This window comes from Mesorhizobium sangaii (assembly GCF_014207355.1).
GTDB classification, from domain to species: domain Bacteria; phylum Pseudomonadota; class Alphaproteobacteria; order Rhizobiales; family Rhizobiaceae; genus Mesorhizobium; species Mesorhizobium sangaii.
This window is the reverse complement of record NZ_JACHEF010000002.1, coordinates 1-898,311: the sequence shown is the minus strand read 5'-3', so window position 1 is coordinate 898,311 and position 898,311 is coordinate 1. Positions and strand designations below refer to the sequence as shown.

Genomic DNA, 898,311 nt, shown 5'->3' with positions numbered 1-898,311 from the left:
TCTCGATGCCATAATCTTCCTCGAGATCGAAGATGATCTCGGTCAGCTCGAGCGAATGGATACCAAGCGAGGTCAATTCAGTGTTGGTCGTGATTTCTTCGCCGCCCGGCTCGGCATGAGCCTTGATCTTCGCGATGATATCCGTTGCCAGCTGGTCGGCCATTCGGTTTCTTCCCCACTATGTCGCGTTTCCCGACGCCAATTGAGCAGCGCCTCTTTTTCTCCCGGTATCAAGCCGCCGTCTTCGCTCTATACCCCCGCCAAGCGCTGCATGACCGTACCAAGGTGGTTCCCTCTATAGAAACCGAAACGTTGTCAAGCAACAAGCTATATCAAGCCATGCATCGACAAAGGCGCCGGAGTGCTTAACGTGCTGGCATGGATAAGATCGAACATGGCAGGATTTCGACGCAGCGCGCCGCGGGCGCGGCTCGGCTTTCCTGCGCTGTCGTCGACGGTCGCACGCGGCTGCGGCGCCTCTATCAGGACGGTGCCGCCAAGATAAGGATGCCGGCGGTCTCGGCCGATCCCCTCGAAGCGGTGCTGATCAACACCGCCGGCGGGATGACCGGCGGCGACCGTATCGCCTGGGACGTGGATGTCGGCGCGGCGGCCTCGGCATCGATCACGACCCAAGCCTGCGAGAAAATCTATCGGGCAGCGTCCGACCGTGCCGAGGTGCGGGTCAAATTGTCGGTCGGTGAAAACGGCCGCATCGCCTGGCTGCCGCAGGAAACCATTGTCTTCGACCAGGCGGCGTTCGCCCGCACGCTCGACATCGAGCTTGCGGTCGGGGCCGAGGCGCTGGTGCTGGAGGCCACCGTCTTCGGCCGCCTGGCCATGGGCGAACACGTCAGCCTAGGGAATTTCCATGACCGCTGGCGCGTCCGCCAGGACGGCGAACTCATTCATGCCGAGGATTTCCGCATCGGACCCGATATCGCGGCCACGCTCGACCGCCCGGCGATTGCCGGCGGCGCGGTCGCGATGGCGACGCTGCTGCTGGTGTCGCCGCGGGCCGAGGCCCTGCTCGATCCGGTTCTGGAGATCGTCGGCGACCAGGGCAGCGCCAGTGCCTGGGGCGTGAGGAAATCTGGCAAGCTTCTTGCGAGGCTCTACGCCGGAGACGGCTATCGGCTCCGCCAGCGGCTGGTTCCGCTGGTCGAATTGCTCAACGGAAAGGCTGGGTTGCCTAAATTATGGTCACTGTAAGTCTGTCTATGCCAGTCCAGGGAAGCGCATGAACCTGACGCCGAGGGAAAAGGACAAGCTGCTGATCGCCATGGCGGCGATCGTGGCGCGCAAGCGGCTCGAGCGCGGCATCAAGCTCAATCATCCGGAAGCGATCGCGCTGATCACCGATTTCGTCGTCGAGGGTGCCCGCGACGGCCGCCCGGTAGCCGAATTGATGGAGGCCGGCGCCTATGTCGTGACGCGCGCGCAGGTGATGCAAGGCATCGCCGAGATGATCCATGACGTGCAGGTCGAGGCGACATTCCCCGACGGCACCAAGCTGGTGACCGTGCACGAACCCATCAGGTGAGGTGAGAAAAGATGCTTGAGCTGCGTCCCAATTGCGAATGCTGTGACAAGGACCTGCCGCCGGAGGCCGCGGACGCGCTGATCTGCACCTTCGAGTGCACCTTTTGCGCCGACTGCGTGGAACACATCTTGGGCGGCACCTGCCCCAATTGCGGCGGCAATTTTTCGGCGCGGCCGATCCGCCCGCCGGCGATGCTGAAGAAATATCCCGCTTCGACCAAGCGCGTTCTCAAAGCTGAAGGGTGCGGGTCCCGCAAGGCCGCGTGACCACCACCTCGCAAACGAAAGGCAAATAGAATGATGTCCGCCAAACGCCTGTGCCTGTCGGCGATCCTGCTCTTGGCAGCAGTCATGCCGGCCTATGCCCATGTCGGCATCGGCACGACCTCCTCCTTCATGGCCGGCTTCATGCACCCGCTCTCCGGCCTCGATCACATGACGGTGATGATCGCAGTTGGCCTGTGGGCGGCGCTCAAGGGCGGCAAGGCAGTCTGGGCCTGGCCGGCGGCTTTTGTCGGCGTGATGCTGGTCGGCGGCGGGCTCGGCATGCTGCATATGCCGCTGCCGTTCGTCGAACCCGGCATATTGGCGTCGGTCGTGGCGCTCGGGCTGCTGGTGGCGCTGGCAGTCGATCTGCCGGTCTCGGCCGGCGTCGCCATCATCGGCCTGTTCGCGCTGTTCCACGGCCACGCGCACGGCACCGAGGTGCCGGAAAATGCCGGCGGGCTGGAATATATGGCCGGCTTTGCCATCGCGACAGTGCTGCTGCATGCCACCGGCATCGCTGCCGGGCTCGGCCTTGGCGTCAGGTTCCGTGGCCTGGCCCGCGCCGCCGGCGCGGCCTGCGCGGCGGTCGGTGTCGGCCTCGTCTTCGGCGTGTTGTGAGGCACGATGATCCCGGGCGAAATCATCACCAAGGACGGCGACATCGAACTGAACAAGGGGCTGCCCACTGTCACCCTGAAAGTGGCCAACAGCGGCGACCGGCCGATCCAGGTCGGCAGCCACTACCATTTCTTCGAGACCAATGAGGGGCTGAGATTCGACCGCGACCGGGCGCGCGGCATGCGCCTCGACATCGCCGCCGGCACGGCCATGCGCTTCGAGCCTGGCCAGGAGCGCGACGTGACGCTGGTGCCGCTTGGCGGCAAGCGTGAGGTCTACGGATTTCAGCAGAAGGTGATGGGCAGGCTGTGAGATCGATGGCGTCTCATGCATGTCGGCCAAGAATAATTGGCGATTTCCACTCAGTCCGACGGCTTGGCGGCAGCGTAGATGACGATCTTTCCAGGATCGTCGAATTCGACGGCGAGGACATCCTGCGCAAGCACGCGCCGCGACTCGATGGCGTTGTACAGCAGCGCGTTGCCCTCGATCTCCCTGCGCAGCTCGGCAATGTCGTCCTGATGCTGTTTGACCTTGCTCTGGATCACCGGCGGTGGGCCGCCTTCGCTGCGCGCCGCGTCGGTGAGGAGCACGATCTCGACCTTGTCGAGCTTGGACGTCTTGCGCACCGTGCCGATGTTTTCCCGCGTCCGGTCGATCGCCGTGTTGACGTTGCGGGCTTCGGCGGTGGCATTGGCCTCTTCCTGTTTGACTTCCGAGCCGACGATACGGTTGACGGTCTCCGGGCTTTCCAGTCCCTGCGCTTTCAGCGCGGCGTCGGGGAGGCTCACCGACAGAAACGCAGTCGCTGCAATGGCATGCAGCCATCGGGCGTCGGGCAAGATGGTGACGGTCATCGCTCACTTTCGCGACTTGTTTCGACACTCAAAAGGCGAAACGGATCCAGCCCTGCCAAGGTTCCTTTCCTTCTGCAGCCGGCGGGCCGGACGCCGGCCCGCCGCGCTGCATCATCAGCTCGCCTTCTTGGTGATCAGGGTCAGCGCGCCATTGGGCTGCATGCTGGCGGCGACGACCTGCGCCGAGCTAAGCCCCTTGGCTTCGAGCGCGGACTTCACCTGGGGCGTGGCATCGATCGAGCTGCGCAATTTCTGCAGGCCGGCGTCGCCACGCTGGGCGATCACCTGGTTGACCTGCGTCTGGGTGTCCTTCGGCAGCTGCGTGATGTCGACGATGTTGACGCTCTGGATCGTCGGCGCGGCCGGCTGAGCCTTGGGCGCGGCCGGGGCAGGCGTAGTCGGCGCCGGAGCGGGCTGTTGCCCGGGTTGCTGCTGGGCACTGGCGGCGCCCGCCATCATCAGCGTGGCGGCGGCGGCAATCAATATCGTCTTGCGCATGGATTTTCCTTCCATCGATTTGGCAAACGGTCGGTTTGGGGTTACGCCCTAACCTCAACCGTCAAATCGGATCAGAAGGTGTCGGCCAGCGGGTCATTGCGTGACCATTGGATGGCGACAATGTGCAGCCGCGCTTCAATCAAATCACATTTCGGCAAACCACATTTCGGGAGCAATCGCTGATGGCCAGAGTTACCCGCGCCGCCTATGCGCAGATGTATGGCCCGACCGTCGGCGACCGGGTGCGGCTTGCCGACACCGAACTGTTCATCGAGGTCGAGAGAGATCTCACCACCCATGGCGAGGAAGTAAAATTCGGCGGCGGCAAGGTGATCCGCGACGGCATGGGCCAGAGTCAGGTGTCACGGGCGCAAGGCGCGGTCGACACCGTCATCACCAATGCGCTGGTGGTCGATGCCAGCGCCGGCATCTTCAAGGCCGATATCGGCCTGCGCGACGGCCGCATCGCGGCAATAGGCAAGGCCGGCAATCCGGACATGCAGGATGGCGTCACCATCATCATCGGCCCGGGCACCGAGATCATTGCCGGCGAGGGCAAGATCCTGACCGCCGGCGGCTTCGATGCGCATATTCACTTCATCTGCCCGCAGCAGATCGAGGAAGCACTGATGAGCGGTATCACCACCATGCTCGGCGGTGGCACCGGCCCGGCGCACGGCACACTGGCCACCACCTGCACGCCGGGGCCATGGCACATGGCCCGCATGATCCAGTCCTTCGACGCCTTCCCGATGAACGTCGGCCTGGCGGGCAAGGGCAACGCTTCGCTGCCCGCTGCACTCGAGGAAATGGTGCTGGGCGGCGCCTGTTCGCTGAAGCTGCACGAGGACTGGGGCACGACACCGGCGGCCATCGACTGCTGCCTGTCGGTCGCCGACGATTACGACGTGCAAGTGATGATCCACACCGACACGCTGAACGAATCCGGTTTCGTCGAGAACACCGTGGCCGCGATCAAGGGACGGACCATCCATGCCTTCCACACCGAGGGCGCCGGCGGCGGCCATGCGCCTGACATCATCAAGGTCTGCGGGCTGCCTAACGTCATTCCGTCCTCGACCAATCCGACCCGGCCCTACACGGTCAATACGCTCTCCGAGCACCTCGACATGCTGATGGTCTGCCATCATCTGTCGCCGTCGATCCCCGAGGACATCGCCTTCGCCGAAAGCCGCATCCGCAAGGAGACCATCGCGGCGGAAGACATTTTGCACGACATCGGCGCGTTCTCGATCATCTCGTCGGACAGCCAGGCCATGGGGCGGGTCGGCGAGGTGGCGATCCGCACCTGGCAGACCGCCGACAAGATGAAGCGCCAGCGCGGCGCACTGCCGCAGGAAACCGGCAACAACGACAATTTCCGCGTCCGCCGCTACATCGCCAAATACACGATCAATCCGGCCATCGCGCATGGGCTGTCCAGGGATATCGGCTCGGTCGCGGTCGGCAAGCGTGCCGACCTGGTGCTGTGGAACCCGGCCTTCTTTGGCGTCAAGCCGGATATGGTGCTGATCGGCGGCATGATCACTGCTGCCCCAATGGGCGATCCCAACGCCTCGATCCCGACGCCGCAGCCGATGCACTACCGGCCGATGTTCGGCGCCTATGGCAAGGCCAGGACCAACTCGTCGGTGACCTTCGTCTCCAAGGCGGCGCTCGAGTCGGGGCTGCATGGCAGGCTCGGTGTCGACAAGCAGTTCGCCGCTGTCGAGAACACCCGGGGCGGCATCGGCAAGCATTCGATGGTGCTCAACGACGCCATGCCGCATATCGAGGTCGATCCCGAGACCTACGAGGTCCGCGCCGACGGCGAGTTGCTGACCTGCGAGCCGGCGACGGTGCTGCCGATGGCGCAGCGGTATTTTCTGTTCTGATGCGGAATTGGCTAGCGAGCCGACCGGTGCAATATCCGTTGCGGCCCCTGGTGGCACGCAGCAATATGCGGCCGACAAACAGCTCCGTTGTAATCAAGCATGGCCACCGAAATCGCTTCCGCCCACGACATCTTTCCGCATATCCGCATCGTCATGGGCATGGTGATCGGGCTTGGCGTCGCCCGCCTGCTGTCGGGGGTGGCGCGCATCGTCCAGCATCCCGGTCAGTACCGGCTCTATCCCGTGCATCTGGCCTGGGTCGCCTCGGTGCTCCTGATGCTGGTGCATTTCTGGTGGTGGGAGTTCGGTCTCTACGCCATCGAGACCTGGACCTTCGGCAAGTACCTGTTCATCATCTTCTACGCCATCACGCTGTTCCTGCTCTGCGCACTTTTGTTTCCGGATTCGATGCTGGACTACACCAGCTACGAGGATTTCTTCTATTCGCGCCGGGCCTGGTTCTTCGGCCTGCTGGCGACGACCTATCTGCTCGACGTGGTCGACACGCTGCTCAAGGGCCCGGAGCATTTTGCGCGCTTCGGCAACGAATATCTGTTCCGCACGCCGGTCTTCGTCGCGCTGTGCATTGGCGCGATCCTGGTGCGCGACCGCCGCTTCCACATCGCCTTCGTCGCGGCCGCACTCGTCTATCAGATATCGTTCATCCTGCGGCTCTTCGACACGATTGTCTGAACTACAGCGCCGCGCGTCGTTCCGACGCGCAAAGGACGCTGTAGCACTTTGACAGGTGCCCATTGGGATGGCGTTCGGGATCATCTAAGCTGCTCGGGAAAGGCAGGTTTGCGCATGTACAAGGCCGTCGGATCGCGTGGATCCCGGGTCAGCCGCGTTCTTTGGATGCTCGAGGAACTCGGGCAGCCCTATGAATTCGTCGAGGTCAAGCTGCGCTCACCGGAAGCCTATGCGCTCAACCCGTCGGGCAAGGTGCCGATCCTGATCGACGGCGAGCTGACGGTGACGGATTCGGCGGCGATCTGCGTCTATCTCGCCGACAAGCACGCGGACAAGGGCATGGGCGCCAGTCCGGGCGTGGCCGGGCGTGCCGAGATGGATTCCTGGATGCATTTTGCCCAGAGCGAGTTTGAAGCGCCGTTGTGGAACAAGCTGCGCCATCGCTTCCTGCTGCCGAAGGAGGTGCGGGTCGATGTCGGCCCCGCGGCGGCTTACGACTTCGCCTCCGAGCTCAAGGCGCTGGATGGGCGATTGGGCGACAGACCGTTCGCACTGGGCAACCGGTTTTCGGCCGTCGACGTACTGCTCGGCGATATGGGCGGCTGGGCCCGCGCCGGGCGGTTCCCAATCGAGTCCGAGCGCGTCAACGCCTATTTCGACCGCGTGCTGACGCGGCCCGCCCGTGCAAGGGCGCAGGCCAATGCATCGGCCCGAAAATCGGAATCGATTTTCGGAAAGCACGATGCATAGATTCAAAAATGTTAGAGCGTCCTTTGCGCGTCCAGAGGACGCGCGGCACTCTATTGGGGGATCCATGGAATGAAGCTCGATATCCGCACCGACTTCACCAAATTTCCCCGCGCCGTCTCGGTGTTGACCGCCGGCAATGCCGGGACCACGGCACCATCCGGCCGTGCCGTTCTCGCCCATGACGAGCGGCATCTGCGCCGCCGGGCGATCGAACTTGCCGACGGCAGCAAGGTGCTGGTCGACCTGCCCGAGCCGGTCGCCCTGAACGATGGCGACCGGCTGGTGCTGGAGGATGGCCGCCACATCGAGATCATCGCGGCACCGGAGGATGTCTACGACATCCGCGCTCGCGACGGTGTGCATCTGGCCGAGCTCGCCTGGCACATCGGCAACCGCCATCTCGCCGCAAGCATCGAGGCCGGGCGCATCCTCATCCTGCGCGACCATGTCATCAAGGCGATGCTGGAGGGGCTGGGCGCCACGGTGACCGACGTCTCCGAGCCGTTCAAGCCGGTGCGCGGCGCCTATTCCGGCCACGGTGGGCACAGCCATGATCACGGCCATGCGCACGCCGAGGCGCACGCGCACAGCCATGGTGAAGCGCATTCCCACTCGCACAGCGAATCCCATTCCCATTCGCATTCCCACGCCGGCCACCACCACGATCATGAGTGACCAGCCTTCCAACATCGCGCTTTTGCGATTGATGGCGTGGCTGTCGCCGGCCTTTCCGGTCGGCGGCTTTTCCTACAGCCATGGTCTCGAACGCGCGGTGCATGACGGGCTGATCGCCGATGCGGAAAGCGTCGCCGGGTGGCTGGAAACGCTGGTCGAGATGGGCTCGGGCTGGAACGATGCGGTGCTGTTTGCCGAGAGCTGGCGGCGCGCCCGCAACAACGGTGATCTCGACGAGATTGCGGCACTTGCCGAGGCGCTCGCCGGTTCGCGCGAGCGCCACACCGAGGCCATGCTGCAAGGCGCCGCCTTCCTGAAAGCGGCGGCGGCCTGGCCCAGCCCCGTGCTGGAGCGCCTGCCGGCCGAATGCGGCTATTGTGTCGCCGTCGGCGCGATCGCAGGCGGCCATTCAATTGCGCTTCAAGATGCGCTGTCCGCCTTCCTGCAAGCCTTCTTCTCCAACCTCGTCCAGGCCGCGATCCGGCTCGGCATCGTTGGCCAAAGCAAGGCCACCGTACTGCTTGCCGGCTTCGAACCGCTGGCGTTGTCGACCGCCGGCCGCGCCGCGCGCTCGACGTTGGACGATCTCGGCGGCTGCGCCCTTGTCTCCGAAATCATGGCGATGAAGCACGAAACCCAGTATTCGCGGTTGTTCCGTTCATGATTTTTCTCGCCTTCGCACTATCCTTCGTCCTGCTGCTGATCACGGCGCTGCATGTCTATTGGGGCATTGGCGGCATCTGGCCGGGCCAGGATGCGGCCTCATGCGCCCGCGCCGTCGTCGGTTTTCGCGGCGTCGATGAAATGCCGACACCGTTCGCCAGTTTCGCGGTTGCGGCATGCCTTGCCCTGGCGACACTGTGGCCGCTGGCGCTGGAAGGCGTCTTTGCCTCGCCCTTTCCCAGGGAAGGCCTCGCCGCCACGTCGCTGCTCATCGGACTGGTGTTCCTGGGTCGCGGCATTGCCGGCTTCACGCCATGGTGGCGGCGGCTGGCGCCGGAGCAGCCTTTCGCGCGGCTCGACCTGCGCTATTACTCGCCGCTGTGCCTGTTGATCGGGCTCGGCTTTGCCATCCTCGCCATCACGGAGTTCCCCGCATGACACAGAAAAATGGCCCGCTGCGCGTCGGCATTGGCGGCCCGGTCGGTTCGGGCAAGACGACGCTGACCGAAAAACTGTGCAAGGCGCTGCGCGACGAATTCTCGATCGCCGTGGTGACCAACGACATCTACACCAAGGAAGACGCCATGATGCTGGCCCGGCTGCAGGCGCTGCCGGAGGATCGCATCATGGGTGTCGAGACCGGTGGCTGTCCGCACACCGCCATCCGCGAGGATGCCTCGATCAATCTGCAGGCGATCGCCGAGATGAACAAGAAATTCCCCGATCTCGACATCGTCTTCATCGAATCCGGCGGCGACAACCTCGCCGCCACCTTCTCGCCTGATCTCGCCGACCTGACGCTCTATGTCATCTCGGTCTGCCAGGGCGAGGAGATCCCGCGCAAGGGCGGGCCGGCGATCACCCGCTCCGATTTCCTGGTCATCAACAAGAGCGATCTGGCGCCTTATGTGAACGTCAATCTCGATGTCATGGAGAGCGACGCCAGCCGCATGCGTGGCAAGCGGCCATTCGGCTTCACCGACCTGTCGCGCGGCAAGGGACTGCGGGAGGTCATCGACTTCATCGTCGAGCATGGCGGCCTGCGGGCGGGTGCCGCCGCCAGCACGGCGACATAGCAAGAAGATCGGCGTCCGGCGTCGGTCGCTGTACCAAGCGAAAGCGGTTGCGAGGCTGGGCCGGTCGCTGCATTCTCGCCTCTTTCACGGAGTGTCCTCGATGAGCATCGCCCGCCTGCAAAAGGAAACGCTGACCAACCTGCCCTTCTACGAGGAGCGCGTCGATCTCGCCTGTGCCTTCCGCTGGACGGCGCGGCTTAACATGCACGAGGCGGTGGCCAATCATTTCTCGCTGGCGGTCAACGACGACGGCACGCAGTTCCTGATGAACCCCAACCAGGTGCATTTCTCGCGCATCAAGGCGAGCGACCTGCTGATGATCGACGCCAACGATCCGGGTACACTGTCAGGCCCGAACGCGCCCGACCCGACCGCATGGGGGCTGCACGGCGCGATCCATCGCAATGTCGCACACGCGCGCTGCGTCATGCATGTGCATTCCATCCACGCCACGGTGCTGGCCTCGCTCGCCGATTCTCGCCTGCCGCCGATCGACCAGAACTCGGCGATGTTCTTCAACCGCCATGTCGTCGACGCCCATTATGGCGGGCTGGCCTTCGAGGAAGAGGGCGAACGCTGCTCGCAGCTTCTCGTCGATCCCAAGGTCAAGGTGATGGTGATGGGCAATCACGGCGTGCTGGTCATCGGCGACACGGTCGCCGATGCCTTCAACCGGATGTTCTATTTCGAGCGCGCCGCCGAGACCTACATCAAGGCGCTGTGGACAGGCCGCCCGCTGCGCACGCTTTCCGACGCGATTGCCGAGAAGACTGCAAGCGAGATGGACGACTATCCCGGCCAGGCCGAGCGCCATCTCAGCGAGTTGAAGGCGATCCTCGACGAGCAGGAACCGATCTACCGGAACTGAGCATCACGGGTTCCTGGCTGGCGCCTGTTTCGTCGTGAGAAGGACTTTCAGCGTCGCGCCGCCCCTCATTGCCCTGCCGGGCATTTCTCCCCGTATAGTGACGGGGAGAAAGGTCGCTGTCACAGACGGTTTCGCCAATCATCAACGTTGAAGAAAGAGCACCAAGGTGCGGCAAGTCCCTTCTCCCCGTCACTATACGGGGAGAAGGTGGCGGCAGCCGGATGAGTGGCGGCGCCGACGTTTGTGAGTTCGATCAGAGAGCCAGTTCTTTCCGCAATTCCTCGGCACTGTTGATGACGATAGCTCCGGGCGGTCCTTGCATCGGCTTTTCCGGCCAGAAGATCGTCTTCATGCCTGCCGCCAGCCCCGCCATGGCGCCCGGCCAGCTGTCGTCGATCGCTACCGCCTGCGCGGGAGCGACGCCAGCGAGATACGCGGCGCGCAGGAAGGGTTCGGCGTGCGGCTTGCCCTCGCGCACATCGTTGCGGCTGATCGTCTTCATGCCGGGATAGGTCAGCCCGACCATGCGAAGGTTGGCGTCGACGATCATGCGGTCCGAATTCGACACCACGGCTTGCGCCACGCCCCTTGCCCGCAAGTCGTTGAAGATCTCGATCGCACCGGGGCGCGGCTGCAAGCGCTCGACCAGCGGCAGATAGTGTTCGTATTTGCGGATGATCCAGTCGTCGAAGGGCAGGTCCAGGCCGAACTCGTCGCGCATCATCTCATAGACCGGCCAGGCGGCGACTCCGAGCACGCGCTCATGCAGGTCGGTCGGCGGGACGAGGCCGACATTGCGCATCGCCGCCACCAAAGCGGCCTCGTGCAGCGGTTCGCTGTCGACCAGCGTGCCGTCCATATCCCAGAAAACCGCTTTCGGCGTCATGCAAGGCTCCTTTTTGCGATCCCTTAAAGGGTTTACGCGGGGAGATAAACCTTCGGGATCGCAGAACGTGCCGCCTGTCGGAGCCGAAACCGATGGTCTTTGTCCGGCGCAATCCTCGTCGGAGGCGGAAATCTTCGCGCCGCGTATGCCGAGGGTTGCAAGCAATTGCCCTTGAGATAGACAATTGCGCAGCAGCCCGTTCCCTGCAAGAGTAGGAACGGACCGCGCTCATGACCGGCGGTTTCGGGAGGCAGGACGTGAGTACCCGGCAAGATGGCGGCAGCAACAGGCTGGACGACGCGGCACGCGCCGGCTGGCTTTATTATGTTGCCGGCAACACGCAGGACCAGATCGCCACCACGCTCGGCATATCGCGGCAGACGGCGCAGCGGCTGGTGTCGCTGGCGGTGTCGGAAGGCTTGATCAAAGTCCGTGTCGACCATCCGATCGCCAACTGCCTCGATCTGGCGGCGCGCTTGAGATCGCGCTTCGCGTTCGACCTGGTCGAAGTGGTTCCGAGCGATCCCAATTCGTCTTCCACCACCATCGGCATCGCCGAGGCGGCCGCGGCCGAGATCGAGCGGCGGCTGCGCTCGCCGACGCCGATCGTCATGGCGATAGGCACCGGACGCACGCTGAAGGCGGCGATCGAACAGCTGCCGCCGATGGAATGCCCGCAGCACAAGGTGGTGTCCTTGACCGGCAACATCTCGCCGGACGGCTCGGCCGCCTTCTACAACGTCATCTTCACCATGGCCGACAGGGTCAAGGCGCGATCCTTCCCGATGCCGCTGCCGGTCATCGCCTCTTCGCCGGAGGAGCGCGAGATGCTGCTCAACCAGCCGATGATCCAGCCGACGCTGGCGCTGGCCGCCGAGGCCGACGTCACCTTCATCGGCATTGGCGATCTCGGCCCCAAGGCACCGCTCTATGAAGACGGTTTCATTTCCGAAAGTGAGCTGAAGGCGCTACAAAAGGCCGGCGGCATCGCCGAAATCGTCGGCTGGGTATACGATCGCGAAGGCCGCATGATCGAGGGCATCACCAACGACCGAGTGTCATCGGCTTCGCTGCCATCGCGCGAAAAATCACTGGTGATTGCACTGGCGATGGGCGAACGCAAATTGCCGGGTATCCTGGCGGCGGCCAACCGGCGGCTGATCAACGGCCTCATCACCGACGAGCGGACGGCGGCTGCCCTGCTGGCCAGCGTCTGACCAGGCTGCCATCGATCGCAGGACGCCGGCGCGACTGATTTCGGATAAAACCAGCCGGACTATTGGCCCCGCCCGAAAGGGTCGTTGCCGTCGAGGAAGCCGACGTCGCGCTGCAGATGCGGCGACAGGTCCCTGATGTCGAGATGCGCCTTCCTTTTTGTCGCGAACCAGCCGAATCCGTCCGCAAGCCACGAAATCCAACGATGATCTGGGGTGGGAGTGCACTTTTGCTGCGCCATGGTCATGATCGTCAACCTTCGCTATCCTGAACCCGAATGAACGGTTGACTCTGAATGTCGGTCTTGCCGGCCGGCTTTGCCAATCGAACATCTGTTATGGCCCATAAGGAGGCTTTATGCCTGACCTCAGCTCGCGACAGCTCTCGCAACTCCCGCCGCTGCAAGCGATCAGGGTGTTCGACGCGGTGGCGCGGCATCTTTCCTTCACCAAGGCCGCCGAGGAGCTCGCCATGACGCAGGCGGCGGTCAGCTATCAGATCAAGGTGCTTGAGGAGCGCGTCGGCGCTCCATTGTTCCTGCGGCGGCCGCGGCAGATCGTGCTGACCGAAGCCGGACAGCGCCTTGCCCCGGGTGTCAGCGAAGCCTTTGCGCTACTTGGCCAGGCCTACGCCGCGGCGCGTGGCGGTGCCGACGGGCTTTTGTGCGTCACCACGGTGCTGACCTTTGCCTCGAACTGGCTGGCGCACCATCTTGGCTCCTTCCAGATCGCTCATCCCTCCCTTGCCGTACGGCTCGAGACGTCGAGCCGCCTGACGGACTTCGCCCGCGAGGATGTCGATCTTGCCATCCGTTCGGGCGGCGGCAAATGGCCGGGACTGGAAGCCCACAAGCTGCTCGATGCCGATTTCACGCCGATGCTGAGCCCCAGGCTCGCGGCGAGCATCGGCGGTATCAACGAACCGGCCGACCTGTTGCGACTGCCGATCCTCGATCCCGGCGACATCTGGTGGACCGAGTGGTTTTCGGCTGCCGGCGTCAACTCGCACGACCTTGCCAAACGGCCCGGCAGCAGCATGGGCGCGCAGGCCTATGAGGCTAATGCAGCCATCGCCGGCCATGGCGTGGCGATCCTGACCCGGGCGCTGTTCAAGGCGGAACTGGCCGATGGCCGGCTGATCCAGCCTTTCGACCTGGTTGGCGACGATGGCCACGCCTATTGGCTGGTCTATCCCCAGGCGCGCCGCAACGTGCCGAAGATCCGCGCCTTCCGCGACTGGCTGCTGGCCGAAATCGCCTGCTGACAGGCAAGCCCCTCGGCAAGCAATCCTGCCGACCTTCGGTCCTGTCGCCTTAGTACCTGGCGACCGACGAAGTCGGCTTGGCAATTCCACGCACACATGGTCCGTCGACACCGCCGAGTGCTGCGCTGCAGCATCGAATCCGTCTTGACATAATTGACGTCAGGTGAGTAATTGCTCAAAGCCAAGGCAAATGCTCATCTTGGTTCATGGGAGGAATTTGATGAAACTTCGCACGCTCACCCTGGGCTTGTTGTCGGCCAGCGCTCTTGCGTTCGCCGCACATGCCGAATCCATCACCATCGCCACCGTCAACAATGGCGATATGGTCCGCATGCAGAAGCTGACCGACGACTTCACCAAGGCTAACCCGGACATCAAGCTCAACTGGGTCACGCTCGAAGAAAACGTGCTGCGCGAGCGCGTCACCACCGACATCGCCACCAAGGGCGGCCAGTATGACGTGATGACCATCGGCACCTATGAAGTTCCGATCTGGGCCAAACAGAGCTGGCTTCTGCCGCTCGACAAGCTCGGCGACGACTATGACGCCAAGGACATCATCCCGGCCATCGCCGGCGGTCTTTCGGTTGACGGCAAGCTCTATGCAGCGCCTTTCTACGGCGAAAGCTCCTTCGTCATGTACCGCAAGGACCTGATGGACAAGGCCGGGCTGAAGATGCCCGACGCGCCGACCTGGGACTTCATCAAGCAGGCCGCCGACAAGATGACCGACCGCGCCAATGGCGTGAACGGCGTCTGCCTGCGCGGCAAGGCCGGCTGGGGCGAGAACATGGCCTTCCTGACCGCCATGTCGAACTCCTTCGGCGCACGCTGGTTCGACGAGAACTGGAAGCCGCAGTTCGATCAGCCCGAATGGAAGAACACGCTGCAGTTCTATGTCGACCTGATGAAGGCCGACGGCCCCGAGGGCGCATCGTCCAACGGCTTCAACGAAAACCTGGCGCTGTTCCAGCAGGGCAAGTGCGGCATGTGGATCGACGCCACCGTCGCCGCATCCTTCGTGTCGGACCCGAAGAACTCCACCGTCGCCGACAAGGTCGGTTATGCGCTGGCGCCCGACAATGGCCTGGGCAAGCGCGGCAACTGGCTGTGGGCCTGGTCGCTGGCCATTCCCGCCGGCACGCAGAAGGCCGATGCCGCCGAGAAGTTCGTCTCCTGGGCAACCAGCAAGCACTACGCCGAACTGGTCGCTTCGAAAGAAGGCTGGGCCAATGCTCCTCCCGGCACGCGCACCTCGCTCTACGCCAATGCCGAGTACCAGAAGGCGGCTCCGTTCGCCAAGATGACGCTGGACTCGATCAATGCCGCCGATCCGACGCATCCGACCGTCAAGCCGGTGCCCTATGTCGGCGTGCAATTCGTCGCCATCCCTGAGTTCCAGGGTCTCGGCACCACTGTCGGCCAGCTCTTCTCGGCGGCTCTTGCCGGCCAGTCGAGCGTCGACGATGCCCTGAAGCAGGCCCAGGACGCTGCCACCGCGGCAATGACCGAAGGCGGGTATATCAAGTAGGCTCCTCCCGGTGCCGAATGCCGGTCGCCTCCTTGACCGGCAACGGCCGCCCGAGTCCCAGTTCGGGCGGCCGCCTTTAACGCCTTTTGAAAATTCAGTCTGACCATTGAAGGGTGACCGTCATGGCTACTCAGCAGACCCGTTCGCTTGCCCGTTTCATGATGGCGCCATCTGTCGTGCTGCTGCTGGTCTGGATGGTTGTTCCACTAGCGCTCACGCTGTGGTTCTCCTTCCAGCAGTACAACCCGCTCAACCCGATCCGCGACGGCTTCGTCGGTTTCTCCAACTACGCGCTGTTCTATTCCAACCCGGCCTTCCTGCAATCGATCCTCAACACGCTTACGCTGGTGATCAGCGTGCTGTTGATCACGGTGATCGGCGGCATCCTGCTGGCGCTGTTGATCGATCAGCCGATGTGGGGACAAGGCATTGTCCGCATCCTCGTCATCTCGCCGTTCTTCGTCATGCCGCCGGTGGCCGCATTGGTCTGGAAGAACATGATCATGCACCCGCAATACGGGGTCTTTGCCGACATAGCGCGATTCTTCGGGGGCCAGCCGATCGACTGGTTCGGGCAGCATCCGATGACGGCGATCATCATCATCGTCGCCTGGCAGTGGCTGCCCTTCGCGACGCTCATCCTGTTGACCGCGCTGCAGTCGCTGGACGGTGAGCAGAAGGAGGCCGCCGAGATGGACGGCGCCGGCTTCATCAGCCGCTTCATCTATCTGACGCTGCCGCACATGTCGCGCGCCATCACCGTCGTCATCCTGATCCAGACGATCTTCCTTTTGTCGGTCTATGCCGAGATCCTCGTCACCACCAATGGTGGCCCTGGATACGCCTCCACCAACCTGCCTTTCCTGGTCTACCAGAAGGCGCTGCTGGAGTTCAAAATCGGCCAGGCATCCGCCGGCGGCATCATCGCTGTCATTCTCGCCAACATCGTTGCCTTCTTCGCCATGCGCGCCGTCGGCAAGAACCTGGACAAGTAAGGGAGATTGAGATGGCACGTGCAGTCACCACCCAGCACAAGACAATCGCGACCGTTGCCGCCTGGATCGTCGCGCTGCTGATCTTCTTCCCGATCCTTTATACGATCATCACCTCGTTCAAGTCGGAGCAGGAAGCGATCCAGGGCTTCAACCTGATCCCGTCGGGGACGTTCGAGAGCTACACCGAGGTTCAGGCGCAGAGCGGCTACTTCAAATTCTTCTTCAACTCGGTGCTGCTGTCGGTCGGCTCGACCATCCTGGCCCTGCTTGTCGCCATTCCGGCGGCATGGTCGATGGCTTTTTCGCCGACCAAGCGGACCAAGGACATCCTGATGTGGATGCTGTCCACCAAGATGATGCCGGCGGTCGCCGTGCTGTTCCCGATCTACCTGATCTTCCGCAACTTCGGGCTGCTCGACAGCCGCGTCGGCCTGATGGTCATGCTGATGCTGATCAACCTGCCGATCGTGGTGTGGATGCTCTACACCTACTTCCGCGAAATCCCGGGCGAGATCCTGGAAGCGGCGCGCATGGACGGCGCTTCGCTGTGGAACGAGATCGTCTATGTGCTGACGCCGATGGCGGTGCCGGGTATCGCCTCGACCATGCTGTTGAACATCATCCTGGCCTGGAACGAGGCGTTCTGGACGATCCGGCTGACCACCACGGACGCAGCACCCCTGACCGCCTTCATCAGCTCGTTCTCCAGCCCGCAAGGCCTGTTCTGGGCCAAGCTTTCGGCCGCCTCGACACTGGCCATCGCCCCGATCCTGATCATGGGCTGGTTCAGCCAGAAGCAGCTGGTGCGCGGCCTGACATTTGGTGCGGTGAAGTAACAGAAATTGCCTGAAGCAATCCGGCAGAAATAACCCCTCGGGGAGGAAACCATGGGAAACATCACGCTCAAGAACGTCTCCAAGTCCTTTGGATCGACGTCCATCATCCCCGGCCTCGACCTGGTGATCGAAAATGGCGAGTTCGTCGTCTTCGTCGGCCCATCGGGTTGCGGCAAGTCAACTCTGCTGCGCCTGATCGCCGGGCTGGAGGACACCAGCGGCGGCACCATCAACATCGATGGCCGCGACGTCACCGGTGAAGCGCCGGCCAAGCGCAAGCTGGCCATGGTGTTCCAGTCCTACGCCCTCTATCCGCACATGACGGTGGCCAAAAACATCGCCTTCCCGCTGAAGATGGCGGGCGAGGACCAGGCGACCATCGACAAGAAGGTGAAGGATGCGGCGCGCGTCCTGAACCTGACCAACTATCTCGAACGCCGGCCCGGCCAGCTCTCCGGCGGCCAGCGCCAGCGCGTCGCCATCGGCCGTGCCATCGTGCGCCAGCCGTCGGCCTTCCTGTTCGACGAACCGCTGTCCAACCTCGATGCCGCCCTGCGCGGCACCATGCGGCTGGAGATCAGCGAACTGCATCATCAGCTCAAGACGACGATGATCTATGTCACCCACGACCAGGTCGAAGCCATGACCATGGCCGACAAGATCGTCGTGCTGAACGCCGGCAACATCGAGCAGGTCGGCTCGCCGATGGAACTCTACAAGACGCCGCGCAACCTGTTCGTCGCCGGCTTCATCGGCTCGCCGAAGATGAACCTGATCGAAGGGGCGCCGGCTACCAAATACAGCGCCAAGACCATCGGCATCCGTCCCGAACATATGGAAATCTCGACCACCGCGGGCGAATGGAAAGCCGTCGTCGGCGTTGCCGAGCATCTCGGCTCCGACACCTTCCTGCATGTCCAGGCCGATGGCGTCGGTCCGCTGACGGTGCGCGCCGACGGCGAACTCCCCGTCCGCCACGGCGACACCATCTACCTGACGCCCGACAAGACCAAGCTGCATCGCTTCGGCGCCGACGGGAAGGCAATGTGAGCATGCGCCTGGCCGGCAAATCCGCGCTGATCACGGGTTCGGCCCGTGGCATCGGCAGAGCCTTCGCCGAAGCCTATGCCAGCGAAGGCGCCATCGTTGCTATTGCCGACATCAATCTCGAGGCTGCGCAGACGACAGCCGCCGAGATCGGCGGCAAGGCCTTTGCGGTCAAGCTCGACGTCACCGACCTCGCCTCCATCGAGGCGGCGGTGAAAACCGTCGAGACGACGACCGGCGGCCTCGACATCCTGATCAACAACGCCGCCCTGTTCGATCTGGCGCCGATCGTCGAGATCACCAAGGCAAGCTACGACAAACTGTTTTCCGTCAATGTCGCTGGCACGCTGTTCATGCTGCAGGCCGCCGCCCGCTCGATGATCGCGCGGGGCAAGGGCGGCAGGATCATCAACATGGCGAGCCAGGCCGGGCGGCGCGGCGAGGCGCTGGTCGGCGTCTATTGCGCCACCAAGGCCGCCGTCATCTCGCTGACCCAGTCGGCGGGGCTCGACCTGATCAAGCACCGCATCAACGTCAACGCGATCGCCCCTGGCGTCGTCGACGGCGAACACTGGGATCACGTCGATTCGCTGTTTGCCAAGTATGAAAACCGGCCGAAGGGCGAGAAGAAGAGGGTGGTTGGCGAGGCGGTGCCGTATGGGCGCATGGGCACGGCCCAGGATCTCACCGGCATGGCGGTCTTTCTCGCCAGCAGCGATGCCGAATACATCGTCGCCCAGACCTACAATGTCGATGGCGGCCAGTGGATGAGTTGAGGCGGGGACGGCCTCTGCTCCTCGTCCCTCCGCGGGGAGCAGAGGCCGACATCAAAGGGCGCATCGACCTCGGAAGGATATGTGCCACCCCGAACTCTCTGCCCGTGAAAGACCGGGAGGGAGGGAGTAACGAAGGCCGAAGCCCGGCCAAAGGGTAAAACAGATGACCGTGAAACTCTCGTCTTCGAACCTCGCCAAGCTGCCCGCCAAAGTCGCCGGTCCGAAATATGACCGGGCGGCGCTCAAGCCCGGCATCGTGCATTTCGGCGTCGGCAATTTCCACCGCTCGCATCAGGCCGTCTATCTCGACGACCTGTTCAATTCGGGCATCGGCCATGACTGGGCGCTGGTCGGCGCCGGCGTGTTCGAGGGCGAGAAGATCGGCCGCGGCAAGCTGGCGGAGCAGGACTGGCTGACCACCGTGGTCGAGCAGGACAGCGGTCATATGAGTGCTCGCGTCACCGGCGCCATGATCGACTTCCTGATGCCGGGCGATGCCGCAGGCATCATCGAGCGGCTCGCCGACCCGGCGATCAAGATCGTTTCGCTGACCATCACTGAAGGCGGCTACTTCATCGATCCTGCTTCCGGCGTCTTCAACCCGACCCATCCCGATATCGTCGCCGACGCGCAGCCGAGCGCCACGCCGAAAACGGTGTTCGGCATCATTCTCGCCGGGTTGGTCCGCCGGCGCGATGACGGCGTCGTGCCGTTCACCGTCATGTCGTGCGACAACATTCCTCACAATGGCCACGTCACCTCCGACGGCGTCATCGGCCTTGCCCGGCTGATCGACGAGGATCTCGCAAATTGGGTCAGTGAGCATGTCGCTTTTCCCAATGGCATGGTCGATCGCATCACGCCGGCCACAACGGACCGCGAACGCGGCATCCTGGCCAGCGAGTTCGGGCTGGAGGACAATTGGCCGGTGTTCTGCGAGCCGTTCCGGCAATGGGTGCTGGAAGACCATTTCACCGACGGCCGCCCGCCGCTGGAAAAGGTCGGCGTGCAGTTCGTGAGGGATGTCGCCCCCTACGAGCTGATGAAGATCCGCATCCTCAATGGCGGCCATGCCACGATCGCCTATCCGGCCGGGCTGATGGACATCCATTTCGTCCATGAGGCGATGCAGGAACCACTGGTCAGCAGCTTTCTGGCCAAGCTCGAACGGGAAGAAATCATTCCGACCGTGCCGCCGGTGCCGGACACGGTTCTGGAGGATTATTACCAGCTCATCGAGAGCCGTTTTTCGAATCCCAAGATCGGCGACACGGTGCGCCGGCTCTGCCTCGATGGGTCCAACCGCCAGCCCAAATTCATCATCCCGACCATCGCTGACCGGCTGAAGGCCGGAAAGGGCGTCGCCGGCCTGGCGCTGGAATCGGCCCTGTGGTGCCGCTACTGCTTCGGCACGACGGACAGCGGCGCCGTCATCGAGCCCAACGACCCGAGCTGGGACCGGCTGCAGGCGACGGCAAAGGCGGCAAAGGACGCACCGACCGCCTGGCTTGCCATGGAGGACATCTATGGCGATGTCGGCCGCGCCACGGCGTTTGTCGAGGCCTTCGCCCATGCGCTCAACGTGCTGTGGGCGAACGGCGCGCGCGCGACGCTGACGCGCTACCTCGCCGGCGCGCTCTGAGACCATTCGACGCCATGACGCCTGAACTGGTCATCTTCGACTGCGATGGCGTGCTGGTCGACAGCGAGGCGCTCTCCGTCTCGGCGCTGCTTGGCATGATCAAGCTTGCTGGCGGCAGCGTCGGTGAGGACACCGCCTACGAGCATTTCCTCGGCAAGAGCATGAAAAGCGTGCGCGAGATCCTCGGCCGCGACTTCGGGCTTGATATCTCCGACAGCCAGCTGACCGACATGCGGGTCGAATTGATGCGCAGGTTTCGCGAAGAGCTGAAGCCGATCCCGGGTGTCAGGGAGATGCTGCCGAGGCTCGGGCTGCCGTTCTGTGTCGCATCCTCGGGCACGCTCGACCGCATCCGCTACGCGCTCGACGTCACCGGATTGCTCGGGCTGATGGAGCCGCATCTGTTCAGCGCCGCTATGGTGACCGCGGGAAAGCCCGCTCCGGACCTGTTCCTCCATGCCGCCGCCAGCATGCGAGCCCATCCGCGCAAATGCCTCGTCGTCGAGGACAGCCCCGCCGGCATCGCGGCGGCGCGGGCGGCGGGCATGCGCGTCTTTGCCTTCACCGGCGGCTCGCATGCCGGCAACCCGACCTTGCAAGCGCGGCTTGCGTCGAGTGAACCGGACTTTATATTCGCTGACATGCTGCAATTGCCCGATCTGATTGCAGGCCTGGGAGCGAGAGTAAGAGCATCTTGAAACATTTCGTTTGCGCGGTCGATGTCGGCACCGGGAGCGCTCGCGCGGGCATTCTCGACACCAGCGGCACCTTGCTCGGCCGTGCCGAGCGGCCGATCGCCATGAACCAGCCGAAGCCCGATCACGCCGAGCATGATTCGCGCGATATCTGGTCGGCCGTCTGCAACGCCGTGCGTGCCGCGCGCGAAAAAGCCGGCGTCGCCGCCGAGGATGTCGTCGGCATCTCCTTCGACGCCACCTGTTCGCTCGTCGTGCGCGACCGGCAAGGCGACCAGCTCAGCGTCTCGGTCACCGGCGACAGGCGCTGGGACACCATTGTCTGGCTCGACCACCGCGCCATCGCCGAGGCCGACGAATGCACGGCCAGCGGCCATGCCGTGCTCGACTATGTCGGGGGCGTCATGTCACCGGAAATGGCGACACCGAAGCTGATGTGGCTGAAACGGCACTTGCCGAAGATCTGGAATGAAGCCGGCTATCTATTCGACCTGACCGATTTCCTGACCTGGCAGGCGACCGGATCGCTGGCTCGTTCGCAATGTACGCTGACCGCCAAATGGACCTATCTGGCGCATGAGGAGACTGGCTGGCGCCGCGATTTCTTCGAGCTCGTCGGCCTCGACGATCTTTTCGAGCACGGAAACCTGCCCGAGAAGGCCAGTCCGGTGGGTACCGATATCGGCCCGCTGACGGCGCAAGCGGCGGCGGATCTCGGTCTCACGCAGAAATGCCGGGTCGGCGCCGGCGTCATCGATGCGTATGCCGGCGCGCTTGGCGTACTCGGCGGTTTTGCCGGCGACCAACAGGACATCGGCCGCCACCTGGCGCTGATCGCCGGCACGTCGAGCTGTGTCATGGCGATGTCGCCCGATCCGCAGCCCTTCGCCGGGGTCTGGGGCCCGTACTACGGCGCGGCGCTGCCGAAGCTGTGGCTCTCGGAGGGCGGGCAATCCGCTACCGGCGCCCTGCTCGACCACATCATCCGCTGGCACGGCGCCGGCGGCGAGCCGGATGCCGCCATGCATGCCAAGATCGCCAGGCGTGTCGCCGAGCTGCGCACAGCAGAAGGCGAGGCGCTCGCGGCAAGGCTGCATGTGCTGCCCGACTTCCACGGCAACCGGTCGCCGCTGGCCGATCCGCACGCCGTCGGCGTGGTCAGCGGGCTGACGCTGGACTCCTCCTTCGACAGCCTGTGCAAGCTCTACTGGCGCACCGCTGTCGGCATTGCGCTGGGCGTGCGGCATGTGCTGGAGGCGCTGAACGAAAACGGCTATTTGATCGACACGCTGCATGTCACCGGCGGCCACACCAAGAACCCGCTGCTGATGGAGCTCTATGCCGATGCCACCGGCTGCACGGTGGTCGAGCCGCTGGCCGACGAGGCGGTGCTGCTCGGCACCGGCATGGTCGCCGCAACCGCGGCCGGGCTTTTCCCCGACCTCAACGCCGCCTGCCTTGCCATGCAACAGGGCGGCAGGACGCGGGCGTCGAACCCGAAATCGGCCGGGCGTTTCGACCGCGATTACCGGGTTTTCCTCGAAATGCACCGGCAGCGGCAGATGCTGGACGCCATCAGATAGGAGCCGGAGCCGATCCGCTGGCTCAATCTGTTCCGGCCCCTCCTCTCTTGCCTTCATGTCGCGTTTCGTCCAAAAGCTGACGCAAACGCTGCGAAACCGAAGGTTTTGCCGTTTGAAATGCGGCTTCCGGCTCCTTGCCGACGCGCCGTACCTGGAAAGAGCGGAACAATGTCTGCGATCGAAGCCGGCGCTCGCGCGCCGGAAAATCTTTGGCGTCAGGAAATCAGGGCGACGCTGGCGCTCGCCTGGCCGATGGTGCTGACCAATCTTGGCCAGACTGCGATGACGGCCACCGACGTCATGATGATGGGTCGCCTGGGGGCGGACACGCTGGCCAGCGGCGCGCTGGGTGCCAACCTTTATTTCATGCCGCTGATCTTCGGCCTCGGCCTGATGCTGGCGACGTCGCCGATGATTGCCACCGAGCTTGGCCGCCGCCGCCATTCGGTGCGCGACCTGCGCCGCACCGTGCGCCAGGGCCTGTGGCTGGCGATCCTGATCTCAGTCCCGATCTGGCTCGTGCTTTGGCACGGCGAGGCCATCCTGCTGGCGATGGGCCAGGAACCCGCGCTGGCGCATCAGGCCGGCATCTATCTGCGCTGGCTCGAATGGGCGGTGCTGCCTTTCTACGGCTATATCGTGCTGCGCTCGTTCATCTCGGCGCTGGAGCGACCGGGCTGGGCGCTGATCATCGTCTTCGTCGCCGTCGCCTGCAATGCCCTCTTCAATTGGGTGTTCATGTTTGGCAATCTCGGTGTGCCGTCGATGGGGATCGCCGGCTCCGGGCTCGCAACCACGCTGTCCAGCACGCTGATGTTCGTCGGCATGGCTGTCGTGGTGATGCTGGAGAAGAAGTTCCGGCGCTACCATTTGTTCGGGCGCTTCTGGCGGTCCGACTGGCCGCGCTTCAAGGGACTGTTGCGGCTCGGCATGCCGATTGCCGGCATCCTGGCCTTCGAGGTGACCATCTTCAACGCCGCGGCGCTGCTGATGGGCCTGATCGACGCCGATTCATTAGCCGCGCATGCGATCGCCATCCAGATCGCCTCGATCAGCTTCATGGTGCCGCTCGGCCTCAACCAGGCGGTGACGGTGCGCGTCGGCCTGGCACACGGCGCCGGCAATCCGGAAGGGGTTTCCCGCGCCGGCTGGACCGCCTTTGTCATCGGCGTCTCGTTCATGGCGCTGATGGGGCTGGTGATGATCCTGTGGCCGCATCTCTTGATCAGCGCCTTCATCGATCTCGCCAACCCGGCCAATGCCAGGGTGATCGCGCTTGCCGTGTCGTTCCTGGTCTTTGCCGCCCTGTTCCAGATCTTCGACGGCGCGCAGGCGGTGGCCGCCGGTATGCTGCGTGGCCTGCATGACACCAAGGTGCCGATGATCTATGCCGCGATCGGCTATTGGGGCATCGGCCTGCCGCTCGGCGTGCTGCTCGCCTTCCATTTCGGCTTCCATGGCGTCGGCATCTGGATCGGCCTGTCGTCGGGGCTGGCCGTGGTGGCGGCGCTGCTGCTGGCGCGCTGGCTGCGGCGGGACCGCCTGGCGCCGCCGCTCGCCTTCGGCCATTGAAAGCAGTACGGCCGCTGGTAGCCCGGCGGCCGTGAAGTCCCAACATTGTTGCTCATTTAACGGCGTCGTCAGAAACGCCGTGAACCGTCCGCTAAGCGCCATGAGCCGAAGCTTATCATCAAGGCCTTGACGTCCCATATTGGGCCGGAAGTTGACGGTCTGTTTTTGGTACTGGAAGCAGCCGTTACGCTGCCGACCTCAACCTCACCGTAGCCATTGCTCCAACCTGTCGGACGAGTGGAGGTCTGGGCTACTCTTGGTCCTGTCGTTCGGACGCATCCACTTTCACGTCACTGCGATAACGGATAAACCTCTCGAAGGTGGGTAGGCGAGGCTCAGACTTCCGTAGTCTCGAAGAGCAAAAGCTCCACTCCGCCGTCTGCGAAATTGCCAAGATCGGCCGCCGCGGACTGCCCCTCGGGAGAGGCAAACGCGGCTTGAATGTCCGCAACGGAACCGAAGTGGAGGATAGCCACAAGATGATAGTCTGAGGGCCCATCTGGGGAATGGACGCCGCCATCGCTGATCTCGTATTTCCTCAAGCCGGGAATCGTTTTGGCCAGCGGAATGTGGGTCGAAAAATAGTAACGGTCGAATGCGGTCAGGTCTTTCGGCGTCTTGTAGAGTGCGACAAGTCTGGCCATACGTCACCCCTTTTTGAAACGACCCCCACCGCCGGCTATTTGCGCAAAGAGTACCCTGCAGCGAAAGCGCTGGCAAATGGTGGCGACCCTCAATCTGACACGGTCAAACTGCAGATTGTATGGGCGAATATTTGGAAGAAGAGGGCAAATCATATGGGTCAAGGCAGAATCGTAGGCCCGACACCACCAGTCCATCATCGGCTCCTATTTGGCGCCGGGGGATGAGACACCACCATCTCGACGAAGCGGCTGAACAGGATTGACAGGCTCCGGTTTTACGTCGGTGCCTTTCGCCGAGCGCTTATAGAAAAGTCCTAGTGTCAGCAGGAAATATCCAACCTGCAATGCAATCAGCGTCAGGACAACCCAAACGAGCGCCGTCCACATGGAACCGGTTTCTATACCAGCCCAGATCGCCACGACGAACGACGTCCCGAACATGCCCACCAGAAATTGGGGAAAATACATAGTTGCAGCACCCAAAGTTTTGGCGATTTTTGGGGGGCTTTCGAATTCGCGGTTAAAGAGCCCACCGCTCCATTTGCGAAGCGGCGGGGCCCCCCAAAGTTTACCCCCCGAATGCCGAAGTCACGACCCCGGCATTGCTGAGAATGCAATTGCGCTGCCAGACTTATTGACCCATTACGGGACATCTATGCCAATGACGCAAGACCGGATTTCCGAATTATATTAACTGTGGCTAATGTGTCACCCTTGGCTGGAGGGGACGTAGCGGAGGACTTCGCGCGCCGCATCGCTGCCCAGTCCGCGCCCCCAATGCGCGGCGCCAATGCAACGGCCGGGCAGAGATGACCGCTCCTGGCGCTGCGTTGTAGTCATTCGCACCAGCGATTCGGCGGGTAGAGCCTTCAATAGCTCGGGGCAACTAAAATTATTTCTCTTGCTCCTCCGACGGCTTCCTCAGCGACCCACCTGTGGCCAGAAAACCTCTGCACTTCGGATACTGCCGTGTGTGCATGGGCGGCGCCTCGCGTCCGAAACCAGCCATCAGCCACGATCAGCCCGTGAGGCGCGCCCGAAACAAGGTGCAGCCGTCCGTCAGGCGGGATCTGGAGATATCGCGGAATCCAGCCTCGGTCATCCACGCGCGATACTGACCTTCAGTGTACGACTCGCCGTGGCGATAGAGGTTCAAGAAGGTGAGATTCAGAAAGACACCCTCACGCGGGCCGAGGCGGTCGTCATCGACGACACCCCACCCCGCAATTGCGATCTCGCCGCCCGGTGTGAGGCAACGCGCCGCGTTCAGGATCGAACTGCGCGCCTGGTCCGGCGGCAGGACCTGGACGACGGCCTTCAGGATCGCCAGATCGTGTCGACCGACCGATGGCGCGACAGTTATGTCCCCCTCTTCGACAACCACGTCGTCGGCACCGTATTCTGACAGGATATCCGGCGCGACCGCTGCGACCGTTGGGAGTTCCATCAGCGTCGCCGCAATCTGCGGCCACCGCTCGCGAAGTCCGACAAGAATGGTCCCCGGGCCCCCGCCGATATCGATCACCGAACCGATCGCCGAGAGGTCCATCTCGCTGGCGAGAAGTCGGCCGAAAATCACCGCGCCGGGTGCGAGCATGCGGCTGAAGGCCGCCGCTGCCTCGGGCCCTGCTTCGGTAAAATCGTGCAGCGCAGCCGGCCGATTCTCTCGCAGCGACTCTGCTGTCAGCAGGTCAGCTCCCCAGAGCTCGCGCAGGAGCGCATGATCACCGCCGCGATAGGTCGGCTTGGACGCGTCGAGGAAGGCCGACGCCTCGGCTCCGTTGCGAAATTGACCATTCTCGACTTCGAGGAGACCGATGCTTGCGAGCGCGTAGAGAAGCCGAGACAGACGATCGGGCTCGACTTTGAGCGCGGCCCCAAGGCTGTCAGCAGTCACCGCGCCGTCACCGAGCCGGGTGAAGATGCCAAGGTCCAGCCCGGCTCGAAGCGCCAAGGCGGGGGGCACCGCTTTGATCATCTTGTCGATCCGATCAAAATCCACCATGTCAATTGCCTTCGGACGACATTGCGCCGAGCAGCCTGCGGATATCGCCGAATTTGGCGATCGATCCGAATACCAGGGCTGCCACCGCGACGAAGAACACCGACACCGACGCCATGGTCGGCGTGTAGCCATAGCGCAGCGCGTTGAAGATCTTGATCGGCAGCGTCTCGGTGGTGAAGCCGATCGTCATATAGGCGACGATGTATTCGTTGAGCGACAGCACGAAGGCGAAGGCGTAGCCGGAGACGAGATAGGGCAGGATCAGCGGCAGCACCACCGTCTTCAGCACGGTGCGGTCGTCTGCACCCATCGTCGCGGCGGCCTCGACCAGCGAGCGGTCAATCGAGGCGAAGCCGAGCGACAGCGTCACCAGCGGCAGCGTCACGAAGAAAATGGCGTGGCTGATGATGGCGGTGAAGAACTGGCCGAACAGCCCGACCGTCGCCCAGAAGGTGAGGAAGCCGAGCGCGGTGATGACCGGCGGCAGGATAAAGGGCGCGAGCCCCAGCACCTGGAAGATGTTTGCCCAGGGTGCGATGCGCCGCCATAGGAACCAGGCGAGCGGCAGCGCGATGGCGACTGCGATCGCCGCCGAGCAGACGGCGAGCGTCACCGAATGGATCAGCGCCAGCCGCCATTCCGGATCGGCGAAGATCTGACCATACCAGGCGAGCGAGAACCCTTTCGGCGGAAAGGTCAATTCCTGCCGCGCGTTGACCGAGACGCCGGCGACGACGATCAGCGGGGCTGCCAGGAACAGAGCCACAATGGTGAAATAGAGCCGGCGAAGGAAGGTGGCGGTCATAGTGCGTTCTCCCTGCGGCCGACGAGCAGCGTCAGCCCGACCAGCGCCAGCGAGATCAACACCAGGAAGACCGCCATGGCGGCCGCGAACGGCATGTTGGACTGGTAGATCGCCTGATCGGTGATCAGCACAGACAGAGTCCAGTGGCGTGGCCGGCCGAGTATCTGCGGCAGCAGATACGAGCCGAGCGCGAAGACGAAGACCATGATCAGCGTCGCCACGATGGTGTTGCGCAGCGCCGGGGTAACAACGTTGAAGAAGGCCTTGACCGGTGAGGCACCAAGCGTGCGGGCGGCCTCGAGCAGCGTCGGATCGAGGCGGACCAGGGCCGGATAAAGCACCAGGATGGTGTAGGGCAGCGCCTGGTAGATCATGCCGGCCAGCACAGCACCGAAGGTCGGCAGCAGCGCCACCGGTTTGTCCATCAGCCCGAGTGCGACGAAGAGATTGGTGATGCCGGCGGTCTGTGAAAACAGTGTCGACCAGGCAAAGCCGATGATGACTTCCGACAGCGACAGCACCGACAACAGGCCGACCAGCCACAGCGTCTGCACGCGACGCGAGCGCTTTGTCAGCAGATAGGTGAACGGAAAGGCGATCGAGACGCAGCAGACGGCGACAAGCACCGCCAGCATCAGCGAAAAGCCGAGCACGCCGGCGAAGAAGGTGGTCAGGAACCGCGCGTAATTGTCGATGACGAAATCGGGCGTGTAGAAACCGGCCGGGTTGCGCTTGAAGAAGCTGACCGCGATCATCGTCGAGAACGGCACGACGAAGAACACCACGAGCATCACCCCGGGGAACAGCAGCGGCGTATAGTCGGCGAATGATTTCGGGGCTTCGCGTCTCATGAGCCGAGCACCACGCAGCTCTCGGGCGGCAACGTGACGCCGACCTTTGCGCCGACCGAGACGTTCGGTCTTTCGCGCGGTGTCGCCACCGCGATGATGCTGGTGCTGCCGACCTCGACGAAGGTCTCGATGGTGCCGCCGAGATCGCGCACGAAGGTCACCTGGCCGGTGATGGCGCGGCCGCCGGGTTCGCCCAGATGCACGTCTTCGGGACGGATCGACACCGAGGCCTTGGTGACGCCGGCCGGCATGGCGAGACCCGGAATGGCGGTGCCGAGGATGGTGGTGCGCCCGGCGCTGTCGACCTCCGCCGGCAGAAGGTTGGTGATGCCGATGAAATCGGCGACGAAGGCGTCGGCCGGCTTGCGGTAGATCTCGATCGGCGGTGCCGCCTGCAGGATCCTGCCGTGTCCCATGACCACGACAAGGTCGGCCATGGTCATCGCCTCGCGCTGGTCGTGGGTGACGACGATGGTGGTGATGCCCAGCCGTTGCTGCAGCTGGCGCAGTTCCACCTGCATGGCCTCGCGCAGTTTGGCGTCGAGCGCCGAAAGCGGCTCATCGAGCAGGAACAGCTTCGGCGACAGTGCCAGCGCACGGGCGATCGCCACGCGCTGGCGCTGGCCGCCCGAAAGCTTCGCCACCGGCCGGTCGGCAAAACCAGGCAGGTGGATCAGCGTCAGCAACTCGTCGACGCGCTTCTTCTGCTCTTCCTTCGAGGCGCCGCGGATGCGCAGGGCGTAGGCAATGTTGTCGCCGACCGAAAGATGCGGAAACAGCGCCAGCGACTGGAACACCATGCCGAGATTGCGCTTGTGGGTCGGCAGCGGCGTGATGTCCTCGCCGTCGAGCACGATGGCGCCGCTGGTCGGCTCCTCCAGCCCGGCGATCATGCGCAGCAGCGTGGTCTTGCCGCAGCCGGATGGTCCAAGCAGGCAGACGAATGTGCCGTGCGGCACGTTGAGCCGCACATTGTCGACCGCGATGAAATTGCCGAAGGCCTTGGTGATGGCGTTGATATCAAGTCCGGACATGGCTGATCCTGTTAACCGGAGGATATGGAATGGTTCCTTGCCGCCTCGTTTTCGCAGCGGCCTCTCCTCGGTCGCAAGAGGAGAGGCGCCGCGGTTTCGGCGCGTAGCATAACCTCTCCCATCGCAATGGGAGAGGTGGTTCCCGAAGCGATCCGTCCAGAGGAACGCCTCGATGTGGGCGAGCTGTTGCCGGCTTCAGCCGACTATCAGTTCGGTCCACTTCTGGTTGATCCAGTCGGCCTTCGACGTATAGAGGTCGTAGCGCGGAATGATCGGCTCGATCTCCGACGACACCGATGCGAATTCGGCCGGGGTCAGGTCAAGCACCTCCTTCTTCAGCGTTGGCGTGGTGCCGACCTTGCGCGACATCACGCCCTGCATCGACGGCTGGCTCATATAGTCGATGAAGGCATGCGCCTCGTCGACCTTGGTCGAAGCGCGCGACAGGACCCAATTGCCGGAATCCTGGATGCCGCCCTCCTTCGGGAAGGTGGTACGGACATGGAAGCCGTCGGCGATCGCGAGGCCGGTGACGTCGTGATAATACTGGCCCATCGGGATTTCGCCCGATTTCAGCGCCTGTTCGAACTGTGCCTCGTCGCGATACCACAGGCGCACATTCGGCTTGACCTCGGCGAGCTTCTCGAACGCCTTGTTCAACCCTTCCTCGGTGTCGAGCGCATTGGTGCCGCCCATGAAGGTCTTGGCCGTCACTTCGAGCAGGAACGAGTTGGAGGCGAGCGCCAAAAGGCCGAGCTTATCCTCGTTCGCCTTGTCCCAGAAAGCCGCCCAGGAGGTCGGCGCTTCCTTGTAGACATCGGTGTTGGAGACCAGCGTGATCCACCAGGCCACCGCACCGATGCCGGCAACGCGGCCATCCGGATATTTGTTGATGAAGCGCGGCAACAGGTCGCCGTAATGCTTGAACTTGGAGGTGTCGAGCGGCGTCCACAGTTCGGTCGACTGACCCTTCAGCGTCGAGGTCTGCGACATCATCGAAAGATCGGCCGGCGCCTGGCCGGCCTTGGCCGCCTGTTCGAGCTGCACCAGCCACGCCTCGCCGGTCGGCTCGGCGACCGATTCCACCGCGATGCCGGTGGCCTTGGTGAAGTCGGGGAAGACGTGCTCGTCGAACGATTTCTTGAAGTAGCCGCCATAGACGCCGACCTTGAGCGACTTGTCCTGCGCCCGCAGGATCGACGGCATGGCGAGCACGCCGGCCGTCGCCAGCCCGGCGCCAAGCACGCTGCGCCGGCTGACTTGTGTTGCGATCAATCTGGTCATCTGGTCTCTCCTCTGTTTATGCCGGTTCTCCGGCTGGTTCCCTTAATTCCGTTGCCCGCCGCTTTTTGCGGCTCAGTGGGCGGCGCGTCGTTCGAGCGTACGCGCGTATTGCGTCAGTGGAAAACACATGACGAAAAAGATCAGCGCCACCAGCCCGTAGACCTTGAAGGGCTCGAAGGTCGCATTGTTGATGGCGTTGGAGGTCCGCACCAGTTCCTCGAAGCCGATGATCGAGGTGAGCGCCGTCGACTTGATGAGCTGCACCAGGAACCCGACGGTCGGCGCGCGGGTGATCGAAAACGCCTGCGGCAGGATGATCAACCTCAGCTCCTGCAGATAGTGCAGGCCAAGGCTGGCGCCGGCATCCCACTGGCCGCGCGGCAGCGCATCGACGCCGCTGCGCCAGATCTCGGCTAGATAGGCACTGGCGAAGAAGGTCAGGCCGAGCACCGCCGCCGTCCACGGCTCGATACGCAGGCCGAGCATCGGCAGGCCGAAGAACATCAGGAACAGCTGCATCAACAGCGGCGTCCCCTGGAACAGCGCGATATAGCCGGAGGCAATGCGCCGGCTCCATTTATTCTCAGAGATCCTGAAGAACAGCACGACCATGCCGACAACGCCGCCGCCAACGAAAGCGGCCAGCGACAAGAGCACCGTCCAGCGGGCGGCGAGCAAAAGGTTGCGCACGATGTCCCAGAAGGTGAATTCGATCACGACACGCCAGCCCCCAGGACGCGGCGTCCGCCCGTGACCAACAGCCGGCGCAAGGCCATCGACAGCACGAGATAAACCAGCGTCACGACAAGGTAGGTCTCGAAGGACCGGAACGTACGTGCCTGCAGCATGTCGGCCTCGTAGGTAAGCTCGCGCACCGCGATCTGCGACACCACGGCGGACTCCAGCATCATGATGACGATCTGGCTGGTCAGCGCCGGATAGATCACCTTGAGCGCCTGCGGCAGCACGATCTTGATGAACACCTGACGCGGCCTCAAGCCCAGCGCAAGCGCTGCTTCGGTCTGTCCGACGGGCACGGCGTCAAGTCCGGCGCCGACGATCTCGATCGTATAGGCCGCCATGTTGAGCGTCATCGCCAGGATGGCGGCCAGCACCGGATCGAGTCTGATCCCGAGGCTGGGCAGGCCGAAGAAGATGAAGAACAGCTGCACCAGGAACGGCGTGTTGCGCATCACCTCGACATAGATACCGATGGCCCGTTTGAGCAGCACGGGGCCGTTTCGCCGTCCCGCAGCCCCCAGGATGCTGAGGAACGTCCCCGCCAGCGTGGTCACGACGATCAACAGGACCGTCGTGACCGCTCCGCGCGCGATGTCACCCGCAGCCCCTGGAAGCCAGGCAAAGGCCACCGGAACTCAATCCTTGAGGTTGTCGGGGTTGAGCGGCGTCTTCAGCCAGGCCTGCGAGCTGGCATCCAGCTTGCCGTCCGCCAGCATTTTGGCGATGGCGTCGTTGACCGCCTTCTTCAGGCTGTCTTCATTCTTGTTGAGACCGATATGCGAAGGCGAGGTCAGGAGCTGGAACTTCTGCTCCGGCTTCAGCACGTCCTGCTTGGCCAGCACCTGGGCGCCGACATCGTTGCCGACGACCATCAGCTGCGTCTGGCCGGAGATGAAGGCCTGGATCACCGAATTGTAGTTGTCGAAACGCTTGATGTCGGCCGACGCCGGTGCTGCCTCGGTGAGCGAGGTGTCTTCGAGCGTGCCGCGGTTGACGGCGATCGACTTGTCGGCAAGGTCTTCCTTGCCTTTGACCGATAGCGCCGCCGGACCGATCACGGCGATGTAGTAGGGCGCGTAGGCAGCAGCGAAGTCGATCACCTGCTCACGCTCCTTCGAATAGCCAACGCTCATCAAGAGATCGACGCGATGGTCGTTGAGGTAGGGGATTCGGTTCTGGCCGGTGACGGCGACCGGATTGAGCTTCACCTTCAGTGTGTCGGCAATGTATTGCGCGACATCCATGTCATAGCCCTTGAGGCTCATGTCGGCGCTGGCCGAGGAGAAGGGCGGAAAATCGGCGAAGACGCCGACATTGATGGTGCCGGCCTTGGTGATGTCCGCCAGCGCGTCGGCATTGGCGGCTTGCGTGGCGAAGCCAAAGCCAGCGGTGCCAAGCATCAACACGGCGGCGATGGATGATTTGAGTGCGATACGGATCGTCATTTGTATTCCCCTCTGGAAGCTTTGTTTGTTTGAGTCGGCCGCCGGCTCCAGCGCGGCGGCCGCCTTTGCTTTCTAAACGTCAGGCTCCCTTGCCTGTGATCGCCGGGCTGAACACCATCAGGCTCAGGATTTCGAACAGAACCTGGGCGCCTGCGTGCGCCGTGTTGGTGGTCGCGTCGTATTGCGGCGCCACTTCGACGACGTCGCCGCCGACGATGTTGAGGCCCTTCAGACCGCGCAGCAGTTCGAGCACTTCACGTGTCGTCAGCCCGCCGATCTCAGGCGTGCCGGTGCCGGGCGCGAAGGCCGGATCGACGCTGTCGATGTCGAAGGAGATGTAGGTCGGCCCGTCGCCAACGATCTTGCGCGCCTTCTCGATGATGGCGGGAATGCCGAGACCGGTCACCTCCTCGGCATGCACGACGGTCATGCCGGACTCGTAGGTAAACTCCCACAGATATTCGGCCGAGCCGCGAATGCCGATCTGGATGGTGCGCGTCGGATCGAGCACGCCGTCGAGCACCGCATTGCGGAACGGTCCGCCGTGATGGAACTTGGTCATGTCGAACAGGCCACTGGTATCGCAGTGGGCGTCGATGTGGATCAGGCCGACCGGAGCTTTCTTGCCGACGGCCTTCAGGATCGGGTGGCTGATCGAATGGTCGCCGCCGACCGACAGCGGGATGACGCCGGCATCGACGATCTGGTTGGTCCGGCGCTCGATGTCCTCATGGCTGATCTCGAGCCGGTAGCGGCTGCGGAACGGCGTGTCGCCGATGTCGGCGACCCGTAGTTCATGTGTCGGGGCGCATTCCAGCACGTGATTGTAGGGGCCGATGCGCTCGATGGCGCGCAGCGCCCTTGGCCCGAAACGCGAGCCCGGCCGGTTGGTGACGCCAAGGTCCATCGGCACGCCGATGATCGCCACCTGCAGGTCGCCGAAATCCGGATTGTCGGCCGATATTTCGCGGTAGGGCGCAGCGAGGAAGGTCGGTATGCCGGAATAAGGCGCCAGCCGGGTGCCACTCTTGGAAAAGATCTTGTCGGCGACGCGCCGGAACTTCGGGTCGAACATCTCGCCGCCATGGCTCTCGCCATATTTGCGGCGCAACGCGTCGAGCTTGCCGCGATCGTAACCCATGTCCGCTCCTCCTGCCGGGCTGATGCAGCGCGGCCGCCGGTGACCTTGGCGAAGCGACCGTCATCCGGCCGGGTCGTTGTCCCGCTGGCTGCCTGCAGATTTCACGTCTTGATGCTGTTCCGGGCCAAAGTGTCTGGCAGCCGCATTGAAAAATCAATTGATATTGTTACGGTGTCGGCTGTGAGAAAATCTCACAATAAACCTGGACGCCCATGGCCAAGCGCCTGCCACCGCTGAATCCGCTGCGCGCCTTCGAGGCAACGGCCCGCCACGGCTCGCTGACCAAGGCGGCGAGTGAGCTGAATGTCACGCATGGCGCCATCAGCCACCAGATCAAGGCGCTCGAGCAGTCGCTCGGCGTCAAGCTTTTCGAGCGAGCCGGCCAGCGGGTCAAACTGACGCCGCACGGCGCCGAGCTGCTGCCGGCGGTCTCAAGCGCCTTCGACGGCATCGCCGCCGCCACGCAGCGCATGACACGGCCGGCGAGCAGCGGCACTCTCTCCGTCTCCTGCGTGCCGGCATTGCTCTTGCTGTGGATGACACCGCGGCTCGGCAGTTTCATGGCACAGTATCCGGACATCAGGCTGACGCTGATCCCTTCCAACGACGCCAAGGATATCCGCGCGCCGCAGATCGATGTCTGCGTGCATTACGGCGACGGCAGCTGGACCGATTGCTGGATGCGCAAATGGTCGGGACTCGAACTTTTTCCCGTGGTCAGCCCGACACTGATCAACAACCGTCCGATCCGCAGCGTCAGGGATCTCGCCGACCATGTCTTCCTGCATGGCGACGACGGCCGCGAATGGCACACCTGGCTGGCGGCCGCCGATGCGCTGGACCTGGAACGCGGCCGCCGTCATCATCTCGGCGACGCGCGCATGGCGGTTGAAGCCGCGGTCCACGGCCATGGCGTGGCGCTGGGCGATTCGGTGACGGCGAGTTCGCTGCTGGCCAGGGGCATGCTGGTGGCGCCGTTCAGCCTGTCGGTGCCGGCGGTCGACGATTTCTACGTCGTCTGCCGCAACGAGATGAAGTCGACGCCGATCGTGCAACTGTTCATCGACTGGCTGTTTGCCGAGAAGGCGCAGGATGACGGCCGCGCCGATGCGCCGGTGGCGGGCCGCGTCGTCACCCGCCGCAAGCGTCCGGCGCTCAGGGTCATCGGCGGCAGAACCGGGATCTGACACCGGCCTGCCGTTGGCGGCGCCGGCCGATTGCATTGGCCGCATGCAGGGTCTTCTTTTTGTCGGGCCAGCCCTGAAACCGGGAGTGTTTTGGCCAATTCGATGTTATGAGGCCTGTCGCGGTTGTGGGTAGCAGGCAGCGAAGGCGGTGTTGAAACATGGCTAGGACCGATATTGCGCGGCGTGTTTACAACCACACCTGGAAGCTCGACCCGATCGTGCGCAGCCTGCTCGATACGGACTTCTACAAGCTTTTGATGCTGCAGATGATCTGGGGCATGTATCCCAAGGTCGACACGACTTTCTCGCTGATCAACCGCACCACCTCCGTGCGGCTGGCCGACGAGATCGACGAGGGCGAACTGCGCGAACAGCTCGACCATGCCCGCACCTTGCGCTTCAGCAAGAAGGAGATGATCTGGCTGGGCGGCAACAATTTCTACGGCCGCAAGCAGATCTTCGAACCGGAATTCCTCGCCTGGCTGGAGAATTTCAGGCTGCCGGAATACGAATTGTCGAAGCGCGACGGCCAGTATGAACTCACCTTCAGCGGGCCGTGGATGTACACCACGCTGTGGGAGATCCCGGCGCTCGCCATCATCAATGAGCTCCGCTCCCGCGCGGCCATGCGGGCGTTCGGCCCCTTCGCGCTCGATGTGCTCTATGCCCGTGCCAAGGCCAAGATGTGGGCCAAGACCGAACGGCTGAAGGCGCTGCCCGGCATCCGCATCTCGGATTTCGGCACGCGCCGGCGCCATTCCTTCCTGTGGCAGCGTTGGTGCGTCGAGGCTTTGAAGGAAGGCATCGGCGAGGCCTTCACCGGCACCTCCAACGTGCTTTTGGCCATGGACAACGACCTCGAAGCGCTCGGCACCAATGCGCACGAACTGCCGATGGTGTTCGCCGCGCTCGCCAATTCGGAAAAAGAGCTGAAACAGTCGCCCTACAAGGTGCTGCAGGACTGGCAGCGCTACTATGGCGGCAATCTGCTGATCGTGCTGCCCGATGCCTTCGGCACGGCGTCGTTCCTGCGCGACGCGCCGGACTGGGTGGCCGACTGGACCGGTTTTCGCCCCGACAGCGCGCCGCCGATCGAGGGCGGGGAGAAAATCCTGTCCTGGTGGCGCGACAAGGGCAAGGATCCCCGGCAGAAACTGCTGATCTTCTCCGACGGGCTCGAGGTCGAAACGATCGAGGAGACCTACCGCCATTTCAGGGGCAAGGTGCGCATGTCGTTCGGCTGGGGCACCAACCTCACCAATGATTTCGAAGGCTGCGCGCCGACCGAAACCAACAGCCTGGACGCCATATCGCTGGTCTGCAAGGTCACCGAGGCCAATGGAAGACCGGCGGTCAAGCTTTCCGACAACCCGGCCAAGGCGACCGGCGACGAGAAAGAGATCGAGCGTTATTTGCGCATCTTCGGTCAGAAGGACCGCGTGGAGCAACTGGTCAAGGTGTGAGGGGTGATGGAACTCCTCCATAGTTCGAGTTCCTTCGCGCCCCCCTCTGTCCTGCCGGACATCTCCCCCTCCAGGGGGGAGATTGGCAGCTTCATCGATAGGGCTTCCTCTGCAACCCTAACAGTTGGCGAAAGCCAAAATGACAGCGCAATCTCCCCCCTTGAGGGGGAGATGTCCGGCAGGACAGAGGGGGGCGCCGTAAAACGCCTTTCTTCGAGAACTGCGCTCGCATGCCTCATCGCTCAGCTGGCCCTCCTGCCGCCCACCCCCGCCTTCGCCCACGCCTCCGACCGTGGCCATGTCCTGCTCTTGCCGACCGGTTACTATCTGGCCGGCGGGGCTTTCGCCGTGGCCGTCAGTTTCCTCGTGCTGGCGCTGTTGCCGGGGGATTGGCTTGACCGTTTCTGGCGCCGGCGCCTGCAGCTGTTCGCCTTCGGCGACAGCGCCCGCACCGCACTTAGCCTGGTCTCCTTTGCCGGCTTTGCAATCCTCTTCGCTGCTGGCTTTTTCGGCAGCCGCGACCCACTTTCAAACCCCTTGCCGCTGGTGATCTGGACCCTGCTATGGGCCGGCGTCACGCTGCTGCAAGGTGTCTTCGGTGATCTCTGGTCATGGCTGAACCCATGGTATGGGCCGTGGCGTCTTGCCTCTCGCCTGTTCGGCGCAAGCGATGAAGGGGGATGGCGACTTCCCCGGTGGCTCGGCTGCTGGCCGGCGGTCTTGTTGTTCTTCGCCTTTGCCTGGTTCGAACTCATCGATCCGTCGCCCGACGATCCGGCGCGGCTGGCATATGCTGCCGGCCTCTACTGGCTGCTCACCTTCCTTGCCATGCTAGCGTTCGGCTATCGAAACTGGAGCCGCAGCGGCGAATTCCTGTCGGTCTTCTTGTCGATGGTGGCGCGTTTCGCGGTCGTCGAGCGCAACGAAACCGGCCGGCTTGGCCTGTGCTGGCCGGGCGCCAAGCTGCTCGCCGCCGAGCAGTTGCCGGCCAGCGGCATTGCCTTCCTGCTTCTTGCCCTGTCGTCAGTGTCCTTCGACGGCCTGTCGAAAACCTTCTTCTGGCTCGGCCTGTTCGGCATCAATCCGCTCGAATTTCCCGGCCGCACCGCGGTCCTCGGCATCGGCAGCCTCGGGCTGGTTCTGACGTTCCTGTTGCTTGCAGGCGTGTTCATGCTGGCCGTCTGGCTCGGCCAGCATCTTGCCGGCAGCGATCGCCCAATCGGCCATGCAGCCGGACTGCTGGTGTGGTCGATCGTACCGATCGCGCTTGCCTATCATGCCGCGCATTACCTGACGTCGCTGCTCGTCGACGGCCAGTATGCGCTTGCGGCGCTGTCCGACCCGTTCGCTCTGGGCTGGAACCTGTTCGGCACCGCCGACATGCCGATCGAGGCCGGCATCGTTGCTGGTGCCGATTCCGCCTGGTGGCTGTGGAATGTCCAGGCCGGCGTCCTCATTTCAGGCCATGTGCTCGCCGTCCTCGTCGCCCACGGCTTCGCCTGGCGTTTGCACCCGCAGCCCTCCCGCGCAGCCCTCAGCCAGTTCCCGCTCACCGTGCTGATGATCGCCTACACGGTCTTCGGCCTCTGGCTGTTGGCCACGCCGACGGTTGGCTGAGCCGTTCGCGCTGGAAAATAAACCGGGCTTCTCCCACGGAACCGGCATTGCCGTGTCCGGACTTTGGTGATTTAGTTTGTACACATGCAATTTTTCGACTTCCGGAAATGAGCGGACTTTGCGCTCCTAACGCTGAACAAGGGGAACGGCATCATGGACAAGAGCAAGACCTTCGACCTCTCGAAAACCGGTCTCACCCGCCGCACGGCGCTGAAGGGGCTGGCCGCCACCGCCGGCCTGGTCACCGCGCCGGGCTTCGTCCGCTATTCCCAGGCGCAGAGTTCGGCGCCGATCAAGATCGGCTTCCAATCGCACCGCACCGGCATCGGCGCCGCCTATGGCCGCTGGTACGAGAAGACCACCGCTGCCGCCGTCAAGGCGATCAACGCCGCCGGCGGCATCAATGGCCGTCAGGTCGAGGTGATCATCGAGGATGACGGCACCGATCCGGGCCGTGGCGCCGAAGTGGTCGGCAAATTCGCCACCCAGCACAAGACCGACATCGTCTTCGGCACGCTGTTTTCGCATGTCGTCATCGGTTCGGCGCCCGCCGCCGGCGAGGCCAAGATCCCCTACTTCGTCGTCAGCGAAGGCCACCACGTCGCCTCGACCAAGTTGAACCGCTATGTCTTCCAGCCCGGCATCACCGACGTGAAGAGCCAGATCCAGTCGATGGCGCCGTGGATCGCGGCCAATGCCGGCAAGAAGGTGACGCAGATCTTCCCGGATTTCGCCTTCGGCTACGACCACCGCGACTACCTGCCGCCGGCGCTGAAGGCGCAAGGCGCCGACGTCATCGCGCAGATCGCCATCCCGCCGACGGAATCGTCCTTCACCAAATACTTCCCGCAGATCCCGGCCGAGACCGAGGTGATCTACCACGTCATGGTCGGTCCGGCGGTGCTCACCTTCGTCAAGGAGCTCGGCGAGTTCTACGGCTCCAACCGGCCGCAATTGTTCGGCTTCATGGATTCGCTGGAGGCCACCGACATCAACAGCCCTGGGCTCGAATTTTTAGACGGCAGCCATTTCTGGGAGGGTTCGCCGCGCTATGCGCAGGCCGATGACAGCGCCGCGCAGAAAGCCTATCGCGCCGCCGTCGGCATCGACGACAATGGCGCCGCCCTTGGCGATCCAAAGGACGTCTCCACCGCGTCGCACATGTTCGGCTGCTGGGAAACGCTCTACGTCGTCAAGAAGGCGATGGAGGACGCCGGCTACAAAGGCCCGGAAGACCGCGCCAAGCTGGTCGAGGCGACCGAGGCGCTGACCGCCTTCGCCGAAGGACCCGAGCATCCGCAGGGACCAAAAACCTTCAACGGCAAGATCCACCAGTGCTTCGGCATCCAGAACATCTCCAAGGTCGAAGGCGGCAAGCTGAAGGTCGTTCACAAGACCAAGATCGAGGACGGACTTTACGAGGCCGAAGGGGATTACACGACGCAGGCGCTGTAGTCTTAGCAAGCGTGAGCGCCAAGCGACCCCCCTCTGTCCTGCCGGACATCTCCCCCTCAAGGGGGGAGATCAGCTGTCCGTACGGCTTTCGCCAATCGCCAAGTCCGGTGGATGGCCGCCTTCGCAGCAACTGCCAATCTCCCCCCTTGAGGGGGAGATGTCCGGCAGGACAGAGGGGGGTGCCTCGCGCATCCGCTGGCGCTTAAGCGATGCACTTCGGACCCCACCTTCTCCTCGCCGCCCTCGAAGGCCTCGTCACCTCGGCGGTGCTGGCGCTGACAGCGCTTGGGCTGTCGCTGGTGTTCGGCGTCATGCGCGTCGTCAACGTCGCCCATGGCGAATTCTTCATGCTCGGCGCGGTGCTCGCCTGGGCGATCACCACGTCGATCGGCGGCCATCCGGCGCTCGGCTTCCTGGCGGCGCTGGTGATCGCGCCGCTGATCGTCGGCGCCATCGCGCTGGTCGCCGAGCGGCTGGTGCTGCGCCGGCTCAACTACAATCCGGAAGCCACCATCGTCGCCACCATCGGCATGCTCTACATCATCCAGCAACTGGCGCTGACCTTCTACGGTCCCGAGGCACGGCCGGTGGAGCCGCCGTTCACCTATCGCATCCTTTTGCCGTGGTTCGGCTATTCCGGCTACAAACTGTCTGTTATCGCCGCCTCCGCGCTCCTGCTGGTGGCGACATGGCTGGTGCTGACGCGCACGAAGATCGGCCTGATCATGCGCGCCACGCAGTACGATAGCGAGACAGCGCAAGCCTTCGGAATCCCTGTCGGCCGCGTCTATGGCGGCGTCTTCGCGCTCGGCGCCATGCTGGCAGCGATCGCCGCGGTGCTGATCGTGCCGATCAGCCAGGCGCATTACCTGATGGGTCAGGATCCACTGCTGCTGTCCTTCATCGTCGTCATCATCGGCGGTCTCGGCTCGCTGCGCGGCACGGTCGTCGCCGCCGTGCTGATCGGCCTGTCGGACGGCATCATCTCGATGTTCTTCTCGCCGACCTTGGCCAAAATCATCGCCACCCTGCTGGTCGCCATGGTGCTGGTGTTCCGGCCGCAAGGCCTGTTCGGGACGGCGTCGCGATGAGCGAAGCTTCGCCGGCAAAAGCCTACGGCCTGCATCTCGGCGCCATCGCGCTGCTGTTCGTGCTGAGCTTCCTTTTGCCGGAGTACTATCACGGTCTGCTCGCCCGCATCATGGTGCTGGCGGTCTTTGCCATGGGCTACAACATGCTGTTCGGCTATGTCGGCCTGCTCAGCCTCGGTCATGCCATGTTCTTTGCCGCCGGGCTCTACGGTGCCGGCCTTGCTGTCATCCAGCTCGGCTGGAGCGTGCCGGCGGCATTCGCCGCGGGCCTCGGCTGCGGTGTCGTTCTTTCCCTGGTGATCGGCCTGCTGGCGCTGCGCACGTCAGGCGTCGCATTCATGATCGTCACCATGATGTTCGCGCAGGTGTTCTACCTCATCATCCTTTACTTCTCGTCATGGACCGGCGGCGACCAGGGCATGGTCGTGCCGCAGCCGGCGCGGGTGCTTGCCTTCGGCGCGACATCGCTCGATCTCACCAACCCGACCGTGCGCTACATGAGCGCGCTCGGCTTGTTCTCGCTGGTGCTGCTGATCACGCTTGCCCTTGTCCGCTCCAGATATGGCCGCGTGCTGGTCGCCATCCGCGAGAACGAGGAGCGGACGAAGATGCTGGGCTACGACACCTTCTCGAACAAGCTCGCCGCCGTCGTCATCTCCGGCATCGTCTGCGCTGCATCGGGTGCTGCCTATGCGCTGCTGTTCGGCTATGTCGGCTCGAGCTTCGCGTCGGTGCAGTATTCGATCCTGCCGCTGCTATGGGTGCTGCTTGGCGGCGCCGCCACTACGCTTGGGCCGCTGATCGGCACGCTGTTCATGTACTATGTCATCGACATCACCAGCGGCTACACCTCGGCCTATCTGCTGATCGTCGGCATTGCGCTCATCCTGCTGGTGCTGTTTCTCCCCAAAGGCATTCTCGGCAGCATGCGGCAGCGCTGGCTCGGGTGGCTGCCATGACGCCGCTTTTGACCACCAAGGGCCTGTCGCGCAACTTTGGAGGCTTGCGTGCCGTCGACAGTGTCGATTTCACCCTGATGCCCGGCGAGATCCGCGCCGTCATCGGCCCGAATGGGGCCGGGAAGACTACCTTCGCCAGCCTGGTCAGCGGCCGCATCCAGCCGTCGTCGGGCATGATCGTCTTCGATGGCGCCGACATCACCGGCCTGCCGGCCTATGTCCGCGTCCGCCAGGGCATCGCCTACACGTTCCAGATCACCAGCGTCTTTGCCAATCTCACCGCCTACGACAATGTCGCATTGCCGGTGCAGCGGACGCTGAGCGATGGCCGTTCGAAGGGCGCGGTGCAAGCCGGCGTCATGGCGGCGCTAGAACGCACCGGCCTGGCTGACCGCGCCCACATGCCGGCCGGACAATTGTCCTATGGCCACCAGCGCCTGCTGGAAGTGGCGATGGGCCTGGCGCTGAAGCCGCGCCTGCTGATCCTCGACGAGCCGACGCAAGGCCTGGCCGACAGCGAGATCGACAATTTCATCACCCTGGTGCGCGAGATCGCTGCGAGTGCCACGGTGCTCCTGATCGAACACAACATGCCGGTCGTCATGCAACTGGCCGACCGCATCACTGTCTTCAATGCCGGCAAGATCCTCGCCGAAGGCACGCCCGAGGCGATCCGCGAGAACGCGGCCGTTCAGCAAGCCTATCTGGGGACCGCCCCATGACCGAGACGACCAAGGCGCAGACAAAGTCCGAGGCGTTGGCGATCTCGGGGCTGGACTGCTTCTATGGTGAGGTCCAGGTGCTCTATGGTCTCGATCTCGTGCTGAACAAGGGCGAGGTACTCTGCCTGTTCGGCCGCAACGGCGCCGGCAAGACGACGACGCTGAAGGCCATCATGGGACTGGTTCCCTCAAGCGCCGGCTCGATCAGCCTCGATGGCAAGGAATTGACCGGTTTGCCGGCGCATGAGGTGCCGAAGGCCGGCGTCGCCTATGTGCCGCAAGGCCGGCGGCTGTTCGCCGAAATGACGGTGGCTGAAAACATCGAGATCGGGCTGATGGCGCGCGGCAAGGGCAAGGCGACGCGCGAAACCGTGCTCGACCTCTTCCCGCTGCTGCGCCAGCGGCTGCGGCAACGCTCGGGCACCTTGTCTGGCGGCGAGCAACAGATGCTGGCCATGGCGCGCGCGCTTTGCCTGGAACCGCAGGTGCTGCTGCTCGACGAGCCGACAGAAGGGCTGATGCCGTCGATGATCGCCAAGATCCGCGAGACAGTGTCGAAACTGCGAGACTTGGGTGTGTCCACGATCCTGGTCGAACAGCGGGTCGATGCGGTGCTGTCCGTCGCCGACAGTGTCTGCTTCATCGAGAACGGCCGCAACCGCGAGACGGTCGATGTCGAGGAACTGCGCGCCGACCCGTCGGCTGTACGGCGGTATGTGGGGGTCGGGTGATCAGCCGAAGAACAAAAAGCCGGCAATCAGGAATGTCGGGATCAGCACCAGCCCGGACCACAGCATGTAGCCGAAGAAGCCCGGCATCTTCACGCCGCGATGCCTGGCTATGGCATAGACCATGAAGTTGGGCGCATTGCCGATATAGGTGTTGGCGCCCATGAACACCGCGCCCGCCGAGATTGCCGCCAGGGTCGAGGCAAACTCGGTCATCAGATGCCGAGGGTCGCCGCCGGCGAGTTCGAAGAACACCAGATAGGTCGGCGCATTGTCGAGGAACGACGACAGCGCCCCGGTCAGCCAGAAATAGGCGAGATCGTTGGGCTGGCCGGAGGGCGAACTGACAAGTGCCACCAGCGGCGCCAGAGCGCCGTCATGGCTTGCCCTGAGGATGGCGATGACCGGCACGATGCAGATGAAGATGCCGGCAAACAATTTCGCCACCTCTGCTATTGGCCCCCAGTCGAAGCCGTTCGCTTCGCGGTGGCTCTTGTAAGAGAGGGGAAGCGACAGCAGGGCCAGTGCCAGGTTGATGGCGTCGCGCACCAGGTTCTGCAGTTCGAGGCTCACGCCCAACACGGAAAAGCTCACTCCGGGTTTCCAGGCCGCCGACAGCAGGATCGCACCGACCACACCAGCCAGCAGCGGAAGGTTGGCCAGGCCGCGCAGGCGCACCTTCGTATCCGGTGTCGGATCCCTGGTCTTCGGTGCACCGTTTTCGCGCCGGTGCAGGATGATGTCGATGCAAAGGAAGACGGCCAGTACCATGCCGCCGACGAACAGCGTCTCGCGCCAGAGATTGGCGGTGATCCAGAAAAAGTCGACGCCGCGCAGGAAACCGACGAACAGCGGCGGGTCGCCGAGCGGTGTCAGCGAGCCGCCGATGTTGGCAACCAGGAAGATGAAAAAGATGACGACATGGGCGTTGAACGGCCGGTTGTCATTGGCGCGCAGGATCGGCCGGATCAGGACCATCGAGGCGCCGGTCGTGCCGATCACCGAGGCCAGGATCGCGCCAGCCAGCAGCAGCCCGGCATTGACCAGCGGCGTCCCGTGGATGTTGCCGGCAAGCAGGATGCCGCCCGAAATTGTGTAGAGCGCGAACAGTAGGATGATGAAGGACATATATTCCGCAAGCAACGCATGCAGCACAGCCTCGGTCGCACTGGGAATGCCGAAGGCCAAAGCCAGCGGCACGATCACCAGCGCCGCCCACAGCGCGGTGATCTTGCCATAGTGATGCTCCCATATGTGATGGAAGAGCAAAGGCCCGGTGGCGATCGACAAAAGCAGGCCGGCAAAGGGCAGCGCCCACCACAGCGACATCGCGGCACCGGGCAGCGCGTGTTCCTCAGCCGCCAAGGCTTGGCCTGGAAACAGCATTGCGACTGCGATCACAGCGCCCGCTCCTGTCGCAATCCGCAAAAAGGCCCTCCTGCGCCCCACGTCCGGTTCAATCCAAGACGTGGTCTTCGAGCGCCACACCGGCGTCGCGCATGCGGTGCAGCATTGTCTCGAGCGAACCATTGAGATCGATGCCACGGCAGGCATCGAGCCGTACGGTGGTTTTGAAACCTTGGCTGATGGCGTCCAGCGCCGAAAAGGCAACGCAGAAATCGGTCGCCAACCCGACCAGGGTCAGCGTGTCGATGCCGCGCTCCCTGAGATAGCCGGCAAGGCCGGTCGGCGTCGTCCGGTCGTTCTCGAAGAAGGCCGAGTAGCTGTCGATGGCAGGCCGAAAACCCTTGCGGATGACGAGTTCCGCCTTGGTCCAGGCGAGGCCGGAGTGGAAATCCGAGCCCAGGCTGCCCTGGATGCAATGGTCCGGCCACAAAGTCTGCTGGCCGTAGGGCATGTCGATCATCGTGAAGGGCTGCGAACCCGGATGGCTGGAGGCAAAACTCGAATGGCCGGCGGGATGCCAGTCCTGCGTCAGCACGACATGATCGGCGTGCCGGATCAGGTCATTGACCAGCGGCACGATTTCGTCGCCGCCGGCAACCGCCAGCGCGCCGCCCGGACAAAAATCGTTCTGCAGGTCGATGACAACAAGCGCTTCGTCGGCCATGGGGCTTCCTTTTTTTGTCTCGGGCTCCGGTGAAAGAATACCGCTATTGCGACCGGAGGCAGAAACTCGACCAGATGGCCGGCTGCGTCAACCTCTGGCCACATAACAAACGCGTGCCAACTGAGCGCTCGCAAAACTACGGCTTTGACAATTCCTACGGTCTTGATATCATTTGCATACGAATGAATTTCGTCCGGCAGCTATGCTGGCAGGGTCTTTCGAAATACCGGTTTCTGGAAGGCCTCTTTTCTGGAAGGCAAAGCGTGATCCGTTACGCGAAACCCACCTCTGTCGACGAAGCGCTCGCTTTGCTTGGCGAGGACGCCTGGCGCATCCTTGCCGGCGGCACCGATTTCTATCCGGCGCAAGGCAGCAAACCCTTCCGCGACAATGTTCTCGACATCAATGGCCTGGCGGCGCTGGGCGGCATTGCCGAGACGGATGACCACTTCGTCATCGGCGCGCGCACGACCTGGACCGACATCATCCGCCACCCCTTGCCGCCAGCCTTCGATGCGCTGAAGCAGGCGGGGCGTGAGGTCGGTTCGGTGCAGATCCAGAACGTCGCGTCAGTCGCGGGCAATCTCTGCAACGCCTCGCCGGCCGCCGATGGTGTGCCGGCGCTGCTCGTCCTCGATGCCGACGTCGAATTGCGATCGGCGATAACGACACGTTGCCTACCGCTGCAGGACTTCATTCTCGGCAATCGCCGCACGGCCCTGCAGCCCGGCGAGCTGGTTACGGCCATCCGCGTGCCGAAGCCTGCCGCCGGTACGTCGGCTTTCGTCAAGCTTGGCGCGCGGCGCTATCTCGTCATTTCCATCGCCATGGTGGCGGCGCGTCTGGTGGTGGACAACGGCATCGTGGTGGAAGCCGCGGTTGCCGCCGGCTCCTGCTCGGTGGTGGCCAAGCGCCTCGCCGGCGTCGAAGCCGCCTTGCGCGGCCTGCCCGCTGGCCAGGCGCTCGCCGATGCGGTGCTGGCCGCGCCGATGGCTGAGCTGTCGCCGATCGCCGATGTGCGCGGCAGCGCCGAATACCGGCTCGATGCGGTGCGCGAGATCGTTGCTCGCGCCGTGCTCCAGGCCTGTGGGCTGATGAATGACCCCGAGGTGGTGGCGGCATGAGCCAGGTCTCGCCAGAGATGCGTGAAGCGCTGCCCGATCTCGACGGCGTTCAGCCTCGCCTCGGCCCCGAGCGAGCCGACATTGCCTTCGAGGTGAACGGCGCAGCCATTTCGGTCAACGTGCCGCCGCTGCGTCGGCTATCCTCGGTGCTGCGCGACGAACTGCTTTTGACCGGCACCAAGGTCGGCTGCGACGCTGGCGACTGCGGCGCCTGCACGGTGCTGGTCGACGGCGATCCGGTTTGCGCCTGCCTGATGTCGGCGGCTTCCGCCGCAGGTGCGTCGGTGACAACAGTCGAAGGGCTCGCCAATGGCCGGCTGTCGGCGCTGCAAGCCTCGTTCCTCGACCATGGCGCGGCGCAGTGCGGCATCTGCACGCCGGCCCTGCTGGTCGCGGCCACGGCATTGCTGGAAAAGAAACCCAACCCGACCGAGATCGAGGTCCAGGACGCGCTGGGCGGCATCCTCTGCCGCTGCACCGGCTACCGGAAGATCATCGCGGCGGTAATGGATGCCTCCAAGCAAGCCGGAAACCTCGATTTCCGCTTGCCTCGATCGGGCCATGCGATCGGCTCTTCGCCCATCCGGCTCGACGGCATGCCGAAGGTCACCGGCGGTGAAAAATTCGGCGGCGATTCCTTCCCCGCCGATGCGTTGGCCGTGCTGGTGGTGCGCTCGCCGCATTATCACGCCAGCTTCGCCTTCGGCGACCTCGATGGCTGGGTGAAGCAACATCCCGGCATCGCCGGCGTCTTCACTGCCGCCGACATTCCGGGAAAGAACTGTTTCGGCGTCATCGGCCCGTTCGCCGACCAGCCGGCGCTGGCCGAGGGTTTTGCGCGCCTTCGCGGCGAGGCGGTGGCGCTGGTCGCCGGCGAGCGCGAGGCCATCCTCGATCTCGACCTGTCGGATTTCCCAATACGCTGGAGCGAGCTGCCGCATGTCCTGCAGCCTTGCGAAGCGCAGGCCAGCGGCGCCAGGCTGATCCATGACAACCGCCCGGCGAACCTGCTCACCGCCGGCTTTGTCGAGCGCGGCGATCCCGAGGCGGCGCTTACCGGCGCTGCCGTCACCGTCTCCGGCTCCATCGACACCTCCTATGTCGAGCATGCCTATATCGAGCCGGAAGCCGGCTATGCATACCTGGATGGCGACACGCTGGTCGTCGTCGCCTGCACGCAGGCGCCCTATATGGACCGTGACGAGACCGCGAAGGTGCTCGGCCTTGCCGTCGACAAGGTGCGCATCGTGCCGACCGCGACCGGTGGCGGCTTCGGCTCCAAGCTCGACGTTTCGCTGCAGCCGCTGATCGGCCTTGTGACGCTGAAGACCGGCCGGCCGGCAGCGCTCGCCTATACCCGCAACGAATCGATGATGTCGACCACCAAGCGCCATCCGGCCGAGATGAAAGCGACCATCGGCGCCGATGCCGACGGCCATGTCACCGGCATGATCTTTGCCGGCGACTTCAACACCGGCGCCTATGCCAGCTGGGGGCCGACGGTCGCCAACCGCGTACCGGTGCACGCCTCCGGCCCGTATGCGACACCGAACTATCGCGCCGAGGGCCGCGCCATCCACACCCATGGGCCGATCTCCGGCGCCTTCCGCGGCTTTGGCGTGCCGCAAGCGACGATCATGCAGGAGACGCTCTATGACGAGCTGGCCGAGAAGCTCGACATCGACCGGCTCGATTTTCGGCTGAAGAACTGCCTTCGGAACGGATCCGAAACGGTTACCGGGCAGCGGTTGGATTCCGGCGTCGGCATTGCCGAATGCCTGGAATCCCTGCGGCCGCATTGGGTACGCGCGAAGGCCGATGCGGGTGCATTCAACGACACCAACAGGGACAAAAGGCGCGGCGTTGGTGTCGCCTCCTGCTGGTATGGCTGCGGCAACACCTCGCTGCCCAACCCGTCGACTATCCGCGTCGGCATCGCGGCTTGCGGCGACGTCATCCTGCATCAGGGCGCCGTCGATATCGGCCAGGGCTCGAACACGGTCATCACCCAGATCTGCGCCGACGCGCTTGGCCTGCCGCTGGAGAAATTCCGGCTGAAAAGCGCCGACACCGCCATCAGCCCCGATGCCGGCAAGACATCGGCCTCGCGCCAGACTTTCGTGACCGGCAAGGCGGCCGAAAAGGCGGGCCGTGCCTTGCGGGAAAAGATCCTGCGCTTTGCCAACGTCTCGGAGAAGGCATCGCTGCGACTGGACGGCCCGGCGATCACCATCCGCGAAGGTGAGGCCACGCGCCACATCGACCTCGCTGCATTGGACGTGGATGCCGATGGCTTCGTCTTCCGCGCCGAGGAAAGCTACGACCCGCCGACGCTGCCGCTCGACGCCAAGGGCCAGGGCAAGCCCTATGCGGTCTATGGCTACGGTGCGCAGATCGCCGAACTCGAAGTCGATCTGAAGCTCGGCACGGTCAAGTTGATCAAGATCACCGCGGCGCACGATGTCGGCAAGGCGATCAACCCGCTGCTGGTCGAGGGCCAGATCGAAGGCGGCATCGCGCAAGGCATCGGCATGGCGCTGATGGAAGAGTATATCCCCGGCCGCACCGAGAATTTGCACGACTACCTCATTCCGACCATCGGCGACGTGCCGCCGATCGAGACCATCCTGATCGAGGTTCCCGACCCCGAAGGACCGTTCGGTGCCAAGGGCCTGGGCGAGCATGTGCTGATCCCGACAGCGCCGGCGATCCTCAACGCCATCCGCGACGCTACCGGCGTCCTGGTCACCAAGGTTCCGGCGACGCCGACGCGTATCCGCGCCGCCATTCGCGACAAGGAGGCACGCCGATGAGCGAGCTTGCCGAACGCTTCGAAACGCACGATCCCGGCGAAAAGCAGGTGGCGGAGAAGATCCGCTGCGATGCCTGCCCGGTCATGTGCTACATCGCCGATGGCCGCACCGGCGCATGCGACCGCTACGGCAATGTCGGCGGCAGGATCGTGCGCATGGACCCGCTGACCATCCTCGACCACGCGGCCGAGACCGGCGCGGCCATGGTGCCTTTCGTCACCGAAGGCGAGGCATGGAACGGCGAGCTGGTCAACACCGGCCGCCGCTTCGTCACCGCCATCGGTGCGGGCACCACCTATCCCGATTACAAGCCGGCCCCGTTCATCGTCAGCCAGCAAGTCGAGGGCGTCGATCTCGTCACCGTCGTCACCGAGGGCATCTTCTCCTACTGCGGCGTCAAGGTGAAGATCGACACCGACCGTCATATCGGGCCCGAAACGGCTACAGTGCGCGCCGGGGGCGAAGCGATCGGCCATGTCACGACGGGCGAATATGGCTCGCAGATGCTGTCGCTGGGCGGCGTGCATCATCTGACCGGCGGCTCGAAGTCGGAAGGCCGCGCCACCTGCGACGCGCTGCTCAATCTGTGCAACCGCAAGCCGGTGGAACTCGGCATCGACGGCGGCGCCACGGTCATCGTCGAAGCCGGCAAACCACCAGTCATCGACGGCAAGCAGGAACACCGCATGCGGGTCGGCTGCGGGTCGGCCACCATCGGCATGTTCGCCACACAATGGCGCGGGCTGGTCGACGAGGTGGTGGTGGTCGACGACCACATCACCGGCGTCGTGTCCGAGCATCAGGCCGGCAAGGTGCTGGGCTGGCAGGACACGGGCATAAAGATCATCGGCCGCCGCTCGACGCCGGGCCGCTATTTCAAGGTGTCCGAGCCCGGCCTCGGCTGGGGCGGCACCAGCATATCCGACCCGCTGTCCATCCTCGGCGAATGGAACGCCAAGAAGGGCGCGCGGCCCGGCCTGTCGCTGCTGATGGTTTCGACCACCGGCGAGCAGTTCGCCTATTACGAACTCGATGACGACTTGAAGCCGGTGCAGAAACCGTTTCCGGAGCGGCTGCAAAAGTCCGTCGGGCTGATCGAGGACAATTGCGAGCCGGCGCTGTGCACCGTGCTGTTCATCGGCGGCGCCGGTGGCTCGCTGCGCGCCGGCGTCACCGAAAACCCGGTCAATCTCACCCGTTCGGTGCAAGGCCTGAACACCTATGTGACGGTCGGCGGCGCGCCGGTCTATGTCTGGCCGGGTGGCGGCATCACGCTGATGGTCGATGTCACGCGGGTGCCGGAAGGCGCCTTCGGCTATGTGCCGACCCCGGCGCTGGTGGCGCCGATCGAATTCACCTTGCGCCGCGACGACTATGTCAGGCTTGGCGGCTACGAGGCCGAGATCCGCAGCGTCGAGGATATTGTTGCCAAGGGCGGCGAATATCTCAATCCACGCCGCGGCTCAGGTGCCGCGACCGGCAATCCATGGCCGCCGCTGGCACAATTGCATCGTGTTCGCTCCAACGGTGCCGGGTGATGTCTGGCCCGCAAGCGCATTGGCTGCAGGACGGCAAGCGGCTGCATCTAAACCACGGGCCGATCGACCTGATCGTCGAGGCCTTTGGCGAGGCGCACGAATGCCGCCAGGCCTATGAGCAGGCGGTGACGCGTTTCCAGACCATCTTGCCGGAGCTGGTCGAGGAATTACCTGACTTGCGCCAGCCGGCCACGAGCCGGCCCCGTGCGTTCACCGGTTCGACAGCGCAGCGCATGGAAGCGGCCGTCGTGCCGCTGGCGAAAGATTTCATCACGCCGATGGCCGCCGTCGCCGGTTCGGTAGCCGACGAAATGCTCGAGACCATGCTTGCCGGCCGAAAGCTCGACCGCGCCTATGTCAACAATGGTGGCGACAGCGCCATCCATCTCGGCGCCGGCCAGTCGATGACGCTTGCCATCGCCGGCACCGGCCACGGTCTGGCCGACCGCATCGTCATCCGTGCCGGCGATGGCGTGCGCGGCGTTGCCACGAGCGGTTGGCGCGGACGCTCGTTTTCGCTTGGCATCGCCGATGCCGTCACTGTGCTGGCGCGGTCCGGGGCCGAGGCCGATGCCGCCGCGACGCTGATTGCCAATGCCGTCGACCTGCCCGGCCATCCGGCCATCCGGCGCGTGCCGGCGCGCGACCTGGCGCCGGACAGCGACCTTGGCGACAGGTTGGTGACGCAAGAGGTCGGCGCGCTTTCCTCAACGGAAATCGCTACTGCGCTGGACGGCGGACTTGCCGTCGCAGAAGATTTCCGCCGCAGGGGATTGATCGCCGCATCGGCGCTGTTTCTTGCCGGCCAGACCCGCATCAGTGGTTCAATGGCGCTTGCCGCGCCCGACAAAAGTCCAGGGAAGGAAGTTGCCCATGCCTGAGTTTCCGATCCGCAAGATTGCGGTGATAACGGAGGAGATCTTCCACGAGGGCGGGCCGGTGGCCAAGGTGCCGCGCCGGCGCGCGGCCGCCATGGCGCTAGTCAAGAACCCGTTCGCCGGGCGCTATGTCGAGGAATTGCAGAGCGCCATGGACGATCTGAAGCCGCTCGGCCTGCTGTTGGCCGACCGGCTGATCGCGGCGCTCGGCGGCGACGTGAAGCAGATCGACGGTTATGGCAAGGGCGCCATTGTCGGCACATCAGGCGAACTGGAGCACGGCGCGCTCTGGCATGTGCCCGGCGGCTACGCCATGCGCGAACGGCTCGGCGACGCCAAGGCGATTGTGCCGTCGGCAAAGAAGGTCGGTGCCTTCGGCTCGCGGCTCGATGTGCCGCTCGGGCATATCAACGCCGCCTATGTGCGCAGCCATTTCGACGCCATGGAAGTCGGCATCAGCGACGGCCCGCGCCCCGACGAGATCCTGTTCTGCCTGGCCATGACCTGTGGCCCACGCGTGCACGACCGCATGGGCGGCCTGGCGGCTGGGGATATCAAGGCCTGGGACGGGTTGCGGTGAGCGCCGAGGACAGTCTGCTGAAGCTCGTCGAGGCCGAAGAGCCTGATGAAAACGATTATCGCCTGCAGGAGCAGGTCGGCTTCATCCTGCGCAAGGCGCATCAGCGCCATGTCTCGATCTTCGCCGCCCATATCGCCGATTTGACGCCGCCGCAGTTCGCGGCACTGGCCAAGCTACGCGATGTCGGCGAAACCTCGCAGAATCAGCTCGGCACGCTGATCGCCATGGACGCGGCGACGGTGAAGGGTGTCATCGACCGGCTGAAAGCGCGCGGCCTGGTCGAGCTTTCCAAGCACGAAGTCGACAAAAGGCGGCTGCTGGTCAATTTGACCGCGGAGGGCCGCGACGCGGTCGAGCGCTTGATCCCGCTTGCCCGCGAAATCACGCAGGAAACACTGGCGCCGCTCTCGGCCAAGGAGATCGCCACATTTATGAAGCTGCTGGCGAAATTAGCCTGAGTCCCGACGGGCCCGGGCGTTTTCGCACAAGATAGCGTTCAGAGCCTGAACGGCCCGCGGCAAAGCTCCCGCAGCTTGGGAAAGACGCCCTTGCCGCCAGATATCACCAACGTTCCATCCTGCAGCACCGTCTTCGGATCGGGTTTCACGACCATGCCGCCGGCCTCCTCGACCAGAAGCATGCCGGCCAGGCAATCCCAGGCGTTCATGTGCTCCTCGACATAGCCGAGCAGGCGGCCGGCGGCGACGTAGGCGAGCATCAAGGCGCCGGATGCGTTGCGGAAGAAGACACCGCCCTCGGCCAGCAGCATGCGGACCAACACGGCGACATTTTCGGTGTCGGCGCGGTTTGAAAATCCGGTCCCGACGGATCCTTCTTCCAGGCTGGTGCTCGCGCTGGTCTTGATCGGCCTGCCGTCGACGAAAGCGCCGCCGCCGAGCCGGCCGTGAAACGTCTCGCCGGTCGACGGTTCGTGGATCACGCCAACCACGGTCTCGCCATGCAGGGCGCAGGCGATCACCACGCACCAGGCCGGGATGCCGCGCACGAAATTGGCGGTGCCGTCGATGGGATCGATCACCCAGACATAGCCCGTCGAACCCGCGACCGAGGCATGCTCCTCGCCGACGATGCCGTCTTGCGGATAGTCGGCGGCAATGGCGGCGCGGATGAACAGTTCGACCTCGCGGTCTGCTTCGGAAACTAGGTCCTGATGGCCCTTGCTCTCGATGGTCAGGCTGTCCAGGTCGCGGAAATATTTCAGGCCGAGGTCGCCGGCACGCCGTGCCAGTTCGATGGCGAACTGCATGCGTGCGTCATGGTCATTTTTCACGGGGGCGCTCGATCTTGCGGAAGGGTGCCCCGCCCTTAGCAGAAGCACCGTGTATCCTCCAAGCCAAGAATCAGGCCGCCTGCGACAGCGCTTTGTGGGCCTCGGCCAGGATCTCGAACGACCGCACGCGGGCGGCATGGTCGAAGATCTGCGCGGTGACCATCAGCTCGTCGGCGCCGGTGCGGCGCACGAACGCGTCGATGCCCTGCCGGACCGTCTCGGGAGACCCGACGACCGCGCAGGACAGCGCCTGGCCAAGCATGGTCTTGGCCATCGGATCGAGATCGCGCTCATAGTTCTCGACAGGTGGCGGCAACCGACCGGCCCGGCCGGTGCGCAGATTGACGAAGGCCTGCTGCAGCGAGGTGAACAGCAGCCTCGCCTCCGCGTCGGTGGGCGCGGCAAAGACGTTGAGGCCGAGCATCACATGCGGCTTGTCGAGCTGCTCCGACGGCTGGAAACGCGAGCGGTAGACGTCCAGAGCATGGTCGAGTTCCGCCGGCGCGAAATGCGAGGCAAAAGCATAGGGCAGGCCGAGCATGGCGGCGAGCTGCGCGCCGTAGAGGCTGGAACCGAGGATCCAGATCGGCACGTTCTGGCCCTCGCCCGGCACGGCGCGGATGCGCTGGCCTTCTTCGGCCGGCCGGAAGTAGCCCATCAGCTCGACGACATCCTGCGGGAAATTGTCGACGCCGGCCTCGAGATTGCGGCGCAAGGCGCGTGCCGTGCCCATGTCGGTGCCGGGCGCGCGGCCGAGACCGAGATCGATGCGACCCGGATGCAAGGCGGCCAGCGTGCCGAACTGTTCGGCAATCACCAGCGGCGAATGGTTGGGCAGCATGATGCCGCCGGCGCCGACACGAATGGTCCTGGTGCCGCCGGCGACATGGGCAATGACGACCGCGGTCGCCGCACTGGCGATGCCCGGCATGTTGTGATGCTCGGCCAGCCAGTAGCGCTTGTAGCCCAGCCGCTCGGCATGACGGGCAAGATCGAGCGAGTTGGCGAGCGACTGCGAGGCATCGCTGCCTTCGATGATCGGCGACAGGTCGAGAACGGATAGAGCGGTCATGAACGGGATCCTGTGTAAGGACCGCATGTAGGAAGCGCCCGGCGACGCCGCAAATTCAAAAATATTGATCAGCCCTTTGCGGATTCCGTGTCGGCGACGTCATCGTCCACGACGACGGCCGTGTGCTGCGCGGCGAGGAAGTTGCCGACAGGGCTGAGCCCTTCGAAATGATCACAGAACACCTTGATGACGACCAGCAGCGGCACCGCCATCAATGCGCCGACGAAACCCCAGAGCCAGGACCAGAAGGCGATGGCAATGAAGATCGCCACGGCGTTGATCTCAAGACGCCGGCCGACCACCATCGGTGTCACGAACTGGCCTTCGACGATGTCGCACACCAGCACGAAGGCCGGCGCCAGCAGCGCGTAGGAGATGGTGTCGAAGCTGATGAGCGCTATGATCGCGACCAGAACGATGGTCATCAGCGCCCCGACATAAGGCAGGAAGTTGAACAGGGCGGCGGCGACGCCCCAGACCAGCGGGTTGGGCATGCCGAGCGCCCACAAGCCAAGGCCGGTGACCGTGCCGAGGCCGACATTGATGATGGTGACGGTGAGCAGATAGTGCGAGATTTCCCGTTCGACGTCATAGACGACGCGCAGCGCCCGCTTCTTTTCGCTGAGGCTGGCGAAGGACTGGATGATCTTCTCATAGAACATCGTGCCCGAAGCGAGCAGGAACAGCGACAGCACGAAGATGATGGTGAGGCTTGTTCCCGCCGACAGGATGTTGCTGGCCGCCGACGACAGGATGCCTGATTGGGCGACCGCCACCTTCTGGATGCCGGCCTCCTGGGACGTCTCGGTGAGCTGCCCGATCTGGTGCGAGATCTGCATGATCCTCTCGAACGGACGCCGCAATTGCGCCAGCCGTTCGGTCAGCTGCTGGCCGATTGACGAGGTGTTGTTGATGAGGTCGATGACCGGGCCGCTGAGCAGATAGCCGGCACTGGCAAAGATGCAGATCGAGCCAAGCACCAGAAGGGTCGCCGACACGACTTCGGGAATGCCGCGCTTGCGCAGCAGCCGGACGATCGGTGTCAGCGTCAACGCCAGCAGGAAAGCCAGGATCACCGGCATGAAGAAGGCGCGGGCGAAGTAAAGCGCATAGATCGCCATGAACAGGAAGATACCGATGAGCAGCGAACGCATCAGATGCGCGTCCGCGCGAGCCGCGACGCGTGGATCCGACTCGTCAGCAACGCCTGCGCCCAAGGCAGCGGGTTCGGTTTTCATCATGGACACTCACCGGCGCACCGCAATTGGTGCAATCCATTGACAAAAACGCCCCTGCCGCCGCTTAGGTTCCGTCAACCGGCAAGGCCCGGAGCGCGGACCTACGCGACGGGCGCCGGCACCGCCGGCGCGGATTTCGCCGTTTCCTTGCGTACGATCGGCGCCACCCTGGTGCCGTATAGCTCGATCGCCTTCATGATCTTGGCGTGCGGCATGGTGCCGATCGCCATCTGCAGCAGGAAGCGGTCGTTACCGAAGATCCTGTGCTGGGCGACGATCTTTTCGGCCACCTGCTCGGGATTGCCGACGAACAGGGCGCCATTGGGGCCGCGCGACTGGTCGAAATGCGCCCGTGACGTCGGGCCCCAGCCGCGCTCGCGGCCGATGCGGTTCATCACCTCGGCCTGCGGGCCGTAGAAATCATCGGCCGCCTGCTCGGTCGTTTCGGCAATGAAGCCGTGCACGTTGATGCTGGTGGCGAGGCCTGCCGGATCGTTGCCGGCGCGCTTGGCCGCCTCCCGATAGAGATCGAACAGCGGCGCGAAACGCGCCGGCTCGCCGCCGATGATGGCGAGCGCCAGCGGCAGGCCGAGCGCCCCGGCGCGCGCCGCCGATTGCGGCGTGCCGCCAATGGCGATCCAGACCGGCAGCCGGTCCTGGAACGGCCTGGGATAGACGCCGCGATCGTTGATCGGTGCGCGCAGATTGCCGGACCAGGTGACCTTCACGTGATCGCGGATGGCGAGCAGGAGGTCGAGCTTTTCGGCGAACAGTTCGTCATAGTCCTCCAGATTGTAGCCGAACAGCGGGAAGGATTCGATGAACGAACCGCGCCCGGCCATGATTTCGGCACGGCCGCCAGACAGAAGATCGAGCGTGGCGAACTGCTGGAAGACGCGTACCGGATCGTCGGAGGACAGAACGGTGACCGCGCTGGTCAACTTGATGCGCTTCGAGCGCTCGGCGGCAGCGGCCAGCGCCACGACCGGCGCTGAGGCAGCATAGTCGGGCCGGTGATGCTCGCCGAGCCCGAAGACGTCGAGGCCGACCTGGTCGGCCAGTTCGACCTCCTCGATCAGGTTGCGCAACCGCTCATGCGGGCCGATCGCGCCGGGGCCGGGCTGTGGGCTGACGTCGGCGAAGGTGTAGAGACCGAGTTCCATGCGAATGTCATCCTGGTGTTGGAGTTTCGGGTTAGAGGTAGCCATCGACCCGCCTCGCCGCCAGAGGGGCGGACGGTGAACAGTGCATGCCGGTTCCGGCCGAAAATACGTCTCCCGGGTGCAACATTGCGGAATTTCATGGCTGGCATGCCGTTTTGGCGCTTGAACTCTCGGCATTCGCGCGTATGTAAGCCTCGCGAATTGACTTCAGGGAAGTGGACTTGGCTATCTACAGGGAAAAAGACATTTTCGAGCGGCGCAATGCCGCGAACGAGGCAAAGAAGGCGCTTCTGGAGCGCTTCAAGTCAAAGCCGGCAGCAGACGATCCGACGGTGCTGGCACGACAGGCCGAACGCAAGGCAATCCTTGAGGCTCGCCAGATTCGCGAGGCTGAAAAGGCCAGGCTGAAGCAGGAAAAGCTGGCACGCGAGGCGGTCGAGAAGGCCGAGCGCGAGGCAGCAGCCGAAGCGGCACGCATCGCGGCCGAAGAGGCAGCACAGGCTGAAGCCAAGATTCGGGAAGCCGAAGAGAACGAGCGCATCGCCCGTTTGCTGGCCGACGAAGCCGAACGCAAGGCCAAGCGCGACGCGCGTTATGCGGCGCGCAAGCAGCGCACGGGCAGGACGCCTCCAGGCTTCTCCGCCCGCTAGCCTCCAGGCAACGGAGCAATCTGCTTCAAAGATCAGGGTCGCCTTGCAGCGGCCCTGAACGTGTTTGTCCAATGCCTGTCGCCCCAAACTGGCCCCGGTTGGCCAAAAGTGGCCCCGGTTGGGAAGACGGCGGGCGTAAAAGCAACTCCCCAAACCACGCCATCTGAATCCCGTTCAAACGCGACGCGCTTTGCCCGGTATGATCAGGCGGCGAACTTCAGCCCCATGATGCCGCTGACGATGAGCGCGATGCAGGCCAGCCTGATCGCGGTGGCCGGCTCGCCGAGCAGCCCGATGCCGAGCAGTGCCGTGCCGACGGTGCCGATGCCGGTCCAGACTGCATAAGCGGTACCGACGGGCAGCGCCTTCAGCGCCAGGCCGAGCAGAGCGAGGCTGACGATCATCGAGGCAACGGTCAGCACGGTCGGCGCCAACTTCGAGAAGCCGTCCGTGTATTTAAGGCCAATTGCCCAGCCGATCTCGAACAGACCGGCAAAAAACAGAAGAGTCCACGCCATCGACAACGCTCCATCAAGGCATCGGACCGAACTCGGATTCGGAATCCTATGCCCAATCAACAATGGCGGGTCGTCCCGGCCGGATTTTCGGGGAAAGCGCGAGGTCGTCCCCGCCCCGCCAATATAAGAAATTCGAGCGCTCGATCAACAACGACCGGCAACAACGTTGCCGGTCGCAATCCCGTTCGGACGGGTTTTAACCGGACCTACTTGTCCTTGAGCTTCATCGCCTTGACCGGCGGCGCCTTCAGGGCTGGAGCCGGGGCGGGTTTCTTGGCATCCTTCTTCGGCTTGCGGGCTTCCTTGCCTGCCTTCATCGCACCTTTAGCCATGATTCGTTCCTCCGATTGCGGGAAGCGAAGTGAAACAAGAGAAACGTCCGACTGCAAGAGGCTAGCGCCGGTCGACGCCGCCAGCCGACCGCTTTCAACCGGTTTCAAATTTGCTCGTAAACCATGCTGGTCCGTGCCATGGTCATCTTCGCACTGCAGCATCAGCCCGGCTTTTCGCCGGGCGATGAACAGGCAGGCCGGTCAGGACGACAATGCGAATCCACATCGGCTGCGAGATGAGTTTCGATTTTCCGCAGGAAACACCGCTCATCGCAATGCTGAATGTCCACTATTCCCGCGCCTCCGACCTCGAGCGGCCGGACTTCTTGACCTCCAACCCGCCCGTGCCGATCGAGAGCTACCGCGACAGTTTCGGCAATTGGTGCAACCGGTTCGTCGCTCCGCCAGGGCGGTTCACCTTCGGCACCGACGCGGTGATCCGCGATCCCGGCACCTTCGAGATGGGCGACCTGATGGCCTGGCAGCACGAGGTGCGCGACCTGCCGGCGGATACGCTGCTGTTTCTGCTGCCCAGCCGCTTTTGCGAGAGCGACCTGTTGGCGAGCGAGGCGTGGCGGCTGTTCGGCCACACGCCGCTCGGCATTGCGCGCGTGCAGGCGGTTTGCGATTTCGTCCACAATCATATCGCCTTCAACTACGGCAATGCGCGGCCGACGCGCACTGCGGCGGAAACCTATCGCGAACAGAGTGGCGTTTGCCGCGACTACGCGCATCTCGCGGTCACCTTCTGCCGGGCGCTCAACATCCCGACGCGCTACTGCACCGGCTACATCAGCGACATCGGCACGCCAAAGCCGTGGTCGAGCATGGATTTCGCCGCCTGGATGGAAGTCTATCTCGGCGGCCGCTGGCATGTCTTCGACCCGCGCAACAATGCGCCGCGCATCGGCCGCATCCTGATCGCCTCCGGTCGCGACGCCGCCGACGTGCCGCTGACCCATATCTTCGGGCCGGGCACGCTTGCCGGTTTCAAGGTTTGGACCGACGAGATCGTCGAATAGCCGACCGAACGAGCCGACGGTTCGCGCGTTATGTTGTCTTGTGGAGCTTTGACGGGCTGGCCGTTAGACTGGCACCTTGAACGGGGGCAGCATCATGGCCGGGCATGGCGGCTCAAAAAGGGTGATCTACGCGGCGCTCGCCGGCAATCTTGCCATCGCGCTGACCAAGTTCGCCGCCGCCTTCTTCACCGGCAGCTCGGCGATGCTGTCGGAAGGCGTGCACTCATTAGTCGATACCGGCAATGGCGGCCTGCTGCTCTATGGCATGCACCGCGCCGCCCGCCCGGCCGACCGGACGCATCCGCTCGGTCACGGCCGCGAACTCTATTTCTGGAGTTTCATCGTCGCCCTTCTGGTCTTCGCGCTGGGCGCCGGCGTGTCCTTCTACGAAGGCGTGATCCACATCATGGCGCCAGAGCCTGTCGTCAACGCGAAGGTGAACTACATCGTTCTCGGCCTGTCCTTCCTGTTCGAGGGCAGTTCCTGGCTGGTGGCGCTGAGGGAGTTCCGCAAGCAGAAGGGCAAAGAGGGCTGGCTGCAGGCCGTGCAGTCGAGCAAGGACCCCAGCGTCTACACCGTGCTGTTCGAGGACAGCGCAGCCCTGCTTGGCCTGATCGTCGCCTTTGCCGGCATCCTGGCGGCGGAACAGCTCGAGATGCCGGAACTCGACGGCGCGGCCTCGATCGGCATCGGGCTGATTTTAGGCGCGACGGCGATCTTCCTGGCCCGCGAAAGCAAGGGTCTGCTGATCGGCGAGCCGGCATCGCCGGAGGTGCAGAGACAGGTGCTGGCTATCGTCCAGCAGGATCCTGCGGTGCAGAAGGCAAACGGCGTTCTGACGGTCCACATGGGGCCGCAAGAGATCGTCGCTGCTCTCAGCATCGAGTTCGAGGACCATCTGACGGCGCCGGAGATCGAGGCGTGTGTGGAGCGCCTGGAGGCGCGGCTGAAGAAAGAGATGCCCGAGATCACGCGATTGTTCGTCAAGCCGCAGACGACCGGGACCTGGGAACGGCGGCGCAAGATTGTTGAAGCCGCGTCAGGAGACGAGCCGGATCGGGCCGGTTAAGATGCCGGCGAAGCAGGGAGAAACAAGATGAAAATCGACGGCGGCTGCCACTGTGGCGCCATCACCTACGAGGCGGAGGTCGACCCGGAAAAGACCTCGATCTGCCACTGCACTGACTGCCAGAAACTGACCGGCACGGCCTTTCGGGTGACTGTTCCCGCGCCTGAGGATCATTACCGGATCACCAAAGGTACGCCGAAAATCTATATCAAGACCGGGGCGAGCGGGGCCAAGCGCGCCCAGGCCTTTTGCGCCGACTGCGGTTCGCACCTTTACGCCACGTCGGTTGGAGAGGGTCCAAAGGTCTATGGAATTCGAGCGGGAACCGCGCGGCAACGCGAGGATTTGATCCCGACACAGCAGAAATGGCACAGTTCAGCGCTGCACTGGCTGCCGGAATTCCAGGGCATCACCACCGTGGAGGAGCAGTAGCGCTCCTCAGGCGTCAGTCGTCGCCTTCGACGACCCTCAGCCTGAGCTGCCCGGTCTTCGAATCGGCGACGCGGGCGCCAGCTTCAACTTTCGCGGTGGCAGGCCGTGATGCGGCTTCAGGGCCAGCCTCACCGTCGGGCTGCGCGCCGAACTCCAGCGCCTCGATCTTCTGGCCGCGCTTGGTCACCTTCGACGTCGAGACGAGGATGTCATCGATATCCTTGGCCGACTGGCCGAAATGGACCTGCAGCTTGCGCACCCGCTCGTCGACGCGCGCAACGTCCTCCATCAGCCTGATGACCTCGCCCTGGATCAGATGCGCCTGTTCGCGCATGCGGGCGTCCTTGAGGATCGCCTGGATGACCTGGATCGACAGCATCAGCAGCGACGGCGAAACGATGACGACACGGGCGCGGTGCGCCTTGTGGACGATGGCCTCGAAATTCTCGTGGATCTCGGCGAACACCGATTCCGACGGTACGAACATGAAGGCGGTGTCCTGAGTCTCGCCCTGGATCAGATATTTCTCAGATATATCACGGACATGGATCTCGATGTCGCGGCGGAAGGCCTGGGCGGCGACCTTCTGCAGGTCGGCGCCATCGGCGGCGCGGATGGCGTTCCAGGCTTCGAGCGGAAATTTGGCATCGATGGCAAGCGACGGCGCGCCATTCGGCATTTTCACCAGGCAGTCGGGCCGGCTGCCGTTCGACAACGTTGCCTGGAACTCGTAGGCGCCATGCGGCAGGCCGTCGGCAACGATCGCCTCCATGCGCGACTGGCCGAAGGCGCCGCGCGTCTGCTTGTTGGAGAGGATCGCCTGCAATTGCACGACCTGGCCGGCAAGCGACTGGATGTTGCCTTGCGCGGTGTCGATGATCGCCAGCCGCTCCTGCAATTTGGCCAGGCTCTCATGCGTGGATTTGGTCTGCTCGGTCATGGTCTGGCCGATGCGGCCGGTCATGGCGTCGAGGCGCTGGCCGATCGATTGCGTCAGCTCGGCCTGGCGTGCCCCGAACACTTCGGCGATAGCGCCCATGCGGCCCTGCATCTCGGCCTGGCTTTGCAATATGCCGGCCATGCGCGCTTCGGCGTCGCGGGCATGGTCGGCGGCTTCAGCGGCGGCAACGGCGCGCGCCTTGGCCGACCGCCACAGCGCGACGACAAGGGCCACGAAGAGGCCGAGAAACAACAATGCGCCGGCGGCCAGCGCATGGCCGAGCGTGATCGTAGAGGCACCAAGCCGGGCGACAGGCTCCGAAAGGATAGAAGTCAGATCATTCATGTGGACAGCATAGCCGATTCGCAGGGCTGGCACAGATCAAAACGTGAACGGTGCCTCGGCGCCCCGGTTGACGCTTTTCGCTGGAGGTCTTAGGTGGAACGCCATGCCGATCAAGCCGCTCATCATCCTTCCCGACCCCATCCTGCGCCAGGTTTCGAAGCCGGTGGAGCGCGTCGACGGGCCTTTGCGCAAATTAGCCGACGACATGCTGGCGACCATGTATGACGCGCCCGGCATCGGACTGGCGGCAATCCAGATCGGCGAACCAATGCGCATGCTGGTGATCGATCTGGCCAAGGAAGACGAGACGCCGGCACCGCATGTCTTCATCAACCCGGAAATCCTGAGCAGCACCGACACGCGCTCGGTCTACGAGGAAGGCTGCCTGTCGATCCCGGACTACTATGCAGAGGTCGAACGCCCGGCAGGCGTGCGGGTCAGATATCTCGACCGCGACGGCAAGCTGCAGGAGACCGAGGCCGAGGGGCTGATGGCGACCTGCCTGCAGCACGAGATCGACCACCTCAATGGCGTCTTGTTCATCGACCACATCTCGAAGCTGAAGCGCGACATGGTGGTGAAGAAGTTCAAGAAGCTGGCCAGGGACAAGGTGCCGGGCAAGATGGTGGGATAGGCTGGCACGCTGTTGATTTCGCCCTGTCCTTCGTCAATCAACGAATTTCGTTGAGCATAGGTACGGAGTTTGATATCAATGATATCAGACCTCGGAGGTATCCATGGGCGACATGTTGATCAGAGATATTCCCGAGCCCTTGAAGCGCGAAATCGAACAAGCGGCACGCAAGGGCGGCCAGAGCCTGTCAGGCAAGGCGATCGATCTTTTGCGCAAAGGTATGGTCGCGGAAAGAGAAGGCGTGTCGGTGCCGGGTCTTTCCGCATGGGATGCGATTCGCTCGGCATTCGTTGCTGAAGACGCAATTGGCGACGAATTTTCCGCGATAATGGACGATATTGAAGCGGACAGGAAACGCGACTTCGGTCGTCGAGTCGAGGATTTCGAGTGATCGTCCTCGATACCAATGTCGTTTCCGAAGCCAGCAAGCCTGTGCCCGATACGAATGTCTCCGCATGGTTCGGCAAACAGGATTTGCTCGAACTCTACATGTGCGGGCCAGTCATCATGGAGCAATCGTTCGGTGCCGAACGGTTTTTGAACAAGACGGGATCGGACCGTTATGTTCGCGTGCTCGATCACCTGGTCGCCGAGCAGTTTGCCGGTCGTATCGTGGAATTTTCCGGTTCGATCCCTCGACTTGCCGGCAAGCTTAGGGCAGCCCGAGAGAAGAATGGCCGCCCAATCAGCCTTTCTGACGCCATGATCGCCGCGATTTGTCTTGCGCATGATGCCACACTGGCGACCCGCAATGTCCGGGACTTTGACGGCCTTGACCTGAAGATAATAAACCCGTTCGAAGCCGGTGCCTGAGCTGGCTCACGGCGTGTACAGAAGACAGGATATCGGAAAAGGAATGCCCCTTCGCGTCATCTTCATGGGCACGCCGGAGTTTTCGGTGCCGACGCTGCGCGGCATCGCCGAGGCCGGACATGATGTCGCAGCCGTCTATACGCAGCCGCCGCGCGCCGCCGGGCGGCGCGGGCTGGAGCTGACGCCGTCGCCGGTGCAACGCGAGGCGGAGCGGCTGGGCATCGAGACGCGCTCACCGGTATCGCTCAAAGGTGAGGCCGAGCAGGCCGCTTTCCGCGCCCTGCGGGCCGATGTCGCAGTGGTCGTCGCTTATGGCCTGCTGTTGCCGAAGGCGGTTCTGGAGGCGCCCCGGCTTGGCTGCATCAACGGCCATGCCTCGCTTTTGCCGCGCTGGCGGGGTGCCGCGCCCATCCAGCGCGCGATCATGTCCGGGGACAGCGAAACCGGCATGATGGTGATGCGCATGGAAGAGGGCCTGGACACCGGCCCGGTGGCAATGGTTGAAAAATGTGCCATCGAACCCGATATGACTGCCGGCGATCTGCATGATCGGTTGATGAGTGTCGGTGCTGCACTGATGGTGGAAGCGCTGGCGCGACTGGAAAGGAACACCCTGACATTTACCGCACAAACGGTGGAAGGGGTGACCTACGCCAAAAAAATCGATAAATCCGAGACTCGCGTGGACTGGACTCACTCGGCGAGCAAAGTGCACAATACCATTCGTGGCCTGTCGCCCTTTCCCGGGGCCTGGTCCGAGATTGCAATTGGCGGCCGCCAGGAGCGGCTGAAACTGCTTCGCTCGACGCTATCGCAAGGCGCCGGCGAGTCGGGAGGAATTCTCGATGACCGGCTGACGGTCGCCTGCGGGGCAGGTGCGATCAGTCTGGTCGAAGTTCAACGGGCGGGCGGAAGGCCCGCTGCCGCGTCGGAATTCCTGCGCGGGGCCAAGATCGAAAAAGGAATGAAATTCTCATGAGCATGATGTCGATACGCGCGGCGACGCCGCGGGATCGCGAGGCCATCCGCCTCGTCGAGGAACACGCTTTCGGCCAGCAGGCGGAGGCCGGACTGGTCGACGCGCTGGTGACCGGCGGCGACGCCGTCACCGAACTGGTGGCGGAAGAGGACGGCCAGGTGGTCGGCCACATCCTGTTTTCGCGGCTGTTCGTCCAGAGCGGCGGCAAGAACTTTGCGGCCGTGGCGCTCGCGCCGCTGGCGGTCGAGCCCTCGTTCCATGGCAGCGGCATTGGCGGCGCGCTGATCCGCGAGGCGCATATCCGCCTCAGGGATGCCGGCGAGACGCTAGCCGTGGTGCTGGGTGATCCGGCCTATTACAGCCGTTTCGGCTACAGCCATGCACGCGCCGAAAAGTTCGAGAGCGAGTACCAGAGCGAGGCCCTGCAGGCCCTGACCTGGGGTGACGCCCCTGAGGCCGGCAGGCTGGTCTACGCCTCGGCCTTCGGCTCGGCACTCGCCGCGTAAGCGGCGTCTGAATTCGCCTCTAACTCAAAGAGATAGAGCATGATGTCGTCCGAAAGCCGCTGCACACGTTTCGGCATCATGCTCTAGCATGCCGCGTTTTCGCCTCGACATCGAATATGACGGCAGCCTGTTTGCCGGCTGGCAGCACCAGGCGGATCAGCCCTCGGTGCAGCAGGCGATCGAGCAGGCGATCCAAAAATTCTGCGGCGAAGAGGTCCGGTTGCGCGCCGCCGGCCGCACCGATGCCGGCGTGCATGCGACCGCCCAGGTGGCGCATGTCGACCTCGCCAAGGCGTGGCCGGGCGACAAGGTGCGTGATGCCGTCAACGCGCATCTGCAGATGGCCGGCGCACATATCGCCGTCCTGAAGGCGACAGTCGTCTCGGACAGCTTCGACGCGCGCTTCTCGGCCACCCGCCGCCACTATGTCTACCGCATCCTCAACCGCCGCGCGCCGGCGGCGATCGACAAGGGCAAGGTGTGGTGGGTGCCGAAACGGCTCGACGCCGGCGCCATGCATGAAGCGGCGAAGGTCCTGCTCGGTCGGCATGACTTCACCACCTTCCGCTCGACCCAATGCCAGGCCAGCAGCCCGATCAGGACGCTGGAGCGGCTCGATGTGAGCCGAGAGGGCGACCTGATCGAGGTCAAGGCTTCGGCGCGCTCGTTCCTGCACAACCAGGTGCGTTCGATGGTCGGCTCCCTCAAACGTGTCGGCGAAGGCGCCTGGACCGTCGCCGACCTCAAAGCGGCGCTCGAGGCGCACGACCGCGCCGCCTGCGGCCAGGTTGCGCCGCCCGACGGGCTTTTTCTCATTGGCGTCGATTATCCGGAGATGAACCCGGAAAGGCTCTGAGACCCGACATCGTCCGGCACGGTGATGCCGAGCAGCGCCTGCAGGCCGAACAGCGCCAGCAGCGAGGCCACGAACATGCCGACGAAAACGGCGGTGCCGATGGCTACCCCCTTGCCGATGGTGACGTTGGTCATGCGCCAGGTCAGCGCCATGGACAGGGCAAACAGCAGCAGCGACACAAGGCTCGAAACCTGGCTTGCCGACGACAGGAAAAGCCTGATCAGCGCCGAGGGCAGCATCAGCCAGGCGGTGATGGCCGAGGCCCAGTTGCTGGCAACGACATAGTGGACGAAGCGGCCGCCAATGCCGGCGCGCGGCGCGACCAGGGCCAGGGCGATGAGCGGCAGCACCCAGGAGCCGATATCGACCGTCGCCAGCCGCAACAGCATGCTGAAGCGTCCAGCGAAAGCGTCGGGATCGCCGATCTCGTTGGCGATGCCGACCCAGCCGACGATCAGCGCAGGTGCAGCGACGATAATGGCGAAAAAGGAATTCCAGAAGCCGTCAGCCGACAGGTCGAGCAGGCGCAAGCCGTCGGCCTTTCCGAGCATCAGGCGCCAGGCGCCCGTCAGCGAAGCTTGGGTTTCGTCCGCTGAAAGCATGCTCATGCCTGCCCGAACCAGTCTTTGATGAAGCGTTGGTAGATTTGGGTCAGCGTTTCCAGATCTGCAATGGCGACGCGCTCGTCAACCATGTGCATGGTCTTGCCGACCAGCCCGAACTCGACCACCGGACAATAGTCCTTGATGAAGCGCGCATCCGAGGTGCCGCCCGAGGTCGACAGCGCCGGCTCCTTGCCGACCGCCGACCTGATCGAGCCGCGCAGCGTTTCGACCAGCCTGTCGTCGCGGGTCAGGAAGACATGGCTCGGCCGGTCGCGCCAGACGAGGTCGTAGTCGACCGGTGTCTTCTTGCCCTGCCGGTACTTCTTGCGTTTGGCCGCCTGATCGAGCCGGTTGTGGATTTCCGCCTGCACGGTCTCGGCCGTCCAAGTGTCGTTGAAGCGGATGTTGAAGGTGGCCGTCGCCTTGGCTGGAATGACATTGGTGGCCGGGTTGCCGACATCGATGGAGGTCACCTCCAGATTGGTCGGCTGGAAATCCCTGGTTCCCTTGTCGAAGACAGGATGCAGCAAGGCGTCGACCAAGCCCATCAGGCCGCGCACCGGATTGTCGGCAAGCTGCGGGTAGGCGACATGGCCCTGGCGGCCGTGGACGGTGATGGCGCCGGACATCGAGCCGCGGCGGCCGATCTTGATCATGTCGCCAAGCGCGTCCGGGTTGGTCGGCTCGCCGACGATCGAGGCATCCCATTTCTCGCCCCTGGAAGCCGCCCATTCGAGCAGCTTGACCGTGCCGTTGATGGCCGGCCCTTCCTCGTCGCCGGTAATCAGCAACGATACCGAGCCTTTGGGGCCGCCATTGTTCTCGACATGGCGCGCCACGGCGGCGATGAAACAGGCAATACCGCCCTTCATGTCGACGGCGCCTCGGCCATACATCTCGCCATTGGCGATTTCGGCGCCGAAGGGCGAATGAGTCCAGGCGGCTTCGTCGCCGACCGGCACCACGTCGGTGTGGCCGGCGAACATCAGATGCGGACCGTTGCCGGAACGCCTGGCATAGAGGTTCTCGATGTCCGGCGTGCCATCTTCCGAAAACACCGGCCGATCGACCAGGAAGCCGAGCGGTTTCAGCATCGTCTCCAGCGCGGTCAGCGCGCCGCCTTCGGCGGGCGTCACCGAAGCGCAACGGATAAGGGCGGCGAGGTTTTCGGCGGGATCGGTCGGCAGCGTCATGGCAAAAGCGATAATCGAAAGCGTCGGGCCTGTCACGGCCAGACATAAGGGCCAGTGATGGCGCCTACATTATGGTTTTCATGTCGTATAGTTGCGGGCCGGTGGGAGCGACGGGATGGCAAATGCGGACAAGAGGATCGTCATTGCCGGCGCCGGCGGCATCGGCTGCTATGCCGGCGGCTGCCTGGCGCTCGCGGGACGCCGGGTGATGCTGCTGGCCCGGTCGCGTATCGAGGCGGCGTTGCGCGAGCGCGGATTGCGGGTCAGCGACCTTGAGGGCCGCGACCGCTCGATCGCGCCGGAGGCGCTTGTTGTCACCGCCGATCCGGCGGTCGCCCTGTCCCAGGCGGATGTGATCCTGGTCACGGTCAAGAGCGGCGCGACGCAGGATATGGCAGACCTCATCAGGGCCCACGCCCGCCGCGATACGGTGGTGGTCAGCCTGCAGAACGGCGTCGACAATGCCGACAGGTTGCGCGCCGGGCTCGACGGCCGCACGGTGCTGGCCGGCATGGTGCCGTTCAATGTGGTGCAGTCTCCGGACGGCGAGTTGCCACTACGCGTCCACCGCGCCAGCGACGGCAAGGTGATGGTCGAAGACGGCGCCGCCGGCTTGGCCGGCCTTCTCGGTGCCGAAGGGTTTGAGGTCGAAGCCCATGGCGACATGAAGGCCGTGCTGTGGGGCAAGCTGTTGATGAATTTGAACAATGCGCTGGTGGCGCTGTCCGGCCTGCCGCTGGCGAGCGAGCTCGCCGACCGTCGCTGGCGGATGATCCTGGCCGGCCAAATCGACGAGGCGCTCACGGCGATGAAGGCGTCCGGCATCGAGCCGGCGCGGATCGCCGGCTTGCGGCCGGCACTGCTGCCGAAGGTGCTCAGGCTGCCGGACTGGCTGTTCAGGCTGCTGGCGCGGCGCATGCTGGCGATCGACCCGCAAGCGCGCTCGTCGATGTGGGACGATCTTCAGCGCGGCAGGCCGACGGAGATCGGCGAACTGCAAGGGGCGGTGCTCGGCCTTGCGGAAAAGACGGGTACGCCGGCGCCCCTGCTTAGAAAAGTTACCGCCTTGGTGCGCGCAGCTGAGACGGAACGGCTTGGTTCGCCGGGCCTGGCGCCGGAGCAGGTTGTTGCGCCGCCGGATGGGCCTCGATCAGCGTGATCTTCTGCCAGATTTTCCGCGACAGGTTGGACGCCAGGTTCTCGATGTCGTTGACGCCGTCGATGACCACGTCGTCATTGACCGACTGCGCGAACAGCGCGGCGATCTTGCCGGTGATCGACAGCATTTCGGAGCAATAGTCGAGGTAGCGCGCCAGGTCGGCGGCATTGGTGATGCGGGCCGGTGAGTGCGAGGTCGGCTTGAAATTAGCCGAGAGGGCCGCCGGATCCTTGGTCAGCTGGTGCATGTCGATGACGTGGATCAGCGACCGCAGGCCGTGGAGCTGGCGAAACACCCGCTTGCGCTTGATGCGCTCCTCGGTGCGGACCAGCGCCAGGAAGCCGAGCACGGCGAGGATCATCATGTTGATGGTGGCTTCGATGCCTTGCACCGACTGAACCGCGTCGTCGGCCTGGGAGATGTGAATGAGCGGCAGGATGGTGCCGACGAACAGGAAGACCAGCGCGCCGGCGACAACGGCGGCGACGATGAGCCCGCGCAGCCACCAGATCGGCGCCTCGAGCGCCTGAGCCGCCTTGGTCAGGTCGCGCGACAGCGACACCAGTTCGGCGGCGACGCCGCGCAGTCCGGCGTTGGGAAAGCGCTCGGCAACGCGGCCCTCCAGCCGTTCGGCGGTGTCGATGATCAGTTTCGGATCAAGCGTGCGGTAGCGCATGTCCGATCGGCCCTCAGGATTGCGCCGGCTCGTTGGTGCGCCGGCCATAGCGGTTGGGCCCAGGCTGCCCTGGAAACAGGCATAACACAAGGAAGGCGACGATCGAGACCACCGGCACGAACAGGATCAGCGCGGCAATGCCCGGCTTGTCGAGGTCGTGCAGCCGCTTCACCGCCAGCGCGATATTCGACCATAGCGAGGCGATGAAGGCGATGAAGAAGATGAACGACCACATGTTGCTCTCGGCCGAGCCTTCCGGCACGAGCGTGAAGCGGTAGAGCGGAAAGGCCTGTATGATGGCGACGAGTAACCCACCAAGAAAATAGGCCGCGCGACTGACGCGGCCCGAGGTCTTGAAGAAAAGCCAGGTAAGATCTGATCTGTCAGGCAAGCGGGTCCGGTCCATATTGATTGGCACCCCTGGTGCCTTCGAGAATGCCGAGCTCCACCAGCAGCCAGATGCCGCCGATAATGGGTACGAGGCCGATCAGCGTCCACCAGCCCGACTTGTTGCGGTCGTGCCAGCGTTTGGCATAGAGAGCAATCGCGAAATAGATCGATGCCAGTGCGAAGAGGATGCCGATGACGCCGACCTGGGCGCCACTGGCGGTGGTGAAACGTGTGCCGAGGATCGCATCGAGAATGAAAGCTATGATGCCGATAACGATGAATACGCCGATGCCAGCCCAGAACTTGCCACGGTTGATACGACCATCAAAGCTTGTGAGCAGATACTTCCAGTCCATGTCACCCCTCCACGTTGAACGAGCGCGACGGATTGTCGCGCCGGCGGAAGGTGCGCTCGCTTTGCGCAAAGATCAATCGCGCAGCAATTCGTTGATCGAGGTCTTGGAGCGGGTCTTGGCGTCGACCCGCTTGACGATGACGGCGCAGTAAAGACCCGGGCCAGGCTCGTTGTTTGGAAAAGGCTTGCCAGGCAGCGACCCGGCGACAACGACGGAATTCGGCGGCACTTCCCCGTAGAAGACTTCGCCGGTGGCGCGGTCGACGATCTTGGTCGACTGGCCGATGAACACGCCCATGCCGAGCACCGAGCCTTCGCGCACGATGCAGCCCTCGACCACTTCCGAGCGCGCGCCGATGAAGCAATTGTCCTCGATGATGGTCGGGCCTGCCTGCATCGGCTCCAGCACGCCGCCGATGCCGACGCCGCCCGACAGGTGTACGTTCTTGCCGATCTGTGCGCAGGAACCGACCGAGGCCCAGGTGTCGACCATGGTGCCGCTGTCGACATAAGCGCCGACATTGACGAAGGACGGCATCAGCACGGCGCCCGGCGCGACATACGCGGAACGGCGCACGATCGATGACGGCACGGCGCGGAAGCCCGCCTTCTCGAAGTCGACGGCGCTCCAGCCGTCGAACTTCGACGGCACCTTGTCCCACCACACGGCCTGGCCGGGACCGCCCTTGATGATCTCCATCGGGTTGAGCCGGAACGACAACAGCACGGCCTTCTTCAGCCACTGGTTGACATGCCATTTGCCGTCGGCCTGCCGTTCGGCGACGCGGACGGTGCCGCGGTCGAGCAGGTCGAGCGCCGACTGGATGGCGTCGCGGGTTTCGCCGCGGGTCGCCGTCGAAATCGTGTCGCGTTCCTCGAAGGCCTTCTCAATGGTCTTCTCGAGGCTCGCCAGATCGGGCTTCGACATGAATTTGCTCCATTACCAAGCTGTTAAGGGGCTGCGCCTTACCCTGTTCGAAGTCGCGCGGACCCCTGGCAGGCTTTGCCTGCGTGGGTCTTTGCATGTAGCAGGCTCTTGTCGCAAAACCGCCGGACACTTTCGCGGAACCTGCTTATGTTAAGGCTCAATGAGGGTCAATCGCGGCTGCGTCATGGGACGGCGCAAGTGAAGAATCTGGACGGGTAAGGCCATTATGACTCCTATGGAAAAGGCGGGGTGGACGCCGCTGCCGCATTCGGACGAGGATCTGGAGCGGTCGAAGAGCGTGCCGGACACGCCGCAGACGCGTGCCGAGACCTACCGGCTCGCCTGGAACGATCCCGAATTCATGACACGGCGCGAATTGCGCGCGGTCAGGCTGCAGCTCGAACTCTTGAAACCGGAGATGATCCTTGCCGAACGCGGCATCCGTTCGACGGTGATCCTGTTTGGCGGCGCACGCCTGCCGGAACCCGGCGGCGAGGCCTGGGCGGCCAAGAACGAGACGCAGAAGAAGAACCTCGAGGAAAACAGCAAATATTACGAGGAGGCGCGCAAGTTCGCGCGGCTGTGCTCGCAGCAGTCGGCTGCTTCATACTACCGCGAATATGTCGTGGTGACCGGCGGCGGGCCCGGCGTGATGGAAGCCGGAAATCGCGGCGCCGACGACGTCGGCGCGCCATCGATCGGCCTCAACATCGTCTTGCCGCACGAGCAGGCGCCGAACGCCTATGTGACGCCGGAGCTGTGCTTCAACTTCCACTATTTCGCCATCCGCAAGATGCATTTCGTCATGCGCGCCAAGGCGGTCGCGGTGTTTCCCGGCGGCTTCGGCACGATGGACGAGTTCTTCGAGACGCTGACCCTGATCCAGACCGGGCGCATGGAGCGCGTGCCAGTGATCCTGTTTGGCAAATCCTTCTGGAAACGGGCGATCGATCTCGATTTCCTCGCCGAACAGGGCACGATCAGCCCCGGCGACCAGGACATCATCGATTTCGTCGACACCGCCGACGAGGCCTGGGGGATCATCAGCCGCTTCTACAATCTGTGAGAGCAGGCCGAGCCCGGATGAACCTCAGGCGGTGACCTCGACGATGGCCGTCAGGAAGCCGGCGAGGTCGTCGGTGACGAAATCGACATCATCCTCGTTGGCCGGATCGCGCTCCCAGATTTCGGAAAAGGTCGGCTCGAAATTGCGCGGCACGACGAGCACCGTGGTCATGCCCAGCGACTTCGGCACCGCAAGGTTGCGGGCAAGGTCCTCGAACATCACCGCATTGTGGCCGGTGACGGCGTGGAGTTCGGCGAACTTCTCGTAGGTCTGGCGTGCCGGTTTCGGGTTGAGCCCGGCGGCGACGATATCGAAGATGTCATCGAAATGGTCGAGGATGCCGAGCTGGCGCGCGGTACGTTCGGCGTGCCTGCGGTCGCCGTTGGTGAAGATGAACTTGCGGCCTGGGAGCTGGCGGATGGCGGTGCCAAGAACGGGATCGGGCACCAGCCATGAATAATCGATGTCATGCACCTTTTCGAGGAAATCGTCGGGGTCGATGCCGTGGCGCGTCATCAGCCCGTTCAACGTCGTGCCATATTCCAGATAGAGCTCTTTCTGCAGCTTGCGTGCCGCCTCGCGCGGCAACGCCAGCAGTTCGCCGACATAGGCGGTCATCTTCACGTCGATCTGCGAGAACAGATTCGAATGATGCGGATAGAGCGTGTTGTCGAGGTCGAACACCCAGTCGGTGACATGAGCGAAATGGGCGGGGTCAGGCAGTGTGGTCATGCGCTCCTTATGGCATGAAACGGACATTCTGAAAGTGACTTTATCCACAACTTATGCGCGCCGCGAGTCGCGGAAATAGCGTCACCCTTCAAATTTTAAGCATCCGGGAAAGGTAGCCTTCAGGGCTTGCTGGCACAGAGGCAGACCTGTGGGAGCAAGCGATGAGTAGCATAATTCTAAGATCCGCCGTCGTCGCTTTTGCCTCTGTCGCAGCCTCCCTCCTGCTGACGCTGATCATCGTTCCTGCCTTGGGATTTCCGGTCAACCGCACGATCTGGCTGACCTCCACGCTCTGCCCGCTGGTCCTCGCATGGGTCGCCAGCGCAAGCACTTTCTGGCAAAGCGACAGGCTGAAAAGCGCCCATCGCGACCTTGCGCGAGCCCATGCCCAGCTCGCCGCCGCGCATCGCCGCCTGGCGGACAAGGCGAGCCGCGACGACATGACCGGCATGCTCAACCGGGAAAACTTCTTTGCTGCCCTCGATGGTTCCCGCCGCAAGTCCGATCGCGGCGCGCTGCTGATCATCGATGCCGACCACTTCAAGAGGATCAACGACAATTTTGGCCACCTGACCGGCGACGACGCACTGCTCTTGATCGCCAGCGCGATCGAACGTGGCGTGCGCAGCGGCGATGTGCTCGGCCGCATCGGCGGCGAGGAGTTCGGCGCCTTCCTGATCGGCGCCACCGAGCAGGAGGCCAAGCGCGTCGCCGAGCGCATTCGCCGCGAAGTCGAGCTGATCCGCTTCCGGCCCGTCGACGAGCGGACCGTTCCGCTCACGGTCAGCATCGGCGGAACCGTCTGTGGCGAGGATATCAGCGTATCGGACCTGATGCGCGCCGCCGACCGGCGCCTCTACCAGGCCAAGCACCGGGGCCGCAATCTGACGATCCTCGACACAGACATTTCCGAGGCGGCGTGATCAGGCGGCCGATCCGCTATTCGGCCCGTTAAGGAAATCCTAACCCTGTTCATACTCGGCTGCGCCGTTTACCCGGTTTTCGCTGCTTGGCGGGTAGCGTGGCACAATACTGGCTTCTGCCGCGATGCATGTGCCGTTCCGGGACCTGTCGTTCAGGTAACGCCATGCGTCGTCGAAGCCCCCACCCGAGAGACCAGTCATGAGTTTCTTCATCAAGAGAATATCCCGCCGCACGATCGTGCAGGCGCTGATCGCACTGCCTGCCCTGTCCCTGTTCCGCACGCTGCCTAACGCCGATCCGGCCCATGCTGACCCACACCGAGCCGGTCCAACCCCGGCCAACCCGAACGAGATCGTCGAGGTCAATGGCTGGATCCTGAAGCGGAGCGATCTGGCATGATCTTCGACAGCTGTGATGCGTTTCGCGCCGCCAATTTCGCCGCCAAGGTCTGCATCCTCGGCTCCGGCCCGGCCGGCACCACCATCGCCCGCAAGCTTGGCGCCGCCGGCATTCCGGTCGTGGTGCTGGAGGCCGGCTCGCGTGAATTCAGCGACGAGTCGCAGGATTTCTACCGTGGCACCACGGTCGGTGATTTCTACTTCGATCTCGACGTCACCCGGCTGCGCTTCATGGGCGGCAGTTCGAACCACTGGGCAGGCTGGTGCCGCGTGCTCGACAAACAGGATTTCGAGCCGAAGGCCTGGGCGCCCGACACGGGCTGGCCGATTCGCCGCGCCGACATCGAACCCTTTCTGCCGGAAGTGCACGATATCCTCGAACTTCCCGGTTTCCGGCCGGACGTGCCGGTGTCCGACGACATTCGCTGGGTGCAGCTGATCAAGAGCCCGGCGGTGCGCTTCGGCGAAAAATTCGCCGACGAGCTCGACAAGAGCAGGAACGTCGCGGTCGTGCTCAACACCTACGCCACTGAACTTGCCGGCGACGGCAAGCGCGTGACCGGCGCCAGGCTGTGGTCCAACGGGCAGGATGCCGGCGCCTTCAACGCGGATTATTTCATTGTCTGCACCGGCGGACTGGAGAATTCGCGCCTGCTTCTGTGGTCGAACCAGCGCTCGAACGGCGGCGTCGTGCCGAATGCAGCGGCGCTTGGCCGCTACTGGATGGAGCATCCGACCTTCGAGGGTGGCAATGCCATCCTGGCCGACTATGGCGAGTTCGAGGTCGATGCGGTCAACGAGGCCTTCTTCTCGCCGACACCTGCCGCCATGGAGCGGCTGCAGATCATGAATTTCGGCATCAGGCTGATCGAGACCCCCTATCCGGGCGTCAAGAGCCTGATCGCCGACCTCGCCTGCACGGCGCCAGACATGGCCGAATGGATGTCCGCCAAGCTCAGCCAGAATCTGCGCTGCGCAGCCCAGCTCTATGTTGCCTGGGAACAGGCGCCGCTGGCCTCCAACCGGATCGAACTGTCGACGACCGATGTCGACCATGCCGGCGTGCCGCGCATCGAGCTGCACTGGAAGAAATCGAAGCTGGAACACCGCACCCTTCTCGAAGGGCTTAGACTGTTCGGCAAGACGCTGATCGAGAAGAATCTCGGCCGGGTGCGCATTGCCGACTGGATCGCGAATGGCGGCGACTACCCGACCAACGACGAGACGGCGGGTCATCACCATATGGGTGGCACCCGCATGGGCACCGACGTCACCAAGAGCGTTGTCGACGCCAACTGCAAGGTGCATGGCATGGACAATCTCTATGTCGGTGGCTCCTCGGTGTTCTGCACGTCGGGCGAATGCAATCCGACGACGACGATCACCGCGCTGGCCTGCCGGCTGGGTGACCATCTTGCCAAGGTTGTCGCCGTCTGAGCGTTCTAGTGCAATGTCATCCTGGGACATTGCAGCATCCCGACAATGCCGGCGCCGATGACGGCGCCGGCAGAATGCACGTCACGGCTCAGAAGCCGTAGACGGCGATGCGCACCAGCACCGCGGCAGCGGCCAGCGCCACGAGCAAAATGCCCAGGCCGATGGGGGAGCCCCATCCGTACCATTCCATGGCCAGCTTGGCATATTTGAACTCTTCCTCATGCGAGAGGGGCGTACGCTGTTGAATCAAGCTCATTTTTTCACTCCTTGTCGGCGGCCGGCCCTTGCCTTGTCGGCGCTACGGCCGCATATTGATGCGATAGTCTAAATGTTAGACAGATTGATAGTTAGATGATCGAAATAAATTCGTCAAGCAGGAATCGCACCGAAATGACGACGGCCATCGGCCTTGCCATCATGCAATGGCAGGACGCGACGCAGGCCTATGACGAGGCGGTGGGGCTGAGGCTGGGGCTGAACATGGCCGAACGCCATTGCATCGGACTGCTCCATGGCGGCCCGCAGTCGGCCGGCGCGATCGCCACCGCAACCGGGCTGACGCCGGCGGCTGTGACAGCGCTGATCGACCGGCTGGAGGCGCGCGGGCTGCTGACGCGCACGCGCAGTCTCGAGGACAGGCGCAAGGTGGTGATCGAGGCGACGGAGGCGACGCGGGACCTGTCGGCGCGCTATTATGGCGCCATCGCGAAGGAGGGCGAAAAGGTGATCGCCACCTTCAGCGACGCCGAGCTAGCGACCATATCGCGCTTCGTCAACGCCGCGCTCGACCTGCAGCGCGCCCAGCTTGCGAGGCTGAAGGCCGAGGGGTCGGACAACCCTGGGCGATAGGGGTGCGATGTGTTGGCGGCGTGACTGTGAATGTCGGCAGGCAACGGGACTATTTCGGCTGCACCCCATAGGCGACAAGAAACGCCCCCACTGAGGCATCCGCGTGCCGTTCCAGTTCGGCCTTGGAGCGCCGGTTGCTTCCCGTGAACATGGCTTCATTCATGGGGATCCAAAGAAGCATCCCAAAAAAGTGGCTGGCTGCCAGATAGGGGTCACTGGTTTGTATCAGCCCTCGACTGGTGAGCTTTTGAAAGCAGGAAGCCATTGAGCCAAGCATGCGCTCGAAGCCTTTTTCGTACCAACTGCGGCCAAGCTGCGGCATTCGATCCGCATTGGCGATGATCAAGCGCCGCAGCTTCAACAACTCTTCATCCATGAGCGTCGTTATCAAACATCGAGCGAGCTGCTGCAGGCCACCTTCCATGAATTTCGCCTCGGAAAGCAGCGTCGTCACGGACTCGATGACATCGTTGGCCTGGGTAGCGGTTGCAAGAACGACTTCGCCGAACAACGTCTCCTTGTCGGTGAAATGCTTGTAGACGGTCTGCTTGGAGGCCCCCGCCCTGGTGGCGATTTCCTCCATGCTGGTCCCGTCATAACCATTGCCGATGAACGCCGCCGTGGCCGCCTGGATGATTTCACGATCCTTGCGTGCCGATCTCGTCTCACCGTCGATTTTCATGGCGACCTCCTAACCAGTACTAGACGGTACCGTTCCCACGTGATAGTTATGAAAACGGTACTGGACTGACTAGTACCTGTCAACGAAGGCAAGGCTTAGACCGATGACCAAGATGATCTTCATAAATCTGCCGGTGCGCGATCTGCAGGCAGCGACCAAGTTTTATCTCGCGATCGGCGGCACACTAAATCCGCAGTTCTCGAACGACCAGGCCAGTTCGATCATGTTCTCCGACTCGATTGGGGTGATGCTGCTGACGCACCAGCACTATGGCCAGTTCACAACGCGTCAGATAGGCGACGCCAGGCGTGACAGCCAGATGCTGATAGCACTCACCGCCGGCAGCAAGGACGAGGTCAATGCCACAATCGAGAAGGGCGTGGCGGCAGGCGGCCGCGCCGATCCCAACCCTGCGCAGGACCTCGGCTTCATGTTCAACCGCCACATCGAGGACCCCGACGGCAACGTCTGGGAGTTCCTGTGGATGAACCCCGCCGCCATGCAATAGCCCAGCGGGATCAAAGCGTGCAAAGCGCGTCGCGTCGACACAGATTCATGCGACGCGCTTTGTGTTTCATGCATGTCGTACCGGGCGGAAACGATTCTCCTGGAATTGTTTAGACCGTCGCCGGGTCGAGTGCCTGCTGGCCCTTGCGGCGCGCGACGATCGCCTCGAAATCGGCGGTCTGGAAGGCATCGCGCAAGGCGTCGAAGGACGGCAGCACGAAATAGGCGCGCTGAAATTTGTCGATCTCGTAGCCGGTGCGCATCACCGTTTCGAGGTCGAAGGGCACGTGGTGGGCGTCCTTGCCGTCGACGGCGAACTGCAACTCGGTAAACGACGACATCAGGCCGGCGCCAAAGGCCTTCAGCTGCTGGCCGTCCTCCTGCATCAGGCCATATTCGGCCGTGTACCAGTAGAGCCGGGTGATCATCTCGTCGCCGCCCAGCGCAATGATGTCGCCGGCCTTGCGGCCATACATCTGCATGAAGTCGGCAAACACCGGTTGCGACAGCACCGGCACGTGACCGAAGAAATCATGGAACATGTCCGGCTCGACGATGTAGTCGAGCTCCTGCCTGGTCCGCAGCCAGTTGGTGACCGGGAAGCGGCGGTTGGCGAGATGATCGAAGAAGGGCGCGGCGGGAATGAGACCCGGCACCGCGACGATCTCCCAGCCGGTCAGCTTGCGCAGCTTGGCGCTGACGTCCTCGAAATCGGGGATGCGGTCGAGCAGGCCGAGCTTCTCGACGCCGTCGAGATAGGAGTGGTGGGCGAGCTTGCGCGTCAGTTTGGTCTGGCGATCGCACAGCGTGCGCCACACCGCCTGCTCCTCGGTGCTGTAATCATAACCCTGCGCCACGGTGAAATCGGCACGGCAGACCGAATAGTCGCCGCGCAACCCTTGCGCCGCACAGTCGCGGGCATATTCGGCAACGCTCATTGTCGTCATGGTTTCTCTCCCTGCAAGTGATGAATGGCGGACGTGCCGAAAGGATAACCGGATCTGCCGAGGCAAATCGGTTTTGATGATGGCTCGAGCGCGATATTCAAGATAACATTCACTCCAGAAACGCTTTCGTGGAGTGAAAATGCCTCAATTCGATGATTTCGAAATCAAGATGCTCGATGTCTTGCAGCGCGACGGGCGCAAGCCGGTGTCCGAACTGGCGCAAGAGATCGGCCTGTCGACAACCCCATGCGCACGACGTTTCGAGGCACTGCAGGAGGCCGGCATCATCAAGGGTTTTGCCGCGGTGATCAGCCGCCGCGCGGTCGGCCTGATGGTCGAGGTGTTCATCCAGGTGCGCCTCGTCAGCCACAGCGACGGCTCGCCCGAAAGCTTCATTGCCGCCGTGCAGCGCATGGACGAGGTGTCCTCATGCTGGACGATGACCGGCGACCACGATTTCCTGTTGCATGTCATGGTGCCGTCGGTCGACGAGCTCAACGCTTTCGTCATGCACCGGCTGATGCGGCTCGACGGCGTGCGTGACGTCCACACCCAGCTGGTGCTGCAGAACATCAAGGGCCCCGGCCACGTGCCGCTCGGCCACCTCAGGCGGTGATGGTGCCCGGCTTGCGCATCCCTGCGGAAAAGCTGCACGCAAACTGCTGAAACGGGCCAATCGGGCGTCCATATCGCCGGCCAGCATCCGCGGACCAACTGCCTCGGAGGTCCGCCTTGAAAATCGTCCTGATCAATCCACCGCACACCGCCATCGGCAGCCGCGTGCCGGACGATCACCTGCCGCCGCTTGGCCTGTTGGCGCTCGGCGGTCCGCTGATCGATGCCGGCCATGAGGTGCGCCTCGTCGACGCCGAATTCGGGCCGATGCCGCTCGACATGGTGGTGCGCAATGCGCTCGACGATGGTCCCGATTTCGTCCTGATCGGCCATTCCGGCTCGACCTCGGCGCACCCGACCGCCTTGCTGATAGCGCGCATGATCAAGGCGCGCGAGCCGGCGACCATCATCATCTATGGCGGCGTGTTCCCGACCTATCACTGGGGCGATATCCTGACCGAAACGGACGTCTTCGACTTCATCGTGCGCGGCGAGGGCGAGGCGACTGTCGTGGCGCTGGTCGAGGCGCTGGAAATGCACCAGCCGCCGGCGAGCGTGGCCGGCATCGCCTTTCGCGACGATCTGCGCCGTCCCTTCGCCACGCAGCCGGCAATGACCATCATCGATCTCGACGCCTACCGTGTCGGCTGGGAGCTGATCGACCACGCCCGCTACAGTTACTGGGGCGGCAAGCGGGCCGTGGTCATGCAGTTTTCACGTGGCTGCCCGCATCTGTGTAATTATTGCGGCCAACGCGGCTTCTGGACCCGCTGGCGGCATCGCGATCCGGTGAAATTCGCCAAGGAGATCGCCTGGCTGCACCGCGAGCAAGGCGTCGAGCTGATCAACCTTGCCGACGAGAACCCGACCGTTTCGAAGAAAGCCTGGCGCGCCTTTCTCGACGCCATGATTACCGAAAATGTACCGGTGCTGATCGTCGGCTCGACCCGCGCCGACGACATCGTGCGCGATGCCGACATCCTGCATCTCTACCGCAAGGCGGGCGTCATCCGCTGGCTGCTCGGCATGGAAAACACCGACGAACAGACGCTTCAATTGATCCGCAAGGGCGGCAGCACCTCATCCGACCGCGAGGCGATAAGGCTGCTGCGCCTCAACGGCATCCTGTCGATGGCGACCTGGGTGGCCGGCTTCGAGGATGAAGGGTTTCGCGATTTGTGGCGCGGCTTTCGCCAGCTCATCGCCTACGATCCCGACCAGATCCAGGCGCTTTATGTGACGCCGCATCGATGGACACCGTTCTTCAGGATCGCGCGGGACCGCAAGGTGATTCAGAAGGATGCCCGCCTGTGGGATTACAAGCACCAGGTGCTGCAGATGACGCGGCTGAAACCGTGGATGCTGTTCTTCAGCGTCAAGCTGATCGAACTGGCGGTGCAGTCGCGGCCAAAGGCACTGGCGCGCATCCTGTTCCACAAGGATCCCGAGCAACGGCATTCGATGCGCTGGTACACGCAGATGGGGCGCCGCGTCTGGTTCCGCGAGGTCTGGGGATTTCTGGTTCGCGACGGCCGGGTGAAAGACGGCCCGACGCTTGCCGAGTTCTGGGGCGCGCCGCAGGACGCCGAAGAAGAATCGATGACCATCGCACGCCCGGCGCGCAAGCCGGCTTTGACTGGGATCGCGATCTCGCCGAATGCCTGATCGCTCGCCCCTTAAATTAATATACGTCGCGTATGCGTATTGACATACGCAGCGTATGCATCCACATCAAATATACGGGGCGTATGTCAACTGCCGTCCCGGACAGTGGAGCGCAGCGATCCAGAACCCTGAAGCCTTGCGAATGGCGCCCTCACGGCGAAGCCAATCGCGATCGACCGAGGGGCCTGGCTGCCTTGTTTGAAATGGAGTGAAACTATGAGCAAACGCGACGCAATCTTCCCAGCCGGCCGGCAGGCTCTCTACGAGATCAACCGCTACTCGGCGGCGATCCGCTCAGGCGACTTCCTGTTCGTCTCTGGACAGGTCGGCAGCCGCGAGGACGGGTCGCCCGAGCCGGTCTTCGCAAGCCAAGTCCAGCTTGCCTTCGACAATCTCGCCGCCGTGCTGAAGGCCGCCGGCTGCACGTTCGACGACATTGTCGACGTGACCACGTTCCACACCGATCCGGCCACGCAATGGCCCGCGATCGACGCTGTCCGGCTGAAGGCGTTCGGCGAACCGCCCTACCCGAACTGGACCGCGGTGGGCGTGAACTGGCTGGCGGGCTTCGATTTTGAAATCAAGGTCATCGCGCGTCTTCCGCAGCCCGCCTGAGCTGTCGATCAGGGTACGATCAGCGTGCCGGCGCCGTGTTCGGTGAACAGTTCAAGCAGCACCGAATGCGGCGTCTTGCCGTTGAGGATGACGACGCCTTCGACGCCGCGCTCGATCGCCTCGATGCAGGTTTCGACCTTGGGGATCATGCCGCCCGAGACCGTGCCGTCCTTGATCAGCGCCTTGGCCTCGGCCACGGTCAGTTCGTCGATCAGCTTCTTGTTCTTGTCGAGTACGCCGGGCACGTCGGTGAGGAACAGCAGGCGCGTTGCCTGGCAGGCGCCGGCAATGGCGCCGGCGAAGGTGTCGGCGTTGATGTTGTAGGTGTGGCCGTCGCGGCCGGGCGCCACCGGGGCCAGCACCGGGATCATTTCGGAGCGCGCCAGAAGGTCGAGCAAGGTGCGGTCGACCTCGACCGGCTCGCCGACGAAGCCGAGATCGAGCACGCGTTCGATGTTGGAGTCCGGATCGATCATGGTCTTGCGCGCCTTTTCGGCGAAGACCATGTTGCCGTCCTTGCCGCACAGGCCGATCGCCCATTCGCCCTCGGCGTTGATCAGCGCCACGATCTCCTTGTTGATCGAGCCGGCCAGCACCATCTCGACGATCTCGACCGTCTTCTGGTCGGTGACGCGCAGGCCGCCCTCGAACTTCGATTCGATGCCCATCTTGGCCAGCATGGCGCCGATCTGCGGGCCGCCGCCATGAACGACGATCGGGTTGACGCCGGATTGCTTCAACAGCGCGATGTCGCGCGCGAAGGCCTTGCCGAGCTCGATATCGCCCATGGCGTGGCCGCCATATTTCACCACGACCGTCTTGTGCTCATAGCGCTGCATGTAAGGCAGCGCCCGCGAAAGCAGGGCTGCCTGCATTTCGGCGGTGGCGGTTATCTCCGTCATCGGTGCGTTCCTGAAGTGGCAAGGATGGCGGCGTCTTAGCGGGAATTGGCGCCGCCCGCAAATGGCTTTGCTGTCATATTCGAGCGCTTCACGACGACGTCATCATGACGGCACCCTCAGCGGCGCCCTACGGCCCAGCCAACCCGAGATCTTCTCCATCTGCGCGGCAAGCGACAGCAGCGTCTCCTCGTCGCCCGGCCGGCCCGCCGCCTGGATGCCGAGCGGCAGGCCGGCATCGGTGACATGGACCGGCAGCGCGATCGACGGCTGCCCGCTGACATTCTGAATCGCCGGCCAATGGGTGAACCCAAGGCTCTTGTCCATCAGCTGGCCGAGCAATGGCTTCAGCTTCAGCAAGGCGGTGAGGTGAAGCTTGTCGAGCAGGTTTTCGATGAGTTCGTCAGCGCCTTTCGGGTCCATGGCGCCGCAGGCAAGCGGCGGGTGGGCGATGATCGGCATCAGCACGGCATCATATTGCGCTGTCTCGGCGATCAGCTGCCGCGAAGTCGCATGCAGCCGTTGCAGGCCGGCATAGATCTCGCCCGCCGATACCAGCTCACCGAAGCGAGCGATGATGCGCGTCGCTCGCTCGATGTCGCCCAGAACGGAACGGCCGACACGCAGCGCCTCGGCCCGCATCGTGCCGGCGACGGCAGAGGCCACGCCAGTGGCAAAATCGGCGAAGAAATCCCGCCCGACAAACGGCAGGTCGATGTCCGCGACCGTGTGGCCGCCCTCGCGGGCCAGCGCCACCGCCGCGTCGAGCGCGACAAGCGTCTCGGCCGAGACCGGCAAACCGAGCGGCGACTTGCGGTACACGGCCAGCCTGAGCTTGCCGGGATCGCGCGCGGCAGCCGCAACGAAGCTGCCTTTGGGCGACGGCGCCGCATAGGGCGTCAAAAGGTCGGGACCGTGGGTGAGGTCGAGCAGCAGTGCGCAGTCGCGCACCGAGCGGGTGAGCGCATGGTCGACGACCATGCCGTACCAGCTCTCGCTGACCAATGGTGTCAGCGGTATGCGGCCACGCGACGTCTTCAGGCCGACAAGCCCGGTGCAGGCGGCAGGCACCCGGATCGAGCCGCCGCCATCCGAGGCATGCGCCACCGGTACGACGCCGGCAGCGACCAGCGCCGCCGCACCCCCCGATGAGCCGCCGCTGGTATGGCCGGTGTTCCAGGGATTGCGGGTGATGCCGAAGGCCTTGGATTCGGTCATCAGCCGAAGCCCGTGTTCCGGCGACGTCGAGGTGACGATCGGAATGAGGCCGGCGGCAAGGTAGCGATCGGTCAGCACCGAATTGACATCGGCCCGCCATGCCGGAATGCGGCTGCCACCATGCGTCAGCACGCCCTTCATCGCGATGCCGAGGTCCTTGATGGCAAAGGGAATGCCGGCCAGCGGCAGCGAGCGGTCGACGGTCTTCGCCCGGGCCCGCGCGGCGTCAAAGAGCGGCTCCGCCGTGGCGTTGATGTCGGAACGGGTGGCCTCGGCGCGGGCGATCGCCGCTTCGGTCAGTTCGATGGGCGAGACCTCGCCCTTGCGGATGAGATCGGCAAGGCCGGTTGCATCTTGCGCCCACAGTGTATGTTCAACCGACATGCGCGTTCCCCAAACCATGGGAAGACAAGCTAACCAGTGGCGATTTCATTGGCAATCGACGGACGGATCCGGGCTGGCAATGCCGCAAGTCTGGCGTGTACAAGGCGATTTCCGTCGTTGCAAATACATTGCAATCCCCTAATTTGCCTGCATGACGCCGCAGGACATCACCAAGCTGATCGTCCGGACTTCGATGAAGGATCGGGCTGCGTTCGATCTGCTCTACCGGCAGACCAGCGCGAAACTTTTCGGCGTCTGCCTTCGTGTATTGAACGACCGGGGAGATGCCGAAGAAGCCCTGCAGGAAGTCTTCGTCAAGATCTGGACGAAGGCGGACCGTTTTGCCGTCTCAGACTTGAGCCCGATCTCCTGGCTGGTGGCGATCGCGCGCAACCACGCGATCGATCGCGTCAGAGCGCGACGCAAGCCCGCCCTCGATATCGATGCCGCGCTCGACGTGGCCGATCCGACGCCAGGGCCGGAAGCGATGGTGGTGGCGGGCGGTGAATCCGAACGCATCCATCATTGTCTCGACGAGCTGGAAAAGGACCGGGCGGCGGCCGTCCGGGGCGCCTATCTCAAGGGCGAGAGCTATGCCGAATTGGCGGAGCGCCATGGCGTGCCGTTGAACACGATGCGTACCTGGCTGCGCCGCAGCCTGTTGAAACTCAGAGAATGTCTGGAAAGATGACGCTGGCGGAAGACAACGGACCGGAACGTGGAGGCGACGACCTGCTCGCCGCCGAATACGTTCTCGGCGTGCTGCCGGCGGAGGAGCGGCAGATCGCGTCCAGGCGCATCGATGCGGAGACCGGGTTCGCCCGTCTTGTCGACGGCTGGGAGGTCTCACTTTCGCCGCTGGCCGCCGCCTACCCGGAAATCGAGCCGCCGGCTTCGGTCAAGGCTGCGATCGATCGCCGCCTGTTCACGTCCACCGCAACCGTGGCCACGCCTACCGAATCGCGCGGCGGGCTGTGGTCCAGCTTGGCCTTCTGGCGCGGCCTCACTGCTGCGGCGGTCGCCGCGCTGGCGATCTACATCGCCGTGCCCGCTCTCAACCCGCCGGTCGAGCAGCCGCAGGCGCGCCTCGTCGCCTCGCTGGCCGCCGATGGCAGCGATGTCAAATATCTCGCCGTCTATGACGCCGCGCATCACGAGGTCGGCCTGTCGCACGTCTCCGGTGAGCGTGCAGCCGGCAAGGACTTCGAGCTGTGGATGATCGAGGGCAAGAACCCGCCGGTCTCGATGGGCATCATCCCGGCCGGCGCGACAGCGCATATCGTGGTCTCGCCGGCTGCCCAGCAGAAGCTCGCCCAAGGCGCGGTGCTTGCCGTCAGCCTCGAGCCGGCAGGCGGTTCGCCGACCGGCCAGCCGACCGGACCGGTGGTCGCGGCGGGCGATCTGAAGAGCATCTGACCGCTTTCCCCCTCACATAGAAGACTTACAGTCTATCTTTCGCACCGGATGTCTAACCGCACCGGTGATCTGGCAAACAGCATTGTACGAAAATCACCCTTCGGTGCAAACAAAATTAAAAAAATCCCGATGTTACTGAAACTCCGGCATTTGTGCCGCGTATCTCCTCGCGTCCCCAAGGATGGGAAGAGAAAAACCCGAGGAGTTTGACATCATGCGTAAATACGCCACCCTTTTGCTTGCCAGCGCGATCGCTGTTTCGGCTCTTGCCACCGCGGCCTATGCCGAGAACCCGATGGTTGGCGGCGCCGCCATGTTTGCCAACAAGACCATCGTCGACAACGCCGTCAATTCGAAGGACCACACGACCCTGGTCGCCGCCGTCAAGGCGGCCGGCCTTGTCGAGAGGCTGCAGGGCGCCGGTCCGTTCACGGTGTTCGCGCCGACCAACGAGGCCTTTGCCGCGCTGCCGGCCGGCACGGTCGAAATGCTGCTCAAGCCCGAGAACAAGGACAAGCTCACCAAGATCCTGACCTGCCATGTCATCGGCGCCAAGGCGATGGGGGCGGACGTCGCCGCGATGGCCAAGGCCGATGGCGGCACTCACAAGGTCAAGACGGTTGGCGGCTGCGAACTGTCGCTCAAGGCCGAGGGCGGCAAGGTCACCGTGACCGACGAGAACGGCAACGTCGCCAATGTGACGATCGCCGATGTCGAGCAGTCCAATGGCGTCATCCACGTCATCGACAAGGTTCTTTTGCCGAAGATGTAACAAGGCGCTTGCTGCCGACGAAATTGCAGCAAGGGCTCTCCGTCGATTGCATGGTCTCGCTCCCGTGACCCGCAACCGATCCGCGCACTCCGCGCCGCCCACGTTCAGATGTGGAACGGCGCGGAGTGCTCGTTCGGGGGCCACCGTCACCGGCTTTTGATTTCCGCGTGGCGGTATAGTTTGGCAAAAGAGACGACAGGAGGAACTGGTCATGAACCGTCGCGACTTTCTTTTGAGCGGTGCCGCCGCCATCGGCGTCGCCGGGGCTGCCGCAACAATGCTGCGCATGGGCAAGCCACAGCCCGCACAGGCTGCCGAAACCTTCGAAGTCACCAAGACCGAGGCCGAGTGGAAGGCCATCCTGTCGCCGGCCGCCTTCGACGTGCTGCGCAAGGAAGGCACGGAATATCCCGGCACCAGCCCGCTGCTCAACGAACACCGCAAAGGCATCTTTGCCTGTGCCGGCTGCGACCTGCCGGTCTACCCGTCCGAAACGAAATTCGATTCCGGCACCGGCTGGCCAAGCTTCTGGCAGGAGATTCCCAAGGCCATCGGCACGACCGTGGACAGGTCGCTCGGTATGACCCGCACAGAGGCACATTGCCGCCGTTGCGGCGGCCATCTCGGCCACGTCTTCGACGACGGCCCGGCGCCGACCGGCCTGCGGCACTGCATCAACGGCGTGGCGCTGACCTTCAAGCCCGCCACGGCCTGACATATCACTTTTTGACGCAATTCCGGCGCTCCAATCGGAACACGAAAAAACTCCGGGCTTGCGGCCCGGAGTTTTTTGCGCGGTCAGAGCTTTTCGGGCGTGGACTGGAGGAGCTTCCCGAAACTGCTGTCCACGTTTGGTATCAGTCTTTTGACGCAATTCCGGACGGAAAACCGCTTCACACCTTTCCTGGAACTGCTCTAATGCCCGCCACCACCGCCGCCACCGGCCGCGGCCGGCTTGCGGATCAGCATGGTGAACAGCCCGAGCGTCGCAAACAGCACCGTCAGCAGGAAGAACACGTCCATGAATGACAGCAGCGCCGCCTGCTGCTGCACCATGCCAGACAGCTTGGAGATCGCCGCGCTGGTCGCGTCGAGGCCGGCGGTCTGCTCGAAATTGAGCGTCATGTTCTGCAGCTTTTGCTGCGCGGCGGCACTGCCCCAGTGCACGTGCTCGGAGAGCCTGGCGTAGTGGAACGCGTTGCGGTCGATGAGCACGGTGTTGATGACGGCCAGGCCGACGGCGCCGCCGAGGTTGCGGGTGAGGTTGAACAGGCCGGACGCATTCTTCAACCGGTCTGGCGGCAAGGTGCCGAGCGCCAGGTTGTTGATCGGCACCATGCACAGCATCATCGAACAGCCGCGCAGGATCTGCGGGATGAGCAGCTCATAAAAATCCCAGTCGGCGGTCAGATGCGTCATCCACCAGGTTCCGGTGGCGAAGCCGAAGAAGCCGACCATCATCATCAGGCGCGGGTCCATCTTGCTCGACAGGATGCCCGACACCGGTGCGGTGAGGAACATCGCCAGTCCACTGACGAACAGCGCCTCGCCGATCATCATCGAATCGTAGCCGCGGATGCGCCCGAGGAACACCGGATAAAGATAGGTCAGGCCATAGAGGCCGATGCCGATGACGAAGGAGAACAGCGAGCCGAAGGCAAAGTTGACGTTGCTGAACGCCTTCAGGTCGACGATCGGCTCCTCGGCGGTGAACACACGCCAGAAGAACAGCACGCCGCCCACGGTCATGACGATGGCGCAGATGAATACGCCCTGGTCCTGCAGCCAGTCGTTGTTCGGGCCTTCCTCGAGCACATACTCCATGCAGCCCAGGAAGGCTGCCATGCCGGCGAGGCCCCACCAGTCGAACTTGCTGAACAGCTTGAGATTGGGCTTGTCGAAGTCGATCAGCGTCCAGGCCGCCGTCGTGACCATGATGCCGGGCACGACATTGATGAGGAACAGCCAATGCCAGGACATGGCATGGCTGATATAGCCGCCGACGGTCGGGCCGATGGTCGGCGCCAGCGTCGCCACCAGGCCGATCATCGGCGAGACCACGGCGCGGCGCGACGGCGGGAAGATGGTGAAGGCAGCGGCAAAGACGCTCGGGATCATGCCACCGCCGATGAAGCCCTGGACGGCACGGTAGACGATCATCTGGTCGATGTTGGTGGCGGTCGCCGCCAGCGCGCTGGCCGCCGTGAAGCCGGCCGCCGAGATGGTGAACAGCACGCGCGTCGACAGCATCCGGCTGAGGAAGCCCGACAGCGGGATCATCACCACCTCGGCGATCAGATAGGCGGTCTGCACCCACGGGATCTCGTCGGAACTGGCGCTCAGGCCGGCCTGAATCTCGGCCAGCGAGGCCGAGACGATCTGGATGTCCAGGATGGCCATGAACATGCCGAACACCATCGCCAGGAAGGCGATGACGCGCCGCGTCGAGATGGTGTCAGGCACGGCCGGCCTCGCCGGCGGCGCTCCTGCTGTCAGGGTTGCGGTGGCCATGGCATTGCTCCCCGGTGGCCGCTCAGTTCGAGGCCGTGGGCGCGGTCCGGCTGTCGACGGCGACGACGACACTCAGGCCGGCGCGCAGCCTGCCGCTTTTCAGCACGTCGGCCGGGACGTCGATGCGGACCGGGACGCGCTGCACGACCTTGGTGAAATTGCCGGTGGCGTTTTCAGGCGGCAGTAGCGAGAACACCGCACCCGAAGCCGGTGCCAGCGACGAGACGGTTCCCTCGAAATCCTGGCCGTCGGTCGCATCGACCGAGATCTTGACCTTCTCGCCGGGAACCAGCCGGGCAAGCTGCGTCTCTTTGAAGTTGGCGACGATGTAGAGCTTGTCCATCGGCACGATGACGGCGAGCTTCTGGCCGGGGCTGACGAGATCGCCCTGCTCGACCGAGCGGTTGCCGACGACGCCGTCATAAGGCGCCTTGAGCACGGTGAAGGAAAGATCGCGCGCGGCCTTGTCGCGGCTGAGCTGCAAGGACGCCAGCGTGCTTGCCGATTCGGCGCGCTGCGCCTGCAGCACACCGATATTGGCCTGTGCCGCGGCAATCTGCGCGTCGGCGCCGACAAGGGCGGCGTTGGCCTGCTGGACCGCCGTCTGGGCATCGTCAAGCTGTGCCTGCGTGCCGACATGCGTCTTGAGCAGTTGCGAGGCGCGTACCTCGACCTTCGCCGCATTGTCGGCGGCGGCCTGGTCAGCGACCTTCTGTGCCTGCGCCTGCTGCAGCGAGGCGCGCGCCGCTTCGGTCTGGGCGTCGATACGGTCGAGCGTCTTGCTCAAGGTGGCGATCTGCGCCTCTGCCTGGGCAACGGCTATTCTGTAGTCGCCGTCATCGACGACGAGCAGTGGATCGCCAGCCTTGACCGTCTGGTTCTCGCTCACCTTGACCTGATCGACATAGCCGGAAATCTTGGGCGAGATGAACGCCATGTCGGCCTGGACATAGGCGTCGTCCGTGGAGATCATGAAGCGGCCCGTGGTCCAGTAGTTGTAACCGTACCAGGCGCCGGCGCTCAGCAAGGCAACGCCGATGATCGGCAGCAGAAACGAGCGCACCGAGCGCTTCTTCTTGGCTGGCACTTCCACCGGCGTGCTGACCGCAGGCTGGAAAGGCACTTCGGGTGCTTCCGTCGCCGGGGCGATCTTGGCATTGGGGAAAGGACGGACTTCGGCGGTGGTTGGCGCATTCGAGGACATGACATCTCTCTAAAATAAAGCTATGATACTGAACCGTTCGGTTCGATCCGGCCGTTGACATAGCGCGGAAACAGGACCATATCAAGTGCAATCGAACCGATTGGTTCGAATTATTTTCGAGGTGTGACCTTTATGGTTGAGACTCAGCCTAACGTCGAAACCGACCCGTGCGGCGACCTGCTGGACCATGCGCGCCGTGGCCGCCCGGCGGCAGGCCAGGATCCGGTCAAGCGCAGCCAGATCATCGAGGGCGCCCGTCGAGTGTTCATCGACAAGGGTTTCGAGGCTGCGTCGATGAACGACATCACGCGCGAAGCCGGCGTCTCCAAAGGCACCATCTATGTCTACTTCGCCAACAAGGAGGAACTGTTCGAAGCGCTGATCGAGGAAGAGCGCGGCACGATCTTCAAGAACATGTATGACGTGCTGGACAATGCCGACGACCTGCGCGAGACGCTGGTCAAGTTCGGCAAGGTGCTTGCCCTCAAGATCACGTCGGCCAAGGTCATCCAGGCGCAGCGCACGGTGATCGGCGCATCCGACCGGATACCCGAGCTTGGCGCGCGTTTTTACGAGCGAGGCCCCAAACGCGGCCATGACAAGGTCGCGGCGTTTCTCGATGCCGCCATCGAGCGCGGCTTGCTGCGGATCGACGATGTCGATCTTGCCGCCTACCAGTTCACTGAACTGTGCCTGGCCGGTCTTTTCCGCCAGTGTATCTTCGCCTACCGCACCAAGGCTCCGAGCCAGGATGAGATCGACCACATCGTCAGGTCCGGCGTCGGCATGTTCCTGAAGGCCTACGGCACCGAAAGCCTTGCCGCGGAAGAAAGCCACCAGACGATTGCGATCGAGGCTCGGCCCTAGCTATTTGTCTTTAAGCAATTGCGGACGGAAAACCCGTTCCACACTTTTCCTGGAATTGCTTGTCTGTTGGGCATGATCTTTTCCGAAAACCGGAATCCACTTTTCGGGATCATGCTCTAGCCACCATTGGCGGCAAGCACGATGGCGGCCTGCAACTCCTCGAGGCCCTCGGCCTTTTCCGACGACGTCGCCAGGACGAACGGAAACGCCGCCGGCCGCTTCTTGATCTTTGCCAGCGTCTCCTCGATCAGCCGCGGCACGCCGGCAGCCTTGATCTTGTCGGTCTTGGTCAGCACGATCTGGTAGGACACCGCCGCCTTGTCTAGCAGCGACAGCACTTCGTCGTCCTTGGCCTTGATGCCGTGGCGAGCGTCGATCAGCACGTAGACCCGCTTCAGCGTGACCCGGCCCTTGAGATAGTCGAAGACCAGCTTGGTCCACTCGTCGACCTTCTCCTTCGGCGCGGTGGCGTAGCCGTAGCCCGGCATGTCGACCAGAGCCAGGGGCGGCAGGTCGGCGCCCTCGCCCGAAAATCCATCCGGCACGAAATAGTTGAGCTCCTGCGTGCGCCCCGGCGTGTTGGAGGTGCGCGCCAGCCCCTTCTGATTGACCAGCGCGTTGATCAGCGACGACTTGCCGACATTCGAGCGGCCGGCAAAGGCGATTTCGGGCGGCCCTTCCGGCGGCAGGAACTTCATCGCCGGCACGCCGCGGATGAAGATCCACCCGCGCGTAAACAGTTCGGTGCCGATCATTGTGTTGTTCAGAGCGTTCAAGCTGCTGCCTCCAGAAGAGAAATATCGGCACCCCGGATAGCATCGAGGTTGCGGCTGATCTTGTCCACCGGCCAGTCCCACCACGCCACCGCCAGCAGCCGCCTGATCGTCCTGTCGTTGAAACGCGTCTTCACCATTTTGGCCGGGTTGCCGGCGACAATCGCATAGGGCGGCACGTCATGCGTCACCACCGATTTCGCGGCAATGATGGCGCCATGGCCGATCGTCACGCCGGGCAGGATCACTGCTTCCATGCCGATCCAGACGTCGTTGCCGAGCACGGTGTCGCCGCGCACTTCCTTCGACCATGTCGCCGGGTCAAATCCCTTTTCCCAGCCATGGCCGAAAATATTGAACGGATAGGTCGAAAAGCCGGACATGGCGTGATTGGCACCGTTCATGATGAAGCGCGCGCCCTCGGCGATGGCGCAGAACCTGCCGATGATGAGCTTGTCGCCAATGAACGGATAATGATGCAGGACGCATTTCTCGGCGAATTTGTCCGGTCCGTCCGGATCGTCATAATAGGTGTAATCGCCGATCTCGATGTTCGGTGCGCTCACCAGTCCCTTGAGGAAACCGACACGAGTGTGCATCGGGATCGGGTGCTTGATGTCGGGGTTGGGTCCGTCCATGTCGAGGTCCGTCGGATAATTGGCCGCCAGGCACAGGCGAAGTTCGCATGCGCCGGTTCAAAATAGCGTGATCCGCCCTATAGCACCAATCGGCTGAGGAGCGAGTCTTGCGTGGTGGCGTTGCTCATTTGTCGCCGCGGCAGATCACGATCGGATCGGACAGCGCACTGTCGAAACCGCTGCCCTGATAGACGGTGACGTTCGAAGCTCCGGGCGGCAGCATGAAGCTGCCTTCGACGATTTTCTGATCGCCGGCCGATGTGTGCAAAGCCCAGCTGAACGTGCAAAACTGAGGCGGCGCCTGGGGTTCGACGTGGCTGCAGTTCAATTGGGCCCCACCCAGCATGGCGGCACCGCCACAGCTGACCGCCTCCCTTGCGAGCGCAATGCCGGGCCATCCCGCCAGGGCTGCGACGGTCGCGATCTTGAGCCAATTCATCATCATATCCTCGTCCGGCAACGGCCTGCGGCCGGTGCTTTCCGTTGCGCCGCAACGCGTGCGACATTTTTTCCGAGCGGACTTAGTGCGTCTTGTGCGTCGCGTCCAGCAGGATTATGTGCATGATGATAATAAGCATGCTCACTAAAAGTCGCGTTCAGAAAACCAGCCCCTCTCATGCCATCGTCACCCAACATCAGCTTTGTGCTGCACGATGTCGCGCGTCTGCTTCGAAAGCGGTTCGAACAGCGGTCGCGGGCGTCGGGGCTGACCCGCGCCCAGTGGCAGGTGCTGGCCTATCTTTCCCGGCATGAAGGCATCCACCAGAACAAACTGGCCGACCTGATCGAGATCATGCCGATCACACTCGCCCGGCTGCTGGACAAGATGGAGGCGCGCGGCTTCATCGAGCGCCGGCCCAATCCGACCGATCGCCGGGCATGGCTGCTTTACCTGACGCCGCAAGCCCATCCGCTGCTCGAAACCATGCGCAGCAACGGCCAGAAATCGCGCGACGAGGCCTTCGTCGGCCTTTCGGCGGATGCCCAGCTGCATCTGCTGCAAACCCTATGCCTGATCAAATCCAATCTGCTCGAGGCTCGCACCCAGCCAGCCGTCGACCGGGAGAACGACCATGACTGAATCGACCTCACCCAAAAGGCCCGGCAAGGACGAACCTCCGGATCGCAAGAGCGACCAGATCATCCGGCTGGATAGCGAACGCGAGCAGAGGCGTGCCAGCGCCATCATCGCCGATGGCGAGCCGGAAGCGCCGGTTGCCCTCGAGCCGGCGGCACTTGAGGCTCCGTCCAAAGAGCCGCAAGCCGTGGTGGCCGTTGCGCCTCCGGCGCCGGCAAAGCCCAGGCGCAGCCTGACACGGCCGATCCTTTTCGCCCTGCTTCCGGTCGCGCTGGTCGTCGGCGGCTACTACTATGTTGTCGGCGGCCAGGTCATGACATCGGACAATGCCTACATCCAGGCGCAGTCGCTCGGCGTTTCCACCGACGTCTCCGGCACCGTCTCCGAGATCGACGTGCACGAGAACGAGGCGGTGAAGAAGGGTGACGTGCTTTTCCGCTTGAGGCCGGCCTCCTTCGAAACCGCTCTTGCCGCGGCCCAGGCCCAGCTCGGGACGGTGCGCAACCAGGTGCTGACCTTGCAGGCAAGTTACCAGCAGTCGCTGGCGCAGATCGAGCAGGCGCAAGCCGACATTCCCTATTATGAGGCCGCTTTCAAACGCCAGCAGGATCTTCTCAAGACATCTACCTCTTCGAAGGCCACTTTCGACGGCGCCCAGCACGACCTCGATGCCGCCCGCCAGAAAGTGTCCGTCGCCAAGGCGCAGGCACAGGCGATGCTTGCCCAGCTGGGTGGCGACGCCAGCCAGCCGGTCGAGAGGAACCCCTTCTACCTGCAGGCCCAGTCGGCGGTGGACGACGCCCAGCGCAACCTCGGCGATGCCATTGTCAAGGCGCCGTTCGACGGCATCGTCACCAATGTGGACGCGCTGCAGGTCGGCAAGTACCTGCCGGCGTCGCAACCGGCGTTCAGCCTGGTTTCGGCGACCGATCTGTGGATCGCGGCGGAGCCGAAGGAAACCGAACTGACCTATGTGCGGCCGGGACAGACAGCGACGATCAGCGTCGACAGCTACCCGGGCAGCGTCTGGCACGGCACGGTCGCCTCCATCAGCCCGGCGTCATCGTCGAGCTTCTCGCTGCTTCCGGCGCAGAACACCACCGGCAACTGGGTTAAGGTCGTGCAGCGCATCCCGATGCGCGTGACGGTCGACGATCCTCAGGGCAAACCGCCACTGCGCGGCGGGATGAGCGTCGAGGTTGGTATTGATACCGGCCATGCGCGCGGCCTGCCGGACTCCGTCACGGATCTCATCAACCGGTTCGAGCAAAAGTCATGACCAGCGCGTCCGCGAAAGGGGTACATCGGTGATCGCCAATCGCGGCGCCATCACCGCTTGTGTGATCCTGGCCACCATCATGCAGGCGCTGGATACGACCATCGCCAATGTGGCGCTCCCTTACATCCAGGGCAGCGTTTCGGCGAGCGCCGACCAGATCAACTGGGTGCTGACGTCCTACATCGTCGCGGCAGCCGTCATGACGCCGCCTTCGGGCTACCTTGCCAATCGTTTCGGCCGCAAGCGCGTCCTGCTGACCGCCATCACCGGCTTCGTCGTCGCTTCGGTGCTTTGCGGCTTCGCGCAATCGCTGCCGCAGATCGTCGGCTTCCGGCTGCTGCAGGGTCTGTTCGGCGCAGCCCTGGTGCCGCTGTCGCAGAGCACCCTGCTCGACATCTACAGCGTCGAAGAGCGCGGCTCGGCCATGGCACTGTTCGGCGTTTCCATCATGGTCGGGCCGGTGCTCGGGCCGGTCATCGGCGGCTGGCTGACCGAAAATGTCAGCTGGCGCTGGGTGTTCTACATCAACGTCCCGATCGGCGCGATGGCCTTCGCCGGCGTGTCGATGTTCGTCCAGGAAACCAAGACCGACCTCAAGGCAAGGCTGGACTGGCTGGGCTTTGGCATGCTCAGCCTCACCATCGCTTCGCTGCAGATGTTTCTCGATCGCGGCGAGCAGCTCAACTGGTTCTCGTCATCAGAGATCATCGTCGAGGCGCTGATCTGCGCGTCGGCCTTCTACATCTTCCTCGTCCACACCTTCACCGCCCGCAACTCGTTCGTGAACCCACGGCTCTTCCTAGACCGGAATTTCGCCGTCGGCATGGTCTTCATCTTCATCGTCGGCATCACCTACCTCGCCTCGCTGGCCTTGATAACACCCTATCTGCAGACGCTGATGGGCTATCCGGTGGTGACGGCCGGCATCGTCATGGGCCCGCGCGGCCTTGGCACCATGGCTTGCATGTTCCTGGTCGGCAGGCTGGTCGGCAAGGTGGATACGCGATGGCTTCTCCTGACCGGTCTGCTGATCACCGCCTGGGCGATGTACGACATGACCGGCTGGACCCCTGATGTCTCGCAATGGACGATCATCAGCACCGGCTTCATCCAGGGCGCTGGGCTCGGCTTCCTGTTCGTTCCGCTGACCACCATCACCTTCGCCACGCTGGCGCCGGAGCGGCGCGCGGAAGGCACCGGACTGTACAATCTGTCGCGAAACATCGGCTCCAGTGTCGGCATATCGGTGGTCACCGCACTTCTGACGCAAAACGTGCAGGTCAACCACGCCAACATCGCCACCTATGTGACGCCCTACAACCAGGCGTTCAGCAACCCGGCGATCTTCCAGGCGATGAACCCTTACAGCGCCGCCGGGCGCGCCGCGCTCGACGGCGTGGTGACGCTGCAGGCGACGATCATCAGCTACATGAACGACTTCAAGCTGATGATGATCCTGTCGCTTGCCGCCGTTCCGCTGGTTCTTTTGCTGCGCAAGCCGGCGACGCCGGCCAAGGTCGACCACAGCGCCGTCGTGGAGTGACGGCGCGCGAGAGGCCACCCTTTAGATATGCCGATGCAAAAAGAACCGGGGCCCTGTGGGGGACTACAGGACCCCGGCCGATGCTGATACGGCTTCCCAAGAAACATGGCACCTCATCATGAGGTGGGGATGGCAGGCCCGAGAAAGCCAACGGATCTGCCTTATCCCCTGCGCCGGAAGCCGTTACTTCGGCAGCAGCACCTTGTTAACGACATGGATGACGCCGTTCGACTGGTTGACGTCGGCGATCGTCACCTTGGCCTCGCCGCCGGACTCATCCACGATGTAGAGCTTGCCCTTCTTGACCTCGGCGGTCAGCGTGTCGCCCGAAACGGTCTTCATCTCATACTTGCCGCCCATTGCCTTGGCCTTGGCCATCATGTCCTTGCCGGAGATCTTGCCGGCCACGACATGCGCGGTAAGCACCTTGGTGAGCTGGTCCTTGTTCTCGGGCTTGAGCAGCGTGTCGACGGTGCCCTTGGGCAGCGCGGCAAACGCTTCGTTGGTCGGCGCAAAGACGGTGAACGGGCCGGCGCCCTGCAGCGTGTCGACGAGGCCAGCGGCCTTGACGGCGGCGACCAGCGTCGTGTGGTCCTTCGAGTTCACGGCGTTCTCGACAATGGTCTTGGTGGTGTACATCGGCGCACCACCAACATTGGGGTTCTTGGCATAGGCTGGAGCGGCGATCGTCGCGCCGGCGAGGAGTGCGGAAAGGGCGATGGTCCTGAATGACGGCAAGCGCATGTGGTCTTCCTCCGGGTGAGGGCTGATCGGGATCGATAGCCTTTGGAAATGCACCCGCAGTCACGCCCGGTGACCGCTTTCAGTTTCGCCGATCACGGGAACGTGAACCGGCCTGCGGCCAATAAAAAAGCCCCGGACCAGCCGGGGCTTTGATGGAAGGAGAGGCCTGCTATTCCGCCGGCGACGGTTTCTTTCGAAACAGTGCGACGAGATTGTCCCACAACTCGATCTTGGCGCCCTGGCGTTTCATGATCACGCCCTGCTGCAGGATCGACAGTGTGTTGTTCCAGGCCCAGTAGATGACCAGGCCGGCCGGGAAACCCGCCATCATGAAGGTGAAGATAACCGGCATCCAGGTGAAGATCGCAGCTTGCGTCGGGTCCGGCGGCGTCGGGTTCATGCGCATCTGCAGGAACATGGTGACGCCCATGATCAGCGGCCAGACGCCGATCATCAGCATGTGCGGCAAAGTGACCGGCACGAGGCCGAACAGATTGAAGATCGATGTCGGATCGGGTGCCGCCAGATCCTGGATCCAGCCGAAGAACGGCGCGTGCCGCATCTCGATGGTGATGTAGAGCACCTTGTAGAGCGAGAAGAAGACCGGGATCTGCAGCGCCACCGGCCAGCAGCCGGCCAGCGGATTGATCTTCTCGGTCTTGTACAGCTCCATCATGGCCTGCTGCTGCTTCATCTTGTCGTCCGCGTATTTCTCGCGGATCTCGAGCATTTTGGGCTGTACCTTCTTCATGTTCGCCATCGACGCGTAGGACTTGTTGGCGAGCGGGAAAAAGATGGCCTTGACGATGACGGTGGTGGCGAGGATCGCCAGGCCGAAATTGCCGAAGAATTTGTAGAGCGTGTCGATCAGCCAGAACATCGGCTTGGTGATGAAGTGGAACCAGCCCCAGTCGATCAAGAGGTCGAAGCGCTTGATGTGGCGATCCTCGGCATAGGCGTTGATCTTGCCGACTTCCTTGGCACCGGCGAAGATTTCGCTCTCCACCGTCGCCGACTGACCGGCGTCGACGGTGATCGGGTCGGTCAGGAAGTCGGACTGGTAGCGATGGCGGCCGTCCTCGAAATAGGCGTAGCGCGGCTGGAACGGCTGCTTCTCGGTCGGCACCAGGGTCACGGCCCAGTATTTGTCGGTGATGCCGAGCCAGCCGTCGGTCGATTTGCCAGGCATCGCCTGCTTGTCCTTTTCGATGGACGCGTATTTGTGCTCCTGCAGGCCTTCCGTGCCGGTGAAGCCGATCAGGCCCTCGTGCAGCACATAGGTGCTGGCAACGGCCGGCTTGTCGAACCGGGTGACACGACCGTAGTTGGACAGCGAGACGGCGGCCGCGCCCGAATTCTGGATCGTATCGGAAACCGTGAACATGTAGTTGGTGTCGACGGAAAAGGTGCGCTTGAAGGTCAGGCCCTTGTCGTTCGAATAGGTCAGCGTGACCGGCGTCGTCGGGGTCAGCGTTGCATTGCCGTCGACGGTCCAGACCGTCTCGGGACCGGGCACCGCTCCGGTCTTGTCGTTACCGACAAAGCCGATCTCGGCATAATAGCCAGTGGGCAGTGCCGCCGGGTTGAGCAGGCTGATCTCGGGCGAATTCTTGTCGACGGTCTCGGTGTAGTGCTTGAGCTTGAGGTCGTCGAGGCGGGCACCGGTCAGGTTGATCGAGCCCTCGAGGCTCGGCGTATCGATCTTGGCGCGCTTGCTGGTTTCCAGGGCCTGTTCGCGGCCGGCCGGCGTCACGGCGTCGGTGCCGGGTGCGTTCGGAATGGCACCAGGTGCGGCGGGCGTTGCGGTACCGGCGCCGGGATTGGCGGCGTCGGCGGCCTTCTTCTGCTCTTCGACGCGCTGCTGTTCGATGCGGGCCGCCTCGCGCTGCTGCTCGCTGCGCGGCAAGACGTAAAAATACTGCCATACCGCCAGGATCAGCACCGACAGCGCGATGGTGATGAAGAAGTTCCGGTTGTTTTCCATCGAAAGCCCTTGGCCTATCGTGTTCCGCGCAATCGGCGGGAGAGTTCGGCCTTCAACCGGCCGAACGGAATGGTCAGCACGTCTTCGCGCCCGACGATGACATAGTCATTGCCAGGCGCCATGTCACTTGCCGCATGCGTACGGACCGCTTCTCGCAGCCGTCGCCGGACGCGATTGCGGACAACCGCATTGCCGACCTTCTTGGTGACAGTATAGCCGACGCGCGGCGACAGGCCGTCGCCGCGGTCAAGAACTTCAACGAGAAAAAGCCGCCCGCGTCGCTTTTCACCACGACGGACGGCCAGGAATTCCGCGCGCTTCAGAAGCCGCTTGGGATTTGGTCCCACTGGCTTGCCGGATGCGGGCAACGATCTCGTCTTCCGTTCAGGCGCTGAGCCGCTTGCGACCGCGGTTGCGGCGAGCTGCGACGACGCCGCGACCACCCTTGGTGGCCATGCGGGCACGAAAGCCGTGCCGACGTTTGCGGACGAGTTTAGACGGTTGGTAGGTACGCTTCATTTGTTTTAATACCGCGGGGTGCGGCCCTTCTTGATTCTGTCACTGTGTAACAGGAGCTTTGCCGGGCCGGTTTTGGCGCGATCGAAACCGCGCCGGGACGAATGGCCCGAGCGTGAGCGGGCTTATAGAAAGAAGGGTTTTGGAAGTCAATCCGGCGTCGACAGGCCGAGGCCGGTCGTCGTCCAGGCCGGTTTTTGTTTCCGGCCAAGGATGAAATTGGCAAAAAAGCCGTAATCGCCTAATCTGCGTTGATCAAGTGATCGTGAAGACATAGCCGCATGAGCGAAACCATACAAGCGGAGGAAAGGATCGACACGGCGGCGCCGACCGCCGGGCGCACGGTGCCGTTGTCGCGCGGCTTGTCGACCAAGCTGCTGCTGCTCACCATCGTTTTCGTGCTTCTGGCCGAAGTGCTGATCTTCCTGCCGTGGATCGCCAGCTACCGGCTGAACTGGCTGAAGGAGCGACTGAGCACGGCCGCGGCGGTGTCGATCGTGCTGGTGCAAGGTGAATCCACTTCGCTGTCGCGCACGGCCCAAAATGACGTGCTGATGGCGATCGGCGCCAAGGCGATCGCGGTGCGCGACGGCGGCGTCTCGCGGCTGCTGGTGGTGGCCGAGATGCCGCCGCAGGTCGACGAACACGTCGACATCGCCTCGATCGGCATGATCAAGGGCATGACCGGCGCGCTCGACACGCTGTTTTTCGGCGGCCACCGGATGCTGCGCGTTTTCGGCCCGGTCGGCGACAGCGACAAGGAGTTCGAGCTGATCATGCCGGACAACAGTCTGCGCAATGCCATGCTGCGATATTCGCGCAACGTCGCCTTCGTCTCGCTGCTGATCTCGCTGTTCACCGCAATGCTGGTCTATGCCGCGATCGACCTGATCATGATCGGGCCGATCCGGACGATGACGCGCTCGATGCTGTCCTTCTCAGAGGCGCCCGACGATCCCGGACGCATCATCCATCCCGCAGCCCGAGCCGACGAGATCGGTGTCGCCGAGCGCGAACTGTCGCAGATGCAGGAGCGGCTGCAGAAGATGCTCTCCGAGCAGAAGCACCTTGCCGACCTCGGCCTCGCGGTGTCGAAGATCAACCATGACATGCGCAACATCCTGGCCTCGGCGCAGCTGATGTCGGACCGCCTGCGCCAGGTCAAGGACCCGACGGTGCAGGCCTTCGCGCCGAAACTGCTGCGCGCGCTCGACCGCGCCGTCTCCTATTCCGAAGGCGTGCTTCACTACGGCCGCACCCAGGAGCCGCCGCCTTCGCGCCGCAGGCTCAGGCTGCGCCAGCTGGTCGAGGACGTTCATGGTCTGCTCGACATCGAGCAGGGCATTGAGTTCGTCAATGCGATCGAGCCGGGCTTCGAGGTGGATGCCGATTCCGAACAGTTGTTCCGCGTGCTCACCAATCTGTGCCGCAATTCGGTGCAGGCGATGGCATCAGACAATGAAAGCGCGCTGGTGCGGCGGCTGGCGGTGTCGGCCGTGCGGCTGGGCAGCGTCAGCCGCATCGTCGTCACCGACACCGGCCCCGGCCTGCCACCCAAGGCGCGGGAAAACCTGTTCGCGGCCTTTCGCGGCTCGGCCCGCAGCGGCGGCACCGGCCTTGGCCTGGCGATCGCGCATGAATTGATCCGGGCGCATGGCGGCACGGTGGAGCTGGTGGAAAGCATTGGCGGGCGCACCACATTCGCGGTCACCATTCCCGACCAGCCGGTCCGGCTCGACCAGGCCCGCAACGGCCTGCGCCGCCCGGCATGATGGTTCGGGTGCTGTTTGGCCCGATGCTCCTTCCCTGCAGGCTCGGTGCCCATTTTCTCTGGGACCAGTGCTCTTCCTTGCAGGGATCGCGTTTGGGCTCGGCTTCGGGCCCTTTTGAACACGGCGGAATCCTGACCGCCATCGCTGGATGACACAGCTGCGACAAAACTTTTGCCGGATCGGCTTGCTTTTCGGAAATTCAGTCGCTAGGGAACACGTCTCGTCGCGGCCAGTCGTTCACGATCGGCTAGCGGGGTCATGGAAAGCATGGCCTGTTGCGCGCCCGTAGCTCAGCTGGATAGAGCACCAGACTACGAATCTGGGGGTCAGGAGTTCGAATCTCTTCGGGCGCGCCATTTTGTCACCGCTCCGGAACAAAACCGGGCACCCTTCGCATTTCGGCATTCGACGATTGCGGCCATCGATCCATCCTGCCGTTAGAGCCAACTTCGTTGGCACGGAAAAGCCGACACATTCGTTTTATTGCCGCTGAGCAATCACGGCGGATATCCACGGGAAGCTACAGTCACAGTCCGGGACGGCGTGGCGCCGATACCGCCTTCTCGACAGCTACCTGGTGGATGGCGTATAAAAACTTGCATGCCGCTCCTAACCCACGCGCACCGTCACGAGGGCAGTGCTCACTTGAGTGAGCCCTTAGAAACAGAGGACGTCCGGATTGAGAACCGGAGGGTCGAACCTACTTTTCTCAGGCCGGTTACTTTCACGAGTCACGCCGTTGTTGTGGCCTTCAGCGGACGCACACCGGTGCGTCGGATGGCCCATGGGATAATTCGCCAGGGAATCATCCGTCCGGGGATGGGCTGTATAGAGCCGTCTGGTTTTGCTGAGACTGAGGTCGAGATAGCCGCTCCGTTAGAGTGCCTTTATATATACATGGCGCCTGAGCTAATTGGACGAAGCGCGCTCGAAGATTTTGGTATTGATCCCGGTAAAACGCAACTTGCGTACGCAGGTGGGCTCTGGGACCCTCTCCTTGTTGAGGTCGCCGCATCTCTCAAGCGAATGATGAGTCGGAAGCCGGACGCCGTCGATCGACTGTTTCTCGACGGCGTAAAGGTCATCCTTTCAGCGCATCTGATTAGAAACTATCAGATCAACCAGTGGCGGCCACCATCAGAGCGGCCAACGCTTCCTTATCTTAAACTAAAGCGCGTCATCGACCTTATTGAGGCCAGATACCAAACATCGATCGGACTGAGAGAATTGGCTGGCGAGGCCGCGCTCAGCGAGTTTCACTTCGCCCGATTGTTCCGCGAGGCCACAGGCCTGTCTCCTTATCGATATGTAATGGAGCGCCGCATCAGCGAGGCACGGGCGCGACTTGCAAAAGCAGACCGCAGCATAACGGAGATTGCTTTTGAAGTGGGCTTCGGGAGTCAGTCCGCATTCAATCGAGCGTTCCGTAAATACGCAGGCGTAACGCCTGGCGAGTTCCAGAGCCAAGAGCGAGCTCGCTTCGCCTAAGCACGAATCGCTTCTGATTCAGCAAGATCAGAAGATACGAGCGACGTGCCCTCATCTACGTTTCCCCTCGCAGTGGATTTCCTCGATCGGCACTAGCGGCGTCCGGGCCCGAGTTGGCGCGATCGCGTGTAGACACTCGACGCATCGGTCCTCGCGTGATTGGGCCACCACGATTTGATGGAGGATCACATGTCCAAAGGGACGGTTCTGGTAGTCGGATCAAACGCAAAACGCATCGAGATCCAAGGCGGCGGCACTGGTCCCACTGGCCAGTATCTGAATGAGCTTGTCGTCCCAGTCATGGCGCTGCTCGACGCGGGCTATGGGATCGCGTTCGCCACACCAACCGGAAGCAAGCCATTCATTGATCCGGTATCTGATCATGCCGTTCATTTCGATGATGACGAAAGCGCCCATCGCAAGGCGCAACAGTTCTTTGCTACTCATCCGTCGATGAACAACGTCGCTACGCTGCGGAGCATTCTCGACGGTGGGCTGGATGAATATCTTGGATTCTTTACACCAGGAGGACAGGCACCCGTTGTGGATCTGATGCAAGATGCCGATCTGGGCAAAACCCTGCGTCACTTCCACCAGAGCAAAAAGCCGACCGCATTACTTTGCCACGGCCCAATCGCCACTGCTTCGGCGATGTCTAAAGCTAAGGAGTTTCGCGCGGCCCTGATCGCAGGCGACGAGCCGCGCGCCGCGGATGCCGCGAAGGGGTGGCAATACGCAGGCTACCGAATGACGGTTTATTCGGCGAGCGAAGAAAAGCCCATCGAAGACAATGTCCTGCACGGGAAGATGTATTTTCACATGCCTGAGGCTCTTACCATCGCCGGCGCGACCGTCGAGACGGGGCCGGACTTCGCGCCACATGTGGTTGAAGATCGAGAGCTGATCACTGGCCAGAATCCCAAATCCGATCACCCCATCGCCGCAAAGCTCATCAGTGCAATCGAACGCGTGGCGGCTGACAATGCCAAGCAAGAGTTGGCAAGCGCAACGAAATAACGGGCGGACAAACACGTCGGGAGACGATCCATGAGCCATTGGACATCTTTGCTGCTGGCAATTGCTCTATTCGCCGGCGCTTCTTCAGCTCAAGCCGCATCGAACAAGAACGTCTCGATTGTGCTGGTTCACGGCGCGTTTGTGGACGCGTCCGGTTGGAAGTCGGTCTACGACATCCTCACGAAGGAAGGCTTCGAAGTTCTAATGGTCCAAAATTCGACAGCCACGCTGGACGGCGACGTCGATGCTACAGACCGTGTGATCGCGGCGGCGAAGAATCCTGTGATCCTCGTCGGCCACTCTTATGGTGGTGGGGTTATTACGCAGGCTGGCGACAATCCGAAGGTCGCAGCGCTGGTTTACTTGGCCGCGTTTGCGCCGGACGTAGGAGAGACGATCCTTGGGATCGCCGAACAGCCCGCGCCGGGGGAAGAAAAGGCCCCGTTAGTCGGACCTAAGGACGGCTGGCTCCTAGTCGATCAGGAGAAATTTCCCTCGCACTTTGCAGTGGGAGCCGATTCTTCTCTGACCAAATTCATGGCGGCATCCCAAGTGCCTTGGGGCGTCCCAGCCGTGCAATTCAAGCTCACGAACGCGGCTTGGAAACTGAAACCAACATCCTTCCTCGTCACGACCCAAGACCTGATGATACCCCCAAGCCAGCAGCGCGCCATGGCAAAGCGGACCGGTGGTCGAGTGCAGGAGATCGCGAGCAGCCACGCTGTAATGCTCGTTCACCCAAATGAGGTGGCCAAATTCATCGAAAGCGCTGCCACAGCGCCACAATAAAGAGCGACAGAAACTGCCGCAACGCCCGATCGCGTGTTCGGACCGATGGAGTAGCTCTATGACCAGTCACGTGAAAGTCGTCGGGATTATCACAGCAAGGCCTGGGAAGGCCGCCGAGTTGGCGCACCTTCTTGAAGGTATGGTCAATCCGAGCAGGTCCGAGGAAGGGAACCTCCAGTACGACGTCTGGAGAGACCAAACTGACAGCGATCGGTTCGTGATAGATGAATTGTATCGCGATTCAGCGGCAAATTCGGACCATCGCGCGTCGCCGCATTATCACGACTATCTTTCTAAAATTGGTGAGTTCGCGGAGCGCACAGCAATCGTCCTTAGCGCAATGAACGTCACGGGCCGTCGGTAACGGCAGGAGGTCTTCGACCTAAAAGTCGGCGGCTTGAGGCCTTCTCGAATCGCATGTCTGTCTGCTTACGACCATTCGAGCAGCGCGCGACTGACGTCTGCCGGGCGAAAAATGGTTGGTGCTATGGCTGCAAGATTTGGGCGTAGAATGACCCGATGCTGGCATGACGCGATGGCGGCGACTTGAAATTTATATTGCACAAACAATGACATAAGAGTGCCCAGTTTTATCCTCACCGGCGCGCCATTTTGTCACCACTCCAGAACAAAACTGGGAACTTGCTGCACGCTGGTAAACTGTTCAGTCGCGGTAGCGCAGAGCATCAACCAGCAGCGTGAATGCCGGGGTCGGCTGGCGTCGGCTCGGATAGTACAAATGGTAGCCCGACATCGGCGTTGACCAGTCAGCAAGAACCGGTACCAGCCGGCCTTTAGTTAAATGCTCTCGCACGACGTCCTCAGGCAGATAGGCGAGGCCCAGACCGGCCAGCGCTGTATCAAGCGCGAGGGTGATGGTGTTGAAAGCCAGTTGCCCTTCGGGCCTCACTTTCAATTCCCGTCCGTCTTTCGTGAACGGCCAGGACCAAAACCCGCCAGATGTCGGCAGGCGAAGAGCGATGCATTTGTGCTCGGTGAGGTCGTATGGCGTTACTGGTTTGCCGCGCTTTTTGAAGTAGGCCGGCGCTCCCACGACGCGCTGTTTGAAGTCCGCTCCGATGCGGACAGCGATCATGTCCTGTGCCACCTGCTCGCCGAGGCGGATGCCAGCGTCGAACCGATCTGCCACTATGTCAGCCAGACCATAGTCGTTGATGATCTCGACCGAGATATCCGGATAGCGAGGCAGAAGCTTCGCCAAGGCGGGAGCGAGAATGCTTTTCGATGCATGCTCCACCGACGTGATGCGGAGGTTGCCAGCAGGTTTGTCTCTCAGCTCGCTGAGGGCCGCCAGGCCCGCTTCGATTCCATCGAAGTGGGGGCCGATCGACTGAAACAACCTCTGGCCGGCTTCGGTCGTCGAAACGCTGCGTGTCGTCCGGGTCAGCAGCCGCACGCCAAGTCGGTGCTCAAGTGTGCTGACGGTCTGACTCAGCGCAGGTTGCGATACGCCCAGCTGCGCAGCCGCACGCGTGAAGCTTCCCGCCCGGGCGACAGCCAAAAAAGCCCCTAGATCATCCACGCTGTTCCGAGCCATTCATAAGCTTCGCCTATAAGCTTAAGACGATTATAGCATCTAATTGTATGGATTGGCGAGTGTTAGTTTGGTGAAGTAGCCGGCATGCGCGGGTGAAAAGCACAGCTAACAAAGGGATGAGGCCAAGGTCATGACAGAAGAGCGCAAGGAAATCGACGCATTCGGGCGTCGCCAGTTTCTCAAGCATTCTGCCTTGCTGAGTGCAGCGCTGGCGGTCGGACCCCTTTTGGGAGTCGGTGCTGAAGCGCAGGAGGCCAACCCTATCCAAAACAAAGGTATTAAGGCAATGAAACAGCGAAAACTTGGCTCAATGAACGTTTCCGAGTTGGGCGCCGGATGCATGAGCATCAGCGCCAACTACGGTCCGGCGGCCCCCAAAGAGCAGGGCATCAAGACAATCCGCAAGGCTTTTGAAAGTGGCGTGACCTTCTTCGACACGGCTGAGGTCTATGGGCCTTACACGAATGAAGAGCTTGTCGGCGAAGCCTTGCAGGGCATTCGTGACAAGGTTTCGATTGCGTCGAAGTTCGGCTTTGCCATTGACGGTACGGTCGCGCTCGATAGTCGACCCGAGCGCATCAAGCGCGTAGTCGAGGAATCCCTCAAGCGCCTGCGGACCGATCGCATCGATCTGTACTATCAGCATCGCGTCGATCCTGCGGTGCCGATCGAGGATGTTGCCGGAACGATCAAGGACCTCATAGCGCAGGGCAAGGTTCTGCACTTCGGCCTTTCAGAGCCGAGCGCAAAAACGATCCGCCGCGCCTACGCTGTCCAGCCCGTCAGTGCTGTTCAGACGGAATATTCAATGCTGACGCGCGATGTTGAAACCAATGGCGTCCTCGACACCTGCGAAGAACTGGGCATTGGCTTCGTGCCGTGGTCGCCGATCGCCCAAGGCTTCCTGACCGGCAAGATCGATATCAACACCAAGTTCGATCCGAAGACCGACTTCCGGTCTGGTTTCCCGCGCTTCTCCGCCGAGAACCGGGCTAAGAATCTCCAGCTTGTCGAATGGCTGAAAGAGTACGCCGAGAAGAAGGGGGCAACGCCATCGCAGGTCGCACTCGCCTGGCTGCTGGCGAAGGGGCCGAACATCGTTCCGATCCCCGGCACCCGCAACGAAGCGCATCTGCTCGAAAACCTCGGTGCGCTGAAGGTACAGCTCAGCAAGGACGACATGCAGGAGATCGCAACGTCGCTCTCCAGGTTCACCGTGCAGGGCGAGCGCATGGGCAAGGATCACATGGCGTCGATCGACTATTCGGTGTGATGCATACAAGGCGAAGGCACCCGTAGCCGGGCCGGGCGCCTTCGCTAACAACCAAAAGCTAGAAATCTGAAGGAGGAACTGATGGCCAAAGTTTGGTTTGTCACCGGCGCGGGCCGTGGCCTGGGTGTCGACATCGTGCGCAAGGCCCTTGAGGCAGGACACTCGGTCGTCGCCACTGGGCGCGATACCGACAAGGTGCTCAGAGCCATCGGCGCACATGACAATCTGCTAGCGGTCGCGCTCGACATCACCGATCCCAAGGCCGCAACCGCTGCAGCAACAGCCGCCGTAGACCGCTTCGGCCGCATCGACGTGCTGATCAACAATGCGGGCAATTTCTACGCGGGATATTTTGAGAACATCACGCCCGAGCATTTCCGCGCCCAGATGGAGACCAACTTCTTCGGCCCCCTGAATGTCACGCGCGCCATTCTTCCGATTATGAGAGCGCAGCGCGGCGGTCAGGTCATCACCGTCACCTCGCTCGCGGGTTTGATCGGTCAGGAATTCGTCGCGGCCTACGCCGCCTCGAAGTTCGCACTTGAAGGGTGGATGGAGTGCCTGCGCTTCGATGTCGCTCCGTTCGGGATCAAAACGATGTCAGTCGAGCCCGGCTTTTTCCGTACTGAGCTTTTGGTCGAAGGGGCCTCGACAATCTGGCCTGAGCTGCCGATCGAAGACTATGCCGAGCGCACCGCGCAAACGGTCCGTGCCTGGTCAAGCATGAACGGCTTGCAAAGCGGCGATCCCGCCAAACTCGCTGCCGCAATAGTGCGCCTGTCGGATTCCAAAGAATTGCCACTACGCTTCATTGGAGGGGCAGATGCGATGGCCGCTGTAGAGGCGAACCTCAAGAAACTCCAAGGCGAAATTGATGCACAGCGTGCTTTGTCGTCGTCACTCGCGATTGAAAGCGGCAGGGCGTAATCGGCCGCGAGCAAGAAAATTAAATAGCGCAAACAATGACATAGGAGTTCTCAGTTTCATCCTGCCGGGCGCGCCATTTCGCCACCACTCCAGAACAACACTGGGCACTCGGGTCGGCTATCGACCCTCAGCAGACTCTCACGGGTGAAGGCGCTCATGACCGCTTTGCGCCTATATCCGACATTAGGCCTCCCTGGTCGTTTCCCGAAAGCAGACGGTCGGCTCATGCCGTGATGAATTCCGTCTTGACCCAATTACAGTGGGGTTTCGCGACGGGCAGTTCTCGGGGGGAAAGTTGCCGAAATGCGAGAAGCCGAAGCGCGAGGCCACGGCCGTAACCGTTTGCTCGCCGGGGTGGCACGGCGCACGGTGCGGCGCTATGCAATTGGTGCGTATAGTTGCTGACCCAGCGAGAGAACGAGGGGACGGTGTCCGTGAATGCGCCGTGCGGTCGCACGGGCAAATCGACAACGCATTCCCGCACACGTCTCGCAGTAAATTTGGTATGCATATGCGAGGGGGAGGGCAACAGATGAAACACAATCTTGGCTTGGCGTCCGACGCGACGCCGCCACTCCTGTTTCCGAAGACATGGGTGCAAAAGCAAAGTCATATCTCATGTCTTCTCCAGATGTGATCGGCTCATCCCGCCCCGCGAGGTGGGGCTTGGCCGCAAAGCTGTTTACCACCCTCGTCCTTCTTGGCGCGATCGCGGTCCTGGTGACCGGGGCGCTCGGTTATTTCCGCGCCCGCGACGCTCTCGAAAAAGCAGTCTTCGACCAACTCACGGCCGCCCGTCAGGCCAAGGCGCGCCAGGTTGAAACCTACTTCCGCACGATCCAGGCTGAGCTGCGCCTGCTTGCCACTTCCAAGATGGTGGTCGATGCGACACGCGAGTTCCGGATCGCGGTCGACCAACTCGATCGGGCAGGCACGCCGCCTGACCTGCGGCAGAAGGTCGGCGATTGGTACGCTGAGAACATCATCCCCGGAATGACACGCACCCTGGGCAGGGAACCAGCCCTGTCGGACTACCTGCCGGTCGGGGGTGCCCCCTACTATCTGCAGTATCACTACATTGTAGAAAATCCCAACCCGGCGGAGCGGCGCAAGCTTCTCGACGACGCCGGCGACGGAAGCGAATACTCCAGGCTGCATGCCATATATCATCCATTGATGCGCGCTGCGGCTGCCACGGTCGGCTTTTTCGATTTCATGATTGCCGATCCCAAATCGGGGCGCCTGATCTATACGGTCGATAAGGAGGTGGATTTCACCACGTCCCTTCAGTTGGGTCCGTACCGCCGCACCAACGTCGCGGCCGCCGTCGCCCGCTGCTCGCAGGTCGCAGACCCGTCAGCCATCTGCCTCGAAGATTTCGTCTCTTATGCGCCATCAGGCGGCGCACCGATCGCCTTTATGGCGGCACCGGTGATTGCCCAGGGCGTCGTCATCGGCGTGCTGGTCGCGCAATTATCGAATGATGAGATCGACAACGTTGTCACTGGCGATCGCCGCTGGCGGCAGGACGGGTTCGGCGACACGGGTGAGGCCTATCTCGTCGGACCCGATTATCTGGCGCGCTCAGGCTCGCGGGCGTTCTACGAGAACCGGGAAAACTACTTCGCCGACCTCAAATCCGCCGGCGCTTCGGACGAGGAGATCGCCGCCATTCAGCGTTACGGGACACCGGTTCTTCATCAGCGCATCGACACCCGGGCCACCCGGGCTGCGCTGTCAGGTGTCGAGGGCACAGGCGAGGTCATCGGATACCGTGGCGTCCCGACGCTCGCTTCGTGGGGCCCGCTCGCGATTCCCGGCGTCAACTGGGCACTCGTCGCCAAGGTCGACAGCGCCGAGGCCTTCGCGCCGATCGCCCGGCTCCGCCGGGACCTGCTCGTCGTCGGCGGACTGGCGCTGCTGGTGGTGGCCGCCACCGCCGCCTGGCTTTCGCGCGCGCTGCTCGGACCGCTCCGCGATCTCACTGCCGGGGTGAAACGCTTCTCTGCTGGCGACTATGCGACCAGCGTGCCGGTCCGCACGCGCGACGAGATTGGCGAGCTCTGCTCAGCCTTCAATGGCATGGTTGCGGATCTTCACCAAAAGAATGTCGTGATCGAGAACAAGAACCGCGAGAACGAGCAGCTGCTGCTCAACGTCCTGCCGGCACCGATCGCCAACCGGTTGCGCGGTGGCGAGGAGGGGATCGCCGACGGCTTCGCCGAGGTCACGGTCGCCTTCGCGGACCTGGTCGGGTTCACGGCACTGACATCGGAGATGCCGCCGCACGATGTCGTGATGTTTCTCAACGGACTCTTCACGCGCTTCGACCTTGCCGCCAATGATCTCGGTATCGAGAAGATCAAGACGGTGGGCGACGCCTATATGGCGGTGTGCGGCCTACCCGTGCCGGTGGCCAACCACGCCGAGCGCATGGTCCGCATGGCCATCCGCATGGTCCACATTACCCGCGAGCACGCGATGGAACACAGCGTCTCGATGAAGCTCAGGGTTGGCGTCAACAGCGGGCCAGTGGTCGCCGGCGTCATTGGGAAGAGTAAGTACATCTATGATTTGTGGGGTGACACAGTGAACCTTGCGAGCCGCATGGAGTCTGGCGGAATTCCCGACTCTGTTCAGGTGACGCGCCCCGTCTACGAACAGCTCAAGGACCAATTCGTATTCGAGCCGCGCGGCGCTATCGAAGTCAAAGGCAAGGGAAAAGTGGAAGCCTGGGTATTGAGATTTTAGTCGCGGGGGGAGCTCCGATGCCGGCTTGCCCTCCGGGATGAGGTCGGAAGTGGAATGGCAGCTTGTGGCGCTTCACCCCCAAAAGCTTGCCAGTCCGCTTGCGGCTAACTGACGCATTTTCCACTTTGAGGCGAAATAATTCTCAATTATGGTCCGCCAGGCTTAAGGCATGGGGGATTGCCGATGGTTTTATCACGCAGGGGTGTCGTGCTCGGCGGCCTGGCGCTGGTCGCGGTCGGTGCAACCGGCAATAGTGTTCAAGCCGCGACGGCAAAATCCTTTTTCGCCGGTACCGCCAGCGACAACAATTTTGTCTATCGCAAGACCAACTTCGCCAAGATCGACAAGAAATGGCATCGCCAGATCGTCAAGTATTTCAGCAGCGAGCCGGTCGGCACCGTCGTGGTCGATACCCGCCACCACTTCCTCTACCTCATCATGGAAAACAAGACCGCCATCCGCTACGGCGTCGGCGTCGGCAAGGACGGCTTCAAATGGTACGGCCGCGCGACGATCGACCGCCGCGCGCTGTGGCCGCAATGGGTCCCGCCCCCCGAAATGCGTAAGCGCAGGCCGGACCTACCGCCCATGATCGCAGGCGGCGCGTCCAACAATCCGCTCGGGCCGCGCGCGCTCTATCTGTACCGCGACGGCGCCGACATCGGCTACCGCCTGCATGGCACGCTGGAGCCATGGAGCATCGGCACCGACGCTTCCAGCGGCTGCATCCGCATGTTCCCGGAAGACATCATCGACCTCTACCAGCGGTGCCCGATCGGCACCGCGGTGGAGGTCCTACCGCACATCGCCGACCAGGCGCCCGCTTCCACCACTGTCGAATGATTGGCGCCTCATGAACCGCATGATTGAAAACACGCGCCGGCTGCTCGCCGCCAGCCTGCTGGTGCTGGCCGCATCCTGCTCGACCAGCAACACGCTGGCCCCTCCCACGCCCGACGTCACCAACGCCGAGGTTGCCGGCTTCCAGAACGTGCAGCCGGGCAGCGAGGAGGATTTTATCCTCAATGTCGGCCGCCGCACCTATTTCACGCAAGGTTCGGCCGCGCTCGATTCTGTCGCCAAGGCCACCCTCGACACCCAGATCGCCTGGTTAGCAAAGTATCCGCGCTGGCTGCTCAAACTGCAGGGTTTCGCCGACGATCCCAGCGCAAGTGAAACGGCGCTGTCGCAGAAGCGCGCCGATGCGGTGATGGACTACCTCGCCGCCGGCGGCATAGACCGCAACCGCATGTGGGCCAAGGGCTACGGCAAGGACAGGCTCGTCCGCGACTGCCCCAACGCCGCCTGCAGGTCGCAGAACCGCCGCGTTGTGTCTAATTTGCGCGATGAGAGGGACGAGTCGTAGGGGCCGCTGTTTTGCTTGTCACCAAATCAGAGTCTCACAACGCGACGACGGCATGGCTGCTTTGCGCCTCATGTTGGCCGAAGAGATTGGCTTAACCGCTGCCTGAAAGCAGACGTGGCCAGCGACAGGGCCGGACGTCTTGATTGCACCAATTGCTGACATTGGCTTCAGCTTCCTCAGTGCCGCGAGGCGATCCTGTCGCTGACTGTCAGAATGATCCCGAAGACAGTCATTGTCACCGGCGCCACGCCGGAGTGGCAATTTACCCGTCTCTGCACTCCTACCTGTATCATCCGCCGCCCGCTTTGGCTTCCGGCATAACTTGCAGCAACGGCTGCGGCGATACTGCGATCTCTCCCGTGAAGGGCCGATCGTGGGCGAGAATCAAGAGAACGGATGCCGCTACGCCGGTCGCAAAACTTCCAAGAGCGATCGCCGACGCCATTCGGTTATCACTGTGAACGACCGCGATCGCGAGAAGAGCACAGAAGGCTTGCAGGATCAGGCAGGCCCACTTCGTGGGGTTGACTTGTGCGGCGCTGACGAGAATCCGTTGGCGACGCGCCTCGAAGGCGTCTTCAAGCCACCTCGTCATCTCGCGCTGCGCGATCTCCTGGCCGGGATTGCTTGGCGTCAAAGCCAGCGTCGTCCGCAGCGCCTCGTTAAGCGCTGGCGGGATTATGGTGAGGGTCGCCGCGCTCTCGGCCATCAGCGGCCACTCCTGGCTCGTCGTTTCCTCGATATAGCTGCGCACCAGCGTCCGTAAGCGCGCCTCGGGCTCCCCGGGAAAGCTGCTCGCCAGAACCACGACCGACCGCAATGCACTGGCCTCGCGATCGACTGCCGCATTGGCGTGATCGTTGTCGCTCCAGACCTGAGCCGCGGTGAACGCCACAAATAAGCCAAAGATGATACCGAGCGGCGGCAACATGCCAGGCGAAAGCGCCTTGAATGACCGCGCCGTGGAGCCCGCAGACAGAGCGGCGATGACTTGGTGCAAGATGAACGCGACGATATAGGTGGCCCCGAACACGACGAGAGCCATCCAAGCGAGTGGAAGAGTGTGCAACCAGCCACTCATAGCGCCTGCCCTATCCTGAGAATTCGTCGGCAGGCGTTTGTAGGGCCGTCGTTCCACTCGTGGCAATGCCACTGTGTTCCATCGTGTCAACAATCTCTACGCACGGCTGCCAGCGCCGGTCGAAAGACATGATTTATTAATCGCATCGCAGTGGGTGCTTGCGACAGGAGGAATCCCGATTGCCCGCCGATCGATCCCGCCTGGGCTTCGCAATGATGACATTTCTCCTCGGCTCAGTCATCTACACGTACACTCCGGAGCCTTATCCAGCGAGATGCCGCGCGACAGGTGGCGGTTTCGCATCTTCCATTGGCCGCCTCGGATCGCTGATCGGCCCTTACGCGGTGAGCCTCGCGAGAGGTCATGCGTTTTCGGGACGGACTCTCACTTCCATCAGTCTGAACGTCATCAGGAAAGTTTAGCTTGCGCATTCGCGTAACAAGGTTGTGATTTTCGCATCAAGATCGCGGGCGACAGCAAGAGCCTCCAAACTACCATAAGAGAGCAGATAACTCTCCATTTTGTCATAGGACAAATGCACGCCATCGGCACGTTGATCAAGAAGGACTGTGACTGGAGCGTAAGATCCAGCATCCGGAACGTGCTTGACCATTTCTTTCATGATGAGTGGATTGCCCACCAAAAACCGCATGCTCTTAGGAGTGTCGCCTCCAGTTTCGCGGCGCAGAATGGCGCCCAGGTCGAATTCCGCGAAGAGCATGAGACCTGTGCGGCCTTGGCCGTTTTGCACAACGCGCTCCAAATCCGAGAAGGAATTTGCAGCCCTCGTCGCCTTGAAAAATTCGACCATGTCAGGTTGCCCGACCGCTGACTTGAGCGCGGCCACAACGGCGTCGAATGGTTTGGAACACGTCAGGCTGAAACGCTCAACCTCGATCTTTGCGATTGTCATTTCTTTCTCCGCAAGAGCTCTCAAGAACAAAGGTGCGACCGATCGCGCCGGGATTATGCAACCGCCGATTACGCTTCCAGGAAGGTCCGGACGTGGCTGACGAACAATTCGTGGTACTGAAACAGCGCGCCGTGGCCGGAATCGGGATAGAGGACCAGCTGGGCGTTGCTTAGAGCCTTGAACATTGCGTAGGCGTTGTCCGCCGGCAGCATGGTGTCGTGGCTGCCGCTGACCACAAGGACGGGCTGGCGGATGGCGCGCAGAATGGCGTGCTCGGGATCAGGTGTGGCGCACCAAGTAATAAGCGCCTTGGCCTGCCGATCCGTCACCGCGCCGCCGTTATCGGTGTCCCGATCTTCCCTACGCACCTTCGCCCGTTTCAGGAATGCCAGGCCGGCCGATTGGCTGGCGGACGACTTCGTGAAGAATAGCGGCAGGCGGACGTCCGGCGCCTCGGTTTGGGAAAACGCGTCCTGGAGAACCGTCAACAGGTGTTCCTCTCCGCCTTTCGGAGCGGTGCCGACGAGGATTAGCTTGCGGACCAGCCGTCCGTGCTCGGCAGCGATCTGCTGGGCGACGCAGCCGCCGAGGGAAAAGCCCAGAAGATCGACTTCGGGGAGGCCGAGCAGTTTGATAAAAGCGACCGCGTCTCGGGCCATCGCCCCGATGTTGTCGGGCGTTTGGCCTGTCGAGCGGCCAACCCCGGTGTTATCGAAAGCGATCACCGGTCGATCGGCGGCCAGGCCATTCACGACGGCGGGGTCCCACGCGTCGATGTTGCCCGAGAAATGCTGCAGGAGAACCAGCGCCGTTCCGGTCGATGGGCCGAGGCGGCGATAGGCGAAGCGAATACCGCTGCCTTCGATGTAACGGGTGGGTGCCGTTTCTAGCGTGGCGGCGTCCTGGCTCGCGGTGTCGAACTCAGTCATGTCATCCTCCGGATACTTGTCATGAAATAATCGAGTGGGGGTAGCTGGTGCGGTTTTGGCTAGGTCTGAGCCGCTCGCGGTCCAAGGCATTCCATAGTCCGCCGAGCACGCGTGCTCCCGGCACGAAAGTGCCGGGAGCGGTATCGTCACTTCACGAGTGCGGCCTTTTCAATCACCGCGGCGACTTCCTTCGCGTGGACGACGAGGGAGGCATGGCTGCCGGCGACCTCCTTCGTCTGGGCCTTCATCCTGTTGGCGAATATCTTCTGGACCTCGGGTGCGATGACCTTGTCCTTCGTGCTGATCACATAGAACGTCGGCTTGTCGCGCCAAGCTGCCTTACCGACGGGAGCCTCGAACGCCGTGTGGTTCAACGGGAGCTGATGGTTTGCCAAGGATTCGGCGATCTCCGGAGGAAGGTCAGCCGCGACTGCCGAAGGAAACACTTTGGGATCGATGTAGAGGTTGCCCTTTTCGTCGGGATGGATCGCCGCGGCGCCTTCGGTTGCCGGACCGCTCTTGGATAAGCTCGCCAGAGATTCTCCCACGTCGGGCGCGAATGCGGAGACGTAGACGAGCGCCGAGACTTTTGGATCGTCACCTGCTTGCGTGATGACCACACCGCCCCAAGAGTGGCCAACGAGAACGGTCTTCCCGTTCTGTTTCGCGAGCGCCTGTTTGGTGGCATCGACGTCCGCTGCGAGGGAAGTGAGCGGGTTTTCGACAAGCGTTACGTTGTAGCCCTTCTTCGTGAGGATATCGGCAACCGGCTTCCAGCTCGTCTCGTCGACGAAAGCGCCATGGACGAGCACGATATTGTGAGCCGCGCCCTTGGGCAGTTGAGCTGATTGGACAGGGGCGGCAAGTGTTACTCCGGCCATGAGGACGGTGGCGACTGAGAGTAGAAGATTTCGCATTGATTGCTCCTGTTGAGATGACGGACGACGCGGGTCCGGGGCAGGCGTGTCGGCACAAGTCGCGGTTCTCCCATCTGCCGTTTGCGCAATGGTTGCCCGCGACCTGTTGGCTCGACTTGAGATCAGGTACTACGTGGAGCATTCGGACGTTAGGCATCAATCGTCCGAATATTGTGTCTGACCGTCCGTCGTATTAACATCGGGAGGATGGACATCCTCGCCCAAGTGCTCGATCGCATTCGCCTCGGTGGGACTCTGCTCTTCCACTTCGAGCTGGGCCATCCATGGAATCTGGCTTTGCCAGCGCGCCCCTACGCCCTGTTCCATTATCTCAATCGTGGCTCAGCTACCCTCGAGCTTGATCAGGGACGAGAACTCCACATGACCGCGGGCGACTTTGTCGTCGTCACACGCGGCGAGCCTCACGTGATTTATTCGGACCGCCGGACGAAGCCGTTACCGATTCCGGACCTCGATCGACTGCCCGGACGTCTTGGCGTCGTTCGTCATGGAGGCAACGCGCAGCCGCTCTCGACGATGATCTGTGGCAATTTCACTGTGGAGCGGCCCTCGCGCGGCAGCGTGTTGGAATTACTTCCGCCCCTGCTTCTCCTGAAGCCGACGGAAGACGGCGGATGGCTCGAGGCAATTCTGCAACGCATGGTGAGCGAGTCGGCGCTCGCGCGTCCCGGGCAAGGCGTCGCACTCTCACGACTGACAGAAGTGCTCTTCGTTGAGGTGTTGCGAAGCTGGATCAAGTCTCTCGATTCCGGAGAAGGCGGGTGGCTGGGGGCGATGGCGGACCCGCACATAGGACCGGCGCTTCAGTTGATTCACGAACGGCCGGATCAACCCTGGACCCTAGGCGACCTAGGGCAGCGGGTGGGGCTCGGTCGCTCGGCGTTTTCAGCTCGCTTCACCAACCTCGTCGGCCAGTCCATGTACCGTTATCTGATCGCACGCCGGATGTCGGAGGCTGCGTTTCTGCTCGAAACAAGCGACGAGGGGATTGCAAGGATTGCGACCCGTGTCGGCTACGAGACCCCGGCCGCGTTTTCGAAGCTGTTCCATCGACATCATGGCCTATCGCCTGGCCGTTATCGAGCAGCTCGCCGGTCTGACGGTGGCCGAAGGCAAGGGGACGTCCTGGAAGCAGAAGTCGCCGATTGACCTCGACCAAGCTGGCTTCTGGAAGGTCTGGCGATGGGCGGCTCCGGCAGGAGTGTCCAGTTTTGTTCACAAATGGCGCGCCGGACAGGATGAAACTGGGCACCGCTATCTTATTGTTTGCGCTATAGCTTTTGAGGCAAGCCCATATGACCCATTCGTCCTGGGCGGGTTGAACAAGGCTGCAACCCCAATATGGCTTTCAAGAAAGCTGGACAATTCCATGGAGCGCTGCATAGACCGAGGTTCGTAGCCAGCGGTCCATGCTGCGGGCGAGGGCGGGGTCGCCGCTCAGAAAAAGGCGGCCCGTTTCTTTCTCGCGCTCGATGCTGGAATGGCCCTCGATGATGGCCCCTAGTGAAACAACGCCGGTCTCGACGTAAAGGTCGACATCCCGGCCGGGGTCGAGCCAGCATAGCTCGGGGAAGTCCGCGCCTGGCTCGACCACAAACCAGCAGTTGGGACACTTCAGTGGGGGATCGTCGCGGAAATGGAAGCGGATGACGGCGCGCCGCCGCGGCAGTTCAGCGAGGTCGATCATTCGCCGAACGACCCACATGATGGTTGAAGCATCCGCACCGCTGAGCGCGATCTCCGCCTCGATGTTGCATAGCGCCCATTCCGCCAGCGCGTTCATCGCCGGTTCGAGCTTGATTGCCTTCTCGGTGCGGAAATAATTGACGGTGCCCGCCGCCTTGTCCTCGACGCGCTCGACCAGGCCCGACGACTCCATCTCCTTGAGCCGCCTCGACAGGATGGCGGACGAGATGTTGCCCAGCCCTTTGCGAATGTCGTTGAAGCGGGTCGAGCCGTTCCAGAGTTCGGTCAGGATTTGGATCGTCCAGCGCGGTTCAAGGATCTCGCAGGCAAGCGAGATCGGACAGATCAGTCCGTAAGGCCGACGCGTCATGGCCGGGCGCTCCTTTGCCGCAAGTTAGTCCTTGCGAAGGTCTAAGGCCAGTTCACAATCTGAAGCGGAACGCTTCTGAAGCTGCCCTAGCGCCTGCCCGCCTTCCGCCGTCATGGTGATTGAACTCGGATGGTCAGACTTAGGAGCAAGAAAATGTTTGCTTTGAGAAAAATTCTCGCAGTGACTTTCTTGGCTACGGTGTCGTTCGGCTGGCCCGCGATGGCGACCGGCGCGCCCAAGCTATCGCCTCTAAAATTTTCCAAGGAATGCAGTGATTACAACGGTGAAACACCGAGCTTCTGTACAATTACCGAATCGAGTCTGAAAGAAATACCGGCTGGCACCAAGGTTCTTTATTATGGCCCTGTTCTCAGTAGCCCGCTATTTACGAGCAGCTCCGTCGTTCTCGCCGTCGGGCCAGGCGACTCCGCGATTGGTTATTGCATCGTCTATGACGTCGCGAAACCGCCAACAGGACATTGCGCGTTCTCCGCAGGAAGCGGGACGTTGGCCGGCTTTCAAGCTATTCTGAACGTGACGGTCGATGACAAGCAAATTTGGCATTGGGAGGGCGGCTATCTTCTCGCAGCCGCGAAGTAGCACTCCTATGTCGGCCAAAATCCTGCAAATCAACTACAAGCTCAACGCGCCAAGGGCCGAGTACGAGAAAGAAAACCTGCCCTATGCTCAACCCATCGCGGACGTACCTGGCCTGCGCTGGAAGGTCTGGATCATAAACGAGGCCCAAAGCGAAGCCGGCGGGATCTACCTGTTCGACGATGACGCCGCGGTGCAGGCCTTCCTGGACGGGCCGATTATTGCGGAGATGAAAGGTGACCCGACATTGAGCATCAAGGCGTTTGACGTGATCGCAGAACTCACGACCATCACACGTGGCCCGGTGAAGTAGTATTGCCGGAGCTTGGCAGGGCGCGTGTTGCGGACGACCAAGCTACTAGGGGCGGAAAGCGGACGTCCCAGGCACCTCCAACTGTCCTCACCCCGCCAGTACGGGCAGCCAGCCGAGGTCTCCGCTACAGACGGCCCGGCGCCTGGGTGCATCTGTTCTCATCCAGGCTGCCATGCGGCCAAAGCCGACTGTTAATCGGCGGCGCTCCTGCGACACGCAAGCCCCCGAGCTGGGCGCTTTGAGGCTGCTCCGGGTCAGCGCTCGCGCCGATAGTGCATAGCGACCGCGCCGTTGCGGAGCGGCTTCGCCGAGACCAGCTCGAGCCGTCGCGCACTGGGCAGCCCGCCCTGGTACAGGGTCGGGCCGTGGCCGGCGATCCTGGGATGGACGAGGAGCTGATATTCGTCGATCAGATCCAGCCGGTCCAGCTCGGTTGCGAGTTTGCCACTACCGAGGAGCACGCCGGCCGGAGTCGCGTCCTTGAGCCTCTGTACGCCTGTTCGCAGGTCGTCGGCGATGTGGTGGCTGTTGGCCCACGGGAAGTCCGTTCGCGTCGACGACACCACGTACTTCGGTTTGGCGTCCAGCTTGACCGCCCACTCGCGTATCGCCGGCGGCGCCTCCACGTCGCCGCGAGCGACCGCCGGCCAGTAGCTCTCCATCATCTCGTACGTGATGCGGCCCCACAGCATCGCCCCGCCCTCGTCCATAAGGCGGGTGAAGAACGCGTGCGTCTCGTCGTCAGCGATTCCCTCCTCATGGTCGACGCAGCCGTCCAGGGTGACGTTTATGCTGAAGGTCAATAGTCCCATGCGACGAGCCTAAGCCATCCGCTAGAAAGGGCGTAGGGCTATTCGCGGTTGATGTTCAACTTCTGCTATGGGTCGGTTTCAGAAGTTGGTGCCAGCAGTCTGCTGGCGGCTCAATTCCGGACATAGCCGCCACTGGCCAGACTTCACTTGCCGAGCCGGCTTTCACTGTAGGGATGCTCATTTCACCGGGCGGTCAGCGCTCAAGCCGAGCTGTTCTACGGCTGCCCGAGAGGCTGCGCCTCCCCCGTCTCGCATTCCGGTAGTCGCACTGGTTTGGCGAGCTTTGCCAGTCCCTCGGGCTTGGCGCAAAGCGGGAAGCCGGCGAGCGGCATTGTCTCGATGAAACGAGCGCGCTCCCTCTTGCTCGAGCTGAATTCATTGACCAGGCCCTCGACGGTCAGGTCCGGATACCGTTTGAGGGTTTCCCTGACCGAAGCATTCGCCTCATCGGTTCGACCCAGTGCCGCGAGGGAGCTGCTACGCACCACCCAATCCCCTTTGCCGTGGTTATCGGGCGTCTTGCGCTCCAGCATCTTCACGGCGTCCTCATAGCGGCCAGCCATAAAATAGGCCGTGGAGTAGAAACTAGTTGCCCACATCGGGTAATTCGGGTCGAGCCGTATAACTTGGTCGACCAACTGAGCGCCGCGTTCGGGTTCGTCGAAGCCTGCCGCATAGCCGGAATAGAATGTCAGGATTTCGGCCGAACCCGGAGCGAGGCGGAGGGCCGTGTCCAGCTCGACCTTGGCGCGGGCGTTGTCGCCCTTTTCTTTGAGGCTCATGCCAAAAACGGCGTGCGCCTCGGCGTCGCTCGGATCGAGCCGCACCGCGCGTTCGGCTACATCGGCAGCCGCCTTGATCTCGCTCTCGGGATTAATACCGAAGCCAGCCAATATGTTATGAGCATGATAAAGTTCCACCCAGGCGCGAGCGAACCCGGGGTCCAGCTCGACAGCGAGGTTGAGCAGCCTGATAGCCTCCTCCTCATCCGCTACGGTAATCTTTTCAATCCTTTCGGTTCCGAGCAGATAGTGATCATAGACCGTCAAGTTGTCCGGCCGTTTACGCTTCGCTGCAGCCCGCCCCGCTCCCTGAATCAGCCCCACGCCGTTGCCGAGACGGTTGGTGACTTGCTCTGCAATCTCGGTCTGGACGGCGAACACGTCCTCAGCGGGCCGGTCCCAACGATCCGACCACAGATGGTTGCCGGTTTGTGCATCGATCAACTGCGCGGTGACCCGCACCCGCCCATTTTGTCGCTGGATAGAGCCTTCCAGCACGAAGCCGACATGGAGCGCACTTGCGACCTGGCGCGCATCCACCGGCTTGCCTTTGTAAACTTCCGTCGAATTCCGGGCCACGACCTCAAGTTCGGGAAACCGTGCGAGGTCGGTGATGATATCCTCAGTCAACCCATCGGCCAAACGACCGGTGACCTCGTCGTCGCCATAATTATTGAATGGCAGCACCGCGACGGACGGCTTGGCCCCCAGTGGCGCGGGCTGAAGGAACCACCAGGTCCCTCCACCCGCCAGAGCCAGCACTACGATGGCCACCGCAGCCGTCCTGGTCCAGCGCGGCATCGCCTTGCGTAAGGTCCAGCGCACTCGCTTGCCATCAAGCCTCACCCGGTACATCCGCACGAGGCGGTTGATGTTCTTGACATGCTGCTCGCCAACGAAATCGAGTGGCCAATCAAGCTTGCCCTGCAAATGGTCGTAGGCCGTACCTGACACCATTACTCCGCCCGGCTCGGCAAGCTGCTCTATGCGAGCGGCGATATTGACGCCGTCGCCATAAACATCGCCATCCACCAGCGCCACATCGCCAAGATTTATCCCTATGCGGAACACAATCCGCTCATTCTCCGGCAATCCACCATTGCGAACGGCCACAGCTTTTTGAATTTCGGCTGCGCAGATTACCGCATCGACAACGCTGTCGAAGACGACAAGTGCGCCATCTCCTAACAGTTTGACAATTCGACCCTGGTGCAGAGCGATCGCCCTATCGGTTACGTCAGCCCGAATAGCTCTCAGGCGTCCGATGGTGCCAGCTTCGTCAATTTCGATCGCCGTTGAATAGCCGACCATATCCGCTGCCAGGATCGCCAGCAGTTTCCGGTTCAATGGAGGGACGATCATCATCCGGCCCCGGATCCAACAGGGCCAAAATGGTACACCCAATGCTGTGCCCTGACGAGAGGCCCGCCCCGCGGCGCCACTTTGCGGTGAGTCGGACTTTTTCAGCAGAATCGGCGCAAAGCGGTCCGCACTACGCTGGACGCAAGGGGTCGCTTTCTTGCCCAACCTGAAAGCTGACAGTCGCTTCCTGCCCCCATTGAGACGTTTATCGCCTCGGTGCAGTGCGTCGCTCATGGTGCTAAGCGGACCTTCCACTCCGAGCGGTGATCTCAAAAACCAATAGGCGCAGCAATGACATAGCGGTGCCCAGTTTCATCTCGTCCGGCGCGGCTCTCGCCTATCGCCCGCGACGCCTGGTCGACGAGGCAAGATGGCCCATCGCAAGCGTCATCACGGCCACTGCGATACCGGCGCTGATCACGCCTGCCGGCGTTATCCTGGCACTGCCTTGCAAAGTAACATGCTTGCCCAAGCGCAGGTCGAAAACCGACTTGATTTCCTCGGGATGTGAGGGGACCGCGGGCGAAGCTTCTTCCTGGACAACCGACATTTGAGCCTCCGGTTCGAAATCTGCCGTTCGCGCAGCGGCCAGCGACCGGTGCGCCAACATTCTGTGCAATGGACGAACTTACATTCAGGGTGAGCCTTAGGAATTGATAGGCCCGAAATAGCATGGTGGTACCCGTTTCCATTTCCTCCGGCGCGCCAAATCCATCCATCGACTATGGTTCGTTGATTGCGACCGCGGTCCGACTTGGCGGACAGGCGGAAACCAGCGGAGCCTGATTTGACCATATCCCCCACCAGCATCAGGCGTGCACTGATCACCGGGGCCGGGGCGGCCGACGGCATCGGCTTTGCCATTGCCCGGCAGCTCGGCCACGCCGGCCATGCCGTTGTCGTCACCGGCGCCAGCGCGAGGGTGCTCGACCTCGCCGCCGAGCTTCGTGCGAAGGGAATCGATGCCACCGCCGCGGTCGCCGATCTCACCATCGCCGCCGATGTCGAGCGGCTGCGGGCAAGCGCCGGCGCTGTCGACATCCTGGTCAACAATGCCGGCATGGGCTCGCTGGCATCGCCATCGGTCGACAAGGCGTTCCTCTCCATGACGGAGGCCGACTGGGACCAAGGGATCGACGTCAGCCTGAAGACCGCGTTTCTGGTCACCCGGGCGTTCCTGCCGGCGATGGTCGAAGCGGGCTATGGGCGCATCGTCAATGTGGCGTCGGTCACCGGGCCGCTGGTGTCCTTCGAAGGCACGGCAGCCTATTCCGCCGCCAAGGCCGGCATGGTCGGCCTGACGCGCACGCTGGCGCTCGAAGTGGCGAAAAGCGGTATTACCGCCAACGCCGTGGCCCCCGGCTGGATCGAAACGGGGTCGTCGAGCGAGATGGAGCGGACCGCGGCCCTGCATACGCCGCCGGCACGGGCCGGCCGGCCGGATGAGGTGGCCGCGGCGGTGGTGTTCCTGGCATCGGAAGGCGCCAGCTATGTCAACGGCGCCCTGCTGGTGGTCGACGGCGGCAACAGCCTGCAGGAACGCAAGGGCTGAAGGGCCAAAGGCACTTTGCCGGAACGAAACGAGGCAGCGTGTCCTTCCGACAGGTTCAATTAGAATTCGGTGCATAACACCCGATCGATGCCCATTAGTTCTTGCTGATATACCGTCCGCAGCGGATAATATCCGCTGGGGCTTTCAGCAGGCGAAATGCTAAATCGGATCGTAGCTTCCACCACCTCGCGCCAATTCAACTTTCTTGTTCCCGATGACGTCACTGACGCTATCGCTGGATATATCGACTCCTCTGCTCCCGGACGCATCATCTCGACCTTTTCGGCAGTTCAGTCAGTGCGAGATAAAGTCCCTGATTGCGAGCTGTCGGACGATCAGCTTGAGCGGTGCGCTGTATTGGCAGCAATCAACGAAGGCCTAGCGGTCCACTTCGATCGGCGGGGACGCCAGCCGGATCCATATTCGTCGCTAAGTAGGAGCCACTGGCATCTCGTATCTATTTGGAAAACCAGGACGCGACAGGCTGTCATGTCATTCCAGCGGCCGAATGCAGCCGGCCTCGCCGGCTGTACCCCTCCGCCCGTTATCGTTGGCCGGCCGCAGGTTCGGCCGCAGCGCATAGAACTCAGCCCATGATAGGCGCTGGCCGCTAAGGCGAACTTCTTCGGGCGTGCCAATGAAGGCCTGCCAGGCGCTTCATCCCGTTAGCCGGCGTGTTCAAGACGCCTTGGCGAGGAAACTCTGGTAGTCCGATTTGGCCTGCAGCAGGCGCAGCACATTGTCGCGCGATCCCCGCACATGGGCGCGCGCCAGCGTGCCGGCTCGGCTGGCATCGCCGGCGCAGATCGCGTCGACGATTTCGGCATGCTCGTCGCGGGCGATCTTCCATTCATCCAGCCACAAGAGCTCGGTCCAGACATAGTGCTGGCACTTGTCGAGGATGCCGCACAGCATGCCGTGCAGCATGACATTGCCGCTGATCTGCGCGATGACGCGATGCAGGTCGATGCCGGCCTCGAGCTCCTGGAATTTTTCCCTGGTGGTGCGATCAGGAATGGCGGCCAGCCGCTCGCACTCAGTCAGAATGGCGCGCAGCCGCGCCTTGTCCTGCTCCGTCGCCACGGCCGCGGCCAACTCTGTCGCATGGCCGTCGAGCAGTTCGCGGATCTCGAAGGCCTCGCGGAACATGCTGATGTCGAACTCGGTGACGACATAGCCCTGGCGCGGCCTGCCGGTAACCAGGCCATCACGTTCGAGGCGGTTGAAGGCCTCGCGCACCGGCGTGCGGCTGACATTCAGCTTCGCGGCGATGTCGCTTTCGGTGACGCGCGAGCCCGGCGGAATCTGGCCGGTCACGATCATCGCCTTGAGCGAGGAATAGACCGAGTCGCGCAGCGTATTTTTGGTTTCCTTGGCCAAGGTTTCGTCCCCAGTTCTCCGGTCTTTCAGCCGGGACACGCATAGCTGTAGTCGCAGTCGGCGTAATTTGCCACGCCCCAGCGAGGCCGTCTCTTTCCATCTTTGCCCTGCTCGACATGCCTGAATTCGATCGCGCCGGACGGTGTTGACATCACCGATCGCTAAGCTACACTCAAAATTGTATACAAGATAGCATGCGAAATCAAAAACAATGGGAACACCGGTTGGAGAGCCGAAAATGAACATGACCAGAAATGTCAGCGTTGTCGCGGTTGCCGCCCTCATGGCATCGCTCGCAGCCCCCGCCGTGGCGGGCGATACCATCACCGTCGCCTCATGGGGCGGCACCTACCAGGAGGCGCAGACAAAGGCGTTCTTCAAGCCGACCGCCGATGCGCTCGGCATCACCATCAAGGAAGACACCACCAACGGCCTCGACGACGTGCGGCTGCAGGTGTCCGGCAATGCCGTCAAATGGGACATCACCGAGCTTGGCGCCGACGAATGCGCACGCGGCTCGAAGGAAGGGCTGTTCGAAAAGCTCGACTACGGCATCATCGACAAGAGCGGCATCAACCCGAAGCTGGTCCATGACGACTGGGTCGGCATTTCCTACACCTCGGTCGTGCTCATCTACCGGACCGATGTCTTCGGCGACAAGGGCCCGAAGACCTGGGCCGACTTCTGGAATGTCGAGAAGTTTCCGGGACGGCGCGCGCTGAGCGGCAGCCAGGCGACCGAGACGCTGAGCGTGGCGGCACTGGCCGAGGGCATTCCGATCGACAAGGTCTATCCGGTCGATATCGACGGCGCGCTGAAATCCGTCGACAAGATCCGTGGCCATGTCGATGCCTGGTGGACCTCGGGCGCGCAGGCCATGCAGTTGGTCAAGGACGGCGAAGTCGACATGGCGAGCATCTGGAACGGCCGCGCCGGCACCTTGAAGAAGGAAGGCGCGCCGGTCAGCTTCTCGTTCGACCAGGGTGTCCTGACCGCCGACTGCATGGTCATTCCCAAGGGCGCCAAGAACAAGGAAGCCGCAATGAAGGCGCTGGCGATGTTCGTCAGCCCGCAATTGCAGGCCAACCTGCCGCTCTATGTCGACAACGGACCGGTGAACGAAAAGGCCTTCGAGACCGGCAAGATCCCGCCGGAGAGGATCAAGGACATCAATTCGGCACCCGAAAACGTCAAGAAGCAGGTGCTGCAGGATGCCGAATTCTGGCGCGACACACTGGTCGAGGCGACGGAAAAGTTCAACAATCTGGTCCAGCAATAGGCTCCGGCCAGAACCCAATCCACGGCAGGGCGGCGCAACCGCTCGCCCTGCCTCTGCCGCCTCAGTTCAGGAGACGATGATCTTGTCCATTGCGCCATCCGCGCTGCCGATCAGCATGCGCCGGATCGAGAAACGGTTTGGCAGCGTAGCTGTGCTGCGCGACCTCCACCTCGATGTCGAAGCCGGCGAGTTCCTGACGCTGTTGGGGCCTTCCGGATCCGGCAAGACGACGCTGCTGATGATCCTGGCCGGCTTTGTCCGCGCCAATGCCGGCAGCATCAAGGTCGGCAACGACGAGATCATCACCACACCGCCGCACAAGCGCAACATCGGCATGGTGTTCCAGAACTACGCGCTGTTTCCGCATATGAACGTCTTCCACAACATTGCCTTTCCGCTGAAGCAACGCGGCGTCGCCAGCGCCGAGACGGCCGAGCGCGTCGAGAAGGCGCTGGATCTGGTCAAGCTGCAGGGCCTGAGCGAGCGCCGGGTCAACCAGCTCTCCGGCGGCCAGCGTCAGCGCGTGGCGCTGGCGCGCGCCATCGTCTTCGAGCCGCGCATCGTGCTGATGGACGAACCCTTGTCGGCGCTCGACAAGGGCCTGCGCGAGCATATGCAGATCGAACTGCGCAGCCTGCATCGCCGGCTTGGCATGACCACGGTCTATGTCACGCACGACCAGCGCGAAGCCATCACCATGTCGGACCGCATCGCGGTGATGAATGGCGGGCGCATCGAACAGCTCGACAGACCGGAAACCCTCTACGCCACGCCGCAGACGCGATTTGTAGCCGGCTTCATCGGCGAATCGAACTTCATTCCGGTCGAATGCCGCAATGGTTCCGTCTGGTATGAGGACCGGAGAATCCACACCGCGGCGCCGGCGCCGGCATCGGGCCAGCACCTGATGGTGGTGCGGCCGGAAAAGCTGCGGCTCTTGGCAAATGCAGAGCCGCAAAGCGGCGTCAATGTGCTCAATGCGACGGTCGGTGACATCATCTACCAGGGCGACAGCTTCGTCTGCTACGCGGCGCTGCGCGACGGCCTCCAGCTGACGCTGCGCGACTATTGCCGCAGCGACGTGCTGGGCAGAATGCCGGCGCCCGGCCAGCCGATCAGCCTCGGCCTCGACGCACAGGATACGGTCCTGGTGGCATCAGACTGATGAGCGCGCAATCCGCCTTCCACGCATCTGCCGGCGATCTGAATGCGCAGTCGCTGCGCGCCGACGCGCGGCGCGAGTCGCTGCGGTTGCTGGCGCTGCTGTCGCCAAGCCTGTTCCTGGTCTTTGCCATCATCATCGTGCCGATCGGCTGGTTGTTCTGGCTGTCGCTGTTCGACGAGGCCGGTTTCCTCAGCACCGCCAATTACGCGCGCTTCTTCGAGCAGGCCTCCTACATCAAGACCTTCGTCACCACCTTCAAGGTCGCCTTCATCGTCACCGGCGCCTGCGTCCTGCTCGGCTATCCGCTGGCCTACATGCTGTCGCAACTGCCGCGCCGGGCGGCGTCGATCTGCCTCATCTTCGTCATCCTGCCGTTCTGGACCTCGGTCCTGGTGCGCACTTATGCCTGGCTAGTAATCTTGCAGCGCAAGGGCCTGATCAACAGCTGGCTAATCGACCTCGGCGTGATCAGCCAACCGCTGTCGCTCGCCAACAATCTGTCGGGCGTCGTCATCGGCATGACGCACATCTTGCTGCCGTTCCTGGTGCTGCCGCTCTACGCCTCGATGAAGACCATCGACGGCGACTGCCTGCGCGCCGGGATGAACCTTGGCGCCGGTCCGGTCGCGACCTTCCGGCAGATCTTCTTTCCGCTGTCGCTGCCCGGGCTTGCCTCGGGCGTGGTCATCGTCTTCGTGCTTTGCCTGGGGTTCTTCGTCACCCCGGCGCTGATGGGCGGCGGCAAGGTGATCATGTGGGCGATGCGCATGGAACAGACCACCAGCCTCTATTCGAACTGGGGAGCCGGAGCGGCCCTCGGCGTGGTGCTGCTGGTGGTCACGCTGGCGCTTCTCGGCCTGTTCCAATGGCTGCTCGGCGCGCGCGCCACCGGCGTATGGAGTTCGCGATGAGCGAGGATATCGGCCTGCCAATCTCGCACCGGCAACGCCTGTGGCTCTACGCCCTCGGCGGCCTCGTGCTGTTGTTCCTGATCGCGCCGTCGATCATCATCGTCATCATGTCGTTTTCGGATTCGACGCTGCTGCAATTCCCGCCGCAGCAATGGTCGCTGCGCTGGTACCAGACCTATTTCCAGTCGCTGGAGTGGCGCGACGCGACGATCGTCTCCGTCAAGGTGGCGATCATGACGACATTGGTGGCGACGCCGCTCGGCACCGCCGCCGCCTATGCGATCAACCGGGGCACGCTACGCCTTAACGGCACCATCAACGCGTTGCTGACGGCATCGCTGATCGTTCCGGTGATCCTGATCGGCATCGGCACCTTCTTCCTCTATGCGCCGATCGGGCTCAACAACACGCTGACCGGCCTGGTCATCGCGCACACCGTGCAGGCCTTGCCGCTGGTGGTGCTGACGGTCCTGTCGGGCCTGCGCTCCTATGACATGAATCAGGAGCGCGTGGCGCGCAGCCTGGGCGCCGGACGCGTCGCCGCGTTCTGGCAGGTGACCATGCCGCAGATCCGCTTCTCGATTGTCTCGGGCGCGCTGTTCGCCTTCATCACCTCCTTCGACGAAGTGGTGGTTTCGCTGTTCATATCGGGCGGCGATACGACGACATTGACGCGCCGCATGTTCAACGCGCTGCGCGACCAGATCGACCCGACGATCGCCGCTATCTCGACCTGCCTGATCGTGCTGTCGGTCGTCCTGTTGTCGGTTGCGCAGATATTCGGGCGCAGGAATTGATTTCAAGTGAGCATGGGATGTCCAGACAGAATGCGTGATTTCCAGTTTCCCGGCCGCTCGCCGGTCCGTGCCACGGAAGCGGTTGCCGCGACGTCGCACCCGCTTTCGACGCTTGCCGCAATCGAGATGCTGCGCTCCGGCGGCAATGCCATGGATGCCGCCGTCTGCGCCGCAGCCGTGCAGGCTGTGGTCGAGCCGCAGTCGACCGGCATCGGCGGTGATTGTTTCGTGCTGTACTGCCCGGCGGGACAGGGCGACGTGCTGGCCTTCAACGGCTCCGGCCGCGCCCCGGCCAAGGCGACGGTCGATTGGTACCTGGAAAAAGGCTTCAACTGCATCCCGCTGCAGGGACCGCACGCGGTCACCGTGCCGGGTGCCGTCGACGCCTGGGTCCGGCTGCTGGAGGACCATGGCCGGAAGGGCCTTGCCGAGGCGCTTGCGCCGGCCATCCACTATGCCGATAACGGCTATGTCGTGCATGACCGCGTCGCCTTCGACTGGGCCGAACCGGAGACCGATCTGTCGGCCGACGAGCATGCCGCGCGCATCTTCCTGCCGGGCGGCAAGGCGCCGAAGGCCGGCGATGTCCACCGGCAACCGGAACTCGCCGCCACCTTGCGGATAATCGCCAAGCACGGCCGCGCCGGATTCTACGAAGGCGCTGTTGCCGACGATATGGTGCGCCGGCTCAATGAACTGGGCGGGCTGCATTCGACCGAGGATTTCGCGACGACCAGGGGCGACTATGTGGCTCCGGTCAGCACCTCCTACGGCGGCCACGACATTCACCAGATGCCGCCGAACAATCAGGGGCTGACGGCGCTCTTGATGCTGAATGTGCTGTCGGGTTTCAAGCTCGGTGGGCTCGACCCCAACGGCGCCGAGCGCCTGCATCTGGAGATCGAGGCGGGACGGCTGGCCTATCGCGACCGCGACCGCTTCGTCGGCGACCAGGATCATGTCCCGGTGCCGGTGGCACAGCTTCTGTCCAGCGCCTATGCCGACCGGCTGCGTGCCGAGATCGACCGCGAGCGTGCCATGACGCATCTGCCGCGCCTGGACCTGCCAGGCAGCGACACGGTTTACATCTCCATCGTCGACCGCGACCGCAATGCGGTCTCCTTCATCAACTCGACCTATTATTCATTCGGCAGCGGCGTCGTCGGGCCGAAGACCGGTGTCGTGCTGCAGAACCGCGGCTCGAGCTTCCGCCTCGACCCGGCGCATCCGAACGCCATTGCGCCCGGCAAGCGGCCGATGCATACGATCATGCCCGGCATGGCAACCAGGAATGGCCGCGTGGTGATGCCGTTCGGCGTCATGGGCGGCGGCTACCAGCCGTTCGGGCACGTCCATCTGCTGACCAACATGCTCGACTTCGGCATGGACCCGCAGCAGGCACTGGATGCGCCACGTGTGTTCTACAATGATGATACCGTGGAGGCCGAACGCAACGTGCCCGCCGAGGCAATCGAGGGTCTGCACCGACGCGGCCACCGCGTGGCCGAGCCGCATCACCCGCTGGGCGGCGGGCAAGTGGTGCTGATCGACTGGGAGAAGGGAACGCTGACCGGCGCCTCCGATCCGCGCAAGGATGGTTTGGCGCTGGGGTATTGAGGTGATCGGCACAATCGTGGCGCGGCCCGGAGTCGGGCGATTGCGTCACCGGGTGTTGGCGCCGCCCCTCATTGCCCTGCCGGGCATTTCTCCCCGTATAGCGACGGGGAGAAAGACGCTCTCATCAATGATTTCGCCAATCACTGCAAGAAAGGCGCCGGGGGATCGGTTACCCCTTCTCCCCGTCGCTTTACGGGGAGAAGGTGCCGGCAGGCGGATGAGGGGCGGCGCTAACGTAGACTATCGGTCCGAGGGCGATTTGGCCGGAATCGCCGCTGGACTTTGCAAGCAGTCGCTTGAAACATAGGCGGTGAGATGACCCACACTGGAAACGATGCAGACCTTTCCCTCCGTCTTGCCGCCGGCGCCGATGATGCGCCGGCGATTTCGGCGCCCGAAAGAACCACGCTGACGCATGGCGGACTGCGCGAATTGATCGCCACCACCGCTGCAGCGCTGCATGCGCGCGGCATCGGCCGGGGCGACAGGGTGGCCATCGTGCTGCCGAACGGGCCGGAGATGGCCACCGCCTTCGTCGCGGTGGCGGCAGCCGCCTCGACGGCGCCGCTCAATCCGGCCTATCGGGCGGACGAGCTCGATTTCTACCTGACCGACATCGGCGCCAAGGCGATCCTCGTTGCGCAGGACGAGACTGGACCGGCGGTGACGGTGGCCGAACGGCTCGGCATCGGCGTTCTCAGGCTTGTCGCCTTGCCTGACGCGCCGGCCGGAAGCTTTGCCATCGAGGGTCCTGCGATCGGGCCGCAAGCCGCGCCTGAGATGGCGCAGGATGGCGACATCGCGCTTTTGCTGCACACCTCGGGCACCACGTCGCGACCCAAGCTGGTGCCGCTCAGCCATGCCAACATCGCGGCCTCGGCCGCCCATATCGGCGCCACGCTCGGCCTGACGGCCAATGACCGCTGCCTCAACATCATGCCGCTGTTCCACATTCACGGCCTGATCGGCGCGGTGCTGTCCTCGCTGGCTGCCGGCGGCAGCATCTACTGCACGCCAGGCTTCAACGCGCTGCGCTTCTTCCAGTGGCTGAGCGACGCGCAGCCGAGCTGGTACACGGCGGTGCCGACCATGCACCAGGCAATCCTGCCCCGGGCGGCACGCAATGCCGAGGCGCTGGCGGCGGCGCGCCTGCGTTTCATCCGCTCGTCCTCGGCGTCGCTGCCAGCACAGGTGATGGCCGAACTGGAGGCGACCTTCGGCTGCCCAGTGATCGAATCCTACGGGATGACCGAGGCGGCGCACCAGATGGCCTCGAACCGGCTGCCGCCAGGGCTGCGCAAGCCGGGCAGCGTCGGCGCCGCCGCCGGACCGGAGGTGGCGGTGATGGCGCCTGATGGGCGGCTGCTCAAAGCCGGCGAAACCGGCGAGATCGTCATTCGCGGACCCAATGTCACGGCGGGCTACGAGAAGAACCCGGATGCAAACGCCACGGCGTTCGCGCATGGCTGGTTCCACACCGGCGACCAAGGCGTGCTCGACGAGGATTTCTATCTGCGCGTCACCGGCCGGCTGAAGGAGATCATCAACCGCGGCGGCGAGAAGATCTCGCCGCTGGAGGTCGACGACGTGCTGATGGATCATCCGGCGGTGGCGCAGGTCGTCACCTTCGCCATGCCGCATGAAAAGCTTGGCGAGGAGGTGGCGGCGGCGGTGGTGCTGCGCGAAGGCATGGCCGCCAACGAGAGCGATATCCGCGGCTATGCGTCAACGCGGCTCGCCGACTTCAAGGTGCCTCGCAAGATCCTGATCCTCGACGAGATCCCCAAGGGCGCCACGGGCAAGCTGCAGCGCATCGGGCTTGCCGCCAAACTCGGACTTTGACGATGAAGATCACCATCTTCGGCGCCGGCGCGATCGGCGGCTATCTCGCCGCCAAGCTCGCCATGGCCGGCCGGACCGAGCTTTCGATCGTCGCGCGAGGCGCGCATCTCGACGCGATCAAGGCAAATGGCCTGCGCCTGATCGAGGACGGGCAGGAAACCTCGGTCTCCGTCCAGGCCGCTGCCAGGGCCGAGGAGCTCGGCGCCCAGGATTATGTGGTGCTGGCGCTGAAGGCCCACTCCCTCACCCCTGCGCTCGACCAGATCGCGCCGCTGCTTGGGCCGGACACCGCCGTCGTCACCATGCAGAACGGAGTGCCGTGGTGGTATTTCCATGACGTAGGCGGACCGCTTGAAGGCACGCGGTTGAATGCGGTGGACCCCGGCGGGGCGATCTGGCAGCGGATCGGGCCACAGCGCGTCATCGGCTCGGTCGTCTATCCCGCTGTCGAGGTCGACGCGCCCGGCCTGATCCGCCATGTCGAGGGGAAACGCTTCTCGCTTGGCGAACCCTCCGGCGAGCGCAGCGAACGGGTCACGCTTCTGGCCGAGGAAATGGTCAAGGCCGGCCTGCAGGTGCCGGTTCGAGACGACATCCGCAGCGAAATCTGGGTCAAGCTGTGGGGCAATCTCTCCTTCAACCCGATCTCGGCGCTGACCGGCAGCACGCTGGCGACGATCGTTGCCGACGAGGCAACCCGCACGCTGGCCCGCACCATGATGCTGGAGGCGCAGGCGATCGGCGAAAGTCTCGGCGTGCGTTTTCCGATCGCGGTCGACCGGCGCATCAAGGGCGCCGGCGATGTCGGCGAGCACAAGACCTCGATGCTGCAGGACCTGGAGCGCGGCCGGCCGATGGAGATCGACGCGCTGGTCAGCGCGGTGCAGGAACTTGGCCGGCTAACGGACCAGCCGACACCCACCATCAATGCCGTGCTGGCGCTGGTGCGGCGGCTGGCCATCGAGCGCGGCTGCTATGCCTGAGCCGCCTGGAATAATTGCTGTCAGCCCTTCGCAGCCGGCCAGTCCTTTGCCGCCGGATTCAGAAGCCGCGCATAAGGTTCGCCGACGATGCCGCGCCGCCCGACAACTGCCGGCCAGCCCAGCCAATGCCGCCAACATGACGAATGGCATGGCCGCGATCCGGTGCCCTTGCAACCGTCGCGCTATCGTTGCCAGAACGGCTTGGCGAGCTCCGCCTCGAGCTGCCGGTCCGTCAGACCGATATCGTCGATCAGATGGGGATTGTCCTTCGCCATTTGCGCAAGCTCCCAGCGAAAGCGGATCCGCTCACGCCAGCTTCGCTGGCGCCAGCTCGCGATGATGCCGCGAAGGGTCGTCAGATGCCAACGCGACACCGGCGCCTCGCATGTTCCCGGCCGCGCCGCCTTGTGCGGGGCAAATTCAAGAATATTGGCCACGACAACCTCCATATTACTTGAGGGTCCGAAGGCCCTCGACCTGAAAGAGGCTGAATTCTGCAGGATACGGACAGCGTGGTAATTAAGCCTTCCCAAATAGTTCTCAAAAGTTCCAAACGGCTAGAGCAGTTCACCGTTCACGGAACCGGCAACCTGCTTTAACTCCTTGTTTTGACGCGATTCCCATGGGGAAAGCGCTAGGCACTTTTCCGAGAAAACCGTTTCACACCTTTCTTGGAATTGCTCTATAGATGCGGCGTATGCAGGGATCGCGCTTTGCCTTTGGTCCGTTCGTGCTTGATTCCGGTGCGGGAACGCTGCTTCGGAACGATGTGCCCGTCGCCGTCGGCTACCGCGGGCTCAAGCTGCTCGTGGCGCTCGTCGGACGGCCCGGCGACATCCTGAGCAAAGCCGAGCTGATGGACGCGGCATGGCCGGGCACGGCGGTCGAGGAAGGCAACCTCACCGTCCAGATCGCACAGCTGCGCAAGCTGCTTGGACCGGCCGGGGATGGCGGCGAATGGATCGCGACGGTTCCCCGCGTCGGCTACCGTTTCACGGGAGCCGTCGAACAGCTCGGTGACGCTAGGCGAAAACCTTTGCCGCTACCCGGCAAACCATCGATAGCCGTGTTGCCGTTCGTCAATGTCAGCAACGATCCCGAGCAGGACTCGTTCGCGGATGGGTTGACGGAAGACCTGATCACCGACCTGTCGAGGATCTCCGGCCTGTTCGTCATCGCCCGCAACTCGGTCTTTTCCTACAAGGGAAAGGCGATGGACGTGCGCCAGATCGCTGGCGATCTTGGCGTGCACTATCTGCTGGAGGGTAGCGCACGACGCGCCGCGGGGCGCGTGCGCATCAACGCGCAGCTGGTCGACGCAGTGACTGGCGATCATCTTTGGGCGGAACGCTTCGATCGCAGCCTGGAAGATATCTTTGCCGTCCAGGACGAGGTGACGGCTAAGATCGTGGAGGCGCTGCTCGGCCGGCTGCGCGCGCCGCCGCCGCGCAACCGGCCCAGAAATATGGAGGCCTACGATCTCTGCGTGCGGGCGCGCAAGCTGATGGATGATTCGCCGCAGATGGCGCAGGAAGCGCATCTGATGCTGACGCGCGCGGTCGCGCTCGATCCCGAATATGCCGAGGCCTATCGCTGGCTTGCCATGAACCATTGGATGGGATCGGTGCATTCCGGCGGACCAAGTGAATCTTCCCGCCGCATTGCCCTGGAACTGGCGCGCAAGGCCGTGGCGATCGATCCCAACGATGCGGGCTGCCGCTGGGTCCTGGCTTACCTGCTTGCCTATGAGCGCAGCTTCACCGAGGCGGATGCGGAATTCGCCAAGGCGTTCGAGCTCGACCCGAACGAGGCCGACGCCTGGGCGGCTTTGTCCGACATCGCGACGCTGGCCGGGCGGGTCGAGGAGGCCCTCGAGCATATTCGCAGGGCGTTCCGCCTGAACCCGTTTCCGTCAAGCTGGTACTATCTGACGCTCGGCGCGGCGCAATATGCGGTCCGCGATTATGAAGCCGCTGTCGAGACATTGCGCAGGGACGAGACCTATCGGACAAGCTCACGCCGTTTCCTGGCGGCAAGCCTTGCGCAACTCGGCCGGCTCGACGAAGCGCTCGCGGAGGTCGAACTGTTCCTCGTCGGCAACCCCCATTTCACGACCAGCCACTGGGCCACGACGGAGCCCTTCCGCGACGCAGCGACGCTTGAGCATTTCGTCGATGGCTTCCGCAAGGCCGGTCTTCCGGACTGACGCGCCGCAAGGCCCGCATCCTGATCACCCGCTCAATGCCCCCGCAGCTGCTTGCGGCGCCAGGCGGCGGGCGCTTCGCCGATCCGTTCGCGGAAGACCCTCGAGAAATAGGCGGGGTCGTCAAAGCCGATCTCGTAGGCGATGTCCTCGACTGTGCGCACGGTGAACAATAGCAGCCGCTTGGCCTCCAGCAATCGCCGCTCGCTGACCACCCGCTTGACGCCGGTGCCGAGCATCGCGCGAGCGGCCTTGTCGAGCAAATGCGGTGTCGTGGCCAGCGTCTCGACATAGCGGTCGACCGGCCAGTTGTCGCGGAAATGCATGTCGACGAGCCGCCGCAGGCCCAGTGCCAGCGAAGCCTCGGAAGAGGTTGTGGAGGCTGTCCCGTCAGGACCAAGGCGGGCGATGTGGGAGAGCGCGACAGCAATCAGCGCCGGCAGCATCTTGTCATTGCCGGCTTGCGCCTCGGCGTATTCGGCCGCGATCATCTCCAGCACCGCCACCAGCCTTTTCCACGCGGCATGGTGCGGCAGGCCGTCGGCAAACACCGGCCTGTCCAGCGGCAGCACGCTCTGGCCGGCAATGGCGGCGAGCGCGTCATCGGCGACCGAGACGACGATGGCGTCAGTGCCAGGGCCTATCGAGAAGCCATGCACGACATTGCTTGGCACGAAGCTGACGGCGGGCGCCGAAAAGTCCCAGGACCGGTCTTCTATGCGGTAGGTGCCGGAGCCACCGGTCCAGTAGGTGATCTGGCCCATCTGCGGATGCTTGTGCGCGGCGACCTCGCCACGATGGATGTTGCTGCGGGCAAGCACTGTCTCGACATGCAGGAAACCGACGTCGAGCGGCCGCACCGGTTCGCCGTAGACGAAGAAGTCAGGGATGGAACTCTGGCTCATGGCGCCGGAAAAAGTCCAATCGGTTTTGCGGTTCCGTCCATAACCGATCCCCGGCCGGGGCGCTATAGTCGTCACCGCAAGTGGAGGAACATCATGCGCTCAGAAGACTTCCGTGCCGACAAGCGGCGTCCGTTCACCGGGGCCGAATATCTGGCGAGCCTGCGCGACGGCCGCGAGGTGTACATCAACGGCGAACGCATCGCCGATGTCACCACGCATCCGGCGATGCGCAATTCGGCGCGGTCGCTGGCGCGCCTTTATGATGCGCTGCATGACACCAAGCAGCAAGACGCGCTGACCTCGCCGACCGACACCGGTTCGGGCGGCTACACCCACAAATATTTCCGCGTCGCCAAATCCTCCGCCGAGCTTGTCGCCCAGCAGGCAGCGATCGCCCAGTGGTCACGCATGTCCTATGGCTGGATGGGGCGCACGCCCGACTACAAGGCGGCGCTGATGAACACGCTTGGCGCCAATGCCGACTGGTATGGGCCGTTCAAGGACAACGCGCTGTCCTGGCATAGACGTGCCCAGGAAGCGGCGCTGTTCATGAACCACGCCATCGTCAATCCGCCGATCGACCGCCACAAGCCGGCCGAACAGGTGACGGACGTCTTCGTCCACATCACTGGGGAAACCGACGCCGGCATCACCGTGTCCGGCGCCAAGGTAGTGGCGACGTCCTCGGCGCTGACCCACTATAATTTCCTCGCGCAGGGCTCGGCGACGGTCACCGAGGATCCGTCGCTGTCGGTGATGTTCATCGTGCCGATGAATGCACCGGGGATAAAGATGTTCTGCCGCGTCTCCTACGAGCAGACGGCTAATACGGTGGCGGCACCCTTCGACTATCCGTTGTCGTCACGCTTCGACGAGAACGACGCGATCCTGGTGCTCGACAATGTCTTCATCCCCTGGGAGGACGTGCTGGTGCTGCGCGACGCGCAGAAAATCCTGTCGTTCCATCCGGCTTCCGGCTTCATGCACGGCTATTGCTTCCAGGGCTGCACGCGCTTCGCCGTCAAGCTCGACTTCCTCGCCGGCCTGCTGGCAAAGGCGCTGCGCGCCACCGGCGGCGACGCCTTCCGCGGCAACCAGGCAGCGCTTGGCGAGGTCATCGCGCTGCGGCATATGTTCTGGAGCTTTTCCAATGCCATGGCCTACAATCCGATCCCGTGGGCGAACGGCGCGGTCCTGCCCAACCTGGAAGCGGCCCTCGCCTACCGGACCTTCATGTCGGAAGCCTACCCGCGCGTCATCGACACCGTGCGTCGGGTGATCGCCTCGGGGCTGATCTACCTGCCGTCGTCGGTGCGCGACTTCAACAATCCCGAGATCGACAAATATCTGGCGCAATATGTGCGCGGCTCCAACGACATGGGCCACATCGAGCGCATCAAGATCATGAAGCTGTTGTGGGACGCGACCGGCACCGAGTTCGGCGGCCGCCACGCGCTCTACGAGCTCAACTATGCCGGGGCGCCGGAGGAGGTGCGGCTGCAGGTGCTGAAGGGCGCCGAACGCGGCGGGCGGCTGAAGGCGATGGAAGAGCTGGTCGACACCTGCATGGCCGACTATGACGAGAACGGCTGGACCGGCGACACCTGGTTCAATCCGCTTGCTTCGTCGGCTGAGTGAACCCGGATGGCCACGCAGATTTCGAAAGCCGATTTCCGCGACGCCATGGCGAGGGTCTGCGCGCCGGTCAACATCGTCACCACAGACGGCCCGGCCGGACGCGGCGGCTTCACCGCCACCGCCATGTGCAGCGTCTCCGACGAACCGCCGACGCTGCTGGTGTGCATGAATGGCCGCTCGACGCAGGCCGCCATGTTCCTGTCCAACCGGCGCTTCTGCGTCAACGTGCTGACCCATGACCACATGCATCTGGCGGGAAAGTTCGCCGGCGCCACCAGGGACATGGAAGCCCGCTACTCGGCGGCACGTTGGCAGACGCTGACCTCCGGTACGCCGGCGCTGTCGGATGCGATCGTCAATTTCGATTGCGAGATCGAGGACGTGCATATCGTCGGCACGCACAATGTCATGATCGGCCGCGTCATCGATGTCCGGCATGGCAGCGGCGGCTCGGCGCTGCTCTATGTCGACCGCAACTATACGCAGCCGACGCGGCTTGGCAGCTTTGGCGGCTGAGCCCGAGCGAAACTACCCGGACCGAGCGGTCAACTTTCGCCGTCGATGAGGTTTTCCAGGAGATCTAGCAACTGCTCCAACCTATCGTGGCCGAAGCGCTGTTCGATGTCGTCATAGATGACGCGACGCTCGGGCGAGAGAGCATCGATCAGGGCGGAACCGGCCGGGGCGATGGTCAGCACGACGCGGCGGCCGTCGCCTTCCGCCTTGCTACGGGTGATGAATCTGCGCCCCTCGAGTGCCTTGATGATGCGCGTCAGGCTGGGCGGCAACACCGATGCGCGATCGGCAAGCTCCGTCGCCTCTACCGGGCCGGCCTCGCTCAGCACGCGCAGCACGCGCCATTGCTGTTCGGTCACATCGTGGGCCGCGAGCATAGGACGAAACCGCGCCATCACCACTTCGCGGGCATGCAGGAGCGCCATTGGCAGGGACCGACGGGTGTTTTCAGGCAGCAAGAAAAAGAGCCTCCCACGCTGGCTTGCGATCGAAAACAGGCCTTCATTCAGCCGAATCCGCCCACCGAAAGCCCGTTTCAGCCATCCCGTATCGTTGCGCCAAGCCCGATGCAAGACTTGACTTCACGGGTGCCGCATGTAATTAACGCGTTAACTACAGCAAGGCAAGTGATTGGGGAGCGAAACGCAGTGCCGCACTTCTCCATCGAGTATTCGGCCAATCTCGATGCCAAGGTCGATATGGGCGAATTGTGCGCGCTGGTGTTGCGCACCGTGCTGGACACCGGGCTGTTCGAAACCGGCGCCGTGCGGGTGCGGGCGTTTCGCACTGATGCCTATGCGGTGGCCGACAGGCTGCCGGAAAACGCCTTCCTCGACATGTCGTTTCGCATCGGAATCGGGCGCAGCGCGGAGGAAAAGAAGCGGACCGGCGAAGCCGTCTTCGCGGCGGTGAGCGGACACCTTGCCGCGCTGTTCGCGACGCCGCATTTCGCCCTGTCGCTCGAGATCCGGGAAATCGACCCGGTGCTGAGCTGGAAGAAGAACGCAATCCACCCGCGACTGCGCGGCAAGTGACGGAAGGTGATATGTCCGACCTGCAAGGCAATCTGAAGAAGGCCGCGGCCTATCTGGCCCGGTTCAAGCGCGATGGCGTGCTGAACCAGATCGGCGGCGAAGCGGTGCCGGCGCTGGACGGCGCGACGTTCGAAACGCTGTCGCCGGTCGACCTCAAGCCGCTCGCCAAAGTCGCGCGCGGCAATGCCGCCGACATCGACCGCGCCGCCAAGGCGGCGAAGGCGGCGTTTCCGGCCTGGGCCGCGATGCCCGGCGAAGCGCGCAAGAAGCTGCTGCACAAAATCGCCGACGCGATCGAGGCACGCGCCGAGGAGATCGCCTTGGTCGAATGCATGGACACCGGCCAGGCGCTGAAGTTCATGGCCAAGGCGGCGTTGCGGGGCGCCGAGAATTTCCGCTTCTTTGCCGACCGTGCGCCCGAGGCGCGCGATGGCGAGACGCTGCGGACCACAGGCCAGGTCAATATGACCACGCGGGTGCCGATCGGCCCGGTCGGCATCATCACGCCGTGGAACACGCCGTTCATGCTGTCGACCTGGAAGATCGCGCCGGCACTGGCCGCCGGCTGCACCGTGCTTCATAAGCCGGCTGAATTTTCGCCGTTGACCGCCCGCTTGCTGGTCGAGATCGCCGAAGAGGCCGGCCTGCCCAAAGGTGTGTGGAATCTCGTCAACGGCCTTGGCGAGCATGCCGGCAAGGCGCTGACCGAGCATCCCGACATCAAGGCGATCGGCTTCGTTGGTGAGAGCCGCACCGGCTCGATGATCATGAAGCAGGGTGCCGACACTCTGAAGCGCGTGCATTTCGAGCTTGGCGGCAAGAATCCGGTGATCGTCTTCGCCGATGCCGACCTGGAGCGCGCCGCCGACGCCGCCGTCTTCATGATCTATTCGCTGAACGGCGAGCGCTGCACCTCCTCGTCACGCCTGCTGGTCGAAGCCTCGGTCTACGATAAATTCACCGATATGGTGGCCGAGAAGGCAAAGCGCATCACAATCGGCCATCCCCTGGACCCCGCAACGGTGGTCGGCCCGCTGATCCATCCGGTGCATGAGGAAAAGGTGCTCTCCTATATCGACATAGGCAAATCGGAAGGCGCGGTGGTCGCCGCCGGCGGTGGCAAGTTCGCCGGTCCGGGTGGCGGCTGCTATGTCAGCCCGACATTGTTCGTCGGCGCCACCAACAGGATGCGCATTGCCCAGGAAGAGATCTTCGGGCCGGTGCTGACCGCCATTTCCTTCAAGGACGAGGCGCATGCGCTGGCGCTCGCCAACGACACGCAATACGGCCTGACCGGCTATCTCTGGACATCGGACGTTGTCAGAGCCTTCCGCTTCACCGAAGCGCTCGATGCCGGCATGATCTGGGTCAATTCCGAGAATGTGCGCCATTTGCCGACGCCGTTCGGCGGCGTCAAGAATTCCGGCATCGGCCGCGACGGTGGCGACCATTCCTTCGACTTCTACATGGAGACGAAGAACATAGCCTTCGCCACGACCGCGCACGCGATCCAGAAACTCGGCGGCTGATCAGAGGAAATCAAATGCCCTTGCCCAAGCCCAATCTCTACCCTGAATTCAACATCGTGCGCCTCAGTCATGTCGAGCTGGCCGTGACCGACCTCGCCAGGTCCCGCGCCTTCTATGTCGACACGCTCGGCCTGCAGGTGACCGACGAGACATCGGACTCGATCTATCTCAGGGCATTGGAGGAGCGCGGGCATCATTGCATCGTGCTGAAGAAGGCCGCTACCGCCGAAGCGCGCGACCTCGGCTTCAAGCTGTTTTCCGAGGAGGATCTCGACAAGGCCGAGCACTTTTTCGAGAGAAAAGGCCTGCCGGTGGAATGGGTCGAGCGGCCCTACCAGTCACGCACCTTCAGCACCCGCGATCCGCACGGCATACCGCTCGAATTCTACGCTCAGATGGAGCGGCTGCCGCCTATCCATCAGAAATATGCGCTCTATCACGGCGTCAAGCCGCTGCGCATCGATCACTTCAATTGTTTCTCGCCCAATGTCGACGAGTCCGTCGCCTTCTACAACGAGCTCGGTTTCCGCGTCACCGAATACACCGAGGATGCTGCAACCGGAAAGCTGTGGGCGGCGTGGACGCACCGCAAGGGCGGTGTCCACGACATCGCCTTCACCAACGGCATCGGGCCGCGCCTGCATCATGTCGCCTTCTGGGTGCCGACGCCGCTCAATATCATCGACCTGCTCGATCTGATGGCGACGACCGGCTACCTGCCGAACATCGAACGCGGCCCCGGCCGGCATGGCATTTCCAATGCCTTCTTCCTCTATATCAGAGATCCGGACAATCACCGCATCGAGATCTACTGCTCGGACTACCAGACGGTCGACCCGGACCTCGAGCCGATCAAATGGGACCTCAAGGACCCGCAGCGACAGACGCTGTGGGGGGCGCCGGCACCGAAGAGCTGGTTCGAGGAAGGCAGCGTCTTCGCTGGGGTTGCGGCCCGCCAGCCGGATCTGACGGCTTCGCCGATCATCGCGCCTTGAGGGATTCTTGGTTGATGACAGCGTTCCTTCGCGCCCCCCTCTGTCCTGCCGGACATCTCCCCCTCAAGGGGGGAGATTGGATGTCACCTCTGCCTTCGCCAATTTTCAACGCTGCAAGAAGGGCGGCAGCCGTACGAACTGCCAATCTCCCCCCAAGAGGGGGAGATGTCCGGCAGGACAGAGGGGGGCGCCGTAGAGCATCAACCTCGCTCGCATTCAGTAAGACCAACGGCGGAGATGCCGCATGAGTCCCGCACGGCTGGCCACCTTCACCGTCGGCGGCAAGGCGCGCTATGGCGCGATTACCGGCAACGGCGTCGTCGACCTGTCGGCCCGCTACAGCCAGTGGCCGACGCTGCGCGAAGTGATCGAGGCCGGCGCCTTGCGGCGGCTGGCGGAAGAGGCGGACGCCTTCGCCGAAGATTTCCCGCTCGACGCCATCGGCTATGACATCCCGATCCCGTCACCGGAAAAGATCATCTGCGTCGGCGTCAACTATCCCGACCGCAACGAGGAGTACAAGGACGGCCAGGCGGCACCCTCGAATCCGTCGCTGTTCGTCCGCTTTCCCCGCTCGTTCGTCGGCCATGGCGCGCCGCTGGTGCGGCCGCCGGACTCGCCGCAGCTCGACTATGAGGGCGAGGTCGTCATCGTCATCGGCAAGGCCGGCCGGCGCATTACCGAGGCCGACGCACTCGGGCAGATCGCGGCGCTGTCGCTGTGCAACGAGGGCACCATCCGCGACTGGGTGCGGCATGCCAAGTTCAACGTCACGCAAGGCAAGAATTTCGACCGCAGCGGCTCGATTGGCCCGTGGCTGGTGCCGTTCACGGATGAGGCGCAGATCGCCGACATCGCGCTGACCACCCGTGTCAATGGCGAGCTGCGCCAGCAGGACCGCACGAGCCGGATGATCTTCTCTTTCCGCAAGATCATCGCCTATATCTCGACCTTCACCACGCTGGTGCCCGGCGATATCATCGTCACCGGCACGCCGACGGGTGCCGGCGCCCGCTTCGAACCGCCGATCTGGCTGAAGCCGGGCGATGTGATCGAAGTGGAGGCCGAAGGCATCGGCGTGCTCAAGAACGGCGTCGTAGACGAGGCAGCACCATGACCCCCGAGCAAGTGGAAGACGCCGCCACGCGGCTGTTCGAAGCCGAGCGGTCGCGCCGCCAGATCCGGTTGCTCAGCCTCGACTTTCCCGAGGCAACGATCGAGGACGCCTATCGCGTGCAGACCGCACTGGTGACGCGCAAGATCGATGCCGGGCTGAAGCCGAAGGGCTGGAAGATCGGACTGACCTCCAAGGCGATGCAATATGCGCTGGCCATCGATACGCCGGATTCGGGCGTGCTGTTCGACGACATGTTCTTTAACGACGGCGCGACGATTCCCGCCGGCCGCTTCATCCAGCCGCGCGTCGAGGCCGAGATCGCCTTCGTCATGAAGGCACCGTTGAAGGGTCCGGGCGCGACCATCTTCGACGTGCTCAACGCCACCGACTACATCACGCCGGCGCTCGAGATCCTCGACACGCGTATCGAGCGCGTCAATGCGGAGACGAAGAAGACGCGCACCTTCTTCGATACGATTTCCGACAATGCCGCCAATGCCGGCATCGTCATCGGCGGCCGGCCGCAGCGGCCCGAGGCAGCCGACATGCGCTGGATCGGCGCCATCGTCTCGCGCAATGCCGAGGTCGAGGAGACCGGGCTTGGCGCCGGCGTGCTCAACCATCCGGCGATGGGCATTGCCTGGCTGGCGGATAGGCTCGCCCGCTACGGCATGTCGATCGCGGCCGGCGAAGTGGTGCTGTCGGGATCGTTCGTGCGGCCGGTCGAGGCGCGGCCCGGCGACACCATCGTCGCCGATTTCGGCAATTCAGGCACGGTCAGCATTCACTTCGCCTGACGGGTCGGCCAGCGCCGGTCAGCCACCCTGCAGATAGGCGATCACCACATCGGCTGCGATGACAGACATGCGCATGCCGACATCCCTGGTGATGTCGCCTTCGACGCGGCTCTGCACCCAGCCGAGGAAGGCGAAGGCGCGCAACGCTGAAAACAGCGGCAGTGCTGCGATGTCCTGCGCCGTCAGTTCCCGCTCTAGCCGATAACCGTCGAGCAGGGCGGCCTCGATCAGCGGATAGATCGGCTCCTCGCGGTTCTGGTAGAGGGCGACGGCAAGATCGTACATGTGCCAGCCATAGCCGCAATCGTCGAAGTCGATGATGCGGATCGCGCCGTCATGGACGAGCACGTTCTCGCGCACCAGATCGGCATGGATGATGCCGAAATTGCGAGCGCTGCGTTCATGCTGCGACAGCGCCTTCACAGCCTTGTCCCGCGCCTGGAAAACCAGCTCGCGGCGGGAGCCGTCGAGGAATGGCGAGGTCTCGAAGCGGCCCCAGGTCGGGGCCGGGCCGAAGAAGCCGTCGAAATCCCAGGCATGGCGTGTAAAGCCGGCGGGCGGCGTCCAGGCGGCGGTGACATTGTGCATATGGGCGATGGTTCGCCCGATCGCCGTGAAGACCTGCCTTGCCTGCTCGGGCGTGTAATCCAGCGGCACGCCGCGCGCCCCGAGCGCGCGGCCTTCCAGCCAGCCGAGGCTATCGACCTGGCGCGGCGGCCCCGATGTGCCGGTATCGACCGGCACGAACAGGTCGCCGCTCAGCGCCGCCACCGGAGACGGCGTGGCGATGCCGGCCGATTGCAGGAAGGACATCCATTGCAGTTCCGAGCGCAGCGCGGCGTCTGAATGGTAGCCAAGCCGGTGAACTCGCATGGCTGCCGGTTGCCCATCGGGCAAGCGGACCCGAAACACCGCGTTCTCGCGGTATTTCAGCAGTTCCGGCGCGCCGTCGCGGATGCCCCAATGGGCGAGCGCGCGCCGCGCCAGTTCGGTGACGGTGGCGGCATCTTCCGGTTCGGACGGTACGGAAACAGCGTTCACGCCGGCACTCCGCCGACTTCGCCAAGCACCTCGTCGAGTGTGCCGATCAGGAAGGCGGCATCGTCGCGGGAAAACGGCATGGGCGGGCGGATCTTCAGCACATTGCCGTGGATGCCGGTCTTGCCCATCAGCACGCCGCGATGGCGCATCCGGTTGGCGACTTGCTCGGCAATGCCTGATGCCGGCTCGCGCGTCTTGCGGTCGCGGACCAGTTCGGCACCGAAAAACAGCCCGGCGCCCCTGACCTCGCCGATGCATTCGTGGCGATCAGCCAGCGGGCGCAGCAGGCCCTGTGCATAGGCACCGACGTCGCGCGCATTGGCGACGAGATCTTCCTGCTCCAGAACATCGAGAACGGCATTCGCCACCGCAGAGGAAACCGGGTTGCCGCCAAAGGTGTTGAAGTAGCGGAAAGCGTCGCGAAAGGTCGCCAGGATGTCCCTGGTGGTGGCCACGGCGGCGACCGGGTGGCCGTTGCCCATCGGCTTGCCCATGGTGACGATGTCGGGAACGAAGCCGACGCGCTGATGGCCCCAGAAATGGCTGCCGGTGCGGCCGAATCCGGGCTGCACCTCGTCGGCGATGACCAGGCCGCCGGCTTCGCGCACCGCACGCAGCGCGCCGTCGAAGAATCCCGACGGCAGCGCCGGGAAACCCTCATTGGCCAGCAGCGGACACAGGATGATGCCGGACAGGCCTATGCCGTCTTGTTCCAGCGAAGCGATTGCTTCGCGCACCGCGTCGCCAAAAGCCTTGCCGTTGGCCATCGCCTCCGGATGGCGATAGCTGTCGGGGGCTGGCAGCAGCCTGACATGGCGTGCACGGCCGCCGATCGGCGGCATGCGCGTGCTGAGCTGCGAAACGGCGGAGGTGTTGCCGTGATAGGTGGCGTCGGTGGCGATGATGCCCATGCGGCCGGTGGCGGCCTGCGCCATGCGCAGCGCGATGTCGTTGGCCTCGCTGCCGGTGCAAGTCAGGATGGCGGTGGACAGGCTGGCGTCGAAGGTCGCGGTCAGCCGCTCGACATAGTCTAGAATGGTGGTGTGCAAATAGCGGGTGTGGGTGTTGAGCAGGCTTGCCTGCCGGCACAGGGCCTCGACCACATGCGGATGGCAATGGCCGACATGGGCGACGTTGTTGTAGGCATCGAGATATTTGCGGCCGTCGGCGTCATAGAGCCAGACGCCTTCGCCGCGCACCAGATGCACGGGCTCATCGTAGAACAATTGCGATTTCGCGCCGAGCAGGCGGGAGCGCCGGCTAACCAGCGCCTCCTCATTTTGCTGCCCCACTTTTTCCTGCGAATAGGCCATTTGCGTACCGAAACTCCGTTGTAGCAGCGTCAGACCTTAGACAGGCCTGCATCCAGCGCTTCGCCGATTTTCACAACGTCGGCGGCACTGATGATCAGCGGCGGCGACAGGATGATGTTGTTGCCGGAGACGCGCAGCATGACGCCGGCTTCGTAAGCCGCCTCCGAAACCACGGCCATGGTCTTCTTGTCGGCCGGCTTCTTGGTGGCGCGATCCGAGACCAGTTCGAGCGCCGCCATCAGGCCCTTGTACCTGACATCGCCGACGATGGCGTGCCTGGCCTTCAGCCCTTCCAGCACGGCTGCCAGTTCGATGCCCCGCGCCGCCGCGTTCTCGTCCAGGCGAAGCCGTTTCGTTTCGGCAAGCGCTGCCAGCCCCGCGGCGCAGCCGACCGGGTGGCCGGAATAGGTATAGCCGTGGCCGATCGAGCCGAAGCTGGTCTTGTCGGCTTCAAAGACCTCAGCAACCTTTCCGCCGATCAGGGTGGCGCCGAGCGGGAAATAGCCGGAGGTGATCGCCTTGGCGATGGTCATGAAATCCGGCTTCACGCCCGATAGCCTGGAGCCCGACCATGCGCCCGCGCGGCCGAAGCCAGTCACCACCTCGTCGGCGATCAAAAGGATCTCGTGATGGTCACAGATCTCGCGCACCAGCGGCATGAAGATCTCATGCGGAACGATGACGCCCCCGGCGCCGAGAACCGGCTCCATGATGAAAGCGGCGATGGTGTCGCCGCCCTGGAAGGCTATCTCGTCCTCAAGCGCCTTGGCGCACAGTTTCGCCAGCCGGGCCGGGTCGGTTTCGTCGAACGGGTTGCGGAAGGTCCACGGCGCCGGGATATGGAAGACACCCGGCAGCAGCGGCTCGTAGTTGCGACGGAAATTGGCGTTGCCGTTGACCGACGCGCCGCCGAAATGCGTGCCGTGGTAGCCCTTCTTCAGGGCGAGGAACTTTGTGCGGTCGCCTTGGCCGCGGATCTTCCAGTATTGGCGGGCCAGCCGCAGCGCGGTTTCGACCGAGTCCGAGCCACCCGAGGTGAAGAAGGTCCGCACCATGCCCTCCGGCTCGAACCATTCGCTGAGTTCATAGGCGAGTTCGATCGACGGTCCGGTCGAGGTGCCGCGGAAGCCGGAATAATAGGGCAGCGCACTGAGCTGGTCGGCGATCGCCTTTTTGATCGGGTCGCAGCTGTAGCCGAGATTGACGTTCCACAGGCCGCCAACCGCATCGAGCACGCTCCTGCCATCGATGTCGGTGACGGTGACGCCCTGACCTTTCATGATGATCTTCGGCGGATTGGCCCGCATCTCAGCCGGATGCGCCATCGGATGCCAGATCGGCTTGGCGTTTGTCTCGGTGAGGAAATTGATGTCGCGCATGGCAGGCTCCGCAAATGGTCTAGGCAGCTGGGACGAGGTCGAAATGGCCGAGGGCTTCCGCATAGGAAAGTGCCGGCCGCGCAACGTCGAAATGAACGGTGCGCATGCCTGCGGCCCGGCCGCCATCGACATTGCGCTGCTGGTCGTCGACGAAGACGCAGGCGCTGGCAGGCAGGCCGAGCGCCTCGGTGACGAAGGCATAGGCGCGAGGGTCGGGCTTGAGGATGCCGGTGTAGGTGGCGTCGACGATTGTGTCGAACAGGCCGAGCAGCGGCAGCCGCCGGCGGAAGTCGGCGCCGTAGAAGAGGTCGAGCTCGTTGGACAGGATCGCCAGCCGAAAGCCCGCCGCATGGAGGGCGCGGATGGCGCTGTCGGCCTCGGGCCGCACCACCTTTTCGGGCTCGGCGCCACGCGCACGCCCGACGAAGATCTCCATCGCCTGCCAATCCTCGCCGACGAGCCGTCCAACCTCGCTTGTGCGGGTGCGCCAATAGTCGCGCTCGCTGATCTCGTCGGCCTGCATCGCGCGCCAGAGCGGATCGCTATCCGGATCGAACGGCCCGCGCCATTGCAGCGTTCCCTCGATGAGGCCGAGCGCCTGTTCGGTCAAGGCATGCGTCTCGAACAGTGTCCGGGTGACGACACCGCCGAAATCCAGGACCAGCGCCTGGGCCAAAGGAACGCTCACGCGGCCACTCCATTGACAGGTATGCCGCGTGGAACGATGCCTTCCTCGACCCATCGGTCGAAGATCTCGAGCGCCTTGCCGACGAAGTCGTCGCTGTTGATGTGGGCGTCGATCTCGTGGAACTCTACGCCAGCAGGCATGGCCTTGCGCATTTCATCGACGAAGGCGGCGAGAGCCTCCGGTTCGTAGAGCGGCTCGCCCTGCATGTCCCACTCCTGGATGCCGCCGCACGGCAGAATGAAGGCGGAGCGTCCTTTCGCGGCGCAGAGCTTGGCGGCGATGGTTCTGGCGACCTGGCGGCGGTCTTCGGCATCGACGGTGACCGAACCGATCAGCCTGTTGTGAGCGTGGAAGGGGCGTTGGATAAACTTAGCCGGCAAATTCTGCCAGGTCGGCAGATCGACCATGTCGACCGCGCCGGGCGCCGCGATCTGCGGAATGCCTCGGGCGCCGGCATTCTCCAGCCGGTCGATGCCGGAACTGACGACAGAGCCGGCGAGATGGTTGGTGATTTCCTGCAGGCTGAAGTCGAACACCGCGCAGAAATGGCCTTGTCCGGCAATCGATTCGAAGGCCCGGCCGCCCATTCCGGTGGTGTGGAAGACGGCGACATCATAGCCGCGCTGCTCCAGTGCCGGTTTCAGCGTCTTCATGTAGCGCAGGCAGCTGCTGCCGAGCGAGGTCATGCCGATGGTTGGGCCGATGGCGGGAGCCGCCGCGCGCGACGCCAGCATGATCATCGCCGCGCCGACGACCGCGCCGCAGGCCTGCGAGAGGACCGCCTTGCAGATGCTGTTGAGGCCGTAAAGCCCGCCCGCCCAGAGGATCATCATCAGGTCGGGCGCGACACGTTCGGGCGGGATGAGATGCGAATAGGCGATGGTCGAGACGACGAATTTCGGCACGCCGAGCGGCAGGCAAAGCGCGACGTCGAGCGCCAGGTCGGTTCCCATCGAGCCGCCGATGGCGATAAAGCCGTCGATCTCGCCGGTTTGATAAAGCTTGCGCGCCAGTTGCACGGCGCCGCCGGCCATCAGCGTCATGGCGGTGTTTTCGTCGCCGCTCGAAACGATCTCGGCTATCGTCACATCCACGGCGCGGGCAACGGCATGCTTGTCGTGATCCGGACTGTAGGGCGGGTCGCCCAGCACGCTGACATCCATCATCACGGCGCGGCCACCCGATGCCTCGATGCACTGCTTCATGAAGCCGAGCTCGTCGGCCTTGGTGTCGCCGGTGCCGATGACCAGGATGCGGGGCATTGTTGCCGTCTCTGCCGACATCACGCCTGCCTCCTCAGGGTTTGCAGGTTTTCGCCATTGAGGCGCATCGAAATCTCCCGTGCCGCGGCCATCACCGCAAGCCCCCGTTCCGGGAGCGCCGCCGGCGTCGTCCTGGCCTTGGGCGCGGCCACTGCGATGGTGCCGAGCGCAAAGCCGTCCGCCGCGCGGATTGCCGCCGCAACGCTGATCACGCCTTCCTCGAAACCCTGATCGCAGATCGAATAGCCGCGATCGCGCGTCTCGCCGATCGATGTGGAAATGGCGGCCGGCTCGATCAGCGTATGCGCCGTGAAGGCCTTGAGGGAACCCGTCAGGCATGCCTTGACGGTCTCGTCCCGGGCGAAGGCCAGATAGGCGATGCCGGAGGCGGTCGAATGCAGGGGCAGAAGCTGGCCGATATCGATATTGACCCGGTTTGCCCAGGCCGGATGTTCGACATGGACGGTGACCAGCGCATCGACGCCGAATTCCGACAGATGCACGGTCTCGGCCGTGGACGCCGCGAGCTCCCGCACCAGGGGAACCGCCGTCTGCAGGAAGGGAAAGCGTGCCTCTCGGATACGCGCCAGACGCGACAGGCCGGCGCCGAGACGATAGCGCCGCGTGGCGGCATCCTGCTCGACGAAGCCATGGCCGGTCAACGCCAGTAGCAGCCGTCGCGTCGTCGCCTTGTCGAAGCCCGACCGGCGCGCCAGATCGGACAGCCCGAGTTCGGGCTCGTCGACGGTGAACAGCTCCAGAAGTGAGATCGCCTTGCCGACCGTACCCATTCCGCTCCCTCGGCTAATCATTTAACGTGTGAATTAACTTGACAGGCATCGGCTTTGTTTGCAAGTCTATATTCAAAATAAGGGTTCAAATAATGAACCGACATCCAGAGCACATGGGACAGGCCGATTGGCCGGCGAACCCAAGGGTTCGTACACAGGAGGGACCAATGTCAGCAGTTACGGAGCAGGCGCCGGCCAACAGGCTGCGCAAGAACAGTCTTGGTGTCGGCGCCATCACCTTCATGGTGATTTCGGCGGCGGCCCCTCTTACCGCGGTGGCCGGCGGCACGCCGCTCGGCATGCTGATGGGCAACGGTGCCGGCTTTGCCGGCACCTATCTCATCGTGACCATCCTGCTGCTGTTGTTCGCGGTCGGTTATGTGACGATGTCGCGCCATGTCGGCAATGCCGGCGCCTTCTACGCCTATGCGGCGCGCGGGCTCGGCGGCCTGGCCGGCGGCGCCACGGCGCTGATCGCGATCCTGTCCTACAATGCCATGCAGATCGGCGTCATGGGCCTGCTCGGCGCGGCGACCGCCGGATTGTTTGCCGGCTGGGGCATCAATTTGCCCTGGTGGGTATGGAGTTTCATCGCCATCGCGCTGGTCGCCGTGCTCGGGTATCGCCAGGTCGACCTGTCGGCCAAGATCCTGACTGTGCTGGTGCTGTGCGAATATCTGGTGGTGCTGATCCTCGACATCGCCATCCTCAGGACCGGTGGCGATAGCGGTCTATCGGCGGCGCCGTTCAGCTGGACCCAGATCACATCAGGCGCGCCGGCCATCGCCATCCTGTTCTGCTTTGCCGCCTTCATCGGTTTCGAGGCGACGACCATCTATGCCGAGGAAGCCCGAGACCCGGAGGTCACGGTTCCGCGTGCCACCTATTTCTCCGTCCTGCTGATCGGCGTCTTCTACATGGTCACGGCATGGCTGATGGCCGTCGGCGCCGGTGTCGACAAGCTGCTGCCGGCGCTGCAGGGGCTGCAGGACCCGACGACCTTCCTGTTCGGCCTGTCCGATCGTTACGCCGGGACGATGCTGTCGCATGCGATGAGCATCCTGTTCGTGTCGAGCCTGTTTGCCGGCGTGCTGGCGTTCCACAATGCGGTTGCCCGCTACATCTACGTCTCGGGCCGTGAAAAGCTTCTGCCGCAGACGATCGGTGTGACGCATTCGCTGCACCAGAGCCCGCATGTCGCCTCGGTCATCCAGAGCGTGCTGGCGGCAATCGTCGTCGGGCTGTTCGCCGTGCTTGGCCTCGATCCGGTGCTGGCGCTGTTTTCGTGGCTGACCAATGTCGCGACGCTCGGCGTCATCGTCATGATGGCGGTGGCATCGCTGGCCGTGGTGATGTTCTTCCGCGCCAATCCGGCCGCCCGGGAGAACGCGCTGAAGACCACCATCCTGCCCGGGCTGACCTTCATCGCCTTCGTCGTCATCATCTACCTGATCGTCATCAATTTCGGCAGCCTGTCGGGCGCCGGCGGCTTCCTCGGCGTGTTCCTGCCGGGATTGGTGCTGATTGCCGCTGTTGTCGGACTGGTGCTGGCGAGCGCGCTGAAGAGCCGCGATCCGGTCGCCTTCGAAAATCTCGGCCAGCCGTTGAAGGATTGAGCGAAGCTAGAGGGCGACGTATCGCGTCGCCCTCCAGCGCATGTTTCCTGGGGAGTCCGTCACCAATGATCAGCCAAAATGCCATCGACGCGCTGCGCAAGACGGAGATCGGCGCGCAGCGCCTGTTCATCGATGGCCTGCAACTCGATGGCATGAGCGGAGCGAGCCTGATGGTAACATCGCCGATCGACGGCCGGCCCTTCGCCAGCATCGTCGACGGCAATGCCGCCGACATCGACCGTGCCGTCCGGTCGGCGCGCAAGGCCTTCGAGAACGGTTCGTGGTCGAGCTCGACACCCGCCTTTCGCAAGAAGGTGCTGACAAAACTCGCCGAGCTTGTCGAAAAGCATGCCGACGAACTGGCCGTGCTTGGCGTGCGCGACAACGGCACCGAGATCGGCATGGCCTACAAGGCCGAACCGCTCTCGGCTGCAGGCACCATCCGCTACTATGCCGAGGCGATCGACAAGATCTATGGCGAGATCGCGCCGACGGCCGACAACGTGCTCGGGCTGATCCACAAGGAGCCGCTCGGCGTCGTCGGCGTCATCGTGCCATGGAATTTTCCGTTGATGATCGGCGCATGGAAGATCGCGCCCGCACTTGCCGCCGGCAATTGCGTGGTGGTCAAGCCGCCGGAGATCGCTTCGCTGACGCTGCTGCGGCTGGCCGAATTGGCCAGCGAGGCCGGGCTTCCCGCTGGTGTGCTCAACGTCGTCACCGGGCGCGGCGCGGTCACCGGTGAAGCGCTCGGCCTGCATATGGATGTCGACGCCATCGCCTTCACCGGATCGGGGCCGGTCGGCCGGAGGCTGCTCGAATATTCCGCGCGTTCCAATTTGAAACGTGTCTTCCTCGAACTCGGCGGCAAGTCGCCCAACATCGTCTTTGCCGACGCTCCGGACCTGAAGCAGGCGGCGGTCGTCTCGGCCAACGGCATCTTTCGCAATTCCGGCCAGGTCTGCGTCGCCGGCTCGCGCCTGCTCCTCCAGGCGTCTGTCTATGACCGCTTCATGGACGAGCTTCTCTCCGCAACCACACGGCTGAAGGTCGGCGATCCGCTCGACCTCTCAAGCGACATCGGCGCGGTGTCGAGCGCCGGGCAGCTGGACAAGAATCTCGGCTTCGTCGAGCGGGCGCAAGCCGAAGGCGCCCGGCTGGTCACCGGCGGCGAACGGTTACTCGCCGAGACCGGTGGCAGCTACATGGCGCCGACGATCTTCGAAAACGTCACGCAGGAGATGCAGCTTGCCCGCGAGGAGGTTTTCGGGCCGGTGCTCGGCGTCATGCGTTTCGAGACAGAGGAGGAGGCGGTGCGCCTTGCCAATTCGACCGTCTATGGACTGGCCTCGGCGGTGTGGACCGCCAACCTCTCCACCGCGCATCGCATGGTGCGCGCCATCAATGCCGGCGTCGTCCACGTCAACACCTATGGCGGCGCCGACATCACCGTGCCGCTCGGCGGCGTCAAGCAATCCGGCTTCGGCCGCGACAAGTCGCTGCACGCGCTGGACAAATATCTTGACCTGAAGACCGCCTGGATCGCCCTTTAAGACCAGCGGCACGCTAATCTCCCTCGGCTCGCCGTGGTCGGTCCGGCGGGGACTTGTGCTCACTCTCTTAGAAATTTTGAGAGAATATTCCTGGCTTTGACGAGAACGGCGAAACACGTTCTTTGATAAAATCGATAGAATTTCTGAGGATGTGCTCAAGGCTCGGCAATCCGCCTGGCTGCCATGACTTCACAACCGCAGAGATCAATCATGACTGACTCCAAAAACACTTTGCCATCTTCCCTTTGGTCAACCCTCAACCGGCGCAGTGGCCTTGCCCTGCTGTTCGCGTCGGCTGTCGCGATCGGCAGCCTGATGGCGCCTCATGCGTCGTTCGCCGAGGACAAGAAGGCAATCAAGGTCGGCATCATCAGCGGCGAGGACGAGGATGTCTGGCGCGTCGTCGTCGCGCAGGCGGCCGAAAAGGGCCTCGCGATCGAGACCGTGGTGTTCAACGACTATACCCAGCCCAACGAGGCGCTCGAGCGTGGCGAAATCGACGCCAACGCCTTTCAGCACCAGCCCTATCTCGACAATCAGATCAAGACACAGGGCTACCACATCGTCGGCGTCGGCTACACCGGCGTCTGGCCGATCGGCCTCTACTCCAAGAAGTACCCCAAGGTCGCCGACCTGCCCGAAGGCGCGGTCATCGGCGTGCCGAACGATCCGTCCAACGAAGGCCGGGCGCTGCGAGTGCTGCAGAACGAGGGCGTGATCAAGCTGAAGGACGGAACCGGCATTCTGGCCACCACCGCCGACATCGCCGAGAATGCCAAGAAGGTGGTGATCAAGGAGCTCGACGCCGGCATCGTCGGCCGTTCGGTCGAGGACCTCGACGCCGCCGTGGTCAACACCGACTGGGCGTTGAAAAGCGGCCTGACGCCGGAAAACCGCATAGCGCAGGAGCCCATCGCCGACAATCCCTACCGCAACTTCATCGCGGTGAAGGTCGGCAATGAGAACGAGGCCTGGGTGAAGACGCTGGTGGCGTCCTATCAGAACGAGGCGGTGAAGGCCGAGTTCGACAAGGTCTACAAAGGCACCGGCCTCAGCGCCTACTAGGGAGATGCCGGCGCATACTGCCTTGCTTTGACGGAGAAAGCGGTCCGCGCAACGCGCGGGCCGCAATCGCATTCTTAGGGATCCGCGCATGAACCAGCGTTTTGCCGCACCCGCCGAGGCCACGGACCAGCCACGTGCAACACCGCAGGACGTGGTGCGTCTTGTCGACCTGAAGCGCCGTTTTGGCGTCACGGCGGCACTCGATGGCGTCTCTCTGACGGTGCGCAAGGGCGAGATCCTCGGCATCATCGGCCGCAGCGGCGCCGGCAAATCGACGCTGATCCGCTGCCTGAACGGGCTGGAGCGGCCCGATTCCGGCGAGGTGTTCATCGAGGGCCGCGAGATCAGCCGACTTGGCGAGCGCGATCTGCAGCCACTGCGGCGGCGCATCGGCATGATCTTCCAGCACTTCAACCTTTTGTCGGCCAAGACGGTCGAGGACAATGTGGCGCTGCCGCTGAAGATCGAGGGCCGGCCAAAGGCCGAGCGGTTGCAGCGCGCTGCCGAACTGCTCGACCTTGTCGGCCTGTCGGAGAAAGCCAAGGCCTATCCGGCGTCGCTGTCGGGCGGCCAGAAGCAGCGCGTCGGCATCGCCCGGGCGCTTGCGGCGCGGCCGGCGCTGCTGCTGTCGGACGAAGCCACTTCGGCACTCGACCCTGAGACGACACGCTCCATCCTCGCTCTGCTGAAAGACATCAACCGGCAACTTGGGCTGACCATCCTGCTGATCACCCACGAGATGGAGGTGATCCGCTCGATCGCCGACCGGGTGGCGGTGATCGATGCCGGACGCATCGTCGAGGAAGGACCGGTGTGGTCGGTGTTTGCCGAGCCGCGCTCGGAGATCACGCGCAGCCTGCTGGGCGCCATCCGGCCGCAACTGCCGGCCGAACTCGCCGCCCGGCTGCTGCCGTCGGCCGGCACGGAGACGCTCCTGCGCGTCGACGTGGCCGGCGAGGCGGCTCGAGGCCCATTGCTGTCCGATCTCGCCACCGCCGTTCCAGGCCCCTTCCGTCTCGTCCATGGCGGCATCGACCACATCCAGCAGCAGCCCGTCGGCACACTGTTCCTTTCTGTTCCCGGCAGCGATGCAAATCATCTCGCCGCCGTCATCACATTCCTGAAGGCCCGCCAGGCGCGGGTGGAGGTGCTTGGCCATGTCGCCAATCCTGTTTGAGCTTCTGCTGCGTTCGATCTGGGAAACCGTGCTGATGACGGCCGCTTCCGGCCTGATCTCGCTGGTGTTCGGCTTGCCGCTCGGGCTGGCGTTGATTGCTACCGAACGCGGCGGCATTGCCGAAAGCCCGTGGGTGAACCGCGCGCTCGGCGCCGTTATCAACGGCTTTCGCTCGGTGCCGTTCATCATCCTTCTGGTGGCGCTGATCCCGGTGACGCGACTGATCGTCGGGACCTCGATCGGCACCTGGGCGGCCATCGTGCCGCTGTCGATCGCCGCCACGCCCTATTATGCGCGCATCGCCGAAGTGTCGCTACGCGAAGTCGACCGCGGGCTGATCGAAGCGGCGCGCGCCATGGGCGGCAATCGCTGGACGATCATTCGCGAGGTGCTGGTGCCCGAAGCCCTGCCCGGCATCGTCGCCGGTTTCACGGTGACACTGGTGACGCTGATCGGCGCCTCGGCGATGGCCGGCGCCATCGGTGCCGGCGGGCTTGGCGATCTCGCCATCCGCTACGGCTACCAGCGTTTTGAAACCAGCGTCATGATAGCCGTGGTGATCGTGCTAATCATCCTGGTCTGCGGCATCCAGTGGGCCGGTGACCGGCTGGTGGCAAGGCTTGATCGGCGAGGGTGAGGACTGGGCCGACGATCTGGGCGAAATTGTCTTCCATACGAGCCTGTAGCGTGCTTCTGAACCACAAGGCCCGACGATCATGGACGAGGTCCGCGTCGCGGCGTTGGGATGAAGAAGTTCAGTAGTTGCCGACGTCGTCGTCGGGTTGACGTCCAGGACTTTTCGCACCAATGCCAGTAGCCGCCCCGTAGGCCTTCCAGGTGGCAGAGGCATATGCCGCTGCTATGCTGTACAAAAATCGGCCAAGGTTGACCTTACGCCACTTCGGCAGTTCGTTCGCGAGCGTTTCACCTGCCTTTCCCAAAACATCTGCGATGATGGACATTGGAGTTTTCTCTCGGATGTTGTTAGTTGCGAGAGGCAACATCGGATGCGGGGCGTGAGATGCCTGTGAAAAGCTCGTGAATATCGCGAAAGAAGCAGAAATTCAGAGTATATCGCGATGAGCCCGGCGCGGCTCGATCTCCTGGGTGGTTTTTACCTGACGTCGCCGCAGGGGAAACCCTTGGAGATGCCCGCCAAGAAGAATAGAGCACTTCTGGGCATTCTCTCCGTAGCGCCGAACCAGGAAGTGACGCGTCACAAGCTGGCTGCTCTTCTGTGGAGCGATCGAGGTGAGGAGCAGGCGAGAAACAGCCTGCGGCAGGCCCTGGCTGCTATCCGCAAGGATCTTGCCGGGTTGGGAGCAGACGCCTTGGTCCTGGTGGGGGATCGCGTCGCGCTCAATCCGAAATTGTTCACCATCGACGTAACTGAATTCGTCGCTGCATCCGCGAGCCGTGATGCGGCCGAGCTTCGGCGGGCAGCCACCCTCTATGCCGGACCTTTTCTTGATGGGTTGAGCACGTCCGACAACGTTTTCGAGGATTGGCTGCGCGAAGTCCGTGCCGACCTGTCCTCGCGCGCAATCGATGTGTTCCAAGTTTTGGCTGAATCGGTGAGAGGTGCCGAGCGCGTTGCTATTTCCGAACGGCTGGTTGCACTTGATCCGCTGCGGGAGCCGTCGCATGCCGCGCTGATGCGGGCGCATATCGCCTCGGGTCAGGCTGCGCTCGCCATCAAGCAGTATGAGGCGTGCAAGCTGTTGCTTAAGCGCGAGCTGAACCTGGAGCCAGGTGACGAGCTTCGGCTATTGCGCAGGAGCATGGACGAGACGCCCAGACCGCAGACCGGTGGCGCATCAAGCCGCGGGCCAGTCGTTGCCGTTCTTGCATTCGAGAATATGAGCAGCGACCCCAGCCAGGAATATTTCAGCGACGGGGTCACCGAGGACATCATCACCGAACTGGGGCGATTCGGCGAACTTCATCTCATAGCCCGCAATTCCTCCTTTGTGTTCAAGGGAAAGATTGTCGATGCCGTCACCATCGCGAAGCAGTTGTCCGTCGACTACCTGCTTCGGGGTAGCATTCGCCGTGCCGGCGACAGGGTCAGGATCTCGTCGCAACTCATAGAGGCCAGATCCGGCAATCAAATCTGGGCCGATCGATTCGATCGGGAGCTGACAGATATTTTTGAGCTCCAGGAGGAGATCGCCAGAAGTGTCGCTATCACCGTCGTCGGCACAATCAGAACTTCGGGTGTGGAGAAGATACGGCGCCTTCCGATCACCCAGCTCGATGCCTACGATCTGTATCTTCAGGCTCGCGTTCGGATGGTTCGCTATGACACGACTCTGGAAGCAGAGCCCTATCTTGCCAGGGCGATCGAGCTCGACCCGAATGTCGCTACCATCCATGCAATGATGGCGACTGTACTCACAAGCAAATGGCTGCTTGAGGGGGACGGGAACACGCTCAAGATCGCGCTTGTCCATGCTCGCCGCGCTCTAAAGCTTGGGCCGAAAGAGGCATGGAGCCATATAGCGGTGGGTCACACGCTCATCTTCATGGGACAGTTAGAGGAGGCGCTGCTGCATCTCGAGCAGGGTGTGAACCTCAACCCGAACGAAACCCGGGCAAGGGCGATACGGGGCTTGTGCTGGAGCTATCTCGGTCGGCATGAAGAAGCTTTGTCCGATCTGGACGTCTGCATCGCCCGTGATCCCCTAAATTACGATTGGTTCTGGGATCTACGCGGACAAGTTCTTCTGATTCTCGGACGGTATCCTGAGGCGATAGCCTCGTACCGGAATCTCAATGCCTATGCATTTTGGGCCTATGCGTTTCTGGCGGTCTGTCATTTGAGAATGGGCGACGAGCAACTCGCCGCTCACGCAGCTAGGCAGTGTCTGGCGGCAAGGCCCGGTGCGACTGTAAGCACCATCTTGATCGATCCGTACCGCAACCCAAAAATCCTGGAGGGCCTTCGGAGAGATCTGCTTGCCGTCGGCATACCCGATGGATGAATGTCGGCCTTCCGCAGGGATACCCGTTCATTCCCTAACCCAAAAGGAAAGCCCAAAGCGATTTCCGGAACAAGCCGCGCTAGCCCCTCAGCCTCACCCCCTCAGGGTCGAAGAACGGGATTGGCGCGACGACCGCGCGGGTCGGCTTGCCGTCGATGTCGATGCCGAGTTCGGTGCCGACGGCGGTGAACGGCAGCCGCAGATGCGCGGTCGCCAGCACCTTGCCGAGGGAATAGCCGTGGTCGGCGTAGGTGACGATGCCGACGTCCTCGCCATCGGCCAGCACCCTGGCGTCGGTCGCCGCCGGCCTGTCGCCGTCGAGGATCAGCCCGACCCACTGCTCGTCGAGGCCCTTGTCGCGGACCTTGAGCAGCGCTTCGCGGCCGACGAAATCGCCCTTGTCGAACTTGATCCAGCGGTCGAGGCCGACATGGAACGGCGTGCGACTCTCGTCCATGTCGATGCCATGCGCCGGATAGGCCTTTTCCAATCCGAGCGTGAACATCGCCAGCACGCCATAAGGTTTCAGGCCAAAGTCACGGCCGGCTGTCATCAACGCGTTCCAGACCGATATCGCTTCGTCGGCCGGCACGAACAGTTCGAAGCCGAGTTCGCCGGTCACGCCGGTGCGCGAGATCAGTATCTTCGTCTCACCAATGCGCCCTGAGGCGAACGACCAGCGCTTGAGCCGGTCCAGATCGGCTTCCGCGACAAGCGCCTTCAGCAGGTCGCGCGAGCGCGGCCCCTGGATGGTCGGGAAGGCGATGGCCGCGGTGATGTCGGTGACATAGGCCTTGCGCCCCTGCGCATGATGCAAAAGCCACGGCAGCATCTTGAGGCGATTGACCGAGCCGGTCACCAGCATGAAATGCTCCGGCGCCAGCCGGAACACGGTAAGGTCGTCCATGATGCCGCCATCCTCGCGGCAGACGGTGGAATAGCGGACCTGGCCGGGCTTCATCGCCGCGGCGTCATTGACGATGACATAGTTGACCAGCGCCTCGGCGTCCGGCCCCTTGATGTCCATCTTGCCCATGGTGCTGAGATCCTGCACGCCGACATTCCTGCGGGTGTTCAGGTGCTCGTCGGCAATGCCGGAATAAGTCTTGGCCGAGATGAAATCGCCACCGACCCGACCCATGGTCGCGCCCAGCCCGACGATGCTGCTGTAGAAGGGGGAGCGCCGCTCAGCCAAGAAAGTCTCCATTATTCATGAAAAACGGCAGCGCCGGACAGCGCTGCCGACGTTGTTCGGTCCAGGATTAATTCCCGTAGACGTCGAACGAGAAGTATTTGTCGTTGATTTCCTTGTATTTTCCGCTGGCACGCAGCGCGTCTATTGCCGCATTGAATTTGTCGGCCAACTCCTTGTCGCCCTTCTGCAGCGCGATGCCGACACCAGGGCCGTGAATGGCCGGATCGGCCGTCAGGGTGCCAAGCAGCTTGCAGCAGGCGCCGTCGGGTTTCTTCAGCCATTCGGTCAGGATGATCGAGCCGTCCATCATCGCGTCGAGGCGGCCATTGGCCATGTCGGTGCGGGCGTCATCACCGTTCGGGTAAGCCTTGACGGTCGAGCCTGAGTATTTCTGCTCGGCGAATTTCTGGTGGATGGTCGCGGTCTGCACGCCGAGCGCCTTGCCTTTCAGGTCGTCCGGCGAGGTGCCCGCGATGGTCGAATCCTTCGGCACCGCGATGGCCGGCGGCGTCTGGTAGTATTTGTGGGTGAACTCGACCTTCTCCGCCCGCTCGGGCGTGATGGTGATGTTGATGATCGCATCGAACTTGCCGGCCTGCAGCGCCGGGATCGAGCCATCGAAGTCCTGCACGGTGAACTCGCACTCGGCCTTCATCTCTGCGCACAGCGCCTTGCCGAGGTCGATGTCGAAACCGCCCAGCGTGCCGTCGGCATTGGCGTAGTTGAAGGGCGGATAGGCGCCCTCGGTGCCGATCCTGAGCTTCTTGTCCTGGGCGGAAGCGGCACCCGTGGCGAGAACCAGGGCGACCGAGGCGGCAAGCACGAAACGACCGAAAAGACGCATGTCCGAGATCTCCGTTGACCGGAGAAGTCTACGGGCTTTCGTGACCCCGGCGGAGACGGAAACGACATGTCATGCGCCGATCACGGCGCGGCGAGCGATCCAAGCAGCCGGCAGTGTTAGCCGGCACGCTGCTTGTCCGTTGCCTTCCGGTCAACGGCGAACTCGGCTGCCGAGAGGACAACGCCGAATTTTTCGCGGGCTTCCGTTGACGTGTAGTATCCCAGCGAAACGTCGCGCAGCACCAGTTCCGGATCGCGCTCACGCGGATCGCCATAGCCGCCGCCACCCGGCGTGCCGACGCGCACGCGGTCGCCGGCCTTCAGGGCGATGTCCTGCTCCTTGGAGAGATGCGGCGGCACATGTTTCTCGCCATTGCGGAAGACGGTCACCGTGTTGACGGCACCGTCCCTGCCGCCGAGCGCGCCCTGCGGGCCGAAACGGCCATGATCCATGACGAAGGAGGCGCGGGCGTCGCCGCGCAGGATCTCGACCTCATAGGCGAGGCCAAAACCACCGCGCTGCTTGCCGGCGCCGCCCGAGCCTTCGCGCAAGGCGTAGTGGCGGTAGAGCACCGGAAAGGCCTGTTCCATGATCTCGACCGGCGGCGACTTGGAGATGCCGATGGTCGAGCAGCCATTGGTCAACCCGTCATGGCCCGAATTGCCGCCATAGCCGCCGCCGGAGATCTGGTACATGACGTAGTCGCGGCCGCGCGCCGGATCGTTGCCGCCGAGCGCGAAATTGCCGCTGGAGCCGGCGGGGGCCGCCGTCACCTTGTCCGGCAGCGCCTGCACCATGGCCGCGAACACCGCCTCGGCGATGCGCTGCGACACTTCGGCGGCGCAGCCCGAAACCGGGCGCGGGTATTTGGCATCGAGGAAGGTGCCTTCCGGCCGCCTGACGATCAGCGGCTCGAAAGCGCCGGCGCTGATCGGCACATCCGGGAAAATGTGGCGCATGGCGAGATAGACCGAGGACAGGGTGGTCGCCAGCACGCTGTTCATCGGCCCGGCGCAGGGTTTTGATGAGCCGGCGAAATCGAAGGTCAGCGTGTCGCCCTGTTTCTCGACGGCCAGCGCTATGGTCAGCGGCTCGTTCACGACCCCGTCGGAATCGACGAAGGCCTTGGAATGGTAGGTGCCGTCGGGGATGGCGGATATGTTGGCGCGCATCTGCTCGGCGGCGCGCCGGCGTAATTCGGCGATCGCCTCGACAACAGTTTCGTCTCCGTAACGATCTAGGATTCCATTGAGCCTATCCTGGCCGATCAGCAGTGCGGCGGCCTGGGCGCGGATGTCGCCGATGCGCTGGTCGGCAACCCGGATGTTGGAGCAGATGATGGCGTAGATTTCCGGATCGAGCACGCCCTTCTTGAACAGTTTCACCGGTGGCAGCCGCAGGCCTTCCTGTTCGACTGCGGTCGCGGAAGCCGAGAAGCCGCCGGGCACCGAGCCGCCAATGTCAGGCCAATGGCCGGTGTTGGACAGCCAGCAAAAGATTTTTCCTGCCCGGTAGACCGGCATGGCGAAGCGCACATCCATCAGATGGGTGCCACCGAGATAAGGATCGTTGACGATGTAGATGTCGCCGGGCTCCGGCGGCAGGCAGCGGCCATCGGCGATCATCTCTATCACCGTCCTGGTCGAATACTGCATGACGCCGACGAACACGGGCAGGCCCTGGCTGCCTTGCGCGATCAGCGAGCCGTCGACGGCAGAATAGATGCCGTCGGAGCGGTCGTTGGCTTCGGCGATGACTGGCGAGAAGGCGGCGCGGGAGAAGGTCAGGTCCATCTCGTCGCAGACCTGCTGCAAGGCCGCCTGGAGGACCGAAAGGGTGATGGCGTCGAGCTTTGCCATATCAATGTCAGGCATCTCAGGCCTCGCCAATGTCGATGATGATGTTGCCGTCGGCATCCCAGCGCGCGCGGTCGCCGGGTTCGAGCACGGTGGTCGCATCCATCTGTTCGAGGATCGCCGGGCCTTCGATCACCGCGTCGAGCGGCAGCTTTTCGCGTGCGTAGACCGGCGTGTCGTGCCAGCGTCCGCCGTACCAGACCGGCCGGATTTCGCGCCGCGCCTCGTCGAGCGTTTTTGCGCGCCCCGCCGGGTCGATCAAGCGCGACAGGTCGATCGCCGGCCGCACACCCGTCACCGAGGTGTTGAGGTTGACGAGGTTGGCGCGGATTTCCGGCAACTCGACCTTGAAGCGGGCGAAATAGGCCTTTTCGAACAGGGATTGCAGCTCGTGCCGGGTCACCGACGAGGACGGCAACGGCACGTTGATGATGTGGGTCTGGCCGACGAACTGCATGTCGGCGGAGTGCGTGACGTGGATCGTCTCCGGCTTCACCGCTTCCTTGCCGATCAGCTCTTCGCCTTCGTTTCGGTGCCGTTCCAATACCGCTTGGAGCTGAGTTTCATTGAGAACGGCCACCGGCTGGTTGACGGTGTTGACGAAGTCGTGGCGCAGATCGGCGACGACGCAGCCGAGCGCGTTGGTGATGCCTGGCCGCGCCGGCACCAGCACCTTGGGCAGGCCGAGTTCGCGCGCCAGGGCGGTCGCATGGAGCGGCCCGGCGCCACCGAAGGCGAACAGCGCGAAATCGCGCGGATCATGGCCGCGTGACACCGAAACCATGCGGATGGCGCCGGCCATTTTCATGTTGCCCAGCCGCAGCACCGCGCCCGCTGCCTCGACGCCGGACAGGCCGGTCGCCTTGCCGATCTTCTCCTCGAAGATGCCGGTGACGCGCTCGACGGTGACCGGATTTTCGACCGCCAGCAGCTTCTTCGGCGCCAGCCGGCCGAGCACCAGATTGGCGTCGGTGATGGTCGGCTCGAGGCCGCCGCGCCCGTAGCAGATCGGGCCGGGATTGGCGCCCGCACTTTCCGGGCCGATCTGGATCAGGCCGGCGGCATCGACGCGGGCGATCGAGCCGCCGCCGGCGCCGACCGTGTGCACCGCCACCATCGGCACGTGGATCGGCATCGCATATTCGATCTCGATCTCGTTCGAGACCGCCGGCTCGGCGTTGCGGATCAAGGCCACGTCGGTCGAGGTGCCGCCCATGTCGTAGGTGACGAGGTTTTCGTAGCCGGCGCGTTTTCCGGTATAGGCGGCGGCGATGACGCCCGAGGCCGGGCCGGACATGACGGTCTTGGCCGATTCACGTGTGACGAAGCGGGCCGAGATCATGCCGCCATTGCCGTTCATGATCAGGAAGTCGCGGGCATAGCCTTTTGCCCCCAATTCCTCGCGCAGCCGCTCGACATAGCGCTCGAGGATCGGCTGCACCGAGGCGTTGACCGAAGCGGTGACGCCGCGCTCGAATTCGCGCGCTTCCGACAGCAGCGCGTGCCCCGACGTGATGTAGCCGTTCGGCCAGAGCTCGGCGGCGATTTCGGCGGCGCGCCGCTCATGCGCCGGGTTGGCGTAGGAATGCAGGAAGTGGATGACGAGGGATTCGCAGCCGGCCTCGATCAACGCCTTCACGGCGTCGCGCATTTCGGCCTCGTCGAGCGGCGTGCGCACCGTGCCCGACGCCTCGATACGCTCCGAGACTTCGAGCCTCAGATTGCGCGGGATGATCGGCACGAAGCTGCCGGTCATGCCATAGGCCTGCGGCCGGGTGCGCCGGCCGAGCTCGATCACGTCGCGAAAACCGCGCGTGGTGATCATACCGGTTTTCGCCAGCCGGCGTTCGAGCACGGCATTGGTGGTGGTGGTCGTGCCATGCACGATGAGGTCGATGCCGTCGATCGGAAACCCGGTGGCACCAAGCGCCGAAACGACCCCGAAAGCCTGGTTGTCGACCGTGGTCGGGGTCTTGGCGATATGCACCCGGCCACCGTCGCGCCCGTCGATCAGAAGCAGGTCGGTAAAGGTCCCGCCGACATCGATACCGGCGACGACGCTGCCCAGGGAATCCGGCGGCTGCACCGAAAAATTCTCTTTCATTGTCGAAACCCGAAATGCGCGGACTACGGATATGTCACAGTTTGGAAAGGTGTTTCGCGGCGGTATCTTGACGCAAATATCGTTTGTATACTAATAAATTCCGGACACAAGAGCTTACCGCCTCGGAGTGTGCAGACAGCACGCCGGAACCTGAATGGTTCGGGCGCGCAGGTGAAGGTTTAGGCCCGCGTTCGCAGTTGGGCCAGAAGGTTGGATTTGATGAACACCACATCCGCATTCAATACCGCCGGCGCCCGCCCGCTGCAGTTTCCGATTCCGGCCAATGTCTATGCCGAGACCGTCGTCTCGGTGAAGCATTATACGGACCGGCTGTTCTCGTTCCGCATCACCCGACCGCAGTCGCTGCGTTTCCGTTCCGGCGAGTTTGTCATGATCGGCCTGCCCAATGCCGAGAAGCCGGTGTTCCGCGCCTATTCGGTGGCGAGCCCCGCCTGGGACGACGAGCTGGAGTTCTTCTCAATCAAGGTGCCGGACGGCCCGCTGACCTCGGAACTGCAGAAGATCCAGGTCGGCGACACCGTCATCATGCGCCAGAAGTCGACCGGCACGCTGGTCGTCGATGCGCTGACGCCGGCCAAACGGTTGTTCATGATCTCGACCGGCACCGGCATCGCGCCCTTCGCCAGCCTGCTGCGCGACCCCGACACCTATGAGAAGTTCGAGCAGGTCGTCCTGACCCACACCTGCCGCGACACTGCCGAGCTCATCTATGGCCAGGAGCTGGTCGCCGGGCTCGAAAGCGATCCGCTGATCGGCGAGCTGACCGGCGGCCGCGTCACCCTCTACAATTCGACGACCCGCGAAGACTCGGCGCGCATGGGCCGCATCACCGCGCTGATCGGGTCCGGCAAGTTCTACACCGATCTCGGCATCGACAAGCTCAATCCGGAAACCGACCGCATCATGATCTGCGGTTCGATGCACATGCTGAAGGACGTCAAGGAGCTGGCCGAAAGCCTCGGCTTCGAGGAAGGCTCGCTGCATCATCCGGCGAGCTTCGTTGTCGAACGCGCCTTCGTCGGCTGAGCAGGGCCCCACGCCTTCAAATCCGCATTTTGACCTTTCGGTCAAAAACTAGCTGCTTTCGCGGCCTTTTTCAGCTATGAGCGCAAAAGCGCGTCGCCTTACGCGACGCACCTTTTTTGTTTTTCGTCGATGCATGCCGTTGTCCCAAAACCGCTGCGCACTTTTGGGCGGCATGCATTAAGGGACTCGTGAAGCGTCAATTCACGGTCTATCTTCAGCGCACGTCGCTGAGTGAAAGGGCAGGAGATGAGCAGCACAATCCGCGAAGCCGAGCTTGGTGCCGGCGCGTCGAAGGTGACGCCGCTGCCGGCGCGCGCCGCCGCCAATACCCCCGTTCCGCTGGACCATCGCATCGCGCGCAACCCCGGGATGAAGCTCGACCTCGGCTTCATGGAGTCGGTGCGCAGCGTCAACCGCTCGGCGCTTGAACGCCGCGTCGCGAGCCTGACCAAGCGACGCTCGATCAAGGCCGACAACCAGGCCGCCTGGCTGCTGCGCGCCGTCGCCTGCATGGACCTGACGACACTGAATTCCAACGACACCGAAGAGCGCGTGCGCCGGCTGTGCGCCAAGGCGATCAATCCGTTCCGTCGCGACATCGTCGAGGGTCTCGGCATTGCGGGCGAGGTCATTCGCCCGGCCGCCGTCTGCGTCTACCATCCCTTCGTCGCCACCGCCGTCGACGCCGTGCGCGGCACCGGCATCCATGTCGCCGCCGTTTCCACCGCATTTCCGCACGGCCTCGCCCCACTCTCCACCCGCCTGCAGGAGATCGAAGCTTCGGTGAAGGACGGCGCCGACGAGATCGACGTCGTCATTCCGCGCGGGCTGGTGTTCGGTGCCAAGTGGCGGGAGCTCTACAACGAGATCGTCTCGATGCGCGCCGCCTGCGGGGACGCGCATCTGAAGGTCATCCTCGGCACCGGCGACCTCGCCACGCTGCGCAACGTCATGCTGGCCTCGATGGTGGCGATGATGGCCGGCGCCGACTTCATCAAGACCTCGACCGGCAAGGAAAGTGTCAACGCCACGCTGCCCGTCGGCCTCGCCATGGTGCGTGCCATCCGCGCCTATTTCGAGGAGACCGGCTATCTCATCGGCTTCAAGCCGGCCGGCGGCATCTCCACGGCAAAGGCCTCGCTCGACTGGCTGGTGCTGATGAAGGAAGAGCTTGGCCGGCCGTGGCTGGAGCCCGAGCTGTTCCGCTTCGGCGCCTCGAGCCTTTTGACCGACATCGAGCGCCAGCTCGAACACCATCTGACCGGGCACTATTCGGCCAATCACCGCCACGCGATGGCTTGAGCGCCCCACCCCGATCAGCCTAGCCGATCGACCCTCCCCACGAGGGAGGTGAAGGAGGAACCCCATGAACATTCTCGACCGCTATCACGCCATGGAGTACGGCCCGGCGCCGGAAGCCCGCAACGAGGCCGACGCCTGGCTTGCGGCGCGCGACTTCGGCAAGGCGCTGTTCATTGGCGGCGACTGGAAAGCAGCTTCCGGCGGCAAGACCTTCGAGACCAGCGAGCCGTCTTCCGGCAAGCTGCTGGCCAAAGTGTCGGACGCCAATGCCGCCGATATCGACGCGGCGGTTTCGGCCGCGGCCAAGGCGCTGCCGAAATGGTCGGCGTCTTCGGGCTATCAACGCGCGAAAGTGCTCTATGCCATCGGCCGCGCCATGCAGCGCCACCAGCGCCTGTTCGCTGTGCTTGAATCGATCGACAATGGCAAGCCGATCCGAGAAAGCCGCGATATCGACGTGCCGCTGGCCATCCGCCATTTCATCCACCATGCCGGCTGGGCGCAGGCGCTGGACAGGGATTTCCCCGGCCACAAGGGTGTCGGCGTCGTCGGCCAGATCATCCCGTGGAATTTTCCGCTGCTGATGCTGGCCTGGAAGATCGCGCCGGCACTTGCCGCGGGCTGCACCGTGGTGCTGAAGCCGGCCGAATTCACGCCACTGACCGCCATCCTGTTTGCCGAGATCTGCGAACGGGCCGGCGTGCCTAAAGGTGTCGTCAACATCGTCCAGGGCGGCCCGGAGGCGGGTGCGGCCATCGTCAACCACCCTGGCATCCAGAAGATCGCCTTCACCGGTTCGTCGGAAGTCGGTAAGATCATCAGGAAAGCCACGGCGGGGTCAGGGAAAAAACTGTCGCTGGAGCTTGGCGGCAAGTCGGCCTTCATCGTCTTCGAGGACGCCGATCTCGACAGCGCCGTCGAAGGCCTGGTCGACGGCATCTGGTTCAACCAGGGCCAGGTCTGCTGCGCCGGTTCGCGGCTGCTGGTGCAGGAAGGCATCGCCGATGCCTTGATCGCCAAGGTCAAAACGCGGATGAGCCGGTTGCGCGTCGGCAGCCCGCTCGACAAGAACACCGATATCGGCCCGCTGGTCGACGCCACACAGCTCGACCGGGTCAAGGGGCTGGTTGCCGAAGGCGCCAAACAGGGCGCCGTGTGCTGGCAGCCGGACGCCGCACTGCCAACGTCGGGTTATTATCATCCGCCGACGCTCGCTACCGGTGTTTCGCCGGCTAATATCCTGGCGCAAGAGGAAGTGTTCGGACCGGTGCTGGCGACCATGACCTTCCGCAACACCGAGGAAGCGATCGAGCTTGCCAACAACACGCGCTATGGGCTGGCCGCCTCGGTGTGGAGCGAAAACGTCAACCTCGCCTTGCATGTCGCGCCGCAGCTGAAAGCCGGCGTCGTCTGGGTCAACGGCACCAACATGTTCGACGCCGCCTGCGGTTTCGGCGGCTACCGCGAGAGCGGTTTCGGCCGCGAAGGCGGGCGCGAAGGCATGTTCGAATATCTGGCTGCCAAATTGCCGCTTGGCCCGGTGATCAAGCCGGCGGCGGTCTCCGCGCAACCTGCCGAGCAATCGGACGGCGAGATCATCGACCGCACGGCAAAGCTGTTCATCGGCGGCAAGCAGGTGCGGCCGGACGGCAATTATTCGCTGGCTGTCGCCACCGCCAAGGGCAAGCTCGCCGGCGAGGTCGGTCTTGGCAGCCGCAAGGATATCCGCGACGCCGTTTCGGCCGCGCGGGCCTGCAAAGCCTGGCCGGAGGCGACCGCCTACAACCGTTCGCAGGTGCTTTACTATCTGGCCGAAAATCTTTCCGGCCGGGCCGGCGAGTTTGCCGCCCGCCTCACCGAACTGACCGGCGCTACGCCCAAGGCGGCCCGCGACGAGGTCGACCAGTCGATCGAGCGGCTGTTCCTCTATGCCGGCCTTGCCGACAAATTCGAGGGCCGCGTGCACCAGCCACCGGCGCGTGCCGTGACACTGGCGCTGCACGAACCGGTCGGCGTCGTCGGCATCGTGGCGCCCGACGCGTCACCGCTGCTGGGCCTGATCTCGCTGGTCGCACCGGCGCTCGCCATGGGCAACACCGTGGTCGCGGTGCCGTCGGAGCGCTACCCGCTGCTCGCCACCGACCTCTACCAGGTCATCGAATATTCCGACGTTCCAGCCGGCGCCATCAACATCGTCACCGGCCGCACGGCCGAACTTGCCGGCGTTCTGGCCAAGCATGACGATGTCGACGGCCTCTGGGTGTTCGCTGACGCCGACACCTGCGCCAAGGCGGAGGCGGAGTCGATCGGCAACCTCAAGCGCGTCTGGAGCGGCAATGGCCGCGGCCTCGACTGGGCGTCCGACGAGGCGGCCGGCGATGCCTTCCTGCGCCGCGCCGTCGAGGTCAAGAACGTCTGGGTGCCTTACGGCGACTGACGCATGTCGCCCAAAAAGCGTCAGCGGTTTTGGGACAGCGACATCCATGAAGGCAAGGAACTGAAGCACGTCGTGCGCTTTGGGCAGTTTCGACGCCGCTGCCGGGACGGTGATCGTGTTCGGGCTTGACGCCCGGATGCATGTTCTTTAACGAGAAAAAACATCTTTATCTGTGGGCTGACAGGCGCGCAGGCCGCATGATGGCGTCCGACTGGCCCATGACGCCGTGGCCGACCACCGGTAGACCCGGACGACCCCAAGCGGACGAGGAGAAGAGCATGGCGGATCTGGCAGGCAAGGTCGTTGTCGTCACGGCAGCGGCGCAAGGCATCGGCAAGGCGAGCGCGCTGGCCTTCGCCAAAGCGGGTGCCGTCGTCTACGCCACCGACATCAACGAGGCGCTGCTGGCGGAACTCGCCAAGACCTCCGACATCAAGACCCGCAAACTCGATGTGCTCAACGACGAGGCCGTCAACGCCGTCTTTGCCGAGATCGGCAAGGTCGACGTGCTGTTCAACTGCGCGGGTTTCGTTCATTCCGGCTCGATCCTCGATATGAAAGAGGCCGATCTCGATTTCGCCTTCAACCTCAACGTCCGTGCCATGATCCGCACCATCAAAGCGGTGCTGCCCGGCATGCTGGAGCGTGGCGGCGGATCGATCATCAACATGTCGTCGGTCGCCGGCGCCGGCAAAGGCGTGCCGAACCGCTTCGCCTATGGCGTCACCAAAGCCGCGGTCATCGGCCTGACCAAGGCAATCGCCGCCGACTATGTCGCCAAGGGCATTCGCTGCAATGCCATTTGCCCCGGCACGGTCGAGAGCCCGTCGCTGCAAGACCGCATGCATGCGCAGGGCGACTACGAAGCCGCCCGCGCCGCCTTCATCGCCCGCCAGCCGATGGGCCGGCTCGGCACGCCGGAAGAAATCGCCGATCTCGCCGTCTATCTGGCCGGTGCCACCTATACGTCCGGACAGGCCTATAATATCGACGGCGGCTGGTCGATCTGAACCAAACCGACTGAGGAGACATACGATGAAGCTGCTGCGCTATGGCGAGGCAGGGAGCGAACGCCCCGGCCTGCTCGATGCGGATGGGACGATCCGTGATCTCACCGGCCACGTCGCCGATATCGGTGGCAAGGCACTCGATCCGGCATCGCTAGCGGCGCTTGCCAAGCTCGATCCGAAGTCGCTGCCGGCGGTTTCCGGCAAGCCCCGCATCGGCGCCTGCGTTGCCGGCACCGGCAAGTTCATCTGCATCGGCCTCAACTATTCCGACCACGCCGCCGAGACCGGCGCCACCGTGCCGCCTGAGCCGATCATCTTCATGAAGGCAAGCTCGGCCATTGTCGGGCCCGACGACGACGTGCTGATCCCGCGCGGCTCGGTGAAGACCGACTGGGAAGTCGAACTGGCCGTGGTCATCGGCAAGACGGCGAAATATGTCAGCGAAGCCGACGCGCTCGACTATGTCGCCGGATATTGCGTCGCCCACGACGTCTCCGAACGCGCCTTCCAGGCCGAGCGGCAGGGCCAATGGACCAAGGGCAAGTCCTGCGACACCTTCGGTCCGATCGGCCCGTGGCTGGTGACCAAGGACGAGGTCGCCGATCCGCAGAACATCAAGATGTGGCTGACCGTCAACGGCAAGACGATGCAGAACGGCTCGACCAAGACCATGGTCTATGGCGTGGCATACCTTGTTTCGTACCTCAGCCAGTTCATGTCGCTGCATCCCGGCGACATCATCTCGACCGGCACACCGCCCGGCGTCGGGCTGGGCATGAAGCCGCCGGTGTTCCTGAAGGCCGGTGATGTTGTGGAGCTCGGCATCGAGGGTCTCGGCCAGCAGAAGCAGACGTTCAAGGCTGACGCTTGAGCACTTAAGTTCGATAAGTTTGCGCCGCCCCTCATCCGCCTGCCGGCACCTTCTCCCCGTACAGTGACGGGGAGAAGGGAAGCGCTCCAACGCTGGGACCCCCTCTCCCCGTTCTTCACGGGGAGAGGGTAAGGGTGAGGGGCAGCGCCGACCTCTGCAGCGATATTACTTCAGCACCTTCCCATCAGCTCCAAACCGATAGGTCTTGGCCGGGTCCGGCGTTGCATAGAGCGTGGCGCCCGGTTCGGCGTCGTAGACGCCGAAGATGCGCACGGTGATCAGGCCGGCCTTCTCGCAGTCGAGATAGAGATTGGTGTCGGCGCCTAGATGCTCGGCGTGGACGACCGTGCCCTTCCAGGCACCGGATTTGGGATCGACGGTCAGATGCTCCGGCCGCACGCCGATGGTCTTGGCGGTTTCACCAAGCCTGGCGCCGTCGACGAAGTTCATCTTCGGCGAGCCGATGAAGCCGGCTACGAACTCATTCGCCGGCGAATTGTAGAGTTCCATCGGGCCGCCGATCTGCTCGATCCGGCCGGCGTTCAGCACCACGATCTTGTCGGCCAGCGTCATCGCCTCGACCTGGTCGTGGGTGACGTAGATCATCGTCGCTTTCAGCCGGCGGTGCAGCTGAGCGATCTCCAGCCGCGTGTTGACGCGCAATGCCGCATCGAGATTCGATAAGGGTTCGTCAAAGAGAAACAGCTTGGGCTCGCGCACCACGGCGCGGCCTATGGCGACGCGCTGGCGCTGGCCGCCGGAGAGTTCGGCCGGCCGCCTTTCGAGATAGGGCTCCAGCGACAGCATCGAGGAGGCAATGCCGATGCGGCGGTCGATCTCGGCCGCCGGCGTGTTCGCCTGCTTCAGCCCAAGGCCCATATTGTTCTTCACCGTCAGATGCGGGTAGAGCGCATAGGTCTGGAACACCATGGCGATGCCGCGCTTGGCCGGCGGCGTGGCGGAGACGTCCTGGCCGTCGATGACGACCCGGCCCGAGGTCGAATCCTCCAGCCCGGCGATGACCCGGAGCAAGGTCGACTTGCCGCAGCCCGACGGACCGACGAATACGACGAATTCGCCGTCCGTCACCTCGAGGTTGATGCCCTTCAGCACCTCGACCGGCCCGAAGGCCTTCTTCACGTTCTCGATGTTCAGCGAGCCCACGGCTTCGTCCCTGTTCTAGAGTTTGACGGCTGCGCCGCTGCGCACGCTCTCGTCTGCGGCAAGGCAGACGGCGAGCGACTTCACCGCGTCGTCCATGTGCCTGGTGAGATCGATATCCTCGCGGATCGCCTTCAGCACGAAGGCCTGTTCGAGATCGCAGAGGTCCTGATGGCCGGGCTCGCCCGTCATCGACAGCATTTCGTCCGGCTTGGCGAACTTGCCGTCGGGCCTGGTCGCCGCACTGTGCAGGCGGATGGTCGAGGTCTTGGTGTGGGTGTCGATGTCATCGGACTTCACACCCTCCTTCATGACGATCGACACGCAGCCATTGGGCGAGATGACGTCCTTCACGAAGAAGGCCGTTTCCGAAATCATCGGCCCCCAGCCGGCTTCGTACCAGCCGACCGAACCGTCATCGAACAGCACCTGCAGATGGCCGTAATTGTACATCGACGGCGCTATCTCCTCGGTCAGCCGCAACCCCATGCCGCGCACCTCGACCGGCCTGGCGTCGGTGATCTGCAGCATCACGTCGAGATAGTGCACGCCGCAGTCGACGATCGGCGACGTCGTCTGCATCAACTGCTTGTGCGTGTCCCAGGTATGGTCCGAGGATTGCTGGTTGAGGTTCATGCGGAAGACATAGGGGCCGCCAAGCTTGCGCGCCTCGGCGATCAGCCTGATCCAGGACGGGTGATGGCGCAAGATGTAGCCGATCACCAGTTTCTTGCCATTGGCCTTTGCCGCCGCAACGACGCGTTTGGCATCGGCCACCGTCGTTGCCAGCGGCTTTTCGACAAAGACGTGGCAGCCGGCCTCGAACGCCTTCACCGCATAGTCGGCATGGCTGTCGGAATAGGTGGCGATGCAGGCGACATCGGGCTTTTCGTCGCGCAAAGCCTCGTCGAAGGATCGCCTGATGCCATAGGAGGAAAGCCCGTCCGGCAGCGGCACGTCGGAGCGATTGACCAGTGCCGCGATCTGAAAACCCGGATTGGTGTGATAGGCCAGCGCGTGGCTGCGGCCCATATTGCCGAGGCCGGCGACGACGACGCGAAGGGGTGCTTGCGAACTCACTTGACGGCTCCCGAGGTGATGCCGCGGATCAGCTGCCGCGAGAAGATGACGTAGAGGATCAGCACCGGCATGATCGCCAGCGAGAGCGCTGCCAGGATGGCGTTCCAGTTGGTGACGAACTGACCGAGGAACAGCTGCGCGCCGAGCGTCACCGTCTTGGTCTCTTCCGACGGCGCCAGGATCAGCGGGAACCACAGATCGTTCCAGATCGGGATCATGGTGAAGACGGCGACGGTGGCCATCGATGGCCTGACCAGCGGCAGCACTAGGCGGAAGAAGATGGTGTATTCGGACAAGCCGTCGATGCGGCCGGCGTTCTTGAGGTCGTCGGACACCTGCTTCATGAATTCCGACAGGATGAAGATGGCGAGCGGCAGGCCTTGCGCGGTGTAGACCAGGATCAGCGCCGTCAGCGTATTGACCAGCCCGCTCGCCACCATCAACTGCAGGATGGCGACGGTGCCGAGGCGGATCGGGATCATGATGCCGAGCGCCAGATAGAGCCCCATCAGCGAGTTGCCGCGAAAGCGGTATTCCGACAACGCGAAGGCGGCCATGGCGCCGAACAGAAGCACGAAGAACAGCGAAGCCACGGTGACGACGAGGCTGTTCTGGAAGTAGTGGATGAAATCGCCCTGGCCGATGACGGTGGTGTAGCCGATCAGGTCGAAAGTCCCGGGCGTCGGCGGCGTCAGCGGCGCGCCGAAGATGCCGGCGCGTGACTTGAACGAATTCATGATGACGAGGATCACCGGAAACAGCGCGATCGCCGTGTAGGTCAACAGGATCGCGTGGGCGCCGATGGTGCGGGGCAGGGAACGGGTGGCGGTGCTCATCTCTTGCCCCTCAGAACTGGTAGCGACGCAGGCGCGTCTGCACGAGGAAGAGATAGACGCAGACACCACCGAGGATGATCACGAACATCATCGTGGCGATCGCCGCGCCCATGTTGGGGTCGCCGACCTGCAGCTGGAAGCCGAAGAAGGCGCGGTAGAGGAAGGTGCCGAGAATATCGGTCGAATAGTTCGGCCCGGCGAGTGCGCCTTGCGCGGTGTAGATCAGGTCGAAGGCGTTGAAATTGCCGACGAAGGTGAGGATCGAGATGATGCCGATCGACGGCAGGATCAGCGGCAGCTTGATCTTCCAGAACTGTGACATGCCGGTGATGCCGTCGCATTCGGCGGCCTCGATCACCTCTTCGGGGATCGACAGCAGCGCGGCATAGATCAGCATCATCGGGATGCCGACGAACTGCCATACCGAGATCAGGCTGAGCGCGGTCAGCGCGTATTCTTCCTTGCCGAGCCACGGCGTGAACAGGCTTTTCAGGCCGACGAGATCGAGCAGATGCGGCGCCACGCCCCACAGCGGCGACAGGATCAGCTTCCAGGCGAAGCCGACGATGACGAAGGACAGGATGGTCGGCACGAAGATCGCCGTGCGGTAGAAGGCCGAGAATCTCAGTCTTGGGCTGGACAGAAGTGCGGCCAGCATGACGCCGATCGGGTTCTGCACCAGCATGTGGATGATGAAGAACCAGGTGTTGTTCCTCAGCGCGTTCCAGAAATTCACCGACCAGTTGGGGTCGCCGAACAGCGTGCGGAAGTTCTCCAGCCCGACGAAGACCTGATGCTGCTCGATGTTGCGGAACAGCGACAGCTGCAGCGTGCCGGCCAGCGGCAGGATCATGATCGCCGTGTAGACAAGCACCGCCGGCGCCAGGAAGACGCCAATGTGCCAGCGGAACGGTCGTTTCGGTCGTATTTCTGCGGCCATGAGTTCGGTTCCCGCCGTCTCTCGGTTGCAAATGGTGTGATGCTAGATGATGCCTCGATGCACGGCCGAATATTCTTGCCCGGTGCGGCAAGAACAAAGGCCTGCGACTGATCAGCTAGCCTTCCCCCACAAGGGAGGGTAAGGCCGAGAGGCGGTGCCGACAATCGCTATCTGAACGGGCGCAATCTGAAAACCAGGGTAGTTCGAGACCGGCCAGGCATGCGCCCGGCCGATCTCGCTGCCTGAGCTCTTACTTTGCCGGCTTGTACCAGCTGTCGAGGCCGGTCTGCAGCTTCTTGGCCGCAGCTTCCGGGGTGTCGGTGCCGTTGATGACGTTGGCCGATTCAACCCACGTCTCGTTTTCGAGGTTCGGCGTGCCGCGCGACAGGATCTGGTAGGTCGAGCGGATCGTCGACTTGCACTTGCCGCGCCAGGAGACGAATTCCTGCGCCAGCGGGTCCGCCATCTTCACCGGCGCGGAATTCAGGCTGAAGAAGCCCGGCAGCGCGTTGGCGTAGATGGTGGCGAAATCCGGCGAGGCGACCCAGGACAGGAAGGTCTTGGCCGCATCGGCATTCTTCGACGCCGCATTCAGGCCCATGCCGATATCGGTATGGTCGGAGATGTAGCAGGTGTCGCCGGCCTTCTCGACCGGCGGCGGGAAGGCGCCCATCTTGAACTGGGCCTGGGTGTTGAACAGGCCGATTTCCCATGAACCGGCCGGGTAGATGGCGGCGCGGCCCAGCGTGAACAGGTTCTGGCTGTCCGGATAGGTCTGTGCCTCGAAGCCGTCGCCGAGATACGGCTTCCACTTGGCCAGTTCCTCATACGGCGCGACCCAGTCCTTGTCGGTCAGCTTCTGGTCGCCCTTGATCAGGGCGGCGCGGCCGTCCTCGCCCTTCCAGTAGTTGGGGCCGATGTTCTGGTAGCCCATGGTCGCGGCTTCCCACAGATCCTTGGTGCCCATCGCCATCGGGATGTAGGTGCCGTCGGCCTTGATCTTGTCGAGCGCGGCGAAGAACTCGTCGCGGGTCTGCGGCACCTTGATGCCGAGCTTGTCGAAGGCGTCCTTGTTGTAGATGAAGCCGTGAATGACCGAGGCCATCGGCACGCAGAAGCTCGCCTTGCCGTCGTCCGTCTGCCAGGCGGACTTGGCCACCGGCGAGAAGTTCTCCATGCCCGGCAGCGCCGAGAGGTCGGCGAGGTTGCCCTTCTTGAACAGTTCAAGCGACTTGTCGAACGGGCGGCAGGTAATCAGGTCGCCCGCCGAACCGGCGGCGAGCTTGGCGCCAAGGGCGGCGTCATACTCGGTCGGCGCCGAGGGTGCGAACACCACCTTGATGCCCGGGTTCTTGGCTTCGAAGGCCGGGATCAGCTTGTCCTTCCAGATGGCAAGGTCGTCGCCGCGCCAGCTTTCGATGTTGAGCGTTACGTCTGCAGCATTAGCCACCCCGGCCGAGCCGAGAATGCTGGTGCCCAGAAGCAGTGCCGTCAGTAGTTTCGTTGTCATGCTCAGTCTCCCTGTTGACCTTTTTCAGGTTCGGTTTTGATGAGAACAGAGGCAGCGCGCCCCTTGCTCCCCTCGATCGCGGAAAGCGCCGGCCTCAGCTTCTGGCCGGTTCCTTCCAGCAGTTTCTCCGCCGCATCGGCGCTGTCGGCGCCGGCGGCGAGCAGAATGGCGGTCTTGACCGCGCCGCCGCTCTTCTCGAGCAGGCGGGCGGCTTCGTCCTTGCCGCGCCCGCTGACGGCGGCGACGATGCGCGCCGCGCGGTCGCGCAGCTTGATGTTGTCGGCCATCAGGTTGACCATGTAGCCGTCATGCACATGGCCGAGATGTACGGCGGTCAGCGTCGACAGCATGTTGAGCGCGATCTTCTGGGCGGTGCCGGCGCCCATGCGCGTCGAACCGGCAATCAGTTCCGGCGGCGTTTCGAGCAGGATCGCGGTTTCAGCCTGGCGCAGCAGAGCCGAGTCCCGGTTGTTGGCGATGCCGATGGTGGCAGCTCCGCGACGGGCGGCTTCCTCGATGGCCCGCACCGCATAGGGCGTCGTGCCGCTGGCCGAAATGGCAATCAGGCAATCGCCCTTGCCGATGCCGGCGTTGATGACGGCAGTTGCGGCCTCCTCGGTGTCGTCCTCCGGCCCACCTGCCAATGTCCGTAAGGCTTCGTCGCCGCCGGCGATCAGGATGGCGATGCGGTCGCGGTGAATGCCGAACGTACCGGGCAATTCAAGCGCGTCGGCCAGCGCCATCAGGCCGGAACTGCCCGCCGCGGCGTAGGCAAGCTTGCCGCCACCGCTCAACCTGCCGGCGATGATCTCGGCCGCCCTGGCGATTGAGGGAATGGCATTGTGCACGACCTTTGCGGCCTCGATCTGCGCATCGGCCAAAGAAGAAAGGATGGCGTCCGGGGTCTGGATATCCAGCCCCTCGGCATTTTGGTGAAGCGCTTCGGTGCGCGTTTCGGCCATCCCGGTTCCTCCAATGCGGAAACAATACCAAAAAAATACCACTTGTCCACATGCATTAACGAATTCGCTGCTTGGAAATCGCTGAGCCGGCGAAATGGCTAAGTTTTTCAATAAAATACGGCATAATCTTTTTGAAACGGAAATTAACTCTTGGCTATTGGTATTTTATTGGTATTATCCGCCCGGAGGAGAAATCGCGTGAATTTCGTGCTCGGTATCGATGGCGGCGGCACCAGCTGCAGGGCCGCCCTGGCAACTGCGGATGGCACTGTTGTTGGCCGCGCCAAGAGCGGCGCCGCCAACATCCGCACCGATCTCACCGGCGCCCGGTCGAACATCGTCGAGGCGGCGAGGCAGGCGCTCATTGCCGCCGGACAGGATCCGGAGCTGATCCCGCAAACACCGGCCATTCTCGGCCTTGCCGGCGCCAATGTCGGCACCTACCGGCAGCAACTCGAAGCGATCCTGCCGTTCAGCATCAGCCGTGTCGAGACCGACGCCGAGATCGCGCTGGAAGGGGCTGTCGGCTCCGGCGACGGCGCCATGGCGATCCTCGGCACCGGCACCGCCTATATGGCGCGCAAGAACGGCAAGTCGCGCGCCATCGGCGGCTGGGGCTTTCAGGTCGGCGACCAGGGCAGCGGCGCCCGCATCGGCCGCGACCTGCTCGAACAGACGCTGCTTGCCTATGACGGCGTCCGCGAGGGTTCGCCGCTGACGCAGAGCATGCTGGCGGTCTTCCGCAACAATCCGCAGGACGTGGTCGAATTCACCACCAACGCCAAGCCCGGCGATTTCGGCGGCTTCGCGCCCAAGGTGTTCGAGCATGCCGAAAAGGGCGACAGCGTCGCCAACTGGATTTTGGACAGGGTGGTCGCCGATGTCGAAGCCGCGCTCGGCGCGCTCGACCTTGCGGACGACGCGCCGCTGTGCCTGCTCGGCGGGCTGGCGCCGCTTTACGCGCCGCGCCTGTCGGCCCGCTACCGGGCGCTGCTGAAGCCGCCTCTCGACGATGCCCTGGGCGGCGCGGTGCAGATGGCGGCCCGCCTTTTCGCCAAGCCAGCGGAGGCGGCTCGATGAGCGATGCCGCCGACCAGATCTTCGCCACGCTGAAACAGTCGTCGCAAAGCGGCGCGCCGCTCTACCTGCAACTCAGGAAGAGCATCGAGGACGCCGTCAACCGCGGCCTGATCGGACCGGGCGACGCACTGCCCTCCGAGCGCGACATCGCCACCAAGGCCGATATTTCGCGCGTCACCGTGCGCAAGGCGGTGCAGGACCTGGTCAAGGGCGGTATCCTGGTGCAACGCCATGGCTCCGGCACGTTCGTGGCGCCGCGCATGGAGCGCGTCGAGCAGTCGCTGTCGCGGCTGACCTCGTTTACCGAGGACATGGCGCGGCGCGGCATGGCGGTGCGTTCGGCCTGGCTCGACCGCGGCCTTTACGCGCCCTCGCCCGACGAGATGATGGTGCTCGGCCTGTCGTCGAACGAACTGGTGGCGCGGGTGGCGCGCCTGCGCATCGCCAACGACACGCCGCTGGCGATCGAACGCGCTTCGCTCTCGGCCAGCGTGCTGCCCGACCCGGCGGGAATAGGGTCCTCGCTCTATGCGGCGCTGGAATTGACCGGCAACCGGCCGGTGCGGGCTGTGCAACGCATCTCCGCCGCCAACCTCGGCGACGGTGACGCGCGCCTGCTCGAGGTGCCGCCGGGCATTGCCGGCCTGCACATCGAGCGCATCTCCTATCTGACGAGCGGCAAGGTGATCGAATTCACCCGTTCCATCTACAGGGGCGACGCCTATGATTTCGTCGCCGAACTGCGGCTGACAGGGCCGAGCGAAGAGGGCCGACCATGACCACAGAGCCGACAATGCCGAATGAGCCGACCATGTCGACTGAGCCGACCAAATCGGCTGGAATGACCCATATGCGGCGTGAGATCGAGGAGATCCCGCTGGCTGTCGCCCGCCTGCTCGACGGCTCCGGCACTGTCCTGACCGAGGCCGGGCGCGGCATCCGCGAACGCGACCCGCAGTTTGTCGTCACCGTGGCGCGCGGTTCGTCCGACCATGCGGCCACCTTCATGAAATATGCCGTTGAACTGACCGCCGGCCTTGCCGTCGCTTCGGTCGGTCCCTCGATCGCCTCGATCTATGGAGCCGAGCTCAGGCTCGGCGGTTCGGCATGCCTGGCGATCTCGCAGTCGGGCAAGAGCCCCGACATCGTCGCCATGGCCGAGACGGCACGGGCCGGTGGCGCGCTGACCATCGCCATCACCAACACCGCCGATTCGCCGCTGGCGCGTGCCTCCGACTATGCCATCGATATCCTGGCCGGGCCGGAGCGCAGCGTCGCGGCGACCAAGACCTTCATCAATTCCGCCGTCGCCGGTCTTGGCCTGATGGCGCATGCCACCGGCGACGAGGCGCTGCTGGCTGCACTTTTCGAATTGCCCGAGCATTTCCGCAAGGCGATCGCCTGCGACTGGATGACGGTGCTGTCCGACACGATCGAGAAGCAGAAGTCGCTGTTCATCCTCGGCCGCGGCCCGTCGGCGGCGATGGCCAACGAGGCGGCCCTGAAGTTCAAGGAGACCTGCGGCATGCATGCCGAGGCCTATAGCGCGGCCGAAGTCATGCATGGCCCACTGGCGCTGATCGGCCCGGACTTTCCGGTGCTGGCGCTGGCCGCGCGTGACGCATCCGAACCGTCCGTTGCCGAAGCCGCCGACAGCCTGGCGGCCAAGGGCGCGCCGGTGTTCGTCACCTCCGCACTTGCCCAGCGCGTCGTGCGCCTGCCGCATGTCGCCACGGGCCATCCGCTGACCGATCCGCTGACGCTGATCGTCTCCTTCTACATGTTCGTCGAGGCCTTTGCCCGCCATCGCGGCCTCGATCCGGACACGCCGCGCAATCTTCGCAAGGTGACGGAGACCGTATGAGCGACCGTTTTGCCCTGACTGGCGCCCGCATTTTCGACGGCGACGACTGGCATGACGGCGCCGCACTTGTCGTGCGCGACGGCCTCGTCGAGGCCATCCTGCCCGCCGGCGCCATTGCATCCGACATCCGCATCGTCGAGACAAGCGGCATGCTGGCGCCAGGCTTCGTCGACCTGCAGGTCAATGGCGGCGGCGGCGTCATGCTCAACGACCACCCCGATGTCGCCTCGCTCGAAACCATCTGCCGGGCGCATGCGCCCTTCGGCACCACGGCGCTGCTGGTGACGCTGATCACCGATACGCCCGACATCACCGCTGCCGCTGTCGCCGCCGGCGAAGCAGCGACGCTGCGGAAGCTGCCGGGTTTCCTCGGCCTGCATCTCGAAGGTCCGCATCTGTCGATCGCCCGCAAGGGCGCGCACGATCCCGCGCTCATCCGGCCGATGCTGGACGCCGACCAGGCGAAGCTGATCGCGGCGCGGCAGAAACTGCCGGTTCTTTTGACCACGATCGCGCCGGAATCCGTCGAACCGGCGCGCGTTTCGGCGCTGACCAGGGCCGGCGTCATCGTCAGCCTCGGCCATTCCGACACCGGCTACGCCACGGCCAGCACCTTTGCCGCGGCCGGTGCCTCGATGGTCACGCATCTGTTCAACGCGATGAGCCAGATTGGCAACCGCGAGCCAGGGCTGGCTGGCGCGGCCATCGATATCGGCTCGCTGTCGGCCGGCCTCATCGCCGACGGCATCCATGTCGATCCCGCCACCATCAAGATCGCGCTGCGCGCCAAGCAGGGACCGGCCAAAATCGTGCTGGTCACCGACGCCATGGCGCCGATTGGCACCGACATGACCTCGTTCACGCTCAACGGCCGCACCATCTACCGCAGGGATGGCAGCCTGCGGCTTGCCGACGGCACGCTTGCGGGTGCCGATCTCGACATGATCTCCGCCGTTCGGTTCATCCACCGCGTCGTCGGGGTCGAGCTTTCAGAGGCCTTGCGCATGGCCTCGCTCTATCCCGCGCAAGCGATCGGCCAGTCGCACCGGCTGGGGCGCTTTGCCAACGGCACGGCTGCCGATATCGTTGCGCTGTCGGACGACCTCGATGTTGCAAGCGTCTGGGTCGGCGGCGACAAGGTTTTTGCAGCCGGCTCCAACAGCCCTGGGTGATATCAGGCCATGCATGACATCGATTGCGTCGTTGCGGGAGCAGGCGTCGTCGGGCTCGCGATCGCCAGGGCGCTCGCCCTGTCGGGCCGCGAGGTGCTGGTGGTCGAACAGGCCGGCGCGATCGGCACCGTCACGAGTTCGCGCAATTCCGAAGTCATCCATGCCGGGCTCTACTATGCGCCGGGCAGCCTGAAAGCCCGGCTCTGCGTCGAAGGGCGTGAACGGCTCTACGCCTATTGCCGCGAGCACAATGTTGCCCATGCGCGCACCGGCAAGCTGATCGTCGCCGTCGAACCTGACCAGTTGGACAGGCTGGCCGCGATCCGGACCAACGCGCAGAGTTGCGGCGTTGGCGACCTCGAAATCTTGACGCAGGCACAAGCCGAAAGCCTCGAACCCGCGCTGCAATGCACCGGCGCGCTGCTGTCGCCGTCGACCGGCATCATCGACAGCCAGGCGCTGATGCTGTCGCTGCGCGGCGACGCCGAGGCCGCCGGTGCATCCTTCGCCTTGCTCACGTCCGTTGCCGGAGCGGCGATCGAAGCCGATGGGATCCGGATCGACACGCGCAACGCCGATGGCGAGGGCTTCACCTTGAAGGCCGGCGCCTTCGTCAACGCCGCGGGCCTCGATGCGCAGGCTCTCGCCGGCCGTATCGAAGGTTTTCCGCAACACCTTGTTCCGCAGCGATGGCTGGCGCGCGGCAACTATTTTTCACTCTCGGGACGGTCGCCCTTCTCGCGGCTGATCTATCCGGTGCCGGTCAATGGCGGCCTCGGCGTCCATCTCACCCTCGATCTGGGCGGCAGCGCGCGCTTCGGTCCGGATGTCGAATGGATCGACAGCGTGGATTACACGGTCGATCCCACCCGTGGTGCGGCCTTCTACGGCGAGATCAGGCGCTATTGGCCCGATCTTGCCGACGGCGCCTTGCAGCCGGCCTATGCCGGCGTCCGGCCGAAACTGTCCGGCCCGGGCCAGCCGGCGGCCGACTTCACGATCCAGGGTCCGGCCGACCATGGCACCGGGTCGATCGTCAATCTGTTCGGCATCGAGAGCCCCGGCCTGACGGCAAGCCTGGCGATCGCCGAGCATGTTTGCGAGCTTTTGTACCCCGGCTGACGAACTGCCTGCGCAGGTGCAGCCTTAAGATGTGTAGAGACCCTTGTAGGTATCGCGCAAAAGATTCTTCTGCACCTTTCCCATGGTGTTGCGGGGCAGTTCGTCGACGAAGATCACCCGCTTCGGGTGCTTGTATTTTGCGACGCGTTCCGCGATGGCGCCAAGAATTTCAGCCCCGGTGATGTTCGAAGCCGGCGACCGCACGACGACAGCGGTGACGCCTTCGCCGAAATCCGGATGGGCGACGCCGATGACGGCGCTTTCGCTCACACCGTCAAGCGCATCGATCTCGCTTTCGAGCTCCTTCGGATAGATGTTGTAGCCGCCGGAAATGATCAGGTCCTTGCCGCGGCCGACGATGTGGACGTAGCCGTCGGCGTCGACGATGCCGAGATCGCCGGTGATGAAGAAACCATCGGCGCGGAATTCCGCCTTGGTCTTTTCAGGCATGCGCCAATAGCCGCCGAAGACGTTCGGGCCCCTGACCTCGATCATGCCGACTTCGCCCTGGGCAAGCGGACGGCCAGTGTCGGGGTCGGCGATGCGAAGTGCTACGCCCGGCAGGGGGAAGCCGACCGTGCCGGCGCGCCGCTCGCCGTCGTAGGGGTTAGAGGTGTTCATGTTGGTCTCGGTCATGCCGTAGCGTTCGAGGATCGCGTGGCCGGTGCGTGCGCGCCAGGCCTTGTGCGTCTCGGCCAGCAGCGGCGCCGAACCGGAAATGAACAGGCGGATGGTCCTTGCCGCCTCGCGGTCCAGCCCGTCCTGCTGCAGCAGGCGCACGTAGAAGGTCGGCACGCCCATCAGGGCAGTGGCGCGCGGCAAAAGCGAGATGATGCGGGCCGGGTCGAATTTCTGCTCGAACAGCATCGAGGCGCCGGCCATCAGGACGACGTTGGTGGCGACGAACAGGCCATGGGTGTGGAAGATCGGCAGCGCGTGGATCAGTACGTCGTCGGCCGTGAAATGCCAGTGGTCGACCAGCACCCGCGCGTTCGAGGCAAGGTTCTCGTGGCTGAGCATGGCGCCTTTCGAGCGGCCGGTCGTTCCCGAAGTGTAGAGGATCGCCGCGAGATCGTCCTTGGCCCGCACCACGTCGTGGAAATCCGCCGGCAGCCGCGAGGCCTGATCCGTCAGGGATCCCTCGCCGTTGCGGCCGAGCGTGACCGTGACGGCGCCCGATTTTTCCGCCAGTGCGCCGATGTCGGCCGCCCTGGCCGGATCGCAGACGACCAGGCGTGGTGCCGCGTCGCCGAAGAAGTACTCCAGCTCGGCCAGTGTGTAGGCGGTGTTGAGTGGCAGGAAGACGGCGCCGGCACGCAGGCAGGCGAGATAGAGCAGGACGGCTTCGGGACTCTTCTCGACCTGCACGGCGACCCGGTCGCCGGGCTCGACATCGAGTTGCAAGAGCGCATGCGCCAGCTGCGCCGACCGCGCCAGCATATCGCCATAGGTCAGCGAGCGGCCATCATCGGTTTCCATCAACAGGCGATCGGGCGCCGGCATCCGGGAACGGAACGCGTCGAACAGATGGTTACTCATGAAGTCTTCCTAGAGCATGATGCCGAAAAGTGTGAAACGGTTTTCGGACAACATCATGCTCTATCCCTTTGATTTAGATGGTGGAAACGGCGGCGCCGGGCATGCTTTTCGAGCGGCATGCATGGGCGGCGAAGAGTTCGCGGTTCTTGGCCGCGCCGTCAAGACCCGAGGACAGGTGTTTGCCCGTGGCGCCGATGGGTTGCAGGGGTGGCTGCAAACGACTGGCGGAACCGACGCTATCGCCGGGCGCGTGCGGCCTTGCCGGCGACCGACTTCAGACTTTCACTTTGCCTGATGCGTTCCATGCACATGGCAGCGGTCAGCTGGTAGTGATTGATCAGCGCTTCGACGGCGCCGTCGGCATTGCCGTCCAACGCACATTCGGCGATCCGGCGATGCTCGCCTAAATCGTCGCGCTGGGCGCTTTCGCTGTCACTCGCCATTTGCCGGTAGCGGTAGGCGTGATCGGAAAGCTGCTCGCAGAATCCCACCAGCCATTGCGACCGGCAGGCCGAAATCAGGACTCGATGGAAGACGCGGTGCAACTTCTCCCAATCCGGATTGAGCGACGAGAGATTATTCTGTGGCGAAAGACGTGATGCACGCCCCAGGCGATGCAGCGCCAGTACGAGTTGTTCTTCCCATTCGGCGGTGCGGTGGGCGATCGATTCGCGAAGCGCCCGCTCCTCGAGCCAGCAACGGGTGCGCGTCAGCTCTTCGAGCTCCGCCGCGCTGATCGGCATGATGAAGAAGCCGCGCTGGTCGTGCCGGCCAAGAAGCCCTTCCGAGGCGAGGCGATTGAGAGCCTCGCGGACAGGGGAAGCGCCAGCCCCATATTTGGACACCACCCATTCGACCCGCAGCTTGCTCTCGGCTTCAAGAATTCCACCGAGAAGGTCATCCCGCAATTGGTGATAGACCGTGCTGGCAAGCGTGCTCTTGGGCCCTGCGCCGTCGTCGTTCAGATTGGCAGCTCCGTATGTCAAAGCGACTCCTTGTCCCCAAATTATGTTTGGGCAATTCGAGTCCGAAGCATCCCCCCTACATACACGTACCATATCGCGTCTGGCCTCAGAGGCTCAAGCAGAAGATCACGCTATTGTACTTAAGCACGAAGAAATATACGGCATTTTGCCGTTCAGCGATGCAAAGTCGCGTATTTCTACAACCTTCGGAAACTTAACGTGTTTTGTATGCACGCAGGATCATCTGTTCTTGTGAGCACGCGTGATCGTCTTTTCTGCCGCGCGCAAAAGACGGACCGAATCAAGCCTCTCGTCCAGGCTCGATGCTTGGCGAATCAGACTCTGACGGACCTGCCGGGCATGAGAGCCGTTGGCGGCCAATTGGACTTGAAGACAGGATGGGCGTCGTGGATCAGCCGGCTGCCTTGTCGGCGGCCGTCCTGATCGCCTCGATGTTTTGCCGGTAGGCGTCGACGCTGCCGCCCTTGAAGATCGCGGCGCCTGCCACCAGCACGTCGGCGCCTGCGGCAGTGACCAGCGGCGCGGTTTCGGCTGACACGCCGCCGTCGATCTCGATGCGGATCGGCCGGTCGCCGATCAGCGCCTTGACCCGCTTCACCTTGTCGACGATCGCCGGAATGAAAGCCTGGCCGCCGAAGCCCGGATTGACGGTCATGATCAGGATCAGATCGAGCCGGTCGAGCACATATTCGACCGCACTTTCGGGCGTTGCCGGATTGAGCGACACGCCGGCCTTCTTGCCAAGGTTCCTGATGGTCTGCAGCGAGCGGTCGAGATGCGGCCCAGCCTCGGCATGCACCGTCATGCCGTCGCAGCCGGCCTCGGCGAAGGCGGCCAGATAGGGATCGGCCGGCGCGATCATCAGATGGCAGTCGAAGAAGGCCTTGGTGCGGTTGCGGATTGCCTTGATCACCGGCGGGCCAAAGGTGATGTTGGGGACGAAATGTCCGTCCATGACATCAAGGTGAATCCAGTCGGCGCCGGCAGCCACCACCGCTTCGACTTCATCGCCGAGCCTGGAAAAATCCGAGGCCAGCACCGAGGGTGCGATCAAGGTTTTTTTGCTCATGGGCGCGGCCTTTCCGAGCGCCCTTCTGATCCGGTCACTCTATCGACTGCCTAATGCGCCGCAGGTGACTTGTCGAGTGCGCAGGCGGCTGGCTGCACAGGCTACGTCCCGCCGACGTCGGCTGCCGGTCCCCCCGGTCCAAACAAAAACCCGCCGGATTGCTCCGGCGGGTTTCTTGCCTGTGTCGCGCGGACGATTACGGCTTCAAGTTCTGGATGTTTCCAGCCGGATCGCCCTGCTGTTGCTGGTCAGTTTGCGTCCTGCGCCGCGGAAGCAGCTGCTGCAGGACGTTCGGGTTCAGCAGGCCTGGTTCCAGTTGCCCACGGATCGGCCTGCAGTTCGGATAGCGCCCAATCGTGCCTTCCGGGCAGCGCCGCCTGATGATCGGCTGGCACTGGCCATTGATCATCTGCGAGCCCGGTGCGCACTCCTCCACCTGCGGCCTGGACCTGCGGCATGCGCCGTCGATCACCTCGGTCCCGCGCGGACACACACACTCGCCGCGCTTGTTATGGACCTGGCCGCGTATGTCGCACTGCTCCACCGGCGGCTGTTTGCGCCGGCAGGCATTGCCTTGCACCTCGGTACCCCTCGGGCAGACACAATTGCCGTTGGCGTCGTGGACCTGGCCACGGATGGTGCACTGCTCGGGCTGCGGCCGGATCGGACGGCAGGCATTGCCCCTGACTTCCGTACCCTTCGGGCAGACACAATCGCCATCGGCATTGTGGACCTGGCCACGGATGGTGCACTGCTCGGGCTGCGGCCGGATCGGACGGCAGGCATTGCCCCTGACTTCCGTACCCTTCGGGCAGACGCAATCGCCGTCCGAGTTGTGGACCTGACCGCGGATGGTGCACTGCTCAGGCTTGTCGGTCTTGACGCACTTGCCGTTTTGAAGCCCGGTTCCGCGTGGGCAGACGCAACGTCCGTCCTGGGTGCGGATCTGGCCTTCGAGCAGCACGCAGGGCCGCGGCTTTGGCTCGACGATGACACCACCGTCGGGCGAGCACTGGCCGTTACGGAAGGTGGTGCCCTGCGGGCAGACACACCTGCCGGCGTCGTTCATGACGAAACCTGGCGAGCACTCCTTCTTCACCTCATGCGTGATGGTGAAGGGGTGGCACGCATAGGCCTTGCCACGATCGCCCTGGACATTGGCCTGGTCGCCGGGGAGCATGTCGCCGCCTTGCACCCGTGTGTCGGGAGACAGGACGCCGACGCAGTTCTGGCCGCTGACGTTGCCCTGCAGATTGGCCAGGCGGCCGTCGTCGGGAATGACCACGGTGACTTGGTGCACCTGGCTCTCCCCGGCGCCGAGCGTCAGGTTGGCAATGCAGGACAATGGCAAGGTCGCCGGTTCCGGCGAGCAGCCGAAAGGCGGATCGATCGAGGTGATCGCAACGCCGTCCAGCCTGCCGAGACCTTCGACGCCGATCGCATCGCCGATGCGAACCGGACCCGAGAAGGGGCTCGTCCCGTCATTCGTGATGGTGATCTCGAACGAGCAGGGTTGGCCGAGCTTGCATTCGCGGTCGCCGGTCTTTTCGACGCGGATGATCGAAGAGCCGCCGCCCTTGGCGCAGGCCTGGCCGATCGGATACACGATGTCGTCGCCGGGGGCCGGACCATACGAACCCCGCGCGCAGTTCTCGAACTCGCCGTTCGCCGAAACCGTCACGTCGAAGTGGCGGCTGGTTCCAGGCGTCATGACGGCACCGGGAATCTGGCACGACAGCGCATTGGCCGGAACCGGTCCGCACGCCCATTCCGCGCCGTCGGGAGTGACGGTCTGGATCTGGACGGGCGCACCGCCCGCCACCAGCGTGGCGGCGTCGTTGACCCGCACCGGACCGGTGGGGGCAGCCGTGCCGGCATTGACGACGGTGATGCGGCAAGAGACGACCGCGGCACCGGACAGCGAGCCATTGCACACCTTGGTGATGCGCAGAGCCGGCTTGCCGCCATTGGGATGACGGATGCGTTCCTTGGCGCAGGCCTTGTTGTTGGTGAGGTCGGTTTCACCAGGGATGGCCTTCACCTCGGCGCAGTTCTCCACCGTGTCAGACTGATAGCCGTCCGGCATGACCGCCTTGACGAAGATCGGCGTCGAGGCGCCCGGTGCGAGCGAAATGCCCGCATTGTCGCAGCGGAACAGGCCGGGGCCGGTCGGGCCGCAGGTCCATGGCGGTGTCGGGCCGAAGGTCGAGGAGGCCGGCGCACCGCCCGGATAGCTGTCGATCACCGTCAGCGGCCCATTGTAGGTGAAGGTGCCGTTGTTGATGATATCGATCACGAAGGTGCAGATGCCGTCGGCCGTGCAGACCTCGGTGCGGGCACGCTTCTTGAGGATCAGGTCGACCTTCTTTTCGACCGGTGGCTGGCAGTCGCGATCACGATCGCCACGCCGGCAGATCGGGATCGAGGCGCAGCCGCGATCGTTCGACTGGCTGCCGAACAGCGGCTTGCCGCTGGCCGCATAATTGTAGGCGGCGCAGTTGCGCAGCACGCTGCCTTGCCAGCCGCCAGCCGGTTTGAAGCCGAGCTTAAGGTCGACGAAGGCCCCCGGATTGAGCGTGGTCACCGGATAGGTGCACGTCATCGGGGTGGTGCCGGGCACGCAGACCCAGGGCGGATTGGGCCCTGAATCGAGCGTCGAGCCGGCCGGCAGCGTCACCTCGTCGAGCACGATCTTGCCGTGGTAGGCACCGGTGCCGACATTGGTGACCCTGATGGTGAAGTCGCAGCCGCCGCCCATCGTGCAACGCTGGACTTCGGCGCGCTTTTCAACCTTGAGGTCCGGTTCCTTGTCCTTGGGCGGGCATCTCTGGTCGCGCGGGATGACGATGTCGATGGTCTGCGTGCAGCACAGGCCCCAGCCTTCTTCCGGGCCGGCATAGGTTTCGATGCCGGTGACGATGAGGTGGATGACATCGCCGGGCGACGCGCCGACGATCTTCCAGTTAAGCACGCCGCCGCCCGCCGGCACCAGCTGGGTGTCGGGGATGATGGTGATGCCGGGTGTCGTGGTCGACACCTGCACCCATTTGCCGCCCATCTCCGGGCCGACCGGCATGTGGTAGATGAAGGCGCCGCCACCGGGCACGCAATCAACCGTGCCGCGTTCCACCTTGAAGCATTCCTTGCCGGGAGGTGGCGGCGGCGGATTGCACTTGGTGACGTCGATCTTGATCGAGGTCTTTTCGCCGGTCTTGAAGTCGCCGTCGTCGGGCTTGCTCGGATCCTGCGACGGGATGATGGTCCCCGTGCCGGCTTCCGGCGTCACCTTGATCATGCCCTGGTTGTCGACGATGGTCGGCGAAGGAAACGCCGCATGGTCGATCTTGGCCGTGATCTGGAAGGTGATGACGCGCTCGTTGGGAGCGCCGACGCCGTCGAGATCGGAGGCGGAAATCCGGAAATCGGAAACCGTCGCCGTGTCGTTGGGATTTGCCGATGTGCTGATCGTTGCACCCGGCAGTGGTCCGCCGGCCGCATCCGTGCCGTCGCCGGCCACATTGGCGTTGACGATCTCAAGGCCGTGCGGAAGCTGGTCCTTGAAGTCGAGCCGGGCTTTTTTCAGTCTGGCCGCGAAGCCTGGGTCGGCAAAACCCTGCGGGGCGCCGCGCAAGCCGAAGCTCAGGGAATAGACGACATAATCACAGCCCCTCTGGGTACCCTTCTTGGTGAAGAAAGGCACGACACGGCCCGGTTCCGGATTGATGATGCGCGGATTGTCGAGGTCGAGGCTGGGCTCCGTAATGACGGTGTAGACCTCTTCGGCGAAGCCTTGCACCGGGGTCAAGGTGGCGACCGCGATACCGGCCGCCATCAGCCAGCGCGCGCCGCGCCTGGCGAGTGACAGGGGTTTCATGATCGTCTCCAAGACGGTTGACTGCTTTGACTGGTTGCTCGTTGCGAGCGGGGAAAGTGCGAGATTTTTCATCTTCCCCTCCTCAACGTTCGCAGCTGACGGCTGGGGTTCTGAGCGGCAAAGTCATCTTGCAGCAAGGGTAGTAGCCACCCTTGTCCTTGTCGGACTTCCTGTAGAAGCAGAGCCCAACATCGACTGTGTCGCCCGGATAGTGGCCGGTGATGCCGATCGTGTATGGCGTGCCGGGCGCATGCGACATGGGGGACGTCACCCCGACGCCTGGCGTCCTGGACTGGGCCTTGATCGAATCGCCGCCGAAGCCGGCATGGTCATGGAGATAGAGATCGGCCTCGAGGCCGGAAGGCGTGCAGTAATACTGGACGTCCTCGACATCGAGACAGGGAGGCAGATTGCCGGGCGGTGGGAAGTCCGGCGGATAGAAGGGGGGCAAATAGCCGCCCGGGATTTCTTCATAATAGCCGGCGCGGCCTTCACAGGGATGCCAGACCGCGACGTCGCCGACATGGCCTTCCACTTCGGGATCTTCGAAATAGCCGTCGAAGTCGACGAACCAGGAGCCGAAAGGCGGCACGTTGGCCGGCTTGACCAGCTCCTTGGGCGTGATCTGGACGCCGTGCACGGCCAGCGGCCCGCCTGCGGCGAGTTGCTCGGCGAGCGCCGGATTGTCGCGCAGCTTGTCGCCGGTGTTGACCAGCGTCTGCGTGCAGACCGAGGTGTCGAGATTGCCGTCGGCATCATAGCCATATTGCAGATCGAGACCGCCGGCCGACTGCCGGTTGCCTTGCGGGAAGCCGACGGCATATTCCTGCGGCACTTCGACCCAGACTGATTCCGTCGCCGAATCGTCCGGATTCTCGCGCCAGTAGCGGATGACCTCGCCCTTGCCGGAATCGGCGAACTGACTGTAATCGTAACGGTTTTCGACCGGGCCGCGCTGCGCCAGATACATGAAGCCGCTGTTGTCGAAGGCGATGTCGGTAATAGCGTAGTCCTTGTCGGCCTCGACCGTCAGTCCCCAGCGCGGGTCGCCGGCGAAGGTGCCGTCGCGGGCAATGCCGACCGACCAGATTTCCGATTTTTCGCCGACCGAATAATAGAGCCGGCCGCCATGATAGGAGACGCCCCAGACGCGGCGCTCGTCCTGGGTGTAGCCCCAGCTGTCGGGGTCTTCGCTGTCGAAGGCCGCGCCCTGTATGTCCATCACCGAACCGTCGTCGGCGACCGGAGCCAGTCCGTGCGCCGGACGCCCGGCAACGCCATGGTCGAAGCTGTCGATCAGCCTGCCTTCGGCGTCGATGCGATGAATCAGGCCGGTGTCGAGGTCGGAGGCGAAGAACTGGCGGTGGATGGGATCGAAGGTGAGATTGCCGATGCCGGGACCGCTGTTGGTGTCGATGTCGGCAAACTTGGAGACCTGGCCGGTGATGCCGTCGATCTTCCAGATGGTGCCCGGCCCGCCGCCGTTTTCAGTGCCGAACTGGCCATCCATGAAGGTGGCGCCGGCCATGCCGCGGCGCTGCCGCTCCGGCCTTCCGTCGCCGTCGGAATCCGGGGTGACGATGCGGATGCCGTGCAGCGAGGTGGCGCCTGCATAGAGGTTGGGAACGCCCGACGGAACACCGTCGCGCAAGCCGTCATCATAGGTGAGGCCGAACACCTGGCCGATCTGTTCGGCCGTCACCTCGAAGGGCGGCGGCGTGGAGACGAGCTGGCCGGCGGCCGGCCCGCCGAGATGCGAGACGTCGAACACGCGCAAGGTGGCGCGCGTGGTGTCGATGAAGGTTTCGTCGACCGGATCGACGCCGGGCGGCAGGCCTTCGTCGAAATGGGGAATGATGGTGCCGGAAAATCCGGTTACCGCCATCGAGCCGGGATAGATGATCTGGGTGTCCTGCGCCCGTGCTGCGTCACCCAGCCACAGGCCGGCAGTGAGTGCCAGCGCCAGCAATCCGCCCGGATGCATGGCGCGGCGCAGGCCGCTGTTGAGAGAAGACACGAACGTGCCGCGGACGCGAGACATGAAGCTACCCCCGTTAGCCACGGGAGAAACATCCGGCGTTACCGCGCAAACCAGGGCAAGGCGCGGTGGTCCGGCACGTTCTTCCCTGATCGAATTGTCTGCTTTCCTCATCTTGACGATACGCCTGCTCTTACGCAGGGTCAACGGAATCAACAGGAAGCCCAGCGCGTCGACCTCGTCCCGAAGGCGGTGGTCGCGCCGAGCTCCTGTTGTTCCCGGAGAGCGCAGAGCCTCTGGGTTAATGGTCATGGGGGCTTCCTTTCCGGGCCGCACCATGCGGCGCCTGGACATCAGTCGCAGGCTGAGGTGGAAAGGTTCATGGAAGCCTTGCGCAGAATGCTTGCGCGCGATGCTGCCTGTTCTTATATACGCGCCAAGCCGTTCGGCGCCGGAATGCCGGTTGCCGGAACGGAATTTCTTGTGAACAGGGGCTTTCGTTGGAACGCCTGTACGGGTCCTGAGAGCCTGCTTAGCGGAGAGACTAGAAAAATGGCAAAAGTAATCGGTATCGATCTCGGCACCACCAACTCCTGTATCGCCATCATGGATGGCAAAGAGCCTAAGGTGATCGAGAATGCGGAAGGCGCGCGCACGACGCCTTCCATCGTCGCCTTCAGCGGCGACGGCGAACGTCTCGTCGGCCAGCCGGCCAAGCGCCAGGCGGTCACCAATCCTGAAAACACCATCTTCGCGGTCAAGCGCCTGATCGGCCGCCGCTATGACGATCCGGTGACGGAGAAGGACAAGAAGCTTGTCCCCTACAAGATCGTCAAGGGCGACAATGGCGATGCCTGGGTCGAGGCGGGCGACAAGAAGCAGTCGCCCAGCCAGATCTCGGCCATGATCCTGCAGAAGATGAAGGAAACGGCGGAAGCCTATCTCGGCGAGAAGGTCGAGAAGGCGGTCATCACCGTTCCGGCCTATTTCAACGACGCCCAGCGCCAGGCAACCAAGGACGCCGGCAAGATCGCCGGGCTGGAAGTGCTGCGCATCATCAACGAGCCGACCGCGGCCGCGCTCGCCTACGGCCTCGACAAGAAGGATGGCAAGACCATTGCCGTCTATGACCTTGGCGGCGGCACGTTCGACATTTCGGTGCTCGAGATCGGCGATGGCGTGTTCGAGGTGAAGTCGACCAATGGCGACACCTTCCTCGGCGGCGAGGATTTCGACATGCGCCTGGTCGAATACCTGGCGGCCGAGTTCAAGAAGGAACAGGGCATCGACCTGAAGAACGACAAGCTGGCCCTGCAGCGCCTCAAGGAAGCGGCTGAAAAGGCCAAGATCGAGCTGTCGTCGACGACGCAGACCGAGATCAACCTGCCCTTCATCACCGCCGATGCGACCGGGCCGAAGCACCTGACGCTGAAGCTGACGCGCGCCAAGTTCGAGCAGCTGGTCGACGATCTGGTCCAGCGCACCATCGACCCTTGCAAGGCGGCGCTCAAGGATGCCGGCCTGAAGGCTGGCGAAATCGACGAAGTCGTCCTGGTCGGCGGCATGACCCGCATGCCCAAGATCCAGGAGATCGTGAAGCAGTTCTTCGGCAAGGAGCCGCACAAGGGCGTCAACCCCGATGAGGTCGTCGCTCTCGGCGCCGCCATCCAGGCCGGCGTGCTGCAGGGCGACGTCAAGGACGTGCTGTTGCTCGACGTGACGCCGCTGTCGCTCGGTATCGAGACGCTGGGTGGCGTGTTCACGCGGCTGATCGAGCGCAACACGACGATCCCGACCAAGAAGAGCCAGGTGTTCTCGACGGCCGAGGACAGCCAGTCCGCCGTGACCATCCGTGTCTTCCAGGGCGAGCGTGAAATGGCCGCCGACAACAAGGCGCTTGGCCAGTTCGACCTGGTCGGCATCCCGCCGGCGCCGCGCGGCGTGCCGCAGATCGAGGTCACCTTCGACATCGACGCCAACGGCATCGTCAACGTTTCGGCCAAGGACAAGGGCACCGGCAAGGAGCACCAGATCCGCATCCAGGCATCGGGTGGCCTTTCTGACGCCGACATCGAGAAGATGGTCAAGGACGCCGAGGCCAATGCCGTGAGCGACAAGAAGCGGCGTGCGGTGGTCGAGGCCCGCAACCAGGCCGAGGCGCTGGTGCATTCGTCCGAGAAGTCGCTGAAGGAATATGGCGACAAGGTCTCGGAAGCCGACCGCACGGCGATTGCCGATGCGATCACGGCGCTGAAGGCCGCGGCCGAAGGCGACGACGCAGCCGACATCGAGGCCAAGTCGCAGGCGCTTGCCGAGGCTTCGATGAAGCTGGGCCAGGCCATGTACGAGGCTTCGCAGAAGGAAGCGGCGGAAGCCGACGCCAAGGCGGACGCCGCCAAGGACAGTGACGTGGTCGATGCCGATTTCGAGGAAATCGACGAGGACGACGACAAGAAGAAGTCGGCCTGAACCGTTTGACGGCAAGGATAGAGCGAAAAGCCCGGCGCAGGCCGGGCTTTTTTGCAACCCTGGCGGAAAAAATCGCTGAAAAACACGGACAGAACCGCGCCGGCCCTAGCATCCGGGCAGCACCGCTCCTAAATCGAGACAACGTGCCGGCAAACGACGCAACATATGCATCAAGACGTTGAACATCCGGACTGCGGGAAAAAATGAAAGCTGATTTCTACGAAACGCTGGGTGTCCAGAAAGGCGCCGACGAGAAGGAGCTCAAGAGCGCTTTCCGCAAGCTCGCCATGCAGTTCCATCCCGACCGCAATCCCGGCGATCATTCCTGCGAGCACAAGTTCAAGGAAATCAACGAAGCCTACGAGACGCTGAAGGACCCGCAAAAGCGCGCGGCCTATGACCGTTTCGGCCACGCGGCCTTCGAGCAGGGTGGCATGAATGGCGGCGCGCAAGGCTTCGGCGCCGGCGGCTTCGCCGACATTTTCGAGGATATTTTCGGCGACATGATGGGCGGGCGCCAGCGCCGCTCGTCGGGCGGCCGCGAGCGCGGCGCCGACCTGCGCTACAATATGGAAATCTCGCTGGAGGAAGCCTACGCGGGAAAGACCGCGCAGATCCGCGTGCCGGCATCGATCTCCTGCTCGGAATGCTCGGGCAGCGGCGCCAAGCCCGGTACCCAGCCTGTCACCTGCTCGATGTGCAACGGCCACGGCAAGGTGCGCGCCACGCAAGGCTTCTTCTCGATCGAGCGGACCTGTCCGCAATGCCAGGGCCGCGGCCAGACCATCAAGGATCCGTGCCCGAAATGCGCCGGCCAGGGCCGCGTCACCGAAGAGCGTTCGCTGTCGGTCAACATCCCGGCCGGCATCGAGGACGGCACCCGCATCCGCCTTGCCAATGAGGGCGAGGCCGGCCTGCGCGGCGGGCCGTCGGGCGACCTCTATATTTTCCTGGCGGTCAAGCCGCACGAGTTCTTCCAGCGCGACGGCGCCGATCTCTACTGCAAGGTGCCGATCTCGATGACGACGGCGGCCCTTGGCGGTTCCTTCGAGGTGACGACGCTGGATGGCACGCAGACCAAGGTGAAAGTGCCGGAGGGCACCCAGAACGGCCGCCAGTTCCGCCTCAAGGGCAAGGGCATGCCGGTGCTGCGCCAGCCCAATGTCGGCGACCTCTACATCCAGACCGCCGTTGAGACGCCGCAGAACCTCACCCGCCGCCAGCGCGAGCTGCTGGAGGAGTTCGAACAGCTCTCCTCGCAGGACAATTCGCCCCAATCGAGCGGCTTTTTCACCCGCATGAAGGATTTCTTCGAATCCTTCGGCGAGCGCTGATGGGAATTCAAGGCAAGCCGTGTGATTTCGTGAAATGTGTCGCGTCTTGAGACGCGACGAAACTTATCTTATCCACGACATGCGTCTGACCGCGCCTTGCCTTGCGCTGCTCAGATGTTAAGTAATTTGGGGGGAGTGCTGAGGAGAGCTTGCATGACACGTCCCGGACTGCGCAAGGCGCTTGCCGAAAAGTTCGATGACGAGCTCAAATTCTTCAAGGGCTGGATCGACAAGCCGAAGACGGTCGGCTCGATCGTGCCGACCAGCTCGATCACCGCCCGCAAGATGGCCTCGATCGTCAATCCGAAATCCGGCCTGCCGGTGCTCGAGGTCGGTCCCGGCACCGGCGTCATCACCCGCGCCATCCTGGCCCAGGGGGTGCGGCCCGAAAATCTCTATGCGGTCGAATACTCCACCGATTTCGTCCGCCACCTGCGGCAACTCTATCCCGGCGTCAACGTCATCGAGGGCGATGCCTTCAACCTCAACGCCACGCTTGGCGATAAGAGCGGGATGATCTTCGATTCCGTCGTTTCCGGCGTGCCACTGCTCAATTTTCCGGTCGCCCAGCGCATAGCCTATATCGAGAGCCTGCTCGACCGTATCCCGGCCGGAAGGCCGATCGTGCAGCTGACCTACGGCCCGATGTCGCCGATCCCGGCCGGCCGTGGCGACTACACGGTCAAGCATTTCGATTTCATCTTCCGCAACATCCCGCCGACGCAGCTGTGGATCTACCGGCGCGAGGCGCATTAGGCTGTTGATATTCAGGTGAGGCCGGCCTGACCTCAATCTCAGCACACACTGGAGCGACCTGCGTTTCGACCTTGATTTTTGGGCAGGTGCGTTGATTTGAGCCGCCTCTGGCTGTACCTGTCCGGGAACAAGGTTGGCCAATGGCAGTGATCCCGAAAATCCTCGTCTTCGCCGGCTCGGTGCGCAGCGGCGCCTACAGCGGCAGGACCGCCGACGTGGCGCAAAAGGAGCTCGCCATGCAAGGCGCCGAGGTGACCCGCATCTCGCTCGCCGACTATCCCCTGCCGATCCTCGACGAGGATCTGGAAAAGGAAAAGGGCGTTCCCGTAAATGCCCTGAAACTTGGCCGTCTGGTCATCGCCCATGACGGGCTGCTGATCGCCACGCCCGAATATAACGGCTCGATTCCGCCGCTGCTCAAGAACACGATCGACTGGGTGAGCCGGGTGCGCAGGGATGGCAGCCGGACGGTCAGGCCGCTGGCCGGCAAGGTGGCCGGCCTCTGCTCGTCCTCCAACGGGCATTTTGCCGGAATCCGCTGCATCAACCATCTGCGCGCCGTGCTGGTGCGTTGCCAGATGGAGGTGGTGACGCCGGAATGCTCGGTGCCGGAGGGCGGCAGCGCCTTCGACGAGGGCGGCAATTTCCGCGACGAAAGACTGTACAAATCGATGGAGCACCTATGCCGCACGCTGATCGAAACCTCGCGCATGCTGTCGACCCGGATCGAGGCGTGATCGCCGATACCATGCGGGCAAAATCCATCCAGATCCCATCGATACAGGCCAAATCCATGCAGGAAAGACTGATCGTCGGCCTCGACGTGCCGACCGTGCTGGAGGCCGAACAGGCGGTGCGCGAACTCGACGGCGTCGTCTCCTTCTACAAGATCGGCTATCAGCTGGCCTTCGCAGGCGGGCTCGACTTTGCCAGGGAACTGGCCAGCGGCGGAACAAAGGTCTTCCTCGACATGAAGCTGCTCGACATCGACCACACGGTGGCCAAGGGCGTCGAGAACATCGTCAAGATGGGCGTGACCATGCTGACCATCCACGCCTATCCAAAGGCGATGGCGGCGGCGGTGGAGGCGGCCAGGGGTAGCGGCCTTTGCCTGCTGGCGGTCAGCGTGCTGACCTCGATGGACGAGCAGGACATGATCGACGTCGGCTATGAATACGACCCGCACACGCTGGTGTTGAGGCGCTCGGAACAGGCGCTGCATGCAGGCATGGGCGGCATCGTCTGCTCGGCCGCGGAAGCCGAAGCGGTGCGCCGCATCGTCGGACCCGATATGGCGGTGGTGACGCCCGGCATCCGGCCGGCGGGCAGCGACCATGGCGACCAGAAGCGCGTGGTGGCGCCGGCACAAGCGATCCGCAACGGCGCCAGCCATCTCGTCGTCGGCCGGCCGATCGTCGCGTCGGCCAACAGGCGAGAAGCAGCCGAACTGATCATCGCCGAAATGCGCTCGGCCTGAGGACCAATTCTGAAACTCTACTCTGGCGGTCGTCTGACGGCGTTTTTCTGCGCTTTCGGTGTTCACGTACTTTAAGTACGCTCCGCTCGTCACCCGTGGTGACCCCGAAAACACCTCCAGCCGTCTCGCCGGAGCGACCTTCAAAACCGATCTTCGCCTGCACGGACTGAAACAGGAGAAAAAAATGCCCAAGGGATACTGGATCGCCCGCGTCGATGTGCGCGACGCAGAAGGCTACAAGGAGTATGTCGCCGCCTCGAGACTTGCCTTCGACCGCTTTGGCGCGAAATTCCTGGCGCGCGGCGGTGCGCATGAGTTGGCCGAGGGTGTCGGGCGCGCACGCAACGTCATCATCGAGTTCGAATCGCTCGCCGTGGCGCACGATTGCTACCACTCGCCGGAATACCAGCGCGCGGTCGCCATCCGCCAGAAGGTCGCCGACGGCGAGATCGTGCTCGTCGAAGGCGTCTGAGGCCATCGACCAGAGTCTGGCGGCGCGTCAGACGAAGTCCTGACGGGGTCCCCTTCCCTTGGCTCCGCCCCGCTAACCCGAGCACTCCGATCAGGTGGTGCTTGAAGGCCAGCAAGTTTGCACTATGCCCTGGCCGAGAGCCGGGCGGAGCCGTTCGACAACGATCGCTGCATGGGCGGCGCATCCAACAATCGACTGCCGAGCCAGAGTCACTTTCGCCCAAGGTGAAAGCGACCGGGTTGGTTGCGAGTTGACATGCAGGTATTTACCTGCATATTACACCTCGAAAGCAACGAGTGAGGCTGATGGACGCTGACAAGGTTTTCAAGGCACTGGGCGACCCGACACGCAGAAGGCTGCTTGATCTTCTTTGCGAGAAGAACGGGCAGACGCTCAGTCAGCTTTGCGAAAACCTGGACATGGCGAGGCAATCCGCCACCCAGCACATCGACCTGCTGGAAGCGGCGAACTTGGTGAGCACGGTCAAGCGCGGCCGGGAAAAACTGCATTTTATCAACCCCGTGCCGCTGCACGAAGTCTACGAGCGGTGGGTGCGGAAATTCGAACGGCAGCGGCTCAGCCTGTTGCACGATCTGAAGCAAGAACTCGAAGGAGAGGACCAATGACCAGAGAGACGACCAGCTTTGTCTACGTGACCTACATCAAATCGACGCCGCAAAAAGTGTTCGAGGCCATAACCAGGCCCGACATTGCGAAACGCTACTGGGGCCACGAGAACGTCTCCGACTGGAAGCCGGGATCGACATGGGAGCATATCCGCGCCAATGACGAGCGGACCGTCGAACTCGTCGGCAAGGTCGTCGAGATCTCGCCGCCGACCCGTCTCGTCATCACCTGGGCGAACGCTTCGCAGGCCAACGATCCCTCACAATACAGCCGGGTGACTTTCGGCATCGAGGAATACGACACCATGGTGCGGCTGACCGTCACCCATGACGAACTCGAAGCCGGCAGCGGCATGGCGAAAGGCGTCAGCCAGGGATGGCCGGCGGTGCTGTCCAGCATGAAATCCTTCCTCGAAACCGGCAACGGCATCGACCTTTTCGCCAAGCCGAAATCAGCCTGATAGCGGGAGAACAACAATGACCAAGCGCTATATCGGCGGCTGTGCATGCGGCGCGATCCGCTATGAAACCAGCGGCGAGCCGATCTTCCAGAACCACTGCCAGTGCCTCGACTGCCAGAAGCGCGCAGGCACCGGCCACGGATCCTATATGACCTTCGGCCGGCGCGCCGATATGAAAATCACCGGCGAGGCGAGCATCTGGCGAGTGGCGGGCGACAGCGGCAACGAAAAGATCCACGCCTTCTGCCCGACCTGCGGAACGCCGGTCTACCTGACATTCGTCGCCATGCCGGACCTGATTGCGGTCAACGCGACCAGCCTTGACGACCCCGGCCAATTCGACCCGCAGGTGGTCACATACGCCATCCGAGGCCATGCCTGGGACACGATCGACCCCTCGTTGCAGAAATTCGAGCGAATGCCGGGATAGCGGGTCGCCTCGGGCTGTCGTGTCATGTCGGGCGCTCGTCGCGGGCGCTTGCGCCTGGTGGCGGCGCCCCGAGCATTTCCGGATGCGCCGCCGCGCGTTCAAATATGGTGGTTTTGGCCGAGTAGCCGGCTGGCCGCGGTTTCGGCCATGGCGTCGGCAAGCTCGAGATCCCATTGCTGGCGGCAGTAGGCGCGGAAATCGAAGCAAGGCAGGCCGGGGCAGACCTCGAACTCAATAAGGTGGACCGTGTCATCGGCCTCGACCCGAAGGTCAATGGAAAACACGTCGCGCAGGCAAAGCCCGCTCATCAGCCGCTCGGCGATCGCGCGAACCCTGGCGTCGGCGATCGGCTGGCTGTCGGCGACCGCAACGAGCTCCGGTTCGGCATAATGTCCGGCCGCCTTCGCCGCCTCGCCAGTGTCGCCGTAGAGCGCCAGGCTGTCCGCCATGGTCTGGAAATCGGCGCCTGAATCGACAAAGGCGACACCAAGCGCTTCGACCCCCGCGCCTGGCACCACGCCGAGGAAACTGGCGCGCACGTTGCGGCCGGCGACATAGGGCTGGACGACGACGTCATCGCGATATGCTGAAAAGACCCGCCGGCTAAGCTCCAGCGCGTGGCCGAGATCGTTGATGCGCGAATCCGCCCAGATGCCGATCTTGGCACCTAGCCGGTTGGGCTTGACGAACCAGCCGGCGGCAGACGCAGGCGGCTCCACCAGCCATTTGCCGTCGCGCGCAAGACCGGCTTGCGGCACCGGCAGACCGAGCGCGCCAAGCACCGCGCCGGAACGGAACTTGTCCTGGCAGAGCGCAAACAGCGCATCGTCGGCACCGATCGTCTTGAACCCGCCGAGCCTCGCCAAGGCGGGTGCGGCGCCGCCCCGGAAATAGGCGATGCCGTCGGTCAGCGTCCAGACCAGTGCCGTGCCGGGATGCTCGCCGGCGAGCACGCCCGCGGCTTCGTCCAGCGCCACCGGCGTGAACGACAGGCCGCGCGCCTTGCAAGCAGCGGCAAGCGCATCGAATTCATGGGCGAGATCGGTCGACTGCGCCAGATAGGAGGCGATCTCGGCGGCACGCTCCGGCGCATGACCGTCGGCCACGAGACGGTCGTGGCAGGCCTTTTCCGGCTCATGGACGAGGATCAGTCTTGGCGTTTGGCTCGTCATGGATTTGCATGGTTTTCCAGCGATGGCGTCGCCTACCATCGCATGGGAAGCGCAATCGGCTGCCGCGAAACCGACCGGGTCGGACGGTTGCGTGACAACGCAACCGCCGACCTTGTTCAATCAGGCGATCAGCACGCGCGGCTCGAAACGGCCGTTGACGGGGATGTCGAGCAGGAAGGTCATGCCCGCCTGCGGATCGAGCTTACGCTGCTTCTCGTCCTTGCCCTTCCAGGCGGACGTCACTGCCAGCCGGTCGGCATTCTTGCCGACAAAGGCCGGACAGGACGGCTGCGTCACCGGCATGGCGACGGACCGCAGCAGCGTGCCGTCGGGGGAATAGGCCTTGACCATTTTGCCGCCCCAGACGGCGTTCCACAGCACGCCGTCACGATCGACCACCGAGCCGTCGACATAACCCTTTGCCGAACGGTGATCGACGAACACTTTCGGCTCGCCGGTGGGCAGGCCGGTCGCAGGGTCGCAGTCGACCCGCATCAGCAGCCCGGTCGAGGTGTCGGTGTAGTAGGCGAGCCCGCCGTCATGGGAAAAGCAGATCGAGTTGGAGACCGTGATGTCCGAAAACAGCCGGCGCAGCTCGCCCTTGAAAAACCAGTAGATGGAGCCGGCGCCCTTTTCCTCCGCCTTGCCCATCGTGCCGGTCCACAGGGCACCACAGGGATGGACGCGAGAATCGTTGGAGCGGGTGGCTGGATTGTCAGCCTCGATCGGCGTGTGCAGCGTCATGGTGCCGGTCGCGACATCGCGCACATGAAGCCCGGTCTCGGTGGCGATCAGCTGGCGCTGGTCGTCGATGATGGCGATGGCACTTGCCATCTGGCCAAGCTCGTGGATTTTCAGTGCGCCGCCGGCCACGGGCTTTTCCAGAAGCTGACCATTGACGATGTCGAACCAGAACAGCGCATCGGCGGCGGGATCGTAGCTCGGCCCTTCGCCGAGCTGGCAGATGTGGTCGGAGAAAACCGAAACCTCGCTCATCATGCTTCTCCGAACACCGCATCCCAGGCCGTGACGGCGGCATGTGCGCGCGCCGCCACCTCGTCAACGCTCATGCCAGGCTTGAACAGGCTGGAGCCGAGACCAAACACCGTCACGCCCACAGCCTTGTAGCCGGCAAAGTCCTTTTCCGAAACGCCGCCGACCGCGCCGACCAAGGTCTGCGCCGGCAGCACCGCGCGGATCGCGGAGATCCCGCTGGCGCCGAGCACGCTCGCCGGAAAGAATTTCAACGCCGAAGCGCCGAACCGGATCGCCTGGAAGGCTTCGGTGGGCGTGAACACGCCGGGCATCGTCACCATGCCGTAGTGCATAGCACGCGCCATCACTTCGGCATCGATGTTGGGGCTGACCAGCAGCCGCCCGCCGGCCTTGTGCAAGCCATCGACATCGGCAGGCGTCAGCACCGTGCCGGCGCCGACCAGCGCCGTTTTCGGCAGCACTTCGACGATCCGGGCGATCGAGGAAAACGGCTCCGGGGAGTTGAGCGGCACTTCGATCGCCTCGATGCCGGCGTCGAACAGCGCCTGGCCGATCGCGATCGCTTCGACCGGCTTCAGCCCGCGCAGGATGGCGACCAGGCCGCGCTTGAGCTTCGGGAAAGGTGCGGTCTGGCTCATGGGGCTGCTCCGGTTCTGGCGATCATGCCGTTCTCTCGTGCCGCTTCGATGAGACCGGCACGCACCGCCTCATCGGCATCGACGGTGCGGACCTCAAGTCCGGCAAGGCCGAGGGCGGCCTGGTAAAGTGCTGCAAGCGCACCGGACGCCACCAGCACGACAGGTTCGGCGCCGGCGCCATGGCGGCGGCTGGCCGAGGCGATCTCACCGCCGATCAGCAGGCCGGACAGGCAGGCGGCGGCATCGTCGGCCTTCAGATCCTGCAGCAGGCCGGCGGCGCGGATGGAAAACAGCCGCGAGGTGACATCGCCGGCCTCGGCCAATGCGGTTTCGCACCAGTTGCGGAAGAATGGATTGCTAGGGGTGACCGGCTTGGGATGTTCGCCGAGCGAATGGCGCAGGATCGAGTGCGCGGCAAGCACCGAAAACAACTCGCCTGTCGGCCAGGTGCCGAAACCGGCAACGGCGCCGTCCTCGACCAGCACCCATTTCGAATGGGTGCCGGGCATGCAGACCAGCTGGCGCCCCTTGGCCGGCAAGCCGGCGCCGGCAAGCTGCGTTTCCTCGCCGCGCATGACGTCGGGTGCATCGATCCGGCGCTGGGCGAGGCCGGGCACGATGCGGACGTCGCGATGCTGCCCGGGTACTCGTGCCGCACCTGCCAGGATGGCGCTGAGCGGTGCCGGAACGGTGACATAGGGCGCCTCCAGCCAGCCCTGGCGAGAGCCGGCCATGCCGCAGATGATGACGGGAAGCGCTTCCGGCGCGGCCATGGCCGCCAGATGTCCTTCGAGTATGGTCGAAAAGCCCTTTTGCTGGGCGGTGATCAGGCCGTCATCGCCACGGCGCTCGGCAAGGACCTTGCCGCCCCCGTCGATCAGCCAGACCCGCATGCGGGTCGTGCCCCAATCGACGGCGGCTACCGCCGGCGCGTTGCCGGCAAACCCTGGGCTCACAGAAAACCTCCATCGACGATCAGCATTTGCGCGGTCAGCATGCGCGAAGCATCCGAGGCGAGGAACAGCACCGTGCCGACGATGTCGTCGGGCTGCATCACCTGCTTAATGCACTGCTTGGCGACATGGGCGGCAAGCGCCTGTTCGGTCACCCAGAGCTCCTTCTGCCGCTCGGTGATCACCCAGCCGGGCGCAATGGCGTTGACGCGGATACCGTCGACGCCGAGCTTGCCGGCCAGCCCCTTGGTCAGGCCCAGAATACCGGCCTTGGCGGCGGTGTAGGCCGGCATGTCGGGGTGGTTGATCAGGTAGGACGTCGAGGTGAAATTGATGATCGAGCCGCCCCCGGCCCGCTTCATGCCCGGCGCCACCGCTTGCGCGGTGAAGAAATGCGGTCTGAGATTGATCGCCTGGTTGTTGTCCCAGAATTCCACCGTCACGTCTTCGACGGCGTGGCGCTCGTCAAGCGCTGCATTGTTGACCAGCACCGTGATATCGCCATGCGCTTCGGCCGCCCTGGCTGCCGAGGTCCGCAAGGCCTCGACGTCGCGCAGGTCGGTCTTGAGATACAGCGGCCGCCGGCCGAACGCTTTCTCGATGCGGTCGGCAAGGGCAGTGCTGGGGCCGTCGGCGATGTCGATGAAGGCGACATTGGCGCCCTGGCGCACAAACCCCTCGGTCAGTGCTGCGCCAATACCGGAACCGCCGCCGGTGATCAGCACCGAGGCTCCTTCGAGGTCGGCAAAATGCGCCGATGGCATCATACTTTTTTCTCCCTGCGCATGACCCCGACAATGTCCTTTGCGCGTCCTGAAGGGCGCGCGACGCTGTGGTCAGGCCGGCGCGCATCCTAGCCAGACATGTCGTGCGGGCAAGGGCGAAACGACGGATTGCGGGCTTATGTCAGACAAAACGACAATGCGCCGCAGCGGACGCACAGCTGCCCTATCGGGATTGCGAGGCCGCTTCGAGCTGGCCGGTCAGATCGCCTTGGCGCGCAAGGCGCCGCGGAAGGAATCGCGGAGGTAGCCGAGCGTGGCATCGGCATCGACGGGTTTGCCGAACAGATAGCCCTGCCCGCCGGCACAGCCGAACTGGACCAGGCGGTCGGCCTGCGCTTCCTCTTCGATGCCTTCGGCGACCACGTCCATGCCGAGCCCCTCGCACATGGCGAGAATGGCGCGGATGATGTGTTCGGACGGGCGGTCGTCGAGAATGGAGGAGACGAAGGCGCGGTCGATCTTGAGCTTGTCGAAGTGAAATTCGCGCAGGCGGCCGAGCGAGGACTGGCCGGTGCCGAAATCGTCGAGCGAAACACGGATGCCGACGCGGCGCAGATCCTCGACGATCTTCTCGGCAGAGGCAGGATCGTTCATCAGGCCGGTCTCGGTGATCTCGATCTCCAGCCGGCGCGGATCGAAGCCGGTGCGGTCGAGGATCGCCAGTATGTGCAGGCCGGTGTTCTGGTCGACGAGCTGCGAAGGCGACAGGTTGAAAGACAGGAACAGGTCCTTCGGCCAACTCCTGGCCGCCTCGGTGGCCTTGCGCAGCACCAGTTGCGACAGCGGCCCGATGATGCCGCGCTCCTCGGCAATGGGAATGAAGACCGTTGGCGGCACCGAGCCGAGATCGCGGTCGGTCCAGCGCGCCAGCGTCTCGAAACCGATGGTGCGGCGCGTGCTGAGGTCGACGATGGGCTGGAAATGCGGCTCCACCTCGCCGGCCGAGACAGCGCGGCGCAGCGCCTGTTCGATGCGGGTGACGCGCTTGGCCGCCTCTTCCATCTCGCGGGTGTAGACGACGACGCGGCCACGGCCTGAACGCTTGGCGTGGTAGAGCGCCGTCTCTGCCTTGTTGATGAGGATCTCGGTGGTCTCGTCGCCCGAATAGAACAGCGAGCAGCCGACCGAGGCCGAAAGCCTGGCGGTGCGTTCGCCGACATCATAGGGCGCCGAAAGAATCTCGATCAGCATGCGGGATTTCTCGGCCGCCGCCTCCTCGCTGAACACCATCGGGTAGAGATAGGCGAATTCGTCGGCCCCGATGCGGCAGACGGTGGAATGGCCGTCCATCGAGGCGCGCAGCCGCATCGCGACCTGGATCAGGATATCGTCACCAGCCTTGTGGCCGAACAAATCGTTGATCGGCTTGAAGCCGTCGAGGTCGAGAATGCCGACGGTGAACGGCGCCGGGTCGTCGGCACGGTCGCTGATCAGGCGATCGACCTTGTCGAAGAAGCGGCGATGGTTGCCAAGCCCGGTCAACGGATCTGTGAATGCCAGATCCGTGCTCTCCCTGTTTGCCTGACCGGTGCCAAACGAAGTTTGCATCGGTGTCCCTGTTTTGTGACTTCGGAATTTAGCTTCAGACTGGCAGCAAACCCTTTAGGAAAGGTATCGCCAAATCGATTATTCGCGGGTAAAGCGCGTCGTGTTCGGAAGGATCGACGCGAGGTGGGTCCAGCCCTTGTTTCAGGCCATCTTCAGCCCTTGGGCCGGACACGATAGAGTTCGAGCGAGGCGCCCTTCGTGTCCGCGATCGGCTCCAGCCATTCCGGCACGTTGCCGCGCATCAGCCCGGCAAGAAAGCCGTCCGGCGCGGTGGAGGCCAGTAGCTGGCTTTCCGAGTTGCCGCGGCACAGCGCGACAAGGCCGACGTGATGATCGCCGACGATCGACCTGGCTTGCGCATCGGAACCAAGGAAAGCGTCGAGCGCAAGCAGGTCTCCCGCGACGTTTCGGTGGTAGGGCCCGGCGAACACGCGATGCCCGGAGTACACCAGGATCGGTGATCCGATATTGGAGACGGCAAGCACGGTGGTATCGGGCAGCCTGCCGAGTGTGGCGAAGGTGGCCTTGGCCTGGCAAGACGGGTCGACGCTCGCGCCCACACTGGCGTCGCTGGTGATTTTTACACCGGTGGCGAACGCCGCCGACGCCGCCTGGGCGGCGCCCGACCAGATCGAGTTCACCGAGATGAGCCAGGCCGCGGCCATCCGCAGCACCGAGCCGCGCGACGGGCTGGTTTCGGCCCGCTGCCGCCATTTGGCGATCCAGGCCGACAGCGGGATCACCGCGAAGACAATCGAGAATGTCGAGCCGCGCACTTGCCAGACGCTGACGAGGAACGCCACAACAAGCAGCGTGGCGACGAGGCTGTCCTGGCGCCGCCAGCCGCCACGGCGCAGGCGCAATGCCATCAGCACCAGCGCCACCAGCGGCGTGGCATAGCGCGCCGCCAGCTCGGCGGGATCGTGGGCGGCGAGCTGGAACAGCGACTGCGCCTCGTCGACATGATCGAGCCACAACGTCTTCAGGCGCGGATCGAGCCCGGCATAGGGAGACGCGAGGCACTGCGGGAACAGCAGAAGGAGGACCGCGCCGAGCGCGACGCCGAGCACGCCAAGCGACAGCCGACGCTGCCCGCGCCCGGACGCTTCGAGCGAGGCGATCGCCGCAAGGCCGGTTCCGGCAAGGGCGGCGACGACGAACTGCATCGTCGAGAAGGCATCGCATTGCGCCTGGCCCCAGGCCGAAAGCGGGACTGTGGCGACGAAGACAAGTGCCGCGACGCCGGCAAAGCCAAGGCCGAAATCCCTGGCGATCAGTCTTTCGCCTGATGCGTCAAAGGCAAACAGCGTCGCCACGCAGACGCCGATGGCAGCAACATAAGGGGCGGTTTCCATGCCGACGGCCAGAGTCAGCGCGGCGCACAGGCCGGCAAGGAACGCCGCCGGCCTGCGCACGGGCGCTTCGAGCAGGAAACTCAGGCTGGCGACGGTCAGCATCAGCTGGATATTGTGATGATCGAGCGCGGCCGGCTCGAAGATGCCGATGAAATACAGCGCCGCCGCGCCGACGATGAGGGCGGGCAGCACCGCGCCATCGCCGGCAAAGCTGCGCGCGGCGCGAATGATGAAGACCATGGTCAGGCCGAAAAGCAGCGCCGGCCACGCCACCTGCGCGACGTTCTCTGCAAGCAGGGTATTGCCAGTCAGGCTCGATACGCCGAGCACGATGGCGGCGATCGGTGCATCGACCAGCCGCGACCAATGCATGACGAAGCCGCCTTCCAGGCCCATCCGGTATTGATGCAGGTCGAACCAGCCCTGGCCGGCCAGGAGGTCGCGCACTTCGACCAGCCGCAGCAGATCGTCATTGTCGCCGCCGGCATTGGTCAGCGCCGGGAAGCCCGCCCAGGCGTTGACGACAAGGAAGCCGAGCGTGGCAAGCAGCGCCAGCATGAGGTCCGCTCGCCAGGAGGCGCGTGCCCCGTCTTTGGAAAGCATCGCAGTATGTGCGGTGGTCATGGAGTGGGCTTTCAGCCTGTGTCTATCCGGCGCACGCTAGCGCCGGCCGCTTCACAAAGCGTAAAGCGGGGCGATTTTGCGCCACTTTCGGGCGCCATGCATCAATCGCGCGCCGGAAACACCCACAGCGACGACAGAATGTAGCTCACCGTGCTGGCGGCAACCGTCATCAGCGCCGACATGGCAAGCGCCGACATGCCGAAACGGGTGACCGCCAGATGCGACACCAGGCCCGAAAACAGCGCGCATCCGACCTGCAGCGCAAGATAGCGCGGCATGGCGCTGGCATGATCGTGCTGGCCGCCGAATGTCCATCCGCGCTGCGCGCTATAGGCGACAACGAAGGTGATCGCATAGGCGACGACACTGCCGATGAAGGGCGAAAAGCCCAGCGTCACAAGGAGCCACGACAGGACGAACAGCAGCAATGCGGCGCCGACGCCGACCGTCAGGAACCGGAACAGGCGCGTCCGGACAAAGACCGGCAATGCTTCGCTCATGCGTCGCGCGCCGGCAGTTGGTTAGCCGGCGATTCACTGGCCGGCAACTCATTGGCCGGCAGTTCACCCGATTGACCGGTCCGGCCAGACTTCAGCCGCTTGACCGGTATTTCCAGGACACCGAGCAGAAAGGCCGAGAAGAAGACCTGGAAGGAAATGACGATCAGGCTCAGGCCCAGCACGACGATGCGCGGGATTTCGGAATCGTTCAGCGGGCCAAAGCCGAGATGCGCCCAGCGTGCCACGGCATAGCCGAAGAACAGCACACCGCCGGCAAAGCAGATGCCGGCATTGGCGGCGAGACGGTCGGTGCTGATGGTTCTGGTCAGCCAGTCTGAACGGCGGCTTGGCGGCAGGATGCCGGTTATCTCGGCGTAGTATCGCGAAATGGCGCCGAAGGTGATGAGCTGGACGCCTGTGACGACCATGAAACAGGCGGCGACGAAGGTGTTGAGGTCGAGCGACAGATTGTCGATCACGCGCAGCGGCCCGAACACCAGCAGCGCCGCGAACAACAGGCCAAGGCCGCCGAGCACCGTGCCCGGGATGAAGAACATCCAGCGCGGGTTGTAGACCAGCAGGAACTTCAGGTGCCGCCAGCCATCGCGCCAGGTCCTGAGATGCGGCGGCCGGCTGCGGCCGTCGGGCTTGAGCGTGGTCGGCACTTCCTCGATGCGCAGGCCGGCAAGGGCTCCACGCACCACCATTTCGCTGGCGAATTCCATGCCGGTCGTCTGCAGGTCGAGCTTCCTGATGCTGTCGGCATTGAAGCCGCGCAGGCCGCAGTGGAAATCGCCGGTCTTGATGCGGAAGAACAGGCGGCCGACAAAGCTCAGCACCGGATTGCCGAGGTAGCGATGCAGCGGCGGCATGGCGCCGGCCTCGATGCCGCCCTGGAAGCGATTGCCCATGACCAGGTCGGCACCGTCGCGCAGCCGCGCGACGAAAGCTTCCAGCGCGCCGAAATCATAGCTGTCGTCGGCGTCGCCCATAATGATGAAGCGGCCCTTGGCGGCGGCGATGCCGCCCAAAAGGGCCGCGCCATAGCCTTTCTGGGCCACCGGGACGACACGGGCGCCTCCCGCTTCGGCAATCGCCTGCGATCCGTCGGTGCTGCCATTATCCGCGATCAGCACCTCGCCGGAGATGCCCGCTTCGTCGAGGAAAGTTTTCGCCTTGCCGATGCAGACGGCGAGCGTCTCGGCCTCGTTGAGGCACGGCATGAGGATGGTGAGTTCGAGCTGTTTGGTTGCGGTGGCGCGGATGGCGGTGACGGCGTTCATGGGTCGTTGTTCCATCGAGTGCCCGGCGCTGCGTCAGTTCGGCCGGGCGCATTCGGGGCTTACCGTTGCACGGCAAGGCTTAAGAAAGCGATGACGCCCAGCCTCGCCTTGTCTCCAATCGGAAGGCAGGGTTGGCCTTGCGGTTGTCTGATGCCAATCTTCAAAATGTCGCGATTGGCAGACGGTCAGCGAGCCTGTACAGGCAAGACAGTCGACCATCCGAGCCGCCGGAGACTTGCCATGAAGCTGAAAATCGCCGTCCAGATGGACCACATCTCCACCGTGTCGATCGCCGGCGACACGTCCTTCGCGCTGTCGTTGGAAGCGCAGCGGCGCGGCCATCAGCTGTTCCACTACACGCCCGACCGGCTGTCGCTGCGCGACGGCAAGGTGTTTGCCCGCATCGAGGAAATGCAGGTGCGCGACGAGAAGGGCAACCACTATTCGTTGGGCGAGAAGGTGCGCACGGATCTGGCGGAAATGGATGTCGTCCTGCTGCGCCAGGATCCGCCCTTCGATATGAACTACATCACCACCACGCATATCCTCGAACGCATCCACCCGAAGACGCTGGTGGTCAACGACCCGGCCTGGGTGCGCAACAGCCCGGAAAAGATCTTCGTTACCGAGTTTTCCGACCTGATGCCGGACACGCTGATCACCAAGGATCCGCTCGAAGTCGCCGCCTTCCGCAAGGAGTTCGGCGACATCATCATCAAGCCGCTCTACGGCAATGGCGGCGCCGGCATCTTCCACATGCTGGAGGCCGACCGCAACCTCGCCTCGCTGCTCGAAATGTTCGGCGAGATGTTCCGCGAGCCCTATATCGTGCAGCGCTATTTGAAGGATGTGCGCAAGGGCGACAAGCGCATCATCCTGATCGACGGCGAGCCGGTCGGCGCCATCAACCGGGTGCCGGCCGAGCACGATTCCCGCTCCAACATGCATGTCGGCGGCCGTGCCGAAAAGACCGAGCTGACGACGCGCGAGCGCGAAATCTGCGCCCGCATCGGCCCGGCGCTGAAAGCGCGCGGCTTCATCCTCGTCGGCATCGACGTCATCGGCGACTACATGACCGAGATCAACGTGACGTCACCGACCGGCGTGCGCGAAGTCAGGCGTTTTGGCGGCGCCGACATCGCCAGCCTGTTCTGGGACGCGGTCGAGAACAAGCGGAAGTAAGCCGTCTTCATTTTGTCTTAACCATGTTCCGCTTTTTCAACCGGGCACAACCCGGCCGCGACCGGTGCGGCTGGGTATTCCTGCAATGTTCTTGATTTGATCAGTCTGGTGTATCGGCCCACTGTGGATCGACACTGGCGATGGGCTTTCTTCCCAACCACTGACCTTGCTGTTTCCCATTGGTTGCGCGGCAGCTAATATGTGCGTGTAGTTCGAAGCCTGAAGGCTCACGCCATGAAAATCAATGTCGTCTGCGCGCATCCACTTGCAGACAGCTACCAGGCATCGCTCCACAAACGCCTCGTTCAGACCCTGAAGGCCAGGGGTGACGAGGTCGTCGATTTCGATCTCCATCAGATGAAGTTCGATCCTGTGATGCATGCCGAAGAAAGACGTGGCCACTTTGATCCTGCCCAGGCACCCAACGATTTGCAGATTTACATCGACGCGTTGAGATGGGCGGAAGCCTGCGTTTTCTGCTTTCCCACGTGGTGGTCAGGCATGCCTGCGATCTTGAAGGGTTATTTTGATCGAGTTTGGCGACCAGGGGTGGCTTACGAGTTGCCGGCAGACGGTGGCGTGATCAAGCCGGCGCTGTTGAACATCCGGCGGATGGGGGTTGTTACCACATGCGGCTCGCCGTGGTGGTATACCGAACTGTACATGCAAAACCCAGGGAGGAAGGTGCTGCTGCGAGGCCTCAAGACCATGTGCGGCCGCAACGTGAAGCACCTCTATCTGACGAGATACTCTGTCGAGAGCATCTCCGACCACCAGAGGGAAATGTTCGCCCGCAAGGTGGAGCGCCTCTTCGACAAATTCTAGCCATCCACGCCGGCATCTCATCTTCCATGCCAGCGATCCTTCGACGAAGGGGGCGCCCAAGCTTTCGATAGAAGCCCAACCTTTGAACGGCGCGTCCTGGCCGGCAGCATTCTTCACCGTATGTGAGGCAACCATATGTTCTTGTAATGTTCTTGCTTAACTCCAAAATCTGTGGTTGTCTTCTCCGATCTCGCTCGCGCCCTGATCGCCAAGGCATAAGCGAACCACTATCCGGGGGCATAAAATGGTGGCGCGGGTTCGCACGGTCGCTTTCCAGGGCATCGAGGCCGTGCCGGTCGACGTGCAGGTGATGATCGCGCCCGGCAAGGTCAACATGCATATCGTCGGCTTGGCCGACAAGGCGGTGGCCGAAAGCCGCGAGCGGGTGCAGGCGGCCCTGCATGCCTCGGGCCTGTCGATGCCGTCGAAGAAGGTCACCGTCAATCTGGCCCCGGCGGACCTGCCCAAGGAGGGCAGCCATTACGATCTGCCGATCGCGCTTGGCCTGATGGCGGCACTGGGCGCCATTCCGGGCGACATGCTGGCCGGCTATGTCGTGCTAGGCGAATTGTCGCTCGACGGCACGATTGCCGCGGTGGCCGGCGCCTTGCCGGCGGCAATCGGCGCCAACGCCGAGGGCAAGGGCCTGATCTGCCCGTTCGCCTGCGGGCCGGAAGCGGCCTGGGCCGGCAAGGATTTCGACATTCTGGCGCCACGCAGCCTGATTGCGATCGCCAATCATTTCCGCGGCACGCAGGTCCTGTCGCGCCCCGAAGCCGGCATCCACGCCTCGGCGCGCGACCTGCCCGACCTTGCCGACATCAAGGGCCAGGAGACCGCCAAGCGGGCGTTGGAAGTGGCGGCCGCCGGCGGGCACAACCTTTTGATGATCGGGCCGCCGGGATCGGGCAAGTCGATGCTGGCGCAGCGGCTGCCGTCGATCCTGCCGCCGCTGGCGCCTAAGGAGCTTCTGGAAGTCTCGATGATCGCCTCGGTGGCGGGAGAAATCGGCGAAGGCAAACTGACCGACCGGCGGCCGTTCCGCGCGCCGCACCATTCGGCCTCGATGGCGGCGATGGTCGGCGGCGGCATCCGCGCCCGGCCGGGCGAAGTGTCGCTCGCCCATCACGGCGTGCTGTTCCTCGACGAGTTTCCCGAATTCACGCCGCAAACGCTGGACGCGCTGCGCCAGCCGCTCGAGACCGGCGACTGCATGATCGCGCGCGCCAACCATCGCGTCACCTATCCGGCGCGCATCCAGCTGGTCGCGGCGATGAACCCTTGCCGTTGCGGCATGGCCGGCGAACCGGGCTATCGCTGTCTGCGCGGCGAGCGTTGCCGCACCGATTACCAGGCGCGCATCTCGGGTCCGCTGCTCGATCGCATCGATCTCAGGATCGAGGTGCCGGCGGTCTCGGCCAGCGACCTGATCCGCCCCGACCGGGCGGAGAAGAGTGCCTCCGTGGCGCTGCGGGTGGCGCGCGCCCGCACCATCCAGCGCGAGCGTTTCGAACGGCTCGGCGTCAGCGCCACCACCAACGCGCATTGCGCGCCGGCGGTCATCGAGGAGATCGCCATGCCGGATGCCGCCGCCCTGTCGCTGCTCAAGGACGCCAGCGAAAAGCTCGGCTTTTCCGCGCGGGCCTATCATCGCGTGCTGAAGGTGGCGCGCACACTGGCCGATCTCGACGCCAGCGAAACCGTCGGCCGCATCCACCTGGCCGAGGCGATTTCCTACCGCATGAGTTCGGAGCGCGTGGCGCAGGCGGCGTGAGTCTCGGACGCCGTTTTGGGACCACCGTCGACGCCATCCTGGCGAAATATCCACGGTCCCATGGTCGTTTCAAGCTACCCCTGCCTGGCTTTCAGCTCGAGCCGCCGGGCGTGCAGCACCGGCTCGGTGTAGCCGTTGGGCTGGATGCGGCCCTTGAACACCAGGTCGCAGGCGGCCTGGAAGGCGATGGAGCTGTCGAAGTCGGCCGCCATCGGGCGGTAGAGCGGGTCGCCGACATTCTGCAGGTCGACGATAGCTGCCATGCGCCGCAGGGAATCCATCACCTGGATGCGCGAGCAAACGTCGTAGTGCAGCCAGTTGGCGATGTGCTGCGAGGAGATGCGCAGCGTGGCGCGATCCTCCATCAGGCCGACGTCGTTGATATCGGGCACTTTCGAACAGCCGACGCCCTGGTCGATCCAGCGCACGACATAGCCCAGAATGCCCTGCGCGTTGTTGTCGAGCTCGCGCTGGATCTCGTCGGGAGTCCAGTTCGGGCGCACCGCCACCGGCACCGACAGGATATCGTCGAGCTTGGCCTTGGGCCGGTTCTTCAGCGCCGCCTGCACGGCGTGGACATCGACCTTGTGGTAGTGCGTGGCATGCAGCGTGGCCGCCGTCGGCGATGGCACCCAGGCGGTGTTGGCGCCGGCCTTGGGGTGGGCGATCTTCTGTTCCAGCATCGCCGCCATCAAATCCGGCATCGCCCACATGCCCTTGCCGATCTGGGCATGGCCGGCTAGCCCGCATTCGAGCCCGGTGTCGACATTCCAGGCCTCGTAGGCGGAGATCCAGGCGGCTTGCTTCATGTCGCCCTTGCGGATCATCGGGCCGGCTTCCATCGAGGTGTGGATCTCGTCGCCGGTGCGGTCGAGGAAGCCGGTGTTGATGAACACAACGCGTTCCCTGGCGGCGCGGATCGCCTCCTTGAGGTTGACGGTCGTGCGCCGCTCCTCGTCCATGATGCCCATCTTGATGGTGTTCTTCGGCATGCCGAGCAGAGCTTCGACGCGGTCGAAGATCTCGACGGCGAAGGCGACTTCCTCCGGCCCGTGCATCTTGGGCTTTACGACATACATCGAGCCGGCGCGGGAGTTGGCGCGGCGGCCGTTTGGCCCGACATCGTGCAGCGCGATCAGCGCCGTCATCGCCGCATCCATGATGCCTTCGGGCACCTCGTTGCCGTCGCGATCAAGGATCGCCGGATTGGTCATCAGATGGCCGACATTCCGGACCAGCATCAGCGAGCGGCCTGGCACTGTCAGCGTGCCGCCGGCGGGCGCGGTGTAGGCGCGGTCGGGGTTGAGCTTGCGGACAAAACTCTTGCCGCCCTTGGTGATCTCTTCGGCCAGATCGCCCTTCATCAGGCCGAGCCAGTTGCGGTAGACGACGACCTTGTCCTCAGCATCCACCGCCGCGACCGAATCCTCGCAATCCTGGATGGTGGTCAGCGCCGATTCCAGGATGACATCGGCGATCCCCGCCGGATCGGTCCTGCCGATCTGGTTGTTGCGGTCGATGACGATCTCGATGTGCAGGCCGTTCCTGACCAGGAGCACGGCATCCGGATTGGCGGCATCGCCGCGATAGCCCGCGAATTGCTTGATATTGGCGAGTGTCGTGACACCGGCACCCTCGCCCAGCCGCAGCACGCCGTTGACAAACGAAAGCCCGTTGACGCCCGCCCACTTGCCCGAGGTGAGCGGCACCGACTGGTCGAGGAAGTCCTTAGCCCAGGCGACGACCCTGGCGCCGCGCGCCGGGTTGAAGCCCTTGCCCTTCGCTGCACCGCCGGTTTCGGGAATGGCGTCGGTGCCGTAGAGCGCGTCATAGAGCGAACCCCAGCGCGCATTGGCGGCGTTGAGGGCGTAGCGGGCATTCATCACCGGCACCACCAGTTGCGGGCCGGCAACGACTGCGATTTCCGGGTCGACATTTTCGGTCGACACGCTGAAGGCCGGCCCCTCGGGGACGAGATAGCCGATCTCCTTCAGGAAGGTCTTGTAGGCCTCCGGGTCGATGGGCCCGCCATGGTCGCGATACCAGCCGTCGAGCTTCTCCTGCATGGCGTCGCGTTTTGCCAGCAGCGCCCAGTTCTTCGGTGCCAGATCATGGACGATGGCCGAGAAGCCGTTCCAGAAGCCGGCCGCTTCGATGCCAGTGCCGGGCAGCGCCTCGCCAGCCACAAAATCATGCAGCTCGCGGGCAATCCGCAATCCGGCGATCTCGATGCGATCGGTCATCAGGCTTCTCCAGATGAAAGGCTTTGCGGGCCTTTGGCATGTCAGGTTTGCCGGGTCAATTCAGCTTAGGGTGAAGGTGGGCATTTACATCGCTTCATACGGCGTGCGCGATTCAGGTCAGGCCGAGTCGAAAATGGTGGATTCCGAGAACCGGAGCGGAGCGTACTTTTGGGTACGTGAGCACCGGAAGCGCAGGAAGCGGCCATTTGCAGGCCGGCCTCACCTGAATCTACACCGCAATCCTTGGCCTTCCCGAAGCGACCGCCACCACGTGCGCCTCGATGAACATGCGCTGGGCTTCGACGGTGGAGACGCGGAATTCGGTCGCGACCTCGATCTCGGCGCTGTCGGTGCCGGCATCCCTGGCGCGCTGGGCGACGATGGCGCGGACATCGGCTTCCGCCGCCGCGATCGCCGCCGCTTCGTCGAGGAAATCGCGCACGGTTTCACCCGAGGCAAGACGAAACAGGCCTTCCTTGGGCTGGCTGACCCGCGCTTCGGCCGACACCCTGACCTGGCCGACGACGGCACCGAGCGCGTTGGCGACGTCGGTGTCCTCCGGCACCACGCACTCATTGCCGATCAGCGGCGGCAGGCCGGCATAGTGCAGCGGTGCGGAGGCGCCGAGGCCGATGACCGGGCGGTCGAGCGCGACGCTCAGCCGGGCAATGCCGGGGTGCGAGTCGACGGCGCGCTGCACCAGCGCATGCGCCACCGTCGACGCGCCATCGAGGCCGTCCTCGGCAAAGGCGGTTTCGAGGATGTATTCCGCCGACCAGCGTGTCAGCGTCACCAGCACGCGCTCCGAGATCACCTCCGGCGATGCGGCGATGGGCTGGCCGCGGCCGTCGCGCTTGCGCGCGAACAGTTCGGCGCCGAGGCGAGCGGCGACCGGATCCCAGTTCGCCTGCTTGGCCAGCACATGGGCGGCGTCCGACGGGGTGAAGCCGGCGACATGCACCAGCCCGCGCGACACCAGCCGGTTCAAGGTCGCGTTCTGCGCGTTGGAGGTCAAAAGCCTGTCGACGGCGAGCGGCACGGCCCCGATCGCCTCGTAGAGCCGCGCTTCGGCGCCGGTCAGTCCAGCGGCAAGCCGGTCCGGCACGCCGGTGCGCACCGCAAAGCGGCCGTCCATGCGGCCGGGATTGGGCGCCCGCAATTGCCGTTCGAGTTCCGCCGTGACGGCCGCGCCATGGGCCATCCCCGCCAGCGCCAAGGGCACCAGGCGGCGCGGCCCGAGCAGGATTTTCGGGTTGAGCGCGCCATCCTCCAGCGCCACTTCGGAATCGCCGCCGAGGCCGAAGGTGCGCATGGCCACCGCCTCGACCATGGTGCGGAAGCCGCCGACGGTGGCGCCTTCCGGATCGAGGCGCGGCCGGCCCTTGTCAAGCACGGCGACGTCGGTGGTGGTGCCACCTATGTCGGAGACCATGGCATTGTCGAGCCCGGTCATGTGACGGGCGCCGACCAGGCTAGCGGCGGGGCCGGACAGGATGGTCTCTATCGGCCGTTGGCGGGCAAAAGCCGCCGAGACCAGCGCACCGTCGCCGCGCACCACCATCAGCGGTGCGGCGATGTTGCGCTGTTCGAGAAAGCCTTCGGTTGCTGCCACCAGCCGGTCGATCATCGAGATCAGCCTGGCGTTGAGCAGCGTGGTCAGCGCGCGGCGCGGGCCGCCAAGCTTGGCCGACAGCTCGTGGCTTGATGTGACCGGCAGGCCGGCCTTTTCGCGGATCAGCTCGCGGGTGGCGATCTCGTGCGCCGGATTGCGGGTGGCGAAATAGGCGCAGACGGCAAAGCCGGAGACCGACACGCCGAGTTCTGGCAGCGCTGCCTCCAGCCCCGACAGGTCGAGCTTGGCCGCATTGCCATGCACGTCATGGCCGCCGGGGCAGAACACCACCGGGTCGGTGCCGAGTGCAGCCTTGAGTCCGTCACGGGCAAGGTCGGCCTCTGAAAAGCCGATCATCACCAACGCCACGCGGCCGCCCTGGCCCTCGACCAACGCGTTGGTGGCGAGCGTCGTCGACATTGAGACCAGCTTGATGGCGGCCGGATCGGTGCCGGCCTTCTGCAGCACCGCATCGACCGCGCCGGAAATGCCGACGGCCAGATCATGCCGCGTGGTCAGCGCCTTGGCCTTGGCCAGCACCTTGCCTTTGTTCGGCCCCTCTTGCCTACCTTCCGTCTCGGACCACAGCACGGCATCGGTGTAGGTGCCGCCGGTGTCGATCCCGAGGAACAGCGGCTTTGGCTTGGTCTTGACGGTCATTTCTGATGGTGGTCCGGCTGGGTAAATTTTGTTTCCCTGCCCTTAGCCGATACGGAGCGGCCGATAAAGACGCGAGCGCTGGGCCAAGACGGAGTTCCCATCTCCCGCAGGGGGATTGGCAGTTCTGCTAAGATGTCGAGATTCGGGTCAGGCCGAGCCGAAAATGGTGGCTTCCGAGAACCGGAGCAGAACGTACTTAAAGTGCGTGAGCACCGGAAGCGCAGGAAGCCGCCGTTTGCAGGTCGGTCTCACCTGAATATCGATATCTTAGCCCACAAACCCGACCTTCTTGTGCGTCCCGTCGCAAAACGGCTTATTGGCCGAGTGGCCGCAGCGGCAGAGGAACGCGACTGTCGTGCGGTCGACGGTGTGGCCGGTGCCGGTGACGATCTCCAGATTGCCCTCCAGCTGGAGCGGGCCGTTTTTCGTCGGAGTGACCTTGAGCGGACCGTTCCGCACTTCCAGCGCCGGCGTGTCCTTCAGCGGCGGCTCGCCGGTGGCGGCAAAGCCCGATTTGGTGTGGCTGCCGTCGCAGAACGGCTTGTTTTCCGAAGCGCCGCAGCGGCAGAGCGTGGCGCGGTAAAAAGTCTCGCCGTCGAGCACGATCTCCGCATGCACGGCCAGCGGACCGTTTTCCCGCAGGCGCACGGTGTTGACCACCGGCGGCTGTTCCTGCGGCCCGCCATCCTTCCTGATATAGGTGATGGCGCCAGAGGGGCAGCTTTCGGCGATGGCGACGATCTTCTCGACGCTGGCCGCCTCGGGATGGATCCACTGGCCCGGCGCGTTGGGCACGAAGACATGCGGGTCGCCGAGCACGCAGTTGCGCGAATGAATGCAGCGCTTGCCGGAGAACCCGACGTCGATCTTGTCGCTTTCGACCATACCGGCCATGGCTACGCTCCTGTTGCCTGAAGCGCGTCGCATCCAGACGGACAGACGCGGCGCGCTTTGGGTATTTGTGCAGGCTATGTTTTAGCGCAATTCCGTCGGAAAGCCGCTTCACACTTTTCCTGGAGTTGCTGTACGGCTCCAGCAGGAAAACCGTCAAGCTGGCAAACCGGTCAGGGGACCAGATCGATTTCCTCGGTCTCGCCGCCGCTGCAGGTATAGCAGCAGTCCTCGCATTTTTCCTTGTTGCCGGGGCCGACGCCCCAATAGGTCTCCTCGTCACCATCGACCCAGGCGCCGTAACAGATCGATTCCCCTTCGTTGCAGGTTATCGGCAAAGACTTGGTCTCGCCGTCATTGAGGTAGAAATCCTGGTTGTTGCCCGGCCAGACATAGTCGCGGTCCTGGCTGTAAAGCTCGAGGCGCATGGCATTGGGGTGGCTGTTCTTGATGGCAAAGGTAACGTCGCCGGCATGTGCCGACGGCACGACCAGCATGGCGAGAGACAGCGCGGCCAGCGTGCGGCGCGCATAGGTATGAAACATGGTAACCCCCTGGAAAGACACGGCCTACCCGGCCGCGGGGCGACCATGGCACGCTGCAATGAATCGCGGAAGTGGGTCGGCTGAACCGATCCCTGACTAAATTTGGGCCCGACTGCTCCAAGCCTTTGTTTTTACGCATGTCGTCCTCCCAAAACCGCTGAGCATCCCCGGGTCAAGCTCGAGGACATGCTTTGGACGACATGCATTGAGGTGTGTTGAGATTCGGGTCAGGCCGAGCCGAAAATGGTGGCTTCCGAGAACCGGAGCGGAGCGTACGTTTGGGTACGTGAGCACCGGAAGCGCAGGAAGCCGCCGTTTGCAGGCCGGCATCACCTGAATATCGACACACCTTAGGGCACCAGATCGATCGTCTCGGTCGTGTGTTCCACGCAGATGAAGCAGCAGGTGTCGCAGAGCTGATCGTTGTCCGGTCCGACGCCGGCGGAGATGCTGTCGTTGCCATTGACCCAGGCGCCGTAGCAGATGTGTTCGCCCTGATTGCAGGAGAGCGGCACCGATTTCTGTGAGGCGGGGTCGATCAGGAATACCTGATCGTTGCCCGGCCAGACGGTTTCGCGGTCGCGGCTGAACAGCTCGACCGCAACCGCTTCCTTGCGCAGGTTCTTGACGAAGAAGGCCATCTCGGCGGCCTCGGCCGAGGTGGTGAAGACCAAGGCAGCAAGGGCGGCCATGCCAAACAGCGTCACGGTCTCGATCTCCCGAATCATGGCGCCAGAATCGCATGCCTGCCGGGAACTAGAAAGCCGCAGGATGCTCCGCCGCGATCTGCCGTCCAAGCCTCGTCACTTGACGCACCAGAAGGTCGAGATCCTCGCGCCGGGTGCGGTGGTTGGTGATCGCCACGCGCAGCCAGTGCTGGCCATGTACGGTAGTGTCGGAGAGTGCTGCAATGCCCTCTTCCTGCAGCCGCAGCATGATTTCGGTGTTGAGCGCCTTCGGCGCCTCGCCGGCGAGGCCCGGCTGATAGCGGAAGCAGACGATGTTGATCGTCGGCAATGCTGCCAGCTCCAGTTCCGGCTCGGCCTCGATCAGCCCGGCGAGGTAACCCGCCTGCGCTACGTTCTGGTCGATCAGACGTCCGAACTTGTCGGCGCCATGCTCCTTCAGCGCCATCCACACCTTGAGCGCGCGAAAGCCGCGCGACGTCTGCAGGCCGTAGTCGTGCAGCCATTCGCCGGAGGCGAGACCGCGCGGGGTCGATTCCAGGTATTCCGGCGTCACCGCGAAGGTCTTGCGATGCGCGACGGCATCCCTGACCAGGGCGCAGCCGACCTCGAATGGCGCGTGCAGCCATTTGTGCGGGTCGAGCGCAACCGAATCGGCCCATTCGATGCCGGCGACAAGATGGGCATTGTCGGGTGCAATGGCGATCAGCGCGCCGATGCAGCCGTCGACATGGAACCAGAGGTCTTCCTCATGCGCCAGTTTGGCTAGCGCCCGCAGATCATCGATCGCCCCGGTGTTGACCGTGCCGGCCGTGCCGATGACGCAGGCCGGCTTGAATCCGGCGGCGCGGTCCTCGGCGATCGCTGCGCGCAAGGCGGCGATGTCCATGCGCAGGCCGGCATCGGTCGGGATGCGGCGCAGCGCCCGGTTGCCGAGGCCGAGCGCTTCCATCGCCTTGCGGTGGCAGGAGTGGATCTGGTCCGAGCCGTAAAAGCGCAACGGCTTCTCGATGGCGGCAACGCCATGCTGGCGAACGTCGATGCCGGCCTTGACGTTGCGTGCCACGGTCAGCCCGATGATGTTGGCCATCGAGCCGCCGCTAACCAGCGTGCCGCCGGCAGAAGCGGGAAAACCCAGCATCTGCTTGCACCAATTCACCACCTGGCTGTCCATCAGCCCGGCGGCGTGGTTGCCGCCGCCGAGATTGGAGCCCTGGATTGCCGCCAAAAAATCGCCGAGCGCGCCGGTGAAGTTGCTCGACCCCATATACCAGGACCAGAAGCGCGGATGGATGTTGCCCATCGGATAGGACATCACGCTCCGCGAGACCTCGTCATATACTGCGGCAAGGGACGACGGTGATCGCGGCAGGGGTGCCGCGAAGACATCTCTCACATCCGCCGGCATCTCCCGCCAGACAGGGCGGTCGCGCACGTCGCGCAGATAATCGACCGCATCGTCGATGACCCGGTGCGACAGGGCCTGCACATCGGCCCAGTCCTGGGGGTCAAGCGTTTCCTCGGTCACGCCAAGGGTTTCTTGCACCATGTCCATGATCTGTCTCCGTCAAGCCGCCGGGAATTGGCAGCCGGGCGTCGAGCGCGACAGGGCGATCTCGTCGGCATCCATCTCGGCCTCGATGCCGTCGAACAGCGGCGTCGACATGTAGCGTTCGCCGGTGTCGGGCAGCATGCACAGGATCACCGCGCCGGCCGGCGCCCGTTCGGCGACCTGCCGCGCTACCGCGAAGGTGGCGCCGCCGGAAATGCCGGTGAAGATGCCTTCCTGGCGTGCCAGCGCCTTGGCCCATTTGATGCCCTCAGGCCCGGCAACCGGCATCACCTCGTCATAGAGGCTGGCGTCGATCGCTTCCTGCAGCACGTTGGGGATGAAGTCCGGCGTCCAGCCCTGGATCGGGTGCGGCTCGAAGGCCGGGTGGGTGGCGGCAGGAGCGCCGTCGGCGCCGCGCTGCTGCGCCTTGCCGCTGCCGATGAGCTGCGCGTTGGCCGGCTCGGAGAGCACGACGCGTGTCTCCGGCCGTTCCCGCCGCAGCACGCGCGCCACGCCGACGACCGTGCCGCCGGTGCCATAGCCGGTGACAAAGCCGTCGAGCCGCGAACCGGCAAAATCATTGATGATCTCGCGCGCCGTGGTCGCCTCGTGGATGGCGGCATTGGCCGCCGTCTCGAACTGGCGGGCGAGAAACCAGCCATTGGCCTCGGCCAGCTCCACCGCCTTCTTGTACATACCAAAACCCTTCTCGGCGCGCGGCGTCAGCACCACCTTGGCGCCCAGCATGCGCATCAGCTTGCGGCGCTCGACCGAAAAACTGTCGGCCATGGTGACGACCAGCGGATAGCCCTTCTGCGCACAGACCATGGCCAGCCCGATGCCGGTGTTGCCGCTGGTCGCCTCGACCACCGTCTGGCCCGGCTTCAGTGCGCCGCTGCGCTCGCCCGCCTCGATGATGTTGAGCGCCAGGCGGTCCTTCACCGAGGCGCCCGGATTGAAGAACTCAGCCTTCACATAGATCGTTGCATGGGCCGGCGAGAGATTGTTGATACGCACCACCGGCGTGTCGCCGACGGTGTCGAGAATGCTGTCGAACAGGCGGCCGCGCCCGGCGGTGGTCCGGATTTTCTGCTTCTGCAACATCTTTGATCTCCTCGATCGTTTGCCATCACGAGCCGGTTACAAACCGGCGGGTTGGGCGGCGAGGTTTCGAGACCTGGCCGCGCTAGGACAGACATGCCGGCATTGCGGCAATGGCGGCATCCGGCACGGAATACGCCGCCGGATGCGTTTTGTCGGTTTCGGTGATACAGCAAGGGCCGACAGGCCAGCGTGGGAGCAGGCGTGGAAACGCACGTGGAATCCACCCGATCGAGACTGGAGGGCCAAGCGACCGGCCTGTCCGTGCGCCTGCTTGGAACGCTGACGATCTCCCGCAACGGCGTTGCGGTGGCGCTGCCGGCCTCACGCAAGCTGCGCGCGCTGTTTGCCTATCTGGCGCTGGCGCCGCACGCCGTCGGCCGCGGTCGCCTGTGCGAGCTGTTGTGGGACGTGCCCAACGATCCCCGCGGCGAGCTGCGCTGGTGCCTCAGCAAACTGCGCGGCGCGCTCGACGAGCCGGATCGGCGCCGCGTCTCCACGCAAGGCGACACGGTCGCGCTTGATCTCAGCGATTGCCTGGTCGATGCGCTGGAGGTCAGCGACGCTGCGGCGCAAGGGATCGGCACCCTCGATGTGGAGCGCTTGCGGGCGCTGGCCAAACTGTTCGCCGGCGATTTCCTCGACGGGCTGGAGCTTGAACGCAGCCCGCATTTCAACAACTGGCTGGTCGCTCAACGCCGCCGTTTTCACTCATGCCACGTCGCCGTGCTGGAGCATCTTGTCGCAAACCATCCGGCTGACACCCCGGATGTGTCCGCGCATCTCGACAAATGGGTCGAACTGGCGCCGTTCGACACGCGCGCGCATCTGGCGTTGCTGGCCAATCTGGCGGAGCACGGTGAGATCGGCGCGGCCGAGCAGCATCTGGCGGCGGCAGAACAGTTGTTTCAGTCGGAGGCAATCGATTTCGGACCGGTCAATGCCGCCTGGCGGGCGATGCGTGAGCAACGGCCAGCCGTCTTGCAGCGGGCGCCGCCGGCCGGCCCGTCCGCGGTATCGCAATTGGTCGTCGCAGCCGGCGATACCGGCCCGGTCGAGCCGAGCCACGCTTCGCTGGCCGTCATGCCGTTTGTCGAGGAAACCGGCGGCGCGCGTGGTGGGCTTGCCGACGGTTTTACCCACGACATCATCACCCGCCTGGCGAAGCTCAGGGATTTCTTCGTCATCGCGCGCGGTTCGGTGTTTGCGCTGGCCGAGAAGGGCATCGCGCCCGAGGATGCCGGCCGCCGGCTGAATGTCGACTATGTCGCCACCGGCACAGTGCGCAGCCCGCCCGGCCGCCTGATTGTCAGCGTCGAACTGATCGAGGTGCGCACGGCCAGGATCGTCTGGGCCGAGACGTTCGAGCGCCGGTCCGACGACATCTTCGGCTTGCTAGACGATATCGGCAACAGCATCGTCTCGTCGATCTCGGCCGAGATCGAAACGGTCGAGCGCAACCGCGCCATGCTCAAGGCGCCCAATTCGCTCAACGCCTGGGAGGCCTATCATCGCGGCCTCTGGCACATGTACCGCTTCACCCAGGTCGAGAACGAGCAGGCGAGGCATTTCTTCGACATGGCCTTGCGGCTCGATCCGACCTTTGCCCGCGCCTATGCCGGCCTGTCCTTCACCCATTGGCAGAACGCCTTCCAGCGCTGGGGCGACCGCGACCGGGAAAGCGCGCTGGCCTTCGAGAGCGCCAGCCACAGCCTGCTGGTCGACGACCACAATCCAGCCGCGCACTGGGCGATGGGCCGGGCACTGTGGCTGCGCGGCGAACAGGACGGTTCGCTGCTCGAACTGGAACGGGCGGTGGACCTCAGCCCCAACTTCGCGCTCGGCCACTACGCGCTGTCCTTCGTCCAGTCGCAGTCGGGCGACCCGCAGGCGGCGATCGGCTCCTCCGACCATTCGCGCCATCTCAGCCCGTTCGACCCGTTGCTGTTCGGCATGCTGGGGGCGCGGGCGATGGCGCATGTCCGGCTCGGCCAGTTCGAGGAGGCGGCCGAATGGGCGCTGAAGGCAGCGGCGCGGCCCAACGCCCACGCCATCATCCTGGCGATAGCCGCGCACTGCCTGGCGCTGGCGGGCCGGCTCGACGAGGCGCGCGGCTTTGCCGCCGCCATCCGCAAGACATTGCCGAACTATTCAAGCGACGATTTCATCGGCACCTTCCGCTTCGAGCCGGATGCCGCGGCACTGTTCCGGCAAGGCGCCAGACGGCTCGGGCTGGGCTGAAACCGAGGATCAGGACCCGGAACTTCGCCTCAATTCCGCCGGGTTAACAAAGTCGGAAGGAGTTGCTTAACGGTTCCCGGCTATGTCACGCCCGGGAGGTCTGACAAAGTGAGTATGATGAGCAACAGCCCCGACAAGCGCAACGAATGGCGCGCCATCTTCTACGTGCAAGCCCGCGTTGCCATCCTGTTCGTGCCGGTTGTGGCCAGCCTGCTGATCATAGCCGCGCTTGCCGGCAACGAACGCAAATCGGTTCCCAGCACGATCGACCCGACCGTCACAGGTTCCGTGCGATAGAGCGGCTTCGGGGCGATCGGCAAGGAGGAAAGGGCCGCACTTGGCGTGCGCTATCGGCGCGTTGCCATTTGGCGCTAAAGTCGTCCCATGGCACTGAAGGAATGGGCACGGACAATCAAGCGCGACGTGCATGCGCTCTATCTCGCCGCGCGCGATCCCCGAACGCCATGGTATGCCAAGGCGCTTGCCGTGTGTGTCGCGGGCTACGCCTTATCCCCAATCGACCTGATACCCGATTTCATCCCGGTGATTGGCTACCTCGACGATGCGATCCTGGTCCCCCTGGGCGTCCTCGCCGTGGTCAAGATGATCCCGCCTGAGGTGATGGCGGAACACAGGGCGGCGGCCGCCCTTGCCGTTGACAGGCCCGTGAGCCGCGGCGCCGCGGTGGTCATCGCTTGTATCTGGGTTGCTTCGGTCGCGCTGGCGGGATGGCTGGGATATCGATATTTCGCTGGCAGATTGTGAAGTCGCGCCTTGGTTGGAACTGCTCACCGGTCAATCGAGCAGTGCTTGCCCTAAAGAATTTTGGTCACCAGTTTGTCCAGGCGGGAGTTCTCGCGGTAAACCAGCCTGACCACGATCGCACCCAGGACGCCGGTGATGGCCCCACCGACAACGTCGGTCAGGTAGTGCGTCCCGATATAGATCCTCGACCAGCAGATCAGCAATGCCATCACGAGAAGCGCAATCGTCCGGCGCGGAAGGCCTTGCATCGCGAAGGCCGCAACGATCGCAACGGCAGCCGTCGCGTGATCGGACGGGAATTACCAGTCGGCGCTGGGCGCAATCAACAGATGCGTCACGCCGACGTCGTAGGGCCGTAGCCGATGCACGAACAGAAGAATGAACTGGTTGATTGCAAGACCCACCAGGAACGCCAGGCCGGCCGACACCGCGGCGTGACGAACATGGTAGCGATCGACCTTAGCCCACCATTGCAGGACCACGGCCAGCACCATGAGGGGAACGCCGATTTGTGAGACGCCGATCAGTGCTTTATCAAGAACGGGGCTGATGCCGGCCGCGGCGTTTATCCAGTGCGTTAACGCAGCATCCATTTGGCGTCGGTTTCCGTGATTGATCGTGAGGTGAATTTTTGAAGGCCGTCGATGAACGCCGTATCCATCAGATCTTCGAAGTCGGCGTCTGGCTCAAGGGCGCGCATGCCCTGATCGAATGCATCGGGGGGATTCTGTTTTATGTCGTCACCACCGATGCCATCGTCTCCTGGGTCAATGCTTTCACCGCAGAGGAATTGATCGAAGACCCGAACGATTTCATAGCTGGCCATCTGTCGCAGATGGCAAGCCATTTTTCGATAGCCAGCAAGGAATTCTACGCTTTCTACCTGCTCAGCCACGGCCTGATAAAGCTGCTGCTGGTTGTCGGGCTCTTGCGGGGCAAGCTTTGGTCGTATCCGGCATCGCTCGCGGCATTGGGCGCATTCATGGTCTATCAGCTCTACCGCTACTCATACACTCATTCGGTCGGCCTGCTCATCCTCACCGTCTTCGATGCGGTCGTCATGGTGTTGATCTGGCACGAGTGGAGGGTCTTGCGACAGCACAGGCCGGCGTGACAGCCGGACTGCCGGCCTGGCCCGTTTGCAGAGGCCCGGTCGCGACGGGCGCCTGTTTTGCCGGGAACCCCGTGCACCGCCGAACATTGTGTTCCAGGACAGCAACTGGAGGACATGATGACCAGAGCCCTCGACGTCAACGAGAACACCGCGCCAAATTCGGACAGGCCACCGCAACCAAAGACCGGCGACGCCCTCAAGAAAAGGAAGGTTGAGGGAATAGCCTTCCAGGTGAACGAGAACAGCGTGGACAATCAGGAACCGGCGCCGGCGTCGCCAAAGCGCGACTGATCGCGCTCCGGACCACCGACTGTCGGCCAAAAAGCCCGGACGAACCGGGCTTTTCTTTTGGGACTCTGGCCCCGCTGCGCCCGGCGCTGGCTCAATAGAATCGCGGGATCGGACCGTTCTGCGGCGTGGTGCGGTCGCCGAGGTCGAGAAAGACCTCGTCGACATAGCACCAGCCCCAGCCTTCCGGCGGATCGTAGCCCTCGATGATCGGATGACGGGTGGCGTGAAAATGCTTGGTGGCGTGACGGTTGGGCGAGTCGTCGCAGCAGCCGACATGGCCGCAGGTGCGGCAGAGCCGCAGATGCACCCATTGCGACCCGCTCTTCAGGCACTCCTCGCAGCCGAGCGCGCTCGGCGTCACGTCCTTGATGTCACCCGCATGTCTGCATTCATCCGCCATCACACTCTCCCGATCAATTGAGGCGCGACGGTGTGGCTGCCGTCTTGCGCGAGATAGGCGTGCAACGCCGCCACCACCTGGGCACCCTCGCCGACGGCCGCCGCGACGCGTTTGACCGATCCGGCGCGAACGTCGCCGATGGCAAACACCCCGCTGCGGCTCGTCTCCATCACGCCATGCGCCGATCCCAGGTCGGATCCGGTGCGCACGAAACCGTTGGCATCCAGCGCCACGTTGCAGTGCGCCAGCCAGTCCGTATTCGGGTCGGCGCCAATGAACAGGAAGAGATGGCGGATCGGGCGTGTCGTTTCCACGCCGCTGGCGCGGTTGCGCCAGCGCACCGTGCTGAGATTGCCTTCGTCGCCTTCCAGCGCCTCGACCTCGGTCCCGGTCAGCACCTCGATGTTCGGCTGCGCCTTGATGCGCTCGACCAGATAGCGCGACATGCTGGCATCAAGGCTGCTGCCACGCGCCAGCAGCGCCACCTTGCGCACATGGCTGGCCAGGTAGACCGCCGCCTGTCCGGCTGAATTGCCGGCACCGACCAGCGCAACTTCCTGGCCCTGGCAAAGCCGCGCTTCGATCGGCGAGGCCCAATAATGCACGCACGTCCCTTCGAACTGCGCCAGATTGGCGACATCGAGGCGGCGGTAGCGCGCCCCGCTGGCGATCACCACGGTGCGCGTCCGCACGGTCTCGCCATCGCCGACATCCAGGGTGTAGCGGGCACCGCCGGTCCCAGCGCTCAGCAGCTTCGCCTCGTCGGGTATCACCATTTCAACGCCGAATTTCTGCGCCTGGTTGTAGGCGCGCGCCATCAGAGCCATGCCCGAAATGCCGGTTGGGAAACCGAGATAATTCTCGATGCCGAGGAGGCACCGGCCTGTCCACCGAATGCCCGGCAATCCAGCACGATCGTCGACAGACCTTCGGAGGCCGCATAGACCGCCGCCGCCAGTCCCGCCGGTCCGGCGCCGACGATGGCGACGTCGTATAGCCTGGAAGCATCGATCGGCCGCAGCAGGCCGATGCAGCGGGCGAGGTCCTTCTCGCCGGGATTGAGCAGCAACCGGCCATTGGGACACAGCACGATCGGCAGATGGTGAGGGTCGACATCGAAGCGCTCGACCAGGGTTTTGGCGCAGGGATCGCTGTCTGAATCAAGCGCGCGGTGCGGCTGCCCGCTGCGGGCCAGGAACCCCTGCAGCCGCAAGACGTCGGCATTGTTGACGGGTCCGATGATGATCGGCCCGCTGGTGGCGCTTTCCAGCAGCCCGACACGGCGCAGGATCAGCGCCCGCATGATGCGCTCGCCGAGACTGGCCTCCTGCACCATCAGGTCGCGCAGCCTCTGCGAGGCGATGACGAAGGCCTCCACCGGCTCGGCGGCCTGCGCATCCACCAGCGAGGGGCGGGCCGAAAGCTGGGCCAGTTCGCCGACGAAGCTGCCCGGACCGTGCGTGACGATCGTTTCGCGACGGCCGAGCCCGCTATCCTGGATGATGTCGACCTTGCCCGACAGGACGACGATCAGGCCGGGCGCCACATCGCCGGCCGTGACGATGCGCTCGCCATCGGCATAGACGCTGGCCTCGCCAAACCGGCGCATGCGGTCGATGTCGGCTTCGGACAGCTTTGGGAACGCCTGATCGCGACGGGCGCCGAAGATCGGGTTGGTGGTTTGAGACATGGGTTGGAGCGTAGCGAAGCGGGCGCGGAGTTTGAAGCGGTTTGTTGAGTGCCTAGCCGGGAGGAGAGGTTGGCGGCAAAGAAAAAGCCCGGGCGAACCGGGCTTTTTCTTTGGGTTTCTGAACCGTCGAATGGTTCGAAACGGGAATTTGGTGCCCAGAAGAGGACTCGAACCTCCACTCCTTGCGGAACACGGACCTGAACCGTGCGCGTCTACCAATTCCGCCATCTGGGCTGGTGCGGGCTCATGTAAGCGGGCAAGCGATGTGTGTCAACGCGCTTTTTTCAAAGCATGATCCCGAAAAGTGGGAACCGGTTTTCGGAAGAGATCATGCCCAATCAAGAATGGGTTGCTGCTTGCCGGCTCAGCCTTCCAGCACTTCCTTGGAAGCCACCGTGGAATCGGCGTTGAGCGTGTAGATGACCGGCACGCCGGTGCCGAGCTCCAGCTTGACGATCTCCTCGCCCGACTTGCCGTCCAGCGCCATGATCAGCGCGCGCAGCGAGTTGCCGTGCGCGGCGACCAGCACGGTGCCGCCGCGCAGCACGTGCGGCTGCAGGTCGTGCAGGTAGTAGGGCCAGACGCGCGCGCCGGTGTCCTTCAGGCTTTCGCCGGCGGGCGGCGACACGTCGTAGGAGCGGCGCCAGACATGCACCTGCTCCTCGCCCCATTTCTTGCGTGCATCGTCCTTGTTGAGGCCGGAGAGATCACCATAGTCGCGCTCGTTCAGCGCCTGGTCGCGGATGGTTGTCAGATCGCTCTGGCCGACGGCGTCGAGAATGTGCTGGCAGGTCTTTTGCGCCCGGATCAGCGCCGAGGTGAAGGCGATGTCGAATTTCAGGCCGCGCGCCTTGAGTTTTTGGCCTGCGGCCTTGGCCTCCGCGTGGCCCTGCTCGGTCAGGTCCACATCGCGCCAGCCGGTGAACAGGTTCTTCAGGTTCCATTCGCTCTGGCCGTGGCGCACGAGCACGAGGGTTCTCGACATATTTGCTCCCTTCAAGAGCAATTCCAGGAAAAGTGTGAATCGGTTTTCCGTCCGGAATTGCGTTAAAACAGTGGATGTCCGCTCAGCTGAGGCCGAGCACGTCCCGCATCGAATACAGTCCCGGCTTGCGGCCGCGCGCCCACAAGGCGGCCTTGACGGCTCCGCGGGCGAAGATGGCGCGGTCCTCGGCATGGTGGGACAGTGTGATGCGCTCGCCGGTGCCGGCCAGCATCACGCTGTGGTCACCGACCACCGAACCGCCACGCAGCGAGGCAAAGCCGATCGAGCCGGTCTTTCGCACGCCGGTGTGGCCGTCGCGGACGCGCACATCGTTGCCGGCGAGCGCGATGCCGCGCCCGGCGGCGGCGGCTTCGCCGAGCAGCAGCGCCGTGCCCGACGGCGCGTCGACCTTGTGCTTGTGGTGCATTTCGAGGATCTCGATGTCGAAATCGTCGGCGTCGAGCGCGCGCGCCGCCTGTTCGACCAGCACCGCCAGAAGATTGACGCCAAGGCTCATATTGCCCGACTTGACGATCATCGCATGGCGCGCAGCCGCCGCGATCTTGGCGTCATCGTCGGCCGAGCAGCCGGTGGTGCCGATGACATGGGCGATGCGCGCCTGCGCCGCGTAGCCAGCGAATTCGACGCTCGAGGCCGGCGTGGTGAAATCGAGCACGCCGTCGGCCCTGGCGAAGACCGGCAGCGGATCGTCGCCAATCGGCACGTCGATGCGGCCGACGCCGGCAAGTTCGCCGGCATCCTTGCCCAGATAGGGTGAGCCGCCACGCTCGACGGCGCCGATCACGCGGACGCCGGGAATGGTGTGGATGGCGCGGATCAGTGTCTGCCCCATGCGGCCGGCTGCACCCACCACGACCAGGCCCATATCGCTCATGAAGGTCTCCCGGCCGCCTTTTTCGCGCGGCTGCGCGGCGGCGGAGTTTGGATTGGCTTGGCGTCGTCGACAAGCCCCAGCCCCTTTTTGCCCTGCACCCGGTGGAAGCGGGCATAGACGCTGTGCGGATCGGCCATCAGCGAGGCATGCGTGCCCTGTTCGACGAGATGGCCCTGTTCCAGCACGATGATGTGGTCGGCATTGACCACCGTCGACAGCCGGTGCGCGATGACGATGGTGGTGCGCCCTTCCATGACCTGGATCAGCGCTTCCTGGACCCGCGCCTCGGCCTCGTTGTCGAGTGCCGACGTCGCCTCGTCGAGCAGAAGGATCGGCGCCTGCCGCACGATGGCGCGGGCGATCGACACGCGCTGGCGCTGGCCGCCCGACAGCGTCACGCCGTTTTCGCCGACGGGTGTGTCGTAACCCTGTGGCTGCTGGCGGATGAAGCCGTCGGCCTCGGCCTGCAGCGCGGCCTGTTCGATTTCGGCGTCGGTGGCATTCAACCGGCCATAGCGGATGTTGTCGCGGATGGTGCCTTCGAACAGATAGGGCTGCTGCGAGACATAGGCGATGGAACTGCGCAGCGAATGCTTGGTGATCTTGGAAATGTCCTGGCCGTCGATCTCGATCGTTCCCGCCTCGACGTCGTAGAAGCGCTGCAGCAGCGCCACCAGCGTCGTCTTGCCGGCGCCGGAGGCGCCGACGATGGCGGTCATCTTGCCGGCCGCGGCGACGAAGCTCAGGTCCTGCAGCACCGGTGTTTCCTCGACATAGCGGAAGGACACGTTGTTGAAACGCACTTCGCCGGTGGTGAACTTGGCCTCGGCGGCTCCCGGCGTGTCGCCCTGCTGCGGCTCGAGATCGAGAAGTTCGTAGATCATGCGCGCATTGACCAGCGCGCGCTCCATGCCGACCTGCATGCGCGCCAGCCGCCGTGCCGGGTCATAGGCGAGCAACAGCGCGGTGATGAAGGAAAAGACCGCACCCGGTGGCTGTCCGAGAACGATCGCCCGGTAGCCGGAATAGGCGATGACACCGGTTACGGCAAGACCGGCCAGCATGTCCGAGATCGGCGCCAGCCGTTCCGAGACACGGGCAATCTTGTTTCCCCGCTGCTCGGCGCTGTCGGCGAGCGCGCCGATGCGGCGCGACAGCTCCTCTTCCATGGTGAAGGCCTTGACGATGGCAATGCCTTGCGTGGCCTCCTGCACGGCGCCGATCAGCCGCGAGTTGATCTGCACCGATTCGCGGGTGATGCGGCGCACCCGACGCATCAGATAGGTGACGGTCCAGATCAGCGGCGGTCCGATCAGCAGGGAGCTCAGCGAGAGGACCGGATCCTGGTAGATCATGACACCAAGCAGGCCGAGCAGCGTCACGCCATCGCGCGCGATCGACGTGAGCGTCATCGACAGCAGGTCGCGGATGCCGTTGACGTTCTCGTTCATCTGGGCAGCCAGCCGGCCCGAACGCGTGTCGCTGAAAAAGCCGACGCCGAGTTTCATCAGATGGTCGAAGAGGCGTTTCTGGTAGCGCGCCACCAGATTGTTGCCGACCTTGGCCAGCGTCACCGCCTGGCCGTAGCCGGCAAAACCGCGCACCAGGAAGGCCGCCATGATCGCGGCACAGATCCACACGATCAGATCGCCGCGCCGTTCGTAGAATATCTCGTTGACGACGGGGCTCATGACCCAGGCGGTGAAGGCGGTTGTCGCGGACACCGCGATCAGGCAGGCAGCGGCAAAAGCATAGGACCAGCGGTAATCACGGCCGTTTTCAGCGATAATTCGGCGGAGCACCGCCGTGACCGCACGGGGCGTGACTTTCGGCTTGTTGGGTATCTGAAATGTCAAATCGGAGCGCTTCACAGGTTCCTGCTTCCCGTGGCCGGGTTGCAATTCGGCACTTCTCTTAGCGCCAAGAGGCCGGCTTGCCTATGCCTTGGGGTGACTAACTTCGTCGCGCCAGCGGCGGTCCGCGGTCTGGACTCCGAACAGCGACGGGTTTCTGGCATAGGCGGCAAGGCCCAAAAGCGCGGCCAGCGGGTGGGTGATCACATAGACCGGCATGGTGCGCATCAGCGCGCTGTGCGGCGCCTTGTCCTCGAAGGCGGCGCGGAAATTGCCGGCTTTCAGCGCCGGCACGATCTTCTGCGCGATGCCGCCGGTGAGGAAGACGCCGCCGCGGCTCATGAACACCAGCGCAAGATCGCCTGCAGTGCGCCCGAGGCAGGTGACGAAGGTCTCCAGCGCCTCTTCGGCAACCGGATCGGTCTTGGCCAGTGCCGCGGCGGTGATTTCCGCCGGCGTGGTGAAAGGCGACGGTTTGCCGTCCGCCTTGGCCACCGCCCGGTAGACGTTGACGAGGCCGCGTCCGCACAGGATCTGCTCGCCCGAAATGCGGCCCTCGAGCTTTTCGATATGCGGGAAAACCTCGAAATCGCGCGGCGTGCGCGGGCCGATATCCATATGGCCGCCCTCGCCGGGCACCGGTATCCAGTGGCGAAGCGCATAGACCAGCCCGGCGACGCCGAGCCCGGTTCCGGGGCCGAGCACGACGCGCCCGGCATTGGGCTCCGGCGTGCCGCCGCCGATCTTTTCCATATGCTCCTCGCCGAGCGCGACGACGGCCAGCGCCTGCGCCTCGAAATCATTGAGCACGACGATGTCGCTCAAGCCGAGGCTGGCGAACATCTGCCTGGGCTTGACGATCCACGGGCAGTTGGTGAGCTCGATCTCGTCGCCGTCGACCGGCCCGGCCACCGCCAGCACCGCCGAATTGGGGCGTACCGACGAGCGGTCGAGCACGGCCGCCTGGATCGCCTCGTCGATGGTGTTGAAGTTGGCGGTCTGGACGATGGTCGGCTCGCCGGCCTCGGAATTGGCGTCGAGCACGATCGAAAAGCGCGCATTGGTGCCGCCAATGTCGCCGATCAGGATCGGAAACCGCAACAAAGTATCGTCATCGCCCGTGCTTGGCATGCTCTCGTCCGTCCCCGGCGCCCACGACGGCATAGCGCCGTTCTCCCGTTGACTAGCGCATGAGTTTGAAAAGGGAAACGGTTTTCGAGGCCGGCGTCACGCGGAGACAGGTTCTGCGGCCAAACGGCCACTATTTCGCAAAAACGGCACGGCTAAACCGGTTCAACCCTGGATAAGTGCCGCAGCGGTCAGTTTCCCGGCCGTGGCCGCGGCAGCGGGATGCCGATCTCGGGGGTCGCGGTGAAAGCGTTCATCGAGGCCGGCAAGCCGGCTGCACCACTGGCCGTGGTGGCAGGCATCGAAGGCGCTTCGGCTTCAGGCGCCGCGGCCACGAGCGGCACGGCGCCGCCATGATAGGTCGCGGCCTCGGCGGACGCCGGCCCCGGCGCGTCGAGCACGGCGCGGCATTCCTTCGGCAGGTTCGCCATCGTCATCAGGTCGCGGGCCTTCGGCGCATCAGGGTTCTTGTTCGGCCGCCAGGGTTCCTGCGTGAACCACCAGGCGAGCGGCTTGCCGCAACCGTCATCGGCCGGCGTCGCTTCCTGCGCCTTGCAGTTGGGCGAGCCCGGCTGGCAGCCGATGCGCATGTGGAAATGATAGTCGTGGCCCCAGAACGGCCTGATCTTGCGCAGCCAGTCGCGGTCGCCCTTGACGGTGTCGCAGAGCTTTTTCTTGATGCCGGGATTGACCAGGATGCGTTCGACCTCGGGATAGCTCGCCGCCCGCTTCAGAAGCCTCGTATGTGCCGGCGTCCACAGCGCATCCTTCACCAGATGGGTCTTCTCGTCGACCATCAAGGTGGCGCTGATGCTTTCGCGTTGCGCCATCGACAGCGGGGAACTGGGCATCGGCGTCAGCCAGATATCGGCATCGAGGCCGATCTGGTGCGAGGCGTGGCCGGTCATCATCGGACCGCCGCGCGGCTGCGAAATGTCGCCGATCAGCAGGCCGGGCCAACCATCGGCCGCGGCGTCGCGCGACAGTTTCTCGATCACCGCGATCATCGCCGGATGGCCCCAGCGGCGGTTGCGCGACGGCCGCATCACCTCCCAGGTTGGGCCATCCATGGGAATGGCGACGCCGCCGGCAAAGCAGCCCTTGGAGTAGAAGCCTATCGACTGCGCCGCAGTCGCCGCCGGCAGTTTCTTGGCGCCGAACAGGTCCTTCGCCCGTTCCTCGGCCGCCGCCGGCTGCGTGGCGAGCCCGGCCAGCGCGAACAGGCCGAGCGCTGTGGCCAGCAGTGATTTCCTGCCGAGAGATCGCCGCGTCGCTGTTTTCATGAAACCGGATCCCCACCGCAATCCAAGGCCGAATCATAGCACGCAACGCGCGGCGCTTCGATGATTAGCGCTTCATCGGGCTGCGCGGCTCGCCGTCGCGCCAGTCGCCGCTAGCCCACATATGGTCGAAGGCGGCTCGGTAATCCGGAAACCGCAGGGAATAGCCCGCCGCCTTGATTGCTGCGTTGGCGACACGCTTGTTCTCGCCATAGAAGGACCGCGCCATGGGCGAAAGCTGGGCGGCGTCGAAGGGAATTTCGGGCGGCGGCTCGACGCCCATCAGCGACGCGGCATGGGCGACGACATCCTGCGGCGGCGCCGGCAGGTCGTCGGTGACGTTGAAGATGCCGCCGAGATCGCGATCCGCCAAATGCCAGAGGGCACCGGCAATGTCGTCGCAATGGATGCGGTTGAACACCTGGTTGGGCTTGACCAGCCGCCGCGCGGTGCCGTTTTCCAGATTGACCAGGGCGTTGCGGCCCGGGCCGTAAATGCCCGACAGGCGCAGGATCGCCACCGGCCGGCCGATCTCGCGGCCGAGTTCCAGCCAGTCCCGTTCGGCAGCCACCCGCATGACCGAGCGCTTCGACACCGGCCGGCACTCGGCCGTTTCATCGACCCAGGCGCCGTCATAATTGCCGTAGACACCGACTGTCGAGAGATAGCCTATCCATTCAAGTGCAGGCATCCGCGCCACGATCGCCGCGCGGGCGGCATTCAGCACGGGATCACCGGCCTCTTCCGGGCCAACCGAAACCACCAGATGCGTTGTCTTTCCCAGCGCATCGCCGATTTCGCCGGTCAGCGCGCCGTCGAACAGCAGCGGCGCAATGCCGGCCTGCCGCAGCGCCTCGAATTTCCCGGCCGAACGCGTCGTCCCAAAGATCGTGGCGGCAGCTTTGCCGGCGCGGGCAAAAGCCTGGCCGGAATAGCCGGCGCCGAAGATGAATATCTGCTTTTCACTCATGCATGTGCCCTGGTCGGCCGCGCCAGACGCCATTCGTCACGCACGGCCTCGTTGTCCTCGATTTTCAGGCCGATAGCTGCCCGTTCGGCATATTCGGCATCAGGCACAAGCCGCGCCAGCGCCCATATTGCCGCGCCCCGCACCATCGGCGACGCGTCGTCCAGCAAGGCGCGCACGTGGACGGCAAGCGCGGCATCGCCGGAATTGCCGGCGGCGATCAGCACGTTGCGGACAAAACGATCGCGGCCGATGCGCTTTATCGGCGACCCTGAGAAGAAGGCGCGGAAGGCTGGGTCGTCGAGTTGCAGCAGCTGGCCAAGCGGCGGCTCGCGCAAATCGTCGCGCGCCGCGAGTTTTGCCTCGGAAGCCGCCCTGGCGAACTTGTTCCACGGACAGGCGGCGAGGCAGTCGTCGCAGCCATAGATGCGGTTGCCGATCTTTTCTCGGAATTCATGCGGGATAGGCCCCTTGTTCTCGATGGTGAGATAGGAGATGCAGCGCCGCGCATCGAGGCGGTAGGGCGCCGGGAAGGCGTCGGTCGGGCAGGCGTCGAGGCAGGCGCGACAGGACCCGCAATGATCGATCTCGGCCCGGTCGGGCACGAGTTCGGCTGTGGTGAAGATGGTGCCGAGAAACAGCCAGGAGCCGTGCTCGCGGCTGACCAGGTTGGTGTGCTTGCCTTGCCAGCCGAGCCCGGCGGCCTCGGCCAGCGGCTTCTCCATCACCGGCGCTGTGTCGACGAAGACCTTCACGTCGCCGCCGGCGCGCGCCACGAGCTTGCCGGCGATTTCCTTCAGCCGCCCCTTAATAACCTCGTGATAGTCGCGGTTCTGCGCATAGACCGAGATAGCGCCACGGTCGGGCTTGGTCAGCACCTCGCGCGGATCACGGTCGGGGCCGTAGTTCATCGCCAGCACGATGATCGAGCGCACTTGCGGCCAGAGCGCGGTGGGTTCGCTGCGGCGTTGCAGCGTCTCGGCGATCCAGCCCATCGAACCGTGAAAGCCGTCGGCGACGAATTCGGCCAGGCGCGCCGGCGCCAGCGGGATCGCATCGGGGGTGGTGACGGCGACGGCATCGAAGCCGGCGCGATGCGCCTCTGCGTCGATCAGCGCGCGCAGTTTTGCGGCGTCAGAAGTCGAGGTCCGCATAATGCGACACCGGCGACAGGCCGCGCACCCGGTCGGTCAAAAGCGGCCGGAAGGAGGGCCGCGACTTCACCCGCGTGTACCATTCGCGCGCCGCGGCGTGTTCGCGCCAATCGATCTCGCCGAGATAGTCGAGCACCGACAGCGTCGCGGCGGCCGCGAGATCGGCATAGGTGACCCTGCTGCCGGCCAGCCAATGGCGGGTGCCGGCGAGCCAGTTGGTGTATTTCATGTGCTGGCGGATGTTGGCGCGGGCGGCGCGGATCGCGCCCGAATCTGGCGAGCCACCGCCCGCCGTTTCCGGCATCACCGGTTTCAGCACGCGTTCGCGCACCAGATGGCGGGTTACCTCGCTTTCGGCCTTGTTGAGGTACCAGTCGATCAGCCGGCGGATCTCGGCGCGCTGCATCGGGTCCTCGGCGAGCAGCCGCTTGTCGCGCTTCAAGACGCCGCGCGTCTCATCGAGGTATTCGGCGATGACGGTCGCGCCGACGATCGGCACGTCGCCTTCGGCCAAAAGGATGGGCAGGGTGCCGGCCGGATTCAACGCCAGGAACTCCTTGCGCCGCGTCCACGGCTTTTCCTCGATCAGGGCCAGCTCCTCGCCGTACTCGCCGAAAGCGAGGCGGACGAAGCGGCAGGTGGCGAACATGGGGTGGTGGAAAAGCGTCAGCATGGTTCCGCGATGATAAAGCGCACTGGCGAATCGCAGGGCGCACCGGTAAGTCTTGGCCGCCCGGTTAGCGGGCCGTCAGGGTGTTGCGACCTATAGGGGGACTTGCAGGCCATGACAAGCAAGCCGTTCTGTTAGCCGTCACGCCAAAGCCGAGGTAGCCATGGAAAGCCAGACCATCGTCGAAGCCCTGCTGCTCGGCCTGCTGGAGGGGCTGACCGAGTTCATCCCGGTCTCGTCGACCGGCCATATCCTGCTCGCCGGCCATTTCCTCGGCTTCCATTCGACCGGCAAGGCCTTCGAGATCCTGATCCAGCTCGGCGCCATCCTGGCGATCCTGAGCGTTTATTTCCGCCGCCTGTGGCAAATGCTGCTCGACCTGCCGCATGACCGGCTGACACGGCATTTCGTCATCGGCATCCTTATCGCCTTCCTACCGGCGGCGATCATCGGCGCGCTGGCGCATGATTTCATCAAGACGGTGCTGTTCGAATCGCCAAGGCTGATCTGCATCATGCTGATCATCGGCGGCGTCGTGCTGCTGGCGGTGGACCGCATGAACCTCAAGCCGGTCTACCGCGACGTCGAGCGCTTTCCGACCCGACTTTACCTGCAGATCGGGCTTTTCCAGTGCCTGTCGCTGATCCCCGGCACGTCGCGCTCGGGTTCGACGATCGTCGGCGCACTGCTCTTGGGTGTCGACAAGCGGGCGGCGGCGGAATTTTCTTTCTTCCTTGCGATCCCGACGATGGTCGGCGCTTTTGCCTTCGACCTGTTCAAGAACCGCAACGTGCTGAGCAGCGCCGACCTGCCGATCATCGCCATCGGCTTCGTCGCCGCCTTCGTCACGGCGCTCATCGTCGTGCGCTTCCTGCTCGATTACGTCTCGCGCAACGGCTATTCGTTGTTCGGTTGGTGGCGGCTGGTGGTTGGCGGCGTCGGGCTGGGGGCGTTGATGATCTGGGGGTGAGGAGTGGTCCGCGAAGCGGACGGAAAGCCAATTGCTTGGCTTTCCGAACGACGAACGCCCTGAGCCAGGCGAAGGGCGAGCAACGGTTCTCGCCTAATTCCTTCCATAAAACGCATTTTCGACATGCACCGGCCAGCGCCAGGGCAGCACCGCGACCATGTCGAAACGCATCGACAGTCTGCCATAGTCGGACTGGCGCGACAGCCAGATGTCGGCCGCCGCCTCGATGCGGCGCTCCGATTCGTGGCCGATCGCCTCCATGGCTTCGATCAGCGTGCGGCGCGCCTTGACCTCGACGAACAGGACGAGGTCGCCGCGCCGCGCGATCAGGTCGATCTCGCCGAAGCGGGTGCGGTGGCGGCGCGCCAGAATCCGGTAGCCCTTCAGCATCAGCGCTGCCGCCGCCAGCCATTCGCCGCGATGGCCGCGCCGATAGGCCTTCTGGCGGCTGGCGGCGCTCGGGCGCTCAGCCACCGCCTTCTCCGGAACTTTGTTTGACCACGATCTCTGGACAAACGGAACCGTTTGTCCGAGAAAACCGGTTTCCACTTTTCGGGATCATGGTCTGTCCCTGAGCTCCAGCAATCGCCGATAGAGCGCCTGCTTCTGGCCGCCGGTCATTTTCGCGGCTTCGGACGCTGCCTTGGAGGCCGGCATTTCGGCAGCGAGCGACAACAGCAGGCGATCGATGTCTTCAGGTTCCTCGGCCTTGGCCTCGGCGGGACCGACGCAGACGACGATCTCGCCCTTCGGCGTATCGGCCGCCGCATAATGGTCGGCCAGCACCTGCAGCGTGCCGGTGCGCATCTCCTCGAAGGTCTTGGTCAGCTCGCGGCCGATCGCAGCCTTTCGCTCGCCGCCGAGCGCCTGGACCATGGCGCCGAGGGATTCGGCTAGCCGGCGCGGCGATTCGAAGAAGATCAGCGTCGCCGGCACAGCTTTCAGGGCTTCGAGCCGCGTCAGCCGCTGCCCAGTCTTCACCGGCAGGAAGCCGGCGAACAGGAAGGCGTCCGAGGGCAGGCCGGACGCGGTCAGCGCGGCGAGTGGCGCCGACGGGCCGGGGATCGGCACGACGCGAATGCCATGGTCGAGCGCCTCGCCGACCAGCCGGTAGCCGGGATCGGAGACCAGCGGCGTGCCGGCATCGGAAATCAGCGCCACGCTCTGTCCGGCCTGAAGTGCCGCGATCAGCTTGGGTCCGGCTTCGCCGGCATTGTGCTCATGATAGGCGGTGGTGCGGCGGCGGATGCCGTAGCGGTCGAGAAGCACGCGCGACACCCGCGTGTCCTCGCAAGCGACGACGTCGGCGGCGGCCAGCGTTTCCAGCGCGCGCAGCGTGATGTCGGCGAGATTGCCGATCGGCGTCGCCACCAGATAGAGCGCCGGCTCCAGCGGCCGGGCCGCGATCTCGGTCTGCCCGACCACATAGCTGCGCTTGCCCGTTTCGCCGGTCACCGATGCATCTCCATTCAAACCCTGTTTGGCACGGCTGACGCCGGCTTGCAAAAGCTGACGCCGGGTCTGCCTGCCATTCCTTTGCCACAGTGGGGAACGAAACCGGGTTCGGCAGATTTACCCCCTGATTCCGGAGGAGGAGGACAGGATGGACAGCCTAAAAATACAGGACGCTTTCGAACCCTACTATGCCGGCCGTAAGCGCGTTGCCGCAGCCAGGGACAAGCGCCTCCCTGCCAAGACCGACACCAGCCTGACCAAGCGGACCACAAGCGCCTTGCCGACGAATGTCAGACTTTCCGACAACAAACCAGACAGCACGACGGAGCACTGACCGAACGATGCCCAATCGCTTCGATATCTTCATCACCCGTCTTGAAACGAAAAGCACCCGCAACGGCGTGCCGCTATCCCAAGTAGGCGACCAGCATCGTGCCCGCCGCGACAAGGACGACGCCAAGCCGGTCCGCTCCGGAGAGTCGCACGCCGAGAAGGACCGCGCCAAACACCGCCACAAGCACGACGCCTAGCGCAACGGTCGCGGGATGGATTCCTCGGGTCAAGCCCGAGGATGACAAAGCGTGGTTGCAAATGCTCGGCCTCATTCAGCCGAGATATCGCGGGACCTTCGCCTCGAGAAGGTGTACCAACACCGGATCCATGAATTCATAGTCGTCGGGGATGTCGAGGCAGATGACCCGGGCCTTCTTCAGGCTGGCCTTGAATTTCTTCTGCAATTTGGCGCGGTGCGCCTTTTCCATGACGAAGATGATATCGGCCCAGGCGACCAATTCATGCGTCAGCGGCGTGTCGGCATCGTGGTTTGTTCCGGCCGACGCTACCTCGATATCCCTGCGCTTGGAAAACACCTGCTCGGCGGTCGGGCTGCGCAAGCGGTTCTGGCTGCAGACGAAGAGCACGTTTTTCAAGGATTAGCGCGCCAGATCCGCCACCACGGCATCGAGCACGATCATGCCGGCTGGCGTGGCGCGGAGCCGGGCGTTGCCGATCGGCGCCACCAGCCCCTCGCCCTGCAGCACCGCCAACCGCGCGCTCGACAGGCCGCGCCCGGAGAACGCCTCGTAGCGGGAAAGGTCGATGCCTTCGGCCAGCCGCAGGCCCATCAGCAGGAACTCGTCGGCCTCTTCTGAGCGTGTCAGGATCTCGCCGCCGGTGACGCCATGGCCCTTGGCTTCGACTAGATTGGCCCAGGTTTCCGGCATCCGCTCGGCGATCGTGACCGTGCGGCGGCCGTTTTCGACGAAGCGGCCATGCGCGCCTGGCCCGACACCGACATATTCGCCATAGCGCCAATAGGTCAGATTGTGCCGGCTCTCGGCGCCCGGCCTGGCGTGGTTGGAAATCTCATAGGCCGGCAGGCCGTGCGCCGTGGTGATCTCCTGCGTCAGCGCATAGAGGTCGGCGGCTTGGTCATTGTCGGGAATGACGAATTTCTTCGCCGCATGCAGCGCGTGGAAGGGCGTGCCTTCCTCGATCGTCAGCTGGTAGAGCGACAGATGATCCGCGGCATGGCCGATCGCCTGTTCAAGCTCGGCCTGCCAAGCCTCCGGCGTCTGTCCGGGCCTGGCATAGATGAGGTCGAAGGACAAGCGCGGGAAAATCTCGCGCGCAAGGCCAATGGCGTGCAGCGCTTCCTCGACATTGTGCAGCCGGCCGAGGAAGCGCAAATCCTTGTCGTTCAACGCCTGCACGCCCAGCGAAACGCGGTTGACGCCTACCGCGCGATAGCCGCGAAACCGTTCGGCCTCGACCGAGGACGGATTGGCCTCCAGCGTCACCTCGATACCATCGGGCACCGTCCAATTCTTCGCCACGGCGTCCAGAACCCGGGCCACGGTTTCCGGCTTCATCAGCGACGGCGTGCCGCCGCCGAGGAAAATGCTGGTCACCTCGCGCGGCCCGGTGCGCCGACGCATGGTCGCGAGCTCGGCCTCGAAGGCGGCGGCAAAGCGCTCCTGGTCGACCGGCTGGTGGCGGACATGGCTGTTGAAGTCGCAATAGGGGCATTTGGCCGCGCAGAACGGCCAATGGATGTAGACGCCAAAACCGGGCGCCCGGTCGAGCAGCATGCTCATGCCGAACCCAATCTCGCTTCGGCGAATTTTTGGAAAGCGCGGGCGCGGTGCGATAGAGCCGTCGGCTGGCCGGGCTTCCAGCCGTGTTTTTCCTCAGCACTCATCTCGCCAAAGGTCTTGTCGAAGCCGTCGGGCAAAAACACCGGATCGTAGCCGAAGCCAAGGTCGCCGCGCGGCGGCCAGACCAGCGTGCCTTCGGCCTCGCCGCGATAGTACTCGGCGCCACCATCGGGAAAGGCGAGGCAGATGACGGCGACAAAGCGCCCCTTGCGCTGTTCCGGCAAGGCGGCACCGACTTCCTGCAGCGCCACTTCGGTGCGTTGCATGGCCATGGCGAAATCGCGCGAACCGTCAGGGGTTTCGGCCCAGTTGGCGGTGTAGACGCCGGGGGCGCCGTCGAGCGCGTCGACGCACAGGCCGGAATCATCCGACAGCGCCGGCAGGCCGGTGGCCTGGGCGGCGGCCAGCGCCTTGATGAAGGCGTTCTCCTCGAAAGTGGTGCCGGTCTCGTCCGGCTCCGGCAGGCCATAGTCTTTGGCCGATTTCGCTTCGAAGCCGAACGGCCCCATCAAATCGGCGAATTCGCGCAGCTTGCCGGCATTGTGGCTGGCGACGACGATCTTTTTTCCATCAAGCGAATGAATGGTAGGCGAATGAACGGTTGTCGAATGCATCAAAGGCCCCAGATCCGTGGCTCGGCGAATTCGATCGAATTGCCCGAGGGGTCGCGTATATAGATCGATCGGCCGCCTTGCGGCCATTCAAATTCGCTTTCGATGGCGATCTTCTTCGCCTCGAGACGTGCTTTCCAGCGCGCGATCTCGTCGGCGCTGGCCGCAAAGCAGAGATGACCCTCGCCGACCGCACCGTGCGGCGGCACTTTCAGTCTCGCATCGGGCGGGGGCGGCACTTTCGTCGCCTCGGCGTTGAAGATGAGCAACACGCTGGGTCCGCAGCGGAAGAAGAGGTGCCTGCCGTCGACCCTGCCGAGCATGTCGAGGCCGAGGATATCGGTGTAGAAGGTTTCGGCGGCGTCGAGGTCGGTGACGTAGAGGGCTGATTCCAGGATTGCGGAGGGAATCACGAGGCGCCCCCCTCTGGCCTACCGGCCATCTCCCCCTCAAGGGGGGAGATCAGCTGTGCCAATGGCCGCAGCCAAACCGCACAGCCGCAGGAGATGTGCCGAACTCGAACCTTCCAATCTCCCCCCTTGAGGGGGAGATGGCCGGCAGGCCGGAGGGGGGCGCTCAAGCTCGGCATTTGAAAACTAGACCACCGCCATCTGCTGCAGGCTGACCAGGCGCTGGATGCCTTTCTTGGCCAGGCCCATCAGGTCGGCGAACTGGTCCTCGGAAAAGGGCTCGCCCTCGGCGGTGCCCTGGATCTCGACGATGCCGCCCTTGCCGGTCATGACGAAGTTGGCGTCGGTGCCGGCCGAGGAATCCTCGAGATAATCGAGGTCGATGACCGGCTGGCCGTCATGGATGCCGCAGGAAATCGCCGCGACATGGTCCTTCAACACCTTGGCGACGCTGGCCATCTGGCGAGCTTCCATCCAGCGCAGGCAATCATAGAGCGCCACCCAGCCGCCGGTGATCGAGGCGGTGCGGGTGCCGCCATCGGCCTGGATGACGTCACAGTCGACGGTGATCTGCTGCTCGCCCAGCGCCTGCAGGTCGACCACGGCGCGCAAGGAGCGGCCGATCAGCCGCTGGATTTCCAACGTGCGGCCGCCCTGCTTGCCGGCGGAAGCCTCGCGGCGCATGCGCTCGCCGGTCGAGCGCGGCAGCATGCCGTATTCCGCCGTGACCCAGCCCTTGCCGGAATTGCGCATCCAGCCCGGCACCTTCTCCTCGAGGCTGGCGGTGCACAGGACATGGGTGTCGCCGAACTTCACCAGGCATGAGCCTTCGGCATGCTTGGAGACGCCGCGCTCGAAGGAGATGGCGCGCATTTCGTCGAATTGGCGTTTGGAGGGGCGCATTCAGGCTTCTTTCCCGTCATTTTTCGGATTCTTGGCCGGCTTGTAACCACATGGGGCGCGTGGCGCAAAGGAAAATGGCCGGTGATCGGACTCAGACACCTGGGTGATCCGACTCAGAGACCGGGTGATCTGACACAGACAGCGGGTTGCGCGGGCGGTGGTGAAGTCTATATCCTTGGGCCGGAGGTTTTTGGCGCAATGACCAAGGCAGTTGCCGAACCCAGTCTGCTGTCGCCCGCGCTGCAGTCGCTCGACATGCGTTCGCGCGACATCTTCCGGCGCATCGTCGATTCCTACCTGAAGGACGGCGAACCCGTGGGATCACGCAGCCTGTCGCGCATCCTGCCGTCCTCGCTGTCGCCCGCCACCATCCGCAACGTGATGAGCGACCTCGAACATCTCGGCCTGATCTACGCGCCGCACATCTCCGCCGGCCGTCTGCCGACGCAGGCCGGCCTGCGTTTCTTCGTCGATGCCTTCATGGAACTCGGCGACCTCTCCGACGACGAGCGCCGGACCATCGAGGCGCAGGTGCGCGCGTCCGGCTCGGGTGCGACGCTGGAACACATGCTGACCGAGGCCAGCCAGATGCTGTCCGGCATGTCGCGCGGCGCCGGCCTGGTGCTGGCCGCCAAGAACGAGGTGGCGCTGAAGCACATCGAATTCATCCAGCTGGAGCCGACCAAGGCGCTGGCGGTGCTGGTGTCGCAGAACGGCGACGTCGAAAACCGCGTCGTCGAACTGCCGGCCGGCATCACCGTCTCGCAGCTGCACGAAGCCTCGAACTTCCTCAACGCCCATATCCGCGGCCGCACGCTGGCCGAGGCGCGGATCGAGATTGCCCGCATCAAGGAAGAGACCAGGGCCGCGCTCGACACGCTGTCGCAAGATCTGGTCGAGAAGGGGCTGGCAGTGTGGGCCGGGGCCGAGAGCGGCTTGCCGGCGCGGCTGATCGTGCGCGGCCGCGCCAACCTGCTCGAAAACGTCACCGCCCAGGCCGACATCGAACTGTTGCGTCACCTGTTCGAGGATATGGAGACGCAGGACGGGCTGATCCAGTTGCTCGACCTTGCCGAACAGGGATCGGGCGTGCGCATCTTCATCGGTTCGGAAAACAAGCTGTTTTCGCTGTCGGGCTCGTCGCTGGTCGTCGCGCCCTATCGCGACAAGGATGCCCGCGTCGTCGGCGCACTCGGCGTCATCGGCCCGACCCGGCTCAACTACGCCCGCATCGTCCCCATGGTCGACTATACGGCGCAGCTGATTTCCCGCATGCTGCGTTGAACTGGGTAACCGAGGAGACGACGATGGCGCTCGAAGAATTCAAGGCCCGGATCAGCCTGTTGCTCGAGGAAATGGTCAACCAGCCCGAGGACCAGCACGAAATCCAGGAGCAGTTGCGTGAAAAACTGCAGGAAATGCGCGCCATGGGCCTGCCGCTGCCGGCCGATCTCGTCGCACTGGAAAAACGCCTCGACGACGATTTCTACGCCGCCGGCACCTGAGGCTGGAGACTGTTTCACCTCACCTCATCGTGTGAGGCGGAACCGAGGAACAAACAGGCCGTTGATTCCTTCGCGACTAGGTGGAGGGCAAAATGATCCGATTGGCCGGACTGGCGTTTCCCGCCGCACTGCTTCTCACGACGGCTGCATTGGCCCAGCAGGCGGAGCAGCCGGTGCTGAAGGGTGCGGCCGCCTTCGGCGACTGGCGTGCCGACAGGCCAGGGGTGCGCCGCCTGATCAGGCCGCAAGACCTGCCTAGGCCTTACGTCACCAAATCCGCCTCGAACGGCGCCGGCCTCGCCGACAGGCCGGCAGACGCCGAGCCGAAATTGCCGCCGGGCTTTTCGGCCGAGCTGATCGCGTCGGGCATCGACAATCCGCGCGTCGTGCGCACCGCGCCGAATGGCGACCTGTTCGTCGCCGACAGCGAAGCCAACGAGATCCGCGTCTATCGCCTTGCCGAGGGCAGCGCGAAGCCGGCGAAGGACGGCATCTTTGCCGGCGATCTCAACCAGCCCTACGGCATCGCCTTCTATCCGCCGGGCAACGACCCGCAATGGGTCTATGTCGCCAACAGCGACAGCATCGTGCGCTTTGCCTACCACAATGGTGACCTGAAGGCCGCCAATGATCCGGAAACCATCGTCGACAACATCCCTGCCAATCATCACTGGACGCGCGATATCGTTTTCTCTCCGGACGGCAAGACGCTCTATCTGTCGGTCGGCTCTGGTTCGAACGTCGCCGAGGGCATGGCAAGGGAGCCGGATGGCGGCCTCGACGCCTGGGCCAAATCGAAGCCGCTCGGCGCCACATGGGGCTCGGAAGACGGCCGCGCCGACGTGCTGGCTTTCGACCCTGACGGCAAGAATGGCCGCATCGTCGCCACCGGCCTGCGCAACTGTTCAGGCATGACCGTTCAGCCGGCGACCGGGGCGCTGTGGTGCGTCGTCAACGAGCGCGATGCGCTCGGCGACAATGTGCCGTCCGAATATGCGACTGTGGTCAAGGACGGCGCCTTCTATGGCTGGCCCTGGTACTATATCGGCAACAACGCGGATCCGCGTCACAAGGGCGAACGCCCCGATCTTGCCGGCAAGGCGACCGTCCCCGATGTGCTGATCCAGGCGCACTCGGCGCCGCTCAACATCGCCTTCTACGATGGAAAGGACTTACCCCCCGAGTCCGGTTTTCCAGCCGAGTACAGAGGCGATGCTTTTGTGGCCCTGCACGGTTCATGGAATCGCGGCAACCGAACCGGATACAAGGTGGTGAGATTGCTGTTCAAGGACGGCAAGCCGACCGGCGAGTACGAGGACTTCATCACCGGCTTCGTCGTTTCCAACGGCGAGGTGTGGGGACGACCGGTCGGCGTCGCGGTGGCCCGCGACGGTGCGCTGATCGTGACCGAGGACGGCAACGGCACCATCTGGCGCGTCACCTACAGTGGCGGCCGTTCCTGACGGTGTGGTCGCACGCCGGCGTGGTGCAATCGAATCCGGCTTCAGGGAATTCACGTCCGCCTAGCCCTGTGCCATAGGTGCCCGACACAACAGCGTCGCGCGAAAGGTCGCACCCATGACCCTTACCGGCTTCCTCGCCTATAGTGCCGCCCTCGGCATCGCCGCCGCCATTCCCGGCCCCGGCGTCACCGCGCTCGTCGCGCGGGCGCTCGGCTCCGGCTTCCGTTCGTCGCTGGCCATGTCCTTTGGCCTAATGCTTGGCGATCTCACCTATCTGACCGCCGTGGTGCTTGGCCTCGCCTTCGTCGCGCAGACCTTCGGCATGGTGTTTCTCGTCATCAAATGGCTTGGTGTCGCTTACCTTGCCTTCCTGGGCTGGCGCTTCTGGACCAGCGGCATCACGCCCGAAACGGTGGAAGCGAAGAAGGGCAAGGGCGGGCTGGTTTCGAGCTTCCTCGCCGGCCTCGCCGTCACGCTCGGCAATCCGAAGACGATGATCTTCTACCTCGCGATCACGCCGACCATCGTCGACCTAAAGACCATCACGCTGGCCGATTACGGTATTCTCGTCGCGCTGACGATCGTGGTGCTTTTGGTGGTGCTGGTGCCCTATCTGGCGCTGGCGGCCAAGGCGCGCTGGTTCCTGAAATCGCCGCGCGCGCTCAAGGCGCTGAACCGCACCGCCGCCGGCTTCATGGTCGGCGCAGCGGCGGCGATTGCCGCCCGTCAGTAGGCCCCTTTCGGCCAAATCATTCCAGGCACAGGCTCTTCCGGGAAACGCTTTTCCGGGAGCCCGATGTTTTAGACATGGGTCCCACTCGATATTTTCGACCGACAGTCTATCTTGCGCCACCGAAGGTCCTATCTTGCCGGTTGCAATGCCACTTGCCTGAAGCCCTCCATTTGCCTGAAATTCTCACTTGCCTGAAGTTCTGGGAGCGAAACCAATGAACAAGCCCGTCACCCCTGCTCGCGTGCCCGGTCGCGGCCGCGTCTACGATTCCATCACCGACACGATCGGTGACACGCCGCTGGTGCGGCTCGACAAATTCGCCAAGGAAAAGGGCATCGTCGCCAATCTCATCGCCAAGCTCGAATTCTTCAATCCGATCGCCTCGGTCAAGGATCGCATTGGCGTGGCGATGATCGAGGCGCTGGAGGCAGCCGGCAAGATTTCTCCCGGCAAGACCACGCTGATCGAGCCTACCTCCGGTAACACCGGCATCGCGCTTGCCTTCGCCGCGGCCGCCAAGGGGTACAAGCTGATCCTGACGATGCCGGAAACGATGTCGATCGAGCGCAGGAAAATGCTGGCGCTGCTTGGCGCCGAGCTGGTGCTGACCGAAGGTCCGAAAGGCATGAAGGGGGCCATCGCCAAGGCCGACGAATTGGCGGCGACAATCCCCAATGCGATCATCCCGCAGCAGTTCGAAAACCCCGCAAACCCGGAAATCCATCGCACAACGACGGCCGAGGAAATCTGGAACGATACGCATGGCGAGGTCGATATTTTCGTCGCCGGCATCGGCACCGGCGGTACCATCACCGGCGTCGGCCAGGTGCTGAAGAAGCGCAAGCCCTCGGTGCATGTCGTCGCCGTCGAGCCGGAATCCTCGCCGGTGCTGTCGGGCGGCCAGCCCGGGCCGCACAAGATCCAGGGCATCGGCGCCGGGTTCGCGCCAAAAATCCTCGACACCACGATCTATGACGAGATCGTCAAGGTGTCGAACGAGGATTCGGTCGCCAATGCCCGCCTCGTCGCCCGCCTCGAAGGCGTGCCGGTCGGCATCTCGTCGGGCGCCGCCCTGCAGGCGGCAATCGTGGTTGGCTCGCGGCCGGAGAACAAGGGCAAGAACCTCGTCGTGGTCATCCCATCCTTCGCCGAACGCTATCTGTCGACCATCTTGTTCGAGGGGTTGGGAGCGTAGGGTCTCGCTATCTCGAGAATGGAACCGGCGCGATCCTTCGCGCCGACATCAAAAGTTCCGCACCGTTCGGCCTGGCCCCCCGAAAAACCGCTGGTGGCGACCGCTATCGGCTTGAGCCGAACCTGCTTCCAGTTCAAATCGTCACTGGCCTGCGCAAAGCAGGCCGGGGAGAAATTTCATGTACAGGCTCTATACCCGTCCCGGCAGTGGCGGCTTCGTCGTCGAGGCCGCGCTGGCGCTGGCGAACGCGCCGTTCGAGCAGATCGACGTGCCGAAGGCGGATCGGCCCGATCCGGCATTTGTCGACATCAGTCCCCTGAACCAGGTTCCGGTGCTGACCTTGCCGGACGGCCGCTCGGTGACCGAATCGGCGGCGATCTGCATCCTGCTTGCCGAACGTCACCCCTATGCCGGCCTGGCGCCGCCTGTCGGCGCGCCGGCGCGCGCCGACTTCCTGCGCTGGATGGCCTTCATGTCGTCCGTGCTCTATCCGGCAATCCTGCGGCTCTACTATGCCCATCGCTACACGACCGATGCCGACGGTACGAAGGCCGTCAAGCAGGCGGCCGTCGCCGAGATGGATCGCGGCTTCGCCGTCCTCGATGGCGCGCTCGAGGGCCGCGACTGGCTGGTCGGCGACCGGATGTCGGTGGCCGACATCTACCTCGTCATGCTGGTGGCTTGGCATCCCGACGCCGACAAGGCGCGAACGGCGTGGCCGAATGTGGAACGCTTGTGGTCCGCGCTGCGCGAACATCCGCTGATGAAGACGCTCAACACGGCACATGAGATGTGGCCGGCCTGAACGGCTGCCGACGGCGAGGCTTAGTGTCTGAGGGCTGCCCGTTTTCCCTGCAGGAACCGGCGCACCGCCGGGTCGCGCTCAAGGCCGATCGCCCGGTCATAGGCGTCGATCGCCTGTGGCACCTGACCGAGCCTGGCCAGGAGACCGGCACGCGCCGCCCAATAAGGCTGATAGTCGTTGAGCCGCTTGTCGTCGCCCAGCACATAGATAGCCGCCAGCCCCGCCACAGCGCCTTCAGCCTCCGCGATCGCCACCGCGCGGTTGATCGCCACCACCGGCGATCCGGCGATAACTGACAGCGCATCGTAGAAATTGCGGATCGCGGCCCAGTCGGTCAGGCCGGTCAGCCGTCGCGCCGCATGGACGGATTGTACGGCCGCTTCGAGCTGGTAGCGGCCTATGACGCCCATGGTGGCGGCGCGGCGCAGCAGGGATTCCGCTTCCTCGATCAAGGCGGCGTCCCACTCTGCGCACTTCTGCTCGGCGAGCGGCACATACTCTCCGGCCGCATCGCGCCGCGCCGAGCGGCGTGCCTCGGCAAACAGCATCAGCGAAAGCAAGCCGAGCGCCTCCGGCTCATCCGGCATCAGCGAAGCCACCAGCCGACCGAGCCAGATGCCTTCGGTCGCCAGATTGCGGCGCTGCGTCTCGGTGCCGGCCGGATCGGACCAGCCTTCGGCGAAGGCGGCGTAGATGGCTTCCAGGACCGCGTCCAGCCGCTCGCCGAGTTCGGCCCGTTCAGGCACTCGGAACGGAATTCCGGTTTCCCGGATGCGGGTCTTGGCGCGCACCAGGCGCTGGCCCATGGTTGCAGGCGAGACCAGGAAGGCAGAGGCGATGGTAGCGGCGTCCAACCCCAGGACCGTCTGCAGGATCAGCGGCGCGCGCACACCCGATTCGATCGCCGGATGCGCGCAAGCAAACATCAGCCGCAGCCGTTCGTCGGGCAGCTCTTCGTCGGTCATGCGCGCCTCCGCCTCCTCGGCAATCAGCTTGAGATGATCGCGGCCGGCCTCGCTGGTCAGCCGGCGCCGCACCGCATCGACGCGCCGGCGCCTTGCCACGGCCAGCAGCCAGGCTTCCGGCTTTTCAGGCACGCCGGTCCGCGGCCAGCGTTCGAGCGCCTCGGCAAAGGCATCGGCCAGCGCATCCTCGGCCGCCGCCACATCGCGCGTGCGCGCCGCGAGCCAGGCGACCAGTTTGCCGTAGCTCTGCCGGGCGGCGGCCTCGGCGACCGCCCTGGCGGCATCTGACCCGACAGCCTTCATGCAGTGTATGTTGTCATGTATTCGGCCATCGGCCAGATCGGCCGCACTTCCATTGTGCCGGCGCTGGCACCGGGACAGCGTGCCGCCCACGAAATAGCCGCGTCCATGTCGGGCACCTCGATCAAATAGTAGCCGCCGAGTTGCTCCTTGGTATCGGCATAGGGGCCGTCAATCACATTGGTCTTGCCGTTGGCCACCCGTACGGTGGTTGCTATCTTCGTTGGTTTCAATCGCTCACCGGCCACGAACACACCGGCCTTCTTCATCGCTTCGGTATAGGCGCCATAAGCGGCGCTCATCTGGGTGATCGCCTCCTTGGGCGCGGCCGCCATTCCGGCTTCGCTGGAATAGATAAGAAGCAGATACTGCATGGTCTTCTCCCGTGGTTTCGAGGCCGCGTCATTGCGAGCCGGACGTATGTCGCGCGGCATCGCCCGATTTCGACAGGCTGCGGAAAAAACTTTCGGCTGCGACGGTTTTTTGCGCAAGCCGCCAACTGTTTTGTGATCGCCCGCACCGATAGAGGTGCCGTAGCCGACAATGAGACGGCTCATTCGCTGCTCCCAGAGCCGCGCTTTCAGCCCAGGAACCGCTCGCGCAGTTCGGCAGGAGGAATGCCGCAACTGTCTTTCCTACCGAACAGGGCGTAGCGGTTCTTGGCGATGCGGTCGTAAAGCCAGTTGCGCAGCGGGCGCGGCAGCAGCAACAGGACCCTGGCCGCCCGCCACGGCCAGCCGAGCTCCGCCATGACGGCAACGAGGCTGTCGAGATGCGTGAAAGCGATGCCGTCGATCAGAACGAGATTGGTCTCGTAGGTATCCGTGCGCAGCCCGTGTTGCCTGAACAGCGCTTCGCCGAACGGCGACTGCGCGGTGGCGAAGCTGAAGCGGCTTTGACGGTCGAGCCTGACCACCGTGCGCACGAAGCCGGAGCACAGCACGCAGACGCCGTCGAAGACGATCAGCAGATGGCTGCGATCGAGGGTGTCGGAGGGACGGGCGGACTTGGGTCGACTTGAATGGGGACGACTTGGATGGGGGTCGGTCACGCGGGCCTCGGCTGCTTGTGCCCTAGGACACTAAGCCAGCCGGAGGCGGTATCAAAGCCGAGGCGATATCGCACGCCGCCTGTCGGTCAGAGCGGGACGCTCGGCGCGATAGGTGGTGGCGCGGGATTCGGCGGCCGGCCGGCAGATCCGGCTATCGTGGCGGCTCTCGAAAGTCATGGTCAGCGCGCGCTCAACGAATTGCCGCGACGGGCGCTGGCCGGGCCGGGGCCGCGCATGTAGTAGCGCTCCGGCCGATAGGTCGGCGCAACGAATTCGCGGATGGCGGCGGCATAGCCGATGAGGTGCGTGAGGAAGTTCATTTTACCTGTCCCTGTCCCGATTTTCGGATGTCCCTTCCGAATTGCGGGCATCATAGCGTCGAGGCGTGAATAGTCGGTGAACACGATGTTAATATCTGGTCGAAAAGGCCTTGGTTCGTGGCCGGAATGCGGCTGATTCGGGGTCTTTCCGTGTGGTCCGTCGACATTTCTGCCAATGTGACTTTTGCATCACATATGTTTCGTTTGAATGTCGCCTGCGCGCGGTTCTGTTTCAAATCTTGCCGCGCTAGCGAAATTTTCATGCTGGGCGACGCAGCGCCGGAAATCCCAGCCTGGACAGGGATCGGTGACGGAACTGGAACAGGCTCCAGTCGTTCTGGATTTCGAGACCTGTTGCGAAGGGAATTGTCATGGCGCCGCGTCCAGCCTGGAAGGGCTATCTGAAGCTATCGCTGGTCACCTGTGCCGTCGAATTGACCAACGTCGTCACCCACGCCGAGAAGGTCTCGTTCCGGGTGCTGAACCGCAAGACCGGCAACACGGTAAAACGCGTTTACGTCGATGCGGAAAGCGGCAAGCCGTTGCGGGAGGGGGACGAGATCAAGGGCTACGAAGTCGACGACGGCGACTTCGTCCGCATCGAGGAAGACGAGATCGAGGCGGTGCAGATCGAGTCGTCGCACACGATGGCGCTCGACGGTTTCGTCGACAAATCCTCGATCCAGCAGATCTATCTCGACACCCCCTACTATGTGACGCCGGCCGACAAGGTGTCGGAAGAGGCATTTGCCGTCATCCGCGATGCGATGGCGGATAAGAAGATGGCGGGGCTGGCGCGCATCGTGCTCTACAGCCGCGAACGCCCGGTGGTGATCGAACCGCGCGGCATGGGCATGGTGCTGACGACGCTGCGCTACGACGACACGGTGCGCGAGCCGGATACTATCTTCGGCGACATCAAGGACGTGAAGAGCGACCAGGAGATGACCAATCTGGCCGAACGGATCATCGACAAGAAAAAGGCGAAGTTCGACCCCTCGCAGTTCGAGGACAAATACGAGAACGCGCTGGTGGAGTTGATCCGCGCCAGGAAGGCCGGCAGGAAGGCGCCAAAGGCCAAGGCGGAGCCCAAGCCCTCCAATGTCGTCAATCTGTTCGACGCGCTGAAGAAGAGCCTGTCTTCGGATGCCGGCTCATCGGAGGCTTCCACGCCGGCAAAAGCCAAACCGGCGGCCAAACGCACCAAGCCGAAAGCCGGCGCGTCCAAGCGCAAATCGGCCTGAGGATCAGAAACAGATGGCCAGCCTCGAACAGTATCATTCCAAGCGTGATTTCAAGAAGACGGCCGAACCGGCCGGCAAGGTCGCGCGCGGCAAGAACGCCAAGGCGGGCGGCATCTTCGTCATCCACAAGCATGCGGCGACACGGCTGCATTACGACCTTCGCCTGGAGCATGACGGCGTGCTGTGGAGCTGGGCGGTGACGCGCGGCCCGAGCCTCGACCCGCATGAGAAGCGGCTGGCCGTGCATGTCGAGGACCATCCGATCGACTATGCACCGTTCGAGGGCACCATTCCCAAGGGTGAATATGGCGGCGGCTCGGTGATCGTCTGGGACGAGGGCACCTGGGTTCCCGAAATCGACCCGGCCAAGGCCATGAAGAAGGGCCATATCAGCTTCGAGCTCAAGGGCCACAAGCTGCATGGTCTGTGGCACCTGGTGCGGCTGAAGCCGCGCGCGGGCGAAAAGCGCGAGAACTGGCTGCTGATCAAATCGGACGATGCCGCGGCGCGCCCCGGCGAGGACATTCTGAAGGAAGCGCCGGAATCGGTGAAGTCGGGCCTGACGATCGAGGAGGTCGGCGAAGGCAAAGCCGCCAAGGGCGAAAAGCCTGATGTCTGGCATTCCAACAAGCCGGCCGCCGGCAAGGCAAAGACCGGCACGCGCCTCAACTTCGTCGAGCCGCAGCTTGCGACGCTGGAGCGGGACGCACCGCCGGGCAAGGACTGGCTGCACGAGGTCAAGTTCGACGGCTATCGCATGCAGGCGCAGATTGCCGGCACGGAGGTGCGGCTGCTCACCCGCACTGGGCTCGACTGGACGGAAAAATTCGGCGGCGCGATCGCCGCGGAACTCGCCGGACTGAAATGCAGCGACGCCATCGTCGATGGCGAGATCGTCGTGCTGGCCGACAGCGGTGTGTCGTCCTTCGCACTGTTGCAGGCCGACCTGTCCGCGAAACGGACAGATCGTTTCATCTACTATGTGTTCGACCTGATGCGGCTCGATGGCAAGGATTTGCGCGGCGAGCCGCTGGTCGAGCGCAAGCAGGCCTTGCAGGACCTGCTTGGCAAGCCGCCGGAGAACCCGGCCGTCCGTTTCAGCGACCATTTCGCCGAGCCCGGAAAGATCATGCTGGAGCATGCCTGCCGCATGGGGCTGGAAGGCGTTGTCTCCAAGCGCGCCGATGCGCCCTATCGCAGCGGGCGCGGTCCGTCCTGGGTGAAGTCGAAATGCACGGCGCGGCAGGAGTTCGTCATCGGCGGCTATTTGCCGTCGGACAAGACCGGGCGCGGGCTGCGCTCGCTGCTGGTCGGCTATCACGAGGGTGGCCGACTGCATTATGCCGGCCGCGTCGGCACCGGCTTCTCGGCCAAGACGGCTACCGACCTGAAGACAAAACTCGATGCGCTGAAGGCGGAGCATTCGCCCTTCGACAAGGCCGTGCCGAAAGGCAAGGGCCTAGTCTGGGTGAAGCCCGAACTGGTCGGCGAAGTGGAGTTCCGCAACTGGACATCCGACCGTATAGTACGCCATGCATCGTTCCAGGGATTGCGCGAGGACAAGCCGGCGGAGGAAGTCGTGCAGGAAAAGCCCCAGTCTGCGGCAGGGAAGTCTTCGACAGGGGAGGCTTCGACAGGGAAGGCAGGCAAGAGCCCGGCAAAGGCGAAGCCGGTATCAGGCAGCGCTGGCAAACCTGCCGGAGCGATGGCGACCAGCGTAAAGCTTTCCCACCCCGACAAGCTGCTGTGGCCCGAGGAAAAGATTTCCAAGCAGGGCCTGCTCGACCACTACGCGTTGGTGTGGCCGCGCATGGAACAGTTCATCGTCAACCGACCGCTCAGCCTGGTCAGGGCGCCGGACGGCGTCGGCGGCCCGCGCTTCTTCCAGAAACATGCATCGGCGGGCATGAGCGACAAGATCGCCCGGATGAAGGACCCGACGGACGGCGAGGAGATCCTGTTCATCCGCGATTTCGACGGTGTTGCGGCGCTGGTCCAGTACGGCGTGGTCGAGATCCACATCTGGGGCTGCACCGTCGATGCGCTGGAACAGCCGGACCAGATCATCTTCGATCTCGATCCCGATGAAGGCGTCGAGATCAAGGCGGTACGCGAGGCCGCACTCGATATCAGAGGCAAGCTCGACGAGCTGTTGTTGCCGAATTTCGTCAAGACGTCAGGCGGCAAGGGCTACCATGTCGTGATGCCGCTGAAACCATCGGCGGATTGGGATGCGGTGAAAACCTTTGCCCATGATTTTGCCAAGGCGCTGGAACAGGCCTCGCCCGACCGCTACACGGCGACGCTGTCGAAAAAGGCGCGCACGGGAAAGATCTTCGTCGACTATCTGCGCAATGGCCGGGGCTCGACCACGGTCGCGCCCTATTCGTCACGCGCCAAGATGGGCGCCACCGTGTCGATGCCGGTGACGTGGGCCGAGATCGAGGCGGGATTGGCGCCGAATGCCTTTCCGATCGGCGACAAGACGACGCTGAAGCAGCTGGCGGAAGCCGATCCGTGGGCGGATTTCTTCAAGCAAGGGAAGGTGCTCGGGCGGGGGTAGTTTCTTCCGCTGTCCCGCCAACATCTCAACCCAAAAACACCCGTTCGAAGGCCTGCTTGCCCGGCGGTGAGAAGATGACGGCACGGCTGTCCTTCTCGCGGCGCGCCCATTTTTCGGCGAGGATCTTGTCGAGGATGGCAGCGCCCAGCGTGCCGGCGAGGTGCGAACGGCGCACGCTCCAGTCGAGGCAGGCGCGGCAGACCGGCCGGCGCGGCTTGGCGTCGAGATCGATGCCGATGGCGGCGAAATGCGGTGCCGCCGACGGCCCGAGCCTGATCTCCTTGTCGTCGCGCAGCAGGATTTCCTTCTCGACAAGACGGTCGAGCATCGCCACCGCCTGCTCGCCGGCGAGGTGGTCGTAACAGACACGCGCCACGCGCATAGCGCCGTCTCGCGGGCCCGGCCGCACGCGCTTTGGGCCAACGGCTTCCGCAACACCGGTTATGGCCTCGATCATGCCCGCCACCTGCGGTCCGGCGAGGCCGTAGTAGCGATGCCTTCCCTGGCTCGCCAGCGTCAGCAGTCCGCCCTCCATCAGCTTGGACAGATGCGAGCTCGCCGTCGGCAGCGACACGCCGGCCTCGAGCGCCAGTTCGCTCGCGGTCAAAGCCGTGCCGCCCATCAGCGCGTTGAGCATGTTTGCCCGCGCCGGGTCGCCGACCAGGCTGGCGATGCGGGCGATGTCCGGTCCTTCACGCATAGTTCGTTCCTCATCGAAGCATTCTTGTCAGATAAGCATTATTCTCCGAGCAGATCAAGGAGACGACGATGACAACCGCTTCCACTTCCGCACCGCTCCCCAGCCGCCGATCGTTCCCGTTCGTCACCTGGATCCGTTCGCGGCTGCTGGCCCGGTGGCACGACCGCCATGTGCAGCGCCTCGACCTTGCAGAGATCGACGACCACCTGCTGCGCGACCTCGGCCTGACGCCGGAAGACGTGCGCCGCGAATGCGCGAAATCCTTCTGGCGGGCATGACCCGCAAGGGAATTGCCTAGCAGATCAGCCCTAGGGATGCTTCGACCTCGCTCGAAATGTCGCCGCAAGAAGAAATCAACCCGCCAAGGAAACCATCATGACCATCACCTGCTTCATCCGCTATGAAATCGACCCGTTCGGCAAGGCGGCCTTCGAGGAATATGCCCGCAACTGGGGCCAGGTCATTCCGCGCTGCGGCGCCGACCTGATCGGCTATTTCGCGCCGCATGAGGGCTCGGCGACGACAGCCTACGCCGCCTACAACATCGACAGCCTGGCGGCCTACGAGGCCTATCGCGCCCGGCTTGCCGCCGACCCCGCCGGCAAGGCAAACTATGAGTTCGCCCGCCGTGAAAAGTTCATCCATAGGGAGGATCGCATGTTCCTGAAACTGGCTTCCGGCCCGCACGCGAAACTGGTGCTGCCGTGATCGCCGTCATCTTCGAGGTCGAACCGGCGGCAGGCCGACGCGATGCCTATCTCCGCATCGCCGCTGACCTGCGCCCTCTGCTCGACGGCATCGACGGGTTTGTCTCGATCGAGCGCTTCCAGAGTCTCTCCGACCCGAACCGCATCCTGTCCTTGTCGTTCTGGCGCGACGAGGAGGCGGTCAAGGCCTGGCGCAACACCGAGGAGCACCGGCAGGCGCAGAAGGCCGGCCGTGGCGGTATCTTTGCCGGCTACCGTCTGCGCATCGCCCATGTCGTGCGCGACTACGGGCTGACGGAAAGGGCCGAGGCGCCGGCGGATAGCCGGGCAGTGAATGGGTGAAGGTTAGTGGGCAGGTGTCGGCGTTGCCCCTCATCCGCCTGCCGGCACCTTCTCCCCGTAAGGGACGGGGAGAAGGCAAGCGCTCCAACGCTGGCGACCCCCTCTCCCCGTTCTTCACGGGGAGAGGGTAAGGGTGAGGGGCGGCGCCGACCCCTGTCGTCTAATTACGCATTCCCGATCAGCACGCCGGCCGCGAACACCAGCGCGCCGCCCAGCACCACCTGGAAGGCGGCACGCAGGAAGGGCGTCTGCATGTAGCGGTTCTGGACGAAGGCGATCGCCCACAATTCGAAGAACACCACCACCGCGGCGACCGCCGTCGCCGTCCAGAACTGCGGGATGAGATAGGGCAGCGCGTGGCCGAGCCCGCCGAGCGTCGTCATGATGCCGACGGTGAGGCCGCGCTTGATCGGCGAGCCGCGGCCCGACAGCTTGCCGTCGTCGGACGCGACCTCGGTGAAGCCCATCGAAATGCCGGCGCCGATCGAGGCAGCGAGCCCGACCAGGAGCGTCTGCCAGGTGTCATGGGTGGCAAAAGCCGCGGCAAAGATCGGCGCCAGCGTCGACACCGATCCGTCCATCAGCCCGGCCAGCCCCGGCTGCACATAGGTGAGGATGAACTGGCGCTGCTCGGCAACGGCCTCTTCGTCCTTCACTTCGCCCGGCACATGCTTTTGTTCCAGACGCTGCGCCAGCGTTTCGTGACCCTGCTCGGCCACCGCCAAATCGTCGAGCAGTTTCCGGGTCGAGGCATCGGTGGTGCGCTTGGCCGCCTCGACGTAGAACAGATAGGCGCGCCGTTCCATCGCCTCGGCCTGGCTGCGCACATGCTCGATGCCGAGCGGCCTCACCAGCCAGTCAGGCTTGCGCTCGAAGTAGCCTTTCACATGTTCGCGCCGGATCAGCGGAATGCGATCGCCGAAACGCTTGCGGAAAAGCTCGATCAGCGAGTCGCGATGGCCATCCTCTTCCTCGGCCATCTCCTCGAACACCTTTGCCGATTGCGGAAAGCTTTCCGCCAGTCCGTCGGCGTAGCCCCGGTAGATGCGCCCGTCATCTTCTTCGGACGAAATGGCCAGTGCCAGGATCTCCTGTTCGGAGAGCGATTCGAAGGGACGACGGCCGAAACCGAAAACACGGGAAAGCATGAGGAATTCACCCTAGTTTAGAACGGTTCTAAACTAGGGTTTGATGTGCCCCAGGTCAATGCGCGCCTGGGTCGCGGTCAACAATTGTTGAAGCCCGCGCGCGAGCCGCACCCTTCATTATCAGCGAATGTTCACCTATATTCGGCGCGAAGCCAAGGAAAAGGAATCCGCAGATGACGGCAAAACAGCCTCCGCACAACTATGACCCCAAGCCCGTTCTCGATCTCATCGCCAGCATCGAGGCCGATCTGCAGCGCCTGAAAGGCCTGGTCGAGCAGCAGGTCGAGAAATTCGACCCGGCCAATCCGCACAACAAGGCCCCGGACGGCAAGTTGACAGAAGAGGGCGTCGAATGCTGCTACCGCATGTTCGATGAAGGCAAGTCGCGCTATTCGGTCGCCCAGCAGATGAAAATCTCCTTCGCCGCCGCCACGCATCGGTTCAACAGCTGGCGCAAGCTGGGTGGCACCAGGCGGCAGCGGGCGTTGTTGGGATAAGTGCCGGTTGGCCGCACGGCACAAACGCCGGCAAGACTCCCCAACCTTGTAACCGTCACATTTTTTCGTTGGTGTCGCGCGGCCGTTTCCGTGCACCATGGCCGGACCATTTTTTCGCAGGATCCGCCATGACCACCCCTCCCGGCATAGAAGACATCCACCACGCCGCCGCCCGGCTTTCCGGCCTGATCGTCGAAACGCCGTTGATCGAATCGCAGGAGTTGAACAGGCGCTATGGCGCCCGCATCCTGTTCAAGCCGGAGACGCTGCAGCGCACCGGCTCTTTCAAGTTCCGCGGCGCCTACAACAAGCTCTCCTCACTCAGCGAGGAGGAGCGCAGCCGTGGCGTGGTCGCCTTCTCGTCAGGCAACCACGCGCAAGGCGTCGCGGCGTCGGCGGCGATGTTCGGCGTCAAGGCGGTCATCGCCATGCCGGCCGACGCGCCGGCGATGAAGGTCGGTAATGTCCGCAAGATGGGGGCGGAAGTGGTGCCGTTCGACCGCTTTGGCGACGACCGCATGACCGTGGTGCGCCCCTACATCGAGAAAGGCATGGTGCTGGTGCCGCCCTTCGACGACCCGGCCATCATCGCCGGCCAGGGCACGATCGGCCTCGAAATTATGCGCCAGGCGAAAGCGCATGGCGTCAGCCTCGACGCGGTGGTCATCCCTTGCGGCGGCGGTGGCCTGTCGAGCGGCATTTCCGTCGCCGTCAAGGACGCCTCGCCCAGCACTTCGGTCTGGGCGGTGGAACCCGAATATTTCGACGACACCCGCCGTTCGCTGGCCGCCGGCGCCAGGGTTTCGAACGAGCCGGGTCACAATTCGATCTGCGATGCGATCCTGACCGCCGAGCCCGGCGTGATCACCTTCGAGATCAACCGCAGAAACCTAGCCGGGGCCATCGCCGTCTCCGACAAGGCGACAGGCCAGGCGATGCGCGACGCCATGGCCTACCTCAAGCTGGTGGTCGAACCCGGCGGCTGCGTCGCGCTGGCGGCACTGTCATCGGGCGAGATCGAGCTCACCGGCAAATGTGTCGCCGTGGTGCTGTCCGGCGGCAACGTCGATTTCGGCACCTATGCCGAGATCATGGCGGCGGCGTAGGCGAAGAACGCGGCCGCGCAGGGTGACAGCCGCAGTGATCCTTCCCACCCCCCTCTGTCCTGCCGGCCTCCAAAACCTCCGCAAGAGCCCGTACGCCACCGGCGCGGCGTCTAATCCAGCGTCCGCCTGAACCGGACCAGCGCGACGCCGGCAAACAGCGCCACGAACACCACCAGCCAGCCGATCTCCGTCGCCACCGCCGGCAGTTCGGCGCCCTTCAGCATCACGGCGCGGATGATGCGCAGGAAGTGCGTTAGCGGCAGGATCTCACCGAACGCCTGCGCCCAGCCGGGCATGCCGCGATAGGGAAACATGAAGCCGGACAGCATGATCGACGGCAGGAAGAAGAAGAAGGTGAGTTGCAGCGCCTGCATCTGCGTGCGCGCGATGGTCGAGATCGTGTAGCCGAGCAGCACCAGCGCCAGCACGAAGATCAGAACGGCGGTCAACAGCAGCGACATCGACCCGGTGAAGGGGATGGCGAACAAGAGCTTGGCAGCCGCTAGCACTACCACCACCTGCACGCCGCCGACCGCCAGATAGGGCAGCACCTTGCCCATCATGATCTCGAGCGGGCTGGACGGCATCGCCAGCAGGTTCTCCATGGTGCCGCGCTCGGTTTCGCGGGTCAGCGCGATCGACGTCATCATCACCATCGTCATCTGCAGGATGACGCCGAGCAGGCCGGGCACGATGTTGTACTGCGAAATGCCTTCCGGGTTGTAGCGCCGGTGCACCACCACTTCGAGCTGCCCAAGGGCTGCCTCGGCGGCCGCCTCCTGCATGCCGCGCGCCCTGAGCAGCGCCTGGCTGGCGACGGTGCCGAGCGTCGAGATGGCGCCGCTGGCGACGGCCGGGTCGGTGGCGTCGGCCTCAATCAGTATCTGCGGGCTGTCGCCGCGCTCGACCCGGCGGGCGAAATCCGCGGGGATGGTGACGACGAAGGCGACATCGCCGCGCGACATCAGGAATTCCGCATCGGCCGCACTTTGCGAGACATGGTCGAAACGGTAGTAGCCGGTTGTCTGCAGGGCCGAGACCATGGCGCGCGTGTAGGGGTCGCTGCTCGTCGCCACAAGCGCGGCAGGCAGGCTCTTCGGGTCGTTGTTGATGGCATAGCCGAACAGCACCAGCTGCATCAGCGGCACGCCGAGCATCATGGCGAAGGTGATGCGGTCGCGCCGCATCTGGATGAACTCCTTGATCAGCAGCGCGCCAAGCCGGGCGAAGGAAAAGACGCTGTTCATGCCATGTTGTCCTTCGAGCCGGACATGAACTGGATGAAGACGTCCTCGAGGCTGGTTTCGCCCGGCGCCACCGTCACGCCCGTGTGCTCTTTCTCGACATCGGCGAGCGCAGCTTCCAGCTTCTTCCTGTCCGAACCGACGACATGCAGCGTCGCGCCGAACGGCGCCACCTGGTCGACCCCAGGGCGGCCCTGAAGCGCTTCAGCCACCTGGCCGAGCCGCGGGCCCTGCAAGATGAAAGTGGTCAGCCCGGCATTTTTCACCACCTCGGCGACGGTGCCGGTGGCCAGCATCTTGCCGTAGGAAATGTAGCTGATGCGGTGGCAGCGCTCGGCCTCGTCCATGTAGTGGGTGGAGACCAGCACGGTCAGCCCGCCGCCGGCGAGGCGATGGATCTCGTCCCAGAACTCGCGCCGCGCCTTCGGATCGACGCCGGCCGTCGGCTCGTCCAGCAACAACAGCTTCGGCTTGTGCATGATGCAGGCGGCCAGCGCCAACCGCTGCTTCCAGCCGCCCGACAAGGTGCCGGCCAGCTGGTTGCGGCGCGTCGTCAGGCCGAGTTCCTCGAGCGTGCGGGCGACATGCTCCTCGACCGGCCTCAGCCGGTAAAGCCGCGCCACGAATTCGAGATTCTCGCCGATCGTCAGATCCTCGTAGAACGAGAATTTCTGCGTCATGTAGCCGACTTCGCGCTTGATGCGCAGGCTCTCGGTGCGGATGTTGAAGCCGAGCACCGTGCCATCGCCCTCGTCGGGCGTCAGCAGGCCGCACATGATGCGAATGGTGGTGGTCTTGCCCGAACCGTTGGGGCCGAGAAAGCCGACGATCTCGCCTTCGGCGACGGTCATCGTCACATGGTCGACGACGGTCTTGTCGCCAAACCGCTTGACCAGGCCATGGACGTCGATGGCGTTCATTTTCCGCCGTCCGCGAGATCGACATCGACGATCTGGCCCGGCTGCAGCGGGCCGGCATCGCCCTCCGGCCGTGCCTCGACCAGATAGACCAGCTTCTGCCGGTTCTCCAAGGAATAGATCACCGGCGGGGTGAATTCGGGATCCGGCGAGACGTAGCTGACCCGTGCCTTCACGTCCGGGCCGCAACCGTCGCAGTGGACGCCGAGCAAGGTGCCGACCTTGACCGAGGAAAAGGCGGCTTCCGGGATGTAGACGCTGAGTTTTACCGCGCCGTCGGGCAGGATCGAAATGACCGGCGCGGTCGGGCCGGCGGTGTCGCCCGGATTGCGGATGACGTCGTTGACGCGGCCCGTCGACGGCGCCGCCAGCACCCGCTTCGACAGGCGCCACCGCGCCTGCTCCAGGGTCGCCTGCGCCTGCTTGACCTGGTTGTCGGCGGCCTTGATCGTCTCCGGGCGCGCCGGCAGGCCGCCGACAGCGAGATTGGCATTGGCCTGGCCGACCTGGGCGTTGGCTGTCTCCAGCGTCGCCGAGGCGGTGTCGAAATCGGCCTGCGTGCCGGCGCCGCGCTTGAACAGATCGGCGGCGCGGTCGTATTTGCGCTTGGCGTCCGCGGCCTGCGCGCTGGCCATGTCGACCTCGGCCTTGAGCACCGCGATCTCTTCCGGGCGTTTGCCGATCTGCAGGTCGGCCAATTGCGCCTGGGCCTGGGCAAGGCCGGCCTCGGCCTGGGCGACCGCGATCTTGGCGTCGGCGCTTTCCAGCGTCACCAGGGTCGTGCCGGGTGTGACACGATCGCCGCGCTTGACGGTGACGGTCTCGACCTGCGCCACCTCGATCGGCGCCAGCAGCACATAGTCGCCCTCGACATAGCCGACGGCCAGCGGCGCTGCCGGTGCACAGGCGCTGAAAAGCTGCGCGGCGAGCGGCAGCGAACACAGAAAGCTCATGGTCTTTGCCCCTTCATCCCTGCACCTTGCGGGCGGCCAATATGGCCCTGAGATTGCCCGACGTGACCGCCACCACCTTGGCCGCCTCGGCGGCGCCAATGTCGTTCCAGCCCATGCGGCGCATCACCGCCTCGCGGCCGATGCGGAAATAGATGACCTGGCCGATCAGCGTGAACACGGTGAGCCTCGTGGCCTCGCTTTCGGCCGGCTCCCCGGTCGCCTGCTCCCAGAGCTGGCACAGCCTGCGGTGCGTCGGCTCGAACACGCCGTCATAGATGCGGTCGAGCGCTGCCGTCGGATGCGAAAGCTCGCGCAACACGAACTGCACGATCTCGCCGGCCTGCGGACTGGCCACGACGAAGCCGACCATTCGCTCCAGCGCCGCGAAGAGCAGCGCTTGCGCCGCCTCCGGACTGGCCGGTCCCGGCGCAGGTGCCTGCACATTGCCGAGCGCCTGGCCGGCAACCGCCTGGATGGTCTCGACGATAAAGTCGGCGGCGGCGGCGCGAAGGCCCTCCTTGCCGCCGAAATGATAGGCGATCGAGCCGATATTGGCTTGCGCCTCGGCCGCGATCTGGCGCGTCGAGGTGCCGTCGAAACCCTGCCGTCCGAACAGTTTCAGCGCCGCATGGACGAGAGCCGAGCGCGTCATCTCGGCGGGTGACGTCTCGCGACGGGGACTTCCGGTGTCGGGCAACTTGATCATGAGCGCACTTTAATCAATCGATTGATTAAAGTCAATCAATGACTCAAACTTGTGTATGCGACCATCTTGCCACGGCCGTCTGTTAACGCTTTAGTGCGCGGCCATGGGCAAGGAAGTCGAACGTAAATTCCTGGTCTCCGGCACAACATGGCGGGATCTGGTCGAGGCGGATATCCGCATTCGCCAGTTCTATCTTGCCGCGACCCCCGGTCGAACCCTGCGCATCCGCATCAGCGACGACGCTTCCGCCAAGCTGACGCTCAAATTCGGCAGCAGGGCGCGCGTGCGCGACGAATTCGAATATCCGATCCCGCTGGCGGAGGCCAAGGAGATGCTGGCCTTCGCGCTTGGGCGTGTCATAGAGAAGACACGCCACCATGTTAGGCATCGCGGCTATCTCTATGAGGTCGATGTCTTTGGCGGCCCGCTTGCGGGACTTGTGGTCGCCGAACTTGAGACGCCGGAGGACGTGCCGGCCGAAATGCTGCCTGACTGGCTCGGCCGCGAGGTCACTGGCGAGCCTGAATTTTACAACGCGTCGCTCGCCCTCGGGGGGATTCCGGAGATCGCCGCATGAGTTTTCGCATCGATCCGCGCCTGCCACTGACCGGCGAGGTCAGGCGTATCCTTGCCGAGGAAATCGGCAAGGCACTGGCCCATCTTGACGCCGCGCGCAGCCGGCCGGAACAGGGGCTGCACAAATGCCGCAAGCGGCTGAAAAGCACGCGCGCTTTATTGCGCCTTGTTCGTTCCGGTGACGAAACATTCTGCGAGACCGAGAACCAATGCTATCGCAACGTGGCGGGCCTGCTTGCCGGGCCGCGCCAGGCGACGGCGCTGATCGAGACCATCGACCGGCTGGCGGCAGGCTTTCCCAAGGAGAGCGCCGACGACGGGCTGGCGGCGGTGCGCGACAGGCTGATCGCCCGCCAGCATGAATTGCACGAAGGCCCGGGGCTCGACGCGGCAATTGCTGCTGCCACCGCCGCTTGCGAGGAAGGCCTGCACCGGATCGAAACCCTCACTCTGCCCGATCAGCCGGAACAGGCCGCCGATGTGCTTGCCGAAGGCGCCCGCAACACGTTGCGCCGGGCCAGGAAAGCGCTCGACAAGGCCGGATCGCGCGGCGCGGCCAATGATTTCCACGATCTGCGCAAGGCGGCCAAGACGCACGGCATGCATCTGTCACTCCTCGGCAGGCTATGGCCGACGCCGATCAAGGCAAGGCGCAAGGCGGTCGACGCACTGGGTGAGCGGCTGGGCGACCTGCATGATCTGTTCGTCATGCGCGACCTGCTCGAGGCCGATGACCGTCCGCTCGGACCGGCCGAAGACACCAGGCTCCTGGGCAAGCTTCTGAAGCGGTCGGAAAAGCAGCTGAAGAAGTCCTGCCTGGCCGAGGCAGCCGAGCTGTTCGGCGACAGTCCCAAACGCTCGACACGCAAACTGGCCCGCAAGGCGCGCGGCGATCTGGCCGAGGCGGCCCAAGACGATCTTATCGCAACCACCGGCTGACCGAGCTGTCCTCTCCCTTCTCCCCTCGTGGAGGGGAGCTGACGTCGGCGCAACCACCCTCCCGCTGGAACCCAGCGCCTGCCCGTGCTAATCGGCATTTGGCATGACCGAGCTCAGAGACACCCTTCTGGATCGACTTGGCCGCCGGCTCGCCGGCGCGCTGCAGGAAGAGTCTTCCGGCTACGAACCCTATACCCCGTCCGATGCCGAGACGCTGCGCCGTGCGCTGGAGCCCGGCGACATCCTGCTGATCGAGGGCAACCAGAAGATCTCGGCGGTGATCAAGTACCTGACCCAGTCGACCTGGTCGCATGCGGCCCTTTATGTCGGCGACGCGTTGCCCGAGCCGCAAGACGGAACGGAGCGGCCGCGGCTGATCGAGGTCTCGATGGGCGAAGGCTGCGTGGCCGTGCCGCTGTCGCGCTATCGCACCTACAACACCCGCATCTGCCGGGCGAGCGGCCTGGCGCCGGAGGACCGCGACAGGGTCGTCGCCTTCATGATCGGCAAGCTCGGCCTGAAATACGATCTCAAGAACATCCTCGACATGCTGCGTTACTTCCTGCCGGCACCGCCGGTGCCGGTGCGCTGGCGCCGTCGCATGCTGGCATTCGGCTCCGGCGACCCGACACGGGCCATCTGTTCCTCGCTGATCGCCGAGGCCTACGGCCAGATCCGCTATCCGATCCTGCCCGAAATCACCCGCGCGCCCGGCCGTGCTTCGGCGCAGTCCAACTATTCACGCAGGGAAATCCTGCATATCCGCCACCACTCGCTCTACACGCCGCGCGATTTCGACCTGTCGCCCTATTTCCGCATCGTCAAGCCGACGCTGGAATATGGTTTCGACTACCGGGCGGTGACGTGGGACGACAAGGCAAGCTCAGACGCCGCAGCCGCAAAGGCTGGGGCAATCGCCTCAGACACGTGATGGACATGCCCCTTATGGCGCGGCCCACCGCCATCCAGCCGGGATGCAGGCGTTTCACATGGCGGCCTACATTACGCCGAAACCGCACCCTGGTTTTCGGCTCTATGTTCGATCCAGACATGGACCGGTTCGTCCCGGCCCCGGATGCTCACCGGTCCATGATCGCGCGCATTCAACTGTGTCGTGGGCGATTCCGCCTTCGCGGCGTCAATCAGTCCTGACCCAAAGCAAATATTCGCCCGGAGCTCACGGCATAGTGATTGCAAACGGCTGGCGACGTTGACGGTGTCGCCAACCACCGCGAAGGACAGATTGCGCTCGCTGCCGACCGCGCCGATGACAACTGCGCCATATTGTGCACCGATCCGAACGTCCAGCGGCGGGTATCCCCTGGACACCCGCTGTACATTCCAGTCTTCGAGAGCGGCGACCATCGCTTCAGCGCACTGGATGGCCCGAGTCGCGTCGTCATGGCTGGCTTGCGGAACCCCGAATGTCGCCATGATGCAATCGCCGATATAGTTATCGACGGTGCCATGGTGGTCGAAAACGACCTGTTCCATGCGACGGTGGAACTGACGCAGAAGTTCGAACACTGCTTCGGCCGGATGATCCTCGGAATAGTGTGTGAAGCCGACGATGTCGGCGAACAGCACCGCGATATCCTGCCGGCGGACCGGGCCGAAGGGCTCGTCATCGGTGGCGAGCTGGTCGACGACATTGGGCGAAAAATGCCGGGCGAGATTGGCGCGGGCGCGCTCTGCCTTCACATAGTCTTCCGACAGATGTCGGGAACGAAAGACGACCAGCGCCATGATCGCGCCGATAATCAGCACAACCAACACGTTGGTCGCCTGCGCAAATGTATCGACGAAATTGGGGTTGAGATAAAGGTTCAGTCGCTCTGTCATCGGCAGCGAATAGAGGTTCGTCGCCGGAATGACGGTTCCCGGATGATAAATCACCCATCCCACCCCGATCGCCCATGTCAAGGCCGCGAGCGCGCCAAGATAGAGCGCCAATCATGTCGAAAGGGTCAGCGCGCCAAGGCATACGAAAATCAGCAGGAATTTGAAGCTGCCCTCGCGCAGTTGCATCGCGGCCGGCGCGACCTCCAGGGAAAACGGGTTGGGCGTTACCAGCAGAACGGTCAACAGAATGATGTCCAGCGTACCGACGAGGTAACCGATCCACCATCGCGCCGTGCGACGGCGCGCAAAGAGAAACTGGATCAGGCCGATGAGCTGGAACAGCACGAGGCCCGTCAGCACGAAGAGCAGCGAAGCATCCCAGCGGCTGATCAATGAAAAGAAGCAGGCGATCACAGCGAGCGATGCCGTACGCGCCCAGAACTGCAATGCAGCACCCTGGCGTTCTGCGCGCGCCCGCAAATTTTTCAGGCGCGAATGGCGGCGAAGTTCAAGTGTTGGCGCGGTCGGCATAGGATCACTTCGATTTCACGGGGGACGTGCCACGCATTCGGCAAACCCGCCCTCTACAGTCTGACAAATCAGTGCGCGAACTCTATCATGAATGTGATTTCATTCTGAAACGAGGCTGCAGAGAGCTATAATATCCGGAAAAAAGATCATGGTGAAAACCGAAGCAGGACAGGCGGAACTTCCCTGTTCAGGTCACCAAAAAACCGCAGCGCCCGGCGTTATTCTCTGCATGGATGCGTTCGGCCGGCGCTGGGCGGCATGGCGGAACGCTTGGCTGCAGAGGGCTATACCGTGTTGGTGCCGGATCTGTTCTATCCCAACGCGCCCTATCCTGCTCGGGATGATTGGCCGTGTCAGGCCGGTAACGGGCGGCGTCCCTTTGCAGGGGCGGCGGGCCGATCGAACGCTCCGGCATCGCGCGGATGCGGCCCAATCGGCATGATCGCCGGAAACGGTGTTGCACCAAACGCGAACGTCCATTTGTAGCCGACCAATCCATCCTCCGGCGTGGTGTGCTGGTCGTGGTGGGCAAGCAATTTGACACGCCCGGCGAGCTCCTCCGCCTCGCGCCGCACCATCTCCGCCGTCTCCGGCCGCATCCGCCTGGAGAAGCTGACGAAGGTTGCTTCCCGCTCGAGATGGGTGATGGCCCAGCCGATGAAATTCTTGTTGGTCATCTCGAACAGCGGCCTCAGCGGCCCTTCGAAATTCCACTGGATCGGCGTCTCGACCAGCAATCTTGCCGTGAGACCCCGGCCGAGGGCGATCAGACCGAGTTCCTCCAGATCGCGCAGATAGAGGAACATCGAGGCCTCGCTCAGGCCTTGCGAGCGCATGATGCCTTCGGGGGTGAATTTTTCCGACAGCATGACGAAGATGAACAGCAGCGCCGGCCGGCCGGCGAGCTTGCGCTCGATGTCCGGCGCGATGTGGTTGACCGGCCCCGGCCCGCGGTTCATCGAGCCGAGCACGTTTTCCAGTTCGACGCCGGCAGCCGTGCAGATCTCCATCAGCCGGTCGAGCTTGCAGTTGCGCTCGTGGAAGATGCGCTTCACCGTCGGTTCGGAAACGCCCATGCGTTCGGCAAGCTGGCGATAGGTGACGCCCTTGGCCTTCAGCGTCCGCTTCAGTGCCTCGAAGATCAGACCGTTCATCGGATGCACCTCTTGCCGGCAGTTTGGTATCGATTTACGATACTAGCGGTAATCGGCCTTTTCTGAAAGTATCGAAAACCGTAGCTCTTCCCCGTCATCACAGGAGAGCACTCATGAACCGCTTCATCCCCCTTTTCGCAATCATCGGCATTGTGGCGGCGCCCGCCGCCCAGGCTGGCGAACTCTGGCGCGCGACGGGCCTCGAACAGCCGGAATCGGCGCTGTTCGACGCCGCCAACAACCGCATCATCGTCTCCAACATCGTCGGCAATCCCGGCGATGCCGACGGCAACGGCTATCTCTCGGTGCTGTCCACCGACGGCAAGACGGTCGCCCAGCACTGGACCGACGGCATGGATGCGCCCAAGGGCATGGCGATATCGGGCGGCAAGCTCTATGTCGCCGACATCACCAAGGTCCGCGTCGTCGATCTCGCCAGCGGAAAACTGGTTTCCAGCATCACGGTACCGAATGCGGTCTTCCTCAACGACATGACATCAGACCGATCCGGCAAGGTCTATGTCACCGACATGCTGGCCGACGCCATCTACCGCATCGACGGCGACCAGCCGGAGCTGTTCGTCAGGGATGCGGCGCTGGCTTCGCCCAACGGCGTCTTCGCCGACGGCAGCCGGCTGATCGTGGCCTCCTGGGGCAAGGGCATCAAGCCCGATTTCAGCACGGCCGAACCGGGCGGGCTGCTGTCGGTCGATCTCGCCAGCAAGGCGGTTTCGCCTCTGCCCGGCGCGCAGAAATTCGCCAACCTCGACGGCGTCATCGCCATCGGCGACACCATCTACGCCACCGCCTACATGACCGGCACGCTCTACCGCTACCGTGCCGGCGCCGCTCCCGAAACGCTGGCGCATTTCAAGCCAGGCAGCGCCGACATCGGCACCGACGGCAAGTCGACCATTTTCGTGCCGCTGATGAATGAAGGCGAAGTGGCTGCACTGACACTCGACTGAGAGCTGTCTCGCGGTATTGTTAGCCGGCTCGTCCCGGCCCAGGCCGGCATACGATACGCCGGCCCCATCGGCGGTGAAGGAGTTTCGATATGGACGACGGGGAGATTCGCGCGGCTCTGGATCGCCATTGGGCGGCCTCAGACGCGAACGATTTCGAGGCGGAGCACGAGATTTACCGGGAGGATGCGGTGCTCGATTATCCGCAATCGGGCGAGCGCATCCGCGGGCGGCGCAAGATTCAATCGTCTCGCGCAGCACAGCCGAACCGGAAGCGCTTCACGGTGCGGCGGATCACCGGTGCGGGCGACCTCTGGGTCACTGAATATGTCCTGGCCTATGACGGGCGGCCGTCCTACACGGTGAGCATCATGGAGTTCCTCGATGGCAAGGTGGCCCGCGAGACGCAGTATTTCGGCGATCCGTTCGAGCCGGGGCCTTCGCGCGCGCAATGGGTCGAGCGGATTCCCTGAACCCTGGCCGCCATAAGGATGGTCATCCACCGCCCACTCGCCCGCCCGGAGCTGCCTAACGATACGGCCGCTCTCGCCCGCTATCTCATAGGCAAGGTGGTGGTGCGGGAGTTACCGGAAGGCATCGCCAGCGGCCGCATTGTCGAGACCGAGGCCTATGTCGTGGGCGATGCCGCCGGGCATGGCTACCGGGGGATGACCCCGCGCAACCGTTCGCTGTTTCTCGAGCCCGGCCACGCCTATGTCTATCTCGCCTACGGCATCTCATACATGCTGAATGTCTCGAGCGACGTGCCCGGGATCGGAACCGGCGTCCTGATTCGGGCGCTCGAGCCGCTCGAAGGCATCGCCATCATGCGGCTCAATCGCGGCATCGAGCGCTTGCGCGACCTGGCGCGAGGACCGGGAAGGCTCGCCACGGCGTTGCGGATCGATCGTTCGCTCGACGGGCTCGATCTTTGCCAGCGCGGCCCGCTGTGGCTCGGACATGGTGACGACGACGAGCCCGGCGAAATCGGGCGGAGTACCAGGATCGGTATTTCGCGGGACGCGAGCCGCCTGCTGCGATTTTACGTCAGGGGGAGCCCGTTCGTCAGCGGTCCGAGATCGCTCAACGAATAGGGAGCACCACCCCCTGACTCGGCGGACAAAAAGCCGGTCGGGATTGGACCGCCATATGGACGGGGCTGCCATCTGGTCCTGCCGTTTCCTCTGAGATATCCGGCTGCACATGAGTGAAGCCGTCAAGACCCCCAGCCTGGCCGGCGCCGTCGCCCCGATGACGCCGGTGCTGGTGTGCGCGTTCGCGATCTTCCTGCTGTCGGGGATGGATGCGGCGATGAAGACCCTGGTCATCGCCGTCGGCGTCTACAACACCGTGCTGTGGCGCAGCATGGTCGCGACCGTCGTCGCCGGTGCGGCTTGGTCTGCTGGGCCGCGCTCAAAGCCAACCCTTGCGGTGCTACGGTTGCATGCGCTGCGCGCCGCTGTCGTCGGCATCGTCCTGATGTGCTTCTTTTGGGGTCTGGCCAGGCTGCCGCTGGCGGAGGCGATCGGGCTCAGCTTCGTCGCGCCCCTGTTCGCCCTCTTCCTCGCCGCGTTGTTGCTGGGCGAACGAATCCGGCGGCAGGCGATCTGGGCATCGCTGGCCGGCATTGCCGGCGTCGCGATCATAATGGCCGGCCAGTTCGGGCGGGAAAGCTATTCGCAGGATGCCATGCTGGGCACGGCGGCGGTGCTCGTATCGACGGTGTTCTACGGCTACAATCTGATCCTGGCGCGGCAACAGGCGCAGTTGGCCAAGCCAGTCGAGATCATGTTGTTCCAGAACCTTTGCGTGGCCATCCTCCTCGGCCTCGCCGCGCCGTGGCTCGCGGTGGCGCTGCCGACCAATCTTTGGCTTCCCCTGGCCGGGGTGACGGTGCTGTCGCTTGCCGGGCAATTTCTGATGAGCTGGTCCTACGCCCGCGCCGAGGCGCAATATCTGATCCCGACGGAATACTCGGCCTTCATCTGGGCGATCGCGCTTGGCTGGTTCTTCTTCGACGAGGCGGCGACCTGGACCACGCTGACAGGAGCATGCCTGATCGTCGCCGGCTGCCTGATCGCGGCACGCGCAAACCCGAAGCTTGCCGAGCCGATCGAGGCGACAGTCTGACAGGGCCTGTCGTCAGTCGCGCTGCGCGGCCTCGATGGCGGCGACGTCGATTTTCTTCATGTCCATCATCGCATCAAAGGCGCGTTTTGCTTCATCGCCGCCGGCAGCCATCGCCTCGGTCAGCACGCGCGGCGTGATCTGCCAGGAGACGCCCCATCTGTCCTTGCACCAGCCGCATGCGCTTTCCTGGCCGCCATTGCCGACGATGGCGTTCCAGTAGCGGTCGGTCTCCTGCTGATCGTCGGTGGCGATCTGGAACGAGAAGGCTTCGTTGTGCTTGAACACCGGCCCGCCATTGAGGCCGAGGCAGGGGATGCCGGCGACCGTGAATTCGACCGTCAGCACATCGCCCGCCTTGCCGGACGGGTAGTCGCTGGGCGCACGATGGACGGCACTCACCGAGCTGTCGGGAAAAGTCTCGGCGTAGAAGCGGGCTGCAGCCTCCGCATCCTTGTCGTACCACAGGCAGATCGTGTTCTTGGCAATTGCCATTGCTTGTCCCTTTCCCTTTTGTATCAGTTGCGGCCCGATTTCCCACGCACCCCGGCGACGATTCACAGTCGGCCTCGACGGTGCGTACAAAGAATGCGCTCATGCCATCGGATGTTCCGTCCACGAAACGATGTTCCTGTGAGCCGGGTTTCCTCCATTCGAGTTGACCGTGGCCGGCGTTAGCCAAGAAGGTTTCGCAGCGTCCGCATGAACACTTTTGAACCGATCGGGATCAGGTCGTCGGGAAAATCATAATCGGGATTGTGCAGCGCCGGGTGCCGTTCGCCCGCGCCAAGGAAGAACATCGCCGATGCCGCCTTGTGGCCGAACACGCCGAAATCTTCCGAGGCACGCATCGGCAGGTTTTCTTCGCCGTGCGGGACGCCCTCCTCGTCGAGTGCTCGCCGCAGATGCTCCACCGCCTCCGGCGCGTTGACGCTGGCCAGGAACACCTCGTGATAGTCGCACCGGTGCGACAAACGATGCTCGGCGGCGATGCGCGTGACCAGGGCTTCCGCGGCGGCGCACAAATTGGCCATGCGGTCGTCGCGCCGGGTGCGCAGCGTCGCCCAGATCTCGGCCTGGCCGGGCGCAATGCCGAACACGGCTTCGCCCATCTCGACATGGGTGACGGTGACCATGCTGAAGTCGTCGTCGGCAAAGGTTCCGCGCCCGAGCGCGGGCAGGGCCGGCATCAATTGGCTGATTGCCATCATGGGCGAGATGCCGGTCTCGGGCATCGACGAATGCGCGGTCTTGCCCTCCAGCACGATGCGCATGCCGCGCGAGGCACAGTTCACCACCCCCGTCTTGAGCCGGACCTCGCCGAGCGGCACGCCCGGCAGATTGTGCAGTGAGAACGCGAAATCCGGCGCGATCGCGCCGAAGCGCGGATCGGCGACGACGCCGGCCGCGCCGTTGCCGGTTTCTTCCGCCGGCTGGAACATCAGCACGACACGGCCGCGAGCCGGCCTCTCGCGCCCCAGCTGACGGCCAAGCGCTGCCAGGATTGCGGTGTGTCCGTCATGACCGCACATATGCGACTTGCCCGGCACCAGCGATGCATGTGGCGCGCCCGAAAGTTCGTGGATCGGCAGCGCATCGAGTTCCGAGCGGAACAACAGCGTTGGTCCCGCCTTGCCGCTTTCGTAGACCGCCGCGACGCCGTGCCCGCCCAAGCCGGTCAGCACCTCGTCCGGCCCCGTATCGGCGAGGAAGTCGACGACCTCTTTCGCGGTCCTCTCCTCCTCATTCGAGATTTCCGGACGCCGGTGCAGTTGGCGCCGCCACGCCGTGAGCTCGACGATGTCTCGATTGGTCAGGGTCACGTTTTCCGCCTCCGCTTGCGCTCTGCATAACACACGCGGTGAAACTTTCGCCAAGCGACAGAGGCGGTCAATCCGGAGCGGGTTGTGCCAGAGCGAGTTCCGGAATGGCGCGCGCCGACTACCAGAGTTCAGATGTCGGGATCATCGAGAATGCGAGAGATCGTGCTGCGCCCCAGCGCACTCATGGCGGGGTTGGTGCGATGGTAATACCAGACGAGACCCATTGCCTGCTGGAATGCCCAAGCAGCACCACGCTTCCACCAAAGGTCCTCAACTTGAAGGCCCCACCGAAAGGTCGTCCTTCGCTCGCGGTCCAGAAGATGCCACGCGACGACCAAATCCAGCGACGGGTCGGCTGGTCCGAAACTGCCGCCATCAAGCACTCCGACAAGACGCTCGCCCTGCACGAGAAGGTTTGCTGGGATAAGGTCCTTATGACTCATCACGACAGGCCCAGCGGATGGCAACTCGCGGAAGCGAGCCCACAAATCGCGCAGTCTGATCACATCGAGAAGGCCCTCGCTGTTTTCAAAGCAAACATTCATCCAATCGTCATGATCGGAGAGTTGTCCACCACGTCCTTGCCCATCGAAGGGTCGGCCCCGTGTGTCCGCTTGGCGCAACGATGCCACGAGGTGTCCAAGGTCCAGGGCGAACGTCGTCGATCCGCTTAGCCCTTGCGGCGTGGCGACCTCGCCTTCAATCCACGTTTGCAATGCCCATGGCATTGGATAGTGGGGACCTGGCTCGCCGAGCCCAATCGGTTGAGGCGTCGGAAACAGGCAATGTTCTCCAAGCTCGACCATAGCGGCGGCCTCCGACCGAAGCATATCGGCGCATTCGGCCGGATTCATCGCCCGCAGTGGGAACCGCGCCGTGCTCTTCGAGCCAATGCGGAAGATGGCATTGACGGTTCCCGACGATCTGACCGGGGTGATGTCCTCATGACGATACTGGGGAAACTGATCGCGGATCATCTGGCGGGCGATATCGATGTCGATAGAGACCTGATCGTCATGCATCATGAGTTCTCGTCCTGCCGAGCTCGGCATGAAGGGCAAATCGTTTGGTGGTTTAGCGAATGCAGGGACCAATGTCCGCTTCCATGTCTTCGCAATAGATCCCAAAATGTCTGAAACAGGCGCTTTTCAGACCGGCAGCCCAGGGCCGGGAACGGACTGGCGGCTTTCGGTCTTGGAGCCGCCGGTCGCCCGGCCCGAAACAGGAAGCCGCCCCGCCGCCCAGTCACCCCGCCTTGCTTGGCTGGAATTCGTCGCTAAGCACGCGCTCGTTGGGATCGATCGGACCCAAGTTCTTCACCACCCGGAATCGACCGCCCTGCGCCTGTGCGATGTACATGTTCATGCAAACATGGTGCTGGCCCGGAACCATTTTGGCAGGGCCGCCAGGCCCCTCGCTTATGCGGGCGTGATCGAGCGCCCGGATGACCGCGTCGCGCTCCACCGTGCCGGCCTCCTTCACTGCCGCTTCCCACATCCTGATCGCGCGGTAGTGGCCGGTGCAGCCGCTGCCGGCGGTCAGCATCGCGCTGCCGGGGAATCGATCGCTGTAGCGTCGCAAGAGCGCGCGGCCAAACGGATCCTCGAGTTCCTGGTAATAGTCGAGGCAGCTGTAGAGGCCCTCGATCTGCTCGGACGGCACAAGGTTGAAGAAGTTCTCGTCGAAGTAGGTGCAGACGATCTTGCCGCCCCGCTTGCCGAAACCGGCCTTGTGCAGTTCGTCAAGGAATGGCGTCAGGCCCGGCGGGACGATGGTGTTGAAGACCACGTCGGCGCCACTCGCCATGATCTGCTGCACCGTTCGCCGGAAATCGACGGTGTCGAGCGGAAAATACTCCTCGCCGACGATCTCGCCGCCGTTGGCGCGCACCACCCGGCTTGCCGCCTTGTTCAGCAGATGGGGCCAGATGTAGTCGGCCGACGGAAAATAGAACCGCTTCGCCCCGGTGCTTTTCATAAGCCATGGGATCAACGGTTCGACCTGCTGCGCGGGCACCGGACCCGTGCAGAAGATCAAGGGATCGTTTTCCTGTCCCTCGTACTGCTCGGTGTAGATATAGAGCGTCCTGCCTCGCGTTACCGCCTCGCTCTTGATGGCCTGGCGGGTCGAGCTGTAGATGCCGCCAACGACCACATCGACCTTGTCGACGTCGATCAGTTTCGCGGTCCTTGCCTTGGCAACGCTTTCGACGGTTTCGCCATCCTCGATGACCAGCTTCACCGGCCGGCCGAGAAGACCGCCCCCGGCGTTGATGTCGTCGACGAGCATTGTCGTGAGATTCGCGTTGGCGATGCCCATGAAGGACAAGGGGCCGGTGAGTTCGGCGATAAGGCCGATCTTGATGGGTTTCGGATCCATTTGATTTCTCCAAATCTGGGGGGTTGGTCAAGCGCGCCGCCGGACGCCGCCGGACGCCAGGCGGCGCGCAGTGCGGGACCTCAGGCCTCGTAGTGGCCGAGCAGCAGTGCGGCCTGCGGCTTGCCGACATGGCCGGCTTCCTGCAGGATCGCCGGCACCTCCGGATCCGACACGAAATTCTTCCAGCCCTCGGCATCCCAGTCGAAGATGGCCCAGACGCGGTCCGCCTCGCTGGGGTCGCGGAACACGGTTGCGCCGTTCGAGCCGTGCAGCCGGCGCTTGTCGGCGCCCTTGGTCGAAAAGATCCGGATGAAGCGGTCGACATCCGCCACCTTGGTCGTTGCGAGAAGCATCGGTTTACCCTCCTATCAGTCGCGGCCACCATTGATCCGTCGACAGGATCCACGATGCGCGCACTGGAGCGGGTGCACATGGGGTGGATTCCCTATGCCTGCGTTTCGCCCGGTCGGATAAGGCCGTGCTCGACCGCGTAGAGCGCGGCGGCGGCGCGGGTGGTCACGCCGATCTTTGAATAGACGCTCTGGATATGGTGGTCCGCCGTCTTGGGCGAGATGTCGAGCCTGCGTGCCGCCTCCTTCGCGGTGAGGCCAGCGGCGATCAGGCGCAGAACCTCGATCTCGCGAGGCGTCATGCCGGCCAGCGCCCGCGGCGGCACCCGGCGCGATGGCTGCCCGGCGAAGGACAACACGGCCTCGGCGGCGTCGGGGCAGATGCAGCCCTCACGAACGGCTGCGCGCAACTGTGCCGCCGCCGCCTCACTAGGCAGCGCCTTGCGGTGCGGACGTTCCTCCCGCGACGTCTGGAATGCTTCGGCAGCAGCCAGGATCCTTGCCGCAGGCGACAGGTCGGAAGCGCCGACCTTGCGGTGATAGCCCGAGCCATCCAGACGTTCGTGATGGCGAAGCACAAGGGCGCCCATCGCATCGCCTTCGCGGCCGAACGAGGCCAGCGCCCGTTCGCCGTAATAGGCGTGCAGCTGTGCCGCGTCGCGCTCGCGAACCGACAGCGGGCCGTTGCGCATCCAGGTCGCCACCGGCACCACCAGTTCGCCGATATCATGGATGCAGCCCGACCAGCGCAGCGCGCGAACGTCAGCGGCGGGCAGCCCGATCCCTTGTCCTGCGCCCTCCGCCAGTTCCGCCACCATCCGCGAATGACCATGCGTGAACGGCATGCGCATGTCGATCATGTCGGCGATGGCGAGGAAAGCCTCATCGCAAGCCGCCTCATCCAGGGTCACCGGCGGATCGGGCTCAAGCGCCAAAATGGTCTCGCGGTCGACCGTCGCGCCGATGCCCTCCATCAGCGCCGCCGCGTTGGCCGCGACGAGCCGGGCCAGTTCCGCTTCGTATGGGCCATCGCCGCGACTGGCGATGGTCTCGGCCATCCCGTCGATGCCGATGGCATCGCTGAGCGCAATCGCATCCTGCGCCAATGTGATCAGCCGCACGGCCGGCAGGACATCCTCGCCGCTCAGCCCGCGCGGCAGGCCTTTGCCGTCCCAGCGTTCGTAGATCTGTCCAAGATTGCGCCGGATCTCGTCGGACAGGCCGAGCCGCTCGCCGATCCGCTGCGCAACCTCGCAATGCGCTGTCAGCACCGGGCGGGCCACCGCGAGCGCCTGCGACATCGCGGCCTCGATCGCCCTGGCCTGCGCGTCAGGGTCGAGATCGTAGTAGAACCGCTTGAAGGCCTGCACGAAGACCCTGCCCAGTTCCGCACGGTTGCCCATGTCGAGACCGACAAGATCCTGGCGGAGTGCGATTTCGTCGCCGAAGGTGGCCGACAGCAGGTCCGTGTCGGCATTGCAGCCGACATAGCGCAGCATCGACTGGTGGTAGGCATTGCGCCGAACTTCATCGGAAACACCGGCAAGCTCGGCGATCCGCATTGCAAGCACGCAGGATTTCAGCGCGAAGTCGCGAGAATGACCGGTGGCGAGGTCCGAAGCATAGGCCAGGACCATCATGAAGTCCGCGCGGCGTATCGAGACGTCTGCCATCGCACACCCCCAGTGAGCCCCATGCTAGTCCCGCGTGCCGTCAACACCTAGGGGAAAAATCCCAAGCCCGATGTGCTATCCTGGGAGAGACAGACAAACCGGACCGAACTCGAACGAACCCGCACCAGTTGCAGACAAGGCGTCCGTGCTTCGGGTACAGTTGCGCCGAAAGCGACAATCATCGAAGGAGACTATCGACGTGAACGAAGACGCCGCCAGTCCAAGGCCGCTTGCCGAGATTGCCAGCTATCATGCCCATATCTACTACGACGGGCAAGGCGAGCGACACCTTGCCGAATGGCTGCGCCTTCGCATCGGCGAGCGTTTCCGCGTGCGCCTGGGCAATTGGCATGAGCAGAACGTTGGGCCGCATGATCAGGCAATGTACCAGGTCTCATTTGCCAACGAGGTTTTCGCCTCACTCGTTCCGTGGCTGATGCTGAACCATAGGGGTCTCAGCGTACTCATCCATCCGAACACGACCAACCCGCGGCGCGACCATCTGGTCGATCCGATCTGGATCGGACGGCCGCTGGCAGTGAACGGCGATAGTCTTCCGGACGATCATGAGGCGGAAGAGGCGCTGCCGCCTAACACCAACCCGTCCCTCTCGGCCTAGCCGTTCTCAGCGCAAGCGTCCGCCCGGGCGAGGAGAAAGGCGGCTTCCCGCATGTTGCGGGTCAGTTTGGCCGCGGTCTCGAATTCGGAGCGGGCCTCGGCCAGCCGGCCGGCCCGAAACAGGAAGTCGCCCCTCGCCGCCGGCAATGGCGCATAGTTGCGCAGCGCGGCGGCGTCGGCGATCTCGTCCACCAGCCGCAAGCCCGCTTCGGGCCCGAAGGCCATGCTGTGGGCGACCGCTCGATTGAGATCGACCACCGGCGTGGGCATCACGGCCCGCAGCCGGTCGTAGAGCGCCGCGATGCGGGGCCAGTCGGTATCGGCCGGACTGCGTGCGCGCGCATGGCAGGCCGCGAGCGCGGCTTGCAATGCATAGGGGCCATCGCCCCCGAGCGCCTCGGCGCGGGCCAGCGCGTCAAGGCCCCTGCGGATCAGCAACTGGTCCCAGCGTGCGCGATCCTGCCCGGTCAGCGGCACCAGGGCACCGTCCGGGCCGAGGCGTGCCGGCAGGCGCGACGCCTGGATTTCCATCAGGGCCAGCAGGCCGAACACTTCGGCATCGTCGGGCATCAGCCCCGCCAGCATGCGGCCCAGCCGTTGCGCTTCCCGGCAGAGGCCCGGCCGGACAAGATCGTCGCCCACCGTGGCGGCATAGCCTTCATTGAAGATGAGGTAGATGACCTCCAGCACCGAGGAGAGCCGCGCCATTCGCTCGACGCCGCGCGGCACCTCGAAACTCAATCCGGCCTTGCCGATCGTCCTCTTGGCGCGAACGATGCGCTGGGCGATCGCCGCCCCAGTCGAGAGGAAGGCACGGGCGATCTCGTCCGTCGTCAGACCGCCGATGACACGCAGCGTGAGCGCCGCGCGGGCATCGGCCGAAAGCACGGGATGGCAGGCCGTGAAGATGAGGCCCAGCAGCTCGTCGCCAAGATCGTCGTTCATGGCCGCTTCGATCATCCCGGGCGTGTCGTCGACCTCGCCGTCCAGCTCGCGCGCGATCTCCTCATGCTTGCGCACGCGCATCTTGTCGCGACGGATCGCGTCGATGGCCCGGCGTTTGGCCACCGTCATCAGCCAGGCGCCGGGATTGGCTGGGACACCGGTCCCGGGCCATTGCGACAAGGCAATGACCAGGGCGTCCTGTGCCAGTTCCTCCGCAAGGTCGACATTGCGCACGACGCGGGCCAGACCGGCGATGAGCCGGGCCCGTTCAATGCGAAAAATCGCTTCGATCGCCTGGTGCGTCTCGCCTGCAGTCATGCCGCCGCATTGTCCGCCAGAGCTATAAGGCAGGCAAGCAGGCTCCGGCCGACAGTCGCTGGTGCCGCTGAGCTTCGCGCGGGTCGGTCATGGATTCCATGACCTCCGGCGTCAGCTACTCCTGCCAATCGGCCATCTCGTACAGCGGCCGGATTTCGATCTCGCTTGGTCCCGGCATGGGGTTGGGGCAGCGCTTCACCCAGGCCACCGCCTCATCCATGTCCTTGACTTCCCAAAGCCAGAAGCCGGCGACCAGCTCGCGAGTCTCGGCGAAAGGCCCGTCGATGACCCTGCGCCCGGGACCATCGAACGCAATACGCTTGCCTTCCGAGGAGGGCTTGAGGCCGTCGGCGGTGAGCAGGATGCCGGCATTGCGCAGCTCGTCATTGTACTTGCCCATCGCCTGCATCATCGCCATCGTCTCCGGCGTAGGAGCAAAGCCCTTTTCGCTGTCTTCGGTCGCCTTCACGAACACCATCACTCGCATCGTCTGTCTCCTGTTTTGAGCCTGCCTCAACGGCCTGGCATCGAAACGACGAACGGGGTCTACGGAAATCGACATCGTCCCGCAAATTTCTTCGACGGTTGAGGCGCAAGGCGCGTCACCGGCCGGCAGATCCCGACCCCTACTGCGTCTCTCGTTTCCCGTTCAGCTGCGCCCGCGCGTCCCGGATCGAGGCGGCGTAGGTCACCAGCGGCCGCTTGACGCCGTGGTTGATCAGCATGCGTCGTGTCTGCGGCGTGGCGCCCGATATGATGAAGCGGACACCGGCGCGCCTGGCCTTGTCGGCGGCGCCCTCGATGACATTGGCCGCGGTCGAATCGAGGAACGGCACGGCCGAGCAGTCGAGGATGAAATTCTTGCGCTGGTCGGCGATGCGGTCGAGCACGGTGCCGACAGTCGATGCGGCGCCGAAGAAGAACGCGCCCGAAATGCGGTAGACGACGGTGTCGACGTCGCTTGCCTCGCTGGCATCATAGGCGCGGCCGCTGCTGTCGGCGACATCCTCCTGCACCAGCGGCAAGTCCGCCTCGACCGCGATCGACTTGGCCATGCGGTCGATGAACAGGATCGACCCCAGCACGAAGCCGACGACGATGCCTTCGGTCAAGTCGCGGAAGACGACGAGCAGGAAGGTCACCATCAGCACCAGCGCGTCGCCGCGCGACGCGCGCAGCAGCGTGGCGAAAGCCTGCTTCTCGAACATGTTCCAGCACACCACCGCCAGCACGCCGGCAAGGGCGGCAAGCGGGATGTAGCTGGCGAGCGGCGCGGCCACCAGCATCAGCGCAAGCAGGATGGCGGAGTGGATCATGCCAGAAATCGGTCCATGCGCGCCGGCCCGCACATTGGTCGCCGTGCGGGCGATGGTGCCGGTGGTGCAGATGCCGCCAAACAGGGCCGAGGCGATGTTGGCGAAGCCTTGCGCCACCAGCTCACAGTTGGAACGGTGCCGTCGCCCGGTCATACCATCGGCGACTACGGCCGACAGCAGCGATTCGATCGCGCCGAGCAGGGCAAAGGCTATGGCATCCGGCAGCACGTCAATCATCCTGCCCAGGCTGACCGGCGGCAAGGCAGGCATTTGCAGGCTGCGTGGGATGCCGCCGAAGCGGGTGCCTATCGTCTCCGCTGGCAGCGCTAACAGCGCCACCACCAGCGAGGCCAGGCCGATGGCGATGAGCATGGCGGGCCATGTCGGCCGCCAGCGCTTCAGGCCGGCGATGGTGACGATGGTCAACACCGCCACGAAGGTCGCGGCGAGGTTGATGGTGCCGGCCGCCTCACCGATCGCCATCAGCTTCGGCACCAGCGGTCCAGGCTCCTTGCCGGTAAGTTTCAGTCCGAACAATTCGACGATCTGTCCTGAAAAGATGATGACGGCGATGCCGGCGGTGAAGCCGACCGTCACCGGATAGGGGATGAACTTGATGTAAGTGCCGAGGCGGAGATAGCCGATGGCGAGCAGGAAAACGCCGGCCATCATAGTCGCCAGCAACAGCCCGTCGACGCCGACCCGGGCCACCGTCGCTGCCACCAGCACGATGAAGGCGCCGGCGGGCCCACCGATCTGGAAGCGGCTGCCGCCGAGCGCCGAAATGATGAACCCACCGATGATCGAGGTGTAGAGGCCACGCTCCGGCGTCACGCCCGAGGCAATCGCGATCGCCATCGACAGCGGCAACGCGACGATGGCGACGGTCAGGCCGGACATGAAGTCGGCCCTGAACTGCGGCAGATGGTAGCCCTCGCGCCAGACCGTCACCAGCTTTGGCGTGAACAATTCCGAAAATGTAGGCTTAGCCGACTTCTGGGCCGACCTCTGGCCCGGTTGATGCACTGCCCGCTGCGCCTGATCCATGGACTGGTTTCCGCTCCAGAAGGCGGCGGGATCGTCGGCAGGACTGTCGGCGGTCGCCGTCGCGACGTTATGCCGGCTCAGCCTTTGAATCCGGCTGCACGACAGGCTTGAGGCGCACGCCCCTGCCGCCGCGCTCGCTGGTCTGGTTCTCGCCGATCAGCTCCACCCCGGCCTCGTCGAGAGCCTGGATGACCTTCATCAGCGTATCGACCACGCCCCTGACCACACCGTCGCTCGCCTCCATGCGCTGGATGGTCGGAAGCGAAACGCCGGCGCGTTCGGCTAGCGTCTTTTGATCGATGCCGGCCAGCGCCCTTGCGGCGCGCATCTGCGCGGCAGTGATCATCGGCCGAAATCCCCGTCTGAGTCTGCGGATATAGCGTATAATACCATCATTGTGATGTTTCAAGCATCAATATGAATGTCTGAGACGTAAGCGCCTGTCCATTTTGTCGGATGATTTCGAGCTAGGGTCTTCCATCTGGGCAGGGGGTGACGCGGTTGAGTCTTTTCAGGACCTTCATGACATCGGCATGCTTGCTGTCGGTGGTTCTTTTGCTGGCAGGCTGCGGACATGGGCTGATCAACCGACTGATTTGATTTCTGCTCGGGGCCGTCAATCCGCAATTTCGCTTTCGCCGTTCAGGCGCCGTCCGCACCCCGCTGCAACGCGCGGGCCGCCAACCAGCACAGCATTGCCCAGGTGAAGCCGGCGCACCAGCCGGCCAGCACATCCGACGGCCAGTGGACCCCGAGATAGATGCGGCTGACGCCGACCAGCAGCGTCGTCAGCACGGCAAGCGACAACACGTAGATCTTCGTCACCCTTCCCGGCAGAAAACTCGCCGCCAGCGAGCCGAGCGTCAGATAGGTCACTGCAGACAGCATGGCGTGACCGCTCGGAAAGGACAGCGAGGTCTCGTTGACCAGATGCGAAACGAGTTCGGGCCGCGGCCGGTCGACACCGAGTTTGAGCAGGCTCGACAGCACCTGACCGCCAGCCACCGCGACGAAGACGAGCAGCGCCGTGGCCGGCCGGCGGATCAACAGCAGATAGACGATCGTCGCAGCCGTGATCAGCACCAGCACGGCCGAGCTGCCGAGGCTGGTGATGTCGCGCATGGCGCCCTCCAGCCAAAGCGGGCCAATCGGCACACCCGGCTGACCCGGCTGGCGGAAGGCGAGCAGGATTTCGGTGTCGAAGGCGTGCGGAGTGGTCGCTCGCGCCACCTCCATCAACTCCTCGAACCCCCACAGGCAGCCGGCGATGACCAGGCCGGCCAGCAGCACCGGAAATTCGACCCGGTTCAACAGTGCATTCGCGGCATTCTTCATCGGCAACCCGCCCGTTACAGCCGCCCTTGCAGATAGGGCCCGAGTGTGATCAGCGCCACGGCGGCGATCGCCAGCACGATGCCGGTCGCCTGTAGCGTGTTGACGCGCTCGCCGAAGAACATCAGGGCGACGACATTCACCGAGACCAGCTGGATGACGGCCGAGAGGCTGAACGACACCGACATGCCGAATTCGCGGATCAGCCGCAGCATGACCAGATTGCCCAGCGAATAGAGCGCCAGCGTTAGCAGGATCTTGCCCAGGCTCGGCGCCATGCCCCATTGCTTGGCCGCCATCGCCGCCAGCAGGAAGATCACCGTCGAAAAGCCAAGCTGCAGCAGCCCCGAAAAACTCAACGTCCTGTCCCCTCTCGGAGCGGCTCGCGCCGCGTGTATCGCGGACTTGTTTCCGAAGCACGCCGGAACGTCAAGCGACGTTGATCAAACGAAGGCTTGGCAACGGCAAGATGGAAGCTCAAAGTGCCGGTATCGCCCAGCCTGTCGATTGAAGGGCGGTCGGGGGCCATGATTCGTATTCTGCAAAACTTGTTGCGACGCTGGAGCGAGCTTTCTCTCGCACTGCAATTCCTCGTTGCCGGCGGCTTTGGCCTTCTGGCCGTCATGCTGGTGGTGGGCGCCTGGGTGACGACACAGATCCGGGACGGCGTCATCCGCAACTCGGCTGCCACGACGGCCCTCTATGTCGACAGCGTGATCGCGCCGCTGCTGCCCGACCTGCGCAAGAGCCAGGAACTCAGCGATAGCGTCAAACAAGCGCTCGACGAGACGCTCGGCCAGGGCGCGCTCGGCAAGCGCATTGTATCGTTCAGGCTCTGGCGCCGTGACGGCACGGTTCTCTATGCGAAGGAGGCCGGTTTGATCGGCCACCGTTTCGATCTGAGCCCCGGTTTGCGTTCCGCCTTCGAGGGTAATGTCGTCGCCCAGTTCGATACGTTCGACGAGAACGAAAGCCAGGCTGAGGCGATCGGCTTGCCGTTGCTCGAAATCTACAATCCCGTACGCGAGCCGTGGTCCGGCGAAGTGGTGGCCGTCACCGAATTCTACGAGGTCGCCGACGATTTCAAAGCCACCCTGGCTTCGGCCTTGCTGTCAAGCTGGCTGATCGTGGCCGGCGCGACCCTGGCGGCGTTTCTGCTCCTGTCCGGCATCGTCCTGCGCGGCAGCCGCACCATCGACGATCAGCGCGGGGCGCTGCGCCGCCAGGTGTCGGAGCTGCAGGGCTTGGTGGCCCAAAACAACGCCTTGCGGGTCCGCGTGCAGCGGGCGTCCCGCCGCGCCACCGCGCTCAACGAAAGATACCTTCGCCGCATCGGCGCCGACCTGCATGACGGTCCGGCCCAACTCGTCGCGCTGGCGGCGCTGCGCATGGATAGCCCGGTGTTCTCCTCCGATGGCCATTCGGGCGAAAGCCGCTCGACCGAGGTCGCGATGATCCGCAAGACGCTGGAAGACGCGATGCGCGAAATACGCGGTATCTGCACCGGCCTCGTCTTGCCGCAGATCGAGACGGCTGCCACAACGGACATCCTGCGTCTGGCTGTCAACGAACACGAGATGAGGACGGGGACGTCGGTGACACTGACGCTGGCCGGGCACTTGCCAGAACCCGGCGCCTCCGAGAAGATCAGCATCTATCGTTTCGTGCAGGAAGGGTTGAACAATGCCTATCGCCACGGGCGAGGCAAGGATCAGGCGGTGAGTGCGGGGATGAAAGGCAGCAGGCTTTTCGTTGAGGTCTCGGACGGCGGACCGGGCTTCGATCCGGCACGCGTCGAGGGCCTCGGGCTCGCCGGGCTCAGAGAGCGGGTCGAAAGCATTGGCGGCCAGTTCGAAACCCTGACCGGGCCGCACGGCACGCGATTGGTGATCCGTCTATCGGTCGAGGAGCAAGCATGATCGGCGCCGTTCGCATTGCCATTGTCGACGATCATCCCCTTTTTCGCGAGGGCGTGACGCGCAGCCTGACGGAAATCGGTGGCTTCGAGATGGTTGGCGAGGGCGCCACGGCGCAGGATGCCGAACGCATCGTCTCGACGGTGCGGCCGGACATTCTGCTGCTCGATATCTCGATGCCGGGCGGTGGTCTGGCCGCGGTCGCAAGCATCCTCGCCAGCCATCCCGCCCAGAAGATCGTCATGCTGACCGTTTCGGAGGCCAATGCCGATGTGACCAAGGCCCTGAACGCGGGGGTGCGTGGCTATGTCCTCAAAGGTGTCGGGTCGCGCGCGCTCGCCGACATCCTGCACAGCGTGGCGGCCGGAGAAAGCTATCTTTCGCCGACGCTGTCGGCCCGCCTGCTTTCGGATCTCCAGTCCCTGCAGCCGACCGACGGCATAGTGGACCGGCTGCGGCAACTCACCGAGCGACAGGCAGAAATCCTGCGTCTGGTGGCGGAGGGGTTAAGCAACAAGGAAGTTGCCTTGCGGCTGGAGCTGCAGGAGAAGACCGTGAAGCATCACATGACCGGCGTGCTGTCGAAACTCAATGTGCGAAACCGCACCGAAGCAGCCTTGATGATGCGTGAGTCTCGCGACCGGGACCGGAACCATTCTTAAGGGGCTTCGGCCATCCCGAGAGCGGCTCACCGTTTCACGGAAACGCCGAACCGCTCTATCCGGTGACGCGCCTTAAGTCTTTGTTTTTATGCATGTCGTTGCCCCTGCTTCTGGGCGACACGCATCAGCCGGAAACCGGGTGACAAAAGAGAGGTCACCTCCGCCGGGGGCGGCGGAGGTGACGTGTGAAGCCGGCCGTTGCCTGTTGGCCAACTTCACAAGGCTTTGAGGCGGCTGACATCAGCCGGCGTGACTCCGCGATCGATGATCGTGCGCCCGAGCGAATCCTCCATCCTGAAACGGCCATTCTCGATCGTTTCCGTTATGCCGTCGGGATGCAGGACCGTGATCGTCTTGCCCTCCACGTCGACCACGTCACCGGTTTTGGCGTTGACATGACTGCCGTTGGCATTTTCGCTCTGCCCCTGGTTGGATTTAGAGTTGCCGCTGGCGGTGCCGCTATTTCCTTTGCCGTTTCCGTTACCGCCGCTATTGCCGCTGTTACCGTTCCCGTTGCCACCGTTGCCGCCGCTATTGCCGCCGTTGCCATTGCCGCCGCTGTTGCCACCGTTTCCGCCACCACCGCCGCCGCCGCCACCACCATTGCCGCCGCCACCGCCGCCCTTGCCGGCCTGTGCGCTAGCCGCGTGGATGCCAGGAGCGGAGCCGTGGAGGTCAATCTGATAGGGAGCGATGGTCAGCGCCAGCGCGGCCGCCGATCTGAGCGCCAGCCGGCAACAACGGGTCGTGATCGATCTATGCATGGTGATCTCCGTCGATTGAGCTGGCGTGCCACCGTCGACGTTGGAGTTGCACCAGCATCGCCGAAAGAAAAGATACCCGAAAGCCGTATCCGACCGTTGCGCTTGTCACCCAGGACCTTTGCAAGCGCAAGATTGGACTAAAGTCCCAAGCTTGTGCTAATATATGCCTTGTATGGACGGCGGCGACCGCCATCGCCGAACGAAAGGTGGCTTACCTGATGCCGCCGAACATCAAGTCACCTCCGCCGGGGGCGGCGGAGGTGACTTGTCAAACTGGTCGTTCCCCGGCTGACTTCGCAGGGCCTTCTACTTCACAAGGCCCGAAGACGACTGATGTCGTTTGCCGTCGCCGGACGTTCGACAATCGTGCGGCCGAGTGCATCCTTCATCTGAAAACGGCCGTTCTCGATCTCTTCCGTGATGCCGTCGGGATGCAGGACCTCGATCTTGTTGCCGTCCACTTCGACCCTGTCGCCGGTTTTCGCATTGACGTGATCGTCGTGACCTTTGCCGACCCCGGAATTGCCGGCTGCGCCGTGGTCGTCGCTGGCGCCATTGGCTCCACCAGCGTTTCCGGAGTTACCGTTTCCGCTGCCGCCACTCCCGCCACTGCCGCTTCCGCCGCCACCTCCACCGCCACCGCCATGTCCGCCGTCCCTGGCATGCGCGCTTGCGGCAACGATGCCGGGATCAGAGCCGTGGAAAGCGAGTTGATAGGGGGCGATGGCCAGCGCCAGTGCCGAGGTCGCCCTCAGCGCCAGCCAGCAACAGCGGGTCGCGATCGATCTGCGCATCCTGGTCTCCTCTTCGATCAGGCCGGCGGATTTCAGGCAGGCGGACTTCACCGCTAGCGTTTTCGCAAGGAACCCACCATCGCCGACATGGCGGCCTCGCGTAACCGGCCCACGACCGATGCGGTGCCGCCAACGGACCTTTGCCGGGCCTGACAAGGGACCTTTGTCCCAGCGCCACGTGCTGATCGCAGAGTGCTTAGCCGACGTCACGGAATGCTGTCGCGGCTGAAAGGCTTTGATGTCACGAAAATGTGATCAGGTGACTATAAGGGGGTCGAACAGGCAATACGCTCCAGCCACCCGCAAAGCCAGAGGCAAGCCAGATGACCGAACACCGCTCCCCCGACGCCAAATTCCGCACCAGCCTGCTCGAGGAAAACGCCGGCCCGGCCACCAATCCTACCAACAACCGCACCATGGGCGAGATCATCGCCGCGCGGTTCTCGCGCCGTGGTTTCCTGAAAGGCTCGCTGGCCGTCTCGGCTATCGCCGCCACCGTCAGCCCGCTGGCGCTGGTCAGCGCCGACCAGGCCCGGGCCGCCGAAGGCTCTGCCTTCGCGTTCGACGAGCTGGAGGCCGGCATCGACGACAAGCACCATGTCGCGCCGGGCTACGATGCCGATGTGCTGCTGCGCTGGGGCGATCCGCTGTTTGCCGATTCGCCGGAGTTCGACCCGACGAAGCAGTCGGCGCAGGCGCAGGCAAAACAGTTCGGCTACAACAACGACTATGTCGGCTACATCGCGATCGACGGCTCGGCCGAACACGGCCTGCTGGTCGTCAATCACGAATACACCAACCCGCATCTTATGTTCCCGGGCATCGTCAAGATCGTCGAGAAGGACGGCAAGAAGTCGGCCGACGTCGCGCCGCTCAGCAAGGAACAGGTCGATGTCGAGATGGCGGCGCATGGCGGCACCATCGTCGAGATCCGCAAGGACGGCGGCAAATGGCAAGTGGTGCGCGACGGCAAGCTCAACCGCCGCATTACTTCCAACACCGAAATGGCGCTGTCCGGCCCGGTTGCTGGCCATGATCGCGTCAAGACCAATGCCGACCCGTTGGGCACGAAGGTTTTCGGCACCTTCAACAATTGCGCCGGCGGCGTCACGCCGTGGGGCACCTATGTGATGGCCGAGGAGAACATCCACGGCTATTTCTCCGGGGAATTGCCCGAGGGCCACCAGGAAGCCGCCAATTACAAGCGCCTCGGCATTCCCGAAGGCGCCTATGAATGGGCGGCGCACTATGACCGCTTCGATCTGGCAAAGGAGCCGAACGAGGCCAACCGTTTCGGCTGGATCGTCGAAGTCGACGTCAACGATCCGACCTCGACGCCGAGGAAGCGCACCGCCATGGGCCGCTTCAAGCACGAGGGCGCCGAATCGATCGTCGCCAAGGATGGCCGCGTCGTCTTCTATCTCGGCGACGACGAGCGCTTCGACTATGCCTACAAGTTCGTCACCAGCGGTAAGTTCAATCCCAATGACCTCGCGGCCAACAAGGATCTGCTCGACGACGGCACGCTGCATGTCGCCAAGTTCGCGGAAGACGGCTCGGTCGAATGGCTGCCTATCGTCTTCGGCCAGGGGCCGTTGACCGCCGAAAACGGCTTTGCCAGCCAGGCCGACGTGCTGATCGAGACGCGCCGCGCCGCCGACCTGCTCGGCGCCACCAAGATGGACCGCCCAGAGGACATCCAGCCCAACGCCGTCAACGGCAAGGTCTATGTCATGCTGACCAACAATTCGAAGCGCAAGGCCGACCAGGTCGACGCCGCCAACCCGCGCGCTGAAAACGCTTTCGGCCACATCATCGAGATCGCCGAGGACGGCGGCGATTTCACTGCCACCACGGGCAAGTGGGAAGTGCTTCTGAAATGCGGCGATCCGGCGGTGGCCGATGTCGGCGCCACCTTCTCGACGGCGACGACGGCCAATGGCTGGTTCGGCATGCCCGACAATTGCGCGGTCGATTCGGCCGGACGCCTGTGGGTCGCCACCGACGGCCAGAGCCCAAAGACCACCGGCCGCACCGATGGGCTGTGGGCGGTCGACACCGAAGGCTCGGCGCGGGCAACCTCGAAACTGTTCTTCCGCGTGCCGATCGGCGCCGAAATGTGCGGCCCGCTGTTTGCGCCTGACGATCAGACCGCCTTTGTCGCCGTCCAGCATCCGGGCGACGGCGGCGAGGACTGGGAAGCGTTTGGCCGCCCGTCCTACTATGAGGACCTGTCGACGCGCTGGCCCGACTTCAAGCCCGACATGCCGGTGCGGCCGGCGGTCGTCGCCATCACCAAACAGGGCGGCGGCAAGATCGCGGTTTGATATCAGGCACCGCAATCCCGGGGAGGGTTTTCGGCGAGCCGAAGCCCTCCTTTTTCCTTGTGAACCCGTTCAAGCTCCGGGAAAGATTGGCAATTTACACGTGGCGCCCTAGGTCTTACCCAGGAGATCGCCATGCCGAAGTCCGTCTATGACCGTGGCCTGCTCAAGCCGGCCGAAGTCGCCACCTTGCAACGCGTGTTCGACGAAGCTTGCCGGCGGCGCGAAGCGCATCCCGAATCGGCCGAGGCACGCGAACTGGCTCTCACCCTGCTGGCACTGCACAATGCCGGCATGGTCGAAGAAGACATGCTGATGCAGGCCGTCGGCTTCCGGAGGCTTGAGCCGAAGTCAGCGTGAAGCGTCGTGGGAGACTCCCGCGGAGTTGGCAATCCGCTTGGTGATCGCCTTGGCCATGATGCCGGCATTGGCAAAACAGCCGCGAATGCTCGGCCGCATACCGGAGAACCACAGGCCGGGCAATTTCGGATCGGCTTGCCCGCCGTTGAAGAGCGGAACGCCCTTTTTGTCGAGGACGCCGAGCTTGCCGACCATGGGCTCCAGGCCGGTGCGGTAGCCTGTCGCGGCAATGACGATGTCGGGATGGATCAGGCTGCCATTGGCCAGGATCACGCCGTCGCGGGCGAATTCCCGTATCGCCGGCACCACAACGATCTTGCCGGCCTTGATGGCGCTGACGGCGCCGTCATCGGCGGCGATCGCGGTGTAGTCCGAGGTCAGCCGGGTGGCGCCACCCGACGGCGCGGGCGGCATGCCGAATTTGGTCAGGTCGCCGAAAACCAGGCGCTGCGTCGCCGCCATCACCGCATCGGCGACCCGCAAGGGCAAGCGCGCCATGAGCGGCGAAAGCCGATGCACGGCGATCTTGCCGATCCGCTTGGGCAGCAGCGCGGGGCCGTTGCGGGCCGACAGCCAGATGGCGGCCGTGTTTATGCCGGCCAGATGATTGAGCGTATCGAAGCCCGAATTGCCGGCGCCGACGACCAGCACTTTCCTGCCGGCATAGTCCCGCGCGTCGCCGAAATCCGCCGCGTGGATGATGCGGCCGGCAAAACCCTTCATGCCTTTCCATTCGGGAATGAAGGGCTGCCTGTCGCGGCCGGTGGCGATGACGACATGGCGGGCCAGGCGCAGTCCGGCGCTGGTCAGCAGCGCCCAGTGATCGCCCTTGAAGACGATCTCTTCGACAGCAACGCCGAACTGCACCGGCAGCCGGTTCTCCTGCCTGAAATCATTCATATGGCGGATGACGACTGTCTTGTGCGGAAAGGCAGGCGTGCCCCGGGGATAGGCAAGACCGGGCAGGGAAGACAGATCGCGATGGGTGTTGAGATGCAATTGCCGGTGCCGCCGGTGCCAGGGCTCGGCCAGCCGGCTTTCCTTTTCCAGGATCGCCGTGGGCACGCCGGCGTTCATCAAGGCATGCGCGACGGCCAGCCCGGCGGCACCGGCGCCGACGACGATTGCCGGCTCGACCGGCTCGTTCGTCACCGGTCTGATGGTCGTCTCAGCCATTCCTTCTCTGATCTCCATTCGACCCTTCCGACGCCACGCTTCCCGTGGTCGCCAAGGGAGGCCGCGGCGGCTCGATCCTGCGGTGACTTATATATCGCGAATCGAACCCGAATTTCGAGCATGCGCCGGCCGCGATTGCGCACTATATGGCATATGCGCGATATCGGCGGTAATCAGGTCGCGGCAATGTGATTGATTCGAGGCCCTGGGGCTGGCGGGTCTCTGCTATTCCCCCACGTGCATGCCCGAAATCGAGTCGATTTCCGGGTCATGCGCAGAATCAAAGTGTTACAGCACCTTTGCGCGTCCTGGGCGCGGCGCTGTAGGCGGCTCGCGGAATTTCGACCATGCCCTCCTTGCGGATCTATTTCGACAAAATCCTTGAGGAAGTCGCGCCAAAGGTGGCGCGGCAGACGCTGACCCATGTCGAGCGCCTGGCGCTTGTTCGCCGCCATGGTGACTTCTCGCTTGCCTATTCGACCGCCGTGCAAGGCAAGCTTTCCTATTTCGGCGACGCCGACGGCTACATCGCCTTCGGCACCAAGATGGGGCGCCATTTCGCGCTCGGCGATCCGGTGGTGGCTCCAATGCTGCGGCCCGACTACATCAGACGCTTCGTCGAAACCGCCGGCAGCCCGTGGTTCGTACAGATCGGCGAGGAAACGGCGCGGGTGCTGGCCGGGCTCGGCTACAAGATCAATCGTCTCGGCATCGACACCCGCCTCAACCTGCCCGACCATGATTTTTCCGGAAAGCGCAACGAGACCGTGCGCTATTCCGAGCGCTGGCTGTTGAAGAAGGGATTTTGGTTCGACGAGGACAAGCGGACCGTCTATCTCGACGAAATCGCCCGGCTTTCCGAAAACTGGCGCGGCGACCGCATCGTCAAGCGCTGGGAGATGGGCTTTCTCAACCGCCCCTTCGCCGATCATCTCGGCACCGACATGCGCCGTTTCGTCCTGCACGGCCCCGATGGCGGACTGGTCGCACTGCTCGACTTCGACCCGCTGTTTCGCGACGGCAAGGTGATCGGCTACACCACGGCGTTCAAGCGCAAGCATATCGACGCCTCGTCGCACGCCGAGATCGGCCTGACCAAATTCGCCGTCGACCGTTTCCGCGAGCAAGGCATCTCGGTGGTCACGCTCGGCCTGTCGCCGATGCTCGATGTAGGCCCGAGCGGGTTTGCCGAAAGCGATTTCTGGCGCAATGCCTTCCAGCGCGCCTATGACTCGCCCTGGGTCAACCGCCGCAGGTTCAACCTGCAAGGCCAGGCGGCGTTCAAACGCCGCTTCCACGGTGTCGAGGAGCCGGTCTACATCGCCTTCCGCAAGGGGACATTTGTGGAGATGCTGGGGCTGCTGCGGCTGGTCAAGGCCATTTGAGGTCTGAGCTTCGTCAGTTCCTTAGCCGGTAACCTGTCCTGAAGATCCAGGCGACGATCGCTATGCAGATCAGCAGAAAGACAATCGTCATGCCGAGGCTGACGCCGACCGAGACATCGGACTTGCCGTAAAAGCTCCAGCGGAAGCCGCTGATTAAATAGACGACCGGGTTGAACAGCGTCACCGTGCGCCAGATGCCGGGTAGCATGTTGATCGAATAGAAGCTGCCGCCGAGGAAGGTCAGCGGCGTGATGATCAGCAGCGGCACCAGCTGCAATTGCTCGAAGCTCTTCGCCCAGATGCCGATGATGAAACCGAACAGGCTGAAGGTCACCGCCGTCAGCACCAGGAAGGCAACCATCCAGAACGGGTGCTGGATGGTCAGCGGGACGAACAGCGAGGCGGTGGCCAGGATGATCAGGCCAAGCAGGATCGACTTGGTCGCTGCACCGCCCACATAGGCGATGACGATCTCCAGATAGGAGACCGGCGCCGACAGGAGTTCGTAGATCGAGCCGACGAACTTCGGGAAGTAGATGGCAAAGGAGGCGTTGGAGATCGACTGCGTCAGCAGCGAGAGCATGATCAGGCCCGGCACGATGAAGGCGCCGTAGCTAATGCCGTCGATCTCGGTGATGCGCGAGCCGATGGCCGAGCCGAAGACGACGAAATAGAGCGACGTGGAGATGACCGGCGAGACGATGCTCTGCAGCACGGTGCGGAAGGCACGCGCCATTTCCATCCGGTAGATTGCCCATACTGCACGCAGGTTCACTGCTCTCTCCTCACCAGATTGACGAAGATCTCCTCGAGCGAACTGTTTTGCGTGTCGATGTCGCGGAACTGGATGCCGCCGGCCTCGAGATCGCGGATCAGCGAGGCGACGCCCGGCCGCTCGGCCTGGTTGTCATAGGTGTAGGTCAACTGCCCGCCATCCGGCGACAGCTCCAGCGCATAGCGCGAGAAGGTGTCGGGAATGGCCGTCAGCGGGCTGCGCAGCTCCATCACCAGCCGCTTGCGGCCGAGCTTGTGCATCAGTTCGGCCTTGTTCTCGACCAGGATGATCTCGCCGCGGTTGATGACGCCGACGCGGTCGGCCATCGCCTCGGCTTCCTCGATATAGTGGGTGGTGAGAATGATGGTGACGCCGTCCTCGCGCAGCCGGCGCACCATCGCCCACATGTCCTGGCGCAGTTCGACATCGACGCCGGCGGTCGGCTCGTCGAGGAACAGGACGCGCGGCTCATGCGACAGCGCCTTGGCGATCATTAGCCGGCGCTTCATCCCGCCCGACAGCGTAATCGCCTTGGCGTCCTTCTTGTCCCATAGCGAGAGGTCGCGCAGCACCTTCTCGACGAAGGCCGGGTTGGCCGGCTTGCCGAACAGGCCACGGCTGTAGTTGACCGTCGCCCAGACGCTCTCGAACGCGTCGATGGTCAGCTCCTGCGGCACCAGGCCGATCAGGCTGCGCGCGGCGCGGTAGTCCCTGTTGATGTCGTGACCGTCGACCGTGACGGTGCCCGACGACCGATTGACGATGCCGCAGACGATCGAGATCAGCGTCGTCTTGCCGGCGCCGTTGGGGCCGAGCAGCGCGAAGATCTCGCCGCGCTCGATATCGAGGTTGACTTCCTTGAGCGCGGTGAAGCCGGTGGCGTAGGTCTTGGAGACCCCGGAAATGGACAGGATTGAGGGCATGGCTGAAAACGGCTGCCTGAAAGAGGTCCCCTGATATAGGCTGAATGTCGGTGCGTGCAACCGCAAGTCGACGCCGCTGCTGACAGTTCTCAACAATCGTTGCAGGCAGGCCAGTGCGGGCCGGCGGTGGTTGCAATTGGACACGGCGACACGCCTGCGTCATCTTGGCCGGACGCTGCGGCGTTCCGCCTCGCGGCGGGACGCCGCTTTGACCGACAGGCGCGACGGGCATATTCTTGCCACATTAGAAGCAGCCGGAGCCCACCATGGACCCGCTCATCCTGTCGCGCATGCAATTTGGCGCGAATATTTCGTTCCACATCCTGTTTCCGACGATCACCATTGCGCTTGGCTGGGTGCTGCTGTTCTTCAAGCTCCGCTACAACGCGACAAACGATTCCGCCTGGATGCGCGCCTATTTCACCTGGGTGAAGGTGTTCGCGCTGTCCTTCGCCATGGGCGTGGTGTCGGGCGTCACCATGAGCTTCCAGTTCGGCACCAACTGGCCGGGCTACATGGAAAAGGTCGGCAACATCGCCGGTCCGCTGCTGGCCTACGAAATCCTCACCGCCTTCTTCCTCGAGGCGGCCTTCCTCGGCATCATGCTGTTCGGCTTCCGCCGCGTGTCCAACCGCATCCACACGCTGGCGACGGTGCTGGTGGCCGGCGGCACGACCGTTTCGGCCTTCTGGATCATCGCGCTCAATTCCTGGATGCAGACGCCGGCCGGTTTCGAGATACGCGATGGCGTCGCGCACCCGGTCGACTGGTGGGCGATCGTCTTCAATCCGTCGATGCCCTACCGGCTGGTCCACATGCTGCTCGCCTCCGGCCTGACGGTGTCGTTCCTGATCGCCGGCCTGTCGGCGCTGCGCTATCTCTATGGCGACCGCTCGGAATCGATGTGGAAGGCGCTGCGCACCGGCGTCTTCACCGCGGCGATCCTGATCCCGATCCAGATCTTCGCCGGCGACCAGCACGGGCTGAACACGCTGGAGCACCAGCCGCAGAAGATCGCCGCCATGGAGGCCAACTGGAACACCGGCCCCAACGTGCCGCTGGTGCTCTTCGCCCTGCCCGACGAGGCGGCCAAGGAAAACAGGCTCGAGATCGCCATCCCCGACGGCGCCAGCCTGGTGCTGCGGCACAGCATCGGCGGCGTTGTGCCGGGGTTGAACGACTATCCCGGCAACCATCCGCCGGTCTTTCCGATCTTCTGGAGCTTCCGCATCATGGTCGGCACGGGACTGCTGATGCTCGCGGTGTCCTGGTCGGCAGCGTTCTTCCTCAAGCGCCGGCACAGCCTGCCGAAGCCGCTCGCCATGCTGATGGTGCCGATGGCGCTGTCGGGCTGGCTGGCGACGCTGGCCGGCTGGTACACCACCGAGATCGGCCGCCAGCCCTGGCTGGTGACCGGCGTGCTGAAGACCGCCGATGCAGTCGGCCCGGTGGCCGGCAGCCATGTCGCGCTGACGCTGGCGATCTACCTCATCCTCTATGTGCTTTTGTTGATCGCCTATCTCGGCGTGCTGGTGCACCTGGCGCTGAAGGCGGCGAAGGACGGCGATTCATCGCCGCTGCCAGGCGTGATGAACGCAGCCCTGTCGCAGCCGGCTGCCGGCGAGTGAGGAGAAGACAATGACCTTCGACTGGCCAACCCTGCTGCCTCTGATCTTCGCCGGCCTGATGGGCCTCGCCATCCTGATCTACGTCATTCTCGACGGGTTCGATCTCGGCATCGGCATCCTGTTCGCCGCCGCCGAAGACGCCGAGCAGGACACGATGATCGCGGCGATCGGCCCGTTCTGGGACGCCAACGAAACCTGGCTGGTGCTGGCCGTTGGCCTGCTGCTGGTCGCCTTTCCGCTGGCGCATGGCGTCATCCTGACCGCGCTCTACATCCCGGTGTTCGTGCTCTTGATCGGGCTGATCCTGCGCGGCGTCGCCTTCGATTTCCGCGCCAAGGTGCCGAGCGGCCAGAAGCATCGCTGGAACCGTATTTTCTTCCTCGGTTCCGTCATCGCCTCGCTGGCGCAGGGCTATATGCTGGGCGTCTATGTGCTCGGCCTCGATGTCGGCCCGGGCGGCATGGCGTTCGGCGTGCTGGTGGCGCTCTGCCTTGCCGCGGCTTACGCGGCGATGGGTGCTGCCTGGATGATCTACAAGACCGAGGGCGACCTGCAGAAGAAAGCCGTGCGCTGGCTGCGCACCGCCCTTGTGCTGACCGCGCTCGGCATGGCCGCGGTGTCGCTGGCGACGCCGTTCGCCAGCCCGCGCATCTTCGACAAATGGTTCGTCTTTCCCGCGATGCTCTATCTGTCGCCGCTGCCGATCCTGTCGGCACTGTTGTTCCTGTGGCTGTGGCGGCAGACTTTTCATCTGCCGAGGCCCGACGACCGCCATTCGCTGACCCCGTTCCTGACGCTGGCCGCCATCTTCGCGCTCGGCTTTGCCGGTCTCGCCTGGTCGTTCTACCCGTTCGTGGTGCCCGATCGTCTGACCATCTGGCAGGCGGCTTCGGCGCCGGAAAGCCTGGCCATCATCCTGGCCGGCACGGTGGTCGTGCTGCCGGTCATCATCTTCTATTCGTTCTATGCCTACCGGGTGTTCGGCGGCAAGGCGACGGATTTGACCTACGACTGACGACCCTTACCGGTCGCCAGTCGCCATCCTGCAGATCAAGCAGGCTGCGGTGCTTTCAGATCAGCCCCGAGTCGCGTGCCGCCGCCGTCGCCTCGCCACGGGAGATGGCATCCAGTTTTCCCAGAACCGCCGAGACATGGTGATCGACCGTCTTCGGCGAAATGGCGAGATGGTCGGCAATGCGCTTGTTGGAGAAGCCGCGCTCGATCAGTTGCAGCACTTCCATCTGGCGCAGGGTCAGTCCGGCGCTGTTTGCGCGCGTGGTGCGGCGCGGTCCGCGGGCGATGTGATTGACACCGTTTCGCCGCATAAGGTCGCGCACGTGCTGGGCGACAGGCCTGGCGCCGAGGTTCTCGAATATCTCGAGCGCCGAACGCTGCGCCGCCTGATCGCCCTGAACCAGGGCAAGCCCGCGTTCGAAGGGAGCGCCCATAGCAGCCCACAAATCCGCCGCCCCCTGCCAGTCGCCAGCCAGAAGCATCTGGTAGGGCGCGGCCATGCCGGACGTGTCGCCGGGGCCGATCGCCGGCGCCAGCAAACGCCGCCAGCTGGCCAGTTCGGCAAAGACCGCCCGCTTCGGCGAAAGGCTTTCGGCAAGGTCTATCAGCCCCAGCGCCTCGTCCTGTTCCGCCTCGCCCAGCCATGCCTGTTCGGCGACGACCGCCGCATAGGGCAGCAGCCTCTGCAGCTCGGCACCTTTTTCTAAAAACCGCTTCATTTCCGCAAGAAGTGGCTCGGCTGAAGGATCGCCGCGGCGCAGGCGCAATTTCGCCAGAGCCACCAAGGAGGGATAGCGCACCAGCGCGGCTGCATGGTCGTTGGTGACGACTTCCAGCGCTTCAGCAGCCGCCTCGTCCCAACGTCCGTAACGCAGCAGCAACTGCGCCCGCACGCCGCGCATGTAATCACGCCAGGTCGCGAGGTCGTTCTCGACGCAATAGTCGATGCCGCGATCGAGAAAGGACTGAGCCTGGTTGTAGTCCAGCTGGTTCATTTCGCTGCAGGCGCAATTGGTGAAGGCCCGCGCCGCGTGTTCCTGGAAATTCTGCTCGAGCGCGATTTCGAGACTGCGGGCAAGGTGCAGCCGCGCGCTCGGCAGGTCCAGCCATTGTTCGGCAGCGCCGACATTGTTGAGCGCGTGGCAGACGATGTCCGGCCGGCCCGCCTGTTCGGCGAGCCTGATCGCCTTGTCGCCCAACGACAATGTCTCGTCGAGCCGTTCGGCCAGCATCGCCAGCTGCGAGAGGTTGGAGTAGGCCATGGCCAGTTCCGGCCCGGCCGGTGCGGTCTCCAGCAACGCGACCGCTTGGGCGCCAAACAGATCGGCGGCCTGTCGGTCGCCCATCAGATAGGCGAAACGCGACAGGCATCTGAGGCTGTCGCCTTCCTTCAGCGTATTGCCCAGGGCGCGCTGCAGCACGCGTGCCTGCTGCTGCGCCTCGATGGCCTCGGCGATCCGGCCGATCAGGTGGCATTCGAAGGCATAATTCTCGTAGAGACCGGCGCGCTCTTCCATGGGCAGGCCGTCAGCCTGTCGCAAGGCGACCTCATAGTAGCCGGCGGCATCGCGATGCGCACCGATGCGGGAAGCCTCCCGGGCGGCGACCGGCGCCAGTTCGCGCACCGCCTCCAGATTGTGCGCCTCGACCGCGTGGTGCACCAGGCGCGCGGTGGCAATGTCGCCCTTTTCGAGCATCGCTGTCAGGGCGCGCTGGTTGAACTCCCGTCTGTGGCTTGTCGTCAGCATCGTCTCGATGGCGCGGCGGGCGATGTCGTGCCGGAAGGCATAGCCGTCGCCCAGATCGTCCAGCAGGCCATTCGAGACGCATTCCGCAAGCTGGCCGGCACTGGCCACGCCGCACAGGCCGTGCAAGGCCCAGGCGTCGGCCCGCCTTGGAAATACCGACACCGCGTCGAGCATCGAGCGGGCGCCGGCCGACAGGCGTTCCGCGCGCGCCAGCACCGCATCGCGCACGCTGGCCGGCAGCGCCGTTTCGTTTTCGGCGCTCAGCAGTTCGGTGACGAAAAAGGCGTTGCCGGCCGTGGCCCGGTAGATGGCATCGCCGTCGCGGCCGGCGGCATCGGCGAGCGACAGCACCGCTGCTTCGCTCAAGAGCGGCACGTCGATGCGGGCGACGCTGCCCGCCGGAATTTCACCCAGCGCCCGGCGCACGCGCACCTGCCCCTCGCTGCGATCGGTACGCGCCGTCACGAGCAGCAGGATGTGGGTGTTGGCAATGCGACGGCCGAGAAAGCGGACGAAGTCGAGTGTCGCGTCATCGGCCCAGTGCAGGTCCTCGATCACCAGCAGCGTTGCACCGGTCCTCGCCTCGAAGACATCCAGCGCGTCGGAAAACAGCGGCAGCCGCTGTCCCTGCCGGGCGTCGACCGCCTGCGGCATCGCCCATTGCGCCTCGCGTGCAAGATCGTAGAGCGGCCCGAGAGGATCGGGGATCGACAGGTCCTCGCAAACGCTGCGGAAGATACGCGCCTCCTGGCCGGTACCGCTGACGAAGGCATCGACAAGCGTCGACTTGCCGGCACCGGCCTCGCCCGACAAAGCCGCGACGTGACCACGGCCGCGCGCGGCTTGCGCCAGAAGATTGTCCAGTTGCGCCAGCTGTGGCTGCCGTTCCAGAAGCATGGTCATTCGCTCATGGTGACCCCGGTTGCTGCCGCCCCACCCCAGCTCGCCCGCCAGGATAGCCCGGCTCGGTATCTGCTTTGTGGCTCCAGCACTGAACGTCGTTAACATGGGGAATCGTCCCGCCAAACATAGGGAAAGGCTCCGATGCGCGTCCTTTGCGAGCGTGATCTTTGTCCAACCGCGCTCAAGATCGAGCGTGAAGCAATGGAAAGGGAAGCCTCCCATGCCCCGTTACCTGATTGAACGTACATTTCCGGATGGCCTCAACGTGCCGATGAACGAAGCCGGCGCCGATGCGCTGGGCGGCGTCATCATGCGCAACGCGGAGAAAGGCGTGACCTGGGTGCAGTCCTTCGTGTCGCCCGACAAGAAGCACACTTTCTGCGTCTACGACGCGCCTTCGCCGGAGGCGATCCGCAGCACCGCCCAGATGAACTCGCTGCCGGTCGACAAGATCACGGAGGTGAGGGTTCTTGAACCCTACTTTTACCGCTGATGAAGATCCGATCGCTCGAGGCGGCAATGGCGACATGCCGGCCGGTGTCGCGGCCATGGCAAACAGCGGCCGCGCGCCCTCCTTGCCCGGCCGTCGATGGCGGATCGCGTTGGAGCTGCCCGCGCAACTGCGGGGCAAGCGCCGCTTGCCACCGGAAAGCGACCATCTGAGGCACGATATCGGCTTGCCGGAGCGGCAGACGCGGCGGGACTGGCGAGATTACGACCGGTGGGATCGCTGAAGACCCGGCCGCCCGCAGTCGACCAGACGCCAATGCTGGAGTTTGCGTGGCGCAAGGGGCGCACAGGCGCGAGGCACCCCCCCCCTCTGGCCTGCCGGCCATCTCCCCCTCAAGGAGGGAGATCATGCGCTCAGCCGCTTTCGCCAACTATCAACGGCTATAAGGTAAGCGGGACAGCGGAGCCGCCAATCTCCCCTTGAGGGGGAGATGCCCGGCAGGGCAGAGGGGGGCGCTGTCCCGCCGACGCCTCTTCGACAAAGCTGCCTCAGTTGCTGGCCGACAGCACCAGCACCGGCTTCTCGCTGTACAGCGCCGGGAACAGTTGCTTGAGGTTCGCCACCTTGGGCAGGTCGTTGTAGACGATGTAGGGATAGGTCGGGTTCAGGGTCAAAAAGTCCTGGTGGTAGTTCTCGGCCGGATAGAAGGTCTTGCCGGTTTCCAGCGTGGTGACGATCGGCTTGGGGAAGACCTTGGCCTGGTCGAGCTGGGCGATGTAGCTCTGCGCAATCTTCTTCTGCGCATCGTTTTCGGCAAAGATCGTCGAGCGGTACTGCGTGCCCGAGTCGGGACCCTGGAAATTCAGCTGGGTCGGGTTGTGGGCGACCGAGAAGTAGACCTGCAGCAGCTGGCCATAGGTGACAACGGACGGATCGTAGGTGATCTCGACGGATTCGGCGTGTCCGGTGCGGCCTGACCCGACCGTCTCGTAGACGGCGTCATCCTTGCTGCCGCCGGTGTAGCCGGAGACCGCCTTGCTGACGCCCTTGACGTGCTGGAAGACGCCTTGCACGCCCCAGAAGCAGCCGCCGGCGAAGATCGCCTTCTCGCTGCCGCTGGCTGCCTTTTCGTCGATCGACGGCGGCGGGATGACCACCGCGTCCTCGGCGGAAACCGCCGGCGTCAGCCAGAAGGCGGCGCCCACGGCGGCAAGCGCCAACGCGGCGAGCGCGCTCCTGGCAAAATTCGACTGTCGTCTGGCGACTGGTTTTCGAATGTCGGTCATGGCTGAGCTCCTGTGACGTCCATCATGTGGAGTCTATTGGATAAGAGGGGATCATGCGACGGGTGAGTTGCGGCCGAAGCCTCACTTTCACGTGCGTCCGAATCCGGTCCTGATATCAGGACCGGAGCCGGAAACATCGTCGACCCTAGTTAGCCGGGGCCATGGCATCCGCCGCCGGCTTCATCGCGTCCGTTGCCGGCTTCATCGCATCGGCTGCCGGCTTCATGGCATCGGCGGCTGGCTTCATAGCGTTGTCCGCAGGCTTCATGGCGTTCGTGCTCATCGCGTCGGGCGCCATGGCGTCGGCCGGTTTCATCGCGTCGGTCGCCGGCTTCATGGCGTTGACGGCGGGCTTCATGGCGTTGGTCGCGTCGTCGGCGCGGGCGATGCCGCCGGCAAACAGCGCCGTCGAGCACAGTGCGAGAGCGAGCGCCGGCAGCGTTATCCGGGAAAGAGTCGTCATGATGGTCTCCTTGCAGTTGGGGATGATGGCGCACGTCTTCGGTGGCCGGGTTGTCGCGGCGCCGCTGCTGCGGCGTTGCGCGGGTCGTTGTCCGAGCATGACCCTTGCCGGGGTCATGCGCAGGGAATTTCAGTTGGTCGCGGCGGCCAGGATCGGCCCGCCACCCGGCGACTGGACGAGCACCGCGGTGCTGAGCCCGCCGGAGGCGGCCGGCACATCGAGTGCGGTTGCGCCGCCGGTCCAGCTGCCGAGCTTCACCAGCGAATGCACGACATTGGCGTGCGGCAAGGTGCGGCCGGTGTTTTCGCCGCGCGCCACCGGCACCTCGACGACGCCCTTGGCATAGCGCACAAGCCAGACATCGGCCCGGCCGCCCGGCGCCGCGCCGGCGCCGATGCTGACCTTGCCATTGTCGAGCGACAGCGACGGGCCGCTGGCGTGGACCGCGGTCGAGATCAGCTGCTGGATTTCGCCGGGCGCTGCGCCGACGACATCGGCACGGCCATTGACCACCACTTGCGGGGTGAACGGGCCGTCATGACCGAGCGGCGGCTCGTAGGTGACCTGGCGCTGGGTGAATTCCTGGCGGCCGAACGTGTCCTTCCAGCCGAGATAGTCCCAGTAGGTGACGTTGAAGGACAGCGCCAGCACATCGGGCTGGTCCTTGACCTTGATCAGATTGGCATTGGCCGGCGGGCAGGACGAGCAGCCCTGGCTGGTAAACAGCTCGACCACGGTGAGCGGCTGGGCTTGCGCCGCACCGAGCGAGGTGGCGAGCGCAAGCGCGCTCAGGCTGGACACGACGAGTGACTTGCAGGAACGCGACATTCGGCTGGCTCCGTGGGTGACGGCGCCCCGATGCGCCGCTCATGTCCCCATTTCGCCGCCGGCCCAGGCTTTGTTACAGCGCTCACCGGTTTGTGATCGTTGTCGTTAGCGCCTTCCCTTCTCCCCCTGTAGGAGAAGGTGGATCGGCGCGCAGCGCCGAGAAGGATGAGGGGTGTTGGACGGAATGAGGCGTTGGTGCTTTCTGGAACACCCCTCATCCGTCGCCTGCGGCGACACCTTCTCCCACAAGGGGAGAAGGGAAGAGGGCGCCCTTACCGCCAAGGTATGTTTGCTTGAGAGGCCCCCCTCTCCGTCACGGCTTCGCCGCGACACCTCTCCCCCGCGACGCGGGGGAGAGGAACCCGGATTCTGCGAGACCGGCTTTCGAGATTAGCGGTCCTAGTCCCCACGGACGTGGGGGAGAGGTGCCTCGCGGAGCGAGGCGGAGAGGGGGCCTGGCGCCGCACTCTCGGGAAGAGCCCCGCCTACTGCGTCAGCACCGTGTTGGAGGGCCGCTTGTTGAAGTCGCACTTGCCGGTGACGGAGTAGGAGAAGTCGGCGTTGGAGACCGGCGCCGGCACCGGGTTGCCGCCATCCTCCCAGGCCTGGGTGCTGGGCTGGCCGCAGGGCACGGCGGAGAAGATGTCGACAATCGTGCCGTTGGGCACCTCGGTGCCGTCGATGTAAAGCCGGTTGGAGGTGGTCGCGTCGTTCGTACTGAGGTTTTGCGGGTTGCCCTGTTGCACGTACATTTGCAGATTGAGGCCGCCCATCAGGCTGACGTCGATCGCCGCGCCGGCGCTGTTGGCTGGAATCATCGTGTCGACACAGTAATATTTCGTGCCATACTGGTCGGTGTTGAGCGTCACCCCGCTGGGGGGTTTTTTGCCGACCTTGCAGACCTGCGTCTGGACCACCGTGGAGACGCCTAAATTGTTGATGGTGCTGACGGTGGTGGTGCCGTAACCTTTGGGATCTGTGCCGCCGCCGTAGACGTAATCGATCGTCATCAGCGGCTTGGCCACCGTGGCGCCGAATTGCGTGCCGTAGAGCGTCATCGTCTTGTTCCAGTAGCCTGACACCCCGGTGACCTTGAAAGTGGACGTTACCAACGCCGGCTTCTTGCTAACCGCCGAGGCGACGGCGACCGGCACGGTGTTGATCCTGGCGATCTGCATGAAAACAGTCGGCATGGAGTAATTTGCCGTGGCCTGCGCGGTGGCGGTGCCGCCGGCGTCAACCACGAAGCTGTTCAGCGTCGCCGTGGCCCCCGTCGGGGCACCATTGGCGGCGAAGGAATCCTGCAACACCACCTGGCGCTGCGCCAGCGTCGAGCTCGTGTCCATCGTGGTGATCGACAGGATGCCGGCATCGAGCGCCGACTGCATGTCCGACCTGGTCTGGACCGCCGAGGTGTAGTCGACCGAGAAGCCGATGGCGGCAATAATCGGCATCATGGCGAAGATGAGGATCGGCGTGAACGAGCCGCTCCTCGACCTGACAAACCTGCCTGCTAACCCCCGCATGCCGTGATCCTTACAAACGAATATCTCCACGGGCTAACATGGCAGTCACGAATATTGCTCTAACGCACTTGGTTAAAATTTATCGACTTTCCGCGACATCCCCCGATAAAGCCGACAAGTTCGCGCGCTTGTAGCGGTAACCACCCTTCTCCAGACGTCGGCGCCGCCCCTCACCTGCCTGCCGGCATCCTCTCCCCGTATAGTGACGGGGAGAGGGGCGCTCTCATCGCCGATTTCGCCAATCACCAGCGTTGCAAGACGAGCACCGTCGTTGCGGTCAGCCCCTTCTCCCCGTCACTATACGGGGAGAAATGCCCGGCAGGGCAATGAGGGGCGGCGCCGACTTTCGACAATTGCCGGTTTCCGCCGCAAGTTCGAACTGTCGTAGGTCTGAAGCGATTGCCCCGGCAGCCGCCCCACCTTGCCCCCGCAGCGGTACAGCGCTTGCCGCAGCAACAAGCCCCTGCTAAAGCGCCGCCATGAGCACGCCCCTCGACCACATCCGAAATTTCTCCATCGTCGCCCATATCGACCATGGCAAATCCACGCTTGCCGACCGGCTGATCCAGCTGACCGGCGGGCTGGAGCTGCGCGACATGAAGGAACAGGTGCTGGACTCGATGGACATCGAGCGCGAGCGCGGCATCACCATCAAGGCGCAGACCGTGCGGCTGAAGTACCACGCCAACAATGGCGAGGACTATATCCTCAACCTGATCGACACGCCCGGCCATGTCGACTTCGCCTATGAAGTATCGCGCTCGCTCGCCGCCTGCGAGGGCTCGCTGCTGGTGGTCGACGCCTCGCAGGGCGTCGAGGCGCAGACGCTGGCCAATGTCTACCAGGCGATCGACAACAACCACGAGATCGTCGTGGTGCTGAACAAGGTCGACCTGCCGGCCGCCGAGCCCGAGCGCATCCGCGAGCAGGTCGAGGAGGTGATCGGCATCGACGCCTCCAACGCGGTGCTGATCTCGGCCAAGACCGGGCTTGGCATTCCCGACGTGCTGGAGGCGATCGTCCACCAATTGCCACCGCCGCGCGAGGGCGACGCTACGGCCCCGTTGAAGGCGATGCTGGTCGACAGCTGGTACGACGCCTATCTCGGCGTCATCGTGCTGGTGCGCATCATCGACGGCGTGCTGAAGAAGGGCCAGACCATCCGCATGATGGGCACCGGCGCCAAATACCTGGTCGAGCGCACCGGCGTGTTCACGCCTGCCCGCATCAATGTCGACGAGCTCGGCCCCGGCGAGTTCGGCTTCTTCACCGGCTCGATCAAGGAAGTGGCCGACACCCGCGTCGGCGACACCATCACCGAAGACAAGCGCCCAACCGCCAAGGCGCTGCCCGGCTTCAAGCCGGCGCAGCCGGTGGTGTTCTGCGGCCTGTTCCCGGTCGACGCCGCCGATTTCGAGGATCTGCGCGCCGCGGTCGGCAAACTGCGCCTCAACGACGCTTCTTTCTCCTACGAAATGGAAACCAGTGCGGCGCTCGGCTTCGGCTATCGCTGCGGCTTCCTTGGCCTGTTGCATCTGGAAATCATCCAGGAGCGGCTGGAACGCGAGTTCAATCTCGACCTGATCGCCACCGCGCCGAGCGTCGTCTACCGGTTGCTGCTCACCGACGGCTCGATGAAGGAGCTGCACAACCCGGCCGACATGCCCGACGTGGTCAAGATCTCGGCGATCGAGGAGCCATGGATCCGCGCCACCATCCTGACCCCCGACGATTATCTCGGCGGCATCCTGAAACTCTGCCAGGACCGGCGCGGCATCCAGGCCGACCTCTCCTATGTCGGCAAGCGCGCCATGCTGACCTACGATCTGCCGCTCAACGAAGTCGTCTTCGATTTCTACGACCGGCTGAAGTCGATCTCCAAGGGCTATGCCTCGTTCGACTATCACCTCACCGACTACAAGGAAGGCGACCTCGTCAAGATGTCGATCCTGGTCAATGAGGAGCCGGTCGACGCGCTGTCGATGCTGGTGCACCGCACGGCGGCGGAAAAGCGCGGCAGGCAGATGTGCGAGAAGCTCAAGGAGCTGATCCCGCACCACCTGTTCAAGATCCCGATCCAGGCGGCAATAGGCGGCAAGGTCATCGCCCGCGAAACCATCTCGGCGCTGCGCAAGGACGTGACCGCCAAATGCTACGGCGGCGACGTCTCGCGCAAACGCAAGCTGCTGGACAAGCAGAAAGAAGGCAAGAAGCGGATGCGCCAGTTCGGCAAGGTGGATATCCCTCAGGAGGCGTTTATCCAGGCCTTGAAGATGGGGGACTAAGTAAAAAGAATTCGCTTTACCTGAGCTTGCGCAACTGAGATCAGTCGATCATCCTCCAGCCCTTCGGGCGCCTCCTTTGATCGACGGATTTATGAAGAAATTTTTCGAAGCCGCTATAGATAATATATACCGATACGGCGACACGGATATATTTCCATTTCCAATCGAAAACAGAATAATTCAGGATAAAAAAGCGGACGTTGTCAAACTTCTTGTAGACATCTATGCAGAATTTGACAATTTCTTTGTTCAGAATCCACCAGATGACATTCGATCTCTAGTCGCCGTCCATCATTCCGGTTTTAGGTGGGCGTCGCAGCTAGACCCGATTTGGAATGCATTTCTACTAGGTTGTGTCCTATCGATAGCAGAAGCCATCGAGGCATCTCGGCTTGGGACGGATCGTGTATTCTCCTACCGACTGAACGAAACCAGCTATCTATCTGGCGAGCTTTTTAGCCGAGCTGTGTCTTGGAGAGATTTCATTTCGAACTCAGTCGCCGAATGCGAAAAGCACCAATATGTTGTTACCTGCGACATAGCTGACTGCTATTCGCGTGCAAGTCACCATAAACTTGATAATTCGCTGCGCATAATTGGCTCTCAACCGCCTATTCGGAAGATTATTCTGGAGTATATGAGCCACCTCACGGGCACGAGGTCGGCTGGACTCCCGATTGGCGGCCCGGCCGCACGTATTCTGTCCGAGCTTGCGTTAAACAATTCGGATCAATATCTCTTTAGCTCGGACATTAAATTTTTTCGCTACGCTGACGACTATCATGTATTCTGTAGCAGCAAGAAGGAAGCTCACGAAGTTATCGTTAAAATATATAAGGCACTAGACAATGAGGGGCTATCCCTTCAGAAATCAAAAACTAGAATACTGACTACCTCTGAGTTTAAAAATGTTCTATCTCAGATAAAGGGCGACGACAATGACACGCGATCGCCAACTCAGCGACTGATGTCTCTGACTCTCAGATTCGATCCTTATACACCTAATGCGGCAGAGCAATATGAAGAGCTCAAAGACGAACTTCAAGGAATAGACGTTGTTGCGCTTCTGAACGAGCAATTGTCTCAAACTCGGGTTCACATACCAACCACTCGGAAGATAGTTGAAGCACTCAAATTAGTGAGTGCCAATGCTAAATACGGCGCCATGCTGTCGATGCTCGACAATATGGATGCCCTCTACCCTATCGCGCCGACCGTTTTTCAAACCATATATCAAGTGATAGACGAGCTCGGCGCAAAGGAAAAGGCAGAGGTTTGTGCCCGCCTTGTTGATCTTTACGACAGCGGCCATGAGGTAATGGCACTAGATATGCATGTGGCTTATGCGAATCGTATCATAGGAAAATCCAACAGTATTTCTAATCGAAACTATCTGCATCGCTGCTTTGATCGGGAACCATCTGAGTTGGTGCGTCGTGACATAATTATGATTTTTGCGAATTGGGGAAATTTTGCTTGGTTGTCTATGTTCAAGGCAAATTTCGCAGCGATCTCGGGCTGGCAGCGGAGGGCGCTCATACTGGCCTCGTACTCGATGGTTGACGAAGGCTCACACTGGCGCGACCATATGAAAAGTAGGTTCGACGCCTTTGAAATGATCGTCCGGGATTGGAGATCTGAGAAACCGAACGTGCCGCTAGCCGTATGATAAGCGAAAGGTTGTTTGCGTCGCAGTTTTCGAATTTCTGGCGAAGCACGCTTCCGAATTTGGAGGCCGTGACGCGATCGATGAATCTAGGTTACGTCCGCATAAGTGAGCCGGTCTTTTCGAAGGCTAGCCCCTCAAGGCGGGATTTGATCAGCGAAGCCGGCTATTTTCTTTTTTTTGAGTCAGTTCGACAGCCAACTGAGCACGTGACAGTTTTGAGGCCACGGGCAGTTAAATGCGCTCTAGAGTTTTTAAGATCCAATGTCGCTGACTTCGGTACTGATAGCGATGAATTGGATCAAGCCGAAGCCGACGAAGTGGATAGCTTGTCCGGATGGCTGCGTAACTATTTCTTGGCGCAGGGCGTATCTATCAACGGGGTTGTTATCCCAAAATATCGAGGTCACGGAATTATTGGAAGCTGCAAAGGCGATTTTGAGTTCTCTAATACTTTAGTAGAGATGAAGTACGTCGATAGGAAATTTCGTAGCCATGACTTACGACAGGTGATTGTTTATGCTGCCCTGCGGTACTTTGAAAATGGAGGCTCGTACGAAGCTATTAAGATTGTTAATCCTTTGCTCGGGATAGAGTTTAAGACCGACGTCGATGAGCTCATATATAGCGCTTCCGGATCCGATACGCCCGAGTTTTTCCAAAAGCTTTCGTATGCTATCTCTAGCGGGGAAATATCCCATTAAGAGGATAGTGCTTGCGTAGCACCGGAGCGGTACCGGCATGGTCGGCCATTTTCCCGCCGCTGGCGACCTCTCTACACTCTGCTCCGCTTCGCGCGGCCCCCCTTTGAGAACGCCCCGCCCCTGACGTATTCTTGTGGCTGATTTGGGGAGATCACAAATGCGTTGCAGCCTTCCGGACACCGTCGCCGCGATTGGATTGGCCATCGGTGGCGCTCTTGGCCTCGCCGGCACCTTCGTCGGCAGCGACGCGCTGCGTGAAACGCTGTGGGCGATCGACGGCGTGGCACTCGTGGTGGCCACGGCGCTGCTGACGATGAAGTATCAGCGGCTGGGCAATGACTGCGTCGCGGCCGGGTTCCTGACCTTCCTCGCGGGCGAGAGCCTGCTGCTGGCCGGCAACGCGGCGGGCCTGCAGGCCAGCGTTCCCTCCTATGCCGGCGGCATCTCGCTTTGGGCGGCCGGACTTGTCATGGTCAGCGCGCCGAATACTTTTGCGATCTGGATGCGGCTGACCGCTGTCGTGGCCGCCGTGCTGTTTGTCGCCTCGGTGGGCATGATCCTGTGGGGCGCGCCCTTGCTGCCGACCTCGTCGCCGCTGCCCGCCGCGGGCTATCCGTTCCTGGTGCTGACTTTTGTTGGGTGGATCTGGACTTTGGTGAGGCCTGGGCGGTGAGGTCGGTGCGCCGCGCTGTTGATGTATCGCCAAGCTGGAACACCCCTCATCCGTCTTGCCGCTTTGCGGCAATCCACCGCCCTGGGCGAGTCACGGGCCTCGCCCGCCCTTCGGGCCCGAAGGGGGAGAAGGGAAGATGAGCGGTGGCGCCGCCCCTCATCTGGCTGCCGCCATCTTCTCCCCGTATAGGGACGGGGAGAAGGACGCTGTCATTGAGGGTTTCGCCAATTGTCTGTGTTGCTGAAAAAGGCGCCTGCGTTGCTGCCAGCCTCTTTCTCCCCGTTCACGGGGAGAAATGCCCGGCAGGGCAATGAGGGGCGGCGCCGGCTTCGGTGATTGTCTCGCCAGGAAGGCTCAGCTTTCAATCCACACCTTCTCAAAATGCTGCTCGAGCGCCTGGTGCTGTTCGCAGCCTTCGATGCCTTTGCGGTAGGTGCGGTAGACCGAGCGCCAGTAGGGTTGGATGATGATGCCGGACTCGCGCAGATTCTGCTCGATTTTTCCCATGATCTCCTTGCGCGCCTTGGCGTCGGGCGTCGCCAGCGCCTTGTCGAGCAGGGTGTCGAACTCTGGATTGGCATAGGCGCTTTCGTTCCAGGCGGCGCCGGATTTATAGGCCAGCGCCAGCACCTGGACGCCGAGGGGGCGGCCGAGCCATTCGGTGCAGGAGAAGGGGTATTTGCTCCAGTCGTTCCAGAAGGTGGCGGCGGGCAACACGGTGCGCTTGATCTTCAGGCCAGCCTCGCGCATCTGCGCGGCAATCGCATCGCCGGTGCTCTTTTGCCATTCGACGTCGACGGAGATGAGGTCGAATTCATGGTCGGCCTTGCCGGCCTCGGCGAGCAGTTTCTTCGACCCCTCAACGTCACGCTTGGCCGGGCCGATATCGGCATATTCGGGATGCATGGGGCCGACATGGTGATTGTCGGCGGGCTTGCCGCGGCCGCCGAGACCGAGCGTCAGTACGGCGGAATTGTCGACCGCGAGCTGGGCGGCGCGGCGCACTTTGGCGTCGTCATAGGGCGCGTTGCCGACGTTGAAGCGGGCGACGATGGTGGAGCCGGTGGCGATCTCGGAATTCTTCAGCCCCATCTTGTCGGTCTGCGAGACGGCATCGGAGGCGGTCTCGTGGTCGGTGTCGATCTCGCCGGATTCGAAGGCCGACAGCATGGCGTTGGGGTCGGAGCCGTAATCGATCCATTTGATGCCGTCGAGCCAGAATTCGCCCTTCCACCAGGGCTTGTCCCTGCGCTTCACCTCGGCGCCGGTCTCGGCATCCCAGCTGACCAGCTCGCACGGGCCGGTGGTGATGGAAAGCGCCTTCATGGGGTCGCCGTCGCCCTCATAGGAACGGTGCATGATCAACGCCGGGTAGTCGGCCATGCCGGCGATCAGCGAGATGTCGGGTTTCGGCAGATTGAGTTTGATGGTGAAGTCGTCGACCCTCTGGATGCCGCCATCGACAAGCTTATTGGTGTCGGCATTGACCAGCGCGCCCATGCGCGCGGCGACCGAATTGCCCGGCACCGAGGCATCGCACCAGCGGGTCAGGTTGTGGATGACGTCGTCGGCGTTGAAGGCATCGCCGTTCGACCAGGTGATGCCCTTGCGCACATGCAGGGTCAGCGTCCTGGCGTCGTCGCTCGCCTCCCAGCTTTCGAGCAGCCAGGGCTCGAAGGAGAAGTCGGTGTTCCAGCGCACCAGATATTCGTTGCAGTGGCGGGCGACGTTGGACATTTCGACGCCGTCGAAGGTGCGCGGATCCTTGAAACCCTTGACGTTCATGGCGACACGCAAGGTGCCGCCGCGCTTGGGTTCGGCGGCGCGGGCCGCGGTAGGGACGAGGCCGCCGAGCGCCAGCGCGCCGGCGGCGCTGACGCCGAGGCCGGCCATCAGCGCGAGGTATTCGCGGCGGCTGATGCCGCCTGTCCTGAAATCGTCGGCGACGGGCTTGGCCCGGGGGTGCAGTTTCCTGTCGGTCAGCATGAATTTCATCGTCGTTCCCTCTTGTTGGGCGCCCCGGCCGGTCGACAGACGCGGGGGCGGACGCGACCGCCGGGGCGCCATTGGCTGGACAGGAATGATAGGGCGGGGTGACGTTGGGGAGTGTTCGGTTTTCCGCACTGATCGTGCGGTGCTCCGCAGGGGGCGACGGGGTGGTCGGCTTGCGCCATGATTGGCGAAAGCCGAAGTACAGCAATCTCCCCCCTTGAGGGGGAGATGTCCGGCAGGACAGAGGGGGGGCGCTGTCCCGCCGACCTCTCAGCCAATTCCAAGCTGCGCTCGCAAACAGATTTCGGATGATCAGAGACGAAGGCTGGCGATCCTTCACGCCCCCCTCTGCCCTGCCGGGCATCTCCCCCTCAAGGGGGGAGATTGGCGCTCCGCCGTCGAACCTTAATACGGCCACTCACCCCGGCCCAGCGCAGCGACAGCAGCGATGATCCGCGCAAATGATTCCGCCGCCACCGGCACGGTCGTGCGGGCGCGCAGGAAGCTGTGCACCAGTCTCGGCTCCTCCAGCCAGAACGCCTTCCCGCCGGCGGCCAGGATGCGGTCGCGATAGGTCTCGCCATCCGACGACAGCGGGTCGCATTCGGCGGTGACGATCACCGTTGGCGGCAGGTCGGAGAAATCGCGGCCGCGCAAGGGCGAGAAGGTCGGATCGTCTGGCGATTGCGCCTTGGTCGAGCGGACGTCGCGGTAGAAGGCGATGTCGTGCAGCGACAGCAGCGGCGCGTCGGCGTGCTCGACATAGGAGCCGGTGCGCTCGTCGCCGTCGAGGCCGGGATAGATCAGCACCTGGCCGATCGCGGCGCCACGGCCTGTCGCCCGCGCCACCCCTGCTGCGAGGTTGCCGCCGGCACTTTCGCCGCACAGCACGAGCGGCAGGCCGGTGGCCGCCGCTGCCCATTCGAAGGCGGTGACCGCATCGTCGAAGGCGGCGGGGTGGACATGCTCCGGCGCCAGCCGGTAGTCGACCGACAGCACATCAAAACCGGTGCCAGCGCAGATTTCGGCGCAGATGTCGTCATGGCTGTCGAGCCCGCCGAGGATGAAGCCGCCGCCATGAAAATAGACCACCATGGCCGCTGCCGCCCTGCCGGCAAGTTGGTAGCGGCGGACCGGGATGTCGCGGCCGGCGGCGGCAATCAGGCCGTCGCTGGCCTTGACCCCTGGCGGGCGGCCCGGATGGAAGGCCCGGCACATCCTGTCGTAGACGGCGCGTTGCTTGTCGATCGGCAGGCCGATGATCTCTGGCGGATAGCAGGCGTTGACCGCGTCGATATAGGCCCACAAAGCCGGGTCGAGCCGGGTTTCGTATTTGCCGCGGCTGATGCTTGGTCCGGCCGTCATAGCTCGGCGTAGAGCTCCGCCGCGTTTTCAAAAGTGAAGCGCAGCGGCACCGAGCCTTCGACCTGCCAGGCGGTGACGCTTTCACCCGCCAGCAGGCGGCAGGCGCCTTCGGTGTCGGTGACGGCGCCGCCATAGAGCCGGTTGGCGAGATTGAGGATGCCGGTCTGGTGCATGGCGGCACTGCCGCTGCCGCAGGCATCCTTGACCAGCAGCACGCGAAAGCCCTTGGCGATGGCGTCCTTCACGGTGGCGTCTATGCAGGCCTCGGTCCAGACGCCGGCAACGACCAGCCATTCGATGCCGACCGACTTGAGGTCGCGAGCCGCCGGACCGGACCGGAAGGCGCTCGCCTCGGCCTTGACCAGCAAGGCCTCGCCCTTGGCGGGCGCCACCTCATGGCAGATTTCGGTCAGCGGGTCGCTCTTGTCGGAAAAGGCCGACTTGCCATCGGCATCGAGCGGATGAAACGGCCGTGCCTCTCTGTCGAGATCGACGATGTAGGCCCAGTGGTAGAGCGGCACATGGTTGTGCCGCGCCGCCGCCTGCAGGCGCCGGACGTTGGCGAGGATCTCGCCAAAGCCCTCGACCAGATAGCGGGGGTCCTGCCGGTGCTCTTCCTGCAGGTCGATGAACACCGCGGCCACCGCGCCGCGCTTGAGGGCTATGGGGGTTTTCACGCTGCGCCTCCAAGAGGCGTCACACTCGTCCTTAGCGGGCTAATACCGTAGGGGGTTGGCCGAACCGTCCCCGACTTCGTCATCCACGGGCGGAGCGGGAGCGAAGCGGACGCGCAGACCCGAGGATCCATGCCGTGTCGTTGATCGACTAGTGCAGCGATACAGATCAGCACCGTGGCAGCGCTCGGACGTCGCGGCATGGATCCTAGGGTCTGCGCCGCGTCGCTGCGCTCCTTGCTCCGCCCTAGGATGACGACGCGATGGGCGTTCCTGCTAATCGCCAAGGGCCCACCATCACGTCCGCGCCTGCCAACCACCATCAAACCTGCTTCTCCAAAAACTCGTCCTCGTACGGAAAGCGCGACAGGAGTTCGGTGCCGGTGTCGGTGATCAGGATCTCGTCTTCCAGCTTGACGCCCTCGCGGCCGCCCTTCTCGCCGATATAGCTTTCCACGCTCACCACCATGCCTGGCACGATATGGCCGTCGCGGCCATAGGTCTCGTAGTCCATGGCGTGGGCGATGAACGGCGTTTCGCCATGCATGCCGACGCCGTGCATGACCGAGGTGTAGCGCTGATCGACGAAACGGTCGGGGATCTTCCAGGCCTTTTCAGCAATCTCGCGGAAGGCCATGCCGGGTTTGACGATCGAAATGTTGTGCTGAACCTGGTCGTGCGCCATGCGGTAGAGCGATTTCTGATACGGCGTCGGCTTGCCCGGCCCGCAGCGGAAGGTGCGGGAGAAGTCGGAATAGTAGCCGTAGCAGCCGATGGTGTCGGTATCGAGCGCCAACAATTCGCCGGGCCGGATCTTGCGGCCGCTGGCCTCGTTGAACCACGGATTGGTGCGCTGGCCGGAGGTGAGCAGCCGGGTCTCGATGAATTCGCCGCCCTGGCGGATGACCTCGCCATACATGATGGCGAACAGGTCGTTTTCCGACACGCCGGGCTTGATCGCCTCGCGCACCGCATAGACGGCGGCCTCGGCGCCGGCCATCGACACTTGCAGGCATTTGACTTCCTCGGGCGTCTTGACCGCGCGCACGGCGAGGATCTCGCCCTGGCAATCCCGGACTTCGCAGCCGCGCTTTTCCAGGGCGAGTGCCTGCAGATGGCTGCAGCGGTCGAGGCCGAGCTTCATCGAGCCGCCGCCATGCTGCTTCAAAAGCTCGGCGATCTCGTCGGCGAAGGGGCCTGATGCCTCGTCGTCGCGGCCTGACACCGACGACCAGACCAGCTTGGAAGGACGCGCCTCGTCGATCGTGTCGAGCACCATCGAGACATGGTAGCTCTGCGGATACTCGAACAACACGATCGGCCCGACGGTGGGGATGAAGAAATAGCGGGTCGAGTTGCGCAGGAAATAACCGAACATGTTGCGCGAGCCGGTGGCGTAGCGCTGGTTGTAGGGGTCGAACAGCACGACGCCGCCATAGCCAGCCTCACGCATCCAGCCGCGCAGTTTGGCCAGCCGGCCCTTGCGCAGGGCGTCGGCATCGATGAAGGACGGCTCGGTGTCGGACAGCCACATGCCGCCGGCCGGATCGGCCGCCGCCGGGTGGCGCATGCGATCCTTGAAGTCGACATCCTCGGTGCTGTCGGGGTCGAAAACGACGATGCTCATGGGTGTGTGGCCTTGGCTGGGTTGCGAGGGTTGACCATGGCGCATGAGAGCCGGATGGATTGTGCGGAAAACCGCAGGGGTTATGCGGGATGCCGCTGGTAATCGGTTGCGCCGCGACCCTTCGCGCCCCCCTCTGCCCTGCCGGGCATCTCCCCCTCAAGGGGGGAGATTGGCGGTTTTATCTTCGGTGCTTTTTTTCTTCGCAATTGAAAATTGGCGAAAGCAAAGGGACATCCGATCTCCCCCCTTGAGGGGGAGATGTCCGGCAGGACAGAGGGGGGCGCTGTCCCGCCAGCATCCGAAAGCTAATGCCGCCGCGCCAGCTTCGGCGGATGGCCATGCTCCTCGCGAAAAGCCCGGGCAAAGCTCGACATCGAGGCGAAGCCGCAGGCCAGTGCCACGTCGCGCACGGCAAGCGTCGAATGCGCCAAAAGGTCGGCGGCACGCTTCAGCCTGAGCCGCCGGTAGTAGCCGTTGGGCGAGATGGCGAGTTCGGCGCGGAAGGAGCGTTCGAGCTTGTCGGACGAGACGCCGAGCCTGGCGGTGAGTTCGGCCATGCCGAGCCGCTCCTCGACCGCGTCCTCCATGATGGCGATGGCCGACAGCACCAGCTCGTTCTGGACGCCGGTGCGCAGGCGTAGCGGCATCATCTTGCGGTCGATGCTGGAGCGCAGCTGGCTGTGCACGAACCATTCGGCGACGCCGGCGGCAAGCTCGGCGCCATAGTCGCGGGTGATGATCTCCAGCATCATGTCGAGGCTGCCGACGCCGCCGGCCGAGGTGAAGCGCTTGCGGTCGATGACATAGAGGTCGCGCCTGAGCTCGATGTTGGGGAACGCCTCGGTGAAGGCGGCCTGGCTGGTCCAGTGCAAGGTGCAGGCATGGCCGTCGAGCAGGCCCGCGCGCGCCAGAAAGAACGCCGCATCCGCCACCGCGCCGATATGGGCGCCATTGCGCAGGCTTTTGCGGATCCAGGTCGCGGCATCCTCGGCGACGAGGTGGTCGGCGTCGCCGCCCGAGCAGACGACGATGCGGTCGACCTTCGGCGCGTCCCCGGCATAAAAGCCCGGCTGGATGACGACGCCGTTCGAGGCCTCGACCGGGCCCGGGGTCGCCCCGACGATGATCCAGCGATAGCACTGCCGCCTGGCCAGCACATTGGCGGCGCGCAACGGCTCGATGACGGAGCTGAACGCCATCATCGGAAAGCCGGGGAACACCAGCACGGCGAAGGTGAGGGGTGTCTCGGCGGGTTTTGGTGGGGCGTGCGCTGCCATGGGGCGCTACAATTCGGGCAGATGGGGTCCGGGGTCAACGGGGATGGTGGACCCATATTGCGAGAGGTTGGCGCCGCCCCTCACCTGCCTGCCGGCATCCTCTCCCCGTAAACGGGGCGAGGGACGCATTCATCTACGCTTTCGCCAATCGCCAACGTTGCGGCCAGCCTCTTTCTCCCCGTCACTATACGGGGAGAAATGCCCGGCAGGGCAATGAGGGGTAGCGCCGCCATTGGCAAGTATTCACGCGTGCGAGCGGCGTGCGCTCACGCCCCCAGCGCCTGGTCCAGATCCGCAATCAGATCATCGCCATCCTCGATGCCCGCCGACAGCCGCACCAGCGAATCCGATATGCCGATCTCCGACCGTTTCTCGGCCGGGATCGAGCCGTGCGTCATCAGCGCAGGATGTTCTATCAGGCTCTCGACCCCGCCGAGGCTTTCGGCCAGCGTGAACAGTTGCGTGCGTTCGAGGAAGCGCTTGGTGCCGGCGAGGTCACGGTCGAGCACTGCTGATATCATGCCGCCGAAGGCGTGCATCTGCTGGACCGCGACAGCGTGCTGCGGATGGCTGGCGAGGCCGGGATAGATGACGCGGCGCACGTCCTTGCGGGCCTCCAGCCATTGCGCGATCTTGAGGCCGTTGGCGGAATGGCGCTCCATCCTGAGCGCCAGCGTCTTTAGGCCGCGCAGCGCCAGAAAGCTGTCGAACGGGCCCGAGATGGCGCCGATGGCGTTCTGCAGGAATTTCAGCTGGGTGGCGAGATCCTTGTTGTCGCCAACCACCGCGACGCCGCCGACCATGTCGGAATGGCCGTTGAGATATTTGGTCGTCGAGTGGACGACGATGTCGATGCCGAGTTCCAGCGGCCGCTGGATGTAGGGGCTGCAGAACGTGTTGTCGGCGACGGTGAGGACCCCCTTGCGCTTGGCGAGGGCGGCGACGCCTTCGAGGTCGACGATGCGCAGCAGCGGGTTGGTCGGCGTCTCGACCCAGAGCAGTTTCGTCTCAGGGCGGATCGCCGCCTCGACGGCGGCAAGGTCGGTGAAGTCGACGAAGCTGACCTTGAGATCGGCCGAGCGCTTGCGCACCCGCTCCATCAGCCGGAAGGAGCCGCCATAGATGTCGTCAGTTGCGACGATATGGGCACCGGCATCGAGCAGCTCGAGCACGGTGGCGATCGACGCCAGCCCGGAGGCAAAGGCGAAAGCTGCCGTGCCGCTTTCAAGGTCGGCCACCGCGCGCTCGAAGGCGAAGCGCGTCGGGTTCTGGCTGCGGGCATATTCGAAACCCTTGTGCACGCCGGGCGACTGCTGGCCATAGGTCGAGGTGGCGTAGATCGGCACCATCACCGCTCCGGTCAGCGGGTCGTGGCTCTGGCCGCCATGGATGGTGCGCGTCGAGAAGGCCAGGCGATTCTTGCCCAGTGGCGGGGTGTGGCTGGTCATCGTGCGCGCCTCAAATGGTTGATCAGGTCGATGCGGGTAATCAGGCCGACGAACTCGTCGCCGTCGAAGATGATGGCGACCTCGTTGCGGTCGAACACCGGCAGCAGAGCGTCGAGCGTCTGGCTGGCCTGCAGCGTGTGCAAATTGGAGGTCATCGCCGTGCGCACCGGGCCGTTGAAGCGCTCCCAGCGGCCGTCATAGGGGCCGTCGACATGGGCGAGGATGTCGCTCTCGTCGACGATGCCGATGAGCTTGCCATTGTCGAGCACCGGCAGTTGCGAGACATCGGAGCGCCGCATGCGGCCATAGGCATTGAGCAGGCTTTCGTCGGGGCCGACATAAACGGTGTCGCCGGTGCGGTGCGTGCGCATCACCAGGTCGCGCAGATCGCCATGCTGCTCGTGCTCGGCCAGGCCCTGTTCGGCCAGCCAGAAATCGTCGAAGACCTTCGACAGATATTTGTTGCCGCTGTCGCAGACGAAGGTGACGACGCGCTTGGCGACCGTCTGCTCGCGGCAATAGCGCAGGGCGGCCGACAGCAGCGTGCCCGACGACGAGCCGGCGAGAATGCCTTCCTTCGACAAGAGGTCGCGCACTGCCAGCATGCTCTGCTTGTCCGGGATGGCGTAGGCCTTTTTCACCAGCGACAGGTCGGCATTGGGCGGCACGAAATCCTCGCCGATGCCTTCCACCGTCCAGCTGCCGGCCTCTTCCATCTTGCCGGTCTTGATCAGCGGCGCCAGCACCGAGCCCACCGGATCGGCGAGCACCATCTCGGTCTTCGGCGACACTTTGGCGAAGTAGCGGCCAAGCCCGGTCAGCGTGCCGCCGGAGCCGACGCCGACGACCACCGCATCGACATCACCGTTGAGCTGCGAGAAAATTTCCGGACCGGTCGTCGTCTCATGCGCCAGCGGGTTGGCCGGGTTGGCGAACTGGTTGGCATAGAAGGCGCCCGGCACTTCCGCGGCGATCTTCTCGGCCATGTCCTGATAGTATTCGGGGTGGCCCTTGCCGACATCGGAGCGGGTCATGCGCACTTCAGCGCCGAGCGCGCGCAGATGCTGGATCTTTTCGCGCGACATCTTGTCGGGCACGACCAGCACGATGCGGTAGCCCTTGGGGATGCCGACCTGGGCAAGACCGAGGCCGGTATTGCCGGCGGTCGCCTCGACGATGGTGCCGCCCGGCCTGAGCTTGCCCTGTTTTTCGGCGGCGGCGATCATCGACAGCGCGATGCGGTCCTTGATCGAGCCGCCGGGGTTCTGGCTTTCGAGCTTGATGAACAGCCGGCACTTGCCGGTGTCGAACTTGGTCAGCTCGACCACCGGCGTCTGGCCGATCAGGTCGAGTACCGACGCATAGGGCGGACGCAGGCGGGACGTTGCGCTTTCCGGGGGCGCACTGCCAGCCGCGGCGATCTTCTGCTCGCTCATATCGATGCTCCATGATCAAGCGACCGCCTCGGGGCAGAGCGGCAGCGTATCCTCTTTTCCAGCCCTTTGCAGTTGGAAAGAAGATAGATCGTGCCAATCAACCGGCCAGATGGAGAATGTCATTCCACAATCTGGCGGCTTCGCCCTGACAGGCCGATGTCCTCGGCACGGCCAGCGATCGTTCGACGCACCATCTCGTTCGTTGCGAGGCGCCGATGTCGACGAGATCGGCCAGCCGCTGCGTCAACATCTTGTCGGACAGCGACGGGATCGTCCGCCGCAGTTCGGAATAACGCAGCGGCTGTTGCTTGATCCGCGCCAGGATCACCGTCTTCCATTTGCCGCCGAGCGCATCGAGCGCGAACTCGACCGGGCAGCCGTAAAGTCTCCCGCGTTGGGTCATGCACGCATCGTAGGCAAGGCCCGGGAGCGACGGAAGCGGAATTTGCCAGCCATTTGGCCAGCTAGGCAGCGCAGGGCCGCGTCCGTATCAGTCGGCAACAGGCTAAAAGGGGGAAGCGACGATGAGTGTGCGGGACGCCAATCCGGTCGATGCGAAGAACCCGAAGCGCGTGGCGATCGTCATCGCCAACCCGGCACTCTCGACCACGACCGGGTCGCCGGTCGGCTTCTGGTGGAGCGAGCTCACCCACCCGTGGTTCGCCTTCACCGAACGCGGCTATGTGGTGGAGATTTTCTCGCCCGATGGCGGCAAATGCGAGGCCGATGCGCTGAGCGACCCGCGCGATGCATCGGGCTATTCGCAGACCGACCTCATCTCGCTCGGCTTCCTGTCGAGCCCGAAGCTTGCGGCCCTGGTCGACAACACGCGGCCGGTGGCGGAAATCGAGGTCGAAAGCTTCGACGCGATTGTTGTCGCCGGCGGCCAGGCGCCGATGTTCACCTATGAGCACGCGACAGGCCTGCAACGGACGTTCGTCGCCTTCCATGACGCCGGCAAGGTTGCCGCCGCTTTGTGCCACGGCACCGCGCTGCTGCGCTATGCCCGGCGCGCGGACGGATCACTGCTCGTGGCCGGCAAGACGGTGACGGGCTTCGCCAATGTGGAGGAGGATTTTGCCGACAAGGCGACCTGGGAGATGGGCGCGCTCGAGCCTGGAAAGCATCTGATGCCGTGGCGGATCGAGGATGAGCTGAAGGCAATCGGCGCCAACTATATCCAGGCCGGACCTTGGCGGCCTTTTGCCGTGCGAGACGGCAATCTGATCACCGGGCAGCAGAATTTCTCGGGCGCCGAGACGGCGCGCCTCGTTTGCGAGGCGCTAGGCGGCTAGGCTCCTAGCCCAGCAATCGCTTGCTCAGCCTGGCGCATTGAACGCGAATATCCGGGATGGCGTCGATCTCGAAGAAGGTGCCGCGCGTCAGCGGGCCGACGGCCAGGATCTTGGCCGAAACGGTGCCGTCGCCGGCGATGATCTCGCAATTGGCCGACACGTCGAGGCCGATGCGCAGCGGGTCCGGCCGCGCTAGGCCACGGTCGACCAGCGAGCGCACGACGCTGTTGGACGAGGTCGAGATGTCCCTGACGATGCCCGAGCAATCATAGATGCGGGCGACCTCGAATGTTTCTAGGATCTGGGTGTGGCGCGACTGGACCTGGACCGTGAAGTCGCCGTTCCGGGCGATGTCGACGACGCGCCCGGCGACCAGGCGGATGCGGCCGGATTGCACGGCCTCGGTGACGCGGGCATAGACTTCGGGCGCCATGCGATGGCGGTGGATGTCCCACCAGGCCTTGGTGTGTTCGACGAAGCGGCGCTTGGCGGATGCGGGCCAGTTCTGCCAGATCTTCTGGTTGAACGGCCGCAAGCCGTCGACGACGTCGCGCCAGTCGATACCGGCCTTCTGGTTCTCCTTGATCAGGTCGCGGAACCAGCCGACGAAATAGGACAATTGCGTGCCGAGCGGAATGTCGGCGACGTCGAGCTTGATCGGATTGCCCTTGCGATGCGGCGAGGGCAGCAGGCCGCGCCGCGACACCGCGACGATGTCGCCGCGATGGCCGCGCTGCTCCAGGGAGAGATAGGCATCAACCATGCTGAGACCGGTGCCGAGCACCATGACGCGGCCGTCGGGGGCAAGTGCCGTGTCGGCTTCCGAGCCCATCCTGATCGCGTGCCCCTGCGCCGGCTCCTCGTCATGGCCGGTGGCGAGCACGGCGAGATGGGCGACGACGCTGGTGCCGTTTGCGAGCGCAACCTCGACGCCGGACGTGGTCGGCGTGATCGACAGGCTCTCCTCGCGGATCAGGCGCAACCGGCCGGTTTCGCGTTCGCGCGTTTCCAGCTCGTCGAGCAGTTCCTTGAGGTAGCGGGCATAGAGGCTGCGCGGTGCGTAGACCGGCGCCTGTTCCGGGGTCGCCAGGCCGCGCTCCAGCAGCCAGCGCCAGAAATTGCCGGGATCGTCGGCATAGGCGCTCATGCCAGCGGCACTGACATTCAGCACATGCGCCGAAAGCAGCGTCGAATAGGCGATGCCCTGGCCGAAATGCGGGCGCCTTTCGATCAGCGTGACGCGCAGATCGGGATTGGGCGATTTCAGGAGATGCGCGGCCATCACGACGCCGCTGGCGCCGCCGCCGACAATGATGATCGAGTTGGCGCGCCCGGTCATGCGCAGGACTGCCTTGGACGAAACGCCGGTCTCAGGCCTGGATTTTCAACGCTGTCGAGAGCTCGTCGCCAGCCATGTCGCGCATTTCGGCGAGGCTGCGCTGGTCGAGCACCTCGGCGATCGCCTGCCGGACCTCGAGCATCAGATGTCGGACTTGGCATGTCGCCTCGTTGCAATCTTCACAGCGCTGATACTGGGTGCGGCTGGCGCAAGGAATTGGCGCCAGCGGCCCGTCGAGCACGCGCACGACATGGCCCACCTTGATCTCGTCGGCAGGCCGCGCCAGGCGATAGCCGCCCTCCTTACCCTTGCGGCTCTGGACGAAGCCGGCATTGCGCAGCTCGCCGAGGATGGCGTCGAGAAACTTCTTCGGGATGTTGTTGCCAGTGGCGATGTCGTTGACAAAAGCGAGCTGTCCGACCGGCAGTCGAGCGAGGTGTACGAGCGCCTTGAGGCCGTACTTGCCCTTTTTCGTGAGCATGAAATCAAAATTTCTCTGTCATGCGACGGCGCGAAACCATCGGTGGCCAAACGCCCGACCTGCGACCCCGCCGCGTCCAAGCTGCCATGACACATAAATTCTAGTGACATGATGTACAAGCCAACAGCTGTTGATTTTGCTTCGTTTTCAGGCGCAATAGCCATTTTGGCAGGCTTTTGTGCCCGCAGGGACACAGCCGCGCGGCCAAACTGCGTTGTCAGCGATCATCGCGATACGGTGGCCGCTCATCGTCGCCTCCAGTTCCCAATGTCGATAAGATTACTATACTTACCCTCGAACTCGCGGAACAGGTTTCTAAATCCACAGCTGTCTGAGGCAGGGATTTGCCTGACGGGGTCAATGCGGGAATTCTCGTTCCTGGCTTAGCGACGCAGCGATCCTTGGTCCCGCAGGCATAAAAAGTTCTGCGCCAACGCGGCACCTGATGTAGCCCACCGCAGCCGCACCACCGATGCATTTTTTCTAACAACTCCACCTTGGCTGGAAGGATTTAACTCTACAAGAACGATAGAATTAGATGACTATCATGGGGCATTCCGGTTTTCCCTTTTTCAGGAGTCCACCATGTCGCGACGCAACATCCTGCTTTCGTCGGCAGCCCTTGCCGGTGCCGCCTTCCTCAGCCCGGCCTTGGCCGACGATCTCAAGGCGGGAAAGGAATGATCGGAAAAGGGGGAACGACGATGACCCATTCCACCGCCGTGCTGTTCAGCCATTTCGGCGCTTGGTTGCTGGGCCTGGCGTCCAATGACAAACGGACAAAAGAGGATGGCCCGCGATCGCCGGCGCCGGTGCGCTGGGACGCCGCGCGCGACCGCCTGCCACCGCGTGACGAGAGTTTTTACTGGGCCTGGCAATACTGGTCGCAATGATTGCCGGCCTCGGCCGTGCACGAACGTAGCGACGACGAACGAGCGTTGGCGTTCCTTCGCGCTCCCCTCTAGGGCAGAGGGAGGCGCTGTCCCGCCAACGGCGGAAAACAATTCCATCCCCTCGCCCCAACTCGCAAAATCGTTCCTCTACTAAACTTATAGACTTACATAGCCTGATCCATCTTCCACCCGGCGAGGACATTTCCCGACGCCGATCCGCATCGAAGGAGAGGGATCATGTTCAATCTAACAAGACGTGTTTTCGGCGTCGGCCTGATGGCGGCGACGGTTGCGATGTCGTTCAGCGCCGCGGCGCAGGAGCTGAAGCAGTTCAGCATCGGTTATCAGAAGACCGGCCTGCCGGTGATCGCCAGGCAGCAGCAGTTGATCGAAAAGGCGCTGAGCGACAAGGGCGTCACGGTGAAGTGGGTCGAGTTCACAGCCGGGCCGCCGCTGGTCGAGGCGCTCAATGTCGGCGCCATCGATGCCGGCTGGACTGGTGACGCACCGCCGATCTTCGGTCAATCGGCCGGCGCCAACATCGTCTATGCGGCGGCACTGCCGTCCAATGGCGACGGCGAGGCGATCTTCGTCAAGCCGGCGTCGCCGATCCAGTCAGTCGCCGACCTCAAGGGCAAGCGCGTCGGCGTCGGCAAGGGCACCAGTGCGCATAATCTGCTCGTCGCGGCCTTGGAAAAGGCAGGCGTTCCCTTCGACCAGGTCACACCGGTCTATCTCAGCCCGGCCGACGCGGCCGCCGCCTTCGCCAGCGACCAGATCGACGCCTGGGCGGTCTGGGATCCATTCTTCGCCATTGCCGAAACCCGCTACCAGCCGCGTGTGCTGGCCCGCTCCAGCGAGGTGCTCAAGGTCAACACCTATTTCCTCGCCAACAAGGATTTCGCCAAGGCGCATCCCGAGATCGTCACCACGACGATCGCCGCACTTGGCGAGGCGGCGAAATGGGCGGACCAGAATCGCGACAAGGTGGCCGCCGCCCTGCACGAGGTGACCGGCGTGCCGCTCGACGCACAGACCATCGCCGCCAACCGCACCAAATTCGGCATCTTTCCGATCACCGACGCGATCATCGCCGGCCAACAGGCGACCGCCGACCGCTTCTACAAACTCGGGCTGATCCCGAACGCAGTGCGGATTTCCGACGCGGTGTGGACCGCACCAGGTAACTGATTTTCTGCCAGGCGGCGCCGGGTGAGACCGCCCGGCGCCGCTTCCCGTTTTAGCCTGCATCTCCGAAAGGCCCGTCATGACCGCGCCAGCCGGCCCACTTGATTTCTTCTGGTTCATCCCGACGCATGGCGATGGTTCCTATCTCGGCTCCGAGCAACAGCAGCGGCCGCCCGAGTTCGGCTACTTCAAGGAGATCGCCCAAGCGGTCGACCGGCTCGGCTTTCCCGGCGTGCTGTTGCCGACCGGGCAGAACTGCGAGGATTCCTGGATCACCGCGACAGGCCTCGCGACGCTGACCGAAAAACTCAAATTCCTCGTGGCACTGCGGCCCGGCGTGACGCTGCCGACCTTCGCCGCGCGCCAGACGGCGGCACTCGACCGGCTGAGCAACGGCCGGCTGCTGCTCAATGTAGTGGTCGGCGGCAACCCGACCGAGCTCGCCGGCGACGGCGTCTTCCTGCCGCATGACGAGCGCTATGCCCAGGCGCATGAATTCCTGACCATCTGGCGCGGCCTGGTGTCGGGCGAACGCGTCAATTTCGACGGCAACTACTATCGCGTCGAGAATGGCCGCCTCGACCTGGCGCCGCTGCAGGAGCGGCCGCCGCTTTATTTCGGCGGGTCGTCGGATGCAGGCCAAGACCTCGCCGCCGACCTCGTCGACATGTACCTGACCTGGGGCGAGCCGCCAGCGCAGGTGGCCGAGAAACTGGCTTCGGCGCGCAGCAAGGCGGCACTGCGCGGCCGCACGCTGCGCTTCGGCATCAGGCTGCATTTCATCGTTCGCGAGACAGAGGACGAAGCCTGGCGCGCCGCCGACCGGCTGATCAGCCATGTCACCGATGCCCAGATCGAAAACGCGCAGGCGCGCTTCCTCAACCAGATGGACTCGGTCGGCCAGCGCCGCATGGCTGACCTGCATGGCGGCCGCCGTGACCGGCTGGTCGTGTCGCCCAATCTGTGGGCCGGCGTCGGGCTGGTGCGCGGCGGCGCCGGCACGGCGCTGGTCGGCACGCCGGAGCAGATCACTGAACGCATCCGCGAATATCAGGCGATCGGCATCGATACCATCATCGGTTCAGGCTATCCGCATCTTGAGGAGGCCTATCGCGTCGCCGAGCTCTTATTCCCGAAGCTCGGGCTCGGCACCATGCGGCTCCAGGCGCGCGAAGACATCGCCAACGAATTTTCGGTCGGCTTCCATGGCGCCGCCCGCCTGCAGGCCGCGTCATGAGCTTTTCCGGGCGCCTCCACAGGAACAGCATCGGCTGGCTGCTGCCGGTATTGGTCATCGCCGGCTGGGAGATCGCCAGCCGCGCCGGTTTGATGCCACCCAACGTGCTGCCGGCGCCGAGCGCCGTCGCCGAGGCCTTCTGGCGACTGACGCTCTCGGGCGAACTGATCCGCAACATCGGCGTCAGCACGGCGCGGGCGCTTGCCGGCTTTGCCGTCGGCGGCTCGATCGGCTTTGCGCTTGGCCTTGCCAACGGTCTGTCGACACTGAGCCGGGGCCTGACCGACACCACGCTGCAGATGATCCGCAACATTCCGCATCTCGCGCTGATCCCGCTGGTCATCCTGTGGTTCGGCATCGACGAGGAAGCAAAACTGTTCCTGGTGGCGCTCGGCGTGTTCTTTCCGATCTACGTCAACACGCTGCTCGGCATCCAGAGCGTCGACCCGCAGCTGGTCGAGATGGGCCGCGTCTATGGCATGGACCGCGCGGCCCTGTTCTTCCGGGTCATCCTGCCCGGTGCACTGCCGGCGATCTTCGTCGGCCTGCGCTATGCCTTGGGCATCATGTGGCTGACGCTGATCGTCGCCGAAACCATCTCGGCGAATTCCGGCCTCGGCTACATGGCGATGCAGGCGCGCGAATTCCTGCTGATCGATGTCGTCGTGCTGTCGATCCTGATCTACGCGCTGCTCGGCAAGCTTGCCGACAGCCTCGCCCGCCTGCTCGAGCGGCTGTCGCTCGGCTGGCATCCCGCCTTCCAGAACGCTTGAGGCTTTCCGATGCCTGCAGCCAGCCTCGCCGCCGTCCGCTCGTTTGTCGCCGCGCCGCAGCCGCGCCCGGAGCAGACCGGAGAGAAACCGCGCGCCTTTGCCTTCAAGGGTGTGGGCAAGCGTTTTGGCGACAAGATCGTCCTCAACGGCATCGACCTGGACGTGCCGGTCGGGCAGTTCGTCGCCGTTATCGGCAAGAGCGGCTGCGGCAAGAGCACGCTTTTGCGGCTGCTGGCCGGGCTCGACCGGCCGACGGCCGGTTCGCTGACATTTGGAGCGGACGAGGAAGGCCACAACCGCACGCGCTTCATGTTCCAGGAGCCGCGGCTACTGCCCTGGGCCAGCGTGGTGAAGAATGTCGAGGTCGGGCTGACCGGCATCGCTTCCGGCGCCGACGCAAGGCAACGCGCACTCGCCATCCTTGGCGAGGTCGGGCTCGCCGATCGCGCCGACGAATGGCCATCGGTATTGTCCGGTGGCCAGAAGCAGCGCGTGGCGCTGGCCCGCGCGCTGGTCGGCCACCCGCAGATTCTGGCGCTCGACGAGCCGCTGGGTGCGCTCGACGCCTTGACCCGCATCGAGATGCAGCAGCTTCTGGAGCGTATCTGGCTCGCCCAGAAGTTCACCGCCGTGCTGGTCACGCATGATGTCGCCGAAGCCGTCGCGCTCGCCGACCGGGTCGTGGTGATCAGTGCTGGCAAGATCGCGCTTGACTTGGATGTCCCGGTGGAAAGGCCGCGCCGGCGCGGTTCGGTCGAACTTGCCCGCCTCGAAGGAAAGATCCTCGACCAGCTGTTCGGGTAGTTCTGTCGGTGCAGAAGCTGCCTTCGAAACGTCGGCGGGACAGCGCCTGTCCTACATCGCAGCTCACCTGCCCGAACGGTTTGCCCACACCAGTCCGACCAGGCCGACCAGCATGGTGACGAGGCCGGTGTAGAGCCATTGCGACTGGCCGGTCATGAAGCTTCCGCCGACCGCGCCGATGCCCTGCAGCGACCACACCGCGCCGACGGCAAACACAATCAACGCCAGCAGATTTTTGGTCAGTCTCATTGACGGATCTCCCTTTCGAAGTCGATCGGTTGCGGCGTGACGAGAGCGATGAAAGAGGCAAAGGAAATGGTCCGAACGCTTCGGCCTCTACTTGGATATTGTCGTTCGATCTTTTCAAACAAGCCGCCGATACCGGCACGAAGATCATCGATAACTGATCACCGCCCTGCCGAAAATCCCTAACAGACTGTTACCCAGCGACTCCAAACGTGTGCCACTGCCATGGAACCGCCAGATGATTGCCGCATTTCACGCCTTATTCGACACCTAACGGCTGGGGTCTGTCAAAAACGGAGCCATCCCCCAGATATGAATACTACAAAACAGACCGCGCTTGTCGCGGTAACGCTGGTTGCTGGCCTGATGGCCGGCGCATCTTCGGCAGCCGCCGCCGGCCAGTGCGGCCGTGCCTCCTGGTACGCCCTGCACTCCAAAACCGCATCGGGCGAGCGCATGAACCCGTCGGCACTGACCGCCGCCCACCGTACCTTGCCTTTCGGCACCAAGCTTCGGGTGACCAACCAGAACAACGGCCGCAGCGTCATCGTGCGCATCAACGATCGCGGCCCGTTCATCAGGGGTCGCGTGCTCGACCTGTCGAAGGGTGCCGCCGGCCAGCTCGGCTTCATCGGTTCCGGCCACACCGCCGTCTGCATGGCGCGCGTCTGATATTGCCCTTGCCTGGACCATGATCTCTGGACAAAACGGTTTTCCGTTTGTCCGAGAAAACCGCAATCCACTTTTCGGGAATCATGGTCGGGTGTCCGGCACTAGGGCCAGACACATTTCTTACACACTTCGCGCCGCACAGTGAGCCGGCTGCGCCGTTCAGGCCGGATTTTCAAGGCTTTGGACGAAAGAAGTGTTAGTCACGCCACGTGACGTATTGCATCGCAGCAATTAGTTGTTAACTTCCCCGCGAGACATTCAAGGCATGACGCTGCTCGTCGTCCCTTCAGTCGCAGGCAGCAGCGGGGTTCTCAATGTTCTACCAGCTCTATGAAATGAACCACGCCGCCATGCAGCCCGCGCGCCTCTATGCCGATGCGGTGCGCATGTTCTACACCAATCCGCTCAATCCGATTTCGCACACATCATGGGGCCGTTCGGTCGCGGCGACCGCCGAACTGTTCGAGCGCACGACGCGCCGCTATGGCAAGCCGATATTCGGCCTCGACAAGACGGTGGTCGACTGGAAGAGCGTCGAAGTCACCGAGAAGACCGTGTGGTCGCGGCCATTCTGCAATCTCCTCCGCTTTGAACGCGCCGTGCCCGCCGGGCGCCGGGCGGACCCGAAGCTGTTGATCGTAGCGCCGATGTCGGGCCACTACGCGACGCTGCTGCGCGGCACGGTCGAAGCAATGCTGCCCTATGCCGACGTGCACATCACCGACTGGGTCGACGCCCGCATGGTGCCGCTCGCCGACGGCAGTTTCGATCTCGACGACTACATCGACTACATCATCGACATGCTGCACGCGCTCGGCCCCGACACCCATGTGATGGCGGTGTGCCAGCCTTCCGTGCCGGTGCTTGCGGCCGTGGCGCTGATGGAAACGCGCGGCGACCCTTTCGTGCCCTCGACCATGACCTTGATGGGCGGGCCGATCGACACCCGCCGCAACCCGACCGCGGTCAATCTCCTGGCCGAGGAAAAGGGCATCGACTGGTTCCGCGACAATGTCGTGATGCGGGCGCCGTGGCCGGTGCCGGGCTTCGGCCGCGAGGTCTATCCGGGCTTCCTGCAACTGTCCGGCTTCATGAGCATGAATCTCGACCGCCACATCATCGCCCACAAGGACTTCTTCATGCACCTGGTGAAGCATGACGGCGACAATGCCGAGAAGCACCGCGATTTCTACGACGAGTATCTGGCCGTGATGGACCTGACGGCGGAGTTCTACCTGCAGACCGTCGACACGGTCTTCGTGCGCCATGCCTTGCCCAAGGGCGAGATGACGCATCGCGGCACCAGGATCGATCCGTCCGATATTCGCAACGTCGCCCTGTTCACGGTCGAAGGTGAGAACGACGACATTTCCGGCCTTGGCCAGACCAAGGCGGCGCACGATCTGTGCCCCAACATCCCTGCCGACAAGAAGGCGCACTACATGCAGCCGGCGGTCGGCCACTACGGCGTGTTCAACGGCTCACGCTTCCGCTCCGAAATCGTGCCGCGCATCGTCGACTTCATCACCAGCTATGGCCGCCAGAACCGCGTTGCGGTGAAGCCGAAGCTGGTCCGCGTCGCCAAACGATAGGCTGCCGAAGCGACAATCCGGGCCAGTTGGCTGGCAAAAGGCGGCCGGCCGGCCGATCTGTTGCAGCCGATTCTGTTGCACAAGTGCCGCTGTTCTGCCCCTCGGGTAACCATGCCATCAATCCGACCCGTCGTCGTAATTGACACGGACTGTAAATCCCCTTTAACCTTTCGTTAATAACAAAGGGTGGACGGGGACAATGATATCCTCATCGATGGCGCGAAGGCTGCGCGTGTACGTCGCGGCCGGGCTGGCAGCAACGGGAGGCTGGGTGGCACCGGCTTTGGCGGCCGGAGCAATGGCGACCGGGGGCCTCACCTCGCAGCCGATCGGCCACTATGATTTCTGCAAGCTCCATCCGGGCGAATGCTCGATCCGCCCGAGCAATCTGGCGCCGGTCGCGATGACCGACGGGCTGATGCGCAAGCTGATCAACGTCACCGCCAGGGTCAACGCCGCCGTCAAGCCGATGAGCGACATGGAAATCTACGGCAAGGACGAAGTCTGGGCCTATCCCGACAAGGGCGTCGGCGACTGCGAGGATTATGTGCTGGAGAAGCGGCGCGAGCTTTCGCGCATGGGCATCTCGCTTGCCGACCTTCTGATCACCGTCGTGCGCAAGCCCGACGGCGAGGGCCATGCGGTGCTGACGGTGCGCACCGACAAGGGCGACTATGTGCTCGACAATCTGAACGACAGGGTCAAGTCGTGGGACCTGACCGGCTACCGCTTCCTCAAGCGGCAGGCGATCGACAACACCGGCCGCTGGGTCTCGATCCGCGGTGGCCAGCAGGTCCTGGTCGGCTCGGTTCAGTAAAGACGGCTCTTCAGCTGCTTTCGATAGATACCGAAACTCGGCGCCGCCCCTCATTGTCTTGCCGGACATTTCTCCCCGTATAGTGACGGGGAGAAAGACGCTCTCATCAAGCTCTGCACTCGCGCTTCCCACAATTCCGCACTCTCCATGAACCATTTCCTCCCGGCCGACGACACACAGCCGTGGATAGAAACCAACCATGGAGACTTCAGATGACTGCACTTTTGCGAAATACCCTTCTCGCCGCCGTCGCGGTATCGGCCCTGGCCGGATCCGCTTTGGCCGATCAGACCATCCCAGGCTGCGCCAAGACGTCGACCAACGACCTGTGGGGCGGACGCTGTTGCAGCAATGGCGACTCGAACTGCCTGGGCGGTGGAAATGGTGGTCGAGGCCACAATGACAATGGCGGCCGGGGAGACAAGGGCGGCGCGGCCGGCAAGAAATGATCTCAACACGGCGGCCAGCCGGCGGACAGCTCTTCAGGTCAGCGGGCGCGCGTAGCTACGGCTGCCGGCCCAGTGCCGCGCGGATCGAGGCGGTGATGCGGAGAAGTTCCGCCTCGTCCAGTTTCTCGATGTTCTCGGCCAGGAGATTGGCAAGCTCGGTGGCGGCGGGACTGAGGCCCGACGTGTCGAGCTTGACGCGCGGATGCGAGGCTTCGGCCAGCCGCGCCAGTTCCTCGGCATCGTCCCAGATGACGTTGAAATAGCCGATGATCTTCTGGATCAGCGTCCAGGTCGGTGCGCCGCGCCTGCCATGCTCCAGCGCCGACAGATAGGCGGCACTGACACCGATCGCCGCCGCCATGTCCTTCTGGCTGACGCCGCGCTCGCTTCTGAGCGTCCGCAGTTTCTCGCCGAAAGGCGTCATGCCCGCATCCTCATGCGCGCTGCCGCCGCAGCCGGATGTAGAGCGCGCCAGAACCGCCATGATTGCGGGCGGCGTGGTCGTGGCTGGAGACCAGCGGCCGGAAGGCGGGCGTCGACAGCCAGGCGGGTACGGCGCGCCGCAGCACCCCGTCGCCGCCGGAGGACGAGCCCTTGCCGGTGATGACCAGCACATAGCGGATGCCGCCGGCATGCGCCCGGTGTAGGAACGAGAACAGCAGCGAATAGGCCTCGTCCTGGGTCAGGCCGTGCAGATCGACGCGGCCTTCGATCGGCAGTCGCCCTTTCGACAGTTTGTCCAGCGTCGGTTCGTCGAGCGCATGCGCGACATGCTGGGTCTTCGGCCTTGCCGTGCCGGCCTGGCTGACAGCGGGCTGGGCCGGTTGCGACGGTGTTGGCCTGGCCTCGGCGGGGATGTCGGGGATATCGACGGCCATCCTGCCCTCGAGCGGCTTGGCCGTGCGCGCCACCAGGTTCCACAGCACCCGGTCGTCCTCGCTGAGCTTGGCTTCGCTGAGTTTGTCCAGCCGCCGGGTCATCGATTCGCACCCGGAACGAGCGCGCGCGGGATCAGCGCATGAAAATCGGCCGCGTTGCGCACCACGCCGGCGATCTCGCCGGCCGCATCGCCCGAGCCGGCGAACAGGTCGCCGCGCGCCGGCCCGGTGATGGCGGAGCCGGTGTCCTGCGCGATCATCAGGCGCCGGAACGGTTTGGCGCCGAAAGCGGTCAGCGACGGCGCATCGATGTGGAACGGCGTGCCGAATGTGTGCAGCAGGCGATCGACGGCGATGGATCGGCCCGGCGTCAGCGGCACCTTGGCGGCGGCGATCGGGCCAAGGGCGGCGTCCTCGACATCGGCCTCGCGAAAGAAGATGTAGGAGCGGTTTTGCCAAAGGATCTCGTCGACGCGGTCCGGATGCGCCTTGAACCAGGCGCGGATCGACTGCATCGTCACCTTTTCCAGCGGGATCTCGCCAATTTCGCTGAGGATCTTGCCAGGCCCGGTAAAGCGCTGGCCGGATTTGGCGGCGTAGGTGACGCGACGCAGCCGGCCATCGGACATGTTCAGTCTCGCCGCGCCCTGCACATGGATGAAGAAGGCATCGACCTTGTCGGCCAGCCAGGCGATTTCCAGCCCCTTGCTGTCAAGCGCGCCACGTTCGATGGCGCCGCGGTCGGGATATTCGACCGGTCCTAGCGGCGTCTGGCAAGCAAAGGCGAGGTAGGGGTCCATGCCAGGCGGCCGATTGGCGTCTTCGATATCGACGAGATCGGCCGGACGCGACAGCAGCGGTACGCAAAACCGCTCCGTTCGCACCGGCGAGGCCTCGACTTGCGGTTCGTAGAAGCCGGTGACGAGGCCGGCGCCGCCATTCTCGGCGCGGATAGTCATCGGGATGAAATGACGCTCGAAGAAGGCGCGGGCCTGCGCCCGATTCGCCGGCGAAACGATGCGGGCCTCGGCATAGGCCTCGGCAAAGGCATTGAAGTCGACGCCAAGCGAACCGCTGCGGTAGGGCTTGGTCAGGACATGGAAGGCTGAGCGGCGAAACGCCGCGAAGGCGGAGAGATGGTCGTCCTCATCCCAGCCGGGCAGGGCGCCGAAGGATTTCCCGACAAAAAGGGGCGATAGCGACACCGGAGCCTCGCCACTGTCCCGGATTCAGTCTTCTTCCTCGGTGGCGACGAGCTTCCAGTTCGGATCGCGCGAGCGCGTGTCGCGGGCGAAGGTCCAGACGTCCTTTACCTCGGCAACGGTTTCCGGGTCGCCGTCGATGACGGCGCCGGCCTTGTCGCGGGTCGCCGAAATCAGCTCGCTGATGATGCGCAACGTGACATGCGCCTCGCCGCCCTTCATCTCGGCCGAGACGATGTCGGCCTTGTCGATGCCGACGAAGGAGGACTGGATCTTTTCCGACTTGGCCTCGCGCTCGCCGATGGCAGCGACAAAGCCGTCATAGACCTCGCGCGACAACAGGTTCTTCAGCGTCTTACGGTCGCCGTCGGCATAGGCCATGACGATCATCTCATAAGCCATCTTGGCGCCGTCGACGAAGCTCTTCGGCTCGAAGGACGGATCATTGTCCTTGATCGTGCGCAGACCCTTGTTGAGGTCGGTGTCGGGCTTGGCGAAGGCGTCGATCGCCGCATAAGTCTCGGCCGCAGGCTCGCCCGGCAAGCGCTTGCGCGGCAGCGAGACGACGTTTTCGGGTTTCTGGGCGGCATCCTTGTCGCCGCTGCGGGCCGCCGTGTAGGGGTCGAAGGGCGGCCGTTCGCTGCCGGTGCGTCGGCCCAGCACATTGCGCAGCTGGAAAAAGATGACCACTGCCGCAATCAGGAAGAAAATCGTGCCGAAGTCGAAGAATCCCATATCTTCCGCCAATCAATCCCTGCCTTGTAGCCGGACCGCCGGCCCCAAGGGCTACGGTCGCATAGCGTTCAACATTCAAAGCATATAGAACGCAAGGCGCAATCATTCAAATCAAAGGCAGGCATACCTATCTAACAGGCCCAGTGCCAGCGGCGAATGCTCGCCAGCGGCCAAAACGATCGAAAAGGCTTGGCAAGACTTGCGCATTTCGTTCCTTCCCCTTTTTGTCCTCGCGCTGCCGCTGCTGGAAATCGCCGGCTTCGTGGTTGTCGGACGCCAGGTCGGCGCCCTGGCGACGGTCGGCCTGGTGCTGGCGTCGAGCATCGCCGGCGCGCTCCTGCTCCGGCACCAGGGTTTCAGCGTCATGACGCGGATCCGGGCCGAGATGGACGCCGGCCGCGATCCGAGCCGCCAGCTCGCGCATGGCGCGATGATCGTGCTGGCCGCGATCCTTTTGATCATTCCGGGCTTCATCACCGACATCATCGGCCTGCTGCTATTCCTGCCGCCGGTGCGGGACCTCGCCTGGCGGGCGTTGAAGGGCCGCGTCGTGCTGGCCACCAATTTCAGCACCGGCGGATTCCGCGGCCGGCAGCGCGACAAGACCATCGACCTCGACGATGGCGATTATTCGCGCAGCGACGACTATGCGCGCGGACCGGACCACAACTCTCCCTGGCGCCGCCTCAAGGACGAGTAGGCCTGAACAAGGCGAGGTGCGTTTGAAGCGCACCTGAAATTTTGCTTTGATGCATGTCGTCGTCCCAAAGCCGCTGCGCACTTTTGGGCGACATGCATAAGGTGGCAAACCTTGTCTTGTCATGACGACCATGGTAGCGAACGCCCGATTTCAATTCGGTCAGCGATGCTGCCCAGGCAAGAGGACAAAGGCTTATGGCAAGCAAAGATGACGCGGCGCCCGGCGCAGCCAACGGAAACGGCAATGCGGCACAGCCGTCGCTCAACGTTCTGGCGCAGTATGTGAAGGATCTGTCCTTCGAAAGCCCCGGCGCACCGAATTCGCTGCGTGGCCGCGACAAAGCGCCCGGCATCGCCATCAACGTCAACGTCAATGCCAACCCGCTCTCCGACAAGCAGTTCGACGTCAATCTGACGCTGAACGCCAAGGCCTCCTTCGACCAGGAAGTGCTGTTCAATGTCGAGCTGATCTATGGCGGCGTGTTCGCGATCAGCGGCTTCCCGCAGGAACACATGCTGCCGATCCTGTTCATCGAATGCCCGCGCCTGCTGTTCCCCTTCGCCCGGCAGATCATCGCCGAGGCGACGCGCAATGGCGGCTTCCCGCCGCTGATGCTCGACCCGATCGATTTCGCGCAGATGTTCCAGCAGAAGCTGGCCGAGGACCAGGCCGCGTCCAACGTCAAGGTGAGCTGAGGCCTGCTGTTGCGGTAGCGTTTGAAAGCCCGGCCTTGCGCCGGGCTTTTTGCATCGGATGCTAGGTCGTATTCGTAGCTTGCTCTGTGGCCATTATCGAACTCCTCCGACGCCGGGATCGTCGATGGACCTACCCGTGAGGAAGAAAAGTGGCATTTGGCCCTTACCCTTCACGTTGACCGTTCCACGCTCCTCAAACGTATAGCTTGCTCCCAAGACGCGCTTCACTTCTGGTGTAATTTGAATACGCCCGGGCACGCCGGAGGATTCCATCCGAGCCGCTACGTTAATCGTATCTCCCCAAACATCGTAGAATGGCTTGCGACGGCCTATGACACCTGCGACAGCGGGCCCGGAGTGGAATCCGATGCGAACTGCGACTTCCTCGCCGAATTCGACGGTCAGGCGCCCTGCCACATTGATCATGTCCAGAGCCATGTTCGCGACCGAGTTTGTGTGCCCCTCAGCACGAATCGGCATTCCTCCGGCCACCATGTAAGCGTCGCCAATCGTTTTGATTTTTTCCAGGCCGTGCTTTTCTGCCAACAGGTCGAATTCCCCAAAAATGCGCTCAAGGAATGCCACCAGTTCCTCTGGTCGTTTGCGCGCTGCGCTTGATGTGAAACCGACAACATCTGCGAAAAGAACGGTCACCGAATCGAACTTGTCCGCAATGACGCTGTCAGGACGCTCCTTGAGGCGCGTTGCTATGGGATTGGGCAGCAGGTTCTGCAGGAGAAGTTCAGACCGAGCGTATTCTCGCTGCAGGGATGCTTCGGCCGACTCCGCCAGGCGGAAGGCAACGAACGTTGTGCAGGCCAAAACTGCCTCGAGGGCGAACATCGACAAGATGAAGACGCTGTCGTCGAATCCAATATCCAGCGACTCGGAAAACGGATTGCGTATTTGCGGAAGCCAAGGACGCCCGGTGAACACCAGCGTCGGTAGTGTGAATTCAAGCACCAGGAACGTCGAAATGGCGACAAATGTTAGCGCTGCAACAAGTATCGGCCGCCGGGTACCCAGTAGCAGCGGCAGAACCGGTCCGGCGGAAATTAGAAAGAAGTGTGCTCCGGCATCCCTCCCAGACAGCAGCGCCAACAGCACCACGATCGCGAACATGAAAGCCAGCAGGAGATAAGCTGCAGCGGCGTTTGAGAAGCCGTTTGTGAATGGCACCGACAGAAATAACAAACTGGCGACAAAGTTTATGGCCAGGAACCTGTCGTGATGAACGGCCCCTGCAGCGATATTGAAGCCGCAGAAAAACAGACAGATCGAAGCCGCTCCCAACGCCACCACGTTTACCAGATAAACGCGCCGGCCCGATGCTACGCCGTCTTGCGGAATCCCTCGACGCAGCACCGCTTGGAGGACCACATTAAACCGCATGACCAATCGACGGATGTGAGTTTTCATCGGCCGCCCAATCCGCACAAGCGCTCAGAGTGGCGCACTAACGGAAATTTCGCTTCCTATTCCATTGCTTTGCCTCTGCGGGATCGACGGGAGCGGCTCTGCCCGACCGATACATGTACTCCACGTTCCAACCCGCGGATGTGTTGCCATTCTTTGCCGCTTGTCGGTACCAGGCAATCGCCTGATCATCGTTTGGCGAAGTACCAAGCCCGGTTTCGTACATCCAACCCAGTTCATTCTGGGCAAATGGCAGACCCTGATCGGCAGCCAATTGCATCAGACGAAATGCCTCGTCTGGGTTTTGTCGGACGCCGCGGCCGTCAAGGTGCGCGAAACTCAGTTCAACCAGCGCCCACGGAAGACGCTGGTCAGCCGCAGCGCGAAGCCAAGTTGTCGCTTTGGCTTCATCAGGGCTGACGCCGCGGCCATTCAGATACGCATCCCAAAGGTTCAACTGCGCAGCAGGCTGGCCTTGGGTTGCGGCCTTGAGGAACCAATTCACCGCACGGGCTTCATCGCGAGCGACGCCTAAACCTTCATAGTAGAGCCATCCAATATCATTCTCAGCCACTGCGTCTCCAGCGTCTGCTAGAGGCTCCAGCATTTTCATTGCGGCTGCATAATCTGCGCGCGCGATTGCGTCTTCAGCGTCGTCTAAGATGGAAGCGTGCGCGAACGACGAAACGCCGATCAATACAGCCGCAATGATTTCTCGCCGCCAGATCATGAATGGCAGTCCTTTGACGCGGGACAACCTGGGCGTAAACTTATGGCCTAGCTAAAACTTGGTCGATCATGATCTCGCTCTAGGCGGTCGGTCAAGGCGCATATGCGACCAAGGCTTGATCGGGTCTCCGCGACGTCGCTTCGCTCCTGCTTCGCCTTTGGATCGCTAAGGGAGCAGGGCTGCGGCAAATCTCCGACGTCGGCGCTGGCGCCTCGCCGGCAACCTCCCCCTCCTCGCTAGTTCCCGAGAACCTTCAACCACAGCGCCTTTTCGCCGAGTGTAGCGACCATGCCGGCGTGCGCGGCGCGCTCGGTTTCGGTCAGGCGCGGGGGCAAGGGGGCCGGGCGCTGGCTGATGGTGATTTCGATCTGGCGGACATTCTCGCTACCCTGCGCCGGTGCGGTTGCGCTGTCGAGGATGAGGGCTGCCTGCTTGCCGCCGATCAGCTCGATATAGACTTCGGCCAGCAATTCGGAATCGAGCAAGGCGCCGTGCTTGGTGCGCCTTGTGTTGTCGATGCCGTAGCGCCGGCAGAGCGCGTCGAGCGAATTGGGGCCCATCGGGTGCTTGCGGCGCGCCAGCGCCAGCGTGTCGACGACACGGCCATTGTCGATGACCGGGTGACCGAGGCGACCGAATTCGACATTGAGGAAACCGACGTCGAACGTGGCGTTGTGGGCGACCAGCTTGGCGCCGTCGATGAAGGCCAGCCACTCCTCGGCGATCTCGGCAAAGGTCGGCTTGCCCGCGAGGTCCGCCATGCTGATGCCGTGGACCGCCTGCGCTTCGGCGTGGATCGGCCGCCCTTGAGGGTTGATATAGTGGTGGAACGTCTTGCCGGTCGGGAAGCGGTTGACCAGCTCGATGCCGCCCAACTCGATGACGCGGTCGTCGCGCGAATCGAGGCCGGTGGTTTCCGTGTCGAAGATGATCTCACGCATCGAATCAGTCGCTCCAGGCGAGCAGAATCATAAGACCGGAACAAAATGGCAATGGGCAATGCTGACGGCCTGGCCTCAGGAGATGGCATTCCTTGACTTATCCCCGGTCAGTTCCGCAACGATGGCTTTGACCGCCGCGCGGGCGGCGTCCATCCCTTGTCCGGTGTCGATGATGAAATCGGCCTGACGGCGCTTATCCGCATCCGGCACCTGCTTGGCCAGGATCGATGCCAGTTTGTCCTCGGTCATGCCCGGTCGTGCCAACACGCGCTGGCGCTGCACTTCGGCCGGCGCGGTGACGACAACGACCTTGTCGACGCGGTGGCGGCCGCCGGTTTCGAACAGCAGCGGAATATCGAGCACCGCAAGCGGCGCACCGGCGGCGCGGTGGCGGCCGAGGAAGGCCTCGACATCGGCACGCACCAGCGGGTGGATGATGGCCTCCAGCCGCTTCAGCGCGGTGGCGTCGCCAAGCACGCGTGCGCCCAGCTTTGCCCGATCGACCACGCCGGCGTCCGTCGTGCCGGGAAAGGCCGCTTCGACCAAGGGCGCGGCCTTGCCGGCATAGAGGCGATGCACCGCCTCGTCGGAATCGTGAACCGGGACGCCGGCCTCGGCAAACATCCTGGCCGTCGTCGACTTGCCCATGCCGATCGAGCCGGTGAGGCCGAGCACGATCATGGTTTCGGCACCAGGTCGGCGACGATGAGCGCGCGCAGCTCAGCCGTGACCCGTGGCCTGACGCCGAACCAGCGCTCGAAGCCGGGCACGGCCTGGTTGAGCAGCATGCCGAGACCGTCGACGGTCTTCAGCTTCCTTGCGCGGGCAGCGGCAAGCAGCGGCGTCTCCAGCGGCACATAGACGATGTCGTTGACGATGGCGTGATCCGGCAGCAACGCCGGATTGGCGGCAAGGGTCTCATCCCCTTGCATGCCGAGCGCCGTGGTGTTGACCAGCAGGCCGGCATCGGCAAGCAGTTCGCCGGTCGACGCAGTGCCGTGCGCGGTAACGCCGGCGCCGAAACGATCGCGCAGTTCTTGCGCCCGGGCCAGCGTGCGGTTGACGATGCGGATGTCGGCGACACCGCGTTGCTTCAGCGCATGAATGACGGCGCGCGATGCGCCGCCGGCGCCAAGCACCACCGCCGGGCCGTTGCATGCCCAGCCTGGCGCATGATCGTCGAGGTTGGCGGCAAAGCCGTGACCGTCCGTGTTGCCGCCCCACAAGATGCCGTCCTCGAACCACAGCGTGTTGACGGCGCCGATCTCCTCGGCCGCCTCATCACGTCGGACGACCAGCGCGAAGGCGGCCTCCTTGTGCGGAATGGTGACATTGCCGCCGCGATACCCGTTCACCTGCAGCGTCGCCAGGAATTCGGCGAAGTCCTGCGGTGCCACGTCGATGGCCTGGTAGCTGCCGTCGATGCCGTGTTCGGCCAGCCAGTGGCCGTGGATTTTCGGCGAGCGCGAATGCCCGATCGGATGGCCGGTGACGAAGGCTTTTTTGGTCGCCTCAGCCATCGATCGCTCCAAGGGCACGAAGTTCGGCCAGCAACGGCAGCAGCGGCAGGCCGACAATGGTGAAATGGTCGCCCTCGATCTTCTCGAAGAGCTGGATGCCTTCGCCCTCGACCTGGTAGGCGCCGACACTGGCCAGCGCCTTTGCACCGACGCGGGCGAGATGGCGGCCGATGAAAGCAGGGTCGAGCTTGCGCAGGGTCATGCTGGCGATGCCGACATGCCGCCACAGCACCTGACCATCGCGGACCAGCACGGCGGCGCTGTTGAGCTGATGGGTCTTGCCCGACAGCGCCAGCAGGTGACGGCGCGCGCCCTCCATGTCGGCCGGCTTGTGGAACACTTCGTCGCCGAGCGACAGCGTCTGGTCGCAGCCGAGCACCAGCACGCCCGGCCTGCGCTCGCTGACCTCGGTGGCCTTGGCCTCGGCCAGCACCAGGGCGACATCCTCCGGCGAAACGCCGCTGTCCTGCAAAGGCGCCTCGAGCGCCCGCTCGTCGACATCGGCCGCAACCGCCTCGACGTCGACGCCGGCATTGACGAGCATCGCCTTGCGGAACGGACTGCCCGAAGCGAGGATGATTTTTTCGGTCATTTTGTGCACTCGGGCGCAGACACAGGCGCGGTTAGAGTATGAGCAGCTCTAGTCTGTAAAGTTGGCGCTGCCCCTCATTGTCCTGCCGGACATTTCTCCCCGTATAGAGACGGGGAGAAAGGCGCAGCTCCAGCGCAGGCGCCGTTCCGGCTACGCTGGCGATTGGCGAAACCATCGATGGCAGCGCCCCTCTCCCCGTCACCATACGGGGAGAGGATGCCGGCAGGCAGGTGAGGGGCAGCCGACTTTCGGCTAGATTTCGCCTGGAGAAGACTCGGAAAACTCACTTTTCGTTCATTTATCTCGACTTGCCGCGCAGGGCAACGATCGCCGCCGCCGTTTCCTCGATCGAGCGGCGGCTGACATCGATCATCGGCCAGCCATGGCGCGTGCAGATCTGGCGGGCGTAGGCGAGTTCCTCGGTGATGGCGGCGCGGTCGACATAGTCGCTCGCCTCATAGGTGCTGCTGTTGCCGAGGATGCGGTTTTGCCGGACATGCGAGATGCGCTCGGCGGTGGCGATCAACCCGACGATCAGCGGCGTCTTGGCGTTGACCAGGCTCTCCGGCACCGGCACGCCGAGCACGATCGGAATGTTGGCGGTCTTGATGCCGCGGTTGGCGAGATAGATGCTGGTCGGCGTCTTCGACGTGCGCGAGATGCCGATCAACACTATGTCGGCATCGTCCATATTGGCCGGCAGCTGGCCGTCATCATGCTCCATGGTGAAATTGAGGGCGTCGATGCGGCGGAAATATTCGGCGTCGAGCACATGCTGGGCGCCGACGCGGCGGCCGGCCGGCGTGCCGAGATAGGACTGGAACACGGTCAACACCGGCTCCAACACCGACACACAGGGCAGGCCCATGGTCGCGCAGCGCTCGTCGATGCCGCGCGCCAGCTTCTGGTCGACGACCGTGTAGAGGATGATGCCCGGCTCCTCCTCGATGTCCTCGAATACCTTGGCCACCTGCTTTTCGGTGCGGATGAGCGGGTAGATATGCTCGATGGCCCGCGCATCCTTGTATTGCGCCGAAGCCGCCCGGCCGGCCGCGAGCAGCGTTTCGCCGGTCGCGTCGGAAATCAGGTGCAGGTGGAAGAAGCTCTGGGGTTTGTTCACAAGGGGTCACTCCAGGCTGTGGGCGGCTGTGGATAAAGCGGGATGGAAAGGCGGGCCGGTCACGGGTGACTGTATCAGATGGCAGTTTGTCCACAATTCGTCGCACTGTCAGCTTTGCCGGACGGCTGGGGACAAGTCTGGGGACGGCATCTTTTGTCTCTCGCCCGTCCACAGGGCCGGCTTTTCCCGCCGCTTCCTAACGCCTTGACTCCAGTCATGGATTCCAGACTTTCCCCAGAACCCTACAGTTTGGAGAGGTGAGCGCGCGACAATATGCTGGCTGGTGTTTTTGCGGGCGAAGCGGGACAGGTGACAACCACCATAACCAACAGACTCTTAGAATCAGAAGAATCTTAGATATAAGAATCTTTGATTATAGAGAGGCTTGGAGAAGCGAGCGCTCGATGCCCCAGAACCGGATTATGCTGGACGTCCTGAAGGGCAAGACGGTGTTTCCGCCTCCCCTCTGGATGATGCGTCAGGCCGGGCGTTACCTGCCGGAATATCGCGAGACACGCAGGCGGGCGGGTTCGTTCCTCGACCTTTGCTACGATCCCGACCTCGCCGTCGAAGTGACCTTGCAACCGATCGAGCGCTTCGGCTTCGATGCCTCGATCCTGTTCTCGGACATCCTTGTCGTTCCGCATGCGCTTGGCCGCGACGTGCGCTTCGAAGAGGGGCGCGGTCCCCTGCTGACGCCGATCACCGCGCCAGAGATTGCGGCTCTGGAAAGCAAAACGTTTCACGTGAATCTCGAACCGGTCTACGAGACGGTTCGCCGGCTGCGGGCAAAACTGCCCGATGAGACAACGCTGATCGGCTTCTGCGGCGCGCCGTGGACGGTGGCGACCTATATGATCGCCGGCCATGGCACGCCCGACCAGGCGCCGGCGCGGCTGTTCGCCTATCGCGAGCCGGCTGCGTTCCAACACTTGCTGAAAGTGCTTGCCGATCATTCGGCCGCCTATCTCATCCGCCAGATCGAGGCGGGTGCCGATGTGGTGCAGATCTTCGATTCCTGGTCCGGCGTGCTCGATGATGCATCGTTCGACCTGTTCTGCGTTCAGCCGGTGGCCGAGATCGTTGGCCGGGTTCGGGCGGTTCATCCTGATGTTCCGATCATTGGGTTTCCCAAGGGGGCCGGTGCGCGCTACCGGACCTATCGCCAGAAGACCGGAGTAACGGCCCTGGGGATCGACTGGACGGTGCCCCTGGTGGCGGCGAAGGATTTGCAGCGCTTGGGTGCGGTCCAGGGCAATCTCGATCCCTTGCGGCTTGTGGCTGGCGGTGAGGCACTGTCCGACGGGGTCGAGGCTATCCTGAAAACGCTGGGCGACGGGCCGCTGATTTTCAACCTCGGTCACGGCATCACGCCGGAGACGCCGATAGCGCATGTCGAGACAATGGTGAAACTGGTGAGGAGCGCGACACGCTGATGACTCGATCAAATAGCACCGGCAGCACCAACAGCACCAACAGCACCGGCCAGGCAATGATGCGGATGGTAATCGGCATCGCCGTGCTGGTCGTTCTCACGGCACTTTTGTTTTTCGTCGCGCCCGACAGCTTCTATCCATGGGCGAAAGCGATCCACATCCTTGCCGTCATCTCCTGGATGGCGGGCATGCTCTATCTGCCGCGGCTGCTGGTCTATCACGTCGATGCCGAGAAGGGCTCGGTGCAGTCGGAGACCTTCAAGGTGATGGAGCGCCGCCTGCTGCGCGGCATCATCAATCCGGCAATGATCGCCACCTGGGTTTTCGGTCTGTGGCTCGCCTGGAAAGGCTTTGGTTTCCACGGCGGCTGGCTGCACGCCAAGATCGGTGCGGTGCTTCTGCTGTCCGCTGTTCATGGCTATCTGGCCGGCGCGGTGCGCAAATTTGCCGAGGACCGCAACGAAAAGCCGGCCCGGCACTGGCGGATGGTCAACGAGATCCCCACATTACTGATGATCGCAATCGTGATCCTGGTTGTCGTCAAGCCGTTTTAGCTCTTACCAGGGCCCACAAAACGCAGCTTGCTCTTTCACCCAAGCGACGATAAAAGACGGGTCTTCCTTCCCGTCATGCGCCGCCCTTTATTGCTTTCGGCCGCGCCCGGCATTTGTCGCATCCCGCCGATATATTTTCCCCAAAGCAGATTCAGAGTCCGTCTATGCAAGAAATGAAACTCGCAGAGTTCAAGAACAAGAAGCCACCAGAGCTGATCGCTTATGCCGAATCGCTCGAGGTCGAAAACGCCAGCGTCATGCGCAAGCAGGAGCTGATGTTCGCTATCCTGAAGAAACTGGCCGCCCAGGAGATCGAGATCATCGGTGACGGTGTTGTCGAGGTGCTGCAGGACGGTTTCGGTTTCCTGCGCTCCGCCAATGCCAACTATCTGCCCGGTCCCGACGACATCTACATCTCGCCCTCGCAGATTCGCCGCTTTTCGCTGAAGACAGGCGATACCGTCGAAGGCCCGATCCGCAGCCCGAAAGAGGGCGAACGCTATTTCGCCCTGCTCAAGGTCAACACCATCAATTTCGACGATCCCGAAAAGATCCGTCACAAGATCCACTTCGACAATCTGACGCCGCTCTATCCGACCAAGCGGCTGAAGATGGAGATCGACAATTCGACCAGCAAGGACATCTCGCCGCGCGTGATCGACCTGGTGGCGCCCATCGGCAAGGGACAGCGCGCGTTGATCAACGCGCAGCCGCGTACCGGCAAGACGGTTCTGATGCAGAATATCGCCCACTCGATTACTGCCAACCATCCGGAATGCTATCTGATCGTGCTGCTGATCGACGAGCGGCCGGAGGAAGTCACCGACATGCAGCGCTCGGTGAAGGGCGAGGTTATCTCCTCGACCTTCGACGAGCCGGCGGTGCGTCACGTCCAGGTCGCCGAAATGGTGATCGAGAAAGCCAAGCGTCTGGTCGAGCATGGCCGCGACGTCGTCATCCTGCTCGATTCGATTACCCGCCTCGGCCGTGCCTACAACACGGTCGTGCCGTCATCCGGCAAGGTGCTGACCGGCGGTGTCGACGCCAATGCCTTGCAGCGGCCGAAGCGCTTCTTCGGTGCCGCTCGCAACATCGAGGAAGGCGGCTCGCTGACCATCATCGCGACTGCGCTCATCGACACCGGCAGCCGCATGGACGAAGTCATCTTCGAAGAGTTCAAGGGCACCGGCAACTGCGAAATCCAGCTCGACCGCAAGGTTGCCGACAAGCGCATCTATCCGGCCATGGACATCTTGAAGTCCGGTACCCGCAAGGAGGACCTTCTGGTCTCCAAGCAGGACCTGCAGAAGATCTTCGTGCTGCGCCGCATCCTGGCGCCGATGGGCACCACGGACGCGATCGAGTTCCTGATCGACAAGCTCAAGCAGACCAAGACCAACGCGGATTTCTTCGATTCGATGAACACGTAAGGGGTAGGCCGCGGCGCGAAAGCCGCCGCCGCCCCTTGCCCTGCCGGCGTTCGTCGTTCGAAAAGCCAAGCAATTGGCTTTTCGTCCGCTGCGCGGACCACTCCTCAACTCCCCGTATAGTGACGGGGAGAAAGAAGCTGACCGCAGCGCCGGCGCTTTTCTTGCATAATTGGCGAAGCCATCGACGAGAGCGCCCCTCGCCCCGTTTACGGGGAGAGGATGGCGGCAGGCAGGTGAGGGGCAGCGCCAGCGCTTTTAAGGAAGGCGAAGCGGTCAGAGGCCCTGACTACCGCCGTCGCAATAACCGCTCGAGCTCATCAGCATCGGTCACGACCGGCAAGCACACCTGCCCCGTGCACAACCAGGCGCCGGGCCTGTCGGTCGGCGGCAGGATATCGCCGGGCAGCACGGGTCGATTCGCTTCCGAACCGATAGAAACGATAATGTCGACCCGACGCGGATCGGGGTTTCGATTCGCAACCGGAACAAGTTCGGGATTGGTCGGATCATCAATTAGCACCAGCTTAAGCGGCTCGATCGCGAGCGCGCAGGCGTTGACAATGCCGGCCTGACCATAGGCCTGCTGCGCAGCGCGGCCGGCAGCATGCTCGGCGACCTTCCAGGCTTTCTCTTGCAGGTCGAGATCGCCGGTGACGGAGGCGAGCCGAACCAGGGCTTCGATGATCTGGCCGGTGGCGGACGGAATGGCCTCGTCGACGTCGCCCCGGATACGGATCGGCACGTCGGTGCTGTCGGAAGCAGTGAGATAATAGCCGGTCCTGTCGGCATCGGCGTGCCAGAGATCGAGCTGCTCGACAAACCGGCTGGCCTGCTCGACGTAGCTCCATTCGCCTGTGGCTTCGAACAGCGAGATCGCGGCATTGGCCATGGCGGCATAGTCGCTGGACAGCGCCGGAAACAATTTCCTGGCGCCGAGCATCGAGTGCGGCAAGCGGTTGTCGCGGCCGGCGGCGTTGATATGGGCAAAGGCCTTTGTCGCCGCGTCGACCCAGTCGCGCCGCGCCTGCGATCGACCGGCCTCGGCCAGGGCTGCAATCATCAGGCCGTTCCAATCGGTGAGGGTCTTTGCGTCGAGGCCCGGCCTGACCCGCCCTTCCCTTATGGCGAGAAGTTTCGCCTTGAGCGGCGCGAGTTTCTGGCGCTCCACCATACTTTCGGATTGCTGCGAGCTGGTTTGATGAACCACCGGCTTGCCCTCCCATCCATGCGGGCTGGAGAGCGTGAAGTATTTGAAAAACAATGGAGAATCGTCGCCGAGTGCGGCTTCGATCTCTTCTTTGCTCCAGGTGTAGAACAGCCCCTCCTCGCCGTCGCTGTCGGCGTCGAGGCTGGCGGCGAAGGCGCCGCCGTCGACGCGCATCTCGCGCAGCAGCCAGTCGATGGTGTCTTCGATTCGTACCCGGAACAAATTATTGCCGCTCGCCGCGTAGGCCCAGTTGCAGAAGCGGACGAGCTGGGCATTGTCGTAGAGCATCTTTTCAAAATGCGGCACCAGCCATTCGGCATCGGTCGAATAGCGGCTCAGCCCGCCGCCGATATGGTCGTAGATGCCGCCGCTCAGCATCCGGTCGAGGCTGAGCAAGACATCGTCACGATGCGTGGAATTGCCATCGCGCAGCCAGGACAGCCAGAGCGTGAGCATGAACGGCGCATTCGGAAATTTCGGTGCGCCGCGCAGGCCGCCGAGATCGCGATCGATCATCCCGTCGATGCCCCTGGCGAGGTTTTCCAGCGTGTCGCGATCAAGCACTGTCTTGGCATGCGAACCGGCGAGCCGCGCCTCGACATGCGTGGTCAGGCCGTAGGCGCTCTGGTTCAGGCTCGCCCTTTTCTCGCGCCAGGCCTTGTCCACCGCTTGCATCACCTGGATGAAGCCCGGACGGCCGTAGCGCGGCTCGCGCGGAAAATAGGTGCCGCCCCAGAACGGCTTGCCGTCCGGAGTCAGGAACATGGTCAGCGGCCAGCCGCCTTGCTCGCCCATCGAGGACAGGGCGGCCATGTAGATCTGATCGATGTCCGGCCGCTCCTCGCGGTCGACCTTGATATTGACGAACAGACGGTTCATGACGGCGGCGACGTCGTCGTTCTCGAAGCTTTCATGCGCCATGACATGGCACCAATGGCAAGCGGCATAGCCGACCGAGAGCAGGATTGGCCTGTCCAGTGCCCTCGCCTCTTCAAGCGAGGCCGGCGACCAGGCCCGCCAATGGACGGGATTGCCGCTGTGCTGCTGCAGATAGGGGCTGGCTTCTTCGGCAAGCAGGTTTTGCGGAGGCAATGTCACGATGAGGCACTCCGGCGATGCGGTTGAAGAGGCAAAGCTAGGGCAGTGCGGTAGAGCGGGCAAATGATTTCAAGGGATTCGATTGTCGCGTTGTCGAGCGGCCGGCTTCCTGCCGGCGTTGCCGTCATCCGCATTTCCGGCCCCCAGACTCGATTCGTAGTCGAAACGATTGCTGGCGGCATCGTTAAGGATCGCGCCGCGGTGCTGCGCAAGTTCCGAGCGCCTGATGGAGCCGTGCTCGACAGCGGCCTTATTGTCTTCTTTCCCGGTCCGGCAAGCTTTACTGGCGAGGACGTCGCGGAATTCCACGTTCATGGTGGGCGCGCCGTGGTGACCAGGATGCTGGAGACGATCACCGGTTTCGACGGCGTCAGGCATGCTGAACCTGGCGAATTCACGCGTCGTGCCTTTCTCAATGGCAAGGTGGACCTGGTCGAAACCGAGGCGCTGGCCGATCTCGTCAACGCCGAGACCGAGGCGCAGCGGCGCTTTGCGGTCCAGAATGCCGAAGGTGTTCAGAGCCAGCTCTATTTGAGTTGGCGCCGGAGGCTGATCCACGCCCGCGCCATGATCGAGGCCGAGATCGACTTTGCCGACGAGGATGATGTGCCAGGTTCCGTTTCGGATACGGTCTGGTCTGATGTCCGGGCGATGATCGACGAGATCGACCGACACGTCGCCGGATTTCGCGCCGGCGAAATCATCCGCGACGGGTTCGAGGTCGTGATTCTCGGTGCGCCCAATGCCGGCAAGTCGAGTCTGTTCAACGCCTTGGCGCGGCGCGATGCCGCTATTGTAACGGATGAGCCGGGCACAACCCGCGACCTGCTCGAGGTGGTGTTGGATCTGCAGGGGCTGCGCGTCAGGTTGACCGACACCGCCGGGCTGCGCGAGGCGGCTGGAAAGGTCGAGGCGATCGGCATCGAGAAGGCAAGGGCCAAGGCCGATCGAGCCGATCTGTTGCTGCTGTTGCAGGATGTTACGGAGCCGCAAGCGGTGAGTTCGATCCCGTCTGCGATACCGGCTCTGCAGGTCGGCACCAAGCGAGACCTTTTGGATGGCCAAACGGCTGCCAGTGCGGACAGGCGCTACGATCACGTGATCTCGGTCGTCGATGGGACCGGCGTGGAGGGCTTGCTGGCGGAAATCGGCCGGCGGGCAACGCATGCGGCCGGAAGCGCCGGCGATATCCTGCCGTCACGCCTGCGCCATGTCGAATTACTTGGCGAGGCGAACCGTCATTTGCACCGGGCGGTTGACGAGCGGGCCATCGGGCAGGAATTGCGCGCCGAAGAATTGCGGCTCGCCGCCGACCGCCTCGGGCGAATCGTCGGCGCCATCGATGTCGAGGACATGCTCGACGTGATTTTTGCGCAGTTTTGCATTGGAAAATGACTCACGTGAAACAGTCGCAGCGCTTTGGGGAGGGTTTCCGTGACTCACGTGAAACACAGTCGCGGATGTTGGCGCCGCCCCTCATTGCCCTGCCGGGCATTTCTCCCCGTATAGGGACGGGGAGAAAGGAGACGCCCGTGGCGCCGTCGCTGTTCCTGCGACGTTGGCGATTGGCGAAACATCGACGACAGCGCCCTCTCCCCGTCCCTATACGGGGAGAGGATGCCGGCAGGCAGGTGAGGGGCGGCGCCATCCCTTGCTTTGCTGTTCGGCGCGCGGATTCACGTGAAACATGCGAAGACTCGCCACAGGGTTGTTTCACGTGAAACGAGTCGCGGAGTTTTCTTGACAGCATCGCCTTGCGGGGACATGTGTCGCTCGATCTTCTTTGAGTCCAGGACATTTGGAAATGACCGATCACTATGATGTGGTTGTGGTGGGCGGCGGCCATGCGGGTTGCGAGGCGGCGAGTGCGGCTGCGCGCGCCGGGGCCAGTACCGCGCTGGTGACGCTGCGCTTCGACACGATCGGCGTGATGTCGTGCAATCCGGCCATCGGCGGGCTCGGCAAGGGCCATCTGGTCCGCGAAATCGATGCCATGGATGGGTTGATGGGCCGGGTGGCGGATGCCGCCGGCATCCAGTTCCGCCTGCTCAACCGCCGCAAGGGGCCGGCGGTGCGTGGGCCGCGCACGCAGGCCGACAGAAAGCTCTATCGCCTTGCCATGCAGGAAGCGATTCGGCTCCAGAACGATCTCGATGCGATCGAGGGCGAGGTTCTCGACTTCGAGATCGTCGATGGACGAATCGTGGCTGTTCTGCTGGCCAACGGCCAGCGGCTCGCCTGTGGTGCCGTCGTTCTGACGACCGGGACCTTTCTGCGCGGCCTCATCCATATCGGCGACAAGAAGATCGTCGCCGGGCGCATGAACGAGCAGGCGAGCGTCGGCCTTTCGGCGACGATGAGCCGCGTCGGCTTCAAGCTTGGCCGCCTGAAGACCGGCACGCCGCCTCGGCTGGACGGGAAGACCATCGATTGGGCGTCGCTGGAGAGCCAGGCGGCGGATGAGGATCCGGTGCCGTTCTCGTTGATGACCGATCGCATCGAAACACCGCAGATAGAGTGCGGCATCACGCGCACGACGGCGGCCACGCACGACCTGATCCGCGCCAATCTTGGCCGGTCCGCCATGTATTCCGGTTCAATCGAAGGTGTCGGGCCGCGCTATTGCCCGTCGATCGAGGACAAGATCGTCAAGTTCGGCGATCGGGACGGCCACCAGATTTTTCTCGAGCCGGAAGGGCTCGACGACGACACCGTCTATCCCAACGGCATTTCGACCTCGCTGCCGCAGGATGTGCAACTCGACATCCTCAAGACCATCCCCGGCCTTGAGCGCGCTGTCATGCTGCAGCCGGGCTATGCCATCGAGTATGATCATGTCGATCCTCGCGAGCTGACCACGGGCCTGGAGACCAGGCGCGTCAGCGGTCTCTTTCTCGCCGGTCAGATCAATGGCACCACCGGTTATGAGGAAGCGGCCGGGCAAGGCCTGCTTGCCGGTCTCAATGCGGCGCGCCGCGCAGCCGGCAGCGAGCAGATCGTGCTCAGCCGCACCGAGGCCTATATCGGCGTCATGGTCGACGATCTGACCAGCCGCGGCATCAGTGAGCCCTACCGGATGTTCACCTCGCGGGCCGAGTTCCGGCTGTCGCTGCGCGCCGACAATGCCGATGAGCGGCTGACGCCCCTCGCCGCCAAGTTGGGGATCGCCTCGGCGCAGCGGATGCAGCGCTACGGCAATATGATGCAGCAGCTCGACGAAGCGCGTCGGCTGGCGGTGGCTCTCACCATGACTCCGAACGAGGCAGCGCGGCATGGGCTCGAGATCAATCGGGACGGCGTGCGCCGCTCCGGCTATGAACTGCTGGCCTATCCCGCTGTCGACGTCGCTTGGCTGGCCGGCGTCGAGCCGAAATTTGCGGCGATTGACGCCAAGACGGCGGAGCGTCTTGAAACGGAAGCGAAATATTCGGTCTATCTGGATCGTCAGAAGAGCGATGTGGCGCAGATCCGGCATGAAGAGAGCCGGCTGATCCCCGAGACGGTCGATTTCGCCGGCGTGCCTGGGCTGTCCAACGAGCTGAAGCAGAAGATGCAGGCGCGACGGCCGCGCTCCATCGCCGATGCACAGCGCATGGAAGGCATGACGCCGGCGGCGCTGGCGATCATCGTCGCGCATGTCCGCCATGAAGAGAGTGCGCAGAGGCCCGAGAGGGACGTTGCGTGAACTCTGTCTCCTGGAAGAGCCTGCAGGACGCGGCCGGTCCGGTTTCACGTGAAACATTCGACCGCCTGGTGACGTTCGAGCAGATGTTCCAGAAATGGAACCGCAGCATCAACCTAGTTGCGCAGTCGACGGCCGGCGATGTCTGGCAGCGTCACATCCTGGACAGCGCGCAGCTTGGGCGAATCGAGCCGACGGCGAATCACTGGGTCGATATCGGTTCGGGCGGCGGATTCCCGGGCCTTGTCATGGCCTTCCTGCTTGCCGAGCGCAACGGGGCGAGCATCGATCTGGTTGAAAGCAATCGCAAAAAGGCGTCGTTCCTGCAGACCGTCATCGGCCAGTTCGGCCTGCCGGCGCGGGTGGTGGCGCGCCGAATCGAAGACAGCCATGCGCTGGTCCCGGCGCCGCAGATCGTCACGGCGCGTGCCTTGGCCTCGCTTTCGACCTTGCTGGACCTGTCGGCGCCTTGGCTGACGTCGGGCGCACGCGGGTTGTTCCACAAAGGCCGGGATTACCGTGCCGAAGTGCAAGAAAGCGTTCACCGATGGGCCTTCGATCTGGTAGAACATCCGAGCACGACCGACCCGCATGGCGTCATCCTCGAATTGTCGAATCTTCGACCTGTCTGATTTGCTCCAGGCGACCCAAAAATGAATTTCTGGCATAGATCCATGATGAAGAATGGTCCTCGAATCATCACCGTAGCCAACCAGAAGGGCGGCGTCGGCAAGACGACCACCGCCATCAATCTGGCAACTGCGCTCGCGGCAATCGGGGAAAAGGTGCTGATCGTCGATCTCGATCCGCAGGGAAATGCGAGCACCGGCCTCGGTATCGACCGCAAGGACCGGACGGTCTCGTCCTATGACGTGCTGACGGGCGAACTGGATCTGGAAGCCGCGGCGATCCCGACGGCGGTGCCTGGCCTGTCGATCGTGCCGTCGACGCTCGACCTGCTCGGCATCGAGATGGAAATCGCCTCGGCGCCGGACCGGGTGCTGCGGCTGCGCAACGCCTTGCGTGCCTCGGCCGAACGTTCGGCCGGTTTCGGCTATGTGCTGATCGACTGCCCGCCATCGCTCAATCTCTTGACGCTGAACTCGATGGCCGCGGCCGATTCGGTGCTGGTGCCGCTGCAGTGCGAATTCTTCGCGCTCGAAGGCCTCAGCCAATTGCTGGAGACCGTCGAGCAGGTGCGCCGTTCGATCAATCCGGATCTCACCATCCAGGGCATCGTGCTGACCATGTATGACGGCCGGAACAATCTCGCCAACCAGGTGGTGCAGGATGTGCGGGCGCATATGGGCGACAAGGTCTACGAGACCATCATCCCGCGCAATGTGCGGGTGTCCGAGGCACCGTCCTACGGCAAGCCGGCGATCTTGTACGATCTGAAATGCTCGGGCAGCCAGGCCTATTTGCAGCTCGCGTCGGAAGTGATCCGCCGCGAGCGCAAATTGCGCGCCGCTTGATTAGCTGCGATGAATATTTAAGAGCCGATTCGATACCGAAACGATCTGGATGCTAACTGGAAGTATTATGAGCGAAGACCTTTCGAGAAAGAGACTGGGGCGTGGGCTGGCAGCGCTGATCGGCGAGATCGATCGTCCGGTGGCACCGGAAAAGCCCGGGATGAGCGCCGACGGCAAGGTGCCTATCGAATTCCTGACCCCAAATCCGAAAAATCCGCGCCGGCATTTCGGCGAGGCCGAGCTGACCGACCTCGCTCAGTCGATCCGCGAACACGGCGTCGTGCAGCCGGTGGTGGCGCGGCCTTCGCCGACGCTGGGTGGCCGCTACGAGATCATCGCCGGAGAGCGGCGTTGGAGAGCGGCGCAGCGCGCCGGGCTGACCGAGATCCCGGTCATCATCCGCGAGGTCAACGACCGCACCGCGCTCGAGCTGGCGATTATCGAGAATGTCCAGCGCACCGACCTCAATGCGGTCGAGGAAGCGCTCGGCTATCAGCAATTGATCGACGATCACGGCTACACCCAGGCCGACCTCGGCCAGGTGATCGGCAAGAGCCGCAGCCATGTCGCCAACACGCTGCGGCTGTTGAAGCTGCCGGATGTGATCCGCGACATGCTGGTCGACGGCGCGCTGTCGGCGGGCCATGCCCGCACGCTGGTGACGGCGGAGGATCCGGCCGGCCTTGCCAAGCGCATTGTCGAAGAAGGACTTTCGGTGCGCCAGGCCGAGGCGCTGGCGCAGATGCCGGCCGGCAGCGCGACAAAGGAAGCCAAGCCGGCGGCAAGCCCGGAACAGAAGGACGCCGATACGCTGGCACTGGAAAAGCTGTTGACCGACACGACCGGGATGATCGTGTCGATCGACCACAAGAGCAAAGGCGGCACGCTTCGTGTCGCATATCGGTCGCTGGAGCAGCTCGACGAGCTGTGCCGCAGGCTGAAGCAGGAGCGGTAGTTAGCCGACGAATATTCTGATGGAGGCTGGTCTACCAAGGGCGGACTCAACTCGAATCCGCTTGTCATTCCAAATGCTTGGTACGCCGGCGCCGCCCCTCACCTGCCTGCCGGCATCCTCTCCCCGTAAACGGAGCGAGGGACGCTGTTATCAGCGGTTTCGCCAATCGCCAGCGTAGCGGGAAAAGCGCCAACGTTGCGGCCAGCCTCTTTCTCCCCGTTCTACGGGGAGAAATGCCCGGCAGGGCAATGAGGGGCGGCACTGATATTGATAGTTGGCCCCGTACAAAGTTACGGAACCATCCGCCGGAACAACTACCTCTGCGCCAGTCGGCTGCTTTCCACGACAATGCCAAGCAGCGCCTGGCGCGCCAGAGCGACGGACAGATCCGGGCGCCGCCGCGTCTGCAGCACGGCGGTCTGCAGCCGGGTCAGCGCGCGGCCAAGAGCCTCGCTGCTCCAGCGCTCCAGCGCTTTCTCCACCAGCTTGCGCCGCGAGAAAAAAACCGGCGGGCGGGCGGCGGCAACGACCGAGGCGGCGTTGCGGCCGGCAGAATCCATCTGGCCGCGCATGGCCTGGATCGCCTGCAACTGCCGCATCGCCGAGGACAGAACCAGGAAGGGCTGGCCACCGGACTGGCAGTGGCGGGTGAAGGCGGTGTCGAAATCGCCGACCTTGCCTTCGAGAAGCGCGTCGACGGCGTCATCGAAAGAGGCGCCGGAGACGTCGCCCGACATCGCCCTGATGTCTTCGAGGCCGATCTCCTTCTGGCCATGGGCGTAGAGGATGAGCTTTTCGATCTCGCCGCGCGAGGCCAGCCGGTCGCCGCCGAGATTGCGGCGCAGCGCCTGTCTTGCCTCCAGCGTCATCGACATGCCGGCCTTGCGCAATTCGTCGTCGATGACGGCATCGATGTCGCGGGCCTCGTCGGCATAGCAGGGCAGCGCCATGGCGTTGTCCGCCGCCTCGACCACGGCCCGCAGCCCGACGCCTTTCTTGAGATCACCGGCCTCGATCAGGATGATGGCGTCGCGGGGCGGCTCGGCAGTCAGCGCCTTGACGTCGTCGGCCAGCGCCTTCTGGCCGCTGGCGTTGCGCACCCACAAGAGGCGCCGGTCGGAAAACATCGGCACGGTGCGCGCCTCGTCGAGCAGCCGGCCCTCGTCGCGGTCAACCTCCGAACCGTCAAGCCGGACCACCGAGAACGGATCGTCGAGCGGCAGGCCGGTCTTCTCGGCAAAGGCCTTGGCGCGCTCGGCGACGAGCCCGCGATCGGGGCCATAAAGCAGGACGATCGAGATGCGCTGGTCCGGACGGGCCAGCCAGGAATCGACCTCGAAAGCTTTCTTCTGTGCCATGGACGGTGGTTAGCATGATGCTGGGACGGCATCCAGCTTGGGTTCCTCTCCCCCCAATCGACGGGGGAGAGGAAAGGCGCGAGTTCGCCAACCTTGGCGCCCTTCCTCCCCTCCGGGGCGTAAGTGAGGGAGAGGAACCCAACCATTGCCAACCAAACCTTATCTGGCGAAAAACCTCGCGCGATCTTGCTCCTAATTGCGCGCCGCCGCCCAACATCGACAAGAAATTTCGCCGACATATCTTCATCTTGTGCCGAGGAGGCCGGTGCGGCCGGGACCGAGGGCCGAAAGGCTTGCCCCACCGAATTCGCACTGGTCTGGCGGCGCAGATATGCAAATATCCTTGGCCAGGGAACATTGGGGCCAGGCAACGTTGGAGGACAAAGGTCATGGCCGATGCTGGGATGTTGCGTTTTCACGTTCCGGAACCGGAAGTGCGGCCGGGCGGAACGCCTGACTTTTCCAATGTGCCCATCCCGAAGGCCGGCTCGGTGCCGCGCCCCGACATCGATGTCGATCCGCGCACGATCCGCGATTACGCCTTCTCGATCATCCGGGTGCTGAACCGCAATGGCGAAGCCGTCGGCCCCTGGGCCGGCCTGCTTTCCAGCGACGAGTTGTTGGCCGGCCTGCGGCACATGATGACGCTGCGGACTTTCGATGCGCGCATGCAGATGGCGCAACGCCAGGGCAAGACCTCGTTCTACATGCAGCATCTGGGTGAGGAGGCGGTGGCTTGCGCCTTCCGCAAGGCGCTGGCGCCCGGCGACATGAATTTTCCGACCTATCGGCAGGCCGGCCTGCTCATCGCCGACGGCTATCCGATGGTCACCATGATGAACCAGATCTATTCCAACGAAGCCGACCCGCTCAAGGGCCGGCAATTGCCGATCATGTATTCGTCGAAGGAGCACGGTTTCTTCTCGATCTCCGGCAATCTGGCGACGCAGTATATCCAGGCGGTCGGCTGGGCGATGGCCTCGGCCATCTCGAACGATTCGAAGATTGCCGCCGCCTGGATCGGCGACGGTTCGACGGCCGAGTCCGACTTCCATTCGGCGCTGGTGTTCGCCTCCACCTACAAGGCGCCGGTGGTGCTCAATGTCGTCAACAACCAGTGGGCGATCTCGACCTTCCAGGGCATCGCCCGCGGTGGCTCGGGCACTTTTGCCGCCCGTGGCCTCGGCTTCGGCATTCCGTCGCTGCGCGTCGACGGCAACGACTATCTCGCCGTCCACGCGGTGGCCAAATGGGCGGCCGAGCGCGCGCGCAGCAATCTCGGGCCGACGCTGGTCGAATATGTCACCTACCGCGCCGGCGCGCATTCGAGCTCGGATGACCCCTCGGCCTACCGGCCCAAGACCGAATCCGATGCCTGGCCGCTCGGCGACCCGATCGTGCGGCTGAAGAACCATCTCATCCAGCTCGGCATCTGGTCGGACGAACGGCATGCGCAGGCCGAGGCCGAAATCCTCGACACGGTGATCGCGGCGCAGAAAGAGGCCGAGAGCCACGGCACGCTGCATGCCGGCGGCAAGCCGTCGACGCGCGACATGTTCGAGGGGCTCTATGCCGAGATGCCGCCGCACCTGCGGCGCCAGCGCCAGCAGGCGGGAGTCTGACCATGCCAAGACGGACCATGATCGAGGCCATCCGCGATGCGATGGACGTGTCGATGGGGCGCGACGACAAAGTCGTCGTGTTCGGCGAGGATGTCGGCTTCTTCGGCGGCGTCTTCCGCTGCACGCAAGGTCTGCAGGCCAAATACGGCAAGAGCCGCTGCTTCGATGCACCGATCAACGAATCCGGCATTGTCGGCTCAGCCATCGGCATGGCCGCCTACGGGCTGAAGCCGTGCGTGGAAATTCAGTTTGCCGACTACATGTATCCGGCCTACGACCAGCTGACCCAGGAAGCGGCACGGCTGCGCTATCGCTCGAACGGCGATTTCACCTGCCCCATCGTGGTGCGGATGCCGACCGGCGGCGGCATCTTCGGCGGCCAGACGCACAGCCAGAGCCCGGAGGCGCTGTTCACCCACGTGTCGGGGCTGAAGACCGTGGTGCCGTCCAACCCGCATGACGCCAAGGGGCTGCTGATCGCGGCGATCGAGGATCCCGATCCGGTGATCTTCCTCGAACCGAAGCGGCTCTACAACGGCCCGTTCGACGGCCACCACGACCGGCCGGTGACGCCATGGTCGAAGCATGCGCTTGGCGAAGTCGCCGACGGCCACTACACGGTGCCACTCGGCAAGGCGGCGATCCGCCGGCCGGGCTCGGCGGTCACGGTGCTGGCCTACGGCACCATGGTCTATGTGGCGCAGGCCGCCGTCGAAGAAACCGGCATCGATGCCGAGATCATCGATCTCCGGACGCTTCTGCCGCTCGACCTCGACGCCATCGTCGCTTCGGTCAAGAAGACCGGGCGCTGCGTCATCGTGCATGAGGCGACGCTGACTTCCGGATTCGGCGCCGAGCTGTCGGCGCTGGTGCAGGAAAACTGCTTCTACCATCTGGAGGCGCCGGTGGCACGGGTCGCCGGCTGGGACACGCCTTATCCGCATGCTCAGGAGTGGGACTACTTCCCCGGTCCGGCGCGCGTCGGCCGGGCGCTGCTGGAAACCATGGGAGCTTAAGATGGGCGAACACATCATCAAGTTGCCCGATGTCGGCGAAGGCGTCGCCGAGGCAGAGCTCGTCGAATGGCACGTCAAGATCGGCGACATCGTGCGCGAGGACACCGTGCTTGCCGCGGTGATGACCGACAAGGCGACGGTCGAGATTCCGTCGCCGGTCGATGGCGAAATCCTTTGGCTGGGCGCCGAGATCGGCGACACGGTGGCGATCGGCTCGCCGATCGTGCGGTTGAAGGTGGCGGGCGAGGGCAATGTGAAGCCGCAAGGCGGCGACGTGGAGCCGGTGGCAGCCGAGCCGCCGGCGAAGCTGCCGACCCCGAAGCCCGAAACTCTCGCGCCAGCCGCGAAGGCGCCGCCAAAGGCAGGCGGGACAGACGTGAAACCTGCACCCGCCGTCTCGAAAAGCCCGCGGCAGCCGTCCGTCTCCGGCGCGCCGCGTCCCGAGGGCGAAAAGCCGCTGGCGTCGCCCGCGGTCCGCCTGCGGGCAAAAGAGGCCGGCATCGATCTCAGGCAAGTTGCCGGAAGCGGCCCGGCCGGCCGCATCGGCCACGAGGACATCGAAGCCTTCCTGGCGCGCGGACCCCAGGTTGCGAAAACATCAGGCCTCGCCCGCAACGATACCGTCGAGGACATCAAGGTGGTGGGGCTGCGGCGCAAGATCGCCGAGAAGATGACGCTGTCCAAATCGCGCATCCCGCACATCACCTATGTCGAGGAGATCGACGTCACCGCGCTGGAGGAATTGCGCGCAGCGCTCAACAAGGAAAAGCGCGCGGGCAAGGCGGAACGGCCGAAGCTGACGCTGCTGCCGTTCCTGATGCGGGCGATGGTCAAGGCGATAGCAGACCAGCCGAATCTCAATTCGCTGTTCGACGACGAGGCCGGCATCATCCACCAGCATGGTGGCATCCACATTGGCATTGCCGCGCAGACGCCGTCGGGGCTGGTCGTGCCGGTGGTCAAGCATGCCGAGGCACGCGATATCTGGGAGTGCGGCGCCGAGGTGATCAGGCTTGCCGAGGCGGCCAAGTCCGGCACTGCGACACGCGACGAGCTGTCCGGCTCGACCATCACCATCACCTCGCTCGGTGCCATGGGCGGCGTGGCGACGACGCCTGTCATCAACCATCCGGAAGTGGCGATCATCGGTGTCAACAAGATGATGGTGCGGCCGGTGTGGGACGGTACCCAGTTCATGCCGCGCAAGATGATGAACCTGTCCTCCAGCTTCGACCACCGCGTCATCGACGGCTGGGACGCCGCCGTCTTCATCCAGCGCATCAAGACCCTGCTGGAAACGCCGGCGCTGATTTTTGTGGATTGAGGGTGAAACAATGCCTTCTCAGCGTTTTGCTCTACCTGCCTCGTCAGACCGACCCCTGTTGGGTGAGCCACATGTCTCGTTCGAAAAGGTAGACTTGCCGCGTTGCGCTGCCCCTCATTGCCCTGCCGGGCATTTCTCCCCGTATAGGGACGGGGAGAAAGACGCTGTTATCGGGGGTTTCGCCAATCGCCGGCATTGCAACGAAGGCGCCGAGGTCGCGGCGGTCTCCCTTCTCCCCGTCACTATACGGGGAGAAGGTGCCGGCAGGCGGATGAGGGGCAGCGCGACGCCGGATGGACAGTGCGACTGCCAGTTCTCACTGGAAGGATGCAGCTGACATGAAAGAAATCTCCTGCAAGCTGCTCGTCATTGGCGCCGGTCCTGGCGGCTATGTCTGCGCCATCCGTGCCGGCCAGCTCGGTGTCGATACGGTGATCGTCGAGGCCGGCAAGCCGGGCGGCACTTGCCTGAATGTCGGCTGTATCCCTTCCAAGGCGCTGATCCATGCGGCGGAGGAGTTCGAGAAGGTGTCGCACATGGTGGGCGGCAACAGCCCGCTCGGCATCTCGGTCACCGCTCCCGTGCTCGACCTAGCCAGGACCGTCGCCTGGAAGGACGGTATCGTCAGCCGGCTCAACAGCGGCGTCGCCGGCCTACTCAAGAAGGCCGGGGTGAAGACCGTGCAGGGATGGGCGACGTTTCGTGACGGCAAGACGGTCGCGGTCGAGACCGAGACCGGCGTGCAGGTGATCCGCGCCGAGACGATCGTGATCGCCACCGGGTCGGCGCCGGTCGAGTTGCCGTCCCTGCCGTTCGGCGACGCGGTGATTTCGTCGACCGAGGCGCTGGCGTTGAGCGAAGTGCCGAAGAAGCTCGCCGTCGTCGGTGGCGGGTATATCGGCCTCGAACTCGGCATCGCCTTCGCCAAGATGGGCGCTGAGGTGACCGTGGTCGAGGCGTTGCCGCGCGTGCTGGCGCAGTATGACGCGGAGCTGACGCGGCCGGTGGTCAAGCGGCTCGCCGCACTCGGCATCGAGGTGATGCTCGGCGCCAAGGCCAAGGGGGCCAAGGGCGGCGCGCTGCTGGTCGAGACCTCGGACGGCAAGAATGCCAAGGTCGCCGCCGACAAAATCCTGGTGACGGTCGGCCGCAAGCCGGTGACCGAAGGCTGGGGGCTCGACCAGATCGACCTCGACATGGCAGGAAAGTTCATCCGCATCGACGACCAGTGCCGCACCTCGATGCGCGGCATTTTCGCCATCGGCGACGTCACCGGCGAGCCGATGCTGGCGCACCGGGCGATGGCGCAAGGCGAGATGGTCGCCGAGATCGCTGCCGGCCACAAGCGCAGCTGGGACAAGCGCTCAATTCCGGCCGTCTGCTTCACCGATCCCGAGCTGGTGACGGCCGGCCTGTCGCCGGAGGAGGCCAAGGCCCATGGCGGCGAGATCAAGATCGGCATGTTCCCGTTTGCCGCCAACGGCCGGGCGATGACGAAGCTCGGCGAAGACGGCTTCGTCCGCGTCGTCGCCCGCGCCGACAATCATCTGGTGCTGGGCATCCAGGCGGTCGGTCAGGGTGCGTCGGAACTGGCGGGTGCCTTTGGCCTGGCGCTGGAAATGGGCGCGCGGCTGGAGGATATCGCCGGCACCATCCACGCCCATCCGACGCAAGGCGAAGGCTTCCAGGAAGCGGCGCTCAAGGCGCTGGGGCACGCGCTGCATATTTGAGGGTGAGCAGCCGGTTCGCGAAGCGAATTCATCGTGCCAGTGGCACGATGAAAGGCCGGCGAACGCCGGGACGCTGCGAAGCAGCGGGGACCCGGCGGGCGGTTGGCCATTCATTCCCCGGCCCTTCGCAGGCTCAGGGCGTTCGAAGCTCGAAAAGCCAAGCAATTGGCTTTTCGTTCGCTGCGCGAACCGCATCTCACCCCACAAGGGGAGAAGGGAAGAGGCGCGAAACGTCAGCTCGCGAGCCGGCTCACCATTTCGTGTTGCGCGTAGGCGCGGCCGAAGCGGTTGGCGAGGAAGGCGTCGAGCGCGATGTCTTCCTGCTTGACGAAGCCGGTTGCGGGCAGGCTGCCGTCGGCCAGCATATCGAGCACGGCGCAGATGCCGGAGGCGGTGGTGATCTGGATGGCGCTGCGCACGACGTCGCCGACGCGCTTGGAATAGATCTTGTTGGCGTAGGTTTCCTGCAGCAGGCGGCCGTTCTTGCGGCCCGAGACAGTGACAAAGACGATGACCACGTCCTGCAGTGTCGCCGGCAAGGCGCTTTCAAAAATGTCCTTCAGCACGTCGCGGCGGTGGCGCAGGCCAAGGTCGTTGAGCAGCGCCTTCATGATCGCGGCATGGCCGGGATAGCGGATGGTGCGGTAGTTCAGCGTGCGCACCTTGCCCTTCAGCGTCTCGGCCAGCGTGCCCAGCCCGCCCGAGGTGTTGAACGCCTCGTAGGTGACGCCGTCGAGCGAGAATTCCTCGCGCTCCTCCAGCGGCGGCACTTCGATCAGTTCGCCCTCGACGATCGCCTCGCAGGGCTCGCAATATTCGTTGATGACGCCGTCGGTGCTCCAGGTCAAATTGTAGTTCAGCGCGTTGGACGGATATTGCGGCAGCGCGCCAACGCGCATGCGCACGCTTTCCAGCGTGTCAAAGCGGCTGGCGAGATCGTTGGCCACGATCGAGATGAAGCCCGGCGCCAGCCCGCATTGCGGGATGAAGGCGCTCTTGCCCGAAAGGGCCAGCTGCTTGACCCGCCTGGTGCTGACGACATCCTCGGTGAGGTCGAGATAGTGCACGCCGGCGTTTGCCGCCGCCTCGGCGATGCGCGTGGTCAGGTGGAAGGGCGCGGCGCTGAGCACCGCGAACTTGCCGGCCAAAGCCGCTTCGAGCGCGCCCGATGCCTCGATGTCGAGTTCCAATGTGGCAACCGTGGCCGGCAGTTCGGCGGCGGCGAGCTGGGCTGCCGAGCGGTCGACGAGGGTGACGTGGTAGTCACCGGTGGCGGCGAGCATTTCGGCAATGGTCGAGCCGATCTTGCCGGCGCCGACAACAACAATATTCTTCATGAAACGTCCCTCACCCAAAAGCTGAACCTGAGCACATTGTTTTGTGCATGTCGTTTGTCCCAAAACCGCTGCGCACCTTTGGGAGGCATGCGTCAGGATCGCAGCTTGCCCGTCGAAAGGAAGCGTGGGATTGTTCGAAACGAAACTCTAATTGTGCATTCTGCCGAAGGGAATCGTCGAAATGCTCAGTGAAGCCGAACAGGCCCTGCTCTCCCTGCTGCGCGACAATGCGCGTGCCTCGACCGCCGAACTGGCGCGCAAGCTCGGTGTCTCGCGCACGACCGTGCAGAGCCGGATCGAACGGCTGGAGCAGCGCGGCATCATCACCGGCTATGGCGTCCGGCTGGCGCCGGACTACGAACAAGGGCTGGTGCGGGCGCATGTGCTGCTCACCGTGACGCCCAAGCTCGCCGACAAGGTGGTGCGCGGCCTGCAGGCGCTGGCGCCGGTCAGGACGCTGCATTCGGTCAGCGGCAATTTCGACATGATCGTCATCGTTGATGCGCCGTCGATCCGGGACCTCGATATGCTGCTCGACCAGATCGGCGCCATGGACGGGGTCGAGCGGACCTTGTCGTCGATCATCCTGTCGACGCGCATCGACCGCTGAGCTGACTCGGTGTAGCCGGCCTCTCAGGACCAAGCTGGATCGTCGGCTAACCAAATGCCAGTGGAAAGCTTATCACCACGGCGAGCCCCGGCCGGCAATCGTCAAGGGCGATCGACGCGCCGTGCAGGTCTGCGATGGCCCGGACAAGGCTGAGGCCGAGGCCGCTGCCCGGTGTCGACCGGCTGTGGTCAAGCCGGTAGAGCCGCTGGAACACCCGTTCGCGCTCGTCCGGGGGAATGCCGGGTCCATTGTCGGCGACGCTGGCGACAACACGCTCGCCCTTGCGCGTCACCCTCAGCTTGATGGTCGTGCCGGGCGGGCAATGGCGCAGCGCATTCTCCACCAGGTTGGCGAACATCTGCGTCAACAGCTCGCGATCGCCATGGATACGGTCCGCGGCTTCGTTCAGTTTGGTCCACGACAGCACCTTGCCGTCGTCCTCGGCCACGTCGGTGTAGATCTCGGCGATGGTTTGCAGGATTTCGCCGAGAGCGACGTCGGTAAAGCGCGCCCTGCGGGCGCCGGCCTCGATCTGGGCGATGCGCAGCAGCGCATCGAAGGTCTCGTTGATCTGATGGCCTTCGGCGCGCGCCTCGGCCAGATCGTCGGAGACCTCCCGGCCCCGCGCGGCTCGGTCGGCGGCGCCTTCCAGGATCATCTGCAGGCGGTTGAGCGGCGTCTTCAGATCGTGGGCAATGTCGGCGCTGACCTGTTTCATGCCTTCGACCAACGCCGACAGGCGATCGAGCGCCGCATTGACCTGGCGGGAGACGATGTCGATGTCGTCGTCCTTGCCGGTCAGCGGGATGCGGGCATCCAGCCGTCCATGCGAGACATCCACCATGGTGGCGGCGATCCCGTCGAGCCGGCGCTGGACGCGCGAGGCGAGCAGCGCGCCGCCGGCGACCGCCAGCCCGGTGATGATCAGCGTCGCCCAGCCGAAGCTCATCAGCATGATCGTTTCCAGTTCCTCCGTCTCGGACAGGCTGAAGGCGACCGTCAGATTGTTGCCGCCTATCGAGCCGGAATAGGCACGGTATTCGGCGTCCGGCGGCACGCCCGGCATTTCGGTGTCGAACATCGAGAAGCCATCGGGAAGTCCTGCCGCCGTGAAATTGCCGGCCAAGCGAATCCCGGCCGCGTCGGTCAGCGAAAACAGCTGTTCCTTCTTCGGGCTGCGCATGGAGTGGCTTTGGATCGTCTCGACAAGCTCCTTGAGATCCTTGTCGGCATAGGTCGCCGCGATGACCGCGTAGGTTTCCTTGATGGTGTCGTCGAGCTGCTCGGCAAGATCGGCGCTCATCATCTGGTAGACGATGGCGCCCGACAGCACGAAGGCGAGCATGAACAGGAAGGCGAAGGTCAGGGCGAGCCGGAACGGCGTGCTGCGCAGCAGGCGGGTCCATGTTCCGGTCATGGCGCTGCGTGCAGACTGTAGCCGGTGTTGCGGACGGTGTGGATAAGCTGGGTTTCGAAGGGCTTGTCGATCTTGGCCCGCAGCCGGCTGATATGGGTTTCGACGACGCTGGTCTTGGGGTCGAAATGAAAATCCCAGACGCGCTCCAGAAGCATGGTGCGGGTAATCACGCGGCCTTCGCCGCGCATCAGCACCTCCAGCAGGCTGAACTCCCTTGGCTGCAGGTCGATCGACTGGCCCAGGCGCGTGACGCGGCGCATGATCAGGTCCATTTCGAGGTCGGCAACCCGCAAGACGGTCTTCTGCTCCTGCGCGGCCGGCCGGCGGCCAAGCGCGTTGATGCGGGCGAGAAGCTCGGAAAAGGCAAAGGGCTTGACCAGATAGTCGTCACCGCCGGCCTCGAGCCCCTCGACGCGGTCGTCGACGCCGCCCACGGAGGTGAGAAAGATCGCCGGCGTGCGCACGCCTGCGGCGCGCACCGCCTTGATCATCGACAGGCCGTCGAGATCCGGGATCATGCGATCGGCTATGATCACGTCATAGCTGCCGCTGGTCGCTGCGAAGAGCGCGTCATGCCCGTTGCGCAGCAGGTCGCAGACATGGCCGGCCTCGGTCAAACCCCGGACGATGTAGTCGGCCGTCCTGTGGTCGTCCTCGACAAGCAGAAGTCGCATGGCTGTTCCAAGTTTTGTGGCCGATGTCTGTGAGAGGCTAGCACCGCCATAGGCCCGTTCCTAGGACGGCACGAGGCTGCAGGAAGCGCTTTCCTCATGAACGTTCGAGTCTGGCTGAGGCCTCCCGACTTCGTCATCCTTGGGCGAAGCAGGAGCGAAGCTCCGTCGCGGAGACCCTGGGATCCATGCCGCGATATTGGCCGAAGATTGCGGCTGAGTAGAATCCTGCACCGTGATGACGCGTTCGAGTCACGGCATGGATCCTCGGGTCTGCGCTGCGTCGCTGCGCTCCTTGCTCCGCCCGTGGATGACGAAGCGATGGGCGTTCCGGCTGATCGCCCAGGCATGCGACCCGACAAGACTTCGCCTAGTCCGATTCCAGCAGGATTTCATCGGCCTCGTCGGCTGTTTTCTTCAGGGTCATGTAGAGAACGAGACCAATGATGCAGCCAAGGAAGATCAGGCTAGTGAAAATGGTGCCGAAGCCCAGGCCGCCATATTCGGCCGGCTGCGACAAGAGATCGCCGAAGGAGGCGCCAAGCGGCCGTGTCAGGATATAGGCGAGCCAGAAGGCCAGGATGCCGTCGAGATGAAGCAGGTACCAGGCAAGCGCGATGAGGGCGATGACGCCGCCGAACAGCAGGCCTGATGTCAGGTAGCCCATGTCGTAGCTCTCCGCGACGAGGTCGCCGGCGGCAGTGCCGAGCGAGAAGGTGAACAGGATCGCCAGCCAATAGAAGATCTCGCGCCTGGTGGTGACGATGGTGTGGATCGACAGTGTTCTTTCGCTGGCGTACCAGACCGCGAATGTCGCTGCGAGCGCCACCGAGAAGGCGATCGTCGTCGTCTGCAGGCGTACGCCGAAATTGTCGACGAGGTTGTCGGTGATCAGCGTGCCGACAATGCTGATCAGCACCACCGCCAGCCAGTAGGCCCAGGGCACGTAGCGCTTCTGCGCGAACTGCAGGACAAGAGCGACGATCAGGATGCCGGTCATGACCAGCGAGGTGACGGTCAGCCCGAGGCCGAGGTTGACGGCGAGATAGTCGGCTGCCGTTTCACCCATGGTCACCGCCATCAGCTTGATCAGCCAGAAATCGACAGTGACCTCAGGGACCCTGTTGTGGCTCGGCGCGGCGGGTTTAGTGGGAGAAAGCATGGCGGACGTCCCTGCGGCTGGTGGTTCGCGGCATTATTTGCCCATGACCTTCATGGCCTGGGCGAAGAACTCGTCGGCGCGCTTGTCGTCGTCTGCGTTGCAGCGCTCGATGCCCTTGGTCTCCAGTTCCGAGACCCTCGCCTTGTCCGAGGCGCTGAGCGTGGCCGCCGCCTCCGCCGCACGAAGGGTCTTCAGCGTACCCTCGCAAGGCGCGGTGGCAGCAAACACGGAGGAAGCCGGACAGGACACGGCAAGGGTGCCCAGTGCGATGGCTAGCGCAAATCGTCCCATGAGATGTTTCCCTGTCTGATGCCGGTTGCGGCGATTGTCTCCGGCCCGTCGTGGCGGATCCGGCATCGACACAGTAGGGAAGCGAGTTCACGCTCGCCTGTCCGGCGGCTTACAAATTCGTAAGAATGGGCTGGGGCCGCGCGAAAAGCCTTTACGAACGCCTCGCGGTGCGCTGATAGAAGGGCGGGCGCCTTGCATCCGCCATCAATGGGGTGACCCGGTGTCCCCCCGGATTGCCGAACGCGTGCTTGCCAGCGCTCCAGGAAACACGATGACCTACGCTACCCTAAAACCGGTTTCACGGGCCTTCAACCAACGCAAGCGGCTGATCTTCGTGCGGGTGGCGGCGGTGTTGGCGGTGCTGCTTCTGCTTGTCACGAAACCGGCGCTCAGCGAGGGCTCGAACGGGCACGAGACGCTCGAACTGTTCGGCTTCTGCCTGGTGCTGGTCTGCGTCATCGGACGGCTGTGGAGCATCCTCTATGTCGGCGGCAAGAAGAACGAGGAACTGGTCTCGACGGGACCGTTTTCGATGACCCAGAACCCGCTCTACTTCTTCTCGACGGTCGGCGCGGTCGGCGTCGGATTGCTCTATGGCTCTCTGCTGGCGGCCGTCGCCCTTGGCCTTGCCAGCTTTTTCATCTTCCGCGTCACGGCGCGCAAGGAAGCCGGATTTCTGCTCGGCAAGTTCGGACCGGCCTACCTTGCCTATGTCAAGAACACGCCGCGGTTCTGGCCAAATCCGCTTCTGTATTACGACCATGACCAGATGCAGTTCTCGACGCAGGCGCTGAAGCGCACATTCTATGACGGGCTCTATTTCCTCGCCATCTTCCCAGCCATCGAACTGGTCGAGCATTTCCGGGCGACCGGTCTGCTGTTCCCGGCCTTCGTCACGCTCTACTGAGCGACGGCTGGTCTCTCGCGATCATGCTCTAGCCGCCAAGCGGATACGGCATGTAGCCGACGAAGCCGGCGATCTTCCAGCTGCCTGCGACCTTGGTGCAGAAATACAGCGTCTGCCATTTCAGCCTGTCGACGCTGCCGTCCGCCTTGGCGACCGAACCATCGAATTTCTTGTGCAGCACGGCGCGGTCGCCGTCGACATCGATGTCGCGCATGTTGGTGACGCGAAACAGCGCCTCGCGCAGCGGCTCGGCGAATTTCGTCGCCGCGGTCTCCTTGGCCTGGCGCAGCCACTCGTCGCGATAGACCTCCAGCCGCGGGAACTGCAGCCGCCAGGCGTCGGCATTGCTAAGGAAATGCGCATGCATTCCGAAGAAGCTCGAGGCCACGAAATCATCCTCGACCATCGACCAGTCCTGGCCGATGAAGGCGTCGATGTCGCGCTGCACCAGCATTTCCCAGAGCGCGTGGCGATCGGCGTCGCCGGCCGGAAACGGGTTCTTGTCGTAGGTCATTTTTCACTGTCTCCGGTCTCACGAATGCGTCTATCGTCACCACTTCAAAGCAACGTGGCGGCGCGCACGATGCAAGCGCTTCTGTAATAAAGCAACATGGACTCCGTGAAAATGTTGCTTTCCAACAAGGCCCCTATGAGGATCGCCTTGATCGCGATAAATGTCGATCGAAGCGAGCGCTCCCCATGGCGCTCCGTCACGCCATCAGAGGAGGCCGTCCCTTGCCGAAGCAGACTTTTGGAACGTCGCATGTGCCGCTGTCGCCGGCCGTGCGCGCCGGCGATTTCGTCTATGTCTCGGGCCAGGTTCCCGTCGGCAGCGACGGCATCGTGGTCAAGGGCGGCATAACGGAACAGACCGAACAGGTGCTCGCCAATGTGAAGGCAGCACTTGCGCTGGCCGGCTGCACCCTGGACGATGTCGTCAAGACCACGGTCTGGCTTGAGGATGCGCGCGATTTCGGCGCCTTCAATGCGGTCTATGCAAGGCACTTCCCGAAGAACCCGCCGGCCCGCACCACGGTCGAGTCGCGGCTGATGATCGACATCAAGATCGAAGTCGAGGCGGTCGCCTACCGGCCGGCCTGAGGAGATTGTCGTCCCTGAGGCGGCGAGCAACGAAACGGAGGTTACCTCAATGCAATTCGACCTCCTGCTGAAGGGCGGACGGCTAATCGACCCGGCCACCGGGCTCGATGCGCCGCGCGATGTCGCCATCGCCAATGGCCGCATTGCCGCGGTCGATGCTGATATCCCGGCCGACCGCGCCGCGCAGGTTGTCGACGCTACCGGATGCATCGTCACGCCGGGTCTCGTCGACCTGCACAGCCACGTCTATTGGGGCGGTACCTCGCTCGGCGTCGATGCCGACCGGCTGGCCGCCAAAAGCGGCACCACCACCTTCATCGATGCCGGCAGTGCGGGCGCGGGCAATTTCCTCGGCTTCCGCCGCCATGTCATGGAGCGCTCGAAGGTGCGCATCCTGGCCTATGTCAACATTTCCTTTGCCGGCATCTTCGGCTTCTCGCAGACGGTGTCGGTCGGCGAGTGCAGCGATCTCAGGCTCTGCGAGCCGCGCGAGGTCGTGGCTGCGGCACGCGAACACCGCGACGTCGTGGTCGGCGTCAAAGTTCGCTCCGGGCGCCATGCCGGCGGCATCAGCGGCATCGCCCCTGTCGACCTGGCGCTGGAGGCCGCCGACCAGGCCGGCCTGCCGCTGATGGCGCATATCGACGAGCCGCCGCCAGGCCGCTCGGAAGTGCTGCCGCGCCTGCGCAAGGGCGACATCCTCACCCACTGCTTCCGGCCGTTCCCCAACGCGCCGGTTTTCGCCTCCGGCGCGGTGCGGCCGGACATGCGGCTGGCGCGCGAGCGCGGCGTCATCTTCGACCTCGGCCATGGCATGGGCTCGTTCGATTTCGCGGTGGCGCGGGCCATGCTCGAGGAAGGGCTGGCGCCCGACGTGATCAGCAGCGACGTGCATCTCTACTGCGTCGACGGGCCGGCCTTCGATATCCTGGTCTGCATGTCGAAGCTTTTGGCGCTCGGCATGCCCCTGGTCGAGGTTCTGCGCGCCGCGACGCAAGCCCCGGCGCGGGCGATTGCCAGGCCTGACCTCGGCACACTGGCGGTCGGCACCGTCGGCGACGTCGCCGTGCTGCGGCAGCGCCCAGGCCGCTTCACCTTCGTCGATGCGGTCGGCGCCTCGCTGGTCGCCGACCAGCGGCTGGTCTGCGAAGGCATCGCCATCGGCGGCACCTGGTGGCCGAACGAGGCGATCAACGATGCCAGCGAGACCGAGCGTTTCGAGGCGCATGCCGCGCATACGCATGTCGAGGTGGCGGCAAGGCACTTCGGACACCGGGATGAGTGAGAGTGCCTAATTATGGTTGAGGCGATGCTTGGAAGTGCTGATCAGTGGCGCACGGCGCGGCTTTGCGTTTTTTCTTTGAGCGTCGGCGCCGCCCCTCACCTGCCTGCCGGCATCCTCTCCCCGTAAACGGGGCGAGGGACGCTTTCATGGGTGATTTCGCCAATCGCCAGCGTTGCAAGAGGGGCGCCCGCGCTGTGGCCAGCTTTTTCTCCCCGTTCACGGGGAGAAATGCCCGGCAGGGCAATGAGGGGCGACGCCGACGTCGGCAAGTGGCCGTCTACGGTGCGAGTTGAGAGTCGTCATCTGTCGGAGGCGATTCCCTTACTATTGCTGAACGCCCCATAAACCGGCGTCTCAAGCCCCTCCATGCGTGCCTTTATCTGCAGCGCCACGTATTTCGAATAGAAGCGCGACAGCGCCAGATTGCCGCCATGGAACCACAGCGCTTGCTGCGCGGTCGGCTTCCACATGTTGCGCAACTCGCCTTGCCACGGTCCGGGATCGCCCTTCACGCCCGAACCAAGCCCCCAGCACGGGCCGACCTTGTCGGCGACCTCGCGCGAGACGATCGCGGCCACCGTCTCGTTCATCGACTGAAAGCCGGTGCAAGCGATGATCGCGTCGGCGGCAAGCTCGCTGCCGTCCTCGAAAAGGATGCCGGTCGGCGTCAGCGATTTGATGGCGACGCCGCTGCGCACGCCGATCTCGCCGTCGATGATCAGGTCGGAACCACCGACATCGATGTAGTAGCCGGAGCCGGTGCGGTAGGCCTTCATCAGCAGGCCGGTCTCGTCGTCGCCGAAATCGATGGCGAAGCCGGCGGCGCGCAGGCGGTCGTAGAAGGCTGCGTCGCGCGCCTTGATCACCTCGTAGAGCGCCTGCTGGCCCTTCGGCACCAGCGCGAAGGGCGTCGAGGCGACGATCATGTCGGCCTTCTCGGTGGTGATGCCGCGCGCCAGCGCGTTCTCCGAAAAGATCTCAAAGCCGACTTCCATCAGCGTGTCCGACTTGACCACGGTGGTCGGCGAGCGCTGGATCATGGTGACCTCCGCACCGCTCTCCCAGAGGTCGACGCTGACATCATGCCCCGAGCTTGCCGCGCCGATGACGGCGACCTTCCTGCCGCGGAATTTCTCGCCGCTGGAATACTGGCTGGAGTGCAGCAACTCGCCCTTGAATTGATCGGCGCCGGCCAGATCGATCCGCCGCGGCGGGCCATAGGCGCCGGTGGCGAAGACAATATGCTTCGGCTTCAGTGTGATGTGGCGGCCGACGCGGTCGACGACGACCGTCCAGACCTTTTCGACCTCGTCATAGGATGCGCTGAGACACTTCGTGGCGACCCAGTAGTTGAGCTCCATGACGCGCGTGTACATTTCCAGCCAGTCGCCCATCTTGTCCTTGGGCGTGAACACCGGCCAGTTTTCCGGGAACGGAATGTAGGGCAGATGATCGTACCAGACCGGGTCGTGCAGCACGAGCGTGCGGTAGCGGTTGCGCCAGGAATCACCGGGCCGCGCGTTCTTCTCGATGACGATTGTGGGCACGCCGAGTTGGCGCAGCCGCGCGCCCAGCATGATGCCGCCCTGGCCGCCGCCGATGACAAGGCAATAGGGCTGTTCGCCGGCGCCGAGGTCGCGCGTCTCGCGGGCCCGCGCCTCCGTCCAGGTCTCGCGGCCGGGGTCGGCCTTGTGGCGCACGCCCAGCGGCCGCGCTGGTCCCTTGCGCTCCTCGAACCCCTTGAGGTCGGTCATCGCGGTGAACAGCGTCCGGCAGCGGCCATCGTGCAGCCGCATGACGCCTTCGCCACGCGCCGATGCGGTCTCGAAGCTGAACCAGGCCTCGACAGTGCCCTCGTCCGAGGTCGCCTCGCCGGTCAGCTGCCATGCGGCCGGCTTCGTCGCCGCCAGCGTCGACGCGAGCATGTCGGCGATCGCCCCGCGGCCTTCCATGGTCGTGATGTTCCAGGTGAAGGTCAGGAGATCGCGCCAATAGCAGTCGTCGACGAACAGGTTGCTTACCGCCGCCACGTCGCCCGCTTCGAGCGCCTTGGCAAAGGAGCCGAGCCATGCGGCCGCCTGTTTCGATGGTGCCATGTCGAGCATTTCTTCCTCTTGCCGCAAAGGCGCCGAACACGGCGCGAAAACTCAATTATCGACCTTGGCGCATCTCGCTGTGGAGCGCTACTCCTGCAGCGTACAACCACCAGGACCAAACCGCCCTCGCTAACCAATCGTCTCCAGCCGTCTTGGCAAGCGGTTCATGGCAACCGGCCCATCCGGCGTGACCAGGAACTGGTCCTCGAGATTGAAGCTGGCGAGGCCGTCGATGTAGAGCGGGATTTCGAAGGCCAGCACCATGCCGGCTTCGATCACGACCTCGCTGTCGGCGGAAATGAACGGCCATTGTTCGGAAAAGACCGACTGGCCGACGCCATGGCCGAAATGGCCGCGGCGGTAGGAGCGCAGCCCTTGCCGCGCCAGGCTGTCGCTGGCGACGCGATGCACATGGCCGAGCGAGGCTCCCGGAACAAGGGCCGCCAGCCCATCCTCGAAGGCCCGCTCGGCGATGGCATGCAGCTCGTCCTGTTCAGCGGATGGCGGCCCGAAAATGAAGTTGCGCGACATGTCGGAGGCGTAGCCGCCGACGGTGCAGACCATGTCGCACTTCAGCGGATCACCGGGCGCTGCCTTGGCATCGGCGCCTTTGGCCCGGGCGCCAAGCGTTACATATTCGGCAGTGGCGACCGGATGCGACAGGCCGGCCGCGGCAGTGGCGACGCCCTCCCGGTAGAGCGCGACGAGATCGGCCTGGCGCATGCCGGCCATGGCATCCACCTGCAACCGGTCCAGCCCGGCTTCCGACAGGATGATGCCTTGCTGGAGCAGCTCGATCTCGCGTTGCGACTTCACCGCCCGCAACCGATCGAGCACCGCCGAACCGTCGACCATCGAACAACCCGTGAGCATCGCCTGCAGGACCGAAAAATCGGCCACGGCAATGAAATCGAGGTCGACGCCGAGCGCCGCTCGGTCAAGCCCGAAGCCGGTCAGGATCTGCTTCAGCTCGCGGGCGGAATTGGCCAGGTTGAATGTCGCCGGCCGGGAAAAATCGGCCGACCGGCCAGACGATGCGAGACCGGCCTCGATGCGTTGCGCCATCGCATGGCCGGAGGTCGAGGGGTCAAGCGTGGTGGTTTCGATCCAGATCGGGTGGCTGCGGACCACGGCGTCCGGCAATGCGGCCTGCAACTGTGCCGCGTTGAAGTCCCCCACCACCACGCCGATCGGCAGGTCTTGCCGGGCCGGGATGACGACGAAGGCGGCGCCGGTTCGCCGGAACAGTCCCGCCGGGCCGATCCAGGCACCGGTCGCATAGTGGAATGCCTCGGGCGCGCAGAGCACCAGCGCCTGAAGGCCTGCAGGTTCCATCAGCTGCGTCGCACGCAGGCGGTCGACAAAGCCCGTCATGAATTTTCTCCGGATGTTTGAAGCGGCAACGGAGCATTCCGGGTACGGACAATCAAGTGGCGATGCGGGGTGCGCATCCGGCGGACTGACAGGGAGCGCGCCGGTCGGCGACTCTCTGACTGCCGCCAGGGCGTCGCTTCAGATTTGGGTTTGCCCCACCCTTTTTCGGACGTTGGCGCTGCCCCTCACCTGCCTGCCGGCATCCTCTCCCCGTACAGGGACGGGGAGAGGGGCGCTGTCATCGATGGTTTCGCGAATTGTCAGTGCTGCAGAAAAGGCGCCATCGTTGCGGCCAGCCACTTCTCCCCGTCACTATACGGGGAGAAGTGCCCGGCAGGGCGATGAGGGGCAGCGCCGACTCGAGAAATTGATGGTCCCCGCCACAAGTTGGAGCTGTCTTAGGTCTGAAGCGATTGCTCTGTGACGGCCGCGAGGAAAAGCAGGCCGAGCCCGCTACTTGATCGATTCCAGCTTGGCGACGGCGGCCGTGAAGCCGGCCAGCGATACCGGGATGGTGACCGGCTTGCGGGTGACCGATTCCATGCCGATGTTCAGATTGGTTCCCGACTTCATGGTCTTGATGAGGTCCGCTGACAGCGGGGTGGCGGCATAGGCGCCGTTCTGGTCGCTGGTCTGGATGGCTAGGGTCGTCTTCTGGCCCTGGTCGATCTGGAACGAGGCGCCGGACGGCAGGAACAGGCCATGCGGCAGCGCGAGCAGCATGGCCAGGCCGCCATTGGCGTTGTCTCGGCGCACGGTCACGGTCAGCACGCGCTGTCCGGACTTGGCTTCGGTCAGGTTCTGCGACACCTGGCACTGAAGCTCGGCGGTTGCCGAGCCGCTCGAGCAGTTCACCGCCCACGGATTGGCATCGGCAGGTTTTGCATTGGAATCAGCAGGTTTGGGCTGGGCCGGCTTGGCGTCTTCGGCAAGGGCCGGTCCTGCCGCCGACAAGACCAGCCACAGGGCGGCTGAACTTGCGATCATTAGATTAGCGCGAGCTAAACTTAATGACATTTTCTTTAGGCCCCGCATTCTTTCTTTCCCTGTCAGGTATTCTCGTCGGTGGGGCTTGATACAACACTCGGGACTGTTTCGGAAGTCGGGCCGGAGACAAGAAAGCCGGCAAAAATACTGTGACCTTTGGGACACACGACAGAAATTTGGAGGAAAGCCCTAGAAATCGAAGGATTCGCGACTCGCTCTACAATACAATTCCAGTATGAATTCACACGCGGGACGTGCAGTCCCAAAGGACTCGCCAGGGATGGGAAAACCCGAGGATACTCGGCTGGGTGGTGAGATGGCGGCGCGTGGGGAGGATTTCCGCGTGCGCGCCGGCTATCGCCGTTCGCAAATAGCCAGACATCTGTGGAAGACGACGGCGCTGACGACGCTGGCGCTCGGTCTTTCGGGCATGACGGCCTATGCCGATCCGAACGGGTTGTGGCAGCCGCAGGTGCGCGCCATTGTCGGCGCCGACAACAATGGCGGCAACGCCGCACTCGAAGGCTTCATCCCGCTCAAGCAGACGGCCGAATCGGTGCTGTTCCTGGATGTCCGGGCCAAGCACGATTTCAAGGACGGCTTCGGCCAGGATGTCGGCCTCGGCATTCGCCGGATCGTCAATCCGGACCTGATGATCGGTGGCTATGCCTATCTCAACGTCGAGAACTTCAACAGCAACCAGTTCACTGCCGCGACGCTCGGCGCCGAGGCGATCACGCCGCATTTCGATGCGCATGTGAACGTCTATCTGCCGATCAAGGGCGACTACAACGATCACTCGGTCGACTCGACCCTGTCGATGGTCGGAAACCAGTTGCTCGAGCAGATCTCGGTGCTCGATCATCGCCAATACGCGGCGTGGGGCATCGAGGGTGAGGTCGGCGCACAGGTGCCGATCAACCTGTCCGACAAGCATTCGCTGCGGCTGGATATCGGCGGCTATCACTTCGAGGATCCGCACGGCGACGACCACAGCGTCACCGGTGCCAAGGCCGGGTTCGAGTATACGATCGGCGATGTCTTCGGCAGCAACACCTCGCTGGTGTTCGCCGGCGAGGTCCGCAACGACAATCGCGACGACACCCAGTTCGCCGGCAGCGTCCGGCTGAACATCCCGTTCAATCCCGGCCATGGCTCGGACAAAGCCGACAATGGGGCCGACAGCGGGCCGGAGCCGGTCTATCCGGTCAGCGAAGGCCTGCGCAAACGCGTCAACGAGCGCGTGCGCGGCGATATCGGCGTCAGGATCCAGTCGCAGGACGTCAACGGCGGCACGACGACGCGCCTCGCCATCAATGCCGCCACGGGCGCTGCTTTCGGCAAGTTCTTCTTCGCCGACGGCGGCAATTCGCTCGGCCTCGGCACGATTGGCGATCCGACGACGCTGGACGATGCGGTGACCAAGGCCGGCAACGGCTTCGTCGTGGCGCTTGGCGGCAGCGGCAATCTCACCACCGGCGGCGTGACGCTGACCAATGGCCAGACCGTCATCGGCGGTGGCAGCAGCGTCACCGCCCTGCTTTTCGGCGGCGGCACCAGCAGCTTCAACCTGGGCGGCAGCAACGGCACGATCCAGGGCACCAATCCGGCCAACAACGTCATTACGCTGGGCAATGGCAACACGCTGAACGGCATCACCATCACCGGCGGCGCCGATGGCATCTTCGGCAACAGCATCACCGGTGCCACGCTGACCAATGTCACGGTGACCGGGGCCGGTGGCAATGGCGCCGACTTCACGGGCACCTCGACCGGCATCAAGGGCTCGGACTTCACCGCTGAGAACAACGGCCTCGACGGCCTGCATATCGAGGGCGACGGCACCTACAATTTCACCGGCACGACGCTGCTGCAGGGCAATGGCGACGACGGGCTCGATGCCACCGGCAAGGGCACCTATACATTCGCGACGCTCAATGCGAAGGACAATGCCGACCGCGGCATAACCGTACAGGGCACCGCGACATCAGGCAGCTTCACCACCACCGGCGGCACCGTGTCCGGCAATGGCGGGACCGCTGTCTTCATCGACCCGATCACCGCGCATGTGGTGCTGGACTCGATCACTCAATCCGGCGGCACCTCGGGCGTCGTGCTCGATCAGGTCTCGGGCAGCTTCACCGTCAACGGTGCGACGACAATCTCGAACACGACCGGACCGGCGATCGCCATTTCGAATTCGCCCGCGGCGATCCGCTTCGGCGATGTCGCGATCACGGCCCCCGGCGGCGACGGCATTTCGTTTGCCGGCGTTAATGCGGCGGTGGTCGCCGGCAACATCGTCATTTCCGGCCTGGGCGTTGGCACCGGCCTCGACTTCTCCGGCAGCCGTACGAATTTCACCGCACAGTCGCTCAACATCACCGGCACCGGTGCTGCCGGCTCCATCGGCATCGATCTCTCGTCGCCGACCTCGGGCGGGGCAACGATCGCCATCACCAATGGCGGCACGATTGCCGGGGTCGACACAGGCGTGCGCTTCGGCATTGCCGGCTCGCTGGCCAATTCGGCCAATGCCGAGTTCAGCTTCGGCGGCGGCTCCATTGCCGGCATCACCGCTTCGCTCGACGCGCGCGGCCTCAACCAGACGCTCGGCCACTATGCGTTCGGCTCGACCACGTTCAACGGTCCGCAACTGTTCGACGTTCAGAACCTGATCTTCGTCGGCGCTTCCGCGACCGGCTCGGGCAACGGCTCCTCGCTTTCGGACCTTGCCTCGATCGCGACAGCCGATGCCAACACCGACGCCGATGCGATCTTCGTGCTGGTCAATCGCGGCACGGCCATCGACGATGTCGACGGCTTCTCGCTTAGCGCCGGACAGACGCTGGCCTCGTTCGGCAACGGGCGGACCTTCTCGCTCGGCGGTATCCCGGTCAACATTACCGGTGACAACATCACACACAGCGGCGTCGTCTCGGATGCAGGGGGTGCTGCGACGCTGACCGATTCCGGCAGCGGCGATGTCGTCACCCTGGCCAACAACAGCTCGCTGCTCGATTTCAACATCGCCGGCGGCAGCGCCAACGGCGTCCACGGCAGCAATATCAGCAATATCACGATCTCGGGCCTGAATGTTTCGGGCGCTGGGCTCAATGGCGTGCTGTTTGATGGCACCAACAGCGTCACCGCCAACAATCTGAACTCGAGCGGCAATACCGGCAACGGCCTGCTGATCGACGGCAACGGCCCGCCGATCGACAGCGGCGGAACCTACAATTTCACCGGCACGACGACTCTCTCGAACAATACCAATCACGGCCTGTTCGTCGTCGGCGGCGGAACCTATGGTTTCGAGACGCTCGATGCGAAGGACAATGGCGGCGACGGCGTCTTCTTCAATTCGATTGGCGCTGCAAAACTGACGATCACTGGCGGCACGATTTCGGGCAACGGCCTCACAGCCTTCCAAGTCCAAAGTCTCGGGCTTGCCAACAGTACCCAGCTCGATGTCACGCTGGACACGCTGAGCCAGTCCGGCGGACAGGGCGGAATCGGCCTGTCCCGCACCACCGGCAATTTCTCCGTTAGCGGCACGACGACGATCTCCAACACCGCGCTTGACGGTATTGCGATCTCAGCAAGCACCGCCACGGTTGATTTCGGGGGCCCCGTCACCATCACCCAGCCGGCTGGCAACGGCATCTCGCTCATCGACAATTCCGGCGCCGTCACGTTCGGCGACGTGAGCATCAGCCAGCCAGGCCTGAACGGTATCGACGTTTCGGGAATCAACGGTACGATCGGCTTCGGCACCATCGACATCACCGGCCTGCCGACCGGCCAGACCGGGCTCGACCTGTCCGGCAGCCGCTCGACCTTCACCGCCACCTCGCTCGACATCGCCGGCGCCGGCAGTTCGACCGGCATCGACCTTTCCGGCACCATCGGCGGCTCGGTGACGATCGGCACCGGCACCATTTCGGCCGGCACCGGCGTGCAGATGGGCACGCATGGCGCGGCTGGAACCACTGCCGACACGACCTTCTCGTTCGGCGGCGGATCGATCACCGGCACGACGGCTTCGCTCGACATGCGCGGCCTGAACCCCGGCAGCGGCGCCTATGCCCTCGGCGGCACGGTACTGAACGGGCCGCAGTTGTTCGACGCCGCCAATGTCATCTACGTTGGCTCTGCCAGCACCGGCCTCGGCGATGGCTCCAGCGCCAGCAATTTGATCAACGCCGCCGCCGCCGATGATCTGACCACCAGCGCCAGCACGATCTTCGTGCTGGTCAAGACTGCCGCTGTCCAGACCACCGACACCGACGCCGACGGCTTCACGCTGGCCAGCGGCCAATCGATCGTTTCCTTTGCCAATGGCGGTACCGTCACGCTGGGCGGGCCGCCCGCCAACGTCACCGGCACCCACATCGTTACCGGCGCGACGCAGGCCGATCCGTTCGGCTTCGGCGGGGCAACGCTCAACAATGCCGCCAACAGCACCATCGACCTCGCCAACGGCAACCTCGTCAAGAACCTGACGGTCAGCAGTTCCAATTTTGCGATCGACGGAACGGGCAGCAACGGCGCAACGATCGGCGGCGTGACGATCAGCAGTGCCGCGGTCGGCCTTTTGCTTGACAGCGCCACCGGCATCGTCACGGTCAACAATCTGACCATCCAGAGCGCGAGCCAAACCGGCATAGCGCTTGTCGATTCAAGCGCGACCGTCAATTTCACCGGCAACACGAAGATTGCCAACGCCACCAATGTCGCGCTGTTCGCCAACAATTTCGACGGCACAGCAACCCTCAACGATCTCGATATCACAGGCGGCGGCATAGGCGTCGCCGTCGTCACCGGCTCGAGCGGAACCTTGACCTTCGGGGCTGGGAGTTCCATCGCCAACACCGGCAGCAACGCCTTCTCCATCGCTAATTCATCGGCAAACGTCACCTATAACGGCACAATCAACCAGACCAGCGCGGCAAGCGCGGTGAAGGTGTCCTTCCTGACCGGCGGCAGCGCGACGTTCGGTGGCAAGGTCACCGCCAGCACCGGCGCAGTCAATGCGATCGACCTGACCGGCAACACCGGCAGCACGATAAACTTCACCGGCGGGCTCGACCTCACCACCGACGGCGGTTACGGCTTCAGCGCCATCAATGGCGGCACGCTGACGGTGACTGGCTCCAGCAATACCGTGGCGACCGGCGCCGGGCCGGATGAGAAGGGGATTCTCATCGGCGGTACCGGAATGACGATCGGCGCGGCCGGCGTGAACTTCGCAAGCGTCACCGTGGATGGCTCGGGCGGTATCGTTTCCAGCGGTATCGTCATAGCAAACACCAGCGGCGGCAATGTCACCTTTGGCGCCGTCGACATCAGCCGCGTCAATGGCGATGCCATCCGTCTGACCAATGTCGCCAGCGGCATCTACACGTTCAACGGCACGACGAGCATTGCGACAGTTGTTGGCAACGGCCCCGGTTTCGTGGTGCAGGGCAGCGGCGCGACCGTCAATATCGGCAACCTGGTGACGACGCTGGTTTCGGGCGCCGACGTCAGCCTGACCAACAACACCGGCACGATCGGCATCGGCGGCACCATCACCAATTCAGGCACTGGCGACGGCGTTGTCGTCTCCGGCGGCAGCGCGGCGATCACGGTTTCGGCCGTAATATCCAGTTCCGCAGGCGCACCGGGCGCGGCGGTCAAGGTCGACGGCACCACCGGCGGCTCGGTGACCTTCAGCGGCAGCGTCACGTTGACCGGCACGGGCAATCTGTTTGCCATCGGCACCACGACGGCGCCGACCAACAGTGCGATCAGCTTCACCGGTTCGGCGCTGACGGCGACCGGCGGGGGCGGGGCCGTGATTGGCGGGCTTGGCGCCGGCGCGAGCTTCAGCGCTACAACTCCGCTCTCCGTCACCAATTCAACCGGAACCGGGCTAGCCGTTTCGAATGTCGCCGGTACAGCGACGTTCGGCGCGGTCACGGCCAGCGGCAGCGCGACCGGCATCGGCCTGTCGGGCAATTCGGGCACCATCACCTTCGGCGCCACCATTGTAACCAATGTCGGGCTGAACCAGACCGGCGTCAGCGTTGCCGGCACCAATTCGGGCACGCTGTCCTTCGCCAGCCTCGGCATCGCCATGACCGGCAATGGCGCGACCGGCATCACCTTCGCCAATGCCGTGGTCAACGGCACCATCACCGCGACCGATTTCGACCTGACCAGCGCGAGTTCGACCGGTACGACGGCGGTCAACCTCACCAACACCACCGGGGCCGGCACCATCCAGCTCGGCGATCCCGGCGCGCCGGCCAACACGACCGCTTCCACCATCGGTGGGGCCGGCAATGGCCCGGGCATCGGTTTCCAGTTCAGCAACACGACCGCGGTCAACTTCATCTATGGCGACGGCGAGGGTGCCGCCGACAAGCTGTCGACGGTCAAGGCGGTCGACATCCTGAATTCGACCGGCGGCTTCCCGGCCGGCGGCACCTACAATTTCAAGGATGTCAACGGCGCCACCGGCGGCTTCATCGGCGATATCTCCGAAGCGCAGGGTTCGACGATCTATTATGTCGACCCGAACGGCACCGGCGACGGCACCGCCGACAATCCAGGCTCGATCGCCGGCGCCGAAGCGTCGGGCGCCAAGATCATTGCGCTGATCGACAGGTCGCAGAACGGAACCAGCAACCTGATCAACATGATGCTGGCGCAGCAGACTGGCGCCGGCAACAAGACGCTCGACCTCGCCGACGGCCAGATCCTGATCGGCCTCAAAGCCGGCGATTCCATCGACACCGCGCCCTATGGTGGTGTTGGCGGCACGCTCGGCGGCAACTTCAAATTCAGCAACATCAATTCGTCGAGCATCATCGATGCGCCTGATGGCGTCGACACCGTGCTGCCGACGCTGACGACGGCGAGCGGCAATACGGTAGACTTCACCGGCCGCGCCAGCATCGACAATGTCATCATCGACAACACCGGCACCGGCATAGGCGTGCACGGCACCAACGTCACCGAATTCGTGCTCAACCGGGCGACGGTCACCGGTGGCGACGGTGGCGCGCTGTCGATCGCCGACGGCGCCGCCAACAGCGAGGTCGCGCTCTCCAATCTGGTCCTCTCGGCCACCGGCGGCACCATCGCTTCGGTCGACGGCACGGCCGGCGTCGGCACCATGAAGGTCAGCGCCTTCTCCGACGTCACGCTTCTGGGCAACAAGGGCGAAGTCGGCGGCTTCTCGCTGCGCGGCCTGACATTTGACGCCAATGCAGCGTCCGCGGGTATCGACCAGGTCAATGGCGGCGCCTTCATCGCCGGCACCACGACGAACCGAGTCGGCGGTTACGGCCTTGCGCTAACCGGTGTGGCCGGCGACATCAAGTTCGCCACGACCAATGTCGCGGTCAAGACCGCGACCAACGCACTGTTCGCCGGCCCGAGCGCCGTCGGTATTGCCGCGAACGGCGCGGCGGGCAGCGGCGCCAGCATCGACCTCGGCACGGCCACTCTCAATGTCGACGGTACGGGCGCCGGCGTTGGCCTCAACAATGCCTTTTGGGCGGCGATCGACACGGGCAACCGCGTCGGCTTCTCGGGCGTGGTCACTGTCAACACCGTCAAGGCGGCCGGCCTGGTGTCCGTCCTAGGTGGTACGGTGTTCTTCGGCCAGGCCGGCAACACAGTAACGACCACCGGCCAACCGGCGATCTCCTTCGCCGGCGGCACCGTGATCGAAGACGGCTCCGGCGGTTCGGCTCGGTTCGGCGCCATCAATTCGAGCGGCGGCGGCGGCAACGGCATCCTGGTGTCCGGCATCGCCGCCTCGCCGACGCTGCTGTTCAACGGCCCGGTGACGATCGATGGCACGGCGGTCAACGCCATTCAAATCGAAAACAGCCCCGGGACATCGGTGACGTTCGCCGGCGCGGTCTCGATCACCAACGCCACCGGCGGTGGCGTCAAATGGGGGGGCACGGGCACCGACACGCTGACCTTCTCGGGCGGCCTCGCTATCCAGAACAGCTTTGGCACCGGCTTCTCCGCTGACGGCGGCAATTTGGTGCTTTCCGGCACCAACACGGTTGCCACCACTAATGGCACCGGCGTCAGCATCAGCAACGCCGGCGTCAGCGGCGGCTTCACCTCGGTCAACGCCAGCTTCGCCGCCGGTAACGGCATCAATTTGCAGAACCTGACCGGCTCGCTCAACCTCGGCACCGGCACGCTGACCAACACCGGTGCGGGCGCCGCCTTCAATGTTGGCTCGGCCACCAATGCGAGTGGCGGCAACGCTGCCATCTCCTATGCCGGCACCATCGCCAGCAACGGCAGCGGTGCGGCGGTTTCGATCCGGGAACTGACCGGCGGCTCGGTGACACTGTCGGGCAATCTGACCGACGGCAACTCCGCGGTCGGCGGCAACATCGTCGTTGCCGGCATCAACAACGGCACGGCGGCAACCGTCACCTTTTCCGGCGCCAGCAAGCAGATCCGTTCGGGCGCGACGGATGCCGTCAGCCTCGGCATCCTCGGCAGCTTCGTGTCGGGCACGCCGGCCCCCAATCCGGACGCCACGATCAACTTCACCAATGGTGGTCTCAACATCACGACGACGACCGGAGCGGGCTTCGTCGCGCTCAACAGCGGCATCATCAGCATAACCGGCGCCAACAACACGATCGCCGGTGGCGACGGGCTGCTGGTGGCTGCTACCAACGTCGGCGCTGGCGGCATCGCCTTCGACAGCATTTCCTCGGTAGCCACTGCTCCCGGCGGCGGCGTGGTGCTGAACAACGTCGACCTCGCCGGCAATGTGAACATTGGCGGCCTGACCAATACGGGTGCGATCGGCGTTTCGATGTTCGGCGTGACGACCAGTTCCGGGAAGTCCGTCAACTTCACCGGAACGACCAACATCGACGTCGACACTTCCGGCTTCCAGTTCGGTGGCCAGGTTGCAACGGTGAACATCGCCAATGTCGCCGGGTCCAGCCTGACCATCGACGGCGGCACGCGCGGCATTGATTTCAACGGCGTGATGGGCGGCACCGTCAACATCGGCGGCAATGGCGGCAGCGCCAGTATCGGCGCGACGACAAGCACCAGCGACTTTGCCATCGCGGTCGGCGGCAATACCGGCGGCACGCTGAACTACAACGGCTCGGTCAAGGTCAATGCGGGCAGCGTGGTGAGTGCCGGCGGCGGCGACCTCGCCATCCTCAACCTCAGCGGTTCGGTGCTTTCGACGACAGCGTCGACCGCCTTCGTCTTCAGCGGCAACGCCGACGGCGCGTACACTATTTCGAGCACCATCAATCACACAGGTGGCACCGGCGTCCTGGTCGACGGCTCCTCGGAAGGAACGATCACCTTCTCCGGCGCGACGAAGACCTTCAGCACCGGCGCCAACGACGCGGTCGTCAAGCAACCCAGCATCGGCCCCGGACAGGGCACGGCAACGCTGGCCTTCACCGGTGGCGGCCTCGGCATCACCACCACCAGCGGCGCCGGCTTCACCGCCAGCACCTTCGGTGCCGGCACGGTCAGCGTCACCGGCGCTGGTAACACGATCAGCACCCAGACCGGCACCGCGCTCAAGCTCGACAGCGCGACGGTCGGCGCGGGCAGCCTCAACTTCAGCTCCGTCTCCGCCAATGGCGCTGCCACCGGCGTTTCGCTCAACAATGTCGGCGGCGGCGGCATCATTCTCGGCACGGTCAACCTGCAAGGCATCACCTCGCGTGGCTTCGATGTCGCGGGCACGCTCGGCTCGGCGTTGAGCATCACTAGCCTCAACATCGGGCTCGGTGGTACGAACGCCATCGGCCTCGATCTCAACGGCGCGGTCATCAGCACCGGCATCAACGCCGGTGATTTCGACGTCAACGGCGGTGGCTTTGCCGGCACGCTCGGCATCGACATGGCCGGAACCACGAGCGCCGCCGCCATCCAGCTCGGCGACACGGTCAATCCCGGCGGCGCCCAGACGTCGACCATCACCAATGTCGCGCAGGGCATCCAGTTCTCCAGCACGACCAATGCAACGCTGGTGTTCGGTGACGGCGCGGGACCGGCCGAATCGCTGATCTCGACCACCGGCGGCCAGGTCATCCACGCCACCGACACTTTGCCGCTGAGCGGCAATTACGATTTCGACGACGTCACGTTCGTCGGCGACATCTCGAACCTGTCAGCGATCAGCGTCTACTACATCGACGCCGCCGGCGAGATTTCGGGCATCGGTGACGGCAGCTTCCTCAATCCGGGCAGCGTCGCCCAGGCGGAGGCTTCCACCGCCAATGTCTTCGTGCTGATCGACAAGACCGTCGACACGAACCAGCCGACCATCAACATCGGCAACAGCTCGCTCGACCTCAAGGACGGGCAAGCCGTGATCTCGTTCATGTCCGGCGATGCGGACATCGACGTCGGGCCGCTCGGCGTCGGTGGCGGCCTTGGCGCGCCGTCCTCCTTCCACTTCACCACCATCCAGGCTTCGACGGTCGTCACGAACCCCGGCGGCCTCGACAATTCACACCCGATCCTGGCCAGCAGCGGCGCGGCCGCGACGATCAACCTGCCAATCAGCGGCACCGGCGTCATCACCGCCGGCGTCCAGAACGTCACGGCCCTCAACAGCGGCAGCGGCGCCGGCATTTTCGTCAATGCCACGCTTGCCTCCAATTTCGTGATCCGGAACAGCATCATAACCGCCGGCGGCAATGCACTCGACTTCTCGACGAGCGGTGCGGCGACAGCCGACAAGCTCCTGCTCTCGATCGACGGCAACACGCTCAGGTCGACCGCATCCGGGCTGGCGGCGTCCTTCGTCGGTCAGAACATCAACGCGACGGACAATTCGATCGCGATCCGGTCCTTTGCCGGCAACAGAGTGACCGGTGGCGCCGGTAGCGGCGGCATCGTGTTCAACAATGTCCGCTTCGATTCCAACGGCGCGGGCGGCACCGTCAGCGCCGGCACGCTCGGCATGGGCACTCCCGGCACGCGGATCCAGGGCAACGGCCTCAGCTTCATCAACACCAGCGGCACCTTCGACCTGGGCACGCTCAGCCTCGCCAACACTGGCGGCACAGGTGTGATCGCCAATACCAAGACCACTACCTTCACGCTGAACAGCAGCGCCGGCGTGGTCACCACCAACAGCGGCGCGGCCTTCGATCTCGATCCGCTGACCGTCAACATGACGTTGACCAGCGTGAATGCCAACAGCAGCACCAGCGGCATCATCTTCGACGGCGTTGCTGGTACCTTCACCGTCACCGGCGCGACAAGCATTTCCAACACGACGGGCTTCGGCATCGACGCCATCAACACCAACACCGGCACCTTCAATTTCAACACGGTGACGATCAACAACACGGCGACAACCGGCGGCGGCATCCATGTCGCGACGGGCACGCTCAACGTCACCGGCCTCGCCAACATCGACACGACCAGCGGCATCGGTCTCTCGCAGGGCGGCGGCACGACCAGCTTCACCGGCGGCCTGACCATCGACACCACCTCCGGCACCGGCATTCTCGGAACCGGCGGCACGATCGGCATCACCGCTTCCGCGGCCGCCGAGACCGTGAACGCCACCAGTGGCCAGGCGATCAACCTCTCCGGGGTCGTTGCTGCCATCGCGCTGGACTCGACCTCGTCGGCCGGCGGCGTCAACAATGTCAGCCTGACCAGTGTCGGCGGCACCGTCGGCCTCGGCTCCGGCACGCTGAGCGGTGCTTCGGGCGCTTCGTTCAATGTCGTCGGCGGCACGGCCGCTGTCACTTATGGCGGCAACATCACCCAGGCGAACAATGCCGCCCTGGTCAGCGTTTCGGCCGGACACACCGGCACGCTGACTTTCAACACCGGCACGCTTTCGGCGACCAACGGCACCGGCCTGCAGTTCGCCAATGCGGACGGCACCTACAATTTCAACGGCACCACCACGCTCAATGGCGGGGATGCCGGCGTCGATATCACGACCGGGTCGAGCGGCACCTTCAGCTTCGGCACTGGCACTTCGATCACCAGCCCGACCGGCACGGCGTTCAATGTCGACACTAGCTCGGCGAGCGTCACCTACAACGGCAACATCACCCAGGCCAACAATGCCGCGCTGGTCGCGGTCACGGGCCACACCACCGGAACAATCACCTTCCAGACCGGCACGCTGTCGGCGACCAACGGCACCGGCCTGCAGTTCAACAATGCCGACGGCACCTATCTGTTCAATGGCACGACGACGCTGAATGGCGGCGATGCCGGCGTCGACATCCTCAATGGCTCGGGCGGCACGTTCAGCTTCTCCAGCGGTACTTCGATCACCAATCCGAGCGGTGTCGGTTTCCTTGTCGCCGGCGGTACGTCAACCGTCACCTTCAACGGCACGATCAGCAAGACTGCCGCGGCAGGCAAGATCGTCGATATCTCCGGCGTCACCGCCGGCACCATCACGCTAGCCGGCAATCTCACCGCCACGGGCGGCTTCGACAACGGCATCTTTGTCCATGGCAACACCGGCGGCACTTTCAATTTCAGCGGCGGCACCAAGACGCTGACCACCGGCGTCAATACGGCGGTCGACCTGGCGACGAACGCTGGCGCGACGATCAACTTCACCAATGGCGGGCTGGCGATCAACACGACCTCCGGCACAGGGTTCAATGCCACGGGCGGTGGTACGGTCTCGGTGACCGGCGCCGGCAATTCCATCACGACGACGAGCGGCATCGCCGTCAATCTCGACACGGTCATCGTCGCCGCCGCGGGCGTGAATTTCGCCACGACCACCAAGGGCGCGGGCGGCGGCAGCGCCGTCATCATGGATACGGTCACTGGCACCGGCACGGTCAGCCTCGGCGGCGGATCGCTGGTCGGCGGCAATGCTGCCGTGATCCGCATCGGCGACGGCGCCGGCGGCGCCAACACCGGCGGTACCGCGGGTCTCACCTATGCGGGCACCATCACCAGCGGTACCGGGCGGGGCATCGACATCCAGGACCGGGCGCTGACCGCGCAGAACATCACCCTGACGGGCAACATCAGCCACAGCGTGGCAGGCCAAACCGGCATCTTCCTCGACGGCAACGCCGCCGGCACCATCACCTTCTCCGGCGCGTCGAAGTCGATCGGCTCGGGGACGGCGGCCGGCGTCAGCCTGACCAACGACACCGGCGCGATCATCGATTTCACCGGCGGTGGCCTGGCCATCAACAGCACCAGCGGCATCGGCTTCAACGCCACCGGCGGCGGGACGGTGACGGTGCAGGGCACCGGCAACACCATCGCGTCCACCACCGGCACGGCACTCAACGTCGCCAACACGACGATCGGCGCCTCGGGTCTGACGTTCAGGAGCATTTCGGCCAACGGCGCCGTCAACGGCATCGTGCTCAACAACACCGGCGCTAACGGGCTGACCGTGACCGGCGATGGCGCCACATCAGGCGGCTTCCTCGTGCTCAATGGCGCCGGCGGCACGATCCAGAACACCACCGGAGACAGTGTGGTGCTGACCAACGCGTCAAACGTCAATCTGCGCCAGATGAACATCACCAATGCCGGCCTGGACGGTGTGCAGAGCATCGGCGGCGGCAACATCAAACTGTCGGCCGTCAACATCACCAATCCCGGCGCGTCCAATCCGGCGTCCGATGGATCGAGCGGCAATCCGGCAGGCTTTGGCGGCGGCAATGGTTGGTTCGCCCAGAACATCACCGGCGTCAACGCCTTCGACAACAACTCGAAAGTTTCCGGCTGGCAGTCGTCGCAGTCGAACGGCGTCCTTCTCTTCAACACCAACACGAATTTCACCTCGTTCACGGTCGACCATGCGCTGTTCACGACTTCTGCGACCGGTGCGGACGGCTTCCTCGCCAACCTGTTCGGGTCGACTTCCGGCACGGTGAACGTGACCAGCAGCGAATTCACCCTGATCGATCAGGACGGCGTGCAGATCAGCAACCAGGGTTCCGGCACCGTCAACGCCATCGTGCAGAAGAACAATTTCCACGACGCGGACAATACAAGCGGCGACGGCAACAACACGCTTTATCTGTCCAACTCGGCCAACGGCATTCTCAACTTCACCATCGGCGGACCGACCGCGGCCGACGGCAACACCTTCCACAATCTGGCGAGGTTGACGACCCTGGCCGGCGTGGTTCAGGTGGACGCGGCCGGTGGCAGCGCCGCGACACCCGATGGCGGGCAGATCAACGGCTCCATCCGCAACAACACCATCAGCAACGACGCTGGCTTCGTGAACGGCCGCCGCGCCATCGACGTCCAGGTCGAGGCAGACTCACACGATCTCGGAAAGCTCGCCGTCGCGATTTCCGACAACACGATCAACAACGTTTCCAAGCAAGGCGTTCACATCTCGGTTGTCTCGGTCGGCGGCGGCAGCGTGAACGATGCCAACTGGACCATACAGAACAACCACATCGGCGACACGTCGCCGGTCGGCACCGAGGGGAACGTCGACAGCGGCTCGGCCATCGAGTTCGAAACGAATTTCGATACGTTTACGAGCGGTGCCGACATGGTCAACAATCTGCTGATCCAGGGCAACATCGCCGTCAACAACGCCAACAACGCCACCGGCGCAACACTGGATATCACCAACATAGGCGGCACGGTGGCGTCGGGGACGACGGCGGTCTTGAACGCCACGATCCTCAACAATGTGTTTACCAACAACAGCACAACCGGCGGCCATGTTCTGGATGTCCTGAACAGCAGCGCCGGCGACGGCGAAACGCTCAACCTGAACATTTCCGGCAACAACACGACGTTGGGCGCATCGACGCTCGGAGAAATCCGGCTGCGGCAGCTGAACGGCACGTTCAACATCCAGGGCGGCATCGGTGCCGTCAGCGGAAACAACAGCGGGGATACGGTCTCGCAAACCGGTTCGTTCGGAACCGTCGGTTCCGTCACGCTGCCGAGTTTGCCGACCGGTGGTTTCTGAGGGGAGTTCGCCTCAATCGCGCCGGCTGTCCCGAGGACCGAATCGGGAGGCCAGCGCACCGTCACGATAGGAGCGTTGGCCATTAGGTCATTGGCAGCGCTGTTGTTTTGTGCTGCGCGGCACCCATGGTTGTTTGCCGACGAAATTTAATAAAAGCCAAGTCAAATAATTTCTTTTATTTGCACCTTGCATGACGTTGCGTAAATTAGCACTATCTGTGTAGTATGGACCAAATGTGAGGGAGCGGCGATGTCGGAACCATTTCTTTCCGAAATCAGAATCATGTCTTTTGTGTTCGCGCCCAAGGGCTGGGCGCTTTGCAATGGGCAGCTGCTGCCCATCAACCAGAACCAGGCGCTGTTTTCGCTGCTGGGGACGACTTTCGGCGGCGACGGCCGCGTGAATTTCGCGCTGCCCAACTATCAGGGACGTACGCCGATCCACGTCGGCAGCGGTCACACGCTCGGCGAGCGCGGCGGCGAGCCGGCCCATACGCTATCGATCTCGGAATTGCCCACGCACACGCACATGATCAATGCCAATAGCAACCCCGGAGGGGTCGCCAATCCGAATGGCGCGATTCTCACCAAAGCTCCTGCCAACACCTACGGCACAGCCACTCAGCTGGTGGCCATGGCGCCGGCTTCGGTCTCGAATACCGGCGGCAGCCAGGCGCATGTCAACATGCAGCCGTTTTTGACGCTGAGCTTCTGCATTGCCCTGCAGGGCATCTTTCCGTCGCCGAATTGAGGGAGCGCAACCATGGGACAACCCTACATTGGCGAAATTCGTATATTTGCCGGCAATTTCGCACCGGCAGGCTGGATGTTCTGCAGCGGCCAGCTTCTGCCGATCTCGGAATACGAGACGCTGTTCAACCTGATCGGGACGACCTATGGCGGCGATGGCCAGAGCACGTTCGCACTGCCGGATTTGCAAGGCCGCCTTCCGATCCATCAGGGCAACGGCTTCATCCTGGCCGAGACCGGCGGCGCCGAAACGGTTACGCTGACGGTCGCCCAGATTCCGGCGCATTTGCATCCGCCGTTGGGGTCCACGGCGACGGCCACGTCGCAGCTGCCGACCAGTTCGGTGTTGGCCAACACGCAGGCTCAGACCTACTACAATCTGGCTGACAACGCGTCACCCATGGCGGCCAATGCCATATCGAGCACGGGCGGCAGCCAGCCGCATGACAATTTCCAACCCTACCTTTGTGTCAATTTCATCATCTCGCTGTTCGGGATCTTCCCCTCGCAGACTTAAAGAGGTCCGTCATGGCCAACCCGTTCGTCGCCGAAATCCGCATCTTTCCGTTCAATTTCGCGCCCAATGGCTGGGCGTGGTGCGACGGGCAATTGCTGCCGTTGTCGCAGAACACCGCCTTGTTCTCACTGCTCGGTACCACCTATGGCGGCAACGGCAAGAGCAATTTTGCCTTGCCGAACCTCCAGGGCAACGCGCCGATGCATCCGGGGCAGGGCCCCGGCCTGTCGTTGCATGACCTCGGTGAAACTGGCGGTTCCGAGACCGTGACGCTGCTTGAAAGCGAGATGCCCTCTCATGCGCATACCATGCTGGGCGCTGAAGACGATGGCTCCTTCAAGACGCCCCAAGGCAACTTCGTGGCGGCGGGCAACCAGATGTACCTGGGCTCAAACCCAGCCGTTAATGCCCAACTGGCGCCGGAAGCGCTCGCGCCTGCCGGTGGCGGCCAGCCGCACAACAATATGCAACCCTATCTCACCTGCTATTTCTGCATCGCGCTGCAGGGCGTGTTCCCGTCGCGCCCCTGATTTTGCGATGAACGACTTTCGCGTGGCGGTTTCGGCCGGTTGGGCGCGGGCGGCTGGCGCCGGGCTGACGTTTCGTCCAGTGACGGATGCCGATCTGCCGTTCCTGGCACGGGTCTATGCTTCGACCCGCGCCGAGGAACTGGCCGTAACGTCCTGGACCGAGGCGCAGAAGACCGCCTTTCTCGACATGCAGTTTTGGGCGCAGCACACACATTACCGGCAGCATTATTCGCAAGCCGACTGGCTGGTGGTGATGTCTGGAGCAGACGACATCGGCCGCCTCTATGTCGAGCGTTGGCAGAGCCAGTATTGCATCATCGACATCTCCTTGCTTCCGCCGCATCGCGGCAAGGGGTTCGGTGCGGCACTGCTCAGCGACCTCATCGACGAGGCAAGTGCCGCCGGCAAGGCGGTGTCGATCCATGTCGAGAAGAACAATCCGGCCAGGCGGCTCTACACGCGGCTGGGATTCGTCGTCACCGAGGACAAGGGCGTCTATGACCTGATGGTGTGTCCACCGCGTTAGCCAAAGCGCGTCGCTTGAAACCTCGTGCAAACGCGTTGAACAAGGGATCGTTGGTCCGCGCTGCCCCTCATTGCCCTGCGGGGCATTTCTCCCCGTATAGGGACGGGGAGAAAGAGGCCGATCGCAACGCTGGCACCTTTTCTGCAGCGCTGACAATTGGCGAAACCATCGATGACAGCTCCCCCCTCTCCCCGTCACTATACGGGGAGAGGGTGCCGGCAGGCAGGTGAGGGCGGCGCCTACGCCTGAAGCGTGTCCTGAGTTCGGTTCAACGCGACGTGCATTCGAGCGGCCGTGCCGCCGGCGCGCCGATCGTCACGCTCCGCGATACCACGACACGATGGTGAAACGCTCATTGCGCGTGACCGGGGTGACCTCGTGCGTCGTTTCGGAACGAAACGCCACGAGGGAGCCCGGCACTGCCGGCATGGAGACGCGCAGGTCCGGACCGCTGTAGGGACCATGCAGGACCAGCGAGCCGCCCGCATAGTTTGCCGGCGAAGGATCGTCCATCTGACGGTTGAGAAAGATCACCGCCGAGATCCTTCTGAACCGCGATTCGTCGTGAATGAGCGGCGTGTTGCCGTCCTGGTGCGGCACGAAGAAATCGCCTTCGCGATAGTGAAGAAACTGAGGTTTTTCAGCATTGCCGAGCGCGAGGCCGAAATGCCGTTCCAGGGCCGCCTTCTGCCGCGCCAACAGGTCGTTCACCATCCCTTCGGTGGCCAGTGAGACCTCGGCGCGCGTGGTCCGGCGGACTTCCGGCCATGCCGGCTTCTGGTCGTCACGCCCCAACAGGCCGGCCGGACGGCCGCTGGCCGCCCGGATTTCCGCGCACAGCGCGCTGCATGCCGCCTCGTCGAGCACGCCCGCGATCTCGATGTAGTCGATCATCTGTTCAGCTGTCCCCTTTCGGAGTGCCCTGATCGTCGCCCCGACCGGCCAGATCGCCGAAAATCAAAAATCAGTTGAAGACAGCCTCATAGACATAGCCGGTCGCGTCGACCGAAACCGGGACGATGAAGATGTCGTCGGTGATGGCATCGCTGGTGAGGTGGTAGATGGCCTGCGGCAGCGCTATCTCGCGCGGGCCCTTGAACAAAAGCGTGAAGCCGCCGCCGGTGCGCGGGCTGGAAGCAATCTGGCGGACCGCGGTCAGTTCGAGGGAAACCGTCCTGTCGCCAATTGCAACAGAGAAAACCGACCCGACCGCCTGTTCGAAATCCGATGCCGACGCCATGCAATTCGCCTCACTCTGTCCGCTGCCGGCGGCACTGTCGCCGTTTCGCCGCAAGCTGTCCAGAGGTCCCAACCGCTGCCGGCCTTGGGCCAAGTCAATTCGTCGGCACAAACACCAAAATACAGCACTGCCTGTCCTTTTATGCGCGCAAGAGACGCTGTAGTACTTTGTTCCTGCGCGGGATTGTTTCCGGAACAAGGTCAGCGCAACAAGAGCAGATTCCGGCTTTCGGGGTCTGATGGTCGCGGCCTGATCGGCCTGCGGAAAAGGGACGGACGATGGCGGATGCAAAGACGGACGTGGCAAGCGATACGATGCCGTTGTTCTATTCGGCGCCGGAGGCGCTCAACCCGGTGCGGCACGGCTCGCTCGGCCTGACGGCGCGCAGCGACTTCGGCTTCGCCCGCTCGGCGCACGCCATTCCGGTGGTGGCCTCGGAAATGCCGGCGGCGATGCGCTCCTACCCGATCGTCTTCATCGGCCCGGCCAAGGCGCCGGTGATCATCACCGGCGTGCGCCAGGACGAGAACCTGTTCGTCGATGCAGACGGCAAGTGGACCGGGCCGCACTACATCCCGGCCTATGTCCGCCGCTATCCCTTCATCCTGGCCGAGGACCCGAAGCAACCCGGCCGGCTGACGCTGTGCGTCGACCGGGCAAGCGACCGCGTCGTCGACCAGTTGCTGGCGCCGTTCCGCGATGAAAAGATCCTGCCGTTCTTCAAGGGCACCGGGGGCACCGAGCCGACCGAAGCGACGAGGCAGGCGCTCGCCTTCTGCAACCAGTTCCAGCTCGATTTCAACGCCACCCGCGCGATGATCGAAAGGATCGATGCGCACGGCCTGTTCGCGCCGCGCCAGAGCAAGGTGACGCTCGAGGGCGGCGAGGTGCTCAACCTCACCGACTTCCAGGTGATCGATGAGCCGGCTTTCAACAAGCTGAGCGACGAGGCGTTTCTCGACCTGCGCAAATCAGGCGCGCTCGGCCTGCTCTATTGCCACCTCGCATCGACCAACAGCTGGACGTCGCTGGTCCACCAGGCGTCGCTGCGCAAGGCGGGCGGGCAGCCTGGCTGACTCTCGCTGGCCCTCGAGTTCGTCCGTAACAAGGAGGCGATATGAAAGACTTGGGGAAGCAGCTGCGGAAGCCGCATAATCAAAGCAGATGCTCGACCCGCAAAATCATGGACCCTGGCAAGATTTTGCTGGGCTGAGCACAGATCCGCTGATACCGATGTGACTTGTGATTTTGCGCTAATCACAGTATTTTCTCTTTGAAGAGACCAAATTTAGGGCAACAGTGATCGTTCCATCCCCAGAATCACTTATGAGGGTCTCCCCGAAGGATTTATTCTCGATCTTAACATAGTATTCTCCGGTTAAAGCGGTGGATCCTGCTTTAACCCTGAAGTTGATTGTTGTCGTATCTTCGATAGTTACATCATCTTCGTATACCACGAGATATTCCGCAATGTCTGAAGCGTCAGCATGAATAAAGTCAATTGCGAGGTATTCTGTGTCGTTAAACCAACCACGGTCTGGGCCCACCGTTACACTGACCATAACCGGATCTCCGCCTCTTACAGCAGCCCCTTCGGGTGTATCGACACGTACTATATCTACTCTTGCCATAGCCCATCTCCCTTCGGCATCCTCAATCAACGATCGGAAACGCTAGTCGAAATCGCCGCGCCCGTTGCGGTTCATGGCACCACCGGAGCGTCCCATCGCACCGCCAGACCTGCCCATGGCGCCGCCAGATCGCCCCATCGCACCGCCGGATCTGCCCATTGCTCCACCCGATCGACCAAACGAACGCGGGTCCAGCTCCGCACTCAACAGGACATCCTCGAGCGTTCCGGTGTCGAGTTCCAGACGCATTGTCAGGTCGCTCTTGTCGTAGACCCAGACCTGCATTCCGCGTGCAAACGAGCCTATCTGCGATGACAGTCCGGTATAGGCAGGGTCGCTTGGACCGCGGCTCATGACCTTGAGATCGGTGTCCTCCGGGGCTGGATAATCAACGACCGTGCCAGGCCCATGGACAAGAAGTATGGTCGGTCGGGCCAACTCGTAGAACTGCGCCTCGAAGGTGAACGCATAGATCCTTGCCAGCAGGCTACCGGAGGCGTCGATCTGGTTTTGCAGGAATCTGTTGTTGCCAACCCTTGGAGGCCGTCCCCCATCGGCCCTCTTCTTGAGCTTGAGATCTTCAAGAACTCTACCGAACAAATGTATGGCTGAGGTATTTAGAATGGTTTCAGTTATCATGGATCACCCCATCTTCTGCATGTCGATCAAAGATCGGCGCCACTTCTGGACATCCAATATTTCTCGAAATAGCTCATGTCCGGCAGACGCGCCTGGTCCCGTGGACGAACGATTCGACCCTCATGGACATGGCTCTTTCGGCCCGACTTTGTCAGGCGAGGCCCGGCACGGTAGCGAAAAATCCCTCTCCGGTCGAAGTCCCGGAAGATGATGCTTGATAGTTCTCCTCCGGTCACACTGTCGTCGACCGCGAGCATCGTTCTCGCTACGTCACCGTAGTCCAGGAAATCCGGGGCGAGAGCCCACAGCGTCTCGGCGAGATAGGTACCCACGATATCCCGCGCGTCGAGCAGCGCTTCGACGAAACCTTCTGGATTGCGGGCGAAATCGCGGTCAAAGACTTCCTGGACCGGCAGCTCGGCAGCTGGGTCGATCTCGGCGAGGTCGGCAAGATCTTCGGCCTCCGGCGAGATCAGTCCTCGCGCCACCAAGCTCTCGTGAAAGACATCGACCAGAATGTCGAAGACGGCGCCCGTGAGAGGTTGCGACAGTGCATGCTCGTCGGTCCAGCCGTCCGCAAAGTCGGCCATCGTCAGTTTGTTGTTGGCCTCGCGTATCTGGCGGTGCGGCGAGAATTCCGAGAAGCGAGAGAGTTGGTTGGCGATGTAGAGATTCCCGCGTGTCTCCGTCAGAACATTTTCGATCACGGAGGGAAAATGCATGGCCGCAATCAACGAAACGCAGTCGGAAAAGGCCTCCTGAAAGCCCAGATATTCGGGGAACTCAGCTCCCGGGTCAGGTATGCCGAGGACGCTGTAGACAAACGCATGGCCAACCTCGTGCGCGATGATATCGAAGTCGAGGCTGAAGGGGAGCGCACGTCCGTCTTGCACGAATTGGCTGCCGAGCTCGAGGAAGCCATAGCCGTATTGGGCGTTATCCCAACCCGGCAGGATCGAGATTTCCAGACGGTCGTAGTGATCGCGGAAATGCCAGATGAGCGGTTGGCCGATGTAACGCTCCCAAACGTCGAGCGTGAAGCGCACGCAACCGAACGCGTGCGCTGCTTCGAAGCCGGGCGTGAAGGGCTGATAGTGATCGAAATTGCCCTCTTCGTCGGGAACGGCCGGATCGAGGATCGCTCGCGTCCAGGGCGGCAGGGAGATGACGGGCGTGCCCAGCGGGCCGTGGTTGACGCCATAGGGCCGCGTCTTGTCGACCGGCTCGACGACATACATAAGATCGTCGGACGGGCCAGGTCCGACGCTGCCTCGCGGGGAAGAAACCGTAATGATCTCAGGGCTTGACGTAGGGTCTTCGAACGGAGGCTGAACGAACAACCTGAACCGGGTACCCATTCCCCACCTCTCGGTTATATTAGTAACGTAACATAATATCCGTGGAATGGCGAGGGCGTTGGTTTGTCAGGTAAATCTTCTTGAAGGCCGGTTCTTGATTCTCGGCAATAAAATTGCCTCAAGAACAATGCATATCGCTACTGCAGGAGCCGGAGCAACTTCTGGTAGCGAGGATGACTGCGAACAGAGGCGAAATCGGAATCGTTCTTGAACCAGAGCCTCATCTCGGCGCCAGCCTGCGGCAGCCACGCTTCCAAAAGGTCGATGGAGCGTTCGAACTCCCCCAGCAACGCATAGGTGCAAGCGGCGTTGTATTGGACGTTGATATCGCTAGGGTCGATCTCCAGAGACCGGTCAAGCCACTTCGCGGCCCTGTCGCGTTCACCAAGGAAGGCCAGCACGATAGCCCCCAGGCAGGCACAATTGGCGTTCTCCGGATGCAGGCGGAGTTCCTCTTCAGCTCTCTCCAATGCGATCCGCGCATAAAGCTCCGCGTCGTTCTGTTGGCCGAGAGTGCTAAAGACGTTCACCAGCATGACCGGTGCGCCGTAGTCGGTCGGTTTGATCTCCATCGCGCGCATGAAGTACGTCGCGGCGAGCTCGAACTCGCCGCCGGTTACGCAGAACTCGGCATAGTAGCGGTTGGCCTCGTGGCAATTGGGGTCGAGCGCGAGAGCCTGTTCGAACGCCGCCGCGGCCTCGGAACGGCGGTCGGCAAGGGACAGGCCAAAGCCCCTGGCAGAATGCGCCTCGGCCAAATTCGGATCCAGAGCCAGGGCCTTATCGGCGGTCGCGAGAATGTCGTCCACTTGGATCGGTGAGCCGTAGATCGACTGAAGGCGTACGTCGCAGACCGCCAAGCCTGCATAGGCGCGGGCATATCCCGGATCAAGCTCGATGGCCCTGAAATAACTTTGTCTGGCCATCAGGTGGTTGGCCCTGGTCGCGATGTGGCTGTAATCGCGGCCTCGAAGATAATGCGTATAGGCTTCCACATTGTCCGTCGGCGCCAGTTCAATAGCCTTCTTCTCCTCGGGCAGGAGCCTGACCCTGAGCTGCGCCACGACCGCCTTGGCGATTTCGTCCTGCACGGCGAAGATGTCGGTGAGGTCGCGGTCGTAGCGGGCAGCCCAGACGTGTCCGTCTGTGGCGCCTTCGATCAGCTCGGCATTTATCCTGACCCGGTTTCCCGCCTTGCGGACGCTGCCCTCGACAATGTAGCCGACGCCAAGTTCCCTGGCGATGCGTTCCACCTTGTCGGTCCTGCCCTTGAAGGCGAAGACCGTATTGCGGCTGAGCACGAACAGGCCGGAGACGTTCGCGAGGTCGGTTATGATATCTTCTGTGATGCCGTCACTGAAATACTGCTGGTCTGGATCATTGCTCAGATTGGCAAAGGGTAGGATGGCCACCGACGGCTTGTCGGACCGTACCAGCGTCTGGCCCCCCCTCCTGGCCGCAATATACGTCTCGGCATGCGGGACGCCCTGGTCCCAGTTGGCGAAATAGACGTGCAGCGGCTGAGCAATATTCTTGACAGTCCTGGCGCCCTGATCGGCGAAGTCGATGCCCAGCTTGTTGCCGACCGCATGGCGCACCGCTTCCGAGCAGGCGATGCCGCCGGGTATCGCGAGGCCCTGCAGCCGCACCGCAAGATTGACGCCGTCGCCGTGGAAATCATCACCGTCGACTATGATGTCGCCAAGGTTGATGCCCATGCGAAACTTGAAATGCCGGTCCTCGGGGATGCCGGCATTCCGCTCGGACATGCCGCGTTGGATCTCGACCGCGCAGCGCGCCGCATTGATTACGCTGCCGAACTCCACCAGGAAGCCGTCACCCATCACCTTAAAGATGCGCCCACCGTGCTTGGTGACGGTCGGATCGAAGAATTCCCGTCGATGCTGCCGAAGGAGATTGAGCGTGTGTTCTTCGTCGACCTCCATAAGTCGGCTATAGCCGACCACATCCGCGGCCAGGATCGCCGCCAGCCGACGCTCAACATGCTCCTCAGACATGTCGTCTCCTGAAATCGCAGACAATCGTTCTGCCTGATTTAGTTCTATCTGATTTACCTCCCTAGCGCCAACGTCGCAGCCGATCGACGCCCATAATTAGCGAAAGCCGCTCGGGAACGTCACGATCCGACAGAGGTAGGCGGACGGATTGAGGATCGGCATGGTCCCTTGCTTGCGCAAGGCCTCATATACCGGCAATAATTCGGCTTCGGGAGGAAGGCGACGCAGCCGGCGATGGGGGGTAAGCGTCATGGCGAATCTGATGCCGCTGCTTGTGGTCGGGGCGATGCTCCTGATCGTTGGCAGCCTGATTTATCGCGGCATTGCCCGGCTGTTTTCCGGTTCGGCTTCAAAAGGCAAGCCACCGGACAGTTCCGCCTTGCCGATCGGCAAGGCTGGTCAGCGCACGCCGGCATCGTCTGAAGCGGCCCACGCCGCATCGCCCCGGCCCAATCCTGCGGCAGAAAAGCTGATCGCCGACTTGCAGCAGCAAGCCAAGGACAGCGACGAACAGCGCAAGGCGAAGTTCAAAGCGCATGTCGAGCGCAAGATCCCGCCGATTTCCGTCGATGGCCGCGAAGCGATCGAACGGGGGCAAGCCGCGCGCATTGCGATCAAGCACGTCTTTCCGCCGCGTCTTCCTCAACGCAGCATGAGCTATCTTGGCGGGCTGCCGATCGTCCCCGATGAGTTCGACTGGCCGACGGTTCACAATCGGCAGGGATTGCTCGAGCGCCTCAATTTCATGGCGCAAATCGACTGTTCGGACCTGCCACCGGGACCTGGCCGCGATCTGCTGCCCGAAAAGGGCTATCTCTATTTCTTCGCGCCGATGTCCGACACGTTTGGCCCGGACGCGCTGCACTTCGTGACCCGGTATGAACCGCGCCGGGTGACGCAGAAGTGGCAGCCGCTCGACATGCCCTTCACCGCCAAGATTCTGGGTTCTGATCCGACGGACGAAATCTTGCGGGGCAGGCGAACCCATTTTGATCGGGTCGAGGTCGAGTTTGCCTGGATCGAGGAGCCAACCGACGCCGAAGTCGCGGCGCGTGCGGACGAAGGTCATGCTTTCGAGGTCGCGGACAAGATTCGCGCCGAGAGGGTTGAGGCCTTCTACGGTCCGCCTGTTACCGCCGATCCGCTGCTTTCGGCTCATCAGGCGCCGAAGGACATGCTTTGGACGCCGTATCCGGGATTTCCGGCCAATTGGCATTCCGCGCGGATCGTTCGGAAGCTCGTGGAGGCATATCACCGCGAAGAGACGGCCGACGTCGCGGCACAGCTGAAGGCGCTTGGCGATGTTGCTGCCGATGATCCGGAGGTCGTGCGGCTACGGGCGGTGCAGCGCGACCTGTCGGCATTCGGTTCGAAGATGTTCAACGCATTCTTTCCGACGGTCCATGCCGGACTGAAGGAGTATGACGCACCTCCAGCCGGGGTGAAGCAGCAGATCCTTGCCTTCCTGGAAGACTTGCGCGCCAACGGCGTGCCCTCATCGTCTCCGGCGCGGCGGCCGCATCATCGCCAACTTCCGCAGGTGATGAACCACTGGCTTTCAATCGCGGCGATCCGGGGCGCCGAGGGAGGACTGACAGATCAGGACGGTGCGGCGTTGATCGGCCCGGACGTGGTCGCCGCTCTGTCTTACCGCCACTCACCCCGTGGCCATCAGATGCTTGGCAAGGGTGAGGTCATCCAGGTTGCAGCCGACGAGATGAAGGACCGCTACCTGCTGTTGCTCCAGATCGGGCCGGATATGGCGCTCAATTGGACCGTTGGCGAGATGGGGCCGCTTCAATATTGGATTACGCCCGAGGACGTTGCGGCCAAGCGATTCGAGAACACAATTCTGACAATCGAAGCCTATTGACGTTTGGTCAGTGACCCTCTGACCACTTTGCCATCCTCGCCGGCTATCACAATAGCGGATCGGATCACGGCCTGCCGGTGGCAATTGCAGGTCGAGACTAGGGAACCCTCCCGCTCGCCTCCAGTACCAGACGCCAAAAAAAGGTCCGGTTACCCCCGCCCCTTTGTTCCTTTCAGACATAACAAAAATTTGGAGGCGGGTGAAGCGATTCGAACGCTCGACCCCAACCCCTGGCAAGACCAATTTCTGCCAACGCCGCCCTATGCTAGTCTCCGCCAGGGTGCGATAATCCGTTGAGTTTGCTATATATCGACCAATCTTGCCTTCACCCTGCTATCCGACTGGCACCCCGTTTGCTATTCCGACTGCTTCCATTGCGCCTGGACATGTGGCAAGCGAGCAGCCGAGCAGACGCAGCTTCCTGGCTACAGCATATGGACCTCTTAGGTAATTCAATTTGAAAATTGCGCTCTCATGTTTCAAAACAGGCCGGTAGACCCGCGAGTTTCGAAGCCTGCGGGATCGCCACGGTCCTCAAGGCGAGAATTCTAGAAGACGTTCATCGATGACCCAGCACGTACAAAACGCTAGAGTTCTCATGTACAGCCACGACACGTTCGGGCTCGGCCACTTGCAGCGATGCCGGACGATCGCGCACTCGCTGGTCGAGGATTTCCGCGGACTTCAGGTGCTTATCATTTCGGGCGCAACCATCGCCGGCGCCTTCGACTACCGCGCCCGTGTCGACTTCGTGAAGATCCCCAGCGTCATCAAGCTGCGCAACGGCGAATACACCTCGCTGGAAAAGCATATCGATCTGCACGAGACGCTGAGGATGCGCCAGTCGATCATCCGTCACACGGCCGAGACCTATCGGCCGGATATCTTCATCGTCGACAAGGAACCGCTCGGCCTGCGCGGTGAGATCGAGGACACGCTGTCCTACCTCAAGACGCGGGGCACCACGCTCGTGCTTGGCTTGCGCGAGGTGATGGACGCGTCGCATCTGCTCGAAGCCGAGTGGGCACGCAGGGATGTGATGCGCAAGATAGGCCTGTTCTACGACAAGGTCTGGGTCTATGGTCCGCCGGATTTCTACGATCCGTTGACCGGCCTGGATGTGCCGCCGGCTGTCGGGGCAAAGATGAAGTTCGTCGGTTTCCTGCAACGAAGCCTGCAGCGGAACGAGTTGCCCGGCCACCGGCCCGAGGGCGACTATATCCTCGTTACCACCGGTGGCGGCGGTGACGGCGCCGACCTGATCCACGACGTCTTCGATGCCTATCAGCAGGATCCGCAATTGCAGCATAGGGCGCTGATCGTGCTTGGGCCTTACATGCCGGCGCGCAAGCGCAACAAGCTGGTCAAGAAGGGGTCCAAGATCCCCTATATCAAGATCATCGAGTTCGACAACCGCATGGAAGACCTGATTGCCGGCGCCAAGGCGGTCGTGGCTATGGGCGGCTACAACACCTATTGCGAGATACTGTCTTTCGACAAGCCGGCGCTGATCGTGCCGCGCGTGAAGCCCCGCGAGGAACAGCTGATCCGCGCACGGCGCGCAGCCGAACTCGGCCTCATCGAGATGCTTTTGCCGGAAGAAGCCAAGGATTCCCAGCGGTTTGCCGACGCACTGAAGGTGCTGCCGGCCCGGCCCCGCCCATCGCAGAGCAATCCGCATCTGACGCTGGAAGGGCTGCCGCATATTTCCGAAATCGTCGCGGAACTGCTCGAGCGGCGGGCCGGCCATCACCTTTCGGTCATTGAAGGCATGAACTGAGTTGCAAAACCGCAAGATCGTCGTGGTTCTGAAAGGCTATCCGCGGCTGTCGGAAACCTTCATCGCGCAGGAACTGCTCGGTCTGGAGCGTGCGGGTTTCGACCTGATACTGTTCGCGCTCAGGCGGCCGACCGATGCAAAACGCCACCCCGTGCATGACGAGATCAAAGCGCCGGTCCACTATCTGCCGGAATATCTGCATGAAGAGCCGCTGCGCGTGGCTCGCTCCCTGTTTGCTCATCTGCTGAGGCCGGGCTTCTGGCGCGCGCTCGGATCGCTGGCAACCGACCTCCCCCGCGACTTTACCCGCAATCGCGCGCGCCGTTTCGGGCAAGCGCTGGTGCTGGCGGCCGAATGGCCGGAAGACGCGGGCTGGCTGCACGCACATTTCGCGCACACGCCGGCATCGGTGACGCGCTATGCCAGCCTGCTTCGTGGCCTGCCCTGGAGCTGCTCGGCCCATGCCAAGGACATCTGGACTTCTGCGGACTGGGATCTGGCCGGCAAGCTTTCCTCGGCGCGCTGGACGGTCACCTGCACGAAAACCGGCTTCGACCGTCTGACGAAACTCGCCAACGGCAACTCGTCCGTGCACCTGAGCTATCATGGGCTCGACCTTGATCGCTTCGGCAGTTTCGGCGCGGCGCGAAAACAGCATGACGGCTCGGCGCCGGACGAACCGGTTGTCATCCTGAGTGTCGGGCGCGCCGTCGAAAAGAAAGGTTACGACACCTTGCTGCAGGCCCTTGCCCTCTTGCCTGGTGACCTGGCGTGGCGTTTCGAGCATATCGGCGGCGGCGAGGAACTGGGACGGCTCAAGGCGCTGGCGCAAAAGCTCGGACTGGATGGTCGCGTCTCCTGGAAAGGCGCGCTTGCGCAAGAGGAGGTGCTTGAGCACTACCGCTGCGCCGACATCTTCGCCCTGGCCTGCAGGATCACCGCAAATGGCGACCGGGACGGTCTGCCGAATGTCCTGGTGGAGGCGGCCAGCCAACGGCTTGCCTGCGTGTCGACCGATGTTTCCGGCGTGCCGGAGCTTTTGTCGCCGGATGAAACCGGGCTGCTGGTTCCGACGGAAAACCCGATCGCCCTGGCACAGGCGCTGGAGCGCCTGATCCGTGATCCCGCGCTGCGCGCCAGTCTCGGTAACGCCGCAGAGCAGCGCGTGCGCGGCGATTTCGATCATGTGGCAAGCATTGGACAGCTCAAGGAACTGTTCGAGCGGGAGTGGCGGGCCGCCGAATGAAGCGGCTGCGCGCTTTCTTCTACGTCCAGCACCTGCTCGGCATCGGCCATCTCGCGCGCGCCAGCCGCATTGCGGCGGCTCTGGCGGATGACGGATTCGACGTGACCGTCGTGACCGGCGGAGCGCCGATCGCCGGATTTCCGGGACCGGGTGCAAAATCTGTAACCCTGCCACCCGTCACCTCCGGCGATGAGGGATTTTCCGGACTTGTCGACCTGCAGGGCAAACCCATCGACGACGATTTCAAGAAATGGCGTTCGGAGATGCTGCTGCAGGCATTCCGGGAGTGCAGGCCTGATATCGTCATTGTCGAGGCGTTTCCATTTGGACGCCGGCAGATGCGTTTCGAACTCCTGCCGTTGATCGAGGCCATCGAGGCGACGTCGCCCAGACCGCTGCTGGCGACGTCCGTGCGCGATATCCTTCAGGAGCGCGTCAAGCCGGGCCGAAACGAGGAAACGGTCGATCTCATCAACAGGCATTTCGACCTTGTCATGGTCCATGGCGATCCGGCATTCGCAACCATCGACAAGACATTTCCACTGGCCGAGGCGATCAGGGCCGACGTCACCTACACAGGGCTCGTTGCCGCGCCGCCCTCGCCCGCGGCCTCCGAGCGCTTCGATGTTCTGGTGTCGGTCGGCGGTGGGGCTGCCGGAAAGAGCCTTGTCAGCTCCACTGTAGCGGCGGCGCGAAATGCCAACAACGGTTGGAAATGGTGTTTGATCACCGGCCCAAACCTGCCGAAAGACGAGTTTGACGCGATCGCACACGATGCTACGCCGGGCCTGTCAATCTTCCGGTTCCGCGAGGATTTCGCCAGCCTGCTGGGCGGCGCCCGCCTCTCAGTCTCGCAAGCGGGTTACAACACGGTCTGCGATGTCCTGCGCGCGGGTTGTCGCTCGCTGCTCGTTCCATTTGCAGCCGGCGGGGAGACCGAACAGACGGTTCGCGCCCTGATGCTCGAAGACCTCGGTCTTGCAACGGTGCTGACGGAAAAGGACCTGACGCCTGAAGGTCTGGCGCAAGCGATCGAACAGGCGCTTGTGGGACCGACGCCATCCGCGCATCGTCTCGACCTGGAAGGCGCGCGTCACTCGGCGCAAATCCTGCGCGAGCGGTATCGAACCTGGTCCCTGAAAGTGGAGCCCGGTTTCGGAAAAGTTCAATGATCAAACAGATGATGGACCCTAGAGCGGTTCACCGTTGCACGGAAACGCAGGACCGCCCTATCTCTTTGTTTTGACGCAAATCCCTAAGGGAAAGCGCTACGCACTAAACAGTTCCAATCAGCATGAAGCGCGTATAATTCTTTGTCGGCAGTTCGCCGGAGAACCGCACGTCCCGCAGCGCCGCCATGGCTTCGAAGGCTGCTAGTGAAGCCACGCAGTTGATGTGCGTAGGCTCGCTGAAATAATCGTTCGATTGCAGCAGTACAGTCGCGCCCGGCGGAAGCAGGGCAAGCCAGGCGCGCAGATCGGCTATGTGCTCGCAGCTCGTATTGACCGTCAGGTCGGGCCGGCCGGCCGCATAGTCGAGTGCATACATGTCCGCCGTCAGCGCCCGGAACCGGTCGCCGGCGTCCCGGTTGAGGGTTCGGGCGACCGGCGCGACTTCTGGATCGATGTCGAAGCTATCGACCGCCGCGATGTCGAAGCGGGCATCGTTGAAAAGCATTGCCGGCAATACGCCGTACCATCCGCCGAGAACCCATATGCGCTCGAAGCGGCCGCCGCAGCTTTCGAACAGCCTGTCGCGCGCCCACATCTTGCAGGCGACCTGCTTGTGGTTGAAGGCATTGGCGATATCGGCCTCCGGATGCTTGGCGACGACGCGCGCCAGCCCTGCCACGAGAGGGCAGTTGACATAGGCAGCAATTCCCCGCGTGAGGTCCAGGGCTTGCTCATGCCAGTCCATGCCGGCATTGCGCGGTTGCGTGACATCCATCATAGTCGTCTTGTATGTTGGGATTTCGGGCGACACAACGCAATCTTGCCTCCCTCAAGGCCGTTTGATTCGCGGACATGACCATGCTGCAAGCCGCTTCGCCATTGCCCGGTGCCGGAGAAAGCCTGTTGCATCTTTCCAGACCATCGGCGTCCATCCGCCAGCACCAGCCGCGCAGCTGCGGCCTCGGGCTGCCCGGCCATTCGCCGAAGCCACGCGGAAGTCGCGATCGCGCCGCCTCGCAGGTTGCTTCCATCGTCGAGCGCGGGACAATCTCCATGCACTGCAGCTTCGAGCTGGTCGCTGGCGACGAAGAAGAAATCGCCGATCCGCCGTTCGCCAGCAGGTGCTCTTACATCCTGCATCCTTCCAACTGAAGGTCCACAGTCGCATATGGAACCCAGCCTAGCTCGCTATATCTGGACGCACACCAAGAAGCAGCAGGTCTGGATATTGATCATCGTCCTGCTTTCGATGATCCCGTATTTCATGTCCTTCGACCTGCCGAAGCTGATCGTCAACGGCCCGATCCAAGGAAGCGGCTTCGAGCAACCCGGCGCGACCCGGCCATTCATGAAGCTACACTACAACGTGCCGTTCATTGGAGAAGTCCAGTTCTTCTCCGGTTTTCAGCTCGACCGCAAGGAGACGCTGTTTGCCCTGAGCCTTGTGTTCCTCTTGCTGGTCGTCATCAACGGCCTGTTCAAACTCTACATCAACACCTACAAGGGCCGCCTCGGCGAACGCATGCTGCGGCGGATCCGCTTCGATCTGGTCGATCGTGTGCTGCGGTTTCCGCCGGTTTACTTCAAGCGGGTGAAATCCGCCGAAGTGGCGACCATGGTGAAGGACGAGGTGGAGCCGCTGGGGGGCTTCATCGGCGATGCCTTCCTGCAGCCGGTACTGCTCGGCGGCCAGGCGCTGACGGCCATGCTGTTCATCATGGTCCAGAACGTGTGGCTCGGCATGATAGCGGTTGTGATCGTGGTGATCCAGATCGTGCTCATCCCGCGGATGCGGCGGCGGCTGATCGTGCTCGGGCGCGAGCGGCAGTTGACGGCGCGCGCGCTTTCGGGCCGGGTTGGCGAAATCGTCGACGGCATCGGCGCGGTTCACGTCCACGATACCTCAAACTACGAGCGCGCCGACATAGCTGCCCGGCTCGGGCTTATCTTCAAGATCCGCTTCGACCTTTACCAATGGAAATTCATGGTAAAGTTCCTCAACAATTTTCTCGCGCAGCTCACGCCCTTCCTGTTCTACATGATCGGCGGGTATCTGGTCATCCAGGGGCGGCTGGACGTCGGCCAGCTCGTGGCCGTGATCAGCGCCTACAAGGACCTGCCTGGACCGATGAAGGAACTGATCGACTGGGATCAGGCGCGGCAGGATGTCCAGGTCAAATATCAGCAGGTCGTCGAACAGTTCACCGTCGACGGTCTCATTGAGCCAAGAATCGGGGCATTGACGATCGACGATCCCGCCCCGATGACCAACCCCCTGTCGGCGATCGGTGTGTCCATCGAAGACGATGGCGGTGCCATGCTCCTCGACCGCATCTCCCTGCAGGTCAAGCCGGGTGAGACGGTGGCGCTGGTCAGCACCGCGACAGGTGGCGCGGAAGCGCTTGCAGAAGCTTTCGCGCGGCTGAACTGGCCGGCCAGCGGAAAGGTCGCCTCGGGCGCCGATGACCTGCTTGAACTCCCCGAAGCAGTGACCGGCCGGCGCATGTCCTATGCCTCGTCGGATGTTTTCCTGTTCCAGGCAAGCCTTCGCGACAACCTGCTTTACGGGTTGAAGCATGCGCCGCTGACACCGGTGACTTATGATGGCGCCGCGGCAGACCAGCACCGCTGGAACATGCATGAGGCGCGTCGGTCGGGCAATCCAGATCTCGATATCCACAGCGACTGGATCAACTATGCTTCCGCCGGCGCTACCGGCCCGCACGACCTCTTTGAAGCCGTGCGCCGGGTGCTCGACGCGGTTGTCCTGTCGCGCGACATCCTGGATCTTGGCTTGCGCTCTTCGGCCAACCTCACGCGCCACACGGAGCTTGCCAGGCGTATCGTAGAATTGCGCGCGGCGCTGCGAACCCGGCTGGAACAGGAAGGGCTGAGCGGACTGGTGGTTCCTTTCGAACCCGGTGCCTACAACAAGGAAGCAACGATCGGCGAAAACCTGCTCTTCGGCGCTGCCGCCGGCCCTAAGCTGGCTGACAGGGCTCTGGCGGCCAATCCCTATTTTGCTTCCGTGTTGAAAGAAGCCGGCCTCGACCGCACGCTCTACGAAATGGGCATGGAGATCGCCGAACAGGCGATCGAGCTGTTTGCCGACCTGCCGCCCGACCACCAGTTCTTCCAGCAGCTCGCCTTCATGACCGCCGAGGAGATACCCGCCTACGAAACCTTGCTGCAACGGCTCAAGAACCGTCCCTACGAGGCGGTTTCCGAGAACGACCGCGCCATGATCGTCACCTTGAGCTTTGCCTATATCGAGCCCCGGCACCGCTTCGGCCTGCTCAGTGACGAGCTGATGAGCAAGATCGTCGCGGCCCGCAACCGGTTCTATGAAAACCTGCCGCCCGAGCTGCAAGATGCGATCGAACGCTATGATCCCGCCAAATACATTGCCGCGGCCACCGTCATGGACAATGTCCTGTTCGGCCGTGTGGGCAACAGCCATCCCGACGCGCCGGACCGCATACGCTCCATCGTCTATGACATTCTTGACGAACTGGGGCTCTATGCCGAACTGCTGGATGTCGGCCTCGACTTCAACGTCGGCTCCGGCGGCAGGCGGCTGACCGGTGGACAGCGACAGAAGCTCGATGTTGCCCGGGCCCTGCTCAAGCGTCCCGATTTTCTCATTCTCAATCGGCCGCTGTCGGCGCTTGACCATCGCATGCAGGAGAAGGTGCTGCGAAACGTGCTCGAGGCAGCCAGGTGCGACGGCCATTCGCCGGCAATAGTGTGGGTGGTGACCAATCCGGCAATGGCGGCGATGTTCGATCGCGTTGTCGTCTTCGACTCGGGTCAATTGGTGGAAGACGGAACACACGAGACACTTTTGGCAGGCAACGGTATCTTCAAGGAACTGCTGTCATAGAGGGACGGACATTCAGATGGAATCGTTCTGCCGGTGGGAATTTGTCAGGCGACATCGCCCGATCGCACGACATAGGGCTCGCCACCGCGTGGTTCGCCTCGCCATCCCGGAAACAGAATTGATTCCATCCGGGCGCCCGTTGCTCTAGTCTGGCAAACGCGAATTTTGGGAGGTTTGCGACAATGCTGCTCAAGGATGAAGTTGGAATGCTGCAACGCATTCCCTTGTTTTCCGGCATCGAGTCGACAAAGCTCAAGCTGCTTGCGTTCACATCCGACCGGGTGAGCTACAGCGCCGGCCAGATTCTTTTCCGTCAGGGCGACGAAGGAGACGCCGCCTATGTCATCCTTTCAGGCAGCGCGGATATTCTGGTCGATTCCGACAGCGGACCGATAAAAATTGCCGAAATGGTGCCAAATTCGATCGTTGGCGAGATCGCCATATTGTGCAACAGCTCCCGCACAGCCACCGTCAGAGCGGCCAGTCCGGTCGAAGCCTTGAGAATCCGCAAGGATCATTTCCTGAGGCTTATGCGGGAGTACCCGGAAATGACCATCGAGATATTGCGGGTTCTTGCCGATCGCCTAAGCCATACGACCGCGGATCTGATCGACGCACGAAGCGCCAAATAACGAATGACGTGCGCTCGATCCTCGCCGTCGTGACGGCACTGGCCCCTGAGAAGGCCACCCGAAGAAAACCTGTCTCGCCTAGCAGCCGTTGTTTGGCTACGATGAGTGACGGTACTGCGAAGGACTAGCATGGACGACGATGTTTTCCTGGTCAGGTTTTGGGGGGTACGCGGCAGCATTTCGGTATCCGGGCCAGAATTCTCCCGCTATGGCGGCAACACGATCTGCATCGAGATGCGATGCGGCAAGCATACGCTCCTGTTCGACGCGGGCTCTGGCCTGCGGCCAGCCGGCGGGGCGCTTCGGGCGTCGGGCGTGACCGATTTCGACCTGTTTTTCACCCATTGTCATTACGATCATATCATCGGGCTGCCGGTGTTTGCGCCGATCTATGACCGGAGCGTCAAGCTCGCGCTCTGGTCCGGGCATCTTGCTGGACGCATGACGACCAGGCAGATGGTCGATGAGTTCATACAGCCGCCGTGGTTTCCGGTGAGACTGGATATCTGCAAGGCAAGCCTCGACTACCACGATTTCGTGTCCGGAGACGTGCTTCGGCCGCGCGAAGGGGTGGTGGTCCGAACCGCCAGCCTTGTCCATCCGGGCGGCTGCATAGGCTACCGGGTCGAATGGGGCGGCCGCGTCGTGGCGGTGATCACCGACACCGAGCACGAACCGGACAAACTCGATCAGGCGGTGCTCGGCCTGATCGCAGATGCCGACCTCGTCGTTTACGATTGCACCTACACCGAGGAGGAAATGGAACGCCGCCGCGGTCACGGGCACTCGACATGGCAACAGGGCGTCAAGCTCTGTGAGGCGGCCGGTGCGCGGGGGCTTGCGCTGTTTCACCACGATCCGACACGCACCGATGAGCAACTGGACGAGATCGAGAAGCTGGCCAAAAAAAGCTTTGCCGGCGCCTTTGCCGCGCGGGATGGCCAGACGCTCAAATTCCCGGTCTCATTGCACAAGAAGCGCTGAGCTATTTTCCTCTACCGGCGCTGCGCCCGATCAATGTCCTGATCGCAAGCCATGCGCAGGCTTCTGTCCGTGCGGTGAGCGTGAACAGCCGTTCGAGGAAAAGCCAGGCCGATTCATCATGGACGAGATGGTGGGTGAGCAGGCCAACCGGTTCGCCGCCCTCGAATGCATGCTGCAATTGCGCGACGATCTCCTGAACCAACAGCCCATGATCGCGGCAGCCGCGCGTGCCATGCCAATCCATGACGTCGACATTGCTGTTGATGACCGCCAGGGAGGCCGGCTTCGGCGGCCCATAGACCGACAATGCCACAAATCCTATCGATCCAAGGTCGGATACCAAGCCGGCGTCGATCCTGTTCCAGGGTGGCACCAGCATCGGGACGGCACGGGCGCCGTGCAGGCCAGTTACGTGCGACAGTCCGCGAGCCAGATCACCCAGCACCGCCTCGCGTGGCCGATACGCGCCGAGCTCCTGCTTCTTCTGGTCCTCGGGCGCATGATTTCGGTGCGCCCAGCCATGGATGGCGACCGTGGCATGCGGTGCCTCGTCGAGCCGGACGGCAAGCTTCCGACCCGTCATGGCCGGAATGACGGCCAGAGTGACCGGAATCGCGAATTCACCAGTGAGGGCGAGCAGCCGATCAAGCGCAGGCGTCGGCTCCACGGTGTCATCGTCGCGCAGCCAGAACTCTGCCTTGCGGCCTGCCCGTTGCCAGCGCGCCAGTTCTTCCACCAAGGGCTGCCAGATCCGATCGGATGTCATGAAACGGGGATCTTCGAAAGAAGTTCGCCCAGACGCACCGCTGCAGCACCGAGGGAGCGTTCTTCGAGGATGAAACGTCTGGCTTCTGCGGCCATGATGGTTCTTTCGTCGTTGCGGGCCAGAAGCCTTTCAATGGCGGAAGCGAACGCCGCCACATCGCCCGGCGGGGTGAGAAACCCGGTCTGGCCATCCCGCACCACCTCCGGCACGCCGGCGATGTGCTGAGCCACCACCGGAAGGCCGGCGGCCTGTGCTTCAAGATAGGCAACGCCATAGGCCTCGCCGTAGCCCGGCCAGACGTAGATTCCCCCCCTGTAGAGGACATCCGGCACGGCGGCCGGCTCGATCGCGCCAAGCCATTCGATACGGTCGGCGGGCAAGCCGGCGAATTGCGCTTTGACCTCGTCGCGGGCAGGCCCGTCCCCGACGACCGACATGGTCCAGGGCAGGTGGCCGATCGAACCGAGCGCTTGCGCTAGCATGCGATAGCTTTCGACTTTGTCGCCCGGGCGCATCATGGCGACGGTAACGAGGCGCGTCGGATAACCGCGTGCCGGCATTTCCCGGAATGCCGATGTGTCGATGAAGGGCGAAAGCATACCGAGAGCGGCGTCGGGAACCGCATCTGCCAGTCCCTGGCGATCCCTTTGCGTGAAACAGATGTTCAGCGCTGCCTGTTCGACGGCTCGCGCCACCAACGCTTGCGTGTCGGCCCACAAACCGGCGTTGCGCCGCCTCGAATAGGAGGCTTCCGCCGTCACATAGGGGACGGCAAAGGCCGACGCCAGCCCGGGCCCGATCAGGTCGGGCGCCTTGTAATAGGGATGATAGGAGAACCAGAGATCGGGCTTGCCGTCACGATCCCAAAGCTTGGTCAACCCCGCGGCTTCCTGGCGGGCTTCGATCTTGAGCGCATCGAAACTTTTCGGCTCCGGCTCGCGTAGATAGAAGCGTAATTCGGATGCCAGTTCGACGCTGTGCCCGCCATGCTCCAGCGCCTTGACCAGCATCCGTGCCATCTGGCGGTCGCCGGAGGCAACGGGATGATTGGGCGATTTCAGCGGCGCGTAGAAGGCAATTCGCATCGCGCGACCCTATCATCGGAAAGCCTGCGCAAGTCAATTTCGTAGCATATCGACTTCACCGTAAAGCAGTGGAATGTGCTATCTGATGGTCATGGAAACAGCTGCCGCGCCCGACCCGTTTGTCGCTTCCTTGCCCGTCTTCGCAAAGTTCGAAAGCGTTGCCGATATCGACAACTATCGACCTCTGCCCGATGGCTGGGCGCTGGCAACCGCCGACATCGTCGGCTCGACCAAGGCGATCGCGGCCGGGCGCTATAAAACCGTCAATATGGCCGGCGCCAGCGTCATCTCGGCGCTGCTCAATGCGCTGGGCCGGCAAGACCTTCCCTTTGTCTTCGGCGGCGATGGCGCGCTCGTGGCGTTTCCCGGCTCGGCGCTGGAGATCACCCGCAACGCGCTGGCGGCTGTTCAGAGATGGGTGGCGGACGAACTGGACCTGACCTTGCGTGCCGCGATCGTGCCGATAAAGGATGTAAGAGCGCACGGCTTCGACGTTCGCGTGGCGCGGTTCCAGGCCTCCGAAGCGGTCTTCTATGCCATGTTCGCCGGCGGTGGCGGCAGTTGGGCCGAAGCCGAGATGAAAGCCGGACGCTACCGCATCGATCCTGCGCCGGCCGGCACGCGGCCGGACCTGACCGGCCTCTCCTGCCGCTGGAACCCGATCGAAGCGCGGCATGGCGAAATCGTCTCGATCATAGCCATACCGGGGCCGTCGCGCGACTTGCGCGGTTTTCAGTTCCTGGCTTCCGACATCATCGCCCTTGCCGGCAGGCAGGAACGCGATGGCCACCCGGTGCCGGTGAACGGGCCGGGCTACAGTTTGCTGCCCGCCGGCCTCGATATCGAGGCGCGGGCCACGACGCCGGCAGGATGGCGGTGGCTGTCGAAGCTATGGATAGTGTTCCTGATGACGCTTACGGCTGTCACCGATCGATTTGGCTGGACGATCGGCCGTTTCGATCCGAAGGTCTACAAACGCGAAGTGGCCAGCAATTCGGATTTCCGGAAGTTCGACGACGGCTTGAAGATGACCATCGACGTTGACGCGGATGTGTTGCAACGGATCGAGAACCGGCTGAAACAGGCGGAAGAGGCGGGCATCTGCAACTATGGCCTGCACCGCCAGAAATCGGCCTTGATGACATGCCTCGTCGCCTCGCCGCTGCAGCGCGATCACCTTCATTTCATCGATGGCGCCGCCGGCGGCTATGCGATGGCCGCCTCAAACCTGAAGGCGAAGTCTCCGGCCTGATGACGGCTTGCGGAAATCGTTTTTCCGCAATATGCCTCGGCCATGGGAGCGGACAGCCTGTCCGAATTGACGGGAAAGCAGATTCTTGGACGCCTCACAATCGACATATGACCGTCTTCTGAGCCGTATCTCGACGCGCACCGCGCAAGTCGGCGTGATCGGACTGGGCTATGTCGGTTTGCCGCTGGCGGTTGCGATCGCACGCGCCGGCTTCCCGGTTTCCGGCTTCGACATCGAAGCTCGGAAGGTCGAGAGCCTGAACAACGGCCAATCCTACATCGAGGCGGTGACGTCGACAGCCCTTGCCGGCCAGGTGGCGAGTGGACGGTTCCGGGCCACTGCGGATTTTGCCGAACTGGCCGTCTGCGATGTCATCATCATCTGCGTTCCGACACCGCTGACGAAACATCGCGAGCCGGACCTCTCCTTTGTCAGGGACACGGCAGCCGCCATCGCCAAGCATCTGCGTCTCGGCCAGCTGATCGTGCTGGAATCGACCACCTATCCCGGCACCACCGACGACGTGATCAAGCCCATACTGCAAGAAACCGGCTTGCAGTCGAAGACAGACTTCTTTCTCGGCTTCTCGCCCGAACGCGAGGATCCCGGCAACCGCAGCTTTGAAGTCGCGACGATCCCCAAGGTCGTGGCAGGCGACGGCGTTGAAGCGGCGACGCTCGTGCAGGCTTTCTACCAGAGCGTGGTCAAGACCGTCGTTCCGGTTTCAACCACGGCGACCGCCGAGGCGGTCAAGCTGACGGAAAACATCTTCCGCTCGGTCAACATAGCCCTCGTCAACGAGTTGAAGGTCGTGTTCGGTGCGATGGGCATCGATATCTGGGAGGTGATCGAGGCGGCAAAGAGCAAGCCCTTCGGCTACATGCCTTTCTATCCTGGCCCCGGACTTGGCGGGCACTGCGTTCCGATCGATCCCTTCTACCTGACGTGGAAGGCGCGCGAATACGAACTGCCGACCCGCTTCATCGAGCTGGCGGCGGAGATCAACACGGCCATGCCGCGTCATGTGGTCGATGAACTGGCGAAGGCGCTGGACCGGCGTTGCGGCAAGGCGCTCAGCCGTTCGCGCATTCTCATCATCGGGCTCGCCTACAAGAAGAATGTGCCCGACATCCGCGAAAGCCCGTCATTGCGGCTCATTGAACTCATCGAGGAATGGGGCGGCAAGGCGGAATTCCACGATCCGCATGTTGCCGAGATTCCCAGCACACGCGAGCATATGGCGATCAAGGGGCGTCGCTCGGTCGAATTGACCGAGGCGGCCTTGAAGGATTTCGATGCTGTCGTGGTTGCAACCGACCACGATGCGATCGACTATCAGGCGATCGCCGATCACGCTCTGCTTATCGTCGACACACGCAATGTTTTTGGCCGCCTCGGGCTAGCCCGAGAGACGGTGGTGAAGGCCTGACGGCGTCTGGTCGGCGAATTTCTTGACCTATGTCAGGATCGTGGTTGCACTCCGCCGGCAGCCTCGCCACATGATGGCCCAGGATTTAGATGCAGTTACGCCCGCTCCTTGCCTGCAAGGACAGTCATCGGGACATTCTTCGCCGGCCTTTGCCGCCGAAGCCGGCTTCATTAACTTCGAGGGTCTTATCCTTGGATCGTCGGCGGACTGTGTTGTGGCGGATCAAAGGAGTGGCCCATCTTGGACGGGTTTGGAGACAGCATGAGCACAGAAATTTCCACCATTCTCGTGGATAAGGTTGCCGATTGGCTGACCCAATCGGCGCTCGAGGGCAACGATCTGGAAACATTGGTAAAAGGCTTTTGTGAGCGGCTGGCTGCCGCCGGCCTGCCACTGAAGCGGGTGCATTTGAGCTTTTCGATGCTTCATCCGCTTTATGACGCGCTTGGCTTCACCTGGTTTCGCGGCCAGGGCCTCGAAGTAGAAGGCTTCCGCAACGAGGGTGGCGTGCCGTCAGACAGGTTCGTGACCAGCCCATATTACCATCTGCTCAGCAACAAGCTCGACCATCTGCGGCGCCGGTTCGACCCGTCGGTGCCGTCGGAGTTTCCTGTTTTCGATGAACTCAGGCTTATGGGCGTCACCGATTACATGGCTTTCGTCCATCCCTTCAGCGGCAACACCACGCAGGGCATGATGGGGTCCTGGTCCACCGACAGCGCTGCAGGCTTCAGCGACAGCATGATTGCGGCGCTGCTGCGCATCCAGAACCATCTTGCTATCGCAACCAAGATGGCGGTGCTCACCAAGCTCGCCGACAACATGATGACCACTTATCTCGGCGGCGACGCCGGCAGGCGCGTGCTGGACGGCCAGATCAAGCGCGGCGAGGGCGATACAATCCGGGCCGCACTGGTCATGGCCGATATGCGCGGGTCGTCAAGGCTTGCCGAAACCTCCGGCCGCGAAATCTACATCGATACGCTGAACCAGTTTTTCGACGCCGTTGCCGCACCTTTCAATCGCAAAGGCGGGCAGATCATGAGTTTCATCGGCGACGGCTTCATTGCCGTCTACCCTTGCGAAAGGCACCGCTCGCAGTCTGAGATCGCCTGCCAGGCTGCTCTTGCGGCGGCGCACAAGGCCAGCGCGCGCATGATGGATCTCAATCTGCGCAGGAAGCAGCAAGGGTTGAGCGACATAGGCTTTGGTATCGGCCTGCATGTCGGCAATGTGATGTTCGGTAATGTCGGGCTTACCGACCGGCTGACATTCTCTGTCTTCGGCTCGGCTGTAAACGAGGTCCAGCGCCTCCAGACCCTGACCAAGAAATATCCGCACAGCGTTCTCGCCAGCAAAGAATTCGCCAGCTATTGCGGCACCAGCAGCTGGCTGACGCTCGGTAACGAGGAACTGGCGGGCATCAAGAAGCTGACGGTGCTTTCACCCGATCTGTCGGGCGTTCTCGCGGTCGATGAAGACAGTGCGATGGAGCCGGTTCACGACCGGATATCGGACGCCGAGCAGGTCATGCTGCTTCATCGCGATGCCGCCCGCCTGTCGGCTGGCGACCGGCGCAAGCTCCAGTAACCGCCACGATCTGATCCGAACGCTTTTGGTCTGCAGTCCGGTCGCCGGTTCCGTCAGGGAACTGGCGACCGTTTAGAATCCAAGTTGCTCTAGGCTGGCAATGCGCTAGTCTCGCTTTCTGGGCCTGCCGCCAGGCAGGCCGCCAGATTGGGGCTGGTGTGAGAATGAATTCGGTATGAATTCAGGTGTTGACCTGCTGCGGATCGAAGATGTTGGCATCTCGTTTGCCATTATCGGGGGGCCGTTGCATGCCGTCAGGCGTGCAAATCTTCGCGTCCTGCCCGGCAAGGTTACCGCGCTTGTGGGCGAGTCCGGTTCGGGAAAATCGGTTCTCAGCCAGGCCGTGATGGGCATTCTGCCGAAGACTGCCCATGTTCGCGGCCGCATCCTGTTTTCCGATCCTGAAAAGCCCGGCACGACGCAGGATATCCTGCAGATGCCGCGTGACGGACCCGAAATCAGGGCGTTGAGAGGCAGCCGCATCGGCAAGATCTTCCAGGAGCCGATGACATCGCTGTCGCCGCTGCACACGATCGGCAACCAGGTCAGCGAATCCCTGCAGATTCATTCTCCCATGCCTCGGGCGGAGCGCAAGGCGCGGACCGAGGAAATGCTCAGCCTTGTCGGCTTTCCCAATCCCAAGCGCGCCTATGACATGTATCCGTTTGAACTTTCGGGAGGATTGCGTCAGCGCGCCATGATCGCCATGGCGCTCATCTGCCGGCCCGCCTTGTTGATCGCCGACGAGCCGACGACGGCGTTGGACGTCACCATCCAGGCGCAAATCCTGCAATTGCTGCGCGGGCTTCAGACCAAGCTGAACATGGCCATGCTGCTGATAACGCACGACCTCGGCGTGGTCGCCAATGTCGCCGACGAGGTGGTGGTCATCTACCATGGCGAGATCATGGAAGCGGGACCTGTCGAGGCGATATTCCGCCGGCCAGGTCACCCTTACCTGAAGGGCCTGATGGCGGCCGTTCCGCATTTCGACCTGAAGCCTGGCGAAAGGCTGAAGGCACTCCGCGAGGTGCCGGTGAATGTCGAGAACCTGCTCGGCAAGCAGACGGCGCCGGCATCGAAGGGGCCGGACGACATCCTGCTGTCGGTCAGGGATCTCACAAAGACTTTCACCATCCGCAAGTCCGGATGGTTCGGCGGGGATCACCAACCCTCTGTTCGCGCCGTGGACGGCGTGAGCTTCGATATCAGGCGGGGTGAGTGCCTGGGTCTGGTCGGCGAAAGCGGCTCCGGCAAGACCACCGTCAGCAAGATCCTTATGCGGGCCGTCACCCCTAGCGGCGGCTCTGTGATCTTCAACGGTCGCGAAGGACCGATCGACGTCCTCGAAGCCGAGGGAGACGCTTTGCGCATGCTGCGCGCGAAAATCCAGATGGTCTTCCAGGATCCGGTGTCGTCGCTCTCACCGCGCATGACGGTGGAGAACATCTTGAGCGAGCCGCTGGAAATCCATCGACGTGGCAATGCCGCGTCCCGACTCGCCATGGTCAAGAGCCTAATGCAGGCAATCGGGCTCGATCCGCGCTTCATCCAGCGTTATCCGCACAGTTTCTCCGGCGGGCAGCGTCAGCGTATCGGCATCGCGCGGGCATTGGCGCTGGGGCCTGAACTCCTGATCTGCGACGAGCCGGTTTCGGCGCTCGATGTCTCTGTCCAGGCGCAGATCCTGAACCTTCTGAAGGACCTGCAGAAGGAACTGGGCCTGACCTACCTGTTCATATCCCACAATTTGGCAGTGGTGGACTACATGGCCGACCGCATCGCGGTGATGTGCGGCGGGCGTATCGTCGAGCTTGCGCCGCGCGAAATTCTGCTTCGGAAACCGGTCCACCCCTACACACGTTCACTGGTCGCCGCAGTACCTTTCCCCGATCTCGACAGGCCGATGGATTTCAAGACGCTGAAGCTCAGCGGCGCTTCCGACACCAGCGCATGGGGACCGCAATTCCGCGACGAGGGCGAGGAGGATGTGCTGTCGCCGCTCGATCTTGGCGGCGGCCACCTCGTGCTGGCCCGACGTTCGGCCGATGTCAGCGAGCTACGCCATTGATCAGCCGGCGCACCGTCCTTGGCCTTATGGCTTCGGCATTTCTGCCGGTCACGTCGCGCGCCGGCGATCTGGAGCCGGAATTCCTTCAGCCGGAGCTGAAGGCCAGGGCGCTGCCGGCACTCGCCGAACGCCTGCCCAAGAACCCGCGCGCGATCAATCTCGCTGCGATGGGTCGGCAGCCGGGTCAGTATGGCGGCACGCTGCGAACGATCATCGGCAGCCAGAAAGATATCCGGATGATGACGATCTATGGATATGCTCGCCTGGTCGGCTACGACGAAAAGCTCAACATGCAAGCCGACATTCTCGAAAGTTTCGACGTAGCCGATGATCGCGTCTTCACTTTCAAGATTCGGGAAGGGCATAAATGGTCTGACGGCAGCCTTTTGACGCCGGAGGATTTTCGCTATTGCTGGGAAGATGTCTGGCTGAACGACGAGCTTTCGCAAGGCGGGCTCGCCCCGGCCCTGATGGCGGACGGCAAGCCGCCACGCTTCGAGATCGTCGATCCGTTGACGGTCCGCTACAGTTGGGATGCGCCCAATCCCGACTTCCTGCCCAAGCTCGCCGCTGCTGCGCCGCTATCGCTTGTTCTGCCGGCCGCCTACCTCAAGCAGTTCCACAAGAAATACCAGGACCCATTCCGGCTCGCCGGCCTGATGAAGGAGAACCGGGCCCGGAAATGGACGCTCCTGCATATCCGCATGTCGCGGCAATATCGCCCGGAGAACCCGGAACTGCCGACCCTCGATCCCTGGCAGAACCGGACCAAGCCGCCGGCTGAGCAGTTCGTTTTCGAGCGCAACCCATTCTTTCATCGAATAGACGAGAATGGCCGGCAACTGCCCTATGTCGATCGGATTGTCATGAACGTCAGCTCGTCGACGATCATTTCCGCCAAGACCGGTGCGGGCGAGAGCGACCTGCAAAGCCTGGGAATTGACTTCACCGATTACTCCTTCCTGAAGGATGCGGAGAAGCGCTACCCGGTGAAGATGCATCTGTGGAAACGCACACAGGGTTCGCGGCTGGCGCTGCTGCCCAATCTGAATTGTGCCGACCAGGTGTGGCGTGGCCTTTTTCGTGACGTGCGCGTGCGCCGCGCACTTTCGCTGGCTGTAGACAGGCGCGAGATCAATATGGCTGTGTTCTACGGGTTGGCGCAGGAAAGTGCCGATACGGTGCTGCCGGAAAGCCCGCTCTTCCGGCCGGAATTCGCCAAAGCCTGGGTCGCCCATGATCCCGATCAGGCCAATGCCCTGCTCGACGAGGCTGGGCTTCAGAAGCGTGGCGATGACGGGCTGCGGATACTTCCCGACGGACGCCCGGCGCAAATCATCGTGGAAACGGCCGGCGAAAGCACGCTGGAAACCGACGCGCTCGAACTCATCACCGATCACTGGCGCAAGATCGGCATCGCCCTGTTCATCCGGACTTCGCAGCGCGATATCTTCCGTAGCCGCGCGGTTGGCGGCCAGATCATGATGTCGATGTGGTCGGGCATCGACAACGGCGTGCCGACCCCCGATATGAACCCGTACCAGCTGGCCCCCACCATCGACGACCAGCTGCAATGGCCGCTCTGGGGTGCTCACTATTTGTCTCATGGCAAGATGGGTGAGGCGCCCGATCTTGCGCCTGTGGTCGAGTTGATGGCCTTACTCGCGCGCTGGAACGCATCGACCGAAAGCACGGAGCGCGCCGAAATCTGGACTTCAATGCTGTCGATCTACACCGATCAGGTGTTTTCGATCGGCACGGTGAACGGAACGCATCAGCCGGTTCTGGCGTCCTCGCGGCTGCGCAATCTGCCTGACAAGGCGCTCTACGGCTACGACCCGACTTCCTATTTCGGTGTCTATATGCCGGATACATTCTGGCTTGGAGAGTCCTGAGCGTGCTTCGATATCTTGTCTGGCGTATCGCTGTGATGGTTCCAACGCTGCTGATCATATCGGCGCTGGTCTTCACGATCATCGAACTTCCCCCAGGCGACTATTTCGACAGCTATGTTGCCGAGCTTCGGGCTCAGGGCGAAGCGGTGGATTCCGACCGCATAGAGATGATGCGCAAGGAATATGGTTTCGACAAGCCGGTGGTCGTTCGCTACTTCTACTGGGTCGGCGGGATGCTGCAGGGCGATTTCGGCTATTCCTTCGAATATGAGCTGCCGGTTCGCGATGTCGTCGGGGACCGAATGTGGCTGACCGTGCTGGTTTCCTTCGTCACGATCATCTTCACCTGGCTCATCGCCTTTCCGATCGGCATGTATTCCGCCACGCATCAATACAGCTGGGGCGATTACGGCCTGACTTTTTTCGGTCTTCTCGGCCTTGCCATTCCGAACTTCATGCTGGCGCTGATCCTGATGTATTTCGCCAACATCTGGTTCGGTACGTCCATCGGCCATCTCATGGACCAGCAATATCTCGGTGAGCCGATGAGTTGGGACAAGGCGAAGTCGATCCTCGCCCATCTCTGGATCCCAGTCTTGATCATCGGCACCGGGGGCACGGCAAGCATGATCCGGCGGCTGCGCGCCAATCTGCTCGATGAGCTACACAAGCAATATGTGGTGACCGCGCGCGCCAAAGGCCTTCATCCCTTCAAGGCGCTGGTCAAATATCCGCTGCGCATGGCGCTCAATTTCTTCATTTCCGACATCGGCTCTATCCTGCCGGCCATCATCTCCGGCGCCGAAATAACGGCGATCGTCCTGTCCTTGGAAACGACCGGGCCGATGCTGATCAAGGCGCTGCAAAGTCAGGACATGTATCTGGCAGGGTCGTTCCTGATGTTTCTCGCCTTCCTGACGGTCATCGGAGTGCTGATTTCCGACCTGGCGCTGGCGCTGCTTGATCCACGAATTCGTTTGCAGGGCGGTAGCACCAAATGAACACGCATTCGCCGCTGCCCGCTCCGGGTGCTCCACTGCAACACTACGTTTCCACCGCCCCCCTCGACCTGCAGTCGGTCGAGGCGATGACGCCGGAGCAGGCCAAGGTCTTCCAGGCGTCGCAGTTGCGGTTGATGTGGTGGAAATTCCGAAACCACCGGCTCGCCCTTGTATCCGGCATATTCCTGGCAGTGCTTTATTCCGGGATACTGATCTGCGAGTTCCTGGCGCCCTACAATCTGCACACGCGCAACATGGACTACATCTATGCGCCGCCGCAGCGGGTGCGCCTGTTCCACAACGGCGAGTTCGTCGGGCCGTTCGTCTATGGCCGCCAGATGACGCTGGATATGGACACGCTCAAGCGGAACTACATCGAGAACACGGATGATGTTCAGCGGCTGCGTTTCTTCTGCAGGGGCGACACTTACCGGTTCTGGGGCCTGATCGAAGGTGACAGGCATTTGGTCTGCCCTGCCGAAAACGGCCAGCTCTTCCTGGCCGGCACCGACAGGCTGGGGCGCGATGTGCTCTCGCGCATCATCTATGGCGCACGCATTTCGCTGACGATCGGCCTCGTCGGCATCAGTTTCAGCTTCCTGCTCGGCATCGTCATCGGCGGACTGGCCGGCTATCACGGCGGTATCTTCGACCTGATCGTTCAACGCATCATCGAAGTTCTGCAATCGATCCCCAGCATTCCGCTATGGCTGGCTCTGGCGGCGATCATGCCGATAACCTGGAGTCCGGCGGTGATCTATTTCGGCATCACCGTCATCCTCGGGCTGCTCGACTGGACCGGACTGGCGCGGGCAGTGCGTTCAAAACTTCTGGCCTTGCGCGAGGAGGATTACGTTCTGGCCGCGCAATTGATGGGCGCCAACAGCAGCCGCATCATCGGGCGGCACCTCATTCCCGGCTTCATGTCGCATCTGATCGCCACGGCGACGCTCTCCATACCCAGCATGATCCTGGGCGAGACGGCGCTGAGCTTCCTCGGGCTTGGCCTGAGGGCGCCGATAACCAGCTGGGGCATCCTGCTCACCGAGGCGCGCAGCGTCAACGTGATCGCGTTCTATCCTTGGCTGCTTTTGCCGATGCTCCCCGTCGTTCTCGTCATCATGGCGTTCAACTTCCTCGGCGATGGCTTGCGGGACGCCGCGGATCCCTACAAGTGAGATCGCTATTCCGTCGCGCGCCGTGCCGCCTGCTCCACCCCGGTATGATCCTTGCCGGCGGCCTGTCCGGTTCTTGCAATGTTCACCGTTCGCCTCTATACGCGGCGAAATTCGATCGGGGTTTAACACGTGCCCCCGGGTTTCAGCCGCGAACCGCCCTGGTCGCGGGCGTCGCCGATTTCTTGGACTGGTTCAGGACATACATTCGCATATGAGTCGCCTCGAGAGTTTCATCCGCAGGATGACCGCACAGCGCGACATTCTCGATCAAGTCTGCGTCGAGGTGGCGAAGATCGAGGGCCCCGTGCTCGAACTCGGTCTCGGCAATGGCCGGACGTTCCACCACCTGCGCGAGCGCCTGCCCGGACGCCGGATCGTGGCGTTCGACCGCGCACTTGCCGCACACGACAGCTCAATTCCCGACGCTGAAAACCTCGTGCTCGGCGAGATAAGCGAGACGGCGCCGAGGTTCATCGGCATCGACGCCGCTCTTGTCAATGCCGACCTCGGCACCGGCCACGAAGATCGCGATGTGGTGACCCTTAGCTGGCTTCCCGATCTGATCGCGCGCCTGCTTCGCGTCGGCGGCTTCGCGGTCAGCGGCATACCGCTCCATCACCCGCAGTTGCAACGCCTCCCACCGCCGCCTTCGGTGCCCACCGATCGTCTATTTGTCTATAGGCGTGTGTGAGTGGACGAGGCGACCCAAGCGCGTCGCGTTGAACCGGATTCAGCGCCGCGCTTTAAGTCTTTGTTTTTATGCATGTCGTTGCCCCAAAGCCGGGCCACTTTCGGGCGACATGCAGCAGAGCGGTTCGCCGTTTCACGGAGACGCCGAACCCGCTCTATCCCTTTGTTCTAACGCAATTCCCCAGGGAAAGCGCCACGCGCCTTTCCCAGGAAAACCGTTTCACACCTTCCTGGAATTGCTCCAAGTATTCACGGGATCGTATAGACTGCTATCTCCCGCTCAATGCCGCGCAGCGAGACCTCGTGGGGCACGGGCGTCAGCGCTTTCCTGTGCAACAGATCGGCGGTGAGATTGTCGTCGACCACCGCACGAGTGGCGAAGATCGCCTGTGCGGTGGCAAGGTTCTGGACCCGCGAAGCAATGTTGACCGTCTGGCCGAAATAGTCCTGTCGCTCGTTCATGGACACGGCGATGCAGGGGCCCGCATGGACCCCGATCTTGAGCAGCAGATCCTCGCGCCCGCTCTTGTCGTTGAGCGCACGCATGGCATCGCGCATCCTGAGGGCCGCGGCAATCGCACGATCGGGCGTCGCGAAGGTCGCCATCACCGCATCACCTATCGTCTTCACCACCGCGCCGGCCTCGGCCGCGACGATCTCGTGCAGAACCTGGAAATGCTCGCGTACGAGATCGAAGGCTGAAAGGTCGCCCACCCGCTCGTAGAGCGCGGTCGATCCGCGCAGGTCGGTGAACAGGAAGGTCAGGCTGGTGATCTTCAGGCGCTGGTCGATGTCGAGCGTGTCCGTGCGATAGAGATCGCGGAACGTCTGGTTGGTGAGCAGGCGCTTAGCGGTAAGGAAGGGCCGGCGTTTGCCCAGCAAATCATGCAATGCCTGGCCGGCGATGAAGACAGTCGGCAGCACGCGGGTGTCGGTCCTGTTTTCCAGCGAAATGCGCATCGGGCCCGGTTGCATCTCCAGCGTCTGGCTCTGGACATGGTCGCGGTCGAAGACCAACGAGAGGCTTCGGCGCTCCTTTGTTGGTTCGCCCTTCGCGTCGATGAACTGCGCTGAATGGGTGACCGGCTCGAAGACGATGATGAATTCGGACGGAAGCTGTATGAGCAGAAACGCCTTTTCACCGGGCGCAAGCTCGATATCCTCCAGCGAGAACGCTTCTATCTTTTTGGCGAAATCCTCTTCCGGCAGATCGACGCCGGACCCCCAGTAGATCTGGCGGAAATATTCCACCAACGGCAGTTCGTGTGGATTGTGGGCGGCAATCCTGCGCACGCGGGGACTGACGGTGAATGTCACCTCGACCATCTCGTCGAGGGTCGGCGAATAGCCCTCGGCGCACAGCGCGCAGGTGTATTCGTCCTTCTGAAGGGTTTTCAGCGTGGCGTTGGTGTCGAGCACGCCGCCACAGCCGGGGCACAGAACATTCCAGGAAATGTCGAAGATGCCCACCCGCGCCGCATGGAGAAAGGCGCCTATGGTGCGTTCCTCGTCGAGGCCATGCTTGCCGGCGAAGGCTGGCGCATTGATGCGGCAAAGTTCGCGGTCCTCGCCCTCCGCGATGGTTTGCTTGATCGCGTCGATTGCCAGCGGATCGACATCGGTCGATTGCCGCAGAAGCGAGAACAGATCCTGAGCTTCGTTCATCGTGCAGGCTCCGGAATATGCGCCCCCGAGGCGTGTTGACCGGACCGCTCTTTGGTCCGAGTCGCCATTTTACTGCGAAACGGACCGTACGGCCATTCGAATAGACAAGCCTGGTGACAGTCCAATTTCCATTCGCGGCAACCAGCACTATGATGGTCCATGGGGAATTCATCCTTGGGGCTCTCTCCCATGCCGACATCCGACAACCCGCCATTTCCGGCGGCCCTGCGCCTTTTCTCCGCAGGGGTTATCATCGTCCTGATCGTAGGCGCCGGCCTGTTTTTCGCGCCGGCACTGGTCAAGCCGCGCTGGCCCTGGCCCGTCACGCCATTCAGTGCCCGCTTCCTCGGCGGCTTCTACACCGCCGAAATGGCGGTGATGGCGGCGCTCTTGTTCTGGAATCGCTGGTCGCCCGGCAGGCTGGTGCTCGTCATGGCCTTCATCTTCACCGTCATCGTGTCGGCGGTTTCGTTGATCAATCTCGGCTATTTTAGTTTCGAGCGCAAAGCGGCCTGGCTCTGGTTCCTGGTCTATCTTGCCTCAGCTGCGGTATCCGGGCTGTTCCTGTGGCAGGCCAGGGCCCGTCCTTCAGCAAAAGGCGTGACCCTAAACCCCGCGTGGCGCGGCTACATGTTGGCGGAAACGGTGATCCTTGGGCTCTATGGCGTCGGCATGTTGCTGTTTCCCCTGATGGTCAGCAGCACCTGGCCATGGCCGGTCGATCCCTTCCACGCCCAGGTCTACAGCGCCATCTTCCTCGCCGGCGCTGGCGGCGTATATCTGGTCTGCAGAAGCGCGCCGCGCGAGGAACTGCTGGTGCTCGGCTTGGCGCAGTTTCTGGTTGGGCTGCTTGCCATACTTGGCCTCGTCATCACCGACGCTGCGGTGCACCGGATCGGCTGGACGGCGACCGGGACAGTGTGCTGGCTCGCCCTTTTTGGCTGGATCGGCATCAGCGGTGTCTTCAAACTCTACGCCGCCTCGCGGTATTTCAGCGTGCAATCGGCATCGTAGGTTGCAGAGACGGCTGGATTTTCAGGGGACGTCCGGTGCATCGTGCCGGGCTGATTGCCTTCGCCGGGAAAGCCATGACCAGCACGACCTCGCCATCCTCCGAGAAAATCCAGCCGCAACTCCGCGCTATCAGGCCAAGCGATGCGGAGGCGCTTTGCGCTATCTTCAACATGCCGGGCTTCCGCTGGGGCACGCTCAGGATGCCCTTCGAGATGGTGGAGCAGGTCGAGCGGCGCATCGCCAAGTCCGGCCAGGAAACCACCTGGATCGTTGCGGAGGTGGACGGCAAGGTCGTCGGCCACGGCAGCCTGGTCGTACAGGGGTCGCCGCGCCGGTCGCATATCGGCGAGATCAATATCGGCCTTGACGATGGCTTTGTCGGCAAGGGCATCGGCTCTGCCATACTTGGCGCCCTGCTTGACGTGGCCGACAACTGGCGCGCCCTGAAGCGGGTCGAGTTGACCGTCTATGCCGACAACGAACCGGCAGTCCGTCTCTACACAAGCCATGGCTTCGAGGTCGAAGGCCGGCATGTGAAGGCCGGTTTTACCGACGGGCAGTACCACGACCTGCTGAGCATGGCCCGGCTGCGGTTCTGAAATCCGCTGTTTGGCCATTCCCACAATTCGTGCAGACGGGTGTCCCTTGGCGTTTGCACCGCGAGCGGCTATTCGGGACCAATGACCGCCGTCTCTGACCCAACTGCTACGCCTTCGGCGGAAATTCTGGCTGTGCTGTCGCTGCTCTGCCCGGAAGTCGTGCGCGACATCGAGCAGAACTGGAATGCACCGGTTTCCGATTATGCCCGCCATCTGTGGCGGCCGGTGGCGAGGCCTGCATCGGCCCCGGCAATTGCTGCCCGCTCGATCCTGCGCGACGTCCTGCATCAGCGCCTTGGTGCGATCATGCAGCCGAAAGAGATCGGCAGGGCCCTCGAAGAGTTCGAGGACAGAGCGGTGATTCAGTCCGGCCTACACTGCCTGCTGCTGATGGACCGGATCACCTTCGATGCCTTTATGCTTGCCTGGCTCGGCGCGGTCGAAAACGGCCTGTCGTCCTTCGTCGGCTTCATGGGAACGACGATAACCATGGAGACGATCGGCAGGGAGGGGCCGGGATGGCTCGATGTCGGTGATGACAAGATCAACCTGTTTGGCATGGGGCGCCACAAACTGTGCCGCAAAAGCGCCTGCGTGGCCGGTCCCGTCTCTCTGAACACGCGCGCACTCGAGGCGGTGGGCGATGAAACGGATGCCAGCCGCTGGCTGGGCACACTGCTGGCCAGCCAGGACAAGGTGTTTGAAACCGCCGCCGATGCGCTGACCGCCCTCAACGAGGATCTGGTCGCCGATTGGGATCGTTCCGACATGGCCCGGCCGGTTTTCATCGATGATCGGCTCGCCGCGGCCGCCATGGCGCGGCATCTGGAAGATGACGGCAGCCTTCTTTCCAGGCTGCTCGTCGAGCCCGCAAGGCGTCAGCGTCTCGACCGTGCCTTGCAAGAGGCCGCATCGGGCCCATTTGGCAGATTCCTGCCCAATAGCACGGCCTATTTCTGGGGGATCCGCGAGGAGCGCGTGCGCAAGCTCGTGCTCGAGAACGGGCACCTGATCGAGCCTGACAGGCCGCATGGTCTTTCCATCCCGTTCGAGCGGCCGCATCTCAGGCAGGCGCTGCTGGACGGCGTGCTGCTGCCGAACCTGTTCCTGATGTTCCTTGTCCTTGCCATACTGCCGCGCGTGCGGGTTGTGGGTGGCCTGAGACAGATTGGTTATGTCGCGCTTTTCCACTCGATCCTGCTGGCAGCGCTAGACGAAGACGCGCCGGAGGAGCGCGATCTGGCCGCGGAGCTGCAGGTTCGGGAAAATGCCTGGGGCATGCGGGTCATCGATGAAAAGGTCTCGGTCCGCGAGCAACTTGCCAGCCTGCCGGAAGGGGCGCTTTTCCCGAACCTGCTCCGGCAGTACAGATTGCGCACCTTTGCCGAGACGACCGACGACCTGAAACTGGTTCGCGAAAACGCTCGATGGCGCAAGATCGGCCGGGCAGGCGTCAAGGCGACCTGACATGGCCGCACCTGTCATTGCACGACACCGGCCTTACGGAGCCCGTCCACCACGAGTTCGAAATCGGCAGGGTTCTTGTAGGGCAAGACCTTGCGACGGTATTCCAGGGAATAGTCGGGATTGAGGCGAAGCACCTCCTGCCATGCCGCGCGGGCCTCGGCGAAACGGCCGAGATGGCCGTAGCAGGCGGCCAGAAGCGCGCGCGAGACGTCGGTGACAGCGTTGCGAGCCAGCCGTTGCAGCAAGAGGTCGACGGCCTCTTCGTACCTTCCCAGTTGAAACTTGGCCAAAGCCTGGAAGTGCAGAAGCACATCGGGAAAGTACGGGTTCAAGGTCTTCCCCCGGGCGAAACTCTCGAGGGCCTCCTCGGGTCTGCCCGAATAGTACAGCGCCTCGCCGAGGATGACGTGTCCTTCGGCGAAGTTCGGATTGAGGACGATCGCCTGCTCGGCCTCATTGATGGCCCCATCTTGCCGTCGTGTGTACAGCTTGGCTATGGCCAGCGCCCAGTGCGCCCAGGGATCGCTGTCATCCAGCATTACCGCTCGTTCTGCGACTTCTTCCGCTTGCGCCATCGATTCCAGCGGCGAGGCACTCCACCTGTTCAGGTAATCGAGTCCGTGCGTGAGGGCGAGGAAAGCGTGGGCAGAGGCAAACGTCGGGTCCAGGTCGATGGCACGTTGCAAGACGTCGCGGGCTGCGACGTTGGTCTCCTTCGTCAGCCGGTGCCACAGCTCCCGGCCCCGCAGGAAACAGTCATACGCCTCCGCGTTGCGCGGGTGCTCGGGCGCCAGCCGCTGGCGGTCACCCTCAGTCAGATTGAGCGCCAGCGCACCGACGATCTGCTGTGTCACGTCGTCCTGCACGGCGAATATGTCGGTCAGCTCGCGATCGAACCGCTCCGCCCAAAGATGGCCGCCCGAGGTTGCATCGATGAGCTGCGCGGTGATGCGCACCCTGTTCCCCGACTTGCGTACGCTGCCCTCAAGCACATGCCGCACGCCGAGCTTCGTGCCCACCTCCTGCACATGGACGTTCTGGCCCTTGAAGGTGAACGACGAATTGCGCGCGATGACGAAGAGCTGCGAGAGTTTGGACAGCGCCGTGATGATGTCCTCGGAGATGCCGTCGGCGAAATAGTCCTGTTCGGCGTCACCGCTCATGTTGGCGAACGGCAGGACGGCGATCGACAGCTTCGGCGGCGCTGCCGTCGCCGGCCGGCCCGCGGTTTCCGAGGTCGCGACTGCCCTGGTCCCGGCGCTGCCGACTTGCAGCGAATAGACCCGGATCGGCTCGGCGATGTTCTTGAGCTGCGTGCTGCCCAGATCGCTGACCGAGAGGTCGAGCCTCGCCTTGACCTGGCGATAGGCATCCTCGGACAGGCAGATGGCACCGGGCGCCGCGACGCCCTCCAAACGCGAAGCGATGTTGACACCGTCGCCCATCAGGTCGCCGTCGCTTTCTTCGACGACATCCCCCAGATGGATACCGATCCTGAACTCGATGCGGCGGTCCTGGGGCACACCGGCATTGCGCTCGACCATGCCATTCTGAACCTCAACGGCGCAGCGCACGGCATCCACCACGCTGCGGAACTCAACGAGCGCCCCATCCCCGGTGCGTTTGATCACCCGCCCGTTGTGCACGGCGATGATGGGATCGATCAGGTCGCTGCGCAGGGCCCGCAACCTCGCCAAGGTACGATCTTCGTCCGCGCTCGCGAGCCGGCTGTATCCGACGACATCTGCAGCCAGGATTGCGGCCAGCTTGCGATTCTCGCTCATCGGTCCGTCTCCTCGTCCCCACAATAGCAGGAAGACGGAGGGTAAGAGGGAACTTTCGCAAACGACGGCTATGCAGCCGCCCGAATCGGCAGCCCTCCGCCCGGGATCCACACGGATCGCCCGATGCCGATTTGCGCTGCCGCTTGCTGGTCGACGCCTAACGGTTCATCCTTGTGAATACCCTGGTCGTGACCGTGCGTGGGGAATCACGCCGCCACGGCCCCTAGTGAGGTCTCGTCGATGGACTGCTCGGGCTGCGGTTTCGAGGTTGAGAGCGGATACGCTTTCTGTCCGAGGTGTGGCAAGCGCCAGCCCGTACCATGCGCCAGTTGCGGCTACCCCTGCGCACCTGATTTCGAGTTCTGTCCGAAATGCGGGGCAAGCGTCGGTGCGGCCGCAAAAGCTGTCGAACGGCCTGCTCCGACACCAAGCCGGACCATCGTGCCGCCTTCTCGAACGCCGTCGCTGCTTGCGAACATCGAAAGCGAAGATGGGTCGCAACCCGTCTCCGACGCCGATCGCCGGACGGTGACGGTCCTGTTTGCCGACCTTTGCGGGTTCACGACACTCAGCGAGCAGCTCGACCCGGAGGTCATGCAGGCGCTGCAGAACGAACTGTTCAAGGAATTGACAGCGGCCGTGCGAAACTTTGGCGGGTTCGTCGACAAATTCATCGGCGATGCACTGCTCGCTCTGTTCGGGGCGCCGGTCGCGCATGAGGACGATCCGGAACGTGCGCTTCGCGCCGCTCTCGACATGATCGCCCGGACGGCGCGCCTCGGTGAAAGCGCCCCCCACTCAGGCTCGCCCCTGTTGCTGCACATCGGCATAAACACCGGTCCGGTCGTCACTGGCGGATTGGGCATCGGCACCGCCAAATCCTATTCGGTGACCGGCGACACCGTGAATACGGCACAACGCCTGCAATCGCTGGCAGCACCGGGTGAGGTGCTGGTGGGCGAGCTCACTCACAGGCTGACCCGGCATGCCTTCTCCTACGAGCCGCTGGGTGATGTCGTGCTTCGCGGCAAGGCTGGCAGTGTGCTCGTCCATCGGCTGGATGCACCGCTTGCGGCACCGCGTGCGGCGCGTGGGCTCGAGGCGCTCGGCCTCAGCGCACCGATGATAGGCCGTGATGCGGAGCTGCACAGAATGCTGGCGGGCCTTGACCAGGCGTGCGGCGGCTCGGCCCAACTTGTCCGCCTCGTTGGAGAAGCCGGTATCGGGAAATCGCGGCTGGTGAAGGAGTTCGTCGCCCGCGTCGGCGACGAGGATCGTTTTCGCAACCTCGCCGTGCGGCAGGCCACGTGCTCACCGCTGGGCGAACGATCATTTGGCGCCTTGGGCGCAGTGGTGCGCAGCGCTGCCGGGATGATGCAGAACGACACTGGCGACGAAATGCGGGGCAAGCTCGCTGGCTTGTTGACCGATCTCGGCCTGCAGGGCGAGGAGGCGAAGCGGCTGATGCCCTTGCTCTACCATGTGCTTGGCCTTGGCGACCCCGATGCCACCCTGCAGCATGTCGAGCCCGAACAGTTGCGGCGGCAAATTCTCTACGCAGTCCGCACGATCATCGAACGGCGGCTTGCGTTGTCGCCTCTGTTGATCGTCGTCGAAGACCTACATTGGGCTGACGCCGTGTCGCTCGAGGCTCTGCGTTTCGTGATGGACAGGTTGGAACGCACGCGGCTGATGTTGCTGGTCACGCATCGTCCGGGGCCGGACAGCGGCCAGCTCGACTCAAGTCGGGTCAGTCACACAGCGCTCAGGCTTTCGCCGCTCAGCCATGATGAAGGGCGCAGCCTGTTGGCGGCGCTTTTCGGCGAAAGCTGGGTAAACTCCGCGGGAACGCTTGTCGACCAGATCCTCGAACGCGCGGGCGGCAACCCGCTTTTCTTGGAGGAGATCGTTCGAGGTCTTATCGATCGCGGTGTCCTGGTGCGCGAGGGCCAGCGATGGCGCAATGTGGCAGGCGAAGCCGCAACCGGCATTCCCGCCACCATCCAGGCAATGTTGCTTGCCCGCGTCGACCGGCTGCCCCAAGAGGTGCGCCGTTTGGCCCAGGAAGCCGCGGTGATCGGTCCGCGCTTCGATGCCTCACTTCTGAAAGCCGTGACAGCCGACCCCGGCCGGCTGGAAGCTGGCTGCGAACTGCTTTGCGATGCGGAAATCATCGAGGAAGTTGCCGGATCAGGCTCGGTCTCGTCGCAAAGCTACCGCTTTACGCAAACATTGCTGCAGGACGTGATCTACCAGAATCTGCTCCTGCAACGCCGGACCGACATCCACGGGCGGGTCGGTGCCGCCTTGGAGCAGCTGTGCGGCGCCAGACCGGAACGGCTCGAGGATTTGACCGTGCTCGGTCATCATTTCGCACAGAGCGTCGAGCGGGAGAAGGGCGCGCACTACCTGCAGGCGGCGGGCGATCGCGCTCGCATGATCTACGCCAACGACGACGCCCTTCGTTTCTACGAGCGGGCACTGACTGCGTTGGGCACGACCGGGCAAACACCGCTCAAACTGGCGATTGCAGAGCGCATTGCCGATTTGAGCGGCCCGGCAGGCCGCCGCGAGATCGCGCACCACCACTACGAGACGGTGTTGCAGGCCTACCGCGAGTCAGCCGATCGTGTCGCTTCGGCGCGCGTTTTGCGTAAGATCGGTCGGCTGCTCTGGGACGTCGGCAAGCGCGACAACGCAGAATCGCGCTATGCCGAAGCGGCAGCGCTCCTCGATGGAGCGGATGCCCCGATCGAACAGGCGCATCTGTGGCAAGAGCGTGGCCGGCAGGCGTTCCGTAGCGGAGATCACGCGCTCGCGGCAAAATGGGCGGATGCCGCGCTGGATTGCGTAGCCACGCTGACAACGGAGCATGTCTCCGAGGCCGGGCGTGATGCCACTCTTGTGACCGCCGAGGCCCTCAATACCAAGGCGGTCGCGCTGGCTCGCCTTGGGCGAAACCGTGAAGCCGTGGGTCAGGTCGAGCGTAGCATTGAATTGGCCGAAGCCGCCGGTCTGTTGGGCGCGGCCTGCCGCGGCTACACCAATCTCGGGGTGCTTTACACGACCATCGATCCGACACAGGCGATGGCGGTCTGCCGGCGCGGTCTTGAAGTGGCGCGCCATATTGGCGATCTGGGTTTCCAGGCGCGCCTCCTCGCCAATCTGGCGGTCGCTTGTTGTACTTTCACGGATCGCTGTCCAACGGAGGGCGTCCCTGCTGCCGAGAAGGCCATCGAGATCGACCGCGCGCTCGACCAGCGCGAGCACCTGCCGGTGCCGTTGATCGTGCTTGGGCAGATCCACCAGTGCAACGGCCGTCCGGAGCTGGCGGTCGGCTTGTTCCACGAAGCCCTGGACGTAGCCCACGAAACGGGCGAACCCCAACTGCTGTTTCCGTGCTATGATGGTCTTGCAACGCTTAACCTCGACCTCGACAATCTGGCCGAGGCCGAGCGCTACTTTTCCCTGGCGCAGGATATATGCGCCCAGCACGGGCTCGACCCGGAAGCGCTTGTGGTGCTGCCTTTTCTCGATTAGCCGGGTGGGAGGTTGAAATGTCCGCGCCTCGTGACTTGGTACCGCTTCAACCGGGCGACCGCGCGCCGAACTTGGTACTCGACGCCATTACCCAGGAAGGCAAGATCGCGCTTGACGACTTTCGTGGACAAAAACCGGTGCTGGTCGGTCTGTTTCGAGGTCTGCATTGTGCGTTTTGCCGGCGCCATATCGCCGCCCAGGCGCGGCTTGATCCGGAGCTGCGCGAAAAGGGCGTCGGGAGCCTGACGGTGGTCAACACGCCGATCGAACGGGCGCGACTCTATTTCCGCTACCACCCGATGCCGAATCTGCTTGCGGCATCCGACCCTGAACGCGCTTCACATCGTGCTTTTGGACTGCCCAATCTCGAATTCACCCAAAACGAGACGAACTGGCCGTACAAGGTCTCGATGGCGGCGGTAAAGGATATGCGGATCGACATGCCAGGCGAGTTGCCCGGTCCTATGGACCCTTTGGCGGCCGGCGAAATCCTCGACAGGAGGGACCACTACGAACTGACCGAAGCCGACGAGCAGATGATGGCAACCGGACACGGACAACTGGTCGGTCAGTTCCTGCTGGACCGGCAGGGGATCGTCCGCTGGAGCTTCACGGAGGTTCCAGAGGGTGGGCGATATATGTTTGGGGCGCCAAGCCCGCAGGAGCTCATGTCAGCCGTGTCCCAAGTCGCCCAATAGACTTGCGCCGCTACAGTGCCGGTTCGCAAGGCCCTGTAAGCAAAAGGCGCCCCGAAGGGCGCCTCTTAATCGCTTGATTCCCCGAGAGGAAACTGGAGCGGGTGAAGCGATTCGAACGCTCGACCCCAACCTTGGCAAGGTTGTGCTCTACCCCTGAGCTACACCCGCTCACACGGCGTCTTGGCCGCAAGCCGGGCCTATATGGCTGAAGAGCGCGGCGATTGCAACAGGGAAATGTCAGGCATTTTGCTATGCGGCGGGCGCGCTCGCCGCGATGTCGCATGACGGTCTTGTGTCGGCTGCCCCATTGGCCGTAAACGGCTTGGCAGGAAACGGGACGAAGACAAAACCGATGCCGAAGACCGAAGCTGAGCTGATGGAATTTCTTGCCGAACTCGGGATCGCTGCCTCGACGCGGCGCCATCCGCCGCTGTTCACGGTTGCCGATTCGCAGGCGCTGCGCGGCGTAATCGCCGGCGGGCACACCAAAAACCTGTTCCTGAAGGACAAGAAGGACAATTTCTTCCTGGTCACTGTCGGCGAGGACGCGGTCGTCGACCTGAAGCAGATCCACCAGGTGATCGGCGCCGCCGGGCGCGTTTCCTTCGGCAAGCCGGAGATGCTGATGGAACTGCTCGGTGTGTCGCCGGGCGCGGTCACGGTCTTCGGCCTGGTCAACGACAGTGCGGGCCGGGTCAAGGTGGTTCTCGACAAGGCGTTGATGGACCATGCGGTGATCAACGCGCATCCGCTGACCAATGAGGCGACGACGTCGGTCGCGGCGGCGGACCTGATCAGATTCGTCGAGGCAACCGGGCACGATGCTGTTATCTTGAAAGTCTCCGCGTGATCGCCACATGGATGGCTTAAGTCAGATTGTCTGAAAGCGCCTGGCCGCCGGCGGCCGCGCCACGGAAGGGTAGAGAGATGAGCGACAACAATCCGTTTGGCAGCCATGGCGGCCAATATTCCACCACCGTGCAGTATGGTGGAACCGAGGCTCCGCGCGCGAAAGCCGCGCTTGGCGAGGCGCCACCGGCTGCCGCCCCAGGGGCCACCGATGTCATCAAGGACACGACGACCGCCGCCTTTGCCGCCGACGTCATCCAGGAATCGCGCCGCCAGCCGGTGCTGGTCGATTTCTGGGCACCGTGGTGCGGGCCATGCAAGCAGCTGACGCCGCAGCTGGAGAAGGCCGTCAAGGCCGCCGGCGGCAGGGTCAAGCTGGTCAAGATGAACATCGACGACCATCCCTCGATCGCCGGCCAGCTCGGCATCCAGTCGATCCCGGCGGTCATCGCCTTCAAGGACGGCCAGCCGGTCGATGGCTTCATGGGCGCGATCCCGGAGAGCCAGATCGCCGAATTCATCACCAAGGTCGGCGGCAAGGGCAATGGTGCGCCGCCGGTGGCCGAGGCCCTGGCCGCGGCAGCCGAGGCGCGCGAGGCCGGCGACATGCAGACGGCGGCCGACATCTACGACGCCATCCTGGCGCAGGCGCCGGAGACGGTCGAGGCGATTGGCGGGCTGGGCGAGCTGTTGTTCGAGGCCGGTGACATCGAGGGTGCCGAAGCGTTGCTGGCAACCGCGCCTGAGGCCAAGAAGGATGCGCCGCCGCTGGCCGCCCTGCGCGCCAAGATGTCGTTGGCGGCGCAAGCGGCAGCGCTTGGCAACCCGGCCGAGTTCGAGCGGCGCCTGGCCGAGAACCCCGGCGATCATCAGGCGCGTTTCGATCTGGCCATGATCCAGAACGCCAATGGCGATCGCACGGCGGCGGCCGACAACCTGCTGGCCATCATAAAGGCCGACCGCGCCTGGAACGAGGACGGCGCCAAGACGCAATTGCTGCAGTTGTTCGAGGCCTGGGGCATGACCGACGAGGCGACACTTGCGGCGCGGCGCAAATTGTCGTCGCTGCTGTTTTCCTGAGCCGGTTACCGATTGTTGGCCGTACGGGCTTGCGGCCGACGGCCATCGCGCCAGATTACCAGAGGTCAGGTCAGCGCTTCAGTGTGGAAGCGATCGGAGGAATGAGGTGCAAGCGGGAAACGCGCATTACCGGCTCGCCAAGAATTTGCCGTCGACGATCCCGATCTTTCCGCTCGAGGGTGCGCTTTTGCTGCCGGGCGGCCGCATGCCGCTCAACGTCTTCGAGCCGCGCTATCTGCAGATGGTGGACGAGGCCATCGCGGGCTCGCGGCTCATCGGCATCATCCAGCCCAGCCTCGACGGCGCCTTGCGCGACGACGGCGAGCCGGAGCTCTGCAATGTCGGCTGCGCCGGACGGATCATCGCCTTTTCTGAAACCGGCGACGGCCGCTACCTGATTTCGCTGCAGGGCGTGTGCCGGTTCCGCGTTGCTCACGAGCTGACGGTCAAGACGCCGTTTCGCCAGTGCAAGCTGGCGCCCTTCCTGGCCGATCTCGACGAGGACCAGGCGGCGAACGAGATCGACCGGCCGTCGCTGCTCAAGGCGTTTCGCGCCTATCTGCAGGCCAACGACCTCGAGGCCGACTGGGAAAGCGTCAGCCGGGCCGAAAATGCCATGCTGGTCAACGCGCTGTCGATGATGGCGCCCTATGGGCCGGCCGAGAAACAGGCGCTGCTCGAAGCGGCGGATTTGAAGACACGGGCCGAAACGCTGATCGCCATCACCGAAATGGCGCTGGCACGCGAGAACGAGGATTTTGGTTCGAGCTTGCAGTAAGATGCGTCGATATTCAGCCGGGCTGCAGACGACAAGTTTCCTGCGCTGGCGGCCTGACCTTGCTCTCGACACATCTTGGGCCCGACACTGACCCGACACTTAAGAAGAGGACACGATGGCGGCGGATGGGCGTGACGGGAAGAAGGTCAATGTCGACCCCAAGCTGCTGGAGCTGCTGGCCTGCCCGCTGACCAAGGGGCCGCTGACCTGGGATCCGGAGCGTGGCGAACTGATCTCCCGGGTCGCCAAGCTCGCCTATCCGGTGCGCGACGGCATCCCGATCATGCTGCCTTCGGAAGCGCGGACGCTCTCCGTCGAGGATGTGTTGTCGCCGCCGCGTTTGAGCGGGCCGTCTTGAAGGGTGGCGAGATTGTCAGCGGCTGCGGGACAACGCCCCCCTCTGCCCTGCCGGGCATCTCCCGCTCAAGGGGGGAGATCGGCAGCTTAAGCGCTCCACTCGCTTTGCGGCGACGGTGATTGGCGAAATCGGCTGAGCGCTCAATCTCCCCCCTTGAGCGGGAGATGTCCGGCAGGACAGAGGGGGGCGCGAAGGATCGCCGGCGTTCCGCTCCGCGTTCGCCCCCCTGCACTACTGAAAATTGCGTCCCTTGGGCATGACACTTTCCGCCTCTTCCGAGAGCGTTGCGAGGTCCGGTCCGATCGCCGCGTTGCGTGGCCCGGGGCTGCGATCCGGACCGCTGACGGGGTGGTCCGCAGGGCCGGCGCTCGGCAGGCTGGCCTGGCTGACCTTCTCCAGGAGCACGGTTAGCCAGGGCGTCAAATCCTCGATCTTCTCGGCGACGATATGGATGACATCCGATTCCGACTGCAATTTGCCGGTGACGCGGACGAACCTGGCGCCCATGATGACGGGTCGGTAGCGGTCGAAGGTTCTCTGCCAGATGATGATGTTGGCGACGGCCTTGTCGTCCTCCAGCGTCAGGAAGATCGCGTTGCCCTTGCCGGGGCGCTGCCGCACCAGCACGAGGCCGGCGACGGAGACACGCCTGCCATCGCGCACGGATGGCAATCCGGCATTGGGCGTGACGCCGGCCCGGTCGAGCCGCTCGCGCAGGAAGGCGACCGGATGCGCCTTCAATGACAGGCCGAGCGAACGGTAGTCATGGATGACATGCTCGCCGAGCGGCATTTTCGGCAGCTTCGTCTCGGGCTCGAGCTCGCGCAGGCGGATCGCCGGCTGGTCGAACAGCGGCAGCTTTTCAGCGGCACTCTTGCCGTCGAGAGCGCGCACCGCCCACAAGGCTTCACGACGATCGAGGCCAAGCGAACGGAAGGCGTCGGCCTGCGCCAGCTTTTCGATCTCGTCGACATCGAGGCCGGAGCGCAGCCAGACATCCCTGACCGACTCGTAGCCGTCACCGCGCCGCTTGACGAAAGCCTCCATGCGCTCCTTGGAAAGGCCCTTGATCTGGCGGAAGCCGAGCCGCAGCGCATGATCCGTCTGGATGACACCACGCATTTCGGCATGGCGCGGGAGGATGCGGGCCGGATCGAAAGATGCTTCCTCCAGCGTGCAGTCCCAGGCGGAGAAATTGACGTCGACGTTGCGGATGTCGACGCCATGGTCGCGCGCGTCGCGGACGAGCTGGGCCGGCTGGTAAAACCCCATCGGCTGCGAATTCAGGATCGCGGCGCAGAACACGTCGGGATAAAAGGTCTTGAACCAGCAGGAGGCATAGACGAGCAGGGCGAAGGACGCGGCGTGGCTTTCGGGAAAGCCGTATTCGCCAAAACCCTCGATCTGCTTGAAGCAGCGCTCGGCGAAGTCCTTCGTGTATCCCTTGCCAATCATGCCGTCGATCATGCGCTGGCGGTAATTGCCGATGGTGCCGGTGCGCTTGAAGGTGGCCATGGCGCGGCGTAGCTCGTCGGCCTCCCCCGGCTTGAAACCACCCGCGACGATGGCGATCTTCATCGCCTGTTCCTGAAACAGGGGCACACCAAGTGTCTTGCTGAGGATCGCCTCCAGCTCTGGTTTTTGATACTCGGCCTTTTCCTTGCCTTGCCGTCGGCGCAGGTAAGGGTGAACCATGTCGCCCTGGATCGGGCCCGGCCGCACGATCGCCACCTCGATCACGAGATCGTAAAAATTTTCTGGCTTGAGACGCGGCAGCATCGACATCTGCGCGCGCGATTCGATCTGAAAGACGCCGAGAGTGTCGGCGCGGCATATCATTTTATAGACCTGCCTATCTTCCGGCGGCAGGGTGGCCAGCACATAAGGCCGGCCATAGTCATCCCGCGCGTTTGGGTAGTGATCCGTTAGCAGGGCGAAGGCACGCTGCAGGCAGGTCAGCATGCCGAGCGCCAGCACATCCACTTTCAGGATCTTCACCGCGTCGAGATCGTCCTTGTCCCATTCGACCATCTTGCGCTGGTCCATCGCCGTCTTGACGATGGGGACGATCTCGTCGAGCCGGTCCCTGGTGATGACGAAGCCGCCGACATGCTGCGACAAATGACGGGGAAAGCCCATGATCTCGTTGGAGCGCTCAATCACCAGTCTTGCCAGCGGGTCGGCGCGGTTGATGCCGCCAGCGTGGGCTTCCTTCTCGCCAAGTTCCGAGGTCGACCAGCCCCAGATCGTGCTCGACAATGCGCTTCTGACATCCTCGGAGAGGCCCATTGCCTTCGCCACTTCGCGCAACGCCGAGCGCCCGCGATAGCTGATGACGGCGGCGGCGAGTGCCGTGCGCTTGGCGCTGTATTTCGTATAGATGTACTGCATCACCTCTTCGCGTCGCTCATGCTCGAAGTCGACGTCGATATCCGGCGGCTCGTTCCTCTCCTCGGAAATGAAGCGTTCGAACAGCGTGTCGATCTTGTCCGGCCCGACTTCGGTGATGCCGATGCAGAAGCAGACGATCGAATTGGCGGCCGAACCGCGCCCCTGGCAGAGGATGTCCTGGTTGCGGGCGAACTTGACGATGTCGTAGACCGTCAGGAAGTAGCGGGCGTAGTTCAGCCGCTCGATCAGAGCGAGCTCTTCCGCTATGCGCGTGGTCACGGACGCAGGCACCCCCGCCGGATAACGGTCGGCCGCCCCCTCCCGCGCCAGCCGCTCCAGCTCTGCCTGCGGCCCGAGACCGGACTCCGTCGGCTCGTCGGGGTAGTTGTACTGGAGGTCGCTGAGCGAGAAGGTCAGCTCCTGCGCAAAGCGCAAGGTCTCGGCCAGCGCCTGCGGATGCCTGCGGAACAGGCGCGCCATCTCCATCGGCGGCTTCAGATGGCGCTCGGCATTGGCGGCCAGCTGTAGCCCGACCTCGGCGACGGGCGTGTTGAGGCGGATCGCGGTCAGCACGTCCTGCAGCGGACGCCGTTCGGCCGTGTGATAGAGAACGTCGTTGGTCGCCATCAGCGGGATCCCGGCATTCTCGGCAAACGCCGCTGCCTGCTCGATCCGGAAACGGTCATTGCCCGCATAGTCCGGCGAAACGGCCAGGCGGAGATTTCTTCCGAAACGTTCCTTGAGCTGACAAAGCAAGGCGAGACTGTCTTCCGCCCCCGCCATCAGATCGGGCAGGATCGCCAGCGACATCAGGTCCCCCCATTCAAGCAAGTCCTCGCGCTGGAGAAGGGTGGCGCCCTTTTCGTTCTCGTCGCGCAGATTGGCTTGCGTCAGCATGCGGCAGAGATGCCCCCAGCCCTTGCGGTCCTGCGGATAGGCGAGAATGTCGGGGGTGCCGTCACCAAAAACCAGCCGGCAGCCGGGATGGTAGGAGAGCGTCTCGACCTTGGCCTGCTGCCAGGCGCGCACCACGCCGGCCACTGTGTTGCGGTCGGCAAGTCCGATCGCGGAAAAGCCGAAAAGCTTGGCGGCGACCACCAGTTCCTCCGGCTTGGAGGCGCCGCGCAGGAAGGAGAAGTTCGACTGGATGCCGAATTCGGCATAGGGAATGACGGTCAGCGCATTCATGCGAAGACCCCATGCAGGAACCAGCGCGGCGGCACTTGCGAGCCACCATAGAGGCCTTGCCGGTAGAGCCAGTAGCGGCGGCCGTCGGCATCCTCGATGCGGTAATAGTCGCGCGTCGATGCCGCCTCGTCGCTCGCGGCCTCGCGCCACCATTCCGCCGCGATGCGTTCCGGCCCCTCGGCGCGCATCACCCGGTAGAGCGCGCGCCGCCAGCGGAAGTTCAACGGTGGGCCCTCCGGCATTTCGGTGGCCGGCACCTCGATGGGTTCGGGCGAGCGGAACAGCCGGATCGGCCGTTCCGGCGGGAAGATGGTCATCGGCGCCTGCATCCGGTCCGGCTTCTTCGGCGGCGTGGTCCGACGCGGGGCCTCGGTGAAGGGGATCGTGGCGACGGCGCGCTCCGGCAGATGGCTTTCCACAGTGACCGGTTGCAGGACCGCGCCGTCGCCGAGCCGGGCGCGGATGCGGTCGGCGAACAGCGCGATATCGGCGCCGTCGTCGGTCACTTCGCCGGCAAGATCGGCCTGCTGCGTGTCGAAGGCGGCGGCCGTCAGCACCGAAAGCCGCACCAGATCGAAGCCATAGCCGGCATCGATATCCTGTTCGAGCGCGGCCAGCCGTTCGTGGAACAATTTCTGGATCAGCTGGGGTTCGCGCATGGGCCGCGAGGTGCCGATGGCGATGCGGCTGACGGCGCCGTCGACGCGAAACAAAAGCAGCGCCAGCATCCTGGCGCCCTCGCCACGGCGCTCGAGGTCGATCTTCAATGCCGCCGCCAGCATGCCCACCAGCCGTTCGATATCCTCTGTCAGGGTGACGGGCTCGCTGAGATGACGTTCGACCGAAAGCGGTGCGACGGGAAGGCGCGGCGACACCGCTTCGTCGAGACGGCCAAGCGCCTGGTCGAGGCGCAAAAGCAGCGAGGCGCCGAAGCGGCGGGCAAGCGGCGCGCGCGGTGCCGCCATGACGGCGCCCGCCGTGCGCAGGCCGACGCTCTCCAGGCTGGTGCGGGTCGCCGGCTCGATGCGCAGGGCCGCCAACGGCAAGGGTGCGAGCAGCGCCTCCTCCTCGCCGCCGGCGACGATGCGGTCACTGGCAAAGCGTGCCGCCGCCCAGGCCGCCCCTGGTGTCGCGGCAAGCCCGGCGCGGACATCGAACCCCTGATGGAAGAACCGCGACAGGATGTCGTCCAGCATGGCGCGTTCGCCGCCGAAAAGATGGGTGCAGCCGGTGACGTCGAGAAACAGGCCGTCCGTTGCGTCCAGCGCCACCAGCGGGGTGTAGCGGTCGCACCAGTCGGCAAGGCCTTCGAGCAGGCGGCGGTCGGCCTGCGGGTCGGCCTCGACGATGTCGATGGACGGATGCATGGCGCGCGCATCGGCGATGCCCATGTCGCGCTTCAGGTGCAGCGCCTCAGCCCGCTCGTCGAGGGCCGAGATGCGCTGCGCGTTGCCCTTGCGGTGGCTGATCACCAGCGGCAGGTGATCCGATGGGCGGGAACGCCAGGACCGCCCCAGACGCTGCCGCAGGATCCTTTCGACCGCCAGATAGGGAAACCACAGCGACAGGATTCTTTGCTCTTTCCTCGCCCCTTCTTTCATCGAATGCGCGTTCATCGGGGTTCCACTCCAGTGTGAATTGTCCAGGCAGGGCCGTGCGGCTCTTGCCGATGGTGAGGGTGAAGGCCGGGCGGCCGATCGAGCCGGCGAGCGGCCCGGCAATGGTGTCGCGCGGCACTGCCGGCGCCGACGCGACGATAAGACGAACGGGTGCGGCGGTCGGTTCGGGCTCGGCGGCCTGCCGCAGCAGGAACACCGGCCGGCCGGCACTCTGCGCCCGGGCATGCAGCCGGCGCGTCGCGGTCAGGTCGAGCCGCTGCGGATTGCCGCGGATCTCGAGGATGACGGCGGCGAGCGCCGTCATCCGGGCAGCCTCCTCGGCGACCCACAGCGCATCGACAAGTTTTGGCGCCTCGGAAAACAGCAATTGCTCGGGTTCGATGCCGAACGAGGCATGAAGCCCCCTGGCATAGGGAAAGCCGGCCTCGCGAAAAATCTCCGATGTGCCGATCCACAGCACCGGCAGCCCTTGCGTCTGCTTGAGGATCAGGCTTGTGAGCGACAGAGCGAAGCCGGCGACGGCTCCGGCATCGCGGGTTTCAATGCCATGGATTTCGCTCAAGGCGGCTTTCGGCAGGCCGCCGCTCAGGGCGGCATCGAGCCGTTCGACGCCGGTGGGCAGGAACGCATCCGGCAGCGCCGCGGCAACGCCGCGGCGGACAATCGTCACATCGATGCTGGGACCGGCGTCGACGCGAGCATCAGGGGCCGCGGCGGCCGGCGCCTGCAGGCGCTCGGGCAGCGTTCCCTCGATCTTCGCGATCTGGCGGCGCAGGGCAAAAACAGTCTCCCGCGCCACGGCGGTCATCGCCATGACGGTCAGCTTCCACTCACAATTGTTCCTGTTATGTTCCTTATAGATTCCAGAGGGGGCCCCAAGAGTCAAGCAGAGTCATGGGGAATTTATTCCTGTCGTGGGGCTTGTCAGAGGCTTGGCCGCCCGCGCCATTTGCCGATTGCGGTGCGAAAGCCTATATGCCGGGATCAAAGGACACAGCATGGCCCGCATCTACAAGACCCGCAGCTGGCACGACGAACTTTCGCCCTCAATGGAGGAAATGGAGTTCCTTGCGCTGGAAGCTTACGCCCATCTGCCGGAGGATTTTCGCAAGCTGACCGGCGAGATCGTCATCCAGATCGCCGAGTTCCCGACCGACGAGATCATGGACGACCTGTCGCTGGAAACGCCCTTCGACCTGCTCGGCCTGTTCGAGGGACGCGGCATCGCCGAGCGCTGGAACCCGCAGACCGGCGAAGGCCCGAACCGCATCACGCTCTACCGCCGCGCCATCCTCGACTACTGGGCCGAAAACGAGGAAACGCTGGGCGACATCGTCACCCACGTGCTGATCCACGAGATCGGCCACCATTTCGGCCTGTCGGACGACGATATGGAAAAGATCGAAGAGGCGGCGGAATGATCGGCGCCTGAGTCCCGCCCGCAGACGCGCTCGCAAACTGGCCCCATTCCTTCGTGCCACTTCTGTCTTGCTAGACCCGGTCCTTCCCTATCACCTTGCTCAATTATACAGGTTTTGATATAAGGCTGCCCAATGCCGGTGACGAAGCGCCTGGAGTTTCTTGGAGATTCTCTTGCGCGCAAGGAGACAGGCGTCCAGCTGCATAAGGTCCAGCTCGGCCTCGAGCCAAGCGACTGGAAGCCAATGACGAACGTAGGCCCCGGCGTGCGGGAAATCCGTATCCGTGACGACGCCGGGTGCTTTATGTCGCAAGCATAGGTGACGCCGTCTATGTGCTGCACGCCTTTCAGAAGAAGACGCAACAGACGGCGAAACGAGACTTGGATCTTGCCGCATCGCGGTTAAAGCAAATCTAGTGGAGGTATGACGGTGGACCGTCAGAGTTTTGAAAACGTGTGGGATGCGCTGGAAGATACTCCGGCCGAGTCCGCGAACATGACCATGCGCTCCAACTTGCTGATCGCGATTGAACAGCGGGTGCGGAGCTGGGACGTTACGCAGGCCGAAGCAGCCAACCGGCTTGGGATTACCCAGCCACGCCTGAGCGACCTACTGCGGGGCAGGATAGCGAATTTCAGTCTGGACACGTTGATCAACCTTGCTGCACTGGCCGGACTTACCGTGCGGCTTGATATTGGCGAGGCTGCCTAAGGTGTGCTGATATTGAGGTGATACCGGCCTGCAAATGGCTCGGCCTGACCTGAATCTCAACACACCCTGCGCCGGAGCTTTAAGCCTACCAATCACTCAGCTTGGTGTCCGGCCCGTATTCCTGACCGTCGACATCCTTGACCACGGCCTGGCCGCAGCGCATCGTCTTGGCCTTCTTGTCGAAGGCATAGGTCGGAGAGCCGAACAGGTGCCAGCCCTTGTTCAGCGCCGCAGTCACCTTGTGGCAGAAGCTGGCATCGTCAGGGCCAGTGAGAAAGCGGTAGAGTTTCATCCGTCAAATTCCTGTCGTGAGTGCCCATAGCCCGCGAGCATAGGGCTGATATCATGCGCCGATGGCCGCCGCCTTCGCCAGCAGTTTTTCAGCTTGTGCCAGGTGCAGCCTCTCGACCATTTTTCCATTCAGCGCAATCACGCCCTTGCCAGCATTTTCCGGAAGCGCAAAGGCATCCTTCACCAGGCGTGCCTCGGCCACGGCTCCAATGGAAGGCGCGAACGCCAGGTTCGCCGCTTCGATCTGGGCCGGATGGATGAGGCTCTTGCCGTCGAACCCCATGGCCGCCGCTTCCGTGCATTCGTGGGCGAAGGCGTCGAGGTCGCGGAAATCGTTGGAGACGCCGTCGAGTATATCGAGGCCGCCGGCCCGCGCGGCCAGCACCATCTGCATCAGCCACGGCACGAGATAGCGCCGGTCGGGCGTCGCCATCACGCCGGTGCCGTTGAGCAGATCGTTCGTTCCGGCAACGAAACAAGCCAGCCGCGAAGCCGGATCGCGGCCAAGTTCGGCAATGGGGCCGATGTTGAGCAGCGCCTTGGGCGTCTCGATCATCGCCCATAGTTTCACGCCGTCGGGGGCAAAATTGTCGTCAAGCACATCGCCGGCCTCGAGCAAGTCGCGCGGCGTGTCGACCTTGGGCAACAGGATGCCGTCGGGCTCGCAGCTTGCGACGGCCAGCAGGTCGTCGGCGCCCCATTCGCTGGCCAGCGCATTGATGCGCACCACCATCTCGCAGCGCCGGCCAAAGTGGTTGGCAACGGGGCGGTTGGCGAAGATGCCGGCCAGTTTTTCACGCACGGCGATCTTGTCGGCCGGGGCGACGCCATCTTCCAGGTCGACGATGACGGCATCGCAAGCAAGCTGGGGGATCTTGGCCAGCGCCTTGTCGTTGGAGGCCGGGATGTAGAGCACCGAGCGGCGCGGGCGATAGGTTTCCATGGCTGATCTATGCCGTCTGTGGATTGTCGAGGCAAGTCGTCTCCAGCCCTGCACGAAAACTGCACAGGCTTGCGGAAAACCTCCTCCGATCCGCCCCGCCATCTCCCTGCCGGCCTGCGAGACAGGCGGCATGCAGAACCGAGCAAAACCCCGTTGGTCCCTTCCTTACCGGTTGCGCAGCGAAGGCTGGTGGCTGGTCGATCCTCCGCGCGCGAACCCCGTGGCGATCCTCATCCCTTTTGCCCGCAAGTGCCCGCCGACAGTCCGGCTGGAAGCCGTCAGCAGGGCCAGGTCATGACAGCGTTCGTCTCTGCCGCGCCGAGCTATTGCGGCCGCTTCGGTGTTGCCGTGCTGCTGGTCGTGCTGGCGGATTTTCTGTTCTACGGCCAGCCCGCCGGCATCACGGTTTTCCTGTTCGCCATCCTGATTGCCGCCGCGGTGGTGGCCGTGCATCCCGCTGCCTTCAGTGACCGCAGGCTGTGGATCAAGCCCACCGCGCTGCTTGTCGCGCTGCTGCCGCTCGCCGAAAATGTCAGCGCGCTGTCGGTATCGATCGCGCTTGCGGCGCTGGCCGTGTTCGCGCTTTCGCTGAGCGGCCGGCTGCGGCACAGCCTGGCCCGCATTTCCGGCCAGATCGCACTGTTCGGGCTGGCGGCGCCGTTCCGGTTTGTTGGTGACTTCATCCGCTGGCGCAGGGCGGCGCGCCGGTTCGGCCGGCGCCGCATCCGGCTGGCGGCGATCGCCGTCTGGGTGATGCCGCTGACGCTGGGCGCCGTCTTCCTGGCGCTGTTCGGCGCCGCCAATCCCGTCATTGAATACTGGCTGTCGCTGATCGACCTTCTGAAGCTGCTCGATCTCATCCAAATCACGCGGATTGCCTTCTGGCTGTTCGTGCTGGCCTGTGTCTGGGCCTTTCTGCGGCCACGCCTGCCGCGCTTTCGGCAGCGCGGCTCCCGGCCAAACAATCCCCTTGCCGGTGCTCAACCGGCGACCAATCCGCAAAGGCACGTCGTCGAGGACATCGTGTTCGGCAAGGCAGCCATACTGCGCGCCTTGATCGTCTTCAACGTGCTGTTCGCGCTGCAGACCGGGCTCGATGCCACCTATCTGTGGGGTGGGGTCGCCCTTCCCGACGGCTTGAGCTACGCCGCCTATGCGCATCGCGGCGCCTATCCTCTGATCGTCACCGCACTGCTTGCCGCCGGCTTTGTGCTGGCGGCGCTCAGGCCGGGAAGCGAAACATCGGGGGATCCGCTTATCCGCCGGCTGGTCTATGCCTGGGTGGCGCAGAACATCATGCTGGTCATCTCGTCGATCCTGCGGCTCGATCTCTATGTCGGCATCTACGCGCTGACCTACTGGCGCATCGCGGCCTTCGTCTGGATGGGGCTGGTGGCATCAGGTCTTGCGCTGATCATCGCCCGCATCGCGCTGGGAAAATCCAATGAATGGCTGTTCTCCGCCAATCTTCTGACGTTATCCCTGACGCTTTATGCCTGCTGTTTCATCAACTTTGCCGCGCTGATCGCCAACTACAATGTCGACCACTCCCTCGAAATGACCGGCCAGGGCATTTCGCTCGATGCCTGGTATCTGCGCTCGCTCGGTCCGGGCGCGTTTCCGGCGCTGGATCGCTTCCTCGATCATCAGAGTCGAGCCGCTAACAATTCGGTCTTCCGCGAACTGGCAGGGCGGCGCGGCAGCGACGAAGACTGGTATCGCACCGTTCAGGAAAACTGGCGGGCCTGGAGCTTTCGCGACTGGCGCCTGCTTCGCTATCTCGACAGCAAGGGGTCGCTCGTGCTTCCTCAGCCTTCGCAACCTTCCTTGCCGGGCCGCTGACCGATGCCGCATCACATCCTCGTCGCCGACGATGACCCGCATATCCGCGAGGTGATCTGCTTCGCGCTGGAAAAGGCCGGCATGAAAACGCTTGGGGTGGCCGACGGCGCCGCCGCCTTGCAGGAGATCGGACGCCGGGCGCCGGATCTCGTCGTGCTCGACATCGGCATGCCGGAGATGGACGGGCTGGAGGTCTGCCGGCGGCTGCGGCACACATCCGACGTGCCGGTGCTGTTCCTGTCCGCGCGCGACGAGGAGATCGACCGCATCCTCGGGCTCGAAATGGGCGGCGACGACTATGTGACCAAACCGTTCAGCCCGCGCGAGCTCGTCGCCCGCGTCAACGTCATCCTGCGGCGCGCCCGCCCGGTGCCGCCCGAACCGGCCGACGACAGGCAGTTCGCGCATGGCAAGCTCGCTCTGGCGCCGGCCAGCCACGCCGCCAGCTTCGACGGCAAGCCGCTAGCCCTGACCGGGATCGAGTTCTCGATCCTGAAGGGGTTTTTGGCGCGGCCGACACATGTGCTCGACCGCGACGCGGTGATGGCAAACGCCTATGCCGCCAACATTCATGTCGCCGGCCGCACGGTCGACAGCCATATCCGCAACATCCGCGCCAAGCTGGCGGCGGCGGGTTGCCTGGATGCCATCGAGACCGTGCATGGCGTCGGCTTCCGGCTCGGCCGATGCGGCTGACGGCCTCCAGCAAATGGATCGGCCGCAAATGGCGGCCGCGCCTTGCCACGGTCGTCGTTGCCATCCTGATCCTGGTGATGGCCTTGCCGCTGGTCGGCCTGTTCTTCTTCCGGCTCTACGAGAACCAGCTGATCCGCCAAACCGAGGCCGAACTCATCGCGCAAGGTGCCGCCATCGCCGCCATCTATGCGCAGGACGTGCGCGATGCCGGAATCCCGACGGAAAAACTCGGCGCGCCGATGCCGCGGGCAAGCGCGGATGCGAGTCGCAGCGTCGATCCGGACCCTCCGTACAGGCCGATCGAGCCGCAGCTCGATCTCGCTTCCGACACCGTGCTGCCAACGCGGCCAGCGGCGATGCCTGCCATCATCGATCCCGCCTTTGCCGCGATCGGCGCGCGGCTGTCCGGCATTCTCGACGCCACGCAGCAAACCACGCTGGCCGGCTTCCGGCTGCTCGATCCCACCGGCGTCGTCATTGCCGGACGTGGCGAGGTCGGGCAGTCGCTTGGCGGGGTCGAAGAGGTGCGCGAGGCCCTTGCCGGCCGCTATGCCAGCGCGCTCAGGCTGCGCATTCCCGACCAGCCTGCGCCACCGCTCTATTCGGTCAGCCGCGGCACCAAGGTGCGTGTCTTCGTCGCCCTGCCGGTGGCCGTCGCTGGGCAGGTCGCCGGTGTGGTCTATGTGTCGCGGACCCCCAACAACATCGTCAAGCATCTCTATGGCGAGCGCGGCAAGGTCACCCTGGCGGCAATCGCCATCCTCGGCGGCACGCTGCTCATCGGCCTGGTCTTCCTGCGCACCGTCAGCCGGCCGATCTATGCGCTGATCGACCGCACCCAGCGCATCGCCGCCGGCGACCGCCAGGCCATCAAGCCGCTCGATCACCACGGCACCTACGAGATGGCGGAGCTTTCCGCCGCCTTCCTCGACATGGCCGAAAAACTGCAGGCGCGATCGGACTCGATCCAGACCTTTGCCACCCATGTCTCGCATGAGCTCAAATCGCCGCTGACGGCGATCCAGGGCGCGGCCGAGCTGCTGCGCGATTCCGGGTCGGCGATGGACGAGGCCGAGCGGCGGCGCTTCTCCAACAACATCGTCACCGATGCGGGGCGGCTCAACCTGCTGGTGCGCCGCCTGCTCGACCTGGCGCGGGCCGAAAACCTCGCACCGAGCGGCGAAAGCACCTCGATTGGTGCAGTGCTGGCCCTGCTGCCCGTCGACAACAGGCTGGCGGTTCGCCTCGAGGCCGGCGGCGAGATCGGTTTGCGCATATCGGCCGAGAACGCGGCAATCGTGCTTGCCAATCTCATCGACAATTCGGCAAGGCATGGCGCGACGCAGGTTTTGGTCACGGCGGCGAATACCGCCGGCAAGGCGACCATCCTGGTCAGCGACGACGGCGCCGGCATTTCGCCGAGCAACCGGGCGCGCATCTTCGAACCATTCTTCACCACGCGCCGCGATTCCGGCGGCACCGGAATGGGCCTCGGCATCGTGCTGGCCCTCCTGAAAGCGCATGATGGTATGATCCGGCCGGTTGACTCCGAACGCGGCACGCGCTTCGAGATTATCTTGCCAACCGCGTGACTCTCGATCAGCGGCTCGAACCGGAAAGGGCATAAAAAGCGTGCGCTACGACATCGTCATCATCGGCGGGGCCATCGTTGGATCCTCGATCGCCTACTATCTGCGCGAGGAGGGGTTTTCTGGCTCCATCGCGCTTGTCGAGCGCGATCCGCAATTTGCGCATGCGGCGACGACGCTGTCCTGCGCCTCGATCCGCCAGCAATTCTCGATCCCGGAAAACATTCGCCTGTCGCAGTTCACGCTGAAACTGTTCCGGCGGCTGAAGGATGAGTTCGGCGCGGACGCCGATATCGGTTTCCACGAAGGCGGCTATCTCATCCTCGCCGGCGAGAACGGGCTGCCGATCCTGAAAGCCAATCACCAGGCGCAGATCGCCGAGGGCGCCGACATCCTGCTTGAGGATGCCGACGCCTTGGTGCGTCGCTTCCCCTGGCTGTCGGCCGAAGGCATTACCGCCGGCGCCTATGGCCGGACCGGCGAGGGCTGGTTCGACGCGCATGCGATGCTGATGCTGTTCCGCAAGGCGCTGCGCGAGAAGAAGGTCGATTTCATCACCGCTGACGTCACCGGCATCGAGCGGCAGGGCCAGAGTGTGACCAGTGTCAGTCTCGACAATGGGGAAAAACTCGAGGCCGGCATCGTCATCAATGCCGCCGGACCGAATGCCGGCATGGTGGCTGCGATGGCCGGGCTGGCGCTGCCGGTCGAGCCGCGCAAGCGCAACGTCTTCGTCTTCGAGGCGCGCGAGAAATATGCCGACATGCCGCTGCTGGTCGACCCTAGCGGCATCTGGCTCAGGCCGGAAGGCTCGGTCTACATCACCGCCGGCGCCGAGCCGGAAGAGGGCGACGGGCCCGCCGATCCCCAGGATTTCGATGTCGACTGGCCGCTGTTCGAAGAGGTGATCTGGCCGGTGCTGGCCACCCGCATTCCGGCCTTCGAGGCGATCAAGCCGACCCGCGCCTGGGCCGGCCACTACGACTACAACACGCTCGACCAGAATGCGGTGATCGGCCCGCATCCGCAGGTGACGAATTTCCTGTTCGCCAACGGCTTTTCCGGCCATGGCCTGCAGCAGGCGCCGGCCGTCGGCAAGGCGCTGGCCGAGCTGATCGTGCATGGCGGCTACCGCACGGTGGATTGCTCGGCGTTTGGCTATGGCCGGGTTGCGGAAGGACGGGCGTTTAGGGAATTGAATGTGATTTGAGAGAGGCCAGGCGCGGCCTCTCCCTTCTCCCACAGGGGGAGAAGGGAAGACGCTCGGCTAAGCCGCCACCAGCCTGTCAGCGTCGAAATACGCCTGCAGCCAGGCCAGCACCCGGCCCCAACCCTCGGCATGCTCGGCCGCCGCATCGCTCAGGCCGGCAAAGCCGCCATGGCAGATGGTGAGGCGCGTGCCCTTGGCGGTCGGCTCAAGCAGCCAGGCGACCGTGGTTTGCCGCCGGCCAAGCGTCGGATGGTCCCAGGCATAGGCTCGCGTCTGCACGATCCGGCGCGGCGCTTCGATCTCGAGGAATTCGCCGCCGGCCGGCAAGTCCCTGCCGTCGGCCGTGCGGACGGCAACCGTCCAGCGGCCGCCGACGCGAAGGTCGGCCGACCAGTCGGCCATGCGATAGGTGTCGGCGGACCCCCACCATTGCTCGATTTCTCTCGTGACCAGCGCGCGGAACATGCGTTCCACAGGCGCTTCGATCTCGGCCGACGCCATGATCGTCTCGCCATTCGTCATGCTCTGTACCCCGAGGACGTGTATCATCGGTGCCTCCGCATCGGTTTTGGTTTCGGTATCGAAACGAGCCTTTCACCCTTTCGATGGCGGACGCTCGAAACCCTTGCCGGTCTCGAGCAGGCTCTTGAGGCTCGCCAGCACCAGCGGCCAGCCCTTGGTGACATTCGGGATCAGCCGGTGCGGGCCGTCGGCCTCGTGGGTGACGGCAAGCTTCATCAACTCGCCGTCCTGTTCGATGGCGAAGGTGCAGCGCGTGTAGCCGTCTTCCTTGACCTCCGGCATCCATTCATTGCGCCATTTGATGACCAGGCGTCGCGGCGGGTCGATTTCGAGGATCTCGCCGCTGTCGGCGACGCTGCCGTCGGGGAAGATCAGTTTCCAGCTGGAGCCGACCTTCCACTCGCTCTCCTGATAGGAGCAGAGGAAGAACTGCCGGTTGAACTCCGGGTCGGTCAGCGCCTCCCAGAGTTTTTCGGGGGTGGTGCGGATGTAGGTCACGTAAACGAAGCTGTTGCTCATCAGTCTTCCCTTTCGAGGCGTTTCTTCAGGTCACTCAATGCATCCAGCCGATGGCGCTCGAACTTGCCGATCCAGCGTTCGGCGATCTCGTTGATCGGAACCGGGTTGAGGTAGTGCTCTTTCTCGCGTCCCTTGCGGAGCGTGGTGACGAGGTTGGCTTCCTCCAGGATCGCCAGGTGCTTGGTCACCGCCTGGCGTGTCATGTCCATCTCCGCGCACAGCGCGTTCAGCGTCTGCCCGTTCCGGGCATGGAGGTTGTCCAGCAATTGCCGGCGTGTCGGGTCGGCCAAGGCGCGAAAGACGGCATCCATGCTCATGACCTTAATATGCAACCATTTGGTTGCATGTCAAGATGCAGATTTCACGCCGTTGGCGCCAGGATGGGATCGCAAGGGGAAAAAATGTCAGCTCTTGCGGGAGAACCAGAAGGCGTCGGGCATGCGCGTCATGCCGATGCGTTCGTAGAAGCCGACGGCGTCGGGCATCGAGATCAGGCTGAGGCGACGGACGGTCCGAGTTGCCGCCTTGCCTCGTCCATCAGGCCTTTGCCGATGCCGAGCCCCTGCGCCGATTGGGAAACGGCGAGCTCGGAGATGTAGCAGACCCAGGAGAAGTCGGTGAGGGCGCGGGCAACGCCGATCAGCGGCTTGCCCTCCACATCGAGACGCGCCGTCAGCACCAGGTTGGCGCCCGTCAGCATCGCCTGCAGGCGAGTGTCGTCATCGACAGGCCGGGTCTCGCCGAGGCCGGATTCCACCAACACACGGCGGAATTCGGCGATGTCGAGCGCGGGCTCGCGGGCATAGAGAACGTGAGAGTTTGGCGCCATGAACGCAGACTGCACCATCGGGCGGCGAATTCGAAGCCGTTTTGCGCAGCTGGCCATCCTGCACGAACAGTTGCCTTTTATTTGCCCGCGGCTTTGTGTAAAGCGTGCCTCAGCAATCTCCCCGAAACAAGAACACGGGCAAAAGCCATGGAAAAATTCACCAAGCTCACCGGCGTCGCCGCTCCAATGCCGATCGTCAATGTCGACACCGACATGATCATCCCCAAGGATTATCTCAAGACGATCAAGCGCACCGGGCTTGGCACCGGCCTGTTCGCCGAAATGCGCTACAATGACGACGGCTCGGAGAATCCGGATTTCGTGCTCAACAAGCCGGCCTACCGCAAGGCGCAGATCCTGGTCGCCGGCGACAATTTCGGCTGCGGTTCGAGCCGCGAGCACGCGCCCTGGGCGCTGCTCGATTTCGGCATTCGCTGCGTCATCTCGACCTCGTTCGCCGACATCTTCTACAACAACTGTTTCAAGAACGGCGTGCTGCCGATCACCGTCAGCCCCGAGGATCTCGAAAAGCTGATGGATGACGCCTCGCGCGGCTCCAACGCCACTCTGTCGATCGACCTGGAGGCCAAGGAAATCCGCGGGCCGGACGGCGGCGTGGTCGCGTTCGACCTCGACGATTTCAAGCGGCACTGTATGCTGAATGGCCTCGACGATATCGGCCTGACCATGGAGAAGGCCGGCGCCATCGCTTCGTTCGAGAAGAAGAACGCCGAGCAGCGTCCCTGGGCCTGAAACACGCGGCCTGAACCGCAACGCAGCGCCGACGGCGGGTCTTCGCTTCGGGCAGGACGAGGATCTGTCATGACACGTTGGCTTGTTGCCGGCGCCTGCGGGCTGGTGTTGACCCTGCTGCCGGTAACGAGCCTGTTCGCCCAGCCGCCTGTCATCGACCAGCAGGCGCCGATCCCGTTCGAGGGCGGTCAATTTACCATCACCCAGCAGGAGCCGGACGGCGAAAAGGTGCTCGCATACGACGGCCAGAAGCTGGCGAGCAATTATGACGTCTTCTTCGACAGGATCGTCGACATCGCCGGCACTGAAGTGGCGCTGGTCGATGTCGGCGACGGCAATATCGACCATCTCTGCGGTCCCCCGGTGATGATCGTGTGGAAGCCGAAAGGGGGCACGATCCAAGGTATCACGGTCGAGCAGGATGGCTGCGGCGCACCGGCGTCGGTGACCGACAATGTGATCTATTTCGTCCCCTATCTGCTGCCGGGCGCCTCGAAGCGGGCGATGCAATGGTCGCCCACCGACGGGCTGACGATTGCGGGCAATCTCACCTACATGCCGGATCCCGGCACGGGCTGGAAGGATGTCGACGTGTCGAAATATGAGGACATGATCGACGCTTTCCACAACGAGGCGGTCTACAGCGACGCCGCCGCCTTGCTTGGCAAGGACATGACCGTTCTGGCCGCCAGTTTCCTGGCCGCCGGCGGGACGAAAACAACCGCGTCCGGCATCGTCTATTTCGACGGCTGCGCGCCGCACAATTGCGGCGGCAATCACGGTTTCATGGCGGTCGACGCGACCAACCAAAAACTCTATTTCGCCCGCAGCAGTGGCAAGCCCATGATGGATGTGTGGCCGCCGGTGCAGACCTGGCCGGCCGAAGTCAAGGCGGCGCTGGACGAGGCGATGGGGTCGCCGAATTAGGGGCGGTGCAAAGGCCGTTCTGTTCTGTCGCGATCCTTCCCACCCCCCTCTGCCCTGCCGGGCATCTCCCCCGCAAGGGGGGAGATTGGCAACGTCGGCGTTCCGCCCGTCTCTGCGACGTTGGTGATTGGCAATGGCATCCGTGACATCCGATCTCCCCACTTGCGGGGGAGATGGCCGGCAGGCCAGAGGGGGGCGCTGTCCCGCGATGCAAAAGGCTATCCGCCCTTGAAATCTCGCCGCCCAGTCGCCCAGTGGTGCGGACTGGCGTTTCATTCCCGGCTGGATATGATCTGACGAAACGGAGGATCACCATGACTCGTTCGCTTATTGCCGGCGCTTGCGGGCTGGCCCTTTTCCTGCTGCCTGCGACGAGCGCTTATGCCCAGACGCAGACGCCCGCGGCGCAGCTGGCGCCGTCGGCCGAGAAACCGGCCACCGACCAGGGTACAGGCGCCGCCGATGCTTCCGATGACGACAAGCAGGCGCCCGTGCCATTCGAAGGCGGCCAGCTGACCATCACCCAGCCGGAACAGGACGGCGAGAAAGTGCTTGCCTATGACGGCCAGCAGTTGGCGAGCAATTATGACGTCTACTTCGACAAAATAGTCGAGGTCGGCGGCGTCAAGGTGGCGCTGTTCGATGTCGGCGACGGTGGCAATCAATGCGGCCCGGCCACGGTGATCGTCTGGAAGCCGGAAGGCGGCACCATCCAGAGCACGACGGTCGAGCAGGACGAGTGCGGCGCGCCGCCGTCGGCGGTGTCCGACAACGCCATCTATTTCGTGCCCTATCTGTTGCCTGGCGATGAGAAGCCGGCTTTGCAATGGTCGCCGACCGAGGGGCTGACGACTTCAGGCAATCTGACCTACATGCCGGAACCGGGCACCGACTGGAAAGACATCAATCCGGAGAAATACCAGAACATCATCGACGCCTTCCACAACGAGGCCGTCTACAAGGAAGCGCAAAAGCTGCTCGGCAAGGACATGCCCGACATGGCGACCAGCCTGCTGGTCGGCGGCGGCACGGAAAAGACCGCTTCGGGCGCCTTCTACGCCAGTGGCTGCGTGCCGCATGACTGCGGCGGCAATGACGGCTTCATGGCGGTCGACCCGGCCCAGCACAAGCTCTATTTCGCCCGCCGCGGCGACAATGGCCAGCCGAACGCCTGGCCGGCGGTAACGACATGGCCGGCCGATGTGAAGGAGGCACTGGACAAGGCGCTGGGGTCGGCGAACTAGGATATGTTGATATTCAGGTGATGCCGGCCTGCAAACGGCGGGCTCCTGCGCTTCCGGTGCTCACGTACCCAAAAGTACGCTCCGCTCCGGTTCTCGGAGCTCACCATTTTCGGCGCGGCCTGACCTGAATCTCAACATATCCGCCATCGTCGCGACAACAGCCAATCCCGTCTGGCCCATGGCAGGCCCGACCTGTTCCCGGCAAAATGATCGCCACAATGCTGCGAGGCACCCCATGCGAAAACTGATTTCCACCGGCTCCCCGTTCGAAAAGACTGCCGGCTATTCGCGCGCGGTAGTGCAGGGCGACTGGTGCTTCGTCTCTGGAACGACCGGCTATGACTATGCGACGATGACGATGCCGGACACGGTCGAGGCGCAGACGCGCAACTGCCTGGCGACGATCAGCAAGGCGCTGCAGGACGGCGGCTTCGAGATGGCCGACGTGGTGCGTGCGCATTACTACATCACCGACCAGGCTTTCGTGGACATCGTCTTCCCGATCCTGGGCGAAACGTTCGGCGACGTCAGGCCGGCGGCGACGATGATCGTTTGCCAGCTCAACAAGCTGGAAATGAAGATCGAGATCGAAGTGACGGCGCTGCGGCGCACGGCATGAAAGGCGGCGATGAAAGTCCTGCGTATCGTCGCCAACATCGAGACACCGGACATCGCGGCGGCGATGCGCTTCTACCGGGAGGTGCTCGGCCTCGACGTGGTCATGGACCATGGCTGGATCAGGACCTTGGGCTCGCAAGACAAAATGAAAGTCCAGATCAGCTTCGCCGTCGAAGGCGGCTCCGGTTCTCCGGTACCGGATCTCTCGATCGAGGTCGACGATGTCGATGCGGCGCTCGACGCCATGAAGGCGGCCGGCTTTGCCATCGAATACGGCCCGGCGGACGAGCCCTGGGGTGTGCGGCGCTTTTATGTGCGCGATCCATTCGGCCGGCTGGTCAACATTCTCTCGCATCGGTGATCGCCGTTGTAACGCGCAGGCTTGCGCGCCGGGCGCTTGGCGTTTAGCAAGGCCGCGGTTCAATTCTTTCCAGGACGGTTCTCCATGGCAACGAAGCATCTTTTCCTGCTCGCCGGCGACGGCATCGGTCCGGAGGCGATGGCCGAAGTCAAGAAGCTGATCGCCGTCATGAACGACAAGCTCGGCAGCGGCTTTGCCACCGAGGATGGGTTGGTCGGCGGCTGCGCCTACGATGCGCATGGCGCGGCGATTTCCGATGCCGACATGGCAAAGGCGATGGCGGCCGACGCGGTGCTGTTCGGCGCCGTCGGCGGGCCGAAATGGGATGCCGTGCCCTACGAGGTGCGCCCCGAAGCCGGCCTGCTGCGGCTGCGTAAGGACATGGAGCTGTTCGCCAATCTGCGCCCCGCCATCTGTTATCCGGCACTCGCCGCATCCTCGTCGCTCAAGCAGGAGGTGGTCGAAGGCCTCGACATATTGATCGTGCGCGAGCTGACCGGTGGCGTCTATTTCGGCGAGCCCAAGCAGATCATCGATCTCGGCAACGGCCAGAAGCGCGGCATCGACACCCAGGTCTACGACACGTTCGAGATCGAGCGCATTTCGGGCGTCGCTTTCGAGCTGGCGCGCACCCGCAAGAACCATGTCACCTCGATGGAAAAGCGCAACGTCATGAAATCGGGCGTGCTGTGGAACGAGGTCGTCACCCAGACCCACAAGGCGCGTTACCCCGACGTCAAGCTCGACCACATGCTGGCCGATGCCGGCGGCATGCAACTGGTGCGCTGGCCCAAGCAATTCGACGTCATCGTCACCGACAATCTGTTCGGCGACATGCTGTCCGACATCGCCGCGATGCTGACCGGCTCGATCGGCATGCTGCCGTCGGCCTCGCTCGGCGCGCCGGATGTCAAGACCAAGAAGCGCAAGGCGCTCTATGAGCCGGTGCACGGTTCGGCGCCGGACATTGCCGGCAAGGGCATCGCCAACCCGATCGCCATGATCGCCTCCTTCGCCATGTGCCTGCGTTATTCCTTCGGCATGGTCGAGGAAGCCGACCGTGTGGAAGCCGCGATCGCCGCCGTGCTCGACGAAGGCTTGCGCACCAAGGACATCCTGTCGGCGGGCATGACCGAGGTCGGCACCGTGGAGATGGGCGACGCGATCATCGCCAAATTCCTCGGCTGATCGCGTGGCGGTCGACGTCCGCTGGGCGACGATCGAGGACGCGACGGCGCTCGCCACCCTGCTGTGCGAGATGGCCGTGCATTACCAGCAGCCGCCGCTCGACCACGAGCGGGCCTTGTCTGCGGCGCGGAAATGGCTCGGCGAGGAAAGTCCGGCCTATCCGCATTTCGCGCTGGCCTTCGTCGAGGGAGAGGTGAGCGGCCTGGCGTCGGTGGCGATCGCGCATCCCGGCATCGATCTCGAGCGGTTGCTGTTCCTCAAGGACCTGTTCGTGCGCGACAAGGCTCGCAACGCCGGCGTCGGCCGGGCGCTGATCGGCTTTCTCGCCGACCATTGCCGGCGCCATGGCATTGGCCGTATCGACCTGACGACCGAGGACTGGAACGAGGGCGCGCTACGCTTCTACGACCGGCTCGGCGCCGAGCGCCACGGCCAAAAGGTCTTTCTCAGGCTTTCGGGAGAGGCACTTAAGGCGGCTAAACCCTGACGCCCGCCGGCACCCGCCCCCAGGGGTTGTCGCCCACCTGAGACTGCATAAATCCGAAGACCAGCAAGGCAATGCTGCTAATGGGCGGCATGAAGCAGAGCAGGGCAAACCAGCCGCTCAAACCCATGCGCGCGCCGCACGACGAGCGCAATCGATGGCAGGACCAATCCTGAAATGAAAACCAGGAGGGGTATGAACCCTATGAACCCTATCGGCGACCCGTCTGCGTTGGCTTCGAAGCCGTTGATCGCCAGCTCAGCGAGTATTCCGAACCCTAAGAGTGCGAATATCCCAAGGGTGTAGAACAGCCAGAAGGCCCAGAATTCCTTGCGACGGGCGCGTCCGTTGAAATTGCTGTAGTCCGCAATCACCGCGCGCCAGAAATAAGCCCACAGTCCAACCGACGCAACAGGCCGGTTTTCGGCACGACGGCCTGCCGTGGCTGACCGGTACTTGGCGACGGAGTGGTTGAGGCGACGGCGACTATGTCGTGCGCCGTGCCGTCGCCTGGTTGGAACTCGACAAGAGTGCCCCTGACAAGGGTCTCCTGCTGGCTCAAATCATCGCGGGAAAAGATATAGCGCTTGCCGTCGATACCGTTGATGTAGCCGTAGTCCTGATCCTGGTCGTAGTGGAACACCGTGCCGCGCATGCCCTGCCCCCCTTGCATCATGCAATACTACTCAGGGTTGTCTATAATTGCAATACGCACGTCACCAGCTAAACCCTGATACCCGCCGGTACCGGTCCCCATTGGTTTTCCCTCACCTGTGTCGGGATCAGCGCGAAGACCAGGATGATCAGGCTGCCGATGGTGGGGATGAGGATCACCAGACAGAGCCAGCCCGACAGGCCTATGTCGTGCAGCCGGCGCACGATCATGCCGAGGCTGGGCAGAAATGTCGCGAGCAGGAAGGTGCCGCACAGGCCAACGGTCACCGCCGCCGATACGTCGCTGTCGAAATGGCCCATATCCGTATCGGTGAACAGGCCGATGCCACCGATGATCAGCAGGCAAACCGTCCAAAACAGGCAGTAGCCCCAATATTCCTTGCGCCGTGCGCGGCCGGCGAAGTTGAAGTAGTTCCGCGTCACGCCGCGCCAGAAATAGCCCCACAAATCGGTGGGTTCGGCAGGCTCGGAAGAGCGGCCGAAATGCTGGGCCTGGGGTGCACCGGCCGCAGCCGGTTTGCCGGCTTGAGGCTGCGCGGCGCTCATGTTGGCGTCGACGGCAGGGGCTGCGGTCTGGGTGGCGATCGAAAAGACGTCGCGCGCCTGCCCGCCGCCCGGCTGGAACTCGACGGCCGTGCCCTTGGGCATGGCGGTTTCCCGGCGCAGGTTCTCGCGGGTGAAGGTGTAGCGATTGCCGTCGGCTCCGGTGATGAAGCCGAAGCCCTGCTCCTCGTCATAGTGAAGCACTTCGCCGCGCATATCCTGCCCCTCTCGCCACGTCCCGGCCAAGATGTGACACACGGTCGCGCCTATGGGCAAGGCCGCATTAGGATGCAGCCCGACGTCTTGCGGGCAGGTGAAGCCGGCCCCCAGGTCTTACGAGGGACGCTTCTTGGCCTTTTTGTGCTTCGGCGCGCCAGTGTTTTCGAACTTCGGCTTGCCCGGCTTTTTGGCCCACGGCTTTGCCTCGAATGCGGCGGGGCGCTGATCAGCCGATGTCGGTGCCGGTGCACGCTTCTCGAATTTGCGCTTCGGCGCGTTCGGGTCGAAAGGCGCCTTGCCGCGATGTGGTTTCTTGTCCGGGCTTGGCGGCTGATAGCCGGCCCGCGACAGGTCGGGCGTGCCGTCGAGCCGCTTCACGACGATGTTGTTCTGCAATTTGCGGTCGGGACCGATCGCCGCCAGGAAGCGGTCGGCCCAATCCGCCGCGATCTGCACGAAGGTCTCTTCGGGCTGCATCTTGATGGCGCCGATCTCGCGCTTGCTGATGCTTCCGGCACGGCACAGCATCGGAATCAGCCAGCGCGGCTCGGCATTCTGCCGGCGTCCGATCGACAGCGAGAACCAGACGCTGGCGCCGAAATCCTCGCGGCGGCTGGGCGCCTCGTCCCGGCGTGCGAAGTTTTCGCCCGCCTGTTTTTCACGCGACGGCGTGAACGGTGCGATCTCCATGAGATCCTCGGGCGCCGAGCGGCTGGAACGGCACAGGCGCACGAAGGCGGCGGCCACCTGTTCGGCGCCATGCTTGTCGAGAAGCTCGCCGATGAAGCCGCGTTCCTCATCCTTCACAGGCTCGCTGAAGGCAGGGTCGGCAAGGATGCGCTCATCGTCGCGGCGCAGCACGTCGTCGGCCGAAGGCGGGCTGGCCCATGTCGCCTTGAGCCCGGCGTTCTGCAACAGCCGTTCGGTGCGCTTGCGGGCGCTGTTGGGCACGATCAGCGCGCTGACGCCCTTGCGGCCGGCGCGTCCGGTGCGGCCGCTGCGGTGCAGCAGCGTTTCCGGGTTGGTCGGCAGGTCGGCGTGGATCACCAGTTCGAGATTGGGCAGGTCGATGCCGCGCGCCGCGACGTCGGTGGCGATGCAGACCTTGGCGCGGCCGTCACGCATTGCCTGCAGCGCATGGCTGCGCTCGTTCTGGCTGAGTTCGCCCGAGAGTGCGACGACGGAAAAGTTGCGGTTGTTGAAGCGCGCGGTGAGATGGTTGACAGCGGCGCGGGTGTTGCAGAACACCAGCGCGTTCTTGGCCTCATAGAAACGCAGCACGTTGATGATGGCGTTCTCGCGGTCGGCCTGGGCAACGCTCAGCGCCCGGTATTCGATGTCGAGATGCTGCTTTTCCTCGCCAGCGGCCGAGATGCGCACGGCATCGCGCTGGTAGCCCTGGGCGAGCGTGGCGATGGAGCGCGGCACGGTGGCCGAGAACATCAGCGTCCGGCGCTCGGCCGGTGCGGCGTCGAGGATGAATTCGAGGTCTTCGCGAAAGCCGAGATCGAGCATCTCGTCGGCTTCGTCGAGCACCACGGCCTTGAGCGCCGACATGTCGAGCGAGTGCCGCGTGATGTGGTCGCGCAGGCGGCCGGGCGTGCCGACGACGATGTGGGCGCCGCGCTCCAGCGCCCGCCGCTCGGTGCGCATGTCCATGCCGCCGACGCAGGACGCCACCGTGGCGCCGGTCAGCTCGTAGAGCCACTCCAGCTCGCGCGTCACCTGCAAGGCCAGCTCGCGTGTCGGCGCCACCGCCAGCGCCAGCGGCGCCGCGGCCTGGGCAAAGCGCTCCGCGTCGCCCAGCAGGGTCGGCGCCAAGGCGAGGCCGAAGGCCACCGTCTTGCCGGAGCCGGTCTGCGCCGACACCAGCGCATCGGCCTGCCCCAGTTCGGGCGCCAGGACCGCCTTCTGCACCGGCGTCAGTTCGGAATAGCCGCGTTTTTCCAGCGCCTTGGCAAGCGCTGGAACAATAGCTTCGAAGTTGGACATCTCACTCTTTCGGAATTCGGATTCTTTTATGCCCGGCAATGGGTCATCCGTCGGCGAGCGCCATCTGACAGCGCCACGAGCCGAACGATCCAGCCGTTCGTACTTCGCGCAGCCGCCATTGTACAGGGCACGTGGGAAAGCGCCCGTCGCTCGGCAATTGACTCTTGACGCAAACCGCGTAAAAGCCGGCACCGAACAGGACAGTTTCGATGCGCGGCCTTTTGATGGCGGTTCTTGCATTCGATTTCCCTGGCCACAATGCACATCGTTGGGCCGGGCGCGTTGTCGCGTCTTCTCGTTCCAGCAAAACCATGGCCAAAACCACCACCAAAACGGTGTGATTCCCTTGGCCTAACCACCCTCTCCCGGGTCCGGCCCGGGGGACGGAACCCGCTTCGGCCGGCGGGTTTTCTCCAAAAACCGAGCGGAGAGGGACAGGAGATCTTTATGAGTTTCAAGGTTGCGATCGTCGGCGCCACGGGCAATGTGGGCCGGGAAATGCTCAACATACTGGAAGAGCGCGGCTTTCCAGTGAGCGAAGTTGTGGCGCTGGCCTCGCGGCGCAGCCAGGGCACCGAAGTGTCGTTCGGCGACCGCACGCTGAAGGTCAGAGCGCTCGAACAGTATGATTTTTCCGACACCGACATCTGCATCATGTCGGCCGGCGGCAACGTCTCCAAGGAATGGTCGCCGAAGATCGGCAAGCAGGGCTGCGTCGTCATCGATAATTCGTCGGCCTTCCGCTACGACCAGGACGTGCCGCTGATCGTCCCGGAAGTAAACCCGGACGCGATCTCGCTGTTCACGCGCAAGAACATCATCGCCAACCCGAACTGCTCGACGGCGCAGCTGGTGGTGGCGCTGAAGCCGCTGCATGATTTCGCCACCATCAAGCGCGTCGTCGTCGCCACCTACCAGTCGGTGTCGGGCGCCGGCAAGGAAGGCATGGACGAGCTGTTCACGCAGACCCGCGCCGTGTTCGTCGCCGACCAGGTCGACGTCAAGAAGTTCACCAAGCGCATCGCCTTCAACGTCATTCCGCATATCGACGTCTTCCTCGACGACGGCTTCACCAAGGAAGAGTGGAAAATGGTGGCCGAGACAAAGAAGATGCTCGACCCCAAGATCAAGCTGACGGCGACCTGCGTGCGCGTGCCGGTGTTCATCGGCCATTCGGAAGCGGTCAACATCGAGTTCGAAAAGCCGATCACCGCAGACGAGGCGCGCGATATCCTGCGCGAGGCGCCGGGTTGCCAGGTCTTGGACAAGCGCGAGGACGGCGGCTACATCACCCCGCTGGAATCGGCCGGCGAGGACGCCACCTTCATCTCGCGCATCCGCGAGGATTCGACCATCGACAACGGTCTGTCGATGTGGATCGTCGCGGACAATCTGCGCAAGGGCGCGGCGCTCAACGCGGTGCAGATCGCAGAGCTGCTGGTCGAGCGCGGCCTGATCCAGCCGAAGAAGAAGGCGGCTTGATTCTCGCTTACGGGCCGCACCGCCGCTGACGCGGCGGGCCCTGCGCGGGCGCGCCGGAAAGCCGGCGGCCCGCGGTCGCGGGCTTGGGGCGCCCTTTCCTTCTCCCCTTGTGGGAGAAGGTGGATCGGCGCGCAGCGCCGAGACGGTTGAGGGGTGCTGGACGGGTCGCCATCTTTGCCAGCTGTAACACCCCTCATCCGACCTCGCTTCGCTCGGCCACCTTCTCCACAAGTGGAGAAGGGAAAGCGCGGACCTGCCCTTTGGATTGAGCTCACCTCATGAGCGGTACTCGGCCTGCTGATATCGCGCTGCGTCCGGCAATCAACCCGGATGCAGGTACCATCGCAAAGGTCATGCGGGCGGCGCTCAACTCGTTCGACTGGATGCCGGTCATCCACCGCCGGACGAGGACCTTGGCTTCATCCGCGATGTCGTGCTGCCACGGCAGCAGGTGACGGTCGCTGAGGCCGGCAAGGTCATTGTCGGCTTCATTGCCGTCAGTGGTGAATGGGTGGAGCAGCTCTATCTCGATCCGGCCTGGACGGGACAAGGCATCGGCAGCCAGTTGCTGATCGACACGACCGCTGCCCTGCCCGTGGTCAGGCTGCATTGCTTCCAGGCCAACACCGGCGCCCGGCGCTTCTATGAGCGCCATGGCTTCATTGCCGAGGGCTTTGGCGACGGCACCAACAACGAGGAAGGCCTGCCCGACATCCTCTTTGTCCGCAGGCGTTAGCCTCGCGTAGGCTCGGGCAGCCGCAATGAATCAGTCGCGCGGCACCTGAAGACCTCGCCCAGCTTCCCAAATGGTCTTGAACCGCTCTACCATCGATGAGAACAGCCGCGGGGGCAGCAGGCCGTAGTCGTAGCGATCGGTGGAGCGCGGCACCGGACGAAGATCGTAGCCCGGCCACGCGAAGCGATTGCCTTCGTGAAGCATCACCCATGAGCGCTCGCCATCCAGACCCAAGTGGCGTTTGACGGCAGGCGGCAACTCTATCGCCAGCGACAGGTCGGCCGGCTGCACATGTGTTATAGGCACTACCGTTACGATCAGGCCGTCGGCACCGCGCTCGACAGCCAGCACGATCACGCAAGGGCGATCCTTCCGACCTTCATCCTGTCCGGCTTGATGCTCATGATGCCACAGATACGCGTAGGAGATCACGAGGCCAAGCTGCGGATCGGGAAGCGGCATGCCTTACTTGGTATCCATCAAGGCATTGAGATGGTCGTGTTCCGGAGACATGCGGCCGCCGGCGATAGCCTCCACGTCCTCGCGCGGCAGATCCCTGGTCGCAAACGATTGCCGGGCCAGGTTTTTGTAGCGCTGCAGTTCTTCATATTCGACAGCCGAAACGAAATAGCCGGTTGGCCGCCCATGGCTCATCACGGCTAGCGGCTCACGCTGCACGATTTCGCGGTAGCGTCCGAAATTGCGGGTGAATTCTGTGGTGGGAACTTCGCGCATGATGGCTCATCCTAAATTCGCGACATTTACGCATTTGTCGCAATTTACGCGATTTACGCAATTATGTCAAAATTTCAGCCGGCGCTGTCCTCGGCCAACTGGTGCAGCAAATCCAGCGCCTCCTCCGCCCGGTCGGCGGGGACGAACAGATGGTCGTGGTAGAAAGCCGAGACAGGGTTGACGCCCATGCCGGCGGCGGCGAGCCGCGTGGTGATGGCGGCGAGGAAGCCGACGGCTTCCAGCGACGAATGGATGTTCAGCGTCACCATCCGGCAGCGGAACGCAGCCGTCAGCCCCGCAGCGCTTGCCGCGCCCTCAGGCACGATCAGCGTCACGCCCTCGCGCTCGCGAAAGATCATCACCGGTTCGAGGCCCTGCGGCTGGGCAACGCCAGGCGCCAGCGTGGCGAAGACGTAGGTGCCGGCAAGCAGTTCCGGCGTCATCGATGCCAGCAGCGTCTTCAGATCGGTCTCGCCGGCCATTTTTCCTCTCTCGACTGATGCAGGATGCCGGCTCTTCAATATCTGTCGCCGAAGCATGCCGATAGTGTGCTGGCACGGCTGCACGCACGACATGGCGATGTCGCTGACGGCTGAGCTTGCCGGCCTGTAGCCTCGCACAATAGAGAAGCTGAGGGCCGACACCGGTCCGTGAAAAGGTCCTTCGATGATCGTTCGCCCGCGCCCCACCTTCCTGCAGCTGTTCTTCGTCATGCGCGGTTCGGTGGTGCCACGCATCCTGCCACAGATCCTGGGTTTTGCGGTTTATTCCGCGGTCATTCTTGCCGTGGCGCGCCAGTTCCATCTCGATTTCAGCGTCTTCAACATCACGCCTTTCGGACTGGTCGCCGTCACGCTGTCGATCTATCTGTCGTTCCGCAACAACGCCGCCTACGACCGTTGGTGGGAGGCGCGCAAATTGCGGGGCACGCTGGTCTTCGAAATCCGCAATCTGGCGCGCGCCACCACCAGCCTCATCGCCGATCCGGCCGAACAGCGCGCACTGCTAATGGAGGCGCTCGCCTTCTGTCATTTCCTGCGCGGGCAATTGCGCAAGATCGACAGCATGAAGGATGCCCGCGCCTTCATTGCTGCCGAGGCCGACACGGCCGCGAACTTCGCCAACCCGGCGGACGAGATGGTAAGGCGCATGGGCCGGCGCGCCAACGCGCAGCGCCGGGCCGGTGAGGTCGATCCGATCGGTTTCCGCATCCTCGATGAAAGGCTGGCATCGATCACCGCGATCCAGGCTGGTTGCGAACGCATCGCCGGCACGCCCTTGCCCTTCGCCTATACGCTTTTGGTGCATCGCACGGCCTACATCGTCTGCCTGCTTCTGCCCATCGGGCTGATCTCGACCACCGGCTGGGCAACGCCGCTGTTCACGGCGCTGATCGCCTACACCTTCTTCGGCCTCGACGCGCTCTCGGAAGAACTCGAGGATCCGTTCGGCACCGAGGCCAACGACCTCGCGCTCGACGGCCTCTGCCGCGTCTGCGAAATCTCGGTGTTCGAAGCGCTAGGCGAAACGCCGCCGAAAATGCTGCCGGCCGAGAAGTTTTATTTTTCGTAGGTGCTCGACACAGGGTTCTGTCGGCCGCCACGATGTGGAAGCGCGAACGTTGGCGAAGGATCGCGACAGAACGGCTTTGCCGTCACCGCGCCAAAAAGAATCCGCCCCCTGTCGGATCACGGCCTCATGCCGCGTCCTTGTTTCGACTCCAGTGAAAAGGGCTCGAAACACCAAGGAGGGAACACCATGAGCATTTCCGAAACCGCGCCCGTCTCGGCGGGCGCCCTATGGACCGGCCGCGCGCTCAGCGGCGTCATCGTGCTGTTCATGATCTTCGACGGCGTCATCAAATTGCCGCCGCTCGACATCGTCACCCAGACGATGGTGCCGCTCGGCTGGCCGGCAGACGCAAATGTAGCGCGCATGCTCGGCGTCATCGGTTTGATCTCGACCGCGCTCTACGCCTTGCCGCGCACCTCGGTGCTCGGCGCCATCCTGCTCACCGCCTATATGGGCGGCGCCATCGCTACCAATGTGCGTGTCGACAACCCGCTGTTCTCGCACACGCTGTTCGGCGTCTATCTCGGCCTCATCCTGTGGGGTGGCCTGTACCTGCGCGACCCCCGGGTGCGGGCACTGATCCCGTTCAGCCGATAAGCACCAAGGAGAGAAAAATGTTCAGCACCATCCTCGCTATCCTGCTAATCATCATCGCCGCCGTGCTCATCTATGCGGCGACACGGCCGAACGATTTCGTCACCACCCGCACGGCCAACATCAAGGCCCCGCCGGAAGCGATCTTTCCGCTGATCAACGATTTCAGCCGCTGGCCGACATGGTCGCCTTACGAAAAACTCGACCCGCAGATGAAGCGCACGCTCTCCGGCCCGACAAGCGGCAAGGGCGCGGCCTATGCCTGGGAAGGCAATGCCAAGGCCGGCAAGGGACGCATGGAGATCACGAATACGGTGCCGTCCTCGCTGGTGTCGCTCAAGCTCGATTTCGAGAAGCCGTTCAGGGCCAACAACAGCGTCGATTTCACCCTGACGCCGTCCGGCGACAACACCACCGTCAGCTGGGCGATGCGTGGCAGCCGGCCCTTCATCGCCAAGCTGATGGGCCTGGTCATGAACTTCGATACGCTGATCGGCAAGGATTTCGAGGCTGGTCTCGCCAATCTGAAGCGCCTTGGCGAAAAATAGACTTGGGCGGCAGCGTTCAAACAAAAACGGCGGGCACAGGCCCGCCGTTTTCGTGAATGCGATACGGCAATGTTATTCGGCGGTGGCGGCTTCCGCCTCGGCCGGTGCGGCAGCGGCAGCCGCGACAGCAGCGGCTGCGTCTTCCTGCGCCTTCTTCAGCAAGGCTGCGCGTTCCTGAGCCTTCTTGCCCGGCTCGGCCTTCTTCGGGTTGGAGCGAGCGTCGCGCTTGGCAATGCCGGCCTCGTCGAGGAAGCGCAGCACGCGGTCGGTCGGCTGGGCGCCGTGCGACAGCCAGTGCTTGACGCGGTCGGCGTCGACCTTGACGCGCTCACCGTCCTTGGGCAGCAGCGGGTTCCACGAGCCGAGCGACTCGATGAAACGGCCGTCGCGCGGCGAACGGGCGTCGGCGACGACAACGTGGTAGTAAGGACGCTTCTTCGAGCCCGCGCGGGCCAGTCGGATCTTCAAGGGCATTTCTTTTCTCCTAAAAAATTCTGATTTCGTTGGGTTTCAGTTGGTTTTGGTCACGCCGTTGGAAGCGGCGATCTGTTCGTGATGTCTGATCACTTCGCGGACGACGAAGTTGAGGAATTTCTCCGCGAAATCCGGGTCGAGATGCGCATCCTTCGCCAGCTGGCGAAGGCGGGCGATCTGCTGCTGCTCGCGCGCCGGGTCGGCCGGAGGCAGCCCATGCGTCGCCTTCAGCACGCCGACCGCCTTGGTGCAGCGGAAGCGCTCGGCCAGCATGTGGATGAGTGCGGCATCGATGTTATCGATCGAGGCGCGATAGTCGGCCAGGATGGTGCGTGCGTCGGCCATGTCCTTTTCTTCGTTCATCGCGTCCTCACTTCTTCTTGCCAAGGCCGGGCAGGCCGCCGCCGCCCATGCCGGGAAGCCCCGGAAGCTTCATGCCGCCGGGCAGACCGGGCAGGCCGCCGCCGGGAAGACCACCGGGCAGGCCCTTCATGCCGCCGAGGCCGGCCGCCTGCGCCTGCTTCTGCAAGGCTTCGAGCTGCTTGGGATCCATCTTCGACAGGTCGGGCATGCCGCCGCCCAGGCCGCCCATGCCCGGCATCATGCCGCCGAGGCCCATCTTGGAGGCAAGGCCGCCCATCATGCCGCGCATCAGGCCGCCGCCTTTGCCCTTGCCGCCCATCGCCTTCATCATGTCGGCCATGCCGCGATGCATCTTCAACAGCTTGTTGATCTCGGCAGCGTCGGTGCCGGAACCGGCGGCGATGCGCTTCTTGCGCGAATGCTTGAGGATATCGGGATTGGCGCGCTCGGCCTTGGTCATCGACGAGATGATGGCGAGCTGCCGGCCGAACATCTTGTCGTCGAGACCGGCGGCGGCCATCTGGTCCTTCATCTTGCCCATGCCGGGCATCATGCCCATGATGCCGCCCATGCCGCCCATCTTCGACATCTGCTGAAGCTGGCCGGCGAGGTCGTTCAGGTCGAACTTGCCCGACTGCATCTTCTTGGCCATCGCCGCCGCTTGCTCGGCGTCGATGTTCTCGGCTGCCTTTTCGACGAGCGAGACGATGTCGCCCATGCCGAGAATGCGGTCGGCAATGCGCTTGGGGTGGAATTCCTCCAGCCCGTCCATCTTTTCGCCGGTGCCGATCAGCTTGATCGGCTTGCCGGTGACGGCACGCATGGAAAGGGCAGCACCGCCACGGCCATCGCCGTCCATGCGGGTCAGCACCAGGCCGGTGATGCCGACACGCTCGTCGAAGCTCTTGGCCAGATTTACGGCGTCCTGGCCGGTCAACGAGTCGGCGACCAGCAGGATTTCGTGCGGGTTCGACACCTTCTTGATGTCGGCCATCTCGACCATCAGCGGCTCGTCGATATGGGTGCGGCCGGCGGTGTCGAGGATGACAATGTCATGGCCGCCGAGCTTGGCCGCCTGGACGGCGCGCCGGGCGATGTCGACCGGCGACTGGCCATCGATGATCGGCAGCGTCGCGACCTCGACCTGCTCGCCGAGCTGGCGCAGCTGCTCCTGCGCGGCGGGGCGGCGCGTGTCCAGCGAGGCCATCAGAACCTTCTTGTTCTGGCGCTCGGAAAGGCGCTTGGCGATCTTGGCCGACGTGGTCGTCTTGCCGGAGCCCTGCAGGCCGACCATCATGATGACGACCGGGGCCGGCGCGTTGAGGTCAATGGCGACGCCCTCGGCGCCGAGCATCTCGACCAGCTCGTCATGGACGATCTTGACGACCATCTGGCCGGGCTTGATCGACTTGACCACGGCGGCGCCGACGGCCTTCTCACGCACCTTGTCGGTGAAGGAGCGCACCACTTCCAGCGCCACGTCGGCTTCAAGCAGCGCGCGGCGCACCTCGCGCAGCGCGGCCGAGACATCAGCCTCCGACAGCGCGCCGCGGCCGGTCAGGCCGTTCAGGATGGAGCCAAGGCGCTCCTGAAGCGATTCAAACATCTTGCGTCCTTTGATCTCGGTTCATTCGACCCGAGAGGTAATGCGTTCGCGCCAGGTGTCCAAGCAAAAGCCAAAACCAAAAAGCACCCGGGGGCGCTCAGCGCTGCCGGGTGTTGGCCTCCAGGATCGATTTACAGCACTTCACCTCAAAGAGGCTTCGGCGTCCTGGTCGGCTTGCTCGGAGGGATACTCGTCGCGGAATTCGGGGCGTGTAGACAGGAAATCGGCGGCAGAGTCAAGACAGGGCCTGGTTGGCGCCGGTGCCAATTGCGTCGCGCCGAGCAGAATCAATTCGCGCCGCTCGCTTCCGAACGATCGGCGGTGACCTTCAGGACCGAGCGTGGATGCAGCAGCAACGCAACCGTCAGCAGGCTGCAGGCGATGCCGATCAGGGCAATGAGAATTGCATCCGACACCATCCAGCCGGGCCCTTCGAGCGGCTTGGCGACGAACAAGGCGAAGGAATTGTAGCTCTGCTGGTGCGAGATCAGCAGGAAGCCGCTCAGATTGTTGCCCAGGTGGGCGCCGAACGCAGCCCCGAGATTGCCGGTGGCATAGACCACAAGCGTCAAAAGCAATGCGAAAGCGGCGACCGAGGCCAGCACGCAGGCGTTGATGGCGGCCGACGCGCTGTTGCTCCAATGCAGCGAGGTGAACAGCAGGGCCGGCAGCAGCGCCCAGATGAACGGGCTCATGAACCGGCTGGCGAGACCGCGCAGCAGATAGCCGCGAAACAGCACCTCTTCCGAAGACGTCTGCAGCAAGGTGAGGGTGACGATCGGGATCAGGAACAGCAGCCAGGACGACAGGCTGATCGGGCCGCGCGCAATCTCGGGCTGCAGGAGATAAAGCATGATTTCGGACAGAAACGAGGTGATCAGCACCGCGATCAGCCCCTTGAGGAAGCCCGACCGCGATACATGACGGCTGTCGCCAATCAGTGCCGACAACTTCTCGCCATGCACCCAGCGCATGGCGATCCACAGGCCGATCCAGATGCCGGCAAAAGACGCGAGCGCGGTGAGGATACCGATCGGCGAGGCGAGGAAGTCCTGCATCGCTCCATTGGCTGACGGAGCCGCCGATGCCTGCAAGGTGAAGAACAGATAGGTGCCGCCCAACAGCACGGCCACCGTCGTTGCGGCCCAGAGGAGGATGACGATCGCCGCTCCCAGGAACAGGCGCGGCAAGGTCGTCCTGGCGTTCGGCGAATGCCGGTAGCGTTCGAAGGCGGCAGGGTCGATCACGCGAAATCCTTGGGCAAGTGCTTCGGGGGGCAAGTGCTTCAGGTCGCATGATCTAGGAGATCGCCGTCTCGCGCGCAATCATGTCCGCTCGACTTGGCGACATGCGAGAGGCGACCGCCGCTGCGCTTCGCAGCGGTCACCTCGCTAGCGTCAACGGACCACGTACATGATGCGTCGTGTCGACGGATCGACCAGCGCCGGCTGGCCGTTCACATAGACATAGCGATAGTTGTAGTCCGGAATTTCGCGCAGCTCGACGGTGTCGGGCAAGGTCGCGCCGGTCACCACCTCGCCATCGAGATAGACGGGGTCGAGGCGATGCGCGCCGACATAGGTTGTAACCTTGGTCGGAGGCGGGGGAAAGACATCATTGAGCGGATCGCTGGCGATGATCGCTCCGGTGTAGTCGGTCGAGTAGCCGTCCGGCGCCGAGACGATCGCGACGCTGGAACCGTGCGGCCGCCGCGTCAGCACTACCCGGCTGCCGCCGAAATCAGCCGTCACATAGTCGGAATAGACCCAGCCCTGGCCGCCGGCTTCGGCGATGGTGCACCATTTGCTGTTTTCGATACAGCCATTGAGCGTCGCCGACTGACCGGCGGCGAGCACGCCGATCACCGGATATTGCGGACCGGGGCCGGCGCGCACGTTGAGGTCGGTGACGGCGGATACGGCGGTGTCGGCAAACGCGGCGCCCGACATCATCGTCAGCATTCCGGCGACTGCGGGAAACAATACGGATTTCATGGTTTTCTCTCCGTTTTCATGGTCCCTCACCAGCGAAACGGGGCAGTGGCGCATGCGTTCCCGCTAAAACGCCTGCGCCAGCTCACGATTTGTTCGCTTTGCCTTCGGCAAATCGGTCAGAAGTTCGTGAACGAAGGCCAATTTCCGCGCCGTGACGTCTGAAATGACGAAAGGGTAGAGGTCGGGCAGGCCCATGCAGCGGTTGATCGAATTGGAGGCTTCCGACAGCACCAGCCAGCGGGCGAGGATCTTTTCGAAAGGTTCTGGCACCGCGGCGGGCTCCGACGGCGCCGCCTGCAGTCCGCCGCCGGTGTCGCCTTGCGGCAAGTCGTTGGCCTCCACGGTCTCAAGCCGGCCGAGCGGGAAGTTCAGCGCATGGACCATTTCCAACGTGTCGGTGATGTGCAGATGGTGGGCCCATGTTTCCGCCCAGTCCTCCCACGGATGTGAGGTGGCATAGGCCGAGATGTGGCTTTGCTGCCAGTCGGGCGGCGCGCCGTTGGCGTAATAGGCCTTCAACGCCTGTTCGTAGTCGGCGCGTTCGTCGCCGAACAGCGCGCGAAAGGCCTCCAGCCGCTGCGGATCGTCGCGGATCAGGCGGTCCCAGTAGTAGTGGCCGAGTTCGTGGCGGAAATGGCCAAGCAAGGTGCGATAGTTCTCGCCCATCTCGATGCGCCGCCTTTCGCGCTCGGCCGAGTCGGCCTCGGCGACGTTGAGCGTGATCAGGCCATTGTCGTGGCCGGTCAGGATGCGCTCGCCGCCGGGACCGCCGCCGATCGGATCGGCGAGGAAGTCGAAGGAAAGGCCGACCTCGTCCGCAGGGTTCTGCTTGGGCGCGACCGGCAGTCCGAAGGCGAGCAGCGAATAGATGGCGCGCTTCTTCGCCGCCTCGACGCGGATCCAGCGGCGGCGATTGCCGTCCACCGACAGATCCGGGATCAGTTGGTTCAGCACGCAGGCGCGGCAAAAAGCCTGCCCCGGCTCGGCCATCCAGTTGCAGGCGCATTCATCGGCGTTGGTGCACTGGAAGATGCCGTCGACACCCGACAGCGCAAAACGCGCATGCTCGGGATCGTAGAGCACGAGGCTCGAGCAGTTCAGGCACTGGGCGTTCTCGAAATAGAGACGGTGGCCGCAATGCGGGCAGTCGAAGAGTTTCATGTTGGTCTCAAACCTTCAGAGCCAGCATATAGGTGCAAGGCGGCCCGTGCCCAACGCGAACCGCCGGCCGGTGTTCCACATCGATCGGGCTGTTTGTTCGACGATGATCTTCCCGAAACCCGGATTCCGCTTCGCTGGCGCTGCCCTTCGGTTCGGGATCATGCCCTATTTCGCCGCAAGCTGGGCCGCCACCTGTCTTGCCACCGCTTCACCCGACAGCCGCGCCCCGCCGCAGGTCTGGATCAGCGGACCGGCGAGTCTCCGGCGAAGAAGATTTTTTCCGCCACCGGCTGCATCAGCGTCGCACGGGCCAGCGACCGGCCGGGGCGGGCCGCCGCATAGGCGCCGCGCACGAAGCGCTCGCCGCCCCAATTGGTCATCATGGCGCGCGCCACGTGCTTGCGGGTGTCGCTACCGAAAATGCCGCACAGCCGGTCGACGACGAAGTCGATGCCCGCCGCCTCGCCCGCTGCCGACATCTCCCAGGCGAAGTCGCCGCCGACGAAACCGACCATCAGGTCGAGGTCGAACGGGAAGCACGGGAAATAGATGTCGTGCCGGGCCATGCGCTCGATCAAAAGGTCGTCGAAGGGCTGCAGGCCGAGCCTCGTGCCCCGGATCTCGACCGGCAATTTGGTCAGCATGCCCATCGGCAGGTCGAAGAAGGCGCCAAAATGCGTGTCGGGAAGGGCGGGCGAGAATTCGATCTCCTCGAAGGCGAGCACCGCCGGCGAGGCCGTGACGATGACCGCTTTGGCACGAACGGTGCCGCGATCGGTGACGCAGGCGACGCCTGGCACGTCCCAGAGAATCCTGCGCACCGGCGTCGACAATTCGACCGGCAGGTCGGCGCCGAAACGGGCGACCAGCGCGCCAAAGCCTTCCTTGCTGAAATAGTTGGGGTCGAGGTCGGCGGCAGCCTGAAAGTCGAGGATCGAAATCTCGTCCTCGTCGGCACCGAAATCCATCGGCCCGGCGAAGGTTGCCGCGGCGCGCGGCGCATGGCCCTTGGCGAGCAGCGCCGAAAGCCGGTCGTCGTCGCCCTCCTTCACCTCATGCTTGGCCAGCAATTCGAACAGCCGCGCGTCGGCCGCCTTCATCTCGGCCTCCTCGACCTCGCTTGCCTTGCGCTTGCGATAATAGAGATGGTCGACATTCATGTCGTGGTGATGCAGCGTCCAGCCGGCCGCCTGGGCTTCTGGATAATAGGGGTTGCGGTCGGCGGCGTGCAGCCAGGCGCAGCCGATGTCGAAGGGAATGCCGAAATGCTGGTCGCTGGTCCATGCGCGGCCGCCGATGCGGCCCATCGCTTCGAGCAGCTTGAAGGAGAGGCCGGCTGCCTGCAAGGTCCTGGCCGCGGCCAGACCCGCCGAGCCGGCGCCGATGATCACGACATCAACGTCTTCCATGGCTATTTCGCCCCCGCCACAATATTCACTTGATCGTAGGCAAATTCCCCGGCATTCGCCAGCACTGCAGCAGAGACAGTGACAAGTGCGGGTTTCGCTGGCAAATTCGCAAACGGGACGTGATTCAGGCAATCAGGAGAGAAAAGCATGGCATTACTTGCCAAGGGTAGGATTTTTGTGACCGCAGTGGTGGCGGTGCTTGCGCTGGCGACGGGCGCACAGGCGGCGGCCAGCTGTGGCAAGACTGGCGCCGGCTTCGAAGCCTGGAAGCCGGAGTTCGCCGCGGAGGCCAGGGCCGAAGGTGTAGGCCCCAAGGGTCTGGCCGCTTTGGCCGGCGCGACCTACGCAACAAGGACGATCTCGGTCGACCGCGGCATTCACAAGGCTTTCAGCGGCTCGGTGGAAGATTTCATGAAGCGCCGTGGCGGCGCCGCGATCATTTCCAAAGGCCGTGCGCTGAAAAAGTCGAACGCGGCACTGTTCAGCAAAATCGAAAGCAACTATGGCGTGTCGCCAGGCGTGCTGCTCGCCATCTGGGGAATGGAGACCGGCTTCGGTTCGGCCATGGGCAACCAGAATACGGTTTCTGCCATTTTGACGCTTGCCTATGATTGCCGTCGCCCCGAGTTCTTTTACCCGCATGCCATTGCAGCCCTGAAGCTGGTCGATCGCGGCGCGTTGACGGCCTCGTCGGTCGGCGCCGCGCATGGCGAGATCGGCCACACGCAGTTCCTGCCCGGAAATGTCTTGAAGTATGGCGTCGGCAGCGGAAACCTGCGCGACAAGGCGACTGCGCTGGCTTCCACCGCCAACTTCCTCAAGGGTCATGGCTGGCGGGCCGGTGCGAGCGCGGAGTCGAATATCGGCGCAATTGCCGGCTGGAATTCCGCCAGCGTCTATCAACAGGCCATCGCCCGCATCGCCACGGCGATCGATGGCGATTGAATAGAAGTCTCTGTTAGAAATATCTGTTCGGCAGAAAGCCCGGCCATGCGCCGGGCCAACCAAGGCAATAGCTTCAGTTTGAATTGGCAGGTCGCCGGGCGTCAGTGCCGCCCCTCACCTGCCTGCCGGCATCCTCTCCCCGTATAGTGACGGGGAGAGGGGCGCTCTCATCGACGGTTTCGCCAATCGCCAGCGTTGCAAGACGGGCGCCAAGGTTGCGGCCAGCCTCCTTCTCCCCGTCCCTATACGGGGAGAAGTGCCCGGCAGGGCGATGAGGGGCGGCGCTGGCCTCGACAATCGGTCCCGCGGGGACGAAACAGACTGAACATCAGCTCTTGCGGCTGCGTGCCGCCAGCGTGCGCAGCCTTAGCGCATTGAGGCGGATGAAGCCGGCGGCGTCCTTCTGGTCGTAGGCGCCGCGGTCGTCCTCGAAGGTGACCAGTGCATCGGAATAGAGCGTCTTCTTCGACTTGCGGCCGGTGACCATGACGTTGCCCTTGTAGAGCTTGAGGCGCACCGTGCCTTCGACGTCTTCCTGGCTCTTGTCGATCATCGCCTGCAGCATCAGCCGTTCGGGCGCAAACCAGAAGCCGTTGTAGATCAGCTCGGCGTAGCGCGGCATGAACTCGTCCTTCAGGTGCGCGGCACCACGGTCGAGCGTGATCGATTCGATGGCGCGGTGGGCCGATATCAGGATGGTGCCGCCGGGCGTCTCGTAGACGCCGCGCGATTTCATGCCGACGAAGCGGTTCTCGACCAGGTCGAGCCGGCCGATGCCATTGTCGCGGCCGAGATCGTTGAGCGCTGCCAGCATCGTCGCCGGCGACAGCTTCTTGCCGTTCAGTGCGATCGGGTCGCCCTTGAGGAATTCGATCTCGATCTCGGTGACCTTGTCCGGCGCATCCATTGGCGAAACGGTGCGCTGGTGGACGAATTCCGGCGGCTCGCTCCACGGGTCTTCCAGCACCTTGCCCTCGGAGGACGAATGCAGAAGGTTGGCGTCGACCGAGAACGGCGCGTCGCCTTTCTTGTCCTTCGGCACCGGAATCTGGTGCTGCTCGGCGAAATTGATCAGGTCGGTGCGCGACTTGAACGACCAGTCGCGCCATGGCGCGATGACCTTGATGTCGGGGTTCAGCGCGTAAGCCGATAGCTCGAAGCGAACCTGGTCGTTGCCCTTGCCGGTGGCGCCATGCGCAATCGCGTCGGCGCCGGTCTCCCTGGCGATCTCGACCAGATGCTTGGAGATCAGCGGCCGCGCGATCGAGGTGCCGAGCAGGTAAGTGCCTTCATAAACGGCGTTGGCGCGGAACATCGGGAAGACGAAATCGGAGACGAACTCCTCGCGCACGTCGACGACGCGGATATCCTTGATGCCCATCATCTCGGCCTTGCGGCGGGCCGGCTCGAGTTCGCCGCCCTGGCCGAGATCGGCGGTGAAGGTGACGACTTCGGCGCCGAGTTCGGTCTGCAGCCATTTCAGGATGATCGATGTGTCGAGGCCGCCGGAATAGGCGAGCACGACTTTCTTGACGTCTTTTGCTTTTGACATTTGGCGGTTCCGCGATCACGAGTTCTCGGCGGGCGAGGTATCACGCCGTTTCCGGGCTGCGCAAGAGATGAACGCCGCGGACCGTTGGTTCACCGGACACGACCCAAGGCGCTGGATCAGCCTTTCGGCCGTCCAGTTGCTGGCAGCGATGGTTCGTATCCATTATAGGCTTGCGTGTTCCCGAGCCAAAGGGCCGTCCATGTCGTTCATTCCAGACACCGCCACGCTGATCCAGTTCGCCATCGCCACCGTGATCCTGGCGATCACGCCCGGACCGGACATGACCTTGTTCGTCTCGCGCACGCTGAGCCAGGGCCGCGCCACCGGCTTTGCCTCGATGGCCGGCGCGCTGTGCGGCACGCTGATCCACACCACGCTGGTTGTGGTCGGTGTCTCGGCGCTGATCGTCGCCTCGCCGATGGCCTTCTTCGTGCTGAAGATCTTTGGCGCCGGCTATCTCGTCTTCCTCGCCTGGCAGGCGATCACCAGGGGCTCGGCGTTTTCGCCTGAGAAGAAGCCGGGGCCTCGGATTTCGCTGTTGCGCAGCTGGGCCGCGGGGCTCGGCGTCAATCTGCTCAACCCCAAGATCATCCTGTTCTTCATGACCTTCCTGCCGCAGTTCGTCTCCGCGCATGACCCGAACGCGCCGGGAAAACTGTTTTTCCTCGGCTCGATGTTCATCGTGCTGTCGATCCCGGTGACCGCGCCGATGGTGCTGGCGGCGGAGAAGTTCTCGGCGGCGATGAAGGCCAGCCCGCGCGTGACGCGGGTGGTCGACTATCTCTTTGCCGGCGTATTTTCGGCTTTTGCGCTCAAGATCCTGAGTGCCCAGGCGAAATAGGTCTTTTCGGGATCATGGTCCGTCTTGCCACCAGCTACCGGCCCAGCGACCGGCGCTGAGCCAGTAGAAGATGCCGCCGACCATGCCGCCGCCGATCACCGCCAGGATGGCGCTGGTCTCCCGGACCGCGAAGGCCGAGTCACGGGCATTGTCGACCAGGCCGAGGAAAACGGCCGCGACCACCGCGCCCGCCAGGGCATAGAACAGCCAGTCGCGCCGGCCGAGGATCTCGGCGAGCAGGATGACGATCGCCGCCGGCATGAAGGCGAAATAGGCGACGAACAGGGCGACAAAGGGAATTGAGAAATACAGCGAGGCGGTTGCCGTCGGGTGCGCTTGCTCCGGCATGTAGCCAAGCGAGGCCAGGAACAGGATGTTGAGGAAGGCGCTCGCCGCCAGCGCCGCCACCGCGTAGCCGAACAGGATGACGGCGAACCGGACGAGGTAACCAATGAGGCGGCTCATCCCAGATCCCGGCGTGTGAGATGACCGGACTTGCGTCCGGCCAGAAGCCAGTAGACCGTACCGGCAGCAATGCCGGCCGTGGCCAGAAAACCGAGATAGCCCGGATTGAAAACAAAGCTTCCGGCCGAGCGCGGGATGGAAACACCAAACGCGGTCGAGGTAACCGCACCCGTGGCCGCAAAATAGAACCATCCTCGAAGCGCCAAACGTTCGGCGACAAAGATTGCGGGGCCGACGATCAACAGCGCGCCGACCATCACCGTCAACACTGCAAGCGGGAAGGAGCCCAGCCAATCGAATGCGAAAATGATCGACCAGTTGCCGTCTTCGATCCCTTCCAGAAGAGCGATCAGCAGCACCGGCACCAGGATCGACGTCAACACACCGGCAAAATAGCCGACGGCTATCGTGGCGAAGCGCCTCAGCCAGGCGAAGCGGCGGCTCACGCCTCGCCGTGCCCCGCAATCATCATTGCTTCCAGCGCCAGCCGGTCGACCTTGCGCATGCGCTCGGAGTCCGACTTTAGCTGGCCGCAGGCGGCCAGAATGTCACGGCCGCGCGGCGTGCGGATCGGCGAGGCATAGCCGGCATTGTTGATGTAGTCGGCGAACTTCTCGATCGTCTCCCAGTCCGAGCACTGGTAGTTGGTGCCCGGCCACGGGTTGAACGGGATCAGATTGATCTTGGCCGGAATGCCCTTGAGCAGCTTGATCAGGCCCTTGGCGTCCTCGATGGAATCGTTGACGTCCTTCAGCATCACATATTCGAAGGTAATGCGCTTGGCGTTGGACAGGCCGGGATAGGCGCGGCAGGCGGCGATCAGCTCCTTCAGCGGATACTTCTTGTTGATCGGCACCAGCAGGTCGCGCAGGTCGTCATTGGTGGCGTGCAGCGAGATCGCCAGCATGACGCCGATCTCCTCGCCGGTGCGGAAGATTTCGGGCACGACGCCGGAGGTCGAGAGCGTGATGCGGCGCTTCGACAGGGACAGGCCGTCGCCGTCGGAGGCGATCAGGAGTGCCTTCTTTACCGCCTCGAAATTATAGAGTGGTTCGCCCATGCCCATCATGACGATGTTGGACACTTTGCGGCCCTCGGCCGGCACGATGGCGCCGTCGGGCGTGTCGCGGTCGGGGAAATCGCCGAGCCGGTCGCGGGCGGTGAGCAACTGGGCGAGGATTTCCTCCGCCGTCAGATTGCGCACCAGCTTCTGGGTGCCGGTGTGGCAGAACGAGCAGGTCAGCGTGCAGCCGACCTGCGAGGAGATGCAGAGCGTGCCGCGGCCTTCCTCGGGAATGTAGACGGTCTCGATCTCGACCGGCCGTCCAGCGCCGCGCGGCGGAAAGCGGAACAGCCATTTGCGGGTGCCGTCGGAAGAAATCTGCTCCTCGACGATCTCCGGCCTGGCAACGGTAAAATGCTTGTCGAGTTCGGCGCGCAAATCCTTGGAGATGTTGAACATGCCGGCAAAGTCGGAAACGCCGCGCACATACATCCAGTGCCAGAGCTGCTGGGCGCGCATCTTCGCCTGGCGCTCCGGCACGGCGCCGGATGCCACCAGGGCCTCGCCGAGCTCGGCCCGCGTCAGGCCGATCAGCGACTGCTTTTCCGGTTGTGCGGCGCGGGCGCGCAATGCGTCACGGGCGCCATCGGCGGTGAGATCGAATGAAAGGGTCATGGTTGCACTGATATAAGCGGTTTGCGGCCGATTTCACTTATCGTGCCGGACATGAAGCGCGGCGCATAGCACAGGTTGGGGGCGGAGTCATGCGGGGAGAATGCAACCCGATGCACGCCGGCTGACAGCCCGTTGCGATCATCCGGCGGCCTTGCCCCTTCTTCCCGCTGCAAAAAGAACCGATCACATGGTCGTGTATGCGTAACGATTCCCATTGCGCCTTCGAAGTCTGAAGGGGGCAACCATGCCTCTACAAAATGGGAGTATGCAGAATGAACTCTATCAAGCTTGCCGTCATTGCCGGTCTCGTCGGCCTTTCCGCCTCGCAGGCACTTGCCGAAGACGCGATGGGCACAATGACCATGATGAAGGGTGGAGAAGTGATGGCGATCATGCCGGACGGGCATATGGGCACCATGATGCCGGATGCAAAGATGGGCGCCGAGATGATGAAGATGGCCAAGCCAATCAAACACTGCATGATGATGATGACCGACGCCAAGGGCAAAGCCTTCATGATCGATACGTCGACCAAGAAGGCTCAGGCCGAATGTGAAAAAATGGCCATGTGAGACTAAGCCGCCGGTATACACGCCGGCCTGAAAAAGCGAAAAGGCCGGACTTTGCGGTCCGGCCTGTCATGCAAAACGACGCTTTGGCAAAACGAAGCTTTGCCTATTTGCCCTTTTTGCCTACTTGCACTTGGCGATCGAGGACAGCGCCGCCGAAATGCCCTTCAGCGAGAAGACATAGGAGGTGGGATTGCCGCGGCCGGACTTCGCCGTCACCTTCATGTCGGTGCCGGTCTTCATGGCGGCGATCAGCACCGGCTCCTCGGCGGCGTTCTCGACCCAGGCCGACTTGCCGCGCGTGAACATCGAGAACGACTTCTTGTCGATGGTGACGGTGGCCTTGGAGCCTTCCTGGAAGTTGTAGCCGGCGATGAATTGCGGCTCGTAGGACACTTGCTGGCCGGGCCGCTGGCTGACGAAGAAGAACATGTCGCCATGGTCGAGCGTCGGCGGCTGCTTGTCGGTCGGCACGGTCAAGACATAGCAGACCTTGCCCCCCGATGCCTGGTAGCTGTAGGTGCCCCACGCATTGTGCTGGCCGATCTTGGTCGCCGACTGCGCCAGTGCCGGCGCTGCCACGGCCACCAGGACCAGGCTCGTAACTGTAGCAATCAATCCGCGCATCGTTTTTCCCGTATTCCAAAGGTGCGGCGGCAGGCCGGCTTGGCGTCCTGCCCGTCGCTTCATTTTGATTTAATCTGGGTTACCAAACGGTGAATTTCCTTTGAGAAAAGGACCCGCACCCGAGGAAACCGCCGCCATTCCCGCGCCGCCGCCTTGCGAGCGGGTGGCGCGACGTCCCTTTCGCGACTTGGAGGCCACGAAAGCGGCAAGAGTTTGACTTTTTGATTTGCCGCCAAACGCAGGCTCCAAAGGCATTTGCGCGGGCGCCGGCCTGCTCAGCCCTTGTCGGCGATGGCGTCCTTGGCGGCCTGCCGGTGCGCCGGCGTGATGTGGGCGCTGACGGCGGTGATGGCGGCGGTGAGCACGGCGATGTCGTCGGTGAAGCCAAGCCCGAGGACGAAGTCGGGGATGACGTCCACTGGCAGCACGAAATAGCCGAGCGCGGCCAGCAGAATGCCCTTGGCGCGCAGCGGCGTGTTCTTGTCCATGGCGCAGAAATAGGCGGCCACGACCTCTTCCATGAAGGGGATCTGCCGCGCGGCCTTCTTCGCCGTGCGCCAGAATTTCTCGCGCACTTCGTTCTCGTCGCCCAGCTTGCCGCCGAAGCCGAAGAAATCAAAACCGGATTGTTGCGCCATCAGTTTCTCCTCGCGAGCGTCCATGCGCATTCCAGCGCATTCCCCGAGAGCGAAAATGTGGTGAAACCCGACCCAAGCTGCAAGATGCCGGCGCCGATTTGGCAACCGCTGCGCGTTCAGCTTCCGAAAAAGCGGTTCATCTTCTTCGCCAGATCGATATCGAGCGCGGTCACGCCACCGGCATCGTGGGTGTTCAGCGTCACGTCGACGGTCTTGTAGACATTCGACCAGTCGGGATGATGGTCCATCTTCTCGGCGGCCAGTGCCACGCGGGTCATAAAGGCGAAGGCTTCGGAGAAATTCGCGAAGGTGAACGTGCGCTTGATCGAGGCGCCATCGGCGGCCAGCGCCCACCCGTCGAGCCCGGTCAACGCTGCGGCGACTGCTTCCTTGCCCAGTTTCTCTCTCGTCATGTCAGCTTCCCATGCTATTTCGACTGAAGTCGTCACCATAGCGTTGGATCGATGAGCGCGAAGCCCATAAATTCCATTCTTTTCGTCTGTCTCGGCAACATCTGCCGGTCGCCACTGGCCGAGGGCGTTGTTCGCGCCGTGCTGGCAGAGCGCGGATGGGGCGGGGATATGCTGCTCGATTCAGCCGCAACCAGCGGCTGGGAGGTCGGCTCACCTCCCGATCCACGCTCGATCGCGGTTGCGGTGCGTCACGGCATCGACATTTCCCGACAGAGGGCGCGCAAGGTCACGCCGGAGGATTTTCACCGCTTCGACCTGATCCTCGGCATGGACCGGTCGAATGTTCGCGACCTGAAAGCGCTGGCGCCGGCTGCCATGCACGACCGGGTGCACCTGTTCCTGGAGTTCGCCAAGGGCAAGGCGCGCGACGTGCCGGACCCCTATTATGACGGGGCGGAAGCCTTCGCCTCGGTCTACCGCATGATCCGCGAGGCGTCGGAGGCGCTGGCGACAAGGCTCGAGGCACGGGTGTCCTTGCCCGACAACGGCCAGGCTTCCTCAACGATGTAGGGGCCGCCGCCGACCGAATCGCGCGACGACATCAGCACGAAACGGCCGATGCGGAACGGCAATGTCGAGAAATTGCCGCGTGCCGAGAGATACTGGGCGACGTCGAGCGGGGTCGAATTGCGCAAGCGCGCCAGCGTCACATGCGGCATGAACTTGCGTGGATCGGCGGGAATGCCGAGCCGCTGGCAGATGCGGTCGATCTCGCCCTGAAGAGCGGCAAGATCGGGCGAGGCGGAGGCGCCCGCCCACACCGCGTGCGGCTTCTTCTGGCCGAAAGCGCCGACGCCGGACAGGGTCAGCGGGAAGGAGGGGCGGTGGACGCGGTCGAGCGCGTTGGCGATCTCGTCGGCGACGTGACCCGGTACATCGCCGATGAAGCGCAGCGTCAGATGGTAATTCTCGACGTCGATCCAACGGGCCCCGGGCAGGCCACCCCGCAGCAGGGACAGCGAAAGGGCGGCGTCACGCGGTATTTCGAGGGCGGTGAAAAGACGCGGCATGAAGAGCCTCCCTTCCTCGAATCGAATATTAGCCCTAGCGAATCATCGAAAATCAAACGGAGCAAGAGGTTTGTTGGTCACAGGCTTTGTTAAAAGTTTCCCCAACGGAAGCAATTAGTCCGATCTCACGAACCTCCCGGCGCCGCTGCGATCGCCTTTTCGACCGTCGGCAAGATGCGTTCGACCATCTGGTCGACACCTTGAGGGCTCGGATGCAAGCCGTCCTCGAGCTGCATGCCGGGCTGACCGGCGACGCCGTCGAGAAAGAACGGGTAGAGCGCAACGTCGTATTTCCTGGCAAGGTCGGGAAAGATGGCGTCGAAGGCGTTCTGGTAGTCGGCGCCGAGATTGGGCGCGGCGCGCATGCCGGCCAGCAGTACGGCAATCCTGCGCTCCTTCAGCTTGCCCATCATCTCATCTAGGTTCCTTCTGGCGATGTCGGGCGAGACGCCGCGCAGCATGTCGTTGGCGCCGAGTTCGAGGATGACCAGCTGCGTGCCGTCGGGCACCGACCAGTCGAGCCGCGCCAGGCCGCCGCTCGTCGTGTCGCCGGAGACGCCGGCATTGGCGACCGTCACGTCGCGACCCTGGGCGCGAAGGGCGGCCTGTAGTTTTTCGGTAAAGCCCTGATCCGGCCCAAGGCCAAAGCCCGCCATCAGGCTGTCACCGAAGCCGACGATCTTGAACGGCTCGGCACGCGCCGACGAATTGGCGCCGCAAAAGGCGAGGAAAACGATGGAGCCTGCGGCAATCAGGCGTTTGAAAGACATGCGGCAGGCCCCATATACCCGAGGAATTCTTGCGACGGCATCCTGCAAGCAGAGCCCTCATCCCTTGATATAGGACGCTTTCATTTTGACAGAAGCCGTCATCGCGCTGAAAGACGTATCGCTGACACTTGGCGAAGGGGCGTCCTCCGTGCACGTGCTCAAGGGCGTCAGCCTCGATGTGGCGGCCGGCGAGGCGACCGGCATCGTCGGTCCTTCGGGCTCGGGCAAGTCGACATTGCTTATGGTGCTGGCAGGCCTTGAAAGGGTCGATTCGGGTACGGTCCGAATCGCCGGCGTGCTGCTCAATGGCAAAACCGAGGACCAGATTGCCTCGTTTCGCGGCCGAAACATTGGCATCGTCTTCCAGTCCTTCCATCTCATTCCCAACATGACGGCGCTCGAAAATGTCGCGGTGCCGCTGGAGCTCGCCGGCCATGCCGATCCGTTTTCGGTCGCGGCGCGCGAACTGGCGGCCGTGGGCCTGAGCGATCGCGTCACCCATTATCCCGGCGAATTGTCGGGCGGCGAGCAGCAGCGCGTGGCGATCGCCCGGGCGCTGGCGCCGTCGCCGCGCATTCTCATTGCCGACGAGCCGACCGGCAATCTCGACCAGGTGACGGGGCGTCAGGTCGCCGACCTTTTGTTTGCCAAAGCGGCCGAGCGCGGCATGACGCTGGTGCTGGTCACCCATGATCCGACATTGGCTGCTCGCTGCTCGCGCCAGGTTTCGATGCGATCGGGCCGGATCGAGGCGCCGGCACCCGTCAAGGTGACGGCCTGATGCCGCTGTCGCGGACGCTGAAGCTTGCGGTCCGCTTTTCGCTGCGTGAAATGCGCGGCGGCCTGTCCGGCTTCATGATCTTCCTTGCCTGCATCGCGCTCGGCGTCGCGGCCATCGGCGGCGTCAACTCGGTGGCGCGTTCGATCACCGCCGGTGTCGCCAATCAGGGCCAGACGCTGCTTGGCGGCGATCTCCGCTTCCAGATCAACCAACGCGACGCCAGCCAGGCCGAGCGTGGCTTCCTTGACGGGCTGGGGGTCGTTTCGCGCACCGCCAGCATGCGCTCGATGGCGCGTCTCGCCGACGGAACCGACCAGGCGCTGGTCGAGGCCAAGGCGGTCGACCACGCCTATCCGCTCTATGGCGCGCTGGAAACCGAGCCGGCGCTGTCGAAGCAGGAACTGTTCGGCGAAGAGTTCGGCGTTTTCGGCGCCGCAGCACCCGATCTGCTGTTCGAACGGTTGCATCTGCAGATCGGCGACCGGCTGAAGCTCGGCACTGCCACCTTCGAACTGCGCGCCAGGCTGGTCACCGAGCCGGATGCGGTGTCCGACGGTTTCGGCTTTGCGCCGCGACTGATGATCTCGACCGACGGGCTGGCGGCCACCGGGCTGATCCAGCCGGGCAGCCTGGTCGAAAACGCCTACAGGATCCGGCTGCCCGCCGATGCCGATGAGGCGCGGCTGAAAGCCATCCAGGATCAGGCGGCCAAGGATTTTCCGCAGGCCGGCTGGTCGATCCGCACGCGCAGCAATGCTGCCCCGGCGCTGTCGTCCAACATCGAGCGCTTCTCGCAATTCCTGACGCTGGTCGGGCTGACAGCGCTGGTGGTCGGTGGTGTCGGCGTCGCCAATGCGGTCCGCGCCTATCTCGACGGCAAGCGCGGCGTCATCGCCACCTTCAAGAGCCTGGGCGCTTCTGGCGGCTTCGTCTTTGCCGTCTATCTGGTGCAGATCCTGATCATCGCCGCCCTGGGCATCGTGCTTGGCCTCGTGCTCGGGGCGCTGATGCCGTTCGCCGCCGGTGCCGCCCTCCATCAGGTCATTCCGGTGCCGGCGGAAGGCGGCTTCTATCCCGGTGCACTCGGCATGGCGGCGCTGTTCGGCCTTTTGGTGACGCTGGCCTTCGCGCTGCTGCCGCTCGGCCGCGCCCGCGATGTGCCGGCGACCGCGCTGTTTCGCGAGATGGGCCTCGAAGGCCGCGGCTTTCCCCGCCCTGCCTATGTCGCGGCCGCCGTCGGCATCGCGCTGCTGCTGGCGGCGCTGGCTATCCTGTTTTCCGGCGATCGCCGCATCGCCTCGATCTTCGTCGGCGCCACCATCTTCGCTTTCCTGGTGCTGCGCCTGGTCGGCGCACTGGTGCAGTGGGCGGCCTGGAAGAGCCCGCACGTGCGCTTCGTGGCGCTGCGGCTCGCCGTCGGCAACATCCACCGGCCCGGCGCCTTGACGCCATCGGTGGTGCTGTCGCTGGGGCTTGGCCTGACACTGCTGGTGACGCTGGCGCTGATCGACGGCAACCTGCGGCAACAGATCTCGGGCAGCCTGCCGGAGCGGGCGCCGAACTTCTTCTTTGTCGATATCCAGAGCAGCGATGTCGATGCGTTCTCCGCGCTGATCGGCAAGCAGGCACCGCAGGGGACGCTGGCCAAGGTGCCGATGCTGCGCGGCCGGGTGATGGCGCTCAACGGCGTCGATGTCGACAAGGTCACGGTGCCGGCGGAAGGCGCCTGGGTGCTGAAAGGCGATCGTGGCCTGACCTATGATGCCAGGCAGCCCGACACCGCGACGCTGACTGAGGGCAGCTGGTGGCCGGACAATTATGCCGGCGAGCCGCTGGTCTCGTTCTCGGCCGTGGAAGGCAAGGAGATCGGGCTGAAGCTTGGGGATACCATCACCGTCAATGTGCTCGGCCGCAACGTGTCGGCGAAGATCGCCAATTTCCGCCAGGTCGAATGGGAGACCATGGGCATCAACTTCGTCATGGTGTTCTCGCCCAACACATTCGCAGGGGCGCCGCATGGCTGGATGGCGACGCTGACCGAAAAGACGGCCTCGACGGCCGACGACGCGCGCATCCTCAATGCGGTCACCCGCGCCTTCCCGGCGGTGACCACGGTCCGGGTCAAGGATGCGCTCGACGTCGTCAACCGGCTGGTCGGGCAGCTCGGCACGGCAATCCGGGCCGCCGCCGGCGTGGCGCTGATCGCTTCGGTGCTGGTGCTGGCCGGCGCACTTGCCGCCGGCAACCGGGCGCGCATCCATGACGCGGTGGTGCTGAAGACGCTGGGCGCGACACGCACGACGCTGATTGCCGCCTTCTCGCTCGAATACATGCTGATCGGGCTCGCCACCGCAATCTTCGCCCTGGCGGCAGGTGCTGCGGCGGCCTGGTTCGTCGTCGCGCGCATCATGACATTGCCATCGCATTTCATGCCCGAGGTCGCGGTGGCGACCATTGTGTTTTCGCTCGTCATCACGGTCGGCATCGGTCTCGCCGGCACCTGGCGGGTGCTCGGCCACAAGGCCGCGCCGGTGCTGCGCAACCTCTGATTATTCTCCGGTCGCAAGTCTGGCGCAAACCGCTGCAGGCTTTGGAATTGCTCTGAATTCCGCCGGCGGGGGATCGAGATTTGGTTAAATCGGAGTAATGTTGCGCCGCCAAAGGCCGGAAAACCGCATCGTGGGTGCCTCACGAAGCATTACACCTGGTTACGGTCTTGTTCTTGACGCGAATAACCATCATATTTCGCCATAGGCATGCTGGAGCCCCGCCAGCGGCGCCTGGGTCCGGTGGACCTGACACCCGACGGGGCAGAAGCAATAGAGGACTCCCATGGCTGAACCCATTCGCAACTATCAGACGCGCGCCGTGCCCGGCGCCGGCGTTGATGCAGGCATCGATCAGGGCCTGCGCGCCTACATGATCAAGGTCTACAATCTGATGGGGCTTGGCCTCCTCATCACCGGTCTTGCCGCGGTCGGCACGATCATGCTGGCCACCACCACCGATCCGGCCTCGGCTGTCGCAACGCTGCCGAGCGGCCAGATGCTGACCTCCTTCGGCTACGCGATCTTCGGCTCGCCGCTGCGCTGGGTGGTGATTTTTGCGCCGCTGGCCGCCGTACTGTTCCTGTCGTTCCGCGTCCAGTCGATGAGCGTTGCGGCGGCACAGACGACGTTCTGGGTCTATGCCGGCCTTGTCGGCCTGTCGCTGTCGTCGATCTTCCTGGTCTACACCACGGCCAGTATTTCGCAGACCTTCTTCGCCACCGCCGCGGCCTTCGGCGCGCTGTCGCTCTACGGCTACACCACCAAGCGCGACCTGACCGCCTTCGGCTCGTTCCTGATCATGGGCGTGTTCGGCATCATCATCGCGTCGGTGATCAACATCTTCCTGCACTCGTCGGCGCTTTCCTTCGCCGTCTCGGCGCTTGGCGTGCTGATCTTCTCGGGCCTGACCGCCTATGACACGCAGAAGATCAAGGAGATGTATTTCGAGGGCGACGCTTCGGATGTCGCCGGCCGCAAGGCGATCATGGGCGCGCTGACGCTCTACCTCGACTTCATCAACCTGTTCATGTTCCTGCTGCAGTTCATGGGCGACCGCCGCTAGTTAGCAGCGACGCTTGGACCATTGAGTTCCAGAGGGCGGCCCAACGGCCGCCCTTTTCTTTTGTGGCGGGCTTTGCTGTTATTGCGGCAGAATAACGGCGTGCATAAATAATGAGCAGTATCATTCTTCGGCCCGCAACGGCTGCCGACATCGACCGGATCACGGAAATCTATGCCGACGCGGTCACCCAAGGCACCGCGAGTTATGAGCTGGAGCCACCCAGCCGCGCCGAGATGGGCGAGCGATTCGACACTTTGATGGCTGGCGGCTTTCCCTATCTGGTGGCAGAAAAGGACGGCGCCGTGCTCGGCTATGCCTATGCCGGCGCTTTCAGGCCGCGCCCGGCCTACCGCTTCATCGTCGAGGATTCGGTCTATGTGGCGCCCGAGGCCAAGGGCCAGGGGGTCGGGCTGTTGCTCATGCAAAGCCTGATCGAGTCCTGTCGGGCGGCGGGCTTCCGTCAGGTCATCGCGGTGATCGGCGACGGGCGGCCGGACAGCGCCTCGGTGCGGCTGCACGAAAAGCTCGGCTTTCGCCATTCGGGACGCCTCGAAGGCTCCGGCTACAAGCACGGGCGCTGGCTGGATACGGTGTTCATGCAGCTCCCGCTGAATGGCGGGGCGCTCGCTCCACCCGATCCCGATTCGCTGCCGGAACGAAAATTCCGCCAGCAAAAATAAGCGGTTAGGCCTCGACGAGCTTCAGCTTGCTGTCGAAGATGCCAAGCACGCGGCCGAGCTCCTGGCCGCGCTTAAGGATGCGGCCGCCGGCGGCAATGACGGCAAAAGCGCCCTGCTTGCGTGCCAGTTTCGGGTCCTTGACGATCTGGAACAGCGGCACTTCGCTGGTGCGGCGGAACACGGAAAACACCGCCCTGTCGGTGAGATGATCGATGGCGTAGTCTCGCCATTCGTTGGCGGCGACCATGCGACCGTAGAGCCTCAGGATCTGGTCCAGTTCACGCCGGTCGAACCGGACCGGCTGATCGAGGCGCTCAGGTCGCGCCTCGTGCAGCGGGATCAATATTGCGGATGCGTCAACATCCCCCGTCCCGCCGCTGTCGTCAGTCATGCCTCGATCCTTCAAAATGAATCTTTGCCAACCAAAGTTGGCGCGTTCGCAGCTGAATTGCAAGACCCGGCGAAGCAGGGCGGAGGCGCGCTGTTTCTGCAACGTCCAGTCACTTTTATGAAACGCCTTGTTGGAATTGGTGATGCTTCGCCACATTCTCGCCATTTTTTATCCGCGCTCATGCCCCAATGTCCGACGAGTTTACCCGCGTTGCCTGAGACGGTTCGGTCCGGCACCGGCTCGTAAACCCCAAGCCCCCCGCCCACGGGTCTGCGTCGGATCGAACCAACCTCGGTCTTTCTTCGGAAGGATCGGGTGCGACGATCCCAAAACCTAAATGACCGACGTCAGAAGCAAGCTGACGTCGGTTTTTTGTTTTTGGGGCGGAGCGCGGGACCGTTCTAGAACGTGTCGCGTTGAAATGACCTTGAGTTTGGCCGGCTCAACTATTTCATTGCTATCGTCTGGTTTCGTCGGCGCCGCCCCTCATTGCCCTGCCGGGCATTTCTCCCGTATGGCGAAGGGGAGAAAGACACCCATCACCGATGATTTCGCCAAATTGCCGGCGTGGAATGGCACCGAGGTTGCGGGCAGCCCTCTTCTCCCCGTCACTATACGGGGAGAAGGTGCCGGCAGGCGGATGAGGGGCGGCGCGACGTTCCGTTCAAGGCTTGTGAATGAAGGCGGCGCCCAGAATGGGGCCGGGCAGGCCATCCCTGCCGACTGACTGCAGCAGCACGGCGCAGCCGCCCTTCTTGGAGATCTCGCTCATCGGCAATTCGTAGCGCTGCGCCTTGCCGTGCCACATGCCGGCGGTCTGGATGCCCGAGACCGCGTTCCAGTAGGTCAGCTTGCGGCCGGTGTTCTCACCCTGGCCGATCTTGACCGTCTGCGGCGGGTCGAAATAGACGATGACGACATGGGCATCGCTGGGACCGTTTCCGGCATCGCCGGCGTCGATCATAACGCGGTCGCTGGTCCGGCTGACCTTGACGGCGACCCGCATGCCCTGGCCGCTCTTGGCCATGCGGGCCAGCGCGCCATCGACATCGACGCGGCTGGCGCCGTTGACATGGACGCGGCCGTTGATGACGGCCTGCGGCGTGTAGACGGAGCGGCTGCCGAAGGCGCGCATGTAGTCATTTTGCCGCTCGGTGTTCTCCTTGCGGCTCAGCGTGTCCTGCCAGCCGAGATAATCCCAATAGTCGACATGGTAGGCGAGGGCGACGATGTCTTCCTTGGCGGCAAGCTCGGCGAACAACGCATCGGCCGGCGGACAGGAATTGCAGCCCTGGCTGGTGAACAGCTCGACCACGCCCAACGGCCTATCTATCTGAGGTTTGTCGGCCTGCGTCTTGGCGGGCTCGGCGGATTGGCCGGTGCCGGCAGCCGCTGAGAAGGCCAGCGCAAGGGCCGCCAGCCACAATGTTTTTCGCGAGGCCATGGTCATTCCGATTCCCGCCGGTGGCGCCGGCTTTATTGTCGTTGCTGGAATATGTGGCAGAACCGGAAGTCAACGGGAAGTCACGTTGCGGTGAAATTTTTGCCGTTGCAACCGACCGCAGCGGCGCAATAGGAGAAGGGCTCGCAGTTCAGGGTAGAAACCGATTCGGGCGGCAATCACGATGTGGCAAACTCTTTTCGGTGCCGATCGATCTCTATTGCGAGCGAACCGGGCCGGAACTCTGGTCCGAGCCGGTCAATGCCCTGACAAACCTTGCCTTCATCGCGGCCGGCCTCTGGGGTGTGCGCGAGGTGCGAAGGCTGCGCACCGGCACCTTCGCCGAGGTGCTGGCCTGGTGGGTGGTGGCAATCGGCATCGGCTCGACGATCTTCCATACCTTCGCCACAAGGGGCACGGTCTGGGCCGACGTGCTGCCGATCGCCGGCTTTACGCTGGCTTATACGCTGTTCAACCTGCGCCGCTTCTTCGGCATGCAATGGGGCAAGGCGATCGCCATCTTCGTCGCCTTCTACTTGGTTGCCGGGCTGCTGACGCTGGCGGTGCCGGACTGGCTGCGCCAGGCCTCGAACGGCACGACGGGCTACCTGCCGCCGTTCCTGGCGCTCGCCTTCTTCGGCATATTGGTGGCGGCCAGCGGCAATCGCGCCGGCTGGTACAATCTGGCGGGATCGGCGATCTTCGTCGTGTCCGTCATCTGCCGGATGGTCGACCCGCTGGTCTGCGCCGGCTTCCCGCTCGGCACGCATTTCCTCTGGCACATCCTCAACGGACTGATGCTCGGCGTGCTGCTGGCCGCAGCGGCGCGCTTCGGAGCGCCGAAAATTACAGGAATAGGGGAATAGGGGAATAGGGGAATAGGGGAATAGGGGAATAGGGGAATAGGGGAATAGGGGAATAGGTCTTCCCCTTCCCTACTCCCTTACTGCCCTACTCCCTCACTCCCCTAAGCTGCCAGATCGCGCAGCACGTATTGCAGGATGCCGCCGTTCTTGAAGTAGTCGAGCTCGTCCAGCGTATCGATGCGGCAGATGATCGGCACGTTCTCCACCGTGCCGTCGCCATAGGTGATTTTGGCGGTCATCGTCTGGCGCGGCTTGATGGTGCTCAGCCCGTCGATCTCGACCAGCTCGTCGCCTTTCAGGTTGAGCGACGCCCAGGACGTGCCGTCCTCGAAGACGAAGGGGATGACACCCATGCCGACCAGGTTCGAGCGATGGATGCGCTCGAAGGACTGGGCGATGACGGCGCGCACGCCGAGCAGATTGGTGCCCTTGGCCGCCCAGTCGCGCGAAGAGCCGTTGCCGTATTCGACACCGGCGAAGATCACCAGCGGCACGCCTTCCTTCTTGTATCCCATGGCCGCGTCGTAGATCGATTCCTCTTCCTTCGACGGGTAGTGGATGGTGTAGCCGCCTTCGCGGCCATTCTCGCCCAACATGTGGTTGCGGATGCGGATATTGGCGAAGGTGCCGCGCATCATCACCTCATGGTTGCCGCGACGCGTGCCGTACTGGTTGAAGTCGGCGACGCCGACGCCATGGTCGGTGAGATATTTGCCGGCCGGCGAGGCCGCCTTGATCGAACCGGCCGGCGAGATGTGGTCGGTGGTGATCTTGTCGCCGAACAGGCCGAGCACGCGAGCGGCCTTGATGTCGCCGATCTTGCCGAAACCAGCGGTCATGCCGGCGAAATAAGGCGGGTTCTGCACATAGGTCGAGTTGTCGTCCCAGGTGTAGGTCTGGCCTTCCGGCGCCTCGACGTTCTGCCAGTATTCGTCGCCCTTGAAGACGTCGGCATATTTGCGGGCGAACAGCTCGCGGGTGACGTTCTTCTCGATGAACTCCTGGATCTCGGCCGAGCTCGGCCAGATATCCTTGAGGTAGACCGGATTGCCGTTCTTGTCCTCGCCGAGCGGCTCGGTGGTGAGGTCCTTGGTGACGGTGCCGGCCAGCGCGTGCGCGACGACCAGCGGCGGCGAGGCGAGATAGTTCGCCTGCACGTCGGGCGAGACGCGGCCTTCGAAGTTGCGGTTGCCGGACAGGACCGCGGCAGCAATCAGGCCTTTTTCATTGATGGTCTTCGAGATCGGCGCCGGCAGCGGGCCGGAATTGCCGATGCAGGTGGTGCAGCCGAAGCCGACCAGGTTGAAGCCGATCTGGTCGAGCTCCTTCTGCAGGCCTGACTTTTCCAGATATTCAGCGACCACCTGGCTGCCGGGCGCCAGCGAGGTCTTGACCCACGGCTTCTGCTTCAAACCGAGGCGGTTGGCGTTGCGGGCCAGCAAGCCGGCGCCGATCAGCACGCTCGGGTTCGAGGTGTTGGTGCAGGAGGTGATGGCGGCGATGACGACGTCGCCATGGCCGAGATCGTGGTCGGTGCCTTCGACGGCGTAGCGCTTGTGGATCTCGGCGGCCTTCTTGTATTCGGTCTCCATCGCCTTGGCGAAGCCTTCCGGAATGCCTTCCAGCGCGACGCGGCCTTCGGGCCGCTTGGGGCCGGCCATCGACGGCACGACGGAACCAAGTTCCAACTCGAGCAGGTCGGTGAACACCGGGTCGGCCGAACCAGTGTCGCGCCACAGGCCTTGCGCCTTTGAATAGGCCTCGACCAATGCGATGCGATCCTCGCTGCGGCCGGACATTGTGAGATAGCGGATGGTTTCGCTGTCGACCGGGAAGAAGCCGCAGGTGGCGCCGTATTCGGGCGCCATGTTGCCGATGGTGGCGCGGTCGGCCAGCGTCATGTTGGACAGGCCCGGGCCGAAGAACTCGACGAACTTACCGACGACGCCCTTCTTGCGCAGCATCTGGGTGACGGTGAGCACGAGGTCGGTGGCGGTGACGCCTTCCTTCAGTCTGCCGGTGAGGCGGAAGCCGATGACCTCGGGCAACAGCATGGAGACAGGCTGGCCGAGCATGGCCGCCTCGGCCTCGATTCCGCCGACGCCCCAGCCGAGCACGCCAAGGCCGTTGATCATCGTGGTGTGCGAATCGGTGCCGACGCAGGTATCGGGATAGGCGGTGGTTTCGCCGTCCTCGGTATTCGTCCACACCACCTGGCCGAGATATTCGAGGTTGACCTGATGGCAGATACCGGTGCCAGGCGGCACGACGCGGAAGTTGCGGAATGCCTGCTGGCCCCATTTCAGGAACTTGTAGCGCTCCTCGTTGCGCTCGTATTCGAGCTCGACATTGCGGGCGAAGGCCAGCGGCGTGCCGAATTCATCGACGATGACGGAATGGTCGATGACGAGGTCGACGGGAACCAGCGGGTTGATCTTCTGCGGATCGCCGCCGAGCGAGGCCATCGCGTCGCGCATGGCGGCAAGGTCGACTACGGCCGGAACGCCGGTGAAATCCTGCATCAAGACGCGAGCCGGGCGGTAGGCGATCTCGACGCCGGCGGTGCCCTTGTCGGTCAGCCAGCCGGCGACCGCCTGGATTGATTCCTTGGTGACGGAGCGCCCGTCCTCGTTGCGCAGCAGGTTCTCCAGCAGCACCTTCATCGAATAGGGCAGCTGGGCAATGCCCGTGAGGCCGTTCTTCTCGGCCTCGATGAGATCGAAATAGACATACTCGGTACCGCTTGCGGTCAGCGTGCGGCGGCAATTGAAACTGTCGAGAGATTTTGACACGTGCGATCCTTGTCTGTTCAGCCTGAAAGGGAACGGACGCCGATGGCATGCAATCACGCGCAAAGGTGCGGGTACGGCCATTTCCGCTGTCCGTTCCCAAGCAACCCGAGCCGTTCAAGGCGGCGCGTGCGCTGGTTCGGCGCTAATTCTGTTCCCGCGCCGACCGCTGGCACGGATGCACCGCATATAGAGAATTTTCTGGAATAGTTCTAGACAGTTGCAAAGCAAATTTGTGCGATGCGGCAGCTGCCGCGACACTTAGTTTTCAGGGCAGGCGAGGGATGCGGCTGATCGCCGAAAATCTGGGCGGCGAACGCGGCGGCGACACGGTGTTTTCCAGCATCGGCTTTGTCCTGGAGGACGGGCAGGCGCTGCTCGTCACCGGGCCCAATGGTTCCGGCAAATCGACCTTGCTGCGGGTCATCGCCGGGCTGCTGCCGGTGGCCGAAGGCAGCGTGCGGATCGAAGGCGTTGCGAAGATTGAAGACGGGGGCGAGGCATTTCCGTCTATCGCGTCGGCCTGTCATTACCTTGGTCACCAGAACGCAATGAAGCCGGTGCTCAGCGTGGCGGAAAATCTGCGCTTCTGGCGCGACTTCAATGGCGATGGACACGCCGACGTCGAAGAGGCGCTGGAAACCGTCGGGTTGGGCGGCATCGGCCACCTGCCCTTCGGTTATCTCTCGACCGGGCAACGGCGGCGCGCGGCGATCGCCAAGCTTCTGGTCAGTCGCCGGCCGCTATGGCTGCTCGACGAGCCGACGGCGGGACTGGACAAGGCCTCGGAGGGGGGATTTGCGCAGCTGATGGGGAAGCATTGTGCGGAGGGTGGGATCATCGTTGCGGCGACGCATTTGCCGCTGGGGTTGGATGGGGCGAAGGAATTGAGGATGGGAGCCTCACCCTCCCCCTTGTGGGGAGGGTCGATCCGCGAAGCGGAGCGGGGTGGGGGTCTCGAATGACGCCTGCCGCTCCCCCACCCCGGCGCTGCGCGCCGACCCTCCCCACAAGGGGGAGGGTAAGATGCTAGCCCTGTTCCTGCGCGACATCCGCCTGAACATCCGTGCCGGCGGCGGGGCGCTGACTGGCGTCATCTTCTTCCTCGCCGTCATCGCCACCATCCCATTTGGCGTCGGGCCAGATCTCAAGCTGCTTGCCCGCATCGGGCCGGCGATCCTGTGGATCGGTGCGCTGCTCTCTTGCCTGCTTGGCCTCGACCGGCTGTTCCAGGCCGATCGCGAGGATGGCTCGCTCGATCTGCTGGTGCTCGGCAACGATCGCCACATGCTGGCCTTGACGGTGCTGACCAAATGCCTGGCACATTGGGCGGGCAGCGTGCTGCCGCTGGTGGTCGCCGCGCCCTTGCTCGGCCTGTTCATGAACATGGAGCCGCTCAGCATCGGCGCCACGGCGCTGACGCTGCTGGTCGGCACGCCGGCGATCACCTTCATCGGTGCGGCCGGTGCGGCGGTGGCAGTGGCGCTGCCGCGTGGCGGGCTGCTGATCTCGGTGCTGGTGCTGCCGCTGACCATCCCGGTGCTGATCTTCGGCGTTTCGGCGAGCTATGGCGCGACGGCCAATCCTGATCCGTTTCTGCAGCCCTTCCTCATTCTTGCCGCGCTGACCTTGTTTCTTGCGGTGCTGGGCCCGGTCTCGGCAGCGCTGGCGCTTCGTCATGGAACGGATTGAGGTGACATCAAAGGCTGCGGCGCGGCGCCCGATTGCGAAGCCGATGGTGCGGGGCTAAGGGAAGGCATGTTCGAATTGGGCGACACGACCGGTTTGGAAAGCGGCACCTTGGCGGGGCCTGCCGCATGAGCGCGCACGCCCTCTACGTGACCGCCGCCTATACGATCACCGCCGTGGTGCTGGCCGGGCTGGTCGGCTGGATCCTGCTCGACCAGCGGGCGCGCAAGCGCGAGCTCGCCGAACTGGAAGCGTCAGGCGTGCGGCGGCGTTCCGACAAGGGTGCCAAGCCATGAGCACAGAGACGGAAACGCCGACCCGCAGTCGCCGCCTGTTCGTGATTTTGCCGCTGCTGGTCTTCCTCGGCCTGGCCGGACTGTTCCTGGCGCAGCTGTTGTCGGGGCGCGATGTTTCGGAAGTGCCGTCGGCCTTGATCGGCCTGCCGGCGCCGCAGACCAACCTGGAGGCACTGGAGGGCATCAACCTGCCCGGGCTCGATTCGAAATCCTTCGCCGGCAAGGTCACGCTGGTCAACGTCTTTGCGTCATGGTGCGCGCCGTGCCGCGAAGAGCATCCGGTGCTGCTGGCATTGGCGCAGGACAAGCGTTTCGTGATGGCGGCGCTGAACTACAAGGACCAACCGGAAAACGCCCGCCGGTTCCTCGGCGATCTCGGCAATCCGTTCCAGGCGATAGGGGTCGACGAAGCCGGCCGCACCGCGATCGACTGGGGCGTCTATGGCGTGCCAGAAACCTTCGTCATCGGCAAGGATGGCAAGATCGCCTACAAGTATGTCGGCCCGCTGACGGCCGAGGCGGCGCGGATGGTGTTGTTGCCGCAGATCGACAAGGCACTGGCGGCGCATTGATATTCAGGTGATGCCTGCCTGCAAAACGGCGGCTTCCTGTGCTCCGGGGCTCACGTACCCAAAAGTACGCTCCGCTCCGGTTCTCGGAACCCACCAATCTCGGCTCGGCCTGACCTGAATCTCAACGCGCCTGGGCGGCGCCGAGCAATGGACCTGAGATCAGCCGTAGATCTGCTTGTGGACCTGGTAAAGCATTTCCGAACGGTCGGCGCGCATGTCGGCCAGATCGCGGCTGGAAAAGCTGTCGATTTCGGCGACGAGGCGGTTGTAGTGCTTGCGCTTGGCAATGCTGGTGCGAGCGCGGGTCATGAGATCGTTGAAGATCATAGCAAGGTTCCTTCTGTGCCGCGTTTCTGGCGGCCGGTTGTTCCTCCCTTGATCGATACGAAGCATGACATAGTAGTGATGCATTGCAAAAAGAAGATGTTGCAATGCACCATTGCACGCAGCGCATAGCCGGTTAACCGGCTCTTACCGACAGTTCTGATGAGGTTGCATCGCTTCCTGCCTGCCTTGAGACGTCAAGATACGGTGAAGCCTCATCATCGATCTTGCCAGATCGATTTCCGGCTGGCTTGATCGCGCCTGCAGCGCCGCGTCCTTCCGGATGTACAAAGTACGCTGTAGCACTTTCATTTTGCGCATGATCCTTTCCGAAATCTGAATCGGTTTTTAGGGATCATGCGCCCGACCTGAATGCCGGGAGAAAAAGCATGGCCGCCGCAGATTATTACGAAATTCTTGATCCGCGTTTCGCGCGGCTGTTCAATTCCAACGCGCAAGTGGAAAAGCTGTTCACTGGATGCCAATGGGCGGAAGGGCCGGCCTGGTTCGCCGCCGGTCGCTACGTCGTCTGGTCCGACATCCCCAACAACCGCATGCTGCGCTACGACGAGACCGACGGCAATGTCAGCGTCTTCCGTCAGCCCTCCGGGAATTCCAACGGCAACACCGTCGACCGGCAGGGCCGGCTGGTGTCCTGCGAGCATTCGGGCCGCCGCGTCAGCCGCACCGAGTTCGACGGCTCGGTCACCACCATTGCCACCAAATGGCGCGGCAAGCGGCTGAACTCGCCCAACGATGCGGTGGTCAAGTCGGATGGCTCGATCTGGTTCACCGATCCGAGCTACGGCATCGACACCGACTATGAGGGCGACAAGGCCGAAAGCGAGATCGGCGCCTGCTACGTCTACCGGGTCGACCCCGGCACCGGCGAAGTCGAGGCCGTCATCACGGACATGGTCAGGCCCAACGGCCTTGCCTTCTCGGTTGACGAGAGCAAGCTCTATGTCGCCGACACCGGCCGCACGCATGGCGCGCAGGATCCTGCCCATATACGGGTGTTCAATGTCGGCAAGGGCGGCAAGAAGGTGTCGGGCGAAAAGGTCTTCGCCGACTGCACGGCCGGCCTGTTCGACGGCTTCAGGCTCGATGAGGACGGCCGCATCTGGACCAGTGCGGCCGACGGCATCCACTGCTACGATCCGGACGGGACGCTGATCGGCAAGGTCAAGGTGCCGGAGGTGACCGCCAATTGCGTGTTCGGCGGCAACAAGCGGAATTGCCTCTATATAGCCGGCACCACCTCACTCTACATGGTGCGGCTGATGGTCAACGGTGCCAAAACGTACTGAGCTGCCGTCAACAAGATCGAAGGGGAGGAAATCATGCCATTCGTCAACATCCGCATCGTCAAGGAAGTGATCGCCGCCGATCCGGCGGGCAAGAAGGCGGACATAGCCAAGAAAGTCACGGCCGCCATCATGGACGCCACCGGCCTCAGCAATGACGATGTCTGGGTGGTCTTCGAGGAGGTCAACGCCCGCGACTGGTATGTCGGCAAGACCGATGTGGAGACACTGAGAAGCAAGAAGTAGCCTCAGCGGCTGGCGATGAAGTCCGCGAAAGCGGACAGCGCATTGTGCATAGCCAGCCGGTTGTCCGGCTCAGCCAGGATGGTCTCCACCTCCGGCGGTTTCTTGCCGAGCAGGGCAATCTCCAGCGTATCTTCGCAAAGCGCAAACGACATCGTGCGCATGATCTCGGTCAGCGCGGCGCGGGCAAACAGCGAACGCGGCGAGGCGTGCACCAGCATCGCGGGCTTTTCGACAGCGGCGTCGCGCGACACCAGCCAGTCGAGGGCGTTCTTCAGCCCGCCCGGCACGCCATGGGCATATTCCGGACAGGAGACGATGACGCCGTCGGCTTGAGTGACCGCGCCGATCAGTTCGGATGCCTCGAGCGACGTCCGCTCGCCCTCATCGTCGGGATTGAAGATCGGCAGGCGACCAAGCCGGTCATAGACTGTGACGCGACAGCCGGGCGGAGCATTCCGCGCCAGGGCCGTGATCAGCGCGGAATTGGTGGAGGCCGCCCGCAGGCTGCCGGAGATGGCAAGGATTTTCTGCAAGGGTCGGAACCAGTCAGGACGAATCGTGGTCCCAAAATCCTACCACATGGTCTGTTTGTAGGCGTCGTCCAGCCAGCGGTCGGTCGCCTCGGCCGAATCGGCCACCGCCAGCTGGTCGTGCAGAATCTGGCCGAGCGTTGGAAGCGTCGCGCGATCGTACCAGGTTTCCGGCTTCCAAAGATTCGAGCGCATGAAGGCCTTTGCGCAATGCATGTAGGCGGCCTTGACAGAGACCACGACGATGCTTTGCGGTTCCTTGCCGTCGACGGCGAGCCGTTCGCGCAAGGTCGCGTCGACGGTGACGCGCGCCTCGCCGTTGACGCGCAGCGTCTCGTTCATGCCGGGAATGAGGAACAGCAGCCCGACCGACGGGTTGAGGAGGATGTTTTCCAGCGTATCCAGCCGGTTGTTGCCGGGCCGGTCGGGGATGGCGATCGTCCTGTCGTCGAGAACGGCGGCGAAGCCGGGCCTGTCACCCTTCGGCGTCACATCGGCATTGCCGGCGCCGTCGGACGAGCCGATCAGCACGAAAGGGCTCTTGCCGATGAAGGAGCGGCAATGGCCGTCGAGCGCCTTCAATTCCTTGCGGATCGAGCCATCGGTCGGTCGCGGCGTCTTGTAGATCGTCCTCAGTTCATCGCGCGTGGTGACGAATTCCATGGCCCTCTCCCCAGAGCTTTGTTTGACGCAATCCAATGAAGTTATGCGCTTTCCTGGAATTGCTCTATTTGCCCGCCTTCTCTTCCTTCCCGGCCTTGTCCTCGAGCGAATGGCGCAGGATCAGCGGCATCTGGCTGAAGGTGAACAGGAGCGTGATCGGCATGATGCCCCAGACCTTGAAGGTAACCCAGGCGTCGGTGGAGAAATTCCGCCACACCACTTCATTGGCAAGGGCCAGGAACAGGAAGAAGAGGCCCCAGCGGAAGGTCAATTTCCTCCAGCCCTCGGCGTCGAGGCTGAAGGCCGAATCGAAGACATAGCCGAGCAGCGACTTGCCGAAGTAGAGGCCGCCGAGCAGCACGCCGCCGAACAGCGTGTTGACGATGGTCGGCTTCATCTTGATGAAGATGTCGTCCTGCAGATAGAGCGTCAGCGCGCCGAAGATGAAGACGACGACGCCGGACACCATCGGCATGATCGGCAAGGTGCGCATCAGAAGCCATGAGGCGATGAGCGCGATTGCCGTGGCGGCCATGAACAGGCCGGTGGCGACGAAGATCGGCCCGCCGAATTCGGCCAGGACAGGGAATTTCCCCACCAGCCACTCGCCGCGCGCATTGGCGAAGAAGAACACCATCAACGGCCCCAGCTCCAGCACCAGCTTGAGCAGCGGATTGACGCCTTCCTTCTTCTGCTTTTGCGGATCGGACGGATCGCGTTCGAGAATGGGTGGGTTCATAGGTTTTCTTTCTTACGCACAATCTGATCCAAAAAGCCTGCAGCTTTTTGGGATATGCTTGTCAGGCAACTCCAGCGATCGCCCTGGCGAATTCGCTTGCTGAAAAAGGTTCGAGGTCGTCGACCTGTTCGCCGACGCCGATGAAATAGACCGGCAATTTATGCTTTGCCGCGATCGCCACCAGAATACCGCCACGCGCCGTGCCGTCCAGCTTGGTCATCACCAGGCCGTTGACGCCGGCGACATTGCGGAAGATCTCGACCTGGTTGAGCGCGTTCTGGCCGGTGGTGGCGTCGACCGTCTGCAACACGGTGTGCGGTGCTTCCGGGTCTAGCTTGCCCAGCACGCGCACGATCTTTTCGAGTTCGGCCATCAGTTCGGTCTTGTTCTGCAGGCGGCCGGCGGTGTCGATGATCAGCACGTCGGAGCCTGCTTCCTTGGCCTTCTCGAAGGCGTCATAGGCCAGCCCCGCGGCATCGGCGCCGAGCTTGGAGGCGATGACCGGCGATTTCGTCCGCTCGCCCCAGATCTTCAATTGCTCGATCGCGGCGGCGCGGAACGTGTCGCCGGCGGCGAGCATCACCGACAGGCCGCCATCGGTCAGCTTGGCCGCCAGCTTTCCGATGGTGGTGGTCTTGCCGGTGCCGTTGACGCCGACCACCAGGATGACATGCGGCTTGTGCGAGAGATCGAGCTCCAGCGGCATGGCGACGTGGCTCAGCACCTTTTCCACCTCGGCCGCCATGATGGCGCGAACCTCGGTGTCCGAGACATCCTTGCCGTAGCGGCTGGCAGCCAGCGCGTCGGTGACGCGCAGGGCGGTCTCCATGCCGAGGTCGGCGCGGATCAGCACGTCCTCCAGGTCCTGCAGGGTCTCTTCGTCCAGCTTGCGCTTGGTGAAGACGCCGGCGATGTTGCCGGTGAGTTCGCGCGACGAACGCGCAAGCCCGTCCCTCATGCGCTGGAACCATGAACGCCTCGGCGCCGGTTCCGGCGCTTTCTGCGGCTCGGCCTTCTGCTCGACCTTCTTGGCGACGGTCACCTTGCCGGGAGCGGGAAGAGGTTTTGGCGCAGGTTGCGGCACGGCCTGCGGTTCGGGCGCGATCTCGGCGCGCACCGGTTGCTGCTCGATCGGAGCCGGCTGGCGAATGGGGGGCGAAATCTCGGCCGGCGGGATTTCGGGTGCCGGCGTTTCGGCTGGAGCCTCGACCGGTGGCGCCGGCACTTCAACAGGCACAGGCTCCGGCTGTATCTGCGGTTGCGGTGGGACGATTTCCGGCCGCTCCGGCGCCGGAATTTCCGGCGGCTCCGGTTCGGGAATCGGCTCTGGCACCACAGGCGCGGCCGGGATTTCCTCCGGCGCCGGCTCCTCGATGGGCGCTTCCGGTTCAACCGGCTGCGGCTCTTCGACCGGGGCAGGCTCAGGCTGGATTTCCGGTTCTGGCGGAATGATCGGCGCCGGCTCGGGCGCCGGTTGCTCGACGGGCGACGGTTCCGGCGCGGGAATTACCTCCGGCTCGACCGTCGGCGTCGGCGCAGTTTCCACCTCGGCCTGCGGCTCGTCGCGCTTCAGAAATTCCGGAACGACCTGTTCGGCCGCCGGCTTCAGCGCATCGAGCGCTTCCCATTTGATCGGCGGCAGCGGGGCGGTCTCGTCGACGCGCTCATCGACCACTTCCTTCTGGCCGAACGAAAATATCTTCTTGAAAAAACCAGCCATGCTTTGCGTTTCTCAGGCGGCGCGGGCGGCAAGGGGCGCGGCGATCAGCCTGGTACCATCGTGGCCGGTGATATCGGCCTCGACGATCTCGCCCGGCACGCCTGTACCAAGTGCGGCAAGGGTAAAACCTTCGGTGCGGCCGAGGCCGTCACGCTCGATCAGGATCGACTGGCGGGTTCCGGAAAGCGACGACAGATGGCGCCGGTACGCAGCTTCACCGGCGGCACGCAGCCGGGCGGCGCGCTGCTTGACCAATTCGCGCCGTACCTGCGGCATGCGCGCGGCAGGCGTGCCTTCGCGTGGACTGAACGGGAAGACATGCAGATGCGTCAGTCCGCATTCCTCGACGATCTTTTCCGAGTTTTCGAACATGTGATCCGTTTCGGTCGGAAAGCCGGCGATGATATCGGCGCCGAAGACGATGCCGGGGCGCAATTTGCGCACATCCTCGCAGAAGCGGATCGACTGATCGCGCAAATGCCGGCGCTTCATGCGCTTCAGGATCATGTCGTCGCCGGACTGCAGCGACAGATGCAAATGCGGCATCAGCCGCGGCTCGGTGGCGATGGCGTCGAGCAAATCGTCGTCGGCCTCGATCGAATCGATGGACGACAGCCGCAGCCGCTTTACATCGGGCACCTGCCTGAGGATTGTTTTTACAAGCTTGCCGAGCTTCGGGGCGCCCGGCAGGTCGGAGCCAAAACTGGTCATGTCGACGCCGGTCAGCACGATCTCGGCATAGCCATTGCCGGCCAGGCGCTTGACCTGCTCAACCACGGCGCCCATCGGCACCGAGCGCGAATTGCCACGGCCGTAGGGAATGATGCAGAAGGTGCAGCGGTGGTCGCAGCCGTTCTGCACCTGGACGAAGGCGCGCGCTCTGCCCTCGATGGCGTCGACCATATGGCCGGCGGTCTCGCGCACCGAAAAGATGTCGTTGACGCGTGCCTTCTCGGTGTCGTTGACGCCGAAATCCGGCAGTGCGCGATAGGAGTTCGCCCTCAGCTTCTCCTCATTGCCAAGCACGAGGTCGACCTCGTCCATGGTGGCGAAATTCTGCGGTTCGGTCTGGGCGGCGCAGCCGGTGACGATGATGCGCGCTGCGGGGTTGTCACGGCGCGCCTTGCGGATCGCCTGCTTGGCCTGGCGCACCGCCTCGCCGGTCACGGCGCAGGTGTTGAAGATCACGGCGCCGCCTTCGAGCGCGCCAAGGCCGGCGCTTTCCGCCTCGCGCCGCATCACCTCGGACTCATAGGTGTTCAACCGGCAGCCGAAGGTGACGACATCGATACCCTGGGAGGCCATCAGGCCGCGCTTTCGGTGTCGCGGGCCCAGGCGCCGGTCGACGGATCAAAGCTGCCGGAGAATTCCCATTCAGCGGCACCGGTGAGGATGACGTGGTCATTTTCAAGCCATTCGACATGCAGCGAGCCGCCGCCGGGCGTCATCAGGCTGACGCTGCGGCCGGTCCGGTTGGTGCGGGCCGCCGCCACGACCGATGCGCATGCGGCCGAGCCGCAGGCCTTGGTCAGGCCGGCGCCGCGCTCCCAGGTGCGGATGACCATGGTGTCGGGTGAGGTGACCTCGGCGATGGTGATGTTGGCGCGCTCGGGAAACATCGGATGGTTCTCGAGCAGCGGCCCGAAGCGGTCGAGTTCATAGGACCAGACGTCTCGGTCGACCCAGAAGATGGCGTGCGGGTTGCCCATGGAGACGACCGAGGGCGAATGCAGCACCGGCGCGTCGATCGGGCCGATCTGCAGCTCGATCATGCGCGTATCGTGGAATTCCTCGGCCAACGGAATATCCTGCCAGCCGAAACGCGGTCTGCCCATGTCGACCGAGATCGACCCATCGGCATGTTCGCGTGCGTTGAGGATGCCGGCGACGGTCTCGAAGGTGAAGACCTTCTGGCCGGTCTCGGCGGCCAGCGCCTGGACGACGCAGCGCATGCCGTTGCCGCAGGCCTGCGCCTTGGAGCCATCGGAATTCAAGATGTCGATGAAAAAGGCGGTGCCCGGCGTCCTAGTGTCGTGGATCGCCATGATCTGGTCGAACCTTGTCGCGGCATCGGCGTTCAGCGCGATTGCCGCTGCCGGCGTCACCCGATCGGCACGGCTACGCATGTCGGCAACGATGATCTCGTTGCCGATGCCGTTCATCTTGGCGAAAGGGGCAGTGCTGGCCATTGCTCCGCGAATTCCGTGTCCGTTTGGCGCTATATGGCGGAAACGAGCAGGAATTACCAGTGCGCAGCAGGGTTACGTCACCGCGAAGATGCCGAGCATCACCAGCAGGAAGATGACCAGAACAATGCCGATGAGGATGCGCGCGCCGGTGGCGGCGGCTCCTGCCAGCGCCGGCATGCCGAGCAGGCTCGCCGCCGCGGCGACGATCAGCAGAATGATGATCCATTTGATCATGGAGAGGCTCCCAGCCAAATTGCGTTGGGGAAGCAACTCGTTTCAGCAATCTGGGTTCCTTGGTGGGCTGTTGGCTAGATGGCTGGCACGTCCCAGACCTCGCCGGGTCGCAAGGCGCGAAAGCGCTGCCGCGGTATACCTTGATCGTCGAGCGCCTCAGTCAGTTTCCGGGCCGGCTCGTCGATCGGTTCGTCGGTGAGCTGGAAGGTGCCCCAGTGGCAGCCGGCGGCATAGGCGGCGTTGCACAGTTGCATGCCGTGTACGGCCTCTGCCGGATTCTGATGCTGCGGCGCCATGAACCAGCGCGGCTCATAGGCGCCTATCGGCAGGATGGCGAAACGGAAGCCGCCATGCTTTTCAGCCATCAGCCGGTAGTTGATGCCATCGTGAAAGCCGGTGTCGCCGGCGAAATAGACGTTGCCGTCCGGCGTCTCGATGACGAAGCCGGCCCACAACGCCATGCGCCGGTCGCGGGCGCCACGCGCCGACCAATGATGCACCGGCTCGACATGGACGGCGACGCCGTCGTCGATCTCGACCCTGTCGTTCCAATCATGCGCCGACAGCCGCATGCCGGGAACCGCATCGCCAATCAGCGCATCGTTGCCGAGCGGGGTGATCACCAGCGGGTCATGGCTGGCCTTCAGCCGCTTCAGCGTGGCGAGGTCGAGGTGGTCGTAATGATTGTGGCTGACAAGGACGACGTCGATCGGCGGCAGGTCGGCAAAGGCGATGCCTGGCGGGTTGATCCGTTTCGGTCCGGCAAAGGAGAGCGGCGATACACGCAGCGACCAGACCGGATCGGTGAGGATGTTGAGGCCGGCCGTCTGGATCAGCAAGGTGGAATGACCGACCATGGTCACTTGCAGCGCCGCGCCTTCGATTCGTCTCGCCGGTTTTGCCTGCGGAACGGGGCTCGGAGTGGGCGCCGGCCATTTCGAGCGCTTGCCGCTCAGCTGCCATTTCAGCAGGTCGGCAAAGCGGCCGGGTGGCTGGCCGTCGGGATTGAAGAACAAGGCGCCGTCGAAATGATCGCTGGGCGGACCGCTGTAGTAACGGTTGGCAGCCCTCTTTCTCGCGGCCAATTTTGCAGCTCCAGCAGGTTTCGGTTTCCAAGAGATAGGACCAATGCCGCCCGGCGCAAGCATTTGGGGTGCCGGACGCTTTGGGCCGGCATGGTGTGACCAGATCCCCAAGGCTGGAGCGACAGGCGACCGGTGACGTCGGGATTGCGATAAATTTGCAACAAATCTTGCTGCAAACCGTATTTTAACCATATCGGGTTGAAATTTCGCCACCTTCTCCATCTTGGTGGGGGTGAGATTGTGCGGACGGCGCCCCCCAGCCGAATCCGACGGAGGTTGGAATGATTTTTTCGAAAAGCGGCCTGGTGGCCGTATCGCTGGCGGCGCTCGTTGCGAGTGGCTGTTCGACCTCACGGTTCTCGTCGATGGACGACCAGCAGCCTGCACCGCTGCAGCCGGCACCGGCCGGTCAGGTGACCGCCAATCAGCTGCCGCCGCCGGCAGCACCGGGCGCCACCGACCCGTCGAAATTCCCGACCGCGCCTGGGAATACGCAGGTTGCATCCTTGCCGCCGGACGGCTCGGCGCCCGCCGGCGCCGCGGACCTGACCGCGGCCAGCGTCGCCGGTGTCTGGAACGCCAGCGTTTCGGGCCAGAGCTGCAAGGTGGCGACCCCGCAGACCAAGTTCGGCGCTGGCTTCCGCGCCGGACCGTTACACTGCCCGGCGCCGATCGACGGCATCAAGTCGTGGAATGTCGCCGGCAAGCAGCTGACGCTCTATGATGAAAATGGCGGCGCGCTGGCGCGGCTCTATTCGTCGGGCGGCTCGAAATTCGACGGCCAGACTTCCAACGGCCAGGCGATTTCGCTTACAAGGTAGGCGACCGCCCCTTATTTGTTTTTACGCAATCCGGACGGAAAACCGCTTTTTCCTGGGATTGCTCGACAACGACGTGACCGATGCATCTGCGTGACGGCCTCCAGACCCATGCGACCGTCAGGCAGCGCTACGACCATCTGGTGGAAACCGGCGTGATCGAACGCGATCCGGCGCAGGAACGGATCGCTGCGGCGCTCGACCGGCTGACCGACGAGATTTCGGCCAAGCGGCTGGCGCACAAATCCAGCGCGCTGGGCTGGCTGTTCGCCCGCAAGCGCGAGACGCTTGAGGGCGTCAAAGGTCTCTACATCCATGGCGGCGTCGGCCGCGGCAAGACCATGCTGATGGACATGTTCTTCGAATTGCTGCCTGTGCGGCGCAAGCGCCGCGTCCATTTTAACGACTTCATGGCCGATGTGCAGGACCGCATCCAGAAGCACCGGCAGGCGCGCAAGGATGGCACCGTCAAGGAGGACGATCCGATTCCGCCGGTGGCCAAGGCGCTTGCCGAGCAGGCCTGGGTGCTGTGCTTCGACGAGTTCTCAGTCACCGACATTGCCGACGCGATGATCCTTTCGCGGCTGTTTTCGGCGCTGTTTGCCAGCGGCGTGGTGCTGGTCGCCACCTCGAACGTGGCGCCGGAAAATCTCTATCGTGACGGTCTGAACCGCCAGCTTTTCCTGCCGTTCATCGGCATTCTGGAGCGGCATGCGCGGGTGCTGTCGCTCGACGCCGACAAGGACTACCGGCTGGAGAAGCTCGCCCGGACGCCGGTCTATGTCACGCCGGCCGATGCGGCGGCCGACGAGATGCTCGACGAGGCCTGGCAAACCATGACGGGGGGCGTGCCGACCGCCGAGACCTCGCTGACCCTCAAGGGACGGCAGGTGGTGGTGCCGGCTGCCGCCGGCGATGCGGCGCGGTTTTCCTTCGCCGATCTCTGCGAAAGGCCGCTCGGGGCCCGCGATTTCCTGGCGATTGCGGGCCGTTTCTCGACCGTCTTCATCGATCACGTCCCGGTTCTCGGCGAAGGCAAGCGCAACGAGGCCAAGCGCTTCATCTTGTTGATCGATACGCTCTACGATCATCATGTGCGGCTGGTGGTCAGCGCAGCGGCCCCGCCGTCGCAGCTCTATCAAGCCAAACGCGGCGTCGAGGTCTTCGAGTTCGAACGCACCGCATCACGCCTGATCGAGATGCAAAGCCGCGACTGGCTGGAGGATTGGGCGGAACGGCGCAAGGCGAAGGCAGCGCCAGAGGCGGAGCAGGCACGGGCCTGAGATAGTTCTCCGGAAGCTCGCGATCCTTCGCCTCCTCTGTCCCGCCGGCGCCAAAGATCTAAAGCGCATACAGATACATCACGAAATCTTCCGCCGGCCCATGCGGCTCCTTGCGCGACTCATAGAGCGCGCGGGCAGGCACATTGCCCGGCTCGGTGCCGACCCAGGCTTCCTCGCAATCATGTTCGCGGCCAACAGCGAACATCGCGTCGAGCATGTCTCTCGCGATGCCCTGCCGCTGGAAGGCCGGCGAAACGCCGACCTCGTCTATATAGAGCTCGCTGACCTTGTCGGGGTGGCGGTGGATGACGGCGGCGCATTGCCCGACGACCACGCCGTCGGCGAGCGCCACGATCATGAAATGGCCGGGTTCGCAGAGATAGGCTGCCAGCCGATCCGGCCTGACCGGCTCGTCGAAGACGTCTTCGGTGACCTGCATCACAAGGGCGTCATCGCCTGGGAATAGCCTTCGGATTTCCATCTTCATTGTGTAAATTCTCTCAAGTCGGCTTACAAACTTTGACGTTTACGTAAGTCCCAATCTATCTAACCGATTGAAAATGCTAGCTCCGAAATAATCGATTGAATTTATTTCGCACCAGGGCTATTTGGTGCGGCGAAAATCCGCGGGTTCCTCGCAGCATTCCGGCCTCTTCCTCGACGCCGCCAACCAAGTCGCCAAGGACTTGGGCGCCGTCACTGACAAAGGGAAAACATCCTGACATGGCACGCAACAAGATAGCGCTTATCGGCTCCGGCATGATCGGCGGCACGCTCGCTCACATGATCGGTCTCAAGGACCTCGGCGACGTGGTGCTGTTCGATATTGCCGAGGGTATCCCGCAAGGCAAGGGGCTCGATATCGCGCAGTCGTCGCCGGTCGATGGCTTCGACAGCCGTCTCACCGGCGTCAACGACTATGCCGGCATCGAGGGTGCCGACGTCTGCATCGTCACCGCCGGTGTGCCACGCAAGCCGGGCATGAGCCGCGACGACCTGCTCGGCATCAATCTGAAGGTCATGGAACAGGTCGGCGCCGGCCTGAAGAAATATGCACCGAAGGCCTTCGTGATTTGCATCACCAACCCGCTCGACGCCATGGTCTGGGCGCTGCAGAAGTTCTCGGGCCTGCCCAAGAGCCATGTCGTCGGCATGGCCGGCGTGCTCGACAGTTCGCGTTTCCGCTATTTCCTGGCCGAGGAATTCAAGGTCTCGGTCGAGGACGTCACCGCCTTCGTGCTCGGCGGCCATGGCGATTCTATGGTGCCGATGATCCGCTATTCGACGGTTTCCGGCATCCCGCTGCCCGACCTGATCAAGATGGGCTGGACCTCGAAGGAAAAGCTCGACCAGATCGTCCAGCGCACCCGCGACGGCGGCGCCGAGATCGTCGGCCTGCTCAAGACCGGTTCGGCCTACTACGCGCCGGCCGCCTCGGCGATCTCGATGGCGGAAGCCTACCTCAAGGACAAGAAGCGCGTGCTGCCGTGCGCAGCGTATCTTTCCGGCCAGTATGGCGTCAAGAACACCTATGTCGGCGTTCCCGTGGTGATCGGCGCCGGCGGCGTCGAGCGCATCATCGAGATCGACCTCAACAAGAGCGAGCAGAAGATGTTCGACGCTTCGGTGGCGACGGTGCAGGGCTTGACCGAGGCCTGCGTCAAGATCGCGCCGCAGCTCGCCTCGAAGTAACCCCAGCAGTCGACCCGGAGACATCGAAGATGAACATCCATGAGTATCAGGGCAAGGCGCTGCTGAAGAGCTTTGGCGCGCCGGTGGCCGAAGGCGTGCCAGTGTTCAAGGCGAGCGAAGCGGAAGCCGCCGCAAAGGCGCTGCCCGGCCCGCTCTATGTGGTGAAGAGCCAGATCCATGCCGGCGGCCGTGGCAAGGGCAAGTTCAAGGAGCTCGGCCCCGACGCCAAGGGTGGCGTCAGGCTGGCGAAGTCGGTGGCCGACGTGGTCGCCAACGCCAACGAGATGCTCGGGCATACGCTGGTGACCAAGCAGACCGGCCCGGCCGGCAAGCAGGTCAACCGCCTCTATATCGAAGACGGCGCCGACATCGAGCGTGAGCTCTATCTGTCGATCCTGGTAGACCGCTCGGTCGGCCGTGTTGCCTTCGTCGTCTCGACCGAAGGCGGCATGGACATCGAGGCGGTCGCGCACGACACGCCGGAAAAGATCATCACCGTCGCCATCGACCCGGAGAAGGGCGTCACATCCGCCGATCTGAAGGCGCTCAACGGCGCGCTGAAGCTCGACGGCGACGCGGGCCGGGACGGCGACACGCTGTTCCCGATCCTCTACAAGGCCTTTGTCGAGAAGGACATGAGCCTGCTCGAGGTCAATCCGCTGATCGTCATGAAGAACGGCCGGCTGCGGGTGCTCGACGCCAAGGTGTCGTTCGACAACAACGCGTTGTTCCGCCATCCCGACGTGCTTGAATTGCGCGACACCACCGAAGAGGACGAGAAGGAAATCGAGGCGTCGAAATACGACCTCGCCTATGTCGCGCTCGACGGCAATATCGGCTGCATGGTCAACGGCGCCGGCCTCGCAATGGCGACGATGGACATCATCAAGCTCTATGGCGCGGAACCCGCCAATTTCCTCGATGTCGGCGGCGGTGCGTCGAAGGAGAAGGTGACGGCGGCGTTCAAGATCATCACCAAGGATCCGGCGGTCAAGGGCATCCTGATCAACATCTTCGGCGGCATCATGAAGTGCGACATCATCGCCGAGGGCGTGATTGCCGCGGTCAAGGAAGTCGGCCTGGAAGTGCCGCTGGTGGTGCGCCTGGAAGGCACCAATGCCGAGCTCGGCAAGAAGATCATCAACGACAGCGGCCTCAACGTCGTGTCGGCCGACGATCTCGACGACGCGGCCAAGAAGATCGTGGCGGCGGTGAAGGGCTGAGCTGGTGCCTCCGCGCAAGATAAACCTGGTCGAGGCGGCGGACGCGAAGATCAAGAAGGTGTTCGATCCGCACATCGCTGGCGACGTGAATGACAGCCAGGCGAAAGTCGCCAAGTTTGGCGAGGTCTTCGACTGGCACGCGCATGACAATGAGGACGAGGCTTTCCTCGTGCTGCGCGGCCGCATCGCCATCGATTTCCGCGACGGTCCGGTCGAGCTCGGCGAGGGCGACTTCATGGTCGTGCCGCGCGGCGTCGAGCACCGGCCACGCTCGCTCAGCAACGAACCGGTGGTGCTGATGTTCGAGCCGGCGACGACGCTCAACACCGGCAATGCCAAGAGCGACCTCACCGTCGCCGATTTGAAGCGGCTCTGACCATGAACGCGGCACCGTCCTTCTCGCTCTCGGCCGATCACCAGCGCCTGCAGGCGCTGGTCGGCGCGTGGCGCGGCGAGGAAGAGGTGTCGGCGACGCAATGGACGACAGCCGGCACCGCAACGGCCGAAGTGCTCGCCGAGGCCGAGTTCGGCGGGCTGTTCGTCGTGCAGCGCTATCGCCAGCACCGCGACGGCGAGGTTTCCTTCGGCTCGCGCAATGTGTTCGGCTTCGACCAGCAAAACAGCGTCGTCACCATGCACCAGTTCGATTCGATGGGCTTCGTGCCGGCCGCACCGGCAACAGGCACGTGGGGTGGCAACACGCTGACGCTGCTGCGCTCGTCGCCGCGCGGGTCGGCGCGGGTGAGCTACGATTTCGACAGCAATGACAGTTACCGCATGCGACTGCAGTTCCAACCCCCCGGCAGCGATGTCTGGCAAGACATGGTGAGCGGCGTCTACAGCCGTGTCTCACCTTCCTCGATCAACGATTTCTAAGAAAAAGGGCCACCATGTCCATTCTCGTCGACAAGAACACCAAAGTGCTGGTGCAAGGCCTGACCGGCAAGACCGGTACGTTCCACACCGAACAGGCGCTGGCCTATCACGGCACCAAGATGGTCGGCGGCATCCATCCCAAGAAGGGTGGCGAGACCTGGACCGGCTCGAAGGGCGAGAGCCTGCCGATCTTCGCCACCGTCGCCGAGGGCAAGGAAAAGACCGGCGCCAATGCTTCGGTCGTCTACGTACCGCCGGCGGGCGCCGCAGAAGCGATCCTGGAAGCGATCGAGGCCGAGATCCCGCTGATCATCTGCATCACCGAAGGCATACCGGTGATGGACATGATCAAGGTCAAGGCGCGGCTCGACCGCTCGACCTCGCGGCTGATCGGACCGAACTGCCCGGGCGTGCTCACCCCCAACGAATGCAAGATCGGCATCATGCCCGGGAACATCTTCCGCAAAGGCTCGGTCGGTGTTGTTTCGCGCTCGGGAACACTTACCTATGAGGCTGTGTTCCAGACCACCAATGTCGGCCTCGGCCAGACCACCGCCGTCGGCATTGGCGGCGACCCCGTCAAGGGCACCGAATTCATCGACGTGCTCGAGATGTTCCTCGCCGATGACGAGACCAAGTCGATCATCATGATCGGCGAGATCGGCGGTTCGGCCGAGGAAGACGCCGCGCAGTTCCTCAAGGACGAAGCCAAGCGTGGCCGCAAGAAGCCGATGGCCGGCTTCATCGCCGGGCGCACGGCGCCGGCCGGCCGCACCATGGGTCATGCGGGCGCGGTCATCTCCGGCGGCAAGGGCGGCGCCGAGGATAAGATCGCGGCGATGGAATCGGCCGGGATAAAAGTTTCGCCCTCGCCGGCGCGACTGGGCACGACGCTGGTCGAGGCGATCAAGGGTTAAGGCAGTAAGGGAGTAGGGCAGTACGGGAATAGGAAGAACGGGACGAGCGCGGCAACCGCCTGCTTCCCCTACTGCCTCACTCCCCTACTGCCCTGCTCCCCTCCAAAAACAGGAGACGGAGCCAGGCTCCGCAAACAAAAATGGCAAGACAAGATCAGGCCAACGACCAATTTTCCCTCACCTCTTTCCTCTATGGCGGCAACGCCGACTACATCGACGCGCTTTATGCCGCCTATGAGGACGATCCAGCCTCGGTCAATCCCGAATGGCAGGAGTTCTTTGCCGGGCTGAAGGACGACGCCGGCGACGTGCGCAAGAACGCCAAGGGCGCCTCATGGGCCAAGCCCTCCTGGCCGCTGCAGGCCAATGGCGAACTGGTGTCGGCGCTCGACGGGAACTGGGGCATCGTCGAGAAGCATCTGGAAAAGAAGGTCAAGGACAAGGCCGTCACCAACGGCATCATCCTTTCCGACGCCGATGTGCACCAGGCGACGCGCGATTCGGTGCGCGCCATCATGATGATCCGCGCCTACCGCATGCGCGGCCATCTGCACGCCAATCTCGACCCGCTCGGCATCGCCAAGCCGCTCGAGGACTACAATGAATTGTCGCCGGAGAATTACGGCTTCACCGCCGCCGACTACGACCGGCCGATCTTCCTCGACAATGTGCTGGGGCTCGAATTCGGCACCATCCGGCAGATGCTGGAGATCCTGACGCGCACCTATTGCTCGACGCTGGGCGTCGAGTTCATGCATATTTCCGATCCCGAGGAAAAGGCCTGGATCCAGGCACGCATCGAGGGCGCCGACAAGGAGATCTCCTTCACCGCCGCCGGCAAGAAGGCGATCCTGCAGAAGCTGGTCGAGGCCGAAGGCTTCGAGCAGTTCATCGACGTCAAGTATAAGGGCACCAAGCGCTTCGGCCTCGATGGCAGTGAATCGCTGATCCCCGCGCTGGAGCAGATTGTCAAGCGCGGTGGGCAACTTGGCATGAAGGAGATCGTGCTCGGCATGGCGCATCGCGGCCGGCTGAACGTGCTCTCCCAGGTGATGGCCAAGCCACACCGCGCCATCTTCCACGAGTTCAAGGGCGGTTCGGCCGCCCCCGACGAGGTCGAGGGCTCGGGCGACGTCAAGTACCATCTCGGCGCCTCGTCGGACCGCGAGTTCGACGGCAACAAGGTGCATCTGTCCTTGACCGCCAATCCCTCGCATCTGGAAATCGTCGATCCGGTGGTGATGGGCAAGGCGCGCGCCAAGCAGGATTATCTGTTCGGCCGCAGCCGCGAGGAGATCGTGCCGCTGGAAGAGCGCGCCAAGGTGCTGCCGCTGCTGCTGCACGGCGATGCCGCCTTCGCCGGCCAGGGCGTGATTGCCGAAATCCTCGGCCTGTCCGGCCTGCGCGGCCACCGCGTCGCCGGCACGCTGCATTTCATCATCAACAACCAGATCGGCTTCACCACCAATCCGCGCTTCTCGCGCTCGTCGCCCTATCCTTCGGATGTGGCCAAGATGATCGAGGCGCCGATCTTCCACGTCAATGGCGACGATCCGGAAGCTGTCGTCCATGCCGCCAAGGTGGCGATCGAATTCCGCATGAAGTTCCACAAGCCTGTTGTGGTCGACATGTTCTGCTACCGCCGCTTCGGCCACAATGAGGGCGACGAACCGGCCTTCACCCAGCCGATCATGTACCGCAACATCCGCACCCACAAGACGACGGTGCAGATCTATGGCGACCGGCTGATCGCCGAGGGCCACATCAGCCAGGTTGAACTCGACCAGCTGAAGGCCGACTGGCGGGCGCATCTGGAATCGGAATGGGAAGTCGGCCAGCACTACAAGCCCAACAAGGCCGACTGGCTGGACGGCGCCTGGTCGGGCCTGCGCACCGCCGATAACCAGGACGAACAGCGGCGCGGCAAGACCGCCGTGCCGGTCAAGACGCTGAAGGAAATCGGCAAGAAGCTGACCGAGGTGCCGAAGGATTTCGAGGCGCACAAGACGATCATCCGCTTCCTCGAGAACCGCCGCCAGGCGATCGAGTCCGGCGAAGGCATCGACTGGTCGACGGCCGAGGCGCTGGCCTTCGGCGCCATCCTGCTCGACGGCAACCCGATCCGCCTGTCGGGCCAGGATTCCGAACGCGGCACCTTCTCGCAGCGCCATTCCGTGCTCTACGACCAGCGCGACGAGACCCGCTACATCCCGCTCAACAATCTGTCGGCGGCGCAGGCCGGCTACGAAGTCATCAACTCGATGCTGTCGGAAGAGGCGGTGCTCGGTTTCGAATATGGCTACAGCCTGGCCGAGCCGAAGGCGCTGACCTTGTGGGAAGCGCAGTTCGGCGACTTCGCCAACGGCGCCCAGGTGGTGTTCGACCAGTTCATCTCGTCGGGCGAGCGCAAGTGGCTCAGAATGTCAGGCCTCGTCTGCCTCTTGCCGCATGGCTATGAAGGCCAGGGACCGGAGCATTCCTCGGCCCGGCTCGAGCGCTTCCTGCAGCTTTGCGCCGAAGACAACATGCAAGTGGCGAACTGCACGACGCCGGCTAACTATTTCCACATCCTGCGCCGGCAGTTGAAGCGCGACTTCCGCAAGCCGCTGATCCTGATGACGCCGAAGTCGCTTCTGCGCCACAAGCGGGCGGTGTCGACGCTGCCGGAAATCTCCGGCGAAAGCTCGTTCCACCGGCTGTTGTGGGACGATGCCCAGCTGCTTCCCAACCAGGCGATCAAGCTCACCAAGGATTCGAAGATCCGCCGCGTCGTGCTGTGCTCGGGCAAGGTCTATTACGACCTCTACGAGGAGCGCGAGAAGCGCGGCATCAACGACATCTACCTGCTGCGCGTCGAACAGCTCTATCCGTTCCCGGCCAAGGCGCTGATCACGGAACTGTCGCGTTTCCGCAATGCGGAGATGGTGTGGTGCCAGGAAGAGCCCAAGAACATGGGCGCCTGGTCGTTCATCGACCCGTATCTGGAATGGGTGCTGGCGCATATCGACGCCAAGCATCAGCGGGTGCGCTACACCGGCCGCCCGGCGGCCGCCTCGCCGGCGACCGGATTGATGTCGAAGCACCTCGCCCAGCTCGCCGCCTTGCTCGAAGACGCACTTGGTGAATAGAACAGATCTGGGCGAATACCTCAGGAAGAAACGGACAGGCACAATGGCTACCGAAATCCGCGTTCCCACTCTCGGCGAATCCGTCAGCGAAGCGACCGTCGGCAAATGGTTCAAGAAGGTCGGCGACACGATCGCCGCCGATGAACCGCTGGTCGAGCTCGAGACCGACAAGGTGACGGTGGAGGTGCCTGCCGCCGCCGCCGGCACGCTGGGCGAGATCACCGTCAAGGAAGGCGAAACGGTCGGCGTCGGCGCGCTGCTGGGTTCGATTTCGGCAGGTGGCGATGCCGCCGTACCGGCGACCAAGCCGCAGGCGGTGTCGCAGGCCTCGTCGCCGGATGCCGCATCGACCGGCAAGCAGGCCGCGGCCGAGACCGCCAGGATCGCCGGCGATGCCGGCGCGGTCGAGCCGCGCAGCATGCCGCCGGCCCCGGCCGCGGCAAAGCTGATCGCCGAGAACAATCTCGCTGTCGACCAGCTCTCCGGCTCGGGCAAGCGCGGCCAGGTGCTCAAGGGCGACGTGCTCGACGCGATCTCGAAGGGCGCGCCGTCACAGCCGGCCGAGACGCCCAGGGCAGCCCCGGCGCCGGTCGCGGTGCGTGCGCCGTCCTCGGGCGACGACGCGTCGCGCGAAGAGCGCGTGCGCATGACCAAATTGCGCCAGACCATCGCGCGACGCCTCAAGGAAGCGCAGTCGACCGCCGCCATGCTGACCACTTTCAACGAGGTCGACATGAGCGCCGTGATGGCGCTCAGGTCCAAGTACAAGGACGTGTTCGAGAAGAAGCACGGCGTGAAGCTCGGCTTCATGGGCTTCTTCACCAAGGCCGTCACCCACGCCTTGAAGGAGATCCCCTCGGTCAATGCCGAGATCGACAGCACCGACATCATCTTCAAGAACTATGCCCATATCGGCGTCGCCGTCGGCACCGAAAAGGGCCTGGTCGTGCCGGTCGTGCGCGATGCCGACCAGATGTCGATCGCCGAGATCGAGAAGGAGATCGGCCGCCTGGGCATCGCCGCGCGCGACGGCAAGCTGTCGGTCGCCGACATGCAAGGCGGCACGTTTACGATTTCCAACGGTGGCGTTTATGGGTCGCTGATGTCGACGCCGATCCTCAACGCGCCGCAGTCGGGCATTCTGGGCATGCACAAGATCCAGGACCGGCCGGTGGTGGTCGGCGGCCAGATCGTGATCCGGCCGATGATGTATCTGGCGCTCAGCTACGATCACCGCATCGTCGACGGCAAGGAAGCGGTGACCTTCCTGGTCCGCGTCAAGGAAAGCCTGGAGGATCCGGAACGGCTGGTTCTCGATCTGTGAGCGGGACTGGTCCGCAATGAGCGGCTTGCTGGAGCAGCTAGGGTTCAAGCTGGGCCGTGCGCTACGGATTTTACGGCGCGAGCCGTGGACCTCTATGTCCACGCCGGCGGTGGTGTCTGCCGAATGGGATCCGGCGCAGGCGAGCAGCAATCTCGGCGTCTTCGACCTGAGCGAAGCGCAAATGGCGGAGCGCGAGATAACCGTCACGGTGATCGGCGAGCTGGATCTACCGACAGGCGAAATTATCGCCTGCGATCCGCTGACTGCCGGAACCGACTGGCCAGCGTTGAACCGCAAGGTCAGACCGGGGCGCTACCCGGTTTCGTTGCTTGAGGCACAAGGCCGTGTGGCTGCCGCGGTGCTGCGGTTTCGGCCCGGCAGGCCGTTTCGGTGGGAGCTGGCAACCTTGCCCGATCAGGATGCATCGACCCTGAAAGGCGACGAGGTATTTGGATATCCCGTCGATGCCGGTCTTGGTTCGTTCATGGACAAGATGGCAATGGCGTTGATGTCTGAGCAGCAGGACAAGCTTGAAGCCAAGCAGAATTACTATGACGACGTCCTGGCGGCCGAGTTTGCGCCCAACCAGGATCGGTTCGTGATGCATCACCCCGTTGCCGGCAATCCTCTCAATATTGCGATGTTCTGGAGCGGCTGGGGTGACGGAATCTATCCATCGTTCTGGGGACTCAGCGCGGCTGGCGAGCCGCTGCTGCTGATGACCGACTTTGAAGTGCTTGAAAACGCCGATGGCCGCGAGAGCCAGTAGGTCGCCGCGATGCAAAGCCCCTTGTCGTCCGCCATCGCATGCCTAGCGGGATCTCTGGCTGTCTTGTTCACCGGCTCGGCCGCAATCGCAGCCTGCCCGATCGAACTCTCCGTCTACGGCGAGGCCCAGAGCGGCAGCGAGATCGATTTTAGCCTGACCGGCACCTCGGCGACCGTCACCAACTCGTTCCGGATGATCCTCGACAACAATGTGGTGCTGAACGGCATCGTCATGTGGAACGAGGGCGTGTCGCGGCCGAACGGCGTGCTGATGTACAAATGCCCCGAGGGCGATGTCACCGGCGAGGAGCTTGCCGCCTGCACGGCCTGGCACGGCGTCATCTACACGTCGGACGACAAGGGCGGCATCGGCCTGCTGCCGGCCGAAGGCGTCGAGGCGCCGAAGACGCTGATCCTGCCGGATCTTGGGCAGTCGTTGCGTCAATCCTCGGCCTATGGCGGCAATGGATTTTCGAAAGTGCCGTGGGATGTGTTTGCCTTGAAGGGATGCCAGGAATGACCGATAAGCAAAAGGTGCTGCTGGTCACCGGCGGCAGCCGCGGCATCGGCGCCGCGATCTGCCGGCTCGGCTCGAAGGCCGGCTACCGCGTCGCGGTCAACTACGCTGCGAATAAGGACGCCGCCGATGCGCTGGTCGCAGAGATCCAGGCCGCCGGCGGCGACGCTCTTGCCGTCAAGGGCGATGTCGGCGTCGAGGCCGATATCGTTGCCATGTTCGGTGCCGTCTACCGCGCCTACGGCCGGCTCGATGCCTTCGTCAACAATGCCGGTATCGTCGACGTCAAGGCGCGCGTCGACGAGATGGATTTTTCGCGGCTGGAGCGCATGATGCGCATCAATGTCGTCGGCTCGTTCCTGTGCGCCCGCGAGGCGGTGAAGCGCATGTCGACACGACACGGCGGCAAGGGTGGCGCCATCGTCAACATCTCGTCGGCTGCCGCGGTGCTTGGCGCCGCCGACAACTATGTCGACTATGCCGCCTCCAAGGGCGCCATCGACACATTCACCATCGGGCTCGCCCGCGAGGTGGCGCTGGAAGGCATCCGCGTCAATGCGGTGCGCCCGGGCATCATCGATACGGACATCCATGCCTCGGGCGGACAGCCGGACCGGGTGGCACTGATCCAGGATACGCTTCCGATGAAAAGAGCCGGAACGGCTGATGAAGTCGCTGGTGCGGTTCTCTATCTTTTATCCGACGCCGCGTCCTATACGACGGGCGCGATCCTGAATGTAAGCGGCGGCCGCTGAGCCCCAATCAAGAAGGACAGTAACATGGCTTATGACGTCGTTATCATCGGATCGGGACCGGGCGGCTATGTCTGCGCCATCAAGGCTGCGCAGCTCGGGCTGAAGACGGCGGTGGTCGAGAAGAACGCGACCTTCGGCGGCACCTGCCTCAACATCGGCTGCATTCCGTCCAAGGCGCTGCTTTATGCCTCCGAGATGTTCGCCGAGGCCGGCCATTCCTTCGACACGCTCGGTGTCGAGATCGCCGCGCCGAAATTGAACCTGAAGAAGATGATGGCGCACAAGGACGCGACGGTGGCGTCGAACGTCAACGGCGTCGCCTTCCTGTTCAAGAAAAACAAGATCGACAGCTTCCGCGGCACCGGCAAGGTGATCGCGGCCGGCAAGGTCTCGGTGACCGGCGAGGACGGCAAGGTCGAGGATATCGAGACCAAGAACATCGTCATCGCCACCGGTTCGGATGTCGCCGGCATTCCCGGCGTCAAGGTCGACATCGACGAGAAGGTGATCGTGTCGTCGACCGGCGCGCTGTCGCTGGAGAAAGTGCCCGGTCATCTGGTGGTGGTCGGCGGCGGTGTCATCGGCCTCGAGCTCGGCTCGGTGTGGGCGCGGCTTGGCGCCAAGGTCACCGTCGTCGAATTCCTCGACACCATCCTCGGCGGGATGGACGGCGAGGTCTCCAAGCAGTTCCAGCGGCTGCTGTCGAAGCAGGGTTTCGAGTTCAAGCTCGGCGCCAAGGTCACCGGTGTCGCCAAGGCCAAGAAGGGCGCGACCGTCACCTTCGAGCCGGTCAAGGGTGGCGCCGCCGAGACCATCGAGGCCGACGCGGTGCTGATCGCAACCGGGCGCCGCGCCTATTCCGACAGTCTGGGACTCAAGGAAGCCGGCGTCGAGGTCGACGAGCGTGGCCGGGTGACGACCGATGGCCATCTCAGAACCGACGTGCCCGGCATCTACGCCATCGGCGATGTCATCGCCGGGCCGATGCTGGCGCACAAGGCCGAGGACGAGGGCGTGGCGGTGGCGGAAACCATTGCCGGCCAGGCCGGCCATGTGAACTACGACGTCATTCCGAGCGTCGTCTACACCAGCCCGGAAATCGCCTCGGTTGGCAAGACCGAGGAGGAACTGAAGAAGGCCGGCATTGAGTACAAGGCGGGAAAGTTTCCGTTCAGCGCCAATGGCCGGGCGCGCGCCATGCTGCACACCGACGGCTTCGTCAAGATCCTCGCCGACAAGGCAAGCGACCGCGTGCTCGGCGTTCATATTGTCGGCTTCGGCGCCGGCGAGATGATCCACGAGGCGGCGGTGCTGATGGAGTTCGGCGGCTCCTCCGAGGATCTCGCCCGCACCTGCCATGCACACCCGACGATGTCGGAGGCGGTCAAGGAGGCGGCGCTGGCCACCTTCTTCAAGCCGATCCACATCTAAAGGCCTTTTCATAAACTCTACTCCGGCGGCCATCTGGCGCGGTTTTCTCCGCTTCCGGTGCTCACGGACCCAAACGTCCGCTCCGCTCCGGTTCTCGAAACCACACCAGCTGACTCACCGGAGCGAGTGTCTGGAAAGGCCTTTTTAGACGACACCCACCCAAAGCAAAACGGCCCGCCTTTTGGCGGGCCGTTCGTATTTGATATCGAGCCTGATCAGTTGGCCGGTGCGGCAGGAGCCGGCGCAGGCGCTGGAGCCGGTGCGGGCGCTGGGGCAGGTGCCGCTGGAGCGGGCGCAGCCGGAGCCGGTTCGGCTGGCTTCATAGGTTCTGCAGGAGCCGGCGCAGGTGCCGGTGTGCTGGCCGCCGGCGCCTCGGCAGGTGCCGGATGCTCACCGCCGCTTCTTCCGAAAACATAATACGCGACAACCGCCAGAATAACGACGACCAGCACAATCAGCCAGGTGCTGCCACCGCCGCTTGGGCGAGGAGCGTTGGTGGACGAATTGAACGGGTCGTTTGGATTCGGTGTGTTCGCCATAAAAGTGTCCTCCGTGGATGAAAAACATCAAACAACAGCCATCAACGCGTTTCCGTCGAATGGGTTTCACACTAGTCGAGGAAAACGCCGAAAACGCGACGCCCGGATCCTCCACCACCATGCGGCGACTCAGTTGACAGCGGTGACAGTATAGCCGGCTTTGCGGAAATCCTCGACCAGGCCTTCGGGACCGGGTCGCCACCGGACTGGCGGCGTTTCGCCACGCAGCGAGCCATACCAACCTATGCTATCGTTGGTTGCGAGGGATTTGCCGGTTATGATGCCCACTGCACAAACTTTTCCCGATCCTGAGGGCGCTCTTGCCGGCGCTCAGTTCGCCGACCGATACGTGCTGACAACCGATGGTCTTGCACTGACCGCAATTGGCGCGGCCGAACGTGTCCTGGGGCGAACACCGCGATGGGTCGGCTGGCTTATGCTGCTGCGCAACCTCGCCGTCAGGCCATTCGGGCTGAAAACGGGGCTGGAACGTGACGTGTTGCCGGAAGGCAGGGTCGGTATCTTTCCGCTCATCAGCCAGGCGCCCGGCAGGATCGTCCTTGGCCTGGACGACCGGCATCTCGATTTCCGCCTCCTGGTGGAGGTGAACGACCTCGGCGCGGGCCGGCAGGAAGTGGCTGCGTCGACGATCGTGAAGACGCACAACCTGCTTGGGCGGACCTATCTCGCTGTAGTCAAGCCGTTTCATCGGATCATCGTTCCGGCGATGCTGGCTCAGGTTTTGATCAAGTAGAGTTAAAGCCCCACGGCCGTGACAGTGTAGCCCGCCTTGCGGAAATCCTCGACCAGTCCCTCCGGACCCGGAAGGTGGAGGGCTCCGACCGCCATGAAGGCATTGCCCCTGGCCAGGATCGGCTGGGCATGATCGACCATCACCTTGTTGCGGCTGGTGATCATGGTTTCCTCGAACGCGGCATAGCCTGCGGGGTCGTCCTGCTCATCAGGCATGGCCGCGCGGAACAGCGGCCAGAACATGCCGGTGTCGCCGCGCTGGTAGAGAACGATCATGGTTTCGTTGATGTCGTTGACCTTGTCGCCCAGCTTCAGCGTGTCGACCAGCCCCTTCATGTGAAAGGCCAGCGGCAAAGAGGCCATGGCGCGCAGCTGGCTGGCAGCCGTTTCCAGTCCCTCGACCGGCTTGCCCGCGGCCTTGGCGCCTTCAGCCAGCTTGACGTCGAGCACCGGGGCGCCGCCGGACTGGCGGGCGAGTTCGCAAGCCGGAAGCGCCATCATGGCCGAAAGCATCCACGGCTTCATCTTGGCGACGGTCGCCGGCGGGATGCCGCGCGCGTCGAGTGCGGCATTCATGGCCGCCGCATCGTCGGGCGACAGCAATGACGACAGCGTCGTGGAGTCGGTGAACATCATCAGGTCCGGCTCTTTGAGCATCGCCGCCATCATCTGTTGCTTGTCGAGCACGTCGGTGGTTTCGATGACGATGGTGGCGGCGGCGTCATAGGCCTCCTGCGCGGCCCGCGGCAGCGCGGTGACGCGCGGGTCGGTCATGTGCATGGTGCCGAACAGGAAGGACGGTTGTTCGCCCGGTTTCTCCAGCTTCCACAGCAGGCCCTTGCCGTTCGGCGTGGCCGCGGCTTCAGTCTCGATCTTCTGATAGGCCGACGGATCGCTTTTCTGCAGGGCAGACAGCATGTCGGCGCCGGTGCAGGTCGGGATATCGGCATGCGCCCTGCCGGCCGCGAGCAGCAGGACGGCAAGGAACGACAGGAAAAACAGGACATTGAGCGCGACAAGCAGCTTCAGCGATACGGAAGCTGCACGGTCGGCGATGGCGATGACGCGTTTCATGGCCTTTGTCCTAGAACCAAAAAGCGGCAAAACGGTTAACCGGCACTGCAAAATTGAAGGTTCATGCCCTTGGATGCGCCGATTCGTAGATTTCGAGCAGCCTCGCGGTGTCGACGCCGGTGTAGATCTGCGTCGTCGACAGGCTGGCGTGACCCAGGAGTTCCTGGATGGTGCGCAAATCGCCACCGCGGCCGAGCAGATGCGTGGCGAAGGAATGGCGCAGCGCGTGCGGCGTCGCGGTGTCGGGCAGGTTGAGCGCCGAGCGCAGCTTGGCCATGTCGCGCTGGACGATGGCCGGATTGAGCGGGCCGCCGCGCGCGCCGCGAAACAAAAGGCCCTTCGGGTCGAGATGATAGGGGCAGAGCCGGCGGTATTCGGCGATCGCCCGCAGCGCCACCGGCAGCACCGGCACCAGCCGCGTCTTGCCGCCCTTGCCGGTGACGCGCAGCACGGTGTCAGTCGCCAATGCCAGATCGGCAGCGGCGAGGCCGAGCGCCTCGGAAATGCGCAGGCCGGAGCCGTAGAGCAGCGTCAGCACGGCGGCGTTGCGGGCTGCGATCCACGGCTCTTCCGCCAGTTGGCCTTCGACGGAAACGACATGCTTGGCATCGCTTGCCGTCAGTGGCTTGGGCAGTGATTTGGGCTGGCGCGGCGCGCGCAAGGCTGCCGCACCGGCCGCATTGACGAGGCCACGCCGTTCGAGGAACCGCAGCAGCGAACGGATGCCGGCCAGGCCGCGGCCAAGCGTGCGGGCGCCGGCGCCGGCGTTGCGGCGGGCGGCGAGGAAGCCGCGCAGATCGGCAGGGCGCAGATTGGCGATGTCCGAAATGCCGGGCGAGCCGCCACAATGGCCCGTGAGGAAATGCAGGAACTGCCGCGTGTCGCGCTCATAGGCCTCGACGGTCTCCGGCGACAGCCGGCGTTCGCGCGCCAGCATCTTGAGCCAGCTTTCACGCGCCGCCTGGAGATCGGGTTTTGCTGGGATGAGGAATTCCTGCATGGCGTGCTTCCAAACTTTGTTTCATGCATGCCGTTGTCCCCAAAATCGGGCTCCACTTTTGGGCGACCTGCATTTGTCTTTATGCACGTCGTCATCCCAAAACCGGTTCCCACTTTTGGGCGACATGCATCAGCCGCCATTTTCCGACAGCCGGGTTAGGAAGCGGTGAAGAGCCATGTCATTGAAATGACAATCGGGGAGCGTTAGAGCAAAGCCAAAGGATGTCACGCCATGAGCAAGCCCCAGAACCCCGTCCAGATGGCCGTGATCGGCGCCGCCCACGGCATCAAGGGCGAATTGCGGGTGAAGACCTTCACCGGTGAGCCGCTGGCGCTGGCCGATTATGGGCCGCTCTATGCCAGGGACGGCCGCGCCTTCCAGATCATCGACATCAGGCCCGCCAACACCGTCGTCGTCGTCCGCTTCAAGGGTGTTGCCGACCGCAACGCCGCCGAGGCGCTCGCCGGCACCGAGCTGTTCGTCGACCGTTCGATGCTGCCCGACGATGGCGAGGAGGACGAATTCTACCATGCCGACCTGGTCGGGCTGGAGGTCCGGGATGATACCGGTGCCGCGATCGGCAAGGTCGTCGCCGTGCACAATTTCGGCGGCGGCGACATTCTCGATGTGACATTGGGCGGACGCAAGGGTGTGCTGATCCCGTTCACGCAGGCGGCCGTGCCTGATGTGTCGATCGCCGAGGGCTTTGTCCGCGTCGACCCGGCGGCGGCCGGGCTGGTCGAGGACGAGGACGGCGATGCGCCGCGCGAGGAAGACTTCGACCCGAAGGGTAGGCCGCGTGGACCGCGCGACGCCGGGGGCAACCGGTGACGTTCAAAGCCTCGGTGCTGACGCTTTATCCCGAGATGTTTCCGGGCGCGCTCGGCCTGTCGCTGGCCGGCCGGGCGCTGGAAGGCGGCACATGGTCGCTGGAAGCGATCCAGATCCGCGACTTCGCCACCGACCGCCACCGCACCGTCGACGACACGCCGGCCGGCGGCGGTGCCGGCATGGTGATGCGCGCCGATGTTTTGGCCAGGGCCATCGACCATGCTTCGCCGGAGGGCGATTTGCGGCCGCGGCTGCTGATGAGCCCACGCGGCAGGCCGCTGACGCAGGCGCGCGTGCGCGAACTCGCCGCCGGACCGGGCGCTGTGATCCTGTGCGGCCGCTTCGAGGGCGTCGACCAGCGGCTGATCGAGGCGCGAGGACTGGAAGAGGTTTCGATCGGCGATTTCATCCTCTCGGGCGGTGAGCCGGCGGCCCTTGTGCTGCTCGACGCGGTGGTGCGACTGTTGCCCGGCGTCATGGGCAACGCGGTGTCGGGCGAAGAGGAGAGTTTCGAGAACGGCCTGCTCGAACATCCGCACTACACGCGGCCGCAGGAATTTGAGGGGCGCGAGATTCCCGAAGTGCTGATATCAGGCAATCACAAGAAGATCGCCGCATGGCGGCGGGCTCAGTCCGAGGCGCTGACGAAAGAGCGGCGGCCGGACCTGCCCGGCGCTCAGCCTTTGCTGAAGTAGTAGAAGGCGAGGAACAGGCCGACCGCGACGACGAAGCCGCGCACCACGTTCTGCGGCACGCGCTTGGCGATCCAGACGCCGGCATAGCCGCCCAGCGCGCCACCCGGGATCATGATGATCGCCTGCGGCCAGGCGACAACGCCGCCCGAGACGAAGACGACGATCGCCACCGCGGCGATGACAATGGCCAGCATGTTCTTCAGCGCGTTCAGCCGGTGGTAGTCGCCGGCTTGGGTCAGGCCGAGCGTCGCCAGCATCATGACGCCCATGCCGGCGCCGAAGAAGCCGCCATAGACGGCGGTGATGAACTGCGCCAATGAACCGGTCAGCGTGCCCACCGCCGCTTCGTGCCCCGGCTTCGGCGCCGGTTTCAGCCACTGCCCGGCGGCAAACAGGGCCGTTGCGCCCAGCAGCAGCCACGGCACCAGGACGCGGAAAGACGGATTGTCGAGCGCCAGCAGGAACAGCGCGCCAGCCAGCGCGCCGACCGCCGAGATCAGGCAGAGCAGCAATGCGCCACGCCAGAAATGGCGGATGTCATCCCAGTAGGCGAGCGTCGAGGTGATGTAGCCGGGAAACTGCGTCACCGAGGAGGTGGCGTTGGCAACGATCGGCGGCAGGCCGACCAATGTCATGGCGCCGAAGGTGATGAAGGTGCCTCCACCGGCGACCGCATTGGCGGCGCCTGACAGAAAGCCCGCCAGGAAAAGCAGGATGGCGTCGAAGATGGACATGGAAGGCCGCCGCGGAAAACTGTGCTGCGCTCGGCTTAGGAAGCCTGGCACGTGGACGCAACCCGGCACCGGAAGCTTATGATGATGCCATGCGGGCAAAAAAGACTCGGGTTCAGGCGTGACAAAGCGCTGAAATAGCTGTATGTGCCCGCCCGTACCGGCAAGAAAAATTCTGCCGGACCCGTCAACAATGACGGTGTAGTCGCCCCTGCCCGATGTCTTGGACACCGATGTCTTCGATAAAGGGCATAGCCGAGCGGTCATTGGAACTGCAAGGCGAGTGTCGGACGCTCTGGCTGTCGGAAGAACAAGAAGTGGATTTTTGAGATGGATATCCTCCGTCAACTCGAGGCCGAGCAGGCCGCCAAGATCGAAGCCAAGCGCAAGCTTCCCGAATTCCAGCCCGGCGACACCGTGCGCGTCCAGGTCCGCGTGACCGAAGGCACCCGCACCCGCGTCCAGGCCTATGAGGGCGTCGTCATCGCCCGCGCCGGTTCCGGCTTCCAGGAAAATTTCACCGTCCGCAAGATCTCCTACGGCGAAGGCGTCGAGCGCGTGTTCCCGGTCTATTCGCCGATGGTCGAAGGCGTCGAGATCGTTCGCCGCGGCAAGGTGCGTCGCGCCAAGCTCTACTATCTGCGTGATCGTCGCGGCAAGTCGGCCCGTATTTCGGAGAACACCGGCGTGCGCGCCCGCAAGCTGAACGATGACGAGCGCGATGCGCTGAACGCCGAGAAGGCCCGCATCGAGGCCGAGAAGGTTGCAGCCGCCGAGGCTCTGGCCGTCGAGACGGCCGCCAAGGAAGCAGCCGAGAAGAAGGCAGCCGCCGAGGCAGAGGCAGCCAAGGCCGCGGAAGCCGCGACCGCCGAATAAGTTTTTCGACAAGCATGTAGAAAGGCGGCTTCGGCCGCCTTTTTTCGTTTTGCAGGAATCCATGCGGATCTGCGATTGACGCCAATTATATCGTGTACTAAACAATCGTGCACAAAATAAATGGAGACACGAGATGACCGCATTGTATTCCACCCAGGCCCGCGCCGTCGGCGGCCGCGCCGGCCACGTCCAGAGCAGCGATGGCCTGCTCAGCCTCGACCTTGCCATGCCGAAGGAACTTGGCGGCAAGGGTGGCGCCACCATCCCGAGCAGCTTTTCGCCGCTGGCTATGCCGCCTGCTTCGAAAGCGCCATGCGCTTCATCGCCGGCAAGCAGAAGCTGCCGCTGCAGGATGTCTCGGTGACAGCCAATGTCAGCCTGCATCCCAATGGTCAGGGCGGTTTCCTGCTCGGCGTTTCGCTGGCGGCCGAGACGAAAGGTCTTGATCAGGCGGCGGCGGAAGCGCTTGTATCGGCAGCGCATGAGGTTTGCCCCTATTCCAATGCCGTCAAGGGCAACATCGAGGTGGCGCTTTCGGCAACGGCGCTTCCGGCAAAGGCAGCATGACCACCAGAACGACCCCTTCGCACCTGGACATCCCGGCGGATTTCGCCGGGATACCGAAGCTCGACCAGCATCTGTGCTTCGCGCTCTATTCGGCGAGCGGGCTGATGACACGACTCTACCGGCCGCTGCTCGAGCCGCTCGGCCTGACCTACCCGCAATATCTGACCATGCTGGCGCTGTGGGAACATGCACCGCGCACCGTCGGCGAACTGGGCGACACGCTGGGGCTCGATTCGGCAACGCTGACGCCGCTGCTCAAGCGCCTGGAAGCGAACGGCCTGGTCACGCGCCGGCGCGATGCCGCCGACGAACGACGGGTGCTGGTCGAACCGACATATCAGGGCCAAGCACTGCGCGAGGGCGCCAAGGCGGTGTCGGCCGCGATGCGTTGTCATTCGCCGCTCGATGGCGACGAATTGAAATCCCTGCATCACTCCCTGACACGGCTGATCGACGGTTTGCGGGAAGCGAGCGCCGATTGACGGGACACCGCTGGGATCGTCCAGGAATCCCCGGATTGAAGGTATTGGTTTCCGTTTTCACATGCGTCGACGCAGTGGACCGTCTTGCATGACGCTTGCGGAAAGCTAAAGTCGGCGCCGGATTTTCCTGCAAGCCCGGCCGATGTCCGGGCGCTTTCACTTCCGGGGAGTGTATCATGACCAAATCGAAACTGCTGCTGGCCGGCCTACTTGCCCTCATGCTTGCGCCCGTTGCCGCCTTCGCGCAGGCTCTGCCCGATCTCGGCGGCAAGAAGGTGGTGGTGGTGACCGAGAACGCCTATCCGCCGCTGCAGTTCATCGATTCGAAGACGGGAAAACAGATCGGCTGGGAATATGACGCGATGAACGAGATCGCCAAGCGGCTGAACCTCGCCGTCGAGTACCAGAACACGTCCTGGGACGCGATGATCCAGGCGGTTTCCGACAACCAGTACAACATCGGCATGACCGGCATCACCATCAAGGACGACCGCAAGCAGAAGGTCGATTTCTCCGACCCCTATATGCGCTCGGAACAGTTCATGCTGGTGCGCGGCGACGAAAGCCGCTTCACCGACGCCAAGACCTTCGGCGCCTTCAAGGACGGGCTGATCGGCGCCCAGGCCGGCACCACGCCTTTCTACACCGCCGTCTACAGCGTGCTCGACGGCAATGAGCAGAACCCGCGCATCAAACTGTTCGAGACTTTTGGTGCGACGGTGCAGGCGTTGAAGTCCGGCGACGTCGATGTCGTCCTGACCGACGGCACCGCGGGCAAGGGCTATGTCGATGCCTCCGACGGCAAGCTGAAGCTGATCGGCGGGCCGCTCGGCACCGAGGATTTCGGCTTTATCTTTCCGAAGGGTTCCGATCTGGTGAAGCCGGTCAACGCGGCAATCGCGGCCCTCAAGGCCGACGGCACGTTCGACACGCTCAACAAGAAATGGTTCCTTGATTACAAAATGGGGCAGTAACCCCTCTTGTTGAGCGCATTGCATACTGATGGCGCGGTAATCCTCGCGCTGAGTCTGCGCTTGAACACCCCCCTCTGTCCTGCCGGACATCTCCCCCTCAAGGGGGGAGATCGGATGTCGCATTGGCTTTCGCCAGTTTCCAACGCCAAAAAATGGGCGGCGAGGTCGAGGCTGCCAATCTCCCCGTTTGAGGGGGAGATGTCCGACAGGACAGAGGGGGGCGCCTTGGCACGTCCCGACATCTGCTTCGCCGGCATCGCCTGATGCAGGCCCCTTCCACCTCAAAATCCGACTTCCCCTGGTGGCTGGTCGTGGCCGTGGCCATCGCGATTGTGGTGGCCGTCTTCGTCGCCACCAGCAACCTCTACGCCCAGGTCTTTGCCACCGTCGCCAAGGGCATCGGCATCACCGTCTTCGTCACCGTGATCGCCTTCGTGCTGGCTTCGGCCATTGGCCTCGGCATCGCGCTGATGGGGTTGTCTGGCTCGCGCTGGCTACGCCAGATCGCCCGCTTCTATGTCGAGATCATCCGCGGCGTGCCGATCCTGGTGCTGTTGTTCTGGATCGCCTTCGTCGGCGCGCCGGCCTTCGTCGCGGGCTGGAATGCCCTGACCGCACCGCTGCAGAATGCCGGCCTCGTGGGCGAATTGCTGGTGCGCGACGTGTCGCTCTTGTGGCGCGCCATCATGGCGCTGACCATTGGCTATTCGGCGTTCATCTCGGAGGTCTTTCGCGCCGGCATCCAGGCCGTCGAGAAGGGCCAGATCGAGGCCGCGAAGGCGCTCGGGCTGACGCGCGCTCAACGCTTCCGGCTGATCGTGTTTCCGCAGGCGATCCGCACCATCTTGCCGCCGCTCGGCAATGATTTCGTCGCCCTGGTCAAGGATTCCTCGCTGGTCTCGGTGCTCGGCGTCGCCGACATCACGCAGATGGGCAAGGTCTATGCCGCCGGCTCGTTCCGCTTCTTCGAGACCTATTCGATCGTCGCCTACATCTATCTCATCCTGACCGTCGGCCTGTCGCTGGCCTTGCGGGCGCTGGAACGGCGGTTGCGCCGCCAGCACGAGGAATAGTTTTTGAGCGAAGGCGGCGCTACGATCCTTGTCGGCATGTCTCGTTGAGGAGCTCACATGATCGTCGACAAAGCCAATGCGGCGCTGGATTCCGTCTACACCGCCGACACGCCGGAAGCTCTGGCCGAGGCCTATGCCGCATGGGCCGCGACCTATGACAGCGAGACCGCTTCGCTTGGTTATTTGCTGCCTTTCCTGATCACCGCCTGGGTGGCGCGCCACGTGCCGGCGGGCGAAGGGCCGCTGCTCGATGCCGGCTGCGGCACCGGCCTGTCAGGGCCGTCGCTGCAGGCACTGGGCTACCGCGATATTGCCGGGCTCGACCTCTCCGACGACATGCTGAAAATCGCCGGCAGCCGCAATGCCTACAGCGAGCTGAAACAGGCGATGCTGGGCGGGCCGTTGCCGTGGCCGGATGGCCATTTCCGCGCCTTCTTCTCAACGGGCGTTTTCACCATCAGCCATGCGCCGGCGTCGAGCCTGCATGAACTCGTGCGCATCACCCGGAAAGGTGGCCACGCCATCTTCACCGTGCGAGACCAGGTTTTTGCGAGCGGCCGCTTCCAGGCCGTGTTCGACGAGCTGGAGCAGGCGAAGACATGGCGGCCGGTCGAGCAAAGCCCATGGTTCCGTTGCTACGCGATCGCGGAGCCTGATGCGTTGGTGAAGACCTTTGTTTTTGAAGTGATGTGAGGGGCGAGCAACCTACGTCCTGCGACGGCAGCTTCCAATTGCCGAAAAGCCAAAACATTGGTATGAGCCACGCCATGGAAGAGCTTTTTGGCGATCCGGCCTATAAGGGGTTCGTGCTGCAGGACAGAAAACGCCTGCCGTCGCGTTTCTCCGCGCGCGTGTCCGGCGCGCTGACCAGCCGACTACCCTAGGCCGACCTGTCCAGGTCGTTTCGCCCGACCGGTGATCCGGCATCTGCTCCTTCCCATTCTCATATCGACGGATTTACGCACATGAGCGCACCGCGCACCCTCTACGACAAGATTTTCGACGACCATGTCGTCGACCGCCAGGACGACGGCACCTGCCTGCTCTACATCGACCGCCACCTCGTCCATGAAGTGACCAGCCCGCAGGCCTTCGAAGGCTTGCGCCTGAGCGGCCGCAAGGTCCGGCATCCGGAAAAGACGCTGGCCGTGGTCGATCACAATGTCTCGACCTCGCCCGAGCGCAAGTTCGGCATCAAGAACGAGGAGAGCCGCATCCAGGTCGAGGCGCTGGCCAAGAACGCCAAGGATTTCGGCGTCGAATATTATTCCGAGAACGATATCCGCCAGGGCATCGTCCACATCATCGGCCCGGAGCAGGGCTTTACGCTGCCCGGCATGACCATCGTCTGCGGTGACAGCCACACCTCGACCCACGGCGCCTTCGGCGCGCTGGCGCACGGCATCGGCACGTCCGAGGTCGAGCATGTACTGGCGACGCAGACGCTGATCCAGCGCAAGGCCAAGAACATGCTGGTGCGTGTCGATGGCCAGTTGCCGGATGGCGTCACGGCCAAGGACATCATCCTCGCCATCATCGGCGAGATCGGCACAGCCGGCGGCACCGGCTATGTCATCGAATATGCCGGCGAGGCGATCCGTGCGCTGTCGATGGAAGGCCGCATGACGATCTGCAACATGTCGATCGAGGGCGGCGCGCGCGCCGGCCTGATCGCGGCGGACGAGACGACCTTCGCCTATGTCAAGGACAAGCCGCGCGCACCGAAGGGCGCGGCCTGGGACGCGGCACTGGAATACTGGAAGACGCTGCAGTCCGACGAAGGCGCGCATTTCGACAAGGTGGTCGTGCTCGACGGGGCAAAGCTGCCGCCGATCGTCTCCTGGGGCTCCTCGCCCGAGGATGTCGTGTCGGTGCAAGGCATCGTGCCGAACCCGGACGATATCTCGGATGAAAACAAGCGCACCTCCAAGCAGCGCGCGCTCGACTATATGGGGCTGACGCCGGGCACCAAGATCACCGACATCACGCTCGATCGCGTCTTCATCGGTTCCTGCACCAATGGCCGCATCGAGGATCTTCGCGCCGTCGCCAAGGTGGTCGAAGGCAAGACGGTCAGCCCGCATGTCGATGCGATGATCGTGCCGGGCTCCGGCCTGGTCAAGGAACAGGCGGAAGCCGAAGGCCTCGACAAGATCTTCGTCGCCGCCGGCTTCGACTGGCGCGAGCCGGGCTGCTCGATGTGCCTTGCCATGAACGACGACCGGCTGAAGCCGCATGAACGCTGCGCCTCGACTTCGAACCGCAATTTCGAAGGCCGGCAAGGCTTCAAGGGCCGTACCCACCTGGTGTCGCCGGCGATGGCGGCGGCGGCGGCGATCGCCGGCCACTTCGTCGACATCCGCGAGTGGAAATAGCGCCGGAACCTGCGGCTTGGAATGCATGCCAGACCCCGGACCGCGGTGTGGCTCCGGGTCTTTTTCATCCGCTCCGTTGCATATTCAGCTTTCGCTTAACTGCTTGTTTGGGCTTGCGCCCTAAGGTCTCCCCTGACGTAAGCGAGGGGAAATCACAGTCCTTTGGACACCGGCCTGTTCATAGCGCTGCTCAATCCGACGATCGCGCTGGCACTCGGCGCGGCCTTCCTCGTCCTATGGTCCTATCAACGCCACCGCCCATATCTCGCCGTGCTGGCGACCAGCTACGGTCTCTCGGCGGTCGGCTTCCTGCTGCAATATTTCACCTTGCCCTTCGGCACGCAGCTGACCAAGCTGACGTCGAATATCTGCTTCACAGTTGCCGGTTGCTGCCTGTCCAGCGCCATCATCCACCGCTATGGCCGCAAGGTGCCCTATGTTGGGATCGGCGTACTGGCCGGCGGTGGCCTGGCGTCGTTTTGCTGGCTCCTGTTCGTCGCGCCGGATCTCACCTGGCGCATCCTGGCGATGAATTTCGCTTTCGGCGGGATCAGTCTTCTGGTCGCCGCCGAACTGCGCCCGGTGCGCCGCAATGGCCCGACCGAAAACATCCTGTTCGTGCTGTCGCTGCTGTCGGGCCTGAACTTCTTCGTGCGCACCCTTGTCGTCGTCATCGCGCACGGACCCTTCACCAGCTATGACGGCTTCTATGCCTCGTCCTACTGGACGACCGCGCTGCTGTCGCATGCACTGCTGTCGCTGCTCATTGCGCTCTGCCTGTTCTCCGCTGCGGCACTTGATGTGATGAAGGCGCTGAAGACCGAGACCTACACCGACCCGCTTTCGGGTCTTCTCAATCGCCGCGGCTTCGAGGAACGAGGCATGCAGCTGTTGCGCCACTGCGCCACGGCCCGCTTCCCGGTCGCCCTGGTGCTGGCCGACCTCGATCACTTCAAGGCGCTCAACGACGTACATGGGCATGCGGCCGGCGATCGCGTGATCGCCGACTTTGCTGCCAAGCTTCGGTTGGCCGCCGGGACGCGCGGCGTTGCCGGGCGTATCGGCGGCGAGGAGTTTGCCGTGTTGCTGCCGTTGAGCGATCTCGCCGCCGCGCGGCTGTTCGCCGAAGCCGTGCGCACGGTCTATTCGGCCGGCCAGGTCGACGGGCTGCCTGCCGGCACCAAGGTGACAGCCAGTTTCGGGGTGGCGGCCCGCAGCGGCGACGAGGCGCTGGAGCCGCTGATGCGCCGTGCCGACGATGCGCTCTACAAGGCCAAGAAGAATGGCCGCGACAGCGTGCGCCTGTCCTACGAGCGCCCGGAAACAATGTTCGTGCCGGAGCCTCTCAAGGTTGGTTGATCCCGCCCCGCCGCGCCAGCGTTAACGTCTTCTTCGCCGCTCGATGCTTAGCTGTCGGCGCGGGTTCGGGAAGAACATGAGCGGCGCGAACTTCATCCTGTTGATCAATGTTTCGGTCGCCGGCCTGCTGGCGGCTTCCTTCATCGCGGTCGCGTTGCATGAGACCGGCCGCGTCGCGCCACGCTGGCTGGCATTCGGCTATCTGCTGGGCATGGTGTATTTCGCCATCGAATTCAGCATTCCCGCCTTCGACAACGCGCGGCCGGTGGTCGTTGCCGCCTTCGCGGTGTTCCTTGGCGCCACCATCGCCTTCAATGGCGGGCTGGCGCACAAATACGGCGTGGCGCCGGCGTGGAAGCAGATGCTGTTCTTCCTCGTCGCCACCTCTGTCGCGGTGTATTTCGTGCAGGACCTGCCGCGCCAGTCGCTGGTCCGCATGATGGCCTACCAGCTTCCCTATGCGGTCATGCAGTTCGTCGGTCTCGTGATCGTGTGGTCGTCGAGGCAAAGGCACGCCCGTCTCGACCGCATCCTGATGGCGGTGCTGGCGGCCAGCGGGCTGCAGTTTGCCTCAAAGCCGTTCATCGCGCATGCGCTCGGCGGTTGGGGCGCCAACCCGCAGGCCTATCTGCAAAGCAACTACGCGCTGGTGTCGCAGTCGCTCGGCACCGTCTTTGGCCTGGCGCTGGCGCTGCTGATACTGGCCATTCTGGTGCGCGACGTGCTCGCCGAGGTGACGTCGAGGTCGGAGACGGACACGCTTTCGCGCCTGCTCAACCGCGGCGGCTTCACCCGCCACGCGGAGCTGGCAGTGCTGGGCGCGGTGCGGCAAGGCGTACCGGTCGCACTGGTCATCGCCGACCTCGATCATTTCAAGAGTGTCAACGACAGTTTCGGCCATGCGTCCGGCGACCGGGTGATCGAGACCTTCGCCGGCTTCCTGCGCGAGGCCGCCGCCAGCCACCATGTCGCCGGCCGCATCGGCGGCGAGGAGTTCGCCATCATCCTGCCGGGAACCAACCTTGCCGCCGCCCGGCTGTTCGCGGAGGGCACGCGCAACGCCTTCGGCGCGCTGCCCATCGACGGACTGCCGGTGGACAATCGCTGCACGGCGAGCTTTGGCGTCGCAGAACTTCACCCGAGCGAGGATTTTGCCGGTCTGATGCGACGCGCCGACCAGGCACTCTATCAGGCGAAGAATGCCGGGCGCGATTGCGTGCGTGTCTCCGCCGGGCCGGCCGGCGGACGAGAGGTTGCAGCCAGCGCTGGTTAGATCCGAATCAACGGCAGGGGCTGAGCTCGGGCATCTCGCCGTCGGGAAGCCCGTACATATAGCTGCGGCCCTTCACGAACACCGGCGGCCGGTAGCAATCGCCGGAGCCGGTGATTTCGTCCGATTCATTCTCGTAGATCACCTTGGGCTGGCCGGCGCTGGTGTAGTCGGACAGCTGCTTGGCCAATTTGCCTTCGCCGACCAGGATGCGCTTGTAGCCGGCGGCGCTGTCGATGACGAGATTGCCGAACGAATCGGCGTAGACGCGGTCCTGGTGACGTGCGCCAGCAAGCGCTGGCGCTGCCAGGCCAACGAGGCAAGCCGCCACGATGAGCGCCACAAGGCGCATTCTTCCCGAGTTCGAACGCATGGCGTCCTCCTTGTTTAGAGGAAAGCCTCCTCGAATCAGAAATTAACCTTTTCTTAACCTTTGTTAAGAGGCCGGCGCGTTTCGCGGCGATGTCTCGGTAAACATGGTTAATATCCGACTGGGTGGAAAACCCGCCGGCCATCTTTCGGCCATGCTTGGCCGCACCATCGCGGCCGGCGTCCAGTTCGGTCGGATGACCTTGATCTTAACAACGCATCGTGGCCAGTTTGCCGCGCGGGAGGACAAGCATATGGCGCCAGGCCGGACGTTTCGGATGACGCTTGTCCTGTCGCCGCTTCTGGTCGCCATGGCCTGCGTGCCGCAGAATAATGCTCCGAAAGCCGCCGTCACCGATGTGTCCGCGCCGCAGCCGCGCACCGCGACCTACAATTGCGCCGATGGCGGCAGGATGACCATCGAGAATCTCGGCACCTCGCTGCATGTTCTCGGGTCCGACGGTACCAGCGAGGATCTGCAGGCCTCGCCGGCCAACCAGAACAGCCGTTACCAGCAGGCGCATGACGCGATTGTGATCGATGGTCGCGAAGCACTGGTGATGAAGGCTGGGTCGACGCCGGTGACCTGCAAGCGCTGACCAGGTGCATTGATATTCAGGTGAGGCCGGCCTGCAAACGGCGGCTTCCTGCGCTTCCGGTGCTCACGTACATAGAGTACGCTCCGCTCCGGTTCTCGGAAGCCCTCGTTTTCGACTCGGCCTGACCTGAACCTCAATGCACCTGAGGGCTATGTCGGACCGGTATGTTGCACTGCAGCGATAGCGAGCCGGCTTTGGCCCAATCACCCCTAATCGATTGAAGCCCCGCGCCTGCCTTTTAGTCAGACTAAATTACGTTTTCGAAACGGTTTTCTGGCTTTGACGCGGTGCAAAAAGAGCATTAGAAACCGGCTGTCCGAAGTCGCATCCGGAAGCGGCAATGCCGCATTTCCACCTGAGGCTCCAGGGACGCCGAACTGGGGGAGCCATGAGCAAATCACCAGCCACCCGCGCAAGACCGCTTTCGCCGCACCTGACCGTGTACCGGCCGCCGATCACCATGACGATGTCGATCATCCATCGCATCACCGGCGGCGCGCTCTATTTCGGTACGCTGCTGGTTGCCATATGGCTGATGGCGGCGGCAAGCTCACAGGCGACGTTCGACTGGGTCAACTGGGCCTTCGGCACCTGGCTCGGCCGGCTGATCCTGTTCGGCTACACCTGGGCGCTGATGCACCACATGCTCGGTGGCGTGCGCCACCTGGTATGGGATACCGGCGCTGGCCTCGAGAAGCACACGGCCTCGAAGATCGCCTGGGCGACGCTGGCCGGCTCGGTCCTGCTCACGCTGCTGATCTGGATCGCGGGCTATATGGCGCGGGGAGCCTGATCATGAGCACTGGAAAGACCGATATGCGCACGCCGCTGGCGAAAGTCCGCGGCCTGGGTTCCGCCCGCGAGGGCACCGGGCATTTCTGGCGCCAGCGCCTCACCGCCATCGCCAACATCCCGCTGATGCTGTTCTTCGTCGGTTTCCTGATCGCACTCAACGGCGCCGGCTATGCGGACGTGCGGGCAGCACTCGCCAATCCGCTCGTGGCGCTGGTGGTGGCCCTGGTGCTCATCTCGGGGGTCATCCATATGCGGCTCGGCATGCAGGTGATCATCGAGGACTACGTGCATGGCGAGGGCATGAAGCTGGCGCTTATCGCGCTCAATACGTTTTTCACCATAGCGGTCGGCGTCGCCTCGATCTTCGCCCTGCTCAAGCTGACATTCGGAGGCTGAGTTGGCCAAGGACACAAAAGGAGCCAACACCGGTTCCGCTTACACCTATGTCGACCACAAATTCGACGTCGTGGTCGTCGGCGCCGGTGGTGCCGGCCTGCGCGCCACACTCGGCATGGCCGAACAGGGCCTGCGCACCGCCTGCATCACCAAGGTGTTCCCGACCCGCTCGCACACGGTGGCGGCGCAAGGCGGCATTGCCGCTTCGCTGTCCAATATGGGGCCTGATTCCTGGCAGTGGCATATGTACGACACCGTCAAGGGCTCGGACTGGCTGGGCGATGTCGACGCCATGGAATATCTGGTGCGCGAAGCGCCGGCGGCGGTCTACGAGCTCGAGCACTATGGCGTGCCGTTCTCGCGCACCGAAGAGGGCAAGATCTACCAGCGGCCGTTCGGCGGCCACATGATGAACTACGGCGAAGGCCCGCCGGTGCAGCGCACCTGCGCGGCCGCCGACCGCACCGGCCACGCCATCCTGCACACGCTCTACGGCCAGTCGCTGAAGAACAACGCGCAGTTCTTCATCGAGTATTTCGCGCTCGACCTGATCATGGAGCCGGACGGCACCTGCACCGGCGTCGTCGCCTGGAACCTCGACGACGGCACCATCCACCGCTTCTCGGCCAAGATGGTGGTGCTGGCGACCGGCGGCTATGGCCGCTCCTATTTCTCGGCGACTTCGGCGCACACCTGCACCGGCGACGGCGGCGGCATGGCCGCACGCGCCGGCTTCCCGCTGCAGGACATGGAGTTCGTGCAGTTCCACCCGACCGGCATCTATGGCGCCGGCTGCCTGATCACCGAAGGCGCGCGCGGCGAGGGCGGCTATCTCGTCAATTCCGAGGGCGAGCGCTTCATGGAGCGCTACGCGCCGTCGGCCAAAGACCTTGCCTCGCGCGACGTCGTCTCTCGCTGCATGACGCTGGAGATCCGCGAAGGGCGCGGCGTCGGCCCGAAGAAGGACCACATCTTCCTGCACCTCGACCATCTCGATCCGGCCGTCCTGCACGAGCGGCTGCCGGGCATTTCGGAATCGGCGAAGATCTTTGCCGGCGTCGACCTGACCAAGGAGCCGATCCCGGTGCTGCCGACGGTGCACTACAATATGGGCGGCGTGCCGACCAATTACTGGGGCGAGGTGCTCAACCCGACGCCGAGGAGCCCGGACAAGGTGTCGCCCGGGCTGATGGCGGTCGGCGAAGCGGGCTGCGCCTCGGTGCATGGCGCCAACCGGCTGGGTTCGAACTCGCTGATCGACCTGGTGGTGTTCGGCCGCGCGGCCGCGATCCGGGCCGGCCAGGTCATCGACCGCAAGTCGACGATCCCGGCGCCCAACGAAGCCTCTGTCGAAAAGATCATGGGCCGCTTCGATCGGCTCCGCCACGCCAACGGCTCGACACCGACGGCAAGCTTGCGCGAAAAAATGCAGCGGGCGATGCAGGAAGACGCGGCGGTGTTCCGCACGCAGGAATCGCTGGAGAATGGCTGCAAGCGTATTTCGGAAATCTGGACCGAACTGAAGGACATCAAAGTGTTCGACCGTTCGATGATCTGGAACTCCGACCTGGTCGAGACGCTGGAACTGGAGAACCTGATGGCCAACGCCATCACCACGGTCTACAGCGCCGAGGCGCGCAAGGAGAGCCGTGGCGCGCATGCGCGGGAAGATTTTTCGGCGCGCGACGACACGGCCTGGCGCAAGCATACGCTGGCCCGGCTCAGTGAAGACGGCAAGGTGACGCTGTCCTACCGGCCGGTGCATACCGAGCCGCTGCTGGCGGAAAAAGACGGCGGCATCAGCCTCGCCAAGATCGCGCCGAAGGCCAGGGTGTATTGACCATGGCGCTGGCGGCCTCGGGATATTCCGCTACGCCCCTTCCGGCCAAGCTCGGCCTGAAGGACGGGATGACCGCCGCCTTCATCGCGCTGCCATCGGAACTCGATGAGCTGGCCGATGCTGTTGCCTTTGCCAATGTCGACCGGCTGGCCGATTGGTCTGACATTGCGGGAACGACCCAAAAATACGATGCGGTCCATGCCTTCACCCGACAGCGTGCCGAGATCGAGGATCGCCTCGGCGACGTCGAGGCGGCGATCAAGCGCGACGGCATGGTCTGGGTGTCCTGGCCGAAGAAGGCATCGAAGGTGGCCAGCGACGTCACCGAGGGTGTTGTTCGCGCCGAGGCGCTGAAGCGCGACCTGGTCGATGTGAAAGTCGCCGCCGTCAATGAAATCTGGTCCGGGCTGAAGCTCGTCATCCGAAAAGACCGCAGGTAACGGTTGAACTGACGCTCCCCAAGAATTCGAAGATCCAGCAAGGCAAAACCTGACCGAAGCCGGATGGCGCACGGTCTCTATCGCGCTTTTCGATGACCTCTGCGATATGGCTGGCGCTGTCGACTTTGCACAGATCGACCGGCTGGCCCGTCTGATCGAGAATTTCGGCGCTCGCCTGAAATACGAGGCCGTCCATCTCTCACAACAATGCGCTTAGAGCGGTTCACCGTTTCACGGAAACGTCGAACCGCTCATGCACGCCGTTCGCCCAAAACCGAGGTCACTTTTGAGCGACGTATATTAGCGATCTCGAAAGTAACTGGCCGTTTGATATTTGCACTCATCAGCATTGCCTTAGTATAGCTTTAAGTGATTCTCGATATCCACTTCGGAAATCGTCGATCGAGTGCGAAGTATGCGCGGATTTCATGCTATTCGTTGCTGGCCAATTGGATCATTGGTCAGCGTCGCGACAGTGGGGTCGCTCACCTGGCTCGTGTCGCTGGTTTATCTTCAGGAGAAAAGGCTGCTGGCGGTCCTTGGCCTGGGCGCTCTGTGCTCGCTTCTCTTGCTGGATCGCCTCCAAGGGGTCAGGACGGATCAGCCAACAAGCAGGTGGTTCAGCGCCTACTTGTCGCTTATTCCTTGTTTTCTCTTCCTTTTCTATGTCTACGTCGAAAGTGTTTTCGGCTATTTCGATTGGGGCGCGATGTTCATGCATGTCGACGCCGGAGTTCTCACGCCCGGTGTCGTTCTCGAATGTCTGGTGAATACGGGAAGCACGATACTGGTCATTTTGGTCGTTCTTTTCGGCCTTGGCGCACTGAAGGCGCGCGGCACGCTGACACGAAGATTGGACGTTGCCTTGATGGCGTTCTTCCTGGCGGCAAACCCGATGCTGACGCGCCCGATCGCGGCTGCGATCCATCTCAACCCGCTGCATGATTTCCTGTCCAAGCGGTTCGTCGATATCACCTCTTTGACAAAACCGGCCGGAACAGCGTCGGAGACCGTCGCGCCAAGGAACCTCATTCATATTTTCATCGAGAGTGCCGAGCGCACCTACATGAACGAGGCGGAGTTCGGCGACGTCACGGGCCCGCTGCGCGAATTCGACAGGCGTGGCGTTTCGGCGACCAACATGGTGCAACTTGCCTACACCAACAACTCCATCTCCGGGATGGTCGCCGCCAACTGTGGAACGCCGCTGCTAATAACGTATTTCACAACGCGCCAGTACATGGAGGAGAATTCGCAATTCCTGCCAGGCCTGACCTGCCTGGGCGATGTTCTGAAGGCGCGAGGCTATCAGCAGAACTTCATTTCCGGTTGGCCGCTCGGCTTCACCGGTCAGGGAGAATTCTATTCCACCCATGGCTATTCATCGCTGTTTGGGGGATCCGAAGTGGTGGCCGCCGTCGGTGGGCGTGGCAGCTCTTTTGGCGCCGATGACGCCCAGGTTCTGGACATGAGCTTCGACGTTTTGCGGCGCGCGAACCGAGACGGCAAACCGGTCTCGCTGACGATCGCCGTCAGTGGTGGGCATGCGCCGGATGGCTACCTGACTGACAAATGTATCGGCAAGACAGGACTTTCCCCACAAGCCCCCAATATTCTCCATGCCGTGAAATGCACCAACATGCTGGTCGCAGACTTCATCCACAAAGCCGAGGCCGAAGGTCTGATGAGGAACACCGTTGTGGCGTTGCAAAGTGACCACCTCAGCGCGCCGAGCACGGTGACGGATCGCCTGAACACGTTTAAACGGCGCAATTTTTTCTCCCTGTCGGGCGATGGCATTCCCTCCAAGGCGTATACCGGGCTTTCGGGCACGATTGACGTATTTCCCTCCATTCTGGAGGCGCTAGGCGTGCCGCTCCCAAATGACCAGGCTGCCCTTGGCGTTTCGCTGCTTGGGGATCGACCGACGCTGGTCCAGGCACTTGGACAGGGCCAGTTCGATGACGCGATCCATGCCGAGGATGTGCTCGTCAGATCATTCTGGCAGCTGAAACCGGCACGGACGGCCGCGGCGTCCGAGGCTGAGCCGCATTAATGCCAGGGTGCACACCGGCGGCAAGTGTTCGATGCCAGATAGCGCCTTGATTTGGCACCCAGAAGCCGATTAAAAGGTCACGTTCAGAGGCACGCCAATGGTCGAACTTACGCTCCCCAAGAACTCGAAGGTCCAGCAGGGCAAGACCTGGCCGAAGCCGGAAGGCGCCACCAATCTGCGCGAGTACCGCATCTACCGCTGGTCGCCGGACGATGACGAGAACCCGCGCATCGACAGCTATTTCGTCGACATGGACGATTGCGGGCCGATGGTGCTCGACGCACTGCTCTGGATCAAGAACAAGATCGATCCGACGCTGACCTTGCGCCGCTCTTGCCGCGAGGGCATCTGCGGCTCCTGTGCCATGAACATCGACGGCTCCAACACACTCGCCTGCACCAAAGGCTGCGACGACATTTCCGGCGCCGTCAAGGTATACCCACTGCCGCATATGCAAGTGGTCAAGGACCTGGTGCCCGACCTCACCAATTTCTATGCCCAGCACGCCTCGATCCAGCCGTGGCTGAAGACGGTATCGCCGGAGCCGGCCAAGGAATGGCTGCAGAGCCACGAGGAGCGTGAGAAGCTGGATGGCCTCTACGAGTGCATCCTGTGCGCCTGCTGCTCGACCTCCTGCCCGAGCTACTGGTGGAACGGCGACCGCTATCTCGGCCCGGCAACGCTGCTGCAGGCCTATCGCTGGCTGATCGATTCCCGTGACGAAGCCCAGGGCGAGCGGCTCGACAATCTCGAAGACCCGTTCCGGCTCTATCGCTGCCACACCATCATGAACTGCGCGCAGACCTGCCCCAAGGGCCTCAACCCGGCCAAGGCGATCGCCGAGATCAAGAAGATGATGGTGGAGAGAAGGGTGTAGTTTTAGTGGGGAAATCACCTCAGCCGTTGCGATCCTTCCCACCCCCCTCTGTCCTGCCGGACATCTTCCCCGCAAGGGGGGAGATTGGCCGTCATCCCGGCTTTCGCTAATTTCCAACTTTGCGAGAATGGTCTGACCGCGCTAAAGCTGCCGATCTCCCCCTTGCGGGGGAGATGTCCGGCAGGACAGAGGGGGTGCTGTCCCGCCGGCCTCAGAAGGATAGCGACGCCATGACAGATACCGACCTTCCCATTCTCTCCCCTGTCGAGGCGCGCGTGCTCGGCTGCCTGATCGAGAAGAAGGAGCTGACGCCGGATGTCTATCCGCTGACGCTCAACGGCGCGCATGCCGCGGCCAACCAGAAGACGGCGCGCGAGCCGGTGATGGCGGTCGAACTTGTCGAGGTCAGGCGGGCGCTGAGCCAGTTGGAGCAGAAGGGCCTGGTCCGGCAGGTCTTCGCCTCGCGCGTCGAGCGCTACGAGCATCAGGTGGCGCAGCGCTTTTCGCTCACCTCGGCGCAGATCGCGCTGATCGGCCTGATGCTGTTGCGCGGCGCGCAGACGGCGCATGAATTGCTGGCGCGAGCCGAGCGCATGGCGCGGTTTTCGTCGATCGAGGCGCTCCGCACCGACCTCGATCTGCTGATCGGCCGCAGGCCGCCGCTGGTGGTTCTGATCGAGCGTGGCCCCGGCCAGCGCGAGGAGCGTTTTATGCATCTGCTGAGCGGCGCGGTGCAGATCGCGGCCGTCGCCGTGCACCAGGCGCCGTCGGGCACTTCAGCTCTCGAGGAACGCGTCAGCGCCCTCGAGGCAGAAGTTGCGAGGCTGCGCGCCCTCATCGAGGCGCTGACCGGCGAAGGCCGCTAACAATCATTCGAGACGCTGGCGGGACAGCGCCCCCCTCTGTCCTGCCGGACATCTCCCCCTCTTGGGGGAGATTGGACGTCACCTCGACTTTCGCCAATCTCCGACGCTGAATGAGGCAGGACGGCAAAGCTGCCAATCTCCCCCTCATGAGGGGGAGATGCCCGGTAGGGCAGAGGGGGGTGACCCGGCGCCGGCGTTGCGAAAGATGCTTCTACAAAATGCAAAACGCCGGCCCTTGAGCCGGCGTTTCTGTATCGAACCCGAGCTCTCACCCAAGCCTGGCGTCTAGCGACACTTTTATGGCGCCGAGTGCCTTGGAGACCGGGCATTCGGCCTTGGCCTTCTCGGCCAGCTCCTTGAACTTGGCCGCATCGATGCCCGGCACCTTGCCGACCACGGTAAGGGCGCTGCCGGTGATGCCGGTGCCGGGAACCAGCGTCACCACCGCCTTGGCGTCGAGTTCGGCGGCGGGCGTGCCGTTTTCGGCCAGGAAATGCGAAAACTGCATGGCGTAGCAGCCGGCGTGTGCCGCGGCGATCAGCTCTTCCGGATTGGTGCCGGATTTGCCGCTCTCGTCCTCGAAGCGCGCCTTGAACGAATAGGGCGTGCCCTTCAGGGTCCCGCTCTGCGTATCGAGCGTGCCCTTGCCCTCCTTCAGATTGCCTTTCCAGACGGCGTTTGCGGTGCGGTCCATGAATTCCTCCTTGGTTGTCGTGGTGGGTTGTCGTGGCGCGGGTTGCCGGGCTTGCGATCGGGGTTGGGGCCGGCGTCCGGTCAACTATAGCGCGCGCAGACGCGAAGGCCACTGCGCTCTTTGGACCACGACGGCGGTGGCTTCGATTCTTTTTTTGAAAAATGCGCGTGCAAAAATGTCGACTTCGATCCGCCTCGCCCGTCCTGCGGGCGGCCACGCAAGTGATGGCCGGATGGAGGATCGCATGGATATGCTGTTTTGTGCGCATTGGAAGAAGGCCGGCCACGGAGCCGGCGGACGGGAGGCCGACTGGATGCACCAGCCCGCGCCGGCGTTCGGCCGGTTTCTGGCGGCGGTTGCCATCATCGGGGTTGCGGTGTGCATTCTCGACCATGCGGCGGCGGGCAAGGACCGGGCCGACACGCTCGTCGCCTCGACACAGCAAGGGAGCTCGAAATGAAATATGTCTGCCTGGTCTATGGCGAGGAAAAGGATCTTCATGCGCTGACCCCGGCAGGGTCGGCCAAGCTCAACGCCGATTCGCTGGCCTATGACCGATCGCTTGAGGAGAAAGGCTTGCTGATCGTCGCCGAGGCGCTGCAATCGGTGACGTCAGCCAAAACCGTGCGCCGGCGCCAGGGCAAGCGGCTGGTCACCGATGGGCCCTTCACTGAAACCAAGGAGCAGTTGCTCGGCTTCGTGATGGTCGAGGCAAAGGATCTCGACGAGGCGCTGGACATTGCCGCGGGCATTCCGTTGGCCGAACTCGGCAGGATCGAGGTCCGCGCCATCTACGACATACCGGGGTCATGATGCCTGCCATGCGTTGCGGCCATTTGGATCGGGACGTTCGGTTGAGCAAACGTGGTTTCATTTCGTGCGCAATTTTTGCGCGTTGAAGCAAGGCAGGAGTTCTCCTATCGTCGCCGGGATTTTGGGGGATTCGGCATGCCTTTCCTGATTGCTATCCTTGGCGCGTTGGGCGCGGCGGCGTTCTGGTGGTACCGGATGAAGGCGATGAACGAGGCGGCGCGTGACGTTGCCGATGTCATCGGTCGGGTCCAGGGCTCCGTGCGCCGCAAGAAACTGCGCAAGCAGGCGGCCCTGTCGCCGCTGACAGCGATCGACGATCCGGTGGTGGCGGCGGCGACGCTGATCACCGCCATCGTTTCCGAGGATGGGCCCGTGCTGCCGAAACGCGAGGCTGTCATTCGCGCGGTGATTTCCGAGATCGCCGACAAGAAGAAGACCGACGAGGCGGTGATCTACGCCAAGTGGGCCGCGTCACAGATCGACGACGCCACGATCGTCATCGACAAGCTGGCGCCGTTCCTGCGCGAACGGCTCGATGTGGCCGAGCGAAACGATCTGCTGCAGATGATCAACCGGGCCGCGCAAGGCGGTGAGAAACGCCTTGAGATCGCCGACCAGCGCATATTGCGGCTGCGGCAGAAGCTCGGCTTCGAAGTCAATTAGGTGTGCTGACGTTCAGATGAGGGTCGGCCTGACCTGAACCTGAACACACGCTGGTACGTCGTGTCAGATCGCCTCGCCTTTCAGCAGTCTTGGCGTGCTGGTGGACAGTCCAGACGCCTGACGGATAAAAAACTCCTTCAGGCGCGGCATGCGCTCGACCAGACCGAGCCCGATATCACGGACAGTGCGCAGCGGGCCGATGTCGTTGGAAAACAGCCGGTTCAGCACGTCCGTGGTGATGCCCATCTGCACGGTGTCGAAGCGACGCCACTGCTGGTAGCGTTCGAGCACGTCGAGCGCGCCGATGTCCTGGCCGAGGCGGTCGGCCTCGACGATCACTTCGGCCAGAGCGGCGACATCCTTGAAGCCGAGATTGAGGCCTTGGCCGGCGATCGGGTGGATGCCATGGGCGGCATCCCCGGCGAGCGCTATGCGCGGCGCGACGAAGGCACGCGCGATGGTCAGGCCGAGCGGCCAAGCGCGCGGCGTGTCCGCGACGCGGATCTCGCCAAGCTTCAGGCTGAAACGCTGTTCGAGTTCGTGCTCGAAGACGAGATCGTCACCGGCAACCAGCTTCTCGGCATCGGGCGTGCGCTCGACCCAGACGATCGACGAACGGTTGGTGCCGTCCTCGCCGGGCTTGAGCGGCAGCGTGGCAAACGGGCCGGCCGGCAGGAAATGTTCCTCCGCGCGGCCATTGTGCGGGCGTTCATGCGCTACCGTACAGACGATGCCGGACTGGCCATATTCCCACCTCACCGTCTTGATGCCGGCCATGTCGCGCAACTTCGAGTTGACGCCGTCGGCGGCAATCAGCAGGCGAGCCTTCAGCGTCGCGCCGTCGGCAAGATGCACGGTGATGCCTGCGCCGTTGGTCTCAAAACCCTGCACGGCAACGCCTTCGATGATGTCGATGCCGAGTTTCTCGGCGCTGGCCCGCAAGGCGCCGTTCAGCACCCGGTTGGCGACCATGTGCGCAAAGGGTTCGCCCGGTGCGACCTCGCCGTCGAAGGTCAGGAAGACCGGACGCACCGGATCCGAGGTGCGCGAATCGGTGATGATCATCTCGGTGATCGCCTGGGCCTGCGGCGCGATCTCGGCCCACACGCCGAGCTGGTCGAGCATCCGGCAGGCGGCGGCGGCGATGGCCGAAGCGCGGCCATCCCTTTGCCAGGCGCCGGCGGGCGCGGCATCGACCAGCGCGATGGCGAGGCCCGGACGCGCCTGCTTCAGCGAGACGGCGCTGGCCAAGCCGACATAGCCGGCGCCAGCGACCAGAACGTCGAGCCCAGACCTTGTTGTCGCGCTTGATCTGGTTTTCGCGTCGGTCTTGCGTTCCATCTTCTTCGCTCCTTGCACGCCGACCGGGTCTTGCGCCCTTGACTGCCTGTCCGTCCTGTCGGAAACCGCCATAACACTTCTGCGGCAAGGGTGCGAAAATATGACGGCTGCCATGGACGAGCTTCTCGACATTCTCGACCTCGAGAAGCTGGAACACAATCTGTATCGTGGTCGCAGCCCCTTGCTCGACTGGCAGCGCGTCTTCGGCGGACAGACCATCGCCCAGGCGCTGGTGGCGGCACAGCGGACCGTCGACCCCGATCGCCACGTGCATTCGCTGCACGGCTATTTCATGCGGCCCGGCGACACCAAGGTGCCGATCGTCTACGAGGTCGACCGGATCCGCGACGGCGGGTCCTTCACCACGCGCCGCGTGGTGGCGATCCAGCACGGCCAGGCGATCTTTTCGCTGGAAGCCTCGTTCCAGCAGGATGAGGTCGGCCTCGAACACCAGGTGCCGATGCCGCAGGACGTCCCGGGGCCAGACACATTGCTGTCGCAGCGCGAATTGCTGGGCAAGTTCGGCGAGGCGGTGCCCGAAGGCATCAAGCGCTACTGGGAGCGAGACCGGCCGATCGAGATGAAGCCGGTGATGCTGAAGCACTACACCAGCCGCGAAAAGCTGGAGCCGAAGCAGAACATCTGGATCCGCACGACCGGTCCGGTTCCGGCGGATCGCGCCACTCAGGCGGCGGTGCTGGCCTATCTTTCCGACATGACGCTGCTCGACACATCGACCTTCGCTCATGGCCGCGCCATTTTCGATCGCGATATCCAGGCGGCGAGCCTCGATCACGCCATGTGGTTCCATCGCAGCCATGCGCTCGACGACTGGATGCTTTATACGCAAGACAGCCCGTCGACACAGGGGTCGCGCGGCTTTACGCGCGGCTCGCTGTTTGCCCGCGACGGCACGCTGATCGCCTCGGTTGTGCAGGAAGGGCTGATCCGTCTCAAGCGATCGCCTGCAGAGTAGGCATTTTGAGAAAATTGCCTAATTTTTAAGCAAGTGATGTGCCGCCGTTGCGGGCACGTCGTCGCTCAAGCGGCCTCAATTCCTTTGTTTACAACAGGTTAACACCCTGCTTCGGCAATTGGCACGGAGCTTGAATCCTCGTGGGCACTCTCCGGCTCTTTGGGTTCGGTGAAGTCGTGCAAACGCGGGGGACCGCAACAGCAAAGGGTGAAACCTTATGAAAATCGTGATGGCAATCATCAAGCCGTTCAAGCTCGACGAGGTGCGCGAAGCGCTTACCGCCGTTGGCATCCAGGGCCTGACCGTCACCGAAGTCAAAGGCTACGGGCGTCAGAAGGGACATACGGAAATCTATCGCGGAGCGGAATACGCGGTCAGTTTCCTGCCGAAGATCAAGATCGAAGTCGCGGTCAGTGCCGACGTAGTCGACAAGGCCGTCGAAGCCATCACCGCGGCCGCCAAGACCGGCCAGATCGGCGACGGCAAGATCTTCGTTTTCGGTATCGATCAGGCGGTGCGCATCCGCACCGGCGAAACAGACACCGACGCGCTCTGAGCGGCGAACACGTATTCCAATGGAGAGTTCAATGAATATTCCTTCCACCTTGAAGACGACGGGACGTGCCGCCCTTTTGGGCTCGCTCGCTCTCGCAGCATTGGGCACGGTCGCCGCCTTCGCGCAGGAAGCGGCTCCCGCCGCAGCCGCGGCTGCGCCGGCTGCCGCCCCCACCCCGGTGCTCGACACCGGCAACACCGCCTGGATGCTGACCTCGACGGCGCTGGTGCTGATGATGACCATTCCGGGCCTGGCGCTGTTTTACGGGGGCATGGTGCGCAAGAAGAACGTGCTCGCCACCATCATGCAGAGCTTTGCCATCACCTGCCTGGTGACGGTGCTGTGGTTCATGTTCGGCTATTCGCTGGCCTTCTCCGACGGCGGCGGGATGAATGCCTATCTCGGCGGCACCTCGAAATTCTTCCATCACGGCATCACCACTGCCTCGCTGTGGCTGCCGGGCGTCGCGAACATTCCTGAATTCGTCTTCTCGATGTTCCAGATGACCTTCGCCATCATCACCCCGGCGCTGATTGCCGGCGCCTTCGCCGAACGCTTCAAATTCTCGGCGCTGCTGATCTTCATGGCTCTGTGGCTTCTGGTCGTCTACGTGCCGATCGCGCATTGGGTCTGGGGTGGCGGCTTCCTCGGCACGGCTGGCGTGCTCGACTTCGCCGGCGGTACGGTCGTCCACATCAACGCCGGTGTCGCCGGTCTGGTCTGCGCCCTGGTTCTCGGCAAGCGCGAAGGCTACGGCACCACCAACATGGCGCCGCACAACCTGGTCTACTCGGTGATCGGTGCTTCGCTGCTGTGGGTCGGCTGGTTCGGCTTCAACGCCGGTTCGGAACTGGCTGCCGACGGCCTCGCCGGTGCCGCCATGCTCAACACCCAGGTTGCCACCGCAGCGGCGGCGCTGGCCTGGATGTTCGCCGAATGGATCGTCGCCAAGAAGCCCTCCGTGCTCGGCATCATCTCGGGTGCCGTCGCCGGCCTGGTGGCGGTGACGCCGGCTTCCGGCTTCGTCAACCCGACCGGCGCCTTCATCGTCGGCATCGTCGCCGGCGTCGTCTGCTACCTCTCGGCGGTCAAGGTCAAGCATATGTTCGGCTATGACGACTCGCTCGATGCGTTCGGCGTGCACGGCGTCGGCGGCATCATCGGCGCCCTGCTCACCGGCGTGCTCGCCGATCCGGCGATCAACAGCCTGTCGTCGGGTGCTTCGCTCGGCAAGCAGATCTACGGCGTCGCCGTCACCATCGTGTGGACGGGCATCGCCACCTTCGTGATCCTCTACATCGTCAAGGCGCTGGTCGGCCTGCGTCCGACGACCCAGGAAGAGGTCGAGGGCCTCGACATCTCCCAGCATGGCGAAGTGGTGCCGTAAGGCCAGCTTAGCCAAGGGGCCGGCGGAACCCTCCTCCCGCCGGCCCCCTTATCTGCCTACGCAATTCCGAACGGAAAACCGCAGCCGCTTTTCCTGGAATTGCCTCGAAAGATCCCGTCGTGACGCTCCCGAAAGGAGGTCACGCATTGAGGCCCGGACACGTTCCGGGCCTCTTTTTTGGTACCACGCCGAGTTCTGTGCGACCCTGCAGACGCTTGGCGGCGCCAACCGACAGGCGTCTTGATCGAGCCGAGGTTCGATCTTTTCTGCCAAACTATGGCGTGCCCTGTGCACCCTGCGAGGCTGCGTGTGGACAGGGATTGAGCAGGATCTCCCGACAAACCGTTCCGGCGGCAACTCTATCCGCCGGCGCCGTCGTCCATCATGGTGTTTGTCAGCGCCTCATAGGCGCTGCTGCATGTCTGGGAATGAGGGCAATTCCTGACAATCAGCACAGGCGCCACCGTCAGGACGGCCGCGATCAAAATCTGCAGGCCGAGCCCCAGCAATCCCAATCCCTTGCCGAAAAGACCCCTGTACAGAAAATACACGCCCTGCATCAGACAGGCGGTGGCGAGGGTGTGCAGCAGCGGGCCGGTCGCTCTTGCAAAGGGCGTCACGTAGCCATCCGGGAAGCCCACCATGCCGAGTTCGACAAACCAGTGCAAAGCGAGCAGGAGACTGAGCCCTGCCCAGCCAAGAACCGCCACGCGAAGGATGACAGATTGCATGCCTCTACCCACAATGGCGGCCCTGCGGCGACGTCACGGCCCGTTCTCAGGTCGCTCCCCTGGGCAGCTAGCGGCTCAACCGGCGGTAACGAGGTTTGATCATCTCAACTTCTTATAGTTAATGCGCCCTTAACCTTCCCGCCGATAGTCTGAGACCCGAATCTGCCGGAGTGCGCCACGCACCCGCGCGAAGCAATGACAGACGGGGATGAGCATGCGTTCAGGGGCTTCAGCACCGCTCGCGCTGGCCGATACGGGGCACGGCATCCAGGCGTTCGCGCGGCGCCAGGTCGGGCGGCTGGTCGGCGCCGGACTGTTCGTGCTGGCCGCCTTCGGCGTCGCCAGCCTTGCCACCTGGAATGTCGCCGATCCGAGCTTCTCGCACGCGACGAACAACACCGTCACCAACGCCATGGGCTATGCGGGTGCTGTATTCTCCGACCTTGCCATGCAGTTCTTCGGCCTTGCCGCCGTCGCGGCCCTGGCTCCGACCGTGATCTGGGGCTTCCTGCTGTTTTCCGCGCGCGGCGTCGACAGGCTGCCCAGGCGCGGGCTTTCGTGGTTCGGCTTCGCCCTGCTCGCCGCGGCAATGGCCGGCTGCGTGGTGCCGCCCAAGACCTGGCCGCTGCCCACCGGCCTCGGCGGCGTGTTCGGCGACATGGTGCTGAAGATCCCCGGGGTTGTCATCGGCGGCTATCCGACCGGGCTGTTCGCCAGCATCATCGCCTTCTTGCTGGCCGCACCCGCGCTGTGGCTCTTTGCCCACGGTTCGGCGCTGATCGGACGCAAGAACGGCTTCGCCGTGATGGAGGACGAGCCTGCCGCCGATCCGCGCGAGGACGACCTCTTGTTCGACAATGACGAGGATGAAGGCGACGAAGGCATTCTGGCGCTTGGCGCCATCACCCACTGGTGGCTGTCGCTGCGCGCCTGGATGCACCGCCGCGCCGTGCGCCGCAGGCAGGAGCGGGAGGAGTATGAGCCGGAGATGGAGCCGCGCGCGAGCGGCTGGCGGCGCGCCGCCGAACGGGTCGAATCGGCCGAGTTCGCGGAATCGCGGATGAGCCCGGATGGCCGCGCCCGCGTCGAGCCCGAATTCTTCGCCGCCATGGTCAATGACCGCAGCATTTCGGTCGATCCGGATGATGACGATGTCTTCGGCGATCGCTTCGACAATGGCGAAGATGCCGATTTCGACGATGAGCCCGTCGTGCAACGCCGTTCGGCGCCGACGGGCAGGGTGCAGCAATTCCGCTCCGATGCCGCCACCCGCGTCGAGGCGCCGGCGCCGCGTCCGGCTCCGGGCGCCCGTGTCCAGCGCGAGGCGCAGACATCGCTGATCGGCTCGGAAAAATTCGAGATGCCGTCGCTGCATTTCCTGTCCGAACCGAAGAACGTGGTGCGCGATGCCAGCCTGTCCAAGGACGCGCTGGAACAAAATGCCCGCCTGCTCGAGGGCGTGCTGGAGGATTTCGGCGTCAAGGGCGAGATCATCGCCGTCCGCCCCGGTCCCGTCGTCACGCTCTACGAGCTCGAACCGGCGCCCGGCATCAAATCGTCGCGCGTCATCGGCCTGTCCGACGACATCGCCCGCTCGATGAGCGCCATCGCTTGCCGCGTCGCCGTGGTGCCCGGCCGCAACGCCATCGGCATCGAACTGCCGAACGCCAAGCGCGAAACCGTCTATCTCCGGGAGATCCTGGCCAGCCGCGACTTCGAAACGACGAAGGCCAAGCTGGCGCTGGCGCTGGGCAAGACCATCAATGGCGAGGCGGTCATCGTCGACATCGCCAAGATGCCGCACGTGCTGGTCGCCGGCACCACCGGCTCGGGCAAGTCCGTCGCCATCAACACCATGATCCTGTCGCTGCTCTACCGGCTGACGCCGCAGGATTGCCGGCTGATCATGATCGATCCGAAAATGCTGGAACTGTCGGTCTATGACGGTATTCCGCATCTGCTCACGCCGGTGGTCACCGATCCGAAGAAGGCGGTGGTGGCGCTGAAATGGACTGTGCGCGAGATGGAGGACCGCTACCGCAAGATGTCGAAGGTCGGCGTGCGCAACATCGATGGTTTCAACGCCCGTGTGCAGCAAGCCGACAAGAAGGGCGAAAAGATCTCGCGCACCGTGCAGACCGGTTTCGACCGCCAGACCGGCGAGGCGATCTACGAGACGGAGAATCTGGACCTCGAGCCGATGCCCTATATCGTCGTCATCATCGACGAGATGGCCGACCTGATGATGGTCGCCGGCAAGGACATCGAAGGTGCGGTGCAACGCCTGGCGCAGATGGCGCGCGCCGCCGGCATCCATGTCATCATGGCGACACAGCGCCCGTCGGTCGACGTCATCACCGGCACCATCAAGGCCAATTTCCCGACACGCATCTCCTTCCAGGTGACGTCGAAGATCGACAGCCGCACCATCTTGGGCGAGCAGGGCGCCGAGCAGCTGCTCGGGATGGGCGACATGCTCTACATGGCCGGCGGCGGCCGTATCCAGCGCGTGCACGGCCCGTTCGTCGCCGATGAAGAGGTCGAGAAGATCGTCGCGCATCTGAAGCTGCAGGGCGTGCCGGAGTATCTCGATGCCATCACCGAGGACGATGGCGAGGACGACGACGAGCCGTCGGGCAAGGGCGGTTCGGGCGGTGGCGGCGGCAACAGCAATTTCGAGGATTCCGATGATCCTTACGATCAGGCGGTTTCCGTGGTGCTGCGCGACGGCAAGGCTTCCACCAGCTACATCCAGCGCCGGCTGGGCATCGGCTACAACCGCGCCGCCTCGATCATCGAGAAAATGGAGAAGGAGGGGATCGTCGGCCCGGCCAACCATGCCGGCAAGCGCGAGATCCTGGTGCCGACCGAAGAGGACAAGTTCTGACCGTGACCCTTGTGATATCTCCTGTCTCGCAACCTTGAACCGTTCAGGGCGTTGAAGCGAATGAGGCGCGTCTGACTCGCCAAACTTCAGCCCAACTGGGGGTCCAAGCACTAGAGCAACTCAGGAATCAGATGAGAGTGACCGACATGAAAAACGATCCTTCAGCGCTCCGCAGTTTTGCTCCCACCCGGCGCCACTTGCTCGGGCTCGGCCTGGCGTTTGCAGGGGCGGCAGCCTTCAACGTGATGCCCGGCTTCCAGCTGCTGGCTTCGGCGCAGGCGGCCGTGCCGCCGGCCGCACAGAAGATCGCCGACCATTTTTCCTCGGTCAAATCGATGAGCGGCGAATTCGTGCAGTTCGGCCCCAAGGGCGAGCAGACCGGCGGCAAGTTCTTCCTCGAACGGCCGGGCAAGATCCGCTTCAACTATGACGGCGCGTCAAATTTCCGGGTCATTTCAGACGGCAAGTCCGTGGTCATCCTGAACAAGAGGCTTAACACCTCCGATCTCTATCCGCTGTCGAAGACGCCGCTGAAGCTGCTGCTCGACGACAAGATCGATCTCTCCGGCGACCGCGTCAAAAGTGTCAAGCAGGAAGACGACCTCACCACCATCCAGCTCGCCGACAAATCGGTGTTCGGCAATTCGAAGATCACGATGATGTTCGATCCCAAATCCTACGAGCTGCGTCAGTGGACGATCACCGACGCACAGGGCAAGGACACGACGGTGATGATCTTCAACGTCAAGGAAGGCGTCAGCTTCGCCGCCGACACCTTCGCCATCGACTACAGTGCGAATCGCGAAGTCAACACCAGGGCGCGGTAGAGCAAATCCAGGAAAGTGTGAAACGGTTTTCCCGGGAAAAGCGCGTAGCGCTTTCCCTGGGGAATTGCGTTAAAACAAAGAGATAGAGCGGTTCTGCGTTTCTGTGAAACGATGAACCGTCCCAGGACCAATCGCGTCAATAGCTGTGGAAAGCCCTGGGTCGCGCCTCGCCGGGCGGGGGCCGGCTTGTCTTTGCGGCTTGCGGCTGGCAGTTTCCCGGACTGACTCCGTCAAAAGGCGTCTTGCCCGCCAGGGCCCGTTGGTTCTGGCTGGCCATACGCTGTCCTGGATTGCCGAATGCCCTTTTCCATTGCCACCTGGAACATCAATTCCGTTCGCCTGCGCATGCCGATCGTCGAACGCCTGCTTGTCGAGCATGCGCCGGATGTGCTCTGCCTGCAGGAGACCAAAGTTCCGGACGAATTGTTTCCCGAAAAGGCGTTCCGTAAGCTCGGCTACGAGCACATCGCCTTCCACGGCCAGAAGGGCTACCACGGTGTCGCCACGGTGGCGCGGCGGCCCATCGAGGTGGTCGAAAGGCGCCGCTTCTGCGAGATCGAGGACAGCCGGCACCTGTCGGTGACAGTGCGGGCCGGCGGCAAGGCCATCCTGTTGCATAATTTCTACGTTCCGGCGGGCGGCGACGAACCGGATCCTGTCATCAACAGGAAGTTCAAGCACAAGCTCGATTTCGTTGCCGAGATGAATGCCATCCGTGCCGAACATGACGAGGTGTCAGGCTCGGTCCTGGTCGGCGACCTCAACATCGCCCCGCTCGAACACGACGTCTGGTCGCACAAGCAGTTGCTCAACGTGGTCAGCCACACGCCGGTCGAGACGGAAAGCTTCGAGGCGATGCGGCTGGCCGGCAACTGGGTCGACCTGATGCGGCTCAATATTCCGCAGGAGCAGAAGCTCTACACCTGGTGGAGCTATCGCGCGCAGGACTGGCAGGCCTCGGACCGTGGCCGACGGCTCGATCACGTCTGGTCTTCGCCAAACCTGGTGCCTCATTTTGCCGGCTACGAGATCCTGCGTCTGGCGCGCGGCTGGGAGCGGCCGTCGGACCATGTGCCGGTCATCGCGCGGTTCGATCTCGATTAGAGCTGGGTCGCGGCCAGACCTCACCCCCCCAAGGTCCGGGCAGCGGGATGACCAACTATCGCTGCCACTAGCCAGAGAAGCGTGGCGCCAGTTCCTCGATGCGGCGGATCAGTGCCTGAAATTCCTCGGAGATACGCTGGTGGAGATTCACCGCGATTTCCGGATATTCTTCGAGGATGCGGCGGAACATCTTGCGGCTGAGCCGTATCACTTCCGAATCGATTTCGGCTGACGCGCTGGTCAGCCGATTGCTGTCTGCGATCAATGCCAGTTCGCTCAGGATCGTGCCGGGGCCGACCGTGCGTATCGGGATGCGTTCGCCATTCTGCTCTCGATAGAGCACGATGCGCCCGCTGACCACGACATAGGCGGAATCCGCCTCGTCGTCCTCGCGGTAAAGCTTGTGGTTGGCAAGCAGTATTGTGTTCTCGGCGCCGAAGGCGAGCAGACGCAATTGTTCCTGCGTGAAGCCCTCGAAGAGCCCCACGGCGGACAGGATGCGAATGTCGTCATCCAACGCCATCTAGCTGTGTCCCCGAACGGTCAGTCCATTCCCTCCCCTGCGATACGATCCACAACCCCCTCCAACTGGATCGTACCCGAATGCGGCCCCGCCCGGCCGCTCATTGGATAATGAAATGTTTAAGGAACCAGCTTGTAGCCACCGCTTTCTGTCACAAGAATTTCCGCATTGGAAGGATCGCGCTCGATCTTCTGGCGCAGCCGGTAGACATGGGTTTCCAGCGTGTGCGTGGTGACGCCGGAATTGTAGCCCCACACCTCCTCGAGCAGCACGTCGCGCGTCACCACCTTCTGGTCGGCGCGATAGAGATATTTGATGATCGAGGCCTCCTTCTCCGTCAGCCGCACCTTGCCGCCACGCGGGTCGATCAGCAGTTTCTGGCTGGGCTTGAAGGTGTAGGGCCCGACCGAGAAGGTGGCGTCCTCGCTCTGCTCATGCTGGCGCAATTGCGCACGGATGCGCGCCAGCAGCACGGCGAAGCGGAACGGCTTCGTCACATAGTCGTTGGCGCCGGCCTCGAGACCAAGGATCGTATCGGAATCGGTGTCGTGGCCGGTCAGCATGATGATGGGCGCCTTGTAGCCGCCCTTGCGCAGGATCTTGACGGCCTCGCGGCCATCCATGTCGGGCAGCCCGACATCCATGATGAGCAGATCGATGAGGCCGCCGCGCGCGGTGGCGACGCCTTTTGCCGCAGTCGATTCCTGCAGCACGTCGAATTCCTCGTAGAGGGACAATTGCTCGACCAGAGTGCCGCGCAGGTCGTCATCGTCGTCGACGATTAGAATGGTGCGTGAAGTCATGGATCAATCCGTTGTTTTGAAAAGAAAATTCAGTTGACCGCTGTCTCTTTATGCGGAAGCTGACCGGCACAACAGCCGATCACAGTGATTTGTTCCGTGGCACGATCATACAAGAAAAAACGCGATCGCAATGCAGCCGGCGCAAATTTGCGAAAAGGGCTGCGCGTTCTGACTGTGCGGGCGAGGCCCGGGAACCCGAGCCAGGGCCTGCTGCAGGCCGGCAGAACGGTGTTTGCCTGTGCGCTGGGGCGGGGCGGCATCTCGGCCGACAAGCGTGAAGGCGACGGCGCCACGCCGCTTGCCCCGATGCGAATCCTGTCGGGCTATTTCCGGGGAGATCAGTTCTCCAGCGGCCGCAAAACCCGTTTGGCGATGACGCCAATCGGGCCTGATCTGGGCTGGTGCGAGGTGCCTGACGACCGCAACTATAACAGGCCGGTCAAGATTCCCTATGGCGCCAGCCACGAACGCATGCGGCGCGACGACCGCCTCTATGACGCCTGCCTGGTGCTCGACTGGAACCTGGCGCCGCGCCGGCGTGGGCGCGGCAGCGCCATCTTCTTCCATCTGGCGCGGCCCGGCTTCACGCCGACCCAAGGGTGCGTCGCGGTGACCGCACGCACGATGGCGCGGCTGCTGCCGCTGCTGTCGGACAAGACGGTGATGAGGGTAGTTAGGTAAGTAGGACAGTAGGGCAGTAGGGCAGTAGGGCAGTAGGGCAGTAGGGCAGTAGGGCAGTAGGGCAGTAGGGCATATGTGTCGGTGCCGTCTTAAACCCCTACTGCATTACTGCCCTATTCCCTTACTCCCCTAATCGCCCGCCTGGCTTCTGCCAGCCGATGTCGAGCAGGCCCAGCCGGCCAAGCTCCCTGTCCATGGCGCGGGCGACGTCGCGGCGCTCGGCGCCGATGTCGCGCAGATGGCGATCGGTGAGGTTCTCGACGTCCTGGTGGACGATATCGTGGCGGGCGAGGCGTATGGCGACCCTGGCATGGCGAAACCAGTCAAGCACCGCCCTAAGCCAGGCCGGCGTGGATACCGGCTCATTCAAAACAATGTGGGACATGGCGTGATCCGTTTCATCCGGATATCAAATCCGGTTTGATGGTGTTGCGATGGATGCATGATGCCGTATTGAAATTTAAATGAGAAACGAGTAGTTCTTTCGAGATTATCAAGTTTTATTTGAGGATAGCATGTCCCGCCTGCTGCCTGGAACGCGAGCGCTGAGGACGCTGGAAGCCGCCGCCAGGCACCTCAACTTCACCCGTGCCGCCGACGAACTCGGCCTGACGCCGGCTGCGGTCAGCCATCAGATCAAGGAAATCGAGGATCAGCTGGGCATCGTGCTGTTCACGCGCACCAGCCGCACCATCCGGCTGACGGCGGCGGGCACGGTGCTGTTCGAGGCCTCGATCGATGCACTCGACCTGCTTGGCCGGGCCGTCTCGCGGGCGCGCAAGCTGACGCGCGGTACGACACTGCTGAAGGTAACGCTCGACGCGCAGTTCGCGTCAAAATGGCTGATGCGGCGCGTCGACGATTTTCGCAGGCATCAGCCCAATATCGAGCTCAGGTTCGACATCGCCTACGAGGTGCGGGATTTCGACCTCGACGACGTCGATGTCGGCATCCGGTTCGGCGTCGGGAAGTACCCGGGCCTCCGCGCCCATCGCCTGTTCGACAACATCATCATCCCGGTGTGCAGCCCGGGCCTGCTGACGTCCGGTCCGCCGCTGCGCGAGCCGCGTGACCTCTTCAACCACACGCTTGCCCATATCGAATGGGCGCGACAGGGCGTGACATGGCCGAACTGGCGGATGTGGATGGCGGCGGCCGGCATCAACGATTTCGACGACAGCCGGACCATCGTGTTCAGGAACTCCACCGACGCCGTTCAGGCGGCGATCGAGGGCAATGCCGTCGCGCTCGCCGATTTCGCCATGGTGGCAAACGACCTCTCCGAAGGCAGGCTGGTGCAGCCTTTTGAACTCGGCCTGCGGGTGGGAGCCGAGTTCGCCTATTTCCTGGTCTATCCCGAGAGTACGGCCGACGATCCGCGCATCGTCGCCTTTCGCGAATGGATACTCGAGGAAGTCGCCAGGACGCGGACCTGACGATCGCGGCAGGTCATCAGCCTGCTGCCGCGCCGAACCAGCCGATTACCACGCCGATGATCAGCAGCACGCCGAGCCAGTGGCCGCCGTCGATGAGGGTCAGGTCCCAGCCGAAATCCTGATAGCGATGGTTGACCGAAAGCGTCGTGGCGACGAAGCCCAGCCAAAGCACGAAGCCGAAGACAAGTCCGGCGAGCAATGACGGCTCGCCGCCGGTCATCGCGCCGACCACCAGGGCCATGATGTAGGCCATGATCAGTTCGGCGATGAAGCTGATGACGAAGGGCAGCGGCGATTTCTTCATTGTTGCCGAATCAATCCTGGCGGCCTTCAGCCACGGCTTGCTCAGGCCCATGTACCAGGCGGCGCCGAACAACCATGCGACGATGGCGGCGGCGATCACCGCCAGCCAGTTCACTGCTTCAAAATCCATGAGTTCCCCCTTCGATGCCGATCTGATGGAACGCCTGTTCAGCCATGGCGTCAAGCAAACCGCCAGACGGTGGTGCGCTTGACCAGGGAATCCTCCAATGCCCGGGTGACGGCCACTTCATAGACCGCCAGCGGTTCCAGTCCCGCCTTCGGCATATACGACCGGCCGGGATCGCCGACCAGGATATCGGCACCGCGCGCCTTCAGCGTCGCGAACCACGGCATCAGCCGGTTGGCGAAGGAATTGTCGTAGAAAACATCGCCGGCCAGGATCACGTCCCAGCCCGCATCGGTACCGATGCAATCCGTGCCGAGGAACTCGATCCCGACATCGTTGGCCTGCGCATTGAGGCGGATCGCGGTGGCGCAAAACGGATCGATGTCGGTTGCGATCACCTTGGCGGCACCGGCCTTGGCAGCGGCAATGGCGACAAGGCCGGAGCCGGAAGCGAAGTCGAGCACGCGCTTTCCCCGAACTGTACCCGGATTGTCGATGATGTAGCGGGCAAGGCCCTGGCCGCCGGCCCAGGCAAAGGCCCAGAAGGGCGGGGGCAGGCCGATCTCGACCAGCTCATCCTCCGTCCGCTGCCACAAATCATGCGCCTCATCGGCAAGATGAAGCAGGATTTCCGGCACATGCGGCGGCGTCATCAGCGCCGTGTTGTCGAGGATGAATTGTTTCGCGCTGTCTGGCGTGAGTGCCGTCACGGAGCGGGTGTCAGGCCGCCCATGCGGCAGACTTCCTTCCATTCGGCCGGCGTCACCGGCTGCACGGAAAGCCGCCCGAGCCGCACCAGCGCCATTTCGGCAAGCTTGGGATTGGCCTTGACCTCTTCCAGCGTCGGCGGGTTCGGCACGTCCTTGAAGGCACGGATGTCGACGCATTCCCAGCGCGGGTCGTCGGTCGTGGTGTCGGGATGGGCAAGCGCGCAGACTTCGGCGATGCCGACCACATTCAGCCCCTCGTTGGAATGGTAGAAGAAGCCGAGATCGCCGATCTGCATCGCCTTCATGTTGTTGCGCGCGGCATAATTGCGCACGCCATCCCATTGCGTGCCGGCCTTGCCCTTCGCCTTCAGCGCCTCGAAGGAGAAGACCGAGGGTTCGGATTTGAACAGCCAGTAGTTCATTTCTTTTGCTCCTCGTTGCGGGTCATGCGCCAGCGACCGGATTTAACTAGCCGCCGGCTTGTTGAACGTCCAGTTCCACTGGCGGATTTCGACGCTTTCGAACAGCCCGGCCTTGGCGTACGGGTCGGCGGCCGACAAGGCCTGTGCCCCGGCCAGGTCCGGCGCCTCGACGACCACGAGGCTGCCGTCGGGCTTGCCTTCGGCGTCCAGGAACGGACCGGCGAAAGCCAGTTTCTTGTCGCCGTTCAACCCTTCGAGAAAGGCGACATGCTCGGGTCGCGTGTCGAGGCGTACCTGCAGGCTCCCGGGCTTGTCCTTGCAAATCAACGCAAACAGCATTGGTCTTTCTCCTGGTCGTGGGATCGATGTTGTGGGGGATCAATCGTCGGTTTCGGTCTTCAGCGGCCGGGTCATCAAGGCCGTCACAGCCTGCCGGATGGTGATGGTGCCGTCCAGTATGGCCGCGACGGCGGCGATGATCGGCGCGTCGATGTTGCGCTCGGTGGCGATGCGGGCGGCGATCGCCGCCGTCGGCACGCCTTCTGCCAGCGCCAATCCGGCCAGCGGCTTGCCTTGCCCCAGCGCCAGCCCGTAGGCGAAATTGCGCGATTGGGTCGACGAACAGGTGAGCAAAAGGTCGCCAAGGCCGGACAGGCCCATCAGCGTTTCGGGCCTGGCACCGAAGGCGGCACCGATACGCCGCAGTTCGACGAAGCCGCGCGTCACCATGGCGGCCTGGGCACTGGCGCCGAGCCCGGCCCCGGTGACAGCACCTGCGGCAATGGCGAAGACGTTCTTCAAGGCGCCGCCGATCTCGACGCCGATGAGGTCGTCGCTCGAATAGCAGCGCAGATTCTCCGCCGAAAAGCGGGCCGCGAGGTCCGCGGCCAATGCCTCGTCGCGTGCGGCCACGACCACCGCCGTCGGCAGGCCCCGGGCGACATCGGTGGCGAAGCTTGGACCCGACAGGGCGGCGACCGGATTTTGCGGCAGGATCTCGCCGACGATCGCCGACAGCAAGGCGCCGGTGTCGCGCTCGATGCCCTTGGCACAGAGAACGAGCGGGATGTCGGCAGGCATGTAGCCTTTCACGGCCGCCAGCGTCGCCCGCAGCGATTGCGCCGGCGTCACCGCCAGCACACAATCGGCGCCAGCGAGTGCCGTCTTGATGTCGCTTGTCGCCTCGATGCCGGGCCCGATGGCGATGCCAGGCAGATAGCGCGGGTTCTCGCCGCGACCGATCGCCGCGACGGTTTCCGGGTCGCGCCCGAACAACCGCACCGAATGGCCGGCGCGCAGCATGGCCAGCGCCAGCGCCGTGCCCCAAGCGCCGCCGCCAAGCACGCTGACGCGCCAGCCGCTTTTGCCCGGTTTTTCCATGGCTTGGCGGTTCATCTCCCGGCCATTCATGCCTTGGCTCCGCGCCGGCCGGAACCGACCATCGGCGTCGAGATGCTGTCCAGTGGCCAGCGCGAGCGCGGCACGAAGTCGAAGCCGTTTTCTTCAGCCATGCCTTCGCGCAACCGTTCGATGCCGGCCCAGGCGATCATCGCCGCGTTGTCGGTGCACAGTTTGAGCGGTGGCGCGACGAAGGTGAAACCGGCCTCGTCGCACTGCCGCTCCAGCGTCGCCTTGATGGTGCGGTTCGCGGCAACACCGCCGGCAACCACCAGGGCGGGATTCTTGGTGCCGGGAAATGTCTCGCGGAAGCGCGCCAGCGCACGTGCGACACGGTCGGCCAGCGCATCGGCCACCGCTGCCTGGAACGAGGCGCAGATGTCGGCGACATCCTGGTCGCTCAGCGGCGCGATGGCTGTCGCTGCCTGGCGTACGGCGGTCTTGAGGCCGGAAAAGGAGAAGTCAGGCTGGGCCGAGCCCTTCATCGGGCGCGGAAAGGCAAAGCGCGACGCATCGCCGGTTTGGGCGGCCTTTTCGACATTCGGTCCGCCGGGATAGGGCAGGCCGAGCATCTTGGCGGTCTTGTCGAAGGCTTCGCCGAGCGCATCGTCGATGGTGGTTGCCCAGCGCTGATAGTCGCCGACGCCGCGCACGGCGAGGATCTGCGTGTGGCCACCGGAGACCAGCAGCAGCAGATAGGGAAAATCGAGCCCGTCGGTCAGCCTTGCGGTCAAGGCGTGGCCTTCGAGGTGGTTGATGGCGATCAGCGGCTTGTTCGCCGCCGCGGCGATCGCCTTGGCGGTCATCAGCCCGACAATCAGCCCGCCGACCAGACCGGGGCCCGCCGTGGCGGCGATAGCATCGATATCGGCTAATGCTGTGCCCGAATCGGCAAGAGCCGCCTCGACGATGCCGTCCAGCGCCTCGACATGGGCGCGCGCCGCGATCTCGGGCACGACGCCGCCAAAGGCGGCATGCTCCTCGATCTGGCTGAGCACGATGTTGGACAGGATTTTTGGCGCAGCGTCACCGTCCAGCGCCACGACGCTGGCGGCGGTCTCGTCACAACTCGTCTCAATGCCCAGAACGCGGATCAATTCGTCGCTGTCCCTAGAGATTGTCTGTCAGCGCTTTCCCCATTAGGAGAAAGCCCGGAAAGGCCTCGGTCTGCCCGGGGGTTATCACGGACCGCACGCCATGCAAACAATCTTGAGAATCGGAACACGCGGCAGCCCGCTGGCGCTGGCACAGGCGCATGAAACGCAGGCGCGGCTGATGGCCGCGCATGGCATGCCGGCGGAGGCGTTCGAGATCGTCGTCATCTCGACCAGCGGCGATCGCATCCAGGACCGGCCGCTGTCGGAGGCCGGCGGCAAGGGCCTGTTCACCAAGGAGATCGAGGAGGCACTGCTGGCCAGCCGGATCGACATCGCCGTGCATTCGTCGAAGGACATGCCGACGCAATTGCCGGACGGCCTGGAACTCAGCGCCTTCCTGCCGCGCGAGGACGCGCGCGACGCCTTTATCGGCAAGGCGGCGAAGACCATTGCCGACCTGCCGCACGGGGCGAAGGTCGGCTCGTCGTCGCTGCGGCGGCAGGCGCTGATCCGGCGGATGCGGCCGGATCTCGACGTGGTGATGTTCCGCGGCAATGTGCAGACGCGCCTGCGCAAGCTAGATGAAGGCGTCGCCGCCGGCACCATCCTGGCCTATGCCGGGCTGAAGCGGCTCGGGCTCGATCACGTCGTCACCGACCTGATGCCGCTCGCCATCTTCCCGCCGGCGCCGGGACAAGGCGCGATCTGCATCGAAACCCGCATCGGCGATGGCGATGTCGAAAAGATGCTGGCGGCCATCCATGATGCGCCGACGGGCCAGGCGCTCGCCTGCGAGCGCGCCTTTCTGGCGGCGCTCGATGGCTCCTGTCGCACGCCGATCGCCGGCTATGCGGCGATCGAGGCCGGAACGCTGTCTTTCGCCGGGTTGATCATCTCGCCCGACGGCACACAGTCGCACACGGTCGAGCTGCAGGGGCCGGCACAGGATGCTGCCCGCATCGGCCAGGAAGCCGCCCGGACGGTGCGGGCCAAGGCCGGCGAAAAGTTCTTCGACGGCTGGCTCTGAAATGCTTCGCGTCCTGGTGACGAGACCGGAACTGGGCGCCTCGCGCACGGCACAGCGGCTTCAGGAGACGGGGTTCCAGCCGATCCTTCTGCCCCTGACCGAAACGGCGGCGTTGCCGGTCGATGCCGGACTGATTCCAGGCTATGCCATCGCGGTGGCCATCACCAGCGCCAATGCCGTGCGGCTTGCTTCCAGGGAACTCATCGCGGCGCTTGCCGGTCTGCCCTGCCATGCCGTGGGAACAAGGACAGCGGAAGCCGCGCGCAAAGCGGGGTTCTCGTCGGTCAGCGAAGGCCCGGGCGATGCCGAGGCGCTTGCCGACAGTCTTGCCGGGCATTTTTCGGGGAAGGTTATTGTCTATCTCTGCGGACGCGTGCGCTTTCCGGTGTTCGAACTCAGGCTGAGGGCGGAAGGTGTCCGGGTCCATGCCGTCGAGACCTATGACACGCTTGCGGTGGGTTATTCTGACGAAGCCATCCTCGAACGCCTGTCCGGCCAATCCGCCGATGCGGTGCTGCTCTATTCAGCCAAGGCCGCCGCCGCGATGCAGGTCCTGATTAGACGGCCCGCGCTGCAAGGGCTCTTTGAAAAGACAAGGTTTTTTGCCCTCTCCACGCGCATTGCGGCAGTGCTTGACGGCACTGCCAATGAAAGAATCCGCATTGCCGCGCAGCCCGACGAGGAAACGCTGCTGGCACTTTTGCGGGCGCGGCCCTGAGCCGCGTCATCACACCGCCCCTTTTCACCGCTTGGTGATGTGCTAGACCATTTTCTGAACCATCATGCGCCGCCAGGCGTTGAGACGAAGCGAATTGTGCGGAGCCCAAGCATGGTCAAGACGCCGAAGATGCGACACTCGAAAGGCCGCCGCGAGCCGGTGACCATCGATCTCGAGCCCGTCGCGGTCTCGCGCATCGCCGACGAGGACGCCGCCAAGCCACAGGCCGGCACCGAGGAGACACCAGAGGAGGCTGTCTCGCAAGCCGAGATTCCCGAAGAACCGGTGCATGCCGACCAGACCGATCTCGAGCCCTGGGAGCATGCCGACGCCCCGGCCGCACCGGAGCAGCCAGCGGCGGCCGAAGAAGCGGCAGCCAAGGGCGCCAGCGAAGCTGAATCTGCCTACCCCGGAGCGTCCGATGCGCCGGCCAGCAAAACCAAAGCCTTCGACTACAATTTCGAGGATGCATCGGCGAAGCGCGCCCAGGCTGACGACAGCAAGGCAAGAACCGAGACACGGGACGACAGAATGGCGCCAACACCAACGGCAAAGCGTGGCGGACTCAATGGCATCGCCGCAGGCATCATTGGTGGTGTCATCGCGCTGGTCGGCGCGGGTGGATTGCAATATGCCAAGCTGCTGGGCGCGCCGGGATCCGGTTCCGGTGTATCGCTCGACGGCGTCAACAGCGAGATCGCCGCGCTGAAGAGCGAAATCGACGGCCTGAAGGAAACGGGTGGCAACACCGACGCATCTGCCAAGGTCGACGGCCTGTCGTCGGCGCTGGATCAGGTCAAGACGGATGTCGCGGCTTTGAAGTCGGCGGTCGAATCCGGTGGAGCGGGCGACACGGCCGGGCTTGCAGCGCTTGGCGACAAGGTCAAGCAGATCGAAACCGCGGTCGCCGCCCTTGGCAAGGCCGGCGGCACGGCGCCGGTCGATCTCGGACCGCTCAACGAAAAGCTGGCTGGTCTCGACGCGCAGGCAAAGTCAGCCGGCGAAGCAACGACGGCGCTGGAGGGCCGGCTCACCACACTCGAGCAGTCGGTGTCGCAGCTTTCCGGCAAGGTCGAGGCAGCGGCGGGACAGCCGAAGATCGCGCTCGCCATCGCCGCGTCGGCGCTCAAGTCCGCGCTCGACCGTGGCGCGCCATTCTCGGCCGAACTCGAAACCTTTGCCGCGATCTCGCCGGATGCGCCGCAGCTTGCGACACTGCGCGCCTATGCTGAAAAAGGCGTGCCGACCCGCGCGGAGATCGCATCGCAAGCGGATGCCGCGGCCAATGCCATGGTCGCCGCCGCGACGCCTGTCGATGAGAATGCCGGTTTCCTGCAGAACCTTTTGTCGAGCGCCGAATCGCTGGTCAAGGTCCGACCGATCGGCGCCGTCGAAGGTGCCGGCGCACCGGAAACCGTCGCGCGCATGGAGGTGGCCGTCAACCAGGGCGACTATGCCAAGGCGCTCAGCGAGTATGGCACGCTGCCCGAAGCGGTGAAGGCCGCCGGCGCGGACTTTGCCGGCAAACTGAAAGCACGCATCGAGGTCGAAACACAGGTCGACGCGCTGATCTCCGGCGCGATGAAGGCATGAGGGCAACACCATGATCCGCCTCTTGGCCTTCCTCATCGTCGTTTTCGCGCTCGGACTGGGCTTTGCCTGGCTAGCCGACCGGCCGGGCGACATGGTCGTCACTTTCAGCGGCTACCAGTACCAGGTCAGCCTGATGGTGGCGGCGGTGGCCGTCGTTGCCGTCGTCGCCGCGGTGATGATCTTCTGGTGGCTGGTCAAGTCGCTGTGGAACAGCCCCTACACCATTTCGCGTTATTTCCGCGTGCGCCGCCGCGACCGTGGCTATCAGGCGCTGTCGACCGGCATGATCGCCGCCGGCGCCGGTGACGGCGCGCTGGCTCGGAAGAAAACCAAGGAAGCGGCCAAGCTGATCCGTTCCGACCAGGAGCCGCTGATTCATCTGCTCGAGGCGCAGGCGTCGCTGCTCGAAGGTGATCATGAAGGCGCGCGGCAGAAATTCGAGAGCATGCTCGACGATCCCGAAATGCGGCTGCTCGGCCTGCGCGGGCTCTATCTCGAAGCCGAACGGCTCGGCGACCGCAACGCCGCCAGGCACTATGCCGGCCGCGCCGCCGTTATGGCGCCGCAACTGGCCTGGGCAGCCGAATCGACACTGGAAGAATTGACCGCGCGCGGCGACTGGGACGGGGCGCTGAAACTCGTCGACGCGCAGAAGTCCACACGGCAGATCGAACGCGATGCCGCCAACCGCCGCCGTGCCGTGCTGTTGACCGCCAAGGCGCAAGCGCTTGCCGGTAGCGATCCGACTGCCGCCAGAACCGCGGCGATCGAGGCCAACCGGCTGCGGCCGGATTTCGTCCCCGCCGCTGTCGTCGCCGCGGCCGCGCTGTTCAAGCAGAACGACGTGCGCAAGGGCTCGAAAATCCTCGAGACGGCGTGGAGGGCCGAGCCGCATCCTGAGATTGCCGAGCTCTATACACATGCACGGCCGGGCGATGCGGTGCTCGACCGCCTCAACCGGGCGAAGAAGCTGCAGGAGATGAAGAAGAACCACGCCGAGTCGTCGATGACGGTGGCGCGCGCAGCACTTGACGCACTGGATTTTTCGACCGCCCGCCGCGAGGCCGAGGCGGCGATCAGGATGGACCGCCGCGAGGGTGCCTATCTGCTATTGGCCGACATCGAGGAGGCCGATACCGGCGACCAGGGCAAGGTGCGGCAGCTTTTGTCCAGGGCGGTTCGGGCGCCGCGCGATCCGGCTTGGGTCGCCGACGGCGTCGTTTCGGAGCGCTGGGCGCCGGTATCGCCGGTCACCGGCCGGCTCGACGCCTTCGAGTGGCGTGCGCCGATGGAGCGACTCGGCCAGCTGATCGACAGCCATGATGATGCATCGGCCGCCCCCGTGCCGGTCATCGAAGCGCTGGCAAAGTCGGTGAGCGAGAGGCCGGTCGAGGTGATCGATGACGCCGGCGGCGAAATTTCTGCGGGCAAGGAGGCTGAAGGCCGCGAGGAAGATCAGGTTCGGCCGATCACGGCCGCCGCCTTCGCCGAGGTGCCGGCCAACGCCGAAGCCGTCGAGCCGGCCGAGGAGCATGCGCGCCTGCCGGACGATCCCGGCGTCGATCCCGACGAGGAAGCGGAAAAGTCGCCGCGCCGGTTTCGGTTGTTTTGAGTTGGGCCGGCCGTGAGGGCCGTTGGGGAATGGAATATGTTTGAACGTGTTCTGTCATTTCTGAGGGATTTGCCGGCCGGCGCCGGCACGCATGCCAGCACCGACGATCCGCGCGTCGCGGCTTCGGCGCTCCTCTATCACGTCATGAATGCCGATGGCGTGCGCCAGGATGTCGAGTGGGAGCGGTTCAAGGCGGTGCTGGCCCAGAGCTACTCGATCAGCGGCGCCGAGCTCGAAGCGCTCGCCGCCGCCGGCGAGCAGGCCGACAATGAGGCGATCGATCTCTATGCCTTCACCAGTGTCTTGAAGCGCCATCTCGATGCCGAGGCGCGTAAGGCCTTCATCGGCCTGATGTGGGAGATCGTCTACGCCGATGGCGAACTGCACGAGCTCGAGGACAACACGGTCTGGCGCGTCGCCGAGCTGATCGGCGTCGAACGCCGCGACCGCATCGAGGCGCGCCGCAAGGCGGCGGAGCAGGCACCCGACGCCACCGGAACATCGAGCGACGAATAGACGGATTTCGCCTGCCCATGCCGCGCCAAACGAGTTCGAAGCCAAAGATCCTGATCGTGCTGCATCAGGAGAATTCGAGCCCCGGACGCGTCGGCCACATGCTCCTGGAAGAGGGCTTCGAGCTCGACATTCGGCGCCCGCCGCTCGGCGATACCTTGCCGGGAACGCTGGAGGGCCACGCCGGCACTGTGGTGTTCGGCGGTCCGATGAGCGCCAATGACGAGGACGAGTTCGTTCGTCGCGAGACCGCCTGGCTGGAAATACCGCTCAAGGAGAACCGGCCGTGCCTTGGCATCTGCCTTGGTGCGCAGATGCTCGTCAACCATCTCGGCGGCAAGGTCGAGGGTCACGGCGAAGGGCTGGTCGAGATCGGCTGGTATCCGCTGAAGGCGACCGAAGCCGGCAAAACCCTGATGCATTGGCCGGAGATGGTCTATCAGTTCCACCGCGAGGGCTTTTCACTGCCCAGGGACGCGACGCTGCTGGCGACGGCCGAGACCTATCCCAACCAGGCCTTCCGCTATGGCGACAATGCCTGGGGCATCCAGTTCCATGGCGAGTTGACCAGGGCGATGATGCAGCGCTGGGTGGTGCGCGGCGCGCATCGCTTCGAGTTGCCCGGGGCGCAGCCCGGCCGCGATCATCTCGGCGGCCGGCTGATCTGGGACATGTATCTCAAGCGCTGGCTGGATGAATTCCTGCGGATGATCTTCGGCAAGCCGGCGCTGCGGTAGACGTCAGTTTCGGCCGTTGAGGTGGCGCACCTTGCGCAATTGCGGGAACAGCACCATCCACAGCCCCGCGACCGCGATCGCGCCGACGCCGCCGACCACGACCGCAGGCACCGTGCCGATCAACGCCGCCATCGTGCCGGCGCGGAATTCGCCGACCTCGTTGGAGGCGCCGACGAAGACCTGGTTGACGGCGTTGACGCGGCCGCGAACATGGTCGGGCGTCCACAGCTGGATCAAGGTCTCCCTGATATAGACGCTGAACATGTCGGTAGCGCCAAGGAAGGCGAGCGCTGCGATCGACAGCCAGGTGATGGTCGACAGGCCGAACAGCACAGTGAAGGCGCCGAACGCTGCAACGAAGCCGAGCATGATCAGCCCCGCATGGTTGCGGATCGGATGGCCGGCCAACCAGATGGCGACGAAGATGGCGCCGACGCCCGGCGCCGAACGTAGCAAGCCTAGGCCCCAGGGGCCGAGCTGGAGGATGTCGCGCGCGTAGATCGGCAACAGCGCCGAGGCGCCAGACAAAAGCACGGCGAACAGATCGAGCGAGATGGCGCCCAGAACGATCTTCTCGCTCCAGATATAGCTGAACCCACCGAAAAGGTTCTGCAGCGTCGGCTTCTCGGTCTCGGTGCGTTGCGCGGGCTTCGGGATGGTGAAGATCAGCAACCCGGACGCAAGCATAAGCACGGCGGCGGTGCCATAGGCGACTTCCGCCGACACGCCATACAGCAGGCCGCCGGCGACCGGGCCGACGATGGTCGCCGTCTGCCAGGCCGACGAATTCCAGGCGATGGCGTTGGCGAAATCCTCCGGCGGCACCAGATTGGCGAACAGCGAGGCCGAGGCCGGGCCGAAGAAGGCGCGGGCGACGCCGAACATGGCGAGCACGACGAAGATCGGCAGCGGTCCGCTGATGCCATGCAGGGTCAGGAACAGCAGCGTCAGCGCGCAGATCGCCTCAACCACCACCGCCAGCGCCATGATCAAGCGACGGCCGAAGCGGTCGGCGACGACACCGGTGACCAGCACCAGCAACAGCGACGGCAGGAACTGGACGATGCCGACCAGGCCGAGATCGAGGGGATCCCGCGTCAGGTCATACATCTGCCAGCCGACCGCGACCGACACGATCATGGTGGCGAAGGTGGTGAGGAAACGCGCCGCCCAATAGCTCAGGAAGGAGCCGTGGCGGAACGCGGCATAGCGCTGGTCCGGCAGGGTTTGTGCGGCAGTCATGGATCGAGGCCCCGTTGCGATGGCATCGGCCGGCGGGGCACTTCCCGGATGGGCGCTGTTCCGGCCAAGGGAACTTCTAACAAAGTTCGCAGCGCGATGTGCGCCAAAATCAGCGCTGGATCAACGAAATTTCACCCTGTTTCTGTTGATTGCACGAGGATGTTATTGCCTGAGCGCCGCGGAGATGGCGTCGAGGCCGCTCCTCAACTCGGCTTCCGTCGGCCAGCCAAAACCGACGCGGAAGAAGCGCTTCGGCATTTCGAACCAATGGCCGGGTCCGACATAGGCGCCATGGCTTTCCAGCAGGTTCACATAGAACCGGTCGAGGTCGAAGCCGGGATCGACGTTCAGGCGCGGGAAGCCGACGACACCGCCTTCAGGCCGTACCCAGTCGACCAGCGGCTCACGGTCGATCCAGGCCTGGACGATGTCGCGGCGCCTGGCCATTTCGGGCAGCAGCGTCGCCAGGAACGCGTCCCGGCGCTGCAGCATGCCGCGCGCGATGCCTTCGTCGATGACGCTGCCGCAGATGCCGATCTGCTCCTTGGCGGCGAGGAATTTCTCCTGAAGTTCCGCATCCCTGGTGATCAGCCAGCCGATGCGGATGCCGGGAATGCCGAAGGCCTTGGACAGCGACGAGACGCTGATCGCCTTCCGGCTCAGCGATGCAGCCGACGGCAGGCGCTTGCCATAGGAGAGGTCGCGATAGGTCTCGTCGACCAGCAAATGACAGTTCCTGCTTTCCGCGAGGGCGACCAGCGCGTCGAGTTCGGCCCGGCCCATCATCGTGCCGGTCGGATTGTGCGGGCAGGTGACGCTGATCAGCCTGGTGTTCGGCTGGATCGCCGCCGCCACCTGGCCGACATCGACGGCGAAGCCGTCGTCGAAGGCCAGGTCGACAAAGCTGATGGCGCAGCCGATCGCCCTAGGGGTCTCGATGTTGGTGGCGTAGTTGGGCCTGATGACGACCAAATGATCGCTCTTCGACAACAGCGAGGTCGAGATGATGAACAGCGCCCCGGCGGCACCGGCGGTGACCAGCACATCATCGGGCGAGATGCCGGCGTCCTGCGCGGCAATCAGCGCGCGCAACTCCTTGTCGCCGCGATGCTCGCCGTAGAAAAGCGTGAGATCGGGCAAGGACAGGCCGATGTCGGAGAGTTTCTGGTCGGCGATCGAACTTTCAGAGAGGTTGTAGCGGATCCGGTCGTAACCGTATTCTTCCGGCGCTTCTTTCTCGATCACCATCCTGGTGTAGTTCATGGCTTCCCCCCAAAGAACCCGTCCGGTTCATCCAAGCCACAAAAACATTGAGCCTGCCAAGGCGGATTCGCCGGCAGGCTTCTGTTCCAGTCGTCCTAAGTGTTGGCTCAGGACCGAATTGCTCAGGCCGAGGCCTTCTTCCTGCCTCTGCCCTTGGCGGGCACGACCTCGGCGGCCTTGCGGCCGAGGCCGATCGACTTCGCCAGCAGCGAACGCGATGCGGCATAGTTGGGGGCGACCATGGGATAGTCCGCTGGCAAGCCCCATTTGGCGCGGTAGGCGTCCGGCGTCAGGCCGAAATGCACGCCGAGGTGACGCTTCAGGGATTTGAACTTCTTGCCGTCTTCAAGGCAGATGATGAAATCCGGCGTCACCGATTTCCTGGGGTTGACCGCCGGGACCAGCGGTGCCGCCACCGGGACCGCCGGCTGGCCGAGCCCGCTTATCGAAGTGCTGACGCTGGCGATGAGATCGGCCAGACCAGAAGCGGGCAGGCGGTTCTTCTCGACATAAGCCGACACGATGTGAGCCGTCAGCTCGAGCAGGTCGATGTCTTTACGGGCGCTGTTGCTATCGTCGGTCAATCTATTCCTCCGTCTAAAGCGAATGACCTGAAAATCGGATTCGATTCCCGGAAAGGATCATGCGCAAGATCAAAATGCTGCGGCGTCCTTTGTGCATCCACGGGATGGGCAGCGTTGTTGTGGCGCGGAATTCCTAGTCGGCAAATCTGCGCAGCGCAATGACTTGATGCCGCGGCACACGTTATTTTGAACAACTATATTAAACAATAACAATATCAAACTATCAGCGCCTTGTCGCGCCACAAACGAAATCCGCCTTCGAAGGCGCGCGTGTTGTCGCCGCGACGGCTGTCGGCGGGCAATTCATCGAGCTTGTCGACATTGCCGCCGCCAATGACGACATAGTCGGGCTGCATGGCGGCGCGGAGCCGGTCGACGACGTCGAAGACATATTTGCGCCATCTCTTCTTGCCGCGCTTTTCCAGGCCGCGTTCGCCGACATAGTCCTCGAAGCTCTTGCCGTTCTTGTAGGGAAGATGGGCGAGTTCCATAGGCTGGGCGACATTGTCGACGATCATCGCTGCACCGAGGCCGGTTCCCAACCCGATGAACAGCATGCGGCCGCCTTCATAGCTGCCAATGGCCTGCATCAGCGCGTCGTTGACCACCTTCACCGGCTTGCCGAATTGCGCGGTGAAATCGTAGCCGGCCCAACCCTTGCCGAGATTGGCAGGGTCGGTGAGCGGCCTGTTGTGGGTGACCGGGCCGGGGTAGCCCATCGAGATGACGTCGTAGGACAAGCCCTCGGCAAGCTTCTTCACCGCATCGGTCATCTGCTGCGGCGTCAGGCCGGGCCCGGAGTCGGCGCGGCGCTCCGTGCCGCCGGCGCTGCTGAGAATCTTGACATGCGAGCCGCCAATATCGATCGCAAGCACGATCTTCTCAGGTTCCGATGCCGGTTGCTTCACCGCCTTGGCCATCGCGTCACCTCCACTCACTTTACCGGATCGATCCAGCCATTGGGCGGCCCGAACCCAGCCATCACGTCCGCCGGACCCCATGTGAGCGGTTCATAAAGGTGCGGCGGCGTGGTGTCGCCGAGCACCGGGCCGACGATGCGCCAGGCCAGCTCGCTGGCGTCCTGGCGGGTGAACAGCTGGCCGTTGCCGTTCATGGCATCGCCGATCAGCCGCTCATAGGGCGGCATGTCGCTCTTGCTGTCGTCGAGCGCCGTCAGCTCGACCTGTTCGCCGATCATGTCGTCGCCCGCCGCCTTGCGCTGGGCGCCGATGGCGATCACCACTTGCGGATCGATGCGGAAGCGGACGTAGTTCTGGTCGGCCGGCTTGATCGGATCGAAGACGTCGAGCGGCGGGCGCTTCAGCCGCACCACCACTTCGGTGACATGCACGGGCATGTTCTTGCCGGCGCGGATGAAGAACGGCACGTCCTGCCAGCGCCAGGTGTCGACGAAGAAACGCACCGCCGCAAAGGTCTCGACCGGTGAGTTCGGCGCCACACCGGGTTCGGCGAGATAGCCGGTGAACTGACCACGCACGACGTCGTCTTTCGCCAAGGTGCGGATCGCCCGCAGCACCTGCACCTTCTCGTCGATCAAATCGTCGGCGGAACGGCCGACGGGTGGCTCCATGGCAAGCAGCAACAGGATGTTGAGCAGATGGTTCTCGATGACGTCCCTGATGCACCCGACATTGTCATAGAAGCGGCCACGCCCCTCGACGCCGAAATCCTCAGCCATGGTGATCTGCACACTCTCGACGAAATTGCGGTTCCAGATCGGTTCCAGAAAGGAATTGGCGAAGCGGAAATAGAGCAGGTTCTGGATCGCTTCCTTGCCGAGATAGTGGTCGATGCGGAAGATCGACGGTTCGTCGAACACCAGATGCAGGACACGGTTCAACCAGCGCGCCGATTGCAGATCGTGCCCGAAGGGCTTTTCCACCATCAGCCGCGCGCCATGCGCGGTGCCCGATTGCTCCAGTCCCTGGACGACGGTTTCGAACATGGTCGGCGGCACCGCCATGTAGTGCAGCGGCCGCTGGGCGGTGCCGAGCGCAGTTTTCAGTTTTTCGAACGTCGCCGGATCGCGATAGTCCCCGCTGACATAGCGCAGCAGGGAGGCGAACTTGGCGAACAATTTTTCGTCGATCTTGCCGAGCGCATTGACGATGCCGTCGTGGGCGCGCGCCTGCAATTGCTTGAGGTCCCAGGCGTCGAACGCCACGCCGATCACCGGTTCGGTGAGCGTGCCCTTGGCCACCATCTGGTAAAGGGCTGGAAATATCTTCTTGTGGGCGAGGTCGCCGGTGGCTCCGAAGAGCACCAGCGTGTCGGACCGTTCCGGGCTCATCGGCGTGTCTCCCCTTGCCGCCGTCACGAGCCGGACTTCGGCTTTTCGACATGGCCGCCAAAGGCATAACGCATTGCCGAAAGCAGCTTGTCGGCGAATTCGGATTCGCCTTGCGAGGAGAAGCGGTCAAACAGCGCCGAGGACAGAACCGGCGCCGGCACACCGGTGTCGATCGCCGCCTTCAGCGTCCAGCGGCCTTCGCCGGAATCCGAGACGCGGCCGCCGAAATTCGCGAGGTCCGGATCACTTTTCAGCGCGCCCGCGGTGAGATCGAGCAACCAGGAGCCGATGACGCTGCCATGCCGCCAAACCTCGGCCACTTGAGGCAGGTCGACATCGAACTGGTAGTATTGCGGGTTTTCCAGGGGGCTGGTCTCGGCGTCCGCCGTTCGTTGCCGCTTGCCGGCATTGGCCGACTTCAGGATGTTCATGCCTTCGGCATAGGCGGCCATCACGCCATACTCGATGCCGTTGTGCACCATCTTGACGAAGTGGCCGGCACCGCTCGGTCCGCAATGCAGATAGCCAAAGGGTGCGGTCCCGGCATCCTTGGGCGGATTGGAACCGGCATCGGCACCGGGCGCCAGCGTGGCAAAGATCGAATCAAGGTGCTGCACCGCCACGTCGGGACCGCCGATCATCAGGCAATAGCCACGCTCAAGTCCCCAGACGCCGCCGCTGGTGCCGACATCGACAAGATGGATGCCCTTGGCGGCCAGTTTCGCGGCCTGGTCGACGGCGTCGTGATAGTAGGAATTGCCGCCGTCGATGATAATGTCGCCGGGTTCCATCAGGGCGGCCACCTGATCGATGATCTTGCCGGTGATCGCCGCCGGCAGCATCAGCCAGACGCAGCGCGGCTTGGTCAGCTTGCCGACGAATTCTTCCATGGATGCCGCCCCTGACGCGCCGTCGGTCACCAGGGCGGCGACGCTGGCCGCGTTGATGTCGTAGACGACGCATTCGTGGCCGTCGCGCATCAGGCGCCGGACCATGTTGGCGCCCATCCGGCCCAATCCCATCATTCCGATCTGCATGGTTTCGTCCCTGTTTCCTGGAGATTACTGGATTTATCGAGGAAGGATCGATTGGCTATCCTGATCGCCTGATATGACGGAGAAGTCGACATTCTCCCAATCGCCGGCTCCGGGCCAGAAAAAAGTGAAGATCAGCGAGCTTCCGCAGGGGAGGCTGGCCGTGGGCAGATCGACAAGATGGATGCCGAAGGCGTTCTCCACTGTCGGGGTGTCGACGGCGGTCGCCCAATTGTCGCTGCTCCAGCGCACAGTCGCCTGGGCCAGCAGCTCGACGCGCAGCGTCTTGCCGGCCGGCAGCGTGCGGATCTTGTTGTTGAAGCGCCATGTCCTGAACGGCGATACGGTCTTGTCCTCAATGTAGCGCTTGACGCCTTGCGGCGGCATGTCGAAGACCGTGCCGTCGCGCACCGAGCGCAACAGCTTGATATGCTCCGAATGCGCCCAGACCAGCGGCATGGCGCTGCCCGAGGGGCGACCGTGCAGCAGTTCGCGCTCGGCCATGTCGGCGCCGTCCCAGGCCTGTTCGGGCAGCAGGCCACCCAGCCCGGCCGAGCCTTCAAGTGCCGCCAGCAGGTCCACCGCTCGGTCCTTGCGTCCGGCTGCAAGCTCGTAATGGGCACGTTCGCCGGCGAGCAACGGCCAAGGCCGGCCCTGGCCGGTGCCGTCGAAGGGCGCGCCATCCTCATGCTCGCCATAGCCATCGCCATTGTAGCGGTACCAGAGCGGCCCCTGCGGCAGGTCGCAGCGCAATTGCGCATCGATGATCGTGACTGTGTCGACGATACGCTGATCGTCGGCTGCCCGCAGGCCGAAGCGGACGAGCGCCAGCGCGTCCGGGCTGACGATCGCCTCGGCCGGCTGGTCGGTATCGCCGGGCGGCCGGTTCTTGATCGGGACATAGCCGTCCTTCGGCGAACCGGCCTCGGCGCTGTCGGGCGGCGCGATGCGCACGTAATAGCCGCCGACGCCGGCTTGCCTGCAGGGTGCCGTGCCGGTGACATAGGTCCAGCGCTCGACCTGGTCGTTCCAGACATCGGCCGTCTCGCGCAGATAGGTCGCGGCATCTTGCTTGCCGCAGGCGTCGAGCAGGTCGGCCGCGGCAAGCAGTGCCGCGATCTCGACGGCAAGCGTGAACGGGCTGTAGCCGGCATCCTCTTCCCAGCGGTCCTCGCCGGTGACGGGCCCGTTGCGCACGACATAGCCGGCGGCGCGCTCGATCATCGGCTGGAAGGCGAGCAGCTTGGCGCGCGGCAGGTGTCCTGCGCGATGCAGCGCATCGGCTAGCAGCAACGGGAAGGCGCATTCGTCCATCTGGATGCCTGGCCAATAGGCCGACCCGTCGAGCCAGGCGTTCTGCGGCCAGTGGCCGTCCGGCTGCTGGATGGAGCTGAGGTAGTCGAGGATTTGCAGGGCCGACGCGGCGTCGCCGGCGGCGAGAAAACCACCGGCCGTCTCGACCAGATCGCGCGGCCAAACCAGATGGTAGCCGCCGAGGTCGTCGTCACCCTTGTCGAAGCCCCACGGAATCGACAGGCTGGCGACCGCCGCACCCGGTATCGCGATCGACCGGTGGGTCGCCAGCACCGCGGTCGAGACGCGATAGAAGTTGATCCCGGATTCGCCATGCCGGTCCAGCGCCAGCAGGCTCTTTTGCCACTTTCGCCATCTCTCGACGTAGGATTTGGCGGCGGGCTCAAAGCCTTGCTTCAGGCTGGCGAAGGCATTTTCGGCCGCCTCGTCGGATGTCGAGCCAAACCCCAGCGCCAGCAAGGCCGTTGTCTTGGAAGCGGTAAAGCCGATCTCGCCGGTCAGCGCGACATTGCCGTCCTCGGCCCGCAGGCAAGCTGGATCGAGTTCGCCGGTATTGTGGAGCTGCTGCCAGCCGTCGGAGACGCCGACATAGCCGGCCGCACCGGTTCGCCAGGGCAGTGACGAGGCCAGTGCCAGGTAGGTGCCGCGCCCCGAGGCGAACAGCACAGGTTTTCCCTTGTGGTCACCGACCCAGGCGGTATTGCCCATGCCGGCATTGACGAGATGCGGCGCCAGCAAGGCGTAGACGCGATGGTCGCCGTCGGCACCCTGGAGCGCTGTGAAGGTAATTTCCTGCAGCAAGGCGGGCCGTGCCGGGTCGGCAAGGATGCGCTTTTCGATCTTGTAGGCGCCATCGGCAGCTGTGTTGACCAGCTTGTAGGCCGGCACGCCGTCCTCGAAGGGTTCGATGGAGTGCGCGGCATTGCGCTTTTCTTCGGAGAAATAGCCGTCGGGGCCGGTGACGATCAGGCCAAGGTCGCGCGTGCAGGCGCTGTCGAGGTGCGGGTAGTAGATCTCGTTGAGGATGCCGTGGCTGATCGTGAACCAGATCCGGCCGCTTGGCGAAAGGGACGTTCCGACGCCACTCTTGGCGCTTGATGTCCAGCGCGCCGGAATTCCCGGGGCGCCCGGAGCAACGTTTGGCGTCACTGGCATTCTGTTGCGATCTCCTGGCCCTTTCCCTAGACCAGGACGCGAACCTTTTTCAATCATTGCACCGCAAGTTGATCGCCACCGCCAATGGCGCCCTCGTTGACAGCGGCGCCGCGTAGCGTCCACTATTCCAGGCACGGGAGGATCGCGAAGCCATGCCGGAGGTGTCCCTGGTCCTGATCGACCGGTTGCTGGCGATTTCGGCGGCGCTTGCCGGCCATATCGATCCCGGCACGGCGTTTCGCGCCACGGCCATCGAGATCGGCACGCTCATTCCACACGACCATATGGATCTGGCGGTGCTGTCGCATGATGGGCGCAGGCATGCCTGTTATGAAGCCGGCTTCCACACCAGCTGGAGCGAGCTTGCCCAGCATCCGCTGCCGACCGAAGTCAGCCCGATTCGCTCGGTGCTGTGGGGCGAGGTGGCTTATCTGCTCTCCGACGACGCGCTGCGCGACGAGCGCTTCCATTTCGCCACGGCCATTGACGGACCGATCTTCGCCGCCAGGCTGCGCAGCCGCATCGTCGTGCCGCTCAGGGCGCGCGGCGGCATCATCGGGGCGCTGAACATAAGCCGGCACGAGGTCGGATGCTACACGCTTGCCGATGTCGCGGTCGCCCAGCAATGCGCGGACCTGATCGCGCCTTATATCTTTGCGCTGATCCAGACCGAGGAGGCGCGCCGCGCCATGCTTGCCGAGACGGAGGCCCGCAACCGCGTCGAATTGCTGCGCGTCGGCGCCTCGCAGTTGACCGAGGGCATGGAGCGCGAACGCCGGCGCATGGCGATGGACCTGCATGACCAGACGCTTGCCGACCTCGCCCGCATCGCACGCCAGCTTTCGGCCCTGCGAGGCCAGGGCGTGGCGCGGGCGGCGCAGCTTGCCGACCTCGAGCAGGAAGTCGCCGGCTGCCTGACGGAACTGCGCCACATCGTCGACGACATGCGGCCGAGCGTGCTTGAACTGTTCGGCTTGCGCGATGCTGTCGAAGCACATCTCAACCGCAGCGTCGCCAGAGCCAAGCCGCCGATTGCCGTGCGCATCGCCGACACCAGCGACGGCGGCGCCGACAGCCTGCCGGAGCCCGTCCGCACGGCGCTCTACCGGATCGTGCAGGAAGCCATCAACAATGCGGTTCGCCACGCCGCGCCGCGCCGCATCGATGTGCTGCTGGCGTCGACCGCAAGCGTGCTGCGGGTGATCGTCACCGATGACGGCCAGGGCTGCGGCACCATCGATCCGGCCGCCCATGGCGGCATTGGCCACATGCATACGCGCGCCGCGCTGATCGGGGCGCGGCTGCGCATCGGGCAGGCTGGCCGCAAAAACGGCGGCACCCGTGTCGTCGTCGAGATCGACCGCCAGCCGTCGCGGGAGTTGCCGGTTGCGGCGGCTGCAGCGGCGTCCGGCCAGCTCGCCGAGTCGGAGACCATGTGATGCTTGTGATGATCGCCGAAAATGACGGGCTGCACCGCACCTTCGCGCGGCGCACCGTCGAGCAATTGTGGCCCGGCGACGTCGAGGTGATCGAAGCGAGCGACGGCGAGGACGCCATCAACCTGGCCGCCGAGCGCGAACCGCCGCATGTCGTGCTCGACCTGCAGATGCCGAAGGCGACAGGGATCGAGGTTGCCAGGGCGATCTGGAACCGCCGCGCCGGCACGCACATCCTGTTCTGGTCGAATTTCGCCGACGAGGCCTATGTGCGCGGCGTGGCGCGTATCGTGCCGCCGGGCTCGGTCTATGGCTATGTGCTGAAATCGGCAACGGAGGAAGGCATGCGCTCGGCCTTGCGCGGTGTTTTCCGCGAGGGCCACTGCATCATCGACCGCGAGATCCGCGGCATCCAGCACCGCGTCCAGGACAAGTTCGAGGGCATCACCGACGGCGAATATGAAAGCCTGATCGACATCGCGCTCGGCCTGACGGACCGGGCAATCGCGGCACGCCGGGGCCTGTCGATCCGCGGCGCGCAGAGCCGTATCAAGCACGTCTACGACAAGCTCGGTATCATGCCGGCGGAGGACGGCGCCGGCGATGCATCCGTGTTCAACTCGCGGACGCGGGCGATCTATCTGGCCATGGCGCGCGGCCTGATCAACATCGACGCGCTGCGCCGCGAGCAGGACCGGCTCGACGCCTGGCTGGCGCAGGCGTCGCCCGATCACTGATTGCAGCCCGAGCGGTTCGGAAGACCGTTTGACACTTTTGCTGGAATTGCTCGAGCGCGACTGTGCAAATGCACAGTCGGGCGTGCGCTTTGACCCGTATCGCCACGCCGGTGGCGCAACTACCTTCGATCCCCAATAAGAAAACGTATCGGGAAGCGCTCATGCCATTCGTCGCCATGCGGATTCGCACGGCTGTTCGCGCCGCCGGGCACCTGTGATGTCGGTGTCGGCGCGAGCTCGCCATTCCGGCTTCGACGACGTCATCGGCGATGCGACGATCGAAACGCTGGCGAGCGGCTTCGGTTTCCTCGAAGGGCCGGTGTGGCATCCCTATGAGAAGTGGTTGGTTTTCTCCGACATTCCGGAAAGCCGCATGTACCGCCGCAGTGCCGCAGGCGAGATCGAACTGTTTCGCGAGCCGAGCCACAAGGCCAATGGCAATACGCTGGATCGCCAGGGACGGTTGGTCACCTGCGAGCACGCGACGAGCCGGGTGACCCGCGCCGAGCCCAATGGCAGCGTGACCGTGCTTGCCACACACTTCCAGGACAAGCAGCTCAACAGCCCCAACGATATCGTCGTTGCCACCGGCGGCTCGATCTACTTCACCGATCCGGGCTATGGCAGGGTGGAATTCTACGGCGTGCCGCGGCCGCAGGAATTGTCTTTCCAGGGCGTCTACCGCATCGACGGCGACGGCGCCCGGCTGACATTGCTGGCCGACGATTTCGTGCAGCCGAACGGACTTTGCTTCTCGCTGGACGAGTCGCGGGTGTTCATCAACGACACCGAACGCGGACATATCAGGGTGTTCGGCGTCGAGGCGGATGGCGACCTCAACGGCGGTGCGGTGTGGGCGGTGACCGAAGGCGACGGGCCGGGAGCGCCGGACGGCATGAAGATCGACAGCCGCGGCAATGTCTACTGCACCGGCCCCGGCGGCATCCATGTCTTCGACGCGTCGGGTGCCATTCTGGGGGTCATCCGCACGCCGGAAGACTGCGCGAATTTTACCTTCGGCGACGACGATCTGAGGAGCCTCTACATCGCCGCATCGACGTCGCTGTACCGGCTCCGTGTGCGCGTGCCGGGATTGAGACTGTTTTGAGTTCGGGACCGTCCGTGCTCAAATCAGATTGGGAGCGAGGCCGGGGTCAAAACCGGCAGGAACTGCAGCAGTAGACATCTGGGAGGATTACGACATGAAGAAACTGTTTGTCTTGGGCGCTCTGGCGGCGATGCTCGCCTCGGGCACCGCACTTGCCGACACCAGTGGCAAGAAGATCGCCTTCTCCAACAACTATGCCGGCAATTCGTGGCGGCAGGCGATGCTCGACAGCTATGGCATCGTCACCAAGAAGGCGGTCGCCGACAAGGTCGTCGGCGCGGCCGATATCTTCACCACCGCCGACAAGGAAGTGCCGACGCAGGCGGCCCAGGTGCAGAACCTGATCCTGCAGGGCTATGACGCGATCGTCATCAACGCCGCTTCGCCGGACGCGCTCAACGGCGCCATCAAGCAGGCGTGTGACGCCGGCATCACCGTCGTCTCCTTCGACGGCACCGTCACCGAACCTTGCGCCTATCGAGTCGTCGTCGACTTCAAGGACATGGGCAAGCAGGAAGTCGAGCAGATGGCCAAGTTCCAGCCCAAGGGCGGCAATCTGCTGGAAATCCGCGGCCTTGCCGGCACCTCGATCGATGACGCCATCCATGCCGGGATACTTGAAGGTGTCGCTGCCCATCCCGAGTTCAAGATCGTCGGTTCGGTGACCGGCGACTGGGACCAGACCACGGCGCAGAAGGCGGTCGCGACCATCCTGCCGTCGCTGCCCGATGTCGTCGGCATCGTCGACCAGGGCGGTGACGGCTATGGCGCGGCGCAGGCCTTCGCCGCCGCCGGCAAGCCGCGCCCGACCATCATCATGGGCAATCGCCAGGATGAGTTGCAGTGGTGGAAGGAACAGAAGGACAAGGACGGCTACAAGACCTGGTCGGCGTCGATCGCGCCGGGCGTGTCGTCGCTCGCCTTCTGGGTGGCGCAACAGGTGCTCGACGGCCGCACCGACATCCCGCACGATCTCTTGGTGCCGTATCTGGCCTTCACCCAGGACGATTTCGAGGCCGAGCTGCCGAAGATCGTCAAGGGTGGCGTCGCCAGCCACGAGTACACGCAAGAGGATGCGATCGCGGCCATCAAAGCCAATATCAAGTGAGTGTCGGAGAAGCGTTGCCGTCCGTATCGTCGAGCGGATATCGTTGAGCATGGTTGCAGGGAACGCTGACATCATCAGACTGAACGGCGCCGAAAAACATTTCGGCGCCGTTCGCGCGCTGGGCGGCGTGGATTTCCACGTTGGCCCCGGCGAATGCGTCGGGCTCGTCGGCCACAATGGCGCCGGCAAGTCGACGCTGATGCACATGGTGGCGGGCACGCTGGTGCCCGACAGCGGCCAGATTGGCGTGCATGGCGGCATCGAGGACAATTACTCGGTGTCGCGGGCGCAGCAGCTGGGCATACGCTGCGTCTTCCAGGAACTGTCGTTGTGTCCCAATCTCAGCGTCGCCGAAAACACGCGCATCAACCATGCGTCGCTGCGCGGCTTCGGCTGGCGGCGCAAGGCAGCGGATCTGATCGCCGCCAAGCTCGACGAGATATTTCCCGGTCATAGCATCTCGGCGTCTGACATCGTCGGCGACCTGTCGATCGGCCGGCGCCAGATGGTGGAGGTGGCGCGCGCCTTCACGGTCACGCAGGACCGGCTCGACCTCGTCATCCTTGACGAGCCGACATCGTCGCTCGACGCGCACACCGCCGGACAGTTGCTGGCCTTCGTGCGCCGCTTCGTCGCCGGCGGCAAAAGCTGCATCCTGATCTCGCATGTGCTGGGCGAAGTGCTGCGGAATGCCGACCGCATCGTGGTGATGCGCGACGGCAAGGTGGTTGTCGCCGACGCAGCGGGTGCCTTCGACCGCGACCGGCTGGTGACGGCGATGGGCGGGGCGGAAGCGCGCCAGAAGATCGCGGCGCAGGTCGCCGCCGCCAAACCGGGGGCTAGCCCGCTGCGGGTGCGGGCGCGACCCGCCGTGCAGAAGGACGGCACCGACCTTGTCGCCCGTGCCGGCGAGATCATCGGCCTTGCCGGTCTGGCTGGCCACGGCCAGACCGACCTGTTGCTGGCGATCTTCGCTGCTGCATCGCGCGCCAAGGCCGGCATTGAGGTCACCGCGCCGGTGGCGCTGGTGGCCGGCGACCGGCAGTCGGATGGCATCTTCCCGCAATGGTCGATTGCGCAGAATATCGGTATCCGTTCGCTGGCGCGTTTGCGCAACGGCCTGTTGATCTCGCCGCAGCGCGAGGCCGAGCTTGCTGCAATCTGGCAAAAGAAGATCGGCATCCGCACGCCGGACATGAACAACAACATCTTCTCGCTGTCGGGCGGCAACCAGCAGAAGGCGCTGTTTGCCCGGGCGCTTGGCTCGGACGCGCAGATCGTGCTGATGGACGATCCGATGCGGGGCGTCGATATCGGCACCAAACTGGAGGTCTATGACCTCGTACAGGAAGAGGCCCGCCGAGGCCGCACCTTCCTCTGGTACACCACGGAAACCGAAGAGCTCGACAATTGCGACCACATCTATGTCTTCAAGAACGGCCGCATCGTCGCCAATCTGGGCCGCGATGAATTGACCGAAGAGAAGATCATCCAGTCCTCGTTTGGCGATGCGGCGTGAGATGACGGCCGCCAGCCTAGAAGCCACCACCAAGAGTTCCGCCGAGCGTGGCGCGCTGGCACGCGCCCGCCTGCTGCGTGGGTTGTTGCCGGCGCTGTCGCTGGCGCTGGTTCTTCTCGCCATCGCCTGGCTCAATCCGCGCGCCATCAGCTATTTCGGCTTCAGCCTGATGCTGAACCTGGCGATCCCGATCGCCCTGGCGACGATCGCGCAGATGTTCGTCATCGCCGGCAACGAGCTCGACCTGTCGATCGGAACCTTCGTCGGCTTTGTCGGCTGCGTGACCGCGACCTGGCTGAAGGACGCGCCGCTGATCGGTGTCTTGATCCTGCTCGGCTCGATCGGTGTCTATGCCTTGCTCGGCGCGCTGATCCATCTGCGCAACCTGCCCTCGATCGTGGTGACACTCGGCATGAGCTTCGTCTGGCAGGGGCTGGCCATTCTCGTCCTGCCCAAACCCGGCGGCAAGGCGCCGGACTGGCTGCTGGCGTTCATGGCGTTCAAGCCGCCTCTCGTGCCGTTCCCGATCATCGCCGCGCTGCTGATCGGCCTCATTGTCCATTTCGGGCTGATGCGCACCTCCTACGGCGTGATCCTGCGCGGTTCCGGCGGCAATCCGGCCGCGCTCGGCCGTGCCGGCTGGTCGCTGCTCAAGACCAAGATCGTGCTGTTTGCGCTGGCCGGCCTGTTCGGCGTGCTGTCCGGCATGGCGCTGATAGGCATCACCACCTCGGCCGATGCCAATATCGGCAATGGCTACACGCTGCTGGCGATTGCCGGCGTCATCCTCGGCGGCGGCGAATTCGTCGGTGGCCGGGTGTCGCCGATCGGCGCGGTGATCGGCGCGCTTACGCTGGCGCTGGCCGCCTCGCCGCTGCTCACCTTCATGCACATTCCGCCCGACTGGCAGGTGGCCGCCAATGGCGCCATCCTGATCATCGTGCTGGCGGCCCGCGTCCTGATCAGCCGCAGGGAGAGGTAGCCATGGCCGCGTTGAAACCACTGCTTGCCAAACCCTGGATCTGGTCGTTCCTCGGCGCCTTGTCGGTGTGGCTGGCGACGATCGCCTTCACCGGCGGCTATGGCGCCGGCGGCATGGTCACGGCGGCGCTGTCGCTGGCAGTGTTCACCGTCATTGTCGGCATCGGCCAGATGTTCGTCATCACGCTTGGGCCTGGCAATGTCGACCTGTCGTTGCCGGCCAATATCGGCTTGGCCAGCGCTGTCGCCATGAAGGTGATGGACGGCAACGATGCCATGATCGTGGTCGGGCTTTTGGCGGCGCTCGCCACGGGTGCCGCGATCGGCGCCGCCAACTATCTGCTGATCTGGGCGCTGCGCATTCCGCCGATCATCGCCACGTTGTCGGCCAGCTTCATCATCCAGTCGATCGACATCAGCTATGGGCGGGGGCTGCAGATAAAGCCGCCGCCCGGCTTCGCCGATTTCGCCAACTGGCAGGTGTTGGGCATTCCCGTGCTGGCGATCCTGACCGTGCTGTTCACCATCGGCGCCGCCATCGCCCTGCAGCGCATGGTCTATGGCCGTTCGGTGCTGGCGATCGGCCAGAACATCCGCGCGGCGTGGCTCGCCGGCGTCAATGTCGGCCGCATCCGCTTCCTCACCTACACGCTGTCGGGGGCGCTCGGCGGCATCGACGGCGCGCTGCTCGCCGGCTATTTCCGGGGCGCCAATGTCGATATTGGCAACGAATACCTGCTGGCCTCGATCGCCGTCGTCGTGATCGGCGGCACATCGGTGGCCGGCGGCAAGGCCAACGTGCCGGGCGTCTGGGGCGCTGCGCTTTTCCTGGTGCTGCTTTTGACCATGCTCAACACGTTCGGCGTCAGCGCCGGGGTGCGGCTGCTGCTGACCGGGCTGATCATTGTCGGTGTCATCACGGCCGCGGGTGGGCAGAAGGCGCTGCGGTAGGTGTGATGGCGCACGGCGTGATGGCGGCGGAGGCTGCCGGCAGCGCAGGAGCACGTCAAGGCCGGTAATCATTGTGCCAGGCCAGCATCCGGTTCCCATCGGCGTCACGGCGCTGTAAATCCCATGCGCGCGGTCTAACTCAAAGAGATAGAGCATGATGTCGTCCGAAAACCGCTTCACACTTTTCGGCATCATGCTCTAGCCGCTCACCAGTGCTGGGAGGTTTGCGTGTCCGATTTCCTGAAGGTCAGCCGTGACGGCGATGTCGCCATCGTCACCATCGACAATCCGCCGGTCAATGCGCTGAGCTTTCATGTCCGCGAACCGCTGATGCAGGCTCTCGTTGAATTGCGGGATGATCCGTCGGTCGCGGCCATCGTCATCGCCTGTGCCGGCCGAACTTTCGTTGCCGGCGCCGACATTACCGAATTCGGCAAGCCCGTGCAGCAGCCCGACCTGCGCGCCATCGTGGCAACGCTGGAAACGATCGCCAAGCCGACGATCGCCGCCATCCACGGCACCGCGCTTGGCGGCGGCCTGGAGCTGGCGCTCGGCTGCCATTTCCGCGTCGCCGACGCCGGCGCCAGGCTCGGCCTGCCGGAAGTCAAGCTCGGTCTCTTGCCGGGTGGCGGCGGCACGGTGCGGCTGCCGCGCCTTGTCGGTGCAGGGAAGGCGCTCAAGATGATCGTTTCCGGTTCGCCGATCGGGGCTGAAGAGGCGCATGCCGCCGGTCTGGTCGACGCCGTCTTCGAAGGCGATCTGACCACGCATGCCGTGAACTTCGCCAGGGAAATAGCCCGCAAGGGTGGTCCCTTCACGCCGGTGCGCGATCGAAATGATGGGCTCAAGGAGACCGACCTGGCGGCTTTCGATGCCGAGGCGGCGGACCTTGCCAAAAAAGCGCGGGGCCTCGAAGCGCCGATCGCGTGTGCGCAGGCGGTGCGCAATGCCGTCACGCTGCCGTTCGACGAGGCGCTGGCGGCGGAACGCGCGCTGTTCGTGAAACTCGTCGCCAGCGACCAGTCGCGCGCGCAGCGCCATCTGTTCTTCGCCGAACGTGAGGCGGCAAAGATTCCCGGCAAGGATCTCATCAAGCGCAGGATCGCGCGTATCGGCGTCATCGGCGCCGGCACCATGGGCGGCGGCATCGCCATGGCTTTCGCCAATGGAGGCTACTCCGTCACCTTGCTGGAGACCAGCCAGGAGCCGCTGCAACGCGGACTGGGCACGATCGACAGGAACTATGCCGTCTCCGTCACGCGAGGATCATTGACCGAAGATGCCAAGCGGCAGCGGCTTGCCCAGTTCACGGGGTCCACCGATTATGCCGATCTCGCCGATTGCGACCTGATCATCGAGGCGGTGTTCGAGGATATGGCGGTCAAGAAGGAAGTCTTCGGCAAGCTCGATGTTGTGGCCAAGCCCGGCGCCATCCTCGCCACCAACACCTCCTATCTCGACATCAACGAAATCGCCGCCTCGACCTCGCGCCCGCAGGATGTGCTCGGCCTGCATTTCTTCTCGCCGGCAAATGTCATGAAGCTGCTGGAGATCGTGCGGGCCGAGAAGACCGCGCCCGATGCACTGGCTGCCGTCGTCGACATGGCGCGGCGGATCGGCAAGGTGGCTGTGGTCGTCGGCGTCTGCCACGGTTTTGTCGGCAACCGCATGCTGGCGGCGCGTGGCGCCGAATCCGAGGCGCTTCTACTGGAGGGCGCAACGCCGCGCCAGATCGACCATGCGTTTACCGATTTCGGCTGGCCGATGGGGCCGTTCCAGATGGGCGATCTCGCCGGCCTTGACATTGGCTGGCGCAACCGCAAGGCGCGCGGCCAGACGGCCGTGATCGCCGACACGCTGTGCGAACAAGGTCGTTTCGGCCAGAAGACCGGCCGTGGTTTCTATCTCTACGAGGCCGGCTCGCGCACGCCAGTCACCGACCCGCAAGTCGAGGCGCTGATCCGCGACAAGGCGGCAGAGAGGGGCATCGAGCCGCGCGCGATCGGCGGGGAAGAAATCATCGAACGCACGCTCTATCCCCTGGTCAACGAGGGCGCCAGGATTCTGGAAGAGGGCATCGCCACCCGCGCCTCCGACATCGATGTCGTCTGGGTCAACGGCTACGGCTTTCCCGTCGGCAAGGGCGGGCCGATGTTCTGGGCCGGCCTCGAAGGGCCGGCCCAGCTCATCGAGCGGCTCGACCATTGGCATCAGCGGACCGGCAAGGACGTGTTCAAGGTGGCGCCATTGCTCCGGCGGATGGCGGAGACCGGTTCCTGGGAAGTCGGCGCAGTAAGCTGATCGCGCCACCCAACGTACGGGACCGCCTATCCCTGGTCTCTCGCCAGCACGAAATCGTGCTCGACCTCCCAGAACGGGCCGGCGAATTCGAGGCCCTTGGCGCGCGCCGGATCGTCGATGCTCTTGAACTCAGCCAATAGGCTTTCCTTCACGCCGAACACCGCGTCCGAATTGATGTAGGGGTCGTCGGGGTCGAAGATGTGGGTGGTCAGCGTCTCGAAGCCGTCTGCCTTGAGGATGTAGTGCAGATGCGCCGGGCGATAGGGGTGGCGACCGAGCGCATGCAGCAGCTTGCCGACCGTGCCGTCGTCAGGGATGGGGTAGAATTTCGGCTTCACCGCGCGGAACCAGTAGCGCCCATCGGCGTCGGTGCGGAACACGCCGCGCAGATTGAAGTCGGGCTGGAGGCCCTTCTGCTGCACGTCATAGAAACCCTCGTCATTGGCCTGCCAGACGTCGAGCACGGCACCGGCGATCGGCTTGCCCTCGGTGTCGAGAATGCGGCCATGGATGAACATGTCCTCGCCCTTCTGGTCGAGGCAGATGTTGGCGCCCATTGGCAATTCCGGTGCGTCGGCGAGATGGAACGGTCCGAGCACCGTCGATTCCGAAGCGCCTGACGGTTTGCGGTTGTTGATGGCGTCGACCAGCATCGAGACGCCAAGCACGTCCGAAAGCAGGATGAACTCCTGCCGCCATTCAGTGGAGAGCTGGCCGGTCCTGGTCAGGAACAGGATGGCCTCGAACCATTCGTCCTGCGTCGGTTCGATCTCCTTGACCGCCTCGTGCAGCTTGCGGGTGATGACCTCCATCACGGCCTTCAGCCGTTCGCTTTTGGCGTTGCGGTTGCGGCCGGTGACGACCTCGACCGAATTCTCCTCGGTGAAGAAGCCCTTTTCGTGCGCTTCCATCGTCCGTCCTCACCTGTCCAGAATTGACGTCAGGGCGCGGCGAAGATCCGCCGCCGGATCGCCGCTTATCGCGTCCGCGCGCCAGCCGACATGCTGGTCGGGGCGCACGAGCAGGATGCCGCTGTCGCGCACTTCGCGGGCGCGCGCCCAGTCGCCGGAAAAGTCCTGCCACGGCTGGCGTGGGCCAATCAGGTGGCCAGCCATGTCGATGCCCAGTTCCTTGCTGACGACCTTCGCGGCGTCGAGCCAGCCTTGCCCGCCAATGCCGGTCAGCACGGTGAATTTGCCGTGCCCGGTCAGGTCGAGTGTCGAGACCTTGTCGCCGCGTTCCGAATGCACCCAGACATGCGGCAGCCGGGCGCCCGGCCAGGACGTCGGCTGATGGTGCAGTTCGGCGTCCTTCTCGAAGGCCGGTTCCTCCTGCCCGTCGGTGACGATGGCATTCGACTTGTAGCGCTGGTTCATCTCGACGCCATGGGCGTCGAACTCGTAGACCTTGGCGGCGATCGTCTCGCGGATCTTGGCGCGTTGCGCCTCGGCCGCCGGCGTGTCGTCGCAGCGCGCATCCATGTTCGACTGCATCTTCACCGGGTCGATCGAATCGAGCAGGCCAAGCGCCTTGAAGATCGGGCCGAACTCCTCGATCGACTTGTTGGCGCGGGTGACGATCTGCCTGGCGACCGGCGCGCGCTCCTGCGAATAGCTGTCGAGCAGTTTTGGTCCGGCCTTGCCCTTGATGACATAGGCAAGCTTCCAGGCGAGGTTGAAGCCGTCCTGGATTGAGGTGTTGGATCCGAGCCCATTCGACGGCGGGTGGCGATGGATGGCGTCGCCCATGCAGAACACGCGACCTTTGGAGGTCTGCGTGGCGTACATGTTGTTGACGGTCCAGGTCGATACCGACTGGACGTCGATCTCAAGCTCGGGGTCGCCGACGAGATCGCGCGCCACTTTTCTGGCGAAGGCATCATCGACCTTGGGCGCCGGCTGGTTGATGTCGTAGCCCCAGACGATCAGCCACTCGTCCCAGGGCCGGATCATGCGCACCAGGCCCATGCCGATGCCGCCGACATCGGCGCCCGGCTGCACCACCCAGTAGAGCACAGACGGCCGGTGGGCGACGTATTTCGACAGGTCGGCCTTGAACAGGATGTTCATCGAGCCGCCAACACCCATCTTGCCTTCGAAAGGCAGGCCGGCATGTTCGGCGACCAGCGAATTGCCGCCATCGGCGCCGACCAGATACTTTGAGCGGATGGTGATGTCCTTGCCGGTCAACCGGTCGCGACAGGTTGTGGACACGCCCTCTGCGTCCTGCACATGCGACAGATACTCCATCGACATCCGCGACTGCGTGCCGCGCGAACAGGCGGTCTTGAACAGCAGTGGTTCCATGAAGGTCTGCGGCAGGTCGTTCATGTGCGAGGGCGAGGAGAGCAGATGCTCGGCGCGGGAAAGCGGATGCTTGCCCCAGCTGCGCATGCGGCCGATCTCCTCGCCGGCGAGCGAGGTGCAGAACACGTTCTCGCCCATCAAGTCCTGTTCCGTGGCATGCATATAGGCTTCGGCCTCGACGTCCTTGCCGAGGTCGCGCAGGACTTCCATAGTGCGCTGGTTGGTGATGTGCGCGCGCGGCGTCGCGGCCAGCCAGCGATAGCGGTTGATGACCATGTTCTCGACGCCATAAGTCGAAAGCAGCGCTGCGGTCGCCGAGCCCGCAGGCCCGGTACCGATGGTCAGCACGTCGGTGGTGATGTCAGCCATGCGGCTCTCCCTTTTTGCTTGCTGATAGCGGTCCGCCGGTCAGCCGGCGGCGGACCGGGAAAAGCTGGATGCCGGTGCGCTCGGCAAACAGGCCCCACAGGCCGCGCGGCGCAAACAGCATGATGACGATGCCGATCAGCCCGAGGATCAGGAGATACCAGGAGCCGTAGTCGGCAAGCAGATTCTGCAGGATGTAGAAGACGATGACGCCGACGATAGGCCCTTCGATGGTGCCGATGCCGCCGATGACGACGATGAAGATGACATAGGCGGTCCAGTCGACGACGGAGAAGGCAGCGTCCGGCGAGATGCGGGCCTTTTGCACATAGATCAGGGCGCCGGCCAGCCCAGTGCCAAAGGCTGCCGCCAGATAGACCAGCGTCTTCATGCGGCGGGCGTCGACGCCGACCGAGCGCGCCGCTTCCTGGCTGTCGCGCACGGCGGCGAGCCCCAGTCCCTGCTTCGAGCGCAGCAGGCGATAGACGAGGCCTATGGTGGCGATGGCGAGCAGCAGCGCCAGCCAATAGGTCAGGATGTCGCCGGCGCCTGACGATTTGACGCCGAACAGATCGCCGACCAGCTTCAGCTCCGGCGTGTCGCGGATGGCCTCGCGCGGCAGCGAGGTGCCGGTGCCGCCGCCCAGCATCTTCCATTGCGCCAGCACCAGCCGCACCACTTCGGCGATGACCCAGCTGCCGATGGCGAAATAGGCGCCCTGCAGGCGAAACAGGAAGAAGGCTGTGGGGATGGCGAGCAAGGCGCTGGCGATGCCGGCAAGAAGGATCGCGGCCAGCGGGTCGAGCCCGGCGAGGATGACAAACGCGAACATGGCGTAGGCGCCAAAGCCGACGAAGGCCTGCTGGCCGACCGAGACCAGCCCGGCATAGCCGGCCAAGAGGTTCCAGTTCTGCGCCAGCACCAGCATGGTTAGGATGAAGAACAGGTCCTGCAGCACGCTGCGGGAGACGAACAAAGGCGCGGCGAAGGCAAGCAGGATGACGAGCGCGGCGACGATAGCGAAGGTCGCCGATGCCTTGGTTCGCGTTTCGACTTTCCAGCGGCTGAGTGTGAAATCGGTCATGGCTCTCAATCCACCGCGCGCGGAAACAGACCGCGCGGCCTGACCAGCAGCACCACCAGGAAGGCCAGATGGCCGGCCAGGATCTGCCATTCCGGATTGATCGCGGCCCCAAAGGTCTGGGCGATGCCGATGACGATGCCGCCGAACAGCGTTCCCCACAGCGAGCCAAGGCCGCCGATGATGACCGCCTCGAAGGCGTAGATCAGCCGCGCCGGTCCGATGGTCGGGTCGAAATTGGCGCGCGTGCCGAGATAGAGGGCGGCGATCGTCACCACCACCATGGCGATGCCGGTGGCGGCGGCGAAGATGCGCTTCGGCTGGATGCCCATCAGTCCGGCGGTGAGCGGATCATCCGAGGTGGCGCGAAAGGCGCGGCCGAGCGATGTGCGGTAGAACAGCTGGTTGAGGCCGACGATCACCGCGATGGCCGAGGCCAGGGTCAACAGCGGCATGACGCCGACATTGACCGGTCCAAGCGCCAGCGATGCGGATTCCAGCCCACCGACCGAGATGCGGCGGCTGTCGGCGGAAAACCCTTCGAGCAGGCCGTTCTGGATGACGATCGACAGGCCGAAGGTGACCAGCAGCGGCGGCAGGATATCGGTGCCCAATGTTCGATTGAGAAGATAGAATTGCAGTGCCCAGCCGACAGCGAACATCAGCGGCATCGCCACAAGGGCGGCGACGAACGGGTTAAGGCCAAGGGCGGTCACCAGCGCGAGAATCAGGAAGGCGGCGAGCACGATGAGGTCGCCATGCGCCAGGTTGACCAGCCGCATGATGCCGAAGACGAGGCTCAAGCCGGCCGCGAACAGCGCGTAAAGGCCGCCGAGCTGAATGCCCTGGATGATGGTGTCGAGCGCGCTGGTCATGGGGTTTGCCCCGACCGTTGACTAGCTGGGTGAGATCTGGGCAGTTTCTCTCGCATCGCCGCCCCTCAATGCCCGAAATAGGCGGAGTGAATGGCCTCGCGCGTCAGTGCAGCCGGCGCGCCGGAGAGGGTGATGCGGCCTTCCATCATGCAATAGACGCGATCGCTGACCTTCAGCGCCTGGCCGATGTCCTGCTCCACCATGACGATCGAGGCGCCGGCCGCGCGGATGCGTGGAAAGGCGGCGTAGATATCCCTGATGACGACCGGCGCCAGGCCAAGGCTGATCTCGTCGCAGAGCAACACGCGTGGGTTGGACATCAGCGCGCGGCCGATGGCCACCATCTGCTGCTGGCCGCCGGACAGCGCCGTGCCCGGATTGGTGCGCCGTTCTTTCAGGATGGGGAACAGCTCATAGACGCTTTCGAGGCTCCAGTGCCCGGCAACGGCGCGACCATAGCGACCGATCAGCAGGTTCTCCTCGACGCTAAGCGACGGGAACAGCTTTCGCCCCTCCGGCACCATCGCGATGCCGCGCGCGACGATGTCGGGGGCGGGCAGGGCGCCGATTTCTTCGCCATCGAACAGCACCGCTTCGGGCTGGTTGGCCAATATGCCGGAGATCGAGCGCATCAGCGTCGTCTTGCCGGCGCCGTTGGCGCCGATGATGGCTATGGTCTCGCCTTCATCCAGCGCGATGTCGACGCCGAACAGTGCCTGGAAGTCGCCGTAGCGGGCGGTCAGTCCTCTTGTCTCGAGCAGCGCCATCACACTTCGATCCCGAGATAGATCTCGCGGACCTCACGCGATGCCATGACGGGATCCGGCGCGCCCATGCCGATAACCTTGCCGAAATTGAGGACGAGGAGCCGCTCGACCACCGAATTCAGCGCATGCAGCACGTGCTCGATCCAGATGATCGACATGCCGCCTTTGTGGATGGCGCGGATGGTGTCGACCAGCATGCCGCATTCGCCCTCGGTCAGGCCGCCGGCGATCTCGTCCAGCAGCAGCAGCCTGGGTTCGGTCGCCAGCGCGCGGGCAAGCTCAAGCCGCTTGCGCTGCAGCAGGCTCAAGCCGCCGGCCGGATGATTGGCGCGGTCGATCAGCCCGGTCTCGACCAGGATCTCGGCGCAGCGGTCGCCGACCTCGGCTTCGGTCTTTCTTGCCCCGAAGGCGCCGGCGACCAGCAGGTTCTCGAACACGGTCAGTTTCTCGAAAGGCTGCGGGATCTGGAAGGAGCGTCCGACGCCGGCAAAACAACGCTGCATGGGTGGCAGCCGTGTCACGTCCCGACCATCGAAGGTGATGGTGCCGGCGTCGACGGCGATGTTGCCGGTGATCAGGTTGAACAGTGTCGACTTGCCCGCCCCGTTCGGGCCGATGATGCCGAGCGCCTCGCCCTGCCGCAGCTCGAACGAAACCGCGTTGGCGACCGTGAGAGCGCCGAAGCGTTTCGAGACATTGGAGAGCGCGAGGATGGGCATTGTCAGCCGATCACTTCCATGTTGCCGCCGGTCGGGATGTTGGGCGCGGTCTTGTTGTCGGTGATGACGAGATCGTAGCCGCCACCATCCTTCAGCCGCCATTGGCCGCCGACCAGCGGCGTCTTGGCGATGTTCTTGGCGGCAAAGGGCGGCAGTTTGGCGCCGTCCCAGGCGATCGGCCCGACCAGCGTGTCGAGCCTGGTCGCGGCGATCGCTGCCGCCACCTTGTCACCATCGCCTGCTTCGCCGGCTCGTTTCATGACGTCGGCGGCGATCTCGAACAGCGCGTGGACAAAGCCGATCGGCTGCGTCCATTGCCGGCCGGTGGCCTTGGTGAAGCCCTCCGCGACCTGCGCCGAGCTTTCGCCGGTCAGCGACGACTTGAACGGATGGTTGGGCGTCCACCAAACTTCCGATGACAGATTGTGGCCGGACTTGCCGAGCGCTTCGACCGATTGCGGGAACAAGAGTGCCTTGCCGATCGACGCCACCTTGGGCGTGAAACCCTGCTGTTTGGCCTGGTTCCAGAAGGTGGTGAAGTCGGGCGGAATCATCACGCCGGTGATGATTTCGCACGACGCGCCCTTGAAGGCGTTGATCTGCGCCGAGAAATCGTCGGTCAGGTTCTGGTAGCGGCCAGTGTCGGTCAGCCCGTAGCCGCCCTTGGCCAGCACCGGCGGAAATCCGACCGTGCCGTCGCCCCAGGCGTTGCCGTCGCCATCATTGGGGAACAGGCCGCCAACCTTTTTGTTGGTCTCGACCTGCGCCCACATGTTGGTGAAGACGGCAATGACGTCCTCCAGACCCCAGAAGAAATGGTAGGCATAGTTGAACGGCTTCCACGAGGCCGGGTCGCCGGGATTGCCCTGCTGGCCGATGAACCATGGCTGCCATGGCGCCACCGTCGACAGGCACGGCACTTCCTCGGCCTCGCAGGTCGTGGCGACCGGGTTGGTGGTCTCCGGCGTCGAGGCGACAAGCATCAAATTGACCTTGTCGTTGACGATCAACTCCTTGGCGACTTCCGCCGCCCGGTTGGGGTTGGACTGGCTGTCCTTGACCACCACCTCATAGTTGAGGCCGGCCGCCTTGGTGGCGGCGAGGAAACCGTCGATGATGAACTTGTCGGCCTCGGCGAAAGCCGCCAGCGGACCCGATTGCGGGCTGACATAGCCGAGCTTGATCGGCGCATTCTGGGCGATGGCCGGCATGGCCAGGCCCGAGGTGCCGGCAAGCAGGCCAGTGGCGGCGGTGTTGCGGATGAATTCGCGTCTGGTGATCATTGTTGTTCCTCCCTTTGTTGCCGTCAGTCTTGTGGACGTCTTCCCTCCCACGCGTCCTGCAACAGGGCGCGGATTGCGGCGCGATCGAAGGGCCGCGGATTCCAGTACGGATTTTTGGTCGCGATCTCGGCGGCGCGGTCGAGGTCGCCCTGCTCGAGGCCGAGTTCCCTCAGCGTCAGCGGCGCGCCGACCGATTTGGCGAAATCATGCAGGCGTCCACCTGGGCTGCCGCCGAAGATATCGGCAACGGGTTTGAGCAATTCGGGCACGGCGACGGCGTTGAAGCCGATCGTGTGCGGCAGCATCACCGCATGGGTCTCGGCATGCGGCATGTCGAAGGAGCCGCCCAGCGTGTGGCAGATCTTGTGATGCAGCGCCATGCCGACGGTGCCGAGCACGGTGCCGCACAGCCAGGCGCCATAAAGCGCGTCGCCACGCGCGGCGAGATTCCTGGGCTCCTCGATCAGGACGGGAAGCGCCTGGCTCAGGGCGCGGAGCCCCTCGACGGCCATCAGCGTCGATACAGGGTTGCGGTCCTGCGCGTAGAGCGCTTCCGCCGCATGCGCTATGGCATTGAGGCCGGAGGTGACGCTCATCGCGATCGGCAAGCCGACGGTCAGTTCCGGATCGTAGATCACGACTTCCGGCAGGATTTTTGCATCTCGAACCGTGGTCTTCAAGCCGTTCTCGGTCTGGCCGAGGATCGGCGTCACTTCCGAGCCGGCATAGGTGGTCGGGATGACGATCTGTGGCAGGTCGGTTCGATAGGCGATCGCCTTGCCCAGTCCAGTGGTCGACCCGCCGCCGAGCGCGACGACGCAGTCGGCATTGACTTCATGCGCCTTGGCCAATGCCACCTCGGTCACCTCGACCGGCGTGTGCATGGCCGCACCGGCAAACGTTCCAGCCGCCAGTGCCCCCAGCTTCTTCGCCAGCGCGTCGCCATCGCCGGCCTGGTGCGACGTCGAAAGCACCAGCGCGCGTCCGCGGCCGAGCCTTTCGACCCAGGCGCCGACCTCCAAGGATGCGCCGTTGCCGAAGACGATATGCGCCGGGCTGCCGGAATAGGTGAATTGCCTCGTCATGCTGCCCGGCTCCCCTTGCGCGCCATCGCCATGACGAAGCTGAAGTCGAGCGACCAGCCGGCGCCACCGCTCAAACGCTTGAAGTCGCCGACAAGCTCCGGCTTGACACCGAACAAGGCGTCCTCGTCGAGGCGCGGGTCGCCGCGATCGAACACTTGCGTGGTCAGCGTCTCGAAATTGTCGGCGCGGATGAGAAAATGCAGATGTGCCGGACGGTCGAGCGGATAGTTTAGCCGGCCAAGCATCTGCCCGACCGGCCCGTCATTTGGCACGCCGTAGCCGGCCGGCTTGACCGTGCGGTAGTGGAAGCGGCCGTCCTTGTCGGTGGTGAAGACGCCGCGCAGGTTGAATTCCGGCTGCAAATCGGGCTGCTGGTTCTCGTAGAAACCTTGTGCGTTCGCTTGCCAGGTTTCGACCGTCGCTCCCGATATGGGCATGCCGTCGAGATCAATGACCCGCCCCGACACGGTGAGTGGCGTGCCGACGCCATCCAGCGAAATGTCGGCGCCGAGCGGCAGCCTCGGCGCGTCGGCGCGATAGAACGGGCCGCGTCCGGTGTTGGGCGTCGCACCGTTCGGACGTCGGAAGTTGATGTCCTCGACCAGCGCGCTGACGCCGAGCAGGTCGGACAGCAGCACCCATTCCTGTCTTTTATCATCACTGGCGTGGCCGATTTCGGTGAGGAAGGCGATCGCCTGGCGCCAGTCCGCCGCCGTCGGGCGGGTCTCCCTGACGATCTGGTGAAGATGGTCGACGACGGTCGCGAGGAAACGCGGCAACGGCCCGGCCTTGGCCTTCAACAGGCGCTGGGCGACCATCTCGGCGGAGTTGGTCTCGTTGAACGACGGTCTGCCAGCGTGTGACATGTTCCTTCCCGGTTTCATCTCAGGAAGGGACATTAGCGCAGGCCACACACAAAAATGATGATTTCTGCCCGGTTTAATATACCATATCGGTATGAAGCTCGATGAAAGGCATCTCATTCAGCTGGCGGCCGTGGTGCAGGCCGGCGGCGTCACCGAGGGCGCCGCACTGGTCGGCCTGTCGCAGCCCGCCGTTTCGCGCACGCTGTCGATGCTGGAGAAACGGCTGGGCGAGCCGCTGTTCCTGAAGGGGCGCCGGCCGTTGCAGCCGACGCCGCTCGGTCGGGCGCTGGCCGATCATGGCCAGGTGATGCTGGCGGCGTCGCGCAAGGCCTCGGACATTGTCGCCAATTTCAGCCAGGGCCGCTCCGGTGTGGTGCGGGTCGGCGGCACACCGTTCTTCATGGACGCGCTGATCTCCGGCATGATCGCCGATTTCCAGAACGCCTATCCGGATGTGCGCGTCGACCAGAGCTATGGCTATCTGTCCGACCTGCGCGCGGCCATCAACGCCGACCGGATCGACCTTGCGGTTTGCCCGATCGACCTTCTCGAAGAAGGATCGGGCATGGAGTTCCGCGAGATCCTGCCGGGGCGCAATGTCGTCGCTTGCCGCTCCACTCATCCGTTGCTGCTGCGGCGCAAGCTGAAGACCAGCGACCTGCTCGACTATCCCTGGATCGCACCACCGCCCGGCAGCCCGCTGCTGGACGATTTGCGCAGCCTGCTTTTGTCACTGGGCGCCACGGAGATAAAGATCCGCTATTCCGGCGGCTCGCTGACCAGCGCCGTCAACTACATGAAGCAAACCGACGCGCTGACCGTGCTGCCGCACAGCGTGGTCTTTGCCTTTCGCAAGGACAAAGCGATCACGGCGCTGCCGGTGGCGATCCCGCACCCAGAGCGGGCACTCGGCCTGCTGCGGCTCGCCGATACGCCGCGCGCACCGGCGGTCGATGCCTTCGCCAAGCACATCCGCCAGGGTTTCGACAATCTCAAGCACCTGATCAAGCGCCACGAGCAAGCGGTGGTCTGGGGCGCGTAGAGGTCCTCTATCGAACCCGTGCGTCGATGATCTCGACGAAGCGCGCGAACAGGCCGGCCTGCGATTTGATCTTGAGCTTGCGATAGATGTTGCGGCGGTGAACCTTCACGGTTCCCGGCACGATGCGCATTGCCCTGGCGATCGATTCGGTTGAATGCCCCTGCAGCACCAGGTCGACGACATGCTTTTCGCGCGGCGTTAGCGACAGGCTCTGCCAGATATGGGCGCGATCGAACTCGTTGACCGGAGCGGTCGTCTCGTCCTGCTTTGTCTCGGCCGGCTCGTCGGCCGGGAGCGCAGGCCAGCGCAATCTGGCGAAGCTGATCACCGCCGGCGCCATGTCGCGCAAAAGCCTGGCATCGGCGGTGCCGAACGGACCCGATGCGCGCAGCCGCATCAGCGACAGCACCAGCGCGTCTTTTCCCGGCAAAGGCACGAAGAAGCCGACCTCCTCGGCCAATCTGGTCTGGCTGTAGTAGGAGCGAAAATATTCGCTGGCGTAGAAGCGGTCCGGGGCGAGTTCGCGCATACGCCAGAACCCTTCCTTGCGCTCGACCGCCGCGTGGTGGAACGGGTCGAGCAGGTATGGCCCTTCCTGATAGAGCGCGACGAAGACGTGGCTTTCGGCCGGCGAAAAGGTCTCGAACAGCAGCGGCGGGCGCGCAGCACCGCGATAGCCGAAGATCACGCAATGATCGAAGTCGACGTGCTGGCGCAGCCAATCGACCATCGCCTTGCCGAAGAGGTCGCCGCTCGTCTCCCGCGTCGCGGTGACAAGCGTGGCAAGCTGGCCGTATTCGTCGCTGCGGGACAATCCATACCCCCTTAAACGAGAAAATAGATCAGATATACCACCTGCGAGGTATATACTAGCCGCCATTGGCTCTGGTAGCGTTCCGGAATTGCCCTGTTGCTGGAGCCCGCAGCCTTGACCGCAGTGCCCGACATCGAGTTTCGCGGCGTCACCAAGCGTTATGGCGCGGTGACCGCGGTCAGCGGCATCGATCTTGCCGTGCCGCCTTCCGCCTTTGTCGCCCTGCTTGGACCGTCCGGCTGCGGCAAGACGACCTGCCTGCGTATGATCGGCGGCTTCGAACAGCCGAGCGAAGGCCAGGTGTTCATTCGCGGCCAGGACATGGCCGGCACGCCGCCCTACCGGCGGCCGGTCAACATGGTGTTCCAGCAATACGCGCTGTTTCCGCATCTCGATGTCGAGGACAACGTCGCCTACGGGCTGCGCCAGGCACGGCCGCGGCTCTCGTCGCGCGAGATCGCGTCAAGGGCAGGCGAGGCGCTGGCCATGGTGCGGCTCGCCGGCTATGGCCGCCGCAAGATCCACGAACTGTCCGGCGGCCAGCAGCAGCGTGTCGCGCTGGCGCGCGCGTTGGTCAACAAGCCGGCGGTGCTGCTGCTCGACGAGCCGCTGGCCGCGCTCGACAAGAAGCTGCGCACCGACATGCAGATCGAGCTGCAAAACCTGCAGCGCGAGATCGGCATCACCTTCGTGTTGGTCACCCACGACCAGGAGGAAGCGCTGTCGATGAGCGATTTCGTCTGCGTCATGAATGGCGGCCGCATCGTCCAGCTCGGTCAGCCGAACGAGATCTATGACGAGCCGGTCGATCTGTTCGTTGCCGATTTCGTCGGCAAGACCAATCTGCTGAACGGCAAGGTCGCCGGGCACTCCGGCGAGCTGGTGGACATCGCGCTTGCCGACGGCACGATCATTGCGGCGCGCAAACGGACGGCCTTGCAGAAGGGCGAGACCGTGTCGGTCAGCCTGCGTCCCGAATCGCTCAGTCTCGGCGCTCCCGGAAGCGGCCGGTTCAAAGGCATCGTCCGTAACCGGATTTTCCTCGGCTCGACCGCGGAATACGCGATCGAGGTCCAGGGCATCGGAACGCTGCTCGCCAGAGCCGACCACCTGATCGGCCACGGCAATCTCTTCAAGCCGGGTGAACCCGTCGCCATCGGCTTTGCCGCCGGAACGCCCCTGGCGTTTCCGGACCCCAAGAACAACGGGACCAACCAGAGGGTAACCAAACATGTCGAAATCATATCGTGATGGACTGCCGATAAGCCCTGAAAACTTCGTGGACCAGCTGATGCGCCTCAAGCGCGGCTCGATCGGCCGCCGCGACTTCCTCGGCCTCACCGGCCTCGGCATTGCGACGGCGGTGATGGCGCGCGAGATCGGCATCATGCCGACGCCGGCCTTTGCCGCTGAGAGCCTCGGCGACCGTATGTCGATCGCCACCTGGCCGAACTATCATGACCCGGCGACGTTCGAGAATTTCAAGAAGGACACCGGCGTTGCCGTGGAGGTCAACGTGTTCGGCTCCAACGAGGAAATGCTGGCCAAGCTGCAGGCCGGCGCGTCGGGCTGGAGCCTTTTCGTACCGACCAACTACACGATCTCGACCTACAAGAAGCTCGGTATCATCGAGGCGCTCGATATGGCGAAACTGCCGAATTTCGACGGCACGCAGGAGGATCCGCGCTTCACCTCGGAAGGCACGATCGACGGGACGACCTACGCCGTGCCGAAGAACTGGGGCACCACCGGCTTTGCCGTCAACACCAAGAAGCTGACCAAGCCGATGACCAGCTGGAAGGAGTTCTGGGACACCGCCATGGCGGAGGGCGACGGCCGCACCATGGTGCATGATTACCAGCTGACCACGATCGGCAACGCGCTGAAATATTACGGCTATTCGTTCAACTCGCTGAAGCAGGACGAACTCGCCAAGGCCGAGGAATTGCTGCTGAAGGTCAAGCCGCATCTGTTCGCGGTCTCATCCGACTACCAGCCGGGAATGCGCGCCGGTGACGCCTGGATGACCATGTGCTGGACCAATGACGGCGCGCAGCTGCATCGCGACATCCCCGAGATCGCCTATGTGCTGGGCAAGGAAGGCGGCGAGATCTGGACCGATTTCTACGCCATCCCCAAGGACGCGCCGAACAAGCCCGCCGGCTACGCGCTCCTCAACTACCTGATGAACCCGCAGGTCGCGGTCAAGGAGCACCTGGCCAACGGTGCGCCGTCGACCGATGCGCGGGTCAACAAGCTGCTGCCCAAGGAGGTGCTCGACAATCCGATCCTCTATCCGGCGGCCGATTTGTTGACGCCGCTCGAGTTCGGTGCGGCGGCGACGCTGACCGATCCCGGCCGGGCCGAACTGATGGCCCGCTTCAAGTCGGCCTGAGCGACCGGCCTGATGCAGACAATTGACCGGCGGGCAAATGTCCGCCGGCACCGGGGCGGTTTCAATGCACGGCAATAAATTTCGTCATAATCTGCTGACCGCCTTGCTGCTCGGTCCGGCGGCGGCGTGGCTGGTGGTCTTCCTGGTGCTGCCGTTCATCGCCATCGCCGTGTTCAGCGTCGGCGAGCGCGCGCCGGAAGGCGGCTACCAGGCGGCCTTTACGCTGGCGCAATATGCCAATCTTCCGGCGCGGGCGACCGCCTTCTGGAACACCATGATGCTGGCGCCGATGGGCGCGCTCGCCTGTCTTCTCGTCGCCTATCCGGTGGCCTACTACCTAGCCCTGCAGGCGGCGCAGCGCTGGCGACTGATCCTGCTGGCGCTCGTCGTCATTCCGTTCTGGACCAGCCTTCTGATGCGGACTTATGCTTGGATGTATGTGCTGGGCGGTCGCGGCATTCCGGCTCTGCTCGCTTATGTCGGCTTCGAGGATATCAGGCTGATCAACACGCCGGGCGCCGTGCTGCTCGGCATCGTCTATGGCTATCTGCCGCTGATGATCCTGCCGATCTATGTCAGCCTCGAGCGGCTCGACCGCAGGCTGTTGGAAGCCTCCGCCGATCTCGGCGCGACGCCACTCTCCACGTTCCTTGGCGTGACGCTGAAACTGTCACTGCCGGGGGTGATGACCGGCTTCTCGTTGGTCATGATCCTGCTGCTCGGCGAATATCTGATCCCGACGCTGCTTGGCGGCGGCAAGGTGTTCTTCATCGGCAATGCGCTGGTCGACCTGTTCCTGCAGTCGCGCAACTGGCCGTTCGGATCGGCCATCGCGATCACGCTTGTGCTGGTCTCGGTGGTGGTGCTGATTGCGGCCAACCGCATCTCGACCAGGGTTTCGGGCGCCCGCCGGGTGGATCTGATCTGATGCGCGCCTTCGTCATTGCCGTCTTCGCCTTCCTTTACCTGCCGATCGCGCTTGTGGTGCTGTTCTCCTTCAACGCCGGGCATCATGCGAGCGAGTTCACCGGCTTTTCCGTGCAATGGTACGGCAAGGCGCTGGCCAACCCGTTCCTGGTCGAGGCGCTGAAGAACAGCCTCTTCATCGCCACCACCAGCGCCTCGCTGGCGGCGCTGTGCGGCACTGCGGCCGCGCTTGGCCTGGCGCGCGTCAGTCTACGGACCCGCGCTGTCTTCGATGCGCTTCTGGGTGCCGCGATCGTCGTTCCCGGGGTCGTCATCGGCATCTCGACGCTGGTCGCACTCGTCCAGCTGTTCGCGGTCGTCAACCCGTTCCTCGCCTCGATATGGCCCGACGATCAGCCGCCGCGCCTGTCGCTCGGCTACGGCTCGATCATCGCGGCGCACGGCCTGTTTTCGATGGCGCTGGTGACGATGATCGTCGGTACGCGTCTCGGCAGCCTCGACCGCAACCTGGTCGAGGCGTCGAGCGATCTGTACGCGACGCCGTTGACGACGTTCCGCAGCATCGTCCTTCCGCAGATCATGCCGGCGGTGGTCGCCGGCTTCCTGCTGGCCTTCACCTTCTCCTTCGACGATTTCATCGTCGCCTTCTTCGTCGCCGGTGCGCAGACGACGCTGCCGATCTATGTCTTCGCGTCGATCCGGCGTGGGGTGACGCCGGAAATCAATGCCATCGCGACGATCGTGCTCGTCGCCTCCGTGCTGCTTGTGGTGCTTGCCCAATGGCAGCTGCGCCAACGCAAACCATCAAACTGAAAGTCGCACCATGATCCTCAAAGACCGCATCGCCGTGGTGACGGGTGCCGGCTCCGGCATCGGGCGCGCCGGCGCCATGATCATGGCGAGGGAAGGCGCGCTGGTCGTCATCGCCGACAGGGACCAGGCCAGCGGCGAGGCCACGGTTTCAGACATCCGCGCGGCGGGCGGCCAGGCCGAGGCGCTCACCACCGATGTCGCGGATGACGCAGCGGTCGAGCAGCTCATCACCGGCACCCTCGACAAGCTTGGGCGTATCGACATCCTGCACAACCATGCCGGTATCCAGGTCGGCGGTACGCTGACCGAAGTCGAGGTCGGCGGCATGGATGCCTCGTGGCGGGTCAATGTGCGGGCGCAGTTCCTGGCGGCCAGGCTGGCCATGCCGTCGATGATCGCGCAGGGCGGCGGGGTCATCCTCAACACCGCCTCCAATTCGGGCGTGTTCTACGACCGCGAAATGATCGCCTACGCCACGTCCAAACATGCCGTGGTGGCGATGACCAGGCAGATGTCGCTCGACTATGCCAGGCACAATGTCCGCGTCAACGCGCTCTGCCCAGGCTGGGTCGACACGCCGTTCAACGAACCGTTCATCGCCCAGATGGGGGGGCGCGAGGCGATCGAAAACTATGTCCGCACCAAGATCCCGATGGGACGCTGGGCCAGCGCCGAAGAGATCGCCGAGGCGATCCTGTTCCTCGTTTCCGACCGCTCGTCCTTCATGACCGGCCAGGCGCTGGTGATCGACGGTGGCGAAAGCATCGGCTGAAGTAGCCGTCTCGGCCTTCAACCAGCCGGCAAATATCGTCATTGCCTGCGAGTTCTGGCGCCTGCGCCGCGCCGACAGCCAATACCGACCGACATCGACCGTACAGTCGAAAGGCTGCACCAACTGGGCGGAACAGAGCTCACGGCTGAACATCGAAATCGGGAGCAGCGCCACGCCGGCGCCCTGGACGGCAGCGTTCGCCATGGTGACCGATGAGTCGAAGACGATGCCCTTGATCGGCGGGCAATGGCACCCTGCCGTCTCGAACCAGCGTAGCCATTCGTCTTCCCTGTAGGAGCACAGCAGCGTTTCGCGCGCGAGATCGGACGGGTCGCGCAGACGCGCGGCAATGTCGGGCGTGCAGGCTGGCGAGAAGCCGCCGGGCAGCAACGGCGTGTTCTCGGTGCCCTGCCAGGAGCCGTCGCCGAAGCGTACGGCAAAATCGAGACCGTCGGCGGCAAGATTGGCCCGGTTGTTGTTAGTCGAGATGCGCAGCTCGATGTCCGGATAGGCCTGGTGAAATGCCGGCAATCTGGGGATCAGCCATCCCGAGGCGAACGTGCCGACCACACCGACGGTGACGATATCGTTGAAGCGGCCACCCTCGAAGCGGTTAAGCGTGACGCTGATTCTGTTGAAGGCGTCGCTCAGTACCGGCAACAGAGCCTCGCCCTCCTCGCTCAAAGCGAGGCCGTGCGGCAATCGGCGGAAAAGCCTGATACCAAGGGCCTCTTCAAGGCCCTTGAGCTGACGGCGGCCTGGGTGACGCGCAGTTCGAGGCCGGCGCCAGTGAAGCTGAGATGCCTTGCGGAGGCCTCGAAGGCGCGCAAGCCATTCAATGGGAGGTGCGATCGCTTCATCATCCCAGCCCTAATTTTTCTTATGGCGGGGGCGATGTTTACTCGTTTGCGATGGCGCCGGATCCGGTCCAGTTCTGCTGCGCGGGGCGATAGAGAGTATGGACATGACAAGCAGACGCAATTTCATCAGTGGTCTCGCGGTGGTTTTGACGGCCCCGGTTGGCGCCATCGCGAAAGCGGCAATAAGCCCGACAAAATTTGATGGGGTCTTGCCGAAAATAAGGCAGATCGAGGCGAAAAGCGGCGGCCGGCTCGGCGTGGCCTGCCGGATCTCCGGAACGACCGCGCAATTCGGCTATCGCGAGGGCGAGCTGTTCCCCATGTGCAGCACTTTCAAGGCACTTGCGGCGGCGTTCATCCTGCATCGTGTCGACGGCGGCATCGAGCAGCTCGACCGCAGCATCAAGATTCCGCACGACGCCGTCATTGCGAACTCTCCGACGACCAAGAAACACGCCGGCGGCTCGATGACGGTGGCACAGCTTTGCGAGGCGGCCGTGACGGTCAGCGACAATGGGGCGGCCAATCTGTTGTTGGAGTCCTTTGGCGGTCCGGCGCAGCTGACAGCCTATCTGCGTTCGATCGGCGACAAGGTGACCAGGCTGGACCGGATCGAGCCGGAGCTGAACGAGTCGCTGCCGGGCGACGCGCGCGACACGACCTCGCCGCTGGCCATGGCCGACAATTTCGAACGGCTGACGATCGGCAACAGCCTGTCGGAAAAGGGCCGGGCGCAGCTTGTCGATTGGCTGGTGGCTAACAAGACCGGCGACGAGCGCATAAGGGCGGCACTGCCGAAAGGCTGGACATGCGGCGACAAGACCGGAACCGGCGCGCACGGCAGTACCAATGATGTGGCCGTCATCTGGCCGGCTTCCGGCAACCCGATCTTGATGTCGGTCTATCTGACCGGCACGAAACAGAGCCTGGCCAAACGCAACGCCGTCATTGCTTCTGTCTCACGGGCATTGGTCGAAGCGATCGCGGCGTAAATGCTTGTATCGGGCGGCGCGGTGCTGCCGCGCCGCTGCATTCATACATGCTTGCGGCCGCCCGCCTCGCGGAACCAGCTGTCGGGGTAGGGATACCACCAGTCCTGGATCGTCGGTTTGTGGTCGATGATCACCATCTTCGAGCGGCGGAAGGCGTCGAGGCCCTGGCGCCCAAGTTCGCGGCCGAGGCCGGAGGCCTTCCAGCCGCCGAAGGGCAAGGCGTCATTGTCGATCAGCGGGTTGTTGACCCAGACCATGCCGGCCTCGAGCCGCTCGGCGGCCTCATGCGCTTCGGCCAGGTCGGTGGTGAACACCGAGGCGCCGAGCCCGAACGGGCTGTCATTGGCAAGCCGGATCGCCTCGTCGAAATCCCTGACCCGGCAGATCGCGGCGACCGGGCCGAAGCACTCCTCGCGCACGATGGCCATGTCAGGGGTGACGCCGGTCAGGATCGTCGGCTCGTAGAACCAGCCGGTGTTGTGCGCAGGCGGAATGCGGCCGCCGGTGATGGCCGTGGCGCCATGCGCGATCGCATCGTCGACCAACCGCATCACCTTCGCCCGCGCGGCTTCGCTGACCAGCGGGCCGATCTCGGTCTTGTCCATGCCGTTGCCGATGCGCAGCGCGCGTGTCCTTTCGGCGAACAGGTCGACGAAGCGGTCATGCACGGCGTCGACGACGAAGAAGCGCTCAGCCGAGGTGCAGACCTGGCCCGTGAGGTGAAAGGCGGCGGTGACGCTGCCGGCGGCGGCGACCTCGAGCGGGGCGTGTTGGCTGATGATCAGCGGATCGCTGCCACCGGCCTCGATGACGCACGGTTTCATGCGCTCGGCACAGGCCACCGCCACGGCCTTGCCGGCGGCGACCGAGCCGGTGAAGGCGACGGCATGGGTGCGGTCCGAGGCGATCAGCGCCTGCGCGGTGGCAGCACCACCCGGCAGGCAGGAGACCAGCCCTTCCGGCAGCGAGCGGAACACGGTCATGTAGTCGAGCGTCGACAGCGTCGTCGCCTCAGCCGGCTTGATGACGCAGGCATTGCCGGCGGCGAGCGATGCCGCGACCGTCCAGCACATCAGCAGGATCGGGAAGTTGTAAGGCATGATGTGGACGGAGACGCCATAGGGCTCGTAGCGTGCATACTGGAACGAGCCGGCCTGCGTCGTGCCGGCGATCTTGCCGGCATCGTCGCGCGCCATCTCGGCATAGTAGCGGAAGATCGGCGCGCAGTTGGCGATCTCGCCGATGGCTTCCGGATAGGGTTTGCCCATCTCGCGCACCATCAGCTCGGCGCAGCGCGTGAAGTCGGCCGCCTCGATGGCGTTGGCGACGGCATGCAGATGCCTGGCGCGGCTCTTGGCGTCGAGCTTTTTCCAGGCAACCTGCGCCTTGGTGGCGGCAGTCAGCGCTGCATCGATCTCGCCATCTGTCACAGCGGCGATCGCGCCGACCGTTTCCAACGTCGCTGGATCGATCACCGGTTTGTTCGCGTCGGCCATCGGCCGGTAATCGGGATTGACGAAGAAAGTCGGCCGGTCAGGGGAGAAATGCATGGATATCCTCTCCGACCCGCTTAGCGGATCATGTAGACCTTCTTGATCGTCTCATGGACGGTGCAAACGCCTTTCCAGTCCTGCGGAAAGAAGGCCGCCGTGTCCGGCTCGATCTCGATGATCTCGCCGGATTCATGCACATAGGTGCAGCGGCCCTCGAGGAAGTGGCAGAACTCGTCGCGGGTGACGCGGCAGTGCCATTTGCCGGGCGTGCAGACCCACAGGCCGCATTCCGAACGGCCCTCCGGCCCCTTGTGCAGCAGCTTGCCCGAAGTGTGGGATTCGCCCTCGATCATAGTCGGGATGACGCCCCAGTCGACGAGATCGGTAATGGCGAGCGGGGATTTCATGATCGGCGTTGTCATATCGATTTTCCCTGGAATGGCATTGGTGCTCACCGGCACATGAAGGCCTTGGTCAGCGTTTCGGTGATGATGGAGATGCCGGTCCAGCCGGCGGGGAAGAACACAAGCGTGCCGGCCTCGACCGGAATCTCTTCGCCGTTGTCATGAACGTAGCTGCCGCGTCCCGACAGGAAATGGCAGAACTCGTCGGCAGGGAAGGTGACCTTCCGCGTGCCTGACGTGCATGACCACAGGCCGCATTCGCTCGATCCGTCCGGGTTCTGCGACAGGATCTTACCCGAGGCACGCGGCGCGCCGGCGAGCGTGTTGCTGCCCGCTCCCCAATCCTCCAGGTCCACGGTCGAGGCCTTCGGCCAATGCGGTGTCGGCATGTCATCAAGCTCCGAGGTTCAAGCCAGCATGTAGACGTTGCGCATGGTCTCATGCACGGTGCATTCGCCCGTCCAGCCGGCCGGGAACATGACCACGGTTCCAGCACTGACTTCTATCACTTCACCGACATCCGACCTGTAGGTCGCACGGCCGGCGACGAAATGGCACAATTCATCGCGCGGGATGCTGAGGCGCCAACGGCCGGGCGTGCAGACCCAGATCCCCGATTCCGGCTGGTTGTTCGGCCCCTTGTGCACCAGCCTGCCCGTGGAATGGGACGCGCCGTCCAACGCATCCGGCTGGGCGCCCCAGTCGACGAGGTCGGTGCGGGTCGAGGCCTGATGGAGGTGTGGTGCGGAGGAGGTCATAGGGAGGCTCCTTCGACGCTAGTTCTGATCCGTCTTCGCTCTACGACGCCCCCCTCTGTCCTGCCGGACATCTCCCCCTCAAGGGGGGAGATCGGCAGCCTTGGCTTCGGCGCCCCTTTTCCAGCGTAAAAAATTGGCGAAAGCAGTCGCGAAATCCAATCTCCCCCCTTGAGGGGGAGATGGCCGGCAGGCCAGAGGGGGGTGCCTTGGCTCGGCATTTCGAGCGTCGCGCTCACAGCAATCTCTCCAGCAATCCAGCAGCCTTTTCCGGGCCGTTCTGTGCGTGCATCTGCGCCGAGGTCTTTGCCAGCCTGGCCTTCATCGCCGGATCAGTCAGGCAGGCTTCGATCTTGGCGACCAGTTCAGCATCGTTCCAGTCGTAACGCGGCATGCCGAAGCCGTGGCCGGTCTCCTCGACGCGGGTGGCGTTGTCGTGGCCGTCCCAGACATAGGGCATGATGATCGCCGGCTTGCCGAAATAGAGGCACTCGGTGAACGAGTTGTTGCCGCCATGGTGGATCACCGCATCGACCTGCGGGATGACCGACGGCTGCGGAAACCAGCTCTCGACGATTACGTTGCCGGGCACGTCCGTGTACTGGTCCTTGTAGCCGCCGACATTGACCAGCGCCCGGTAGCGGGTCTTGCCCAGCGTCGCGATGATGCGCTTCAACAGGTCGACATCGCCGGCGCCCAGGCTGCCGAAGGAAACATAGAGCAGCGGCCCGTCATTGTTCTCAGCGAAGGTCGGCATCGTGTAGGGTTTTTCCTGCCGCACGCAGCCTTCGAGATACTGGAATTTTGCCGGATCGAGCGGATGGCGGCGCTTGAACTTTGCCGCCTCGGGATAAAGCAGCAGGTTCAGGTAGGGCGAGGCTTCGAAGAACTGGCCGATCGGATAGGGCGCCTCGTTGTTGGCGGTGAGGAAGGCGTTGAAGTCGTCATGGATCGGCTTGATCACCGCGTTGAAATGGTCGCGGTAGCGCTGGTGGCCGGCATGGTCGTTCTCGCCGCAGCCGGACAGATGCGGCGGAATGTCCTCGTCCTCGATCTCGTTTTCCGAGCAGGAGATGACGCGCACCCACGGCTTGCCGAACTGCTTGATCGCCGGGAACAGGATGACGTTGTCGACGCAGATGACGTCCGGCTTGATGTCAGCCAGAACGCGCGGCAGATCCTTCTGCGCCCATTTGGCGCTGTCGACGATCGCCGTCCAGCAATCCTTTACGTAATTTTCGACCTGGTCATAGGGCGATTTGCGGAAGTTCGGGATGTGGCCGTTGATGAAGTCTTCCCAGAACTTGGCCATCTGCTCGGGCGGCATCGGCTCGGACAGGTTCACCGGATGGGCTGCGAAGCCGTAGCCCTTGTAGACGTCGACGAAGCCGGGATCGGACAGGAACACCGCTTTGTGTCCACGCGCCTCTACCGCCTGGGCGATGCCGACGGAATTGAGCGCCGGGCCATAGGCCGCTTCGGGAAAAAACGCGATCGTCTTCTGCGCCATCAGGCTTCTCCTTCACTCTGCGAAAATTCTGACATCGGCGGCATCCCAGCCGAGTTCGACCTGGTCGCCCGACGAGACCGGCCGGCGGTCCGCGGCATCGGCGGTGACGCGCACCAGAACTGGCCTTGGCGACAGGGGGGTGCGGACATGCAGCTGCAGGTCGAGCCCGTGATAGGCCAATGCCTCGACCGTGCCGGTAGTGCAGTTGGCGGTTTCCACCGACGGGAAAAGCCGGATGCGCTCGGGCCGCACCGAGGCGACAGCGGACGCACCGGGCGCAAGTGTAGCGGGAACCTTGCCGGCGATCCGTGCGCCATTGACGGCGAGCACGCCATCGGTGACGGCCTTGCCTGGCACGAAATTCATCACGCCGATGAAGTCGGCGACGAATCGATCGGCGGGATGCTCATAGACCGCATGTGGGGTGTCGCATTGCAGCAGCTTGCCGTCCTTGAGCACGGCCATGCGGTCGGCCATGACGAGCGATTCTTCCTGATCGTGGGTGACGATGACGAAGGTGATGCCGACCTCGTGCTGCAAGCGCTTCAATTCCAATTGCATTGCGCCGCGCAGCTTCTTGTCGAGGGCGCCGAGCGGCTCGTCGAGCAGCAGCAGCCGGGGCCGCTTGACCAGCGCCCGGGCGAGCGCGACGCGCTGCTTCTGGCCGCCTGACAATTGCTCCGGCTTGCGGTCGGCGAAGGCAACGAGTTCGGTCGTCGCCAGGATGGCATCGACGCGGGAGCGGATTTCGCTAGCCGGCAAACGCTCCATTTCCAGGCCGTAGGACACATTAGCCCTGACGCTCATATGCGGGAACAGCGCGTACGACTGGAACATCAGATTGACCGGCCGCTTGTTGGGCGGGGTCCTAGCGATGTCGCGGCCGTCGAGCAGGATGCGGCCGTCATTGGGCGTCTCGAAGCCGGCCAGCATGCGCAGCAGCGTGGTCTTGCCGCAGCCCGAAGGCCCGAGCAGGGCGAAGAACTCGTTCTCGCGGATATCGAGCGAGATGCCGTCGACAGCGGTCACCCGGCCGAAATTCTTCGACACGTGATCGATGGCCAGCAGCGTGCGCGGTTCGCTCATTGGCCTGTCATCCCACGGTTGAGCTGCTGCGACAGGGTCAGCGCGGTGATCGACACCGCCATGACGATGGTGGCCAGCGCGTTGATCTCCGGCGTGATGCCGAAGCGGATCATCGCGTAGATCTGCATCGGCAGCGTGGTCGAAGCGCGCCCGGCGCCGGCGGTGAAGAAAGCGATGATGAACTCGTCGACCGACAGCGTGAAGGCAAGCAGCGCGCCGGCGATGACCGCCGGCAGGATGACCGGCAATGTCACCCGCCGGAAAGTGGTGACTGCGGAGGCGCCAAGGTCGGTGGACGCCTCGACGATCGACCAGTCGAAGCTTTTCAGCCGGGCACGCACCACCGAACAGACGAAGGCGAGGTTGAACACGACATGGGCAAGGATGATGGTGTGCAGCCCCATGGTCAGGTTGAGCATCGAGAAGAACGAGAGCAGCGCGATCGCCAGCACGATGTCGGGAATGATCATCGGCGCGAAGATCAGCGCTTCGAGACCCTTGCCATGATGCCGGCGCATCTCGACGCCGATCGCCAGCAGCGTGCCGAGCAGCGTGGCGATGGCCGTCGAGACCAGCGCCACGATCAGCGTGTTGAGCGCTGCGGACAGGATCGCGGAATTGCCGGCCAGCGAGACATACCATTTCAGCGAAAAGCCCGACCATGCCGTCGGCAGCCCGCCTTCGTTGAAGGACAGCGCCACCAGCACGGCGATTGGAATGTAGAGGAAGGCGAAGACCAGGCTGAGCACGAGCCAGAGTGTGCGCCGCGTGGCGGGAGACCGCTCAGCCATCGGCGCCTCCACTCGCCTCGATGGCGCGGCCCGAGGCGCGATCCGCGGCCAGCGCCTGTGCCATCAGCACAAGCAGCATGATGGCGATCAGCATCATGGCGAGTGCCGCGCCGAAGGGCCAGTCATTGGCGGTCAGGAACTGGTCGTAGACGAGATTGCCGATCATCTGGAAGCGGCCGCCGCCGAGCAGCGCAGGGGTGACGAAATTTCCGATCGACAGCACGAAGACGAACACGGCGCCGGCGGCGATGCCGGGCACGGTCAGCGGCAGGATGACACGGCGAAAGGTGGTGATGGCCGAAGCGCCGAGGTCACGCGAGGCCTCGGCGAGTTCGGGGTTGAGACGCGACAGCGGCGCGTAGCAGGCGAGGATGACGAAGGGCAGGTAGTTGTAGACCAGGCCGGCGATGACGGCACCTTCGGTATAGAGCATCGAAGGCGGCTCGCCGGTGTAGCCGAACCAGCGCAGCAGCTGAGTGATCAGGCCCTCGCGGTTGAGCAGCACGATCCAGGCATAGGTGCGGATCAGGTAGTTGGACCAGAACGGCAGTACGGCGAAGAACAAGAGCACCGGCTGCAGCCGGCACGGTGCGGCTGATATGGCATAGGCGGCGGCATAGCCGATCACCACCGCGATCAGGGTCGCAGTGCCGGCGATGCGTGCCGATTTGAGGAAGATGCCGGCATAGAGCGGGTCGAAGACCAGCCCGAAGTTCTCCAGCGTGAAGGTGTATTCGATGCCGCCATAGATGCCGCGGCGGAAGAAGGCGAGCGCCAGCACCAGCGCGCACGGCACCACCATCAGCGCGGTCAGCCAGACCAGCGCCGGGGCCATCAGCAAGGAGGAGCGAAGTCTGGTCTGGGACAATGTTTGGGTACCGCTCAAGGCCGGCAGCAGAAGCGCCGCCGGCCGTGATGTCTGGTTTGCCGCTGCTTACTGCGCGGCCTTGATCTCGCTGACGATCTTCGAATAGTCGCGCTGGGCGTCGCCGACGTCTCGCAGCTGCTCGAACTTGACAAGGTCGGCCACCGGCATCGCCATGTTGGGGAAATCGGCCGGCAGGCTTTCCATAGCCGGCTTGTTCGGCACCTTGTAGTCGATGTTCTGCGCCGCCCAGGCATGGTTCTTGGCGTCGAGCATGAAGTTGATGAACTGGAAGGCCGCGTCCTTGTTGGCGGAAGCCTTCATCACCACCATCGTGTCGACCCACAGGTCGGATCCTTCCTTGGGGATGACGTACTTGACCTCGGGCTTCTCGGCGATGCCGTAATTGCACCAGCCGTCCCATGCCTGCACCATCAGCGCCTCCCCGGAAACCAGCTTCGAATAGAAGGTGGTGTCGTCATAGGCGAGCAGGGTCTTCTTGGCCGAGATCAGCAGGTCCTTGACCTCGGCCATCTTGGCCGGATCGGTCTCGTTGACCGAAAAGCCCTTGTCGAGCTGGCCGGCGGCGAGCAGCCAGCGGTCGGTCGCCAGCATGGTGGTCTTGCCCTTGAGGTCGTCGGAGGGGGCGAGAAGGTCGCTCCAGCTGGTCGGCGCCACCTTCACCAGGTCGGAGCGATAGCAGAGGCCTGTCGTGCCCCAGGTGTAAGGCACTGAGAAATTGTTGCCGACATCGTGCGGCAGCTTGGTCGCTTCGGGATAGAGGTTGGCGAGGTTGGGCACCTTGGCATGGTCGATCGGCTCGGTCAGGCCGAGCTTGTTCAGCACCTCGGCGAAGGGCGAGGAGACGAAGACCACATCATAGCCCTTGCCGCCGGCGGCGATGAGCTTGCCCATGATCTCTTCGTTGGTGGCGTGAACAACCACTTCGCCGGCGACTCCGGTGGCGGTCTTGAAGGCAGCCATGGCGTCGGGCGCCATGTAGCCGTCCCAGTTGGAAATGACAAGGTCGGCGGCAGCCGCCGGTGCGGCCAGCGCCAAGGCCAGGCCAAGTGCGATTGACGGCATCTTCAGCGAACGGTGCCGCAAGAGGGTGGTGGCGGTCATGACAGGTTCCCCATTATGGTTGATCGTCGAATTCATTCGCCGGCTGCGACCCATGCCGCTGCCTCGATCCTGTTCCCTCGGTCTTTTGTGCCGATTGTTCTGACAGTACTATTGCAGAAAAAAGTACGTCAATCCATAATTTGCCAAACGACCGAGGAATCTGGCCGATTATGTCCGTGACGCCGATCGGTCAAAGCATACAGGTCATGTCCGTTCACGAGTATTGTCATGCAAGCCGCCGCCCGACGACCCCGCACCAACCACCTCGACCTGGCGCAGCGCATCCTGGATGTTGCCCGGCAGCGCGGCTTCGAGGCCGGCGCGCGCCTGCCCGAACAGCAGATCGCCTCGCTGTGCAATGTGTCGCGTACGCCGGTGCGGGCGGCGCTTAGCCTGCTTGCGGAACAGGGCGTTGTGCGTTGGGAGGCGGATTCCGGCTATTACCTTGCAGTCGACCTCACGAGCCAGCCGGCTATCGCCGCTGAATTGCCGCTTACCGAGGAGGACGAGCTCGCCGAGGCGATCCTGCGCGACCGGTCGGCGCGGCGCCTGGATCAGACGGTGACCGTCGCGGGCTTGATGCGGCGGTACAATGCCGAGCGCAAGACGGTACTAAAATCGCTTAACAGACTAACAGAAGAGAATCTACTCGACCGTGCGCCCGGCCAGTCTTGGTTATTCCGCCGCGCGCCTGACGACCCGGAGGCGCAAGGCGAAAGCTATGAGTACCGCTTGCTGCTGGAGCCCGCCGCCATCCTGACGCCCGGCTTCCGATTGGACGGCGCACGCGCCGCGGCCTTGCGCCAAGGCATGGAAGCGCTGTCGGCGCTGCCGGACGCCGCATTCGACACACGCGAGTTCCAGCGGCTGGACATCGATTTTCACGGCATGCTGGCGGAGGGCTGCGCCAATCGCTTCATCACCGACGCGCTGGCCGATCACCTCAGGCTGCGCCGGCTGCCGGGCATCTATGCCGGCGTCAACGTCTTCCGGCTGCGGCAATCGCTGCGCGAGCACCTGAATATACTCGACCATCTTGAAAGCCGGCAGTATGAGGTAGCGGCCGATCTGCTTCGCATTCACCTGCGGCTCTCCCGTAACCAGCGACCGCAAGCGGCCAGTCGCGGGGCGCCCGCCCTGTTCGGCATGATCAGCCGGCCGGAATGACGAGGATTAGTTGACGCGCAGAGCCAGCCCGACCATCGCGCTGTTTCCCGAAGCGAGTTTCGGCGCGGCGTTGAATTGCGTCGGCATTGCGCAGGCGCTGCGGGCGAGAGGTGCCCGGCCCGTCTTCATCTGCCATGCCGGCTTCTCCGGTGTCTTTGCCGACTATGGTTTTCAGGAATACCAGCTGCCGACCGACGAACCGCTGAGCGACAGCGATCGCCAGAGCTACTGGCAGGCCTTCGTGCGCAGGCATCTGCCGCATTTCAGGCTGAGCCCGATCGACCAGCTGGAAACCTATGTCGCCCCGACCTGGCAAGCGATCGTCGACACCGCGGTCAACGCCGAAGCGCCGCTGCGCCAATTGCTGGCGCGGCTGAAGCCGGACGCGGTGGTGCTCGACAATGTCATCATGTTCCCGGCCATAGCTGCCGCCGGCTGCCCGTGGGTGCGTGTCGTTTCCTGCGCCGAAACCGAGCTTCCGGACGCGCGGGTGCCGCCCTATCTGTCGGGGCTTGGCGCCGACGACCCGCAACGCGCGGCGTTCGAGGCCCGCTATCTCAAGGCCTCGGCGCCGGCGCATGACCGCTTCAACCGCTTCCGCACCGATGCCGGCCTGGCGCCGCTGCCGAAGGGCCTGTTTCTCGAAGCCTCGCCAGATCTCAACCTTCTGCTGACGCCGACGATCGTGCGTCGCGAGCGAGCCGAGCCGCTCGACCCGGCTCGCTTCGTCTATCTCGAAGGCTGCGTGCGTTCGGAAGGACCGTTCCAGGTGCCTGTATTCCCGCGCAATGAGGGGCCGTTGGTCTATCTAAGTTTTGGCAGTCTCGGCGCCATGGATGTCGGCCTGATCGAACGCATGCTGGCCGTGTTCGACAGGCTGCCGGCCCGCTTCATCGTCAATGCCGGCGGCCTGCGAGACGCCTATCGCGCTGTGCCCGACAATGTTTACCTCGACGCCTGGTTTCCGCAGCCATCGGTGGTGGCGAAATCAGACCTGTTCATCCATCACGGCGGCAACAACAGCTTTTGCGAAGCGCTGCGCTTTGGCGTGCCGTCGCTGATCATGCCCTATTGCTGGGACGGGCACGACAATGCGCAGCGCGCCGTGGAGACTGGCGTTGGCAACCATATCGGCCGTGACGCCTGGACCGAAGGAGTATTGGAGAAAGCCATTCTCGGCCTGCTGGCCGATGACGCAATGCGCGCCCGCCTCAGGGACAATGCAGCCCATATGGCGCTGAAACCCGGAACGGATGTGGCCGCGCAAGCCATACTCTCTGTGATACGGACATGAACGAAATGCCTGACATGAACACGAATACCTCGCTCTCCAGCGGCAACGATCCCAAGGCCTGGCTGGCCCAGCACGGCATCAACGAAGTCGAATGCCTGGTGCCTGATATGAACGGCGTCCTGCGCGGCAAGGCCTTGCCGGCGGCCAAGTTCCTCAAGGCGCTGGAGGACCGCGCACTCTATCTGCCGAGCAGCGCCTTCCTGGTCAGCATCGACGGCCGCTATACCGGTTCGATCGACGAGGGTTTTGCCTACTCGGACCCGGACATGCGCATGGTGCCGGATGTTTCGACGCTCACCCTGGCGCCCGGCGCCGGTGCAGGCAAAGCCTATGTCTTCGCCGATGCCTTTCACATGGACGACCGGCCGTGGATGGCCTCGCCGCGCCATGTGCTGAGAGCCGTGCTCGACCTCTACCGTCAACGCGGCTGGCGGGCGGTGGTGGCGCCGGAGCTCGAATTCTACCTGACCGCGCCCAATCCCGATCCCGACCGGCCGCTGACGGCACCGGTCGGCGGCAATGGCCGTGCCGAGAGCGTGCAGCATCCCTACGACATGGCGGCGCTTGAGGAGTTCGAGCCGGTGGTTCGCCGCATCTATGACTATGCGGCGGCATCCGGACTGCCGCTCGACACACTGATCCATGAATCGGGCACGGCGCAGCTGGAAATCAACTTCCTGCATGGCGACGCGCTGCCGCTGGCCGACAAGGTGCTGCTGTTCAAGCGGTTGACGCGCCAGGCCGCCCAGCAAAGCGGCATGCATGCCACCTTCATGGCCAAGCCGATCGCCGCACAGGCGGGAAGCTCCATGCATCTGCACATGTCGGTCATCGACGAAACTGGCAAGACGCTGTTTGCCGGCAGCGACGATGCCGACACCGAAATGTTCGGCCATTTCATCGGCGGCCTGCAGAAATATGTCCCGGAGATCATGCCGCTGTTTGCACCCAACGTGAACTCGTTCCGCCGCATCCGACCGAACCACAGCGCGCCGGCCAACATCGAATGGTCGCACGACAACCGCTCCTGCGGCCTGCGGGTGCCGGCCGGTGGCCGCGCCGCGCGGCGGGTGGAGAACCGCTTGCCCGGTGCCGATTCCAATCCCTATCTGGCGATCGCCGGTTCGCTTCTCGCGGGCTATCTCGGCGTCGAGCAGAAGCTGGCGCGGTCGGCCGAGGCGTCGGGCAATGCCTACAAGATCAAAAGCACGCTGCCGAAAACCATGGAGGAGGCGCTGGATCGTTTCACCGCTTGCGATCCGGTGCGGGAACTGCTCGGCGAGGATTTCTTCCAGACCTATCTGCGCGTCAAGAGCGTCGAACTCGACCTGTTCCAGGGCGTGGTGACGAGCTGGGAACGCGACCACCTGCTGCTGAAGGTGTAATGATGGGCTTCAATTCCGGTTTGGATATCGGCAAATCCTACTATGTCGCGACGGCAAATCCGTCGCCGGACCATCCCGCCCTGCAGGGCGACGTCGACGCCGACCTGGTTGTCGTCGGCGGCGGCTGCACCGGCCTGTCGGCGGCCCTTCACGCCGCCGAACGCGGGTTGAAGGTGGTGCTGCTCGAAGGTGGCAAGATCGGCTGGGGCGCGTCGGGACGCAATGGCGGCCAGATGATCCCCGGTCTGCGCAAGGGTGCCAAGGGACTGGTCAAGCTCTACGGGCCCGAGCGGGCAAAGGTGCTCTTCGACCTCGCCTTCGAGGCGCGCGGGCTGGTGCTCGACATCATCGAGCGTCATGCCATCGATTGCGACCTCAGGCTGACCGGCCATCTGGTCGGCGCGGTCAACGGCTCCGACCTTAGGGATATCGAGGAAGAGGCGGAGTGCCTGGCCACGGTGATGAAGTTCCCGCATGCCGAAATCCTGTCGGCGGCGGAAGCCCACGCCAAGGTCGACACACCCTATCATGGCGCGATGTACGAGCCGCTTGGCGGCCACATGCATCCGCTGAACTACACGCTCGGCCTTGCCCGTGCCGCGGTCGCGGCCGGCGTCACCATTCATGAGAATTCGGTCGCCGTGCGGTTGGAGCGCGAGCCTTCGATCCGGGTCTCGACGGCCAAGGGGTCGGTCCGGGCAAAATACGTCGTGCTGGCGGGCGATGCACTGCTCAACGGGTTGGAGCCGCGCGTCAACAGCCGCATCATGCCGGTCGGCAACTACATCGTCGCGACCGAGCCGCTGGAGGGCAAGCGCAACGTCATCCCGGCCAATGTTGCGGTGTCCGACACTCGCTTCGTCGTCAATTATTACCGCATGTCGGCCGATGGGCGCCTGCTGTTCGGCGGCGGCGAGCGCTACACGCCATCGCCGCCGGCCGATATCGCCGGCTTCGTGCGGCCGCATATGGAAAAGACCTTTCCGCAACTTCAGGGCTGCCGCATCGATCATGCCTGGGGCGGGCTGGTGTCGGTGACGACGTCGCGGCTGCCACATGTCGGGCACTATGGCGAGGTCTATTTCGCGCATGGCTATTCCGGCAAGGGCGTCATCCTGTCGACGCTGTCTGGCAAGCTTTTGGCCGAGGCCATCACCGGCGACGCTTCGCGGCTCGACCTGTTCTCGACGCTCACGCCCATGCCGTTCCCCGGCGGCACGGCGTTGCGCGGTCCACTCTATGTGCTTGGCATGCTGTGGTACGCGATGCGCGACCGCATCAAGCATTGAGCGCTGGCGGCGCGGCGACGAAGCGCTGGCGCTGTCCCGCCGGCGTTGGGAAGGTTGGACGAGGCCCTTAGACGACGAAAAATTCCTCGATGCGCTGCTTGGCCTCGAGCAGCGCCGGCAGGATTTCCCGTTCCATCTCCGCGACGGTGAAACGCGCGGACTGGGTCGAGACGTTGATGGCCGCGACCGTGCGCTCCGCACGGTCGCAGATCGGCACGGCGATCGAGCGCAGGCCGAGCTCCAGCTCTTCGTCGACGACTGCAAAGCCGTCCGTCTTGGCCTTGCCAATGGCGTAAGCCAGCAGCCGCTTGTCGGTGATCGTCTTCGGCGTCCGTTTCTCGATCGTCGCCTGGCCGAGAAATGCGTCCAATTCCTGAGGCGTCAGGCCGGCAAGCAGGATGCGCCCCATCGAGGTGCAGTAGGCCGGCAGCCTGGTGCCGACGTCGAGCGAGACGCTGAGGATGCGGCGGCCGGGAATACGGGCGACGTAGACGACATCCTGGCCCGACAGGATCGCCGCCGAGCAGGCCTCGTTCAACTCAGCGGTCACGGCGCGCATGATGGGGGCGGCGAAGCTCCACAGCGAGGCGCCGCCGAGCCAGGTGCGGGCGACGGTCAGCAGGCGCGGCGACAGCGAAAACACGCGGCCGGCCTGGGTGGCGTAGCCGGTGGCGACAAGCGTCAGTAGGAAGCGGCGGGCGCCGGCGCGGGTCAGACCCGCTTCCTCGGCCATTTCGGTCAGCGTCATGCCCGAGGGATGCCGGGCCAGGATCTCCATGACGGCAAGCCCACGCTCAAGCGAGCCGACATGGTCACGGGAAGCCGCCTCTTCGTCCATCTCACCTCCGCAGAACGGCATCCTTGCCAGGATTGACTCAATGCCCTCATTAAGCGTAGAAAGTATCGCATGCAAAACATATGTTCGCAATACGAACTTTCTAGGACCCGGAGCCGATGCGATGGTCAAGTTCCTGCCGCTCAAACAGGCCGTGGCCGAGAACCTGCACAACGGTGACTCGGTCGCCTTCGAGGGCTTCACCCATCTGATCCCGACGGCGGCGGCGCATGAGGCGATCCGCCAGGGGTTTCGCGACCTGACCCTGATCCGGATGACGCCAGACCTGATCTACGATCAGATGATCGGCATGGGCATGGCGAGGAAGATCATCTTCTCCTATGTCGGCAATCCCGGCGTCGGTCTGCTGCGGCGCGCCCGCGACGCCATCGAGAACGGCTTTCCCAGATCGATCGAGATCGAAGAGCACAGCCATGCCGGCATGGCCAATGCCTATGAGGCCGGTGCGGCAGGCCTGCCCTGCGCGGTGTTTCGTGGCTATCGCGGCGCCGGGCTGGCAGCGGTCAATCCGAACATCAAATCGGTGACCTGTCCGTTCACCGGCGAGGTGCTGGCGGCCGTTCCTTCGATCCGACCCGATGTCACCTTCATCCATGCGCAGAAGGCCGACCGGAAAGGCAATGTGCTGGTCGAAGGCATCGTCGGCATCCAGAAGGAAGCGGTGCTGGCGGCCAGGCGGGCGGTTGTGACGGTCGAGGAGGTGGTCGATAATTTCGACGATCTGCACCCCAATCTGACCGTGCTGCCGCGCTGGACGATCGCGGCGATCTCCGTCGTGCCCGGCGGCTCGCACCCGTCCTACGCGCATGGCTATTACGCGCGGGACAATGCGGCCTATCTTGAATGGGACGAGATCGCCGCCGACCGCGAAAAATTCCAGGCGTGGATGCAGGCGAACGTCATCGAGAAGAGCGCCGATGATTTCGCGGCCCGTGTCGAGCATCTCAGGAAAGCGGCATGAGCGACAATCCGGACTTCACCCCTAACGAGATGATGACGATCGCCGCCAGTCGCGCGCTGCGGAATGACGACGTCTGCTTCGTCGGCATCGGTGCACCCTCCGCTGCCTGCAATGTCGCGCGGCTGACGCATGCGCCTGACATCACCTTGATCTACGAGAGCGGCACGATCGGCACCGCGCCAGACGTGCTGCCGCTGTCGATCGGCGACGGCGAATTGTGCGAAACCGCCGTCACCACCGTCGCGGTGCCGGAAATGTTCCGATACTGGCTGCAGGGCGGCCGCATCTCGATCGGGTTTTTGGGTGCTGCCCAACTCGACAAGTTCGGCAACATCAACACCACGGTCATCGGCGACTATTTCCACCCAAAGACCCGGCTGCCCGGCGGCGGCGGCGCGCCGGAGATCGCGACGTCGTCGAAGGAAATCTACATCACCATGGCGCAGACCAGGCGCGGCATGGTCGAGAAGATCGATTTCTTCACATCCTTCGGCCATGGCGAGGGCGGCGATCATCGAAAGCGCCTCGGCATCGACACCGCGGGCCCGACCTTGCTGATCACAGACCTTGCCATCTGGAAGCCGGATCCGGCGACCAAGGAATTCACGGTCGTGTCGTTGCATCCCGGTGTCACGCGCCAGCAGGTGCAGGAGACCTGTGGCTGGATCGTAAAGTTCGCGGAGGCGCTTGACGAAACGCCGGCGCCAAGCGAACTCGAACTGACGACATTGCGCGACCTGCAGGCCCGCACCAAGGCGGCGCATGAGGGAAGCGGAAAAGCAAAGGCTGCATGACATGGCCGAGGCCTATATCTGCGATTACATCCGCACCCCCATCGGCCGTTTCGGCGGCTCGCTGTCCTCGGTGCGCGCCGACGATCTCGGTGCGATACCCCTGAGGGCACTGGTCGAGCGCAATCCCGGCATCGACTGGCAGGGGATCGACGATGTCGTCTATGGCTGCGCCAACCAGGCCGGCGAAGACAACCGCAACGTGGCGCGCATGGCGCTGCTGCTCGCCGGATTGCCGAAGGAGGTCCCGGGCTCAACCGTCAATCGCCTGTGCGGCTCGGGCATGGATGCATTGACCATCGCCGCGCGTGCCATCAAGGCTGGCGAGGCCGAACTGATGATCGCCGGTGGCGTCGAATCGATGAGCCGTGCGCCCTTCGTCATGCCCAAGGCCGACGCCGCGTTTTCGCGCAACGCCGAGATCTATGACACCACCATCGGCTGGCGCTTCGTCAATCCGCTGATGAAGAAGCAGTATGGCGTCGATTCGATGCCTGAAACCGGCGAGAATGTCGCCGAGGATTTCTCGGTGTCGCGCGCCGACCAGGACGACTTTGCCGTGCGCAGCCAGGACAAGGCTGTCGCAGCGCAAGCCAATGGCCGGCTGGCGAAGGAAATCACACCGGTGACGATCCCGCAGCGCAAGGGCGATGCGGTGGTCGTCTCGAAGGACGAGCATCCCCGTGCGGGCACGACCGTGGAGGCGCTGGCCAAATTGCCGACGCCGTTCCGGCAGGGTGGCACGGTGACGGCCGGCAATGCCTCCGGCGTCAATGACGGGGCGGCGGCGTTGATCGTTGCCTCGGAAGTGGCGATCAAGAAATATGGCCTGACGCCGATCGCCCGTATCCTTGGCGGTGCTGCCGCCGGTGTGGCGCCGCGCATCATGGGCATTGGCCCGGCGCCGGCGACGCAAAAACTGTGCGCGCGGCTTGGCCTGACGCCGCAGCAATTCGACGTTATCGAGCTCAACGAAGCCTTTGCCTCGCAAGGCATTGCCGTGCTGCGCCAGCTCGGCATTGCCGAGGATGCACAGCACGTCAATCCGAATGGCGGCGCCATCGCGCTCGGCCATCCCTTGGGCATGTCGGGCGCCCGCATATCGGGCACTGCGGCGCTGGAGCTTCGCGAACGCGGCGGCCGTTTTGCGCTGGCGACCATGTGCATCGGTGTCGGCCAGGGCATAGCGATCGCGCTCGAACGGGCCTGATCAGCAGCCTCTTCGTGACCGGCCAAGATCGAGGCTGGTTCAGGCGCGGTCAAATTTGACCATGTGGACAAAAGTCCGGACCCGTTCCATAGTTCCCTGCGCATGACCCCGAAAATCGAAATCGATTTTCGGAAAGGATCATGCGCAGAACCAAGATGCTACAGCGTCCTTTGCGCGTCCGAGGGACGCGCGGCGCTGTAGGCTGACATTTTCACGAACGGCCGGCTCGACACGGCTGTCGAACAGAGGGGAATGCAATGGAAAACCGGAAGAACAGAGTCCAAGTAAAACGCGAAGGGCTTTCGCGACGCAATGTGCTTGAGCTGGGCGCGCTTGGCCTGGCTGCGGCCATGCTGCCAGGCGCCGCCCTCGGCAAGGACAAGAAGCTGAAGGTGGCGGCGATCTTCGCCACGCCGATCGAGGAGCCATGGGACAATCAGATCCATGTCGCCCTGCAGAAGGCCGAGAAGGAACTCGGCATCGAGTACAAATGGTCGGAAAAGGTGCAGACCGCCGATTTCAGCCGCGTCATGCGCGAATATGCGCAAGGTGGCTACCAGCTGGTGCTGGGCGACGCCTTCGCCGCCGAGCGTGAATCGCGCCGCACGGCCAAGCAATTCCCGAAGACTGCCTTCCTGTTCGGCTCCGGCGCCGGACCGGCGGAACCCAATTTCGGCGTCTTCGACAACTGGATTCACGAGCCGGCCTACCTGTCCGGCATGATCGCCGGCAAGATGTCGAAGTCGGGCACAATCGGCGCTGTCGCGGCGATGGGCATTCCGGAAGTCAACCGGCTGGTCAACGCCTTCTTCGCGGGCGCCAAGGAGGTCAATCCCAACATCAAGAAGAAGGTCGCCTTCATCGGTTCCTTCTTCGATCCGCCGAAGGCAAAGGAAGCGGCTGTCGCGCAGATCGACGCCGGTGTCGACGTCATCTATGCCGAGCGTTTCGGTGTTATCGAAGCGGCGGTGGACAAGAAGATCCTCGCCATCTCCAACATGTCCGACCAGTCGAGCCTCGGCCCCGACACGGTCATAACCGGTCCGGTCTGGGACATGTATCCGACGGTCGAGCAGGCGATCAAGCTGGTCAAGGCCGGCGTCTTTACCGCGCAGGACTATGGCGATTTCTCGCGTATGGCAAAGGGCGGTTCGCAGCTCGCGCCCTACCACAAGTTCGACAAGACGCTACCGGCGGACGTCAAGGAATTGGTCGAGAAGAAGAAGGCCGAAATCCTCGAAGGCAATTTCCGCGTCGACGTGGATGAGAATACGCCGGTGTCGGATTGATTTTTCTTACCCTCCCACTTGTGGGGAGGGTCGATCCGCGAAGCGGAGCGGGGTGGGGGGTCTCGTAGGGCGCACCCCCACCCCGTCTTACGATCTTCGCTTCGCTGCGACCGCAAGCCGACCCTCCCCACAAGGGGGAGGGTGAAGAGCTGCGCCAACCCCATCTCACCGGGAGTCCCCTTGCCCGCTCCACTCATCGAAATGCGCGGCATCACCAAGAGGTTTGGCGCCGTCAAGGCGAACGAGGCTGTCGATCTCAGCGTCGCGCCGGGCGAGATCCTTGGCCTGCTGGGTGAGAACGGCGCCGGCAAGACGACGCTGATGAACGTGCTGTTCGGCGCCTATGCGCCCGATGCAGGCGAGATCCTCATCCAGGGCCAGCCGGTGCGGATCGCCAGTTCGGCCGACGCGCTGGCTGCCGGCATCGGCATGGTGCACCAGCATTTCCATCTGGCACCGCGGCTGACTGTGCTGGAAAACCTGCTCATCGGCATACCAGGCAGATCGGGGCGGATCGACCGCGCCGGCGGGCTGGCGCGGCTGGCGGAGATCGGCCGCCAGCATGGGCTGACGCTTGATCCCAACCTGCCGGTCTCGGCGCTGTCGGTCGGCGAGCAGCAGCGGCTCGAAATCGTCAAGGCGCTGTTTCGCGGCGCCAGACTGTTGATCCTCGACGAGCCGACAGCGGTGCTGGCGCCAACGGAAGTCGACGGGCTTTTTTCGGCGTTGCGGTCGATGGCGGCGCAGGGCCTCGGCATCATCTTCATTTCGCACAAGCTCAATGAAGTGCGCGCGCTGACCCATCGCTGCACGGTGCTGCGGCATGGCCGCGTCGCCGGTCGTGTCGATGACCCCGCCAACACGACATCGGCCGCAATGGCGCAACTGATGTGCGGCCACGAGATCGTGCCGCCGGCAAGGGGTCCATCGACACCAGGTGCGGCGGTGCTGACGCTCGATGGCATCTCCACGTCACAGCATTCGGGCACGGCGTTGCGCGACGTGTCGCTTGCCGTCCGCGCCGGCGAGATCCTCGGTATTGCCGGTGTCTCGGGCAATGGCCAGCGCGCCCTGGCGGAAGTGATCTCCGGCGTGCGCCTGCCCGATGCCGGCCAGATGACCATCGCCGGGCAGAAAGTGTCTGGGTATTCGCCCCGCGAGGTGCAGGCGCTCGGTCTCGGCCGCATCCCGGAGGATCGCATGACGACCGGGCTGGTCACCAACCTGCCGCTCGCCGATTCGATGGTGCTGCCGCGCATCGGTACGGCGGCGTTCAGCAGCAGGGGCCTGCTCAAACCGGATGCGATCCGTGCCTTCGCCGAGGCGCAGATAAAGGCCTATGACATTCGCTGCCCCGGACCGATGACCCGCGCCGGGGCGCTGTCCGGCGGCAATCTGCAAAAGGCGCTGCTGGCGCGCGAACTCGCCTTCGATCCGAAAGTGCTGATCGTCTCGCAGCCGACGCGCGGGCTCGACATTGGCGCCGCCCGTTTCATCCACGAAAAGTTCCTCGACATGCGGGGCAAGGGCTGCGGCATCATCGTCATCGGCGAGGATCTCGAGGAACTTCTGGTGCTCTGCGACCGCATCGCGGTGATGTATGAGGGCCGTATCGTCGGCACGCTCGACAGCGCCGATGCGACGGTGGCCCGGCTCGGGCTGATGATGACCGGCGCGGAGGGACATAGCTGATGTTTCGCCTGGAAGTCCGCACCTCGACGCCGGCCTGGTTCAATCTCGCCTTGCCGCTGCTGGCGATCGCAGCCACGCTTGTCCTGTGCAGCGGGCTGATCGCTTTGGCCGGGGCAGGTGTCATCGATGCCTATGGCGTGATGTTCACCGCTTCGCTCGGCGACAGCTATGCGATCACCGAAACGATGGTGCGCGCCGCGCCGATGATCTTCACCGGGCTGGCGGTGGCCGTCGCCTTCCGGGCAAAATTCTGGAACATTGGTGCGGAGGGGCAATTGCTGGCCGGCGCGGTGGCGAGCTGCTTTGTCGGCGCGATCCCGATGCCGGGACCGCTCGCCATGCTGTTGATGGCGGTGGCCGGTGCCGCCGCCGGTGCGGCGGTCGCGCTTGTTCCTGCCACGCTGCGGGTCAAATTCAGGGTCGATGACGTGGTCAGCTCGCTGCTGCTCAACTCGGTCATCTACTATGCGCTGATGGCGCTGATCGAAGGGCCGTGGAAAGACAGTTTCAGCGGCTATCCGATCTCGCCGCCGATCGAGGATTCGGCGAATTTCCCGGTGCTGCTCGAAGGCACGCGGCTGCATCTCGGCGTTGTCGTGGCGCTGCTGGCGGCGCCATTGATCTGGTTCCTGATCGTGCGCACGACGCTCGGCTTCCGGATCAGGGTCACCGGCGAAAACCCGGAGGCCGCACGCTATGGCGGTATCAACGTCGAACGGGTGCTGCTGTCGACCGCGTTGCTGTCCGGGGCGCTGGCCGGGCTGGCCGGCGTCGGCGAGGTCGGCGGCGTGCATTTCCAGGTGATGAGCGACATCTCGCCGGGCTACGGCTATTCCGGCATCGTCGTTGCCATGCTGGCACGGCTCAATCCGCTGGGCGTGGTGCCGGCGGCGATCTTCCTGGCCGCCGTGATGACCGGCGCCGAGGCGATGTCGCGTGCGACCGGCGTGCCGGCCTTCCTCAGCGATGTCATCCAGGGCACCGCATTGCTTGCCATGCTGGTGGCGCTGCTGTTCACCGCCTACCGCATCCGCCGCGTCGGAGCGGCCCGATGAGCGCGGTGTTCGAACAGATCTTTCAGGTCGGCTTCCTGGCCGCGATCATCCGCATCGCCACGCCGCTGGCTTTCGCGACGCTTGGCGAAATGTTCTCCGAGCGCGCCGGCGTGCTCAATCTCGGCATCGAAGGCATCATGCTGTTGTCGGCGATGACCGGCTTCACCGCCACCAGCCTCAGCGGTAGCCTGTGGCTCGGGATTCTGGTGGCAGTGCTGACCGGCATGCTGATGGGCGCGCTGCATGCGCTGTTCACGGTTGCGCTGGGCCTCAGCCAGCATGTCTGCGGCATTGGTGTCACGCTGTTCTCCTCGGGCCTCGCCTATTTCCTCTACCGGCTGATCTTCGGCCAGCAATCGGTGCCGCCAAGCATCAAGGGATTCGAGACGCTGCCGATCCCGGTCCTCTCCAGCATTCCGGTGCTCGGACCGGCGGTGTTCAACCAGTTTGCGCTGGTCTACATGGCGATCCTTGCCATTCCGCTGGCCGCCTTCGTCCTCTACCGCACGCCCTGGGGCCTGTCGGTGCGTATGGTCGGCGAAAATCCGCGCGCTGCCGATTCGGCCGGCGTCAGCGTCATTGGCACGCGCTTCCAGGCGGTCATCCTCGGCGGTGCGCTGATGGGGCTGGCCGGCGCGTTCCTGTCGATGGCGCAGTTCAACGCCTTCACCTTCGGCGTGGTGTCGGGGCGCGGCTGGGTGGCGATCGCGCTGGTTGTGTTCGGCCGCTGGGATCCGTGGCGCTCGGCAGGGGCTGCGCTGCTGTTCGCCTTTGTCGATGCCTTGCAACTGCGCATGCAGGCGAGCGGGCTGGGGCATATCCCCTACGAGGCGTTCCTGATGTTGCCCTTCATCTTCACCATAGTCGCCATGGCTGTCATGTCGCGCAACGCGGTGGCGCCGTCGGCCCTGCTCAAGCCGTTTCGCAGGGAAGAGCGCTGACAGCCAAGGGCTGTCCGCGTCCCGCTGGTCACATCGCGGTAAAGCCGTTGTCGACGAACAGATGCGTGCCGTTAACGAAGCTGGCTTCGTCGCTGGCCAGGTAAAGGGCCGCCTTGGCCACCTCTTCCGGCTCGCCGATCCGGCCCTGCTGCGCGGCCAGTGCGGCGTCGGAGACATCGATGCCGAGCCGGCCGAGATCGGCAACCTCGCGCAGGCCGTGCGGCGTGCGGATGAAGCCGGGGCAGACCGCGTTGCAGCGGATGTTGCGGTCGCGGAACTCGACGGCGATGGCGCGCGCAAACATGTGGCAGGCGCCCTTGGTGGTGTCGTAGAGCACCTCCATCGGAGTCGCCGCCACCGCCGAGATCGACGAGGTGCAGACGATGGAACCGCCGCCGGCCGATATCATGCCGGGCAGCACGGCGCGCGTCATCAGGAACATCGAGCGCACGTTGACGGCATGCAGCCAGTCCCATTCCTGCACCGTCGTCTCCAGGAACGGCTTTATGACGATGGTGCCGGCATGGTTAAACAGGACGGTGATCGGGCCGAATTTTTCGGTCGCGCCCTTCACTGCCGCCTCGACCTGGGCTTCATCGGACACGTCGGCGATAAAATGCTCGGCGACATGGCCGCGTGCCCGGATCGCCGCCGCGGTTGCGGCGGCCGCCTCGCCATTGCGGTCGATGATCGCCACCTTGGCGCCCTCCGCGGCGAACAGCTCCGAGGCCGCCCCACCCATTCCCGTCGCGCCGCCCGAAATGATGGCGACCTTGCCGGCAAGTCTTGCACCCATTTTCCTGCTCCCCTGTCAGACGATTTCGTGTTTGCCGATTGCGCAATGCTATCGCGCGCGCTCCGGGCGGCCAATGCACGAATTGGGTGCGGCAAGGACAAGGCCATAGGTGTATTCAGGGCCAGAGCGATGCTCGGCGTGCCATGTCTAGCGGTGGCCAAAGCACGCCATCCCAGCAACTCGGTACCAATTCTTGATCAGATATCAGAAAATTATTCTGCCCATCTCCGAAAAATAGCAATCGACAAAGTCTACAAGTTTTATAGATTAACCGGCGAGACGGAGGTCGATATGTCCTATATCCAGAACGCCCAGACGGATCGCAGCAGCCAACGGCTGGTCAATGCCCAAGCCTTTCGCCCGGCCTATGCTGGTGCTTTCGCCTATATCGTCTTTGCCCTTGCGTTCGTGTTCACCGGGGCAGTTGTTCTGGGCCTCATTCCCTGAGTCATCAGATCGACCGGGATTAGCTGCCCACCGCTTTCAGGCAATCGGAGTTGAATGAACCGTATCCTCGGTGCGCTTTCGCGCGGCTGGGATTCGAATTTCACAGCATCAGTGATTCCAGAGATGGAGGAGATGGCAATGCCGATCGAGTTCACGCACGTCCCCAGCAAGACCGCCGACGCCGCTGTTCCCTTTTTCTACGACTTTGCCGAGACCGCGACCAAGCTCGGGCTGATCGAGGATGGCGGCTTCAGGAAGATCGTCGTCGACGATTCGGCCGGGCTGTTGACCAATATGGATCTTGCAGCCCAGGTGCTGGACAGGACGTCGTCGCTGGAAGTCGTACTCACTCACTGGGCCGGCGTCGTCGAACCGACGGTGGCGGCGCGCCAGCTTGCGTCGATCGACAGGAAGAGCGGTGGACGACTGACGCTCAGAATGATCGGCGAACCGCTGAACGACGATGATGCTGAAACGCGGCCGGTCGGGCACACCGTCATCTGGCAGCGCATCGACGAATATCTGGTGCTGTTGAAGCGGTTGTGGTCGAACGACCGGCCGTTCGACCATGAAGGCGCGTTCTACAGCATCAAGGGTGGCTATGTGCCGCGCAAGGGTCCGAACGGCGCCGATCTCGTCATCCGCATGGGAGGGCAGTCCGGAACGGCGCTCAAGGTCGCCGGTCGGCACGCCGATGTCTTCGAACTGGCACCAGGTTCGATCGACGAGGTCCGGCAACTGATGGAGCGGGTGCGCGGCGCTGCCGCCGAGCACGGTCGGGCCGGCAAGCTGCGCTTTGCGCTTCCGGTCAGGATTCACCGGGGCGTTGCCGCCACCGGCCACAAGGCGGTCGATGTTGCCGGGCCGCCGGCCCAGGCGGCCCTGTCGCTGCTTGCCTATGCGGCTCTCGGGATCGATGAATTCATGATTGTCGGCGTCGATACGCCGCGCGAGATCGCAACGGTCGGCCGTGAAACGATCGCCCTGCTGCGCAATTCGCTGGCGCGTCGTGAGGCGGAGGTGCCGCAGCCCGGGGCATATGCGCCGCGCGTCCCGCAAGTGGTGCGTGCAGCGGGCTGAGCAGGTGCCCTTGGAATCAACCTGTCGCGCCACTCAGCCGCGACAGGCCTTCGATGACGGCAGCAGACTCCGCCAGGGCGCCGAAGACGCCGTCCTCGACCGTCACCATATGAAGCGCGGCCTCATGGGCTTGCCTGTCGCCGCTGGCACAGGCATCGGAAATCGTCAGGCACTGAAAGTTGCGGTCGCAGGCCTCGCGTAGCGTGGTGTGGACGCAGACATCCGTCGTGCAGCCGGTAAACATCAGATGCGTGATGCCTTGCGCGCGCAGCACAAGCTCGAAATCCGTATAGGTGAAGGCGCTGTTGCAGGTCTTGTCGACGACGATGTCCTGTGGCGCGACGTCGATCTCCGGAACGATCTGAAACCCCGGGCCTGAACGGAGCAGGATTTCGGTACCTTCGAGACCGGCGCGCTTGCGGCGCCATTTCTCGTAAGGTGTCATGTCGGCCATGTCGGCCCGGTAGCCCTGCCTCGTGTGGATGATCCTGACACTGGCCTTGCGGGCGGCGGCGATCAGCCGGCTCACCGTCGGCAGGATCGCCCTCAGTGGCGAGGGGTCATATCCCTGCCTGGCGAAATAGCCCGTGGTCGACAGGAAATCCTGCTGCAGGTCGATGACGACGAGCGCGGTGTTTTCGGCGACCAGCCTGCCGTCATAAGGGAAGTCGAAGGGCGTCGCCTTGATCATCTTTGGCTCCCGGTTTTTGGATCGGCACCATAGCACTTTGCAACAGCGCGACGACACCAGATGCCGGGGGGTCGCAAAGCGCCGGCAGATGCCGGCGGCGCGGATCCGAAATTTCGCGCGATATTGATGGTCGCGACGAATTGTTGATCGTTGCAGTCATCTTCAATGTTGACTAGAAATGTCATGTTTCATATCAACCGGGCATCGGCCTGCCGAAAGCCGAAAACGGGAAATGCGGCGGCCGTACCGGAGAAGAGCCATGACCGTTGCTGGAATTGCTGCCCAGACAGCCTTCCATATCGACGCGGTGCGCTTTGCCGTCGGCGAGTGGGCGCTGCTCGGTCCGGTTTCGCTCGAACTGGAGGACCTTCGACAGCGATGGAACTGACCTTGCCGCACGATCTGTCGCTTTGGGGCATGTTCATGGCGGCCGATATCATCGTCAAGGCGGTGATGATCGGACTGGCCTTCGCCTCCCTCGTCACCTGGACGATATGGCTGGCCAAATCGCTGGAGATTTTCGCCGGCAAGCTGCGCATCCGTCGCGCCATCCGGGCGATCAGCGATGCCGCCACCTTGAAGCAGGCCGGCCGTGCGCTCGACCGCAGCGGCGGTCCCGGCGCGCTTCTGGTGCGGGCGGCCGAGGAGGAGGCCGCGCTTTCGGCCGGAGCGCTCGATCATGTCTCGGGAGAGGGGCTGAAGGAACGGGTCAGCTCGCGCCTGTCGCGCATCGAGGCGGCGGCGTCGCGGCGCATGTCGCGCGGCACCGGCCTGCTGGCGACGATCGGCTCGACCGCGCCTTTCGTCGGCCTGTTCGGCACCGTCTGGGGCATCATGAACGCCTTCATCGGCATCTCTCAGGCGCAGACCACCAATCTCGCCGTGGTAGCGCCAGGCATCGCCGAAGCGCTGCTGGCCACGGCGATGGGCCTTGTCGCGGCGATACCGGCTGTCGTCATCTACAACGTCTTTGCACGCTCGATAGCCGGCTACCGGCAGATCCTCGCCGATGCCTCGGCGGGCGTCGAACGGCTGGTCAGCCGTGACCTCGACTTCCGTACTGTGGCGATGGCAACGGCGATGGCCGCGGAATAATGGCGGCGGACTAACGGAGCAAGGCCATGGCAAGCAGAATCCGACAGACCATGGACGACGATCTCGAAGAAAGCCACGAGATCAACGTCACCCCGTTTATCGATGTCATCCTGGTGTTGTTGATCATCTTCATGGTCGCCGCACCGCTGGCGACGGTGGACGTCAATGTCGATCTTCCGGGCTCGACCGCAACGCCCGCGCTGCGGCCGGAAACACCTTTGTTCCTAACGCTGAAGGATGACCTGACGCTGGCAATCGGCAACGACAGCGTGCCACGCCCGGCGTTCGCCGCCACGCTGGACAGCAGGACGAAGGGCGACAAGCAGACGCGCATCTTCCTGCGCGCCGACAAGGCGGTGGCCTATGGCGACCTGATGGAGGCGATGAACCTGCTGCGCGGTGCGGGCTATCTGAAGATTGCGCTGGTCGGCCTGGAAACGGGTCTCGCGGCCGATGCCCCGGCGCCCGCGACCACCGGAGCAGCAGTGCCATGACGCAAGCGGCCACCTTGCCCGCAGTGGAGTTGCCGCGGTTCAGCCGGCGCGACCTTGGCCTGTGGGCGGGTGCGGCCGCGCTGGTCCTTGGAGCCCATGTCGCGATCGCCTATGCCGTGCAGACCTTCAGCATGGTCGACGAAGCCGATGGCGGCCCGCCACCGGCCCAGGTGATCGAGATGGCGCCGATGGTGGTGATGCCGGCGGTCGAGGAACAGGTGGCCGCGCTGGACGCGGTGACACCCGATCAGACCGAGCCGACGCCCGAAGACCCGGTCGAGAAGGCGCAGCCGGTTGTCCAGCAACCGCACGTCGTCCCGCCCGATGAGACCGAACCCACCCAGACCGAGGTGGCTGAACAAGTCGGCCAGCCGTCGCCGGATGAGGTCGTCCCCGATATTGTCGAGGCCGTCGCACCCGACGTGGTCATTCCATTGCCACAACCCAAGCCGGTCGAGGCGCCCAGCGACAAGAAAGCGGGCGAGGCCAAGGCGAAAAGGCCTGTCGACAAACCAAAACCGCGGCCGAAGAAGGAGAAGGTGGCGCCGCCGAACACGGCAAGCATCGCCAGCGCCGATGCGAAGCCGGCGGCCAGGACGGCCGCGCCGAAGTCGGCGGAATCGGCATCGCGGTCCGGCGATTCCAGCAAATGGGGACTCCCGCCTGGGGGCCTGGATCAAGCGGCACACGCGCTATCCCAGTTCAGCGAGGGCTCGAGGCGTGGAAGGCAAGCCGTATGTCGCCTTCACGGTCGACTCGTCCGGCCGGGTCCTGTCTGCCAGGCTCACCCGGTCCTCCGGGGATGCCGATCTGGACCATGCGGCGCTCGCCGTGCTGCAAGGCGCCACCGTGCCGGCACCGCCACCGGAACTTGGCGCGCGCCAAAGCCGCACGGCACCGTTCGTGTTCAGCCTGCGCAATTAGGGGCGATCGGATGCCGGTTGTGCGGGCAGGATGCAATCAAGGCCGCAATGGCGGCCGCCTCAGACGGCCTGCCCCTGATGATGTTGGCAACCTCGGTATCGGACTGTTCGAACCAGTAGACCACGTCGGCGCTGCCAATATCCGCGGCGGCTCTTTTCAGCAGCGGCAGCAGGCTCTGCAACGCGCACAGTGTCTCCCAACGGTTTGGCCGGAAGGTCGGATCTGCCGCCGCGCAGGCGGCTGGCGCTTGCATGCGGCTACGCTCTCCTTGCGTGAGCGCGATTGTCTTTTGGGTGCGCCTTGGGGTGCAGCGGGTTGCCACTGAGCTGCGGATGCCTGGCCGGCCGTGCGCCGCGAAGGACGTCGAAGGCTTCGGCATAGGCCATGCCCAGCAGATAGGAGATCATGGGAAAACGGCTTGCTTCGGCCATCTGCACGAGCTCATTGGTCATCGACGAGATATATTGAAGACTATCGATCTCCGACTGACGTAAGGATTGGTTTGGCACGTGCTTCTCCTGTCATCTGGTGGAACTCAGGGAACGCGTCACTCGTATATTCAGCCGACTAATTAATTAACTGACCCCGCCGGGGACGGGCATGTTTGCGGGGTCGAGATGGTCAAGGCATAGATCGGCGCATCGATGAGGCGATCGAGACCAAGCAGGCGCTAGAGCACCGAATGACCGAGCGCGGCGGTGGGGCATGCCGACAGGCCATGATTGGTCGCCGCCAGCATCATGTTCTGGCCGATATGGCCGGCCCTGTGAAAAGAAGACAGTCTGCGTGCCGGCGGCAATCGTCAGCTTCGGAGCGGGGGTCACTTTCTTGGCCATTTTCATCCCTTCTTGACCCTAATGGGAACCGTTGAAAGACCCTATCCACGACAAGAAAGGTAAGGTCGGAAGAGTTAATGGTTTGTTAAAATTGTAGTAAAGCAGCGTGCAAAAGGCGGTCGTGTGACTTATCTTTCCTGAGGTTTAAGTGTAAAATAACGATTTTGTTCAGATTCAGAGTTGACAATCGTTGGTATGCGCTCTTTTTGGTACATTCTTATTCTTATTTAGCGTAAACGGCGTGGCCGGAGGGCCTAGCCCAGCCCGTCCCGGGTGAGGCTGACCACCAGCTGGTCGACGCTCGAATCGTCGAGCCCGACGACATGTGCCATGCTGACGGCGTGCCTCGGGCGGATGTTGGCAGTATCGCGCCGCATTATGACTGACACGAAAGCCGGCCCGGCCTCGGAGGCACATCGTGCGCCCGGATTGCTTCACCGCGTCTGGCGCAGCCCCATCGGCCCCGGAAACATCAACAGGAAGGTAATTCAGACAGTGAGCAGAAGCAGAACCCGCGTGCCCTTAACCCGGCCTGCGAGGAAGCGGACAACTATTCCCGCGTGGTCCTGAGGTGGGCCTTTAGCGATGCCAAGGCCACCCGGATCATTGAGTGCCGCAACCAAATCCAATGGATCGTTCAGTACAGGTCAGGAACTCGCGGCGCCCATCCGGCGTGGCGACCTCAGTCCTATTGTCGGACCCGTCAGGCCCTAGAGTGGCTGTTGCCGGGATGGCTGAGGAGATCGCCACAGCGTTGCCCGTCAGGTTCGTTGAGGCGGGGTAGGCGAGACAGGTGGGTTGCCGCAAATTGCCGAGATGGGTGTGGAAAGCGGACGTTCGTTCACTTACAAGCATCGAAATAATGCGAACGTCCAGAAGGGACCAAACCTCCGTGAAAAATGTCCAGGTTATCGATGGTGCCATTAATACAGCGTACAATATCTACGGCATATCTGACGAAGATTTTGAATTAATGTTCCCGAATGGTCATGACATTGAATTCATAGAAGATTTTTGGGATCGCGTTGGAGATAAAGAGGCTACAAGAATAACTGAATTTATGTGGAACAACCTTTTTAGGAAGTCGGATATTCATGGGATACATGGAACATTGTTTTATGAGCTAAAGCCTCAGAAGGTGCATTTGTATCCGACCAAGAGATTTTCGGATGACCCTTCAACGACGAGATGACGGTCGAGACCAGCGGGCTTTTGCGGCACAAGCCGGAAGATAAAGACCTGTCGAACTCGATCGTTGGGAGTGATTTGAACAAAGGCGAAGGGCACAAAGTAGCGACTACCCACCGGAGATGGCCCGAAACGTGGGCCAAACGCGTGGGCCAAACAAAAGAGGCCCTTTCGGCTATGTTATTGATTTTACTGGGAGGTATGCCTTCCAAATTCCGCTGGTGGAGCTGAGGAGGATCGAACTCCTGACCTCGTCATTGCGAACGACGCGCTCTCCCAGCTGAGCTACAGCCCCGTCCAGCGGATGGGGGCATTTATCGGGCGCCGCGCTTTCCTGTCAAGGCGGCGTTTTGCTGAAATCCACGGCTGCCGCGCGTCAGGCCAGCACGCGGAGGACGGCGGCCCTTGCCGGTTTCGCCGGCAATGGCTACATGTCGGCAACAATTGGAGACCGGCATGCTCGCCCTCATTCAAACAATCGTCATGGCGCTTGACCTCTACTGGTGGGTCATCATCGCCTCGGCGATCTTTTCCTGGCTCTACGCCTTCAACGTCGTCAACTCGCGCAACCAGTTTGTCGGCAGCATTGGCAATATGCTCTACCGGCTGACCGAGCCGGCGTTGAGGCCGATCCGGCGCTTCATACCGGACCTTGGCGGCATCGACATCTCGCCAATCATCCTCCTGCTGATCCTGTTCTTCCTCCGGCAGTTCCTGCTCACCACAGTGGCGCCTCTGGTCTTGTGAACCCATGACTGCATGAGCACGCCGTTCCGCATGCGCGATGACGGTATCGACCTGTTCGTCCGGCTGACACCAAAAGCGGCGTTGGACAGGCTTGAAAGCGTCGAGACCTTGGCGGATGGGCGAAGCCACCTGAAGGCCCGCGTCCGCGCCGTGCCGGAAAACGGCGCCGCCAATCAGGCGCTTGAGCGTCTGCTGGCCAAGGCGCTGGGCGTGTCGGCGTCCGCCGTCTCGATTGTCGCCGGCGGCACCGCCCGGCTTAAGACCGTGCGCATTGCAGGCGACCCGGCGAAGCTGGCGAAAGGCATCGAGGCTCTCGGCCAGCAGTCCTGATGCCCTGGGTGGTTCAATCCCCCAGCGGCAGACGCGGATCGTCGACTTTCAACGTGTTCACGCTCTGCTTGATGCGGCGCAGGTTTTCCAGAACCTTTGGTCCGCGCGTCTCGGCGACCGATGTGACGATCATGTCGACGATCGACAGCAGCGCATAGCGCGACGATGTCGGCTTGTAGATGTTGCCGTCCTCGAGCGACTGGAAATGGATGACCGTGTCAGCGGCTTTGGCGAGCGCCGAGTCGGGCGGGGTGATGGCGATGGTGGTGGCGCCATATTGCTGGGCGACCTGCACCGCGTCGATGACCGATCGGGCATAGCCGGAAACCGAAAAGGCGATCAGCGTGGTATCGGGCGTGGCAACGGCGGCGTACATGCGCTGCAGCTGTCCGTCGATCTGCGCCAGCACCGAGACGCCCAGCCTGAACAGCCGGTTCTGCATCTCGGTCGCCATCATCGATGAAATGCCGCCCGACCCGATGCACAGAACGTTGCCGGAGACGGCGATGCGCGCGGCGACGGCGACCAGCGTCGTCATGTCGAGGTTTTCGCTGGCGCGCTGGATGGCGGCAATCGCGGCCTCGGTGATGGCGGAAGCGATGCGCTGCTCGCGGGCGTCGCGGCTCAACGGCTCCGGCGACAGATACTGGCCGCCGATGGCGATGGCCTGCGCCAGATAGAATTTGAAGTCGCGCAGACCCTCGCAACCGAGGTTGCGGCAGAACCGGGTCACCGTCGGCTCACTAACGCCGACGCGGGCGGCAATTTCCGATATCGCCGCCTTGGAGACGAAATCGAGGTCGGCAAGCACGAAGCCGGCCAGCTTGCGATCCGACTTCGTGCCGTCCTGCAATATCAGTTGCAGGCGCGTGATGATGTCGGCTGGCGTCTTCATATCCGTGTCTTCATACGGGCAGGCCCGTCGCCTTGTCGAACAGGTGGATGTTGCCTGGATCGACGCTCACCGGCAGCACGTCGCCAGGCCTGACCGGCACCCTGTCGCGGAACACGGCACGCACCGTATCGGTGCCGATGGCGCCATAGACATGGGTTTCGGAGCCGGTCGGCTCAACGACATCCACCTTGATCGCCATCGCGTCGACAGCCTCGCCGATGACAAAATGTTCGGGCCGGATGCCGGCCTCCACCGCGCTGCCAGCCGACACCTGCTTGCGGGCAAGCGCAAGCCGCCCGCCGCCGGTCGACTCGAACCAGGTTTTCTCAGGCGACGTCTTGAGAGAACCGGAAACGAAACTCATCGACGGCGAGCCGAGGAAGCTGGCGACAAATTTGTTGGCCGGCCGATCATAGAGCTCCAGCGGCGCGCCGACCTGCTGGATCCTGCCGCGGTCCATCACGACGATGCGGTCAGCCATGGTCATGGCCTCGATCTGGTCGTGGGTGACATAGACGATCGTCGATTTCAGCCGCTGGTGCAGCGCCTTGATCTCGACGCGCATCTGCACGCGCAATTGCGCATCGAGGTTGGACAAGGGCTCGTCGAACAGGAACACCGACGGTTCGCGCACGATGGCGCGGCCCATGGCGACGCGCTGGCGCTGGCCACCCGACAGCTGGCGGGGGTAGCGGTCGAGGTAGGAGAACAGATTGAGGACGCCGGACGCTTTCTTGACCTTTGCGTCGACCGTGGCGCGCGCCTCGCCGCGGATCTTCGGGCCAAAGCCGATATTGTCCGACGCCTTCAGATGCGGAAACAGCGCATAGGACTGGAACACCATGGCGATGTTGCGCTGCTGCGGCGGCAGCGCGTTGGCGCGCACGCCGCCGATCAACAGGTCGCCGGAGGTGATCGTCTCCAGCCCGGCCAGCATGCGCAGCAAGGTCGACTTGCCGCAGCCGGATGGCCCGACCAGCACGACGAACTCGCCGCTCTTGATGTCGAGGCTGATGTTTTCGAGGATCTTGTGCTGCCCGAAGGATTTCGACAGATCGCGGAACTCGACGTCGGTCATGGTCACGCTCCCAATATGTCGTCGATGAATGGCAGGCAACCGGCCGTCAGGCCAGCATCCACCGGCATCACCACCCCAGTTACGCCCGATGCGCGATCGGAGGCAAGGAAGGCGACGGCTTCGGCCACTTCCGAAGCGTTGACGATGCGGCCGAGCGGATAGAGCCGCTGCAGCTTGCCGAGGATTTCGGGATCCTTGGCGAGGCGATGGTCCCAGGCGGCGGTGCGGATCGATCCGGGGCAAACCACATTGGCGCGCAGGCCGCTGCGGCCTAGCTCGACGGCAATCGCCTTGGCATAGGCGTTGATGCCGGCCTTAGCCGCGGCATAGGCGGGATTGCCGAAATGCGCGATCGCATTGACCGACGAGATGAAGACGATGCTGCCGGAGCCTTGGGTAGCCATCGCCTTGACCAGCGGATCGGCGAAAGTCATCACGCCGGTCAGGTTGAGGTCGAGCTCCTGTTCGATCTTGTCGGAGTTGAGGGCAGGGAGCGTCTCGGCGCGCGTCCAGCCGGCATTGTTGATGAGAATGTCGGGCACGCCATCCCGGTCGAGGATCGCGGCGATCGCCGCGTCTATAGAAGTCCGGTCGAGAAGGTCGAAGGCGTGGCGGGAGGCAAGGTGCGGGCTGTTCAACGCTTCGCCGGACTGGTCGCAGCCGACGACCCTGGCGCCCCTTTGCGCCAGCAGCGCCACGATGGCCGTGCCGAGGCCACCGCCAGCACCGGTCACCACGATAGTCTTACCTTCGAACTCGGCCCTGCCTTCGAACTTGGGTCGCGAAACCACCGTGCAACATCCTTAGGGAGTTCTGACAACCGTATCCGGCCTAGTCCACGAAATGTAATTAAGCAACAGAATAATCCGCTTGCAAGGCCTCAAATCATCGATAATGTAGGAAAGTAACATAAATCTTCTGGGCCGGTCGCGAAGAGGCGCGCAGGCGCAAAATCAAAACGGGAGACATCGAATGAGCCTTGCAAAATGGACTGTCGGCCTGATGGCCGGAATGAGCATGCTGGCATTTGCGGCGCAGGCGAACGCGGGCGAGGTGCGCGTCACCGTTGCCGAGTACAGCGCCAAGACTGGCCCTTATTTCGAAAGCGTCAAGAAGGAATTCGAAGCGGCGAATCCCGGCATCACCGTCAAGTTCGAAGTGGTGCCATGGGAAGTGCTGCTGCAGAAGCTGACCACCGACATCACCGCCGGCACCAATGCCGATCTGTCGATCATCGGCACGCGCTGGCTGATCGACTTCGTCCAGCAGGATGTCGCCGAGCCGCTCGACACCTACATTAAGCCCGACTTCAAGGACCGCTTCATCGACACCTTCCTGTCGCCGTCGATCATGGATGGCAAGACCTACGGCCTGCCGATCGCGGCTTCGGCGCGCGCGCTGTACTACAACAAGGAGCTGTTCGACAAAGCCGGCATCGCCAATCCGCCGGCAACCTGGACCGAGCTGCAGGAAGATGCGCGCAAGATCAAGGCGCTGGGGACCGGCACCTTCGGATTCGGCCTGCAGGGCAAGGAGATCGAGACCGACGTCTATTACTACTATGCGATGTGGTCCCAGGGCACCGAAATCCTCAACAAGGACGGCACCTCCGGCCTCGGCACGCCGGGCGCGCTCGAAGCCGCCAAGCTCTACAAGTCGATGATCGACGAAGGCCTGACCGAGCCGGGCGTCACCTCCAACAACCGCGAGGATGTGCAGAACCTGTTCAAGCAGGGCAAGGTCGGCATGATGATCACCGCTCCCTTCCTGTCCAACCAGATCAAGGACGAGGCGCCGAACCTGAAATACGGCGTGGCGGCCATTCCGGCAGGACCGACCGGCGCGCGCGGCACCTATGGCGTGACCGATTCCATCATCATGTTCAAGAACTCCAAGAACAAGGACGAGGCCTGGAAGCTGCTCGATTTCCTGTTCACCACTGAGCAGCGCGCCAAGTTCACGCAAGGCGAAGGCTTCCTGCCGGTGAACAAGGAAGAGGCCAAAATGGATTACTATGTGAACAATGCCGATCTGGCGGCGTTCACCGCCCTGCTGCCCGATGCCCGCTTCGCACCGATCATCCCCGGCTGGGAAGAAGTCGCCCAGATCACGTCGGACGCCATGCAGAAGATCTATCTCGGCAGCGCCGAGCCCGAGGCGGCCCTGAAGGACGCCGCTGCCAAGGCCAATGCAGTGCTGAAGAAATAGTGCTGAGGAAATAGGGCGTCTCTCCCGCGCCCGTGGCGCGCCCCGACGATCGGGCGCGCCACTTTTTTCCGGTCTTCGTAAGTGAGGCAATGTCTTGGGAAGAACGAGGCGAGATTGAGCTAAGCTGGCAAGCCAGCGCCACTGTTGTCCACCGCAAACACGGTACAGCCCAGCCGATGCAAAATCGCTTCTTGCCCTATCTCCTGACCTTGCCCAGCCTGTTCCTGGCGGCCGTCGTCATCTTCTGGCCGGTGTGGGACCTGATCCAGATCTCGACGCATGAAGTCAGCCGCTTCGGCCAGCTTCGCGAATTCAACGACTTCGCCAATTTCGCGGCGCTCGCTGCCGATCCCGATTTCATGGCCGCGCTCTGGCGCACCGGACAGTGGACGGTGCTGGTCGTCGGCGGCGCGCTGTTGCTGTCGATCCCGGTGGCGATGATCCTCAACACCGATTTCTATGGCCGCGGCGTCGCCCGCGTCATCATCATGCTGCCCTGGGCGGTGTCGCTGACCATGACCGCCGTGGTCTGGCGCTGGGCGCTGAGTGGCGAAAGCGGCATGCTGAATTCGGCGCTGATCGGCCTCGGTCTCATCGACCACAACATCCAGTGGCTGGCGAGCGCGGAGACCGCCTTTCCGATGCAGGTGATGATCGGCATCCTGGTGACGGTGCCGTTCACGACGACGATCTTCCTCGGCGGCCTGTCGTCGATCCCGGACGACCTCTACGAGGCGGCAGCACTCGAAGGCGCGACACCGCTGCAGCAGTTCCGCGAAATCACCTTTCCGCTGCTGAAACCGTTCATCAACATCGCCATCGTGCTCAACACCATCTACGTCTTCAATTCCTTCCCCATCATCTGGGTGATGACGCAGGGCGGTCCGGCCAATTCGACCGACATCCTGGTCACCCATCTCTACAAGCTGGCCTTCCGCATCGGCAAACTGGGCGAGGCTTCCGCCGTCTCGCTGGTGATGTTCGCCATATTGCTGGTCTTCACCATGATCTATGTGCGGCTGGCGATGCGGGAGCAACGCGCATGACGAGCAAGCTGAAGCGTTCTATCATTGCCTGGCTGCTGCTGGCGCCGCTGATCGTGGTGACGATTTTTCCCTTTGCGGTGATGTTCCTGACCGCGGTCAAGCCGAGACAGGAAGTGCTGTCGCCGACCTGGTGGCCGAGCGAATTCCGGTGGTCGAATTTCTCCGACATGTGGGTGGCCACCGGCTTCGGCAAGGCGCTGCTCAATTCGCTCTACGTGTCTGTTATCGCCACCGTCGGCGCCATCCTGATTTCGGTTCCGGCGGCCTATGCGATGTCGCGCTTCCGCTTTGCCGGCTACGGCGCCTTGCGCCAGTTCCTGCTGATCTCGCAGATGATCTCGCCGATCGTGCTGGTGCTCGGCCTGTTCCGGCTGATGGCGGCCTGGGGCCTGGTCGAAAGCACCACGGCCCTCGGCTTCATCTACATGGCCTTCAACGTCGCCTTTACGGTGTGGATGCTGCAGAGCTATTTCGACACCATCCCGCGCGATCTCGAGGAAGCGGCCTGGATGGAAGGTGCCGGCCGCTGGCTGACCCTGCGCAAGGTGTTCCTGCCGCTCTGCCTGCCGGCGATCGCGGTGACCGCCATCTTCACCTTCATCAATGCCTGGAACGAATTCGTCGTGGCGCTCACCATGCTGCGCAGCCAGGAAAGCTACACGCTGCCGATCCAGGTGTTTTCGCTGGTCGCCGGCCGCTACACCATCGAATGGCACCACGTCATGGCAGCCACGTTGCTGGCGACCTTGCCGGTGGCGATCCTGTTCATCTGGCTGCAGCGCTACCTCGTCAGGGGGCTGGCGCTCGGGGCGGTCAAATAGCCGCTAGAGCGGTTCATCGTTTCACGGAAACACAGGGCCGTTCTATCTCTTTGTTTTGAACAATTCCGGATCGAAAACCGTTTCACACTTTTCCTGGAATTGCTCCCAGCATCCACGGAGTTTTCATGCGCATCTTCACCGCCTCGCTGGCGACGGAAACCAACACCTTCTCGCCGGTGCCGACAGATCGTGCCTCGTTCGAGATGGCGTTCTATGCCGGACCCGGCAAGCATCCGGAGACGCCGACGCTGTGCTCCTCGCCGATGGTCGCCCTGCGCCGGCGCGCGGCGGCCGAAGGCCTGACCGTCATCGAGGGCACCGCCACCTGGGCGGAGCCCGGCGGCCTGGTGCAGCGGCAGACCTATGAAGCGCTGCGCGACGAGATTCTTGGCCAGCTCAAGGCGGCGCTGCCGGTGGATGCCGTCATTCTCGGCCTGCATGGCGCCATGGTGGCGCAAGGCTATGACGATTGCGAAGGCGATCTGCTCGAGCGCATCCGCGAGATGGTGGGTCCGAAGGTGGTGATAGCCTCTGAGTTCGATCCGCACAGCCATTTGACACCGAAGCGTGTCGCGGCGTCCGACATCATGGCCTATTTCCTCGAATTCCCGCACACCGATTTCTACGAGCGTGGCGAACATGTCGTCGAGCTCGGCCTCGCCGCGGCACGCGGCGAGATCAGGCCTGTCATTTCGACCTTCGACTGCCGCATGATCCAGGTGCTGCCGACCAGCCGCGAGCCGATGCGTTCCTTCGTCGACCGCATCAAGGCGCTGCACGGCAAGGACGGCGTGCTGTCGGTCTCGGTCGTCCACGGCTTCATGGCGGCCGACGTGCCCGAAATGGGCACGCGCATCCTGGTCGTCACCGACAATGACAAGGCCAAGGGCGATGGACTGGCGGAACGGCTGGGGCGGGAGCTCTACGCGCTACGCGAAAAGACGGCGATGACGATGCTGAGCGCCGCCGACGGCATCGATCGGGCGCTGGCTGTATGCGCTGAAAACCCAGGCAAGCCGGTGGTCGTCGCCGACATCTGGGACAATCCGGGCGGCGGTGTGCCCGGCGACGGCACCATCGTGCTGCGCCAGATGCTGGCGCGCGGGCTGAACACTATCGGCGTGGCGACGATCTGGGATCCGATCGCGGTGACCTTCTGCCTGGCGGCAGGCGAGGGCGCCATCATCGACCTGCGTTTCGGCGGCAAGGCCGGTCCGCAGGCCGGCGAGCCGATCGACGCGCGGGTGCGGGTGTTGAAGGCCGTTCCGGAGGGCTGGCAGAGTTTCGGGCCGAGCCGGGTGACGCTCGGGCCGACGGCGCTGGTGCGCGTCGAAGGCACCGAGGTCGACATCATCCTCAACACCAATCGCACGCAGACCTTCGAGCCGGATATTTTTTCCAATATCGGTGTCGATCCGAAAGCCAAGGACATTCTGCTGATCAAGTCGACCAACCATTTCTACGCCGGCTTCGAGCCGATCGCCGCCGAGATCATCTATGTCTCGGCGCAGAGTTCCTATCCGAGCAATCCGGCGGTGACCGACTACAAGAAGCTTACGCGGCCGGTGTGGCCGAGGGTGGCGGATCCATGGAAGGGCGACGCTGATAATCTCCCCCCTTGAGGGGGAGATGGCCGCGAAGCGGCCAGAGGGGTCGCTCCGCGTGAAGCGCTGACTTGTCTAGAGGTCTAGAGGGGAAGGCCGAGCCCAGTCGGGCCAACCCCTTCTGTCGCCTTCGGCGACATCTCCCCCTCAAGGGGGGAGACTATTCGGCGCTACACCAGCCCGCGCTTGACCATCATCGCATGGGGCGACGGCATCTTGCCGCGAAACGCCGTGTAGAGTTCTTCTGGGTCCTTGGAGCCGCCGGCGGCGTAGATGTTCTTCCTCAGCCGCTCGGCAAGCGCCGGGTTGAAGGGGTCGCCGGTCTCCTCGAAGGCGGCGAAGGCGTCGGCGTCGAGCACCTCCGACCACATGTAGGAGTAATAGCCGGCCGAATAGCCGTCGCCGGAAAACACATGGCCGAAATGCGGGGTGCGATGACGCATGGCGATGGTGTCCGGCATGTCGAGCTTTTCAAGCGTTTCGGCTTCGAAACGAAGCGGTGCTTCTGGGGCATCCGGGCGCGCGTGATAGGCCATGTCGATCAGCGCCGAAGAGGTGAATTCGACCGTGGCGAAGCCGGCGCCAAAGGTGCGCGCCGCCAGCATCTTGTCGAGCAGCGCCTTCGGCATCGGCTTGCCTGTCTTCACGTGCAGCGCGTGCTTCTCCAGAACCGCCGGCACGGTCAGCCAGTGTTCGTAGAGCTGCGAGGGCAATTCAACGAAATCGCGGCTGACCGAGGTGCCGGAAACCGACGGCCATGTGACATCGGTCAGCATGCCATGCAGTGCGTGGCCGAACTCGTGGAACAGCGTTTTCGCCTCGTCGACCGACAGCAAGGCCGGCTCGCCGGCCGGCGGCTTGGCGAAGTTCGTGATGTTGTAGATCACCGGTTTCGACCCGGGGCCAAGCTTGTAGCCGGACTTGAGCGCGCTCATCCATGCGCCGGAGCGCTTTGACGGTCGCGCGAAATAGTCGGCGAGGAACAGGCCGCGCTCGCTGCCATCGGCGTTTTTCACCACGAAGACGCGCGCGTCCGGATGCCATGCGGCAATGCCTTGCTTTTCCTCGAAGGTGATGCCGAACAGCCTTGTCGCCACGTCGAAGCAGGCGTCGATGACGCGGTCGAGTTGCAGGTAGGGTTTCAGTTCGGCCTCATCGAAGGCGAACTTTTCGGCGCGCAGCTTCTCCTGGTAGAAGCGCCAGTCCCAGGCGGCGAATGTTTCGTTGCTGCCGGCCTGTGTCGCCAGTCGCTGCAGTTCGCTCTGATCGGCGGCGGCCCTTTCCACTGCCTTCTCCCAGACCGGATCGAGCAGTGCATGCACTGCCTTCGGCGTCTTGGCCATGGTGTCGTCGAGCTTCAGCGCGGCAAACGAGCCGTAGCCGAGCAGCTTTGCCTTTTCGGCGCGCAGCTTCAGCATGTCGCGCACAACTATTGTGTTGTCGGTGGCGCCGCCATTCTGGCCGCGCATGGTGAAGGCGCGGAAGGCGATCTCGCGCAGGTCGCGGCGCTCCGAGAAGGTCGTGAACGGCTCGTAGATCGAGCGCGACAGGGTGACGGCATAGCGGCCCTTCTGGCCGCGCATCTCAGCGGCTTCGGCCATCGAGCTTTTCAGGAAGTCCGGCAGACCGGCAAGGTCGGCCTCGTCGAGGAACAGCGCCCAGTCGCGCTCGTCGGCAAGCACGTTCTGGCCGAAATTCGTGCCAAGCGAGGACAATTCCTCGTTGATCTTTGCCAGCCGCTTCTTGCCGTCGGCGTCGAGCTTCGCGCCGGAGCGGACAAACCCTTTCCAGGTCTTCTCCAGCACCCGCAGCGTCTCGGCATCGAGCTTCAGGCTGTCGCGGCGCTGGTAGAGGTCGTCGATGCGGGCAAACAGCCGCTCGTTCATCGAGATTGCCGAGAAATGCCTGGACATTTTTGGCGAGATGTCGCGCTCCAGTGCCTGGAATGTATCATTGGTGTGGGCGCCGGCGCGGCACCAGAAGATCGACGAGACACGGTCGAGTGCCTCGCCACCGAGTTCCAGCGCCTGCAGCGTGTTCTCGATGGTCGGCGCGTCCTCGTTGCCGGCGATCGCCTCGATCTCCGCCTCGTGCGCCTGCAGCGCCGCGTCGAAGGCCGGGGCAAAGTCGTCGTCGCCGATGCGGGTGAAATCGGGCAGGCCGAGCGGCCCTTGCCACGCGGTCAGCGGATGGATGGCGAGGTCGACGGCTTTCGTGGAATTCATGGACAATCTTTCCTTGGTGAAGGCAGGCCGGGCGCTGGTGAAGGCGGGGCAGGGTGAGTTGGTACCGATGTAGGGCGCTGGTTTGCCGCGCGCAACAGTGCCACCGGTCAGGTTTTCGTCAGTAGCCGTCGCAGTTCTCGGCGATCGCCGCTTGCGAGCTGGCGGTGATGCGATTGTCGGTCACCGCGAAGGTTTCCTGCATCAGCATGTCGTTGTCGGGAAAATCGTAGCAGGCGATCACCGTGGTGACGCCGCCTTCGCTCTTCTCAATCCGGTGGCGGATCTCCGCACCCGCGACGGCGCCTTGCCATTCGTCGATCGAGGCGATGAATTCCTGCTTGCTTTGCACGATGCCGAGGTCTTCCAGCTTTATGCGGACGTCGTCGGCGAGCAGGTCGGACAGTTCGGTGCGGTCGGCGACCAGCAGTGCCGAATACCAGCGGCTGATGATGGCGCCATCGTCGGCACGGACTGGAATGATCGAAAACAGCAACGCTGCCGCGACGAAAGTGATCGAACGGCGATCTCCCATCATGTGCTGCCTCCGTCTTCCTGTTCGGCCATGAGCTTACCTGAAAAGCCGGTTGCCGCCTTTCGCTGGCGCGGTCTCTCGGTTGTGGATCATGTCTACGCCATCTCCGGCCGCTCGAAATCGCCGGTCTCCTTGTTCATCACCCAGAGTTCGCCGGTCGAAATGTCGAACCAGGCGCCGTGCAGCGACAGCCGCCCCTTGCCTTCGAGGATCGAGACGCAAGGAAATGTCCTGAGATTGGCGATGGAATAGCGGATCGAAATGCGCTCCAGCGCGGTCTGGCGCTCCGATGCCGTCATGAAGGTGCTCGAGGACACGGTCTCGGCCGCTGGCGCGATGAGGCTCATCCATTTGCCGATGAAGTCGCCGGGAGACAGCGGTGCGGACGTGGTGTCGAGCGCGGCGCGGATGCCGCCGCAGCGACCATGGCCCATGACGACGATGTTCTTGACCTTGAGGCTCTGCACGGCGAATTCGAGCGCGGCAGAGGTCGAATGGAACTCACCGTCCGGCGCGTAGGGCGGCACCAGATTGCCGACATTGCGCAGCACGAAGAGTTCGCCGGGGCCGGCGTCGAAGATCGCTTCGGGGGCAGCGCGGGAGTCGCAACAGGCGACGATCATCGTTTCCGGTGCCTGGCCTTCGCGGGCAAGCTCGCGATAGCGTCCGCTCTCGGTCAGATAACGGCCGCTCATGAAATTGCGGTAGCCGGCGAGAAGATGGTCGGGGAGATGGGGCATGGGCGGCGTCTGGAGCCTTTCCGGAGTTGGATGCGGCAGCTAGTTGCGGTCAGAAAAAGGCTCTAACGGTAAAACCCTGTTACGAGCAATGTAGAATTATGGGAGCTGACCATAAATGGCCATCCGAGGTGCATGGCTCGATCGAGATTCGGCATATCCAGGATCAGGATCGCAAGCGCAGCAATGCCGCTTCAGCTTCCTCGTGCACACCCTCCGCCTTGTCCCATCGGCTAGGATTGACCGCAAGCCTCCTTAAATCGCTCTCCAGGGCCTTCAGCACGTCGACTGGTAAGGCGCTGACGATCGTCACAAGGCAGAAATATTTGAACGTAGGATCGTCCCCTCGAAGGACTCGGAGAACCGGTTCTATGATTGGCCTTCCGAGCGTTGAGAGAAAACGCGCCAGAGGATGAGCGACGGGCCAGTTGCCGTCTGCCGTCCATTCCATCAATTCGTCGAGGATGGGTGCTATAGCAGGGTAACCAGCCTCCTGAATGGTGGTGACGGCATCGAGGTCATGTTTGTCGCGGGGAATGAGGCCTTTTACGTCGATCAAGGGAGATCACCTCAGAACTCATTGCTAACCCTCCCGCATCCGGCAACGTGCGTCAACGGCCGCGTTCCACCACACTTACGCCCAGATGGCGACTGGTATACCAAAAATGTCGCGGCCCGGCGGGTCGGGAAATGGCCGTGCCTCGCCGCCGGCGATGCGACCGGCGATCAGCGTCATTGCGGCGGCGTCGAGGAAATCGTCAGCCGCGGCACCGCGCGGCGGCAGCTGATCGAGAAAGCCCATCTCATAGCCGTGTCGGCACAGCAGCGCCTTGCGCTCTGTCATGCCGGCCCGATTGATGGTGCCCTTGATCTTCTTCGGCAGTTGCATGGCCTGATCGCCGTTCAGCCGGCAGAAAGCAACTTCCGGGTGCGATTCGAAGATGCGGCCGCGCAACTCAGGCTGGGCGACCAGCAGAGCGTCGATCTCGCGGATCTTGGCAAAAATGCCGAACGCCTGGATCGAAACGCCGCGCGGCGGGTCGGATGTGGTCATGGCCACCTCGCTTGCCCGGCGATGCGCTGCATACCAGGCTTCGATGGTGGTGAAGTCGCTTGTATCGGCATAGAGCGCGGCACGGGAAGGGATCGAAAAGACGCTGGATTGCCGTTGACCGAGCAGTGGCCGCACCAGCGCTTCCGGTCCGCGCCCGCCTTTGCTCGAAAACTCGGGCAGACCGATCGGCATGTCGACAGCGAGAACCGCGTCGGCGGGGAGTGATGCAAGCAGGGCTGTGAAGCTTGCAAAGACATCGACAGAGGGTATCGAGCCGGGATCGCGTCGCACGGCGATCCAACCGGCCTTGCAGCCGTCGACGCCGACAGTCACGACGGCCGCGGCCAGGGTCACGCCCTGCGGTCCCGCCCCGGATGCGTGAGGTGACGAAGCTGCACCATCGCCATCGGGTTCGACAGGCTCTGCGCATCGGTTTCGAGCTGCAGTTCGTCGCCGCCGCGCTTGGCGGTGCGCGCCAGGATCTCGTAGACCGCCGCCGTGGTCGACTGCAGCGCCTTGATCGGCGGCTGGCCGGACAGGGTGCGCGCCAGGTAGACGGCCGCCGTCAGGTCGCCGAGACCGTTCGGCGGCTTGTCGATCAGGCGGTGCTCGGCCAGCAGCACCTGGTTGCCGTCGAGCAGCAGATTGCCGGTGCCACCGGTCATCAGCGACGGCGCCGAGGTGACCAGCATGGTCGATGGCCCGGCGTGAAGGGCGGCCGCGATCACCGATTTGAGGTCGGGCAAGGGTGCGCCGGCCATCCATTCCAGTTCGTAGCGGTTGGGGGTGGCGATGTCGGCGATCGGCATCAGCCGATCACGCATGGCAGCGGCAGTCGGTTCCGGCACGTAGAGGCCCCCCGAATCGCCCATCACCGGATCGCAGATATAGACGGCGTCAGGTGACTTTGCCTTCACGGCGGCGACCAGGGAGGCAACCGCCTCGGCCTGGCCGGCCTCGCCGAGATAGCCGGACAGCACGGCGCCGACTTCGCCTAGCCATGGCGCGCGCTCGAGATCGGCCATCAGCGCCTTGAACTGGTCGAGCGGCGGCACGATCCGCGTTGCCCGCCCATGGCCGGGATGCCAGGGCAGGATGATTGTCGGCACCGCCCACACCGGAAAGCCCAGTGTTTCCAGCGCGAAGACAGCGGCGCGGTTGCCGACCGAGCCGCGCGCGACATGGCTGGAGATGACGATGACCGCACGCGGCGCGTCGGTTTGTTCGGCGCTCATTGTTCTTTGATTCCTAACTGCCCCGGATGACGTAAAGCACGAGCCAGACCATCAGGCCCAGCGTCAGCAGCAGGCCGAGTGTGCGGCCAATGCGTGTGCCCCAGACTTCGATCGGGTCGGCACGGTCGGCGTCGGCCGCTGTGACGTGGTCGCGCATGCCTTTCGTGCTGCGCGCCACAAACGAATTGCCGGCCGGATCCGTTTCGCGCGCGATGCGCTCGAGGATGCGGCGCGATTCCCTCTCGCTGTCCTGGCGTTCCGCCATGATGATGTCCCGTTTCGTCCAGACCTTATCGTGTTCGCGCGGCCAATCACAGGGCCTGGCAACAGCACCGGGCGTGCCAGGCAGGCGGCCGCCGGCCGGGCGGTTTTCTTGCCCGCTGATTGTGGTAATGCTTCGCATGCAACTTCTACCGAGGGACCCCATCATGTTTGCCCAGCGCCTTGCTCCACCGTCCATGTTCCGCACGCTGCCCGCCTTCCTGATGATGGCGATCGTGCTGCCGTTGCTGGCCGGCTGCGGCTACAACACCATCCCGACGGCAGAGGAAAACGCCAAGGCCGCATGGAGCGAGGTGCTGAACCAGTATCAGCGCCGCGCCGACCTCATCCCCAACCTGGTCGAAACGGTCAAGGGCTATGCCTCGCACGAAAAGGACACGCTCGACGCGGTGGTCGAGGCACGCGCCAAGGCGACGCAGATTACGGTGACGCCGGAAACGCTGAAGGATCCCGAAGCCCTCAAGAAGTTCCAGGATGCCCAGGCAGGGCTGACCAGCGCGCTGTCGCGGCTGATCGCGGTATCGGAGGCCTATCCCGACCTCAAGGCCAACCAGAATTTCCTGGCGCTGCAGGCACAACTCGAAGGCACCGAAAACCGCATCGCTGTGGCGCGGCGCGACTACATCCAGGCAGTCAAGGACTACAATCTGACGCTGAGGACTTTCCCCTCGGTGCTGTGGGCAACCTTCTGGTTCCGCAGCAACCAGCCCTTCGCCAACTTCACCATCGAGGATGACAAGCTGCAGACGCCGAAGGTGGATTTTGGCACCAAGCAGGGCGGGTGAGGGGTCTACAAATCTTCCGATACTGAATCCTGACGAGACGGACCGTAGGCGTGTCCACACCCCCCTCTGTCCTGCCGGACATCTCCCCCTCAAGGGGGGAGATTGGCAGTTTCGTTGACCGCGCCAACCTGGCATTCCTAGCGCTATTTCTCAGCCTCCTCTTCCTCCCGTTCTCTGCCTTCGCCGCCGACCTGCCTGCCCTGACCGGCCGCGTCGTTGACAATGCCGGCATCATCGATGCGGCGACCAAGGCGGCGTTGACGCAGAAGCTTGCCGACTTCGAGACAAAAGGCTCCGACCAGATCGTCGTCGCCACCATCAACAGTCTCGACGGCGAGGAGATCGAACCTTACGCCAATCGGCTGTTCCGCTTCTGGAAACTCGGCCAGGCGAAGGAAAACAACGGCGTCCTGCTGCTGGTGGCCAACGACGACCACAAGATGCGCATCGAGGTCGGCTATGGTCTGGAAGGCACGCTGACCGACCTGCACACCAAGCTGATCATCGAGAACGACATGGTGCCGGCCTTCCGCGCCGGCGATTTCTCCGGCGGCATAGCCAAGGCCCTCGACGACATGATCATGGTGCTGGAAGGCAATCTGGAGGAGCTGGTGGCGCGTGGCGAGCGCAACCAGCAGGCGCCGTTCAATTCCGACGACCTGTTCTTCGCCGTCTTCATCAGCATCTGGGCGATCATCTTCTTCGGCAGCATTGCGGTCTCAGTTCTGCCGCCGATCTTTGGCCAGAAGCTTGGTCCCGGCCGCTACCGCTGGCTCGGCATGACCTTCGAGCCACACCGGCGGTCGTCTGGGGGCGGCTGGTCGTCGGGAAGCTCTGGCGGAGGCTGGTCTTCGGGCGGTGGCGGTGGCGGCTTTTCCGGCGGCGGCGGTTCGTCCGGCGGCGGCGGCTCCTCGGGAAGCTGGTGATGGCATGACAACACGCACCGTCAGCCTGTCGAGACCCGGCCGCTTCGCCGCGGCAGTCCTGATGGCTGTGACGGCGCTGCTCTTCGGCTTCACGGCCTTTGCCGCCGAGCTGCCGGCGCTGACGGGCCGTGTCGTCGACAATGCCGGCATCATCGATGCGGCGACCAAGGCGGCGTTGACGCAGAAGCTTGCCGACTTCGAGACAAAAGGCTCCGACCAGATCGTCGTCGCCACCATCAACAGTCTCGACGGCGAGGAGATCGAACCCTACGCCAACCGGCTGTTCCGCTTCTGGAAACTCGGCCAGGCCGGCGAGAACAATGGCGTGCTTTTGCTGGTGGCCAAGAACGACCACAAGATGCGCATCGAGGTCGGCTACGGGCTGGAAGGCACGCTGACCGACCTGCACACCAAGCTGATCATAGAAAATGACATGGTGCCGGCCTTCCGCGCCGGCGATTTCTCCGGCGGCATAGCCAAGGCCGTCGACGACATGGTCATGGTGCTGGAAGGCAATCCGGAAGAGCTGGAAGCGCGCGGTCAGCGCAATCCCGCCCATAACAGCACTCCCATCGATCCCATCGTCGCGGTGTTCCTGGTCCTGTGGGGCACAATGTTCTTCGGCGGGCTGGCGATGGCGTTCCTGCCGCCGATGTTCGGCACAAAGCTGTCGCCAGGCGTGTACAGATGGCTGGGCACGACGTTTCGTTACGGCAGGGGACCGAGCGGATCGTCGGGCAGCAGCTGGACAACGGGTTCGTCGTCGGGCAGCGGCTGGTCGTCAGGAAGTTCCGGTGGCGGGTGGTCGTCCGGCTCAAGCAGCGGCGGCGGGTTTTCGGGTGGCGGTGGCTCATCCGGTGGCGGCGGTTCTTCAGGAAGCTGGTGAGACAAGATCATGGCGACACGACCGATCAGTCCCGAAGACCATGAGCGCATCACTGCCACGATCCGCGCCGCCGAAGCCAGGACCGATGGCGAGATCTACTGCGTCATGGCTCATGCCAGCGACGGCTATCTCTTCCCGGCCGCCTTCATGGCGACGGCAGGCGTGCTGATCGTCAGCCTTGCCGTCGGCTATGGGCTGGAGGCCTGGTGGCTGTCGATCCGGCTGCCGCATTTCGTCATCGCCCAGTTGCTGGCGCTGGCCTGCGTGCTCGCCTTGTTGTGGGCGCTGCCCGGCCTGCGCATCCATCTGGTGCCGAAGCGGATGCGTTATCAGGCGGCGCACGCCAATGCGATCAAGCAGTTCCTCGCCCGCAACGTCCACCGCACCGCAGCGCGCACCGGTGTTCTGGTCTTCGTGTCGATCGCCGAACGCTACGCCGAGGTGGTGGCCGATTCGGGCATCGATGCCAAGGTCGGCCAGCATGTCTGGGATGGCGTCGTGCGCGACTTGACCGCGCATGCCGGCGACGACCGGCTTGCCGATGGCTTCGTCAAGGCGATCGAAACGGTGGGCGCGGTGCTGGCCGAGCATTTCCCGGTCACGTCGGGCGATGCCAACGAGCTGGACGACCATCTCGTCGAGATCTGAGAGCCTGCCTGCAAACACCACTCAGCCGGGCGCCTGGCGCGGTTTTCTGCGCTTCCGACGCTCACGGACCTGAAAGTCCGCTGCGCTTCGGTTCTCGAAAACCACGCCATCCATCTCGGCTGAGCGCGTTTTCAGGCAGGCTCTCGCCCATGTCATCGACGCGATGATCGTCTGTGAGAAAGCGGTCGGCTGGCCGCCCTGACTCTTGCAATCGGCCAATGCGGGTTTATGGTTAACAAATCATGAATACGCTGACGATCGACATAAGGAAGGCCGAACCGAGCGACGCAGGCGCCATCGCCGAGGTGCACCTGCAGGCATGGCGCGGCGCCTATTCCGGCATCATTCCGCACCGTACGCTGACATCGATGATCAACCGCCGCGGCGCCGATTGGTGGGCGAATGCCATCCGCCGCGCCGCCACCGTGCTGGTCGTCGAAATCGGCGGCGAGATCGCCGGCTATGCCACGATCGGCAAGAACCGGGCCCGGGAACTCAGGCAGCAAGGCGAAATCTACGAACTGTACCTGCGCCCGGAATATCAGGGCATCGGGCTTGGCAGCCGTTTGTTCGCGGCAGCCAAGGCGCGTCTGGCCGATCATGGGCTGAAGGGCATGGTGGTGTGGGCGCTGGAAGACAACCAGAACGCGCTCGCCTTCTACGCCGGCGCCGGTGGCCGTGATGTTGCCGAGGGTGTCGAAATCTTCGAGCAGAAGGCGCTGAAGAAGGTCGCTTTCGTCTGGGAGTGACGGCCCGGCCTTTCGGCCGCTTTGTCCAGCTGACCCTACCCAGCACCATTCGCCGCATTGCGCCGCCGCGCCGCGCCCGCTATCGATCTTTCATCGATAAGAGGGACAAAGCCATGCGCATTGAAGCCATAGCCAGCGGAAAGAATCCACCTGAGGACGTCAACGTCATCATCGAGGTGCCGATCGGCGGCGAGCCGATCAAATACGAGATGGACAAGGAGGCCGGCACGCTGTTCGTCGACCGCTTCCTGCACACCTCGATGCGCTACCCCGGCAACTACGGCTTCGTGCCGCACACGCTGTCGGGCGACGGCGATCCGATCGACGTGCTGGTCTGCAACACCCGTGCCTTGGTGCCGGGCTGCGTCATCAATGTCAGGCCGATCGGCGTGCTGATCATGGAAGACAATGCCGGCCAGGACGAGAAGATCATCGCCGTGCCGTCACCCAAACTGACGCTGCGCTACGAGAACGTCACAGAGTACACGCAGCTGCCCGACATCACGCGTCAGCAGGTGCAGCACTTCTTCGAGCACTACAAGGATCTCGAGCCCGGCAAGTGGGTCAAGATCGAAGGCTGGCACGATTCCAAATACGCCAAGAAGATGATCCTCGAGGCGATCGCGCGGGCCAAGGCCGGCAAATAGCTCAGCTTCGTCATCCCAGGGCGGAGCGGAGCGAAGCGACGCGCAGACCCTGGGATCCATGCCGTGATGCCTGTCGCGGACGCGGCGGAACAGAATTCTGCACCGCTGCGGCGTTGTGCGCCGCGGCATGGATCCTCGGGTCTGCGCTGCGTCGCTACGCTCCTTGCTCCCCGTGGATGACGAAGTTACGGGCGCTGCCGCCAATCTCCGACGAGCTTAGTTATCGACGCGGCCGAAAGCCGGCACGTTGCCGATGATGGTGTGCCGGTCCTTGCCGCAGGCGAACGTCCGCGCTTTCTCGTCGGCCAGTTTGCGCGCCTGATCGTTGGCGGCGGGGTTGCCGGTGGCCAGCACCAGGCCGACCGTGCAGCCATCGCGGGCGTCCATCTGGCCGACCTTGGCGACGAGCAGCACCTCGGTCAGCTTGTTTTCGTGGTCCGGGTTGCTGATCGAGCGGCGGTGGATCGCGGCAAAGGGCACGGCCTTGTCGCCCGTGGTTTCGATGCGCCACTCGATCCTGGCTCCGGACGAATTGAAGCCGGAAAAACTCTCCCAGACCGATGTCATGTCGCTGCCGGGCGGAAAACCATAAAACAGCGATTCGCGAGCGTCGTCATAGGCGATCAGCACGGGGTAGCCGCGATAACCCGAACAGGCGAGATCGGCCCAGTCGCCGTCGCCCTCTTCGGCCTGTGCGTAGGTCACGCAGTCCTTCTTCCAATCGAGATCGGTATAGGCGCTTGATATGTCGCTGGCCCGCGCAGCCTGGCAGAAGCCGGCGAAGACGAACGGGATCAGAAGAGCGCGCATGGCGGACAATCTTTGTTGCAAGCCGCCGCAGCGTAGCGTCAAACGCTATTTCTTCAAGCTCGCTTCAATCAGCAGGTCGGCATTGCGGGCGACTGATTGAGCCGGGCCGCCGAGCCCGAACAGCTGGCCGCTGATATAGGCGCCTTCGATCAGAAGCAGCAGGCCGTCGCCTAAAGTGTCCGCGTCTTGCGCTCCCATCACAACCGCCATGGAGCGCAAGCGGCGGCGCAGTTCCTGCTTGTTGGATTCGCTGACCACGCGGGCCGGATGGCCGCGTTCGGGATATTCGACCGCCGCATTGGTCATGCCGCAGCCGCGATATTCCGCCATCTGCGTTCGCTTGCCGATGCGGGTCAGGAAAGCCTTGATCTGCGCGCGCGGATCGCCGGGATGGGCCGCGACCGCCTCATCGAAACGCTCCCAGTATTCCTGGTCGTACTGCCTGAGGTACGAAGCCGCCAGCTCATCCTTGGACGGAAAGCTGCGATAGAGACTGGGCTTGGTGACGCCAGCGCGCTTGACGATCTCGTCGACGCCGATCGCCCTGATGCCGCGCCGATAGAACAGGTCGTAAGCCACGTCGAGGATCTTCTTGGCGGCCTTCGGTGGCGCCGACGCGTGACCGTCGCTGATGGTCAGATCAATATTTTTGTCCGCTGGCATGATGGAACTCGATTGACAATGTTACCGATCGGTACGTATACATCCTCCCACCCTGAAACGTACCGGTCAGTAACATGATAGTTCAATCCCGTCCCTTTGGCCAGCGCTACGCCTTCGTCGTGGTCGGTGTCATCTTTTTCTGCCTGCTGATCGCGGCCGGGCTGCGATCCGCGCCCGCCGTCATGATGCTGCCGCTGGAGAACAGTTTCGGCTGGCGCCGCGACGTCATCTCGCTAGCAGCCGGTGTCGGCATCCTGCTCTACGGCCTGACCGGTCCATTCGCGGCGGCCTTGATGGAGCGGATCGGGCTGCGCCGCACGCTGCTGGCCTCGCTGATGGTGATGTCGGGCTCGACCGCGCTCAGCCTCTTGATGACCAAGCCCTGGCATCTGTTCATCACCTGGGGCGTGTTTTCGGGCATCGGTTCCGGCGCCGTTGCCAGCGTGCTCGGAGCCACCATTGTCAACCGCTGGTTCAAAACCAATCGCGGCCTTGTCATGGGACTGATGTCGGCCTCCAGCGCCACCGGCATGCTGGTGTTCCTGCCGCTGATCGCCGCGCTGGCGCAATCGGGTGGCTGGCAGCCGGTTGTCATCGCCGTTTCGATCGCCACCGCGGCCCTGGTGCCGCTGGTCTGGCTGCTGGTGCCGGAGCGGCCGGCTTCGATCGGCATGGTGCGCTATGGCGCGGAGGCCGACGACGTGCCGCCGGCGCCACCCGCTTCCCAAGGCAATTTCCTCGCCCACACGTTCTCGACGCTGCGCCGCGCCGCCGGCACCCGCGTGTTCTGGTATCTGTTCGCCACTTTCTTCGTTTGCGGTTTCACCACCAACGGGCTGGTCGGCACGCATCTTATCGCGTTCTGCGGCGACATGGGCATCGGCGAGGTGCAGGCGGCCGGCCTGCTGTCGATGATGGGCATTTTCGACCTGATCGGCACGACGCTGTCGGGCTGGCTCACCGACCGCTACGACCCCCGCAAGCTGCTCGGCGTCTATTATGGGATCCGTGGCCTGTCGCTGATCTACCTGCCCTATTCCGGCTTCTCGGCGACCAGCCTGATCATCTTCGCGGTGCTTTACGGCCTCGACTGGATCGCCACCGTGCCGCCGACGCTGAGGCTTGCCAACGAGGCATTCGGCGACCGCAGCGGGCCGATCGTGTTCGGCTGGATCGTCGCCGGACATCAGATCGGCGCAGCTGCCGCCGCGGCCTTTGGGGGTACGATGCGCGAACTGCAGGGCAATTACGCGCTGGCCTTCCTGATCGCCGGCATGACGGCAATCGCCGCCGCCTGTATCTCGCTTCTGATCAACACCAGCCGGCCGGCCTTCGATCCGGAACCGCAGGCGGCGTAAGGAGAGGCGCTGCCGACCAGCTGCCAATCTCCCCCACGAGGGGGAGATCGGCAATTCCCTGCCTGTTGATCGTCAGAAAACCTTCATGGTTTCGAGATGCGCCTGAAACATTGACGCTTGACCTTGGTGGCAATTTTTCAAGACATCCAGGAGACAGCCATGAACAAGCTCTCGATGACCCGCCGTGCTTTCGTCACCTCCGCCAGCGCCGCCGGCCTGGTCGGCGTGTCAGGCCTGGCAATGCCATACTATTCACGCGCCAGCCAACGCCCGGCATTCACCCACGGTGTCCAGTCGGGCGATGTCGACGCCACCAGCGGCATGGTGTGGACGCGCACCGACCGCCCGTCGCGCGTCATGTTCGAAGTGTCGTCGACCGAAAATTTTACTGATGCCGTCCGCCTGGCGCCGCTCGATACCTCGCCGGCCAGCGACTATACGGTCAAGCGTCTGCTCACCGACCTCGCTTCCGACCAGGACATCTTCTATCGCATGACGGCAGCCGATCTCGCCGACATCAATGCGGTTTCCGAGCCGATCACCGGCCGCTTCCGCACCGCGCCCGCTTCCAGGCGCGACATCAAGTTCGCCTGGTCGGGCGACACCGCCGGCCAGGGCTGGGGCATCGACGAGACCGGCATGAAGACCTACGCCACGATCGGCAAGCACACGCCCGATTTCTTCCTGCATTCAGGCGACACCATCTATGCCGACGGCGCCATGAAGGACGAGGTCGACCTACCCGGCGGCGGCAAGTGGAAGAACGTCGTGCTGATCGACGGCAAGCGCAAGGTCGCCGAGACGCTGGACGAATACCGGGACCAGTGGAAATACAACATGATGGACAAGAACGTGCTGGGCCTCAGCGCCATCTGCCCGACCTTCTACCAGTGGGACGACCACGAAGTGCTGAACAACTGGTCGGATTCGAAGAATCTCAGCGCCGACAACCGCTACACCGAGAAATCCATCCATGTGCTGGCGGCACGCGCGGCGCGTGCCTTCCACGAGATGACGACGATCCGCTATGAACCGTCCGAGCCGGGCCGCGTCTATCGCAAGATTGCCTATGGGCCGCTGCTCGACGTGTTCTTCCTCGACATGCGTTCCTATCGCGGCCCCAACGGCCCGGACATGCAAGATGAGATGACGCCGCAATCGCGCATGCTCGGCGAACAGCAGACGAAATGGCTGAAGCGCGAACTGGCTAACTCGAAGGCAACCTGGAAAATCATCGCCGCCGACATGCCGCTCGGCCTCGTCGTCTGGGACGATGCCGCCAAGAAGGCGGGTGCCGAAGCGGTCAGCAACGGCGACAACGGCCCGGCCAAGGGACGCGAGCTCGAGATCGCCGACCTGTTGCGCTTCATCAAGAACGCCGGCATCAGCAACACTGTCTGGCTGACCGCCGACGTGCACTACACCGCCGCGCACTACTACAATCCCGACAAGGCGCAGTTCCAGGATTTCAACCCGTTCTGGGAATTCGTTTCGGGCCCGATCCATGCCGGCACGTTCGGCCCGAACGATTTCGACATGACTTTTGGTCCGGAGCTGAAATTCATCAAGGCACCGACCGCCGAGCAAGGCCAGAACCTGCCGCCGTCTGCCGGCCTGCAATTCTTCGGGCTGGTCGATATCAATGGCGCCAGCGAACAGATGACGGTGCGGCTGATGGATCGCGACGACAACGAGCTCTACAAGGTCACGCTCGACCCGGTGCGGTCGGCTTAAGCCGACCTTCGTCATCTCCGGGACGACGACCGCCGCCGGCGGTCGTCAGTCGGGATAGCAGACCATCGGGACGTTCGGCCAGACGGCAGTGTCGCAGTTGGCGGCATCCTGCCTCTGCTTGAAGGCGGTGCTGACCGGGCCGGTCACCATCGGGTCGACGCCGTCGGGCGCGTCGGCGAAGACCTGCTCTGCGGATGGCGCAACGGTTGGCAAGGCCGGCCGCGCTTCCTGCTGCGTCGCAGCCGACTGCGCGGCGTTGGCCGCCAGCAGGACGGCAAAGGCAACGGACGCGATGAGCGGCCAAAATCGGTTGAGTTTATCGGTCATGACGTTCGAACTGTCCGGGCCTCGAAAGGTTCCCGCCTTGGTTAACAAAATCATCTCACACGCAGATGCTTAAGATTTGATGAGTATTTGGTATCGCGCGTCCTCTTTCGCAACTGCGAAAAACCCTGTATGAGCCGCGCAACCGAAAGAGGCAGCGCCTTTTGGCCTGCTGCCTGCAACGCTTCCGAGACCAGAACATGAAAATCCGTAATATCGCGATCATCGCGCACGTCGACCATGGAAAAACCACCCTCGTCGATCAATTGCTCCGGCAATCCGGCTCCTTCCGCGACAATCAGCGCGTCGCCGAGCGCGCCATGGATTCCAACGACCTCGAAAAGGAACGCGGCATCACGATCTTGGCCAAGGCGACCTCGGTCGACTGGAAGGACACCCGCATCAACATCGTCGACACGCCCGGGCACGCCGATTTCGGCGGCGAAGTCGAGCGTATCCTGTCGATGGTGGATTCGGCGATCGTGCTGGTCGACGCCGCCGAAGGGCCGATGCCGCAGACCAAGTTCGTCGTCGGCAAGGCGCTAAAGGTCGGCCTGAAGCCGATCGTCGTCATCAACAAGATCGACCGTCCGGACGCCCGCCATGTCGAGGTGGTCAACGAGGTGTTCGACCTGTTCGCGGCGCTAGACGCCACTGACGAGCAGCTCGACTTCCCGATCCTCTACGGTTCAGGCCGCGACGGCTGGGTTTCGGAAAATCCGGAAGGCCCCAAGGACCAGGGCCTGGCGCCGCTGTTCGACCTCGTCATCAAGCATGTGCCGACGCCGACCGTTCATCCCGGCCCGTTCCGCATGATCGGCACCATCCTGGAAGCCAATCCGTTCCTTGGTCGCATCATCACCGGCCGCATCGAGAGCGGCACGCTGAAGTCCAACCAGCCGGTCAAGGTGCTGCACCATGACGGCACGCTGGTCGAAACCGGCCGTATTTCCAAGATCCTCGCCTTCCGCGGCCTCGAGCGCCAGCCTATCGAAGAAGCCCAGGCGGGTGATATCGTCGCCATTGCCGGCCTGTCGAAGGGCACCGTCGCCGACACCTTCTGCGACCCGTCGGTGACCGAGCCGCTGCATGCGCAGCCGATCGATCCGCCGACCGTGACCATGTCCTTCCTCGTCAACGACAGCCCGCTGGCAGGCACCGAAGGCGACAAGGTGACCAGCCGCGTCATCCGCGACCGCCTGCTGCGCGAGGCCGAAGGCAATGTCGCGCTGAAGATCGAGGAATCGCCCGACAAGGATTCGTTCTTCGTCTCCGGCCGCGGCGAATTGCAGCTGGCCGTGCTGATCGAGACGATGCGCCGCGAAGGCTTCGAGATCGCCGTGTCGCGGCCGCGCGTCGTCATGCAGAAGGGCGAAAGCGGCGAATTGCTGGAGCCGGTCGAGGAAGTCGTCATCGACGTCGACGAGGAGCATGCCGGCATCGTCGTGCAGAAGATGTCGGAGCGCAAGGCCGAGATGGTCGAGTTGCGCCCCTCCGGCGGCAACCGCCAGCGCATCGTCTTCCACGCGCCGACGCGTGGCCTGATCGGCTACCAGTCGGAACTGCTGACCGACACCCGCGGCACCGCCGTGATGAACCGGCTGTTCCACGCCTACGAGCCCTACAAGGGCGAATTGCCGGGCCGCACCAATGGCGTGCTGATCTCCAACGAGCAGGGCGAGGCGGTGGCCTATGCCATGTGGAACCTGGAAGACCGCGGCCCGATGGTCATCGATCCCGGCGTCAAGGTCTACCAGGGCATGATCATCGGCATCCATAGCCGCGACAACGACCTCGAAGTGAACGTGCTGAAGGGCAAGAAGCTCACCAACATCCGCGCCGCCGGCAAGGACGAGGCGGTGAAGCTGACGCCGCCGATCCGCATGACGCTGGAGCGCGCGCTGGCCTGGATCCAGGACGATGAGCTGGTCGAGGTGACGCCGAAGACCATCCGCCTGCGCAAGCTCTATCTCGACCCGAACGAGCGCAAGCGGTTCGAGAAGTCGGCCAAGGCGGTCGGCGCGGCGTAATCCCACTTTCTTTTTCTCAGAGTTGAGAGGGGCGGAGTACACCAGTGCTTCGCCCCTCACTTCATTCACCCGCCGGCTGCCGATATGATGGCCTCCCGGTCGGGTTGGCCGGCAAGGTCGATGCGGATCTTGGTCCCCGCGCGGGCCGGCTTGCGCAGGGCTTTGGCCCCGTCTGGGTCCACGACCAGCAGCCGCTTTTCTTCCAGCGCCTGAAGCCGCGATCGCGAGAGGCCGAGTTCGTTGGCGAGCAGCCGGTCAAGCCGCAGCGATGTCGGCATTTCGAGCCGGAGCTGAAGTTCCAACCCGATTGCGCTTTCCCTCGCATCGCCAAGCCTCTGCTTGTGGACGGCGACATCCGGAAACTCCTCGACACGTCCCACACGGCTGCGCAGCGCAACGACATCGAAAGCATGGTGCCGGGCTAGCGACGGATCATTGCTTTCGAGCGCCACTAGCCGCGCCGGTTCGATGTCACGGCGGTTGCAGCGTTCCAATATGCCGAAATTCCAGGAATTGTCGCAGTCGACGCAACGGTAGATCAGCCAGACGTCGATGCGCTTGCCGTTGGCGTTGACGCGGAATTTTTCGCTGCAGCGATAGGCCTTGACGGTGCCACAGCGATTGCAGTTGATGAGTGGTCGAGGTGCGGTCTTGGCCGCGATCGCCCAGCGGATACGCAGGAGTGCAGACATGCCGATAAGCCCTTCCCGTCGGGAAGTTCATCAGGCCGGCGATGTCGAGATGCCCCTGCGGGCACGGCGTGGCGGTAGCTAACTATGATCGGAAATCGGGTGTCACGGCGGAAAGCCCGCGACAGCGGTTCAGCAGTGCCAAACCGGTCTCGAACCGCCGCCCGGAGGAACACATGAAATGAAGACAGGCACCGCGATGCGGTGCCATGCAGTGTGTCGGGGGAGTTGACGAGACCGGCGGTTACTGAGGCAAAGTGACGCTCGAAATTGTTCGCGCGGTTCTTCTAGCGGCACCCGATGGGAACGGCAAGGCCTGCAATCGTCGAGGTCGGCGCTGCCCCTCATCCGCCTGCCGGCACCTTCTCCCCGTAAACGGGGAGAAGCCCGCGCCCCAAGCCTCGGCACTCCTTCAGCACCGCTGACGGTGGCGAAACCGTCGATGACAGCGTCCTTCTCCCCGTTCACGGGGAGAAGATGGCGGCAGCCAGATGAGGGGCAGCGCCAACGCCTCTTCATCGCCAACCGCGTCAGTGCGATGGCCGGCGCCGCCGCGGCGATCGCGGCGAGGTGACAGGGCATAAACCTGTACCGAGGGACTGCGTCAGCGAAAGCGGGAAACGTTTTTTGCTTCGCGGACCCTCGGCAGGAGAGATCACGCTAAAACGGGGCGTCACATCACTTCAATGATCGGCGCGATCTCGACGCTGAAAGCCGGGTCCATAAGGATAGGACAATCCTTGGCCTTGCCGACGGCATCGTCGATGTCCTTTGCTTCGACGATCGTATAGCCGGCGGTTGGATTGCTGCCGCCGTTGTTCTCGACCTTGCCGCCGGGCAGCACCATCTTCGACATGCCGACGGGATTGCCGCCGTCGACCACGGCCGAGCCGAGCTTGCCGTACCAGTTCGTCCAGGCGTCCATTGCCGCCTGACGTTCGGCCTCCTCGGTCGGCATCTTGCCCGAGCCGTGATAGACGTAGAGAAATTTCGCCATGTTCTCCTCCCTTGATCAGCGGCATCGAACCGGGCATGCGGTCACGCCGCCTGGCGATCATCGGACCAAAGCGGCGAACATGCAACGAGAATGCGAGGCAGCTAATGCAAGGCGGATGGCTGCGGCTGCTCACCTCGCCATGGCGTGGTATTCGTCGTTCGGCCGCATGTCGATTGCCGCCGCCACCCGGTTCGACATGTTGAAGAAGGCCGCGGTCGAGGCGATGTCCCAGATGTCGCGATCGGAAAAGCCGGCGTTGCGCAGCGCCGCCCGATCAGCCTCGACGATCTTAGCCGGCTGTTCCGTCAGCTTGACGGCGAATTCGAGCATTGCGGCCTGCCTCGGTGAAAGCTCGGCGGTGCGGAAGTTCATCACCATCATCTCGCCGAGCGCCGGGTCGCCGGACAGCTGGCGTACCGCCGCGCCATGCGCGGTCAGGCAATAGTAGCAATGGTTGATCGAGGAGACGGCGACCGCGATCATCTCGCGCTCCAGCTTCGACAGGCCGGATTCGCCCAGCATCAGGTCGTTGTACATGTCGGTAAAGGCGCGCAGCTTCTTCTCGTCGAAGGCATAGGCGCGCAGCACGTTGGGGACGAGCCCGAGCTTCTCCTCGCATTTGGCGAAATAGGCTTTTGTCGCCTCGCTCAGCTCTCGCGACGCGAGGTCAAGCGCGGTGATTTTGCCGGTCATGGGCCATTTCTCCTCGGGTGGGCGACGGATTGCCGCAGAATTCCGATATTTGTCGGCAAGCCGTCAAACCTTTGTCGCCAAACAGCGGTCATCTGCTACCATAGTCACAAAAGCATGCGACGGGAGGGAATGGCACATGGCCAGCGTGAAAACCGCAGCGAAGTCGAAGAAAAAAGCCACCGCAGCGACAAAAACAGAGGAAAGACCAGCAAGGCTCGCTGACTACCTGCTCGCCCGCGCGCCGGCCGAAGACATCGCCGCCTATGAGGCAGCCGACCTCGAACGCGCCGCCGATCTCGCCGGCCGGGCGGTCGCCGGCCACAAGAAAGGTGAGTGCGTCGTCGCCGTCGATGCCGATTCAGGCGTCGTCCGCGAGGGCCGCCCTGTGACCGTGATCACGGTCGTCAACGACAACATGCCGTTCCTATTCGATTCCATCCTCGGCGAGATCACCGAAAGCGCCGGCGAACCGACGCTGGTCACCCACCCGGTCATCACCGTTCGCCGCGGCAAAGGCGGTGTGGAAGAAATCCTCGGCGACGGCAATTTCGCCAAGGACGACGGCAGCCACGACCGGCTGAGCGTCATTCATGTCCATATCCCGCGGCTGACCGCCGAGCAGGCGACCGGTTTGACCGAGCGGCTGCGCAAGATACTCGGCCAGGTGCACGCTGCCGTCCATGACTGGCGGCCGATGCTGGCCCGCCTCGATCAAGCGATCACGGAGTTCCGCTATTCGGCGGTGCCGCTCGACAAGAAGAGCGTTGCCGAGGCGATCGCCTTCCTGGAGTGGCTGCGCGACGACAATTTCACCTTCCTCGGCATGCGCGAGTTCAAATACACCGGCGGCGAGGAAAGCGGTACGCTGGAGCGCGCCGACAAGCCCGGTCTCGGCATCCTGTCCGATCCCGACGTGCTGGTGCTGAGGCGCGGCACCGAAGCGGTGACGACAACACCGGAAATCCGCGCCTTCCTGCACGGGCCGGAGCCGCTGATCGTCACCAAAGCCAATGCCAAGTCTTCGGTGCACCGCCGCATCTATCTCGACTACATCGGCGTCAAGACCTACACGTCCAAGGGCACGCTGGCGGGCGAATTGCGCATCGTCGGCCTGTTCACCTCGACCGCCTACACGCGCTCGGTGATGAAGATCCCGTATCTGCGGTCCAAGGCCGAAACCATCATCGCCAAGTCCGGCTTCGACCGGCACGATCACTCCGGCAAGGCGCTGATCAATGTGCTGGAGAGCTATCCGCGCGACGAGTTGTTCCAGGTTCCGGTGCCAATCCTGAAGAAGCACGCAGCGGCCATTCTCGGCCTTGTCGAGCGACCACGGGTCAGGGCGCTGGTGCGCGTCGACCAGTTCGACCGCTTCGTCTCGATCCTCGTCTTCGTGCCGCGCGACCGCTACGACAGCGTCGTGCGCGAGAAGATCGGCAGCTATCTCAAGACCGCCTTCGAAGGCCGGCTGTCGGCCTATTATCCGGCCTTCCCCGAAGGCGGGCTGGCGCGCGTGCATTTCATCATCGGCCGCTCGGGCGGCAAGACGCCGAAGGTCGAGCAAGCGGCGATCGAGGCGGCGATCCGCGACATCGTGCGCACCTGGGAGGATGCCCTTTCCGATGCGGCGGACGCCAATGGCGGCAACCAGGCTTTGAAGAGCATCGCTGCTCGGCTGCCGGAAAGCTACCGGGATACGTTCAGCGCGGCGGTGGCGCTCGCCGATGCCGGGCGCATCGCCAGGATCAGCGCCAGCAATCCGATCGCCATCGACTATTATCGCAATGCCGAGCAGAAGCCGCATCAGGCGTCCCTGAAGATCTATCACCACTGCAGCCCGGTGGCGCTGTCGCGGCGCGTTCCGGTGCTGGAAAACATCGGCTTCCGGGTCATCAGCGAGCGCACCTTCGAGGTCGGCGACGACCAGTCCGGCATGGTCTTCATCCACGACATGGAGCTTGAGAACAGCTACGGCAAGCCGATCGACCTTGCCGATGGCGGCGCGCTGTTCGAGGACGCGTTCCTGTCCGTCTGGCGCGGCGACGTCGACAATGACGGCTATAACGGCCTTGCCCAGACCGCAGGCCTGTGGTCGGGCGAGATCACCATCCTGCGCGCCTATGGCCGCTATCTGCAGCAGGTCGGCATTCCGCAAAGCCAGGATTTCATCGCCGCCGCGCTCAACCGCTATCCCGATATCGCGCGCGGCCTGCACGCGCTGTTCATCGCCCGGCTTGGACCGACGGCCGAGACAGAAGGCGTGGTGGCGGCAAAGCACCTCAAGGCCAAGATCAAGGATGCGCTGGAAGATGTGCCGAACATCGACGACGACACAATCATCCGCCGCTACCTCAACCTGATCGAAGCCTCGCTGCGCACCAATCATTTCGTTGCCGATACGAAAGAGAAAGGCCAGTCGCTGGCGATCAAGCTCGATTCTCATGCGGTCGAGGGCTTGCCGGCACCGCGGCCGTGGCGGGAGATCTTCGTCTACGGTTCCGAGGTCGAGGGGCTGCATCTGCGCTTCGGCCCGGTGGCGCGTGGCGGCCTGCGCTGGTCGGACCGCGCCCAGGACTACCGCACCGAGGTGCTCGGCCTGGTCAAGGCACAGCAGGTCAAGAACGCCGTCATCGTGCCGGTTGGCGCCAAGGGCGGCTTCTATCCGAAAAAGCTGCCGATGAGCGCCGGCCGCGACGCCATCTTTGAAGCTGGCACCTCGGCCTACAAGAACTTTGTCTCGAGCCTGCTGTCGATCACCGACAATATCGGTCTCGACGGTGTCATCCCGCCGGTCGGCGTCGTGCGCCGCGACCAGGACGATCCGTATTTCGTGGTTGCCGCCGACAAGGGCACGGCGACCTTCTCCGACACCGCCAACGCCATCAGCGAGAAGCACGGCTTCTGGCTCGACGACGCCTTCGCCAGCGGCGGATCGGCCGGCTACGACCACAAGAAGATGGGCATCACCGCCAAGGGCGCCTGGGAAGCGGTCAAGCGGCATTTCCGCGAGATGAACCGCGACATCCAGACCACGCCCTTCACCGTTGTCGGTGTCGGCGACATGTCGGGCGACGTGTTCGGCAACGGTATGCTGTTGTCGCCGAAGACCAGGCTGATCGCCGCCTTCGACCATCGCGACATCTTCATCGATCCGGATCCCGACATGGCGGCGTCGATGGCCGAGCGCGAGCGCATGTTCGCCCTGCCGCGTTCGAGCTGGCAGGACTACGACAAGAGCAAGCTGTCGGAGGGCGGCATCATCGTGTCGCGCAACCAGAAGTCGATCACCTTGCCGGCGGCTGCGGCTGCGGCGATCGGTCTGGCGAAGACGACCGCCACGCCGGTCGAGATCATGGGCGCCATCCTCAAGGCGCCGATCGATCTGCTCTGGTTCGGCGGCATCGGCACGTATCTCAGGGCATCCGGCGAAACCAACGCCGAGGTCGGCGACCGCGCCAACGATGCCATCCGCATCACCGCGCTCGACGTGCGCGCCAAGGTGATCGGCGAGGGCGCCAATCTCGGCGTGACGCAGCGGGCCCGCATCGAGTTCGGCATGAATGGCGGTCGCTGCAACTCCGACGCCATCGACAATTCGGGCGGCGTCAACTGCTCCGACGTCGAGGTCAACATCAAGATCGCGCTGGCTTCGGCCATGCGCAAGGGATCGTTGACGCGCCCGGCGCGCAACAAGCTGCTGGCCGACATGACTGGCGAGGTTGGCGGGCTGGTGCTGTCCAACAATTACGAGCAGACGCTGGCGCTTTCGATCGCCCGCAAGCGCGGCCTCGCCGACATCGCGCATCAGAGCCGCTTCATGACGGCGTTGGAAGCACGCGGCCTGCTCGACCGCGCCGTCGAGACGCTGCCGTCGCCGGCGGCCCTCGCCGAGCGCGAGGCACGCGGCGAGCCGCTGACCAGGGCCGAGCTCGGCGTGTTGCTGGCCTATGCCAAGATCGTGCTGTTTTCCGATATCGTCGCCAGCGACGTGCCGGACGACGCGCATTTCGATCGTGACCTGATGGGCTATTTCCCGGACCGGATGGCGAAGAAATACGCCGCCGAAATCAACGGCCACCGGCTGCGCCGCGAGATCATTGCCCGCGTCGTCGCCAACGACCTGGTCAATCGCGGCGGCCCGTCCTTCGTCAACCGGCTGCAGGAAGCGACCGGTCGCACCGCCGCCGACGTGGTGCGTACCTTCGCGGTGGTGCGCGACGGTTTTGCCTTGCCGGCGCTCTATCGCGAGATCGACGCGCTCGACAATCTCATCGACGGCCAGGTGCAGCTCGATCTCTACCAGGCGGTCAGCCGACTGATTTACGTGACCAGCGGCTGGTATCTCAAGAACGATGCCGGCACCGCACCGCTTGGCCAGCGCATCGGCGAACTGCAGGAGGCGCGCAAGGCACTGGAGCCCAAGCTCGTTTCGCTGCTGCCGGCCTTCTCGCGCGAGCGTATCGAGGAGAAGCGGCACGGGCTGTTCAAGAGCGGCGCGCCGGAAAAGCTGGCCGGGCAATTGGCGCTGAACGAGGTGGCGGAGCTCATCCCCGACATCGCGCTGACGGCGCGCACGGCCGGCGCCGACATCGTCGCGGCGGCCAAGGCGTTCTTCGCGGTCAGCGATGCCTTCCGCATCCCGCGTGTCGAGGATGCGGCGCGCTCGATCACGCCCTCCGACTACTATGATCAGCTGGCGCTGTCGCGCGCCACCGACACGATCGGCTCAGCGCGGCGGGGCATTGCGGTGGCGGCGCTTACTGGTCATGCGACGGCTACGGATCCGGTTGCGGCCTGGCTGGAAGCCGGCGGCGAGCGGGTGGCGCGCATCCGCGAGCGGCTGCAGGCGCTCACCGAAGGCGGCGACATCACCGTGTCGCGGCTGTCGGTCGCGTCCGGACTGATGAGCGATCTGACGGGGATGTGATTCGCTTCGCGAGGCAGGCGCTGCCCCTCATCCGGCTGCCGCCACCTTCTCCCCGTATAGTGACGGGGAGAAGGGAGCCGGTCACGATTGTCAGCGCCTTGCTGCAACGCTGACCGTTGGCGAAGCCGTCGATAACGGTGTCTTACTCCCCTTCGCCATACGGGGAGAAATGCCCGGCAGGGCAATGAGGGGCGGCGCCATGCTTGTTCGTTGCATGAGCACGGGAAACATGCAGACATGACGCGCGACGCGGGCAGAGCGGATGCTGAGGAGGGGACATGGCCGAGGTAGCAGTGCAGCGGACGTCCAAGGCCGGCATCTGGGGATGGATGTTCTTCGACTGGGCGGCGCAGCCGTTCTTCACCGTCGTCACCACCTTCATCTTCGGCCCCTATTTCGTTTCGCGCATGGCGAGCGATCCCAATACCGGCCAGGCGGTCTGGGGCTACGGCATTGCCGCGGCGGGGCTGGTCATCGCCGTGCTGTCGCCGATCCTCGGCTCGATCGCCGACCAGACCGGGCCGCGCAAGCCATGGATTGCGTTTTTCGCCGCGATCAAGATCACCAGTCTTTGCCTGCTCTGGTTCGCCGCTCCCGGCTCCAACCTGTTCCTCATCGTGGCGCTGTTCTCGCTGGCCTCGGTGGCGGCGGAATTCTCGACCGTGTTCAACGATTCGATGATGCCGCGCCTGGTGCCGAAGAGCGAAATCGGCCGCATCTCCAACATTGCCTGGGGCCTCGGTTATCTCGGCGGCATGATCGCGCTGATCTTCGTCGTCACCTGCATGGCCGGTTCACCCGAGACCGGCAAGACGATCATCGGCCTCGACCCGCTGTTCGGCCTCGACCCGAAACTCGGCGAGGACGCGCGTGCCACCGGGCCGCTGTCGGCCGGCTGGTACTTCCTGTTCATCCTGCCGATGTTCTTCTTCACGCCGGATGCCATCAAGGGCATCCCGATCGGGCCGGCGGTGCGCGAAGGCCTGTCGGAGTTGAAGTCGACGCTGGCCGAGGTGCGCCAGCGTGGCGGCATCTTCCGCTTCCTCGTCGCCCGCATGATCTACCAGGACGGCGTCAACGCGCTGCTGGCATTGGGCGGCACCTTTGCGGCGGCGATGTTCCACTGGTCGATCACCGAGATCGGCATGTTCGGCATCATCCTCAATGTCGTCGCCATCCTGGGCTGCTGGGTCGCGGCGCGCCTCGACACCGCGCTCGGATCCAAGGCGGTGGTGATGATTGCGCTGGTCATGCTGTCCATCGCCACCATCGGCGTCGTCTCGACCGGTCCGGGGTTCACGCTGCTTGGCCTGATACAGCTCTCGACGGTCGATTCAGGCGGCCTGTTCGGCACCGCGGCTGAAAAGGCCTACATCCTGTATGGCCTGTTGATCGGCCTGGCCTTCGGGCCGGTGCAGGCATCGTCGCGCTCCTACATGGCGCGCAGCGTCACGGCGGCGGAATCAGGCCGCTATTTCGGCATCTATGCGCTGGCCGGACGGGCAACCAGCTTCCTGGCGCCGTTCCTGGTGGCAACCATCACCGCCGTCAGCGACTCGGCGCGGCTCGGCATGGCGGTGATCATCCTGTTCCTGGGCATCGGCATGGCGATCCTGGTCAGGACGCCCTATCCGGCGGACCAGCCGGTGGAGTGAGAGACGTTCGATAATTCTACTCCGCAGGCCGCCTGGCGCGGTTTTCTGCGCTTCCGGTGCTCACGGACTTGAATGTCCGCTCCGCTCCGGTTCTCGAAAACCACGCCATCCGACTCAGCGGAGCGAATTCTCAAACATCTCTCTACCGGCAACTAGTGCCGGAAGTGTCTCACGCCGGTAAACACCATGGCGATGCCGTGCGCGTCGGCGGCGGCGATGACGTCGTCGTCGCGCATCGAGCCGCCGGGCTGGATGACGGCGGTGGCGCCGGCTTCGATCGCCGACAGCAATCCGTCGGCGAAGGGGAAGAACGCGTCAGAGGCGACGACCGAGCCCTTGGTCAGCGGTTCGGCAAGGCCCGCCGCCTCGGCCGCGTCGAGCGCCTTGCGCGCGGCGATGCGCGAGGAATCGACCCGGCTCATCTGGCCGGCGCCAATGCCGACGGTGGCGCCGTCCCTGGCGTAGACGATGGCGTTGGACTTGACGTGCTTGGCGATGCGGAAGGCGAATTTCAGGTCGGCCATTTCGGCCGCTGTCGGTGCGCGCTTGGTCACCACTTTCAGCTCGAGGTCGTCGACCACGGCATTGTCCCTGCCCTGGACGAGGATGCCACCGGCGACGGATTTGACCGTCGTGCCAGGCGTGCGCGGGTCCGGCAGGCCGCCGGTGACCAGCAGGCGCAGGTTCTTCCTCGCCGCGACGATTGCGGCTGCCTCGTCGGTCGCGTCGGGTGCGATGATCACCTCGGTGAAGGTTTTCACGATTTCTTCCGCCGCCTCGGCATCGAGGGTGCGATTCATGGCGACGATGCCGCCGAAGGCCGAGACCGGATCGCAGGCGAGCGCCTTGGCGTAGGCTGCCTTCAGCGACGCGCCCTCGGCGACGCCGCACGGGTTGGCGTGCTTGATGATGGCGACGGCGGCGGAGCGGTTCGGGTCGAATTCGCCGGCCAGTTCGAAGGCGGCGTCGGTGTCGTTGATGTTGTTGTAGGAGAGCTGCTTACCCTGCAGCTGGCGTGCCGTGGCGACGCCCGGCCGTTTGTCGCCGTTGACGTAAAAGCCGGCGCTCTGGTGCGGGTTCTCGCCGTAGCGCATCACCTCGACCAGCCTGCCGCCGAAAGCGCGCCACATCGGATGCTCGATCTCCAGCGCCTCGGCGAACCAGCCAGAGATCGCCGCGTCATAGGTGGCGGTGCGGGCAAAGGCCTTGGCCGCCAGCTTCTTGCGGAAATCCAGCGACAGCGAGCCGATGTTCATCTCCAGCGCATTCAGCACCGAGGCATAGTCACCGGGGTCGGTGACGATGGCGACATAGGCATGGTTCTTGGCCGAGGCGCGGATCATCGCCGGGCCGCCAATGTCGATGTTCTCGACAATCGCGGCGTAGTCGGCGCCGGAGCGACGGACGTCCTCGAACGGATAGAGATTGGAGACGACGAGATCGATCGGCTCGATGCCGTATTTGCGCATCGCAGCCGAGTGCTCGGGGTCGTCGCGCACGCCAAGCAGCGCGCCATGCACGCTGGGATGCAAGGTCTTGACGCGGCCATCCATGATCTCGGGAAAACCGGTGAGCTCGGAGACATCACGCACCGCCAGGCCCGCCTCGGCGATCGCCTTTGCCGTGCCGCCGGTCGAGACCAGCTCGACGCCGGCCGCCGCCAGTGCCCTGGCGAAATCGATCAGGCCGGTCTTGTCGAAGACGGAAAGCAGGGCGCGACGGACCGGAACGAGGTCAGGTGCTGGAATGTTCTTGGCGGCGACGGCCATGGGCTGGCGGCCTTTCACGGCTGGTGTGGTGGTTGCCCGCGCCGTAGCACATGACAACGGGAAATCAAACCGGAAGCGCTGCCTGGCTCTTGTTTTGCCGCACGATGTTCATCCGAAAAGTCTGCAAGGTTTCGGCCTCATGCTCGAGGCAGATACGGGTCAGTTGTTTTCCGAGTAACCGGCGATGCTGGTGCGTGTCAGCTGCCAGTGGACTTCGGCGACTTCCGAGGCCTTGAAGGCAAGCACGATCTGGCGGCTGCGGCGCGGGCCGCCGAGACCGGCGAAATAGATCGATTCCTCGACCTCCGGCACCACTTCGCTGGAGGTGAACACCCAGGTGTCGGCCTGATCGCCGGCCAGGACCAGTCGATCGTGTTCGTCCTGCAGCAGGTTGACGTCGGGGTGGACGTGGAAGCGGATGGTGACGAAGTCGCGGCCATTGTTGCGGATCGCCGCATTGCCGGGCCGCAGAAAGCGGTCCCTTCCGGCCAGCACGTTGCCGTTCTGCGACAGTTTCAGCTCGCGCTCATGCAGGAAGCCGAAGCGCGGTACATAGCCGTCATGGCGGGCGATGAAACCTTGAATTCCTTTCTGGTCGGTGCGCTTGCACTGCACCTGCTGCGGCCCGGCGATCAACGGTGAGCCGAGCAGGTCGTTGACACGCAACGAATGGCTGAAGCGTGCCGACGAGGTGTCGTTGATGGTGGCGGTCGAGTGCGCGGCCGTGGCGCGCGCCAGCGGCCGGAACTCGGCGACGCCATAGGTGTCGATGCCGGCGTTGACGACGTAGTGCTGGCGGCCGGACGACAGTTCGAAGGCGAGGCAGCCGGCGTGCGCGGCGTTGGACACGTCGACCGGCGGCGGCAGGCCGGTGTCGGCGATGACGGTGACGCCGCCCATCGACAGGCGCTCGTAGCCGGAATGCGGCGCATGCAGCAGCGGCGAACCGGCGGTGTCGTCGTGACGCAGGATGGTGGCGATACGATCGTGGATAGTGGCGCCCATGCCGTTGAAGCGGGCGAGGCTGCCGTCCTGATGGCGGAAGAAGCGCAGCGCCGGCAGCATGCGGTCGATGGCGCCGATGAGGGCCTGTGGCGGCGTTTCGGCCTGGTTGGCATAGGTCTGGCGCAGCGGCAAAAGGTCGGCGAGGATTTCCAGGACGACCATCGGATTGCGCGAAATGTGACCGCCGTCGGCAAGGATCTGACGGTCGAGTTCCGTGGCCAGGTTGCGGGTGGCGCCGCGCAGCGCCGATGCCGGCGCCGGCAAGGACAGGGCGGCGAAGGCCAACGCGATGCGGGCGCGCAGCCTGTCCTTGCCATCCGGCATTTCGCGCGCCATCGACCTGAGGTAGCGGATCTGGACGGCAAGCGTCTTCAGGAAGGCGCGGTAGAAGGGGAATTCGGCGCCCTGCAGCACGACGGAGGAATGCTGCAGCCAGGCGATGATGCGCTTGGCCGTCGTGCCGGGCTCCCAGGCGATGCCGGAAATATGGCTGCCATGGATGGTGATCCAGTCGGAGACCAGCGCGCGGGCGTTGGCGGCGGCGAGCTCGGTGCCGGCGGCGCGCATGTGGCGCAGCCAGCGAAATCCGTGCAGCGTCTTTTGCCAGCCATGGTTGGGGACGTTGATCTGGAAGGGCGATCTGCCGCCGGTCTCGACCAGATGCCCCGACAGGGGATAACGGCCGTAGTAGATCTCGAGCGCGATCTGCGGATCGGCCAGACGCAGGTCCGGCGGTGCGATCAGCACACGTTCGGGCGTGCGGCCGGAATAGCGCCAACGATAGATCGGCCCGGCACGCAAGCGCCGGCGCGTTTTGCGCCAGAACTCCTTCGCGACAAGCGTCCATAGACGCGTCGTGTTGCTGGCAGCAAGTGCCAAATCCCCTCCTGATCGTCCTCTACCCCGGCGCAAGTTTACATGATTGCACGACTCGTGCGAAGGCGAATTCCATCGGACGGCGCCGGTTCACCCGGTGTTGCCCCCGACCTTCCCTAAAAAATCAGCAAATCCCGGCGGTTAGATATTTAGCCGGCTCGGCGCATGCGGGCGGCGAAGAAGCCGTCGAGGCCCGAGCGTTCCGGCGCGCCGAGGTCCAGATCGGCGGGCGTGGTGCGCAAAGTGCCTAGCGGCGTCAGGAACGGATCGATGCCGGCGATCTCGCCTTGCCGCAGCGGATCGTTGGCTATTTCAGCCGTGCCGGCCAGAAAGGCGCGATAGAGATCCTCGCCCTCGAGCGGGTCGAGCGAACAGTTGGAAAAGACGATCCTGCCGCCGGGTCTTACCAGCGTGACGGCGCGGGCGAGCAGCTTGCGTTGCAGGTCGGCGAGCTTTTCGACATCGGCCGCCGTCTTGGTCCATGGCACGTCGGGATGTCGCCGCACCGTGCCGGTCGACGAGCAGGGCGCGTCGAGGAGCACGGCGTCGAACAATTCCTTCGGCTCGTATTTGGTGAGGTCGGCCTGGACGATGTCGGCGGACAGGCCGAGGCGGTCGAGATTTTGCGTCAGCCGCACCAGCCGGTTCTTCGACGTGTCGACGGCGGTGACCTTGGCGCCGGCGAGAATGAGCTGCGCGGTCTTGCCACCGGGAGCGGCGCAGAGATCGGCAACGCGAAGTCCCCTGACATCGCCGAACAGCCGCGCCGGCAGGCTGGCGGCGGCGTCCTGGACCCACCAGGCGCCGTCGGGAAAGCCGGGCAATTCGGTGACGGGACCGGCAAGCTTTTCCACCCGAATTGTGCCGGTCGGCAGGACGATGCCGCCGAGCCGTTCGGCCCATAGCTCTGGATCGGCCTTGACCGAGAAATCGACCGGCGCTTCGTGCCGATGTGCGGCGAGAATCTGCCTGGCCTTTTCATTGCCATAGGCAGCCTTCAGCCGGTCGGAGAACCATTTGGGCGCTTCGTCGGTGGCGTCGAGAGCGGCAGGCAACTCCGTTTCCTTGGCGCGCGCGAGTGTGCGCAGCACGCCGTTGACCAGGCCGGAAAAACGCACCGTGCGCGGATCGGACTTGGCGTGGGTCACCGCCAGGTCGACGGCGGCGCTGTCGGGAATGTCGAGGAACAGGATCTGGGCCACCGCGACATGCAATATGTGCGACAGGGCGGTGGCGTTGGGCGGCAGTGGCTTTTCCAGCCGGCGCGCCAGCAGCCCGGTGATGGTCATGCGATAGCGCAGTGCGGTGACCAGGATGGCGCGGACCAAGCCGCGATCGCGCAGGTCGAGCGCTCTGTATTGCGGGTGGCCGTTCTCGTGATCGGTCAGCCCGTCGAGCGGCGTCCTGGCGTCGATGACGGCGGCAAGCAGGCGCGCCGCCGCCTTGCGGGCGGCAAGACCGGCAACGAAGTCGCCGCCCGCATTGTGTTCCTGATCGCCTGAAACTGCGCGTCGAGGTCCTCTGCCCGCCACGCTCACGACCACCGGCCTTTGGGCCCGGTCGGGTTGCGCCCCCACGGATTGGGCTTCGGCGCGGCAGGTTCCGCCGGCTGTTCAGGCCGCGCTGCCTGATCCCACGGGCCCGATGGCCGCTGTTCGTCTGCCTGCTGCGGCATCGGCGCCTGGCGTGGTGCGACCCGAGTGTCGCTGCCTTCCATCTGGTGCGCCATCGCTTGCAAAGCAGCGATGCGGTTTTCGGTGCTCGGGTGGGTGGAAAACAGACTGTCCATGCGCTCGCCGGAAAGAGGATTGATGATGAAGAGATGCGCCATTGCCGGATTGCGCTCGGCATCGGGGTTGGGAATGCGTTCGGCGCCGCGAGCGATCTTGTCAAGGGCGGACGCCAGCCAGAGCGGGTGTCCACAGATTTCGGCGCCGCGCCGGTCGGCCTCGTATTCGCGGGTGCGGCTGACCGCCATCTGCACGATCATCGCAGCAAAAGGAGCCACGATCATCGCCGCCAGTACGCCGACAAAGCCGAACGGATTGTTGTCGCGGTTGCCGCCGAGGAAGAAGGCGAAATTGCCAAGCATCGAGATGGCGCCGGCAAAGGTGGCGACGATAGTCATGGTCAGCGTGTCGCGGTGCTGCACATGGGCGAGTTCATGCGCCATCACTGCCGCGACCTCTTCATGGCTCAGCCTCTGCAGCAGGCCGGTGGAGGCGGCGACGGCCGCGTTCTGCGGGTTGCGACCGGTGGCGAAGGCGTTTGGCTGCGGATTGTCGATCAGGTAGGTCTTCGGCATCGGCAGGCCGGCCTGTTGGGCCAGTGACCGAACGATGGCGTAATATTCGGGCGCGTTCTTTTCGTCGACCTCAACGGCGCGGTTCATCGACAACACCATCTTATCGGCGTTCCAGTAGCTGAACAGATTGGTGCCGGCGGCGATGACCAACGCGATCATCATGCCGCCCGATCCGCCGATCAGAAAGCCGACGCCCATGAACAGCGCCGTCATCGCGGCAAGAAGCATGGCGGTGCGAAGTGTATTCATCGTCTGCTCCCGTCTCGGTTCCGCTGAAAGGGGGTCGATCCCTGTGAGCTCATCGCTATATGATGGGAAACACCTGTCGCTGTTTCAATCCGCCGGACATATCGCATGAACGACGAAACCAGTAAAACCGATGCCGAGCTTGGCCATGACGTCCAGCCAAAGGCGCTGACGCCGGAGGCCAGCCGTGCGCTCGCGGAAGCCGAGGCAAGGCGCGTGAAATATCTGGAGAAGGAAGCCGCGGCGCCGAAGGAAATCGGCGGCCGTGGCGGCAAGGAACCCGGCCGCTACGGCGACTGGGAGATCAAGGGCCTGACCAGCGATTTCTAGGCGTTGCCGGGGTGTTTTTATGCCGGTCATTGTCCCAAAATCGCTACGCGCTTTGGGCGACCTGCATCAGGAAGCCGCCGCGCTTCGTATCTGCTCCAGACCAAGCCGGCCCTGGGCGTCGATGACCGCTGTCAGGTTGTTGTAGTCAAGGATAGTTTCATGCGGCGTTTCCATCTTGTGCTGGTGTGTCGCGGTGATCACCACCACCGTGGCGCCGGCCGCCTCGCCCGCCTGGATGCCCGGCGTTGCGTCCTCGAAAACCACGCAGTCGTGAGCGTCGAAGCCAAGCCGTTCGGCCGCCAACAGGAAGCAGTCGGGGGCAGGCTTGCCGTGAACCACGTCTTCCGCCGTGACCATTGTCGCCGGACGCGGGATGCCAGCCGCTTCGATCCGCACCAGCGCAAGCGCGAGCGGCGATGACGTTACGATGGCCCAGCGATCCGGCGGCAGCGCACTTAGGAATGCAGCGGCGCCGGCGATCGCATTGACCCCTTCGACATCGGCGATTTCGGCCCGTGTAATCTCGTTCGCCTCGTGCTGTGGGTCGACCCCGGGAAGTGCCAGCCGGCGCACGGTCTCGATGGCCCGCCTGCCATGCATCGTTGGCAGGAAAGTCGCCACGTCGAGGCCGTGCCCCATCGCCCAATTGCTCCAGACGCGTTCCGCGGCCGCGGTCGAATTGAGCAGCGTGCCGTCCATATCGAAAAGGAAGGCCGCGAATTTCTTGCCTGCGAACATGGTTTTCCTTGAATTGGGGGAGCGCTTGCGGCGGTCGCCGAACCTAACGTCGCGGCGTCGGTATGGGAAGGCGCGAGGGCCCGTTTTTCGATAGTCCCAGGGAACCACAGTCCGTCCTCTCGCGTTTGAGCAAAACTGTTTTCCACGACGATCGAAGGGGGACTGCGATGCTGATCCGGCTCGGCTACGAAATCGCCATAGAGTGCACCGCGGCCACCCCGGTGATTTCGCTGCTCGAGATCCACAAGGACAGGCACGCCGACATCAAGCGACAGACGCGGGTGCTGACGTCGCCTGCGGTGTCGACCAGGCTCTACCACGATCTGTATGGCAATGGCTGCCGTCGTTTCACCGCGCCCGCCGGCGGTTTTCGCATCCTTTATGATGCAGTCGTCGAGGACAGCGGCGAGGCCGACGAAGTCAACACACTGGCCAGGGAAGTGCCGGTCGCGGAGCTGCCCGACGAGGTGCTCGGTTATCTCCTCGGCAGCCGCTATTGCGAGACCGATCATCTCAGCGCCCTGGCGTGGCAGCTTTTCGGCCATGTCCCCTCGGGTTGGGCGCGGGTGCAAGCGATCGTCGACTATGTCCACAACCGGCTATCCTTCGGCTACGGCTATGCGCGTTCGACCCGCACCGCGGCACAGGCCCATGAGGAGCGCGTCGGTGTCTGCCGCGACTTCGCTCATCTGGCGATCACGCTCTGCCGCTGCATGAACATTCCTGCGCGCTATGTGAACGGCTATCTCGGCGACATCGGCGTGCCGGCCGATCCGGCGCCGATGGATTTCTCGGCGTGGCTGGAGGTGTTCCTCGACGGCAAGTGGTACACATTCGATGCCCGCCACAACACGCCGAGGGTCGGCCGCGTCGTCATAGCGCGCGGCCGCGACGCCACCGACGTGCCGCTGCTGCACAGTTTCGGCCCGCACCAGCTCAGCCTGTTCAAGGTGTGGACCTACGAGCAGGAAGGCAATCTGTTCAACCCGCCCTATCATGGCATCGACAGGACGGTCAGCGCGCAGATGCTGGCCTGATCTCTCGGTAGCCGAGGGGTATGTGATCCGGAGGTTGACGCCTGTCCCCGTGGCTTGATCATGGTAAGCGGTTCGTAAACGAGGCCGAAAAAGCGTCTTTCCATTTACCAGTCATTCACCTTTGCGCAGCTCGAACCCAAACAAAAACAACAAGTTGTTGGTGGATGGTTGGGTCTTCTGTGCCGTAGCGGTGTCACCCGGCCGGGATCCTGCATTGTCCTTCCCGCGGCGACGAGGCCGAGGCGAGTGGAGGCTGCAGGATGCGGAATTTCCGCTGGACGCTGGTCCAAAAGGAAAAGGCCGCCGCTTCTTTCGAAGCCGGCGGCCTTCCGTGTTTCCGTCCGTGGCGCGGCCAATGGCGGTGACCCGTGAGGTCACCTACCGCGCATCTCGCGCCTTAACGGGAAGTCTGCTTCCCGAAAGTGCAATCCGCTGAGGCCACGTTCTGGAAAACGAAATCACTCGACATCGGATCACCTCCTTTCGATTTGTTGAACACACTGAGATGATGGGGTCTGAATTGGCAAATGGCAAGGCGTCACCCTCAAAAAGCCGGGTGTGTGTCTTTCCGGCCATTCTGCCCACCCCGTCTAGCCAGACGGGCTGGCCAGACGGGGTGGCTTGCGGTCCGGGGGCAAACGGACAACATTGGCGCTCTGGCTTCGGGGAGGAAGCATGGACGCCACCGACAGGGCCGCGCGGATCGTTCGAACGGTTGTTGAAACGCTGAAGCCGGGCTTTGCCGTCAGATTGTGGACCGGCGAGCGGATCGGTCCCGCCGGCGGTCCGGTGCTGGCCATCAACGACCAGGACATCGTCTGGCAATTGGCGCGCCGGCCAAATTTTTCGACGCTGCTCGAGATGTGGATTTCCAAGACGATCGACGTCGAGGACGGGTCGCTGTTCGATCTCTATGCCTTGCCCTCACAGGGCAAGCTGAGGTTGAAGGCGTTGCCGAAACTGGCGATCCTGCGCGACCTGCCCGCAGTCCTGTTCTCGCGAAAGCAGATGACGCGCCGAGCCGATCTTGCCGGCCGCAACCCCTTCGTCAGCGGTTCGAACAAGCAGGCGATCGAGCATCATTATGACATTTCGAACGCGTTCTACGGGCTCTTCCTCGATGAACGTATGGTCTACACCTGCGCCTATTTCACCGATTTCGCCAACGGCATCGACCAGGCGCAGCAAGACAAGCTCAACCATATCTGCCGCAAACTCAGGCTGAAGCCCGGCGACCGGCTGCTCGACATAGGCTGCGGCTGGGGCGCGATGCTGATCCATGCCGCCAAGCACTATGGCGCCATCGGCCATGGGGTCTCGTTGTCGGAGGAGCAGACACGACTGGCGCGCGAGCGCATCCACGCCGAGGGTCTCGATGATCGGATCACCATCGACATAAAATCCTATACGGAACTGAGCGGCAGCTACGACAAGATCTCGTCGATCGGAATGTTCGAGGCCGTCGGCCTCGCCAACCACGCCACCTATTTCTCGACCATCCATCGCTTGCTCAAGCCAGGCGGAATATATCTGCACCATGCCATCACCCGGCGCGGCAAAGGCAGCGCAAAGAAGACGCTGCGCAAGGGCGCCGAATACAAGGCGTTGATCAAATACATCTTTCCCGGCGGCGAGGTCGACACCATAGGCATGACGCTCGGCAATCTCGAGGCGCATGGCTTTCTCGTCCACGATGTCGAGAACCTGCGTGAACACTATGCCCGCACCTGCAGGCTGTGGGCGGAACGCCTGCACGCGAGGTTCGATGAGGCGATCGCCGAGGTCGGCGAAGCCAAGGCACGCCTGTGGCTGCTTTACCTGACGGGCTGTTCGATCACCTTCGAACGCGCGTCGGCGCAGATTTTCCAGACCGTCGCCACCAAGCGTGCGCGGGGCTCGAGCGGCTTGCCGCCGACGCGGGCGGATCTCTACCGGTGATCAGACGAATCGCATCGCCGCGCCGATTTCGACGCGGGCGGGCTGGTCGACCGTGCAATAGACGCCGAGGTTGTGTGCGTTGTGGCGGACCAGGTTGCGCAGGATGGCCGGGTCGTGATCGAAACCATCCTGCGCAATGATGGTGAAGCCGCAGCGGCGGCACGGCTCGGAGACGGTTAGCAGCAGATCGCCGATCGCCAGCTTGCGGCCGATCCAATCCGTCTCCGGGAACGATCCTTCAACCGGCGCCATGTCGACGACGATGTTGGGACGGAAGCGGCGCGGGTCGGGGACGCCTTCGGGGTGCAATGCCTTCAGCCGTGCCAGCGAAGCCGTGGTCAAAAGGTGGATCGGGGCCTTGCGGTAACGCTCGGCGGTCAACGGTCCGGAATAGCCGGGCGCCGCGTGTTCCCTCCGAAACGGCCGGATCGAGGCCGCGAACCCGAGATAGGCCGAAACGGCGCGATCGCTTTCGGCTCCCGGCGCCACCAGCCAGTCGCCGTCCGGAATGGCAATTTCCAGGTCGCGGGTTGGCGACAACCGGGTCTTGATGCGCGGCACCTTGTGCCATTTCGCATCGCGGTCCGGCCGTGCGATCTCATTGTCCGTGGCATCGACGAGACCGAACATGCGGTCGCCGTCGATGCTTTCGTGACCCACCGAAATGGCGCCCAAGTGCTCGCCGGCGAGCGAACTTGCCGGATAGCGCCAAAGCTCGGTGACCGAACCCACCGCGACTGTCGATTGCATCAGCTTTTCTTGTTCTGCCGGTTGGAGATCAGGTCCTCGACGACCGCCGGATCGGCGAGTGTCGAGGTGTCGCCGAGTGCCGAAAAATCGTCCTCGGCGATCTTGCGCAGGATGCGACGCATGATCTTGCCCGAGCGCGTCTTGGGCAGGCCGGGCGCGAACTGGATTTTGTCGGGCGAAGCGATGGCGCCGATCTCCTTGCGGACATGGGCGATCAGTTCCTTGCGCAATTCCTCGCCCGGCTGTTCGCCGGCCATCAGCGTGACGTAGCAGTAGATGCCCTGGCCCTTGATGTCGTGGGGGTAGCCGACGACGGCAGCTTCCGAAACCTTGTCGTGGCTGACCAGGGCCGATTCGACTTCGGCCGTGCCCATGCGGTGGCCGGAGACATTTATGACGTCGTCGACGCGGCCGGTAATCCAGTAGTAGCCGTCGGCGTCGCGGCGGCAGCCGTCGCCGGTGAAGTACTTGCCCTTGTAGGTCGAGAAGTAGGTCTGCACGAAGCGGTCGTGGTCGCCATAGACGGTCCGCATCTGGCCGGGCCAGGAATCGGTGATGCACAAATTGCCGTCGGCCGCGCCCTCCAGCACCTTGCCCTCGCCGTCGACCAGCTGCGGCTTGACGCCGAAGAAGGGCCGCGTCGCCGAACCTGCCTTGAGGTCGGTGGCGCCGGGCAGCGGCGTGATCAGGATGCCGCCGGTCTCGGTCTGCCACCAGGTGTCGACGATCGGCACCTTGCCGTTGCCGACGACGTTGAAATACCACTCCCAGGCTTCCGGATTGATCGGCTCGCCGACCGAGCCGAGTACGCGCAGCGACTTGCGAGAAGTCTTCTTCACAGGGTCGTTGCCGGCGCCCATCAGCGCGCGCAATGCCGTCGGCGCGGTGTAGAAGATGTTGACCTTGTGCTTGTCGATGACTTCCCAGAAGCGCGACTGCGACGGGTAGTTCGGCACGCCTTCGAACATCAGCGTGGTGGCGCCGTTGGCGAGCGGCCCGTAGACGATGTAGCTGTGGCCGGTGACCCAGCCGACATCGGCGGTGCACCAGTAGATGTCGCCGTCATGGTAGTCGAAGACATATTGGTGCGTCATCGAGGCATAGACGAGATAGCCGGCGGTGGTGTGGAGCACGCCCTTCGGCTTGCCGGTCGAGCCTGATGTGTAGAGGATGAACAGCGGATCCTCGGCCTTCATCTTCTCCGGCTTGCACTCGACCTTCACCGTCGCGACCTCGTCGTGGTACCAGACGTCGCGTCCGGCCACCCAGCCGGTCTTGCCGCCGGTGCGGCGCACGACCACCACCTTTTCGACTTTCGTTCCGGCCTTGGCGGCAATCTCGATCGCCTTGTCGGTGTTGTCCTTCAGCGGGATCGGCTTGCCGCCGCGCAGGCCTTCATCGGCGGTGATGACGAAGGTCGACTTGCAGTCGTCGATGCGTCCAGCCAGCGCGTCCGGCGAGAAGCCGCCGAAGACGATCGAGTGGATGGCGCCCAGCCGCGTGCAGGCCAGCATCGCATAGGCAGCTTCCGGGATCATCGGCATGTAGATGGTGACGCGGTCGCCCTTCTTGACGCCGTGCTTCTTCATCACATTGGCGAGCCGGCAGACATGCTCGTAAAGCTCGTTGTAGGTGATCTTCTTGTCGTCGTAGGGATTGTCGCCTTCCCAGATGATGGCGGTCTGGTCGCCGCGCTTCTTCAGGTGGCGGTCGATGCAGTTGTAGGAGACATTGGTCAGCCCATCCTCGAACCACTTGATCGAGACCTTGCCATCGAAGGAGGTGTTCTTGACCTTGCTGAAGGGCTTGAACCAGTCGATGCGCTTGCCGTGCTTGCCCCAGAACTTGTCCGGGTTCTTGACGCTGTCGGCATACCATTTCAGGTAGGTGTCATTGTCGATCAGTGCGTTTTTCTTCCACGCCGGCTGGACGCGATGGACATGAACCTCGGACATTCCTTGCTTTCCTCCCGAACCAATCCGCCGGCTTGAAACGCCGGCGGGATCGCGGCGACGCGGCCGCGAATTCGGCGGCATTATTACCAGTTCCTTTGCTACGGCAATATTAGACATTGGGTTTGTCGGGAGATTTGGGGGTTTGCGCGGCTGGATGCCGCAGCCAGACTTGCACCGGCTGTCAGCACTCAGGCGATGTCGCTGCTAACTGCATGTTTTCGCGCGGAAAACCCGTTCTCGATCAGGAAAAATCAATAGACAGTTAAGCAACGGCGCGCACAATTCAGCGTTGGGAGGAAAGGAGACTCAACCAAGGGACCGCCGAAGGGGGCTGCAATGCACGACCATTCCGAAATGGACCTGATGCTTAAGGGATATGGCCTGACCACGGCCAAGATCCTCTATCATTTTCCTGATCATCCGCACCTGCTGCAGAGCTACATCTGGCAGGACTACGACATCGCGCCGAAGTTTCCGGTGCTGATCCGCTTCATCGAATTCTGGAAGACGAGGCTCGACGGCCCCCTGCATTCGGTTGTCTACACGCACCAGAAGCTGATCGCGCCGAATGAATGGCGCAAGGTGGATGGCGAGTTCGTGCTGCATTAGGGGGCCGGCGCAGGGCCTTGACCCTCGCTTGCGTTGACGGCCCTGTATGGATGGCGATTGACGGAACGCCTATCGCTTCGTCATCCTGGGGCGCAGCGAGGAGCGGAGCGACGAGAGTAGACCCCAGGATCCATGCCGCGACCTCTCGGCGTTGCTGCGGTCCAGAAATCTGATCCGTCGCATTCCTCGACAGCTGTCACGGCATGGATCCTCGGGTCTCCGCGACGGAGCTTCGCTCCTGCTTCGCCCGTGGATGACGAAGCTAGGGAGGCTCCGCTAATCCCGAACGTGCCCGCCCAAATGAATGATCGTGCCGCTCAGACCGCCGGTGGGTTGAGGCGAGCGAAACCTTCCTGGCGGCGATAGGGGAAATACGGGTAGGGCGCGGTGACCTCGCTTGCCGCGTCGAGTTTCCCGATCTGCTCCGGCGTCAACGTCCAGCCAACGGCGCCGAGATTTTGGCGCAGCTGTTCTTCGTTGCGGGCGCCGATGATGACCGAGGACACGGTCGGGCGATGCAGCAGCCAGTTGATGGCGATCTGCGGGACCGTCTTGCCGGTTTCCTCGGCCACCGCGTCAAGGGCATCCATGACCCGGTAGAGATGCTCGTCCTCGACCGGTGGGCCGAAGCTGGCGGTGTCGTGCAGCCGGCTCTTTTCCGGCAGTTTTGCACCGCGGCGGATCTTGCCGGTCAGGCGGCCCCAGCCGAGCGGGCTCCACACCAGCGCGCCGACGCCCTGGTCGAGGCCGAGCGGCATCAGCTCCCACTCATAGTCGCGGCCGACCAGCGAATAGTAGACCTGGTGCGCGACATAGCGCGGATAGCCGTGCGTGTCGGCTTGCGCCAGCGACTTCATCACTTGCCAGCCGGAGAAGTTGGAGACGCCGACATAGCGAAGCTTGCCGGAGCGCACCAGCTCGTCCAGCGTCGATAGCACCTCCTCGATCGGCGTGCCGGCATCGAAGGCATGCAGCTGCAGCAGGTCGATGTAATCGGTGCCGAGCCGCCTCAGCGCATCGTCCACGGATTTGATCAGCCGCGAACGCGATGAGCCATAATCGGCCGGGCCGTCGCCCATCGGCAGCGAGGTCTTGGTCGAGATCAGCACCGCATCGCGGCGGCCCTTTATGGCTTCGCCAAGCACCTGTTCCGACGCGCCGTTCGAATAGACGTCGGCGGTGTCGAACAGATTGACGCCGGCTTCGAGGCAGATGTCGATTAGCCGCCGCGCTTCGCTGGCGTCGCTGTTGCCCCAGGCGCCGAACAGCGGGCCGGAGCCGCCAAAGGTTCCCGCGCCGAATGAGAGTGCGGGCACTTTCAGGCCCGATGCGCCGAGACGTCGATAATCCATTTTCGTGGCTCCTGGTGGTGTGGAAGGGGATGTCGAAAAGCGATCCGGTTTTGCCGGTGTTACGAGCGGACCGAGACAGGCTCGCCGATCGCAGGGCTGCGATCGAGACGCAGTGCCAGTCCCGCCACGGCGAGCGCGGCGAGCGGCAGCAGGGCGGCGATCCAGGTGAGCGAACCCAAGCCGAGGCCCTGGGCAATCACCGCACCGCCAAGCCAGGCGCCGGCGGCGTTGCCGAGATTGAAAGCGGCAATGTTGAATGACGAGGCAAGGCTTTGGCCCGCACCTTGCGCCTTTTCCAGCACCCACATCTGCAGCGGCGCCACGGTGGCGAAGGCGGCGGCACCCAGCAGGCCGACATAGATCACGGCCATTACCTGGCTGTGGATGGCGAAGGTCATGGTTGCGAGCACCAGGGCCAGCACCACGAGGCTGCCCAGCACGGCCGGCACCAGCCAGCGATCGGCGACCTTGCCGCCGGCGAGGTTGCCGGCGATGAGACCGGCACCGAAGACGAGCAGGATCGGCGACACGGCGGCTTCGCCAAAGCCGCTGATCTGCGTCAGCAGCGGGGCGATGTAGGTGAAGACGGCGAAGACGCCGGCATAGCCGAGCACGGTGGTGGCGAGGCCGAGCAGCACGGGTGTGCGGCGCAGTACGGCGAGGTCGGCGCGCAGGTCGCTCTTTTCTGGTGCCGTCTCGCTGCGTGGCACCAGAGCCAGGATGACGGCGAAGGCCGCCAGGCCAACCACGCTTACCGCCCAGAAAGTCGCCCGCCAGCCAAAGGCCTGGCCGAGCCAGGTGCCGAAGGGCACGCCGAGGATGTTGGCGATGGTCAGGCCGGTAAACATCAGCGCGATCGCCGAGGCCTTCTTGTTGGGCGCGACCAACCCGGTGGCGACCACCGAACCGACACCGAAGAAGGTACCATGGGCAAAGGCGGTGATGACGCGGGCGCCCATCAGCGTCCAATAGTCGGGCGCCAGGGCACAGGCGAGATTGCCAAGCGTGAAGATCGCCATCAGCGCCAGAAGCACGGTCTTGCGCGGCCAGTTGCCGGTGGCGATGGTCAGCAGCGGCGCGCCGATGACGACGCCGAGCGCATAGCCGGAAATGAGCTGGCCGGCGGCCGAGATCGAGACGCCGAGGTCCTTGCTGACGTCGAGCAGCAGACCCATGATGACGAATTCGGTGACGCCAATGCCGAAGGCACCGGCGGCGAGGGCGTAGAGGGCAAGAGGCATGGCGATTTCCACTTCGATGAGGGAGAGCGCCGTCCCGCGCCCCGACCCGAAAGATCGTGTCGCCATGCATTGTGAACCAGACTTGCGCCGGGCACATTTTCTGTGAAATAGATTCACAAATGGCCAGACCCGATATCAATCGCTCCGGCGAGATCGAAGTGTTCGTGCGCGTCGTCGAGGAAGGTAGTTTCTCTTCTGCGGCGCGCGCGTTGCGCATGACGCCGTCGGCTGTCAGCAAGCTGATCGCGCGGCTGGAGGCCCGGCTCGGCGCGCGGCTGGTCAGCCGTTCGACGCGAAAACTGCAACTGACGCCGGAAGGCACCGCGTTCTACGACAGCGGCCTGCGCATCCTGGCCGACATGGCGGCGGCCGAGCAGGAAGCAGCTGCGGGGGCGGCGCCGCGCGGGCGGCTGCGCGTCAACTCCTACGTTCCCTTCGGGGTGCATAGGCTGATCCCGCTCCTGCCGCGCTTCCTCGAACGTTACCCGGAGATTTCGGTCGATCTGGTGCTGACCGACAGTGTCATCGACCTGATGGCGGAACGCGCCGATGTCGCTATCCGCGCCGGGCCGCTCGGCGAATCGCGGCTGGTGGCGCGCAAGCTCGGGCAAAGCCCGGTGGTGGTGGTTGCAGCACCTTCCTACCTCGAGACGCATGGCACGCCGCTAACACCAGCCGATCTCGACAGGCACAACCGCATGGGCTTCGGTTTCGTGCGGCATCTCGACGACTGGCCGTTCCTCGATGCGGCCGGCAACCCCATCATGGTTCCGATCACCGGCAACACGCTGGTCAGCGACGGCGAGGCGATGCGGCTGATGGCGCTGGCCGGCGCGGGCATTGCCCGGCTGGCGCGCTGGCACGTGGCAGCCGATATCGCGGCCGGCCGGTTGGTGCGGTTGCTCGAGGATTTCAATCCGGGCGACGAGGAGGCCACCCACGCCGTCTATGTCGGCCAGGGCCGGCATCTGCCGGCGCGGGTGCGGGCCTTGCTCGATTTTCTTAGCGAGAGCGTACGGCTGACCTGAGGCGAGACGGCTCTCAGGAGCCCTCAGGCTCCCGAGGTGTCTGCGCTGGCGGCTGCTATGCTTTCGGCATGAACGGCGCCGGGCGGCGACCGGCTGCCTGACGCTCCACCATCCAGCCGGGATATTCGGCAGGCAAGGCGCTGACCTCATCGAGGCGGACGAGATCGTCGGTGTCGAGCTTCAGCTGGGTGGCGGCAAGGTTCTGTTCGAGCTGCTCCATGCGGCTGGCGCCAATGATGACGCTCATCACGAAAGGCTTGGCCAGGACATAGCCGAGCGCCACCGTGGCAACGCTCACATCGTGCTTGCCTGCGATTTCGCGCATGACGGCGACGGCCGGCCAGGCGCGCTCCTCGTTGACCGGCGGGAAGTTGAAGGAGGCACGACGGCCCTCGCCATTGCCGGGCGCGCCGGGCCCGTATTTGCCGGACAGCAGGCCTCCGGCCATCGGCGACCATACCATCAGGCCAAGCTTTTCCTCGTTGATGAGCGGCACGATTTCGCGCTCGAGATCGCGGCCGGCGATCGAATAATAGGACTGGATGGTCTCGAAACGGGCAAAGCCCTTGCGGTCGGCGATGCCGAGCGCCTTGGCGATGCGCCAGGCCTGCCAGTTGGAAACGCCGACATAGCGGACCTTGCTGCTGGCAACCAGATCGTCGAGCGCCCGCAGCGTCTCGTCGATAGTCGTCACCATGTCGGTGCCGTGCAGCTGATAGAGGTCGATATGGTCGAGCTGCAGCCGCTCGAGGCTGGCATCGACCGAATCCATGATGTGGCCGCGTGACGAGCCACGCTGGTTGGGACCGTCGCCCATGGCGCCGTGCACCTTGGTGGCGATGACCACCTTCTGCCTGTCGACGCCGAGATCCCTCAGCGACTGGCCGAGCAGCCGCTCGGACTCGCCGAACGAGTAGACGTCGGCCGTATCGAAGAAATTGACGCCGGCGGCGAGCGACCGCGCGACGATCTCGTTGACGCCCTTCTGGTCGAGGCTGGCGATCAGGCCCCATTGGGCGTTTTCGCCGGCGGCGCCGAAGGTCATGGTGCCGAGGCAAAGTTCGGAGACGAACATCCCCGTATTTCCAAGCTGGTTATAACGCATGGTGAGGCTCCAGGTGAATGGTGATGGCACCAATCAAATAGGAACGGTACGTTTCGTTTCCAGTGCTGGCACAACGTGCCTGCCGAATTGGCCCAACCATAGATTTCCGGAGGATGGAAGCGAGTAGGTTAGGTGTCCCAGGGGTTAAACAGCGTCACGCCTGTGTCATCGAAGCCCGTGACGTTACGCGTCACAAGAATGAGATCGTGGACGAGCGCGGTTGCTGCGATGAGCGTGTCCGCGCTGCCGCGAGTTCGCCCTGCTGAGATACGTCCCCACACCAATGCCACGTCTTCCGTCACCGCAAGGATGCGGTCGGCATTGTCGCGGCGAAGTTCCCGCAGCCAAAGATCGAGACGCGTCGCCCTTTCGGCATCGACCTTTCGTTGCTTGACGATCCCACGTTCGATTTCGCCAATGGTGATGACGCTGAGATTCAGAGATTCCGGATCAATCGAGGCCAGCCATTCAGTCGGCTTGGGCAGTCGTCTCTGGACGTCGGAAACAATGTTCGTGTCGAGCAGATACATCAGAGATCGACATCCCGGATCATGGTGTCCGAGCGGCGGTTGACCTCCTCGACGAAATCATCGTCCCAGACGTGGCCAGTCAAAAGATATTCGGCCAGACTTTTCCTCTTTCCAGCCAAGCGGTCGTAGTCTTCGGCAGAGAGCACCACTGCGGCACGCTCGCCGCGCAATGTCACCGTCTGCGGCCCCTCGCTGCGCGCACGCTGAACCACCTTGGAAAAATTGTTCTTTGCATCCTGGAGGTGCCAATTCATAAAATGCTCCTAGCTAGCTTGGCTAGACATATCATTGGCGCTGTCAGGCGACAAGGACTGCAGCACTTGAATTGCCGATCCAGGGGCAGAGGGCGCGGCTATCGGCTGCCGAAGATCGCCGAACCGACCCGGACGCTGGTGGCGCCGAAGGCGACCGCCGTCTCGTAGTCGCCGGACATGCCCATCGACAGTTTGGCGACGCCGGCCTCCTGCCCAAGCTTCTCCAGCAAGGCGAAGTGGGGACCGGGGTTCTCGTCGGCCGGCGGGATACACATCAGGCCTTCGATGGCGAGGCCGTGGACATCACGGCAGCGGGTGACGAAGGCGACCGCGTCGCGCGGTTCGATGCCGGCCTTTTGCGGCTCGGAGCCGGTGTTGACCTGGACATAGAGCTTCGGCGCGCGGCCCTGCCTGGCGATCTCCCTGGCGAGTTCGACGGCGATCTTGTCGCGATCGACCGTCTCGATGACATCGAACAGCGCCACCGCCTCCCTTGCCTTGTTCGACTGCAGCGGACCGATCAGGTGCAGTTCGATGTCGGCAAAAGCCTCCTTCAGCGCCGGCCATTTGCCTTGCGCCTCCTGCACGCGGTTTTCGCCAAAGACGCGCTGGCCGGCCTCGATGACCGGGCTTATGTCGGCTGCGTCAAAGGTCTTGGAAACCGCGACCACCGTCACCGCGCCAGCCTGGCGACCGGCCTCGCGCTCGGCGGCGGCGATCTTGGCCTTGACCGCGAAAAACTGCTGAACGGCGTCGCCCATATGCAAATCCCACTGTTTTGATCCACGTTTTTGACCGACGCGAGACCCATATGGTTGACGGGTTTGCCAAACCATGGTGAACACCCGGACCATATCCAATGAACTGCCGAGCTGTCGCCCGCAGTCCGCATGCTTTTAAGTGAAAAACGTCCCATGGCAACCGAACGATACAATCCGCGCGCGTCAGAGCCCAAATGGCAGAAGGCCTGGGACGCCAGGAAGCTTTTCGAAGCGCACAATGACGATCCGCGCCCGAAATACTACGTGCTGGAAATGTTCCCCTATCCGTCGGGGCGCATCCATATCGGCCACACCCGCAACTACACGATGGGCGACGTGGTGGCGCGCTACAAGCGGGCCAAGGGCTTCAACGTGCTGCACCCGATGGGCTGGGACGCCTTCGGCATGCCGGCTGAGAACGCGGCGATGCAGAACAAGGTCCATCCCAAGGAATGGACCTACCAGAACATCGCCACCATGCGCGAGCAGCTCAAGGTCATGGGCCTGTCGCTGGACTGGGCGCGCGAATTCGCCACCTGCGACGTCGACTACTACCACCGCCAGCAGATGCTGTTCCTCGATTTCGTCGAAAAGGGGCTGGTGACGCGTAAATCCTCCAAGGTGAACTGGGACCCGGAGGACATGACCGTGCTCGCCAACGAGCAGGTCATCGACGGACGCGGCTGGCGTTCGGGGGCGCTGGTCGAACAGCGCGAACTGACGCAGTGGTTCTTCAGGATCACCGACTTCGCGCAGGATCTGCTGGATTCGCTCGACGGCCTCGACGATTGGCCGGAGAAAGTGAAGCTGATGCAGCAGAACTGGATCGGCCGCTCCGAGGGTCTGCTGATTCGCTGGCCGCTGGCCGACGCCATCGGCGGCGAGCATGAACTGGAAGTCTACACGACAAGGCCCGACACCATTTTCGGCGCCTCCTTCATGGCTGTCGCCGCCGATCATCCGCTGGCCAGGAAGGCTGCCGAGACCAATCCGGCGCTGGCCAAGTTCATCGACGAGGTTCGCCATATGGGTACCTCGGTGGCGGCGCTGGAGACGGCCGAGAAGAAGGGCTTCGACACCGGCATCCGCGTCGTTCATCCGTTTGACGACAGCTGGACACTGCCGGTCTATGTCGCCAATTTCGTGCTGATGGAATACGGCACCGGCGCTATCTTCGGCTGTCCGTCCGGCGACCAGCGCGACCTCGACTTCGCCAACAAATACGGCCTGCCGGTGATCCCGGTGGTGATGCCGGAAGGCGACAATCCAGGCAGCTTCCAGATCATCGATGAGGCCTATGTCGGCGACGGCGTGATGATCAATTCGCGCTTCCTCGACGGCATGAAGCCGGATCAGGCGTTCGACGAGGTCGCGAAACTGCTGGAGCAGAAGACCATCGGCAACCGGCCGATGGCCGAGCGCAAGGTGAATTTCCGCCTGCGCGACTGGGGCATTTCGCGCCAGCGCTACTGGGGCTGCCCGATCCCGATGATCCATTGCGAGGATTGCGGCGTGGTGCCGGTGCCGAAGGCCGACCTGCCGGTCAGGCTGCCCGACGATGTCGATTTCGACCGGCCGGGCAATCCGCTCGACCGCCATCCGACCTGGCGCCACGTCAAATGCCCGCAATGCGGCAAGGATGCGCGGCGTGAAACCGACACGATGGACACGTTCGTCGATTCGTCGTGGTATTTCGCGCGCTTCACGGCGCCCTGGGCGCATGAACCGACCGATCCCAAGGCCGCCAATGAGTGGCTGGCGGTGGACCAGTATATTGGCGGCATCGAGCACGCGATCCTGCATCTGCTCTATTCGCGCTTCTTCACCCGCGCCATGCGGGAGACCGGCCATGTCGATCTGGCCGAGCCATTCAAGGGCCTGTTCACGCAAGGCATGGTGGTGCACGAAACCTATCGCGTCGGCTCGGCATCGAATGGCCGTTGGCTGGCGCCCACAGAAGTGCGGCTGGAGGACGTCGACGGCAAGCGCCGCGCCATCGACATCGCCACCGGCGAGGCGGTGACGATCGGCCCGCTCGAAAAGATGTCGAAGTCGAAGAAGAACACGGTGAGCCCGGAAGACATCACCGACGGCTACGGCGCCGACACGGCGCGCTGGTTCATGCTGTCGGACTCACCGCCCGAGCGCGATGTCGAATGGACCGACGATGGCGCCGCCGGCGCGCATCGCTTCATCCAGCGCATCTGGCGCCTGGTGTCGACGGCGGCCGAGACGCTGGCCGGCGTGGAGCCCGTGGCGGCCAATGCCGGCGAGGCGGCAGTGGTTTCGAAAGCTGCGCACAAGATCCTGAAGGCGGTCGGCGAGGATATCGAGAAGCTCGCCTTCAACCGCGCCATCGCCCGCATCTACGAACTGGCCAATGCGCTGACCACACCGCTCAACGAGGTGGCCGAAGGCAAGGCCGATGCGGCGCTGAAAAGTGCCTGCCGGCAGGCCGTGGAGGTACTCGTGCATCTGATCGCGCCGGTCATGCCGCATCTGGCCGAGGAGTGCTGGGAAGCGCTCGGCGGCACCGATCTGGTCGCCGAACGGCCGTGGCCGGTCTTCGATCCGGCACTGGTCGTCGACAACGAAGTCACCTATCCGGTACAGGTCAACGGCAAGAAGCGGGGGGATTTGACAATTGCCCGCGACGCGGACCAAGGTGCGGTCGAAAAAGCGGTACTGTCTCTCGACTTCGTGCAGAAAGCACTCGAAGGTAAGGCTCCGCGCAAGGTGATCATCGTGCCGCAGAGGATCGTCAATGTCGTTGCCTGATCGGGAAAAGACAGAGCTGGGCCGCTTGCTGCGCCGCGTGGCGCTTGCCGGCCTGCTCGGCTCACTTGCGCTGGCCTCGGCCTGCACGGTGCGGCCGCTCTATTCGAGCGAGCCGCTGTCGACGGGCTCGACCGGCAGCGCCAATTCCGAACTGGCGTCGATCAGCATCAAGCCGGTCAACACGCGTTTCGGGCAGCAGGTGCGCAACAATTTGATCTTCGGGTTTGGACGAGGCGCCGGCGAACCGGCCTCGCCGGCCTATTCGCTATTTCTCGGCGTGGGCGAAGCCGTCGAATCCGCGGCACTCGTGCAGGTCGGAACCGACGAAGACGAGCCGACCGCCGGTTCCGTGACGCTGACCGCCAACTACACGCTGACCGATGCCAAGACCGGTGCAAAGATCGCGTCCGGCAGACGCTCGATCACCTCGTCCTTCGACAGGCCGCGTCAGGAATTCGCCGCATACCGGGCGCAGATCGACGCCGAGAACCGTGCCGCACGCGAACTGGCCGAAGCGTTGCAACTGTCCATCGCCCAGGACCTAGTCAAGTACGGCAAGACGGCCGGCTAGCGCTTCACCGTTTCGAACGCTCTCACCTCAAGCGCGGTTATTGCGGGCGATGGTGACATTGATCACGCGCGCCCAAAGTCAGACCGCCCGAGACTGTCGTAGAGATACTGTACCTCACGCCTTGTGGCTCCCCAGGCAGGTTGCCCCGGCGTGAGTGCTGCCTGACAACGGGTCGCTCGTTGCGACCGGTACGATGACATTGCTGTCCCGAGATCGTCGACGATCGCGCCGCCGGGAAGCATCTGTTAACCACTCGCTCCCTATTGCTCGGCAGACGTTTCAGAGCGAGTCGTGAGAATGGAATCCAAGCGTTTTCCCAGGGTCAATTCATTGAAGGCAACTTCGCCCGATGACCCCGGGGTAGAGCGTTTCGAGGGCGTGAGTGGCAGGGCCGGTCGGAAAGCCCCTTCAGCCGCGACAGGCGGCCATGATCGCCCAACTCAGCAGGGACAGGACGGCCGGCAATCCGGAATACACCAGGCGGGCTATTCCGCCCGGGTTGTCGATCTTGGCGGCAGCAGGCGGCCCTATATGGAGCCGAGGGTTGACCAGGGGACGAGCCATGCGTCCCCGAAAATCGGCGACATCGAAAGTCCTGCCTGGCAGGAATATTTCTTCCTCGCGCCCAACGTGCGTTTTACGCGCACGCCTGACTATGAGACCAAGAAGCATCGCCAGCAGAGCGACCCTGTCGTCGAGCAAGGCGCTCCAGACGCGCTCCCAACGCAGCAGGCAGTCACACAGCCCATCGTTGACAAGGCACCACTTGCTCCCTCGCTGCTGGCATTGCCGGTTTCGGTGAAAAGCCGCAATCTGGAAACGGCCCGGTTGCAGGGCAGCAGCGAATCGGCCGCACCAAGGACGTCGCCGCTGGCTGCAGCGTCAGCCGCGCCGGGGCGTGCCAACGACAAGGCACGGCGTGCTCCACCGGTAGCTCCGACGCCGGCTGCAACAAGACGAGCATCCGTGCGCATGGCCGCCGTCTCGGCAGGCGTCGCCCCGACCAAGACAGCCATCCCAGAGACCCTGCGCTGGCCTCATCTTTCGGATCACGCCTTCTTCGAGGTGATGGCGCCCTACCTGGTCGATGTTTCGTCTCAGGCCCGACCTGCCAACCCGGCCACGCCGGCGCCGGCGGCCGCTGGGCGAATTGGCATCAGCTCATCGATGGTGGCCGACGCCACCTCGCTATTTCGTGTCATCGAATGGCTTCCAGGCCAGCCCTCGAAGCCTTTACCTGATATCCGGCCGTCCAACTCGAACCAAGCTGTCGCCCAGCCGAACATGCCGGCGAGCAGTGCGCCATTGCAGGCTGAGGTCGACGCAATCCCCGGTGCGGCAAGGGATGCCGTTGCCGTGCCAATCGTGCCGCGTCGGGACGTCGCCATGCGGGTCGCGGCCGCGTCCCCACGCTTGCCTCTGGCCGGAAAAATCGCGCCTTCGACGGCGGGGGATTCCTATCAGCTCCCCTCCGAAGAGTTGTTGCAGCAGCCACCGGAGGGGCAGGGGTTCTACATGTCGCAGGAGCGGCTCGAGCAGAACGCCGATCTTTTGGAAAGCGTGCTCGAAGATTTCGGCGTGCGCGGCGAGATCATTCATGTTCGCCCGGGCCCGGTCGTCACGCTCTATGAGTTCGAGCCGGCGCCTGGCGTCAAATCCTCTCGTGTCATCGGGCTTGCCGATGACATCGCCCGCTCCATGTCGGCGGTTTCGGCGCGCGTCGCCGTCGTGCCTGGCCGCAACGTCATCGGTATCGAGCTTCCGAACGAAATGCGCGAAACGGTCTATTTCCGGGAGCTGATCGAATCGGAGGGCTTCCGCAAGACCAGTTGCAAGCTGGCGCTCTGTCTCGGCAAGACGATCGGCGGCGAGCCTGTCATCGCCGAGTTGGCGAAGATGCCGCACCTGCTCGTGGCGGGCACCACCGGCTCCGGCAAGTCGGTCGCCATCAACACCATGATCCTGTCGTTGCTTTACCGACTGAAGCCGGAAGAGTGCCGTCTGATCATGGTCGACCCCAAGATGCTGGAGCTTTCCGTCTATGACGGCATCCCGCATCTTTTGACCCCCGTCGTCACGGACCCCAAAAAGGCGGTCACCGCGCTCAAATGGGCGGTGCGCGAGATGGAGGACCGCTATCGCAAGATGGCGCGGCTCGGTGTACGCAACATCGACGGCTACAATGAGCGCGCGGCTGCGGCCCGCGACAAGGGCGAGACGGTCGTGATGACCGTGCAGACCGGCTTCGAAAAGGGCACCGGGGAGCCGCTTTTCGAACAGCAGGAAATCGACCTTGCGCCGATGCCCTATATCGTCGTCATCGTCGACGAGATGGCCGACCTGATGATGGTTGCCGGCAAGGAGATCGAAGGCGCCATCCAGCGTCTGGCGCAGATGGCGCGCGCTGCCGGTATCCACCTGATCATGGCAACGCAGCGCCCTTCGGTCGATGTCATCACCGGCACGATCAAGGCCAACTTCCCGACCCGGATTTCCTTCCAGGTGACATCCAAGATCGACAGCCGCACCATCCTGGGCGAACAGGGCGCCGAACAGCTGCTTGGCCAGGGCGATATGCTGCACATGATGGGTGGGGGGCGCATTTCGCGCGTGCATGGCCCGTTTGTTTCCGACGCGGAAGTCGAGCATGTCGTGGCGCATCTGAAGGCGCAGGGTCGCCCCGAATATCTGGAGACGGTGACAGCCGACGAGGATGAAGAAGAAGCCGAAGCCGATCAGGGCGCGGTCTTCGACAAGGGATCCGTTGCAGCCGAAGACAATGATTCCATCTATGACGAGGCGGTCAAGGTGGTGGTGCGCGACAAGAAGTGCTCGACGTCTTACATCCAGCGCCGCCTCGGTGTCGGTTACAACCGCGCCGCATCGCTGGTGGAGCGCATGGAAAAGGAAGGGCTGGTCGGTGCACCCAACCATGTCGGCAAACGCGAGATCATCATGGGCCGGCGCCCGCAGGTGAGCGCGCCCGACGATGACGGCACCGATTGATCGGCAGGCGCGCGGTTAGCGATTTGACGTCTTCGGTAGCGCAATAAAAAAGGCCGGTTGCCCGGCCTTTTCTGTTTGAAGCGGTGTGATCTCAGCCGATCGCCGTCTTAGCCAATCGATTGGCCGGTCTTTGCCCAGTCGGCGAGGAACTGTTCCAGGCCCTTGTCGGTCAGCGGATGCTTGACCAGTGCCTTCAGCGTCGCCGCCGGCACAGTGGCGACATCGGCGCCGATCAGTGCCGCCTGCTTGACGTGGTTCACAGTGCGAACCGAAGCCACGAGGATCTCGGTCTGGAAATCGTAATTGTCGTAGATCTGCCGGATCTCCTGGATCAGTTCCATGCCGTCGACGCCCATGTCGTCGATGCGGCCGACGAAGGGCGAGATGAAGGACGCACCGGCCTTGGCCGCGAGCAGCGCCTGGTTGGCCGAGAAGCACAGCGTGACGTTGACGAGCCGGTTCATCTCCGTGCGGATGGTCTTGCAGGCCTTCAGGCCGTCCAGCGTCAGCGGCACCTTGATGCAGACATTGTCGGCGATCTTGGCCAGGACCTTGGCCTGCTGCATCATCTCGGAATATTCGGTGGCGGTGACTTCAGCCGAGACCGGACCCTTGACGATGTCGCAGATCTGCTTGGTGACCTCGGCGATCTTGCCGCCGGATTTCAGGATCAGCGACGGGTTGGTGGTGACGCCGTCAAGCAGGCCCAGATCGTTGAGCTCACGGATATCCTTGACGTCTGCGGTGTCGACAAAAAATTTCATGGCGGTCTCCTGACAATTTCGTCGTGCTGGGAAAGGCACGTTCAGTGTTGCCCTTTGATCTAGACCAAAGTCGGGGCAAGGTCACGCTTCATGATCGAAGATTCGCCCTTTGTCGCAGCCGCACCGGTGCTGGTGCCGATGCCCGCCGAACGTCCCTACACCTATGCCGTGCCGGCCGGCATGCGCGTGGTGCCGGGCTCGATCGTGCGCGTGCCGCTTGGCCCGCGCCAGGTTGCCGGCATCGTCTGGGACGGCGCGGTCGAGACGGTCGACGCGAAAAAGCTGCGCCCGATCGAACAGATTTTCGATTGCCCGCCGATCGACCGCGCGATGCGCCGTTTCGTCGACTGGGTGGCGCAGTACACGCTGTCGCCGCCTGGCATGGTGGCGCGCATGCTGCTCAGGGCGCCGGAAGCTTTCGACCCTGAACCATGGATCGAGGGGCTGCAGCGTACCCTCTTGACGCCCGACCGGATGACGGGTGCCAGAGAGCGCGTACTGGAGACGGCCGAAGGCGGGCTTGCCTGGACGCGCTCCGGCCTGGCGCACGCGGCCGGCGTGTCGTCGACGGTGATCGACGGCCTCAGGGCGCAAGGCGTGTTCGAGACGGTGATGATCCCGCCGCGCCCGGTTGTGGCTGCGCCCGACACAAGCTACGCCGTGCCGGAATTGATGCCGGACCAGAGCGATGCCGCGCAGCTGCTGCGCGCCAATGTCGCGGCCGGTGTGTTCAATGTCGCGCTGCTCGACGGGGTAACCGGATCGGGCAAGACGGAAGTCTATTTCGAAGCGGTGGCGGCTGCCCTCGACCAGGGTAAGCAGGTGCTGATCCTGCTGCCGGAAATCGCGCTGACGCACGCCTTTCTTGAGCGTTTCCAGCAACGTTTTGGCGCCAAGCCGGGCGAATGGCACTCGGACCTGCCGCCTAGGATGCGCGAACGCGTCTGGCGGCAAGTGGCGGAAGGCCGCGTGCGCGTCGTCGCCGGCGCTCGCTCGGCGCTGTTCCTGCCGTTCAGGGAGCTTGGCCTGATCGTCGTCGACGAGGAGCACGACCCGGCCTACAAGCAGGAAGACCGCGTCTTCTACAATGCGCGCGACATGGCGGTGGTGCGCGGCCATATCGGCAGCTTTCCGGTGGTGCTGGCGTCGGCGACGCCATCGGTCGAAAGCCGGGTCAATGCCAGCCAGGGCCGCTACAACAGAGCGGTGCTGTCCGCCCGCTTTGCCGAGGCGGCGCTTCCGCATCTCAAGGCGGTCGACATGCGGCGGGCGCCGCCGGCACGTGGCGGCTTCCTGTCGCCGGTGCTGCTCGACCAGATGCGCCAGACGCTGGGGAAGAAAGAGCAATCGCTGCTGTTCCTCAACCGGCGCGGCTATGCGCCGCTGACGCTGTGCCGCGTCTGCGGCCATCGCTTCGGCTGCCCGGTGTGTTCGGCCTGGCTGGTCGAGCACCGGTTTCGCGGCCAGCTGGTCTGCCATCATTGCGGGCACAATGAGCGCCGCCCCGAAGCCTGTCCGGAATGTGGCACGCTTGACCATCTGGTCGCCTGCGGACCCGGCGTCGAGCGCATCGCCGAAGAGGTCGTCGCGCATTTCCCTGACGCGCGCACCATCGTTTTGTCGTCCGACCTGATGGGCGGCGTGCGGCGGCTGCGGCTGGAGCTGGAAGCGATCGCCAATGGCGAAGCCGACATCGTTATCGGAACGCAGCTTGTCGCCAAGGGTCACAACTTCCCCAACATGACCTTGGTCGGCGTCGTCGATGCCGATCTCGGCCTTGCCAATGGCGATCCGCGCGCCGCCGAGCGCACCTTCCAGCTGCTCAGCCAGGTGACCGGCCGCGCCGGCCGTACCGGCAAGAAGAGCCTCGGCCTGCTGCAGACTTTCCAGCCCGACCATCCGGTGATGCGGGCGATCGTCTCCGGCGATGCCGAGGCCTTTTACGAGCGCGAGATCGCCGAGCGCGAACGGGCGGCCCTGCCGCCGTTCGGCCGGCTTGCCGGCGTCATCGTCAGCGCGGTGACGAGGGCAGAGGCCGAGGGCCATGCGCGCGGCCTGCGCCGCGCAGCGCCCGAGGCGACCGACCTGTTCGTGCTGGGACCGTCGGAGGCGCCGCTGTCATTGCTCGGCGGGCGCCACCGTTTTCGCCTGCTGATCCAGGGTGAACGGCGCGCCGACATGCAAGGCTTCATCCGCGCCATGCTGGCCAATGGGCCGAAACAGCGCGGCTCGGTTCGGGTGCAGGTCGATATCGATCCGCAGAGCTTTTTGTAAGGTCGCGATTCGGCGATAGGCTGCCGCCAAGCCGGCAAGACAGGAAGATTACATGAAAACCCTTGGCCTTCTGGGCGGCATGAGCTGGGAATCGACCGCCATCTACTACCGCCTGCTCAACGAGATCGTGCGCGAGCGTCTCGGCGGGCTGCATTCGGCCAAACTGCTGCTGTGGTCGTTCGACTTTGCCGAGATCGCCGAGCGCCAGCATCATGGCGACTGGGACGGCGCCGGCATGCTTCTGGCTGAAGCCGCGCGCAAGCTCGAGGCGGGCGGCGCGGAGGGCCTGCTTCTGTGCACCAACACCATGCACAAGCTGGCCGACCAGGTGGAGGCATCGGTGTCGATCCCGCTGATCCACATCGCCGACGCCACCGCGCTTGCCGTCAAGCGCGTCGGCATGCAGCGCCCCGCGCTGCTGGCGACGCGCTTCACCATGGAGCAGGATTTCTACAAGAGTCGGCTCGCCGACAAATATGGACTTCATCCCGTGGTGCCCGATGCCGCCGGCCGCGACATGGTGCATCGCGTTATCTACGAGGAACTGTGCCAGGGCGTCATCACCGAAACCTCGAAAGCGGCCTACATCGCCGAGACCGAACGGCTGCGCCGCGAAGAGGCCGCCGACAGCGTAATCATGGGCTGCACCGAGATCACCATGCTGATTGGCCAGCCGGACTTCGACATTCCGGTCTTCGACACGACGCGCATCCACGCCGAGGCAGCGGTGGCCTTCATGCTGCCCTGAGCAATTCTCGGAAAGGTGTGAAGTCCGTCCGGAATTGCGTCAAAACAGAAATCACGGCCGGACAGCGACAGTTCCGCTGCCGACCACTTTCAACTTCCACCCGTCTGCCTGCGTGCCGGCGAGATTGAGATGCCCGGCCAGGAAATACAGGCGATCGGTGTCGGGGCCCTTGGCGGTGCAGAAGCGATCCTGCAGATAGGATGGAGGCGTCGCCTGGTAGTAGAGATCCGCCTCGATGCTGGCAGGGTGTGCACCCTTCGGCAAATCGGCAAGCGGTATCGAGTAGCTCAGCGTGTCGCTGCCGCCCGATACATAGTCGGGATCGTCCTCGACGGCGGTTGTGCCGACATCGACGGCGAGCTCCTCGTCGGCGCCCAATGCCTTGGCGATTTCGAGCCGGCTTTCGACCGGCAGGAAGCCCGCCGGCAAGATCCGATTATCTTTCACCTCCGTGCAGATCGACAGGAAGCTGGTCGTCAGTTCGCCTTCCGGCTTCGACTGCGCATTGCAGACCGGATTGGGTGTGTCGGCGGGCGGCGTGGAGACCAGTTCCTGATAGATCTGAACCTGATCCTGTCGCGTGATCTTCTGGTAGTGCGGCTGATGCGGCCGTTCGCCAGGGTGGACACGGCCGGAACAGTCGTCCTTCCACCAGAGCTCGCCATCCAGCGGCTTGTCGTCGGCGCCGACGATCACACCGGCGGCGTTGGTGCGACCGGAGACCCAGAGCTGCTCGCCGTTCTGGTCGAGCACGCTGAAGGTAAGGAACGCACGCCGGAAACCCACTCCGGAGGGAAACTTGTGACCGGCCAGGTTCTTCACCGTGACCTTGGCATCAAGCGCGTCGGCGCTCATGACAAGGTCGCTGACGGAGACAGTGGCGGTTGCCTGCGAGGCCTGGTCCAGCATCGCCTGCTCGGTGAGGACGAGGGGATCGAGAGCCTTCTTGCCCATCATCGGATCGCGCGTCCTGATGCCGAAGACGTCGGGAAACTGCTGCGCCATCTTGACCAGGAAGACGTTGAGACCGACGAGCGTGTGGCGGGCAAATCCCTCGCGAACCGAAAGATCCGGTGCGTTGCTGGACTCGGTCTGCGGGAAATTCAGATTTTCCTGGATGCTGGCGATCTTGCTCATCGTCGGCGATCCGTCCTGTTCCGTCGATGGCATGTGACAACCCTGACAACTGCGCGGCGTGGCGCCGGCGCCCAGTGGAAGCGGGCCGTCCGGCGTGTTGCCGGTTCGATAGGCGCTGAACGCCCATTCCGGATAGGTCGTCTGCTCGTAGATAAGCACCAGGGTGTTGGTGCCCTGCAGGACCGGCAAATGAACCGTGTGGCACGTTCCGCAGACCTCGGAGCTCATGATCGTGGCGTCATGGGCCGGTTTGATGCCGAGTGCGGTATGCATCGGCCCGACTTCCGGTTTCTCGAAGGGTCCTATGAGCGTATCGGGCGATCCGACCATGAAGCTGCCGGTGAAGGTCTTGGCAAAGCCGGTCGCGTGCGGATTGAGCAGCGCCTGCCGCTCGTCGACGCAGGCGTTCTGCGGCTGATCGCCGAGCGGTCCGCCGGCCTTGCTGCTGAGCACCATGCGGTGACAGGACGTGCAGGTGATGCCATCGCGGGCAAGCATGCCGTAATTGGCGAGCGCGGCACTCGGATTGTCGGCCGGCCAGGGCGTCGCATAGACCATATCGCGCGTGAACAGTTCGCATTTGCCCGAGCGCGCCTTCTCGTCGATGTGGAACTGCCGTTCCCCGGCGATGCCGTGGCAGCCAAGGCAGACGTCCTGCACCACGCCAGCCATCTTGGGGTGAAAGCTTTGCGTTTCACTGGCCAGCTGCGCGAAGAATATCGGGTCGCGGCCTCCCAGCCCCATCGGCGAGGTTCGCCAGGTCGCCAGCGGAGACAGGTTGATCAGGCCATCGCCATGCGGGTTTGGCTTGGTCATGTCGAACTGCAGCCCGGTGCTGCCGGCATCATGACAGCCCAGGCACTGGCTCGAGGTCAGGAACGTATCGGACGCATCGGGACCTTTGGCCCCGACCCAGGTGTTGTCGTAGGTTTCGGAAGGCATCCGCGAGACGGTCTCATAGGTCGGCATCTCGCGGACATAGGCCTGCAGCGCGGCGATCACGTCGGCGTTCGGACTGTAGAGTGGCTGGCCAAGACGTGGGTTGCCATCGACCGGTAAAACGACGGTCTGGTGCAACGTTTCTGCCGGCGCTCCCTTGAAGAAATCCTGTGCGAGATAGTTGAGCGGCTTGCCTGGCTCACCCGCAATGTTCTTGGGAGAAGCGAAGGTCAGATTGTTGGCCGCCGAGGCATGACAGTTCATGCAGTACTGGGCGAAGCCCATGTTGGGTATGCTGTTGCTGTCGGCCGGCAGGGCTGGCCAATCCGGAGTCCATCCGCTCTGGCTGCCAAAGCCGTACCAGCCCCAGAACCAGCCATCGTAGGAGGCGCCGGCATCGCGGATCATGATCGCGGCGCCGCTGGTTGGAAAAAGCCTGAGCGGATCGACCGTCCGGCAATCCGACGCCGGCTCCGAAAACATCTCCTTCACCATGATGGCACCGTCGGGAACCGGTGGCGGATGATCGACCTCGCCGTCGGCCGAGCGATTCTTGCGAAGCCAGTCCATCATGTTAGGCGAATACCAGATCATCACCGGCGCATGGGTTCCTTGGTCGAGGCCCTGCCAGGCGCCGTTGACCAGGGTGGCGATGCGGGGTCCGGCCTGGCGCACGACTTTGTCGTGCACCCATCCGGCAGCTTCGTCGCGATAGCAGTAACTGCCGAGATACTGATTGAGCTTGTTCTCGTAGTCGCCCAGGGACAGCGCCGACGGCTTCCTGATCGTAGGCTCGAGCTGCCGGCAGACCAAGGGATCGGTGGGAGCCATGACCGTCGGCCGTTCGGCGATACAGTCCGCACGTGCACCCTGCGCGATCCCGGCAAGGGCGGCCGCAGCGATCCAGATGCTGGCCAGATGCAATGTCCGACAAAGATCCGGCATGATCGTCTCCGAATTTCGAGATCCTGCTTGCCGCACTCCCGTCCGCGCAGATTTCACAGGTGATCGCACAACATGTGAAGTTGCTAAAATAAACAAGAAGTCGACGAAAGGAACATTCGAAGCATAATACTTGCGTTACGTGGCGGCAAGACAGCGATCTATACTATCGAAGAAATTGTCCGCGTATCTCTTGTCCAGGAATTGTTTGTCTGGCAGCCGAATTGGCCGCGAAGCCGCTGGTTCCAAGCGGGAAGCTCACATCAGGCGGCGACGGCATTCCAGTGCGGCCTTGCCGAACCCCGGCTTTCCGGCTGCGCGCTTGACTTCCTGCACGGGCGACATTCAATGCGTCCTGAGTTGCGCGAGGGGGGAAGCAAGATGGATTTTGCGTTTCCATGGCCGATGAGCCAGGGCGAATGGCTGGCCTGGTCGAGCGCCGTCGTCACCGTGCTGCTTGGTCTTTTGTTTTTCCTGGCGCCTAACCTGGCCTTCCGTATCCTGCGCTTGCAGGCCAAACCCGAGAAGGCGGCGGCGATCGCCGAGGGGCGCGGCAGGATGTCGGGCTTCTATCTTGGCGTCGGCCTGTGCTGCATCCTGCTGGCGCAGCCGCTGATCTACATGACGCTTGGCTTCTCCTGGCTGTTCACTGCCTTCGGGCGGCTGCTGTCGATGATGTCGGACGGCGCCAATACGCCTTTCAATTGGGTGTCCATTGTGGTGGAATTGGCATTGGCGGCGTTGCCGCTCGCCTTCGCCTTCGGCTTTCTGCCTTGAATCCTTAGGGTTTCCGGGGCGGAAGGCGGGACTCTTTTGCCGGATGCGACAATAGTGCCTGAAAACCATGCGGAACGACGCATTGCGGTCTTAAAATGCCTGTGCTAGACGGCAATCGACTTTCGGCCGGGGATAGCGGAAGCCGCGCCTCCGTGCTTGAAAAAATGCAGTAAGGTCAAAGATTTAGCCAGAGTTTTTGCTCGCGCCAACAATCTGCGGCCTGTCAGACAAGAGAAAAGACGGTCCGTGGCCCAATCGTCATCGCCAATCTCAGGTGTCGCAGAACGCTACGCGGGTTCGCTGTTCGAACTCGCCCTGCAGGCAAATTCGGTCGCCAAGGTCGAGGCAGACCTCAACAGCTTCGAGGCGATGCTCGCGGGCAGCGCCGACCTGACCCGGCTGATCAACAGCCCGGTGTTTTCCAGCGAGGACCAGGCCAAGGCCATCGCGGCGATCGCCGACAAGGCGGGGATCACCGGCCTCACCGGCAATTTCCTGCGCGTCGTCGCTGCGAATCGCCGGCTGTTCGCCATCCCCGGCATGATCAAGGCGTTCCGCCAGATCGCCGCCGAACACCGTGGCGAGACCGCTGCTGAAGTGACGTCGGCGCATGAGCTGACCGCAGCCCAGCAGACTGAACTCAAGGCGGCGCTGAAGAGCGTTGCCGGCAAGGACGTGGCCATCTCCGTCACCGTCGATCCGTCGCTGCTCGGCGGACTGGTGGTCAAGATGGGCTCGCGCCAGATCGATACGTCGCTCAAAACCAAACTCAATTCGCTCAAGCTTGCACTGAAAGAGGTCGGCTGATGGACATCCGCGCCGCGGAAATTTCCGCAATTCTGAAAGACCAGATCAAGAATTTCGGCAAGGAGGCCGAGGTCTCCGAAGTCGGACAGGTGCTGTCCGTCGGTGACGGTATCGCCCGCGTCTACGGCCTCGACAATGTCCAGGCCGGCGAGATGGTCGAATTCCCTGGCGGCATCCGCGGCATGGCGCTCAACCTCGAAGCCGACAATGTCGGCGTCGTCATCTTCGGTGCCGACCGCGACATCAAGGAAGGCGACATCGTCAAGCGCACCGGCGCCATTGTCGACGTGCCGGTCGGTCCGGGCCTGCTCGGTCGCGTCGTCGACGCGCTCGGCAACCCGATCGACGGCAAGGGCCCGATCAAGGCAGTCGAGCGCAAGCGCGTCGACGTTAAGGCGCCCGGCATCATCCCGCGCAAGTCGGTGAACGAGCCGATGTCGACCGGCCTCAAGGCCATCGATGCGCTGATCCCGGTCGGCCGCGGCCAGCGCGAGCTGGTCATCGGCGACCGCCAGACCGGCAAGACCGCCATCATCCTCGACACGATGCTCAACCAGAAATCGGTGCACGACAACGGTCCCGAGAAGGAAAAGCTCTACTGCGTCTACGTCGCCGTCGGCCAGAAGCGCTCGACCGTGGCGCAGTTCGTCAAGGTGCTGGAAGAGCGCGGCGCCCTCGAATATTCGATCATCATCGCCGCCACCGCGTCCGATCCGGCGCCGATGCAGTTCCTGGCGCCGTTCGCCGGCTGCACCATGGGCGAATATTTCCGCGACAACGGCATGCATGCGCTGATCAGCTATGACGATCTGTCGAAGCAGGCCGTCGCCTACCGCCAGATGTCGCTGTTGCTGCGCCGCCCGCCGGGCCGCGAAGCCTATCCGGGCGACGTCTTCTACCTTCACTCGCGCCTGCTCGAGCGCGCCGCCAAGCTCAACGACGATCTGGGCGGTGGATCGCTGACCGCCCTGCCGATCATCGAGACGCAGGCCAACGACGTGTCGGCCTATATCCCGACCAACGTGATCTCGATCACCGACGGCCAGATATTCCTTGAAACCAACCTGTTCTTCCAGGGCATCCGTCCGGCCGTCAACGTCGGCCTGTCGGTGTCGCGCGTCGGCTCGGCCGCCCAGATCAAGGCGATGAAGCAGGTCGCCGGCTCGATCAAGGGCGAGCTCGCGCAGTACCGCGAAATGGCGGCCTTCGCGCAGTTCGGCTCCGATCTCGACGCCGCCACGCAGCGCCTGCTCAACCGCGGATCGCGCCTGACCGAACTCCTGAAGCAGCCGCAGTTCTCGCCGCTGAAGACTGAAGAGCAGGTCGCGGTGATCTTTGCCGGCGTCAACGGCTATCTCGACAAGCTGCCGGTCAACCAGGTCGGCAAGTTCGAGCATGGCCTGCTCAGCCACATGCGTGCGGCGGGCAAGGACATTCTCGAGGCCATCCGCAAGGAAAAGGCGCTGTCGGACGATCTGCGCGCCAAGCTGAAGGCCGAGATCGACGCTTTCGCCAAGACCTTCGCCTGAGCGAAGCGCCAGTCCGGATGAGACAAGACGGGATCAGGTTTGAAGCATGCCTTCATTAAAAGACCTTCGTAACCGTATCGCCTCGGTCAAGGCGACGCAGAAGATCACCAAGGCGATGCAGATGGTCGCCGCGGCGAAGCTGCGCCGTGCGCAAGAGGCTGCGGAAGCGGCGCGCCCCTATTCGGAGCGCATGGGTTCCGTGCTGGCCAACATTACCCAGGCGATCGGCGGCGGCGGCGATGCCCCGGCGCTGATGACCGGTACCGGCAAGGACGACGTGCATCTGCTCGTCGTCTGCACCGCCGAGCGCGGCCTGTGCGGCGGCTTCAATTCGCAGATCGCCCGCCTTGCCCGCGACCATATCCGCAAGCTTTTGGCCGACGGCAAGCAGGTCAAGATCATCTGCGTCGGCAAGAAGGGTTTTGATATCCTGCGCCGCGACTATGCCTCGATGATCCTTGACCGTGTCGATCTGCGCGAGGTCAAGACGCTCGGCTTCGTCAATGCCGACGCGATCGCCAAGAAGGTCATCCACCTCTTCAACGAGGGCGGCTTCGACATCTGCACGCTGTTCTATTCGCAGTTCAAGTCGGTGATCAGCCAGATCCCGACCGCGCAGCAGATCATTCCAGCCGGTATCGCTTCGGCTCCGGCCGAGGCGGTGGATGGCGGCAGCGCCGTCTATGAGTACGAACCGGAGCCGGGTGAAATCCTCTCCGATCTCATTCCGCGCAACATATCGGTGCAGGTTTTCCGGGCGCTGCTCGAAAACGCGGCCGGTGAAATGGGCGCCAAGATGAGCGCCATGGACAATGCTACGCGCAACGCCGGCGAGATGATCAACAAGCTGTCGATCACCTACAACCGCCAGCGGCAGGCGCAGATCACCAAGGAACTGATCGAAATCATTTCGGGCGCCGAGGCGCTCTAGGCGCGGCTTGCGGGTCATCGACCCGCGAGCGGACCGCGTGAGAAACAAAGGACGAAAAAGGGTAAAGACGATGGCGAAAGCAGCGACCCCCAAGACGGCAGCCCCAAAGGCCGCAACCGCGAAGACCGCAGCCCCGGCGAAGGCGGCAAAGGCTCCGGTAGCAGCCGCGAAGGCAGCTCCGGCCAAGACGGCATCAGCACCGGCCAAGGCCGCCGCAGCCAAGACATCGGCAGTGGCCACCAAGGCGACCGGCGTTGTCGGCAAGGTCCGCCAGGTCATCGGCGCCGTCGTCGACGTGCAGTTCGGCGACCACCTGCCGGCGATCTTGAACGCGCTCGAGACGACCAATGTCGGCAACCGCCTAGTGCTCGAAGTTGCTCAGCATCTGGGTGAAAACACCGTGCGCTGCATCGCCATGGACTCGACCGAAGGCCTGGTGCGCGGCCAGGAAGTGCGCGACACCGGCGCACCGATCACCGTGCCGGTCGGCCCGGGCATGCTCGGCCGCATCATCAACGTCATCGGCGAGCCGGTCGACGAAGAAGGCCCTGTCGACGCGATCGAAATGCGCTCCATCCACCAGCCGGCTCCGACCTATGTCGAGCAGTCGACGGAAGCACAGATCCTGATCACCGGCATCAAGGTGCTCGACCTCCTGGCTCCCTACGCCAAGGGCGGCAAGATCGGCCTGTTCGGCGGCGCCGGCGTGGGCAAGACCGTGCTGATCCAGGAACTGATCAACAACATCGCCAAGGCGCATGGCGGCTACTCGGTGTTTGCCGGCGTCGGCGAGCGCACCCGCGAAGGCAACGATCTCTATCACGAGTTCATCGAGTCCGGCGTCAACAAGAAGGGCGGCGGCGAAGGCTCCAAGGCCGCTCTGGTGTACGGCCAGATGAATGAGCCGCCGGGCGCGCGCGCCCGCGTTGGCCTGACCGGCCTGACGGTTGCGGAATATTTCCGCGACCAGGGCCAGGACGTGCTGTTCTTCGTCGACAACATCTTCCGCTTCACGCAGGCGGGTTCGGAAGTGTCGGCTCTGCTCGGCCGTATCCCGTCGGCCGTGGGCTATCAGCCGACGCTCGCCACCGACATGGGCGCGCTGCAGGAACGCATCACCACCACCACCAAGGGCTCGATCACTTCGGTGCAGGCGATCTACGTGCCCGCCGACGACTTGACCGACCCGGCGCCGGCGACCTCGTTCGCCCACCTCGACGCGACCACGACGCTCAACCGCGCCATCGCCGAGAAGGGCATCTACCCGGCCGTCGATCCGCTCGATTCGACCTCGCGCATGCTCGACCCGCTGGTTGTCGGCGACGAGCACTATGCCGTCGCGCGCCAGGTGCAGTCGATCCTCCAGCGCTACAAGTCGCTGCAGGACATCATCGCCATCCTGGGCATGGACGAGCTCAGCGAAGAGGACAAGCAGACGGTCGCCCGCGCCCGCAAGATCGAGCGCTTCCTGTCGCAGCCCTTCTTCGTAGCCGAAGTGTTCACCGGCGCTCCGGGCAAGCTGGTCGACCTGGCCGACACCATCAAGGGTTTCAAGGGCCTCTGCAACGGCGACTATGACCACCTTCCGGAAGCTGCCTTCTACATGGTCGGCGGCATCGAGGAAGCGGTCGAGAAGGCACAGCGCCTGGCGGCCGAAGCGGCATAAGAAGCGAATAGCGAATAGGGAGTAGCGAATAGGGGCAATGTGAGCCGGGTGGGTTTTTCTACTCGCTACTCACCATTCCCTATTCGCTAGATTGATCATGGCTGAAGCTTTCAAGTTCGAACTGGTTTCTCCGGAGCGCCTGCTGGTTTCCGAGCAGGTCGAATCCGTCGTCATTCCGGGCGCCGAAGGCGAGATGACCGTGATGGCGCATCACGCCCCGGTCATGACCACGATCAAGCCGGGCGTTGTCACTGTTAAGACCGCGTCGGGTGGGGAAGAGCGCTATGTGGTGTTCGGCGGCTTCGCCGACATCGTTCCGGCCGGCTGCACGCTGCTGGCGGAATCGGCTGTGGCGGTGAAGGATGTCGACCGCGCCGATCTCGCGCGCCGCATCCAAGAAGCCAAGGAAGACGCCGCCGACGCCAAGGACGACGAGGCCCGCAGCAAGGCGGAGCAGTTCCTTAGCCAGCTCACGACGCTGGAAGGCGCCATCCTGCCGGCGTAAAAGTCGCTCCGGATGACTAAGTGAAAAGCGGGGCCTTGCCTCGCTTTTTTGTTTGGCGGACAGTCCGGCTGCCTTGGGCATGGGGGGTGGCCGATGACGGAAGAAACAGCTGGGCGAGAAACAGCCTCACGATCCAGGTGGTCGACGGCACTACATCGGATTTCCGGTGTTATCGGGCATAGATCTGGCTTGGCTGGCCAATCTCTCACGTATCGCTTTGATGATCGTGTGGGTGGCACTCGTCGTGCCCTTCGCGCCGCGATCTAAGCCGTATCGAGTCCCGACTCGACTATTCACTTCCTATGCCCAACGCGGCGAAAGCCAGTGTCGGACCATCCCGTCGCAGGTGGACGAGATGGACGGCCACGAGTTCAATCAGCGTCTGGCGCTCGGCGTGGTCGCTGGCGAAGCCGGCGAGGTCGAACACCGCCGTCACGGTCTCATTCGCCGGTAGCTGCTGGCTCAAAAGCGCCGTCAGCGCCGCATCGAGCGGATCGGTGAAATGGCCCTCCGGCAAGGTCTTTCCCCGTGCTGCGCAGGCGGCGATCCAGGCGGCGACCACCAGCGTGAGATGGACCAATTCGGTGCCGGCTTCCATGCACTCCAAGGCCGATGCGACGATGCGCTGCGGCAGTTTCTGGCTGCCGTCATTGGCGATCTGAGCCGTGCGGTGGGCAAGAGCCGTGTTCGAAAAACGCTCGGTGAGTTCGGCCGTATAGGCGGCCGTATCCAGTCCAGCATCCTCCGGCAGCGTCGAACTGGCTTCGGCCCACAATGCATCGACGAACTGCCGGATTGCCGGATCGGCGAAGGCGCGATCGACGGTGGCGTGACCGCTGAGCAGGCCGAGATAGGCGATGCCCGAATGCGCGCCGTTGAGCAGCCTGAGCTTCATGTCCTCGAAGGGGCCGACATCGCTGACCATGGTGACGCCGAATTTTTCCCAGGCTGGCCGGCCTTCCGGAAAATTGTCCTCGATCACCCATTGGCAGAACGGCTCTGTCATGACCGGCCAGGCGTCCTCGACGCCGAGTTCAACCGCAATCCGCGCCCGGTCGGCATCGGTGGTAGCCGGCACGATGCGGTCGACCATGCTGGAGGGAAACGCGACCTGGTCGGCGATGTGGCTGGCCAGGTCGTTATCGGCGTTTGCTGCGAGCCTGGCATCGCGCAATTGGGCGAATTCGACCAGCAGCCGGTGCAGCGTCGCACCATTGGCCGGCAGGTTGTCGCAGCACAGCACGGTGAAGGGCGGTGTGCCGGCGGCGCGTCGCCGCGCAAGCGCCTCGGTCAGGAAACCATGCGCTGTCTTCGGCATTTGCGGATTTGCCAGATCGTGGACGATATCGGGATGAGCGGTGTCCAGCCCGCCGGCGGCGGCCCTGAGATAGGCCTTCTCAGTGATCGTCAGTGTCACGATGCGGGTGCGCGGATCGGTGAGCGCGGCCACCACCGCGCCCGGGTCCTCCGGCGCCACCAGCATCGAGGCGATGGAGCCGATGACGCGAAGCTTCTCCTCGCCGCTGCTCCTGATCGCCAGCGTGTAGAGCCCGTCCTGCGGCGAGAGCGCATCGCGTGTGTCGGCGCTGCGCAGCGAGACCCCGACGATACCCCAGCCGGTCTCGCCAGCCGTCAGGCAGTCGTCGACATAGGCGGCCTGATGGGCGCGATGGAAGGCGCCGACGCCGAGGTGCGCGATGCCAGGGACGACGCGGCTGCGATCATACGAAGGTGTCGCGATTGAAGCCGGCAAAGTATGTGCCGTCATCGCAGAAAGGCGTCTGGTCGGCGTGGCGCGGTTGGTCTGGTCGGACGGCATGAAATCGCCTCGGGGACGGTTGGCAAGCGGCGTAACATCCGATTTCTTGCCATGCAATGGTTGAAAAGTCATCATACAACAATCCATTTTTTGTATGTTGACATTATTTCTTGTCGCCCCTACCGATAGCGGCCCTGGGAGGATCGTCGTGGCACTGACCAACGCGGATTTCCTGTTTCCCGCCGACGCGCATTCGCGCTCGATCGCCCGCGATCTCTACGCCGGCATCAAGGACCTGCCCATCGTCAGCCCGCATGGTCACACCGATCCGCGCTGGTATGCGCTGAACGAGCCATTCCCGGATCCGGCGCAATTGCTCATCGTGCCCGACCACTACATTTTCCGGATGCTGTTCAGCCAGGGCGTTCGCCTCGAGGATCTCGGCGTGGCGACCTTGGACGGTGCACCGGTGGAGACCGACGGCAGGGCGATCTGGCGGCGCTTTGCCGAGAACTATTTCCTCTTCCGCGGCACGCCGACCCGGCTGTGGTTCGACCATGTGCTGGCGCATCTGTTTGGCATCGACGAACCGCTGAACGCGGCGACCGCCGACCGTCACTACGACACCATCGCGACGGTGCTGCAATGGGAGAATTTCCGCCCGCGCGCGCTGTTCGAGCGCTTCAACATCGAGGTCATCGCGACAACGGAAGGCGCGCTCGACGATCTCAAATGGCACCAGATGATCCGCGACAGCGGCTGGGAGGGCAAGGTCATCACAGCCTATCGGCCGGACGCCGTCGTCGATCCCGACTTCGAGGGGTTCTCGGCCAATCTCGACAAGCTCGGCGAGATCACCGGCTGCGACACCGGCAGCTGGGCCGGCTATCTCGACGCGCACCGCCAGCGGCGTGCTTTCTTCAAAAGCCATGGCGCGACCTCGTCCGATCACGGCCATCCGACGGCCGAGACCGCCAATCTCTCCGATGCGGCGGCCGAGGAACTGTTCAATCGTGTGCGTCACGGTTCGGACGACGAGCGCGAAAAGCGGCTGTTCCGCGCCCAGATGCTGACCGAAATGGCCAAGATGAGCCGGGATGACGGGCTTGTCCTGCAAATCCATCCCGGTTCCTGGCGCAACCATTCGCCGTCGATTTTCCAGAAGTTCGGCCGCGACAAGGGTTTCGATATCCCGACCCGAACCGACTATGTGACGGCGCTCAAGCCCATGCTCGATTGCGTCGGCCTGGAACGGGACCTGACAATCATCCTCTTCACGCTCGACGAGTCCAGCTATGCGCGCGAGCTGGCCCCGCTCGCCGGCACCTATCCGGCGCTGAAGCTCGGGCCGGCCTGGTGGTTCCACGACAGCCCGGAGGGCATGCGTCGCTTCCGCGAGATGACCACCGAAACGGCCGGTTTCTACAACACCGTCGGCTTCAACGACGACACCCGCGCCTTTCCATCCATACCGGCGCGCCACGATGTGGCGCGGCGGGTCGACTGCGCGTTCCTGGCGCGTCTCGTCGCCGAGCACCGGCTGCGCGAGGAGGAGGCGCACGAGCTGGCGCGGGACCTTGCCTACACGCTTGCGAAGAAGGCGTACCGGCTCTGAACCGGGGAGAAGCGATGCGCTCGATCTAGCGCGAGCTCGTGGTTCTCGGGCTTGTGTGACCTATATTCCGGCCATCTCGCTCTGGTTGCCGAGCGTGTTCAAATAGGGGGCGACATGGCATCGGATACCGCAACCGACCTCAGGGTCGAGAGAAAACCAAAGCTGTCGGAGACCGTCGTCGCGGCGATCCGCAAGCAGCTGCAGGCGGGCGAGATCCTGCCCGGCCACAAACTGCCGACCGAAGGCCAGCTGACCGAGACCTTCGGCGTCAGCCGCACTGTCATCCGCGAGGCTCTGGCCAAGCTTGCCGCCGACGGGCTGGTCGAGGCGCGCCAGGGCGCCGGCGTCTTCGTCACCGAGCACATCTCGACGATGTTCGGCGCGCTGGCCGCCGACATGGGCAGCAAGGATTCGATCGCGCTCAACGTGCTCGAAGTGCGCCTGGCGATCGAGATCGAATCGGCCGGGCTCGCCGCCATCCGCTGCAATGCCGCGCAAGAGGCGGCGATCCAGGAAGCCTTCTTCGAGTTCGAACGGCTGCTGCTTGCCAGCGAGCCGACCGGTCCGGCCGACCTCGCCTTCCACCGCGCCATCGCCAGCGCCACCAACAATCCCTTCTATGTCGAGATGCTCGACGTGCTCGGCCGGCGCGCCATTCCGTGCGACGTGACCTCGCCCTGGTCGACCGAGCTGGTGCAATCCGACACATATCAGCGCGGGCTGCAGCGCGAGCATCTGGTGATCCTCAACGCGATCACATCAGGCGATGCCGAAGCCGCGCGCGAGGCGATGCGCGCCCACCTCAGCGCCAGCCAGCAGCGCTACCGCGAGCGGCTGCACGCAAGGCAGGTCTTCTACGCCAGTTCGGTCAAGGGCGCTGCCGGTGAATGACCCATCTCAAGTCAGGACTGCAATGAGCCAGAGCCGTACCAACTACACATCGCGCTTCGCCATCGACCCGGTCGCCGCCGCGGCGATGGGAACCGACGAACTGCGGCACAATTTCCACATCGAGGATCTGTTCCAGCCCGGCCGAATCAGCCTGACCTACACCCATTACGATCGCATGATCGTCGGCGGCGCCGTGCCGATTGACGCACCGCTTCAACTGGAGGCGATCAAGCCGACCGGAACCAAGGATTTTCTCGACCGCCGCGAGCTGATCGCCGTCAACATCGGTGGCGCCGGTGTCGTCACGGCCGGCGGCCAACCTCATGAATTGCAGTTGCGCGACATGGTCTATCTCGGCATGGGCAGCAAGGACGTGTCGTTCGCTTCGGTGGACAAAGCCGCGCCGGCTAAATTCTACCTGCTCAGCGCGCCGGCGCATCAGGCCTGGCCGAGCCGGCTGATCCGCATCGGAGACGCCAGGCGTCTCGACCTCGGCAGCAAGGATAGCTGCAACGAGCGCTCGATCTTCCAGTTCATCCATGCCGAGGGCGCAAAAACCTGCCAGCTGGTGGTCGGCATGACGCAGCTGGCGCCGGGCTCGGTGTGGAACACCATGCCGTGCCATGTGCATGACCGGCGCATAGAAGCCTATCTCTATTTCGACCTGGCCGAGACGGCGCGCGTTTTTCACTTCATGGGCGAGCCGGACGAGACACGTCATATCGTCATGGGCAACGAGGAGGCGGTGCTGTCGCCGGGCTGGTCGATCCACTCTGGCGCCGGCACCTCCAACTACGCTTTCATCTGGGCGATGGCCGGCGACAATGTCTACTATGCCGATGTCGACCCGGTGGCGTTGGACGACTTGCGGTGAGCGACCTTTCCGCCTTCAGCCTGGCCGGCAAACGCATTCTCGTCACCGGCGCCAACACCGGCATCGGTCAAGGCATAGCCGTCTCGGTCGCGCGTGCCGGCGGCGCGGTGATCGGCGTCGGCCGCTCGTCGATGGACGATACGGCAAGCAAGATTACCTCGGTCGGTGGGCAATTCGAGGCGGTTGGCGCCGACCTTGCCGACACGGCAGCCGCCGGCCCGATGCTGGACCGGATCTGGGACGAAAGCGGCCCGCTCGACGGGCTGGTCAACAATGCCGGTATCATCCGGCGCGCCGATGCCGTCGATTTGAGCGAGACCGACTGGGACGACGTCATGGACGTCAATTTGAAGACGGTGTTCCTGCTCAGCCAATCCTTCGCCAGGCGTGCGCTTGCTGGCGGGCGGCAAGGCAAGATCGTCAATATCGCTTCGGTGCTGAGTTTCCAGGGCGGCATCCGCGTTGCGTCCTACACTGCCTCGAAACATGGCGTGCTGGGCATCACCCGGCTGCTCGCCTGTGAATGGGCGGCAAAAGGCATCAACGTCAACGCCATCGCGCCCGGCTATATCGAGACCAACAACACGCAGGCGCTGCGTGCCGATCCAGACCGCAGTGCCGCAATCCTGGCGCGCATCCCGGCCGGGCGCTGGGGCGAAGCGGAAGACATTGGCGACACCGCCGTCTTCCTGTTGGCGCCGGCGTCGAACTACATGCATGGCGCGGTGGTGGCGGTGGATGGCGGCTGGCTGGCGCGATGAGGAGGTGACGATGGCTGAGCCGAAGATTTTCGCGCATGCCGGCGAGGGCGCCTGGAAGGCGACGCCGGATGGCAACAGGCGGCGCGTTCTCCTGCACACCGATGAACTGATGATGGTCGAATTCGGCTTCGACAAGGGTGGCTTCGGCGCCCTGCATTCGCACCCGCATGTCCAGGCGAGCTATGTCGCGGAGGGCCGCTTCGAGGTGACGATCGGCGGCCGGACCGAAATCATCGCGGCCGGCGGCAGCTTCATCGTGCCGTCCAATCTGGTGCACGGCGTCAAGGCATTGGAGGCGGGGCGGCTGGTCGACAGTTTCACGCCGCACCGGGCCGATTTTCTCGCCTAGTCCACGACTTGCTTAGCCAAGTCTGGGAGATCGAGTGCGGGGAATGACCCGCGCCCCAAAGAGGCGCGGGTTGTTGCCTGGGCGCTTGTGGCGCCGCGGTACTCAAGACATGACCGCAGGATGTGGAGCCTGCCGCATTATCGTGAACATAGGTTTAACGCGCCGCACAACCGATGGCCGTCCTTGTTCAGGTGATGTGCCGGAGCAGGCTGAAAATCCGCTCGAACGTCTTGCCATAGGGCGGACGCAGCAGACCTCCCGCGCTCAGCCTCGACTGCAGGAAAACCGGCTTCTCTTTGCTGAAGGTGCGGAAACCCCATTCGCCGTGATAGGCGCCCATGCCGCTGGCGCCGACGCCGCCGAAGGGCTGGTTCTCCTGCACCAGATGCAGCATGCAGTCGTTGATGGTGACGCCGCCGGCGACCGTCTCGTGCAGGATGCGTTGACGGTTGCCGCTGTCGCGCCCGAACCAATAGAGCGCCAGCGGCCGGTCCGCGTGGTTCACATGGTCGATTGCCTCGTCGACGGTGGCGTATTCGAAGATCGGCAGCACCGGCCCGAAAATCTCCTCGCGCATCAGCCGCAGGTTCGGACCGGCATTGCGGACCAGGGTCGGCAGCAACTTCCGGCTCTGGGCACCGAACTCCTCGCCGGCCGGATTGATTTCGGTGACATCGGCGCCGGTATCGCGGGCTTCAGTGATCATCTCGCGCAGGCGCTGGCAATGCCGGTCACTGATGATGGCGGTATAGTCGGGATTGTCGCGCAAGGTCGGGTAGAGCCGCGCTATCGCCGTCGCGAGCTTCGCGGCGACGGTGTTTGCCTGCCCTTGCGGCACCAGCAGATGGTCCGGCGCGATGCAGGTCTGTCCGGCATTCAACAGCTTGCCATAGGCGATGCTGGCTGCCGCCGCATCGACGTCGCATGACGGATCGAAGATCGCCGGCGACTTGCCGCCGAGTTCGAGCGTGACCGGGGTCAGGTTGGCGGCGGCGGCGATCGCAACCTGGCGACCGACCGCGGTCGAACCGGTGAACAGCAGATGATCGAAAGGCATCGATACGAAGGCCTTTCCCATCTCCGCATCGCCGGTGATGACGCTGAGTTCGTCGGGCGCGAAATGCTCGCCGGCCAGTTGCGCCAGCAACGTCGAAAAAGCCGGCGTCAGTTCGGACGGCTTGACGAGCACGCGATTGCCGGCGGCGAGTGCCGCGGTCACCGGCGCCACAGCAAGCTGGAAGGGATAGTTCCAGGGCGAGACGATCCCGACGACACCGAGCGGCTGCGCGACGAGGCGATTTCTGCCCGGCAGGAACGGCATGGTGGTGGCAACGCGACGCTCGCGCATCCAGCCCTTCAGATGGGATAGCGCGTGGCGGATGCCGGCGCGCACGACAAACAGTTCTGCAAGGCGCGTCTCGTGCGCGGAGCGGCCGCCAAAGTCGGCGTCGATCGCCGCGCAGATATCGGCCTCATGCCGCTCGGTCAGAGCCAGCAGGCGCTTCAGGCGGTCCTTGCGGACGCCAATGTCCGGGAACGGCTGCGCCTCAAAGGCGGTACGCTGCAACTGGAACCGCTCGCCGAGAGCATCCTGTCTGGTCTGCAGCATAGCGCGCCCTCCCTGGCCTAAAGGTGTGTTGATTTTCAGGTGAGGTCGGCCTGCAAACGGTGGTTTCCTACGCTTCCGGTGCTCACGTACCAAGAGTACGCTCCGCTCCGGTTCTCGAAAGCCATCGTTTTCGGCTCGGCCTGACCTGAATCTCAACGTGCCTTGGTCGGGACAAGCTTACATCGCAGCGGGCGAGGGAATCCAGCGGGGTGCAGGTGTCGCAGGGGAAGGGACAGCCTCTGTCTCCAACATGGGCTCCATCGCCGCCATGGTGCAGTCCGGCAATGTCTACGAACGGAGGTTCCTTCAAAGGGCCGTTGTAGTTGGATGACGGCTGCGCTACTCCAAGGCGTCACCCGGAGAGTCGTTTTGATCGGTTTCCACATCCTCTCCAGTCCACCAGAAATCGTTTTCCGCCCGGTGTCCGACTGATGCAGGCACAGGCTGCGAGCATTCGGGCCGAGGACCCCAAGCGGCGCGTCCTGAAGGACGTGTTCGGCTTCGACGATTTTCGTCCCGGCCAGGCCGATGTCATGGATGCGCTGCTGGCCGGGCGCCATGTTCTGGCCGTCATGCCGACGGGTGCGGGCAAGTCGCTTTGCTACCAGGTGCCGGCGCTGGTTCTGGGCGGGCTGACCATCGTCGTTTCGCCGCTGGTGGCGCTGATGCAGGATCAGGTCGCCGCCTTGCGGCTTGCCGGCGTCGCCGCCGATACGATCAATTCCTCGATCGAACGTGAGGCCAATGTCGCCGCCTGGCGTCGCGTCGCCGCGGGCCAGACGCGCCTGCTCTATCTCGCGCCGGAGCGGCTGATGACCGAGCGGATGCTCGATGCGCTGGCCAGGCTCGACGTCAGCCTGATCGCCGTCGACGAGGCGCATTGCATCTCGCAATGGGGGCCGGCGTTCCGGCGCGAATATGAAGATTTGTCGCGACTGCGCGGCATCTTCCCCAGCGTGCCGATCATCGCGCTGACGGCGACGGCGGACGAGGGCACGCGCACCGACATCGAGGCGCGGCTGTTCGCAGAACGCGTCGAAACCCTGGTGCTGGGCTTCGACCGGCCGAACATCAAGCTTGGCATCGCCGCCAAGCAGGACAGCAAGCGGCAGTTGCTGAGCTTCGTCGAGCGCCACCCCGGTCGCAGCGGCATCGTCTATTGCCTGTCGCGCAAGAAGACGGAGGAAATGGCGGCCTTCCTCGAGAAGAACGGCGTCACCGCGCTCGCCTACCACGCCGGCATGAGCAAGGAGGCGCGCGACGCCAACCAGAACAGCTTCATGACCCTGTCCGGCGTCGTCATGGTGGCGACCATCGCCTTCGGCATGGGTATCGACAAGCCTGACGTGGCCTATGTCTTCCACACCGATCTGCCTGGCAGCTTGGAGGCCTACTATCAGGAAATCGGCCGCGCCGGCCGCGACGGGCGGCCAGCCGAGGCGCATATGCTGTTCGGCCTTGGCGATATCCGCATGCGGCGGATGTTCATCGACGACGAGGATGCGCCGCCCGAGCACAAGAGGCGCTCGCATGGCCGGCTCGACACGCTGATCGGCTATTGCGAGACGGCGCAATGCCGCCGCCAGGTGCTGCTCGGCTATTTCGGCGAGGAAGCGTCGCCTTGCGGCAATTGCGACACCTGCCTCGACCAGGCGCCGCGCGCCGATGGCGGAGCCGAGGCGCGGACCATCCTGGCGGTGGTCGCGCAGAGCGGAGAACGCTTCGGTGCCGGGCATGTCATCGATATCCTGCTCGGCCATGAGACCGAGAAGGTGCTGGCCAGGAACCACCAGAGGCTGGCCAGCTTCGGCAGCGGACTGGCGCACAAGAAGGATTTCTGGCTGTCGCTGATCCGGCAGCTCGTCGCGGGCGGTTTCCTGATACCGGATCCCGTTGGCCATGGCGGCCTCGCCATTGCGGAAAAGGGCCATGCGCTTGGCCGTGGCGAAATGCCGTTCCACTACCGCGTCGAAGTGCGCAGCCCCGCCTTGCGCGGCAAGATGCGCTCCGCCCAGGCCGCGGACATGGAAGGCGTGGATGCTTCGCTGCTGGCTGCGCTGAAGACGCTGCGGCTGCGCCTCGCCAAGGAGCGCCAGGTGCCGGCCTATGTGGTGTTTTCCGATCGCACGCTGATCGACATGGCCGAGCGCCGCCCGGCCGATCTCGACGCCTTCGCCGAAGTGAATGGCGTGGGGGCGGCGAAGCTGAAGGAATTCGGCGAGGTTTTTCTCGCCGCAATCGCTGCGCACCAGTCGGGTGGCTTGGGCTGAGGGCGGCACGCGTCGGCAGCAGCGCACGGCATTGTCCGCACTCTTCCTGCATCCGAGGAAACAAGCGCACTGCGATTTTTCCGCCGGCTGAAAGGATCCGTAAGCCAGCCATTTTCGTGGCCACCTTACGGATCCGTAATGTCGCGGCGAAGCGTCGGTAAGCTAAGATTCCAGCAATGAGGCACGGAGAATGCGAAGGGTGAGCATTTGAATGGTGCAATATCGCGATCGCCGCCGCGGGTTCGTCGCAAAGGGCAGACTTCCGGTTTTCGGCGCGGACTGAACCGATGCGTCTGTACGATCAAATGGGCGGCGCTTCGCTGGATATTCCGCCGCGACATCGCCGCCATCCAGACCAAACTCGGTGCCGAACCCTTCACTGCGATCCTTGAGAAGTATCCGGACATTCCCCTGAAGCCCGTCCGATCCTACCTGACGACCGCGCTCAGGCGCGGGCATCGTCAGGTCGCCGTCGTTGGTCACTATGTCGCGGCGGCGCAGCTTTTCACCGACGCGGCCCTGATCAGGAGCCACACCGGCGGCCAACAGCTGCTGGATCTCTCGACCGTGGTGGGCAACGTCACGGTTGAACTGACCGGCCAGGACAAGTTGTACCGGGAAGCAGAGTGTCGCTTGCTCCTGACCAATCACCGAGATGGGCCTTGCGATTGTGGATAGATCGCTCCTGCGGCTCAGCGGGCAGGGACCCGTGCTTTGGATCGGCGCGCTCAAGTCCGCCTCGGTTGGAGTGCAAGGTCTCGATGAAGCGCGGACGCTGACGAAGGCCATGGAAGGACTGCGACCCAAAACATTGTTGCTGCTGGTGGCCCAGTCGCTCGTACGCTCCCTCGACATTTCCGGTCTTGTTGCCGCGTCCAACGCGGGGCATGTCTTTGCAAAAGACTTTGCCCTGCGCCACCGCATTGCCGCAGACTACGACAGCTTCTGGGTCGAATCCGGGGGCAGCCGGGTCCACCTGACGATGTTCGATCTGCCCCTTACGAAAACGCAGCGTGATCCGGCTGAATACAGGCCGAACAAGCGGGCGCAGCTACGCAGGCGTCAGCATCTCGAGCTGGAGATCGCTCGCCGAGTGGGCGAGGCGATCAAGCCATTGCGCCGCACCTGACAATCTCGTGGACCTTGCGAAATCTTACGCCGCCAGCAACCTGTCGGCAGCCCGCGGCCCTGGCCATCAGGCCCATTCACGTTATGCCCGATACAAAAGCACCGTCACGGTGGCGTCAACCGGTTACACAGGGCAGGAAATATCTCCGACCTTCTGGGAGGAGTGGCGTTTCAGCGTCCCCAGAGGCTGCGTGGGCGTGTCGTCGGTTGGCTTTTAGCGCGGCGACTGGAAGGCTCCACGCCTTGAAAGCGGGATAGCGAAATCAAGGTCAAGCTGCGTTCTCCGTTCTGTATCGGCGACGGTCGGAGACTGGGAGAGATGGATACCATGCACGGTAGGCGTCTGGAAGTTGGCAGGGCATGGATGCGGGGCGGCCCGCGTGCAGGCGCCTGGCTGAGCGGTGAAATGACCATGCGGCGCCACCTAGCAGCGATCCTGGCTTGCGACGTGGTCGGCTATTCGCGCCTGACGGAGCGCGACGAGCGCGGCACGCTCGAGCGGCTGAAGATCTACCGCAAGGACCTCCTCGAGCCGCTGGTCTCCGAGCACCAGGGTCGGATCGTCAAGCTCACCGGCGACGGCATGCTGTGCGAGTTCGCGAGCGTCGTCAACGCGGTGACCTCGGCGATGGCGATCCAGCAGGCCCTGGCAGAACACGAGGCGGAGACGCCCGAGGAAGAGCGGATACGCCTGCGCATCGGTGTCAATCTCGGCGACGTGGTCTGCGAGGAGGACGGCGACCTCTACGGCGACGGGGTCAACATCGCCGCCCGCCTCGAAAGCATCGCCGATCCCGGCACGGTGGTCGTCTCGGGCACCGCCTACGACCACCTTCAGGGCAAGCTCGACTGCGGCTTCACGCCGCTCGGCGAGCTGCGCCTCAAGAACATCGAGCGGCCTGTGCGCGCCTACCGCGTCGAGACCGACGCCAGCGCCACGGCGGCCGCACCGCCTGCCCTGCCCGAGAAACCCTCGATCGCGGTTCTGCCTTTCACCAACATGAGCGGCGACCCCGACCAGGAATATTTCGCCGACGGGCTGGTGGAGGACATCATCACGGGATTGAGCCGGGTGAACTCCTTCTTCGTGATCGCCCGCAACTCGTCGTTCACCTACAAGGGCCGGGCGGTGGACCTGCGCCAGGTCGGGCGCGAGCTGGGCGTCCGCTACGTGCTCGAAGGCAGCATCCGCAGAGCAGGATCGCGGGTGCGCATCAGTGGGCAGTTGGTGGACGCGATCAGCGGACACCATGTCTGGGCCGATCGCTTCGAGGGCGACGTGAGCGACATCTTCGAGCTGCAGGACAAGGTGACCGAAAGCGTCGTCGGCGCTGTCGAGCCGAGCATCCGGCTGCAGGAGATCAAGCAGGCGCGCATGAAGCCGACCGAGTACATCAGCGCCTACGACCTCTACCTGCGCGCGCTACCGCGCTTCTACAGCATGACGCGCGAAGGCTTTGCCGACGTGCGCCGCCTCATCAACGAGGCGCTCAGCATCGACCCTGGCTTCAACTTGGCAAAGGGACTCGGCGCCTATATCCGCAGCCTGTCCGTGAGCCAGTGCTGGCACGAGCCCGACGATGTCCGAGTCGCCGTGCGCATGGCGCGCGAGGTGCTGGCGGAAGCGCGCGACGACCCCACGAGCCTGCGCTTTGCCGCGCAGGTGATCGCCTACAGCGCGAAGGACTACGAGATGGCCCTGGGCGCGATCGAACGATCCCTGCTGCTCAACCCCAATTCGGCGCAGGGCCATACCGGCAGCGGATGGGTGAACGCACATGCCAGCCGCCCGCTCGTCGCGATCGAGCACTTTCACAGGGCAATGCGGCTGAGCCCGGTCGACCCCGAGAAGGGCATCGCGCTCTCGGGCATCGGGATGAGCTACCTGATGCTGGAGCGCTACGAGGAAGCGCTGGCATGGGGAGAACGCGCGCTGTACGAGATGCCGAACTACGGCTCCTCGCACCGGGTGGTGATCATGGCGCTGGTCAAACTCAACCGGCTGGACGAGGCGCAGGCAGCGGCGCGGCGGCTGATGGAGGCGTTTCCGACCTTCACGCTCACCCTGCAGAGACAGATCAATCCGTGGCTGGACAAGGTGTTCGCCGAGCGTTACGTCGAGGCGCTGGGCATCTCCGGCGTGCCGGAGTGATCGTCGAGCCCGCTTATCCCGTGGAACACCACAGGACCGGTGCGGCCTCCTACGGCGGGGTAGCTATCCCGCGCGCCTTTAGCGTGGACTGAAGTCCTATACCAAACGGAAGGTTTGGGGTTCAGTGTGGTTTCGGTCTGTTGCTCATGTAGTCTACGGCCACGACCGCGACGAACGCCAAGACGACGATGGCTGTTCCACCAACCCAAAAAACGGACATTTTGCCTTCCCCCGAGCGGAAGTACTCTACGCTCAGAGAGCTAGAGCCACAATCCGGCTAGGCAATGAGTGGTAAATCGGGGCTCGGGTTTGGTTAGTCGACCATGTCCCGCAGCGGGTCGGCGGCCGGTACTTCCTGACCAGTTCGACCGTACTGGCTTCGACCGTGACGCGGCCAAGCACCTGCACGGTGACACGGCGAAGATCCTCGTCGACATAGATCACTTCACCCTCGAATCTCATCCTGTCGCCCGGCTTCGCCTTTGGATCGATGATCGAATAGGGATTGTTGGCCGTGAGGATGTGCAGGGTTACGCGATCCTCGATGCGCTTGCCCATAGTGGCGAAGATCGCCACCCTGTCACCGATATTGATTTCCCGCGCCATGAGTAGGATTCTGGCGCGGCCCGCCGCCGCCTTCCTGATCGGCGTCTCCGCCATGTGGGTATCGGATATCCTGTTCGAATTCATCGTGCGGAAGTTCAAGCCGACAACACTGAGAGGGAATCGTCACATGAAAAGATTTCTTGCTGACGCCGCAGAAAGTTTCCAATTTTGGCCGGATCTTCCGCTCATGAGAGCATTCGGTTGCACCTGCGCACTTCTCGGCGTTCTGTTGCTCACAACAGGTTCCATCTTCGCGGCGGATTCCTCCGTCGTCGCGCCTGGTGCGAAGTTGGAAAAATTGGGCGAAGGTTATGGATACACCGAAGGTCCGGCAGCGGATGTTGATGGCAACGTGTTCTTCACCGACGACCCGAACGATCGTATCGTTAAGTGGAGTGCGGTAGACGGGAAATTCTCCGACTGGCTCAAGCCAGCGGGACGCGCGAATGGAACTTACTTCGACAAGGTCGGCAATCTCATCGCCGTCGCCCCCGATAAGGGCGAACTATGGTCCATTGCGCCCGACAAGAAGGTTACGGTGCTGGTGACGAACTTCGACGGCAAGGTGTTCAACGGCCCGAATGACTTGTGGATTCGTCCGGACGGCGGCATCTATTTTACCGACCCTGATTTCGATTCATATCACGACCGCAGCACGCGGGTGGAGGGCCAAAACGTCTACTTCGTCACGCCCGACCACAAGACCGTCACGCGTGTCACGACCGACCTGACGAAACCCAACGGCATCATTGGCACGCCCGACGGCAAGTTGCTTTACGTGGGGGACTACGGCGCGAGTAGGACCTATGCCTACGATATCCAGCCAGATGGCGAGCTCACGAACAAACGCGTCTTTTGCAAACTCGGTTCTGACGGCATGACCATCGATTCTAAGGGCAACGTCTATCTCACCCAGATTGGTGTGGCTGTATTCGATCAAACGGGAAACAAGATCGAACAAATCGACGTACCCGAGACGACGACAAACGTAACCTTTGGTGGCAAAGATAACGACCTGCTCTTTATCACCGCCACCGGCAGTGTTTACGGTCTCAAGATGAGGGTGAAGGGGGCGCGCTAGAAGCCCGTCAGAAATCGTACTGCAAGACCATTGCCGACACCCTCGCCGCCCGCGAAACCGCCTTATGTCAATTGCGGGCATCCGATGTGCTGCAAATCGACAAAGCTTGATATCCAGGCGCTGATCGACCGGCTCAGGCCGGACCATGGTTCCATGCATTGGGATCTGGTCGGGCTCTTTGGCTGCTCGGAGGCGATCGGCAGCGGCGCAACCGCGGCTGGAAGCAGTTTCGATCGACAACGCTAGACGGCTGGGCTGGGACTTCAGTCTTGGTCCCGCCAATAGGCTTAATTGCGAAGTTGCTAATATGCCCATAGTTTAGGCAGCGCGGGGACAAACGCCGCCGAAGCTCGATCTAGCGAGCATCCCACCTTCTATTCGGAGATTTTTGGCTGGAATATCGCGCTGCTTTGTTGAGTGAAGATAGTGAGAAGTCTAGCCCTTACCACCACCGTCATTGCATCGATAGCTGCGGCTATCGTGCTGACATTTATGGCAGCTAAAAGATTTGAGCTACGGCGCCCAAATCCGATCGAGGCTCATATCGAGAGGAACATCTGAGGGGCCAACGAGGCGGTACGCTAGGCGCCGCAGGCCTAGCGATCGGCGTCGGAATCGCCGTCGGTATGGCGCTCGCCGGCTGAGGTCTTCGGCTTGCGGGGCAGATAATCAGGCAGAGGCTGTGCATCGGGATCTGCAAGGGCGGCGGCGGTGATGGCGGCATCTTCCTTGTCAGTCATGCCGTTGTGAAGCGCCCTGGCGGCCTGACGCGCCATCTCCCGGTTGTTAGAGGCTTTCAACATATGGTGTCCATCGCGCCGTAAGTGGGCTGCTGTCAAGGAGCAAGCAAGCTTCGCCCCCGCAAGGGCGCGCTTGATTATTTCAGAGAACGGCCATTGGCAACTAGACGGCTGGATATTGGCGCGGAACCAACCTCCAGCCGCGCCGTTTGTGTCGGGCGCTGCCGGAAACTTGCACACAGGACCTTCCGGCCCTGCATTTGCCCGCTGCTTCCCCCCGAGGCAGCGGGCTTTGCTTTTTGGCGCTAACGAGGCTTGGCACCCTGCCGAAATAAGCGGATGGCGGGCCCGACATCTTTGCCTTTGGGAACTCCGAGACGCCCCCGCAAGGGCGCGCTTGACGATTTCAGCCCCGGCAGCGACACGGCGCCGAGCCTATGGCTCGCTACAGGGCCAATCTTCAGGCCTCGTCAAGCCAGAAGGCAACTCGGTCCGGGCGTCTCCGCAAGCCATGTTGATCTGCCACTGGGACAGCCCCGCCGAATTGGAAAGATCGAGGCCCTCGATACGGGTCAGAAAGAGAAAAGCGCGGTCAAAGTCTATCGGCGCGGTGAACGTCGCTCCTCGGAAGTCCGCCCGCGCGAGATTGGCAAACGAAAAGCGGCTGCCGCTGATATCGGCGTCATGGAACTGCGCTCGCCCCAATTCCGCCTTTGTGAAATCAACATTGGTCAGATTGGCGTCCTGGAAATTCGAGCGCTGCACTTCCGCGCTCGTAAACACAGCGCCCTGCGCGTCCATATGGCTGAAGTCGGTCCTGTAGGCCTCGATTTTGTCGAACCGGGCGCCTTTGGCGGTCGAGTCGGCCAGGGAAGCACGCACAAGCGTTGCCTTCTCAAAATTTGCCGCAAGGAGATTGCTGTTCCTGAGGTCGGTCGAAGTGAAATCAACACCGATCAGGTTCGCCCCGCTCAGGTCCTGTCCTTTTAGGATGAGAATCTTTTTGTCACAGTCCTGCCAATTGACGCCAGGCGTCGCGGCTGCGTCGCAATTTTGAGCGGCAGCGGCGTTCTGCCAAGCAAATACAATGCAAACCGCTAGAACCAAGCCGGATGTGCCGTAAGCTCTGGTTCGTCTCAAAGTCATTGTTGCTGGACCTCTGCTACTCGCCGACAATCAACCTTACCACATCTGCTGACACTCGAAAGCGACGGCATTTTGCCCGCTAATCCCGCTAGTCCCCACCGCCAAATGAAAAGCCTGCCACCGTGAGGCAGCGGGCTCGATTCGTTTCGTGCGCGGAATGATTAGAAGGCTCTTTTAGCCGGCCATCGGCGTCAGAGCGTTTATCAGTTGGACCTGGTCAAAGTCATCCCATTCGATGAACGTCCTGCATGATGCCATGAACTCGCCCTTGCGCGTGGCTTCGGCCAAGTTCGTCGGCCGATGATCGAACAGGGCTTGGCGCGTCTTGGTGACGAGCGCGTTCGCCCGCGCCACGGCTGGCGACTTCGGGTTATCTCCGGGCTCGGCATCATATTCCGCCAGAGCCTTCACGTGCGCGGCGATCAAGGTGCCGAGTTGACCGGCATGATTAGGTGCGGTCTGGCTGTTTTTTTGCCGTTCGTCCTGATTGTCTCAAGCGTCGCAACACCTGCCTTAAGCTTCGCCAGACCTTCGCTCAGCACAGCTTCGATGGCACTGCGTTCCTGCATGTTATCGATGTCGGCCAACGCCATTAGCGCCGCGAAAAACAGATGCTTTGCCATGCTGAGGTTGTCGAGCGCGTCGATCGTGTGAAACGTCCCGTCGACGGGACCTTTTGACGTGTCGCTCATGACTGCACCGCGCCATGCTGCACAATAAGAGCGAAGCCAAACGAATGATCGACAGTAACCTGCCACTCCCCGCCGTGCATACCTTCCAATGCGGCGGAAAGCTCCCTTGCGAGGCGCATGACGCGCTCCTCTGTGTGTTCCGGCGGTTGGGCAGCGGGAAGCCTTGAAACTCCCGCCGCAGCGGTTGCGGCTCCTATGGCTGGAACAGATGCGAAGGCGCCCAGGATAGCGCGGCGGGAAAATCTCCCGATGATCGGGCCTTCGTTCTGGTCAGAAAAGCGGTGCATAATCCATGTCTCCTTCGGTTGCAGTTTCCTTGGGAAACGCATTGGGAAGGAGGCAAACGACGATGACAGATAGTCTGTTAAATCAATCTGTTAGGCGAGAAATCAATGGCGGAGAGGGAGGGATTCGAACCCCCGATGGGCTTGCACCCATGCCGCATTTCGAGTGCGGTGCATTCGACCACTCTGCCACCTCTCCGCGGTCATGGTCGGCCGTTGCCGGCGCGGCGCACTAGATAACGGCTGAACGGGCAGGTTACAAGGCCAATCCGCGAGTTATTTGGCTTGCCGGACAAGCGGCGGATTTGCGCAGATGTCTGGGGTCAAGCCCATACGGATTTCCGGCCACCCGACGCATCCTCGCCTGCCGACTACGACAACGCCGTGCGATCATGTCGACATGGCCAGATGCTTGCCGAGCTAATAACCACCTCGGCAACGGCTTCGCCTTGACTTGCACCCAACCTTCGGTTAGGGACAGCGCGCAATCGGCGTGGAGGGTTCTTCCGCGCCGCTTGTTTTTTGAACCCGCAGACTGACAAAAAGACGGCCGAACCGCCAGGGCGGTTCATCAAGGCCGACCGAACAGCGAAAGGCAAAAAATGTTCGCAGTCATTAAAACGGGTGGCAAGCAGTATCGCGTTGCCGCCAACGATCTCTTGAAGATCGAAAAAGTCGAAGCCAATGTCGGCGATATGGTCGAGATCGGCCACGTGCTCGCGCATGGCGAGGGCGAGAATGTCACGTTCGGCGCTCCGTTCGTCGATGGCGCGGTGGTCACCGCCGAAGTCGTCGAGCAGGGCAAGAACCGCACCGTCATCGCTTTCAAGAAGCGCCGCCGGCAGAATTCGCGCCGCAAGATCGGCCATCGCCAGCTTTTGACCACCGTGCGGATCTCGGAGATCCTGCTGGGTGGCGCCAAGCCGACGAAGACGGCAGCCGTCAAGGCGCCGAAGAAGGAAGCCAAGGCAGAGGTTGCCACCGAAGCGAAGGCGGAAGCCGCGCCGAAGAAGGAGCCCAAGGCCAAGGCCGCCGAGACCGCGGCAGCGCCGCTGTTCAAGGCGCCGAAGGGCGAGCCGGACGACCTGACCGTGATCAAGGGCATCGGCCCGGTCGCTGCCAAGGACCTCGCCGAACAGGGCATCATCACCTTCGCCCAGCTCGCCAAGCTGACCGACAAGGATGTCGCCAAGATCGACGAGCACATGCCCTTCAGCGCCGACCAGATCAAAGACTGGCGCGAGCAGGCCAAGGAATTGGCGGCGAAGTAATTTTCTGGCGATAAGGTCGCCGGAATCGGACTTGAAACGGAACGCGAACGCGTTCATAAGGCCTTTTAGGCGCCTTGCGGCGCAACGGAGTTAGTTAGATGGCACACAAGAAAGCTGGCGGCTCGTCGCGCAACGGTCGCGACTCGCATTCCAAGCGTCTGGGCGTGAAGAAGTTCGGCGGCGAAGCCGTCATCCCGGGCAACATCATCATTCGTCAACGCGGCACGACCTGGCATCCCGGCGTCAATGTCGGCATGGGCACGGACCATACCCTTTTCGCGCTCGAGACCGGCGCCGTGACGTTCAACAAAAAAGCCAACGGCCGAACCTACGTATCGGTCAACCCGATTGCCAAAGCCGCGGAGTAGCCGGTTCCGCACTAGAACACCGGCGCCCATCTCGGGAACCGGTGTCTGGCAAAGCCAGGAAAAGGATCAGGGGAGATGGGTTTCCATCTCCCCTTTTTCTTGGCCTGGAGGACTTTCACATGGTTGCCGAAGCGGAAGACACCGAAGACGAAAGTTACGCGATAGACTGCCCGGTCCTGGTCACCGAGCGGCTGGTGATGCGGGCGCCCCGCGAAGACGACATTCCGCAACTGGTCGAACTTGCCGACAATCGCCATGTCGCCGAAATGCTGGCCCGCATGCCGCACCCCTACGGTGAGGCCGAGGGACGCGCCTTCCTGGCCATGACCAAGTCGCGCCGGAGCGGCATTGCCTATGCCTTGACGCTGGCCGGCACCGACACCTTCGTCGGTTGCGCCGGTCTCAACACCACCGATCGCGGGCTGGAGCTCGGTTACTGGATTGGCGAGCCTTACTGGAAGAAGGGTTATGCGACCGAAGCAGCCCATGCGCTGGTCGACCTCGCCTTCCAGAAGACGTCGATCCAGGTGCTGCATGCCTCGACGCGGGTCATCAATCCGGCCTCGCGCCGGGTGATCCACAAGTGCGGCTTCCAGTATGCCGGCCAGGGCATGTTGAACTCGATCGTCGCCGGCCAGGTGCCGGTCGAGCGCTACCGGCTCGACAGGAAGACCTGGACGAGCCTTAGGAACTGGGTGCATTTTTGAGGTGTATCGATATTCAGGTGAGGCCGGCCTGCGAATGGCGGTTTCCTGCGCTTCCGGTGCTCACGTACCTTAAGTACGCTCCGCTCCGGTTCTCGGAAGCCACCATTCTCGGCTCGGCCTGACCTGAATCTCGACGCACCTCGCGTCGCATCGAAATCATAGGGTTGAAAAAATCAGCCCAGTTCGACCCACACCGGAAGGTGGTCCGAACCGACAGCCTGGCGGTCGACCCACAGACGCTTCAGCGATTTGGCCAGCGAAGCGCTAGTGAAGACGTAGTCGATGCGCTTATGGCGGCTAGCGTTGGCGGGCTGTTTGGGGTCGACCCAGCTGACCAGATCGTCGCCGGTGACATTGAGGCGCATGGCGGCATCGACGGCAAAGTCGGCGGTCAGCGGCATGCCGAATTCATGGTCCGGCCGGCCGGCGAGTTCGACATATTCGGGTGAGCCGGCCAGCATGTTGAAATCGCCCATGCCGACGAAGGCTTCGGGGTGGGGCAATTCCGGCAGGCCGATCTCGGCGACGCCGGACAAGGCGCCGCCTTCGAGCGCATAATTCAGCAGGCGTCGGCGCAGGAACTGGATCTGGCGGGCGCGTTCGACCGGGCTGCGGTGATCGAGATGGATGGAATAGAAGCGGATGAAACCCAACGGCGTCTCGATCAGCGCTTCCAGCGCGCCGCGCTGGAAATTCATCATCTCGAAGCTGCGGCTGCGCGGCAAAAGCAGGTTGCGCGACAGATGAATGGGCGTTTTCGACAGCACCATATTGCCGAGCTGGAAGGTCGTGGTGATGGCGCGGCCGTTGTCGATGCGCGAGCCGATATTGGCCTCGAAATTGCTGCCATAGACGGCGAAATAGTCGGGCAGCGCCTCGCCGATCTCGGCGACCATGTCGCGGCCGCCATTCCGGGGATTGTTGCGGGTGACCTCCTGCAGCGCGATCACGTCGGCGCCGCGCACGGCGTCAGTGACGCGCTCGACATCGTACTGCCCATCGAGGCCAATGCCGTACTGGACGTTGTAGGTTACAAGCTTCATTCCGACATCTCTCCAGCCGGTCCCAAGCGGCCATTGTCACAAAACGGCCTCGCCCTTCGCCGCGCCTTGGTTTAGAGCAAGGCCGAAGATTTAGAGCAATGCCCCAAAGCCACTAGTAGAAACTGCACAAGCCATGAAATTTCTCGATCAAGCCAAAGTCTACATACGCTCCGGTGACGGCGGCGCCGGTTCGGTGTCGTTCCGGCGCGAAAAATTCATCGAGTTCGGCGGACCGGACGGCGGCGATGGCGGCCGTGGCGGCGATGTCTGGCTGGAGGCGGTCAACGGGCTGAACACGCTGATCGATTATCGCTATCAGCAGCACTTCAAGGCCAAGACCGGCGTCCATGGCATGGGCCGCAACATGACCGGCGCCAAGGGCGCCGATGTCACGCTGAAGGTGCCGGCCGGAACACAGGTGTTCGAGGAAGACAACGAGACCCTGATCTGCGACCTGACAGTGGTCGGCCAGCGCTTTCTGCTGGCCAAGGGCGGCAATGGCGGCTTCGGCAACCAGCATTTCAAGACCTCGACCAACCAGGCGCCGCGCCGCGCCAATCCCGGCCTGCCGGGCGAAGAGCTCAACATCTGGCTGCGGCTGAAGCTGATCGCCGATGCCGGGCTGGTCGGGCTGCCCAACGCCGGCAAGTCAACATTTCTCGCCGCCGTCACCGCGGCCAAGCCGAAGATCGCCGACTATCCGTTCACGACGCTGCATCCCGGTCTCGGCGTCGCCCGCATCGACGCGCGCGAATTCGTCATCGCCGACATTCCGGGTCTCATCGAAGGCGCGCATGAGGGCGTCGGCATCGGCGACCGCTTCCTTGGCCATGTCGAGCGCACGCGCGTGCTGCTGCACCTGGTCTCGGCGCAGGAGGAAAACCCAGGCAAGGCCTACAAGACCGTGCGCGCCGAACTCGACGCCTATGGCAACGGCCTGACCGACAAGGTCGAGATCGTCGCGCTCTCCCAGGTCGACACGCTCGACGCCGATGCGCGCAAGAAGAAGGTCGCCTCGCTGAAGCGCGCCGCCGGCCGGGCGCCGATGCTGTTGTCGGCGGTCACCGGCGAAGGCGTTGAGGCGGTGCTTCGGGCGCTGATGGCGGTGGTGGCCGAGGCGCGGGCGCAAATCTCGGCCCCGGTCGAGACGCGCTGGGACAAGTAGGACCATGCAGTCGCTGAAGACATACCGGCGCATCACCGTGAAAATCGGCTCGGCGCTGCTCGTGGACCGCGCCACGGGCCTGAAGCGGGACTGGCTGGCCTCGCTCGCAGACGATATTGCCGTGCTGGCCCAGGGTGGTGCCGAAATCCTGGTCGTCTCCTCCGGCGCCATCGCACTTGGCCGCACCATCCTTGGATTGGGCAAGCGGGCCTTGAAGCTCGAGGAGAGCCAGGCCGCAGCCGCCGTCGGGCAGATCGCGCTCGCCGGCGCCTGGTCGGATGCGCTCGGCAGAGGGAGCCTGAAATCGGGCCAGATCCTGCTGACGCTCGGCGACACCGAGGAGCGCCGCCGCTACCTCAACGCGCGGGCGACCATCTCGACGCTGCTCAAGATGAAGGCGGTGCCGGTCATCAACGAGAACGACACCGTGGCGACCTCTGAAATCCGCTATGGCGACAATGACCGGCTGGCCGCGCGCGTCGCGACCATGATGGGCGCCGACCTTTTGGTGCTGCTTTCCGATATCGACGGGCTCTACACGGCACCGCCTGCACGCGACCCCGGCGCAAAGTTCATTCCAGTGGTCGATCGCATCACCCCGGACATCGAGGCGATGGCGGGAGCCGCCGCTTCGGAACTGTCGCGCGGCGGTATGCGGACAAAGCTCGATGCCGGCAAGATCGCGACCGCCGCCGGCACCGCCATGATCATCACGTCGGGCACGCGGCTGTCGCCATTGATGGCGATCGAACGCGGCGAGCGCGCCACCTTCTTCCGGCCGAGCAGCAATCCGGTCAAGGGCTACAAGACCTGGATCGCCGGCCAGCTCGAACCCGCCGGGCGGCTGACGGTCGATGCCGGCGCCATCGGCGCGCTGTTGTCGGGCAAGTCGCTGCTGCCGGCCGGCGTCAAGCTGGTCAGCGGCAATTTCTCGCGCGGCGATACGGTGGCGATCCTGTCGCCCGAGGGCCGCGAGATCGCGCGCGGGCTGGTTGCCTACGATGCCGCCGATGCCGTAAGGATCGCAGGGTTGAAGACGGCCGAGATCGAAACCGTGCTCGGTTACGAGGCGCGTTCGGCGATGGTGCACCGCGACGACCTTGTGGTGAGTCATTCTGGCGACCAAGTACGGGCTGGTGACCAAGTACGGGCTGGCGACCAGGTACGGGCCGGCGACCAAGTATCGAGCGGAGGATGAGCCATGCTGAAGCTGCATGAAAAATCCGGGGACGACACGGTGGCGCTGATGGCCGATATCGGCCGCCGCGCCCGCGCTGCCGCCCGACCGCTGGCCATCGCCACCACCGCCGCCAAGAACGCCGCACTGGTCGCCATGGCCGAGGCAATCGTCGCCGGCGAGCAGGATATTCTCGACGCCAATGCCATCGATGTCTCGAATGGCGAGGAATCCGGGCTGTCGGCTTCGTTCATGGACCGGCTGAAGCTCAATCCGGCGCGCATCCGCGCCATGGCCGATGGCATCAGGGAAATCGCCGAACTCAGCGATCCGGTCGGCGACGTCATCGCCGCGTGGGACCGGCCGAACGGCCTCAATATCGAACGCGTGCGCACGCCGCTCGGCGTCGTCGGCGTCATCTATGAGAGCCGGCCGAATGTCACGGCGGATGCCGGCGCGCTCTGCCTCAAGGCCGGCAATCCGGTGATCCTGCGCGGCGGCTCGGATTCGCTCAATTCGTCGGCGGCCATCCATGCCTGCCTGGTCGAGGGGCTGAAGGCCGCCGGCCTGCCGGAAGACGCCATCCAGCTGGTGCCGACCACCGATCGCGCCGCCGTCGGCGAGATGCTCAAAGGGCTCGACGGCACGCTCGACGTCATCATCCCGCGCGGCGGAAAAAGCCTTGTCGGGCGGGTGCAGACCGAGGCGCGGGTGCCGGTGTTCGCCCATCTCGAAGGCATCTGCCACCTCTACATCGACCGCTCGGCCAAGCTCGACATGGCGGTGCGGATCGCCGTCAACGCCAAGATGCGGCGCACCGGCGTCTGCGGCGCCGCCGAGACGCTGCTGGTCGACCGCGCCGTTGCCGCCACGCATCTGGTGCCGATCCTCGACGCCCTGCGCGCCGCTGGCTGCGAAATCCATGCCGATGCCGAGGTGCTAAAAGCATTTGCCGACGCCAAGCCGGCCACTGATCTCGACTGGGTGACCGAGTATCTCGATGCCATCATCGCGGTGAAGCTGGTCGATGGCGTCGCAGGTGCGATCGACCACATCGAGACCTTCTCCTCGCATCACACCGAGGCGATCGTCGCCGAGGACGCGCAGGCGGTGGAAAAATTCTTCAACGAGATCGATTCGGCGATCCTGCTGCACAACGCCTCGACGCAGTTCGCCGATGGCGGCGAGTTCGGCATGGGCGCCGAGATCGGTATCGCCACCGGCAAGATGCATGCGCGCGGGCCGGTCGGCGTCGAGCAATTGACCTCCTTCAAATACCGCGTGCACGGGTCGGGACAGGTGAGGCCTTGAACACTTGTCTTACCCTCCCCGTTGTGGGGAGGGTGGCGAGCATAGCGAGCCGGGTGGGGGAATAACGCTGAACTCTGCAACGCCCCCACCCCGCTCCGCTTCGCGGATCGACCCTCCCCACAAGGGGGAGGGTAAGGACGCTATTTCCCCCCGCTATCTCAAGATGCCGCATGCCGAAAAGGGGCTCGCTGTCGGCCTGTTCGGCGGCTCGTTCAATCCGCCGCACGCCGGCCATGCGCTGGTCGCCGAAATCGCGCTCAGACGCCTGGCGCTCGACCAGTTGTGGTGGATGGTGACGCCAGGCAATCCGTTGAAGAGCACGCGCGAACTGGCGCCGCTCGGCGAGCGGCTGCAGCTCTCGGAGCAGATCGCCAAGAACCCGAAGATCAAGGTCACCGCGTTCGAGGCGGCGCATCACGTTCGCTTCACCGCCGACGCGCTGGCGCTGGTCAAGGCGCGCAATCCAGGCGTCGATTTCGTCTGGATCATGGGCGCCGACAGCTTGCGCGATTTCCATCGCTGGCAGCGCTGGCGCGAGATCGTCATGACCTTCCCGATCGCCGTCATCGACCGTCCGGGCGCGACACTGTCGTTCCTGTCGTCGGTGGTCGCCAAGACGTTCGACTATGCGCGCGTCGACGAAGGGGATGCGCCAAGGCTTGCTCGCATGAAGGCGCCGGCCTGGACCTTTATCCACGGACCGCGCTCGTCGCTGTCGTCGAGCGCGATCCGCAAGCTGGCCAAGGGTTGAGCCGCTCACCCAGCGATGTCGCTTTTATCGCTTCCTTTGCCCGTTTCATGGGCAATCCTGAGCAGGCATGACTATCCCCAGGAAACACGCCGAAGCCGGGCAGGGCGATGAGCCCACGCCGCTGATCGCGATTGCCAGCGTCATCGCGTCGATGGCGCTGATCGCCGTCGGCAATGGGCTGATGTTTGCCTATATCCCGGTTCGGCTCGGAGCCGAGGGCTTCGATCCGACCTGGGCCGGGCTGATCATCACCGGACTTTCGGCCGGCGGTCTCGCCGGCTGCATCCTGACCGGACCGCTGGTGCAAAGGGTCGGCCATGCCCGCGCCTTCATGGTGCTGTCGGCACTCATCGCGCTGGCTAATGCCGCTGTCGGCGCCGGCCCGCATCCGTTGCTCTGGATCGCTGCCCGCGCGCTCTACGGCTTTGCCATATGCGGCCTGTTCATTGTCGCGCAAAGCTGGCTGAACGATGCCGTTGCCAATGCCATCCGCGGCAGGGTGATGGCGTTCTTCTACGTTGCCTATGTCGCCGGTCTCGGCGTCGGCTATGCGACGCTGGCTTTTGTCGACATCAGAACCGCGGACGCGCCGCTGATCGGCATCGCCTTCACGGCACTGTCGATCCTGCCCGTTGGGTTGACCAGGCTTGCCCAGCCGCCGCCGCCGCAAGCGGCCTCGGTGGCGCTCGGCCGGGCCTGGCGGATTTCGCCGGTCGGCGTCGCCGGCATGCTTGCGGTCGGCGGCCTGTCGATGTCGATCGCCGGCTTCGCGCCGATCCATGCCACCGCCAAGGGCTACAGCCAGGCCGACGTCGCATTGCTGCTTTCGGCGATGCCGGTCGGCACGCTGATCCTGCAGATACCGCTCGGCTGGATTTCCGACCGAACCGACCGCCGCTATGTGCTGATCGCCGCAGCCGCGCTCGCCATGGTCGCCGGCCTGCTCGCGCTCGGGTTCGATGGCGGCGCGCTGGCGGCTCTGGTGGTGATCTACATCGTTTGGGATGGCGCCTCGGAATCGATCTATTCGCTGGCCAGCGCGCATGCCGCCGACCGCGCCGGCAAGGACGACTTGGTGGCGCTGTCCAGCTCGCTGTTGTTTGCCTGGTCGCTTTCGGGCTTCATCGTGCCCGGCATCGTGACCGCGCTGTCGGCCGTCTTCGGGACGCAGGCCTTCATCTATGTGGCGATCGTCATCGCCTGCGCCTTCTGCCTGTTCGTGCTTCTGCGCGTGGTGACGACGCAGGCCGTCCCCGCCGCCGAGACCGGCAGTTTCGCGCCGATGACAGCGCAGGCGCCGTTGCCGGTCGAACTCGCCTTCGGACCGGACGAGCAGCCCCGGAACCGGGGCAACTGATTGGCTAGAGCATGATCTTTTCCGAAAAACGAAAGCCGCCTTCGGGATCATGCCTTATTGCCGGCGGGCTTCCGGCGCTGGCGCTTCAGGTGGCGGCAGCGGGATCGATATGCCTTCCGCGTCGAATTCCTGCTTGGCGCGCTTGGTGAGATCGGTCTGGGTGGCAAAGAAATCCGCGGCCGATGTCCAGTAGCGCAAGGCGATGGAGACCGTGCTCTCACCCAATGAAGCGATGAAGGCGATCGGCGCCGGGTCGCGCTTGACCCTGCGCTCGGCGGCGGCGATGGCAAGCAGCGTCTTCTGGGCGCGGTCGATGTCGTTCCAGGAGCCGATCGAGAGCGTGATGTCGGTGCGGCGGACGCCGTTGCGCGTGTAGTTGCGCACCGGCTGGTTCCACAGCGTCGAATTGGGCGCCAGGATGTAGACGCCGTCGGCGGTCCTGAGCTTCGTCGCGAACAGGCCGATCTCCTCGATCGAGCCGGCAATCGAACCGACCTCGACGGATTCGCCGATACGGAACGGCCGCAGTGCCAGAAGCATGATGCCGGCGGCGATATTCTGCAGCGTGCCTTGCAGCGCCAGGCCGATGGCAAGACCGATGGCGCCGATGGCGGCAATGATCGACGCCGTCTGCACGCCGAACTGGCCTAGCACCATGATCGTGACGAGGATCAGGATGGCGTAGCGGACGATCTTGGAGAAGAAATGCCGCAATGTCGCGTCGAAGCCATGGATGTGGCCGAGACCAGCGGAGATGGAACGCTCGGCAAGGCCGGCAACGATATAGCCGACAACCAGGAGGATGACGGCGCCGATGGCCGAGAAGGCGTAGGAAACGATCAGCGTGCTGAGTTGCGCAAGACCGGCCTGGACGGTGAGAAGGGTGTTCTGCGGGTCGATGGGCATGGGGGAAAATCCGGTTGGTGGGCGACCCGATAACCCTTGCAGGCGCCATGGGTTCCGATCTTTTCCGGCATGCGGTGGAACCGCGGGACCGACAATACGTTCGTGCGCGACAGGGCGCCGTCTTGAAACTGCAACGGAACTCTGCCTATCTAAGTGGTGTCACCTGCTTTTGGGGGTGATTTGGTTGTTCTTGCTGCGAAAGGAAATACACTGAGAACAGCACTGCGGAAGAAGGCCGATATCATGCCTTCGCCGGCCGGGATCAGCGTAAACGACGCCGTGTCCCGCGCCATCAAGACAGTCCTTGCCAGTCTGGAAGACTCCAAGGCCGAAAACATCGTCTCAATCGACATTCAGGGGAAATCGAGCCTCGGCGACTACATGGTCGTCGCGTCGGGCCGATCGCACCGTCATGTCTCGGCTGTCGCCGATCACCTGCTCAAGGCGCTCAAGGATGCCGGTCTCGGCACGGCGCGCGTCGAGGGGCTGGCAGGCGCCGACTGGGTCCTGATCGATTCGGGCGACATCATCGTCCATGTCTTCCGTCCCGAAGTCCGCGAATTCTACAATCTCGAAAAGATGTGGCAGGCGCCGGACCTCGAGGAAGAGACCCTCCACTGAGCCGTCTTTGTTTTGATGCATGCCCCAAAACCAGTTCCCACCATTGGGTAACATGCATTAGCGGCTCATAGAGGCGAGGATGAAGGTATCAGTTCATGCCGTGGGCCGGATGAAAGCCGGCCCCGAGAAGCAGCTCGCCGACCGCTATTTCGAGCGCTTTGCCAAAAGCGGCCCGGCGGTGGGGCTAGAATTTGCCGGCGTGGCCGAAATCGCCGAGGGGCGCGCGCAGACCGCCAACGAGCGCCGGCGCGACGAAGGCCAGAAGCTGCAGGGGCAGTTGCAGCCGGGCACCGCACTGATCTTGCTCGATGAACGCGGCAAGAATTTCTCCTCCGAAGACTTTGCGGAACGCATCGGCCAGCTGCGCGATGGCGGCCGCAAGGCGTTGGTCATCGCCATCGGCGGCGCCGACGGGCACGATCAGCCGCTGCGCGATCAGGCCGAACTGGTGATGTCGTTCGGATTGTTGACCTGGCCGCACCAACTGGTGCGCGTGATGCTGGGGGAGCAGCTGTACCGGGCCGCGACCATCCTGTCCGGCCATCCCTATCATCGTTCGTAAACCGGTGGATTGGCGCAACCCGCACGGATTTCCGCCCCAATGCGCCGCCAGATTGTGCCAATTGGGGCTCTCGAATATCGTTTAGGGGGGCTTTCGAACATGGTTGATGGTTCGTTAACGAAGCCACGCATAGAGTCCGGCTTCAATGTCTGAAGACTGGAAATCAGGAATGGGCTCATGGCGCGCGCGCTGCGGCATCGCCGCAGCGGTGGTCGTGCTGTCGTTGCATGGGGCGTGGGCCGAGAACACGCTCGACCTTGCCCCCGATCCCGACCAGAGCCGCGCCGAATACGAACAGGTCTCGAAGGAGATCACGCTGTCGTCCGAGCGCCTAGCCAAGCTCGCAGCCGACATCGCGACGATCAAGAAGGACCATGCCTCGATCACCGCCGCTTTGATCCAGTCGGCCATGACCGAGCAGAAACTCGGGCAGGACATCGAGGATATCGGAGCCAAGCTGGAAGGGCTGAAGGGCCAGGAACAGAAGATACGCACCTCGCTTGCGGCACGGCGCGACGTGCTGGCCGAAGTGCTGGGCGCCCTGCAGCGCATGGGACTCAACCCGCCGCCGGCGATCCTGGTCAAGCCCGAGGACGCGCTGTCGTCGGTGCGCAGCGCCATCCTGCTCGGCGCCGTGGTGCCGGAACTGCGCCAGCAGACCGATAGCCTGCTGGCCGATCTCAAGGAGCAGTCGCGGGTGACGGCCTCGATCGAGGCCGAACGGGCGCGGTTGACGGCGGCGGTTGGCGACCAGACGGCGGAAAAGAAGCGGCTCGGCATGCTGCTGGAGGCCAAGCAGAAGCTCGAGTCCGACACGCAAACGCAAATGGCCGCTGAAAAGCAGCGATCCGAGGCGCTGGCCGCCAAGGCCGGCAGCCTGAAGGACTTGATCGCCTCGCTCGAAGCCGACAAGAGCCGCAAGGCGGCCGACGTGGCCAAGGCCGCCGAGCAGAAGACGGCGGACGGCGACAAGACATCGGCGCCGGCGGAGACCCCGGCGGAGTTGGCGTCCCTGCCGGTGCCGGAAGGCAATCGGCTTGCCGCAACGGCACCTTTTTCGGCACTGCAGGGGCAGATCGCATTGCCGGTGACCGGCCGCATCAAACGGCGTTTCGGCGCCGAGGACGGTAACGGCGCGGTGATGCTTGGCGACATGGTTGCGACACAATCGGGAGCCATCGTTACCGCGCCGGCGGATGGGAATGTGCTTTATGCGGGGCCGTTTCGCTCTTATGGTCAACTCTTGATCCTGAACGCAGGCGACGGTTATCATGTCGTTTTGGCGGGGATGAGCAGAATCAGCGTCGCGACTGGCCAATCAGTGCTCGCAGGAGAGCCGGTCGGCGCGATGGGAGAGGCCCGGGTGGCGAGCACCTCGGTTTCGAAGAATGGAAATGCCACGCCGGAACTCTATGTCGAGTTCCGCAAGGATGGAAAACCCGTCGATCCGGCCCCATGGTGGGCGGACCGTTTTTCTGGAAGGACGTGAAATGATGCGGAAACTGTCGCTTCTGTTTGCCGGTGCGCTGATGGGCGCGTCCGCCATGAGTCTTGTTTATGGCACACCCGGCTCGGCGGCGAACGCTGCAGGGTCGGAGACCTACAAGCAACTGGCCATCTTCGGCGATATCTTCGAGCGGGTGCGGGCACAGTATGTGACGCCGCCCGACGACAAGTCGCTGGTCGAGAACGCCATCAACGGCATGCTTGCCTCGCTTGACCCGCACTCCTCCTACATGAACGCGGAGCAGGCGCAGGACATGCGCGTGCAGACCAAGGGTGAATTCGGCGGCCTCGGGATCGAGGTCACCATGGAAAACGACCTGGTCAAGGTGATCACTCCGATCGACGACACGCCGGCCGCCAAGGCAGGCGTGCTGGCCGGCGACTATATCGCCAAGATCGACGGCGAGGAGGTTCGCGGCCTCACCCTCAACGACGCGGTCGAGAAGATGCGCGGCCTGGTCAACACGCCGATCAAGCTCACCATCCTGCGCCAGGGCGCCGACAAGCCGATCGAACTGACGGTCGTGCGCGACATCATCAAGGTCAAGGCGGTCAAGTTCCGGGTCGAGAACGACATCGGCTACATGAAGATCACCTCGTTCACCGAAAAGACCTATGACGACCTTGAGAACGCCATCGACACCATCAAGAAGCAGGTGCCGAACGACAAGCTCAAGGGCTATGTGCTCGATCTGCGCCTCAACCCGGGTGGCCTGCTCGACCAGGCGGTGAGCGTCTCCGATGCCTTCCTCAACCGCGGCGAGATTGTCTCGACGCGCGGTCGCGATCCGAAGGACGTCACCCGTTTCGACGCCAAGCCCAAGCAGGTTGACGACATCAACGGCAAGCCGATGATCGTGCTCGTTAACGGCGGCTCGGCCAGTGCGTCGGAAATCGTCGCCGGCGCGTTGCAGGATTTGCGCCGCGTCACGGTGGTCGGCACGCAGTCCTTCGGCAAGGGTTCGGTGCAGACCATCATTCCGCTCGGCGAGAATGGTGCGCTCCGGCTGACGACGGCGCTCTATTACACGCCGTCCGGCAAGTCGATCCAGGGCAAGGGCATCACGCCCGACATCAAGGTCGACCAGCCGCTGCCTCCGGAACTGCAGGGCAGGGACCTGACGCGCGGCGAATCCGACCTCAAGGGCCACATCAAGGGCGCTGACGAGAGCTCGACCGGTTCAGGCTCGGCAGCCTATGTGCCGCCGGATCCGAAGGACGATCTGCAGCTCATCTATGCCGAGCAGCTGCTGCGCGGCCAGAAGACCGATCCGGCCTTCCCGCCCAATCCGGAAAAGGCAGTTCTCAACCAGTAAAGCTCTGGAGCGGCGCTTGCGCCGCTCCAGTTTTTTGTTTTGGCCTCGGATTTTCCCAAAACCGGATTCCACTTTTGGGTCCGATGCCAGGGGCCGACAACAGGTCTGGCCGCCTGATGGAAGCAATGCGATGCTGCCGGGACCGAAAGGTTCCGGCAGTTTGATTCGGGGCAAGGTGAAGCCCTGGGATGCGGGCGATAGGGGTGCGCCAGGATTGATGAATTCGCGCATGACTTTTCGAAGCGGTTTCGTCTTCGGAGCGATGCGCCCCGGGGATGCGACTTGGCTGACATAGGCAAGGACATCGAACGCCCGCTCGGACAGACGGTCCGGTCGCCGCGCGCCGCCGGCAAGGTCAGCGCCGGCGCGATCGCGGCAACCGTGGTCGTGCTGGCGGTGGTCGGCGCCTCCGGTGCGATCGCGCTGAGGGAAAAGCCGTTCCGCAAGCCGCAAGAGGTCGCCGTGTCGACGCCGAAATTGACGGCGGCGGCCGAGCCCGCTGCCGCGCCGGCCGCATTGGCCCCGGTCGCCGCAGCCAAGCCGGAGGCGCCCACCAAGACAGGCGGGCCGCAGATCATCCATGTGCAGACGGAAGAGGGCGACGGCCCGCCCAAGGCGGGGATCGTCATTCGCGACCCGTCAACCATGGGCCAGAACCTGAAGATCGCCCATATTCCCGACAAGGCGCTGATCGAAGCTAGCCAGACCGGGCCTTTGCCCGTCCGCGCCGCCGATGGCCGGCGGCCGTTCGACGTCTATGCGCGGCCGTGGTCCGGCGCGCGTGGTGCACGGGTGGCGATCGTCATCGGCGGGCTTGCGGTTTCGCAGACAGGCACCCAGGCGGCGATCGCCAAGCTGCCGGCGGAGGTGACGCTGGCCTTCGCGCCGCAAGGCAACAGCATCGGCCGCTGGATGCAGGCGGCGCGGCAGAGCGGCCACGAGATCGTCATGCAGGTGCCGCTCGAACCGTTCGACTATCCGAACATCAACCCCGGCCGCAACACGCTGACCGTGGCAGCGAGCGCGGATGAGAATTTGAAGAACCTGCACTGGGCGCTGTCGCGGACGACAAACTACACCGGCGTCATGAACTATATGGGCGCGCGCTTTTCCGCCGACGCTACGGCGATGGAGCCGTTCATGGCCGAACTCGGCAAGCGGGGCCTGGCCTATATCGACGATGGCTCGTCGGCACGCAGCCTGGCGCCTGACCTGGCGTTGAAGGACGGCGTGCCCTTCGTCTCCGGGGATACGGCGATCGATGCCGTGCAGGATCGCGGCGCCATCCTGAAGAAACTCGACGGGCTGGAAGCCACCGCGCGCGCCAAAGGCTTTGCCGTCGGCATCGGCTCGGCCTTCGACGTGACGGTCGACACGGTGTCGTCCTGGGTGACCGAGGCCAAGAAGCGCGGCATCGAGATCGTGCCGATTTCGGCGGTGGCCATCGATCCGCAAAAAGGCTAGCCATCGGAAAACGGCCTGGAAAACGGACTGATGCCAAAGACAAAAAAGATCGACCGCGAAACGCTGCCCTATCGTCCCTGTGTCGGACTGATGATCCTCAACGCCGAGGGCCTGGTCTGGGTCGGGCATCGCATTGCCGAACCGGACAGCGAATTCGCCGGCACGACACAGCTCTGGCAGATGCCGCAGGGTGGCATCGACAAGGGCGAGGAGCCGTTGCAGGCGGCCGAGCGCGAGCTCTATGAAGAGACCGGCATGCGCGGCGTCTCGCTGCTCGCCGAGGCGCCGGACTGGATCAATTACGATTTGCCGGACCATCTCGTCGGCGTCGCCTTCAAGGGGCGGTATCGCGGCCAGACGCAGAAATGGTTCGCCTTCCGCTTCCACGGCGATATCAATGAGATACAGATCAATCCGCCGCCGGGCGGCCACACCGCCGAATTCGACAAATGGGCATGGCGGCCGATGCAGGACCTGCCCGACCTGATCGTGCCGTTCAAGCGCCATGTCTATGAGGACGTGGTGGCGGCGTTCCGGCATCTGGTGCAATAGCCTCGACGCGAACGACCGCAGTTGCCGCGCCCGGCCGGCGGCCCTATTGATGTCTAGTGCGCGTCGCGTCTGAACGGGTTCAAGCGCCGCGCTTTGGGCCTAGTTTATGCATGTCGTTCTCCCAAAACCGGGGACACATGCATTGTTCGCCACGAGAAGGGTCGCCATGGACGACGCCCCCAAAAGGTCGCTGCCCGAGGACATCGCTACCACAAGCGAAGCGGTGGCTGGCGCCATCCTGACCATCGACCTTGGCGCGATCCGCGAAAACTACCGGCGGCTGAAAGCGCACCTGGGCAGCGTGAGTTGTGCCGGCGTGGTCAAGGCGGACGGCTACGGGCTTGGCGCGAGCCAGGTGGCGGCGGCTCTCGTCGGCGAAGGTTGCGATATCTTCTTCGTCGCGCTTCTGGGCGAAGGCATCGCTTTACGCCGCTCCCTTGGACCGGGGTCCGCCATTTTCGTGTTGAACGGCATTCCGCCCGGTGCAGAACCGGACGCTGTGGCGGCAAACCTTTCCGCCGTCGTCAACAGCCCGGAACAATTGGCGGCCTGGCGTGCTGCGGCCGGCCGCGCCGGCCGAAAGCTGCCGGCGGCGATCCAGGTGGACAGCGGCATGTCGCGGCTCGGCATGGCGCCCCGGGATGTCGAGCGCGTTGCCGCCGATCCCGATGCCTTCGACGGCATCGATGTCCGTTTTGTGATGAGCCATCTGGCTTGCGCCGACGACCCGGAGCATCCGGCCAACGAGCGACAGCGACTGGCGTTCGAGCGGCTCCGCGCACTGTTGCCGAAGGCGCCGGCCTCGTTCACCAACTCGTCCGGCATCTTCCTTGGGCACCACTTTCACTATGATCTCGCCCGGCCGGGTGCCGCGCTTTACGGGATCAATCCGACACCGGCTAGGCCGAACCCGATGCTGCCGGTGGTGCGGCTGCAGGCCAAGGTGGTGCAGACGCGCACGCTGGAGGCCGGCGTCGGTGTCGGCTATGGCCACAGCTTCCGCACCACGGCCCCGCTCACGGCCGCGACGATTTCGCTTGGCTATGCCGATGGCTGGCATCGCCGCGCGGCATCCGCGGCCTGGTTCGATGGCGTGCGGTTGCCGTTCCTTGGCCGGGTGTCGATGGATTCGATCATTCTCGACATTTCCGCTTTGCCACCCGGCAGGCTGGGTGAGGGCGATCTCGTCGAACTGCTCGGCCCCTCGCAAAGCGTCGACGACGCGGCCAGCCATGCCGGCACCATCGGCTACGAAATCCTGACCAGCCTCGGCCCCCGCTTTCATCGGCGTTACGTCGACGGTTGAGCGGTTTGGCCACGCTTGACAAGCGGACGCCTGTCGGCAAGGTTCAGTGCATGAGCAACCTCGCCCATATCAGAACCTTGTTCAGGGTTTGCCCGATCGCGGGATCGTAGCCCCGGCGCGGCCGCCTTCTTGGCGTCCGTCCGAACCGGGGCATCCATACATCCAACACCGCTATCAAGCCTGACAGCCCTCGCGGCTGCCGGCTTTTCATCAAGCTCCCGTCAGCACGGCGGCAAGCGCGCATCCATTCGATGCGCCAATCCAAGAGGTTTGCCATGCAACATGCAACCGGACTGCGCCCACCGAACCAACTCGTGGTCAGCGATGCCGACCACGACAGACTGACAGGCCTGGCGAGAGCGGCGCTCGAGCGCACGCCTGAGACTGCCGAAGAGCTGCTTTCGGAACTGGACCGGGCCGTCGTCAGGGACGCGGCGGCGATGCCGGCCGACGTGGTGCGAATGGGCTCGACAGTGACAATCCGTGGCGAAAGCGGGGACACCCAGCGCATCACGCTGGTCTATCCCGGCGATGCCGATATCACCGAAAACAGGATCTCGGTGCTGACGCCGATGGGGACTGCGCTCATCGGTGCGACCGTCGGGCAGGCGGTGTGCTGGAGCAGCCGTGGCGGCAGGGAGATGTCGGTGACCGTCGAAGCCGTCGACTCGCCCGCCTTCGGCCCGCAGCGGCCCTGATCGTGGAGATGGTGATGACAGGCACGAACTGTTGCTTGACGACCAAGGACTTTGCCGTCCTCGAAGTCATGCTTGAGCGTCGACGGGCATTCGCGGACCCGATGGTGGGCATGCTTGAACACAAGCTTTCGAACGCGGATATCGTCCAGATCGATGTGGTCGAACCCGATATCGTGACGCTGAACAGCAGAGTGGTGTTTTGCATCGACGGCGGCCCTGCCGAAACGCGAACCCTGGTGCAAAACGAGGTGCGCGGACCGGTCGGCTCCAGCCTGTCGATCGCCACGCGGCGCGGGCTTTGCATGCTTGGCATGGCGCAAGGCCAGACGGCCATGATCGAACAGGCCGACGGCAGGCAAGAGTCGATCCTGATCAAGGCCGTGCTCTACCAGCCAGAGGCTGCGCGGCACACAGTCAAGGGGAAATCCGTGGCCGAGGTGAGGCGACCGCATGGGCTCACCCTGGTCTACAGCGCCGCGGCCGACAGGCGGCCTCTTGGCGAGACGGCTGGAATGCGGCAGACAGAAGACGACGACCCCGGTCCCTCGGCGGCGTGAACGGGCAACAGTGCATGGTCACGAAAATCGGAATCGATTTTCGGAAAGGATCATGCGCAAATCGAAAATGCGGCCGCGTCTATTGGCGTCCGGAAGGACGCGCGGCGCGGCAAGGAGTGAACGATGAAAATCATGGTGCTGGGCGGTGGCGTCATCGGGGTGACCACGGCGTACTATCTCGCCGAGGCCGGCCACGAGGTGACGGTGGTCGATCGCCAGAAAGGCCCGGCGCTGGAAACCAGCTTCGCCAATGCCGGCGAGATTTCGCCCGGCTATGCCTCGCCCTGGGCCGGGCCTGGCATTCCCCTGAAGGCGATCAAGTGGCTGCTGATGAAGCACGGCCCCCTGGTCGTGCGGCCGGCCTTCGACCCGCATATGTGGACATGGCTGGTCAAGATGCTGCGCAATTGCACGGCCGAGCGCTATGCGATCAACAAGGCGCGCATGGTGCCGCTGGCCGAATACAGCCGCGACACGCTGAAGGCGCTGCGCGAGGCGACCGGCATCGCCTATGACGAGCGCGCCCAGGGCACGCTGCAATTGTTCCGCACGCAAAAACAGCTCGACGGCACCGGTGGCGATGTCGAGGTGCTGAAGAAGTATGGCGTGCCCTACGAGATCCTCGACCAGGATGGCTGTATCGCGGCGGAGCCGGGCCTGGCCGGAGTGCGCGAAAAGTTCGTCGGTGGCCTCAGGCTGCCGCGCGACGAGACCGGCGACTGCAAGATGTTCACCGACCGGCTGGCCGAGCTGTGCGTGGCCCGCGGCGTCAAATTCGAATATGACTTCACGGTTTGGCGCGTCATCCGCAGCCGCAACCGCATCGCCAATCTCAGCACCAGCAAGGGCTGGATGACCGCCGACGCCTATGTCATGGCCATGGGCAGCTATTCGGCGGAGTTCATGCGTCGGGTGAAGCGGCCGATCCCGGTCTATCCGGTCAAGGGCTATTCGATCACCGTGCCGATCCAGGATGCCGCCCTGGCGCCGGTGTCGACGGTGATGGACGAAACCTACAAGGTGGCGATCACCCGGCTGGGGAACCGCATCCGGGTCGGCGGCACGGCCGAGATTTCCGGCTTCGACCTCAGGCTGCACGAATCGCGACGGCGCACGCTGGAACACTCGGTCGGCGATCTCTTTCCGGGCGCCGGCGCCATGCGGGACGCGACGTTCTGGTGTGGGCTGCGGCCAATGACGCCGGATGGTCCGCCGCTGATCGGCCGCACCGAGCTTTCCAATCTCTATCTCAACACCGGCCACGGCACGCTCGGCTGGACCATGGCCTGCGGCTCGGCCAAGGTGCTGTCCGACATCATCTCGAGCCGGGTGCCGGACATCGATGTCCGCGACCTCGCGCAAGAGCGCTATCTGCGATAAGGGGGGTCGCGACGGCGTCGCTCAAGTTCTTGCTTTCATGCATGTCGTTGCCCCAAAACCGGGGACCACTTTTGGGCGACATGCATCAGAACGCCTGCCTGACCCAGTCTTCGTCGAACAGCAGCCGATAGGCCCACGGGATCGTCACGCTGGTTGGGACCGGGTTCGAATGGGCCAGATAGTCGTCATAGATCGCCTTCATCCTGGTGTAGAAGGCGGGGTCGAGCACCATCATGCCGTTCTCCGAGTCATGGAAGAAGCTGCGGTTGTTGAGATTGACCGAGGAGATGGCGACCAGCCTTTCATCGATCATCATGATCTTGGAATGCAGCACGACATCGGGTGCCTTGAACTCGCGAATGTCGATGCGGTCGTCATATTTCTCGACGAACAGTTTGTTGAGCGCGGTGAGGAACCTGCCGCCAATATCGCCCTTGAGATCGATACGGCCGACAATGTCGATCCTGACGCCGCGGGCGAGCGCCCGGTCGAACGCTTGGGCGAGCTTCGGCGTCAAATTGAGGTAGGGATTGACGATCTGGATACGGTGCTGGGCGGCGTCGACCAGCTCGACGAAATAGTCCTCCAGCGCATGGCCATCCGCGTAGGGCACGGAGATGAAGTGCCGCGCGGTGCCTGACGGGCGGCGGCCGTCGGACCGGACCGGAATGGAGAAGGGTCGCGCGATGTTGGTGTCGGCGTCGCGCAGCCACACTGTCGAGAGATGCGCAGCGAGTGTCTCGACCGTGGTCCGGTCGGTGAACTCGATGTCGAAGTCGCTCCAGTTCGAATAGTAGTTCAAGGAAAAGCCGTCGGTCCTGCCATATTGCTGCAGATCCGGATAGCGCGACAGATCGATCGGCTGGTGGAACAGGAAGCCGTCATGGATGTTGCGGCCGCCGATGATGACGCGCGAGCGCCCGGGATCCTCAGCCAGCGTTGCCAGCATCTTGATGTGGTGGGTCTTGTGCAATTGTGAGATCTGCTCGTCGATCGGCGCGCCCCGATCGGCCCGCCAGCGGTATTCCTGCAGCTCGACATTGGGGAATTCCGCCGCCAGCCGGTGCAGCAGCGCATCGTCCTTGTCGCGCTCCAGCACGTCGGTGACCAAGATGCGCACCTTGGTGCCGAGCGCGGCATGGTGGCGGATCAGCCGTTCGATGATGCGGCCGGAAAAATCGGCCTTGAACTCCAGCGAGGACAGATAGATCAGCTTCAGCCTTGGCGCCTTCGAGAAATCGAGCGGCAGCTCCGGATCGCCCTTGTTGATGGCGCTGTCGGACAGCGGCGCCCCCATCAGCGCGTCGACCTTGGCGTTGAAGCCGTCGCGTGACTTGCGCAGCAGGCGCGGCTCTCCAATCGGCAGGGCGCAGGTCTGCGACAGCCAGCGGCTGGCATAGAAGGCGCGGCTGAGCGGGTCGAGGCCGGCGGGATCGGGCGTCGGGCAACGCTGGTAGCGGCTGTCGAAGGCGGCCAGCGCCGGGTCGGCGGTTTCCTCGCGCCGGATGGTGAGCGGCGTGCCGGCCGGGACAAGGCTGGAGCGGATTCTTGCAGTGCAGTGGTTCAGGCTGTCACTTGGGAACAGGCTGACCGTGTCGTCCTCGCCAGACAGGCGAAAGCGGAATGCCATGCCCGCGGCAATGGTGCGCGAACCGGCGCCGTCGCGCAGTGCCAACGCGCCATCGCATGAGCCCTCGATCTCGGCTGGTTGTTTGCTCGCCTGGCGCAGCACGATCTCGACGCTGCGCGCCTGCAAGCCGGAGAAATCGAATGTCTTGGGCGCCGAAGGCCGTGCCTCCGCGTCGATGTAGAGCGTCTGCCGCGACACCCGCCAGCGTCCGTCGAAATGGCCATCGCCGCTGCCGCCGCCGGCCGCCGGCAGATGCGTTTCGGCAACCGGCCCAGCCAGGCGCTGCAGCGTCCGGTAGGTCGCCTGGAAATCGCTGTTGCGGATTTCATGGCGGTCATGGCCGAAAGGGCCGGTGCCATTGGCCCGGTCCATGGCGCCGAGCTGGTGGTCGGCGAGCAGCGCCAGGAACCGCTTTTCATAGTCGCTTGTGCGGGCGTCGCCAAAAAATTGAGCGGCGGCGACCTGCGGTCCTGGCGTGCTGGCCGATAGCGAGGGGCGAGCGCAGGCGTCTTGGCCCTGCAGCAGGTCACAGGCATTGCGGCCGGGCGAGCCGGCACAGCCGGCAAGGACAGTGAGCGCCAGCCCGGACAGGGCCACGACGATGGCTGCGTGGCGATTCACCCGGTCGCCCCGGCCTTCAGGACGCTCAGTTGTGCCGGGTCGCGCGGCGGCATGAAGCCTTGCGGGAATACCTTGCAGACGGGGATGGCGAAAGTGGCGATCAGCAGCTCTGCCTCGCCGCGCATCTTGCGGGGCGCTGTCTTGTCGTCGCGTATCGTTTTCGCCGAGGCGACAAGGGCACCATCGCAGTCGCAATGATTGTGGCGGGCGATGTAGCAGGCATCATGGATCCGGCAGGCTGCGTCGAGGTGGTCGACCGGCCGCGCCGACAGGTCGCCGGTACGGGTGCCGGGGCCGCAATAGTTGCCGAAGACGAAAGGCGAGGGGCGCGCCATGGCATAGCGGATCGGCTTGGGCAGGTCGGCCTCCGGCACCTTGGTCCATGGATTGGCGCATGCGGAAAGGAAGAGCAGCGGCAAGATGGCAAGAACGGCTCGCATGTCTATCCGCGCCAGCTTTCTGAAAGATTTCCCACCAGGCGACCGGCCCGTGGCGGCGACTGCACGCCTGATGCCACACTGGCCGGTTTTGTGGCAAGGAAAAGGCGGCGTGTCTAAACGAACAGGCTTCTCTCCCGCTCCACCGCCTTGGTGATGAAGCTGGCGACGATCTGGACGCGGCGCAGCGGCCGAACCGATTCGTGATAGACCAGCCAATAGGCGCGGCGGATGGGTGCGACAACGTCGACGGGTACCAGTTCCGGCATCGAGCGGGCGACGAAGGTATGCAGGATGCCGATGCCGGCGCCCGAGCGCACCGCTTCGGCCTGGCCGAGCGCCGAGGAGATGGCGAAGCTGGTGCGCCAGTCCGGGCTGAACTCGGCCGCATAGTCGAGCGAGGGGCTGACGATCAGGTCCGGCACATAGCCGATGAGCGTGTGCTGTCCAAGCTCGGCGGCTGTTTTGGGCAAGCCATACGCCTCGGCATAGGCGCGCGAGGCAAACAGGCCGAGCGAATAGTCGACTAGCTTTCCCGCCACCAGCCGCCCCTCCGTCGGCCGCTCGACGGTGATGGCGATGTCCGCTTCGCGGCGCGACAGGGAGAAGGAGCGCGGCACCGGCACAAGCTGGATCGTCAGTTCGCGGTGCAGCGCCGTCAGTACGCCGAGACGCTCGGCCAGGAAGGCGACGCCAAACCCGTCCGGCGCGCCGATGCGCACCGTGCCTGAGACGTCGTCACCCTCGCCGGCGACGGTCGAACGCGCGGCGATCATGTCGCCTTCCATGCGCTCTGCAATGTCGAGAAAGCGCTCGCCGGCCGGCGTCAGTTCGCTGCCGGTGGTCAACCGGCGAAACAGCTTTGTCCGCAGCGCATCCTCGAGTGCGGCGATACGGCGCGAGACGGTGGCATGGTTGAGCTCCAGCCGCCTGGCGGCGCCGAGGATCTGGCCGGCGCGCGCTACGGCCAGGAAGATGCGGACGTCATCCCAGTTCATGGGGATGGTCCGATCCAATGATGAGCGCTGTGGAACTCAATCTCTCAATCCGTACAGCAGCAATTGCACCCGATCATTTGCGAGAATTGATGCCCTCCCGTCAACCGCTATCTACTTTCTGCACAACGGTTGCGTTCTGGCTCGCGTTGCCATCCGTCGGGCAAAGGCGGACAATGCGCCATCACAAACCCAGGGAGAGAAATCATGATCGACTACGGTCATTTCATCGGCGGCAAGCATGTCGCCGGGACCAGCGGCCGCAAGCAGGATGTCATGCAGCCGATGGACGGCTCCGTGCGCGGCACGGTGGCGCTGGCTTCGCAGGCGGAACTGCGCGCGGCGGTCGAAAATGCCAAGGCGGCACAGCCCAAATGGGCGGCAACCAACCCGCAGCGCCGCGTGCGCGTGCTGATGAAGTTCCTCGAACTCGTCGCCCGCGACTATGACGAGCTGGCCGATATCCTGGCGCGCGAGCATGGCAAGACCATCGCGGATGCCAAGGGCGACATCCAGCGCGGGCTCGAAGTGGTCGAGGTCTGCATCGGTGCACCGCATATGATGAAGGGCGAATTCACCGACGGTGCCGGCCCCGGCATCGACGTCTATTCGATGCGTCAGCCGCTCGGTGTCGTCGCCGGCATCACGCCGTTCAACTTCCCGGCGATGATCCCGCTGTGGAAGATCGCGCCGGCCATCGCCTGCGGCAACGCCTTCATCCTGAAGCCGTCGGAGCGCGACCCGGGCGTGCCGATGCGCATCGCCGAGCTGTTCATCGAAGCCGGCCTGCCGGCAGGCATCCTCAACGTCGTCAATGGCGACAAGGATGTGGTCGATGCCATCCTCGACGATCCCGACATCAAGGCCATCGGCTTTGTCGGCTCGACGCCAATCGCCCACTACATCTATTCGCGCGGCACCGCCGCCGGCAAGCGCGTGCAGTGCTTCGGCGGCGCCAAGAACCACATGATCATCATGCCCGATGCCGACATGGACCAGACCGTCGATGCGCTGATCGGCGCCGGCTACGGCTCGGCCGGCGAGCGCTGCATGGCGATCTCGGTGGCTGTCCCGGTCGGCAACGACACCGCCAACCGGCTGATGGAAAAGCTGATCCCGCGCGTCGAAAGCCTGAAGGTCGGACCTTCGACCGATTCTTCGGCCGATTTCGGCCCGCTGGTGACGGCGCAGGCGCTGGAGCGCGTCAAGGGCTACGTCGATACCGGTGTCAAGGAAGGCGCCAAGCTGGTCGTCGACGGCCGCGGGTTCTCGATGCAGGGCTACGAGGATGGCTACTATATGGGCGGCTGCCTGTTCGACAACGTCACATCAGACATGCGCATCTACAAGGAAGAGATCTTCGGTCCGGTGCTCTCGGTGGTGCGGGCGCCGACCTATGAGAGCGCGATCAAGCTCGCCAACGACCACGAGATGGGCAACGGCGTCGCCATCTTCACCCGTGACGGTGACGCGGCGCGCGACTTCGCCTCGCGGGTCCAGGTCGGCATGGTCGGCGTCAACGTGCCGATCCCGGTGCCGATTGCCTACTACACCTTCGGCGGGTGGAAGGCGTCCTCCTTCGGCGACCTCAACCAGCATGGCCCGGACGCATTCCGCTTCTACACCAAGACCAAGACGGTCACCTCGCGCTGGCCGTCCGGCATCAAGGACGGTGCGGAATTCGTCATCCCGACGATGAACTGAAATCCGACAGCTATTTCACAGGAAGGGGCGCGGCATGGTCGCGCCCTTTTTGCGTTGGATTCATACGGTCAGAATGGCACCGGTCCGGAACAAGGAATCTCCGCAACCTAGCAAATTCCTGATCGTCGACCGGGAATTTCCCCGGGGATGGTCATGCACCGATCTCCAGCCGCGTGATCCGGCCGTCGGCCAGTGTGAAGTTGTAGTGCAGCGTCGCCGGGCTGCCGGGGAAATTGCCTGACACGATGCCTGCGATCCGCCATGTGTCGCCATTGACCGTCGCGTCGACGACCTCAACGGTCACCCGGTATTTGCTTGTCGTTGCTTCCATCCAGTCGCGGATGGCGGCCGAACCCTGACGAGTTTCACCTTCGTCCCTGACCGTGGCGTCCGGCGAGAAGGGCACGAGCATCGCGTCGATGTCGTGCCTGTTCTTGGCGGCAAAATAGTCTGTCAGCGGCTGCGGAAGTTTTGCGGTCATGGTTTCGTCTCCGGTTCCAGGTCCTGCCGTAGACGCGAAGGTCCGCGGCCTTGTCCGGCTCCTAAATTGAGATATGCTGAAAAAATGACAAGAACCGACGAAAAAGTAAGGTACTTACCCGAAAGTAAGGCAGGGCCCGAAAGTAAGGTTGCTCCCGAAAGCAAGGTTGAGGCGCTGACGCCGGTGTCGGCGGCGAGCGGCGTGGAAAATGTGCTGCGCATCCTTGAAGGCCGCTGGAAGCTGGTGATCCTGTTTCACCTGTTCGGCGGCAAGGTGCTGCGCTTTTCCGATCTCGAACGGGCGATCCCGGCGATCTCGCAGAAGATGTTGATTCAACAACTGAGGCAGATGGAAGCCGACGGGATCGTGCGCCGCATCGTGCATCATCAGGTGCCGCCGAAAGTCGAGTACCGCCTGACCGATTGGGGGCAGGCGCTATGTCCGGCTCTCGACGCCCTGCTGAAATGGGCGGCGCTTCGCGACCGCGTGGAAACCTGACGCGGATCGAAGCCGCACGGCGCGCCGCCAGGGCTGAGATGCTGCTTGTTTTCGGTTCGGGACCTCACCATATCGAATCCAGGGAATGTGATAAGAATTCCCTGACGACAGACCGGAAACCAGAAGGAGTGACGTGATGAAGACGTCGGACCCGGCCTGGAACGCTCCGGCATAACGAGGCTGTCCATGTGCCTACCTTTGCCGGATCGTGAAGGCGAAGGAGGTGCCAAATGGCACACAAATTTTCGTTTCGATGGATCAGGATGGCCGTGATCGGCACCGCGCTGGCGCTGTCGACACTGTCGGCACAGGCGCAATTCATCTGCGGTGGCCACAGCGACCTTGTCGCGGGACTGGCGCAGGCCTTCCAGCAAAAGCAGATCGGCTACGGTGTGGTCGGGCAAGCCGCCATTGTCGAGATCTATGTCTCGGCAAGTGGGACATGGACCATGCTGGTGACCGACGTGCAAGGCCGAAGCTGCATCTTCGCGACCGGTGATGGATGGGAGAATACCGTCTCCGTCACCGCGACGGCGCAAGGGATCTGAACCGCCCGATCAGCGGCGGGTAGCGGCCACCTCGGCGTGGCCGCGCAGCAGTGCCATCAGCCGCTTGGCATCCTTGGCCGCGGCCTCTTCGTCGCCGTCAAGGATCGAGCGGATCAGCGCGACATGATGCTCGGCCGATTCGGCAAGCCCGGTGTCGGCCTTGTAGCGGAACCAGAAACGGCGGCTGTGGGTCTGCAGAGGGGCGGCCAGGCGGGCAGCGAAGGGATTGTCGGCGGCCAGCGCCAGCGCTTCGTCGAGCGCCTTGTCGGCCTGGATGAAGGCAAGCACGTTGCCCGAGATCACCGCCTTCTGCATGGCCAGGGCTGCTTCGTGAAACATGTCGGCGGCTTCGCGCGTGACGAAGCGGGCGGCCGACCGGGCCAGCACCACCTCGACGCCGCGACGCGCATCGAGCACACGCAGCCAGTCGCCGGGATGCAGCGGAGCGATCGCTATGCCGGCGCGCGGCCGCACGTCGAGCAGCCCTTCCCAGGCCAGCCGCTGGATTGCCTCGCGCACCGGCGTGCGGCCGAGCGCCAGCCTTTCGATTAGGGCGCCCTCGGTGACGAAGCTCGCGGGGGCCAGTTCGAGCGTGACGATCATATGCTCGAGCACGCGGTAGGCCTTGGCCGCCGCCGGCTCGAATGCAACGCTTGAGTCCATGGATATCAAAGGCGATCTCCTGATATATCCAGGATATATCATAACAGATTCCGCATTGACAGGTGATTTTCTAGCAGATATACCACTGATATATCAGATGGAGACATGACCATGTGGACCGGAGTTTTCCCCGCCGTCACGACCAAATTCACCGCCGACGATCGCCTCGACCATGCCGAGATGGAGCGCTGCTTCGACCTGCAGATGGAGGCCGGCTGCGACGGCATCATCGTCTGTGGGTCGCTCGGCGAAGGGCCGATGCTGTCGCCTGACGAGAAGATCGAGGTGCTGAAGACCGCGCAGAAGGTCGCCGGCAAGAAGCCGGTGCTGTTGACGGTCAATGAGGCCGGCACCCGCGAGGCGGCCAGCATTGCGCGCCGCGCTGCCAAGGAAGGCGCCAACGGCCTGATGGTGGTGCCGAGCCCGATCTATCACACCAATGCGGAGGAGACCGTCGCGGCGCTGCGCGCTGTCGCGGAGGCTGGCGACCTTCCGGTCATGATCTACTCCAACCGGCTCGCCTACCGCGTCGACGTCACCGTCGACCAGATGGAGGAGCTGGCATCGGACAAGCGCTTCGTCGCCATCAAGGAATCCTCCGACGACATCCGCCGCTCGACCGAGATCATCAATCGCTTGGGTACTCGCTACGACCTGTTCACCGGCGTCGACAATCTCGCTTTCGAGGCGCTGTCGGTCGGCGCCATCGGCTGGGTCGCCGGACTGGTCACGGCGTTTCCGCGCGAGACCGTCGCCATCTACCAGCTGATGAAGCAGGGCCGCCGCGAAGAGGCGCTCGCCATCTACCGCTGGTTCCGGCCGCTGCTCGATCTCGACGTCTCGACCTATCTGGTGCAGAACATCAAGCTTGCGGAAGTGTTCGCCATTCAAACCAATGACCGCGTGCGTATGCCGCGCCAGCCGCTGTCGGGTGAACGCCGCAAGGCAGTCGAAAGGATCGTCAAGGACGCGCTGGCGGTACGGCCGACACTGCCGCAGTTCTGAGGCTTTCTTCTCACCTTCACGAGGAGAAGATGCCGGCAGCCGGATGAGGGCAGCGCTTACGTGCAAGCAAATTCCAAGTCGACAGAGGAGGGGCGCCGCCCCTCATCCGCCCCTCAGGCCCCTTCTCCCCTTGAACAGGGAGAAGGGGAAGACATCGCCATCGTCGGTGGCGGCATCATCGGCATCTGCGCCGCCGCCTGTCTTGCCGAGGCGGGGCGCAAGGTCACGATCTTCGATCGCACCGGCATTTGCGAGGAAACGAGTTCCGGCAACGCCGCCGCCTTTGCCTTTTCCGACGTGCTGCCGATGGCGCACAAGGGCATGATCCGGCAGCTGCCGAAATGGCTGGCCGACCCACTCGGTCCGTTCAGCATTCCACCCGCCTATCTGCCGAAGCTTCTGCCCTGGCTTATCCGCTTCTGGCGCGCCGGCGCGCCGGCAAAATATGAAGCGAGCCTCACAGCCCAGGCGGGCATGATGAAGCTTGCCGAAGCCGAATGGATGGGCCTGCTCGATCGCTCCGGCACGCGAGGCATGCTGCGTGAGGACGGCTCGCTCGAACTCTACGAGAGCGAGGCCGAGTTCCGCGCCTCGCTGCCCGGCTGGGCCGTGCGGAAGCGCTTCGACATTGGCTTTCGCCATGTGGAGGGCGATGAACTTGCAGCCCTGCAGCCTGGGCTCTCGCCGCGCTTCGTCAAGGCCACGTTCGTGCCGGGCTGGAAGACGATCGCCGATCCAAAACTGCTCGGCAAGGCGGTGTGGGCGTATGCGCAGACCAGGGGTGCACGCTTTGAGTTGGCCCAGATCGAGCGCGTCGCCGCGGATCAGGATGGCGCGACATTGACGCTGGCCGACGGCACCACCAGGCGAGCCCGACACCTTGTCGTCGCCGCCGGCGCCTGGTCGCATCTGCTGGCGAGGCAATTCGGCGATCGCATTCCGCTGGAGACCGAGCGCGGCTACAACACGACGCTGCCGAAGGCTGCCTTCGACGTGAAGCGCCAGCTGATCTTCTCCGGCCACGGCTTCGTCATCACGCCGCTCGAAACGGGCCTTCGCGTCGGCGGTGCGGTCGAACTCGGCGGCATCGAGAGGCCGCCCAACTATGCGCGATCGAAGGCGCTGCTACAGAAGGCGCAAAAATTCCTGCCGGGGCTCGATCCGGCCGGCGGGCGCGAATGGATGGGGTTCCGTCCCTCGCTGCCGGATTCGGTGCCCGTCATAGGTCGCGTGTCGGGAAACCGGCCGGTGGTCTATGCCTTCGGCCATGGCCATCTCGGCCTGACCCAGGCGGCAGCCACCGGACGGTTGATCCGCGATCTCGTCCTGGGGCAGACTCCGCCGATGGATCTGGCCCCCTTCAGTCCACAACGATTTTGATTCTTTCGGGTTTTGATTTTTCGAGGAGCGTCATGGCCAAGAAATCCTTCTTCTGCATAGACGGCCACACTTGCGGCAATCCGGTGCGGCTGGTGGCCGGCGGCGGCCCGCTGCTGCAGGGCTCGACGATGATGGAACGGCGCGCGCATTTTCTCGCCGAATATGACTGGATCCGCACCGGGCTGATGTTCGAGCCACGCGGCCATGACGTGATGTCCGGCTCGATCCTCTACCCGCCGACGCGCGAGGATTGCGACATCGCCATCCTGTTCATCGAAACCTCGGGCTGCCTGCCGATGTGCGGCCACGGCACCATTGGGACGGTGACGATGGCGATCGAGCACGGGCTGATCAAGCCGAAGACGCCGGGCGTGCTCAGGCTCGACACGCCGGCCGGCCTGGTCATCGCCGAGTACAAACAGGTCGGCGACTATGTCGAGGAGGTGCGCATCACCAACGTGCCGTCCTTCCTCCATGCCGAAGGTTTGACGGTCGAGTGTCCGCAGCTCGGCGAAATCACCGTCGATGTCGCCTATGGCGGCAATTTCTACGCCATCGTCGAACCGCAGAAGAGCTATCGCGACATGGCCGACTATTCGGCCGGGGACTTCATCGCCTGGAGCCCGGTGGTGCGGCAGCGGCTCAATGAAAAATATTCTTTCGTGCATCCGGAGAACCCGGGCATCAACCGGCTGTCGCACATGCTGTGGACCGGCAAGCCGACCGTGGAGGGCGCGGACGCCCGCAATGCCGTCTTCTATGGCGACAAGGCGATCGATCGCTCACCGTGCGGCACCGGCACTTCGGCGCGCATGGCGCAGCTTCATGCCAAGGGCAAACTCAAGGCCGGCGACAGCTTCGTCCATGAATCGATCATCGGTTCGCTGTTCAAGGGCAAGGTCGAAAAGGACGTCACTGTCGCTGGCAAACCGGCCATCATTCCCTCGATCGGCGGCTGGGCGCGGATGACCGGATTGAACACCATCTTCGTCGACGACCGCGATCCGTTCGCGCATGGCTTCGTCGTCAAGTGATATCGTCAGGCCTTGCATGTCGCCCAAAAGGGGGCTCGGTTTGGGCGAACGACATGCAAGGACTTTAGAGCTGACCCGCCTCGGCATCGACCGAAACCTCCCGGCGAAACCAATCGGCGAAGGTAAACGCGGCGGGCGAGGCATCCACCGACATCGTCAGGAAGTAGCCCTTGTCGCGGTTGGTTGCGATCAGTGACAAAACAATCAGATCGCCCCGCCTCAGTTCGTCCCGAAAAACGTCGACGGGACAAAGCGCCACGCCGTGGCCGGCGATGACCGCCGTTGCCAGAATGTTGAAGTCGGCGAAGACGGGCCCGTTGCCGACGTCGACATTGGGCAGTCCGGCCTCGGAGAACCACTCGCGCCAGCCGTGGCGGGTCTCGTCATGCAGCAGGTCGGCGCCCGCTATTCCCGCGGCTGTTCGCAGATGGTCCCTGCCGGCGAAGTAGTAGGGGCTGCACACCGGCCGGTTCAGGCGTGAAAACAGCTTGAGACTGGTGACGCCGGGAGAGGGGTCCGCCCCAAGCGTGATCAGAACGTCGTTCTCACCATCGCCGAGCCTTTCCTCGGCGCGGGCATAAGCCACCCGCATGCCGATATCGGGATGGCTGGCGGTGAAGTCCGGCAGGCGGGGTACGAGCCAGCGGCTGGCAATGGAAGGTATGCAGCCTACGGATACTGTCGCCTCGGCCGCATTGCGCCTGATACGCCGGCATGTGGCGCCGAGTTCGGCAAGTGCCCCGCTCGCCGAGGCCTGCAGGATAACCCCGGCATCCGTCAGCCGTACCTTGCGCGCATCCCGGTGGAAGAGCGGCACGCCCAACCACTCCTCCAGCCGCCTTATCTGGTGACTGATGGCCGGGTGAGTGACGTGCAACTCCTCGCCGGCAGCGGAGAAACTGAGATGACGTGCAGCGGCCTCGAAAGCACGGACGGCGTTCAGCGGGATGTAGTCCATATGTAAAATTTACTAACATATCAGTTGAGAAGCAATCATTTGAAGGCGCGCATATCTTGCGGCATTTCTGCGGTCCGGTTTCTGGACAAGCCCAGATCCGCCCAAGGAATACGTACCTTTTGACGATATGCAGGGAAAACGACATGTTCACCAGACAATTGGCTGATGTAGAAAAATCTGACTTCTTCGTGGATTGGGGCAATGGCACCAGCCACCGCCTGCTGACACAAAAGGACGGCATGGGGTTCACCGTCTGCCATACCGTTGTGCGTGCAGGCAGCGAATCGCGCCTCCACTATCGGCGGCATTTCGAGGCCTGCTACTGCATCGCCGGCGCCGGTGAGGTCGAAGACATGTCCGGTGAAGTGCATCGTATCGAGCCGGGCACGATCTATGTGCTCGATGAACATGACGATCATTATCTGCGTGCCGATACCGCCGGCGACATGATCCTGGTCAGCGTCTTCAATCCTCCCCTTGATGGCACCGAGCGGCATGTCCTGAGCGAGAATGGCGGATCCGCCTACTGAGTCCCGAGGAGCCATCGTTGCCTCGATCGGCGGCCGGTCGCCAATGACCGGATGAACACCAGCTTCATCGACGACCACGATTCGTTCGCGCAGGGTTTGTTGTCAGCTAAGGGGAATCCTGACCTAGGGGAAAGCGAAGGAATGAAAAACGGATCGTGTCAGGAACGCAACGATTCCTCTCATCACCTAGTTTTGACGGTGATTTCTTCGAAATGGGGCGCATGATGCGGTCGAATCGTCAAAGACATTGCGTTATGCCAATGGTAGGGTCCGCGATAGTCCAAGGGGCCGGATGGGAAAAACGGGCAATCGAACGGCGTGCCGGCAAAACACGCATGACGGTTGAAAAATGACGTTGCAATCCGGGCTCGAAACTTTACGACTAGGGGAAATACGAAAAGGAATGCGTCTGCATGGGCGACATTCCAGGGGAGCCACGTACACATGCAGTACTTTGTCCAGCAGCTTATCAACGGGCTGACGCTGGGATCGATCTATGGGCTGATCGCGATCGGCTACACGATGGTCTACGGCATCATTGGCATGATCAACTTCGCCCATGGCGACATCTTCATGGTGGGCGCTTTCACGGCGCTGATCGTCTTCCTCGTCCTCGGTGCACTGTTCTATTCGGTGCCCGTCGTCATCGCGCTTCTGGTCATGATGATCGTGGCGATGCTGCTCACCAGCCTCTACAACTGGACGATCGAGAAGGTGGCCTACCGGCCGCTGCGTGGTTCGTTCCGGCTGGCGCCGCTGATCACCGCGATCGGTATGTCGATCGCGCTGTCGAACTTCGTCCAGGTGACGCAGGGGCCGCGCAACAAACCGATCCCGCCGATGGTCAGCCAGGTCTACAACATCAACGGCATCAGCGTGTCGCTGAAGCAGATCATCATCGTTCTGGTCACGGCGGCGCTGCTGGCGCTGTTCTGGTACCTGGTCAACAGGACATCGCTGGGTCGAGCGCAAAGAGCGTGCGAGCAGGACCGCAAGATGGCCGCACTGCTCGGCATCGACGTCGACCGCACGATCTCGATCACCTTCATCATGGGTGCGGCGCTCGCCGCCGTCGCAGGCACCCTGTTCCTGATGTATTACGGCGTCATTGCCTTCTCGGACGGCTTCACGCCGGGTGTGAAGGCGTTCACGGCGGCGGTGCTGGGCGGCATCGGCTCGCTGCCGGGCGCGGTGCTCGGCGGGCTGATGATCGGCTTCATCGAGAGCATGTGGTCGGCGTATTTCTCGATCGACTACAAGGACGTCGCGGCGTTCTCGATCCTGGCGATCGTGCTGATCTTCCTGCCTTCCGGCATTCTGGGCCGGCCAGAAGTCGAAAAGGTCTGAGATCATGGCGGTCACCGTATCTCCGGAAAGCGACGTCGTCGCCAGCCCTGTCCAACGCGGCCTTAAGGAAGGGTTCTATGCCGGCGCCATTTCGCTTGGCCTGTTCGTGCTGTTCATTGGCCTGAAGACCGGCCAGAACATCTCCAATGAACTGGTCGTCACCACGCGCTGGGGCTTGCTTGTCGCCGTGGTGATCGCCACGGCTGTCGGACGCTTCCTCTATGTCGCCTATGGCCAGCCTTTCATGGCCAACCAGAAGATCGCCGACGTCGCCACCGGCCTGTTGCCGGGCAGCGTAGCGTCGCGCTTCTTCCAGTTGCCGTGGTTCATCGCGGCCGTCACCGCGGCGGTGCTGCTGTTCGTTTTTAACAACTCGCTCGCCGGATGGGTTGGAGCAGAACCGGCCGGCTATCTGCAATTCCTGCGGGCCCTGGCGATCATCTATGTGCTGGCCTGCGTGATCTACTATTTCAGGGCCTTCATCCATGCCAACTTCACCAAGCTCGGCATTGCCGCGCTTGTGCTCTACCCGATCCTCGTGGTCGCGGTGCTGTCGCTGAACGCGTGGTCGATTGTCGGAGGGCTGCAGGGCTCACTGAAATGGGTCGACAATTTCGGCATCCAGATCCTGATCTATGTGATGCTGGCCTGGGGCCTGAACATCGTGGTCGGTCTCGCCGGCCTGCTCGACCTCGGCTACGTCGCCTTTTATGCACTTGGCGCCTATGCGTATGCGCTGCTCGCCACCCAATACGGCCTGTCGTTCTGGATCCTGCTGCCAGCCGCCGGCGCCATGGCCGCCCTCTGGGGCGTGCTGCTCGGCTTCCCGGTGCTGCGCCTGCGTGGCGACTATCTGGCTATCGTGACGCTGGCCTTCGGCGAGATCATCCGCCTGGTGCTGATCAACTGGCGCGAGGTCACCAACGGGTCGGCCGGCATTTCCGGAATTCCCAAGGTCAGCTTCTTCGGCCTGATGTCGTTCAACGTGTCGGATTCGAACTACATAGCCAAGGTGCTGCACATCGCTCAGTCGGGTGCCTACTATAAGATCTTCCTTTATTATCTGATCCTGGGCCTGTGCCTGCTCACTGCCTTCGTCACCATCAGGCTGCGCCGCCTACCGGTCGGCCGTGCCTGGGAAGCGCTGCGCGAGGACGAGATCGCCTGCCGGTCTCTGGGCATCAACACGACGACGACCAAGCTTACGGCCTTTGCCACCGGCGCCATGTTCGGCGGCTTCGCCGGCTCGTTCTTCGCCGCGCGGCAAGGCTTCGTCAGCCCGGAATCCTTCGTCTTCCTGGAATCGGCTATCATCCTGGCCATCGTCGTGCTCGGCGGCATGGGCTCGCTGGTCGGCATAGCGGTTGCCGCAATGGTGATGATCGGCGGCACCGAGGCGCTGCGCGAACTCGACTTCCTCAAGCAGATCTTCGGGCCGGACTTCACCCCCGAACTCTACCGCATGCTTCTGTTCGGCATGGCCATGGTCATCGTCATGCTGTGGAAGCCGCGCGGCTTCGTCGGCAGTCGCGAACCGACCGCCTTCCTCAAGGAGCGAAGGGCTGTCTCCAGTTCCTTCACCAAGGAGGGCCACGGCTGATGAATGCGAGCACACCCATGAACGAGGCCATCCTGCAGGTCGAGCACCTGTCGATGAAGTTCGGCGGCCTGGTCGCCATCGGCGACCTGTCCTTCACCGCCAAGCGTGGCGAGATCACCGCGCTGATCGGACCCAACGGTGCCGGCAAGACCACTGTGTTCAACTGCATCACCGGCTTCTACAAGCCGTCGGAGGGCATGATCACGCTCAACCGCAACGACGGCTCGAGCTATTTGCTCGAACGTCTGCCCAACCACGAGATTCCGGCGCGCGCCAAGGTGGCGCGAACCTTCCAGAACATCCGCCTGTTCTCGGGCATGACGCTGCTGGAGAACCTTTTGGTTGCCCAGCACAACAAGCTGATGAAGGCCTCGGGCTATACGGTACTTGGCCTGTTCGGCTTCAGCGGCTACCGCAAGGCCTCGGCCGAATCCGTCGAGCTTGCCAGGCACTGGCTGGAGAAGGCCGATCTCGTCGACCGTGCCGACGATCCGGCAGGCGACCTGCCGTACGGGGCGCAGCGGCGCCTCGAGATCGCCCGCGCCATGTGCACGGGTCCGGAGCTTCTGTGCCTGGACGAGCCGGCCGCCGGCCTCAATCCGAAGGAATCGGCGTCGCTCAACGAACTGCTGATCGACATCAAGAACACATCAGGCACCTCGATCCTTTTGATCGAGCATGACATGTCTGTGGTCATGCAGATATCCGATCACGTAGTGGTGCTGGAATATGGCCGCAAGATCTCGGACGGCAGTCCGCAATCGGTGCGTACCGATCCGCGCGTCATCGCCGCCTATCTCGGCGTCGACGACGAGGAAGTCGAGGCGGTCCTCACCGAAGTCGGCGACGAAGACGTCATCGAACAGCTCGATACAGGGCCTGATGCCGCGCACGGTCCGGGGACATCGTCCTCGTATCTCGCCGGGCCGGTGACCGACACGGTCGGCCATAGCGAGGGCGAGCGGGTCACCGTTTCGAAAGGCGCCTCCAAGGCGGCGCAGGTCGACGCAAGATCGCTCGCAGCGGCAAACAAGGCTGCTCCGCTAGCTGCCGTACCGGCGGCGAAGCCTGCTCCAAAGGCAAAGCCCGCCCCGAAAGCAGCGTCAAAGGCGGCAACTGGGGCGGCAGTGAAGTCGGCAGCGCCGACAAAGCCGGCAACCAAGGCTCCAGCGGCGAAGGCTCCGGCGGGGGAAATCTCCAACCGGCTGGCGGCGCCGCGCGGCGGCAAGGCCGACAATCTGACCCGCATCAAGGGCATCGGCACGGTCAACGAGAAGAAGCTCAACGAGCACGGCATCTTCCATTTCGACCAGATCGGCGCCTGGAAGAAGGCCGACGTCGAGGCCGCCGAGGCCTATCTTGCCTTCGACGGGCGCATCGCGCGTGAGGAATGGGTCAAGCAGGCCAAGCTGCTCGGCCAGGGCAAGGACACGGAATTCTCGCGCCGCGTCGATGCGGGCAAGGTGGCGACCAGCCATTCTTCCGGGAAGACTGCAAATGCAGCTTCGGGGAAGACCGCAAGTGCGGCTTCCGGGAAGACTACCGCTGCCAAGCCTGGGGCGGGCAAGCGCGGAGGGGGCAAGTGATGGCCGGGACAACGCTGCTCGATATCAAGGGCGTGCAGACCTACTACGGCAACATCCGGGCGCTGAACGGCGTCGATGTCACCGTCAACCAGGGTGAGATCGTGGCGCTGATCGGCGCCAACGGCGCCGGCAAGTCGACGCTGATGATGACCATCTTCGGCGCGCCTCGTGCGCGGGCCGGCACCATCACCTTTGCCGGCACCGACATCACCCAGATGCCGACGCATGAGATCGCGCGCATGCGCATCGCCCAATCGCCCGAAGGCCGGCGCATCTTCCCGCGCATGACGGTGATGGAAAACCTGCAGATGGGCGCCAGCCTCGACAACCTCAAGCACTATGACGAGGACGTCGAGAAGGTGTTCACGCTGTTCCCGCGGCTCAAGGAGCGTATCGCCCAGCGCGGCGGCACGCTGTCGGGCGGCGAGCAGCAGATGCTGTCGATCGGACGTGCGCTGATGGCGCGGCCGAAGCTGTTGTTGCTCGACGAACCATCGCTGGGTCTGGCGCCGCTGATCGTCAAGCAGATCTTCGACGCCATCCGCGAGCTGAACCGCACCCAGGGGCTGACCGTGTTCCTGGTCGAGCAGAACGCCTTCGGCGCGCTCAAGCTCGCCACGCGCGGCTACGTCATGGTCAACGGCAATGTGACGATGAGCGGCACAGGCAAGGAACTGCTCGCCAATCCGGAGGTGCGCGCCGCCTATCTCGAAGGCGGACACCACTGAGTTTGGAGCGGAACGTGTGCATCCGATATTCCGCTCCAAGTTGTTTGTTTGTCGCATGATCTTTGTCCGAAAAGTCTGCAACTTTTCGGGATCATGCTAGGGAGACTTCACTATGCAGGGCATTCTTTACGAGGAGCCGTCGATCTGGCAGTTCTTCTTCGTCACCTGCCTGCTCGGCGGCTGGGCGGCCTGGATGACGGGAAAGGCAAGCGCCCAGACATGGCGCAGCTTCATCCATTTGTTCGTCTATATGCTAGGCCTCGGCATAGGCATCCGCTTCATCCATCACGCGCTGTTCGGCGGCACGATGTTCTCGCTGCACTACTACATCGTCGACACCATCGTGCTGATGATCCTTGGCTTCGTCGGCTATCAATACACACGAACAAACCAGATGGTGACGCAGTATAATTGGCTCTACGAAAGAGCTTCAATCTTGAGCTGGAAGCCGAAAGGCTGAGGTTCATCATTAACGCCGCTTCGGGGATGAATCGGCGTGACAAGTGCCTGAAAATCGGCAAACTATGCTTTCTGCGATAAGGGTGGGCATCGCATGAAAGCTTCATCCACGCCCACTCCGTAAATGGGAGCGTTTAAATGAAAAAATCACTTTTGTCCGCCGTCGCCCTGACCGCGCTCGTCGCGTTCGGCGGCAGCGCGTGGGCTGATGTACTGATCGGCGTTGCCGGTCCGATCACCGGTCCGAACGCAGCCTTCGGCGCACAGCTTCAAAAGGGTGCGGAAGCGGCTGTCGCCGACATCAATGCCAAGGGCGGCATCAATGGCGAGCAGATCAAGCTCGAGGTTGGCGACGACGTCTCCGATCCGAAGCAGGGCATCTCGGTCGCCAACAAGTTCGTCGGCGACGGCGTCAAGTTCGTGGTCGGCCACTTCAACTCGGGCGTCTCGATCCCGGCATCCGAAGTCTATGCGGAAAACAACATCGTCGAGATCACTCCGGCTGCAACCAACCCGCAGTTCACCGAGCGCGGCCTGTGGAACGTGTTCCGCACCTGCGGACGCGATGACCAGCAGGGTAGCATTGCCGGCGCTTATCTCGCCGCGAACTTCAAGGACGCCAAGATCGCCGTCGTGCACGACAAGACCACCTACGGCCAGGGCCTTGCCGACGAAACCAAGAAGGCGATGAACGCCAAGGGCGTGACGGAAGTCATGTATGAAGGCATCAACGTCGGCGACAAGGACTTCTCGGCGCTGATCGCCAAGATGAAGGAAGCCGGCGTCTCCATCATCTATTGGGGCGGCCTGCACACTGAAGCCGGCCTGATCATCCGCCAGGCGGCCGACCAGGGCCTCAAGGCGACGCTGGTTTCCGGTGACGGCATCGTGTCGAACGAGTTGGCTTCGATCGCGGGCGACGCGGTTGCGGGCACGCTCAACACCTTCGGCCCGGATCCGCGCCTGATCCCCGCGAACAAGGAACTCGTCGAGAAGTTCCGTGCGCAGGGCTTCGAGCCGGAAGCTTACACGCTTTACGCATACGCTGCCGTGCAAGCGCTTTCGGAAGCAGCGGCGGCCGCCAAGTCGAACGACCCGCAGGAAGTTGCCAAGGCGCTGCATGCGAATGGCCCGTTCAAGACCGTGCTCGGCGACCTGTCCTATGACGCCAAGGGCGACCCGACGCTGCCCGGCTACGTCATGTACGAATGGAAGAAGGGCGACGACGGCAAGTACACCTACATCCAGAAGATGTAAGCCTGTCGGCCTCGATCTTTACGAAATGCCCGGCGCCTCGCGCCGGGCATTTTCTTTTGAGCCTCGCTCCGTTCCGGACGATCCGGCAAGCCGATACAGCCGGCCTTTAGCCGGAAAATGATCCGGCCTTGAATGGCAGCGCCGCGGCTTTCTTGCGCGTTCGACCGAATGCGACCGACTTTGGCGCAAAGATTCCGGTTCAATCGATTTAATTCAGCGTCAATTTTGTTTGCACTGCAGCATTTTCGCGCTAATCATGACGCCCAGTTTCCTCCCCGACGCTGTCCGGAGTTCGTCCTTGGCCATTACGAAGATTCTCGTCGCCAACCGATCCGAAATCGCCATTCGCGTCTTTCGCGCGGCCAACGAACTTGGCCTCAAAACCGTGGCGATCTGGGCCGAGGAGGACAAGTATTCGCTGCATCGCTTCAAGGCCGACGAGAGCTACCAGGTCGGGCGCGGACCGCACCTGACCCGCGACATGGGACCGATCGAAAGCTACCTGTCGATCGAGGAGGTGATCCGCGTCGCCAGGCTTTCGGGCGCCGACGCCATCCATCCCGGCTACGGGCTTTTGTCGGAAAGCCCCGAATTCGCCGAAGCCTGCGCGGTCGCCGGCATCACCTTCATCGGGCCGAAGCCCGATACCATGCGCCGGCTCGGCAACAAGGTTGCCGCGCGCAATCTGGCGATCGAGGTCGGCGTGCCGGTGATCCCCGCCACAGATCCGTTGCCCGACGACATGGACGCGGTGAAGAAACTGGCCAAGGAGATCGGCTATCCCGTGATGCTGAAGGCATCGTGGGGCGGCGGCGGGCGCGGCATGCGCGCCATCCGCTCCGAGGCCGATCTTGCCCGCGAGGTCATGGAAGGCAAGCGCGAGGCGAAAGCCGCCTTCGGCAAGGACGAGGTCTATCTCGAAAAGCTGATCGAGCGCGCCCGCCATGTCGAGGTGCAGGTGCTGGGTGACACGCATGGCAATGCGGTGCACCTGTTCGAACGCGACTGCTCGATCCAGCGCCGCAACCAGAAGGTTGTCGAGCGGGCGCCGGCGCCATATCTCGAAATGTCGCAGCGCGAGGAGCTTTGCGGCTATGCGCTGAAGATCGCGCGCGAGACCAGCTATGTCGGTGCCGGTACGGTCGAGTTCCTGCAGGATGCCGATACCGCCAAGTTCTATTTCATCGAGGTCAATCCGCGCATCCAGGTCGAGCACACCGTCACCGAGCAGGTGACCGGCATCGACATCGTCAAGGCGCAGATCCACATCCTCGACGGCTTCGCTATCGGCACGCCGGAATCGGGCGTGCCGGCGCAGAAGGACATCCGGCTGAATGGCCATGCCTTGCAGTGCCGCATCACCACCGAAGACCCCGAGCACAATTTCATTCCCGACTACGGCCGCATCACCGCCTATCGTGGTGCCACCGGCTTCGGCATTCGCCTCGACGGCGGCACCGCCTATTCCGGCGCGGTCATCACCCGCTTCTACGATCCGCTGTTGGAGAAGGTGACGGCCTGGGCGCCGACGCCGGCCGAGACCATCGCCCGCATGAACCGGGCGCTGCGCGAGTTCCGCATCCGCGGCGTCGCCACCAACCTGACCTTCCTCGAAGCGATCATCAATCACCCGAGCTTCGCCGACAATTCCTACACGACCAAGTTCATCGACACGACGCCGGAGCTGTTCCAGCAGGTGAAGCGCCAGGACCGCGCCACCAAGCTCATCAACTATCTGGCCGACGTGTCGGTCAACGGTCATCCCGAGGCGCGCGGCCGGCCACAGCCGAAGGCCGACGCGGCCGCACCCATCGTGCCCTACCTCAACGGCAATGTGCCGGGCGGCAGCAAGCAGAAGCTGGACGTGCTCGGACCGGAAAAATTCGCCGCCTGGATGCGCGCGCAAAAGGAGGTGCTGGTCACCGACACGACGATGCGCGACGGCCATCAGTCGCTGCTGGCAACGCGTGTGCGCACGCATGACATCGCCGGCATCGCCGGCACCTATGCGCGCGCCCTGCCGCAGCTTCTGTCGCTCGAATGCTGGGGCGGCGCCACCTTCGACGTCGCCATGCGTTTCCTCACCGAGGATCCATGGGAGCGACTGTCGCTGGTGCGCGAGGCAGCGCCCAATCTGTTGCTGCAGATGCTGCTGCGCGGCGCCAACGGCGTCGGCTACACCAATTATCCCGACAATGTCGTGCAACATTTCGTCAAGCAGGCGGCCAGCGGCGGCATCGACCTGTTCCGCGTATTCGACTGCCTGAACTGGGTCGAGAACATGCGCGTCGCCATGGACGCGGTCGGCGCCGAGGGCAAGCTGATCGAAGCGGCGATGTGTTACACCGGCGACATACTCGACCCGGCGCGAGCCAAATACGATCTCAAATACTATGTCGGCCTGGCCAGCGAATTGCAGGCGGCCGGCGCCCACATCATCGCCGTCAAGGACATGGCCGGCCTCTTGAAGCCTTCCGCCGCACGCGTGCTGTTCAAGGCACTGCGCGAGGCGACCGATTTGCCGATCCATTTCCACACCCACGACACGTCGGGCCTGTCGGCGGCGACGGTGCTGGCTGCGGTGGAGAGCGGCGTCGACGCCATCGACGCGGCGATGGATGCCTTCTCCGGCAACACATCGCAGCCTTGCCTTGGCTCGATCGTCGAGGCGCTGAAGGGCACCGAGCGCGACCCCGGCCTCGACCCGCAATGGATTCGCAAGATCTCGTTCTACTGGGAGGCGGTGCGTAATCAGTACGCCGCCTTCGAAAGCGACCTCAAGGGACCGGCCTCGGAAGTCTACCTGCATGAAATGCCGGGCGGACAGTTCACCAATCTCAAGGAACAGGCGCGCTCGCTCGGGCTCGAGACACGCTGGCACGAGGTGGCGCAGACCTATCACGACGTCAACCTGATGTTCGGCGACATCGTCAAGGTGACGCCGTCGTCCAAGGTCGTCGGCGACATGGCATTGATGATGGTCAGCCAGGACCTGACCGTCGCCGATGTCGAAAATCCGGCCAGGGATATCGCCTTTCCGGATTCGGTCGTCTCGATGCTGCGCGGCGATCTTGGCCAGTCGCCCGGTGGTTGGCCGGCAGCGTTGCAGAAGAAGGCGCTGAAGGGCGACAAGCCAATCACGGTGCGGCCGGGCTCGCTGCTCAAGCCGGCCGATCTCAAGGCCAGCCGCAAGGAGATCGAGGAGAAGCTCGAGCGCAAGCTCTCGGAGTTCGAATTCGCCTCGTGGCTGATGTATCCGAAGGTGTTTTCCGACTTCGCCGGCGCGCAGGAGACCTACGGCCCGGTCAGCGTCCTGCCGACGCCGACCTATTTCTACGGCATGAAGCCCGAAGACGAGATCTTCGTCGACATCGAGAAGGGCAAGACGCTGGTGGTGCGCTGTCTGGCCATCGGCGAGGTCGACGACAAGGGCATGGTCACCGTGTTCTTCGAGCTCAACGGCCAGCCGCGCCGCGTCAAGGTGCCCGACAGGGCGCATGGCGCGTCCGCCGCCAAGGCCCGCCGCAAGGCCGAGCCGGGTAACGAGGCGCATGTCGGCGCGCCGATGCCGGGCGTCGTCTCGGCGCTTTCGGTTGCCGCTGGCCAGGCCGTGAAGGCCGGCGACGTGCTGCTTTCCATCGAGGCGATGAAGATGGAGACGGCGCTGCACGCCGAGCGCGACGGCACGGTCGCCGAGGTGCTGGTCAAGGCCGGCGACCAGATCGATGCCAAGGATCTGTTGATCGCCTTCAATTGAGGTGTGTTGATATTCAGGTGATGCCGGCCTGCAAACGCTGGCTTCCTGCGCTTCCGGTGCTCACGTACCAAAGTACGCTCCGCTCCGGTTCTCGGAAGCCACCCTTTTTCGGCTCGGCCTGACCTGAATCTCAACACACCTCGGGGCGTGCGCAACCCTTCATGCCGCATCGATACTATCTTGACCCGCCGCGCTTGGTCGGGCATCGAACCCGCTCAAATCCGTCACGGTCGGCTTCCGAGTCGTGACGCATAAAAGACGCGGAGAAGAAAACATGGCCGACGATATCACCGAGACCAGCCAGACTGTTGCCGCCGGCCAGCTGCGTGCCTTCATCGAGCGCATAGAGCGGCTCGAGGAAGAGAAGAAGACCATTTCCGACGACATCAAGGAAGTGTTCGCCGAAGCCAAGGGTACCGGCTTCGACACCAAGGCGATGCGCACGATCATCCGGCTGCGCAAGAAGGACCAGGCAGAGCGGCAGGAGGAGGAAACCATCCTCGACCTGTACAAGGCCGCGCTCGGCATGGTGTAAGAGCCTGTTTGGAAATTCTACTCCGGCGGCCATCTGATGGCGTTTTCTGCGCTTCCGTTGCTCACGGACCAAAGTCCGCTGCGCTACGGTTCTCGAAACCACCACCATATGACTCGCCAGAGCGGATTTCGAAACAGTCTCTAGGGAGCCGGCAACAGTCTCAGCCCGGGCGTGATGCTGGAGCGTCATCGAAGCATGAGCGAATTCGACTTCGGCGCCCGCCGCGCCTCTGAATTCCGCCAGCGCGGTTTCTGGACGCTGTTCGAGGAACGGCATCCGGAGGAAAAGGCCCTGCTGGCGAGGCGCGGACCCTGGTTCTGGCAGCGCGGGCTGCCCGGCTTCGCATTGGTCCTTTCCATGTATGTGGCGCCGGCGCAGAACCATGTCGGCGTCTTCTTCGGGCGCAACGAGAAGTTCGGCGCCACGGGAGCGTGGTCGCGGTTGAAGCCGTTCCAGCCGGCGATCGAAGGCAAGTTGAAGCTCAGGCCGGAACAGAGTTGCCAGGGCCTTGGCATCAATTCGATGTGGCGGGTGAATTGCTTTGCCGAGGACAACTGGCCGGCGATGACCGACTGGCTGGTGACGGAGACCTCACGCATCGAGCGCGCGGTCACCGAGGTTCTGGCGGACGGCGAACAAGCCTGAGCGTGAAATTCGCGCCTGCCAGCCGCCGATGCGACGAGCGTTTTGCGATCAGTTCGCCTTCGCCGTATCGCGACCGATCTCGTCCAGATGGTGCTGCAGCGTCATATGGTCGAGCGTACCCACCGGCAGATTGACAAACAGCGAGATGCGATTGTTGAGCATGCGATAGGCATCGGCGAAGGCGAGGTGCACCTCGGCCTCGGTGCCGCGGGCCTTGGCCGGGTCCGGTATCGCCCAAAGCGCCGTCATCGGATGGCCGGGCCATATGGGACAGGCTTCGTTCGCGGTGTTGTCGCAGACGGTGAAGACGAAGTTCATTTCCGGCGCGTCGGGCGCGGCAAATTCGTCCCAGCTTTTCGAGCGGGCGAAGCCGGTGTCGAAGCTGAGGGTTTCGAGCAGTTGGAGTGCGTAGGGATTGACCGTGCCCTTCGGTTGCGAGCCGGCGGAAAAGGCCTTGAACTTGCCGGCGCCGATCCGGTTGAGGATGGCTTCCCCCATGATGGATCGCGCCGAATTGGCGTTGCACAGAAACAGCACATTGTAGAAATTGTCGCTCATCTCAAGACCTCCCCGGCAGGCGACTGGATGATGGGGCGGCAAACTCCGTCGGGACGTCGCCGCTTGGCAAAAGTATACCGAAAAGAAGCGGCGTAGAAAGGTTTCGCGACCGTGACATCTGGCCAGGTCACGATGTCCATCGTCGCCTGGTGTTGACAGTTTGTTGCGTTTGACGTTCCTGCCGACGCCGAAGCAAGGGTTGCGCCGATGAATGTTTCAAAGCTTCCCGATGACGAGACCGACACGGCAAGCCCGGGCTTCTTCCGCGCGCGCTGGCAAGGCCTGGTGCCGCTCGATCGGCTGTTCTGGCGCGACCTCGTCCTTGTCGGCATGGCGATCAATGTCGCTTCGTCAGTGGCCGCGATCGTCCTGCTCGCACTGAAGCTGCCACTCGCGCTGGTTCTGGCGGTGCATTTCGCGCCGGTGCCCTACAATATCTTCCTGACCTTTGCCGTATGGCGAACCACGGAAAAGGCCACTGGCGCCAAAGCCTCGCTGATGACGCTTGGCGCCACATTGTGGCTGATCCTGTCGGTCGTGGTCTGACAGTGGGATAGGGCACCTATCGCGCAATGAAAAAGGGCGGCCGCAGCCGCCCTTTCCATTCATCCGACGGTCGGGTCAAGCTGTTGGCTCGAATTTCAGCGCGACGCCGTTGATGCAATAGCGCAGGCCGGTCGGCGGCGGGCCGTCCTCGAAGACATGGCCGAGATGGCTGCCGCAGCGGGCGCAATGGCATTCGGTCCGGACCATGCCATAGCTGCGGTCGACGGTGTTCTCGACCGAGCCCGGCACCGGGTCGTTGAAGCTCGGCCAGCCGGTGCCGCTCTCGAACTTCAGCTTGGACTCGAACAGCGGCTGGTCGCAGCCGACGCAGGAAAACGTGCCGGCGCGCTTCTCATAGAGCAAAGCGCAGCTTCCCGGCCGCTCGGTGCCGTGGCCGCGCATGACGGCATATTGCTCCGGCGTCAGCCGGGCGCGCCATTCGGCGTCGGTGCGGGTGACGGGGTAGGTGTGGGTGTCCATTCGATCTCCTCAGCCTTGCCGGCTCGTTGTTGATTGCAACCTCATATTCGCACCAAGATAGGCATTTGTTACAGCCCTGCCCAGTACGGGGCACTTCTGGACGAGCAATCATTTCCCTTGACGCTCAATGCTTCCTTGAAAGCTGCCTGGTCGCGGCTTCGAGTCCGGCCAGCGTCAGCGGGAACATGCGGCCGCCGAAGATGTCGCGGATCATGGCGATCGAATGGGTAAAACCCCAGTTCTTCTGGCTCTCGGGATTCAACCATACCGCGTTCGGCCATTGCTGCAGCATGCGGCCGAGCCATACGGCTCCGGCCTCCTGGTTCCAGTGTTCGACCGAGCCGCCGGGGTGGGCGATCTCGTAAGGGCTCATCGAGGCGTCACCGACGACGATCACTTTGTAGTCCGGCCCATATTTGTGGATCAGGTCGAAGGTCGGGATCGTCTCGGCATGCCGGCGACGATTGTCCTTCCACACGCCCTCATAGAGGCAGTTGTGGAAATAGAAATATTCGAGTTGGCGGAATTCGGCGCGGGCGGCCGAAAACAGCTCTTCGACGCTCTTGATGTGGTCGTCCATCGAGCCGCCGACATCGAAGAACATCAAGAGCTTCACCGCGTTGCGTCGTTCGGGCCGCGTTTGCACGTCGAGATAGCCGTGCTCGGCGGTGGCATGGATGGTGCCCGGCAGGTCGAACTCCTCTTCGGCGCCCTCGCGCACCCAGCGGCGCAGCCGCTTCAGCGCGATCTTGATATTGCGGGTGCCGAGTTCGACGGCGTCATCGAAATTCCTGAACTCGCGTCTGTCCCAGACTTTTACGGCGCGGCGGTTGCGGCTTTCGTGCTGGCCGATGCGCACGCCTTCGGGATTGTAGCCATAGGCGCCGAAGGGTGAGGTGCCGCCGGTGCCGATCCATTTCGAGCCGCCCTGGTGGCGGCCTTGCTGCTCCTGCAGCCGCTGTTTCAAGGTCTCCATCAGCTTTTCGAAACCACCTAGCGCCTCGACCAGTTTTTTCTCTTCGTCGGTCAGGTGCTTCTCGGCGAGCCGGCGCAGCCATTCCTCGGGAATATTGGCGACATCGACGGCATCAGGCCCGCCCAGCGCCTCGACGCCCTTGAAGACATGGGCAAACACCTGGTCGAAGCGGTCGATGTGGCGTTCGTCCTTCACCAGCGCGGTGCGGGCCAGATAGTAGAAACCCTCGACGTCGTAATCGACCAATCCAGCTTCCAGCCCCTCCAGCAACGATAGATATTCCCGCAGCGAAACGGGAACACGCGCCGCCTTCAGTTCGAGGAAGAAGGGGATGAACATCGTCTATCTACAGCAAATCATACTCGATGAAGCCGGTCCGGCGCGCGACATAGTCGTAGAGCTTGCGCGCGGTGGCGTTGGACTCGTGCGTCATCCAGTAGACATTCTTGACGCCGATTTTTGCGGCTTCCAGCTTCACCGCCTTGATCAGCTCAGCACCAATGCCCTTGCCGCGCACATCCGGGTCGGCGAACAGGTCCTGCAGATAGCAGTTGTTCTGCTCCGCCCAGCAGGAGCGGTGGTAGAGATAGTGGGTGAGGCCTACGGCCTTGCCGTCGAGCGTGGCGATGAAACCCTTCGGCTCGAACTCGCCTGCCGTGAACAGCCGCTTCCAGGTAACGGCGTAGACCTCCTCCGGCAGTTTGGTTTCATAGAAGGTCAGGTAGTCGGTCCACAGGCGCCGCCAGTCGGCGTGGTCGGACTGCGCAAGCGGGCGGACAGTGATCTCGGTCATTTCGATCCCTCTGAAATCTGGAACCCGATCCATAAAGAACCAGGAGTGGGAAACATCCTTGCCTATCCTGCCGGCAAATCATACTCGCGAAAAGCGGTCGCGAGCATATGCAGCGCCTCTCGTGCCCGTGGCGCCAAGGCTTGCGAATGCAAGACGATATCGCAAGGGGGGAATACTCTCGCCGTCATCAGCCTCATCATCTTCGGCGCGAAGACCGTCGCGCCGCAGGAGGCAAGGGGGCAGCTTCCGCCCAGACCGCGGGCGAGGCCCGTTCGTAGCGCTCCGACACCTGCACGGACAGTCTTAGCCCTGCCGCCTTGCCATGAAGGCCAGCCGCTCGAACAGATGCACATCCTGTTCGTTCTTCAAAAGGGCGCCATGCAGCTTGGGCAATGCGTTCTTCGGGTCGGCGCGCAGGTCTTCCGGCGCGATGTCGTCGGCGACCAGCAAGCGTATCCAATCGAGCGCTTCCGAAGTCGACGGCTTCTTCTTCAGGCCGGGCACATCGCGGATCTCATAGAACTGGGTCAGCGCCGCGCGCACTAGGTTCTGCTTGATGCCGGGATAGTGCACATCGACGATCTTGTGCAGCGTCTCGACGTCGGGAAAGCGGATGTAGTGGAAGAAGCAGCGGCGCAGGAAGGCGTCCGGCAGCTCCTTCTCGTTGTTGGAGGTGATGATGACGATCGGCCTGACCGCGGCGCGGATGGTCTCGCCGGTCTCGTAGACGAAGAACTCCATCCGATCGAGTTCTTGCAGCAAATCGTTGGGAAACTCGATATCGGCCTTGTCGATCTCGTCGATCAGAAGCACGACCTTCTTGCCGGCCGCGAACGCCTCCCAAAGCTTGCCGCGCTTGATGTAGTTCCTGATGTCGTTGAAGCGCTCGTCGCCGAGCTGGCTGTCGCGCAGCCGCGACACGGCATCGTATTCGTAAAGGCCCTGCTGCGCCCTGGTGGTCGACTTGACGTGCCATTCGATGAGGTCGAGGCCAAGGGCTGCCGCAACTTGCCTGGCGAGTTCGGTCTTGCCGGTGCCGGGCTCGCCCTTGACCAGCAAGGGCCGTTCCAGCGCGATCGCCGCGTTGACCGCCACCATCAGATCCTTGTCGGCGACATAGGCCGCCGTGCCTTCGAAACGCATTGTTGCTCCTTAGAGCGGTTCACCGTTTCACGGAAACGTCGAACCGCTCTATCTCTTTGTTTTGACGCAATTCCGGACGGAAAACCGTTCACACTTTTCCTGGAATTGCTCTTGGTTGGTGATGACGACCGTAAGGACGCCGCGCTGCCTGTGCAAGGGTGGCTTGTCGGCGGCGGCGAGGGCGTGGATCCGACACGGAAAGAATGCCAGTCTCACTGGCGCTTGGTCGACCAGCAGCCTATATTGGGTGGGACGGTCTGTGCTTCCCGGCAGGAGAACATTTTCCCCGGGGCCTTAACGATCCTTAGGGAGCTGTCCCTGGGAAGACCCGTGGGTTTTCTCACACGGCGCCCACCTACTTTGTAGGTTCCCGGGATCGCTCTCTCCACCGGTTGTGTGGATCGTCACTTTTCGCAACGCATCCATGTATTTCGGTGGATGATGCGGTAGAAAACGTCGCTCCTAAAACTCCACCCAGATCTGACTTTTTCTATCGTCTGCGCATGACATCCTCAAAACACCTGAAAAAGCAGCTTCGCCTCGAGGCACTCGGGCGCCGCGACGCGCTCGATGAATTCTGGCGGGTGGAGATCGCCCTCGAAATGGCCGAGACGGCGCGCGATCACCTCGCTGTCGAGCCGGGTCAGATCGTCTCCGGCTTCTGGCCGATGCGCTCGGAAGTCGACGTCCGGCCGCTGATGTTCGCCTTGCGCGAGAAGGGAGCCAGGCTTTGCCTGCCGGCGATCCTCGACAAGTCGACCATCGTCTTCCGCGAGCTGGTGCGGGGCGCGCCGATGGTCGAGATGGGCTTCGGCACGGTTGGCCCGCATGAGGAGGCCGAAGTGCTCGACCCTTCGGTGATGCTGGTGCCGCTCGCCGCCTTCGACGCGCGCGGCCATCGCATCGGCTATGGTGCCGGCTACTACGACCGTGCCATCGCCAAGCTTGTCGACAAGGGGCAGACGCCAAGATTGATCGGCATCGCCTTCGACTGCCAGGAGGTGGCGCTGGTGCCAGATGAGGACCACGACGTCGTCATCCCGGAAATACTCACAGAGAGTGGGTTGCGCCGCTTCTCGCCAAAATTGTAGATAAGCACAATGGACGCATGATCTTTTCACAGACGTCATGCAGCTTTTGCTTCGCTGACATTCGGTGCGGGATCATATGAGACTTCTCTTCCTCGGCGACATGGTTGGAAAAACGGGACGCACGGCAGTGTGGGAACAACTGCCGGGACTGATCTCCGATTTCAAACTCGATTTCGTCATCGTCAATGGCGAGAATGCCGCCGGCGGCTTCGGCATCACCGAAGAGATCTTTCGCGAAACGATCGCGGCGGGCGCCGATGTTGTCACCACCGGCAACCATGTCTGGGACCAGCGCGACGCGCTGGCCTTCGCGCCGCGCGAAGAGCGCTTTCTGCGCCCCTCGAATTTCCCCAAGGGCACGCCCGGCCGCGGCTCCGGCGTCTACATCGCCAGGAGCGGTGCGCGTGTGCTGGTCGCCAACATCATGGGCCGGGTGTTCATGCACCCCGAACTCGACGATCCGTTCCAGGCCGGTGAGCGCGAACTGGCCGCCTGTCCGCTCGGCGAGCAGGCGGATGCCGTGATCATCGACTTCCACGCCGAGGCAACCTCGGAAAAGATGTGCTTTGCGCATTTCGTCGATGGCCGCGCCAGTCTGGTGGTCGGCACCCACACGCACCAGCCGACCGGCGATCACCAGATCCTCAATGGCGGAACCGGCTACATCTCCGACGCCGGCATGTGCGGCGACTATGATTCCTCACTCGGCATGGACAAGGAGGAACCGCTCAACCGTTTCCTGTCGAAAGTGCCGAAAGGGCGCTTCGAGGCAGCGACCGGACCGGCGACATTGTGCGGCGTCGGCGTCGATATTTCCGACCGCACCGGGCTGACCGAGAGGATCGCGCCGTTTCGTCGCGGCCCGCGGCTGGAGGAAACCGCACCGTCCTTCTGGTCGTGACATTGATATGGACGCAAGCAGTACCTAATTGCCGGCGACACTGCTCTAGATCGTAGAGGGGACGACCTCCATGCAGCTCATCGATTTCCTGGCGCCACATCTTCACTTCGTGTCCGATCCGACGGCCTGGGTTGCGCTGCTGACGCTGGTGGTGCTGGAGATCGTGCTCGGCATCGACAATCTGATCTTCATCTCGATCCTGACAAACAAGCTGCCGGAAGCGCAAAGGGCGCGGGCCCGCCGGCTCGGCATTTCGGCGGCGCTGATCATGCGGCTGGTGCTGCTGGCCACCATTTCGATCATCGTCCAGCTGACGACGCCGGTCTTCACTGCCTTCGGTCACGGGTTTTCCTGGCGCGACCTGATCCTGATTGCCGGTGGCCTGTTCCTGGTTTGGAAGGCGACCAAGGAAATCCATCACACGGTCGATCCCGACGATCACCAGGACACGATGCTGGGGGAGACCCTGCAGATCAGCCTCGCCGGCGCGATCTTCCAGATCCTGCTGCTCGACCTCGTCTTCTCCATCGATTCGATCATCACCGCCGTCGGCATGACCGATGAGATCGCCATCATGTACATCGCCGTGATCGTCGCGGTCAGCGTGATGATGCTGGCGGCCGGACCGCTGGCAAACTTCATCGCCAAGAACCCGAGCATCGTCATGCTGGCGCTGGGCTTCCTGCTGATGATCGGCATGACGCTGATCGCCGACGGCATGGGCTACCATGTGCCCAAGGGTTACATCTACGCGGCGATGGGTTTTTCGGCCTTGGTCGAAGGGCTCAACATGCTGGCGCGGCGACGCAGGAAGGCGAAGTCCGGCGAGGGGCATTGACGCTGGCAGGAGCATAGCCGCATCGCGAGACCTTGGATCGCCGGATCAGCCAGTATGCCAGCCATGCGGTCAGCATCATCGACCGGCTGAAGCCGGACCTGGAGGCGTGAGCGATTGCAGCGGCGTCGCGGCTGGACGAATTGAGCCGATTTATCTATAAGCCGGCCATTCCGACAGAGAACGCCGTGCTTCCACGAGTTGCACCTGGGACGCTCTGAAATTTTGAATTCGAGTATTTCTGCAGAAGACGAGGTGAGATCACCTCGCTTCGGGATGCTCTAGCCGAGAAGACGACAGGGGTGCCATGGCTGGCCATTCACAGTTCAAGAACATCATGCACCGCAAGGGCCGCCAGGATGCGGTGCGGTCGAAAATGTTTTCCAAGCTGGCGCGCGAAATCACCGTTGCCGCCAAGAGCGGGACGCCCGATCCGTCGATGAACCCGCGCCTGCGCCTGGCCGTGCAGAACGCCAAGGCAGTGTCGATGCCGAAGGACAACATCCAGCGCGCCATCAACAAGGCCTCGATGGGCGATGCCGAGAACTACGAAGCCGTGCGCTATGAGGGCTACGGACCCGGCGGCGTCGCCGTCATCGTCGAAGCCCTGACCGACAACCGCAACCGTTCGGCCTCGAACGTGCGCGCCGCCTTCACCAAGGCCGGCGGGGCGATGGGCGAAACCGGATCGGTGTCGTTCATGTGGGATCGTGCCGGCGAGATCTATTATCCGGCATCGGCCGGCAGCGCCGACAAGGTGATGGACGCGGCGATCGAAGCTGGCGCCGATGACGTGGAATCCGATGAGGAAGGCCACACGATCTACTGCGCCTTCGAAAATCTCGGCGAAGTGTCGAAGGCGCTGGAAGCCTCGCTCGGCGAAGCGGAATCGGTGAAGCCGATCTGGAAGCCGCAGAACAGCGTTCCGGTCGACGAGGATCGGGCACAGTCGCTGATGAAGCTGGTCGCCACGCTCGAGGATGACGATGACGTTCAAAGCGTCTACGCCAACTTCGAAGTCGACGACGAGACCATGGCCAAGCTCAGCGCGGCATGAGCGGAGCCCGGCCATAGATATGAACGCGGCTCAGCTTCCCGCCATCCGCATCACTTATTGCACGCAGTGCCAGTGGCTGCTGCGTGCCGGTTGGATGGCGCAGGAGCTGCTGTCGACCTTCGGCACCGACCTCGGCGAAGTGACGCTGGTGCCCGGCACTGGCGGCATCTTCACCATTTCCTGCAATGATACGCTGGTCTGGGACCGCAAGCGCGACGGCGGCTTTCCGGAAGCGGCGAAGCTCAAGCAACTGGTCCGCGATGTCATCGACCCGGACCGTGATCTCGGTCATTCCGACCGCAAGGGTCATACGCAAAAAGACCCCGCCTGAGCGGGATATTTTGCTTTTCGCAGAACGCTTCTCTCTTTGTCTCGACGCAATTCCGGACGGCTACGGACTTTTCCTGGCGTTGCTTAGAGCAATGAGAGAATGAAGCAGGCCATCGCCATGATGGCGGTGATGGTGCGGACGTGGTTCCACATCACCCATTGGCTCAGATGGTTCGCCCACACAGCGGCGCCGTTGCTGCTGGCCGGGTCGACGGCGGCGAGCGCATCGTTGAGCGGCACGTTGAAGACCATGGTCACGATCGGGTTGCCGATCAGGTAGATCACCGCGCCGGCAAGCAACCAGTACGAGCCGGACTGGCTCCAGCCCATGATGGCGGCGGCGATAAGCACCAGACAGAGCAGGCCGGTACCGAAAAGCGCCGTCATGAAGGTCGGGGTGATCACCGTGACGTTGATCGAATTCATCGCCGAGATGCCGCTGGGGACGGGCAGTCGGGCAAGCGCCGCCATGACGAAATTGGAAAAAGCGAAAAACACGCCGCCGACGACGCCCGAGCCGATTGCGGCAATGATGGTAAGGGTGGGAAGAAGCTTGATCATCTCAGTTGCTCCAGATTCGGCTAGCGGCGGTTTCGGTTGCGTAGGTGGAGAAGTCTCTTGGCTGGCGGCCAAGTACGCGCTGGACGCCGTCGGTCAGCGTCTCGTTGCGGCCGTCAAGCACTTTTGTGAACAGCTCATTGAGCAGCCAGGCGAATTCGGGCGGCAGGTCGTGCGCGGCCACGGTGGCGGTGAATTCGTCATGCGAAATCCTGACAAAGCGGATATCGCGCCCGGCGGCCTTGCCGATCTCGGCGACGGCGTCGGCGAAGCTCAGCAGCCGCGGCCCGGTCAGTTCATAGAGCTGGCCGATATGCCCTGCCTCAGTCAGCACGGCAAAGGCGACGTCGGCGATGTCATCGGCATCGACAAACGGCTCGCCGACATTGCCGACCGGCAAAGCCACTTCGCCCTCAGCCAAGGATTCGACAAGGAAGCCTTCGCTGAAATTCTGCGAGAACCAGGCGCAGCGCAGGATCGTCCAGTCGGCGCCAGAGGCCTTCAGCATCTCTTCGGAACGTTGGGCTTCCGCCTCGCCACGCCCCGACAGCAGCACCAGCCGGGTGATGCCGTTTTGTACGGCAAGCCTGGCGAAGGCGCCGATCACCTCGGCGGCACCCGGCACGGCCAGATCGGGATAGTAGCTGATGTAGACGGCGCTGACGCCTTGCATGGCCGGGCCCCAGGTCGCGGGGACCTCCCAGTCGAAGCGCGGGGTACCCGAGCGCGAGCCGATGCGCACCGGCAGGCCCCGCGCCGTCAGTCGCTCGGCAAGGCGGCGGCCGGTCTTGCCCGTGCCGCCGAGGATCAGGATGGGGTTTGTTGTCGTGGTGTTCATGGCTGTTTTCCTCTGTTTCAAAACATGAGCAATCCTCACATTTGCAAAACGTGATAAACCCTCGTATTTTGCGAGTCAAGCGATTTTGTTGGCACTGGAGACAGCCATGGAAGACACCGCGCCGGTTTCGTCACAGGAGCAGATTGCTTCGCCGCGCCGGGCGCCGAGCCAGCAGCGCAGCCGCGAACGGGTCGAACGCATGCTCGCCGCTGCCTCGGCGCTGATTGCCGAGCAAGGCAGCGACGCCATGCGCATGGGCGAAGTGGCGCAACGGGCAGGGGTGTCGATCGGCTCGCTCTACCAGTTCTTTCCGGACAAGCGGGCGATCGTCTGGGCGTTGGCCGAGCGCTACACCGCCGAAAGCCAGGCGTGCATCTCGGCGGCACTCGCCGACGTCGGCGACGCCGAAGGCCTGGGCCAAGCATTTTCGGAGCTGGTCGATATCTACTACGGGCTGTTCCTGGCCGAGCCGGTGATGCGCGACATCTGGTCGGGCACGCAGGCCGACAAGGCGCTCCGCCAGCTCGAACTCGCCGACAGCCGGGCCAACGCCGAATTCCTCACAGCGGTGCTGAAGCGGCTGCGCCCGGCGGCCGATCCGACGGCGCTGGAAACCACGGCGTTCCTGGTCTGGCAGATGGGCGAGGCCGCCGTGCGGCTGGCGATCTCGGTCGACAGGCAAGAGGGCGACAGGCTGGTCGAGGCTTACAAGCGGATGGCGCTGCGGGAACTGTTGGCGGAGTAGGACGCGATGAAGGTCGAGCAACAAAAAACCCGCCTCGAGGGCGGGTTTTCCGATCTGCGAAAAAGGTCGTCGGGCTTAGAGGCCGAAACCTTCGAAACGCTTCTTGAACTTCGACAAGCGGCCACCGCGGTCGAGCAGGGTCTGCTGGCCGCCGGTCCAGGCCGGGTGGGTCGTCGGGTCGATATCGAGGTTCATCGTATCGCCTTCCTTGCCCCAGGTCGAACGGGTCATGTATTCGGTGCCGTCGGTCATGACGACCTTGATGGTGTGGTAATCGGGATGGATGTCGGTCTTCATGGTTCGGTTCCTGGCTTGCCGGCGCTGCCGACGGGCATAAGCCTGCGTCGATGCGCCCCTTTTTAAAACTCGAAGCCGCAGCTATTGAGGAGCCACGGCTTCTAAAACGGTCGGCGAGCCTATACATCAGCCGGAATTGAATCACAAGGCCGCGGCAAGCGCATATTGAGGCGCATTGCCCAGAGGCGGCTAGAGGAAACGCAGGAATGGCGCAAACCAGCAGCGCAGACGAGCGCCGGCGCTCGCTCAAGCCGCTCAGGCGCGTGTTCCCGTATATCACGCATTATCGCACGCTGGTCGTCGGCGCGCTCATTTCGCTGGTCATCGCCGCGGCAACGACGCTGGCGCTGCCGCTGGCCGTACGGCGCATGATCGACCATGGTTTCTCGTCGGCCAACACCATCTTCATCGCCGAATACTTCGTCGCCCTGGTGGCAATGGCCGCCGTGCTGGCGGCCGCCTCGGCCGGCCGCTATTATTTCGTCATCACGCTCGGCGAGCGCGTCGTCGCCGATATCAGGCGCGATGTCTTTACCCATGTGACGACGCTGTCGCCGTCCTTCTTCGACACCGCGCAGTCAGGCGAGATCGTGTCGCGGCTCGCCGCCGACACCACGCAGGTCAAGTCGGCGGTCGGGGCGACGGCCTCGGTGGCGCTGCGCAACGTCATCCTGGGCCTCGGCGCCGTGGGGATGATGGTCGTCACCAGCCCGAAACTGTCCGGTTTGGTTATTGCCGCCATCCCGGTCATCGTGCTGCCGCTGGTCGCCTTCGGCCGTTCGGTGCGGCGCAAGTCGCGGCAGGCGCAGGATACGCTTGCCGATGCCACCGCCTATGCCAGCGAGCAGATCGGCGCGGTGCGCACCTTGCAGGCCTTCACCAATGAAAAGCTCGTCACCGGGCATTTCTCGGGCGCCGTGGAAGCCGCTTTCGAGGCTGCGCGCGCCTCGATCTTCGCGCGCTCCTTCCTCACCTTCTTTGCCATTTTCACCATCTTCTCGTCCGTCGTGGCGGTGCTGTGGTTCGGCTCGCGCGACGTGCTCGACGGCTCGATATCACCCGGCACGCTCGGCCAGTTCCTGCTCTATTCGGTCTTTGCCGCCGGTGCGCTCGGCGCGCTGTCGGAGGTCTGGGGCGAGCTTGCGCAGGCGGCGGGTGCTGCCGAACGGCTGACCGAGATCCTGGCCGAGAAGCCAGCAATCCAAGCGCCGGCCGATCCGAAGCCGCTGCCGGCGGTCGCCAAGGGCGCGATCGTGTTCGATGATGTCTCCTTCTCCTATCCGGCAAGGCCCGACCGCGCTGCCGTGCACGGCTTGAGCTTTCAGGTCATGCCCGGCGAGACGGTGGCGATCGTCGGTCCGTCAGGGGCCGGCAAGAGCACCGTCTTTTCGCTGATCCTGCGTTTCTACGATCCCGAGACCGGCAAGATCCTGATCGATGGCGTCAATGTGCGCGAAGCCGATCCCGTCTCGGTCCGCGAACGCATCGCCATCGTGCCGCAGGACGTCACCATCTTCGCGGCAAGCGCGCGCGACAATATCGGCTTTGGCCGGCCGGGCGCTACCAAGGCGGAGATCGAGACAGCGGCGAAGGATGCGCTAGCCGACGAATTCATCCTCAAGCTCGAAAAAGGCTATGACAGCCAGGTCGGCGAGCGCGGCGTGACGCTGTCCGGCGGCCAGCGCCAGCGGGTGGCGATCGCTCGCGCCATCCTGCGCGACGCGCCGATCCTGCTGCTCGACGAGGCGACCTCGGCGCTCGACGCAGAAAGCGAGACGCTGGTGCAGATGGCGCTGGAACGCCTGATGCAGGGCCGCACCACCATCGTCATCGCCCACCGGCTGGCGACGGTGCTGAAGGCCGACAGGATCCTGGTCATGGATGGCGGCCGCATCGTCGAGGAAGGCACGCACCAGAGCCTGGTCGCCAAGGGCGGCATCTATGCGCGGCTAGCCAAGCTGCAGTTCGAAACCGGCGCCAGCGCTTTCAGGGGCGCGGCGGAGTAGTCGCAAACAGCCGCGCTCCTGATATACCGACCGCCCTCTACGCGGCTCCGTATCGCTGCTTCAGATGGTTGACGAAATAGCTGGCGTCGAGCTTTTCGCCGGTGGCGCGTTCGAGCAGGTCCGGAGTTGACCAGCGTGACCCCTGCGACCAGATTTTTTCGCGACGCCAGGCGTTGATCGACGCGAAATTGCCTTTGGCGAGATCGTCATCGGCGGCAGGATGCTCGCGTGTCAGCGCCGCCCATTGCTGCGCCGCCATCATCGCGCCCAGCGTGTAGGAGGGGAAGTAGCCGAAGGCGGCACCCGGCCAGTGCACGTCCTGCATCGGCCCGTCGGCCGGATTGTCGATGGTGGAGAGGCCGAGATAGTCGCGCATCTTGGCGTCCCAGGCTTCGGGCAGGTCTGCCACCTCCAGCCTGCCCGAAACGAGTTCCTGCTCCAGTTCGTAGCGCAGGATGACATGCAGCGGGTAGGTCACCTCGTCGGCATCGACCCGGATCAGGCCGCGCTCGACGCGATGCACATGCGGCAGGATGTCGTCGAGCGACCAGGCTTCGCCGAGATGCTTTTCGACCACCGGCAGCGCCCAGCGCCAGAAAGCCGGGTTGCGGCCGAGCTGCTTTTCGACGAACAGGCTTTGGCTTTCATGCACGGCCATGCCGCGCGCCTTGCCGAGCGGCCAGTGCGCCCATGCCTTCGGCAGGTTCTGTTCGTACAGCGCATGGCCGGTCTCATGCAGCACGCCCATCAATGCCGACAGGAAGTCCGAGGTCTTGTAGCGGGTGGTGATGCGCACGTCGCTCGGCACGCCGCCACAGAAGGGATGGTGCGATACCGACAGCGACCCGTGCGTCAGGTCGAAGCCGACCGACGTCATCATCGCAAGGCCGAGCTCGCGTTGCCGGTCGACCGCATAGGTGCCCGAAAGCGGCTTCAGCGGGCGCTTGCGCAGCCGGGCCTCCTGTATCGCCAGCGCCTCCGGCACGAAGCCTTTCAGGAAAGCCTTGAGGTCGGTGAAGACAGGCGTGATGTCGGCGGCGCGGTTGCCGGGGTCGTATTGCTCCATGAGCGCGTCATAGGGGGCAAGACCGAGCACGTCGGCACGCAGCGCCGCCTCTTCGCGCACCAGTTCCACCACGCCCTCGAGCGCCGGCAGGAAGCCCGCCCAGTCGTTCTTGGCGCGCAGGTCGCGCCACAGCTGCTCGCAACGCATGCGCGCGGTGGTCTGCCGTTCGACGAACTCGACCGGCAGGCAGGTCAGGTTGGTGTACTGCCGCCGCAATTCGGCGACCGCGGCCCGTTGCTCCTCACTCAACGCTTCCTGTTCGGCCGCGGCGAGCCAGTCGGCGATCTCCGGGGCCGTTGCCCTGGTGTGGTACATGCCGGCCAGCGCCGACATTGCCTCGGCGCGTTTCTCGCCGCCGCCGACAGCCATGTGGGTGGCCTCGTCGGCGCCGAGAATGGCCAGCGCATGTTCGAGCGCTTCAAGCTTGTGGCCGAGATCATCGAGTTTCTGAAAGGACATGGCAGGTTCCGTGATTGAGGACGGCGCGAAAAGATACCAACGCAAAAGCGTTTGCAACCCTGCGGCACTGTGCGGCGGATGCATCTTGCACTGGTGAGGTCACGCGTGAAATGCTGCCGGCGACACGTGAAGGGGGAACAGCATGATCGGCAACATCCTGGTCGGACTGGTGGCCTTGATCCATGTCTACATCGTCTATCTCGAAATGGTTCTGTGGGACACGCCGCGCGGGCACAAGGCGTTCAATCTGAAGCCGGAATTCGCCAGCGCCTCGAAGGTGCTGGCCGCCAATCAGGGTCTCTACAACGGCTTCCTCGCCGCCGGCCTGATCTGGGGGCTTTACCTCGGGACAGCCGGTTTTCAGGTCAAGGTCTTCTTCCTGTTGTGCGTGGCCATTGCCGGCCTCTATGGCGCGGCAACGGTTGGCCGCAAGATCCTGTTCATTCAGACCGTGCCGGCGGTCGCCCTGATTGCAGTCTGGCTTGGTTGGTAGGAAGCCGGGCTGGTAGCAAACTGGGCTGAGAGGAAAAAGGACGCCCGCGGGAGAGGGGCCCCGAAGGCGCCAGGTGGTCCCTTCCCGGCGCAGGATCTCGAAGGGAATCATGCGCGAGATCGAAGTGCCAAAGCAGCTTGGCGTTCAAGCTTTCAGCCGTTCGGATAGTTTCCGCCGTCGGAGCCATCGCCCATCAGGGTATCGCTGCCGATATCAACCCTCAGACGCTGGTCGACATTGTCGAGACGGCGCAGCAGCTCATGGTATTGCGCGGCCGGTATCCTGCCGTGATCCGATGCCGCTATTTTCTCGGCCGCCTGACTGATGCGGGCCGTCTGCATTTCCAGTCGTTCAGCAACGGCGGGCGTGATGTTGTTGGCCTGCCTTGCATCGACTATGCCCTGGCGGACGCCCTGAACTTGTTCGATGAGACCTTGGACGCGCGGCCCCGCAAAGTCGGTCGGGTCGCCAGCGTCGAGAGCGCCTCTGTGATGGCCCGCGGCATAGGCGCCGGCAAGCGGAACGGCGATAAGGATCGCCGTGAGTGTTGCAGTTCTAAGCGAGGTGCTGGGACTAAAAGAGCGCATCGTCGCGTTCTCCTCCTGAAGAGAAAGGCGGCGGTTGTCTCGCCTGCCTTCCGGCTGCGGGCCGTCCGGTTCCGTCGCGTCGCGATGGGGAGTCATCGCCGGCGGTTCTCGGCCCAGGCGGGGAAGCTAGGACCGCAATACGACGATGTGTAATTAAAAAAAGATAATCTTTTCAGGCCTTGCCGGCCTCGCTCTACGCCCTAGAGTTGAGCCGGCGAACAAATTCGCGTGATGCCGCGTGATGATGGATCAACGTTCGGTGAGCTTCAGTTCAATACGCCGGTTCTTGTTGCGCGCCTCTTCGGTGTCGGCGGGGTCGAGCGGCTGGAACTCGCCGAAGCCGGCGGCGACCAGGCGCTTGGCCGGCACGCCGTTCTCGATCAGGAACTTCACCACCGAGGTCGAACGCGCCGTCGACAGCTCCCAGTTGTCGCGGTAGCGGCCGGTGCCGGAGAGCGGCTTGTTGTCGGTATGGCCGTCGACGCGCAGCACCCAGTTGATCTCGGGCGGGATTTCCTTCTGCAATTCGATGATGGCGTCGGCAAGTTTCTTCATCTCCACCTTGCCGGCATCGTTGATCACTTCGGAGCCGGTCGGGAACAGCACTTCGGACTGGAAGACGAAGCGGTCGCCGACGATGCGGATGTTCTCGCGGTCGGCGAGGATTTCGCGCAAGCGGCCGAAGAAGTCGGAGCGGTAGCGGTTCAATTCCTGCACGCGCTGCGCCAGTGCGACGTTCAGGCGGCGGCCCAGATCGGCGATCTTGGTGTTGGAATCACGGTCGCGGGTTTCGGAGACGTTGAGCGCATCCTCGAGCGCACCGATCTGCTTGCGAAGTGCTGCAATCTGCTGGTTGAGAATCTCGACCTGGCTCAGCGCCTGCTGGCTGATCTGGCGCTGGCTGTCGAGTTCGCCCGAAAGTGCTACGGCACGCTGGTTGGCGGCGTCGCCGGCACCAGCACCTTGCGCCAGCAATTGTTCGAGCCGGCTCTTTTCCGCTTCCGCCGCCGACAGCGATGCCTGCAGATTGGCAAGCGAATCTTCCTTGTCCTGCGTCGTCGACCGCTCCAGCGCCAGAAGCTGGGTCAGTTCGTTGATCTGCGAATTGAGGCGCGAGAGCACCGCATCCTTGCCGGAGATTTCACGGCCGAGCAGGAATTGCGCCAGCACGAAGACGGTGAGCAGGAACATGATCGCAAGAAGCAGCGTCGACAGCGCGTCGACGAAGCCCGGCCAGTAATCGATGCGGCGATCGGTGCGCCGTCCACGCGCCAGTGCCATGTCAATGCACCCCGGGCTTCTTCAGGGCGTCGGCGATCTTTTCCAGCGTGTTGCGCATCGCCTTCTGCTCGTCGGACTGGGCCTCGACCCAGTCGCGCATGATCTGCTGCTCCGAGCGCATGTTCTTGACCAGGCCGGAAATGCCGTCGGCGAGATTGGCCATGGCGGTGGCGACGCGCGGATTGGAGCCGCCGCCATTCTCCTGCATGCTGCGCAGCCTTTCCGACAAAACCCGGATCTCGTCGGAGGATTCGGTCTTGGCCTGGTCGGAGACGACGATGTCGGACGACAGATCTGTGACCGAGGACAGCCAGTTTTCCAGTTCGGTGTAGAAGCGCGTCTGGGCGCGGCCGGCCTGCAGGTCGAGGAAGCCGAGCACCAGCGAGCCGGACAGGCCGAACAGCGAGGACGAGAAGGCCGTGCCCATGCCGGCCAGCGGCGCCGAAAGGCCCTGCTTCAGCGAATCGAGCACCGCGGCGGCATCGCCCGTACCCGGATCGAGCGATTCGATGGTCTCGCGGATCGAGGCGATGGTGTTCAACAGACCCCAGAAAGTGCCGAGCAGGCCGAGGAACACCAGCAGGCCGACGAGATAGCGCGAGGTGTCACGGCTCTCGTCGAGGCGCGTGGCTATGGAATCAAGCATGGTTCGCATCGAACTGGTCGAGAAGGCCGTCGCCGAGGAGCGGCCGATCATCGCCTTCATCGGCGCCAGCAGCACCGGTTCGGTGGTCTCCGAGCCGGCACGGAAGGAATTCACCCAGCGCACTTCGCGAAACAGCCGTCCGACCTGGGCGAAGGCCAAGAGGATGCCGACCACCAGCACGCCGACGATCAGGCCGTTGAGGCCGGGATTGCTACCAAAGGCGGTCGAGATCTGGCGGGTCAGGATGGCGGCGATGAAGGCGACGATGACCAGGAAGATCATCATTGTCAGCAGAAAGACCTGCGGGCTCGACAGTTTATGCGGATCGTAGATCAGGACATCAGAGCGTCTGCCCATGCCGAAGGATCTGAGAAAAGCCATCCGTGCCCCGTTTCCGATGCCGCCGATCACGTAGACCGCGACTCTAAACGGAATTGTGACCAAATTGAATGGCGCTTGGCAATATTGCCGCGTCTATAAGCCTGTGTCAGAGGCGATTGATGACCAGACAGTCGACCATGGCGGCCAGATGCAGGCCGGCGCCGGTGACGACGAAGCCGTGCCACAGCGCATTGTGGAAGCGCAATCCCTTCCAGGCAAAGAAGATGACGCCGCAGGAATAGACGATGCCGCCGGCGACGATCAGCGCGATCGATGTCGTCGGCAGGGTCTGGACAAGCGGCTTTACCAGGACGATGCCGCTCCAGCCGATGGCGAGATAGAAGACGATCGCCAGCCGGTCGAAACGGCCGGGAAAAAACACCTTGATGGCGATGCCCAGCGCTGCTGCGGTCCAGACGAGGACGATCATCCAGCGCGCCAGCGGCGAGCCTTCGAGCTGAGCCAGGAAAGGCGTGTAGGTCGCGGCGATCAGGAGATAGATCGCGGCGTGGTCGAACCGCCGCAAGATCCATTTCGCCGGCGACGACACCGGCCACAGATTGTAGGTCAGCGACACGGACAGCACGGTGAGCAACGAAACCACATAGAAGGCAGCGGCGATGTATTCGCCCGGCCCGACGCGAAAGGCCGCCAGCGCCAGCAGCGCCGAACCCGCCGAGATCGCCAGCACGATGCCGACCGCATGGACGATGCCGTCGGCGATCATCTCGGCGCGCGAATAGTGCCAGCGTCCGATGAACGGGATGTCGTGGTGGGGCCTGATGTCGTTCACTGCCGGGTTCCTGCGCCGAGCACTCTAACTTGGGCGCTCGCCGGCCAGTATTTCAAGCTTCCATTGCGGTTTTGCGACTGCGGCGTGTCAGTCAGCGCGCCGAGAGCGGCTTCTTCACGGCCTTCAGCAAAGCGCGCTGGATGACCTCGTTGCCGGCGACCACCGAGCCGTTGTCGAGCATGTCCTGGCCGCCGTCGATATCCGAAACGAAGCCACCCGCCTCGCGGATCAGCAGCAGGCCGGCGGCGACGTCCCAGGCCGACAGGCCGGTTTCCCAAAAACCGTCCATGCGGCCGGCGGCGACATAGGCGAGATCGAGCGAAACGGCCCCCAAGCGGCGCACGCCCGAGACCTCCGCCATGACGTTGCGCAGTTCGACGAGGAAATTGCCGTGGTGGCCGCGGCCGAGATGCGGCACGCCGCAGCCGATCACCGTGTCGACCAGCTTGATGCGGCCGGCGACGCGCAGCCGGCGGTCGTTCATGAAGGCGCCGCCGCCGCGTTCAGCGGTGTAGAGCTCGTCCATTGCCGGATTGTAGATGACGCCGGCAACGATCTGTCCCTGGCGTTCCAGGGCGATCGAAACGGCAAAGAGCGGGATGCCGTGCAGGAAATTGGTGGTGCCGTCGAGCGGATCGACGATCCAGCGGTGCTGGCCGTCGTCGCCTTCGACGACGCCGCGCTCCTCCATCAGGAAGGCGTAGCCCGGCCGTGCCTTCGACAGTTCGGCAAAGACGATGTCCTCGGCCTTGCGGTCGGCCTGGCTGACATAGTCACCAGGGCCTTTCATCGAGACCTGCAGGTTCTGCACCTCGCCGAAGTCGCGCGACAGTGAGCGGCCGGCTTTCATTGCGGCCTGGACCATGACGTTGAGAAGGGCTGAGCGTGCCATAGTGCTTCTTCCTGCTGCTGCGCTTCAAGCGCTGCCTTGATGCATGTCGCTGGCCCAAAACCGGGGCCACTTTTGGGCGACATGCATTAGTCCGCGCGGCGCACGTAAGTGATTTCGTTGGTGTCGACGATGATGCGTTCGCCGGCGCCGATGAAGGGCGGTACCAGCACACGGATGCCGTTCTCCAGTACCGCCGGCTTGTAGGATGACGCGGCCGTCTGGCCCTTCACCACGGGATCGGCCTCGGTGATAGTCAGCGTCACATAGTCGGGCAGAGAAATACCGATCGGCCTTTCTTCATAAAGCTGGACCGTGACCATCATGCCGTCCTGCAGGAAGGCGGCGCGATCGCCGACGAAGTCCTTCGCCAATTCGAGCTGCTCGTAGCTCTGGGTGTCCATGAACACCAACGCGTCTTCCTGCGCGTAGAGGAAGGAAAAATCCTTGAGATCGAGCCGGATCTGCTCGACCGTCTCGGCCGAGCGGAAGCGCTCGTTGAGCTTGGTGCCGTTGATGAGGTTCTTCAGTTCGACCTGGTTGTAGGCGCCGCCCTTGCCTGGCTTGACGGTGTTAGTCCTGACCGCCACCCACAGGCCGCCGTCATGCTCGATGACGTAGCCGGGACGGATTTCGTTGCCATTGATCTTGGCCATAGTGATCTGATCCGGGAATGAGATGTTCGCTGGGAAAGCGATTTCGGGCTCCCAAGACCACAAATCGCCAGAAGAGGCAAGGGAGCGGGCAGGCTGGGGCCAAGCGACGGCGATGAAACACCCAGGTTCGGTCGGTGCAATGGCATGCAGGGTCAGTCGCCCCGGTCGATCACCGCGCCGACGGATTTGGCGATGGCATCGGCGAGCTTTGTCAGTCGATGGATGTGCGGCAACCGCATGACGACAACGTGCATGGACAGGTCGAGATCGCTTGTCTCGACGAGCATTACGCCGTTCGGCAGATGCTGACGCAGGAGACGCATGGGCATGAGGCCGAGCCCGTGACCCCGGCGCACCCACTCCATCTGCATGACCGGGTCCCGGATTCCCGATCAGGGCAGGCGGTTTGCCTTCTGCAGCGCCTGCTTGGTCTGGTCGTCGCCCAACCCCTGGAGGAAATCGTCCATCTGCGGGTCGATGAGACCGGCGCGGCGGGCGACGATGTACCAGGCGGCGGCGAGGACAAGATCCGGATCGGTGCCGATGCCTTGCATGTAGAGCTTGGCGAGGCGGTTCTGGGCGGCGACATTGCCGCCCTCCGCCGCTTGCTTCATCCAGCCGAAGGCGGATTTCAGGTCGCGGCCGCCACCGCGTCCCTCGATCATCCAGGCGGCGAGGTCGATCTGCGCGGTGTCGTAATTCTGCCGCGCGGCCAGCGCCAGCAGGCGCCTTGCCTGGGCGTCGTCGCGCGGTTTGCCGCCGACGCCATTGGCATAGATCTGCGACATCGCATATTGCGCGTCGGCGAGGCCGGTGGCGGCGGCACGCTCATAGTAGGAGACCGCCCTGGCGAGGCCGGCGTCGCCGGGGTCCTGCTGGACCAGCATCTGCGCGAAATTGAACTGCGCCAGTTGGTTGCCGGCTTCGGCGGCGGCCTGCATCAGCGCATAGGCCCCTTTCTCGTCCTTCTTGACGTAGCGGCCATCGAGCAGCATCAGCGCATACTGGAACTGCGATTCCGGCACGCCCTGTTCGGCGGCAAGCGCGTACCATTTCGCCGCCTCCGCGGCATTGACCGGTACTCCCAGCCCGCGTGACAGGATCTCTGCCACCAGCGTCTGCGCCGCCGGGTCGCCGTTTTGCGCGCGCACCAGCGCGAGATTATAGGCCGTCTTGTAGAGACCGCGCTGGAAAGCGCCATAGGCGGCGTCGGCAGGTTTTGCGCCGAAGCGATCGGGGTTGATGGCATCGGCAGATGGCAGCGGCGCCGGCTCGGCCGTGGTGGCGGGCTGCGGCAGCGGCTTGTCTATCGGCTTGTCCGTATGCACGCCGGCCTCCTGCTTGGACTGCGGCAGCGGGATGTTCTCCGCGGCCGCTGCCTGGACCATGAGCACCGCGAGCAGAGCCTGGAGGGGAAGCATCGCCGAGGGCACGTCAGTCCTCGAAGCGCGGCGCGGTCTCGTCGAGCAGCGCGTTGGCGCTGGCGACCGCTGTCCTGGGGTCGGTGCCGTCGGCAAACACGGCGCTCGACAGTGCCACGAATTCGGCGCCGGTGGCGCCCACCGCTTCCACCGAGTCGATGTCGGATCCGGCCATGACGATGCAAGGGATCTGGATCATATCGGCCCACCATTTGCCGAGCGACAGGTTGCGCGGGTGCGGTTCGGGCTTGTTGTCGTAGCCGAAGCGACCGAAGAAGATGTAGTCGGGCCGCGTCTCGCCAAGCTCGAGCGCGTCGTCACGTGTCTTGGCGCCGCCGGCGCCGACCATCATCTTTGCCTGGAAATGCTCGATTGTCTCGGCGAGTTCAGCCTTGGGGACCTCGACATGGATACCGTCGGCCTGGACGCGGCCGGCTATGCGGGTGTCGCCGGCGATGACGACAGCGACGCCCGCGGCCTGCGCGGCCGGCACGATCTGTTCGGCGAAAGCCTGGAAGGAGGCCTCGTCCATGCCGTTCTCGGGCAGGATCAGCGAGGCGACGTCGCCGCCTTCGAATGCCCCGGCGATACGGGCCGCCGGCACGCCGGGCGGCGCGATCAGCACGATGCGACAGCGGTTGGGGGGCGTTGCGTCATTCATGGTTCTTCGATCCCGCGTTTCGCCTATGCCGGGCGAAGATGGTTGGATTGCGGCATAGAGCAAAGTGCCCACTTTGAACAGGCGGGCGGCTAACGGGCGGCGGAGCGGAGATCGCTTGCGGCTTTGACGATCAGGTTCAACACTTTTGACGGGTCTTCGATCCCGAGAAATTGCGGGATGGGATCAAGGGCCGGAAGCCAGCCGGTCATCCTTGGATAGCCGAAGTATGGTGTGGCGGTAGATCCAAAGCGCAGATTCCCGCGCGATCCTTTTTCGCCATTCAGCTGAACGTCGGGAAGACGCTCCAGATCGATCGACCTAAAGCTGGAGAAAGGCGCGCTGCGGGTGATGAGTATCCGCTTGTCGGTGATTGCGTAAGAGACACGTCGTCTCAGCCACGCATCGAGTAGAAACCGGCCAAAAACAAAAAACAGCCCTATGCAGACGAACATCCCTCCCCAGGCATAGAAGAAGAGCGGCGCCCCTTGCGTTACCGCGGTATAGGTCCAGAAAATCGCGAACCCGCACCAAAGCAGACTGAAGGGAATGAGAAAAAGATCGCTGGCCGCGAACAACAAGCCATGCCTGGGGGAGCCGCTCCACAAGATACGCTCGTGGGGCAACAGCCGTCTCTCAAAGGCTCCGATCTCCACGCCACCACCCCGTCGCACGCGCCCGGGGCATTCATCGCATGAGTCACGGCAGCGACGCAAATCCCGCTACGCCACGCGTTGCGGCAAATCCTGCACCCGTCGACGCATTGTTGCGATCTATCGGGCCGCCTGGGAACGCCCGGCCGGCGCCTTCGACTTCCACAGCGTCCAGCCGAGATTCATGCCGGCGGCGGCGATCAGGATGGCGGTGGCGCCGACAATCTGGCTCGGATGCAGCCGATGGCCGAAGGCCATGACATCGACCAGGATCGCCACCACCGGGTAGATGAAGGACAGCGAGCCCTGCAGATGCGTTGGCAGCTTCTGGATGGCGCCGTACATCAGGATGTACATCAGGCCGGTGTGGACGATGCCGAGCGTCGCCAGCATAGTCCAGCTCCACGCATCGGCGGGAAGCTGGGAAAGGTTGGCGAAGGGCGCCAGCATGACGACACCGACGCAGACCTGGATCAGCGCGATCGGGTGCGGGGGCGTGCCCTTGAGCTTCTTAGTGACGATGGCGGCGACGGCCCAGAAGAAAGCCGCGCCCAAAGCCATGACGATGCCGGTAAAGTAATCCGTGCCGACATCGCCGGCATCAGGGGCGGCCTGCACGATCAGCACCATGCCGGCGAAGGCGATGGCCAGCCAGGTCAGCTTGGTCAGGGTCAGCCGCTCGGCGAAGAACACCGCGCCGAAGCCGACCAGCATGAAGGGCTGGGTGTTGTAGACCGCGGTGGCGATCGAAATCGATGCGCGAGAGAACGCGCTGAACAACAGCAGCCAGTTGACCACGATGGCGACGCCGCCGAGCACGGCGAAGCCGATGACGCGCAGCGACAAGTTGTTGCGCAGCAACCCAAGCCCGGTGCAGATGACAAGCAGCGTCAGCGCGCCGAACGCGCAACGCCAGAACACTGCATCCATGATCGGCTGACCGGACATGACGACGAACCATCCGATCGTCCCCAGGATCGCCATTGCGGCCGACATTTCGACCGTACCGCGCACTGTATCGTTCACAACCAACCTCCGAACCCGTTGAGCCGGCATAATCTCATGCGGGACCGAAGCTTTCCATCTGATGAGAAAGGTAGTATAGGATAGTGACCTAATTATATTAGGCCTTTCCTCCAAATTTGCGGGAAATGTAAAATGCTTGACGATCTCGACCGGCGCCTCCTCGAAATCCTGGTCAAGGACGCGCGGACCTCGCTGAAGGAATTGGCTGCCCAAGTCGGGCTGTCATCGCCGAGCGTCTCGGAACGGCTTCGGCGGCTGGAGGAACGCGGCGTCATCCGGGCGTTCACCGTCGAGATCGATCCGCTGGCGCTCGGCTATACGCTGCAGGCCATCGTGCGCATCCGGCCTTTGCCGGGCAAGCTGCACATCGTCCAGAAGCTGATCGAGGAGATCCCCGAATTTGGCGAATGCGACAAGGTGACGGGCGATGACTGCTTCGTCGCCCGGCTGTTCGTGCGCTCGATCGGCGATCTCGACGGAATTCTCGACCGCATAGCCGACAAGGCCGAGACGAGCACCGCCATCATCAAGGCACAGCCGATCCGGCGGCGGCCGCCACCGCTCGACGCAACCGCCTCGCGTGGGGCAAAGATCTTGCAGGCTTCCTGATCGACGCCGGGTGAAACGCCGGCGGCCGGTGGGCTAATATTTGCTGTCGCTCCGCGGGGGAATCTGGGCTATTCAGGCGTCGATACGCTTTCCCCTCCAGCCCAGCCCCTCCTCATGTCAGGCCTGCTTCTCGATCCGTGGTTCTACGCGGCTGCCATTCCGGCGGTCATTCTGGTCGGCCTCTCCAAGGGCGGCTTCGGCGGGGCCGTCGGTTTCGTCGGCGTGCCCTTGATGGCGCTGACCATGCCGCCGGTGCAGGCGGCGGCCATCCTGCTGCCGATCCTGTGCCTGATGGACATCGTGTCGGTGTGGACATGGTGGGGTGTCTACGACCGCAAGATGCTGGTCGACATGATGCCGGGCGCGGTCATCGGCATCTGTCTCGGCTGGCTGACGGCAGCACTGGTCACCGAGGAGGCGGTACGGCTGATCGTCGGCGCCGTCGCCATCATCTTCGTCCTGCGCTGGCTCTATCTGCAGTTTCGCCATGGCGCCGACCACGCGGTCGCGCCCAACCGCGTCGCCGCCGCCATCTGGGGAACGGTCGCCGGCTTCACCAGCTTCGTCGCCCATGTCGGCGGCCCGCCGTTCCAGGTCTATGCCTTGCCGATCCGGCTCGATCCCAAAATTCTGTCGGGCACCGCGGCGATCTTCTTCGCCGCAACCAATGCGCTGAAGCTCATTCCCTATTTCGCGCTTGGCCAGTTCGACACCGCCAATCTGACGGCGTCGGCGGTGCTGATGCCGCTGGCGCCGCTGTCGACCATCGCCGGCGCCTGGCTGGTGCGGCGGATGCGTCCGGAAACCTTCTATCCCTTCACCTACGCAACCGTGGCTGTGGTGGCGTTGAAGCTGCTGTGGGACGGCATCGCCGGCCTTATGTAGAGGGCGCGGCGGCCGTGCGGCCGCCCTCATCATCACGGCGGTGTCAGGCGGCGCTCGGCACGAGGCGACGGTCGACGCCAAGGGCCAGAGTAGCGCCGACCACGACGACCAGCACCATGCCAGCAAGAATGCCGATGTCATGCACGCTCGGCTTGAGCACCATGTCGGCGATGACTACCAGCATCACTGCATAGTCGAAGCGTGCCGCGCTCATCATGCGCTGGCCGATGGCCAGAACAGCAGGCGTGACGCCGTCCTTGGCGATCATCGCGCCCATGCGCTCGCCAGTTGGCTTGAAGATGAACATGCCGATCGAAAAGGTCGTGGCGTAGCCTACCAGACCGATGATGATCCACAGATCAGAGAAGCCAACCCAGAAACCGCACATGATGAGGCCGAAGATCAAGGTCAGCATCGACATCGGCGCGAAGAAACGGCCACCCAACTGCCCGCTGGCGCGCATCGCCTGCAACTTGTCCTCGATGTTGCCGGCGCGCTCGGCAAGCACGCCGAGGAGGAACAACACGAAGCCGCCTCCGACCCATAAAATGGCCGTGACGACATGGAGGAATTTTACGATCGAGTACCAGTCCATGGTTGCTCCTGGAGTGTTCTGGAGGGGATGCCGGCAGGGCGCGATTTGCGCCAGCCGTCAGAGGAGCGAGCGTTTAGCGCGGCGCCCGTTTCGGAATGATGTCGCGAAAAAACCGGTTCTGTTTCCGCCTGCCGCCAGCGCACGAAGCCACTGAGATGGCGAATGCGCTGGCTGGTTTTCTGCTATTGGAGAAGTGTCGGGAGGGGTTGGCGCGACATCGTCTGGAAACATTGCCGATGCTAGTGCGCCAATGCCGGGAGCCCGGTGGCGACAAGATTCGCCTGACAATCAACCCATTCCCGCACACGGGAAGAGGCAATTCGAGGGGACATTATGCAAGGGGTAGCACGGAATTTCTTCACGCTGGCTATCATCTATTCGCTGTGCGGCATGGCGCTCGGCCTGCACATGGCGATCAGCCAGGACCATAGCCAGATGCCGACCCACGCCCACACGATGGTGGCCGGATGGCTGATGTCGGCGGTCTTCGCCTTCTTCTACCATCTGTTTCCGGCAGTTGGACAAAAGATGCTCGCCACCATCCATTTCTGGCTGACGGCAATCAGCGGCATCGGCCTGTTAATCGGTCTCTATTTCCTGCTCGCCGGCAATGCCGCGATCGAACCGCTGGTCGGGATTTCTTCGATCGGCTTCTACGCGGCCATGCTGCTGTTTGCCTTCATCGCCTTGCCGGCCGTCTGGAAGAAAGCCTGAGCCGAGAGCCTGTCTAGAAACTCTACTCTTGCGGCCATCTGATGGCGTTTTCTGCGCTTCCGGTGCTCACGGACCCAAATGTCCGCTGCGCTCCGGCTCTCGAAACCACCACCATATGACTCGCCAGAGCGAATTTCGAAACGGACTCTGAAGCAAGGTTCGGGCTGTGCTGTTACGGCACAAGACGGCGGCGTTCGATCAAAAAACACGCACGCCGTTAAGGCTTCATTAAGCTTTACAGGTGTTTACTATGTCCATCCAGTGATCTGGATTCTTACCGAGTGGTTGGAGCCACTTTGTTTGACGCCTCCCTGTTAAACTCCTGAGAGCCGCCTTATCCGCGGCTCTTTTTTTGTCTGGATTCCGGGGGCGTCCGATGTCGGCTCGCCGTTAACCTTCTGTTAAACATGTGCTTGCCTTCGCGGGTGACGAAGCGCATTTTGAAGCTTCAGTCAGATAGGCTGCCGGGTGTATCGGCAGTGAGCCGAATCAGCCGGCTGTAGGTGCAGGGGCGTAGCAATGAACGAGCCTTCGACGGGCAGTGCGAAAACCGTCAAATTGGCGGAGCGCCGGGTTTTCACGCAATCCTTCAAGCCGCTCTACCAGGAAGGCATGGGCCTGGTCGAACAGGCGGCGGAGTATCTCGACGGCAAGGGCCGGGCCGAAGCAAAGAAATTGTCCAGGCTGGGGGCCACGCTCTATGCGGCCGAATCGATGCGGCTGACCACAAGGCTGATGCAGGTTGCCTCCTGGCTGCTTTTGCAGCGCGCGGCGAATTCCGGCGAGATGACCCGCGACCAGGTTGCGTCGGAAAAGTCCAAGGTGCGCCTCGACACCGCTTCCGCCCATGACGAAGCCGCCGGCTGGGCCGAACTGCCCAAGGATTTCCTCGACCTCGTCACCCGCTCGCTGCGCCTGCAGGCGCTGGTGCGCCGCATGGACGAGGAGATCTACGGCTCCGACGCCGTGGTCGACATGCAACCGGCGGCCCGCCGACCCAATCCGGTTTCCGACCAGATCAGCCTACTGAACACGGCTTTCGCTCGCGGCTAGACGTCGGCGCCATTCGTTTCCGGTTTGTTCACATTTCGCTGGCATCGCTGTCCACCGGAGGTAAACTCGCCGGATGGGGGAAGCGATTCGCATCATCGGTATTGATCCGGGGCTCAGGCGCACCGGCTGGGGCATCGTCGAGAGCCTCGGCAATTCGTTGCGCTTCATCGCCTCGGGCACCGTGCGTTCCGACGACAAGGCGGCACTGGCGACACGGCTCTGCCAATTGCATGACGGGCTCGCCGAAATCCTGCACACCGCCATGCCGCACGAGGCGGCGGTCGAACAGACCTTCGTCAACAAGGACGCGGTGGCGACGCTGAAGCTCGGCCAGGCTCGCGGCATCGCCATGCTGGTGCCGGCGCGTGCGGGGCTCGTCGTTGCCGAATATGCGCCCAACGCCGTCAAGAAGGCGGTGATCGGCGTTGGCCATGGCGACAAGAAGCAGATCCACATGATGGTGAAGGTGCTGTTGCCGAAGGCGACCTTCGATACCGAACACGCCGCCGACGCGCTGGCCATCGCCATCTGCCATGCGCATCACCGGCAAAGCGTCGCCTATCGGATGGCAGCGTTGGCATCATGAGGGGCTGTTGGGCATGATCGGCAAACTCAAGGGCACGCTCGACGAGATCGACGAGGATCATTGCCTCGTCGACATCCATGGCGTCGGCTACGTCGCCTATTGTTCGGCGCGCACGCTGGCCGCGCTGCCGGCGCCGGGCGAAGCCGTGGTGCTGTTCATCGAGACCTATGTGCGCGAGGACATGCTGCGGCTCTACGGCTTCCAGTCGCAGCTGGAGCGCGAATGGTTCCGGCTGCTGATGAACAATGTGCCAGGCGTCGGCGCCAAGGTGGCGCTGGCCATCCTGTCGACACTGGCGCCGGCCGATCTCGCCAACGCCATCGCACTGCGCGACATCGCCATGGTCTCTCGTGCGCCTGGCGTCGGCAAGAAGGTGGCCGAACGCATCGTCACCGAGTTGAAGAACAAGGCGCCGGCCTATGCCGGCACCGCCTCGGGCACCATCGGCCTGAAGCAGGAACTCGGCGAAGGCGTTGCTCCGGCGCCGATCACCGACGCCGTCTCGGCGCTGGTCAATCTCGGCTATTCGCGCGACACGGCGGCCAATGCCGTGGCAGCGGCGCTGAAAACGGCGGGCGAGGATGCCGATGCGCCGAAGCTGATCCGTTTCGGACTGAAGGAACTGGCGCGGTAATGCGGTTGTTCGGAAGGGAAATTCCGACTACTATATCGCAGGTAAGAAATTTCTCAGAAAGTAAGAAAATGGGCGCGTTTGCCAGTCTGACTTCGAAGGGTCAGCTAACAATTCCAAAGGATGTCCGGGACGCGCTGTCGCTGAAGACGGGTGACATGGTCGCCTGGACGGTCGTGGATGGCTATCTGATCGGAACGCCGCGCAATCTCGACTTTGCCGATCTTGCAGGATTTCTGGGCGATCCGCCTGGCGGTCCTGCGTCACTGGAGGAAATCGATTTCGCGGTGCGGGATGCCGTTGGCAGGCATGTGGTCGGGGACAGTTCGCAAGGCGGACGAAAGGGCGGCGGGTGACGTCGATAGGCATTGATACGAACGTTCTGCTGCGAATGGTGCTGAACGACGATGCAGAGCAAAGGGCAAAAGCCCTTGCATTCGGTGAAGGCCTTAGCGAGGCCGTTCCCGGCTTCGTCAGTTTGATTGTGCTGGTCGAATTCAGTTGGTCGTTGATTTCACGCTACCAGCTGCCGAAGGAGCAGGTACAGGCGGCCATCCAGAGACTGCTGAAGATCAAGACGCTGGTTTTTGAGGATTTCGACGCCATCGTGATAGCGCTCGAAAGATCGAATTTACCGCAGGTAGACTTTGCCGATGCGCTGATAGCCGAGCACAATCGAAATCTGGGTTGCTCGCATACTGTCACGTTCGATCAGCGGGCCGCCAGGTCAATTGCCAGCATGGAGTTGCTTGCATGAGCCTGTCGCCCCGTCTCATTGCCCCCGAAAAACGCGGCGAGGATGCCGAGCAGACCCTGCGGCCGCAGACGCTTGACGATTTCGTCGGCCAGGCGGCGGTGCGGGCCAATCTCAAAGTGTTCATCGAGGCAGCCAAGGGCCGCAACGAGGCGCTCGACCATGTGCTGTTCGTTGGGCCGCCAGGTCTCGGCAAGACGACGCTGGCGCAGATCATGGCGCGCGAACTTGGCGTCAACTTCCGCTCGACCTCCGGCCCGGTCATCGCCAAGGCCGGCGATCTCGCGGCCCTGCTCACCAATCTCGAAGAAGGTGACGTGCTGTTCATCGACGAGATCCACCGGCTGAGCCCGGCGGTGGAGGAAATCCTTTATCCGGCAATGGAGGATTTCCAGCTCGACCTGATCATCGGCGAAGGGCCGGCGGCGCGCTCGGTCAAGATCGACCTTGCCCGCTTTACGCTGGTCGCCGCCACGACGCGGCTTGGCCTGCTGACCAATCCGCTGCGCGACCGTTTCGGCATTCCGGTGCGACTGAATTTCTATTCGGTCGAGGAACTCGAGCAGATCGTACGGCGCGGCGCGCGCATCCTGCAAATGCCGCTCGGCGACGATGGCGCCCTAGAGATCGCGCGGCGCGCGCGCGGCACGCCACGGATCGCCGGACGGCTGCTACGCCGGGTGCGCGATTTCGCCTCGGTCGCCGGCGATGGCCATGTCGATCGCCAGATTGCCGATGAGGCGCTCACCCGGCTGGAGGTCGACGCGCTCGGCCTCGACGCCCTCGACCGCCGGTATCTGTCGATGATCGCCCGCAATTTCGGCGGCGGCCCGGTCGGCATCGAGACGATCGCAGCCGGCCTGTCCGAGCCGCGCGATGCCATCGAGGACATCCTCGAGCCCTATCTGATCCAGCAGGGTTTCATCCAGCGCACGCCGCGCGGCCGGATGCTGACGGCCAATGCCTGGCGGCATCTCGGGCTGGATGCGCCGAAGGATCTGGCGCAGCAGCAGATCAACCTGTTCCAGGAAGAGTAGCGGCTCGGGCGACTGGACACGGGACCTGCGATCAAGCATCCGTGACTGTCCTTGCGCAAAATCTCCTCAGCTTCGCCGACTTGCCGGCGCAATCGTGGACTTCAACACGGCCTTGGCGATTGTCGCCGCGATTTAGTGCCGGAGCCGAGCATGATAACCAGACGCGGGTTCCTGCACTTCGTCGGCGGGTCGTTTCTGTCTGTAGCCGCGTTGAGCGCCTATGCGGTCGGCATCGAGCCGATGCTGCTGACACATGTGAAGCGCTATGCGCTGACGCCGCCGCATTGGCCGGCGGGATTGAAACTGCGCATCATCGCACTCGCCGACATCCATGCCTGCCGGCCGTGGATGACGGCGGAGCGGATCGCTTCGCTTGTCGAAGACGCGAATGCGCAGCAAGCCGACCTGATCGTCCTGCTTGGCGACTACATCGCCGGCATGCCCTTGGTGACGGGGCCGGTGACGCCGTCACAATGGGCATCCGCGCTGTCGGGCCTCAAGGCGCCGCTCGGAGTGCTGTCGATCCTTGGCAACCACGACTGGTGGGGCGATGGCTTTGCGCAGCGAGCCGGTGCCGGCCCGACCATAGCGCGCAAGGCCCTGGAGAAGGTTGGCATACCGGTCCTCGAGAATGATGTCGCGCGCTTGGAGAAGGACGGGCGTGGCGTCTGGATCGCCGGGCTTGCCGACCAACTGGCCCTGCTGCCGACCAGGGACCGCAGCGGCTTCACGGGACTGGACGATCTCGACGGCACGCTGGCCAAGGTCAGCGATGCCGCGCCCGTCATCCTGCTTGCGCATGAACCCGATATTTTTCCCACCGTACCGTCGCGGGTGTCGCTGACTCTGTCGGGCCACACCCATGGCGGACAAATTCGGTTGTTCGGCTATTCGCCTGTCGTTCCGTCGCGGTTCGGCAATCGGTATGCCTATGGCCATGTCGTCGAGAACGACCGCAATCTGATCGTCTCGGGCGGGCTTGGCTTCAGCATTGTGCCGGTGCGTTTCGGGATGCGCCCAGAAATCCTGTCGATCGACCTCGGCTGAACGGTCAATGCAGCGCGCGGATTACGTCCATCACATCAGGTTCGGCCCGGTCGCCGTTGAAGGCGTCGACGATGCCGAAGGCGCCACCGTAGCTCCACACCGACCATGAGAAGCCATGCGCTCCGGCGCGCGCGATCATGTCCCTGACATAGGCGGCCCGGTACGCGGCCGGCATTACATATGCGTTGCCATACTCCTGGCGGATCATGCCGAATTCGCCCAGCGTGATGTTCTCCGGCTTGATGCCGTTGGCGTTCGCCCACGCCTCGACCTTTTTAAATGGCGCATCCATCAGGCCGAGCAGCTTGTCGGGGCTGTCCATGCTGGCGACTTGTTCGTCGAGATAGGCAAGCAGGCCGCTCTGCCGTGTCCATGGCGCCTCGGCCTTGATCCTGGCGCGGATGGTGTCGAGCGTCACCTCGAGCTGCGCCTGCGGCACCGCCGTCAGCGGAAAGGGCAGGCCGGTCACATAGGGGATGAAGTCGCCGGCCCAGGTCGCGCCCTGATGGGTGAGCAGGAACGGATCGTAGGAGTGGAAGGTCCAGATGACATTGTCGTCAGGGATCGTCTTCGGATCGATCTTCTCCAGTGACGTCGCGGCCGAATAACAGGCGCCGGTCAGCACAAGTGTCAGTTTCGTTGCCGAGGAGCGCGCTGCCGCGAACAGCTTCTGCTGACGGTCCGGCCAGAGGCTGGTGCCGTCGCTGTCGCAGTCGACGATCGGCTCGTTCATCGGTTCGAAGGCGACCCTTTCGGGATCTTCGCCGGCCAGCGTGCGGGCCATCTTGCGCACCATGTCGACATAGGCGTCGAAGGTCCGCGGGTCGTCCATCACTTCGGCCATGCCGATCTTGCGGCTGCCGCCGGCCGGGATCAGGTGCATGTCGACGATCACCTTCAGCCCGGCGCGGTTGACCATGCGGACCGAGTCCAGCATGCTGGCATAGAGGTCGTCGCGCAAGGTCACAGTTTGGCCAGACAGGAAAGGCGACGGGTCGACCGGCATGCGCAGGAAATCGAAGCCCGCATCCTTCAGCGCCTTGAGGTCGTCATCCCTAAGGAATTTGCGCCATTCCGGATAGGGCAGGATCGCCTTGGCATCGCCCCACTGGTCCTCGCCCGGCCAGGTCGTCCACTGGTCGAGATTGAGGCCGCGCTTCATCGAGAAGGTGGCCGCCTGGCCCGGCAGCGACAGAGCCACCAGCACGAACAGCGCCGCCATCAAGGTCTTGATCATCGCCGTCAACAGTGCCATCCGATGCTATGTCGCGCGGAAAACAGGTGCCCCGTCGGGACTGAAAAAGGAAGCGCAATGGACGATCATGGTGAATCGGCGGCGTTGCTGGCAGGGCTTTCCGGCGCGCTGACGGAATTCGGCCACCGGCTGATGGCGCGCGTCTATTACGCCGACACCGATTTCTCCGGCGTCGTCTACCATGCGCGCTATCTCGAATTCTTCGAACGCGGCCGCTCCGACTATCTCAGGCTGACCGGCGTGCATCACACAGAGCTCGCCGACGGCAAGCATGGCGAGAAGATCGTCTGGGTGGTGCGTCGCATGGAGATCAATTTTCGCGGCCCCGCCCGCATCGACGACATCCTGACGATCGACACCCGCACCGAGGACATTTCCGGCGCGCGCATCTTCATGGCGCAGCAGCTCAAACGCGGCGACGAGGTGCTGGTCGAGGCCAAGGTCGAGGCGGCGATCATCGGCGAGAATGGCCGGCCAAGGCGCTTTCCGAGGGAATGGATGGCGGCGTTCATGCCCAAGGGTTCTCTCGCGACCGACTAGACGGACTGCGACCGATGGCGATTGCATGAGCCATGCCGCTGGGCGCGGCAATGCGCCGCGCCTTATGTACTAACCCATCCTTAACCATAACGGTTCATGAAGAGATTGGTGAAGTTTGGCGCTATCGAGCGCCTTCGTTTCACCAATATTTGCCCTGAAAAGGCCACCAACGGCACGGTTTGGGGTTGTTACGGTAGCTGCGTGCGAACCGACCACAAGGGATGCCAGGGGCAGCCGCCAGCTTCGCCCGGAAAATCTTAAGGACGTAACGATGGAAAATATCGCACTCGCCGAACCGGGCGCGCAATTGTCGATTTGGGCGCTGTTCATGCAGGCCAGCTGGGTGGTCAAGCTGGTCATGATCGGTTTGCTCTGCGCTTCTGTCTGGACCTGGGCAATCATCGTCGACAAGCTGGTCGCCTATGCCCGCATGCGGCTGTCACTCAACCGGTTCGAGCAGGTGTTCTGGTCCGGGCAGTCGCTGGAGGAGCTTTACCGTACGCTCGCCGACCGCAAGACCACCGGCATGGGCGCCATTTTCGTGGCGGCGATGCGCGAGTGGAAGAAAAGCTTCGAGAAGGGCGCCAAGTCGCCGCTCGGCCTGCAGACCCGCATCGACAAGGCGATGGACCTGGCGCTGACCCGCGAGATGGAAAAGCTGGAGGGGCGCCTGGGCTTCCTCGCCACCACCGGCTCCGCGGCACCTTTCATCGGCCTGTTCGGCACCGTCATCGGCATCATGACCTCGTTTCAGGCGATCGCCGGCTCCAAGAACACCAGTCTCGCGGTGGTCGCGCCCGGCATTGCCGAAGCGCTGCTGGCGACGGCCATCGGCCTGCTCGCCGCCATCCCCGCCGTCATCGCCTACAACAAACTGTCGTCCGACGCGAGCAAGATAGCGGTGCGCATGGAAGGGTTCTCCGACGAGTTCTCCGCCATACTCTCGCGCCAAATCGATGAAAAAGTGGCCCCCAAGGCCTGAGGAGTAACTGATGGGTATGTCCGTTGGCATGGGAGGACGCGGTGGGCGCGGCCACAGGCGGCGCGGCCGTCACCATGCACTGATGTCGGAAATCAACGTCACGCCGATGGTCGACGTGATGCTGGTGCTGCTGATCATCTTCATGGTCGCGGCGCCGATGCTGACGGTCGGCGTGCCGATCGACCTGCCTGACACGCAGGCCAAGGCGATGAATGCCGACACGCAGCCGATCACCGTCTCGATCAACGCTGCCGGCCAGATCTATCTGCAGGAAACCGAGATTCCGATCGAGGAGCTGGTGGCCAAGCTGCAGGCGATCTCGAAGACCGGCTATGAAGAGCGCATCTTCATCCGCGGCGACAAGTCCACCGACTATGGCACGGCGATGAAGGTGATGGCTCGTATCTCGTCCGCTGGCTACAAGAACATCGGCCTGGTTTCACTGCAGGAACAGGATCAATAGACGCGAGATGAAGACCGGCCTCACCACATCGGTGATCTTGCATACGGCGGTGCTGGCCTTCGGCCTGTTCACGCTGTCGGCGCCGGCTGCACTCCCGTCCGCCGATGTCGAGTCGGTCGCGGTCGACATCGTGCCGATGGAAGCCATTGCGCAGACATTGCAGGGCGACAAGAAGGCCGTGATGCATGAAAAGCCGGCCCCTGTGCCGACGCAGCGGCCGGACATCGTGCCGGTAGCGCAGAAGGTCGGCGAGAACAGCGTCGACACCGACAAGCCGGTAACGCCGGAAGCCAAGCCGAAGCCGGTCGACATGACATCGGCCCCGCCGCCGGCGCCGACCCCGATCGAAAAGCCGAAGCCGGAGGACGTGCCGAAGCCGCAGGAAAAGCCCAAGCCCATTCCGGCAACGGAAGTGGCGCCGGCGCCGACGCCCAAGGAAGAGGTGAAGCCCGAGCCGGTCAAGCAGGCGGACCCCAAGCCGACACCGGCCAAGCCGGCGCCGACCCCGCCGCCGCAGGACAAGACCGCGGCCATCGATCCGACGCCCGAGGTCAAGCCTGACGCTGTCGCTGAGGCCATAGCCAAGGATCCACCCACCGAAGAGACACAGCTGCCGAACTCGGCGCCCTCGCCGGAAGCGCGGCCGAAGCCGCAGCCGGCGCAGGCCGAAAGCGCCAAGGCGCCGGAACGCAAGGATGCCGACAAGCCGGTCAAGGAAGCCTCGTCGAAGCCGAAGTCCGAAGACAAGCAATTCAACGCCGACGAAATCTCGGCTCTCCTCGACAAGCAGAAGCCGTCGGGCGGCGGCGCGAAGCGCTCGACCCAACAGGCCTCGCTCGGCGGCGACAAGGATCAGGGCCAGAAGCTGTCGAAGTCGGAAATGGGCGCCCTGGAAAGCCAGCTCGGCGGCTGCTGGACTCTTCCGGTTGGCCTTGAAGGTTCGGAAAACTTCGTCGTCGTCGTCCGCTTCAACCTGGATGCCTCCGGCAAGCTGGATGGCCGCCCGAATGTTGAAAAGTCGAGCGGAAACCGCCAGTTCGACGAAAGTGCCGTTCGCGCCGTGCAAAAATGCGATGTCACCGGCCTGCAGGTCCCCGCAGGCAAGCAGGACATCTGGGCCGACGTCCGCGTCACCTTCGATCCAAGGGAGATGCTGGGCCTGTAGGCCCGAGTATCCGAAAATCAGTATGAGAAGCGAGAAGACATGAAATCAATCCTCAAGCCGCTCCTGATGATCGCAGCAATGGCGATGGGCATGACCGCGGCCGGCACGTTGCCGGCCCTGGCGCTCGTCGAGCTCAACGTCAACAAGGGCAATGTCGAACCGCTGCCGATCGCCATCACCGATTTCCAGGGCGGCGACGCGCTTGGCGCCCAGATCTCCGAGATCGTCACTGCCGATCTGAAGCGCTCGGGCCTGTTCGCGCCGATCGACAAGAGTGCCTTCATCGAGAAGATATCCAATCCGGACGCAGCACCGCGCTTCGACGACTGGAAGGTGATCAACGCGCAGGCGCTGGTCACCGGCAGCGTCGGCAAGGAGGCTGACGGCCGCATTCGCGCCCAGTACCGGCTGTGGGACACCTTTGCCGGCCAGCAGATGTCCGGCGAGCAGTTCTTTGCCAACGACGCCAATACGAGGCGCGTCGCCCACATCATCGCCGACGCGATCTACGAAAGGCTGACCGGCGAGAAGGGCTATTTCGACACCCGCGTCGTCTTCATCGACGAATCCGGCGCCAAGAATGCGCGCAAGAAGCGCCTCGCCATCATGGATCAGGACGGCGCCAACGTGCGCTATCTCTCCGACGGCAAATCGATCGTGCTGACGCCGCGCTTCTCGCCGAACCGCCAGGAAATCACCTACATGTCCTATGAAAGCGGTCAGCCGCGGGTCTACCTGCTGCAGATCGAGACCGGCCAGCGCGAACTGGTCGGCAATTTTCCCGGCATGACCTTTGCGCCGCGCTTTTCGCCCGACGGCCAGAAGGTGATCATGAGCCTGCTGCGCGACGACGGCAATTCCAACATCTTCGCCATGGACTTGCGGAGCCGTTCGACGACGCGGTTGACCAATTCGACCGCCATCGACACGTCGCCGTCCTATTCGCCCGACGGCAGCCAGGTGGTGTTCACCTCCGATCGTGGCGGGCGCGCCCAGATCTATGTGATGGGCGCAGACGGCTCGGGCCAGAACCGCATCTCCTTCGGCGACGGCGTCTATTCGACGCCGGTGTGGTCGCCGCGCGGCGACCTCATCGCCTTCACCAAACAGACAGGCGGCGAATTCCAGATCGGCGTCATGAAGACCGATGGCTCGGGCGAGCGGATCCTGTCGTCCGGTTTCCAGCAGGAGGGGCCGACCTGGGCGCCGAACGGCCGCGTGCTGATGTTCTTCCGCGATTCCGCCGGCGGACCGAAGCTGGTCTCCGTCGACCTCACCGGCCGCAACGAACAGTCGATCCCGACGACGAACTTCGCCTCCGACCCGGCATGGTCGCCGTTGCTGGAGTAGGTCGGGCAAGGAAGCTGGGCTTAAGCATCCCTTGCTCCGGCTATCCTGCTGCATTGCTGAAAGAGGCCCCGCAGGGCCTCTTTTCACGTCACGGTCGCGTTTTGGCCGCATTTACGCCTACGGTCCGCGCGAAATGTGGCTTTGGCCAAACGGCTGCGGACGGGCAGCCTAAACCAAATTTTAACCGTGTTTCTTGAATGCCGGTTAACCCAAACGTGGTTACTGGGTGATCAACGAAATCACTCGAAATGCGAAGGAGAGGCGGCATGGGCCGTATCGCAGCACTTACCAGAAACCCGGTCATGATCGCGCTGGTGGCGATGCTCGCCATCGCCGGTTGCGCCTCGAAGAAGACGCCAAACAATGCCGCCGACCTTGGCCTCAACGGCGCCGGCGCGGCAACGCCCGGCTCGGCGAAGGACTTTACCGTCAACATCGGCGACCGCATCTTCTTCGATACGGACTCGACCTCGATCCGTGCCGACGCGCAGACGACGCTTTCGCGCCAGGCGCAGTGGCTGAACCAGTACAAGCAGTATGCCATCGTCATCGAAGGCCATGCCGATGAACGTGGCACGCGCGAGTACAATCTGGCGCTCGGCGCCCGCCGCGCCGCCGCCACCCGCGACTTCCTCGTCGCCAAGGGCGTTTCGGCCAGCCGCCTGAAGACGATTTCCTACGGCAAGGAGCGTCCGGTCGCGGTGTGCGACGACATCTCCTGCTGGTCGCAGAACCGCCGTGCGGTCACCACGCTCAGCGGCGCCGGTTCCTGAGCCTTCGTGCAGCCGACCGGAGCGTCAAGGAGGCGCTACGGTCTAGCGGCAAAAATACCACACACCCTTGCGAAAGGCGGCCCCTGGGCCGCCTTTTTCATATCCGGATGCCCGAAACAAAATTTGGCCGAAGTCTCGGCTCCTGCTATGAGCCGAGGGCGCTTGGCTGGTCCCACTCTGATTGGAAGGCGCGAACAAGCTAACGAAATCACGGCGAGAGGCACATGCATTTGAGATCGGTTCTAAGCGGCACCCTTGCGCTGTTGCTCCTATCAGGCGTCACGGCTCTGGCGGGCACAGGGCAATCAACCGACAGCGGCTTTTCCTTCCATCTGCCCAGCATCGAATTGCCCGGCATTTTCGGCCAAAAGAAGAAACCGGATCAGGTTCAGATGGTGCAGTCCGACGGTGCCGCCGTGACCGGGCTGGAAGAGCAGCTGCGGCAGATGAACGGCAAGATCGAGGAACTCAATTTCCAGGTCCTGCAGATGCAGGAGCAGATCCGCAAGCAGCAGGAAGACAACGAGTTCCGCTTCCAGCAGCTTGAAGGCGGCACGCAAGGCGGGCAGCCGCCGGCACAGAAGAAATCGGACGCCACCACCACTACGGATAGCAACACCGATGTGGCAGCGGCTCCGGCAACGCAGGCGCCGGCCGATGCGGGCACCGCGCCCGCCGCCGGCCAGGAGGTCATCGTCGAATCGCCCAATGGCGACCCCGGCAAGGTGATTCCCGGAACGGGAGCGCCGGAAAAGACTTTTGGCACCATTACCGTCGACAAGAACGGCAATGTCATCGATGCCGGCGGCAGCACCCAGGCGACCGCGCCGGTTCAGGACACCGCGCCAGCCAGCGGCGCTCCGGCCAAGGCCGGCAAGTCCAATGGCACGGTGGTGGCGGCATTGCCCGCTACCAACGACCCCGAGGAACTCTACCGCAACTCCTATCAGTTCATCCTGTCTGGCGACTACAGCACCGCCGAACAGGGTTTTCGCGATCATATTTCCCGCTTCCCCAAGGATGCGAAGGCGGCGGATGCGCATTACTGGCTTGGCGAGTCTTTGCTCGGCCAGCAGAAATACCGCGACGCGGCCGAGACTTTCCTCGCCGCCAGCAAGGACTATCCCAAGGCCAAGAAAGCTCCCGACATGTTGCTGAAGCTCGGCGTGTCGCTGGTCGGCCTCAAGCAGCATGACGTGGCCTGCGCCACCTTTAGCGAGATCGGCAAGCGCTACCCCGACATCTCCGGTGCGCTCAAGGAACGCGTCAAGCAGGAAAAGGCACTGGCGGCGTGCTGATCCTTTCCGTGCCTGTCGCTGCCCCGAAAGCGCGACCATCTTTGGGCGACATGCATTGATGCTCGATATCGAGCCTGACCTGTCGAAGAGCCTTTTTTCGCATATCGATTTTACCAGCGGCGCCGTTGCGGCCGTGTCCGGCGGCAGCGACTCGACCGCCCTGCTCCTGCTTCTCAAACACCATCTCGACCGCACTGCACCGGCAACGAAGCTGTTGGCGGTGACGATCGACCACGGTTTGCGGCCGGGTTCGGCGACGGAAGCGCAGGGGATGGCGAGGCTGTGCGCCACGCACGCCATTGCGCATCGCATCCTGACATGGTCCGGGCCCAAGCCATCGACCGGTCTGCCCGCCGCGGCCCGGGAAGCGCGTTACCGGCTGCTGGCCGAGGCTGCACAGGCGCAAGGCATCGGCCTGATCCTGACCGGCCATACCGCCGACGACCAAGCGGAAACGGTATTGATGCGGCAGGTACGTGATGAGAGCGGGGGCCATGCCGACACGGCAGGCCGCGGGCTTGCCGGCATGGCGCCGGCCACCTTGTATGACTGGCGCAGCTGGATCGTGCGGCCGCTTCTCGGCACGCGGCGCGCGGCGTTGCGCGACGTCCTGCGGCGTCAACATGTCAACTGGGCCGACGACCCGACCAATGTCGACGAGGCTTTCGAGCGGCCGCGCCTGCGCGCTGCGCTGGCCGACGGCGACGGCGTGCAGCGCATCGACGATGCGCTGACGCTGGCCGCGCGTGAGGGCAACGCGCGCCGGCAGCTTGGCCTGGCTACGGCGGACCTGATCCGCCGTTTCGCGACCCAGCCGGCGGCCGGGCTCATTCGTCTTGATCCCGGCTTGCTGAACGCCGGCGAGCAACAGGCGACCGTCTATGCACTGCGCCTTCTGCTGGCCACGACCGGCGGGATTGCCTTTCTGCCGGACCAGGCCCGCAGCGAGGCGCTGTTTGGCCGGCTGAAGGCCGGATTTCTTTGCGCCACATTGTCGCGGACGGTGGTCGATTCCCGGCGCTCCGGCATCTTCCTGCGCCGCGAGGCGCGCGGCCTGCCGCCTGCCGCCGCAGTCGCTGAGGGCACTCTCTGGGATGGCCGCTGGCGCATCACATTGAACGACAGCAGCGGCGCATTGTTGATCGCCCCGTTCGGCGCAGCAGCCAAGCGGCTGCCGATCGGCGAGGAGGAGACCCCACCAAGCCTGATGCGCGCCGCGCTCGCCGCCGAGCCGGCGCTATGGCAAGCCGGTGAATGCCTTGGTCTGCCGGGGAGCAGCCGGGCGCCCGCGGTGGTCGAGGCGCGGCCAGCCGTTGCCCCCTTTGCCCGATTCCTGCCGTCCTTCGACCTGGCGCCGGCGCGGGCCGTCGCAGGGCTGATTGGCGCGGCCCCGCTTCCGGCCTTGCCTTTCAGTGGCCACAGTGCCGGTTGATGTTGGGCGAAAGCTTAACCCAGACCTGCTGTTCTGCTTGGCAAGGGGAGGCGCTCTCCCTATGTTAGGCGCAAGTTTCCTCTCATGACGTGTGTCCGACGCGCGGACGCCAACGGGACAATTGATGAATCCGAACTATCGCAATCTCGCGCTCTGGGCGATCATAGCGGTCTTGCTCATCGCCCTGTTCAATCTGTTCCAGACGCCGCAGACGCGAGGGGCTTCCAGCGATGTGCCTTATTCGCAGTTCCTGCAGGACGTCGCGGCCGGCCGGGTCAAGACGGTGACCATTGCGGGCGCTCGCATCACCGGCACCTACACCGACAATGCCAGCGGCTTCCAGACCTATTCGCCCGGCGATCCGTCGCTGGTCTCGCGGCTCCAGGACAAGAACGTCACCATCAATGCGCGGCCTGAGACCGACGGTTCCAATTCGCTGTTCGGCTATCTGATCTCGTGGCTGCCGATGATCCTCATCCTCGGCGTCTGGATATTTTTCATGCGCCAGATGCAGTCCGGCTCCGGACGAGCCATGGGCTTCGGCAAGTCGAAGGCCAAGCTTTTGACCGAGGCGCATGGCCGCGTCACCTTCCAGGACGTTGCCGGCGTCGATGAAGCCAAGGAAGACCTGGAAGAGATCGTCGAGTTCCTGCGCGATCCGCAGAAGTTCCAGCGGCTCGGCGGCAAGATTCCGCGCGGCGTGCTGCTTGTCGGCCCTCCGGGCACCGGCAAGACGCTGCTCGCCCGCTCCGTTGCCGGCGAAGCCAATGTGCCGTTCTTCACCATCTCCGGTTCGGACTTCGTCGAGATGTTCGTCGGCGTCGGCGCCAGCCGCGTCCGCGATATGTTCGACCAGGCCAAGAAGAACGCGCCCTGCATCATCTTCATCGACGAAATCGATGCCGTCGGCCGCCATCGCGGCGCCGGTCTCGGCGGCGGCAATGACGAGCGCGAGCAGACGCTGAACCAGCTGCTGGTCGAGATGGACGGCTTCGAGTCCAACGAAAGCATCATCCTGATCGCCGCCACCAACCGGCCCGACGTGCTCGACCCGGCGCTGCTGCGGCCGGGCCGCTTCGACCGCCAGGTGGTGGTGCCGAACCCCGACATCGTCGGTCGCGAGAAGATCCTCAAGGTGCACGTCCGCAACGTCCCGCTGGCGCCCAATGTCGACCTCAAGGTCGTCGCTCGCGGCACGCCGGGCTTCTCCGGCGCCGACCTGATGAACCTCGTCAATGAATCGGCGCTGATGGCCGCACGACGCAACAAGCGCCTGGTGACCATGGCCGAGTTCGAGGACGCCAAGGACAAGATCATGATGGGTGCCGAGCGGCGTTCGTCGGCGATGACCCAGGCCGAGAAGGCGCTGACCGCCTATCACGAGGCCGGCCACGCCATCCTGGCGCTCAACGTGCCGTCGGCCGATCCGCTGCATAAGGCCACCATCATCCCGCGTGGCCGGGCGCTCGGCATGGTCATGCAGTTGCCGGAAGGCGACCGCTACTCGATGAGCTACAAATACATGATCTCGCGCCTCGCCATCATGATGGGCGGCCGTGTCGCCGAGGAGTTCAAGTTCGGCAAGGAAAACATCACCTCCGGCGCTTCCTCGGACATCGAGCAGGCGACCAAGCTGGCGCGCGCCATGGTCACGCGCTGGGGCTTTTCCGACAAGCTCGGCCACGTCGCCTATGGCGACAACCAGGAGGAAGTGTTCCTCGGCCATTCGGTGGCGCGCACGCAGAACGTCTCGGAAGAGACCGCGCAGATCATCGACGCCGAAGTGCGCCGCCTGATCGACGAGGCCTATTCGACGGCAAAATCCATCCTGACCAAGAAGAAGAAGGAATGGATCGCGCTGGCGGAAGGGCTACTCGAATACGAGACGCTGTCGGGCGAAGAGATCAAGCAGTTGATCGCCGGGCAGAAGCCTTCGCGCGACCTTGGCGACGACACGCCGCCAAGCCGTGGCTCGGCGGTGCCGAAGTCCGGCGGCCGGCGCAAGAAGGGGCCAGAGCCTGAAGGCGGCATGGAACCGCAGCCGTCAAGCTGACAGAGGCCACTGATTTCAGAGAAACAAACGCCGCGGCCTCAAACCGCGGCGTTTTGCTGTTCGGCGTTGGTCACAGGCCGTGCGGCGCGAGCACGCTTGCCTTTCCGGGGCGTTGCCCGTCGGACCGGCCGGCATGTTGCTTGCCCCATCTGGCGAGCGGGATCAGGGCATTGTCCAGCTCGATACCGAATTCGGTGATCGAGTATTCGACCCGGGGCGGAACTTCGGGGAAGACCTCGCGGTGGACGATGCCGTCGGCCTCCATTTCGCGGAGCTGCTGGATCAGCATCTTTTCACTGATGTCAGGCACCAGGCGTTTCAGTTCACCGAAGCGCGCCGGCGCCTTGTGGATCTGCCAGAGCAGCAACGCCTTCCATTTGCCGCCGATCACCTCCAGCGCCGGCCCCAATCCGCAACTATCTGGCTGTTTCTTTCCCATGTTTCATCCAATTCTGAGCATTCGGTGGGTGGCTTACATTTTTGTCGGTACTTGAGAAAAACCAAGCCGGTCCATAACTTCAAACCACATCGCCGGCACCGGCGAACAGCACAACAACATATCGGTACCTTGCTTCGGCCTGCAAAGGCCGTCGGCGGTCGAATTTTGGCGAAAGGGATGGATCATGACACGATACGCAAACAAGAAGGCCGTGGTGATCGGCGGAACGCACGGCATGGGGCTTGCCGTGGCGGAGGCCCTGGTCGAAGGCGGCGCCGACGTGCTGGTCACCGGCCGCGATCACCGCAACATCGAAGCCGCCCGCGCCAAGTTGTTTTCGCGCGCCCATGTCGTGCAGTCGGACATCGGCGACATGGCCGATATCGTCACGCTCGGGGCCGAAGTGGGCCAGAAGCTCGGCCAGATCGACTTCCTCCACATCAATGCCGGGGTTGCCAATCTCGAACCGGTGGAGCGGGTCACCGAGGACAGCTACGACCGCATCTTCAACATCAACACCAAAGGCGCCTTCTTCACCGCACAGCGCCTGCTGCCGCTGATCAAGGATGGTGGCGCCATCGTCTTCACCTCGTCGATCGCCGATGAATCCGGCAACGGCGGAATGAGCGTCTATTCCGGATCGAAGGCAGCACTTCGCGCTTTCGCCAAGGTCCTCGCCGCCGAGCTGCTGCCGCGCCGGATCCGCGTCAATGTGGTCAGCCCCGGCTTCATCGATACGCCGACAATGGGCGTGGCGAGCGCTTCCGCCGAGGAGCGGGCTGCCTTCATGGCGATCGGCGACGCGATCACGCCGATGAAGCGTCACGGCACCATCGATGAGGTGGCGCGTGCGGTGCTGTTCCTGGCCTTCGATGCAACCTTCACCACAGGCGCTCGGCTGACCGTCGATGGCGGCCTTGGGCAGGACCTGAGCCCCTTGCCGGCTTGACCTTCCGAACCCGAACCACGGAGAGAGACACAAGATGAGTGATATAACTGTAATCGGGCTTGGCGCCATGGGCACGGCCCTCACCGAGGCGTTCCTCGACAAAGGCCATGTGGTGACGGTGTGGAACCGTTCTCCGGCAAAGGCGCAGGCTTTGGCGGCCAAGGGCGCTATCGTGGCTGCGAGCGTCGAGGACGCCGTCAGGGCGAGCCCGGTGATCGTGGTGTGTCTTCTGGTCTACGACACGGTCCACGAGGCCCTTGCTCCCGTATGGGAAGCGCTGTCTGGCCGCACACTGGTCAATCTCACCAACGGCACGCCCGAGCAGGCGCGGGCGATGTCACAGTGGGCCGTCACGCACGGCGCCAATTATGTCGATGGCGGCATCATGGCGGTGCCGCCGATGATCGGCGGGCAGCACGCCCTGATCCTCTACAGCGGCTCCCGGCAGGGGTTCGACATGCACTCGGAACAACTCGGTGCGCTCGGCACCAGCAAATATCTGGGCGAGGATGCCGGCATGGCACCGCTCCACGATATCGCGCTGCTGGCGGGCATGTATGGCCTGTTCGGGGGCGTGATGCAGGCGCTGGCGCTGACAGGATCGGCGGGAATTCCAGCCGGCGAATTCGTGCCGTTGCTGATGTCATGGCTGCAAGCGATGCAAGGTGGGTTGCCGAAATGGGCCGAGCAGATCGACGCCGGCGATCACACCAGCGATGTCGCCTCCAATCTCGGCATGCAGGCCGAGGCTTATGTCAATCTGATCGATGCCAGCAAGGCTGCAGGCATCAGCACCGAACTCATGCTGCCAATGCAAGGCCTGATGAAGCGCGGCGTGGCCGCCGGCAAGGCTAACGCCGATCTCACCAGCCTGGTCGAGCTTCTGCGGTCACAGAACAGGTCGATTGAGACTGCTTGAAGGCAACAAAAGGCCCGCGAAGCTGACGCCTCGCGGGCCTTTGTGTTTGTCGAGCTATGTGGCGCTCAGGTCTTCAGCTTGGCGTTGCAGAGGCTGTAGAAGCCGCCGCCCTTCTGGATCCACTTGAGGCCGCCAAGCGCGTTGGCGTCCTTGAGGGCATAGTACTGGTCGAGACAGGTATGCATGCGGCCCTTTCCGGGGGTCTCGCTGGCGTATTTCGGCGAGATCGCCGACGGGAAAGTGACGCCCTTCGGTGCAGCCGTCGTCGGCTTTGCCGGCTCTTTGGTGTAGTTTGCCTCGCTCGGAGCCGGCACTGTGTCGTCATCCGACGCGGCGGCACCGCATTCGGTCTTGCGGAAGTCGTTCCACTTCATGCCTTTCAGCGTGTTGGCCGTCTTGGCAGCCTGATACTTGGTGCTGCATTCGGCCATGGTCAGGCCCTTGCTGTCGGCGGGAGCCGCGGCAGCCTTGGTGGTTGCCGGCTTGGTGTCGGCGGCAGCAGATGCGCCGGCGGCGCATTCGGCTTTGCGGAAGTCGTTCCACTTCATGCCGTTCAGCGTACCGGCAGCCTTGGCCGCCTGGTACTTGGCGCTGCATTCCTTGGCCGTCAGACCCTTGGCGGTGCTGTCGGCAGCCGCGGCGGTGGTCGCCTTGGCTGCCTTGGCCGGCTTCGTTTCAGCAGCCTTCTTGGTGTCGGCTGGCTTGGTGTCGGTGGTGGCGGCGGCATCGGTGCCGCACTGCGCCTTGCGGAACTGGTTCCAGGTCGCCCCGGCGAGTGTCCCCGCGTCCTTCGCGGCGTTATACTTCGTGCTGCACTCGGCCATCGTCAGCGCGTTGGCTGGCGAAGCCAGGAACAAGGTCGCGACAGCGAGGCCGGTCAAAGTAGCAAGTCGGTGGATGAGCATAGCGTTTCTCCGTTGCAGCAGCCCATGATACGTCCCTGCAAATCAATAACGCTCAACGGTCGGTTGCGCCAGATGCTAAGTGGCGTATGTACCGCCGAAAGCTGGCTCCTCCCGACAAGGTGATGAAATTGTTGCCTGTTGCTGGATTGTGAGCAAGATTTTTCCAGGTGCATGCGCGCCGAAATGCTCGCATGACTGGTATATTGCAGCGTGGCAGTCTCAGCATGTGGGTTGCAGTCAGGTTGTGTGCAGCGCACAACAATGCTTTTCTAAGGATTGGTAACATACAATCACACAATGTGATCATGGCGCCCTGGCCAATTGTGGCATGACGTGCCGGCAAAGAACTGTCGAGGAATCTGGTTAGCATGGCAGGGAATTATTTCGGCACGGACGGCATTCGCGGGCGCGCCAACAAATTTCCGATGACCGCTGAAATCGCGATGCGGGTCGGCATGGCCGCCGGCCTCTCGTTCCAGCGCGGCAGTCATCGTCATCGCGTCGTGCTCGGCAAGGATACCAGGCTTTCGGGCTACATGATCGAGAATGCGATGGTGTCCGGCCTGTGCGCCGCCGGCATGGACGTGTTCCTGCTCGGCCCGATCCCGACGCCAGCCGTCGCCATGCTGGTGCGTTCGCTGCGCGCCGATATCGGCGTCATGATCTCCGCCTCGCACAATCCCTACTACGACAACGGCATCAAGCTGTTCGGCCCTGACGGCTACAAGCTCTCCGACGAGATCGAAGAGCGCATCGAGGGCATGCTCGACAAGGACATTGAACTGACGCTCGCCGATTCCGACGGGCTTGGCCGCGCCAAGCGCGTCGATGGCGTGCATGACCGCTACATAGAATTCGCCAAGCGCACCTTGCCACGCTCAATGTCGCTTTCGGGCCTCAGGATCGTCGTCGACTGCGCCAATGGCGCCGCCTACAAGGTGGCGCCCGAGGCACTGTGGGAACTGGGTGCCGAAGTCGTCGCCATCAATGTTGAACCCAACGGCTTCAACATCAACAAGGAATGTGGCTCGACCCATCCCGCGGGTCTGCAGAAGAAGGTGCACGAAGTGCGCGCCGACATCGGCATCGCGCTCGACGGCGATGCCGACCGTGTCGTCATTGTCGATGAGAACGGGGCGATCGTCGATGGCGATCAGATCATGGCGCTGATTGCCGAATCCTGGCACCAGAGCGGGCGGCTTGCAGGCGGCGGCGTCGTGTCCACGGTCATGTCCAATCTTGGCCTCGAGCGCTTCCTCGGCGACATGAAGCTGCAATTGCACCGCACCAAGGTCGGCGACCGCTATGTCGTGGAGCATATGCGAGCGCATGGGCTCAATGTCGGCGGCGAACAGTCGGGCCATATCGTGCTGTCGGACTTCTCGACCACCGGCGATGGCCTCGTTTCGGCGCTGCAGGTGCTGGCCTGCATCAAACGGCAGGGCAGGCCGGTCAGCGAGCTGTCGAAGAAATTCGAACCGGTGCCGCAGCTTTTGAAGAACGTCCATATTTCCGGCGGCAAGCCGCTCGAGGAAGCGCCAGTCAAGGCAGCCATCGAGGACGCCCGTCACCGCCTGGGCAAGGCCGGGCGGCTGGTCATCCGGCCATCCGGCACCGAGCCGCTGATCCGCGTCATGGCCGAGGGCGACGACCCGCAACTGGTCGAGGCCGTCGTCAACGATATCGTCGAAGTCATCTCGGAAACACGCAGCGCCGCCTGATCCCCAGCGCGCCCGAAGGGCGTCGCGCCGCCGCATATCCACTCGCAAAAAGCCCGCCCTTCCGGCGGGCTTCTTGTTGGCCAGCAGTCGGTCCCGGTCTCGAAAATCGCGCCCCGATTCCTCGAAGTGTAGAGATTCGTGGTTAAGCAACAGGGTTAAACGCCTTTTAACCTTTGCAATTCATTATCCACGACTGAAAGCAATCGCATTTCGGACACGATCGCCGTTCCGAACTTCCTAGGGGTGACAAGCATGTTCAATACAGCAAGAAAGGCCCTGCTCGCTGCGCTGTTCGCGGGGCTGACCGGCCCGGTTTTCGCAGCCGACCTCCCGGTGGTTGAAGAGGCTCCGCCGCCGGTCTACGAGCAGCCGGCCGATATCGGCGGTTGGTATATTCGTGGCGACATCGACTATCACAAGTCGGATGTGCGCGGCGTCGACTACATGACTTACACCATCGATCCCTGTAATTGCCTGATCACACCCGGCAACAAGAGCTTCGATTTCAGCAATCTCAAGGGCGGCTTCTCGCTTGGAGCAGGCGTCGGCTACAAGGTCAATGACTACTTCCGCACCGACCTGACGGCCGACTACTGGTTCAAGTCCAACTTCGACGGTCAGACGACGGGCACGGCAGGCGGTTCGCCGGTCCTGGTCACGTCGGCCGAGTCGTCGAAAATGAGCGCCCTCTTGCTCCTGGCCAATGCCTATGCTGATCTTGGCACCTATCATGGCATCACGCCTTACGTCGGCGCCGGCATCGGCGGCGCGCATGTCAAATGGGATACTGTCTATGACCCGACACCGGGTGCTACCGAGCGCAATGACGGCTCGTCCAACTGGCGCTTCGCCTACGCTCTGATGGCCGGCGCTTCCTACTGCCTGACTGACAAGATCATCCTCGATGCGGGTTATCGCTACAGCCACATCGAGGGTGGCCGCATGTTCGAATGGGACGCGAGCAGCGCCGGGCCGGGCTTCGACGGCGGCATCAGCACACACGAGGTGCGCGGTGGCCTGCGCTATCAGTTCGGCGGCAACAACGGTTGCGCCGCGCCGGTGGTGGCCTATCAGCCCGAACCCGAGCCGGTCTACACCAAGTAACGCTTGCATTCCCAGCAAGTTCGCGAACCGCCCGGCATCGACCGGGCGGTTTTCGTTAGAGCGGTTCTGCGTTTCATGGAAACGCAGAACCGCTCTATCTTTTTGTTTTGACGCAATCCGTTTGACACTTTTCCTGGAATTGCTCGTGGGTCGCCCGCAATGAAAACCTTCCGCGGGAAATGAATTTGCTAACGCTCTGTTAGCCTTAACCGGCACTTAACCACTATGGTTAACAATGCTTCCTGAAACGATGGCTGCCGTTGCAATTGCGGCGCCAAATTCGGGAGTCGGGTCCATGACAGTTATATCGCGTATAGCGCTGGCGCTCGGCGCACTTGCCCTTATGCCGCTGACGCCCACGCTTGCCGCCGACTATGATCCGCCGATCTACGTCGACCAGGCGCCGGACTACGTGCCCGTCGAGGTCGGCTCGGGCTGGTATCTGCGCGGCGATGTCTCCTATCTGGTGCAGAAGAGCTTCGAGAATGAGAATTTCACCTTCACGCCGGCGAGCTACGACGACAAGGAAGATCCCATCTTTGCCAGCATCGGCTTCGGCTACCATTTCAACGATTATCTGCGTGCCGATCTCAATCTCGGCTACCTGCCCGGCAACAAGATCAGCGTCGGCTACGACAATTCAGCGATCGTGACGCCGCCGGTAGAGTCGACCGTGGCATCGGCATCGCTGAAGAACTACGCCTTCTCGGGCATAGTCAACGGCTATGTCGACCTTGGTACCTATGTCGGGATCACGCCCTACCTCGGCGCCGGCATCGGCGTTGTCCGTAGCACGCGCAAGCTTTCGGCGAACTTCATCGACAACAATGACCCGACGAGCCAATTGATCCAGCAGGACGACAAGACCAAGTACTCGCTGGCCTACACGTTGAATGCGGGCCTTGCCTATCAGGTGTCAAAGAACGTTTCCGTCGATCTGGGCTATCAGTATTTTTCCGCCCCCGACGCCGAATATGTGACTGCCGAAAGCCTGACCTCCTTCCCGGTCCACAAGGGGATCAGCAACCATCAGCTCAAGCTCGGGCTACGCTACGATCTCTGGTAGCAGGCTCGCCACGCACGAAAACACTGGCGGCGGATCTTCGGATCCGCCGTTTGCGTTTGAGGTCACGACATCCCGACATTACTTGGGCGACGTTTAAGAGGCTGACTCATGTCGGTGGCAAGCAGCTAACTCAAATCCCAGGTTGGCTAGAGTTGGTAGCATGCAGAATGCTATTCACCACGTCGCGCTCATCGGCACTGACTACAACCGGTCGTGACGGTTCCACGTCGAACTCCTCGGCCTCGATCTGATCCGAGAGGTCTATCGGGAGGAGCGGCAGTCATGGAGGGCGGATCTGCGGATCGGACCCGTCCAACTGGTATTGTTCTCCTTCCCCGCACCAGGGATGCGGCCCTCCCATCCAGAGGCGACAGGCTTGAGACACCTGGCATTTGCTGTGGTGGATCTCGATCCGGTAATAGCGCGGTTGGAAGCCGCCAACGTTACCGTTGAGCCAATCCGAATTGACCCACATACCCATCAACCGTTTACATTTTTCAGAGACCCAGATGGATTGCCGCTGGAACTGTACGAAGTCCCTATAAGGAACGGGTCACTTTCGTGACGACGTCATCGATGCGGGAATGGCAGTCGAGCCATCTCTTCGCGAGGCATATTGAAGGCCATAAGGCGGGCCGTTTCGCACCGTCTATCCAATCTTACCGAGTCGGGTCCGACTTGGTCAGCCAGTTGCGCACCAGTTCGGTGGTCCGCCGCTCCTGAAGGCCCTCCATGACGAACCCTGTGGCAAAATTCGCCTTTGGCGCGGCACTTGCTATGATTTCGCGGCTGTTCCCAAGACCGTAGCCTCCGTGCAGATTGAACGGGATTATAGTCTTTCCGGAGAAGTCCTGATTGGCCAGGAATGAACGAACAATCGGCGGCGCCGAAGCGCCCCAAATTGGAAAGCCGAGGAACACCGTTTTATAAGAACTGAGATTGCTGACGCTCGCTTTGAGTGGTGGCAGGAAATTTCTCTCGCGTTCGTGCGTCGCCTGCTCAACCGTCGCGAAATAGTCGGCGGGATAGGGCGTGGCCGGCTCTATCTCGAACAGGTCGCCGTCGAGGTCACGGCTGAGAAGGGCGGCAATGGTGCGGGTGTTGCCGCTGCGCGTAAAATAGGCGACCAGCGGCTTGCCGCCCGCGCCAGATTGGGCGTTGGCCGATGCAGCGGACATGGCGCTGACGGCGGCCAGCGGGAAAAGCAGCGAAGACACAAGCATCTCCCGTCGAGTCTTTTTTGTGGTGTTGGGCATCATTGTGCTTGGCTTGGTACGCATCACGATCTCGGCGCCGCTTCCACGCCCGAATAGGCCAGGACTGCATCGGGTAGCCGCTGACCGTGCACCTCGATCGCCGTAACCGCTCCATTCAGCTCCGCAACCTCTGACGGCGAAAATTCAATCGAGGCTGCTCCTATGTTCTCGAGCATGTGGGCCATCTGAGTCGTGCCGGGAATGGGAACTATCCAAGGCCTCTGCGCCATCAGCCATGCAAGGGCGATCTGGCCGGGTGTTGCGTTCTTACGCTCGGCCCAGTCTTTGACGAGAGCAACAAGCGCAAGATTGTTCGGCAAATTGTCCGGCGAAAAACGGGTCTCAATGGCGCGGATGTCTCCGGGGGCAAAACGCGTAGCCTGGTCAATCGCCCCGGTCAGGAAACCAACCCCTAGCGGGCTCCATGGCACGAAGCCGATGCCGAGTTCCTCGCAAGTCGCAAGGACCGATTCCTCCGGTCCGCGCCACAGCATCGAGTATTCGCTCTGCACCGCCGTCACCGGCCGCTCGGCATGGGCGCGCCGAAGAGTCTTGAGACCCATTTCGCTGAGGCCCCAATGGAGAACCTTGCCCTCTGCCATGAGATCTCCCACAGCGCCGGCGACGTCCTCGATCGGCACCTCCGGATCGACGCGGTGCTGGTAGAGCAGATCGATCCTGTCGGTGCGCAGCCGCTTGAGCATGCCCTCGACAGCGAGCTTGATGTGATCGGGCTTGCTGTTGAGCCCCGGGAGGCGTTTGCCGGTCTCCAGATTGATGTTCCAACCAAATTTCGAGGTGATCGCGACTTTGTCACGGAAACCCTCGATACCCTCGCCCAGGATTCGCTCGACCTCATGGGGGCCGTAGGCTTCGGCCGCGTCGAAAAAGGTTACGCCGTGATCAAAGGCGGCCCGGATGATGTTGCGCATCTCGGTTCGTGTGGGGACCGTCATCTGATAAGTGCGGCTCATATTCTGGACGCCGAGCCCGACGGCTGAGACTTCAAGGGAGCCCAGTTTCCGGCGCTTTGACACGCCTGCCTGCCGCGCATTTGCGATGGTTGGCGAAGCTCCATTCGACTGAGCGTAGGCACCGCTTGCGAGTGGTGCGGCTGCCAGCACGCCTGCCGCTGCAAGCAGGCTGCGACGGCTTACTCGGGTGATTTCTGATCGCATTGCTTATTCCTTCCTTCGTGAGTTCATCCAACGCGAGCGATGCGTTCTCAGAGCCCCGTCATTTTGAGGACGGCCTCGGGTAACCGCTCGCCTTGCACTTCGATTTTGGACAGACCGACGCAGATCTCGGAAAGATCGGCCTCGGTCAGATCGACATCGGCGCCGCCGACGTTCTCTTCGACGCGTGAAAGCTTCTTCGTGCCGGGGATCGGCACAATCCAGGGCTTCTGCGCCAGCAGCCAGGCGAGTGCGACCTGAGCGGGAGTTGCGGCCTTGCGATCGGCAACTGTTTTGACCACATCGACCAGCGTCATATTGGCCTTGCGCGCTTCAGGCGAGAACCGGGGTACGGAATTGCGGAAGTCACCCGGCTCGAATTTCGTATTCTCGTCGATCTTGCCAGCCAGGAAACCGGCGCCGAGCGGGCTGAACGGCACAAAGCCGATCCCAAGCTCCTGCAGCACCGGCAGCAGCTCTGCCTCAGGACCGCGCCAGAACAGGGAGTATTCGCTCTGCACGGCCGTGAGAGGGTGTATGGCGTGGGCGCGGCGGATGGTGCCGACACCTGCTTCGGAGAGCCCGTAGTGCCGCACCTTGCCTTCGGCGATGAGGTCCTTCAAGGCGCCGGCCACGTCCTCGATCGGCACGTTCGGGTCGACTCGGTGCTGATAGAACAGATCGATGTGGTCGGTGCGTAGCCGTTTGAGGGCGGCCTCCGCGACTGCCTTGATGTGCTCCGGCCGGCTGTTGGTCCCGCCGTTCCGCTTGCCGGTCGCAAGGTCGATATCAAAGCCGAACTTGGTGGCGATGACGACCTTGTCCCAAATCGGCTGAAGAGCTTCGCCGACCAGTTCCTCGTTCGTGAACGGCCCGTAGGCTTCAGCGGTGTCGAAAAGGGTGACGCCGAGATCGAAGGCACCACGAATGATGCGAACTGCCTCCTGGTGGTCGCCCGTCTGACCGTAAGTCGACGCGAAGCTCATGCAGCCAAGGCCGATCGCCGAGACTTCCAGGTCTTTTCCAATTGTGCGCTTTTTCATGTCTTTTCTCCGGTTCCTTAGTCTGCCTGCCGCAGCATGCCGGAAGCAGGCCGCGCGGCGCTGTTGCTCCTGCTGGCCGGCAGGATGAACGCTGCCGCCAGGGCGATCGCGACGATGTTCATGACGGCCGCGCCCAGCATGGCGGCATTGATCTGGTGGCCAATCACCGCAACTCCCGAGGCGGCGGGATCGGCCGCGGAAGCAAAGACCACGATCAAAACGCTGAGACCGATTGATCCGCCGAGCTGGTGGGCGACGTTGACCATCCCCGAGGCGGCACCTTGGTCGCGAGGTTCGACGCCGTGGACGGCCGCGGCCGTTAGCGGTGCCATGGCGGTACCATTGCCTATGCCAATAAGGATCATAGGGAGAGCCAGCTGCCAGTATGTTGCGCCGGCGCCGGCCTGGGCCAGCCAAATCAAGCCGGCCGCCATGAAGACCAGCGCGCCCATGAGAAGGCTAGGTCCGCCCATCACTCGAGTGAGGCGTGGGATCGTGACCGCCGATCCGAAAGTCAGGACGGTCATCGGCAAGAAGCCCAGTCCGGCCTGAAGGGCTGTATATCCCAGCACCTGCTGCATAAACTGCGTCGTGAAAAAGAAGAACGATACCATCGAGCCGATGTAGAGCATACGCCCGGCATAGGCGGCCGACCTCTCTCGGCTGGCGAAAAGGCGCAGGGGCAATACTGGAAAGGCGGCACGCCTCTCGAACCAAAGGAAGAAGGCCAGGACGACTAACGCTGCAACAAGGGATAGCACCGTGACTGGGGTTAGCCAGCCGTGATCCGCTGAATTGACCAGACCGTAGACGAGCAACCCCATGCCGAGCGTCGAGGTCACGGCGCCGATGATATCGAACCGACCCTGCATGCGCTCGCCGTCCGGAATGACACGGTTGATGGCGAAGAGGAGGGCGATGCCGATCGGAATGTTGACGAGGAAGCCGATGCGCCACGACAACAGCCCGGCAAAAATTCCGCCCAGGACCATGCCGAGACTGGCGCCGGCTCCGGCAACGACCGAGTACCATGACAGGGCGCGGGTGCGCTCGCTGCCTTCGGCAAAGGTGCTAGAGATCACCGCCAGCACGCTCGGCGCCAGGATCGAAGCCCCAAGACCCTGCACGGCGCGTGCAGCGATCAGCTCGTAAGACGTTTGCGAGAGGCCTATGACGAGCGAAGACAGCGTGAACAGCGCGATGCCCAGTTGCAGAACCCGTCGCCGGCTGAAGCTGTCACCGAGACGAGCCGACAAAAGCAGAAAGCCGCCGAAAAACAGCAGATAAGCGTTTTGCACCCACGTCTGCATGATCGGGCTCATGGCCATGGTGCGACCGATTTCCGGCATGCCCGTGTAGACGATGGAAAGATCCAGCAGAATCATCAGGTAGACGGTCAACACAGTGGCGAGAACCGTGTTGGGAGTCGCTACTTGCCCAGGTCGCACAGTCATTGGCGTTGCTTTCGTTAAGGGCGGAATGTCCGCTCATCTCGTGACGGCAACCTAGGCCCATTCATTCATTCGATTAGATGGTAATATCGGCAAGAACCAATAAGGGGCACTAATGAATGCGGCGAGAGGACATGACTGACCTGCTCGCGCTCGTGGCCGTCGCCAGGGAGCGCAGCTTCACCCGAGCGGCCGCCCAGATGGGAGTTTCTCAGTCTGCGTTGAGCCAAACCATACGCGGGCTCGAGGATCGGCTCGGGATCAGGCTTTTGACGCGCACCACACGCAGTGTGTCCACCACGGAAGCCGGCGAGAGGCTGATCAGGGCGGCTGTGCCGCGACTGGAAGAGATCGAGGCGGAATTGGCGGCGTTAAGCGACTTGCGGGACAAGCCCGCCGGCACGGTGCGCATCACCTGCAGCGAAAACGCAGCCGATACAGTCGTGTGGCCGAAGCTGGCCGCAGGTCTTGCCGGGTTTCCGGACATCAAGGTTGAGTTGTACATCGATCATGGCTTCACAGACATTGCTGCAGAGCGCTTCGATGCCGGCGTGCGTTTGGGAGAGAGTTTGGAAAAGGACATGATTGCCGTGCGCATTGGGCCCGACGTACGGCTCGTGCCGGTGGGTTCTGCCGCCTATTTTTCACGAACCCCCCGGCCAGAGACTCCGCAAGACCTCATCCGGCACAATTGCATCAATCTGCGCCTGGCCACGTTAGGCGGTCTTTACGCCTGGGAATTTGAGAAGGACGGCCGCGCCCAGCGCGTTCGCGTCGACGGGCAGCTGACCTTCAACACCATCAGGTCTCTGGTGACGGCTGCAATCGCCGGCTACGGCATTGCTTTCGTGCCCGAGGACAGCGTCTCCGAGCACCTAGTCAAAGGCACACTGATAGAGGTACTCGGCGAGTGGTGTCCGCCCACGTCTGGTTTTCACCTCTATTATCCAAGCCGGCGACAGAACTCGCCGGCGTTCCAGACCGTTGTCGAGCTGCTGCGCCACCGAAAGTGATGCATCAGCCTAGAGCCATCGTCCAAAAAGACTGATTTCGAACATGTCCGAGCTGTGGGCCGCCAGCTCTCGGCCCATTTCGGTCGTTCGATGATAGGCGTTGCGATGGCGTTTCTGGCGCAATTTCCGACATTCGTTGCCATTAGAAAAATACAGATTGCGCCCTTTGATACCGGGCTCGGCGTTGCGGAGCCTGCCAACCGTCCAGGATTCGCAGCAAGTGCAGCAGGCTGCTCGACGGCTTGGACCTCTCGCCCATTCTGGCCATTGGTCGTGAAGGCACTCGAGTGCTTCCCAGGAACTGGCAACGATGCGCCCCTTGCGGATTTCGGGACCAGTCTCAGTGGTTTGGGAAATCGAAGGTCCCTCACAGCTTTCACCGTTTCCGCTGATCGATTACATCGACTTGTTGTAATGGCCTGCCGAAGTTCAAAAAGGACCAGGTCTTTCCAAATCGCACAGCGCCGCGCTGATACTAAGGTTTGAGCTGGCCTGACTAATCAGACACCCGAGTAAACCCTAGTAGAATGGAAGGCACCCCGACTCCTGCAATAGTCTGCAAGGCTAGCAGGTGTGAACAACACCCTTGGCACGAAGGTTGAATCGACCGTAGGGCTGGCCGAGAGGCCTGCCTTCGTACAACTCGGAGGTCCCGATGTCCAACCAAGCTTTCAAACAGGTTAAGTCACGCTTTGAGCTGACGCGCACCAAGGTGATGGGCGCGGCACTCATACTGGTCGCCATCTCCACTCTACCGGTGGCGGCGGAGACCGGATCGCCTCCCTGCGCCCCGCGGCCAGAACTCCTGAAGCAACTTTCCAGTCGATTCAAGGAAGCGCCCGTTGCCCTCGGTCTGGCCAAGAACGGCTCGGTCATTGAAGTGCTGACCAGCGACGACGGCGAGACATGGACGATCCTGATCAGCCAGCCGAACGGCCCAAGCTGCCTCGTCGCGTCCGGCGAAGGCTGGGAAGAATTGAAGCGGGTCGGCGCCAAAGGCGAGCGCGGCGCCTGATCACGTAGAAGGAGGCCAACATGGTTGATACCTATTCCCTGGCAAGTGCGCCGCGACAGAAGTTGCGGTCCATCGTTAGCCCGGTCGCCCCGAAGCTGGTTCGAGAGCAGCCAGAAGACTCGGCGTCGCAAGCCGCTGTCCGCAAGCCGTGGGACACGCGCTCTGACGATATGAGCGGGGCACCGCTCGCGTTCCTGTCGCGGTTCATCGTTCTTCAGGCGATCGGCGCCGCCGGAATCGCCGGCCTGTGGGCCGTCGGCATTGCCGGCAAACCGTTTGCCGGCAACAACGCGTTTCTATGCTGGTTGATCGCAGCCATCGGCGCCCTGGGCATTCTGTGCGTCTTCTTCCGACGCTGGCGCGATGTCGATTGGCTGGCGACCCATGTGGTGCGGATCGGGCTGCTCGGAACCGTGGTTGGGCTGATCGTCGCGTTCTCGGCAGCGCGCGCCGGCGGCTCGGCCGACCCCAATGCAATCCGTTCGATGATCGGGTCGGTGATCGACGGCATGTATGTCGCGCTCTATGCGACGCTGCTCGGCATAGCCACGAACCTGTGGCTCAAGATCAATCTTCGCCTGCTGGGCAATTTCGATGGATGAGGAAACTCTTACTGTCTGGCTCGACACCGCTCTCTTGATGCTCGGCGGCTTCGTCCTCATGACCACGCTCATGATGACGGTGATGAACCCGCCTGCCAAGGCGAGCGAGACCGATGGCGTCACGGCGCCCGGTAACGTCACCGTCGAGACGCAGTGGCCCGACAAGCTCGACGCCGATGTCGATCTGTGGGTCCAGGCGCCCGGCGATGTGCCGGTCGGCTACTCCAACAAGAGCGGCAAGGTGTTCGATCTGCTGCGCGACGACCTCGGCATGGCGCAGGACATGACCGACTCCAACCATGAGGTCGCCTATTCGCGAGGAGCTCCCGCGGGCGAATACGTCGTCAATGTTCACATGTATCGCGGTGTGAACGTCACATATCCCGTCCCTGTGAAGGTAATCGTCAGCGTAAAGCCCGATACCGCCAAGTCGTCAGCGCCGCTGGCCACAACGACGGTCCAGCTGCGCAAGCCCAACCAGGAGCTTACCGCCGTGAGATTCAAGCTCGATTCGACTGGCCAACTGGTGCCAGGCAGCATCAACAGCATCTTCAAACCCCTACGCGTGGCGGCCTCCCAATGATGATCGCTCCCGTCATCTTCGCTCTGCTGCTCGGCGCGTTCATCTTCGTCATCCTGCCGCATGCAGGTTTTGTCCGCCGCACCCTCTCGGTCGGCATCTTCCTGGCGCTGATCACCGTCGTCTATGTCGGCGCCAGCGAGCTTCTTGGCCGTCCCAAGCCCCTGACGCTCGAGTGGCGTGACACGGCAAAGGGCCAAGTGGTGGGCGCCGTGCCGGTTGAGAACCAAGCCATCTACGTATGGCTCACCACGCCCGGCTCGACTGAGCCGCGCTTCTATGTGCTGCCATGGAGCCAGCAAGCCGCGCAACAGTTGCAAGATGCGATGGGTAAGGCGGAAGCCGACGGCACTGGGGTAGAGATGAAGATGCAGGCCACCGACGCCGGTCTCGATACACGCGAGCCGATGTTCTACGCACGGCCGCAACCGGCCCTGCCGACAAAGGACTATCAGCGCGGCGTGCGCCCCCTTGTCTATACGCAGCCGGGGTCGTGAAGCGTGATGGGTAAACGCAAACAGAATGGAGCGCGCCTTCGAGTTCGCGCTCACGGTCGCTCATTTGGTTTGACCGCGCCCCTCCGATGTTGAGCGTCTATCCGCAAAGCAAAACTTCTGAATCAAAGACGCAAGCAATCTGGTTTGATCTGCGCGACCCCGATCCGACAGAACTCACAGAAGTCCAGAAGCTGACTGGCGTCGCGGTGCCGAGCCGCGAATGCCTTGCCGAGATCGAAAGCTCAAGCCGGCTCAAAGCACGCGACGGCGTGCTTTCCATGAGCGTTCCGATGGTTATGCATGTCGAAGGCGGGGTGCCGCAGGTTGCACCTTTCGGGTTCGTACTTTCGCGCGAGCGCTTGATTACCGTTCGCTTCGCTGCGTTGCCGGCCTTCGACGCGGTCGCCGGGCGGTTCGACGGTTCCGGTCGCCGCCCCGCCCCCCAGTCTGGAGGTGCTCGTCGATCTTTGCGACGAGATCGTCGACCGCCTCGCTGATAACCTGGAGCAGCCCGCGACCGAACTGCGCACCCTGTCGACAACCGCCTTCCACGTACCGGACAGCGGGGGCCGCAAAGCAATCCACTCCAACCGGGTCGTTCGGGGCCAACCGCGCCACGTTGATCGACTGGGGGACTATCTCTCGGAGAAGCGTGACGTCTTGCAGGGCCTGGTGCGTGCCGTCGATTTCGTGAGTGAAATGACTGCGGACTGGGGCGGTGGACAAATGATGTCGCGAATGAACGGTCTCAGGCGGCGAATGTTACGGCGAGCTGCTCGAAGGACCGTATCGAGCCGCTCACCCGGCAGACCATGCCGGGCGAAGTGAGCCCGTCAGGATCTGCCTTGCGCGCGCCTTGCCGGGTCGTGAGCGATCCTTGCGAGCGCATCGACGCTTGCCAAGCCGGTTTCGGGCTGGGTGCCCGGTCGTGCCGCGTCCAGTCCGGCGATATCGACACCGTGATCCATTCCATACTCTCTCGTCGTGGCCGAGCATCGCCCGGCGCGCTGTATCGCCGAAGCAAATAAGAAAACCCGCTACCGGAGGAGAGCGTTGGCAGCGGGTTTCTTTTATTAGCTAACCTCAGACAGGGAGGATGCGTGGCTAGCTTGGCGCCGACCATACCTGTGCAAGTAGATGGCCGACACGTAGAAAACTACCGACGGCGAGGCCATTCAACAATTGCACAAGGGTATTACCGTCATACGCGAAGGTGCTAGGGGCCTACGCAAAGATTTGTTTCCGGCGCCCGATGTTGCATGCCTGTTGCATGAACTGAGGCGCCAGAGCCTTACGACTCTGAAACGACGAAGACCTGATATCCTCATGATTAAGGGCAGATCACTTTCGCTTTTGACTGTCGCCAAGCGGCGAGGATTTATTCGGCCTGCATCCACACACTCGGACACTTTGGGCTCTGTATCCACGCCCAATCAACCATCATTCGGTCGAAGTCGTAGACGTCGTTGGTCATGTTATCCATGACCTGCGAGTTTGGTCCATACGAGTTGAATTTGCCTGGTACGCCGAGCTTCGCTTGCGGTCTCCGACCGGCGAGCTTGCCGTATTGCGCCAAAAAAGGCGGCAGTCCTGCCGGCAGGCGGGCGGATGCCTCGGCTGAGGACGCCTCTAGCCATCCGGATTGGCTCGTTATATCCGAGCCAAACGCGCTGAAGACGGCGTAGGAAGCATGCAAACTGAAGTGCGGCCAGGGTTTAAAAAGCCAAGTTGACACGCGGCTGCCTTGGACAGGTCTATCATCCTGCTTTTCACGAATGGTCCGCGGTCGTTGATGCGGACGACGACAGATCTTCCGTTCTGCCGATTGATCACCTTCAACGTCGTGCCGAACGGCAATGTGCGGTGTGCTGCCGTCATAAGGGCCGGGTTCATGCGCTCGCCGGAAGCCGTGTTCGAATGTAGTGCATACCAGGATGCGCTGCCGCACTGGGAGGATACGCCTTCAATAGGCAAACCTAGAACGTGCCGCTCGCCTCGGAGGAGCAGGTCACGTCGCCTTTTCGAGGTCTCAACCCCTTCGAGCAAGAAAACCCTGACCTCTTCTTCGGGCTCGAGCCACTGCTGCCTGCTTGGAACGTTGGAGCAGCAGGCTGTCAAAGGCAAGGCTACTCATTTATGGGATGAGCGGCTCCGGTAAACCTTCTCTCCTTCGAGCCGGGCTGCTGCCTTCCATGCCGCGCCATCCCCAATCGTGCCGCCCCGCGTGATCAGGGCCTCGGGGTAGATCACGAACGACACGACGAGCGCAGGTTCAACGGCCCGAAGGACCAACTCGGCCGGATCGGTCGTCAATCCGCTCTCGGCCTGGTCGAACCGCATGCCCGACGAACGGAGCAGCGCCACCTTCGGGACCGACGAGATGCCGCCACCAGTTGGGCTCGGGAGTCGCCAGCGATCCATGCTGGATGCGAGGCTCCAGATCAAGCGTGTGCGGCCGCACGAAGATCTGCAACATCCGAAGCGGCGGGTCACCGGCGAGCGTGCGCTCCTCGTGCCAGAAGCTGCGGCCCGCATTCATGACCATGAGGTGGTCCGGGTCGGTGATGAGGTTGCCCGTCGTGCGGTCATCGTGCCGCATGACGCCATGGGGCACATAGGAGATGATCTCGTCCTGCACGTGCTCGTGCATCGTGATCCAAGTGTCGGGAGCCATGAACGACTCGGCAATCAGCGCGAGTGGGCCATAACCATGGTCAGGATGGCCGGGGATGTTGAGCCCCGGCATGGCAGCGTGGACGACGAACATGCCCTGGTCGATCACCATGGGGGCTCTTTCGGCCTTGTAGCGCATGCCTTTCCTCCTGAACCTCAGGCTGCTAGCGAAGTAACGAACAGGCGCTCGATCTGCTCATGCGCCGAGATCATCGCTTGTTCCACGGCCTCAGGTCCCATGTTGGTGCCTTCGGCGCGAACGATGGCCACGTCAGTGATGCCCGTGAACCCGAGCACACCACGCAGGTAGGCCTCCTGGTGGTCGAGGGCGGCCTCCAGGGGCGTGCCGGCGTACATCCCACCACGCGAGGAGGCGATCACGACGCGCTTGCCCCCGGCGAGCCCCACCGGGCCGGATTCGGTGTACTTGAAGGTGCGGCCGGCCTGAGCGATGCGATCGATCCAGGCCTTGAGCGGTGTGGGCAGGCTGAAGTTGTACATGGGCGCCCCGATCACGACCGCGTCGGCGGCGAGGAACTCCTCGACCAGATCGTCCGAGAAAGCAATCTGCACCCGCTCCTCATCACTCAGGCCCGTCAGGTCGCGGGAGCGCATGGCCATCATCACTCGCCCCGTCAGGTGGGCCGGGGGCGCGGCCGCCAGATCGCGATAGGTGACCCGAACGTGAAGATCGGCCTGCTGCCAGGCGCTCACAATGGAGGCGGTCAGCTTGCGCGAGGTGGAAAAGTCGCCGAGGGCGCTAGAGTCAATATGAAGAAGCGTTTTGGTCATGGTAATCCTCCGGGACTGGCCCAATTGGCCGTCCTTTCTGTCCCACTGAACATAACCGTCGAACGACGTTGCCATTAGGAGGCCTCCATGGCACTCACTGTTCCAACAATGGAACGACGGTGGCGGCTATGCAGGATCTCAACGACCTCTATTTCTTCGCCAAGGTGGTGGAGCACAAGGGCTTCGCGCCCGCCAGCCGGGCGCTCGGCATTCCAAAGTCAACCCTGAGCCGGCGCGTGTCGCTTCTGGAGGAGCGGCTGGGCGTGCGGCTGCTTCAGCGCTCGACCCGCCGCTTCGCTGTGACCGAGATTGGGCAGGGCTACTATCGGCATTGCCTCGCCGTGGTGACGGAGGCCGAGGCGGCGCAGGAGGCAGTCGAGCGCGTCCAAGCCGAGCCGCAGGGACTCATTCGGGTGAGTTGCCCGATGGTGCTCAGCCTGACCACCGTGGCACCGCTGGTTTCGCGCTTCCTCGCAGAGCATCCGCGTGTGAAGATCCACTACGAGGTGACGAATCGGCGCGTGGACGTGATCGAGGAGGGCTTCGACGTGGCGCTCCGGGTCCGAATGCCGCCGTTGGAGAGTTCGGATCTGGTCATGAAAGTGCTGGGAGAAAGTACCTTGCTGCTGGCAGGGAGCCCGGCGCTACTCGACCGGCTGGGCCGCCCCCTATTACCTGCCGACCTGACGCGCTTCGAGAGCCTGGGCTTCAGCTTGGCCGGCCGCGAGCACGCATGGCGGCTGACGGGGCCGGACGGAACGGTGGAATCGGTGCCCCACCAGCCGCGACTGACCACCGACGAGATGATGACTTTGCGCCAGGCCGCGCTGGACGGTGTCGGCATCGTGCAACTGCCGGACTACATCCTGGCGGGGGACATCGCTTGCGGGAACCTGGAGGTGTTGCTGCCCGACTGGTTACCACCGAGGGGCATCATCCATGCAGTCTTTCCGTCCCGCCGCGGCCTCCTGCCCGCCGTGCGCCGTTTCATCGATTTCCTTGCGGTCAAGATGAGGGAACCTTGACGCGCTGCCTCTTGACGACCTTGGTGGGACTACATGGCCTAGGTAGAGTGCGCAACCTACTCTCGCCATTGGATCCGGTCTGAGAGGGCATCCGCCACTGCCGGCGCGCCATCCTCGTGGATCCGAGCGAGCCTGGCGGCCCGCTCCATCCGCTCCAGGCGGGAGAGATAGGAATCGAACTCGAGCGGCAGTGCCTGGTCCTCCAGGGTGCGAAAGCGCGCGAGGTCTTCGGGCTTCATGGTGAAGAAAGCGAGAAAGCGGGGTATGTGGCGCGCTCTTCGTGTTTGCAGAACGGCATACAAGCGTAAACTAGAGGGTGGTCGAAGTCACGCACCTGCGCGTTCGACATGTACTGTGCAGACACACCGTCGCGAGGGTAAGCTGCGATGCAGGCTGTAAGTTGGCTGGCGCACAGGGCGTTAAGCAGGGTTTCCCGGAGCCCAGGGGTTCGCATCGGGCCGCAGATGCCAAGCAGGCCGATACAGTGCTTGAACAACCTCGTCGCCGTAGTCTTTCATCCTACCGCAAGTAGGTGAGCTCCAGCCGGCAAGATTCCGCAAAGCTGCGAAGGATGTCATGGCCAGCGATCTCGGACTTGAGCGTTTCCAGAGCAGACGAAGGGGCCTCGTAGGCTTTGACGATGCTTGACAGGACAGCCTCAGCAGCCTCGATCGTGACTGGCTTGGCAAAGAGGCGGAGCTTGTTGATGGTGGCGTACATCGGAACCAGCTTGGCCGGGTCGTCCAGGCGTTCCTGGACCACGCCGTCAGCATAGGCCTTCGATGCCTGATCAATGAACTCGGCGAATAGCCGCTCGCGGCGCGACCCTTCCTTATCGAGCCGTTGGTTGCGATCTTGATGATTTTGCGTGAGCCAAGTGGTGGCGAATGATGCCATAGCGCCAATGGCGGAGCCCGAGAGCGCGGATACGGCCGAGAGAGTCGCTGCGTCCATCATGGGAGTGTCCTCGGGGTCTTCAGCTGGTCCCTGACATTGGGAGCAGTTGAGAAGGAGTCGCCAGGTGAGCTCCTGGTTAACGTCATCGGACCTCCTGGGTCGTGATGCCGTGATGCGGCAGCGGCCACTTCAGCCGGACGAGGTTCGCTGATCCTGAACCAGGCGACATACAGAGCCGGGACGATGTCGCCAGGTTGAACGACCTGCCCAACAACGGCTTTACGGCTGATGACTCTGCCATCGATACGGAAGGCTAGATTTTCCTCGGTCCGCGCGCGGACATGGCCGGTGAGCGATATAGGCTCCCCTTCAGCGCTGGCGGCGGCAACAACGGTTCGGACCGGCCGAATGTCGGGCGGCGGCGGTGCGGATGCGCCGATGCTCACGAACAGAACCAAACCCAGCGAAGCATAAACGATAGCGGATTTCATGACCGACCTCTTGGTTTGCTGTCAGGCCTGATGAAAAGCTGAAGCATGGACAATTCGAGCTTGCTTATATACATTCTTGTATGTATGTAAAGAGGCGTCGCCGTGAATGATGTAAAAAGGGCAGAAGGACTGAATTATGAGGCGGACTAAGGCCGAGGCCGAACAGACCCGCGAGGCGGTTTTAGCCGCCGCAATCGATGTCTTCCTCAAGCGCGGCGTGACCCGCGGTACCCTTGAACAGATCGCTAGTGCCGCAGGGGTAACCCGTGGGGCCATCTACTGGCATTTTCGCGACAAGCTGGAGATATTCACCGCGCTGGAGCGGCGAGCCAACGTGCCAAACGAGGAGCTCGGTGACCGCCTCAAGGCCCGCCTCGCCTCCGAAACTAAGCTTGATCCGCTGGCCGAACTGGCGGGCGCTATAGGCGAAGGGCTGCAGTCGTTCGAAATCCATCCCGAACGTCCCCGCATTCTAGCGGTGCTGTGGCTCCGGTGCGAATATTCCGACGACATGCTGCCCGTCGTTGCGCGCCAGCGGGATGCGGACCTTGCGCTGCAGCAATGGTTCGAATCCGTCATCGGACTGGCCGCCGCGCGTGGCCGGCTCGCACGCGCATTGTCGCCAGCAATGGCGGCGCGCTCGCTTCTTCTATTGGTCAATGGATCGGTTCTTGATTGGCTCCGGGGGCCCGGAGAGTTTGAGCTCACAGCCGGCACGATGCCGATGGTGACAGGGTTTCTCGAGGCAATCAGTGCGAAAAGATCGTCAGGACGGCAGAAGTAATGTCCGCTTTGATCAACCGCCCTCAGGGGGTGATATGAGAACGGCTCCATGGCTCGTGGTCGCACGGCCCGTGCCCGTGCGCAGCCTCAGCAGCTGTCGCCTTGGTGTGTTGCTTGGTCTCGACAACGCAGTTTCCAATCAAATTCGTGCACACGAATTGTTTCCGCTGCTTGATCGTCGACCCGTACACATGAAGCAAGTTGGCCGGGATGAGATTGGGAAGTTCTCTTTCGCGAACCCGGTGTTCTGGAGAATCGAACAGCAAGATCGCAGCGCAGTGCTTAAATGTCGGACGGAAACTTTTGGCGTTCGATAGGAGCTTGACGCCAACTGAAACCAGAGCATGGACGCCGAATGCAGTACAAGCAGCCGACCACAGTGCCCGAGCGGATGCGCAGCCATTGTTGAAGTCAAGGACGCGTGAACAAGCGCCGAACCTCGTCATCGTGGGCGTTGTTACCGGGCTAGTGCTGGCCACCCGATTGGGAGATACGCTGGGCCGTCGCGGCAGAGGGCTAGCCACCCTGATCGACCGCAGATGGTTCCACGTCTGGAAGCCAATGGCTTCACACTTTGCTGCTGACGTGCCTCGTCTGGGCTAGCTCATTCATCGTGGCAGCCCGCCGTTTTTAAAAGGAAGGATCAGCAACCTTGAATGTGCAATCCCAGAAGAAATTCGGAACAGCGGAGTCGCGTCTCCCTTTCGAATGCGTTGCGTTGGTGCTGCAAGGCGGTGGGGCACTTGGAGCTTACCAGGCTGGCGTTTACGAAGCCCTTGCGGAAGCCGGCATTCATCCGGATTGGGTTGCCGGCGTCTCCATTGGCGCCATCAACTCCGCGATCATCGCTGGAAACGAGCCGGCCGAACGGGTTGCGAAGCTGCGGACCTTCTGGCGCGAGATCACTGCCAATCCGCTTCTCGACTGGACTGCCGCCACAGACGTTCTCGCTCCGAAGGGCAATCTGCCGCGCGCACTCTTCAATCAATTCAGTGCAGCCTGCGCGCTCGTCGCCGGGGCCCCAGGCTTCTTTAGCCTGCGGCAGCCCGCGCCCTGGCTGCACTCGGATGGCTCGCTCCAAGGTACAAGCTTCTACGACACCAGCCGCCTGAAGAGCACTCTGGAGCGGCTAGTGGACTTCGACCGGATCAACGCGGGCGGCATGCGTTTCAGTGTCGGCGCGGTGAACGTGCGGACAGGAAATCTCGTCTACTTCGACAATGAGACGCATACGATCCGGCCCGAGCACGTGATGGCCAGCGGCTCGCTTCCGCCTGGCTTCCCTGCTGTCGAGATCGAGGGCGAGCTCTACTGGGACGGCGGCCTCGTTTCCAACACGCCGCTGCAGTGGGTCGTCGAGCACGGGACGCGGCAAGACACGATTGCCTTCCAGGTCGACCTGTGGAGCGCGCGCGGTGAGGTTCCCAGCAACCTGGCCGACGTCGCGGCGCGGCAAAAAGACATCCAGTATTCGAGCCGCTCGCGCGCCCATACCGACCAGTTCAAGCAGTACCAGCGCGCCCGGCACGCTCTCGCCAGCCTGCTTTCGAAGCTGCCGGCCGACTTGCTTGCCAGCGAAGAGGCAAGAATGCTGGGCGGGATTGCAGACCACAAGGTCTACAAGCTTGTGCACCTCATCTACCGCGCAAAACAGTATGAAACCCACTCGAAGGACTACGAATTCTCACGGCTGGCCATGGAAGAGCATTGGCGGGCTGGTTACTTCGATGCCGTGCGCACGTTGCGCCATCCTGAGGCACTGAGTCGGCCAGACAATCTGGACGGAGTGAGCACGTATGACCTTGCTGTCGACGGGCGGGAATAGGGGTCAGCCGCCGCAAAAACCCGACTGACGTCCGCCTGCCCGTCGCGAGCGAGACCCCAGCTCCTCCTGAACGCAAGTGAGCCGCTCGATCCAAAGGAATTTCACCCATGCACCAAGACACCGTCCGGGCGAAGGCTTTCGCCATGCCCCTGACCAGCCCGGCCTATCCGGCCGGGCCATATCGCTTCCGAAACCGGGAGTATCTGATCATCACCTATCGTACCGATCCGCAGAAGCTGCGCGACCTGGTGCCGGAGCCGCTTCAGGTCGTCGAGCCGCTCGTGAAATTCGAGTTCATCCGCATGCCGGACTCGACCGGTTTTGGCGACTACACCGAAAGCGGGCAGGTCATCCCAGTCTCGTTTGGCGGACGCAAGGGCAGTTACACCCATTGTATGTTCCTCAACGATCACCCGCCGATTGCCGGCGGACGTGAGCTTTGGGGCTTTCCGAAGAAGCTTGCGAGTCCGACTCTTCGGACCGAGACCGACACTCTGGTGGGCACGCTCAACTACGGCCCGGTCCGCGTCGCGACGGGCACCATGGGCTACAAGCACCGAGCCGCCGACCTCGCGAGCGTGAAGGCCTCGCTCGCCGAACCGAACTTCCTCCTCAAAATCATCCCGCATGTCGACGGCACGCCGCGCATCTGCGAGCTCGTGGAGTACCACCTGGAGGAAATCAATCTGCAGGGGGCCTGGACCGGCCCGGCAGCCCTGAACCTCTGGTCCCACGCACTGGCCCCGGTCGCCGAGCTGCCGGTCCTGGAAATTGTCTCGGCCATACACATCGTCGCCGACCTGACGCTCGCGCTCGGCAAGGTCGTGCATGACTATCTCGCAGAAGCCGAGCCTCGCCATCGGAAAGGAAGAATCCATGAACTTGCAGACTGAGATCTCATCGAACAAGCGCGCCGATGGAGCCGGCGGACGGCTCCTGGACAAGGTGGCGGTGATCACTGGAGCCGCGAGCGGCATCGGCAAGGAGATTGCGCTCAGCTTCGCCCGTGAGGGAGCAAAGGTGGTCATCGCGGATCTCGATCAGACCGCGGCGGAAAAAGCCGCGTTCGAGATCGATCCGATGGGCAAGCGTGCGCTCGGGGTTGGCATGGATGTCAGCAGCGAGGAGCAGGTGGAAAGCGGAATGGCGAAGGCGATCGAAGTCTTCGGGCGCCTCGACATCCTGGTCAGCAACGCCGGCGTCCAGATCGTGGCGCCGATCGTGGAGTTCGAGTTCGCGAAATGGCGGAAGCTGCTTTCCATCCACCTCGATGGGGCTTTCCTGACGACCCGTGCAGCCTTGCGGCAGATGTACAGCCAGAACAGCGGCTGCATCATCTATATGGGATCCGTGCATTCCAAGGAGGCGTCGCCGCTCAAGGCTCCTTACGTCACCGCCAAGCACGGCCTCGTTGGCCTGGCGAAGGTCGTGGCGAAGGAGGGGGCCGCGCACGGCGTGCGCGCCAACGTGATATGCCCCGGGTTTGTCCTGACGCCGCTCGTCGAGAAGCAGATTCCCGAACAGGCTCGCGAGCTTGGGATCTCCGAGGCGGACGTGATCAAGACCATGATGCTGAAAGAGACGGTCGACGGCGAGTTCACGACCGTCCAGGACGTGGCGGAAGCAGCGCTGTTCCTCGCAGCCTTCCCATCGAACGCGCTGACCGGCCAGTCGATGGTGGTCAGCCACGGATGGTTCATGCAGTAGCGGGTTCGGAGAAGCGCGCCTTATCGCGCGCGATCTCCCACCTTCTGAAGGATCAATCTCCGCAACTCGTCATACGATTGTGGATCGGCGCTACGTCTGGCCCGGTTCCGTCGTTAGCATCGTGAACGTAGGTGGTTTGTTGCCTTCGCCATCGCGCCACAGGCCGGCGGAAGTTGAAGATTGGCCCGCCTTTGGGACCGCAACCATGCCGATTAAGACTCCTGAGGTGGATATGCTTGCAAACGGCTAGCGATTTTCGCGCGGCCGAACGTTGGCTATTGCCTCCGCAAGGTGCGAGCTGTGGCGAGAGGTCCCAACAACTCCGGAACCGTTTCAGACCACGATGAATTCCCTAGGTCGAGATCGTCGTGCGCGTAAGTACAGTGGCCAGTTCGCCATGATGTTTCATATGGTGTCGTGAAAGGCCGTGGCCATTCGTACGGCAGCCGCGCCGCAGCGTGTGTTCCGCGCCCATGCCAGCGAGCTAGCTCGATAGCGCAGTGATTCGGCTCTACAATCCGAGACATAAGCCGACAGAACAAGCACTCGGGCCATCGCTCGCCTATGCGAGCGCACAACGTTTGGCCTCGCGGGCCGCCTGACATACGGTTCAAGCCGCGCGAAAGGTTGCCAAAGATTGTCATTAGCTCATCCACGGAATTGCTGACGACGCGTGATCGGGGTTTGAGATGAAGGCGAGCAAGTCGGCGTTCACCCGATACTGGTGCGTGGCTGGCGATGCCGTGCCGCGTCCCGGAGGCGGGAAAGTTTTGCTTTCGGCTCGTGCCTGAAGCATCGAGAGGCCGTTCGGCTGCAAGTGCGGCGCGTAAGCCGGCCAACAAGACGTCGCGGGCTCGGCCGACGGAAAAAAATCCATCCTTGTTCATGGTATCCATCCAAAGTGCGTGGCTTTGAACATCGGGCTCACCATCACGATCATCGGGTCGACCTGCACGGTCGCATTCGGGGAGGGGCGAGCGAAGAAGCGCGCGACACTCGATGACCGTGATGGCTTGCGAGGAAGAAACTGCGCCGATCCGGGCCGCAAATCTATTCTACACAACGTCTGTGATGCGATACACATCGTCGGTGATGCGATACCAACGTGTAGGAACGCAGAGAGATGTGCCCGATCGAGACAGGCAAGTTCTCATAGACGCAAGTCCGCTTGGATCGGGGCGCGACCAACGCGGCGCGGCAGGGGCCAAACACGTCGCGTGAAAAAGTTCATCGGCAGATCTGGAGCAAATCAAGCGCGCGATTGGCAGGACGCCCCAAATGCAGCCACGTGAAAAACCGCAGAGCACAACGCCGCACTCACGTGGCATGCATTCTTCCCAACGCTTCAACTGCAAAGGAAACGAGTTGATGAGCTGAGAGCTCGCAGTCCCTGGAAGGCAGTGTCCAGGTAAGTCTGGGGTCCCATAAGACGAGGATTGAGGCGCAAAAGCAGGAAGCGGCCGCCCCAACATCCGTCGGTGGGAACTCCCTCGTTCCGATGCCGGCACGAATAAGCCTTCCCACCTGACCGTGAAGCCGATTTCGATGGTGTCTGAATGATTGCCAATTGCCATTTGCAGCAAGGACGATCAGTTTAAACATTTGGTGGTCACTGTGAAATGCCTGCAGCTTCAGCCGATGTTGTGCAAGCACAGTTTCTTTCAGGCGGTCTCGCGCGGTCACCGGTTCGCTGTCGGCCAACCGGGTAATGCAGAGATCGTTTTCGAAGAAGTTCGCAGCAATGGCATCCCACATCGCTGCCTTGGAAGGGAATATTCTGTACAAGCTCGCTGGGGATTTCCCGAGCAGTCGGGCAATGTCTGCGACGTTTGTTTTCGAAGGCCCGTAGAGGCGGCATGCTGCCATGCCAGCTTCGATGATCGGCCACTTTTCATCCGCCGAAGGCTCGTTCCTCGTTGTCGACGTAAGGTCCATCATTCCATCTCAACACTCTCGAGATCTGTTTCGGCCCCCTTGTCTTTTCGAGGCTCGGGAAAGCGTCCGGCGCAATCCACGGGCGCCGGAGAGTCCGACTTCATCACATAACCTTTGGTGTGAAAGCGCCTCGCAATCAGTAGGAAATCTGCCCGTCCACTATCTGCCCCCCGTCCGGGGAAAGCTCGCGCTTCAAGATTTCGCGAGCCTTCGGGCTGATGACCGAGGCTGGAGCAGCAACGGCCAGACGCGCTGCTGTCCCGGCGAAATTGGCGGCGCTCACCCCAAACCGGTCCGCAATGCTGACCTCTCCCCCGGCTAGGCTCTGCCCTGCCAGCCGCTTTCCAAGGAGGCGCACTATATCCGGGGTGTCGGCAAAAGCGTTGTGGCCGAGCGGATCGCTAGACGTGATCGCGCTCGTGTCGATGACCGAAACGCCAAGTTCTTTGAGCACGGGAGCATACGGCGTGGGATCGGTTCCGCCGACGCGACCGACTCCTCCCGAGAGCAAGCTTGAGACTTGCAGAGCCTTGTCATTGGTTGATGTTAAGATTGTGAAATGCGGCCGCCTCGGCCCCATTTCGATGAATTGGCGCCGGAATACGTCGATGTCGATATCCGGCGACGCGAGAACCACATTCCTGACTTTGGCCGGGATCGTCTTGTTGCGCATGGCGATGTCGCGGAGTGCCTCGGCAGTAAGCCACGCGCCCATTGAGTGGGCCAGGATCGTTACGTCGGCCACATCTGGACTCTTCGTTGCCTGAAGGATCAGGTCCTCCAAAGCATGACGCGAATAATTGGTGCTTTCCTTGTCGTAGAGATAGTCGAACACATCGCCACGCGAGGGCCAGGTGAAGAGTATCGGCTCTGCATCCGTCCCCGCGTCATGAACGATTTGAGCAAAGCGTAAGACGGCATCGGCGTACGTATTGTTGAAACCATGGACGAAAATGAGCACTTGCCGCTTGCCGTTGCGATTCTTGCGAACCCATTCGAGAAGCTGCTGCTCCGATGCGACTTTTCCGACGTCGAGTACGGCAAACTCCTTCTCGGGATCAGCTCTGTCGAGCAAAGGCAACTGGACCTTTCCAATCGTGCGGTTCCGATCCGGCGGAATGGAGACGACTATTCTGTTGAGGGAGATCGCCGTTCCGCGATCGCCAGTATAGAGTTGGCCGGGATTGCGGGACGGCTTGCGCGTCGTCGCGACCAGCATATCCACCTGGCTTGCATCGCTGGCGGCAAGGGCCAGGGGCTGAAAGACGTGTTCGGCTCGAGTGGCGCAGCCGGTCAGCGGACAGAGGATCGCAGGGACGAGGAGAAACCGCCTGGACGGGACGCGAAGGCCCGCCATCGCCTTATGCAGAAGTCCTATCCATCGGAGGGGTCCCAAATTCATCAGTACGCCTCGGATCATCTAGATTGCTTTCAGCGCGGTTTGCATGGCAGGCAGTCCACAACCACGCGACATGGAGTGGGCACTGGGAAAAATCATGTCCCCGAATCGATGCCGGGCCGCTTGAGCAGGCGCGGCCGCGAGCGACATCGCCGTATGCGGCCTCAACTCGTGTCCCCCTCGTCAGGTGCATCGCAGGCGGTCATCGCCGCTGCCTTGGGCGCGCCGGCGCTCTGATTGCTTCGAGGAATCCGATCACCATCGGCGTGGTGCTGGCTGTGAGTTCAAATTTTGCGGGCGCGCGTAGCCAGTCGAGAACCGACCCATTAACCAATAGAAGGAGCGCGCGCGCCGCCAATTCCGGTGACAAGGCGGGCGCGAGTAGCCCACGCTCAGCGGCCTGTCCGATTACGGACTCAAACACATTCTGCAGCGCGATGTCCGCATCTCGCTGGCGCGCAACAACCGGCTGCATGTCGTCGGAATATTCGCACCGGAGCCACAGAATCGTTAGGATCCGGGAACGTTCGGGATCGGTTTCGAACGCCCGCAGGCCCTGGCCGATAGCGCTAGCCAGCTCACCCAACGGATCAAGTCTAGGGTCAGCTACGAGGCGAGTCTTCAAACGGTCGCCGAGTTCCTCGTTCGGCGCGTTGGCCCGCCTTTCCAGCGCCATAAATATCTCTTGCTTGTCGTGGAAATGCCAGTAGATGGCCCCGCGGGTCACGCTTGCGGCACTAGCGATCTGTTCAAGGGTAGCACGGGTTACGCCGCGCTCAAGGAAGACATCGATTGCGGCGGCTAAAACCGCCTCGCGTGTCTGTTCGGCCTCGGCCTTAGTGCGTCTCATAAATCATTCCTTCCGCGGCGTCCTTTTACATACATTCTTGATTTCTTCGTTATATATACATACACGAATGTATATTGGCAAGACCGCATAGGCAAGCCGTCACAAGCCATTGCCTAAGCGGCCTGTCGTGACGATATTTGGTGTCGCGTTGCTCGGCTCTCGCGTTAGGCCGCTCGTCAGATGCCCAGAAATATCGGAGCGTCCGTCGATGCGCGGAGTGCCATGGTTTTATCACTCCAGCCGGCCGTGTGCGGCCGCGTCCTGACAAAGCTGACCGTGACCCTCAGAATACATCATAATATACTCGTCCATATTGGATGATCGTTTCTCGATCACGCCGTGTTGGCAGCCAGCATATACTTTGGTATCGCGCAGCAGGCTCAGTGGATTGCTCAGCCAAACGCTCACCCGGCCAGTTCAGTGCCCGCCGGATGGCTAGTGCCAGCGGATGCAATTCCAGTGAGGTTCAGGCTGCCGGATGAAGCAGGCGAAAGTGGTGCCACGACCGGATCGAGGTGCCAAGTGGCCGAGCTAGTAGTCGTTTGCCGACGTAGCAGGGAGGCTGATGACAAGGCCCTGAAAGCGCTTGTGCGCGGAGTTTCTATCGCAAGCGGCAGGCTGTGCTCGACCTTCGAGCGGCTCGCTCCTCGACCGTGGTGCAGTTCATGGAAAAAGTGCCGAAAAGTTAAGATGTCTATACCGCAGAATAATAGCGGGCGGAGTTGCCCAGGAGTTAACAATGCTCCCCACCGAAAAGTATTCCCGAACGGCTTGAGGCCTCTGTCTGGCGACAGTCAGGCAACTTAGGAAATTCTGGGTGGCGAACTCTCGACAACCAACACGCCCCGACTAGGCACCCGGTTGTGTGGTTGACCTGCAATGTTTGGCTGTTTGTGATTGACCACGCAACGACAGGCGAGGAATTGGGCGATGGGAGCCTGCTCTCTGCTTACAAAATACCTGTCGACGGTGCGGGAGTTCGTGGCACCGCGTTACAGGCGGAACTCCGCTACCTGCACTGCCTTAGGCCCGCCTTTAGCTAGGCGCGCTAGCTTGGTCGAACTGCCTCGGCCAAACGGCACGGGTCTGTTCGGCTGTGGTCTTAGTGCGCCTCATAACTCCATTCCATCCGCTCTTTTTTACATACATTCACGACGAACCCTATTTACATACATACAAGAATGTATATAAGGCTCGAATTCTCCAGGCTGTAGCCATTCATCGGGCCTGACAGCAAACAAGAGGTCGGTCATGAAATCCGTTATCGTTTGTGCTTCGTTGGGCTTGGTTCTGTTCGTGTGCGTCGGAGCATCCGCACCGCCGCCGCCAGACATCCGACCGGTCCGAACTGTTGTCGCCGCCGCCAGCGCCGAAGGGGAACCCGTCTCGCTCACCGGCCATGTCCGCTCGCGGACCGAGGAAAACCTGGCTTTCCGCATCGATGGCAGGATGATCGCCCGTCAAGTCAATGTCGGCCAGGTCGTCCAGCCGGGCGACGTCATCGCCAAAATCGATCCGCAGCCACAGCAGGACAGCTTACGCGCCGCAGAGGCCCAGAATCAGGCGGCGCAAGCGGCCCTCCACGAAGCCGCCAACACTCTGGAACGTCAGACATCTCTCCTGCAGCAGGGCTTTACCACCAAGGCCCAGTTCGATGCTGCCGAGAGAGCGCATCTCAGCGCCAAGGCCGAGGTCGATTCCACGGCGGCAGCGTTGCACTCGGCCGAAGACCAGTTCGGCTACACCAAATTGGTGGCGGATTCCTCGGGCGCGGTGATCGCCACCGGCGCCGAGGCCGGAGAAGTTGTAAGAGCGGGCCAGACGATCGTCACGGTGGCGCATGACGACGGCGCGGACGCCGTGTTCGACGTGCCGGCAAGTCTTATGCGCCAGGTCTCTCCCGACGCATTGATCGAAATCGCGTTGACCGATGATCCGTCCGTCCATGCGGTTGGCCACGTGCGGGAGGTGGCGCCTCAGGCCGATCCGGTCACCCGCAGCTATCAGGTCAAAGTCGGACTGACCGAGTGGCCGAAAGCCATGCGCCTCGGTGCTACGGTGACCGGCCTTGCCCGTATGCAGGTAGCCGGCGGTATCGAGCTGCCGGCAACCGCGCTGACGACTACGGATGACCGGCCGGCCGTGTGGATTGTCGATGTCAAAACGCAGCAGGTCTCCCTTCGAGCCGTTGAATTGCAGCGCCAGGACTCATCCAGCATCGTGGTAACTCGTGGAGTTGAGAAAGGCGAAATCGTGGTGACCGCGGGCGTGCATGCGCTTCGGCCTGGCCAGAACGTCCGCCTGTTGGGAGCCGCTCAATGAACCGCTTCAATCTCTCCGCCTGGGCCATCGCTCATCGTTCGGTCGTCTACTACCTGATGCTGGCGATTCTCGTCCTTGGCATAGGCGCCTATATGCAACTGGGCCGCAACGAGGATCCCGCGTTCACCATCAAGACCATGGTGGTGCAGGCAAGATGGCCGGGTGCGACCCTCGACGATACGCTACACCAGGTTACCGAGCGCTTGGAGCGCAAGCTCCAGGAGACGCCGCATCTCGACTACCTGAAGAGCTACACCAAGGCCGGAGAATCGACGGTCTTCGTGTATCTGAAGGGTTCCACGGCTCCGAAAACGGTCACCGATACCTGGTATCAGGTGCGCAAGAAGGTGCATGACATCGAGCTGACTTTGCCGCAGGGCGTGATCGGCCCGGTCGCTGATGATGAGTTCGGCGATACCTATGGCATCATCTATGGTTTCACCGCCGACGGGTTCTCCAATCGCGAATTGCGCGACTACGTGGAAGACATTCGTTCGAGACTCTTGCAGGTGCCCGATGTCGCCAAGGTCAATTTGATCGGCGCCCAGCCTGAACGCATCTACATCGAGTTCTCGCCTCAAAAGCTCGCCGGCTACGGCCTGACGGCCGACACCCTGACGACGGCATTGCAGGCTCAGAACGTTGTGGTTCCCTCCGGCGAAATTGTTACCGATCAGGAAGGGGTCAAACTGCAGGTAAGCGGTGCGCTGAAGTCCGAGAAGGATATCCTCGCGGTCAATTTCGCCGTCGGTGATCGCATAATCCGCCTCGCCGACATCGCTCAGGTGCGACGCGAGGACGCCAACCCGCCGGACCCGATTTTCCGCATCAACGGGAAGCCCGGCTTGGGCCTCGGGATCTCCATGCGCGAGGGCGGCGACGTGCTGGCGCTCGGCCACAACATCGAGGAGACGATACAGGAACTGAAGAAGGATTTGCCGGTGGGCATCGAACCCACCATGGTCGCCGATCAGCCTGAGACGGTCCACCACGCAATTGGCGAGTTCATGGAAGCACTAGTGGAGGCGATCGCTATCGTGCTCATTGTGAGCGTTTTGAGCCTCGGCTTCCGCGCCGGCTCCGTCGTCGCTATCTCTATCCCGCTGGTCCTCGCAGCCGTTTTCGCGGCGATGATGGTCTTGGGCATCGACCTGCAACGCATCTCGCTCGGCGCCCTCATCATCGCTCTCGGCCTGTTGGTGGACGATGCCATGATCACCGTCGAGACGATGGTGAGCCGTCTGGAGCGCGGCGACGACAAGCCGACGGCGGCCGTCTTCGCCTACGCCTCGACCGCAATGCCGCGGCTTACAGGGACGCTGGTCACCGTTGCGGGCTTCGTGCCCGTTGGCTTCGCGCGCAGCAGCGCAGGCGAATACACGTTCTCGCTGTTTGCCGTGGTGGCACTATCTCTGCTCGCGTCGTGGGTGGTGTCGGGCCTCTTTGCGCCGGTGATCGGCGTTGCGCTTTTGGCTCAGCCCAAGCATACCCATAGTGAAGTGCTGAGCGCCCCCATGCGCCTATTCAAGCGCTTCCTGCTGGCTGCGATGCGGGCCAAGTGGATCACCATCCTTGTAACGGCAGGCCTGTTCGCGGCAGCCCTGGCCGGGACCCGCCTCATCCCGGAGCAGTTCTTTCCCTCCTCCGATCGGCCCGAGCTCCTAGTGGATTTGAAGCTGCAGGACAATGCCTCGATCCTGGCGACACGCGACGTGGTGCAACAGTTCGACGAGATTGTTGCCGCCGATCCGGATGTCGAGCATTTCTCGACTTATGTCGGTCAGGGTGCCATCCGCTTCTATCTGCCGCTCGACGTGGCCCTGGCCAATCCCTTCTTCGCGCAGTCCGTCATCGTGACGAAGGGCCTTAAGGAACGCGAGCAGGTGCGCGCGCGCCTTGAGAAGGCCTTGGCAACGCGTTTCCCGCAGGTCGTTGCGCGAGTCAATCCGCTGGAGCTCGGGCCCCCCGTGGGCTGGCCGGTGAAATACCGAGTGGACGGGCCGGACCCCGAGCAGGTTCGCAAGATTGCCATGCAGCTTGCCAATGTAGTGGGCAAGACTGCGGGCGTGCGCAACGTCAACTTCGACTGGGTCGAGCCCTCTCGGGTCATGCGTATCCACGTCGACCAGGATCAGGCGAGGCAGTTGGGGCTCAGTTCCGCGGTGGTGGCGACCGCGCTCAACGCCGTCGTGTCCGGCACGACAGTGACACAGGTTCGCGACGACATTTACCTGATCGACGTCGTCACACGCGCCGAACAGACACAGCGAACGTCTCTTGAGTCGCTTCGCTCGCTGCAGATACCTCTGCCGGGCGGGCAGGTGGTTCCCCTCAGGCAGATCGCAAGCTTCGACTATTCCCAGGAATACCCAATCGTCTGGCGGCGCGATCGTGTGCCAACCCTGACCGTGCAGGCCGACGTGATGCCGGGCGTGCTGCCATCCACGGCGGTCAAGGCCATTCAGCCACAACTCGACACATTCGCTGCGACACTTCCAAGCGGCTATCATATCGCGACCGGAGGTTCAGTGGAGGAGAGCGGCAAGTCCCAAGCTTCGGTCATGGCCGTGCTGCCGGCCATGGGGCTTTTGGTGCTGACCATCCTGATGTTCCAGCTCCAGAGCTTCCAGCGCATGTTCCTGGTGTTGAGCGTTGCACCACTCGGCATGATCGGCGTGGTGGCGGCCTTGCTCCTGGCGCAGGCTCCGCTCGGCTTCGTCGCGATCCTCGGCGTGCTGGCGCTGACCGGCATGATCGCGCGCAACTCGGTCATCCTGATCGATCAGATCGAGACCGAAAGGGGGACCGGCAAACACCCATGGGAGGCCGTGGTGACAGCTACGATCCACCGGACGCGTCCCATCCTGCTCACGGCAGCTGCCGCCACGCTCGGCATGGTGCCCATCGCGCCGACTGTCTTCTGGGGCCCAATGGCCTTCGCGATCATCGGCGGCCTCCTCGTCGCGACGGTGCTGACTCTGATCTTCCTGCCGGCTCTATATGTCGCCTGGTTCCGGATCAGAGAACCCGGTCAGGCTTCGGTCGCCGCTGAGACTGCAGAGACAGGAAACCTTGTGCTGCAGGCATAGTAGAACGGCGAGCCACGGAGGGCACCGTAGCTCGCCATCGCCTTCGACGCTGTTCAAGACGGGGCTCGGAAGCCTGAAGTCGCGCTTCTAGGTGGCAAATGTTTGAAGCTCTGGAACTGCAGACGACCGACGGCGAAATTGCTGTCATCAATTTGGAGAGCGCGCGCCGGCGATCGTGGAATCGCTTCTTTGCAGATCCGCTGCGGGAAGGGGTCGCGGAGACCGTGGTCGAACACGAGCAGTTGACGGCGCAGTTCGTTGGCGACGTGCAAGCGCTGGATCGGCTTGAGGCCTTGGTGGGGCAACTCGCCCAAGTCGAGGCGGCTTCGGCACGCACTGCATTGATCCAGGCCCAGGTGGCTTCGATGATGCATCGCTTTGCGGAGGCGAGGCACTTCCTCGCTCGAGCCGACATCGGCGGAGCCCTGTCAACTGATGTCAATCGCATGCTTTTGAATGTCGATCAGGCGTGCGGCGCGAATCTGGACAAGGTGTTGGATGAGCGACGCGAGACCGCACGACAATCCGGTCGAATAGAAGATCTGGTGGCGCTGGGTGCGCTGCTGGCGGATTTACGCGAATTCACCGACGCCGATCGCATTTATGGGCAAGCGTTGGAGGTCTATCGGGACGTCTCGCCATTCCCGGTGGCCTGGGTTTGCTTTCAGCTGGGCATGCTTTGGGGAGAACTCATTCCTGAGCCCGAAATCGACCGCGCGGCGCATTGGTATCGGACAGCCATAGGCTACTTGCCGAGCTACACCAAAGCACGCGTGCACTTGGCGGAAATATACTCGTCCAGCGGTCGAGCCGGGGATGCGGAGGCCCTACTGATCCCGGCCATCTCGGGCGGCGATCCCGAAGTGCGTTGGCGCCTCGCTGACGTGCTGGCTTTGCAGAAAAGATATGCCGAAGCAGAAGTGCAGATGCAGGCCGCCCAGTTTGGTTCGAGGCTCTTCTTGAACGGCACTTGCTCGCATATGCCGATCACGGTGCCGAGTTCTATGCCGGAAGCGGTAACAATTGGCGCCGAGCGCTCGACCTGGCGCGCGTCAACATGACGAACCGCCCGACGCTGCGCGCCTTCGAGCAGGCTCACGATATCGCATTGAACGCCGGCGATATGGAAGCCGCATCTCAAATCTTCGCAGAGGCCATGAAGCAATGGGGAAGCGCCACTCCTTTTCGGTCGTCGCGTCTCGCGAAGTCACATTCCGAGGAATGGGAAGGAGCAGCCGCATGATAATCGATCGCCGAGAGTTCATTGCCAGCGCAACCTTGGTTTTTGTTGCCCCGGCCATCCGTCAGTTGCCATCGCAACAAACTTTCTCCGCTGCAAGTCAAAGCGGGGTCGATTTCATGATCCATGGGTGGAGCGTTCAAGACGACTGCGCGGGAGCCAACCAGGTGTGGATCACCGTCAGTAATTCGTGGCGGGCCGCGTGGCGATGAAATTGCAATACCTGTGATGCCTAATCGGCCGGTCAAGGCTGGAACGGCGTGCTCAGAGCCGGATCCGCTTTGTCATCCAAGCAAGGAAAATTGTGAAGCCATCTTGCGGCGTTTCGGGCGAAGGATGGTCATTGTTGACAGACCGCGTCAACGCTATTCCTGACTCCCGAGCCCGGCTCCCCACGCCGCCAGTTCAGACCTAGGTATATGTTACCCATACGCATATTGTGTGCGGCTCAACCTCTGTACAATAGATCAGTTTCAGCTCTGGGAATATTGTTGCCTACAGCTCTGGGAATATTGTTGCCTACAAAACGAAGAACCTAGACTAGGGCACAACAAGGAGAAACGCCATGACCGCGCCAATCCACACTACGTCAATGCACGCTTTATTGAATGCTATCGGCCAGCAGCTGACTGACGACTATTTGCCGACGGTGCGAAAGCCGCTGCCAGGAGAGCTCAAAGATCTGGTTGCTCAACTCGTTGCGCTCGAAGCTAGTTCGCGAGGATCAACCGGGCCCGGCCGCACCGGTCGGGCTGAGATGAGCAGGTTTTCACATGAGCCAACTGCCGAACGTACAATTCGCCCGCCTGCTGCTCGAAAAGATAGCCGAGGCGATCCCCGAGATTGAGGTGAGCAACAGCTTCACCCTGGCAACGGCAGGCCAACTGATCACCATGGAGGACGCCATCTGGCCCGAGGCGCGTGTCGCCGTATGCAGTTCATCGAGAAGGTCTGGGAGGCCCGTCCCGGAAGATAAGGCCTTCCAGATGATTTGCGCCTGATCGCCTTCAACGGGCTGGTCATGATCAGCGGCCCGCCGGCCGGCGCGTGGCTCCCACGGCGTATCGCAGCCTGAGGCGGCATCCATCCAATTCTACTGCCATTCATCGCGGCCATTTAGCACTGCTGGCATCGTCAGCCTGCGTGGCCTGGCAATCACCCCCAACAGCCGCCAAGCACAGCTGACACTCGAAGCGGCTGTGAACAGGGTCACGCCCCAATCACTCTGAAGGACCGGGTTCGGACCGCCGAGGTAAGCGTGATAATCCCTCAAAGCTATATAGGCTGCCTTGGGCGCTAGATCGGGTCTGGCGCTCATTCAACCGCCGAGACTAGAATCGTCACCCCGCCGGTGGCAAAATTCGCGATCGGCAACGACCGCTTTTCCTTCGGGCGAACCCAATGCAGCGCCCAATGCCGTCTCGCTTTCGAACCAGGCCTCGAACATCCGATGGTAGGGCGGCTTGTCGCCAGTGGGCGTGCCCACAACTTTCGCTTTCTCATGGCGAAGGACACCAGACATCTTCGCCACGAGCGGCATGTGCGTCGCCGTATAGTAATTCTCGAATGCGGCCGGGTCAGTGGGATTGCCATATAGCACAGTGAGCTTGATCATCGTTCGCTCCCAAATTCGCTGCTGACGGTCCAATCAACATCCAACGGATGATGATCCCGAGGTCATACTACTGCCTTCGAGGGTCTCGGCAAACCGCGCATGATCCGCGCCTAACCGGCTACACGCGATCAAGTATGTTCATGCTTTGCCTTGAAGATGCTTGAACTTGATAGCGCTGCCATTGAGAATACCCTCGGCGACGAAAATGATCTGAGTGCGGCATGAGCGGACCAGCCGTCCGCCGGCCGATTAGCCGGCTGATCTGTAAGTCCGGATTGGCAGGAGCGGACTGTCGATGGTCTCCGTGACGCCCCGGTGTTACCCGGCCACCAACGGTATTTATGCCACGCATAGCGCGTTGCCTAACCCATTGGATAGCGAGCTCTAGAACTAACGCCCTCAGGCTTTCGACACAGTGTCTACTGCCATTCGTAGGCAGAGGTCGCCCAGTCGCAACACGTCGGCGGAAACTCCGGGAAAGCGTGAGAAAAGACGTTGCAAACTCCAATGGTTATTCCTCAGCGCAATAACTGGTTGCTCTCGTCATACCAAGGGCTCTCAGCACCGCCTCGACAGCTTGGCGTGTCAGTTCGGGTCGGGTGCCACGCTCGAGAATCCCACGAGTCACTTGCAGCCATATGCCCATTACGATGTCGACGGCGAGCTCCACGTCCTGCAGGCTCATCCGGCCCTGGACGAGTGCTTCGGCGATGTCCGCTTTGAGATTGGCGCGAACACCCCGGCCGAATTCAGTGGGGGACTGCGCGCTCTGAACGACAAGTCGCGCCCATCCGGTATCGGAACTCGCCTTTTCAAGGAATTGCGCAAACCCGAACGACAGACGGTCAATCGGATCCTTCAGCTCGATTCGACTAGGCGTCAGCAGCTCATCAAAGCTCTCCCCGAGGCGGGCGCCCACCGCGGCAGCCAGTTCATCGATGCTCTGAAAGTGATAGTAGAACGTACCCTTGGCGACGCCAGCTGCCTCGACCAGCGCATCTATCGTAAGGCCTTCAGGGGGCTTCTCCGCCAGCAGTGACGCACCGGCCTCCAGAATCTGCGCCCTAGTCCGGGCCCGCCGCTCGCGGCCAATCTCCGCCCTGCGCGCTAAATCGATCTTTGCCATTCCGTTATGTCCTTGTTGCATTGCAGCCTTGCGCCATTGTCATATTGACTATATAGTCGATTTGACTCAGTGGTTCAATATGAAAATTGACCGCCGAACCTTCACCGACGCCCTGACGTCGATTCAGGTCAGTCGATGGGCCAAAAGGGTAGCCGTTTATACGTCGGCATAATAGCGGGACCCGTTGCTGTGTTGTTTGCTGTCATTGGAGTAGTGCCGAAAGGTCAGGAGAGAAGCATGTTAGAATATAATGCCTCGCAATCCAGTGACCGCGATTCACGTGGATCGGAAGCTCCTTATATGCAAATCGACCCGCGCCTGTTGCTCTCATCGATCATTCACGATTTCAACAATCTGCTCACCCCAATTGTGAATATCTTGGAAGAGTTGCAGCTCCGCCGCGATAGCACGCGCAGAGAGCTCGGAAAAATCGATGCTGCCATCTACTGCGCGTTTCGGGCGAAGATTCTCGCCCGGCAACTTATCGACTTTGCAAACCCGAGGCCGGCAATGCCCGAACCAACAGATATGCACCAGCTGCTCGCGGATCTCGAACTCGTGCTTGCGAGCGTCCTCTTACCAAACATCAGATTGACCTTGGAAATAGCGGACCGGCTTCCACCGGCCATAATCGACCAGCAGCTCGTCGAACGAGCTCTTCTCAATCTCGTTTTGAACGCACGCGACGCCATGCCTGCTGGCGGTGACCTTATCATTGCTGCTGACTTGGCGTTTCCGCCTTCAAGCCAAAAGACTTTGCCAAAACGGATGATCCGGCTTTCCGTTAGCGACAACGGCGTTGGCATGGACGACTGGACGCTCAAAATGGCGGGCCAGCCGAATTTCTCGACAAAGACAAACGGAACCGGTCTCGGCCTGGCGACCGTCAGGCAGATCGTGGAAAGTCTGGGGGGCGGGCTCTCGATGACCAGCAAGCACCGACATGGCACCACCATCGATCTGTGGCTGCCCGCAACGTGGGCGAGTTCGAGCAAAGGAGCTGGCAATAGGCGGGAAGGGGAATAGCATCATGGATGTCTCTGCTCTGCTCGCAAGATGCCTGACGGCGCTTTGGGAGTGCTTGGTCCCAAGCTACCGGCCGGAACTTCATTACATGCGCGGCCCAGGCCCTGCATCAGCACGGCGCAAGATTCGGGTTGAATCGGAACCGGCGCTGCCTCTCCTGCGCAACTTTCGACGATAGGCAAGTCAATGCCCGCCTGTGAAGAGGTCGCCCGATTCGGTCTGCCTCATGGCCCAGTGACGAACCCCGATGCCGGCATGAAATCGGCAGCGGCGGCATAAGGCAGCCTCAGTAACTCCCACACTGAAGGGCTATTGGTTTGCCCCAAAAAGACACGCCGCTCGTCGCTGCTCGGTCCGTCCGATGCTCGCTGAATATGTGAAGGTACTACTACAATGATGTGTATAACATGCTGCCGCGTTTTTTACGGGCGACCCGTCCAGTATTACTTCTGCTCAGAGATGTGTTGGGAAGACACCAAGGCAAACACCCCATGGCGGATTCTCGCAAATGATTGGGGTGGCTCCTGGCCGCCTGTTAAGCTCATTACTGCGGCGCAATTCCCCAAGCCATCTGAGCCAAGCCAGCGCACCTTAAAACTCCGACGGGATAGAAGTACCCGTGGTATGCTGCAGCAATATGGATTTCCCGCAGGTCCAGTCCCCAGCGATTCTCGAGAAGCCGCAGAGATACGTCAACCACTCCACCGGTGAGGTGGTCAGCTAATCAGCTAAGGAGACCCGCATTCAAAGACGCGCTCGACGGCGAATTCCACTGGTGCGGTCTTCGTGCCATCCAGGGGCTCGTCAAGAGGCCTTCAGGATCCAGAACGTGTGGCGGTTCACCGTCTTCCAGCCGTGGGGCAGGGGAACAAGTCGCGGTCTACTTTATCGCAAGCATTCTCCCAGCTGAGTTCGCCTGAGTGAGCCCAGCATACGGCCGAGGCGGCAGAGGTCCACCTGGGAAGATGTGGGCACGAAAACGGTAACACTTGCCGCCCACCGCGACCAGCAGCGCGCCGATGACGAGCGCTCGTCGCTATCTATCCCTGTCCAGAACAGCTTCAGTCAGGCGAGATGGATTCTTGTGCCCGTGTTCGCACTATGAGCGCGTCATTTTGCCGCCCTTTTGATCCCCGCTCGGACGGCAGCCGAAGCTTTGCACACTGACCTGCCTAAGCTACCCCAACTTCCCGCCAAGTTGTCCTGGGCATCCCAGCCGTACGAGCCCCAATGTGACTGCAACGAGAGATGCAGTTGGGGCCCCCGACGTTAGTTGGGCTGGTTTAGAAGGTTTGTCCAAACGGCTAGGCCGGTATACCTCGGCATAATACCGGCAGCAGCAGCAGCAGTGTTAGTCTCACTGCGGCCTCTGGGATCCCCCACTAGGGGCCAACCTGCCGCGCCGGTGTGCACTTTGACCGCAACAACATGGCCGCTTAACCGGCGCGGCTACCCTTCAAAGGGCGTCGACGCTCGAATTTTGTCACGACCCTATTTGACGAGCCTACTCTTCGAGCGAGATGGTCTGCGAGATTACCCCGAGCGCCTGATTGGATTAGCGTTGAGAGAATCCCCCGAGCGGAGCGCGTTGACACGAAGCAGAAGTGATGGAACCCTGACTAGAACTGCTGATGCCAGTCTCCGAGCTGGAGGCGATGGCAGATGCGAAGAAAGCGGTGTGGTGATGGACGACACCGTCCAAGGCGTCCCGAAAAGGCGCGCCAAGAAAGTCAAAAACACCAAGCAAGGCGCTGCCGATCCCGGACGGCAGACGATACAGACGGGCCTTTTTGAAGGACACCTCGCCGTCTGGGACGAGGGCGATCGCATCTTCACGCGCCAAGTGCTCCAGGATCAGAAAGCGGTGCCGCAGCCCGTTCTGGTCGTGCGGCTTACGGCCGAGCTCCCTACCCGCGCCAGCCTCGACAGACTCGCACACGAGTACGCGCTTCGCGACGAGCTCGACAGCGCATGGGCAGCGAAGCCCCTGGCTTTCAACAAAGAAGCCGGCCATAGCGCGCTCGTCCTGGAGGACTGCGGAGGCGTGCCACTTAGCCAACTGCTAGCACCGCGAAAGGAGGGAATGGCGATCGAGCTTTCGACCTTCCTGCGGCTTGCCATCGGCATCACCGCAGCGATCGGGAAGGTCCATGAGCGCGGTCTCATTCATAGGGACATCAAGCCGGCGAACATCCTGGTGAACGAGACAGACGGTCAGGTTCGTCTCACCGGTTTCGGCGTGGCGTCGCGCCTTTCGCGCGAGCGCCAAGCACCCGAGCCTCCCGAGGTGATCGCCGGCACTCTGGCATACATAGCGCCGGAGCAAACGGGCCGCATGAACCGCTCCGTCGACTCGCGCAGCGACCTCTACTCGATCGGCGTCACGTTTTACGAGATGGTGACTGGTAGGCTCCCGTTTTCCGCTGCGGACCCCATGGAGTGGGTGCACTGTCACATTGCCAGGCGGCCGGTGCCACCGTCAGAAGGTTCGACGAAAGTGCCGCGCGCCGTCTCGGCAATCGTCATGAAACTGCTGGCGAAGAACGCCGAGGAGCGCTACCAGACCGCCGACGGGCTGGAAGCCGACCTCCGGCGCGCCCTAACCGAAACCGATGATCGCGGGTGGGTCGAGGAATTTCCGCTCGCTGCCCAGGATCTGCCCGACAAGTTGCTTATTCCTGAGCAGCCATATGGTCGCGAGGTTGAGATCGCCATCCTGCTTGCCGCCTTCGACCGGGTTGTTGCTGCGGGCGGGCCTGAGTTGGTTTTGATTTCCGGCCCGGCCGGGACCGGCAAGTCCACGGTCGTTAACGAACTCCATCGCGCGCTCTTGCCATCGCGCGGGTTGTTCGCATCTGGCAAGTTCGACCAGAACCAGCACGATGTTCCCTACGCCAGCCTGGCGCAGGCACTCCAGGGACTTTTCCGGCCTCTGCTGGGCAAAAGCGACGCCGAGCTCGATCCGTGGCGCTCAGCACTCTCTGAAGCTTTGGGCTTCAACGGCGGGCTGATGGCGACGCTCTTTCCGGACCTCGAGTTGCTGATCGGGCCACAGCCGCCCGTCGCGGAGTTGCCACCACAGGACGCCAAACGTCGTTTCCATTTGATCGTCAGACGCTTGCTGGGGGTGTTTGCCCGACCGGAGCATCCGCTGGCGCTGTTTCTCGACGACCTTCAATGGCTGGACGCTGCGACGCTCGACCTGCTCGAGGATCTGACCACGCACCCGGACCTGCGTCATCTGCTCTTGATCGGTGCGTATCGCGACGACGAGGTCGCGCCTAGCCACCCGCTGATCCAGCGGCTAACCGCGATCCGGCAAGCTGGTGGGCGAGTGCACCAAGTTGGACTGACTCCGCTCAGGCTGAACGATGTGAGTTGCATGCTGGCTGATGCTCTCCATTGCGCGAACAGCCGTGTCCTCCCACTCGCGCGTCTGGTGCACAAGAAGAGCGCCGGCAATCCCTTCTTTGCCCTTCAGTTCATCTTAGCCCTGCCGGAGGAAGGGCTGCTTGGCTTCGATCGCCCCCACAGGCGCTGGGATTGGGACCTCGAAGGCATTCGGGCGAAGGGCTACACTGACAATGTCGCGGATCTGATGCTCGGCAAGCTCAGACGTCTGCCAGCCCCAACGCAACTTGCCCTGCACATGCTGGCTTGCCTCGGCAACCGCGCGACCCTCGATACTCTGACCATGATACGGGGCGAAAGCGACGAAGCGGTGCACGGGGCATTTTGGGCTGCCGTACGGGCCGGGCTGGTGTTGCGCGAGCAGGTGGCCTACCGGTTCCTGCACGATCGGGTACAGGAGGCGGCTTACGCGCTGGTTTCAGAAGTCGAGCAGGTGGTGGCGCATCTGACGATCGGTCGCTTGCTCCTGGCACGCACGCCTCCGGAGGCACTTACGGAGCGCATTTTCGAGATTGTCGGCCACCTCAATCGAGGAACAGCACTCATCGTGTCGGGCAGGGAGCGCGAGCGCCTCGCCGACCTGAACTTGGCAGCCGCCCGCCGCGCAAGGGCGTCGGCGGCATACGCTTCGGCGCTGACCTATGCAGGCTTGGGAGCCGCTCTGCTGCCAGGCGATGCATGGGAACGCCGGTACGAGCTTGCCTTCGCGCTCGAGCTGCTGAGAGCCGAGTGCGAATTCCTCACTGGTTCTACGGCGGAGGCGGAGGCGCACCTTGCACCCTTGTCGCAACGTGCCACGAGCCTAACTGACCTGGCCCGTGTCACTCGACTGCGGGTGGACCTTTCCATGAGTCTCGGCCGGAGCGACCTGGCAATTATGGTCGGGCTCGACTATCTGCGTCGCGTGGGGATCCGGTGGACGCCCCATCCCACCAGAAATCGGGTGCGGCGCGAATATACGCGGCTGTCCGGACAGCTCGGAGACCGCCCAATTGAAGCGTTACTCGATCTCCCCCCGATGGTAGATCCGGTCGCGCTGGCCACGATGGATGTCCTTACCTCACTCGTAACCCCTGCTTTGTTCACTGACGAAAACCTGCGCTGCCTCGTGATCGGACGTATGGGGAACGTCAGCCTGAAGTACGGTAACAGCGACACGTCGCCCTATGCTTACACCGCCGTAGGCACCGTGCTGGGACCTCACTTCGGCAAGTACGAGGAGGGTTTCCGGTTCGGCCTCCTCGGGTTGGACCTGGTCGAGCAACCTGGAATGGAGCGTCTGAAAGCACGTGTTTACCTCGCTTTCGGCAACCTTGCTAAGTCCTCTCCACGGCATGTGAGGACGGGCCGCGCACTCGCTGGACGGGTCTTTGACGCTGCACAGCAAGTAGGCGATCTCACATATGCGGTGCTGAGCCGCAACAACCTGCTGACCTATCTTCTTGCCGGCGGTGAACCGCTGTCCGATGTTCAACGTGATGCGCAAGCGGGTCTGGACTTCGCACGCCAGGCCGGCTTCGGAGTGGTCGTCGCTTTCATTACCGGGCAATTGCAGCTCATACGAACACTTCGTGGGCTGACGCCGGTGTTCGGCTACTTCAACGATACAGGATTCGATGAGTTTCAATTCGAGCGAGATATCGACGGCAAGCCGGGTAGTTGCTTGTACTGGATCCGCAAGCTGCAGGCGCGCTGGCTTGCCGGCGACTACGTCGCCGCGCTTGCAGCGGCCTCGAAAGCGCGGGGCCTCCTCTGGATGACACCTGCCATTTTCGAACGGGCGGAATACCATTTCTACGCCGGCCTTTCGCTGGCCGCGCTTTGCGACGAAGTCTCGGCCACCGAGAGCTCTCAACACCGGAAGGATCTGCGTGACCACCGCCGGCAACTTGAGGAGTGGTCCAAGCACTGCCCGGAGAATTTTGGGAGCCGCGCAGCGCTGCTCGGAGCGGAGAGCGCGCGGTTGGACAGGCGGACGCTGGAGGCTGAACGCCTCTACGAACAAGCCGCCCAGCTTGCCCGTACGAACCTGCTGCCTAACGACGAGGCGATCGCTTATGATCGCGCTTCAGCCTTCTACCGCAGCCGCGGGTTTGACCAGATTGCCGCGCTTTACCTGCAGAATGCTCGCCGCTCTTATCAGCGCTGGGGAGCCGACGGTAAGGTTCGGCAACTCGACGAGCTCTTTCCACAGTTGCGGAACGAAGAAACGGCAGCCGCTGCGACAAGGACGATCGAGGCGCCGGTAGAGCATCTCGACCTCGCCACAGTGATCAAGGTTTCGCAGGCCGTATCGGGCGAGATCATCCTAGAGAGGCTTATTGAGACCGTCCTGCGGATTGCACTCGAGCAGGCGGGAGGCGAGCGTGGGTTGCTGATCTGGTCGCAAGGAAGCGAGCCGCGATTGATGGCGGAGGCCAGCACGAATGGCAATGTGATCGAAGTCGATTTGCGCGACGAACCACTCGAGTCTGTCAGGTTGCCAGCTTCGGTGCTCCGCTACGTCATGCGAACAAAGGAAAGCCTGATCCTCGACGCAACCACTCTCAACGAAGCATTCGACGAGGATCCGTATCTTATTCAGCACCCTGGGCTCTCGATTCTATGCATGCCATTGCTCAACCAGGGCGCCTTGTCAGGTGTGCTCTACGTCGAAAATAATCTCGCCTCTCGCGTGTTCGCGCCTGCACGGATGCCAGTGCTGAAAATACTCGCTTCGCAAGCGGCGACTGCGCTCGAGAATACCGGCTTGTACCGCCATCTGGAAGAACGCGAAGGTCGAATCCGCCGACTGGTCGAGGCTAACATCATCGGGATTTTCATCCGGGATATCGACGGCCGAATTGTCGAAGCGAATGAGGCTTTCCTCAGCATGGTCGGCTATGGTCGCGACGACCTTCTTGCCGGTCGCCTATCTACCGCGGAACTGACGACGGAGGAATGGCGGGGTCGTGATGCCGAGGCCGAGGCCGAGCTGAAGTCGGCCGGTAGCGTTCAACCGTTCGAAAAGGAGTACCGGCGCAAGGACGGCTCCCGAGTGCCGGTGTTGATCGGCGAGGCAAGCTTCGAAGGAAGCGCGAACCAAGCCGTCGCTTTCGTACTCGATTTGTCCGAGCGTAAGCGGGGGGAGGAAAGACTTCGAGCGAGCGAGTCTCGCTTCCGAATATTTGTCGATCACGCGGCCGACGCATTTTTCCTGCACGCCGACGATCTGACCGTCATAGACGTCAACCGGCAAGCCTGCGAGGGCCTCGGCTACAGCCGCGAGGAACTGATTGGAATGCATCCGCGCGAGTTTGATGGAGGTCTCAACCAAGAGGCATTGGCGACGGTGGTTGATCATGTGGACGCCGGACAGACGACGACTTTCGAGACCCTGCACAGGCGTAAGGATGGGACCGTATTCCCGGTCGAAATTCGCGCCGGCAAATTCCAACTGGGAGAGGAGTGGTTTCGTCTTTCACTGGTCCGTGACATCACCGATCGTAAGCGGGCGGAGAATGCCCTACAACTCGCGCAAGCGGAGCTGGCTCATGTAAGCAGGTTGACCACGATGGGCGAGCTTGCGGCATCAATCGCCCACGAGGTCAGACAGCCTCTCACCGGTCTCGTCGGCAGCGGCAACGCGGCTCTTCGTTACCTGGACGCGGATCCACGCGACATCATCTCCGCTCGTCGCGCCGTGGAGCGCATGGTCAGTGATGCATTCCGCGCATCCGAGGTCATCGACCGGATACGGGCAATGGCCAAGAAATCACCGGAACGTCGCGAATGGTTGAGCATCAACGAGGTCGTTTTGGAAACGATCGCATTGGTAACCACGGACCTTCAACGGGCCGCCGTCACCCCAAACACCAAACTATCGAGCAACTTGCCCCTCGTTCTCGGAGACCAGGTCCAGTTGCAGCAGGTCATTCTCAACCTACTCATGAACGCCAAGGATGCGATGGCGGCTGATCCGATAGGATCACGCAAGCTCACGATAAGCACTGAGCAGTCGGCAGACGAGACCGTCCTGGTGGCCGTGCGTGACAGCGGGCCGCCGATTGACTCTGCGAAGATCGAGGAAATGTTCGAGGCGTTCTACAGCAGCAAGCCAAAGGGCATGGGGCTCGGCCTGACCATCAGCCGTTCGATCATCGAGGCTCACAATGGCCGGCTCTGGGCCGTGCCAAACGGTCTTCGTGGCGCTATTTTCCAGTTCACGTTGCCAGGTGAGGGGAAATCGCAATAAGCTCCATCGTCCGACCTGCCGGCATGATCGGATCGAAGTTTGGGGCGCGTGGATGAAGGACGTTGTCTACATCATTGATGATGACGTGTCGGTCCGGGAGGGCGTCGGGGATCTCTTGCGCTCCGTTGGGCTTGAGGTGCAGACCTTCGCTTCGGGTCAGGAGTTTCTGGACACAAAGCGCGCCGACACTCCAGGGTGCATCATCCTCGATGTTAGGCTGCCGGGGCGGAGTGGGCTTGAACTGCAGAAAATTCTCCAGAATCTGAGCATTCACCTTCCAGTGATTTTCATAAGTGCCCACGGCGACGTTCCGATCTCTGTGCGGGCGATGAAATCCGGCGCCATTGAGTTTCTGACGAAGCCGCTGCGTGAACAGGAGTTGCTCGACGCAGTCCATGCCGGGATCGAACGGGACCGTGCTCGGCGGGAAGAGGCCAAGCTGATCGCCGACCTCCGCACGCGCTACGATTCCTTGACGGCCCGCGAGCGAGAGATCATGCACTTGGTGGTCACCGGCAGCGTCAACAAGCAGATTGCCGGCCAAGCGAGTCTGAGTGAGGTGACCGTAAAGGTCCACCGCGGTCACGTTATGCAGAAGATGCGGGCGAAGTCTCTCGTTGATCTGGTCCGCATGGCGGACAGGCTAGGCGTCACTGCACAGCCGGCGCGCGCCAAGTAGCGTCGTTCGGCGACACGACGCTAGATCGCGACCCTTCAGTTGCCGTTGCGCTCGTTCGACTCCTCCCGGCGCCGCATTCCTAGCACCTACGGGCGATAGGGACGGTGCTTGATGGGCGCAAGCCCTAATGTCATAATTTGTGCGGAGGATATAGGGTTGAGCATCGAGATCCCCCACCCACAGTCGACCGTCGTCGTCATCGACGATGATCCGGCAGTCCGCGAGACGCTCGGCAGCCTTGTGCGATCCGTAGGGCTGCAAGCGAATCTTTTCGGCCACGTGCGCGAATTCCTCGCCGCCGCCCGCCCAGAGGGGCCCGCGTGCCTCGTGCTCGACGTCCGGCTTCCCGGACGCAGCGGCCTTGAATTCCAACGGGACCTCGCCACCGATAACATTCATATCCCGATAATTTTCATCACCGGGCATGGCGATATCCCGATGACGGTGCGGGCCATGAAGGACGGTGCGATCGAGTTCCTCACCAAGCCATTCCGCGACCAAGACCTACTCGACGCGATCCAGTTGGGCCTCGAGCGGGACCGCGCGCGGTTGGATGACGATAAGTTCTTGACCGAGCTGCGCGCCCGCTTCGAGAGCCTCAGTCAGCGGGAGCAGGAGGTCATGGCGCTGGTGGTGGCCGGACGGGCGAACAAACAGACTGCCTACGAACTGGGCGTCAGCGAGATCACCGTCAAAGTTCATCGTGGGCAGGTGATGAGAAAAATGAAAGCTGCCTCCCTGCCTGATCTGGCGCGAATGGCCGACAGGCTGAACATGGGGTCTGAGCGGGCGCACGAAGGGGTCAGCTCCCGCACGACGCAGCCAATTTAATGTAGGTGGTAAAATCGGATTACTGCGGGCACGGTACTGGCCGGAATCCGGCTTGTCGATGGCAGGGCCGGACGGCGAGAGCTGAACAGGATATCGCGGAACGGCAGTCTCAACAGCTGGAGGTACCGTTGCCCAGGGCCGCACGGAGACAGCCGAGTAGATCGCCCTCCGCAAAGGGCTTAGGCAAGTAGCATCGCACTCCGGCGTTCAGCGCGCGCATCCGGATCCTTTCATTTGGGTAGGCGGTGATCAGAATGGTCGGAATAGTCTTCCCGGCCCCTGCGAGACGTTCATGCAGATCGAGCCCGCTCATGCCGGGCATGTTGACATCTGCAATCAGGCAGTCGGTGCGGCCAAGATGGTGGGAGGCCAAAAAATCCTCCGCAGAGCCAAACGCCTCGGCGGAAAATCCCACCGATCTAATCAGACCCTTGGTGGTTTCTCGAACCGACTCGTCGTCGTCGACGACCGCAATGACTGCCTTTCGCTTCAACTTCGGAACTCTCAATCTCGCGCCAATCGCAACGCGCACTGCCGTGCACGTCCTAATCTACTGAGATCCTCAGCTGATCAAAAGGAGCTATGCATTATACGAAGGTATAGTCAGCGCGGCTGCCTTGCTCGTGTCGGCGGCGTGCCTGGCCTGTGCCTGCTCTCGGGGAAGCGCGATTTCGAAGCGGGCGCCGCGCGGTTCATTCGGGCGAGCCGAGAGCTGCCCCCCATGCGCTTCCACGATGGACCGGCAAATCGACAGCCCCATGCCCATCCCGTCCGCCTTGGTCGTGAAGAAGGACTGGAAGATGCGGCCGACAGTCTCCGGATCGAGCCCCGGGCCTGAATCGTGCACCGTCACGACGACGTTCTGCGCCTCGTCGTTTCCGGAAGTGATCAGCAGCTCTCGCGGCTCATGATCGCGCATCGCCTCAATTGCGTTGACAACAAGGTTGAGGAGCGCCTGTTGCAGCTGGACCCGGTCCCCTTGGATGGGCGGCAAATCGTCGGCGAGCCGGGTACGGAGCACTGCTCGATTTCGCTCGATATCGCTGCGTGCCAGCGCGATTACATCGAGCACAACGTCGTTGATGGCGAGCCGATCCATCTTGACCGGAGACTTGCGGACCAAAGCACGGATCCGACCGATCACGTCGGCCGCGCGGTTACCGTCCTTCAGAATGCGGGTAAGCATCTGCCGCGCCTCATCGAGGTCCGGCGGCTGCCTGTCCAACCAGCGCAGCCCGGCACCGGCGCCATTCACAATGGCGGCGAGCGGCTGGTTGATCTCGTGGGCGATCGAAGCGGCGAGCTCGCCCAACGTGCTCATGCGCGCAACATGCGCAAGTTCGGCTTGTGCGAGTTGTAGAGCATTCTCCGCCCGCTTGCGCTCGGTGATGTCGTTGTTGGTCTCCAATACGCTGGTCGGGTTGCCTTGCCGGTCGCGCTGCAGGGCCCATCTGCTCGCCACTGCCACCTCCGAGCCGTTGCGCTTGGTATAGACGAGTTCGCCGTCCCAGCGGCCGAGGGAGTGCAATTCGGCATTTATCGCAGTGAGCGGTGCGGGAAAGCGCGTCTTCAACAGGTCGTGCGTAACCCGCCCCACGGCTTCTTCCGCGCTCCATCCATACAATTCCGCGGCGCCGCGGTTCCAATAGGTAATGACGTCGTCCATGTTGCGGACGAAAATCGTGTCTTGCGTGAGGTCGAGAAGAGCGGCCTTCTCGCGCTCGCCTGCTTGCGCCGATTGGCTCTGCAGGACGAGATATGCTGTCACTGCGATCACAGTGCCCCTGATAGACATACGCAGCAGGGCATCTTCAGTCGGCCCGATCGGAGGCGAGATCAGATAACTCAAAACAAGAAGTGCGAGGCACCCGGCGGCGACGAAGACAAGGTTCCGGCCATAGCAAAAACGCGCGGCCAAGAGCACGACCACGACGTAAAGTAGCGGGTAGGAGATGTCATTTGGATCGATCGTGTCGGCGATAAAAGCCCCGGCCGCTATCGCTGCGGTCGCGATGCGAAGGAGCACGGCGGAACGGTTCCGTCGTGACGCCGCGGGCGCGGATTGCACGGTTGCGAGCTTCAAGACTCCGCTCCTGCGCTGTTCAGGTCATTTTACACTGCGGCGGCGTGCCAAGTCTATGTGACTGCGAGTGTGTCCGGGGAAGGGAAGCTCGATGCTGTTCCAGGCACAAGCACGAGCCACAACCTTGCCTCGGCGTTGCCCCTGCCAACGATAGTAGCGGCCAGCGCAAAGACGCCGTCGCCCAAAGCGTAGACCCCGAAAAGCAGAACGTGAAAAGGCTGATGGCGGACCATATCAGCGACAGCGCTCCGAAGATGATGGCCGCGAGGCCACGCAGTAAAAGAAGCCACCAATTGCGGGCTGCGGGAGCGAGATGACGCTTACTGAATAAGATGACTGGCTGGTCATAGCTAAATCCTCCGGCGCTTGGATCGATGCCGATAGGCTGCGCGAACCGCGGGCGTTTCGGCCGCCCGCGGTCAATCGATCATATAAGCAAAGAGCCTGTAATTCGAGAATTCGAATCCCGGCACTCGACAATAGTCAGGCCGCGAGAGCTTCCTTCGTGAGCGCCCACGCTTGTTTCAGCTTGGCGGACCGAGCCTCGTAATCGGCTCGCATGGCGGCTATACGATGCCTGATTATCTCCTTCGCATCTGCTTGTGCCTCGGCTACCTGCTTTTCCATCGTGGCGACCTTGGCGTCCATTTCCTTGTTCAAAGCATCGATTCTACCCTGGAGCCGCGCGTCCGCCTGTTTAAGACCCGTCTTGGCTTGGTCCAGTTTCGTACTGAGCTTCGCTTTGGTCTCGGCATTCGCTTGCGCGAATTCGGCTTGCAGTTGTTCGAAGTCCGCGTCTTGCGCAGCGACGTCTTTGGCGATCAGCTCGTCCTCGAAATCGGCACGCCAGGTCCGCAGCACGGTGCCGCCCAAGGCTTCCACGCGCGCGTCCAATGGGGTCGTCCAAGTCTCGGCAATTTCAGCAACGATCGCGGCCTTGCCCGGCACCAGCTCGTTTGAAACCTTCATCATAAAGTCCTCGCCGACGCCATAGTTGACCACGTCAATCAGGCTCCCAAGCAGAACGCCCCCCGCTGCTCCGGTGACCATGCCGACCGGACCACCGATCACACCTAGGAGGCCGCCGAGCAATGTGCCAACCGCGGTGCCGAGCGGGCCGGCGTCAGCAGTCTCTTTCACCGTGAAATTGCCTTTAGCGTCCTTCGCTACGACGGCCATGCCGTAGAGCGTTAGGCTCCCATCAGCATGGAGTCCATTCAATGCGCGCGTGCCTTCATACGCACCCGCTTCATTCGGGAATATGACAACGACGAACTTGCTCATTGACGCCTCCTGTTAAAAGAAATGCCGGGTTAATAGTCCCATACGCTAATTATGACTAACTGAACGGGAGGTGGCTTTGATCCATGTCAACTGCGCCGCCGTCCTACTCTCCAAATTGCGGCATGGCGCTTGATCCGGGATTGCTAAGCTCACCCGCCTCCTTGATGTTGCAGCGCTATGGGGGCTTCATTTCGCGTTTCTATGGCCCCTTTGGCAGCTTTCGCTGGATCGCGCTTTCGATTGCGACCGCCTTGGCCATCAAGACATACCCAGCTGTTGCAAACGGCTTGGGCACGATGCCAATCCATCGCGACTTTTCGAGCAGTCACGCTCAGGTATGCGCCGAAGGGTCCGTTGACGTCTCCGGCTTTCCGGACCGGACGTACGATACCGCTACCGCCGTAGAAAGCCCTCACGACCGGTCCACCATATCCCTGCATTGCTCCGCGGTTTGCAATGCCGGCGCACCACGTTGGTTGCCTTCATGACGTTCGCCCTTGAAGCGAGTTAGACGGATCGCGCGCGCTGCGCGCCCGGCAATGAAGGTCTGTCGCGCCTCCTGCAAAAATGCAGTCGAAATTCGACTTTTATCAGTCCGACAGCGGCCGGTCTGGCGGTGACGCCGCACGACGAGGTAGCCGGTCAGTCCCGGTATACAGAAGTATAAATTCGGAAGCGCAACCGGCTGGCCGCGTGATGAGATCTTTCGTTTCCACTAGAGCAGTTGACCAACCTGACAATGGCGTGAGGCGTCGGCGCTCCATAGTATTTCAAGCCGAAGGACGGAGCTAGTTACATGCTCGACCGGCTATATCTACAAACACTCTGCATGGACTGCGCCCGGAACGTTTTGGGCGGCGCCTGCTCGACTGCGGCGGAGAGTTCTCCCCGCGCCCTAGACCGCCCGCGGTCATGCTGCGGAGGTACTCGCCGGCAAGCAGCCTAGCACCGCGTGACCATTGCTCTGCGCGGCGCGGTTGCCTGTCCGGCATTCCACTACCTTGAACGAGAAGAGTCCACTTCATGCTGCCTTCCGCGAAACGCGCAATACTCTCGACGATCGCCCTTGCCGGGGCGGTCTTGCCTGCCCACGCCCATGTCGGCGCCGGGCTGACATCGTCCTTCACGGCCGGCTTCGCCCATCCACTCCGCTTCGATCACGTGACCGTCATGATCGCAGTTGGACTGTGGGCGGCCCAGAAGGGTGGTCGCGCGATCTGGGCGTTGCCGGCTGCCTTCATCGCTGTGATGCTCGCCGGCGCCGGCTTCGGCCTGGCGCATGTTCCGGTGCTGTTCGTCGAGCCCGCGATCCTCGCTTCGATCGTCGCGCTGGGCCTGATGGTTGCGCTCGCCGTGGACCTGCCAGCGCGGGTGGCGTCGCCATTATCGCGACCTTCGGCTTCTTCCACGGTCACGCGCACGGAACGGAGATCGCGGCCGGAACCGGCGGGCTGGAGTACATGGCCGGCTTCGCAGTGCCGACTGCTCTGCTGCATGTTCTCGGCATATCGGCCGCATTTGCTCTGGGTTCGCGGTTGCAGGGCCTGGTGCGCGGGGCGGGCGCTGCTTGCGCGCGCTTGGTGCCGGCCTCGCCCTTGGCATGATTTAGAGCTGCGCCACGACGCCGGGCGAAGTTTGGACGCCAACGATTGGGCTGAAGCGCACAGGCGTCTTGGGCTCGCGGGAAGGATGGGAAGATGAACTACGCAAAAGATCCGCGGCGCGAACAACTGGTCAATCTGCGCCAATGGAAGGCCGAACAAGAGCGCAAGGCAGCACGATGGCCAGCGTTCATTCCCCGCTCGCCGAAGGGCCTTTGGTTGCTTTGCGTTCATCTGGCTGCCAGGCCGACCCCATTATTCGTCACGGCTTTTGCATCCGTGATTCTCGTATTGACTGTATGGTAGAAATGACTTAGTAGTTCAATTTGAAATGGAGTCGGATTGAATGGCTCGAAATGATGGAGATCACGATGGCGGCCTCGGCTCCCGGAGACGTGGAGATAACCATGATTATCTCTGAAGTGCGAGTGTCCGCCGGGATTGGGTTACTCCGGACCCCGCAGTGTGAATAGCCATGTTGAAGTCGTCCCCCAACTCTCCTGACCGCTTTCTTGCATCGGAAGCCACGATGTTTTCTGGACCCGGGGAGGTCACGCGCGAGTACGTCGACAACATGCTTCTCACCGCTCTGCAGGAGGCGCATTCAGTGGCGCGCTCCTACGATACGAAGGCGCAGATCGTCGGCGTCGGCTACATCCTCGCCGTCAATCTGGCGCTGCATTTTGGCGATCTCTTGCCGACACATCCGCCGATCGGGCCGCTGTTCTATGCGGGAGTCTGGGGGATAGTCATCATGCCGATCGTGCAGTTTGGCCAGGTCCTTTATCCGAGCCGACGGCGCGTGGAGAAGGAACTGAAAAGCAAGATGTCCGGTGCTTCGGCCGTCCCGCCGATCTATTATTTGGATCCCCAGTCCTTTGCCGATGTCCGCGACGTGGTCCGCCAGGCATTGAAGTCCGATTGGACCTCGGTGCTTGCCGCCGAATTGCTGATGACCTCGCGCGCCAGAATCATCAAGCAGACACGCTTCCATCGCGGCCTGATGATGGCTGTGGTCGCCTTCATCGCACTTAGCAGCCAGCAGATTCTCCTAAGTATAAGGATCGTATAGATCGCAACAATTCACGGCTTTCCACCAAATCGTGGAAATGTGAATTGATATATCTGGAAAAGTGTCCACGTGATTGTCACGGAATATACTCCTGATTTCGGCTTGAATTCAGATTAGTGATGCCTGTAGCTAGCGGAATGAGTAAATGCGCCATACTCCATTATTACTGACTGTCTTTTTGGCTGCTGTGCCGCTCTCTGCCCACGCGCAAGGCATCCTCGATCCGCAGGGCCCGGTTGCCGCCGGCGAACGGCAGATTCTTTTCAACTCGCTGGGCATCATGCTGGCGATCGTGATCCCGACGATTGTCGCCATTCTAGCCGTCGGCTTCTGGTATCGCGCGTCGAATTCGCGCGCCCGTTACCTGCCGGATTTCAACCATTCGGACCGTCTCGAGGTGCTTGTTTGGTCAATCCCGCTCATGACTGTGCTTCTGGTTGGCGGCGTTGCCTGGCTTGGCGCGCACGAGCTCGATCCGCGCAAGGCGCTTCCCTCCAGTGTGAAGCCCGTCACCGTTCAGGTCGTCTCGCTCGATTGGAAATGGCTTTTCATCTATCCGGAAGAAGGCATCGCGAGCGTCAATCACTTGACGATTCCCGTTGGCAGGCCCGTCAGTTTCGAGCTGACCTCGGCCGGCGTTATGAACAGTTTCTTCGTGCCCCAGCTCGGCGGCCAGATCTACACGATGTCGGGAATGCTGACCCGTCTTCAATTGCAGGCCGACCACGCAGGAATTTACCGTGGGATGTCGGCGCAATTCAGCGGTGACGGCTTTGCGGACATGCATTTCGACGTTGATGCCGTTGAAGCGGGAAACTTCGCCCAATGGGTCGAGACAGCGCGCAGCAAAGGTTCTTCGCTCGATGCGAGCACTTACGCGCATCTGACAAAGCGGAGCGCAGGGATCGCGCCGGTCACATACCGAGCAGTCACGCCCGGTCTATTCGACGGCATCTTAGCCGCCGAAATACAGCATGAAGATATATGCACCCGGACATCGATGAGGGCGGAAAGATGAGCTTACTTGGCAAGCTGAGCTGGGACGCTATTCCGTTGGATCAACCGATCGTCATGGGTGTCTCTTCCGTGATGGTTTTGGTCATCGCGTTCATCCTTGGCTGGATCACCTTGAAAGGCCACTGGCCGTACCTGTGGCGGGAGTGGCTCACCTCGGTTGACCACAAGCGGATCGGCGTAATGTACGTCATTCTGGCGCTTATCATGCTCCTGCGGGGGTTTGCGGACGCGTTAATGATGCGCGCACAGCAGGCTGTTGCGGCTGGAGACGCGCAAGGATATCTGCCGCCCGAGCACTTCGACCAGGTATTCTCCGCGCACGGCACCATCATGATTTTTTTCGTGGCGATGCCTTTCGTGATCGGGCTGATGAATTTCGTCGTGCCGCTGCAGCTCGGCATCCGAGACATGGCTTTTCCGACGCTGAACTCGATCGGCTTGGGATTGACGGCGTCGGGCATCCTCCTGACGAACATCTCTCTGGTCGTCGGTGAGTTCGCAAAGACCGGTTGGGTCGCCTATCCACCGCTCAGCGAGCTGCAATTCTCTCCCGGTGTCGGCGTCGATTACTACCTTTGGGCGTTGCAGATCTCGGGTGTGGGAACGTTGATGACGGGCGTCAATTTTGTCACCACGATCCTGAAAACACGGGCTCACGGAATGAGCTATATGCGGATGCCGGTGTTTTGCTGGACGGCGCTCGCATCGAACCTGCTCATAGTCGCAGCGTTCCCTGTGCTGACTGCGACTTTTGGGATGCTGCTCCTCGATCGTTATCTCGACTTTCATTTTTTTACGATCGATGGGCAGGGCAACGCAATGATGTACGTCAACCTGTTCTGGGTGTGGGGCCACCCCGAAGTGTACATCCTGATTCTGCCTGCGTTCGGTGTATTTTCGGAGGTCGTCTCGACCTTCTCCGGCAAGGCGCTGTTCGGCTATCGCTCCATGGTCGCAGCGACGCTGGCGATTTGCGTGTTGTCGTTCATCGTCTGGCTGCACCACTTCTTCACGATGGGTGCCAGCGCCAATGTCAACGGCTTCTTCGGCGTGATGACAATGATCATTGCCGTGCCGACGGGCGTCAAAGTCTTCAACTGGCTGTTCACGATGTACGGCGGGCGCATTCGGTTTTCCGAACCGATTTTGTGGTCGCTTGGGTTCATGGTGACGTTTGTAATAGGAGGCATGACAGGCGTTCTGATGGCCGTGCCTCCTGCGGACTTTCAACTTCACAACAGCCTGTTCCTGGTCGCTCACTTCCACAACGTCATCATCGGCGGCGTCTTGTTCGGGATGATGGCGGGCTACAAGTATTGGTTTCCGAAGGCGTTCGGTTTCAAACTCGACGAGCGCTGGGGCGTGGCCTCGTTCTGGTGCTGGCTCATCGGATTCTATCTCGCCTTCATGCCGCTCTATGCGCTGGGCCTGATGGGCATGACTCGACGCATGCAGCATTACGACGTCGTCAGCTGGCAGCCCTGGCTGGTAGCAGCTGCGGCCGGGGCCGTGGTCATTCTGGCAGGGATCGTCTGCCAAATTATTCAGCTCGTCGTCTCGATCCGAGGCCGCGAAACGCTAAGGGTCACCGCGGATCCGTGGAATGGTCGCACGCTGGAATGGGCCACCGCCTCGCCGCCGCCGGCGTGGAATTTCGCGACGCTCCCGGTGGTCACCGACATTGACGCCTTCTGGCAGCAAAAGAAGGGAGCGCACATTGAACATGCGCAGACGGCGCAGTCGAGCGGGTACGAGCCGATCGAGATGCCGAAGAACAGCGCTATCGGCTTAGTCATCGCATTCTTTGCTGTGGTGGTTGGGTTTGCAATGATCTGGCACATCTGGTGGATGGCAGCGCTGGGGGCCTTGGGGATTTTCCTGGCTACGCTTGCCTTCGCCTTCCGCGAAAAAGAAGAGATCGAAGTTTCCGTTGAGGCGATAGCCAGATTCGAAGAAATGCAGCATGCGGGGGTGGCAGCATGACCATCACTGTTGCCCACGATGGCCATGTCCAAGACCATACCGCAGCCACTGCAACCGGGGTCAGTCCCGTTTCAAAGCGGATCGTCGTGACCTACGGCTTCTGGATCTTTCTCCTCAGCGACATCGTCATGTTCTCGGCCCTCTTTGCCGCCTATGCGACACTCTCACGCGCGACTGCTGGCGGTCCGAGTGGCGCCCAGCTCTTCGATCAGGTGGGCGTTGCGATAGAGACCGCCTGCCTGCTCGCCTCGAGTTTCACTTGCGGACTGATGTCTTTGGCCATCGATTCGCGACGATTTGGCGCGACTTACCTGTACGCTCTGCTCACATTCGCGCTTGGTGGTGCGTTCCTCGCCCTCGAACTTCGCGAGTTCGCCCACATGATTGCAATCGGCGCAGCGCCACAACGTAGCGCATTTCTTTCAGCCTTCTTCGCCCTTGTCGGTTGCCACGGGCTGCACGTCGCTGTCGGCCTGATCTGGCTCTTGGTGATGATGGTGCAAGTCAAAATCAGGCGGTTTAGCGCGGCCGTGGAGCGTCGCCTCCTCTGTTTCGCCCTATTCTGGCACGCGCTCGACATCGTCTGGGTTTGGCTATTCACGGTCGTCTATTTGATTGGAGCGAACCAATGACCATCATGCAATACGGTCATGCGCCCGGAGACGCAGGAGAGGTTTCAACACGCTCTACCCTGATCATTTATATGACAGGGTTGTTTCTAGCTGTCGTACTAACGGCGACGTCATTCTGGGTCGCCAACACGTCAATAATCTGGTCGACAGGCGTGCCGCTGGGATTGTCGGTATTGGCAATCGCCCAGATGGGAATTCATCTAGTATTCTTCCTGCATATCACCACTGGGCCTGACGATACAAACAACGTGCTCGCACTCGCGTTTGGCGTTCTGATTGTAATCTTGGTCGTCGCCGGCTCGCTTTGGATCATGACCGACCTGAACGAGAATATGGCTCTGCCGGCTGAGCTAATGGATTTGCACATGCAGCACTGAATAGGACGGGGATAGGTAGAACAGGAAGTAGTGCTGCTTTCCCAATCACAGCGTGAGAAGCACGCCTAGAACAGCAGCCTCTAAAGGCGAGAGCGAACCATGAAGTGGCGTTTCGAGGACATCCTGACGTTCATCAATGTGGTCGAGGCAGGAAGCGTGACTTCCGCAGCGACCCGTCTGAACACGTCAAAATCGGTAGTAAGCAAGCGCATCAGTGATCTTGAAGCGGCGCTGCGGGTGGAACTGTTCCGTCGATCCGCAGGCAGCGTCAAGCCCAACGAACTTGCGCGCTCTTTGTACGAGCAGATTGTGCCGCTCGTCCAAGCGATGACCGAAGCCACTGAAGGCGTATCCGACCGGACTGAAGGTTTGACCGGCCGACTCAGGATGGTCGTTCCGGTCTCGTTTGGTACCCAATTTCTCGGACCGATCATCGCAGAGTTTGCGAGTCGACATCCGGATCTGGAAATAGCGGTGGATTACGAGGACCGGCCGGTGAGCCTGACCCAGGGCAACTATGATCTCGGTATACGCATCGGACAATTGAACGAGTCGAGCCTCAAGGCTCGCAAGCTATGCGATTGCGCGCGAATGGTGTGCTGCAGCCCCGAATATTCAAGAAAATTCGGCCTACCCAAAAGCATCGCGGAACTGGCGCAGCACACCTGCATCGACTACGCGCATGTTCGCGCCAGCGACCTCTGGCAGTTCGAGAGTGAAGGCGACCGCGGGAGACCGATACCCGTCCTGATGCGCAGCCGAATTGTGGCCAACAATTTCGAGGCAATCAAAGACATGGCGGTCGCTGGATTGGGGCTGGTACTGTTGCCTGAATTTCTGGCTGCCGGACCTCTTCGTGAGGGAAGTCTGATCGCTGCTATGCCCCACATTGCAGCTCGGGCCGACACGATCTCGGCCGTTTATCCGTATACCCGCCATGTCTCACCCAAGGTGCGAGGATTCATCGACCACCTCGTTGCCGCTTTCGTCCCACCGCTGCCCTGGCACCCGCGTGTGAACGATGCAGGCAATCCCAGAAGCAACCGAGCCACAGATCTGACGTCGTTCGCGGCTTAGGCAGGCCGCAGGTCGAACCGCTGATTCGTGTCTGGTGAGATGCCGTTGTTCAAGCAGAGTCTTCGGACCAGCCTTAGCGCTGCGGACGTTAGCTGACTAATTCGTACCCGTGGATGCGCAGCCGAAGGTCATCAGCTCATTCGGATACGCGGCTGCACCAGTGCGTTGATCCGCTCGGCCACCCACAGCAAAGCCGCGCGGAAAGGCCCGTGAAGCGAGAGCTGGTGGCGCCGGTAGAGCACAGCGTGACTGAGTTGTGCGAACCGACCCTTGATGAAGCCGCCCTTGAAAAATCCGAAGCGGCCCAATGTGCCGAAGGCATTATATTGGCTGAGCGCTACCAATGCGCCGAAATCTTGGAACCTGAATGGCGGCACCGGCGTGCCTTTTTTGAGGAAGGCCGGCAGATGGCGGATCAGGTGCAGAGCTTGCTGGCTGGCCACTTGTGCACTTGCGGGCAGCGGTCGCTCTCCACCCTCCGGTAAAAATGACGCGCAGTCTCCCAATGCGAAGATGTACGGGTCGCCCTTGGCCATCAAGTCTGGGCCGATAACGATCTGGCCGGCGCGGTTCAGTTCCAACCCGCTCTGGTCGAAGTTGCTGGAGGCACGGATGCCTGCTGCCCAGACCTTCAGCGCCGCAGGGACACTTTCGCCGCCCTCGAGAAGAAAACCTCCCGCATTGGCACTAACGACCTTCACGCCGGTGCGCACGTCCACGCCCAGCTTTCGCAATTCCGATATCACCGAGGTGGAAACCTTCTCCGGAAACGCGCCGAGGATACGGGATCCGGATTCCAGCAGGGTCACGCGAAGCCGGTGGCGGATGTCGGCGCCGCCGTAGCTGGAAGCCAACTCGACCATCCTGCTGAGTTCCGCGGCCAGCTCCACGCCAGTGGCGCCGCCGCCGACGATGCCGATGTCGATATAGCCGCGCTCCGCCAAGCTGCGGACCACCTGCGCGCGAAGCCGGGTATTGAAGTTTTCAGCCTGGTCCTGGCTGTCGATGAACTGGCAGTGTTCGGCCACGCCGGGCGTGTCAAAATCGTTCGCGCGGCTTCCGAAGGCAAGAACGAGCACATCATACTCCAGATCGCGACCCGGAGCGAGGATCTCTGCGCCCGCCGACAATGGCGCCAGGCGAATGTGCCGAGCCGTGCGATCAATCGCGTCCACCTGCCCAGGCACATATTCGAAGTGATGTGCGCGCGCATGCGCGAGGTAGTGCACCTGCTGCTGGTAGATGTTCCAGGTGCCAGCGGCAAAGGTGTGGAGCATTGGCTTCCAGACGTGGAACCAGCTGCGGTCGATCAGGGTCACTCGCGCTCTGCCGCGGTGGCCCAGCGTATCCCCCAGTCGGGTGGCCAGCGCCAGCCCGGCCACACCGCCGCCCACGATGACGATGTTCGGCACTTGTTCAGGTGAGCCCGGCTTTAGCGAACGCTGAGGGGTTTGAGCAGTGCTGCGGTCGGCTTTTGCTTGCTGTGGCATCTCTATGTCCCTGCAGTTCTTGGAGATAGGCGTCACCGCATTATCGGACGCCAGCTGTTTTCGCCAGACATCTAAGCACATGTTCCATGTTTTGAACGTTCTGATGTGGCGAACACTATGTTCGCGAAATAAGGTTCAGGCAATCAAGTTTCACAAATCATTATTCTAGCAACGATAATTGTTGACAATCAAATTTCTCTGTCTTCTACCATCAATAAGTCGTGTACAGGCCCAAATTTTTCGGAAGCGTCTGCCGATAAATCCAATGTAGTCCACTCACGATTTCGTGACGGTGTTCGATGCGTAAGAACCCAGGGTTCGTCGAAGCAGACTTCCAATCGAGATCTCCCCAGCCTACTTGATCAACATGGATCGGCGACTAAGCAACGGCACCAATTCATCTGAGCGAAGACGAGGAAAAAAGTGCCTCGGCGGGGCCAAGCACCTATCAGCCTGGACCCCGGCGCGCGGTATCAATCCCCAATTCAACCTAACGAGGTTTTCCCAATGACTAACAAGCACGACACTTCAACAGTGCAGTCCGGACCAAGCACAAGCCCCGCCTCTTGGGACCTGCGTCACCCCGGCCTCCTCATGAAGGACGGCGATCGTGAAGTGCACGAGTTCACGGGTATGTGGCCACTCAAGCCGGATGCCGACCTTGTGAAGCTGACGAATACGCTCGCATTCCACGAGTTTTGGAATCCACCGGAGTTGAACTTCGCCGAAGCAACCACGCTGCTCGGGCTAATTCGCGCTGGACGCTGGTTCATCGGCACGAGCGTAGATTTCGGCCCCACACTCTACTTCGTCGCGCAATTTGATAGCAGCCTGGATAAGTATTTCGACGATTTCGCGCTCAACGGGCGCGAGAACCTGGAAGCGGTCTGGGGCCAGTGCATCGGCTGTCCCACGGGTCCCGACGCGACGGCTCGCGACATGGTCCAGTATATCGCGCGCGGTCAGATCAAGACCCTGGCTTGCTACGATGCCTTCCCTGGTCTGAGCAACAGCCAGATCGAAAAGCAAGCCGACTGGTACACGAAGACCCAGAACTTCCAGCGTGCAGTCGCCAAAGGCAGCGACAAGATCCAGGACTTGGTCGACACCTTCCTCAGCGAGCTCGCCAAGCCTTTCCCGCACGTGCGTAGCGCGGCGGCCATAGACACCGACGTCGCCGACCAGCCGCAATACACGGACGTCGCCGAGCGTCTGGGCGTGAAGAAGGCCGCGTAGGGCCGCATCATTTCCGCCGGCGTTGGTCGACCCCAAGGTCGAGCCACGCCGGCGGCGTCGCTCGATCACGACAGAGGATAGCAAATCAAATGAGCATTGCAGCTGCTTCCCGGGCTCTGAGCGCAGCGGAGCTTAGAGCAAATATCGGCGACATTCAGGACAATGTCATTGTCCCCATCCTGATGCGATATGGGCGTCACATCTTCCTCAAATTCGAGGATGGCGCGAAGGCGCGTGAATGGCTGCGAGTCATGATGGCGCGCGTGAACGCCCTATCGGGCGAGCACGGATCTCGCTTCACAGTCAACGTCGGCTTCACTTTCGAGGGGCTGAAGGCGCTGGGCCTATCCCAGCGGTCACTTGACAGCTTCCCGAACGCTTTCCGCATCGGTGCCGCTGGCCGGGCTGGTCTCGTAGGCGACGTCGGCCCCCACGCGCCGGAGCATTGGGAGGGTGGCCTCGGCGGACCGGACGTTCACGCGATGGCTTGGATTCGGACCGATTCAGACGAGAGTCGTGATGTCGCAATGCAGGTCCTTGCCGCTCAAATGGAAGCGATGGGCGGGATCGAGATCCGCTTTGTACAGGATACGATGGCGCTCGCTCATGCCAACGGGATCGGCTCAGAGGGTGAGCATTTCGGCTTTGCCGACCCAATTTCCCAGCCTCCCATCGAGGGTGCGGATACGCCGTGTTACCCCGGCGACGGTGTACTGGAAGCTGATGGAAAGTGGCGCTCGTTGAAGCCGGGCGAGTTCGTGCTGGGCTACGAGGATGAGGCCGGGCCCGGCGGCACCGGGGCGCCGGAGCCGTTCGAGTTGCGTGTCAATGGGACCTATATGGTCTTCCGCAAACTCCATCAGGATGTGGCTGCTTTTCGCAACTATCTGCATACCGCAGCCAAGTCGCTCTACGGTTCCGACGATCCAGGCCATCAAGAACTGGTTGCCGCAAAGATGATGGGTCGTTGGCGCAGCGGCTGTCCGATAGACCTTTCGCCCGATAAGGACGATTCTGCGATCGCGTCGGACCCCATGCAGCGCAATAACTTCACCTACGAGGGGGACGACGACGGCGTGCGATGTCCGCTCGGCGCGCACTTGCGGCGCACAAACCCGCGCGCGACGCCATTGAAGCGCGCGACTGCTGTCCGGCGGCACCGGCTGATCCGGCGCGGAGTCGAATACGGTCCGCATCTGGCAGACGGAGCCTTGGAAGATGACGGTGTCGATCGGGGCCTCGTGAATCTATTCATCCAGGCTGACATCGAGAGGCAGTTCGAGTTCATCCAGCAGGAATGGATGAATGGGGGCGAGTTCATCGGCCTCGATTCGACCGAGCAGGACCCGATCAACGGCGCCGGCGGAGAAGGCTCGCAGATGATGGTACCAGGCGCCAAGCAACCGTTCCTGTTCGATCTTCCCACGTTCGTGACGGTAAAGGGAGGTGAATATCTATTCGTTCCCGGACTAAAAGCGCTCGAAGGGCTCATCGAGCAGAAGTTCTGATCTCCGCGCGGTGAAGGAAGCGAACGATGGCTATCGGGAAGTGCAAGGGGAATTCCACGCCGCGGCTCTGCGGGCTGACCACCATGACGCTGGCAATAGCAGTTACGAGCGTCTGCCTGCTGATGGCGGCGCCAGCTGCTTTCGCCCAAGCCGTTGCCGCGCAATCGCCCGGGCATGGTGAAGCGCATTTCTGGACGCTTGGCGAAGCGTTTACTTTCTTGTTCGTCACGCTTGGGCCGCTCAACGTGATAGGCCCATTTGCTGCAATGACGGAGGGCTATGGCGCGGCGTCTAGGCGTCGGATCGCGCTCAAAGCCTTTCTGATTGCGATCATCGCTGCCGTTCTTGCCGCCACGGCGGGAGCGGCCACGCTTCACGCCTGGGGCATTTCGGTAGGCGCGTTACTTCTCGCGGCTGGGGTTATGCTGTTCCTGATCGCGTTGCGACCGGTTTTGGCAGGTTACAATCCGAGGCAGTCCCAAGCGCAAACGTCGGCGCCAGTCTCGGTCTCGACAGCGTCGGAGTTCCAACTGGCCCTTGCCCCGATCGCTTTCCCGACTCTCATCACGCCGTATGGTCTTGCACTGTTGGTCTTGCTGTTCACGCTGCAACCTCTCGGCTCCGGCGGTTTCTGGATCTTGGCGACCGCGGCCTTCGTGCTTGTGCTGGATCTGGCGGTCATGCTGGCGGTCGGTGGAATCGCAAAAATCCCGTTCAGCAAGCCTGCGCTCGATATTCTCGGATGCGTAATGAATGTGCTCCTCGTTGCGCTGGGACTGCAGGCCGTGGCGGACGGCGTCGGTCTGCTCGCTAGTCAGAATTTCTGAAGCCATTCAACGGAGTTAAGCACGATGTCAGACCATTTCAGTGGGCCAGCGGTGATAGGCGATCCAGCGGTGGACATCACCGACTTTTATGCATTCCCGAGCCCCGGGCGCCCCGGGAATCTCGTCCTGATCATGGATGTGTTTCCGTTGGCGACGCCGCAATCCCTTTTCAGCGACGTTGTCACCCACCGGTTTCGGCTGCGGCCTCTCACGCGGTCGGATGGCAGCATCACCGTCGGCGCCAAGGAACATAGGATCGACGTTCGTTTTGGCGATGTTCTGGAAGGAGGCGCGATCCAGAAAGGACGCATTGCTACATCCGACGGGCGTGAGGCGAGCTTTGTCGTTGGCACGCCGCTGGAACAGGATGGCATGCGCGTGTTCGCGGGACTGGTGAGCGACCCGTTCTTCATGGATGTAGAGGCAGCGCTCCGGACGGATATGTCGGGCAAACTGTCTCTCAACACGGCGGTAAACACCGTCGAGCTTCGCGATGTCTTGTCGATCGTCGTCGAGATCCCGTTCGATCAAATCGTCGAACAGTTCGGCGGCGCCACACTGATCGCGGCCATCTCGGAAACTGTGGTAACGCGCCGCGGCAATCCGATTCGCCTCGAACGCGTCGGCCGGCCAGAGATGAAGAACGTCATCATCGCGAACTCGGCTCGCGATCCGCGCACGAAGGGCGTGGAGCTGCGCGATCTCTACAATCGCGAAGACGCCTTCGCCCTCTCCAACGTGTATCGCCCCCTCTACGAATCGCGGCTCGACACGAACCTATCCTTCTGGGATGGTCTTGATGGCCACACGGCGTGGCCGGTGGGACCAGACACACCACACCCGTTGCGCGATCTGCTCATCGACGATTTCCTGGTGCTGGATCTCTCGCGGCCATTTGCGCCAGGCGGTTTCCTCGAGATCGAGCGCGCTCTGCTCGCTGACCGCTCCCACATGACGGCCGGCGGTCGATGGCTCGACGACGACATTCTCGACGAGCTGTTGACGCTAATGGTGAATGGCGGGCAGGGCGAGCGCTTGGGCGACGGCGTCGATGCTCCCACCCAGCCTGCCAGCTTTTCGTTCCCTTACGTGCGCGAGCCTAACAAGCGGGCTGACATTCCCCTGCCGGCATTTTTGAGGAACTAAAGAACATGAACGGATTGAAGCGCAGAGGCGCCTCCGTGGCCGGAGAACACTCTGACGGCGGGCGAGAATTGGACTCTCTCGGCAGCGCTCGCAGTGCTCTTGCGCAGCCGGGCCGCGCAGTTCGGTCCTGACAAACTCCCAATAAGGAAAAACGAATGACCGTCATTGTCGATCGCAAGAGCATTGGCCGCGGCGAGCCGCTTGGCACCGCAGTCCTGGCTCAGCTCTTCACCGAAGCCCGGACTCACAACCATTTCCGCGACCTTCCTGTTCCTGACAGGCTGCTCCGTCAGGCGCTTGACCTCGCCAAGATGGGCCCGACCGCAGTGAACCAGCAGTCTTTGCGCGCGCTCTTCCTGCGCTCCGATCAAGCCAAGGAGCGGCTGCGTCCGGCGCTCATGGCCGGCAATGTCGAAAAGACCATGGCTGCTCCGGTTGTGGCGATCATGGGCCATGACGTCGAATTCTATAAGCACCTGCCGTTCCTGCTCCCACACGCCGATGCGGGGAGCTGGTTTGCCGGTAATCCGGACTTCGCTGCGCGTAGCGCCGCTCAGAATGGCACGCTTCAGGTCGCGTACTTCATTCTCGCCCTGCGCGCCGTCGGTCTGGACGCCGGACCGATGAGCGGCTTTGACTCGCTCAAGGTCGAGCAGGAGTTCTTCCCTGACGGCAAGATCAAAGCCAACGTCATTATCAACATCGGCTACGGCGAAGACGCCAAGCTGTTCCCGCGCAGCCCGCGCTTCTCGTTTGAGGAGATGGCGACGATACTTTGACGGTTGCGACCGACGAGCTTGGCGTAGCCGATCGCGAAGCGCAGCCCCCTTCAAGCCAAGAAGACCACTACGCGCGTGGAGATCACTCCACCGATCTTACAGGAGAAATGAACATGGATTTGTTACAAGGCAAGAGCGCCGTCGTGACCGGCGCAGCATCAGGCATCGGCAAGGCCATCGCGAAAGCGTTTATCGAAACCGGCGCGAGCGTGCTGCTCTGCGATCTGAATGCGAAAGCAGTCGATGAAGCAGCTCGCGAGCTCGGCGATCGAGCGATCGGGCGCGTCATCGACGTGTCAGACGAGAGCCAGGTTGAAGGCGCGATGCGCGCGGCTCGCGAGGCATTCGGATGGCTGGACATCGTGGTCAACTGCGCCGGCTTTGGCGCCATTGCGCCACTCACGGAGCTCACTGGCGACAAGTGGAAATCAGTCCAGGCCGTGACTCTCGGCGGCGTCTTTTATGGGGTGAAGCACGCCGCCCGGCAAATGCTCGAGCAGGGACGTTCCGGTGTCATCATCAATATCTCGTCGGTGAACGGACGGCAGCCCGGCGAGGGGCAGGTAGCCTACTGTGCGGCAAAGGCCGGCGTCGACATGATCACGCGTTGCGGTGCGCTCGAACTAGGCGGTCGCGGCATCCGTGTCGTTGGCATCGCGCCGGGCCTGGTTGAGACGCCCTTGACGCGGAAGGAGTTGGAAGATCCCGAAATGCGCGAACTCTTTCTCAGCATTGTCCCGATGAAGCGTCCGGTTGCCGCGGAAGAGATTGCTGCAGCCGCGGTATTTCTCGCGTCGGACCATGCCCGATCGATCAACGGGGACACAATCGCGATCGACGGCGGCTCCTTGACCCGCGGTTATCCGGCCTTGCTGACCGGTTTGAAAAAAGCATCATGATCGACCCTGGTCGCTACACGAGTGGCAAAATCGCCCTCGCCAACCTCTCGGCATCGATCGCCAGCCTGGAGCTCGGTCGTGCCGAGGGTGCTACCTTTGACAGGTCGGTTGCGCTGTCGAAGTTGCTGTTCGTGCGCGGCGACGTACTTGGTTGTATCGCAAACCATGACCGGGCGGAGTTCGTCGCCACCGAGGCGATTGCCCGGTCGTCCGACGCTGCCAGTACGCTCTACATTCGCGCACAGCTCGCGAGCCGTTTCCATCGGTTCGAGGAAGCAAGCGAGCGTCTCTATCAAGCGCTCGCGGCCGGATATCCGCGAAACGATATTGATGGCGAAAAGGCGGCGCTGCTGCAGGCGACGGGACGATACGAAAACGCGTTGGTCATGCGCGAAAGACTGGCGGATGACAATCCTGGCATTCACACGCTTGGCGCGCTGGCGTCGCTGCTTGCCGAGATGAATCGGTGGACGGACGCAGAGGTCACGTATGCAGCCGGGATCGAAGCTGACGACGGCGTGTCGCCGCTCCCCTGCGGCCAACTGCTGTTCGAATGGGGCGTAGGCGCGATGCGCCACGGTGACCTGGACCGAGCGGAATCGATCTTCGTCGAACTTGACGCGATCTTGCCCGCGCACGTTCCGGGACGAGGACATCGCGCCGAAGTGGCGCTCGCGCGCGGACAGGTGGACCTTGCGATGAAGCTCGTCCTGCCGTTGCTCGAAACCTCCGACGACCCAGAATATCGCGCGATTTATGCGGAGACCCTGGCCAAGTTTGGGGACAGCAAAGCTGCGACCGAAGCGGAACGTGCCGCTACAGCGTACGAACTGCTGCTGGCACGACGGCCAGACGCCTACGCCGATCACGCGGCAGCCTTCTTCATGGGGATCGGCAACCGACCGCAGCGTGCGGTCGAGCTGGCATTGGCCAATCGGAAAATCCGCGACACACCCCGTTCGCGCAGGCTTTTGGCCAAGGCATTGCGCAATGCGCAACAGGTCTCGGGGGTTCAGGAGGGGGGGCCGTATGAGCATCTCCGATACCATGCCGGAAAGCCATCCGCCTCGGCGCAAGGTTGGCACTCTCACGGAGCGACAAGGTGACAGACGTTCTTGTGATCGGCGCGGGTCCGGCGGGCGCGATCGCCGCTCTGCGCGCCGCGGATCTGGGCGCCCGGACCGTGCTGGTCACCAGTTCTGCATTTGGTGGCATGGCCGCCAATGATGGGCCAGTTCCAGTACGGACCCTGGCGTATGCGGCGCGGTTGTTCCGCGGGGCCCGACAGTTGGATCAGTACGGCATTGCTGTGGGAGAGCCGATCCTGGATTACTCCCGACTGCTGGCTCGCGTGCGCGAGATCCTTGGCGATGTAGTTGCGCATTCCTCCTTGCGCGAGCAGATCGATGCCGCCGGAGTCACGGTTTACGAGGAAGCTGGCAATGCGAGTTTCGCCGATCCTCACACCATCGTCACGGAAAGCGGGCTGCGGCTCCACGCCGAAAAGATCATCATATGTACAGGAGGTGTCGGTCGCCGAGATCTAACACCAGGGTTCGAGCTGACGAACACCCACAGCAGCGCCCTGGCTTTGACCGAAGTTCCTTCATCGATGCTCGTGGTCGGCGGCGGGGCTACCGCAGTGCAGGTCGCCTCGATTTTCAAAGCTTTCGGTTCGCAGGTCCACCTCTTCGAGAGAGGACCTCGCATCCTCTCAACTGAAGATGCGGACGTAGCATCGGCGGTCACAGCCGCCTTCCGCGAGGCGGGTATGATCGTGCGTGAGAATTTCGGCGACATCGAGTCTTTCGAGAAAACGTCGACTGGAGTACGGATGAACTTCCGAAAGGACGGCACACGCGATTGCGCCGAGGCTGCACTGATTGTGATGGCGACCGGCTGGGTAGCCGATACCGCTAAGCTGAACCTCCCTGCAGCGGGCGTGCTGAGCGATCATCGCGGGTTCGTGAAGGTGGATCCCTATCTGAGAACCTCGGCCTCCAATATCTTCGCCGCCGGCGATGTGACTGGTCAACTAATGCTGGTTCCGCATGCCATACAGCAGGGTTTCCTAGCTGCGTCGAACGCGTTACTTGGCCCGACGACACGTCTCGACGAAGGCGTAAATACGAGCGCCGGATTTACGGATCCGGAGTATGCGAGCGCGGGCATGACGGAAGCGAAGGCCCGTGAGACGCATGATATCGTGATCTCGACAATACAGTTTGATTCCACGATCCGCACAATCATCGACGGGCGCAAAGTTGGATTCTGCAAGCTTATAGTAGATCGCCGAACCGCGAAGATATTAGGCTGCCACGTTGTTGGCGAACGCGCAGTGGAGATTGCTCAAGTCGCGGCAATAGCGATTTCTGCTGAGATGCGGGTGGATGATTTGGCTCGGGTACCACTCGCATTTCCCACCTATACGGGAAATCTTGCCTACGCGGCTGCAGCTGCTGGCCGTCAACTCGACCTGCAGGTGGGCTGGGCAGGCGACGCGGCTTCCCGATATTGAAATGAGGTGTCCGATGATCTCCATGCCGATACTGGGCCTTGGCTTTCTTATGGGAATGCGGCACGCGCTCGAGGCAGACCATATAGCGGGGGTGTCCAGTATTGCTGCTGGCCGAACCAGAATGGCTGATATTGTCCAGCATGGCCTGACCTGGGGACTGGGGCATACGCTGACACTTTTTTCATTCGCGGGCGCCGCGATCATGTTGGGTCGGACCATCCCTCCTGTATTTGCGGGGCACCTCGAAGCCGCGGTTGGCGTCATGCTTGTCGGCCTTGGGTCCCACGTGTTGTGGCAGCTATGGCGCGACCGCATGCGCCTCCCGCACAGGCATAATGTCCGCCATTTTCATGTCGGCGACCGGATTCCAAATGGGAGCATGGAGCGTTCTCCCGAGCATGGATTTCGTTGGCGTTCGCTGGCCGTGGGACTGATGCACGGCATGGCCGGGTCGGCAGCACTGCTGGTGCTTGCGGTGTCCCAGGTCGCGGACCCGCTTCAGGGCATGGTCTATATTATGCTGTTCGGCATGGGCTCGATGATCGGGATGGGTGCATTGTCGAGCGTCATTGCGGTGCCGCTCATGGCGTCGGCGCGTCTGCTCACCGGAATGAACCATAGTCTGCAAGCAGCCGTCGGCCTCCTCACGATCGGAATCGGCGCGACGACGATCTACACAGCTCTCGTTCATGCAAATGTTTGACCGGGCTGAACTCAAACGTTCTCGCTGTGCGCGTCGGCCGACGTCTTGTTCAGGTTGCCGTGAGAGAAAGCTTCGGTGTAGCCAGGATCATCTCCACCAAGCTATTGTCCGACCGGAAACTTCAAGAACAATCCCATGACGATGGACCCGGCAACCATCTCGGCCGTATCCGCGCTCTCGGGCTCCGCCATTGGTGCTATGGCATCATTCGCCACCACTTGGCTCACGCAAAATCATCAAGATCGCATCCAACGGCTCGATAAGGAAGGGTCGCGCCGCGAGCGGCTGTTCGCCGAGTTCATTGATCAGGCATCGAAGGCCTATGCTGACGGCGTGGTCCAGGAACGCCTGGACGACCCGGCCAAGCTGGTTCCGATGTACGCCACCATCAACAAGTTACGCCTCTTTGCCAAGCCAGTCACGATCGAGGCTGCTGAGGCTGTCCTGGCAAGCATCGTCAAAGCCTATGAGGCCCCTTCGTCTGCTCTGGAAACGCTCAAGGCGGAGGTCGCCGCCCATGATATCCTGCGCAGCTTTGCGGAGTCTTCCCGGCTGGAGCTCACCACCTTGCGGTAGGAGGAAAGACTATGGCGACGAGGTTGTTCAAGCACTGTATCGGCCTGGCTGGCATCTGCAGCTCGATGCGAACCTCTGGGCTATGGAAGACCCTGCTTAAGACCGTGGTCCTTGCCATGGGCGCCAGCCAACTTACAGCTTGCATCGCAGCTTACCCTCGCGACGGCGTGCCTGCACAATACGTGTCGAACGCCGAGGTGAGTGGCTACCCCGGCGACATACGCGTGTGGGGCGACTCTTATGCAAGTTTCCCGACCGATCGACTCGTTCTGTTTCGAGATCAGCGGATAAAGGCGGCTAAGACGGACCCATCTATAGAACTGCGAGAGCTCAATGCGCTGACCCTTTCCGGCGGTGGCAGCAGTGGCGCCTTCGGAGCCGGAATTCTCGCCGGATGGGCCAAGGCCGGAACCAGGCCCAGGTTCGACATTGTCACCGGTATCAGTACCGGCGCTTTGATCGCGCCATTCGCATTCCTCGGGCCGGCCTACGACGATGAACTGAAGCTGGGCTTTACCAAAATCAATGATAACGACATTTATACCAAGCACAGCCTCCTGGGTCTCGTTTCGAGTTCATCTTTTACAAGCAACGCGCCCCTCGCCAAGATGCTCGACCAACATATCACGTATGATATGCTGGATCAGATCGCCCGGGAGTCAGGCAAGGGGCGGCGACTCTTCATCGGAACAACCAACCTCGACGCCGATCGAGCGGTAATCTGGGACATGGGTGCCATCGCAGCGAGCAGCCGGCCGGATCGATTGAAGCTCTTCAAGCAAGTTATCCTCGCTTCCACCTCCGTTCCCGGCATTTTTCCGCCGGTCCAACTGGAAGTGACCGCGGCAGGCAGGACCTATCACGAAATGCATGTCGACGGTGGCACCAGCAACGAGGTCTTTCTGATGCCCGCTGGGCTGAGCCTGCGCGAGTTCGACCAAATCTTCCATACTCGGATGAAGGCGCGGCTTTATATCATCCGCAACGGCAGGACTATGCCGGAACCAAGCATCGTTAAGGCCACACTGCCTGATATCGCGGAAAAGGCCGTTTCTTCGCTCATTAAAACGCAAGCAATCGGCGATCTCTACCGGCTGTACGCCACCGCAAAGCGTGACGGCATCGACTACAATGTCATAGACATCCCCACGGACTTCACTGTCGAAGCAAAAAGCTCATTCGATAACAAGTACATGCGTGCGTTGTACGAAAAGGGCTACGAGATGGGCCATGCCGGCGTGCCGTGGAAAAAGACGCCGCCCGGATTTTCGAATTGAGCCGATTTTAGCCGCCAAAGGCGTGCAGGAGCGCTTGGACGACTTCCCCCGGGGCTCGACCTTGCGGCAAGAACATCGCCTTGACCTCCACAAAGGCGGCTGTTCAGTTATGGAAGTTTAGCGGCACACAGCGGCAAGCTCTAAAACCCTTGGACCCGCATCTCCGGTTAGTTCAGTCATGCATAGTCAGGCACGAGTCCGAACACTCGTGCACGTGTTTCGATCGCAACAAGATCCATCGCTGACCGCCTAGGCGCGTTCGGTTCTCCAGAACTCCGGGTTCGATCTTCGCGGCCTGTGATCCCGTGTCGCGCGATCCTACTTCCATGACGGATCGGTGATCACGAAACTTGATTCCGGCTTGGCCCTAGTAATCAACGCGCCAATCCGGTTGAGGGCACCACTGCTCGCGCAGTGTTTCGTGGATTGATTGGCCTGCGCTGAGCATCAAGGGAAATTCCATGACGAAGTTCTTTTGTATACAGCCTGATCGGCTGGGATTTTTAGGGTCGCGTGGGCGGGCAGGTAACAACGCTCGGCCACGCTTGCTGCGAGCGTTGTTGCTGCCACTGGTGATTTCGGCAAACACCCCATTCCTTGCACACGCGCAGGAGCAAAGCGCCTCTCCCCGCAGCGTTCAGCGCGAGCCGCTGAACGAAACGCAGATGGACGTGATGGTGGCGCGCATCGCGCTCTATCTCTGTGAGAATCTTCGCCAATGGGATGATCGGCGCAAGATTGTGGAGGTTGCTGTATGAGGAGCCGCCTTCTTGCGCTCGCGCTCATTTTCTCCGCGTCGGCAGCTTCGGCTCAGGACCCTGCTCACAGCAGCAGTGCCGGCGACACGACTTCGACCGACCCCACAAGGCGCGTCTTCCAACTCGGGTTGCCAGCCGACCACATGTTGGGCGACTGGGGCGGGCTGCGGCAAACACTCGAAAACGCCGGAATCACAGCCAATCTAGGCTTGGTTACCGACTTAGCGGGCAATCCCAGTGGCGGCCGTTCCAAGGGCGTAACCGCCCCGACAAGCGTCGGGCTTAGCCTCTTGGCTGACCTCGATCAGATCGCGGGGATAAGCGGCGGCTCACTCTTCATGTCGACCTCCGAGCGATGGGGTCGAAGCCTGTCCGCGGATTATGTAGGAAACGTCTTCAGCGCACAGCAGATCTACGGATTCCAAACCTGGCGATTGATCGATCTTTCCTATCAGCAGCAGCTGTTCGACGACCGCCTCGAGCTTCGTCTTGGACGCTTCGCCGCGACGGATGACTTCATGTTTTCAGCCTACAGCTGCGGTTTGGTTTCCAACGCCTTTTGCGGCAACCCATTCGGCATCCTGATCGATGCACCAGGAATTAGCGCCTACACAGGGGCTTGGGGGGCGTTGGCGAAGGTCAAGCCGACGCCGCGCAGCTATATCATGGGCGCCGTGTACAATGGCGATCCAGATGTCCGCGCCGACGAGCACCACGGTCTCGACTTTTCTATGCATGGACCGGCTTTTGCGATGGCCGAGGTTGGTTATCAGATCAATGGACAGCCGGGCGACAGTCAATTCCTTGGAAATTACAAGCTCGGAGCCTGGTATGATGGTAATCGGCTCACGGAGTTCCAGTCGGGTGATCCGGTTCACGGAAGTTGGGGCTTTTACGGCATTTTCGACCAGGTGATTGTGCCGTTCGGCGCTCCGGGCAGCAATCGTGGCCTCGGTGTGTTCGGTTCGTTAACGTTGGCGCCGAGCCCCAACAAGCAGCCGTTATCAGCTTTTTTCACGGCGGGTATTTCGGCGCGCGGTTTCTTTGACAGCCGACCGCGAGACGCAATTAGCCTAGGCTTTGCATACGGTCGCTTCAGTGACGACCTGCGCCAGGCTCAACGCGAGGGGCAATTGCCTGGTCCGATCGGCGGTCAAGGCCGTGAGGGCGTTCTGGAGGCCACTTACCGGATCGACGTCAGGAACGGCGCGATGTTTGTCCAGCCAGACATTCAATATATCATGCATCCGGGAGGCACCGACGCTGTCAAGAACGCGGTGGTAGTGGGCGCGCAGCTCGGTATCAATTTCTGAGTAACGTCAATTCATTCGTTCCGCCAGGTAAACGCGCCTGAAATATGGCAGCGTAACCCAACGCTCTGACTTCCCATGCCCGCGGCAAAGCGGTTACTCTCCACAGGTGCGGCCCCCTATTGGCGGGACGGCGGTTCCAGCTTCTGACGGCGTACAATTCATCGATGCAGATCGGGCCGGATGCGCCGCAGTCATCGCGTCTCATCACAATGCGCGTTTCGGCTGTCACGAATGGCCTTACATCGGAGCTTGTGCAAAACGGGCAGGGATAGCGGTCACCGCGCCGAACGCTTTTTGCCCGTTGCTCTTTGCCGGCTTTCGGCCGAGCCCGCTCGACTTCGCCAAGATAGATCGTTGGGCACATAGTTCGGCGCAACCATGGGGTAGTCAACCTTCAGGCCCCATTTGGCCCGATACTCGTCAGGTGTTATGCACATAGTGCAAGTTGACTTGGCGCTTCAGGGATTTGGAGGTTGGCTAATTAGCAGATGCTTGGCAACAGGCCAAAAAGATGAGGGCCAGTGCCTACCGGCACCAGCCCTCTGGCCCGCGCCTTCCAAGGAGGACACCTAAGCGACAGCGGCCGGCCAAGGGCATACCGCAGGGGACCAGCCATTGACCAGAATGACCGGTCCCCAAATCGCAGCCGGCCGGGGACTTAGGGGTGTGGGGACTTTAGGCCGGCAGTGCGGGCTATATGGACCATAGTACCATTAGCAGGTGCTTGGATAAGGAAATCGATGCGGCGCATCACGCGTGGTGTCGAAGGCGACGAACGCGCCAAACGAGTCACCTCGCGCATGGTGAGTTCGCATGCACGTGTTTCGATCGCAACAAGATCCATCGCTGACCGCCCAGGCGCGTTCGGTTCTCCAGAACTCCGGGTTCGATCTTCGCGGCCTGTGATCCCGTGTCGCGCGATCCTACTTCCATGACGGATCGGCGACCACGAAAGTTGATTCTGGCCTGGCCCTAGTAATCAACGCCAATCCCGCTTGAGGGCACACAGGTGTGCCCGCGCAGTGTTTCGTGGATTGATTGGCCCGCGGTGACCTTCAAGAGAAGTTTCATGACGAAGATATTTTGCTTTCAGTCTGATTGGCTGCAATTTTTAAGGTCGCGTGGCCGGGCAGGACCCAACGCCCGGCCACGCTTCCTGCGGGCGTTGTTCCTGTCGCTGGTGATTTCGGCCAGTACCCCATTCCTTGCACACGCGCAGGAGCAAAGCGCGACTGCCCGCAGTGTTCAGCGAGAGCCGCTGAACGAAATGCAGATGGAGGTGCTGGTGGCGCGCATCGCGCTCTATCCCGACGAACTGGTCGCTGCGATTGCGGCTGCGTCCCTATATCCGCTGCAGATCGTTGAAGCCCAAAGGTATCTGGACAGGGTCAACACCCAACCGGAGGCGAAGCCCGACAAAAGTTGGGACGGGAGTATCATATCGCTTATGAATTATCCCGAAATCATCAGGATGATGAGCGATGATCTCAAGTGGACTCAACAGATGGGAGACGCGGTGGCCTATCAGCAAAAGGAGTTGCTGGAGGCCATCCAGCAATTGCGTGGAAGGGCTGTCGCCAAGGGGATTATCAAAAGCGACGACAAAACAGTGATCGTCCAGAAGCGGGAAAGGGTCACCATCACGCCGGCCCAGGCTGACAAGATCTATATCCCCGTATACCGGTCAGAGGAGCTCTACGATTCCAGCAGCGGGTCGGAAGGGGTCAGCTACAACTCCCGTTCCTACTCGTCTTATTATGACCCGACGGCAACTTACTACGCCGCTTATGTCACTGGAGCTGCTTGGGCTGCAGCGGTCGATTGGTACGAGGGGGAGACTTGGAGCGGCTACGGCTCCTGGGGGAGGAATGTCGACGTCCAATGCAACTACTGCTTCAACGATCGAAGCTTCAGCGGCAACATAAGTCTAAACCAAGTGGATTGGACGAAGGTCGACAGCTCCAGAATATCTTTTGATCGATCGAATTTGAGCAGGCTCGATCAAAACACGCTGGTGCGGGAGCTGAAAGCGGACGGCAGCAACAATCTGACCGAAAGGGCGGCGGGCCTCAATCCGCATCGAGCAGAGACCCCACTGAGTCGTTCATTCCCAACCGTCGGGAGGACCGGGCTCGAAAACCTCAAAGCTGGCAACCCGGGCGCCCCTGGGATGCCTGCCGCTGGGCCAAGATCGCTGGGCGGGAGCCGCGTAAATTCCCTGCCAGGAAAGTCTCAGCTCGCGCCGCGTGTCGGCGCGCACGGCAGAAGCCTGCCCGGGGGAGGTGACATTCTGCATCGGCGCGGCCCTCATGCCTTGCAAGGCCACGGGCCTCGGGGCTTGGCGAAGCATGGCCCGCGGCGCCCGGGTGTTGTAACCAGACCTCCCCGATCACAATTCCGGCCGCCTGGTCCACAGCATAGAGGCTTGGTCGGCGCACCTCGGTTCGGCGCGCCTGCCGGTGTTGGCCGCCCACCAATGCCCCCTCCGGGTGGCCCTCCGCCGCTCTAACGCCTTGGGCGGCAGCTTGATGCGTCGCGTTCAGGCCTTTGCCCGGCCGGCAGCCTTGGGTGGTCAGCGCAGCGCCTGCTTGGCGAGCTCCGAGACGATCTCATAATTCTGCGGCGTGACGAAGCCGGCACCGGTGTCGACATTCATCGGCGCCAGACCCAGCACCACCTGCTGGCAGAGGCTGAGGATCGGCAGATAGCCTTGCAGGAATGGCTGCTGGTCGGCCGTCAGTTGCACCCAGCCGCCCTTGAAGCCCTCGACGATCTGCGGGCTGGTGTCGAAGCCGAAATTGAAGATATCGCCGGGCTTCCTTCCCGCGGCCTGCATGTATGTAGGCACATTGCCGAGCATCTGGCCGCCGGGATAGCCGACCGCCTTGACGCCGGGATTGTTCAGCAACGCGGCGGTGATCAACGGGATCGCGAGATTCGGATCGGCTGCCCATTCGGTTTGAGAATTGATTTGAATGACATCGATACCGGCCTCTTTCAGCGCGGCGACTGTCCCGCGCTCGCGCGCGCCCCGACTCTCATTCTCGAACGGGCCGATCATGATCGCCTTGTCGCCAGCCTTCAGCCCGGCCAGCTTGAACGCCTCGGCGCCGAGCGCGCGGCCCTGCTGCTCCTGCTGGGCGCCGACATAGCCGCCGCCGAACGCCGCCGTCACCGTCGGCA

At 63.4% G+C, this 898,311-nt stretch carries 872 protein-coding genes, 5 tRNA genes, 1 other RNA gene and 10 pseudogenes (1 of these 888 only partly in view); 499 read left to right on the top strand and 389 right to left on the bottom strand.

Annotated features, from left to right (window positions below; genetic code table 11):
- A protein-coding gene (locus HNQ71_RS13495) for an acyl carrier protein (protein ID WP_184873030.1) crosses the window boundary here: on the bottom strand, positions 1–163 show its 5' portion. The gene continues 92 nt to the left of window position 1, outside the view; only the first 163 of its 255 coding nucleotides appear in the window; its start codon is at positions 161–163; the stop codon falls past the left edge of the window.
- A gap of 215 nt (positions 164–378) precedes the next feature.
- Between HNQ71_RS13495 and HNQ71_RS13490 the strand changes: the two genes are divergently transcribed.
- The 5 genes from HNQ71_RS13490 to HNQ71_RS13470 are packed head-to-tail and all read left to right on the top strand — an operon-like array spanning position 379 to position 2,739.
- Entirely contained in the window at positions 379–1,212 is an 834-nt protein-coding gene (locus HNQ71_RS13490) for an urease accessory protein UreD (protein WP_184873029.1), read from the top strand.
- Between the two features lie 28 nt (positions 1,213–1,240).
- Entirely contained in the window at positions 1,241–1,543 is a 303-nt protein-coding gene (locus HNQ71_RS13485; protein ID WP_184873028.1) for an urease subunit gamma, read from the top strand.
- An 11-nt stretch (positions 1,544–1,554) separates the two neighbouring features.
- Positions 1,555–1,809 (top strand): DUF1272 domain-containing protein, encoded by a 255-nt coding sequence (locus tag HNQ71_RS13480; protein ID WP_184873027.1) that lies wholly within the window; start codon positions 1,555–1,557, stop codon positions 1,807–1,809.
- Positions 1,810–1,839: 30 nt separating this feature from the next.
- A complete protein-coding gene (locus HNQ71_RS13475) occupies positions 1,840–2,427 on the top strand; it encodes a HupE/UreJ family protein (RefSeq protein ID WP_184873026.1) in 588 nt (195 codons plus the stop codon).
- 6 nt (positions 2,428–2,433) lie between these two features.
- The gene (locus HNQ71_RS13470) at positions 2,434–2,739 is read left to right on the top strand and encodes an urease subunit beta (RefSeq protein WP_184873025.1); all 306 of its coding nucleotides are present in this window, start codon (positions 2,434–2,436) and stop codon (positions 2,737–2,739) included.
- Between the two features lie 50 nt (positions 2,740–2,789).
- Here the strand turns inward: HNQ71_RS13470 and HNQ71_RS13465 are convergent, their stop codons facing one another.
- Positions 2,790–3,284: a hypothetical protein gene (locus HNQ71_RS13465; protein WP_184873024.1), complete on the bottom strand. Its 495-nt coding sequence runs from the start codon at positions 3,282–3,284 to the stop codon at positions 2,790–2,792.
- A gap of 114 nt (positions 3,285–3,398) precedes the next feature.
- Positions 3,399–3,782 carry a hypothetical protein gene (locus tag HNQ71_RS13460; RefSeq protein ID WP_184873023.1) on the bottom strand — a complete coding sequence of 128 codons (384 nt, stop codon included), beginning with the start codon at positions 3,780–3,782 and terminating at the stop codon, positions 3,399–3,401.
- 179 nt (positions 3,783–3,961) lie between these two features.
- Here HNQ71_RS13460 and ureC point away from each other — a divergent pair, with 179 nt between their 5' ends.
- The 8 genes from ureC (at position 3,962) to HNQ71_RS13420 (ending at position 10,402) form a co-directional block, all read left to right on the top strand.
- A complete protein-coding gene (ureC, locus tag HNQ71_RS13455) occupies positions 3,962–5,677 on the top strand; it encodes an urease subunit alpha (RefSeq protein ID WP_184873346.1) in 1,716 nt (571 codons plus the stop codon).
- 99 nt (positions 5,678–5,776) lie between these two features.
- Positions 5,777–6,370, top strand: coding sequence for a hypothetical protein (locus HNQ71_RS13450; protein WP_184873022.1), 594 nt, complete (start codon positions 5,777–5,779; stop codon positions 6,368–6,370).
- A gap of 114 nt (positions 6,371–6,484) precedes the next feature.
- A complete protein-coding gene (locus HNQ71_RS13445; protein ID WP_184873021.1) occupies positions 6,485–7,120 on the top strand; it encodes a glutathione S-transferase family protein in 636 nt (211 codons plus the stop codon).
- Between the two features lie 69 nt (positions 7,121–7,189).
- Positions 7,190–7,795 (top strand): urease accessory protein UreE, encoded by a 606-nt coding sequence (locus tag HNQ71_RS13440; RefSeq protein ID WP_184873020.1) that lies wholly within the window; start codon positions 7,190–7,192, stop codon positions 7,793–7,795.
- Positions 7,788–8,459, top strand: a complete 672-nt coding sequence (locus tag HNQ71_RS13435; protein ID WP_184873019.1) for an urease accessory protein UreF — start codon at positions 7,788–7,790, stop codon at positions 8,457–8,459. The genes HNQ71_RS13440 and HNQ71_RS13435 overlap by 8 nt, the downstream gene beginning before the upstream one ends.
- Positions 8,456–8,896, top strand: a complete 441-nt coding sequence (locus HNQ71_RS13430; protein ID WP_184873018.1) for a DUF3995 domain-containing protein — start codon at positions 8,456–8,458, stop codon at positions 8,894–8,896. The genes HNQ71_RS13435 and HNQ71_RS13430 overlap by 4 nt, the downstream gene beginning before the upstream one ends.
- Positions 8,893–9,534 (top strand): urease accessory protein UreG, encoded by a 642-nt coding sequence (gene ureG, locus HNQ71_RS13425; protein ID WP_184873017.1) that lies wholly within the window; start codon positions 8,893–8,895, stop codon positions 9,532–9,534. The genes HNQ71_RS13430 and ureG overlap by 4 nt, the downstream gene beginning before the upstream one ends.
- A gap of 100 nt (positions 9,535–9,634) precedes the next feature.
- Positions 9,635–10,402 (top strand): class II aldolase and adducin N-terminal domain-containing protein, encoded by a 768-nt coding sequence (locus HNQ71_RS13420; RefSeq protein ID WP_184873016.1) that lies wholly within the window; start codon positions 9,635–9,637, stop codon positions 10,400–10,402.
- 253 nt (positions 10,403–10,655) lie between these two features.
- Here HNQ71_RS13420 and HNQ71_RS13415 read toward each other — a convergent pair whose 3' ends face one another.
- Positions 10,656–11,288 (bottom strand): HAD family hydrolase, encoded by a 633-nt coding sequence (locus HNQ71_RS13415; protein ID WP_184873015.1) that lies wholly within the window; start codon positions 11,286–11,288, stop codon positions 10,656–10,658.
- Between the two features lie 257 nt (positions 11,289–11,545).
- On the opposite strand from HNQ71_RS13415, the gene HNQ71_RS13410 reads away from it, so the two are divergent.
- Positions 11,546–12,505, top strand: a complete 960-nt coding sequence (locus tag HNQ71_RS13410; RefSeq protein ID WP_184873014.1) for a sugar-binding domain-containing protein — start codon at positions 11,546–11,548, stop codon at positions 12,503–12,505.
- Between the two features lie 59 nt (positions 12,506–12,564).
- Here HNQ71_RS13410 and HNQ71_RS13405 read toward each other — a convergent pair whose 3' ends face one another.
- Positions 12,565–12,750 (bottom strand): hypothetical protein, encoded by a 186-nt coding sequence (locus HNQ71_RS13405; protein WP_184873345.1) that lies wholly within the window; start codon positions 12,748–12,750, stop codon positions 12,565–12,567.
- 110 nt (positions 12,751–12,860) lie between these two features.
- Between HNQ71_RS13405 and gcvA (HNQ71_RS13400) the strand changes: the two genes are divergently transcribed.
- The 10 genes from gcvA (HNQ71_RS13400) to HNQ71_RS13355 all read left to right on the top strand — a co-directional run bounded on the left by gcvA (HNQ71_RS13400) (position 12,861) and on the right by HNQ71_RS13355 (position 24,443).
- A complete protein-coding gene (gene gcvA, locus HNQ71_RS13400; protein WP_184873013.1) occupies positions 12,861–13,766 on the top strand; it encodes a transcriptional regulator GcvA in 906 nt (301 codons plus the stop codon).
- Positions 13,767–13,986: 220 nt separating this feature from the next.
- Positions 13,987–15,297: an ABC transporter substrate-binding protein gene (locus HNQ71_RS13395; RefSeq protein ID WP_184873012.1), complete on the top strand. Its 1,311-nt coding sequence runs from the start codon at positions 13,987–13,989 to the stop codon at positions 15,295–15,297.
- A gap of 122 nt (positions 15,298–15,419) precedes the next feature.
- Positions 15,420–16,292 carry a carbohydrate ABC transporter permease gene (locus HNQ71_RS13390; RefSeq protein ID WP_184873011.1) on the top strand — a complete coding sequence of 291 codons (873 nt, stop codon included), beginning with the start codon at positions 15,420–15,422 and terminating at the stop codon, positions 16,290–16,292.
- Between the two features lie 11 nt (positions 16,293–16,303).
- Positions 16,304–17,128 carry a carbohydrate ABC transporter permease gene (locus tag HNQ71_RS13385; protein WP_095083370.1) on the top strand — a complete coding sequence of 275 codons (825 nt, stop codon included), beginning with the start codon at positions 16,304–16,306 and terminating at the stop codon, positions 17,126–17,128.
- 51 nt (positions 17,129–17,179) lie between these two features.
- Positions 17,180–18,178, top strand: coding sequence for an ABC transporter ATP-binding protein (locus tag HNQ71_RS13380; RefSeq protein ID WP_184873010.1), 999 nt, complete (start codon positions 17,180–17,182; stop codon positions 18,176–18,178).
- Positions 18,179–18,180: 2 nt separating this feature from the next.
- Positions 18,181–18,951 carry an L-iditol 2-dehydrogenase gene (locus HNQ71_RS13375; RefSeq protein ID WP_184873344.1) on the top strand — a complete coding sequence of 257 codons (771 nt, stop codon included), beginning with the start codon at positions 18,181–18,183 and terminating at the stop codon, positions 18,949–18,951.
- Positions 18,952–19,114: 163 nt separating this feature from the next.
- On the top strand, positions 19,115–20,593 hold the full coding sequence (locus HNQ71_RS13370; protein WP_184873009.1) for a mannitol dehydrogenase family protein: 1,479 nt from the start codon (positions 19,115–19,117) through the stop codon (positions 20,591–20,593).
- A 14-nt stretch (positions 20,594–20,607) separates the two neighbouring features.
- Positions 20,608–21,291 carry an HAD family hydrolase gene (locus tag HNQ71_RS13365; RefSeq protein ID WP_184873008.1) on the top strand — a complete coding sequence of 228 codons (684 nt, stop codon included), beginning with the start codon at positions 20,608–20,610 and terminating at the stop codon, positions 21,289–21,291.
- Positions 21,285–22,871, top strand: coding sequence for an FGGY family pentulose kinase (locus HNQ71_RS13360; protein WP_184873343.1), 1,587 nt, complete (start codon positions 21,285–21,287; stop codon positions 22,869–22,871). The genes HNQ71_RS13365 and HNQ71_RS13360 overlap by 7 nt, the downstream gene beginning before the upstream one ends.
- A gap of 168 nt (positions 22,872–23,039) precedes the next feature.
- On the top strand, positions 23,040–24,443 hold the full coding sequence (locus tag HNQ71_RS13355; RefSeq protein ID WP_184873007.1) for an MATE family efflux transporter: 1,404 nt from the start codon (positions 23,040–23,042) through the stop codon (positions 24,441–24,443).
- A 335-nt stretch (positions 24,444–24,778) separates the two neighbouring features.
- On the opposite strand, the gene HNQ71_RS13350 is transcribed toward HNQ71_RS13355, so the two are convergent.
- From HNQ71_RS13350 to speB, 11 genes are all read right to left on the bottom strand, one after another.
- Positions 24,779–25,087, bottom strand: coding sequence for an EthD family reductase (locus HNQ71_RS13350; RefSeq protein WP_184873006.1), 309 nt, complete (start codon positions 25,085–25,087; stop codon positions 24,779–24,781).
- A 204-nt stretch (positions 25,088–25,291) separates the two neighbouring features.
- The gene (locus HNQ71_RS13345; protein WP_184873005.1) at positions 25,292–25,555 is read right to left on the bottom strand and encodes a hypothetical protein; all 264 of its coding nucleotides are present in this window, start codon (positions 25,553–25,555) and stop codon (positions 25,292–25,294) included.
- A 550-nt stretch (positions 25,556–26,105) separates the two neighbouring features.
- Entirely contained in the window at positions 26,106–27,092 is a 987-nt protein-coding gene (locus tag HNQ71_RS13340; protein WP_184873004.1) for a methyltransferase, read from the bottom strand.
- 1 nt (position 27,093) lies between these two features.
- The gene (locus HNQ71_RS13335) at positions 27,094–27,897 is read right to left on the bottom strand and encodes an ABC transporter permease (RefSeq protein ID WP_184873003.1); all 804 of its coding nucleotides are present in this window, start codon (positions 27,895–27,897) and stop codon (positions 27,094–27,096) included.
- A complete protein-coding gene (locus tag HNQ71_RS13330; RefSeq protein WP_184873002.1) occupies positions 27,894–28,748 on the bottom strand; it encodes an ABC transporter permease in 855 nt (284 codons plus the stop codon). The genes HNQ71_RS13335 and HNQ71_RS13330 overlap by 4 nt, the downstream gene beginning before the upstream one ends.
- Positions 28,745–29,782, bottom strand: coding sequence for an ABC transporter ATP-binding protein (locus HNQ71_RS13325; RefSeq protein ID WP_184873001.1), 1,038 nt, complete (start codon positions 29,780–29,782; stop codon positions 28,745–28,747). Before HNQ71_RS13325 ends, HNQ71_RS13330 begins: the two co-directional genes overlap by 4 nt.
- Positions 29,783–29,977: 195 nt before the next feature.
- On the bottom strand, positions 29,978–31,066 hold the full coding sequence (locus HNQ71_RS13320) for an ABC transporter substrate-binding protein (RefSeq protein ID WP_184873000.1): 1,089 nt from the start codon (positions 31,064–31,066) through the stop codon (positions 29,978–29,980).
- A gap of 72 nt (positions 31,067–31,138) precedes the next feature.
- Positions 31,139–31,783 carry an ABC transporter permease subunit gene (locus HNQ71_RS13315; RefSeq protein ID WP_184872999.1) on the bottom strand — a complete coding sequence of 215 codons (645 nt, stop codon included), beginning with the start codon at positions 31,781–31,783 and terminating at the stop codon, positions 31,139–31,141.
- Entirely contained in the window at positions 31,780–32,436 is a 657-nt protein-coding gene (locus HNQ71_RS13310) for an ABC transporter permease subunit (RefSeq protein ID WP_184872998.1), read from the bottom strand. The genes HNQ71_RS13315 and HNQ71_RS13310 overlap by 4 nt, the downstream gene beginning before the upstream one ends.
- Positions 32,437–32,442: 6 nt before the next feature.
- Complete coding sequence (locus tag HNQ71_RS13305) at positions 32,443–33,252, bottom strand: transporter substrate-binding domain-containing protein (protein WP_184872997.1); 810 nt, start codon at positions 33,250–33,252, stop codon at positions 32,443–32,445.
- A gap of 79 nt (positions 33,253–33,331) precedes the next feature.
- A complete protein-coding gene (gene speB, locus HNQ71_RS13300) occupies positions 33,332–34,393 on the bottom strand; it encodes an agmatinase (protein ID WP_184872996.1) in 1,062 nt (353 codons plus the stop codon).
- A 212-nt stretch (positions 34,394–34,605) separates the two neighbouring features.
- Between speB and gcvA (HNQ71_RS13295) the strand changes: the two genes are divergently transcribed.
- The 8 genes from gcvA (HNQ71_RS13295) to HNQ71_RS13260 all read left to right on the top strand — a co-directional run bounded on the left by gcvA (HNQ71_RS13295) (position 34,606) and on the right by HNQ71_RS13260 (position 43,618).
- On the top strand, positions 34,606–35,580 hold the full coding sequence (gcvA, locus tag HNQ71_RS13295) for a transcriptional regulator GcvA (protein ID WP_184872995.1): 975 nt from the start codon (positions 34,606–34,608) through the stop codon (positions 35,578–35,580).
- 158 nt (positions 35,581–35,738) lie between these two features.
- Positions 35,739–37,043 carry a nicotinate phosphoribosyltransferase gene (gene pncB, locus HNQ71_RS13290; RefSeq protein ID WP_184872994.1) on the top strand — a complete coding sequence of 435 codons (1,305 nt, stop codon included), beginning with the start codon at positions 35,739–35,741 and terminating at the stop codon, positions 37,041–37,043.
- 171 nt (positions 37,044–37,214) lie between these two features.
- The gene (locus HNQ71_RS13285; RefSeq protein WP_184872993.1) at positions 37,215–38,660 is read left to right on the top strand and encodes a hypothetical protein; all 1,446 of its coding nucleotides are present in this window, start codon (positions 37,215–37,217) and stop codon (positions 38,658–38,660) included.
- A gap of 153 nt (positions 38,661–38,813) precedes the next feature.
- A complete protein-coding gene (locus tag HNQ71_RS13280; protein WP_210333872.1) occupies positions 38,814–40,115 on the top strand; it encodes an ABC transporter substrate-binding protein in 1,302 nt (433 codons plus the stop codon).
- Positions 40,116–40,324: 209 nt separating this feature from the next.
- Complete coding sequence (locus HNQ71_RS13275; RefSeq protein WP_184872992.1) at positions 40,325–41,206, top strand: branched-chain amino acid ABC transporter permease; 882 nt, start codon at positions 40,325–40,327, stop codon at positions 41,204–41,206.
- Entirely contained in the window at positions 41,203–42,165 is a 963-nt protein-coding gene (locus HNQ71_RS13270; protein ID WP_184872991.1) for a branched-chain amino acid ABC transporter permease, read from the top strand. Before HNQ71_RS13275 ends, HNQ71_RS13270 begins: the two co-directional genes overlap by 4 nt.
- A complete protein-coding gene (locus HNQ71_RS13265; protein WP_184872990.1) occupies positions 42,162–42,887 on the top strand; it encodes an ABC transporter ATP-binding protein in 726 nt (241 codons plus the stop codon). The genes HNQ71_RS13270 and HNQ71_RS13265 overlap by 4 nt, the downstream gene beginning before the upstream one ends.
- Positions 42,884–43,618, top strand: coding sequence for an ABC transporter ATP-binding protein (locus tag HNQ71_RS13260; RefSeq protein ID WP_184872989.1), 735 nt, complete (start codon positions 42,884–42,886; stop codon positions 43,616–43,618). Before HNQ71_RS13265 ends, HNQ71_RS13260 begins: the two co-directional genes overlap by 4 nt.
- Here HNQ71_RS13260 and HNQ71_RS13255 read toward each other — a convergent pair whose 3' ends face one another.
- Positions 43,619–45,001: a sodium:proton antiporter gene (locus HNQ71_RS13255; RefSeq protein WP_184873341.1), complete on the bottom strand. Its 1,383-nt coding sequence runs from the start codon at positions 44,999–45,001 to the stop codon at positions 43,619–43,621.
- Between the two features lie 70 nt (positions 45,002–45,071).
- Positions 45,072–45,686 carry a bifunctional nicotinamidase/pyrazinamidase gene (gene pncA, locus HNQ71_RS13250; RefSeq protein ID WP_184872988.1) on the bottom strand — a complete coding sequence of 205 codons (615 nt, stop codon included), beginning with the start codon at positions 45,684–45,686 and terminating at the stop codon, positions 45,072–45,074.
- Between the two features lie 263 nt (positions 45,687–45,949).
- Between pncA and HNQ71_RS13245 the strand changes: the two genes are divergently transcribed.
- The 6 genes from HNQ71_RS13245 to HNQ71_RS13220 are packed head-to-tail and all read left to right on the top strand — an operon-like array spanning position 45,950 to position 53,077.
- Positions 45,950–46,810, top strand: a complete 861-nt coding sequence (locus tag HNQ71_RS13245) for an FAD binding domain-containing protein (RefSeq protein WP_184872987.1) — start codon at positions 45,950–45,952, stop codon at positions 46,808–46,810.
- 17 nt (positions 46,811–46,827) lie between these two features.
- The gene (locus HNQ71_RS13240; protein WP_184873340.1) at positions 46,828–49,623 is read left to right on the top strand and encodes a molybdopterin-dependent oxidoreductase; all 2,796 of its coding nucleotides are present in this window, start codon (positions 46,828–46,830) and stop codon (positions 49,621–49,623) included.
- On the top strand, positions 49,620–51,161 hold the full coding sequence (locus HNQ71_RS13235; protein ID WP_184872986.1) for a 6-hydroxynicotinate reductase: 1,542 nt from the start codon (positions 49,620–49,622) through the stop codon (positions 51,159–51,161). Before HNQ71_RS13240 ends, HNQ71_RS13235 begins: the two co-directional genes overlap by 4 nt.
- On the top strand, positions 51,161–52,042 hold the full coding sequence (locus HNQ71_RS13230) for a UPF0280 family protein (protein WP_184872985.1): 882 nt from the start codon (positions 51,161–51,163) through the stop codon (positions 52,040–52,042). Before HNQ71_RS13235 ends, HNQ71_RS13230 begins: the two co-directional genes overlap by 1 nt.
- Positions 52,035–52,619, top strand: a complete 585-nt coding sequence (locus HNQ71_RS13225) for an amino acid synthesis family protein (RefSeq protein WP_184872984.1) — start codon at positions 52,035–52,037, stop codon at positions 52,617–52,619. The genes HNQ71_RS13230 and HNQ71_RS13225 overlap by 8 nt, the downstream gene beginning before the upstream one ends.
- On the top strand, positions 52,616–53,077 hold the full coding sequence (locus HNQ71_RS13220; RefSeq protein WP_184872983.1) for a MarR family transcriptional regulator: 462 nt from the start codon (positions 52,616–52,618) through the stop codon (positions 53,075–53,077). Before HNQ71_RS13225 ends, HNQ71_RS13220 begins: the two co-directional genes overlap by 4 nt.
- A 38-nt stretch (positions 53,078–53,115) precedes the next feature.
- On the opposite strand, the gene HNQ71_RS13215 is transcribed toward HNQ71_RS13220, so the two are convergent.
- The 4 genes from HNQ71_RS13215 to HNQ71_RS13200 form a co-directional block, all read right to left on the bottom strand.
- Complete coding sequence (locus tag HNQ71_RS13215; RefSeq protein ID WP_184872982.1) at positions 53,116–53,910, bottom strand: inositol monophosphatase family protein; 795 nt, start codon at positions 53,908–53,910, stop codon at positions 53,116–53,118.
- A gap of 70 nt (positions 53,911–53,980) precedes the next feature.
- Complete coding sequence (locus HNQ71_RS13210; protein ID WP_184872981.1) at positions 53,981–54,982, bottom strand: LLM class flavin-dependent oxidoreductase; 1,002 nt, start codon at positions 54,980–54,982, stop codon at positions 53,981–53,983.
- A gap of 68 nt (positions 54,983–55,050) precedes the next feature.
- Positions 55,051–56,220 carry an AI-2E family transporter gene (locus HNQ71_RS13205; protein WP_184873339.1) on the bottom strand — a complete coding sequence of 390 codons (1,170 nt, stop codon included), beginning with the start codon at positions 56,218–56,220 and terminating at the stop codon, positions 55,051–55,053.
- A gap of 101 nt (positions 56,221–56,321) precedes the next feature.
- Positions 56,322–57,383 carry an LLM class flavin-dependent oxidoreductase gene (locus tag HNQ71_RS13200; RefSeq protein ID WP_184872980.1) on the bottom strand — a complete coding sequence of 354 codons (1,062 nt, stop codon included), beginning with the start codon at positions 57,381–57,383 and terminating at the stop codon, positions 56,322–56,324.
- A 221-nt stretch (positions 57,384–57,604) separates the two neighbouring features.
- On the opposite strand from HNQ71_RS13200, the gene HNQ71_RS13195 reads away from it, so the two are divergent.
- Complete coding sequence (locus HNQ71_RS13195) at positions 57,605–58,033, top strand: DUF6481 family protein (protein ID WP_184872979.1); 429 nt, start codon at positions 57,605–57,607, stop codon at positions 58,031–58,033.
- A 203-nt stretch (positions 58,034–58,236) separates the two neighbouring features.
- Here the strand turns inward: HNQ71_RS13195 and sugE are convergent, their stop codons facing one another.
- Both sugE and HNQ71_RS35495 read right to left on the bottom strand, forming a co-directional pair.
- A complete protein-coding gene (sugE, locus tag HNQ71_RS13190) occupies positions 58,237–58,551 on the bottom strand; it encodes a quaternary ammonium compound efflux SMR transporter SugE (RefSeq protein WP_184872978.1) in 315 nt (104 codons plus the stop codon).
- Positions 58,552–58,757: 206 nt separating this feature from the next.
- The gene (locus HNQ71_RS35495; protein WP_013528464.1) at positions 58,758–58,883 is read right to left on the bottom strand and encodes a hypothetical protein; all 126 of its coding nucleotides are present in this window, start codon (positions 58,881–58,883) and stop codon (positions 58,758–58,760) included.
- A 212-nt stretch (positions 58,884–59,095) separates the two neighbouring features.
- On the opposite strand from HNQ71_RS35495, the gene HNQ71_RS13185 reads away from it, so the two are divergent.
- From HNQ71_RS13185 to HNQ71_RS13175, 3 genes are all read left to right on the top strand, one after another.
- Positions 59,096–59,905: a transglutaminase-like domain-containing protein gene (locus HNQ71_RS13185; protein WP_184872977.1), complete on the top strand. Its 810-nt coding sequence runs from the start codon at positions 59,096–59,098 to the stop codon at positions 59,903–59,905.
- A 94-nt stretch (positions 59,906–59,999) separates the two neighbouring features.
- Complete coding sequence (locus HNQ71_RS13180; protein ID WP_184872976.1) at positions 60,000–60,974, top strand: cation diffusion facilitator family transporter; 975 nt, start codon at positions 60,000–60,002, stop codon at positions 60,972–60,974.
- Positions 60,975–61,001: 27 nt separating this feature from the next.
- Positions 61,002–61,406 (top strand): GFA family protein, encoded by a 405-nt coding sequence (locus tag HNQ71_RS13175; protein ID WP_184872975.1) that lies wholly within the window; start codon positions 61,002–61,004, stop codon positions 61,404–61,406.
- A gap of 13 nt (positions 61,407–61,419) precedes the next feature.
- Here HNQ71_RS13175 and HNQ71_RS13170 read toward each other — a convergent pair whose 3' ends face one another.
- Entirely contained in the window at positions 61,420–62,691 is a 1,272-nt protein-coding gene (locus tag HNQ71_RS13170; protein ID WP_184872974.1) for a DNA recombination protein RmuC, read from the bottom strand.
- Between the two features lie 103 nt (positions 62,692–62,794).
- Between HNQ71_RS13170 and def the strand changes: the two genes are divergently transcribed.
- The 6 genes from def (at position 62,795) to truA (ending at position 66,479) form a co-directional block, all read left to right on the top strand.
- A complete protein-coding gene (gene def, locus HNQ71_RS13165) occupies positions 62,795–63,325 on the top strand; it encodes a peptide deformylase (protein ID WP_184872973.1) in 531 nt (176 codons plus the stop codon).
- A 103-nt stretch (positions 63,326–63,428) separates the two neighbouring features.
- Positions 63,429–63,716 (top strand): plasmid stabilization protein, encoded by a 288-nt coding sequence (locus HNQ71_RS13160; protein ID WP_184872972.1) that lies wholly within the window; start codon positions 63,429–63,431, stop codon positions 63,714–63,716.
- Complete coding sequence (locus HNQ71_RS13155) at positions 63,713–64,138, top strand: PIN domain-containing protein (protein ID WP_184872971.1); 426 nt, start codon at positions 63,713–63,715, stop codon at positions 64,136–64,138. Before HNQ71_RS13160 ends, HNQ71_RS13155 begins: the two co-directional genes overlap by 4 nt.
- 43 nt (positions 64,139–64,181) lie before the next feature.
- Positions 64,182–65,117, top strand: coding sequence for a methionyl-tRNA formyltransferase (gene fmt / locus HNQ71_RS13150; RefSeq protein ID WP_184872970.1), 936 nt, complete (start codon positions 64,182–64,184; stop codon positions 65,115–65,117).
- On the top strand, positions 65,114–65,623 hold the full coding sequence (locus tag HNQ71_RS13145) for a GNAT family N-acetyltransferase (RefSeq protein WP_184872969.1): 510 nt from the start codon (positions 65,114–65,116) through the stop codon (positions 65,621–65,623). The genes fmt and HNQ71_RS13145 overlap by 4 nt, the downstream gene beginning before the upstream one ends.
- An 88-nt stretch (positions 65,624–65,711) precedes the next feature.
- A complete protein-coding gene (gene truA / locus HNQ71_RS13140) occupies positions 65,712–66,479 on the top strand; it encodes a tRNA pseudouridine(38-40) synthase TruA (protein WP_184872968.1) in 768 nt (255 codons plus the stop codon).
- Here the strand turns inward: truA and HNQ71_RS13135 are convergent.
- Both HNQ71_RS13135 and dapE read right to left on the bottom strand, forming a co-directional pair.
- A complete protein-coding gene (locus HNQ71_RS13135) occupies positions 66,449–67,081 on the bottom strand; it encodes a transporter (protein ID WP_184873338.1) in 633 nt (210 codons plus the stop codon). The genes truA and HNQ71_RS13135 overlap by 31 nt on opposite strands.
- Positions 67,082–67,083: 2 nt before the next feature.
- Positions 67,084–68,277 (bottom strand): succinyl-diaminopimelate desuccinylase, encoded by a 1,194-nt coding sequence (dapE, locus tag HNQ71_RS13130; protein ID WP_184872967.1) that lies wholly within the window; start codon positions 68,275–68,277, stop codon positions 67,084–67,086.
- Positions 68,278–68,392: 115 nt separating this feature from the next.
- On the opposite strand from dapE, the gene HNQ71_RS13125 reads away from it, so the two are divergent.
- Positions 68,393–69,436 carry a 2-dehydropantoate 2-reductase gene (locus HNQ71_RS13125; protein WP_184872966.1) on the top strand — a complete coding sequence of 348 codons (1,044 nt, stop codon included), beginning with the start codon at positions 68,393–68,395 and terminating at the stop codon, positions 69,434–69,436.
- Here HNQ71_RS13125 and HNQ71_RS13120 read toward each other — a convergent pair.
- From HNQ71_RS13120 to dapD, 4 genes are all read right to left on the bottom strand, one after another.
- A complete protein-coding gene (locus tag HNQ71_RS13120; RefSeq protein ID WP_184872965.1) occupies positions 69,336–70,112 on the bottom strand; it encodes a hypothetical protein in 777 nt (258 codons plus the stop codon). The two genes, HNQ71_RS13125 and HNQ71_RS13120, sit on opposite strands and share 101 nt — an antisense overlap.
- Positions 70,113–70,125: 13 nt before the next feature.
- Positions 70,126–70,503 carry a DUF805 domain-containing protein gene (locus HNQ71_RS13115; RefSeq protein ID WP_246461495.1) on the bottom strand — a complete coding sequence of 126 codons (378 nt, stop codon included), beginning with the start codon at positions 70,501–70,503 and terminating at the stop codon, positions 70,126–70,128.
- Entirely contained in the window at positions 70,496–70,858 is a 363-nt protein-coding gene (locus tag HNQ71_RS13110) for a DUF805 domain-containing protein (RefSeq protein WP_184872963.1), read from the bottom strand. Before HNQ71_RS13110 ends, HNQ71_RS13115 begins: the two co-directional genes overlap by 8 nt.
- A 72-nt stretch (positions 70,859–70,930) precedes the next feature.
- Positions 70,931–71,785 (bottom strand): 2,3,4,5-tetrahydropyridine-2,6-dicarboxylate N-succinyltransferase, encoded by an 855-nt coding sequence (gene dapD / locus HNQ71_RS13105; RefSeq protein WP_184872962.1) that lies wholly within the window; start codon positions 71,783–71,785, stop codon positions 70,931–70,933.
- 226 nt (positions 71,786–72,011) lie between these two features.
- Between dapD and HNQ71_RS13100 the strand changes: the two genes are divergently transcribed.
- The gene (locus tag HNQ71_RS13100; protein WP_095083465.1) at positions 72,012–72,851 is read left to right on the top strand and encodes an LOG family protein; all 840 of its coding nucleotides are present in this window, start codon (positions 72,012–72,014) and stop codon (positions 72,849–72,851) included.
- Positions 72,852–72,875: 24 nt separating this feature from the next.
- On the opposite strand, the gene HNQ71_RS13095 is transcribed toward HNQ71_RS13100, so the two are convergent.
- Positions 72,876–73,583 (bottom strand): pyrimidine 5'-nucleotidase, encoded by a 708-nt coding sequence (locus HNQ71_RS13095; protein WP_184872961.1) that lies wholly within the window; start codon positions 73,581–73,583, stop codon positions 72,876–72,878.
- 161 nt (positions 73,584–73,744) lie between these two features.
- Here HNQ71_RS13095 and HNQ71_RS13090 point away from each other — a divergent pair, with 161 nt between their 5' ends.
- From HNQ71_RS13090 to HNQ71_RS13080, 3 genes are all read left to right on the top strand, one after another.
- Positions 73,745–74,506, top strand: a complete 762-nt coding sequence (locus HNQ71_RS13090) for a GGDEF domain-containing protein (RefSeq protein WP_184872960.1) — start codon at positions 73,745–73,747, stop codon at positions 74,504–74,506.
- Positions 74,507–74,705: 199 nt separating this feature from the next.
- Positions 74,706–74,906 carry a hypothetical protein gene (locus HNQ71_RS13085; protein WP_184872959.1) on the top strand — a complete coding sequence of 67 codons (201 nt, stop codon included), beginning with the start codon at positions 74,706–74,708 and terminating at the stop codon, positions 74,904–74,906.
- Complete coding sequence (locus HNQ71_RS13080) at positions 74,903–76,342, top strand: GMC oxidoreductase (RefSeq protein WP_184872958.1); 1,440 nt, start codon at positions 74,903–74,905, stop codon at positions 76,340–76,342. Before HNQ71_RS13085 ends, HNQ71_RS13080 begins: the two co-directional genes overlap by 4 nt.
- Positions 76,343–76,430: 88 nt before the next feature.
- On the opposite strand, the gene HNQ71_RS13075 is transcribed toward HNQ71_RS13080, so the two are convergent.
- Positions 76,431–76,598 (bottom strand): hypothetical protein, encoded by a 168-nt coding sequence (locus tag HNQ71_RS13075; protein WP_184872957.1) that lies wholly within the window; start codon positions 76,596–76,598, stop codon positions 76,431–76,433.
- 95 nt (positions 76,599–76,693) lie between these two features.
- Between HNQ71_RS13075 and HNQ71_RS13070 the strand changes: the two genes are divergently transcribed.
- Positions 76,694–77,191: a MarR family winged helix-turn-helix transcriptional regulator gene (locus tag HNQ71_RS13070; RefSeq protein WP_184872956.1), complete on the top strand. Its 498-nt coding sequence runs from the start codon at positions 76,694–76,696 to the stop codon at positions 77,189–77,191.
- Positions 77,192–77,240: 49 nt separating this feature from the next.
- Here HNQ71_RS13070 and HNQ71_RS13065 read toward each other — a convergent pair whose 3' ends face one another.
- Positions 77,241–77,873, bottom strand: a complete 633-nt coding sequence (locus tag HNQ71_RS13065; protein WP_184872955.1) for a TetR/AcrR family transcriptional regulator — start codon at positions 77,871–77,873, stop codon at positions 77,241–77,243.
- A 103-nt stretch (positions 77,874–77,976) separates the two neighbouring features.
- Here HNQ71_RS13065 and HNQ71_RS13060 point away from each other — a divergent pair, with 103 nt between their 5' ends.
- Entirely contained in the window at positions 77,977–78,381 is a 405-nt protein-coding gene (locus HNQ71_RS13060; RefSeq protein WP_184872954.1) for a VOC family protein, read from the top strand.
- Positions 78,382–78,490: 109 nt separating this feature from the next.
- On the opposite strand, the gene phhA is transcribed toward HNQ71_RS13060, so the two are convergent.
- The gene (gene phhA / locus HNQ71_RS13055; protein WP_184872953.1) at positions 78,491–79,327 is read right to left on the bottom strand and encodes a phenylalanine 4-monooxygenase; all 837 of its coding nucleotides are present in this window, start codon (positions 79,325–79,327) and stop codon (positions 78,491–78,493) included.
- A 139-nt stretch (positions 79,328–79,466) separates the two neighbouring features.
- Here phhA and HNQ71_RS13050 point away from each other — a divergent pair, with 139 nt between their 5' ends.
- The 3 genes from HNQ71_RS13050 (at position 79,467) to HNQ71_RS13040 (ending at position 82,222) form a co-directional block, all read left to right on the top strand.
- Complete coding sequence (locus HNQ71_RS13050; protein ID WP_027040109.1) at positions 79,467–79,943, top strand: Lrp/AsnC family transcriptional regulator; 477 nt, start codon at positions 79,467–79,469, stop codon at positions 79,941–79,943.
- 116 nt (positions 79,944–80,059) lie between these two features.
- The gene (gene bchE / locus HNQ71_RS13045; RefSeq protein WP_184872952.1) at positions 80,060–81,607 is read left to right on the top strand and encodes a magnesium-protoporphyrin IX monomethyl ester anaerobic oxidative cyclase; all 1,548 of its coding nucleotides are present in this window, start codon (positions 80,060–80,062) and stop codon (positions 81,605–81,607) included.
- Positions 81,608–81,823: 216 nt separating this feature from the next.
- A complete protein-coding gene (locus tag HNQ71_RS13040; RefSeq protein ID WP_184872951.1) occupies positions 81,824–82,222 on the top strand; it encodes a RidA family protein in 399 nt (132 codons plus the stop codon).
- An 8-nt stretch (positions 82,223–82,230) separates the two neighbouring features.
- On the opposite strand, the gene argB is transcribed toward HNQ71_RS13040, so the two are convergent.
- Positions 82,231–83,124, bottom strand: coding sequence for an acetylglutamate kinase (gene argB / locus HNQ71_RS13035; RefSeq protein WP_112559011.1), 894 nt, complete (start codon positions 83,122–83,124; stop codon positions 82,231–82,233).
- Positions 83,125–83,226: 102 nt separating this feature from the next.
- Complete coding sequence (locus HNQ71_RS13030; RefSeq protein ID WP_184872950.1) at positions 83,227–84,723, bottom strand: amidase; 1,497 nt, start codon at positions 84,721–84,723, stop codon at positions 83,227–83,229.
- Between the two features lie 151 nt (positions 84,724–84,874).
- Between HNQ71_RS13030 and HNQ71_RS13025 the strand changes: the two genes are divergently transcribed.
- From HNQ71_RS13025 to msrB (HNQ71_RS13010), 4 genes are all read left to right on the top strand, one after another.
- Entirely contained in the window at positions 84,875–85,414 is a 540-nt protein-coding gene (locus HNQ71_RS13025; protein WP_095083498.1) for a sigma-70 family RNA polymerase sigma factor, read from the top strand.
- Entirely contained in the window at positions 85,411–86,139 is a 729-nt protein-coding gene (locus tag HNQ71_RS13020; RefSeq protein WP_184873337.1) for an anti-sigma factor, read from the top strand. Before HNQ71_RS13025 ends, HNQ71_RS13020 begins: the two co-directional genes overlap by 4 nt.
- Positions 86,140–86,353: 214 nt before the next feature.
- A complete protein-coding gene (locus HNQ71_RS13015; RefSeq protein WP_184872949.1) occupies positions 86,354–86,911 on the top strand; it encodes a fasciclin domain-containing protein in 558 nt (185 codons plus the stop codon).
- Between the two features lie 211 nt (positions 86,912–87,122).
- The gene (gene msrB / locus HNQ71_RS13010; RefSeq protein ID WP_184872948.1) at positions 87,123–87,626 is read left to right on the top strand and encodes a peptide-methionine (R)-S-oxide reductase MsrB; all 504 of its coding nucleotides are present in this window, start codon (positions 87,123–87,125) and stop codon (positions 87,624–87,626) included.
- Positions 87,627–87,826: 200 nt separating this feature from the next.
- Here msrB (HNQ71_RS13010) and HNQ71_RS13005 read toward each other — a convergent pair whose 3' ends face one another.
- Together HNQ71_RS13005 and HNQ71_RS13000 are read right to left on the bottom strand one after the other, a co-directional pair.
- Positions 87,827–89,422 (bottom strand): DHA2 family efflux MFS transporter permease subunit, encoded by a 1,596-nt coding sequence (locus HNQ71_RS13005; RefSeq protein ID WP_184872947.1) that lies wholly within the window; start codon positions 89,420–89,422, stop codon positions 87,827–87,829.
- A 22-nt stretch (positions 89,423–89,444) separates the two neighbouring features.
- Entirely contained in the window at positions 89,445–90,626 is a 1,182-nt protein-coding gene (locus tag HNQ71_RS13000) for an HlyD family secretion protein (protein ID WP_184872946.1), read from the bottom strand.
- A gap of 132 nt (positions 90,627–90,758) precedes the next feature.
- Between HNQ71_RS13000 and HNQ71_RS12995 the strand changes: the two genes are divergently transcribed.
- Positions 90,759–91,493 (top strand): TetR/AcrR family transcriptional regulator, encoded by a 735-nt coding sequence (locus tag HNQ71_RS12995; RefSeq protein WP_184872945.1) that lies wholly within the window; start codon positions 90,759–90,761, stop codon positions 91,491–91,493.
- Positions 91,494–91,609: 116 nt separating this feature from the next.
- Here HNQ71_RS12995 and yihA read toward each other — a convergent pair whose 3' ends face one another.
- The 3 genes from yihA to HNQ71_RS12980 form a co-directional block, all read right to left on the bottom strand.
- Positions 91,610–92,248 carry a ribosome biogenesis GTP-binding protein YihA/YsxC gene (gene yihA / locus HNQ71_RS12990; RefSeq protein WP_184873336.1) on the bottom strand — a complete coding sequence of 213 codons (639 nt, stop codon included), beginning with the start codon at positions 92,246–92,248 and terminating at the stop codon, positions 91,610–91,612.
- Between the two features lie 17 nt (positions 92,249–92,265).
- On the bottom strand, positions 92,266–92,904 hold the full coding sequence (locus tag HNQ71_RS12985) for a CatB-related O-acetyltransferase (protein WP_184872944.1): 639 nt from the start codon (positions 92,902–92,904) through the stop codon (positions 92,266–92,268).
- Positions 92,905–93,028: 124 nt separating this feature from the next.
- The gene (locus tag HNQ71_RS12980; protein ID WP_184872943.1) at positions 93,029–93,343 is read right to left on the bottom strand and encodes a hypothetical protein; all 315 of its coding nucleotides are present in this window, start codon (positions 93,341–93,343) and stop codon (positions 93,029–93,031) included.
- Positions 93,344–93,520: 177 nt separating this feature from the next.
- Here HNQ71_RS12980 and HNQ71_RS12975 point away from each other — a divergent pair, with 177 nt between their 5' ends.
- The 3 genes from HNQ71_RS12975 to HNQ71_RS12965 are packed head-to-tail and all read left to right on the top strand — an operon-like array spanning position 93,521 to position 96,804.
- Positions 93,521–93,985, top strand: coding sequence for a MarR family winged helix-turn-helix transcriptional regulator (locus HNQ71_RS12975; protein ID WP_184872942.1), 465 nt, complete (start codon positions 93,521–93,523; stop codon positions 93,983–93,985).
- The gene (locus HNQ71_RS12970) at positions 93,978–95,261 is read left to right on the top strand and encodes an HlyD family secretion protein (RefSeq protein WP_184872941.1); all 1,284 of its coding nucleotides are present in this window, start codon (positions 93,978–93,980) and stop codon (positions 95,259–95,261) included. The genes HNQ71_RS12975 and HNQ71_RS12970 overlap by 8 nt, the downstream gene beginning before the upstream one ends.
- 28 nt (positions 95,262–95,289) lie before the next feature.
- Positions 95,290–96,804 (top strand): DHA2 family efflux MFS transporter permease subunit, encoded by a 1,515-nt coding sequence (locus tag HNQ71_RS12965; RefSeq protein WP_184872940.1) that lies wholly within the window; start codon positions 95,290–95,292, stop codon positions 96,802–96,804.
- A gap of 183 nt (positions 96,805–96,987) precedes the next feature.
- On the opposite strand, the gene HNQ71_RS12960 is transcribed toward HNQ71_RS12965, so the two are convergent.
- The 4 genes from HNQ71_RS12960 to rpmH all read right to left on the bottom strand — a co-directional run bounded on the left by HNQ71_RS12960 (position 96,988) and on the right by rpmH (position 100,051).
- Positions 96,988–97,548, bottom strand: a complete 561-nt coding sequence (locus HNQ71_RS12960; RefSeq protein WP_184872939.1) for a fasciclin domain-containing protein — start codon at positions 97,546–97,548, stop codon at positions 96,988–96,990.
- 169 nt (positions 97,549–97,717) lie between these two features.
- Positions 97,718–99,532: a membrane protein insertase YidC gene (yidC, locus tag HNQ71_RS12955; protein ID WP_184872938.1), complete on the bottom strand. Its 1,815-nt coding sequence runs from the start codon at positions 99,530–99,532 to the stop codon at positions 97,718–97,720.
- A gap of 14 nt (positions 99,533–99,546) precedes the next feature.
- Complete coding sequence (gene rnpA / locus HNQ71_RS12950; protein ID WP_184872937.1) at positions 99,547–99,900, bottom strand: ribonuclease P protein component; 354 nt, start codon at positions 99,898–99,900, stop codon at positions 99,547–99,549.
- Positions 99,901–99,916: 16 nt separating this feature from the next.
- On the bottom strand, positions 99,917–100,051 hold the full coding sequence (gene rpmH, locus HNQ71_RS12945; RefSeq protein WP_008833937.1) for a 50S ribosomal protein L34: 135 nt from the start codon (positions 100,049–100,051) through the stop codon (positions 99,917–99,919).
- 278 nt (positions 100,052–100,329) lie between these two features.
- On the opposite strand from rpmH, the gene HNQ71_RS12940 reads away from it, so the two are divergent.
- The 6 genes from HNQ71_RS12940 (at position 100,330) to HNQ71_RS12915 (ending at position 105,478) form a co-directional block, all read left to right on the top strand.
- Positions 100,330–101,820 carry a sensor histidine kinase gene (locus HNQ71_RS12940; RefSeq protein WP_184872936.1) on the top strand — a complete coding sequence of 497 codons (1,491 nt, stop codon included), beginning with the start codon at positions 100,330–100,332 and terminating at the stop codon, positions 101,818–101,820.
- Between the two features lie 279 nt (positions 101,821–102,099).
- Positions 102,100–102,176: transfer RNA gene (locus HNQ71_RS12935), tRNA-Arg, on the top strand.
- Positions 102,177–102,597: 421 nt separating this feature from the next.
- The gene (locus HNQ71_RS12930; protein ID WP_184872935.1) at positions 102,598–103,308 is read left to right on the top strand and encodes a helix-turn-helix domain-containing protein; all 711 of its coding nucleotides are present in this window, start codon (positions 102,598–102,600) and stop codon (positions 103,306–103,308) included.
- Positions 103,309–103,497: 189 nt separating this feature from the next.
- Complete coding sequence (locus HNQ71_RS12925; RefSeq protein ID WP_184872934.1) at positions 103,498–104,325, top strand: type 1 glutamine amidotransferase family protein; 828 nt, start codon at positions 103,498–103,500, stop codon at positions 104,323–104,325.
- A gap of 30 nt (positions 104,326–104,355) precedes the next feature.
- The gene (locus tag HNQ71_RS12920) at positions 104,356–105,114 is read left to right on the top strand and encodes an alpha/beta fold hydrolase (RefSeq protein ID WP_184872933.1); all 759 of its coding nucleotides are present in this window, start codon (positions 104,356–104,358) and stop codon (positions 105,112–105,114) included.
- 58 nt (positions 105,115–105,172) lie between these two features.
- Entirely contained in the window at positions 105,173–105,478 is a 306-nt protein-coding gene (locus HNQ71_RS12915) for a putative quinol monooxygenase (RefSeq protein ID WP_184872932.1), read from the top strand.
- Positions 105,479–105,778: 300 nt separating this feature from the next.
- Here HNQ71_RS12915 and HNQ71_RS12910 read toward each other — a convergent pair whose 3' ends face one another.
- The gene (locus HNQ71_RS12910; protein WP_184872931.1) at positions 105,779–106,672 is read right to left on the bottom strand and encodes a LysR family transcriptional regulator; all 894 of its coding nucleotides are present in this window, start codon (positions 106,670–106,672) and stop codon (positions 105,779–105,781) included.
- Positions 106,673–106,802: 130 nt separating this feature from the next.
- Here HNQ71_RS12910 and HNQ71_RS12905 point away from each other — a divergent pair, with 130 nt between their 5' ends.
- From HNQ71_RS12905 to HNQ71_RS12885, 5 genes are all read left to right on the top strand, one after another.
- A complete protein-coding gene (locus HNQ71_RS12905) occupies positions 106,803–107,945 on the top strand; it encodes an aldo/keto reductase (protein ID WP_184872930.1) in 1,143 nt (380 codons plus the stop codon).
- 81 nt (positions 107,946–108,026) lie between these two features.
- Positions 108,027–108,872, top strand: a complete 846-nt coding sequence (locus tag HNQ71_RS12900; RefSeq protein ID WP_184872929.1) for an SDR family oxidoreductase — start codon at positions 108,027–108,029, stop codon at positions 108,870–108,872.
- Positions 108,873–109,538: 666 nt separating this feature from the next.
- A complete protein-coding gene (locus tag HNQ71_RS12895) occupies positions 109,539–111,623 on the top strand; it encodes an adenylate/guanylate cyclase domain-containing protein (protein WP_184872928.1) in 2,085 nt (694 codons plus the stop codon).
- Between the two features lie 183 nt (positions 111,624–111,806).
- A complete protein-coding gene (locus tag HNQ71_RS12890; protein WP_184872927.1) occupies positions 111,807–112,466 on the top strand; it encodes a L,D-transpeptidase in 660 nt (219 codons plus the stop codon).
- A 10-nt stretch (positions 112,467–112,476) separates the two neighbouring features.
- Entirely contained in the window at positions 112,477–112,989 is a 513-nt protein-coding gene (locus HNQ71_RS12885) for an OmpA family protein (protein WP_184872926.1), read from the top strand.
- A gap of 289 nt (positions 112,990–113,278) precedes the next feature.
- Here HNQ71_RS12885 and HNQ71_RS12880 read toward each other — a convergent pair whose 3' ends face one another.
- The 4 genes from HNQ71_RS12880 to HNQ71_RS12865 form a co-directional block, all read right to left on the bottom strand.
- Complete coding sequence (locus HNQ71_RS12880; protein ID WP_184872925.1) at positions 113,279–114,070, bottom strand: bestrophin-like domain; 792 nt, start codon at positions 114,068–114,070, stop codon at positions 113,279–113,281.
- Positions 114,071–114,488: 418 nt separating this feature from the next.
- The gene (locus HNQ71_RS12875) at positions 114,489–114,983 is read right to left on the bottom strand and encodes a DUF302 domain-containing protein (protein WP_184872924.1); all 495 of its coding nucleotides are present in this window, start codon (positions 114,981–114,983) and stop codon (positions 114,489–114,491) included.
- 68 nt (positions 114,984–115,051) lie between these two features.
- Positions 115,052–115,912 (bottom strand): alpha/beta fold hydrolase, encoded by an 861-nt coding sequence (locus HNQ71_RS12870; protein ID WP_184872923.1) that lies wholly within the window; start codon positions 115,910–115,912, stop codon positions 115,052–115,054.
- 146 nt (positions 115,913–116,058) lie between these two features.
- Positions 116,059–116,829: an alpha/beta hydrolase gene (locus HNQ71_RS12865; RefSeq protein ID WP_184872922.1), complete on the bottom strand. Its 771-nt coding sequence runs from the start codon at positions 116,827–116,829 to the stop codon at positions 116,059–116,061.
- Between the two features lie 207 nt (positions 116,830–117,036).
- Here HNQ71_RS12865 and HNQ71_RS12860 point away from each other — a divergent pair, with 207 nt between their 5' ends.
- Positions 117,037–117,999: an AraC family transcriptional regulator gene (locus tag HNQ71_RS12860; protein ID WP_184872921.1), complete on the top strand. Its 963-nt coding sequence runs from the start codon at positions 117,037–117,039 to the stop codon at positions 117,997–117,999.
- A 199-nt stretch (positions 118,000–118,198) separates the two neighbouring features.
- Here the strand turns inward: HNQ71_RS12860 and HNQ71_RS12855 are convergent, their stop codons facing one another.
- A complete protein-coding gene (locus tag HNQ71_RS12855) occupies positions 118,199–118,906 on the bottom strand; it encodes a winged helix-turn-helix transcriptional regulator (protein WP_184872920.1) in 708 nt (235 codons plus the stop codon).
- A 153-nt stretch (positions 118,907–119,059) separates the two neighbouring features.
- Between HNQ71_RS12855 and HNQ71_RS12850 the strand changes: the two genes are divergently transcribed.
- Together HNQ71_RS12850 and HNQ71_RS12845 are read left to right on the top strand one after the other, a co-directional pair.
- Positions 119,060–119,506, top strand: coding sequence for a hypothetical protein (locus tag HNQ71_RS12850; protein ID WP_246461493.1), 447 nt, complete (start codon positions 119,060–119,062; stop codon positions 119,504–119,506).
- A 7-nt stretch (positions 119,507–119,513) separates the two neighbouring features.
- On the top strand, positions 119,514–119,816 hold the full coding sequence (locus HNQ71_RS12845; RefSeq protein ID WP_184872919.1) for a YdhR family protein: 303 nt from the start codon (positions 119,514–119,516) through the stop codon (positions 119,814–119,816).
- Positions 119,817–120,070: 254 nt separating this feature from the next.
- Here HNQ71_RS12845 and HNQ71_RS12840 read toward each other — a convergent pair whose 3' ends face one another.
- The gene (locus HNQ71_RS12840; protein ID WP_184872918.1) at positions 120,071–120,628 is read right to left on the bottom strand and encodes a dihydrofolate reductase family protein; all 558 of its coding nucleotides are present in this window, start codon (positions 120,626–120,628) and stop codon (positions 120,071–120,073) included.
- Positions 120,629–120,843: 215 nt separating this feature from the next.
- Positions 120,844–122,772: an adenylate/guanylate cyclase domain-containing protein gene (locus HNQ71_RS12835; protein ID WP_184873334.1), complete on the bottom strand. Its 1,929-nt coding sequence runs from the start codon at positions 122,770–122,772 to the stop codon at positions 120,844–120,846.
- Between the two features lie 787 nt (positions 122,773–123,559).
- On the opposite strand from HNQ71_RS12835, the gene HNQ71_RS12830 reads away from it, so the two are divergent.
- Positions 123,560–124,324 carry an SDR family NAD(P)-dependent oxidoreductase gene (locus HNQ71_RS12830; protein WP_210333870.1) on the top strand — a complete coding sequence of 255 codons (765 nt, stop codon included), beginning with the start codon at positions 123,560–123,562 and terminating at the stop codon, positions 124,322–124,324.
- Positions 124,325–125,002: 678 nt separating this feature from the next.
- On the opposite strand, the gene HNQ71_RS12825 is transcribed toward HNQ71_RS12830, so the two are convergent.
- Complete coding sequence (locus tag HNQ71_RS12825) at positions 125,003–125,704, bottom strand: GntR family transcriptional regulator (protein ID WP_095083584.1); 702 nt, start codon at positions 125,702–125,704, stop codon at positions 125,003–125,005.
- A 238-nt stretch (positions 125,705–125,942) separates the two neighbouring features.
- Between HNQ71_RS12825 and HNQ71_RS12820 the strand changes: the two genes are divergently transcribed.
- The 7 genes from HNQ71_RS12820 (at position 125,943) to HNQ71_RS12790 (ending at position 134,298) form a co-directional block, all read left to right on the top strand.
- Positions 125,943–126,983: an ABC transporter substrate-binding protein gene (locus HNQ71_RS12820; RefSeq protein ID WP_246461491.1), complete on the top strand. Its 1,041-nt coding sequence runs from the start codon at positions 125,943–125,945 to the stop codon at positions 126,981–126,983.
- An 82-nt stretch (positions 126,984–127,065) separates the two neighbouring features.
- Positions 127,066–128,148: an ABC transporter ATP-binding protein gene (locus HNQ71_RS12815; RefSeq protein WP_184873331.1), complete on the top strand. Its 1,083-nt coding sequence runs from the start codon at positions 127,066–127,068 to the stop codon at positions 128,146–128,148.
- Positions 128,148–129,059: an ABC transporter permease gene (locus HNQ71_RS12810; protein WP_184872917.1), complete on the top strand. Its 912-nt coding sequence runs from the start codon at positions 128,148–128,150 to the stop codon at positions 129,057–129,059. Before HNQ71_RS12815 ends, HNQ71_RS12810 begins: the two co-directional genes overlap by 1 nt.
- Positions 129,056–129,856, top strand: a complete 801-nt coding sequence (locus HNQ71_RS12805; RefSeq protein ID WP_184872916.1) for an ABC transporter permease — start codon at positions 129,056–129,058, stop codon at positions 129,854–129,856. Before HNQ71_RS12810 ends, HNQ71_RS12805 begins: the two co-directional genes overlap by 4 nt.
- 30 nt (positions 129,857–129,886) lie before the next feature.
- Positions 129,887–131,473, top strand: coding sequence for a gamma-glutamyltransferase (ggt, locus tag HNQ71_RS12800; protein WP_184872915.1), 1,587 nt, complete (start codon positions 129,887–129,889; stop codon positions 131,471–131,473).
- 315 nt (positions 131,474–131,788) lie between these two features.
- Entirely contained in the window at positions 131,789–133,315 is a 1,527-nt protein-coding gene (locus HNQ71_RS12795; RefSeq protein ID WP_184872914.1) for an acyl--CoA ligase, read from the top strand.
- A 2-nt stretch (positions 133,316–133,317) separates the two neighbouring features.
- A complete protein-coding gene (locus HNQ71_RS12790; RefSeq protein WP_184872913.1) occupies positions 133,318–134,298 on the top strand; it encodes a 2-dehydropantoate 2-reductase in 981 nt (326 codons plus the stop codon).
- A gap of 182 nt (positions 134,299–134,480) precedes the next feature.
- Here the strand turns inward: HNQ71_RS12790 and HNQ71_RS12785 are convergent, their stop codons facing one another.
- Positions 134,481–134,747 (bottom strand): DUF1127 domain-containing protein, encoded by a 267-nt coding sequence (locus tag HNQ71_RS12785; protein WP_246461489.1) that lies wholly within the window; start codon positions 134,745–134,747, stop codon positions 134,481–134,483.
- A gap of 239 nt (positions 134,748–134,986) precedes the next feature.
- Between HNQ71_RS12785 and HNQ71_RS12780 the strand changes: the two genes are divergently transcribed.
- Positions 134,987–136,504 (top strand): winged helix-turn-helix domain-containing tetratricopeptide repeat protein, encoded by a 1,518-nt coding sequence (locus HNQ71_RS12780; RefSeq protein ID WP_184872912.1) that lies wholly within the window; start codon positions 134,987–134,989, stop codon positions 136,502–136,504.
- A gap of 32 nt (positions 136,505–136,536) precedes the next feature.
- On the opposite strand, the gene HNQ71_RS12775 is transcribed toward HNQ71_RS12780, so the two are convergent.
- Positions 136,537–137,406 (bottom strand): helix-turn-helix domain-containing protein, encoded by an 870-nt coding sequence (locus HNQ71_RS12775; protein ID WP_184872911.1) that lies wholly within the window; start codon positions 137,404–137,406, stop codon positions 136,537–136,539.
- Between the two features lie 93 nt (positions 137,407–137,499).
- Here HNQ71_RS12775 and HNQ71_RS12770 point away from each other — a divergent pair, with 93 nt between their 5' ends.
- Positions 137,500–139,044 carry a 4-hydroxyphenylacetate 3-hydroxylase N-terminal domain-containing protein gene (locus tag HNQ71_RS12770; protein ID WP_184872910.1) on the top strand — a complete coding sequence of 515 codons (1,545 nt, stop codon included), beginning with the start codon at positions 137,500–137,502 and terminating at the stop codon, positions 139,042–139,044.
- A 6-nt stretch (positions 139,045–139,050) separates the two neighbouring features.
- A complete protein-coding gene (locus HNQ71_RS12765) occupies positions 139,051–139,560 on the top strand; it encodes a flavin reductase (protein ID WP_095083603.1) in 510 nt (169 codons plus the stop codon).
- Between the two features lie 29 nt (positions 139,561–139,589).
- Here HNQ71_RS12765 and hpaR read toward each other — a convergent pair whose 3' ends face one another.
- Positions 139,590–139,985 (bottom strand): homoprotocatechuate degradation operon regulator HpaR, encoded by a 396-nt coding sequence (gene hpaR, locus HNQ71_RS12760; protein WP_246461487.1) that lies wholly within the window; start codon positions 139,983–139,985, stop codon positions 139,590–139,592.
- A gap of 222 nt (positions 139,986–140,207) precedes the next feature.
- On the opposite strand from hpaR, the gene HNQ71_RS12755 reads away from it, so the two are divergent.
- The 5 genes from HNQ71_RS12755 (at position 140,208) to hpaH (ending at position 145,032) form a co-directional block, all read left to right on the top strand.
- Positions 140,208–140,594, top strand: a complete 387-nt coding sequence (locus HNQ71_RS12755; RefSeq protein WP_184872908.1) for a 5-carboxymethyl-2-hydroxymuconate Delta-isomerase — start codon at positions 140,208–140,210, stop codon at positions 140,592–140,594.
- An 11-nt stretch (positions 140,595–140,605) separates the two neighbouring features.
- Positions 140,606–142,123: a 5-carboxymethyl-2-hydroxymuconate semialdehyde dehydrogenase gene (gene hpaE, locus HNQ71_RS12750; protein WP_184872907.1), complete on the top strand. Its 1,518-nt coding sequence runs from the start codon at positions 140,606–140,608 to the stop codon at positions 142,121–142,123.
- A gap of 14 nt (positions 142,124–142,137) precedes the next feature.
- Positions 142,138–143,118 (top strand): 3,4-dihydroxyphenylacetate 2,3-dioxygenase, encoded by a 981-nt coding sequence (gene hpaD, locus HNQ71_RS12745; protein ID WP_184872906.1) that lies wholly within the window; start codon positions 142,138–142,140, stop codon positions 143,116–143,118.
- Positions 143,119–143,362: 244 nt separating this feature from the next.
- Positions 143,363–144,235 carry a fumarylacetoacetate hydrolase family protein gene (locus tag HNQ71_RS12740; protein WP_184872905.1) on the top strand — a complete coding sequence of 291 codons (873 nt, stop codon included), beginning with the start codon at positions 143,363–143,365 and terminating at the stop codon, positions 144,233–144,235.
- Complete coding sequence (gene hpaH / locus HNQ71_RS12735) at positions 144,232–145,032, top strand: 2-oxo-hept-4-ene-1,7-dioate hydratase (RefSeq protein WP_184872904.1); 801 nt, start codon at positions 144,232–144,234, stop codon at positions 145,030–145,032. Before HNQ71_RS12740 ends, hpaH begins: the two co-directional genes overlap by 4 nt.
- Positions 145,033–145,050: 18 nt before the next feature.
- Here hpaH and HNQ71_RS12730 read toward each other — a convergent pair whose 3' ends face one another.
- From HNQ71_RS12730 to HNQ71_RS12705, 6 genes are read right to left on the bottom strand one after another with little or no spacing between them, the layout of a single operon-like run.
- On the bottom strand, positions 145,051–146,073 hold the full coding sequence (locus tag HNQ71_RS12730; protein WP_184872903.1) for a phosphotransferase: 1,023 nt from the start codon (positions 146,071–146,073) through the stop codon (positions 145,051–145,053).
- Positions 146,070–147,386 carry an aminotransferase class III-fold pyridoxal phosphate-dependent enzyme gene (locus HNQ71_RS12725; RefSeq protein ID WP_184872902.1) on the bottom strand — a complete coding sequence of 439 codons (1,317 nt, stop codon included), beginning with the start codon at positions 147,384–147,386 and terminating at the stop codon, positions 146,070–146,072. Before HNQ71_RS12725 ends, HNQ71_RS12730 begins: the two co-directional genes overlap by 4 nt.
- Before the next feature lie 29 nt (positions 147,387–147,415).
- Positions 147,416–148,765: an aminotransferase class III-fold pyridoxal phosphate-dependent enzyme gene (locus HNQ71_RS12720; RefSeq protein WP_184872901.1), complete on the bottom strand. Its 1,350-nt coding sequence runs from the start codon at positions 148,763–148,765 to the stop codon at positions 147,416–147,418.
- Between the two features lie 19 nt (positions 148,766–148,784).
- Positions 148,785–149,441, bottom strand: a complete 657-nt coding sequence (locus HNQ71_RS12715) for an HAD family hydrolase (RefSeq protein WP_210333911.1) — start codon at positions 149,439–149,441, stop codon at positions 148,785–148,787.
- An 8-nt stretch (positions 149,442–149,449) separates the two neighbouring features.
- Positions 149,450–150,736: a Tm-1-like ATP-binding domain-containing protein gene (locus HNQ71_RS12710; protein WP_184872899.1), complete on the bottom strand. Its 1,287-nt coding sequence runs from the start codon at positions 150,734–150,736 to the stop codon at positions 149,450–149,452.
- Positions 150,736–151,506, bottom strand: coding sequence for an IclR family transcriptional regulator (locus tag HNQ71_RS12705; protein ID WP_184872898.1), 771 nt, complete (start codon positions 151,504–151,506; stop codon positions 150,736–150,738). Before HNQ71_RS12705 ends, HNQ71_RS12710 begins: the two co-directional genes overlap by 1 nt.
- A 167-nt stretch (positions 151,507–151,673) precedes the next feature.
- Here HNQ71_RS12705 and HNQ71_RS12700 point away from each other — a divergent pair, with 167 nt between their 5' ends.
- From HNQ71_RS12700 to HNQ71_RS12680, 5 genes are all read left to right on the top strand, one after another.
- On the top strand, positions 151,674–153,122 hold the full coding sequence (locus tag HNQ71_RS12700; RefSeq protein ID WP_184872897.1) for an APC family permease: 1,449 nt from the start codon (positions 151,674–151,676) through the stop codon (positions 153,120–153,122).
- A gap of 65 nt (positions 153,123–153,187) precedes the next feature.
- Positions 153,188–154,675 carry an aldehyde dehydrogenase gene (locus tag HNQ71_RS12695; protein WP_184872896.1) on the top strand — a complete coding sequence of 496 codons (1,488 nt, stop codon included), beginning with the start codon at positions 153,188–153,190 and terminating at the stop codon, positions 154,673–154,675.
- A gap of 210 nt (positions 154,676–154,885) precedes the next feature.
- Entirely contained in the window at positions 154,886–155,740 is an 855-nt protein-coding gene (locus tag HNQ71_RS12690; RefSeq protein WP_184872895.1) for a MetQ/NlpA family lipoprotein, read from the top strand.
- An 88-nt stretch (positions 155,741–155,828) separates the two neighbouring features.
- Positions 155,829–156,917 (top strand): methionine ABC transporter ATP-binding protein, encoded by a 1,089-nt coding sequence (locus HNQ71_RS12685; RefSeq protein ID WP_246461485.1) that lies wholly within the window; start codon positions 155,829–155,831, stop codon positions 156,915–156,917.
- Positions 156,898–157,554 carry a methionine ABC transporter permease gene (locus HNQ71_RS12680; RefSeq protein ID WP_095083632.1) on the top strand — a complete coding sequence of 219 codons (657 nt, stop codon included), beginning with the start codon at positions 156,898–156,900 and terminating at the stop codon, positions 157,552–157,554. Before HNQ71_RS12685 ends, HNQ71_RS12680 begins: the two co-directional genes overlap by 20 nt.
- 118 nt (positions 157,555–157,672) lie before the next feature.
- Here the strand turns inward: HNQ71_RS12680 and HNQ71_RS12675 are convergent, their stop codons facing one another.
- Complete coding sequence (locus HNQ71_RS12675; protein WP_184872894.1) at positions 157,673–157,879, bottom strand: hypothetical protein; 207 nt, start codon at positions 157,877–157,879, stop codon at positions 157,673–157,675.
- A 186-nt stretch (positions 157,880–158,065) separates the two neighbouring features.
- Here HNQ71_RS12675 and HNQ71_RS12670 point away from each other — a divergent pair, with 186 nt between their 5' ends.
- Positions 158,066–159,901 (top strand): BTAD domain-containing putative transcriptional regulator, encoded by a 1,836-nt coding sequence (locus tag HNQ71_RS12670; protein WP_184872893.1) that lies wholly within the window; start codon positions 158,066–158,068, stop codon positions 159,899–159,901.
- Between the two features lie 79 nt (positions 159,902–159,980).
- On the opposite strand, the gene HNQ71_RS12665 is transcribed toward HNQ71_RS12670, so the two are convergent.
- The 4 genes from HNQ71_RS12665 to HNQ71_RS12650 all read right to left on the bottom strand — a co-directional run bounded on the left by HNQ71_RS12665 (position 159,981) and on the right by HNQ71_RS12650 (position 165,900).
- Positions 159,981–161,096, bottom strand: coding sequence for an aminomethyl transferase family protein (locus HNQ71_RS12665; RefSeq protein ID WP_246461483.1), 1,116 nt, complete (start codon positions 161,094–161,096; stop codon positions 159,981–159,983).
- A 67-nt stretch (positions 161,097–161,163) separates the two neighbouring features.
- Entirely contained in the window at positions 161,164–161,940 is a 777-nt protein-coding gene (locus HNQ71_RS12660) for an ABC transporter substrate-binding protein (protein ID WP_184872891.1), read from the bottom strand.
- Between the two features lie 116 nt (positions 161,941–162,056).
- Positions 162,057–163,799, bottom strand: coding sequence for a hydantoinase B/oxoprolinase family protein (locus tag HNQ71_RS12655; RefSeq protein WP_184873328.1), 1,743 nt, complete (start codon positions 163,797–163,799; stop codon positions 162,057–162,059).
- A gap of 16 nt (positions 163,800–163,815) precedes the next feature.
- Positions 163,816–165,900, bottom strand: a complete 2,085-nt coding sequence (locus tag HNQ71_RS12650) for a hydantoinase/oxoprolinase family protein (protein WP_184872890.1) — start codon at positions 165,898–165,900, stop codon at positions 163,816–163,818.
- 219 nt (positions 165,901–166,119) lie between these two features.
- Between HNQ71_RS12650 and HNQ71_RS12645 the strand changes: the two genes are divergently transcribed.
- The 5 genes from HNQ71_RS12645 (at position 166,120) to HNQ71_RS12625 (ending at position 172,567) form a co-directional block, all read left to right on the top strand.
- A complete protein-coding gene (locus tag HNQ71_RS12645; protein ID WP_184872889.1) occupies positions 166,120–166,947 on the top strand; it encodes a ferredoxin--NADP reductase in 828 nt (275 codons plus the stop codon).
- A 246-nt stretch (positions 166,948–167,193) separates the two neighbouring features.
- Positions 167,194–168,249: a deoxyribose-phosphate aldolase gene (gene deoC, locus HNQ71_RS12640; RefSeq protein WP_184872888.1), complete on the top strand. Its 1,056-nt coding sequence runs from the start codon at positions 167,194–167,196 to the stop codon at positions 168,247–168,249.
- Positions 168,250–168,313: 64 nt separating this feature from the next.
- On the top strand, positions 168,314–170,686 hold the full coding sequence (locus tag HNQ71_RS12635; protein ID WP_184872887.1) for an aldehyde dehydrogenase family protein: 2,373 nt from the start codon (positions 168,314–168,316) through the stop codon (positions 170,684–170,686).
- 278 nt (positions 170,687–170,964) lie between these two features.
- Positions 170,965–171,696 carry an SDR family oxidoreductase gene (locus tag HNQ71_RS12630; protein WP_184872886.1) on the top strand — a complete coding sequence of 244 codons (732 nt, stop codon included), beginning with the start codon at positions 170,965–170,967 and terminating at the stop codon, positions 171,694–171,696.
- Between the two features lie 25 nt (positions 171,697–171,721).
- Positions 171,722–172,567 (top strand): fumarylacetoacetate hydrolase family protein, encoded by an 846-nt coding sequence (locus HNQ71_RS12625; RefSeq protein ID WP_184872885.1) that lies wholly within the window; start codon positions 171,722–171,724, stop codon positions 172,565–172,567.
- A gap of 165 nt (positions 172,568–172,732) precedes the next feature.
- Here HNQ71_RS12625 and HNQ71_RS12620 read toward each other — a convergent pair whose 3' ends face one another.
- The 6 genes from HNQ71_RS12620 to HNQ71_RS12595 form a co-directional block, all read right to left on the bottom strand.
- On the bottom strand, positions 172,733–173,731 hold the full coding sequence (locus HNQ71_RS12620) for an ATP-binding cassette domain-containing protein (protein WP_184872884.1): 999 nt from the start codon (positions 173,729–173,731) through the stop codon (positions 172,733–172,735).
- Positions 173,732–173,746: 15 nt separating this feature from the next.
- Positions 173,747–174,808 (bottom strand): Gfo/Idh/MocA family oxidoreductase, encoded by a 1,062-nt coding sequence (locus HNQ71_RS12615; protein ID WP_184872883.1) that lies wholly within the window; start codon positions 174,806–174,808, stop codon positions 173,747–173,749.
- The gene (locus HNQ71_RS12610; protein WP_184872882.1) at positions 174,805–175,644 is read right to left on the bottom strand and encodes a carbohydrate ABC transporter permease; all 840 of its coding nucleotides are present in this window, start codon (positions 175,642–175,644) and stop codon (positions 174,805–174,807) included. The genes HNQ71_RS12615 and HNQ71_RS12610 overlap by 4 nt, the downstream gene beginning before the upstream one ends.
- Before the next feature lie 10 nt (positions 175,645–175,654).
- Entirely contained in the window at positions 175,655–176,584 is a 930-nt protein-coding gene (locus HNQ71_RS12605) for a carbohydrate ABC transporter permease (protein WP_184872881.1), read from the bottom strand.
- Positions 176,585–176,834: 250 nt separating this feature from the next.
- Positions 176,835–178,094, bottom strand: a complete 1,260-nt coding sequence (locus HNQ71_RS12600; RefSeq protein WP_184872880.1) for an ABC transporter substrate-binding protein — start codon at positions 178,092–178,094, stop codon at positions 176,835–176,837.
- 2 nt (positions 178,095–178,096) lie between these two features.
- On the bottom strand, positions 178,097–179,056 hold the full coding sequence (locus HNQ71_RS12595) for an N-acetylmuramic acid 6-phosphate etherase (RefSeq protein ID WP_184872879.1): 960 nt from the start codon (positions 179,054–179,056) through the stop codon (positions 178,097–178,099).
- A 198-nt stretch (positions 179,057–179,254) separates the two neighbouring features.
- On the opposite strand from HNQ71_RS12595, the gene HNQ71_RS12590 reads away from it, so the two are divergent.
- From HNQ71_RS12590 to HNQ71_RS12570, 5 genes are all read left to right on the top strand, one after another.
- Positions 179,255–180,136 (top strand): BadF/BadG/BcrA/BcrD ATPase family protein, encoded by an 882-nt coding sequence (locus HNQ71_RS12590; RefSeq protein ID WP_184872878.1) that lies wholly within the window; start codon positions 179,255–179,257, stop codon positions 180,134–180,136.
- Positions 180,133–180,915, top strand: a complete 783-nt coding sequence (locus HNQ71_RS12585; RefSeq protein WP_184872877.1) for a GntR family transcriptional regulator — start codon at positions 180,133–180,135, stop codon at positions 180,913–180,915. The genes HNQ71_RS12590 and HNQ71_RS12585 overlap by 4 nt, the downstream gene beginning before the upstream one ends.
- A 71-nt stretch (positions 180,916–180,986) precedes the next feature.
- Positions 180,987–182,000, top strand: coding sequence for an SIS domain-containing protein (locus HNQ71_RS12580; RefSeq protein WP_184873327.1), 1,014 nt, complete (start codon positions 180,987–180,989; stop codon positions 181,998–182,000).
- A complete protein-coding gene (gene nagA, locus HNQ71_RS12575; RefSeq protein ID WP_184872876.1) occupies positions 181,997–183,172 on the top strand; it encodes an N-acetylglucosamine-6-phosphate deacetylase in 1,176 nt (391 codons plus the stop codon). The genes HNQ71_RS12580 and nagA overlap by 4 nt, the downstream gene beginning before the upstream one ends.
- Before the next feature lie 9 nt (positions 183,173–183,181).
- Entirely contained in the window at positions 183,182–184,294 is a 1,113-nt protein-coding gene (locus tag HNQ71_RS12570) for an NAD(P)/FAD-dependent oxidoreductase (protein ID WP_184872875.1), read from the top strand.
- 24 nt (positions 184,295–184,318) lie between these two features.
- On the opposite strand, the gene HNQ71_RS12565 is transcribed toward HNQ71_RS12570, so the two are convergent.
- The 5 genes from HNQ71_RS12565 to HNQ71_RS12545 all read right to left on the bottom strand — a co-directional run bounded on the left by HNQ71_RS12565 (position 184,319) and on the right by HNQ71_RS12545 (position 194,079).
- A complete protein-coding gene (locus HNQ71_RS12565; RefSeq protein ID WP_184872874.1) occupies positions 184,319–185,833 on the bottom strand; it encodes a malonate--CoA ligase in 1,515 nt (504 codons plus the stop codon).
- Positions 185,834–186,069: 236 nt separating this feature from the next.
- Positions 186,070–186,819, bottom strand: a complete 750-nt coding sequence (locus tag HNQ71_RS12560) for a GntR family transcriptional regulator (protein ID WP_184872873.1) — start codon at positions 186,817–186,819, stop codon at positions 186,070–186,072.
- Positions 186,820–187,210: 391 nt separating this feature from the next.
- Positions 187,211–187,888 carry a ribulose-phosphate 3-epimerase gene (gene rpe / locus HNQ71_RS12555; protein ID WP_184872872.1) on the bottom strand — a complete coding sequence of 226 codons (678 nt, stop codon included), beginning with the start codon at positions 187,886–187,888 and terminating at the stop codon, positions 187,211–187,213.
- A 196-nt stretch (positions 187,889–188,084) separates the two neighbouring features.
- Positions 188,085–191,834, bottom strand: a complete 3,750-nt coding sequence (locus HNQ71_RS12550) for a DUF7929 domain-containing protein (RefSeq protein WP_184872871.1) — start codon at positions 191,832–191,834, stop codon at positions 188,085–188,087.
- Between the two features lie 10 nt (positions 191,835–191,844).
- Positions 191,845–194,079 (bottom strand): NHL repeat-containing protein, encoded by a 2,235-nt coding sequence (locus HNQ71_RS12545; protein WP_184873326.1) that lies wholly within the window; start codon positions 194,077–194,079, stop codon positions 191,845–191,847.
- 213 nt (positions 194,080–194,292) lie between these two features.
- Here HNQ71_RS12545 and dnaK point away from each other — a divergent pair, with 213 nt between their 5' ends.
- The 9 genes from dnaK (at position 194,293) to HNQ71_RS12500 (ending at position 201,765) form a co-directional block, all read left to right on the top strand.
- On the top strand, positions 194,293–196,209 hold the full coding sequence (gene dnaK / locus HNQ71_RS12540; RefSeq protein ID WP_184872870.1) for a molecular chaperone DnaK: 1,917 nt from the start codon (positions 194,293–194,295) through the stop codon (positions 196,207–196,209).
- A 203-nt stretch (positions 196,210–196,412) separates the two neighbouring features.
- Entirely contained in the window at positions 196,413–197,543 is a 1,131-nt protein-coding gene (dnaJ, locus tag HNQ71_RS12535) for a molecular chaperone DnaJ (protein ID WP_184872869.1), read from the top strand.
- A 153-nt stretch (positions 197,544–197,696) separates the two neighbouring features.
- A complete protein-coding gene (pmtA, locus tag HNQ71_RS12530; RefSeq protein ID WP_184872868.1) occupies positions 197,697–198,299 on the top strand; it encodes a phospholipid N-methyltransferase PmtA in 603 nt (200 codons plus the stop codon).
- A gap of 140 nt (positions 198,300–198,439) precedes the next feature.
- Positions 198,440–199,036 carry an NADPH-dependent FMN reductase gene (locus tag HNQ71_RS12525; protein WP_184872867.1) on the top strand — a complete coding sequence of 199 codons (597 nt, stop codon included), beginning with the start codon at positions 198,440–198,442 and terminating at the stop codon, positions 199,034–199,036.
- A gap of 26 nt (positions 199,037–199,062) precedes the next feature.
- Positions 199,063–199,776 (top strand): orotidine-5'-phosphate decarboxylase, encoded by a 714-nt coding sequence (gene pyrF / locus HNQ71_RS12520; protein ID WP_184873325.1) that lies wholly within the window; start codon positions 199,063–199,065, stop codon positions 199,774–199,776.
- A 184-nt stretch (positions 199,777–199,960) separates the two neighbouring features.
- Positions 199,961–200,248 (top strand): DUF1330 domain-containing protein, encoded by a 288-nt coding sequence (locus HNQ71_RS12515; RefSeq protein ID WP_184872866.1) that lies wholly within the window; start codon positions 199,961–199,963, stop codon positions 200,246–200,248.
- Between the two features lie 305 nt (positions 200,249–200,553).
- On the top strand, positions 200,554–200,874 hold the full coding sequence (locus HNQ71_RS12510) for an ArsR/SmtB family transcription factor (protein ID WP_095084355.1): 321 nt from the start codon (positions 200,554–200,556) through the stop codon (positions 200,872–200,874).
- Positions 200,871–201,335 (top strand): SRPBCC family protein, encoded by a 465-nt coding sequence (locus HNQ71_RS12505; protein ID WP_184872865.1) that lies wholly within the window; start codon positions 200,871–200,873, stop codon positions 201,333–201,335. The genes HNQ71_RS12510 and HNQ71_RS12505 overlap by 4 nt, the downstream gene beginning before the upstream one ends.
- Before the next feature lie 16 nt (positions 201,336–201,351).
- Entirely contained in the window at positions 201,352–201,765 is a 414-nt protein-coding gene (locus tag HNQ71_RS12500) for a GFA family protein (protein WP_184872864.1), read from the top strand.
- Between the two features lie 98 nt (positions 201,766–201,863).
- On the opposite strand, the gene HNQ71_RS12495 is transcribed toward HNQ71_RS12500, so the two are convergent.
- The 9 genes from HNQ71_RS12495 to HNQ71_RS12455 all read right to left on the bottom strand — a co-directional run bounded on the left by HNQ71_RS12495 (position 201,864) and on the right by HNQ71_RS12455 (position 211,619).
- The gene (locus tag HNQ71_RS12495) at positions 201,864–202,937 is read right to left on the bottom strand and encodes a D-alanine--D-alanine ligase family protein (RefSeq protein WP_184872863.1); all 1,074 of its coding nucleotides are present in this window, start codon (positions 202,935–202,937) and stop codon (positions 201,864–201,866) included.
- A gap of 120 nt (positions 202,938–203,057) precedes the next feature.
- A complete protein-coding gene (locus tag HNQ71_RS12490; RefSeq protein ID WP_184872862.1) occupies positions 203,058–203,933 on the bottom strand; it encodes an SMP-30/gluconolactonase/LRE family protein in 876 nt (291 codons plus the stop codon).
- On the bottom strand, positions 203,933–204,571 hold the full coding sequence (locus tag HNQ71_RS12485; RefSeq protein WP_184872861.1) for a 2-dehydro-3-deoxy-6-phosphogalactonate aldolase: 639 nt from the start codon (positions 204,569–204,571) through the stop codon (positions 203,933–203,935). Before HNQ71_RS12485 ends, HNQ71_RS12490 begins: the two co-directional genes overlap by 1 nt.
- Positions 204,568–205,527: a 2-dehydro-3-deoxygalactonokinase gene (locus HNQ71_RS12480; protein ID WP_184872860.1), complete on the bottom strand. Its 960-nt coding sequence runs from the start codon at positions 205,525–205,527 to the stop codon at positions 204,568–204,570. Before HNQ71_RS12480 ends, HNQ71_RS12485 begins: the two co-directional genes overlap by 4 nt.
- A complete protein-coding gene (locus tag HNQ71_RS12475) occupies positions 205,524–206,291 on the bottom strand; it encodes an SDR family NAD(P)-dependent oxidoreductase (RefSeq protein ID WP_184872859.1) in 768 nt (255 codons plus the stop codon). Before HNQ71_RS12475 ends, HNQ71_RS12480 begins: the two co-directional genes overlap by 4 nt.
- A gap of 216 nt (positions 206,292–206,507) precedes the next feature.
- A complete protein-coding gene (locus tag HNQ71_RS12470) occupies positions 206,508–207,857 on the bottom strand; it encodes a putative bifunctional diguanylate cyclase/phosphodiesterase (RefSeq protein ID WP_184872858.1) in 1,350 nt (449 codons plus the stop codon).
- Between the two features lie 152 nt (positions 207,858–208,009).
- The gene (locus HNQ71_RS12465; RefSeq protein WP_184872857.1) at positions 208,010–209,836 is read right to left on the bottom strand and encodes a GtrA family protein; all 1,827 of its coding nucleotides are present in this window, start codon (positions 209,834–209,836) and stop codon (positions 208,010–208,012) included.
- A gap of 101 nt (positions 209,837–209,937) precedes the next feature.
- Positions 209,938–210,336: a GtrA family protein gene (locus tag HNQ71_RS12460; protein WP_184872856.1), complete on the bottom strand. Its 399-nt coding sequence runs from the start codon at positions 210,334–210,336 to the stop codon at positions 209,938–209,940.
- Positions 210,333–211,619 carry a glycosyltransferase family 2 protein gene (locus HNQ71_RS12455; protein ID WP_246461481.1) on the bottom strand — a complete coding sequence of 429 codons (1,287 nt, stop codon included), beginning with the start codon at positions 211,617–211,619 and terminating at the stop codon, positions 210,333–210,335. The genes HNQ71_RS12460 and HNQ71_RS12455 overlap by 4 nt, the downstream gene beginning before the upstream one ends.
- Before the next feature lie 240 nt (positions 211,620–211,859).
- Between HNQ71_RS12455 and gshB the strand changes: the two genes are divergently transcribed.
- The 3 genes from gshB to HNQ71_RS12440 all read left to right on the top strand — a co-directional run bounded on the left by gshB (position 211,860) and on the right by HNQ71_RS12440 (position 215,400).
- Positions 211,860–212,801, top strand: a complete 942-nt coding sequence (gshB, locus tag HNQ71_RS12450) for a glutathione synthase (protein WP_184872855.1) — start codon at positions 211,860–211,862, stop codon at positions 212,799–212,801.
- 234 nt (positions 212,802–213,035) lie between these two features.
- Positions 213,036–213,626, top strand: coding sequence for an NAD(P)H-dependent oxidoreductase (locus tag HNQ71_RS12445; protein WP_184872854.1), 591 nt, complete (start codon positions 213,036–213,038; stop codon positions 213,624–213,626).
- Positions 213,627–213,870: 244 nt separating this feature from the next.
- Positions 213,871–215,400, top strand: coding sequence for a YifB family Mg chelatase-like AAA ATPase (locus HNQ71_RS12440; protein WP_184872853.1), 1,530 nt, complete (start codon positions 213,871–213,873; stop codon positions 215,398–215,400).
- Between the two features lie 74 nt (positions 215,401–215,474).
- Here HNQ71_RS12440 and HNQ71_RS12435 read toward each other — a convergent pair whose 3' ends face one another.
- The 7 genes from HNQ71_RS12435 to HNQ71_RS12405 form a co-directional block, all read right to left on the bottom strand.
- Positions 215,475–217,643: a malate synthase G gene (locus tag HNQ71_RS12435; protein ID WP_184872852.1), complete on the bottom strand. Its 2,169-nt coding sequence runs from the start codon at positions 217,641–217,643 to the stop codon at positions 215,475–215,477.
- Between the two features lie 229 nt (positions 217,644–217,872).
- The gene (locus HNQ71_RS12430) at positions 217,873–219,915 is read right to left on the bottom strand and encodes a hydantoinase/oxoprolinase family protein (protein ID WP_184872851.1); all 2,043 of its coding nucleotides are present in this window, start codon (positions 219,913–219,915) and stop codon (positions 217,873–217,875) included.
- Between the two features lie 267 nt (positions 219,916–220,182).
- On the bottom strand, positions 220,183–220,809 hold the full coding sequence (locus HNQ71_RS12425) for a CDGSH iron-sulfur domain-containing protein (protein ID WP_184872850.1): 627 nt from the start codon (positions 220,807–220,809) through the stop codon (positions 220,183–220,185).
- Positions 220,810–220,979: 170 nt separating this feature from the next.
- Positions 220,980–221,351, bottom strand: a complete 372-nt coding sequence (locus tag HNQ71_RS12420; protein ID WP_184872849.1) for a hypothetical protein — start codon at positions 221,349–221,351, stop codon at positions 220,980–220,982.
- Between the two features lie 350 nt (positions 221,352–221,701).
- Positions 221,702–222,079, bottom strand: a complete 378-nt coding sequence (locus HNQ71_RS12415) for a hypothetical protein (RefSeq protein WP_210333869.1) — start codon at positions 222,077–222,079, stop codon at positions 221,702–221,704.
- A gap of 28 nt (positions 222,080–222,107) precedes the next feature.
- The gene (locus HNQ71_RS12410) at positions 222,108–223,592 is read right to left on the bottom strand and encodes a pyridoxal phosphate-dependent decarboxylase family protein (RefSeq protein ID WP_184872848.1); all 1,485 of its coding nucleotides are present in this window, start codon (positions 223,590–223,592) and stop codon (positions 222,108–222,110) included.
- 12 nt (positions 223,593–223,604) lie between these two features.
- The gene (locus HNQ71_RS12405) at positions 223,605–224,693 is read right to left on the bottom strand and encodes a PLP-dependent cysteine synthase family protein (RefSeq protein WP_184872847.1); all 1,089 of its coding nucleotides are present in this window, start codon (positions 224,691–224,693) and stop codon (positions 223,605–223,607) included.
- Between the two features lie 213 nt (positions 224,694–224,906).
- Between HNQ71_RS12405 and HNQ71_RS12400 the strand changes: the two genes are divergently transcribed.
- The 3 genes from HNQ71_RS12400 (at position 224,907) to HNQ71_RS12390 (ending at position 227,696) form a co-directional block, all read left to right on the top strand.
- The gene (locus tag HNQ71_RS12400) at positions 224,907–226,931 is read left to right on the top strand and encodes a BTAD domain-containing putative transcriptional regulator (RefSeq protein ID WP_184872846.1); all 2,025 of its coding nucleotides are present in this window, start codon (positions 224,907–224,909) and stop codon (positions 226,929–226,931) included.
- A gap of 117 nt (positions 226,932–227,048) precedes the next feature.
- Entirely contained in the window at positions 227,049–227,228 is a 180-nt protein-coding gene (locus HNQ71_RS12395; protein ID WP_164548818.1) for a hypothetical protein, read from the top strand.
- Between the two features lie 87 nt (positions 227,229–227,315).
- Positions 227,316–227,696, top strand: a complete 381-nt coding sequence (locus tag HNQ71_RS12390) for a YkvA family protein (protein ID WP_184872845.1) — start codon at positions 227,316–227,318, stop codon at positions 227,694–227,696.
- A 50-nt stretch (positions 227,697–227,746) separates the two neighbouring features.
- On the opposite strand, the pseudogene HNQ71_RS35675 reads toward HNQ71_RS12390, so the two are convergent.
- Positions 227,747–227,983: pseudogene (locus HNQ71_RS35675) on the bottom strand (phosphatase PAP2 family protein); the annotation flags it as partial.
- Positions 227,984–227,995: 12 nt separating this feature from the next.
- Positions 227,996–228,289, bottom strand: coding sequence for a hypothetical protein (locus tag HNQ71_RS35670; RefSeq protein WP_343068156.1), 294 nt, complete (start codon positions 228,287–228,289; stop codon positions 227,996–227,998).
- Positions 228,290–228,327: 38 nt separating this feature from the next.
- Here HNQ71_RS35670 and HNQ71_RS12380 point away from each other — a divergent pair, with 38 nt between their 5' ends.
- Complete coding sequence (locus HNQ71_RS12380; protein ID WP_184872844.1) at positions 228,328–228,810, top strand: DUF2127 domain-containing protein; 483 nt, start codon at positions 228,328–228,330, stop codon at positions 228,808–228,810.
- Positions 228,811–228,927: 117 nt separating this feature from the next.
- Positions 228,928–229,101, top strand: coding sequence for a hypothetical protein (locus HNQ71_RS12375; protein ID WP_184873365.1), 174 nt, complete (start codon positions 228,928–228,930; stop codon positions 229,099–229,101).
- 91 nt (positions 229,102–229,192) lie between these two features.
- Here HNQ71_RS12375 and HNQ71_RS12370 read toward each other — a convergent pair whose 3' ends face one another.
- From HNQ71_RS12370 to HNQ71_RS12320, 11 genes and pseudogenes are all read right to left on the bottom strand, one after another.
- Positions 229,193–229,501 (bottom strand): UBP-type zinc finger domain-containing protein, encoded by a 309-nt coding sequence (locus HNQ71_RS12370; RefSeq protein ID WP_184872843.1) that lies wholly within the window; start codon positions 229,499–229,501, stop codon positions 229,193–229,195.
- A pseudogene (locus tag HNQ71_RS12365) lies at positions 229,501–231,191 on the bottom strand (FAD-dependent oxidoreductase). The gene HNQ71_RS12370 and the pseudogene HNQ71_RS12365 overlap by 1 nt, the downstream one beginning before the upstream one ends.
- A 149-nt stretch (positions 231,192–231,340) precedes the next feature.
- A tRNA-Leu gene (locus tag HNQ71_RS12360) sits at positions 231,341–231,425 on the bottom strand.
- Between the two features lie 130 nt (positions 231,426–231,555).
- Positions 231,556–232,176, bottom strand: coding sequence for a 2,3-bisphosphoglycerate-dependent phosphoglycerate mutase (locus HNQ71_RS12355; RefSeq protein ID WP_184872842.1), 621 nt, complete (start codon positions 232,174–232,176; stop codon positions 231,556–231,558).
- Positions 232,177–232,258: 82 nt separating this feature from the next.
- Positions 232,259–233,071 (bottom strand): 4-hydroxy-tetrahydrodipicolinate reductase, encoded by an 813-nt coding sequence (gene dapB, locus HNQ71_RS12350; RefSeq protein ID WP_184872841.1) that lies wholly within the window; start codon positions 233,069–233,071, stop codon positions 232,259–232,261.
- The gene (locus tag HNQ71_RS12345) at positions 233,068–234,927 is read right to left on the bottom strand and encodes an ABC transporter ATP-binding protein (protein WP_246461479.1); all 1,860 of its coding nucleotides are present in this window, start codon (positions 234,925–234,927) and stop codon (positions 233,068–233,070) included. Before HNQ71_RS12345 ends, dapB begins: the two co-directional genes overlap by 4 nt.
- An 81-nt stretch (positions 234,928–235,008) precedes the next feature.
- Positions 235,009–236,055, bottom strand: coding sequence for a glucokinase (locus HNQ71_RS12340; RefSeq protein ID WP_184872839.1), 1,047 nt, complete (start codon positions 236,053–236,055; stop codon positions 235,009–235,011).
- 188 nt (positions 236,056–236,243) lie between these two features.
- Positions 236,244–237,335 (bottom strand): penicillin-insensitive murein endopeptidase, encoded by a 1,092-nt coding sequence (gene mepA / locus HNQ71_RS12335; protein WP_184872838.1) that lies wholly within the window; start codon positions 237,333–237,335, stop codon positions 236,244–236,246.
- Positions 237,336–237,399: 64 nt separating this feature from the next.
- The gene (locus HNQ71_RS12330) at positions 237,400–238,302 is read right to left on the bottom strand and encodes an SDR family oxidoreductase (protein WP_184872837.1); all 903 of its coding nucleotides are present in this window, start codon (positions 238,300–238,302) and stop codon (positions 237,400–237,402) included.
- Positions 238,299–239,453, bottom strand: coding sequence for a tRNA epoxyqueuosine(34) reductase QueG (gene queG / locus HNQ71_RS12325; RefSeq protein WP_184872836.1), 1,155 nt, complete (start codon positions 239,451–239,453; stop codon positions 238,299–238,301). The genes HNQ71_RS12330 and queG overlap by 4 nt, the downstream gene beginning before the upstream one ends.
- Positions 239,434–240,126, bottom strand: a complete 693-nt coding sequence (locus HNQ71_RS12320; RefSeq protein WP_184872835.1) for a glutathione S-transferase family protein — start codon at positions 240,124–240,126, stop codon at positions 239,434–239,436. Before HNQ71_RS12320 ends, queG begins: the two co-directional genes overlap by 20 nt.
- Positions 240,127–240,286: 160 nt before the next feature.
- On the opposite strand from HNQ71_RS12320, the gene HNQ71_RS12315 reads away from it, so the two are divergent.
- Entirely contained in the window at positions 240,287–241,093 is an 807-nt protein-coding gene (locus tag HNQ71_RS12315; protein WP_184872834.1) for an undecaprenyl-diphosphate phosphatase, read from the top strand.
- Positions 241,094–241,186: 93 nt separating this feature from the next.
- Here HNQ71_RS12315 and HNQ71_RS12310 read toward each other — a convergent pair whose 3' ends face one another.
- Positions 241,187–241,567 carry a YraN family protein gene (locus HNQ71_RS12310; RefSeq protein ID WP_184872833.1) on the bottom strand — a complete coding sequence of 127 codons (381 nt, stop codon included), beginning with the start codon at positions 241,565–241,567 and terminating at the stop codon, positions 241,187–241,189.
- Positions 241,568–241,651: 84 nt separating this feature from the next.
- Complete coding sequence (gene rsmI, locus HNQ71_RS12305; protein ID WP_184872832.1) at positions 241,652–242,548, bottom strand: 16S rRNA (cytidine(1402)-2'-O)-methyltransferase; 897 nt, start codon at positions 242,546–242,548, stop codon at positions 241,652–241,654.
- A gap of 148 nt (positions 242,549–242,696) precedes the next feature.
- On the opposite strand from rsmI, the gene HNQ71_RS12300 reads away from it, so the two are divergent.
- Complete coding sequence (locus tag HNQ71_RS12300) at positions 242,697–242,882, top strand: hypothetical protein (RefSeq protein ID WP_095083758.1); 186 nt, start codon at positions 242,697–242,699, stop codon at positions 242,880–242,882.
- A gap of 73 nt (positions 242,883–242,955) precedes the next feature.
- On the opposite strand, the pseudogene HNQ71_RS34845 reads toward HNQ71_RS12300, so the two are convergent.
- The 6 genes and pseudogenes from HNQ71_RS34845 to rph form a co-directional block, all read right to left on the bottom strand.
- Positions 242,956–243,078, bottom strand: a pseudogene (locus HNQ71_RS34845) (EamA family transporter); the annotation flags it as partial.
- A 75-nt stretch (positions 243,079–243,153) separates the two neighbouring features.
- Positions 243,154–243,477 (bottom strand): low molecular weight protein tyrosine phosphatase family protein, encoded by a 324-nt coding sequence (locus tag HNQ71_RS12290; protein WP_184872830.1) that lies wholly within the window; start codon positions 243,475–243,477, stop codon positions 243,154–243,156.
- Between the two features lie 3 nt (positions 243,478–243,480).
- Positions 243,481–244,644, bottom strand: coding sequence for a radical SAM family heme chaperone HemW (gene hemW, locus HNQ71_RS12285; protein ID WP_184872829.1), 1,164 nt, complete (start codon positions 244,642–244,644; stop codon positions 243,481–243,483).
- Positions 244,641–245,288, bottom strand: a complete 648-nt coding sequence (gene rdgB, locus HNQ71_RS12280) for an RdgB/HAM1 family non-canonical purine NTP pyrophosphatase (RefSeq protein WP_184873323.1) — start codon at positions 245,286–245,288, stop codon at positions 244,641–244,643. Before rdgB ends, hemW begins: the two co-directional genes overlap by 4 nt.
- Before the next feature lie 29 nt (positions 245,289–245,317).
- Positions 245,318–245,728, bottom strand: coding sequence for a VOC family protein (locus HNQ71_RS12275; protein WP_184872828.1), 411 nt, complete (start codon positions 245,726–245,728; stop codon positions 245,318–245,320).
- Positions 245,729–245,911: 183 nt separating this feature from the next.
- A complete protein-coding gene (gene rph, locus HNQ71_RS12270; RefSeq protein WP_095083768.1) occupies positions 245,912–246,628 on the bottom strand; it encodes a ribonuclease PH in 717 nt (238 codons plus the stop codon).
- A 198-nt stretch (positions 246,629–246,826) separates the two neighbouring features.
- Here rph and hrcA point away from each other — a divergent pair, with 198 nt between their 5' ends.
- From hrcA to HNQ71_RS12240, 6 genes are all read left to right on the top strand, one after another.
- A complete protein-coding gene (hrcA, locus tag HNQ71_RS12265; protein WP_184872827.1) occupies positions 246,827–247,912 on the top strand; it encodes a heat-inducible transcriptional repressor HrcA in 1,086 nt (361 codons plus the stop codon).
- Between the two features lie 23 nt (positions 247,913–247,935).
- Positions 247,936–248,133: a hypothetical protein gene (locus tag HNQ71_RS12260; RefSeq protein ID WP_095084361.1), complete on the top strand. Its 198-nt coding sequence runs from the start codon at positions 247,936–247,938 to the stop codon at positions 248,131–248,133.
- Between the two features lie 92 nt (positions 248,134–248,225).
- The gene (locus tag HNQ71_RS12255; protein ID WP_184872826.1) at positions 248,226–249,596 is read left to right on the top strand and encodes a PQQ-dependent sugar dehydrogenase; all 1,371 of its coding nucleotides are present in this window, start codon (positions 248,226–248,228) and stop codon (positions 249,594–249,596) included.
- Between the two features lie 115 nt (positions 249,597–249,711).
- On the top strand, positions 249,712–250,329 hold the full coding sequence (locus tag HNQ71_RS12250) for a LysE family translocator (RefSeq protein ID WP_184872825.1): 618 nt from the start codon (positions 249,712–249,714) through the stop codon (positions 250,327–250,329).
- Positions 250,330–250,543: 214 nt separating this feature from the next.
- Entirely contained in the window at positions 250,544–251,524 is a 981-nt protein-coding gene (cysK, locus tag HNQ71_RS12245; RefSeq protein ID WP_184872824.1) for a cysteine synthase A, read from the top strand.
- Between the two features lie 178 nt (positions 251,525–251,702).
- The gene (locus HNQ71_RS12240) at positions 251,703–252,329 is read left to right on the top strand and encodes a glutathione S-transferase family protein (protein ID WP_184872823.1); all 627 of its coding nucleotides are present in this window, start codon (positions 251,703–251,705) and stop codon (positions 252,327–252,329) included.
- Positions 252,330–252,349: 20 nt separating this feature from the next.
- Here the strand turns inward: HNQ71_RS12240 and HNQ71_RS12235 are convergent, their stop codons facing one another.
- The 4 genes from HNQ71_RS12235 to HNQ71_RS12220 all read right to left on the bottom strand — a co-directional run bounded on the left by HNQ71_RS12235 (position 252,350) and on the right by HNQ71_RS12220 (position 254,965).
- Complete coding sequence (locus tag HNQ71_RS12235) at positions 252,350–253,597, bottom strand: RNA polymerase sigma factor (protein WP_184872822.1); 1,248 nt, start codon at positions 253,595–253,597, stop codon at positions 252,350–252,352.
- Entirely contained in the window at positions 253,594–253,968 is a 375-nt protein-coding gene (locus HNQ71_RS12230; RefSeq protein WP_184873322.1) for a YciI family protein, read from the bottom strand. Before HNQ71_RS12230 ends, HNQ71_RS12235 begins: the two co-directional genes overlap by 4 nt.
- 206 nt (positions 253,969–254,174) lie before the next feature.
- Positions 254,175–254,645, bottom strand: coding sequence for a DCC1-like thiol-disulfide oxidoreductase family protein (locus HNQ71_RS12225; RefSeq protein WP_184872821.1), 471 nt, complete (start codon positions 254,643–254,645; stop codon positions 254,175–254,177).
- Between the two features lie 179 nt (positions 254,646–254,824).
- Positions 254,825–254,965 carry a hypothetical protein gene (locus tag HNQ71_RS12220; RefSeq protein ID WP_095083793.1) on the bottom strand — a complete coding sequence of 47 codons (141 nt, stop codon included), beginning with the start codon at positions 254,963–254,965 and terminating at the stop codon, positions 254,825–254,827.
- A gap of 371 nt (positions 254,966–255,336) precedes the next feature.
- Between HNQ71_RS12220 and ku the strand changes: the two genes are divergently transcribed.
- Together ku and ligD are read left to right on the top strand one after the other, a co-directional pair.
- A complete protein-coding gene (gene ku, locus HNQ71_RS12215) occupies positions 255,337–256,209 on the top strand; it encodes a non-homologous end joining protein Ku (protein ID WP_184872820.1) in 873 nt (290 codons plus the stop codon).
- A gap of 13 nt (positions 256,210–256,222) precedes the next feature.
- Positions 256,223–258,772, top strand: a complete 2,550-nt coding sequence (gene ligD, locus HNQ71_RS12210; protein ID WP_184872819.1) for a DNA ligase D — start codon at positions 256,223–256,225, stop codon at positions 258,770–258,772.
- Between the two features lie 25 nt (positions 258,773–258,797).
- Here the strand turns inward: ligD and HNQ71_RS12205 are convergent, their stop codons facing one another.
- On the bottom strand, positions 258,798–259,472 hold the full coding sequence (locus tag HNQ71_RS12205) for an ArsR/SmtB family transcription factor (RefSeq protein ID WP_184872818.1): 675 nt from the start codon (positions 259,470–259,472) through the stop codon (positions 258,798–258,800).
- Between the two features lie 68 nt (positions 259,473–259,540).
- On the opposite strand from HNQ71_RS12205, the gene HNQ71_RS12200 reads away from it, so the two are divergent.
- The 3 genes from HNQ71_RS12200 (at position 259,541) to HNQ71_RS12190 (ending at position 260,521) form a co-directional block, all read left to right on the top strand.
- The gene (locus HNQ71_RS12200; protein ID WP_184872817.1) at positions 259,541–259,750 is read left to right on the top strand and encodes a DUF1127 domain-containing protein; all 210 of its coding nucleotides are present in this window, start codon (positions 259,541–259,543) and stop codon (positions 259,748–259,750) included.
- A 97-nt stretch (positions 259,751–259,847) separates the two neighbouring features.
- Positions 259,848–260,180, top strand: a complete 333-nt coding sequence (locus HNQ71_RS12195) for an NIPSNAP family protein (protein WP_184872816.1) — start codon at positions 259,848–259,850, stop codon at positions 260,178–260,180.
- Positions 260,177–260,521 carry an antibiotic biosynthesis monooxygenase gene (locus HNQ71_RS12190; RefSeq protein WP_184872815.1) on the top strand — a complete coding sequence of 115 codons (345 nt, stop codon included), beginning with the start codon at positions 260,177–260,179 and terminating at the stop codon, positions 260,519–260,521. The genes HNQ71_RS12195 and HNQ71_RS12190 overlap by 4 nt, the downstream gene beginning before the upstream one ends.
- A gap of 164 nt (positions 260,522–260,685) precedes the next feature.
- Here HNQ71_RS12190 and mbfA read toward each other — a convergent pair whose 3' ends face one another.
- Positions 260,686–261,669 (bottom strand): iron exporter MbfA, encoded by a 984-nt coding sequence (gene mbfA, locus HNQ71_RS12185; protein WP_184872814.1) that lies wholly within the window; start codon positions 261,667–261,669, stop codon positions 260,686–260,688.
- A 173-nt stretch (positions 261,670–261,842) separates the two neighbouring features.
- Between mbfA and HNQ71_RS12180 the strand changes: the two genes are divergently transcribed.
- Both HNQ71_RS12180 and HNQ71_RS12175 read left to right on the top strand, forming a co-directional pair.
- A complete protein-coding gene (locus HNQ71_RS12180) occupies positions 261,843–262,166 on the top strand; it encodes a hypothetical protein (protein WP_184872813.1) in 324 nt (107 codons plus the stop codon).
- Between the two features lie 128 nt (positions 262,167–262,294).
- Positions 262,295–263,272, top strand: a complete 978-nt coding sequence (locus tag HNQ71_RS12175; RefSeq protein ID WP_184872812.1) for a threonine/serine dehydratase family protein — start codon at positions 262,295–262,297, stop codon at positions 263,270–263,272.
- Between the two features lie 110 nt (positions 263,273–263,382).
- Here HNQ71_RS12175 and HNQ71_RS12170 read toward each other — a convergent pair whose 3' ends face one another.
- The 4 genes from HNQ71_RS12170 to HNQ71_RS12155 are packed head-to-tail and all read right to left on the bottom strand — an operon-like array spanning position 263,383 to position 267,092.
- Positions 263,383–264,519, bottom strand: coding sequence for an ABC transporter permease (locus HNQ71_RS12170; protein ID WP_184872811.1), 1,137 nt, complete (start codon positions 264,517–264,519; stop codon positions 263,383–263,385).
- Positions 264,516–265,436 (bottom strand): ABC transporter ATP-binding protein, encoded by a 921-nt coding sequence (locus HNQ71_RS12165; RefSeq protein ID WP_184872810.1) that lies wholly within the window; start codon positions 265,434–265,436, stop codon positions 264,516–264,518. The genes HNQ71_RS12170 and HNQ71_RS12165 overlap by 4 nt, the downstream gene beginning before the upstream one ends.
- Positions 265,433–266,386 (bottom strand): HlyD family secretion protein, encoded by a 954-nt coding sequence (locus HNQ71_RS12160; protein WP_184872809.1) that lies wholly within the window; start codon positions 266,384–266,386, stop codon positions 265,433–265,435. Before HNQ71_RS12160 ends, HNQ71_RS12165 begins: the two co-directional genes overlap by 4 nt.
- A gap of 13 nt (positions 266,387–266,399) precedes the next feature.
- Positions 266,400–267,092, bottom strand: a complete 693-nt coding sequence (locus HNQ71_RS12155) for a CerR family C-terminal domain-containing protein (RefSeq protein ID WP_184872808.1) — start codon at positions 267,090–267,092, stop codon at positions 266,400–266,402.
- Between the two features lie 103 nt (positions 267,093–267,195).
- Between HNQ71_RS12155 and HNQ71_RS12150 the strand changes: the two genes are divergently transcribed.
- From HNQ71_RS12150 to HNQ71_RS12140, 3 genes are all read left to right on the top strand, one after another.
- The gene (locus tag HNQ71_RS12150) at positions 267,196–267,669 is read left to right on the top strand and encodes a CYTH domain-containing protein (protein WP_184872807.1); all 474 of its coding nucleotides are present in this window, start codon (positions 267,196–267,198) and stop codon (positions 267,667–267,669) included.
- Positions 267,666–268,607, top strand: a complete 942-nt coding sequence (locus tag HNQ71_RS12145) for a CHAD domain-containing protein (RefSeq protein ID WP_184872806.1) — start codon at positions 267,666–267,668, stop codon at positions 268,605–268,607. The genes HNQ71_RS12150 and HNQ71_RS12145 overlap by 4 nt, the downstream gene beginning before the upstream one ends.
- Positions 268,608–268,710: 103 nt before the next feature.
- Positions 268,711–269,538, top strand: a complete 828-nt coding sequence (locus tag HNQ71_RS12140; protein ID WP_095083829.1) for a C40 family peptidase — start codon at positions 268,711–268,713, stop codon at positions 269,536–269,538.
- Between the two features lie 71 nt (positions 269,539–269,609).
- Here the strand turns inward: HNQ71_RS12140 and HNQ71_RS34840 are convergent, their stop codons facing one another.
- The 3 genes from HNQ71_RS34840 to HNQ71_RS12130 all read right to left on the bottom strand — a co-directional run bounded on the left by HNQ71_RS34840 (position 269,610) and on the right by HNQ71_RS12130 (position 272,134).
- Positions 269,610–270,512: an adenylate/guanylate cyclase domain-containing protein gene (locus HNQ71_RS34840; protein ID WP_343068154.1), complete on the bottom strand. Its 903-nt coding sequence runs from the start codon at positions 270,510–270,512 to the stop codon at positions 269,610–269,612.
- A 48-nt stretch (positions 270,513–270,560) separates the two neighbouring features.
- Positions 270,561–270,980, bottom strand: a complete 420-nt coding sequence (locus HNQ71_RS34835) for a hypothetical protein (RefSeq protein ID WP_246461477.1) — start codon at positions 270,978–270,980, stop codon at positions 270,561–270,563.
- Between the two features lie 353 nt (positions 270,981–271,333).
- Positions 271,334–272,134 carry a helix-turn-helix domain-containing protein gene (locus tag HNQ71_RS12130; protein ID WP_184872805.1) on the bottom strand — a complete coding sequence of 267 codons (801 nt, stop codon included), beginning with the start codon at positions 272,132–272,134 and terminating at the stop codon, positions 271,334–271,336.
- A gap of 113 nt (positions 272,135–272,247) precedes the next feature.
- Between HNQ71_RS12130 and HNQ71_RS12125 the strand changes: the two genes are divergently transcribed.
- The 4 genes from HNQ71_RS12125 to HNQ71_RS12110 all read left to right on the top strand — a co-directional run bounded on the left by HNQ71_RS12125 (position 272,248) and on the right by HNQ71_RS12110 (position 275,229).
- Positions 272,248–273,102 carry an SMP-30/gluconolactonase/LRE family protein gene (locus tag HNQ71_RS12125; protein ID WP_184872804.1) on the top strand — a complete coding sequence of 285 codons (855 nt, stop codon included), beginning with the start codon at positions 272,248–272,250 and terminating at the stop codon, positions 273,100–273,102.
- A gap of 89 nt (positions 273,103–273,191) precedes the next feature.
- Positions 273,192–273,572, top strand: coding sequence for a nuclear transport factor 2 family protein (locus HNQ71_RS12120; protein ID WP_184872803.1), 381 nt, complete (start codon positions 273,192–273,194; stop codon positions 273,570–273,572).
- Positions 273,573–273,590: 18 nt separating this feature from the next.
- Positions 273,591–274,193 (top strand): DNA-3-methyladenine glycosylase, encoded by a 603-nt coding sequence (locus HNQ71_RS12115; protein WP_184872802.1) that lies wholly within the window; start codon positions 273,591–273,593, stop codon positions 274,191–274,193.
- A gap of 109 nt (positions 274,194–274,302) precedes the next feature.
- Positions 274,303–275,229, top strand: coding sequence for a DMT family transporter (locus tag HNQ71_RS12110; protein ID WP_184872801.1), 927 nt, complete (start codon positions 274,303–274,305; stop codon positions 275,227–275,229).
- A 12-nt stretch (positions 275,230–275,241) separates the two neighbouring features.
- Here HNQ71_RS12110 and HNQ71_RS12105 read toward each other — a convergent pair whose 3' ends face one another.
- From HNQ71_RS12105 to HNQ71_RS12080, 6 genes are all read right to left on the bottom strand, one after another.
- Entirely contained in the window at positions 275,242–275,715 is a 474-nt protein-coding gene (locus HNQ71_RS12105; protein ID WP_184873321.1) for a VOC family protein, read from the bottom strand.
- Positions 275,716–275,900: 185 nt separating this feature from the next.
- Positions 275,901–277,049 carry an amidohydrolase gene (locus HNQ71_RS12100; protein WP_184872800.1) on the bottom strand — a complete coding sequence of 383 codons (1,149 nt, stop codon included), beginning with the start codon at positions 277,047–277,049 and terminating at the stop codon, positions 275,901–275,903.
- A gap of 128 nt (positions 277,050–277,177) precedes the next feature.
- Positions 277,178–278,074: an aminoglycoside phosphotransferase family protein gene (locus HNQ71_RS12095; protein ID WP_184872799.1), complete on the bottom strand. Its 897-nt coding sequence runs from the start codon at positions 278,072–278,074 to the stop codon at positions 277,178–277,180.
- Between the two features lie 220 nt (positions 278,075–278,294).
- A complete protein-coding gene (locus HNQ71_RS12090; protein WP_184872798.1) occupies positions 278,295–279,428 on the bottom strand; it encodes a substrate-binding protein in 1,134 nt (377 codons plus the stop codon).
- Positions 279,429–279,508: 80 nt separating this feature from the next.
- Positions 279,509–279,781, bottom strand: coding sequence for a hypothetical protein (locus tag HNQ71_RS12085; RefSeq protein ID WP_184872797.1), 273 nt, complete (start codon positions 279,779–279,781; stop codon positions 279,509–279,511).
- Between the two features lie 92 nt (positions 279,782–279,873).
- On the bottom strand, positions 279,874–281,451 hold the full coding sequence (locus HNQ71_RS12080; RefSeq protein WP_184872796.1) for an HD domain-containing phosphohydrolase: 1,578 nt from the start codon (positions 281,449–281,451) through the stop codon (positions 279,874–279,876).
- 199 nt (positions 281,452–281,650) lie between these two features.
- On the opposite strand from HNQ71_RS12080, the gene HNQ71_RS12075 reads away from it, so the two are divergent.
- The gene (locus HNQ71_RS12075; protein ID WP_343068152.1) at positions 281,651–282,070 is read left to right on the top strand and encodes a DOPA 4,5-dioxygenase family protein; all 420 of its coding nucleotides are present in this window, start codon (positions 281,651–281,653) and stop codon (positions 282,068–282,070) included.
- Here HNQ71_RS12075 and HNQ71_RS12070 read toward each other — a convergent pair.
- From HNQ71_RS12070 to HNQ71_RS12045, 6 genes are all read right to left on the bottom strand, one after another.
- Positions 282,067–283,332 (bottom strand): RNA polymerase sigma factor, encoded by a 1,266-nt coding sequence (locus tag HNQ71_RS12070; protein ID WP_184872794.1) that lies wholly within the window; start codon positions 283,330–283,332, stop codon positions 282,067–282,069. The two genes, HNQ71_RS12075 and HNQ71_RS12070, sit on opposite strands and share 4 nt — an antisense overlap.
- A 115-nt stretch (positions 283,333–283,447) precedes the next feature.
- A complete protein-coding gene (locus HNQ71_RS12065; RefSeq protein WP_184872793.1) occupies positions 283,448–283,819 on the bottom strand; it encodes a YciI family protein in 372 nt (123 codons plus the stop codon).
- A gap of 139 nt (positions 283,820–283,958) precedes the next feature.
- Positions 283,959–285,695: a SulP family inorganic anion transporter gene (locus HNQ71_RS12060; RefSeq protein ID WP_184872792.1), complete on the bottom strand. Its 1,737-nt coding sequence runs from the start codon at positions 285,693–285,695 to the stop codon at positions 283,959–283,961.
- A gap of 67 nt (positions 285,696–285,762) precedes the next feature.
- A complete protein-coding gene (locus HNQ71_RS12055; protein ID WP_184872791.1) occupies positions 285,763–286,041 on the bottom strand; it encodes a helix-turn-helix domain-containing protein in 279 nt (92 codons plus the stop codon).
- Positions 286,042–286,337: 296 nt separating this feature from the next.
- Positions 286,338–287,030 carry a phosphatase PAP2 family protein gene (locus tag HNQ71_RS12050; protein ID WP_184872790.1) on the bottom strand — a complete coding sequence of 231 codons (693 nt, stop codon included), beginning with the start codon at positions 287,028–287,030 and terminating at the stop codon, positions 286,338–286,340.
- 14 nt (positions 287,031–287,044) lie between these two features.
- Positions 287,045–287,386: a hypothetical protein gene (locus HNQ71_RS12045; RefSeq protein WP_095083841.1), complete on the bottom strand. Its 342-nt coding sequence runs from the start codon at positions 287,384–287,386 to the stop codon at positions 287,045–287,047.
- A 168-nt stretch (positions 287,387–287,554) separates the two neighbouring features.
- On the opposite strand from HNQ71_RS12045, the gene HNQ71_RS12040 reads away from it, so the two are divergent.
- A complete protein-coding gene (locus HNQ71_RS12040; RefSeq protein ID WP_184872789.1) occupies positions 287,555–288,946 on the top strand; it encodes a sensor histidine kinase in 1,392 nt (463 codons plus the stop codon).
- Positions 288,943–289,605, top strand: a complete 663-nt coding sequence (locus tag HNQ71_RS12035) for a response regulator (protein WP_184872788.1) — start codon at positions 288,943–288,945, stop codon at positions 289,603–289,605. Before HNQ71_RS12040 ends, HNQ71_RS12035 begins: the two co-directional genes overlap by 4 nt.
- 215 nt (positions 289,606–289,820) lie before the next feature.
- On the opposite strand, the gene HNQ71_RS12030 is transcribed toward HNQ71_RS12035, so the two are convergent.
- Both HNQ71_RS12030 and HNQ71_RS12025 read right to left on the bottom strand, forming a co-directional pair.
- Complete coding sequence (locus tag HNQ71_RS12030) at positions 289,821–290,369, bottom strand: hypothetical protein (protein WP_184872787.1); 549 nt, start codon at positions 290,367–290,369, stop codon at positions 289,821–289,823.
- A gap of 311 nt (positions 290,370–290,680) precedes the next feature.
- Positions 290,681–291,163: a hypothetical protein gene (locus HNQ71_RS12025; protein ID WP_184872786.1), complete on the bottom strand. Its 483-nt coding sequence runs from the start codon at positions 291,161–291,163 to the stop codon at positions 290,681–290,683.
- 323 nt (positions 291,164–291,486) lie between these two features.
- Here HNQ71_RS12025 and HNQ71_RS12020 point away from each other — a divergent pair, with 323 nt between their 5' ends.
- A complete protein-coding gene (locus tag HNQ71_RS12020; RefSeq protein WP_184872785.1) occupies positions 291,487–293,490 on the top strand; it encodes a PhoX family protein in 2,004 nt (667 codons plus the stop codon).
- 132 nt (positions 293,491–293,622) lie between these two features.
- On the top strand, positions 293,623–293,847 hold the full coding sequence (locus HNQ71_RS12015) for a hypothetical protein (protein ID WP_184872784.1): 225 nt from the start codon (positions 293,623–293,625) through the stop codon (positions 293,845–293,847).
- On the opposite strand, the gene HNQ71_RS12010 is transcribed toward HNQ71_RS12015, so the two are convergent.
- Positions 293,839–295,023: a flavin-containing monooxygenase gene (locus HNQ71_RS12010; protein WP_184872783.1), complete on the bottom strand. Its 1,185-nt coding sequence runs from the start codon at positions 295,021–295,023 to the stop codon at positions 293,839–293,841. The genes HNQ71_RS12015 and HNQ71_RS12010 overlap by 9 nt on opposite strands.
- 347 nt (positions 295,024–295,370) lie before the next feature.
- On the opposite strand from HNQ71_RS12010, the gene HNQ71_RS12005 reads away from it, so the two are divergent.
- Positions 295,371–296,408 carry a phosphatidylglycerol lysyltransferase domain-containing protein gene (locus tag HNQ71_RS12005; protein ID WP_184872782.1) on the top strand — a complete coding sequence of 346 codons (1,038 nt, stop codon included), beginning with the start codon at positions 295,371–295,373 and terminating at the stop codon, positions 296,406–296,408.
- Between the two features lie 13 nt (positions 296,409–296,421).
- Here HNQ71_RS12005 and HNQ71_RS12000 read toward each other — a convergent pair whose 3' ends face one another.
- Together HNQ71_RS12000 and HNQ71_RS11995 are read right to left on the bottom strand one after the other, a co-directional pair.
- Positions 296,422–297,183: an ABC transporter permease gene (locus HNQ71_RS12000; protein WP_184872781.1), complete on the bottom strand. Its 762-nt coding sequence runs from the start codon at positions 297,181–297,183 to the stop codon at positions 296,422–296,424.
- Positions 297,180–298,106, bottom strand: coding sequence for an ABC transporter ATP-binding protein (locus tag HNQ71_RS11995; protein ID WP_184872780.1), 927 nt, complete (start codon positions 298,104–298,106; stop codon positions 297,180–297,182). Before HNQ71_RS11995 ends, HNQ71_RS12000 begins: the two co-directional genes overlap by 4 nt.
- Before the next feature lie 266 nt (positions 298,107–298,372).
- On the opposite strand from HNQ71_RS11995, the gene HNQ71_RS11990 reads away from it, so the two are divergent.
- Both HNQ71_RS11990 and HNQ71_RS11985 read left to right on the top strand, forming a co-directional pair.
- Positions 298,373–299,734: a cytochrome ubiquinol oxidase subunit I gene (locus HNQ71_RS11990; protein ID WP_184872779.1), complete on the top strand. Its 1,362-nt coding sequence runs from the start codon at positions 298,373–298,375 to the stop codon at positions 299,732–299,734.
- 10 nt (positions 299,735–299,744) lie between these two features.
- Positions 299,745–300,749: a cytochrome d ubiquinol oxidase subunit II gene (locus HNQ71_RS11985; protein ID WP_184872778.1), complete on the top strand. Its 1,005-nt coding sequence runs from the start codon at positions 299,745–299,747 to the stop codon at positions 300,747–300,749.
- Positions 300,750–300,804: 55 nt separating this feature from the next.
- Here HNQ71_RS11985 and HNQ71_RS11980 read toward each other — a convergent pair whose 3' ends face one another.
- Positions 300,805–303,393 carry an AAA family ATPase gene (locus HNQ71_RS11980; RefSeq protein ID WP_184873320.1) on the bottom strand — a complete coding sequence of 863 codons (2,589 nt, stop codon included), beginning with the start codon at positions 303,391–303,393 and terminating at the stop codon, positions 300,805–300,807.
- A 226-nt stretch (positions 303,394–303,619) separates the two neighbouring features.
- Here HNQ71_RS11980 and HNQ71_RS11975 point away from each other — a divergent pair, with 226 nt between their 5' ends.
- Positions 303,620–303,892: a DUF4242 domain-containing protein gene (locus tag HNQ71_RS11975; protein ID WP_095083851.1), complete on the top strand. Its 273-nt coding sequence runs from the start codon at positions 303,620–303,622 to the stop codon at positions 303,890–303,892.
- Entirely contained in the window at positions 303,870–304,133 is a 264-nt protein-coding gene (locus HNQ71_RS11970) for a hypothetical protein (protein ID WP_184872777.1), read from the top strand. Before HNQ71_RS11975 ends, HNQ71_RS11970 begins: the two co-directional genes overlap by 23 nt.
- A gap of 265 nt (positions 304,134–304,398) precedes the next feature.
- Here HNQ71_RS11970 and msrA read toward each other — a convergent pair whose 3' ends face one another.
- The 4 genes from msrA to HNQ71_RS11950 all read right to left on the bottom strand — a co-directional run bounded on the left by msrA (position 304,399) and on the right by HNQ71_RS11950 (position 307,953).
- On the bottom strand, positions 304,399–305,136 hold the full coding sequence (msrA, locus tag HNQ71_RS11965; RefSeq protein ID WP_184872776.1) for a peptide-methionine (S)-S-oxide reductase MsrA: 738 nt from the start codon (positions 305,134–305,136) through the stop codon (positions 304,399–304,401).
- A 145-nt stretch (positions 305,137–305,281) separates the two neighbouring features.
- Positions 305,282–305,599: a hypothetical protein gene (locus HNQ71_RS11960; protein ID WP_184872775.1), complete on the bottom strand. Its 318-nt coding sequence runs from the start codon at positions 305,597–305,599 to the stop codon at positions 305,282–305,284.
- A 129-nt stretch (positions 305,600–305,728) separates the two neighbouring features.
- Positions 305,729–306,427 carry a DUF1223 domain-containing protein gene (locus HNQ71_RS11955; protein ID WP_184872774.1) on the bottom strand — a complete coding sequence of 233 codons (699 nt, stop codon included), beginning with the start codon at positions 306,425–306,427 and terminating at the stop codon, positions 305,729–305,731.
- Positions 306,428–306,912: 485 nt separating this feature from the next.
- Entirely contained in the window at positions 306,913–307,953 is a 1,041-nt protein-coding gene (locus HNQ71_RS11950; RefSeq protein ID WP_184872773.1) for a TadE/TadG family type IV pilus assembly protein, read from the bottom strand.
- A 479-nt stretch (positions 307,954–308,432) separates the two neighbouring features.
- Here HNQ71_RS11950 and lepA point away from each other — a divergent pair, with 479 nt between their 5' ends.
- From lepA to HNQ71_RS11930, 4 genes are all read left to right on the top strand, one after another.
- Positions 308,433–310,238: a translation elongation factor 4 gene (lepA, locus tag HNQ71_RS11945; protein WP_184872772.1), complete on the top strand. Its 1,806-nt coding sequence runs from the start codon at positions 308,433–308,435 to the stop codon at positions 310,236–310,238.
- Positions 310,239–310,329: 91 nt separating this feature from the next.
- A complete protein-coding gene (locus HNQ71_RS11940) occupies positions 310,330–311,907 on the top strand; it encodes an RNA-directed DNA polymerase (RefSeq protein ID WP_184872771.1) in 1,578 nt (525 codons plus the stop codon).
- A gap of 146 nt (positions 311,908–312,053) precedes the next feature.
- Positions 312,054–312,608: a hypothetical protein gene (locus HNQ71_RS11935; protein WP_184872770.1), complete on the top strand. Its 555-nt coding sequence runs from the start codon at positions 312,054–312,056 to the stop codon at positions 312,606–312,608.
- Between the two features lie 157 nt (positions 312,609–312,765).
- Positions 312,766–313,281 carry a hypothetical protein gene (locus HNQ71_RS11930; protein ID WP_184872769.1) on the top strand — a complete coding sequence of 172 codons (516 nt, stop codon included), beginning with the start codon at positions 312,766–312,768 and terminating at the stop codon, positions 313,279–313,281.
- Positions 313,282–313,635: 354 nt separating this feature from the next.
- On the opposite strand, the gene HNQ71_RS11925 is transcribed toward HNQ71_RS11930, so the two are convergent.
- The 8 genes from HNQ71_RS11925 to HNQ71_RS34830 all read right to left on the bottom strand — a co-directional run bounded on the left by HNQ71_RS11925 (position 313,636) and on the right by HNQ71_RS34830 (position 323,503).
- A complete protein-coding gene (locus HNQ71_RS11925; RefSeq protein WP_184872768.1) occupies positions 313,636–315,276 on the bottom strand; it encodes an ABC transporter substrate-binding protein in 1,641 nt (546 codons plus the stop codon).
- 402 nt (positions 315,277–315,678) lie between these two features.
- On the bottom strand, positions 315,679–316,638 hold the full coding sequence (locus tag HNQ71_RS11920; RefSeq protein ID WP_184872767.1) for an alpha/beta hydrolase: 960 nt from the start codon (positions 316,636–316,638) through the stop codon (positions 315,679–315,681).
- Positions 316,635–317,315 carry an isochorismatase family protein gene (locus HNQ71_RS11915; RefSeq protein WP_184872766.1) on the bottom strand — a complete coding sequence of 227 codons (681 nt, stop codon included), beginning with the start codon at positions 317,313–317,315 and terminating at the stop codon, positions 316,635–316,637. Before HNQ71_RS11915 ends, HNQ71_RS11920 begins: the two co-directional genes overlap by 4 nt.
- A 319-nt stretch (positions 317,316–317,634) precedes the next feature.
- The gene (locus HNQ71_RS11910; RefSeq protein ID WP_184872765.1) at positions 317,635–318,939 is read right to left on the bottom strand and encodes a M24 family metallopeptidase; all 1,305 of its coding nucleotides are present in this window, start codon (positions 318,937–318,939) and stop codon (positions 317,635–317,637) included.
- Positions 318,940–319,244: 305 nt separating this feature from the next.
- Positions 319,245–320,216, bottom strand: coding sequence for a GlxA family transcriptional regulator (locus HNQ71_RS11905; RefSeq protein WP_184872764.1), 972 nt, complete (start codon positions 320,214–320,216; stop codon positions 319,245–319,247).
- 266 nt (positions 320,217–320,482) lie between these two features.
- Positions 320,483–321,664 (bottom strand): trans-sulfuration enzyme family protein, encoded by a 1,182-nt coding sequence (locus tag HNQ71_RS11900; RefSeq protein ID WP_184872763.1) that lies wholly within the window; start codon positions 321,662–321,664, stop codon positions 320,483–320,485.
- On the bottom strand, positions 321,661–323,100 hold the full coding sequence (locus HNQ71_RS11895; protein WP_184872762.1) for a pyridoxal-phosphate dependent enzyme: 1,440 nt from the start codon (positions 323,098–323,100) through the stop codon (positions 321,661–321,663). Before HNQ71_RS11895 ends, HNQ71_RS11900 begins: the two co-directional genes overlap by 4 nt.
- A 97-nt stretch (positions 323,101–323,197) precedes the next feature.
- On the bottom strand, positions 323,198–323,503 hold the full coding sequence (locus tag HNQ71_RS34830) for a winged helix-turn-helix transcriptional regulator (protein ID WP_246461473.1): 306 nt from the start codon (positions 323,501–323,503) through the stop codon (positions 323,198–323,200).
- A gap of 121 nt (positions 323,504–323,624) precedes the next feature.
- On the opposite strand from HNQ71_RS34830, the gene HNQ71_RS11885 reads away from it, so the two are divergent.
- The gene (locus HNQ71_RS11885) at positions 323,625–324,395 is read left to right on the top strand and encodes a type 1 glutamine amidotransferase domain-containing protein (protein ID WP_184872761.1); all 771 of its coding nucleotides are present in this window, start codon (positions 323,625–323,627) and stop codon (positions 324,393–324,395) included.
- Between the two features lie 4 nt (positions 324,396–324,399).
- Here the strand turns inward: HNQ71_RS11885 and HNQ71_RS11880 are convergent, their stop codons facing one another.
- Positions 324,400–325,734, bottom strand: a complete 1,335-nt coding sequence (locus HNQ71_RS11880; RefSeq protein WP_184872760.1) for an FAD/NAD(P)-binding protein — start codon at positions 325,732–325,734, stop codon at positions 324,400–324,402.
- Positions 325,735–325,765: 31 nt separating this feature from the next.
- Positions 325,766–326,215 (bottom strand): RrF2 family transcriptional regulator, encoded by a 450-nt coding sequence (locus HNQ71_RS11875; protein ID WP_184872759.1) that lies wholly within the window; start codon positions 326,213–326,215, stop codon positions 325,766–325,768.
- Positions 326,216–326,919: 704 nt separating this feature from the next.
- Between HNQ71_RS11875 and HNQ71_RS11865 the strand changes: the two genes are divergently transcribed.
- The 5 genes from HNQ71_RS11865 (at position 326,920) to HNQ71_RS11845 (ending at position 331,110) form a co-directional block, all read left to right on the top strand.
- Positions 326,920–327,108: a hypothetical protein gene (locus HNQ71_RS11865; RefSeq protein ID WP_184872758.1), complete on the top strand. Its 189-nt coding sequence runs from the start codon at positions 326,920–326,922 to the stop codon at positions 327,106–327,108.
- A 276-nt stretch (positions 327,109–327,384) separates the two neighbouring features.
- Entirely contained in the window at positions 327,385–328,299 is a 915-nt protein-coding gene (locus HNQ71_RS11860; RefSeq protein ID WP_246461560.1) for a sulfonate ABC transporter substrate-binding protein, read from the top strand.
- A 76-nt stretch (positions 328,300–328,375) separates the two neighbouring features.
- A complete protein-coding gene (gene ssuD / locus HNQ71_RS11855) occupies positions 328,376–329,533 on the top strand; it encodes an FMNH2-dependent alkanesulfonate monooxygenase (protein ID WP_184872756.1) in 1,158 nt (385 codons plus the stop codon).
- A complete protein-coding gene (locus HNQ71_RS11850) occupies positions 329,530–330,306 on the top strand; it encodes an ABC transporter permease subunit (protein WP_184872755.1) in 777 nt (258 codons plus the stop codon). Before ssuD ends, HNQ71_RS11850 begins: the two co-directional genes overlap by 4 nt.
- 9 nt (positions 330,307–330,315) lie before the next feature.
- Positions 330,316–331,110, top strand: a complete 795-nt coding sequence (locus tag HNQ71_RS11845; RefSeq protein ID WP_184872754.1) for an ATP-binding cassette domain-containing protein — start codon at positions 330,316–330,318, stop codon at positions 331,108–331,110.
- A gap of 63 nt (positions 331,111–331,173) precedes the next feature.
- On the opposite strand, the gene HNQ71_RS11840 is transcribed toward HNQ71_RS11845, so the two are convergent.
- Positions 331,174–331,359, bottom strand: coding sequence for a hypothetical protein (locus HNQ71_RS11840; protein ID WP_184872753.1), 186 nt, complete (start codon positions 331,357–331,359; stop codon positions 331,174–331,176).
- 309 nt (positions 331,360–331,668) lie between these two features.
- Here HNQ71_RS11840 and HNQ71_RS11835 point away from each other — a divergent pair, with 309 nt between their 5' ends.
- From HNQ71_RS11835 to HNQ71_RS11820, 4 genes are all read left to right on the top strand, one after another.
- Positions 331,669–332,028: a septal ring lytic transglycosylase RlpA family protein gene (locus HNQ71_RS11835; protein ID WP_184872752.1), complete on the top strand. Its 360-nt coding sequence runs from the start codon at positions 331,669–331,671 to the stop codon at positions 332,026–332,028.
- Between the two features lie 314 nt (positions 332,029–332,342).
- Positions 332,343–333,620, top strand: coding sequence for a polyhydroxyalkanoate depolymerase (locus tag HNQ71_RS11830; protein ID WP_184872751.1), 1,278 nt, complete (start codon positions 332,343–332,345; stop codon positions 333,618–333,620).
- A gap of 199 nt (positions 333,621–333,819) precedes the next feature.
- Complete coding sequence (locus HNQ71_RS11825) at positions 333,820–334,437, top strand: transglutaminase-like cysteine peptidase (RefSeq protein ID WP_184872750.1); 618 nt, start codon at positions 333,820–333,822, stop codon at positions 334,435–334,437.
- Between the two features lie 212 nt (positions 334,438–334,649).
- On the top strand, positions 334,650–334,886 hold the full coding sequence (locus tag HNQ71_RS11820) for a hypothetical protein (RefSeq protein ID WP_184872749.1): 237 nt from the start codon (positions 334,650–334,652) through the stop codon (positions 334,884–334,886).
- A 55-nt stretch (positions 334,887–334,941) separates the two neighbouring features.
- Here HNQ71_RS11820 and HNQ71_RS11815 read toward each other — a convergent pair whose 3' ends face one another.
- From HNQ71_RS11815 to HNQ71_RS11800, 4 genes are read right to left on the bottom strand one after another with little or no spacing between them, the layout of a single operon-like run.
- Positions 334,942–335,310, bottom strand: a complete 369-nt coding sequence (locus HNQ71_RS11815; protein WP_184872748.1) for a helix-turn-helix domain-containing protein — start codon at positions 335,308–335,310, stop codon at positions 334,942–334,944.
- A gap of 10 nt (positions 335,311–335,320) precedes the next feature.
- Positions 335,321–335,866, bottom strand: a complete 546-nt coding sequence (locus tag HNQ71_RS11810) for a Smr/MutS family protein (protein ID WP_184872747.1) — start codon at positions 335,864–335,866, stop codon at positions 335,321–335,323.
- Positions 335,863–336,969 (bottom strand): MltA domain-containing protein, encoded by a 1,107-nt coding sequence (gene mltA, locus HNQ71_RS11805; protein ID WP_184872746.1) that lies wholly within the window; start codon positions 336,967–336,969, stop codon positions 335,863–335,865. The genes HNQ71_RS11810 and mltA overlap by 4 nt, the downstream gene beginning before the upstream one ends.
- 24 nt (positions 336,970–336,993) lie before the next feature.
- A complete protein-coding gene (locus tag HNQ71_RS11800; RefSeq protein ID WP_184872745.1) occupies positions 336,994–337,701 on the bottom strand; it encodes a Tim44/TimA family putative adaptor protein in 708 nt (235 codons plus the stop codon).
- A gap of 199 nt (positions 337,702–337,900) precedes the next feature.
- Between HNQ71_RS11800 and HNQ71_RS11795 the strand changes: the two genes are divergently transcribed.
- On the top strand, positions 337,901–338,401 hold the full coding sequence (locus HNQ71_RS11795; RefSeq protein WP_184872744.1) for an FxsA family protein: 501 nt from the start codon (positions 337,901–337,903) through the stop codon (positions 338,399–338,401).
- Between the two features lie 194 nt (positions 338,402–338,595).
- On the top strand, positions 338,596–339,096 hold the full coding sequence (gene secB / locus HNQ71_RS11790; protein ID WP_095083878.1) for a protein-export chaperone SecB: 501 nt from the start codon (positions 338,596–338,598) through the stop codon (positions 339,094–339,096).
- 93 nt (positions 339,097–339,189) lie between these two features.
- Here the strand turns inward: secB and HNQ71_RS11785 are convergent, their stop codons facing one another.
- From HNQ71_RS11785 to HNQ71_RS11755, 7 genes are all read right to left on the bottom strand, one after another.
- Positions 339,190–340,515, bottom strand: coding sequence for an adenylate/guanylate cyclase domain-containing protein (locus HNQ71_RS11785; RefSeq protein ID WP_184872743.1), 1,326 nt, complete (start codon positions 340,513–340,515; stop codon positions 339,190–339,192).
- 37 nt (positions 340,516–340,552) lie between these two features.
- Positions 340,553–341,242, bottom strand: a complete 690-nt coding sequence (locus HNQ71_RS11780) for a tetratricopeptide repeat protein (RefSeq protein WP_184872742.1) — start codon at positions 341,240–341,242, stop codon at positions 340,553–340,555.
- Positions 341,243–341,478: 236 nt separating this feature from the next.
- Complete coding sequence (gene dnaQ, locus HNQ71_RS11775; RefSeq protein ID WP_184872741.1) at positions 341,479–342,183, bottom strand: DNA polymerase III subunit epsilon; 705 nt, start codon at positions 342,181–342,183, stop codon at positions 341,479–341,481.
- A gap of 75 nt (positions 342,184–342,258) precedes the next feature.
- The gene (gene coaE / locus HNQ71_RS11770; RefSeq protein ID WP_184872740.1) at positions 342,259–342,864 is read right to left on the bottom strand and encodes a dephospho-CoA kinase; all 606 of its coding nucleotides are present in this window, start codon (positions 342,862–342,864) and stop codon (positions 342,259–342,261) included.
- Positions 342,861–343,703 (bottom strand): shikimate dehydrogenase, encoded by an 843-nt coding sequence (locus tag HNQ71_RS11765; RefSeq protein WP_184872739.1) that lies wholly within the window; start codon positions 343,701–343,703, stop codon positions 342,861–342,863. Before HNQ71_RS11765 ends, coaE begins: the two co-directional genes overlap by 4 nt.
- Positions 343,696–344,295, bottom strand: a complete 600-nt coding sequence (locus HNQ71_RS11760; protein ID WP_184872738.1) for a Maf-like protein — start codon at positions 344,293–344,295, stop codon at positions 343,696–343,698. The genes HNQ71_RS11765 and HNQ71_RS11760 overlap by 8 nt, the downstream gene beginning before the upstream one ends.
- A gap of 298 nt (positions 344,296–344,593) precedes the next feature.
- Entirely contained in the window at positions 344,594–345,415 is an 822-nt protein-coding gene (locus HNQ71_RS11755; protein WP_095083883.1) for a pyruvate, water dikinase regulatory protein, read from the bottom strand.
- Between the two features lie 404 nt (positions 345,416–345,819).
- On the opposite strand from HNQ71_RS11755, the gene hemE reads away from it, so the two are divergent.
- The 3 genes from hemE (at position 345,820) to rho (ending at position 348,835) form a co-directional block, all read left to right on the top strand.
- A complete protein-coding gene (hemE, locus tag HNQ71_RS11750; protein WP_184872737.1) occupies positions 345,820–346,851 on the top strand; it encodes a uroporphyrinogen decarboxylase in 1,032 nt (343 codons plus the stop codon).
- Positions 346,851–347,405, top strand: coding sequence for a protoporphyrinogen oxidase HemJ (gene hemJ / locus HNQ71_RS11745; RefSeq protein WP_246461471.1), 555 nt, complete (start codon positions 346,851–346,853; stop codon positions 347,403–347,405). Before hemE ends, hemJ begins: the two co-directional genes overlap by 1 nt.
- A 164-nt stretch (positions 347,406–347,569) precedes the next feature.
- The gene (gene rho / locus HNQ71_RS11740; protein ID WP_095083886.1) at positions 347,570–348,835 is read left to right on the top strand and encodes a transcription termination factor Rho; all 1,266 of its coding nucleotides are present in this window, start codon (positions 347,570–347,572) and stop codon (positions 348,833–348,835) included.
- Positions 348,836–349,121: 286 nt separating this feature from the next.
- On the opposite strand, the gene HNQ71_RS11735 is transcribed toward rho, so the two are convergent.
- Positions 349,122–351,140: a DUF255 domain-containing protein gene (locus tag HNQ71_RS11735; RefSeq protein ID WP_184872736.1), complete on the bottom strand. Its 2,019-nt coding sequence runs from the start codon at positions 351,138–351,140 to the stop codon at positions 349,122–349,124.
- A gap of 63 nt (positions 351,141–351,203) precedes the next feature.
- Here HNQ71_RS11735 and mnmE point away from each other — a divergent pair, with 63 nt between their 5' ends.
- The 5 genes from mnmE to HNQ71_RS11710 all read left to right on the top strand — a co-directional run bounded on the left by mnmE (position 351,204) and on the right by HNQ71_RS11710 (position 357,252).
- The gene (gene mnmE, locus HNQ71_RS11730; protein ID WP_184872735.1) at positions 351,204–352,535 is read left to right on the top strand and encodes a tRNA uridine-5-carboxymethylaminomethyl(34) synthesis GTPase MnmE; all 1,332 of its coding nucleotides are present in this window, start codon (positions 351,204–351,206) and stop codon (positions 352,533–352,535) included.
- Positions 352,536–352,944: 409 nt separating this feature from the next.
- Positions 352,945–354,825 (top strand): tRNA uridine-5-carboxymethylaminomethyl(34) synthesis enzyme MnmG, encoded by a 1,881-nt coding sequence (gene mnmG, locus HNQ71_RS11725; protein ID WP_184872734.1) that lies wholly within the window; start codon positions 352,945–352,947, stop codon positions 354,823–354,825.
- Positions 354,822–355,454, top strand: a complete 633-nt coding sequence (rsmG, locus tag HNQ71_RS11720) for a 16S rRNA (guanine(527)-N(7))-methyltransferase RsmG (protein ID WP_184872733.1) — start codon at positions 354,822–354,824, stop codon at positions 355,452–355,454. The genes mnmG and rsmG overlap by 4 nt, the downstream gene beginning before the upstream one ends.
- Before the next feature lie 42 nt (positions 355,455–355,496).
- Entirely contained in the window at positions 355,497–356,297 is an 801-nt protein-coding gene (locus HNQ71_RS11715) for a ParA family protein (RefSeq protein ID WP_184873318.1), read from the top strand.
- A 67-nt stretch (positions 356,298–356,364) separates the two neighbouring features.
- Positions 356,365–357,252 carry a ParB/RepB/Spo0J family partition protein gene (locus HNQ71_RS11710; RefSeq protein WP_184872732.1) on the top strand — a complete coding sequence of 296 codons (888 nt, stop codon included), beginning with the start codon at positions 356,365–356,367 and terminating at the stop codon, positions 357,250–357,252.
- Between the two features lie 314 nt (positions 357,253–357,566).
- Here the strand turns inward: HNQ71_RS11710 and holA are convergent, their stop codons facing one another.
- On the bottom strand, positions 357,567–358,610 hold the full coding sequence (gene holA / locus HNQ71_RS11705) for a DNA polymerase III subunit delta (protein ID WP_184872731.1): 1,044 nt from the start codon (positions 358,608–358,610) through the stop codon (positions 357,567–357,569).
- 389 nt (positions 358,611–358,999) lie between these two features.
- Between holA and HNQ71_RS11700 the strand changes: the two genes are divergently transcribed.
- From HNQ71_RS11700 to lpdA (HNQ71_RS11685), 4 genes are all read left to right on the top strand, one after another.
- A complete protein-coding gene (locus HNQ71_RS11700; RefSeq protein ID WP_184872730.1) occupies positions 359,000–360,232 on the top strand; it encodes a 3-methyl-2-oxobutanoate dehydrogenase (2-methylpropanoyl-transferring) subunit alpha in 1,233 nt (410 codons plus the stop codon).
- Between the two features lie 2 nt (positions 360,233–360,234).
- A complete protein-coding gene (locus HNQ71_RS11695; protein ID WP_184872729.1) occupies positions 360,235–361,248 on the top strand; it encodes an alpha-ketoacid dehydrogenase subunit beta in 1,014 nt (337 codons plus the stop codon).
- Between the two features lies 1 nt (position 361,249).
- Positions 361,250–362,572, top strand: coding sequence for a dihydrolipoamide acetyltransferase family protein (locus tag HNQ71_RS11690; protein WP_184872728.1), 1,323 nt, complete (start codon positions 361,250–361,252; stop codon positions 362,570–362,572).
- A gap of 338 nt (positions 362,573–362,910) precedes the next feature.
- The gene (lpdA, locus tag HNQ71_RS11685) at positions 362,911–364,302 is read left to right on the top strand and encodes a dihydrolipoyl dehydrogenase (RefSeq protein ID WP_184872727.1); all 1,392 of its coding nucleotides are present in this window, start codon (positions 362,911–362,913) and stop codon (positions 364,300–364,302) included.
- 233 nt (positions 364,303–364,535) lie between these two features.
- Here lpdA (HNQ71_RS11685) and HNQ71_RS11680 read toward each other — a convergent pair whose 3' ends face one another.
- Positions 364,536–365,639: a saccharopine dehydrogenase family protein gene (locus HNQ71_RS11680; protein ID WP_184872726.1), complete on the bottom strand. Its 1,104-nt coding sequence runs from the start codon at positions 365,637–365,639 to the stop codon at positions 364,536–364,538.
- 181 nt (positions 365,640–365,820) lie between these two features.
- On the opposite strand from HNQ71_RS11680, the gene HNQ71_RS11675 reads away from it, so the two are divergent.
- A complete protein-coding gene (locus tag HNQ71_RS11675; RefSeq protein WP_095084380.1) occupies positions 365,821–366,249 on the top strand; it encodes an Lrp/AsnC family transcriptional regulator in 429 nt (142 codons plus the stop codon).
- A gap of 46 nt (positions 366,250–366,295) precedes the next feature.
- On the opposite strand, the gene HNQ71_RS11670 is transcribed toward HNQ71_RS11675, so the two are convergent.
- The 4 genes from HNQ71_RS11670 to HNQ71_RS11655 form a co-directional block, all read right to left on the bottom strand.
- Positions 366,296–367,666, bottom strand: coding sequence for a sensor histidine kinase (locus tag HNQ71_RS11670; protein WP_184872725.1), 1,371 nt, complete (start codon positions 367,664–367,666; stop codon positions 366,296–366,298).
- Complete coding sequence (locus tag HNQ71_RS11665; RefSeq protein ID WP_184872724.1) at positions 367,663–368,340, bottom strand: winged helix-turn-helix domain-containing protein; 678 nt, start codon at positions 368,338–368,340, stop codon at positions 367,663–367,665. The genes HNQ71_RS11670 and HNQ71_RS11665 overlap by 4 nt, the downstream gene beginning before the upstream one ends.
- Before the next feature lie 367 nt (positions 368,341–368,707).
- Positions 368,708–369,499: a COG4705 family protein gene (locus tag HNQ71_RS11660; RefSeq protein WP_184872723.1), complete on the bottom strand. Its 792-nt coding sequence runs from the start codon at positions 369,497–369,499 to the stop codon at positions 368,708–368,710.
- Between the two features lie 33 nt (positions 369,500–369,532).
- The gene (locus HNQ71_RS11655; protein ID WP_184872722.1) at positions 369,533–369,790 is read right to left on the bottom strand and encodes a hypothetical protein; all 258 of its coding nucleotides are present in this window, start codon (positions 369,788–369,790) and stop codon (positions 369,533–369,535) included.
- Between the two features lie 271 nt (positions 369,791–370,061).
- Between HNQ71_RS11655 and HNQ71_RS11650 the strand changes: the two genes are divergently transcribed.
- Positions 370,062–370,697 (top strand): methyltransferase family protein, encoded by a 636-nt coding sequence (locus HNQ71_RS11650; protein WP_184872721.1) that lies wholly within the window; start codon positions 370,062–370,064, stop codon positions 370,695–370,697.
- A gap of 28 nt (positions 370,698–370,725) precedes the next feature.
- Here the strand turns inward: HNQ71_RS11650 and HNQ71_RS11645 are convergent, their stop codons facing one another.
- Positions 370,726–371,211 (bottom strand): hypothetical protein, encoded by a 486-nt coding sequence (locus HNQ71_RS11645; RefSeq protein WP_184872720.1) that lies wholly within the window; start codon positions 371,209–371,211, stop codon positions 370,726–370,728.
- A 185-nt stretch (positions 371,212–371,396) separates the two neighbouring features.
- On the opposite strand from HNQ71_RS11645, the gene HNQ71_RS11640 reads away from it, so the two are divergent.
- Both HNQ71_RS11640 and HNQ71_RS11635 read left to right on the top strand, forming a co-directional pair.
- A complete protein-coding gene (locus HNQ71_RS11640; RefSeq protein WP_184872719.1) occupies positions 371,397–371,798 on the top strand; it encodes a RidA family protein in 402 nt (133 codons plus the stop codon).
- A 49-nt stretch (positions 371,799–371,847) separates the two neighbouring features.
- The gene (locus HNQ71_RS11635; protein ID WP_184872718.1) at positions 371,848–373,083 is read left to right on the top strand and encodes an amidohydrolase/deacetylase family metallohydrolase; all 1,236 of its coding nucleotides are present in this window, start codon (positions 371,848–371,850) and stop codon (positions 373,081–373,083) included.
- A gap of 299 nt (positions 373,084–373,382) precedes the next feature.
- Here the strand turns inward: HNQ71_RS11635 and HNQ71_RS11630 are convergent, their stop codons facing one another.
- The 3 genes from HNQ71_RS11630 to HNQ71_RS11620 all read right to left on the bottom strand — a co-directional run bounded on the left by HNQ71_RS11630 (position 373,383) and on the right by HNQ71_RS11620 (position 377,540).
- Positions 373,383–375,188 carry an NAD(P)/FAD-dependent oxidoreductase gene (locus HNQ71_RS11630; RefSeq protein WP_184872717.1) on the bottom strand — a complete coding sequence of 602 codons (1,806 nt, stop codon included), beginning with the start codon at positions 375,186–375,188 and terminating at the stop codon, positions 373,383–373,385.
- Positions 375,189–375,308: 120 nt separating this feature from the next.
- The gene (locus tag HNQ71_RS11625; RefSeq protein WP_184872716.1) at positions 375,309–376,553 is read right to left on the bottom strand and encodes a M24 family metallopeptidase; all 1,245 of its coding nucleotides are present in this window, start codon (positions 376,551–376,553) and stop codon (positions 375,309–375,311) included.
- A 453-nt stretch (positions 376,554–377,006) separates the two neighbouring features.
- On the bottom strand, positions 377,007–377,540 hold the full coding sequence (locus HNQ71_RS11620; protein WP_246461469.1) for an invasion associated locus B family protein: 534 nt from the start codon (positions 377,538–377,540) through the stop codon (positions 377,007–377,009).
- Positions 377,541–377,820: 280 nt separating this feature from the next.
- On the opposite strand from HNQ71_RS11620, the gene HNQ71_RS11615 reads away from it, so the two are divergent.
- The 5 genes from HNQ71_RS11615 (at position 377,821) to HNQ71_RS11595 (ending at position 394,830) form a co-directional block, all read left to right on the top strand.
- A complete protein-coding gene (locus HNQ71_RS11615) occupies positions 377,821–392,508 on the top strand; it encodes an S-layer family protein (protein ID WP_184872714.1) in 14,688 nt (4,895 codons plus the stop codon).
- A gap of 249 nt (positions 392,509–392,757) precedes the next feature.
- Positions 392,758–393,258 (top strand): phage tail protein, encoded by a 501-nt coding sequence (locus tag HNQ71_RS11610; RefSeq protein WP_184872713.1) that lies wholly within the window; start codon positions 392,758–392,760, stop codon positions 393,256–393,258.
- 12 nt (positions 393,259–393,270) lie between these two features.
- On the top strand, positions 393,271–393,774 hold the full coding sequence (locus HNQ71_RS11605) for a phage tail protein (protein WP_184872712.1): 504 nt from the start codon (positions 393,271–393,273) through the stop codon (positions 393,772–393,774).
- Between the two features lie 11 nt (positions 393,775–393,785).
- Positions 393,786–394,304 (top strand): phage tail protein, encoded by a 519-nt coding sequence (locus tag HNQ71_RS11600; RefSeq protein ID WP_184872711.1) that lies wholly within the window; start codon positions 393,786–393,788, stop codon positions 394,302–394,304.
- Positions 394,305–394,311: 7 nt separating this feature from the next.
- Positions 394,312–394,830 (top strand): GNAT family N-acetyltransferase, encoded by a 519-nt coding sequence (locus HNQ71_RS11595; protein ID WP_184872710.1) that lies wholly within the window; start codon positions 394,312–394,314, stop codon positions 394,828–394,830.
- A gap of 315 nt (positions 394,831–395,145) precedes the next feature.
- Here the strand turns inward: HNQ71_RS11595 and HNQ71_RS11590 are convergent, their stop codons facing one another.
- Positions 395,146–395,724, bottom strand: a complete 579-nt coding sequence (locus tag HNQ71_RS11590) for a 2OG-Fe(II) oxygenase (RefSeq protein ID WP_184872709.1) — start codon at positions 395,722–395,724, stop codon at positions 395,146–395,148.
- 70 nt (positions 395,725–395,794) lie between these two features.
- Entirely contained in the window at positions 395,795–396,070 is a 276-nt protein-coding gene (locus tag HNQ71_RS11585; RefSeq protein WP_184872708.1) for a DUF6916 family protein, read from the bottom strand.
- A 278-nt stretch (positions 396,071–396,348) separates the two neighbouring features.
- Between HNQ71_RS11585 and HNQ71_RS11580 the strand changes: the two genes are divergently transcribed.
- Positions 396,349–397,146, top strand: coding sequence for a SapC family protein (locus HNQ71_RS11580; protein WP_184872707.1), 798 nt, complete (start codon positions 396,349–396,351; stop codon positions 397,144–397,146).
- 177 nt (positions 397,147–397,323) lie between these two features.
- Here HNQ71_RS11580 and HNQ71_RS11575 read toward each other — a convergent pair whose 3' ends face one another.
- The 4 genes from HNQ71_RS11575 to HNQ71_RS11560 all read right to left on the bottom strand — a co-directional run bounded on the left by HNQ71_RS11575 (position 397,324) and on the right by HNQ71_RS11560 (position 401,716).
- Positions 397,324–397,701 (bottom strand): hypothetical protein, encoded by a 378-nt coding sequence (locus HNQ71_RS11575; RefSeq protein ID WP_184872706.1) that lies wholly within the window; start codon positions 397,699–397,701, stop codon positions 397,324–397,326.
- Positions 397,702–397,743: 42 nt separating this feature from the next.
- Positions 397,744–398,340 (bottom strand): hypothetical protein, encoded by a 597-nt coding sequence (locus HNQ71_RS11570; protein ID WP_184872705.1) that lies wholly within the window; start codon positions 398,338–398,340, stop codon positions 397,744–397,746.
- A 26-nt stretch (positions 398,341–398,366) separates the two neighbouring features.
- Positions 398,367–399,698 (bottom strand): gluzincin family metallopeptidase, encoded by a 1,332-nt coding sequence (locus tag HNQ71_RS11565; RefSeq protein WP_184872704.1) that lies wholly within the window; start codon positions 399,696–399,698, stop codon positions 398,367–398,369.
- A gap of 137 nt (positions 399,699–399,835) precedes the next feature.
- Positions 399,836–401,716, bottom strand: a complete 1,881-nt coding sequence (locus tag HNQ71_RS11560; RefSeq protein WP_184872703.1) for an adenylate/guanylate cyclase domain-containing protein — start codon at positions 401,714–401,716, stop codon at positions 399,836–399,838.
- A gap of 250 nt (positions 401,717–401,966) precedes the next feature.
- On the opposite strand from HNQ71_RS11560, the gene HNQ71_RS11555 reads away from it, so the two are divergent.
- The 4 genes from HNQ71_RS11555 (at position 401,967) to HNQ71_RS11540 (ending at position 407,787) form a co-directional block, all read left to right on the top strand.
- Complete coding sequence (locus HNQ71_RS11555) at positions 401,967–403,589, top strand: DUF1963 domain-containing protein (protein ID WP_184872702.1); 1,623 nt, start codon at positions 401,967–401,969, stop codon at positions 403,587–403,589.
- Positions 403,590–404,154: 565 nt separating this feature from the next.
- Positions 404,155–405,369, top strand: a complete 1,215-nt coding sequence (locus tag HNQ71_RS11550; protein ID WP_184872701.1) for a glycosyltransferase family protein — start codon at positions 404,155–404,157, stop codon at positions 405,367–405,369.
- Between the two features lies 1 nt (position 405,370).
- Positions 405,371–406,615 (top strand): glycosyltransferase, encoded by a 1,245-nt coding sequence (locus HNQ71_RS11545; RefSeq protein ID WP_184872700.1) that lies wholly within the window; start codon positions 405,371–405,373, stop codon positions 406,613–406,615.
- Positions 406,612–407,787: a glycosyltransferase family protein gene (locus tag HNQ71_RS11540; protein WP_184872699.1), complete on the top strand. Its 1,176-nt coding sequence runs from the start codon at positions 406,612–406,614 to the stop codon at positions 407,785–407,787. The genes HNQ71_RS11545 and HNQ71_RS11540 overlap by 4 nt, the downstream gene beginning before the upstream one ends.
- A gap of 103 nt (positions 407,788–407,890) precedes the next feature.
- Here HNQ71_RS11540 and HNQ71_RS11535 read toward each other — a convergent pair whose 3' ends face one another.
- Positions 407,891–408,562, bottom strand: a complete 672-nt coding sequence (locus HNQ71_RS11535; RefSeq protein ID WP_184872698.1) for a class I SAM-dependent methyltransferase — start codon at positions 408,560–408,562, stop codon at positions 407,891–407,893.
- 77 nt (positions 408,563–408,639) lie between these two features.
- Between HNQ71_RS11535 and HNQ71_RS11530 the strand changes: the two genes are divergently transcribed.
- From HNQ71_RS11530 to HNQ71_RS11515, 4 genes are all read left to right on the top strand, one after another.
- Entirely contained in the window at positions 408,640–408,939 is a 300-nt protein-coding gene (locus HNQ71_RS11530; RefSeq protein WP_184872697.1) for a hypothetical protein, read from the top strand.
- Between the two features lie 16 nt (positions 408,940–408,955).
- The gene (locus tag HNQ71_RS11525) at positions 408,956–411,670 is read left to right on the top strand and encodes an ABC transporter ATP-binding protein (RefSeq protein WP_184872696.1); all 2,715 of its coding nucleotides are present in this window, start codon (positions 408,956–408,958) and stop codon (positions 411,668–411,670) included.
- Between the two features lie 182 nt (positions 411,671–411,852).
- Positions 411,853–412,302 carry a cyclic nucleotide-binding domain-containing protein gene (locus tag HNQ71_RS11520; RefSeq protein WP_095083929.1) on the top strand — a complete coding sequence of 150 codons (450 nt, stop codon included), beginning with the start codon at positions 411,853–411,855 and terminating at the stop codon, positions 412,300–412,302.
- Between the two features lie 129 nt (positions 412,303–412,431).
- A complete protein-coding gene (locus HNQ71_RS11515) occupies positions 412,432–413,286 on the top strand; it encodes an MBL fold metallo-hydrolase (protein ID WP_184872695.1) in 855 nt (284 codons plus the stop codon).
- 1 nt (position 413,287) lies between these two features.
- Here HNQ71_RS11515 and HNQ71_RS11510 read toward each other — a convergent pair whose 3' ends face one another.
- On the bottom strand, positions 413,288–414,052 hold the full coding sequence (locus HNQ71_RS11510) for a polysaccharide deacetylase family protein (RefSeq protein ID WP_184872694.1): 765 nt from the start codon (positions 414,050–414,052) through the stop codon (positions 413,288–413,290).
- The gene (locus tag HNQ71_RS11505) at positions 414,049–415,137 is read right to left on the bottom strand and encodes a glycosyltransferase family 4 protein (protein ID WP_184872693.1); all 1,089 of its coding nucleotides are present in this window, start codon (positions 415,135–415,137) and stop codon (positions 414,049–414,051) included. The genes HNQ71_RS11510 and HNQ71_RS11505 overlap by 4 nt, the downstream gene beginning before the upstream one ends.
- Positions 415,138–415,228: 91 nt before the next feature.
- On the opposite strand from HNQ71_RS11505, the gene HNQ71_RS11500 reads away from it, so the two are divergent.
- From HNQ71_RS11500 to HNQ71_RS11465, 8 genes are all read left to right on the top strand, one after another.
- Positions 415,229–416,389 (top strand): DUF3095 domain-containing protein, encoded by a 1,161-nt coding sequence (locus HNQ71_RS11500; RefSeq protein WP_246461558.1) that lies wholly within the window; start codon positions 415,229–415,231, stop codon positions 416,387–416,389.
- 85 nt (positions 416,390–416,474) lie between these two features.
- Entirely contained in the window at positions 416,475–417,818 is a 1,344-nt protein-coding gene (locus HNQ71_RS11495; RefSeq protein ID WP_184872691.1) for a nucleotide sugar dehydrogenase, read from the top strand.
- Positions 417,819–418,079: 261 nt separating this feature from the next.
- Entirely contained in the window at positions 418,080–419,408 is a 1,329-nt protein-coding gene (locus HNQ71_RS11490) for an adenylate/guanylate cyclase domain-containing protein (protein WP_184872690.1), read from the top strand.
- A 175-nt stretch (positions 419,409–419,583) separates the two neighbouring features.
- Entirely contained in the window at positions 419,584–421,479 is a 1,896-nt protein-coding gene (locus HNQ71_RS11485; protein ID WP_184872689.1) for an ABC transporter ATP-binding protein, read from the top strand.
- On the top strand, positions 421,476–423,374 hold the full coding sequence (locus tag HNQ71_RS11480) for an ABC transporter substrate-binding protein (protein WP_184872688.1): 1,899 nt from the start codon (positions 421,476–421,478) through the stop codon (positions 423,372–423,374). Before HNQ71_RS11485 ends, HNQ71_RS11480 begins: the two co-directional genes overlap by 4 nt.
- 2 nt (positions 423,375–423,376) lie before the next feature.
- Entirely contained in the window at positions 423,377–424,375 is a 999-nt protein-coding gene (locus HNQ71_RS11475; protein ID WP_184872687.1) for an ABC transporter permease subunit, read from the top strand.
- On the top strand, positions 424,372–425,553 hold the full coding sequence (locus tag HNQ71_RS11470) for an ABC transporter permease (protein ID WP_184872686.1): 1,182 nt from the start codon (positions 424,372–424,374) through the stop codon (positions 425,551–425,553). The genes HNQ71_RS11475 and HNQ71_RS11470 overlap by 4 nt, the downstream gene beginning before the upstream one ends.
- A gap of 211 nt (positions 425,554–425,764) precedes the next feature.
- Positions 425,765–426,244, top strand: coding sequence for a class I SAM-dependent methyltransferase (locus HNQ71_RS11465; protein WP_184872685.1), 480 nt, complete (start codon positions 425,765–425,767; stop codon positions 426,242–426,244).
- 248 nt (positions 426,245–426,492) lie between these two features.
- Here the strand turns inward: HNQ71_RS11465 and HNQ71_RS11460 are convergent, their stop codons facing one another.
- Positions 426,493–427,908, bottom strand: coding sequence for an adenylate/guanylate cyclase domain-containing protein (locus tag HNQ71_RS11460; RefSeq protein ID WP_184872684.1), 1,416 nt, complete (start codon positions 427,906–427,908; stop codon positions 426,493–426,495).
- A gap of 189 nt (positions 427,909–428,097) precedes the next feature.
- Here HNQ71_RS11460 and HNQ71_RS11455 point away from each other — a divergent pair, with 189 nt between their 5' ends.
- The 3 genes from HNQ71_RS11455 to HNQ71_RS11445 all read left to right on the top strand — a co-directional run bounded on the left by HNQ71_RS11455 (position 428,098) and on the right by HNQ71_RS11445 (position 430,988).
- On the top strand, positions 428,098–428,922 hold the full coding sequence (locus HNQ71_RS11455; RefSeq protein WP_184872683.1) for a hypothetical protein: 825 nt from the start codon (positions 428,098–428,100) through the stop codon (positions 428,920–428,922).
- A 74-nt stretch (positions 428,923–428,996) separates the two neighbouring features.
- Positions 428,997–429,521 carry a GNAT family N-acetyltransferase gene (locus HNQ71_RS11450; RefSeq protein WP_184872682.1) on the top strand — a complete coding sequence of 175 codons (525 nt, stop codon included), beginning with the start codon at positions 428,997–428,999 and terminating at the stop codon, positions 429,519–429,521.
- Between the two features lie 81 nt (positions 429,522–429,602).
- On the top strand, positions 429,603–430,988 hold the full coding sequence (locus HNQ71_RS11445; RefSeq protein ID WP_184872681.1) for a hypothetical protein: 1,386 nt from the start codon (positions 429,603–429,605) through the stop codon (positions 430,986–430,988).
- Positions 430,989–431,002: 14 nt separating this feature from the next.
- Here HNQ71_RS11445 and HNQ71_RS11440 read toward each other — a convergent pair whose 3' ends face one another.
- Positions 431,003–432,772 carry an adenylate/guanylate cyclase domain-containing protein gene (locus HNQ71_RS11440; RefSeq protein WP_184872680.1) on the bottom strand — a complete coding sequence of 590 codons (1,770 nt, stop codon included), beginning with the start codon at positions 432,770–432,772 and terminating at the stop codon, positions 431,003–431,005.
- A 240-nt stretch (positions 432,773–433,012) separates the two neighbouring features.
- Here HNQ71_RS11440 and HNQ71_RS11435 point away from each other — a divergent pair, with 240 nt between their 5' ends.
- Positions 433,013–436,312 (top strand): ATP-binding protein, encoded by a 3,300-nt coding sequence (locus tag HNQ71_RS11435; RefSeq protein WP_184872679.1) that lies wholly within the window; start codon positions 433,013–433,015, stop codon positions 436,310–436,312.
- Positions 436,313–436,329: 17 nt separating this feature from the next.
- A complete protein-coding gene (locus tag HNQ71_RS11430; protein ID WP_184872678.1) occupies positions 436,330–437,010 on the top strand; it encodes a redoxin domain-containing protein in 681 nt (226 codons plus the stop codon).
- A 93-nt stretch (positions 437,011–437,103) separates the two neighbouring features.
- Here the strand turns inward: HNQ71_RS11430 and HNQ71_RS11425 are convergent.
- Positions 437,104–437,178, bottom strand: a tRNA-Gly gene (locus HNQ71_RS11425).
- Between the two features lie 184 nt (positions 437,179–437,362).
- Between HNQ71_RS11425 and HNQ71_RS11420 the strand changes: the two genes are divergently transcribed.
- The 4 genes from HNQ71_RS11420 (at position 437,363) to HNQ71_RS11405 (ending at position 440,075) form a co-directional block, all read left to right on the top strand.
- The gene (locus HNQ71_RS11420; protein WP_184872677.1) at positions 437,363–437,860 is read left to right on the top strand and encodes a prolyl-tRNA synthetase associated domain-containing protein; all 498 of its coding nucleotides are present in this window, start codon (positions 437,363–437,365) and stop codon (positions 437,858–437,860) included.
- A gap of 77 nt (positions 437,861–437,937) precedes the next feature.
- Positions 437,938–438,939 carry a thioredoxin gene (gene trxA / locus HNQ71_RS11415; protein ID WP_184872676.1) on the top strand — a complete coding sequence of 334 codons (1,002 nt, stop codon included), beginning with the start codon at positions 437,938–437,940 and terminating at the stop codon, positions 438,937–438,939.
- A 106-nt stretch (positions 438,940–439,045) separates the two neighbouring features.
- A complete protein-coding gene (locus HNQ71_RS11410; RefSeq protein ID WP_184872675.1) occupies positions 439,046–439,717 on the top strand; it encodes an LON peptidase substrate-binding domain-containing protein in 672 nt (223 codons plus the stop codon).
- Positions 439,718–439,832: 115 nt separating this feature from the next.
- On the top strand, positions 439,833–440,075 hold the full coding sequence (locus HNQ71_RS11405; protein ID WP_184872674.1) for a Trm112 family protein: 243 nt from the start codon (positions 439,833–439,835) through the stop codon (positions 440,073–440,075).
- Positions 440,076–440,306: 231 nt separating this feature from the next.
- Here the strand turns inward: HNQ71_RS11405 and HNQ71_RS11400 are convergent, their stop codons facing one another.
- The 3 genes from HNQ71_RS11400 to HNQ71_RS34825 are packed head-to-tail and all read right to left on the bottom strand — an operon-like array spanning position 440,307 to position 446,087.
- Positions 440,307–443,654 carry an error-prone DNA polymerase gene (locus HNQ71_RS11400; protein WP_184872673.1) on the bottom strand — a complete coding sequence of 1,116 codons (3,348 nt, stop codon included), beginning with the start codon at positions 443,652–443,654 and terminating at the stop codon, positions 440,307–440,309.
- A complete protein-coding gene (locus HNQ71_RS11395) occupies positions 443,651–445,126 on the bottom strand; it encodes a DUF6504 family protein (RefSeq protein WP_343068145.1) in 1,476 nt (491 codons plus the stop codon). The genes HNQ71_RS11400 and HNQ71_RS11395 overlap by 4 nt, the downstream gene beginning before the upstream one ends.
- Entirely contained in the window at positions 445,068–446,087 is a 1,020-nt protein-coding gene (locus HNQ71_RS34825) for an ImuA family protein (RefSeq protein WP_246461466.1), read from the bottom strand. Before HNQ71_RS34825 ends, HNQ71_RS11395 begins: the two co-directional genes overlap by 59 nt.
- Positions 446,088–446,271: 184 nt before the next feature.
- On the opposite strand from HNQ71_RS34825, the gene HNQ71_RS11390 reads away from it, so the two are divergent.
- The 3 genes and pseudogenes from HNQ71_RS11390 (at position 446,272) to HNQ71_RS11380 (ending at position 447,405) form a co-directional block, all read left to right on the top strand.
- Positions 446,272–446,694, top strand: a complete 423-nt coding sequence (locus tag HNQ71_RS11390) for a metallopeptidase family protein (protein WP_095084388.1) — start codon at positions 446,272–446,274, stop codon at positions 446,692–446,694.
- Between the two features lie 132 nt (positions 446,695–446,826).
- A pseudogene (locus HNQ71_RS11385) lies at positions 446,827–447,110 on the top strand (type II toxin-antitoxin system RelE/ParE family toxin).
- Between the two features lie 13 nt (positions 447,111–447,123).
- On the top strand, positions 447,124–447,405 hold the full coding sequence (locus HNQ71_RS11380; protein WP_184872671.1) for an XRE family transcriptional regulator: 282 nt from the start codon (positions 447,124–447,126) through the stop codon (positions 447,403–447,405).
- 85 nt (positions 447,406–447,490) lie between these two features.
- Here HNQ71_RS11380 and HNQ71_RS11375 read toward each other — a convergent pair whose 3' ends face one another.
- On the bottom strand, positions 447,491–447,697 hold the full coding sequence (locus tag HNQ71_RS11375; protein WP_184872670.1) for a DUF1737 domain-containing protein: 207 nt from the start codon (positions 447,695–447,697) through the stop codon (positions 447,491–447,493).
- 51 nt (positions 447,698–447,748) lie between these two features.
- On the bottom strand, positions 447,749–448,639 hold the full coding sequence (locus tag HNQ71_RS11370; RefSeq protein WP_184872669.1) for an HpcH/HpaI aldolase/citrate lyase family protein: 891 nt from the start codon (positions 448,637–448,639) through the stop codon (positions 447,749–447,751).
- A 294-nt stretch (positions 448,640–448,933) separates the two neighbouring features.
- Between HNQ71_RS11370 and HNQ71_RS11365 the strand changes: the two genes are divergently transcribed.
- Genes HNQ71_RS11365 through HNQ71_RS11350 form a run of 4 tightly spaced genes read left to right on the top strand, consistent with a single transcriptional unit; the run spans position 448,934 to position 453,976 of the window.
- A complete protein-coding gene (locus HNQ71_RS11365; RefSeq protein ID WP_184872668.1) occupies positions 448,934–450,481 on the top strand; it encodes a DUF4153 domain-containing protein in 1,548 nt (515 codons plus the stop codon).
- Positions 450,482–450,484: 3 nt separating this feature from the next.
- The gene (locus tag HNQ71_RS11360; RefSeq protein ID WP_095083955.1) at positions 450,485–451,177 is read left to right on the top strand and encodes a response regulator transcription factor; all 693 of its coding nucleotides are present in this window, start codon (positions 450,485–450,487) and stop codon (positions 451,175–451,177) included.
- Positions 451,168–452,769 carry an ATP-binding protein gene (locus HNQ71_RS11355; protein ID WP_184872667.1) on the top strand — a complete coding sequence of 534 codons (1,602 nt, stop codon included), beginning with the start codon at positions 451,168–451,170 and terminating at the stop codon, positions 452,767–452,769. The genes HNQ71_RS11360 and HNQ71_RS11355 overlap by 10 nt, the downstream gene beginning before the upstream one ends.
- Positions 452,770–452,809: 40 nt before the next feature.
- The gene (locus HNQ71_RS11350) at positions 452,810–453,976 is read left to right on the top strand and encodes an FAD-dependent oxidoreductase (RefSeq protein WP_184872666.1); all 1,167 of its coding nucleotides are present in this window, start codon (positions 452,810–452,812) and stop codon (positions 453,974–453,976) included.
- A gap of 57 nt (positions 453,977–454,033) precedes the next feature.
- Here HNQ71_RS11350 and HNQ71_RS11345 read toward each other — a convergent pair whose 3' ends face one another.
- From HNQ71_RS11345 to HNQ71_RS11330, 4 genes are all read right to left on the bottom strand, one after another.
- The gene (locus HNQ71_RS11345) at positions 454,034–454,525 is read right to left on the bottom strand and encodes an SRPBCC family protein (protein WP_184872665.1); all 492 of its coding nucleotides are present in this window, start codon (positions 454,523–454,525) and stop codon (positions 454,034–454,036) included.
- Positions 454,526–454,570: 45 nt separating this feature from the next.
- Positions 454,571–455,017, bottom strand: a complete 447-nt coding sequence (locus HNQ71_RS11340) for an SRPBCC family protein (protein ID WP_184872664.1) — start codon at positions 455,015–455,017, stop codon at positions 454,571–454,573.
- On the bottom strand, positions 455,017–455,328 hold the full coding sequence (locus HNQ71_RS11335) for an ArsR/SmtB family transcription factor (RefSeq protein WP_210333863.1): 312 nt from the start codon (positions 455,326–455,328) through the stop codon (positions 455,017–455,019). Before HNQ71_RS11335 ends, HNQ71_RS11340 begins: the two co-directional genes overlap by 1 nt.
- A 179-nt stretch (positions 455,329–455,507) precedes the next feature.
- Complete coding sequence (locus tag HNQ71_RS11330; protein WP_343068143.1) at positions 455,508–455,846, bottom strand: GNAT family N-acetyltransferase; 339 nt, start codon at positions 455,844–455,846, stop codon at positions 455,508–455,510.
- A 147-nt stretch (positions 455,847–455,993) separates the two neighbouring features.
- On the opposite strand from HNQ71_RS11330, the gene leuD reads away from it, so the two are divergent.
- From leuD to HNQ71_RS11295, 7 genes are all read left to right on the top strand, one after another.
- Positions 455,994–456,599, top strand: coding sequence for a 3-isopropylmalate dehydratase small subunit (gene leuD / locus HNQ71_RS11325; RefSeq protein ID WP_184872662.1), 606 nt, complete (start codon positions 455,994–455,996; stop codon positions 456,597–456,599).
- 69 nt (positions 456,600–456,668) lie between these two features.
- Positions 456,669–457,526 carry a hypothetical protein gene (locus HNQ71_RS11320; protein ID WP_184872661.1) on the top strand — a complete coding sequence of 286 codons (858 nt, stop codon included), beginning with the start codon at positions 456,669–456,671 and terminating at the stop codon, positions 457,524–457,526.
- A 314-nt stretch (positions 457,527–457,840) separates the two neighbouring features.
- Entirely contained in the window at positions 457,841–458,770 is a 930-nt protein-coding gene (locus tag HNQ71_RS11315; RefSeq protein ID WP_184872660.1) for a hypothetical protein, read from the top strand.
- A gap of 235 nt (positions 458,771–459,005) precedes the next feature.
- Complete coding sequence (locus HNQ71_RS11310; protein ID WP_184872659.1) at positions 459,006–459,389, top strand: RidA family protein; 384 nt, start codon at positions 459,006–459,008, stop codon at positions 459,387–459,389.
- 9 nt (positions 459,390–459,398) lie between these two features.
- Positions 459,399–459,749, top strand: coding sequence for a VOC family protein (locus HNQ71_RS11305; RefSeq protein WP_184872658.1), 351 nt, complete (start codon positions 459,399–459,401; stop codon positions 459,747–459,749).
- Positions 459,750–459,833: 84 nt separating this feature from the next.
- Positions 459,834–460,937, top strand: a complete 1,104-nt coding sequence (gene leuB, locus HNQ71_RS11300; RefSeq protein WP_184872657.1) for a 3-isopropylmalate dehydrogenase — start codon at positions 459,834–459,836, stop codon at positions 460,935–460,937.
- Between the two features lie 4 nt (positions 460,938–460,941).
- Complete coding sequence (locus HNQ71_RS11295; RefSeq protein WP_184872656.1) at positions 460,942–461,424, top strand: GNAT family N-acetyltransferase; 483 nt, start codon at positions 460,942–460,944, stop codon at positions 461,422–461,424.
- Here HNQ71_RS11295 and HNQ71_RS34820 read toward each other — a convergent pair.
- The 4 genes and pseudogenes from HNQ71_RS34820 to HNQ71_RS11280 form a co-directional block, all read right to left on the bottom strand.
- Positions 461,414–461,795, bottom strand: a pseudogene (locus HNQ71_RS34820) (DUF805 domain-containing protein). The gene HNQ71_RS11295 and the pseudogene HNQ71_RS34820 sit on opposite strands and share 11 nt — an antisense overlap.
- Entirely contained in the window at positions 461,792–462,076 is a 285-nt protein-coding gene (locus tag HNQ71_RS34815; RefSeq protein WP_246461464.1) for a hypothetical protein, read from the bottom strand. Before HNQ71_RS34815 ends, HNQ71_RS34820 begins: the two are co-directional and overlap by 4 nt.
- A gap of 68 nt (positions 462,077–462,144) precedes the next feature.
- Positions 462,145–462,855, bottom strand: coding sequence for a DUF805 domain-containing protein (locus tag HNQ71_RS11285; protein WP_184872655.1), 711 nt, complete (start codon positions 462,853–462,855; stop codon positions 462,145–462,147).
- 117 nt (positions 462,856–462,972) lie between these two features.
- The gene (locus tag HNQ71_RS11280; protein ID WP_184872654.1) at positions 462,973–464,850 is read right to left on the bottom strand and encodes a DEAD/DEAH box helicase; all 1,878 of its coding nucleotides are present in this window, start codon (positions 464,848–464,850) and stop codon (positions 462,973–462,975) included.
- A gap of 209 nt (positions 464,851–465,059) precedes the next feature.
- On the opposite strand from HNQ71_RS11280, the gene HNQ71_RS35490 reads away from it, so the two are divergent.
- The 3 genes from HNQ71_RS35490 (at position 465,060) to HNQ71_RS11270 (ending at position 467,068) form a co-directional block, all read left to right on the top strand.
- Positions 465,060–465,191 (top strand): hypothetical protein, encoded by a 132-nt coding sequence (locus HNQ71_RS35490; protein ID WP_281391377.1) that lies wholly within the window; start codon positions 465,060–465,062, stop codon positions 465,189–465,191.
- Between the two features lie 106 nt (positions 465,192–465,297).
- Complete coding sequence (locus tag HNQ71_RS11275) at positions 465,298–466,332, top strand: aspartate-semialdehyde dehydrogenase (RefSeq protein ID WP_184872653.1); 1,035 nt, start codon at positions 465,298–465,300, stop codon at positions 466,330–466,332.
- A gap of 433 nt (positions 466,333–466,765) precedes the next feature.
- Complete coding sequence (locus tag HNQ71_RS11270; RefSeq protein ID WP_343068141.1) at positions 466,766–467,068, top strand: GNAT family N-acetyltransferase; 303 nt, start codon at positions 466,766–466,768, stop codon at positions 467,066–467,068.
- 30 nt (positions 467,069–467,098) lie between these two features.
- Here HNQ71_RS11270 and HNQ71_RS11265 read toward each other — a convergent pair whose 3' ends face one another.
- The 3 genes from HNQ71_RS11265 to HNQ71_RS11255 form a co-directional block, all read right to left on the bottom strand.
- Positions 467,099–467,530, bottom strand: a complete 432-nt coding sequence (locus HNQ71_RS11265) for a type II toxin-antitoxin system PemK/MazF family toxin (RefSeq protein WP_184872652.1) — start codon at positions 467,528–467,530, stop codon at positions 467,099–467,101.
- 3 nt (positions 467,531–467,533) lie between these two features.
- Positions 467,534–467,803 (bottom strand): type II toxin-antitoxin system Phd/YefM family antitoxin, encoded by a 270-nt coding sequence (locus HNQ71_RS11260; RefSeq protein ID WP_184872651.1) that lies wholly within the window; start codon positions 467,801–467,803, stop codon positions 467,534–467,536.
- A 74-nt stretch (positions 467,804–467,877) separates the two neighbouring features.
- On the bottom strand, positions 467,878–468,285 hold the full coding sequence (locus HNQ71_RS11255; RefSeq protein WP_184872650.1) for an ACT domain-containing protein: 408 nt from the start codon (positions 468,283–468,285) through the stop codon (positions 467,878–467,880).
- A 184-nt stretch (positions 468,286–468,469) separates the two neighbouring features.
- On the opposite strand from HNQ71_RS11255, the gene HNQ71_RS11250 reads away from it, so the two are divergent.
- The 3 genes from HNQ71_RS11250 (at position 468,470) to HNQ71_RS11240 (ending at position 470,517) form a co-directional block, all read left to right on the top strand.
- Positions 468,470–469,375, top strand: a complete 906-nt coding sequence (locus tag HNQ71_RS11250; RefSeq protein WP_184872649.1) for a bestrophin family protein — start codon at positions 468,470–468,472, stop codon at positions 469,373–469,375.
- Between the two features lie 186 nt (positions 469,376–469,561).
- Positions 469,562–469,972 (top strand): DoxX family protein, encoded by a 411-nt coding sequence (locus HNQ71_RS11245; RefSeq protein ID WP_184872648.1) that lies wholly within the window; start codon positions 469,562–469,564, stop codon positions 469,970–469,972.
- A 17-nt stretch (positions 469,973–469,989) separates the two neighbouring features.
- Positions 469,990–470,517 carry an SRPBCC family protein gene (locus tag HNQ71_RS11240; RefSeq protein ID WP_184872647.1) on the top strand — a complete coding sequence of 176 codons (528 nt, stop codon included), beginning with the start codon at positions 469,990–469,992 and terminating at the stop codon, positions 470,515–470,517.
- Positions 470,518–470,589: 72 nt separating this feature from the next.
- Here the strand turns inward: HNQ71_RS11240 and rpsP are convergent, their stop codons facing one another.
- The 7 genes from rpsP to HNQ71_RS11205 all read right to left on the bottom strand — a co-directional run bounded on the left by rpsP (position 470,590) and on the right by HNQ71_RS11205 (position 477,524).
- On the bottom strand, positions 470,590–470,991 hold the full coding sequence (gene rpsP, locus HNQ71_RS11235; RefSeq protein ID WP_184872646.1) for a 30S ribosomal protein S16: 402 nt from the start codon (positions 470,989–470,991) through the stop codon (positions 470,590–470,592).
- Between the two features lie 36 nt (positions 470,992–471,027).
- Entirely contained in the window at positions 471,028–471,354 is a 327-nt protein-coding gene (locus HNQ71_RS11230) for a chorismate mutase (RefSeq protein WP_056585656.1), read from the bottom strand.
- Between the two features lie 7 nt (positions 471,355–471,361).
- Positions 471,362–472,960 carry a signal recognition particle protein gene (gene ffh / locus HNQ71_RS11225; protein WP_184872645.1) on the bottom strand — a complete coding sequence of 533 codons (1,599 nt, stop codon included), beginning with the start codon at positions 472,958–472,960 and terminating at the stop codon, positions 471,362–471,364.
- A gap of 287 nt (positions 472,961–473,247) precedes the next feature.
- The gene (locus HNQ71_RS11220) at positions 473,248–474,207 is read right to left on the bottom strand and encodes a CPBP family intramembrane glutamic endopeptidase (RefSeq protein ID WP_343068139.1); all 960 of its coding nucleotides are present in this window, start codon (positions 474,205–474,207) and stop codon (positions 473,248–473,250) included.
- A gap of 150 nt (positions 474,208–474,357) precedes the next feature.
- Positions 474,358–474,954: a DUF1236 domain-containing protein gene (locus tag HNQ71_RS11215; protein ID WP_184872643.1), complete on the bottom strand. Its 597-nt coding sequence runs from the start codon at positions 474,952–474,954 to the stop codon at positions 474,358–474,360.
- A gap of 63 nt (positions 474,955–475,017) precedes the next feature.
- A complete protein-coding gene (locus HNQ71_RS11210; protein WP_184872642.1) occupies positions 475,018–476,115 on the bottom strand; it encodes a zinc-binding metallopeptidase family protein in 1,098 nt (365 codons plus the stop codon).
- Between the two features lie 242 nt (positions 476,116–476,357).
- Positions 476,358–477,524, bottom strand: coding sequence for a flavin monoamine oxidase family protein (locus HNQ71_RS11205; protein WP_246461462.1), 1,167 nt, complete (start codon positions 477,522–477,524; stop codon positions 476,358–476,360).
- A 147-nt stretch (positions 477,525–477,671) separates the two neighbouring features.
- Between HNQ71_RS11205 and HNQ71_RS11200 the strand changes: the two genes are divergently transcribed.
- Positions 477,672–478,469, top strand: a complete 798-nt coding sequence (locus tag HNQ71_RS11200) for a lytic murein transglycosylase (protein ID WP_184872641.1) — start codon at positions 477,672–477,674, stop codon at positions 478,467–478,469.
- 328 nt (positions 478,470–478,797) lie between these two features.
- Here HNQ71_RS11200 and HNQ71_RS11195 read toward each other — a convergent pair whose 3' ends face one another.
- Complete coding sequence (locus tag HNQ71_RS11195; protein WP_184872640.1) at positions 478,798–480,021, bottom strand: argininosuccinate synthase; 1,224 nt, start codon at positions 480,019–480,021, stop codon at positions 478,798–478,800.
- A gap of 199 nt (positions 480,022–480,220) precedes the next feature.
- Between HNQ71_RS11195 and HNQ71_RS11190 the strand changes: the two genes are divergently transcribed.
- On the top strand, positions 480,221–480,862 hold the full coding sequence (locus tag HNQ71_RS11190; protein ID WP_184872639.1) for a LysE family translocator: 642 nt from the start codon (positions 480,221–480,223) through the stop codon (positions 480,860–480,862).
- 12 nt (positions 480,863–480,874) lie between these two features.
- On the opposite strand, the gene HNQ71_RS11185 is transcribed toward HNQ71_RS11190, so the two are convergent.
- From HNQ71_RS11185 to rlmN, 3 genes are read right to left on the bottom strand one after another with little or no spacing between them, the layout of a single operon-like run.
- The gene (locus tag HNQ71_RS11185) at positions 480,875–481,327 is read right to left on the bottom strand and encodes a hypothetical protein (RefSeq protein ID WP_184872638.1); all 453 of its coding nucleotides are present in this window, start codon (positions 481,325–481,327) and stop codon (positions 480,875–480,877) included.
- On the bottom strand, positions 481,324–481,710 hold the full coding sequence (locus tag HNQ71_RS11180) for a hypothetical protein (protein WP_343068137.1): 387 nt from the start codon (positions 481,708–481,710) through the stop codon (positions 481,324–481,326). The genes HNQ71_RS11185 and HNQ71_RS11180 overlap by 4 nt, the downstream gene beginning before the upstream one ends.
- 59 nt (positions 481,711–481,769) lie before the next feature.
- Positions 481,770–483,005 carry a dual-specificity RNA methyltransferase RlmN gene (rlmN, locus tag HNQ71_RS11175; protein ID WP_184872636.1) on the bottom strand — a complete coding sequence of 412 codons (1,236 nt, stop codon included), beginning with the start codon at positions 483,003–483,005 and terminating at the stop codon, positions 481,770–481,772.
- 272 nt (positions 483,006–483,277) lie between these two features.
- On the opposite strand from rlmN, the gene HNQ71_RS11170 reads away from it, so the two are divergent.
- Complete coding sequence (locus HNQ71_RS11170; RefSeq protein ID WP_184872635.1) at positions 483,278–483,577, top strand: hypothetical protein; 300 nt, start codon at positions 483,278–483,280, stop codon at positions 483,575–483,577.
- Positions 483,578–483,697: 120 nt separating this feature from the next.
- Here HNQ71_RS11170 and HNQ71_RS11165 read toward each other — a convergent pair whose 3' ends face one another.
- The 3 genes from HNQ71_RS11165 to HNQ71_RS11155 form a co-directional block, all read right to left on the bottom strand.
- Complete coding sequence (locus HNQ71_RS11165; RefSeq protein WP_184872634.1) at positions 483,698–484,201, bottom strand: invasion associated locus B family protein; 504 nt, start codon at positions 484,199–484,201, stop codon at positions 483,698–483,700.
- A gap of 275 nt (positions 484,202–484,476) precedes the next feature.
- The gene (locus HNQ71_RS11160; RefSeq protein WP_184872633.1) at positions 484,477–484,839 is read right to left on the bottom strand and encodes a YkvA family protein; all 363 of its coding nucleotides are present in this window, start codon (positions 484,837–484,839) and stop codon (positions 484,477–484,479) included.
- Positions 484,840–484,955: 116 nt separating this feature from the next.
- Complete coding sequence (locus HNQ71_RS11155; RefSeq protein ID WP_184872632.1) at positions 484,956–485,252, bottom strand: 4a-hydroxytetrahydrobiopterin dehydratase; 297 nt, start codon at positions 485,250–485,252, stop codon at positions 484,956–484,958.
- 51 nt (positions 485,253–485,303) lie between these two features.
- On the opposite strand from HNQ71_RS11155, the gene HNQ71_RS11150 reads away from it, so the two are divergent.
- Positions 485,304–485,822, top strand: coding sequence for a low molecular weight protein-tyrosine-phosphatase (locus tag HNQ71_RS11150; RefSeq protein ID WP_184872631.1), 519 nt, complete (start codon positions 485,304–485,306; stop codon positions 485,820–485,822).
- Here HNQ71_RS11150 and thpR read toward each other — a convergent pair.
- Both thpR and HNQ71_RS11140 read right to left on the bottom strand, forming a co-directional pair.
- Positions 485,726–486,322: an RNA 2',3'-cyclic phosphodiesterase gene (thpR, locus tag HNQ71_RS11145; protein ID WP_184872630.1), complete on the bottom strand. Its 597-nt coding sequence runs from the start codon at positions 486,320–486,322 to the stop codon at positions 485,726–485,728. The two genes, HNQ71_RS11150 and thpR, sit on opposite strands and share 97 nt — an antisense overlap.
- A gap of 125 nt (positions 486,323–486,447) precedes the next feature.
- Positions 486,448–487,092, bottom strand: coding sequence for an arylesterase (locus tag HNQ71_RS11140; RefSeq protein WP_184872629.1), 645 nt, complete (start codon positions 487,090–487,092; stop codon positions 486,448–486,450).
- 85 nt (positions 487,093–487,177) lie between these two features.
- On the opposite strand from HNQ71_RS11140, the gene HNQ71_RS11135 reads away from it, so the two are divergent.
- From HNQ71_RS11135 to HNQ71_RS11120, 4 genes are all read left to right on the top strand, one after another.
- Positions 487,178–487,873 carry an ABC transporter ATP-binding protein gene (locus HNQ71_RS11135; RefSeq protein WP_184872628.1) on the top strand — a complete coding sequence of 232 codons (696 nt, stop codon included), beginning with the start codon at positions 487,178–487,180 and terminating at the stop codon, positions 487,871–487,873.
- The gene (locus HNQ71_RS11130; RefSeq protein ID WP_184872627.1) at positions 487,873–490,422 is read left to right on the top strand and encodes an ABC transporter permease; all 2,550 of its coding nucleotides are present in this window, start codon (positions 487,873–487,875) and stop codon (positions 490,420–490,422) included. The genes HNQ71_RS11135 and HNQ71_RS11130 overlap by 1 nt, the downstream gene beginning before the upstream one ends.
- Positions 490,423–490,705: 283 nt before the next feature.
- Positions 490,706–491,485, top strand: a complete 780-nt coding sequence (locus tag HNQ71_RS11125) for a Bax inhibitor-1/YccA family protein (protein WP_184872626.1) — start codon at positions 490,706–490,708, stop codon at positions 491,483–491,485.
- Positions 491,486–491,595: 110 nt separating this feature from the next.
- A complete protein-coding gene (locus HNQ71_RS11120; RefSeq protein ID WP_184872625.1) occupies positions 491,596–492,165 on the top strand; it encodes a GNAT family N-acetyltransferase in 570 nt (189 codons plus the stop codon).
- Positions 492,166–492,169: 4 nt separating this feature from the next.
- Here the strand turns inward: HNQ71_RS11120 and HNQ71_RS11115 are convergent, their stop codons facing one another.
- Entirely contained in the window at positions 492,170–492,556 is a 387-nt protein-coding gene (locus tag HNQ71_RS11115; RefSeq protein ID WP_095084393.1) for a DUF2794 domain-containing protein, read from the bottom strand.
- 664 nt (positions 492,557–493,220) lie between these two features.
- Positions 493,221–494,006, bottom strand: a complete 786-nt coding sequence (locus tag HNQ71_RS11110; RefSeq protein WP_184872624.1) for a DUF1223 domain-containing protein — start codon at positions 494,004–494,006, stop codon at positions 493,221–493,223.
- A gap of 194 nt (positions 494,007–494,200) precedes the next feature.
- Here HNQ71_RS11110 and HNQ71_RS11105 point away from each other — a divergent pair, with 194 nt between their 5' ends.
- Positions 494,201–494,863, top strand: coding sequence for a ceramidase domain-containing protein (locus HNQ71_RS11105; RefSeq protein ID WP_184872623.1), 663 nt, complete (start codon positions 494,201–494,203; stop codon positions 494,861–494,863).
- A gap of 101 nt (positions 494,864–494,964) precedes the next feature.
- On the opposite strand, the gene acnA is transcribed toward HNQ71_RS11105, so the two are convergent.
- The gene (acnA, locus tag HNQ71_RS11100; protein ID WP_184872622.1) at positions 494,965–497,655 is read right to left on the bottom strand and encodes an aconitate hydratase AcnA; all 2,691 of its coding nucleotides are present in this window, start codon (positions 497,653–497,655) and stop codon (positions 494,965–494,967) included.
- 281 nt (positions 497,656–497,936) lie between these two features.
- Between acnA and ccmA the strand changes: the two genes are divergently transcribed.
- The 4 genes from ccmA (at position 497,937) to HNQ71_RS11080 (ending at position 500,209) form a co-directional block, all read left to right on the top strand.
- The gene (gene ccmA, locus HNQ71_RS11095; protein ID WP_184872621.1) at positions 497,937–498,617 is read left to right on the top strand and encodes a heme ABC exporter ATP-binding protein CcmA; all 681 of its coding nucleotides are present in this window, start codon (positions 497,937–497,939) and stop codon (positions 498,615–498,617) included.
- A gap of 61 nt (positions 498,618–498,678) precedes the next feature.
- Entirely contained in the window at positions 498,679–499,344 is a 666-nt protein-coding gene (gene ccmB, locus HNQ71_RS11090; protein WP_184872620.1) for a heme exporter protein CcmB, read from the top strand.
- A gap of 125 nt (positions 499,345–499,469) precedes the next feature.
- Positions 499,470–499,637 (top strand): heme exporter protein CcmD, encoded by a 168-nt coding sequence (gene ccmD / locus HNQ71_RS11085; RefSeq protein WP_095083995.1) that lies wholly within the window; start codon positions 499,470–499,472, stop codon positions 499,635–499,637.
- The gene (locus HNQ71_RS11080; RefSeq protein WP_184872619.1) at positions 499,634–500,209 is read left to right on the top strand and encodes a DsbE family thiol:disulfide interchange protein; all 576 of its coding nucleotides are present in this window, start codon (positions 499,634–499,636) and stop codon (positions 500,207–500,209) included. The genes ccmD and HNQ71_RS11080 overlap by 4 nt, the downstream gene beginning before the upstream one ends.
- A 159-nt stretch (positions 500,210–500,368) precedes the next feature.
- On the opposite strand, the gene HNQ71_RS11075 is transcribed toward HNQ71_RS11080, so the two are convergent.
- Positions 500,369–500,536: a hypothetical protein gene (locus HNQ71_RS11075; protein ID WP_095083997.1), complete on the bottom strand. Its 168-nt coding sequence runs from the start codon at positions 500,534–500,536 to the stop codon at positions 500,369–500,371.
- Between the two features lie 386 nt (positions 500,537–500,922).
- On the opposite strand from HNQ71_RS11075, the gene HNQ71_RS11070 reads away from it, so the two are divergent.
- Both HNQ71_RS11070 and HNQ71_RS11065 read left to right on the top strand, forming a co-directional pair.
- On the top strand, positions 500,923–501,843 hold the full coding sequence (locus tag HNQ71_RS11070; protein WP_184872618.1) for an SMP-30/gluconolactonase/LRE family protein: 921 nt from the start codon (positions 500,923–500,925) through the stop codon (positions 501,841–501,843).
- Between the two features lie 33 nt (positions 501,844–501,876).
- Positions 501,877–502,086, top strand: coding sequence for a tautomerase family protein (locus HNQ71_RS11065; RefSeq protein WP_095083999.1), 210 nt, complete (start codon positions 501,877–501,879; stop codon positions 502,084–502,086).
- Between the two features lie 2 nt (positions 502,087–502,088).
- On the opposite strand, the gene HNQ71_RS11060 is transcribed toward HNQ71_RS11065, so the two are convergent.
- From HNQ71_RS11060 to HNQ71_RS11025, 8 genes are all read right to left on the bottom strand, one after another.
- Positions 502,089–502,619, bottom strand: a complete 531-nt coding sequence (locus HNQ71_RS11060; protein ID WP_184872617.1) for an NADPH-dependent FMN reductase — start codon at positions 502,617–502,619, stop codon at positions 502,089–502,091.
- 39 nt (positions 502,620–502,658) lie between these two features.
- Positions 502,659–503,279: a pyridoxamine 5'-phosphate oxidase family protein gene (locus HNQ71_RS11055; RefSeq protein ID WP_184872616.1), complete on the bottom strand. Its 621-nt coding sequence runs from the start codon at positions 503,277–503,279 to the stop codon at positions 502,659–502,661.
- A 64-nt stretch (positions 503,280–503,343) separates the two neighbouring features.
- A complete protein-coding gene (locus HNQ71_RS11050) occupies positions 503,344–504,018 on the bottom strand; it encodes a septation protein A (RefSeq protein ID WP_184872615.1) in 675 nt (224 codons plus the stop codon).
- Positions 504,019–504,079: 61 nt separating this feature from the next.
- The gene (gene ftsY, locus HNQ71_RS11045) at positions 504,080–505,738 is read right to left on the bottom strand and encodes a signal recognition particle-docking protein FtsY (protein ID WP_184872614.1); all 1,659 of its coding nucleotides are present in this window, start codon (positions 505,736–505,738) and stop codon (positions 504,080–504,082) included.
- Positions 505,739–505,750: 12 nt separating this feature from the next.
- Positions 505,751–507,043, bottom strand: coding sequence for a tRNA (N(6)-L-threonylcarbamoyladenosine(37)-C(2))-methylthiotransferase MtaB (gene mtaB / locus HNQ71_RS11040; protein WP_184872613.1), 1,293 nt, complete (start codon positions 507,041–507,043; stop codon positions 505,751–505,753).
- Positions 507,043–507,927, bottom strand: a complete 885-nt coding sequence (gene dapF, locus HNQ71_RS11035) for a diaminopimelate epimerase (RefSeq protein ID WP_184872612.1) — start codon at positions 507,925–507,927, stop codon at positions 507,043–507,045. Before dapF ends, mtaB begins: the two co-directional genes overlap by 1 nt.
- Positions 507,928–507,999: 72 nt before the next feature.
- Complete coding sequence (locus tag HNQ71_RS11030; RefSeq protein ID WP_184872611.1) at positions 508,000–508,161, bottom strand: DUF1328 family protein; 162 nt, start codon at positions 508,159–508,161, stop codon at positions 508,000–508,002.
- A gap of 74 nt (positions 508,162–508,235) precedes the next feature.
- Positions 508,236–509,246, bottom strand: coding sequence for an MBL fold metallo-hydrolase (locus HNQ71_RS11025; protein WP_246461458.1), 1,011 nt, complete (start codon positions 509,244–509,246; stop codon positions 508,236–508,238).
- A gap of 281 nt (positions 509,247–509,527) precedes the next feature.
- Here HNQ71_RS11025 and HNQ71_RS11020 point away from each other — a divergent pair, with 281 nt between their 5' ends.
- Together HNQ71_RS11020 and zapE are read left to right on the top strand one after the other, a co-directional pair.
- Positions 509,528–510,067 carry a protease inhibitor Inh/omp19 family protein gene (locus HNQ71_RS11020; RefSeq protein ID WP_184872609.1) on the top strand — a complete coding sequence of 180 codons (540 nt, stop codon included), beginning with the start codon at positions 509,528–509,530 and terminating at the stop codon, positions 510,065–510,067.
- A gap of 80 nt (positions 510,068–510,147) precedes the next feature.
- Positions 510,148–511,347 (top strand): cell division protein ZapE, encoded by a 1,200-nt coding sequence (zapE, locus tag HNQ71_RS11015; protein WP_184872608.1) that lies wholly within the window; start codon positions 510,148–510,150, stop codon positions 511,345–511,347.
- 58 nt (positions 511,348–511,405) lie between these two features.
- Here zapE and HNQ71_RS11010 read toward each other — a convergent pair whose 3' ends face one another.
- Positions 511,406–511,834, bottom strand: a complete 429-nt coding sequence (locus HNQ71_RS11010) for a GNAT family N-acetyltransferase (RefSeq protein ID WP_184872607.1) — start codon at positions 511,832–511,834, stop codon at positions 511,406–511,408.
- 236 nt (positions 511,835–512,070) lie between these two features.
- Here HNQ71_RS11010 and mdh point away from each other — a divergent pair, with 236 nt between their 5' ends.
- The 13 genes from mdh to HNQ71_RS10945 all read left to right on the top strand — a co-directional run bounded on the left by mdh (position 512,071) and on the right by HNQ71_RS10945 (position 525,271).
- Entirely contained in the window at positions 512,071–513,039 is a 969-nt protein-coding gene (gene mdh / locus HNQ71_RS11005) for a malate dehydrogenase (RefSeq protein WP_095084011.1), read from the top strand.
- A 29-nt stretch (positions 513,040–513,068) separates the two neighbouring features.
- Entirely contained in the window at positions 513,069–514,262 is a 1,194-nt protein-coding gene (gene sucC / locus HNQ71_RS11000; RefSeq protein ID WP_111544136.1) for an ADP-forming succinate--CoA ligase subunit beta, read from the top strand.
- Positions 514,263–514,266: 4 nt separating this feature from the next.
- Positions 514,267–514,638 carry a cupin domain-containing protein gene (locus HNQ71_RS10995; protein WP_184872606.1) on the top strand — a complete coding sequence of 124 codons (372 nt, stop codon included), beginning with the start codon at positions 514,267–514,269 and terminating at the stop codon, positions 514,636–514,638.
- Between the two features lie 2 nt (positions 514,639–514,640).
- Entirely contained in the window at positions 514,641–515,138 is a 498-nt protein-coding gene (locus HNQ71_RS10990; RefSeq protein ID WP_184872605.1) for a DUF1579 family protein, read from the top strand.
- Positions 515,139–515,152: 14 nt separating this feature from the next.
- Positions 515,153–516,055 (top strand): succinate--CoA ligase subunit alpha, encoded by a 903-nt coding sequence (gene sucD / locus HNQ71_RS10985; RefSeq protein ID WP_027042853.1) that lies wholly within the window; start codon positions 515,153–515,155, stop codon positions 516,053–516,055.
- 140 nt (positions 516,056–516,195) lie between these two features.
- A complete protein-coding gene (locus tag HNQ71_RS10980; protein ID WP_184872604.1) occupies positions 516,196–519,183 on the top strand; it encodes a 2-oxoglutarate dehydrogenase E1 component in 2,988 nt (995 codons plus the stop codon).
- A gap of 43 nt (positions 519,184–519,226) precedes the next feature.
- Positions 519,227–520,507, top strand: coding sequence for a 2-oxoglutarate dehydrogenase complex dihydrolipoyllysine-residue succinyltransferase (gene odhB, locus HNQ71_RS10975; protein WP_184872603.1), 1,281 nt, complete (start codon positions 519,227–519,229; stop codon positions 520,505–520,507).
- A 16-nt stretch (positions 520,508–520,523) separates the two neighbouring features.
- Positions 520,524–521,276, top strand: a complete 753-nt coding sequence (locus HNQ71_RS10970) for a DUF4241 domain-containing protein (RefSeq protein WP_184872602.1) — start codon at positions 520,524–520,526, stop codon at positions 521,274–521,276.
- Between the two features lie 9 nt (positions 521,277–521,285).
- Positions 521,286–521,795, top strand: coding sequence for a hypothetical protein (locus tag HNQ71_RS10965; RefSeq protein WP_184872601.1), 510 nt, complete (start codon positions 521,286–521,288; stop codon positions 521,793–521,795).
- Complete coding sequence (locus tag HNQ71_RS10960; RefSeq protein ID WP_184872600.1) at positions 521,792–522,547, top strand: SDR family oxidoreductase; 756 nt, start codon at positions 521,792–521,794, stop codon at positions 522,545–522,547. The genes HNQ71_RS10965 and HNQ71_RS10960 overlap by 4 nt, the downstream gene beginning before the upstream one ends.
- A 24-nt stretch (positions 522,548–522,571) precedes the next feature.
- Positions 522,572–523,978 carry a dihydrolipoyl dehydrogenase gene (gene lpdA, locus HNQ71_RS10955; RefSeq protein WP_184872599.1) on the top strand — a complete coding sequence of 469 codons (1,407 nt, stop codon included), beginning with the start codon at positions 522,572–522,574 and terminating at the stop codon, positions 523,976–523,978.
- 181 nt (positions 523,979–524,159) lie between these two features.
- Positions 524,160–524,303 (top strand): hypothetical protein, encoded by a 144-nt coding sequence (locus HNQ71_RS10950; protein ID WP_184872598.1) that lies wholly within the window; start codon positions 524,160–524,162, stop codon positions 524,301–524,303.
- A 491-nt stretch (positions 524,304–524,794) separates the two neighbouring features.
- Positions 524,795–525,271 carry a DUF2867 domain-containing protein gene (locus HNQ71_RS10945; protein ID WP_184873317.1) on the top strand — a complete coding sequence of 159 codons (477 nt, stop codon included), beginning with the start codon at positions 524,795–524,797 and terminating at the stop codon, positions 525,269–525,271.
- Positions 525,272–525,273: 2 nt separating this feature from the next.
- Here the strand turns inward: HNQ71_RS10945 and HNQ71_RS10940 are convergent, their stop codons facing one another.
- Together HNQ71_RS10940 and HNQ71_RS10935 are read right to left on the bottom strand one after the other, a co-directional pair.
- Positions 525,274–526,344, bottom strand: a complete 1,071-nt coding sequence (locus tag HNQ71_RS10940; RefSeq protein ID WP_184872597.1) for a TraB/GumN family protein — start codon at positions 526,342–526,344, stop codon at positions 525,274–525,276.
- A gap of 61 nt (positions 526,345–526,405) precedes the next feature.
- Complete coding sequence (locus tag HNQ71_RS10935; RefSeq protein WP_184872596.1) at positions 526,406–527,344, bottom strand: tyrosine recombinase XerC; 939 nt, start codon at positions 527,342–527,344, stop codon at positions 526,406–526,408.
- Positions 527,345–527,575: 231 nt separating this feature from the next.
- Between HNQ71_RS10935 and rimM the strand changes: the two genes are divergently transcribed.
- Both rimM and trmD read left to right on the top strand, forming a co-directional pair.
- On the top strand, positions 527,576–528,175 hold the full coding sequence (rimM, locus tag HNQ71_RS10930; RefSeq protein ID WP_184872595.1) for a ribosome maturation factor RimM: 600 nt from the start codon (positions 527,576–527,578) through the stop codon (positions 528,173–528,175).
- The gene (trmD, locus tag HNQ71_RS10925) at positions 528,172–528,870 is read left to right on the top strand and encodes a tRNA (guanosine(37)-N1)-methyltransferase TrmD (protein WP_184872594.1); all 699 of its coding nucleotides are present in this window, start codon (positions 528,172–528,174) and stop codon (positions 528,868–528,870) included. Before rimM ends, trmD begins: the two co-directional genes overlap by 4 nt.
- Here the strand turns inward: trmD and HNQ71_RS10920 are convergent.
- Positions 528,852–529,604 carry a sulfite exporter TauE/SafE family protein gene (locus tag HNQ71_RS10920; RefSeq protein ID WP_184872593.1) on the bottom strand — a complete coding sequence of 251 codons (753 nt, stop codon included), beginning with the start codon at positions 529,602–529,604 and terminating at the stop codon, positions 528,852–528,854. The genes trmD and HNQ71_RS10920 overlap by 19 nt on opposite strands.
- A 327-nt stretch (positions 529,605–529,931) precedes the next feature.
- On the opposite strand from HNQ71_RS10920, the gene rplS reads away from it, so the two are divergent.
- The 9 genes and pseudogenes from rplS to HNQ71_RS10875 all read left to right on the top strand — a co-directional run bounded on the left by rplS (position 529,932) and on the right by HNQ71_RS10875 (position 538,580).
- Positions 529,932–530,477 (top strand): 50S ribosomal protein L19, encoded by a 546-nt coding sequence (rplS, locus tag HNQ71_RS10915; protein ID WP_184872592.1) that lies wholly within the window; start codon positions 529,932–529,934, stop codon positions 530,475–530,477.
- Between the two features lie 133 nt (positions 530,478–530,610).
- Positions 530,611–531,044 (top strand): annotated as a pseudogene (locus HNQ71_RS10910) (organic hydroperoxide resistance protein).
- Entirely contained in the window at positions 531,041–531,526 is a 486-nt protein-coding gene (locus HNQ71_RS10905) for a MarR family winged helix-turn-helix transcriptional regulator (RefSeq protein ID WP_184872591.1), read from the top strand. The pseudogene HNQ71_RS10910 and the gene HNQ71_RS10905 overlap by 4 nt, the downstream one beginning before the upstream one ends.
- Positions 531,527–531,702: 176 nt before the next feature.
- Entirely contained in the window at positions 531,703–532,500 is a 798-nt protein-coding gene (locus HNQ71_RS10900; protein WP_184872590.1) for a transporter substrate-binding domain-containing protein, read from the top strand.
- Between the two features lie 263 nt (positions 532,501–532,763).
- Complete coding sequence (locus HNQ71_RS10895) at positions 532,764–533,573, top strand: amino acid ABC transporter permease (RefSeq protein WP_184872589.1); 810 nt, start codon at positions 532,764–532,766, stop codon at positions 533,571–533,573.
- Positions 533,574–533,630: 57 nt separating this feature from the next.
- Positions 533,631–534,266: a class I SAM-dependent DNA methyltransferase gene (locus tag HNQ71_RS10890; RefSeq protein ID WP_184872588.1), complete on the top strand. Its 636-nt coding sequence runs from the start codon at positions 533,631–533,633 to the stop codon at positions 534,264–534,266.
- A 272-nt stretch (positions 534,267–534,538) separates the two neighbouring features.
- Positions 534,539–535,948 carry a 3-isopropylmalate dehydratase large subunit gene (leuC, locus tag HNQ71_RS10885; RefSeq protein ID WP_184872587.1) on the top strand — a complete coding sequence of 470 codons (1,410 nt, stop codon included), beginning with the start codon at positions 534,539–534,541 and terminating at the stop codon, positions 535,946–535,948.
- 162 nt (positions 535,949–536,110) lie between these two features.
- Positions 536,111–537,307: a GGDEF domain-containing protein gene (locus HNQ71_RS10880; RefSeq protein ID WP_184872586.1), complete on the top strand. Its 1,197-nt coding sequence runs from the start codon at positions 536,111–536,113 to the stop codon at positions 537,305–537,307.
- 76 nt (positions 537,308–537,383) lie between these two features.
- Entirely contained in the window at positions 537,384–538,580 is a 1,197-nt protein-coding gene (locus HNQ71_RS10875; protein ID WP_184872585.1) for a GGDEF domain-containing protein, read from the top strand.
- Between the two features lie 7 nt (positions 538,581–538,587).
- Here the strand turns inward: HNQ71_RS10875 and HNQ71_RS10870 are convergent, their stop codons facing one another.
- Positions 538,588–538,950 carry a hypothetical protein gene (locus tag HNQ71_RS10870; protein WP_184872584.1) on the bottom strand — a complete coding sequence of 121 codons (363 nt, stop codon included), beginning with the start codon at positions 538,948–538,950 and terminating at the stop codon, positions 538,588–538,590.
- A gap of 103 nt (positions 538,951–539,053) precedes the next feature.
- Here HNQ71_RS10870 and HNQ71_RS10865 point away from each other — a divergent pair, with 103 nt between their 5' ends.
- From HNQ71_RS10865 to HNQ71_RS10845, 5 genes are all read left to right on the top strand, one after another.
- Entirely contained in the window at positions 539,054–539,545 is a 492-nt protein-coding gene (locus HNQ71_RS10865) for a hypothetical protein (RefSeq protein ID WP_343068130.1), read from the top strand.
- A gap of 388 nt (positions 539,546–539,933) precedes the next feature.
- Positions 539,934–540,338: a succinate dehydrogenase, cytochrome b556 subunit gene (gene sdhC / locus HNQ71_RS10860; RefSeq protein WP_184872583.1), complete on the top strand. Its 405-nt coding sequence runs from the start codon at positions 539,934–539,936 to the stop codon at positions 540,336–540,338.
- A 2-nt stretch (positions 540,339–540,340) separates the two neighbouring features.
- The gene (gene sdhD, locus HNQ71_RS10855; RefSeq protein ID WP_184872582.1) at positions 540,341–540,736 is read left to right on the top strand and encodes a succinate dehydrogenase, hydrophobic membrane anchor protein; all 396 of its coding nucleotides are present in this window, start codon (positions 540,341–540,343) and stop codon (positions 540,734–540,736) included.
- Between the two features lies 1 nt (position 540,737).
- Positions 540,738–542,576 carry a succinate dehydrogenase flavoprotein subunit gene (sdhA, locus tag HNQ71_RS10850; protein WP_184872581.1) on the top strand — a complete coding sequence of 613 codons (1,839 nt, stop codon included), beginning with the start codon at positions 540,738–540,740 and terminating at the stop codon, positions 542,574–542,576.
- Positions 542,577–542,578: 2 nt separating this feature from the next.
- Positions 542,579–543,016, top strand: coding sequence for a DUF3052 family protein (locus HNQ71_RS10845; RefSeq protein ID WP_184872580.1), 438 nt, complete (start codon positions 542,579–542,581; stop codon positions 543,014–543,016).
- Here HNQ71_RS10845 and HNQ71_RS10840 read toward each other — a convergent pair.
- The gene (locus HNQ71_RS10840; protein WP_184872579.1) at positions 542,994–543,212 is read right to left on the bottom strand and encodes a hypothetical protein; all 219 of its coding nucleotides are present in this window, start codon (positions 543,210–543,212) and stop codon (positions 542,994–542,996) included. The genes HNQ71_RS10845 and HNQ71_RS10840 overlap by 23 nt on opposite strands.
- 219 nt (positions 543,213–543,431) lie before the next feature.
- On the opposite strand from HNQ71_RS10840, the gene HNQ71_RS10835 reads away from it, so the two are divergent.
- The 3 genes from HNQ71_RS10835 to HNQ71_RS10825 all read left to right on the top strand — a co-directional run bounded on the left by HNQ71_RS10835 (position 543,432) and on the right by HNQ71_RS10825 (position 546,815).
- Entirely contained in the window at positions 543,432–545,072 is a 1,641-nt protein-coding gene (locus HNQ71_RS10835) for a sulfatase-like hydrolase/transferase (RefSeq protein ID WP_184872578.1), read from the top strand.
- A gap of 97 nt (positions 545,073–545,169) precedes the next feature.
- Positions 545,170–545,949 carry a succinate dehydrogenase iron-sulfur subunit gene (locus tag HNQ71_RS10830; RefSeq protein ID WP_184872577.1) on the top strand — a complete coding sequence of 260 codons (780 nt, stop codon included), beginning with the start codon at positions 545,170–545,172 and terminating at the stop codon, positions 545,947–545,949.
- Positions 545,950–546,179: 230 nt separating this feature from the next.
- Positions 546,180–546,815: a YceH family protein gene (locus HNQ71_RS10825; RefSeq protein WP_184872576.1), complete on the top strand. Its 636-nt coding sequence runs from the start codon at positions 546,180–546,182 to the stop codon at positions 546,813–546,815.
- Between the two features lie 268 nt (positions 546,816–547,083).
- On the opposite strand, the gene HNQ71_RS10820 is transcribed toward HNQ71_RS10825, so the two are convergent.
- On the bottom strand, positions 547,084–547,509 hold the full coding sequence (locus HNQ71_RS10820) for an OsmC family protein (protein ID WP_184872575.1): 426 nt from the start codon (positions 547,507–547,509) through the stop codon (positions 547,084–547,086).
- 136 nt (positions 547,510–547,645) lie between these two features.
- Here HNQ71_RS10820 and HNQ71_RS10815 point away from each other — a divergent pair, with 136 nt between their 5' ends.
- The 3 genes from HNQ71_RS10815 to HNQ71_RS10805 all read left to right on the top strand — a co-directional run bounded on the left by HNQ71_RS10815 (position 547,646) and on the right by HNQ71_RS10805 (position 548,985).
- Positions 547,646–547,969, top strand: coding sequence for a hypothetical protein (locus HNQ71_RS10815; protein WP_246461455.1), 324 nt, complete (start codon positions 547,646–547,648; stop codon positions 547,967–547,969).
- Positions 547,966–548,322, top strand: a complete 357-nt coding sequence (locus HNQ71_RS10810) for a YciI family protein (RefSeq protein ID WP_184872574.1) — start codon at positions 547,966–547,968, stop codon at positions 548,320–548,322. The genes HNQ71_RS10815 and HNQ71_RS10810 overlap by 4 nt, the downstream gene beginning before the upstream one ends.
- 135 nt (positions 548,323–548,457) lie before the next feature.
- Positions 548,458–548,985: a hypothetical protein gene (locus HNQ71_RS10805; RefSeq protein ID WP_184872573.1), complete on the top strand. Its 528-nt coding sequence runs from the start codon at positions 548,458–548,460 to the stop codon at positions 548,983–548,985.
- 63 nt (positions 548,986–549,048) lie between these two features.
- Here HNQ71_RS10805 and HNQ71_RS10800 read toward each other — a convergent pair whose 3' ends face one another.
- Complete coding sequence (locus HNQ71_RS10800; RefSeq protein ID WP_184872572.1) at positions 549,049–550,326, bottom strand: ubiquinone biosynthesis hydroxylase; 1,278 nt, start codon at positions 550,324–550,326, stop codon at positions 549,049–549,051.
- A gap of 100 nt (positions 550,327–550,426) precedes the next feature.
- Here HNQ71_RS10800 and tesB point away from each other — a divergent pair, with 100 nt between their 5' ends.
- The 3 genes from tesB (at position 550,427) to HNQ71_RS10785 (ending at position 553,245) form a co-directional block, all read left to right on the top strand.
- Positions 550,427–551,302: an acyl-CoA thioesterase II gene (gene tesB, locus HNQ71_RS10795; RefSeq protein ID WP_184872571.1), complete on the top strand. Its 876-nt coding sequence runs from the start codon at positions 550,427–550,429 to the stop codon at positions 551,300–551,302.
- Between the two features lie 217 nt (positions 551,303–551,519).
- Complete coding sequence (locus HNQ71_RS10790; protein ID WP_095084051.1) at positions 551,520–551,858, top strand: P-II family nitrogen regulator; 339 nt, start codon at positions 551,520–551,522, stop codon at positions 551,856–551,858.
- Between the two features lie 31 nt (positions 551,859–551,889).
- The gene (locus HNQ71_RS10785; protein WP_184872570.1) at positions 551,890–553,245 is read left to right on the top strand and encodes an ammonium transporter; all 1,356 of its coding nucleotides are present in this window, start codon (positions 551,890–551,892) and stop codon (positions 553,243–553,245) included.
- Between the two features lie 359 nt (positions 553,246–553,604).
- Here HNQ71_RS10785 and HNQ71_RS10780 read toward each other — a convergent pair whose 3' ends face one another.
- Entirely contained in the window at positions 553,605–553,976 is a 372-nt protein-coding gene (locus HNQ71_RS10780; protein WP_184872569.1) for a hypothetical protein, read from the bottom strand.
- 214 nt (positions 553,977–554,190) lie between these two features.
- Here HNQ71_RS10780 and HNQ71_RS10775 point away from each other — a divergent pair, with 214 nt between their 5' ends.
- The 3 genes from HNQ71_RS10775 (at position 554,191) to HNQ71_RS10765 (ending at position 558,794) form a co-directional block, all read left to right on the top strand.
- Complete coding sequence (locus tag HNQ71_RS10775) at positions 554,191–556,863, top strand: DNA translocase FtsK (protein WP_184873314.1); 2,673 nt, start codon at positions 554,191–554,193, stop codon at positions 556,861–556,863.
- A 146-nt stretch (positions 556,864–557,009) separates the two neighbouring features.
- Positions 557,010–557,690, top strand: a complete 681-nt coding sequence (locus HNQ71_RS10770) for an outer membrane lipoprotein carrier protein LolA (RefSeq protein ID WP_184873313.1) — start codon at positions 557,010–557,012, stop codon at positions 557,688–557,690.
- A 297-nt stretch (positions 557,691–557,987) separates the two neighbouring features.
- The gene (locus HNQ71_RS10765; RefSeq protein WP_184872568.1) at positions 557,988–558,794 is read left to right on the top strand and encodes an exodeoxyribonuclease III; all 807 of its coding nucleotides are present in this window, start codon (positions 557,988–557,990) and stop codon (positions 558,792–558,794) included.
- A 67-nt stretch (positions 558,795–558,861) separates the two neighbouring features.
- Here the strand turns inward: HNQ71_RS10765 and HNQ71_RS10760 are convergent, their stop codons facing one another.
- The gene (locus HNQ71_RS10760) at positions 558,862–559,317 is read right to left on the bottom strand and encodes a Crp/Fnr family transcriptional regulator (protein ID WP_184872567.1); all 456 of its coding nucleotides are present in this window, start codon (positions 559,315–559,317) and stop codon (positions 558,862–558,864) included.
- Positions 559,318–559,436: 119 nt separating this feature from the next.
- Positions 559,437–560,120 (bottom strand): response regulator transcription factor, encoded by a 684-nt coding sequence (locus tag HNQ71_RS10755; protein WP_023760937.1) that lies wholly within the window; start codon positions 560,118–560,120, stop codon positions 559,437–559,439.
- Between the two features lie 84 nt (positions 560,121–560,204).
- On the opposite strand from HNQ71_RS10755, the gene HNQ71_RS10750 reads away from it, so the two are divergent.
- Positions 560,205–560,801, top strand: coding sequence for a L,D-transpeptidase family protein (locus tag HNQ71_RS10750; RefSeq protein ID WP_184872566.1), 597 nt, complete (start codon positions 560,205–560,207; stop codon positions 560,799–560,801).
- A 121-nt stretch (positions 560,802–560,922) separates the two neighbouring features.
- Here HNQ71_RS10750 and HNQ71_RS10745 read toward each other — a convergent pair whose 3' ends face one another.
- Positions 560,923–561,186 (bottom strand): hypothetical protein, encoded by a 264-nt coding sequence (locus tag HNQ71_RS10745; protein ID WP_184872565.1) that lies wholly within the window; start codon positions 561,184–561,186, stop codon positions 560,923–560,925.
- Positions 561,187–561,316: 130 nt separating this feature from the next.
- On the opposite strand from HNQ71_RS10745, the gene gcvA (HNQ71_RS10740) reads away from it, so the two are divergent.
- Complete coding sequence (gcvA, locus tag HNQ71_RS10740; protein ID WP_184872564.1) at positions 561,317–562,237, top strand: transcriptional regulator GcvA; 921 nt, start codon at positions 561,317–561,319, stop codon at positions 562,235–562,237.
- A gap of 16 nt (positions 562,238–562,253) precedes the next feature.
- Here gcvA (HNQ71_RS10740) and HNQ71_RS10735 read toward each other — a convergent pair whose 3' ends face one another.
- From HNQ71_RS10735 to tsaD, 6 genes are read right to left on the bottom strand one after another with little or no spacing between them, the layout of a single operon-like run.
- A complete protein-coding gene (locus HNQ71_RS10735; RefSeq protein ID WP_184872563.1) occupies positions 562,254–562,670 on the bottom strand; it encodes a DUF1761 domain-containing protein in 417 nt (138 codons plus the stop codon).
- Positions 562,671–562,720: 50 nt separating this feature from the next.
- Complete coding sequence (locus HNQ71_RS10730) at positions 562,721–563,419, bottom strand: class I SAM-dependent methyltransferase (protein WP_184872562.1); 699 nt, start codon at positions 563,417–563,419, stop codon at positions 562,721–562,723.
- Entirely contained in the window at positions 563,374–563,799 is a 426-nt protein-coding gene (locus HNQ71_RS10725; RefSeq protein WP_095084061.1) for an EVE domain-containing protein, read from the bottom strand. The genes HNQ71_RS10730 and HNQ71_RS10725 overlap by 46 nt, the downstream gene beginning before the upstream one ends.
- 42 nt (positions 563,800–563,841) lie before the next feature.
- Positions 563,842–564,138, bottom strand: a complete 297-nt coding sequence (locus HNQ71_RS10720) for a YciI-like protein (protein ID WP_184872561.1) — start codon at positions 564,136–564,138, stop codon at positions 563,842–563,844.
- Between the two features lie 39 nt (positions 564,139–564,177).
- On the bottom strand, positions 564,178–565,209 hold the full coding sequence (locus HNQ71_RS10715) for an NAD(P)H-dependent glycerol-3-phosphate dehydrogenase (protein ID WP_246461453.1): 1,032 nt from the start codon (positions 565,207–565,209) through the stop codon (positions 564,178–564,180).
- Positions 565,206–566,294, bottom strand: coding sequence for a tRNA (adenosine(37)-N6)-threonylcarbamoyltransferase complex transferase subunit TsaD (gene tsaD, locus HNQ71_RS10710; RefSeq protein ID WP_184872560.1), 1,089 nt, complete (start codon positions 566,292–566,294; stop codon positions 565,206–565,208). The genes HNQ71_RS10715 and tsaD overlap by 4 nt, the downstream gene beginning before the upstream one ends.
- Before the next feature lie 100 nt (positions 566,295–566,394).
- Here tsaD and hemC point away from each other — a divergent pair, with 100 nt between their 5' ends.
- From hemC to HNQ71_RS10680, 6 genes are all read left to right on the top strand, one after another.
- Complete coding sequence (hemC, locus tag HNQ71_RS10705) at positions 566,395–567,321, top strand: hydroxymethylbilane synthase (protein WP_184872559.1); 927 nt, start codon at positions 566,395–566,397, stop codon at positions 567,319–567,321.
- A 1-nt stretch (position 567,322) separates the two neighbouring features.
- Positions 567,323–568,039: a uroporphyrinogen-III synthase gene (locus HNQ71_RS10700; protein WP_184872558.1), complete on the top strand. Its 717-nt coding sequence runs from the start codon at positions 567,323–567,325 to the stop codon at positions 568,037–568,039.
- 111 nt (positions 568,040–568,150) lie between these two features.
- Positions 568,151–569,632 (top strand): COG4223 family protein, encoded by a 1,482-nt coding sequence (locus HNQ71_RS10695; protein ID WP_184872557.1) that lies wholly within the window; start codon positions 568,151–568,153, stop codon positions 569,630–569,632.
- Between the two features lie 10 nt (positions 569,633–569,642).
- Positions 569,643–571,244, top strand: coding sequence for a heme biosynthesis protein HemY (locus HNQ71_RS10690; RefSeq protein WP_184872556.1), 1,602 nt, complete (start codon positions 569,643–569,645; stop codon positions 571,242–571,244).
- A gap of 36 nt (positions 571,245–571,280) precedes the next feature.
- Positions 571,281–571,760 (top strand): tellurite resistance TerB family protein, encoded by a 480-nt coding sequence (locus HNQ71_RS10685; RefSeq protein WP_184872555.1) that lies wholly within the window; start codon positions 571,281–571,283, stop codon positions 571,758–571,760.
- Between the two features lie 17 nt (positions 571,761–571,777).
- On the top strand, positions 571,778–572,494 hold the full coding sequence (locus HNQ71_RS10680; protein WP_184872554.1) for a glutamine amidotransferase: 717 nt from the start codon (positions 571,778–571,780) through the stop codon (positions 572,492–572,494).
- Positions 572,495–572,497: 3 nt separating this feature from the next.
- Here HNQ71_RS10680 and HNQ71_RS10675 read toward each other — a convergent pair whose 3' ends face one another.
- The 7 genes from HNQ71_RS10675 to HNQ71_RS10645 all read right to left on the bottom strand — a co-directional run bounded on the left by HNQ71_RS10675 (position 572,498) and on the right by HNQ71_RS10645 (position 581,397).
- A complete protein-coding gene (locus HNQ71_RS10675) occupies positions 572,498–573,736 on the bottom strand; it encodes an MFS transporter (protein WP_184872553.1) in 1,239 nt (412 codons plus the stop codon).
- A 162-nt stretch (positions 573,737–573,898) separates the two neighbouring features.
- Complete coding sequence (locus HNQ71_RS10670; RefSeq protein WP_184872552.1) at positions 573,899–574,999, bottom strand: aminotransferase class I/II-fold pyridoxal phosphate-dependent enzyme; 1,101 nt, start codon at positions 574,997–574,999, stop codon at positions 573,899–573,901.
- A 122-nt stretch (positions 575,000–575,121) separates the two neighbouring features.
- Positions 575,122–575,583 carry a Ros/MucR family transcriptional regulator gene (locus tag HNQ71_RS10665; protein ID WP_184872551.1) on the bottom strand — a complete coding sequence of 154 codons (462 nt, stop codon included), beginning with the start codon at positions 575,581–575,583 and terminating at the stop codon, positions 575,122–575,124.
- Positions 575,584–575,798: 215 nt separating this feature from the next.
- Complete coding sequence (locus HNQ71_RS10660; protein WP_184872550.1) at positions 575,799–576,503, bottom strand: ROK family protein; 705 nt, start codon at positions 576,501–576,503, stop codon at positions 575,799–575,801.
- Positions 576,504–576,517: 14 nt separating this feature from the next.
- A complete protein-coding gene (zwf, locus tag HNQ71_RS10655) occupies positions 576,518–577,894 on the bottom strand; it encodes a glucose-6-phosphate dehydrogenase (protein ID WP_184872549.1) in 1,377 nt (458 codons plus the stop codon).
- Between the two features lie 23 nt (positions 577,895–577,917).
- Positions 577,918–578,931 (bottom strand): phosphogluconate dehydrogenase (NAD(+)-dependent, decarboxylating), encoded by a 1,014-nt coding sequence (gene gnd, locus HNQ71_RS10650; RefSeq protein WP_184872548.1) that lies wholly within the window; start codon positions 578,929–578,931, stop codon positions 577,918–577,920.
- A 33-nt stretch (positions 578,932–578,964) separates the two neighbouring features.
- Positions 578,965–581,397, bottom strand: a complete 2,433-nt coding sequence (locus HNQ71_RS10645; RefSeq protein ID WP_184872547.1) for a glucan 1,4-alpha-glucosidase — start codon at positions 581,395–581,397, stop codon at positions 578,965–578,967.
- 152 nt (positions 581,398–581,549) lie between these two features.
- On the opposite strand from HNQ71_RS10645, the gene HNQ71_RS10640 reads away from it, so the two are divergent.
- From HNQ71_RS10640 to HNQ71_RS10605, 8 genes are all read left to right on the top strand, one after another.
- The gene (locus tag HNQ71_RS10640; protein ID WP_184872546.1) at positions 581,550–582,836 is read left to right on the top strand and encodes a sensor histidine kinase; all 1,287 of its coding nucleotides are present in this window, start codon (positions 581,550–581,552) and stop codon (positions 582,834–582,836) included.
- Complete coding sequence (locus tag HNQ71_RS10635) at positions 582,836–583,570, top strand: response regulator transcription factor (protein WP_184872545.1); 735 nt, start codon at positions 582,836–582,838, stop codon at positions 583,568–583,570. Before HNQ71_RS10640 ends, HNQ71_RS10635 begins: the two co-directional genes overlap by 1 nt.
- Positions 583,571–583,787: 217 nt before the next feature.
- Positions 583,788–584,678, top strand: coding sequence for an SMP-30/gluconolactonase/LRE family protein (locus tag HNQ71_RS10630; RefSeq protein WP_184872544.1), 891 nt, complete (start codon positions 583,788–583,790; stop codon positions 584,676–584,678).
- A 94-nt stretch (positions 584,679–584,772) separates the two neighbouring features.
- Positions 584,773–585,786: a substrate-binding domain-containing protein gene (locus tag HNQ71_RS10625; RefSeq protein ID WP_184872543.1), complete on the top strand. Its 1,014-nt coding sequence runs from the start codon at positions 584,773–584,775 to the stop codon at positions 585,784–585,786.
- A 49-nt stretch (positions 585,787–585,835) separates the two neighbouring features.
- Positions 585,836–587,305 carry a sugar ABC transporter ATP-binding protein gene (locus HNQ71_RS10620; RefSeq protein WP_184872542.1) on the top strand — a complete coding sequence of 490 codons (1,470 nt, stop codon included), beginning with the start codon at positions 585,836–585,838 and terminating at the stop codon, positions 587,303–587,305.
- Between the two features lies 1 nt (position 587,306).
- Positions 587,307–588,287, top strand: a complete 981-nt coding sequence (locus tag HNQ71_RS10615; protein ID WP_184872541.1) for an ABC transporter permease — start codon at positions 587,307–587,309, stop codon at positions 588,285–588,287.
- Between the two features lie 2 nt (positions 588,288–588,289).
- Positions 588,290–589,237 (top strand): ABC transporter permease, encoded by a 948-nt coding sequence (locus HNQ71_RS10610; RefSeq protein WP_184872540.1) that lies wholly within the window; start codon positions 588,290–588,292, stop codon positions 589,235–589,237.
- A gap of 228 nt (positions 589,238–589,465) precedes the next feature.
- Positions 589,466–591,538, top strand: coding sequence for a 3-hydroxyacyl-CoA dehydrogenase NAD-binding domain-containing protein (locus HNQ71_RS10605; protein ID WP_184872539.1), 2,073 nt, complete (start codon positions 589,466–589,468; stop codon positions 591,536–591,538).
- Between the two features lie 26 nt (positions 591,539–591,564).
- On the opposite strand, the gene HNQ71_RS10600 is transcribed toward HNQ71_RS10605, so the two are convergent.
- The 9 genes from HNQ71_RS10600 to HNQ71_RS10560 all read right to left on the bottom strand — a co-directional run bounded on the left by HNQ71_RS10600 (position 591,565) and on the right by HNQ71_RS10560 (position 600,886).
- A complete protein-coding gene (locus HNQ71_RS10600; RefSeq protein ID WP_184872538.1) occupies positions 591,565–592,449 on the bottom strand; it encodes an intradiol ring-cleavage dioxygenase in 885 nt (294 codons plus the stop codon).
- A 9-nt stretch (positions 592,450–592,458) separates the two neighbouring features.
- Positions 592,459–594,213 carry an FAD-dependent oxidoreductase gene (locus tag HNQ71_RS10595; protein ID WP_184872537.1) on the bottom strand — a complete coding sequence of 585 codons (1,755 nt, stop codon included), beginning with the start codon at positions 594,211–594,213 and terminating at the stop codon, positions 592,459–592,461.
- Positions 594,206–595,294 carry a branched-chain amino acid ABC transporter permease gene (locus HNQ71_RS10590; protein ID WP_184872536.1) on the bottom strand — a complete coding sequence of 363 codons (1,089 nt, stop codon included), beginning with the start codon at positions 595,292–595,294 and terminating at the stop codon, positions 594,206–594,208. Before HNQ71_RS10590 ends, HNQ71_RS10595 begins: the two co-directional genes overlap by 8 nt.
- A 5-nt stretch (positions 595,295–595,299) precedes the next feature.
- Positions 595,300–596,166: a branched-chain amino acid ABC transporter permease gene (locus HNQ71_RS10585; protein WP_184872535.1), complete on the bottom strand. Its 867-nt coding sequence runs from the start codon at positions 596,164–596,166 to the stop codon at positions 595,300–595,302.
- A gap of 65 nt (positions 596,167–596,231) precedes the next feature.
- Positions 596,232–596,933 carry an ABC transporter ATP-binding protein gene (locus HNQ71_RS10580; RefSeq protein ID WP_184872534.1) on the bottom strand — a complete coding sequence of 234 codons (702 nt, stop codon included), beginning with the start codon at positions 596,931–596,933 and terminating at the stop codon, positions 596,232–596,234.
- Positions 596,933–597,652 carry an ABC transporter ATP-binding protein gene (locus HNQ71_RS10575; protein WP_184872533.1) on the bottom strand — a complete coding sequence of 240 codons (720 nt, stop codon included), beginning with the start codon at positions 597,650–597,652 and terminating at the stop codon, positions 596,933–596,935. Before HNQ71_RS10575 ends, HNQ71_RS10580 begins: the two co-directional genes overlap by 1 nt.
- Before the next feature lie 2 nt (positions 597,653–597,654).
- Positions 597,655–598,935, bottom strand: coding sequence for an ABC transporter substrate-binding protein (locus tag HNQ71_RS10570; protein WP_184872532.1), 1,281 nt, complete (start codon positions 598,933–598,935; stop codon positions 597,655–597,657).
- A gap of 23 nt (positions 598,936–598,958) precedes the next feature.
- On the bottom strand, positions 598,959–600,020 hold the full coding sequence (locus tag HNQ71_RS10565) for a maleylacetate reductase (protein WP_184872531.1): 1,062 nt from the start codon (positions 600,018–600,020) through the stop codon (positions 598,959–598,961).
- Positions 600,017–600,886, bottom strand: coding sequence for a dioxygenase family protein (locus tag HNQ71_RS10560; protein WP_184872530.1), 870 nt, complete (start codon positions 600,884–600,886; stop codon positions 600,017–600,019). Before HNQ71_RS10560 ends, HNQ71_RS10565 begins: the two co-directional genes overlap by 4 nt.
- Positions 600,887–600,977: 91 nt before the next feature.
- On the opposite strand from HNQ71_RS10560, the gene HNQ71_RS10555 reads away from it, so the two are divergent.
- Entirely contained in the window at positions 600,978–601,928 is a 951-nt protein-coding gene (locus tag HNQ71_RS10555) for a LysR family transcriptional regulator (RefSeq protein ID WP_184872529.1), read from the top strand.
- A gap of 7 nt (positions 601,929–601,935) precedes the next feature.
- Here HNQ71_RS10555 and HNQ71_RS10550 read toward each other — a convergent pair whose 3' ends face one another.
- Positions 601,936–602,742, bottom strand: coding sequence for a helix-turn-helix transcriptional regulator (locus HNQ71_RS10550; protein ID WP_184872528.1), 807 nt, complete (start codon positions 602,740–602,742; stop codon positions 601,936–601,938).
- Positions 602,743–602,856: 114 nt separating this feature from the next.
- Here HNQ71_RS10550 and HNQ71_RS10545 point away from each other — a divergent pair, with 114 nt between their 5' ends.
- From HNQ71_RS10545 to HNQ71_RS10525, 5 genes are all read left to right on the top strand, one after another.
- Complete coding sequence (locus HNQ71_RS10545) at positions 602,857–603,993, top strand: ABC transporter ATP-binding protein (protein WP_184872527.1); 1,137 nt, start codon at positions 602,857–602,859, stop codon at positions 603,991–603,993.
- Positions 603,974–605,137 carry an ABC transporter substrate-binding protein gene (locus HNQ71_RS10540; RefSeq protein WP_184872526.1) on the top strand — a complete coding sequence of 388 codons (1,164 nt, stop codon included), beginning with the start codon at positions 603,974–603,976 and terminating at the stop codon, positions 605,135–605,137. Before HNQ71_RS10545 ends, HNQ71_RS10540 begins: the two co-directional genes overlap by 20 nt.
- Positions 605,138–605,201: 64 nt before the next feature.
- The gene (locus HNQ71_RS10535; protein WP_246461451.1) at positions 605,202–606,065 is read left to right on the top strand and encodes an ABC transporter permease; all 864 of its coding nucleotides are present in this window, start codon (positions 605,202–605,204) and stop codon (positions 606,063–606,065) included.
- Entirely contained in the window at positions 606,065–606,877 is an 813-nt protein-coding gene (locus HNQ71_RS10530) for an ABC transporter permease (RefSeq protein WP_184872524.1), read from the top strand. Before HNQ71_RS10535 ends, HNQ71_RS10530 begins: the two co-directional genes overlap by 1 nt.
- 10 nt (positions 606,878–606,887) lie before the next feature.
- Positions 606,888–607,649, top strand: coding sequence for an SDR family NAD(P)-dependent oxidoreductase (locus HNQ71_RS10525; protein ID WP_184872523.1), 762 nt, complete (start codon positions 606,888–606,890; stop codon positions 607,647–607,649).
- A 9-nt stretch (positions 607,650–607,658) separates the two neighbouring features.
- On the opposite strand, the pseudogene HNQ71_RS10520 reads toward HNQ71_RS10525, so the two are convergent.
- Positions 607,659–608,509 (bottom strand): annotated as a pseudogene (locus tag HNQ71_RS10520) (LysR family transcriptional regulator); the annotation flags it as partial.
- A 98-nt stretch (positions 608,510–608,607) separates the two neighbouring features.
- On the opposite strand from HNQ71_RS10520, the gene bla reads away from it, so the two are divergent.
- Positions 608,608–609,501 carry a class A beta-lactamase gene (gene bla / locus HNQ71_RS10515; protein WP_210333861.1) on the top strand — a complete coding sequence of 298 codons (894 nt, stop codon included), beginning with the start codon at positions 608,608–608,610 and terminating at the stop codon, positions 609,499–609,501.
- Between the two features lie 41 nt (positions 609,502–609,542).
- Here bla and HNQ71_RS10510 read toward each other — a convergent pair whose 3' ends face one another.
- From HNQ71_RS10510 to HNQ71_RS10470, 9 genes are all read right to left on the bottom strand, one after another.
- Entirely contained in the window at positions 609,543–611,051 is a 1,509-nt protein-coding gene (locus tag HNQ71_RS10510) for an aldehyde dehydrogenase family protein (RefSeq protein WP_184872521.1), read from the bottom strand.
- 20 nt (positions 611,052–611,071) lie between these two features.
- Positions 611,072–611,416, bottom strand: coding sequence for a cupin domain-containing protein (locus HNQ71_RS10505; protein ID WP_184872520.1), 345 nt, complete (start codon positions 611,414–611,416; stop codon positions 611,072–611,074).
- Between the two features lie 29 nt (positions 611,417–611,445).
- Positions 611,446–611,787, bottom strand: coding sequence for a cupin domain-containing protein (locus HNQ71_RS10500; protein WP_184872519.1), 342 nt, complete (start codon positions 611,785–611,787; stop codon positions 611,446–611,448).
- An 18-nt stretch (positions 611,788–611,805) separates the two neighbouring features.
- Entirely contained in the window at positions 611,806–612,156 is a 351-nt protein-coding gene (locus HNQ71_RS10495) for a cupin domain-containing protein (protein WP_027042933.1), read from the bottom strand.
- Between the two features lie 232 nt (positions 612,157–612,388).
- A complete protein-coding gene (locus HNQ71_RS10490; protein ID WP_184872518.1) occupies positions 612,389–613,663 on the bottom strand; it encodes a glycosyltransferase in 1,275 nt (424 codons plus the stop codon).
- A gap of 12 nt (positions 613,664–613,675) precedes the next feature.
- Entirely contained in the window at positions 613,676–614,749 is a 1,074-nt protein-coding gene (locus HNQ71_RS10485; RefSeq protein WP_184872517.1) for an ABC transporter ATP-binding protein, read from the bottom strand.
- Positions 614,746–615,540 carry an ABC transporter permease gene (locus tag HNQ71_RS10480; protein ID WP_184872516.1) on the bottom strand — a complete coding sequence of 265 codons (795 nt, stop codon included), beginning with the start codon at positions 615,538–615,540 and terminating at the stop codon, positions 614,746–614,748. Before HNQ71_RS10480 ends, HNQ71_RS10485 begins: the two co-directional genes overlap by 4 nt.
- Positions 615,533–616,375 (bottom strand): ABC transporter permease, encoded by an 843-nt coding sequence (locus tag HNQ71_RS10475; RefSeq protein ID WP_184873311.1) that lies wholly within the window; start codon positions 616,373–616,375, stop codon positions 615,533–615,535. The genes HNQ71_RS10480 and HNQ71_RS10475 overlap by 8 nt, the downstream gene beginning before the upstream one ends.
- Positions 616,376–616,474: 99 nt before the next feature.
- Positions 616,475–617,530 (bottom strand): polyamine ABC transporter substrate-binding protein, encoded by a 1,056-nt coding sequence (locus tag HNQ71_RS10470; RefSeq protein WP_184872515.1) that lies wholly within the window; start codon positions 617,528–617,530, stop codon positions 616,475–616,477.
- A 228-nt stretch (positions 617,531–617,758) separates the two neighbouring features.
- Between HNQ71_RS10470 and HNQ71_RS10465 the strand changes: the two genes are divergently transcribed.
- From HNQ71_RS10465 to HNQ71_RS10450, 4 genes are read left to right on the top strand one after another with little or no spacing between them, the layout of a single operon-like run.
- Entirely contained in the window at positions 617,759–618,697 is a 939-nt protein-coding gene (locus HNQ71_RS10465) for a GntR family transcriptional regulator (RefSeq protein ID WP_184872514.1), read from the top strand.
- A 10-nt stretch (positions 618,698–618,707) separates the two neighbouring features.
- On the top strand, positions 618,708–619,991 hold the full coding sequence (locus HNQ71_RS10460; RefSeq protein ID WP_184872513.1) for a glycosyltransferase: 1,284 nt from the start codon (positions 618,708–618,710) through the stop codon (positions 619,989–619,991).
- Positions 619,992–619,996: 5 nt separating this feature from the next.
- Entirely contained in the window at positions 619,997–621,376 is a 1,380-nt protein-coding gene (locus HNQ71_RS10455) for a type I glutamate--ammonia ligase (protein ID WP_184873310.1), read from the top strand.
- Positions 621,376–622,665 carry an NAD(P)/FAD-dependent oxidoreductase gene (locus HNQ71_RS10450; RefSeq protein WP_184872512.1) on the top strand — a complete coding sequence of 430 codons (1,290 nt, stop codon included), beginning with the start codon at positions 621,376–621,378 and terminating at the stop codon, positions 622,663–622,665. Before HNQ71_RS10455 ends, HNQ71_RS10450 begins: the two co-directional genes overlap by 1 nt.
- A 67-nt stretch (positions 622,666–622,732) precedes the next feature.
- Here HNQ71_RS10450 and HNQ71_RS10445 read toward each other — a convergent pair whose 3' ends face one another.
- A complete protein-coding gene (locus HNQ71_RS10445) occupies positions 622,733–623,503 on the bottom strand; it encodes an IclR family transcriptional regulator domain-containing protein (protein ID WP_184872511.1) in 771 nt (256 codons plus the stop codon).
- Between the two features lie 121 nt (positions 623,504–623,624).
- Between HNQ71_RS10445 and HNQ71_RS10440 the strand changes: the two genes are divergently transcribed.
- The 7 genes from HNQ71_RS10440 (at position 623,625) to HNQ71_RS10410 (ending at position 631,460) form a co-directional block, all read left to right on the top strand.
- Entirely contained in the window at positions 623,625–624,482 is an 858-nt protein-coding gene (locus tag HNQ71_RS10440; protein ID WP_184872510.1) for a CoA transferase subunit A, read from the top strand.
- Positions 624,479–625,276: a CoA-transferase subunit beta gene (locus tag HNQ71_RS10435; protein ID WP_184872509.1), complete on the top strand. Its 798-nt coding sequence runs from the start codon at positions 624,479–624,481 to the stop codon at positions 625,274–625,276. The genes HNQ71_RS10440 and HNQ71_RS10435 overlap by 4 nt, the downstream gene beginning before the upstream one ends.
- Before the next feature lies 1 nt (position 625,277).
- Positions 625,278–626,483: a 3-oxoadipyl-CoA thiolase gene (pcaF, locus tag HNQ71_RS10430; protein WP_184873309.1), complete on the top strand. Its 1,206-nt coding sequence runs from the start codon at positions 625,278–625,280 to the stop codon at positions 626,481–626,483.
- Positions 626,484–626,740: 257 nt separating this feature from the next.
- Positions 626,741–627,772: a BMP family protein gene (locus tag HNQ71_RS10425; RefSeq protein ID WP_184872508.1), complete on the top strand. Its 1,032-nt coding sequence runs from the start codon at positions 626,741–626,743 to the stop codon at positions 627,770–627,772.
- Positions 627,773–627,952: 180 nt separating this feature from the next.
- Positions 627,953–629,464 (top strand): ABC transporter ATP-binding protein, encoded by a 1,512-nt coding sequence (locus tag HNQ71_RS10420; protein ID WP_184872507.1) that lies wholly within the window; start codon positions 627,953–627,955, stop codon positions 629,462–629,464.
- Positions 629,464–630,519, top strand: coding sequence for an ABC transporter permease (locus HNQ71_RS10415; RefSeq protein WP_184872506.1), 1,056 nt, complete (start codon positions 629,464–629,466; stop codon positions 630,517–630,519). The genes HNQ71_RS10420 and HNQ71_RS10415 overlap by 1 nt, the downstream gene beginning before the upstream one ends.
- Positions 630,516–631,460: an ABC transporter permease gene (locus tag HNQ71_RS10410; protein WP_184872505.1), complete on the top strand. Its 945-nt coding sequence runs from the start codon at positions 630,516–630,518 to the stop codon at positions 631,458–631,460. Before HNQ71_RS10415 ends, HNQ71_RS10410 begins: the two co-directional genes overlap by 4 nt.
- A 28-nt stretch (positions 631,461–631,488) precedes the next feature.
- Here HNQ71_RS10410 and HNQ71_RS10405 read toward each other — a convergent pair whose 3' ends face one another.
- The gene (locus HNQ71_RS10405) at positions 631,489–632,256 is read right to left on the bottom strand and encodes an SDR family NAD(P)-dependent oxidoreductase (protein WP_184872504.1); all 768 of its coding nucleotides are present in this window, start codon (positions 632,254–632,256) and stop codon (positions 631,489–631,491) included.
- A gap of 45 nt (positions 632,257–632,301) precedes the next feature.
- Here HNQ71_RS10405 and HNQ71_RS10400 point away from each other — a divergent pair, with 45 nt between their 5' ends.
- Entirely contained in the window at positions 632,302–632,703 is a 402-nt protein-coding gene (locus HNQ71_RS10400; protein ID WP_184873364.1) for a hypothetical protein, read from the top strand.
- A 138-nt stretch (positions 632,704–632,841) separates the two neighbouring features.
- Positions 632,842–633,783, top strand: coding sequence for an LLM class flavin-dependent oxidoreductase (locus HNQ71_RS10395; RefSeq protein WP_184873308.1), 942 nt, complete (start codon positions 632,842–632,844; stop codon positions 633,781–633,783).
- Positions 633,784–633,799: 16 nt separating this feature from the next.
- Here HNQ71_RS10395 and HNQ71_RS10390 read toward each other — a convergent pair whose 3' ends face one another.
- Positions 633,800–634,474, bottom strand: a complete 675-nt coding sequence (locus HNQ71_RS10390; protein WP_184872503.1) for a cysteine hydrolase family protein — start codon at positions 634,472–634,474, stop codon at positions 633,800–633,802.
- 259 nt (positions 634,475–634,733) lie between these two features.
- Between HNQ71_RS10390 and HNQ71_RS35485 the strand changes: the two genes are divergently transcribed.
- The 4 genes from HNQ71_RS35485 (at position 634,734) to HNQ71_RS35665 (ending at position 636,987) form a co-directional block, all read left to right on the top strand.
- Positions 634,734–634,862 carry a hypothetical protein gene (locus HNQ71_RS35485; protein WP_281391376.1) on the top strand — a complete coding sequence of 43 codons (129 nt, stop codon included), beginning with the start codon at positions 634,734–634,736 and terminating at the stop codon, positions 634,860–634,862.
- Positions 634,853–635,569: a tonB-system energizer ExbB gene (gene exbB / locus HNQ71_RS10380; RefSeq protein WP_184872502.1), complete on the top strand. Its 717-nt coding sequence runs from the start codon at positions 634,853–634,855 to the stop codon at positions 635,567–635,569. Before HNQ71_RS35485 ends, exbB begins: the two co-directional genes overlap by 10 nt.
- Positions 635,570–635,595: 26 nt before the next feature.
- Positions 635,596–636,063, top strand: coding sequence for a TonB system transport protein ExbD (gene exbD / locus HNQ71_RS10375; protein WP_184872501.1), 468 nt, complete (start codon positions 635,596–635,598; stop codon positions 636,061–636,063).
- Between the two features lie 324 nt (positions 636,064–636,387).
- Entirely contained in the window at positions 636,388–636,987 is a 600-nt protein-coding gene (locus tag HNQ71_RS35665; protein WP_343068170.1) for an energy transducer TonB family protein, read from the top strand.
- On the opposite strand, the gene HNQ71_RS10365 is transcribed toward HNQ71_RS35665, so the two are convergent.
- The 4 genes from HNQ71_RS10365 to HNQ71_RS35480 all read right to left on the bottom strand — a co-directional run bounded on the left by HNQ71_RS10365 (position 636,971) and on the right by HNQ71_RS35480 (position 638,212).
- A complete protein-coding gene (locus tag HNQ71_RS10365; RefSeq protein WP_184872500.1) occupies positions 636,971–637,240 on the bottom strand; it encodes a hypothetical protein in 270 nt (89 codons plus the stop codon). The two genes, HNQ71_RS35665 and HNQ71_RS10365, sit on opposite strands and share 17 nt — an antisense overlap.
- 4 nt (positions 637,241–637,244) lie before the next feature.
- Complete coding sequence (locus HNQ71_RS10360) at positions 637,245–637,496, bottom strand: hypothetical protein (protein WP_184872499.1); 252 nt, start codon at positions 637,494–637,496, stop codon at positions 637,245–637,247.
- 161 nt (positions 637,497–637,657) lie between these two features.
- Positions 637,658–637,726, bottom strand: a complete 69-nt coding sequence (locus tag HNQ71_RS34810) for a hypothetical protein (protein WP_343068169.1) — start codon at positions 637,724–637,726, stop codon at positions 637,658–637,660.
- 351 nt (positions 637,727–638,077) lie between these two features.
- Positions 638,078–638,212, bottom strand: coding sequence for a hypothetical protein (locus HNQ71_RS35480; RefSeq protein ID WP_281391375.1), 135 nt, complete (start codon positions 638,210–638,212; stop codon positions 638,078–638,080).
- A gap of 503 nt (positions 638,213–638,715) precedes the next feature.
- Between HNQ71_RS35480 and HNQ71_RS10345 the strand changes: the two genes are divergently transcribed.
- Positions 638,716–639,015 carry a hypothetical protein gene (locus HNQ71_RS10345; protein ID WP_184872498.1) on the top strand — a complete coding sequence of 100 codons (300 nt, stop codon included), beginning with the start codon at positions 638,716–638,718 and terminating at the stop codon, positions 639,013–639,015.
- Positions 639,016–639,230: 215 nt separating this feature from the next.
- Here the strand turns inward: HNQ71_RS10345 and HNQ71_RS10340 are convergent.
- Positions 639,231–639,306, bottom strand: a tRNA-Ala gene (locus HNQ71_RS10340).
- Positions 639,307–639,467: 161 nt separating this feature from the next.
- On the opposite strand from HNQ71_RS10340, the gene HNQ71_RS10335 reads away from it, so the two are divergent.
- Positions 639,468–639,758: a YggT family protein gene (locus HNQ71_RS10335; RefSeq protein WP_184872497.1), complete on the top strand. Its 291-nt coding sequence runs from the start codon at positions 639,468–639,470 to the stop codon at positions 639,756–639,758.
- A 12-nt stretch (positions 639,759–639,770) separates the two neighbouring features.
- The gene (locus HNQ71_RS10330; protein ID WP_184872496.1) at positions 639,771–640,088 is read left to right on the top strand and encodes a DUF167 family protein; all 318 of its coding nucleotides are present in this window, start codon (positions 639,771–639,773) and stop codon (positions 640,086–640,088) included.
- Positions 640,089–640,101: 13 nt separating this feature from the next.
- On the opposite strand, the gene HNQ71_RS10325 is transcribed toward HNQ71_RS10330, so the two are convergent.
- Genes HNQ71_RS10325 through HNQ71_RS10315 form a run of 3 tightly spaced genes read right to left on the bottom strand, consistent with a single transcriptional unit; the run spans position 640,102 to position 642,852 of the window.
- Entirely contained in the window at positions 640,102–640,983 is an 882-nt protein-coding gene (locus HNQ71_RS10325; protein WP_184872495.1) for a MurR/RpiR family transcriptional regulator, read from the bottom strand.
- Positions 640,984–640,993: 10 nt separating this feature from the next.
- Positions 640,994–642,061 carry an ABC transporter ATP-binding protein gene (locus tag HNQ71_RS10320; RefSeq protein ID WP_184872494.1) on the bottom strand — a complete coding sequence of 356 codons (1,068 nt, stop codon included), beginning with the start codon at positions 642,059–642,061 and terminating at the stop codon, positions 640,994–640,996.
- A 2-nt stretch (positions 642,062–642,063) separates the two neighbouring features.
- A complete protein-coding gene (locus HNQ71_RS10315) occupies positions 642,064–642,852 on the bottom strand; it encodes an SDR family oxidoreductase (protein WP_184872493.1) in 789 nt (262 codons plus the stop codon).
- 181 nt (positions 642,853–643,033) lie between these two features.
- Between HNQ71_RS10315 and HNQ71_RS10310 the strand changes: the two genes are divergently transcribed.
- From HNQ71_RS10310 to HNQ71_RS10295, 4 genes are all read left to right on the top strand, one after another.
- Positions 643,034–644,269, top strand: coding sequence for an ABC transporter substrate-binding protein (locus HNQ71_RS10310; protein ID WP_184872492.1), 1,236 nt, complete (start codon positions 643,034–643,036; stop codon positions 644,267–644,269).
- A 176-nt stretch (positions 644,270–644,445) separates the two neighbouring features.
- Positions 644,446–645,315, top strand: coding sequence for a carbohydrate ABC transporter permease (locus HNQ71_RS10305; protein ID WP_184872491.1), 870 nt, complete (start codon positions 644,446–644,448; stop codon positions 645,313–645,315).
- Positions 645,312–646,136 carry a carbohydrate ABC transporter permease gene (locus tag HNQ71_RS10300; protein ID WP_184872490.1) on the top strand — a complete coding sequence of 275 codons (825 nt, stop codon included), beginning with the start codon at positions 645,312–645,314 and terminating at the stop codon, positions 646,134–646,136. The genes HNQ71_RS10305 and HNQ71_RS10300 overlap by 4 nt, the downstream gene beginning before the upstream one ends.
- A gap of 125 nt (positions 646,137–646,261) precedes the next feature.
- On the top strand, positions 646,262–647,758 hold the full coding sequence (locus tag HNQ71_RS10295) for a M81 family metallopeptidase (RefSeq protein WP_184872489.1): 1,497 nt from the start codon (positions 646,262–646,264) through the stop codon (positions 647,756–647,758).
- A gap of 152 nt (positions 647,759–647,910) precedes the next feature.
- On the opposite strand, the gene HNQ71_RS10290 is transcribed toward HNQ71_RS10295, so the two are convergent.
- The 7 genes from HNQ71_RS10290 to HNQ71_RS10260 all read right to left on the bottom strand — a co-directional run bounded on the left by HNQ71_RS10290 (position 647,911) and on the right by HNQ71_RS10260 (position 653,788).
- Positions 647,911–649,965, bottom strand: coding sequence for a M3 family metallopeptidase (locus HNQ71_RS10290; protein ID WP_184872488.1), 2,055 nt, complete (start codon positions 649,963–649,965; stop codon positions 647,911–647,913).
- Between the two features lie 118 nt (positions 649,966–650,083).
- Positions 650,084–650,497, bottom strand: a complete 414-nt coding sequence (locus HNQ71_RS10285; RefSeq protein ID WP_425492208.1) for a nuclear transport factor 2 family protein — start codon at positions 650,495–650,497, stop codon at positions 650,084–650,086.
- 95 nt (positions 650,498–650,592) lie between these two features.
- Positions 650,593–651,237, bottom strand: a complete 645-nt coding sequence (locus HNQ71_RS10280) for a carbonic anhydrase (protein WP_184872486.1) — start codon at positions 651,235–651,237, stop codon at positions 650,593–650,595.
- A 163-nt stretch (positions 651,238–651,400) separates the two neighbouring features.
- Complete coding sequence (locus HNQ71_RS10275; RefSeq protein ID WP_184872485.1) at positions 651,401–651,793, bottom strand: DUF5071 domain-containing protein; 393 nt, start codon at positions 651,791–651,793, stop codon at positions 651,401–651,403.
- 75 nt (positions 651,794–651,868) lie between these two features.
- Positions 651,869–652,642, bottom strand: a complete 774-nt coding sequence (locus tag HNQ71_RS10270; protein WP_184872484.1) for a DUF429 domain-containing protein — start codon at positions 652,640–652,642, stop codon at positions 651,869–651,871.
- A complete protein-coding gene (pdxY, locus tag HNQ71_RS10265; protein ID WP_184872483.1) occupies positions 652,639–653,523 on the bottom strand; it encodes a pyridoxal kinase PdxY in 885 nt (294 codons plus the stop codon). Before pdxY ends, HNQ71_RS10270 begins: the two co-directional genes overlap by 4 nt.
- A gap of 13 nt (positions 653,524–653,536) precedes the next feature.
- Positions 653,537–653,788 (bottom strand): hypothetical protein, encoded by a 252-nt coding sequence (locus tag HNQ71_RS10260; protein ID WP_095084413.1) that lies wholly within the window; start codon positions 653,786–653,788, stop codon positions 653,537–653,539.
- Positions 653,789–653,951: 163 nt separating this feature from the next.
- Here HNQ71_RS10260 and HNQ71_RS10255 point away from each other — a divergent pair, with 163 nt between their 5' ends.
- The 6 genes from HNQ71_RS10255 to ppa all read left to right on the top strand — a co-directional run bounded on the left by HNQ71_RS10255 (position 653,952) and on the right by ppa (position 658,446).
- Positions 653,952–654,590 carry a LemA family protein gene (locus HNQ71_RS10255; protein WP_184872482.1) on the top strand — a complete coding sequence of 213 codons (639 nt, stop codon included), beginning with the start codon at positions 653,952–653,954 and terminating at the stop codon, positions 654,588–654,590.
- A gap of 101 nt (positions 654,591–654,691) precedes the next feature.
- Positions 654,692–655,516: a TPM domain-containing protein gene (locus tag HNQ71_RS10250; protein ID WP_184873307.1), complete on the top strand. Its 825-nt coding sequence runs from the start codon at positions 654,692–654,694 to the stop codon at positions 655,514–655,516.
- Between the two features lie 4 nt (positions 655,517–655,520).
- Positions 655,521–656,402 carry a TPM domain-containing protein gene (locus HNQ71_RS10245; RefSeq protein ID WP_184872481.1) on the top strand — a complete coding sequence of 294 codons (882 nt, stop codon included), beginning with the start codon at positions 655,521–655,523 and terminating at the stop codon, positions 656,400–656,402.
- A gap of 9 nt (positions 656,403–656,411) precedes the next feature.
- Positions 656,412–657,050 carry a TPM domain-containing protein gene (locus HNQ71_RS10240; RefSeq protein ID WP_184872480.1) on the top strand — a complete coding sequence of 213 codons (639 nt, stop codon included), beginning with the start codon at positions 656,412–656,414 and terminating at the stop codon, positions 657,048–657,050.
- A gap of 242 nt (positions 657,051–657,292) precedes the next feature.
- On the top strand, positions 657,293–657,799 hold the full coding sequence (locus HNQ71_RS10235) for a GNAT family N-acetyltransferase (protein WP_184872479.1): 507 nt from the start codon (positions 657,293–657,295) through the stop codon (positions 657,797–657,799).
- A gap of 113 nt (positions 657,800–657,912) precedes the next feature.
- The gene (gene ppa / locus HNQ71_RS10230; RefSeq protein WP_184872478.1) at positions 657,913–658,446 is read left to right on the top strand and encodes an inorganic diphosphatase; all 534 of its coding nucleotides are present in this window, start codon (positions 657,913–657,915) and stop codon (positions 658,444–658,446) included.
- Positions 658,447–658,662: 216 nt separating this feature from the next.
- Here the strand turns inward: ppa and HNQ71_RS10225 are convergent, their stop codons facing one another.
- Positions 658,663–659,256, bottom strand: coding sequence for a hypothetical protein (locus HNQ71_RS10225; RefSeq protein WP_184872477.1), 594 nt, complete (start codon positions 659,254–659,256; stop codon positions 658,663–658,665).
- 45 nt (positions 659,257–659,301) lie between these two features.
- The gene (locus HNQ71_RS10220; protein ID WP_184872476.1) at positions 659,302–659,919 is read right to left on the bottom strand and encodes a TetR/AcrR family transcriptional regulator; all 618 of its coding nucleotides are present in this window, start codon (positions 659,917–659,919) and stop codon (positions 659,302–659,304) included.
- A gap of 74 nt (positions 659,920–659,993) precedes the next feature.
- On the opposite strand from HNQ71_RS10220, the gene HNQ71_RS10215 reads away from it, so the two are divergent.
- Together HNQ71_RS10215 and HNQ71_RS10210 are read left to right on the top strand one after the other, a co-directional pair.
- Positions 659,994–661,277, top strand: a complete 1,284-nt coding sequence (locus tag HNQ71_RS10215) for an MFS transporter (RefSeq protein WP_184872475.1) — start codon at positions 659,994–659,996, stop codon at positions 661,275–661,277.
- Between the two features lie 159 nt (positions 661,278–661,436).
- Entirely contained in the window at positions 661,437–663,011 is a 1,575-nt protein-coding gene (locus HNQ71_RS10210) for an alkaline phosphatase D family protein (protein WP_184872474.1), read from the top strand.
- Positions 663,012–663,056: 45 nt separating this feature from the next.
- Here HNQ71_RS10210 and HNQ71_RS10205 read toward each other — a convergent pair whose 3' ends face one another.
- Positions 663,057–663,338, bottom strand: coding sequence for a hypothetical protein (locus HNQ71_RS10205; protein ID WP_246461445.1), 282 nt, complete (start codon positions 663,336–663,338; stop codon positions 663,057–663,059).
- A gap of 197 nt (positions 663,339–663,535) precedes the next feature.
- Here HNQ71_RS10205 and typA point away from each other — a divergent pair, with 197 nt between their 5' ends.
- Entirely contained in the window at positions 663,536–665,365 is a 1,830-nt protein-coding gene (gene typA / locus HNQ71_RS10200) for a translational GTPase TypA (RefSeq protein WP_095084146.1), read from the top strand.
- Positions 665,366–665,430: 65 nt separating this feature from the next.
- Here typA and HNQ71_RS10195 read toward each other — a convergent pair whose 3' ends face one another.
- The 3 genes from HNQ71_RS10195 to HNQ71_RS10185 all read right to left on the bottom strand — a co-directional run bounded on the left by HNQ71_RS10195 (position 665,431) and on the right by HNQ71_RS10185 (position 667,744).
- Positions 665,431–666,057 (bottom strand): DUF1062 domain-containing protein, encoded by a 627-nt coding sequence (locus HNQ71_RS10195; RefSeq protein WP_184872472.1) that lies wholly within the window; start codon positions 666,055–666,057, stop codon positions 665,431–665,433.
- 670 nt (positions 666,058–666,727) lie between these two features.
- Positions 666,728–667,051 (bottom strand): YciI family protein, encoded by a 324-nt coding sequence (locus tag HNQ71_RS10190; RefSeq protein ID WP_184872471.1) that lies wholly within the window; start codon positions 667,049–667,051, stop codon positions 666,728–666,730.
- Positions 667,052–667,180: 129 nt separating this feature from the next.
- Complete coding sequence (locus HNQ71_RS10185) at positions 667,181–667,744, bottom strand: peroxidase-related enzyme (RefSeq protein WP_184872470.1); 564 nt, start codon at positions 667,742–667,744, stop codon at positions 667,181–667,183.
- Positions 667,745–667,880: 136 nt separating this feature from the next.
- On the opposite strand from HNQ71_RS10185, the gene HNQ71_RS10180 reads away from it, so the two are divergent.
- Positions 667,881–672,671: an NAD-glutamate dehydrogenase gene (locus tag HNQ71_RS10180; protein WP_184872469.1), complete on the top strand. Its 4,791-nt coding sequence runs from the start codon at positions 667,881–667,883 to the stop codon at positions 672,669–672,671.
- Between the two features lie 278 nt (positions 672,672–672,949).
- A complete protein-coding gene (locus HNQ71_RS10175) occupies positions 672,950–674,326 on the top strand; it encodes an MFS transporter (protein WP_184872468.1) in 1,377 nt (458 codons plus the stop codon).
- Positions 674,327–674,478: 152 nt separating this feature from the next.
- Here HNQ71_RS10175 and purH read toward each other — a convergent pair whose 3' ends face one another.
- The 4 genes from purH to htpX form a co-directional block, all read right to left on the bottom strand.
- Entirely contained in the window at positions 674,479–676,095 is a 1,617-nt protein-coding gene (gene purH / locus HNQ71_RS10170) for a bifunctional phosphoribosylaminoimidazolecarboxamide formyltransferase/IMP cyclohydrolase (protein WP_184872467.1), read from the bottom strand.
- 159 nt (positions 676,096–676,254) lie between these two features.
- Positions 676,255–677,979: a heparinase II/III family protein gene (locus tag HNQ71_RS10165; protein ID WP_184872466.1), complete on the bottom strand. Its 1,725-nt coding sequence runs from the start codon at positions 677,977–677,979 to the stop codon at positions 676,255–676,257.
- A 146-nt stretch (positions 677,980–678,125) separates the two neighbouring features.
- The gene (locus HNQ71_RS10160) at positions 678,126–679,514 is read right to left on the bottom strand and encodes a transcription antitermination factor NusB (RefSeq protein ID WP_184872465.1); all 1,389 of its coding nucleotides are present in this window, start codon (positions 679,512–679,514) and stop codon (positions 678,126–678,128) included.
- The gene (gene htpX, locus HNQ71_RS10155; RefSeq protein ID WP_184872464.1) at positions 679,511–680,530 is read right to left on the bottom strand and encodes a zinc metalloprotease HtpX; all 1,020 of its coding nucleotides are present in this window, start codon (positions 680,528–680,530) and stop codon (positions 679,511–679,513) included. Before htpX ends, HNQ71_RS10160 begins: the two co-directional genes overlap by 4 nt.
- Before the next feature lie 105 nt (positions 680,531–680,635).
- Here htpX and HNQ71_RS10150 point away from each other — a divergent pair, with 105 nt between their 5' ends.
- Entirely contained in the window at positions 680,636–680,857 is a 222-nt protein-coding gene (locus HNQ71_RS10150) for a DUF1674 domain-containing protein (RefSeq protein ID WP_184872463.1), read from the top strand.
- A gap of 66 nt (positions 680,858–680,923) precedes the next feature.
- Here HNQ71_RS10150 and HNQ71_RS10145 read toward each other — a convergent pair whose 3' ends face one another.
- Positions 680,924–681,595 carry an HAD family hydrolase gene (locus HNQ71_RS10145; RefSeq protein ID WP_184872462.1) on the bottom strand — a complete coding sequence of 224 codons (672 nt, stop codon included), beginning with the start codon at positions 681,593–681,595 and terminating at the stop codon, positions 680,924–680,926.
- Between the two features lie 167 nt (positions 681,596–681,762).
- Here HNQ71_RS10145 and HNQ71_RS10140 point away from each other — a divergent pair, with 167 nt between their 5' ends.
- Both HNQ71_RS10140 and HNQ71_RS10135 read left to right on the top strand, forming a co-directional pair.
- The gene (locus HNQ71_RS10140) at positions 681,763–682,632 is read left to right on the top strand and encodes a transglutaminase-like domain-containing protein (RefSeq protein WP_184872461.1); all 870 of its coding nucleotides are present in this window, start codon (positions 681,763–681,765) and stop codon (positions 682,630–682,632) included.
- A 675-nt stretch (positions 682,633–683,307) separates the two neighbouring features.
- The gene (locus HNQ71_RS10135) at positions 683,308–684,570 is read left to right on the top strand and encodes an SAM-dependent methyltransferase (RefSeq protein ID WP_184872460.1); all 1,263 of its coding nucleotides are present in this window, start codon (positions 683,308–683,310) and stop codon (positions 684,568–684,570) included.
- On the opposite strand, the gene HNQ71_RS10130 is transcribed toward HNQ71_RS10135, so the two are convergent.
- Together HNQ71_RS10130 and acs are read right to left on the bottom strand one after the other, a co-directional pair.
- The gene (locus HNQ71_RS10130) at positions 684,571–685,320 is read right to left on the bottom strand and encodes an MOSC domain-containing protein (RefSeq protein WP_184872459.1); all 750 of its coding nucleotides are present in this window, start codon (positions 685,318–685,320) and stop codon (positions 684,571–684,573) included.
- Positions 685,320–687,275, bottom strand: a complete 1,956-nt coding sequence (gene acs / locus HNQ71_RS10125; RefSeq protein ID WP_184872458.1) for an acetate--CoA ligase — start codon at positions 687,273–687,275, stop codon at positions 685,320–685,322. The genes HNQ71_RS10130 and acs overlap by 1 nt, the downstream gene beginning before the upstream one ends.
- A gap of 336 nt (positions 687,276–687,611) precedes the next feature.
- Between acs and HNQ71_RS10120 the strand changes: the two genes are divergently transcribed.
- Positions 687,612–687,884 (top strand): usg protein, encoded by a 273-nt coding sequence (locus tag HNQ71_RS10120; protein ID WP_184872457.1) that lies wholly within the window; start codon positions 687,612–687,614, stop codon positions 687,882–687,884.
- Positions 687,885–688,201: 317 nt separating this feature from the next.
- Here HNQ71_RS10120 and HNQ71_RS10115 read toward each other — a convergent pair whose 3' ends face one another.
- Both HNQ71_RS10115 and HNQ71_RS10110 read right to left on the bottom strand, forming a co-directional pair.
- Entirely contained in the window at positions 688,202–689,236 is a 1,035-nt protein-coding gene (locus tag HNQ71_RS10115) for an aldo/keto reductase (RefSeq protein ID WP_184872456.1), read from the bottom strand.
- A 59-nt stretch (positions 689,237–689,295) separates the two neighbouring features.
- Entirely contained in the window at positions 689,296–690,477 is a 1,182-nt protein-coding gene (locus HNQ71_RS10110; protein ID WP_184872455.1) for an MFS transporter, read from the bottom strand.
- Positions 690,478–690,596: 119 nt separating this feature from the next.
- Here HNQ71_RS10110 and HNQ71_RS10105 point away from each other — a divergent pair, with 119 nt between their 5' ends.
- The gene (locus tag HNQ71_RS10105; RefSeq protein ID WP_184872454.1) at positions 690,597–691,505 is read left to right on the top strand and encodes a LysR family transcriptional regulator; all 909 of its coding nucleotides are present in this window, start codon (positions 690,597–690,599) and stop codon (positions 691,503–691,505) included.
- A 55-nt stretch (positions 691,506–691,560) separates the two neighbouring features.
- Here the strand turns inward: HNQ71_RS10105 and HNQ71_RS10100 are convergent, their stop codons facing one another.
- The 4 genes from HNQ71_RS10100 to HNQ71_RS10085 form a co-directional block, all read right to left on the bottom strand.
- Positions 691,561–692,610: an aldo/keto reductase gene (locus tag HNQ71_RS10100; RefSeq protein ID WP_184872453.1), complete on the bottom strand. Its 1,050-nt coding sequence runs from the start codon at positions 692,608–692,610 to the stop codon at positions 691,561–691,563.
- Positions 692,611–692,738: 128 nt separating this feature from the next.
- Entirely contained in the window at positions 692,739–693,140 is a 402-nt protein-coding gene (locus HNQ71_RS10095) for a type II toxin-antitoxin system VapC family toxin (protein ID WP_184872452.1), read from the bottom strand.
- The gene (locus tag HNQ71_RS10090) at positions 693,140–693,394 is read right to left on the bottom strand and encodes a type II toxin-antitoxin system Phd/YefM family antitoxin (protein WP_184872451.1); all 255 of its coding nucleotides are present in this window, start codon (positions 693,392–693,394) and stop codon (positions 693,140–693,142) included. Before HNQ71_RS10090 ends, HNQ71_RS10095 begins: the two co-directional genes overlap by 1 nt.
- Positions 693,395–693,492: 98 nt before the next feature.
- Entirely contained in the window at positions 693,493–694,155 is a 663-nt protein-coding gene (locus tag HNQ71_RS10085; protein WP_184872450.1) for a YggS family pyridoxal phosphate-dependent enzyme, read from the bottom strand.
- A 153-nt stretch (positions 694,156–694,308) separates the two neighbouring features.
- Here HNQ71_RS10085 and leuS point away from each other — a divergent pair, with 153 nt between their 5' ends.
- The 3 genes from leuS to HNQ71_RS10070 all read left to right on the top strand — a co-directional run bounded on the left by leuS (position 694,309) and on the right by HNQ71_RS10070 (position 700,510).
- Positions 694,309–696,933: a leucine--tRNA ligase gene (gene leuS, locus HNQ71_RS10080; protein WP_184872449.1), complete on the top strand. Its 2,625-nt coding sequence runs from the start codon at positions 694,309–694,311 to the stop codon at positions 696,931–696,933.
- Positions 696,920–697,504 (top strand): LPS assembly lipoprotein LptE, encoded by a 585-nt coding sequence (gene lptE, locus HNQ71_RS10075; protein WP_184872448.1) that lies wholly within the window; start codon positions 696,920–696,922, stop codon positions 697,502–697,504. The genes leuS and lptE overlap by 14 nt, the downstream gene beginning before the upstream one ends.
- Before the next feature lie 297 nt (positions 697,505–697,801).
- Entirely contained in the window at positions 697,802–700,510 is a 2,709-nt protein-coding gene (locus HNQ71_RS10070; RefSeq protein ID WP_184872447.1) for a DNA translocase FtsK, read from the top strand.
- Positions 700,511–700,617: 107 nt separating this feature from the next.
- On the opposite strand, the gene fsa is transcribed toward HNQ71_RS10070, so the two are convergent.
- The gene (fsa, locus tag HNQ71_RS10065) at positions 700,618–701,274 is read right to left on the bottom strand and encodes a fructose-6-phosphate aldolase (RefSeq protein ID WP_095084171.1); all 657 of its coding nucleotides are present in this window, start codon (positions 701,272–701,274) and stop codon (positions 700,618–700,620) included.
- 90 nt (positions 701,275–701,364) lie between these two features.
- Between fsa and HNQ71_RS10060 the strand changes: the two genes are divergently transcribed.
- Both HNQ71_RS10060 and HNQ71_RS10055 read left to right on the top strand, forming a co-directional pair.
- Positions 701,365–703,548 (top strand): primosomal protein N', encoded by a 2,184-nt coding sequence (locus HNQ71_RS10060; RefSeq protein WP_184872446.1) that lies wholly within the window; start codon positions 701,365–701,367, stop codon positions 703,546–703,548.
- Positions 703,549–703,600: 52 nt separating this feature from the next.
- Positions 703,601–704,296: an aspartate/glutamate racemase family protein gene (locus HNQ71_RS10055; protein ID WP_184872445.1), complete on the top strand. Its 696-nt coding sequence runs from the start codon at positions 703,601–703,603 to the stop codon at positions 704,294–704,296.
- Positions 704,297–704,347: 51 nt separating this feature from the next.
- Here HNQ71_RS10055 and HNQ71_RS10050 read toward each other — a convergent pair whose 3' ends face one another.
- Positions 704,348–707,317: a hypothetical protein gene (locus HNQ71_RS10050; RefSeq protein WP_210333860.1), complete on the bottom strand. Its 2,970-nt coding sequence runs from the start codon at positions 707,315–707,317 to the stop codon at positions 704,348–704,350.
- Positions 707,318–707,695: 378 nt separating this feature from the next.
- On the opposite strand from HNQ71_RS10050, the gene HNQ71_RS10045 reads away from it, so the two are divergent.
- From HNQ71_RS10045 to HNQ71_RS10020, 6 genes are all read left to right on the top strand, one after another.
- Positions 707,696–708,091, top strand: coding sequence for an AGROH133_08824 family phage infection protein (locus HNQ71_RS10045; protein ID WP_184872444.1), 396 nt, complete (start codon positions 707,696–707,698; stop codon positions 708,089–708,091).
- Positions 708,092–708,337: 246 nt separating this feature from the next.
- Complete coding sequence (locus tag HNQ71_RS10040) at positions 708,338–708,898, top strand: F0F1 ATP synthase subunit delta (protein ID WP_184872443.1); 561 nt, start codon at positions 708,338–708,340, stop codon at positions 708,896–708,898.
- Positions 708,898–710,427: a F0F1 ATP synthase subunit alpha gene (gene atpA, locus HNQ71_RS10035; RefSeq protein WP_184872442.1), complete on the top strand. Its 1,530-nt coding sequence runs from the start codon at positions 708,898–708,900 to the stop codon at positions 710,425–710,427. The genes HNQ71_RS10040 and atpA overlap by 1 nt, the downstream gene beginning before the upstream one ends.
- A 46-nt stretch (positions 710,428–710,473) precedes the next feature.
- Entirely contained in the window at positions 710,474–711,358 is an 885-nt protein-coding gene (locus HNQ71_RS10030) for a F0F1 ATP synthase subunit gamma (protein WP_184872441.1), read from the top strand.
- Between the two features lie 70 nt (positions 711,359–711,428).
- A complete protein-coding gene (gene atpD / locus HNQ71_RS10025; protein WP_184872440.1) occupies positions 711,429–713,024 on the top strand; it encodes a F0F1 ATP synthase subunit beta in 1,596 nt (531 codons plus the stop codon).
- Between the two features lie 97 nt (positions 713,025–713,121).
- Complete coding sequence (locus HNQ71_RS10020) at positions 713,122–713,529, top strand: F0F1 ATP synthase subunit epsilon (RefSeq protein ID WP_184872439.1); 408 nt, start codon at positions 713,122–713,124, stop codon at positions 713,527–713,529.
- Between the two features lie 289 nt (positions 713,530–713,818).
- Here HNQ71_RS10020 and HNQ71_RS10015 read toward each other — a convergent pair whose 3' ends face one another.
- Positions 713,819–715,348, bottom strand: coding sequence for a mannitol dehydrogenase family protein (locus HNQ71_RS10015; protein WP_184873305.1), 1,530 nt, complete (start codon positions 715,346–715,348; stop codon positions 713,819–713,821).
- Between the two features lie 94 nt (positions 715,349–715,442).
- Between HNQ71_RS10015 and uxaC the strand changes: the two genes are divergently transcribed.
- The 5 genes from uxaC (at position 715,443) to HNQ71_RS09990 (ending at position 719,778) form a co-directional block, all read left to right on the top strand.
- On the top strand, positions 715,443–716,903 hold the full coding sequence (gene uxaC / locus HNQ71_RS10010) for a glucuronate isomerase (RefSeq protein WP_184872438.1): 1,461 nt from the start codon (positions 715,443–715,445) through the stop codon (positions 716,901–716,903).
- Between the two features lie 114 nt (positions 716,904–717,017).
- Positions 717,018–717,794 carry a FadR/GntR family transcriptional regulator gene (locus HNQ71_RS10005; RefSeq protein ID WP_184872437.1) on the top strand — a complete coding sequence of 259 codons (777 nt, stop codon included), beginning with the start codon at positions 717,018–717,020 and terminating at the stop codon, positions 717,792–717,794.
- Between the two features lie 22 nt (positions 717,795–717,816).
- On the top strand, positions 717,817–718,668 hold the full coding sequence (kduI, locus tag HNQ71_RS10000; protein WP_184872436.1) for a 5-dehydro-4-deoxy-D-glucuronate isomerase: 852 nt from the start codon (positions 717,817–717,819) through the stop codon (positions 718,666–718,668).
- On the top strand, positions 718,665–719,429 hold the full coding sequence (gene kduD / locus HNQ71_RS09995) for a 2-dehydro-3-deoxy-D-gluconate 5-dehydrogenase KduD (RefSeq protein WP_184872435.1): 765 nt from the start codon (positions 718,665–718,667) through the stop codon (positions 719,427–719,429). The genes kduI and kduD overlap by 4 nt, the downstream gene beginning before the upstream one ends.
- A gap of 10 nt (positions 719,430–719,439) precedes the next feature.
- Positions 719,440–719,778: a cupin domain-containing protein gene (locus HNQ71_RS09990; RefSeq protein ID WP_184872434.1), complete on the top strand. Its 339-nt coding sequence runs from the start codon at positions 719,440–719,442 to the stop codon at positions 719,776–719,778.
- A gap of 187 nt (positions 719,779–719,965) precedes the next feature.
- On the opposite strand, the gene HNQ71_RS09985 is transcribed toward HNQ71_RS09990, so the two are convergent.
- Positions 719,966–721,387 (bottom strand): coniferyl aldehyde dehydrogenase, encoded by a 1,422-nt coding sequence (locus HNQ71_RS09985; protein WP_184872433.1) that lies wholly within the window; start codon positions 721,385–721,387, stop codon positions 719,966–719,968.
- Between the two features lie 431 nt (positions 721,388–721,818).
- Here HNQ71_RS09985 and recQ point away from each other — a divergent pair, with 431 nt between their 5' ends.
- The 4 genes from recQ (at position 721,819) to HNQ71_RS09970 (ending at position 726,937) form a co-directional block, all read left to right on the top strand.
- Complete coding sequence (gene recQ, locus HNQ71_RS09980; protein WP_184872432.1) at positions 721,819–723,657, top strand: DNA helicase RecQ; 1,839 nt, start codon at positions 721,819–721,821, stop codon at positions 723,655–723,657.
- 207 nt (positions 723,658–723,864) lie between these two features.
- Entirely contained in the window at positions 723,865–724,335 is a 471-nt protein-coding gene (locus HNQ71_RS35475; RefSeq protein ID WP_281391374.1) for a DUF535 family protein, read from the top strand.
- A 31-nt stretch (positions 724,336–724,366) separates the two neighbouring features.
- A complete protein-coding gene (locus HNQ71_RS35470; protein WP_343068123.1) occupies positions 724,367–724,786 on the top strand; it encodes a DUF535 family protein in 420 nt (139 codons plus the stop codon).
- A gap of 405 nt (positions 724,787–725,191) precedes the next feature.
- Complete coding sequence (locus HNQ71_RS09970) at positions 725,192–726,937, top strand: adenylate/guanylate cyclase domain-containing protein (protein ID WP_184872431.1); 1,746 nt, start codon at positions 725,192–725,194, stop codon at positions 726,935–726,937.
- A 252-nt stretch (positions 726,938–727,189) separates the two neighbouring features.
- On the opposite strand, the gene HNQ71_RS09965 is transcribed toward HNQ71_RS09970, so the two are convergent.
- Positions 727,190–727,543 carry a hypothetical protein gene (locus HNQ71_RS09965; protein ID WP_184872430.1) on the bottom strand — a complete coding sequence of 118 codons (354 nt, stop codon included), beginning with the start codon at positions 727,541–727,543 and terminating at the stop codon, positions 727,190–727,192.
- On the opposite strand from HNQ71_RS09965, the gene HNQ71_RS09960 reads away from it, so the two are divergent.
- On the top strand, positions 727,542–728,624 hold the full coding sequence (locus tag HNQ71_RS09960; protein WP_210333859.1) for an SMP-30/gluconolactonase/LRE family protein: 1,083 nt from the start codon (positions 727,542–727,544) through the stop codon (positions 728,622–728,624). The two genes, HNQ71_RS09965 and HNQ71_RS09960, sit on opposite strands and share 2 nt — an antisense overlap.
- A 596-nt stretch (positions 728,625–729,220) precedes the next feature.
- On the opposite strand, the gene HNQ71_RS09955 is transcribed toward HNQ71_RS09960, so the two are convergent.
- The 5 genes from HNQ71_RS09955 to HNQ71_RS09935 all read right to left on the bottom strand — a co-directional run bounded on the left by HNQ71_RS09955 (position 729,221) and on the right by HNQ71_RS09935 (position 731,685).
- On the bottom strand, positions 729,221–729,427 hold the full coding sequence (locus HNQ71_RS09955; RefSeq protein WP_184872429.1) for a hypothetical protein: 207 nt from the start codon (positions 729,425–729,427) through the stop codon (positions 729,221–729,223).
- A gap of 372 nt (positions 729,428–729,799) precedes the next feature.
- Entirely contained in the window at positions 729,800–730,510 is a 711-nt protein-coding gene (locus tag HNQ71_RS09950; RefSeq protein ID WP_184872428.1) for a pentapeptide repeat-containing protein, read from the bottom strand.
- Between the two features lie 174 nt (positions 730,511–730,684).
- Positions 730,685–730,936: a hypothetical protein gene (locus tag HNQ71_RS09945; protein ID WP_184872427.1), complete on the bottom strand. Its 252-nt coding sequence runs from the start codon at positions 730,934–730,936 to the stop codon at positions 730,685–730,687.
- On the bottom strand, positions 730,933–731,202 hold the full coding sequence (locus HNQ71_RS09940) for a hypothetical protein (RefSeq protein ID WP_184872426.1): 270 nt from the start codon (positions 731,200–731,202) through the stop codon (positions 730,933–730,935). Before HNQ71_RS09940 ends, HNQ71_RS09945 begins: the two co-directional genes overlap by 4 nt.
- A 393-nt stretch (positions 731,203–731,595) precedes the next feature.
- Positions 731,596–731,685, bottom strand: a tRNA-Ser gene (locus tag HNQ71_RS09935).
- A 403-nt stretch (positions 731,686–732,088) separates the two neighbouring features.
- On the opposite strand from HNQ71_RS09935, the gene HNQ71_RS09930 reads away from it, so the two are divergent.
- The 3 genes from HNQ71_RS09930 (at position 732,089) to HNQ71_RS09920 (ending at position 733,832) form a co-directional block, all read left to right on the top strand.
- Entirely contained in the window at positions 732,089–732,757 is a 669-nt protein-coding gene (locus HNQ71_RS09930; RefSeq protein ID WP_184872425.1) for a 50S ribosomal protein L21, read from the top strand.
- 98 nt (positions 732,758–732,855) lie between these two features.
- Entirely contained in the window at positions 732,856–733,125 is a 270-nt protein-coding gene (gene rpmA, locus HNQ71_RS09925; protein WP_013529063.1) for a 50S ribosomal protein L27, read from the top strand.
- Between the two features lie 119 nt (positions 733,126–733,244).
- A complete protein-coding gene (locus HNQ71_RS09920) occupies positions 733,245–733,832 on the top strand; it encodes a GNAT family N-acetyltransferase (protein WP_184872424.1) in 588 nt (195 codons plus the stop codon).
- Between the two features lie 173 nt (positions 733,833–734,005).
- Here HNQ71_RS09920 and HNQ71_RS09915 read toward each other — a convergent pair whose 3' ends face one another.
- The gene (locus tag HNQ71_RS09915) at positions 734,006–734,875 is read right to left on the bottom strand and encodes an endonuclease/exonuclease/phosphatase family protein (RefSeq protein WP_184872423.1); all 870 of its coding nucleotides are present in this window, start codon (positions 734,873–734,875) and stop codon (positions 734,006–734,008) included.
- Between the two features lie 133 nt (positions 734,876–735,008).
- On the opposite strand from HNQ71_RS09915, the gene obgE reads away from it, so the two are divergent.
- The 5 genes from obgE (at position 735,009) to HNQ71_RS09890 (ending at position 740,636) form a co-directional block, all read left to right on the top strand.
- Positions 735,009–736,040: a GTPase ObgE gene (gene obgE / locus HNQ71_RS09910; protein WP_111548380.1), complete on the top strand. Its 1,032-nt coding sequence runs from the start codon at positions 735,009–735,011 to the stop codon at positions 736,038–736,040.
- Positions 736,041–736,044: 4 nt separating this feature from the next.
- Entirely contained in the window at positions 736,045–737,238 is a 1,194-nt protein-coding gene (gene proB / locus HNQ71_RS09905; protein WP_184872422.1) for a glutamate 5-kinase, read from the top strand.
- 3 nt (positions 737,239–737,241) lie between these two features.
- Positions 737,242–738,528 carry a glutamate-5-semialdehyde dehydrogenase gene (locus tag HNQ71_RS09900; RefSeq protein WP_184872421.1) on the top strand — a complete coding sequence of 429 codons (1,287 nt, stop codon included), beginning with the start codon at positions 737,242–737,244 and terminating at the stop codon, positions 738,526–738,528.
- A gap of 163 nt (positions 738,529–738,691) precedes the next feature.
- A complete protein-coding gene (locus HNQ71_RS09895) occupies positions 738,692–739,279 on the top strand; it encodes a nicotinate-nucleotide adenylyltransferase (protein ID WP_184872420.1) in 588 nt (195 codons plus the stop codon).
- 67 nt (positions 739,280–739,346) lie between these two features.
- Positions 739,347–740,636 (top strand): MFS transporter, encoded by a 1,290-nt coding sequence (locus tag HNQ71_RS09890; protein ID WP_184872419.1) that lies wholly within the window; start codon positions 739,347–739,349, stop codon positions 740,634–740,636.
- A gap of 54 nt (positions 740,637–740,690) precedes the next feature.
- On the opposite strand, the gene HNQ71_RS09885 is transcribed toward HNQ71_RS09890, so the two are convergent.
- Positions 740,691–741,542: a mechanosensitive ion channel family protein gene (locus HNQ71_RS09885; protein WP_184872418.1), complete on the bottom strand. Its 852-nt coding sequence runs from the start codon at positions 741,540–741,542 to the stop codon at positions 740,691–740,693.
- Positions 741,543–741,785: 243 nt separating this feature from the next.
- Between HNQ71_RS09885 and rsfS the strand changes: the two genes are divergently transcribed.
- The 10 genes from rsfS to HNQ71_RS09835 all read left to right on the top strand — a co-directional run bounded on the left by rsfS (position 741,786) and on the right by HNQ71_RS09835 (position 751,504).
- Positions 741,786–742,163: a ribosome silencing factor gene (gene rsfS / locus HNQ71_RS09880; RefSeq protein WP_091578959.1), complete on the top strand. Its 378-nt coding sequence runs from the start codon at positions 741,786–741,788 to the stop codon at positions 742,161–742,163.
- A 79-nt stretch (positions 742,164–742,242) separates the two neighbouring features.
- Positions 742,243–742,725, top strand: a complete 483-nt coding sequence (gene rlmH, locus HNQ71_RS09875; protein ID WP_184872417.1) for a 23S rRNA (pseudouridine(1915)-N(3))-methyltransferase RlmH — start codon at positions 742,243–742,245, stop codon at positions 742,723–742,725.
- 145 nt (positions 742,726–742,870) lie between these two features.
- Entirely contained in the window at positions 742,871–744,214 is a 1,344-nt protein-coding gene (locus tag HNQ71_RS09870) for a murein hydrolase activator EnvC family protein (protein WP_184872416.1), read from the top strand.
- 1 nt (position 744,215) lies between these two features.
- Complete coding sequence (locus tag HNQ71_RS09865; RefSeq protein ID WP_167365099.1) at positions 744,216–745,547, top strand: S41 family peptidase; 1,332 nt, start codon at positions 744,216–744,218, stop codon at positions 745,545–745,547.
- Positions 745,548–745,829: 282 nt separating this feature from the next.
- Complete coding sequence (locus HNQ71_RS09860) at positions 745,830–747,011, top strand: divergent polysaccharide deacetylase family protein (protein ID WP_184872415.1); 1,182 nt, start codon at positions 745,830–745,832, stop codon at positions 747,009–747,011.
- Positions 747,012–747,041: 30 nt separating this feature from the next.
- Complete coding sequence (locus tag HNQ71_RS09855; RefSeq protein ID WP_184872414.1) at positions 747,042–747,563, top strand: RNA pyrophosphohydrolase; 522 nt, start codon at positions 747,042–747,044, stop codon at positions 747,561–747,563.
- A 166-nt stretch (positions 747,564–747,729) separates the two neighbouring features.
- The gene (gene alr, locus HNQ71_RS09850) at positions 747,730–748,869 is read left to right on the top strand and encodes an alanine racemase (protein ID WP_184872413.1); all 1,140 of its coding nucleotides are present in this window, start codon (positions 747,730–747,732) and stop codon (positions 748,867–748,869) included.
- 275 nt (positions 748,870–749,144) lie between these two features.
- The gene (rnk, locus tag HNQ71_RS09845) at positions 749,145–749,567 is read left to right on the top strand and encodes a nucleoside diphosphate kinase regulator (RefSeq protein WP_184872412.1); all 423 of its coding nucleotides are present in this window, start codon (positions 749,145–749,147) and stop codon (positions 749,565–749,567) included.
- A 110-nt stretch (positions 749,568–749,677) separates the two neighbouring features.
- The gene (locus tag HNQ71_RS09840; RefSeq protein ID WP_246461442.1) at positions 749,678–750,124 is read left to right on the top strand and encodes a GreA/GreB family elongation factor; all 447 of its coding nucleotides are present in this window, start codon (positions 749,678–749,680) and stop codon (positions 750,122–750,124) included.
- A 123-nt stretch (positions 750,125–750,247) separates the two neighbouring features.
- Complete coding sequence (locus HNQ71_RS09835; protein WP_184872410.1) at positions 750,248–751,504, top strand: D-amino acid dehydrogenase; 1,257 nt, start codon at positions 750,248–750,250, stop codon at positions 751,502–751,504.
- Positions 751,505–751,589: 85 nt separating this feature from the next.
- Here the strand turns inward: HNQ71_RS09835 and HNQ71_RS09830 are convergent, their stop codons facing one another.
- The 3 genes from HNQ71_RS09830 to HNQ71_RS09820 all read right to left on the bottom strand — a co-directional run bounded on the left by HNQ71_RS09830 (position 751,590) and on the right by HNQ71_RS09820 (position 755,190).
- Positions 751,590–753,755, bottom strand: coding sequence for a phospholipase D-like domain-containing protein (locus tag HNQ71_RS09830; protein ID WP_184872409.1), 2,166 nt, complete (start codon positions 753,753–753,755; stop codon positions 751,590–751,592).
- Positions 753,752–754,195, bottom strand: a complete 444-nt coding sequence (locus tag HNQ71_RS09825; protein WP_184872408.1) for a phospholipase A2 family protein — start codon at positions 754,193–754,195, stop codon at positions 753,752–753,754. Before HNQ71_RS09825 ends, HNQ71_RS09830 begins: the two co-directional genes overlap by 4 nt.
- Positions 754,196–754,308: 113 nt before the next feature.
- The gene (locus HNQ71_RS09820; RefSeq protein WP_184872407.1) at positions 754,309–755,190 is read right to left on the bottom strand and encodes a LysR family transcriptional regulator; all 882 of its coding nucleotides are present in this window, start codon (positions 755,188–755,190) and stop codon (positions 754,309–754,311) included.
- Positions 755,191–755,394: 204 nt separating this feature from the next.
- On the opposite strand from HNQ71_RS09820, the gene HNQ71_RS09815 reads away from it, so the two are divergent.
- Positions 755,395–756,891: a CoA-acylating methylmalonate-semialdehyde dehydrogenase gene (locus HNQ71_RS09815; RefSeq protein WP_184872406.1), complete on the top strand. Its 1,497-nt coding sequence runs from the start codon at positions 755,395–755,397 to the stop codon at positions 756,889–756,891.
- A 151-nt stretch (positions 756,892–757,042) separates the two neighbouring features.
- On the opposite strand, the gene HNQ71_RS09810 is transcribed toward HNQ71_RS09815, so the two are convergent.
- A complete protein-coding gene (locus HNQ71_RS09810; RefSeq protein ID WP_184872405.1) occupies positions 757,043–757,372 on the bottom strand; it encodes a nuclear transport factor 2 family protein in 330 nt (109 codons plus the stop codon).
- Positions 757,373–757,456: 84 nt separating this feature from the next.
- On the opposite strand from HNQ71_RS09810, the gene HNQ71_RS09805 reads away from it, so the two are divergent.
- Entirely contained in the window at positions 757,457–757,870 is a 414-nt protein-coding gene (locus HNQ71_RS09805) for a winged helix-turn-helix transcriptional regulator (protein ID WP_246461440.1), read from the top strand.
- Positions 757,871–758,100: 230 nt separating this feature from the next.
- The gene (locus tag HNQ71_RS09800; protein ID WP_246461438.1) at positions 758,101–758,418 is read left to right on the top strand and encodes a hypothetical protein; all 318 of its coding nucleotides are present in this window, start codon (positions 758,101–758,103) and stop codon (positions 758,416–758,418) included.
- A 9-nt stretch (positions 758,419–758,427) separates the two neighbouring features.
- On the opposite strand, the gene HNQ71_RS09795 is transcribed toward HNQ71_RS09800, so the two are convergent.
- Positions 758,428–759,081: a GntR family transcriptional regulator gene (locus HNQ71_RS09795; protein WP_425492207.1), complete on the bottom strand. Its 654-nt coding sequence runs from the start codon at positions 759,079–759,081 to the stop codon at positions 758,428–758,430.
- A gap of 111 nt (positions 759,082–759,192) precedes the next feature.
- Between HNQ71_RS09795 and HNQ71_RS09790 the strand changes: the two genes are divergently transcribed.
- Genes HNQ71_RS09790 through HNQ71_RS09780 form a run of 3 tightly spaced genes read left to right on the top strand, consistent with a single transcriptional unit; the run spans position 759,193 to position 762,500 of the window.
- Entirely contained in the window at positions 759,193–760,086 is an 894-nt protein-coding gene (locus HNQ71_RS09790) for a dihydrodipicolinate synthase family protein (RefSeq protein WP_184872403.1), read from the top strand.
- A gap of 60 nt (positions 760,087–760,146) precedes the next feature.
- Entirely contained in the window at positions 760,147–761,466 is a 1,320-nt protein-coding gene (locus tag HNQ71_RS09785; protein ID WP_184872402.1) for an FAD-dependent oxidoreductase, read from the top strand.
- Positions 761,467–761,498: 32 nt separating this feature from the next.
- A complete protein-coding gene (locus HNQ71_RS09780) occupies positions 761,499–762,500 on the top strand; it encodes a 4-hydroxyproline epimerase (protein ID WP_184872401.1) in 1,002 nt (333 codons plus the stop codon).
- Between the two features lie 64 nt (positions 762,501–762,564).
- Here the strand turns inward: HNQ71_RS09780 and HNQ71_RS09775 are convergent, their stop codons facing one another.
- Positions 762,565–763,458, bottom strand: coding sequence for a LysR substrate-binding domain-containing protein (locus HNQ71_RS09775; protein WP_184872400.1), 894 nt, complete (start codon positions 763,456–763,458; stop codon positions 762,565–762,567).
- A gap of 143 nt (positions 763,459–763,601) precedes the next feature.
- On the opposite strand from HNQ71_RS09775, the gene HNQ71_RS09770 reads away from it, so the two are divergent.
- The 10 genes from HNQ71_RS09770 to HNQ71_RS09725 all read left to right on the top strand — a co-directional run bounded on the left by HNQ71_RS09770 (position 763,602) and on the right by HNQ71_RS09725 (position 775,902).
- Positions 763,602–763,988: an ectoine synthase gene (locus tag HNQ71_RS09770; protein WP_184872399.1), complete on the top strand. Its 387-nt coding sequence runs from the start codon at positions 763,602–763,604 to the stop codon at positions 763,986–763,988.
- Between the two features lie 444 nt (positions 763,989–764,432).
- Positions 764,433–765,335: a branched-chain amino acid ABC transporter permease gene (locus HNQ71_RS09765; RefSeq protein WP_095084211.1), complete on the top strand. Its 903-nt coding sequence runs from the start codon at positions 764,433–764,435 to the stop codon at positions 765,333–765,335.
- Positions 765,336–765,339: 4 nt separating this feature from the next.
- Positions 765,340–766,935 (top strand): high-affinity branched-chain amino acid ABC transporter permease LivM, encoded by a 1,596-nt coding sequence (livM, locus tag HNQ71_RS09760; protein WP_184872398.1) that lies wholly within the window; start codon positions 765,340–765,342, stop codon positions 766,933–766,935.
- On the top strand, positions 766,935–768,521 hold the full coding sequence (locus HNQ71_RS09755; RefSeq protein WP_246461437.1) for an ATP-binding cassette domain-containing protein: 1,587 nt from the start codon (positions 766,935–766,937) through the stop codon (positions 768,519–768,521). The genes livM and HNQ71_RS09755 overlap by 1 nt, the downstream gene beginning before the upstream one ends.
- Positions 768,521–769,249: an ABC transporter ATP-binding protein gene (locus HNQ71_RS09750; protein WP_184872396.1), complete on the top strand. Its 729-nt coding sequence runs from the start codon at positions 768,521–768,523 to the stop codon at positions 769,247–769,249. The genes HNQ71_RS09755 and HNQ71_RS09750 overlap by 1 nt, the downstream gene beginning before the upstream one ends.
- 112 nt (positions 769,250–769,361) lie before the next feature.
- Positions 769,362–769,709, top strand: coding sequence for a DUF6867 family protein (locus HNQ71_RS09745; protein WP_095084215.1), 348 nt, complete (start codon positions 769,362–769,364; stop codon positions 769,707–769,709).
- A 137-nt stretch (positions 769,710–769,846) separates the two neighbouring features.
- Positions 769,847–770,965, top strand: a complete 1,119-nt coding sequence (locus HNQ71_RS09740; protein WP_095084216.1) for a branched-chain amino acid ABC transporter substrate-binding protein — start codon at positions 769,847–769,849, stop codon at positions 770,963–770,965.
- 298 nt (positions 770,966–771,263) lie between these two features.
- Positions 771,264–774,722: a pyruvate carboxylase gene (pyc, locus tag HNQ71_RS09735; protein WP_184872395.1), complete on the top strand. Its 3,459-nt coding sequence runs from the start codon at positions 771,264–771,266 to the stop codon at positions 774,720–774,722.
- A 274-nt stretch (positions 774,723–774,996) separates the two neighbouring features.
- A complete protein-coding gene (locus HNQ71_RS09730) occupies positions 774,997–775,257 on the top strand; it encodes a DUF2312 domain-containing protein (RefSeq protein ID WP_027027312.1) in 261 nt (86 codons plus the stop codon).
- A 195-nt stretch (positions 775,258–775,452) separates the two neighbouring features.
- On the top strand, positions 775,453–775,902 hold the full coding sequence (locus HNQ71_RS09725) for a hypothetical protein (protein WP_184872394.1): 450 nt from the start codon (positions 775,453–775,455) through the stop codon (positions 775,900–775,902).
- 48 nt (positions 775,903–775,950) lie between these two features.
- On the opposite strand, the gene HNQ71_RS09720 is transcribed toward HNQ71_RS09725, so the two are convergent.
- Positions 775,951–776,460, bottom strand: coding sequence for an arsenate reductase ArsC (locus HNQ71_RS09720; protein WP_184872393.1), 510 nt, complete (start codon positions 776,458–776,460; stop codon positions 775,951–775,953).
- A gap of 207 nt (positions 776,461–776,667) precedes the next feature.
- Between HNQ71_RS09720 and HNQ71_RS09715 the strand changes: the two genes are divergently transcribed.
- Complete coding sequence (locus HNQ71_RS09715) at positions 776,668–777,006, top strand: hypothetical protein (RefSeq protein ID WP_184872392.1); 339 nt, start codon at positions 776,668–776,670, stop codon at positions 777,004–777,006.
- A 75-nt stretch (positions 777,007–777,081) separates the two neighbouring features.
- Here the strand turns inward: HNQ71_RS09715 and msrB (HNQ71_RS09710) are convergent, their stop codons facing one another.
- The 4 genes from msrB (HNQ71_RS09710) to HNQ71_RS09695 all read right to left on the bottom strand — a co-directional run bounded on the left by msrB (HNQ71_RS09710) (position 777,082) and on the right by HNQ71_RS09695 (position 780,398).
- Positions 777,082–777,486 (bottom strand): peptide-methionine (R)-S-oxide reductase MsrB, encoded by a 405-nt coding sequence (gene msrB, locus HNQ71_RS09710; protein ID WP_023688927.1) that lies wholly within the window; start codon positions 777,484–777,486, stop codon positions 777,082–777,084.
- A gap of 124 nt (positions 777,487–777,610) precedes the next feature.
- Complete coding sequence (locus HNQ71_RS09705) at positions 777,611–778,801, bottom strand: vWA domain-containing protein (protein ID WP_184872391.1); 1,191 nt, start codon at positions 778,799–778,801, stop codon at positions 777,611–777,613.
- Between the two features lie 7 nt (positions 778,802–778,808).
- Positions 778,809–779,255, bottom strand: a complete 447-nt coding sequence (locus HNQ71_RS09700) for a GNAT family N-acetyltransferase (protein WP_184872390.1) — start codon at positions 779,253–779,255, stop codon at positions 778,809–778,811.
- Positions 779,256–779,558: 303 nt separating this feature from the next.
- Positions 779,559–780,398 (bottom strand): AAA family ATPase, encoded by an 840-nt coding sequence (locus tag HNQ71_RS09695; protein WP_184872389.1) that lies wholly within the window; start codon positions 780,396–780,398, stop codon positions 779,559–779,561.
- Between the two features lie 251 nt (positions 780,399–780,649).
- Here HNQ71_RS09695 and ssrS point away from each other — a divergent pair.
- The 6 genes from ssrS (at position 780,650) to HNQ71_RS09665 (ending at position 784,613) form a co-directional block, all read left to right on the top strand.
- A non-coding RNA gene (gene ssrS / locus HNQ71_RS09690) (6S RNA) lies at positions 780,650–780,805 on the top strand.
- A 96-nt stretch (positions 780,806–780,901) separates the two neighbouring features.
- A complete protein-coding gene (locus HNQ71_RS09685) occupies positions 780,902–781,489 on the top strand; it encodes a 5-formyltetrahydrofolate cyclo-ligase (protein WP_184872388.1) in 588 nt (195 codons plus the stop codon).
- A 76-nt stretch (positions 781,490–781,565) separates the two neighbouring features.
- A complete protein-coding gene (locus HNQ71_RS09680; protein WP_095084226.1) occupies positions 781,566–782,390 on the top strand; it encodes a TIGR00282 family metallophosphoesterase in 825 nt (274 codons plus the stop codon).
- A gap of 70 nt (positions 782,391–782,460) precedes the next feature.
- The gene (locus HNQ71_RS09675) at positions 782,461–783,228 is read left to right on the top strand and encodes a TerC family protein (protein ID WP_184872387.1); all 768 of its coding nucleotides are present in this window, start codon (positions 782,461–782,463) and stop codon (positions 783,226–783,228) included.
- Positions 783,229–783,532: 304 nt separating this feature from the next.
- Positions 783,533–784,282: a YebC/PmpR family DNA-binding transcriptional regulator gene (locus tag HNQ71_RS09670; RefSeq protein ID WP_184872386.1), complete on the top strand. Its 750-nt coding sequence runs from the start codon at positions 783,533–783,535 to the stop codon at positions 784,280–784,282.
- A gap of 19 nt (positions 784,283–784,301) precedes the next feature.
- The gene (locus tag HNQ71_RS09665) at positions 784,302–784,613 is read left to right on the top strand and encodes an Rdx family protein (protein WP_184872385.1); all 312 of its coding nucleotides are present in this window, start codon (positions 784,302–784,304) and stop codon (positions 784,611–784,613) included.
- Between the two features lie 83 nt (positions 784,614–784,696).
- Here HNQ71_RS09665 and HNQ71_RS09660 read toward each other — a convergent pair whose 3' ends face one another.
- Together HNQ71_RS09660 and HNQ71_RS09655 are read right to left on the bottom strand one after the other, a co-directional pair.
- Positions 784,697–785,173, bottom strand: coding sequence for an anthrone oxygenase family protein (locus HNQ71_RS09660; protein ID WP_184872384.1), 477 nt, complete (start codon positions 785,171–785,173; stop codon positions 784,697–784,699).
- 1 nt (position 785,174) lies between these two features.
- A complete protein-coding gene (locus HNQ71_RS09655) occupies positions 785,175–786,008 on the bottom strand; it encodes an NAD(P)H-binding protein (RefSeq protein ID WP_184872383.1) in 834 nt (277 codons plus the stop codon).
- Between the two features lie 106 nt (positions 786,009–786,114).
- Here HNQ71_RS09655 and HNQ71_RS09650 point away from each other — a divergent pair, with 106 nt between their 5' ends.
- Positions 786,115–786,753, top strand: coding sequence for a TetR/AcrR family transcriptional regulator (locus HNQ71_RS09650; RefSeq protein WP_184872382.1), 639 nt, complete (start codon positions 786,115–786,117; stop codon positions 786,751–786,753).
- A 75-nt stretch (positions 786,754–786,828) separates the two neighbouring features.
- Here the strand turns inward: HNQ71_RS09650 and rpmE are convergent, their stop codons facing one another.
- Positions 786,829–787,050, bottom strand: a complete 222-nt coding sequence (gene rpmE, locus HNQ71_RS09645; protein WP_006327661.1) for a 50S ribosomal protein L31 — start codon at positions 787,048–787,050, stop codon at positions 786,829–786,831.
- A gap of 206 nt (positions 787,051–787,256) precedes the next feature.
- On the opposite strand from rpmE, the gene HNQ71_RS09640 reads away from it, so the two are divergent.
- Positions 787,257–789,056 (top strand): ABC transporter transmembrane domain-containing protein, encoded by a 1,800-nt coding sequence (locus HNQ71_RS09640; RefSeq protein WP_184872381.1) that lies wholly within the window; start codon positions 787,257–787,259, stop codon positions 789,054–789,056.
- A gap of 37 nt (positions 789,057–789,093) precedes the next feature.
- On the opposite strand, the gene HNQ71_RS09635 is transcribed toward HNQ71_RS09640, so the two are convergent.
- Positions 789,094–790,581, bottom strand: a complete 1,488-nt coding sequence (locus HNQ71_RS09635; protein ID WP_184872380.1) for a carboxypeptidase M32 — start codon at positions 790,579–790,581, stop codon at positions 789,094–789,096.
- Between the two features lie 142 nt (positions 790,582–790,723).
- On the opposite strand from HNQ71_RS09635, the gene HNQ71_RS09630 reads away from it, so the two are divergent.
- The gene (locus HNQ71_RS09630; protein WP_184872379.1) at positions 790,724–791,074 is read left to right on the top strand and encodes a DUF1304 domain-containing protein; all 351 of its coding nucleotides are present in this window, start codon (positions 790,724–790,726) and stop codon (positions 791,072–791,074) included.
- 152 nt (positions 791,075–791,226) lie between these two features.
- Here the strand turns inward: HNQ71_RS09630 and HNQ71_RS09625 are convergent, their stop codons facing one another.
- From HNQ71_RS09625 to HNQ71_RS09575, 11 genes are all read right to left on the bottom strand, one after another.
- Complete coding sequence (locus HNQ71_RS09625) at positions 791,227–791,661, bottom strand: hypothetical protein (RefSeq protein ID WP_184872378.1); 435 nt, start codon at positions 791,659–791,661, stop codon at positions 791,227–791,229.
- Positions 791,662–791,910: 249 nt separating this feature from the next.
- Positions 791,911–792,942, bottom strand: coding sequence for a peptidoglycan -binding protein (locus HNQ71_RS09620; RefSeq protein WP_184872377.1), 1,032 nt, complete (start codon positions 792,940–792,942; stop codon positions 791,911–791,913).
- A gap of 1 nt (position 792,943) precedes the next feature.
- Positions 792,944–793,969: a MotA/TolQ/ExbB proton channel family protein gene (locus tag HNQ71_RS09615; RefSeq protein WP_095084237.1), complete on the bottom strand. Its 1,026-nt coding sequence runs from the start codon at positions 793,967–793,969 to the stop codon at positions 792,944–792,946.
- Positions 793,970–794,075: 106 nt separating this feature from the next.
- Positions 794,076–794,762, bottom strand: coding sequence for a PAQR family membrane homeostasis protein TrhA (trhA, locus tag HNQ71_RS09610; protein ID WP_184872376.1), 687 nt, complete (start codon positions 794,760–794,762; stop codon positions 794,076–794,078).
- Between the two features lie 91 nt (positions 794,763–794,853).
- Positions 794,854–795,654 (bottom strand): inositol monophosphatase family protein, encoded by an 801-nt coding sequence (locus HNQ71_RS09605; protein WP_184872375.1) that lies wholly within the window; start codon positions 795,652–795,654, stop codon positions 794,854–794,856.
- An 86-nt stretch (positions 795,655–795,740) separates the two neighbouring features.
- Positions 795,741–796,307 (bottom strand): elongation factor P, encoded by a 567-nt coding sequence (efp, locus tag HNQ71_RS09600; protein WP_095084240.1) that lies wholly within the window; start codon positions 796,305–796,307, stop codon positions 795,741–795,743.
- Between the two features lie 152 nt (positions 796,308–796,459).
- Positions 796,460–796,678 (bottom strand): hypothetical protein, encoded by a 219-nt coding sequence (locus tag HNQ71_RS09595; protein WP_184872374.1) that lies wholly within the window; start codon positions 796,676–796,678, stop codon positions 796,460–796,462.
- 21 nt (positions 796,679–796,699) lie between these two features.
- A complete protein-coding gene (locus tag HNQ71_RS09590; RefSeq protein WP_184872373.1) occupies positions 796,700–797,728 on the bottom strand; it encodes a tetratricopeptide repeat protein in 1,029 nt (342 codons plus the stop codon).
- 13 nt (positions 797,729–797,741) lie between these two features.
- Positions 797,742–798,389 (bottom strand): thiamine phosphate synthase, encoded by a 648-nt coding sequence (locus tag HNQ71_RS09585; RefSeq protein WP_184872372.1) that lies wholly within the window; start codon positions 798,387–798,389, stop codon positions 797,742–797,744.
- Between the two features lie 89 nt (positions 798,390–798,478).
- The gene (locus tag HNQ71_RS09580) at positions 798,479–798,964 is read right to left on the bottom strand and encodes a PH domain-containing protein (protein WP_184872371.1); all 486 of its coding nucleotides are present in this window, start codon (positions 798,962–798,964) and stop codon (positions 798,479–798,481) included.
- Positions 798,965–799,159: 195 nt separating this feature from the next.
- Positions 799,160–800,065, bottom strand: coding sequence for an EamA family transporter (locus tag HNQ71_RS09575; protein ID WP_184872370.1), 906 nt, complete (start codon positions 800,063–800,065; stop codon positions 799,160–799,162).
- Between the two features lie 132 nt (positions 800,066–800,197).
- Between HNQ71_RS09575 and HNQ71_RS09570 the strand changes: the two genes are divergently transcribed.
- Both HNQ71_RS09570 and HNQ71_RS09565 read left to right on the top strand, forming a co-directional pair.
- A complete protein-coding gene (locus tag HNQ71_RS09570) occupies positions 800,198–800,674 on the top strand; it encodes an Lrp/AsnC family transcriptional regulator (RefSeq protein ID WP_184872369.1) in 477 nt (158 codons plus the stop codon).
- A gap of 114 nt (positions 800,675–800,788) precedes the next feature.
- Positions 800,789–801,559 carry a sulfite exporter TauE/SafE family protein gene (locus tag HNQ71_RS09565; RefSeq protein ID WP_184872368.1) on the top strand — a complete coding sequence of 257 codons (771 nt, stop codon included), beginning with the start codon at positions 800,789–800,791 and terminating at the stop codon, positions 801,557–801,559.
- A gap of 43 nt (positions 801,560–801,602) precedes the next feature.
- Here HNQ71_RS09565 and HNQ71_RS09560 read toward each other — a convergent pair whose 3' ends face one another.
- A complete protein-coding gene (locus tag HNQ71_RS09560; RefSeq protein WP_184872367.1) occupies positions 801,603–802,154 on the bottom strand; it encodes a DUF2269 family protein in 552 nt (183 codons plus the stop codon).
- Between the two features lie 333 nt (positions 802,155–802,487).
- Here HNQ71_RS09560 and HNQ71_RS09555 point away from each other — a divergent pair, with 333 nt between their 5' ends.
- From HNQ71_RS09555 to HNQ71_RS09520, 8 genes are all read left to right on the top strand, one after another.
- The gene (locus HNQ71_RS09555; protein ID WP_095089538.1) at positions 802,488–802,868 is read left to right on the top strand and encodes a hypothetical protein; all 381 of its coding nucleotides are present in this window, start codon (positions 802,488–802,490) and stop codon (positions 802,866–802,868) included.
- 519 nt (positions 802,869–803,387) lie between these two features.
- Positions 803,388–803,921 carry a protease adaptor protein RcdA gene (rcdA, locus tag HNQ71_RS09550; protein ID WP_184872366.1) on the top strand — a complete coding sequence of 178 codons (534 nt, stop codon included), beginning with the start codon at positions 803,388–803,390 and terminating at the stop codon, positions 803,919–803,921.
- A 73-nt stretch (positions 803,922–803,994) separates the two neighbouring features.
- Positions 803,995–804,507, top strand: a complete 513-nt coding sequence (gene ruvC, locus HNQ71_RS09545) for a crossover junction endodeoxyribonuclease RuvC (RefSeq protein ID WP_184872365.1) — start codon at positions 803,995–803,997, stop codon at positions 804,505–804,507.
- Positions 804,508–804,520: 13 nt separating this feature from the next.
- A complete protein-coding gene (gene ruvA, locus HNQ71_RS09540) occupies positions 804,521–805,141 on the top strand; it encodes a Holliday junction branch migration protein RuvA (RefSeq protein WP_095089529.1) in 621 nt (206 codons plus the stop codon).
- Positions 805,142–805,209: 68 nt separating this feature from the next.
- Entirely contained in the window at positions 805,210–805,494 is a 285-nt protein-coding gene (locus HNQ71_RS09535; RefSeq protein WP_184872364.1) for an AbrB/MazE/SpoVT family DNA-binding domain-containing protein, read from the top strand.
- Entirely contained in the window at positions 805,491–805,895 is a 405-nt protein-coding gene (locus HNQ71_RS09530) for a type II toxin-antitoxin system VapC family toxin (protein WP_343068121.1), read from the top strand. Before HNQ71_RS09535 ends, HNQ71_RS09530 begins: the two co-directional genes overlap by 4 nt.
- Entirely contained in the window at positions 805,892–806,929 is a 1,038-nt protein-coding gene (gene ruvB, locus HNQ71_RS09525) for a Holliday junction branch migration DNA helicase RuvB (RefSeq protein ID WP_184872362.1), read from the top strand. Before HNQ71_RS09530 ends, ruvB begins: the two co-directional genes overlap by 4 nt.
- Positions 806,930–807,079: 150 nt before the next feature.
- Positions 807,080–807,976, top strand: a complete 897-nt coding sequence (locus HNQ71_RS09520; protein WP_184872361.1) for a metallophosphoesterase — start codon at positions 807,080–807,082, stop codon at positions 807,974–807,976.
- Positions 807,977–807,980: 4 nt separating this feature from the next.
- Here the strand turns inward: HNQ71_RS09520 and HNQ71_RS09515 are convergent, their stop codons facing one another.
- On the bottom strand, positions 807,981–809,231 hold the full coding sequence (locus HNQ71_RS09515) for a glycoside hydrolase family 5 protein (protein ID WP_184872360.1): 1,251 nt from the start codon (positions 809,229–809,231) through the stop codon (positions 807,981–807,983).
- A gap of 57 nt (positions 809,232–809,288) precedes the next feature.
- Here HNQ71_RS09515 and ybgC point away from each other — a divergent pair, with 57 nt between their 5' ends.
- The 9 genes from ybgC to ftsH all read left to right on the top strand — a co-directional run bounded on the left by ybgC (position 809,289) and on the right by ftsH (position 819,287).
- On the top strand, positions 809,289–809,771 hold the full coding sequence (gene ybgC / locus HNQ71_RS09510) for a tol-pal system-associated acyl-CoA thioesterase (protein WP_184872359.1): 483 nt from the start codon (positions 809,289–809,291) through the stop codon (positions 809,769–809,771).
- A 271-nt stretch (positions 809,772–810,042) separates the two neighbouring features.
- Complete coding sequence (tolQ, locus tag HNQ71_RS09505) at positions 810,043–810,753, top strand: protein TolQ (RefSeq protein ID WP_095089519.1); 711 nt, start codon at positions 810,043–810,045, stop codon at positions 810,751–810,753.
- Positions 810,754–810,763: 10 nt separating this feature from the next.
- Positions 810,764–811,216 carry a protein TolR gene (gene tolR / locus HNQ71_RS09500; protein ID WP_111548317.1) on the top strand — a complete coding sequence of 151 codons (453 nt, stop codon included), beginning with the start codon at positions 810,764–810,766 and terminating at the stop codon, positions 811,214–811,216.
- Positions 811,217–811,223: 7 nt separating this feature from the next.
- On the top strand, positions 811,224–812,381 hold the full coding sequence (locus HNQ71_RS09495; protein WP_184872358.1) for a TonB family protein: 1,158 nt from the start codon (positions 811,224–811,226) through the stop codon (positions 812,379–812,381).
- A gap of 66 nt (positions 812,382–812,447) precedes the next feature.
- Complete coding sequence (gene tolB / locus HNQ71_RS09490) at positions 812,448–813,731, top strand: Tol-Pal system beta propeller repeat protein TolB (RefSeq protein WP_245331229.1); 1,284 nt, start codon at positions 812,448–812,450, stop codon at positions 813,729–813,731.
- A gap of 266 nt (positions 813,732–813,997) precedes the next feature.
- The gene (pal, locus tag HNQ71_RS09485) at positions 813,998–814,504 is read left to right on the top strand and encodes a peptidoglycan-associated lipoprotein Pal (RefSeq protein ID WP_095089511.1); all 507 of its coding nucleotides are present in this window, start codon (positions 813,998–814,000) and stop codon (positions 814,502–814,504) included.
- Positions 814,505–814,728: 224 nt separating this feature from the next.
- The gene (gene ybgF, locus HNQ71_RS09480) at positions 814,729–815,802 is read left to right on the top strand and encodes a tol-pal system protein YbgF (RefSeq protein WP_184872357.1); all 1,074 of its coding nucleotides are present in this window, start codon (positions 814,729–814,731) and stop codon (positions 815,800–815,802) included.
- A 58-nt stretch (positions 815,803–815,860) separates the two neighbouring features.
- The gene (gene tilS / locus HNQ71_RS09475) at positions 815,861–817,234 is read left to right on the top strand and encodes a tRNA lysidine(34) synthetase TilS (RefSeq protein WP_184873301.1); all 1,374 of its coding nucleotides are present in this window, start codon (positions 815,861–815,863) and stop codon (positions 817,232–817,234) included.
- Between the two features lie 124 nt (positions 817,235–817,358).
- Positions 817,359–819,287, top strand: a complete 1,929-nt coding sequence (gene ftsH, locus HNQ71_RS09470; RefSeq protein ID WP_184872356.1) for an ATP-dependent zinc metalloprotease FtsH — start codon at positions 817,359–817,361, stop codon at positions 819,285–819,287.
- A 70-nt stretch (positions 819,288–819,357) separates the two neighbouring features.
- Here the strand turns inward: ftsH and HNQ71_RS09465 are convergent, their stop codons facing one another.
- Complete coding sequence (locus HNQ71_RS09465; protein ID WP_281391372.1) at positions 819,358–819,696, bottom strand: winged helix-turn-helix transcriptional regulator; 339 nt, start codon at positions 819,694–819,696, stop codon at positions 819,358–819,360.
- Between the two features lie 214 nt (positions 819,697–819,910).
- Here HNQ71_RS09465 and HNQ71_RS09460 point away from each other — a divergent pair, with 214 nt between their 5' ends.
- Positions 819,911–820,675: an SDR family oxidoreductase gene (locus HNQ71_RS09460; RefSeq protein WP_184872354.1), complete on the top strand. Its 765-nt coding sequence runs from the start codon at positions 819,911–819,913 to the stop codon at positions 820,673–820,675.
- A 34-nt stretch (positions 820,676–820,709) separates the two neighbouring features.
- Complete coding sequence (locus HNQ71_RS09455) at positions 820,710–821,594, top strand: NAD(P)-dependent oxidoreductase (protein WP_184872353.1); 885 nt, start codon at positions 820,710–820,712, stop codon at positions 821,592–821,594.
- Between the two features lie 65 nt (positions 821,595–821,659).
- Here the strand turns inward: HNQ71_RS09455 and HNQ71_RS09450 are convergent, their stop codons facing one another.
- Positions 821,660–822,499, bottom strand: coding sequence for a hypothetical protein (locus HNQ71_RS09450; RefSeq protein ID WP_246461435.1), 840 nt, complete (start codon positions 822,497–822,499; stop codon positions 821,660–821,662).
- A 368-nt stretch (positions 822,500–822,867) separates the two neighbouring features.
- Between HNQ71_RS09450 and glmM the strand changes: the two genes are divergently transcribed.
- From glmM to HNQ71_RS09430, 4 genes and pseudogenes are all read left to right on the top strand, one after another.
- Positions 822,868–824,220: a phosphoglucosamine mutase gene (gene glmM, locus HNQ71_RS09445; protein ID WP_184872352.1), complete on the top strand. Its 1,353-nt coding sequence runs from the start codon at positions 822,868–822,870 to the stop codon at positions 824,218–824,220.
- Between the two features lie 252 nt (positions 824,221–824,472).
- Positions 824,473–825,324, top strand: coding sequence for an outer membrane protein (locus tag HNQ71_RS09440; RefSeq protein ID WP_184872351.1), 852 nt, complete (start codon positions 824,473–824,475; stop codon positions 825,322–825,324).
- 295 nt (positions 825,325–825,619) lie between these two features.
- Positions 825,620–826,390, top strand: coding sequence for an outer membrane protein (locus HNQ71_RS09435; RefSeq protein WP_184872350.1), 771 nt, complete (start codon positions 825,620–825,622; stop codon positions 826,388–826,390).
- 232 nt (positions 826,391–826,622) lie between these two features.
- A pseudogene (locus HNQ71_RS09430) lies at positions 826,623–826,955 on the top strand (VOC family protein); the annotation flags it as partial.
- A gap of 94 nt (positions 826,956–827,049) precedes the next feature.
- Here HNQ71_RS09430 and HNQ71_RS09425 read toward each other — a convergent pair.
- From HNQ71_RS09425 to HNQ71_RS09410, 4 genes are read right to left on the bottom strand one after another with little or no spacing between them, the layout of a single operon-like run.
- Positions 827,050–827,649 (bottom strand): flavodoxin, encoded by a 600-nt coding sequence (locus tag HNQ71_RS09425; RefSeq protein WP_184872349.1) that lies wholly within the window; start codon positions 827,647–827,649, stop codon positions 827,050–827,052.
- Between the two features lie 20 nt (positions 827,650–827,669).
- Positions 827,670–828,824 carry an aldo/keto reductase gene (locus HNQ71_RS09420; RefSeq protein WP_184872348.1) on the bottom strand — a complete coding sequence of 385 codons (1,155 nt, stop codon included), beginning with the start codon at positions 828,822–828,824 and terminating at the stop codon, positions 827,670–827,672.
- 47 nt (positions 828,825–828,871) lie between these two features.
- Positions 828,872–829,864, bottom strand: a complete 993-nt coding sequence (locus tag HNQ71_RS09415) for an aldo/keto reductase (protein ID WP_184872347.1) — start codon at positions 829,862–829,864, stop codon at positions 828,872–828,874.
- 17 nt (positions 829,865–829,881) lie between these two features.
- Complete coding sequence (locus HNQ71_RS09410; RefSeq protein ID WP_210333857.1) at positions 829,882–831,264, bottom strand: MFS transporter; 1,383 nt, start codon at positions 831,262–831,264, stop codon at positions 829,882–829,884.
- A 170-nt stretch (positions 831,265–831,434) separates the two neighbouring features.
- On the opposite strand from HNQ71_RS09410, the gene HNQ71_RS09405 reads away from it, so the two are divergent.
- Complete coding sequence (locus HNQ71_RS09405) at positions 831,435–832,328, top strand: LysR family transcriptional regulator (RefSeq protein WP_184872345.1); 894 nt, start codon at positions 831,435–831,437, stop codon at positions 832,326–832,328.
- A gap of 9 nt (positions 832,329–832,337) precedes the next feature.
- Here HNQ71_RS09405 and HNQ71_RS35810 read toward each other — a convergent pair whose 3' ends face one another.
- Positions 832,338–832,640 (bottom strand): DUF982 domain-containing protein, encoded by a 303-nt coding sequence (locus tag HNQ71_RS35810; protein WP_425492206.1) that lies wholly within the window; start codon positions 832,638–832,640, stop codon positions 832,338–832,340.
- A gap of 343 nt (positions 832,641–832,983) precedes the next feature.
- Here HNQ71_RS35810 and HNQ71_RS09395 point away from each other — a divergent pair, with 343 nt between their 5' ends.
- The 5 genes from HNQ71_RS09395 to HNQ71_RS09375 all read left to right on the top strand — a co-directional run bounded on the left by HNQ71_RS09395 (position 832,984) and on the right by HNQ71_RS09375 (position 835,519).
- Positions 832,984–833,343, top strand: coding sequence for a hypothetical protein (locus HNQ71_RS09395; RefSeq protein ID WP_210333856.1), 360 nt, complete (start codon positions 832,984–832,986; stop codon positions 833,341–833,343).
- Positions 833,344–833,363: 20 nt separating this feature from the next.
- The gene (locus HNQ71_RS09390) at positions 833,364–833,945 is read left to right on the top strand and encodes a MotA/TolQ/ExbB proton channel family protein (protein WP_184872344.1); all 582 of its coding nucleotides are present in this window, start codon (positions 833,364–833,366) and stop codon (positions 833,943–833,945) included.
- Entirely contained in the window at positions 833,938–834,528 is a 591-nt protein-coding gene (locus tag HNQ71_RS09385) for a hypothetical protein (protein WP_184872343.1), read from the top strand. The genes HNQ71_RS09390 and HNQ71_RS09385 overlap by 8 nt, the downstream gene beginning before the upstream one ends.
- Complete coding sequence (locus HNQ71_RS09380; protein WP_184872342.1) at positions 834,525–835,022, top strand: hypothetical protein; 498 nt, start codon at positions 834,525–834,527, stop codon at positions 835,020–835,022. Before HNQ71_RS09385 ends, HNQ71_RS09380 begins: the two co-directional genes overlap by 4 nt.
- Positions 835,023–835,108: 86 nt before the next feature.
- Entirely contained in the window at positions 835,109–835,519 is a 411-nt protein-coding gene (locus HNQ71_RS09375) for a magnesium transporter CorA family protein (protein ID WP_184872341.1), read from the top strand.
- Between the two features lie 251 nt (positions 835,520–835,770).
- Here HNQ71_RS09375 and HNQ71_RS09370 read toward each other — a convergent pair whose 3' ends face one another.
- Both HNQ71_RS09370 and HNQ71_RS09365 read right to left on the bottom strand, forming a co-directional pair.
- Positions 835,771–835,995 (bottom strand): hypothetical protein, encoded by a 225-nt coding sequence (locus HNQ71_RS09370; RefSeq protein WP_184872340.1) that lies wholly within the window; start codon positions 835,993–835,995, stop codon positions 835,771–835,773.
- Positions 835,996–836,672: 677 nt separating this feature from the next.
- Positions 836,673–837,029 (bottom strand): septal ring lytic transglycosylase RlpA family protein, encoded by a 357-nt coding sequence (locus HNQ71_RS09365; protein ID WP_184873298.1) that lies wholly within the window; start codon positions 837,027–837,029, stop codon positions 836,673–836,675.
- A gap of 83 nt (positions 837,030–837,112) precedes the next feature.
- Between HNQ71_RS09365 and HNQ71_RS35660 the strand changes: the two genes are divergently transcribed.
- The gene (locus tag HNQ71_RS35660) at positions 837,113–837,250 is read left to right on the top strand and encodes an nSTAND1 domain-containing NTPase (protein WP_343068118.1); all 138 of its coding nucleotides are present in this window, start codon (positions 837,113–837,115) and stop codon (positions 837,248–837,250) included.
- A gap of 44 nt (positions 837,251–837,294) precedes the next feature.
- Here HNQ71_RS35660 and HNQ71_RS09360 read toward each other — a convergent pair whose 3' ends face one another.
- Both HNQ71_RS09360 and HNQ71_RS09355 read right to left on the bottom strand, forming a co-directional pair.
- A complete protein-coding gene (locus tag HNQ71_RS09360) occupies positions 837,295–837,834 on the bottom strand; it encodes a pirin family protein (protein ID WP_184872339.1) in 540 nt (179 codons plus the stop codon).
- Positions 837,835–837,851: 17 nt separating this feature from the next.
- Entirely contained in the window at positions 837,852–838,487 is a 636-nt protein-coding gene (locus tag HNQ71_RS09355) for an FMN-dependent NADH-azoreductase (protein WP_184872338.1), read from the bottom strand.
- A 128-nt stretch (positions 838,488–838,615) separates the two neighbouring features.
- Between HNQ71_RS09355 and HNQ71_RS09350 the strand changes: the two genes are divergently transcribed.
- Positions 838,616–839,512: a LysR substrate-binding domain-containing protein gene (locus HNQ71_RS09350; RefSeq protein WP_184872337.1), complete on the top strand. Its 897-nt coding sequence runs from the start codon at positions 838,616–838,618 to the stop codon at positions 839,510–839,512.
- Between the two features lie 56 nt (positions 839,513–839,568).
- Here the strand turns inward: HNQ71_RS09350 and HNQ71_RS09345 are convergent, their stop codons facing one another.
- The 3 genes from HNQ71_RS09345 to HNQ71_RS09335 all read right to left on the bottom strand — a co-directional run bounded on the left by HNQ71_RS09345 (position 839,569) and on the right by HNQ71_RS09335 (position 840,900).
- Entirely contained in the window at positions 839,569–839,751 is a 183-nt protein-coding gene (locus tag HNQ71_RS09345) for a hypothetical protein (RefSeq protein WP_184872336.1), read from the bottom strand.
- Between the two features lie 280 nt (positions 839,752–840,031).
- Positions 840,032–840,469, bottom strand: a complete 438-nt coding sequence (locus tag HNQ71_RS09340; protein WP_343068117.1) for a hypothetical protein — start codon at positions 840,467–840,469, stop codon at positions 840,032–840,034.
- Positions 840,466–840,900: an efflux RND transporter periplasmic adaptor subunit gene (locus HNQ71_RS09335; RefSeq protein WP_184872335.1), complete on the bottom strand. Its 435-nt coding sequence runs from the start codon at positions 840,898–840,900 to the stop codon at positions 840,466–840,468. Before HNQ71_RS09335 ends, HNQ71_RS09340 begins: the two co-directional genes overlap by 4 nt.
- Before the next feature lie 136 nt (positions 840,901–841,036).
- Here HNQ71_RS09335 and HNQ71_RS09330 point away from each other — a divergent pair, with 136 nt between their 5' ends.
- The 4 genes from HNQ71_RS09330 (at position 841,037) to HNQ71_RS09315 (ending at position 845,215) form a co-directional block, all read left to right on the top strand.
- Positions 841,037–841,684 (top strand): TetR family transcriptional regulator, encoded by a 648-nt coding sequence (locus HNQ71_RS09330; RefSeq protein WP_184872334.1) that lies wholly within the window; start codon positions 841,037–841,039, stop codon positions 841,682–841,684.
- 651 nt (positions 841,685–842,335) lie between these two features.
- A complete protein-coding gene (locus HNQ71_RS09325) occupies positions 842,336–843,508 on the top strand; it encodes a patatin-like phospholipase family protein (RefSeq protein ID WP_184872333.1) in 1,173 nt (390 codons plus the stop codon).
- A gap of 107 nt (positions 843,509–843,615) precedes the next feature.
- Positions 843,616–844,401, top strand: a complete 786-nt coding sequence (locus HNQ71_RS09320; RefSeq protein WP_184872332.1) for an acetoacetate decarboxylase — start codon at positions 843,616–843,618, stop codon at positions 844,399–844,401.
- Positions 844,385–845,215, top strand: a complete 831-nt coding sequence (locus HNQ71_RS09315; protein ID WP_184872331.1) for a 3-hydroxybutyrate dehydrogenase — start codon at positions 844,385–844,387, stop codon at positions 845,213–845,215. The genes HNQ71_RS09320 and HNQ71_RS09315 overlap by 17 nt, the downstream gene beginning before the upstream one ends.
- A 73-nt stretch (positions 845,216–845,288) precedes the next feature.
- Here the strand turns inward: HNQ71_RS09315 and HNQ71_RS34805 are convergent.
- The 4 genes and pseudogenes from HNQ71_RS34805 to HNQ71_RS09300 all read right to left on the bottom strand — a co-directional run.
- Positions 845,289–845,383, bottom strand: a pseudogene (locus tag HNQ71_RS34805) (SOS response-associated peptidase); the annotation flags it as partial.
- A 1,149-nt stretch (positions 845,384–846,532) separates the two neighbouring features.
- Complete coding sequence (locus tag HNQ71_RS09310) at positions 846,533–847,153, bottom strand: TetR/AcrR family transcriptional regulator (protein ID WP_246461433.1); 621 nt, start codon at positions 847,151–847,153, stop codon at positions 846,533–846,535.
- A 133-nt stretch (positions 847,154–847,286) separates the two neighbouring features.
- Complete coding sequence (locus HNQ71_RS09305; protein WP_246461431.1) at positions 847,287–848,507, bottom strand: alpha/beta hydrolase; 1,221 nt, start codon at positions 848,505–848,507, stop codon at positions 847,287–847,289.
- A gap of 244 nt (positions 848,508–848,751) precedes the next feature.
- Positions 848,752–849,399 (bottom strand): TetR family transcriptional regulator, encoded by a 648-nt coding sequence (locus HNQ71_RS09300; protein ID WP_184872330.1) that lies wholly within the window; start codon positions 849,397–849,399, stop codon positions 848,752–848,754.
- A 1,251-nt stretch (positions 849,400–850,650) separates the two neighbouring features.
- Here HNQ71_RS09300 and HNQ71_RS09295 point away from each other — a divergent pair.
- From HNQ71_RS09295 to HNQ71_RS09270, 6 genes are all read left to right on the top strand, one after another.
- Positions 850,651–851,721, top strand: a complete 1,071-nt coding sequence (locus tag HNQ71_RS09295) for an efflux RND transporter periplasmic adaptor subunit (protein ID WP_184872329.1) — start codon at positions 850,651–850,653, stop codon at positions 851,719–851,721.
- A complete protein-coding gene (locus HNQ71_RS09290) occupies positions 851,718–854,810 on the top strand; it encodes an efflux RND transporter permease subunit (RefSeq protein WP_184872328.1) in 3,093 nt (1,030 codons plus the stop codon). The genes HNQ71_RS09295 and HNQ71_RS09290 overlap by 4 nt, the downstream gene beginning before the upstream one ends.
- Positions 854,811–854,908: 98 nt before the next feature.
- On the top strand, positions 854,909–855,871 hold the full coding sequence (locus HNQ71_RS09285) for a tetratricopeptide repeat protein (RefSeq protein ID WP_184872327.1): 963 nt from the start codon (positions 854,909–854,911) through the stop codon (positions 855,869–855,871).
- On the top strand, positions 855,868–856,053 hold the full coding sequence (locus tag HNQ71_RS09280; RefSeq protein WP_184872326.1) for a hypothetical protein: 186 nt from the start codon (positions 855,868–855,870) through the stop codon (positions 856,051–856,053). The genes HNQ71_RS09285 and HNQ71_RS09280 overlap by 4 nt, the downstream gene beginning before the upstream one ends.
- Positions 856,050–856,262 carry a hypothetical protein gene (locus HNQ71_RS09275; protein WP_184872325.1) on the top strand — a complete coding sequence of 71 codons (213 nt, stop codon included), beginning with the start codon at positions 856,050–856,052 and terminating at the stop codon, positions 856,260–856,262. Before HNQ71_RS09280 ends, HNQ71_RS09275 begins: the two co-directional genes overlap by 4 nt.
- 561 nt (positions 856,263–856,823) lie before the next feature.
- A complete protein-coding gene (locus HNQ71_RS09270) occupies positions 856,824–857,051 on the top strand; it encodes a hypothetical protein (RefSeq protein WP_184872324.1) in 228 nt (75 codons plus the stop codon).
- A 317-nt stretch (positions 857,052–857,368) separates the two neighbouring features.
- Here HNQ71_RS09270 and HNQ71_RS09265 read toward each other — a convergent pair whose 3' ends face one another.
- Positions 857,369–857,665: an EthD family reductase gene (locus HNQ71_RS09265; RefSeq protein WP_210333855.1), complete on the bottom strand. Its 297-nt coding sequence runs from the start codon at positions 857,663–857,665 to the stop codon at positions 857,369–857,371.
- 511 nt (positions 857,666–858,176) lie between these two features.
- The gene (locus HNQ71_RS09260; RefSeq protein WP_184872323.1) at positions 858,177–858,791 is read right to left on the bottom strand and encodes a TetR/AcrR family transcriptional regulator; all 615 of its coding nucleotides are present in this window, start codon (positions 858,789–858,791) and stop codon (positions 858,177–858,179) included.
- A gap of 237 nt (positions 858,792–859,028) precedes the next feature.
- Here HNQ71_RS09260 and HNQ71_RS09255 point away from each other — a divergent pair, with 237 nt between their 5' ends.
- From HNQ71_RS09255 to HNQ71_RS09240, 4 genes are all read left to right on the top strand, one after another.
- Positions 859,029–859,817 (top strand): ATP-binding protein, encoded by a 789-nt coding sequence (locus HNQ71_RS09255; protein WP_246461429.1) that lies wholly within the window; start codon positions 859,029–859,031, stop codon positions 859,815–859,817.
- 1,684 nt (positions 859,818–861,501) lie between these two features.
- Entirely contained in the window at positions 861,502–867,462 is a 5,961-nt protein-coding gene (locus HNQ71_RS09250) for an AAA family ATPase (RefSeq protein ID WP_184872321.1), read from the top strand.
- 52 nt (positions 867,463–867,514) lie between these two features.
- Positions 867,515–868,141: a response regulator transcription factor gene (locus tag HNQ71_RS09245; RefSeq protein WP_184872320.1), complete on the top strand. Its 627-nt coding sequence runs from the start codon at positions 867,515–867,517 to the stop codon at positions 868,139–868,141.
- Between the two features lie 168 nt (positions 868,142–868,309).
- Complete coding sequence (locus HNQ71_RS09240) at positions 868,310–868,972, top strand: response regulator transcription factor (RefSeq protein ID WP_425492205.1); 663 nt, start codon at positions 868,310–868,312, stop codon at positions 868,970–868,972.
- 109 nt (positions 868,973–869,081) lie between these two features.
- Here the strand turns inward: HNQ71_RS09240 and HNQ71_RS09235 are convergent, their stop codons facing one another.
- The 3 genes from HNQ71_RS09235 to HNQ71_RS09225 form a co-directional block, all read right to left on the bottom strand.
- Entirely contained in the window at positions 869,082–869,465 is a 384-nt protein-coding gene (locus HNQ71_RS09235; RefSeq protein WP_184872318.1) for a response regulator transcription factor, read from the bottom strand.
- 87 nt (positions 869,466–869,552) lie between these two features.
- Positions 869,553–871,055 (bottom strand): PAS domain-containing sensor histidine kinase, encoded by a 1,503-nt coding sequence (locus HNQ71_RS09230; RefSeq protein ID WP_184872317.1) that lies wholly within the window; start codon positions 871,053–871,055, stop codon positions 869,553–869,555.
- 483 nt (positions 871,056–871,538) lie between these two features.
- Complete coding sequence (locus HNQ71_RS09225) at positions 871,539–872,339, bottom strand: DUF1269 domain-containing protein (RefSeq protein WP_184872316.1); 801 nt, start codon at positions 872,337–872,339, stop codon at positions 871,539–871,541.
- A gap of 1,023 nt (positions 872,340–873,362) precedes the next feature.
- Here HNQ71_RS09225 and HNQ71_RS35650 point away from each other — a divergent pair.
- The 8 genes and pseudogenes from HNQ71_RS35650 (at position 873,363) to HNQ71_RS09185 (ending at position 880,098) form a co-directional block, all read left to right on the top strand.
- Positions 873,363–873,943: pseudogene (locus tag HNQ71_RS35650) on the top strand (HupE/UreJ family protein).
- 93 nt (positions 873,944–874,036) lie between these two features.
- A complete protein-coding gene (locus tag HNQ71_RS09215; RefSeq protein WP_184872315.1) occupies positions 874,037–874,246 on the top strand; it encodes a hypothetical protein in 210 nt (69 codons plus the stop codon).
- Positions 874,247–874,469: 223 nt separating this feature from the next.
- Entirely contained in the window at positions 874,470–875,012 is a 543-nt protein-coding gene (locus HNQ71_RS09210) for a hypothetical protein (protein ID WP_184872314.1), read from the top strand.
- Positions 875,013–875,157: 145 nt separating this feature from the next.
- Positions 875,158–876,030: a ubiquinol oxidase subunit II gene (gene cyoA, locus HNQ71_RS09205; RefSeq protein ID WP_184872313.1), complete on the top strand. Its 873-nt coding sequence runs from the start codon at positions 875,158–875,160 to the stop codon at positions 876,028–876,030.
- On the top strand, positions 875,997–878,012 hold the full coding sequence (gene cyoB, locus HNQ71_RS09200) for a cytochrome o ubiquinol oxidase subunit I (RefSeq protein WP_246461425.1): 2,016 nt from the start codon (positions 875,997–875,999) through the stop codon (positions 878,010–878,012). Before cyoA ends, cyoB begins: the two co-directional genes overlap by 34 nt.
- Positions 878,009–878,644, top strand: coding sequence for a cytochrome (ubi)quinol oxidase subunit III (locus HNQ71_RS09195; RefSeq protein WP_184872312.1), 636 nt, complete (start codon positions 878,009–878,011; stop codon positions 878,642–878,644). The genes cyoB and HNQ71_RS09195 overlap by 4 nt, the downstream gene beginning before the upstream one ends.
- Entirely contained in the window at positions 878,641–879,021 is a 381-nt protein-coding gene (cyoD, locus tag HNQ71_RS09190; RefSeq protein WP_184872311.1) for a cytochrome o ubiquinol oxidase subunit IV, read from the top strand. The genes HNQ71_RS09195 and cyoD overlap by 4 nt, the downstream gene beginning before the upstream one ends.
- Positions 879,022–879,120: 99 nt before the next feature.
- Complete coding sequence (locus HNQ71_RS09185; protein ID WP_210333854.1) at positions 879,121–880,098, top strand: LysR family transcriptional regulator; 978 nt, start codon at positions 879,121–879,123, stop codon at positions 880,096–880,098.
- A gap of 131 nt (positions 880,099–880,229) precedes the next feature.
- Here HNQ71_RS09185 and HNQ71_RS09180 read toward each other — a convergent pair whose 3' ends face one another.
- On the bottom strand, positions 880,230–881,588 hold the full coding sequence (locus HNQ71_RS09180) for an NAD(P)/FAD-dependent oxidoreductase (protein WP_184872310.1): 1,359 nt from the start codon (positions 881,586–881,588) through the stop codon (positions 880,230–880,232).
- Positions 881,589–882,182: 594 nt separating this feature from the next.
- Between HNQ71_RS09180 and HNQ71_RS09175 the strand changes: the two genes are divergently transcribed.
- The 13 genes from HNQ71_RS09175 to HNQ71_RS09115 all read left to right on the top strand — a co-directional run bounded on the left by HNQ71_RS09175 (position 882,183) and on the right by HNQ71_RS09115 (position 895,128).
- Positions 882,183–882,824: a hypothetical protein gene (locus HNQ71_RS09175; RefSeq protein ID WP_246461423.1), complete on the top strand. Its 642-nt coding sequence runs from the start codon at positions 882,183–882,185 to the stop codon at positions 882,822–882,824.
- Positions 882,825–882,913: 89 nt separating this feature from the next.
- Entirely contained in the window at positions 882,914–884,332 is a 1,419-nt protein-coding gene (locus HNQ71_RS09170) for a Dyp-type peroxidase (protein WP_184872308.1), read from the top strand.
- A gap of 26 nt (positions 884,333–884,358) precedes the next feature.
- A complete protein-coding gene (locus HNQ71_RS09165; RefSeq protein ID WP_184872307.1) occupies positions 884,359–885,159 on the top strand; it encodes a MarC family protein in 801 nt (266 codons plus the stop codon).
- Positions 885,160–885,183: 24 nt separating this feature from the next.
- Entirely contained in the window at positions 885,184–886,305 is a 1,122-nt protein-coding gene (locus HNQ71_RS09160) for a DUF4331 family protein (protein WP_184872306.1), read from the top strand.
- A gap of 155 nt (positions 886,306–886,460) precedes the next feature.
- Positions 886,461–887,084 carry a malonic semialdehyde reductase gene (locus tag HNQ71_RS09155; protein ID WP_184872305.1) on the top strand — a complete coding sequence of 208 codons (624 nt, stop codon included), beginning with the start codon at positions 886,461–886,463 and terminating at the stop codon, positions 887,082–887,084.
- Positions 887,081–887,983, top strand: a complete 903-nt coding sequence (locus tag HNQ71_RS09150; protein ID WP_246461421.1) for an SDR family NAD(P)-dependent oxidoreductase — start codon at positions 887,081–887,083, stop codon at positions 887,981–887,983. The genes HNQ71_RS09155 and HNQ71_RS09150 overlap by 4 nt, the downstream gene beginning before the upstream one ends.
- Positions 887,980–889,089 (top strand): tetratricopeptide repeat protein, encoded by a 1,110-nt coding sequence (locus tag HNQ71_RS09145; RefSeq protein WP_210333853.1) that lies wholly within the window; start codon positions 887,980–887,982, stop codon positions 889,087–889,089. The genes HNQ71_RS09150 and HNQ71_RS09145 overlap by 4 nt, the downstream gene beginning before the upstream one ends.
- Positions 889,086–890,501, top strand: a complete 1,416-nt coding sequence (locus HNQ71_RS09140) for an FAD-dependent oxidoreductase (protein WP_184872304.1) — start codon at positions 889,086–889,088, stop codon at positions 890,499–890,501. Before HNQ71_RS09145 ends, HNQ71_RS09140 begins: the two co-directional genes overlap by 4 nt.
- 13 nt (positions 890,502–890,514) lie before the next feature.
- On the top strand, positions 890,515–891,204 hold the full coding sequence (locus tag HNQ71_RS09135; protein ID WP_246461417.1) for an urease accessory protein: 690 nt from the start codon (positions 890,515–890,517) through the stop codon (positions 891,202–891,204).
- 135 nt (positions 891,205–891,339) lie between these two features.
- Positions 891,340–891,780, top strand: a complete 441-nt coding sequence (locus tag HNQ71_RS09130) for a hypothetical protein (RefSeq protein ID WP_184872303.1) — start codon at positions 891,340–891,342, stop codon at positions 891,778–891,780.
- Between the two features lie 11 nt (positions 891,781–891,791).
- Positions 891,792–893,057 (top strand): patatin-like phospholipase family protein, encoded by a 1,266-nt coding sequence (locus HNQ71_RS09125; RefSeq protein WP_184872302.1) that lies wholly within the window; start codon positions 891,792–891,794, stop codon positions 893,055–893,057.
- Positions 893,058–893,518: 461 nt separating this feature from the next.
- Positions 893,519–893,815, top strand: a complete 297-nt coding sequence (locus tag HNQ71_RS09120) for a hypothetical protein (protein ID WP_184872301.1) — start codon at positions 893,519–893,521, stop codon at positions 893,813–893,815.
- Positions 893,812–895,128 carry a carbohydrate porin gene (locus tag HNQ71_RS09115; RefSeq protein WP_184872300.1) on the top strand — a complete coding sequence of 439 codons (1,317 nt, stop codon included), beginning with the start codon at positions 893,812–893,814 and terminating at the stop codon, positions 895,126–895,128. The genes HNQ71_RS09120 and HNQ71_RS09115 overlap by 4 nt, the downstream gene beginning before the upstream one ends.
- A gap of 275 nt (positions 895,129–895,403) precedes the next feature.
- Here HNQ71_RS09115 and HNQ71_RS09110 read toward each other — a convergent pair whose 3' ends face one another.
- A complete protein-coding gene (locus HNQ71_RS09110) occupies positions 895,404–895,565 on the bottom strand; it encodes a MucR family transcriptional regulator (RefSeq protein ID WP_246461415.1) in 162 nt (53 codons plus the stop codon).
- A gap of 632 nt (positions 895,566–896,197) precedes the next feature.
- Here HNQ71_RS09110 and HNQ71_RS09105 point away from each other — a divergent pair.
- Positions 896,198–897,637 carry a DUF3300 domain-containing protein gene (locus HNQ71_RS09105; RefSeq protein ID WP_184872299.1) on the top strand — a complete coding sequence of 480 codons (1,440 nt, stop codon included), beginning with the start codon at positions 896,198–896,200 and terminating at the stop codon, positions 897,635–897,637.
- Between the two features lie 63 nt (positions 897,638–897,700).
- Here HNQ71_RS09105 and HNQ71_RS09100 read toward each other — a convergent pair.
- Positions 897,701–898,311: substrate-binding domain-containing protein (locus tag HNQ71_RS09100; RefSeq protein ID WP_184872298.1), on the bottom strand; the 611-nt coding region annotated here is incomplete at its 5' end.

Excerpts from the sequence above, each read along its gene's own strand:
- HNQ71_RS13490 (WP_184873029.1), top strand. The coding sequence starts at position 379 with ATGGATAAGATCGAACATGGCAGGATTTCGACGCAGCGCGCCGCGGGC.
- HNQ71_RS13485 (WP_184873028.1), top strand. The coding sequence starts at position 1,241 with ATGAACCTGACGCCGAGGGAAAAGGACAAGCTGCTGATCGCCATGGCG.
- HNQ71_RS13480 (WP_184873027.1), top strand. The coding sequence starts at position 1,555 with ATGCTTGAGCTGCGTCCCAATTGCGAATGCTGTGACAAGGACCTGCCG.
- HNQ71_RS13475 (WP_184873026.1), top strand. The coding sequence starts at position 1,840 with ATGATGTCCGCCAAACGCCTGTGCCTGTCGGCGATCCTGCTCTTGGCA.
- HNQ71_RS13470 (WP_184873025.1), top strand. The coding sequence starts at position 2,434 with ATGATCCCGGGCGAAATCATCACCAAGGACGGCGACATCGAACTGAAC.
- HNQ71_RS13465 (WP_184873024.1), bottom strand. The coding sequence starts at position 3,284 with ATGACCGTCACCATCTTGCCCGACGCCCGATGGCTGCATGCCATTGCA.
- HNQ71_RS13460 (WP_184873023.1), bottom strand. The coding sequence starts at position 3,782 with ATGCGCAAGACGATATTGATTGCCGCCGCCGCCACGCTGATGATGGCG.
- HNQ71_RS13450 (WP_184873022.1), top strand. The coding sequence starts at position 5,777 with ATGGCCACCGAAATCGCTTCCGCCCACGACATCTTTCCGCATATCCGC.
- HNQ71_RS13445 (WP_184873021.1), top strand. The coding sequence starts at position 6,485 with ATGTACAAGGCCGTCGGATCGCGTGGATCCCGGGTCAGCCGCGTTCTT.
- HNQ71_RS13440 (WP_184873020.1), top strand. The coding sequence starts at position 7,190 with ATGAAGCTCGATATCCGCACCGACTTCACCAAATTTCCCCGCGCCGTC.
- HNQ71_RS13435 (WP_184873019.1), top strand. The coding sequence starts at position 7,788 with ATGAGTGACCAGCCTTCCAACATCGCGCTTTTGCGATTGATGGCGTGG.
- HNQ71_RS13430 (WP_184873018.1), top strand. The coding sequence starts at position 8,456 with ATGATTTTTCTCGCCTTCGCACTATCCTTCGTCCTGCTGCTGATCACG.
- ureG (WP_184873017.1), top strand. The coding sequence starts at position 8,893 with ATGACACAGAAAAATGGCCCGCTGCGCGTCGGCATTGGCGGCCCGGTC.
- HNQ71_RS13420 (WP_184873016.1), top strand. The coding sequence starts at position 9,635 with ATGAGCATCGCCCGCCTGCAAAAGGAAACGCTGACCAACCTGCCCTTC.
- HNQ71_RS13415 (WP_184873015.1), bottom strand. The coding sequence starts at position 11,288 with ATGACGCCGAAAGCGGTTTTCTGGGATATGGACGGCACGCTGGTCGAC.
- HNQ71_RS13405 (WP_184873345.1), bottom strand. The coding sequence starts at position 12,750 with ATGACCATGGCGCAGCAAAAGTGCACTCCCACCCCAGATCATCGTTGG.
- gcvA (WP_184873013.1), top strand. The coding sequence starts at position 12,861 with ATGCCTGACCTCAGCTCGCGACAGCTCTCGCAACTCCCGCCGCTGCAA.
- HNQ71_RS13395 (WP_184873012.1), top strand. The coding sequence starts at position 13,987 with ATGAAACTTCGCACGCTCACCCTGGGCTTGTTGTCGGCCAGCGCTCTT.
- HNQ71_RS13390 (WP_184873011.1), top strand. The coding sequence starts at position 15,420 with ATGGCTACTCAGCAGACCCGTTCGCTTGCCCGTTTCATGATGGCGCCA.
- HNQ71_RS13385 (WP_095083370.1), top strand. The coding sequence starts at position 16,304 with ATGGCACGTGCAGTCACCACCCAGCACAAGACAATCGCGACCGTTGCC.
- HNQ71_RS13380 (WP_184873010.1), top strand. The coding sequence starts at position 17,180 with ATGGGAAACATCACGCTCAAGAACGTCTCCAAGTCCTTTGGATCGACG.
- HNQ71_RS13375 (WP_184873344.1), top strand. The coding sequence starts at position 18,181 with ATGCGCCTGGCCGGCAAATCCGCGCTGATCACGGGTTCGGCCCGTGGC.
- HNQ71_RS13370 (WP_184873009.1), top strand. The coding sequence starts at position 19,115 with ATGACCGTGAAACTCTCGTCTTCGAACCTCGCCAAGCTGCCCGCCAAA.
- HNQ71_RS13365 (WP_184873008.1), top strand. The coding sequence starts at position 20,608 with ATGACGCCTGAACTGGTCATCTTCGACTGCGATGGCGTGCTGGTCGAC.
- HNQ71_RS13355 (WP_184873007.1), top strand. The coding sequence starts at position 23,040 with ATGTCTGCGATCGAAGCCGGCGCTCGCGCGCCGGAAAATCTTTGGCGT.
- HNQ71_RS13350 (WP_184873006.1), bottom strand. The coding sequence starts at position 25,087 with ATGGCCAGACTTGTCGCACTCTACAAGACGCCGAAAGACCTGACCGCA.
- HNQ71_RS13345 (WP_184873005.1), bottom strand. The coding sequence starts at position 25,555 with ATGTATTTTCCCCAATTTCTGGTGGGCATGTTCGGGACGTCGTTCGTC.
- HNQ71_RS13340 (WP_184873004.1), bottom strand. The coding sequence starts at position 27,092 with ATGGTGGATTTTGATCGGATCGACAAGATGATCAAAGCGGTGCCCCCC.
- HNQ71_RS13335 (WP_184873003.1), bottom strand. The coding sequence starts at position 27,897 with ATGACCGCCACCTTCCTTCGCCGGCTCTATTTCACCATTGTGGCTCTG.
- HNQ71_RS13330 (WP_184873002.1), bottom strand. The coding sequence starts at position 28,748 with ATGAGACGCGAAGCCCCGAAATCATTCGCCGACTATACGCCGCTGCTG.
- HNQ71_RS13325 (WP_184873001.1), bottom strand. The coding sequence starts at position 29,782 with ATGTCCGGACTTGATATCAACGCCATCACCAAGGCCTTCGGCAATTTC.
- HNQ71_RS13320 (WP_184873000.1), bottom strand. The coding sequence starts at position 31,066 with ATGACCAGATTGATCGCAACACAAGTCAGCCGGCGCAGCGTGCTTGGC.
- HNQ71_RS13305 (WP_184872997.1), bottom strand. The coding sequence starts at position 33,252 with ATGACGATCCGTATCGCACTCAAATCATCCATCGCCGCCGTGTTGATG.
- speB (WP_184872996.1), bottom strand. The coding sequence starts at position 34,393 with ATGGGTTACGATCGCGGCAAGCTCGACGCGTTGCGCCGCAAATATGGC.
- gcvA (WP_184872995.1), top strand. The coding sequence starts at position 34,606 with ATGGCCAAGCGCCTGCCACCGCTGAATCCGCTGCGCGCCTTCGAGGCA.
- pncB (WP_184872994.1), top strand. The coding sequence starts at position 35,739 with ATGGCTAGGACCGATATTGCGCGGCGTGTTTACAACCACACCTGGAAG.
- HNQ71_RS13285 (WP_184872993.1), top strand. The coding sequence starts at position 37,215 with ATGTCCGGCAGGACAGAGGGGGGCGCCGTAAAACGCCTTTCTTCGAGA.
- HNQ71_RS13280 (WP_210333872.1), top strand. The coding sequence starts at position 38,814 with ATGGACAAGAGCAAGACCTTCGACCTCTCGAAAACCGGTCTCACCCGC.
- HNQ71_RS13275 (WP_184872992.1), top strand. The coding sequence starts at position 40,325 with ATGCACTTCGGACCCCACCTTCTCCTCGCCGCCCTCGAAGGCCTCGTC.
- HNQ71_RS13270 (WP_184872991.1), top strand. The coding sequence starts at position 41,203 with ATGAGCGAAGCTTCGCCGGCAAAAGCCTACGGCCTGCATCTCGGCGCC.
- HNQ71_RS13265 (WP_184872990.1), top strand. The coding sequence starts at position 42,162 with ATGACGCCGCTTTTGACCACCAAGGGCCTGTCGCGCAACTTTGGAGGC.
- HNQ71_RS13260 (WP_184872989.1), top strand. The coding sequence starts at position 42,884 with ATGACCGAGACGACCAAGGCGCAGACAAAGTCCGAGGCGTTGGCGATC.
- HNQ71_RS13255 (WP_184873341.1), bottom strand. The coding sequence starts at position 45,001 with ATGCTGTTTCCAGGCCAAGCCTTGGCGGCTGAGGAACACGCGCTGCCC.
- pncA (WP_184872988.1), bottom strand. The coding sequence starts at position 45,686 with ATGGCCGACGAAGCGCTTGTTGTCATCGACCTGCAGAACGATTTTTGT.
- HNQ71_RS13240 (WP_184873340.1), top strand. The coding sequence starts at position 46,828 with ATGCGTGAAGCGCTGCCCGATCTCGACGGCGTTCAGCCTCGCCTCGGC.
- HNQ71_RS13235 (WP_184872986.1), top strand. The coding sequence starts at position 49,620 with ATGAGCGAGCTTGCCGAACGCTTCGAAACGCACGATCCCGGCGAAAAG.
- HNQ71_RS13230 (WP_184872985.1), top strand. The coding sequence starts at position 51,161 with ATGTCTGGCCCGCAAGCGCATTGGCTGCAGGACGGCAAGCGGCTGCAT.
- HNQ71_RS13225 (WP_184872984.1), top strand. The coding sequence starts at position 52,035 with ATGCCTGAGTTTCCGATCCGCAAGATTGCGGTGATAACGGAGGAGATC.
- HNQ71_RS13210 (WP_184872981.1), bottom strand. The coding sequence starts at position 54,982 with ATGACCGCTCTATCCGTTCTCGACCTGTCGCCGATCATCGAAGGCAGC.
- HNQ71_RS13205 (WP_184873339.1), bottom strand. The coding sequence starts at position 56,220 with ATGAAAACCGAACCCGCTGCCTTGGGCGCAGGCGTTGCTGACGAGTCG.
- HNQ71_RS13200 (WP_184872980.1), bottom strand. The coding sequence starts at position 57,383 with ATGGAACTCGGTCTCTACACCTTCGCCGACGTCAGCCCACAGCCCGGC.
- sugE (WP_184872978.1), bottom strand. The coding sequence starts at position 58,551 with ATGGCGTGGACTCTTCTGTTTTTTGCCGGTCTGTTCGAGATCGGCTGG.
- HNQ71_RS35495 (WP_013528464.1), bottom strand. The coding sequence starts at position 58,883 with ATGGCTAAAGGTGCGATGAAGGCAGGCAAGGAAGCCCGCAAGCCGAAG.
- HNQ71_RS13185 (WP_184872977.1), top strand. The coding sequence starts at position 59,096 with ATGCGAATCCACATCGGCTGCGAGATGAGTTTCGATTTTCCGCAGGAA.
- HNQ71_RS13180 (WP_184872976.1), top strand. The coding sequence starts at position 60,000 with ATGGCCGGGCATGGCGGCTCAAAAAGGGTGATCTACGCGGCGCTCGCC.
- HNQ71_RS13175 (WP_184872975.1), top strand. The coding sequence starts at position 61,002 with ATGAAAATCGACGGCGGCTGCCACTGTGGCGCCATCACCTACGAGGCG.
- HNQ71_RS13170 (WP_184872974.1), bottom strand. The coding sequence starts at position 62,691 with ATGAATGATCTGACTTCTATCCTTTCGGAGCCTGTCGCCCGGCTTGGT.
- def (WP_184872973.1), top strand. The coding sequence starts at position 62,795 with ATGCCGATCAAGCCGCTCATCATCCTTCCCGACCCCATCCTGCGCCAG.
- HNQ71_RS13160 (WP_184872972.1), top strand. The coding sequence starts at position 63,429 with ATGGGCGACATGTTGATCAGAGATATTCCCGAGCCCTTGAAGCGCGAA.
- fmt (WP_184872970.1), top strand. The coding sequence starts at position 64,182 with ATGCCCCTTCGCGTCATCTTCATGGGCACGCCGGAGTTTTCGGTGCCG.
- HNQ71_RS13145 (WP_184872969.1), top strand. The coding sequence starts at position 65,114 with ATGAGCATGATGTCGATACGCGCGGCGACGCCGCGGGATCGCGAGGCC.
- truA (WP_184872968.1), top strand. The coding sequence starts at position 65,712 with ATGCCGCGTTTTCGCCTCGACATCGAATATGACGGCAGCCTGTTTGCC.
- HNQ71_RS13135 (WP_184873338.1), bottom strand. The coding sequence starts at position 67,081 with ATGCTTTCAGCGGACGAAACCCAAGCTTCGCTGACGGGCGCCTGGCGC.
- dapE (WP_184872967.1), bottom strand. The coding sequence starts at position 68,277 with ATGACGCTGCCGACCGATCCCGCCGAAAACCTCGCCGCCCTTATCCGT.
- HNQ71_RS13125 (WP_184872966.1), top strand. The coding sequence starts at position 68,393 with ATGGCAAATGCGGACAAGAGGATCGTCATTGCCGGCGCCGGCGGCATC.
- HNQ71_RS13120 (WP_184872965.1), bottom strand. The coding sequence starts at position 70,112 with ATGCGCTACCGCACGCTTGATCCGAAACTGATCATCGACACCGCCGAA.
- HNQ71_RS13110 (WP_184872963.1), bottom strand. The coding sequence starts at position 70,858 with ATGGACTGGAAGTATCTGCTCACAAGCTTTGATGGTCGTATCAACCGT.
- dapD (WP_184872962.1), bottom strand. The coding sequence starts at position 71,785 with ATGTCGAAGCCCGATCTGGCGAGCCTCGAGAAGACCATTGAGAAGGCC.
- HNQ71_RS13100 (WP_095083465.1), top strand. The coding sequence starts at position 72,012 with ATGACTCCTATGGAAAAGGCGGGGTGGACGCCGCTGCCGCATTCGGAC.
- HNQ71_RS13095 (WP_184872961.1), bottom strand. The coding sequence starts at position 73,583 with ATGACCACACTGCCTGACCCCGCCCATTTCGCTCATGTCACCGACTGG.
- HNQ71_RS13090 (WP_184872960.1), top strand. The coding sequence starts at position 73,745 with ATGAGTAGCATAATTCTAAGATCCGCCGTCGTCGCTTTTGCCTCTGTC.
- HNQ71_RS13085 (WP_184872959.1), top strand. The coding sequence starts at position 74,706 with ATGAGTTTCTTCATCAAGAGAATATCCCGCCGCACGATCGTGCAGGCG.
- HNQ71_RS13080 (WP_184872958.1), top strand. The coding sequence starts at position 74,903 with ATGATCTTCGACAGCTGTGATGCGTTTCGCGCCGCCAATTTCGCCGCC.
- HNQ71_RS13075 (WP_184872957.1), bottom strand. The coding sequence starts at position 76,598 with ATGAGCTTGATTCAACAGCGTACGCCCCTCTCGCATGAGGAAGAGTTC.
- HNQ71_RS13070 (WP_184872956.1), top strand. The coding sequence starts at position 76,694 with ATGATCGAAATAAATTCGTCAAGCAGGAATCGCACCGAAATGACGACG.
- HNQ71_RS13065 (WP_184872955.1), bottom strand. The coding sequence starts at position 77,873 with ATGAAAATCGACGGTGAGACGAGATCGGCACGCAAGGATCGTGAAATC.
- HNQ71_RS13060 (WP_184872954.1), top strand. The coding sequence starts at position 77,977 with ATGACCAAGATGATCTTCATAAATCTGCCGGTGCGCGATCTGCAGGCA.
- phhA (WP_184872953.1), bottom strand. The coding sequence starts at position 79,327 with ATGACGACAATGAGCGTTGCCGAATATGCCCGCGACTGTGCGGCGCAA.
- HNQ71_RS13050 (WP_027040109.1), top strand. The coding sequence starts at position 79,467 with ATGCCTCAATTCGATGATTTCGAAATCAAGATGCTCGATGTCTTGCAG.
- HNQ71_RS13040 (WP_184872951.1), top strand. The coding sequence starts at position 81,824 with ATGAGCAAACGCGACGCAATCTTCCCAGCCGGCCGGCAGGCTCTCTAC.
- argB (WP_112559011.1), bottom strand. The coding sequence starts at position 83,124 with ATGACGGAGATAACCGCCACCGCCGAAATGCAGGCAGCCCTGCTTTCG.
- HNQ71_RS13030 (WP_184872950.1), bottom strand. The coding sequence starts at position 84,723 with ATGTCGGTTGAACATACACTGTGGGCGCAAGATGCAACCGGCCTTGCC.
- HNQ71_RS13025 (WP_095083498.1), top strand. The coding sequence starts at position 84,875 with ATGACGCCGCAGGACATCACCAAGCTGATCGTCCGGACTTCGATGAAG.
- HNQ71_RS13020 (WP_184873337.1), top strand. The coding sequence starts at position 85,411 with ATGACGCTGGCGGAAGACAACGGACCGGAACGTGGAGGCGACGACCTG.
- HNQ71_RS13015 (WP_184872949.1), top strand. The coding sequence starts at position 86,354 with ATGCGTAAATACGCCACCCTTTTGCTTGCCAGCGCGATCGCTGTTTCG.
- msrB (WP_184872948.1), top strand. The coding sequence starts at position 87,123 with ATGAACCGTCGCGACTTTCTTTTGAGCGGTGCCGCCGCCATCGGCGTC.
- HNQ71_RS13005 (WP_184872947.1), bottom strand. The coding sequence starts at position 89,422 with ATGGCCACCGCAACCCTGACAGCAGGAGCGCCGCCGGCGAGGCCGGCC.
- HNQ71_RS13000 (WP_184872946.1), bottom strand. The coding sequence starts at position 90,626 with ATGTCCTCGAATGCGCCAACCACCGCCGAAGTCCGTCCTTTCCCCAAT.
- HNQ71_RS12995 (WP_184872945.1), top strand. The coding sequence starts at position 90,759 with ATGGTTGAGACTCAGCCTAACGTCGAAACCGACCCGTGCGGCGACCTG.
- yihA (WP_184873336.1), bottom strand. The coding sequence starts at position 92,248 with ATGATCGGCACCGAACTGTTTACGCGCGGGTGGATCTTCATCCGCGGC.
- HNQ71_RS12985 (WP_184872944.1), bottom strand. The coding sequence starts at position 92,904 with ATGGACGGACCCAACCCCGACATCAAGCACCCGATCCCGATGCACACT.
- HNQ71_RS12980 (WP_184872943.1), bottom strand. The coding sequence starts at position 93,343 with ATGAATTGGCTCAAGATCGCGACCGTCGCAGCCCTGGCGGGATGGCCC.
- HNQ71_RS12975 (WP_184872942.1), top strand. The coding sequence starts at position 93,521 with ATGCCATCGTCACCCAACATCAGCTTTGTGCTGCACGATGTCGCGCGT.
- HNQ71_RS12970 (WP_184872941.1), top strand. The coding sequence starts at position 93,978 with ATGACTGAATCGACCTCACCCAAAAGGCCCGGCAAGGACGAACCTCCG.
- HNQ71_RS12960 (WP_184872939.1), bottom strand. The coding sequence starts at position 97,548 with ATGCGCTTGCCGTCATTCAGGACCATCGCCCTTTCCGCACTCCTCGCC.
- yidC (WP_184872938.1), bottom strand. The coding sequence starts at position 99,532 with ATGGAAAACAACCGGAACTTCTTCATCACCATCGCGCTGTCGGTGCTG.
- rpmH (WP_008833937.1), bottom strand. The coding sequence starts at position 100,051 with ATGAAGCGTACCTACCAACCGTCTAAACTCGTCCGCAAACGTCGGCAC.
- HNQ71_RS12940 (WP_184872936.1), top strand. The coding sequence starts at position 100,330 with ATGAGCGAAACCATACAAGCGGAGGAAAGGATCGACACGGCGGCGCCG.
- HNQ71_RS12930 (WP_184872935.1), top strand. The coding sequence starts at position 102,598 with ATGGCCCATGGGATAATTCGCCAGGGAATCATCCGTCCGGGGATGGGC.
- HNQ71_RS12925 (WP_184872934.1), top strand. The coding sequence starts at position 103,498 with ATGTCCAAAGGGACGGTTCTGGTAGTCGGATCAAACGCAAAACGCATC.
- HNQ71_RS12920 (WP_184872933.1), top strand. The coding sequence starts at position 104,356 with ATGAGCCATTGGACATCTTTGCTGCTGGCAATTGCTCTATTCGCCGGC.
- HNQ71_RS12915 (WP_184872932.1), top strand. The coding sequence starts at position 105,173 with ATGACCAGTCACGTGAAAGTCGTCGGGATTATCACAGCAAGGCCTGGG.
- HNQ71_RS12910 (WP_184872931.1), bottom strand. The coding sequence starts at position 106,672 with ATGGCTCGGAACAGCGTGGATGATCTAGGGGCTTTTTTGGCTGTCGCC.
- HNQ71_RS12905 (WP_184872930.1), top strand. The coding sequence starts at position 106,803 with ATGACAGAAGAGCGCAAGGAAATCGACGCATTCGGGCGTCGCCAGTTT.
- HNQ71_RS12900 (WP_184872929.1), top strand. The coding sequence starts at position 108,027 with ATGGCCAAAGTTTGGTTTGTCACCGGCGCGGGCCGTGGCCTGGGTGTC.
- HNQ71_RS12890 (WP_184872927.1), top strand. The coding sequence starts at position 111,807 with ATGGTTTTATCACGCAGGGGTGTCGTGCTCGGCGGCCTGGCGCTGGTC.
- HNQ71_RS12885 (WP_184872926.1), top strand. The coding sequence starts at position 112,477 with ATGAACCGCATGATTGAAAACACGCGCCGGCTGCTCGCCGCCAGCCTG.
- HNQ71_RS12880 (WP_184872925.1), bottom strand. The coding sequence starts at position 114,070 with ATGAGTGGCTGGTTGCACACTCTTCCACTCGCTTGGATGGCTCTCGTC.
- HNQ71_RS12875 (WP_184872924.1), bottom strand. The coding sequence starts at position 114,983 with ATGACAATCGCAAAGATCGAGGTTGAGCGTTTCAGCCTGACGTGTTCC.
- HNQ71_RS12870 (WP_184872923.1), bottom strand. The coding sequence starts at position 115,912 with ATGACTGAGTTCGACACCGCGAGCCAGGACGCCGCCACGCTAGAAACG.
- HNQ71_RS12865 (WP_184872922.1), bottom strand. The coding sequence starts at position 116,829 with ATGCGAAATCTTCTACTCTCAGTCGCCACCGTCCTCATGGCCGGAGTA.
- HNQ71_RS12860 (WP_184872921.1), top strand. The coding sequence starts at position 117,037 with ATGGACATCCTCGCCCAAGTGCTCGATCGCATTCGCCTCGGTGGGACT.
- HNQ71_RS12855 (WP_184872920.1), bottom strand. The coding sequence starts at position 118,906 with ATGACGCGTCGGCCTTACGGACTGATCTGTCCGATCTCGCTTGCCTGC.
- HNQ71_RS12850 (WP_246461493.1), top strand. The coding sequence starts at position 119,060 with ATGTTTGCTTTGAGAAAAATTCTCGCAGTGACTTTCTTGGCTACGGTG.
- HNQ71_RS12845 (WP_184872919.1), top strand. The coding sequence starts at position 119,514 with ATGTCGGCCAAAATCCTGCAAATCAACTACAAGCTCAACGCGCCAAGG.
- HNQ71_RS12840 (WP_184872918.1), bottom strand. The coding sequence starts at position 120,628 with ATGGGACTATTGACCTTCAGCATAAACGTCACCCTGGACGGCTGCGTC.
- HNQ71_RS12835 (WP_184873334.1), bottom strand. The coding sequence starts at position 122,772 with ATGATCGTCCCTCCATTGAACCGGAAACTGCTGGCGATCCTGGCAGCG.
- HNQ71_RS12820 (WP_246461491.1), top strand. The coding sequence starts at position 125,943 with ATGAACATGACCAGAAATGTCAGCGTTGTCGCGGTTGCCGCCCTCATG.
- HNQ71_RS12810 (WP_184872917.1), top strand. The coding sequence starts at position 128,148 with ATGAGCGCGCAATCCGCCTTCCACGCATCTGCCGGCGATCTGAATGCG.
- HNQ71_RS12805 (WP_184872916.1), top strand. The coding sequence starts at position 129,056 with ATGAGCGAGGATATCGGCCTGCCAATCTCGCACCGGCAACGCCTGTGG.
- ggt (WP_184872915.1), top strand. The coding sequence starts at position 129,887 with ATGCGTGATTTCCAGTTTCCCGGCCGCTCGCCGGTCCGTGCCACGGAA.
- HNQ71_RS12795 (WP_184872914.1), top strand. The coding sequence starts at position 131,789 with ATGACCCACACTGGAAACGATGCAGACCTTTCCCTCCGTCTTGCCGCC.
- HNQ71_RS12790 (WP_184872913.1), top strand. The coding sequence starts at position 133,318 with ATGAAGATCACCATCTTCGGCGCCGGCGCGATCGGCGGCTATCTCGCC.
- HNQ71_RS12785 (WP_246461489.1), bottom strand. The coding sequence starts at position 134,747 with ATGGAGGTTGTCGTGGCCAATATTCTTGAATTTGCCCCGCACAAGGCG.
- HNQ71_RS12780 (WP_184872912.1), top strand. The coding sequence starts at position 134,987 with ATGCGGCGTATGCAGGGATCGCGCTTTGCCTTTGGTCCGTTCGTGCTT.
- HNQ71_RS12775 (WP_184872911.1), bottom strand. The coding sequence starts at position 137,406 with ATGAGCCAGAGTTCCATCCCTGACTTCTTCGTCTACGGCGAACCGGTG.
- HNQ71_RS12770 (WP_184872910.1), top strand. The coding sequence starts at position 137,500 with ATGCGCTCAGAAGACTTCCGTGCCGACAAGCGGCGTCCGTTCACCGGG.
- HNQ71_RS12765 (WP_095083603.1), top strand. The coding sequence starts at position 139,051 with ATGGCCACGCAGATTTCGAAAGCCGATTTCCGCGACGCCATGGCGAGG.
- hpaR (WP_246461487.1), bottom strand. The coding sequence starts at position 139,985 with ATGGCGCTCCTGCATGCCCGCGAAGTGGTGATGGCGCGGTTTCGTCCT.
- hpaE (WP_184872907.1), top strand. The coding sequence starts at position 140,606 with ATGTCCGACCTGCAAGGCAATCTGAAGAAGGCCGCGGCCTATCTGGCC.
- hpaD (WP_184872906.1), top strand. The coding sequence starts at position 142,138 with ATGCCCTTGCCCAAGCCCAATCTCTACCCTGAATTCAACATCGTGCGC.
- HNQ71_RS12740 (WP_184872905.1), top strand. The coding sequence starts at position 143,363 with ATGAGTCCCGCACGGCTGGCCACCTTCACCGTCGGCGGCAAGGCGCGC.
- hpaH (WP_184872904.1), top strand. The coding sequence starts at position 144,232 with ATGACCCCCGAGCAAGTGGAAGACGCCGCCACGCGGCTGTTCGAAGCC.
- HNQ71_RS12725 (WP_184872902.1), bottom strand. The coding sequence starts at position 147,386 with ATGGCCTATTCGCAGGAAAAAGTGGGGCAGCAAAATGAGGAGGCGCTG.
- HNQ71_RS12720 (WP_184872901.1), bottom strand. The coding sequence starts at position 148,765 with ATGCGCGACATCAATTTCCTCACCGAGACAAACGCCAAGCCGATCTGG.
- HNQ71_RS12710 (WP_184872899.1), bottom strand. The coding sequence starts at position 150,736 with ATGTCGGCAGAGACGGCAACAATGCCCCGCATCCTGGTCATCGGCACC.
- HNQ71_RS12705 (WP_184872898.1), bottom strand. The coding sequence starts at position 151,506 with ATGGGTACGGTCGGCAAGGCGATCTCACTTCTGGAGCTGTTCACCGTC.
- HNQ71_RS12700 (WP_184872897.1), top strand. The coding sequence starts at position 151,674 with ATGTCAGCAGTTACGGAGCAGGCGCCGGCCAACAGGCTGCGCAAGAAC.
- HNQ71_RS12695 (WP_184872896.1), top strand. The coding sequence starts at position 153,188 with ATGATCAGCCAAAATGCCATCGACGCGCTGCGCAAGACGGAGATCGGC.
- HNQ71_RS12690 (WP_184872895.1), top strand. The coding sequence starts at position 154,886 with ATGACTGACTCCAAAAACACTTTGCCATCTTCCCTTTGGTCAACCCTC.
- HNQ71_RS12685 (WP_246461485.1), top strand. The coding sequence starts at position 155,829 with ATGAACCAGCGTTTTGCCGCACCCGCCGAGGCCACGGACCAGCCACGT.
- HNQ71_RS12680 (WP_095083632.1), top strand. The coding sequence starts at position 156,898 with ATGTCGCCAATCCTGTTTGAGCTTCTGCTGCGTTCGATCTGGGAAACC.
- HNQ71_RS12675 (WP_184872894.1), bottom strand. The coding sequence starts at position 157,879 with ATGTCCATCATCGCAGATGTTTTGGGAAAGGCAGGTGAAACGCTCGCG.
- HNQ71_RS12670 (WP_184872893.1), top strand. The coding sequence starts at position 158,066 with ATGCCCGCCAAGAAGAATAGAGCACTTCTGGGCATTCTCTCCGTAGCG.
- HNQ71_RS12660 (WP_184872891.1), bottom strand. The coding sequence starts at position 161,940 with ATGCGTCTTTTCGGTCGTTTCGTGCTTGCCGCCTCGGTCGCCCTGGTT.
- HNQ71_RS12655 (WP_184873328.1), bottom strand. The coding sequence starts at position 163,799 with ATGGCAAAGCTCGACGCCATCACCCTTTCGGTCCTCCAGGCGGCCTTG.
- HNQ71_RS12650 (WP_184872890.1), bottom strand. The coding sequence starts at position 165,900 with ATGAAAGAGAATTTTTCGGTGCAGCCGCCGGATTCCCTGGGCAGCGTC.
- HNQ71_RS12645 (WP_184872889.1), top strand. The coding sequence starts at position 166,120 with ATGAACACCACATCCGCATTCAATACCGCCGGCGCCCGCCCGCTGCAG.
- deoC (WP_184872888.1), top strand. The coding sequence starts at position 167,194 with ATGAGCAGCACAATCCGCGAAGCCGAGCTTGGTGCCGGCGCGTCGAAG.
- HNQ71_RS12635 (WP_184872887.1), top strand. The coding sequence starts at position 168,314 with ATGAACATTCTCGACCGCTATCACGCCATGGAGTACGGCCCGGCGCCG.
- HNQ71_RS12630 (WP_184872886.1), top strand. The coding sequence starts at position 170,965 with ATGGCGGATCTGGCAGGCAAGGTCGTTGTCGTCACGGCAGCGGCGCAA.
- HNQ71_RS12625 (WP_184872885.1), top strand. The coding sequence starts at position 171,722 with ATGAAGCTGCTGCGCTATGGCGAGGCAGGGAGCGAACGCCCCGGCCTG.
- HNQ71_RS12610 (WP_184872882.1), bottom strand. The coding sequence starts at position 175,644 with ATGAGCACCGCCACCCGTTCCCTGCCCCGCACCATCGGCGCCCACGCG.
- HNQ71_RS12605 (WP_184872881.1), bottom strand. The coding sequence starts at position 176,584 with ATGGCCGCAGAAATACGACCGAAACGACCGTTCCGCTGGCACATTGGC.
- HNQ71_RS12600 (WP_184872880.1), bottom strand. The coding sequence starts at position 178,094 with ATGACAACGAAACTACTGACGGCACTGCTTCTGGGCACCAGCATTCTC.
- HNQ71_RS12595 (WP_184872879.1), bottom strand. The coding sequence starts at position 179,056 with ATGGCCGAAACGCGCACCGAAGCGCTTCACCAAAATGCCGAGGGGCTG.
- HNQ71_RS12585 (WP_184872877.1), top strand. The coding sequence starts at position 180,133 with ATGAGCGATGCCGCCGACCAGATCTTCGCCACGCTGAAACAGTCGTCG.
- HNQ71_RS12580 (WP_184873327.1), top strand. The coding sequence starts at position 180,987 with ATGCGGCGTGAGATCGAGGAGATCCCGCTGGCTGTCGCCCGCCTGCTC.
- nagA (WP_184872876.1), top strand. The coding sequence starts at position 181,997 with ATGAGCGACCGTTTTGCCCTGACTGGCGCCCGCATTTTCGACGGCGAC.
- HNQ71_RS12570 (WP_184872875.1), top strand. The coding sequence starts at position 183,182 with ATGCATGACATCGATTGCGTCGTTGCGGGAGCAGGCGTCGTCGGGCTC.
- HNQ71_RS12565 (WP_184872874.1), bottom strand. The coding sequence starts at position 185,833 with ATGAGTAACCATCTGTTCGACGCGTTCCGTTCCCGGATGCCGGCGCCC.
- rpe (WP_184872872.1), bottom strand. The coding sequence starts at position 187,888 with ATGAGCAAAAAAACCTTGATCGCACCCTCGGTGCTGGCCTCGGATTTT.
- HNQ71_RS12550 (WP_184872871.1), bottom strand. The coding sequence starts at position 191,834 with ATGAAAAATCTCGCACTTTCCCCGCTCGCAACGAGCAACCAGTCAAAG.
- HNQ71_RS12545 (WP_184873326.1), bottom strand. The coding sequence starts at position 194,079 with ATGGTGCGGCCCGGAAAGGAAGCCCCCATGACCATTAACCCAGAGGCT.
- dnaK (WP_184872870.1), top strand. The coding sequence starts at position 194,293 with ATGGCAAAAGTAATCGGTATCGATCTCGGCACCACCAACTCCTGTATC.
- dnaJ (WP_184872869.1), top strand. The coding sequence starts at position 196,413 with ATGAAAGCTGATTTCTACGAAACGCTGGGTGTCCAGAAAGGCGCCGAC.
- pmtA (WP_184872868.1), top strand. The coding sequence starts at position 197,697 with ATGACACGTCCCGGACTGCGCAAGGCGCTTGCCGAAAAGTTCGATGAC.
- HNQ71_RS12525 (WP_184872867.1), top strand. The coding sequence starts at position 198,440 with ATGGCAGTGATCCCGAAAATCCTCGTCTTCGCCGGCTCGGTGCGCAGC.
- HNQ71_RS12515 (WP_184872866.1), top strand. The coding sequence starts at position 199,961 with ATGCCCAAGGGATACTGGATCGCCCGCGTCGATGTGCGCGACGCAGAA.
- HNQ71_RS12510 (WP_095084355.1), top strand. The coding sequence starts at position 200,554 with ATGGACGCTGACAAGGTTTTCAAGGCACTGGGCGACCCGACACGCAGA.
- HNQ71_RS12505 (WP_184872865.1), top strand. The coding sequence starts at position 200,871 with ATGACCAGAGAGACGACCAGCTTTGTCTACGTGACCTACATCAAATCG.
- HNQ71_RS12500 (WP_184872864.1), top strand. The coding sequence starts at position 201,352 with ATGACCAAGCGCTATATCGGCGGCTGTGCATGCGGCGCGATCCGCTAT.
- HNQ71_RS12495 (WP_184872863.1), bottom strand. The coding sequence starts at position 202,937 with ATGACGAGCCAAACGCCAAGACTGATCCTCGTCCATGAGCCGGAAAAG.
- HNQ71_RS12490 (WP_184872862.1), bottom strand. The coding sequence starts at position 203,933 with ATGAGCGAGGTTTCGGTTTTCTCCGACCACATCTGCCAGCTCGGCGAA.
- HNQ71_RS12485 (WP_184872861.1), bottom strand. The coding sequence starts at position 204,571 with ATGAGCCAGACCGCACCTTTCCCGAAGCTCAAGCGCGGCCTGGTCGCC.
- HNQ71_RS12475 (WP_184872859.1), bottom strand. The coding sequence starts at position 206,291 with ATGATGCCATCGGCGCATTTTGCCGACCTCGAAGGAGCCTCGGTGCTG.
- HNQ71_RS12470 (WP_184872858.1), bottom strand. The coding sequence starts at position 207,857 with ATGCAAACTTCGTTTGGCACCGGTCAGGCAAACAGGGAGAGCACGGAT.
- HNQ71_RS12465 (WP_184872857.1), bottom strand. The coding sequence starts at position 209,836 with ATGACCACCGCACATACTGCGATGCTTTCCAAAGACGGGGCACGCGCC.
- HNQ71_RS12460 (WP_184872856.1), bottom strand. The coding sequence starts at position 210,336 with ATGAGCGAAGCATTGCCGGTCTTTGTCCGGACGCGCCTGTTCCGGTTC.
- HNQ71_RS12455 (WP_246461481.1), bottom strand. The coding sequence starts at position 211,619 with ATGAACGCCGTCACCGCCATCCGCGCCACCGCAACCAAACAGCTCGAA.
- gshB (WP_184872855.1), top strand. The coding sequence starts at position 211,860 with ATGAAGCTGAAAATCGCCGTCCAGATGGACCACATCTCCACCGTGTCG.
- HNQ71_RS12445 (WP_184872854.1), top strand. The coding sequence starts at position 213,036 with ATGAAAATCAATGTCGTCTGCGCGCATCCACTTGCAGACAGCTACCAG.
- HNQ71_RS12440 (WP_184872853.1), top strand. The coding sequence starts at position 213,871 with ATGGTGGCGCGGGTTCGCACGGTCGCTTTCCAGGGCATCGAGGCCGTG.
- HNQ71_RS12435 (WP_184872852.1), bottom strand. The coding sequence starts at position 217,643 with ATGACCGATCGCATCGAGATCGCCGGATTGCGGATTGCCCGCGAGCTG.
- HNQ71_RS12430 (WP_184872851.1), bottom strand. The coding sequence starts at position 219,915 with ATGACCGTCAAGACCAAGCCAAAGCCGCTGTTCCTCGGGATCGACACC.
- HNQ71_RS12425 (WP_184872850.1), bottom strand. The coding sequence starts at position 220,809 with ATGGCCGGTATGGTCGAAAGCGACAAGATCGACGTCGGGTTCTCCGGC.
- HNQ71_RS12420 (WP_184872849.1), bottom strand. The coding sequence starts at position 221,351 with ATGTTTCATACCTATGCGCGCCGCACGCTGGCCGCGCTGTCTCTCGCC.
- HNQ71_RS12415 (WP_210333869.1), bottom strand. The coding sequence starts at position 222,079 with ATGATTCGGGAGATCGAGACCGTGACGCTGTTTGGCATGGCCGCCCTT.
- HNQ71_RS12410 (WP_184872848.1), bottom strand. The coding sequence starts at position 223,592 with ATGGACATGGTGCAAGAAACCCTTGGCGTGACCGAGGAAACGCTTGAC.
- HNQ71_RS12405 (WP_184872847.1), bottom strand. The coding sequence starts at position 224,693 with ATGTTGCAGAAGCAGAAAATCCGGACCACCGCCGGGCGCGGCCGCCTG.
- HNQ71_RS12395 (WP_164548818.1), top strand. The coding sequence starts at position 227,049 with ATGAGCAACAGCCCCGACAAGCGCAACGAATGGCGCGCCATCTTCTAC.
- HNQ71_RS12390 (WP_184872845.1), top strand. The coding sequence starts at position 227,316 with ATGGCACTGAAGGAATGGGCACGGACAATCAAGCGCGACGTGCATGCG.
- HNQ71_RS35670 (WP_343068156.1), bottom strand. The coding sequence starts at position 228,289 with ATGGATGCTGCGTTAACGCACTGGATAAACGCCGCGGCCGGCATCAGC.
- HNQ71_RS12375 (WP_184873365.1), top strand. The coding sequence starts at position 228,928 with ATGACCAGAGCCCTCGACGTCAACGAGAACACCGCGCCAAATTCGGAC.
- HNQ71_RS12370 (WP_184872843.1), bottom strand. The coding sequence starts at position 229,501 with ATGGCGGATGAATGCAGACATGCGGGTGACATCAAGGACGTGACGCCG.
- HNQ71_RS12355 (WP_184872842.1), bottom strand. The coding sequence starts at position 232,176 with ATGTCGAGAACCCTCGTGCTCGTGCGCCACGGCCAGAGCGAATGGAAC.
- dapB (WP_184872841.1), bottom strand. The coding sequence starts at position 233,071 with ATGAGCGATATGGGCCTGGTCGTGGTGGGTGCAGCCGGCCGCATGGGG.
- HNQ71_RS12340 (WP_184872839.1), bottom strand. The coding sequence starts at position 236,055 with ATGCCAAGCACGGGCGATGACGATACTTTGTTGCGGTTTCCGATCCTG.
- mepA (WP_184872838.1), bottom strand. The coding sequence starts at position 237,335 with ATGAAAACAGCGACGCGGCGATCTCTCGGCAGGAAATCACTGCTGGCC.
- HNQ71_RS12330 (WP_184872837.1), bottom strand. The coding sequence starts at position 238,302 with ATGAGTGAAAAGCAGATATTCATCTTCGGCGCCGGCTATTCCGGCCAG.
- queG (WP_184872836.1), bottom strand. The coding sequence starts at position 239,453 with ATGCGGACCTCGACTTCTGACGCCGCAAAACTGCGCGCGCTGATCGAC.
- HNQ71_RS12320 (WP_184872835.1), bottom strand. The coding sequence starts at position 240,126 with ATGCTGACGCTTTTCCACCACCCCATGTTCGCCACCTGCCGCTTCGTC.
- HNQ71_RS12315 (WP_184872834.1), top strand. The coding sequence starts at position 240,287 with ATGGAAAGCCAGACCATCGTCGAAGCCCTGCTGCTCGGCCTGCTGGAG.
- HNQ71_RS12300 (WP_095083758.1), top strand. The coding sequence starts at position 242,697 with ATGGACAGCCTAAAAATACAGGACGCTTTCGAACCCTACTATGCCGGC.
- hemW (WP_184872829.1), bottom strand. The coding sequence starts at position 244,644 with ATGAGCATGCTGCTCGACCGGGCGCCCGGTTTTGGCGTCTACATCCAT.
- rph (WP_095083768.1), bottom strand. The coding sequence starts at position 246,628 with ATGCGCCCCTCCAAACGCCAATTCGACGAAATGCGCGCCATCTCCTTC.
- hrcA (WP_184872827.1), top strand. The coding sequence starts at position 246,827 with ATGACCAAGGCAGTTGCCGAACCCAGTCTGCTGTCGCCCGCGCTGCAG.
- HNQ71_RS12260 (WP_095084361.1), top strand. The coding sequence starts at position 247,936 with ATGGCGCTCGAAGAATTCAAGGCCCGGATCAGCCTGTTGCTCGAGGAA.
- HNQ71_RS12255 (WP_184872826.1), top strand. The coding sequence starts at position 248,226 with ATGATCCGATTGGCCGGACTGGCGTTTCCCGCCGCACTGCTTCTCACG.
- HNQ71_RS12250 (WP_184872825.1), top strand. The coding sequence starts at position 249,712 with ATGACCCTTACCGGCTTCCTCGCCTATAGTGCCGCCCTCGGCATCGCC.
- cysK (WP_184872824.1), top strand. The coding sequence starts at position 250,544 with ATGAACAAGCCCGTCACCCCTGCTCGCGTGCCCGGTCGCGGCCGCGTC.
- HNQ71_RS12240 (WP_184872823.1), top strand. The coding sequence starts at position 251,703 with ATGTACAGGCTCTATACCCGTCCCGGCAGTGGCGGCTTCGTCGTCGAG.
- HNQ71_RS12235 (WP_184872822.1), bottom strand. The coding sequence starts at position 253,597 with ATGAAGGCTGTCGGGTCAGATGCCGCCAGGGCGGTCGCCGAGGCCGCC.
- HNQ71_RS12230 (WP_184873322.1), bottom strand. The coding sequence starts at position 253,968 with ATGCAGTATCTGCTTCTTATCTATTCCAGCGAAGCCGGAATGGCGGCC.
- HNQ71_RS12220 (WP_095083793.1), bottom strand. The coding sequence starts at position 254,965 with ATGAACTTCCTCACGCACCTCATCGGCTATGCCGCCGCCATCCGCGAA.
- ku (WP_184872820.1), top strand. The coding sequence starts at position 255,337 with ATGGCGCCGCGTCCAGCCTGGAAGGGCTATCTGAAGCTATCGCTGGTC.
- ligD (WP_184872819.1), top strand. The coding sequence starts at position 256,223 with ATGGCCAGCCTCGAACAGTATCATTCCAAGCGTGATTTCAAGAAGACG.
- HNQ71_RS12205 (WP_184872818.1), bottom strand. The coding sequence starts at position 259,472 with ATGCGTGAAGGACCGGACATCGCCCGCATCGCCAGCCTGGTCGGCGAC.
- HNQ71_RS12200 (WP_184872817.1), top strand. The coding sequence starts at position 259,541 with ATGACAACCGCTTCCACTTCCGCACCGCTCCCCAGCCGCCGATCGTTC.
- HNQ71_RS12195 (WP_184872816.1), top strand. The coding sequence starts at position 259,848 with ATGACCATCACCTGCTTCATCCGCTATGAAATCGACCCGTTCGGCAAG.
- mbfA (WP_184872814.1), bottom strand. The coding sequence starts at position 261,669 with ATGCTTTCCCGTGTTTTCGGTTTCGGCCGTCGTCCCTTCGAATCGCTC.
- HNQ71_RS12180 (WP_184872813.1), top strand. The coding sequence starts at position 261,843 with ATGACGGCAAAACAGCCTCCGCACAACTATGACCCCAAGCCCGTTCTC.
- HNQ71_RS12175 (WP_184872812.1), top strand. The coding sequence starts at position 262,295 with ATGACCACCCCTCCCGGCATAGAAGACATCCACCACGCCGCCGCCCGG.
- HNQ71_RS12170 (WP_184872811.1), bottom strand. The coding sequence starts at position 264,519 with ATGAACAGCGTCTTTTCCTTCGCCCGGCTTGGCGCGCTGCTGATCAAG.
- HNQ71_RS12165 (WP_184872810.1), bottom strand. The coding sequence starts at position 265,436 with ATGAACGCCATCGACGTCCATGGCCTGGTCAAGCGGTTTGGCGACAAG.
- HNQ71_RS12160 (WP_184872809.1), bottom strand. The coding sequence starts at position 266,386 with ATGAGCTTTCTGTGTTCGCTGCCGCTCGCCGCGCAGCTTTTCAGCGCC.
- HNQ71_RS12155 (WP_184872808.1), bottom strand. The coding sequence starts at position 267,092 with ATGATCAAGTTGCCCGACACCGGAAGTCCCCGTCGCGAGACGTCACCC.
- HNQ71_RS12150 (WP_184872807.1), top strand. The coding sequence starts at position 267,196 with ATGGGCAAGGAAGTCGAACGTAAATTCCTGGTCTCCGGCACAACATGG.
- HNQ71_RS12145 (WP_184872806.1), top strand. The coding sequence starts at position 267,666 with ATGAGTTTTCGCATCGATCCGCGCCTGCCACTGACCGGCGAGGTCAGG.
- HNQ71_RS12140 (WP_095083829.1), top strand. The coding sequence starts at position 268,711 with ATGACCGAGCTCAGAGACACCCTTCTGGATCGACTTGGCCGCCGGCTC.
- HNQ71_RS34835 (WP_246461477.1), bottom strand. The coding sequence starts at position 270,980 with ATGCCGACCGCGCCAACACTTGAACTTCGCCGCCATTCGCGCCTGAAA.
- HNQ71_RS12130 (WP_184872805.1), bottom strand. The coding sequence starts at position 272,134 with ATGAACGGTCTGATCTTCGAGGCACTGAAGCGGACGCTGAAGGCCAAG.
- HNQ71_RS12125 (WP_184872804.1), top strand. The coding sequence starts at position 272,248 with ATGAACCGCTTCATCCCCCTTTTCGCAATCATCGGCATTGTGGCGGCG.
- HNQ71_RS12120 (WP_184872803.1), top strand. The coding sequence starts at position 273,192 with ATGGACGACGGGGAGATTCGCGCGGCTCTGGATCGCCATTGGGCGGCC.
- HNQ71_RS12115 (WP_184872802.1), top strand. The coding sequence starts at position 273,591 with ATGGTCATCCACCGCCCACTCGCCCGCCCGGAGCTGCCTAACGATACG.
- HNQ71_RS12110 (WP_184872801.1), top strand. The coding sequence starts at position 274,303 with ATGAGTGAAGCCGTCAAGACCCCCAGCCTGGCCGGCGCCGTCGCCCCG.
- HNQ71_RS12095 (WP_184872799.1), bottom strand. The coding sequence starts at position 278,074 with ATGATGCATGACGATCAGGTCTCTATCGACATCGATATCGCCCGCCAG.
- HNQ71_RS12090 (WP_184872798.1), bottom strand. The coding sequence starts at position 279,428 with ATGGATCCGAAACCCATCAAGATCGGCCTTATCGCCGAACTCACCGGC.
- HNQ71_RS12085 (WP_184872797.1), bottom strand. The coding sequence starts at position 279,781 with ATGCTTCTCGCAACGACCAAGGTGGCGGATGTCGACCGCTTCATCCGG.
- HNQ71_RS12080 (WP_184872796.1), bottom strand. The coding sequence starts at position 281,451 with ATGGCAGACGTCTCGATACGCCGCGCGGACTTCATGATGGTCCTGGCC.
- HNQ71_RS12070 (WP_184872794.1), bottom strand. The coding sequence starts at position 283,332 with ATGACTGCAGGCGAGACGCACCAGGCGATCGAAGCGATTTTTCGCATT.
- HNQ71_RS12065 (WP_184872793.1), bottom strand. The coding sequence starts at position 283,819 with ATGCGAGTGATGGTGTTCGTGAAGGCGACCGAAGACAGCGAAAAGGGC.
- HNQ71_RS12060 (WP_184872792.1), bottom strand. The coding sequence starts at position 285,695 with ATGGATCAGGCGCAGCGGGCAGTGCATCAACCGGGCCAGAGGTCGGCC.
- HNQ71_RS12055 (WP_184872791.1), bottom strand. The coding sequence starts at position 286,041 with ATGATCACTGCCGCGCAGATGCGCGCCGCAAGGGCGCTGGCCGGCATC.
- HNQ71_RS12050 (WP_184872790.1), bottom strand. The coding sequence starts at position 287,030 with ATGAAGAATGCCGCGAATGCACTGTTGAACCGGGTCGAATTTCCGGTG.
- HNQ71_RS12040 (WP_184872789.1), top strand. The coding sequence starts at position 287,555 with ATGATTCGTATTCTGCAAAACTTGTTGCGACGCTGGAGCGAGCTTTCT.
- HNQ71_RS12035 (WP_184872788.1), top strand. The coding sequence starts at position 288,943 with ATGATCGGCGCCGTTCGCATTGCCATTGTCGACGATCATCCCCTTTTT.
- HNQ71_RS12030 (WP_184872787.1), bottom strand. The coding sequence starts at position 290,369 with ATGCATAGATCGATCACGACCCGTTGTTGCCGGCTGGCGCTCAGATCG.
- HNQ71_RS12025 (WP_184872786.1), bottom strand. The coding sequence starts at position 291,163 with ATGCGCAGATCGATCGCGACCCGCTGTTGCTGGCTGGCGCTGAGGGCG.
- HNQ71_RS12020 (WP_184872785.1), top strand. The coding sequence starts at position 291,487 with ATGACCGAACACCGCTCCCCCGACGCCAAATTCCGCACCAGCCTGCTC.
- HNQ71_RS12015 (WP_184872784.1), top strand. The coding sequence starts at position 293,623 with ATGCCGAAGTCCGTCTATGACCGTGGCCTGCTCAAGCCGGCCGAAGTC.
- HNQ71_RS12010 (WP_184872783.1), bottom strand. The coding sequence starts at position 295,023 with ATGGCTGAGACGACCATCAGACCGGTGACGAACGAGCCGGTCGAGCCG.
- HNQ71_RS12005 (WP_184872782.1), top strand. The coding sequence starts at position 295,371 with ATGCCCTCCTTGCGGATCTATTTCGACAAAATCCTTGAGGAAGTCGCG.
- HNQ71_RS11995 (WP_184872780.1), bottom strand. The coding sequence starts at position 298,106 with ATGCCCTCAATCCTGTCCATTTCCGGGGTCTCCAAGACCTACGCCACC.
- HNQ71_RS11990 (WP_184872779.1), top strand. The coding sequence starts at position 298,373 with ATGGACCCGCTCATCCTGTCGCGCATGCAATTTGGCGCGAATATTTCG.
- HNQ71_RS11985 (WP_184872778.1), top strand. The coding sequence starts at position 299,745 with ATGACCTTCGACTGGCCAACCCTGCTGCCTCTGATCTTCGCCGGCCTG.
- HNQ71_RS11980 (WP_184873320.1), bottom strand. The coding sequence starts at position 303,393 with ATGCTTCTGGAACGGCAGCCACAGCTGGCGCAACTGGACAATCTTCTG.
- HNQ71_RS11975 (WP_095083851.1), top strand. The coding sequence starts at position 303,620 with ATGCCCCGTTACCTGATTGAACGTACATTTCCGGATGGCCTCAACGTG.
- msrA (WP_184872776.1), bottom strand. The coding sequence starts at position 305,136 with ATGACCGACATTCGAAAACCAGTCGCCAGACGACAGTCGAATTTTGCC.
- HNQ71_RS11960 (WP_184872775.1), bottom strand. The coding sequence starts at position 305,599 with ATGACGACTCTTTCCCGGATAACGCTGCCGGCGCTCGCTCTCGCACTG.
- HNQ71_RS11955 (WP_184872774.1), bottom strand. The coding sequence starts at position 306,427 with ATGTCGCGTTCCTGCAAGTCACTCGTCGTGTCCAGCCTGAGCGCGCTT.
- HNQ71_RS11950 (WP_184872773.1), bottom strand. The coding sequence starts at position 307,953 with ATGCGGGGGTTAGCAGGCAGGTTTGTCAGGTCGAGGAGCGGCTCGTTC.
- lepA (WP_184872772.1), top strand. The coding sequence starts at position 308,433 with ATGAGCACGCCCCTCGACCACATCCGAAATTTCTCCATCGTCGCCCAT.
- HNQ71_RS11940 (WP_184872771.1), top strand. The coding sequence starts at position 310,330 with ATGAAGAAATTTTTCGAAGCCGCTATAGATAATATATACCGATACGGC.
- HNQ71_RS11930 (WP_184872769.1), top strand. The coding sequence starts at position 312,766 with ATGCGTTGCAGCCTTCCGGACACCGTCGCCGCGATTGGATTGGCCATC.
- HNQ71_RS11925 (WP_184872768.1), bottom strand. The coding sequence starts at position 315,276 with ATGAAATTCATGCTGACCGACAGGAAACTGCACCCCCGGGCCAAGCCC.
- HNQ71_RS11920 (WP_184872767.1), bottom strand. The coding sequence starts at position 316,638 with ATGACGGCCGGACCAAGCATCAGCCGCGGCAAATACGAAACCCGGCTC.
- HNQ71_RS11910 (WP_184872765.1), bottom strand. The coding sequence starts at position 318,939 with ATGAGCATCGTCGTTTTCGACCCCGACAGCACCGAGGATGTCGACTTC.
- HNQ71_RS11905 (WP_184872764.1), bottom strand. The coding sequence starts at position 320,216 with ATGGCAGCGCACGCCCCACCAAAACCCGCCGAGACACCCCTCACCTTC.
- HNQ71_RS11900 (WP_184872763.1), bottom strand. The coding sequence starts at position 321,664 with ATGACCAGCCACACCCCGCCACTGGGCAAGAATCGCCTGGCCTTCTCG.
- HNQ71_RS11895 (WP_184872762.1), bottom strand. The coding sequence starts at position 323,100 with ATGAGCGAGCAGAAGATCGCCGCGGCTGGCAGTGCGCCCCCGGAAAGC.
- HNQ71_RS34830 (WP_246461473.1), bottom strand. The coding sequence starts at position 323,503 with ATGACCCAACGCGGGAGACTTTACGGCTGCCCGGTCGAGTTCGCGCTC.
- HNQ71_RS11885 (WP_184872761.1), top strand. The coding sequence starts at position 323,625 with ATGAGTGTGCGGGACGCCAATCCGGTCGATGCGAAGAACCCGAAGCGC.
- HNQ71_RS11880 (WP_184872760.1), bottom strand. The coding sequence starts at position 325,734 with ATGACCGGGCGCGCCAACTCGATCATCATTGTCGGCGGCGGCGCCAGC.
- HNQ71_RS11875 (WP_184872759.1), bottom strand. The coding sequence starts at position 326,215 with ATGCTCACGAAAAAGGGCAAGTACGGCCTCAAGGCGCTCGTACACCTC.
- HNQ71_RS11865 (WP_184872758.1), top strand. The coding sequence starts at position 326,920 with ATGACCCATTCCACCGCCGTGCTGTTCAGCCATTTCGGCGCTTGGTTG.
- HNQ71_RS11860 (WP_246461560.1), top strand. The coding sequence starts at position 327,385 with ATGGCGGCGACGGTTGCGATGTCGTTCAGCGCCGCGGCGCAGGAGCTG.
- ssuD (WP_184872756.1), top strand. The coding sequence starts at position 328,376 with ATGACCGCGCCAGCCGGCCCACTTGATTTCTTCTGGTTCATCCCGACG.
- HNQ71_RS11850 (WP_184872755.1), top strand. The coding sequence starts at position 329,530 with ATGAGCTTTTCCGGGCGCCTCCACAGGAACAGCATCGGCTGGCTGCTG.
- HNQ71_RS11845 (WP_184872754.1), top strand. The coding sequence starts at position 330,316 with ATGCCTGCAGCCAGCCTCGCCGCCGTCCGCTCGTTTGTCGCCGCGCCG.
- HNQ71_RS11840 (WP_184872753.1), bottom strand. The coding sequence starts at position 331,359 with ATGAGACTGACCAAAAATCTGCTGGCGTTGATTGTGTTTGCCGTCGGC.
- HNQ71_RS11835 (WP_184872752.1), top strand. The coding sequence starts at position 331,669 with ATGAATACTACAAAACAGACCGCGCTTGTCGCGGTAACGCTGGTTGCT.
- HNQ71_RS11830 (WP_184872751.1), top strand. The coding sequence starts at position 332,343 with ATGTTCTACCAGCTCTATGAAATGAACCACGCCGCCATGCAGCCCGCG.
- HNQ71_RS11825 (WP_184872750.1), top strand. The coding sequence starts at position 333,820 with ATGATATCCTCATCGATGGCGCGAAGGCTGCGCGTGTACGTCGCGGCC.
- HNQ71_RS11820 (WP_184872749.1), top strand. The coding sequence starts at position 334,650 with ATGACTGCACTTTTGCGAAATACCCTTCTCGCCGCCGTCGCGGTATCG.
- HNQ71_RS11815 (WP_184872748.1), bottom strand. The coding sequence starts at position 335,310 with ATGACGCCTTTCGGCGAGAAACTGCGGACGCTCAGAAGCGAGCGCGGC.
- HNQ71_RS11810 (WP_184872747.1), bottom strand. The coding sequence starts at position 335,866 with ATGACCCGGCGGCTGGACAAACTCAGCGAAGCCAAGCTCAGCGAGGAC.
- HNQ71_RS11800 (WP_184872745.1), bottom strand. The coding sequence starts at position 337,701 with ATGGGATTCTTCGACTTCGGCACGATTTTCTTCCTGATTGCGGCAGTG.
- secB (WP_095083878.1), top strand. The coding sequence starts at position 338,596 with ATGGCAAGCAAAGATGACGCGGCGCCCGGCGCAGCCAACGGAAACGGC.
- HNQ71_RS11785 (WP_184872743.1), bottom strand. The coding sequence starts at position 340,515 with ATGAAAACTCACATCCGTCGATTGGTCATGCGGTTTAATGTGGTCCTC.
- HNQ71_RS11780 (WP_184872742.1), bottom strand. The coding sequence starts at position 341,242 with ATGATCTGGCGGCGAGAAATCATTGCGGCTGTATTGATCGGCGTTTCG.
- dnaQ (WP_184872741.1), bottom strand. The coding sequence starts at position 342,183 with ATGCGTGAGATCATCTTCGACACGGAAACCACCGGCCTCGATTCGCGC.
- coaE (WP_184872740.1), bottom strand. The coding sequence starts at position 342,864 with ATGATCGTGCTCGGCCTCACCGGCTCGATCGGCATGGGCAAGTCGACG.
- HNQ71_RS11765 (WP_184872739.1), bottom strand. The coding sequence starts at position 343,703 with ATGGCTGAGGCGACCAAAAAAGCCTTCGTCACCGGCCATCCGATCGGG.
- HNQ71_RS11760 (WP_184872738.1), bottom strand. The coding sequence starts at position 344,295 with ATGACCGAAAAAATCATCCTCGCTTCGGGCAGTCCGTTCCGCAAGGCG.
- hemE (WP_184872737.1), top strand. The coding sequence starts at position 345,820 with ATGCCCCAGAACCGGATTATGCTGGACGTCCTGAAGGGCAAGACGGTG.
- hemJ (WP_246461471.1), top strand. The coding sequence starts at position 346,851 with ATGACTCGATCAAATAGCACCGGCAGCACCAACAGCACCAACAGCACC.
- rho (WP_095083886.1), top strand. The coding sequence starts at position 347,570 with ATGCAAGAAATGAAACTCGCAGAGTTCAAGAACAAGAAGCCACCAGAG.
- mnmE (WP_184872735.1), top strand. The coding sequence starts at position 351,204 with ATGATTTCAAGGGATTCGATTGTCGCGTTGTCGAGCGGCCGGCTTCCT.
- mnmG (WP_184872734.1), top strand. The coding sequence starts at position 352,945 with ATGACCGATCACTATGATGTGGTTGTGGTGGGCGGCGGCCATGCGGGT.
- HNQ71_RS11715 (WP_184873318.1), top strand. The coding sequence starts at position 355,497 with ATGATGAAGAATGGTCCTCGAATCATCACCGTAGCCAACCAGAAGGGC.
- HNQ71_RS11710 (WP_184872732.1), top strand. The coding sequence starts at position 356,365 with ATGAGCGAAGACCTTTCGAGAAAGAGACTGGGGCGTGGGCTGGCAGCG.
- holA (WP_184872731.1), bottom strand. The coding sequence starts at position 358,610 with ATGGCACAGAAGAAAGCTTTCGAGGTCGATTCCTGGCTGGCCCGTCCG.
- HNQ71_RS11700 (WP_184872730.1), top strand. The coding sequence starts at position 359,000 with ATGGCCGATGCTGGGATGTTGCGTTTTCACGTTCCGGAACCGGAAGTG.
- HNQ71_RS11695 (WP_184872729.1), top strand. The coding sequence starts at position 360,235 with ATGCCAAGACGGACCATGATCGAGGCCATCCGCGATGCGATGGACGTG.
- HNQ71_RS11690 (WP_184872728.1), top strand. The coding sequence starts at position 361,250 with ATGGGCGAACACATCATCAAGTTGCCCGATGTCGGCGAAGGCGTCGCC.
- lpdA (WP_184872727.1), top strand. The coding sequence starts at position 362,911 with ATGAAAGAAATCTCCTGCAAGCTGCTCGTCATTGGCGCCGGTCCTGGC.
- HNQ71_RS11680 (WP_184872726.1), bottom strand. The coding sequence starts at position 365,639 with ATGAAGAATATTGTTGTTGTCGGCGCCGGCAAGATCGGCTCGACCATT.
- HNQ71_RS11675 (WP_095084380.1), top strand. The coding sequence starts at position 365,821 with ATGCTCAGTGAAGCCGAACAGGCCCTGCTCTCCCTGCTGCGCGACAAT.
- HNQ71_RS11670 (WP_184872725.1), bottom strand. The coding sequence starts at position 367,666 with ATGACCGGAACATGGACCCGCCTGCTGCGCAGCACGCCGTTCCGGCTC.
- HNQ71_RS11665 (WP_184872724.1), bottom strand. The coding sequence starts at position 368,340 with ATGCGACTTCTGCTTGTCGAGGACGACCACAGGACGGCCGACTACATC.
- HNQ71_RS11660 (WP_184872723.1), bottom strand. The coding sequence starts at position 369,499 with ATGCTTTCTCCCACTAAACCCGCCGCGCCGAGCCACAACAGGGTCCCT.
- HNQ71_RS11655 (WP_184872722.1), bottom strand. The coding sequence starts at position 369,790 with ATGGGACGATTTGCGCTAGCCATCGCACTGGGCACCCTTGCCGTGTCC.
- HNQ71_RS11650 (WP_184872721.1), top strand. The coding sequence starts at position 370,062 with ATGACCTACGCTACCCTAAAACCGGTTTCACGGGCCTTCAACCAACGC.
- HNQ71_RS11645 (WP_184872720.1), bottom strand. The coding sequence starts at position 371,211 with ATGACCTACGACAAGAACCCGTTTCCGGCCGGCGACGCCGATCGCCAC.
- HNQ71_RS11640 (WP_184872719.1), top strand. The coding sequence starts at position 371,397 with ATGGCGCTCCGTCACGCCATCAGAGGAGGCCGTCCCTTGCCGAAGCAG.
- HNQ71_RS11635 (WP_184872718.1), top strand. The coding sequence starts at position 371,848 with ATGCAATTCGACCTCCTGCTGAAGGGCGGACGGCTAATCGACCCGGCC.
- HNQ71_RS11630 (WP_184872717.1), bottom strand. The coding sequence starts at position 375,188 with ATGCTCGACATGGCACCATCGAAACAGGCGGCCGCATGGCTCGGCTCC.
- HNQ71_RS11625 (WP_184872716.1), bottom strand. The coding sequence starts at position 376,553 with ATGACGGGCTTTGTCGACCGCCTGCGTGCGACGCAGCTGATGGAACCT.
- HNQ71_RS11620 (WP_246461469.1), bottom strand. The coding sequence starts at position 377,540 with ATGATCGCAAGTTCAGCCGCCCTGTGGCTGGTCTTGTCGGCGGCAGGA.
- HNQ71_RS11615 (WP_184872714.1), top strand. The coding sequence starts at position 377,821 with ATGGGAAAACCCGAGGATACTCGGCTGGGTGGTGAGATGGCGGCGCGT.
- HNQ71_RS11610 (WP_184872713.1), top strand. The coding sequence starts at position 392,758 with ATGTCGGAACCATTTCTTTCCGAAATCAGAATCATGTCTTTTGTGTTC.
- HNQ71_RS11605 (WP_184872712.1), top strand. The coding sequence starts at position 393,271 with ATGGGACAACCCTACATTGGCGAAATTCGTATATTTGCCGGCAATTTC.
- HNQ71_RS11600 (WP_184872711.1), top strand. The coding sequence starts at position 393,786 with ATGGCCAACCCGTTCGTCGCCGAAATCCGCATCTTTCCGTTCAATTTC.
- HNQ71_RS11595 (WP_184872710.1), top strand. The coding sequence starts at position 394,312 with ATGAACGACTTTCGCGTGGCGGTTTCGGCCGGTTGGGCGCGGGCGGCT.
- HNQ71_RS11590 (WP_184872709.1), bottom strand. The coding sequence starts at position 395,724 with ATGATCGACTACATCGAGATCGCGGGCGTGCTCGACGAGGCGGCATGC.
- HNQ71_RS11585 (WP_184872708.1), bottom strand. The coding sequence starts at position 396,070 with ATGGCGTCGGCATCGGATTTCGAACAGGCGGTCGGGTCGGTTTTCTCT.
- HNQ71_RS11580 (WP_184872707.1), top strand. The coding sequence starts at position 396,349 with ATGGCGGATGCAAAGACGGACGTGGCAAGCGATACGATGCCGTTGTTC.
- HNQ71_RS11575 (WP_184872706.1), bottom strand. The coding sequence starts at position 397,701 with ATGGCAAGAGTAGATATAGTACGTGTCGATACACCCGAAGGGGCTGCT.
- HNQ71_RS11570 (WP_184872705.1), bottom strand. The coding sequence starts at position 398,340 with ATGATAACTGAAACCATTCTAAATACCTCAGCCATACATTTGTTCGGT.
- HNQ71_RS11565 (WP_184872704.1), bottom strand. The coding sequence starts at position 399,698 with ATGGGTACCCGGTTCAGGTTGTTCGTTCAGCCTCCGTTCGAAGACCCT.
- HNQ71_RS11560 (WP_184872703.1), bottom strand. The coding sequence starts at position 401,716 with ATGTCTGAGGAGCATGTTGAGCGTCGGCTGGCGGCGATCCTGGCCGCG.
- HNQ71_RS11555 (WP_184872702.1), top strand. The coding sequence starts at position 401,967 with ATGGCGAATCTGATGCCGCTGCTTGTGGTCGGGGCGATGCTCCTGATC.
- HNQ71_RS11550 (WP_184872701.1), top strand. The coding sequence starts at position 404,155 with ATGACCCAGCACGTACAAAACGCTAGAGTTCTCATGTACAGCCACGAC.
- HNQ71_RS11540 (WP_184872699.1), top strand. The coding sequence starts at position 406,612 with ATGAAGCGGCTGCGCGCTTTCTTCTACGTCCAGCACCTGCTCGGCATC.
- HNQ71_RS11535 (WP_184872698.1), bottom strand. The coding sequence starts at position 408,562 with ATGGATGTCACGCAACCGCGCAATGCCGGCATGGACTGGCATGAGCAA.
- HNQ71_RS11530 (WP_184872697.1), top strand. The coding sequence starts at position 408,640 with ATGACCATGCTGCAAGCCGCTTCGCCATTGCCCGGTGCCGGAGAAAGC.
- HNQ71_RS11525 (WP_184872696.1), top strand. The coding sequence starts at position 408,956 with ATGGAACCCAGCCTAGCTCGCTATATCTGGACGCACACCAAGAAGCAG.
- HNQ71_RS11520 (WP_095083929.1), top strand. The coding sequence starts at position 411,853 with ATGCTGCTCAAGGATGAAGTTGGAATGCTGCAACGCATTCCCTTGTTT.
- HNQ71_RS11515 (WP_184872695.1), top strand. The coding sequence starts at position 412,432 with ATGGACGACGATGTTTTCCTGGTCAGGTTTTGGGGGGTACGCGGCAGC.
- HNQ71_RS11510 (WP_184872694.1), bottom strand. The coding sequence starts at position 414,052 with ATGACATCCGATCGGATCTGGCAGCCCTTGGTGGAAGAACTGGCGCGC.
- HNQ71_RS11505 (WP_184872693.1), bottom strand. The coding sequence starts at position 415,137 with ATGCGAATTGCCTTCTACGCGCCGCTGAAATCGCCCAATCATCCCGTT.
- HNQ71_RS11500 (WP_246461558.1), top strand. The coding sequence starts at position 415,229 with ATGGAAACAGCTGCCGCGCCCGACCCGTTTGTCGCTTCCTTGCCCGTC.
- HNQ71_RS11490 (WP_184872690.1), top strand. The coding sequence starts at position 418,080 with ATGAGCACAGAAATTTCCACCATTCTCGTGGATAAGGTTGCCGATTGG.
- HNQ71_RS11485 (WP_184872689.1), top strand. The coding sequence starts at position 419,584 with ATGAATTCAGGTGTTGACCTGCTGCGGATCGAAGATGTTGGCATCTCG.
- HNQ71_RS11470 (WP_184872686.1), top strand. The coding sequence starts at position 424,372 with ATGAACACGCATTCGCCGCTGCCCGCTCCGGGTGCTCCACTGCAACAC.
- HNQ71_RS11465 (WP_184872685.1), top strand. The coding sequence starts at position 425,765 with ATGAGTCGCCTCGAGAGTTTCATCCGCAGGATGACCGCACAGCGCGAC.
- HNQ71_RS11460 (WP_184872684.1), bottom strand. The coding sequence starts at position 427,908 with ATGAACGAAGCTCAGGATCTGTTCTCGCTTCTGCGGCAATCGACCGAT.
- HNQ71_RS11455 (WP_184872683.1), top strand. The coding sequence starts at position 428,098 with ATGCCGACATCCGACAACCCGCCATTTCCGGCGGCCCTGCGCCTTTTC.
- HNQ71_RS11450 (WP_184872682.1), top strand. The coding sequence starts at position 428,997 with ATGACCAGCACGACCTCGCCATCCTCCGAGAAAATCCAGCCGCAACTC.
- HNQ71_RS11445 (WP_184872681.1), top strand. The coding sequence starts at position 429,603 with ATGACCGCCGTCTCTGACCCAACTGCTACGCCTTCGGCGGAAATTCTG.
- HNQ71_RS11440 (WP_184872680.1), bottom strand. The coding sequence starts at position 432,772 with ATGAGCGAGAATCGCAAGCTGGCCGCAATCCTGGCTGCAGATGTCGTC.
- HNQ71_RS11435 (WP_184872679.1), top strand. The coding sequence starts at position 433,013 with ATGGACTGCTCGGGCTGCGGTTTCGAGGTTGAGAGCGGATACGCTTTC.
- HNQ71_RS11430 (WP_184872678.1), top strand. The coding sequence starts at position 436,330 with ATGTCCGCGCCTCGTGACTTGGTACCGCTTCAACCGGGCGACCGCGCG.
- HNQ71_RS11420 (WP_184872677.1), top strand. The coding sequence starts at position 437,363 with ATGCCGAAGACCGAAGCTGAGCTGATGGAATTTCTTGCCGAACTCGGG.
- trxA (WP_184872676.1), top strand. The coding sequence starts at position 437,938 with ATGAGCGACAACAATCCGTTTGGCAGCCATGGCGGCCAATATTCCACC.
- HNQ71_RS11405 (WP_184872674.1), top strand. The coding sequence starts at position 439,833 with ATGGCGGCGGATGGGCGTGACGGGAAGAAGGTCAATGTCGACCCCAAG.
- HNQ71_RS11400 (WP_184872673.1), bottom strand. The coding sequence starts at position 443,654 with ATGAATGCGCTGACCGTCATTCCCTATGCCGAATTCGGCATCCAGTCG.
- HNQ71_RS34825 (WP_246461466.1), bottom strand. The coding sequence starts at position 446,087 with ATGGCGATGACCGCCGTGGCGCGGGAGACTGTTTTTGCCCTGCGCCGC.
- HNQ71_RS11390 (WP_095084388.1), top strand. The coding sequence starts at position 446,272 with ATGGCCCGCATCTACAAGACCCGCAGCTGGCACGACGAACTTTCGCCC.
- HNQ71_RS11375 (WP_184872670.1), bottom strand. The coding sequence starts at position 447,697 with ATGAAACTCTACCGCTTTCTCACTGGCCCTGACGATGCCAGCTTCTGC.
- HNQ71_RS11370 (WP_184872669.1), bottom strand. The coding sequence starts at position 448,639 with ATGGAAACCTATCGCCCGCGCCGCTCGGTGCTCTACATCCCGGCCTCC.
- HNQ71_RS11365 (WP_184872668.1), top strand. The coding sequence starts at position 448,934 with ATGACAGCGTTCGTCTCTGCCGCGCCGAGCTATTGCGGCCGCTTCGGT.
- HNQ71_RS11360 (WP_095083955.1), top strand. The coding sequence starts at position 450,485 with ATGCCGCATCACATCCTCGTCGCCGACGATGACCCGCATATCCGCGAG.
- HNQ71_RS11355 (WP_184872667.1), top strand. The coding sequence starts at position 451,168 with ATGCGGCTGACGGCCTCCAGCAAATGGATCGGCCGCAAATGGCGGCCG.
- HNQ71_RS11345 (WP_184872665.1), bottom strand. The coding sequence starts at position 454,525 with ATGATACACGTCCTCGGGGTACAGAGCATGACGAATGGCGAGACGATC.
- HNQ71_RS11340 (WP_184872664.1), bottom strand. The coding sequence starts at position 455,017 with ATGAGCAACAGCTTCGTTTACGTGACCTACATCCGCACCACCCCCGAA.
- HNQ71_RS11335 (WP_210333863.1), bottom strand. The coding sequence starts at position 455,328 with ATGGATGCCGTCTTTCGCGCCTTGGCCGACCCGACACGCCGGCAATTG.
- HNQ71_RS11330 (WP_343068143.1), bottom strand. The coding sequence starts at position 455,846 with ATGGCGCCAAACTCTCACGTTCTCTATGCCCGCGAGCCCGCGCTCGAC.
- leuD (WP_184872662.1), top strand. The coding sequence starts at position 455,994 with ATGGAAAAATTCACCAAGCTCACCGGCGTCGCCGCTCCAATGCCGATC.
- HNQ71_RS11320 (WP_184872661.1), top strand. The coding sequence starts at position 456,669 with ATGACACGTTGGCTTGTTGCCGGCGCCTGCGGGCTGGTGTTGACCCTG.
- HNQ71_RS11315 (WP_184872660.1), top strand. The coding sequence starts at position 457,841 with ATGACTCGTTCGCTTATTGCCGGCGCTTGCGGGCTGGCCCTTTTCCTG.
- HNQ71_RS11310 (WP_184872659.1), top strand. The coding sequence starts at position 459,006 with ATGCGAAAACTGATTTCCACCGGCTCCCCGTTCGAAAAGACTGCCGGC.
- HNQ71_RS11305 (WP_184872658.1), top strand. The coding sequence starts at position 459,399 with ATGAAAGTCCTGCGTATCGTCGCCAACATCGAGACACCGGACATCGCG.
- leuB (WP_184872657.1), top strand. The coding sequence starts at position 459,834 with ATGGCAACGAAGCATCTTTTCCTGCTCGCCGGCGACGGCATCGGTCCG.
- HNQ71_RS34815 (WP_246461464.1), bottom strand. The coding sequence starts at position 462,076 with ATGCGCGGCACGGTGTTCCACTACGACCAGGATCAGGACTACGGCTAC.
- HNQ71_RS11285 (WP_184872655.1), bottom strand. The coding sequence starts at position 462,855 with ATGCGCGGCGAAGTGCTTCACTATGACGAGGAGCAGGGCTTCGGCTTC.
- HNQ71_RS11280 (WP_184872654.1), bottom strand. The coding sequence starts at position 464,850 with ATGTCCAACTTCGAAGCTATTGTTCCAGCGCTTGCCAAGGCGCTGGAA.
- HNQ71_RS35490 (WP_281391377.1), top strand. The coding sequence starts at position 465,060 with ATGCGCGGCCTTTTGATGGCGGTTCTTGCATTCGATTTCCCTGGCCAC.
- HNQ71_RS11275 (WP_184872653.1), top strand. The coding sequence starts at position 465,298 with ATGAGTTTCAAGGTTGCGATCGTCGGCGCCACGGGCAATGTGGGCCGG.
- HNQ71_RS11265 (WP_184872652.1), bottom strand. The coding sequence starts at position 467,530 with ATGCCGCTTCCCGATCCGCAGCTTGGCCTCGTGATCTCCTACGCGTAT.
- HNQ71_RS11260 (WP_184872651.1), bottom strand. The coding sequence starts at position 467,803 with ATGCGCGAAGTTCCCACCACAGAATTCACCCGCAATTTCGGACGCTAC.
- HNQ71_RS11255 (WP_184872650.1), bottom strand. The coding sequence starts at position 468,285 with ATGGCCGGCGAGACCGATCTGAAGACGCTGCTGGCATCGATGACGCCG.
- HNQ71_RS11250 (WP_184872649.1), top strand. The coding sequence starts at position 468,470 with ATGATCGTTCGCCCGCGCCCCACCTTCCTGCAGCTGTTCTTCGTCATG.
- HNQ71_RS11245 (WP_184872648.1), top strand. The coding sequence starts at position 469,562 with ATGAGCATTTCCGAAACCGCGCCCGTCTCGGCGGGCGCCCTATGGACC.
- HNQ71_RS11240 (WP_184872647.1), top strand. The coding sequence starts at position 469,990 with ATGTTCAGCACCATCCTCGCTATCCTGCTAATCATCATCGCCGCCGTG.
- rpsP (WP_184872646.1), bottom strand. The coding sequence starts at position 470,991 with ATGCCCTTGAAGATCCGACTGGCCCGCGCGGGCTCGAAGAAGCGTCCT.
- HNQ71_RS11230 (WP_056585656.1), bottom strand. The coding sequence starts at position 471,354 with ATGAACGAAGAAAAGGACATGGCCGACGCACGCACCATCCTGGCCGAC.
- ffh (WP_184872645.1), bottom strand. The coding sequence starts at position 472,960 with ATGTTTGAATCGCTTCAGGAGCGCCTTGGCTCCATCCTGAACGGCCTG.
- HNQ71_RS11215 (WP_184872643.1), bottom strand. The coding sequence starts at position 474,954 with ATGAAATCCGTATTGTTTCCCGCAGTCGCCGGAATGCTGACGATGATG.
- HNQ71_RS11210 (WP_184872642.1), bottom strand. The coding sequence starts at position 476,115 with ATGAAACTCTTCGACTGCCCGCATTGCGGCCACCGTCTCTATTTCGAG.
- HNQ71_RS11205 (WP_246461462.1), bottom strand. The coding sequence starts at position 477,524 with ATGGAAGACGTTGATGTCGTGATCATCGGCGCCGGCTCGGCGGGTCTG.
- HNQ71_RS11200 (WP_184872641.1), top strand. The coding sequence starts at position 477,672 with ATGGCATTACTTGCCAAGGGTAGGATTTTTGTGACCGCAGTGGTGGCG.
- HNQ71_RS11195 (WP_184872640.1), bottom strand. The coding sequence starts at position 480,021 with ATGTCAAAAGCAAAAGACGTCAAGAAAGTCGTGCTCGCCTATTCCGGC.
- HNQ71_RS11190 (WP_184872639.1), top strand. The coding sequence starts at position 480,221 with ATGTCGTTCATTCCAGACACCGCCACGCTGATCCAGTTCGCCATCGCC.
- HNQ71_RS11185 (WP_184872638.1), bottom strand. The coding sequence starts at position 481,327 with ATGAGCCGCCTCATTGGTTACCTCGTCCGGTTCGCCGTCATCCTGTTC.
- rlmN (WP_184872636.1), bottom strand. The coding sequence starts at position 483,005 with ATGACCCTTTCATTCGATCTCACCGCCGATGGCGCCCGTGACGCATTG.
- HNQ71_RS11170 (WP_184872635.1), top strand. The coding sequence starts at position 483,278 with ATGAACTCTATCAAGCTTGCCGTCATTGCCGGTCTCGTCGGCCTTTCC.
- HNQ71_RS11165 (WP_184872634.1), bottom strand. The coding sequence starts at position 484,201 with ATGCGCGGATTGATTGCTACAGTTACGAGCCTGGTCCTGGTGGCCGTG.
- HNQ71_RS11160 (WP_184872633.1), bottom strand. The coding sequence starts at position 484,839 with ATGGCGCAACAATCCGGTTTTGATTTCTTCGGCTTCGGCGGCAAGCTG.
- HNQ71_RS11155 (WP_184872632.1), bottom strand. The coding sequence starts at position 485,252 with ATGACGAGAGAGAAACTGGGCAAGGAAGCAGTCGCCGCAGCGTTGACC.
- HNQ71_RS11150 (WP_184872631.1), top strand. The coding sequence starts at position 485,304 with ATGAGCGCGAAGCCCATAAATTCCATTCTTTTCGTCTGTCTCGGCAAC.
- thpR (WP_184872630.1), bottom strand. The coding sequence starts at position 486,322 with ATGCCGCGTCTTTTCACCGCCCTCGAAATACCGCGTGACGCCGCCCTT.
- HNQ71_RS11140 (WP_184872629.1), bottom strand. The coding sequence starts at position 487,092 with ATGTCTTTCAAACGCCTGATTGCCGCAGGCTCCATCGTTTTCCTCGCC.
- HNQ71_RS11130 (WP_184872627.1), top strand. The coding sequence starts at position 487,873 with ATGCCGCTGTCGCGGACGCTGAAGCTTGCGGTCCGCTTTTCGCTGCGT.
- HNQ71_RS11125 (WP_184872626.1), top strand. The coding sequence starts at position 490,706 with ATGGCTGAACCCATTCGCAACTATCAGACGCGCGCCGTGCCCGGCGCC.
- HNQ71_RS11120 (WP_184872625.1), top strand. The coding sequence starts at position 491,596 with ATGAGCAGTATCATTCTTCGGCCCGCAACGGCTGCCGACATCGACCGG.
- HNQ71_RS11115 (WP_095084393.1), bottom strand. The coding sequence starts at position 492,556 with ATGACTGACGACAGCGGCGGGACGGGGGATGTTGACGCATCCGCAATA.
- HNQ71_RS11110 (WP_184872624.1), bottom strand. The coding sequence starts at position 494,006 with ATGACCATGGCCTCGCGAAAAACATTGTGGCTGGCGGCCCTTGCGCTG.
- ccmA (WP_184872621.1), top strand. The coding sequence starts at position 497,937 with ATGCGGCTGATCGCCGAAAATCTGGGCGGCGAACGCGGCGGCGACACG.
- ccmB (WP_184872620.1), top strand. The coding sequence starts at position 498,679 with ATGCTAGCCCTGTTCCTGCGCGACATCCGCCTGAACATCCGTGCCGGC.
- ccmD (WP_095083995.1), top strand. The coding sequence starts at position 499,470 with ATGAGCGCGCACGCCCTCTACGTGACCGCCGCCTATACGATCACCGCC.
- HNQ71_RS11080 (WP_184872619.1), top strand. The coding sequence starts at position 499,634 with ATGAGCACAGAGACGGAAACGCCGACCCGCAGTCGCCGCCTGTTCGTG.
- HNQ71_RS11075 (WP_095083997.1), bottom strand. The coding sequence starts at position 500,536 with ATGATCTTCAACGATCTCATGACCCGCGCTCGCACCAGCATTGCCAAG.
- HNQ71_RS11070 (WP_184872618.1), top strand. The coding sequence starts at position 500,923 with ATGGCCGCCGCAGATTATTACGAAATTCTTGATCCGCGTTTCGCGCGG.
- HNQ71_RS11065 (WP_095083999.1), top strand. The coding sequence starts at position 501,877 with ATGCCATTCGTCAACATCCGCATCGTCAAGGAAGTGATCGCCGCCGAT.
- HNQ71_RS11055 (WP_184872616.1), bottom strand. The coding sequence starts at position 503,279 with ATGGAATTCGTCACCACGCGCGATGAACTGAGGACGATCTACAAGACG.
- HNQ71_RS11050 (WP_184872615.1), bottom strand. The coding sequence starts at position 504,018 with ATGAACCCACCCATTCTCGAACGCGATCCGTCCGATCCGCAAAAGCAG.
- ftsY (WP_184872614.1), bottom strand. The coding sequence starts at position 505,738 with ATGGCTGGTTTTTTCAAGAAGATATTTTCGTTCGGCCAGAAGGAAGTG.
- mtaB (WP_184872613.1), bottom strand. The coding sequence starts at position 507,043 with ATGGCCTCCCAGGGTATCGATGTCGTCACCTTCGGCTGCCGGTTGAAC.
- dapF (WP_184872612.1), bottom strand. The coding sequence starts at position 507,927 with ATGGCCAGCACTGCCCCTTTCGCCAAGATGAACGGCATCGGCAACGAG.
- HNQ71_RS11030 (WP_184872611.1), bottom strand. The coding sequence starts at position 508,161 with ATGATCAAATGGATCATCATTCTGCTGATCGTCGCCGCGGCGGCGAGC.
- HNQ71_RS11020 (WP_184872609.1), top strand. The coding sequence starts at position 509,528 with ATGATTTTTTCGAAAAGCGGCCTGGTGGCCGTATCGCTGGCGGCGCTC.
- zapE (WP_184872608.1), top strand. The coding sequence starts at position 510,148 with ATGCATCTGCGTGACGGCCTCCAGACCCATGCGACCGTCAGGCAGCGC.
- HNQ71_RS11010 (WP_184872607.1), bottom strand. The coding sequence starts at position 511,834 with ATGAAGATGGAAATCCGAAGGCTATTCCCAGGCGATGACGCCCTTGTG.
- mdh (WP_095084011.1), top strand. The coding sequence starts at position 512,071 with ATGGCACGCAACAAGATAGCGCTTATCGGCTCCGGCATGATCGGCGGC.
- sucC (WP_111544136.1), top strand. The coding sequence starts at position 513,069 with ATGAACATCCATGAGTATCAGGGCAAGGCGCTGCTGAAGAGCTTTGGC.
- HNQ71_RS10990 (WP_184872605.1), top strand. The coding sequence starts at position 514,641 with ATGAACGCGGCACCGTCCTTCTCGCTCTCGGCCGATCACCAGCGCCTG.
- sucD (WP_027042853.1), top strand. The coding sequence starts at position 515,153 with ATGTCCATTCTCGTCGACAAGAACACCAAAGTGCTGGTGCAAGGCCTG.
- HNQ71_RS10980 (WP_184872604.1), top strand. The coding sequence starts at position 516,196 with ATGGCAAGACAAGATCAGGCCAACGACCAATTTTCCCTCACCTCTTTC.
- odhB (WP_184872603.1), top strand. The coding sequence starts at position 519,227 with ATGGCTACCGAAATCCGCGTTCCCACTCTCGGCGAATCCGTCAGCGAA.
- HNQ71_RS10970 (WP_184872602.1), top strand. The coding sequence starts at position 520,524 with ATGAGCGGCTTGCTGGAGCAGCTAGGGTTCAAGCTGGGCCGTGCGCTA.
- HNQ71_RS10965 (WP_184872601.1), top strand. The coding sequence starts at position 521,286 with ATGCAAAGCCCCTTGTCGTCCGCCATCGCATGCCTAGCGGGATCTCTG.
- HNQ71_RS10960 (WP_184872600.1), top strand. The coding sequence starts at position 521,792 with ATGACCGATAAGCAAAAGGTGCTGCTGGTCACCGGCGGCAGCCGCGGC.
- lpdA (WP_184872599.1), top strand. The coding sequence starts at position 522,572 with ATGGCTTATGACGTCGTTATCATCGGATCGGGACCGGGCGGCTATGTC.
- HNQ71_RS10945 (WP_184873317.1), top strand. The coding sequence starts at position 524,795 with ATGATGCCCACTGCACAAACTTTTCCCGATCCTGAGGGCGCTCTTGCC.
- HNQ71_RS10940 (WP_184872597.1), bottom strand. The coding sequence starts at position 526,344 with ATGAAACGCGTCATCGCCATCGCCGACCGTGCAGCTTCCGTATCGCTG.
- HNQ71_RS10935 (WP_184872596.1), bottom strand. The coding sequence starts at position 527,344 with ATGCAGGAATTCCTCATCCCAGCAAAACCCGATCTCCAGGCGGCGCGT.
- rimM (WP_184872595.1), top strand. The coding sequence starts at position 527,576 with ATGAGCAAGCCCCAGAACCCCGTCCAGATGGCCGTGATCGGCGCCGCC.
- HNQ71_RS10920 (WP_184872593.1), bottom strand. The coding sequence starts at position 529,604 with ATGTCCATCTTCGACGCCATCCTGCTTTTCCTGGCGGGCTTTCTGTCA.
- rplS (WP_184872592.1), top strand. The coding sequence starts at position 529,932 with ATGGATATCCTCCGTCAACTCGAGGCCGAGCAGGCCGCCAAGATCGAA.
- HNQ71_RS10905 (WP_184872591.1), top strand. The coding sequence starts at position 531,041 with ATGACCACCAGAACGACCCCTTCGCACCTGGACATCCCGGCGGATTTC.
- HNQ71_RS10900 (WP_184872590.1), top strand. The coding sequence starts at position 531,703 with ATGACCAAATCGAAACTGCTGCTGGCCGGCCTACTTGCCCTCATGCTT.
- HNQ71_RS10895 (WP_184872589.1), top strand. The coding sequence starts at position 532,764 with ATGCAGGCCCCTTCCACCTCAAAATCCGACTTCCCCTGGTGGCTGGTC.
- HNQ71_RS10890 (WP_184872588.1), top strand. The coding sequence starts at position 533,631 with ATGATCGTCGACAAAGCCAATGCGGCGCTGGATTCCGTCTACACCGCC.
- leuC (WP_184872587.1), top strand. The coding sequence starts at position 534,539 with ATGAGCGCACCGCGCACCCTCTACGACAAGATTTTCGACGACCATGTC.
- HNQ71_RS10875 (WP_184872585.1), top strand. The coding sequence starts at position 537,384 with ATGAGCGGCGCGAACTTCATCCTGTTGATCAATGTTTCGGTCGCCGGC.
- HNQ71_RS10870 (WP_184872584.1), bottom strand. The coding sequence starts at position 538,950 with ATGCGTTCGAACTCGGGAAGAATGCGCCTTGTGGCGCTCATCGTGGCG.
- HNQ71_RS10865 (WP_343068130.1), top strand. The coding sequence starts at position 539,054 with ATGGTTAATATCCGACTGGGTGGAAAACCCGCCGGCCATCTTTCGGCC.
- sdhC (WP_184872583.1), top strand. The coding sequence starts at position 539,934 with ATGAGCAAATCACCAGCCACCCGCGCAAGACCGCTTTCGCCGCACCTG.
- sdhD (WP_184872582.1), top strand. The coding sequence starts at position 540,341 with ATGAGCACTGGAAAGACCGATATGCGCACGCCGCTGGCGAAAGTCCGC.
- HNQ71_RS10845 (WP_184872580.1), top strand. The coding sequence starts at position 542,579 with ATGGCGCTGGCGGCCTCGGGATATTCCGCTACGCCCCTTCCGGCCAAG.
- HNQ71_RS10840 (WP_184872579.1), bottom strand. The coding sequence starts at position 543,212 with ATGGACGGCCTCGTATTTCAGGCGAGCGCCGAAATTCTCGATCAGACG.
- HNQ71_RS10835 (WP_184872578.1), top strand. The coding sequence starts at position 543,432 with ATGCGCGGATTTCATGCTATTCGTTGCTGGCCAATTGGATCATTGGTC.
- HNQ71_RS10830 (WP_184872577.1), top strand. The coding sequence starts at position 545,170 with ATGGTCGAACTTACGCTCCCCAAGAACTCGAAGGTCCAGCAGGGCAAG.
- HNQ71_RS10825 (WP_184872576.1), top strand. The coding sequence starts at position 546,180 with ATGACAGATACCGACCTTCCCATTCTCTCCCCTGTCGAGGCGCGCGTG.
- HNQ71_RS10820 (WP_184872575.1), bottom strand. The coding sequence starts at position 547,509 with ATGGACCGCACCGCAAACGCCGTCTGGAAAGGCAATCTGAAGGAGGGC.
- HNQ71_RS10810 (WP_184872574.1), top strand. The coding sequence starts at position 547,966 with ATGAAATATGTCTGCCTGGTCTATGGCGAGGAAAAGGATCTTCATGCG.
- HNQ71_RS10805 (WP_184872573.1), top strand. The coding sequence starts at position 548,458 with ATGCCTTTCCTGATTGCTATCCTTGGCGCGTTGGGCGCGGCGGCGTTC.
- HNQ71_RS10800 (WP_184872572.1), bottom strand. The coding sequence starts at position 550,326 with ATGGAACGCAAGACCGACGCGAAAACCAGATCAAGCGCGACAACAAGG.
- tesB (WP_184872571.1), top strand. The coding sequence starts at position 550,427 with ATGACGGCTGCCATGGACGAGCTTCTCGACATTCTCGACCTCGAGAAG.
- HNQ71_RS10790 (WP_095084051.1), top strand. The coding sequence starts at position 551,520 with ATGAAAATCGTGATGGCAATCATCAAGCCGTTCAAGCTCGACGAGGTG.
- HNQ71_RS10785 (WP_184872570.1), top strand. The coding sequence starts at position 551,890 with ATGAATATTCCTTCCACCTTGAAGACGACGGGACGTGCCGCCCTTTTG.
- HNQ71_RS10780 (WP_184872569.1), bottom strand. The coding sequence starts at position 553,976 with ATGCAATCTGTCATCCTTCGCGTGGCGGTTCTTGGCTGGGCAGGGCTC.
- HNQ71_RS10775 (WP_184873314.1), top strand. The coding sequence starts at position 554,191 with ATGCGTTCAGGGGCTTCAGCACCGCTCGCGCTGGCCGATACGGGGCAC.
- HNQ71_RS10770 (WP_184873313.1), top strand. The coding sequence starts at position 557,010 with ATGAAAAACGATCCTTCAGCGCTCCGCAGTTTTGCTCCCACCCGGCGC.
- HNQ71_RS10765 (WP_184872568.1), top strand. The coding sequence starts at position 557,988 with ATGCCCTTTTCCATTGCCACCTGGAACATCAATTCCGTTCGCCTGCGC.
- HNQ71_RS10760 (WP_184872567.1), bottom strand. The coding sequence starts at position 559,317 with ATGGCGTTGGATGACGACATTCGCATCCTGTCCGCCGTGGGGCTCTTC.
- HNQ71_RS10755 (WP_023760937.1), bottom strand. The coding sequence starts at position 560,120 with ATGACTTCACGCACCATTCTAATCGTCGACGACGATGACGACCTGCGC.
- HNQ71_RS10745 (WP_184872565.1), bottom strand. The coding sequence starts at position 561,186 with ATGTCCCACATTGTTTTGAATGAGCCGGTATCCACGCCGGCCTGGCTT.
- gcvA (WP_184872564.1), top strand. The coding sequence starts at position 561,317 with ATGTCCCGCCTGCTGCCTGGAACGCGAGCGCTGAGGACGCTGGAAGCC.
- HNQ71_RS10735 (WP_184872563.1), bottom strand. The coding sequence starts at position 562,670 with ATGGATTTTGAAGCAGTGAACTGGCTGGCGGTGATCGCCGCCGCCATC.
- HNQ71_RS10730 (WP_184872562.1), bottom strand. The coding sequence starts at position 563,419 with ATGGAAGGAAGTCTGCCGCATGGGCGGCCTGACACCCGCTCCGTGACG.
- HNQ71_RS10725 (WP_095084061.1), bottom strand. The coding sequence starts at position 563,799 with ATGAACTACTGGCTGTTCAAATCCGAACCCTCGGTCTTCTCCTTCGAG.
- HNQ71_RS10720 (WP_184872561.1), bottom strand. The coding sequence starts at position 564,138 with ATGCTGTTTGCGTTGATTTGCAAGGACAAGCCCGGGAGCCTGCAGGTA.
- HNQ71_RS10715 (WP_246461453.1), bottom strand. The coding sequence starts at position 565,209 with ATGAATGGCCGGGAGATGAACCGCCAAGCCATGGAAAAACCGGGCAAA.
- hemC (WP_184872559.1), top strand. The coding sequence starts at position 566,395 with ATGCAAACAATCTTGAGAATCGGAACACGCGGCAGCCCGCTGGCGCTG.
- HNQ71_RS10700 (WP_184872558.1), top strand. The coding sequence starts at position 567,323 with ATGCTTCGCGTCCTGGTGACGAGACCGGAACTGGGCGCCTCGCGCACG.
- HNQ71_RS10695 (WP_184872557.1), top strand. The coding sequence starts at position 568,151 with ATGGTCAAGACGCCGAAGATGCGACACTCGAAAGGCCGCCGCGAGCCG.
- HNQ71_RS10690 (WP_184872556.1), top strand. The coding sequence starts at position 569,643 with ATGATCCGCCTCTTGGCCTTCCTCATCGTCGTTTTCGCGCTCGGACTG.
- HNQ71_RS10685 (WP_184872555.1), top strand. The coding sequence starts at position 571,281 with ATGTTTGAACGTGTTCTGTCATTTCTGAGGGATTTGCCGGCCGGCGCC.
- HNQ71_RS10680 (WP_184872554.1), top strand. The coding sequence starts at position 571,778 with ATGCCGCGCCAAACGAGTTCGAAGCCAAAGATCCTGATCGTGCTGCAT.
- HNQ71_RS10675 (WP_184872553.1), bottom strand. The coding sequence starts at position 573,736 with ATGACTGCCGCACAAACCCTGCCGGACCAGCGCTATGCCGCGTTCCGC.
- HNQ71_RS10670 (WP_184872552.1), bottom strand. The coding sequence starts at position 574,999 with ATGAACTACACCAGGATGGTGATCGAGAAAGAAGCGCCGGAAGAATAC.
- HNQ71_RS10660 (WP_184872550.1), bottom strand. The coding sequence starts at position 576,503 with ATGGCCAAGGCGGTGAAGCAACCGGCATCGGAACCTGAGAAGATCGTG.
- zwf (WP_184872549.1), bottom strand. The coding sequence starts at position 577,894 with ATGAGCCCGGAACGGTCCGACACGCTGGTGCTCTTCGGAGCCACCGGC.
- gnd (WP_184872548.1), bottom strand. The coding sequence starts at position 578,931 with ATGCAGATCGGAATGATGGGATTGGGCCGGATGGGCGCCAACATGGTC.
- HNQ71_RS10645 (WP_184872547.1), bottom strand. The coding sequence starts at position 581,397 with ATGCCAGTGACGCCAAACGTTGCTCCGGGCGCCCCGGGAATTCCGGCG.
- HNQ71_RS10640 (WP_184872546.1), top strand. The coding sequence starts at position 581,550 with ATGCCGGAGGTGTCCCTGGTCCTGATCGACCGGTTGCTGGCGATTTCG.
- HNQ71_RS10635 (WP_184872545.1), top strand. The coding sequence starts at position 582,836 with ATGCTTGTGATGATCGCCGAAAATGACGGGCTGCACCGCACCTTCGCG.
- HNQ71_RS10630 (WP_184872544.1), top strand. The coding sequence starts at position 583,788 with ATGTCGGTGTCGGCGCGAGCTCGCCATTCCGGCTTCGACGACGTCATC.
- HNQ71_RS10625 (WP_184872543.1), top strand. The coding sequence starts at position 584,773 with ATGAAGAAACTGTTTGTCTTGGGCGCTCTGGCGGCGATGCTCGCCTCG.
- HNQ71_RS10620 (WP_184872542.1), top strand. The coding sequence starts at position 585,836 with ATGGTTGCAGGGAACGCTGACATCATCAGACTGAACGGCGCCGAAAAA.
- HNQ71_RS10615 (WP_184872541.1), top strand. The coding sequence starts at position 587,307 with ATGACGGCCGCCAGCCTAGAAGCCACCACCAAGAGTTCCGCCGAGCGT.
- HNQ71_RS10610 (WP_184872540.1), top strand. The coding sequence starts at position 588,290 with ATGGCCGCGTTGAAACCACTGCTTGCCAAACCCTGGATCTGGTCGTTC.
- HNQ71_RS10600 (WP_184872538.1), bottom strand. The coding sequence starts at position 592,449 with ATGGAAGCGCACGAAAAGGGCTTCTTCACCGAGGAGAATTCGGTCGAG.
- HNQ71_RS10595 (WP_184872537.1), bottom strand. The coding sequence starts at position 594,213 with ATGGCTGACATCACCACCGACGTGCTGACCATCGGTACCGGGCCTGCG.
- HNQ71_RS10590 (WP_184872536.1), bottom strand. The coding sequence starts at position 595,294 with ATGACCGATTTCACACTCAGCCGCTGGAAAGTCGAAACGCGAACCAAG.
- HNQ71_RS10585 (WP_184872535.1), bottom strand. The coding sequence starts at position 596,166 with ATGACCAGCGCGCTCGACACCATCATCCAGGGCATTCAGCTCGGCGGC.
- HNQ71_RS10580 (WP_184872534.1), bottom strand. The coding sequence starts at position 596,933 with ATGGCGCTGCTCGAGACAAGAGGACTGACCGCCCGCTACGGCGACTTC.
- HNQ71_RS10575 (WP_184872533.1), bottom strand. The coding sequence starts at position 597,652 with ATGCCCATCCTCGCGCTCTCCAATGTCTCGAAACGCTTCGGCGCTCTC.
- HNQ71_RS10570 (WP_184872532.1), bottom strand. The coding sequence starts at position 598,935 with ATGATCACCAGACGCGAATTCATCCGCAACACCGCCGCCACTGGCCTG.
- HNQ71_RS10565 (WP_184872531.1), bottom strand. The coding sequence starts at position 600,020 with ATGACGAGGCAATTCACCTATTCCGGCAGCCCGGCGCATATCGTCTTC.
- HNQ71_RS10560 (WP_184872530.1), bottom strand. The coding sequence starts at position 600,886 with ATGTCACACGCTGGCAGACCGTCGTTCAACGAGACCAACTCCGCCGAG.
- HNQ71_RS10555 (WP_184872529.1), top strand. The coding sequence starts at position 600,978 with ATGAAGCTCGATGAAAGGCATCTCATTCAGCTGGCGGCCGTGGTGCAG.
- HNQ71_RS10540 (WP_184872526.1), top strand. The coding sequence starts at position 603,974 with ATGTCGAAATCATATCGTGATGGACTGCCGATAAGCCCTGAAAACTTC.
- HNQ71_RS10535 (WP_246461451.1), top strand. The coding sequence starts at position 605,202 with ATGCACGGCAATAAATTTCGTCATAATCTGCTGACCGCCTTGCTGCTC.
- HNQ71_RS10530 (WP_184872524.1), top strand. The coding sequence starts at position 606,065 with ATGCGCGCCTTCGTCATTGCCGTCTTCGCCTTCCTTTACCTGCCGATC.
- HNQ71_RS10525 (WP_184872523.1), top strand. The coding sequence starts at position 606,888 with ATGATCCTCAAAGACCGCATCGCCGTGGTGACGGGTGCCGGCTCCGGC.
- bla (WP_210333861.1), top strand. The coding sequence starts at position 608,608 with ATGGACATGACAAGCAGACGCAATTTCATCAGTGGTCTCGCGGTGGTT.
- HNQ71_RS10510 (WP_184872521.1), bottom strand. The coding sequence starts at position 611,051 with ATGCATTTCTCCCCTGACCGGCCGACTTTCTTCGTCAATCCCGATTAC.
- HNQ71_RS10505 (WP_184872520.1), bottom strand. The coding sequence starts at position 611,416 with ATGACAACGCCGATCATGAAATCCCCGCTCGCCATTACCGATCTCGTC.
- HNQ71_RS10500 (WP_184872519.1), bottom strand. The coding sequence starts at position 611,787 with ATGCCGACACCGCATTGGCCGAAGGCCTCGACCGTGGACCTGGAGGAT.
- HNQ71_RS10495 (WP_027042933.1), bottom strand. The coding sequence starts at position 612,156 with ATGACCTCCTCCGCACCACACCTCCATCAGGCCTCGACCCGCACCGAC.
- HNQ71_RS10490 (WP_184872518.1), bottom strand. The coding sequence starts at position 613,663 with ATGGCGCAGAAGACGATCGCGTTTTTTCCCGAAGCGGCCTATGGCCCG.
- HNQ71_RS10485 (WP_184872517.1), bottom strand. The coding sequence starts at position 614,749 with ATGAGCGAACCGCGCACGCTGCTGGCCATCGATCACGTGTCGAAGAAT.
- HNQ71_RS10480 (WP_184872516.1), bottom strand. The coding sequence starts at position 615,540 with ATGGCTGAGCGGTCTCCCGCCACGCGGCGCACACTCTGGCTCGTGCTC.
- HNQ71_RS10475 (WP_184873311.1), bottom strand. The coding sequence starts at position 616,375 with ATGGCCCCGGCGCTGGTCTGGCTGACCGCGCTGATGGTGGTGCCGTGC.
- HNQ71_RS10470 (WP_184872515.1), bottom strand. The coding sequence starts at position 617,530 with ATGACCGCCACCACCCTCTTGCGGCACCGTTCGCTGAAGATGCCGTCA.
- HNQ71_RS10465 (WP_184872514.1), top strand. The coding sequence starts at position 617,759 with ATGCAAGCCGCCGCCCGACGACCCCGCACCAACCACCTCGACCTGGCG.
- HNQ71_RS10455 (WP_184873310.1), top strand. The coding sequence starts at position 619,997 with ATGCCTGACATGAACACGAATACCTCGCTCTCCAGCGGCAACGATCCC.
- HNQ71_RS10450 (WP_184872512.1), top strand. The coding sequence starts at position 621,376 with ATGATGGGCTTCAATTCCGGTTTGGATATCGGCAAATCCTACTATGTC.
- HNQ71_RS10445 (WP_184872511.1), bottom strand. The coding sequence starts at position 623,503 with ATGGACGAAGAGGCGGCTTCCCGTGACCATGTCGGCTCGCTTGAGCGT.
- HNQ71_RS10440 (WP_184872510.1), top strand. The coding sequence starts at position 623,625 with ATGGTCAAGTTCCTGCCGCTCAAACAGGCCGTGGCCGAGAACCTGCAC.
- HNQ71_RS10435 (WP_184872509.1), top strand. The coding sequence starts at position 624,479 with ATGAGCGACAATCCGGACTTCACCCCTAACGAGATGATGACGATCGCC.
- pcaF (WP_184873309.1), top strand. The coding sequence starts at position 625,278 with ATGGCCGAGGCCTATATCTGCGATTACATCCGCACCCCCATCGGCCGT.
- HNQ71_RS10425 (WP_184872508.1), top strand. The coding sequence starts at position 626,741 with ATGGAAAACCGGAAGAACAGAGTCCAAGTAAAACGCGAAGGGCTTTCG.
- HNQ71_RS10415 (WP_184872506.1), top strand. The coding sequence starts at position 629,464 with ATGTTTCGCCTGGAAGTCCGCACCTCGACGCCGGCCTGGTTCAATCTC.
- HNQ71_RS10410 (WP_184872505.1), top strand. The coding sequence starts at position 630,516 with ATGAGCGCGGTGTTCGAACAGATCTTTCAGGTCGGCTTCCTGGCCGCG.
- HNQ71_RS10405 (WP_184872504.1), bottom strand. The coding sequence starts at position 632,256 with ATGGGTGCAAGACTTGCCGGCAAGGTCGCCATCATTTCGGGCGGCGCG.
- HNQ71_RS10400 (WP_184873364.1), top strand. The coding sequence starts at position 632,302 with ATGCTATCGCGCGCGCTCCGGGCGGCCAATGCACGAATTGGGTGCGGC.
- HNQ71_RS10395 (WP_184873308.1), top strand. The coding sequence starts at position 632,842 with ATGCCGATCGAGTTCACGCACGTCCCCAGCAAGACCGCCGACGCCGCT.
- HNQ71_RS10390 (WP_184872503.1), bottom strand. The coding sequence starts at position 634,474 with ATGATCAAGGCGACGCCCTTCGACTTCCCTTATGACGGCAGGCTGGTC.
- HNQ71_RS35485 (WP_281391376.1), top strand. The coding sequence starts at position 634,734 with ATGACCGTTGCTGGAATTGCTGCCCAGACAGCCTTCCATATCGACGCG.
- exbB (WP_184872502.1), top strand. The coding sequence starts at position 634,853 with ATGGAACTGACCTTGCCGCACGATCTGTCGCTTTGGGGCATGTTCATG.
- exbD (WP_184872501.1), top strand. The coding sequence starts at position 635,596 with ATGGCAAGCAGAATCCGACAGACCATGGACGACGATCTCGAAGAAAGC.
- HNQ71_RS35665 (WP_343068170.1), top strand. The coding sequence starts at position 636,388 with ATGAGACCGAACCCACCCAGACCGAGGTGGCTGAACAAGTCGGCCAGC.
- HNQ71_RS10365 (WP_184872500.1), bottom strand. The coding sequence starts at position 637,240 with ATGCAAGCGCCAGCCGCCTGCGCGGCGGCAGATCCGACCTTCCGGCCA.
- HNQ71_RS10335 (WP_184872497.1), top strand. The coding sequence starts at position 639,468 with ATGCTCGCCCTCATTCAAACAATCGTCATGGCGCTTGACCTCTACTGG.
- HNQ71_RS10330 (WP_184872496.1), top strand. The coding sequence starts at position 639,771 with ATGAGCACGCCGTTCCGCATGCGCGATGACGGTATCGACCTGTTCGTC.
- HNQ71_RS10325 (WP_184872495.1), bottom strand. The coding sequence starts at position 640,983 with ATGAAGACGCCAGCCGACATCATCACGCGCCTGCAACTGATATTGCAG.
- HNQ71_RS10320 (WP_184872494.1), bottom strand. The coding sequence starts at position 642,061 with ATGACCGACGTCGAGTTCCGCGATCTGTCGAAATCCTTCGGGCAGCAC.
- HNQ71_RS10310 (WP_184872492.1), top strand. The coding sequence starts at position 643,034 with ATGAGCCTTGCAAAATGGACTGTCGGCCTGATGGCCGGAATGAGCATG.
- HNQ71_RS10305 (WP_184872491.1), top strand. The coding sequence starts at position 644,446 with ATGCAAAATCGCTTCTTGCCCTATCTCCTGACCTTGCCCAGCCTGTTC.
- HNQ71_RS10300 (WP_184872490.1), top strand. The coding sequence starts at position 645,312 with ATGACGAGCAAGCTGAAGCGTTCTATCATTGCCTGGCTGCTGCTGGCG.
- HNQ71_RS10295 (WP_184872489.1), top strand. The coding sequence starts at position 646,262 with ATGCGCATCTTCACCGCCTCGCTGGCGACGGAAACCAACACCTTCTCG.
- HNQ71_RS10290 (WP_184872488.1), bottom strand. The coding sequence starts at position 649,965 with ATGAATTCCACGAAAGCCGTCGACCTCGCCATCCATCCGCTGACCGCG.
- HNQ71_RS10285 (WP_425492208.1), bottom strand. The coding sequence starts at position 650,497 with ATGGGAGATCGCCGTTCGATCACTTTCGTCGCGGCAGCGTTGCTGTTT.
- HNQ71_RS10280 (WP_184872486.1), bottom strand. The coding sequence starts at position 651,237 with ATGCCCCATCTCCCCGACCATCTTCTCGCCGGCTACCGCAATTTCATG.
- pdxY (WP_184872483.1), bottom strand. The coding sequence starts at position 653,523 with ATGAGCGCCGAACAAACCGACGCGCCGCGTGCGGTCATCGTCATCTCC.
- HNQ71_RS10260 (WP_095084413.1), bottom strand. The coding sequence starts at position 653,788 with ATGGCGGAACGCCAGGACAGCGAGAGGGAATCGCGCCGCATCCTCGAG.
- HNQ71_RS10255 (WP_184872482.1), top strand. The coding sequence starts at position 653,952 with ATGTTTGCCCAGCGCCTTGCTCCACCGTCCATGTTCCGCACGCTGCCC.
- HNQ71_RS10245 (WP_184872481.1), top strand. The coding sequence starts at position 655,521 with ATGACAACACGCACCGTCAGCCTGTCGAGACCCGGCCGCTTCGCCGCG.
- HNQ71_RS10240 (WP_184872480.1), top strand. The coding sequence starts at position 656,412 with ATGGCGACACGACCGATCAGTCCCGAAGACCATGAGCGCATCACTGCC.
- HNQ71_RS10235 (WP_184872479.1), top strand. The coding sequence starts at position 657,293 with ATGAATACGCTGACGATCGACATAAGGAAGGCCGAACCGAGCGACGCA.
- ppa (WP_184872478.1), top strand. The coding sequence starts at position 657,913 with ATGCGCATTGAAGCCATAGCCAGCGGAAAGAATCCACCTGAGGACGTC.
- HNQ71_RS10225 (WP_184872477.1), bottom strand. The coding sequence starts at position 659,256 with ATGCGCGCTCTTCTGATCCCGTTCGTCTTCGCCGGCTTCTGCCAGGCT.
- HNQ71_RS10220 (WP_184872476.1), bottom strand. The coding sequence starts at position 659,919 with ATGCCAGCGGACAAAAATATTGATCTGACCATCAGCGACGGTCACGCG.
- HNQ71_RS10215 (WP_184872475.1), top strand. The coding sequence starts at position 659,994 with ATGATAGTTCAATCCCGTCCCTTTGGCCAGCGCTACGCCTTCGTCGTG.
- HNQ71_RS10210 (WP_184872474.1), top strand. The coding sequence starts at position 661,437 with ATGAACAAGCTCTCGATGACCCGCCGTGCTTTCGTCACCTCCGCCAGC.
- HNQ71_RS10205 (WP_246461445.1), bottom strand. The coding sequence starts at position 663,338 with ATGACCGATAAACTCAACCGATTTTGGCCGCTCATCGCGTCCGTTGCC.
- typA (WP_095084146.1), top strand. The coding sequence starts at position 663,536 with ATGAAAATCCGTAATATCGCGATCATCGCGCACGTCGACCATGGAAAA.
- HNQ71_RS10195 (WP_184872472.1), bottom strand. The coding sequence starts at position 666,057 with ATGTCTGCACTCCTGCGTATCCGCTGGGCGATCGCGGCCAAGACCGCA.
- HNQ71_RS10190 (WP_184872471.1), bottom strand. The coding sequence starts at position 667,051 with ATGGCGAAATTTCTCTACGTCTATCACGGCTCGGGCAAGATGCCGACC.
- HNQ71_RS10185 (WP_184872470.1), bottom strand. The coding sequence starts at position 667,744 with ATGACCGGCAAAATCACCGCGCTTGACCTCGCGTCGCGAGAGCTGAGC.
- HNQ71_RS10180 (WP_184872469.1), top strand. The coding sequence starts at position 667,881 with ATGGCCAGCGTGAAAACCGCAGCGAAGTCGAAGAAAAAAGCCACCGCA.
- HNQ71_RS10175 (WP_184872468.1), top strand. The coding sequence starts at position 672,950 with ATGGCCGAGGTAGCAGTGCAGCGGACGTCCAAGGCCGGCATCTGGGGA.
- purH (WP_184872467.1), bottom strand. The coding sequence starts at position 676,095 with ATGGCCGTCGCCGCCAAGAACATTCCAGCACCTGACCTCGTTCCGGTC.
- htpX (WP_184872464.1), bottom strand. The coding sequence starts at position 680,530 with ATGAATACACTTCGCACCGCCATGCTTCTTGCCGCGATGACGGCGCTG.
- HNQ71_RS10150 (WP_184872463.1), top strand. The coding sequence starts at position 680,636 with ATGAACGACGAAACCAGTAAAACCGATGCCGAGCTTGGCCATGACGTC.
- HNQ71_RS10145 (WP_184872462.1), bottom strand. The coding sequence starts at position 681,595 with ATGTTCGCAGGCAAGAAATTCGCGGCCTTCCTTTTCGATATGGACGGC.
- HNQ71_RS10140 (WP_184872461.1), top strand. The coding sequence starts at position 681,763 with ATGCTGATCCGGCTCGGCTACGAAATCGCCATAGAGTGCACCGCGGCC.
- HNQ71_RS10135 (WP_184872460.1), top strand. The coding sequence starts at position 683,308 with ATGGACGCCACCGACAGGGCCGCGCGGATCGTTCGAACGGTTGTTGAA.
- HNQ71_RS10130 (WP_184872459.1), bottom strand. The coding sequence starts at position 685,320 with ATGCAATCGACAGTCGCGGTGGGTTCGGTCACCGAGCTTTGGCGCTAT.
- acs (WP_184872458.1), bottom strand. The coding sequence starts at position 687,275 with ATGTCCGAGGTTCATGTCCATCGCGTCCAGCCGGCGTGGAAGAAAAAC.
- HNQ71_RS10120 (WP_184872457.1), top strand. The coding sequence starts at position 687,612 with ATGCACGACCATTCCGAAATGGACCTGATGCTTAAGGGATATGGCCTG.
- HNQ71_RS10115 (WP_184872456.1), bottom strand. The coding sequence starts at position 689,236 with ATGGATTATCGACGTCTCGGCGCATCGGGCCTGAAAGTGCCCGCACTC.
- HNQ71_RS10110 (WP_184872455.1), bottom strand. The coding sequence starts at position 690,477 with ATGCCTCTTGCCCTCTACGCCCTCGCCGCCGGTGCCTTCGGCATTGGC.
- HNQ71_RS10105 (WP_184872454.1), top strand. The coding sequence starts at position 690,597 with ATGGCCAGACCCGATATCAATCGCTCCGGCGAGATCGAAGTGTTCGTG.
- HNQ71_RS10100 (WP_184872453.1), bottom strand. The coding sequence starts at position 692,610 with ATGCGTTATAACCAGCTTGGAAATACGGGGATGTTCGTCTCCGAACTT.
- HNQ71_RS10095 (WP_184872452.1), bottom strand. The coding sequence starts at position 693,140 with ATGTATCTGCTCGACACGAACATTGTTTCCGACGTCCAGAGACGACTG.
- HNQ71_RS10090 (WP_184872451.1), bottom strand. The coding sequence starts at position 693,394 with ATGAATTGGCACCTCCAGGATGCAAAGAACAATTTTTCCAAGGTGGTT.
- HNQ71_RS10085 (WP_184872450.1), bottom strand. The coding sequence starts at position 694,155 with ATGGGCGACGCCGTTCAGCAGTTTTTCGCGGTCAAGGCCAAGATCGCC.
- leuS (WP_184872449.1), top strand. The coding sequence starts at position 694,309 with ATGGCAACCGAACGATACAATCCGCGCGCGTCAGAGCCCAAATGGCAG.
- lptE (WP_184872448.1), top strand. The coding sequence starts at position 696,920 with ATGTCGTTGCCTGATCGGGAAAAGACAGAGCTGGGCCGCTTGCTGCGC.
- HNQ71_RS10070 (WP_184872447.1), top strand. The coding sequence starts at position 697,802 with ATGGAATCCAAGCGTTTTCCCAGGGTCAATTCATTGAAGGCAACTTCG.
- fsa (WP_095084171.1), bottom strand. The coding sequence starts at position 701,274 with ATGAAATTTTTTGTCGACACCGCAGACGTCAAGGATATCCGTGAGCTC.
- HNQ71_RS10060 (WP_184872446.1), top strand. The coding sequence starts at position 701,365 with ATGATCGAAGATTCGCCCTTTGTCGCAGCCGCACCGGTGCTGGTGCCG.
- HNQ71_RS10055 (WP_184872445.1), top strand. The coding sequence starts at position 703,601 with ATGAAAACCCTTGGCCTTCTGGGCGGCATGAGCTGGGAATCGACCGCC.
- HNQ71_RS10050 (WP_210333860.1), bottom strand. The coding sequence starts at position 707,317 with ATGCCGGATCTTTGTCGGACATTGCATCTGGCCAGCATCTGGATCGCT.
- HNQ71_RS10045 (WP_184872444.1), top strand. The coding sequence starts at position 707,696 with ATGGATTTTGCGTTTCCATGGCCGATGAGCCAGGGCGAATGGCTGGCC.
- atpA (WP_184872442.1), top strand. The coding sequence starts at position 708,898 with ATGGACATCCGCGCCGCGGAAATTTCCGCAATTCTGAAAGACCAGATC.
- HNQ71_RS10030 (WP_184872441.1), top strand. The coding sequence starts at position 710,474 with ATGCCTTCATTAAAAGACCTTCGTAACCGTATCGCCTCGGTCAAGGCG.
- atpD (WP_184872440.1), top strand. The coding sequence starts at position 711,429 with ATGGCGAAAGCAGCGACCCCCAAGACGGCAGCCCCAAAGGCCGCAACC.
- HNQ71_RS10020 (WP_184872439.1), top strand. The coding sequence starts at position 713,122 with ATGGCTGAAGCTTTCAAGTTCGAACTGGTTTCTCCGGAGCGCCTGCTG.
- HNQ71_RS10015 (WP_184873305.1), bottom strand. The coding sequence starts at position 715,348 with ATGCCGTCCGACCAGACCAACCGCGCCACGCCGACCAGACGCCTTTCT.
- uxaC (WP_184872438.1), top strand. The coding sequence starts at position 715,443 with ATGTTGACATTATTTCTTGTCGCCCCTACCGATAGCGGCCCTGGGAGG.
- HNQ71_RS10005 (WP_184872437.1), top strand. The coding sequence starts at position 717,018 with ATGGCATCGGATACCGCAACCGACCTCAGGGTCGAGAGAAAACCAAAG.
- kduI (WP_184872436.1), top strand. The coding sequence starts at position 717,817 with ATGAGCCAGAGCCGTACCAACTACACATCGCGCTTCGCCATCGACCCG.
- HNQ71_RS09990 (WP_184872434.1), top strand. The coding sequence starts at position 719,440 with ATGGCTGAGCCGAAGATTTTCGCGCATGCCGGCGAGGGCGCCTGGAAG.
- HNQ71_RS09985 (WP_184872433.1), bottom strand. The coding sequence starts at position 721,387 with ATGCTGCAGACCAGACAGGATGCTCTCGGCGAGCGGTTCCAGTTGCAG.
- recQ (WP_184872432.1), top strand. The coding sequence starts at position 721,819 with ATGCAGGCACAGGCTGCGAGCATTCGGGCCGAGGACCCCAAGCGGCGC.
- HNQ71_RS09970 (WP_184872431.1), top strand. The coding sequence starts at position 725,192 with ATGACCATGCGGCGCCACCTAGCAGCGATCCTGGCTTGCGACGTGGTC.
- HNQ71_RS09960 (WP_210333859.1), top strand. The coding sequence starts at position 727,542 with ATGAGTAGGATTCTGGCGCGGCCCGCCGCCGCCTTCCTGATCGGCGTC.
- HNQ71_RS09965 (WP_184872430.1), bottom strand. The coding sequence starts at position 727,543 with ATGGCGCGGGAAATCAATATCGGTGACAGGGTGGCGATCTTCGCCACT.
- HNQ71_RS09955 (WP_184872429.1), bottom strand. The coding sequence starts at position 729,427 with ATGTTGAAAGCCTCTAACAACCGGGAGATGGCGCGTCAGGCCGCCAGG.
- HNQ71_RS09950 (WP_184872428.1), bottom strand. The coding sequence starts at position 730,510 with ATGACTTTGAGACGAACCAGAGCTTACGGCACATCCGGCTTGGTTCTA.
- HNQ71_RS09940 (WP_184872426.1), bottom strand. The coding sequence starts at position 731,202 with ATGAGCGACACGTCAAAAGGTCCCGTCGACGGGACGTTTCACACGATC.
- HNQ71_RS09930 (WP_184872425.1), top strand. The coding sequence starts at position 732,089 with ATGTTCGCAGTCATTAAAACGGGTGGCAAGCAGTATCGCGTTGCCGCC.
- rpmA (WP_013529063.1), top strand. The coding sequence starts at position 732,856 with ATGGCACACAAGAAAGCTGGCGGCTCGTCGCGCAACGGTCGCGACTCG.
- HNQ71_RS09920 (WP_184872424.1), top strand. The coding sequence starts at position 733,245 with ATGGTTGCCGAAGCGGAAGACACCGAAGACGAAAGTTACGCGATAGAC.
- HNQ71_RS09915 (WP_184872423.1), bottom strand. The coding sequence starts at position 734,875 with ATGAAGCTTGTAACCTACAACGTCCAGTACGGCATTGGCCTCGATGGG.
- obgE (WP_111548380.1), top strand. The coding sequence starts at position 735,009 with ATGAAATTTCTCGATCAAGCCAAAGTCTACATACGCTCCGGTGACGGC.
- proB (WP_184872422.1), top strand. The coding sequence starts at position 736,045 with ATGCAGTCGCTGAAGACATACCGGCGCATCACCGTGAAAATCGGCTCG.
- HNQ71_RS09900 (WP_184872421.1), top strand. The coding sequence starts at position 737,242 with ATGCTGAAGCTGCATGAAAAATCCGGGGACGACACGGTGGCGCTGATG.
- HNQ71_RS09895 (WP_184872420.1), top strand. The coding sequence starts at position 738,692 with ATGCCGCATGCCGAAAAGGGGCTCGCTGTCGGCCTGTTCGGCGGCTCG.
- HNQ71_RS09890 (WP_184872419.1), top strand. The coding sequence starts at position 739,347 with ATGACTATCCCCAGGAAACACGCCGAAGCCGGGCAGGGCGATGAGCCC.
- HNQ71_RS09885 (WP_184872418.1), bottom strand. The coding sequence starts at position 741,542 with ATGCCCATCGACCCGCAGAACACCCTTCTCACCGTCCAGGCCGGTCTT.
- rsfS (WP_091578959.1), top strand. The coding sequence starts at position 741,786 with ATGCCTTCGCCGGCCGGGATCAGCGTAAACGACGCCGTGTCCCGCGCC.
- rlmH (WP_184872417.1), top strand. The coding sequence starts at position 742,243 with ATGAAGGTATCAGTTCATGCCGTGGGCCGGATGAAAGCCGGCCCCGAG.
- HNQ71_RS09870 (WP_184872416.1), top strand. The coding sequence starts at position 742,871 with ATGTCTGAAGACTGGAAATCAGGAATGGGCTCATGGCGCGCGCGCTGC.
- HNQ71_RS09865 (WP_167365099.1), top strand. The coding sequence starts at position 744,216 with ATGATGCGGAAACTGTCGCTTCTGTTTGCCGGTGCGCTGATGGGCGCG.
- HNQ71_RS09855 (WP_184872414.1), top strand. The coding sequence starts at position 747,042 with ATGCCAAAGACAAAAAAGATCGACCGCGAAACGCTGCCCTATCGTCCC.
- alr (WP_184872413.1), top strand. The coding sequence starts at position 747,730 with ATGGACGACGCCCCCAAAAGGTCGCTGCCCGAGGACATCGCTACCACA.
- rnk (WP_184872412.1), top strand. The coding sequence starts at position 749,145 with ATGCAACATGCAACCGGACTGCGCCCACCGAACCAACTCGTGGTCAGC.
- HNQ71_RS09840 (WP_246461442.1), top strand. The coding sequence starts at position 749,678 with ATGCTTGAACACAAGCTTTCGAACGCGGATATCGTCCAGATCGATGTG.
- HNQ71_RS09835 (WP_184872410.1), top strand. The coding sequence starts at position 750,248 with ATGAAAATCATGGTGCTGGGCGGTGGCGTCATCGGGGTGACCACGGCG.
- HNQ71_RS09825 (WP_184872408.1), bottom strand. The coding sequence starts at position 754,195 with ATGCGAGCCGTTCTTGCCATCTTGCCGCTGCTCTTCCTTTCCGCATGC.
- HNQ71_RS09820 (WP_184872407.1), bottom strand. The coding sequence starts at position 755,190 with ATGAACTGGGATGACGTCCGCATCTTCCTGGCCGTAGCGCGCGCCGGC.
- HNQ71_RS09815 (WP_184872406.1), top strand. The coding sequence starts at position 755,395 with ATGATCGACTACGGTCATTTCATCGGCGGCAAGCATGTCGCCGGGACC.
- HNQ71_RS09810 (WP_184872405.1), bottom strand. The coding sequence starts at position 757,372 with ATGACCGCAAAACTTCCGCAGCCGCTGACAGACTATTTTGCCGCCAAG.
- HNQ71_RS09805 (WP_246461440.1), top strand. The coding sequence starts at position 757,457 with ATGACAAGAACCGACGAAAAAGTAAGGTACTTACCCGAAAGTAAGGCA.
- HNQ71_RS09800 (WP_246461438.1), top strand. The coding sequence starts at position 758,101 with ATGGCACACAAATTTTCGTTTCGATGGATCAGGATGGCCGTGATCGGC.
- HNQ71_RS09795 (WP_425492207.1), bottom strand. The coding sequence starts at position 759,081 with ATGGACTCAAGCGTTGCATTCGAGCCGGCGGCGGCCAAGGCCTACCGC.
- HNQ71_RS09790 (WP_184872403.1), top strand. The coding sequence starts at position 759,193 with ATGTGGACCGGAGTTTTCCCCGCCGTCACGACCAAATTCACCGCCGAC.
- HNQ71_RS09780 (WP_184872401.1), top strand. The coding sequence starts at position 761,499 with ATGGCCAAGAAATCCTTCTTCTGCATAGACGGCCACACTTGCGGCAAT.
- HNQ71_RS09775 (WP_184872400.1), bottom strand. The coding sequence starts at position 763,458 with ATGGACTACATCCCGCTGAACGCCGTCCGTGCTTTCGAGGCCGCTGCA.
- HNQ71_RS09770 (WP_184872399.1), top strand. The coding sequence starts at position 763,602 with ATGTTCACCAGACAATTGGCTGATGTAGAAAAATCTGACTTCTTCGTG.
- HNQ71_RS09765 (WP_095084211.1), top strand. The coding sequence starts at position 764,433 with ATGCAGTACTTTGTCCAGCAGCTTATCAACGGGCTGACGCTGGGATCG.
- livM (WP_184872398.1), top strand. The coding sequence starts at position 765,340 with ATGGCGGTCACCGTATCTCCGGAAAGCGACGTCGTCGCCAGCCCTGTC.
- HNQ71_RS09755 (WP_246461437.1), top strand. The coding sequence starts at position 766,935 with ATGAATGCGAGCACACCCATGAACGAGGCCATCCTGCAGGTCGAGCAC.
- HNQ71_RS09750 (WP_184872396.1), top strand. The coding sequence starts at position 768,521 with ATGGCCGGGACAACGCTGCTCGATATCAAGGGCGTGCAGACCTACTAC.
- HNQ71_RS09745 (WP_095084215.1), top strand. The coding sequence starts at position 769,362 with ATGCAGGGCATTCTTTACGAGGAGCCGTCGATCTGGCAGTTCTTCTTC.
- HNQ71_RS09740 (WP_095084216.1), top strand. The coding sequence starts at position 769,847 with ATGAAAAAATCACTTTTGTCCGCCGTCGCCCTGACCGCGCTCGTCGCG.
- HNQ71_RS09730 (WP_027027312.1), top strand. The coding sequence starts at position 774,997 with ATGGCCGACGATATCACCGAGACCAGCCAGACTGTTGCCGCCGGCCAG.
- HNQ71_RS09725 (WP_184872394.1), top strand. The coding sequence starts at position 775,453 with ATGAGCGAATTCGACTTCGGCGCCCGCCGCGCCTCTGAATTCCGCCAG.
- HNQ71_RS09720 (WP_184872393.1), bottom strand. The coding sequence starts at position 776,460 with ATGAGCGACAATTTCTACAATGTGCTGTTTCTGTGCAACGCCAATTCG.
- HNQ71_RS09715 (WP_184872392.1), top strand. The coding sequence starts at position 776,668 with ATGAATGTTTCAAAGCTTCCCGATGACGAGACCGACACGGCAAGCCCG.
- msrB (WP_023688927.1), bottom strand. The coding sequence starts at position 777,486 with ATGGACACCCACACCTACCCCGTCACCCGCACCGACGCCGAATGGCGC.
- HNQ71_RS09705 (WP_184872391.1), bottom strand. The coding sequence starts at position 778,801 with ATGTTCATCCCCTTCTTCCTCGAACTGAAGGCGGCGCGTGTTCCCGTT.
- HNQ71_RS09700 (WP_184872390.1), bottom strand. The coding sequence starts at position 779,255 with ATGACCGAGATCACTGTCCGCCCGCTTGCGCAGTCCGACCACGCCGAC.
- HNQ71_RS09695 (WP_184872389.1), bottom strand. The coding sequence starts at position 780,398 with ATGCGTTTCGAAGGCACGGCGGCCTATGTCGCCGACAAGGATCTGATG.
- HNQ71_RS09685 (WP_184872388.1), top strand. The coding sequence starts at position 780,902 with ATGACATCCTCAAAACACCTGAAAAAGCAGCTTCGCCTCGAGGCACTC.
- HNQ71_RS09680 (WP_095084226.1), top strand. The coding sequence starts at position 781,566 with ATGAGACTTCTCTTCCTCGGCGACATGGTTGGAAAAACGGGACGCACG.
- HNQ71_RS09675 (WP_184872387.1), top strand. The coding sequence starts at position 782,461 with ATGCAGCTCATCGATTTCCTGGCGCCACATCTTCACTTCGTGTCCGAT.
- HNQ71_RS09670 (WP_184872386.1), top strand. The coding sequence starts at position 783,533 with ATGGCTGGCCATTCACAGTTCAAGAACATCATGCACCGCAAGGGCCGC.
- HNQ71_RS09665 (WP_184872385.1), top strand. The coding sequence starts at position 784,302 with ATGAACGCGGCTCAGCTTCCCGCCATCCGCATCACTTATTGCACGCAG.
- HNQ71_RS09660 (WP_184872384.1), bottom strand. The coding sequence starts at position 785,173 with ATGATCAAGCTTCTTCCCACCCTTACCATCATTGCCGCAATCGGCTCG.
- HNQ71_RS09655 (WP_184872383.1), bottom strand. The coding sequence starts at position 786,008 with ATGAACACCACGACAACAAACCCCATCCTGATCCTCGGCGGCACGGGC.
- HNQ71_RS09650 (WP_184872382.1), top strand. The coding sequence starts at position 786,115 with ATGGAAGACACCGCGCCGGTTTCGTCACAGGAGCAGATTGCTTCGCCG.
- rpmE (WP_006327661.1), bottom strand. The coding sequence starts at position 787,050 with ATGAAGACCGACATCCATCCCGATTACCACACCATCAAGGTCGTCATG.
- HNQ71_RS09640 (WP_184872381.1), top strand. The coding sequence starts at position 787,257 with ATGGCGCAAACCAGCAGCGCAGACGAGCGCCGGCGCTCGCTCAAGCCG.
- HNQ71_RS09635 (WP_184872380.1), bottom strand. The coding sequence starts at position 790,581 with ATGTCCTTTCAGAAACTCGATGATCTCGGCCACAAGCTTGAAGCGCTC.
- HNQ71_RS09630 (WP_184872379.1), top strand. The coding sequence starts at position 790,724 with ATGATCGGCAACATCCTGGTCGGACTGGTGGCCTTGATCCATGTCTAC.
- HNQ71_RS09625 (WP_184872378.1), bottom strand. The coding sequence starts at position 791,661 with ATGCGCTCTTTTAGTCCCAGCACCTCGCTTAGAACTGCAACACTCACG.
- HNQ71_RS09620 (WP_184872377.1), bottom strand. The coding sequence starts at position 792,942 with ATGGCACTGGCGCGTGGACGGCGCACCGATCGCCGCATCGATTACTGG.
- HNQ71_RS09615 (WP_095084237.1), bottom strand. The coding sequence starts at position 793,969 with ATGGCTTTTCTCAGATCCTTCGGCATGGGCAGACGCTCTGATGTCCTG.
- HNQ71_RS09605 (WP_184872375.1), bottom strand. The coding sequence starts at position 795,654 with ATGGCACGCTCAGCCCTTCTCAACGTCATGGTCCAGGCCGCAATGAAA.
- efp (WP_095084240.1), bottom strand. The coding sequence starts at position 796,307 with ATGGCCAAGATCAATGGCAACGAAATCCGTCCCGGCTACGTCATCGAG.
- HNQ71_RS09595 (WP_184872374.1), bottom strand. The coding sequence starts at position 796,678 with ATGCAGATGGAGTGGGTGCGCCGGGGTCACGGGCTCGGCCTCATGCCC.
- HNQ71_RS09590 (WP_184872373.1), bottom strand. The coding sequence starts at position 797,728 with ATGCTTCCCCTCCAGGCTCTGCTCGCGGTGCTCATGGTCCAGGCAGCG.
- HNQ71_RS09585 (WP_184872372.1), bottom strand. The coding sequence starts at position 798,389 with ATGAATGACGCAACGCCCCCCAACCGCTGTCGCATCGTGCTGATCGCG.
- HNQ71_RS09570 (WP_184872369.1), top strand. The coding sequence starts at position 800,198 with ATGCTTGACGATCTCGACCGGCGCCTCCTCGAAATCCTGGTCAAGGAC.
- HNQ71_RS09565 (WP_184872368.1), top strand. The coding sequence starts at position 800,789 with ATGTCAGGCCTGCTTCTCGATCCGTGGTTCTACGCGGCTGCCATTCCG.
- HNQ71_RS09560 (WP_184872367.1), bottom strand. The coding sequence starts at position 802,154 with ATGGACTGGTACTCGATCGTAAAATTCCTCCATGTCGTCACGGCCATT.
- HNQ71_RS09555 (WP_095089538.1), top strand. The coding sequence starts at position 802,488 with ATGCAAGGGGTAGCACGGAATTTCTTCACGCTGGCTATCATCTATTCG.
- rcdA (WP_184872366.1), top strand. The coding sequence starts at position 803,388 with ATGAACGAGCCTTCGACGGGCAGTGCGAAAACCGTCAAATTGGCGGAG.
- ruvC (WP_184872365.1), top strand. The coding sequence starts at position 803,995 with ATGGGGGAAGCGATTCGCATCATCGGTATTGATCCGGGGCTCAGGCGC.
- ruvA (WP_095089529.1), top strand. The coding sequence starts at position 804,521 with ATGATCGGCAAACTCAAGGGCACGCTCGACGAGATCGACGAGGATCAT.
- HNQ71_RS09535 (WP_184872364.1), top strand. The coding sequence starts at position 805,210 with ATGGGCGCGTTTGCCAGTCTGACTTCGAAGGGTCAGCTAACAATTCCA.
- ruvB (WP_184872362.1), top strand. The coding sequence starts at position 805,892 with ATGAGCCTGTCGCCCCGTCTCATTGCCCCCGAAAAACGCGGCGAGGAT.
- HNQ71_RS09520 (WP_184872361.1), top strand. The coding sequence starts at position 807,080 with ATGATAACCAGACGCGGGTTCCTGCACTTCGTCGGCGGGTCGTTTCTG.
- HNQ71_RS09515 (WP_184872360.1), bottom strand. The coding sequence starts at position 809,231 with ATGGCACTGTTGACGGCGATGATCAAGACCTTGATGGCGGCGCTGTTC.
- ybgC (WP_184872359.1), top strand. The coding sequence starts at position 809,289 with ATGGACGATCATGGTGAATCGGCGGCGTTGCTGGCAGGGCTTTCCGGC.
- tolQ (WP_095089519.1), top strand. The coding sequence starts at position 810,043 with ATGGAAAATATCGCACTCGCCGAACCGGGCGCGCAATTGTCGATTTGG.
- tolR (WP_111548317.1), top strand. The coding sequence starts at position 810,764 with ATGGGTATGTCCGTTGGCATGGGAGGACGCGGTGGGCGCGGCCACAGG.
- HNQ71_RS09495 (WP_184872358.1), top strand. The coding sequence starts at position 811,224 with ATGAAGACCGGCCTCACCACATCGGTGATCTTGCATACGGCGGTGCTG.
- tolB (WP_245331229.1), top strand. The coding sequence starts at position 812,448 with ATGATCGCAGCAATGGCGATGGGCATGACCGCGGCCGGCACGTTGCCG.
- pal (WP_095089511.1), top strand. The coding sequence starts at position 813,998 with ATGGGCCGTATCGCAGCACTTACCAGAAACCCGGTCATGATCGCGCTG.
- ybgF (WP_184872357.1), top strand. The coding sequence starts at position 814,729 with ATGCATTTGAGATCGGTTCTAAGCGGCACCCTTGCGCTGTTGCTCCTA.
- tilS (WP_184873301.1), top strand. The coding sequence starts at position 815,861 with ATGCTCGATATCGAGCCTGACCTGTCGAAGAGCCTTTTTTCGCATATC.
- ftsH (WP_184872356.1), top strand. The coding sequence starts at position 817,359 with ATGAATCCGAACTATCGCAATCTCGCGCTCTGGGCGATCATAGCGGTC.
- HNQ71_RS09460 (WP_184872354.1), top strand. The coding sequence starts at position 819,911 with ATGACACGATACGCAAACAAGAAGGCCGTGGTGATCGGCGGAACGCAC.
- HNQ71_RS09455 (WP_184872353.1), top strand. The coding sequence starts at position 820,710 with ATGAGTGATATAACTGTAATCGGGCTTGGCGCCATGGGCACGGCCCTC.
- HNQ71_RS09450 (WP_246461435.1), bottom strand. The coding sequence starts at position 822,499 with ATGCTCATCCACCGACTTGCTACTTTGACCGGCCTCGCTGTCGCGACC.
- glmM (WP_184872352.1), top strand. The coding sequence starts at position 822,868 with ATGGCAGGGAATTATTTCGGCACGGACGGCATTCGCGGGCGCGCCAAC.
- HNQ71_RS09440 (WP_184872351.1), top strand. The coding sequence starts at position 824,473 with ATGTTCAATACAGCAAGAAAGGCCCTGCTCGCTGCGCTGTTCGCGGGG.
- HNQ71_RS09435 (WP_184872350.1), top strand. The coding sequence starts at position 825,620 with ATGACAGTTATATCGCGTATAGCGCTGGCGCTCGGCGCACTTGCCCTT.
- HNQ71_RS09425 (WP_184872349.1), bottom strand. The coding sequence starts at position 827,649 with ATGATGCCCAACACCACAAAAAAGACTCGACGGGAGATGCTTGTGTCT.
- HNQ71_RS09420 (WP_184872348.1), bottom strand. The coding sequence starts at position 828,824 with ATGCGATCAGAAATCACCCGAGTAAGCCGTCGCAGCCTGCTTGCAGCG.
- HNQ71_RS09415 (WP_184872347.1), bottom strand. The coding sequence starts at position 829,864 with ATGAAAAAGCGCACAATTGGAAAAGACCTGGAAGTCTCGGCGATCGGC.
- HNQ71_RS09405 (WP_184872345.1), top strand. The coding sequence starts at position 831,435 with ATGCGGCGAGAGGACATGACTGACCTGCTCGCGCTCGTGGCCGTCGCC.
- HNQ71_RS09395 (WP_210333856.1), top strand. The coding sequence starts at position 832,984 with ATGTCCAACCAAGCTTTCAAACAGGTTAAGTCACGCTTTGAGCTGACG.
- HNQ71_RS09390 (WP_184872344.1), top strand. The coding sequence starts at position 833,364 with ATGGTTGATACCTATTCCCTGGCAAGTGCGCCGCGACAGAAGTTGCGG.
- HNQ71_RS09385 (WP_184872343.1), top strand. The coding sequence starts at position 833,938 with ATGGATGAGGAAACTCTTACTGTCTGGCTCGACACCGCTCTCTTGATG.
- HNQ71_RS09380 (WP_184872342.1), top strand. The coding sequence starts at position 834,525 with ATGATGATCGCTCCCGTCATCTTCGCTCTGCTGCTCGGCGCGTTCATC.
- HNQ71_RS09375 (WP_184872341.1), top strand. The coding sequence starts at position 835,109 with ATGTTGAGCGTCTATCCGCAAAGCAAAACTTCTGAATCAAAGACGCAA.
- HNQ71_RS09370 (WP_184872340.1), bottom strand. The coding sequence starts at position 835,995 with ATGGAATGGATCACGGTGTCGATATCGCCGGACTGGACGCGGCACGAC.
- HNQ71_RS09360 (WP_184872339.1), bottom strand. The coding sequence starts at position 837,834 with ATGCGCTACAAGGCCGAAAGAGCCCCCATGGTGATCGACCAGGGCATG.
- HNQ71_RS09355 (WP_184872338.1), bottom strand. The coding sequence starts at position 838,487 with ATGACCAAAACGCTTCTTCATATTGACTCTAGCGCCCTCGGCGACTTT.
- HNQ71_RS09350 (WP_184872337.1), top strand. The coding sequence starts at position 838,616 with ATGCAGGATCTCAACGACCTCTATTTCTTCGCCAAGGTGGTGGAGCAC.
- HNQ71_RS09345 (WP_184872336.1), bottom strand. The coding sequence starts at position 839,751 with ATGAAGCCCGAAGACCTCGCGCGCTTTCGCACCCTGGAGGACCAGGCA.
- HNQ71_RS09340 (WP_343068117.1), bottom strand. The coding sequence starts at position 840,469 with ATGATGGACGCAGCGACTCTCTCGGCCGTATCCGCGCTCTCGGGCTCC.
- HNQ71_RS09335 (WP_184872335.1), bottom strand. The coding sequence starts at position 840,900 with ATGAAATCCGCTATCGTTTATGCTTCGCTGGGTTTGGTTCTGTTCGTG.
- HNQ71_RS09330 (WP_184872334.1), top strand. The coding sequence starts at position 841,037 with ATGAGGCGGACTAAGGCCGAGGCCGAACAGACCCGCGAGGCGGTTTTA.
- HNQ71_RS09320 (WP_184872332.1), top strand. The coding sequence starts at position 843,616 with ATGCACCAAGACACCGTCCGGGCGAAGGCTTTCGCCATGCCCCTGACC.
- HNQ71_RS09315 (WP_184872331.1), top strand. The coding sequence starts at position 844,385 with ATGAACTTGCAGACTGAGATCTCATCGAACAAGCGCGCCGATGGAGCC.
- HNQ71_RS09310 (WP_246461433.1), bottom strand. The coding sequence starts at position 847,153 with ATGATGGACCTTACGTCGACAACGAGGAACGAGCCTTCGGCGGATGAA.
- HNQ71_RS09305 (WP_246461431.1), bottom strand. The coding sequence starts at position 848,507 with ATGGCGGGCCTTCGCGTCCCGTCCAGGCGGTTTCTCCTCGTCCCTGCG.
- HNQ71_RS09300 (WP_184872330.1), bottom strand. The coding sequence starts at position 849,399 with ATGAGACGCACTAAGGCCGAGGCCGAACAGACACGCGAGGCGGTTTTA.
- HNQ71_RS09295 (WP_184872329.1), top strand. The coding sequence starts at position 850,651 with ATGAAATCCGTTATCGTTTGTGCTTCGTTGGGCTTGGTTCTGTTCGTG.
- HNQ71_RS09290 (WP_184872328.1), top strand. The coding sequence starts at position 851,718 with ATGAACCGCTTCAATCTCTCCGCCTGGGCCATCGCTCATCGTTCGGTC.
- HNQ71_RS09285 (WP_184872327.1), top strand. The coding sequence starts at position 854,909 with ATGTTTGAAGCTCTGGAACTGCAGACGACCGACGGCGAAATTGCTGTC.
- HNQ71_RS09280 (WP_184872326.1), top strand. The coding sequence starts at position 855,868 with ATGACGAACCGCCCGACGCTGCGCGCCTTCGAGCAGGCTCACGATATC.
- HNQ71_RS09275 (WP_184872325.1), top strand. The coding sequence starts at position 856,050 with ATGATAATCGATCGCCGAGAGTTCATTGCCAGCGCAACCTTGGTTTTT.
- HNQ71_RS09270 (WP_184872324.1), top strand. The coding sequence starts at position 856,824 with ATGAGCCAACTGCCGAACGTACAATTCGCCCGCCTGCTGCTCGAAAAG.
- HNQ71_RS09265 (WP_210333855.1), bottom strand. The coding sequence starts at position 857,665 with ATGATCAAGCTCACTGTGCTATATGGCAATCCCACTGACCCGGCCGCA.
- HNQ71_RS09260 (WP_184872323.1), bottom strand. The coding sequence starts at position 858,791 with ATGGCAAAGATCGATTTAGCGCGCAGGGCGGAGATTGGCCGCGAGCGG.
- HNQ71_RS09255 (WP_246461429.1), top strand. The coding sequence starts at position 859,029 with ATGTTAGAATATAATGCCTCGCAATCCAGTGACCGCGATTCACGTGGA.
- HNQ71_RS09250 (WP_184872321.1), top strand. The coding sequence starts at position 861,502 with ATGGACGACACCGTCCAAGGCGTCCCGAAAAGGCGCGCCAAGAAAGTC.
- HNQ71_RS09245 (WP_184872320.1), top strand. The coding sequence starts at position 867,515 with ATGAAGGACGTTGTCTACATCATTGATGATGACGTGTCGGTCCGGGAG.
- HNQ71_RS09225 (WP_184872316.1), bottom strand. The coding sequence starts at position 872,339 with ATGAGCAAGTTCGTCGTTGTCATATTCCCGAATGAAGCGGGTGCGTAT.
- HNQ71_RS09215 (WP_184872315.1), top strand. The coding sequence starts at position 874,037 with ATGAACTACGCAAAAGATCCGCGGCGCGAACAACTGGTCAATCTGCGC.
- HNQ71_RS09210 (WP_184872314.1), top strand. The coding sequence starts at position 874,470 with ATGTTTTCTGGACCCGGGGAGGTCACGCGCGAGTACGTCGACAACATG.
- cyoA (WP_184872313.1), top strand. The coding sequence starts at position 875,158 with ATGCGCCATACTCCATTATTACTGACTGTCTTTTTGGCTGCTGTGCCG.
- cyoB (WP_246461425.1), top strand. The coding sequence starts at position 875,997 with ATGCACCCGGACATCGATGAGGGCGGAAAGATGAGCTTACTTGGCAAG.
- HNQ71_RS09195 (WP_184872312.1), top strand. The coding sequence starts at position 878,009 with ATGACCATCACTGTTGCCCACGATGGCCATGTCCAAGACCATACCGCA.
- cyoD (WP_184872311.1), top strand. The coding sequence starts at position 878,641 with ATGACCATCATGCAATACGGTCATGCGCCCGGAGACGCAGGAGAGGTT.
- HNQ71_RS09185 (WP_210333854.1), top strand. The coding sequence starts at position 879,121 with ATGAAGTGGCGTTTCGAGGACATCCTGACGTTCATCAATGTGGTCGAG.
- HNQ71_RS09180 (WP_184872310.1), bottom strand. The coding sequence starts at position 881,588 with ATGCCACAGCAAGCAAAAGCCGACCGCAGCACTGCTCAAACCCCTCAG.
- HNQ71_RS09175 (WP_246461423.1), top strand. The coding sequence starts at position 882,183 with ATGAAGGACGGCGATCGTGAAGTGCACGAGTTCACGGGTATGTGGCCA.
- HNQ71_RS09170 (WP_184872308.1), top strand. The coding sequence starts at position 882,914 with ATGAGCATTGCAGCTGCTTCCCGGGCTCTGAGCGCAGCGGAGCTTAGA.
- HNQ71_RS09165 (WP_184872307.1), top strand. The coding sequence starts at position 884,359 with ATGGCTATCGGGAAGTGCAAGGGGAATTCCACGCCGCGGCTCTGCGGG.
- HNQ71_RS09160 (WP_184872306.1), top strand. The coding sequence starts at position 885,184 with ATGTCAGACCATTTCAGTGGGCCAGCGGTGATAGGCGATCCAGCGGTG.
- HNQ71_RS09155 (WP_184872305.1), top strand. The coding sequence starts at position 886,461 with ATGACCGTCATTGTCGATCGCAAGAGCATTGGCCGCGGCGAGCCGCTT.
- HNQ71_RS09145 (WP_210333853.1), top strand. The coding sequence starts at position 887,980 with ATGATCGACCCTGGTCGCTACACGAGTGGCAAAATCGCCCTCGCCAAC.
- HNQ71_RS09135 (WP_246461417.1), top strand. The coding sequence starts at position 890,515 with ATGATCTCCATGCCGATACTGGGCCTTGGCTTTCTTATGGGAATGCGG.
- HNQ71_RS09130 (WP_184872303.1), top strand. The coding sequence starts at position 891,340 with ATGACGATGGACCCGGCAACCATCTCGGCCGTATCCGCGCTCTCGGGC.
- HNQ71_RS09125 (WP_184872302.1), top strand. The coding sequence starts at position 891,792 with ATGGCGACGAGGTTGTTCAAGCACTGTATCGGCCTGGCTGGCATCTGC.
- HNQ71_RS09120 (WP_184872301.1), top strand. The coding sequence starts at position 893,519 with ATGACGAAGTTCTTTTGTATACAGCCTGATCGGCTGGGATTTTTAGGG.
- HNQ71_RS09115 (WP_184872300.1), top strand. The coding sequence starts at position 893,812 with ATGAGGAGCCGCCTTCTTGCGCTCGCGCTCATTTTCTCCGCGTCGGCA.
- HNQ71_RS09110 (WP_246461415.1), bottom strand. The coding sequence starts at position 895,565 with ATGTGCATAACACCTGACGAGTATCGGGCCAAATGGGGCCTGAAGGTT.
- HNQ71_RS09105 (WP_184872299.1), top strand. The coding sequence starts at position 896,198 with ATGACGAAGATATTTTGCTTTCAGTCTGATTGGCTGCAATTTTTAAGG.